The sequence below is a fragment of the Pseudomonas sp. S3_A03 genome (assembly GCF_054668275.1).
The window spans coordinates 3,952,627-4,875,372 of the sequence record NZ_CP162753.1 but is presented as its reverse complement, the minus strand read 5'-3'; the positions used below and the strand labels follow the sequence as shown (position 1 = coordinate 4,875,372).

Genomic DNA, 922,746 nt, shown 5'->3' with positions numbered 1-922,746 from the left:
ACACCGCCGGTCTTTGCGCAAGGCGCTCCAGCCACGCCAGCAGGGTTTCAGTGAGCCCGATACGGCTACTCCACAACAACGCCTTGCGCTTGTGGGTCCAGGGGCGGTCGGCGATGGGCGCGCCGGCCAGGTTGACCACCGCATCCACGACGCCGATCACCTCTTCCAGGCGCGCAACCCCCAACACCTGCGCACCGCACAAGGCGGCAACGCGTTCAGGTTGACGGCTCCATACGGTCAGGCGATGCCCCTGGGCCAGCCAGTGTCGGCAGAGTTGGCGGCCGATCAAACCCGTACCGCCGGTCAGCAAAATATGCATGGGATCTTCCTCATGTAACGTTCGCCGCCCGTCATTGGTCTATTTTATAAGCAGGGATCAACTTAATCGGGCGCGGCCTTTGTTTAGGCATCAGGTTTAAGTCTTAGCTTAACCATAGGTCACGCCACACGTTCAGGCACGCCAAAACTTATACCAAAAAACGAGATTGTACAGCTATTGGTGTCGGCGTAGTCTGTACCCAACGGTAAAACGAGGCCTCCCATGACTGTCCCCATCGCGATCATCGGTACCGGCATAGCCGGTCTCTCCGCCGCCCGAGCGCTTAAAGACGCCGGGCATGTCGTACAACTCTTCGATAAAAGCCGCGGCAGTGGTGGCCGCATGTCCAGCAAGCGCAGCGATGCCGGCGCACTGGACATGGGCGCCCAATATTTCACCGCCCGCGACCGGCGCTTCGTCAACGAGGTGCAACGCTGGCAGAGCAACGGCTGGGCCGAGCAGTGGAAACCGCAGCTATACAATTTCAAGTCCGGCCAGCTCACGCCCTCCCTGATGAGCAGATCCGCTGGGTCGGCACGCCGCGCATGAGCGCCATTACCCGCGCCTTGCTCGACGACCTGCCCGTGGAGTTCGGCTGTCGCATCACCGAGGTGTTCCAGGGCGCACAACATTGGAACCTGCTCGACGCCGACGGCGGCAACCATGGCCCCTTCAGCCATGTGGTCATCGCCACACCGGCACCCCAGGCCACCACTCTGCTGGCTGCAGCGCCCAAACTGGCGAGCGCCGCCGCCGGGGTAAAAATGGACCCGACCTGGGCCATTGCGCTGGCCTTCGACAAGCCGCTGGACACGCCGATGGAAGGCTGTTTCGTACAAGACAGCCCCCTCGACTGGCTGGCGCGCAACCGCAGTAAACCGGGGCGTGACAGCACCCTCGACACCTGGGTGCTGCACGCCACCAGCGCCTGGAGCAAAGCGCACCTGGACCTGCCCAAGGAAGCCGTGATCGAGCACCTGCACGGCGCCTTCGCCGAGCTGCTGCACAGCGCCATGCCCGCGCCGTCGTTCAGCATGGCGCACCGCTGGCTCTACGCCCGACCGTCCGGCGCCCACGAGTTTGGCGTGCTGGCCGATGCCGACCTCGGCCTATACGTGTGTGGTGACTGGTGCCTCTCCGGCCGCGTGGAAGGCGCCTGGCTCAGCGGCCAGGAAGCCGCCCGACGCTTGACGGAACACCTGCAATGAACCGCATCAACCCGGCAAAACTGCTGCTGTCGAAGTGGACGGCAGCCCGCCCCTTGCGCAAGGAAAAACACTTTCTGGTCACCGAGTTGTTTCGCGATGAGGAAGGCACCGTGCTGGAAATCGAGCTGCAAGCCGTCCTCACCCGCCGCGGCGAACGCCTGCCGTGGCAAACGCTGCAGAACGCCGACACGTGGAAAATGGGGTGGAAATAGCCTCAACGCACAAACCTGTACAAATAATTTGACTTGTACAGCTTCAAACCTATGATAAGACCTAGTTGTACAGCGACTTTAGTTTGTACAGGAATCTTGCAGAGGTTTGCTTATGTCCACTCCCGCGAAACCGAAGATCGGCATCAGCGCCTGCCTTTTGGGCGAGAACGTGCGTTTCAACGGCGGACACAAACAATCCCTGCTGTGCAGCCAGACCCTGGCTGACTATTTCGACTTTGTGCCGCTGTGCCCTGGAAGTCGCCATCGGCCTGGGTATCCCTCGCGAGACCATTCGCCTGGTGGGCGACGCCGCCAACCCACAGGCCGTGGGCACCGTGCACCGCGAGCTCAACGTGACCCAGCCGCTGGATGAATACGGTCAGCAAATGGCGCGCGAACACACCGACCTGTGCGGCTACATCTTTATGCAAAAGTCGCCGTCCTGTGGCTTGGAACGGGTCAAGGTTTACCGCGACAACGGCGCGCCGGTGGACGGCGGTGGGCGCGGCATCTACGCCCAGGCGTTCTGTGCCCGGCACCCCCACCTGCCGGTCGAAGAGGATGGCAGGCTGAATGACCCGGTATTGCGGGAAAACTTCCTGACACGCGTCTTCGTCTACGCCAGTTGGCAACGCTTGCTGGCCGAGGGCCTGACCCGTCATCGCCTGCTCGCATTCCACTCGCGTTACAAATACCTGCTGATGGCCCACAGCCCGGCGCATTACAAAAGCCTCGGCCACCTGCTGGGCAGCATGGACAAACACATCGACCTTAAAGCACTGGCCACCGGCTACTTTGGCGAATTGATGGCCGGGTTGAAAAAGTGCGCCACCCGCGGCACCCACACCAATGTGCTGCACCACATCAGCGGTCATCTCAAACAGGTGATCAGCGCCGACGATAAACAGGAAATGCAGGCGCTCATTGGCCAATACCGCCACGGCATCGTGCCACTGGTGGTGCCGCTGACCCTGCTCAAGCATCACTTTCGCCAACACCCGGACCGTTACATCGCGCAGCAGGCCTACCTGCAACCGCACCCGGAAAATCTCAGCCTGCGTAATGCGATCTAGACCATGAAAGCCGCCTTGCAAGACGAACCCGGCGAAGACATCGCCCAAGCCCTCCAGGACGGCTGGTTGCCGATCCGTGAAGTGGCGCGCCAGACCGGCGTCAACGCCGTGACCCTGCGCGCGTGGGAACGCCGCTATGGCCTGATCGTGCCCCAGCGTACGCCCAAGGGTCATCGGTTGTTCAGTGCCGAGCACGTGCAACGCATCCACGCCATCCTGACCTGGCTCAATCGTGGCGTGCCGGTCAGCCAGGTGAAACACCTGATCGACTCCGCCCAAACCAGCCCCGACGCGGTCGAAAATGAATGGCATGCCCTGCGCCAGACTCTGGTGCAGGCCATCGGCGAACTGGCCGAACGCCGGGTCGACGACGCCTTTAACCAGGCCATGGCGCTGTATCCGCCGCGCACCCTATGCGAACAATTGCTGTTGCCGCTGATCAACGAACTGGAGCAGCGCTGGCAAGGCCAGTTCGGCGCACAGATGGAACGGGTGTTTTTCCTGTCCTGGCTGCGCAGCAAATTCGGCGCGCGCATCTACCACAACAACCGTCAGCTACAGGGCCCGCCGCTGCTGCTGGTCAACCAGTCCGACCTGCCGCTGGAGCCACACCTGTGGCTCAGCGCCTGGCTGGCCAGCAGCGCCGACTGCCCGGTGGAAGTGTTCGATTGGCCGCTGCCCGCCGGCGAATTGGCCCTGGCGGCGGAGCATCTGCAACCGCGTGCGGTGCTGCTGTATTCAAGCAAGGCCCTGCACCTGCCCACGCTGCACAAACTGCTGGGCGGCGTCAGTTGCCCAACGTTGATCGTCGGGCCGACCGTGTGTATCCACCAGGCCGAGTTGGCCGTGCTGACCCGTGACAACCCAACACTGTCCGTCGCCGAAGACCCCTTGTCGGCCCACCAGTTGTTGCTCCAGCGTGGACTCCTGTAAATGCACCTGATCTGGCTGCGCACCGACCTGCGCCTTCACGACAACACCGCCCTGGCCACCGCGAGCCAGCGCGGCCCGGTTGCGGCCGTGTACCTGATCACGCCCGAGCAATGGCTGGCCCATGACGATGCGCCGTGCAAAGTGGACTTCTGGCTGCGCAACCTGCAGCACATGAGCCGGGCCCTGGGCGAGTTGAACATTCCCCTGCTGATCCGCAGCGCCGCCACCTGGGACCAGGCGCCCGGCGTACTCAGCGCACTGTGCCGGGAGCTGTCGGTAAAGTCGGTACACGTCAACGAGGAATATGGCATCCATGAAAGCCGCCGCGATGCGGCAGTGGCCCAGCAATTGGAAGCCTGCGGCGTGACCTTCCACAGTTACCTGGACCAATTGTTTTTCCAACCGGGCAGTGTGCTGACCAAGACCGGCACTTATTTCCAGGTGTTCAGCCAGTTCCGCAAGGTCTGCTACGCGCGCCTGCACAGCGCCTTGCCGCCTATCATCGCGACGCCGAAAGCCCAGCCGAAACTCGACCTCGCCAGCGACCCGGTTCCGACAACCGTCGACGGCTTCGAGCCGCCGAGCGCCACCCTGCGCGCGCTGTGGCCCGCAGGCGAGGACGAAGCCCGTCGCCGCCTCGACGCCTTTGCCGACCAACAGATCAGCTACTACAAAGACGAACGCGACTATCCCGCCAAGCCCGGCACCAGCCAACTATCGGCGTACCTCGCCGCCGGCGTGGTTTCGCCGCGCCAGTGCCTGCATGCGGCATTGCAAAGCAACAGGGGCGAGTTCGAGAGCGGTGACATCGGCACCATTACCTGGATCAACGAGCTGCTCTGGCGCGAGTTCTACAAGCACATTCTGGTGGGCTACCCACGGGTCTCGCGCCACCGCGCATTCCGCCCCGAGACCGAAGCCGTGGCCTGGCGACAGGCGCCCAAGGACCTCGCCGCCTGGCAAGAAGCGCGCACCGGCCTGCCGATCATCGACGCAGCCATGCGCCAGCTATTGGAAACCGGCTGGATGCACAATCGCCTGCGCATGGTAGTGGCGATGTTCCTGACCAAGAACCTGTTGATCGACTGGCGTGAAGGCGAGCGCTTTTTTATGCGCCACCTGATCGACGGCGATCTGGCGGCCAACAACGGTGGCTGGCAATGGAGTTCGTCCACCGGCACCGATTCGGCGCCTTACTTCCGGATTTTCAGCCCCTTGAGCCAGTCGGAAAAATTCGACAGCGAAGGCCTGTTCATCAAGCACTGGCTGCCGGAGCTGGCCGCATTGAATAAAAAGGAAGTCCATAACCCCGAGGCCGCCGGCGGTCTGTTTGGCGTGGCGGATTACCCACGCGCCATCGTCGACTTGAAAAAATCCCGCGAGCGCGCCTTGGCCGCTTTCCGCAGCCTGCCTTCACGCCAGGAGGTGGCCGAGCATGAGTGATTTCCTGCGCCGCTTCGCCCACACCTTCGCCACGCTGGACAAGCACAACCTGCACCTGCTCGACAGCTTGTACAGCAAGGACGTCGCCTTCACCGACCCGCTGCATGAGGTCCACGGCCTGACGGCGCTGCACCGTTACTTCGAAACGCTGTACAGCAACGTCAGCCAGCTGCGCTTCGATTTTCATGGCTTCGATCAGGTGGCCGAGGGCGAAGGCTACCTGCGCTGGAACATGAGTTTTGCCACCCGCGCCTGGCCAAGGGCCAAGTCATACGGGTGGAGGGTTGCTCGCACCTGATGTGGCGCGACAAGGTTTACCGCCATCGCGACTATTTCGATGCCGGCGCCATGCTGTACGAACACCTGCCCGTGCTGGGCAGAGTCGTCAGTTGGCTGAAAAGGAGAGTGGGATGAACGCTGTATCACCCCGTCGTTATTGGCTGACCGGCGCCAGCAGTGGCATTGGCGCCGCATTGGCCGTGGAACTGCTCGACAGCGGCGCCCATGTGGCCTTGAGCTCACGCAGCAAAGCGCCGTTGGACGCCCTGGCGCAACGTTACCCTGGCCAAGTGTTGGTAGTGGCCGGCGACCTGACCAACAGCCAGACCGTGCGCGAAATCGGCGAACGGATCGCCGCGGACTGGGGCTCGCTGGATACGGTGATTCTCAATGCCGGCACCTGTGAATATGTCGACGCGCGGCAGTTCGATGCATCCATCATCGAACACGTGGTGCGCACCAACCTGCTGGCCAGCAGTTACTGCATCGAAGCGGCCCTGCCGTTGTTGCGCGCCGGGGTTACCCCGCACCTGGTAGGCGTCGCCAGCGCCGTGACGTACCTGCCGATGCCTCGCGCCGAAGCCTACGGCGCGTCCAAAGCCGGCCTGCGTTACCTGTTCGAATCCCTGCGCATCAGCCTGTCGCCGGAAAACATCGACGTCACGGTGATCAGCCCAGGCTTTGTCGACACCCCGCTGACCGAGCGCAACGACTTCCCCATGCCCCTGAGCTGGCCGGCCGACAAAGCCGCTCGGCATATCTTCGCCAAGCTGGAAAAACGCCCGCTGGAAATCGCCTTCCCGGCGTTGTTTATCGCCACGCTGTGGCCGCTGTCGAAACTGCCCAACCGCGCGCAACTGATCATCGGTAAACGCATGCTGCGCAGCCCGCCACCGAAAAAGGACAACCCGTGAAAATCGCCATTATCGGCAGCGGCATTGCCGGGCTGACCAGCGCCTACCTGCTCAGCCGGCGGCATGACATTACCGTGTTCGAAGCGGGCGACCGCATCGGCGGGCATACCCACACGGTCAATGTCACGGTGGAAGGCAAAAGCTACGCGGTGGACACCGGTTTTATCGTGTTCAACGACTGGACCTACCCCAACTTCATTCGCCTGTTGGGGCAAATCGGGGTGACGTTCAAACCTACCGAGATGAGCTTTTCGGTGTGCGATGAAAGCACGCGGTTCGAGTACAACGGCAACAACCTCAATAGCCTGTTCGCGCAGCGGCGCAATCTCTTGTCGCCGGGCTTCTGGGGCATGTTGCGCGATATTCTGCGCTTCAACCGCGAGGCGCCGCGAGACTTGCAAGAGCAGCGCATCAGCGCCGAGATGACCTTGGGCGATTACCTTGCCGCCGGCGGCTACGGCGAGCGCTTTGTGCGGCATTACATCGTGCCGATGGGCGCGGCGATCTGGTCGATGTCCCTGGCCGACATGCTGGGCTTTCCCTTGCAGTTTTTCGTCCGCTTCTTCAAGAACCACGGTTTGCTCTCGGTCAACAATCGCCCGCAGTGGTGCGTGATCGAAGGCGGCTCCTCCTGCTATATCGAACCGTTGACCCGCAGCTTTCGCGAGCAGGTACGCCTCAATTGCCCGGTACACCGGGTTGAGCGCAACGCAGACGGGGTGATTATCCACAGCGCGGCCGGCACCGAGGCGTACGACAACGTGGTGTTCGCCTGTCACAGCGACCAGGCACTGGCGTTGCTCGGCGACCCAAGCCAGGCCGAGCAGGAGATCCTCGGTGCCCTGCCCTACGCTGACAACGACGTGGTGCTGCACACCGATACACGCCTGTTGCCCGACCGCAAACTGGCATGGGCCAGCTGGAACTACCGGCTGAGCGGCCCTGCCCAGGCCCAGGCGGCCGTGACCTATGACATGAACATCCTGCAAGGCATCGACAGCGCCACGACCTTTTGCGTGAGCCTGAACCAGACAGCCATGATCAACCCGTTGAAGATCCTTGCGCGCTACACCTATGCCCACCCGCAATACAGCCTGGCGGCGGTGGCCGCGCAAAACCGCTGGGAAGAACTGGCGGGCGCGCAAAACACCTTTTATTGCGGCGCCTATTGGGCCAATGGTTTCCATGAAGACGGCGTGGTCAGCGCCTTGCGCGTAGCCCGAGCCTTTGGAGAGGCCCTGTGAACAGTGCCTTGTACAGCGGCTGGATCGCCCATCGCCGGTTTGCGCCCAGGGCCCACGCCTTTCGCTACCGCATCGGCCTGCTGTACCTGGATCTAAGCGAAGAAGAGCACGTACTTGGGCTATCGCCCCTGGCCGGACGCAGCCTGTTCGCGCCTTTTGGCTTTCGCCAGCAGGATTACCTGCGTGAATTGACGCGCCACGGCATGAGTTTGAGCGATGCCGTGCGCCAGGAAGTCGGCAATGCCCTTGGGCATGCGCCCCAGGGCGTTATCTGCCTGCTGACCCAGGCCCGCAGTTGGGGCCTGGCTTTTAACCCAGTGAGTTTCTTCTATTGCTTCGAGGCCGATGGGCAATTGGCCGCGATCCTCTGTGAAGTGACCAACACCCCATGGCGCGAGCGCTACCACTACGTGCTGCCGGCCCAAGCCCTGGGCGCGGATGAACACCAGCATTTCGCCGTGGCCAAGGCCTTTCATGTGTCGCCGTTTTTACCGCGCGACCTGGAATACCGCATGAGCTTCAGCCCACCCGCTGGCCGGCTCGGCGTGCACATGGCCGACTGGCAGGGCGAGCTGAAAATCTTCGACGCCACCCTGAGCCTGCAAAAACACACACTGAACCGCGCCAGCCTGCATCGCTACTTGTGGCGTTTTCCGTGGATGACCGCCAAGACCTGCCTGGCGATTTATTGGCAGGCGCTGCGCCTGCTGCTCAAACGCACACCGATTTTTCCCCACCGGGCCGCCGATGGCGCCTCTCGCACAGCCGTCGGTTACACCAAGGATCGCCGCCATGAAACCCCCTAGCTTATCGGTCAAGGCCAACCGCCTGAACGTCAACGGCATGACTACCGCGCTGCTGCGCAAGGGTGTGCTGCGTCAACTCAACCAATTGCGCCACGGCCAACTGGTGGTGATTGAAGACGGCGAACGGCAAATATTCGGCGCACGGGAAGCGCATTTGCTGGGAGAGATCCAGATCCTCGACCCGGCCGTGTGGGGCCTGGTGGCAGCCAACGGTTCCATTGGCGCCGGCGAAGCGTTTATCCATGGGTACTGGACCAGCCCGGACCTGACCGCCGTGGTGCGCGTGATGGTCAGCAACCTGGACGTACTCGACGCAATGGAAGGTGGCCTGGCGCGCCTGGCTCGGCCATTGACCCAAGGCCTGCACTGGTTGAACCGCAATACACGCAAGGGCTCGCAGAAAAACATCGCCGCCCACTACGACCTGGGCAATGACCTGTTCGAAGAGTTTCTCGACCCGACCATGATGTATTCGGCGGCGCAATTCTTGAGCGCCGACGACACGCTGGAACAAGCGCAACTGAACAAACTGGAGCGCATCTGCCAGAAACTCGCGCTCAAACCCACCGACCACTTGCTGGAAATCGGCACCGGTTGGGGCAGCATGGCGCTATATGCGGCGCAGCATTACGGCTGCAAGGTCACCACCACGACGCTGTCCAAGGAGCAATTCGCCTACACCGAACGGCGCATCGAAGCCTTGGGCTTGCACGGCCAGGTCACGCTGTTGCTGCAGGACTATCGCGACCTGACCGGCCAGTACGACAAGCTGGTGTCCATCGAGATGATCGAAGCGGTGGGCCATCGCTTTCTGCCGACCTACTTCAAACAATGCGCGCATCTGCTCAGGAACGACGGCTTGATGCTGCTGCAAGCCATCACCATCCGCGACCAGCGGTTCGAGCAGGCCAAGAACAGCGTCGACTTTATCCAGCGCTACATCTTCCCCGGTGGCGCGCTGCCGAGCGTGCAGAACATGCTGCATATCGTCAGCCGTGACACCGATATGAACCTGCTGCACATGGAAGATTTCGGCCTGCATTACGCGCGAACCCTGCGCCTGTGGCGTGAGAACTTTCGCCGCGCCCACGGCCGCCTCGCGGAACTGGGCTATGACGAGTACTTCCTGCGGCTGTGGGAGTTTTACCTGTGCTACTGCGAAGGCGGCTTTATGGAGCGCACCATCGGCACCGCGCAATTGCTGTTGGCCAAGCCCTCGGCGATCAACCCGCCGCTGCTGGGACGCTTCGATGCTTAAAAACCTGGCCAATGCCGTGCTGTTCCAGTGCGGCTGGTTTGCCTGTGTGCTCGGCGGTGACAGCCTGTGGCTGCTGGTGGGGGTGGCGGCGCTGGTCATTCACCTGTTGTGGATAAGTTCGGCCGCCGAGGATGGCGTGTTGATTATCAGCGTCACGCTGGCAGGCACGCTGCTGGACACGCTGCTACGTAGCCTGGGCGTGTTCCACTTCAGCGAACCGGGGCCATTGATTCCGTTTTGGCTGATGTTGCTGTGGGCGTTGCTGGCGACCACGTTGCATCATTGCCTGGCCTGGAGCGCTCGGCCCTGGTGGCGCGCCGCCCTGCTCGGCGCGATGGGGGGGCCGTTGTCCTACTACGCCGGGAGCCAGCTGGCAGGCGTGCAGTTCGGTTTCGGCCTGGGGCCGACGATGGCCGGGTTGGCCGTCATCTGGGCCTGGGTTTTCGTCGGGCTACACCGGCTGGCGCGCTGACGTCCGTCAGAGCATTCATACGCACAGCATCGGCTTGCCTTACACTGCGCGCCTATGACCAACATCCCCCACACCCAAATCACCGAACCCGCCGTCACCTGCTCAACGTGCGCCGCCTGCTGCTGCCAGCTGGAAGTCATGTTGATCACCGACACCGGCGTGCCGGAGCGCTATATCGACACGGACGATTGGGGCGGCGAAGTGATGCTGCGCCTGGACGACGGCTGGTGCGCGGCGCTGGATCGGGACACGATGATGTGTACGATTTATGAACGGCGGCCGCTGATTTGCCGGGAGTTCGAGATGGGCGCGCCGGAATGCCTGGAAGAGCGCGAAGGAATCGCCACGGCCTACCGCTGATCTAAAACTTATGGAGATCAAATGTGGGAGGGGGCTTGCTCCCTCCCACAGGAGACCTGCAGTGTTCTGAGGAATTACAACGGCAGGGTGTAGTGCAGCGAGTAGCTCTCGACCCCATCGTTATGACTGCTGATGCCGGCGTTGGAGTAGTGCGTGGCGCGAATGCCCACTTCATGTCCACCGGTAAACCGCAGGCCGAACCCCAGGCGGTCTTCGAACTGGAAGGCCTGCCCGATGTTGTTGTCTTCCAGTTGGGTACGGGAGAACACCGCCACGCCGATCCCGGCTTCGATGTAGGGTTTGACCGATTGCCCGGCAAACTCGTACACAAACACCGGCGAAAACGACAGGCTGCTGGCACCGGCACGCTCGTCGCCATCCCAGTAGGTGTAGGCGCCGCTCCAGTAGCCGGTCAACCGGCCCACGTCGCTTTGCCACCAGCTTTTATCCCACTCCGAAGTCAGCCCCAACCGATAGGTCATGGTGGAGTCGCTGGTGCTTCCCACCCCCAATTCCAGGCCGGCAGCCTGGGCTGAAACCGAGTGTCCCACCACTACGGCTGCGATTGCAGCCAAACAGAACAAGCGCTTCATAAGAAACAATCCTTTGAAAACGAAGTTGTATGGTTTTGTACAGGCCATCTCGCTATAGAAGCTGACCCACAGCCAGAAGTTCAGCGACGTTTCACGAAATTTTCACGAATCGAAGCTTCGCACAACTCCGGAATGTTTCCATAGTGTCGGTAGGATATTTCTGAGATGACGCACATCGCCGCTGGTCCAGAACTGTGCGGGCTCGGGCGGGCCGACCGCCAGCAGGTCGCGCTCGCCCAGCAAGCGCTTGAGCTGGCGGGCCACGGCGGCGCCGGTGTCGATGAGGATGATGCTGGGGGGCAGCATCTGTGCCAGCAGGGGCTTGAGGAAGGGATAGTGGGTGCAACCGAGGATAATGGTGTCGCAACCGGCACTGAGCAGCGGGCGTATATAGCCCAGCAACAACTGGCGCAGGGCCGGGCTGTTCAGGTCGCCGGTTTCAATCAATTCCACCAGGCCCGGACATGGCTGGGTGATCACCCGCACATCGGTGGCGAAACGGTCGAGCAAGGCTGCGAACTTGGCGCTTTGCAGGGTGCCGGTGGTGGCCAGCACGCCGACCACACCACTGCGGGTAGCGGCAGCGGCGGGTTTGACGGCGGGCTCCATGCCCACCAGTGACCAGTCGGGGTAGTCCTGGCGTAAATCGGCCACTGCCGCGACGGTGGCCGTGTTGCACGCGATCACGAATGCCTTGGCGCCTTTCGCGCGGAAAAACTCGGCCACCCGCCGCGAGCGTTCAAGAATGAATGCGGGGGTTTTCTCGCCGTAGGGGATATGCCCGCCATCGGCGACATACAGCAGTGATTCGTGGGGCAATAGTTGCTGGATTTCATCCAGCACCGACAAGCCGCCGACACCGGAATCGAACACACCGACCGGCGCGCCCTTAACCATGCTGCGTCCCGCAGACGCTGCAACCTGGGTCACGCTTGACGCGCAACTCGCGAAAGCGCGTGGTCAAGGCATCAATCAGCAACAAGCGGCCCACCAGCGGCTCGCCGAAGCCGGCCAGCAGCTTCAAGGCTTCCAGCGCTTGCAGGCTGCCCACCAAACCGACCAGCGGCCCTACCACGCCGGCTTCGCTGCAGGTGAGCTCGGTGTCGCTGCCGTGCCCATATAAACAGTGGTAACACGGGCTGTCGGCGCGGCGCGGGTCGAACACCGACAATTGCCCCTCCAGGCGAATCGCCGCGCCGCTGATCAAGGGCGTGGCGCCAGCGACACAGGCCGCATTGACGGCTTCGCGGGTGGAGAAGTTGTCGCTGCAATCGAGCACCACATCCACCGCTGCCACGGCCGCCGCCAGGGAGTCCGCATCGAGTGCGCGGCGATGAGGAACCAAGGCGATGTCCGGGTTGATCGCCGTCAGGCGGCGCATGGCCGAATCGACCTTGGCCTGCCCGACACTGTCGGTGTCATGGATGATCTGGCGTTGCAGGTTGGTCAGGTCAACCGTATCGAAGTCGGCCAGATGCAACTCGCCCACGCCGGCGGCCGCCAGATACAGCGCCACGGGCGCGCCCAGGCCACCCAGGCCGACAATCAACGCGCGGGCGTTTTTCAGACGCAGTTGGCCGTCGATGTCGACATGCTGCAACAGAATCTGTCGGCTATAGCGCAACAGCTCTTGGTCGGTCAGCACGGCCGGCGCCCCAACGTGATGCGTTCGTGGCCGCCCAGATCGATGCGGCTATGCACGTCGTCAAAGCCCTGGCTCAGTAACAGATCGCGCACGGCCAGAGCCTGGTCGTAACCGTGTTCGAGCAGTAGCCAGCCACCGGCATTCAAGTGGGCCGGAGCCTCTTTGATGATCAAGCGCAGGTCGTCCAGGCCATCATGGCCCGCTACCAGCGCGCTGGCCGGTTCGAAACGCACATCGCCCGCCGCCAGGTGCGGGTCGTTATCGGCGATGTAGGGCGGGTTACTGATGATCAGGTCGTAGGTATGACCTTGCAGGGCACTGAACCAATGGCTGTTGAGCACCGTGGCGTTGTTCAGGTGTAGGCGCTGGCGGTTGCGTTCGGCCAAGGCCACTGCCTCCAGCACGCGATCAACGGCCGTGACCCGCCAGGCGGGACGCTCGCTGGCCAGGGCCAATGCAATGGCGCCGCTGCCGGTGCCCAGGTCGAGGACCTGGGTGGGCGTGGCCGGCAATAATTCCAGCGCCGCTTCCACCAGCAATTCGGTGTCCGGACGCGGGATCAGCGTGTGCGGCGCGACCTCCAGGTCGAGTTTCCAGAAACCTTGCTGGCCAAGAATGTAAGCCACCGGCTCGCCGGCGCGGCGGCGTTGCAGGTAGCCGGCGAAGGTCAGCGCATCTTCGCTGCTGACGATTTTCTCCGGCCAGGTGTGCAGGTAGCTGCGCGATTTTCCCAGGGCAGCGGCCAGCAGCAATTCGGCGTCCAGGCGCGCGGTGGGCGAGTCCGGCAGGTCGGCGGCGCGCAATAGGCTGGCGATGATGGTCATTTATTCACCTATCGCCGCCAATTGATCGGCCTGGTATTCGGCGAGCAGCGGCTCGATCACCGCATCGACGCCACCGGCGAGGATCTCGTCAAGGGAGTAAAGGGTGAGGTTGACCCGGTGGTCGGTGACCCGGCCCTGGGCGAAGTTGTAGGTACGGATGCGCTCGGAACGGTCGCCCGAGCCCACCAGCAATTTACGCTCGCTGGCAATCGCATTGGCGGCGGCGCTGGTCTGCTGGTCGTTGAGCTTGGCCGACAGCCAGGACATGGCGCGGGCACGGTTCTTGTGCTGGGAACGTTCTTCCTGGCACTCCACCACGATGCCCGACGGCAAGTGGGTGATGCGGATCGCCGAATCGGTTTTGTTGACGTGCTGGCCACCGGCGCCCGACGAGCGGTAGGTGTCGACGCGCAGGTCCGCCGGGTTGATCTCGATCGCTTCCTGCTCATCCGGCTCGGGCAATACGGCCACCGTGCACGCCGAGGTATGGATGCGGCCCTGGGATTCGGTCGCCGGCACCCGCTGTACACGGTGCGCGCCGGATTCGAACTTCAGCTTGCCGTAGACATTCTCGCCTTCGACCCGCGCGATGACTTCTTTATAGCCCCCGTGCTCGCCTTCGTTCTCGGACAGGATCTCCACCCGCCAGCCACGCCGCTCGGCATAGCGCGAATACATGCGGAACAGGTCGCCGGAAAAAATCGCCGCCTCGTCGCCACCGGTGCCGGCGCGTATTTCGAGGAACACGTTGCGCCCGTCGTTGGGGTCCTTGGGCAGCAACATGCGTTGCAGGTCGCCTTCCAGCTCGGCCAGTTTGTCCTTGGCTTCGCGGACTTCTTCCACGGCCATTTCGCGCATGTCCGGGTCGCTGTCCTTGAGCAGCGCCTGGGCACCTTCAAGGTCGGCCTGCACTTTCAGCAAGTTTTTGTAGGTCGCCACGACAGGCTCGACTTCGGCGTATTCCTTGGAATAAGCGCGGAACCTGGCCTGATCGGAGATGACCTCGCCATCGCCGAGCAAGGCGGTCAGTTCTTCGAAACGGTCCTGGAGCACGTCCAGTTTATTGAGCAGTGACGCTTTCATTGCGGTTTTTTATCCGAAGAGCTTTCTGACGCGCCCTCACCGAGGGCAAAGAGTTCCTGGGCCATGGCCAACGCATCGAGGCGGCCTTCGGCGGTAAGCTTTTTCAATTGCACGCTGGGCGCGTGGAGCAGCTTGTTGGTAAGGCCGCGAGCCAGTTGCATCAGCACCTCTTCGGCGCTGCTGCCGTTGGCCAGCAAGCGCTGAGCCTTGAGCAACTCCTCGTCGCGCAGGCGTTCACCCTGCTGACGATACGCCTTGAGCACGTCCACCGCCGCCAGTTCACGTAAGCGCACCATGAAGTCTTCGGCGCCGGTGCTGACCATTTCCTCGGCGGCCTGGGCAGCGCCCTGGCGGCTCTTGAGGTTTTCGGCGACCACTTCATGCAGATCATCGACGCTGTAGAGGTAAACGTCGTCCAACTCGCCGACTTCGGGCTCGATATCCCTGGGAACGGCGATATCCACCATAAAGATCGGCTTGTGCTTGCGCAGCTTCAGCGCGCTTTCCACCGCGCCCTTGCCAAGAATAGGCAATTGGCTGGCGGTGGAGCTGATCACGATATCGCTTCGCACCAGCTCGGCCGGAATATCCGCCAGCAGCACGGCGTGGGCGCCAAACTGTTCGGCCAGGATGCTTGCGCGCTCCAGGGTGCGGTTGGCGACCACGATGCGCTTCACACCCAGATCATGCAGGTGGCGGGCCACCAGAGTGATGGTTTCACCGGCGCCGATCAGCAAGGCCTGGCTGCGCTGCAAGTCGCTGAAAATCTGCTTGGCCAGGCTGACGGCGGCAAACGCCACGGACACTGGGTTTTCGCCGATGGCGGTGTCGGTGCGCACCTGCTTGGCCGAATTGAACGTGGCCTGGAACAGGCGACCCAGCAGCGGGCCGACGGTACCGGCCTCGCGCGCTACCGCGTAGGCGGACTTCATCTGGCCGAGGATCTGCGGCTCGCCGAGTACCAGCGAATCGAGACCGGCAGCCACACGCATCATGTGACGAACTGCCGCGTCGTCTTCGTGCACATAGGCACTGGCGCGCAGGTCATCGAGGCTTAAATGGTGATAATCCGCCAGCCAGCGCAAGACGACATCCGCGCTGAGATGTTCCTGCTCTATATAAAGTTCGCTGCGATTGCAGGTTGAAAGGATCGCAGCTTCGCGGCTGTCGGTGAGCCGGCAGAGCTGCTGCAAGGCCTCAACCAACTGCTCTGGGGTAAACGCCACGCGCTCGCGCACGTCTACGGAGGCAGTCTTGTGGTTAATACCGAGTGCGAGGAAGGCCATTCAATATCGCTGATGATGTCGGGAAGCCGACAATTGTCCTACTTCGAAAGATTCAGAACAACCACCGTCGTCTATTGTCCCTATACCTTGTGCCTATAAAGGTATCCACTGAGACTCGGTTATGTTTGGCCGAAGGCTTGTGTCATGATGATCCGACCGCAGGTTAGTCGTCCTCTTCCTATATGAATAGATCTTCCGCGTTGCTCCTTGCTTTTGTCTTCCTCAGCGGCTGCCAGGCCTTGGCCCCCGTGTCGCCGGACGGTACCCCGCCGGTGGAAGACAGCACTCCCGCCCCTGAAAAGCCCAAGGTTTACTCCTCGTTCAGTGAAGAAACGGTGTTCAGCCTGCTGAGTGCGGAACTGGCCGGCCAACGCAATCGCTTCGACATTGCGCTGGATAATTACGTGACCCAGGCCATCAACACCCAGGACCCGGGAATCTCCGAGCGAGCGTTTCGCATCGCCGAGTACCTGGGTGCCGATCAGGCTGCGCTGGATACCTCGTTGATCTGGGCGAAAAACGCGCCCGATGATCTGGAAGCGCAGCGCGCAGCCGCCATTCAGTTGGCACGAGCAGGGCGTTATGACGACTCCATGGTGTATATGGAGAAAGTCCTGCAGGGCAAGGGTGACACGCATTTCGACTTTCTCGCGCTATCGGCCGCCGACACCGACCAGGACACGCGCAATGGGTTGATGAAAGGTTTCGACCGCCTGCTGCAAAAGCATCCAAAGAACAGCCAGCTGATTTTCGGCAAGGCGTTGTTGCTGCAACAGGATGACGAAGCCGAAGCGGCCCTTAAGCTGCTGGAGCAGAACCCGCCGGAAGAGGGCGAGGTCGCGCCGATCCTGCTGCGCGCGCGCCTGCTGCAGAACCTCAATCGTGGCAAGGAAGCGATTGTACTGCTGGAAAAAAGCATCAAGAAGTACCCGGAAGACAAACGCCTGCGCCTGACTTATGCGCGCATGCTGGTCGAGCAGGACCGCATGGAGGACGCCAAAGTGCAGTTCGCCAGCCTGGTCCAGCAATACCCGGACGATGACGAACTGCGTTACTCCCTGGCGCTGGTGTGCCTGGAAGCCAAGGCCTGGGACGAGGCCAAGGGGTATCTGGAAGAGCTGATTGCCCGGGAAAGCCACGTGGACTCCGCGCACCTGAACCTGGGCCGTATCGCTGAAGAGCGCAACGACCCACAGGCCGCCCTGCTCGAATACGCCCAGGTCGGCCCCGGTAATGACTACCTGCCGGCTCAGTTGCGCCAAGCCGATATCCTGATAAGCAACGGCCGCACCGATGAGGCCGAAAAACGCCTGGCCGCCGCCCGCGATGCCGAGCCGGATTACGCAATCCAACTGTACTTGATCCAGGCCGAAACCTTGTCAGCCAACAATCAGGGCGAGCGCGCCTGGAAACTGCTGCAACAAGCCTTGCTGCAATTCCCCGACGACTTGAATCTGCTGTACACCCGCGCCATGCAGGCGGAAAAACGCAACGATTTGGCGCAGATGGAAAAAGACCTGCGGCTGATCATCAAGCGCGACCCCGACAACGCCATGGCGCTGAATGCCTTGGGCTACACCTTGTCCGACCGCACCACGCGCTACGACGAAGCCAAGGTACTGATCGAACAAGCGCACAAGCTCAACCCCGAAGACCCGGCCGTGCTCGACAGCCTGGGCTGGGTGAACTACCGCCTGGGTAACCTGGACGAAGCCGAACGTTTGCTGCGCCAGGCGCTGGAGCGCTTCCCCGATCAGGAAGTCGCCGCCCACCTGGGCGAAGTGTTGTGGGCCAATGGCAAACAGCGCGAAGCACGCCAAATCTGGGAAAAATTCCTCAACGAACAACCCGAAAGCCCCATCCTGCGCGGCACCATCAAGCGCCTGACCGGATCCGAGACCCTTTAAGCTTATGTTCTTGCGCCACGTTGTAATGTTCAGTCTTATCGCCCTGCTCGCCGGTTGCGCAGGCCTGGGCAACCGTGAATCCGTTGAAGGCCAGGGCAACCCGGCGCAATGGAAGCAGCATAAGGATCAGCTAGCCAGCATCGATGGCTGGCAGATCGAAGGCAAAGTCGGGGTGCGCGCACCGAAAGACTCCGGCAGCGGCACGTTGTTCTGGCTGCAACGCCAGGATTATTACGACATTCGTTTATCGGGCCCACTGGGCCGTGGCGCGGCTCGCCTGACCGGGCGTCCGGGGCAGGTGAGCCTTGAAGTGGCCAACCAGGGCCGCTATGAAGCGACGTCACCGGAAGCTTTGCTGCAAGAGCAGATCGGCTGGAAGCTGCCTGTCTCGCACTTGGTGTGGTGGGTTCGCGGCCTGCCCGCGCCGGACAGCAAGAGTCGCCTGAGCCTCAACGGTGACAGCCGCCTGGCCACCCTGGAACAGGATGGCTGGCAGGTCGAGTACCTCAGTTATGTGCAACAAAGCGGTTATTGGCTGCCCGAGCGCATCAAGCTGCACGGTACCGACCTGGACGTGACGCTGGTGATCAAGGACTGGCAACCGCGCAAATTGGGGCAGTGACGTGAGCGTAGACAAACTGACTCTGCCCTCCCCGGCCAAACTGAACCTGATGCTGCACATTCTGGGGCGCCGCGAAGACGGCTACCACGAGTTGCAGACGCTGTTTCAATTTCTCGACTATGGCGATGAGCTGACCTTCGCCGTACGCGACGATGGCGTGATCCAACTGCACACCGAATTCGACGGCGTGCCCCACGACAGCAATCTGATTGTGCGGGCGGCAAAAAAACTTCAGGAACAATCCGGCTGTTCGCAGGGCATCGACATCTGGATCGATAAAATCCTGCCGATGGGTGGCGGGATCGGCGGGGGCAGCTCAAATGCCGCGACCACCCTGCTGGGTCTCAACCACTTGTGGCAACTGGGCTGGGGCCAAGATCGCCTGGCCGCGCTGGGCCTCACGCTGGGCGCCGATGTCCCGGTTTTCGTGCATGGGCATGCGGCTTTTGCCGAGGGCGTAGGGGAGAAACTTACCCCGCAATTCCCCGAAGAGCCGTGGTATGTCGTGCTTGTCCCGCAAGTATCTGTAAGTACAGCAGAAATTTTTTCAGATCCGTTGTTGACACGTAACTCTTCTCCCATTAAAGTGCGCCCCGTTCCCAAGGGAAACAGTCGAAATGACTGCTTACCGGTTGTAGCAAGGCGTTATCCAGAGGTACGTAACGCTTTGAATTTGTTAGGTAATTTTACCGAAGCAAAATTAACCGGAACTGGAAGTTGTGTGTTTGGGGGCTTCCCAAGCAAAGCTGAAGCTGATAAAGTCTCGGCCCTTCTTACAGAGACCCTTACAGGGTTTGTAGCAAAGGGAAGCAACGTTTCGATGTTGCATCGCAAGCTGCAAAGTCTGCTCTAAAAGGAATCGAGTACTGGGTACTCGTTGCAACAGATACAGGGGCGTCGCCAAGCGGTAAGGCAGCAGGTTTTGATCCTGCCATGCGTTGGTTCGAATCCAGCCGCCCCTGCCATTTTCTAATACTCATCCAGGTTACCCTCAGCCTCTAGGTACTGCGCGTGTCCAAGATGATGGTCTTTACGGGGAACGCCAACCCCGATCTGGCTCGACGTGTCGTACGTCAGCTGCATATCCCTCTCGGTGACATCTCTGTCGGTAAGTTCTCCGACGGCGAAATTACAGCCGAGATCAATGAAAACGTTCGCGGTAAAGACGTCTTCATTATTCAGCCGACCTGCGCTCCGACCAACGATAACCTGATGGAACTCGTCGTGATGGCTGATGCCTTCCGCCGCTCCTCAGCGACTCGAATCACAGCTGTAATCCCTTACTTTGGTTATGCCCGTCAGGATCGCCGTCCGCGTTCCGCACGTGTGGCTATCAGCGCGAAAGTCGTTGCTGACATGCTCACCGTGGTAGGCATCGACCGTGTTCTCACGGTTGACCTGCACGCTGACCAAATCCAGGGGTTCTTCGATATTCCGGTAGATAACATCTACGGCTCCCCCGTATTGGTGGATGACATCGAAGATCAGCGCTTTGAAAACCTGATGATCGTGTCCCCGGACATTGGTGGCGTCGTGCGTGCACGGGCCGTTGCCAAATCCCTGGGTGTGGATCTCGGGATCATCGACAAACGCCGCGAGAAAGCCAATCACTCTGAAGTGATGCATATCATCGGTGATGTCGAAGGGCGTACCTGTATTCTGGTTGATGACATGGTCGACACCGCCGGCACCCTGTGCCACGCGGCTAAAGCCTTGAAAGAGCACGGTGCGGCTAAAGTCTTCGCCTACTGCACACACCCTGTGCTGTCGGGCCGAGCGATCGAGAACATCGAGAATTCCGTGCTGGACGAACTGGTGGTGACCAACACCATCCCGTTGTCCGCCGCTGCTCAAGCCTGTGCGCGTATCCGTCAACTGGATATCGCACCGGTCGTTGCCGAAGCGGTTCGCCGTATCAGCAATGAAGAATCGATCAGCGCGATGTTCCGTTAAGGGTCAAACCTTAGCGACATCAAGCTGACGAAAAGCGCCCCGCCCCAGCATTCTGTTGGGGCGGGGCTTTTTTGCCCATATCGCCTTTAGCGCTGGTCGCAAACGCTGGGGCGAATGTGGTTAATTTGGAGATACAACATGAACAACTTTACTTTGAATGCTGAACTGCGTTCCGACCTGGGGAAAGGTGCGAGCCGCCGCCTGCGTCGTCTCGCAAGCCTGGTTCCAGCTGTAGTTTACGGTGGCGACAAAGCCCCTGAATCCATCAGCATGCTGGCTAAAGAAGTTGCCAAACTGCTCGAAAACGATGCTGCCTACAGCCACGTTATCGAACTGAACGTTGGCGGCAAAAAGCAGAACGTCATCATCAAGGCCCTGCAACGTCACCCGTCCAAGGGTCACGTACTGCACGCTGACTTCGTACGCGTCGTAGCCGGTCAGAAACTGACCGCTATCGTTCCAGTACACTTTGTTGGTGAAGAAGCTCCGGTCAAGAAAGGCGGCGAGATCTCTCACGTCCTGAACGAAATCGAAGTGACCTGCCTGCCGAAAGATCTGCCTGAGTTCATCGAAGTCGACCTGTCGGCTCTGGAAATCGGCGCAATCGTTCACCTGTCCGACCTCAAAGCCCCTAAAGGCGTTGAGTTCGTTGCACTGGCTCACGGTGACGACAAAGCTGTTGCAAACGTACACGCTCCACGCGTTGCACCAGAAGCTGAAGAAGGCGCTGCAGAGTAATTCACTCTGTCTTGCCGGAGCTTGAGGCAACATCGCGGACCGGAACGTAGCGAGAAAGCGGGCGACAACGCGAAGTTTATCTCTGGATAAGTGAGCTCCTGTCATCCACTTTCGCCGCACTCAGGTCGGCGATGTTATCCACAACTCCAAAGGAAGGGCCCCTGTCGTGACTGCCATTAAACTGATCGTTGGCCTGGGAAATCCAGGCGCCGAATACGAACAGACCCGGCATAACGCGGGGGCCCTTTTTGTTGAGCGTATCGCCCATGCCCAGGGTGTAAACCTGGCGGCCGATCGCAAGTATTTTGGCCTGACCGGGCGCTTCTCGCACCAGGGTCAGGATGTTCGTCTGCTGATTCCCACCACCTACATGAACCGCAGCGGCCAGTCTGTCGCGGCGCTTGCGGGCTTCTTCCGGATCAAACCCGAAGAAATCCTGGTGGCCCATGACGAACTGGACCTGCCACCCGGCGTTGCCAAGCTCAAGCTGGGCGGCGGGCACGGTGGGCACAACGGCCTGCGCGACATCATCGCGCAGTTGGGTAATCAGAATAATTTTTACCGCCTGCGGCTCGGCATTGGCCACCCAGGCGTCGCCAGTATGGTTTCAAATTTCGTCCTGGGTCGTGCGCCACGCGCCGAACAGGAAAAACTCGATGCCAGCATCGACTTTGCCCTCGGCGTGCTGCCGGATATCTTCGCCGGGGAATGGAACCGTGCGATGAAAAACCTGCACAGCCAGAAGGCCTGACTCTTACCGAGGGGAAACACCATGGGATTCAATTGCGGCATCGTCGGCCTGCCCAACGTCGGCAAATCCACCTTGTTCAACGCTTTGACCAAGTCCGGTATTGCGGCGGAGAACTTCCCCTTCTGCACCATCGAACCCAACAGCGGTATCGTGCCGATGCCGGACCCGCGTCTTGACGCGCTGGCAGCCATCGTCAACCCCAAGCGCATCCTGCCGACCACCATGGAATTCGTCGACATCGCCGGCCTGGTGGCTGGCGCATCGAAAGGTGAAGGCCTGGGCAACAAGTTCCTGGCCAACATCCGCGAAACCGATGCCATCGCCCACGTGGTCCGCTGCTTCGAAGACGAGAACGTGATTCACGTCTCCAACAGTGTCGACCCGAAACGCGACATCGAGATCATTGACCTGGAACTGATCTTCGCCGACCTCGACAGCTGCGAAAAGCAATTGCAGAAAGTTGCGCGTAACGCCAAGGGCGGTGACAAGGACGCAGTGGTCCAGAAAGGCCTGCTGGAGCAGTTGATCGCTCACTTCACCGAAGGCAAGCCTGCGCGCAGCCTGATGAAGAACATGGGCGTTGATGAGAAGGCCGTGATCAAGGGCTTCCACCTGCTGACCACCAAACCGGTAATGTACATCGCCAACGTGGCTGAAGACGGTTTTGAGAACAACCCGCTGCTGGATGTGGTCAAGGCCATTGCCGACGAAGAAGGCACCATAGTTGTTCCGGTGTGCAACAAGATCGAAGCGGAAATCGCCGAACTCGACGACGGCGAAGAAAAAGATATGTTCCTTGAGGCCCTGGGCCTGGAAGAGCCTGGTCTGAATCGCGTGATCCGTGCCGGCTACGAAATGCTCAACTTGCAGACCTACTTCACCGCCGGCGTCGAAGAAGTCCGCGCCTGGACCGTCAAAGTCGGCGCCACCGCGCCACAGGCTGCCGGCGTGATCCACACCGACTTCGAAAAAGGCTTTATCCGCGCCGAAGTGATCGCCTACAACGACTTTATTCAGTTCAAGGGTGAAGCCGGTGCCAAGGAAGCCGGTAAATGGCGCCTGGAAGGCAAGGAATACATCGTCAAGGATGGCGACGTGATGCATTTCCGTTTCAACGTGTAAGTAGTATTCGCGGCTTACCCCGCACTTAAAAAGCCGATGCATTGCATCGGCTTTTTTGTGGGCCATTATTTAACACCCGAACTTTGACGCGTTCGTAATTAGCCACAACAAAACATAAACCTATCTAACTTTTCCTACAGCATTCACGTAACTTCCTACTTCAAGCTCCGTGTGAGAAACCTATAATTTTTCGCGCCAGTGAAGGCGTGGCTGATCACGGCCTTCTCAATCGCGAAACATAATGGAGCACCCCTTCGATGTTGAATTCCTGTCATGGGGAAGTTGAAACGGACATGTCGTTCCTGGAAGACCCAGACATTGAAAGTACGCTTCACAGCACCGCGAAACTCAACATCGATATTTTATTGCTGGGAGAAACCGGCACCGGCAAGGACACGCTGGCCCAACGGGTTCATCGTTTATCGGGACGGCGCGGTAACTTCGTTGCCGTGAACTGTGCGGCCATCCCCGAAAGCCTTGCGGAAAGCCAGTTGTTTGGGGTCAACAGCGGCGCCTTTACGGGGGCGGTGCAGTCGCGGGCAGGCGTTGTGGAAGCCGCTCATCTGGGCACGCTTTACCTCGACGAGATCGACAGCATGCCGTTGAACCTGCAAGCCAAACTGCTGCGGGTACTGGAGTCTCGCGGCGTGGAGCGCCTAGGCTCAACCCGTTTCATCCCGATGGATATGCGCGTCATTGCCTCAGCCCAGCAGTCGCTGCACCAGATGGTCGAATCAGGCACTTTCAGACGTGACCTGTACTTTCGATTGAACATTGTCAGCCTCCAGCTTCCCGCCCTGCGCGAGCAACGAGAACGGATCATCCCGTTGTTTCTCAACATGGTCCGGCAGGAGGCCGAACAGTTCCAATGTCCTGCGCCAACCCCGCCCGCCCAGTTGTTACAACAAATACTCTGCCATTCCTGGCTGGGAAACATTCGTGAGCTACGCTCGGCCGCCAAACGCTTCGTATTGGGCCTGGCACCGCTCGCAACCCCGATGAGCAACCCACAAGGTAACGAAATAGGCCTCAAGACCCGCCTGCAACAAATCGAAAAAGCGCTGATTGAAGAGTCACTGCAGCGCAACGACCACTGTGTCGATAGCGTGGCGACTGAGTTGGGGGTGGTAAAGCGCACACTCTATTACCGGATGAAACAACTCGAAATATAAACACTACCGCACCAACCGAAATGAATTTAAATATTTCACGCGCAATAAAATGGAACGTTTCATTTGTAACCAACCACCCAAAGCCTGAGCAACTTCAACGTCGCTCAACATGCACAGATAGCAGGTTACTTGCTATCACTCTTTTATTTAAAACTTGAAAGGTGATCTATGATCTCTGGCATTGGTGGTAGCGCTGGCAACCAAGCACAATTGGACGCAATCAACGCAGACAAAGAACGAAAAGTGGTTGAAGAAGCAAAAAAAACCGCTGAGCAAGAACTGACCACAGCTAAAGCGGGCCGCATTAAATCCCTGCGATTCGCCTAAGTAAGACGAGCCTCCTCAACCCGCAGGTTGAGGAGGTTTTTACGCTCACTGCAGGCACAGCACCTGATTCGTTCGATAGAGGTTCACATGGATATCACCCATGCCGGGTTTCGAAAAAACGCGACCATCGCTGCCCAGGTCGACACGCCAGACGCGAACAGCGCGGTTTCTGACATTAATTTTTTCAACGCCCAACTCAACACCACCGAACAGTCCGGTAACGGCATTGCGCCCGCCCTGGCCTCTGCCGCATCGCCCTGGGACTCCACTGAGTCGCAAACACTGTCCAGACGCGTATCCAAAGGGTTTCGGGATGCAAGCCAGAACAAGAAGACCAAGGATGCGAACGAGTTTCCCCAATCGCTCGCCGAGGCGCATATAGACGTGATGTCACGCGTCAAGGTCATTGGCGCAATCGCAAAAGGCGTCGATAAAATTTCAAACCTGGGGTAGATGCATGTATCGCCGCCTGATCGCCCTCGTGTTTCTGTCATCGGCGCTGATGCTGACTGGCTGTGGTGAAAGCGTAGAGCTTCATCGCAACATCTCTGAGCAGGAAGCTAACGAAGTCATCGCAGAACTGGCCGATAAACAGATCCGCGCCCAGAAAATCCCAGGCAAAGACGGCGTCGCCGTTCGCGTCAATGCCAGTGACATAAGTCGAGCGGTGCGTACCCTGGACGCTGCGGGGCTGCCCAGGCTGGCCCGTTCGACACTGGGGGACGTATTTCGCAAGGAAGGCGTCATCTCCACGCCTCTGGAAGAGCGTGCACGCTACATCTACGCGCTGTCCCAGGAACTGGAGTCGACCCTATCGAACATAGACGGTGTGATCGTCGCCCGGGTTCACGTGGTGCTCCCTGAACGAGTCGCGCCAGGCGAGCCGGTACAGCCGGCCTCCGCCTCGGTATTCATCAAGCATGACCCGCGATTGGACCCGGACAAAATAAACCCGCGTGTGCGCAGGATGGTGGCCAGCAGCATCCCCGGGATGGCCTCGGCCCTAGACAACACCGTAAAACTGACCGTGATTTTCGTACCGGCCATCGCCTACAAGGAAGAGCAACAGCTGGTGTATTTCGGCCCGTTCCTGGTGCCGGAGCATGACCTGGGGTTTTGGCGCGCCAGCGTTTTATTACCTCTGGTCGCCCTCATCCTGGCTGGCGTTGGCTGGCGGTTATGGCGCCGCGGCAAACAGCCCAACCCTGTAGAGCCTGCATTGGCACAGGCTCATGAGTGAAGACCTGAGTTGGGCAACATGGTGGGCCTTGCCGTGGAAACATGCCCACATCGATTGGCTCACCCAAACGGGCTTTGTCGACGCCGCAGCGCTTTCACGCAGCCATCACCGCCGTGTGAGCAGCCTGTTCGGCATCGAGCCCGAGCTGCCCCCGGCCGCGTCTTCGGCATTGTTACACCTAGTGCTGAGCAGCGCGCAGCAACGGGACCTCGTGCTCATCCTCGTCAATGAGGTGTACAACGCGCCCCATGACAAGCGCTTGAATCAGGAACAACTGCTTTGGTGCCAGCGCTTGGCCAAGGCACTGCCGCCTGGCCCGGCCTCGTCGAGCATCGATGATCCCTTGCAATATCTGCGCGCGTGGGTCGCCCCTGCTATCTGGCAGCGGCTGCGCTTGTGCTTTGCGCGCCCAAGGGTGCTCGAGCTGGAACGACATCCCAAACCGGCGGACACCCATGGCCGGTTGGATACCCTGTGGCAAGCCACTGTCTGGCGCGCAACCTCTCCCACCGTCGATAACACCCTGCGTGCCTCCCAAGAGAATTCCCAGCATGTTTTGCGCCCACAAGATTGAGCTGAAGACCCAGCCTCACGATCTGCCAACGGCGCTGATCCCCAGGCAAATGCTTGCCGAACACTCCCAGGCGCAGCAATTGCTTGATCACGCCCAAACCCAAGCGCAGGCGCTCATACGCCAAGCCGAGGACCAATGCGAGCAGATGCTCGAACGCGCCAGCGATGAGTTCTGGCAGCGTGCCAATGCCCAACTGCATCGTTGGGAGTCTGAGCGCCAGATGATGGTCGACCATCTGGAACACGCCGCGACCTCGGTCATTAATACCGCCATTCGAAGCCTCCTGGAGGAGGCCGTACCCGCTCAACGCCTCAGCGCATTGCTCAATAAGCTGCTGGCGGCGCAACTGCCTGCGGTCGAGGCAAACCTGATGTGCAACCCACTGGACCGCGAGCACGTCGAGCTATGGCTCAACCTGCACTGCAACGTGCCCTGGACACTTCAAGTGGAAGATGGACTCGCCGCCCAGTCGCTGCTGCTTGAGACACAAGAGGGTGGGTTTCACATCAACTGGGCCCATGCCCTCGATAACCTGGTGGTAATCCCCCCAAGGCCCAGACCAAGTAACAACTTTTATCGCTGGAGCCTTTCTTCTTTTATGAAGTATGTCGGTCAATGGAACTGGCCATCACTCAGGCACCACACAGGAGCAGACCCCCACCGGAGCTCAAGCGATGAATACCGACTCACGCGTATCCAACAGTCTCTACAGAGAGCAAGTCCGTTCCGAAAAGCGCCTCGACCAGATCGGTAGCGAGGTTATTACCAGCGAAGACACTGAAGAATTCGCACGGCTCTTCGAACAGCTCAATGAGCAAAAGTCCGCCCTTGTGAACAACCTGGCGGTGAACTCGACCTATCTCAGCTACAAGCACGAAACGCTTAAATCCGCCATCAATGTCGTCTAGTGACTGGCAGCCAATCCCGGCTGACGTTGGGAGTGGCCCACGAGTACACACTCCGCCGCGGCCCTGGTCTCACCTCGATCAGCCCAGCCTGACGAGTTCCCCGCCAAAGCACTTTCCAACCACCGTGATACCTGGCGCAGCGTCACTGCGCGCCGGAACAAGGCCGGGCGGGAATCTACGCCCACCTCATTTCGTAAGCTACGGCACTGAAACAGAGAACCTGTCATGTATAGCAAACTCAACAAGCCCACCGGCCTGCGTTTAAACCCGCGCCCTGCGCCAATAAAAAGCCCTCACTGGCGCTGCCTGCTCGCCCTGCCCTTTTTGCTGGCGCCGCTGCACAGCGCGCTTGCCGCTATTCCCACCGAATGGAAAAACACCGCCTATGCGTATGAAGCCGAGCATAAGCCCCTACAAGAAGTGCTGGAGGACTTCGCTCAGACCTTTGGTATACAGGTGCAAATAGACGGCCTGCTGGAGGGGAGCGTGAATGGCAAGATACGCGCCAATACCCCGCAGTCGATGCTCGACGGGCTGGCGGTAGAGCACCGTTTCCAGTGGTTCCTGTACAACAAAACGCTCTATATCAGCACCCTGGACCTGCAGGAGTCCGCGCGTCTGGAGGTGTCTGCCGAGACCGTTGCCGACCTCAAGAGGGCGCTGACCGACATCGGTCTGCTCGATAGCCGTTTCGGCTGGGGTGAATTGCCGGATGAAGGGGTCGTGCTGGTCTCTGGCCCCAAGCGTTACATCGAGCAGATCAAGCAATTCAGCAGCCAGCGTAAATCTCCCGACGAAAAACAGAGCGTACTCAGCTACCCGCTGAAATTCGCCAACGCGGGAGACCGACAGATAGATTATCGCGGCGAAAAACTAACCCTCCCTGGCGTCGCCAGCATGTTGCGTGGGTTATTGGAGCCTCGGGCAACGTCCTCGCTCTCCAGCCTTAACCCCCGCCCCTCCGCGTCACAGCCCTCGCCCATCACGCCGAACTTCCCCCGGCTGAGCAACCCGATGCTGGGGCAAATGCTCGGCCAGACGACGAACGCTGGGGAGTTGGGCACGGGAGCGACGCTCACCCCCAGGGCCCCGGTTCCCACAAGCAAAATCCGCGTCGAGGCCGATATACGCAACAACGCCGTGCTGATCTATGACCTCCCGGAGCGACAGGCGATGTACCGCGAGCTGATTGCCCAGCTCGACGTGGCGCGCAAAATGGTGGAAATCGACGCGATCATCCTCGACATAGAACGCGAACAATTGCGCGAATTCGGGATCAATTGGGGCAACCGTCATTTCAGCAGCGACATGAGGCTGGCACCGGGTAGCTCATCGCAGCTGTCGATCGAAAACCGTGACCGTTTCTTTGCCAAAATACGTGCACTGGAGCAACGCGGACTGGCGACCATGGTCTCCAACCCCTCCGTGCTCACCCTGGAAAACCAGCCGTCGGTGATTGACTTCAACCGCACCCAATACCTCACGGCGGGTACAGAAGTCGCCACCGTGCTGCCGATTACAGTGGGTACCAGCCTGCAAGTCGTGCCCAGGGTGATTACCACACGCGGCACTCATCAGGTTCACCTGCTGGTGGATATCGAAGACGGCAACTTCGACGAATCCAACCCCAACCGCCTGGGCCCCGATGTACGCCGGGGCAATGTCAGCACCCAGGCGGTCATGGCGGAAAAGCGCTCACTGGTAGTGGGTGGGTTTCATGTCACCGAAAGCGTCGACAAGCGCAACAAGGTTCCCCTTCTGGGGGATATACCCTTGCTGGGCAAGGCGTTGTTCTCTTCCAGCGAGCGCCAGAACAATCGTCGCGAACGCCTGTTTATCCTGACTCCACGCGTGGTCGGTGATCAAGCCGACCCTTCACGTTACTTGCCGCAGGACGATCAGGTCGAGCTTCAGGCCGCGCTCAAGCCATTAGCCAGGCGTTATGCCGAACACGAGCCGGTCATCAAACGCAGTGACATCACCAGCACCCTGGCCCATCTGGTTGCGGGGGAAGTGCCCCAGGCATTCAAGGCGGCCCCCATGCCACTGGGGCTGGACACCTTGTGCAGCACTCGCGAGCTGCTGGCCATGAATACCGAACGCAGTCAGTGGTACGCCGGCCCGCAGTTCAACGTAGCCGTGGTCGTGCTGCGCAATCAGTTCAAACGCAATGTGCGCATCGACGAAAAAGAATGCAGCAATTCGCAGACCCTGGCGGTCACCGTATGGCCGCGCGCCTGGCTCAAACCCGGTGAAGAAGCCGAGGTATTCATCGCCATGCGCCCGGTAGTCAAAGATGAGTACCTCAGCGTGCCCCGCCCCTCCTTGATCACTCCCGTTCAGAAGGCCACCCCATGAAACACCGCTCGTTGTGCCTCATCTTGATCAGCACAGTGCTGCTTATCAGCGGCTGCAGCCCCACTTGCAGAGGCGACTCCTGCTCCCGCCCACAAGCGACCAAAGACACCATCGTGATCTGGTGGCCACCGCAGATGCGCAGCGAGCCCGGCCCGTCCGGCGAGCGCGCGGACTACCAGACGATCTCGCTGGAACGATGAGTTTTCAGTCGCGCTGCAACCGTTAACGCCCGAGGTTATCGGGTGAGCGGCGCTGCCGCTCACCTGCCCTCGGCCTGGGGCATCCGGCCTGGCACAACGCGGATGCGGCGCTGATCAGCGCAACTCCAGCTCCGGCAACTCCAGGGTTTCGCGCTTGGCCTCATCATCGAGCTCGCGCAACGTACGATAGATCAACGCTACAGCCTGCAAGGTTTCGCGGGGGATGCTCGCACCCAGCTTGTGCGTGTAGAGGGTGCGGGCCAACCACACACACTGAATCACCGGCACCTCGGCCGCCTTGGCCTGCCGGATCAATTCGCGGGCCTCGTCGTCCGTGCCTTTGTTCACCAGCACGGGCAAGGCGTGTTGCCGGGCCGGTAGTACAGGGCCACGGCAAAGTGCGTCGGGTTGACGACCAACATGTCGGCCTCCTCCAATTTGGGCAGCTTGACCTTGGGTTCTTCCTGAGCCAATTGATAGGCCAACGAGCGGCGCTGGCCCTTCACATGCGGGTCGCCTTCCATGTCCTTGTACTCTTTGACGACCTCGACCTGGGTCATGCGCATGCTCTTGGCGAAAAAATGTTTTTGCATCGCCAGGTCAATCAGCGCCAGCACCAGCAGCAACCCCAGGCAGACATGCAGCAAATGGCGGAACAGCGTGATCAGCGCCACGATATAAGTGTGCAGGTCACTGTTGGCCAGGTTGATCAGCGTGCCCAATGACGGCCAGATCACCCCATACAACACCACCCCCAGGAGCACTGCCTTGGCAAGGCTCATCAGCAGGTCCATAACCGCTTTGGCCGAGAACATCTGCTTGAGTTGCTTGAGCGGGTTGATCCGGTTGAAATCGAGCTTCAACGTCTCTGGAGCAAACAGAAATCCGAACTGCATCCAGCCGCTGATCAGCTTCATGAGTATCGCCGTGCCGGCCATTAACAGCGCGAACGAGAAAAACACCTTCAGCCCTTCAAACAGCACTTCTTCCAATGCCCGTGCAAAGGGCTGGGCCATGCTCGACATGGGCAGTGCCATCAGTTGCTGAAAGCGTTGCATGCTGGTTTGGGCGGTGAACAACGCAAGCTCGCTGATGGCCGTGAGCACCAGCAACTTGCCGACGTCCTTGCTTTGGGAAACCTGACCTTTCTTGCGTTGATCGCGCAGCTTTTTGGCGGACGCCGGGTGCTTTTTTTCCCCGAATCACTCATGGCGTCGAGGCCTGAAACATCAGCCCGAGTGAGTGCTTGAGGTCGCCCAGCAGGTTCAGGCGCCCGACGATCAAGTCCTGCAGCAACGCAAAGTACAGCAACAGAACGGCGATGCCCGCGAGGCTCTTGACCGGCGGCGCCAGGGTGCTCACCTGCAATTGCTGACTGTAAACCCCCAACAGTGCGATGCCGAACTCCAGGAGCAGCAGCACCGCAACAAAGGGCGCCACGTAGAGCATCATGTGGTTAAAGGTATCGCTGAGCAGACCCAGGAAAATGCCGAACCCATTGACGGCCGGCAGCGGCACCCAGGCCGTGGCCGGCCACAGTTGGTAACTGTCCCAGATCACTTGTGTGAGGACGCTCAGCCCCAGCACGGCGATCAGCAGGTAAATCACCAACTGCTTGAACAGATGCCCCACGGGCGTCGCGTCCGGCCCCAGTGAAGGGTTGAGTTGGCCACCCGCCAAGGCGCCACGCTGGTTGTCCAACAGTGCGCCGACTGACTCGAACATCCAGAAGGGCATCGCCAACAGCACCCCCAGCAAAATACCCAGGGCCGCCTCCTTGAGTATCAGCCCGAGGATCATCAGCGCAGAGTAGTCCTGGCCCGCCAATACCGCGTGAATACCTGGCGCCGGAATGAACGCCAGGACCATCACGATGGCGTGCCGAGACAAACCGCGAACATGCTGAAAACAGAACGCCGGCACCAGAATGGCACACGGATAGATACGCGCCATGGCGATCAGCAGGCTGGGCAAAAGTTCGAGATAAAGCAGCACGGGCATGCCCTCAGTTGAGTGCCGAGCGGGCGATCATGTCGAACATCAGGTTGATCAGTTGAATCAACTCCACGCCGATCCAGCGCCCCGTCAATATCAGTGTGACGCCCACGGCAACCAGCTTGATGCCAAAGGGCAGGGTCTGGTCCTGTATCTGCATCAGGGCTTGGACCAGCGACGTCAGCACACCGACAATCACCGCCACGATCAGTGGCGGTGCCGACAGCACCACCACCAACAGCATGCCTTGCTTGAACAGCACGATCGGTTCCATGGGGCACTCAAAGGTAAGAAAGGAAAAGGCTGTCGAGCAACCGCGACCATCCGGAAACCATGACGAACAACAACAACTTGAGCGGCAGGGAAATGGTCATGGGCGACACCATCTGCATACCCAGCGCCAATAGCAGGTTGGACACAATCAGATCGATGACGATGAACGGAATGTAGATCAGGAAACCGATCTCGAACCCGGCCTGCAGCTGCGACACCACAAAGGCCGGGATCAGCAAAATCAAGTCTTCGCGCTGGGTGCTCTGCGCCATTTCAGGCGGCCACATGCGCACGCTGTTTTCGTGCAGATGGGTCAATACATCCGGATCGGTGTTGCGTTTCATGAACATGCGTAACGGTTGCACGGCCACAAGGCCGGTCTCTTGCATCGTCTGCACGCTACTCATGTCCAGGGGCGTGCTCTGGAGGTTTTCGGCGATCTGATAGCCCACGGGGGCCATGACGAAAAGCGTGGCGGCCAGAGCGATGCCATTGATCGCCATGCTTGGAGGCACCTGCTGAACACCGATGGCGTTACGCGTAATCATCAGCACAATGACAATTTTCAAGAACGCCGTGCACACCACTAACAGCATCGGCAGCAACGACAGCGCACCAAAAAACAACGCCAGGACAACGGGGTCGACGCCCTGGAATATCATCGCGAGAACACCACGCGCGACAACTGCAAACCGAGGCGCCCGTCTACTTCCACCAACTGCCCCTGCCCAATCGGCCGGTCGGCGTAATACAGGCCGGCGGTACCGGGGGCATAGCCGGTGATGCCCAACACAGCACCGGGCGCCAGATTGCGCAGTTCGCCCAGGGTCAGGTTCAAGACGCCACAGCGCACGGTCAGCGCCATACTCAAGTCATCAAAGGGTTCCCGGCCAAAGACATCCTCCATCGGCTGATCCGGCTCCTCTTGCGCATACTCCGGTATTACAAACTCTTCGTTCACACGCGCTTCCTCTATCGCAGTAAGGTTCAGGCACCACCGCCCGGATTCATCATCAATACGCCCGTGCAGCCGATGACGGCCGACATGCAGGTGGCCCTGGCCCTGCACATCGAAAAACGCCTGCTCGAGTATCAACACATCACCCGCGCGCAAGCCGCGCACTTGCGCGACGGGCAGGTTCAAGCGGCCAAGGGACGCCGTTATGACCAACGGAAAAGAGGCAGGCAGCGGATCGCACGTCGGCTCCCACGGGCCCGCCGCATACGCAGCCAGAAAGCTCTGCGGAGCCATCCACAGGTAACCTGCAACCCTGGAAGGCCCCAGCGTCACCGTAAAACGACAACCAAAGTTCAGCTTCCTGGGCGTCGGCAGCAAACGCAGGTAACCAAATAACGCCAACACTTGCGGGCTAAGGTGGTGCTGGAACAGCTCCCAGAACCAGGAGGTCGGGTCGTTGCCGGCCTCGGCCAGGGTCACCGGGCATTCACCCATCAGGCTGAACATCGCCTCGGGGTCGGAGAACGCGAGCACACCCAGGGCGCTCTCGAAAAAAAACGGGCTGGCCGCGTCAGGGGCACAGCCTGGCTCGAGCGAAAACGCGCCGTGCTGATCGCCAACCGCAAACGGCATGCGTAAGCCGCGCCCAAGCCGATGCAGCGCCGCCACCCTGGTGGCTTCAACCAATGGCAGTGTTAACGCGGACAGGATCATGCCGAGGTCACGCGCACATCGACAGCCTGCCCCAAGGCTTCGCTCAGCCGGTTTTGAAGGCTGTTGCTCACTGCGCCGAGCCATCGCGTGGCGTGCTGTTCTTCAGCGTGCAGCCCGATGTTCCAGACGCCCGATTGGCGCTGCACACAAGCCTTGATTCGCCCCTGCCCTCGCAGGTAAAGCACCGCCAGCAGCGGCCATTGCATACCTGCCTGTATTCGAGGCGCCAATTGCTCAGCCAGCGCCTCGATCATCAACCTGTTCGCCCACAACTGCGGTGCGGGAGCGCAGGAAACATAACCGCCTACGCCATCGGCATTGACCAGCAGCCGGGCGAACACACGCATGGCGTCCACCGGCACCGCACCGCCAACGGCGGGTTCCTCGTCGGCGCCATATTCGCGCGCACCAGGCCGCTCGGGCTTGCCTTCAGATATCTTGCTCATGTTTCTTCCTGCAGCAGTAACCTTGATAACTCCAAAAGCTTTTCGACTTCGCGCAAGCATTGGGTGGCCTGCTTTTGCGCAGTGTCGACCTGGGCCACCTGCTGCTCTTGCTGCCCGTGCAACCCACGCACCTGCGCTTCTTCGCGCAGCGTGCTGGCGGACAACGAGCGTTCCTGCGTATTCCACGATTTGAGTTCCTGAAACGAGATCACTTGCCCTTGATGCTTGCTCAATAGCTGCGCACCTTGCTGGGCTTCCTGCAGGCGGGTTTGCTCAAGGACGCGCTGCGCCTGCTCGACTTGCAATTGCAGCGCTCGCTGATGCCTTTTAGCCTCGCCCAGGACGCGCTCGGCGCGGTCTGCCCGATGCTTGCGCAGACGCCGCAGGGTTTCCAACTCAGAAAGGGACATAGGCCGTCAGCTCCGTCAGTTGTTGCAGGGTCGTCTCTATCGCTGAAGGCCCGCGCAAGTCCTGACGCAGAAAACCATCCACCGCCGCGCGACTGTCCACTGCCAGGTCGGTCAGCGCGTCACTGCCGGCCTGATACTCACCCAGCTTGAGCATCAACTCGATCTGCTGGTACGCCGATAACAGGCGTCGCAGCGCGGTGCCGGCATTAATATGCTCAGGCGTCGCGACATTGCTCAGAATCCGCGAAAGGCTGGCCAGTACGTCAACCGCTGGGTAGTGACCACGCTCAGCCAGTTTGCGCGCCAGCACAATATGACCATCGAGCAGCGAGCGGACCTCATCCGCCACCGGGTCGCTCATGGAGTCCTGCTCGATAAGCACGGTGTAGATCGCGGTGATCACGCCGTCGCGCGTCAACCCGGCGCGCTCCACCAACCGCGGCAGCAAGCTGTATACCGAAGGCGGCAAGCCGCCACGGCCCAAAGGCTCACCGGCCGCCAAGCCGATTTCTCGCTGCGCGCGCGCGAACCGGGTCAAGGAGTCGATCAACAGCAACACCCGCTTACCCTCACGGCGATAACCCTCGGCCAGCGCGGTGGCCGTGAACGCTGCACGGGCTCGTTCCATGCTGGAGCGGTCGGACGTCGCGCACACCAGCACGGCCTTGGCCCGCAATTGCTCATCCAGCTCATGGTCGAGAAATTCACGCAGCTCCCGGCCGCGCTCGCCGATCAAGCCGAACACAATCACGTCGCACTCGACGTTCCGGGCAATTTCGGCCAGCAAGGTGGTCTTGCCACAGCCCGCGCCGGCAAACAGACCCACACGCTGGCCCTCGCCAAGCGTCAACAAACCATCGATCGAGCGCACCCCGGTAGCCAGGGCCCGATGGATCCTCGGCCGGTCGGTCGGCAAGGGGCCTCACACAACACCATGCTGGCATCGGGGCTCTCGGTCTCGACAAACGCGCTGGGGCCAACACCGGTAATCGGTCGTCCGAAGCCATCCAGCACTTGCCCCAGCAGCTCATCACTGACCCGCACCTGATGCGACACGCCCAGACGCTGCACGCCCGCGCCCACGCGTACCCCTTCAAGATTGCCCAAGGCGCTGAGGACGGCGTCCTGCTGATCGAACCCGATGATCTCGGCCAGCATGTGTTCATCGACAGACTTTTCAACCTGGCACAGGTCACCGATACGCGCGCCGGGCAACCGGCATTGCAGCAACATGCCGTTGACGCGTTGGACCCGACCGCGCATCGTCACCGGCAAAAGGTTGCTCAGTGACTGGGTCTGGCGCCGCTCCCAGGCGTCGAGGCGTGCTCGCAGCTCCTCACTCACCAGTGCACCTCATAACGCTGCGCGCCATCGAAGACCACCTTGGCATTGTCGATCAGCACCAACCGCACATTCTCCACTTCGTCACCGACAAACAGCCGACTGCCATCCTCCAGAACGACATGGCCGTTCGGCCCGCCGACGATCTGCACAATCTTGAACGGCAGCGTCCCATCGCGCGTACGCACGCGGCTGATCACCGGCACGGCGTTGTCGAACAACTCACCAAAGCGGTTGAGCATCCGCGACACCAGCTCCACATCGTCCGGGGAAACCGCGCCGTTGAGCACGATCTGGCCATTGACCACCTCCAGGCTGACCCTTTGGCTCAATTCGCGCTCGGCGAGCATCTTCAACAATTGCTCCCGCACTTCAAACGCAGAGGCCAATAGCGGTTTGGCCGTCGCGGGCGCTATCAAGGAGGCCTGGGCATCACGCTCCCCCGGGGAAACCATGCCCACTACCGCGATGATCACCGCAACCAACAGCACCACACTGATCAGGCGTTTTTGCTGCACATGGGACATGGACGACAACGGCAACGCACGCGGCGCCTCATGGGCCCGTTGCGTCGGGGTGGGTGCGGGCAGCTCAGGCCACGGCTGCTCGGCGAGGGCAACAGACAGACGAATGGCCCCAACTGAAAACGGTACGTTCAGTGTCAGGCTCGTGATCTGCGCCAGCACCTGCCCCTCGGCGTCATGCAGCAGCCCCGCTTCGGCCTGCACGGACCAATTGGCGCCGATCAACCGCAACCGCGCGTGCTGCTCGGCGATGCCTGGATCATTCAGCACCAGGTCCGCGTCAGGGTGAGCGCCAATGCTCCACGTCTCGCCAAAAAGCGGCAACGCGGCCCCCTGACGCAGACCATTGAGCACGCGCAGCTCAACCATCAGCGAGCCCTTCCGCGCGTTGCAACGGGTTGGGCAATCATGCCGCCGCACCGCGCATCAGTTGATCCTGACCAAGGTCAAAACGCCCCAGCACCTTTACCTTGGATGTGCTTCCCAACTCGGCAAAGGACAACACCGGCACATGGTTGAACTCCTCCAGCAACAAGGTGCGCAATGGACTACGCAGGTCCTGCGCAACCAACATCACACTTTTAGTTTTGGCACGTAAGGTAAAGGCTTGGTTGAGAAGGTTGATCAACGCGGCGCTGGTTTCGCTATCAAGCGCAAAGAACACCCCGGTCTGGGTCTGGCGCAAGGCATCGCGCAAGATGTTTTCGCTATGGGGGGACAGCAACCAGGCATGCAGACCATCCTCTTCGCTGTACTGGTGGAAGATCTGCGCCTTGAGGGCAATGCGCGCATAGTCGGCAAGCGCGTCCGGTTCGCGCTCATGCTGGCCGTACTCGATCAGCGCTTCGACAATCAGCCGCACCGCTCGCAGTGGTACGCCCTCACTGGCCAAACGTTGCAACACCGCTGAAAACCGCGACAACGGCATGATGCGCTGCAGCTCCTGCACCAGTTCCGACTGGTTGTGCTCAAGCCAACTGAGTATCGCCTTGCTCTCCTGGATCCCCAGGAACTGCGGCCCGCTGAGCATCATGGCCTGCCTCATGCGTTCGATGATCAGGCTCGTAGCGCTAAAGCGCTCCAACTGTGGGTCATCAAGCAGCGGATCATCGGCCGGCAACCACAGCCAGCCCTCTTCGTCACGCTCGGCCAGCCCCGGTATTGCGTGCTCGGGCTCTGCCGTGAAGGCCCCGCGATCAACGGCCAAGCGGGTGACGACCGAGGCTTTGATCATCGGTACTTCATGCACGCAAAAGCGCATTTCGTCGTCGGCCAGGGCGTCATCGAGCTCGACCTCGAACGGCGGCAATGTCAGGCCGATATTGGCGACCAGCGAATTTCGGGCCTGGCGGATCCCGTGAATAAGATCCGTCACCTCAGGTGTGCCGCGCAACGCCGGGGGGAACTGCAAAAGATAAGGCCGTGAGGGATCGAACCCGCGCAAATCCTCCTCTCCGTTCTCTTCGGGGCGGACGGCGTCGGCGGCTTCATCCTCGGGCTGGTCCTTGCGTTGACGCTGACGCATCAAGTAATACCCCAAGGCACCGGTTGCCGCGCCGAGCAGGATAAACACCAGGGTGGGCATGCCGGGCACCGCTGCAAACGCGAGCATCCCTATCGACGCAATCATCCAGCTCTTGGGTTCACTGGTCATTTGCCGGGCAATTTCAGCGCCCATGTGAGTGATGCCCTTGCCCCCAGCCGGCGCCACGCGAGTGATGATCATGCCGGCCGTAAGGGAGATCAGCAGCGCCGGAATCTGCGCGATCAGGCCGTCGCCGATGGTCAGCACCGAATACAATTGGATCGATTCGGCCGCACTCAGATCGTGTTGGAACATACCCGTGGTAAAACCGCCCAGCAGGTTGACCACCACGATAATCAAACCGGCGATGGCGTCGCCCTTGACGAACTTCATGGCCCCGTCCATGGCGCCGAACAGCTGGCTCTCGCGAGATAACTGCTCGCGTTTTTCCCGCGCTTGCATGCCGTCGATAAGACCGGCGCGCAAGTCACTGTCGATGGACATCTGCTTACCCGGCATCGCATCCAGGCTGAACCTCGCGGCGACCTCGGCGACCCGCTCCGAGCCCTTGGTGATGACCAGGAAATTGACCAGGGTCAGAATCAGGAAGATCACCATCCCTACTGCCAGGTTGCCCCCCACCACGAAATTGCCGAACGCCTCGACGATGTCGCCGGCGTCCTGTTCCAGCAGGATCAGGCGCGTGGTCGCGATCGACAGCGCCAGACGAAACATGGTGGTCAGCAGCAAGATCGACGGAAACGAAGAGAACGCCAGGGGCCCCGGCAAATACAGCGCCAGCACGATCAATAAGCATGAGATGCAGATGTTGACCGCGATAAGAATATCCACCAGCCAGGTGGGCAGCGGCACGATAAAGATAAACACGATGCCCAGGACCACCACGGCGCCCAGCACTTCGGCACGCTGTGCCGCTTTGAGCAACACCTTGTTGACGGTAGACAGCACGGTCACACCGGAGCCCCCAGACCACCGACAAAGCGTGCGGGGCCGCGCTCAACCCGGTCCAGCTCGCCCATTACCGCCAAAAAGCTATCCAGGGCGCTCTGACGCACTCGACTGTCCGGCCACAAGGCCAGGGGCAGTTGCCGAATCAGCGGGAAAAGCGCGTTAAGCAGGACCACTTGCTGGGTATTCGGGGCACTTCCCAGATCATGCCCAAGGCGCAGGACTTCACCCGCATCAATCCCGCTGCCGGCGTACCCCAGCAGGCGCTGCAGCAGGCTCACGGCGTCGCAGTCCAGGGCCAGGCGCTGGTTCAACGCCTGGCAACCGGCCAACACGCTGCTCAACTGAGCGCAACTTTGCAGGGCCAGCAACAAGGTGCGCAGCCGAGGGGTGGGCATTGCAGAAACCAGCACTGCGATGTCGTCAGCCAAGGCCTTACGCATGCTGCCGAGCCGGGTGGAAAACGTATCGCCACCGTATACACCCAGCAGGGCCTGCATCATCGTCGCCAGGGATTGGCGCGTGGCCACGCTGGCGTAATAGAGAGCACGCAGCGCCTGGCGCTCTTGCGCATCACCGCCGGCCTCCAGCAACGCCGTGGCGAATTTGAGGCCTGCCTGGATTTCCCCTTTGTAGCCGATGCTCAGCATGGCAATGGCATCCCGCGCCTTGGCCGCTTCAGACGAGCGCACCTCAGCGTCCGCCTGGACTTCCAGGTACCGGAGCACCACGAACGCACGCGCCGGGTCGCCCTCGGCAAGCTCCAGCAACTTGTCGGCACTGGGGTTGTGCTGCAACTGCTGCCTGAACCGCCGAGAAATAGCCGCGAAGGTCTCCTGGGCCGGATGACCAAGCTGATCATAAAGTTGCGCAAGCTGCTCGACAGGCGGAACGCGTATCGACGTCGCGCGCAGCACTCGGTTATTGGCCACTACTTCTTGGTCGAAGAGCTGGGCAAGCTCCTCGAGCTTGACTGGCTCAGGCGTGGAGACGCGTGCAACGACCGATTGATCCAGGCGTTGGGACGATGGCACATCGTTAAGAGCTTCGACTTTCATGAGCATGCCAAGACGGGAAGAGTGTGTCCCTATGTGGCAACGCGCGCCGATACGGTTCCATCAAAGTTTATCCGTCGACTGCCTTGAAAAGACCGACACAAACCATCGAGGCCTTTTGCAAAAAATTGCGCAGCAGCACTCTATTTAAATATATTTATCTATATAAATCAGTAGGTTGAACGTTTATCTCGGTTGGCACAGCCAGTGCTAAAGGGGTTCTCGTCGAAAACTTTTCGACAGTGTCTACCTTGAGGAAAACACCGTGAATATCCCTATTGATGCTTTAGCGCACCTTGTTGGCGGCTCGCCTCAATTCATGCTCGAACTGACGGACGACCAACAAAAAAAACTCCGCCGTTTTATTCACAAACGCTTGCTCAACCACGAAGATGCGGACGACATCCTGCAACTGACGTACCTGGAAGCATGGCGTAACAGGGAACGTTTCAGTGGCCAGGCGGCCCTCAGCACCTGGATGTGCGGCATCGCGCAGAACCTGATCCGCAACCACTTCAGGCGCCTGTATGCCAAGCCGGTGCATTGCGAATTCGACGAGTCGCTGTGGCATGGCCAGGAAGACAACAAAAACCTGGACTGGGAGTTCGAGATCAACCGGCGCCTGGAAAATACCTTGAGCGCCATTGACCACCTACCTGCGGAAATGCGTAAAACGCTGTACGCCTCACTGGAAACCGACGGCAGCTACCAGGACACTGCCGACGTGTTGGACATCCCCATAGGCACCGTTCGCTCACGCCTGTCACGGGCGCGCGAACACCTCAAGCGTGTCACCCACAGCTCGATTTACCCATAAGCAAAACCAAGTGTTGGGCGGCAGGGATATTGCCCAACTCGATCACAAATTTTTGGGTACGCCGCTGCAAGAGCGCCAGCAACCCGAAGCCCCGCCAGCGATCATCCGCATATCGCCCGGCCCCCCCCACTCCCGCGTAGCCCCTCGACTGCCTGCACACGTCTCCCATGAGGGCGAGTTCAACCCTCTGTGGCGAGAGCGCTGGTCCGCGTTGGGCTGTAGCCGCCCCAAAACTGGCATTTTTGGTTAAACAGTTGAAAGCGCAGATAAAAATTAAAAATAAACGCTTGACGCATTTCCGTTCTACGCGAATAATGCGCGCCACTTGGCTACGTAGCTCAGTTGGTTAGAGCATAGCATTCATAATGCTGGGGTCCGGGGTTCAAGTCCCTGCGTAGCCACCAAGTACCGATCCATAGATGTCTACAGCAGTCTGTGAATCACCTCAAGAAGCCCGCCTCGTGCGGGCTTTCTTGTTTCTGGCGTTCAGCGCCGTATCCCCCTACTCCTAAAACATGGCCAATGCCTGAAATCTCATGGCACCTTGAAAAAATCGCAACACCCGTGATAATGATAAGAATTATCATTAAGTACACTCCGATGACCCACGTTGCGCTCGCTTCTTCCAGTGTTCGGCAGACGGTTCTGCACAGTCTTTTTGGCGACCACCATGGGTGGCTGCTCAGCCGCCTGCGGGCGCGGCTTGGTTGTACTTATGATGCCGCTGACATGGCTGCCGAAGTGTTTGCGCAGGTTGTCGCCTTATCCGAGCCGCAGGCGATACGCGAACCCAGGGCGCTGCTGACCACCATTGCCAAGCGCTTGATGTATGACACTTGGCGCCGACGCGATCTGGAGCGCGCCTACCTGGAAGTGTTGGCGTTGCAACCCGAAGCCTTCGCCCCCTCCCCTGAAGCCCACGCCCTGGCAATTGAAGCATTGCTTGAAATCGATACCTTGCTGGCAGGCCTTTCGTCGCGGGCCCGTACCGCATTTCTGTGCAGCCAGGTAGACGGTATGAAGTATGCCGACATTGCCGAGCTGATCGGCGTCTCGACTATCCGGGTGCGCCAATACGTGGCCAAGGGTTTGAAGCTGTGCTGCCAGCAGCTGAGGCACGAATGAAACGCACGTGCTCAGCGGTCGATGAAGCCATCGAGTGGATGGCCTGCATGCGTTCGGGCGAAGTCCTGGCCGACGAACAAAAGGCCTTCGACGCCTGGTTTGCCAACCCGAGCAACGCCCAGGCCTGGGAGAAAGTGCAGGGGCATTTGGGTGCGACGTTTTCCCCCCTTGTACGCGGCGCGGACTCACAAGTACGCCGAGTGCTGCAAGCCCCCGACCTGCAGCGACGGCGCCTGCTGCGTGGCGCGCTGGTATTCGGCGGCGTGGGCATCGGTGTGGCGCTGGTGGGTCGGCAGAGCACACTGTTGAGCACCGTCGGCGCCGACTTTCGGACCGCCACCGCGCAACGGGCGAACTTCAACCTGGCGGATGGCAGCACGTTGCTGCTGGATGCGCGCAGTGCGGTGGATATCAATTTCACCAAGAGTGAACGCAACCTGATGCTGCATGCCGGCAAGCTGGTGATTGAGGCGAGTGACGACCCTCGACCGTTGGTTGTGCAAACGCCCTACGGATTTGCACGCGGCACCGCCACGCGCTTTATGGTTTCGCTGCAAGACGGCTCCGCGCACGTGTGGGGCATGCGGTCCAACCTCTGCGTTGCTCGCCCCAACGGCTTTTGTTCAGTGCTCCAGAGCGGCGCGGGGGCACGCCTGGACTCCAAGGGCATCACGCCACTGGCGGCGAATCGTAAAGGCGAAAGCAGTTGGGAAAGCGGCAAGCTCAGTGTGGACGACTGGTCGCTGGGCGACGTGATCGAGGCATTGCAGCCTTATCGGCGCGGGGTGTTACGCATCAGCCCGGCGGCGGCCAGGCTACGTGTCTCCGGTCTGTTCCCCCTGGACAGCAGTGACCGCGCACTTGCCGCGCTGGAGCAGATCCTGCCTGTACGCAGGAAGGAGTACCTGGGCTTCTGGACCCAGATCGAACTGCGCGGCTGAGTTTTTTTCATCTGCCCTGTATCGCTTTTTCAATCTCGTTGGACATAGACATAAACCGCTAATAAAAGCGGAGCCGCCAACATGGAGTGACCTATGTCCAATCGTTTTAACAGTGCGTTCAGGCTGAGGTCTGTGTGCTTCGCCCTTTTACTGGCCCAGGGATACGCGTCGACCAGCCTTGCCGAATCGGCGTCGACGGGCAGCCAGTCTCTACACCATTTTGACTTGCCGGCCGACGCCCTGGCGGCGACCCTCGACCGCATCGCTCGCCAGAGCGACAGCGAAATTGTGTATGTGCCGAATCTCGCCGCCGGGCTGCGCGCGCCAGCCATCAAGGGCACCATGAACGCCGAGCAGGCTGCACAAATGGCCATTGAAGGCAGCGGCCTGTCAGTACGTACCACCTCTGGGGGCACCCTGACACTGGATGCCTTCGGCAGCATGACGCTACCGGCGCAAGCGATTGTCGGCATGCAGACCGAAGCCCCGACCGTCTCCGTGGGCACGAAAGTCCCGCTGCGTCTGCGCGAGGTGCCGCAGACGATCAACGTGATTGGCCAGGAGCGCATTCAAAAACAAAACCTGTATACCCTTGAAGATGCGTTGGGCAAGGTCGGCGGCGTAACCGTGCAGCGAATCGATGCCAGCCGCCTGAGTTTTTTCTCGCGGGGTTTCGAAATGACCTCGCTGCAATTGGACGGTACGCCGACCACCATGGACAACCGGGTGTTCCTGTCTCCCGACTTGACCATGTATGACCGCGTTGAGGTACTTAAAGGGCCGTCCGGCAGCTTGACCGGTGCCGGCGGCACCGGCGGCAGCATCAACCTGGTACGCAAGCGACCGCTGGCCGAGGCGGCAGTCTCGGCGCAAATCAGCGCCGGCTCATGGGATGACTACCGTGGCATGGTGGACGCCACCGGCCCGTTGACCGAGAGCGGTAATGTGCGTGGGCGCCTGGTACTCAGCGAGCACGACAAGGGTTACTACTACGACGGTGGCGGCAAGCGTGAGTCGAATCAGATCTATGGCATTGTCGATATCGACCTGACGCCGGACACCGTCTGGACCATCGGAGCGAGCAATCAGAATACCGACATCCGCGGCGCCCAGCGCTCGCTGCCGGCCTATCGTTACACCAATGCGGCCGGTGAGGCGGCCATGTCGCTGCCGGATGCGTCGCGCAAACATTTTTACGGTGAAGACTGGAACCGTGACTACTTCTGGAGCACCGCCGTATTCACCGAACTCGAGCATCAGTTAGGGGATGGCTGGAAAACCAAGTTGTCCCTGCGACACGCCGACAATAACTACGACTTGACCCAGGCTTACGCGCGCAACGGTGGAGGCATAGACCCGGTGGACAAGCAGGTGTCGATGAACTCGATCATGTTTGATTACCGGGAAAAACAGGACGAGGCCGACGTGTATGTCGACGGTCCATTCAGCTTGCTTGGGCGTGAACACAAAGTGCTGCTGGGCGCCAACTATTCGCGCTCCGAATTCGCCTCCAACGGGGGGTATTTCTCGGATTACCTGGGTGACGTAGATCTCAAGAATCCGCAGCCCGACTTTGCTTACCCGGCCTTCCCGGACTCGGACAAATTGCCCACCAGCGTGGCCAACACCCGCGCCAAAGCGCTCTACAGCAATCTGCGCCTGAGCCTTGCCGACCCGTTGACGCTGGTGCTCGGCGGTCGCTTGACCTGGCTTGAGATGCACCGCAGCCAGCACCAGCCCGAGGCGGGTTCACCGTCGCAAAAGAACGGTGACAGCGTGTCGCAGAAATTCACCCCGTTTTACGGGCTGATCTACGACCTCAACGATACCTACTCCTTGTATGCCAACTATGCAGGAGTGTTCCAACCGCAGGCCGTCAGCAACCTGGACATCAACAACAACATCCTCAAGCCGCTGGAAGGCAAGCAGCACGAAGTGGGAATCAAGGGCGAGTTCCTCGATGGCGCGTTGAACGCCTCGCTGGCCGCGTTCCAGATCGAAGAAGAAAACCGCGCGATTCCAGATATGAACGACCCTGCCTCGCGCGCCGTGGTGGCCGGCGGTAAGGCACGCACGCGCGGCTTCGAGGCGGAACTGAGTGGGCAGATGACGCCCGATTGGTTTCTCAGCGCGAACTTCACCCACACCTACAAACGCTATGACAGCGCCAACGAGCAGTTGCAGACCTACCTGCCGAAAAACATGTTGCGGGTCTGGAGCCTGTACAAACTGCCCGGTGAGCTGGAGAAGTGGAGTCTCCAGGGTGGCGTCAGCGTCGTCAGCGAGACCTACAACAAACTGGATGTCCCCGGCATCGGCATGAACGGCACCAAACTGCGCCAGGGCGGATACGCCTTGTACGATGCGGGCATTGGCTACCAGATCACGCAAAACCTCTCCGCCGACTTACTCGGCACCAACCTGGCCGACAAGAAGTACTTCCAGCGGATTAACACCTTCCAGGACGGGAATATCTTCGGTGATCCCCGTGCCGTGTCCATGACACTGCGCGCCAAGTTCTGACTACGATTGCCCGCCTCTCATTCGGCATACTTCGGTATGCCGTTTTTTTTGGCTATGTGCCAGCCAGGCAATCGCAGTGGCGCAATCACAGATGCACGCAAAAATACTGCCCATCTGTATTTTGACGCTCGCCCGACCCCACTGTTAGTGTCCAGCCTCCCCCCACACACGGAGTACGCCACAGTGATACTGGACATCTATCAAGTCGACGCCTTCACCCATCGGCCCTTTGGCGGTAACCCGGCGGCGGTGTGCCCGCTTGGCGAGTGGCTGGCGGATGAGCAACTGCAAAACATCGCCGCCGAAAACAACCTCTCCGAAACCGCTTACTTCGTGCCCCGTGATGGGTTCTATGAGTTGCGCTGGTTTACCCCGCAAGTCGAAGTGGACCTGTGCGGCCATGCCACGCTGGCAGCCGCGTGGGTGTTGATCAACCAACTGCGCGATGCGCCTGACGTGCTGCGTTTTTCCACCCGCAGCGGTGAGCTTCGGGTCACGCGCCAAGGCGACGAACTGGCGATGGATTTTCCGGCCAGGCAACCTGAGCGCTGTGAGCCGCCAGCCGGCATGCTGAAAGCACTAGGGGTTGAAACCGCCGAGGTATTTGGCACCGATGACTACATCGTACGGGTGGACAACGAAGCCCAGGTCGCGGCGCTTGCTCCGGATTTCGCGAGCCTCAAGGGCCTGCCTAAGCGCGGCATCGCGGTGACCGCCAAGGGCACACAGTTTGATTTCATCTCACGTTGGTTCGGGCCGAATGTGGGCGTCAATGAAGACCCGGTTACAGGTTCGGCGCACACCTCGCTGGCGCCGTTCTGGGCCGAGCGCCTGGGTAAGACAACACTGACAGCAGAACAAGGCGGCCAGCGCCGTGGCCAGTTGCGCTGCGAGCTCAAGGGGGACCGCGTGATCATTTCCGGCAAGGCCGTGCTGTATCTGCAAGGCCAGATTCACCTGTAAAAAGCAGCTCCCCAGGACAACAGATCATTCTCAAAATGAACGGAGTTCAGCGCGTGTTTTCGATTTCCCGCCGTCAATTGTCGGTCATCGCCGCAGCCCTGGCCCTCGCGGCCTGCCACACCCCGGTCAACGAACAGCCACCGGCACCGGAGTTGGGGTCAGGCTATCGCACCGATCTGGCCACCCAACATGCCACACGCCATATGGCCGCCGCCGCCAACCCGCTGGCCGCCGAAGCCGGGCGTGAGATGTTGCGCCAAGGCGGTTCGGCGATAGATGCAGCCATTGCCATGCAGGCCGTGCTGACCCTGGTGGAACCGCAATCTTCCGGCATCGGCGGTGGCGCGTTCATCATGCTGTGGGACGGCAACAACGTGCACGCCTATGACGGCCGCGAAACGGCCCCGGCCGGAGCGACTGAGCGGTTGTTCCTGAACGCTGACGGTACGCCGCTGGCCTTCACCGATGCGCAGATCGGCGGGCGCTCGGTGGGTACGCCCGGCGTGTTGCGCGCGTTGCAAATGGCGCACCAGAAAACTGGCCGACTGCAATGGGCCACGCTGTTCGAGCCGGCGATTCGTTTGTCTGAACAGGGCTTTGCCATTTCCCCACGCTTGCACAGTTTGATCGCCGCAGATCGCTTTATCCCGCAATCGCCAGAGATGGCAGCCTACTTCCTGAATGCCGATGGCACCCCCAAGGCCACCGGCACGCTGTTGAAAAACCCGGCGCTGGCCGCGGTGTTCAGGCGCATCGCCAAGGAAGGGCCGGATGCGCTTTACCACGGCGCGATTGCCGACGAGATTGCGCGCAAAGTGCAGGGCAACCGCAACGCGGGCACCCTGTCCCAGGCGGATCTCAAGGGCTACGCCGCCAAGGAACGCGCGCCACTGTGCACCGATTACAAACGCTGGAAAATCTGCGGCATGCCGCCACCGTCGTCGGGTGGGATCGCCGTCGCCCAGATCCTGGGGACATTACAGGCGTTGGAGGCCCGCGACCCGCGCCTGGCCATCGCGCCGATGACACCGGTGAAAACCGCATCACCTGCCCCCGGGCTGGAGCCAGCACCCGAAGCCGTCCACCTGATTGCCGAAGCCGGCCGCCTGGCCTTCGCCGACCGCGCGCTATATGTGGCCGATGCGGACTTCACGCCCGTGCCGGTCGCGGGCCTTGTGGCCCCGGATTACCTGGCCCGACGCGCCACATTGATCGGTAAGCGCAGCATGGGCATCGCCAAGCCAGGCCAGCCTGCCGGTATTCAAGTAGCGTATGCGCCAGACCGTTCGCCGCTGCGCATCTCCACCTCACAAGTGGTGGCGGTGGATGACCAGGGTGGCGCCGTGTCGATGACCACCACGGTGGAAGCCGCGTTTGGCTCACATGTGATGGTGCAGGGCTTTTTACTGAACAACCAAATGACCGATTTCTCGTTCATCCCTGAAGAAAACGGCCAACCCGTCGCCAACCGTGTACAACCGGGCAAACGCCCGCGCTCGGCCATGGCACCCACCCTGGTGTTCGACCGCCAGAGCGGTGAATTGCTGGCCACGGTCGGCTCGCCCGGCGGTTCGCAGATCATTGAGTACGTGAGCAAATCCCTGGTGGCGATGCTCGACTGGCACCTCGACCCGCAAACCGCCATCAACTTGCCCAACTTCGGTAGCCGCAATGGGCCTACGGAGCTGGAGGCCGGCTTGTTCAGCCCAGGGTTGAAACAGGCGCTCAAGGACAAAGGCCACGCCTTGAGCGACATTGAGATGACCAGCGGTATCCAGGCGATTGTTCGTACGCGGGATGCTCAGGGAAAAGTGTCATTGAGTGGCGGTGCCGACCCACGACGCGAAGGCGAAGCGGTCGGCGACTGAGGTACTGAGCGGAGGCAACCCCTTGCACCAGGCAAAAAATCTCGGCGCCATTGCGGGCGTCGATCATGGTTTCTGTTCGATCAACGATCCGCTGCGTCCGGATAACCTGTTTATATGCAAGCAGGTGCACAGTGCCGCGGTGATTGAGTGGCAGGCAGGGCTGGTGGCCAATACGGTCGAGGCCGATGGGGTGCTTGCGCACACGCATCAACCTGTCGCAGTGATCACCGCAGATTGCCTGCCCATTCTGCTCGCATCGCAGGACGGTCAGCATGTGGCGGCGATTCATGGTGGCTGGAAGGGACTGCAACGCGGGATCGTGGCGAATACGGTGCGGCGTTTTGCCGATCTGGGGCTTGCGGCCGACCAACTGCACGTTGCAATCGGGCCGTCGATCAAGCCCTGCTGTTATGAAGTGAGCGAAGGGTTTATTACCGAGTTTCAGGCGGATCAAGGGCACACGTGGCGTGACGGCGAAGCACCATGGAGCGTTGCGCAACCCAAGCCGTTGTTGCCACCGCAGATCACCCCACCGCAGGCGCGGCAAGCACAAAGTGCCTGGTTTGACTTGAGCGGATATGGGCTGATGCTGCTGCAAGCGGCCGGGGTTCGGCGAGAACAGATCGAGGTGAGTGAGGTGTGTACGTATTGCACTTCAACGATGTTTGCCAGCTACCGCCGAAGGACGCATCACCCGGAGGAGGCGAAGACGTTGTTGTATTCGTGGATTGGTCGTACTGATCGGTGACATGGCTCCTACACCCTTCGCGGATCGCTGGTAGCACTGCTGATTTATGGCAAAGGCGCCACCGAGAATATTCCAGCGCATGTCCTGTATAAAATCGCGAAGGAAATGAACCATGCCACTCACTGAGAAAGAGCTAAGAGAACGCGACGCCAAGCGCAATATTGGCGAGGAATTGCTCGCCGCCATCGTGGACGTGAAGGCGGGCCGTCATGGCGGCGTCCATCACGTAGAAACCACTCAAGCGGCCGAAGCAAGCAGTAAAACAGGCTTGTCACAACCCAAATTCGCCGAGTTGCTGGGGGTTTCTGTAAGAACGCTTCAAGAATGGGAGCAAGGCCGGCGCTCACCCTCCGGCGCAGCACGCTCACTGCTGCACATTGCCACCATCCGACCAGACGTTTTTCGTGAGGTCCTCAGTAACGCCTGATGGCGTTACTGACCTCTTTCTAAGATCAGCGACTGATCTTCAACCCCTTGCGCCCCGCATGCCGCTCCAGCGCCAGCTCGATCAACCGGCTCACCAACTCGCTGTAGCTCATCCCAGCCGCCTGCCATAGCTTGGGGTACATGCTGATACGGGTAAAACCGGGCAGCGAGTTGATTTCATTGATCAATACTTCGCCGTCATCGGTGAGGAACACATCGACCCGCGCCAGGCCTGCACACCCCAGCACCCCGAACGCCTCAAGGGCCAGGCTGCGAATCCGCTCGTTGGCCGCGTGGCTGATAGCCGCCGGCACCACCACTCGCGCCGCCTGATCGTCGATGTATTTGCTGTCGTAGGAGTAAAAGCCATTGCTCACGACGATCTCGCCGCAACCGCTGGCGATGGGGTTGTCGTTACCCAGCACCGCGCATTCGATTTCGCGGCCCCGGACGGCTGATTCCACCAGCACTTTTTCGTCGAAACCCAACGCCAGTTCAACCGCGGCATGGTACTCGGCCTCACTGGCGATTTTGCTCACACCGACCGACGAGCCTTGATTGGCCGGTTTGACGAACATCGGCAGGCCGAGCTTATTCACGGCGGCCTCAAAAGAAGGTGCGCGCGGCGTTGCGGCGGGTCAGGGTGATAAACGGGGTCACGGCAATGCCGGCGTCGCGCAGCAGGCGTTTGCTGACGTCCTTGTCCATGCACACGGCCGAGCCGAGTACGTCGGAGCCGACAAAAGGCAAGTCCGCCATGCGCAGCAGGCCTTGCAGGCAGCCGTCTTCGCCGAGGGTGCCGTGGACGATGGGGAAGATCACATCAATGTGTTCCAGCACGCCCTGGCCCGCGGTTTCCACCACTTGCTGGCTGGCCTTGCCGGGCACCACCGCCAGTTCGCGGTTGGATTGGTTGAGGGCAATGAGCGCCGGGTTTTCGCTGTTGAGCAGGAAGTTCGAGGTGTCGTTGAGGTGCCAGTGGCCGGCCTTGTCGATACCGATCAGCACCGGCTCGAAGCGCGAACGGTCCAGCGCATCGACGATATTGCGCGCCGATTGCAACGAGACTTCGTGTTCGGCCGAACGGCCCCAAAAATAATCCCTACCCGCACCTTGCTCATGACCCAGCCTCACTGTTGAACGTAAGGCTTCTTACCACGGGCCGTCAGCGATTCGCCACCAGATGCGCGCCGAACAGCATGTAACAGCCGCCGGCAAAGCGGTCGAGCCACTTGCGCGAACGGCTGTAAAGGTTCGCCATGCGCTGGCTGGAAAACACCAGGGCCACGCTGGAATACCAACTGAACGACAAGGTGGCCATGGTGATCACCGCCAGGGTGAGCAACATCGGCGAGGGCGACGGCGGCATGGTGGACGCGAAGATAGTAGCGACGAACAGAGCTGCCTTGGGGTTCGACAGGTTGCCCAGCAAACCCAGACGCCAGGCAGAGAACAGCGAACGCTTGGGCTCATCCGGCAACAGGCGCTGGCCCATGGCTGGCGCGGAACGCTTGAACAGCTTCAGCCCCAGGTAGATCAGGTAACAACCGCCGATGACCTTGAACGCCAGGTACAACATGGGCGCCGCGGTAAACAGCGACTTGATCCCCAGCCCACCCGCCAGCCCCCACATGATCGTGCCAGTGGCTACACCCGCCGACGCCACCACGCCATGACGGCGCGAACAGCTCGCGGCCAGTTGCGCGGTATTGAAGAAGTTGGGGCCGGGCGTGACCACCGCCACGGTCCATAGCAGGGCCAGCGAGACCAGCGGGGCCACGTAAGCAGGGTTGAGAAAATCCATGGCGTTCAGCTCTATCAGCGCAATGCACGAGCCAGGATCATAGGCCTCGCCCCACGCCCGCACAATCGTACAAGACCCCGGCAGACAAGGACCCGCAGACTGGGTTAACGTGTTTCCACCTCTTTTTTATGACAAGTCACCATGGGCAACCTGACCCACACTCTCGACTGGCTGCACCGTGCCCCGCACGCCAGCGGCCTGGACCGTATCGAGGCGTACTTTGCCGGCTTCGCCTTCGACCCGCATCGCCACGACACCTACGCCATCGGGCGTACGTTGTTCGGCGTGCAGAGTTTTCACTATCGTGGCGGCATGACCCACAGCCTGCCGGGCACGACCATGGTGATTCATCCCGATGAGATTCACGACGGCCGCGCAGGCAGCGACGAGGGTTTCAAGTACCGGATGATTTACGTAGAACCGGCGTTGATCCAGCAGATCCTCGGCGGCAAGCCACTGCCGTTTATCCCTGGCGGCTTGACCACCGACCCGAGGCTGTTCCGTGCCAGCGAAGTGCTGCTGCAAAGCCTGGATTGCCCGATCGACCCGTTGCAGGAACAGGACGCCCTGTTCGACCTGGCCCAGGCCCTCGACAATGCCTCGGGAGCCATTGTCAGCCGCAAAACCTTCGATTACCTGGCAGCTGAACGCGCTCGGGAATTTATCCACAGCGCCCTGGGCCGCAGCATCACCCTGGATGAAATGGCTGGCCACGCCGGCCGTGACCGTTGGGCCTTGTCGCGGGATTTTCGTGTGCTGTTCGGCACCAGCCCCTACCGCTACCTGACCATGCGCCGGCTGGACCTGGTGCGCAGTCTGTTGACCCAGGGTCAGTCATTGGTGGATGCGGCAATGACCGCCGGTTTCACCGACCAGAGCCACATGACCCGGCAATTTCGCAGCACCTACGGCATGCCGCCGTCGCGCTGGGTAAAAATGCTCGGGCGCTGACATCCTGTCGCCGCACTCACCGCCGCACTCCAGCGTACCTTGCCCACATTCGTTCGCCGGTAGGCCCAGGCCTCTGGGGCGCACCGCTGCCCGCACCAAAACGGCACATCCGCACTGCGCACTGGAAGCAGCTGCTATCAGGTATGCTTTTCAGGCATGAAACATAAAGAAACAATTTCCCAAGCCTCGTTCGATAAGGAGTCCCGTCTTGGAGTTATCGACTGCCGCGTGGATGGTTCACGACACCCGCCTGATGCTCTGCGTACTGCTGGCCATCGCCAGCATCATCGTGCTGATCAGCGCGACCAAGCTGCCCCCTTTCTGTCGATTCTGATCGGCACCTTTGTCGCCGGTGTCGGCGCCGGCCTGCCGCCGGAAGAAGTCGCCAAGGCTTTCAGCAAAGGCGCCGGAGCGATCCTGGGTGAAGCCGGAATCATCATCGCCCTGGGCGCGATGCTCGGCGCGCTGATGGCCGAGTCCGGCGCGGCGGATCGCATCGCCACTACCCTGCTGGGGTTGGGCAAAGGCAAGTCATTGCCGTGGGTGATGGCGTTGGTGGCAATGGTGATCGGCTTGCCGTTGTTCTTCGAAGTGGGCCTGGTGATGATGGTGCCGATCATCTTTGTGATGGCCAAGCGTTCGAGACCAGCCGCTGCTGAAAATCGCCATTCCGGCACTGGCGGGTATGACCACGCTGCACGCCTTGATGCCGCCGCACCCTGGGCCGCTGATTGCGGTGGGCGCATTGCACGCAGACCTGGGCCTGACCATGTTGCTGGGCTTTTGCCTGGCGGTGCCGGCGGTGATTCTCGCGGGCCCGATCTGCGGCAACTGGTTGTCCAGGCGCCTGCACGTGGATGAGCCGACGGACATCGGCGCGCTGTTCAGTGCCCCGCCTAAAGCTGCGCGCCAACCGAGCTTCGGCGTGTCGTTGCTGATCATTCTGTTGCCGGTGATCTTGATGCTCGGCAGTACCTTGGCCAAAGTCGCGCTGCCGGCGCAAAGCAGCGTCGGCCTGACGTTGAAGTTCCTCGGTGAACCGCTGATCGCCCTCGGCCTGGCGGTGATCGCCGCCGTTGTCTGCCTGGGCTGGGCCGCTGGCATGCCGCGCGCGGACGTCGGCAACACGCTGCGCAAAGCCCTTGCGCCCATCGCCGTGCTGTTGCTGACTATCGGCGCCGGCGGCGGCCTCAAGCAAACCCTGCTTGACGCCGGTGTGAGCCAGACCATCAGCAAGGTCGCCGAAGGTGCGCACATGCCCTATTTGTTACTCGCCTGGTTGATCGCCGTGGCGTTGCGCCAGGCCACCGGTTCGGCCACCGTCGCGACCACCACCACGGCCGGTATCCTCGCGCCGATGATGGCCGGTCTGGCGGCGACGCAAAGCTCACTGGTGGCCCTGGCGATTGGCGCCGGCTCGGTGTTCTTCTGCCACGTCAACGACGCCGGGTTCTGGATGGTGCGTGAATACTTTGGCTTGCAGTTAAAGCAGACGATCTGGGTGTGGTCGGTGTTGCAAACCATCGTGTCGGTGGTCGGGCTGGTGGGGACGTTGGTGCTTTGGCACTTCCTGACCTGAGTACGCTTAGGCCGCCAAGGCGTGGCGCTTGCCAAACAACGCCACACTGCCCACCCCAACCGCGCCCATCACCACGCAGTACCCTACGCAAATCCATGGGCTGGTGGGCATCAGCGCGATCAGCATCAGCGGTGTGGTGCTGGCCCACAGCGCGTAGGCAATGTTGTAGGTGAAGGAAATGCCCGACACCCGCACCTGCGCGGGGAATAAACCGACCATCACCGAGGGCACCGCGCCCACCACGCCGCAACTCAAGCCTGCTACGGCGTACGCCGCGCCCAGCCACACTCCGCCGCTGATCAGGCTGGCATACAGGAGAAAAATCCCCAGCGGCAGCAGCAGGCTGTACACCAACACCGCGCGCCAGGCGCCGATGCGGTCCACCAGCAGGCCGGCGAGCACGCAGCCGATATTCAGGAACACGATGCCCTGGGCGCTCAGGGCGAAGGTGTGGCCAGGGCTCATGCCGAAGGTTTTTTGCATCATGGTCGGGGTGATGACGACGAGGACGACCACTGCGGAGGTAAGCACGCAGGTGAGGATCATCGCCGGTAGCAGCACAGCGCGGTGGTCGCGCAATACGGTGCGCAGCGGGAGTTCAGCCGCCGCCTGGCGGCGCGCCTGCATTTCGAGGAACACCGGGGTTTCGCTGAGCCAGCGGCGCAGCCATACGCCGATCACGCCGAACACACCGCCGAGCAGGAAAGGGAAACGCCAGGCGTAGTCGAGGATTTCGGCAGGGGTGAAGACTTGCGCCAGCAGCGTCGCGGTCAAGGCGCCAAGCAGATAGCCGAAAGTCAGGCCGGCCTGCAGGAAACCCAGGGCATAGCCTCGGTGATGACGCGGGGCGTGCTCGGCCACGAATGTCCAGGCGCTGGGCACTTCGCCGCCCACCGCGGCGCCTTGCAGCACGCGCAGCACCAGCAGGATCAACGGTGCGAAATAACCGATTTGCGCGTAGGTCGGCATGATCCCGATCAGTAGGCACGGCAGCGCCATCATCAGGATGCTCAGGCTGAATACGCGTTTGCGTCCCAGGTGATCGGCAAAGTGCGCCATCAGGATGCCGCCCAGCGGGCGCGCCAGGTAGCCGGTGACGAAAATGCCGAAGCTCTGCAGCAGGCGCAGCCACTCGGGCATTTCTGGCGGGAAGAACAGTTGGCTGAGGGTCAGCGCGAAAAACACAAAAATAATGAAATCGTAGATTTCCAGGGCGCCGCCCAAAGCGGCCAGGCCCAGGGTTTTGTAGTCGGAGCGGGAAAAACGCTGCGCCTGTGGGACAAAGGTGGCAGTCATGTGCAAGCTCGGTAGACAGACAAAATGGCGTGCAGGTTATGAGCTGAGCCGGGGGATGGCAATCGCTGCAGATATATTTGTTTTCCTCATGGATCGATGAAGATAACTGCATTCCAATATCAATGGGCGTGGAGGAACATGCGCGAAAACTGCCGCCCCATAATAAATACAAGAGGTACGACTCGTGGCCGATGCTATCGAAGAAAGCCGCTATGCCCGATTTGCCCTGCGTTGCTCCAACTTCGCCGAACGCTGGTTCCCTGACTCCTGGGTGTTCGCCGCTCTCGCGGTGATCATTGTCGCGGTGGCGACCCTGAGCATGGGCGCCGCGCCCACCGAGGCCGCCAAGGCGTTCGGCGATGGTTTCTGGAGCCTGATCCCGTTCACCATGCAGATGGCCTTTGTGGTGATCGGCGGTTACGTGGTCGCCAGCTCGCCGCCGGCGGTGAAGCTGATTGACCGCCTGGCGCGCATCCCGAAAAACGGCCGCTCCGCCGTGGCGTGGGTGGCGTTGATCTCCATGCTCGCCTCCCTGCTCAACTGGGGCCTGTCTCTGGTGTTCGGTGGCCTGCTGGTGCGGGCGCTGGCCCGTCGCACGGATTTACGCATGGACTACCGCGCGGCCGGTGCCGCAGCTTATCTGGGCCTCGGCGCGGTATGGGCGCTGGGGTTGTCGTCGTCGGCCGCGCAATTGCAGGCCAACCCGGGCAGCTTGCCGCCATCGATTTTGTCGATCACCGGGGTGATCCCGTTTACCGAGACCATTTTTCTGTGGCAATCGGGCGTGCTGTTGCTGGCGTTGATCGTGGTATCGCTGATCATCGCCTACGCCACCGCGCCCGGCCCGAACAGTGCGCGTGACGCCAAGGCCTGCGGTGTCGACCCGGCCTTCAACTTACCCAAGCCGCAAGCACCGAGCCGCCCCGGCGAATGGTTGGAACACAGCCCGCTGCTGACTATTTTGCTGGCGCTGCTGGCGGCCGGTTGGCTGTTCCATGAGTTCTCGACCAAGCCGGCGATCAGCGCCATTTCGGGGCTCAACACCTATAACTTCCTGTTCATCATGGTCGGCGCGCTGCTGCACTGGCGCCCGCGCAGCTTCCTCGATGCGGTGGCCCGCGCGGTGCCCACCACCACTGGCGTGCTGATCCAGTTCCCGCTGTACGGCTCGATCGCCGCGCTGATGACCGTGGTCAAGGGCGGCGACGGCCAGACCCTGGCGCACCATATCTCGACCTTTTTCACGTCCATCGCGTCCCACGACACTTACGCGCTGCTGATGGGCGTGTACTCGGCGGTGCTGGGGTTCTTTATCCCGTCGGGCGGCGGCAAGTGGATCATCGAAGCGCCATACGTGATGCAAGTGGCCAATGACCTGCAATACCACCTGGGCTGGTCGGTACAGATCTACAACGCCGCCGAAGCGCTGCCGAATTTGATCAACCCTTTCTATATGCTGCCGCTGCTGGGCGTGCTGGGGCTGAAAGCGCGGGACTTGATCGGATTTTCGTTTGTGCAGTTGCTGGTGCACACGCCGTTGGTGCTGTTTTTGTTGTGGGCACTGGGGACGACGTTGAAGTATTTGCCGCCGGTGATGCCTTGATCAAAGGACAACGCACCTGTTGAAGGTTTCACAGTTCACCTCGGTGCTATCCATCATCGAGCCAGTCTAGCAGCGCTGGCTGCCTGTAGACACAGGCAGCCCATCGCATCCTTGCTACCGCCTTGGTATAGGTGAGACTTTGCATTGATCTTCGAAAAATACACCGATGCTTTTATACAATCGACGCCTGCAAAACTACTTTTCGAGTTGAACGCACAGGTTTGTCCCACTCAACACGATGGCAACCCCTGACTTTTTTCCTCAACGCCTGTGATTAACCTGACGCGGATGATTCCTCACACAACACCAAGGAAATCCGATGACCCCGTTATCCAAGACGCTTGAAGAATTGCTCAGCGCTATTTACCAGGACGATAACGTGTCGTTCGTTGAATACAGAACCCTGCGAGACGATGCAGACCGCCGCATGTCTGCCGTTATCAAAGAGTTTGGCCTGCACAACAATGTCACGGCCTTTCAAAAAGCCATCGACGTTGCGATGCAGCTACTGCAGACCAGCGTCATCGACGCAAAGAAAAACCAGCTGACCGACACTGGCGAAGCCATCGTCAAGGATGCCCTCACCGCGCAGGTCGAGTACTTGCGGGCCGGCAGCCAACTGGCACTGCGGTTGCTGTAATCGTCTGTCTCCGTTCCGTCACATTGCATTGCTACCGTCCTGCGAAATATCTTGCAACAACTCGCCAAGGACTCTCCGCAATGAGTGATGAGCACGAAGACCGCCCTTCCTCCGATTCCGCCATCCAACCGGCGGTAGACACCAGCCGTCGACGCTTCCTCGGAGGCGCGGCGGTGCTGGGGGTTGGCGCGACCTTGAGTGCCTGCGGCAATACCAGCGAAACACCGGGCAAACCGGTGGCGCGGCCGCTGACCTCACAAGAACTGGATAAAGCCCTGCACGACCAGGTGAAAACCGTGGTGGTGATCTATGCCGAGAACCGCAGTTTCAATAATTTATTTGCTGACTTCCCAGGCGTTGAGAAACCACTGTCGGCCCTTAAGGCCAACGATTACCAGCAACGCGACCGCAATGGCAGCGTCTTGTCCACCCTGCCCCCGTCCTGGGGCGGCGTACTGCAGGTGGGCCCGCAAACGGTGGACGGGGTCACGTACCCCAGCGAAGTACAATTCCAGGAAAACCTGCCCAACGCGCCCTACGCCCTCAAAGGTCCAAATGGCGAAGACCTGCCCTTGAGTCTGGTCACCCGCGACCTGTGGCACGTGTTTTACCAGAACCAGATGCAGATCAACGGCGGCAAGAACGACGGCTTTGTCGCCTGGGCCGATTCCGGCGGCCTGGTGATGGGCCATTACGCCCAGAGCCGTTACGCCCTTCGCCTGTGGGACGTGGCCAAGGAGTTTGTGCTCTGCGATAACTTCTTCCAGGGGGCGTTCGGCGGCTCGTTCCTGAACCATCAATACCTGATCAGCGCCACCGCGCCGGTGTACCCGAATGCCGCGCAATCGGTGGCCAAGGCCCAGATCGCTACGCTGCAAAGCGATGACCCGACCGATACGCGCCTCAAGCCCCTGGACAAATCCCCGGCCAGCGCCATGACCGGCCCACCGCAGTTCGGCCCCAGTGCGCTGACCCCGGACGGTTACGCCGTGAACACCCTGGCCCCGCCCTACTGGCCGACCTGGATTCGCGACCCGGACAATCCGGATTTTGCCAAGCCCGACCTGCCCAACGTACTGGTACCGCAAACCCACGAGCACATCGGCGACAAACTGTCGAAAAAGAATGTGGACTGGGCGTGGTACGCCGGCGCCTGGCAGGCGACGCTGGATCAGTTCAAGGACTCGGGCGGCATCCCGAAAATCCCGAATTTCCAGTATCACCACCAGCCGTTCAATTACTTCAAGCAACAGGGCCCGCACAATCGCGCCGAGCGTGACAAGCGCTTGCGCGACGGCGGCCTGGGCGATGAGTCCAGCACCAACAGGTTCTTCGCCGATGCCCAGGCGGGCAAGCTGCCGGCCGTGACCTTCTACAAGCCCCAGGGCAACTTGAACATGCACGCCGGTTACGCCGACATAGCCTCGGGCGACCGCCATATCGCGCGCGCCCTGAAAGTACTGCAGGAAAGCCCGCAGTGGAAAAACATGGTGGTGGTGGTGACGGTCGACGAAAACGGCGGCTGGTGGGACCACGTGGCGCCGCCCAAGGGCGACCGCTGGGGCCTGGCACACGGGTTCCGGCGCTGGTGGTGTCGCCGTTCGCGCGCAAAGGCCTGGTGGACCATACGGTGTACGACACGGCGTCTATCCTGCGTTTGATCACCCGAGTATTCGGGCTGGAGACCCTGGATGGCCTCAAGCAGCGCGATGACGCCATGGTTGCACGCGGGCAGAAACCCATGGGCGATTTGAGCAACGCTTTGCAGTTCAGCGTGTAGGACGCTTATCCAATAGCGACATGCCCGACGATTTAGCACGCGGTTTTCCTGGTCAACCGCTACTGTGTGAAAGTGGGCTTTCAACCCGCGCAGACGGGCTTTCGCTGACAAGGAATCAACTATGTTCAAACCGACCAGGCTCTGCCCTAGCCGTGGCCGCACTGATAGGCAGTGCGGTCGTACAGGCGGACATCGACGTACCACTGGGCAGCACGCAACGCGTCACTCAGTTGTTCGCTTACCCCAATAACTGCAACGTGATCTGCTATCGGCCCTGGACGCTGGAGCAGACCGCCGAGCACTATCTGAACCAGAGTGTGCAGCGCGACGGCTACAGCCGAGCCAAAGTCAGCGTCAAGGTCCATGACGGGCAGGTAAAGGCCACCTTCAGCGGCGTGCCCGACAGTTATGGCCAGCCCCTGACGAAGCTGCTCGATACGGCCGACCTCGCCTACCAGGGCGCCAGCAAGCTCAACAGCGACGGCAAGTGGGCCTATAACTGGTACCTGTTCCTGCCGCTGGGCATGGCCCTGGAAAATCGCAAAAGCATCGAATTGCTGCACTTTCCGCCGGACTACTCGCTGACCCAGGCCCAGGACTACCTGGAGTCCAAAACCACCGACCGCTGGGCTGACTTGCTCACCACCAACGGCGTGCCTGCCACCGAAACCCCGGCCTACCAGACGATCATCGATATCGCCCCTATCGCTGCGCCCTCCAATGCGGGCAAAGACCTGGAGGGCCTCTACAGCTATTTCACCGACTACCAGACGCGCATGGTCAAGGAACTGAGCCTGGGGCCCACCGGCTCGTTGCCGATGGTCGCGTTCGGCGCGCCGGTGCGCAGCTGGGTCAAGCAACAATACGGGCAAACCGTGGGCGTGCTGGGCCTGGCGCAGATCAGCCCCGAGGACGGCAAAAGCGTTTCGGTATTGGGCGCCAACCATCCCAGCTATATCTGGTATGCGGCCGACCCCGCAACCTATGACGGCAACGAGCAAAAGGCCGACGAGGCTGGTTTGAAGGTGATGGGCCAGGATTTAAGCGCGGCTTGCTGGCAGGCAGGAATGGGTCAGAAGCCGGCGAGCGACCCGAATGTACTGCTCAAGGCCTGCATGAACACCTGGCAAGTCACGCGCAAAGAGCAGACCTGCGAGTTGTTCTACACCTCGGTACGCGACTTGAGCCCGGAGCAGGCGAATGCCAAATGCGCTACGCCAACCATCAAAAACCAGTTGAAACAGCTCAAGAACGCCGCTCCAACCCCCGCAATCACAGCGCCAGCGCTCTAAGCTGCCAAAAAAATGATCGGTTTCTACTGTCATATTTGACAGTAGAAATCGAATCCAACTTCAGCCAGCCTTAACACGCGCCTATCCGCTGCAAGACTGGAACTCAGCTATCACCCGCAGGTCGATGCAGCCTCACCAAGGAGAGTTATGAAAACTCAAGCCATGGATAAGGTTAAAACGGCTGTGGGTGACTGTCTTACCCCTTCAAGACGCTGCTTATTGAACAAGGCTACCCCTCGAGCGCGCAATTCAGTGTCGTGCCAAGCGTCGCTGACCAAGGCGGCGGAGTCCGGGCTCGCCGAGCCCTGGACGGGCGCATACGCATCGCCAACGTCTCCGGCTATGTCGTGGGCGAACGCCGCCTGCACACGTTGCAGCTATCGCCGCGCATCCACTTGTACGATTGTTGGTTCTGCGGCCTGTTACAGCATTCGTGCAACCCGAATGTGTTTTTCGACACCACGTACCTGGAGCTCTGGACCCTGCAGCCTATCGCCGCCCGCGCCCCGCTGACCCTGGACTACGCCAGCACCGAGGACGTGCTGTTCCGGCAGTTCGCTTGCGATTGCGGCGAGCTGAACTGCCGGGGCTGGATCACCGGTAGCCAGGAACCATTGAACGCCGAAGGGCAGGCATTCATGGCCCAGTGGCGGATGCGCAAACGCCCTTAGGCTTCGCCCAAGGGGCGCAGGCGGTATTGCGGCGGCAGCTGCTCGAAGCCACTGATCGTGGTGTTCAAGCTTTTCCAGCGACCGTCCTTGATCCCGTAGATGCATCCATGGATCGACAGGCTCTGCCCACGGTGCCAGGCGTTTTGCACAATGCTGGTATGACCGACGTTGGCCACTTGCTGAATCACGTTCAGCTCGCACATGCGGTCTACGCGCTCTTCTTCGGTTGGCAGTTGGGCCAGCACGTCGCGGTTTTCGTAGTAGAGGTCGCGGATGGTACGCAGCCAGCCGTCGATCAGGCCGAACTGGCGGTCCTGCATCGAGGCACGCACGCCGCCGCAGCCGTAGTGGCCGGTGACGAGGATGTGTTTGACCTTGAGTACATCGACCGCGTACTGGATCACCGACAGGCAGTTGAGGTCGGTATGCAGTACCACGTTGGCCACGTTGCGGTGCACAAACAGATCACCGGGCAGCATGCCGACGATCTCGTTGGCCGGCACACGGGCATCGGAACAACCGATCCACAGGTATTCCGGGGTTTGCTGGCGGGCGAGCTTGGCGAAGAATTCGGGATCTTCCTGTTTGATCGCATCCGCCCAGCGTTCGTTGTTATCAAGCAGGTCTTGTAATTCGTTCATCAGGGAAAGCCTCAGGAATGATGCGCAGGTGTGTGACTGACGAGCCTTCGTCCGGGTCACGCCGAGCGCCAATTAGCTTGAATCTTTGGGTAGCTGTGCCTGTCCACACACTATAAGCCCCACAGTATGAGGATTGGCCATGACTGAATCACGACGTCCCTACGGCGCTACGCAACCCGAACCGATTGATGACAACGAAGACCGCATGGGTGAAGTGCGCGAGCTGGATTTTGACGAACAAGACCAGACAGCAGAGATCGGCGACGAACTGCCAGGCCGCGAACGCGACCTGTTAATGCCCGACGAACGGGTGCGCGAAGCCGGGCTGACCGGGGCCTCGGTGGATGACCATGAGTCGACTGATGACGACATGAGCCCGGAAACGCTGATCCAGGAAGACGGTGCGCGGGATGCGCGCGAGGAAGGTGAAGCCGGCGGCGCCGACTACGACTTGAGCGTTGTCGGTGAAGATGACATCGGCGGTGGAAACGGATTGGACGAGGCCGAGCTGGCCGATCTGGACCCGCTCAACGCCAAGCGCTGATTGAAATGTGTGAAAGGGGGCTTGCTCCCGATAGCGGGAGCAAGCCCCCTCCCACAGGGTTCGTGTGCTTAATCGACCAGGGTGCAAGCCATCACGACGGCGTCTTCACGCCCACCCACGGCGGGGTAGTAATCGCGCCGACGGCCGACCTCGTTGAAACCGTAACGCTCGTAGAGGCGAAACGCGCCGGTATTGCTGTCACGCACTTCCAGGAAGCACTCCCGGGCGTTCGCCGCGTAGGCGCGGGACATCAAGTGTTCCAGCAACGCCAGGCCCAGGCCACGGCCCTGGTTTTCCGGCTTGACGGTGATATTCAGCAAATGCGCTTCATCGAGGATGATCTGCACCACGCCATGACCCACCTGCTGCTCACCTTCGAACATCAGCCAGATCTGGTATTTGCCCAAGCCGTCCAGAAAGATGCCGCGTGTCCACGGATGGCTGAACGCGGCGTATTCGATTTTCAGCACGGCGTCGAGGTCGGCCTCGGTCATCGGGCGGAAGGATAAAGCCTCACTCATCGGTTGTTTTCCAGCGCGCCATCAGCCGGCGCATGGCTTGCCAGACATCAGCCTTACGCTGTGGCTCTTCCATTAATAATTCCAGGCCCGGCAGGGCCCACACCGAACCCAGGCCTTCTACCTGCAGTTCGCGGTACCAGGCTTCGGCATTGGCTTCGCCGGCAAAGCGCACGGCGGGCAGGCCGATCAGCCACAGGCACACACAGGGTTCGTCTTCCAGGCGCGCCGAAACAAAGCCTTGTACAAAATCCCGCGCCGCTTCGGGGCCCTGGTCCATGGTGCCGCGCGCCAGCAGCGGCCAGCGCACCGGGTCACCGACGATTTGCGGGCTGTCGGGCAGGCCGGCGGCGCGCAGCATGTCTTTGAGCAGCATGTAGGCGGGGTCGCGGGTCTGGAAGCGCTCGCCGGTGGGCAGCTCCACCAACAGCAGGCAACGCCCGGCCCGCAGCAATTGCAGGGCAAAACGCGGCGGCGGTACCACCGGCGCCTTGGCCACCGGGGCCGCCACTTCGGCGATCGCCGGCTTGGCCATCGGCGCCGGACGCGGCACCTCGACCCTGGCCCGTTCAACCGACGGACGCACCTGCGGCTCCGGCTTGACCAGCGCCACCGGCGCCGCCGCCTCCTCGCCCGAGACCGCGAACGCCTCATAGGGCTCAAGCGCCTGCAACAGCTCGGGCCGCGACGGCGCGGCAAACGGCAGTTCGGTGCGGGGTAGCCAGTTGACCACCTGCATGGCGGTCAAGTAGGCGCGACGTCGGGACTCGATAAGCACAGCTCGGCCACTTGTGGATAAGTAAAGAGCGGGGATTCTACCGCTGTTCGGTAACAATCGCCCACTGCGCACTGACCGGCTGTGGATAAATCCCGCGCCTGATGCAGTACAATCGCGACTTTTAATCGCCAACCAGCCGGCCATTCCCATGATCGAACCCAAGCGCGTCCTGCGCGCCCTCGCCGAACACTGGGCCTTACTTGAGCCACTGTGCGAACACTTCGACCAAGGCACCCTGAGCCTCGGCGAGCTGCGCGCGCAACTGGCCGCCCAACAACTGGACAGCACGCCCCAGGACATCACCAGCCTGCTGGACGTGTGGATCCGCCTGGATATCCTGGTACCCGTCGCCAAAAGCCCGAACCGTTTCGAGCTCAACGCGCAGATCCACGATTTTCTGGCGTACCTGCGCAAGGAGCACCGGCTTGGCCTGTGCCTGGAGATCGAAGCCTACCTGCGCCACCTCGAACGCCTGGCCGGTTATATCCAGGACGCCTTTGATATCCGCGACGGCCACGACCTGGCGCGCCAACTGCGCCTGTTGGATATGCGCGTGCGCGACGTACTGAAAAAACTCGCCAACGACGAGCAGGCTCTCGCCGCCGTGGCCGACCGCGCCAAGACCAGCGACCGCCAGATCCCGTTGCGCCAGCGCTACGCCGAAGTCCTGGCGACCTGGGACGAATACGTCGAACCGATGATCCAACTGGTGAACGCCGACGGCGCCTTCGAGCAAGGCGTGCGCAAGGTGGAAAACGTGCTGCTGCGCCTGCTCACCGAGCAACAGCGCCTCGGCCACCTGGTGGACGACGACATGCTGCTGCGCACCCATGCGCGCATCCTCGAAATGCAGACCAGCGCCCAGTTGACCTTGCGCCATGCGCGCGAGCTGTTGTTGCCGCTGCGTGAAGAAGCGCGCCGGCACAACGCCGTGACCCGGGGCGCGGCGCTGGCCCTGTCGGCCATCCGCCGTAAAGGCCTGGACGCGGTGCCGCAAGCGGCGATGCCGATGTTTACCCGGCCGCAAAGCACCTTCCTCGGCAGCGCCAGCCAGGTCGAAGCCTATGTGTATGCGCTGGCCAATTTCGAGCCGAAGCCGGCGCGCTTTCCCAAGGCGCACAAATCCCACAAGGGCGAAGCCCAGCGCCGCCGCGTACGGTCAAGGAAATGCTTGAGCGTTGCGAAGACGCGTTGCCGATGCCAGACCTGATGACCTGGCTGCTGGAGCAGGAACCGGACGGCGCCACCGACGAATTGCTGTACTGGTTCTCGCGTCTCTCGCGAGAAAAACGCTTCAAGCGCGAACGCCTGGAACGCCGCGACTACCACACACACGAGCACCAGGTCAGCCTGCGCTCATTCGCCCTGCTCCCGGCCACGCCTGACGCCGCCGAGCACTCTGCGAGTACACCTCATGCATCTTGATTTATCCGAACTGTCCCAGTTGGCGCCGATTTTTCGCGAGCTGTTCAAGGGTTACCACGTCAGCCGCCGCGACCCGGAGCTGTACGCGCAACTGTCGAACTTCCAGGACCAATACCGCACGTTGTTCAAGGCCCTGGGCTTCGAGCTGGTCTGCGATACCCGTGGTTTCTATTACTTCGTGCCGGACACCGCCGTGGCCGCTGCGCAAGTGAACAAGACCGCCCAGCGCCTGGCACTCTTCACCTTCATCATCGTCGAGCACCTGGCCGACCAGGGCCGTGACCCGATCGCCGTGCTCGACGGTGGCAGCCTGGGCCGTGATGAACTGCCGTCCCTGCTGGAAAAGTACCGCGACCTGTTTATCCAGGCCGAAGTGCAGACCCAGGAAGAACTCGAAGAGAAAATCATGCGCCGCATGACCCAACTGGGTTTTGCCAGCGAAGACAACGGCATCTATCGCTTTCTGCCGCCGATGCACCGCTTCCTCGACGTGTGCCTGTCGGTGCAGCAGGACCGCGACCTGGCTGCCAGCGTGCACAGCGTGTTGCCGTTGCCGGCGCCTGTGATCATCGACGAAGACAGCGATGAAAAACTGCTGAAGACCGATGACCCGCTCGACTTGAGCGACTTTGCAGAAGAAAGCGAAGAAGACGCCCTGGCCCGCGCCATTGCCGAAGAACAGGAGACCGATGCATGAGCAAGGAACGCTACGGCATCCGCCGCTTCGCCCTATTGAACACGGCCGGTTACAGCCTGGGCTTGTTCCCGCTGGAAGAACCGCTGTCAGTGTATGGCGCCAACAACCTGGGTAAATCGGCGTCGATCAACGCCTTGCAGTTCCCGATCCTGGCGCGCATGTCGGACATGAGTTTCGGCAAGTACACCCTGGAACAATCACGGCGCTTCTACTTTGCCACCGACACCAGCTACATCCTGGTGGAAGTTTCCCTGCCCCACGGCCCGCATGTGATCGGCGTGGTCGGGCGCGGCCCGGGCGGCGGTTTCGGTCATCAGTTTTTCGCCTACGCGGGCAAGCTCGACCTGGCCCACTACCAGAAGAACGACACTTGCCTGCGTCAGAAAGAGCTGTTCACCAACCTTGAGCGCGAGGGCCTGAAAGCCTACGAACTCAAGCCCGATGAGCTACGCCGCTTGCTGGTGGGCGGCCACACGTCGATCCCGCTGGACCTGACGCTGATCCCGCTGCGCTCCACCAGTGAGCAGAGCCTGAAGACCTTCCGCGCGCTGTTCATCAACTTGCTGCACATGCGCGAAATCACGGCGGCCAAGCTCAAGCAATTGTTCCTGGATGCGTTCGAACACAGCCTGCGCTCCGGCAGCGTGGACTACATCGCCGCGTGTGAAGAAGCCTTCCGCGATGTGCGACGCATGGAACAGGACTACAACTCTCTGGTCGCCGCCGGACAGTTGGTAGAAGCGCTGGCCAATGGCGTGAAGCAGCGCGACATCCTGCGCGGCAAACTGCATCGCCTGTCGCCGCTGCTGGATTCGCTGCTGGGGACCTGGTCGGACTACGCCAGTGCGCGCAAGGAAGAGCTGACCATCCAGGCCGAGCACTACCGTAACGAGCAGGACGCGCTGCAGAACGACCAGCGCGGCGGTACCCAGGAGCTGATGCGCCTGGAGCGCGAGATCAGCGGTATCCAGCGTTGGCTGGGCGAATTGTCGGTGCTCAAACATCGCTTTGCGCTGGTCGATGACGTGAAGGTGCTGGAGCAACAATTGCTGGCGGCCAAGGATGCCCACGATGAGCTGGCGGGCGCTTTGGCGCAGTCGCGGCAGTTCAGCGCCGAGGATCTGGATGAGCGCCTGCGCGATCTGGAAAAACGCTTGAAGTCGGTCAGGCAGCAGCTCGATCACGCGGACAACAACAGCTACGCCAAGCTGCGCGAAGAATTCTCGCAGCAGGATGTCGAGCGCCTGATGCGTCTATTCAACAGCTCGTTGTTCAGCCTGCCGTTGGGCGAGCATGGCATCACGCTGGATGAGGACGGCCAGTGGGTCAAATCCCTGGAGCAGATCCTGGATGGCTTCAAGGGCGAGCGTTTTGAAGTGCCGGGGTTGTCTATCGACATCTCGCACATCGAGCCGCCTGCGTTGCAGGCCCTGGCGGACCGTGCGGCCTTGCGTGATCAGAAAGAGCGCCTGGAAAAAGAACTCAAACAGCTGAAAACCCAGCAAGCGGTCGCCTCTGACCGTGCTGCCAGCAAGACCCAGACTGAAGCGCTGTATCAGCAAGTGCTGGACGCGCAAAAAGCCTTGGAAGATTTCCGCCGCGCGCAAACCTTGAGCGCCGAAGAAGGCGAGAAGCTGGAAAACCTGGCGCAGATGGAAGCGGCCCAGGATGAGTTGAAGCGCTCCAGCGATGCCTTTACCGAACGCGTCCAGCAATTGTCGGCCAAGCTGCAACTGGTCGGCCGCCAGATCGGTGATATGGAAGCCAAGCAACGGACGCTGGATGACGCCTTGCGCCGTCGCCAGCTACTGCCGGCGGACCTGCCGTTCGGCACGCCACTCATGGACCCGGTCGACGATTCCATGGACAACCTGCTGCCGCTGCTCAACGACTACCAGGACAGCTGGCAAGGCTTGCTGCGCGCCGATGGCCAGATCGAGGCGCTGTACGCTCAGGTACGCCTCAAGGGCGTGGCCAAGTTCGACAGCGAGGATGACGTTGAGCGTCGCCTGCAACTGCTGATCAACGCCTATGCGCATCGTACCGACGAGGCGCTGACGCTGGGCAAGGCTCGCCGTGCGGCGGTCACCGATATCGCGCGTACCTTGCGCAATATCCGTAGTGACTACGACAGCCTGGAACACCAGTTGGCGTTGTTCAACCGCGAGATCAACAAACGCCAGGTGTCCAACCTGCAGAGCTTTCGCATCGTACTGGCGCCAAACAAGGAAGCCCTCAAGCATATCGACCAGATCATCCACAGTGCCGGTCAGTATGAAGAAGGCGAAACCTTGTCGGTATTCGACCTCAGCCAGAGCGCAGAACAGGACAACAAGAACGAAGAGGCCAAGGAGTACCTGGCTCGTCTGGTAGCGGCCAACCATAACCAGTTGGGCCTCAAGGACCTGTTCGAGTTGGCATTCGAGATCACCAAGGTGCATGGCCAGCCGGTGATTCACACCGACATCGATGGCGCGGCGTCCAACGGTACGACCATGACCATCAAGGCGCTGACCAACATGTACTTGTTGCTGCACTTGATGGACCGCGACCAAGCCGGTCGCGTGCGTTTGCCGTACTACCTCGACGAAGCGGCAGACATCGACGAGAAGAACCAGGCGGCACTGCTGGAAACCAGCCTGCAACTGGGCTTCGTGCCGATTCTGGCGAGTGTGAAGCCGCAGGTATCGGCGCAGGTGGCGATCGACCTGGAAGGCGGCAGCGGACCGAACGGGATCTACATCGATGAGGCGGACTGGAAGTACATCCGTCGTCACGATGTGGTGAAGGCAACGATGAATGTGCAGGCGGATGAGCCGGAGCTGGATGAGGTCTGACGTGTTGCGCTGAAATGCAAAAGGCCGCGATCTTATGGATCGCGGCCTTTTTTTGGGCTGGGGTTTTGCGGTGTCTTTGAAGGCCCTATCGGGAGCAAGCGCCCTCCCACATTTTGCATGCACTCATACATCGAATGTGGGAGGGGGCCCGATAGCCGCGCCTCGGTCTATTTGCCTAGTGGAATCTTGGGCGCCCAGGTCAGCCATTCATCCTCAAACTTGTCGAACAGCGGGAACGTTTGCTGCGGCCGTGCAGCATTGCCCATGCGCTCACCGTCTGGGGTGGCGAACGCGATGCCGCCGGCAACCAGGGTTTCCAGGGACTCCGTGCGTACAGTCGCGCCCTTGAACAGACCAAAGTCGAGGCCAAAACCACTCGTGTTCCAGAAGCGACTGCCGCTGCGCACCAAGGGTGCGTACTTGGGCTCGATCAGGATGTGGACCAGGACGCGATCGGCGGTCTGGCCCAACTCGTACCCGGTGACCTTGCCGACGGTAACTTCGCGGTAGGTAACCGGTACGCCTTCCTTCAACGAGCCGCGGCGCGCGGCGCTGAGGGTGAGGCTCAGGCCCGCCTCCTGGTGAACGGCTTCAGGCGGCTGGTCCAACGCGACGAAACTCTTTTGCGGGCCGGCGTTTTTCGCGGCTGGCTGTACTTCGATGTACTGGCCGGTGACCAGGGTTTCCAGGTTGGAGGTTTTCATCAGGCCCAGTTCAGGCTTGACCACCCAGAACTGAGTACCGACGCGCGCAATCCGGTCAGCCACTTGGGTGATACGGGCGCTGAGCAATACCGACTGCATGTCGGCACTGAGGTCGACGCTTTCGATCTTACCCACATCCAGGCCTTTGAAGCGTACGGGCGTGCCGGGACGCATGCCGTCGGCGCGGTCGACCTTGATGGTTACGAGGGTGCCGTGTTGATTGGCGGCCTCGCGATCAGCGAACAGGCGGAAGCGTGGGATGCGTTTTTTCAGGGGTACGTTCGGTTCCGGAGTTTCGAAGGCAATACCGCCAGCCATCAAGCTGGCCAGGGATTCACTCTTGACCTGGATGCCGCCGGTAAGTCCACCGGTCAGGGTGACGCCGCTGGCATTCCAGAAACGCGTCGAACCGTTGACCAGGTTTTCGTACTCCTTTTCGATGTGAACACCGATCACCAGTTGCTTGTTCTTGCGCGAGAACTGGTAGCTCTGCACCGAACCGACTTTGACTTGCTTGTAGAGAATCGGGCTGCCGACATCCAGGGAGCCCAGGTTGTCGGTGAACAGCACCAGATGCAGGCCGGGGGAACGCAGGTCCAATGGTGGCGCTTTGGCGCGGGCAACGTATTCACGCTGCGGGGCACTGCCCTTGTCGCCAGGACGGACGGCGATGTAGTTACCTTTCACCAAAGCTTCCAGACCGGTGATGCCGGCCAGGGAGATGGACGGCTTGACCACCCAGAATTGGGTGTCCTGCACCAGGTAATCTTCGGCCAGCGGGTCGAGGGTCAGCTCGGCGTTGGCGCTGGAAAGGTCGGGGTCGATCTTCAAGGTTTTCAGGCTACCGACCTGAATGCCTTTGTACATCACCGGCGTGCGCCCGGCTTGCAGACCTTCGAAGTCGGTGAGCTTGACCTTGACCCTGATACCAGCGGCTGCGGCGTCGAAGTCTTCGTATAGGCGGAAGGGCAGGCTTGGGTCGGTCGGCGGGCTGTCCTTGCGGTTTTCCGGCGTAGCGAAGGCGATACCGCCGGCGACAATGCTGGAAAGCGACTCGCTGCGCACCTTCACACCAGAGAGATTGGCGTCGATGCTGATACCACTGGCGTTCCAGAAACGCGTGTGTTTGCGCACCAGGCTGGCATAGGTCGGCTCAATGTAGACCTTGATCTCAACGGTGCTCTGGTCCTCGGACAGCAGGTAGCTTTTGACCTGGCCGACCTGGATCTGCTTGTAGAACACCGGGCTGCCACGATTCAACGAACCAAGACGGTCAGCCTTGATGGTCAGGTGCAGACCGGGCTTGGCGTCAGACAGCGGAGGCTCCTCGGAGAGCGCCTTGAACTTGCGTGTGGGCTCTCCATCGCCAGGGCTGGCGGCGATGTAGTTACCCGATACCAGTGTTTCCAGGCCGGTGATACCCGCGAGGCTGACACTGGGCTTGACCAGCCAGAAGCGCGTGTTGGTCTTAAGATATTGATCGACGTCCTTGTTCATCTCGATGGTGGCGATCACGCCGCGATTGTTCCCTTCATCGTCCAGGGCCAGCGCCTTGACCTTGCCCACGGGCATGCCTTTGTAGACCACTTCGGTCTTATTGACCTGGATTCCTTCGCCGCTTTCGAAGCGCACCTGGATCTCAATACCTTGTTGGGAATAGGCGCGCCATCCCAGCCAGCCGCCAATGATCAGGGCAATCAGGGGCAATACCCAAATGGCCGACCAGTTGGAGGCTGGGCGGGTTTTAGCTTTAGGTAGATCACTCATGGTCGTCGTCCGACTCCGTGTTGTCCCAAATCAGTCGGGGATCAAAAGTTACAGCGGCAAGCATCGTCAAGATCACCACACTGGCGAACGCCGCAGCGCCGAGGTTGGCCTCGATACTGGCAAGTCGTCCAAAGTTAACGACCGCCACCAGGATGGCGATCACGAAGATATCCAACATGGACCAGCGCCCAATGAATTCGATAAAACGGTACATCACAATACGTTGTTGCGCGGAGAGCGGTTGGTGACGCTGCACCGAGAACAGTAGCAGACCAATGCCCACCAGCTTGAATGTGGGCACCAGGATACTGGCGATAAATACCACGGCGGCGATGGGATACATCCCATGCTGCACCAATTCGATTACGCCAGCCATGATCGTACTGGGAGAGCCTTGGCCCAGCGTGTTGATCGTCATGATCGGTAATAAGTTAGCGGGTATATACAAAATCGCCGCAGTGATCAGCAAGGCCCAGGTACGTGCAAGGCTGTTGGGACGACGAGCATGGATCAGTGCACCGCAACGCGTGCAGGTTTGCTCATCGCAATCCTCTTCTTGCCTGTTCAACTCGTGGCACTCGGTACAAATCAGAATGCCTGCATCAATCGCCCGCATGATCATCGCCCCCTGACAGCGCTTGCCAGATCTGGTGCGGCGACATCACCACCTCAAGCAGAACCTGAACCATTAATAAGCTGACGAAGCAGACCAGACCAAAACCGATCGTGATGGAGGCCATGTCGGCTAGCTTGACGATCGCCACCAGGACGCCCATCAGATAGACCTCCAACATTCCCCAATCCTTCATATGGTGATAGATGCGGTACAACAACAGCCCATAGCTGCGGCCGATCTTCCAACGAATACTGAGCAGCACGGCCAATTGGCAGAGCAACTTGAGTAAGGGAATGCCCATGCTGCACATGAACACCACGGCGGCTACACCTTGCATACCGGTGTCGAACAGGCCGACTACACCGCTCCATACCGTGTCCTCTGAGGATTGCCCGAGTAGATTGAGCTGCATGATGGGTAGAAAGTTCGCAGGGATGTACAACAGCAACGCAGCGAGCACCAAGGCGAGGCTTCGCTCAATGACGTTGTGGCGGTGAGCGTACAGCTCGTAACCGCAACGCGGGCATTGGGCTTTTTCACCGAGGGCAAGTACGGGTTTGCGCATCAGCAAGTCGCACTCATGGCATGCCACCAGATCGTCCAGTGGTAAATCCGACACCCCGAGGGCATCAACCGGATCGGGCATAGATAGGGCTCTGACTCTAAAAAGGTTAGGTGCCTATTCTAGTGGTCTGGTTCAGAAATAACTGTGCAAATTTGTCGGTCACTCGCTGGAGAATTCCGTCTGACTTTTCGAGCGCCCAAAACAAAACCCCATCTGCTTTCGCAAATGGGGTTTCGGAATTTAATCTTGACGATGACCTACTCTCACATGGGGAAACCCCACACTACCATCGGCGATGCATCGTTTCACTGCTGAGTTCGGGATGGGATCAGGTGGTTCCAATGCTCTATGGTCGTCAAGAAATTCGGGTACTGACTCGTGACCAAATGGCCTCGCTTCAGCAAATTGGGTATGTGACAGCAGTCGGTGTTTTGTGAGTTACAAACTTTCGGTTCGTTTCGTCTTCACACACCGCAATCTGATGCTCTTTCGAGTAGTCAAATTGCTTGGGTGTTATATGGTCAAGCCTCACGGGCAATTAGTATTGGTTAGCTCAACGCCTCACAGCGCTTACACACCCAACCTATCAACGTCGTAGTCTTCGACGGCCCTTCAGGGAACTCAAGGTTCCAGTGAGATCTCATCTTGAGGCTAGTTTCCCGCTTAGATGCTTTCAGCGGTTATCTATTCCGAACATAGCTACCCGGCAATGCCACTGGCGTGACAACCGGAACACCAGAGGTTCGTCCACTCCGGTCCTCTCGTACTAGGAGCAGCCCCTCTCAAATCTCAAACGTCCACGGCAGATAGGGACCGAACTGTCTCACGACGTTCTAAACCCAGCTCGCGTACCACTTTAAATGGCGAACAGCCATACCCTTGGGACCGGCTTCAGCCCCAGGATGTGATGAGCCGACATCGAGGTGCCAAACACCGCCGTCGATATGAACTCTTGGGCGGTATCAGCCTGTTATCCCCGGAGTACCTTTTATCCGTTGAGCGATGGCCCTTCCATACAGAACCACCGGATCACTAAGACCTACTTTCGTACCTGCTCGACGTGTCTGTCTCGCAGTCAAGCGCGCTTTTGCCTTTATACTCTACGACCGATTTCCGACCGGTCTGAGCGCACCTTCGTACTCCTCCGTTACTCTTTAGGAGGAGACCGCCCCAGTCAAACTACCCACCATACACTGTCCTCGATCCGGATAACGGACCTGAGTTAGAACCTCAAAGTTGCCAGGGTGGTATTTCAAGGTTGGCTCCACGCAGACTGGCGTCCACGCTTCAAAGCCTCCCACCTATCCTACACAAGCAAATTCAAAGTCCAGTGCAAAGCTATAGTAAAGGTTCACGGGGTCTTTCCGTCTAGCCGCGGATACACTGCATCTTCACAGCGATTTCAATTTCACTGAGTCTCGGGTGGAGACAGCGCCGCCATCGTTACGCCATTCGTGCAGGTCGGAACTTACCCGACAAGGAATTTCGCTACCTTAGGACCGTTATAGTTACGGCCGCCGTTTACCGGGGCTTCGATCAAGAGCTTCGCGTTAGCTAACCCCATCAATTAACCTTCCGGCACCGGGCAGGCGTCACACCCTATACGTCCACTTTCGTGTTTGCAGAGTGCTGTGTTTTTAATAAACAGTCGCAGCGGCCTGGTATCTTCGACCGGCATGGGCTTACGGAGCAAGTCCTTCACCCTCACCGGCGCACCTTCTCCCGAAGTTACGGTGCCATTTTGCCTAGTTCCTTCACCCGAGTTCTCTCAAGCGCCTTGGTATTCTCTACCCAACCACCTGTGTCGGTTTGGGGTACGGTTCCTGGTTACCTGAAGCTTAGAAGCTTTTCTTGGAAGCATGGCATCAACCACTTCGCTAACTAAAAGTTAGCTCGTCATCAGCTCTCGGCCTTAGAATCCCGGATTTACCTAAGATTCCAGCCTACCACCTTAAACTTGGACAACCAACGCCAAGCTGGCCTAGCCTTCTCCGTCCCTCCATCGCAATAACCAGAAGTACAGGAATATTAACCTGTTTTCCATCGACTACGCTTTTCAGCCTCGCCTTAGGGACCGACTAACCCTGCGTCGATTAACGTTGCGCAGGAAACCTTGGTCTTTCGGCGTGGGTGTTTTTCACACCCATTGTCGTTACTCATGTCAGCATTCGCACTTCTGATACCTCCAGCAAGCTTCTCAACTCACCTTCACAGGCTTACAGAACGCTCCTCTACCGCATCACTTACGTGATACCCGTAGCTTCGGTGTATGGTTTGAGCCCCGTTACATCTTCCGCGCAGGCCGACTCGACTAGTGAGCTATTACGCTTTCTTTAAAGGGTGGCTGCTTCTAAGCCAACCTCCTAGCTGTCTAAGCCTTCCCACATCGTTTCCCACTTAACCATAACTTTGGGACCTTAGCTGACGGTCTGGGTTGTTTCCCTTTTCACGACGGACGTTAGCACCCGCCGTGTGTCTCCCATGCTCGGCACTTGTAGGTATTCGGAGTTTGCATCGGTTTGGTAAGTCGGGATGACCCCCTAGCCGAAACAGTGCTCTACCCCCTACAGTGATACATGAGGCGCTACCTAAATAGCTTTCGAGGAGAACCAGCTATCTCCGAGCTTGATTAGCCTTTCACTCCGATCCACAGGTCATCCGCTAACTTTTCAACGGTAGTCGGTTCGGTCCTCCAGTTAGTGTTACCCAACCTTCAACCTGCCCATGGATAGATCGCCCGGTTTCGGGTCTATTCCCAGCGACTAGACGCCCTATTAAGACTCGCTTTCGCTACGCCTCCCCTATTCGGTTAAGCTCGCCACTGAAAATAAGTCGCTGACCCATTATACAAAAGGTACGCAGTCACCCAACAAAGTGGGCTCCCACTGCTTGTACGCATACGGTTTCAGGATCTATTTCACTCCCCTCTCCGGGGTTCTTTTCGCCTTTCCCTCACGGTACTAGTTCACTATCGGTCAGTCAGTAGTATTTAGCCTTGGAGGATGGTCCCCCCATATTCAGACAAAGTTTCTCGTGCTCCGTCCTACTCGATTTCATGACTAAGAGACTTTCGCGTACAGGGCTATCACCCACTATGGCCGCACTTTCCAGAGCGTTCCGCTAATCTCAAAGCCACTTAAGGGCTAGTCCCCGTTCGCTCGCCACTACTAAGGGAATCTCGGTTGATTTCTTTTCCTCAGGGTACTTAGATGTTTCAGTTCCCCTGGTTCGCCTCTTGCACCTATGTATTCAGTACAAGATAACCATCTTATGATGGCTGGGTTCCCCCATTCAGACATCTCCGGATCAAAGTCTGTTTGCCGACTCCCCGAAGCTTTTCGCAGGCTACCACGTCTTTCATCGCCTCTGACTGCCAAGGCATCCACCGTATGCGCTTCTTCACTTGACCATATAACCCCAAGCAATCTGGTTATACTGTGAAGACGACATTCGCCGAAAATCTGTAATCACTCACAAATTTTACCTTAGCCTGATCCGTTACCAGTGAAAGTAACGTTCAGTCTATCTTTCTATCACATACCCAAATTTTTAAAGAACGATCTAATCAAAGACTAGAAATCAACATTCACCATCGCCAGGATGGAATGCTCATTTCTAAGCTTTCATACGTCAGAAGCAGTAGTGGTGGAGCCAAACGGGATCGAACCGTTGACCTCCTGCGTGCAAGGCAGGCGCTCTCCCAGCTGAGCTATGGCCCCATATTTCTACAGGCGTTTCCCACACAAAATTGGTGGGTCTGGGCAGATTCGAACTGCCGACCTCACCCTTATCAGGGGTGCGCTCTAACCAACTGAGCTACAGACCCAATTTCGGGCTGCTTCTTATCGTCTTCTTCAATGAATCAAGCAATTCGTGTGGGAACTTATGGAGCAGCTGATGTCGTCGATTAAGGAGGTGATCCAGCCGCAGGTTCCCCTACGGCTACCTTGTTACGACTTCACCCCAGTCATGAATCACACCGTGGTAACCGTCCTCCCGAAGGTTAGACTAGCTACTTCTGGTGCAACCCACTCCCATGGTGTGACGGGCGGTGTGTACAAGGCCCGGGAACGTATTCACCGCGACATTCTGATTCGCGATTACTAGCGATTCCGACTTCACGCAGTCGAGTTGCAGACTGCGATCCGGACTACGATCGGTTTTATGGGATTAGCTCCACCTCGCGGCTTGGCAACCCTCTGTACCGACCATTGTAGCACGTGTGTAGCCCAGGCCGTAAGGGCCATGATGACTTGACGTCATCCCCACCTTCCTCCGGTTTGTCACCGGCAGTCTCCTTAGAGTGCCCACCATGACGTGCTGGTAACTAAGGACAAGGGTTGCGCTCGTTACGGGACTTAACCCAACATCTCACGACACGAGCTGACGACAGCCATGCAGCACCTGTCTCAATGTTCCCGAAGGCACCAATCTATCTCTAGAAAGTTCATTGGATGTCAAGGCCTGGTAAGGTTCTTCGCGTTGCTTCGAATTAAACCACATGCTCCACCGCTTGTGCGGGCCCCCGTCAATTCATTTGAGTTTTAACCTTGCGGCCGTACTCCCCAGGCGGTCAACTTAATGCGTTAGCTGCGCCACTAAGAGCTCAAGGCTCCCAACGGCTAGTTGACATCGTTTACGGCGTGGACTACCAGGGTATCTAATCCTGTTTGCTCCCCACGCTTTCGCACCTCAGTGTCAGTATCAGTCCAGGTGGTCGCCTTCGCCACTGGTGTTCCTTCCTATATCTACGCATTTCACCGCTACACAGGAAATTCCACCACCCTCTACCATACTCTAGTCAGTCAGTTTTGAATGCAGTTCCCAGGTTGAGCCCGGGGATTTCACATCCAACTTAACAAACCACCTACGCGCGCTTTACGCCCAGTAATTCCGATTAACGCTTGCACCCTCTGTATTACCGCGGCTGCTGGCACAGAGTTAGCCGGTGCTTATTCTGTCGGTAACGTCAAAACAATCACGTATTAGGTAACTGCCCTTCCTCCCAACTTAAAGTGCTTTACAATCCGAAGACCTTCTTCACACACGCGGCATGGCTGGATCAGGCTTTCGCCCATTGTCCAATATTCCCCACTGCTGCCTCCCGTAGGAGTCTGGACCGTGTCTCAGTTCCAGTGTGACTGATCATCCTCTCAGACCAGTTACGGATCGTCGCCTTGGTGAGCCATTACCTCACCAACTAGCTAATCCGACCTAGGCTCATCTGATAGCGCAAGGCCCGAAGGTCCCCTGCTTTCTCCCGTAGGACGTATGCGGTATTAGCGTCCGTTTCCGAACGTTATCCCCCACTACCAGGCAGATTCCTAGGCATTACTCACCCGTCCGCCGCTCTCAAGAGAAGCAAGCTTCTCTCTACCGCTCGACTTGCATGTGTTAGGCCTGCCGCCAGCGTTCAATCTGAGCCATGATCAAACTCTTCAGTTCAAACATCTTTGGGTTTTTAAGAAACCCTAAACTTGGCTCAGCAATCGTTGGTTACATCTTTGATTTCTCGCGGAGTAACTTGTGATGCTGATAATCTTGTTGACTATCAGTCTGACTCCACAAGCACCCACACGAATTGCTTGATTCAGTTGTTAAAGAGCGGTTGGTTAAGAGCTTTCGTCTCAACCGAGGCGCGCATTCTACAGCAGCCTCATTTGCTGTCAAGCGGTTATTTTCAGAAGCTTTCGAAGATTTCTTCAACAACTTCAACCACTTGCGCTTCCGATCTCTCGTCAGCGGGAGGCGAATTCTACAGCGTTACACGCTGCTGTCAACACCTCTTTTTCAACTTCCTTTTAGCTTCGATGAACTGAAGCAACTTGCTGCCGAAAACTGCGTAACTCATTGTTTACCAAGGAGTTTTCCGTTTCGACTGCGCCGGAAGTGGGGCGAATTATAGGCTTCCAGAATCTGGCGTCAATCTTCTTTTTCATATTTCTGTCATATGGACCAAAAAAGCCCAGAAACGCGAAAGCCGGCCCCAAAGGGCCGGCCTTCTGGCTACCGAGCCTTACAAGCTGGGGAACGCGAATTGCGACGCTTCATGGCTGGCCCGTTGCGGCCAACGCTGGGTAATCGCCTTGCGGCGCGTATAGAAGCGCACCCCATCCGGCCCATACGCATGCAAATCGCCAAACAGCGAACGCTTCCAACCACCAAAGCTGTGATAGGCCACCGGCACCGGCAAAGGCACATTCACCCCCACCATACCTACTTCAATCTCATCACAGAACAGACGCGCCGCTTCACCGTCGCGGGTGAAGATGCAGGTACCGTTGCCATATTCGTGATCATTGATCAACTGCATCGCCGCTTCCAGGCTGTCCACCCGGACTACGCACAATACCGGCCCGAAGATTTCTTCCTTATAGATGCGCATCTCAGGGGTCACACGATCAAACAGGCTGCCGCCGAGGAAGAACCCGTCTTCATGCCCCGCAACACTCAAGCCTCGACCGTCGACAACCAGTTCAGCACCCGCCGCCACACCGTCTTCTATATAGCCACTGACCTTATCCCGCGCCTGCCCCGTCACCAGCGGCCCCATATCCAGCCCGCATGACGTACCCGCACCAATCTTCAGCGCCTTGACCTGCGGCACCAGCTTGGCAATCAACGCATCCGCCACCTGGTCACCTACACACACAGCCACCGAGATCGCCATGCACCGCTCGCCGCAGGAACCATATGCCGCGCCCATCAAGGCACTCACCGCATTGTCCAGGTCCGCATCCGGCATCAGCACCGCATGGTTCTTCGCCCCACCCAGCGCCTGAACGCGCTTGCCACGCTTGGTCGCCTCCGAATAGATGTACTCGGCAATCGGCGTCGAGCCTACAAAACTCAGCGCTTTCACTTCCGGCGCCTCGATCAAGGCATCCACCGCGCCCTTGTCGCCGTGTACCACGCTCAGCACGCCTTTGGGCAAGCCGGCCTCCTGCAGCAATTGCGCGATCAACAGCGTCGAGCTCGGATCACGCTCCGAAGGCTTGAGAATGAAGCAGTTACCGCACACGATCGCCAGCGGATACATCCACAACGGCACCATCGCCGGGAAGTTGAACGGGGTAATACCCGCCACCACACCCAACGGTTGGAAATCCGACCAGGCATCAATATTTGGCCCGACGTTACGGCTGTACTCGCCTTTAAGAATCTCCGGCGCCGAACACGCGTACTCCACGTTCTCGATCCCGCGCTTCAACTCGCCAGCCGCATCTTCCAGAGTCTTGCCGTGCTCCTCGCTGATCAACTGCGAGATACGCGCTTCGTTCTGCTCCAGCAACTGCTTGAAACGAAACATCACCTGGGCACGCTTGGCCGGCGGCGTATTGCGCCACGCCGGGAAAGCCGCCTTGGCGGAGTCGATTGCACGCTGAATGGTGTCACGGCTGGCCAACGGCACTTGATGAATCACCTGGCCGGTGGACGGGTTGTACACGTCGGCACTGCGACCGCTGTCATTGACCAATTCGCCGTTGATCAAGTGTTGGATAAGGCTCATGCAGGGCTCCTGAAAAGTTGTTCTATATAGAAGGAGAAATCAGTCGATCTTGTTCAGCACTTCGCCGACCGCATCGAACAGGCGATCCAGGTCCTGCGGCTTGCTGTTGAAGGTTGGCCCGAACTGCAGGGTGTCCCCGCCAAAACGCACGTAGAAACCGGCTTTCCATAAGGCCATGCCGGCCTCGAACGGACGCACGATGGCATCACCGTCGCGCGGGGCAATCTGGATCGCGCCGGCCAGGCCGTAATTGCGAATGTCGATCACGTTCTTGCTGCCCTTCAAGCCATGCAGTGCATTCTCAAAGTGCGGGGCGACTTCGGCTACGCTCTGCACCAGGTTTTCCTTCTGCAACAAGTCCAATGCCGCCAGGCCGGCCGCGCACGCCACCGGGTGGGCCGAGTAGGTATAGCCGTGAGGGAATTCCACCGCGTATTCCGGCGTCGCCTGGTTCATGAAGGTCTGGTAGATCTCACTGCTGGCAATCACCGCGCCCATCGGGATCGCGCCGTTGGTGACTTGCTTGGCGATGCACATCAAATCCGGCGTCACGCCGAAGCTATCGGCACCGAACATCGAGCCGGTACGGCCGAAACCAGTGATGACTTCATCGAACACCAAAAGGATGTTGTGCTGATCGCAGATCTCGCGCAGACGCTTGAGATAGCCCTGTGGCGGCACCAACACACCAGCGGAACCGGCCATCGGCTCGACAAACACTGCCGCGATGTTGGAAGCGTCGTGCAGCTCGATCAGCTTAAGCAACTCATCGGCCAAGGCAATACCACCCTGCTCCGGCATGCCACGGGAAAAGGCATTGCTCGCCAGCAAGGTGTGCGGCAGATGGTCAACATCCATCATCGCCTGGCCAAACAACTTACGGTTGCCATTGACCCCGCCCAGGCTGGTGCCGGCGATGTTCACGCCGTGGTAACCACGGGCACGACCGATCATCTTGGTCTTGGTGGCCTGCCCCTTCAGGCGCCAGTAGGCACGCACCATTTTCACCGCCGTATCGGCGCACTCGGAACCGGAGTCGGTGAAGAACACGTGGTTCAGGCTGCCTGGGGTCAGGTCGGTAATCTTTTCCGCCAACTGGAAGGACAACGGATGACCGTATTGGAAGCCCGGCGAGTAATCCAGGGTACCCAATTGCTTGGCCACCGCCTCCTGGATTTCCTTGCGCGTATGCCCGGCACCGCATGTCCAAAGGCCCGACAACGAGTCGTAGACCTTGCGGCCCTTGTCATCCGTCAGCCAGCTGCCTTCGGCGGCCACGATCAGGCGCGGGTCACGCTGGAAGTTACGGTTGGCGGTGTAAGGCATCCAGTGCGCATCCAACTTCAGTTGGCTGGCCAGGGACGATGGGGCGTTTTCATGCATGTTCATCAGCAAAACCTCGCAGGGCAGAAGGCAGCGTCGGGATTGAAAAGCGTAGTTGCAGCTAAATTGCCACGGGGATAAAGTCGGTGAAATCCAACTCTTCTAACCTTCAGTCAGGCCACTACTAAACTATGAGCAGCCGCCGACCCGATCCCCTGGCCCAAGTCAGCGACTTCGATATTCGCCTGCTGCGCATCTTTCGCAGTGTAGTGGAGTGTGGCGGCTTCTCGGCGGCGGAGACCGTGCTCGGCATTGGCCGCTCGGCCATCAGTCAACAAATGAGCGACCTTGAGCAACGCCTCGGTCTGCGGCTCTGCCAACGCGGCCGAGCCGGGTTCTCACTCACCGAAGAAGGCCGCGAGGTCTACCAGTCCGCCCTGCAACTGTTAAGCGCGTTGGAAAGCTTTCGCACCGAGGTCAACGGCCTCCACCAGCATTTGCGCGGCGAGCTGATCATTGGCCTCACCGACAACCTGGTGACCCTGCCCCATATGCGCATCACCCACGCCTTGGCGCAGTTGAAAGAGCGCGGCCCGGACGTGCAAATCCAGATCCGCATGATCGCCCCCAATGAAGTCGAACAAGGCGTACTCGATGGTCGCCTGCATGTCGGCGTAGTGCCGCAGGCCAGCGCCTTGTCAGGGCTGGAGTACCAGCCGCTGTACAGCGAACGCTCGCTGCTCTACTGCGCGGTCGGTCACCCGTTGTTTTACGCTGACGACAAGCAACTGGACGACGAACGCATCGACAGCCAGGACGCCATCGCCCCCACGTTTCGCTTGCCTGCCGAGATCCAGGCCCACTACCAGGCGCTCAACTGCACCGCCAGCGCCTCGGACCGCGAAGGCATGGCGTTCCTGATCCTCACCGGCCGCTATATCGGCTACTTGCCCGACCACTATGCCAGCCTATGGGTCCAACAAGGACGACTGCGCGCGCTGAAACCGGCTACGCGTTTTTACGATTTAAGCCTGGCATCGGTCACGCGCAAGGGCCGCCGCCCTCATTTGGTGCTGGAGAGCTTCCTGGAAAGTCTGGCCGCAACGCGCTAACTCGGGCCTCGCACAAAAAGCTGAGCAACTGGACAGCTTTTTGCAGGGCACATGGCACTTGAACCGTCCTCCACGAGTTTGCCCGCCATGACACCTGAATCCTCCAGCCCCAGCGACCTGATCTACGGCCTCAACGACCGTCCCAAACCCGCCCCGGCCTTTTTGGCCGCACTGCAACATGTGCTGGCCGCTTTTGTCGGCATTATCACGCCGCCACTTATCATTGGTTCCACTCTGGGCCTGGCAGCCCATTTGCCCTACCTGATCAGCATGGCGTTGATGGTGTCGGGTGTTGGCACCTTCATCCAGGCGCGCAGGCCATTTGGGATAGGCGCCGGAATGATCTGCCTGCAAGGCACCAGTTTTGCGTTCCTCGGCGCCGTGCTGTCAGCGGGCTTTTTGGTGAAACAACGTGGCGGCAGCCCGGAAGACATCATGGCGATGATCTTCGGCGTGTGCTTTTTCGGCGCGGCGGTGCAGATCGTACTGAGCCGTTTCATCGGCCAACTACGCCGCGTGATCACGCCACTGGTCACCGGCATCGTGATTACGTTGATCGGCATCAGCCTGATCAAAGTCGGCATCACCGACCTCGGCGGCGGCTTCAATGCCCCCGACTTCGGCGCTCCCACCAATCTGGCCTTGGGCTTGTTCGTGGTGTTGACGATCATCCTGCTCAACCGCTCGAACACACCTTGGGTGCGCCTTTCAGCCATTATCATCGGACTGGCCCTCGGTAGCCTCGCCGCCTGGCTCTGCGGAAAACTGGTGCCCCAGGCCCTGCCCGACTTGCCTTGGGTCAGCCTGCCAATCCCATTTCGCTTCGGGTTCAACTTCGACTGGAGCGCCTTCCTACCGATCGCGCTGATTTATCTGATCAGCAGCATCGAAACCGTCGGTGACCTCACCGCCAACTGCATGATCGCCCGACAGCCCATCAGCGGCCCCTCCTATATAAGACGGCTCAAGGGCGGCGTGCTGGGCGATGGCGTGAGTTGTATGATCGCCGCCACCTTCAGCGCCTTCCCCAACACCACTTTTGCGCAGAATAACGGCGTGATCCAACTCACCGGAGTGGCCAGCCGTTACGTGGGTTTATACATCGGTGTGGTGCTGTTTTGTCTCGGCTTGTTTCCGTTGATCGGTGCCGTGCTGCAGCAAATTCCCAAACCGGTATTGGGCGGCGCAACCCTGGTGATGTTCGGCAGCGTGGCCGCCGCCGGCGTGCGCATCCTCGCCCAGGCACCGTTGGACCGACGCAGCATGCTGATCATCGCTACCTCGTTCGGCGTCGGCCTGGGCATCGCAGCCCAACCGAACCTGTTGCACCTGATGCCGACATTGGTCCAGAACCTGTTCGACTCCGCCATCACCAGCGGCGGCCTGACCGCCATTGTGTTGTGCCTCTTGTTGCCGGAAGCCAACGCGGCCCACGCGGGCGCAAACCACGCGCCGGAGAGCGACACACTGGAATCGCTTTGACGGTTTTATTGCATCGGGACTTGTCTGGGGCTTGAGGGTGGGTTATCTGTGCACACGTCGTCTCTATCGATCAGCACGGTAATCTCCATGAGCCTCGAAGTTCCTGCCCATAGCAACCACGCCGGTAAACCCGCCAGCCGCATTCGGCAAAAGAACGAACAAGCGATTCTGCAGGCGGCTGAAGATGAGTTCGCGCGCCATGGCTACAAAGGCACCAGCATGAACACCATCGCCGCGAGTGCCGGGCTGCCCAAGGCCAACTTGCATTACTACTTCACCAACAAGCTGGGCCTGTATATCGCAGTGCTCAGCAATATCCTCGAACTGTGGGACAGCACCTTCAACACACTGACCGCCGAGGACGACCCTGCGCTAGCGCTTACCCGCTACATCCGCACCAAGATGGAGTTCTCGCGGCGCCAACCCCAGGCGTCGCGCATCTTCGCCATGGAGATCATCAGCGGTGGCGAATGCCTTACCGAATATTTCAGCCAGGACTACCGCGCCTGGTTCAGCGGCCGCGCCGCGGTGTTCCAAGCCTGGATCGATGCGGGCAAGATGGACCCCATCGACCCCGTGCACCTGATCTTTCTGCTGTGGGGCAGCACCCAGCACTACGCCGACTTCGCGACCCAGATCTGCCGCGTCACCGGTCGCACCAAACTGACCAAGCAAGACATGGAAGACGCCGGCACCAACCTGATCCACATCATTCTCAAAGGCTGCGGCATCAAGCCGGCCCTCTAGACGAAGCAACCTATGTCTTTCACGCTTACAGGCTGTTGCGAATTTCGTGAAGAAATACGCAAAAGCCGCTTTATCACCCTCGCCGCCCCCATCACCAGCCCGCAGGACGCCCAGGCGTTTTTCGAGCAGCACAGCGACCTGAACGCCACGCACAATTGCTGGGCCTGGAAGCTGGCCGATCAATACCGCAGCAATGACGACGGCGAACCCGGCGGCACGGCCGGCCGGCCGATCCTGGCAGCCATCGAGGCCCAGGGGTTCGATCAAGTCGCGGTGCTGGTGATCCGTTGGTACGGCGGCATCCAATTGGGCACCGGCGGCCTGGCCCGCGCCTACGGTGGCGGCGCAAATAAGTGCCTGCAAAACGCCGAACGCATCGAGCTGATCAGCCGCGTGCCGTTGAGCTGCGCCTGTGGGTTTTCCGAATTGAACCTGGTGAAACTGCGCGTCGCCGAACTGGGCGGGCTGGTGGTGCAGGAAAACTTCACCGCCAACGGTGTGGAACTGCAACTGGCCCTGGGCGCCGCCCACATCGATACGCTGCAAACCCAGCTTGCCGACTTGAGCCGTGGGCGTATCCTGCTGCAACGTTGAAACTGCTTGCCCCTCTGAACCTCGACGCCAAAGGAAGCTTTTCATGTCTACGCCAAAAACCGCATTGATCATCGGCGCCTCGCGCGGGCTGGGCCTTGGCCTGGTCAAGCAATTGCTCCAGGACGGCTGGGACGTGACCGCCACCGTGCGTGACCCAAGCAAGGCCGATGCCCTGAAAGCCGTGGGCCCGGTGCAGATCGAGAAACTCGACATGGACGATCAGCAAGCCGTGATCGCCCTGGCCCTGCGCCTCAAGGAGCGCACCTTTGACCTGCTGTTCGTCAACGCAGGGGTAAAAGGCCCCGCCAACCAGGAGCCCGGCCACGCTACGTTGGCCGAAGTCGGCCAGCTGTTTTTCACCAACGCCGTGGCGCCGATCAACCTGGCACAGCGCTTTGTCGGGCAGATCCGCAAAAACAGCGGCGTACTGGCCTTCATGAGTTCAGTGCTGGGTAGCGTGACCATCCCCGACGGTTCGGACCTGGCGCTGTACAAGGCCAGCAAGGCCGCGCTCAACTCGATGACCAACAGTTTCATCACCCAACTCGGCGACCATAAGCTCACCGTCCTGTCGATGCACCCGGGCTGGGTCAAAACCGACATGGGCGGTGAAGACGCGCACATCGATGTCGACACCAGCGTGCGCGGCCTGGTCGACCAAGTGAACGCCTACACCGGCAAAGGCGGCCATCACTTCGTGGACTACAAAGGCGACACCATCGCCTGGTAAACACCACGGGGCAGACGGTGGGAGCAAGCCGCTCCCACACTGGCCGTATCCGCTTTCCTACCTCTAGACCAGACCTCGAACTACACGTAGTCTACGCATCTCGCCCTTCCCGGCGACCCTGGATCAGCAGACAGGGCAACACTGAGCTGGCAAACCTGAACCCATCATTCAGAGGAGCCGGCCAATGCCTGCGACCCGTATCTGGTTAAAAAACCCCCTCGCGATTTTCACCGCCAATGGCCTCGACGCGCGTGGCGGCCTGGTGCTGCAAGACCGTGTGATCACCCAAGTGCTGGCCCACGGGCAAGTCCCCACGCAGCCCTGCACACAGGTGTTCGATGCCCGTGAGCATGTGGTCCTTCCGGGGTTGATCAACACCCACCATCACTTTTACCAAACCCTCACCCGTGCCTGGGCGCCGGTGGTCAACCAGCCGTTGTTCCCGTGGCTCAAAACCCTGTACCCGGTATGGGCACGCCTGACCCCGGAAAAACTCGCCCTGGCCAGCAAAGTCGCGCTGGCCGAGTTGCTGCTCTCAGGTTGCACCACGGCGGCCGACCACCACTACCTGTTCCCCGATGGGCTGGAAAACGCCATCGATGTACAAGTCGCCAGCGTGCGCGAATTGGGCATGCGCGCGATGCTCACCCGGGGCTCCATGAGCCTGGGCGAAGCGGACGGCGGCTTGCCGCCCCAGCAGACGGTGCAGCAAGGCCAGGTGATCCTCGACGACAGTCAACGGCTGATCCGCCAATACCATGAGCGGGACGACGGGGCGCAGATCCAGATTGCCCTGGCGCCCTGCTCACCGTTTTCAGTCACTGCCGAAATCATGCGCGCCAGCGCCGAGATGGCCAGCAGCCTTGATGTGCGCCTGCACACCCACTTGGCGGAAACCCTCGATGAGGAAGACTTCTGCCTGCAACGCTTCGGCCTGCGCACCGTGGATTACCTCGACAGCGTCGGCTGGCTCGGCCCGCGCACCTGGCTCGCGCATGGCATTCACTTCAACCCGGATGAAATTGCGCGCCTTGGCGCTGCCGGCACCGGTGTCTGCCATTGCCCGAGTTCGAATATGCGCCTGGCCTCCGGCATCTGCCCTACCTTGGATTTGCTCGCTGCCGGCGCGCCTATCGGTATTGGCGTGGATGGGTCTGCGTCCAATGATGCCTCGAACATGATCCTCGAAGCGCGTCAGGCCCTGTACATTCAGCGCCTGCGTTATGGCGCAGAAAAAATCACTCCCGAAGGCGTACTGGGCTGGGCCACCAAAGGCTCGGCGCAATTGCTGGGACGTACGGATATCGGCGAATTGGCTGTGGGCAAACAGGCCGACCTGGCGCTGTTCAAGCTTGATGAGCTGCGCTTCTCCGGCAGTCATGACCCGATTTCGGCGCTGCTGTTGTGCGGCGCCGACCGAGCCGATCGGGTGATGATTGCGGGCAAATGGCGCGTGGTCGATGGCCAGGTCGAAGGCCTGGACCTCAAAGGCTTGATCGCCGATCACACCCAGGCCGCGCGACACCTGATTGCAGGCTGACTACACGCCCAGCAGCGACAACATGATAAAGGTCGCAAACAGCACAAAATGGGTCATCCCTTCGATGGCGTTGGTTTCGCCATCGTTGAGGTTGATCGCACTGACGATCAACGTGATAAACACCATCACCGTTTGCACCGGCGTCATCGCCATCTGGAACGGCTGGCCGGTATAGAGCGCCATGGCCTCCATCACCGGCACGGTCAAAATCACCGTCGACAGCGACGCGCCCAGCGCAATATTCACCACCGACTGCATGCGGTTGGCGAGTGCGGCGCGTAGCGCGGTCAGAATCTCCGGCGCGGCCGAAATAGCCGCCACCACAATCGCCGTGATCACCGGCGGTGCGCCCGTGCCTTCCAGGCCCAGGTCGAGGGTCTTGGACATCACCTCGGCCAGCGCGCCAATCACGATCACGCCAAACACCAGAGTGCCGATGGAAAACGCGAGGTTCACCGGCGTTTCCTGTTCTTCTTCCGGCAGTTTTTTGCGGCGTTTTTCCGGGTAGCTATAGCTGAAGAAATAACTGTGGGGCCCCACCTGCATGCGCAGGAACAAGGTATAGAGCACCACCATCGCGCCAATGGTGAAGGCCGAGTAAATTTTCCAGTCGGCTTCGGGGATAAATTCCGGCACCACCATCGATACGCCCATGGCGGTGAGAATCATCACGCTGTAGGTGCGTGCTGAATCATCGTTGTAGGACTGTTCGCCATGTTTGATGCCACCCATCAACGCGGCCAGGCCGAGGATGCCGTTGATATCCAGCATCACCGCCGAATAGATGGTGTCGCGCACCAAGGTCGGCGACGGCTCGTTACTCATCATGATCGCCAGGATCACCACTTCCACCAACACCGCCGCGAGGGTCAGGATCATGGTGCCGTAGGGGTCGCCGACTTTTTCCGCCAGTTGCTCGGCGTGGTGCGCCACACGCATTGACGCAACCACAATAAAAGCGATCAACGCCACACCGGCCAACAGCGCCACTATCTGCCCGCTGTGCAGCATCCAGTGCTCCAGCGGATAAGCGGCGATGGCGGCAATCAGCGCCAGCAGCATGAATTTTTCTTGCTTGAGGAGTGTGAGCATTACGGGCCTTTTCAAACGCCAAATCAGTCATTGATGGGTTAGAGACTGCGCCACGCTGCTAACGTTTCGTTACACCTTAGTTCACGTCGCCCTTGCGCGAATAAACCGAATACTCTCCTGCCGGTCAGGTTTTGCCGATTATTTCAGCCATGACCTGTAGAATGCCGCCATTGCACCTGATGAGAATTTAGACATGTACGATTGGCTCAACGCCCTGCCCAAGGCTGAACTGCACCTGCATCTGGAAGGCTCGCTGGAGCCGGAGTTGCTGTTCGCCCTGGCTGAACGCAACAAAATCGCGCTGCCGTGGAATGACGTCGAAACCCTGCGCAAGGCCTACGCCTTCAATAACCTGCAAGAGTTTCTCGACCTGTATTACCAGGGCGCCGACGTACTGCGCACGTCACAGGACTTCTACGACCTGACCTGGGCCTACCTGCTGCGCTGCAAAGCGCAGAACGTGATCCACACCGAACCCTTCTTCGACCCGCAAACCCACACCGACCGTGGCGTGCCGTTTGAAGTGGTGCTTAACGGCATCGCCGCTGCGCTTAAAGATGGCGAGCAGCAACTGGGCATCACCAGCGGTTTGATCCTGAGCTTCCTACGCCATCTGAGCGAAGACGAAGCGCAGAAAACCCTCGACCAGGCGCTGCCGTTCCGTGACGCGTTCGTGGCCGTAGGCCTGGACAGTTCGGAAATGGGCCACCCACCGAGCAAGTTCCAGCGCGTATTCGATCGTGCCCGCCATGAAGGCTTCCTCACCGTGGCCCACGCCGGCGAAGAAGGCCCGCCCGAGTACATCTGGGAAGCCATCGACCTGCTGAAAATCCAGCGTATCGACCACGGCGTACGTGCCATCGAAGACGAGCGCCTGATGCAGCGCATCATCGACGAGCAGATCCCGCTCACCGTGTGCCCACTGTCCAACACCAAGCTTTGCGTGTTCGATGACATGGCCCAGCACAACATCCTCGACATGCTCGAGCGTGGTGTGAAGGTGACGGTAAACTCGGACGACCCCGCGTACTTCGGCGGTTACGTGACCGAGAACTTCCACGCGTTGTACACCTCGCTGGGCATGACCCAGGACCAGGCCAAACGCCTGGCGCAAAACAGTCTGGATGCGCGCCTCGTAAAACCCTGACACGCCCCGACGGTAGGCGTGGGCGCCTGAAGGCGCTGGCGCCTACCGCAGGGTCAATCGGGCGATCTCCTGAATGCCGATCTCGTTGACCTGCACGGCCTGGGACTCGTTGACCAGGCTGATCCAGTTCGACTGCAGGAACAATTGCATTAACCCCGCGCCCAGCGCACCGCCCAAGTGCGGTTGCTGCTGGCTCCAGTCGAAACAGTCGCACACCAGCGGCGATACCAGTGCCTGGGTAAAAATGCCCAGCTGCGCCAGGCAATGCGCGCCTTTGACCGTGACGTCGGTACGATGCTCATGACGTTCGAGCCACCCCGCCGCCATCATCCGTTCATACAGCCCCGCCGCCATTTCGCCACCGAGGTGGCCATGGCACAGTCGCGCCCGTCTCAACGAGGGCGGCGCCAGCAGCACCGCGGGTGAAGCATCCGGCGCGCTGCGTGCGGCACTGGCCAGGGTGGTACTGGCCAAGGCGTCGATGGCGGCGCAAACATCGGCGGCCGCCACGCGAAACAGCCGTTTGCCACGTCGCGCCTCGACACGCAGCAAGCCGCTACCCGTCAACCGTGCCAGATGCGCATTGGCCGAGGCCGCCGACAACCCGGCCACTGTCGCCAGTTCCTGCGATGACTTGACCGAGCCGTCCATCAAGGACCAGAGCATGGCGGTGCGTTTGGGCTCGGCGAGCAAGCTGGCGATCTGACTGATGCAAGGTGCCTCTTCCATCTATTAACTCCCTGTCGAATTATTTTTGTACCGCAGTTGGCGCCAAAGTATAGGTGCGCCAAGCGCCAGTTCCGTGGCGTCTGACACCGGGAATAGGGACAGGGCTTGAGCGAAATTTCCGCTGATGGTGGAGGTTATTGCCCAACGCCCGCTCGGGACGGCAACTGCGCCGTCAATGTCGCACAGCGCGCCGCGAGCATTTCGCGCAGCAGGTTGATGGGTTTGCTCAGTTGGGCACGGTGGGCGCACAGCAGATTGAGCGGCGTAGGCTCGCCACGCAGCTCCGGCAGGATCAGGCGCAAGCGCCCGGCCAGCACGTCGCTGCTCACATCCAGCCAGGATTTGTAGGCAATGCCCACTCCCGCCACAGCCCAGCGCCGGACGACATCGGCATCATCGCTGAATCGGTCTCCGGACACCGTCAGGCTGACTTCGCGCTTGCCGTCGTGGAATGTCCAGTGGTCATGCACCCGGCTGCCCAGCATGTAAAGCAGGCAATTATGCTGGGCCAGTTGCTCCAGGTGCCGGGGCTCGCCGTGGCGCGCCAGGTAACCGGGGGCGGCACACAGCACGCGAATATTGGTCGGCGCCACCGGCAATGCGATCAGGCTCGAATCTTCGGGCTCACCGTAGCGCAGGGCGATGTCCACCGGTTGGCGGAACAGGTCGGCAATCCGATCGCCCAGCAGCAGACGCACGGCGAGCTGGGGGTGTTCACGCTGGAATTCATCCAGCCATGGCAACAGCTGGTTGCGACCAAAATCCGAGGGCGCCGACAGTTGCAACACACCACTGACATGGTCCTGGCCGCTGGCCAATAGGCGCCGCCCTTCGTCCAGTGAGCTCAAGGCCGCGCGGGCATATTCCAAAAAGCCTTCACCTTCGGCAGTCAGCCGCAGGCTGCGAGTGGAGCGTGCCAGCAAGCGCGCGCCCAGTTGCTGCTCGATGCGTTTAAGCGCTGCGCTGGCTACAGCGGGTGACAGGTCCATCACTCGAGCCGCCGCCGACAAACTGCCCAGGTCCGCCGCGCGCACAAACAGCTGCAAATCATCAAAACGCAGCATTTGGCGCCCCATTATCAAAATTTGGTTGAAACAGCGTGCTGTTTTAGCCGCTTTTTCTTGCGGGGAAATAGCCAATGATCTGTTCATCCCGTTCTTCACGTGCCTGGAGTTGAATATGTCTGCTGCCTTTAACGTTATCGCCACCCTGATCGCCAAGCCCGGCCAACAGGCCACCTTGGAACCCCTGCTGCGTGGCCTGCTGGAGCCGACCCGCCGCGAAGCCGGCTGCGAGCAGTACGACCTGCACCAAGACCTGCAACACCCCGAGACCTTCTACATGCTCGAACGCTGGAGCAACGACGCCGCGCTGGCAGACCACGACCAAAGCGCGCATATCCAGGAGTTTCGCGCCAAGGCCGCTGACGTACTCGAACACTTCGAGCTTAAGCGCCTGAAATTTCTTGCCTGATCACCGCCCTTTTTCCGGAGCCCCCATGAAAGCCATTGCCTACTACGCATCACTGCCCATCAACGACGAAAATTCCCTGCAGGACATCGACCTGCCGGAACCGGTCGCCGGCCCTCGCGACCTGCTGGTAGAAGTCAAAGCCATCTCGGTCAACCCGGTGGACACCAAGGTGCGCCAGAACGTCGCCCCGGAAAACGGCGCCGCCAAAGTGTTGGGCTGGGACGTGGCCGGTGTGGTCAAGGCCATCGGCAGCGAAGTGACCCTGTTCAAGGCCGGCGACAAGGTGTTCTACGCCGGCTCCCTGGTACGCCCGGGCGGCAACAGCGAACTGCACACCGTGGACGAACGTATCGTCGGCCATATGCCCAAGACGCTGGGCTTTGCCGAGGCCGCTGCGCTGCCGTTGACCGCCATCACGGCGTGGGAACTGCTGTTCGAACGCCTGCAAGTGCGTGAGGGTAAACAGGATGAAGGCCAGAGCCTGCTGATCGTCGGCGCCGCCGGTGGTGTGGGGTCGATCCTGACTCAATTGGCCAGCCAGCTCACTGCGCTAAAGGTGATCGGTACCGCCTCGCGGCCGCAAACCCAGGCATGGGCCAAGGCACTCGGCGCCGATCTGGTGATCGACCACAGCCAACCGCTGAGCGAAGCACTGAAGCAGGCCGGCCACGCGCAAGTGACCCACGTCGCGAGCTTGACCCAGACCGACCACCACCTGGACCAACTGGTAGAAGCGCTGCGGCCCCAAGGCAAGCTGGCCCTGATCGACGACCCCAAGGCGCTGGATGTGAGCAAACTCAAGCGCAAGAGCCTGTCGCTGCATTGGGAGTTCATGTACACCCGGTCGATGTTCGAAACACCGGACATGATCGAGCAGCACAACCTGCTCAACCGCGTGGCCGAACTGATCGACGCCGGCACCTTGAAAACTACGCTGGGTGAACACTTTGGCGTGATCAATGCCGCCAACCTGCGCCGTGCCCATGCGCTGCTGGAAAGCGGCAAGGCCAAGGGCAAGATCGTGCTGGAAGGCTTCTGACAGTAACGTCGGTCAGTGTCGTCCGTTATTCGCGTGAGTAAGGGACGACACCGCTAGTCAGAGACTTGATCCTTGTCATATTTGTGAGCGTATTCAGGTTTATATTGGCCGCCTTTGCCACGATTCTTTTACGTGAGGAAGTCAGTAATGAAGATCCTGATAAAAGCGTTAGCAAAATCCCAATGGGAGGTCCGTCTGGACCAGAAAGCCATTGTTTTCCACACCGAAGCCGAGGCTCGCGCCTTTGCCGATACCCTGCAGGCGCGCATCCAAGCGCCCCATCGTTTCCCGCTCAGCCAGCCACAATCCGCCGCCGGCTGAGCGTCCTTCAGGCCTGCGCCTGCAAGGCCCTGGCCCGCTGCAGGCGCTGGGTCGACACGGCTACCGCCACGGCCAATACACCGCACAAGCTGATGACCATCGCCATTGGCATTGCCGTGCCATCGTGCAACATCCCCACCAATGACGCGGCCCCCGCCGCCACGCCGAACTGGATGCAGCCCAGCAACGCCGAGGCGCTACCGGCACGGGCGCCCTGCCCGCTCATGGCGCAGGCCGAGGTGTTGGGCAAAATGCAGCCCAGGCTGGCGATGCAGATAAACAGCGGCACCAGCAATGGCCACAGTGCATCAGTGTGCAACGCCGAAATGCCCAGCAGCGTCATGCCTGCCAACGCGTAGAGCCACACCGTGCGCGACAGCAAAAACGCCGGGCCACGCTTGGCCAGCAGGCGCGCGTTGAGCTGCGCCACCAATATAAAACCGGCAGCGTTGGAACCGAACACCCAGCCGTAATGCTCGGCGGGCACGCCATAAAGCTTGATAAACACGAACGGTGAACCGGCGATATAGGCAAACATGCCGGCAATCGACAGCGCGCCGGTAAGCGCATAACCGAGGTAAACCCGGTCCGACAGCAGCCCGAAGTAGCGGCGCAACGATCCGGATAGCGGCTGGCGCGGCTGATGGGCCGGGAAAGTTTCCGGCAGGCCGAATGCAACGGCGACGGCGGCCATTACGCTGAAGATCGACAACGCCAGGAAAATCGACTGCCAGCCCCACACCCCAACCATCAAGCCGCCGGCCAGCGGCGCAAGGATCGGCGCCAGGCCGGTTACCAGCATCAATTGGGAAAACACCTTGGCCGAGCCCACCGCATCACATTTGTCGCTGACCACCGCGCGGGAAATCACCATGCCCGCGCAACCGCCCAGGGCCTGCACGAAGCGGGCGCCGATCAGCCAGTCGAGGGAAGGTGCGTAGGCACAGGCGAAAGACGCCAGGGTAAATAAGGTCACGCCGCTGAGCAGCGGCCCGCGCCGGCCAAAGCGATCCGCCAGCGGGCCGTAGATCAATTGGCCGATGGCCAACCCTGCGAAATACACCGCCAGGGTCAACTGGATGTGTTTTTCATCGGTGGCGAACGCCGTGGCCATTGCCGGAAAGCCCGGCAGGTAAAAGTCGATCGCCAGCGGGGCAAAGGCGCTCAAGGCCCCCAGGATCAGAATTATGCGAAGGTTCATCAGGCACCCAAGTGAGTCGGCAGCCCGACAGTCTAGCCGGGCCTGGGTGCCTTGAACATAACGATAGCTCGCTAACTATTAAAATCAGGCGAGCGTGGCTTTATAGCCTTCTTCTTTAATGAGGTTGATCACCTCGTCGGCAGACAAACGGCTTTCCACGCCCACTTCCCCGGCAGCCAGATCCACCTTCACACTGGCCGCCGGGTCCTGGCTCTGCACCGCCTGGGTCACCGCTTTGACGCAATGGCCGCAGGTCATTCCTTCAACGCTGAATACTTGCATGACATGACTCCTTTGATGAGGTTGACGCCAGTCTCGACCTTGCCATGATGGCAAGGTCAAGTTTTGAAAATATCGGCCGGGCTGGTATTCGGCGGCACGGTCGGCCAAGCTTGAGGCATCGTTGATTCAACCCACGGAGCATTCGCCATGCGCTGGTCGTATTTTGGCCTTGTCGGCCTGATGAGCTTGTCTGCCGCTGCGCCCTTGGCCAGCGCCGCTGAAGACTATGCAGTGCTGATCATTTCCCGGGAGCGCCTGGAGGTGTCGACCAATTGTGAGATCGGCCTGTATCTCAATGACCAGCTCGCCGGTCGGCTGTTCCAGGAACAGGCCACCTCGTTCAACCTGGCGCCCGGAACGGTATCGCTGCGCCTCAAACTGTTGCCGGGCCAGGCAGCAGGCTGCTTGCCCGGTCTGCTCGCTCCGCCTGCGCAAAACATCACGCTCAAGGCCGGTGACGTGCGCAAGTTGCGTATCGCCCAAGGCCCGGACGGCATGTACCTCAAAGGCGCCAAATTGGACTACTAAGGCGCTTGACCTTCCCCACAGGTCAAGGTTGATCCTAGGCGCAACTTCTTCCGGAGGACTGCCCCATGAACGGATCCACCACCTTTGACCTGCCCATCAGCGGCATGACGTGCGCCAGCTGTGCCGGGCGTGTCGAGCGCGCATTGGGCAAGGTGCCTGGGGTGCAAAGCGTCAGCGTCAACCTGGCCAACGAGCGCGCCCATGTTGAAGTCATGGGCCAGATGGACGCGGCCGTATTGATCGCGGCCGTCGACAAAGCCGGCTACACCGCCACCCTGCCCCAAAGCGAAACCGCCACCGACGCCAACCAGGCCCAGCGCCTGCACCGCGAGCGTTGGGCGCTGCTGCTGGCCATTGCGCTGGCACTGCCCCTGGTGCTGCCAATGCTGGTGCAACCCTTCGGCATGCACTGGATGCTGCCCACCTGGGCGCAATTCGCGCTGGCCACTCCCGTACAATTCATCCTCGGTGCGCGCTTTTACAGCGCCGCCTGGAAAGCCGTGCGCGCCGGTGCCGGCAATATGGACTTGCTGGTGGCCATCGGCACCAGCGCCGGTTACGGCCTGAGCCTGTATGAATGGCTCACCGCCCCCGCAGGCAGCATGCCGCACCTGTATTTTGAAGCCTCGGCCGTGGTGATTGCCCTGGTACTGCTCGGCAAATACCTGGAAAGCCGTGCCAAACGCCAGACCGCCAGCGCCATCCGTGCGCTGGAAGCCCTGCGCCCTGAACGCGCCATTCGTGTGCAGGGCGGCCGCGAAGAAGATGTGGCCATCAGCGCGCTGAAGCTGGATGACCGGGTGCTGGTCAAGCCGGGCGAGCGCTTCCCGGTGGACGGTGAAGTGCTCGAAGGGCAAAGCCACGCCGACGAAGCGCTGATCAGCGGGGAAAGCCTGCCGGTGCCCAAACAACCGGGCGATAAGGTCACCGGCGGCGCCATCAATGGCGAAGGCCGCCTGCTGGTACGCACCACCGCGCTGGGCGCCGAAAGCGTATTGGCCAGGATCATCCGCCTGGTGGAAGACGCCCAGGCCGCCAAGGCGCCGATCCAGAAACTGGTGGATAAAGTCAGCCAGGTCTTCGTACCGGCCGTGCTGGTGCTGGCCGTGATCACTCTGCTGGGCTGGTGGTTATACGGCGCCTCGCTGGAAACCGCGATTATCAACGCCGTGGCGGTACTGGTGATCGCCTGTCCTTGCGCCCTCGGGCTGGCCACCCCGACTGCAATCATGGCCGGCACCGGCGTCGCCGCCCGCTACGGCATCCTGATCAAAGACGCCGAAGCCCTGGAGCGTGCCCATGCAGTGAGCGCCGTGGTGTTCGACAAGACCGGCACCCTCACGTCCGGCGCACCCAAAATCGCCCACTTGGCGGCGCTGGATGGCAATGAAGCCTTGCTGCTGCAACAGGCCGGCGCGCTGCAACGTGGCAGCGAACACCCGTTGGCCAAGGCAGTGCTGGATGCCTGCGACGAACGAGGGCTGGCAGTCGCGGATGTGAGCGCCAGCCAATCCCTGACCGGACGCGGCATCGCCGGCACCCTGGACGGCCGGCAACTGGCCCTGGGCAACCGCCGCTTGTTGCAAGAGAGCGGCTTGAGCGCAGGCGACCTGGCCACCCGCGCCCAAGACTGGGAGGCCGAAGGCCGCACCCTGTCGTGGCTGCTTGAACAAGGCGCGCAACCCAAGGTGCTGGGGCTGTTCGCCTTTGGCGACACCCTCAAGCCCGGCGCACTGCAAGCGGTGACGCAACTCAAGGCACGCAATATCAGCAGCCACCTGCTTACCGGCGACAATCGCGGCAGCGCGCGAGTAGTCGCGCAGGCGCTGGGCATCGACGACGTACACGCCGAAGTGCTGCCCGCCGATAAAGCCGCCACCGTCGCCGAACTGAAGAAAACCGCGGTGGTGGCCATGGTCGGCGACGGCATCAACGACGCCCCGGCCCTGGCCGCCGCCGATATCGGCATCGCCATGGGCGGTGGCACCGACGTGGCCATGCACGCCGCCGGGATCACCCTGATGCGCGGCGACCCACGCCTGGTGCCGGCCGCGCTGGAGATCAGCCGCAAGACCTACGCAAAAATCCGCCAGAACCTGTTCTGGGCCTTTGTGTATAACTTGATCGGCATTCCCCTGGCCGCATTCGGCCTGCTTAACCCGGTGCTTGCGGGCGCAGCCATGGCCTTGTCCAGTGTCAGCGTGGTGAGCAATGCACTGCTGCTCAAAACCTGGAAACCCAAGGATTCTGGAGGATCAACGCCCATGAACATCGGCCAAGCCGCCCGCCAGAGCGGGCTGAGTGCAAAGATGATTCGTTACTACGAGTCCATCGGCCTGCTCAAGGCCGCCCACCGTACCGACAGCGGTTACCGCGTGTACGGCGCTGAGGACCTACACACCCTGGCATTCATCAAGCGTTCGCGGGATCTGGGGTTTTCACTGGAGGAGGTCGGCAAGCTGCTGACCCTGTGGCAGGACCGGCAACGGGCCAGCGCCGATGTGAAAGCCCTGGCACGCCAGCATATCGAGGAGTTGAATCAGAAAATTGTGGAACTGGGGCAACTGCGCGACACGTTGCAAGACTTGGTGGAACACTGCCACGGTGATGATCGACCGGATTGCCCGATTCTCAAGGAGTTGGCATCGGGCAGTTGCTGCCCCTGATCATCTTAATGGCCCACCAAAAACCAATGTGGGAGGGGGCAAGCCCCCTCCCACATTTTTCAGATCTTCATTTGCTGGAAGATCACTGCATCCAAGGCGGAGGCGGTGGCTCTTCGGACGCTTTGCTCGCGGGCGCATCATCCGCAGCCCGAATCGCCTGACGACGCTCTTCATCCAAACGTGCCGCTTCGATCTCGCGGATCACACCGCCCACGTCCGCCAATTCTTCCGGCTCATCGAACTCACCGGTCAATACGCTGGCCGGGTGCAAAGTGCCGGCTTCATACAGCGCCCACATTTCCTTGGCGTACTTGGTCTTCTTCAGCTCCGGGGCAAAGCGCCCGAAGTAGGAAGCCATATTGCCGACATCCCGCTCCAGCATGCTGAACGCGTGGTTGTTGCCCGCCGCATCCACCGCCTGGGGCAGGTCGATGATCACCGGGCCCGTAGGGGTGAGCAGCACGTTGAACTCGGACAGGTCACCGTGCACCAGGCCGGTACACAGCATCAGCACGATCTGGGAGATCAGGAAGGCGTGGTATTCACGCGCCTGGTCCGGCTCCAGCACCACGTCGTTCAGACGCGGCGCCGCATCGCCGTACTCGTCGGCCACCAGTTCCATCAGCAGTACGCCTTCGAGGAAGTCGAACGGCTGGGGCACGCGAACGCCAGCACCGGCCAGGCGAAACAACGCCGCGACTTCGGCGTTCTGCCAGGCATCCTCGGTTTCTTTCTTGCCGAACTTGGAGCCCTTGGCCATGGCCCGGGCCTGACGGCTGTTACGGACCTTGCGCCCTTCCTGGTATTCGGACGCCTGACGAAAACTTCGTTTATTCGCCTCCTTGTAAACCTTGGCGCAACGCAATTCGTTGCCGCAGCGCACCACATAAACAGCTGCTTCTTTACCACTCATGAGTGGGCGCAGCACTTCGTCGACCAGACCGTCTTCGATCAGGGGTTCAATGCGTTTAGGAGTCTTCATCAGCTTTTATTGTGGGTCCTTTATTACCAAATACGCGTATGGCACTCGTTATACGGCAATCGGCCCGCCGGTGGGAGAGGCGACCGACCTTTGACCACTCAAGAATGCATCCTATATGCCAGTTTCCATGGCAATCAACGCTCAATAATCGCCGTGACGCCTTGCCCACCCGCGGCGCAGATCGAAATCAACCCGCGCCCCTTGCCCGCCGTGCCCAGCAATTTGGCCAGGTTGGCGACGATACGGCCACCCGTGGCGGCAAACGGGTGGCCGGCCGCCAGCGAGCTGCCCTTCACATTCAACCGGCTGCGGTCGATGGAACCCAGTGGCGCGTCCAGGCCCAGGCGGGTCTTGCAGTAGTCGGTGTCTTCCCAGGCCTTGAGGGTGCATAACACCTGGGCCGCGAAAGCTTCGTGGATCTCGTAGTAATCGAAGTCTTGCAGCGTCAGACCATTCCTCGCCAACAACCGTGGCACGGCATACACCGGCGCCATCAGCAGGCCTTCGGCGCCGTTGACGAAATCCACGGCTGCCGCTTCGCCATCGCGCCAATAGGCCAGGATCGGCAAGCCACGTTCCTGGGCCCAGGCTTCGCTGCCCAGCAGCACCAGGGATGCACCATCGGTGAGCGGCGTGGAGTTGCCGGCGGTGAGCGTGCCCTTTTCGCTGCGTTCGAACGCGGGTTTGAGCGCCGCCAGTTTTTCCAGGCTCAGGTCGGGGCGCAGGTTGTTATCGCGGGTCAGCCCCAGGAACGGAGTGAGCAAATCGTTGTGCCAGCCTTCGGCGTAGGACGCGGCCATTTTCTGGTGGCTTTCAAGGGCGAGCTGGTCCTGCTCGGCACGGGGAATCTGCCAGGTCTGCGCCATCAACTCACAGTGCCGGCCCATGGACAACCCGGTACGCGGCTCGCCATTGCGCGGCAGCTCGGGCTTGAGGTGATGGGGACGAAGTTGTAACAGAAGTTTTAATTTATCGGCCATGGATTTGCTGCGGTTGGCCTGCAGCAGGATTTTGCGCAGCCCTTCATTCACGCCGATCGGCGCGTCGGAGGTGGTGTCCACCCCGCCCGCGATGCCGCATTCGATCTGGCCCAACGCAATTTTGTTGGCCACCAGCAGCGCCGCCTCCAGCCCGGTGCCGCAGGCCTGCTGGATGTCGTAGGCCGGGGTTTGCGGCGACAGGCGCGAGCCCAGCACGCATTCGCGGGTGAGGTTGAAATCACGCGAATGCTTGAGCACCGCGCCGGCGGCCACTTCACCCATGCGCAGGCCGTGCAGGTTGTAGCGTTCGATCAGGCCTTCGAGCGCCGCTGTCAGCATCGCCTGGTTGCTTGCCGTGGCGTAGGGGCCATTGGAACGGGCGAACGGAATGCGGTTACCGCCAATGATCGCTACACGGCGCAATTGAGTCATGGAAAGCTCCCTCTGTGGGGTGGGCGGCTGCGGTGGGCCAGATAGCTGAGCCTAGTCGAACGACTGCTACCCTGGGATGGTCAACCCTTTGAACCCCAGCCTTCGGAGAGCGTTCCATGTCTGACCGTTATATCGACTTCGCCAACTCAAGCCTCGGCCATCGCCTGGTCGCCGCCCTTGGCCTGCCGTCACCGGTACGCCTGGAACGCTGGCAAGCCGGGCGCCTGCGCCCGGTGGACGGTGCCCTGCTGGTGGGCGGCGGCGCGCTGGCGAGCCGGGTGCAGGCGTTTGCCCATAAACTCACCGAGGCCATCTACAGCTACGGCACCGAGAGCTCGACGTGGATTCCAGGGCACGGCCCAAAACTCAAGGCCGTGGTGTTCGATGCCAGCCACTTGCAGCACACCGATCAACTCAAGCAGCTTCGCGAATTCTTCCAACCGCTGCTCAAAAACCTGGATAACAGCGCGCACCTGGTGATCCTCGGCCGTGCCCCGGAAAGCCTGCGCGACCCGTTCGCCGCCAGCGCCCAGCGCGCCCTGGAAGGGTTCAGCCGCTCCCTGGCCAAAGAACTGCGCAACGGCGGCGTGCTGCAATTGCTCTACGTCGGCGACGGTGCCGAACACCAGTTGGAAGGCGCGCTGCGCTTCTTCCTCTCGCCAAAAAGCGCGTACATCTCTGGCCAAGTGATTCGCCTGCAGGCCTGCGCCACGCCCGTTGAAGACTGGACTCGCCCGTTGGCCGGGCGCAAGGCGCTGGTCACTGGCGCGGCCCGAGGCATCGGCGCATCCATCGCCGAAACCCTGGCCCGCGATGGCGCCGACGTCATCCTGCTGGATGTGCCCCAAGCCAAGGCCGATCTCGAAGCGTTGGCCGCGCGCCTGGGTGCGCGCACAGTGGTGCTGGATATCTGCGCCGAAGACGCCGCCGGCCAGTTGATCGAACAGTTGCCCGATGGCCTGGACATTCTGGTGCACAACGCAGGGATCACCCGCGACAAGACCCTGGCCAACATGACCCCGGAATATTGGGACGCGGTGCTGGCGGTCAACCTCAGTGCCCCGCAAGTACTGACCCAGGCACTGCTCGACAGCCACACCCTGCACGACAACGCACGCGTGGTGCTGCTGGCGTCCATCAGCGGTATCGCCGGTAACCGTGGGCAAACCAACTATGCCGCGAGCAAGGCAGGCTTGATTGGCCTGGCCCAGGCATGGGCGCCGCTGCTGGCGGAACGCGGGATCAGCATCAACGCCGTGGCCCCAGGGTTTATCGAAACCCAGATGACCGCGCACATTCCGTTTGCCCTGCGCGAAGCCGGGCGACGCATGAGTTCGCTGGGCCAGGGCGGTGTGCCGCAGGACGTCGCCGAGGCCGTGGCGTGGCTGGCCCAGCCGGGCTCCGGTGCGGTCAGTGGGCAAGCCGTGCGGGTGTGTGGGCAAAGCCTATTAGGAGCGTGATGCATGCAATGGCAGACCTTGAGCAGCCCCCCGTTTCTGCCGCCGCTGTATTGGCGCGCGGCACTCAAGCGCAAGATCACCGGCACGGCCCTGCCTGAACAGGGCGTGCGCTGCCGGGTCAGCGTCAATTCCTGGCAGGTGGCGGCCTATCGCAAAGTCTGCGGGTTTGCCGACAGCCCGGTGCTGCCGGCCACCTACCCGCATATCCTGGCGTTCGGCTTGCAGATGCAGCTGCTCACCGATCACGCCTTTCCTTTCCCGCTGTTGGGCTTGATCCACCTGAGCAACCGCATACGCATCCACCGGCCTTTGGGCGGTGTGAGTGAACTGTCCATCGCCGTGCACGCGCAAAACCTGCAGCCACACCCCAAGGGTGCGACGTTTGACGTGGTGACCCGCGTCGAAGATTCCCTCGGCCTGTTGTGGGAAGCCGAAAGTCGCATGCTGTGCCGAGGCGTGAAACTCGACGGCGAAACGGCGCAGGCCGTGCAAGCCGCCCCCACTCAAACCGGCGAAATCACCCGTTGGAAAGCCCCGGCCGATATCGGTCGCCGCTATGCCCGTGTGTCGGGCGACTACAACCCGATCCACCTCAGTGCCTTCACTGCAAAACTGTTCGGCTTCCCCCAGGCCATCGCCCACGGCCTGTGGAACAAGGCGCGCACACTCGCCGCACTGGCTGAGCATCTGCCCGCGGCCAATATTGAACTAACGGTCGAGTTCCAGAAGCCCGTGCGCCTGCCCAGTGAAGTGGTATTGCTTGCCAGTGCTGCCGGTGCCCGTGGCGAATTGATGTTGAAAGGTGCGGGCGACATTGAACATATGCGGGGTAAATGGCAGCCGATCACGGAACGGCATTGATTAATTGTATATATACGCAAAAAGTTATAGCGGGCCTGATCAGGCCCGCTTCTGTTAATTAAGCTTCTGATTTAAAACACCTATACATTTGGAAAACCAGTACCGCATTGGCCCTGGCAGTCGCAATGACGCTCGGCGGCTGCAGCAGCGGCGCCGGCACCGACACACGCTGGGCACCACCCTGGGCAGCTTGCCGATCTTAGGCGTAACCGCCCGCGACCTGACCATCACCACCGGTACGACAGCCTCTGGGGCCGGTGCGGCGTTTTTCAGTGCGGCGGATAGCTGGAGAGCACGCGGCTCACGGTGGTGCGAATGGCTTTGTCGCGATCCTGCGGGTTGGGCGTGCTGCTCATCATCTGTTCATCGCTGCCGCGCCACACCAGTTTGCCGTCCTTGCCGTCGAGCAGGTCGATCTGGATGGTCGCGACTTTGTAGGTGATGTTGCGCGTTTCGTCGTACATCGGCGCGCCCCAATAGCCATTCCACGGGCCACCCCAGGCGCCACCGTAGCGGGTGGTGACTTGTTGCTGGCGGTCTTCGACGATCAGGTACGCCTGCACGTTCAGGTCAGCCCTGGTACCGGCCGCCGCAGGGCGCAGGCCGCGTTGGTCGAGTTGGTCGCCCACGGCTTGGCGGATGCGCTGCTCGGTAAGGTCGCTCTTGATACGCGGATCATCCGGGCGGTATTGCAGCGCCGGGTCTTTCCAGGCCCAACTGCGGTAGGCGGCGAAATCTCGGCTGGCGTCGAAATCGTGGTTGACCTGGCTGGTCTGGCAACCGCCCAGCAGCACGACAACAGCAAGCGTAGCGATGCGACGAAACATGGTGATCTCCAAAAACGAGCAAGGCGTCAGATGAGAATAGCTGTTAACTCGGAGGATACGCCGTCAGCGCCTTTTGCACCGCCTGGCGCAACGCATCCGCGCGCTCGCTGAGGCTGCCCTGGCTGCTGGTTTCCGCGCTGGCGCTCCACACCGGCTGGCCACTGCGCGCGTCGAACAGATTGACGCGCACCACCACCACTTGCACTTCATAAGTGCGCACGATGGGCGCCGAGTTGTACATGCCGTAGCCATTGCCGTAACGGTTATAGCCACCGTAGCCGTAGCCATAGTCGTCCTGGACCTGTTTGAGGCGCTTCTCCAGGCGCACATCGGCGCTTACCCACAGGTCCGGGGCACGCTTGTCATGCAGCGGGCGCAAGCCGCGCTGGTCAAGGGCACCGCTGACCGCTTCGGCCACTTGCGCCGAATCAGCCCACGCCGTGCCCGCCGGCAGCTGGCCGTTGCGCCAGGCCCAATTGCGGTAGGCGCCGTAATCGCGCACCGGCGCCGGGTAGGCGCTGGTGTCAAAGGTGGTGGCCGCCTGGGCCGGTGCCGGCGGCATCGGGGCCGAGGCTGCGACGTAGGGGTTGGGGCTTGAGCAAGCGCTCAGGCCGAGGGATAACAGGATCAAACAGAGACGACGCATTTCGACCTCCGCAGACTGGGCCGCTTAAACCGGACGGCAGATCCAGTGCAAATAACGCCCAAGTCCGGCAAAGCTTGGGTGACGACGGTGAGCGAGTTCCATCTCTACAAGGTCCTGAAGATGGGCGCGGGCCTGGAATTCCACCGGCATGTAGTCGTGGAACACCCGCACCCCACTTTGGCTTTCGACCTGCCACAACCCCTGGAGTTGCGCCGCCAATTCGCGTGGGTCGAGGGGCTGCTGCGGGGTAAGGCTCTGCTTCTCGCCGGCCATGTCGTTCTTGCGCATTTTGCGAAAGTGGCCTTTGAGCAGGTTGCGGTAAATCAGCGCATCACGGTTGTAGAACGCCAGGGACAGCCAGCCGCCGGGCACCGTCAACTGATGCAGCACCGGCAGGATCGCATGGGGTTCGGCCAGCCATTCCAGCACGGCGTGGCACAGCACCAGGTCGTAGGGTTCGGTGAGTTGGCCGAGCAGGTCTTGCCAGGGCGCATGGATAAAGGTCGCGGCCTGCCCTGCTTCGGCAAACCGTTGGCGCGCGCCGTCGAGCATCGGCTCGGCGGGTTCGGCCAGGGTTACCTGATGCCCGCGCTCGGCCAGCCACAGCGACATATGCCCCAGGCCTGCGCCAATATCCAGCACGCGCAAGGGCCGATCCGGCAGCGCTTCGGCCAGGTCGGCCTGCAACACCGCCAGACGGATCGCACCTTTGGCGCCACCGTAGATCTTCTCGGCAAAGCGCGTGGCCAACTGGTCGAAATGGCGATCACTCATGGCTAAACCGCCGTTCGCTGTCGGCCAGTTTGGCGCGTACCACTTCGTTCATGTCCAGGCCCAACTCGCTGCACAACAACAGCAGGTACAGCACGATATCGCCGACTTCCTGCCCGGCGTGGGCAAGTTTATCGGCAGGCAACTGGCGCGATTGGTCTTCGGTGAGCCATTGGAAAATCTCCACCAGTTCGGACATTTCCACACTGGCGGCCATGGCCAGGTTTTTCGGGCTGTGGAACTGCTTCCAGTGGTTGGTATCGCGGATGCGGTGCAGGCGTTCGGTGAGGTGTTCGAGGTTCATGCTGGGCTCCTGAAGGTGTGTAGCTTCGGGGGGATCAGGGATGAAGGCAAGTGAATAGGTGCGTTGTGCTCAAGGCCGCCATCGGGGCTTGCTCCCGATGGCAATTTAATCAACAACGCTGAATTCAAGGCGTGCCGTTTGGCCAGCCTCATCAAGGACACTGAGCTGATAACGCCCCAACCGCTCGAAACTGGCATTGATGAAGTCCTGATTGGCACTGTCGCCCAGCGGCTCGCCGTTGAGGAACCACCAGCGTCGGCCACTGCCGCCCAGGGCGGAAAGTTTCAGGCGCAAGGTTTGTTGGCTGCCGGCGGGCAGGCGCAGTTGGTCGCCTTCGCGCACGCCGACGATTGACAGCGGCGAGGACGCCGCCAGTGCCGGTGGCGGGCACTCCGGGTCGGCCGCCGGGATGCGCGCTTCACGGCGTTCCGCCCTCGGCAGCCACGGTTCCAGCGGCGCGGGCCACAGGGCGATACGCCTGGCGACCGCGCCCGGGCAATGGGCATCCACCCGCAGCCCCCTGGCGTTGACCCAGATACTTTCCATCAAGCCCACACTCAGCGGTTGGTCCAAGGCCTGCAAGGTCGGCGGCGTGGTGTTGTCCAGTGTCCAGGCGAAGCGCTGGCGCCGGCAATTGGGGTCGCCGCGGCTCATGGGCTGGCCGAGCGGCCAACAGATCGCCGCCACACCCACGTTCGCCGGCACCGGTTTAACCGGGGCGCTGATGCCGCGCTGGCTGTCGCGGTTGGTCAGCACGTCGTGTACTTGCAGCATCAACGGCGCAGCCGAAGCCAGGCCGAACTGCCCCGGCACCGGCGTGCCGTCCGGTCGGCCGATCCACACGCCGATCAAATAGCGCGGCCCCACGCCGATCGCCCAGGCGTCGCGAAAACCGTAGCTGGTGCCGGTTTTCCAGGCCAGCACCGGGCGCTGGACCAGTTCGGCGCGCGGGTCGCGGTCCGGCCGTGCCTGGCCGCTGAGGATGCGCCGCACAATCCAGGCTGCCCCTGGCGACAGCAACGGCCGTTCTCTAAGCGTGTCGTCCGGCTGCAATCGCAAGGTGGCGCTCTTGCCGTCGCGGGCGAAGGCGCTGTAGCCGCTCACCAGGTCTTCCAGTCGGCTACCCGCGCCGCCCAGGATCAGCGCCAGGTTGGGCTCGGCCAACGCCGGCAATGCCAGGGGCACGCCGCCGATACGCATCTGGGCGGCAAAGCGCTTGGGCCCGTACGCTTCCAGCAACTGCACCGCCGGCAGGTTGAGCGAACTGGACAGCGCCGTGCTCGCCGGCACCGCGCCGGTAAACCCCATGGAGAAGTTGCCCGGCCGGTAATCGCCGTAGCGCCGGGGCACGTCTTGCAACAGCGATTCGGAGTGGATCAAGCCTTCATCCAACGCCATGCCGTACAAAAAGGGTTTGAGGGTGGAGCCGGGCGAACGCAACGCGCTGATCATGTCCACATGACCGAAACGCTTGGCGTCGTTGATGTCCACCGAGCCCAGGTAGGCGCGCACCGCCATGCTTTCTGCCTCGACCACCAGGATCGCGGCCGAGGTGTGCTCCGGCAACCGCGCACGCCATCCCAGCAGCAGGTCTTCGAGGCGGCGTTGCAGGTTGGCGTCCACGGTGGTGCGAATAAGCGGCGGGCTGTCGGGGCGGTTCAGACGCCGGGCGAGCAACGGGGCAAGGCTTGGCTCCAGGCGCGGGGCGAGCAACAGCGGCTCTTGCAGGGCTTCATCGACGGCTGATTGCGGCCATACCTTGAACTCGCCCAGGCGGCGCAGCACCTTGTCGCGGGCAGCCTGGGCGCGTTGCGCGTGACGGTCCGGGCGCAAACGGCTCGGCGCCTGGGGCAACACCGCGAGCAGCGCCGCTTCGGCATGGGTCAACTGTGACGGGGACTTGCCCAGGTAGGCCCAACTGGCCGCCGCCACGCCTTGCAAGGTGCCGCCAAACGGCGCGCGGTTGAGGTAAAGGGTGAGAATTTCATCCTTGGACAAGTGCCATTCCAGCTGCGCCGTACGCCACAGTTGACGCAACTTTCCCTGGAAGGTGCGCGAATGCGGATCGAGCAAGCGCGCCACCTGCATCGACAAGGTGCTGCCGCCGGACACCACCCGCGCACCGGTCAGGTTCTGCCAGGTCGCCCGCGCCAGTGCCAGCGGGTTTACGCCCGGGTGCTGGAAGAACCAGCGGTCTTCGTAGGTGAGCAACGCATCCAGGTAATACGGCGACACTTCGTTGGTCTGCACCGGGTAGCGCCACACGCCATTGGCATCGGCGAACCGCCACAACGGTGTGCCATCCTCGGCCAGAACCACCCGTGCCAGGTCATCCTGGGGCAGGGGCAAGGGCCAGATGCGGTCGGCCAGCCATAACAGGGCAATCACCAGCAGCACAGACCCAAGAGCCCAGCGCAGTAAACCCTGTGGGCCCCGTGTACGCCCTTGAAGGATTAATCGAAACCTCAAACCGGCAAACCTCTATGCTTGTAGGGAACTAGCCTGTCGCAATAACAACCAATGCACAGATACGCCCACCTTCTCATCAGGACACACACATGCAGGTAGAAAGCTTCTTCGAATGGTTGGGCCAGGCGCTCGGTTCCGTCATCCGGTTTATCGTCGATGGCCTCAGTGGGCTGTTCGGTGCGCTGACCCATGCCGGCGGCAACTTTATCGAAGGCCTGTCGCGCACGTTGGGCATGGACACCTCGATCATCAGCATTCTCACGCTGATCATCGGCCTGATGTTGTTGTATTCGGCGGTACGCGCATTCATGCGGGCATCGATCATCATGGGGATTATCTGGTTGATGCTGGGCCTGTGGCTGCTCAGTTGGGTCGTGCACTGACCCTGAAACTGCCACAGCCCCCTGTGGGAGGGAGCCAGTCGAATCGTCGCACCGCCCCTCCCACATTCATCTTCATTCCAAGCTGAAGTATCAGCGGCCCTTGATCACCAGATCCGCCGGGGTCTCTCCCACCGCCTGCCAGTTCGGCCGGTACATCGACTCCACCTGCGGCGGCGGCACGCGGTAAGTGCCCGGTGTCACCGCACGCGCCAGGTACAGCAGGTGCGTGGTGCCATCGCTGTCCAGGTTGATCGCCGCCACGTAGCGATCATCACGGAATTGCTGATGCTTGAGCGCCGCGTTCTGCATCGACTCACGCCACTCCTTCACTTGGCTGCTGGCGTTTTCCAGGCTGGCGGCGCTTTGCGCCAGGTTCTGGTTTTCCAGCTCCAGGCCGGCGGGCAGCAGGTCGACCACCAAGGCATCCGGCACACGCTGCTTGGCGCTGACCGCCAAATGCACCAGTACCAGGTCGCCGCTATTGAGGTTGCGCAGGTTCAGCGGCTGGCCATTCATGCCCAGGTATTCGCGGCGGATGCTCAGGTTCTCGCCACCCGGCGCCGGTGGCACCTGGGGGTAACCCGAAATGGTCAGTTGCTGATACACCGGCGTGTCACTCTGATTGCTCAGGCTCAGGTCGTCGGAGAGCAATTTGTCGTCCAGTTGCAGCGTCGATTGTTGGTTATTCAACTCGCGTACGCCGCCACTGCCGGTCAGGGATACTTGCCAGTTTGCCTCAGGCCGGGCGAACCCAAGCCGCCCGGCCAGGAACAGCGAATTACGCTCCTGGGTCGACAAATACGGGCTGGCCGCCAATTGGTCCGACAGCGTAAACAGGCGCTCTTCACGCTTGCCCTTGGCCAGATCGTTTTCTTCAAGCAAGGCCAGGATCATCGCTTGGTCACGCAGCGGGCTTCCATAGTCGGCCAGCCATTCCTTGGCGCTGCGCTGCGCCGCCAAGCCGGCCTGCAAGGCCTGGTCCGCACGCGGCTGATCGCCCATTTTTTGCAGGGCGACGGCCAACTGCACCAGCGGCAACCCGGAACGCGCATCGCTGCGGCGCTCGAAAATACTGCGCAACGCCCCCAGCGGCGCCTGCTGACTGCGCGCCAACACCATGCCTGCATACGCTTGCACGGCAAAGCGCGTGTGTTCGGCATTGTCGCTGTAATCGACCTCGATCAGGTTGCGCTCCTGCACATACCGCAACAGGCGCTCGCTGGCCTTTTTCAGCGCGTCGCCCGGCACGGCAAAACCCTGGTCGCGGGCACGCAGCAAGAAGTCGGTGACGTAGGCGGTCAGCCAATATTCTTCCTCGCCATCGGCGCCCCACAAGCCAAAGCTGCCGTTGTAGCGCTGCATGCCCAGCAGGCGTTCGATGCCCAGTTCGATCTTGCGTTTGCGCTCGGCATCCGGCTCGCCCTTGATGCTCAGGCGCTTGAGCAACGCATCGTCGGCATACAGCGACGGGTACAGGCCGCTGGCGGTTTGCTCCAGGCAACCGTATGGGTAGGCCTTGAGCGCCTTGATCTGCGCCCCGAGATTCAACGGCGGCCGGCTCGACAGGCTCAGCAGCGCTTCGCGCCCCGAGGTATCGAATTGCTCAAGGGTGGCGGCAGGCAAGCTCCAGGGTTCGCTTTTCAGCACCGCGCGATACTGCTTGAGCAACGCGGGGTACGCAGGACGCACACCCAGGGCCCACTCCCGGCTGAACGGCGGCAGGCTTTCACCCGGCAGGTCCAGCCCGTTGACCGTCACTTTCACCTTGCCCTGGCCCAAACCGCCCCAGGCTTTGACCGGAATACGCAGCGTCGTGCGCTGGCCCTGCTTGAGTTCGACGGTTTGCGCGCCACCGTTGACGAGCTCCAACTGGCCGTCTGCGCTCAGTTGCACGTCGAGTTTCTGCGCCTTGCCCGACAGGTTGGACAGGTCCAGCGCCAGGCTGGTCTGGTCTCCACCCGCGAGGAAGCGCGGCGCCGACAGCTCGGCGATCAGCGGCGCGGCAATCACCGTCCTGGCTTCAGCCATGCCGTAGCGATCTTCGCTCCAGGCCTGGGCCATCAGGCGCAGTTCGCCGTTGAAGTCGGGGATATTGACGCTGACTTCGCCCTCGCCCTTGTCATTCAGGGCTACCGGCGCGCTTTGCAGGGCGACGATGGTCACGCTGGTGTCCGGGCGCTTGCCGCCCTTGGCCAGCGCGGCATCACCGCCAAAGGCCAGGCTGGCCAGACGGCCCTGGCCGGCTTCGATCAGTTGGCCGTAGATGTCGAACTGGTCCACGCCATAGGCCTTGCGGCCGAACAGGCTGGCGTAGGGATCGGGCGTCGGGTATTGGGTGATATTGAGGATGCCCACGTCCACTGCCGCTACCAGCACATGCACCTGTTTGGGGACGCTGCCATCGGCATTCTTGGCCGCGACTTTCACCGTCAACGGCTGTTTGGGACGCATTTTTTCCGGCGCGGTGAGGGTAACGCCCAGTTTGCGCTGGGTGCGATCCAACGGCAGGTGCAGCAAGCCAACCGCCCGTTTGGGGGTGATATTGGCTTTGCGCTCGCCGGGACGAATCACCAACGCACTCACGTACAGGTCATGGCGCGACCATTTCGGGTCGAGCTTCACCGCGAAGCTTTTGCCTTCGGCCGGCACCTCGATTTCCTGCCACCACAATGGCCCTTCGGCGGACTCCACCAACAGGTAGCCTTTACCGGCGGCCGGCGGCGTAACGGTGACGTTGGCGGTATCGCCGTCGCCATACGCCGGTTTATCCAGAGCCAGCTTGACCTGGTCGGGGCGCACGGCGCCGCCTTCGGTGTTGTCCTGGGCCTGGTAACCGGCCCAGAAGCGCAGGCTGCTGACCAGGCCGGTCTGCGGGTCTTCGACCTCGACGCGGTACGGCCCCCACTCCACCTGGAAGCTGACCTTGGCGGTGTCGCCGGCCTTGATGTTCAGGCTCTGTTCGTCGAGGTTGAGGAATTTCTCGTTGTAGTGGTAGCTCCAGCCGTCGTTGTCCGAGTAGTTCCAGTAGTAGTCGCGGCGCTCGCGCACCAGGCGCACCTTAAGGTTCTGCGCGGCGAGTTTCTGCCCGTCCGGGTTGGCCAGCAGCACTTCGAATTCCGCCGGGCCATCGCCATTGGTTTCGGTGCCGTCAAACAGCCCACGCAGGCCCGGCATCTGCTCCGCCGGCCAGATCGGTTGCACCAGGCGTCGGGTAATCGGGCGTCCGCCCGACTCCTGCAGGCTGGCCTGCACGATCAGTTGCAGCGGCGACTTGGCCTCGGCCCATTTGCTTTCCAGGATGATTTTTTCCTGGCCCTTGGCATCCAGCACGCCCTCGTCCAGTTCGAAATCCTGGCTCAGTTCTTCTTCGGTGACGGAGCCGAATTGATAGCCCGGCAGCGCCTTGACCGCTTCACGCAAGGGCCGCACATACACTTGCCCGCTGACCCGATTGCCGGCGGCCGGCGCGCCGTAGAGGTAGCGCCCGTCGAGCTGAATCACTGCGGTCTGCGCTGGGTTCAGCGGCGTGTCGCTGCCCTTGAGTTCGAGCGCCAGGCGCTCGGGCAGGAAGTCTTCGACGAGGAATTCATACAATTGCGGTTTGCCATCGCCCAGGTCGAACACCAACTGCCAGCGCCCGGTCGGTGCTTCGCCGGCCAGTTGCAATTGATATTGATAGAGGCCGGAAGCGTCGGCGTCCCACACAAACTTGCGGCTGACCTGTTCGTCGGGGCGGCGCACCTCGACACTCACCGGTTGCGGCTTGACTGCATTGCCGTCCTTGTCGCGCAGCAGCGCATTGAGCAGCACGGTTTCGCCGGGGCGGTACAGGTCGCGCGGGCCGAACACAAAAAACTGCAGTGGGTTCGACGGTTGGCCGCCAATATCGAACTCCGCCAGGTCCAGCGCCGCGCTGTCCAGGCGCAACAGGCTGGTTTGCTCGCCCTGCTTGGCCAGCAGCACCTGGGCTTTTTTCGGCAACGGCAGCTGCGCGTGGCCGCCCTTTTCGGTCTTGCCCTGGCCGACCACTCGGCCGTCGGCGTCGAGCACTTCCAGGGCCACGTCGTCCAGCGCCTTGCCGCCGTCCAGAGCCTGGGTGAACACATCCAGACGATTGGCGTAGCGATGCACCGACAGGCCGATGTCACTCAAGGTAAATAGCGTGGCCGGCTGCGAATAGTTGTAGGTGCCCGACGCGCGCATCACCGCCAGGTACACCCCCGGCTGCTGCAATTGTTTGAGGCCGGCGATCGGCAGCAACAGCGTTTCGCGGGTGTTGCGTGCAGGTTTCAGGTCGAAGCGGCCGCCATAGACCAGGTCGGCCAGCGGCAGCAATTCGCGGGACTCATAACTTTGCAGGCTGGTATTGCGCCCCCACTGCGCCAGGAACGAGGGCAGCGATTCGGGCTTGATACGGAAGAATTCGACGTCGATCTTGTCGACGTTCAACGCAATCACCGGCAGGCCCTCGGCCAGGCGCGTCGGCAACAGCGTGCCACGGCTGGCGAAGCCGACAGTGGCTTGCAGGTCGCGGGTTTCCAGGCGGGAGGTGTATTCGGCGGCGAGCTTGTTTTGATTGACTGCCTCGACCCCGGCATCCACCGTCAACACCAATTTGCGCTGGGGTTCCAGATGGCGCAGGCGCAGCTCCATCAGGTTGTCGGACAGCTCCCAGGCGCCGTCGACCTTGCCGGACTTGCTGTCCACCAGATGGAGTTTGTCGGCGAACTTCTGATCGGGGTCCAGCGGGATCGAGAAACTCACCGACAGCGTGCTGGCCCCGTCCAACTGCACCTCGGACACGTCCACCACGCTCAACTCACGCCCGGCATAACGCTGCTTCAACGCCGCCACATCCACCGCAGCCTTGACCGGTTTCGGCACGGTGGTTGCCGCCGCCGCAGGAGCGGTGGGAGCGGCGGGTTTGTCGGAGGAATCGCAGGCGCTCAGCAGGGCCAGCGCGCAAGCGAGAAACAGTCCTTTGTTAAGCATGGGGCACTCATCGTCAGAGGGAACCGGGGGGTGAACTATATATCAGCCGGGGGTAAGGCCGATGTGGCGCTGGTCACATTGACCGACGGAGGGTGGGTTTGTTCTGGAGGAGCCTGAAGCCAAGCCAAATCCCACAGCCTGCGAAGATCAAAATGTGGGAGGCCCCCCTCCCACATTCGCCCTGCTGCGCGGCTGATGGCCGGGTACAATGCCGCTCCCCCAAGGAGCCCGCATGCCCACCTTACTGACTGACTGGCGCGACCGCCCTACGCATCACCGTGTATGGGCTTTGGCCGCGCCGATGATTCTGTCGAATATCTCCGTGCCGCTGGTGGCGCTGGTGGACAGCATGGTCATCGGCCACTTGCCCCACGCCCATCAACTGGGCGCGGTGGCCGTCGGGGCCAGCCTGTATACCTTCCTTGCCTGGGCCATGGGCTTTTTGCGCATGGGCTCTACCGGGTTCGCCGCCCAGGCCGCCGGGCGCAATGATGGCGCGGCACTGCGGCAGATCCTGTTGCAAGGTTTGCTGCTGGCGCTGGGCCTGGCGATGCTGCTCGGCACCGTGGGCATTCCGCTGAGCCACCTGGCCCTGGAATGGATGCAGCCCTCGCCCGAATTGAACCAACTGACCCGCGACTTCTTCCACACGCGTCTGTTCGGCCTGCCCGCCGCGCTGGCCAGCTATGCCTTGGTCGGCTGGTTCCTCGGCACGCAGAACGCCCGCGCACCGCTGGCGATCCTGCTGACCACCAACCTGGTGAATATTGCGCTGAACCTGTGGTTTGTCCTCGGCCTGGACTGGGGCGTGGTCGGCTCCGCCCGCGCCTCGGTGATCGCCGAATGGACCGGCGCCCTGCTCGGCCTGGCGCTCACGCAAAAAGCCCTGCGCGCCTACCCCGGCCATATCGCCTGGGCCGCGTTGAAGCGGTGGCACAGCTGGCGCCCACTGCTGGCGGTAAACCGCGACATCTTTATCCGCAGCCTGGCGCTGCAGTCGGTGTTCTTTATGATCACCGTACAAGGCGCACGCCTGGGGGATGCCACGGTGGCCGCCAATGCCTTGCTGCTCAATGGGCTGTTGCTGACCGCGCATGCCCTGGACGGCCTGGCTCACGCCGTCGAAGCCCTGTGCGGGCACGCCATCGGCGCCCGAGACCGCCAAGCCCTGCGCCGCTCGCTGGTAGTGGCCGGCGGTTGGTCGCTGATCGCCAGCGTTGGCTTTGCGCTGTTGTTCACCTTGGCCGGGCACGTGTTTATCGCCATGCAAACCGATATCCCCAGCGTGCGCGAAACGGCTGACCTCTACCTGCCTTACCTGGCGGTACTGCCGTTGATTGCGGTGTGGAGTTATTTGCTCGATGGCTTGTTTATCGGCGCAACGCGCGCGCGCGAAATGCGCAATGGGATGGTGCTGACGGTGTTGTTGGTGCTGCCGATTGCCTGGGCGTTGCAGGGGCTGGGCAACCACGGGCTGTGGATAACTTTCCTGCTGTTCATGGCGGTGCGCAGTTTGACGCTGTGGGCGATTGCCTGGCGGCTGAATCGCCAAGGGCTTTGGCTGGGAGCTAACTGAAGAAATACAATCCAAATGTGGGAGGGGGCTTGCTCCCGATAGCAGAGTGTCAGGCAACTAAATTGTTGCTGATATACCGTTATCGGGAGCAAGCCCCCTCCCACATTTTTAAATCTGTATCAGCTGATGTTACGAGGACAGGTAGGAGGAGCGGGTCAAGCCAAGACGCAGCGCATCCAGGAACTGGGTGCGCTCAGACGCCGAGATCTTCGCACTCGCACACTTGTCACGGTAATGCGTCATCAATTCCTCCGGCGACAAGTGCACGTAGCGCAGCATGTCTTCGATGGTGTCGTGGGTCTCGATCCCGGCGCTGTACACCGAACCGTCTTCACGCTGGTAGATGTTCACCGAGTCGGTGTCACCGAACAGGTTATGCATGTCGCCCAGAATCTCCTGGTAGGCACCCACCAGGAAGATGCCCAGCAGGTAGTCCTCGCCTTCGTTCAAGGCATGTACCGGCAGGCTGGTCTCGATGCTCTGCTCGTCGACGTATTGCTTGATCTTGCCGTCGGAGTCGCAGGTCAGGTCTTGCAGCACGGCACGGCGCAGTGGTTCTTCGTCGAGGCGATGCAGCGGCAGGATCGGCAGCACCTGGCCGATCGCCCAGGTGTCCGGCAGGCTCTGGAACACCGAGAAGTTACAGATGTACTTGTCGGCCAGCTTGTCGTTGAGTTCGTCCAGCACCTGGCGGTGCGAGCGCTGGCGAGCCTTGAGCGAGTTGTGCAGGCGGCGGCACACGGCGAAGTAGCATTGCTCGGCCAGGGCTTTCTCGGCCAGGGTCAGCTTGCCGTCGGCGTACTGGGTGGCCACGTCGCTCATGTAGTGGGTAGCGCGCCAGTAGGTTTCGGTGACCATCTCGATATCGGTGGGGCCGAGCAGGTCCACCAGCCATTGCACGGTTTCCGGCAGGCTTTCCTTGTTCTCGATCTTTGGGATTTCGTCGTTGTGTTTCTCCACGTCGGTGACCTGCACCACCAGCATGGCGTGGTGCGCGGTCAGGGAGCGGCCGCTTTCGGAGAAAATGTGCGGGTGCGGCAGGCTCTGCGCGTCGCAGAATTCCTTGAGCATGCCCACGACCACACCGGCGTAGTCGTCCATGTCGTAGTTGATCGAGCTGGCATTGCGCGAGTGGGTGCCGTCGTAATCCACGCCCAGGCCACCGCCGACATCGATGTGATCCACCGGCAGGCCGAGGTTGCGCAGTTCGCCGTAGTAACGAATGGCTTCCTTGAAGCCGTGCTGGTAGTCGGCCAGGTTGGCGATCTGCGAGCCCATGTGGAAGTGCAACAGGCGGATGCCCTGGTCCAGGCCGGCCGCGCGGAAACGCTCGACCACCGACAGCAATTGCGCCGCCGACAGGCCGAACTTGGACTTCTCGCCACCGGTGTCCGCCCACTTGCTCGACGCCAGCGACGACAAGCGCACACGCAGGCCGACCTGCGGCTTGACCTTGAGGCTGGCGGCCTCTTCGATCACCAGGCCGACTTCGGATTCTTTTTCGATCACGATGAATACGTTGTGGCCAAGCTTCTGGCCCATCAGCGCGAGGCGGATGAACTCACGGTCCTTGTAACCGTTGCAGACGATGGTGCCGCCCTTCGGCGCCAGGGCCAGCACGGCCAGCAACTCGGGCTTGGAACCGGCTTCCAGGCCGATGGACACGTTCTGGGTGGCGATGATGTTTTCGATCACCGCTTCCTGCTGGTTCACCTTGATCGGGTACAGCGCGGTGTACTTGCTCTGGTATTCCAGGCGCTCGATGTTGGCATCGAAGGCGCCGGTCAGTTGGCGCACGCGGTCTTGCAGGATATCGGGAAAGCGCACCAGCAATGGCAACGACAGGCCGCTTTTGCGCAACTGGTCGACTTGCTCGTACAGGTCGACGGGCGTGCTGTTCGGGCCGTTCGGACGGACTTCAACGCGACCGGCGTCGTTGATCGCGAAATATCCGGCCCCCCAATGGCGAATCCCGTAAACACTGCGGCTGTCCGCAACTGTCCATTGGCTGCCATCGTCTTTGCGTGTGCGTCGTACGGACATCGAAGTCCCCTATAAATGAAGGCGAAGGCGCCACCCCTCGTGGAGGCTGGCGCAGTCTAAAGAATGAAAATGACGATTTGCCTGTAAGAAGGTCAGACCCCACTCGCAGGACAGAGTTTAGACACAGGTTGGGAAGCGGCTGTCAGCCGCCGGACTTCTTGGCCTTGTAACCCAGCTTGATCAGCTCGGCCAACAGCAGTTCGACGTGATCGCCCTGGATCTCGATGACCCCGTCTTTCAACGCGCCACCGGTGCCGCAACGCTTTTTCAGCGCGGTGGCCAGTTCCTTCAGCGCCTCTTCAGCCAGCGGCACGCCGGTGATGGTGGTCACCGTCTTGCCGCCACGGCCCTTGCTCTCGCGTCGCACGCGGGCAATACCGTCGCCTTCAGGGATCAGGGTCTGTTTGCAGGTGCACGAACCCACGGGCTGACGACAGTCCGGGCAGTGTCGACCTGCATCGGTGGAAAATACCAGGCCACCAAGGGCGGCGAAGGATGCGGCTTTTTTGGCCACCGGCAATCCTCTTGGGAGGATGAAGACTGATCGGCGCGCCAAGCGTCACCGACCGCGAAGCCCCACTCAGGCAGGGGCAGCGCTACCGAGTCGCCAAGGCGGCTCGGGTGAAAAGTCGCGCAGTGTAACGGCAAAAAGCGAAGTTGCTAAGAGCCAAATGGCGCCAATTCATGCAAGTTTAGCGACGCAAGGCCAGATAGCGCCGCAAGCCCTCTTGAGCATCCGGGCAGTAAGGCTTTTGCGCAGCCTCTTGCAGCACCGTTTCGATGGGTAAAAAGCGCGCCTCCATGACTTCTTCAGGCTGCAAGTGCAGGGGGCCATCCCACACGGCGGAGTAGGACATGCACCACAGGCGGCTATCGCCATCCTCAAAATAAAAGTGGTCGTGCTCGACCAGCTCCACCCCGCTCACGCCGAGTTCTTCAGCCAATTCCCGCTGCGCCGACTGGGCATAACTCTCCCCCGCCGCCACCATGCCACCGGCCGCCGTGTCCCAGAAACCTGGGTACAGCGCCTTGCTCAAGGTGCGCCGATGCACACACAGCTCACCTCGGGTGTTGAACAGGAAGATAAAGGTGCAGCGGCCGATCAGGCCGCGCTGGCGAAGGTCAGACCGGACAAGGTCACCGAGCAGGTTGTCCTGCTCGTCGACCCAGCAGATCAGTTCGGCATCGGAGGCCGCGCGGTGGGCGGCCTCCTTCTGAGCGGCGTCCATCATCAACCCTGGTTGAGGAGCTGACGCAAATCGATCACTGCAGCGTTGGCCCTGGAAATGTAGTTGGCCATCACCAGCGAGTGGTTCGCCAGCACACCGAAGCCGCTGCCATTCAGAATCATGGGGCTCCACACCGGTTCCTGCGAGGCCTCCAGTTCACGAATGATCTGGCGCACGCTGACGGTGGCGTTTTTCTTGGCGAGTACGTCGGCAAAGTCGACTTCGATGGCGCGCAGCAGGTGAGACAACGCCCACGCCTGGCCACGGGCTTCGTAGAACACGTTGTCGATCTGCATCCATGGCGTCTCCACCACTTCTTCATCGACCTGCGGCACTTCACCCGGCGCCAGGGCTTCGGTTTTCAGTGCGGTGTTCAACTTGACCCGACCGACGCTGGCCGACAGGCGTTGCGACAATGAGCCCAGACGGGTGGCGACATCGCCCAGCCAGTTGTTCAGGTTGTCGGCACGCGCATAAAACAGCGCGCCGCGCTGGTTCGGGTCGGACAGGCGCGCTTCATAACGGTTCAGGGAGTTGATGCCTTCCTGGTATTCGGACTCGCTGGACGGCAGCACCCAACTCTTGTTGTCAAAGTTGAAACGCGGCTCGGCCTTGGCCAGGTCGGCGTCTTCAGCCGATTGCGACTGGGAGCGGGCAAAGTCCTTGCGCAGGGCGCGGGTCAGGTCACGCACCTGCACCAGCACGCCGTATTCCCAGCTGGGCATGTTGTCCATCCACAGGCCTGGCGGGAAACGGTCGTTGGAAATATAGCCGCCGGGCTTGTTCAGCAAGGTGCCGACCACGGTCTTGAGGGTTTCAACGGTGGTGTAGCCCACCACCATCTGCTTGCCTTCCTTCTCGGCGGCAAGCTGGGCGTTTTGCTGGACCGGGAACAGCGCCGGCTCTTCGCTCCAGTACCAGCCCAGGGCGCCGGTGACCAACAGGTACAGGCCGAGCACGCTGAGCACCGCTCGGCTCATCAGCAGAGTACGAAAATAGCTGCGGTTGGCCGACTTGGGCTCAGGGGCGGGGCCTTTGGCACTGCCTGCACGGTTTTTCCAGTCCAGCATGGCGATATCCTTTCAATCACTTGAGTTCATGCACTTTAAAAGGCGGCGTGCGTTCACACACTCCGACAGCAACCCTACCCCATCGTGCCAGCCAATGCGGGGCTTTTCGTCAAACTGGCGCGCCTGGGGAGTTGGACTATAAAGGATGCACGCTTTTTACGCTGCGCGACCGGCCGGTCATCAACTGAATGTCGGGATATGCGCAGTTAATTGATGTATGACACTGATGCGATTCGAAAGAGGTGCTAGCATAGAGCCATCATTTTCGATCTCAGCATGCACCCTTACTAGCAGTCAGGATATGACCGAGTCAGAAGACCCCAGCCGTGAGCGTCTCAAGCAGCACTTTGCCCAGCGGGTAATTCATCAGGCACGTCAAATTCTTGAGATCTGGCAGCGCCTGCAACGCAGCGAATGGTCGAACGCCGACTTCAGCGAACTCAGCGAAGCCAACCTGCGCCTGCTGCGCTTTGCCGAGCGCTTTGAACAACCGGAGCACGGCCAGCTGGCGCGCCATATTGGCGAGTCGCTGAAGGCCGTGGACGAAAACCGCGGGCGCCTGAGCAGCCAACTGATCACCGAACTCAACCGCCTGATGCAGCGCCTGTCCCGCACCGGCCTGCGTCAAGGCGACCAGTTGGAACAGACGCTCCTGCCGCCGATGCGCAAGCCGATCTACGTGATGCTGGCCGATCACGACCGCGCCGAGCGCCTGGCCAAGCAGCTGGAATTTTTTGGCCTGAGCGCGCAGTCGCTGGACAGCGTGGCGGCATTTCGTGCATCGATGGCCGAGCGCTTGCCGTCGGCGATTGTGATGGACGTGGATTTCTGCGGCGCAGGCCTGGGCCTCAAGCTCGCCGCCGAAGCCCAGGAAGGCCTGGAGCACAAGCTGCCGCTGCTGTTTTTCAGCCTGCACGAAACCGACACCCCAACCCGACTGGCGGCCGTGCGCGCCGGTGGCCAGGAGTTCCTCACCGGCACCCTGGAAGCCTCCAGCCTGCTGGAAAAGATCGAAGTGCTGACCTGCGTCGCTCAGTACGAACCCTACAAAGTGCTAATCATCGACGACTCACGGGCCCAGGCGCTGCACACCGAGCGTCTGCTCAACAGCGCCGGCATCGTCACCCGCACCCTGATCGAGCCGATCCAGGCCATGGCCGAGCTGGCGGATTTCCAGCCCGACCTGATCATCCTCGACATGTATATGCCCGCGTGCACCGGTACCGAGCTGGCCAAGGTGATCCGCCACAACGACCGCTATGTGAGCGTGCCGATCATCTACCTGTCGGCCGAAGATGACCTGGATAAACAGCTGGATGCCATGAGTGAAGGCGGCGACGACTTCCTCACCAAGCCGATCAAGCCACGCCACCTGATCACCACCGTGCGTAACCGCGCGGCCCGCGCACGCCACCTCAAGGCGCGGATGGTGCGCGACAGCCTGACCGGCCTGTACAACCACACCCATATCCTGCAACTGCTCGAAGACTGCAGCTTCCGCGCACGCCGCGAGAACAAGCCGCTGAGCTTTGCCATGCTCGATATCGACCACTTCAAGCGCGTCAATGACAGCCATGGCCACCCCATGGGCGACCGCGTGATCAAGAGCCTGGCGCTGTTTCTCAAGCAGCGGTTGCGCAAGACCGACTATATCGGGCGCTACGGCGGTGAAGAATTTGCCATTGTGATGCCCGACACCGACCTGGAGTCGGCCTGCAAAGTGCTGGACGAGATCCGTGGGCGCTTTGCCGAAATCCATTATCCGGCCCAGCCCCAGGACTTATGGTGCACCTTCAGCGCCGGGCTGGTGGAGCTGTGCGATGACTCCGACAGCTTGATGATGGCCGCTCAGGCGGACGAAGCGCTGTACCGCGCCAAGGGCGCAGGACGCAATCGTGTACAGGCCGCGCGCACATCAAAGCAAAGTGCCACCTTTTCACCGGAATCCACTGATTCCGTCATAACTTTGTAATGTAAATGCAATAACTTCAGGCACTTACCTTTTGTTGTCGGTTGAAACCCCGCATGCGCCTGAAGCTGCTGACCAATCTCAATACCCTTCTTCTGGTGGCCGTGTGCCTGGCACTCGGGGCGACGCTGTGGTGGTCGCAACGCGCGCTGGAACGCCCGTATCTATTGATGGAACGCTACCTGGGGCTGTCGCAGAGCTTTCAGAACCAGGCCGCGCGCAATATCGACGACTACCTGGCCAGCGGCGACGCCCTGCGCTTGAGCAGCGCCAGCCAGAGCCTGGAAAACCTGCTGCGGGACCTGAATGAATTGCCCGCCGAGCTGGCGCAAAATCTGCGCCCCAGCCTGGTAGAGCTGGACGCCTTCAGCAAAACCGACCTGCTCGCCGCCGGCAAGTTGGCCGGCGACCCGCAAGCCCTGTTGCTGCAAGCCGAACGCGAACTGGGCGCGAACCTGGAGCAATTGGGCCAGTACGCCATGGGCGTGAACGCCCCCGAAGCAGCGCGTTATCTGCCGCCGCTGCTGGCCGCATCCCAGCATCTGGGCAAACTGTCCCTGGCGCGCGACAAACTGGTGAGCAGCGGACGCGCGGAACTGGCCGCTGACGTGGAGCGCGAAGTCGGCAGTATCCGCAGCCAGGCTGACCTGCTGGAGCAACTGCCCTTGCTCGGCGTCAAAACCAGTACCGAATCCAACACCGACGATTTTTCCGCCCTGATGGGCCTGCAAAACAGCGAAAAAACCGAAGCCCAGGACACCGGCGTCGACCTCAAGCGCGAACTCAACAGCTTGCTGACCCGCTACCCCGCCGAACTCCAGCGCACCCGCGAGCAGATCCAGAAACGCGCCGACCTGGCCGCCGCCACCCATCTGAAAATCAGCGCGGTGCAACAGGCCATCGCCGGTCTTGAGCCGGTGGTGCGCGCACAACACGCCATTATCCAGGGCGAAGTGCGCGTGATGCAGGGCGTGATGATCGGCTTGATCCTGCTGATTGCGCTGCTGATCGACACCTTGCAACGGCGCCTGGCGCGCGTGCTGACCAACCTGGCGCCGGCCCTGTCGACCTGGGGCGAAGGCGACTTCAGCCAGCCGATCGCCCTGGGCAAGACCAACCGCGAACTGCACGATATCGAAGCCTCACTGAACCGCTTGCGCGCCTACCTGGCGGACCTGGTGGGCACTATTCGCGGCAATGCCCAGGAAGTGGCCGGCAGCAGTCGCGCCCTCGCCGAACTGAGCAGCGGCTTGCACGACGGCGCCGAGCGCCAGGCCGGGGACACCGCGCAGATTCGTGACTCGCTGGGCGAACTGGAGGCCACCATCCAGCAAGTGGCCGGCGATGCCAGCCAGGCCGCCGGCGCCAGCCGCAGTGCGGGCCAGGCCGTGGAGCAAGGCCAACGGGTGATAGGCCTGAGCCTCACCGGCCTGCACGCGCTGGTGGGAGAAGTGCAGCAAAACGCGCAGATGATCGAAAAACTCGCCGCCGAGTCCGCCACCATCGGCGGCGTGCTCACCGTGATTCGCTCGATTGCCGACCAGACCAACCTGCTGGCACTCAATGCCGCGATCGAGGCCGCCCGCGCCGGGGAAGCAGGCCGTGGGTTTGCGGTAGTCGCCGATGAAGTGCGCACACTGGCCCAACGCACGGCGGGCGCCACCGCTGAAATCCAGGGTTTGATCAGCGGCCTGCAAACCGCCGCCCACCAGTCGGTGGAAGGCATGCGCGCGCAGGTCGAACATGCCGAAGCCACCGCCCAGCAGGCCCAGGCGGCCGACGGCGCGCTGGATGAAATCGTCGGGGCGATCCAGACAATTTCCGACACGGCGGTACGCATTGCCGATGTGACCGCGCAGCAGAGCGGCGCCGTGAGCGAAATTCGCGACAACAGCGAAAGAATTCACCAGTTGGGTGAGGATAATTTGCTGCGTATCGGCCAGGGCCGCCGCCAGGGCGAACACCTGTTGGTGCTGGGTGGGCAGCTCAATACGGCGGTGCAGGCCTTCCGCGTTTGAACCGACCTCATGCCAAATACAGTTCAACATGTGGGAGGGGGCTTGCTCTCGATAGCGGTGGATCAGTTACAGATAGTGAGACTGACACACTGCAATCGGGGGCAAGCCCCCTCCCACATTTGATCTCCTGGGGGTTCAAAACCGTGTTGGCAATGACCAGACTGGAGAACTGGGTCACATATTTTTCGCAATCCTCGCTAATCGTGCGGCCTACTGCATAGAACTGGACAGTCACAAAGGCTTTGCGGCATAGTCGCCGGGTTCTGCCGTACTCCCCTCAATAACAAGGAACAGCCGATGGCGACCTTACTGGTTCTTCACGGACCCAACCTGAACCTGCTCGGCACCCGTGAACCGGGCGTCTACGGGGCAGTGACCCTGGATCAGATCAACCTCGATCTGGAACGACGGGCCCGTGAAGCCGGCCACCATCTGCTCTACCTGCAAAGCAATGCCGAGTATGAATTGATTGATCGCATCCATGCCGCGCGCGGCGAAGGCGTGGACTTTATCCTGATCAATCCCGCCGCTTTTACGCATACAAGCGTTGCATTACGTGACGCGCTGCTGGCGGTGAGCATCCCATTCATCGAAGTGCATTTATCGAACGTGCACAAACGCGAACCTTTCCGCCATCACTCTTACTTCTCCGACGTAGCAGTAGGAGTGATCTGCGGCCTTGGCGCCAGCGGTTACCGACTGGCCCTGGAGGCCGCCCTGGAACAGCTTGAAGAACAGGCTAAACGCCCCTGACCGACCCTTGGGAGTTGATGATTCATGGATATCCGTAAAGTTAAGAAATTGATCGAACTGCTGGAAGAATCCGGTATCGACGAGCTGGAAATCAAGGAAGGCGAAGAGTCCGTACGGATCAGCCGCCACAGCAAAACCCCGGCCCAACAGTTCTACGCACCGCAGATGCAAGCACCGGCTCCCGCCGCTGCTGCTCCGGCTGCCGCGCCTGCCGCCGCCGCTGCACCTGCCGCCCCAGCCGCGCCTGTGCTGAACGGTTTCGTGGCCAAGTCGCCAATGGTCGGTACCTTCTACCGCACCCCCGCGCCGGGCTCGCCAGCCTTCGTTGAAGTCGGCAAAACCGTGAAAGTGGGCGACACCCTCTGCATCGTTGAAGCGATGAAGATGATGAACCACATCACGGCCGAAAAAGCCGGCGTCATCGAATCCATCCTGGTAGAAAACGGTCAGCCGGTTGAGTACGACCAGCCGCTGTTCACCATCGTTTGAACCGCGGAGCGCCTTCGATGTTGAAACCTGCGAAGAAACTGCAAAAAGTCCTGATCGCCAACCGCGGCGAGATCGCGCTGCGTATCCTGCGCGCCTGTAAGGAAGAGGGCATCAAGACCGTCGCTGTTTACTCGACGGCCGATACCGAATTGATGCACGTGAAACTGGCGGACGAGAGCCTCTGCATCGGCCCGCCACTGGCCTCGAACTCGTACCTGAACATCCCGAACATCATCGCCGCGGCAGAAGTGACCGGCGCTGATGGCATCCACCCTGGCTACGGCTTCCTCGCGGAAAACGCCGATTTCGCCGAACAGGTGGAAAAATCCGGGTTCGCGTTCATCGGCCCTAAAGCCGAAACCATTCGCCTGATGGGCGACAAGGTCTCGGCCAAGGACGCCATGATCGCAGCCGGCGTGCCAACCGTTCCAGGCTCCGACGGCCCACTGCCTGAAGACGAGGAAACCGCCCTGCGCATTGGTCGCGAAGTCGGTTACCCGGTGATCATCAAGGCCGCCGGTGGCGGTGGTGGTCGCGGCATGCGTGTGGTGCACAAGGAAGAAGACCTGATCGAAGCCGCCAAGCAGACCCGTGCGGAAGCCGGCGCCTGGTTCGGCAACCCGATGGTCTACTGGAAAAGTACCTGACCAACCCACGTCACGTGGAAGTCCAGGTACTGTCCGACGGCCAGGGCCATGCCATCCACCTGGGCGACCGTGATTGCTCGCTGCAACGCCGTCACCAGAAGGTGTTGGAAGAAGCGCCGGCACCGGGCCTGGACGAGAAAGCCCGCCAGGAAGTGCTGGCTCGCTGCGTCAAGGCGTGCATCGACATCAACTACCGTGGCGCCGGCACCTTCGAGTTCCTCTACGAGAACGGTCGTTTCTACTTCATCGAGATGAACACTCGCGTGCAGGTAGAGCACCCGGTGTCGGAGATGGTCACCGGTATCGACATCGTCAAGGAGATGCTGAGCATCGCCGCCGGTAACGTGCTGTCCTTCACCCAGGCTGACGTGAAGATTCACGGCCACTCCCTGGAATGCCGGATCAACGCCGAAGACCCGAAAACCTTTATGCCGAGCCCAGGCCTGGTCAAGCATTTCCACGCGCCCGGCGGCAACGGCGTACGTGTGGATTCGCACCTGTACAGCGGCTACAAGGTTCCGTCCAACTACGACTCGTTGATCGGCAAGCTGATCACCTGGGGCGCCACCCGCGACGAGGCCATGGCCCGCATGCGTAACGCCCTGGACGAAATCGTGGTCGACGGCATCAAGACCAACGTCCCGCTGCACCGGGACCTGGTCCGCGATGAAGGCTTCTGCGAAGGTGGTGTGAACATTCACTACCTGGAACACAAACTGGCCAACCAGTAAGTGCTCCACCCAACAAAACCGCCTTCGGGCGGTTTTGTTGTTTCTGCGCGCTCGATCTTGAAGATGTACACCCTGCAAATGTGTTCAGTCAGTACAGTCGTCTTCTGCCGTGAGCTCGCGTAAACTTGCGCGCTTTCGCGACTCTGCGGTCGCACACTCATTTTTTCAAAGGTGCCCGCCATGCCTTGGCTGCAAGTCCGTCTCGCCATCAGCCCAGAACAAGCCGAAACCTACGAAGACGCTTTCCTCGAAGTGGGCGCTGTGTCGGTGACTTTCATGGACGCCGAAGACCAGCCGATCTTCGAACCCGAGCTGAACACGACCCCACTGTGGTCCCACACCCACTTGCTGGCCCTGTTCGAAGACGGCACCGATGCCGCCGCCGTGCTGGCCCATATGGAACTGCTTACCGGCAGCCCGTTGCCGGAGCACCACAGCGAAGTGATCGAAGACCAGGACTGGGAACGCAGCTGGATGGACAACTTCCAGCCGATGCGTTTCGGCCAACGCCTGTGGATCGTGCCAAGCTGGCACGCCGCACCGGAACCCGAGGCGGTCAACCTGCTGCTGGACCCGGGCCTGGCCTTCGGCACCGGCACCCACCCCACCACCGCGCTGTGCCTGGAATGGCTGGACGGCCAGGACCTGACCGACAGCCACGTGCTGGACTTCGGCTGCGGCTCGAGATCCTGGCGATTGCCGCCCTGCTGTTGGGCGCCAAGGAGGCCGTGGGCACCGATATCGATGTGCAGGCGCTGGAAGCCTCCCGCGATAACGCCGGGCGCAACAATATCCCTGAAGGCAAATTCCACTCTACCTGCCTGAAGATCTGCCCCAGGTGCAGGCCGATGTGCTGGTCGCGAACATCCTCGCCGGGCCGCTGGTTTCCCTGGCGCCGCAGCTGTCGAGCCTGGTCAAGTCCGGCGGACGCCTGGCGTTGTCGGGCATCCTCGCTGAACAGGGCGAAGATGTGGCCGCCGCGTATGCCAAGGATTTCGAGTTGGACCCGATCGCCAACCGTGACGGCTGGGTACGCATCAGCGGGCGTCGGCGCTAGAATGAGCGCTTGCCTGAATCGGATGGCCGCATGACCGACAGTTTCGTCACCCAGTGCCCGCATTGCCAAGCCCGTTTCCGCGTCAACCACGCCCAGTTGAGCGTGGCCCGTGGCGTGGTACGTTGCGGCTCGTGCCTGCAAGTGTTCAACGCCGCTCGCCAATTGCTCGAGCAGCGCGCCCATGCGACGGCGCCGGGGCAGCCGACCGCGGCCGAGCCAACGCCCGAAGCGGTGCCCGAGCCACAGCGGGCAGTCAGCCAGAAACAGTGGACCGCCGAAGAGCTGGACCTGGACAACCTGGACCTGGATAAAGAACTGGCCAAGCTGGAACGCCGCGAGATTCAGCACACCCTGCCCGTGGGCGCGGAACGCCGTCAGCCCGGCGCCGAGCGTCGGCAAAAAGACGACGCCCTCAGCGCCACTCGCGAAACCGTCAAGGCCGATGAAGAAAAATGGGCCGCCAGCCTGTTCAGCGAACCGCCTGAAGAACGCGCCACTCACGCTGAAGACGAGCCCGAGCCGATTAAAGGCCCTGCGACCAAGCAGCGCACCGAACCGTCCATGTCGCCGCACACTGACGAGATCGACGACGAACCACCGCTGCACTCAACCCCAGACGATGACGAGCGCGACCCGCCGTTCACTCCCCTGACAGCCGCGGCACAGGAACCGGAGCCCGAAGAGCGCCCGCAACCCCGCCGCAAGCGTCCGCGCCCCGAAGCCGGAATCCACGACGAGCTGCTTCAGGACCTGGAAGACGACCCGCTGCACCTGTATGCGCAAAAACGCCCGCAGGGCTGGGGCCGTCGCCTGATCTGGATACTGCTGGTGCTGATCGCCGCCGCCGGCCTGGCCGTCCAATACATTGCCTACCAATTCGACGACCTGGCCCGCCAGGACGCCTACCGCCCATGGTTCCAGCAACTGTGCCCCACACTGGGCTGCACGGTGCCATCACGGGTTGATATCGCCCATATCAAGAGCAGCAACCTGGTGGTGCGCAGCCATCCGGAGTTCGCCGGCGCGCTGGTGGTGGATGCGATCATCTACAACCGCGCGACATTCTCCCAGCCCTTCCCCCTGCTGGAGCTGCGGTTTGCCGACCTCAATGGCAACCTGATCGCCAGTCGTCGCTTCAAACCCGCCGAATACCTGAGCGGCGAACTGGCCGGTGTGAGCGAAATGCCATCGCAAACCCCGATTCATATTTCCCTGGATATCCTCGACCCAGGCAATAAAGCCGTGAATTACAGCTTGAGCTTCCATTCTCCCGAGTGAATCGGCGGATGCACCGAAGCTTGACGGTGGAATATTGACTTCACGCCGCGCAACCAAACCGGTAGCGATAAAGAATTAACTGTTCAGATTTTATCCAATTCAGCCTTTATCCAGTCATCGAGAGCGGGTATCATGCCAACCCTTTTTCGAACTCTAATGATCCGGCCCCACAACAGGGAAGTCCTATGTCGGCGGTACGCATCGGCCCATATACATTGCAGAACGGCTTGATTCTCGCCCCGATGGCGGGCGTCACCGACCAGCCCTTTCGTCAGCTCTGCAAACGTTTGGGCGCGGGTCTTGTAGTCTCGGAAATGGTCACCAGTGACATGAGTTTGTGGAACACCCGCAAATCGCGGATGCGCATGATCCACGAAGGTGATCCCGAGCCCCGCTCGGTACAAATCGCCGGTGGTGACGCGCAGATGCTGGCGGATGCGGCCCGAGCCAACGTGGAGCTGGGCGCACAGATCATCGATATCAACATGGGCTGCCCGGCCAAGAAGGTCTGTAACAAGGCCGCCGGTTCCGCCCTGTTGAAAGATGAGCAGTTGGTTGCCGAGATCCTGCAGGCCGTTGTCGCCGCCGTGGATGTGCCGGTGACCCTGAAGATTCGTACCGGCTGGGACCGGGACAACAAGAATGGCCTGACGGTGGCGAAGATCGCCGAACAGGCGGGCATTACAGCGCTGGCGGTGCATGGCCGCACCCGCGCCGACCTTTATACCGGTGAAGCCGAGTACGACACCATCGCCGCGATCAAGCAGGCGGTGTCGATGCCGGTATTTGCCAATGGCGATATCGACTCAGCCGAGAAAGCCCGGCGCGTGCTGCACGCAACCGGTGCCGATGGTTTGTTGATAGGCCGGGCCGCCCAGGGGCGCCCGTGGATTTTTCGTGAGATCGAACACTTTCTGCGTACCGGCGAAGTCCTGCCGGCACCGGAGTTGGTCGAGGTGGAACGTATTCTGCTAGAGCATCTGGCTGCCCTTCACACTTTCTATGGGGATGTGATGGGCGTACGCATTGCTCGCAAGCATGTGGGTTGGTATCTCGCAACCCTGCCGGGCGCCAGGGAGTTTCGCGCCGGGTTCAATCGTTTGGATGAAACGCAAGCACAGGTCACCGCCGTTCGTGAGTTTTTTGCCGAACGAGACAAGAGCCTGAGAGCAGGGGACGGAGAGGGGGTGGCCGCATGACGATCATGACCGAGACTTTAGTGAGTGGAACAACACCCGTGAGCGACAACGTCAATTTGAAACAGCACCTCAACACGCCGAGCGAAGAAGGCCAGACCCTTCGCGGGAGCGTTGAAAAGGCGCTGCACAATTATTTCGCCCACCTTGAGGGCGCTTCAGTCACGGACGTGTACAACCTGGTGCTCTCCGAAGTCGAGGCGCCCTTGCTCGAAAGCGTGATGAACTACGTCAAGGGCAACCAGACCAAAGCCAGTGAGCTGCTGGGCCTCAACCGTGGCACCTTGCGCAAAAAGCTCAAGCAATACGATTTGCTGTAAGCATTCAATCAAACCAGAAAGGCGCCCGCGTAAAACCGGTCGCCTTTTTTGCTGACTCCTTTGCTTTTGATGGAAATTGAAATGACCGACCAGACTACCCGCCTGCCGATCCGCCGCGCCTTGATCAGCGTTTCCGACAAGACCGGCATCCTCGAATTTGCCCGGGAGCTGGAAGCCCTGGGCGTGGAAATCCTCTCCACGGGCGGGACCTTCAAACTGCTGCAGGACAACGGCGTGGCCGCAGTAGAAGTCGCGGACTACACCGGTTTCGCGGAAATGATGGACGGTCGGGTCAAGACCCTGCACCCGAAAATCCACGGCGGCATCCTCGGCCGTCGCGGTATCGACGACGCCATCATGAACGAGCACGGCATCAAGCCGATCGACCTGGTGGCCGTCAACCTCTACCCCTTCGAAGCCACCATCAACAAGCCCGGCTGCGACCTGCCGACCGCCATCGAAAACATCGATATCGGCGGCCCGACCATGGTGCGCTCGGCAGCCAAGAACCACAAAGACGTGGCCATCGTGGTCAATGCCGGCGACTACAGCCAGGTGCTCGAAAGCCTGAAAGCCGGCGGCCTGACCTACGCCCAGCGTTTTGACCTGATGCTCAAGGCGTTCGAACACACCGCGGCCTACGACGGCATGATCGCCAACTACATGGGCACCGTGAACCAGGCCGCCGACACCCTGAGCACAGAAGGCCGCAGCCAGTTCCCGCGCACCTTCAACAGCCAGTTCATCAAGGCCCAGGAAATGCGCTACGGCGAGAACCCGCACCAGAGCGCGGCGTTCTACGTGGAGGCAAAACCGGCCGAAGTCGGCATTGCCACCGCGACCCAACTGCAAGGCAAAGAACTGTCCTACAACAACGTGGCCGACACCGATGCCGCGCTCGAATGCGTGAAAAGCTTCGTCAAGCCGGCCTGCGTGATCGTCAAGCACGCCAACCCGTGTGGCGTGGCCGTGAGCCCGGACGCCGAAGGCGGTATTCGCCAGGCCTACGAACTGGCCTACGCCACCGACACCGAGTCGGCCTTCGGCGGCATCATTGCCTTCAACCGTGAGCTGGACGCCGAGACCGCCAAGGCCATCGTCGAGCGTCAGTTCGTTGAAGTGATCATCGCGCCAAGCGTCAGCGAAGAAGCGCGCGCCATCGTTGCAGCGAAAGCCAACGTGCGCCTGCTGGCCTGCGGCGAATGGTCGGCTGACCGCGCCGCTGCCTGGGACTACAAGCGCGTCAATGGCGGCTTGCTGGTACAGAGCCGCGACATCGGCATGATCGGCAGCGCCGACCTGAAAGTGGTAACCCAGCGTGCTCCCACCGAGCAAGAGATCAACGACCTGATCTTCGCCTGGAAAGTGGCCAAGTACGTTAAATCCAACGCCATCGTCTACGCCAAGAACCGCCAGACCATCGGTGTCGGCGCCGGCCAGATGAGCCGCGTGAACTCGGCGCGTATCGCCGCGATCAAGGCTGAACACGCCGGTTTGCAGGTGGTGGGCTCGGTGATGGCGTCCGACGCTTTCTTCCCGTTCCGTGACGGCCTGGACAACGCCGCGAAAGCGGGCGTGACCGCCGTGATCCAACCGGGCGGTTCGATGCGCGATGCTGAAGTTATCGCCGCCGCTGATGAAGCTGGCATAGCGATGGTCTTCACCGGCATGCGCCACTTCCGCCACTGATCCAACCCGATTGAAATGTAGGAGCGGGCTTGTGTGGGAGGGGGCAAGCCCCCTCCCACATTTAAAAGCGCTCCTCTGGCGCCTACAGAATTTGAGGTTTTGAAATGAATGTTTTGATCATTGGCAGCGGTGGCCGTGAACACGCCCTGGCCTGGAAAGTTGCCCAGGACCCCCGCGTCCAGAAAGTTTTCGTCGCGCCCGGCAACGCCGGCACCGCCATTGAAGCCAAGTGCGAAAACGTCGCTATCGACGTGCTGGCGCTTGAGCAACTCGCCGATTTCGCCGAGCAAAACGTCTCCCTGACCATCGTCGGTCCGGAAGTACCGTTGGTGGCCGGCGTGGTCGACCTGTTCCGCAGCCGCGGCCTGGATTGCTTCGGCCCAACCGCCGGCGCCGCGCAGCTGGAAGGTTCCAAGGCGTTCACCAAGGACTTCCTGGCGCGCCACAAGATCCCGACCGCCGACTACCAGAACTTCACCGAGATCGAGCCGGCCCTGGCTTACCTGCGTGAGAAAGGCGCACCGATCGTGATCAAGGCCGATGGCCTGGCCGCCGGTAAAGGCGTGATCGTGGCGATGACCTTGCAGGAAGCCGAAGACGCCGTGCGTGACATGCTCGCCGGCAATGCCTTTGGCGACGCAGGCTCGCGCGTGGTGATCGAGGAGTTCCTCGACGGCGAAGAAGCCAGCTTCATCGTGATGGTCGACGGCAAGAACGTATTGCCGATGGCCACCAGCCAGGACCACAAGCGCGTCGGCAACGGCGACAGCGGCCCCAACACCGGCGGCATGGGTGCCTACTCCCCTGCCCCGGTGGTCACCAGCGAAGTGCACCAGCGCGTCATGGACCTGGTGATCTGGCCAACCGTGCGCGGCATGGCCGACGAAGGCAATGTGTACACCGGTTTCCTCTATGCCGGCCTGATGATCGACAAGGCCGGCAACCCGAAGGTCATCGAGTTCAACTGCCGCTTCGGCGACCCGGAAACCCAACCGGTGATGCTGCGCCTGCAATCGAGCCTGGTATTACTGGTGGAAGCCGCCCTGGCCCAGGCCCTGGACAAGGTCGAAGCCCAGTGGGACCCACGCCCGAGTGTCGGCATCGTACTGGCGGCCGGCGGTTACCCTGCCGACTACGCCAAGGGCGATGTGATTGAAGGCCTGGATGCGGCGGCTACGCTGGAAGGCAAAGTGTTCCATGCGGGCACCGCGCTCAAGGATGGCAAGGTGGTAACCGCCGGTGGCCGTGTGCTGTGCGCTACCGCCATGGGCGCCAGTGTCGACGCCGCGCAACAACAGGCGTACAAACTGGCCGCAAAAATCGATTGGAAAGGCTGCTTCTACCGCACCGACATCGGTTACCGCGCCATTGCCCGTGAACGTGGCGAAACGCACTAAGGCGCAGACGTCGCAAGCCTCGTCACTAGCTATCCGTTCGGTCAGGCAAGGGCCTCTGGCCCTTGCCGTACACCGGCCACCCCGCGCATAGTTAACCCGTGCATCAACCTACGAAGGGATTTCGCCGTGCGCTGGCTCAGGATCGCCATAGGTTTCACTGTCAGTCTGCTGACGCTGCTCTGCTTGTTCCCGGCCCAGGCCGCCGCGCAAGGCAGTGGCTGGGCAGTATTGCTTGATGAACAGGCCGACCTGCAACTGAGCGACATTCGTTCCTCGCGCTACACCAACCAATTCAGCCCCATCGAACTGGACCGCATTACCGCCGCGCAACCGGACGGTGCGTTGTGGGTACGTTTCAAGCTGCAACCCGGCAAGCACGAGCAAGTGCTGCGGGTATTCGCCCCGGACCTGTCCTACCTGAGCCTCTACGTGCTGGACGGCGACACCCTGATCGAGCAACAGAACACCGGCACCCGCCAGCCCCAGACGGAACGCCCGTTACCCAGCAGCGACTTCATGCTACCGATGCCCCAGAGCCAGAAGCCGCTTGAGGTCTACCTGCGCCTGGTCTCGGAACATGAGCTGCGCCCCTATATCACCCTGGAGCCGGCCGTACTGGCCGCCGCCGACCAGACCCAGACGCTGGTCTACGGCCTGCTCTTCGGTTGCCTGTTGATGCTGATCCTGCACAACCTTTCACGCTTTGCTTACCACCGCTCGCGCAGCAGCCTGTGGCTGGCGGCGTGCGAAATACTGTTGATGCTCAGCCTGGCGCTGCTGCTCAACCTAACGGGCCCATGGCTGCCGAACTGGCACGCTATCCAGACCCCAGGCGCGTACCTGGCGCTGCTGCTGACCGCGCCGTGCGGGCTGATGTTCGCCTACCGCTTCTTCATGCCCCTGGGCCCGCACCCGCTGAACAAGCTGTTGATGGCCGATATCCTGTTTATCGTGCTGTGCGGCCTGCTGCTGTTGTTTGTCAGCACCCTGCCGCTGAACATCATCACCTATGCGCTGGTGGCCCTGGCAGGCCTGAGCATGCTGTTTGTCTCGGCGTATCACTGGCAGAGAGGCTATGGCCCGGCGCGTTTGTTCGTGGCGGGCATGGTGGTGTTCAACATCGGCACGCTGATCATCCTCCCGGCGTTGCTGGGCCTTACGATGGTGTCGCCACAGGGGCTGATCGTCACGCTCCTCGCGTTTATCTGCCTCAGCGGCCTGTTGATGAGCCTGGCCCTGGGTGAACGCCAGCGCGCCCTCGTGGAAGCGCGCTTCAGCCTCAGCCGCGACCTCGCCGCGAGCAACGCCGAAATCGCCGCAAAGGCCGAGTTCCTGGCCAAGATCAGCCACGAAATCCGCACACCCATGAACGGCGTGCTGGGCATGACCGAACTGCTGCTGGGCACCCCGCTGTCGGTAAAGCAGCGCGACTACGTGCAGACCATCCACAGCGCCGGCAACGAACTCCTTACCCTGATCAACGAAATCCTCGACATCTCCAAACTCGAATCCGGGCAGATCGAGCTGGACGACGTGCAGTTCGACCTCAACGCGCTGATCGACGACTGCCTGAGCATCTTCCGCGCCAAGGCCGAACAACAGAACGTCGAGTTGATCAGCTTTATCCAGCCCCAGGTGCCGCGCGTCATCAGCGGCGACCCGACCCGCCTGCGCCAGGCGCTTTTGAGCCTGCTGGAAAACGCCCTGCAAAAAACCGATGAAGGCGAAGTCCTCATCGTCGTCGCCCTGGACGACCGCAGCACCAAGCCGCGCCTGCGCATTGCCGTGCAAGACAGCGGCCTGCCGATGGAACCCGCCGAGCGCGAGGCACTGCTGCACAGCGAACTGCACAGCAAGAACTTCCTCTCGGCCACCCGCTTGAGCGGGCACCTGGGCCTGGTCATCGCGCGTCAACTGATCCTGTTGATGAACGGTGAGTTCGGCATCAAGAGCGGCAGCCATCAGGGCAGCACCCTGTGGCTGACCCTGCCGCTTGACCCGGAACGCCTGGAGCACCCGACCTCCGACCTCGACGGCCCGCTCAGGGATGCGCGCGTACTGGTGGTGGACGACAACGACACCTGCCGCAAAGTGCTGGTGCAGCAATGCACGGCCTGGGGCCTGAACGTCAGCGCGGTACCTTCGGGCAAGAAGCCCTGGCCTTGCTGCGCACCAAGGCGCACCTGCGTGACTACTTCGACGTGGTGCTGCTGGACCAGAACATGCCCGGCATGACCGGCATGCAACTGGCGGCAAAAATCAAGGAAGACCCAAGCCTGAACCACGACATCCTGCTGATCATGCTCACGGGCATCAGCAATGCGCCGAGCAAGATCATCGCGCGTAACAGCGGGATCAAGCGCATCCTCGCCAAGCCGGTGGCCGGTTACACCCTCAAGACGACCCTGGCCGATGAACTGACCCAACGCAGCAAAGGCGGCGTGCCACCCCGCGCGGTCCTCAGCCCGCCGGCGGAGGTGGCCGTGCCCAGCGATTTCAAGATCCTGGTGGCCGAGGACAACAGCATCTCCACCAAAGTGATTCGCGGCATGCTCGGCAAGCTCAACCTCAACCCGGACACCGCCAGCAACGGCGAAGAAGCATTGGAGGCAATGAAAGCCCAGCGCTATGACCTGGTGTTGATGGACTGTGAAATGCCAATCCTCGATGGCTTCTCGGCCACCCAGCAATTGCGCGCCTGGGAAGTCAGCCATCAACGCATTCGCACGCCGGTGGTGGCGCTTACGGCGCATATCCTTTCGGAACATAAGGAACGCGCGCGCCAGGCCGGCATGGACGGGCACATGGCCAAGCCGGTGGAGTTGTCGCAATTGCGCGAACTGGTGGCGTTCTGGGTGGCGCAGCGCCAACAACGCCCCGAGCACGAACCCTCCTGACCGCAAATACAGTGGGAGGGAGCTTGCCCCGATGGCGGTCTGTCAGCCGACCACTTAGGGATTGATATACCGCTATCGGGAGCAAGCCCCTCCCACATTTGATCTGTGTCGCCTGATAGACTCCCAACACTTCTCCTGCCGCGAGCCGCCCTTATGCTCCACGTGTTATTCAGCGTTTACCTGAAGATGCTGGTGCTCTACAGCCCGTTCTTCGTGCTGTCCTGCTTTATCAGCCTGACCCGTGGCTATTCCAGCAAAGAACGGCGGCGCCTGGCCTGGAAAGTGGCGCTGGCGACCCTGGTGTCGAGCGTGCTGCTCTACCTGTTCGGCCGCGTCATTTTCAGTGTGTTCGGCATCACCGTGGATGCCTTCCGCATCGGCGCCGGCAGTGTGTTGTTCATCTCTGCCCTGGGCATGGCCCAGGGCAAGTCGGCGGTGCAGACCGACAACGTGCAGCAAGACGTGACCATCGTGCCGCTCACCATCCCCCTCACCGTCGGCCCCGGTACCATCGGCGCCTTGCTGGTGATGGGCGTCAGCCAGCCGCACTGGGATGACAAACTCACCGCCATCCTCAGCATCGCCCTGGCCAGCCTCACGGTCGGCGTGGTGCTGTATCTGTCCAACCGTATCGAACGCATCCTCGGTGACCAGGGTTTACAGATTGTCAGCCGGCTGATGGGCCTGTTCGTATGCGCCCTCGCCGCGCAAATCATCTTCACCGGCGTGCGCGGTTATCTGGTGCCTTAGATGCGGTACTTGGCGATCGCCAATTGCACCTTGTCGCCCGCGCTCTCGCGCATCAGCCGGATGGTTTTTTCGTTGACCACCGAGGTATTGAGCACCAGGCAGGTCTGCCCGCTGAAGGCCTCGAACGAGGAACTGTCCCACTCAAGGAACGGCAGCCCCACCTGTTTGCTCACTCCCTGGGTGCTGTAGGTCACCAGCACCATCATCAATTCCCCGTCCGTTTCGGCACAGGACGCCAGGCCAAAATCACCGCCCTGGTGCACCGTGCTGTTGCGTTTGAACAGTTCGAAAGACGCCGGCTGGCGCTTCAAGGCCTCCAATGCATCAGCGGCCAGCTTCGGCAGCGCGGCCAGCAGCGGCCCGGCCAGCGATGTCGAGGCCCATAACGTGGCGATGATGTTCAGCGCCGCCAGTTGCACCGTAGGCCTTTGCTGGTGCTTGAGACGCGCTCGAACCGGCTGCGCACCGGCAGCCAGCCCAGGCTGATCATCACCTTGATAAATTCGTCATACCAGGCTTGGCCGCCGCGCTGGATGTTCAACACATCGCTGACGTAGCTGCTGGCCAGCAGGTAGCTTTTGCGAATGTACTCGCGGTTAATCCCCGACAGCCCCTCGGCAAATGAAATCACGCCGTTGTTGACCACCGCTGCATTGCTGTCGTCGTCGACCGGCTCAGCAACGACCTGCTGGCCTCGCGCGCCGGGCAGCGTGTAGGCGGCAATCAACTTGCGCCGCTTTGTACTGTTGATCCTTTTGTGATGTCGCTCCATTTTCGTTCTCCACAAGCGCCCCACATGGGGCTTGCTCGCACACTAGTCCAGCGCCCGGTGGACTTTCCAGGCCACAAACATCGCTTGCGCGAGCGCGCCGGAAAACGCCGCCCAGCAATCGTAGGGGGCAGCCGTCGCCCTTGCGGTTTTCCTCGATAAAAAAGAAAAAGCTCCGAATAACGGCAGGTGGTTACCCAGCGTCAATCGGAGCTTTCGTGCAGCGTCAGGCGACGGGTTTTTCGCCGTACCAACGCGGCGTATAGACCCATTCACCACCACCGGCCCTGGGGAATGTGCAGGTGGTGGACGAGCCGATCAGCACCATGGTGCGCATGTCCACCTGCTCCGGCGTCAGTTGCCCCAGCGTGGTGACACGCAAGGTCTGGCCTGGGCGCCCGACATCACGGCCCAGCACCACCGGCGTTTGCGGGGTGCGGTGCAGCGCGACGATTTCCAGGGCGCGCCCCAACTGCCAGGGCCGCGACCGCGAGATCGGGTTGTAGAACGCCAGGGCCAGGTCGGCCTGGGAGGCGAGGTCCAAGCGTTTTTCGATGATCGACCAGGGCTTGAGGTTGTCCGACAGCGACATCACACAGAAGTCATGCCCCAGCGGCGCACCTGCCTGGGCGGCGGTGGCCAGCGAAGCCGAGACGCCCGGCAGGATCTCCAGGTCGACCTGATGCCAGGCCGGGTCGCCGGACTCGTGCAACGCTTCGATCACGGCAGCGGCCATGGCGAATACGCCAGGGTCACCGGACGACACCACCACCACCGAACGGCCTTGGGCGGCCAGTTCGAAGGCGTGGCGCGCACGCTGCATTTCTTCACGGTTATCGGTGCAGTGCTGCACCTGGTCGTCACGGAACGGCCCCGCCATGCGCACGTAGGTTTCATAGCCCAGCACGTCGGTGCAACGGGCCAGTTCAGCCTTGACCGCCGGCACCATCAACTCGGCCGCGCCAGGGCCCAGGCCGATCACGGCAAGACGGCCACGCGCACGCCCTACCTGGAACAGGTCCAGGGGTTGCTCGGCAACGTGAATCACGATGTCGGCGTCTTGGCTGACGCTGGCGAAACGCAGCGGCACAGCCAATGCCGAGGCCGCTTCATGCAGCGTCGCCTCGGCCATCTGCGTATCGCTGGCGAGCAGGCACGCCAGCGATTGCACGGCAATGCCCGCGTCATGCAACGCAGCACGCACACGCTCGGCCAATCGCGCGCCCGGTTTGCAGGTCACGCTTACATTCTTGGGGTAGATCAACAATTCGTTGGCGACGGGCACGCGCTCGGCGCTGCTCACATGGATCGCCAAACGCGCTTGCGGGTCCTGGGGCAGATGCGCTTGATCCAACCACGGCGCGGCGCCCTCGATACGTACGCTTTCGCCGCCCAGCAAGTCGCTGACGAAGCGCTTGCCCAGTTCCAGGTCCGCCAGCTCATAACCCGCGGGCGGGTTGAGCAGGCAGGTGCCGAAACGCAACTCGCCACTGGTGGTGATCGCCGCGGCGACATTCAGCGCGGCGCCGATGTGCCGCGCCATCACGTTAACCCCGCCCAGGCCACCGAGCAGCGGCACCACGGCGCTGCCGTCTTCGGCCACGGCGAGCACGGCGGGCTCGTCACCTTTTTCCAGCAGCAGCGGCGCCAGGGTGCGGATCACGATGCCGGCGGCGCACAGCGCAATCAGCGGCGTGCCGTGTTGATACAGCCGGCGCAGGGTGGCGCCGAATTCGTCGTAGGCCTGGTCGGCGCCCTCAACCCGCCCCGCCAGCCCATGGATCAAGGCGCCGGGGTACAGCTGCTGGATCCTGCGCGCCGTGGCCAGGCTGCCCTGGCCCAGTATGACAATCGCTGGCGTCATCACCCTTGCCACCGCTCACCGGGCACGATGATCAGCGAGAAATACGGCGACGACATCGGCTCCACCTGATCCAGCGGCACAATCTTTTGGTTAGCCATGGTGGCGCGCTCCACATACAACGCGCGCTCGGCCAGGCCGAGTTCTTCCAGTACCTGGCGCACCTTGGGGAAGTTGCGACCCAGTTTCATGATCACGGCGGCATCGGCATCCGCCAGGCGGCGCTTGAGGTCGTCATGGGGCAGCACGCCCGACAGCACCGACAGGCTCTGGTTGCGATACACCAGCGGCGCGCCCAGCACAGAGGCGCCACCGAGCATCGAACACACGCCGGGGATGACCTGCGCGTCGTAACGTTCGGCCAAGCGGTCGTGCAGGTACATGTAGGAGCCGTAGAAGAATGGATCGCCTTCGCAGATCACCGCCACATCGCGCCCGGCATCCAGGTGCGCAGCCACATTGACGCTGGCGGTATCGTAGAAATCGCTGATCACTTGCTCGTACGACAGCGGCGCCGGCAATGCCTCGGTCGTCACCGGGTACACCAGCGGCATCAGGGTCTGTTGCGGCACCAGGTGATCCTCGATGATGCCGAATGCATTGCCCTTCTTGCCCTTGGCCACGAAGTACGCCACCACCGGCGATTCACGCAGCAGGCGCAGGGCCTTGAGGGTGATCAGTTCCGGGTCGCCGGGGCCTACGCCCAGGCCGATCAAACGTCCGCGCACGGGCATTATTCGACCTCCGTGGCGAGTGCATTGACCGCCGCGGCGGCCATGGCGCTGCCGCCCAGCCGGCCCTGCATGATCACGAACGGCACGCCACGGCTATCAGCCGCCAGCATCGCCTTGGATTCGGCAGCACCGACGAAACCCACCGGGAAGCCAAGGATCAACGCCGGTTTCGGCGCGCCGGCGTCGAGCATTTCCAGCAAGTAGAACAAGGCGGTCGGCGCATTGCCGATCACCACCACGCTGCCTGCCAAATGCGGGCGCCACAGCTCCAGGGCGGCAGCGGAACGGGTGTTGCCCAACTCCCGCGCCAACTCAGGCACGCTGTCGTCGCGCAGGGTGCAGATCACCGGGTTATTGGCCGGCAGGCGCGCACGGGTCACGCCCTCGGAAACCATCCGCGCATCACACAAGATCGGCGCGCCGGCGGCCAGCGCGTCGCGCCCGGCCTTGCCGGCACCGGCGGAGAATTGCAGGCCGTCGATGGCATCCACCATGCCGCACGCATGAATCACCCGCACCGCGAGTTTTTCCAGGTCGGCCGGGATACGCTCCAACCTGGCTTCCGCGCGAATAATGGCGAAGGAGTTGCGATAGATCTCCTGACCGTCGCGGATGTAATCAATCATCGGTGTTGCTCCGTGGACGAGCGCGTAACAGGGCGCCCGCCGCTTCAATGGAAAGAGTGCGCGCGTGCAGCCGGCCAAAACCCGGGTGGGCTGCATCGCGAAAATAGAGGTCGTAGTGGCCGGGGCTCACTGCCAGCAAGGTGACCGGCGCGGTGTGCGCGGCGGCGCAGGAACGTGGGCAGCCGGACAGATGCGCCTCGGCGCCGGGTGCCTGCGCGGCCAGTTGCATGGCATCGGCCTTGGTGTCGGCCAAGGCTTTGCCGCAACCGCTGGAGCCGGTGCAGGCGACCAGGCGCGCCAGGGGCTGGTCGGCCGAGCAAAGGAAGCCCAGCTGTGCCAGGCGCTCGGTCACGGCGTAAGGTTTTTCGACATTGGGCAGCAGCACGCCCTGCCAAGGGGTGAAGCGCAAAGTGCCGTCCCCGTAATCGCCGGCAAGCTGTGCGGCGCCCTTGAGCATCGTTGAATCGAGGCGGCCCAAGGGCGCGACAGCGGCGACATAAAACTGATTCTGTTGAGGCTGTGGATAAGTCCCAAGGTGTAACAAAGCGCCACTGGCCGGGCGATTGAAACCGCTTGCCGGCAGCAGAGGCAGGCTCAGGTGGCTCAGTACGTTATCCACAGGCAAATGGCGCATGCGGGTTTGCTCTGGGGCCGCGAGGGCAAGGAACGCTTCGAGGACGGCCACCACCAGTGCGTGCCCCTGGTCCAATCGCACGGCGGCCAGCGGCGCATCCAGGCCCGGGCAACCCGCCAGGCCAAACGCGAGCAACGTCTGGCCATCGCGCACGAATGCCGACAACCACAGGTCATGATGATGTTCGAGCATCGCCAGGGCCTCGCCGCCATCCAGTTGCACGGCGAACTTGGCCGACAACCCGTGAAAACGCGGATTATTTTCCAGCGTGGCAAGGATCTGCCCAGCCAGGGGGCGGGTGTCGAACAGCATCTGCGGGTCGATACCGGCGCTGGGGCTGAGCATCAGGTTGCGTACATCGTCACCAGCGGCGTTGTTCGGGCCAAGGCCAGCGGCGAGCAGCCTCGCGATCAAGGCATCCTGCTCGGCGCCGATCCCGCGGATCTGCAGGTTGGCGCGGTTGGTTGCCTCGATCACCCCACCGGCATAGGCCTGGGCCGCGTCCGCCACGGCGTTGGCCTGGGCGGCGCTGATCGAACCACCGGCCAACTTGATCCGGCAAATGCCGCCGTCCAAGGCCTGGACGATACGCAGCAACCCCGGACAAGCCGAGGGGCGCAAGGTATTCAGAGCGGGCGTTGGGTTCACGGAGCTACCGGTTCACGGGTAAAGGCGCGGTATTATGCCTGCTTTGTCCGGCGGCATGAAAAGCCTGCCCGTCGGATGTCGCTCAAGGAATGGATATGTCGCCCTGGCTGACGGTTGTAGGCATCGGTGAAGACGGCTTCAAGGGGCTGGGCAGGAATGCCCGGCATGCCCTGTTGCGCGCCACGCGGATTATAGGTGCTCAGCGCCAGTTGGACCTGTTGCCCGTGTGCATTCGTGGCGAGCGCCAGCTGTGGCCGAGCCCGTTTTCCCTGGAACCGGTGCTGGCAAAACGTGGCGAACCGGTGTGCGTGCTGGCCAGCGGAGATCCGATGTTCTATGGCGTGGGGGCCAGTCTGACGCGGCAGATCGCGGCTGAAGAGTTGCTGATTTTACCGGCACCGTCGTCGGTTTCCCTGGCAGCCGCGCGTTTGGGCTGGCCGTTGCAGGACGTGGTGACGTTATCCGTGGTGGCCCGGCCCTTTGCGGCAATCAATGCGCACCTGGCCAGCGGCGTGCGCTTGTTAGTGCTGAGCAATGACGGTGGCAGCCCTGCGTTGATGGCGGCGTTATTGACCGAGGCAGGGTTCGGGCCCAGCCGATTGACGGTGTTTGAACAGGTGGGCGGCGCGCACGAGCGGCGCCTCGATGGACTGGCCGCAAGCTGGCAACACCTCAGCACTGCCGATCTGAACCTGGTCGCCATCGAGTGCATCGCCTCTGCCGACACACCACCGTTGTCACGCCTGGCGGGCCTGCCGGACGCGGCCTTCAAACACGACGGCCAACTGACCAAGCGCGATGTGCGCGCCATGACCCTCGCCCGCCTCGCGCCGATGCCCGGCGAACTGCTGTGGGACGTGGGCGCGGGCAGCGGCTCCATCGGTATCGAGTGGATGCGCACGCACCCCAGTTGCCGAGCGCTGGCGATTGAAGCCGACGAAGGTCGCCAAGGCCTGATCGAACACAACCGTGACGCCCTCGGTGTGCCCGGCCTGCATCTGGTGCGCGGTAAAGCCCCGGACGCATTGCAGGGCCTGCCGGTACCCGACGCGATCTTCATCGGTGGCGGCGTCACCCGCGACGGCGTACTCGACACCTGCTGGCACCACCTGCGCCCCGGCGGGCGGTTGGTCGCCAACGCCGTGACCCTGCAAAGCGAAATGACCTTGATGAACTGGCGCGCGGAGCACGGCGGCGAACTGACCCGCATCCACGTGGCCCAGGCGCAGCCGTTGGGGGAGTTTGATACCTGGCGCCAGGCGCTGCCGATCACCCTGCTGGACGTGGTCAAGCCGCTATGAAACGGATTCTGCTGCTGGGCGGCGTGACTGAAGCGCTGGCCATTGCCCGCACGCTGGGCCCGGAACATCTCTACAGCCTGGCCGGTGTCGGTCGCGTGCCGACCGACCTTACCTGCCAGGTGCGTGTCGGCGGTTATGGCGGCGCCGAGGGGTTGGCGCAGTTCGTTCGTGATGAGGGCATTAGCCTGATCCTCGACGCGACCCATCCGTATGCAGCGCAGATCAGCCGCAATGCCGCCGAGGCTGCACAGTTGAGTGGCGTGCCCTGCTGGGCACTGCGGCGCCCGGCGTGGCAACCGCAGGTGGGCGATGATTGGCGTGAGGTCAGTGACTGGGCCGGGCTGATCCAGGCCTTGAAACCGTTCAACCGGCCGCTGTTCACCTTGGGGCGCGAGCCGTTGCAGCACCTCGACGAAATTCCCCCCGGGCAGTTCTGGACGTTACGGGCGCTGGAGGTATACCCGGGAAATGAGCGCTGTGAAGTGATAGGCGCACGTGGACCGTTTCTGATCGAGGACGAGCGCGAGTTATTCGAGCGACGCGCAATTGATGTGCTGATCAGCAAGAACAGCGGCAGCACCGCCACCGAGCCCAAGCTGGAAGTGGCGCGGGAACGTGGGGTGCCGGTGCTGGTGCTGAAGCGGCCGGTGTTGGCGACCGTGGACCGGGAGTTCCCAACGGTCGCGTCGGCCTTACAGGCAATCACCCTTCTTTAAACACCACCGATCCATTGTGGGAGGGGGCTTGCTCCCGATGGCGGCGTGTCAGCCACTGATTGACTGACTTCACACCGCTATCGGGAGCAAGCCCCACATTCAAAACTGCGTCATCCAGCTACTGCTGCCGTCTGCGCAACGCCGAGCAATTCCTCTCGTAACCAACCGAACAGCCAACTCTCGGGCCTCACCACCGAAAGTCGAATCCCCCTACAAACACTTCTGAACAAGCTGGCTGGCTCAGCCAAAAGCCCTCGCCCTAACCTCCCCGCTCGCGGTTTCGCCTCAGCCATCCGCGATGGGGATGCCTGCTTTTGCAGCGCGTCGCAACTTGCCAATGTGTATCCCAAGGAATACGATCCGAGATGATTCACTTCAAGAGGTCTGATGAGTTTCAGGAATGGCTTTATTCGTTGCGCAGTCAACCCGCCCATGGACGCGTACTAACAAGATTGGATAACGCAAGAATGGGTAATTTTGGAGACTGCGAAAACGTCGGAAATGGCATATCCGAAATGCGCATCCACTATGGCCCTGGATACCGTGTGTACTTCAAGCGTGTAGGTGAGGTGGTTTACCTATTGCTGACAGGTGGCGATAAATCAACGCAAAAACGCGACATTGAGCGCGCTAAAGCAATTGCCGATGAATTTGAGAGAAAGGAGTGACCCATGACTCAATTTAACGATTTCGACATAGCCGAACACCTGACGACCCCTCAGGACATTGCGGGGTATCTGGAAGCTTCTTTCGAGGAGGACGCCGGTGACGGCCTGCTGATCCGTTCAGCGCTCAACAACATCGCCCGCGCCCAAGGCATGACCCAAATCGCCCGCGACGCAGGCCTCGGACGGGAAAGTCTATACAAAGCCCTCTCCAGCACTGGCAATCCTGAGTTCGCGACTATCATGAAGGTCATGAAGGCGTTAGGCCTGAGACTTCGCGCCACCGCTATCTGATGGCACTGCGACACCAAACCACACCGCCCCTTTTTACTTCTCCCCACCGATCAGGCTAAATACCCGCCTGCTCCTTTAACCCTACGGATTGTCCGCCATGGCCCGTCAACGCTTTGCAATTGCCTGGATCGCCTGCCTTGCAGTGCTGTTCAATGCGTTTGCCATGCCGATGGCCAGTGCGATGCAGCAGACGGATGACCCGGTCAAGCGGCTGATGTGGGGCGGGTTCTGTTCTTCCAATGGCGCCAGCCTGAAGACGATTGCCCTGGGCAAGCTGCAAATCCCGGCGCCGCAGCAGGACGATCATTCCACCATGCAGCATTGCTGGTGTTGCTCCGGCGGGGCGCCCTTGGTGGCGTTGCCGGGGCATGCGTCGCAGTTGTACGTCACGCGGTTCGACGCGGTACAGAGCCTGCCACCCCCCTCGTTGCAAACCCCAACCCCGCGCCAGCAATGGCCGAGCCTCAACCCCCGCGCCTCTCCAACGGTCTGAGCTTCTTCGCAAGTGAACTGCGTTTAGAACCGTTCTGGAGAACTGCCATGCTTAAATCTTCCCTGCTTCTGGCCGCGTTGCTGCTGCCGGTGTTCAGTGCCGCCAACGCCGAAGACTACAAGGCCGGCGACCTGCTGGTCAGCGACCCCTGGTCCCAGGAATTGCCGCCGAACGCGCCGACGGTTGCGGCGTACTTTGTCATTCATAACACCGGCGCCACCCCGGATCGCCTGCTCAGTGCTCAGACGCCCTTGGCGCAGAAAGCCGAATTGCATGAGCATGTGATGCAGGGCGATTTAATGAAGATGCAGCAAGTGCCCAGCGTGGCCGTGCCGGCCAAGGGCGAGCTGACCTTCGCGCCCATGGCTTATCACGTGATGCTGCTGGGCCTCAAAGACCGCAGCCTGTTGGCCGATGGCAAGCAATTTCCGTTGACCCTGACCTTCGAAAAAGCCGGCAAGGTCGAGGTGCAAGTCTCGGTACAAAAAGTGCCGCCGATGGCCAACCACGGGCATAAGCACGCTCAATAGGCCAACACTCGATGGGCGCCCCTCGCGCCAGGCTCTCTCCACACCGCGTGAAGCGCGGCAGTTGGGTCTGCCTGTTTGCCATGTTGATGATCTTTATCGGCCCGCTGATTTCCCAAGCGATGCCGATGGACCATCACGCCGGTATGTCTATGGCAATGCCCATGGAGATGCCGGGCGACCACGGCGAATCCCATCATCCCAAAGCCCCCAGCGAACACCACGCACTCTGGGCCAAGTGCGGTTATTGCGACCTGCTGTTCAGTTGCCCCGCCCTGCCCGGCAGCGTGTCATGCGTGGCCCTCGGTCCCCCGCCGCCGGCCAATGCCCTCACCCCCGCCACGCGCCTGGGCCATGCCCGGCAGAGCATCTTCCCCGGCGCCCGCAGCCGTGCGCCGCCCGTCGTTTCGTAAACGTCTGACACCGTTACTTCACCCCGGCCGACTTTAGACAGACAGCCGCAGGCTGCTGGCCGTGTTGTTTACGAATGATTGATGGAATTTGTCATGTCCAGGTTTTCTGCTGACACCCGATTGGGAAGTACCACTGCGCTCGCCATTTTATGCGGCGCATTCCTGGCGCCACAGGTTCAGGCCGACGAGCATGAGCTGAGCCCCACCGTGATCACCGCGATCGCACCCAGCTCGCCGCTGACCGTGGTCACCGACCCGAAAGACCCGCGCCAACCGGTGCCCGCCAGCGATGGCGGCGACTACCTCAAGACCATCCCCGGCTTCGCCCTGGTGCGCAACGGCGGCACCAATGGCGACCCGGTGCTGCGCGGCATGTTCGGCTCGCGCCTGAACATCCTCACCAACGGCAGCATGATGCTCGGCGCCTGCCCCGGCCGCATGGATGCGCCCACCTCGTACATTTCGCCGGAAACCTACGACACCCTAACCGTGATCAAGGGCCCGCAAACCGTGCTCTGGGGCCCAGGCGCTTCGGCCGGCACCATTTTGTTCGAGCGCGAGCCGGAACACTTCGGCGAGCTGGGCACGCGGCTCAATGCCAGTGTGCTGGCCGGTTCCAACGGGCGTTTCGACAAGGTCATCGACGCCGCCGCCGGCGGGCCGCGGGGCTACGTACGGGTGATCGGCAACCAGGCACACGCCGACGATTACAAGGACGGCAACCACGACACCGTCGCCTCACGCTACGACAAATGGAACGGCGACGTGGCCGTGGGTTTTACCCCCGACGCCGACACCCTGCTGGAACTCACCGCCGGCCGTGGCGATGGCGAAGCACGCTACGCCGGGCGCGGCATGGACGGCTCGCAGTTCCTGCGCGAAAGCCTGGGCCTGCGCTTCGAAAAATCGAATATCGGCGAGGTGCTGGACAAGGTCGAGGCCCAGGTCTACTACAACTACGCCGACCACGTGATGGACAACTACAGCCTGCGCACGCCCTCGGGCACCGGGATGATGGCCGGGCCCATGGCCTCCAACGTTGACCGTCGCACCCTCGGCGCGCGGGTCAAAGCCACCTGGCGCTGGGCCGATCTGCAGTTGATCAGCGGCCTGGATGCACAGACCAATGAACACCGCGCACGCAGCAGCATGGGCATCGACACCTACAAAGACCTGCCGCGCACCAAGGACGCCAACTTCCACAACTACGGCGTGTTCGGTGAACTGACCTGGTACGCCGCCGACCGCGACCGCCTGATCAGCGGCGCGCGCCTGGACCGCGCCTCGGCCAAGGATTTTCGCCAAACCCTCGGCTCCGGCATGAGCACCCGCCCAAACCCGACCGCCGACAATAGCCGCGCAGACACCCTGCCCTCGGGCTTCATGCGTTACGAGCACGACCTGGCCGACACCCCCACCACGCTCTACGCCGGCCTGGGCCACGCCGAACGGTTCCCGGACTACTGGGAACTGTTCTCCCCCAACACCGGCGCGGCAGGCTCAGTGAATGCCTTCGACGGGGTGAAACCGGAGAAAACCACCCAACTCGACTTCGGCGCGCAATACAAAGCCGCCGACCTCGAAGCCTGGGCCTCGGGCTATGTGGGCCAGGTGCGTGACTTCATCCTGTTCGACTACCGGGCCGGCAGGATGGGCACCACCTCCCAGGCGCGCAATGTCGACGCGCGCATCATGGGCGGCGAACTGGGTGCGGCATACAAGCTGACGCGCCACTGGAAAGCCGACGCCAGCCTCGCCTACGCCTGGGGCAAGAACAGCAGCGACGGCAAGCCCCTGCCGCAAATGCCGCCGCTGGACACACGCCTGGGCCTCACCTACAGCGAAGACGACTGGAGCGCCGGCGCCCTCTGGCGGGTGGTCGCCGCGCAACACCGCATCGACCCGAACAAGGGCAATGTGGTCGGCAAGGACTACGACAAGAGCGGCGGCTTTGGCGTGTTTTCGCTGAACGCCGCGTACCGCCTCAATAAACACTTCAAGGTCAGCACCGGCGTCGACAACCTGTTCGGCAAAGCCTATGCCGAGCACCTGAACCTGGCGGGCAACGCCGGGTTCGGCTACCCGGCCAGCGATCCGCAGGCCATCAAGGAGCCCGGCCGAACCCTTTGGACCAAGGTGGACATGAGCTTCTAAACGCATCGCCGGCAAGCCAGCTCCCACATTGGAATACCTCCCAAATGTGGGAGGGGGCTTGCCCCCGATGACGGTGTACCTGACACAAAAAACTCAAAGCCTTGCGGAGCCCGATGATGAACAAGCAAAAAATCTCCTTCTACAACCTGGCCTGGCGCTGGCACTTCTACGCCGGGCTCTTCGTCGCCCCCTTCATGGTGCTGCTGGCAATCACCGGCATCATCTACCTGTTCAAACCCCAACTCGACCCGTTGATGTACGGCCACCTGCTGACCGTCCCCGCCGCCGAACACACATTGAGCGCCGACGAACAACTGCAACGCGCCAAGGCCGCCTACCCTCAGGGCGCAATCAGCAAGTACCTGCCCCCGGTGGACGCCACCCGCAGCGCGCAGTTCGTGATGCACAACGGCGGCCGGGAAATCACCGTATTCGTCGACCCCTATCGCGGCACGGTGCTCGGCGAACAGGACGCAAAATACAACCTGCAAGCCATCGCCCGAGCCCTGCACGGCGAGCTGATGATCGGCACCACCGGCGACCGCCTGGTGGAACTCGCCGCCGGCTGGGGCGTGATGCTCGTCGTGTCCGGCCTGTACCTGTGGTGGCCGCGCGGCAAGTCGTCGGCCGGGGTATTGTGGCCGCGCATTAACAGTCGTGGCCGAGTGTTCTGGCGCGATATGCATGCGGTCGCGGGCTTCTGGGGCGCTGCGTTTTTGCTGGTGATGCTGCTCAGCGGCATGACCTGGACCGGCTTGTGGGGCAAGCAATACGCCGACCTGTGGAACCGCTTTCCAGCCGCCATGTGGAACAACGTGCCGCAGTCCGACCAGCAAGCGCGGGTGCTCAACACCGCGACGCAACAGACCGTTCCCTGGGCCATGGAAAACACGCCGATGCCGATGTCCGGCGACCACGCCGAGCACATGAACCACGGCGCCATGCATTCCGCTCCCGCCGCCCCCACCCTGCGACTGCAACAAGTAGTGGACCTGGCCACCGCGCACAAAGTCGAGCCCGGCTACAGCATCACCTTCCCCACCACCGCCGAAGGCGTGTTCACCATCGCCGTGTTCGCCGACGACCCGCGCTTTGATGCCACCCTGCATGTGGACCAGTACACCGGCAAGGTCCTGGCCGATGTGCGTTGGGCGCACTACAACCTTGTCGCCCGCGCCACCGAAACCGGCGTGATGCTGCACGAGGGCAAGATGTTCGGCTGGGTCAACCAACTGATCGTGCTGTTGATCTGCCTGATGATTCTGCTCAGCGCCGTCAGCGGCGTGGTGATCTGGTGGAAGCGCAGGCCCCAGGGCGGCCTGGGCGTTCCGCCGTTGCGCCATGACCTGCCCAAGTGGAAAACCGCGATGCTGATCATGCTCGGCCTGGCGATTGTTTTCCCGCTGGTGGGCGCCTCGCTGATCGCGGTGTGGGCGTTGGATCGCCTGGTGTTGGCGCGCTTTTTCGGCCAGCGCGCGCCCGCCACCGATCAGGCATAAGCCAGGCAACGCCAATCGCTCGCTAACGCACCAGCGCGGTGCCCGCTGCGCACCATCGCCGGATCCAGGCGCCGAATCGGTGCAGGGTCTGGCGCTCATCGCGGTGCGCAGCACCGGATTCAAGGGCTGGCCCGAGCGGGCACAGCCTTTGCAATCACTCCAGTATCTGACCCACAACAACACTCAGGCACTCGGAGATCGCACCATGAAGCGTCGCAGCTTGATCAAGGCTTTCACTTTGTCGGCATCCATTGCCGCCATGGGCATGACCTGGACTATCCAGGCCGCCGAGACCATCAAGGTCGGCATCCTGCACTCGCTGTCCGGCACCATGGCCATCTCCGAAACGTCGCTTAAAGACATGGCGTTGATGACCATCGATGAAATCAACGCCAAGGGTGGCGTGAACGGAAAAATGCTCGAGCCCGTAGTCGTCGACCCTGCGTCCAACTGGCCGCTGTTCGCCGAAAAAGGCCGGCAGTTGCTGACCCAGGATAAAGTCGCCGTGGTGTTCGGCTGCTGGACCTCGGTGTCGCGCAAATCCGTGTTGCCGGTGTTCGAAGAACTCAACGGCCTGTTGTTCTACCCGGTGCAATACGAAGGCGAAGAGATGTCGCCGAACGTGTTCTACACCGGCGCGGCGCCGAACCAGCAGGCGATCCCGGCGGTGGAATACCTGATGAGCGAAGAAGGCGGCGGCGCCAAGCGTTTCTTCCTGTTGGGCACCGACTACGTGTACCCGCGCACCACCAACAAGATCCTGCGTTCGTTCCTGCATTCCAAAGGCGTGGCGGATAAAGACATCGAAGAGGTCTACACCCCGTTCGGCCACGCCGATTACCAGACCATCGTCGCCAACATCAAAAAATTCTCCGCCGGCGGCAAGACCGCGGTGATTTCCACCGTGAACGGCGACTCCAACGTGCCGTTCTACAAAGAACTGGCCAACCAAGGCTTGAAGGCCACCGACGTGCCGGTGGTGGCCTTCTCCGTCGGCGAAGAAGAACTGCGCGGCATCGACACCAAGCCGCTGGTAGGCAACCTCGCCGCCTGGAACTACTTCCAGTCGGTGGAGAACCCGGTGAACAAAAAGTTCGTCGCCGACTGGAAGGCCTACGCCAAGAAACACAACCTGCCGGGCGCCGACAAAGCCGTGACCAACGACCCGATGGAAGCCACCTACGTGGGCATCCACATGTGGGCGCAGGCGGCCGAGAAAGCCAAGTCCACCGACGTCGACAAAGTGCGTGAAGCGCTGGCCGGCCAGACCTTCGCCGCACCGTCGGGCTTCACCCTGACCATGGACAAGACCAACCACCACCTGCACAAGCCGGTGATGATCGGCGAGATCCAGGCCGACGGGCAGTTCTCGGTGGTGTGGCAGACCCAGGAGCCGATCCGCGCGCAGCCGTGGAGCCCGTACATCCCTGGCAATGACAAAAAGCCGGACTATGCGGTGAAGAGCAACTAAAGCCCCCCAGGCCAAATGTGGGAGGGGGCGATCCTCTTCCCACACTGTCCGGCACGACTAGGACATTTGTTTATGCCCGCTGCCCTCCATCGCTATTTCCTGGCACTGCTGCTGTTACTGCCTTTGGCGGTACACGCAAGCGACGCCGAAGACTTCCTGGCCGCCAACCCGGCGCAACAAGCCAAACTCCTTCAGGATTGGGCCGCCAACCCCGACCCGGCGCGCATCGAGCTGGTGGACGCCCTGCAGCAAGGCCAGCTCACGCTCAACGGCGAAACCAAAACCGTGCGCCTGAACAACCGCCTGCGCGGCCTGATCGATAACGTGCAAGCCAGTCAGCAACTGCTCGCCGCCGACCCCAAGGTCCGTTTGACCGCCGCGCAAACCCTGCAAAAAAGCGCACAACCGGCGCAGCTCAAATTCCTCGACCAGCGCGTCGCCGCCGAAACCGATGAAGGCGTGCACACCGCGCTGAGCCTGGCGCTGGCCAACCTGCAATTGGTCGACCCCGACCCGGTGGTGCGCCTGGCCGCCGTGCGTTTGCTTGGCAGCACCGGCGACCCGCTGGCCCGCACGCGCCTGGAAGCCCTGCTCGCGCCCGGCGTCGAAACCGATGCCGGCGTGCACACCGCCGCCGAAACCAGCCTGGCCCAGGTCAAACGCAAACTGATGATGGGCGAGATCCTCGGCCAGGCGTTCAGCGGCATGTCCCTGGGGTCGATCCTGCTGCTGGCCGCGCTGGGCCTGGCGATCACCTTCGGACTGCTCGGCGTGATCAACATGGCCCACGGCGAGATGCTGATGCTCGGCGCCTACTCCACGTACGTGGTGCAGTTACTGATGCAGCGCTACGTACCCGCAGCCATCGAGTTCTACCCGCTGGTGGCGCTGCCGGTGGCGTTTTTTGTGACCGCCGCCATCGGCATGGCGCTGGAACGTACGGTGATCCGCCACCTGTACGGCCGGCCACTGGAAACCCTGCTCGCCACCTGGGGCATCAGCCTGATGCTGATCCAACTGGTGCGCCTGGTGTTCGGCGCGCAGAACGTCGAGGTGGCCAACCCGCAATGGTTGTCCGGTGGCATCCAGGTGCTGCCCAACCTGGTGCTGCCGTACAACCGCATCGTGATCATCGCCTTTGCGTTGTTTGTGGTGGTACTCACGTGGCTGCTGCTGAACAAGACTCGCCTGGGCCTGAACGTGCGCGCGGTCACCCAGAACCGCAACATGGCCGCCTGCTGCGGCGTGCCCACCGGGCGCGTGGACATGCTCGCCTTTGGCCTCGGCTCCGGCATCGCCGGCCTGGGCGGCGTGGCGCTGAGCCAGATCGGCAACGTCGGGCCGGACCTTGGCCAGAGCTACATCATCGACTCGTTCCTGGTGGTGGTGCTCGGCGGTGTCGGCCAACTGGCCGGCAGTGTCACGGCGGCCTTCGGGTTGGGCATCGCCAACAAAATTCTTGAGCCGCAGATCGGAGCCGTGCTCGGCAAGATCCTGATCCTCGCGCTGATCATTCTGTTTATCCAGAAACGCCCGCAGGGACTCTTCGCACTGAAAGGACGGGTGATCGACTGATGAACCAGCCATTGATGCTTACGGCCGCACAAAAGGCCGGCCCCAAGGCGACGATTACCGTCGGTGTGATCGTGCTGATCCTGCTGCTGGCGTTGCCGTTGTGCTCGCTGCTGTCGCCGCAAAACCCGCTGCACGTGTCGGCGTACACCCTGACGCTGGTGGGCAAGATCCTCTGCTACGCCATCGTCGCGCTGGCCCTGGACCTGGTGTGGGGTTATGCCGGGATGCTGTCCCTGGGCCACGGGCTGTTTTTTGCCCTGGGCGGTTATGCGATGGGCATGTACCTGATGCGCCAGGCCGCCGGCAGTGAGTTACCGGCGTTCATGACGTTTTTATCGTGGACCGAACTGCCCTGGTATTGGGCCGGCACCGACCACTTCCTGTGGGCCCTGTGCCTGGTGGTATTGGCGCCGGGGTTGCTGGCGTTGGTGTTCGGCTTCTTCGCCTTCCGCTCGCGGATCAAGGGCGTGTATTTCTCGATCATGACCCAGGCCCTGACCTTTGCCGGGATGCTGCTGTTCTTTCGCAACGAGACCGGGTTTGGCGGCAATAACGGCTTTACCAACTTTCGCAGCATTCTGGGCTTTGGCATCACCGAGCCGGGTACGCGCGCCGTGCTGTTTACCGCCACGGTGCTGCTGCTGGTGGCGAGCCTGTACATCGGCTGGCGCCTGGCGCAAAGCAAGTTCGGCCGCGTGCTGACTGCCCTGCGCGATGCCGAGAACCGCCTGATGTTCTGCGGCTACGACCCGCGTGGTTTCAAGCTGTTCGTGTGGGTGTTGAGCGCCGTGTTGTGCGGCTTGGCCGGGGCTTTGTATGTGCCGCAGGTGGGCATCATCAACCCCAGCGAAATGTCGCCGACCAACTCCATCGAAGCCGCCGTGTGGGTGGCCCTGGGCGGGCGCGGCACGCTGATCGGCCCCTTGCTCGGCGCCGGGGTGGTCAATGGCATGAAGAGCTGGTTCACCGTGGCCTTCCCGGAATACTGGCTGTTCTTCCTCGGGGCGTTGTTCATCATCGTCACCCTGTACCTGCCCAAGGGCGTTATCGGCCTGCTGAAGAAATGAGGAACGTCATGCTTGAACCTATTTTCGATGCAGGCAGCGGCCGTGATGCGATCGGCATCGGCCAGGCTGCAGGCAAGGGCCTCAACACGCGCCATGGCACGATCCTGACCCTGGAAGACATCAGCGTCAGCTTCGATGGTTTCAAGGCGCTCAACGACCTCAACCTGTACATCGGCGTCGGCGAACTGCGCTGCATCATCGGCCCCAACGGCGCGGGCAAGACCACGCTGATGGACGTGATCACCGGCAAGACCCGACCCAGCCACGGCAACGCCTGGTTCGGCGAAACCCTGGACCTCACCGGCATGAGTGAAGTGCAGATCGCCCAGGCCGGCATCGGCCGCAAGTTCCAGAAGCCCACGGTGTTCGAAGCCCTCAGCGTGTTCGAAAACCTGGAGCTGGCGCAGAACACCGACAAGTCGGTGTGGGCCAGCCTGCGCGCGCGCCTGAGCGGCGAACAGAAAGACCGTATCGAAGAAGTGCTCGACACCATTCGCCTCACCGCATCGGTACAGCGCCCTGCCGGCCTGCTGTCCCACGGCCAGAAGCAGTTTTTGGAAATCGGCATGCTGTTGATGCAGGACCCGCAGCTGTTGCTGCTGGATGAACCGGTGGCGGGCATGACCGACGCCGAAACCGAGTTCACCGCCGAGCTGTTCAAACGCCTGGCGGGCAAGCATTCGCTGATGGTGGTGGAACACGACATGGGCTTTGTCGGCTCGATTGCCGACCACGTGACCGTGTTGCACCAGGGCAGCGTGCTGGCCGAGGGGTCGCTGGAACAGGTGCAGGAAAACGAGCGGGTGATCGAGGTGTACCTCGGCCGCTGACTTGCTGGAAGGGGGCTTGCCAGCCCCCTCCCACAAAGGATTTGAGGAGAATTTGGGTATGCTGCAAGTCGAAAAATTGCACCAGTACTACGGCGGTAGCCACATCCTGCGCGGGCTGTCGTTTGACGTGAAGATCGGCGAAGTGACCTGCCTGCTCGGCCGTAACGGCGTGGGCAAGACCACCCTGCTCAAGTGCCTGATGGGGTTGCTGCCGGCCAAAGAGGGCGCGGTGAATTGGGAAGGTCGCGCCATTACCGGTTTCAAGCCACACCAGCGCGTGCATGCAGGGATCGCCTACGTGCCCCAGGGTCGCGAGATTTTCGGGCGCCTGACGGTAGAAGAAAACCTGCTGATGGGCCTGTCGCGCTTCCCTGGCTCGGAGGCCAAAGAGGTGCCGGCGTTTATCTACGAGCTGTTCCCGGTGCTGCTGCAGATGAAGCATCGGCGCGGCGGTGACTTGTCCGGCGGGCAACAACAGCAGCTGGCCATCGGCCGTGCCCTGGCCAGCCGCCCGCGCCTGTTGATCCTCGACGAACCCACCGAAGGCATCCAGCCGTCGGTGATCAAGGAGATCGGCGCAGTGATCAAACAGCTCGCGGCACGCGGCGACATGGCGATTCTGTTGGTGGAGCAGTTCTATGACTTCGCCGCCGAACTGGCCGACCAGTACCTGGTGATGTCGCGGGGTGAAATCGTGCAGCAGGGCCGTGGCGAAAATATGCAAAGCGACGGTGTGCGCGGCCTGGTAACGATCTAATCTGTAGCGTCCTGACGATAAGCACCCAACCATGAACCTGCCCGTTTCCTCTGCCTTGTTCACCCCCAGCTGGCACGCCGAGCTGGAACTCGGCTACGCGCGTTTCGGCGACACCACGCGCCCGGTGATGCGCCGCCACCTCGGCCCGCTGCGCGTGCAAAAGCACCTGTATGCCGAAGGCCCCGAGGTGTGCCAGCACATCATCGTGCACCCGCCCGGCGGCATTGCCGGCGGGGATCGCCTGGCTATCAGCGCCCATGTCGCCGAAGGTGCCTGGGCCCAATTGACCAGCCCCGGCGCAGCCAAGTGGTATCGCGCCAAGGGCCCTGCGTATCAGCACCTCGACCTGCGCGTCGCAGCGGGCGCCACGCTGGAATGGCTGCCCCAGGAAACCATCGTATTCAGCGCCGCCCAGGCCGAACTCACCACGCGCATTGACCTGCAAGGCGACGCCCGCCTGTTCTACTGGGATGTGGTCGCCCTGGGTCGCCCAGCCAGTGGCGAGCGCTTCGACCTGGGCCATTTTCAAGCCCATTTGGATATCCGCCGCGACGGTCGGTTGCTCTGGCATGAACGCCAGCGCATCGTCGGCGGCGATGGCTTGCTCGACTCACCGATCGGACTGGATGGGCAACCGGTGTTCGCCACGTTGCTGGTCACCGGCGACATCCCTGCTCAGTTGCTTGAACAATGTCGCGCGCTGCCGAACGCCGTACGCGGCGACCTGACCCAACTGCCCGGCTTGCTGGTGGCGCGTTGCCTGGCCGGTGAAGCGCTGCTGGCGCGGGGATGGTTGATTGATTTATGGCGGCTGTTGCGTCCGGCGGCACTTGGGCGCGAAGCCGTCGCACCACGAATCTGGAGCACATGAAGATCAAAATGTGGGAGGGGGCGGTGCGACGATTCGACGTGCTCCCGATAGCTGAGTGTCATGCAATAAATCTGTCACTGATCCATCGCCATCGGGAGCAAGTCGAATCGTCGCACCGCCCCTCCACATTTGATCTCCACTGTATTTAAGAATGCATTTAAAGGACCTTGAACCATGGACCTCACCCCACGGGAAAAAGACAAGCTGTTGATCTTCACCGCAGGCCTGGTGGCCGAGCGTCGCCTGGCGCGCGGTGTGAAGCTCAACTACCCGGAAACCATCGCCTACATCAGCGCCGCGCTGATGGAAGGTGCCCGCGATGGCCGCACTGTGGCCGACCTGATGCACTACGGCACCACCCTGCTCAGCCGCGAACAGGTGATGGAAGGCATCCCGGAAATGATCCCGGATATCCAGGTGGAAGCCACCTTCCCGGACGGCACCAAGCTGGTCACCGTCCACCAACCGATTGCCTGAGGCCCGGCCATGATTCGTGATGCAACCGAAAAGGACCTTCCCGCCATTCGCGACATCTACAACGACGCGGTGTGCAACACCACGGCGATCTGGAACGAGCAACCGGTGGACCTGGCCAACCGCCAGGCCTGGTTCAGCGCGCGCCAGGCCCAGGGCTACCCGATTCTGGTGGCGGTGGAAAACGATGAGGTCACCGGCTACGCCTCGTTCGGCGATTGGCGGCCCTTCGAAGGCTTCCGCTACAGCGTCGAGCACTCGGTGTACGTGCGTAACGACCAGCGCGGCAAAGGCCTGGGCCCGCGCCTGATGCAAGTCTTGATCGAACGCGCGCGCGCCGCCGGCAAGTACGTGATGGTCGCCGCCATCGAAAGCGGCAACCAGGCCTCGATCCGCCTGCATGAGCGCCTGGGGTTCGTCACCACCGGGCAGATGCCGCGAGTGGGCATCAAGTTTGGCCGCTGGCTCGACCTGACCTTTATGCAACTGGCCTTGAACCCGGGCGCCGAACCGCCCAAGGAGTGAGATCGATGAGCGCTGCACAACTGCGTCGAGTCCATGCTGAAAGCTTTGCCCATTACCGCCAGGGCTTGATCGAACTGTTGCTGGACGCGGTGAAGCATGGCGCCTCGGTGGGTTTCATGGCTGACTTCGATGACGCCCAGGCCCGCGCTTATTTGAGCGGCGTGCAAGCCGGTATCGAAGACGCCGGCTTGCTGTTGTGGGTGGTGGTGCGCGATGAACAGGTGCAGGCCAGCGTGCAATTGGCGCTGTGCCAGAAAGCCAATGGCCTGAACCGTGCCGAGGTGCAAAAACTGCTGGTGCACAGCAGCGCCCGGCGCCATGGCCTGGGCCAGCAATTGATGCACGCGCTGGAACTCGCCGCGCGCCAACACAAACGCGGCCTGCTGTACCTGGACACCGAAGCCGGCTCTGCGGCGGAAGCCTTCTACCAGGCGCTGCGCTACACCAAGATCGGTGAACTGCCCGATTACTGCCAAAGCCCGGACGGGCGCTACAGCCCGACCGCCATCTACTTCAAGACCCTGGGGCAACCTGCATGATTCCTGGCCAATACCGCATCCAGCCCGGCGAGATCGAACTCAACGTCGGCCGCCGCACCATCATCCTGAGCGTGGCCAACAGCGGCGACCGGCCGATCCAGGTGGGTTCGCATTACCATTTTTTTGAAACCAATGACGCGCTGACGTTTGACCGTGCCGCCAGCCGGGGCATGCGCTTGAACATTCCGGCGGGGACTGCGGTGCGGTTTGAGCCGGGGCAGAGCCGCGAGGTGGAGTTGGTGGATTTGAGTGGTGGGCGGCGGGTGTTTGGGTTTGCCGGTCGGATCATGGGCGACCTTTAGGGCCTCATCGGGAGCAAGCCCCCGATAGCGGCCTCATATTCAACACACATTTTTCAGGACAACCCTATGAAAATCAGCCGCCAAGCCTACGCCGACATGTACGGCCCCACCGTCGGTGACAAGGTGCGCCTGGCCGACACCGAATTGTTCGTCGAAGTGGAACAGGACTTCACCGTCTACGGCGAAGAAGTCAAATTCGGTGGCGGCAAGGTGATCCGCGACGGCCAGGGCCAAAGCCAGTTGCTTGCCCATGAAGTGGTCGACACCCTGATCACCAACGCGCTGATCATCGACCACTGGGGCATCGTCAAGGCCGACGTCGGCTTGAAAAACGGGCGTATTCACGCGATCGGCAAAGCCGGTAACCCGGACATCCAGCCAGGCGTGACCATGGCTATCGGCGCCAGCACCGAAGTGATTGCCGGCGAAGGCATGATCCTCACCGCCGGCGGCATCGACAGCCACGTGCATTTCATCTGCCCGCAGCAGATTGAAGAAGCACTGACCAGCGGCGTGACCACCATGATCGGCGGCGGCACGGGGCCGGCTACCGGTACCAACGCCACCACCTGCACCTCGGGCCCCTGGCACCTGGCGCGCATGCTGCAGGCCAGCGATTCGTTCCCGATGAACATCGGCTTTACCGGCAAGGGCAACGCCAGCCTGCCGGAGCCGTTGGTCGAGCAGGTCAAGGCCGGCGCCATCGGCTTGAAGCTGCATGAAGACTGGGGCACCACGCCCGCCAGCATCGACAACTGCCTGAGCGTCGCCGACAGGTACGACGTGCAGGTGGCGATCCACAGCGACACGCTCAACGAATCCGGCTTCGTCGAAACCACCCTCGCCGCGCTCAAGGGGCGCACCATCCACACCTATCACACCGAGGGCGCCGGCGGCGGCCACGCGCCAGACATCATCAAGGCCTGCGGCTTCCCCAACGTGTTGCCCAGCTCAACCAACCCAACGCGACCGTTTACGCGCAACACCATCGACGAGCACCTGGACATGTTGATGGTCTGCCATCACCTGGACCCAAGCATCGCCGAGGACGTGGCCTTCGCCGAAAGCCGCATCCGCCGCGAGACCATCGCCGCCGAAGATATCCTGCATGACCTCGGCGCGTTCTCGATGATCAGCTCCGACAGCCAGGCCATGGGCCGCGTCGGCGAGGTGATCACGCGTACCTGGCAGACCGCCGACAAGATGAAAAAGCAACGCGGCGCCTTGCCCGGCGACGGCGCGGGTAACGACAACTTCCGCGCCAAGCGCTACATCGCCAAATACACCATCAACCCGGCGATCACCCACGGCATCAGCCACATCGTCGGCTCCATCGAGGTGGGCAAGTGGGCCGACCTGGTGCTGTGGCGCCCGGCGTTTTTCGGCATCAAGCCGACCCTGATCCTCAAGGGCGGCGCGATTGCCTCAAGCCTGATGGGCGACGCCAATGCCTCGATCCCAACGCCGCAACCGGTGCACTACCGCCCGATGTTCGCCAGCTTCGGCAGCTCGCTGCACGCCACCAGCCTGACGTTCATCAGCCAGGCCGCACTGGAGGCCGGCTTGCCGGAAGCCTTGGGTTTGAAGAAACAGATCGCGGTGGTGAAGGGGTGTCGCGACGTGCAGAAAAGCGACCTGATCCACAACGATTACCTGCCGGATATCGAGGTCGACCCACAGACGTATCAGGTCAAGGCGGATGGGGTGTTGCTGTGGTGTGAACCGGCTGACGTACTGCCGATGGCGCAGCGTTACTTCCTGTTCTGACTTACCCCGGTGGCGAGGGAGCGTGCTCCCTCGCCACCGGGGCTTAGAAGTTTTCGCGCGGGTTGAAGTTGGCCTTTTTCGCCAGTGCCTGCCACAGCGCGATGGTCTCGTCGTCGGCCTGTTTGGGCATGACCGCCTTGAGTTGCACAAACAGGTAGCCGCGCTGCCCGGCCTTGTTCAGCAAACCGTGGCCCTTGGCACGCATGCGCTGGCCGTTCTGGCTGCCGGCCGGCACCTTGAGGTTGATCTTGCCGGTGAGGGTGGGCACGGTGACTTCGGTGCCCAACGCCAATTCCCACGGCGCCAATGGCAGGTCGATGATCAGGTTTTCACCGTCCACTTCGAACTTGGGGTGCGGCGCGAACTTGATGATCAGGTACAGATCGCCATTGGCCCCGCCACCGATACCCGGCGCGCCCTGCGCTTTGAGGCGGATGCGCTCACCGTCGGTCACGCCGGCGGGGATCTTCACGTTCAGGCTCTTGGTGGTGTTGCTGACGTGCCGGCCCGAGGCGTCGTATTGCGGCACCTGGAAGGTGACCTGCTTGGACTCGGTGGACAGCGTCTCCTCCAGGAACACCGACAGCTGCATTTCCACGTCCTGGCCTTTACGCCCGGTGGGCCGGCGCTGGCCGCCACCAAAGGCATCGCCGCGCGAGCCGAAGATCGAACTGAAAAAGTCCGAGAAATCGCCCGCGTCCTGGCCGCCGCCAAAGCCGCCACGGCTCTGCCAGCCCGGTGGCCCCTGGAACGGCTGGCCATGCTGGCCGTACTTGCGCAGTTCGTCGTACTCGGCGCGTTTGTCGGCGCTTTTAAGCGCCTCATAGGCTTCGGACGCGTCCTTGAACTTGGCTTCGGCGTCTTTTTCCTTGCTGACATCCGGGTGATATTTGCGCGCGAGCTTGCGATAGGCGGCCTTGATTTCCTTGTCATCGGCGCTCGGCTCGACACCCAATATCTTGTAGTAGTCTTTGAAATCCATCGGCGGTTCACCATCCTTAATCGAGATCGCACAGCCCGGGGCACAACGTGCGTTGTTTTGCACCTGTTGAGTGATGTGGCCTGGGGGTGCGTCGCAGTGTTAATCGGCACGTGCCGTATGCACCACATGTGGGGGCGAATCGCGCACTTTCAAGCACGATTTAACGGATGGTCGGCCTACGCATCCGCCTTCGACTGGCATACACTGCGCGGCCGTTTTTCGACCGGAACCCGATAGACATGAAAAACCCATCCCCAGCCCGTGCCTGCGGCATCGACTTTGGCACGTCCAACTCCACCGTCGGCTGGATCCGCCCCGGCCAGGAGACGCTTATCGCGCTGGAGGACGACAAGATCACCTTGCCGTCGGTGGTGTTCTTCAACTTCGAGGAGCGTCGCCCGGTGTACGGTCGCCTGGCACTGCACGAGTACCTGGAAAACTACGAAGGCCGCTTGATGCGCTCGCTCAAGAGCCTGTTGGGCTCCAAGCTGATCAAACACGACACCAGCCTATTGGGCACGGCGATGCCGTTCACCGACCTGCTGGCGCTGTTTATCGGCCAACTCAAGAGCCGCGCCGAAGCCAACGCCGGCCGAGAGTTCGAAGAAGTGGTACTGGGCCGCCCGGTATTTTTCGTCGATGACGACCCGATGGCCGACCAGGAAGCGGAAAACACCCTGGTCGACGTGGCGCGCAAGATCGGCTTCAAGGACATCTCGTTCCAGTACGAGCCGATCGCAGCGGCGTTCGACTACGAGTCCACCATCGAAAAAGAAGAGCTGGTGCTGATCGTCGATATCGGCGGCGGTACCTCCGACTTCTCGCTGGTGCGCCTGTCGCCGGAGCGTCGTCACAACGACAACCGCCAGAGCGACATCCTCGCCACCGGCGGCGTACACATCGGCGGTACCGACTTCGACAAACAGCTCTCGCTGGCCGGCATGATGCCGCTGTTCGGTTACGGCAGCCGCATGAAAAGCGGCGCCTACATGCCCACCAGCCACCACATGAACCTGGCCACGTGGCACACGATCAACTCGGTGTACTCGCAAAAGTCCCAGTTGGCCCTGGGCAGCATGCGCTACGACATCGAAGACACCGGCGGCATCGACCGCCTGTTCAAGCTGATCGAACAGCGCGCCGGGCACTGGTTGGCGATGGAGGTTGAAGAAACCAAGATCCAGTTGACCCACGAAGAACGCCGCCACGTGCCGCTGGACCGTATCGAAGCGGGCCTGAGCGTCGACCTGAGCCGGGCGCTGTTCGAATCGTCCATCGACGCCTTGCTCGAACGCGTGCGCGCCAGCGTGACGCAATTGCTCAACGATGCTTCGGTGAGCGTGGCGCAGGTGGACACGGTGTTCTTTACCGGCGGCTCCAGCGGCATCCCGGCGCTGCGTCACAGCATCGCGGCGATGCTGCCGAATGCGCGGCATGTGGAAGGCAATATTTTTGGCAGTATTGGCAGCGGCCTGGCGATTGAGGCGAGCAAGCGCTACGGGAACTGAGTTTCACCTGTGTGACGCCATCGGGGGCAAGCACCCTCCCACATTTTGATTTGTGAACACATTCAAAGGTGGGAGGGGGCTTGCCCCCGATGAGGCGCGCCCAGGCAGCACAAGGCTTAAACCATACCGCCGAGCTTCAGCTCACTCTTCAGATACGCGTAATAAATCGGCCCCGCCACCACCCCCGGCAGGCCGAATGCCGCTTCAAACACCAGCATCGCCAACAACAATTCCCACGACTTGGCACTGATCTGCCCGCCGACAATGCGCGCGTTGAGGAAGTACTCGACCTTGTGGATCACGATCAGATACCCCAACGCCGCCACCGCCACCCAGATCGACAGCGACAGCGCGACGATGGTGATGAGGGTGTTGGACATCAGGTTGCCGATCACCGGCAGCAGGCCGAGCAGGAAGGTCAGCACGATCAGGGTTTTGGTCAGCGGCAGGTGGATGCCGCACAGCGGCAGTACCACGGCGAGGAACACCGCCGTGAACGCGGTGTTGAGCGCGGCGATCTTGATTTGCGCGAACACAATGTTGCGAAACGCCTGGACCAGCAGGTGCAGGCGGTCGAACAGCGCGGCGGCCAGGGGCTTGCGTTTGGTCAGGTCGGGGATGCGTTGCAAGGCGATGATCGCGCCGAGCACCATGCCGATCAGCAGGGTGACGAACATGTGCGCCGCGTCTTTACCAACCAGTTGCAGTTCACTCAGGTGCTTGCTCAGCCATTCGCCGATGGCCACGCGGAATTCGGCGGCGCTGGCGGGCAGGTAGGCATCGAGGAACGGCGGCAATTGGCCGCGCGCGCGGTCGACCACACCCATGAATTTGTCGAGGGAAGCCCCAGGGTTTCGGCTTCGTGGAGCAGGAAGCTGATGGCGCCGGCAAAGATCAACGTCAGTACGCTGACGATCAGGGTGCCGAGCAAGGCCACCGCCAGCCAGCGCGCGCGGCGGCCTTCGATCAGCCGTTGCAGTTGGGGGGTGAGCATGTTGACCAGTTCATAGACCAACAGGCCGGCCAGCAGGCTAGGCAGTAGTTTGAGCGGCAGGACCAGCAGCAACCCGCCAAAAATGATGATGTAGCTGGCCAGCAACAACATAGGACGCTGAGAAAACGTTGGCATACAGCCTCAAAACGAACGGCGTTAAAGGATGGGCAGTCTGCCAGCGTTCAAGAAATCAAGCGAGAGCTGAAGGCGCGAATGCCGATCAAGTGTGGGAGGGAGCAAGCCCCCTTCCACAGTTGTTTTCCAGCGTTGGCGAAATAGGGGGTCAGCCTTTGAGGCAGGTGCTCATGAACGTCTTGCGCGCATCGCCGGTCAGCGCCTTGGTTTTCGCCGAGGCATTGCAATCCTTCATTTTCTGCTGCTGCGGGGTCAGGGTCTTGGCGTCATTGGCCGCCGGGGCCGACAGGCAGGTTTTCATGAAGGCCTTGCGCTCGTCGCCTTTGAGCGTCTTGGTGGTGGCTTCGGCATTGCAGGTGGTCATTTTGTTTTGCTGCGCGGTGGCGGCAAAGCCTTGGGAACAGAGCAGCAGGCCTATCATCATCAACGGAACACGCAACATCTTCATGGAGTTTTCTCCCGGTTACCGCGCCGAGGGGCGCAGCCTTCGCAGAGTGTAGCCAAATCCTGTTACACATTCCCACGAAGAGAGGATAATCCCCGTTCATTCCTCTGTACGGCGATGTCATGCAATACGCGTATCCCTTGCTGGCCATCTTCATCTGGGCCGGCAATACCGTGGTCAACAAACTGGCCGTCGGCTCGATCTTCCCCTCGGAGATCGGTTTTTACCGCTGGCTGTTCGCGGCGCTGCTGTTCACACCGTTCATGCTCAAACCGGTAGTCGCCCACTGGGCCCGCATTCGCCCGAACCTGGGCAAGATCGTGATCCTCGGCGTGCTGGGCATGGCCGTGTACCAAAGCCTGGCCTATTACGCCGCAGCGCTGACCAGCGCCACCAACATGGGCATCATCCTGTCGCTGATGCCGTTGATGGCCCTGACGGCGGCCATCATCAGCCTCGGCCAGCGCCTGACCTTCGGCGCGCTCACCGGTGCCGTGCTGTCGTTTGCCGGCGTGGCCGTGGTGGTCTCGGCCGGCAGCCTGGGGACGCTGCTGCAACATGGGGTCAACCTGGGCGACGGCATGATGCTGGTTGCGACCCTGGCGTATGCGGTCTACAGCACCCTGCTGAAAAAATGGCAACTGCGCCTGCCGCCGTTGGTGTTGCTGTACTTGCAGATACTCGTCGCGGTGGCGGTACTGTTGCCGTTGTTTGTGTTCTCGCCCAAGGCAGGCCTGGGTTGGGCGAATGTTCCGCTGGTGCTGTACGCCTGCATGCTGGCATCGATGCTCGCGCCACTGGCCTGGATGCACTCGGTCAAGACCCTGGGCCCCAGCCGCACCACGTTATTTTTCAACTTGCTGCCGTTGATTACGGCGTTGATCGCGGCCGTGGTGCTGAAGGAGCAATTGGCGCTGTACCACTTGATAGGTGGCTTGCTCACGCTGGGCGGGGTGATTTTGTCGGAGCGTTGGACAACTCCGGTTCGACTCGCTACACCCCGGCGGCCTTGAGCCGCTGCGCATGCTCCACAAACAGGCGGATCGGCTCGGCGCCCTTGCCCACCAGCCCCAAGGACTGGTTGACGATATCGAAATGGTCCAGCGCATAGTCGTCACCGATCACCCGCCCCAAGTGCGAGCTGTAGCGCCCGACCATGCCGTCGCACTGGCCTTTTTCGCGCACAAAACTGCGGGCAAACAAGCGGCAGCTGCGGTTAGTACCGTCGAACAGGTTGCGGCCACGGTCAGTGGTGCCTGGCTGCAACGTGCCCGACCACGAGTAATAGCGCACGCCATTGACCAGCTCCGCGCCCTGCCCGCCCCACGTGTCGGGCAGCCCCTGGGGGTACTGGCGATTGAACAGCGCTACGCCCGCGCTGGTCAGCGACAGGTGCGATGCGTGCAAGTCTGCCTTGAAGCGCGGCCCGCGATAGCCGGTTTCCAGCACGCCCATCAGCCAGGCAACCAGATGAAACAGCGCACTCATGAGGCGGCCTTTGGCGCCCTCGACGGGGTAGTGGGCATGGATATGGTCGGCCAACTCTGAACCGTGGTTGGGGCCGGCCACCGACGTCACCGACGCCACCCACTCCGGCCGCTTGGCTGCGGCATAACGCGCGGTCAGTGAGCCTTGGCTATGGCCGATGAGGTTGACCTTATCCAAGCCGGTGTCGCGGCGGATCTGCGCGATGTGCACCAGCAACTGCTCGCCACGCACTTCGTTGGAGTCCAGCGGCGCCACCTGCACCGGGAATACCTGGGCTCCACCGGCGCGCAGTGCCGGGACGATGCCATACCAATAGGGGAAGAACCCCAGGCGCACAAACCCGAGCATGCCGGGCACCAGCACCAGCGGATAACGCGTGGCTAACGACTGCGACATGAAGCGAACGTCCCTGATCAAGGAGGAGTCAGTGCAGCGTAGCCGTCTGCGGCTACGTACTCATGACACCTGTAGACAAATCCGATAAAACTTTTTGCGTTGCCTGGGACTCACAACTTGCAGTGATCACGCCGCCAGAGCGTGGCACCCAACCGGATTAGCCCCAGGAGATCGAGATGACTGAAGCACATTTGACCGACGTTGCCACCCTGCGCAGCCGCGCCCGCCAGAACGTCGAAAACGGCGCCGTGACCGAAGGCTACGACGCCGACCGCCAGGAAATCATCCGCCTGCTCAACGAGTCGCTGGCCACCGAGCTGGTGTGCGTGTTGCGCTACAAGCGTCACTACTTCATGGCCAACGGCCTGAAAGCCAGCGTTGCCGCCAATGAATTCCTCGAACACGCGACTCAGGAAGCCGAACACGCCGACAAACTGGCCGAGCGCATCGTGCAGTTGGGCGGCGAACCGGAGTTCAACCCCGACCTGCTGTCCCAGAACTCCCATGCTCAATACGTTGCGGGCAATACCTTGAAGGAAATGGTCTTCGAAGACCTGGTGGCCGAGCGCATCGCGGTGGACAGCTATCGCGAAATCATCCAGTACATCGGTGATAAAGACCCGACCACGCGCCGGATCTTCGAAGACATCCTGGCCCAGGAAGAAGAGCACGCCGATGACATGGCGGACATCCTGCAGGACCTGTAAACCCGTACGGGAGGAGGCTTGCATCCGATAGCGGTGGGTCAGTCAGTACACCCGGCACTGACCCACCGCTATCGGGAGCAAGCCCCCTTCCACATTTAAAGCTGCGTTTGGTCAGTCAGCCCTTCACGGTTTTCGGCGCCTTGCCTTCCTTCATCTGTTGCAGCAACGGCGCGCATTGGTTCGGCACATCCCCACTCGGTGCTACCAGCGCCAGCAACCCCGCCGCCGGCCCCGCGATCACTCCCAGCGCTACCATGCCGGCGCCACGCAGCATCAACGGTACGGCTTTGACCCCGGCATTGGGCTTGATGAACGGCCCGTTCACGTACAGCGGCGAGCGTAGCGAAAACAGGCGAAAGCCCTTGGATTCGGGGGTGATGGTCAGGTCCAGTTGCTCGCTGGCCATGTTCGCGGTGCCGTCGATGTAGATGATGGCGTTCTCGGTATCGAACACAAACAGCCGTGTGGTTGCCAGGCCGGTCTTGATGCCGAAGTCCGCCGCCGCGCAGTTGATCTTCACTTCCTTGTCGCCGAACAGGCGGCCAACCACGTAGTTACCCACGTTGAGCCCGGCGATTTCCATCAGGCCACGGCTGATGGCGCCATCGTTGATCAGCATCTTCAGGTCACCGTTGGCGCTGCCCAGCAGCGCCGCCACCGAGTTACCGCGCCCGGTTATATCAGCGTCGCCGTTGAGTTCACCGAAGCTGGTCTTCATCGGTTCGAACGTCGGGAACAGTTGTTTGAGCTTGAAGTTGCGCGCGGTGAGCCTGGCGCGGCCCTCCATCGGCGTGAGGCGGCCATTCAGGCGGATCTGCGCATCGAGCTTGCCGCCGGCCACGCCGAAGCGCAGCGGTTCCAGGCTCAGTTCGCCATCGTTGAGCACCAGGTGCGTGTAGAGGTCCGTGAAGGGCAAGTCGGCGCTGTGCACGATGCGTTTACCGGTGAACTCCACATCGGCATCCATGTCGCGCCAGCGCTCGGTGCGGAACGCTTCTACCGGCAGCACTTTGGTCGCGGGCTGTTTGCTTTCACCGCCACGGGCTTTTTGCTTGGCGTTGGAATCGGCGCCGATCAAGGGCGCAAGGTCGGTCATCAGCAGTTGGTTGGACACCAAGGCGCCGCTGAGCTTGGGCCGCGGCTGGCTGGCCAGGTAGGCGAGGTTGCCGTGAATGTCGCTGTTGCCGATTTTGCCGTTGAAGTTTTCATAGCGAAATGACGCGCCACCGGCCTCGTGCAGCTTGGCGATCAGGTGGCCGTCGGTGGAATACGCCGGGGAATCCGGCAGGGTCACGCCAGTGAGTGGGTACAGGTTGCCCAGGCTGGCGCCCGCCAGTTTCAGGCGCAGGTCGAGGGCGCCGAGGTTGAGCGGATCGGTCAGCGTGCCGGCCAGGGCGATGCTGGTGTCGGCGATCTTCACTTGGGCTTGCAGGGGGAACGGCTTGGTCGCGTCCTGCAGGGCCAGCAGGCCGCCGATCTTGCCGGCGCCATCGAGTTTCTGGCCGTGGTATTGGCCTTTGACCTTGAGGCCGAAGGCATAGTCCTGGGGCGCGGCGCCTTTTTCCAGGGCTTTTTTGGCATCGGCATCGCCGACGATTTCGCCGAACGGGATGGGTTTGCCCAGCGGGTCGATGATCACATCGAGTTGGGTCTTGAGGGTTTGGTCGTCGAGGGTCACATGGCCCTTGTCAAAACCGATGGCGCCGATGTCCACCACCCAGTTGGAGGGTTCGGCGTTCGGGTCCTTGGGGTCGAACGTGAAGGTCCAATTGGCGCGGCCATCGGCCAGGCGCTGCAGTTCGGCACTCGGTTCGGTGAGGTCGATACGCGGGATCACCACGCGCTGCACCAGCAGGGCCAGGGGCGAGATGCGCAGTTCGACTTTTTTCAGCGTGACCATGTGCGGTTTTTTCGACCAGTCGGGGTTGCCCAGGGTCAGGTCTTCGGCAATCACGTGGGGCCACGGCACCCAGGCACGCCAGCCGCCTTCATCGGGCTCGCGCTGCCACACCACGGCCAGGTTGCCATTGATGGCGAACGGGCGGTGCAGCTCTTCGGAAACTTTGGCATTGAGGGGCGGTTTGATGCGGTTCCAGTCGAAGAACATCAGAACCAGCACGACCACAGCGATTAACAGAACGAAGCTGGCGCAGCTCCAAGCGACGATTTTACGAGTGCGCGTCATTGCACAGGACTCCTGAATACGACTGGCTGGGTCACAGCCATTGGGACAGCTTTATAAAGCTACGACTGGCAAACCGCCAGGGGGTTTAACGCAGCGGCGAATTTAACTGAAAACACGCATTTTTCTGATCAACCGGACAAATTCGCGCATCAACGGCGCACCATTGTTACCCAGCGTTGTGTCGAAAATACCCACCCCGGTGCAAAACCGCGTGCTTGAGAGCCGCGTCCTAGAGCCCTCGCCGAGAACAATCAATTCTGTTGATTATTACCATTGTGTTTATGAACTTTTATATCGACTTATCGAGAGTAGCATTAGCCCCGTACCCACTTTATCGCCCTCCCAAGGAGCAACCCATCATGAAACGCCAAGTACTCGCTACCGTCCTGTTGTCCATCCTGGCTTCCAGTGCCTTTGCCCTGCCGGCCGCCGAACAGGTCACTCCACAAGTCAAAGCCGACGCCGCGCACTTCAACCAGACCCTGGCTCGCAGCGGCTCCCAAGAAGACGAGAACCGTGACTACGCTAAAGGCGCTGTCGCTGAAAACGGTTCGGACAACGCCAACAAACGCGCTTACACCGAAGGCCTGACCGAAAACGGCCGCAACCGCCTGGAAGAGAAAGGTCTGGTTGAAGGTGGCGCTGATCGCCTGCAAGAACGCAACGCTGTCGCCGAAGGCGGCGCTGAACAAGCCAACGACCGTGCCTACACCCAAGGTATCGCCGAAGGTGGTGCCGACCGCCTGCAAGACCTGCATCAAGCACAGAGCTAACCCGGTGGTGGCCCAGAAAAAAGCCCGATCAGTCGATCGGGCTTTTGACTTTTTGTAACCTGCATCACGCCTGCCTGCGTCAAGTTCGACGCCAACGAAGCTGTTTTGCTAGAGTGCGTCGCTGTACTTACCGACAAAGCTCACCCACCATGCTGCCCCGCGCCGAACAGAAGCAACAGACCCGCCTCGCCCTGATGGACGCTGCCCGCCATCTCATGGAGTGTGGCCGTGGGTTCGGCAGCCTGAGCCTGCGCGAAGTGGCCAAGACGGCCGGCATCGTGCCCACCGGGTTCTATCGCCACTTTGCCGATATGGACCAGCTTGGGCTTGTGTTGGTCAGTGAAGTCGGCCAGACCTTTCGCGCCACCATCCGCCTGGTGCGCCACAACGAATTCGTGATGGGCGGCATTATCGATGCCTCCGTGCGGATTTTTCTCGATGTGGTCTCGGCCAACCGTTCGCAATTCCTGTTCCTGGCCCGCGAGCAATACGGCGGCTGCCTGGCCGTGCGCCAGGCCATCGGTGCGTTGCGCGAGGACATCACCCGCGACCTGGCGGCCGACTTGACGCTGATGCCCAAGTTGCAACACCTGGATGCCGATGGCCTGCACGTGATGGCGGACCTGATCGTCAAAAGCGTGTTCGCCACCCTCCCCGACATCATCGACCCACCGGCCCAGGCGTTGCCCGCGCACCTCACGCCCCAGGCGAAAATCACCCAACAACTGCGTTTTATCTTTATCGGCCTCAAGCACTGGCAAGGCCTGGGCAGCACCGAGTAAACCGATCAGCCGGCCTGATGGAATCGCTTCGCGCTGGTGTAGTACTTGTTCCAGTAGCGGTTGCTGAGCGAATCAATGCGCACCGTCTTGCCGGTACGTGGCGAATGAATGAACTTGCCCTCGCCTATATAAAGCCCCACGTGGCTGACCGGACCGCGCCCATTACCCTTGAAGAACACCGCATCGCCGGGCTTGAGCGCACTGCGCTGAATGGTGGTGGCCGTTGAGCGGTGCATCGCCGTGGTGGTGCGGGGTAATTGGATATTGGCTTGGGTCTTGAACAGGTAGACCAGAAAACTGCTGCAATCGAAACCCTGCTGTACCGAGGTGCCTCCCAATTTGTAGCGGGTGCCCACCAACTGGTGAGCGCGGTCGATCACATCGTCGATCGCCGCGCCTTGCTCGGGCGCGGCAAAGGCGGGGCGTGGCTGTAGATTGGCCGAAGCCGAGGACATGCCCACGGACAGACCGAGAATGACCACAAAAAGTAATAGCTTGAACATGATGAACGTCGCGGCGAATTAAACACGGCGCAAAGCCTAATGATTTCGCAGGTAATGTGATGAACGTAGAATCCCCAGATCCCGTAGGACAAATCCGAGATTGCTCAGAGCGAGTGCGCATGGCGGTAGCGCGCACCACTTTGGAGCACGCGCCGACTCTTTCAACGCCCTGTTTAGTGGCATTGCCCTGCCCGCCTACAGGTAATTCCTACTCTTGACCGGGGTTGGCAAGCCCCTTGCTCTAGCTGTTTCATCGCTCATAGCTGGAAGCTTCCTGATGCTGGTGATCCACCGCCGAATCGCCCCCCAAGCCCTCTGGGCCGCTGAGCTGCTGCTGAATTTCGAAGCCCGCAGCAAAAGCCGCCTGCGCTGTTTCAGTGCCGACGGTGAAGACGTCGGCCTGTTTCTGGAGCGTGGCCAGCCGCCGCTTCACGATGGCGAATTCCTACAGGCCGAAGACGGACGTGTCGTACGCGTGTGCGCCCGGCCTGAACAACTGCTGCATGTCACCTGCGCCAGCGCCTTCGAACTGACCCGCGCTGCCTATCACCTGGGCAACCGCCACGTGGCGTTGCAAGTCGGGGATGGCTGGCTGCGCCTGCTCGATGACTACGTGCTCAAGGCCATGCTTGAACAATTGGGCGCCCATACCGAAACCCTTGAGGCGCCGTTCCAGCCGGAACACGGTGCGTATGGCGGCGGCCATCATCATTCACGCCACGGCGATGAAGATTTCAACTACCCGCCCAAGCTGCACCAGTTCGGCGTACGTTTATGAACCCAGCCTGGGCGCTGCTGCGCCTGGCCAGTCCGCAATTGCCGATTGGCGGCTACAGCTATTCCCAGGGCCTGGAAATGGCCGTGGAGAATGGCCGCGTCAAGGATGCGAGCAGCGCCCGACGCTGGATCAGCGACCAATTGCTGCTCAACCTGGCGCGCTTCGAAGCGCCGCTGTTGCTCGCCCATTGCCGCGCCGCCGCCGAGCAGGATTGGCCGAGGCTGGCGCAATTGTGTGAAGAACACCAAGCCAGTCGTGAAACCCGCGAGCTGTACCAAGAGAGCCGGCAGATGGGTTATTCGCTGCAACAATTGCTCAATGGCTTGCCGGAGCTGGACGGCGCCGCTCGCGCCTTGCTTGAGCAACACAGCGAGCCCCATCTGGCGTTGGGCTGGGCCCTGGCGGCTCGCGCCTGGAGCATCAGCCCCGACGACGCCCTGGCGGCCTGGCTGTGGAGCTGGCTGGAAAACCAATTGGCCGTGCTGATGAAAACCCTGCCCCTGGGCCAGCAGGCCGCCCAGCGCCTGACCAGCGAACTGCTGCCGCTGCTGCAACAAGCCCAGCAGGATGCCGGCCACATCGCCCCCCACTCGTTCGGCAGTGCCGCTTTCGGCCTGTCATTGGCATGCATGGCCCACGAGCGCCAGTACAGCCGCCTGTTCCGTTCCTAGGAGTTCTTGATTTTGGAGAAGCACATGAACACACAACCCCTGCGCGTCGGCATCGGCGGCCCGGTGGGCTCCGGCAAGACCGCCCTGACCCTCGCCCTGTGCCTGGCGCTGCGCGACCGCTACAACCTGGCGGTGGTGACCAACGATATCTACACCCGCGAAGACGCCGACTTCCTGGTCCGCAACGAGGCCCTGGCGCCCGAGCGCATCATCGGCGTGGAAACCGGCGGCTGCCCGCACACGGCGATTCGTGAGGACGCCTCGATCAATCTGGAAGCGGTGGACCAACTCAACCGCCGCTTTCCGGGCCTGGACCTGATCCTGGTGGAGTCCGGTGGGGATAACTTGTCGGCGACCTTCAGCCCCGAGCTGTCGGACCTGACCATCTACGTGATCGATGTGTCTGCCGGCGACAAACTGCCGCGCAAAGGCGGCCCGGGCATCTGCAAATCCGACCTGCTGGTGATCAACAAGATCGACCTCGCGCCGCTGGTCGGTGCCTCGCTGGAGTTGATGAACAGCGATACCCAACGCATGCGCAACGGCAAACCCTTTGTCTTCAGCAATCAGAAAACCGGTGTCGGCCTGGATGACATCGTCGCCTTTATCGAACGCCAGGGCTTGCTGACCGCCTCATAAATCAACCCATAAGGAATCTGCTCATGAGCCTCAAAAAACTCTTCGCAGCCGCCGCCTTGCTGCTCGCCCCGGCCCTGGCCTTCGCTCATCCGGGCCACGGCGACAACGGGCTGCTCGCCGGTATCAGCCACCCCCTGGGCGGTATCGACCATCTGCTGGCCATGGTTGCGGTCGGCCTGTGGGCCGCGCAGCAAAAAGGCGCCGCCCGCTGGGCGCTGCCGTGCACCTTTGTCGGCACCCTGCTGATCGGCGGCGTATTGGGCTTTGAGGGTCTGGCGTTGCCGGCACTGGAAAGCGGGATTGCCGCGTCGGTCCTGGCGCTGGGCCTCGCCGTGGCGCTGGCGGTGCGCCCGCCGTTGTTCATGGCGGTAGGCGCGACGGCGTTGTTTGCGCTGTTCCACGGTGTGGCCCATGGCCTGGAGTTGCCGGACATGACCAGCCCTTGGACGTATGCGGCAGGGTTTGTCGGTGCGACTGCGGTATTGCACGCGGCGGGTTATGCGCTGGTGCGTTGGCTGCCGGCTGCTGCGGCGCCGCTGGTGCGGGTGGCTGGGGCGGCTTCGGCGGTGACGGGAGCTTGGTTGCTGGCGGGCTGATTCGCGGCGCGGTCGAGGGCCTCATCGGGGGCAAGCCCCCTCTCACATTTGAACTGTGTTCACACGTCTGAATGTGGGAGGGCGCTTGCTCCCGATAGCGGTCTCAAAACCAACATCCACCCCAAGCCTGCTACCATGCGCGGCAAACACCCCTGCCGTGACGACGCCAGCCAATGCCCATCGCTTCCCCGCCTGCCTTGAATACCGTGCTCACGCACTTCCACAGCCTGATCGTGCCCCTCTGGCAGGGCCCGGGCTGGAACGCCGAGCTGGCGTTGCCCTATGAGGCGCTGGACGCCGATCACCGGCCTTTGCCCCCCCAACGCTATCGCGCCATGGCGTGCGCCCGACAGTTGTACCTGTTCGCCAGCCTGATTGGCGAACCCGGTGCGGCCTTCGCCGAAGCACGCGCGGCAGTGTTGTTCCGCTCGCTGCAACGGCACTTCCACGACGCGGAGCACGGCGGCTGGTTCTACAGCATCGACCCGGCCGGGCAGCCGTTGGATAAACGCAAAGACCTCTATACCCACGCCTTCATCATCTTTGCCTGTGCCCACTACTGGGCCAAGGTGCGTGAACCGTTGGTGGAGTCGGTGCTCAATGCCGCGCTTGCCGTGGTCGCCGAACGCTTCGCCAGCGGCGACGGCCTGTACGAAGCGGTGCTGGAACGCAACTGGTCTTCCCTCAACGCCGGGCCCTTGCAGAACCCGCTGATGCACCTTGCCGAAGGCTTCCTGGCCACGCTGAGCGTGCGTGAAGACGCCGTCACACAGGACGCGTTGCTCGACTTGGCCACGGCCCTGCAAAAGCGCTTCATCGACCGCCTGCACGGCGTGATGATGGAAAAACCGCTGGGCGCGGTGGATAACTGGTTCGAGCCGGGACACCAGTTCGAATGGTTCTTTTTGCTTGAGTCGTCGGATGTGCTGCGCGGCACTGCGCTGCATGCTTCGCTCACGCGGGCATTTGCCTACGCCGAGCAAAAAGGTGTGGATACGTTAAGCGGTGCGGTCAGCGGCATGCTCGCCCTCGACGGCAGCGTGCGCGACGGTACCCAACGCATCTGGGCCCAGGCCGAATACCTGCGGGCCTTGACCCTGCGCCCCGCCAGCGAAGCGCGGTTACAGCACCAATTGCTGGCGCTGCAACACAACTTCCTGCATGACAAAGGCTGGCACGAATGCCTGGATGCCAACGGCGCCGTCAGCCGACGGGATATGCCGTCGACCACGCCGTATCACCTGGCGACGTGCTATCAGGGGCTTATCCAGCATTTTTGTTGATTTTTAGGGCCGCATCGGGGGCAACGCCCCGATCCAAAGCCTTACTTGGCGCCACGCTCAATCGCAAACCCAGCCCAGGTCTGGCTCACCGGCATCAGTTCCAGGCGGTTGATATTGACGTGCGCGGGCGTGTTCATGACCCAGAAGATCGTGTCGGCAATGTCTTGCGGCTGGATCGGCTCGGCGCCGGCGTAGGTGGCGTCGTAGCGCGCCTGATCACCGCCGAAGCGCACCAGGGAGAACTCGCTCTCGCACAGGCCGGGCTCGATGTTGGTCACGCGCACGCCGGTGCCTTGCAGGTCGCAACGCAGGTTCAGCGAGAACTGTTTAACGAACGCCTTGGAGCCGCCATACACGTGGCTGCCCGGGTAGGGGTAGCTGCCGGCGATGGAACCCAGGTTGATGATCCCGGCGCCCCGGCCATGGGCGATCAAGCGTGGCAGCAGCAGGCTGGTGGTGGTCAGCAGGCCCTTGATGTTGGTGTCGACCATGGTTTCCCAATCGTCGAGGCTGCATTTGGGCGCCGGGGCCGTGCCCACGGCCAACCCGGCGTTGTTGATCAGGCCGCGCAACGTGGCGAACGACGGCGGCAGGTTGGCGATGGCGTCTTCCATGCCTTGGCGGTCACGCACATCCACGACCAGGCCATGCACTTCGGTCTGCTTGGAAAGCTCTTCAACCAGGGCATTCAAACGCTCGGCGCGACGGCCGGTGAGCACGAGTTTCCAGCCGGCTTCGGCAAACCGACGGGCGCAGGCTTCGCCGAAACCTGAGGTGGCGCCAGTGATAAACAGCGTGTTGGTCATGGTGTTCTCCTTGCGGGCATCGGGAAAAAATCAGCCAGCAGAATGCCCGTACCCCGCTGTTGCGGCAACCGCTATGCACCTACCTTCACACACAGCTGGTTGTTTTTTAACCACTCAGAGCAACGCCTTATAAACCGTGGCCTGCAGCCATATGCGCGCAGGTTATCCACAACTGCGCCCACAGTCTTTGGGGGCAAGTGCAAAACAGCTCAAGCCTCTATCCACAAGGCCTGCAGGCGATTTTAGAAAGTTTTTTGCTTGACCTCGGCCGAGGCGTATGTAGAGCCACGGCAAGCGGAAAAATCCGAACGATGGCTCCAGGCCAGACATTCCGGCCTCTGCGGCCGTCTTTCCAGAGTTTAGTCACAGACTTATCCACAGGCTGACGAGACATATTCCGGTCATATACCTGTGTCTTTAAACAGGTTGACAAACCCCTTGGGCGGTCGCGAAAAAGTCACTGATCAAAAAACAACCGTCGCGCTGTAAGCCACGGTTTTAAAGGCGTTCAGCCAGCTACTCCCACGTTACCCACAGCCGGTTCCACAGCGGATGGGGACAAGTCAAAACGGTGACAAAACAGGGATTTGCGGCGGCTATATGTCGCGCTTTGGGAGGTGGCCGGATTTGTTTTCCACAATTTCCTAAGCGCCGCAAAACAAATGTGGGAGGGGCGGTGCGACGATTCGACTTGCTCCCGATAGCGGTGGGTCAGTATCAGATGTGCTGACTGATACACCGCTATCGGGAGCAAGCCCCCTCCCACAGGGGGTCGGCGTTTTTATTTAGATCAGTGACCGCCGAGGTAGGCGTTGCGCACGTCCTCGTTCACCAGCAATTCTTTACCGGTGCCCGTCAGGCGGATCTCGCCGTTGACCATCACATACGCCCGGTCCGACAGACGCAGCGCGTGGTTGGCGTTTTGTTCCACCAGGAAGATGGTCATCCCAGTGGCCGCCAGCTCGCGCAGGGTCGAGAAGATCTGCTTCACCACAATCGGCGCCAACCCCAGGCTCGGTTCGTCCAGCAACAACAGCTTGGGCCGGCTCATCAGCGCGCGGGCGATGGCGAGCATCTGCTGCTCGCCACCGGACATGGTCATGGCCCGCTGGTTGCGCCGTTCCTTGAGGCGCGGGAACAGCTCGAACATGCGCTGCATGTCTTCCTGAGCGTATTTGTCACCAATCGGGATGGTGCCCATCAGCAGGTTTTCCTCCACGGTCATGTCGGGGAACACCCGCCGCCCTTCCGGCGACTGCGCGATGCCATTGGAGGCGATGTAGTGGGATGACTTGTGGGTAATGTCGACACCGTTGTAGAGGATTTGCCCCGACTCGGCCCGCGGCTGGCCGAAGATCGACATCAGCAGCGTGGATTTGCCCGCGCCGTTGGAGCCGATCAGGCTGACCGTTTCACCTTCGTTGATGTGCAGCGAGACTTTTTTCAGGGCCTGGATCGGTCCGTAGAACACGTCCAGGTCCTTCATTTCGAGGATAGGTGCGCTCATACCACTTCCTCTTCGTCTGCGCCCAGGTAGGCGGCAATCACTTTCGGATCGTTGCGTATCGCTTCCGGCCCGCCTTCGGCGATCACGTTGCCGTGGTCCAGCACCACGATGTGGTCGGAAATACTCATCACCATGCCCATGTCGTGTTCGATCAGCACCACCGTAAGGTCGTGTTCGTCGCGCAGCAGGCGAATCATCGCGCTGAGGGCTTCGGTTTCCTGGGGGTTGAGGCCGGCTGCGGGTTCGTCCAGACAGATGATTTGCGGCCGCGTGCACATGGCACGGGCGATTTCCAGGCGGCGCTGCTGGCCGTAGGAAAGCTCACCGGCGAGGCGGTTGGCGCAGTCCACCAGGTCGACCACTTCGAGCCAGTAGAACGCGCAGTCCAGCGCGTCGCTTTCGGCCTTGCGATAGCCCTTGGTGTTGAGAATGCCGGCCAGCATATTGCGGTTGACCCACATGTGCTGGGCCACCAGCAGGTTTTCCAGCACCGACATTTCCTTGAACAGGCGAATGTTCTGGAAGGTCCGCGCCAGGCCGGCACGGTTTACCAAGTGGGTGCCGCCAAACATCTTGTAGTACACGCGGCTGAGGAAGCTTTTCGGCGAGACGAAGTCCGTGGCCTGGAAGCGTTCGCCGAGCAGTTGGATCACGTTGGTCTGCTTGCCACGCACGTTGAGTTCGATCTTGCCGCCACTGGCCTTGTAGAAGCCGGTGAGGCAGTTGAATACCGTGGTCTTGCCGGCGCCGTTGGGGCCGATCAGAGCGAAGATCGAGTTGCGTTCGACCTTGAGGCTCACATCGCTCAGGGCCTTGATGCCACCGAAGTGCATCATCAGGTGTTCCACGGACAGGACGACTTCCTTGTTCATGGCGCCACTCCTTTACGTGGGGTTACACCGGTACGGCTGATGCGGATCAGGCCGCGCGGTCGCCAGATCATCATCACCACCATCAGCACGCCAAACAGCAGCACGCGGTACTCGGAGAAGCTGCGCAGCAGTTCCGGCGCTACCGTCAGCACGAATGCCGCGATCACCACGCCGACCGTCGAGCCCATGCCGCCCAACACCACGATGGCCAGGATCAGCGCCGACTCGAAGAAGGTGAACGACGACGGGTTGACGAAGCCCTGGTAGCTGGCAAAGAACACCCCGGCCAAACCGGCGGTGGACGCGCCGATGGTGAATGCAGAGAGCTTGACCAGTACGTGATTCAGGCCCATGGAGCGGCAGGCGATTTCATCTTCACGCAGGGCTTCCCAGGCGCGGCCGACCGGCATGCGGGTCAGGCGGTGCTTGATGTACAACACGGCCAGCACCACCAGGAACAGCACGATGTAGATGAACATGAACTTGATGTTGGGGTTGTAATCGATGCCGAAGAACTCGTGAAACGGGATGCCGCCATCTTTGGCACGCTTGCCGAACTCCAGGCCCAGAAAGGTCGGCGAAGGCACCGGCATACCATTCGGCCCGCCGGTGAACGACAGCCAGTTGTTGAGTACCAGGCGGATGATTTCACCGAAGCCCAGGGTCACGATGGCCAGGTAGTCACCGTGCATTCGCAACACCGGGAACCCGAGTATGCACCCCGCCAGCGCCGCCGCGATGGCCGCCAGTGGCAGTACCGTCCAGAAGCCCAGGCCCAGGTATTGGTAACCCAGCGCCAGGCCATAGGCGCCGATGGCGTAGAACGCCACGTAACCCAGGTCGAGCAGGCCGGCCAGGCCGACCACGATGTTCAGGCCCAGGCCGAGCAGTACATAGATCAAGCCCAGGATGACGACGGTGAGCAGGTACTTGTTGGCGAAGATCGGGAACACGATGGCGATCACGATCAATGCCGGGATAATCCAGCGCAGCCGCGATTTGTAGTCCGGTGCCAGCACATGCACGCCCGAACCACTGCTCTCGAAGCCCTGCAGGATCTTCACGCCCTTGGAGGTTTGCAGGAACAGGCTCATGGCAAAACGGCCGGCCATCACGATGGCGACCAACAGGCCCACGCGAGCCGGTTCCAGGTTGAAGCTGTAGCCGTCGAGGACCACGCCGACAATCGGGCCGAACACGATCAGCGAAATCAGACCGGCGAGGATCGTATCGACGACACTTTTCTTGATATCGATAGGTTTGGCAGCAGACATGTTTACACCTTCGCCACGAGTGGGCGACCAAGCAGGCCCTGGGGACGGAAAATCAGAATCACCACCAGCAGGGAGAAACTGAACACGTCTTTGTAGTCAGAGTTGATCAACCCCGAGAACAACGACTCGGAGATACCGAGGATGATCCCGCCCAACATCGCCCCAGGCAGGGAGCCGATGCCGCCGAGTACCGCTGCGGTAAACGCCTTGATGCCGATGATGAAGCCGGCATAGAAGTCGAAGGTGCCGTAGTTGAGGGTGATCAGCACGCCGGCCAACGCGGCCATGGCGGCCCCTATGACGAACACATAGGAGATCACGCGATCGGTGTTGATACCCAGGATCGAGGCCATCTTGCGGTCTTGCTGGGTGGCGCGGCACATGCGGCCGAGCTTGGTGTACTTGATGATGTAGGTCAGCAAAGCCATGCCCGCGAAGGCGGCGACCAGGATGAATACTTTGGTGTAGGTGAGCTGGACGAACCCACTGCCGATATCGACACGCCAGGCCCCGGCCAGCAGGGTAGGAATACCTTGTTGCTTGGCGCCCTGGGCGATCTGCGCGTAGTTCTGCAGGATCAGGGAGATCCCGATGGCGCTGATCAGCGGTGCCAGTCGGGTGGAATTGCGCAGCGGTTTGTAGGCGACACGCTCAATGACCCAACCGTACACGCCAGTGACGACCACGGTGAAGATCAAGGTGCCGAGTATGAGCAGCGGGAAGGATTCGATGCCGAAGTAAGCCAGCAGTGCCAGACTGATCGCCGCGAGGTAAGCGGAAATCATATAAACCTCGCCGTGGGCGAAGTTGATCATGCCAATGATGCCATAGACCATTGTGTAGCCGATGGCGATCAGGCCATAGACCGACCCGAGGGTCAGGCCGTTGACCAGTTGCTGCAGGAAAATACCATCCATAACGCAATCTCACGCGGTGAGCACCTGCACACCGGTGGGTGTGCGGCGCTTCTGGAGGAAAAGACAGATCTTGATAACAACACGGCCTTTTGTGGGAGGGGGCGTGCTCCCGATTGCGGTATGCCAGTCAATAGATTTGAACCTGATGCACCGCTATCGGGGGCAAGCCCCCCTCCCACAGGGGGGGCCGTGGCGTTTGTGCTTACTTCTGCTTTTCCAACTGGTGGTATTTGCCGTCCTTGTCCCACTGGTAAACCACGTAGTCGGACACTTTCAGGTCGCCTTTGGCGTCCCAGGTCTTCTCACCCATCACGGTCTTGACCGGGTGAGCCTTGAGCCATTTGGCGGCGTCTTCGCCCTTGTTGGACTTGGCGCCGTTGAAACCGGCGGCCAGGGCCTGCAGCGAGGCGTAGGCGTACAGGGTGTAGCCTTCAGGCTCGTAACCGGCCTTGCGGAACTCTTCGACCACGGCCTTGCTGTCCGGCAGCAGGCGCGGGTCAGCGCCGAAGGTCATGTACACGCCATCGACGTACTGCGCGCCGCCGGCGGTGGCCACCAGTTCGTCGGTCACGACACCGTCGTCGGACATGAACTTGACGTCCTTGAGGCCGGCTTCACGGATCTGGCGGACCAGTGGACCGGCTTCCGGGTGCAGCCCGCCGAAGTACACCACGTCGGCGCCCAGGGAGCGGATCTTGGTGACCAGGGCGCTGAAGTCTTTCTCTCCACGGGTCAGGCCTTCTTCGAGCACCGGCTTGACGCCGCGCTTGGTCAACTGCGCAGCGGTGGCATCGGCCAGGCCTTTGCCGTAGGTGTCCTTGTCATTGATGACCGCGACTTTCTTACCCTTGAGCACGTCGACGATGTAGTCGCCGGCGACGATGCCTTGCTGGTCGTCACGCCCGCACATGCGGAACATGGCGCCCAGGCCGCGCTCGGTCACCTGTGGGTTGGTGGAGCCGGGGGTGATCGCGATGATGCCCGCCTCGTCGTAGACCTCGGAGGCCGGGATGGTGTTGGACGAGCAGAAGTGCCCGACCACGCCGATCACTTTGTCCTGGTCGGCCAGGCGGTTGGCCACGGCCACGGCCTGCTTGGGTTCGCAGGCGTCGTCGCCGGCCACCAGCACGACTTTCTCACCGTTGATGCCGCCGGCCTTGTTGATGACTTCGGCCGCCGCCTGGGCACCCTTCATGTACTGCTCACCGAACGACGCGTTGGCGCCCGTCATGGGCCCCGCCACGCCAATCTTCACATCAGCTTGAACAAACGTAGAAACACCCAGCGCCGCTGCAACGGCGAGGGCCAGAAAACCTTTCTTGTAAAACGTCTGGGACATGAGTGGTGCTCCGATATTTTTGATTTTTGGCACGACAACTTGCGTTCAAACCTTTCACTGAAAGCTCAGAGCAAGCAGCGTGCCATTACGTTTTTATTCTTCAAAAAGACACGGTGTCATTGTTATTACAGGCGTTTCGCCACCGCTTGCCAGCACGTGCAACCCTCTAGCCCAAAGAGGTGCAACCAACCGCTATAAAAAGTACAACCCTAACGGGTCGCACCTGCAACCGGACGCATAAACGACTCTTCCTACACTTGTTACAACGTGCGTAACGGAACTGCACATTTACAGTGCGTGATTGCTACAACTTGCACCAATACAGATGAGTAGCCGCCTAATAAAACCCGGCTATGGAGCGGTAGTTCGCCGCTCAGATCACGATCCGCAGGCATTGCCCGGCGTGATACAGCGAGAATCCCGCCTCATACAGACAACTGCGCAACCCCACACCGGCCAACGGCTGCATCGGCGCGAACGGAATCGGCAATGCCTGGGCATTCTGGTGACACAGGTAGTCGGCAAACGCCTTGCCGACCACGCTGCCGGTGGTCACGCCCCGCCCGTTATAGCCGGTGACGGCCACAAGGCCCGGCGCCGGTTCGAACAGGCGCATCAAGTGGTCGGGCGTGAAGGCAATGCAACCAGTCCAGGTGTACTCCCACTGCACCGATTTGAGGTACGGGAAGTAGTGCTGCTGCACCCGATCGGCCCACGCTTTGAGGAACCAGGCCGGTTTCTGGTTGCCGTTACCCAGGCTGCCGAGCAACAGGCGACCCTCGGCATCGCGGCGGATGCTGCTCAAGACCTGGCGCGTATCCCACGACCCCTGGCCACCGGGAAGGATTTGTTTGGCGGCGTCGTCGGTGAGCGGGGCCGACGCGACCTGGTAGTAATAACCGGGGAAAAAGTTACGCCGCAGCTCGGTCCATTCGCCTTCGGTGTAGGCATTGGAGGCGATGACCACCTGTGCCGCCTGCACGGCCCCTTGGGCAGTCTGCACCGACCAGTGGGAACCCTGGCGTTCCAGCCGGGTAACCGGCGAATGGTCGAACAGTTGCCCGCCAAGCCCCACGGCCGCCTCTGCAAGCCCCGAGGTATAGGCCATCGGGTTCAACGTACCCGCCCGTCGGTCCAACAGGGCGGCGGCAATTTTTTGGGTGCCGGTGGCCTGCTCGCAGGCCTGGCCGGTGAGCAACTCCACTGGCGCGCCACGGCGCTTCCATTGTTCTTCACGACTGCGCAGGTCCGCCTCGCCACGGGCGTTGTGCGCCATGTGCAACGTGCCCTCACGGCGCAATTGGCAATCGATGTGGTATTTGTCGATCAGGCTGAACACCAGCGACGGCGCCGCGCCCAACATGCGGTTGAGCTGGCTGCCCACCGCTTCGCCGAACCCGGCTTCGATGTCGTCCGGCGGGATCCACAGGCCGGCGTTCACCAACCCGACGTTGCGCCCCGAACCGCCATGGCCGGTGCGATGGGCCTCCAGCACGGCGACGCTTTTACCCTGTTCCAGCAAGTGAACGGCCGCCGATAAACCGGTGATGCCGGCGCCGATCACGCACACGTCCACCTTGGCCTCGCCCCGAAGCGCGGCACGGTCCGGCCGGCTGGGGGTGAGGTGTTCCCATAAACATGTTTCGCGTAGTGCCATTGCCAGACTCCGATGAGACCCAACAAACCTCTAACTGCAAATGCGCTCAGCGGTGGGAGGTGGCAAGCCCCCTCCCACACTCATCTCACTGCGACTTCAGGTATCAGTCGAAGGTAATGCCCTGGGCCAACGGCAACTCCAGTGAATAGTTCACGGTGTTGGTCTGGCGACGCATATACCCGCGCCACGCATCCGAACCCGACTCACGCCCGCCGCCGGTTTCTTTTTCACCGCCAAACGCGCCACCAATCTCCGCGCCGCTCGGGCCGATATTGACGTTGGCGATGCCGCAGTCACTGCCCACCGCCGACATGAACTGCTCGGCTTCGCGCACATCGGTGGTGAAGATGCACGACGACAAGCCTTGCGGCACGGCGTTGTTCAGGCGCAGCGCTTCGGCGAAGTCGGTGTAGCCGACCACGTACAGAATCGGCGCGAAGGTTTCGGTGCACACCACATCGCTTTGCTCGGGCATTTCCACAATCGCCGGCGATACGTAGTAGGCGTTGGGGAAGGTGTCTTGCAACTGGCGTTTGCCGCCGAACACCTTGCCGCCTTCGCTCAAGGCTTGCTCAAGGGCATCTTGCATGTTGTCGAAGCCGTGCTTGTCGATCAGCGGGCCGATCAGGTTGCCTTCCAGCGGGTGGCCGATGCGCACTTTGGAATAGGCGGCCTTGAGGCGGGTGACGATTTCTGCCTTGACCGACTCATGGGCGATCAGGCGGCGCAGGGTGGTGCAACGCTGGCCGGCGGTGCCGACGGCGCTGAACAGAATGGCGCGTACGGCCATGTCCAGGTCGGCGCTTGGGCCGAGGATCATCGCGTTGTTGCCGCCCAGCTCCAGAATGCTGCGGGCGAAACGCGCGGCAACTTTCGGCGCCACTTCACGGCCCATGCGGGTGCTGCCGGTGGCGCTGATCAACGCTACGCGGGGGTCATCCACCAGCGCAGCGCCGGCATCGCGACCACCAATGATCACCTGACTGAGGTACTGCGGGGCATCGTTAAAGTTTTTCAGCACGCGCTCGAACAGCGCCTGGCACGCCAGGGCGGTGAGCGGGGTTTTTCCGACGGTTTCCAGATCACCGCATTGCCGCACACCAGCGCCAGCGCGGTGTTCCACGCCCACACCGCGACCGGGAAGTTGAAGGCGCTGATCACACCGACCACGCCCAGCGGGTGCCAGGTTTCACGCATGTGGTGGCCTGGGCGCTCGGAGGCGATGGTCAAGCCGTACAACTGGCGCGACAGGCCGACGGCGAAATCGCAGATGTCAATCATCTCCTGCACTTCACCCAGGCCTTCCTGAGTGATCTTGCCGGCCTCCCAGGACACCAGCTCACCCAGGTCAGCCTTGTATTCACGCAGCACGTCGCCGAACTGCCGCACCAGCTCGCCACGACGGGGCGCCGGCACGTTGCGCCAGGCTTGGAATGCATGCTCGGCGCGACTGACCTGTTGCTCCACCTCGGCGGCACCTTCCCACTGGACACTGCCGATCAGGCTGCCATCAATCGGCGAATGCACGGGCTGTTTACCCGCCTGGTACAGCGCCGGGTTTACCCCGAGACGATCAAGCAATGCGGCAACCATGGTCACTCCCTCAAATCTGCGTACAAAAAATCGCGCCGCGACATGCACGGCGATCCAGCGCTTATTTGTAGCTGGCCCAAGACTTGCCAACAAACGACGATTAGGCGAGATATCATTCCGTTTATTCATGCAAAGCATAAAAAGAGGCACACCGTGCTGAACAAAAGACATTTGCCCTCGATCACCGCCCTGCAGTGTTTCGAAGCCGCCACCCGCCACCTGAGCTTCACCCGCGCCGCCGAGGAACTGAACCTCACGCAGAGCGCCGTGAGCAAGCAAGTGGCGCAGTTGGAGGAGTTGCTGCAACACCTGCTGTTTCGCCGCGTGCGTCGTCGCCTGCAGATGACCCCGGCGGGCGACCTGTACCTGGTGGAAGTGCGCAAAATCCTCACCCAGGTGGAGATGTCCACCCACTACCTGCGCTCCTATGGCGGCGAAACCGAAGTGTTGCGCGTGTCCACGCCCTACACCTTCGGGGCCCGCTGGTTGGTGCCGCGCCTCAAGGGCTGGCGGCTGCGTCACCCGCAAATCCACCTGGACCTGTGCAACGAACAGGAACCGGATGACTTGCTGCAGGGCAAGGCCGACATGGCGTTCTATTTCGGCCAGGGCTCACGTCCCGGCACCGAGAGTTTGAAGTTGTTCAGCGAGGAACTGGTGCCGGTGTGCGCACCGGAAAGCCTGCCGGCCAAACCGCTCACCGACCCTACGCAGCTCAGCGAGTTGGTGTTGCTGCAAAACGCCTCGCGCCCGCAGGGTTGGCACGATTGGTTTGCCGACCAGGGTTACCAGACCGAACACAGCTACCACGGGCCGCGTTTCGATACGTTCTATATGTGCATTCGTGCCGCGCAGGTGGGCTGTGGGGTCGCGCTGCTGCCCAGGTTTCTGGTGGAAGAGGAGTTGGCCGACGGCAAGCTGGTGATTCCCTGGCCGCATGCGATGCCGAGCCGGGATGCTTATTACCTGGCGTATCCGGAGCATTCGGCGGAAGTGCCCAAGGTGCGCAATTTTGTGAAGTGGATGATGGAGCAGGTTATTTAGTGCCTGCTCCCGATAGCGTCAGTAGCCGTGGCAAAAAAAATCACTGGCAAAACCCCACAGGTCTATGCGCCACTAGCCCCCTTCCTTAATTGCGCGTAAAGGCCGGCGCTCAGCGCCGACCCGTCTGGAGATTCCCGTTATGAGCGAGAGTGTGTTTGCCGATCGCATCGTGCAGAACCTGCTCGACACCGACTTCTACAAGCTGACCATGATGCAGGCGGTGCTGCACAACTACCCCAACGTGGAAGTTGAATGGGAGTTTCGTTGCCGTAACAGTGAGGACCTGCGCCCCTACCTGGCCGAGATCCGCTACCAGATCGAGCGCCTCGCGGACCTGAGTCTGAGCCCTGACCAGTTGGGGTTCCTGGAGCGCATCAGCTTTATGAAGCCGGATTTTTTGCGCTTCCTGGGGCTGTTCCGCTTCAACCTGCGCTATGTGCAAACCGGCATCGAGAACGGTGAGCTGTTTATCCGCCTGCGCGGGCCATGGCTGCATGTGATTCTGTTCGAGGTGCCGATGCTGGCCATCGTCAGCGAAGTGCGCAACCGCTACCGCTACCAGAGCGTGATCCTCGAACAGGCTCGCGAGCAGTTGTACCGCAAGTTCGACTGGCTGACGGCCAATGCCGGCAGCGATGAACTGGCCGAGCTGCAAGTGGCCGACTTCGGCACGCGCCGGCGCTTCTCGTACCGGGTGCAGGAAGAAGTGGTCAACGTGCTCAAGCACGACTTCCCCGGACGGTTTGTCGGCACCAGTAACGTACACCTGGCCCGCGAGCTGGACATCAAACCCCTGGGCACCATGGCCCATGAATGGATCATGGCCCACCAGCAACTCGGCCCGCGCCTGATCGACAGCCAGATCGCCGCCCTCGACTGCTGGGTCCGCGAATACCGTGGCCTGCTGGGTATCGCCCTGACTGATTGCATCACCACCGACGCCTTCCTGGGCGACTTCGACTTGTACTTCGCCAAGCTGTTCGACGGCCTGCGCCACGACTCCGGCGACCCGGTGCAATGGGCAGAAAAAGCCATCGCCCACTACCACAAGCTCGGTATCGAGCCGATGAGCAAGACCCTGGTGTTCTCCGACAGCCTGTCGCTGCCCAAGGCCCTGGAGATATTCCGCGCGTTGCGGGGCCGCATTAATGTGAGCTTCGGCATCGGCACCAACCTGACCTGCGATATCCCAGGGGTGGAACCGATGAGCATCGTGCTTAAGATGACCGCCTGCAATGGCCAGCCCGTCGCTAAGATCTCCGATGAAGCGGGCAAGACCCACTGCACCGACCCGAATTTTGTCGCCTATTTGCGTCACGTTTTCAAAGTACCTGCCCTATCCAGCAAGGAGTGAATCATGCAAGCCGTACAGCGTGAGATTGCGCAGCAGCTCAACGTGCAAGCGCCGTTCAAAGACCAGGCCGCCCTTGAGGCCGAGGTGGCGCGCCGCGTGACCTTTATCCAGGACTGCCTGCGCAATTCAGGCCTCAAGGCGCTGGTACTGGGCATCAGCGGCGGTGTCGACTCCCTCACCGCCGGCCTGCTGGCCCAGCGTGCCATGCAGGAACTGCGCGCCAGCACCGGTGATGAGGCGTATACGTTCATCGCCGTGCGCCTGCCCTACGAAACCCAGTTCGACGAAATCGACGCCCAGGCCTCGGTGGACTTTATCGAACCCCACGAGCGCCACACCGTGAATATCGGCCCGGCGGTGAAATCGCTGGCCAATGAGGTGGCGGCGTTTGAAGGCCAGGCCGCGGTGTCCCGCGACTTCGTGCTAGGCAACACCAAGGCGCGCATGCGCATGGTGGCGCAATACACCATCGCCGGCGCGGCCGGTGGCCTGGTGATCGGGACCGACCATGCGGCGGAAGCGGTGATGGGTTTTTTCACCAAGTTCGGTGATGGGGCCTGTGATCTGGCGCCGCTGAGCGGGCTGGTAAAGAACCAGGTGCGTGCCATTGCGCGGCATTTCGGTGCGCCGGAATCGTTGGTTGAGAAGGTACCGACGGCCGACCTCGAAGACCTGTCGCCGGGCAAGCCGGACGAAGCGTCACATGGCGTGACCTACGCCGAGATCGATGCGTTCCTGCACGGCGAGCCGGTGCGGGAAGAGGCATTCCGGATCATCTGCGAGACATACCGCAAGACCGAGCACAAGCGGGTGATGCCGTTTGCGCCGTGAGGTGAGTCAGACAGCTTTGCAGTGACTGTCAGATAGCTATCGGGGGCAAGCCCCCTCCCACACTTGACCGAGTTCCAGCATGTGAATGCGGTCGAATGTGGGAGGGGGCTTGCTCCCGACGAACGATGACGCGGCCTTATTTGACGACCACAGTGCCTTTCATCATCGAGATGTGGCCTGGGAACGAGCAGAAGAACGCATAGTCCGTCCCGGCGGCCAGTTTCGACACATCGAACGTCACCGAATCTTTCTCGCCGGCACCGATGATCTTGGTGTGGGCGATGATGCGGGCGTCACCTTCTTTCAGGTAGTTCTTGTCGATACCGGCGGCCATGCCGTCGCTGGCGATACCAGGCATATCGGCGGCAGAACTCAGTACCCAGTTATGCCCCATGACATTTTTCGGCAAGCTGCCGGAGTGAGTCAGCTCAACGGTGAACGTCTTGCAGCTTTTGTCGATTTCAATGGCTTTGGTGTTGAAGGACATCTGGTCAGTGGAGTCGACGGTGACCTTGCACTCTGCAGCAAGCAACTGGCCGCTCGCCAGAGTCAGCAGGGAAACAGCAACGAGTTTGGCAAACATGTGAATCTCCAAGGCAGGGTTTAAACAACGCGGATTGCGATAAGGGTGCCTCAAACGGGCTTGAATGCTTATGATCTGAATCAACAAATTGTATACAACTTTAGGCTATCAGACTTATCAACACAATCTACCAGCCTAAGTCGCAGCACCCGCCTATGATCGGCCCAACACTCACTGGAGCCCGAGCCATGCACTTCAATCAATTCTTCAACGGCCTGTTGGCCGCGTATGCCTGCGGTAAGTGAAGGCCAAGCGCGTCGCTAAGCTGCTACCATAGCGACCCAAGGCAGCTGCGCGCCGCCACCCTCACCTTCGACCCAAGAGGATCGCCCATGGCCAAACCTAATTACTCCTTCGCCAAACGTCAGAGAGACTTGGCCAAGGAACAGAAGAAAGAGGAAAAACTGCAACGCAAGAAAGCCGCTGCCGATGAAGAAACCGGCGCACTGAACCCGGACGTCGATGCTGAAGAAACGAACGACGAGACGGAAACACCAAAAGATCCGGCTGAATAATTTCCTTTGTGGTGAGCCGGCGCGCCCTGCTCACCACAATCCACCGTCACTCCAGCGGCATCACCGTCACCCGTACCTCCGGGTCATGGCTCCCTCCCCCCAGAATCACCCCCCGCAACGGCGACACATCGGAAAAATCCCGGCCCCAGGCCAGGGTGATGTGCTCCAGTGCCGGCTGTACGTTATTCGTCGGATCAAAATCCACCCAACCCGCCACCGGGCAAAACACCGAGACCCACGCATGGGAGGCATCGGCGCCGATCAGCCGTGGCTGGCCGGGCGGTGGCTGGGTGAGCAGGTAGCCGCTGATATAACGCGCCGCCAGGCCCCGCGAACGCAGGCAGGCGAGCATCAGGTGGGCGAAGTCCTGGCATACGCCGCGGCGGCGTTCCAGCACTTCCACCAAGGGCGTGGCGACCTGGGTGGCTTCGGCATCGAAGGTGAATTCACTGAAGATTTTTTCCATCAGCGCCTGCACGCCGAGCAGCAAGGGCTCGCCGGGCGGGAAACAGCTTTCGGAGAACTCGACGAAGGTTTTTTTCAGGTGCACGTAGGGTGATTCGAAGCGATAGCGGCACGCTTCGATGCGCTCAGGGGTCATTGTGTGGCTGCTGTAGGTCAGGCTGTCACGCGTCTGATCCCAGGGCGGCGACTGCTGAAAATCCAGCACCGGCCGTGCCAGCACTTCGACGGTCAGCCCGGCATTGACCAACAGTTCATCGTGGGGACGCTCGAAGGCCAGGCGCGTGATCGGGTTGCCGAACACATCCAGCTCATCGCGCCGCGACGACGGCTGCGGGCTGATTTCCAGTTGCTGCGCGGTGCAGCGCTGCCAGGCACACGGCCGTGGCCACAGGTGCGCCAGTTGCTGGGCCAGGGACACCGGGCTGTCGTAGTGGTAATGGGTATCGTGGAAAATCTGGTAGCGCGCGCTCATTACACCGACACCGTTTGCTGGCTGACATCATCCACATGGGCAAAATGGCGCAAGGCCAGGCGGTCCGACACTTGCCCGCTTTCATCGGCCACCGCTTGCAACAGGTCGGCCAAGCCATCCAGCGCGGCACGCACGCTGGTTTCGCCAAACAGCCCGTTCTCCAGGCAGCCCAGGTCGAAACGCGCCAGGCGCTCCACCAAGGGGGCCAGGCCGGTCTCGCGAGGTACGCCAAAATCGTCGTTGAGCCGACGCAGGGTGCGGCTCACCAGCTTGAGCTGGAACAGCACCGCATGGGGGTTCTGCTCGTCAAGCAGCAACAGGTCGAGCACCGGGATCAACTGCGGCACCGCCAGGTAGCGCGAGCGATAGGTGATGCTGCTATTGCCCAGTTCCAGCAACCACTCCAGCCCCGCCTGATCGAATACCGCCACGCCGCGCAGAAACGCCGCAAGGCTGCTGCTCAGAAATTGCAGGCGCTCGATACGCCGGCCCATCATCAGGAAGCGCCAGCCTTCGTCGCGCGTCATGTCGTCCAGGGCAAAGCCGGACAGCGCGGCGAGGGACATGACCAGGCGGTTGAGAAAATCGAGCAACTCGCCAAAGTCCGGGCTTTCGTTTTCCAGTTCCAGGGCTTCGCGTTGCAGCTCGACCAGAGCCTGCCAGTTCTCACGGGACAACTTGCCGCGCACCTGGGACGCCGCCCACTGCAAGCGCTGCAGGTTGGCGCGCAGGCTTTGCGGCCAGTCATCACCGAGTAACGCGGCCATCAGGCGTTCGGGCAGCGCGTCTTCCTCCGGCAACAGACGCAGGTTTTCACCCAGCTCCACGGCGGCCTGCAACGCCAATGGATCGTCACCATCGACGTAGCGCGCCAGCACGATACGCAGCCAACGCGCACTGTCATCGCAACGCTCGCAATAGCGGCCGAACCAGAACAGATTCTCCACCACGCGGGACGGCAGATAAGGATCGCGGCGCACCAGGTCATGCGCGCCAATCATGCGCTGCGCACGCCACTGCTCGCCGCCCGGCGCGCGTTCGCCGAGCACCCAGGTGTCTTTGCTGGCGCCACCGCGCTGCATCGACACCACTTCGGCATCGGCCTCGGCCGCCACGCGGGTCAGGCCACCGGGCAGCACGCGGTAGCCATCGGCGCTGGCCACGGCGTACACACGCATGCCGATGGCGCGGTGTTGCAGGTGGTCATCCACGGTGTGCCATACCGGCGCCTGGGACAGTTGCGCCAACTCTTGGGCGACATAGGCATAGGGCCGCGCACGCATGCGCTGGGCCAGGGCCTGGCGTTGCTCATCGTTCAAATCGCGGCCAAAGACCGGGGCGAAACTCTGCGATGGAAATGCCGGTTTGATCAGCAACTCCGGCAGCTTCGCCAAGGCTTCGGCGAGCACCGGCGCCTCACCGCACCACCACGTGGCGATGGACGGCAGAATCAGCGCTTCACCGAACAGGAATTCGTTGATTTTCGGCAGAAACCCCAGCAGCCCCGGCGACTCCAGCACGCCACTGCCCAACGCATTGGCCACCAGCACATTGCCCTGGCGTACCGCATCAAGCAGGCCGGGCACGCCGAGGGCCGAGTCAGTGCGCAGCTCCAACGGGTCACAGAAGTCATCATCCAGGCGCCGCATGATCGCGTGCACCCGGCGCAGGCCGCTGAGGGTCTTGAGGTACACGGTGCTGTCGCGCACGGTCAGGTCGCCGCCTTCCACCAAGGGGTAGCCGAGCTGGCGGGCGAGGTAAAGGTGTTCGAAGTAGCTTTCGTTGAAGCGGCCAGGGGTGAGCAGCACGATCAGCGGCGGCTGGTCGTCGCCGGGGGCCTGGCGGGCCAGGGTTTCCTGAAGCGTACGGAAGAAACCGGTGAGGTGTTGCACCTGCAAATCACGGTACAGGTCCGGGAAGGCGCGGGACACGATGGTGCGGTTTTCCAGCGCATAACCGGCGCCGGACGGGGCCTGGGTCCGGTCGGCGGTGACCCACCAACGACCATCCGGGGTGCGCGCCAGGTCCACGGCGTACAGATGCAGAAAGGTGCCGTCGGGGGGCAGGATGCCCTGGCACGGCCACAGGAAATTGTTATGCCCGAACACCAGCTCCGCCGGCAGCAAGCCTTCCTTGATCAGGCGCTGCGGGCCGTAGAGATCGGCAAGCACAGCATTGAGCAGGCGCGCACGCTGGGCGATACCGGCAGACAACTGCTGCCATTCATCGGCGGCCAGCACGTGGGGCAACAAGTCCAGCTCCCACGGGCGGTCGGCGCCCTTGGGGTCGGCGTAGACGTTGTAGGTCACGCCGTTTTCCTGGATCTGCCGCGTCAGCAGCGCCTGGCGCTGGGCCAGTTGCGCCGGGGTGCTGCGTTGCAGGTGGTCGAGCAGGCGCCGCCAATGGGCACGCACCTCACCGCTGTCATCCAGCAGTTCATGATAAGTGCCCGCGGTGAGCGGGTAACGGTCGAGCAAGTCGGACATGGAACGCTCGGGCAGAGGCAAAGGGGCTCAGATTAACCTAACAAACACTGCAAATCCGCTGTGGTCGCATTCAGTCTTTTTTATTGGGAAAACGTCGTAGATCCAGAGTCATCGGCAGCTCGTCATTAATCTCCAGGTTTGGCACCGGCAGCTTTCCAGGCGTATGCCCCAACCGGAAGAACCGCTCCTGCCGCCGGCTCTCGGCTCCGTTGGCATTCACCGGCAAGCTGTCGTAATTGCGCCCGCCCGGGTGCGCGACGTGGTACTGGCAGCCGCCCAAGGAGCGTTGCATCCAGGTGTCCAGCAGGTCGAACACCAACGGCGCGTGCACCGGGATGGTCGGTTGCAGGCAGTTGGCCGGTTGCCAGGCGCGATAGCGCACACCGGCGACAAACTCACCTACACGGCCGGTGGGTTGCAGCGGCACCGGGATGCCGTTGCAGGTCAGCAGATAACGTTGCGGCGCCAGGCCGCTGAGCTTGACTTGCAGGCGCTCCAGCGACGAGTCCACATACCGCACCGTGCCGCCCACTGCGCCCTCCTCGCCCAGGACATGCCAAGGTTCAAGGGCCTGGCGCAGTTCCAGTTCGATGCCGCTGACGGCGTAGTCGCCGATCTTGGGAAAACGGAACTCCAGGTGCGCGGCAAACCACTCGGCGCGCAGCGGGTAGCCGGCGGCGTTGAGTTCGACAATGACGTCGGCGAAATCCTGCTCGATAAAGTGCGGCAGCAGGAAACGGTCATGCAGCTCGGTGCCCCAGCGTGCCAATGTCGGCGGTGCATAGGGTTCACGCCAGAAGCGCGCGACCAGCGCCCGCAGCAGCAGCTGCTGGGTCAGGCTCATGCGCGCATGGGGCGGCATTTCAAAGGCACGCAGCTCCAGCAGGCCCAAGCGGCCTGTGGCGCCGTCGGGCGAGTAGAGCTTGTCGATGCAGAACTCGGCGCGGTGGGTGTTGCCCGTCACGTCGATGAGCAGGTTGCGCAACAGGCGGTCTACCAGCCACGGCGGGCATTCTTCGCCGGGAGCGGGCATCTGTGCGAAGGCGATTTCCAGCTCATACAACGCATCGTTACGTGCTTCATCCACCCGTGGCGCCTGGGAGGTCGGGCCGATAAACAAGCCGGAAAACAGGTAAGACAGCGACGGATGGTTATGCCAGTAGCTGATCAAACTGCGCAGCAAGTCGGGGCGACGCAGGAACGGCGAGTCCTTGGGCGTGGCGCCGCCGAGTACAAAGTGGTTACCGCCACCGGTGCCGGTGTGGCGCCCGTCGATCATGAACTTCTCTGTGGTCAGGCGGGTTTGCCGAGCCTCTTCATAGAGGAACTCGGTGCGCTCGACCAACTCGTCCCAGGTGGCGGACGGCTGCACGTTGACCTCGATCACACCGGGGTCCGGCGTGATCCGGAAGTTGCTCAGGCGCATATCGAACGGCGGTTCATAGCCTTCCAGCAGCACCGGGCAGTGCAACTCCTCAGCGGTGGCCTCGATGGCAGCCACCAGCTCCAGGTAATCTTCGACCCGCTCCAAGGGCGGCATAAACAGGTACAGGCGCCCTTCCCGTGCTTCAGCGCACAGCGCGGTGCGGGTCAGCCAATCGGCGGACTCGTCCACCTCTGGCACGCGGTCTTCACTGGGCGCAGGCTCACCGTGGCTTTGCAGTTGCGCGGTGGTGGGCAGCGGCGGCTGCTCCTGGTTCGGGTCAGTGGGATGCACAAACGGATATTCCGCCGCCGTCACCCATGGCTGCGACGCCAGCGGCAGGCGATAGCCCAGCGGCGAATCCCCCGGCACCAGGCGGCAGTGATTGTCGCGCAGGTACCAGCGGCCGCTTTGCCAACGGTCATTGGCCGCCGTGCGCGCCAACGGCAACACTTGACCGATGACTTTATCCAGCCCCTGGCTGAACACTTTGCGCAGGCGCGCGCGCTCCAGGTCATCGCTCAGGCGCGGGTCTTGGGCGGTGACGTTGTGCGGCAGCGCGCCTTCACGCCACAGGTAGTAGAAATTGTCTTCGAAAGCCGGGAACACAAAGCGCGCCGGCAGTTTGAGGCGCTCGGCGACGCTGGCCAGGAAGCGCCCGGCCATCACCCCATCGGCGCCGTAGTCTTGTTGTTCATCGGCAATCAACGCGCTGTTGTGCCAGATTGGCACGCCGTCGCGGCGCCAGTAGCAGTTGAGCGACCAGCGCGGCAGTTGCTCGCCGGGGTACCACTTGCCCTGGCCGAAGTGCACCAGGCCCGCTGGCGCGTATTGCTTGCGCATGCGCTGGAACAGCTCGGCGGACAGGCGACGCTTGTCCGGGCCGAGGGCCGCGGTGTTCCACTCGGCGCCATCGGGATCGTCGATGGACACGAAGGTCGGTTCGCCGCCCATGGTCAGGCGTACATCGTCCTTGAGCAGGTCGCCATCGATCTGCCGGCCCAGGGCCTGGATCGCCAGCCATTGTTCCTCGGTGTAGGGCTTGGTCACCCGAGGGGCTTCCCAGATCCGCTCCACCGACATTTCGTGGGTAAATTCACACTCGCACGGCTCCACCAACCCGCTGATCGGCGCGGCGGACGATGGGTCGGGACTGCAGGCCAACGGGATATGCCCTTCACCGGCGAACAAACCGGACGTGGCATCCAGGCCGATCCAGCCGGCACCGGGCAAATACACTTCGCACCAGGCATGCAGGTCGGTGAAGTCCACTTCGGTGCCGGACGGGCCATCAAGGGCTTTGACGTCGGCGGTCAGTTGAATCAGGTAGCCCGACACAAACCGCGCCGCCAAGCCCAGGTTGCGCAGCAGTTGCACCAGCAACCACGCCGAGTCGCGGCACGAGCCGGAGGCGTTTTCCAGGGTGAATTCCGGGGTTTGCACGCCCGGTTCCATGCGGATCAGGTAACCGATATCGGCGGCCAGGCGCTGGTTGAGGCCCACCAGAAAGTCCACGGCGGGCAACGGCGTACGGTCGATACCGGCCAGGTAGGCGGCGAATTTCGGGGTCAGCGGCAGGGTTTCCAGGTACGGCGCCAACTCACGTTGCTCATCGGCGGCGTAGCTGAAGGGGATTTTCTCGGCGTAAGGCTCAAGGAAAAAGTCGAACGGGTTGAACACCGCCATCTCGGCGACCAGGTCGACTTCGATACGCAGTTGATCGGTCTTTTCCGGAAAAACCAGGCGCGCCAGGTAATTGCCCTGGGGGTCTTGCTGCCAGTTGATGAAGTGCTGCTCGGGCAGCACTTTGAGTGCGTAGGACAAAATCCGCGTACGGCTATGAGCCGCTGGGCGTAAACGCACGATTTGTGGGCCGAGTTCAACAGCGCGGTCGTAGCGGTAATGCGTAACGTGGTGCAACGCGACATGAATCGACACGGCGGCCTCCTGCGAGCCAGGGCATGGACACAACGTGCGCAAGACTTATGCCAGAGCGGCGATCATTGCGCGTTATCGTAAGACCCGCTGCAGTACAGCACCAAAACGGCGCCAATGTACGTGCCATGGTGCAAGAGCTGCACATATTTGTGGCGCAGGGTGGCGAATCTACCCATCTAGCGTGCTTTGTGTGTGGCGATGATGGCTTGGCGCAGCCGCCTCACTTCAACCAGTTTCTGGCGCATTTCGCGGTGACGCTTACTGTTGAGCAGCAGCAACCCCAACAGCGGGAACAGCAGGCTCAAGCCATAGGAAAGCGGATGCGGACCAAACGCGATGGTGGGCAGCACCCCCAGAACACAGAGCGCAAGCAACATCACCAGCGGCCATACCCATTGCGGCCGCCCGCGCGCGATCATGAAATTGCAGTGCACGATGCCCCACGTCAGCGCGAGGCCACCCAGGAAGGAATACTTGAGGTTGTCGTCCATCGGCAAGCGCGGGAAATAACTGTCGAAAATCAGTGGCACCGCGAATACCAGGCTGAACACCGCCGCGAAAATCGCCCCCATGAAGACCGGGAAGTACTGCGCCAGAAAACTGCGAATACCGGGTAGCTCATTCACTGCTCATTTCCTCATACAGTCCCACGGCAATGGTGCGTACGTTCCCCGAGATTGCACTGCCGGTGAAGCCGATGGCCGCGCCCAGGGCATCCTGTATCTGGGTCACCGTTGCATGCTTGACCTGGGCGGGGGTGAAACGCTTGGTCGCCTCGCCGGACAGTTGCTTCAACTTGAGCATTTTGGCAGTCATGCGCGGGTCCTGGATGCTGAGCAGTTCCTTGGTGAGCTTGGCGCGCTCTTGCCGGTTCAATCCTCGCAATACCTCCCGCACGCTTTTGCCGGTGGTGGCCTGGTTCAGCCGCACCAGCTTTATCGTGGTCAACGTCGATGCCCCGACCCCGATCAAGGACGCCGCATCCAGCGCGATCATCGTGTACTGATACCACTCCGAGCTGTCGAGCTTGTCGTTTTTGGAGGGGTCACTGATCTCATTGCTGACGCGATAACCACTGGCAAAACACTGCAGCGTGCTGGCCGTGGCGGCGGTATAGCCGATGGCCGTGATCACGCTGCTGGCGCCCGCCGTGAACGGCACGGCGACGGTACCGCTGAGCACGACGATCCAACCGATGATCGCGCCTGCGCAGGACAGAGACGTATTGATCGCCTCTCCCACGAGGCGCGATTCGCGAGGGTTGTCCTGGACCTGTTGCGCAAACTGCGCCGGGGCAATGTACTTCTGCGCTTCACGCAAAATAATGCGCTTGGGGGCAATGCTGCGAGATCGGCTGGAATTCACGCAGGGTGACCACGTTGAAATCGGCGTCGATATACACGACGCCCGCCCCCACGATGGCCGGGTCAGCATCAATGGCCGCAAACAGGCGTGGCAGGTTGATCTGGCTTTCGATGCGCTGGCGCGCCATGAACTGGGAGCGGTTGGAGTCCATGCCGATGTTGAGCAGGGGGTTGCTCATTGGGGTGCTCTTCCTTGAAGGGGGTGGTGACTGGGCTGATGCTATCGGGGGCAAGCCCCCTCCCACATTTTGAATGTATTCACGCAACACGTGTGGGAGGGGCTTGCTCCCGATGGCGATCTAATGGGCGCCACCTTAGCAAACAGGCTACCCACTCGCCACACAGCAAAACGCCAGCTCAAGGCTGGCGTTCTGCATATTCAAGCGGCGATCAACGCGGTACAACCGGCTTGCGCGCCGGCTTGCCGCCTTTACCCTTGGCCGCATCGCTGCGCTCTTTGGCCGCCTGTTTGTTACGTGCCTGCGCGGCGGCCTTGGCTTGTTCACGCTTGTCCCACGGGTTGCTGCCGTCGCTGCCACGAGGCGGCAAACCGGTGTGCTGGGTGAGGATTTTAGTGGTGGTTTCCTTGGCGACCTTGTGGCTGCCGGCCGGCGTCGAGTTCTTGCGACGGGCGCTCTGGTAGCTGTCGGTGCTCGGCTGGTGCAGCGGGATCAACTGGTCCTTGCCCGGGCCGATCAGGTCGGCACGGCCCATGCGGGTCAGCGCTTCACGCAGCATTGGCCAGCCTTTGGGGTCGTGGTAACGCAGGAACGCCTTGTGCAGGCGGCGCTGCTCCTCGCTCTTGACGATGGTGACCGCGTCACTCTTGTAGGTGACCTTGCGCAGCGGGTTCTTGCCCGAGTGATACATCGCGGTGGCGGTGGCCATCGGCGACGGGTAGAACGCCTGCACCTGGTCGGCACGGAAACCGTTGCCCTTGAGCCACAGGGCCAGGTTCATCATGTCTTCATCGGTGGTGCCAGGGTGGGCGGCGATGAAGTAGGGGATCAGGTACTGCTCTTTGCCCGCTTCCTTGGTGTACTTCTCGAACATGCGCTTGAACTTGTCATAGCTGCCGATGCCCGGTTTCATCATCTGGTTGAGCGGACCTTCCTCGGTGTGTTCCGGGGCGATCTTGAGGTAACCACCGACGTGGTGGGTCACCAGCTCTTTCACGTATTCCGGCGACTCGACGGCCAGGTCGTAGCGCAGGCCGGAAGCGATCAGGATCTTCTTCACACCCGGCAACGCACGGGCGCTGCGGTACAGCTGGATCAGCGACGAATGGTCGGTGTTCAGGTTCGGGCAGATGCCGGGGAACACGCAGGACGGCTTGCGGCACGCGGATTCGATTTCCGGGCTCTTGCAGGCGATGCGGTACATGTTCGCGGTCGGGCCGCCGAGGTCGGAGATCACCCCGGTGAAGCCGGGTACTTTGTCGCGGATCTCTTCGATTTCGCGAATGATCGATTCTTCGGAACGGTTCTGGATAATGCGGCCTTCGTGCTCGGTGATCGAGCAGAAGGTGCAGCCGCCGAAGCAGCCCCGCATGATGTTCACCGAGAAGCGGATCATGTCGTAGGCCGGGATCTTTTCCTTGCCGTACGCCGGGTGCGGAACACGTGCGTAAGGCATGCCGAACACGTAGTCCATTTCTTCGGTGGTCATCGGGATGGGCGGCGGGTTGAACCACACATCCACTTCACCGTGCTTTTGCACCAGGGCACGGGCGTTGCCCGGGTTGGTTTCCAGGTGCAGCACGCGGTTGGCGTGGGCGTAGAGCACCGCGTCGCCACGGACCTTTTCCACCGACGGCAGGCGGATCACGGTCTTGTCACGGGTCATGCGCGGGCTGGCCAGGATCTGTACGACCTTGGCTTCTTCCGGGTCATCAACAGGCCCCTTCTCTTGCTCGATAGCGCAAGCCTGGGTGTCCTGGGTGTTGACGTACGGGTTGATGATCTTGTCGATCTTGCCCGGACGGTCGATACGCGTGGAGTCCACCTCATACCAGCCCGCCGGCGTGTCCCGGCGAATGAACGCGGTACCGCGCACGTCGGTGATGTCTTCGATCTTGTGGCCCCACGACAGGCGCTGGGCAACTTCGACAATGGCCCGCTCGGCGTTGCCGTACAGCAGGATATCGGCGGTGGCGTCGATCAGGATCGAGTTGCGCACGCGGTCCTGCCAGTAGTCGTAGTGGGCAATGCGACGCAGGGACGCTTCGATGCCGCCGAGTACGATCGGCACATTCTTGTAGGCTTCCTTGCAGCGCTGGCTGTACACCAGGCTCGCACGGTCCGGGCGCTTGCCGGCCATGCCGCCGGGGGTGTAGGCGTCGTCGGAACGGATTTTCTTGTCGGCGGTGTAGCGGTTGATCATCGAGTCCATGTTGCCGGCCGCGACGCCAAAGAACAGGTTGGGCTCGCCAAGCTTCATGAAATCGTCTTTGGACTGCCAGTTCGGCTGGGCAATGATCCCGACGCGAAAGCCCTGGGACTCCAGCAGCCGGCCGATGATCGCCATGCCGAACGAGGGGTGGTCAACGTAGGCATCACCGGTGACGATGATGATGTCGCACGAATCCCAGCCAAGCTGATCCATCTCCTCCCTGCTCATGGGCAGGAATGGCGCAGGACCGAAACATTCGGCCCAGTACTTGGGATAGTCAAATAACGGCTTGGCTGTTTGCATGACGGTGACCGGTGTTGAGATGAAAAATCGCGGGCGCGGAATATAGCACAAATTTTGACCAATTCCGACGGTAATGGTCGGAATTGAATAGACGGATTATTCGTCGTCGTCGAAGTTGTAACTGCCCGGCGCCAGGTTCTCGAAACGCGTGTACTTACCGATGAATGCCAGGCGGATAAAGCCAATCGGGCCGTTACGCTGCTTGCCGATGATGATCTCGGCAATGCCTTTGTGTTCCGTTTCGGGGTGATACACCTCGTCGCGGTACACGAACATGATCACGTCGGCGTCCTGCTCGATGGCTCCGGATTCACGCAAGTCGGAGTTCACCGGACGCTTGTTGGGACGTTGCTCCAGGGAACGGTTGAGCTGGGACAGCGCCACCACCGGGCAGTTGAACTCCTTGGCCAGGGCTTTCAGCGACCGGGAGATCTCGGAAATTTCGTTGGTACGGTTGTCACCGCTGGAACCTGGGATCTGCATCAATTGCAGGTAGTCGATCATGATCAGGGCGATGTCGCCGTGCTCACGCACCAGGCGACGGGTACGCGCGCGCATCTCGGAGGGGCTGATGCCCGCCGTATCATCGATAAACAGCTTGCGGTCATTGAGCAGGTTGACCGCCGAGGTCAGGCGTGGCCAGTCGTCGTCTTCGAGGCGACCGGCACGCACCTTGGTCTGGTCGATACGGCCGAGGGACGAAAGCATACGCATGATCAGCGATTCACCTGGCATCTCCAGGGAGTACACCAGGACTGTCTTGTCGCTGCGCAACACCGCGTTTTCCACCAGGTTCATCGCAAAGGTGGTCTTACCCATGGATGGACGGCCGGCGACGATGATCAAGTCGGACGGCTGCAGGCCGCTGGTCTTCTCATCGAGGTCCGTGTAGCCGGTGGAAATACCGGTGATCGCGTTGTCGGTGTTGAACAGGGTGTCGATGCGGTCGATGGCCTTGGTCAACAGGTCGTTGACGCTGACCGGGCCGCCGGTTTTCGGGCGTGCTTCGGCGATCTGGAAGATCTGGCGCTCGGCCTCGTCGAGAATCTCGGCGGCGGTGCGGCCCTCGGGGTTGAAGGCACTGTCGGCGATTTCGGTGCTGATGCCGATCAATTGGCGCAGAGTGGCCCGCTCGCGCACGATCTGGGCATAGGCCTTGATGTTGGCGACGGACGGCGTGTTTTTTGCCAGCTCACCGAGGTAGCCGAGGCCGCCGACCTGGGAGGTCTGACCTTCTTTGTCCAACTGCTCGGCCAGGGTCACCACGTCGATCGGTGAGTTCTGGTCGGCCAGCTTGGCGATGGCGCGGAAAATCAGGCGGTGGTCATGGCGATAGAAGTCACCGTCCGAGACTTGATCCAACACGCGTTCCCAGGCGTTGTTGTCCAGCATCAAGCCACCGAGCACGGCCTGTTCGGCCTCGATGGAATGCGGCGGCACCTTCAGGGCAGCGGTTTGCAGATCGTATTGCTCAGGAGCTGAAATATCGTTCATGGCCACTTGGAATTTGGGGATTGTAGAAAAACAAAAGGCACGACCTGTAAACAGGATCGTGCCCGATGTTAACCGGCTGACACGCGAGGTGCCAGCCAGTTAGGTGCTGCTTAAGCTGCTACCACGACAACGCGTACGGTGGCTTCAACTTCGGCGTGCAGGTGCACGGCTACGTCGAATTCGCCTACGTTGCGGATGGTGCCGTTCGGCAGACGAACTTCGCTCTTCTGCACTTCAACGCCGGAGGCGGTCAGTGCATCAGCGATGTCGTGGGTGCCGATCGAACCGAACAGCTTGCCTTCGTCACCAGCGGTGGCAGTGATAGTCACTTCCAGCTCAGCCAGTTGGGCAGCGCGAGTTTCGGCCGAAGCTTTCTTGTCTGCTGCTGCTTTTTCCAGCTCGGCACGACGCTCTTCAAACGCAGCCAGGTTGGCAGCGGTTGCAGCGGTGGCTTTGCCGTATGGCAGCAGGTAGTTACGACCGTAACCGGCCTTAACGTTCACTTTGTCGCCCAGGTTGCCCAGGTTGGCGACTTTTTCCAGAAGGATCAGTTGCATGTGAAAATCCTCTAACTTTTAACCTTCACCGTTCGCGTTATCGGCGTCTTTCGGCGCCAGACGACCGCGAAAATCAATCAGGCCGTCGACAATGGCCAGAACCACGAGTAACGGATAGATCAGCTGCATGAACAGCAACAGCGTGACGTACAACCCCACCAGCCAGAACCTGGCCAGGCGCTTGCGCGCAACGAGCCCATGGATCAGGGCCAACCCGGCAAACACCAGCGGTACGCTGCAAATCGGCGCCAGCAAGGCCATCTGTGGGCCGAAGTTCGGCCCGACAACCATGCACGCCAGCAGCAACATCGCCGGCCCCGCGGGGATTCTGATACCGCGAAACTCGCGACCAAAACCACCCGGGTTGTACAACAACGCCTGCCAATAACGCCCAAGAATCAGGCTCAGCACGCTGACGACCTGCAACAAAGCCGCAATCAGGCCGGTCAGGACCGGGGCAATCAGTGACGCAAACCGCGCTCGCTCATCTACCGATAATTGCTGGTAGAGATCCCCGAGGGCCAGCGGCAGGATCTTGACGATCTCCTGCGCCAGCGCCTCGATTTGCGGGCGGAAAGCCGCGCCAAGCATCACTGAGTACACCAACCCCAATGCCACGCTGACCAGCAGCGTACGGACCCAGGACTCACTTGCGCGCAAAACCAACGCAAGGCTCGATGACCCCAGCAGTACCAGAAGTACCCGTGGATCACCCATTTGCAGCCACCAGATCAAGGCCGGCAACAAACCCAGGGCAAGAACGCCAAGGGCGTCCTTCAAACCGCGCCGCAGCAGCACAAGGCAACCCGCGGCGGCACCCAACCAATAAAGCAACGGCAATGCCGCACAGCCAGCCACTACCAGAGTGGCCTGCATACGGCCGCGCATGATGAACTCAGCTAAGGCGCGCATGCATTCAATCCCTTACTACTTGTCGACTGCCCGGTCTCAGCGGCCGTGGCTGTCGGTGTAGGCCAGCAGGGCCAGGAAGCGGGCGCGCTTGATAGCGGTGGCCAGCTGACGCTGATAACGTGCTTTGGTACCGGTGATACGGCTTGGAACAATTTTGCCGGTCTCGGATACGTAGGCTTTCAGAGTGTTGAGATCTTTGTAATCGATCTCCTTCACTTCTTCAGCGGTGAAGCGGCAAAACTTACGACGACGGAAGAAACGTGCCATTTGATAGGCTCCTTAATAAGGTCCGTGGATTACTCGTCAGCGTTATCGCTGCTGTCGCTGTCATCACTGTCAGCGCTATCAGCGCCTTCGTGCTCAGGACGGTCGCGACGCTCACGGCGCTCACTGCGGTTTTCTTCAGCCTTGAGCATCTCGGATTGGCCGGTAACGGCTTCTTCGCGACGGATGACCAGGTTACGGATCACTGCATCGTTGTAGCGGAAGTTGTCTTCCAGCTCGGCCAGGGCCTTGCCGGTGCACTCAACGTTCAGCATCACGTAGTGAGCCTTGTGAACATTGTTGATTGCGTAGGCCAGTTGACGACGGCCCCAATCTTCCAGACGGTGGATTTTGCCGCCGTCTTCTTCGATCAGCTTGGTGTAACGCTCAACCATGCCGCCGACTTGCTCGCTTTGATCCGGGTGGACCAAAAAGATGATTTCGTAATGACGCATGAATGCTCCTTACGGGTTGTAGCCTGCCGCTCAAAAACGGTCAGACAAGGAGTGAATGACACTTATGGATCTTGCCGCAAGGGAGGCACATGCGTGCCTGCCGAGTGGGCAAGGGGCGCAATTGTAGAGAAGGGGGAGAAAGGGCGCAAGGTGATTGGTGATTATTTGAACAATCTCTCAGACACCCCAGAAACAACTGTGGGAGGGGCTTGCCCCCTCCCACAGGTTGGATCCATGCCAAGCCTGATTACTTCTTGGCCTTGGCCTTGGCGCCACGCTGACGCTGGGCTTCAAACAAGCACACGCCGGTCGCAACCGACACGTTCAGGCTGCTGACGCTACCGGCCATCGGCAGGTGCACCAGGTAGTCGCAATGCTCACGCGTCAGGCGACGCATGCCTTTGCCTTCGGCGCCCATGATCAGGATGGTCGGCCCGGTGAGGTCCTGGTCATAAATGCTGACCTCGGCCTCCCCCGCCGTACCCACGACCCACAGGCCGCGCTGCTGGAGTTTCTCCAACGTGCGCGCCAGGTTGGTCACGGCGACCAGTGGAATCACTTCCGCCGCACCGCAGGCCACTTTACGCACCACCGGCGTCAGGGTTGCCGACTTGTCTTTAGGCACGATCACCGCCAGCGCACCCGCCGCATCCGCCGAGCGCAGGCAGGCGCCGAGGTTGTGCGGGTCGGTCACACCGTCCAGCACCAACAACAGCGGCGCGCCTTCGGTACGGTCGAGCAGTTCGTCGAGCATGGCTTCGCCCCACACCTGGCTCGGGCTGACGTCCGCGACCACGCCCTGGTGAACGCCTTCGACCCACACGTCCATTTCCCGGCGCTCGGCCTGGCCGATGGCAACCTTGTTCTGGTTGGCCAGTTCGACCAGCGCTTGCACGCGCGGCTCGCTGCGACCTTCCGCCAACCACACCTGCTTGACGCGTTTAGGGTGGTGACGCAGCAGTGCTTCTACGGCATGCACGCCGTAGATTTTTTCCAGACTCATGACTTGGCCTTAGGTTTGCGCGACCCGCCGCTTTTCGCGGGGGCCGAACCCGCTTTTGGCGGGCCTTTACGATGCTTACTGGGTTTGCTCGACGGTTTTTCCGCCGCGTGGGACTTTCCCCCAGACGCCGCTTTACCACCGCTTTTGGCTTCGTTGAGCAACTGCTGCTTCAACTCGCGGCTTTTGCGCAATTCAGCATTTTTAGCCGCTGCGTCGCTGGGGCGGTAGGCTTCGGGGGCCTTGTCCTTGGCCGACGAACGCCGACCGGCCTTGGCCGGTTCAGGCTCAGCGGTTTTAGCAGGAGCACCTTTACCTTTGGTCGCCGGCGCCGCGGTTTCGCTGCCGCGCTTTTTACGGCCCGTCGGCGATTCGGCGGGTTTGTCAGGCATGCCGAAGTCGATCTTGCGCTCGTCGAGGTCGACGCGCATGACCTGCACTTCCACCGTGTCGCCCAGGCGGAAGCTGCGACCGGTGCGCTCGCCCGCCAGGCGGTGGTGCACGGGATCGAAGTGGTAGTAATCACCCGGCAAGGCGGTGACGTGCACCAGGCCCTCGACGTAGATATCGGTCAGCTCGACGAACAAACCAAAGCCGGTCACGGCGGTGATCACACCAGGGAACGATTCGCCCACGCGGTCTTTCATGAACTCGCACTTGAGCCAGTTCACCACGTCGCGGGTGGCTTCGTCGGCACGGCGCTCGCTCATGGAGCACTGCTCGCCCAACTGTTCCAGGGCCGCCTCGTCGTACGGATAGATCCGCGCTTTCGGAATGGTCATGGCACCGGCGCGCTTGACGTGCGGGGTGTTCTGCTTGGAGTGGATCACGCTGCGGATCGCGCGGTGCGTGAGCAGGTCCGGGTAACGACGGATCGGCGAGGTGAAGTGGGTGTACGCCTCGTAATTCAGGCCGAAGTGGCCTTGGTTATCGGCGCTGTACACCGCCTGGCTCAGTGAGCGCAGCATCACCGTCTGGATCACGTGGTAATCCGGACGATCCTTGATGCTGGCCAGCAGCGCCTGGTAATCCTTCGGCGTCGGGCCTTCCTTGCCTTTGTGCAGGGACAGGCCGAGCTCGCCGAGGAAGGCGCGCAGTTTTTCCAGGCGCTCCGGCGGCGGGCCGTCGTGCACGCGGTACAACGCAGGAATCTCGTGCTTCTTGAGGAATTCAGCAGTGGCCACGTTGGCCGCCAGCATGCACTCTTCGATCAGCTTGTGCGCATCGTTACGGGTGGTCGGGGTGATCGCGGCGATCTTGCGCTCGGAGCCGAAGACAATCCGGGTTTCCTGGGTTTCAAAATCGATCGCGCCACGCACGTGACGGGCACCCAGCAACACCTTGTACAGCGAATAAAGCTGCTTGAGGTGCGGCACGACACCGGCGTACTCGGTACGCAGGGCCTTGGCTTCGCTGGTCTTCGGCGTTTCCAGGATGGTGCTGACCTTGTTGTAGGTCAGGCGCGCCTGGGAGTGAATCACCGCCTCGTAGAACTGGTAGTCGGTCATTTCGCCGGTTTTGGAGATGGTCATCTCGCACACCATGGCCAAACGGTCGACTTTCGGGTTCAGCGAGCACAGGCCGTTGGACAGCTGCTCAGGCAGCATCGGGATCACGCGCTCAGGGAAGTACACGGAGTTGCCGCGCACCTGGGCCTCGTTATCCAGGGCAGAACCGATCTTCACGTAGCTGGACACGTCGGCAATCGCGACGAATAGCTTCCAGCCGCCGGAGAACAGGCGCAGCTTGCCGGGCTTGGCTTCGCAGTAGACCGCATCGTCAAAGTCGCGGGCATCTTCACCGTCGATGGTGACGAACGGCAGATGGCGCAGGTCGATGCGTTTTTCTTTGTCTTTCTCTTCGACTTCAGGCTTGAGCTTGGCGGCTTCTTTGAGCACGGCCTCAGGCCAGACGTGAGGAATATCGTAGGTGCGCAGGGCAACGTCGATTTCCATGCCCGGCGCCATGTAGTTGCCGACCACTTCAACGATATCGCCCTGGGGCTGGAAGCGCGCGGTTGGCCAGTGGGTGATTTTCACCTCGACGAACTGGCCGACCTTGGCGGCGCCATTGCGGCCCGGGGTGATCAGCACTTCCTGCTGCACCTTCGGGTTATCCGGCACCACAAAGCCGATACCGCCTTCTTCGAAGTAACGGCCGACAATAGACTCGTGGGCACGGGACACCACTTCGACGATCACGCCTTCACGGCGACCACGACGGTCCAGGCCGGAAACACGTGCCAACGCACGGTCGCCATCGAACACCAGACGCATTTGCGCCGGGCTCATGAACAGGTCGTCGCTGCCGTCGTCCGGGATCAGGAAGCCAAAGCCGTCACGGTGGCCGGCGATGCGGCCGAGGATCAGATCGAGCTTGTCTACCGGCGCATAGGTGCCACGACGGGTGTAGATCAGTTGAGCGTCGCGCTCCATGGCACGCAAACGGCGGCGCAGGGCTTCGAGTTGGTCTTCGGTGGTCAGACCGAATTCTTCAACCAACTGCTCACGGCTAGCAGGCGAACCCCGATCGGCGAGATGCGCCAGGATCAGTTCGCGGCTAGGAATAGGGTTTTCATATTTTTCCGCTTCACGAGCGGCCTCGGGATCGAGGGACTGCCAATCGGCCATTAGAGAGTTTTCACCTTGTCTATATGCGGGTTAGTTTGGCATACGCGTATTGAAACGGGAAATTTCAGGTATCAACAAGCGTTTAAAAGCGCTTTATCGCCCTCGGCGCACACGTTGCACGACCATTGGCGAAATTTTCCAGGCTTTTTTAATGCAAGGGGTTTACAGCCAAAAATCCACTCCGTATAGTGCGCGCCATCGACGACGGCAACGTTGAAGATACTGCCCAGATGGTGAAATTGGTAGACACGCCAGCTTCAGGTGCTGGTGGCCGCAAGGCCGTGGAAGTTCGAGTCTTCTTCTGGGCACCACATTAAGATCAAACCCGCGAAAGCGGGTTTTTTCGTTTAAAGCCTTTGATTTTTAACGAGAATCTCGATTTATTTTTTTGAATCAGGGGTTTACAGATCAAAAAGCCCGCCGTATAGTTCGCCCCATCAACAGCGGCAACGTTGCTTGATAATGCCCAGGTGGTGAAATTGGTAGACACGCCAGCTTCAGGTGCTGGTGATCGCAAGGTCGTGGAAGTTCGAGTCTTCTCCTGGGCACCAAATTCAGATCAAACCCGCGAAAGCGGGTTTTTTCGTTTCCGGGGTTTAAAAAACTTACCCGCATGGGCAGTCATGCCGCACTTGAGAAACTTTATCGTTTATCCTTGCAATGATTTGTTGCATCTCAAGTGAGGAAAACCCCGGATGATGATCCGCGATACCCGTCTCAAGACATCCCTTCTGCGCGGCCTGACCATCACTCTACTCGGCCTGACCCTGCTCTCGCCCGCCGCCCATTCTGCCGACAAGGTGTCCCTGACCCTGTACAACGGCCAGCACAAAGAAGTCGGCGACGAACTCGCCAAGGCCTTCGAGGCCAAGACCGGCATCCACGTCAATGTGCGCAAAGGCAGCAGCAACCAGCTCGCCAGCCAGGTTGTTGAAGAAGGCGAGCGCTCTCCCGCCGACGTGATCTATACCGAAGAATCGCCACCCCTGAACAAACTCGGCGAACAAGGCCTGCTTGCCAAGATCGACGCCGGCACCCTCGATGTACTGCCCAAGGATTACGTCGGCCGCAACGGCGACTGGATGGGCGTGACCGCCCGCACTCGCGTGGTGGCGTTCAACCCGAAATTGATTGCCGAGAAAGACCTGCCCAAATCGGTGCTGGATTTCGCCGGCCCCGAATGGCAAGGCAAAGTTGGCTTCGTGCCTACCAGCGGTGCGTTCCAGGAACAGGCCGTGGCGATCATCAAGCTGCACGGCCGTGAAGCCGCTGAAGAATGGCTGACCGGTCTACGCGCCTTCGGCAAGGTGTACAGCAACAACATGGTCGCTCTCAAAGCCGTGGAGAATGGCGAAGTGGCCACCGTCCTGGTGAACAACTATTACTGGTTTGCCCTGAAGAAAGAAAAAACCAATCTGGATTCGCAGCTGCACTACTTCACCAACGGCGACGCCGGCGGCCTGATCACCGTGTCGTCCGCTGCCGCGCTGAAATCCAGCAAGCACCCCCAGCAAGCCCAGCAACTGCTGGCGTTCATGGCCAGCGAAGAAGGCCAACGCGTGATTACCAATACCTCGGCGGAATACCCGCTGCGCAAAGGCATGGAATCGAACCGTGGCCTCAAGCCGTTCAGCGAACTACAACCGCCCAACGTTACGCCAGCAGACCTGGGCAACGCCGAAGAAGCGCTGGAGCTGGAACGTGACGTTGGCTTGAACTGATGAACCCATCGCTGCCCGCCCCCGCCCTGCGCGGGGGTTTTAGCCCCGACGCAAACGCCCCTCGATCTGGCTGCTGCTCCCCGTGCTGTTTCTGGTTGGCTTGAGCCTGCTGCCGCTGGCCTACGTCGGGCTCAAAGCCTGGCAGGCAGGCTGGGCAGAGGCGGTGCATTTGTTGTGGCGACCTTATGTATTCGGGCTGCTGCGCAACACCCTGGCGCTGATGGCCGGCGTGACGGTGACTTGCTGCGTGATCGGGCTGTCCCTGGCCTGGTTGCTGGAGCGCAGCAACCTGCCGGGGCGACGTATCTGGGGCGTAATCCTATGCCTGCCGTTTGCCGTGCCGGCGTTTATCAGCAGCTTTACCTGGGTGTCGCTGAGCGCCAACTTCGAAGGGCTGGGCGGGGCGATCCTGGTGATGAGCCTGTCCAAATACCCGTTGGTGTTTTTGCCGGTAGCGGCGACGCTGCGCAATCTTGACCCCTCCCTGGAAGAATCCGCCCGCACCCTGGGCCTGAATCGCTGGGGCGTGTTCCGGCGCATCACGCTGCCGTTGCTGTGGCCGTCCTTAGTGGCCGGGGCGCTGCTGATTGCCCTGCACATGCTGGTCGAGTTCGGCGCCTTGTCGATTATTGGCCTGCAAACCTTCACCACAGCGATCTATCAGCAATTCGAACTGGAATTCAGCAATGCCAACGCCGCGATGCTCTCGGCGGTGTTGCTGATGATGTGCCTGAGCCTGTTGTGGCTGGAGCTGCGCGTGCGGGGCAAAGGCCGTCATGTGCGCATCGGCCAGGGTGCCGCACGGCATGCCGGGCAGGTCAAGCTGGGCAAGTGGGCGCCGTTGGGCCAGGCGTATTGCCTCGCGCTGGCGATCATTGGCACCGGCATTCCTCTGGGGATGCTCGGCTATTGGTTGGCCGTAGGGTCGTCGGCGGCGTTTCCAGTGGCGCAAATCAGCGAGGCACTGCTGTCCTCCCTGGCGCTATCGCTGGGTGGCGCGGCGCTATGCCTGGTGCTGGCGGTGCCGGTGGGGTTGCTGGTGGTGCGCTACAAGGGCCAACTGGCGATCTGGGCCGAACGCCTGCCGTATCTGCTGCATGCCCTGCCCGGCCTGGTTATTGCGCTGACCCTGGTGTATTTCGCCCTGCATTACGTGCCCGCGCTGTACCAGACGTCGGCGCTCCTGCTGATCGCCTACGCGCTGTTGTTTTTACCGCTGGCCCAGGCGCCGATTCGCACGGCGCTGAACAAGGCGGCACCGCAGTTGGAAGAGGCGGCGCGCACGCTCGGCGCCTCATCGTTCAGTGCGTTTTGCCGCGTGACCTTGCCGATTATCTTCCCGGCGCTGGGTGCGGCGTTTGCGCTGGTGTTCCTGGATGCGATGAAGGAGCTGACCGCAACCTTGCTGCTCAGCCCGACAGGGCTCAACACCTTGGCCACGGCCGTGTGGGCGCATACCTCGAATGTGGAATTCGCGGCGGCGGCGCCTTATGCGGCGTTGTTGATTCTGGTGTCGGGGTTGCCGGTTTACCTGCTCACGACGCGGATGTATTTGAGCCGCTGAGATTGCTATCGGGAGCAAGCCCCCTCCCACATTTGACTTCATTCCAAACATGAAACCCGGTCAGGTGTGGGAGGGGCGGTGCGACGATTCGACTGGCTCCCGATGCGGCCGACACAGACACCGCTAAGCCCTGAACTGCCCCAAACTCGCCTTCAACTGCGCCGCCAAGCCATCCAGCACCTTGCCACTGGCGGTCGTTTCCACCACCGCCTGGGCAGCGCGCTCAGCCTGGGCATGAATCACCTCGACCCGCCCACGCACCGCATGCGCGCCCTGAGCCTGATGCTCCGCCGCGCGCGTCGCCAGACCAATTGCCGCATGCACCTGCTCCACCGAGGCCTGCACCGTCTGCTGCAACCGCACGCTGTCGCGCAGCACCAATAACCCTTCACTGGCCTGGCGCCCAGCCTTGCCGATGGTCTCCACCGCTTCACGTGCTCCCTGTTGCAACGCGACGATATGCGCCTGGATATCGCCCGTGGAGCTTTGGGTCTTGCTCGCCAGCGCACGCACTTCGTCCGCCACCACCGCAAAGCCGCGCCCGGTTTCCCCGGCGCGCGCGGCCTCGATGGCTGCGTTGAGCGCGAGCAAGTTGGTTTGCTCGGCAATGCCATGAATGACCGTCAGCACCACCTCGATCTGTTCGCTTTGCTGCGCCAGACGCTCGATCACCTGAGAACCGGCCTGGACCTGCCCGGCCAAGGCTTCGATCAAACTGCCGACCTCGGCCGAGGTGCGTGAGTTTTCATCCGTGGCCTGGCGAATATCCACGACCTGCTGCAAGGCCGCCTGCATGGCATGGCTTTCGGCCTGGGCTTCCTCGGCCATCTGCTCAAGGGCACGCAAGCTCTCGGCCACTTCATCGCGCTGCAGGCCGGCCGCGGCATCGGCACCCGCATTGCGCAGCGTCATGGCGCCAATCTCCACGCCGGTACGCTGGGCCACATCGCCCGCCTCGCGCACGATCGGCTGCAACTTATCCACAAAGCGATTGACCGCCGAGGCCATATCGCCGATTTCATCCTTACTGCTGATCTGCACGCGCTTGGTGAGGTCGCCCTCGCCCGCCGCCAGGTCGTCCATGGCCGCAATCAGCAGCTTCAGGCGATTGACTACGCGACGGCCGAGTACGACGGCGATCAGCAGCAACACGCCGAAACCGACCACCGCCAGCCCCATGCCGATGCGCCAGCGCAAAGTACCGGCGGCCTCCTGCACGGCACCGGTGGTGTTGGCGGTCATCTGGGTGGCGGTGGCTTGCGCCGACTGCAGGCGGGCGCCCATGGCGGCGGCACTGTCTGCGGCAGCCCCCTTGAGGCTGTCGCCGACCAGTTGATCGCCGCTGGCGATCAGGGCGGCAAAACGCTTGTCCAGCGCCTGCAGGTCAGCCTCCACCGACGCGGTCGACACGCCCATAAGCACCTTACCGATCTCAACGCCGTTGGGGCTGATGGACGCCTCGACGTAGAACACCGAAGGGTCATTTTTCGCGGCATTGAGCACCTTGTCCAAGGCGCGGTCGCCCTGGCCTTTTTCCAGCAACGCCTTGTTGATCGGGTTTTCGCGGTTCAGGTAGCGGGTCAAATGCTCGCCCGCCGCATCGTCGTAGACCACAAACAGCACGTTAGGATTGCGCTGGGCACGCCGGGCAAACTCAGACAGTGTCGGCACATCGCTGTCCCACATGGCGCGAGGCGCCACCGAGGCCAGCAGTTGCGCCATGTCATTGGCAGAGTCTCGCAGGTCTTTTTCCAAGGTCGCGCGCAGTTGCTTCTGCTCCTCCTGCAGGCGCGAGGAAAGCCCGGCGGTCAGACGCTGGCGCGTGCTGGCGGACAGGCTGTCCAGGCTGGATGTAACTTCTTTGCCGGCCTGCGCCAACTCGCCAGACAGCTTCTGACTATCGACACCCAGCCGAGCGCCTAAATCGGCCTCCAGCGCAGTGACAGTGCTCCGAGTCAGCGCCACCGCCACCAGCACCTGCACCAAAAGGGCGATACCTAGGGTAACGAACACCGGCCGCAACAGACGGCTTTGTAACAATGAGAGAACGGCAGACATCGGTAATCCCTCCACCACGGGTGCCAGTAATTTGATAGCACCGCGAAAGAAGGAATTACAGCAAGGGTCGTGCCGCTTGGCGAACAGAAACGAAAAAGGGCTCCCGAGGGAGCCCTTTCCTTTTTACATCAACAGCTTATTAAGCGAACGGATGACGCAGAACGATGGTTTCGTTGCGGTCCGGGCCCGTCGAAATAATGTCAATCGGCGCGCCGATCAGCTCTTCAACGCGTTTGATGTAGGCACGAGCGTTGGCCGGCAGCTCTTCCAGGGTCTTGGCACCCACGGTCGACTCGCTCCAGCCCGGCACTTCTTCGTACACAGGCTGCAGGCCCACGTAGCTGTCAGCGTCGGTCGGCGCAACACTGTTGCCTTGCGCGTCTTTGTAGCCGACGCAGATATTGATGGTTTCGAGACCGTCAAGTACGTCCAGCTTGGTCAGGCAGATGCCCGAGATGCTGTTTACATCGATAGCGCGACGCAGGATAACCGCATCGAACCAGCCGCAACGACGGGCACGACCGGTCGTAGCGCCGAACTCGTGACCTTGCTTGGCCAGGTGCGCACCGACTTCGTCGAACAGCTCAGTCGGGAACGGACCCGAACCTACGCGAGTGGTGTAAGCCTTGGTGATGCCCAGGATGTAGTCCAGGAACATCGGGCCAACGCCCGAACCGGTGGCCACGCCGCCAGCGGTGGTGTTGGAGCTGGTCACGTACGGGTAGGTGCCGTGGTCGATGTCCAGCAACGAACCTTGGGCGCCCTCGAACATGATGTCCTTGCCGGCGCGACGCAGGTCGTGCAGCTCGGCGGTCACGTCCAGCATCAGCGGCTTGAGCAGCTCGGCGTATTCCTTGCACTCGGCCAGGGTCTTGTCGAACTCGATGGCCGGCTCTTTGTAGTAACCGACCAGCATGAAGTTGTGGTAGTCCACCAGTTCACGCAGCTTGTCTTCAAAGCGCGGCATGTTGAGCAAGTCGCCTACACGCAGGCCACGACGCGCAACCTTGTCTTCGTAGGCTGGGCCGATGCCACGACCGGTGGTGCCGATCTTCAGCTCGCCACGCGCCTTTTCACGGGCCTGGTCCAGCGCAACGTGGAAGGACAGGATCAGCGGGCAGGACGGGCTGATACGCAGGCGCTCACGCACCGGTACGCCTTTCTCTTCCAGCTTGGTGATCTCGCGCAGCAGGGCATCCGGTGCAACCACCACGCCGTTGCCGATCAGGCACTGCACGCCTTCGCGCAGGACACCCGAAGGGATCAGGTGCAAGACGGTTTTTTCGCCATCGATAACCAGCGTGTGGCCAGCGTTGTGGCCACCTTGGTAGCGCACTACGGCGGCAGCATGTTCGGTCAGCAGATCAACGATCTTGCCTTTGCCCTCATCACCCCATTGGGTGCCCAGGACTACGACATTCTTACCCATAACACTTGTCCTCATTCGCGCAAACTTGGTGCCGGCGATGGCCGGCAGGAAAACTCAAGAAGCCAGTGGCGATACTTGCCAAAGCCCGTTCTGCAGAATCAATTGCCGGTCGCAGTCCGCTTCACGGGCGGCGGCCAATGGTTGCCCAGGCAAGGCCTGCACAACACGCTGACCCTCACTGCGCAACTGGCAGACCTGCTGCCAGAGTGCCGCGTCCGTACTGTCGGGCATCCAAATGCCACCAGACGGCAGCTCGACCTCAGCACGCCCCAGGGTCACCAGGGTTTTCAAATCGGTGGAGAAACCAGTGGCCGGACGCGCGCGACCGAAGTCAGCGCCGATATCGTCATAACGACCACCTTGGGCAATGGCTTGGCCAACACCCGGAACGAACACCGCGAACACCACACCCGTGTGGTAGTGGTAACCGCGCAGCTCGCCCAAATCAAAGTACAACGGCAACTGCGGGAAACGTGCCGACAACCGCTCGGCAATCGCCAGCAGGTCGTCGAGTGCCGCCAGCACCGGCGCCGGCGCATTCGCCAGGCGCTCGCGTGCAGCCACCAACACTTCGCGGCCGCCGCACAGGTTGACCAGCGCCCGCAGCATAGCGGCCAGGTCGGCCGGCACGCCTTCGGTCAGGGCGATGACTTCATCGATAGCCTTGCGCTGCAGGGCATCGAACAACTGTTGCTCAACCTCACCCGACAAACCGGCCGCACGGGCCAGGCCACGGTAAATGCCGACATGGCCCAGGTCCATGTGGACATCCGGTACGTCAGCCAGTTGCAGCATGGCCAGCATCAAGCTGATCACTTCGACATCGCTGCTCGGGCTGGCGTCGCCGTACAACTCGGCGCCCAACTGGATCGGGCTACGGGACGACGACAAGGCACGCGGCTGAGCATGCAGCACGCTGCCGGCGTAGCACAGGCGGCTCGGGCCTTCACGACGCAGGGTGTGCGCATCGATGCGCGCCACTTGCGGCGTGATGTCGGCACGGAAACCCATTTGCCGGCCCGACTGCGGGTCGATGACCTTGAAGGTGCGCAGATCCAGGTCCTGGCCCGCGCCGGTCAGCAGGGATTCCAGGTACTCGATATGCGGGGTCACGACAAACTCGTAACCCCAGCTCTGGAACAGATCCAACACCTGGCGACGCGCTACTTCAATGCGCGCCGCCTCCGGTGGCAGTACTTCTTCGATGCCATCTGGCAGCAGCCAGCGGTCTACCGTTGCCATTACGCCATTCCCCTTAGATCCGGGCGGCCAGCCCTCGGCCGAGCCTTGAGTGAAGCAGAAAATACCCGGCCCTCGCATAAACCACGCGCAAGAGCGACGTGACGAACGGCCTGCCAGCGGCCTCGTCGGGCACTTTCCTCGAAAAACCTGTCACGCCTGCCGAATCAAACATGCAGACGCAAAAAAGCCGGGAATTTCCCGGCTGCCGCATCATACACCCGTTTTCTGAAAGGATCACCCCGCCAGGCGTTTTAGCCGCCCGACGGAGTGTGTCCTACACAGTGACGAGTTGATTACTTGGATTTTTCCAGGTAGCGGAAGAAGTCGCTACTTGGGTCCAGCACCATGACGTCGGTTTTGTTCGCGAAGCTTTCACGGTAGGCACGCAGGCTACGGTAGAACGCGTAGAACTCCTGGTCCTGACCGTAGGCCTTGGCATAGATTGCCGCGGCTTGAGCGTCGCCATCACCACGGGCCTCTTCAGACTCGCGATAGGCCTCTGCCAGAAGGACACGACGCTGACGGTCGGCATCCGCACGGATACCTTCAGCCAGTTCGTTACCCTTGGCGCGGTGCTCACGGGCTTCACGCTCACGCTCGGTGCTCATGCGCTCGAACACACTGCGGTTCACTTCCTTCGGCAGGTCGATAGCCTTGACCCGAACATCGACCACTTCGATGCCCAGCTCTTTTTCCGCCATCGTGTTCAACGAACGCGTGATGTCAGCCATCAGCGCGTCACGCTCACCGGATACCACCTCGTGCAGGGTGCGCTTACCAAACTGGTCACGCAGGCCCGACTCCAGACGGCGCGACAAACGCTCGTCGGCGATCTGCTTGAGGCCGGAGGTCGCGGTGTAGAAGCGTTCGGCATCCTTGACGCGCCACTTGGCGTAGGCGTCAACCATCACGGCTTTCTTTTCCAGGGTCAGGAAGCGTTGTGTCGGTGCATCCAGGGTCATCAGGCGGGCGTCGAACTTGCGCACCTGGTTGACGTAGGGGACTTTCACATGCAGGCCCGGCTGGACATCCGCCTGGACCACGCGACCGAATTGCAGCAGCACCGCACGCTCGGTCTGAGCCACGATGTAGAAGCAGTTCCAGGCAGCGATGACCACGACGACGCCCACAATCAGGGCGGTCAGCGATTTATTGCTCATCAACGACTCTCCCTGGTACGTGTTTGCTGTTGCAGCAAGTCAGCGGCCGCACGGGCGCTCGCTTCGTTGGCAGCGGCATTCGAACCGGTGGACGGCGCGCTGGTGCCACTACGACCACCTTCGATCATCTTGTCCAGCGGCAGGTACAGCAGGTTGTTCTGCCCACCCTTGCTGCCGGTCACGAGAACCTTGCTGGTGTTGCTGAAGACTTCCTGCATGGTGTCCAGGTACAGACGCTGGCGAGTGACTTCAGGTGCCTTGCGGTACTCGACGACCAACTTGGTAAAGCGATCCGCCTCACCCTTGGCGCGCGAGACCACTTCGTCGCGGTAACCGTTGGCATCTTCGATGATGCGCTGGGCCTGGCCACGGGCCTCCGGCACCACGCCATTGGCGTAGGTTTCGGCCTGGTTACGCGAACGCTGCTCGTCTTCACGCGCGCGGATCACGTCATCGAAGGCTTCCTGCACTTCACGCGGTGCCGCTGCGCTCTGTACGTTCACCTGGGTCACAGTGATACCGGTGCGGTAGGTGTCGAGGAACCGTTGCAGGCGCTCCTTGATTTCGCTGGCCATCAATTCACGACCTTCGGTCAGCACCTGGTCCATGGCGGTGGAACCCACCACATGGCGCAGGGCGCTTTCGGTGGCGTGTTGCAGGCTGATTTCCGGCTGATCAACGTTCAGCACGAAGTCCTGCAGGTTGCTGATCTTGTACTGCACGGTCAGCGGCACTTCGACGATGTTTTCGTCTTCAGTCAGCATCTGGCCCTGCTTGGTGTAGGCACGCTCACGCGTGACGTTCTCCATGTACTTCTTGTCGATCGGCGGGAAGTAGATGTTCAGGCCTGGCCCGACCGTCTCGTAGTACTTGCCGAAGCGCAGCACCACAGCCTGCTCCTGCTCGTCCACGACGTAGACAGCGCTGTACAGCCAGACGGCCGCCAGTACGACAAGACCCAGGCCCAGCAGGCCATAGCCACCGCCCTTGCTTGTGCGACCGCCGTCGTCACCACCCCGTTTTTTTCCACCACCGAACAACCCATTCAGGCTTTCCTGCAGCTTTCGGAAGGCCTCGTCGAGATCTGGTGGCCCCTTGCGGTCGCCATTATTGCGGCGTTTACCACCCCAAGGATCCTGATTATTCGAGTTGCCACCCGGCTCATTCCAAGCCATAGCGCTCTCCATCTGATAAAGCAAAGACGCACCCACGGCGCGCCGACCAATGCTACAGAATGCCTGCTACTGCGGCACAACCGCTTTCGGAGGCTTTTATTGCAAAGTGTGTTGTTCGATGAACTCTGTCGGTACAACGCCTTCACGGCTGACCAGCCGATTGAGCTCCGAGCGCGGCAATCGAACGGCCAGCAAGCTGACACCTTCTTCGTCGTGTTCTTCTTTCTGTACCGCGCCCAGCTCGAAAAACTGTGCACGCAGTCGAGCAAAACGCTGAGGCAAGCGCAAGGTGCCGACAAACAAATCGCTGCCGAGCAATTCGGCAATGGCTTGTTCAAGCAGCTCCAAACCACTGCCATCGCGCGCCGACAGCCATACCCGTTGGGGCTTGCCGTTCTCGTCGCGCTGAATTTGCGGCTCAACGCCCTCAAGCAAATCGAGTTTGTTATAGACCTCGAGGATCGGCAAGTCCTGGGCCCCGATCTCGCCCAACACCACCATTACCTGCTCGATCTGCAACATGCGATCCGGCTCAGCCGCATCGATCACGTGCAGCAGCAGGTCGGAGTTGCTCGACTCTTCGAGCGTAGACCGAAATGCCTCGACCAGTTTGTGTGGCAGGTGGCGAATGAAACCCACGGTGTCGGCCAGGACAATCGGCCCCAGGTCGTCGATATCCAGACGGCGCAAGGTCGGGTCGAGGGTGGCGAACAGTTGGTCGGCCGCGTACACGTCGGATTTGGTCACGTTGTTGAACAGCGTGGACTTGCCGGCGTTGGTATAGCCCACCAGGGAGACGGTCGGGATATCCGCACGTGAACGGCCACGTCGCGATTGCTCGCGCTGGCTACGTACTTTTTCCAGACGCCCCTTGATCTGGCGCAGGCGAACCCGCAGCAGGCGCCGGTCGGTTTCCAGTTGGGTTTCACCAGGGCCGCGCATGCCGATACCGCCACCCTGACGCTCAAGGTGAGTCCAACCGCGAACCAGCCGCGTGCTCATGTGGTCAAGCTGGGCCAGTTCGACCTGGAGCTTGCCTTCATGGGTACGGGCGCGCTGGGCGAAAATATCGAGAATCAGGCCGGTACGGTCGATCACGCGACACTCGAAAACACGTTCGAGGTTACGTTCCTGACTGGGCGTGAGGGTATGGTTGAAGATCACCAGATCGGCTTCTTCGGCGTGTACAAGGTCGCGCAGCTCCTCGACCTTGCCGCTGCCAATCAGGTATTTGGCGGTTGGCCGATGACGCGGCACGTTAAAAAACGCAACGGTCTCGGCGCCGGCAGAATTTGCCAACTCCTGAAACTCCTGCGGATCTTCGCGCGCCTCAGGGTCCTGTCCATCCAAGTGAACGAGGATCACTCGCTCACCACCACCGTGGCGCTCAAAGAACAAAGGAGACTCCTATCAGGCGTTACCTGGCTCAGCGTCACCCTGTTCATCACCTGCTGCGCTAGGCAGACGGATTGGACGAACTGGAACGACTGTCGAGATAGCGTGTTTGTAGACCATTTGGCTGACGGTGTTTTTCAGCAGGATCACGAATTGGTCGAACGACTCGATCGTGCCTTGCAGTTTGATACCGTTGACCAGGTAGATGGAAACCCCCACTTTCTCTTTACGTAAAGTATTCAAGTAAGGGTCTTGTAGCGAATGCCCTTTTGACATGTGCCGCACTCCTTTAAGGATCAATAATAAAAAATCGGAAAATAGGTAGCTCATGGCCGTCACACCCCCAAGGATAGACGGCAATTGCAAGGACTCAGCTCAATATGGAGACCGTTCCCAAGTATTTCAAGGTGCGTGACAGATTGTCGCTGTCCAGACTGTCCAACCAGTGCAAATCGCTCCAGCTGCGCAGCCGGGTGAACTGGCGCTTCGCCAATTGGCGCGTGGCAATGATGCCGCGCTCCTGCATTTCGGCTGACGTCAGCTTGCCATCCAGATGATCCCAGACTTGGCGGTAGCCTACAGCACGTATCGAAGGCAGCCCTGGGTGCAGGTCACCTCGTGAACGCAGTGCTACGACCTCGTCGATAAACCCCTGTTCCAACATAATTGTGAATCTTTGTGCAATTCGATCATGCAGCACCTGGCGATTTGCCGGAGCGATAGCCAGATTCGCCACAGTATAGGGCAATTGTGACTGTCCAGATGCGCCTGCATCAGCACTTTGCGCAGTTTGTTTCAGCCGCAGTTCAGTCATGGTCTGGCCGCTGACACGCCAGACTTCCAAGGCACGGCTGAGCCGCTGGGGATCATTCGGGTGAATCCGCGCGGCGGATACCGGATCCACCGCCGCCAACTGGTCGTGCAGGGCTTGCCAGCCAAGGCGTGCGGCCTCTTCTTCGAGTTCTGCGCGCACTCGGGCATCGGCGGCCGGCATGTCAGCCAAGCCTTCCTGTAAAGCCTTGTAATAGAGCATCGTGCCGCCCACCAGCAGCGGGATGTTGCCCCGCGCCGTGATTTCAGCCATGGCGGCCAGCGCGTCAGTACGAAAATCCGCGGCGCTATAGCTCTCGGCCGGGTCGATGATGTCGATCAGACGGTGCGGATGCTCGGCAAGCAGCTCCTTGGAGGGCTTGGCGGTGCCGATATCCATGCCCCGGTAAACCAGGGCAGAGTCGACACTGATCAGTTCGCATGGCAACACCTTCGTCAGCTCGATGGCCAGGTCGGTCTTGCCGGCGGCCGTGGGGCCCATCAGGAAGATTGCGGGGGGCAAGGCGCTCATCAACGCCCGCGCAAAAACAATTTGTCCAGATCGTCCAGGCCCATCTGGGTCCAGGTCGGTCGGCCATGGTTGCATTGACCGCTGCGCTCGGTGTTTTCCATATCACGCAGCAAACCATTCATTTCCGGCAGGGCCAGGCGGCGATTGGCGCGGATGGCACCGTGACAGGCCATGGTGCCGAGCAATTCGTTGATATGCGCCTGGATACGGTCACTCGTGCCGTACTCCATCAGGTCCGCCAGCACGTCGGCCACCAGCCGGTTGGCTTCGGCTTGCTTGAGCAGCGCAGGAATCTGGCGGATCGCGAGGGTTTCTGGCCCCAGGCGTTGCAGTTCGAAGCCCAGCTTCTGGAATACGCTGTGGTGTTCTTCTGCGCAATCGGCTTCACGCTGGCTCACGGCCAGGGACTCCGGCACCAGCAGTGGTTGGCCGCTGAGGCCTTCGCTGGCCATGGCAATCTTCAGGCGTTCGTACATGATTCGCTCGTGGGCGGCATGCATGTCGACCAGCACCAGCCCGTGGGCGTTTTCAGCGAGGATATAGATGCCTTTAAGCTGCGCCAGCGCATACCCCAGCGGCGGAATATCCCCGCCGCCTTCCGGCAAGGACGCCGCCGCACCCGGCTCGGCCCCCGGCAGTGGCGCAAAGAATTCGCGATAGGCCGCCTGGGCCTCAGCCACCGGTACCGCTGACTGCGGACGCGGCGTGTATTGATATTGATAACCCGCTCCGGCACCGGAACCCGGCGCGGTATAGGTCGGCTGCGACTGCGGCGTTTGCAGCAGGTTGCCCGCCAGGCTCATTTCGCCCTGAGGGCCGAACTCACCGGCCTCGGGACCGCTCGGGCGCACCACCGCCGTCACAATCGGCGCCGACAGTTGATCGTCCGGGCGCACATCGCCCAAGGCTCGGTGCAAGGTGCCGTACAGGAAGTCATGCACCATGCGCCCATCACGGAAGCGCACTTCGTGCTTGGTCGGGTGCACGTTGACGTCGACCACCGCAGGGTCGACCTCGAAAAACAGTACGAACGTCGGGTGCCGCCCGTTGAACAACACATCGCGATACGCCTGGCGCACCGCGTGGGCGACCAGTTTGTCGCGTACCGCGCGGCCATTCACAAAGAAGTACTGCAAATCCGCCTGGCTACGGGAGAACGTCGGCAACCCGACCCAGCCCCACAGGCGCAGGCCATTGCGCTCGATCTCAATCGGCAGCGCCTGCTCCAGGAAACCCGCGCCACAGATCGCCGACACTCGACGCGCACGTGCCGCCTCGTCATGGGCTTCGTGCAGGCTGAGGATGGTCTTGCCGTTATGGCGCAGGTGAAATGCCACGTCGAAGCGCGCCAGGGCCAGGCGTTTGATGACTTCTTGCAGGTGATCGAATTCGGTCTTTTCGGCCTTGAGGAATTTGCGCCGCGCGGGGGTGTTGAAGAACAGGTCGCGCACCTCCACCGAGGTACCCACCGGATGCGCCGCCGGCTGAACCCGAGGCGCCATGTCGCGGCCCTCGGTCTCCACTTGCCAGGCCTGCTCGGCGCTGCGCGTGCGGGACGTAAGCGTCAGGCGGGCCACAGAGCTGATCGAGGCCAGGGCCTCACCGCGAAAACCCAGGCTCATCACCCGTTCAAGGTCTTCCAGGTCGCGGATCTTGCTGGTGGCGTGGCGGGCCAGGGCCAGCGGCAGGTCATCGGAGGAGATGCCGCTGCCGTCGTCGCGCACGCGCAGTAACTTGACGCCGCCCTGCTCCACGTCGACATCGATGCGCTTGGCGCCGGAATCGATGCTGTTTTCCAGTAGCTCCTTGATCACCGATGCCGGGCGCTCGACGACTTCGCCCGCCGCGATCTGGTTAGCCAGGCGCGGGCTGAGCAATTCAATACGCGACCCGCTGTTCAGGGTTGATTCGCTCATTACTGTGCCGCCAATTCAGTGCCGGGGATGGTCAATACCTGGCCGACTTTCAGCTCATCCGTCTTCAGGTTATTGGCATTGCGCAACGTCGCCGCCGACACCTGGAAACGCACCGCCAACATCGCCAGGGTGTCGCCGGGCTGAACGCGATGGTCACGCGGGCCCTGGGCAATTTTGCCGGAGTCGCGCAGCCAGGCGATGTAAGTGCCCGGCGGCGGGTTCTGCTGGAAGAACTGGCGCACACCCGCGCTGATGGAGCGCGCCAACGCTTGCTGGTGACTGGCACTGGCGAGCTTCGAGGCTTCGTTGGCGTTGGAGATAAACCCCGTTTCCACCAGGATCGAGGGAATATCCGGCGACTTCAGCACCATGAACCCGGCCTGCTCCACACGCTGTTTGTGCAGGGAGGTCACACGGCCGATGTTGCTCAGGACCTTCTGGCCCACGTTCAGGCTGGAGGTCAGCGAGGCGGTCATCGACAGGTCGAGCAGTACGCCGGCGAGCATCTTGTCTTTGTCATCGAGGGACACGTTGCCGGCCCCGCCGATCAGGTCGGAACGGTTTTCGCTGTCGGCCAGCCAACGAGCGGTCTCGGACGTGGCGCCGCGATCAGACAAGGCAAACACCGAAGCGCCGAACGCAGCGGTCGACGGCGCCGCATCGGCGTGGATCGACACGAACAGGTCAGCGCCTTTCTTGCGGGCGATTTCGGTACGCCCGCGCAATGGAATGAAGTAGTCGCCGGTACGGGTCAGCTCGGCGCGGTAGCCTTTCATGCCGTTGACCTGGCGTTGCAGTTCGCGGGCAATGGCCAATACCACGTCTTTTTCATGCTGCCCACGTGAGCCGGAGGCGCCCGGGTCTTCACCGCCGTGGCCGGCATCGATCACCACGATGATGTCGCGCTTGCCGGCCGGCGCCGGTGGTGGTGGCGGCAGCTTGACCTGGGGTTGCGACGGGTTCACCGGCACCGCAGGCACAGTCGCCACGCTCGGGGTTGGCGCAGGCGGGGTGCGGCATCGGCGGCGTTATCGAACAGGTCGACCACCAACCGGTTGCCATACTGGGCATTCGGGGCCAGGGAGAAGCTTTTCGGCGTCACGACTTTTTTCAGGTCGATGACCACGCGCAAGTCGGTCGGCGTGCGCTGGGCCGAGCGCATGGCGGTGATGGGGGTATTGGCGGTGGACACCTTCAGCGGCGCGGCCAGGGTTGCACCGTTGATGTCGATCACCAGGCGATCAGGCGCCGTGAGGGTAAAGACACTGTGCTGGACCGGGCCAGACAGGTCGAACACCAGTCGCGTGTTATCCGGCGCTCGCCACAGGCGCACACTCTTTACCTGTGAAGCAGCCAGAGCATTGACAGTCATTGCCGCAAGCAACACCCCTACGACAGCAACCAACGCGCGAAAGCGCATACCTAACCCCACCAATTATTTGAATTCCAATGCCAGAGCGGCACACCACGATTCACCGCGCGGGCTCTGGGGCAACAACTTCAGCTGACGTCCGTGCTCATGCGGCGTAATGGTAATGGTCAGGTCCGGCTTTGGCAAAAAGCCTGTGCCTTTATCTGGCCATTCAATCAAACACAGCGGGTCTTCATCGAAGTAATCACGGATGCCCATGAACTCCAGCTCTTCGGGGTCCACCAAGCGATAGAGGTCGAAGTGAAAGGCGCGCAGGTCGCCGATCTCATAGGGTTCGACCAAGGTAAACGTCGGGCTTTTTACCGCGCCCGCATGGCCCAGCCCGCGAATAATCCCGCGGGATAACGTGGTCTTGCCCGCCCCCAGGTCGCCTTCGAGGAAGATCAACCCCGCCCCACGTGTGAGCTGGGCAATACGATGACCCAACGCGACCATGGCGTCTTCATCGGCCAGGAAAAGAATTACTTCAGGCACGGCGACTGCTCCTCCAGCAATTGACGAATGGCAGGTATGAGATCGCTGGCTGCCAAGCCGCGACCCAAGGTGCCTTGGCGCTGCCCTGCAGTGGCGTGCAACCACACAGCCAGGCAACTTGCTTCATAAGCCGGCATGCCCTGGGCCAGCAATGCCCCCACCAGGCCGGCCAACACATCGCCCAGGCCCGCCGTGGCCATTGCCGGGTGGCCCTGATCACAGCGGGAAACACGCCCATCCGGGCTGGCAATCAAACTGCCAGCACCCTTGAGGACAGCGACGGCATTAAATGTCTGGCTCAACGCGCGCGCCACCTTAAGCCGGTCGGCCTGAACCTCTGCTGTCGAAATGCCCAGCAGGCGCGCAGCTTCCCCCGGATGCGGTGTGATCACGCAATTGGCCGGAAGGTTGACGCTACCCGTGGCCAACTGATTCAAGGCGTCCGCGTCCCACACTTGCGGCTGGCGCGCATTGGCGGCGACCGACAACAGGCTGCTACCCCACGAGGCTGCGCCCAAGCCGGGGCCGATGACGATGACCGAGATTTTTTCCAGCAGGCCCATCAGTTGATTGGCAGAACTTACGCCCACGGCCATAAGTTCCGGCAAGCGCGCCAGCGCGGCGGGCACGTGCTCAACGCGGGTGGCCAGCGACACCATGCCCGCGCCACTGCGCAAAGCGCTTTCGGCACTCAGCAACGCTGCGCCGCCGAGGCCACGGTCGCCGCCGATCACCAACAGGTGGCCGAACCGGCCTTTATGGGCGTCCGGAGAACGCGCAGCCAGTTGCGGCAAATTCCCGTGCAACAGGAGCTGAACGTCGGTTATTGGGTGTTTTGTCTGAGGCATGCGTCTTCAAGCTCCGATGTCTGGCAGAATTATACGCATCTAACTTGTGGTTTCCCGTGTCTCATGCCTGCTATTACCTCCGATCTGCCCGCCCTCGCCCAATCGATCAAAGACTGGGGTCGCGAGCTGGGCTTTCAACAAGTCGGCATCAGCGGGCTGGACCTGGCCGAGCATGAACAGCACCTGCAACGCTGGCTCGACGCGGGCTACCACGGCGAAATGGACTACATGGGCGCCCATGGCAGCAAACGTTCCCACCCCGAAGAGTTGGTACCGGGCACCCTGCGCGTGGTGTCGCTGCGCATGGATTATCTGCCAGGCGACTCCCAAATGGCGCAGTTGCTCGCTCAACCGGAAAAAGCCTACATCTCGCGCTATGCCCTGGGCCGTGACTACCACAAGCTGATCCGCAAGCGCGTGCAGCAACTGGCCGACCGCATTCAGGCGCAGATCGGCCCGTTTGGCTTTCGCGCTTTTGTCGATAGCGCGCCCGTCCTGGAAAAAGCCATCGCAGAAAAGGCCGGCCTCGGCTGGATCGGTAAAAATACCTTGGTGCTCAATCGCAAGGCCGGCAGCTATTTCTTTTTGAGCGAACTGTTTGTCGATTTACCGCTGCCGATCGATGAGCCACACAGCACTGAACATTGCGGGCGCTGCACAGCGTGCCTGGACATCTGCCCGACCAATGCCTTTGTCGGCCCCTACGTGCTGGATGCCCGGCGCTGCATTTCCTACCTGACCATCGAACTCAAGCATGCGATCCCGGAGGATCTGCGTCCCTTGATCGGCAACCGTGTATTCGGCTGTGATGACTGTCAGATCGTTTGCCCCTGGAATCGTTTCGCCCGGTCCACCGCCGAAGGCGATTTCCAGCCGCGACACAACCTGGATAACGCAGAACTGGCCGAGCTGTTCATGTGGGACGAGGATAAATTCCTCAGCAGCACCGAAGGCTCACCTTTGCGCCGTGCCGGTTACGAGCGCTGGCTGCGTAACCTCGCGGTGGGTTTGGGCAATGCGCCATCGAGTATTCCGGTGATCGAGGCCTTGAAGGCGCGCCGGGATTACCCGTCCGAGCTGGTACGCGAACACGTGGAGTGGGCGCTGAACCAGCACGCCACGCGCTAGTGCACGTCGTCGTTGTAGACGAACTTGGGCATTTCCCAGTGAAAACGGATCGCCAGCAGGCGCAATAGAAAGCCGCTGAACAACGTCAGCAGAATCGCTTGCTCGCTGGGCAACTCCAGATAAAGACACAGCAAATAGAACCAGGCGGCAAGGAACGACACGCTGGCATACAGCTCACGACGGAAGATCAACGGGATGTCGTTACAGAAGATATCCCTCAGGATGCCGCCGAATACCCCGGTAATCACGCCGCTAACCGACGCCACCAGCATGCCGTGGCCCATTTCCAGGGCAGTCATGCAGCCGATCAGGGTGAAGGCCACCAGGCCGACGGCGTCCAGCGCCAGGAACAGCGAGCGCAGATGCCGCATCAGCGGCGCAATAAAGATCGTCACCAGCGCCGCGACCGAGGTCAGCACCAGGTATTCGGGGTGCTTGACCCACGTCAGCGGGTAGTGCCCCAGTAACACGTCGCGCACCGAACCGCCCCCCAACGCCGTCACACAGGCGATCAGCACCACGCCGAACCAGTCCATGCCACGGCGCCCCGCAGAGAGGGCGCCGGTCATGGCTTCGGCGGTGATGGCAATGAGGTAGAGCATCAGCAGCATGATGGTGATCCTGGCAGAGAGGCCGGCAGTCTAATCATTTGCCGAGGGCACCAAAAGGGGGCACTTGGCGATAAACCGCGTCGCCGGCCATCGGGAGCAAGCCCCCACATTTGAAATGTGTTCACAAATCAAAATGTGTGGGCTTGCCTACGATGGCGTCAGCTCAGTCGCTACAGCTTCAGGCCTTGATGAAATGCTTGCGGTAATGCTGCAGCTCGGCGATCGACTCGCGAATATCATCCAGCGCCAGGTGAGTACTGCCTTTATGGAAGCTGTCTTTGACGTCCGGCGCCCAGCGTGCGGCCAGCTCTTTGAGCGTCGAGACATCCAGGTTGCGGTAGTGGAAGTAGCTTTCGAGCCCTTTCATGTGCGTATAAAGGAAGCGACGGTCCTGGCAGATGCTGTTGCCACAGATCGGCGATTTGCCCTTGGGCACCCATTTTTCCAGGAAGGCGATGGTCTGGGCTTCGGCTTCGGCCATGCTGACGCGGCTGTCGCGCACACGCTGAGTCAGGCCGGAGTTGCCGTGGGTGCGGGTGTTCCACTCGTCCATGGTGGCCAGCACGGCGTCGCTGTGGTGGATGGCGATCACCGGACCTTCGGCCAAGGTGTTGAGGTTGCTGTCGGTGACAATGGTGGCCATCTCGATGATGACGTCGGTGTCGGGGTTCAGACCGGTCATTTCCAGATCGATCCAAATCAGGTTCTGTGGGTTTTGCATGGCTTGATTCTCTTGGCACCTTGGCGTAGCTGCGCAGTTTAGCAGGCGGGGCCGTGCTAGACTCGCGACCGTTTTACCCAAACCTTTGCATTATCGACACGGAACACCAATGGCCAAACGCCAGCTCAACCGCCGCCAAAACTGGCGCATCGAAAAGATTCAAGGTGAACGCGCCGCGCGCGCCGCCAAACGTGAATCCTCCGCCGTAGAAGCGCTTGAAGGCGGCGACCTGGGCCCCGAGCAAACGGGCCTGGTAATCGCGCACTTCGGTGTGCAGGTCGAAGTCGAGGCGCTGGAAGGCGAACTCGCGGGCTCAGTCTCCCGTTGCCACCTGCGCGCCAACCTGCCGGCGCTGGTGACCGGCGACAAAGTGGTATGGCGCGCCGGCAACCAGGGCATCGGCGTGATCGTCGCCCAGTTGCCACGCACCACCGAACTGCGCCGGCCCGACAGCCGCGGCCAGCTCAAGCCGGTGGCGGCCAACGTCGACATGATCGTGATCGTATTCGCCCCCTTGCCCGAGCCTCATGCCAACCTGATCGACCGCTACCTGGTAGCCGCCGAACATGCCGGCATCCGCCCGTTGCTGTTGCTGAACAAGTTCGACCTGATCGACGAACAGAACGCCCCTGCGCTGAATGCGCTGCTGGCGGTCTACCGCACCTTGGGCTACCCGGTGCTGGAAGTGTCGGCCCATCACGGCAATGGCATGGAACAACTGCAACAGCAGTTGGACGGACGCATCAGCGTGTTTGTCGGCCAGTCCGGCGTGGGTAAGTCGTCGCTGGTCAACAGCTTGCTGCCCGAGGTCGACACCCGTGTAGGCCCGCTGTCGGAACTGTCCGGCCAAGGTACGCACACCACCACCACCGCGCGGTTGTTCCACTTCCCCGGCGGCGGCGAACTGATCGACTCCCCGGGCATTCGTGAATTCGGCCTCGGCCACGTGAGCCGCAGCGATGTGGAAGCGGGCTTCATCGAGTTCAACGACCTGATTGGCACCTGTCGCTTCCGCGACTGCAAACACGACCGCGAGCCGGGTTGTGCGTTGCTCAAGGCCCTGGAAGACGGCCGCGTGCAGCAGCAGCGAATGAACAGTTATCGGTCGATTATTGCGAGCTTGCCGGAGAGCAGTTACTAAACCGCCGAAACAACAAGGCCGCGATTATCGCGGCCTTGTTGTATGTGAAGCCTAGGATCCCGTCCCAGGCACCGTAGGGTCTTTCACCCCACCATCATCAAACAGATTCAATTTCTGACGCAGCTCATGCGCCGGCAAGGGTTCTTGCCCTGGCGGGATGGCGTTCGGGTCGGCCGGCACTTCGCCGGGCGCGCCAGCACCAGGGGTCGGTTGTGGCGGTGGGGGCTGATCACCCTCAATCGCACGCTGGGCCTTTTTGGTCAGCACGACGATATCGATGCGCCGGTTGGCCGGGTTGAACGGATCCTTGTGATCAAACAGCTGCGAGGATGCAAAACCCACCACGCGCGCGACTTGCGGGTCCGGGTAGCTGCCGGCTACCAACGCGCGACGTGCGGCGTTGGCGCGGTTGGCCGATAGCTCCCAGTTGCCGAAGTCACCCTGGCCCGCATACGGCTTGGCGTCGGTGTGACCGCTGATGCTGATCTTGTTCGGCACCGTCTTGATGGTGTCGGCCATGGCCAGCAGGATGTCTTCGAAATACGGCTTCAAGCGTGCGCTGCCGGAGTCGAACATCGGCCGGTTGGCGGCGTCGGTGATCTGGATGCGCAAGCCTTCCGGAGTGATTTCGAACGAAATCTGATCCTTGAATTTCAGCAACTGCGGGTTTTCTTCGACCTTGTTCTGCAACTCTTGCAACAGCAACTCAAGGCGCTCTTGCTCGACCTGCTCGGCCATGGCCTCGACGGTATCGCGCTCGATCGGGATTTTTTCCTGGGGCGCCTCGGTTTTGACTTCGGGGTTGATGGTGCGCTCAGGCGCCAATTGCGGCGAGCCGCCCAGATCGATCACGAAAGGCGTGCCGCTTTCCGAAAAGCCAATCGGGTCTTTGAAGTAGCCGGCAATGGCGATTTTCTGTTCGGGCGTGGCCGTCGACATCAGCCACAGCACCAGGAAGAACGCCATCATCGCCGTCGCAAAGTCGGCGAAGGCGATTTTCCAGGCGCCACCATGGTGCCCCGCAGCGAAGCGCTTGACGCGCTTGATGATTATCGGCTGGTTGTTTTCCATGGCTTAGCGACCGCGAACCGCTTGTTCCAGCTCGGCGAAGCTTGGGCGATGCTTCGGGTACAGGACCTTGCGACCGAACTCCACCGCCAGCGACGGCGGCATGCCGGAAGCGGACGCCACCAGACTGGCCTTGATCGATTCGTAAAGGTTGATTTCTTCTTTGGCATCATGGGCCAGGGAGGTCGCCAGAGGGCCGAAGAAACCGTAGGCCGCGAGAATACCGAAGAAGGTCCCCACCAACGCCGCACCGACGTGCATGCCGATGGCCGCCTGGTCACCCTCACCCAGGGAGGCCATGGTCACCACAATACCGAGTACCGCCGCGACGATACCGAAACCGGGCATGCCGTCTGCGACGCCGGTCACGGCGTGGGACGGATGCTCCAGCTCCTCTTTAAGGCTGAACAATTCCATGTCGAACAAGCCTTCAAGCTCATGGGGAGCCATGTTGCCGGAGGACATGATGCGCAGGTAATCACAGATATAAGCGGTCATGCGCTCGTCTTTGAGCACGGCCGGATACTTGGCGAAAATCGGGCTGGCCGCGGCGTCCTCGATGTCAGCCTCGATGGCCATCATGCCTTCGCGGCGGCTCTTGTTGAGGATCTCGTACACCAGCCCCAGCACTTCCAGGTAGAAGGTGTGGGTAAAGCGCGAACCAAACATGGCCAATGACTTCTTGATCACGTGCATGGTCATGTAGCCGGGGTTGGCCTGCAGGAAAGCGCCCAGTGCCGCACCACCGATAATCATCACCTCGAAAGGCTGGATCAGTGCCGCAATTTTACCGTGGGACAGGACGTACCCGCCGAGCACGCTCGCGAAGACGACGATGATGCCGATAATTTTAGCCATAGGAGATGAGTACTTGCGCCGTCGGGTTCATGGACATATTTGGGGGAACTGAAAAACTCTTGTTCTACTTATCGGCAAAACTGCGCCAGACTATAGCCCGTTAAGGCGAAAAGCCAGTTCGGCCCGCTCCGGGCGTGTTGACCGCATGTGATGATCGCGCCCCAATCATGGCTAATAAAACGACAGTCCCATCTGTAAGACCTCTCTCTCTCGCCGCTTGGATCAAGTGCCTGGACGAAGTGCCGCTGCCTGTTCCCCAGGCCAGCCACGACCGGGTGTGCAAGGCGATCCGCGACAGCCGCAGTTCGTTGCGAGATATTGCCGAACTGATGCAAAACAGCCCAGCCCTTGTACTCAGCGTGATGCGCGAGGCAAACAGCCATACCCATGGCAGCCTGACGGAGCCGGCGGAAAATCTCGAAGTGGCGCTCAACCGCCTGGGCCTCAAGCGCGCCGAAGAACTGCTGGCGCGCCTGCCCTCGGTGCCGGCCCAAGAGATCCCCATTGCATTGCGTCAATTGTTGCTGGTGAGCCAGCATGCATCGCAACAAGCCAACGGTTTGTTCGGCAGCCGCCTGGCACGGTTGTGGCAAGACATTCACTGGGGCAGCCTGCTGTTTCTGTCGCCGCTGTGGCCGATGGCCGTTGCCCACCCCAAGCTTCTCGAAGAGTGGGAGCTGCGCGTGATTCACAAGGGCGAGTCGGCACGCAAGGTCGAGCAGCAATTGTTCGGCGTACGCCTGCTGGACCTGTGCCTGGCACTGACCGAAACCTGGCACCTGCCGATCTGGGTGTCCCAGGGTTATAACCTGCTGAAGAACGAGCAACGGTTGCTGGTCAAGGCGCTGCATATCGCCCGTGAAGATGACCCGTTGCGCCATCAGCAGTTACTCGACGCCGAGCCCAACCTGCGCCGCTGGCTGAACCAGCCGGCCAATACCGTGCTGCTGGCCAACGGTTTGGCGATGTCCGCGCAAGAATCCTGGACCTGCCCGCACACACAGCGCTGGCAGTACCTTACAGCTCTGTATCTGCAACAACCGCTGGCTGAGGTGCAGCAACACTCGCATCAACAAGCCGTCACCAGCGCGCGCACCACGCTGATGCCCGACCTCTGGCACCCGGCGCTTTCGCTGATCTGGCCGTGGCATGTACAGAAGATCCATCGCGGCCTGCTGCCCGCGCCGCCGCCCACCGCCGAAGCCTTGGCGGTATGGCGCAACCGCTGCACCGAACTGCTGGTGGAGCCGAGCCGTTTTGCCAACGCCATGCATTTGACCACGTGCGCCAAGGAAGCCCTGGTGGCCAGTGGCATGCAGCGAGTGTTGTTGTTCATGGCCGATCGCGCCTTGAGCACGCTGCGCGTACACCAAGCCGACGGCCTACCTAAAGACGCCGCCAACCTGAGCCTGGACGTGGTCAACAGCACACTGCTGCAGCGCCTGCTGGAAAAATCCGCCCAAGTGCGCCTCACACCGGACAATCATGCGCAGTTCTCGGCCTTGCTGCCGCCGATCCTGCGTCGCCTGTTCAACGGTGAGCACCTGTTGTTGCGTTCCATGAGCTGCAACGGTCGCGTGGTGATGGTGATGATCGCCGACCAGGGCGGTGGGCCGTTCTCGGAAACCACCGTGCAAGCCTTCGGCAAAACCGCGCAGTGCATCGAGAAAGCCCTGCACAGCTTTACCAACCGCAGCGTCTGATGCTTGCGCTACAATCGCCCTCCTTTATCGCCAACATTTGTGCCCAGGAGACCTCACATGCCTGACTTCTCTGGCTTGCCGCTGGTGATCGAACCCAGCGACCTGATCGGTCGCCTTGATACCGAACACCTGATTCTGGTGGACCTCACCAGTGCCGCCCGCTACGCCGAAGGGCATATCCCGGGGGCGCATTTCGTTGACCCCAAGCGCACCCAGTTGGGCCAGCCGCCGGCACCCGGCCTGCTGCCCCACAAAGCCGACCTGGAAAAACTCTTCGGTGAACTGGGCCACACCCCGGATGCCACCTACGTGGTCTATGACGACGAAGGTGGCGGCTGGGCCGGACGCTTCATCTGGATGCTCGACGTGATCGGTCACCCGAAATACCACTACCTCGACGGCGGCCTGCTGGCCTGGCTGGCCGCTGAGTACACCGTGTCGACCGACGTGCCGCCAGCGCGCGGCGGCCCGGTCAGCCTCACGCTGCACGATGGCCCCACCGCCACCCGCGAATACCTGCAAAGCCGCCTCGGCGCCGCCGACCTGGGCATCTGGGACGCACGCGGCCCGCTGGAATATTCCGGCGAGAAGGTGCTCGCGGCCAAAGGCGGGCACATCCCCGGCGCCGTGAACTTCGAATGGACCGCCGGCATGGATAAGGCGCGCAGCCTGCGCATCCGCCGCGACATGCCGCAGGTCCTTGAAGAGCTTGGGCTGACCCCCGACAAAGAAATCATCACCCATTGCCAGACTCACCACCGCTCTGGCTTCACCTACCTGGTGGCCAAGGCGCTCGGTTATCCGCGAGTCAAAGGTTATGCCGGTTCCTGGGGCGAATGGGGCAACCACCCCGACACCCCCGTTGAGATTAAGGTTTAAGGACAGTTATGAAAAAGCAGTTGTTTATCCTCAGCCAGTACTTGCTGCCGCACCATCTGCTGTCGCGCCTGGCCGGCTGCATTGCAGAGTGCCGCGTGCGCTGGTTCAAGAACGCCTTCACCACCTGGTTCGCCAAACGCTATCAAGTGGACATGTCCCAGGCACTGGTTGAAGACGTAACCGCCTACGAGCACTTCAACGCGTTCTTCACTCGCGCCCTCAAAGACGGCGCGCGCCCGCTGGACCAGGCCCCTGGCGCCGTACTCAGCCCCGCCGATGGCGCGGTCAGCCAGCTTGGCCCGATCGAACATGGTCGTGTGTTCCAGGCCAAGGGCCACAGCTTCAGCGTGCTGGAATTGCTGGGCGGCGACGCCGCTGTAGCAGCGCCGTTCATGGGCGGCGACTTTGCCACCATCTACCTGTCACCGAAGGACTACCACCGAGTTCACATGCCGCTGGCCGGCACCCTGCGCGAGATGGTCTACGTGCCGGGCCGGATCTTCTCGGTCAACCAGACCACCGCCGAAAACGTACCGGAACTGTTTGCGCGCAATGAGCGCGTTGTGTGCCTGTTCGACACCGAGCGCGGCCCGATGGCGGTGGTATTGGTCGGCGCGATGATCGTGGCATCGATTGAAACCGTGTGGGCTGGCCTCGTCACGCCGCCCAAGCGCGAGCTGAAAACCTTCCGCTACGACGAAGCCGCGCGTGCGCCGATTTATCTGGAGAAAGGTGCCGAGTTGGGCCGCTTCAAGCTGGGCTCGACCGCCATCGTGCTGTTCGGGCCGGATCAGGTGAAATGGGCGGAAGAATTGGTGGCCGGTTCGCCGGTGCAGATGGGCCAGGGTATCGCACTGCCCAACGCCTGACCTGACGCCAATCCAGGTCAATTGTGGGAGGGGGCTTGCTCCCGATAGCTGTGTTTGAGTCAACTCATCGGGTGACTGATCCACGGCCATCGGGAGCAAGCCCCCTCCTACATTTTCAGTTACAGCTGCCCGTCGCGGTCGCGAAAGCCCAGCAGGTACAGCACACCGTCCAGCCCCAAGGTCGAAATCGCCTGCTTCGCCGATTGCTTCACCAACGGCTTGGCGCGAAACGCCACGCCCAACCCGGCAATCGCCAGCATCGGCAAGTCATTCGCGCCGTCGCCGACCGCAATGGTCTGCTCCAGGCGCAAGCCTTCCTTATGGGCCAATTCCTTCAACAGATCCGCTTTGCGCTGGGCGTCGACAATCGGCTCCACCGCCACACCGGTCACTTTGCCATCGACCACTTCCAGCTCATTGGCGAAGACGTAGTCGATGCCCAACTTGGCCTGCAATTGTTTGGCGAAGTAGGTAAAGCCACCGGACAGGATCGCAGTCTTGTAGCCCAGGCGCTTGAGTTCGGCGAACAGCGTTTCGGCGCCTTCCGTCAGGCGCAGCGACGCGCCGATGGAGTCCAGCACGCTCACATCCAGGCCCTTGAGCAGCGCCAGGCGCTCCTTGAAGCTGGCGCGGAAATCCAGTTCACCGGCCATGGCGCGCTCGGTGATCGCGGACACCTGTTCACCCACACCGGCGGCCTTGGCCAATTCGTCGATGACTTCGGCTTCGATCAGTGTGGAATCCATGTCGAACACCGCCAGGCGACGGTTGCGGCGGAACAGCGAGTCTTCCTGGAAGGCGATATCGACATTCAACGCCTGGGCCACGCTGAGGAACTCGGCGCGCAAGGCTTGCGGGTCGGCCGGCTCACCGCGCACGGAGAACTCGATGCAACCCTTGCCCTGATGAGCGGGTGTGTCCAGCGGCATACGGCCCGACAGACGGTCGATGTGGTCGATATTCAAACCGTATTGCGCGGTGATCGAACTGACGCGTTGCAACTGCTCAGCCGTGACCTTGCGAGTCAACAGCGTGACGATGTGGCGTTTCTTGCCTTGGCCGGCCACCCAATGCTGGTAGTCCTCCTCGGACACCGGGGTGAAACGCACCTGTTGATCCAGCTTGTACGCTGTGAACAGGATGTCCTTGAGCACGGACGAGGCCTGCTCGGTGCTGGGAATTTCCACCAGGATGCCGAACGACAGGGTGTCGTGAATCACAGCCTGGCCGATGTCGAGAATGTTCACACCACCCTGGGCCAGCACACCGGTAATGGCAGCGGTGAGACCCGGACGGTCAACACCCGTGATGTTTATCAGGACAATTTCGCGCAAGGCGCACCCCCAGGCTGGAAAAAAACCGCATTCTACCCACTTTCAGTGACCATCGGGCACAGCCAGCGCTTTGCCGGTCTTGGGCCTGTCGCTATACTGCGCGTCAACTTCACGGACCGAGAGCCGAGCGCAAGTGAACCGGCCCACGCCAGTAAAAACCGATAACTTCTTCCTGCTGATCTTCCGGGCACTGCGCCACCGCCGTGTACCGATCGCATTACGCATCGCCAGCCATAACGTGATCCTGGTCGCCCTGGCCCTGGTGATTTATGCCTGCGTGATGGGTTTGCAGTTCAAACAGGCCATGCACGAGCAAGCCGACGCCCTGGGCGAGAGCTTGACCACTCAGACCGCCACATCGGCGACTGAACTGTTGGTGTCCAACGACATCCTCAGCCTCAACGTGCTGCTCAACAACCTGACCAAGAACCCGCTGGTGGCCCACGCCGCCATCTACAGCGTGGACAACCGGATCATGGCCGAAGCCGGGCAGCGCCCGAAAAACGGCCTGCTGGGCGAGGCCGAAGGCCTGTACCAGAGCAATATCACCTTTCAGGATGTAAAGGCCGGCCAACTGCGCATCAGCCTGGACATGCAGCAATTCCAGCAGCCGATGACCATTAGCCTGCAAAGCATGGGCATCCTCAGCGCAATCCTGCTGGCCCTGGCTCTGGCCTTGAGCCTGCGCCTGGGTCGGCATATCTCTACACCGCTGATGCAATTGCGCATCTGGCTGCGAGATATCGACGAACACACCCCGGCCACTGATCGCCAGGACGAAATCGGCGACATCGCCCGCCAACTGCACGCCAGCTTCGCCCCGGAGCCGGCACCCCAGGTTGAACCTGAACCCGAGTTCGACGACAGCGATTACGACGACGAACCCGAGTTTGAAGTACGCGACCTGCGCGATCCGGGTTTTGACGAAAGCGCACCCGCCGCCCGCCCGAAGCCTGCGCCGCGCCATGTGGTCAAGGCCGAAGAAGACGAACTGGACGACGAAGACCCCTTCGCCGATCTGCGCGACACGTCAAACGACAGCGCTGCCGTGACGCCAAAGCCCGCGCCGGCGCGCAGCACCGAGCCTCAGTACAGCGCCGTACTGGCCGTGCAATTGGGCGCCCAGGACCAACTGCGTCGCCTGCCCCGCGCGCGCCTGACCGAGTTATTGGAACGCTACCGCGACTGCCTCGACCAGGCCGCCTCGCTGTACCAGAGCGAGCTGCATACCCTCAATGACGGCAGCACGCTGATGCTGTTCCACAGTGAAGACAGCGGTGAGGATTACCTGACCAACGCCATCTGCTGCGGCGAGTTATTACGTGCGCTGGGCCATGAGCTGCAGATCGAAGTGGCGGACAGCGGCATCACCCTGCAACTGCAACTTGGCTTAACCGTGGGTGACGACCTGTTTGGCATGAGCCAGATCGACCTGCTGCTTACGGAAATCGCCCAGGACGCCCTGGCCTTGTCCCAACACAGCCGCAACCTGTTGCTGGTGGAGCGCAAGATCAGTGAAGACACGCTGATCCGCCAACGCGCGCGCATCCGCCCGATTGCCAGCCCTGAAGGCGCCAGCTGTGTGGAGCGTCTGATGGAGCCGTACCCATCGATGCTGGAGCGGCAGTTGGCGCGGATGCATGAGACCCGCGCCAAGCCGTGAAGAATGTGGGGTGGGACTTGCCCCCTACCACATTTGGGATCTGCACAGGCTTCAAGTAAATCGCGCACAAACAAAAAGGCCCGCTGAGTAAGCGGGCCTTTTGTTTGTGCGCGATTCAGGTCAGAACCTGAACACTTCCATATCCGTACGGATCGGCGTAGCCATCGGCATCTTGGGCTTCTGCGGCTCGGCCGGTTTGGCCTGAGCCGGGGCTTGCTTGCGTGGTGCCTCGGCAATCGGCGGTTGGTTGGCCAATGGCTTGAGGGCCACCGACAACTGCTGCGCCAAGTGCTGCAACAGCACGCCCTGGGCCTGAACCTGGGATGCTGTCGTGCCCGTGTGTTCTTCCTGCAGATGAACGATGCGGTTATCACGCACCTGGCCACGGCGGTCGATCAGGCGCCACTGCGCATCAAGGATCGCCGGCTGCGAAGTACCGGAGTCGAGCCGGGTGATGGTCAGCAACACCTGCACGTCCGGGGTAAAGCCAGTTGGCGCAGGCGAGAGGACCACACGCTGGCTGTCCAACTGACCCGCTACCTGGCGCAACATCAATTGGTTGATGTCGGACGACAAACTGCCCGCCCAACGACCATCGGTGGAACCTTGCAGACTGCCGTCGTTCTGACGTTGCAGCAGGGTTTCGCGTTGCAGATAGTCGGCTACGACCACCGGCCCCAGCAACACGGCCATGCCGGCGGTTTGTGCTGGTTGCGCCGGACTTCCGCTGTCCAACTGGTACAGCGACACCGGTTGGTGGGTGCTGCAACCCGCCAACCCCAAAAGGCCAGCGAGCATGAAAATAAAAGGAAGGCGTGGAGCAGTCATCATCCCATCCAGGTGGCTGCCACAAGGCGAACCACAATGTAATACTAAAAATAACCTAAACACGCTCGGCCACGCCGGCGCTGGAAAGGGCATATCATCCGTGAATATGCGCCATGACTCCAGCGCCAAAGCGTCGATCTACCCGTTAAATCGTAGATCGAGGGCTCTAATCCGGCTTAAACCGGCGTTTCCACCAACAAAGCATCCACACGCTGGAAGCCTCGAGGCAGTTTGTTACCGCGCCTGCCACGCTCACCCTTGTAATGTTCAAGGTCGTCGGGACGCAACGATAGCGTGCGTTTGCCGGCCTGGAGCACCAGGGTCGAGCCCTCGGGGATCACCGCGATGTCGGTCACGTACTCTTCGCGACTGGCCACCCGCTCCCCTGGTATACCAATAATCTTGTTGCCCTTGCCTTTGCCCAACTGCGGCAGATCGCTGATCTTGAACACCAGCAAGCGCCCTTCGGTGGTCACCGACGCCAGCCAGTTGCCTTCGCGATCATCCACCGGCCGCGGCAGGATCACCTTGGCATTATTCGGCAGGCTCAACAGCGCCTTGCCCGCCTTGTTCTTGGCCTGCAGGTCTTCGCCCTTAACGACGAAGCCGTAGCCCGCATCGGAAGCGATGACGTACAACGAGTCATCGTCCGGCAGCAGCACACACTCAAAATTCGCGCCCGGTGGCGGTGTCAGGCGCCCGGTCAGCGGCTCGCCCTGCCCCCGTGCGGATGGCAAGGTATGCGCCGGCACCGAATAACTGCGCCCCGTGGAGTCGATAAACACCGCAAACTGGTTGGAACGCCCGGCAGCGGCGGTTTTAAAACCATCGCCCGCCTTGTAAGACAAGCCAGTGGCGTCAATATCATGCCCTTTGGCGGAACGAACCCAACCCTTTTCCGACAGAACGACGGTAATTTTCTCGTTAGGCAGCAGTTCGGTTTCTGTCAGAGCCTTGGCTTCGGCACGCTGAACAATCGGCGAACGGCGGTCATCGCCATAGGTTTCGGCGTCTTTGATCAGCTCGCTGCGTACCAGCTTTTTCAGCTTGGCTTCGCTGCCCAGCAGCGCTTGCAGCTTGGCTTGTTCCTTGAGCAGCGCGTCCTGTTCGTCGCGCAGCTTCATTTCTTCGAGTCGCGCCAATTGACGCAAGCGGGTGTCGAGGATGTAGTCGGCCTGGATCTCGCTCAGCTCGAAACGCGCGATCAGCTCGGCTTTGGGGTGCTCGGCGGTGCGGATAATATGGATCACTTCATCCAGGTTGAGGTAGGCGATCAGCAAGCCGTCCAACAGGTGCAGACGGCGCTCGACCTTGTCCAAGCGAAATTGCAGGCGACGACGAACGGTCTGTACCCGGAACTCAAGCCACTCCACCAGCAGGTTGCGCAGGTTTTTCAGCTGCGGCTTGCCGTCCAGGCCAATGATATTGACGTTGACCCGGTAGCTGGACTCAAGGTCCGTGCTGGCAAACAGATGCTGCATCAGCACTTCGTGATCGACCCGGCTGTTGGTCGGGATGATCACAATGCGGCAAGGGTTTTCGTGGTCGGACTCGTCACGCAGGTCGGCCACCTGGGGCAGCTTCGACGGTTTGGCCTGCATCAACGCGGCGATCTGCTCCAGCACCTTGGCGCCGGACACCTGATGCGGCAGCGCGGTCACAATAATGTCGCCATCTTCGACGTGGTACACGGCGCGCATGCGCACCGAGCCCTTGCCGGTCTCGTACATCTTCAGCAGGTCGGCGCGCGGGGTGATGATTTCCGCTTCGGTCGGGTAATCCGGGCCCTGGATGTGCTCGCAGAGCTGCTCGACGGTAGCCTTGGGCTCATCGAGCAAGCGCACACAGGCCGTGGCGACTTCGCGCAGGTTGTGCGGCGGCACGTCGGTGGCCATGCCGACGGCGATGCCGGTGGTGCCATTGAGCAGGATATTCGGCAAACGTGCCGGCAACACCAGGGGTTCGTCGAGGGTGCCGTCGAAGTTCGGGCCCCAGTCAGCGGTGCCCTGGCCCAGTTCGCTCAGCAGTACCTCCGAATAACGCGACAACCGTGCCTCGGTGTATCGCATGGCGGCGAAGGACTTGGGATCGTCCGGCGCACCCCAGTTACCCTGGCCGTCCACCAGCGTGTAGCGGTAGCTGAACGGCTGGGCCATCAGCACCATGGCTTCGTAGCACGCCGAATCGCCGTGGGGGTGGAACTTGCCCAGTACGTCACCGACGGTACGCGCCGACTTCTTGTGCTTGGAATCGGCGTCCAGGCCCAGCTCACTCATGGCGTAGATAATGCGCCGCTGTACGGGCTTGAGGCCGTCGCCGATGTGCGGCAATGCACGGTCCATGATCACGTACATGGAGTAGTTGAGGTAGGCATTTTCGGTGAAGTCAGCCAGCGACCGGCGCTCTACGCCGTCTAAGCTGTCTGCGAGGATGTCACTCATGCGGGCCTCATCATTATTGGGTGAGGCGCAGCGGAAATGCCGCCGCGCCGGGTCAATTCAATTGTTTGATCATTCATGGCCGGGCACTCCAGCCACCGACCGGGGCGGCAAAACGATAGACCACCGGGCGTTTTTCACCATCGGCACGCGGGCCGAAGTTGTTGTCCAGGCCGATCCAGGCACCGTCATCATCAATTACCAGCGCCTCGGCCAAGCCATAGGGCTGGTCGTATTGGCGTTGCGGCGCAAGCATGTCTGCGGCAAATGACCAACACTGCTCAACTGCCGCTGTCAGCGCATCGCGGCGGCACAACTGATATTGGCTGCTCTCAAGGGAAAACAACTTGCCCTTGAACCACACCACATCGGAGAAATTCCTGGAAACGGCCTTGGCCTTGGGCACCTGGGCGGGCTGCATCTGCGTGCCGGCCTCACTCAGTAATACGCACGGACCGTCACAATCCCACAGGCTTTGCGCACGCTTGATGGAGATAAGCCCGCGCCCCTCACGCTCTGCCGCCAGCCAGATCCGATTGCCCTCGGGGTTCACCGCCAGCCCTTCAAACAGCGCATTGAAGTGCAGCAACAGGCCACTGGCGCGGGCTTCACGCACCACGCTCGGCGCGATCTTCAACCACTCGGGCGCACCGGCAGCGGGCACTTGCAGCACGGCGGCATGGGCTTCACTGACGATGTATCGGTTACCGACGGCATCGCAACTGATGGCCTCGAAATCCAGGTCGCCACCGCGAATGAACGAGGCGGCCTTCGTGCGCGAACGCAACCCCCAAGGCAAACCGGAATCCGGCACCGGCGGCACGTCGATCTTCACCGCCGTGGCCTGCCAGGTCGGCATGCTGATATCCAAACGGTAGATCTGATCGTCATCGCGGTCGGAAACCGTCCACAGCTCATTGCCACACAGGGCCAGGCCCGACAGGTTGCCACCGCGCATGCCATCCACCGGGTGTTCGGACACCAGTTTGAGCTGCGCCCCGGGCGCCGCAACCCCCTGGGCGCTCGCCAAGCCGCTGAACAACAGGATCGCCAGGGCGAAACCTGTACGCATCAACCCAGCACCTCGGCCAGGTTGCCTTTGGACTCCAGCCAGGATTTACGGTCCGGCGCGCGTTTTTTCGCCAGCAGCATGTCCATCATTTCCGAGGTGGCGGCGAAATCGTCCAAGGTGAGTTGCACCAGGCGCCGGGTGTTCGGGTCCATGGTGGTTTCACGCAACTGCGGCGGGTTCATTTCACCCAGGCCTTTGAATCGCGTGACCTGTGGCTTACCGCGTTTCTTCTCGGCCACCAGGCGGTCGAGGATGCCATCGCGCTCGGCTTCGTCGAGGGCGTAGAAAATCTCTTTGCCCAGGTCGATGCGGTATAGCGGCGGCATGGCGACGTAGACGTGACCGGCATCTACCAGCGGGCGGAAGTGCTGCACGAACAGCGCGCACAACAAGGTGGCAATGTGCAGGCCGTCGGAGTCGGCGTCGGCGAGGATGCAGATCTTGCCGTAGCGCAGTTGGGTCATGTCTGCCGCGCCTGGGTCGACACCGATGGCCACGGCGATATTGTGTACTTCCTGGCTGGCCAGCACTTCGCTGCCATCGACTTCCCACGTGTTGAGGATCTTGCCGCGCAACGGCAGGATCGCCTGGAACTCTTTGTCCCGTGCTTGCTTGGCGGAACCGCCGGCGGAGTCACCTTCCACCAGGAACAGTTCGGAGCGCATCGGGTCTTGACCCGCGCAGTCAGCCAGCTTGCCAGGCAGTGCCGGGCCTTGGGTGATGCGCTTGCGCTCGACCTTCTTGCTGGCCTTGAGACGACGGCCGGCGTTGTTGATCGCCAGTTCGGCCAGGGCCAGGCCCAGTTCCGGGTGCTCGTTGAGCCACAGGCTGAACGCGTCCTTGACCACACCGGAGACAAACGCCGCCGCCTCGCGGGACGACAGGCGTTCTTTGGTCTGGCCGGAGAATTGCGGCTCCTGCATCTTCATCGACAGCACGAACGCGATGCGCTCCCACACGTCTTCCGGCGCCAGCTTCACACCGCGCGGCAGCAGGCTGCGGTATTCGCAGAACTCGCGCATGGCATCCAGCAGGCCCTGGCGCAAACCGTTGACGTGGGTGCCGCCCTGAGCGGTGGGGATCAGGTTGACGTAGCTCTCCTGCACGCTGTCGCCGCCCTCGGGCAACCACAGCAATGCCCAATCGACGGCCTCTTTGTTACCCGCCAGGCTGCCGCAGAACGGCTCGTTGGGCAGGCGTTCGAAGTCGCTGACGGAGTCTTCCAGATAGGAACGCAAACCGTCTTCGTAATGCCACTCGACCTTTTCGCCGGTGCCTTTGTCTTCAAAGGTAACCAAAAGGCCCGGGCACAACACCGCCTTGGCCTTGAGTACGTGCTTGAGGCGGCTGATGGAGAATTTCGGCGAATCGAAGTATTTAGGGTCCGGCGCGAAGTACACGCTGGTGCCGGTGTTGCGCTTGCCGACGGTGCCGATCACTTCAAGGTCGGTGGCTTTGTAGCCATCGGCAAAGGTCATCTGGTACTCGTTGCCGTCACGCTTGACCTTGACGCGGACCAGGGTCGACAAGGCGTTGACCACAGAAATACCCACGCCGTGCAAACCACCGGAGAACTGGTAGTTCTTATTGGAGAACTTGCCACCGGCGTGGAGCTTGGTGAGGATCAGCTCAACACCCGGCACACCCTCTTCCGGGTGAATGTCCACCGGCATGCCACGACCGTCGTCGGACACTTCCAGGGAGTGGTCAGCGTGGAGAATGACATGCACCGATTTGGCGTGCCCGGCCAAGGCTTCGTCGACGCTGTTGTCGATGACTTCCTGGGCGAGGTGATTCGGCCGACTGGTGTCGGTGTACATGCCGGGCCGTTTGCGCACCGGGTCGAGGCCCGAGAGGACTTCGATGGCGTCGGCGTTATAAGAGCTAGCGCTGGGAGTGGCCATGGGGTCTCGTCGTGAGTCGTTCGATTAAAAAATAACCTGCGGTTTCCAAGGCAATTACAGTGCCGAAAAATCGAAGGATTGATACTGATCCGCACCCACGCCGGCAAAACTCAAAAGCGCCGGCAATTGCTGGGCGAATCCTTGGTAGCCATGGTCGCCACCGGGCTGGATGCGCAAGGCACAGGCTCGGTAATACTGCTGGGCGAGGCGATAATCCAAGGTTTCATCGCCGGTTTGCAACCACACCTGATAACGTCCCGCATCCTGGGGCGCCGGTACTTCCAGCTCGGCCAGCGCCGTGACGTGGTCGTGGGTCAACTCCCAGGTTTCAGCGGTGTAGAGGTTCTTCTGGGTGCCCAGGTAACCGTCGAACATGCGATGGGGACTCACCGCCGGGTTGACCAGCAGCGCCTTGAGGCCATGGCGTTCAGCAAGATGGGTTGCATAGTAGCCGCCGAGTGAGCTGCCGACCAGCAGTGGTCGACCCAGTTGCGCAATGGCCTCTTCCAACTGGGGAATCGCCTGACGGGGATGGTGATGCAAGGCTGGCACGCGCAATTGATCGGCCAGGCCAAGGGCGTCCATCACGCGGATCAACTGGCTGGCCTTGTTGGACGCCGGCGCACTGTTGAAGCCGTGGATATACAGGATCGAAGCGGACATGCCGGGCTCTCCGTGCTTGCGCCAAAAGGGCGCAGTTTACAGGGAACCAGAGAATCTGAGCAGAGTTCGTCACAATGAGGTGCGGAATAAACATCGCGCCCGAGCGTCTCTCTAATTATTTATTTCAAGGCTATCCAGTCTTGGATTTGAGAAAATCCTTCAGCGCAGCGGCGAGCTCCTGAAAAATCGCAACAATATCGCTACCCAGGCCAGCAGGTTTATCCTCAACTTTGGCAGGCTCCGCAGCGAGCTTCATCATCAATAGAATCAAGGCTATCGGCATAATTGCCAATAACCACAAGAGCATGGGTGTAGTTTCCAGCTTGGCACCATGAATAAGCTTGAATGTGTAGACGACAAACGCTCCAAACACATAAACAGCCGCAACATAAATTGTAACGAAGATAATCCCTCGTTGGAGCCTACGAGTATCAGCCTCGTCGAGCTGGCTTCTATTGAAGCGCTCCGTGTCCGGAAGCTTAGGGATACTGCCTTCCGAATAGTCCACATCCTTTTGGAGATTCTGATCCTTCAAAACTCTACTCTCATTTCAGTAACGAATTAGTCCGAGGTTCATCAAGCGATAATGCATTGCCGCGCCTGACACATTTAGTATTGCCGCCATTTCCTCAACATCGTGTTTTTTTTCCTTGAAGACCAGCCACTCGACAACTTCTTTAGGCATCAACAACTCCGCCGCAAAACTATTTGCATCCCGCTCTCGGTAAAGATGTGTTCCCGAACTATAGTTTCTCGCATTATCCCTGAAGGAATGACCGTGCCTTAAAAACATATGCCCTAACTCATGAGCAATAGTAAAGCGCTGCCGAACAACCGCATCATCAGGATTGAAACGGATGGTTGGAATGTTATTCACAACGTCAAAGCAGCCACTCAGATCATGAGCGCTCATGCCGTAATCCGGTTCCACTGAAGCGCCCGCTGCACGTGCAATACGATAGGGATCAATAGGAAGTTGACGGTCCCAGTACCTATTTAGGACATCTTGAGCGGTGCGAACAGGCATGAGCGATCTCCTTGTCAGTACTGGTGGATAGATATCCTTCCGCCGAAGGAGGCAAAATTGTACAGAAAACTATCGATGGGTACAGATCTGCTGAATATATAGGCGCGTCTACGAAGAAAATCAAAACGCCCAGCGGGTTATCTGAGTCGAGTTGTAAATGACCGGAACCGCACTAAACATTCAGTGCTCGAGCCCAACGCGGAGGACGTTTAATAACCGTTGCTACCGTAATCCACCGTAAACGCGAAGCCGACCAGCCGCTCTACGCCAGTCTCCAACCGTCCGTCGGCATGCAAACGCAGCCAACGATACCCTGGCGCTTGCTCGCTGACCTTGAAGTGCTCGCTGCCCGGTGCGAACTGGATGCAGGTGGATGGCGACGCCAGCAGGCGCACGCCGTTGCGCTCACGGTCGATTTCCTGATGCACATGGCCCCAGAGTACTGCCTTGACCTGGGGGAAGCGGTCCAGCACGGCAAACAGTGCCTCGGGGTTGCGCAGGCCGATGGGCTCCATCCAGGCACAGCCGATGGGCACCGGATGATGGTGGAAACACACCAGGTGGTGACGGTTTGGCGCTTCGCTCAGGGCCTGAGCCAGTAGTTGCAGTTGTTGGTCTTGCAGGTAACCCGGCACGGAACCGGGTACGGCGGAGTCCAGCAGGATGACGCGCCAGTGGCCGATATCGACTACCGGCTCCAGAAAATCACTGTGCTCGGCGGCCCGGACCATGACTTGAGGCTCATCATGATTACCCGGAATCCAGCGCGCCGGGGCACCGATAGGCGCGGTCATCTGGCGAAACTGCTGGTACGACTCAAGCGTGCCGTCCTGGGACAGGTCCCCGGTGGCCAGCACCAGGTCGACCTGCGGCTGTTGCGCGCGCACCAGCTCGATCACCCGTCGCAGGCTCTCACGGGTATTCATGCCCAGCAGCGTAACGTCGGCCTCGGCAAACAGATGGCTGTCGGACAGTTGCACCAGTAACGCCGAAGCGTCGGGGTTCACGGTGGATACGCTCGGCAAGGCGCTCTCCCAAGGCAATCACAGGAATGGACGTTTGGCGTGATTATGCTGGGGCAGGACGCAAAGAGGAAACCCAGGAACCAGATGCAGTTCACATCTACCGCACGACTTCGAACTCATGGCCCAGCGCCAGGCAGTGGCTCAGCCACTCACCGAGGAACACATTGAGCTGCGCTTTCTCATCGGGTTGGTGCATGAACACATTCGGGTAAGGGTAGATGCTGCGAAAGCGCCGCGCGTGTTCGGCGCTGATCACTTCGGCCATACGGGCGTCGTGGTACACCTGCACTTCCAGTTGCGGCACCGGCAGCCACGGCAGGCTGTGCTCCTGGCGTACGCGCAGGGTGGTGGTGTACGGGCAGTTGACGATGACTTCAAGGGCCAGCACGCCCAGCATCTGGTCGCCGTGGGTCACGCCGATGCGACGCGCCTCGGGCGTGTGGCGCATGTCGGGCAGCAGGCGCATCAGCCGCGCATAGTTGGCCTCGCAGGCCGCTTGCAGCCCGATCAGGTCGACTCGATAACGTTCCCGTGCCTTTACTGCCATAACCCCCTCACTTCCGCGCGATTAAGCGCAAGCCATTGCAGGGCGATAATGCTGGCTGCGTTGGAAATCCTGCCGTCGCGCACGGCTTGCAGGGCGTCTTCGAATGCCCAGACCGTCACGCGGATGTCTTCTGCTTCTTCTTCCAGCCCATGCACGCCACCCGCTCCGGAGCTGTCGCAGCGCCCCAGGTATAGGTGCACAAATTCGGTACTGCCGCCGGGCGACGGAAAATACTTGGTGATCGGCCACAGCGCGGAGAAGGTCAGCCCAGCTTCCTCTTCGGCTTCGCGGTGTGCAACCTCCTCCGGTTCTTCATCCTTGTCGATCAGGCCGGCGACCATCTCGATCAGCCACGGGTTGTCGGCACGGCCCATGGCGCCCACGCGAAACTGCTCGATCAGCACCACTTCATCACGCTGCGGGTCATAGGGCAGTACACACACCGCGTCGTGACGGACAAAGACTTCGCGGTTGATCACGCGGCTCATGCCGCCGTCGAACTTCTCGTGGCGCAGTTGCACACGGTCAAGTTTATAGAAGCCCTTGTAGGCATTGTCGCGCTGCACGATTTCAATCGTGCTCGGCGTCGATTTTGCAAAGTCCGTCATATCCCTTCCTCGTTGTGCCTGGGCAATTCGCGCCATCCTAACGCGCTCGCGTCGGTTGGCGCAGCCCCTTTCCGGTTGCCGGGATAGACGGCGAGCCTCAAACTCACTCTAATCAGCTTAGTGGCGAACTGACTGCCTTGCCGGTAGTCGAAGCTGCACAATTTCGCTCTTATCGATAGACGAAGGACATCCATGTCGCTTTTAAAAATCGCCTCCGTGGCCTGCATCGCCTTGACCCTCGGCGCCTGCCAAAGCCTGTTCCAACCCAACTGGCGCACCCCGCTGGAAGCCACCCGAGACACCACCGAACAAACCCGGCCGGGCTGTGCCAGCGCCGATTGCGCGCTGGTGAATATCGACACCGTGCACTTTGCCAAGGAACCCAAGCTGGACGCGCTGATCGAACAGCGCCTGCTGGAGATGACCGGCGCCAACCCGCTGCCGACCAGCCTTGCGACCTATCGCGAGCAATTCCTGCAAACCGCCGCGCCGAACAACAGCATGTATTTGCAGGCCAAGGTACGTGAGCAGCATGACGGCTTGGTGATCATCGAGTTGTCCAGCTACCTGGACCAGGGCGCCACCCATGGCGAGCCGGGCCGCGCGTTCATCAACTATTCGCGTCAGCAGCAAAAAGCCCTGTCGCTCAGCGATATGCTGCTGCCCGGCAAGGAAGACGCGTTCTGGAAAGCCGCCCAGGTGGCGCACAACAGTTGGCTGATCAGCACCCGCCTGAGCCTGGAAGCGGAATTCGTCAAAAAATATCCCTTCCAGAAAACCCCAAACGTGGCGCTGACTTACGGTGGCGTGATCCTCAAATACCCCACCACCACCATCGCGCCCTATGCCCTGGGCCATGTCGAGTTGCAGATCCCCTACTCGCGCCTGGACGGCATCCTCAAGCCTGAGCTGGTGCCCGTACGTCGCTGAAAGCCCGACCAAGGATGAACTGCAACAGCCCTGCCAGCACCAGCGCCGGCAGGGTTGCGCCGACATCCGGATACAGGTTGGCCAGCAGATGATAAGTGCCGATGCCACCCAGCCAGGCCAACAGCGCCGGCCAACGCAGGCCGGCGACCACGCCCCGGCCACGACGGCGAAGCACGAAATGATCGACCAGCACCACGCCGAACAGCGGCGCGAACACCGAGCCGATCAGCAACAGGAAGTTCTGGTACTGCGCCAACGGAGCAAAACAGGCGATCAAGGTGCAGATGACGCCGATGGCCAACGCCAGATGCTCGACCTTCAAGCGCAATAGAATCCCGCTGGACACCGCAGCCGAGTGAATATCGGCGAAGGCGTTCTCCGACTCGTCCAACAGGATCAGCAACAGCGGAATCCCCAGGCCCGCGCCGGCCAGCGCCAACAGCAGCGCATTCACCTCGCCACTTGGCGCAAACGCCAGGGTGTAGGCCACGCCCAGGCTCATCAGCCAGAAATTACCGATAAAAAACCCCAGCGCAGTGCCGCCGAATACACTTTTGGCGCGTTTGCCGAAGCGTGAGTAGTCGGCAATCAGCGGCAACCACGACAGCGGCATGGCGATGGCAATGTCAAAGCCCACGGCAAACGGCATCGAACCATCACCCGCCTGGGCCCAGAGCGCCGCCAGGTCGGCCTTGGCAAACAGGTTCCAGGTCAGCCACAGGCACGCGGCGAGCAACAGCCAGATACCCCATTTGCGCAGGATCTGGCGCACAAAGGTCAATGGCCCGCTGACTGCCAGCAAGGTCGCCAACCCCCCGAAAAACAGGGTCCACAGCAACGGGCTGGCCCATAGACCACCCTCGCCGAACGCCCGCGCGCCCAAGAGGCTGGCCGCATCGCGCATCACGATGATTTCAAACGAACCCCAGCCGACCAGTTGCAGCAGGTTAAGCAGCGCCGGCAGGCTGGCCCCCTGGGTACCGAGGCTGAGCTTGAGCGCGGCCATGGCGGACAGGCCAGTGTCGCTGCCGATCACGCCGACGGCGGCCAGCAACAGCACGCCCACCAGCGTGCCGAGGAAGATCGCCAGCAACGAGCCGAACAACCCCAGGCCCGGCGCGAGTAGGGCGCCGGTTTGCAGGACCATCAGGCCGATGCCGAGTGAGAACCATAGAGAGAACAGGTCGCGGGCGCCGAACACGCGTTTGTCGCTCGGCACTGCGATATCAGGGGAGTAGGTGCTGGGTTGAATGCTCAAGGGTGTTGTCTCTGAAGAACATTTGTTGTTTGGGAGATTGCTATCGGGGGCAAGCCCCCGATGAGGCCAGTACCAGCACCTCCAATCTTTGATCAGACCTTTTTGTACAACTGACTACCTTCCTGCTTGAACCGCTGCGCCTGCTCCGCCAAACCCTTGGCCACGTCCACGTCCACCGCATCAATGCGCTGGTTGGCGGCGTATTCCCGCACTTCCTGGGTGATTTTCATCGAGCAGAACTTCGGCCCGCACATCGAGCAGAAATGCGCGACCTTGGCCGAGTCTTTCGGCAGGGTTTCATCGTGATAGGAACGCGCGGTGTCCGGGTCCAGGCCGAGGTTGAACTGGTCCTCCCAGCGGAACTCGAAACGCGCCTTGCTCAAGGCGTTGTCGCGGATCTGCGCGCCTGGGTGGCCTTTGGCAAGGTCGGCGGCATGCGCGGCGATTTTGTAGGTGATGATCCCGGTCTTCACGTCATCCTTGTTCGGCAGGCCCAGGTGTTCCTTGGGCGTGACGTAGCAGAGCATGGCGCAGCCGAACCAGCCGATCATCGCCGCACCGATGCCGGAGGTGATGTGGTCGTAGCCGGGCGCGATGTCGGTGGTCAAAGGGCCAAGGGTGTAGAACGGCGCCTCGTCGCAGCATTCAAGCTGCTTGTCCATGTTCTCCTTGATCAACTGCATCGGCACGTGGCCCGGGCCTTCGATCATGGTTTGCACGTCGTGCTTCCAGGCGGTCTTGGTCAGCTCGCCGAGGGTTTCCAGCTCGCCGAATTGCGCGGCATCGTTGGCGTCGGCAATCGAGCCGGGGCGCAGGCCGTCGCCGAGGGAGAAGCTGACGTCATAGGCCTTCATGATTTCGCAGATTTCGTCGAAATGCGTGTAGGTGAAGTTCTCCTTGTGGTGCGCCAGGCACCACTTGGCCATGATCGAACCGCCACGGGAGACGATGCCGGTGACGCGCTTGGCGGTCAGCGGCACGTAGCGCAGCAGCACGCCGGCGTGGATGGTGAAATAGTCGACGCCCTGCTCGGCCTGTTCGATCAGGGTGTCGCGTAACAGCTCCCAGGTCAGGTCTTCGGCGGCACCGCCGACTTTTTCCAGGGCCTGGTAGATCGGCACGGTACCGATCGGCACCGGCGAGTTACGGATGATCCACTCGCGGGTTTCATGGATGTGCTTGCCGGTGGACAGGTCCATCACCGTGTCCGAACCCCAGCGAATGCCCCAGGTGAGTTTCGCCACTTCTTCTTCGATGGACGAACCCAGGGCGCTGTTGCCGATGTTGCCGTTGATCTTCACCAGGAAGTTACGGCCGATGATCATCGGCTCCAGTTCGGTGTGGTTGATGTTGGCCGGAATGATCGCACGGCCGCGGGCGATTTCTTCGCGCACGAATTCTGGCGTGATGATCTTCGGCACGCTGGCGCCGAAGCTGTGGCCGGCGTGTTGCTGGTCAAGCAGGCCGCTGGCGCGGGCCTCTTCGAGCTTCATGTTTTCGCGGATGGCGACGTATTCCATCTCGGCGGTGATGATGCCTTTGCGCGCGTAATGCATCTGAGTGACATTGGCGCCGGCCTTGGCGCGGCGCGGGTTTTTCACATGGGCGAAACGCAGGGCGGTCAATTCGGCATCGCTCAGGCGTTGCTGGCCGAAGTGCGACGTGAGGCCAGGCAGGCGCTCGGTGTCGCCGCGCACTTCGATCCAGGGTGAGCGCACGTCGGCCAGGCCTTTGCGCACGTCGATGATCACGTTGGGGTCGGTGTAGGGGCCAGAGGTGTCGTACACAGTGACGGGGGCGTTGATTTCACCGCCGAAATCGGTGGGGGTCACGTCCAGGCTGATTTCGCGCATCGGCACACGAATGTCCGGGCGAGTGCCCTGCACGTAGATTTTTTGCGAACGGGTAAACGGTTGCACGGAGCCGGAGTCGACCTTGGCCGATTCACTCAGGTGCACGGTATTTTTTAGTGTTGTCGTCATCACGGGCTCTCCAACTTATCCAGGCGGTGGATTTTTGTCGGAGCGAACCTGTGACGGATGGACGCACTGCAAGCAGTGCTGTGCTCAATACAGAGGACTGTTCGATTGTCGAACAGCATCCCGGACGAAGCACAAGAGGACTCGCCGGGTGACGAGAAATCTTGTTCCCTACGCAGGCGCTAACCTGATCAGGTTCAACGGGATCCGGTATTTACCGATCTCAGCCTTCCAACAAGGCACCCCGACAAGAACGCGGCCAGTCTAGACCATGGCGTGGGCAAATTGCCAATGGCGGTGCATTCAGCGTGATGAATGGCGTGATTGCAGATTGTTGAGCCGTGGAACCGCCACTACACTCGGCTACGGCTTAAGGCTTGACGCTCTGGAAGAGTCGCCGTAGCCTTGGCCGATAAATTATAGCCGTAATATTAATCAGGGATCGCCTCATGCTGCGCAAACTTTCACTGGCTGTTGCCGTGTCTTGTGCAACCAACACGATGGTCTGGGCAGTTGAAGCGCCCTTGTCCGCCAAAACCGACCTGGTCAGCGTGTATCAGGAAGCGGTGGATAACAACGCCGACCTGGCCGCCGCCCGCGCGCAGTACGGCGCACAAAAGGAAGTGATACCCCAGGCCCGTGCCGGGTTGCTGCCAAACCTGTCGGCCGGTGCCGATATCAACAATGTCCGCACCCAGATCGACACCCCCGCAGCTACCGCCAACCGGGATGCCCATTCGTGGCGCGCCACCCTGAGCCAGCCGCTGTTCCGCGCCGACCGCTGGTTCCAGTTGCAAGCCGCCGAAGCCGTCAACGAACAGGCCGCGCTGCAACTGTCAGCCACCGAACAGAACCTGATTCTGCAAAGCGCCGAAAACTACTTCGCCGTGCTGCGCGCCCAGGACAACCTGGCGTCCACCAAAGCCGAAGAAAATGCGTTCAAGCGCCAGTTGGACCAATCCAACGAGCGCTTCGATGTGGGCCTGTCGGACAAGACCGACGTGCTGCAATCCCAAGCCAGCTACGACACCGCCCGGGCCAACCGCATCCTCGCCCAGCGCCAGGTCGAAGACGCCTTTGAAGCACTGATCACGCTGACCAACCGCCAATACAACTCGATCCAGGGCATTGTCCATACGCTGCCGGTGTTGCCGCCGCTGCCCAACGACGCCAAGGCCTGGGTCGACACCGCCGGCCGCCAGAACCTGAACCTGCTCGCCAGCAATTACGCCGTCACCGCCGCCGAAGAAACCCTCAAGCAGCGCAAGGCCGGCCACGCCCCCACCCTGGACGCGGTGGCACAGTATGAAAAAGGTGATAACGACGCCCTCGGTTTCAGCAACCCGAACGCCTTCGGCACGCCGTACCGGGGCGACGTCGAGCAACGCACCATCGGGCTGCGCTTGAGTATCCCGCTGTACAGCGGCGGCCTGACCAGCTCACAAGTGCGTGAGTCCTACTCGCGCCTGGACCAGACCGAGCAGCAGCGCGAAGGCCTGCGCCGCCAGGTCGTTGAAAACACCCGCAACCTGCACCGCGCGGTGAACACCGATGTGGAACAGGTACAGGCGCGCCGCCAGTCGATCATCTCCAACCAGAGCGCCGTGGAAGCCACGGAAATCGGTTACCAGGTGGGCACGCGCAATATCGTGGACGTACTCGACTCCCAGCGCCAGCTGTACGCGTCGGTGCGCAATTACAACAACAGCCGCTACGACTACATCCTCGATAACCTGCGCTTGAAGCAGGCGGCGGGGACGTTGAACCCAGGTGACTTGCAGGACCTGGCGCGCTACCTCAAGGCCGACTACAACCCGGACAAGGATTTCCTGCCGCCGGACCTGGCCAAAGCCGCCGCCGAGCAGCTCAAGGCTCGCCCGGGCTACTGACCACAACACAAAACAAATGTGGGATGGGGCTTGCCCCCTCCCACATGTTGAACATGTCAGCGACTTAGCAGTCTGCCCAACCCATCCAGCAAACGCTTCAGCGCGCCCTGGTTCGCCTGCATCACCTTCAGCCCCGCCTGCGCCATCTTGCGCGCGTCCTGCGGCAGTTCGAACAACTGGCGCACGGCTTCAGCGAGTCCTTCAGCGTCATCAACCTCTCGCAGCGCTCCCGCTTCACGCAGCATTGCGGTGATTTCCAGGAAATTGAATACATGTGGCCCCATGATCACAGGCTTAGCCAGGGCCGCCGGCTCCAGCGGGTTGTGCCCGCCCGTCGCAACCAGGCTGCCGCCGACAAAAGCGCTGTCGGCCAAGGCGTATAGAAACAGCAGTTCGCCCATCGTATCGCCGAGCAACACCGCAGTGTTTGCGCTCACCGGCTCACCGGTGGAACGGCGCACCGTGGCAAAGCCTTGCTGCTCGCACAAGTCGAACATCGGGCCAAAGCGTTCCTGGTGACGCGGCACAAGAATCAACAGGGCATTCGGATAGCTGGCGAGCAATTGACGATGTGCCGCCAACACCACTTCATCTTCACCTTCGTGAGTACTGGCGGCGATCCACACCGGGCGCTCGCTGGCGCCCCATTGTTCACGCAGGGCGGCCGCACGCGCGAGCAACTGCGGGTCGATGGTCAGGTCGAACTTGATCGAGCCGGTGACTTCCACGGTTTCCGGCCGGGCCCCAAGGCTCAGGAAACGCTGGGCCTCGGCCTGCGTCTGCACGGCGAACCAGCTCATTTGCGCCAGCATCGGCGCCGTCAGCCTGGCAAACCGCCCATACCCCTTGGCCGAACGCGCCGACAGCCGCGCATTGGCCAGCGCCACCGGAATACCGCGCATGGCGCAGGCATGGATGTGGTTGGGCCACAGTTCGGTTTCCATGATCACCGCGAGCGTGGGCTGCACACGGTCGAGAAAACGCTTGGCCGCGCACGGCAGGTCATACGGCAAATAGCAGTGCTGGATGCGCGACTCGTTGGCGAACAAGGCCTGGATACGCTCGGAACCGGTGGGCGTCATGCAGGTGACGGTGATCGGCAGCTGTGGATAACGCGCCAGCAGCTCACGAATCATCGGCGCCGCCGCGATGCTTTCGCCCACCGATACCGCATGCACCCAGATCCCTCCGGCCTTCATCGCCGGCAAGCCGTACGAAAACCGCTCGCCCACGCGCCTGGCATAGGCCGGCGCCTTGCGCGCACGCAGCCATAGACGTAAAGCCACCAACGGCAGCGCCAAGTAAAACAGACAGCTGTAGAGAGTTCTATTCATGGCGGCGGAGTTTATCGGCTTTTTCAATCTATCGCCCGCAGGCACTCGGCAAAACGTTCGGCAAGAAACTGTGCGGCAGGGCCCAAGGGTTCGTCACGGCGCCACACCAACTCGACCACCAGGGCTGGCGGGGTCCATTCGCTGTCGAGTTCGACCATCTGGTTTTGGTAGGCCGGGTATTGCACCACATGCCGGGGCAACCAGGCCCAGCCCAGGCCGCGGATCAACCATTCGGCGAGCACGTAGAAGCTGTCGGCCCGCCACACCTGCGGGCTGGCGGCCTCGCTGCCGGGATACACACTGGTCTGGGTCGACATCAGTAACTGCCGAAACTGCGCCAGGCGCTGGCAGTCCACGAAGCCCTGCGTCGCCAAGGGGTGATTGCGCCCACAGACGGTGACCATTTCAACACTGCCCACCACCCGGCGCTCCAGCGCTTCGGGGATCTGGTCGTGATAGAACAACAGGCCCAGGTCCGCCTTGCGCTCGACCAACTTGCGTGCGACGTCACCTTGAGCAGCGCTGGAAAGCTGTACTTCCAGGTTCGGAAATTTCCCGGCCAGGGCATCCAGGCTGTCGAGCACAGGCTGGTACAGCATCGCCTCGTCCTGGGCCAGGCGCAGACGCGCTTCTTCGCCGCGCATCAGCGACAGCGCGCGGCCGTTGAGGCGCTCGCATTGACGCAACACTTCCCTGGCTTCTTCGAGCAGCACCGCGCCGGCTTCGGTCAGACGGGGCTGACGGCCGCTGCTGCGTTCAAACAGGCTCACGCCCAAGTCGGCCTCCAGCAACGCAATCCCATTGCTCACCGCCGATTGAGCCTTGCGCTGCCCGCGCGCGACCGCCGAAAACGAACGTTGCTCGGCGACACTCACAAACAAGCGCATCTGTTCCAGATTCCACTGCACGCTCATGGCACAACCCATCTCTAAATCGGATAGGTAATGACTTTACCGCATCTGAACAACCCCTAGAATAGCGGCCATATCAAAGCGCCCAACACTGAGGACCAACGCCATGAACATCGCTTACTACTACCTGGCCATTGCCATTTGCTCGGAAGTGATCGCCACCGTTTCCATGAAAGCCATCAAAGGCTGGAGCACGCCCATCCCCTTGCTGCTGGTGATCGTCGGCTACGGCGTGGCCTTCTGGATGCTCACGCTGGTGGTCCGTACCGTGCCGGTGGGCGTGGCCTACGCAGTGTGGGCAGGGATGGGCATCGTGCTGGTCAGTGTTGCGGCGCTGTTTATCTACGGGCAAAAGCTCGACGTGCCGGCGATGCTGGGGATGGGCCTGATTGTGCTGGGCGTGGTGGTGATTCAGCTGTTCTCGAAAACCGCCGGGCACTAGAAAAGCAGCGCGCTATACTAGCGTCCCTTTTTCTACGCCAGAGGTCCCGCGCGCATGTCTATTTCCACCGACGTTCTGATTGTCGGCGCTGGGGTTGCCGGCCTTTGGCTGAACGCGCGCCTGCGCCGCCAGGGCTTTTCCACGGTGGTGGTTGAAAGCGCCACCTTGGGTGGCGGACAAAGCGTGAAGTCCCAGGGGATTATTCACGGCGGCGCGAAATACGCCCTGCACGGCGCCCTCACCGGCGCCTCCGAAGCCATTGCCGATATGCCGCGCCGCTGGCGCGAAGCCCTGGCCGGCACCGGCGAGCTGGACCTGTCCGGCGTGCGCGTGCTCTCCCAGGCTCATTACCTGTGGTCGCCTGGCACGCTCGCCGGCAACCTCACCAGCTTCTTCGCGAGCAAGGCCGTGCGCGGCCGAGTCGACCAGGTCAAGGGCGACGACTTGCCGCCGGCGCTGCAAGACCGCCGTTTCAAGGGCAAGGTGTATCGCCTGTCGGAGTTGGTGGTGGATGTGCCCAGCGTGATCAACCGCCTGGCGCAATTGGCCGGTGACGGTCTGCTCGCCGGGCAACACATCGAACCGCTGCGCGACGGCGAGACCCTGGTGGGCTTGAGGGTCGATGGCCGTGAGATCCGCGCCCAACGCATCGTGCTGAGCGCCGGCGGCGGTACCGCTGATTTACTCGCCGCCCTTGGCCTGAGCCAGCCGGCCATGCAAACCCGCCCATTGCACATGATCATCGCCAAAGGGCCGGGCCTGAAGCCGCTGTACGCGCATTGCCTGGGGGGCGGCACCAAGCCGCGCCTCACCGTCACCACTCACCCCGCGGCCGATGGCAACTGGGTGTGGTACATCGGCGGCGATATTGCCGAAGCCGACGGTGTGGCCCGTACCCCCGAAGAACAAATCGTCACCGCGCAAAAAGAACTGGCGCAACTGCTGCCGTGGATCGACATGAGCCACACCCAGTGGGCCACCCTGCGCGTCGAACGGGCCGAACCGCTGCAGTCGGGCCTGAGCCGCCCCGACAACGCCTTCGTGGCCGAAAACGACCGCCTGCTGGTCGGCTGGCCGACCAAACTGGCCCTGGCGCCGGACTTCGCCGACCGGGTGATCAACAGCCTCGAACGTGACGGTATCCGCCCGAGCGCATCGGCGCCGCTGCCCGACCTGCCAAAACCCAGCGTCGGCGTACCGGCCTGGGAGCATCTGTTGCCATGAGCCTGCCCACCCTGCACGACCTGCATCGCCCCCTGGGCAGCACCGGCCTGCTGGTATCGCCACTCGGCCTGGGCACCGTCAAGCTGGGCCGCGACCAAGGGGTGAAGTACCCCAACGGTTTCCAGATCCCGGATGACGACGAAGCGCGGATGTTGCTGCGCCAGGCACACCAACTGGGCATCAACCTGATCGACACCGCGCCCGCCTATGGGCGCAGCGAAGAACGCCTCGGGCCGCTGTTGCGTGGCCAGCGCAAAGACTGGGTAATCGTCAGCAAGGTCGGCGAAGAGTTCGACAACGGCGTGTCCCGCCACGATTTCAGCGCGGCCCATACGCGCCTGTCGATCGAGCGCAGCTTGAAACGCCTGGAAACGGATTTTATCGACCTGGTGCTCGTGCATTCCGACGGCAACGACCTGCACATCCTCAACGACTGCGAGGTTTACCAGACCCTGGCGCAGTTGAAACTTGAGGGCAAGATTCGTGGTTTCGGCTTCTCCGGCAAAACCGTCGAAGGCGGCGTTAAGGCTCTGGAACAGGGCGACTGCGCGATGGTCACCTACAATTTGAACGAACAGGCCGAGGAAGCCGTCATTGACTATGCGGCGGCCCACGGCAAGGGAATCCTGGTCAAAAAGGCGCTGGCCAGCGGCCATGTCTGCCTGGAACCTGGAATGGATCCAATACACGCCAGTTTCATGCTGTTGTTTGCGCACACGGGCGTTGCCAGTGCTATTGTCGGGACCATCAACCCGCTGCACCTGGCCCATAACGTGGCAACCGCCGCCAAGGTCATTCGTCAACTCTGATGCCGCCGACGCGGCCGACCCAGTCGCACAAAGGAGCCGACATGCCGCGAACGCTCATTAGAAAAAACCCGAGCAACTTTAAAACACTGCCGCTGCACGTCGAAGCCACCCCCGAAGGCCTGAGCTACCAAAGCGTGGGCATGCCGCTCAATTTCGCCCAGACCCTGCAACGGCGCAAGCCGGTCGACGTGCCAGACGCCGAGCGCTTCGCCGTCGAACTGGCGAACCTCGGCGTGTCGGTGCGACTGACCCTGCATTGGCAAAATCGCGATTATTGGGTGCTGGTGCGCCAACGCCGCCAAGACCGTGGCGATGTGGTGCTCAAGCTGATCTCCGGCTACGTCCCGGCCCATGAACTGAACCTGCCACTGCACACGGCCATCCAGGAAATTGCCGAGGAGTGCCTGCTGGAAACACCTGAAGGCTGGCTCGGCGGGCGCTTCAATGACACGTGGCTACCCGCGCCCTACTCCGCCGCGCTGCATTACCGCGAAGCGCTGCCCTTTCGCTTGAGCCCGCTGTCTGGCGCCGCCCGCCCGGTGCGTTGCGCAACCACCCAACTGATTGAACGTCCTCGGGCCTATGTGCATTTGCCCACGGCGTCGCTGCAACTGATTTACGACCTGCGCCTGGAAGTGCCGAAGGAAGCCAAGTCCCTGAGCCTGTTCCATGTGGATGAGCGCTTGGAGGGCGACCAATTGGTCGCACGCCTTGATCGCAAGCGGCCGGATTTGTACCTGATGCCGCTCAAAGATGGCCAGCCGCTTCCGGAGCTTTATACCGTCAAGAAAGACCAGTTGTACCCGGCCAGTACACGGGGTTTGTACCTGGCAGAAAGTTTCGCCCGGCAAGAGGGATGGCTGGTGCGTGAAGAACGCATTCGCTGGAAGGATTGGCTGAGGCAGCAAGGCCTGGCGGAGCCGGAGAAAGAATCGAAGTTGAAGGGATTGGCGCGGCGCGTGCTGCGTAAGATCGTGCCGAAGAAAAAGGCCAAAGGCTAAATACTCACATGTGGCAGGGGTTGCCCCCTGCCACATTGAGATCGCGGTTAGCCGTTAAGCAGGCGCTGCAGCCCCACCTTTAACGGTGTTGGCTGCGGCAATGTGAAGTTGGCCAGCAACCGCTGGTTATTCGCCCGCGAATGCCGAATGTCCCCCGAACGCGCAGGCCCGTAGGTCACGGCAGGCAGCGAGCCCACTGCTTCTTCCAATGCCTGCAGCACTTGCTTGAGCGTGGTGGTGCGGTTCCAGCCTACGTTGATCGCGCCCAACGGCGCGTCCGGCGCTTCGATGGCCTGCACCAGTACGTCCACCAGGTCTTCCACGTACATGAAGTCACGGGTCTGCTCGCCATCGCCAAACACGGCAATCGGCAAGCCCTGCTGGGCACGTTCGCTGAAGATACTAATCACGCCGGAGTACGGCGAGGACGGGTCCTGGCGCGGCCCGAAGATATTGAAGAAGCGGAAAATCACCGGCTCCAGACCATGCTGGCGACGGTAGAAATCGAAGTAGTGCTCGCCGGCCAGCTTGTCCACGGCATAGGGCGTCAACGGTGCCTTGGTGGTCTCTTCATTGATTGAAGCACCTTCGCCGTTATTGCCGTACACCGCAGCGCTGGAGGCATACACCACGCGCTTGACGCCCGCTTTGCGCATGGCTTCGCAGACGTTCAAGGTGCCGACGAAATTGCTTTGGTGCGTGCTGACCGGGTCATCCACCGAAGCCTGTACCGACGCCACCGCCGCCAGGTGCACCACCGCCATCGCGCCGACAGCGGCGCGCGCCATCAGCTCGGCATCGGCCACATCACCTTCGATCAGCTCGACACGCGGGTTGTCCAACGCCAGATTGCCGCGCTTGCCCGTGGACAGGTTGTCCAGCACACGCACGGCGTAGCCCTTGGCAAGCAGCGCATCGACCAGGTGCGAGCCAATAAAGCCCGCGCCGCCGGTAATCAGAACCCGTGGATCAGCCTTAGTCATTGCTGCGGATCTTCTCGACAATCGCCGTGGTCGAGCTGTTCTCAACCAGGCCCAGCACTTTGACCGTACCACCGTAGGCGCTGACGATATCGGCGCCGACCACCTGGTCGACGGAGTAGTCGCCGCCCTTGACCAGCACGTCGGGCTTGACCTGGGCCAGCAGGTTTTCCGGGGTCGCTTCAGGGAAGCTGATCACCCAGTCCACCGCGCCCAGCCCGGCCAGCACGGCCATGCGTCGGTCGACACTGTTGATCGGACGGCCCGGACCTTTCAAGCGGCTGACCGAAGCGTCGTCGTTGACCGCGACGATCAGGCGATCGCCTTGGGCACGCGCCTGCTCAAGGTAGGTCACGTGGCCTGCGTGCAGGATGTCGAAGCAGCCATTGGTGAACACAATGCTTTCGTTATGCGCACGCGCATCGTCAATCGCCAGCAGCAATTGCTCGATGGTCAACACACCGCGCTCCGAACCCTCGGAACGCTGGATAGCGCGGCGCAGCTCAGGCGCGCTGATGGCAGCAGTACCCAGTTTGCCGACCACGATGCCCGCCGCCAGGTTGGCCAGGGCCACGGCGTGGGGCAGTTCTTCGCCGGCCGCGATGGACGCGGCCAGGGTGGAAATCACCGTGTCACCGGCACCGGTGACGTCGAACACTTCACGCGCCCGCGCCGGCAGGTGCATGGCCGGGTGGCCGGGGCGCAGCAGGGTCATGCCGTGCTCGCCACGGGTCACCAGCAAGGCCCCCAGGTCGAGATCGGCCATCAGCGCGGCGCCTTTGCTCACCAGTTCGTGCTCATCGGCGCAACCGCCGACGATGGCTTCGAACTCGCTGAGGTTTGGCGTGATCAGGCTGGCGCCTCGATAAATCGAGAAGTCCTTGCCCTTGGGATCGGCCAATACCGGAATGCCCTTGGCCTTGGCGGCCTGGATCAACGCCTGGTGGTTCTTCAACGCGCCTTTGCCGTAGTCGGACAGCACCAGCACCTTGATGCCTTCGAGCAGTTCGTCGACTTGGCCGCTGAGGGCCAATGCGTCGGTGGCGAAGGGTTCTTCGAAATCGATACGCAGCAATTGCTGGTGACGGCTCATGACCCGCAGCTTGACGATGGTCGGCTGATGGGCGATGCGCTGGAACAGCGCACGCACGCCAGCACCGCGCAGGCTGTTGGCCAGGCTGTCGGCGGCTTCGTCGTCGCCGGTCACTCCCACCAGGGAGGCCGGGGCGCCGAGGGCGGCAATATTGAGGGCAACGTTGGCAGCGCCACCTGGACGGTCTTCGATTTGCTCGACCTTGACTACCGGTACCGGTGCCTCAGGGGAAATCCGTGAGGTACCACCATGCCAGTAACGGTCGAGCATGACATCGCCGACCACCAAGACAGGGGCTTGATCGAATCGCGGCATGGACAACTTCATGGAGCAACCCACATACAAAATGAACAGGGGCGCGATATTAGCACAGGGTTACAGAAGGCTTGTGGGGGGTGTGAAGAAGATGTTGCAGGAGCCACAGGTGAGGCGGATTGCCCGCCTCACCTCAGGTTCAGGTGATATCCGCCGACACTGGCGCATCCAGGCCCATGGCGTGCAGGCGAGCGTAATAGCCATTTTGTGCCAGCAGCTCGCGATGGGTGCCACGCTCGACAATCCGCCCATCGTCCATCACCAGGATCAGGTCGGCTTTCTCGATGGTGGACAAGCGATGCGCAATCACCAGCGTGGTGCGGCCCTGCATGACCTTGTCCAGCGCCACCTGGATGTGCCGCTCGGACTCGGTGTCCAGCGCCGAGGTGGCCTCATCGAGAATCAGCAGCGGCGCATTCTTGAGCAAGGCCCGGGCGATCGCCAGACGCTGGCGCTGGCCGCCGGACAGGAGCACGCCGTTTTCGCCCACCTGCGTGTCGAAGCCTTTGGGCAACTGGTCGATGAAGTCCTTGGCATTTGCATCCGCCGCCGCCGCTTCAACGTCCTCGCGCGGTGCGCCCGCCAAATCGCCATAGGCGATGTTGTTGGTCACGGTGTCGCTGAACAGGGTCACATGCTGGGTCACCTGGGCAATGTGCTTGCGCAGGTTGAGCAGCTTGTAGTCCTCGATCTCGACGCCATCGAGCAGGATCTCGCCGCTTTCATGATGGTAGAAACGCGGGATGAGGCTGGCCAGGGTCGACTTGCCGCTGCCGGAACGTCCGACCAGGGCGATCATCTGTCCGGGCTCGGCGGTAAAGCTGATGTCCTTGAGCACATGGCGTTCGGTGCCAGGATAGGTGAAGTTCAGGTGACGCACTTCCAGGCGGCCGCTGACTTTATCGCGCTCGATGGTGCCGCGATCGACCTCCATCTCCTCGTCCAACTGCTCAAAAATGCTCTCGGCCCCTGCCACGCCCTTCTGGATAGTCGAGCTGACTTCCGACAATTGGCGAATCGGCTTGGGCAACAAGCCGGCCAGCGTGATGTAGGCCACCATGTCACCGGCGGAGGCATCGCCACGCAGGTAAAGCACCAGGAACATCAACACGGCCATTGCGGTGTAGATCACCAGTTGCAGCGCCGGCGTGTAGATGGCGCCGGTGCGGGTCATGCGCAGCTGCTTGTCGGTATTGCTTTGGCTGGCCTTGAGGAAGCGCTTCTCCTCATAGACCTCACCGCCAAAACTGCGCACCACGCGGTAGCCCTGAATGGTTTCCGACGCAACGTGCGTGACATCACCCATCGCCGCCTGGATCTTCTTGCTCTGCTTGCGGAATTTTTTGCTGGCGGTGCTGACCATGACCGCGATCAACGGCAGGATGGCGATCATCACCAGCGTCAATCGCCAGTTCATGTAGAGCAACGAGGCAAACAGGAAGATCACCGTCATGCCTTCACGGATCACCACCTTGATCGCATCAGTGGCCGCCCCCGTGACCATAGTCACGTTGAAGGTGATACGCGAAATCAGGTGCCCGGAGTTGTGGTTGTCAAAGTAGCGGTTGGGCAAGGTCAACAAATTATTGAACAACTGCACACGCAGGTCGTGGACCAGGCCCAGGGAAACCTTGGCCAGCAGGTAGTTGCCCAGGAACGAACCCAGGCCCTGCCAGGCCGCGATCAGAATGATCAGCAGCGGTACCGCCTGCAGCAACTGAAGGTCCCGCAGGTACGGCACGTTCGGGAACAGCACGGCTTGCGGATTGGAAAGGCCATCCACGAAATATTTGAGGATGTAACCCAGCATAGGCTGGGTCGACGCGAAAATCAGAAATCCAACGATACTCAGCGCGAACAAGCCGGCATAGGGCTTAACGTAACTGAGCAGGCGGAAGTATATTTTCAAGCTCGAAGGGCTTGCGCTCGGACTGGAGTCGGTCATATCACGCGGCGTTTTTGAAAAGGATGCTGACTTTAGCACAGCTTCTCTGTTGTACTTGCACCCGGCTTGACCCCACAGCCTGGTTGGATGCGACCGGCGACATTATATAGCCACCACCTTAAGATGGTCGGCTTTCTCTTTCTGGAATGGCTTCATTTATGCAGTCCAAGCGTTTTCTCTACGGTTCCAACCGTGTTTTCGATTTTCTGGTCCTATGGGTTTTGCCGGTCGGACTGCTGTTGTTACTGAGTTCATTGTTCTTTCTGGCCAATCGCAATGGCCTGCACCGGCTCTATTACCTCCTGTTCAGTGCCCCTGCACTTGTGCTGCTTTGCCTGCGCCCCAGCGAACTCAAACAGCTGGTGCGCGAGCCACTGATCATCGCGTTCCTGCTGTTTGCGGGCTGGGCCCTGATCAGCCTGTTCTGGAGCCCGGAACCCGAGGTGGACTCAGGCTTATTCAAAACGCCATTGCACACGTTCATGCTGTTCGCCGGGTGCGGCTTGCTGCTGCACTATCGCAGCGAATTGCTGGCGCCGATTTTTTTCAGCGCCGCCGTGATCGCCCTGGTAGTCAGTGCGTGCAACCTGGTGGCCTTTGCTCCCCACTTTGCTGAAGGCTTGCGCATGGTGGGTGGGCTGGGCGCGCTGGACAACCCGCTGCTGAGCTCCCACGTATTCGGGTTCTTCTGCGTCTATTGGCTATATATCTGCATGACCACCCAGCGCCTGCAGGTGTTCATGTTCAGCCTGCCTGCCCTGGTGATCATGACCGCCGCCGTACTGGCGACGGGCTCAAGAACGCCACTGGTGGCCCTGGTGCTGGCGATACTGTGGATGAGCTTCACCACCCGCAACCGTCGCTCGGCCCTGCTGATTGTCGGCATGGTACTGCTGGGCGCCGCGATCTCTGCTGTTTTACCCCGAGCTGATCACCAACCGCGGAAGTTCATTGCGCTTCGAGTTGTGGGGCATGACCCTGCAACGTATCGCCGAGCACCCATGGATCGGGCACAGCTACAACGCCGAACTCTTTCTGACACCTTCCGACGGCTATGAACTTCGCGAACCCCACAGTTTCAGCCTGGGCGTGCTCTATTACGTTGGCATCATCGGCTTTATCCCATGGGTCTTCATGCTCGGCCGTGGCCTGTACGTAGGTCTGCAGCAACGCGCACAACCGTTGTTCATCCTGGCCTCTTCGCTGCTGGCCTATGGGATTGGCGGCGGCCTGACCGAAGGCGGCGGGATTCTTTCGCGCCCCAAGGAACACTGGTTCCTGTTATGGATACCGCTGGCCCTGATTGCCGGCTTGAGCATCGCCCAACGCCGTCGCAGCCTGCTACGCGTGCCCGTGCAAACGCTTGCTCCACAGGCTCGCGAACAATTGTGTGCCAACGCCCACGTCGTTGAAGCCGACGGTCTGGGCCCGAAAGTCCTGCGCCTGGAAGACGGCAGCTTCCTGAAGCTGTTCCGTGCCCGCCGCTGGTACACCTCCGGCAGGTTCAACCCGCTGTCGGAACGCTTCGCCCGCAACAGCCAACAGCTGCGCGAGCACGGCATTGCCTCACCTTCGGTGCTCAACCTGTACACCCTGCGCGATGGCAGCACTGCGGTTCGCTATCAACCGTTGCCCGGTCAGACACTGCGCCAGGTGCTGCAAGGCCTCGACACCAGCCTGCAGGAATCGCTGGTAGAGCGTTTTGGCCGGTTCGTCGCTCAACTGCACGAACGCGGCGTGTACTTCCGCTCCCTGCATCTGGGCAACGTACTGTTGATGGATGACGGTGAGTTCGGCTTGATCGACCTGGCGGACATGCGCATCTATCCGTCGGCGCTGCGCAACGCCTTGCGCCAGCGCAACTTGAAGCATATGCAGCGCTATCCCCAGGACCGCGGCTGGCTGTTCGAAACTCACTTTGAACAACTGGCCACGGGCTACGCGTGCGTTGCATCCCCACAAGCCACGCTGAGCATCCGCGAGCAGGCCCAGTCGTTCACGCTACGCACGCCGCAGGCTACGGGGCCGGCGGCAACACGCTAACGTTGACCCGGCGTAGCGGCGCCGGGTTCAGTCTTTTTCCAGCGGCGAAAAATACAGACGGGCCAGGCCACGCCAGGTCTTCTTGTTCCAGGCACGGAAAGGAATCTGTGCCAGCAGCTCACGAGCCAACGCCCGATTACGGTTGGAGGTCTTGAGGAACATGGAACTGAGGAACTTGTAACGCACCTCGTCGTACTGCGGATGATCACTGAACAACGCGTAGGAACGCAGGATGTTGTCGACCATGAATCGATGATTCTTGTACGAGTTGGTAGCGTGTTTACGGTACCGGGCCATGAGCACGTTCAAACCGTCGATGAAGTACCCGGCACGGGTAATTTTCAACTCGATCAACAAGTCTTCCAGACGAATCTCAGGGTCAAACCCACCGACCTTTTCCAGCGCCTCGCGCCGGATCATCAGCGTGGGCGCCGGCGGGTAAGGTTTACGCTCCAGGAACATATCGTCGAAGTCCAGGCGCCGGAACGGCACATCACGACGCTGGCGTTTTTCCGGGAAAAGCTCGCCATTGGAATCGATCAGCTCGATGTTGCCCGCGCAGATTCCCACCTCAGGCTTGCCATCCATATACGCAACCTGTATCGCGATACGCTCGGGCAACATGATGTCGTCCGAACCGAACGGCACGATCAGCGCCCCCTTGGCCCGCGCAATAGCACCGTTGAGCGTATTGGTCAGCCCCTGATTCTGCTGGACGCGAAAATCGAACGTGTAGCGCTCCTGCAGGCGGCGGATGCGTTCGACGCTGTCGTCTGTCGAGCCATCATCAATCACCAATAGTTCGATGTTGGGATACGTCTGGTTCAAGGCACTGAGGATGCTGTCCTCAATGTAGGGCCCATGGTTGTAAGACGCGATGATCACTGTGACCAAGGCCTGACTCTGATTCATATGTCGTTCCTGCGTGCTTGAGCCAATCCTGAGTCGATCAATGCCAGGTACTCCTGGCGGAACACCTCGATATCGTGTTGCGCCTGCAGGTACTGGTAGGCCTGCTCGCCTTTCTGCGCGAGCGCTTCATCGGACAGCGCCAGGTAAGTGTCGAGTGCCTGGGTCAATTCAGGCACGTTGGCCGGCTCCACCGCCAGGCCGCCCGCCCCTTCAATCAGTGGAAGCATGGCCGGTACGCTCGAGGCGATCACCGGCAGGCGCCCACTCATGCCCTCCAGCAGCGCGAGCCCCAGGCCCTCCGCCAGCGAAGGCATTGCCCAGATATCAAAGGCGCGCACGTATTGCAGCGCATTCTCCTTGAACCCCAGCAAATGCACGCGACCATCCAGGCCAAGGCTCTGGATTTGCGCGGCCAGGCTGGACGCCTCGCGCCCGGCGCCAATGATGGCGAGTTGCGCGGTCGGGTACTTGTCTTTCAGGGCGGCGAACGCCTGCACCAAATAGGTATGGCCCTTGACGGGCACCAGGCGCCCCAAGGCACCGATCAAGCGTACCGCCGGGTCAATGCCCAACAACTCGCGCGCGGCTTCACGCGAATGCTGCAAGGCTTCGGCCTGCTCGATATCGATCGCATTGGTAATGGCGTAGGTGTTGCGGTCGGTAAACCCGCACTGGCAATCCAGCAGGTACTGCTTGACCGCCGGCGATACACCCACGAAACGCCAGTGTTCATCGATCAGGCGCTGCGCCTGTTTGCGCCGGTAGAGACGGTCATACTCACCAAAACCATGGGAAATGCCGATGCACAACGGGATCTTCAGCCACCGATTGAGCTGCAACATCATGTTGACGGGCTTGAAGCGGTTGCACACCACCACGTCAAACTTTTCCTTGCGACAAAACTGATAAAGCCGCCACATGGCGCGCAATCTCATGCCCTTGAGAGCCTTATCGGGAAACTCGAAGTAGACGGAGGTCGCAGCGCGGCTTGTCGGCTCGCCAGGCCCCGGTCGGCCCCGCAGGAACGCTGCGGTGACTTCGTAGCGGTCAGCGGGCAGCGCTTTGACGATCTGTTCGGCCAGGTCGGCAAAATCATGGGATTTAACATTGTAGTCCGGCTGCAATTGCAGGACTTTGAAACGCCGGCTCATAACTCTCCTCGATGGAAACCTTCGGCATCAACGACCCAGGACGTCTCGGCGGCCAGCGCCTCGACGTGCTCGGCGCTTGGCGGCGGCAGCGACGACCACTGATTACGCTTCCAACAGACGAAATGAAAATACGGAAATTCCCGGTCGCCATCCCGGTCATTGGTCAAGCGACCCTTCTTCCAAAACCATTGGTGCGGGAAGCGGTCAGTGCCGTCATGCCACTTGATCACACCACCGGGCGTACTGTACGCCTCGGTGAAATCACTGCGACGGCGCCAGGGGTTGAACTTACCCACCAGCTCGAACAACGGCTTCGGAAAGTTCTTACGCCACAGAAAGATCCTACTGAAGGCCCCTTCATCCAGCGCATGATGCTCCTGATCAGTGAAGCGCGCTTCCCAATCCTTCATCTGCATAAACACTTCGCGCTTTCTGGCGGTGTTACGCATCAGGCACAAATGGCCGGCGACCCGTCGCTCATGTGTCGAGAACAGGTCAAAACCAGCCAGGCGCTCGGCGGTGAAATACCGGCGCAGGTTGCCATAGATCAAATCCAGGTCACCAAACGCCCAGAAGTCATAACCCGTGAGGCGATCAGCATGGATATGCCCCAGCGCAGGCTTGATGTCACACAACTTGTAGGCCTGCTGAGGCGCAAACTTGATATTCAACCGCCGTGAAACCAACGCGCAATAATCGGCAAACGTAATGCTTTCAATCCTGACGTTGTCAGGCACGTTATTTGGAACCGGGCAATCGCTGAACAGCAGCCAGTCAATATCGGCGTTATGCCGGCAGCTTTCGAGAAAAAAGGGCATCCAGAACGGCCAACGGCCAAAGTAAGGGATGAGGAACAGAATGCGAGGGCACTGTTTGATCACAAGGAGACTCACTGTCATTTTTTAATGGAGCGCTCTGCGCCCCAGGTACGTGGCATACGTTACTTGTGCTTGATGACCCAAAAAAGTTCATGGCGCCGAATGGCCTTGCGGAAAAATTCGTTCTCGCCCCAGGGCGAGACCGCCCGTGCAGCCAATACGCGTTGAATCAGCCGCCGCACCCGCCGCTTGAACGGCATCCTTGGTTGCAGGTCATGCATCATGCCAAGCGACATCGCCTTGTCACACTGGCGCTGCGCGGATAACGACAGGCAATAAGGTCGCAAAGTGTACGTTGGATCAAAGCAGGGTGGCAAAGCGACACTGGCCCCTGAATCCCCCATCGGCCAGCGGTCATTGTCATGCAGGTGGTTGGCGTAGCCGAGTAATGTGTCCGGCTGCCATGCCAGCCCCTGCAAGGCCTCCAGCACGGCTTGCTGGGCGCAGATATGATCGGGGTGCGGATCGAGCACCGGATGAGGCAGCACGATGACCTCAGGCCGCGCCTTCAGCAGCAGCGCCCGCAGGTCCGCCACCAGGTTGTTCCAGGTCGGTAAGCCATCGGCGTCCGCAGGCAACGGGAACGGATTGAACTGGCGAAATAGGCGGATATCACTCAAATCGGCTTCTCGGGAAGCCACTGCGCGGTCAGGCTCAGCCTTCATCGCCGCCAGTTGCAGGCAGAAATACCCCAACTGCACGCAATTTTCCTGTGCCACCCCGGCCCAGCGCGGCACGGCAATACTGTCCCAGGCTCGCAAACGCCCTTTGAGCCGTGCGGCGTCAGGCTTGCTCAGGCCCATTTGCTGGTAATGCCCGGCTTCGATCTCGCCGGCCGTCAACGTCACAATCCACGGCTGCGTGGCCTGGCTGTACAGGCCAAAAGCCGCAAGCTCGGCATCATCGGCATGGGGCGCAATGACCATGATGCGTTGCCGGCACACATCGGGCTGACGGAATACAGACAGCACCGGCGCGCCCAACACGCGACAGAAGCGACCGCGCAACACAAGCCGCCCCTCGATCAAGGCTTGCGTCTGGCCGGTGAGGTTCAGGTAGCGCAGCCCATCGACGCCGCGCTCGAAGACCTGACGATCGCCCCCGGGCAATTCAATACAGGGGTCGATAAAGCGGCCCAACCAACCACTCTTGAGGCGCAGCGCCAGGACCAGCGTCTCATCGCCCGACAGCTCCAGCGCCTGGCCCAGCACCAGCCGGCCATTTTCCAAGCTGACTGGCGGCTGCTCATCCGGCGACTCGAACTGATACTGATAGTCGTCGCTGGGCGAGTAAAACAGGTGGTCGGCAAACCAGGCTTCATGGGCCACCCACCCCACGACCGCCAACAGCAGCGGCAACCACCAGGCCACCATCACACCGATGCAGACCAACAGCAGCAAGCCGACCAACAGGCTTATGCGTTTATTACGACGATGGCGCTTGAGCAGCGCCTGTTTACGGCTCGCGGACTCACTCATACGCTGAATACCGGCACGGGGTTGCACCAACGGTCCTTGTATTCGCGGTCGGCACGCCCAAAGGAAAAACGCAGCGGCTTGCCGAGTTCGCGCGCCTGTTCCCAGGCGCTTTGGGTGTTGAGGAAGCTCAACACGCTACCCGGGCTGAACGCGCGAGTTTGCGGGTCAACACCGCCGTTGACGTATTCCACGCTGATCCACTCGGGCGACTCGACCCGGTACACCAACTGAACGGCAATGGGCGCCTCGTTGAGGAAGATCACCGAGCCGATCAGCCATTCACGCAGCAGCTCGATCACCTCGGCCATGCGCTCGGCGCCCGTGGCGACAAAGCCCCAGCGACGCAGGAACAAATCGCAGTAGATCGCCGCCAGCTCCCGACTGGAAAACTCACTCACCGGTCGCACCACTCCCCCGGCCTCCTCCAGCAGGCGCAGTTCGCGGCGCTGGTTGTAGCGAAACTTCTTCGACAGCTCTTCCGGGGTTCGCGCCATGGCCAACTGCTCGGCCTGCAACTTGAGACCGCTGAAACGGCCTTCGTTCAAGGTCGACAGGTAACGTGCGCGATGACGCAACGGCGCCTGGGCGTTAGCGGCGGCCGGCAGGATCAACTCGGCATTGCCCAGGTCAAACAGGCCTTTCTTGCCCTTTTGCTTGAGCACATCTTTGGACAACGCCAGGTCGCGCCCCCAGGTGGCGATACACGCCTGCAACTCACCGCCCTGTTCCCAGGCCAGGTAGCGCACCGGGATATCGGCCAACCCGGCCAGGCGTTCGATCACCTGCGGATGGGTGGCGACGCTGCCGCCAAAGCGTTGCCAGGCGTCGCTGTAGGCAGGTGCGTCGACGACGGACCAGCCGCGCTCGCGCCAACCTTGGAATCGATTGAGCATCAAGCCCCCGCAGTCAGTTCAATAACATGCGGCAGTTGCCAGAAGGTATCGCGTACCGCCTGATCCGAGAAATGCGTGCGCAGACGCTCCAGCATCATCTCGGCGCACTGCCGTCGCTGGTGGTGATCCATTGCCGCCAGGTGCCGCAGCCCCTGGGCGAGGTGTTCGGCGTCGCCGAAGGGAAACAGGATACCCACGCCTTCGACCACTTCCCGCGCACCGCCACACGCCGTGGCCAGCAACGGCACGCCGGCCGCCATGGCTTCGAGCAACACCATGCCGAACGGTTCGTGATCGGAACTCAGGGCAAACACATCGAACGCGCGAAAATAGCGGCGCGCATCCGGCACCTGGCCGAGGAACAGCACGTTGTCGGCAATACCCAGTTCGCGGGCCTGGCTTTTCAGGTCTTGCTCCAGCCGCCCGGTACCGAGGATCGCCAGGCGGCTTTGCGCCGGTAAGTGCGGCAGCGCCAGGGCAAAGCCCTTGAGCAGCGTGGCCTGGTCCTTGTCCGGGTGCAGGCGGCCGACATTGCCGACTACCCATTCGTCCGGCGACACGCCCAAGGCGTCGCGCGCCTCGTCCACAGGCACCTGAATGGCCTGCAACGCGTCGACATCAATGCGGTTATACAAGGTCTGGATACGCGCCGCAGGCCAGGCCGGCAGACAGCGGCGCATGTCGTCACGCACCGCGTCGGAAACCCCGAGCAGGCTCAGGCGCTTGCGGAAAAACCCGGCAAACAGCTTGCGGCTGCCACGCAGGTAATCCCCAAAGGCGTGATGCACACCGATCACCGGCAGCCGCGTACCGAGCAAGGCGATGTAGATCGGCTTGAAGCGATGCGCAATACAAAAACTGAAGTTGCGCGACGCAGCGATTTTGCGCAGCTCACGGATGGCGCCCAGCTTCAAACCACGAATGGCCTTGGAGCTGAACTCCATGAACAACACCTCATCGGACGCGCAACCGGCGGCCACTTGCGGGTCGGCGACCCCGGTGAGAAACACCGTGGTCACCTTGTAGCCTGTGCCTGCGAACAAACTGGCGTATTGCCGTGCGCAGTCCAGGAACGGCCCATCGTAACCGTGGCAAAACTGCAGGACGTGGCGGTCAGCCGAGCGCGTCATAAGGATCCACGCCGTCTTTGACGACCAGGATGTCTTCCATGATCAGGTATTGCAGGTCAGAGCCGAAGAACATGTCCAGCGCGTCTTTCGGCGAGCAGATCATCGCTTCGCCACGACGGTTGAGCGAGGTGTTCAGCGACACGCCGTTGCCGGTCAGTACTTCGAGCTCTTTCATCATGTCGTAGTAACGCGGGTTGTATTCGCGCTTGAGCACCTGGGCGCGGGAGGTGCCATCTTCATGGACCACTTCCGGCACACGGGCCTTCCATTCTTCGGCGACTTCAAAGGTGAAGGTCATGAACGGCGCCGGGTGATCGACCTTGATCATCTGCGGGGCGACGGTGTCGAGCATCGACGGGCAGAAAGGCCTCCAGCGCTCGCGGAACTTGATCTGGTGGTTGATGCGATCCGCTACGCCGGTCGCGCTCGGGCAACCGATGATCGAGCGACCGCCCAACGCGCGCGGGCCAAACTCCATGCGGCCCTGGAACCAGGCCACCGGGTTGCCGTCGACCATGATCTTGGCGATGCGCTGGGGCATATTCTCGATTTTGCGCCAGTTCGGCTTGCTCTCGTGCCTGGCGCACGCGGCGATCACATCTTCGTTGCTGTAGGACGGGCCGAGATAGACGTGTTCCATCTTCTCCACCGGCACACCACGGGCGTGGGACACGTAGGCGGCCGCACCGACAGCGGTGCCGGCATCGCCGGACGCCGGCTGCACGAACAGTTCCTTGACGTCGTCGCGGGCGATGATCTTCTGGTTCAGCTTGACGTTCAGCGCGCAGCCGCCGGCGAAGGCCAGTTTGCCGGTGTCCTTGAGGATGTCGCCCAGGTAGTGGTCGATCATCTGCAAGGCCAGCTTCTCGAACAGCGCTTGCATGCTCGCGGCGTAGTGGATGTAAGGCTCGTCGGCGATGTCGCCTTCGCGTTTCGGGCCCAGCCACTCGATCAGTTTTGGCGAAAAGTAGAAACCCTTGCCCTTCTCTTTATAGCGGCGCAAGCCGATGACGTTGGCGTAGTCGGTGTTGATCACCAATTCGCCGTTTTCAAAGGAGGCCAGGCGCGAGAAATCGTATTTGCTGGCATCGCCGTACGGCGCCATGCCCATGACCTTGAACTCGCCGTCGAGCATCTCGAAACCGAGAAACTCGGTGATCGCGCCATACAGGCCACCGAGGGAATCAGGGTCGTAGAATTCCTTGATCTTGTGGATCTTGCCGTTCTCGCCGTAGCCGAAGAACGTGGTTGCGTACTCACCTTTACCGTCGATACCGAGGATCGCGGTTTTTTCCTGGAAACCCGAGCAGTGGTAGGCGCTGGAAGCGTGGGCCAGGTGGTGTTCAACCGGTTCGATCTTGATTTTCTTCGGATCGAAACCCAGTTGCTCCAGGCACCAGACGATCTTGTTGCGGTAGCGCTTGTAGCGACGGTTGCCCATCAGGATCGCGTCGAGCGCACGGTCAGGGGCGTACCAGTAACGCTTGGCGTAGTGCCAGCGCGCCTCGCCGAACAGGCTGATCGGGGCGAACGGAATGGCCACCACGTCAACGTCGCAAGGTTTGATGCCGGCCTGCTCCAGGCAGAACTTCGCCGACTCGTAGGGCATGCGGTTCTTTGCATGTTTGTCGCGCACGAAGCGCTCTTCTTCGGCGGCCGCGATCAGCTTGCCGTCGATATACAGGGCTGCGGAAGGATCATGGCTAAGGGCGCCGGACAGGCCAAGAATCGTCAATGCCACAGGGGTCTAGCCTCTTTTTGGTCAGCATGCAGGCGGGTTGCGCCTGAAAAAAGTGTGCATCCCGCCTGGGCGAGAAACAGCTAAAGGGCGGGATTATAGCGTAAAAGCGTTGAAAAGCAGTTAGCGACAAAGGGCTAGCGAAGCTCAATGCTGCCGTCGGCACTTTGCCGGTAGATCGTATAGGGCAGGATGAGCGTGTCCATGACACCCGAGAGGGGCACATCGATGAAAGCCCAGGGAACGCTATTCAATGTGAACCCCGCTCGCGAATTCGGCGGCCCATGCAATACACACAGGTTGTAGGCCACACCGCTGTAGATACGTGGGACAGACTCGCAATAGGTTTTTTTCGCCTTGAGCGCCTGGACGGTGACGGCGTCTTCGCGCAATGCCGTGGTCACCGTACCGCAGCCACTCACAACCAAGGATGCCCACCCCAATACCCATAACCCGACAATTTTAGTGCGCATGACCCGCTCTTCTTTTAATCAAAAGGGAGCGGAAATCTAGCACCACGAAACCCGTTGTTCAGAGCCTGGATGCGCCAATTGGCGTGGGAAACGTCCTGTTCCGCTTAACGGCCAGGGGCGTCGACCTCCCTGGGTAACCGCTGATCGATCAACTGATACAACGCACTCTCCCGCGGCCAGTTCCGCATGAACCGCGCGCGGTCCCGGGCAAACGCCGGCGCGAAGCTGGCGGCCGAGTGGTGCTGGCACATGGCATCGAGGTCGATCAGCGCCCAGCGGCCTTCATGCCAGAACAGGTTATGGCCCTTGAAGTCGCCATGGCTGATGCGCTCGCGGATCAGTTCGGCAAACAGGTGATCCAGCGCCAGCAATTCGTTTTCCGGCGCGTCGCCGTGTTCGACGTAGGGCGCGAAGCGCTCGATGATGTCCGGCCCCGGCAGGTATTCGGTGATCAGGTAAGCACGGCTGCGCAGCCAGAAAAAACGCTTTTCCAGCACGGCCAACGGCGTTGGCGTAGCGATGCCGAGAAACGCCAGGCGGTTGCCTTCGCGCCATGAATGCCAGGCGCGGCTCGGGCGCCAGAAGCGCTTGAGCCAATGAGCGAAGCCCTTGATGTTGTAGCGCTTGATCACCAGCGCGCGACCGTCCACTTCGACCTTGGCCACGCTGGCGGCGCCGCCGGTCTTGTACATGTGGCCGTTGTCGAGCAGCGCATCGGCCTGCTCCAGTACCGGCAGCATCGCAGGCTCTTCTTCACGCCGAATCGCGCGCAAGCCAAATGCGCCGCGAGCCACGCTGAACAGCGTGCATTCGCGGCCGACCTTGTTCAAAAAGTCCTTCAAGCGCCAGGCGCTGACCTTGCGCACCTGTTTCTCCAGCGCTTGCAGCGGCAACGCATGTTCGCCATTGCCGAGCAGGTAGTACACCAGCAACTCTTCGGTAAACGGCTCGAGGTTTTTGGGCAGCTGGGCGAAAAACACGCCGAGGTTTTCCAGCACTCGGTGACGCGACAGCGGCTTGCCCGCCTCTTCGACACGGATACCGGCACCGTCGATCAAGTACAGTTTGTCGCCCTGACGCAGCAGGTTGTCCAGGTGCAGATCTTCCTGCCACAAGCCTTGCGTGTGCATGTGCGCAATCGCACCCAACGCCTGGGCAAGCACGGCGGTTTGCTCGTCAGCCAATGGCGGCAGGCTTTCGACCGCGTGCCAGGCGTCGGCCAAGCTTTCGGCGCCTTCGATAAACTCGAACAGCAGCCAGCCCCCTTCGCCCTCCTGCAACCCATCGGCCAACAGCAAAGGCGTGGTCAGGCCTTGCTCGGCCAACAGGCGCACGCCGCTGAGTTCACGCTGAAAGTGCCGCGCAGCCTTGCTGCCCACCAACAACTTGGCCAGCACCGGGCGCCCGCGCCACACCGCTGCACCCACATAACGCTCGCCAGGCATTACGCGCAACAGGCTCAGCAGTTGCAGTTGGCCGGGGCCTGCGGCATCCGCCAGGTCGAGGGTCAGGGGCAGGCTCGGTGTGCGGCCGGCGTTTTTCAGCTCGGACAGGCGCATCAGCGGTTCTCCTTGTGGCTACGCCGCGTCGTCAGGCGTTGCAGCCAAGTGGCGACCAGCGCGCTGTCTTGCGGCTGGTCGGCATAGGCCGCCAGCAGTTGGCGCACCTGCGCATCCGACCACTGCGGCGCGCGGCGCAACAACGGCTCCAGGTCCTTGACCCGGTCACGCCAGCCGAACAACAGCGGGCGGGTTTTCTCCAGGTCGATCAACTGCGCGGCGTAACCGTCACCGGTGGCCTGCAGGAAAATATGCTTGGGATAGAAACAGCCGTGCACCTGACCGACGCCGTGCAACTGACGCGCAAGCTTGCCGCAGGCCAGCAGAATGGCGCGGTGCTGGGCCTCGCTCAGCGACGGCCATTGCTCGAGCAGCGAATCAAGGTCATTCCAGCCATCCAGGGCCCGGGTCAATAACATCGCGCGGTACTCACCCGCCACTTTTCGCTCGCCATAGAACGCCGCCTGCAACGCCGGGATACCCAGCGTGCGGTAACGGCTGATATTGCGAAACTCACGAGAGAAACTCGGCTCACCCAACGGCTTGCGAAGGCTGCGAGTGAGGTAATTGCTTTGGCGCTTGAGGTAATAAGCGTGGCCGTCGAGTTCCAGCCGAAATACGCTGCTCCAGCCGCCGCCACTGGTATTGGGCTCGTCAACCGCGTCCAACTGCTTGGCCCACAACGCGTCGAACGTCGCCAGGCCATTGCGCTCCAGCAAGGCACGGTCTTCAGCCGCCAGGAAATCACTCATTCGCGCCCCTCGAAAAACTTCACTACGTGGCGAATACGCCGCTTGTCAGACTCGGTCAGTCGCCGACACCCACGGTACTGCATGTAGAAACGCAAGCGCTGGGTAGCCGACAGGTGATATTTGGCCACCTTGTCCAGGCACGCCAGGTCTTTGGTAATGCGGTACTTAAGCCAGAAACCACGCCAGAAATCGCCGTTGGGGCAATCGATCAGGTACAGGGTCTGCTGGTCGTCGACCAACAGGTTGCGCCACTTCAAGTCGTTATGAGTGAAGCGGTGATCGTGCATCGTGCGCGTATATTCGGCGAGCTGGCGGCTGATCACGCTCACCCACTTGGGGTCGCGCAGGCGCGTATCTTTGCGATCGGCCAGGGCGGAGAGGTCTTCTGTTTTCGGCAATTCACGGGTGATCATCGCGCCGCGATCGTAGGCCAGGCCGTTGCGCTCCAAGCCCCAGGCCACCACGTCGGCGGTGGGAATGCCCCACTTGGCGAAGCGTTTGAGGTTCTGCCATTCGGACTTGACCCGCGGCTTGCCCAGGTAGCGACGCAAGCCCTTGCCGGCGCCGACGTAGCGCTTGACGTAGTAATTGACTCCGTCACGCTGCACCCGGATCACTTCCGACAACGGGTCGCGTGTTAGCCGCTCGCCCTGCAGCGCGAACACCGCTTCGAGGCTTCCAAAGTCGTCCGCCAGGGCGGCATAGGCAGGTTCCAGGTTCCAACCCGCCATCAGAGCGCATCCCCGTATCGCTGCTTACGCGCGTAGAGCTTGTCGGCCTTGCCCTGCAGCCACTGCAGCAACGCGGCCTCTTCGGCGAGGATCTGGCGCAGCGGCTGCTGGAAGTAACCCTTGAGGAAGCGCAGTTTGTCGCGGCGCGTCAGGCCGATGTCCAGCGCCGAGAAGTACAGCGCGGCCAGGTCCTTGTCACGCCAGCGATGGCTGATCTTGTCGCGAGTCTGGGCGCGGTGCAGGTCGATCACCGAGAGCCTGAAGTGATCGGCGGTCACCGGCGTGTCGGTGTGCAGCAGGAAGTGGCAGATGTAACAGTCACGGTGGTTGACCCCACCGCGATGCATCATGCCGGTCATGCGCGCCACTTCGGCGATCAGCGCGCGCTTGAGACGCGGCTCGGGCGGCTGCTTGAGCCAATCGATGCTGAAGTCTTCCAGGCTGACGGTGGGCGCCAGCTCCTCGGTGATGATGAACGAGTGCTGGTCGGCCGGGTTGCTGCCGCGCTCGCCGTAGGCCACGGCGGTCATGGTCGGCACGCCCAGTTGCTGCAAGCGCTGGATCGCCAGCCATTCCTGGCCCGCGCCCAGCACCGGAAGCTTGGCGGTGACCAGGTTCTTGACGATCTCGCCCCAGCCGATGCCGCGGTGGATCTTCACGAAATAGCCACGGCCATCGACCACCGTGCGCAGGGTGCGACGCGCTTCAAGCTCACGGTAGACCTCGCCTTCCAGCGCCTCGACGGCGACGAACGCATCACGCCCGGCCCAGAGGGTCTTGAACGGTTCGGCAAGCATCAACTTCATCGTTTTGGCTCCGCCAGGATCACATCCGCCGCGTGCTGCGGCATGCTGTAGAGGTCGGCCGTCTCGGCGAAGGCCAACCCGTTGCGGCCCCAGGCCGCGCGCTGTGCAGAATCACTCAACATGCGCGTCAGGTAGCCGTTGAGCTGGGTTTGTTCGAAGGGCTCATCCAGCACCAGGCCGCTGTCGGCCTCACTGATGTAGTGGGCATAACCACACACCGCCGAGACCAGCACCGGCAACCCGGCCACCAGGGCTTCGAGCAAGACGGTGCCGGTGTTTTCGTTGTACGCCGGGTGGATCAACAGGTCGGCGCCCAGCAGGAAACGCGGGATATCGCTGCGCCCCTTGAGGAACTGCACGTTATCGCCCAAGCCCAACGTGGCGCTCTGCAATTGGAATACTTTGGGGTCGTCCTGGCCAATTACAAACAGGCGCGTACGTTTCTTCAATTGCGCCGGCAACGCAGCCACGGCTTTGAGGCTGCGGTCGACCCCCTTGGTCTTGAAGCCCGAGCCGATCTGCACCAGCAGCAGGTCGTCATCCGCCAGGTTGAATTCCTTACGGAAACCTTCGCGAATGTGCGCCGCATCCGGCGGCGCGCGACGGTCCTGGGCGATACCCGGCGGCAGCAGGTGGAAGCGTTCCAGCGGGGTGTCGTAATGCTTGATGAACAGCGGCTGCTGCACCTCGGAAATCATCAGGACTTCGGTCTTGGCGTCTTTGGCGAACACCGCGCGTTCGTAGTCGGCAAAGTGTTTGTAGCGGCCAAAATAGCGGTACAGCGAATGGCGCAGGTTTTGCGCCTTGTCTTCAAAGCAGCCATCGGCGGCGTAGTACACGTCGAGGCCGGGCATTTTGTTGAAGCCGATCAGTCGATCCACCGGGCGCTTGGCCAGGTCGGCCGCCATCCAGGCGCTGAGTTTCTCGTTGCGCCGATGGTTGAAGAACGCCTTGACCGGCGCCACCAGCACTTCGAAGCCGGGTGGAATGTCGCCTTCCCAGATCAGCGTATACACACGAATCTGATGGCCGCGCTGCTGGCACTCCAGGGCGATGCGCATGAAGTCCCGCTGCAGGCCGCCGAACGGGAAATACTTGTACAGAACAAACGCCAGTTGCATCAGTGCAGCTCCTCAGCCAATAACAACGTGCTCAGTCGGCTGGCCACACGCTCAGGGTTCAAGCGCGTAAAGCACAGGGGCGACTCGCGCTTGATGTCGAACCGACGCAGGTCGTCGGCCGTCGGTTGATAGGTACATAGCTTTTGCAGGCAGGGCGCGCACGGCCAGTCGCTGGCCAAGTGAATCTGGCCCTTGCCATAGGCGCCGGTGAGGCCGGGGTTGGTGGGGCCGAACAAAGAAATGGTCGGCACATCCAGTGCGGCGGCCAAATGGCCGAGGCCAGTGTCCACCGCCACACAGGCGCGGGCGCCGGCCAGCACGCGGGCCACCCCGGCCAGGTTCAACTTGGGCAGTACTTCGGCGTTGCCCAGGCCTTGGGCCAGGCGTTCGGCGCGGGCCTTTTCGGCGGCGTTGCCCCATGGCAGCTTCACGTCCACGCCCAGGCGCCCCATGCGTTCGGCAAGCTCACGCCAGTAGGCTTCGGGCCAGTGCTTGGTGTCCCAGGTGGTGCCGTGCAACAGCAGCACAAACGGCTTTTTCGGCGGCAGGCCGAGCAGTTTGTCGACGCTCAAGCCGTAGTCGCCCAAGCCTTTGGGCAAGTCATAACCCAGCGCTACGGCGAACAACTGGCGCAAACGCTCCACCGCATGCTGCCCACGGGCCACCGCCAGGCGTCGCGAGTAGAAGCGCGCGGCGAGCGGTTCACGGGCGGAGCTTTTGTCGAAACCGGCCACCGGCGCACGCACATAACGGGTCAGCCAGGCGCTCTTGAGCAGGCCTTGGGCGTCGATCACCAGGTCGTATTTGGTCGACTGGACTTGCTGCTTGAAGCGCCGCCATTCACCGCTCTTGATGGTTTGCCAGAGGTTCTTGCGCCAGCGGCGAATCGCCACCTTGATAACCTTGTCTACCGCCGGGTGCCAGGTGGGGATCTCGGCAAAGCCCTCTTCCACCACCCAATCGAATTGAATGCCGGGGATCGCCCGCGCCGCGTCGGTGAGTGCCGGCAACGCATGGATCACGTCGCCCAGGGATGAGGTCTTGATTACCAGTACCCGCAACTCAATTAACCTCGACCACTGTGCCCTGCAACCGCTGCAAGGCATCGTTTACCGGCTGCGGCAGCAACTGGCGCATGCAGTTGTAATGGCCGAAACGGCAGGTCCGATCAAAACACGGGCTGCAATCCAGGCCCAGGCGCACCACTTCGACCTTGTCGGCCAACGGCGGGGTGAACCCTGGCGAGGTGGAGCCGTACACCGCCACCAACGGGCGATTCAGCGCCGCGGCCACGTGCATCAGGCCGGAGTCGTTGGACACCACCGAATCCGCGCAGGACAGCAGGTCAATCGCCTCGGCCAGCGACGTGTCGCCACTGAGGTTCACCGCCTCCTCGCGCAGGCCCGGTATCAAGCGCTGGCGGATATCTTCACCCACCGGATGATCTTTTTCGAGCCGAACAACCACACCTGCCAGCCTTCGCGAATCTTCGTCTCGGCGACTTTGGCGTAGTGCTCCGCCGGCCAGCGCTTGGACTCGCCAAACTCAGCGCCCGGGCACAGCGCCAATACCGGGCGATCCAGGCTCAGGCCGAACTTGGCCAGCGCCGCGTCGCGGGTGACCGGGTCGATCCGCAGGCGCGGGCGCGGGTACGGCTTGGGCAACTCGGCACCCGGCGCATAGGCCAGGGCCATGAAGCGCTCGATCATCAGCGGGTAGCGCGCTTTATCGAGCGTGCGCACGTCGTTGAGCAGCACGTAGCGGAACTCGCCGCGCCAACCGGTGCGCTTGGGGATGCCGGCAAAATACGGCACCAGCGCCGATTTCAGCGAGTTGGGCAGCAGGATGGCCTGGTCATACCGGCCGGCCAGGGATTTGCCGATGCGACGGCGCGTGGCCAGTTCCAGGGCGCCGTGGCCGAGCGGAAAGCTCAAGGCCTCGCGCACTTGCGGCATGCGCTCAAGGATCGGCCGGCTCCACTCGGGGGCGAGCACGTCGATCTGGCAGCCTGGATGGCGCTGGCGCAGGCACTCGAACAGTGTCTGTGCCATCACCATGTCACCGACCCAACTGGGCCCAACGATCAGAATATTCATGTAGTTTCCACAAACGATGCGGGGAGGCTTATGCCTCCCCGCCCTAATAGTGTTTCAGCTCAACCCCAGCTCCTGCCAGATACGCATCACTTGTCGCCGCTCGTCGGCGAACTGATCCCCGGCTACCGTACCGGCCTCGTTTTGCAAGGCCTGGCGATGCGCGGCGGAACGGTAGGCCTTATACACCTCGCGCAGCAGATGGGCATCGGCGGCGGGCATCAGCCCCACCTGCTCCAGGCCTTCCAGAATGCGGATATTGTCGGTATAGCGCAGCAACGATGGATGTTGCGCAGACCACGCCAAAGCCGCGTATTGCACCATAAATTCAATATCGACGATACCTCCGGCGTCCTGCTTGAGGTCGAACGCCACCGTGGCTTCGAAGGCATTGGCGCCGGTACCGGCCAGCGTGGCCTTGGTACCCAGGTTATCGCGCATCTTGGCACGCATCTCACTGACTTCCTGGCGCAGCTTGGCAAGGTCCCGTTCACGCCCCAACACTTTAGCCCGTACCTGCTCGAACGCACGGCCCACATCCTGGCTGCCCACCAACACCCTTGCGCGGATCAAGGCCTGATGTTCCCAGGTCCAGGCTTCATTTTCTTGATAGCGATCAAACGCACCGAGGGAACTCACCAACAAACCGGATGCCCCCGACGGTCGCAGGCGCATGTCCACTTCGTACAACTGGCCGGAGTTGGTCTGGGTGGTGAGCAGGTGAATGATGCGCTGGCCCAGGCGCGTGAAGAACTGCGCGCCATCGATCGGCTTGGCGCCATCGGTTTCGGCCTGAGGGTCGCCGTCGTGGATAAACACCAGGTCCAGGTCCGAACCATGCCCCAGTTCAATGCCGCCGACTTTCCCATAACCGACAATGATGAACCCAGGATCGCACAGGGTGCCGTCCAGCCGCTGCGGCGAGCCGTGGCGCGCCACGGTCTGGCGCCAGGCCAGGGCCAGCACTTGTTCGAGGATGGCTTCGGCGAGCCAGGTCAGGTAGTCGCTGACTTTCATCAACGGCAGGCTGCCGGCGATTTCCGAGGCCGCCACGCGCAGGCGGTGAGCGAGCTTGAAGTGACGCAGGGCTTCCATCTGCTGCTCAAGGTCGTCCTCGGGGATGCGCGTGAGGCGCTCGCGCAGTTCGGCGGCCAATTCCGGCGCCAGCGGCGGCTTGAACAGCCGGCCCTCGTTAAGCAACTCGTCCAACAACAGCGGGAAACGGGTGATCTGCTCGGCGATCCACGGGCTGGCGGCGCACAGGGTCAACAGGCGGCGCAGGGCGTCGGGGTTTTCGGTGAGCAGCACCAGATAAGCGGAACGACGGGCGACGGCCTCGACCAACGGCAACACGCGCTCCAGCACCAGGTCCGGGTTGGCGTGTTCGACGGCCTGGGCGAGCAGGCGCGGGATAAACGCATCCAGCCGCTCGCGACCGAGGCGCTGCATGGCGCGCAATTGCGGGCTGCCGCGCAAACTGGCGAGAGCCTTGAGGGCCTTGGGCGCGTCGGTAAAACCGCCTTCAGCCAATTGGCGGCAGGCGGCGTCTTCATCCTGGGATTCCTCCCACAGTGGCAACCATTCACCGCCCACCACCAGTTCGCTTTCGGCGCCGTCTTCTTCATCCGGGTCGGCGATCACTTGGCGAAAGTGCCAATCCACCCGACCACGCCAATACATCAGGCGCTCATGGAACGCGGCCCAGTCGGCAAAGCCCAGCATGAAGGCCATGCGCGCCTGGTCCTGCGGGTTGTCCGGGAGCATTTGTGTCTGCCGGTCGGCAATCGCCTGGATCGCGTGTTCGGTGTAGCGCAGAAATTCATAGCCGTTGCGCAACTCGGCGATCACCGCCGCCGGCAAGTAGCCCTGCCCCTCCAGGGTGCCGAGCACTTTGAGCAACGGTCGTTGTTGCAGGCTCAGGTCGCGGCCGCCGTGGATCAGCTGGAACGCCTGGGCGATAAATTCCACTTCGCGGATGCCGCCCGAGCCCAGCTTGATGTTGTCGGCCATGCCTTTGCGCCGCACTTCCTGCTGGATCAGCTGCTTCATGGTGCGCAGCGCTTCGATGGCAGAGAAGTCCAAGTAACGGCGGTAGACGAAAGGCCGCAGCATCTCCAGCAATTGCGCACCGGCCACCTGGTCGCCGGCAACTACCCGCGCCTTGATCATGGCGTAGCGTTCCCAGTCGCGGCCCTGGTCCTGGTAGTACTGCTCCAGCGCGTTGAAACTGAGCACCAACGCGCCGGCCGAACCATAGGGACGCAAGCGCATATCGACGCGGAACACAAAGCCGTCGACGGTCATCGGGTCCAGCGCCTTGATCAGTTTTTGACCCAGGCGGATGAAAAACTCCTGGTTATCCAGGGCGCGCTTCACGCCCACTGTTTCGCCGCCCTCGGGGTAGGCGAAAATCAGGTCGATATCGGACGAGAGGTTCAACTCCACCGCGCCGAGCTTGCCCATGCCGAGGATGACCATGTGCTGCGGCTCGCCGCTGCGCCGGCCCGTCGGCGTGCCGAACTGTGCGCAGTGGCGCTGGTAGAGCCACTGGTAGGCCTGGTCGATGCTGGCGTCAGCCATGTCGGAAAGGTCACGACAGGTTTGCACCAGGTCCGCCTGGCGGGTGAGGTCGCGCCAGATGATGCGCACTTGCTGGCGGGTACGTTGACGACGCAACAGGCGGCCCAGTTCATCTTCTGTTTCAGCCTGCTGCACGGCGCCGGCGATCTGACCGCACAGCTCGCCTGGGGCGAAGCCACGGTCCAGCTCGCCCCAGGCGGCCAGCTCGAGCAACATCAAAGGGTCACGAACACTCTGTTCAATAACGAAATCACTGGCGGCGCAGACGCGGGCAAAATCGGCCCACCGTTGCGAGGTCCACGTAGAAAGGCCATGATCGTCGTCCAGCGTGGCCACCGCGTCACGAAATGACTGCTCGGCGCGCTGGGCAATCGGAAGAAGAAGGGTGGGCAATTCGGCCAGCGTTGGCAGGCTCATGGTCTATCCTCCATCGGCGCGTAAATGGCTTGTAGTTGTGAAGGCAAGCACCACGCCCGATGGAGGACTGTCGAACAAAGGTTATAAATAGCTGAAAATTCATAATTTTTGGCAGGCAACATTAAACTCATACCTTTTCTTGTTCGCAAAAGATCAACAATAACGATTATGCTCACCAGCCAGACCGAGCAATCCGCTCAGTCTTGTGTAGTTTTACTACTCGTATATACATTCGAAAGGCTGAAATGGCCGACGATTTGTAGTAAAACTACAGGACGCCGAAGCAACCTTCGGCCATCCAAGAATTTATGTCGTCTGCCCACAAGGCCAGTCGCAAACTTCAGGCAACCGATTCTGGTAGCCTTTCCGCCCTGGAGCAAGCCATGCAAGACCTCGATCCCGTCGAAACCCAGGAATGGCTGGACGCCCTGGAATCGGTTCTCGACAAAGAAGGCGAAGACCGTGCTCACTATCTGATGACCCGTATGGGCGAACTCGCGACCCGCAGCGGCTCGCAACTGCCTTACGCCATCACCACGCCATACCGCAACACCATCCCCGTTACCCACGAAGCACGCATGCCTGGCGACCTGTTCATGGAACGCCGCATTCGCTCGCTGGTACGTTGGAACGCCATGGCGATGGTAATGCGCACGAACTTGAAAGATTCGGACCTGGGCGGTCACATCTCCAGCTTCGCTTCCAGCGCAACCCTGTATGACATCGGTTTCAACTACTTCTTCCAGGCCCCGACCGACGAACACGGCGGTGACCTGATCTACTTCCAGGGCCACACCTCGCCAGGCGTCTACGCTCGTGCGTTCATGGAAGGTCGCATCAGCGAAGAACAAATGAACAACTTCCGCCAGGAAGTCGACGGTCAGGGCCTGTCGTCCTACCCGCACCCTTGGCTGATGCCTGATTTCTGGCAGTTCCCGACCGTTTCCATGGGTCTGGGCCCCATTCAAGCGATCTACCAGGCACGCTTCATGAAGTACCTGGAAGCCCGTGGCTTCATCCCTGAAGGCAAGCAGAAAGTCTGGTGCTTCCTGGGCGATGGCGAATGCGACGAGCCTGAATCCCTGGGCGCTATCTCCCTGGCCGGCCGCGAGAAGCTGGACAACCTGATCTTCGTCATCAACTGCAACCTGCAGCGCCTCGACGGCCCGGTTCGCGGCAACGGCAAGATCATCCAGGAACTCGAAGGCGTGTTCCGTGGTGCTCAGTGGAACGTGACCAAAGTCATCTGGGGCCGTTTCTGGGACCCACTGCTGGCCAAGGACGTCGACGGCATCCTGCAACGCCGCATGGACGAAGTCATCGACGGCGAATACCAGAACTACAAAGCCAAAGACGGCGCGTTCGTGCGCGAGCACTTCTTCAACACGCCTGAACTCAAGGCGATGGTTGCCGACCTGTCCGACGACGAGATCTGGAAGCTCAACCGTGGCGGCCACGACCCGTACAAGGTCTATGCGGCTTACCACGAAGCGGTCAACCACAAAGAACAACCGACCGTCATCCTGGCCAAGACCATCAAGGGTTATGGCACCGGTGCCGGCGAAGCGAAAAACACTGCGCACAACACCAAGAAAGTCGATGTCGACAGCCTGAAGTTGTTCCGCGACCGCTTCGACATCCCGGTCAAGGATGAAGAGCTGGAAAACCTGCCGTTCTTCAAGCCGGAGCCAAACAGCGCCGAAGCCCGCTACCTGGCCGAGCGCCGCTCCGCGCTGGGTGGTTTCGTGCCACAGCGCCGCGCCAACAGCTTTGCCGTACCAACCCCGGACCTGAGCACGCTCAAGGCAATCCTGGACGGTTCGGGCGACCGTGAAATCTCCACCACCATGGCCTTCGTGCGGATCCTCGCGCAGTTGGTCAAGGACAAGGACATCGGCCCGCGCATCGTCCCGATCATCCCGGACGAAGCCCGTACCTTCGGCATGGAAGGCATGTTCCGTCAGTTGGGCATCTACTCATCCGTCGGCCAGCTCTACGAGCCAGTCGATAAAGACCAGGTGATGTTCTACAAGGAAGACAAAAAGGGCCAGATCCTCGAAGAAGGCATCAACGAAGCGGGCGCCATGAGCTCCTTCATCGCTGCCGGTACTTCGTACTCCAGCCACAACCAGCCGATGCTGCCGTTCTACATCTTCTATTCGATGTTCGGCTTCCAGCGTATTGGCGACCTGGCTTGGGCAGCAGGCGACAGCCGTACGCGTGGTTTCCTGATCGGCGGTACCGCCGGCCGCACCACGCTGAACGGCGAAGGCCTGCAACACGAAGACGGTCACAGCCACATCCTGGCTGCCACCATCCCGAACTGCCGCACCTTTGATCCAACCTACGGCTACGAGCTGGCGGTGATCATCCAGGACGGCATGAAGAAGATGACCGAAGAGCAGCAGGACGTTTTCTACTACATCACCGTGATGAACGAGTCCTACCAGCAGCCAGCCATGCCGGCCGGCGTGGAAGAAGGCATCATCAAGGGCATGTACCTGCTCGAAGAAGACACCAAGGAAGCGGCGCACCACGTGCAACTGATGGGCTCCGGCACCATCCTGCGTGAAGTGCGTGAAGCGGCGAAGATCCTGCGTGACGAATTCAACGTCGGCGCCGACGTGTGGAGCGTTACCAGCTTCAACGAACTGCGTCGCGACGGCCTGGCCGTGGAGCGCAGCAACCGCCTGCACCCTGGCCAGAAGCCAGCCAAGAGCTATGTCGAAGAGTGCCTGGCCGGCCGTAAAGGTCCAGTCATTGCCTCTACCGACTACATGAAACTGTTTGCCGAACAAATTCGCCAGTGGGTCCCGTCCAAGGAATTCAAAGTCCTGGGCACCGACGGTTTCGGTCGCAGTGACAGCCGCAAGAAGCTGCGTCACTTCTTCGAAGTCGACCGTCACTTCGTGGTGTTGGCAGCCCTGGAAGCCTTGGCTGACCGTGGTGAGATCGAACCCAAGGTGGTGGCTGACGCCATCGTCAAGTTCGGGATCAACCCGGAAAAACGCAACCCACTGGACTGCTGAGGAGATTTTTGTGAGCGAACTCATTCGCGTACCTGACATCGGCAGCGGTGAAGGTGAAGTAATCGAGCTGTTTGTGAAGGTCGGCGACAAAGTCGAAGCCGACCAGAGCATCCTGACCCTGGAGTCGGACAAGGCGAGCATGGAAATCCCTGCTCCCAAGGCCGGCGTGGTCAAGAGCCTGAAAGTGAAGCTGGGCGACCGCCTGAAAGAAGGCGACGAACTGCTGGAACTGGAAATCGAAGGCGCCGCCGACGCGGCGGCACCTGCTGCCGCTGCCGCACCTGCACCTGCACCTGCACCTGCCGCTGAAAAGCCTGCCGCTGCTGCCGAGGCTGCCCCAGCCCCGGCCGCCGCACCTGCCGCCGCCACCGTGCAGGATATTCACGTGCCGGACATCGGTTCGTCGGGCAAGGCCAAGATCATCGAGTTGCTGGTCAAGGTGGGCGACACCGTCGAAGCCGATCAGTCGCTGATCACTTTGGAGTCCGACAAGGCCTCCATGGAAATCCCATCGCCGGCTGCCGGCGTGGTGGAGAGCATCGCGGTCAAGCTGGAAGACGAAGTCGGCACCGGTGACTTCATCCTCAAGCTGAAAGTACAAGGCGCTGCGCCTGCTACCGCGCCAGCACCTGCCGCTGCTCCGGCAACTGCAAAAGCTGAAGCCGCACCGGCCGCCGCACCTGCACCTGCCGCAAAAGCCGAGGCCGCACCGGCCCCTGCTGCTGCCGCGCCTGCGCCTAGCGGTGCCAAGGTTCACGCCGGCCCGGCTGTACGTCAACTGGCCCGTGAATTCGGCGTCGAGCTGAACGCTGTGTCGGCCACTGGCCCGCACGGTCGCGTGCTGAAGGAAGACGTGCAGATTTACGTCAAAGCCATGATGCAGAAGGCCAAGGAAGCTCCGGCTGCCGGCGCTGCAACGGGCGGCGCGGGCATTCCACCGATTCCGGTGGTGGACTTCAGCCGCTTCGGCGAAACCGAAGAAGTGCCGATGACCCGCCTGATGCAAATCGGCGCGTCGAGCCTGCACCGCAGCTGGCTGAACATTCCGCACGTGACTCAGTTCGACCAGGCCGACATCACCGACCTGGAAGCTTTCCGCGTCGCGCAGAAAGCCGTGGCCGAAAAAGCCGGCGTGAAACTGACCGTGCTGCCATTGCTGCTCAAGGCCTGTGCGCACCTGCTCAAGGAGCTGCCGGACTTCAACAGCTCGCTGGCGCCAAGCGGCAAGGCGATCATTCGCAAGAAGTACGTCCACATTGGTTTTGCCGTCGATACCCCGGATGGCCTGCTGGTACCGGTCATCAAGAACGTCGATCAGAAGAGCCTGCTGCAGCTTGCCGCTGAGGCCGCTGCCCTGGCTGCCAAGGCGCGCGACAAGAAGCTGACCGCAGACGACATGCAAGGCGCTTGCTTCACCATCTCCAGCCTCGGTCACATTGGCGGCACTGGCTTCACGCCAATCGTCAACGCGCCGGAAGTGGCGATCCTGGGTGTGTCCAAGGCCACTATCCAGCCAGTCTGGGACGGTAAAGCGTTCCAGCCGAAGCTGATGCTGCCGCTGTCGCTGTCCTACGATCACCGTGTGATCAACGGCGCGGCCGCTGCACGCTTTACCCAGCGTCTGAGCCAGTTGCTGAACGACATCCGCACGATCCTGCTGTAAGCCGCAGCGGCCTCCCCGTAACCGGGGAGGCCTGCTTGCAACGATTTCCGAGCGCCACGCTCGTACCTCAACCCCGTCAATTTGGCGGGGCTTTTTTTGCTTTTCTATACAGACAGGACAGGGTTGTACACCTTCTGTCATTCCGACTGAAGAATTCCCCCGTCCGGCCGATACCCCCCTTATAGCACTTAGCCTTCATCCTCTCTTGTCAGCCCGCGCTGCATGATGCAACCTTGCCGCAGGCAGCAGAAAAGAGGGCGTGAGCCCGGCGCCGTGCGCGTTACTTCAAGTGAGTTCCCCCCATGAAAAGCCAACCCGATGTCGCCCGTATGGCGGCCGAGGTAGTGACGCAGTTACCGGTGCCTTCGCGCCTCGGTATGCTGCGTTTCGAGCGGCTTAATGAGGCAAGCTGGGCCCTGCTGTACCTCGACCCCAACTGCGAGCGCCAATTCGGCCTGTCGGCGGTCGAGCTGTGCGCCCTGATCGGCACACCCTACGCCAGCCTGATGGAACCCCAGGCGCGCTATCAACTGCACGACACCATTCAACAGCAACTGAGCCAAAGCCCGCATTACCTGGTGCGCTACACCTTGCACACCAACGACGGCCCCCTGAGCCTGCTCGAAATGGGCGAGGCCTATAAACAACACAATCGCCATCTGCTGCGCGGCTACCTGATGGTGGTCGACGGCCTGTTCAGCGAAATCCCCTTGCCTGCCCCGACGCAGGACCTGGAAAGCCAGAACAACCGCCTGCAGATCGCCCTCGAACTCAACCAGCGTGCCCAGCAGGAACAGCTGCAGCATCTGGAACGGGTGCGCGCCCAGCAAGAGTTGATCCTGCTGCTGGCCCGCCAGCGTTACACCGCCAACAACTCGCTGCAGGAAGCCGCCGAGCTGATCACCCGTAGCGCCTGCGATATCTACCAGATCGATTGCGCAAGCCTCTGGAATCTCGAAGGCCAGCGCCTGACGCCGATTTCGGCCTATCACCGCGCCGACCAGCAGTACCATCTGCCGGACCCCATTGATGCCGGCTGCTTCCCGGATTATCTGGAAGCCTTGCACACCAGCCGCGCCATCGACGCCAACAATGCCATGCGCGACCCGCGCACCCGTGAGATGGCCGAGAACCTGCGCGCCAAAGACATCCACGCCATGCTGGATGCGAGCATCCGCGTCGATGGCCAGGTGGTCGGCGTGCTATGCCTGGAACAAGGCGGCAGCTCGCGCGTGTGGCAGGCCGATGAGATTGCCTTCGCCGGTGAGTTGGCCGACCAGTTCGCGCAAGTGATCAACAACCACAACCGCCGCACCGCCACCAGCGCCCTGCATCTGTTCCAGCGCGCGGTGGAGCAAAGCGCCAACGCGTTTTTGCTGGTCAACTGCGACGGCGTTGTGGAGTACGTCAACCCAAGTTTTACCGCGATCACCCAGTACAGCGCCGAAGAAGTCCACGGCCATCGCCTGGCGCAATTACCCGCGCTGGAGAACCTCAGCGAGTTGCTGTTTGACGCGCCGTCGAGCCTGGCCAAAAGCAACAGTTGGCAGGGTGAATTCAAAAGCCGGCGTAAAAACCTCGAACCCTACTGGGGCCAGCTGTCGATCTCCAAGGTGTATGGCGACAACCGTGAGCTGACGCACTACATCGGTATCTACGAAGACATCACCCAGACCAAGCTGGCCCAGCAGCGCATCGAGCGCCTGGCCTATACCGACAACCTGACCAACCTGGGCAACCGCCCGGCGTTTATCCGCAACCTCGACGAGCGCTTTGCCCGCGACAGTGACACCCCGATCAGCCTGCTGCTGGTGGACATCGACAACTTCAAGCGCATCAACGACAGCCTCGGCCACCAGACCGGCGACAAGCTGCTGATCAGCCTGGCCCGGCGCCTGCGCAACAGCCTGAGTACCGGCGGCAGCCTGGCGCGCTTTGCCAGCAACGAGTTTGCGGTACTGCTCGACGACACCGACCTGGAAAGCGGCCAGCAGGTCGCCAGCCAGTTGCTGGCAACCCTGGATAAACCGATGTTCGTCGACAACCAATTGATCAGCGTCACCGGTTCCGTGGGCCTGGCATGCGCCCCCCTGCATGGCCGCGACCCGCAAACCCTGATGCGTAACGCCGGCCTGGCGCTGCACAAAGCCAAGGCCAACGGCAAACACCAGGTACAAGTGTTCACCGAAGCGCTGAACGCCGAGGCCAGCTACAAGCTGTTCGTAGAGAACAACCTGCGTCGCGCCTTGACCCAGAACGAGCTGGACGTGTTCTACCAGCCCAAGCTATGCCTGCGCAGCGGTCGCTTGCTGGGCATGGAAGCGCTGCTGCGCTGGAACCATCCGGAAAAGGGCATGATCCGTCCTGACCAGTTCATCAGCGTGGCCGAAGAGACCGGCTTGATCATCCCCATCGGCAAATGGATCGCGCGCCAGGCCTGCCGCATGAGCAAGCGTCTGAGCGCCGCCGGCATGGGCAACCTGCAGGTGGCAATCAACCTGTCGCCCAAGCAGTTCTCCGACCCGGACCTGGTGGCCTCGATTGCCGCCATCCTCAAGGAAGAAGACCTGCCCGCCAACCTGCTGGAACTGGAACTCACCGAAGGCCTGCTGCTGGAAGCCACCGAGGACACACGCCTGCAACTGGACCAACTCAAGAGCTTCGGCCTGACCCTGGCCATGGACGATTTCGGTACCGGTTACTCATCGCTGAGCTACTTGAAAAAATTCCCCATCGACATCATCAAGATCGATCGCAGCTTTATCCACGAGATCCCGGACAACCAGGACGACATGGAAATCACCTCGGCCGTGATCGCCATGGCCCACAACCTCAAGCTCAAGGTTGTGGCCGAAGGCATCGAGACCGCCGAGCAACTGGCGTTCCTGCGACGGCACCGCTGCGACGTGGGCCAGGGCTACCTGTTCGACCGGCCAATCCCCGGCGCAGAGCTGTTGACGATGCTCAAACGCTACCCGCGCGGGCCAATCGCCTGACAGCGCTGTAACACTCGGGCACACTGGCTGTCTGAATCCTTACCGCTAACTCAACCTGACGAGAGGACTGATCATGGTCTTGCGCTCGGAAATTCTGGTGAACAAAAACGTGCTGCCTACTCAAGAACAAGCGTTGCCTGGCCGTGAAACCCCGATGAACCTGCCCGAGACACACTTCGTCAACGGCAACCCACTGCTCGGCCCGTTCATTGACGATGTCGGTTTTGCGATCTTCGGCCTGGGATGTTTCTGGGGTGCGGAACGCAAGTTCTGGCAGCGCGACGGCGTGGTCAGCACCGTGGTGGGTTACGCCGGCGGCTTCACGCCGAACCCGACCTACGAAGAAGTCTGCTCCGGCCTGACCGGCCACAGCGAAGTGGTGCTGGTGGTGTATGACCAGGCCAAAGTGAGATACGAAGACCTGCTGAAGATGTTCTGGGAATTGCACAACCCGACCCAGGGCATGCGCCAGGGCAACGATATCGGCAGCCAGTACCGCTCGGTGATTTATGCGACCACCCCGGAACAACTGGCGGCGGCGAAGGCCAGTGCCGAGGCGTATCAGCAAGAACTGAGCAAGGCCGGCCTGGGTGAAATCACCACCGAAATCGACGAAGCCCCAACGGTGTACTTCGCCGAGGCGTACCACCAGCAGTACCTGGCGAAGAATCCGCAGGGGTATTGCGGGATCGGCGGCACCGGCGTGACCTGCCCGATCTAAAGGCCAACACAGATCAACATGTGGGAGGGGCGCCCTCCCACATTGGGTCCTGTGCCTGGCTTTAGAGCAGGTTACTCAGCGATTAGCCAATCCATCTGCCACCCACCCTGGGTCTGGCCAAGTTTCTTGGACAGCCACGGCAGCAGCTCGCGCAATTCCTCTTCCAAGCCCCACGGCGGGTTGGCAATCGCCAGGCCCGAGCCGGTCAGGGTGTTGGGCGTGTCCAGGGGATGCACCAGCAATTCCACGCGCAACAGCTTCGGCGCGCCAGTGCCGGCCAGGTCCTGGTAGAAGCGACGCAGCATGCGCTGGTCCTTCACCGGGTACCAGATGGCCGCGACGGTCTGGCGCATGCGGCTGACCGCTTCCTTGAGGGAGGCAGCGCACCGCTGCATCTCATCGAGTTTCTCGAAGGGCGGGTCGATGAGCATCAATGCGCGTTTTTCCGGCACCGGCAACAAGGCGCGCGGTACATGCCAGCCTTCGCCCAGGTGCACTTTGACGCGGCGATCACCTTTCATGTTGTCCTTGAGCAGCACGCCGTCTTCGGGGTGTTTCTCATTGAGCAAAACCCGATCCTGCGGGCGCGTAAGGCGCCGTGCCAGTTCCGGCGAGCCCGGGTAGTAACGCAACTGGCCATCCGGGTTCATCTCTTGCAGCACGCGCATGTAGTCGGCGGTCAGTGACGGCAGGTCGTCCTCGCCCCACAGACGCGCGATGCCTTCCAGGTATTCACCCGTGCGGTTGGCCTGGTCGCCCTGCAGGTCATACAGACCGATCCCGGCATGGGTATCGAGGTAGGCGAACGGCTGTTCCTTGCGCGACATCAGGGCAATGAGGCGGGTCAAGGTCAGGTGTTTGAAGACATCGGCGTGGTTGCCGGCGTGAAAGGCGTGACGATAATTCATGGTTGCTCCTGCGCAGGGGGCGAAGTTTACCTTCTACACGGGCAAAGGTGCAGGGCTGCGTGTCGGGCGGTGCTTATGCCGTAAATACAGGAGGCAGGCCAAAAAAAATCTAAACGGCCGTATCACGGTGGACTTATTGTGGCGATCCATTCTCCAGGGAGGTCAATAACAATCATGAAAGACGCCACCATCGCGCTGCACCATGGCTTTAAGTCGGACCCCACCACCAAGGCCGTCGCTGTGCCGATCTACCAGAATGTCGCCTTCGAATTCGATAACGCCCAGCATGGCGCCGACCTGTTCAACCTGGATGTGCCCGGCAACATCTACACGCGGATCATGAACCCCACCAACGATGTGCTGGAGCAACGCCTCGCCGCCCTCGAAGGCGGTATCGCCGCGCTGGCGGTGTCGGCCGGCAGCGCCGCGATCCACTACGCGATCCAGACCCTCACCCGGGCCGGCGACAATATCGTCACCACCCCGCAGCTCTACGGCGGTACCTACACCCTGTTCGCCCACCTGCTGCCGAGCTTTGGCGTCGATGTGCGCTTCGCCCGAGACGACTCTGCCCAAGCCATCGCCGAGCTGATCGACGACAACACCAAGCTGGTGTACTGCGAAAGCATCGGCAACCCGGCGGGCAATATCATCGACATCCAGGCACTGGCAGACGTCGCCCATGCCCGTGGCGTGCCACTGGTGGTGGATAACACCGTGGCCACGCCGATCCTGTGTAAGCCGATCCAATTCGGCGCCGACATCGTTGTGCACTCAATCACTAAATACATTGGCGGCCATGGCAACTCCCTGGGCGGCGTGATCGTCGACAGCGGCACCTTCCCCTGGACCCAATATCCGGAAAAATTCCCCGGCCTCAACAACCCCGAGCCGGCCTATCACGGCGTGGTCTATACCGAAAAATTCGGTCCAGCGGCCTTTATCGCCCGCGCCCGCACTGTGCCGCTGCGCAATACCGGCGCGGCGCTGGCGCCGATGAATGCGTTTTTGCTGCTGCAAGGCCTGGAAACCCTGGCTCTGCGCATGGAGCGCCACACCGAAAACGCCCTGAAGATCGCGCAGTTCCTACAAGGCCATGCGGCAGTGGAATGGGTCAGCTATGCCGGGCTACCCGATCACCCACACCACTCCCTGGCGCAAAAATACATGCAAGGCAAACCGTCGGCGATCCTGTCTTTCGGCTTGAAGGGCGGCTTCGATGCCGGCGTGCGCTTCTACGACTCGCTGCAAATCTTCAAGCGCCTGGTCAACATCGGTGACGCCAAATCCCTGGCCTGCCACCCCGCCTCCACCACCCATCGGCAGATGAACGAGCAAGAACAGGCCAAGGCCGGCGTGAAGCCGGAGATGATCCGCCTCTCTGTGGGCATCGAGGCGATTGAAGACCTGATCGACGACTTGCAGCAGGCCTTGGGCTCAAGCCGAGTCTGACGCCAGGGCGCTGGCCAGTGCGTCATAGCTGATATCCGCACCACGCGCAAAGTAGGCGACCTTGTGCCGCAAGGTCGCCGGCGGGAAGGCGGTGTACAGGTCCGGGCGCTGTTCTTCGAGCCGTTGCAGCAGGTTGTCGATCAGGGTTTGCGGTGACTGCTCTGCCAAATGTTTGAGCACGGGCGCAGGCACTCGCCACCACGGGCTGGCTTTAGCCTCGGTCATCGGCCCCGGCGCAACCGTCAGCGGCTGGCCATTAATCAGGTAACGCTGGAACACCGGCAATACCGTTGACGCCGCGTCGCCCAACGCCTGCAACATCGGTAGAAATTGGGCGCCATCCCAGAAGCGCAGAAACACTTCCTGATGATCGGGCAGGTAGACCTTGGTCAAGCCTTGCAGATGCGCAACCACGGTTTGCAACGAGCTGGAGGACACCGCCAGCCAGCCCCAGTCCGTGGATTCGGTGGTCGCTATCCAGTCGAGAAAAGGACTGTCGGGCTCGATGATTGCGACATAGGGCATCACCTCACTCCACTCGGCGTAGGCTGTGCCGGACCAGATGGGTTGGGGCGGCATGCCGGCAGCTGTGCTTCGCCAAGCATCGAGAGGTTTGGCGTCACTGGCATTGCTGAGGACGACGAAGAAGCGCTCGCCTGATTCGAGTAGGTGGTGGGCTAGCCAAGTCCGAGGTGCTAGCTGCTTAAGCATTCGAGATAATCCTTTGCACATAGAAGTTAATTAAATAGTCCACCGTCAAACACTGCGACGCCCCGAGAGTTTTTATCCAAGCCAGCCCATATATTCACCGACACACCACAAAGTAACCGCGTACCCCCCCATACCCATCAAAAAAAACCCCACAGTCTCAACTCACGCATTAGCTGGCGAGGAATATTGTCCAGATCTTCACGCGTAATGGCCCCATCCTTAATATGCAATTTCTGAAAGACAAACATTCCAGCGACGGTATTCACAAAAAAAGTTTTGCTTAAAAAATCGGAACCAATAAAACGCTTACGGTAAGAGATCAATCTTGAAGCACCCAAGCACTCCAATATTTCATCGACTTTACGATATGAAAAATACACCTGCCCCACTAAAACAAGAACGACCCATAACGCCGCGATCATCAAACAATAAAAATACAAAGTCCTTGCGCTTTCCATATTTATTTCACTCCCTCATAAACAACTTCTCCCAACTTGCTCCCCATGCGAGCTCCGGCATTCCCCCCTATTGCGGCTCCGGCACCCACAACCACCACGCCGCAAATTAACCCGCCAACGCCAAGGGTTCCTACACCGATAGCAATACAAACCGGAGTGGCCGCCAATGTGCCAAAATATGCCCCTCCCCCACCACCGCCAACGGAACCTAAAAAGCTCCCGCCTTCCGTGAGTTTAACTTTTTTACAATCCGCAGCAGTTCCAACTCGGCACGTTTCCTTCACCTTTAACGCTGAGGCCGATGCGCCTAAACCAATACCGACGAAACCGCCAACTTTCATATATCGGCTCGCCCGCGCAACACCTTGTATGTGCGTCGCATAACCGGGTATCCCTTCTGAAACACCCGCTTTTTTCCAATGATGGACAAGGCTGCGACTAGAGATGCCCATCGCACTTTTCAGCTTTGGATGATCAGGAATGCCAACGCCTTTACGTACCAAAGGCCCAAGACCTTTATCCAGCTGGCTCAGCAGTAACTTCCGCTCAGCAAAGAACTTAGCGCCTTGCAGCTTGCCGTGCTGTTGGAAGGTTTCTACGTGTAACTTCTCAAGGTCTTTCAGGATCGTCTCAACGTCGCTCAAATGCTTGCTCACCATCGAGCCCCCTACACCCACCGCCATCGAACCCTCTGCCAAAAAACCCCTAACCACCTCATGGTGCTCCACCATAAACGCCGCTTCCTCATCACTCATCGGCGTCAGCGCATTGCCCACCTCTTGCGCTGCCTCCATCAGCAATGCTCCCTCACGGGTGCATTAGCTGTTGAGTGGGTCGCTGAGGGCCAGCATCTGCCCCGGTCGGGCGTACGGCGTAAGGTGTGGATTCAGGCTGCGAAAACGCTCCAGAACAGTTGCACTGGGAGACTCGAACAGCGTTTTTTCCAACTCATCACGCGGCATGGCGCGTTGCACAATATGAAAACCTGGCTCTACAGCCGAGGCTTTTGCCGCAGGGGCTCCTCGAGCGTTATTACCTGCGCTGCCATGCTGCGCGATATCGCACTGCCCATTCTTGCAACGCTCACATTCCTCGCAAAACGGTGCACTACGCTTCAAACTCGCCACTTGCACGGGGCTCAGTGGGGCGGGGATAACCGCCAAGAGTTTTTCCTTGAGCCCCGGTATCAACGGCGCCGGGCCGGGGGCAGGGCCGCCGCCGAGCTGGATCGGCACGCTGCTGAATATGCCGCCCGCTGAAAGCGTGATCGATTGCCCTCCTGCCTGGATCGTGAGGGTGGCGCCCGCGTCGATAACGATGCTCTGCCCTGCGCCAATCTGAATGGTTTGCCCAGCCTTTACCTGCTGCGAGCCGCCGACCACCAGGTGATCATCCAGCTTGAGTTCGGTCAGGCGGTTGCCATGGGTGATGCGCTGTTCTTCGCCCTGCAGTTCATGGTGCGACTCACCCCCAACTTTCACCCGGCGCTGGTTGTCGACCTGTACCTGCTGGTCATGTAACACGTGCTGGGTCCAGTCGCGCTGGGCACGCAGGTAGATTTCTTCGGCGCCCTTGCGGTCTTCGATGCGCAATTCGTTGTAACCGCCGCCACCGGGGCTGCTCTGGCTGCGGAAGATGCTGCGGGTCTTGTCCGCCGGCAGGTCGAGGGGCACCGGCGTCGCCGCGTTGGGCAGGCAACCCATCACCAGCGGCATGTCCAGGTCGCCATTGACGAAGCCCACCAGCACTTCCATGCCCACTCTGGGGATAAGCACCGCGCCATAGCGGTCATGGGCCCAACCGCTGGCAACCCTCAACCAACAACTGGAATGATCGTCATGGACCCCGGCGCGGTCCCAGGCCAGTTGCACCTTGACCCGGCCGTACTCGTCGCAATGGATTTCGCTGCCGGCAGGCCCCGTGACCACGGCGTTCTGATAACCCGAGATAGCCGGGCGCGCTTGCTCGGACAAAGGCGGGCGGAAGATCACATCCCAAGGCGCGGCGACAAAGTTATTGCGATATCCCTGCCGAAACTCACCGTCGCAGACTTCAGTCACAGCCTCCTCAAGCACTTGCGGCTGCTTGCCTTCGTGGCTTACTTGGCGCACCAGCCACAAGTCATTCCAGCTCTCGCGGGGGTGCCCTGACAACTTGAGGAAACCGCCACTGACCAATGCCGGTTCATCACCCTCGCCATGGGCCAGTCGGTAGTCGCTGCGTTGGCGCTCCAACCCGCGCTGCGCGAGGTGTTTGCCATGGGCACGGTCGCTGAATTGGCCGGGATAGCCTTGCTGTTCGAGCATGGGAAGCTGTTCACCGCTGGCCGCGCTTTCCAGCGCCAGGCGCGGTTTTCGGAAATCGTAATCGCGCAGGTTTACCGCCGTGGTAGCGGTCGCCAACTGCACGGCGAAGCGTTTGATCGCCGGGGTTTGCGCGACCATTCCGGAACCGGGCATGTAGGGAGTGGGTTGCTCCGCCTGGGCAAACACGGTCTGGTCATCGCCGAACACCAGCAGATGTCCTTCGGGTGAATGCTGAAAATGGTAGTGAATGCCCTGCTCGGCACACAGACGTTGAATGAACGCCAGGTCGGTCTCGCCGAACTGCACGCAATATTCGCGCTCGAGGTAAGTACCGCTGAGGCGAAATTCGAACTGATCACTCAGGATCCCCTGCCCCACCAGCACCAGTGCCACCATCTGCGGCACCGTCTTGTGCTGAAAAATACGCTGGTGGCTGCTATGCGCCAGGTAGGCCAATTGCGGTACAAGAGTGATTTGATATCGCGTCAGACGGCGCCCGGAGTCACCCTGCGCCACTCGGTAAACCAGGCCGTGGACGCCATGCCCCTGATCATCGAAACCCAGGTAAACCTGGCGATGCAACACGCTTTGCAGGTCAAGATCGGGCTGCTCGCCTACCAGCTCAAGGTCAAAACAGTAGGGCTGACTAAGCGCCTCGTTACCGTTGAAGCGGTAGACCTTGAGGTCACTGGCAACCCCGTCGAGGGTCAGGGTAAAGGCACTTTGATTGGCAGGAGCGAACATCCGGTGTTTCTCTGCGAGGGGTAGGCGCAAGATTCTGCACCACGATTTCGCCTCTCTGAGCGCCCCCCGATCAAATCAGTAAACCCCTACACGCCAATGTCGGAATCTTCTTCGGACCAACTCAAATCACACGCAAAAAAAGGCCCGCCATCCGTAGGACGCGGGCCTTCTTTTTAACTCAAACGGCGCTTAACGCCCGGCGAGTTACTTGTTGAGGTTGTAGTCTTTTTCGGCGGCGTCAAAGCGCTCGACCATACCGGCGGTCGGTGCGCCCATCTTGCTCACGAAGTAGATCGCCAGGCTGGCGAAGATGAAGCCTGGGATGATTTCGTACAGGCCCAGCAGCGAGAAGTGCTTCCACACGATCACGGTGGTTGCGCCGACCAGGATGCCGGCCAGTGCGCCGTTGCGGGTCATGCCTTTCCAGATCACCGAGATCAGCACCACCGGGCCGAACGCCGCGCCGAAACCGGCCCAGGCATAGCTGACCAGGCCCAGTACGCGGTTTTCCGGGTTGGCGGCCATGGCGATGGCGATCAATGCCACCAGCAGCACCATGGCGCGACCGACCCATACCAGCTCAACCTGGGAAGCGTTCTTACGCAGGAAGGTCTTGTAGAAGTCTTCGGTCAGGGCGCTGGAGCACACCAGCAATTGGCAGCTCAGGGTGCTCATGACGGCCGCGAGGATGGCCGACAGCAACACACCGGCAACCCATGGGTTGAAGAGGATTTTTGCCAGTTCGATAAACACACGCTCAGGGTTCTCGGTCACAGGACCCGCCACTTCCGGATGCGCCGAAAAGTAGGCGATACCGAAGAAGCCAACGGCCACGGTGCCGCCCAGGCACAGGATCATCCAGGTCATGGAGATGCGGCGCGCCTTGGCGATCGACTTCACCGAATCCGCCGCCATGAAACGCGCCAGGATATGCGGTTGGCCGAAGTAGCCCAGGCCCCAGCCCATCAGCGAGATCACGCCGATGAAGGTGGTGTTTTTCAGCATGTCGAAATTGGTCGGGTCCTTGGCTTCGATGGCAAGGAAGGTGGTGTCTACGCCGCCGGTGGCCAGCAGCACGATGATGGGCGTCAGGATCAACGCAAAGATCATCAGCGTCGCTTGCACGGTATCGGTCCAGCTCACCGCCAGGAAACCACCGATAAAGGTGTAGGCAATCGTCGCCGCAGCGCCGGCCCACAAGGCAGTCTCGTAGGACATGCCGAAGGTGCTTTCGAACAGGCGGGCACCGGCCACGATGCCGGACGCGCAGTAGATGGTGAAGAACACCAGGATCACGACGGCGGAGATGATCCGCAGCAGGCCGCTTTTATCTTCGAAACGGCTGGAGAAGTAATCCGGCAGCGTCAGGGCGTCGCCGTTGTGTTCGGTCTGTACCCGCAGGCGACCGGCCACGAACAGCCAGTTGAGGTAGGCACCGGCGATCAGGCCGACGGCGATCCAGCTTTCCGACAGACCGGACATGTAGATCGCGCCCGGCAAGCCCATCAACAACCAGCCGCTCATGTCGGAAGCGCCGGCGGACAACGCCGTCACCACGCTGCCGAGGCTGCGACCGCCAAGGATGTAATCGGAAAGGTTATTGGTGGAGCGATAGGCCATCAGGCCGATCAGCACCATTGCTGCGATGTAGATCACGAATGTGATCAGGGTTGGATTGCTAACGCTCATATGAGTGACGCCCTGGCTTTGTTTTTATGTGGCAGCGGTCTGTCGGACGGCTACCCACTGATCAGTGAGTAAACGTACCTGTGTGCCGCGCATTTATGACTGACGTTTCCCCAGGAAAGCCGCCAGCCGATGAACCCCGCTTTCGCGTTGGTTGCACCTTGGCCGCGAATGCTATTCAACAAAGCAAATAAGGTGCAACCAGTTTCTTGGGATTAAGTTGCACCTGAGCGTAAATTCGCTCAAATACCCTGTTTTTGCTCCTTTTCGGAGCAAGAACAGCGGATCTCAGAAGCAAATGCACCAAGAGAAAGCGCAATCCGCTGAACGCTCAATTTTTTCACCGCATCCATCGAAAATTTCATGGATAAAAAGGGTTGCACCCGGTTGCACCTCTTCTTGGGCGCAGCTAATCTTGCCGCCAGCTAATGCCACTCGGTAGTGGCACCCATGAGGATAAGAAAATGGCGACGACCACCCTTGGGGTCAAACTCGACGACCCGACCCGCGAACGCCTTAAGGCTGCCGCGACCTCCATTGATCGCACGCCGCACTGGCTGATCAAGCAGGCGATTTTCAATTACCTGGAGAAACTCGAGGGTGGTGCAACCCTGGCCGAGCTCAATGGCTTGAGCAGCAAGGATGCCGACGACGCGGGCGAGGTCCAGGCCGACCACGCGCACCAGTGCTTCCTTGAGTTCGCCGAGAGCATCCTGCCGCAATCGGTACTGCGCGCCTCGATCACCGCCGCTTACCGCCGCCCGGAGCCGGAAGTGGTGCCGATGCTGATCGAACAGGCCCGCCTGCCGGCCCCCATGGCTGAAGCCACCAACAAGCTGGCCGCCTCGATTGCCGAGAAACTGCGCAATCAGAAGAGCGCCGGCGGCCGTGCCGGTATTGTTCAGGGCTTGTTGCAGGAGTTTTCCCTGTCGTCCCAGGAAGGCGTGGCCCTGATGTGCCTGGCCGAAGCGCTGTTGCGTATCCCGGACAAGGGCACTCGCGACGCACTGATCCGCGACAAGATCAGCACTGGCAACTGGCACCCGCACTTGGGCAACAGCCCGTCGCTGTTCGTCAATGCCGCCACCTGGGGCCTGCTGCTGACCGGCAAACTGGTCGCCACGCACAACGAAGCCGGCTTGACCTCATCCCTGAGCCGCATCATCGGCAAGAGTGGCGAGCCGATGATCCGCAAGGGCGTCGACATGGCCATGCGCCTGATGGGCGAACAGTTCGTCACCGGCGAAACCATCGCCGAAGCCCTGGCCAATGCGAGCAAGTTCGAAGCCAAGGGTTTCCGCTATTCCTATGACATGCTCGGTGAAGCCGCGCTCACCGAACACGACGCCCAGAAGTACCTGGCCTCGTATGAACAAGCCATTCACTCCATCGGCAAAGCCTCACACGGCCGTGGGATTTATGAAGGCCCGGGCATTTCCATCAAGCTTTCGGCACTGCACCCGCGTTACAGCCGTGCGCAATATGAGCGCGTGATGGACGAGTTGTACCCGCGCCTGCTGTCCCTGACCCTGCTGGCCAAGCAATACGACATCGGCCTGAACATCGATGCCGAAGAAGCCGACCGCCTGGAACTGTCCCTGGACCTGCTGGAACGCCTGTGCTTCGAGCCGCAACTGACCGGCTGGAACGGCATCGGTTTCGTCATCCAGGCTTACCAGAAGCGTTGCCCGTACGTGATCGATTATGTGATCGACCTGGCACGCCGCAGCCGCCATCGCCTGATGATCCGCCTGGTTAAAGGCGCGTACTGGGACAGCGAAATCAAGCGCGCCCAGGTCGAAGGCCTGGAAGGCTACCCGGTGTACACCCGCAAGGTGTACACCGACGTTTCCTACATCGCATGTGCTAGAAAACTGCTGTCGGTGCCGGAAGTCATCTACCCGCAGTTCGCCACGCACAACGCCCACACCCTGTCGGCCATCTACCATATCGCCGGTCAGAACTATTACCCCGGCCAGTACGAGTTCCAATGCCTGCACGGCATGGGCGAACCGTTGTACGAACAGGTTGTAGGCAAGGTTTCCGAAGGCAAGCTGAACCGTCCGTGCCGCGTGTACGCGCCGGTCGGCACTCACGAAACACTGCTGGCGTACCTGGTGCGTCGCCTGCTGGAAAACGGCGCCAACACCTCGTTCGTCAACCGTATCGCCGACCAGTCCATCTCGATCCAGGAACTGGTGGCCGACCCGGTGGCCAGCATTGAGCAAATGGCCACGCAGGAAGGCGGCTTCGGCTTGCCGCACCCGCGTATTCCATTGCCGCGCGACTTGTATGGCAGCGACCGCGCCAACTCGGCCGGTATCGACCTGGCCAACGAACACCGCCTGGCGTCACTGTCGTGCGCCCTGCTGGCCACCGCTCACAACAACTGGAAAGCCGCGCCGATGCTCGGTTGCGCCGCCAGCGAGCAGGCCGCGACAGCGGTGCTGAACCCGTCCGACCTGCGTGATGTGGTCGGCCAGGTGCAAGAAGCCACTATTGAAGACGTCGACAACGCGATCCAGTGCGCCATCAATGCGGGCCCGATCTGGCAGGCCACCCCGCCCGCCGAACGCGCCGCGATCCTCGAGCGCGCCGCCGACCTGATGGAAGGCGACATCCAGCCACTGATGGGCCTGCTGGCCCGCGAAGCCGGCAAGACCTTCGCCAACGCCATCGCCGAAGTGCGTGAAGCCGTGGACTTCCTGCGTTACTACGCGGTGCAGGCACGCAACGATTTCACCAACGATGCCCACCGCCCATTGGGCCCGGTGGTCTGCATCAGCCCGTGGAACTTCCCGCTGGCGATTTTCAGCGGCCAGGTGGCGGCTGCGCTGGCCGCCGGCAACCCGGTATTGGCCAAGCCCGCCGAGCAAACCCCATTGGTAGCGGCCCAGGCCGTGCGCATCCTGCTCGAAGCCGGTATTCCGGAAGGCGTGCTGCAACTGCTGCCGGGCCAGGGCGAAACCGTCGGTGCCCGCCTGGTGGGCGACGATCGCGTCAAAGGCGTGATGTTCACCGGCTCCACCGAAGTGGCGCGCCTGCTGCAACGCAATGTCGCCGGGCGCCTGGATGCCCAAGGCCGTCCGATCCCGCTGATCGCCGAAACCGGCGGCCAGAACGCGATGATCGTGGACTCCTCGGCGCTCACCGAACAAGTGGTCATCGACGTGGTGTCGTCGGCCTTCGACAGCGCCGGTCAACGTTGCTCCGCGCTGCGCGTGCTGTGCCTGCAGGAAGATTCGGCGGACCGCGTCATCGAAATGCTCAAGGGCGCCATGGCGGAATGCCGCCTGGGCAACCCGGAGCGACTGTCGGTGGACATCGGCCCGGTGATCGACGCAGAAGCCAAGGCCGGCATCGAAAAACACATCCAGGCCATGCGCGACAAAGGCCGCAACGTTTACCAAGTGGCGATTGCCGATGCTGAAGAGATCAAGCGCGGCACCTTCGTGATGCCAACCCTGATCGAACTGGAAAGCTTCGACGAACTGCAACGCGAGATCTTCGGCCCTGTGCTGCACGTGGTGCGCTACAAGCGTAAAGAGATCGACCAGTTGATCGGCCAGATCAATGCGTCCGGCTACGGCCTGACCCTGGGCGTGCACACCCGCATCGACGAGACCATCGCCAAGGTGATTGATAACGTCAACGCCGGTAACGTTTACGTTAACCGCAACATCGTCGGCGCCGTGGTCGGTGTGCAGCCGTTCGGTGGCGAAGGCCTGTCGGGCACCGGCCCGAAAGCCGGTGGCCCGCTGTATCTGTACCGCCTGCTGTCGACACGTCCTACCGATGCGATCGAACAATCCTTCGTACGTGGCGACAAGCTGGCGGCACCCGATGTGCGCCTGCGCGATGCCATGAGCCAACCGCTGACTGCCCTGAAAACCTGGGCCGACAGCAATAAGTTCAGCGAGCTGAGCACCCTGTGCACTCAATTCGCCGCGCAGTCGCAAAGCGGCATCACTCGCCAACTGGCCGGGCCGACCGGCGAGCGCAACAGCTACGCCATTCTGCCCCGCGAGCATGTACTGTGCCTGGCGGAAGTAGAAGGCGACCTGCTGACCCAACTGGCCGCGGTGTTGGCGGTAGGCGGCTCGGCGGTATGGCCGGAAACCGACCTGACCAAGGCCGTGTTCCCACGCCTGCCGAAGGAGATTCAGGCGAAGATCCAGCGCGTGGCTGATTGGGCCAAGGACGAGGTGGTGTTCGACGCGGTCCTGCACCACGGCGATTCCGACCAACTGCGCGCGGTGTGCAAGCAAGTGGCCCAGCGTGGCGGTGCGATTGTTGGCGTGCATGGTTTGTCGCAAGGTGAGACGGCGATTGCACTGGAGCGCCTGGTGATTGAGCGGGCGTTGAGTGTTAACACCGCAGCAGCGGGTGGCAACGCCAGCTTGATGACCATCGGCTAAAAAACGCAGTTGCACAATGTGGGAGGGGGCTTGCCCCCGATAGCGGAGTTTCAGTCAGCACACCTGGTGCTGACACACTGCTATCGGGAGCAAGCCCCCTCCCCACTTTTTTGATCGTGTTTCAATTCCCTCCCCGCGTTCTGCCCCTTCATCACCCAGATCAATCTTGCTATCCACCCTCCATTTGCGCACTTAGACTCCGGCCTATTCCCCTAAAAGGTAAGCCGCCATGTCCGAGACGCTGCTCAGTTCCCGCAATCTGGCTTTCGAGCTCTACGAAGTCCTCGATGCCGAGGGCCTGACCCAGCGCGAGCGGTTTGCCGAGCACAACCGCGAAACCTTCGACGCGGCCATCAGCACCGCGCGCAGCATCGCCGAAAAGTACTTCGCCCCCCACAACCGCAAAAACGACGAAAACGAACCGCGCTACGAAGACGGCAAGGCCATCCTGATTCCCGAGGTCAAGCCGGCCGTGGATGCGTTCCTTGAGGCGGGCTTCCTCAACGCCGCGCGCAGTTTCGACGCGGGCGGCATGCAGTTGCCCACCCTGCTGTCCCAAGCCTGTTTCGCCCACTTCCAGGCGGCCAACGCGGCGTCCACGTCCTACCCGTTCCTGACCATGGGCGCGGCCAACCTCATCGAAAGCTTCGGCACCGAAGAGCAGAAACAACGTTTTCTGCAGCCCATGATTGATGGGCGCTTTTTCGGCACCATGGCCCTGACCGAGCCCCATGCCGGCTCATCCCTGTCGGATATTCGCACCCGCGCAGAGCCGGCGGCTGACGGCACCTATCGGCTCAAGGGCAACAAGATCTTCATCTCCGGCGGCGACCACCCGTTGTCGGAAAACATTGTGCACATGGTGCTGGCCAAGCTGCCGGACGCACCGGCCGGGGTGAAGGGCATTTCGCTGTTTATCGTGCCCAAATTCCTGGTCAACGAGGATGGCAGCCTCGGCGCACGCAACGATGTGTTGCTGGCCGGGCTGTTTCACAAGATGGGCTGGCGGGGCACCACGTCCACCGCGCTGAATTTCGGCGATAACGGCAACTGCGTCGGCTACCTGGTAGGTAAACCGCACCAAGGCTTGAGCTGCATGTTCCAGATGATGAACGAGGCCCGCATTGGGGTTGGCATGGGCGCCGTCATGCTCGGTTACGCGGGCTACCTGTACTCACTGGACTACGCTCGCGAACGCCCGCAAGGGCGCCTGCCTGACAACAAAGACCCCAGCACCGCGCCGGTCTCGATCATCCAGCACGCCGATATCAAACGCATGCTGCTCACCCAAAAAGCCTATGTGGAAGGCGCCTTCGACCTGGGCCTGTACGCCGCGCGGTTGTTCGATGACACCACCACGCTGGGAACCGACACCGAGCGCAAACAAGCCCACGAACTGCTGGACCTGCTCACGCCCATCGTCAAATCCTGGCCGTCGGAGTTCTGCCTCAAGGCCAACGAACTGGCGATCCAGATCCTCGGCGGCCACGGCTACACCCGCGAATATCCGGTGGAGCAGTACTACCGCGACAACCGCCTGAACCCGATCCATGAAGGTACCCATGGCATCCAGTCCCTGGATTTGCTGGGTCGCAAGCTGGCGCAAAACGGTGGCGCGGGGCTCAAGCAACTGATCCGCCTGATTGCCGAAACCGGTGCGCGGGCGCACAAATACCCGTCACTCACCGCCTTGAGAGAGCCGCTGGAACAACTGGTGGCGCGCCTGCAAGAAGTCACGTTGGGACTGCTGACGGATCTCGCCCAGGGCAGCGTCAACAACAGCCTGGCGAACTCGGCGCTGTACCTGAAGGTATTCGGGCATACGGTGATTGGCTGGCGCTGGCTGGAACAGGCGATTCGCGCCGAAGAAGGGCTGGCCCGGGGCAATGCGGCGGACATGGCCTTCTATAAAGGCAAGCTCCAGGCCGCCCGTTACTTCCTGACCTGGGAAGTACCGGGCTGCCATCATGAACTGGCGATTCTTGAGGCACGCGACGATGCGTGCCTGGGGATGCAGGATGGATGGTTCTAAGGCTGGATCGCCTTGGAAATCACTTCGACCGTGGCGCTGACTTGCTCTTGGTAACGGTCGAGTTCCTGTTGGTGCGCCTGCTGCATTTCGATCTGCTCGGCGCACAGGTTCAGCGCCGCCAGCACCAGTAATTTGTCACCGATCAGGGTCGGGTACTTTTTCTTGGTGGTGGCCAGGGAAGCCTTGAGCATGGTCACGGCGTGCATCAGGGTTTTATCCTCCCCGGCCGGCGCCTTGATCGAGTAATCCTCTCCGAGAATCGAAACGACCTTTATGCCTTCATTCATGCGCCGACAGGCCCCGCGCTCACGCGCTCAACCAACGCCTGGATACGGGCCGCGGTGGCGCCATGCTTTTCTTCCTGCTCCATCAGGCTCAGTTGCAGGCTGTCGTTCTCATCCTTGGCGCTGGCAAGTTGCGCCTTGAGGGATTCGTTGCTGCCCAACAGGTCTTGATTCTGCTGTACCAGGTCGCTGACCAGTTGTTCCAATTGGCTGAGGGATGCTTCTAACATTTTGATTTCTCGGGCTTTTTCAAAGGGCGGTGACGATAAAGAAAATTCACCTCGGATGCCAGGGTTATCCCCGGCGCGCAGCTCGATTTTTAAGGGGCCGGGCCACACTTTCGAGCCTTAGTGACTGCATATCCCCCATCTGGTTCCTGAAACCATAAAACCTCTGGTCGGGCGCTTGCGCCTCCAACTGAACGTACTCGGTTAAAAATGTGGGAGGGGGAGCCTGCCCCTTACACATTTGGATCCCTGCGAATCAGAAAAAGCTTTTTGACAGCGCAGCAATTCAACAGGTTAGAATCGCTGGCACGCAGACTGCATGGTCAGTCCGCGCCTGTCTTGTTTGCCCACGGAGTACTGCCTTTGAATGCGACGACCATCAACAGCCTGTTCTTGATCGGCGCGTTGCTGGTGAGTGCGAGCATTCTGGTAAGTTCTCTTTCGTCGCGCCTGGGGATTCCGATCCTGGTGATCATCCTGGGCGTAGGCATGCTGGCCGGTGTCGATGGCGGCGGCATCATCTTCGACAACTACCCGACCGCCTACCTGGTGGGCAACCTGGCCTTGGCCGTGATCCTGCTCGACGGCGGCCTGCGCACACGGGTAGCGAGTTTTCGCGTGGCGCTCTGGCCGGCGTTGTCGCTGGCCACGGTGGGGGTATTGATTACCACCGGCCTCACCGGCATGGCGGCGGCATGGCTGTTTAACCTCAATATCATTCAAGGCTTGCTGATCGGCGCCATCGTCGGCTCCACCGATGCGGCGGCGGTGTTCTCGCTGCTGGGCGGCAAGGGGCTTAACGAACGGGTCAGCGCCAGCCTCGAAATTGAATCCGGCAGCAACGACCCGATGGCGGTGTTCCTCACCGTGACACTGATCGACATGCTCGCCAGCGGCCAGACCGGCCTGCACTGGAGCCTGCTGACCCATCTGGTGCGCGAATTCGGTATCGGCGGCATCGTCGGCCTGGGTGGCGGCTGGTTAATGCTGCAAATGGTCAACCGCATCAACCTGGCCAACGGCTTGTACCCGATCCTGGTGATCGCCGGCGGCCTGTTCGTATTTGCCCTGACCAACGCCCTGCACGGCAGCGGCTTCCTCGCGGTGTACCTGTGCGGCCTGGTGATCGGCAACCGTCCGGTGCGCAGCCGTCATGGCATTTTGCATATGCTCGATGGCATGGCCTGGCTCGCGCAGATCGGCATGTTCCTGGTGCTGGGCCTGCTGGTCACCCCCCACGACTTGCTGCCGATCGCCCTGCCGGCGCTGGGCCTGGCGCTGTGGATGATCCTGTTTGCGCGGCCGCTGTCGGTGCTGGTCGGCCTGCTGCCGTTCAAGGCGTTCCACGGCCGCGAAAAAGCCTTTATCGCCTGGGTCGGCCTGCGCGGCGCGGTGCCGATCATTCTGGCAGTGTTCCCGCTGATGGCCGGGCTGCCCCATGCGCAGCTGTATTTCAACCTGGCGTTCTTTATCGTGCTGGTGTCGTTGCTGGTACAGGGCACGAGCCTGCCGTGGGTGGCCAAGTTGTTGAAAGTGACGGTACCGCCGGACCCCGCGCCGATCTCCCGTTCCGCCCTCGAAGTACATGTCACCAGCGAGTGGGAACTGTTCGTCTACCGCCTGGGCGCGGAAAAATGGTGCATCGGCGCAGCCCTGCGCGAGCTGAAAATGCCCGAAGGCACACGGATCGCTGCCCTTTTTCGTGGCCAGCAACTGCTCCATCCGTCGGGTAGTACCGTGCTGGAAGTCGGCGATCTGCTCTGCGTGATCGGCCACGAACACAACCTGGCGGCCCTGGGCAAACTGTTCAGCCAGGCACCGCAACGCGGCCTCGACCTGCGCTTCTTCGGCGACTTCGTCCTTGAAGGCGACGCCCAACTGGGCGCGGTTTCGGCGCTGTATGGCCTCAAGCTCGAAGGGATCGACCCGGACATGCCGTTGAGCCGTTTCATCACCCAGAAAGTCGGCGGCGCGCCGGTGGTCGGCGACCAGGTGGAGTGGAACAACACCATCTGGACCGTCGCGGTCATGGACGGGAACAAGATCGGCAAAGTGGGCGTCAGATTCCCCGAAGGAAGTCGCCCGGGCCCCGGTCTCTTCCTCTAAACTGCCGAGCGACGCAACGCTCCCGACTCTTCACCTAGCTCAATCGGTCTCTATGCCAACCCTGCGCACATTTCTCGCCACCGCCCTGCTGGGCCTGACCCTTTGTGTCGGCAACGTCTACGCCGCCGACCCGCCCAGCGCCGACGCCATCCAGCAAACCCTGGACAAGCTGCCCGACCGCAAGCTGCCCGACGCCGACATGAAGGCGCTGCAAACCGTCCTGCAGCAAACCCTGACGTACCTGGGCAACAAGCAGGACTACGAGCAGCGCCTGGCCGACGTCAAGCGCCAGTTGGAAGATGCCCCGCGCCAGACCAGCGAAAATCAGCGCGAACTGACTCGACTCAAAGCCACCAAGATCATTCCGGTGGCCCAGCGCTATGCCACGCTGCCCGTACCGCAGCTGGAACAACTGCTGGTCCAGCGCAGCACCCAGCAAGGCGACCTGCAAAAAGAACTGGCCGACGCCAACAGCATGACCATCGCCGCGCAGACCCGCCCCGAGCGTGCGCAGACCGAAATCAGCAGCAGCCAGGCGCGCATCCTACAGATCAACTCGACGCTCAAGGCCGGCAAGGACAATGGCAAAGCCCTCAACGCAGACCAACGCAACCAGCTGAATGCCGAACTGGCGGCACTGAATGCCTTGATCCCGCTGCGCCGCCAGGAACTGGCCGGCAACAGCCAATTGCAAGACCTGGGCAACAGCCAGCATGACCTGATCCAGGAAAAAGCCGCGCGCCTGGAACAAGAGATCCAGGACCTGCAAACCCTGATCAACCAGAAGCGCCTGGCGCAATCCCAGCAGACCGTGACGCAGCAGTCCATCGAGGCACAGAAGTCCGGCGGCAGCAGCATCCTGGCCACGGAAAGCGCAGAGAACCTGAAGCTGTCCGACTACCTGCTCAAAAGCACCGACCGCCTCAACGACCTGACCCAGAAGAACCTGCAAACCAAGCAACAACTGGACACGGTGACCCAGAACGACGCCGCGCTGGACGACCAGATCAACGTGCTCAAGGGCAGCCTGCTGCTGTCGAAGATCCTCTATAAGCAAAAACAGGCCTTGCCACGCCTGACCGTCGACCGCGACCTGGCCGACGATATCGCCAACATTCGCCTGTACCAGTTCGAGGTCAACCAGCAACGCGAGCTGATCAGCTCCCCCAGCGCCTATGTGGAAAACCTGCTGGCCAACCAACCGCCGGATGACGTGACGCCACAGCTGCGCCGCACCTTGCTGGAACTGGCGATTACCCGCAGCGACTTGCTGGAACGCCTGAGCCGCGAACTGAGCGCGCTGCTCAACGAATCCATCACCCTGCAACTGAACCAGAAACAACTGCTGAGCACCGCCACCACCCTGCGCGCGACGCTCGACGAACAGATGTTCTGGATCCCCAGCAACAAGCCGCTGGACACCGAGTGGCTGGAAAGCGTGCCGGCGCACCTGAGCAAGCAAGTCACCAGCCTGCCGTGGGCGTCCAGCGTCAGCGAACTGTATGACGGCCTTACCCAGCGCCCACTATTGTTTCTGCCGCTGCTGCTATTGATTGGCGCCCTGCTGTGGCGACGCAAGGCGCTGTACCAGCGGCTGAGTAAAGTGCATCTGGACATCGGCCACTTCAAGCGCGACAGCCAATGGCATACGCCGCAGGCCATCCTGATCAACATCCTGCTGGCGATGCCGGTGTCCCTGGGGCTGGCATTGTGCGGCTACGCATTGCAGATCGACGCCCGCGGGCAAAACGCCAACCTGGGTTCAGCGCTGCTGCAACTGGCCCAGGCATGGTTGGTGTTCTACACCGCCTACCGGATTCTCGCGCCAGGTGGCGTGGCCGAACTGCACTTCCGCTGGGAAAAACCCCAGGTTGAATTCCTGCAAGGCTGGGTCCGCAAGCTCGGGCTGGTGGTACTGGCCCTGGTGGCCGTGGTGGCGGTTGCCGAGCACCAGCCGGCGGCGCTGGCCGATGACGTATTGGGCATCGGCGTCGTGCTGACCTGTTATGCCCTGATGGCCTGGCTGCTGGGTCGCCTGCTGCTCAACAGCCCCACCCACGAAAAAGCCTCGCTGTTTCGCAAAGCCATGGGCCTGCTGTTTACCGCTTTGCCCGTCGCATTGTTTATCGCCGTGTGCTTCGGCTATTACTACACCGCCCTCAAACTCAGCGACCGCTTGATCAACACCCTGTACCTGCTGATGTTCTGGCTGGTGATCGAAGCCACCTTCGTGCGCTGGCTGAGCGTCGCCGCACGACGCCTGGCCTATGCGCGCGCCCTGGCCAAACGCCAGGCGGCCAAGGAAGCGGGTGAAGGCGAAGCGGTGGTTGAAGAGCCGACGCTGGACATCGAAAAGGTCAACGAACAATCCTTGCGCCTGATCCGCCTGGCCCTGCTCGGTGGTTTTATCGCGGCGCTGTACTGGGTATGGTCGGACCTGATCTCGGTGTTTTCCTACCTGGATAACGTCACCCTGTACGAATACACCAGCGGCACCGGGGCCAATATCAGCATGGTGCCCATCAGCATCGGCGACTTGCTCGGCGCGCTGATCATCATCGGTATCACCTTCGCCCTGGCGCGCAACTTGCCCGGCTTGCTGGAAGTATTGGTGCTATCCAAGCTCGACCTGGCCCAGGGCAGCGCCTACGCCACCACCACGTTGCTTTCGTACGTGATTGCCGGGGTGGGTTTTGTCTCCACGCTCTCCACCCTCGGCGTGAGCTGGGACAAATTGCAATGGCTGGTGGCCGCACTGTCGGTAGGCCTGGGCTTCGGCATGCAGGAGATCTTCGCCAACTTTATTTCCGGCATCATGATCCTGTTCGAACGCCCGGTGCGCATCGGCGACACCATCACCATCGGTAACCTGTCGGGCACGGTGAGCAAAATCCGCATCCGCGCCACCACCATCACCGACTTCGACCGCAAGGACATCATTGTCCCGAACAAAACCTTCATTACCGGGCAACTGATCAACTGGTCGCTGACCGACACCATTACCCGCGTCACCCTGAAGCTGGGTGTGGACTACGGCTCCGACCTGGACCTGGTAAAGGAGTTGTTGCTCAAGGCCGCCAGGGAAAACCCACGGGTACTCAAAGAACCCGAGCCTCACGTGTATTTCCTCAATTTCGGCGAAAGCACCCTCGATCACGAACTGCGCATGCACGTACGTGACCTGGGCGACCGTAACCCGGTGCTGGACGAGGTCAACCGCTACATCAACCGTGAATTCAAGAAACAGCACATCAACATCTCCTTCCGGCAGATGGAGGTGTACCTGAAAAACCTGCACGGCCAGGAATACAAACTGGTGCCGGTGGAAGACGAGCGCAAGACCCTTATCGGTCCCGCGCCGGTGCAGGACGCACCCGAGCCGCCCGCCGGAAAGGTCGAGGATGCGCCGGAACCGCCACCGAGCAAACTCGACTAACGCATCTAGCCCCAGCACAATGCCGGGGCATTCTGCTGGAGATGGCCGGTGAAAGCCCTAGACGAACTGACCTTCGACAACCGCTTCGCCCGTTTGGGCGACGCGTTCTCAACCCACGTCCTGCCAGAACCGCTCGATGAGCCGCGCCTTGTCGTGGCGAGCGATGCTGCCATGGCCCTGCTCGACCTCGACCCGGCGGTGGCCGAAACGCCGGTGTTTGCCGAGCTGTTTGGCGGCCATAAGCTATGGGCCGAAGCTGAGCCGCGGGCGATGGTCTATTCGGGGCATCAGTTCGGCGGCTATACCCCGCAACTCGGCGATGGCCGCGGACTGTTGTTGGGCGAGGTGTACAACAATGCCGGCGAGCACTGGGACCTGCACCTCAAGGGTGCCGGGATGACGCCGTACTCGCGGATGGGCGATGGCCGCGCGGTGCTGCGCTCCTCGATTCGTGAATTCCTCGCTTCCGAGGCGCTGCATGCGCTGGGTATCCCCACCAGCCGCGCCTTGTGCGTGATCGGCTCCAGCACGCCGGTATGGCGCGAGAAGCAAGAGCGCGGCGCCATGGTGTTGCGCCTGGCGCCGAGCCATATCCGCTTCGGGCATTTCGAATATTTCTACTACACCAAAAAGCCCGAGCAGCAGGCAGAACTGGCCGAGCACGTCTTGAATCTGCATTACCCCGAATGTCGCGAACAGCCCGAGCCGTACCTGGCGATGTTCCGCGAGATCGTCGAGCGCAACGCCGAACTGATCGCCAAATGGCAGGCCTACGGTTTCTGCCATGGCGTGATGAACACCGACAACATGTCGATCCTCGGCATCACTTTCGACTACGGGCCGTATGCGTTTCTGGATGATTTCGACGCGCACTTTATCTGCAACCATTCGGACCATGAAGGGCGCTATTCCTTCAGCAACCAGGTGCCCATCGGCCAATGGAACCTCAGCGCGCTGGCCCAGGCGCTGACGCCGTTTATCAGCGTTGAAGCCTTGAAGGAGGCGCTCGGCCTGTACCTGCCGTTCTACCAGGCCCACTACCTGGACCTGATGCGCCGCCGCCTGGGGCTGACCACGGCCGAAGACGACGACCAGAAATTGGTAGAGCGCCTGCTCAAGCTGATGCAGAACAGTGGCGTGGATTACACGCTGTTCTTCCGCCGTTTGGGGGATGAATCTGCGGCGCTGGCCGTGGCGCGGCTGCGCGATGACTTTGTCGACATGGCCGGGTTCGATGCCTGGGCCGACCTGTACAAGGCCCGTGTTGCGCGGGATGGGGAGTACAGCGAAGAACAGCGCCGTGGGCGGATGCACGCGGTCAACCCGCTGTACATCCTGCGCAACTATCTGGCACAAAACGCCATCGCCGCCGCCGAATCCGGGGATTACAGCGAAGTACGGCGGCTGCATGCGGTGCTGTCCAAGCCGTTTGAGGAGCAAACGGGGATGGAGCAATACGCGCAGCGGCCGCCGGATTGGGGCAAGCATTTGGAGATTAGTTGTTCGTCGTAATGTCACTGAATGAAGGTTTCAACCGAAACTCCAAAGCGCTCAGCCAGCCAACGAATTTGCCGCACGTTGAGCTGGCGCTTTCCGCTCAATACTTCAGAAACAACCGATTGGGCACCCACGCCCGGCAGATCGCTTTGGGTGAGGTTGTGCTCACGCATCATGTAGCGCAACACGTCTACACCAATGGCCTCGGGCATAGGGCGATGCTTATGATCGTAGGCTTCGATCCAGTCGCTGAGGATATCCACCAAGCTCATCAGAGGGCTGTTTTCATCTTCACCGACCAGGCTCAGTAACTCGTCCAAGCCGCACACCAGGGCGTCGTAGGCCGCCTCGTTTTCTGGTTTGCGCAGCACGGGCGAAACGTATTGCCAGTGCTCTGCCGCCACTCGCATAAGCGCGCTCATCTGGTTTTTTCCTTCCATTTATCTTTCTCATAATCACGATGATCAAGCAGCTGCTTGATATAGACGCGCTGCACCTGATAGGCCACGCAAGCAATCAATCTCAGCTTGTTACCTCCGATATCAAACACATGAAACTTTCCGACCTTATCCGTGGCAGGGAACATGGTTTTCATCGACGCGAAGTCTTTGGGGGAGTTGCGCCTGATCAAGCGATACCACTGATCCAAAGCCGTTGCTGAGCGCGGCCACTTTTCCTTTGCTTCCCAAATCTTTTTTTCACTGTCCTTATCGCATCTTGCTATAGAGGTTAGACCTGTACCTCGAATATCTCAATTTGCTATAGCTGCAAACAGACCGATGGCACAAAACGGAACAGACTCCAACAGACTAGATAGCGGGGCCTTCACTAGCATGAGCCAACTATGAGCGAATAAGTCGCCCACTCGTCTCCTTGATAAATCCAAGGCCTGGCTCCAGATAGATCCCATTGGCCAAACCAAGGAGCCCCCATGTCCGAACCTCTCGTCATCCCCTGCCCCCATTGCAACGGCCTCAACCGCATCCCCGGCGAACGCCTGGGTGATACGCCCAAGTGCGGGCGTTGCAAGCAACCCGTGTTGTTGAACAAGCCGTTTGAGCTTAAGCAAGGCGACTACGCCAGCCAGATCAAGGGCGACCTGCCGCTGTTGGTGGATGTGTGGGCCGACTGGTGCGGGCCGTGCAAGTCGTTTGCGCCGGTGTTTGAACAGGCGGCTGGGCAGCTTGCGGGCAAGTGCCGACTGGCCAAGCTCGACAGTGAGGCCAACCAGCAGTTGTCGGGGCAATTGGGGATTCGCTCGATCCCCAGTTTGATTCTGTTCAAGAACGGCCGCGAAGTGGCGCGCCAGAGCGGGGCGTTTCCGTTGCCGCAGTTAATGAGTTGGTTGCGTAGCCAGGGCGTGTAACCGATCGGGAAAGCACCACCGGACAGTGTGGGAGGGGGCTTGCTCCCGATAGCGGTGGGTCAGTCAGTCCATCCGAAACTGATACACCGCTATCGGGAGCAAGCCCCCCTCCCACAAGTTTTTGTGTCGTCGGCAAAATCAGCCGTTTTCCAGCAAGTTATGCAATTCCACAAACTGCTGCGTCAGCTTGTGTCGCGGGTCCAAGTGGATCAGCGGTTTGCTCTCTTGGTGCGACTCGCGCATGCGCACCGAGCTGGCCAGGTACACCGGCAGCACCGGCAGCCCTTCGGCAATCAGTTCGTCCAATATCTGCTGTGGCAGGCTTGCCCGAGCCTGGAACTGGTTAACCACGATGCCTTCCACTTCCAGGCCTTCGTTGTGGTCGTCCTTCAGTTCTTCGATTTCCGCCAGCAGGCCGTAGAGGGCTTGGCGCGAGAAGCTGTCGCAATCGAAGGGGATCAGTACGCGATCAGCGGCAATCAACGCCGAAACCGCATAAAAATTAAGTGCTGGCGGGGTATCCAGGTAAATCCGGTCGTAATCCTCGCCCAGTTCATCCAACAGCTTTCTCAGCTTGTTGATCTTGTGCTTAGCCTCAAGCTTGGGCTGCAGATCAGCCAATTCGGCAGTGGCGGTGATCACATGCAGGTTGTCGAACGGCGTTTCGTAGATATCCACCTTGTTCTTCTTCGAAAACGGCCCGGAAGACAGGGTTTGCTTGAAAAAATCCGCGATCCCCATGGGGATATCATCGCCAGTCAGCCCGGTGAGGTACTGCGTTGAGTTGGCTTGTGCATCGAGGTCCACCAACAGGGTTCGATAGCCTTCGCTGGCGCTGACCGCCGCCAGGTTGCAGGCGATGCTGGACTTGCCCACGCCGCCTTTCTGATTGAACACCACACGCCGCATGGAAAAACCTCCGTGTATCAATAATTGTCCGAGTGTAGAGGGCAAAAGCGCCTGTTAGCTACCTCGTTCATCGATGCGTTGCGGCAACAAAGGCAGGCCACGCACAGGTGATTAGGAATAGTCCGACAATCCAAGCCGACCTCGGCTAGGGGACAATCTGTAAATCTCTCCCACTATTTTGTAATCAGCCGTGAACAATTATTTACCAAAGTTTGCTAGAACCCCACGGCACCGGGATAATGCGCGCCATTCGGCGATTGCTCCCTGTCCCGGTATTCGGGGCCAAAAGCCGCACATGGAAGCCCGCAGGGGCGGGATAACTTCTCAGTGATCAACTTCAACATCGCCCAATGGCGCGCCTGGGCCCCTGGCCTGGAGCGTGCGGACGACTGGCACGCCTGGTGTCGGGCCCCGGTGTTGCTGCCCGCCAGCGAAGCCTCGCCCGACGTGTCGTTTTTGCCGGCCATGCAGCGCCGGCGCCTGAGCCGTCTGGCGCGCATGGCGTTCAGCGTGGGCTGGCCGCTGGCCGAGGGCCTGCAAGACCTGCCGTTGGTGTTTGTTTCCCGGCATGGTGAAACCCCGCGCACGCTCGACATTCTCAGCGACCTGGCCAACGACCAGCCGCTGTCGCCGACCCAGTTCAGCCTGTCGGTGCACAACGCGGTGATTGGCCTGTGGTCGATCCTGCGCGATGAAACCAGTGAAATGACCGCCCTCGCCGCCGCCGGCGACGGCCTGGAGCACGGCGTGCTTGAGGCTGCCGCGCTGCTCAACGAAGGCACGCCGGCGGTGTTGCTGGTGATTACCGAAGAACAGCCCCCCGAGGCCTACGCCAACTGGATTGTCGATGTGCCGTTCCCTTACGCCCTTGGCTTGCTGCTGACACCAGGCGACGAGTGGCAACTGGAACTCACCTCGGGCACTGTCCAACCCACTCGAACCCAGTGGCCCCACGCCCTGAACCTGCTGCGCACCCTGCTCACCGAACAGGGCGCCTGCCAACATGCCTGGAAGAACCGCGTATGGAACTGGCAACGCAAGGCCTGACCAGCAAGCCACGGGATGCCTACTACTGGCGCCTGCTCGCCACCGCCGCCAGCTTCACGCTGTTCGGCTTCGGTGGGCTGTGCCTGCGCTTGCTGATTTTTCCGTTACTAAGTTGCCTGCCGGGCAGCGCAGAAAAACATCAGCGCCGTGCCCGCCATACCATCAGCAAACTGTTCTGGTTCTTTGTCCGCATGATGTATCGCGCAGGCGTGCTGACCTACAGCGTCGAAGGCGCCGAAAAGCTCGGTCGCCCCGGCCAGATGATCATCGCCAACCACCCTTCGCTGATCGACGTCGTGTTCCTGATCGGCCTGATGCGCCAGACCAACTGCGTGGTCAAGCAGAGCCTGTTCCAAAACCCATTCATGCGTGGCCCGGTGCGCGACGCCGGCTACATCAGCAATGACGGCAGCTCGGACATGCTCGACGCCGCCGCAGACGCCCTGCGCGCAGGCCAGACCTTGATCATTTTCCCGGAAGGCACCCGCACCACACCCGGCGCAGCGCCTGCCTTTCATCGCGGTGCCGCCGCCATTGCACTGCGAGGTGCGACACTCATCACCCCGGTGGTGATCAAAGTAAGCCCCACCACGCTGACCAAAGCCGAACCCTGGTATCGCATCCCCAAACGCCGCTTTCATTTCAGTTTGCGCGTGGGTGCCGATATAGAACCACAGGCGTTTGCAACACTGGGACCCGCACCCCAGGCCTCACGCAAGCTCAACGATTACCTGCATGACTATTTTATTAAGGAGCTCGCCGAAGATGAGCGACCAACACCGCCTTGAGCACGACATAAAAACGCTGATTATCGACGCCCTGGGCCTGGAAGATATCAACCCCGACGACATCGGTAGCGACCAAACCCTGTTCGGCGAAGGCCTGGGCCTGGATTCGGTAGACGCCCTGGAATTGGGCCTGGCGATCCAGAAAAAGTACGGCATCAAAATCGATGCCGACGCCAAAGACACGCGCAATCACTTCACCAATGTGGCCAGCCTTGCGGCATTCGTCACAGCCAGACAGGCAGCTTGAGACCGGACCATGCAAACTCGTGACGATATTTTCAACACCCTGCGCGATGCCTTGGTGGAACTGTTTGAACTGCCCCCGGAACGCGTCACTCTGGACGCCAACCTGTATCAAGACCTGGAAATCGACAGCATCGACGCTGTCGACCTGATCGACCATATCAAGCGCCAGACCGGCAAGAAAATCGCCGCCGAAGAGTTCAAGGCGGTGCGCACTGTCAACGATGTGGTTGAGGCGGTGTACCGTCTGGTCCAGCCCGCCGCATGAGCCGGCTGATCGGCCTTGGCCTGTTGTTGGCGGGGCTGCTGTACCCCTTTGCGGTGTATTACGGCACCGAACATTTTGCACCCTGGCAATTCGGCCTGCTGTTGGGCGGCCTGTGGCTGCTGCGCGCCTTCACGGGTACGCGCCGCCCCGGCAGCCGCTGGATGGCGCTGGCGGTGATCGTGTTCTGCCTGTTGCTGGCCTGGTTCGATAACCCGTACTTGCTGCGCTGGTACCCGAGCCTGGTCAGTGCGTTCATGCTGGCGCTGTTTGGCCTGAGCCTGAAATACGGCCCGCCGATGGTCGAGCGCCTGGCACGCATGACTGAACCGGACCTGCCTGCGAATGCGGTGGTGTATACGCGTCAGGTCACCGTGGTGTGGAGTGTATTTTTTCTGTGCAATGGCCTGCTCGCCGCCGCCCTCACCCTGTGGGCGCCGCTGAGCTGGTGGACGTTGTACAACGGCTTGATCGCCTACGGGCTGATGGGGCTGTTGTTTGCCGTGGAATGGCTGGTACGACAAAGGGTTCGAGGCCGCGTATGAATGGGTTGAAACTTGAGCACCTGCTGCTTGAGCCGCTGCAACAACGCAGGGTCACGACTGAACCTGCGATGAATCACGCCCAGCTGTGGGAATATTCCCTGAGCCTGGCGGCCGGCCTGCAAGCGCGCGGCATTCGACGCCTGGCCGTGTACCTGGAAGATGCCGGCAGCCTGGCGATCGCCCTGCTGGGGGCCTGGCGTGCCGGAGTCAGCGTGCTGCTACCCGCCGACCTGCAACCGCAAACCCGCCAACGCTGGGCCGATGCCGTCGACGCCTGGCTGACTGAAGCGGCGGACCTGGACGCGCTCTACCAGGCCCCCATGAGCCCTGCCGCCCTCAGCCTCGATACCTGCCAACTGAGCCTGTGCACCTCCGGCTCCAGCGGCGAGCCCAAGCGCATCGATAAAACCCTGCGTCAGTTGGCCAACGAAGTCCAAGCCCTTGAGGCGCTGTGGGGCGCCGATCTCAAGGATGCGTGCATCATCGGCAGTGTCGCCACCCAGCACATCTACGGTTTGCTGTTCCGCGTACTGTGGCCGTTGTGTGCCGGTCGCACCTTTGTGCGCAAGCAGCTGGCCTTCCCCGAAGACTTGCAACGCGCCAGCCGCGAGCATGCGCAGTTCGCCTGGGTGGCGAGCCCGGCGCTGCTCAAGCGCATGGGCGACAACCTCGACTGGCCCGCGTTGAGCCAGGTTTCACGGGTGTTTTCCTCCGGCGGCGCGCTGCCGTCCGAGGCCGCCGGCAGCCTCTACGATCGCTTGCAACAATGGCCGACGGAAATCCTCGGCAGCTCAGAAACCGGCGGCATTGCCTGGCGCCAGGGCGCGCAACCCTGGCAGCCGTTTGCCGATGTGCAGTTGAGCCAGGATGCCGACGGCGCCCTGCGCATCGCATCCCCCTACCTGCCCGCCGGGCATATCGAACACACCGCCGACGCTGCGCGCATTCATGCCGATGGCCGCTTCGAGCTGCTCGGCCGCCTGGATCGCATCGTCAAGCTGGAAGAAAAACGCATTTCCCTACCCATGCTCGAACAGGCGTTGATGACTCACCCCTGGGTCGCCGAAACGCGCCTGGGCGTGATCCAGGAAAGTCGCGCCTCCCTCGGCGCCCTGGTGGTATTGAGCGCCGCCGGCCTGCACGCCCTGCGCAATCAAGGCCGACGCAGCCTCACCCAGACCCTGCGTCAGCACCTGAGCCAACATTGCGAAGCCCTGGCGCTGCCGCGTCGCTGGCGTTTGCTGCGCCAACTGCCGCTGAATGCCCAGGGCAAACTGCCCCAGGCCGAGGTGACCGCGCTGCTGTTGGCGCCTCGGCCGAAAGCGCCTGAAGTACTGGAGCAAGTCGAGGCCAATGGCGAATGGACCCTGCAGTTGAGCGTGCCGCCGGACCTGGCCTATTTCAGCGGCCACTTCCCGGCCACCCCGGTGCTGCCGGGCGTGGTGCAGGTGGAATGGGCCGTCAACCTCGGCCGGCAACTGCTTGATTTGCCCGCGACCTTTGCCGGCATGGAAGTGCTCAAGTTTCAGCAACTGGTGCGCCCCGGCGACACGGTCGAACTGCACCTGCGCTTCGACCGCGAACGCAGCAAGCTGTATTTCGCCTACCGCAACGGCGTTGCCGCGTGTTCCAGTGGCCGGATAGTGCTGGAGGCCACACATGCATAGCCCCTGCGCACTGATCCCGGTCTACAACCACGAGGCCGCCGTGCCTGCGGTGGTCCAAAGCCTGTTGAACAGTGGCCTGCCGTGCCTGCTGGTGGACGACGGCAGCAGCTCGGCGTGCGCGGCGGTGTTGGCGCAATTGGCGACCCTGGAGCACGTCACCCTGGTGACCCTGCCCCATAACCTGGGCAAGGGCGGCGCCGTCATGGCCGGTTTTCGCGAAGCGGCGCGCCTGGGCTACAGCCATGCGCTGCAAGTCGACGCCGATGGCCAGCATGACCTGCGCGAAGTCGAGACCTTTATCGACACCTCGCGCAGGCACCCCGATGCCATCATCTGCGGCTACCCCGAATACGATGAAAGCGTGCCCAAAGGCCGTCTCTACGCACGCTACCTGACCCACGTGTGGGTGTGGATCAACACGCTGTCGCTGCAGATCCGCGACTCGATGTGCGGCTTTCGCGTGTACCCCCTGACGCCGGTGCTGGCGCTGATGGACTCGGCCTACATCGGCACGCGCATGGACTTCGACTCGGACATCCTGGTGCGCCTGGCCTGGCGCAACCAACCGATGCGATGGTTGCCGACGAAGGTGCACTACCCCGCCGACGGCCTGTCGCATTTCCGGCTGTTCCACGACAACGTGCGCATCAGCGCCATGCACACCCGGCTGTTCTTCGGCATGTTGGTGCGCGCGCCGATGATTCTGTGGCGACGGTGGCAGGTATGACCGACAGCACCAAGCACTGGGCCGACCGCGAAGAGCGCGGCAGCTACTGGCTGATGAGGCTCACCGCCATCGCCGCCAAAGTTCTCGGCCGACGCGTGCTGAGCCCGGTGCTGTACGGCATCGTCTTGTACTTTTTCCTTTTTGGCCGCACGGCGCGCCAGAGCGCCTGGCAATACCAACGGCGCCTGGCCGAGTGGAGCGAGCGCAAGGAGTTGCGCCCATCCCATCGCAGCGTCTTCGGCCAGTTCATGGCCTTCGCCGACGCCCTGCTCGACAAGCTCGACGTGTGGAACGGCAAGCTGCGCCTGGAACAGATCCACATCAACGACCCGGCGCAATTACGCGGGCAACTGCGCGGCGAGCGCGGGCAGATGCTGGTGGGCGCGCACTTGGGCAACCTCGAAGTGTGCCGCGCTCTGGCCGAGATTGGCGAACAAGTCACCATGAACGTGCTGGTGCACACCAAGCACGCCGAACGTTTCAACCGCTTGCTCGGTGAAGCCGGCGCGACCCATTTGCGCCTGATCCAGGTCAGCGAGCTGGACCCGGCCACCATGCTGCTGCTCAGCCAGCGCCTGGACGACGGCGAGTGGCTGGCCATTGCCGGCGACCGCGTACCGCTGCACGGCGGGCGCACGGTGCGCGTGGATTTCCTCGGCCATGACGCGGCATTTCCTCAAGGCCCGTGGCTGCTGGCGGGCCTGCTCAAATGCCCGGTGAACCTGCTCATGTGCCTCAAGCAGCAGGGCCGCTATCACTTGACTATTGAGCCGTTCGCGCCATCGATCGAATGGAAGCGCAGCACCCGCGAGCAGGTCATCGCTCAATGGACCGCGCGCTACGCCGCGCGCCTGGGCCAGTTCTGCCTGCAAGCGCCCCAACAATGGTTCAACTTTTACCCTTTCTGGAAGACCGATGACGACGCATCTTGAGCCGGTAACCTTTGGCGAACGCCCCCTGCGCATCGAAGACGTGCTGGCCCTGGCCAACCGTCAGGCGCCCACGCAGTTGCAGGGCGATGCCGCGTATCGCCAGCGCATCGCCAAGGGCGCGCAGTTCCTCGACTCGCTGCTGGACAAGGAAGGCGTGATCTACGGCGTGACCACCGGCTACGGCGACTCGTGCGTGGTGGCGGTGCCGTTGCAGCACGTCGAAGCGCTGCCGCGTCACCTGTATACCTTCCACGGTTGCGGCCTGGGCAAGTTGCTCGACGCCCAGGCCACCCGCGCCGTGCTGGCCGCGCGTTTGCAGTCGCTGTGCCATGGCGTGTCCGGGGTGCGTGTGGAGCTGCTGGAACGCCTGCACGCGTTCCTGCAACACGACGTACTGCCGCTGATCCCGGAAGAAGGCTCGGTGGGCGCCAGCGGTGATTTGACGCCGCTGTCCTATGTGGCCGCGACCCTGTCCGGCGAGCGCGAGGTAATGTTCCGTGGCGAACGCCGCCAGGCCGCCGATGTACATCGCGAACTGGGCTGGACCCCGCTGGTATTGCGCCCCAAGGAAGCCCTGGCGCTGATGAACGGCACCGCTGTGATGACCGGCCTCGCCTGCCTGGCCTTCGCCCGCGCCGACTACCTGCTGCAACTGGCCACGCGCATCACCGCGCTCAACGTGGTGGCGCTGCAAGGCAACCCGGAACACTTCGACGAACGCCTGTTCGCCGCCAAACCGCATCCGGGGCAAATGCAAGTCGCCGCGTGGCTACGCCAGGACTTGGCCATCGACGCACCGACCGCGCCGCTGCACCGCCTGCAGGACCGCTACTCCCTACGCTGCGCGCCCCATGTGCTTGGCGTGCTGGCCGACAGCCTGAACTGGCTGCGGTCCTTTATTGAGATCGAACTGAACAGCGCCAACGACAACCCGATCATCGACGCTGAAGAAGAGCGCGTGTTGCACGGCGGGCACTTCTACGGCGGGCATATCGCCTTTGCCATGGACAGCCTCAAGACCCTGGTGGCCAACGTCGCCGACCTGCTGGATCGCCAGCTCGCGCTGCTGGTTGATGTGCGCTACAACCACGGCCTGCCGAGCAACCTGTCCGGCGCCCCGGCCGACCGCGCAATGATCAACCACGGCTTCAAGGCCGTGCAGATCGGTACCAGCGCCTGGACCGCCGAAGCCCTTAAAAACACCATGCCGGCCAGCGTGTTCTCGCGCTCCACCGAATGTCATAACCAAGACAAAGTCAGCATGGGCACCATCGCCGCCCGTGATGCGATCCGCGTGCTGGAACTGACCGAGCAGGTCGCCGCCGCCACTTTGCTCGCCGCCAACCAGGGCGTGTGGCTACGCGCCCAGGCCGCGGATGCACGCCCATTGCCGCCCGCACTGGCCGCAATGCACGAAGCGCTGGCCAAGGACTTCCCGCCGGTCATCGAAGACCGTGCCCTGGAAGGCGAACTGCGCCTGTGCCTGCAACGCATCGCCGAACAACACTGGAGGCTGCATGCGTAGCCAAGGCGTATTGCACAGCGACACCGAAATCCTCGTGCCGTTTTTCGACGTCGACACCATGAACGTGGTCTGGCACGGGCATTACGTGAAGTACCTGGAAGTGGCGCGTTGCGCGCTGCTGGACAAGATCGGCCACAACTACACGGCCATGCTCGAAGCCGGCTACGCCTGGCCGGTGATCGACATGCAACTGCGCTATGTGCGCGGGGCGATCTTTGGCCAGACCATCAACGTGCGCGCCAGCCTGGTGGAATGGGAGAACCGCTTGAAGGTCAACTACCTGATTACCGACCTGGCCAGCGGCGAGCGCTTGACCCGCGCCAGCACCGTGCAAGTGGCCGTGGAAATGGCCAGCCGCGAGATGCAGTTGGCCTCGCCCAAAATATTTACAGACGCCGTAGAGAGAGCCTTGAAATGAGATCCCCTGTGGGAGCGGGCTTGCTCGCGAAGGTCGTTAACGATATCGCTGGGTACCTGACACGCTGCGGCGCCCTCAAGTCCTTCGCGAGCAAGCCCGCTCCCACAGTGATCGGGTTTATGCTGTTGTTGAGCGTTTCAGGCACAGCATGCGCTTTTGACCTGCAACAACTCAGCGACCAGTTGGCAAAGCCTTCAGTGATCCACGGCAGTTTCATCCAGGAAAAACACCTGCGTGCCCTGCCGCAACCGCTGGTCAGCCAGGGCTCCTTCGTCCTCGCCAAAAACCACGGCCTGTTGTGGCTGCTCAAGACTCCGTTGCAGCAGGACTACCGCATCAGCGCCCAGGGCATTGCCCGTCGTGACGCCAATGGCTGGCAACTGCTGCCGAACAAGAGCGCCGGCGCCGAGCAGAATCGCTTGTTCCTCGCCGTGTTGCAGGGCGACAGCAGCGGCCTGCAGCGCGACTTCGAACTGCAACTGCAAGGCGAGGCCACGCAGTGGAAGCTCACGCTGATCCCCCGCTCTATGTTGCTCAAGCAGGTGTTCAACCAGATCAACATCGACGGTGGCGCCTTGGTGCACACCATCGAACTGCTGGAAACCCAGGGCGACAGCACCCTATTGCGCCTGCAAGGCAGCACCGCCGATCAACCGTTGAGTGAAGCGGAGCAACACGACTTTGCCCAGTGAGCGTCTGTTGCCGCGCCTGTTCCTGATCCTGCTGGTGGCCGTGCTGGCCCTGGCCGGCTGGCAGTGGCGCCATGGCGCGCCGCTGTCGGCCAACCTGATGGAGCTGGTGCCGGGCAGCACGCCGGATGCCTTGGAACTGCAAGCCGAACAGCGCGTGCAAGAGCCGCTCAACCGCGAAATGCTGGTGCTGGTGGGGCACGCCGACCGCCAGCAAGCGGTGGCCGTGGCGCAGCAGTTGGGCGAGCGCTGGCAGGCCAGTGGCCTGTTTGAAAAGGTGCAGTGGAACCTGCAGGCCGACCTGCCGGCGCTGCGCGAACAATTGCTGCGCGGCCGCCTGGCAATGCTCTCGGCCAAGGACCGCGAGCAACTGATCGAACACCCCGACGCGTTTATCCAACAACGTGTGCAGTCGCTGTTTGACCCCTTCACCGGCTTCAGCCTGGTGCCGAGCCAGGAGGACTGGCTGGGCCTGACCGGGCGTATCCAGAACAGCCAGCCGCAACGCGGCGCGGTGCAGTTGGATATCGGCAGCGGCGCGTTGATCGCCGATGCCGACGGCAAAAGCTGGGTGCTGCTGCGCGCGCGCACCACCGGCAATGCCTTCGACATGAAACTGCCGCTGCAGGTGGCGAACTTGCTCCAGGCCAGCCGCGCACAGGCCGGCCAGCAGGGTGCGCAACTGCTGGCCGCCAGCGGCTTGCTGTATGCCGCCAACGGTCAACGGCAAGCCACCCGGGAAATCACCTGGGTCGGCGGCGGCGCGACCGTGGGCATCCTGTTATTGCTGTTACTGGCGTTCCGTCGTTGGCGGGTGTTGCTGGCCTTCGTGCCGGTGCTGGTGGGCATGCTGTTTGGCGCCGTGGCCTGCGTGGCGCTGTTTGGCCGTATGCATGTGATGACCCTGGTACTCGGCTCCAGCCTGATCGGCGTGGCGGTGGATTACCCGCTGCACTACCTGACAAAAAGCTGGAGCCTCAAGCCATGGCGCAGTTGGCCGGCGTTGCGCCTGACCCTGCCGGGGCTGAGCCTGAGCCTGGCGACCAGTTGCATCGGTTACCTGGCGCTGGCCTGGACGCCGTTCCCGGCGCTGACGCAAATCGCCGTGTTCTCTGCCGCAGGCCTGGTCGGGGCCTACCTGTGCGCCGTGTGCCTGTTGCCGGCGCTGCTCAAGGGCGTGGAGCTGCGCCCGGCGCACTGGCCACTGCGTATCGCCGAATGCCTGTGGCTGTTGCGTGAGGCCTTGCTCAAGCGTGTACCCAGCCCGGTGTTGCTGGCGCTGGTGCTGCTGTTTTGCGCCGGGGGCCTGTGGCAGCTGAACAGCAAAAACGATATCCGCCAGTGGATCGGCGCGCCGCCGCAATTGCTGCAAGAGGCCCAGGCCGTGGCGCGCATCACCGGGTTCCAGCCCACCAGCCAGTTCTTCCTGGTGCGCGCCGAGAACCAACAACAGTTGCTGGAGCGCCAACGCGCCTTGAGCCAGCGTCTGGACCAACTGGTGAACATGGACAAGCTCCAGGGTTACCTGGCACTGAATCAACTGGTCAACCTGCCGGCCGAGCAGCAACAGCTGCGCGAGGCCCTGAACGCACTCGCGCAGCATTGGCAGCCGTTGCTGGACCTCGGCGTACCGGCGAGCGCCCTGCAAGCCGAAGTCGCGCACCTGCAAGCGCTGCCCACCGAAGACATCGACTCCGCGCTGACAGGGCCGTTGGCCGAACCCTGGCGCACCTTGTGGCTCGGCCCGGTGGATGGCGGCGTGGCGGCGATGGTCAGCCTGCAGGGCCTGAACAATCCGGCGCTGCTGCGTGTGCAGGCGGTGGACTTGCCCGGCGTGCAGTTAGTCGACCGCCTCGGCGACTTGAACCGCGTATTTGCCGACACACAGGTCAGCGCCGCCGAATTGAAACTGATGTCGTGTGTACTGATCGTGCTGTTGCTGATCTTGCCGTTCGGCTTCGGGGGTGCCTTGCGCATCGTCGCCCTGCCGTTGCTGGCCGCGCTGTGCAGCCTGGCCAGCCTCGGTTGGCTGGGCCAGCCGCTGACGTTGTTCAGCCTGTTTGGTTTGCTGCTGGTCACGGCGATCAGCGTCGATTACGCGATCCTGATGCGCGAACAGATCGGCGGCGCTGCTGTCAGCCTGTTGGGTACACTGCTGGCGGCGCTGACGACCTGGTTGTCGTTTGGCCTGCTGGCCGTATCCAGTACGCCCGCGGTGAGTAATTTCGGCCTATCGGTCAGCCTGGGCCTGGCCTTCAGCTTTATGCTGGCGCCCTGGGCCGGCCAGCGGAAATACGCCTAATGAATGTGATTATCGCCAATGTGGCAAGGAGCCCTCGTGCCCATAGTTGAAATGGAACGTCGCCAAGTGGTGGTGATCGGCGCCGGCCCGTCCGGAGCCATCGCCGCCGCGCTGCTGAAACGCAAAGGGCATGATGTATTGATCATCGAGCGCCAGCATTTCCCGCGGTTCTCGATCGGCGAAAGCCTGCTGTCCCACTGCATCGACTTTATTGAAGAAGCCGGCATGCTTGATGCCGTGCAGGCCGCCGGTTTCCAAGTGAAAACCGGCGCCGCGTTCGCCTGGGGCGAGCGCTACAGCGCCTTTGACTTCAGCGACACCTTCAGCAACGGCAAGCCGACCACCTTCCAGGTGCAGCGCGGCGAATTCGACAAGTTGCTGGCCGACCAGGCCGCACAGCAGGGCGTGGAGATCCGCTACGGCGAAACCATCGTCGGCGTGGATTTCAAGGGCGAAACCCGTTACCTGCACGTGCGTCGCGAGAACGGCAGCGAGTACCACCTCAAAGCCAAGTTCGTGCTCGACGCCAGCGGTTATGGCCGCGTGCTGCCGCGCTTGCTGGACCTGGAGGCGCCGTCGAACTTCCCGGTACGCCAGGCGGTGTTCACCCATGTCGAAGACCGCATCGAACACCCCGGTTTCGACCGCACCAAGATCCTGATCACCACCCACCCGACCCAACGCGATATCTGGTTCTGGACCATCCCCTTCAGCAACGGCCGCTGCTCGGTGGGCGTGGTGGCGGCCAAGGAACATTTCGACGGCCGCGACGCCGACCTTGACGCTTGCCTGCGTGGTTTTATCGACGAAACCCCAAGCCTGTCCGGCGTGCTGCACAACGCCGTGTGGGATACGCCGGCGCGCACCATCGGCGGCTACTCGGCCAATGTCAAAGCGTTGCACGGCCCAGGCTTTGCCTTGTTGGGCAATGCTGCGGAGTTTCTCGACCCGGTATTTTCATCCGGCGTGACCATCGCCATGCGCTCGGCGAGCATGGCGGCCGGCCTGCTGGACCGTCAGCTCAAAGGCCAGGCCGTGGATTGGCAAACCGAGTTCGCCGCCCCCTTGAAGCGCGGCGTCGACACCTTCCGCTGCTACGTCGAAGGCTGGTATGCGGGCACGTTCCAGGACGTGATCTTCCACCCGGACAGTTCGCCGGATATTCGCCGCATGATCAGCTCGATCCTCGCCGGTTATGCGTGGGACGAACGCAACCCGTTTGTCAGCGAACCCAAGCGACGGTTGCGGATGTTGTCGGAAATCTGTGCGAGTGAACCGGTATGAGCGCTCAATATTTGAGTAAAAACTACGTCGAAGAAACCCGATTCGGCTTCTGGTTCCTGCGCAGCCACACCTGGCAGCACCATGTGCTGCGCGTGGCGATCAATGACCTGCGCAGCTTGTTCACCGAGCCGCTGCCGGCAGCGCCGGTGCTGTTGGACGCCGGTTGCGGCCAGGGCAAGTCGTTTCAGTATTTGCAGCAGGTGTTCGCCCCCCAGCGCCTGATCGGCCTGGATGCCGACCCTCACAGCCTGGCACTGAGCAAGGCCGAAGCCGCACGCCAGGGCCTGGAAGTGGAGCTGATCGGCAGCGACTGCGCGACGCTCAACGTGCCGGATGCCAGCGTCGACATCCTGTTCTGCCACCAGACTTTCCATCATCTGGTTGAACAGCATCGCGCCCTGCAAGAGTTTTATCGGGTACTCAAGCCGGGCGGCTATCTGCTGTTCGCCGAATCCACCGAGGCCTATATCGACACCTGGGTGATCCGCTGGCTGTTCCGCCACCCCATGCATGTGCAGAAAAGCGCCGAAGAGTACTTGGGGATGCTTCGCGAGCAGGGCTTTGAATTTGGCCCGCAGAACGTCTCGTACCCGTATTTGTGGTGGAGCCGCTCCACCGATTTCGGCCTGCTGGAGCGCTGGGGCCTGCGTAACCCGCCGCCGGTGGGCCAGCGGGAAGAAACCCTGGTCAACTGCGTCGCGCGCAAACCCCTGGCGAGCGCCACGCCATGATGCGCAGCCTGCTGATCGCTTGCCTGTTGCTGCTGAGCGCCTGCGCCGGCCAACCGCCGTTGCCGGAAAAAACCCCGGCCTTGGCGCTGCCGATGCAACTGCATGTGCAGCGCCTGGCCGAGGGCCAGAGCCAAGACTGGCTGCTGGTGATCCAACGTGAGGACGGCGCGATCCGCTGGTCAATGATGGACCCGCTGGGCATCCCCCAGGCCCGGCAAAAACTGCTCAATGGGCAGTGGCAGGCCGACGGCCTGCTGCCGCCCAACCCCCAGGCGCGCGAATTGTTTGCCGCGCTGCTATTTGCCCTGACCTCGGCGGATGACCTGCGCGCGCTCTACCCCGACGCCCAGGCGATGGACCTCACGCGTACGCTGCCGGGCCATTGGCAGATCGTGTATCAGTCGTCCGAAGTGTTCAGCGTGAACATGACCGGCCAGCCGTTGAGCTACCGCATCACACCGCTGGGTGCCGCGCGATGAGCGCTTACCTGAATGCCCTTGGGGTGATTTGCGCCCTCGGCCGGGGCCAGGCCGAAGTGAGCCGCAGCCTGTTTGCCGGCGATTGCTCCGGCATGCGCGCCGAAAGTGGCTGGGTGCCGGAACGCGTGTTGCCAGTGGCGGGCGTGCAGGGCGAGTTGGCGGCCATCCCGCTGGAGCTCGGCCAACAGAGCAGCCGCAATAACCAGTTGCTGCTGGAGGCGGCGTTGCAGGTCGAACAGCCGATTCGCCAGGCGATCCACACCTACGGCGCCTCGCGGGTCGGCATCGTGCTGGGCACCAGCACCTCGGGCATCGACGAAGCCAGCCGTGGCATCGCCGAGTACCTGCGCGATCGGCAATTCCCCGGTGACTACGACTATCAGCAACAGGAACTCAGCGCGCCGGCGAACTTCCTCGCCGACTGGCTGCAATTGAGCGGCCCGGCCTATGTGATTTCCACCGCTTGCACCTCCAGCGCCCGCGCGCTGCTGAGTGCCCAACGCCTGCTCGACCTTGGCGTATGCGATGCGGTGATCTGCGGCGGCGTGGACAGCCTGTGCAAGCTGACCCTCAATGGCTTCAGTGCGCTGGAAGCGGTGTCGAGTGAACGTTGCAACCCGTTTTCGGCGAACCGCGATGGCATCAATATCGGCGAAGCGGCGGTGCTGTTTCTGATGACCCGGGCACCGGGCCCCATCGCTCTGCTCGGCGGCGGCGCCAGCTGTGACGCCCACCATATTTCCGCGCCCGAGCCCACCGGCAAAGGCGCATTGCAGGCAATGCGCAAGGCCCTGGCCAGTGCAGGGCTTGTGCCCGAGCAGATCGGCTACCTGAACCTGCATGGCACCGCCACCCAGCACAACGACGCGATGGAAAGCCTGGCCGTCGCCAGCCTCTTCCCCGATGGCGTCGCCTGCTCATCGACCAAACCCATGAGCGGCCATACCCTGGGCGCGGCCGGCGCATTGGAAGCTGCCTTCTGCTGGCTGAGCCTGGCCCACGGCCGCGTGCCGCCCCACGTGTGGGACGGCCAGCCCGACCCCGCGCTGCCTGCCTTGCAATGGGCGCGCCGCGGCGACACCCTGGAAAAACCTTGCCTGATGAGCAATTCATTTGCCTTCGGCGGCAACAACATCAGCCTGATTATCGGAGAGGCCCCATGACCCACTGGCCACTCGCCGAACTGCTGCCTCACGCCGGCGACATGATTCTGATCGACCACGTGCTGTCGTTCGATGACGAGCAAATCCACACCCGCACCACCGTCAAGCCTGGCGGCCTGTTCAACCAGGCCGACGGCAGTCTGCCGGCGTGGGTCGGCGTTGAGTTGATGGCGCAAAGTGTCGCCGCCTACGCCGGTTGCCACGCACGTCAAAAGGGCGAAGCGGTGGAACTGGGGTTCCTGCTGGGCACACGTAAGTTTGAATGCAACGTGGCGCACTTCCCCGCCGGCGCCGAGTTGACCATCCACGGTTTGCGCTCCCTGGAAGACGACAACGGCATGGGTGTGTTCGAATGCCACCTTACCGGAATCGGCATCCAGGCCAGCGCCCGTTTGAACGTATTTCGACCGCCCCAGGCGGCCAACTATTTAGCTGAATCGAAGGACGAAACGCCATGACTGAATCCGTACTGGTCACCGGCTCCAGCCGTGGCATCGGCCGCGCCATTGCCCTGCGCCTGGCCCAGGCCGGGCATGACATCGTGCTGCATTGCCGCAGCGGCCGTGCCGAAGCCGACGCAGTACAGGTCGAAATCGAGGCCCTGGGACGCCGGGCGCGGGTGCTGCAATTCGACGTGGCGGACCGTACAGCCTGCAAGGCAATCCTTGAAGCCGATGTGGAGCAACACGGCGCCTACTATGGCGTGGTGCTCAACGCCGGCCTGACCCGCGACGGCGCGTTCCCGGCCTTGTCCGAAGACGATTGGGACGTCGTGATGCGCACCAACCTGGACGGCTTCTACAACGTGCTGCACCCGGTGATGATGCCGATGATCCGGCGCCGCGCCGCCGGGCGTATCGTGTGTATTACGTCGGTCTCGGGGCTGATCGGTAACCGTGGCCAGGTTAACTACAGTGCCTCCAAGGCCGGCCTGATCGGCGCCGCCAAGGCCTTGGCCATCGAACTGGGCAAGCGCAAGATCACCGTCAACTGCGTGGCACCGGGCTTGATCGATACCGCCATGCTGGATGAAAACGTACCGGTGGAAGAACTGATGAAGATGATCCCGGCGCAGCGCATGGGCACCCCGGAAGAAGTCGCCGGTGCGGTGAATTTCCTGATGTCGGCCGAAGCCGGCTATATCACTCGCCAGGTATTGGCCGTGAATGGGGGCCTGTGCTGATGAAACGCGTCGTCGTCACCGGCATGGCCGGCATGACCTCCCTGGGCGGTGACTGGGCCACCATCTCGGCCAACTTCCGCGCCAACCGCAGCGGCATCCGGCGCATGGACGAGTGGGATCGGTTCACCGAACTGAACACGCGCCTGGCCGGGCCGATTGATGATTTCGTGGTGCCGGCGCATTGGACGCGCAAGCAATTGCGCAGCATGGGCCGCGTCTCGCGCCTGGCGGTGTGGGCGGCGGAGCAGGCGCTGCAGGACGCCGGCCTGCTCGGTGACGAGTCGATCAAGGACGGGCGCATGGGTGTGGCCTGCGGCTCGTCCACCGGCAGCACCGACGAGATCAAGGCCTTCGGCAACATGCTGCTGAACTCCGTGGCCGAGGGGCTCAACGCCAACTCCTATGTGCGCATGATGCCGCACACCACCGCGGCGAATATCAGCATCTTTTTTGGCCTGACCGGGCGCCTGATCCCCACCTCCAGCGCCTGCACCAGCGGCAGCCAGGGCATCGGCTATGCCTACGAGGCGATCAAGTTCGGCCGCCTGCCGTTGATGCTCGCCGGCGGCGCCGAAGAGCTATGCCCCACCGAAGCCATGGTGTTCGACGCGCTTTACGCCACCAGCCTGAAAAACGACGCGCCGCAAACCAGCCCACGCCCATACGACAGCGGCCGCGACGGCCTGGTGATCGGCGAAGGCGGCGGCATGCTGGTGCTTGAAGAGTTGGAGCACGCCCTGGCGCGCGGTGCGCATATCCACGCAGAGATCGTCGGCTTCGGCAGCAACGCCGACGGCCAGCACACCACTCGCCCGGAACAGAAGACCATGCGCCGCGCCATGGAGCTGGCCCTGGAAGACGCCGGGCTGGCACCGTCCGCCATCGGCTACGTCAACGGCCACGGCACCGCCACCGATCAAGGCGACATCGCCGAAACCCAGGCCACCAGCAGCCTGTTCGGCCCGCGCATGCCCATCAGCTCGCAGAAAAGCTTCTTCGGCCACACCCTCGGGGCGTGCGGGGCGTTGGAGTCGTGGTTCAGCATCGAGATGATGAACAGCAACCAGTACGTGCACACCTTCAACCTGGACTCCGTCGACCCGCAATGCGGCGAGCTGGATTACCTGCAAGGTGAGTTTCGCGAGATGCATCACGACTACGTGATGAACAATAACTTTGCCTTTGGCGGCGTGAACACGTCGCTGATCTTCCGCCGCTGGTCCTGACTTTTTAATCGATTGGAGAATACGGAATGTCTTCCTTGCTACGCGCCACCCTGATCACCCTGGCCCTGCTGACCACTGCCGGCTGCACCAGCAAACCGGTGCTCAACACCCAGCACGACCTGCAGGCCGACACCCAGGTCAGCGAAGAAAAAATGAAGCAGGTCATCGTCAACGCCCTGCAAAAACGCGAATGGACCGTACAACGCCTGAGCCCGCAACTGGTGCAGGCCGAGATCACCGTGCGCAACCAGTATTACGCAGCCATCGACATCCGCTACACCCGTAACAGCTACGCCATCACCTACCGCGACAGCCGCGCGCTGGGCTACAAGGACGGCAAGATCCACCGCAACTACAACCGCTGGGTGAACAACCTGGACAGCGACATCATGGCGGGCTTGCGCAACGGTGGCGTGAATGAATCGGGCTCGGCGGCACAGTTGTTCGAGCAGACGGGTACCTCCAAGTAGAACCGACGCGCTCTGTTCTTCAGCAACGACAAAGGGCGCCTTTCGGCGCCCTCTTCCCTGCCAGTGCCTACACCAGCGCCTTACGCGTCAGCAGCTCCACAAACGCCGCAGCCATGGGCGTCTGCGCACCCTTGCGCTGCACCAGCCACACCGACGTCACCGCCTCCGGGTCGAGCAAGGTGCGATACACCACACCATCAATGCGAATGCGCTGGTAAGACGCCGGCAACACCGAAACTCCCAGCCCTGCGGCCACCAGGCCGATGATGGTCATCGCCTCTCCCGCTTCCTGGGCGACGTGTGGGCTGAAGCCGGCGTCGCGGCACAGGCTGAGCAGTTGGGCATACAAGCCACTACCGTAACTGCGTGGGAAAAACACAAATGGCTCGTCAGCCAGTTGCGTCAGATGCAAGCCACGCTCGCTGCCTTGCGCCAATGGGTGGCCTGCGTTCAATACCGCGACCAGCGGCTCACGCATCAGCTCGACAACACTCAACGAGTCCGCCAACGGCAACGGCCGCATCAGCCCCACCTGGATCGACTCATCCAGCAGCGACTCGGCCACTTCGGTGCTGCTCATTTCCTGCAAGTTCAGGTGTACCGCCGGGAAGGCCTGGCGAAACGCAAAGATCGCCTGGGGAATGCTGGAATTGAACGGCGCCGACGACGTGAAGCCGATCTTCAATTCCCCCAGTTCGCCCAATTGCGCACGCCGGGCCACGTCAGCCGCCTTGTCCACCTGCGCCAGCACTAATCGCGCTTCGTGCAGGAACAGCCGCCCCGCCTCGCTCAGCTCGACCCGACGATTGGTACGCTCGAATAACCGTGCGCCCACCTCCTGCTCCAGCGCCTGGATCTGCTGGCTCAGCGGCGGTTGCGAGATGCCCAGCACCTGCGCCGCTCGACCAAAGTGCAGCTCTTCGGCGACGGCGATGAAGTACCGCAGATGACGCAATTCCATGCCCACCTCATTAGGTCGTAAAAGCTATCAAACAGGTCGAACAATATATTGGAAAGAATCATTAGCCAGCTATATTCTTTTTTGCATTGCCTGCCCTGGCAGACCATTGCTCAACGAGGCCCCTGTGAAATCTGCTGTCGCGCCACTCGCTCACGAAGTACCGCCCACCGCCCTGGATGAAGGGGTGGCTCAACCGAGCGACGCCTACATCGAAAAAGGCACGCCGATGTTCATGCGTACGGTGCTGGCGCTGTTCTGCGGCGGTTTCGCCACGTTTGCCCTGCTGTATTGCGTGCAACCGATGATGCCGGCGCTGTCCCACGAGTTTTCCATCAATGCGGCGCAAAGCAGTCTGATTCTGTCGGTCGCCACCGCGATGCTTGCCCTGGGCCTACTGATCACCGGGCCGATTTCCGACACCCTGGGACGTAAACCGGTGATGGTGGCTGCATTGTTCTGCGCGGCGCTGGCCACGATTGCCAGCGGTCTGATGCCATCCTGGGAAGGGATCTTGCTGATGCGTGCGCTGGTCGGGCTATCGTTGAGCGGCTTGGCCGCCGTTGCCATGACCTACCTGAGCGAAGAGATCCACCCACACCACATTGGCCTGGCCATGGGCCTTTACATCGGCGGCAATGCGATAGGCGGCATGAGCGGGCGCTTGATGATCGGCGTATTGATCGACTTCGTCAGCTGGCACACCGCGATGCTGATCATCGGCGCCCTGGCGCTGATTGCGGCCACGGTGTTCTGGAAGATCCTCCCCGAATCGCGCAACTTCCGCGCCAGCAGCCTCAAGCCGCGCAGCCTGGTTGACGGCTTTGTCATGCACTTCAAGGACGCCGGCCTGCCATGGTTGTTTCTGGAAGCCTTCCTGTTGATGGGTGCCTTCGTGACGATGTTCAACTACATCGGCTATCGCCTGCTGGCCGATCCCTACGACCTGAGCCAGGCGGTGGTCGGCCTGCTGTCGTTGGTGTACCTCTCGGGTATCTACAGCTCGGCGAAAATCGGCTCGCTGGCCGACCGCCTCGGCCGCCGACGCGTGCTGTGGGCCACCATCGTGTTGATGCTCGGCGGAATGACGTTAACCCTCTTCACGCCATTGTGGCTGGTGGTGCCGGGCATGTTGGTCTTCACCTTCGGCTTCTTCGGCGCCCACTCGGTGGCCAGCAGTTGGATCGGCCGCCGCGCGGTCAAGGCCAAGGGGCAAGCGTCCTCGCTGTACCTGTTCAGCTATTACGCCGGCTCCAGCGTCGCGGGCACCACGGGCGGTTTTTTCTGGCACCTTGCCGGGTGGAACGGGATCGGCGCGTTTATCGTGGCGTTGTTGATCGGCGCGCTGCTGGTGGCATTGAAGTTGGCGAAGCTGCCGCCGTTGGGGCATGTCTGAAGGTTTCTGGCTATTAATGTGGGAGGGGCGAATCGTCGCACCGCCCCTCCCACATTTTGGTTTGCGTTTTATTCGTGGTATTGCGCGGACAGTTCATGCACCGCCTGCAGGAACGCGCCCGCGTGCTCCGGGTTCACTTCCGGCGTGATGCCATGACCCAGGTTGAACACATGCCCGCTGCCCTTGCCATAGCTGGCCAGGATGCGGCCGACTTCGGCGCGGATCGCTTCCGGCTTGGCGTACAGCACCGTCGGGTCCATGTTGCCTTGCAGCGCAACCTGGTTGCCGACGCGACGGCGGGCTTCGCCGAGGTCGCAGGTCCAGTCCAGGCCCAGGGCATCGGCACCGGCGTCTGCAATGCTCTCCAACCATAGGCCGCCGCCTTTGGTGAACATGATTACCGGCACTTTGCGGCCTTCGTGTTCGCGGATCAGGCCGCCGACGATCTTGCGCATGTAGGCCAGGGAGAATTCCTGGTATGCCGCCGCCGACAGGTTGCCGCCCCAGGTGTCGAAAATCTGCACCGCTTGCGCGCCGGCCATGATCTGGCCGTTGAGGTAGGAGGTCACCGACTGCGCCAGCTTATCCAGCAGCAGGTGCATGGCCTGCGGGTTGTCGTAGAGCATGGCCTTGGTTTTGCGGAAGTCTTTCGACGAGCCGCCTTCGACCATGTAGGTGGCCAGGGTCCATGGGCTGCCGGAGAAACCGATCAGCGGCACGCGGCCGTTCAGTTCGCGGCGGATGGTGCTTACGGCGTCCATCACGTAGCCGAGGTCTTTGTGCGGATCGGGGATCGGCAGGGCTTCGATATCGGCCAGGGTGCTGACGACCTTCTTGAAACGCGGGCCTTCGCCGGTTTCAAAATACAGGCCCTGGCCCATGGCGTCGGGGATGGTGAGGATGTCGGAGAACAGGATGGCCGCGTCCAGTTGTGGGTAGCGGTCCAGCGGCTGCAGGGTGACTTCGCAGGCGAATTCCGGGTTCATGCACAAGCTCATGAAGTCGCCGGCGTGGGCGCGACTGGCGCGGTATTCCGGCAGGTAGCGACCGGCTTGACGCATCATCCACACCGGAGTGACGTCTACGGGCTGCTTGAGCAGGGCACGAAGGAAACGGTCGTTCTTGAGGGCAGTCATGTCGGCATCCGCAAAAAAAGTGCGGGCATTTTCTCAGAGCGCGACGCAAAAGGCACGGAGTGAGCCGTGCCTTTTGTCTATCGGGTTGATTTACGACAATATCTTGAACCTGCGCAAATCAAATGTGGGAGGGGCGGTGCGACGATTCGACTTGCCCCGATTGCAGTGTGTCAGTCTGAGTATCTTTAACTGAACCACCGCTATCGGGGGCAAGCCCCCCCCACATTTTGGCCACATTTCAAAGGTGAAATGGGTCAGACCTGAAGATAGTCCAGGATGCCTTCGGCGGCGTTGCGGCCTTCGAAGATCGCCGTTACTACCAGGTCAGAGCCGCGCACCATATCGCCACCCGCAAAAATCTTCGGGTTGCTGGTCTGGTGCTTGTACTGGCCTTGTTCCGGGGCGACGACGCGGCCCTGGCTGTCGGTCTGGATCTGGAACTGCTCGAACCAGGGCGCCGGGCTTGGGCGGAAACCGAAGGCGATGACCACCGCGTCGGCCGGGATGATCTCTTCGGAACCCGGGATCGGCTCGGGGCTGCGGCGGCCACGGGCGTCCGGTTCGCCGAGACGGGTCTCGACCACCTTCACGCCTTCGACACGGTCTTCACCGACAATCGCGATCGGCTGGCGGTTGTAGAGGAATTTCACGCCTTCTTCCTTGGCGTTCTTCACCTCTTTGCGCGAGCCGGGCATGTTGGCTTCGTCACGGCGATACGCGCAGGTCACCGACTTGGCGCCCTGGCGGATCGAGGTGCGGTTGCAGTCCATCGCGGTGTCGCCACCGCCCAGCACCACGACCTTCTTGCCCTTCATGTCGACGAAATCTTCCGGCGACTTTTCAAAGCCCAGGTTGCGGTTGACGTTGGCGATCAGGAAGTCGAGCGCGTCATACACGCCCGGCAGGTCCTCACCGGCAAAGCCGCCCTTCATGTAGGTGTAGGTGCCCATGCCCATGAACACCGCATCGTATTCTTCGAGCAGTTGCTCCATGGTCACGTCTTTGCCGATCTCGGTGTTCAGGCGGAACTCGATACCCATGCCGGTGAACACTTCACGACGGTTGCTCAACACGGTTTTTTCCAGCTTGAACTCTGGGATACCGAAGGTCAGCAGGCCGCCGATTTCCGGGTTCTTGTCGAACACCACCGGGGTCACGCCGCCACGCACCAGTACGTCGGCACAACCCAGGCCGGCAGGGCCCGCGCCGATGATCGCCACGCGCTTGCCGGTCGGCTTGACCTTGGACATGTCCGGACGCCAGCCCATGGCGAAGGCTGTGTCGGTGATGTACTTCTCCACCGAACCGATGGTCACCGCGCCGAAGCCGTCGTTGAGGGTGCACGCGCCCTCGCACAGACGGTCCTGCGGGCACACCCGGCCGCAGACTTCCGGCAGGGTGTTGGTCTGGTGCGACAGCTCGGCGGCGGCGAGGATGTTGCCCTCGGCCACCAGCTTCAGCCAGTTGGGAATGAAGTTGTGCACCGGGCACTTCCATTCGCAATACGGGTTACCGCACCCCAGGCAGCGGTGGGCCTGGTCGGCCGAGTGCTGGGGTTTGAAGGGTTCGTAGATTTCCACGAACTCTTTCTTGCGTTGACGCAACAGTTTCTTCTTCGGATCTTTGCGCCCGACATCGATGAACTGGAAGTCGTTATTCAGACGTTCAGCCATGTTAAAACCTCATCAAACTCTTCAGGCGCATATCACTGCGGGTTGGCACGGATGCTGGAAAGCAACGATTTCAGGTTGGCAGCCTTGGGCTTGACCAGCCAGAAACGACGCAGGTAATCATCGAGGTTTTCGGCGAGGTTACGACCCCATTCGCTGCCGGTTTCCTCGACGTATTCATCCAGCACGTGCTGCAAGTGGTTGCGATAGGATTCCATGGCTTCGCCGCTGATGCGCTGGATCTCGACCAACTCGTGGTTGACCTTGTCGACGAAGGTGTTGTCCTGGTCGAGCACATAGGCGAAACCGCCGGTCATGCCCGAACCGAAGTTGTAACCGGTTTTGCCCAGTACCGCGACAAAGCCACCGGTCATGTACTCGCAGCAGTGATCGCCGGTGCCTTCCACCACGGTGTGGGCACCGGAGTTACGCACGGCGAAACGCTCGCCGGCGGTGCCTGCGGCGAAGAGCTTGCCACCGGTGGCGCCGTACAAGCAGGTGTTGCCGATGATGGCGCTGTCCTGGGTCTTGTACACGCTGCCTTTAGGCGGAACGATCACCAGCTTGCCGCCGGTCATGCCCTTGCCCACGTAGTCGTTGGCGTCGCCTTCCAGGTACATGTGCAGGCCGCCGGCGTTCCACACGCCAAAGCTCTGGCCCGCGGTGCCCTTGAAGCGGAAGGTGATCGGCGCCTTGGCCATGCCCTGGTTGCCGTGCTTGCGCGCGATTTCGCCGGAGACACGTGCACCGATGGAACGGTCGCAGTTGCAGATATCCAGGGCGAATTCGCCACCGCTGGCGTCGTTGATCGAGGAACCGGCCATTTCGACCATTTTCTCGGCCAGCAGGCCTTTGTCGAACGGCGGGTTGCGATCCACCTGGCAGAATTGCGGCTTGTCTGCCGGGATGTGATCACTGCCCAACAACGGCGTCAGGTCCAGGTGCTGTTGCTTGGCGGTCTGGCCTTCGAGGATGTCCAGCAGATCGGTGCGACCGATCAGCTCTTCGAGGGAACGCACGCCCAGCTTGGCCAGCCACTCACGGGTTTCTTCGGCGACGTAGGTGAAGAAATTCACCACCATGTCGACGGTGCCGATGTAGTGATCCTTGCGCAGTTTTTCGTTCTGCGTCGCCACGCCGGTGGCGCAGTTGTTCAAGTGGCAGATGCGCAGGTATTTGCAGCCCAGGGCGATCATGGGCGCAGTGCCGAAGCCGAAGCTCTCGGCACCGAGAATCGCGGCCTTGATCACGTCCAGGCCGGTTTTCAGGCCGCCGTCGGTCTGTACCCGCACCTTGCCGCGCAGGTCGTTGCCGCGCAAGGTCTGGTGGGTTTCCGCCAGGCCGAGTTCCCATGGCGCACCGGCGTACTTGATGGAGGTCAGCGGCGAAGCGCCGGTGCCGCCGTCGTAGCCGGAGATGGTGATCAGGTCGGCATACGCCTTGGCCACGCCGGCGGCGATGGTGCCCACGCCGGCTTCCGCCACCAGTTTCACCGAGACCAGGGCCTGCGGGTTGACTTGCTTGAGGTCGAAAATCAGCTGCGACAAGTCTTCAATCGAATAGATATCGTGGTGCGGCGGTGGCGAAATCAGAGTCACGCCCGGCACTGCATAACGCAGCTTGGCGATCAGGCCGTTGACCTTGCCGCCCGGCAGCTGGCCGCCCTCACCGGGCTTGGCGCCCTGAGCCACCTTGATCTGCAGCACTTCGGCGTTGACCAGGTATTCCGGGGTCACGCCGAAACGGCCGGTGGCGACCTGCTTGATTTTCGAGCTTTTGATGGTGCCGTAGCGCGCCGGGTCTTCGCCGCCTTCGCCGGAGTTGGAACGCGCACCCAGGCGGTTCATGGCTTCGGCCAGGGCTTCGTGCGCCTCAGGCGACAAGGCGCCGAGGGAAATACCGGCGGAGTCGAAGCGCTTGAGGATCGATTCCAGCGGTTCGATTTCGCTGATGGCCAACGGTGTGTCCAGGGTCTTCACCTTGAACAGGTCGCGGATCATCGACACCGGGCGGTTATCCACCAGCGCGGTGTATTCCTTGAACTTGGCGTAGTCGCCCTGCTGCACGGCGGCTTGCAGGGTGCTGACCACGTCCGGGTTGTACGCGTGGTATTCGCCACCGTGCACGAACTTGAGCAGGCCGCCTTGCTGGATCGGCTTGCGCGCGCTCCAGGCTTCGGCCGCCAGGGCTTTCTGTTCGGCTTCGATGTCGACGAAACGCGCGCCTTTGATACGGCTTGGCACGCCACGGAAGCTCAGGTCGCAGACTTCTTCGGACAGGCCGATGGCTTCGAACAGTTGAGCGCCGCGATACGACGTGACGGTGGAGATGCCCATCTTCGACAGAATCTTCAGCAGGCCCTTGGTGATGCCCTTGCGGTAGTTCTTGAACACCTCATAGAGGTCGCCCAGTACTTCACCGGTGCGGATCAGGTCACCCAGCACTTCGTACGCAAGGAACGGGTACACCGCCGAAGCGCCGAAGCCGATCAGCACCGCAAAGTGATGCGGATCGCGAGCGGTGGCGGTCTCGACGAGGATGTTGGAGTCGCAACGCAGGCCTTTTTCGGTCAGGCGATGGTGCACGGCGCCGGTGGCGAGCGAGGCGTGGATCGGCAGCTTGCCCGGCGCGATGTGGCGGTCGGTCAACACGATCTGGGTGCGGCCGGCGCGCACAGCTTCTTCGGCCTGGTCGGCGACGTTGCGCACCGCGGCTTCAAGGCCGAGGCTCTCGTCGTAGTTCAGGTCGATGATCTGGCGGTCGAAGCCCGGGCGATCCAGGGTCATCAGCGAGCGCCACTTGGCCGGGGAAACGACCGGCGAGCTGAGGATCACGCGGGAGGCATGCTCAGGCGATTCCTGGAAGATATTGCGCTCGGCACCGAGGCACACCTCCAGGGACATCACGATGGCTTCGCGCAGCGGGTCGATCGGTGGGTTGGTGACCTGGGCGAACTGCTGGCGGAAGTAGTCGTACGGCGTGCGCACGCGCTGGGACAGCACGGCCATCGGCGTATCGTCGCCCATGGAGCCGACGGCCTCGTAGCCTTGCTCACCGAGCGGGCGCAGCACTTGGTCGCGCTCTTCGAACGTGACCTGATACATCTTCATGTACTGCTTGAGCTGGTCGATGTCATAGAAGGCCGAACCGTGGTCGTTGTCTTCCATGGTCGCCTGGATACGCAGGGCGTTCTTGCGCAGCCATTGCTTGTACGGGTGACGGGACTTCAGGCGGTTGTCGATGGCGTCGGTGTCGAGGATCTGCCCGGTTTCGGTGTCCACGGCCAGGATCTGCCCAGGGCCGACACGGCCTTTGGCGATCACGTCTTCGGGCTGGTAGTTCCACACGCCGATTTCCGACGCGAGGGTGATGAAACCGTTGGTGGTGGTGACCCAGCGCGCCGGGCGCAGACCGTTGCGGTCGAGCAGGCACACCGCGTAGCGACCGTCGGTCATGACCACGCCGGCCGGGCCGTCCCACGGCTCCATGTGCATCGAATTGTACTCATAGAACGCACGCAGGTCCGGGTCCATGGTCTCGACGTTCTGCCACGCAGGCGGAATGATCATGCGCACGCCACGGAACAGGTCGATGCCGCCGGTGACCATCAATTCGAGCATGTTGTCCATGCTGGAGGAGTCCGAACCCACGCGATTGACCAGCGGGCCGAGCTCTTCGAGGTCCATCAGATCGTTGGCGAACTTGGTGCGACGGGCCACGGCCCAGTTGCGGTTGCCGGTAATGGTATTGATCTCGCCGTTGTGGGCGAGGAAGCGGAATGGCTGGGCCAGCGGCCATTTCGGCAGGGTGTTGGTGGAGAAGCGCTGGTGGAACACGCAGATCGCGGTTTGCAGGCGCTCATCGCTCAGGTCCGGATAGAAGGCGGTGAGGTCCGCCGGCATCATCAGGCCTTTATAAATGATGGTCTTGTGGGAAAAGCTGCAGATGTAGTGGTCGGTGTCCGCGGCGTTGGCCACGGACGAGCGACGGCGCGATGTAAACAGCTTGATCGCCATGTCCTGGTCGCTCAGGCCGTCGCCTGCGATGAACACCTGTTCGATCTGCGGCAGGCGCTCCAAGGCCAGGCGGCCGAGCACGCTGGTGTCGATCGGCACTTTGCGCCAGCCGACGAGTTGCAGGCCGGCTGCGACGATTTCGCGGTTCATGTTCTCGCGAGCGGCTTCGGCTTTGACCGGGTCCTGGTTGAAAAACACCATGCCCACGGCGTACTGCTTGGGCAGGTCGACCGCGAAATGCTCTTTGGCGACAGCGCGCAGGAACTGGTCGGGCTTTTGAATCAGCAAGCCACAACCGTCACCGGTCTTGCCGTCGGCGTTGATCCCACCACGGTGGGTCATGCAGGTCAGGGCCTCGATGGCCGTTTGCAAAAGGGTATGACTGGGCTCGCCCTGCATATGGGCTATCAGGCCGAAACCGCAGTTATCCTTGAATTCATCGGGTTGGTACAGACCTGCTTTCATAGACACTTTCTCACCAGGCTGCCTCTTTTACCGAGGCAAATTTCTTTTCAATTCAACCGGTTACCTTCCACGCCGAACGTACGCCGGCTTAGCGGGGGCAAAAGGGAGGTCATTGTACACACCGACACAGACGCTCACAAATTTAGCGACGAAATGTCGCAAATCTATGTCGCATTTATGAAAGGTTTAAAGCGATATGCTGTGCTAGTCAAAACTTTTTTAATTCTGACCGCTACGACTCAAAAGCTACATGCGCAGACACCACAAAGCGCGCGGCCTTCAGGGCTGCACGCTGTTGTAGTTTTTTTGAGGTGCCGGGAGGGCGACCTGGGTAAGGTCGCCGGATCTTCAGCGAGTTGTTGCCAGTTCTTGTTGAACGCTGGCAACAGTGCGAGGCCAAGGTTTACCAGCCTGAACCTTCGCTGGCAAGGTTTTGATCGCAGAATCAGCTGCGGCACGGCTTGCGAAGTTGCCGTAGGTGATCACGTAGAGAGGCTTGCCGTTGAGCACTTTCTTGAAATAACGGTACTCGCCGCCCTGCTCCTTCACGAACGCCTGGGCGTTGGCTTCGGAGCTGGTGCCGAGGATCTGCACCACAAAATTCCCGGTAGGCTGGCTGGCGTACCAACTGCTGCCGGCCGCACCGGCCTTGGCCACGGTGGCCGGTTTTTCAGCCGGCTTGGTCACAGGCGCTGGCTTGGCGGCTGGAGCAGGCGCGACAGGCTTGGTCACAGGTGCGGGCTTGGCGGTAGCAACGGTAGGCGCAGGTGTTGGCACTGGCTTGGCGGCCGGCTGACCCGCCGGCACGCCCGCAGGTGGTGCGGTGGTGGTCACCGTCGGTGGGGTAGCGCTGGAACCTTCCACAGGCACGCCGTCGTCGCCTTCGGAGATACCGCCGGCTTCTTCGGCGAGCGGGCCGCGCATTACAGGTTGGCCGACCATCGGCAGGTTGGTCGGCTGGCCGGAGTTGGCGAACTCGACATTCGGCGTGGGTTTACCCAGTGGCAGTTGCGCCTGTTCAGCCGGGGCGCCGGCCGTGGTGGGTGCCTTACTGCGGCCTGGGATCAACCAGGCGGCCGCAACAGCGACCACGACAACAGCGGAAATCGCCAATACGTGCTTCTTAGGCATAGTGAACCCCATCTTTGGACGCTTGACCGCTGAGCGGCTGGCAATCATGGCTTCGATCATGGCATCGCGGGCAACCTGGTTGATGGTGCCAGGCCAGCCGCCTGCGCTTTCGTGAATATCAGAGATCTGTTGAGCGGAGAAAAGTTCGATACCCGCCCCTGCGCCTTCGAGGCGTTGAGCCAGGTATTCGCGGGTTTCTTCCTCTTCGTAGGGCTGTAATTCGATGACGTGGAACAGCTCTTGATCGCCACTGATCTGCTCCAGATCGGCGATGAGCGACGACTCACCAAACAGGAACACATGGGGGCGACCTTCCGGCGTACCCGCCGCCAGCGCCAGCAGCGCTTCCAGGGCTGATTCATCGAGCTGCTCGGCGTCATCCACCAGCAGGTAGACTTCCTGGCCGGTGAGACCCAACTGCACCACTTGCTTGAGGATCGCGTTCGGTTCGGCAGTGGACACGTCCAGGGCTTGTGCCACTTGGCGCAGCACGCCCGCCGCATCCCCGGCACCACGGGCCGACACCACCAGGCTTTGGACCGATTGCTTGTTGGTGCTCGCCACCAGGGCCTGGCGCAACAGCGTCTTGCCGCTGCCCAACGGGCCCGTCACCACCAACAGCAACTGGCTGTAGCGTGCGAGGTGATGCAACTGTCCCAGCACCGGCTTGCGCTGGGCCGGGAAAAATTTGAAACCAGGCACCCGTGGCGCAAAAGGGTCATGGCTGAGGTGGTAATGGCCGAGGAACGCCTCGTCGGCATGCAAACTAGTCATCGCGATCTTATTAACCTTTAAGCTGGGCCAGGGCGCGGTAATCCGCTCCCAGCGTGGCCTGTAAAATCTCTTTCGGATAATCGTCGGTCACCACCGCTTCACCCATATGGCGCAGCAGCACCAGTCGCAGTCGACCGTCGATCACTTTCTTGTCTATCGCCATATGCTCGAGGAAGTCCGCCTCGCTCATCTCTTCGGGCGGAATAACCGGCAAACCGGCACGCTGGAACAGGCGGATACCACGGTCACGCTCCTGGGCACTGATCCAGCCCAGGCGTTGCGACATCTCCAACGCCATCACGGTGCCAGCCGCCACGGCCTCACCATGCAACCACACACCATAGCCCATGTGCGTTTCGATCGCGTGGCCGAAGGTATGGCCCAGGTTCAGGGTGGCCCGTACACCGGACTCGCGCTCGTCGGCATTCACCACCAGCGCCTTGGCGGCGCAGGAGCGGGAAATCGCCTCGGTCAGTGCCGCTTGATCGAGGTTGCGCAGCGCATCCACATGTTCTTCGAGCCAGGCCAGGAAAGGCTCATCGCAGATCAACCCATACTTGATGACTTCCGCAAGGCCCGCCGACAGCTCGCGCGGCGGCAAGGTGTTGAGGGTCGCGGTATCAATCAGCACAGCCTGCGGCTGGTAGAACGCGCCGACCATATTCTTGCCCAGCGGGTGGTTGATGCCGGTCTTGCCGCCCACCGACGAATCGACCTGGGACAGCAGGGTGGTCGGCACTTGGATGAAGTCCACGCCACGCTGGTAGCAGGCCGCCGCAAACCCGGCCATGTCGCCGATCACACCGCCGCCCAGGGCGATCACGGTGGTACGCCGATCATGGCGTGCGGTCAGCAGGCCATCGAAAATCAGTTGCAGGGTTTCCCAATTCTTGTGGGCTTCGCCGTCAGGCAAAATCACCGAGATCACCGAGTACGCCGCCAGGCTGCGGCTCAAACGCTCAAGATATAGCGGCGCAACCGTTTCATTGGAAATGATCGCCACTTGCCGCCCGGCAATATGCGGCGCCAGCAATTCGGGCTGGTCCAACAGACCTTCGCCAATATGGATCGGGTAGCTGCGCTCGCCTAGATCGACCTTAAGTGTCTGCATGTGTCCCCGCGTTAGAGATGATTGACGACCGGCAACGTCCGCTGCCTGATGGCTCTACGCCACACCCCTTGGGGTCATAGCGCGCCGCCGAGAATAGCGCATTTCGGGCCTGGCTTTAACGGGGTGGCAGCCGTTGCAGACGCTCCAGGATGTCGAGAACCACCATCCGAGGCGGCCGCTCATCGGTTTCCACCACCAGATCGGCGATTTCCCGATACAGCGGATCGCGCAACGCCAGCAGGTCGCGCAAGGTTTTTTCCGGGTTGGCCGTGCGCAACAACGGGCGATTGCGATCGCGTGCCGTACGGCCCACCTGCTGCTCGACCGACGCATGCAAATAGACCACCCGACCACCGGCATGCAGCGCCCGACGGTTTTCATCGCGCATCACCGCGCCACCCCCGGTAGCCAATACCACGCCATCGCAGCCGCACAGCTCGGCGATCATCGCCTGTTCGCGGTCACGAAAGCCCAGTTCGCCTTCTTTATCGAAGATCCACGGGATATTGGCACCCGTGCGCAATTCAATTTCCTTGTCGGAGTCTTTGAATGGCAGGCGCAGCTCTTTGGCAAGCAAACGGCCGATGGTGCTTTTTCCAGCCCCATCGGTCCTACAAGAATCAAATTTCGCACAGAATCAACGACTCACAGCAATCGCCTGGTTATTCATAATACGCGGAGTCAGGAATACCAGCAGCTCGGATTTTTTCTCCGCCAGCACATCGCGCCGGAAAAGGCGGCCAAGATACGGCACATCGCCCAAAAATGGCACTTTATCTACCACTTTGCTCTGGGTATTGGAGAAAACTCCGCCAATAACGATGGTCTCGCCATCCTTGACCAGCACCTTGGCGTTGACCTCGTTTTTCTTGATGGGCGGTACGTCATTGAGTTTGTTCAGGTAGTCGGGCTCATCCTTGGTGACTTTGACCACCATGATCACATGGTCGTCGGGGGTGATTTGCGGCGTAACCTCCAGGGACAGCGAGGCCTCCTTGAATGACACGGAGGTTGCACCCTGGGAGGTGGATTCCTGATAGGGAATTTCGGTGCCCTTCAGGATACGTGCGGTCTCCTTGTCGGAGGTGACCACCTTGGGCTGCGAGACAATCTCGCCGTTGCCGGTTTTCTCCATGGCCGTCAGTTCCAGGTCGAGCAGCAAATTGTCGGTGATGTAGGCAATACCCAGGCCTGAAGCAGCGGTGAGCGACCCCATGTCGACAAACGGCGAGCTGGGTGGGTTTTCCGGCGGCTCCGCCCCCTCGGCCAAGGGTTTATTGATACCGCCGGCACTCCAATGACCACGATTGAGCCGCCCACCCCAGCGCACACCCAGGCTTTTGTCGTAGTCGACATTCGCCTCGACAATCCGCGCCTCGATCATCACCTGACGCACCGGGATGTCCAACTGCGCCACGATCCGCCGCAGCTCTTCAAGCCGCTCGTGGGTCTGGTAAGCGATGATATTGTTCGTGCGATCATCCACTGCCACCGAGCCGCGCTCATCGGTCGTGCCTTCCAGCCCGTTCACCGACTGAAACAACTTGGCCAGGTCCGCCGCCTTGGCGTAATTGACCTGCAGCAACTCACGACGCAGTGGCGCCAGGTCAGCCATTTGCTTGCGTGACTCCAAGGTGAGCAACTCGCGCGCAGCCAACTCTTCAGCGGGCGCCACCAGCAATACGCCGGCTTTTACCCGTTTATCCAACCCCTTGGTTTGCAGCACCAGGTCCAGGGCCTGATCCCAAGGCACGCCCTTGAGTCGCAGCGTAATCGAGCCTTGCACGTCGTCGCTGGCCACCAGGTTGAGGCCCGCCACATCGGCAATTTGCTGCAAGACGGCGCGCAACTCGATGTTCTGGAAGTTGAGATTGAGTTTGTCACCGGTATAGGCATCCAATACCGCGGCGCTCACCGGAGGTGGTAGTTGGATCAGATCCACACGATTGGGCACAGCAATAACCATCGGTGTCGTGAACGCTATCCATAGCGCCACACCGAAGGACGAAAACATCCTTTTCATTGTTTTATTCCGTTATGAATTGACGTTTAGCACGAGGGTTCGCGGGCGCTCCAGCCATGCGCCCTGTTCATCGGGGAACAATTCGACCAATTCGAGATGGCGCTCATCGATGGCCGTGACCCGCCCATGATCCCGCCCCAGGTAATCGCCGACCGCCAGGCGATACACCGTTGAGGCGGCACGCAGCAACGCGAAGGTCTGCGTTCCACGGGACAGCGTGCCGACCATTTCGAACTGATCCACCGCAAGACCTTCCAGCAAGCCTCGTGATCGAGCGAGGTCTGGCGCAAGGCCCGCCCTCAACGGCACACGATCGACTTGCATGGCCAGCGGCTGGAACGGATCGCGCAGCGCGCCAGCGTCATAGACAAAGGACGGCGCCTGTGCGACCGGCCTGCCCCGCGTGGCGCCTGGCCGTGCAAGCCAATAGGTCCTGGCCAGCAGATCAAGTCGCAACAACGCGCCATCCCGCTGCAGGGCAACATCGTGCACCGTCGTCATTCGCGAAAGGCCACCCAAGGTACTGACGAACGTCGCCAGGTCGTGGTAATTCCCGGTAACGCCGACTTGCACGGGCTGTTCAACATAGAACGCTTGAGGGCGCTCATCCAACGGCGTGACGCTCTCGACCACCAGCCCATTGGCCAGCGCCAACCGAGCAATATCCTCCAGCAGGCCGGGCATTTCGGACTCGCCTGGCAATTGCTGCAAAAGCTGCTCAGCGTTCTTCTGCACATGCTGGAACTGCCGGGCCTTCGCCTCAAGGCCAGCGGCCAAGGCAGTTTTTTCTGCAAGCTGGCGCCGTAGGACCTCTTCCTGTGCCTGGACCTGAGACAAGCGCTCGCGCAACGGGCTCAGGAGCACAAGGTCGGCCGCCGCCAGCACCAAGCCCGCCAGCGCGCAGCCAAGCAAGACCTTGCCAGGTAGGGGCCATTTTGCGGCGTTATGGGTCAGTGCGTAGAAATCGAGCCTGGGCAGGCTCATGGCTGGGCCTCAGCGGACTCTCCATGACGCACCATCAATTGAAATTCGTTGGCGCCATGCGTGCCTTCGGTTCGCACATGCTGCAACCGCGTCGCGTGGCCGCCTTCGGATGCTTCCAGACGGCGCATCAGTTGAGCGATATCCTGGCTGGACTCAGCACTGCCACTGATACTCACCGTATCGCCCTTGGCCACCACTTCATGCAGATGCACGCCGTCGGGTACCGCGCGCGCCAATTGGTCCAACAGCTGGGCGCTGGATGAGCGGGCATCGTGCAGGTCCTGCACAACCTTCATGCGCTTTGCCAATAGCTGGCTTTGCTCCCGCAGGTCGTCGAGGGTCTTGATGCTGGAATCCTGAAGGGCCACGTCCTGAGCCACGTGGCTATTACGCGTCACTTGCCGATCGATCGCCTGGTCGATCACCTGATCGGCCAGCCACACGGCCGCCAGCGCCATGCAGGCAAACGCCAGCAGAAACGCCAGGAAGTATTTGCGCCGCCGCTCCGCCAGCGCCTGGCGCCAAGGCAAAAGGTTGATTCGTGTCTTCAAGCGAAACTCCTCAGGGCCAGCCCGCAAGCAACTCCCATCCCTTGGGCATCCACGGCCCATTGTGCACCATCGACTCGATGGCCCGGCGTGAAGCTGGCGAAATCCTGACTGCTCGCGCGCGCCAATGCAAACGCTTCAACATCAATCACCGCCGGCACCAGCCCCGCCAGTGCCAAAACCGCTTCTCGGGCTTCCACGTGCGCCTTCAGGCACGCCGCCAGCAGCACCTCGACCCGTGCAGGATGGTGAGCTGACGGGCCCTGGACCTGAAAGTCGATGGCCATGTCGTCCAGCGGATACGGAATGTACTGCTCGGCCTCCATCTGGATCATCCAGCTCATCTCATCATCGCCGAGCCCGGCGTCCAACTCGACCACCCGCGTGATGACCGATGGCCCAGTCACCGCCACTGCCGCTGCGCGGGCCGAGGTCTGCATGCGCGACAACGCCGTGCGCAGAGCAAGGCCTGCGCCTTCGAGGTCCAACACCGAGCCATCCACCACAGCTTGGGCAGGCAGCCCCTGCGTGGCATAGGCTCGGATACTGTAGCCGCTGCCTGAACGCGCCAGCTCGACCAACCTGATAGCCGTGTCACTGATATCGACGCCCAGCAAGGTATCCACTTTGCGCCGGAAAAATCCCTTTCCCATAAAACTCCCCAAAACTTTACCTGTCATACCGCTTGATTGCTGTTGTGCACCCTGCATTCGGTCGACTTGTTAAAGAGCCGCGAATGACGTCCCAAGGCGAAAATGCTTTAATGCCCAGCGTTTTTCCCCGCTTTTTATCTGCAGCTCGGGTTGATCCATCGTTTGCCATGCATGCCCCGACGCGTAACTCATTCTTTTCTCTGGAAATCCAAAAGCCTTGATTCGTCTGCTGAAGTTTTTCGGGTACTCCATTGTCGCCATCGTCTGCGGGCTGCTGCTCGTGCTCAGCGGGGCTTACCTCTACCTTAGTCCGGGTTTGCCATCGGTAGAGGCCCTTAGAAGTATCCAGTTGCAGATTCCTTTGCGGGTCTACAGCAGCGATGAAAAATTGATCGCGGAGTTCGGCGAAATGCGCCGCACACCGATCCGTTTTGCCGACATTCCGCCCAATTTCATCAGCGCCCTGCTGTCCGCCGAAGATGACAATTTCGCCAATCACTACGGCGTCGATCCGAGCAGCCTGGTGCGCGCCGCCACGCAGTTGGTAAAAAGCGGACACATTCAATCCGGTGGCAGCACCATCACCATGCAGGTGGCGAAGAACTTCTTCCTCACCAGCGAACGCAGTTTTTCGCGCAAAGCCACCGAGATCCTGCTGGCCCTGCAGATCGAACGCCAGTTGACCAAGGACGAGATCCTTGAGCTGTACGTCAACAAGATTTACCTGGGTAACCGCGCCTACGGCATCGAAGCCGCTTCGCAGGTGTACTACGGCAAGTCCATTCGTGACGCCAGCCTGGCGCAGATGGCGATGATTGCCGGCCTGCCCAAGGCCCCTTCGCGTTTCAACCCCCTGGCCAACCCGGCGCGCAGTAAAGAGCGTCGCGACTGGATCCTGGGGCGCATGTACAAGCTGGGCAAGATCGACCAGGCCGCCTATGAAAGCGCGGTCGCCGAACCGCTGAACGCCAGCTACCACGTCCCGACGCCGGAAGTGAATGCACCGTACATCGCCGAAATGGCCCGTGCCGAAATGGTCGGCCGTTATGGCAGCGAGGCCTACACCGAAGGCTTCCGCGTGACCACGACCGTTCCGAGCAACCTGCAGGAAATTGCCAATGATTCGGTGCATTCCGGCCTGATCACTTACGACCAGCGCCATGGCTACCGTGGCCCTGAGTCGCGCCTGCCGGGCAAGACTCTGAGCGCCTGGACCACCGAACTGGGCAAGCAACGCGCAATCAGCGGCCTGGAGCCGGCGATCGTTACCCAGGTAAAGAAAGACGGCCTGCAGGTGCTGACCCGCGCCGGCGAAGCCCATGTGGCGTGGGACAGCATGAAGTGGGCGCGCCCCTTCCTGAATACCAACAGCATGGGCCCGATGCCCAAGCAGCCATCGGACGTCGCTCAAGTGGGTGACCTGATCCGCGTACAACGCCAGAAAGACGACAGCCTCAAATTCAGCCAGGTGCCGCTGGCCCAGAGCGCGCTGGTATCGCTGGACCCGCAGAACGGTGCGATCCGTGCCCTGGTGGGCGGCTTTGCGTTCGAGCAGAGCAACTACAACCGCGCCACCCAGGCCAAGCGCCAACCGGGTTCGAGTTTCAAACCGTTCATTTACAGTGCTGCATTGGATAACGGCTACACCGCCGCCAGCCTGGTCAACGATGCACCTATCGTGTTTGTCGACGAGTACCTGGACAAGGTCTGGCGCCCGAAGAACGACACCAATACCTTCCTTGGCCCGATCCGCATCCGCGAGGCCCTGTATAAGTCGCGCAACCTGGTCTCGATCCGCCTGCTGCAAGCGATGGGCGTAGGCAAGACCATCGACTACATCACGCGCTTTGGCTTCGCCAAGTCGGACCTGCCACCGAACCTGTCCCTGGCCCTCGGCACCGCGACGCTCACGCCAATGGAAATCGCCACCGGCTGGAGCACCTTCGCCAACGGCGGCTACAAGATCACGCCGTACCTGATCGACAAGATCGAAAGCCGCAACGGAGACACCCTGTTCACCGCCAACCCGCCACGGGTGCCGGGCGATGTGGTCAACGGCGTGGCGGCCACCGATGGCCTGGCAGCGCCAAGCAACGGTGGCATTACCATTGAGCCGACTCCAGGCGCCGCGCCGTCCACGACGGCCGCCCCGACGGAACCGCAGACACCGGCCGTTGCCGAGCGCATTGTGGATGGCCGTACCACTTATATCCTCAACAGCATCCTCGAAGACGTGATCAAGAAAGGCACCGGCCGTCGCGCCCTGGCCCTGGGCCGCGCGGATATCGCGGGCAAGACCGGTACCACCAACGAGTCCAAGGATGCCTGGTTCTCCGGTTATAACGCGGACTACGTGACCACCGTGTGGACCGGCTACGACCAACCGGAAAGCCTCGGCCGCCGTGAGTTCGGTGGCACCGTCGCACTGCCGATCTGGATGAGTTACATGGGCGCGGCCCTGAAGGACAAGCCGCTGCATACCCAGCCGGAGCCGGAAGGCATCCTCAGCCTGCGGATCGACCCAGTGAGTGGTCGTGCAGCCTCGCCAAGCACGCCGAATGCTTACTTCGAGCTGTTCAAGAGCGAAGACACGCCGCCGTCGATCAACGAGCTGGGCAATGGCGTGGTACCGGGCAGCCCGCTGCCGGCGGATGAAGCGGCGCCGATCGATCTGTTCTAATCGCTACTTCAAGCCAATAGAGATCCAAACGTGGGAGGGGGCTTGCCCCTCCCACATTTAGATCTTCACAAGGCTCAATTAAAACGCCCACAAAAAAGCCCCGACTCGCAAGAGCCGGGGCTTTTTGTTGGTGCGCTACAACGGCTTAGCCGTTGAACACATCATCCACGCTTTGCAGCGGGTAGTTCTTCGGATACGGCAGGGTGGCCACACCAGTCTCGATTGCGGCTTTGGCCACGGCATCGGAGATCAGGGTGATCAGGCGCTTGTCCATTGGCTTCGGAATGATGTACTCACGGCCGAATTCCAGTTTGGCGCCACCGTAGGCGTCGCATACATCCTGAGGTACCGGCAGCTTGGCCAGTTCACGCAGGGCATTGGCGGCCGCGACTTTCATCTCTTCGTTGATGCGCTTGGCGCGAACGTCCAGGGCACCACGGAAGATGAACGGGAAGCCCAGTACGTTGTTGACCTGGTTCGGGTAGTCCGAACGACCGGTGGCCATGATCACATCGTTACGAGTGGCGTGGGCCAGCTCCGGCGAGATCTCTGGGTCTGGGTTGGAGCAGGCGAACACGATCGGGTTGGCCGCCATGGACTTCAGGCCTTCAGCGCTCAGCAGGTTCGGGCCGGACAGGCCGACGAACACATCGGCGCCGTCGAGGGCGTCAGCCAGGGTGCGCTTGGAGGACGGGTGGGCAAACATCGCCTTGTACTGGTTCAGGTCGGTACGCTCGGACTGGATCACGCCCTTGCTGTCGACCATGTAGATGTTTTCCAGCTTGGCACCCATGCTCACGATCAGCTTCATGCAGGAGATAGCCGCAGCGCCGGCGCCCAGGCAGACGATCTTGGCATCAGCCAGGGTTTTGCCGGCGATTTCCAGGGCGTTGATCATGCCGGCCGCGGTAACGATCGCGGTGCCGTGCTGGTCATCGTGGAATACCGGAATGTCACATTGCTCGATCAGGGCCTTTTCGATTTCGAAGCACTCAGGTGCCTTGATGTCTTCCAGGTTGATGCCACCGAAGGTGATGGAGATGCGCTTGACGGTATCGATGAAGGCCTGCGGGCTTTCGGAGTCGACTTCGATGTCGAATACGTCAATGCCGGCGAAGCGCTTGAACAGCACGCCCTTACCTTCCATGACTGGCTTGGATGCCAATGGGCCGAGGTTTCCCAGGCCGAGAATCGCGGTGCCATCGGAAATCACTGCAACCAGGTTGCCCTTGCCGGTGTACTTGTACGCCAGCTCAGGGTCACGGGCGATTTCACGTACGGGCTCGGCCACGCCGGGGCTGTAGGCCAGCGACAGGTCGCGGGCGGTAGCGGTGGCCTTGGTGAGCTCTACACTCAGCTTTCCTGGACGAGGATGGGCATGATATTCGAGAGCGGCAGTTTTCAAATCAGACATATCGGCATTCCGCTTTTACTGTTGGTCGACGGACCGCCGAGGATACTCGTGTCGTAAAGCCCCTACAAGACTGGGCAGTCACAGGTGTCAAGGCCCCAAAGCGCCGTACTTTGGTCTAAGGCCACGGGATACAAGGGCTCAACTGTTCACAATTGAATAAAAAAATGTCTACAATTTTTTATTAATCTGTCGATTTGAGCATACCGGGATCGGTCAGCGGCAGCAGCCAACGCGCTTGACCGTTTTTCAGGCGCCCCTGCCTGGAGCGATCCTGCACCCAACCGCGCGCCTCGATTGTCTTGCCTTGCAGACCATTGAGCAAGCCACTGTCGAACTGGCGGGCAAGATCGGGCGCCACGCGCAATACCAGTGAGCCCTGCAATTGAATCCAGATGCCGCCGCGATTGCGCTCGATCTTGCTCACCCGGCCGCTGACCAGCGCAAAACCGGATTGCCTGAGGTCGCTCACCGATTGCACCGGCGATTGCCGCCAGAGCCCCAACCCGGCCTGGCGGGCGCTGTTTTCCGCCGCCTGCTGGCAAGCGACGAGGTCAACATTGGGCGCGACCCCCACTTGAAACCCCAAGCCTTCGGCGAGCAAGCGCGCCTCGAGGTTTTCGCCATCGGCACCGTAAAGGTGGGCCAGGGTACGTCCGTAGCGGTCTTTTCGCTCGCGCCCCGGCACCAAGCCGACGCGACCTTCACTGGCCGCCACCAACGCCTGCAAACGCTGGCGGGCAGCGACCGCATAAGGCTCGTCGCCACGCCCCTTTTTAGCGGTTTCCGGGGCGTTGACGCCGATCATGCGCACGCTGCGGCCATCCTTGAGGCGCACGGTGTCGCCATCGACCACGCGCTGTACTTCAACCCGGACCACGGACGCTGGCGCAGGGCAAAACACCTCGGCCTGAGCGGCCTGCTGCCAAATCCCAGGCACAAAAAAGGCGCCCGCGAGGGACGCCTTTTTCAACAGCTGGCAAAAGCCCATAAGGCTTTTGAGCCTTACTCTGCTGGAGTAGCAGCAGGCTTCTTGCCGAAAGCACCAAAGCGATCTGCGAAGCGCTGTACGCGGCCGCCGGTGTCCAGAGTCTTCTGCTTACCGGTGTAGAACGGGTGGCACTCGTTGCATACGTCAGTACCCAGTGGCTTGCACAGGTTCGAACGGGTTTCGAACTTGTTGCCGCAGCTGCAGGTAACTTCGATGGTTTCGTACGCTGGATGGATATCGGCTTTCATGGTGACTTCCTCGGGCTAGCGTGCCGCCACTCGACACTATTGTCGAATACCGCACGTAATTAGGCCGCGGATTCTACCAGACCTTTTTAAACGCGCAAGCTGCGGCACCTATCGCCTGTCAACATAAAAGCACCTTTCATCAGAAAACCATGGCATACCCAACACCCCCCTCGTCTGCTAGGCTCGCGCCCCTGCACCGTCACCCGCCTTTATATGAGACTCCCCGCGTGCCCGACGCCATTTTGCGCCTAGCCCTGCCCTCGCCCCTGCGCCGCCTGTTCGACTATCGAGCCCCGGCCGGCGTGCTGCGGGCGCAGTTGCAGCCGGGCATGCGCGTACGCGTGCCGTTTGGCCGCCGGGAGATGATCGGCATCCTGATCGAAATCGCCGATCACAGCGAAGTGCCCGCCGAAAAGCTCAAGCCCGCCCTGGCGATCCTTGATGCCACGGCGCCACTGCCGCACGCGCTGTTCAAGCTGTGCCTGTGGACAGCCCAGTATTACCAGCACAGCCTGGGCGACACCCTGAGCTGGGCGTTGCCAGTGCTGTTGCGGCAGGGCGAACTGGCCGAGGCGCGTCAGGAGCGCTTCTGGTCGATGGCCCCCGGCGCACGCCTCGATGACCCGCGCATCGCACGCGCGCCGCGTCAACGCGAAGCCCTGGCGACACTGGCCCAGCACCCTCACGGCGTGGCCCATCAGCTTTTAAGCAAGCTGATGCTGAGCAAAGACAGCCTCGACCTGTTGCTGGCCAAAGGCTTGGTACAGGTCGAAATCCGCAAACACGCCCCTGACCCACGCCACGAACATTGGCTGGCCCAGCCGGAACTGCCGCTGAACCCCGAGCAACGCGCCGCTTACGAGGCGATTCGCGCAGGTTTCGACAGTTTCCATGCGTTCCTGCTGGCCGGCGTCACCGGCAGTGGCAAGACCGAAGTCTATTTGCAGTTGATCCGCGAAACCCTGCAAGCCGGCAAACAGGCGCTGGTACTGATCCCTGAGATCAACCTCGGCCCGCAGACCCTGGCGCGTTTCGAGCAACGCTTCAATGCCCGCATCGCCCTGGTGCACTCGGCGGTCAACGACCGTGAGCGCCTGGAGTCATGGCTGGCGGCACGGGATGGCGAGGCCGACATTATTATCGGCACGCGTTCGGCGCTGTTCACGCCAATGAAGAACCCCGGGCTGATCATCATCGACGAAGAACACGACGGCTCCTATAAGCAGCAGGAAGGCCTGCGCTACCACGCCCGCGACCTGGCGCTGGTGCGCGCCCGCCAGGAAGACATCCCGATCGTGCTCGGTTCGGCCACGCCGTCCCTGGAGAGCCTGCACAACGCCTACACCGGCCGTTACGGACTCCTACGCCTGAATGAACGCGCCGGCGGCGCCAAACAACCGCGCTTCCTGCGCCTGGACGTAAAAAGCCGCCCGCTGGACAGCGGTATTTCCGGGCCGATGCAGCAAGCGATAGGCCAAACCCTCGCCGCCGGCCAGCAAGTCCTGGTGTTTCTTAACCGCCGCGGCTTTGCGCCGACGCTGCTGTGCCATGACTGCGGCTGGATGTCCGAATGCGAGCGCTGCGATGCGCGCATGACCGTGCACCAGCGCTATGGCGAGTTGCGCTGCCATCACTGCGGCCATGTGGAGCGCGTGCCCCGCCACTGCCCGCAGTGCGGCAAGGTCGACCTGCGCCCGGTTGGCGCGGGCACCGAGCGCGCCGAAGAGCGCCTGGGCATTCTGTTCCCGGACTACCCCGTGCTGCGGGTCGACCGCGACAGCACCTCGCGCAAAGATGCGATGAACCAACTGTTCGCGACCATCCAGAAGGGCCAGCCATGCATCCTGGTGGGCACGCAGATGCTCGCCAAGGGGCACCACTTTCCCCGGGTGACCCTGGTGTCGATCCTGGACGCCGACGGCGGCCTGTTCTCCGGCGACTTCCGCGCCAGCGAGCGCATGGCGCAGTTGATCGTGCAAGTGGCCGGGCGCGCCGGGCGTGCCGAAGAGCCGGGCAAAGTGATTATCCAGACGCACCTGGCCGACCACCCGCTGCTGATTCAACTGACCGAACAAGGTTATTTTGCCTTCGCCGAACAGGCCCTGAGCGAACGCCGCTCCGCCGGCCTGCCGCCGTTTGCCCACCTGGCCTTGCTGCGCGCCGAGGCGCACAAGCCGGGGCAGGCCGAAGGTTTCCTGGACGAGGCGTGCAGTGCCGCCGAGCGGTTGCTAGGCGAACTGGGCCTGAGCGGCATCGAACTGCTCGGCCCGGTGCCCGCGCCCATGGAACGCCGCGCGGGACGTTATCGCGCTCAGCTACTGTTACAAGCCACCTCGCGCGCGCCACTGCATCGCTTATTAAGTAGCTGGTTACTTGCTCTGGAGCAAATACCCAGCGGGCGGCAGGTGCGATGGTCGTTGGATGTGGACCCGGTAGATTTGTATTAGTAGCAAGCCAACTCCCACATTTTGAAAGGTGAACACCGTTAAATGCGGGAGCGGGCGTGCCCGCGATGAGGCCCGCAGGTCCGCCATCTGGTCTGAACGGTTGGCAAGCCCGCCCTCGCCACGGATAATGCCCAGTTTTTCCACCTGCGCATCGCGCGCCGCCGCTTGCGGTCGAAAGAGAACACCATGAAAGACACCATTCGCCAGCTGATCCAACAAGCCCTCACCCAACTCGTCAACGAAGGTGTGTTGCCTGAAGGCCTGACGCCGGCGATCCAGGTGGAAAACACCCGCGACAAGACCCACGGTGACTTCGCCAGCAACATTGCGATGATGCTGTCCAAGCCCGCCGGCATGAAACCGCGCGACCTGGCGGAAAAAATCATCGCCGCGCTGCCGGTCGACGAGAGTGTCACCAAGGCCGAAATCGCCGGCCCCGGCTTTATCAACTTCTTCCAGAACACCCAGGCACTGGCCTCGCGCCTGGACGCCGCGCTGGCTGACGCAAAAATAGGCGCCCGCAAGGCCGGCGCCACCCAGCGCGTGGTCGTCGACCTGTCGGCACCGAACCTGGCCAAAGAGATGCACGTGGGCCACCTGCGCTCCACCATCATTGGCGACGGCGTGGCGCGGGTGCTGGAGTTTCTCGGCGACAACGTGATCCGTCAGAACCACGTGGGCGACTGGGGCACCCAGTTCGGCATGCTGATGGCGTACCTGCAAGAGAACCCCATCACCAGCAATGAGCTGTCGGACCTGGAGAACTTCTACCGCGCCGCCAAGAAGCGCTTTGACGAATCCGAAGAATTCGCCGACCGCGCCCGTGGCCTGGTGGTCAAGCTGCAGGCCGGCGACGCCGAATGCCTGGAGCTGTGGAACCGCTTCCGTGAGATTTCCCTGTCCCACTGCCAGGAAATCTACGAACTGCTCAACGTCAAATTGACCATGGCCGACGTGATGGGCGAAAGCGCCTACAACGACGACCTGATCAATGTGGTCAACGACCTCAAGGCCAAGGGCCTGTTGGTGGAGAGCAACGGCGCGCAGTGCGTGTTCCTTGAAGAATTCAAGACCGCCGACGGCGAGCCGTTGCCGGTGATCATCGTCAAGGCCGATGGCGGTTACCTCTATGCCACCACCGACCTGGCCGCCGTGCGCTATCGCAGCGGCGTGCTCAAGGCTGACCGTGCGTTGTACTTCGTCGACCAACGCCAGGCCCTGCACTTCCAGCAGGTGTTCGAAGTGGCGCGTCGCGCGGGCTTCGTCACCCACCCGATGCACATGGAACACATGGGCTTCGGCACCATGAACGGCGCCGATGGCCGCCCGTTCAAGACCCGCGATGGGGGCACCGTCAAGCTGATCGACCTGCTCAACGAAGCCCAGGATCGCGCCTACAGCCTGGTCAAGGAAAAGAACCCGGAACTGGCCGAGGCCGACCTGCGCAACATCGCCCGCGTGGTGGGCATCGGCGCGGTCAAATATGCCGACCTGTCCAAGCACCGCACCAGCGACTACAGCTTCAATTTCGAACTGATGCTCAACTTCGAAGGCAATACCGCGCCGTACCTACTCTACGCCTACACCCGCGTGGCCGGTGTGTTCCGCAAGCTGGGCAAGGACTTCAGCGAAGTCGAAGGCCAGATCGTGCTGGATGCGCCCCACGAACAGGAGCTGGCGGCGAAACTGGCGCAATTTGGCGAAGTGTTGAACAGCGTCGGCGAGAAAGGCACGCCGCACATCCTGTGCAGCTACCTGTATGAAGTGGCCGGCCTGTTCTCCAGTTTCTACGAGAATTGCCCGATCCTCAGCGCCGACGACGAAGCCCAGAAGCAAAGTCGCCTGCGCCTCGCCGCACTGGCTGGACGGACCCTCAAGCAAGGCCTGGAACTGTTGGGCCTGGAAACTCTGGAGCGTATGTAAGTTGGCTGCCAAGAAAAAACCTGCACCCAAGCGCGGCGCCAGCCGCTACCAGGCCCCGGCGAAAAAGCCGATCCCAGGCTGGTTGTGGATGGCCATCGGCCTCTCGGTCGGCGCGTTTGTGGTGTTCCTGATGAAGCTGGATCCGGGCCAGGGCGATGACGTCAAACGGGTCAAGCAGGAACAGCAGAAGGCCACCAAAATCGCCGAAGCCAACAAGACCGCGCCGAGCCCGACCGCACCAGTGAAGCCCAAATACGACTTCTACACGCTGCTGCCGGAATCGGAAGTGATCGTGCCACCTGACGCCGTGCCGGAGAAAACCCTGCCGACTCCGCAGGTGCCGACCACCCCGGTGACGCCGGCGGAAGCGGCGAAAATCGACACCGCACGCGCCCAGGCGGCACTGGCCGGCATCACCCCGCCACCTGCTCCGCCGGTTGCCGAAACCAAGGCGGCGCCGGTGACCAAGTTCTTCCTGCAGGCGGGTTCGTTCCCCAAGCAGGCGGATGCGGACCGTGTACGCGCGCAGATCATCCTGCTGGGCCAGTCGGTGACGGTGGAGTCTGGCACCGTGAAGGACGCGACGTGGTATCGCGTGCTGGTGGGGCCGTTCAGCAACCGTGAACAACTGACCGTGGCGCAGAAACAATTGGCTGGAGCAGGGTTTAGCAACCTGTTGTTACAACAACGCCAGAGCCGCTGATTCAGGCTCAACATGGATCAAAATGTGGGAGGGGGCTTGCCCTCGATGGCGGGCTGTCAGTCGATGAATCTGGTGACTGACACACCGCTATCGGGAGCAAGCCCCCTCCCAAATTGGCTTCTCGGTGTTCTCGAAAGGGTGTCAGACCAATAGACACCATTCGTCCGCACTAAGCACTCAAGGTTGAAATCACCCCCACCACCCCCATATGAGTTTCCATCAGGGCATTTTCGCCCCGCTGCGTGGAGACTCTCCCCTTGACCACCATCGTTTCAGTACGTCGCCACGGCAAAGTCGTCATGGGCGGCGACGGCCAGGTTTCCCTGGGTAATACCGTGATGAAAGGCAACGCGAAAAAAGTGCGTCGCCTGTACCACGGTCAGGTACTCGCCGGCTTCGCGGGCGCCACCGCCGATGCCTTTACCCTTTTTGAGCGTTTCGAAGGCCAGCTTGAGAAACATCAGGGCCACCTCGTGCGCGCTGCCGTCGAACTCGCCAAAGAGTGGCGCACCGACCGCTCCCTCAGCCGCCTGGAAGCCATGCTGGCCGTGGCCAACAAAGACGCGTCCTTGATCATCACCGGCAATGGCGATGTGGTTGAGCCTGAACATGGCCTGATCGCCATGGGTTCCGGCGGTGGTTACGCCCAGGCCGCGGCCAGCGCACTGCTGAAGAAAACCGACCTGTCGGCCCGGGAAATCGTCGAGACCGCCCTGGGCATCGCCGGCGATATCTGCGTGTTCACCAACCACAACCAGACCATTGAGGAGCAGGACCTCGCCGAGTAAGCCGTAGGCTTATTCCTGCTTGAGGCCGCCAAACACTATGTCCATGACTCCCCGCGAAATCGTCCACGAACTTAACCGCCATATCATCGGCCAGGACGATGCCAAGCGCGCCGTTGCCATCGCCCTGCGTAACCGCTGGCGCCGGATGCAACTGCCCGAAGAACTGCGCGTTGAAGTGACGCCCAAGAACATCCTGATGATCGGCCCGACCGGTGTCGGTAAAACCGAGATTGCCCGGCGCCTGGCCAAACTGGCCAATGCACCGTTCATCAAGGTCGAAGCGACCAAGTTCACCGAAGTCGGCTATGTGGGCCGGGACGTCGAGTCGATCATCCGTGATCTGGCCGACGCCGCCCTGAAGATGCTGCGCGAACAGGAAGTGACCAAGGTCAGCCACCGCGCCGAAGACGCCGCCGAAGAGCGCATCCTCGATGCCCTGCTGCCACCGGCGCGCATGGGCTTCAACGAAGATGCCGCGCCGTCGTCGGATTCCAACACCCGCCAACTGTTCCGCAAGCGCCTGCGCGAAGGCCAGTTGGATGACAAGGAAATCGAGATCGAAGTTGCCGAAGTGTCTGGCGTGGACATCTCCGCACCGCCTGGCATGGAAGAAATGACCAGCCAGTTGCAGAACCTGTTCGCCAACATGGGCAAGGGCAAGAAGAAAAGCCGCAAGCTCAAGGTGAAAGAGGCGCTCAAACTGGTGCGTGACGAAGAAGCCGGGCGCCTGGTGAACGAGGAAGAGCTCAAGGCCAAGGCCCTCGAAGCGGTCGAACAACATGGCATCGTGTTTATCGATGAGATCGACAAGGTGGCCAAGCGCGGCAATTCCGGCGGCGTCGACGTGTCCCGCGAAGGCGTGCAGCGTGACCTGCTGCCGCTGATCGAAGGCTGCACCGTCAACACCAAGCTGGGCATGGTCAAGACCGACCACATCCTGTTCATCGCCTCCGGCGCGTTCCACCTGAGCAAGCCAAGCGACCTGGTGCCGGAGTTGCAAGGCCGCCTGCCGATCCGCGTGGAGCTCAAGGCCCTGACCCCGGGCGACTTCGAACGCATCCTCAGCGAACCGCATGCCTCGCTGACCGAGCAATACCGCGAACTGCTGAAAACGGAAGGGCTGGGCATCGAGTTCCAGGCCGACGGCATCAAGCGCCTGGCGGAGATCGCCTGGCAGGTCAATGAAAAGACCGAGAACATCGGTGCCCGTCGCCTGCACACACTGCTTGAGCGCCTGCTTGAGGAAGTGTCCTTCAGCGCAGGCGACATGGCTGGTGCGCAGAATGGCGAGGCGATCAAGATCGACGCTGACTACGTCAACAGCCACTTGGGCGAATTGGCGCAGAACGAAGATTTGTCGCGGTATATCCTGTAAGCCTCACACCGAACTGCTTTGCTTCAATGTGGGAGGGGGCTTGCTCCCACATTTCAGGGTTATCTCCAATGTCCAAATTTCCGACTGCCGTAAACCTGCACAAAACCTCCAACACCCTCAGCCTCACTTACGGGCCGGATGAAACCTACCAACTGCCCGCCGAATTCCTGCGAGTGCACTCCCCTTCCGCCGAGGTCCAGGGCCACGGCAAACCCATCCTGCAATACGGCAAGCTCAACGTCAGGTTGATCAAGCTGGAACCGGCCGGTCAGTACGCACTGAAATTGACCTTCGACGATGGGCATGACAGCGGGCTGTTCACGTGGGACTACCTCTACCAATTGGCCGTGCGTCAGGACGCGCTGTGGGCCGATTATCTCGCCGAGCTCAAGGCTGCCGGAAAAACCCGCGACCCGAGTCAGTCGGTCGTGCGGCTGATGCTCTAGCCCAGGCTTCTTGCTCTTTAGAGGGCATTTTCTAATTTCATCTGCTTGAATGCCCTGTCTCGTGGCCAACGATTGGCCCGCTTGCGAAAAAAATTAAACTCGGGTAACCAATGGAACTGGCAAGTTCCCTGCATTTGACGATGCGGTATCAACGGTCACCCGAGTCGCAGTACCAGGCTTGTGTTGTGTATCGAAACTTCGTACGCAGCGGTACCCGGTACTCGTCTTTCGGACAATGGAGCGTCGTAGATGAGTAACAAGAACAACGATGACTTGAAACGCCAGGCCTCGGAAAACACCCTGGGGCTGAACCCGATCATCGCGTTACGCAAAAAGGATTTATTGGCCTCGGCGAAGATGGTGCTGACCCAAGCCATCAAGCAACCGTTGCACAGCGTCAAACACGTCGCCCACTTTGGCGTGGAACTCAAGAATGTGATGTTCGGCAAATCCGCGCTGGTGCCCGAGAGCGACGACCGTCGCTTTCACGACCCGGCCTGGAGCCAGAACCCGCTCTACAAACGCTACCTGCAAACCTACCTGGCGTGGCGCAAGGAACTGCACGACTGGATCGGTGACAGTAACCTTCCCGCACAGGACATCAGCCGCGGCCACTTCGTGATCAACCTGATGACCGAAGCCATGGCACCGACCAACAGCGCGGCCAACCCGGCGGCGGTCAAACGCTTCTTCGAAACCGGCGGCAAGAGCCTGCTCGACGGTCTGTCGCACCTGGCCAAAGACATGGTGCACAACGGCGGCATGCCGAGCCAGGTCAATATGGGCGCCTTTGAAGTCGGTAAATCGCTGGGCACCACCGAAGGCGCGGTGGTGTTTCGCAATGACGTGCTGGAGCTGATCCAGTACAAGCCGATCACCGAGCAGGTGCACGAGCGCCCGCTGCTGGTGGTGCCGCCGCAAATCAACAAATTCTATGTGTTCGACCTGAGCCCGGATAAAAGCCTGGCGCGCTTCTGCCTGCGCAATGGGCAGCAGACGTTTATCGTCAGCTGGCGCAACCCGACCAAGGCCCAGCGTGAATGGGGCCTGTCGACCTATATCGAGGCGCTCAAGGAAGCGGTGGATGTGGTCACGGCGATCACCGGCAGCAAAGACATCAACATGCTCGGCGCCTGCTCCGGCGGCATCACCTGCACGGCCCTGCTCGGTCACTACGCCGCGCTGGGGGAGAAAAAGGTCAACGCCCTGACCCTGCTGGTCAGCGTGCTCGACACCACCCTGGACACTCAGGTGGCCTTGTTCGTCGACGAGCAAACCCTGGAAGCAGCCAAGCGCCACTCCTACCAGGCCGGCGTGCTGGAAGGCCGCGACATGGCCAAAGTGTTCGCCTGGATGCGCCCCAACGACCTGATCTGGAATTACTGGGTCAACAACTACCTGCTGGGCAACGAGCCGCCGGTGTTCGACATCCTGTTCTGGAACAACGACACCACGCGCTTGCCCGCGGCGTTCCACGGTGACCTGATCGAGCTGTTCAAGAACAACCCGCTGGTGCGCCCCAACGCGCTGGAAGTGTGCGGCACCCCCATCGACCTCAAGCAAGTGACCGCCGATATCTATTCACTGGCCGGTACCAACGACCACATCACGCCGTGGCAGTCTTGCTACAAGTCGGCGCAGCTGTTTGGCGGCAAGGTGGAGTTCGTGCTGTCCAGCAGCGGGCATATCCAGAGCATCCTCAACCCGCCCGGCAACCCCAAGGCACGCTATCAGACCAGCGACAGCCTGGCGGGCAAGCCGCTGGAATGGCAAGAAAACGCGACCAAGCACACGGATTCGTGGTGGCTGCATTGGCAGGCCTGGCAGGCGGAACGGGCGGGCAAGCTGAAGAAGGCGCCGACGTCATTAGGCAATAAAACGTACGTCGCAGCCGAAGCGGCACCTGGAACCTATGTACACGAGCGCTAGATTGAAATGGGATCAAATGTGGGAGGGGGCTTGCTCCCGATAGCGGTGTGTCAGTCAGCTGATCCATTGGCTGAGCAATTGCAATCGGGAGCAAGCCCCCTCCCCCATTTGGACCGCACTCCGGCTGTAACACTTCACAGGGCTTGAGCATGCCGCAACCGTTCATCTTCCGTACCATCGACCTGGATGGCCAGACCATCCGCACGGCGGTACGCCCAGGCAAGCCTCACTTGACGCCGCTGCTGATTTTCAACGGCATCGGCGCCAACCTTGAGCTGGTGTTTCCGTTTGTACAGGCGCTGGACCCGGACCTGGAAGTGATCGCCTTCGATGTACCGGGCGTGGGCGGTTCGTCCACGCCCAAGCGGCCCTACCGCTTTCCCGGCCTGGCCAAACTCACCGCGCGCATGCTCGATTACCTGGATTATGGCCAGGTGAATGCGGTTGGGGTGTCCTGGGGCGGGGCGCTGGCGCAGCAGTTTGCCTATGACTACCCGGAGCGCTGCAAGAAGTTGATTCTGGCCGCCACCGCGGCCGGCGCCTTTATGGTGCCGGGCAAGCCCAAGGTGCTGTGGCTGATGGCCAGCCCACGCCGCTACATCCAGCCGTCCCACGTGGTGCGCATCGCGCCGATGATTTATGGCGGCTCATTCCGCCGCGATTCCAAGCTGGCCGCCGAGCATGCCAGCAAAGTGCGCTCGGCCGGCAAGCTCGGCTATTACTGGCAGCTGTTCGCCGGGCTGGGCTGGACCAGCATCCACTGGCTGCACAAGATCCGCCAGCCAACCCTGGTACTGGCGGGGGACGACGACCCGCTGATCCCGCTGGTCAACATGCGCATGCTCGCCTGGCGCATTCCCAACGCACAGTTGCACATCATCGATGACGGGCATCTGTTCCTGATCACCCGGGCCGAGGCCGTGGCACCGATCATCATGAAGTTTCTGGAGGAGGAGCGCCTGCGCGCCGTGATTCACCCAAGACCCGCGGTGTAAGGACCACACCGCCGCGCAACTTGCCGGGAACCGGCTATGGTTCTGAATTGGCGTGCCTGTTGATGGTTTGACGAAGGAGTGTTGGCTCATGCGAGAAAGACCCGTGACGAACCCGGCGCCCACCCCTGCCGCGTTTATCAATGCGCAAAACGCAATCACCGGCCTGCGCGGCCGGGATTTGCTGTCCACGCTGCGTAACGTTGCCGCTCACGGCCTGCGCAACCCGGTGCATACCGCCCGTCACGCCCTGGCCCTGGGTGGCCAATTGGGTCGCGTGCTGCTCGGGGAGACGGTGCATGAACCCAACCCGCGCGACAGCCGCTTCGTCGACCCCACCTGGACGCTCAACCCCTTCTACCGGCGCAGCCTGCAAGCCTATCTGAGCTGGCAGAAGCAGACTCGCCACTGGATCGATGACAGCGCCCTGAGCGCCGACGACCAGGCCCGCGCGCACTTTGCCTTGGCCCTGATCAATGACGCGGTGTCGCCCTCCAATACCCTGCTCAACCCGCTGGCGATCAAGGAACTGCTCAACTCCGGCGGCAACAGCGTGGTGCGCGGTGTGAGCAACCTGTTCGACGACCTGCTGCACAACAATGGCCTGCCGCGCCAAGTCAGCAAGCATGCATTCGAAGTGGGCAAGACCGTCGCCACCACCCCAGGCTCGGTGGTGTTTCGCAATGAGCTGCTGGAGCTGATCCAGTACAAGCCCATGAGCGAAAAACAGTACGCCAGGCCGCTGTTGATCGTGCCGCCGCAGATCAACAAGTACTACATTTTCGACCTGAGCCCGGCCAACAGCTTTGTGCAATACGCGCTCAAGAATGGCTTGCAGACGTTCATGGTCAGCTGGCGCAACCCCGACGTGCGGCATCGCGAATGGGGTCTTTCCACTTATGTGGCGGCGCTGGAGGAAGCACTCAACGTGTGCCGGGCGATCACCGGTGCCCGCGAGGTCAACCTGATGGGCGCCTGCGCCGGCGGCCTGACCATCGCCGCCCTGCAAGGCCACCTGCAAGCCAAGCGTCAGTTGCGACGCGTCTCCAGCGCCAGCTACCTGGTGAGCCTGCTCGACAGCCAGATCGACGGCCCGGCCATGCTGTTCGCCGATGAGCAGACCCTGGAAGCCGCCAAGCGCCGCTCCTACCAGCAAGGCGTGCTGGACGGCCGCGACATGGCCAAAGTGTTCGCCTGGATGCGCCCCAATGACCTGATCTGGAACTACTGGATCAACAACTACCTGCTGGGCAAGGAACCGCCGGCCTTCGACATCCTGTACTGGAACAACGACAACACCCGCCTGCCCGCTGCGCTGCATGGCGACCTGCTGGATTTCTTCAAGCACAACCCACTGACCCACGCGGGCGGCCTGGAGGTGTGCGGCACGCCCATCGACTTGCAGAAAGTCACGGTGGACAGCTTCAGCGTCGCCGGGATCAACGACCACATAACGCCGTGGGACGCGGTGTACCGCTCCACGCAATTGCTCGGGGGCGACCGGCGCTTCGTGCTGTCCAACAGCGGGCATATCCAGAGCATCCTCAACCCGCCGGGCAACCCCAAGGCCAACTACGTCGAGAACCCCAAGCTGAGCAGCGACCCGCGCGCCTGGTACTACGACGCCAATCATGTCGAAGGCAGCTGGTGGCCGCAGTGGCTGGACTGGATCCAGCAGCGCTCGGGCGTGCAACGCGAAACCCTCACCGCCCTGGGCAACCAGAATTACCCACCGATGGAAGCGGCGCCGGGCACTTACGTGCGTGTGCGCTGAGCTCAACGATCACATTAAGAAGACTGGATGAAGACCCGCGACCGTATCCTTGAATGCGCCCTGCAGTTGTTCAACCAAAAGGGCGAGCCGAACGTGTCGACCATGGAAGTCGCCAACGAAATGGGGATCAGCCCCGGCAACCTCTACTACCACTTCCATGGCAAGGAGCCGCTGGTACTTGGGTTGTTCGAGCGCTTTCAAAACGAGCTGGCGCCGCTGCTCGACCCACCGGCGGACGCACAGCTGGAGGCCCAGGATTACTGGCTGTTCCTGCACCTGATCGTCGAACGTTTGGCCCATTACCGGTTTTTGTTCCAGGACCTGTCCAACCTGGCCGGGCGCCTGCCGAAACTGGCCAAGGGCATTCGCCACCTGCTCACCGCGCTCAAGCGCACCCTGGCGTCATTGCTGGCGCGGCTGAAGGCGGCCGGGCAGTTGGTCAGCGACACCCAGGCGCTGGGGCAGTTGGTGGAACAGATCACCATGACCTTGCTGTTTTCCCTGGACTACCAGCGCATCCTCGACCGCGAAGGCGAGGTGCGGGTGGTGGTCTACCAGATCATGATGCTGGTGGCGCCCCATCTGTTGCCGCCCGCACGCCAGGCAACGCAACGCCTGGCGCTGCGTTATCTGGACGATCCGACTTGACCGGCGGTTATGCCGGCTTGCCGAACTGCTGAGTGAACTTGAACAGTTCACTGTCGCTGGAAATACCCAGCTTTCGATAAGCCGATTGTTTTTGCGTGCTGATCGTACTTGCGCTGCGCGAAAACTTGGCGGCAATTGAATTGACGCTCATCCCGTCCAGAAAACACCTTAGTACTTCCTGTTCCTTGGGCGTGAGGCCGCTACTGAGTTGCAGAGCGCTCGCCAAGTCCGCCTGTTTATTTGCAACATCACGCCCCGCGTGCAGGTCTTGCAGTGCCAATACACTACTGGGCTGTAGATAAAGACGCCCCTGGGCAACCGTTCGAATAGCCGTGAACAGGTCCGCCAGGTTTTGCGTTTTACCCAGGATCCCCCAGCACCCGGCCTTCAATGACAATGAAACGGTGGCCGGCGTGCAGTGCGAAAACACCACCAACGGCCGGCAACTGCTAAAGCGCCTGTGCAGCGCTTTGATCAGGCTGAGGCCATCGAGGTCCGACGGCGCCAGGGCGAAGTCCATGACCACCACATCCGCCAACCGCCGGGATAGCGCCTCCAGCAGGTCTCGCGCCGTGGCGAAGGAACCGATCACTTCGATATCGGACTCTTTACTCAGGCTCAGCTCAATGCCTTGGCGAACCATTTCATGGTCATCCAACAACATCACGGTATACGCAGTGGAAGTACGCATCTGAACACCTGCGTCGGTAAATACAACACGCTGAGCCCGGTATAGCTCAGCACTTGAGCGGCTTCAATATTAAGGCAGGTTATTTAATGCCGCGCCTTACAGTAATAACTGAAGGAAACAGCTGAGTCGTTTTCTTACACACAGAAACGCAACTTCAAAATCAATAAACAAAACAACACGATTTCGAACAATCACGAACGGTTATTCGTAGGTTTTCTATAGAGCGCGTTCAACTTTTGATACAAATTGTCCTCAACGCCAATCCAGAAAGATGCGATCGCCAAGACCCAGGCCGCATTAACCGGAGGCGAGTTACACCTCACTTAATAACTGGACATACGATGAACCTTTACGCTCTCTCCACCGCCGCGGCCGTTCTTGCCTTGAGTGCTGCGGCAAATGCCGCTGACGGTGTGATCAACTTCACCGGGCTTGTCTCCGATGTGACCTGCACAATCGAAAGTGCAACGCCGGGCACCCGCGCAGTGGTCAAAAACGTCAACCTGGGCGGCGTGAGCGCTTCGCGACTGGCAACCGCGGGCAGTCGCTCCAACCTGACCGGTTTCACGATTCGTATCGGTGCGCCCGGCGAGGCCAGTTGCACCAATGGGCGCACCGCCATGGTTGCCTTCGACCCCACCAGCCCGGCCATCGATGTAGCCACCGGGCGCCTGAATATCGATGGTCACGACGACCCGGCCGACACCACCGCCAAGAACGTGCAAGTTGAAATAACGCGCCGCGACGGCGTCCCGATCAATGTCTACACCGATAAATCCGATGGCGTGGTGATTGCCGACAACCAGGCCATCATCCCCCTGGCAGCACAAATGTTCGCCAGTGGCGCCGCGACCGAAGGCACGGTCAAGACGCGTGTCGGCTTTATGGTCGAGTACGCCGAGTAGAGCGCCGCCAGGAGCGCGAAGAGATCACCATGATGAAAACAATCACCGCCCTCGTGCTTGCCTGCTGTGCCGTTGCAGGCCTGCCCGCGTTTGCGCCGCCCGCCATGGCCGGCGTGATTGTGCATGGCACTCGGGTGATCTACCCCGCCGAGCGGCAGGAGGTGATTGTGCGCCTGGAGAACAAGGGAGACCGCCCGACGCTGGTACAGACGTGGCTCGACAGCGGTGACCGACACTCCACCCCGGCAACCGCCCAGACGCCGTTCGCCCTTTCACCGCCCTTGTTTCGCATCGAGCCCAACCAGCAGCAGGCACTGCGCCTGCGCTATACCGGCGAATCGCTGCCCGTCGACCGCGAACGGCTGTTCTGGCTCAACGTGCTGGAGGTGCCGCCGCTGTCGGCCGATGCCGCGCAGAACAACCAGCTCGAAATGTCGTTTCGCACGCGTTTGCGGGTGTTCCTGCGGCCGGCGTCGCTGCCTTATCCGGTCACGGCGGCCGCCTCAAAATTGCAGTGGCGCCTGGTGGCCCATGATCGCGGGTTCGCCCTGCAGGCCAGCAACCCCACGCCGTACCATATTTCGTTGGCCACGGTGGTATTGGTCAGCGGCGCCAAGCGGTTCAGCAAGGCACCGAACCAGGCCGCCGACGACAGCCTGATGCTGCCGGCAGGCGACGTGAAGCGGTTTGTATTGCCCCAATTGCGCAACCGCCCCAGCCACGCGGCCAGGGTGGAGTTCACCACGGTCAGCGACTTTGGCGCCCGAGTGCAGCACTCGGCTGACCTGACCTACAGCGGCGGATAACCCATGCAGGCGATGTCGGTTTTACCTGTGCTGGCGAGCATTGTGCTGATGAGCGCGCTCACGGCACACGCCGGTGTTGTCATCAACAGCACGCGGATTATTTACCCCCAGAACGACAAAGAGGTAACGGTCAGGCTGGAAAGCAAAAACCAGGTGCCGGTATTGGTCCAGGTCTGGCTGGATCGCGGCGATGAGCATTCAACCCCGGGGCTGACCGACATCCCCTTCGTCGCCACACCGCCGATTTTTCGCATGGAACCCGGCAAGCAACACGTGGTGCGCCTGGCCTACACAGGTGAAGCCTTAGCGCCTGCGCAAGAAAGCCTGTTCTGGTTCAACGTGCTGGAGGTGCCCTCACAGCCCCACGGCGCTCGGCACAGCAATCAATTGCAGTTGGCCTTCCGCACTCGTATCAAGCTGTTTTTGCGCCCACACAACTTGCCTTACGCGGTCGAGGCGGCGCCAGCAAAACTGCAGTGGCGACGCGTCTCGGGTGAGCACGGCCAAGCGCTGGAGGTCTTTAACCCGACGCCCTATCACCTGACCTTCGAACAGATCGACGTGCAGGTCTCGGGCCAGCGTCACCCCCGCAAATCGGCGGCGTCGGGCCCCGAAAACATGGTGATGCCCGGCGGGCGCAGGCGTTTCGAGCTGCCGACGCTCAGCTCTTTTCCAGGCCGCACGACCAACGTGGTGTTCCAGACTCTGGATGACTTTGGCGTAACGGTCTCCCACAACGCCGAGGTATTGCCATGACCGCGCACGGCCTTAGGGCATAGCCGGCTGGCGCCAATCATGGCCTGTCGCGGCAGGCCGGCCAGGTGATTCGCACCGCTTCGGTCGATGCCCATTGGCTTGGGCAGGGGCTCCCCATGCCCACATTTGCACAACCACTGTTTGAGTACGCTAAACATGAGTTTGAAGACAGCATCGGTGAGACACCAACGGTTCAAGCGTTCGGTGCGCGGCGTGTTGCTGGCGGGAAGCGCCCACGCACTGAGCGGCCACTGCGCCGAGCATGTCGAGTTCAACCCGGCGTTCTTCCCGGATGGCGCCACCGGCTTGCAGGTTGATATTTCACGCTTCAACCAAGGCAATGTGGTGCTGCCCGGCAGCTATCGCACCGAGGTCTACCTCAACGGCCAGTGGATCGGCCGCGAGACATTGGCCTTTGCGGCCGTCGCCGGCCACAAGTCGGCGCAATTGTGCCTGGAGCGCGATGCGCTGCTCAGGTTCGGGATTGATCTGGCGGCGGTGCAAGCTTCCGCGCTTTCCAGCTGCGCTGACATCGCCGCGTACTTGCCAGGCGCCAGCAGCCGGTTTGAATCGGGCGAAAGCCGCCTGGACCTGCAAGTCCCGCAGATCTACCTCAAACGTCAGCCACGGGGTTATGTTGACCCCCAGCACTGGGACAGCGGCATCAATGCCGCTTTTGTGCGCTATAACGCCAATACCTTTGCCACACAGGCCGGTGATCGTTCGCTGAGTTCCAGCTACCTGGGCGTGAATGCGGGGCTCAATCTCGGCGATTGGCATTGGCGCCACAACGGCAGCTACACCCGCACCCAGACGACCTCCGGCTACCAACGCAGCGCCACGTATGTGCAGCGTGAAATCAGCGCATTGCAGGCCCAACTGACGGTGGGCGAACTCTACACGCCGGGTGAACTGTTCGACAGCGTACGCCTGCGCGGCACCAGCCTGGCCAGTGATGATCGGATGTTGCCTGACGCCCGGACCGGCTTTGCCCCGGTGGTGCGCGGCATCGCCGAAACCAACGCACGGGTCAGCGTGCGCCAGCGCGGGGTGCTATTGGACGAGGTGTCCGTGGCGCCCGGCCCGTTCGTGCTCAATGACCTGTTCCCCACCGGTTACGGCGGCGACCTCAGCGTGACGATCACCGAGGCCGACGGCCGCACCCGTGAATTCATCGTGCCGTTTGCCGCCAACGCCAACCTGCTGCGCCCCGGCTATCAACGCTACTCAGTCAGTGTCGGCACGCTGGATGAGATCGGCCTGCGCCACCCGCCTTCGCTGGCCCAGGCGACGTATCAACAAGGCCTGAGCAACCTGCTGACCGGCTACACCGGCGCGGTGCTCAGCGACGACTACCAATCGCAGTTGCTGGGCGCGGCCTTCAATACCCCGCTGGGTGCGCTGTCGCTCGACCTGACCCGCTCCAACGCTCGCCTGCCGGGCCACGGCTCGCGCGAGGGGCGAAGCGTACAGGTGCGCTACAGCAAGAACTTCGCCGACACAGGCACCCACTTTGCCCTCGGTGCATACCGTTACTCCACCGCCGGTTTCCTCAGCGTGAGCGACGCCGCCCGCGTTCGCGACCTGGCTATCGACGGGTTCAAAGGCGACAGCGTCTCGCGCCTGCGCGACCGGATGGACATCAGCCTCAACCAGAGCCTGGGCAACGGCTCGGTTTTTTTGACCGGTTCCTCGCAGCACTATTGGAACCGCACCAATGGCAACCTGACCTTCACGGCCGGCTACAGCAGCCATTGGCAAAAGCTGCATTACACCGTCAGCGTGCAGCGCACCCGCGACCTGCTCAGCGAACGGGTCGACCAGCAGTTTGACCTGTCATTCAGCCTGCCATTGGGCCGCGGTGCGCGTTCACCGACCCTGACCACCACCGTCTATCGGGGCGACCAGAGCAGTGGCGAGCGCGTGAGCCTGGGCGGCAGCATGGGTGAGCGCAGCGAACTCAGTTATGGTTTGAACGCCAGCCGGGCCGACGGCAGCGGCAACGCCACCAGCGCCGACATGAAATACCAGACCAGCCATGGCGTGCTGTCCGCCGGCTACGGCCAGAGCAATGCCTATCGCTCGACATCGTTCGGCATGACCGGCGGCATCGTGGCCCATGCGGGCGGCGTGACGTTCGCCCCCGAACTGGGCGATACGGTTGGCATCGTCCAGGCACCGGGTGCGGTCGGCGCGCGCATCAATGGCAACCACGGCGCCCAGATTGGCCGGCGCGGCTTTGCCGTAGTGCCCCATCTCACGCCCTACCGCAAGAATGTCGTGGAGTTGGACCCCAAAGACCTTGCCGTCGACATAGAACTCAAGACCGCGTCGCACAACGTGGCACCCCGCGCCGGCGCGGTGGTGAAGCTGCAATTTGCGACCGTGAGCGGCCAGGCCCTGTTGATTACTGCACGGCGCGACGATGGCAGCGCGCTGCCGTTCGGCTCGGACGTATTCGATGAGGATGGCGCCAGCGTCGGGATTGTTGGCCAGGGCGGCAAAGCCTTTGTGCGCGTGTCCCGCCCGCAAGGGCAACTGACGGTCAAGTGGGGCGCGGGTGCGCAAACCCTGTGTCGGTTGACCTATGGCGCAGGCACGCCAGTTTCCAGCGATAACACCCAGCGGTTACGCCACCTGAACGCGGGCACCTGTGAAGCCGGCGCCAACCCTGTCTGAAAAACTCATTTTGCGAGGCCCAGCATGAAACACTCGATCACACTCGTTTTGACGCTATTGGGTTGTGGCGGGTCGATAGCGGCCCACGCGGCATGCGACAGCTACCCCAGCGCCACGACCCATACCCTCACGCTCGCCGCGACGATCACCGTGCCGGACAATCTTCCCGTGGGCAGCCTGATTACCCGACAGCCGTTCAGCGGGACCGCACCCGGCCTGTTTATCCGCTGCCCCACCTCTACCCAGGTAACGGTCATTGGCAAATACCCCAACTTACGAGACCCGGGCACGCTCACCTATCTCACCGAAGTGCCAGGCATCGGCCTGCGCATCTTCATGAAAGACGCACGCGGAGTGACTACGGCCTTTGCCATACACAATCAAGCGGCCTTCGCGAACGAGGGAACCTGGGTAACCCTCACCAATGCGGAGGCGGCGTTCTACAAAATCGGACCGACGCCCGCCGGGGTCATGAACAGCGGTGAGATCTTCAGGTACTACTGGCATACGGAGCCGAACATGATCCTGCGGCTCGGCAACTCGGTACGTTTCGTCAGCCCCGTGGCCACCTGCGACTTGGCGGCCGGTGACGTCAACCGCACGGTTTCCCTTGACCCGGTGCAAGTCAGCGCCTTTCAACATGCGCTGTACACCGGTGCGCGCGAGTTTGAGTTAACGGCCCACTGCAGCAATGCCGCCACTGTGACCTTCAGTTTTTCCGGCACCCCCGCGCCAGGCGATGACCGGCTCTTTGCCAATACAGGCACGGCCGGCGGCGTTGCGCTATGGCTGTACTCGCGCGTGGGTGGGAGAACCCAGAATATCCTCGCGAACGGCACCGAAAACACACGCACGGTAGCGGTCTCCGGCAATCGAGCGGTGTTGCCGCTCGGCGCGGCTTATCACCGAAACGGCACGGTCAGCCAAGGTACCCTCGCCAGCACCGCTACCGTCACCATCACCTACAACTGAACCCCGAGAACGACCCATGAGCTTCCTTAAACTGCCCCTGCTGCTGGCAATCAATGTGAGCCTGGCGAGCCAAACGGTGCTCGCCGCCACCACGGGTACGCTGACCTTTGCCGGTCAGGTCAACGGTGGCACCTGTGACCTCAGCGCCGGCGACGTGAACCGCACCATCACCTTGCCGGCCATCAAAATTTCGGACTTTGACGCAAGCCCAAGTGCGGGTTCGCTTGATTTCGAGGTCTCCGCCGATTGCGAGTCGGACATACGCACGGTGGTTTTCCAATTCGCCGGCACGCCCGCGCACGAGAACCCCATTCTGTTTTCCAATACGGGCACCTCGAGCGGTACCGCGTTGTGGCTGATACACCGGGCCTCTCCCTTGTATGCCATCCCTGCCAACGGCACGGAGGCTCAGCGCAGCCGTACCGTGACCACGAGCGGTAACAAAGCTGTGCTGCCACTCAGTGCGGCCTACTATAAAACCGGCGCAGCGGTCACCCAGGGCACCCTGGCCAGCGCCGTCACCGTGTCGATTACCTACAATTGAGCACGCAAAAAAATGCCCGGACTTCACAGGCCGGGCATTTTTATATCCTGGAAAAAATCAGGACTGACTGGAGGGCGTCGGCGTAACCGGCGTTGCAGTAGGAGCCGTAGCCGCGTGCGTCGGCGCGGAGACCGAGTTGGCCGTGGAAACGGCAGGGGTGGCAGGCTTGGCCGCGACAGCCGGCTTGGGCGCTGCTGGTTTTTTCGCGGCCACAGGCTTCTTCGCGGCAGCGGGTTTTGCCGCTGGCTTGGCGGCGGCAGGTTTGGCGGCAACCGCTTTAGCCGCAGGTTTGGCGGCAGGTTTTGCAACCGCCTTGGCCGCAGGTTTTGCAGCGGCTTTAGCGGCGGGTTTCGCGGCCGGCTTGGCAGCTGGTTTAGCGGCGGGCTTGGCAGTCGCTTTTGCAGCGACTGGCTTAGCGGCCGGTTTTGCCGCAGGCTTGGCTGCCGCGGTTTTGGCCGCTGGTTTGACGGCGGCCTTCGCGGGTGCCTTGGCCGCTGGTTTGGCCGCAGCTTTTACCAGGGGTTTGGCGGCGGCTTTAGCGGCTGGCTTGGCGGCAGCCGTTTTAGCGGCAGGCTTAGCCGCGGCGGTTTTCACTGGAGCCACTTTGGCGCCGGTGAGTTTTTCGATTTGCTTGGTCAGGGTATCGACCTTACTGTGCAGCGCCTTCAGTTCCGCTTTGCTGGGAACGCCCAAGCGTGAAATGGCACTGTTAAGGCGCTTGTCCAACGCCCCTTCGAGTTCGCCCCAAGTCCCCAATACCTGTTTCTTCGCATCGCTGATGCGTGAACCGGCGGTCGCTTTAGCAGCACCCACTTGTTTACCCACTGCGCTCTTGGTCAACTTCTCGGCCTTTTCGCCGTCTTTAACCAAAGTCTCGAAGAGTTTGCTGCCGTCACTGTCGATCTTCGAGTACACGCCTAAACCAGCGAGCCAGATTTTGCGGGAATATTCTTCAACTTTCCCGACCCACGAGCTGCCTTCTTTCTGAGTAGTCTTTTTAACAGCCATCCCGATGTCTCCTTAGTGTTTACGCGCGACACGTTCGAGCAATGCCGTCAGCTCTTCGAGCTTAGCAGAGAGTGTCTCCACGTCATGTTTAGACGCAATGCCGATTCGATTCAAGGCACTTGCAACGCGAGTATCAAAAGCTTTTTCAACTTTATCCAGCTGAACTTCTACCAGACCTTTGACAATGGTGACATTACTCTTGACTTGGTCAATCTGACTGTTGGCGGCATCAAGTTGTTCAACGGCAACTTTTTTACCTTTACTTTCAATATGTTGACCACTCTTAACGAGCTCTTTGAAGTACTCGCCGCCCTCGCTGCCGACCTTGGCATAGGCACCAAGACCTGCCAGCCAGATCTTGCGTGCGTAGGTTTTAACGTCAGTCAGGGCGCCGGTTTGTACGTCGATTTTTTTTCTTCAGGATAACTTTGGCCATGGTGCACCTCACGCAGGATAGGGTGGAGGAACGGCCCGCAGGAGTTGAGGGCGTGGGCACAAAGTAGGGTTAAAAATTAGAATCGGCACCCTAAGAACACGCGCTCAGGCCAATGCCTTATCCAGGGCTTTCTCGATTTCGGACTTGATAGTGCCGCTCATGGCCGACATCAACAGGCCCAGTTCCACATCGATGCGCAGAGAATCATCGGCCACTAATACTGTGCCTTTCACCCCGGAGCGCTTGAGGTTCAAGGTATCGCCAGACCACGACGGCTCCAGGCCATATTGCTCCTTGAGTTTGAGCGCCAACTTCTCGGCCTTCGCCCGCGCCCCTTCTTTACCCAGGGCATGTGCCCGCTCAACGGTTATACGGGCCATCGCGATGATTCCTCTTTATAGGGATTTGAATACCTTCGATGCGGCAAAAGGTCTCGGTGGGTAGCTATCTTACCTGCAGCCTTGCCAAGACAAAGCAGGCCTTGGGGATTATCATGTCCCGCATTCTCTTTTGGTGACAGCGATATGACTGATCAGCGCAAAGGCAGCGATGCCGAACCCACCACTCACTTCGGCTTCAAGAACGTCCCGGAAAGCCAAAAAGCGGAAAAAGTCGCTGAGGTGTTCCACTCAGTCGCCGCCAAGTACGACCTGATGAATGACGTGCTTTCCGGCGGCATGCACCGCCTGTGGAAGCGGTTCACCATCGAGTTGTCGGGCGTGCGCACTGGCAACCGCGTGCTCGACATCGCCGGCGGCACGGGCGACCTGGCGGCCAAGTTCTCCAAGCTCGTCGGCCCCACCGGCCAGGTGGTGCTGGCGGACATCAACGGTTCGATGCTCAAGGTCGGCCGCGACCGCCTGCTCGACAAAGGCGTCGCCGGCAATATCGAGTTCGTCCAGGCCGATGCCGAAAAGCTGCCGTTCCCCGACAACCATTTCGACTGCGTGACCATCGCCTTCGGCCTGCGTAACGTCACCCACAAGGAGGACGCGATCCGCTCGATGCTGCGCGTGCTCAAGCCGGGTGGGCGCCTGTTGGTGCTGGAGTTCTCCAAGCCGACCAACGCGCTGATGTCCAAGGTCTACGACACCTACTCCTTCGCGTTCATGCCGTTGATGGGCAAGCTGATCACCAATGACGCCGAGAGCTATCGCTACCTGGCCGAGTCGATCCGCATGCACCCCGACCAGGAAACCCTGAAGTCGATGATGGTAGAAGCCGGTTTTGACCGTGTGACCTACCACAACATGACTTCCGGCATCGTCGCCCTGCACCGCGGTATCAAGCCCTGATGCTGCTGCAAGGCCTGCTCGCCAGCGTCGAACACGGCCTTAACCGTGTGCTGCGCCTGGACAGTACCGCCCTGGCTCGGCTCGCGCATCTGAACGGCAAGATCATCGCCGTCGACTGCACGAGCCCCGCCTTGCAGCTGTTTATCCTGCCCAGCGATGAAGGCCTGTTGCTAGCCAGCCACTGGGCCGCCGACGCCGACTGCACCCTGCGCGCGCCGGCGTCGAGCCTGCTGCACCTGGCGCTGAGTCGCAACAAGACCGCCATCCTGCATAGCGCCGAAGTGGCACTGGAAGGCGACAGCTCGGTGCTGATGGACCTCGCCGCCGTGCTGCAAGACCTGGAGCTGGATTGGGAATACGAGCTGTCACGCTGGATCGGCCCCGTCGCCACCCACTTGATCAGCGGGCACCTGCGCAGCCGCTCGCGCTGGTACCAGCAAGGGTTCGCCAGCCTCAACCAGAACCTCGCCGAATACCTGAGCGAAGAATCGCGCACCCTGGTCGGGCAGCGGGAAGCGCAAGCGCGCTTTCGCGAACTCGACAAGGCCAAAATCGACCTGGAACGCCTTGAGGCGCGCTTCGAGCGCCTGAGCCGTTCCCTTGATCCAAGCGATAACGCATGAAGCTGCTCGCCGTCCGCCGTTTGTTTCGTATCCAGCGCGTCGTAATCCGCTACCGTCTCGATGACCTGCTGTTCGCCCTGCCCCTGCCGTGGTTCCTGCTGGCGGTGCGCTACGTGCTGCCGTGGCGCTGGTTCCCGCGCAAACAGCTGGAGCTGAGCCGTGGCGCGCGCCTGCGCCTGGCGTTGCAGGACCTGGGGCCGATCTTTATCAAGTTCGGGCAGATCCTCTCCACGCGTCGCGACCTGCTGCCCGAAGACATCGCCGATGAGCTGATGCTGCTGCAGGACCGCGTACCGCCGTTCGATTCCAAGCAGTCGATGGCGTTGATCGAGGCACAACTGGGCAAGCCGATCAGCGACGTGTTCAGCCGCTTCGATGTCGAGCCGCTGGCCTCGGCCTCGGTGGCGCAAGTGCACGCCGCGCAGCTCAAGAGCGGTGAAGAAGTGGTGGTGAAAGTGATCCGCCCCGGCCTCAAGCCGATCATCGGCCAGGACCTGGCATGGCTGTTCATCCTCGCCCGCGCCGCCGAACGTTTCAGCGCCGATGCTCGCCTGCTGCACCCGGTGGACGTGGTCGCCGACTACGAAAAAACCATCTACGACGAACTCGACCTGCTACGCGAAGCCGCCAACGCCAGCCAGCTCAAGCGCAACTTCGAAGGCTCACCACTGCTCTACGTGCCGCAGGTGTATTGGGACTGGTGCCGCCCCAAGGTGCTGGTGATGGAGCGCATCTACGGCGTGCAGGTCACCGACCTCGCCACCCTGGCCGACCAGCGCACCGACATGAAGATGCTCGCCGAGCGCGGCGTGGAGATCTTCTTCACCCAGGTATTTCGCGACAGTTTCTTCCACGCCGACATGCACCCAGGCAACATTTTCGTCAGCACCGTCAACCCGTGGAGCCCGCAGTACATTGCGATCGACTGCGGCATCGTCGGCAGCCTCACCCCGGAAGACCAGGACTACCTGGCGCGTAACCTGTTTGCCTTCTTCAAGCGCGACTATCGCCGCGTGGCGCAGTTGCACATCGATTCCGGCTGGGTGCCGGCGGAAACCAAACTCAACGAATTCGAAGCGGCGATCCGTACGGTGTGCGAACCGATCTTCGAAAAACCGTTAAAAGATATTTCGTTCGGTCAGGTGTTGATGCGCCTGTTCCAGACCGCGCGGCGCTTCAACATGGAAGTGCAACCGCAGTTGGTCTTGCTGCAAAAAACCTTGCTCAACATCGAGGGCCTGGGCCGCCAGCTGTACCCGGACCTAGACCTGTGGAACACCGCCCAGCCGTTCCTGGAACGCTGGATGCGCGAGCGCATGAGCCCCAAGACCGTGCTGGGCAACCTGCACAGCCAGATGGAGCAACTGCCGCACCTGGCCAACATGACCCGCGACCTGTTGGAGCGCATGTCCCAACCCCACGCCAAGGACCCGGAGCCGCCGTGGCGCAAGCGCAAGGACGACTGGTTCCTGCGCCTGCTCGGCGCCGCGCACCTGGTGGGCGGGGTCATGCTGGCGATTGGCGGCCCGTTGAATCAGTTGGGCCATTGGCCGGCCGGCATCATGGTCGCCGTGGGCGTTTATCTGATCGTGCGTCGATAGCCGATCCGGTTATACACTGTTGCAAATTGCCGGAGCCGAACATGAAAGACTGGCTGGACGAGATCAAATGGGACAGTGACGGCCTGGTGCCGGCCATCGCCCAGGACTACAAGACCGGGCGCGTGCTGATGATGGCCTGGATGAACCGCGAGGCCCTGAGCCTCACCGCCACTGAGCAGCGCGCCATTTACTGGTCACGTTCGCGTGGCAAACTGTGGCGCAAGGGCGAAGAGTCCGGACATGTGCAGACCCTGCATGAGATACGCCTGGACTGCGACGCCGACGTGGTAATCCTCAAGGTCGAGCAGATCGGCGGCATCGCTTGCCACACCGGCCGTCACAGCTGCTTCTATCGCGTGTTCGAGAACGGCGAGTGGAAGGTTGTAGAACCGGTGCTCAAAGATCCGCACGCCATTTATTCCGCAGGACACTGACCATGAGCGATACCCTGAACCGCGTGGCCCAGGTACTGGAAGACCGCAAAGGCGCGGACGCCGACAGCTCCTACGTCGCCAGCCTGTACCACAAGGGCCTGAACAAGATCCTGGAAAAGCTCGGCGAAGAATCCGTCGAGACCATCATTGCCGCCAAGGACGCGCAAATCAGCGGCGACTGCAGTGATGTGATCTACGAAACCGCCGACCTGTGGTTTCACAGCCTGGTCATGCTCGCCCAACTGGGGCAGCATCCGCAGGCCGTACTGGATGAACTGGACCGTCGCTTCGGCTTGTCCGGGCACGCTGAGAAGGCCTCGCGTCCGTCCGCCTGAATAATTTTTATCGAGGATTTGCAGCATGGGCATTTTTGACTGGAAACACTGGATCGTCATTCTGGTAGTGGTGGTACTGGTGTTCGGCACCAAGAAACTCAAAAACCTGGGCACCGATGTCGGCGAATCGATCAAGGGCTTTCGTAAAGCCATGAACGACGACGAAAAACCCGCCGACCCTGCGGCCAATCCCGTACCGCCGGCCCAGCCTGCACACCCGCAGGCCAGCCAGCCGATCACCGAGCGTCGTACCTTCGACGTGCAGGCTGAGAAAGTCGAAGAGCCGACCCGCAAAGACTCGTGAGCACTGACTAATGTTTGGTATCAGCTTCTCTGAACTGCTGCTCGTCGGCCTCGTGGCCCTGCTGGTACTGGGGCCGGAACGCCTGCCCGGTGCCGCGCGCACCGCCGGCCTGTGGATCGGGCGCCTGAAACGCAGTTTCAACGCGATCAAACAGGAAGTTGAACGGGAAATCGGCGCCGACGAGATCCGCCGGCAACTGCATAACGAACATATCCTGTCGTTGGAGCAGGAGGCGCGCAAGATTCTCTCGCCGGTGCAGGAGCCGGCCAAGCCGGTGGAGCCTGTGCCTGAGCAGGCCGCCCCGCACGTCGTCGACGCCACGCCAGCCGCGCCCCACCCCAACGAGCCTGCGCCGACGCCCGTTGCGTCGCCCGCCCCCCATGACCCAACATTGCCGCCGCGAGCCCCATGAGCGCTGATAAACCGGAAAACGACCAGCACATGCCGCTGGTCTCGCACCTCACCGAGCTGCGTACCCGCCTGCTGCGTTGCGTAGCGGCCATCTTCATCATCTTTGCCGGGCTGTTCGCCTTTACCCAGCAGATCTACACCTTCGTCTCCACGCCACTGCGCCAGTATCTGCCGGCCGGCGCGACGATGATCGCCACCGACGTCTCATCACCGTTCCTCACACCGTTGAAGCTGACGATGATGGTCTCGCTGTTCCTGGCGATCCCGGTGATCCTGCATCAGATCTGGGGCTTTATCGCGCCGGGCCTGTACAAGCACGAGAAACGCATTGCGGTCCCGTTGCTGGTGTCGAGCATCCTGCTGTTCTACACCGGCATGGCGTTCGCCTACTTCCTGGTGTTCCCGTTGATCTTCAAGTTCTTCGCCGCCGCCACCCCGGCCGGCGTGGAGATGATGACCGACATCACCAGCTACCTCGACTTTGTGATGACGCTGTTCTTCGCCTTTGGCGTGGCCTTCGAGATCCCGGTGGCCGTGGTGCTGCTGGTGTGGATCGGCGTGGTCAACGTGCAGTACCTGAAGAAGATCCGCCCGTATGTGATCATCGGCTGCTTCGTAGTCGGCATGATCCTGACCCCGCCGGACATTTTCTCCCAGACCCTGCTGGCCGTGCCGATGTGGATGCTGTTCGAGATCGGCATTCTGTTCAGCGGCCTGATCAGCAAGCGCGGCGAACACCCGGATGACAGACCCGCCGACGACGACCAGCCGCCAGCGACCCAGCCGTGAACCTGCTGCTACTGGAAGAGGCCGACTTTATAGCGGCCGACCGCGTGGTGCTGCGTGATCGGCGCCTGGTACATATGCAGGAAGTCCACCGCGCCGCCGTAGGCGACAACCTGCGGGTTGGGCGCATGGGTGGCTTGATGGGCAATGCACACTTGCTGCGCCTGGAAGCCAGCGAAGCCGAGCTGCAGGTGAGCTTCGACCAGCCGCCCCCGGCCAAACTGCCGCTGACCCTGTTGCTGGCCCTGCCGCGCCCGAAAATGCTGCGTCGTGTGCTGCAAACCGTGGCGGCGATGGGCGTGCCGAAGGTGGTGCTGGTCAACAGCTACCGGGTGGAAAAAAGCTTCTGGCAAACCCCGTTTCTGGAACCCGAGGCGGTTCGCGAACAACTGATCCTCGGCCTGGAACAGGCGCGGGACACGGTGCTGCCCGAGATCATCATCGAGAAGCGCTTCAAGCCATTCGTCGAAGACCGCCTGCCGGCGATGACGCAAGGCACCCGGGGCCTGGTCGGCCACCCCGGCGACTACCCACCCTGCCCGCGTGGCCTGGATGAACCGGTCACATTGGCCATCGGCCCCGAAGGCGGCTGGATCCCCTACGAAGTCGACCTGCTGACCAAGGCCGGCCTGCAACCGGTGCAGCTCGGCGCACGCATCCTGCGGGTTGAAACCGCCGTGACCGCGTTGCTCGCCCGACTGTTCTAACCACAGCACAGATCCGATGTGGCTATAGATTCCTGCGCTCATGCCGATAACCCCTGCAATAAGTCCAAGCCGTGCTCCAGGGGAGTTTGCAACATGTACCGTGCGTTAGCCGAAAAGCTGGGTAATGTCAGCGTCAAGACCAAGCTGGGCGTGGGCTTTGGCCTGGTATTGCTGTTGACGCTGATCACGACGTTCACCGGCTGGACCGGGCTCTCCGGGGTGATCAGCCGTGGCGACAAGCTGGGTTATATCGCCAGCCTCAACGACCTGACCAAGGACCTGCGCATCGCGCGCCTGGACTTCGAAATGCGTCGCGGCGAGCAGGGCCCGACAGCGGTCAATGGCTTCCTTGGCCAACTGGAAAGCGGCTTGAAAACCGCGCGCACATTGATCGAGCAACCCGCCGACATCGTCTTGATCGACGACCAACTCGCTGCCGTCGACCAATACAAACGCGCCTTCGACGCCATGGTCCAGGCCGGGGCCAACCGCGAAAACGCCCGCAGCAAACTGGGCGACACTGCCGACAACGCGGTAATCAAGGTCGGCGAAGTGGAAAAAACCCTGTTGCAGGGCGACAGTGTCAGCCAGTTCAACAGCATCGTCGGCCTGAGCAAACTGATCCAACAGGCGCGTTTCCAAGTGCGCGGCTACACCTACAGCGGCAAGGTCGAGGCGGAACAGCCCGCGCTGGACGCCATCGACAACGCCTTGAAGAAAGCCACTGAGCTGACCGGCCAACTGCCTGAACAATTTTCGACCAACCTGCAACAGGCCGGCGTTTCGCTGCAAGCCTACCGCGCAGCGGTCAGCCAGTACCGCGACTCTCAGGTGGCGAGCGCCGCCGCACTGAAAATCATGAGCGCCCAGGGCGATATCCTGCTGGATCGCAGCAACAAACTCACCGTTTCGCAGACCGTGGTCCGCGACAACGACGCCGCACAAGCCAAACAACTGCTGGCGCTGGCCACCACCCTGGCGCTGATCTTCGGCCTGGTTGCCGCATGGGCCATCACCCGCCAGATCATCATTCCGCTGAACCAGACCCTGCAAGTGGCCGAACGCGTCGCCTCGGGCGACCTGAGCCACAACCTGAACTCGCTGCGCCAGGACGAACTGGGCCAACTGCAACGGGCCATGCAAAGCATGACCCTGGGCCTGCGGGAACTGATCGGTGGTATCAGCGATGGCGTCACCCAGATCGCCAGCGCCGCCGAGCAGCTGTCGTCCGTGACCGAACAGACCAGCGCCGGGGTCAACAGCCAGAAGATCGAGACCGATCAGGTCGCCACCGCCATGAACGAGATGGCTGCGACCGTACAGGAAGTGGCACGCAACGCCGAAGAGGCCTCGGAAGCCGCCGTCGCGGCGGACCAGCAGGCTCGCGAGGGCGACAAAGTGGTCGGCGAAGCCATCGCCCAGATCGAGCGCCTGGCCACTGAAGTCGGTAATTCCACGGTTGCCATGGCCGACCTGAAGCAGGAAAGCGACAAGATCGGCAGCGTACTCGACGTGATCAAATCCGTGGCCCAGCAAACCAACCTGCTGGCCCTCAACGCGGCCATCGAAGCCGCGCGAGCCGGTGAAGCCGGGCGCGGTTTCGCCGTAGTGGCCGACGAAGTACGCAGCCTGGCCCAGCGTACCCAGAAGTCCACCGAAGAGATCGAAGAGCTGATTGTCGGCCTGCAGAGCGGCACCCAGCAGGTGGCGACCATCATGGACAACAGCCGCAGCCTCACCGACAGTAGCGTCGAGTTGACCCGCCGCGCCGGCAGCGCCCTGGAAAACATCACCCGTACCGTCTCGACCATCCAGGCGATGAACTCGCAGATCGCCACCGCCGCCGAACAGCAAAGCGCCGTGGCGGAAGAGATCAACCGGAGCGTGCTGAACGTGCGCGATGTGTCGGAACAAACCTCGTCGGCCAGCGAAGAGACCGCCGCATCCAGCGCCGAACTGGCGCGCCTGGGTGTCTACCTGCAAACCCTGGTCGGTCGCTTCCGCATCTGACCGACGCTGCGCGGCGGCCGATCAAGGCCGCCGCACCTTGCGAAAGTTCCTACGCAGTTATCAGCCCGCGATCACCCCGAATCGATTTAGCGTTTCTGCTCGAAGCGCTTTTTCAGATTGGGAGGTGCAGTATGTTTGCTCGACTGACCCGCTTACTGGCCAACGCCAGCATTCGTCTCAAACTCGCCCTGGGCTTTGGCCAAGTGCTGATGCTGAGCCTGATCATCGCCATGACCGGCTGGCAGGCCCTCAATGCTGTGCTTGCTCGATCAGCCAAGCTCTCGACGCTGGGGCAGCTGGCGGTTGCGGCCGAAACCATGCGTGCCGACTGCATTGTGTATCGCACCCTGACGGACACCAGCAGCCTGGGAAAAATCGGCGTAGAGATTGAAAAGATCGAACAGCATCTGGCCGTCCTCTCAAGCCGCATGGGAGACCCGGCCGACCAGCAACGCCTGGAGCAAGCCACCCGTTTGGTGACGGGTTTCAAAGCGGCTCTTGCCGAGTTGCCGTCTTTGATCGAACGTCGTGAGCGCGCGCGCAGCCCCCTGCAAAACAGTGCGCTTCAGGCCAGCGACACCCTGGCCCAGTTCGCCAGTGACCTGCCCGACCAGGAAGACCAGAACGCCCTGGATACGATCGAAGACCTGCGCCAAGCGATGGCACTTGCCGACGACGGCACGCAAAAACCCGCGTGGGCGGCCGAGTCACTGCAAGCCTATGCCGAAGCCGTCGGCAAGGCGCTCGACGCCCTGGAGGTCGCACAGTCGGCCGTCATGGACCTGCCCGTCGATTCCGCCCAGCTCAAAGCCGACCTGGCGACCTACCGCGAGCAATTGGTCGCGCTCAAAGACGCTCAGTTCAACACCGAGACGATGCAAAACCGACTCGAACAGCACGTCGACCAGTTGCTGGAGCAAAGCGACCTACTGAGTCAGGCGCAAATCTTCAAACGTGACCGCGAGGCCAGCCAAACGCGCACCCTGCTGATCAGTGTCACCCTCGCCTGCGTAGTGCTCGGCGCCCTGACCGCCGGGTGGATCGGCCGCCAGATTGCGCTGCCGCTGCGCCAGGTGCTGGCGGTTGCCGGCCGTATCGCCAAGGGCGATCTCAGCCATGACGTGAAGGTGGAACGTCGGGATGAGGTGGGCCAGTTGCAACACAGCATTAGCCTGATGACGCGCAATTTGCGCGACCTGATCAGCGGCATCGGGGACAGCGCTGGGCAAATCGCCAGTGCCGCCGGGCAACTCACGGCCGTGACCGAACAGACCCGCGACGGGGCCAACAACCAGAAAGACGAAACCGATCAGGTCGCCACGGCCATGAATGAAATGCTCGCCACCGCCCACGAAGTCGCCCGGCACGCCGAACAAGCGTCGTTGGCGGCGAATGAGGCAGACCAGCAGGCCAGCGCCGCAGACAAGGTGGTCGCATTGGCCATTGAACAGATTGGTAACCTGGCCAGCGAAATGACCCTGTCGGGCCGGGCCATGCTGACGCTGCAGCAAGAGAGCAAAAAAATCGGCAGCGTGCTGGACGTGATCAAATCCGTGTCCCAGCAGACCAACTTGCTGGCGCTGAACGCCGCCATTGAAGCCGCACGCGCAGGCAGCGCCGGCGAAGGCTTTGCCGTGGTGGCCGACGAAGTGCGCAGCCTGGCCCAGCGCACTCAGGAGTCAGCCGAAGAAATCGAGGCGTTGATTCTGGGCCTGAATAAAGGCACCCAACAGGTGGCAGACATCATGGACAGCAGCGGCAACCTGACCGACTACAGCGTCAGCCTGACCCGCGACGCCGGCGAGGCGCTGGCGGCCATTACTCGCACGGTGTCGGTCATCCAGGAAATGAACCCGCAGATCGCCGCCGCCGCCGAACAGCAGAGCGCCGTGGTCGAAGAGATCAATCGCAGCGTGTTGAAGGTACGGGATGTGTCTGAACAAACCGCCGCCGCCAGTGAGGAGACGGCGGCGGCCAGTGTTCAACTGACAAGGCTGAGCCTGGATCTACAAACGCTGGTCGGTAAATTCAGGCTATGAGGTTTACCCCATGACCCCTTACTCAGGACCTTGGTGTTACAGGACCTGACGCAGGAACGCCTGGGCACGCGGGTCTTTCGGGCTGTCGAAGAATTCGGCCGGGGCGGCGTCTTCCAGCAACTTGCCATGGTCGAAGAACAGCACCCGGTCGGCCACTTCACGGGCAAAGCCCATTTCGTGGGTGACGCACACCATGGTCATGCCTTCCAGGGCCAGGGTCTTCATCACGTCGAGTACTTCGCCGACCATTTCCGGGTCGAGGGCCGAGGTGGGCTCGTCGAACAGCATCACCTTGGGCTCCATCGCCAGGGCGCGGGCAATCGCCACACGCTGTTGCTGGCCGCCGGACAGCCGCGAGGGGAACTCGTTGGCCTTCTGCGCAATGCCGACTTTTTCCAGCAGCGCCAGGGCCTTGGTTTCGCGCTCTTTCTTGCCGCGCTTGCGCACCACTTTTTGCGCCAGGCACAGGTTTTCCAGCACGGTCATATGGGGGAACAGGTTGAAGTGCTGGAACACCATGCCGACTTCGCGGCGATAGGCGTTCACGTCGGTTTTCGGATCAGCCAGTTGCAGACCGTCGATGCTCACCGAGCCGGAGTCGAATTCCTCCAGGCCATTGAGGCAGCGCAGGAACGTGGATTTACCCGAGCCGGACGGCCCGATCACCACCAGCACCTCACCCTTGGCCACCTGAGTGGTGACGTGGTCCACCGCGCGCACCACCTGGCCACGGGTGTCGAAGACTTTTACCAGATCGCGGACTTCAATCACTTTGGGCGAGCCTCCGCTCAAGCCGGCTGGCCATTTTCGACAGCGGCAGGTTGATCAGCAGGTACAGGCCTGCAACGCAGAACAGGATTTCAAACGGCGAGAACGAGGTGGTGATCACCTCGCGGCCGCTCTTGAGCAATTCGGTAATTGCGATCACCGACACCAGCGAGGTGTCTTTCACCAGGCTGATAAATTGCCCGGCCAGGGGCGGCAGCACGCGCTTGAATGCCTGCGGCAGCACCACATGGCGCATCGACTGGCCGGCACTCAGGCCCAGGGAACGCGCGGCTTCGTTCTGGCCACGGGTGATGGACTGCACGCCGGCGCGGACGATTTCCGCCACGTAGGCGCCGGTGAACAGCGACAGCGCGGCGATCCCGGCGAATTCCCGGGACAGGTTGAGCACCGTGCCGATAAAGAAATAGAAAATGAAGATCTGCACCAATAACGGCGTGCCGCGCACAAGTTCGACGTAGATTGTCGACAGATCGCGCAGGGTCGGGTTGCTGGACAGCCGGCACAGCCCGGTGGCCAGGCCAATCGCCAGGCCCAGGACGCCGGACACCACCGACAGCCACAGCGTGGTCCACAAGCCCCACATCAGCGGGCCCAATGCCCAATGGCGGTTCACACCGATGACATCGCCCTCGGCCACGTCATCGCCGCGCGCCACTTGCAGGCTGTTGTCGGCAACCATCACTCGTTGTTCGGTACCGGCGTCGTTGCGCAGGGTCACTTCGGCAACGTCGCCTTTGCGGACCAACTCGATGACGGTGGAGATATCCGCCGCCCGCTGAGCCTCTTCGGCCTGATAGGCGAAGTACTGCGGCACACGGTTCCAGCGCCATTCGTAGGACATCAGCGAGGTGGCGTAATACAAGGCGCCCGCCAGGCCAACCAGCACGACCACGGTCAGCAGGTGCCAGGGCCATTGGGCTTTTTTCTGTTTCATTTCAGGTTCCGGGATTGGTGTCGCCTGTGAGGCCGCTTGCGCGAGCAAGCCCGCTCCCACACTTGACCGAGTTCCAACATGAGAATGCGGTCGAATGTGAGAGCGGGCTTGCTCGCGAAGGGCGCGCCTCGGTCTAAAGCCTTATTCCATGTCCTTGAGCCACTCGGAGCTCTTGAACCACTTGTCATGGATACGATCGTAGGTGCCGTCATTCTTGATCTGGTGCAGGAAGTTATTGATGAAGTTGACGCTGTCGTAGTCGCCCTTCTTCAGGCCAAAGGCCAATGGCTCAAACGTGAAGGGTTCGTCGAGGAACACCAGCTTGCCGTTACCCACCTTCTTCTCGGCCACCACGTTGTACGGTGCGTCGTAGACAAACGCGTCAGCCTTGCCGTTGACCACGTCCAGCACGCCTTCCTGCTCATTGTCATAGCCGTGGTACTTGGCTTTGGCGATCAACTTCTTGGCGACCATCTCACCGGTGGTGCCCAGCTTGGAGGTCAGGCGGTATTTCTCGTCGTTGAGGTCTTTGTAGGACTTGATGGTGCCTTCCAACTCTTTGCGGATCAGCAGGGTCTGGCCGACCACGATGAAGGGTTCGCTGAAATTCAGGCGCAGGTTGCGTTCCTGGGTCAGGGTCATGCCGCTGCCGATCATGTCGAACTTGCCGGTCAGGAAGGCCGGGATGATGCCGTCATAACCGGTGGACACCAGCTCCAGCTTGACGCCCATGGACTTGGCCATGGCCTTGAGGATGTCGACTTCAAAACCGATGATGTCACCGCGCTTGTCTGTCATTTCGAACGGCATGTAGGTCGGGTCCATGCCGACTTTCAATGTGCCGCGCTTGACCGCATCGTCGATGGCACCGGCCTGCGCCGCGTTGACCGCCATCAGCGCGGTGATGCCTAGCAGCAGCATCGAAAGATACTTTTTCATCATCAAATCCCCTGAACGTTTCTTATAAGATCGGCGCGCAAAAGGGCCGCACCCAGTCGGGGTGCGATGCTAACCCACTCGCTGTCTGCCACAAAGGTTTCACGGGTAATTGTTGTCGGCATATGTCGCAAAAGCCCCACAAGGGTGCAGCCAAGCGCACGAGGTAGACACCTGCCCGTATCGCGTCGGTATCGGACGGTTATGTAAGCAGTTATGACTTCGAGTCGATTTCGCCGAGCCAGGCGGTGTCCTTGAACCACTTGTCATGCAGCCGATCGTAGGTGCCGTCCTGGGCCACTTGGTTGAGGAAATGGTTGATCCAGTTGAGGCTGTCGAAATCACCTTTTTTCACGCCAAACGCCAAGGGTTCGAAGGTGAAAGGTTGCTCCAGTAAAAGCAGCGCGCTGTTTTCCGGGCGGCTCAGGGCGATCAGGTTGTAGGGCGCATCGTGAACAAACGCATCAGCCGCACCGATCACAACCTGGCGCACGCCTTCTTCCGGCGTCGCAAAGCTGCTCACCCGCGCCGCGCCCAGAAAGCGCTGCGCCGCGGACTCGCCGGTGGTGCCTTCGGTGGCAGCGATCCGGTAGCTGGCATCGTCGAGGTCTTCAACACTGGCAACTTTGCCGAGCAGGCCGGGGCGCAACAGCACGGTCTGGCCCACCACGATGAAGGAGTCACTGAAGTTCAGCGCCAGGTTGCGCTCCTGGGTAACCGTCATGCCGCTGCCGATCAGGTCGAAGTGCTTGGCCTGCAGGCCCTTTATCAGCTCGGTGTAGGGCACCGAGACCAGTTCCAGCTCCACGCCAAGGGCCTGGCTCATCACCTTGAGCAGGTCGATTTCAAAGCCGACGATGCGCCCCTGCTTATCGGTCATTTCGAAGGGGACATAGGTGGGTGTGGTGCCCACTTTGAGCACCCCGCGCCGCACCGCGTCATCGATGGCACCGGCCAGCGCCTGGCCAGTGTGAATTAATGCAACAGCGCCAAGCAGCAAGGCCGAACAATACCTTTTGATCATGGATCCCCCTGTGACCGAGTCAGTTTTGGGGGGCGATCCTACCCCAGCCGCACGCAGGCAAATACGCCTCGAACGAGGGTCTTTTGTTTCGAAATAACAGAGGGTCAGAACGACAAAGAAGAGACGCAAAACGCTGTAGGACCAGCGTTTGAAACACCCCCGAGGTGAGCCCTCGGGGGTGTCTGAATCAGGCCGGTTGGGCCTGGGACGACAGCGGTTGCAGCGGCAGCAACGGCGCGTGCGGGTCGGCTTTGATCGAGTCACGCCAGGCGGCCAGCCACTCGGCATGCCCTTCGCTCCAGACCTGCTCGTGCAGGCGGCCCAGGGCCACCGGGTCACTGAGCAAGGCAACACGCTCGGCGTTGTTGAGGCCGGCAGGGCCGACTTTCAACGCATGGCGAACGCGCTCGGTACGCAGGTATTCGATCGGCTCGGCCTCACGGTGACGCGAAGTCGCCAGGGCACACGCCAGGGCGTTCTGCTGCGGGTCGACCACCGAACGCACAAACCCGTCGTGCAAGGCGTGCCAGCGGTTTTCGTGGGTGTACTTCTCGGTCGACTGCAGCGCTTGCGGCGGGTTGTATTCCTCAGGAATCAGGAACAGGCTCTCGTCGCGAGACTTGAGGCCCAGGTTCACACGGCTGGAGATCACCGATACCGGAATCGACAGCATCAGCGAACCGACGATCGGCACCAGCCACCACAGGAAGCTTGGGTTCAACCACACCACCAGCAGGGCCCACAGGAAGCCCAGCAAGGTCTGGGTCCCGTGACGCTTGAACGCCTCGCCCCAGGTGGTCGAGTCGTCGTCACGCTTGGGCGAGTTCCAGGTGGCGGCCCAGCCGAGGAACGCGGCAAGCACGAAACGGGTGTGGAAAATCATCCGCACCGGCGCCAGCAGCATGGAGAACAGCATCTCCAGCAGCATCGACATGGTGACCTTGAACTTGCCGCCGAACTCTTTCGCGCCCTTTGCCCAGATCAGGATGATGCTCAGCAGTTTAGGCAGGAACAGCAGCACGATGGTGGTGGAAAACAGCGCCACCGCCTTGTCCGGATGCCATTGCGGCCACAGTGGGTACAACTGGCGGGGTGCCATGAAGTACTGGGGTTCCATCAGGGTGTTCACCGCCAGCAAGGCCGTGGACAACACCAGGAACAGAAACCACAACGGTGCCGACAGGTACGACATCACGCCGGTCAGGAACACCGCACGGTGCACCGGGTGCATGCCTTTGACCAGGAACAGGCGGAAGTTCATCAGGTTACCGTGGCACCAGCGACGGTCACGCTTGAGTTCGTCCAGCAGGTTGGGCGGCAGTTCTTCGTAGCTGCCCGGCAGGTCGTAGGCAATCCACACGCCCCAGCCGGCACGGCGCATCAGCGCCGCTTCAACGAAGTCGTGGGACAGGATGGAGCCGGCGAACGCGCCTTTACCGGGCAAAGGCGCCAGGGCGCAGTGCTCGATAAACGGCTTCATGCGGATGATCGCGTTGTGACCCCAGTAGTGGGATTCACCCAGCTGCCAGAAGTGCAGACCGGCGGTGAACAGCGGGCCGTACACACGGGTGGCAAACTGCTGCATGCGCGCATACAGGGTGTCCATGCCCGACGCACGTGGCGCGGTCTGGATAATCCCGGCATCCGGCGTGGCTTCCATCAGGCGCACCAGGCTGGTCAGGCATTCGCCGCTCATCACGGAGTCCGCGTCGAGCACGACCATGTACTTGTAGTCACCGCCCCAACGACGGCAGAAGTCGTCCAGGTTGCCGCTCTTGCGCTTTACGCGACGGCGACGACGGCGATAGAAGATCTTGCCGAAGCCACCGGCTTCGCGGCACACGTCGAGCCAGGCTTGCTGTTCGGCGATACAAATGTCGGCGTCATTGCTGTCGCTGAGCACGAAGAAGTCGAAGCGATCGAGGTCACCGGTGGCGGCCACCGATTCGAACGTCGCCCGCAGGCCGGCGAATACACGCGGCACGTCTTCGTTGCAGATCGGCATCACCAGCGCGGTACGCGCCTCTTTCGGAATCGGCTCGTCGCCGGCACTTTTACCGGAGATGCGGTATTTATCGTGACCGGTGAGCAGTTCAAGAAAGCCCATCAAGGCCGTCCAGAAACCCGCCGACACCCAGCAGAACAAAATCCCGAACATGATCAGGATGCTGGTTTGCAGGGCGTAAGGCAGAACCTGGGTAGCCGTTTGCAGCAGGGTCTGGTTGCGGATCTCGTCGAAGTCGACCAGCGACCAGCCCTGGTACGGCATGATGCCTTTCATGTACCAGCCGGCCACGATGGTCTGGCCGAGCATCAGCACCAGCAGGATGTAACGACGGATCGAACCGACCGTACGCCAGCGCGCGGCCGGCAATACGCGTTCATCCTTCGGTGGTTTGGGCGGGTTGCTGCGGCCGGTGATACGACGCCAGCCACGCACCAGGATGTTGGTGCGCCACGGCTCCGGTACCACGCGAGTGCGACGAATCGGCGGCGTGGCCTTGAGGCACACACGGCCGCTCGCGTCGAGCGCGAGCATTTCGGCGTCTTGCAACTCTTCGGCCGTGCTGAGGTTCAACCGGCTGCCAACCGACGCTTGGGCGGCGTCGGCTGGCGCATCGAAGGTCGATGACGACAACCGCTCGTGCAACTCGCTGAAGGATGCGCAGCCCGCCAATTCGGCACGCTGCTCAGCGGTCATCGGTAGATGCGCCAGATACTCGGAGAGCGTCTCTGGCCGGGCTTGAGAATTACTCATCGGCAGGCAACTGATAGCTCCAGGTTTCGGTCAGGACTTGCTCGGTCTTGATCGGCTCCGGTGTGGCTGGGGCAGCTTCTGGCTGCTTGGCTTCCTTGTCTTTCGCGTCTTTCTTGGCCTGTTTCTCGTGCTGCTTGGCCAAGACCTTGTCGGCCTTGAGCACCTGGGTAGAAACATGCTCAGGCTCGGCCTGGGGAACGTCCTGCACCAGGGCCGCACGCATTTCGGTCGGTTTGCTTGCGTCCTTGATCTTCATGCGCAGGGTCAGGCGCCAGCCTTTGGTGTGTTCGTTGTAACGCACGCTGTTTTCCACCAGTTCAGCGTTGTCACCCACGCTCACCTGGCTGCGCACCGGGGCGTCCGGCAGCAGTCGCTTCAGGGCCGGGCCCTCGAAATCGACCAGGTAAGCCACGCTGCCGTCCGGCTGACGGATCAGGTTGGATTGCTTCACATCGCCAGTGGAACGCAAGGTCTGCTTGACCCAGGCGCTGTCCGGCGAGTGGAACGCGGCGTCGTCGAGGGTCCAGTGCAGGCGGTAGGCCACTTCGAGCGGCTGACCGACTTCCGGCAATTTCTCCGGGCTCCAGAAGGCAACGATGTTGTCGTTGGTTTCATCGGCGGTCGGGATCTCGACCAGGTCGACGGAACCCTTGCCCCAGTCGCCTTCAGGCTCGATCCAGGCGCTTGGACGCTTGTCGTAGTTGTCGTCCAGGTCTTCGTAGTGGCTGAAGTTGCGGCCACGTTGCAGCAGGCCGAAACCGCGCGGGTTTTCCACGCTGAAATTGCTCACCGACAGGTGTTTCGGGTTGTTCAGCGGGCGCCAGATCCACTCGCCGTTGCCGGCATGAATCGACAGGCCACTGGAGTCATGCAACTCGCGACGGTAGTTGAGCACCTTGGACGGCTGGTTCGCGCCGAACAGGAACATGCTGGTCAGCGGGGCAACGCCCAGCTTGCTGACCTTGTCGCGCAGGAACATCTGGGATTTGACATCGACAACCGTGTCGGTACCCGGGCGCAGGATCAGGCGATAAGCGCCGGTCGCGCGTGGCGAATCCAACAGGGCAAAGATCACCAGGTGCTTGTCACCCGGTTTTGGACGCTCGATCCAGAACTCGGTGAAGCGCGGGAATTCTTCGCCGGACGGCAGCGCAGTGTCGATTGCCATGCCACGCGCGGACAGGCCATACACCTGGTCCTTGCCGACAACGCGGAAATAGCTCGCGCCGAGCATGGTCATGATTTCGTCTTGCTTGTCGTTCTTGTTGATCGGGTACAGCACACGAAAGCCGGCATAACCCAGCTGTTCGGTGGCTTTAGGATCAAACTTCACGTCACCGAAATCGAAACGCGACGGGTCGTATTTGATTTCCTGGACGCTGTCAGCGGTGACTTCGTTGATTTTCACCGGTGTATCAAAGTGCATACCCTGGTGATAGAAGGACAGCTTGAACGGGGTGTTCTGATCGGCCCATTCGGCTTTTTCGTTGCGGAAACGAATCTTCTGGTAGTCCGCGAACTTCATTTCACGGAATTCGTTCGGCAGATTGCTGCGCGGAGCTTCGTACTTCTGCCCGGCCAGCTCTTTTGCCTTGGCCGACACATCATCCAGACTGAATGCCCACAGTTGACCCGCGCCGAACAGGCAAAACAGGGCAGAGCCCGTCACCAGTGCGTTTCGTAACCGTTTGGCAGACAATTTTGGTGCATTACAGGGACTAACAATCACGAGCAACCCTCGCCGAAAACAGATCAAAAAACCAACGGCCAGCTATCTATATGCCAGGTTGGCGAGCATTGTTCCGACTCCCATGGGTCAAAATGATTCCCCAATGGTTGTCGGACAAGTCTCTACCTAAGTCAAAAATGGACCAAACAACGCTGATCCCCGTAGCGCGCGATTATCTAGTAGCCCGCGAGACAACGCATCAGGGGCAACGAAGTATTTGTAGCGAAAACCTGCGTTTTTAGGCATTAAAAGTCGTTTTTAATACATTCACGTCTGTAAGAGAAAGGTCACAGGGCCATCATTGACCAAATGCACCTGCATATCGGCGCCAAAACGCCCCGACGCCACCTTGCCATGCAATTGTTGCGCTTGTAACAACAGGTGCTCAAAAAGCGCCTCTCCCAAGGCCGGCGGTGCGGCTTTCGAGAAACTTGGCCGCAGCCCGCTCTTGGTGTCCGCCGCCAGGGTGAACTGCGACACCAGCAGCAAACCGCCGTCGATATCCTTGAGCGACAGGTTCATCTTGCCTTGGTCATCGCTGAACACTCGGTAGTTCAGCAATTTGTGCAGCAGCTTATCGGCGCTCTCCGGGGTATCTGAAGGTTCGACCGCCACCAGCACCAGCACCCCCTGGTCAACCGACCCGATGACTTCGCCCGCCACCTCGACCCGGGCGCCACGCACCCGCTGTAACAAACCTTTCATGCTTCTTCAGGCGGAAGATCAAGCAGGCGCCGTGCCATCTCGCTGGTCGCACGGACCAATGCATCGGTGATGCCAGGCTCGGAGGCCGCATGGCCCGCCTCGCGAATTACCTGCAGCTCGCTGTTCGGCCAAGCTTGATGCAGCTCCCAGGCGTTATCCAGCGGGCAGATCATATCGTAGCGGCCGTGGATGATTACGCCAGGCAGATGGGCGATCTTGTGCATATCGCGGATCAGTTGGTTGGGCTCAAGGAATGAGTTGTTGGTGAAGTAGTGGCACTCGATACGCGCGATGGACAGGGCGCGCTGCGGCTCGGAAAACCGCTCCACATGCTGCGGGCTCGGGCACAGGCCCAGCATGCGGCCTTCCCACCCGGACCAGGCTTTGGCGGCGTGCATCTGCGCGATCTGGTCGTTGCCGGTGAGGCGCTTGTGGTAGGCGGCGATCATGTCGTGGCGCTCTTCCGGTGGGATCGGCGCGAGGTAATCCTGCCAGTAGTCCGGGAACAGACGGCTCGCGCCCTCCTGGTAGAACCAATGGATGTCCTGCGGGCGGGCGAGGAAAATGCCCCGCACGATCAGGCCGTGTACACGCTCCGGATGGGTTTGCGCGTAGGCCAGGGACAGGGTCGAGCCCCAGGAACCGCCGAACAGCACCCACTTTTCGATGCCCAGGTGCTCGCGGATGCGCTCAAGGTCGGCGACCAGGTCCCAGGTGGTGTTGTTTTCCAGGCTGGCGCGGGGGGTGGAACGCCCGCAGCCACGCTGGTCGAAGGTGACGATGCGGTACAGGTTCGGGTCGAAATAGCAGCGGCTCTGGGCATCACAACCGGAACCAGGGCCACCATGGATGAATACGACGGGCAAGCCTTCGGGAGAGCCACTTTCATCGACGTACAGCGTGTGGGTGTCATCGACTGCCAGATCGTGCCGGGCGTAGGGTTTGATCTGCGGGTACCAAGTCTGCATTGCGCGCTCCGTAGGGGTTCGGGTTCATCCCTGGGGGGACATCTTTTATTGTGCCGTCCGGCACTATAAACCCGAATTGTGCAATCAGCATGTCCTTGCGCACTCAGACCTGTGTCAGCTCGCGCCTGTTCGGCCTCCCTTACCGGTAGCGGTTTTGCCCCCAAGCCAACAAACCCTCCAGCAATTGCTTAAGCACCACCCGAGTCGGCTCGGCCAGGTCAGGTCGATAGCGAAACGGCTCCATTTCTTCCATATAGGTGCTTTGACACAACTCCAGCTGCACCGCATGAATATCCTGCGCCGGGTTGCCGTAGTGCCGGGTGATGTGGCCGCCCTTGAAGCGCCCGTTCAGCACATGGGTGTACGGGGGATGCTGGGCGCAGATGGCTTCCAACTGACTGGCCAATTCCGGGTCACAGGCGACGCCGTTGAAGGTGCCGAGGTTGAAGTCCGGTAATTTGCCTTCGAACAGGTGCGGGATCACCGAACGGATCGAGTGGGCGTCAAACAGCAGCGCGTAACCGAACTCAGCCTTGAGGCGTGCCAGTTCTTCCTGCAGTTGGCGGTGATACGGGCCCCAGATTTTTTGCAGGTAGCTGGCACGTTCCTCCTCGGAGGGCGCCTGCCCTTCACGGAACAACGGCACGCCGTCAAACAGCGTCTGCGGATAGAGGCCGGTGGTGGCACCGGCATAGAGCGGTTTGTTATCGGAGGGCCGGTTCAAGTCGATGACAAACCGTGAGTACTGTGCCGAGAGCGTGCTGGCGCCCAGCTCTTCGGCAAAGTCATATAACCGCGGGATATGCCAGTCCGTATCCGGCAGGCTTTGCGCCTCGGCAATCAGCCCGGCCTCGACCGCAGGGGTAAGGCGCAGCCCGGCGTGGGGCATGCTGATTAGCAGCGGCACACGGCCTTGTTTGAAATTCAGAACCTTATCCACAGCAATGCTCCTTAAACGGTGACGTCGACGCCATGGCGCACGACGCGTTTATCCAGTTCGCCGCCCAGCCAGTAGGCCAGGTCGGCGGGGCGATCGATCTGCCAGGCGACAAAGTCGGCAACCTTGCCCACTTCCAGCGAACCGTGGGTGTCGCCCATGCCCAACGCGGTCGCCGCATGTTGCGTGGCGCCGGCCAGGACTTCTTCCGGGGTCATTCGGAACAGGGTGCAGGCCATGTTCAACATCAGGCGCACCGACAGCGCCGGCGAGGTGCCAGGGTTGAGGTCGCTGGCGATGGCGATCTTCACGCCGTGCTTGCGCAACGCGTCCATCGGCGGCAACTGGGTTTCACGCAGGAAGTAAAACGCACCCGGCAGCAAGACCGCGACGGTGCCGGCGGCGGCCATGGCGATGGCATCTTCTTCAGTCATGAATTCCAGGTGGTCCGCCGACAACGCCTGGTAACGCGCCGCCAGGCTGGAGCCGTGCAGCGACGACAGTTGCTCGGCGTGCAGCTTCACCGGCAGGCCCAGTTGCCGCGCAACCTGGAAGACTCGCTCCACCTGCTCGGTGGAAAACGCCAGGTATTCGCAGAACGCATCCACCGCATCCACCAGCCCTTCAGCCGCCAGCGCCGGAAGCATCTCGTTGCAGATGTGCTCGATGTAATCGTCGGCATGGTCCTTGTACTCGGGCGGTAACGCATGGGCCGCCAGGCAGGTGGCGCGCACGCTGACCGGCAACGCTTCACCCAGGCGACGAGCCACGCGCAGCATCTTGCGTTCGTTGGCCAGGTCCAGGCCGTAGCCGGACTTGATCTCCACGGTGGTCACGCCATCACGCAGCAAACTGCGCAGGCGCTTGTGCGCGCCGGCAAACAGTTCGTCTTCGGTGGCAGCGCGGGTGGCACGCACGGTGCTGGCAATACCGCCGCCCTGGGCCGCGATCTCGGCGTAGCTCACGCCCTGAAGGCGTTGCTCGAATTCGCCGCTGCGATTGCCGCCGAACACCGTGTGGGTGTGGCAGTCAATCAGCCCGGGGGTGACCCACGCGCCTTGCAGGTCGTGCCGTTGGGCGTAATCCGCCACCGGTACTTCGCTGCGCGGGCCGATCCACTCAATCAGCGAGCCGGCAGTGACCATGGCGGCATCCTCGATGATCGAGTAGTTGCCGCCTGCCATGGTTGCGACGTGGCAGTGTTGCCAAAGGGTTTTCATCAACGCCTCCCTAAGTTATCGATGAGACACAGCCGGTTCGTAATGGACCCTGGCCGCTTGCCCGGCGGCGGGTTTTACCCACAGCAGGTAGGCAACGACCAACAGCACGATCCACACGGCACCGACCAGCAAGGCAGCCTGGGTGTCGGGGAAGTAACCGAGCACGCCAAACACGAACAGCATGAAAACAATGGCCGCTGCCGGTGCATAGGGCCAGAACGGCACCGGGAATGCCAGTTCGGCGACCTGTGCCTTGGTCATCGAGCGGCGCATCGCGACTTGGGTGACCAAAATCATCAGCCATACCCACACCGTGGCGAACGTCGCGATGGAGGCGATCACCAGGAACACGTTTTCAGGGATCACATAGTTGAGCACCACACCGCCCAGCAGCGCCGCGCCCATCACCACCACGGTCATCCACGGCACGCCCTGCCTGGACAACCGCGCAAAGCCCTTGGGCGCCTGCCCTTGCTGGGCCAGGCCGTACATCATGCGGCCAGCGCCGAAGATGTCGCTGTTGATGGCCGAGACCGCCGCCGAGATCACCACAATATTGAGGATGGTCGCCGCCGAACCGATGCCCAGGTTGCTGAAGATCTGCACGAACGGGCTGCCCTGGCTGCCGATCTGCGGCCATGGGTAGATGGCCATCAGCACAAACAGCGTCAGCACGTAGAACAAGAGAATGCGCAGCGGCACGGCATTGATCGCCTTGGGGATCACCCGTTGCGGGTCCTTGGCTTCACCGGCGGTGATGCCGATGATTTCGATGCCGCCGAACGCGAACATCACCACCGCGAACGAAGCGATCAGGCCGCCGACGCCATTGGGCATGAACCCACCGTGGGCCCACAGGTTGCTCAGGCCGACGGCCTGGGTTTCGCCCGCCGAATGGATGCCGAACAGCATGATGCCAAAGCCGCCGAGGATCATCGCGACAATCGCGCCGACCTTGAGCAGCGACAGCCAGAATTCCATCTCGCCAAAGACCTTGACGTTGCACAGGTTCAGGCCGCCGATCAGGAACACGATACCGAGCACCCAGACCCAACGCGCCACCTCGGGAAACCAAAAGCCCATGTAGATACCGAACGCGGTGACGTCGGCCAGGCAGACGATGATCATTTCAAACGCGTAGGTCCACCCCAGGATAAAACCGGCCATGGGCCCCAGATAGGTGCTGGCGTACTGGCCGAAGGAGCCGGCCACTGGGTTGTGCACGGCCATCTCGCCAAGGGCGCGCATCACCATGAACACCGCGGCACCGCCGATCAGGTAGGCCAGCAGCACGGCGGGGCCGGCCATCTGGATGGCCGAGGCGGAGCCGTAGAACAGCCCGGTGCCGATCGCCGACCCCAGTGCCATGAAGCGAATATGTCGGGCGCTCAGCCCGCGTTTCAAAGCCTTTTCTTGCTGGTGCATTTCTCGTCCCTATTATTTTTATCCTGAGAAAATTAAAAGCCACGCGCGTGACAACGGCTATTTCCGTGGTGAGCAGGCCTGCTCACCACAGAAGTGCCAGGGTGCCTTACAGGCTCGGCAGCAGCTCGGCCGGCACCAGCTCATTCAGGCAGCGGCTGGCGAGCAGTTCGCTGGCGGCGATGATGTCCGGGGCGAAGAAGCGGTCCTTTTCATAGAACGCCACTTTGTCACGCAGGATGCCGCGGGCCTTTTCCAGCTTGGGCGAGGTTTTCAGGCCTTCGCGCAGGTCCAGGCCCTGGCATGCCGCCAGCCATTCGACGGCCAGGATGCCACGGGTGTTCTCGGCCATTTCCCACAGGCGCTTGCCCGCAGCCGGGGCCATCGACACGTGGTCTTCCTGGTTGGCGGAGGTCGGCAGGCTGTCGACGCTATGGGGATGGGCCAGTGCCTTGTTCTCGCTGGCCAATGCGGCTGCGGTGACCTGGGCGATCATGAAACCGGAGTTCACGCCGCCATTGCCGACCAGGAACGGCGGCAGTTGCGACATGTGCTTGTCCATCATCAACGAGATGCGACGCTCACTGAGCGAGCCGATTTCGGCGATGGCCAGCGCCATGTTGTCAGCCGCCATGGCCACCGGTTCGGCGTGGAAGTTGCCGCCGGAGATCACGTCACCTTCGGCCGCGAAGACCAGCGGGTTATCCGACACCGCGTTGGCTTCGACCACCAGCACCTCGGCAGCCTGGCGCAATTGGGTGAGGCAGGCGCCCATCACTTGTGGCTGGCAGCGCAGGGAGTACGGGTCTTGAACCTTGTCGCAGTTCTGGTGCGACTGCGAGACCTGGCTGCTTTCGCCGAGCAGATCGCGGTAGGCGGCGGCCGAATCGATCTGCCCACGCTGGCCACGGGCGGCGTGAATGCGTGCGTCGAACGGCGAGCGCGAACCGAGCACCGCTTCCACGGTGAGGCCGCCACACGCCAGGGCGCCGGCGAACAGGTCTTCGCCTTCGAACAGGCCGCGCAAGGCATAGGCCGTGGAGACCTGGGTGCCGTTGAGCAGCGCCAGGCCTTCTTTGGCGGCCAGGGTCAGCGGCGTGAGGCCGGCGACTTTCAGCGCTTGCGTCGCCTCCAGCCATTCACCTTTGTAGCGCGCCTTGCCTTCGCCGAGCAGTACCAAGGACATGTGGGCCAACGGCGCCAGGTCACCGGAAGCGCCCACCGAGCCTTTCAACGGAATATGCGGGTACACCTCGGCATTGATCAGCGCGATCAACGCATCGATCACCTGCCGACGAATCCCCGAAAACCCACGGCTCAAGCTGTTGACTTTGAGCACCATGACCAGCCGCACCAGCGCATCGCTGATCGGCTCGCCGACGCCGGCGGCATGGGACAGCACCAGGGAGCGCTGCAGGTTTTCCAGGTCTTCGCTGGCGATGCGGGTGGACGCAAGCAAGCCGAAACCGGTGTTGATGCCATAGGCCGTGCGGTTCTCGGCGAGAATCTGCTCCACGCACGCAACGCTGGCTTCGATCTGGGCCGTGGCGCTGTCATCCAGGCTGAGGGTTACCGGCTGCTGGTAGATGGCACGCAGTTGGGCGAGGCTCAATTGGCCTGGAATCAGGTTTAGCGCAGTCACATTCGTTCTCCTTGTGAATTATTTTTTTTGAATACGTACTTAGTGCAAATTCGGTAGTGCGGTGTCTTTGAGCAATGTGGCGGCCGCCGCGATATCCGGCGCCAGCCAGCGGTCTTCTGCATAGGCCGGCACGACCTCACGCAGCAGGCGCCAGGCGCGGTCGGTGCCGACGCCAAAGCGCTGGCTCTTGAGGAACTCGAACGCCTGGGCCGCCAGCAGATATTCGATGGCAAGAATCTGGGTAACGTTGGCCAATACCTGGTGCAGCTTGAGCGCGGCGTTGGTGCCCATGCTCAGGTGGTCTTCCTGCAGGCCCGAGGTGACGAAGTTGTCGAGTACCGCCGGCTGCGCCAACTGGCGGTTTTGCCCGCACAGCGAAGCAGCGACGTACTGCACGATCATCATTCCGGAATTGACCCCGGGGTGACTCACCAGGAACGCCGGCAAACCGCTGACGTGCGGGTTGATCAAACGGTCCAGGCGACGTTCGGCCACCGAGCCGATTTCGGCCATGGCAATGGCGAGCATATCGGCGGCCAGCGCCACGGACTGGCCGTGCGGGTTGGCCTGGGACACCACGCGGTAATGGGCCGGGGTGCCGAGCACCAGCGGGTTGTCGGTGGCGCTGTTGAGTTCGGTCTCGATCTGACGCGTGGCGTGTTCCACCTGGTCACGCGCGGCGCCGTGGATCTGCGGGATCGAACGGATGCTCAAGGCGTCCTGGGTGCGAATGCCTTGGCTGCCGGCGATCACTTCGCTGCCATCGAGCAGCGCCCGCAGGTTGCTGCCGACGAGCTGCATGCCGGGGTGCGGTTTGAGGGCGATGATCTGTGCATCGAACGCGTCGATCTGACCGCGCTGGGCCTCGAAGCTCATGGCGCCGATCACGTCGGCCCATTGCAGCAAGTGATGGGCGTCGGCCAGGGCCAGGCAGCTCAGGCCAGTCATGCACGGCGTGCCGTTGACCAGGCACAGGCCGTCCTTGGCGCCGAGTACCACAGGCTGTAAACCTTCGGCTTGCAATGCGTGCTGCGCCGAAACGACCTGGCCGCGATAGCTCACGTTGCCCACACCCAGCAAGGCCACGCCGACATGGGCCATGTGGGTCAGGTAACCCACCGAGCCCTGGGATGGCACTTGCGGCGTGATGCTGTGATTCAGCAGGGCCAGCAAGGCCTGCACCACCTGCGGGTGTACGCCGGACTTGCCGTGGCTGTAGTTGATGACCGCCGCGCAGATGATCGCGCGGGTTTGCTCATCGCTGAGTACCGGGCCAACGCCACAGGCATGGCTGAGCAAGGTATTGCGCGACAGCTGGCTGAGTTGCTCGCCTTCGAGCGAGACATTGCACAGCGCGCCCAGGCCGGTATTCACGCCGTAGGCGCGTTCGCCGCTGCTGACGATGCGCTGCACGATGGCCTGGGCATTGTCGATGCGCGCCCAGGCCTGGCCCGAGAGTTCGAGCGCCGCGCCGTGGCGGGCGACGGCGACTACGTCCTGCCAGCGCAAGGGCGTATCGGCGATGATGATTTTTGCTGCCTGGGACATGGTTGACCTCTTCATATTCTCTACAGCTTTGCCGGCCTCATCGGGAGCAAGCCCCCGATGAGGCCAGTAGCCCCACCACAAAACCTGGATCAGACCACCGCCGCCCGCCGCTGAACAAACCGGTCCACATATTCATCCGCCGGCGAATGCAGGATCTCCCGCGGCGTGCCGACCTGGATCAGCTTGCCGTCCTTGAGGATGGCAATGCGGTTGCCGATGCGTACGGCCTCATCGAGGTCGTGGGTGATAAATACGATGGTCTTGTGCAGGGTCTTTTGCAGCTCCAGCAACTGGTCCTGCATCTCGGCGCGGATCAGCGGGTCGAGGGCGCTGAAGGCTTCGTCCATCAGGATGATGTCGGTATCGGCCGCCAAGGCACGGGCCAGGCCGACGCGCTGGCGCATGCCGCCGGAAAGCTGGTGCGGGTATTTGTTTTCGTAGCCCTTGAGGCCCACGGTTTCGATCCAGTGCAACGCGCGTTCGGCGCACACCTGTTTGGTTTCGCCACGCACCTTGAGGCCGTAGGCAACGTTGTCGAGCACGGTTTTGTGCGGCAACAGGCCGAAACTCTGGAACACCATGCTGATTTTGTGCCGACGAAATTGGCGCAGGGCGTCCATGTCCAGCTGCAGGATGTCTTCGCCGTCCACCAGGATCGCACCGCTGGTGGGGTCGATCAGGCGGTTGAAGTGGCGCACCAGGGTGGATTTGCCGGAGCCCGACAGGCCCATGATCACAAAGATCTCACCGGTATCGATGCTCAGGGACAGATCGTTCACGCCAACCACACAACCGGTCTCGGCCAACACCTGGTCCTTGGTCTTGCCATGGCCAACCAGCGCCAGCGCTTCTTGGGAACGGTTGCCGAAAATCTTGAAGACGTTTTTGACTTCGATTTTGCTGACGGTAGTCATTTGTTCGCCTCATGCCGTGGACGACCATAGGCCTGGGTAATGCGGTCGATGACCACTGCAAGAATCACGATTGCCAGCCCGGCCTCAAGGCCACGGCCGACGTTCAGCGTCTGGATGCCGACCAGGACGTCTTCACCCAAGCCACGGGCGCCGATCATCGAGGCAATCACCACCATCGACAGCGCCATCATGGTGGTCTGGTTGATGCCGGCCATGATGCTCGGCAGCGCCAACGGCAGTTGTACGCCGAACAGTTGCTGCCAGCGGTTGGCGCCGAAGGCGTTGATGGCTTCCATGACTTCGCCGTCGACCTGGCGAATCCCCAGGTCGGTGAGGCGAATCAAGGGCGGTGCTGCGTAGATCACCGTGGCGAAAATCGCCGGGACTTTGCCCAGGCCGAACAGCATCAGCACCGGGATCAGGTACACGAAACTGGGCATGGTTTGCATGATGTCGAGCAGCGGCATCAGCACCGAACGCAGACGATTGCTGCGCGCCGACAGGATGCCCAGCGGAATGCCGATCAGCACCGAGATCACCGTGGCGACCATCATCAGCGCCAGGGTTTGCATCAGCTTGTCCCACAGGCCAACCGCGCCCACCAGGAACAGCAGGCCGACAATTACCGCAGTGGTCAGTACTTTGCGCGTGGCGTGCCAGGCAATGCCGCCGACAATCGCCAGCATCAGCCACCACGGCGCTGCGCGCAGCAGGCCTTCCAGGTTGACGATGGCCCACAGCAGCGTGTCGGAGATGTGCCGGAACACATCGCCGTAATTGGTGACCAGTGAATCCACCCAACCGTTGACCCAGTCGGCGATGGAAAACGTAAAACTCTCAGGAAACATAGCGTGCTCTCGATCCAGTGGGTTGTAGCCAGGCGCCCGGCCACCCCTCAGGGTAGCCGCGCACACTTGACCTACAAGGCCGCGTCGATTTTCTTGGCTGCGTCTTCACTGACCCAGGCGTGCCAGACTTCAGGATGTTCCTTGAGGAAAACCTTCGCCAATTTCGGCGAGTCGATTCGCTCTTTGGCCATGCGCCCCAGGTTCTGGTTCAGCAGGTCGATCGGCAGGTTGACCTTCTCCAGCACGGCCACCAGTTCCGGGGCTTGCTCGTGGAAAGTCTTGGACAGGCCGACCTTGATGCTCACGGTCTTGTCCACACCGGGTTTTTCTTCGAGTTTGACCAGGTCGACCTGGCCCATCAGCGGGGTAGGCGACCAGTAGTAGAACAGGATCGGCTCGCCACGCTTGTAGCTCGACAGCACCGCCGCATCCAGCGCCGGGCCGGTGCCTGGGCGGAAGTTGGTGTAGCTGCTTTCCAGGCCATAGCTTTTGAGCATTTCGCTGTTGTCGAGCTCGCAGGTCCAGCCGGCCGGGCAGTTATAGAAACGACCTTTGGAGGGTTCTTCCTGGTCTTTGAACACCGAGGCGTATTTGGCCAGGTCAGCGATGTTTTTCAGGTCCGGCGCCTTGGCTGCAAGCTTGCGCTTGGCGTCGCCTTCGATTACGTAGCGCGGCACGTACCAACCTTCAATCGCACCCACCACCGGCGCGCCGACGCCGACGACTTTGCCGGCCTTCTCGGCCTTGTTCCAGACTTCGCTGCGGCCCACCCATTCTTCGGCAAACACCTGGATGTCGTTGCTGCTCAGGGCATTTTCCATGGTGATGGAGTTACCCGGCAGGCTGTCGGTTTTACAGTCGTAGCCTTTTTCCAGCACGGTTTGCAGGATGTCCGTGAGCAACATGCCGCTTTCCCAGTTCAGGCCGGCGAATTTCACCGGTTTGCCGGACTCGCACCAACCCGCCGCCTGGGCGCCGGCGCTGGCCAGCAAGCCCGCAGAAAGCAAGGTGGTGAGCAGGGTCTTATGCATTTTCATTGTGTGACGCTCCCAATCATGAAATGGATTACGGCAGTCAAAAGGCGTCCTGCCTTGTCCACGTCCTGTCAGGCCTGCGCCGCAGCGCGACCGGCTCCGCTTGTTTTCGTGGCTACAGCGCTGTCCTGCTCGACCGGCAGGATCAGTTGATCGGGCACGCTGGCGTGCCATTTTTTCGCACACAGGTAATACAGGGCGGCGGGAAGCACCAGGCCGATGATCCAGGAGATATCCACGTCACCCAACGCGGCCACCAGAGGCCCGGTGTAGAACTTGGTAGAGATGAACGGCAACTGCACCAGCACGCCGAACACATACACGCTGATACCCAGCGCGTTCCAGCGGCCGTAGCGACCGTTCGGATCGGCCAACGCCGGCACGTCATAGCGCTCGCGGGTGATGCAGTAGTAATCCACCAGGTTGATCGCGCTCCATGGCGTGAAGAACGCCAGCAGGAACAGGATGAAAGATTTGAACGCCCCCAGGAACGAGTGCTGGCCGAGCAAGGCAATCAGGGTCGCCGTACCGACGATGGCCAACACGAACACCAGGCGCTGCAGGCGCGTGACCTCCAGCCGACCACGAAAGCCGCTGATGATGGTCGCGATGCACATGAAGCTGCCATAGGAGTTAAGCGTCGAGATGGTGACCTTGCCGAACGCAATGCTGAAATACAGCAGGGCAGCGGTAGCACCTGTACCACTCAGGCCCACGATGTAAGCCACCTCGTGACCGGCGAATTGCCCATTGGACATGGCGGCGGCAAACACACCGAGAATCATCGCCACCTGCGCGCCGATGACCGAACCCGCGCCGGCGGCCAGAAAGGTTTTCACCGAGGACGTATTGCTTGGCAGGTAGCGTGAATAGTCCGCCACATAAGGGCCGAACGCGATTTGCCAGGAGGCCGCGAGCGACACCGCCAGCAGGAAACTGCTCCAACTGAAATGGCGGATCTGCAGGAGTGCGCCCACGTCGGTCTGGCTCATCAGGCGGCTGAACAGGTACACAAAGGCAATCACCCCAACCACGCTGGCGACGCGCCCGATGAAGTGGATCACCCGGTAGCCAAGCACCGTGACCAGCACGATGACACTGGCGAAGATCAGGATGCCAACGCTGTCGCTGACGCCAAACAACTGGCCCAGCGCCTGGCCGGAAAGCACCGTGCCGGTTGCGGTGAACCCCAGGTACATCAGACACACCAGCACGATCGGAATGGCCGCGCCATACACGCCAAATTGCACGCGACTGGAGATCATCTGCGGCAGGCCAAGCTTGGGCCCTTGCGCCGCATGCAAGGCCATGACGCCGCCGCCGATCAGTTGGCCGACCAACAGACCGATCAGCGACCAGAACACATCACCGCCCAGCACCACGGCCAGGGCGCCGGTGACAATCGCGGTGATTTGCAGGTTGGCCCCCATCCACAGGGTGAACTGACTCAAGAGACGACCATGTCTTTCCGCTTCCGGGATGTAGTCGATCGAACGCCTTTCGATCAACGGGGTGGTGTCGTTTGCAGCCATGGGTATTCAACCTCTGATGGATTGTCTACAGATCCAGTGTGGGAGGGGGCTTGCTCCCTCCCACATTGGGTTATTTGATCATTGGGAGATTGAGGCCCTGCTCCTTGGCGCAGTCGATGGCGATCTGGTAACCGGCGTCTGCGTGACGCATCACCCCGGTCGCCGGGTCGTTGTGCAACACGCGCGCAATCCGCTCGGCCGCTTCGTCGGTGCCGTCACACACGATGACCATGCCCGAATGTTGCGAGAAGCCCATGCCGACGCCACCACCGTGGTGCAGCGAGACCCAGGTCGCGCCGCTCGCGGTGTTGAGCAAGGCGTTAAGCAGCGGCCAGTCGGACACGGCGTCGGAGCCGTCCTGCATGGATTCGGTTTCGCGGTTGGGGCTGGCGACCGAGCCGGAGTCGAGGTGATCGCGGCCGATGACCACCGGTGCCGAGAGCTCGCCGCTGCGTACCATTTCGTTGAACGCAAGGCCCAGCTTGGCGCGCTGGCCCAAGCCGACCCAGCAAATGCGCGCCGGCAAGCCCTGGAAGCTGATGCGCTCGCGGGCCATGTCCAGCCAATTGTGCAGGTGGGCGTCGTCGGGGATCAGTTCTTTGACTTTGGCGTCGGTCTTGTAGATGTCCTGCGGGTCGCCGGACAGCGCCGCCCAACGGAACGGGCCGATACCACGGCAGAACAGTGGGCGGATATACGCCGGTACGAAACCTGGGAAATCAAAGGCGTTTTCCACGCCTTCTTCCTGGGCCATCTGGCGAATGTTGTTGCCGTAGTCGAAGGTCGGGATGCCTTGTTTCTGGAATTCCAGCATGGCCTTGACGTGCACGGCCATCGACTGTTTGGCCGCCTTGATCACGGCAGCCGGCTCGGTCTTGGCGCGGGCGCGGTATTCGTCCCAGGTCCAGCCGGCCGGCAGGTAACCGTTGAGCGGGTCGTGGGCGCTGGTCTGGTCGGTGACCATGTCCGGGCGCACGCCGCGCTTGACCAGCTCCGGCAAAATTTCTGCCGCGTTACCCAACAGGGCGATCGAGATGGCCTTGCCTTCCTGGGTGTACTTGGCGATGCGGGCCAAGGCGTCGTCGAGGTCAGTGGCTTGCTCGTCGACATAGCGGCTGGCCAGGCGGAAATCGATGCTGACCTGCTGGCACTCGATGTTCAGCGAGCACGCACCGGCCAGGGTTGCAGCCAGAGGTTGCGCCCCGCCCATGCCGCCGAGGCCGGCGGTGAGTACCCAGCGACCTTTGAGGTTGCTGTCGTAATGCTGGCGACCGGCCTCGACGAAGGTTTCGTAGGTGCCTTGCACGATGCCTTGGCTGCCGATGTAGATCCAGCTGCCAGCGGTCATCTGGCCGTACATGGCCAGGCCCTTGGCATCCAGTTCGTTAAAGTGTTCCCAGCTCGCCCAGTGCGGCACCAGGTTGGAGTTGGCGATCAGCACGCGCGGCGCGTTGCTGTGGGTCTTGAACACGCCGACCGGCTTGCCCGATTGCACCAGCAGGGTTTCGTCGTCGTTCAGATGGGTGAGGCTCTCGACGATCTGGTCGTAGCACTCCCAGTTACGCGCGGCACGGCCGATACCGCCGTACACCACCAGTTCTTTCGGGTTTTCGGCTACCTGCGGGTCGAGGTTGTTCATCAGCATGCGCAGCGGCGCTTCGGTCAGCCAGCTTTTGGCGGTGAGCTTGTTACCGCGGGCGGCGCGGATTTCGACGTCACGGTATTTTGTAGGCTTGGTCACAACTCGGACTCCTCGGCGATCAATGCACGAACAGAAATGGTGCGAAGCAGGGTCTTACGCACACATCTTTACTTGTATGTACAAGCATATGCAATCAAGCGGCCAACTTGAGGAGCGGGTTGTGGAAAATTTTTTTGAGGGCGTCTTTAAGCCTTGGAAATTAAGGCTTCGGGGCTTGATGAAATTTCTTAGGGAAGGGTTTTGCGGCGAAGGGAATGTGTGATGACCGCATGACATTGCGTCACGCTGGGGCATTCGGTAACAAATTGGTGCGCGGGTTGGAAACAGTTTTTAGGAACGACACAAAACAAATGTGGGAGGGGGCTTGCTCCCGATAGCGGTGTATCAGTCAGTCCACTCGGCACTGACGTACCGCAATCGAGGGCAAGCCCCCTCCCACATTTTTTACCCGCGCGGGGTCAGTTCGATGATGCAGCAGCGGCCAGTGACGCAGACGTCCAGCAGCTCGTTGTCACCGTCAACCTGCAGGCAATCGTGATGGCCCAGCTTCTCGCCCAGCACCTTCACCTCATCCGCCACGCTGAACACCAACACCGTCTGCGCCGTACTGAAAAACCGCTGCACGCCGTCAACCCACTGCAAGCGCGCGTGGTAACGCTGGGGCGAATAGATCAGGTTGAAATCGCGGATCGGCCCGGTGATCAGGCGGCACGACACTTGGCTGTCGCCCTTGAATGCGAACGGCTGCAGCGGTAACAGGCCGCGCTGCTCTTCTGCGTCCACGGTCAACACCATGCCGGCACCCTGGATAACGGTAATCACGCGCTGATAACCGGCAAACGTGGAAAAACCGCCCGACTCGCTAATATCGGCAATCGACAGGCGCCAGCCAAAGCCATCCAGGCCGGTGCCGGCGTCACGGGCGATTTCTTCGGTGCTGCCGCCGCCGTTTTTCCACGGCATGCTTACGTAATCGGCAGCGCGCCAGACCTTTACCGCACTCATTTGCTGAAACGTCCTTCGAGGCTGTGACGAGAGCCGGGATGGATCAGCCGTGCGGCGGTCACCGGCTGGCGACCCGACCACGTGCGGCGGCGAATCAACAGGCAGGGTTCGGTGGGTTCGATTTGCAGCAGCTTGCACTCGTCAGCGTCGGCAAGAATCGCTTCGACGACGTGCTCACCTTCCGTCAGCGGTGCAACCTGGTTCAGGTAGGCATAGGGCGTTTGCTGGGTGAAGTCTTGCTGCAAATATTCCGGAGCGACCAGGGCGTTGACGAAACGGTCTTCGATTTGCACGGGAATGTCATTTTCGAAATGCACGATCAGCGAATGAAACACCCGCCCGCCTTCGCGCATTTCCAGGGCAACGGCGCGCTCGGAACCGGCCGCTTCTTCGCCCAGATGAATGACTTGGCAGGTATGCCGATGACCACGGGAGGCGATTTCATCGGCAATGTTGTGCACCTCGAACAGCGCCGACTGGCTCTTGGGCTCGGCGACAAACGTGCCGACGCCTTGCATGCGCACCAGCAAACCTTCGGCGGTGAGCTCGCGCAGGGCGCGGTTGATGGTCATGCGGCTGAAGCCCAGTTGGCTGACCAGTTCACTCTCCGACGGCACGCGATAATGCGGCGGCCAGTTGCCGTTGAGGATCTGCTGGCTGATCATTTGTTTGACGCGGGCATACAAGGGCGCCGGACTTTCGTCCATGTGGGCAGCCAGCGAAGAGTTGGCGGGCGGAGTCGGCACAGGGAATCCTTGCAGAGGGAAAAGATGCATAGATTGCCGGAGTTTACCGAGCAGGCAAACGTCTGTATATGTATATACAAATAAACACACGACCGGAGTGTTCTGATCATGTCCGCTTTTTTTGCCGAACGCGCGCTGCTGCCTAGTGGATGGGCCAACGATGTACGCCTTGAAGTCAGCGCCGACGGGCGACTGACACAGGTCACGGCCAATGCCAGTTCCGCTGCCGCCGAACGGTTGAGAGGCCCGGTTTTGGCGGGCATGCCTAACCTGCATTCCCATGCTTTCCAGCGCGCCATGGCAGGCTTGGCCGAAGTGGCCGGCAACCCGAATGACAGCTTCTGGACCTGGCGCGAGCTGATGTACCGCATGGTTGGCAAGATCAGCCCGGAGCAATTGCAGATCATCGCGCGCCAGCTGTATATCGAGATGCTCAAGGCTGGCTACACCTCGGTGGCCGAGTTTCACTATGTGCATCACGATGTCAGCGGCCAGCCGTATGCCGACCGCACGGAGCTGTCGCGCCAGATCAGCCAGGCGGCGGCCAGCAGTGGGATGGGGCTGACGTTGCTGCCGGTGCTCTATACCCACTCCGGATTTGGTGGCCAGGCACCGAATGAAGGCCAGCGGCGGTTTATCAACAGCACCGAACATTATCTGGACTTGCAGGCGCGCTTGCAGCCGATCCTCGCGGCGCAACCGGCGCAGCAACTGGGCCTGTGTTTCCACTCCCTGCGCGCAGTCACGCCACAACAGATCGAGAAAGTGCTGGCTGCCAGTGACAAAGCGTGCCCGGTGCACATCCACATCGCCGAACAGCAAAAAGAAGTCGACGACTGCCTGGCCTGGAGCGGCAAGCGCCCCCTGCAATGGCTGTATGACAACGTCGAGGTGGATGAGCGTTGGTGCCTGGTGCACGCCACCCATGCCGATGCCGACGAGGTCACACGCATGGCCAGGAGCGGCGCGATTGCCGGCCTGTGCCTGACCACCGAAGCCAACCTGGGCGATGGGATTTTCCCGGCGGTGGATTTTCTCGCCCAGGGCGGGCGCCTGGGCATTGGCTCCGACAGCCATGTATCGCTGAGCGTGGTAGAGGAATTGCGCTGGCTCGAATACGGCCAGCGCCTGCGCGATCAACGGCGCAACCGTTTGTATCGTAACGATCAACCGATGGTCGGGCGGACGCTGTTCGATGCCGCGCTGGATGGCGGCGCGCGGGCACTAGGGCAGCCGATTGGTCGGTTGGAAGTGGGTAAACGCGCGGATTGGATTGTGCTGGACGGTAACGATCCATACCTGGCAACGGCCAGCGAGGATGGGATTCTCAATCGCTGGCTGTTCGCCGGTGGCGATCGGCAAGTGCGCGATGTCCTGGTGAACGGCAAGTGGGTGGTGCGCGATGGGCGCCATGCCGGCGAGGAAGAAAGCAACCGCGCATTTACGCAGGTACTGAAGGATTTACTCGGTTAAACAGGTGGGAGGGGGGCAAGCCCCCTCCCACCGTTTGATTTGCGTGATGCTGGGTTACTGCGACGTCTTGGCCATCTGCTTATCCGACGTACGCCAGATCAACCGCGTGGTGTCGTACCCCTGCTGCCGCGCCCTGCTCAGCAGGTCTTCGCGGGTATCGGCGCTCACCGTTGGCGTGCGCGATAGAATCCACATGTAGCGCCGGCTCGGGCTGCCGACGATGGCGGTCTTGTAGTCATCGCTGACGTACAGCACCCAGTAATCGCCCTTGGCGACGCCCGGCAACAGCGCGGTAAACCAGTTATTGAATTCCACCCAGAGCTTGTCCGTTTTACCAGGCACTTGCGGCGTCGCGGTGCCCTTGGCTTCTTCCCACTGCCATTCGGTCGTCAAGCAGCGGTTGAATACCGACATGTCGCCATCGGGCAGCAAGGTGTAACGGGCTTCGGACTGCGCACAATTGCGCTGGAAGTACATCGGCAGTCGGGCCAACTCATACCAGGTGCCCTGGTAACGCTTGAGGTTGACGCTACCGGCGGTCTTGGGTTGCAAATCATCGCCAGAATGGCTGGCGCAGCCCGCCAAAAACAGGCTGGCGCAAAGGAACACAACAAAACGCATCATTCTTCTTCTCCCGCAGGCTCTCGCCCCGGTTTACTTCAGGCCTTGCCCGGAAAACATCAGAACTTTGTCACCGGCATATTGAACGCTGATAAAGCTGGTTTTATCGCCCCACGTGCAACTGGACATACCCAGTGCGCCGGAGCAGTCGGTTGGCTTACCCAGCAACGACTCGACCTCAGCCTTGGGCATTCCGGCCGACAACTTCGCATAATTCTCTTGATTGACCTTGCTGCAGGCGGCCAACAGCACGCAGAAAGTCAGCAGGGCAAGACGGCGTAACGACATGGAATAACTCCTGGAGGGACAAAGCAGCGTGGGTATCTGCCAGAAGCTTAGAAGGGAAAACAGGTGTCTGGTTCCCGAGGCGCAAAAACAAAAAAGCCCCGAAAACGCTGAAACGTTTCGGGGCTTCTTTAAGGGTGAACCGGCTCACATTTACGCCGATCACTTGTCACAACGGCTTACTTCTTGTGATAAGCCGTCACACGCTCAACTTCTTCCTTGGAACCCAGGAACACCGCCACCCGCTGGTGCAGGCCTTCAGGCTGGATGTCGAGGATGCGCTGGTGGCCGTCGGTGGACGCGCCGCCCGCCTGCTCAACCAGGAATGACATCGGGTTGGCTTCGTACATCAGGCGCAGCTTGCCCGGTTTGGACGGCTCGCGGCTGTCGCGCGGGTACATGAACAGGCCACCACGGGTGAGGATACGGTGCACGTCAGCCACCATCGCAGCTACCCAGCGCATGTTGAAGTTCTTCTTCAACGGGCCTTCTTCGCCTTCCATCAACTCGTTGACATAGCGCTTGACCGGTTCTTCCCAGTGGCGCTGGTTGGACATGTTGATCGCGAATTCCTGCGTAGAGGCAGGAATGGTGATGTCTTCGTGGGTCAGTACGAAGCTGCCCATTTCACGGTCCAGGGTGAAGCCTTTGACGCCGTCACCCAGGGTCAGCACCAGCATGGTCTGCGGGCCGTAGATCGCGTAGCCGGCAGCCACCTGCTCGGTACCCGGCTGCAGGAACGCCTTTTCGTTCAGGGCTTCATTCTGGCTCAGGTATTCGTTCGGGCAACGCAGCACGGAGAAGATGGTGCCGACCGGTGCGTTGATGTCGATGTTGGACGAGCCGTCCAGCGGGTCGAATACCAGCAGGTAGGCGCCTTTGGGGTACTTGCCGGGGATCTGGTAGGCATTGTCCATTTCTTCGGACGCCATGCCGGCCAGGTGGCCACCCCATTCGTTGGCTTCGAGCAGGATCTCGTTGGAGAGTACGTCGAGCTTCTTCTGCACTTCGCCCTGCACGTTTTCGGTGCCCATGCTGCCCAGGACACCACCCAGTGCGCCTTTGGACACGGCGTGGCTGATTTCCTTGCAAGCACGCGCCACCACTTCGATAAGGAAGCGCAGATCGGCAGGCGTGTTGTTGCTGCGGGTCTGCTCAATCAAATAGCGACTCAAGGTAACGCGGGACATGTAAGGCTCCGAAGAATGGGGGGCTTGAAAACCCGCGCAGTTTAACGCGAGTCGGGGCGTATTTCCTCCTATCAGAGGATTAAAACCCAATAGAGTTCATGGACTTTATTTAACGTGCCACCGGCGGCTTGCGCAGCAAACTGTAGGCCATGGCGCCCAGCGCGGCCACGCCGAGCAATAATACGGCCCAGAGCCCGAGCTTTTTCCAGTTCGGCCCACTCTCCACAGCCGCCGTAACCGCAGGCGGCGCAACCGCAACCTCCCCGGCTATTTTGGCTTGCCCCAGCGCCTTGAGACGCTCGAAGCTGTAGTCCGGGATAAGGGTCGACAGCGGCAGGTTCGCGGCCTTCACCGAAGCATTGCCCAGCGCCAGGCTGAACGGTGGTTCCCCTCGCGCCAGGAACACCAGTTGGGTGGTGCGCACGGCAAAACGCAGCGCCGGTGCTTCAGTGCCCAGGCCACCGCCGCGCTCGTCCACCTGCAGCTTGAGCTGGTTGACCACCTGGCCCGGTAACTGCAATTCATCCTGCACCACGTCCTGGCCGTTCTGGGCCAGGCGGTACAGCAAACCATTGCTCAAGGGCTGCCACGCTTGCCTGGCATCACTTCGCCCCGCCAACATCACCGGCGCGAGCGTGTTGGGCTGCTTCAGCTCAATACGCAAGCGTTCCACACTCAGCCCCGTGGGCAGTTGCCAACTGTATTCGCCGGCCTTGAGTCGCGTACCGGCCAAAGGCTGCGACCACACCAGCGGCAGCGGCAAGTTGCTGCTGGTAGCACTTGCCAGTTTGGCCGAGGTCAGCAGCGGCGCCGCCTGACCTTGCCACACCAGGCGCAGGTAACGCGCCGATTGCCCCGGCAGGCTGACGTCATGTTGCTCGACCCGTTCGTCGGCGAACGACAAGCGCGCCACTTGCCCATCGCCCCAGGATTCCCAGTGCTGCAGGTCATCACTGGCTTCAATGCTGAAACGCTGGAAACCGTCTTGCTCGCGGCTCCAGTCCAGGCTCAGTTGCTGCAACGGCGCCTTGATCGCGCTGGCGTCAAGCACCCAGCCGCGCAGCACCTGTTTGCCGGGTTTAGTGGCGGCGGATGGTTTGATTTCCACCAGCGTGCCCTCAGGGGTGGTTTTCATCACCACGCCGGGCAGGGTTTGGCGGGTGTCGGCAGCGTAAAGCGGGAACCACTTCACGTCGACGACGTGGCGGCTTTCCGTGCGCTGGGAGGCCTGTCGCGACAGCGCATACGCCTGGGGCTCACCGGCGGCGTTGAATACGCGCACATCACTGAGGTCCGCCTGACGCGCATTCAATTGCACGGCCAACGGCAGTTCGAGGCGATACCATGGGCCGTTACCGCTGACGCTCAACGGCACCTGGCTGGCGAAATCCGTCGGGGCTTCCTGGGCCCAGGCCGACAACACCGCACTCATGCCGACCACGGCGACGCTCAACTTACCGATCAAGAGGATGCTCCTTGAGTTTGCAGCACAGGTTCGACACGCTTGGGCGGCAGCGGCGCGAAGTAGCCCACCACCAGCAACAGCCCGCCCACGCCGATAAACGACACGATTCGCGCCAAGCCGCCACGGTTGCTCAGCTCGACAAAAAACAACTTGGCCACCACCACGGCAATCAACGCCGCGCCGATCAGCCACACCTCGCGCCGATGACGCAGGTGGCCACCGATCATCAGGCCGAGGGCGATCAGGGTCCAGACAATCGACAGGCCGGCCTGCACCAACATCGATTCGAGCAACGCGTCCAACTGGAAGGGGACGGCGCCCCAATGGTGGGCGGTGCGCATCACCAGCGCGGTGAAGAACGCAAACAGTGAAAGCCCCGCAACGCCCTGGGCGAGCAACTCGGCCCGTGGTCCGCGTTGCGGCGCCACACTGCGCGACCACACGTACACCCCCAGCAAGGCGAACAACAGGCCCAGGTCCAGCGGGTTAAGCAATGGCACATAGGGCAACGGGTTGGCCGTGCCGTCGCTGAAGCTGTTCGCCAGCCAGAACCAACCGAGCATCAACACGGCCAACGGCAGTGCCGCAAGCACGCGATATTCCCGTGGATACGCCGACACCGGCCACGGCCAGTTGCGCGGCGCGGCGGCCAGCACCAGGTAGAGGCTTGGCAGGATCGCCCAGCCCAACCAGCGCCAGGCGTTGTATTCGGCGGAAAAGCGCAGCAAGCCGTAGCGCAATTCCAGCGCCAGCATGCCGATCAGCATCCAGCAGCCCAATACATGGGCGATGCTCAGCGCCCTGCCCGGCGCCACCGCCGCCAAGCGCCGCAGCGAGACAAAATGCACCACAAACACCGCCAGCCACGCCAACCAACCGTACTGCGCCGCCGGGTGGTAATAGGTGTGCGCCGAGGCCAGCAGCACAATGCCCGCCGCCGGCATCAACAGGGTGCAGAGCCTACCCAGCGACACCCAGCGCAGGCGTGTCGCCAGCAGCGTCCAGATCGCCACGCTGACGGCCGCGATCCCGAGCAGGAAGGCGCCCTGCAACTCGTCGGGAACAAAACGCAGCACTTCGCCGGTCAGCGCCATCGTCCACCAGGCCGCGCCCCACACCAGCAACACATCGGATAGGCGTTGCAGTTGCAACTGAGCAAACACCGGCGCATGTGGTTCGCGCTGCAAGCGCCAGGCACCGATCAGAGCGGCCAGGCCGAGTACCATCGGCGTCCAGAAGCCGCTGTGAGCCAAGGGGCGCAGACCTTCGCTCGTCAACGGCCCCAGCAAGTCCGGCACCGCCAGCAGGAAGGAGCCACCACCGATCAGTTGCAGCAGCAAACCAAATACAAAACTCACGCGCTGTTGCAGGTACAGGCTCAGCCAGATGATCAACAAACCACTGGCCGCCCAGACGCCACTGGCGCTTTCCCACGGCAGCACGAACAGCACGGCGAGGTTGATCAACACCAGGCCGGCCAGCAACACCACCGAAAGGCCACGCAACAGACGCACATCACTGCGCACCATGTCGTCGCGCGCCGCCAGCAGCATGCCGCCGATCAAAGCCAGGCCGATCAGCGAGGCGGTGAGCAAACCACTCCAACCGGCATTGAACACCGCCTCGCCCTCACCGCCCTGCAATCGCAGCAGAAACAACGCGCCACCCAGCAACTGCACGGCGAACGCGGTAAACAGGAAGGTGCGCGAGCCAATGCGCAGGCCAACAAGCAGCGTCACCAAGCCGGCGATGGCCCAGCTGACAGCGGTGCCTTGGGTCAGCAGCAGCAACGGCGCCAGCAGGTACAAAAAGCCCAGGCCCAGGCTCGCCAGTACCGGCAGGCCACGGCGCTCCCAGGCCGCCGCCTGCTCGCTCGGCGCCTGGCGCAACTGAAGGAAGCTGAACAACAACGCCGCGCCCAGCAGCAACGCACCCAGCGGCGCGCCGTCGAGCAAGGTGTGCTCGCCGATACGCAGTTCGCTGAGGAACGCCAGCGCCGAGCCCAGTTGCAGCAGCAACCCAAAGGCCCGCGCCAACGGTCGTTGCTGACGCAGCCCCAGCCAGAAGATCCCCGCGCCTTCCACCGCCCAGGCCGCAGCGGTCCAGCGCGCATCGAGACCCAGCGGAATCGCCAGGCTGGCAAAGATCACACCCAACGCCAGGCAGGTTTCGGCCAGTAGCAAGGCCCGCCCACCGCTCAACACACGCGCCAGGCCCATATAGATAATGCCCAGGCCGAGTGCGCTGAACGCTGCGGCGAACTCCAGGTGTTGTACCAACGCGAACTGCAAACCAAAGCCCACCAGTGGCGGGCCGAACAGCATGCTGCCGTCGACATAATCGCCTTTGGCCGCCGACCAGCGCAGCAACGCCTCACGCCCCTCTGGCGCCTCGCCCATTTCCTGCAACTTGCGCCGGGCGAACAACAGGCCGATGGCCAGGTACATCAGGAAAAACAGCATCAGGAACGGCTCGGTGCTCCACAGCAGTTCCGGCGTGTAGGAACGCATGCCCCAGGCGAAGCCGATGCCGAAGGTGCCGACAAAGCCGATCAGGTTGAGCAAGCGCCAGGCCTTGAACCAGGCAATAGCGAGGATGCCGGTATTGAGCAGGGCGAAATAGCTGAACAGCGCCACATGGTTACCGGCGCCGGTGGATGTGAGAATCGGTGCCGCAAAACCCCCGAGCGCCGCCGCGCAGGCCAACCCCAGCGCGTCCTGGGTGATCGCCAGGATCGCCGAGAACACCGTGACCGCCACCAGCATGCCCAGGGCCGCACCAGGATCAATCAGCGGGTGCAGGCGCATCGCCGCAAATACTGTGAGGTACAACACCGCGATACCGGTGCCTTGCAGCATCAAGCCGTAGTTGCTGTTACGCAGCCGCAACCACCAGCCCAGGCCCAACAGGCCGAGTGCGGCAGCGGCCACGCCGGCGTAACGCAGTTCGATCGGCACCACCATGCCTTCAGTGGCATAGCGCAACAGGAACGCCAGGCCGAGGAACAACAGCACCACCCCGACCCGCAGCACGGTGTTGCCCCCAAACAGCCAATTGCGCGCGCCGCCAATGGCGCGCTCGATCAGGTTGGGGCCGCGCGGCGCGACCGGTTCTTGAGGTGGACGTGGCGTCGGCGCAGGCGCCCAGACATCATCCGGCAACGGTTGGCTCGGTTCGGCGACCCTGGCGGCAGGCGCCAATTCGGCAGGCAGTTCCCACACCAGCTCGGGTGCCTTGGCGACAGGTGTCGGTTCAGGAGCAGGCGCTTCAAAAATGACGGTGCTCGACGGCGTGGGCACTTCGAGTTGCCGCAGGCGTTCACCCAGGGCGATCAGCGCCTTTTGCGTGGTTTCCAACTGACGTGCCTGCTGCTGCGCCTGGGTCGCCAGCTTCGACAGGCGAATCGCCTGGCCGATGCCCAACCCCAGCAGCGCACCGATGCCTGCATCATAGAACGACTCATCGAGCGTCCAGCCGAGCACCAGGCCAATCAGCATGAAAATCCATTGCATGGTCGATATTCCCTAAGCAAACCGGCGCTCAGTATATCGACGTGAACCCAATGTGGGAGGGGGCTTGCTCCCGATAGCAGGGTACCAGTCCACATATCTGCAAACTGACACTCCGCTATCGGGAGCAAGCCCCCTCCCACATTTGGATCTGCGCGGTTTAGTCGAGCGCTTTCCAGATCTCGGTAGCGTATTCGCGGATCGTGCGGTCCGAAGAGAACCAGCCCATCCGCGCCGTATTGAGCACCGCCGAACGCCACCACGCCTTGGAATCGTGCCAATGCGCTTCGACCTTGGCCTGGGCGTCCCAGTAGGAGTCGAAGTCGGCGCAGACCAGGAAGCGGTCATAGTCGATCAGCCCGTCGATCAAGCCCACGTAGCGGCCCGGATCATCCGGCGAAAACACCCCGCCACGGATCGCTTGCAGCACATCGTTGAGGCGATGCGAGGCGGCGATGTCCGGCCCGGCATTGAATTCGCCGGCATGCTTGCGCGCCTCGACCTGCTGGGCACTGAGGCCGAAGATAAACATGTGCTCGGCGCCCACGCGCTCGTGCATCTCCACGTTGGCACCGTCCATGGTGCCGATGGTCAGCGCGCCGTTGAGGCCGAATTTCATGTTGCTGGTGCCCGACGCCTCGAAACCGGCCGTGGATATCTGCTCCGACAAGTCCGCCGCCGGAATGATGCTTTCCGCGAGGCTCACGTTGTAGTTGGGCAGGAACACCACTTTGAGCAAGCCGCGCACGGTCGGGTCGTTGTTGACGGTGCGGGCGATGTCGTTGGTCAGCTTGATGATCAGCTTGGCCTGGTGATAACTGGCCGCCGCCTTGCCCGCGAAGATCTTCACCCGTGGCACCCAGTCGGTGCCCGGCTCGGCACGGATCGCCTGGTACAGCGCCACGGTGTGCAGCAGGTTGAGCAGTTGACGCTTGTATTCGTGGATCCGTTTGACCTGCACATCGAACATCGCTGCCGGGTTCACCGAAATGCCCAGGCGCTCATGGATGATATCGGCCAATGCACGCTTACTGTGCAGGCGCTGGTCAGCGAAGGCCTTGCGGAACGCCTGCTTCTCGGCAAAGGTTTCCAGCTCGCCCAGCCGGGTTTCGATGTTGTCGAGGATATCCGGCCCCAGGGCATCCACCAGCATGGCGGTGAGTTTGGGGTTGGCCTGGTACAGCCAGCGGCGGAAGGTGATGCCGTTGGTTTTGTTGTTGATGCGCTCCGGGTAGAGTTTGTGCAGTTCTGAAAACACCGTGCTGCGCATCAATTGGGTGTGCAGGCCGGATACACCGTTAACGCTGTGGGAGCCGAGGAACGCCAGGTTACCCATGCGCACGCGGCGGCCGTTGTCCTCTTCGATCAGCGATACGGCGCGCAGGACGTCGAAGTCGTGAATGCCCTTGGCCCGCAGCGAGTCAATGTGCTGGGCGTTGATCAGGTAAATGATCTGCATATGCCGGGGCAGCATGCGCTCCATCAAGCCTACCGGCCAGGTTTCCAATGCTTCGGGTAGCAGCGTGTGGTTGGTGTAGGAAAGCGTTTCGACGGTGACGTCCCACGCGGCTTCCCAGGGAATGTCATGCAGGTCGACCAGTTGCCGCATCAACTCGGCCACGGCGATGGACGGGTGGGTGTCGTTGAGTTGGATTGCTGCGTGTTCGCCCAGGCTGAGCACCGAGCCATGCATGTTCTTGTGACGGCGCAGCAGGTCTTGCAGGGAGGCGGAAACGAAGAAATATTCCTGGCGCAGGCGCAGTTCCTGCCCCGCTTCGGTGCTGTCGGCCGGGTAAAGCACGCGGGAGATGCTTTCGGCGCGGGCCACTTCCGCCACGGCGCCCAGGTGGTCACCGGCGTTGAAGCGCTCCAGGTGCAAGTCTTCCACCGCCCGTGCCCGCCACAGGCGCAGGGTGTTGACGCTGGCGCCACGCCAGCCGACCACCGGGGTGTCGTAGGCCACGGCACGTACGGTTTCGTTGGGCGACCACACCTGGATCATCTTGCCGGAGGCGTCCGCCACGGTTTCGACGCTGCCGCCAAAGCCGATCGGGTAAATCACCTCGGCGCGCTCGAATTCCCACGGGTTGCCGAAATCCAGCCAGCGTTCGGTTTGCTCCTGTTGCCAGCCATCGACAATCGCCTGGCGGAACAAGCCATGTTCATACCGAATGCCATAGCCGTGGCCAGCAATGCCCAGGGTCGACATGCTTTCCATAAAGCACGCCGCCAGGCGGCCCAGACCACCGTTGCCCAGCGCCGCGTCGGGCTCCAGCAGGCGGATGCGTTCCAGGTCGACGCCCAGCTCCGCCAGCGCATCGCGAGCGATCTCCAACACCCCCAGATTACTCAGGCTGTCGTAGAGCAAGCGGCCGATCAGGAATTCCAGGGACAGGTAATAGACCCGCTTCTGACCTTTGCGGTAAATCCGCCGGGTATGGTCCATCCAGTGGTCGACCATCTGGTCGCGGGCGGCCAGGGCAATGGCTTCGAACCAGTCATGGTCGAAGGCGTGATCCGGGTCCTTGCCCACCGCGTAGGTGAGTTTGGTCAAGACGGCATCGCGAAATGCGGCTACCTCTGCTTCTCGTGCAAGTGGTTCCTGAGACATCAAATGCGACCTCGGGCGAGATAGAAGGAGTTGCTAGAGCCTAGACGGTCTGACAGATGGCAGACGCTCTGGTTCGTCAGTTTTTTAACTCATTCATCGTTGCGTGAATTAGATGCAGGGGCCGTGCCCAATCATGGCCACAGATGAAATCTTGAAAAGATTGTTCAAAAAACCACCAATCCCGGTATGATCGCGCGCCCTGATATCGCCTCACCCTGGAACCCTGATGAAGCCCCAACTGATCGCAGCCGCGGAACTCGACCGTCTTGAGACCTGGCAAAAATATTCCGCGCACATGTGTGGCGGTTGTGTGTCCAGCTGCTGCACGCTGCCGGTCGAAGTGAAGATCAAGGACCTGATCCGCATTGGCATCGTCGATGAATTCGAGCGCGGCGATCCGCCGAAGAACATCGCCAAGCGCTTGCAGAAGGAAGGCATTGTCGAGCGCTTCAATTCCAAGTCGGAAATTTTTACCCTGCAGCGCATGAGCAACAACGATTGCCTGTACCTGGATCGTAAGACGCGCTTTTGCACCATTTATGACAAGCGCCCGGACACTTGCCGCAACCACCCGAAGATCGGGCCGCGGCCGGGGTACTGTGCGTACAAGCCCAAGGAAGTGGTGCGCGAGACCAAGTTCAAGACCCTCGACAAGTTCTGATCCAGGTTTTTTGGGGCTTTCAAGGGCCTCATCGTGGGCAAGCCCCCTCCCACCTTTGACTATGTTCACAAATCAAAAAGTGGGAGGGGGCTTGCTCCCGATAGGGCCAGTACAGGCACCCCAAATTCTGCAGGCACAAAAAAACGCCCCCGGCCTTTCGACCGGGGGCGTTTTTCATTCAGCCTGAGTTAACTCAGTTCTTGGCTTTCTTGGCAGCGCGGGTACGCTCGCCTTCGTCCAGGATCTTCTTACGCAGACGGATCGACTTAGGCGTAACTTCGCACAGCTCGTCGTCCTGGATGAATTCCAGGGCCTGTTCCAGGGTGAAGCGAACAGGTGGGACCAGGGCGATGGTTTCGTCTTTACCCGAAGCACGCATGTTGTCGAGCTTCTTGCCTTTGGTTGGGTTGACGCCCATGTCGTTGTCACGGCTGTTCAGACCAACGATCTGACCGTTGTAGATCTCTTGACCGTGTTCAACGAACAGCTTGCCACGCGCCTGGAGGGTTTCCAGGGAGTAGGTCAGTGCCTTGCCGGTTTCTACCGATACCAGAACACCGTTCTGACGGCCGGACATGTCGCCGGACTTCATGGTGTCGTAGCGATCGAAGATCGAGGTCAGGATGCCGGCGCCGTTGGTCAGGGTCAGGAACTGGTTACGGAAACCGATCAGACCGCGAGCAGGGATGTTGTATTCCAGACGTACACGGCCCTTGCCATCCGGCACCATGTTGGTCAGGTCGCCCTTACGCAGGCCCATCTCTTCCATGACCTTGCCCTGGGATTCTTCAGGGGTGTCGATGGTCACGTTTTCGAACGGTTCCTGCTTCACGCCGTCAACCTGACGGATGATCACTTCAGGACGACCAACGCCCATTTCGAAGCCTTCGCGACGCATGGTTTCGATCAGTACCGAGAGGTGCAGCTCACCACGGCCGGAAACCTTGAACTTGTCAGCCGAGTCGCCTTCTTCAACGCGCAGTGCAACGTTGTACAGCAGCTCTTTGTCCAGACGCTCCTTGATGTTACGGGAGGTCACGAACTTGCCTTCTTTACCGCAGAACGGCGAGTCGTTTACCTGGAAGGTCATGGAAACGGTTGGCTCGTCAACGGTCAGAGGCTTCATCGCCTCGACGTTGTCCGGCTGGCACAGGGTGTCGGAGATGAACAGCGAGTCCATACCGCTGACGCACACGATGTCGCCGGCGAAGGCTTCTTCGACGTCGATGCGGTGCAGGCCGTGGTGACCCATCAGCTTCAGGATACGACCGTTACGCTTCTTGCCGTCGGCGCCGATAGCCACAACCGGGGTGTTCGGCTTGACGCTGCCGCGAGCGATACGGCCAACGCCGATAACACCCAGGAAGCTGTTGTAGTCCAGTGCCGAGATCTGCATCTGGAACGGACCTTCACGGTCAACTTTCGGCGCAGGTACGTTGTCGACGATCGACTGGTACAGCGGGGTCATGTCTTCAGCCATGTCGGTGTGGTCAAGACCAGCAATGCCGTTCAGGGCCGAGGCGTAGACGACTTTGAAGTCCAGCTGCTCTTCGGTGGCGCCCAGGTTGTCGAACAGGTCGAAGATCTGGTCCAGAACCCAGTCCGGACGCGCGCCTGGACGGTCAACCTTGTTGATGCACACGATCGGACGCAGGCCGGCTTCGAAAGCCTTCTTGGTCACAAAACGGGTTTGCGGCATAGGGCCGTCTTGAGCGTCAACCAGCAGCAGAACGGAGTCGACCATCGACATTACGCGTTCTACTTCGCCGCCGAAGTCGGCGTGGCCCGGGGTATCCACGATGTTGATGTGGTAGCCGTTCCAGTTGATAGCGGTGTTTTTTGCCAGGATGGTAATACCGCGCTCTTTTTCCTGGTCGTTGGAGTCCATCACGCGCTCGTCGTTGAGCTCGTTGCGCTCCAGGGTGCCGGATTGACGCAGGAGTTTGTCTACCAGGGTGGTTTTACCATGGTCAACGTGAGCAATGATGGCGATGTTACGTAGATTTTCGATCACTTGTGTATCTCGATCAGAGGATTCGGTGTGCTGACAGGTCGTGGCAGCGATTTACAGTAGAGTCAGGCCTTGCCGTTACAGCTTGACGGCAGAGTCGGGGGGCCGGTGACGCAGGCCACAGGCAAACAGCCCCGGGCTCTTAGCTCGGTCGATAAACGCGCACATTGGCATGCCCCTCACTGAGCAAATGGTGGGCATGCAGGCGACTCATCACGCCTTTGTCGCAATACAGCAGGTACTGACGGCTGTCATCCAGTTCCTTGAAACGCGCGTTCAGTGCATAGAACGGCAGCGTTTGTACGTCGATGCCGGCGATTTCCAGCGGCTCATCTTCCGCGGCATCCGGGTGACGGATGTCGATGACGATCTGGCCGGCCAGGGCTTCGCTGACTTCTTCGATCTGCACATCCTGGCCCAACTCGTCGATAACACGATCGATCGGTACCAGCTTGGCGTTCTCGAGCGCACGCTCCAGAATCGCCATATCAAACTGTTGTTCTTCGTACTCCACGCGGTTGCGCTTGGCGTGGGTCTTGGGGTTCACCGAGATGACCCCGCAGTACTCAGGCATATGCTTGGCGAAGTCGGCGGTGCCGATTTCTTCCGCCAAATCGATGATGTCCTGCTTGTGGCTGGCGATCAGCGGGCGCAGCACCAGCTTCTCGGTCACGCAGTCGATCAGCGACAGGTTCGGCAGCGTCTGGCTGGAAACCTGGGAAATCGCTTCGCCGGTCACCAGCGCGTCGATCTGCAATTGATCGGCGATACGGGAGGCCGCGCGCAACATCATACGCTTCAATACCACGCCCATATGACTGTTATCGACTTTGCCGAGAATTTCGCCCAGCACTTCCTCGAACGGTACGCTCACAAATAGCACGCGTTGGGAGCTGCCGTACTTCTTCCAGATAAAGTGCGCAACTTCCATCACGCCCAATTCGTGTGCGCGCCCACCCAGGTTGAAGAAGCAGAAGTGGCTCATCAGGCCGCGGCGCATGATCTGGTAGGCCGCCACCGTGGAATCGAAACCGCCGGACATCAGCACCAGGGTCTGTTCCAGGGCGCCGAGCGGGTAGCCGCCGATGCTGTTGTGCTGGCTGTGGATCACAAACAACCGTTGGTCGCGAATTTCCATGCGCACTTCAATTTGCGGCGCTTTCAGGGAAATTCCAGCGGCGCCGCACTCGCGACGCAGCTTGCTGCCGACGTATTTCTCCACGTCCATGGAGCTGAACGGGTGCTTGCCGGCACGCTTGCAGCGCACCGAAAAAATCTTGCCTTCAAGGTTGTCGCCAAAATGCAGTTTGCATTTTTCGGTGATGTCGTCGAAGTCACCCAGCGGGTACTCATCCACTTGCAGGAAATGCGCAATGCCCGGCATGCAGCTCAGGCGCTCGGTCATATCCTTCAAGGCTTTGGCGTCGGTCAGGCGGGTTTCCAGCTCGAGGTTGTCCCACACGCCATTCACCACCACAGCCGGGTCCAGATCTCGGAGCACGGCACGGATGTTCTTGGCCAATTGACGGATAAAACGCATCCGTACCGGTCGGCTCTTGATGGTGATTTCGGGGAAGACTTTAACGATTAATTTCATGGAAACAGCGCGCGCCGGGCCTGCTGAAAAAGGGGGGCGCGGATTATAGCGGAAATCGCTCAAGGTTTAACCAGTTAATATGCACTCACACCGCAACGCACTAAAGCGGTGCATTTGCATGCGCATGCGCCACATTGCAGTGCGCTATTTCCGGGCTTTTGTCGCTGCGCACCTTTATAGGGTCGCTTTTGGCGCAAAAAACCCATGTTGGCGCACTGGCATGCAATTTGCTCTCTTGTGAGGCAGGTTGCCATGGCGGACTATCCGCGCCGGCATCACCCACATTCTAAGGGCTAACTCCACTACCCCAGCCCGAAGCCACCCGGAGGACACTATGTCGAAGTCGGTTCAACTCATCAAAGATCATGACGTTAAATGGATTGATCTGCGCTTCACGGACACCAAAGGCACTCAGCACCACGTGACCATGCCGGCTCGCGACGCGCTGGATGATGCTTTCTTCGAAGAAGGCAAAATGTTCGACGGTTCCTCCATTGCCGGCTGGAAAGGCATCGAAGCCTCCGACATGATCCTGATGCCGGACGACAGCACTGCCGTCCTTGACCCGTTCACCGAAGACCCAACCCTGATCATCGTCTGCGACGTGATCGAGCCTTCGACCATGCAAGGCTACGATCGCGACCCACGTGCGATCGCCAAGCGCGCCGAGGAATACCTGAAGTCGACCGGTATCGGCGACACCGTATTCGTAGGCCCGGAACCAGAGTTCTTCATCTTTGATTCGGTCAAGTTCAAGTCCGACATCTCCGGTTCCATGTTCAAAATCTTCTCCGAGCAAGGCTCGTGGATGTCCGACCAGGACGTGGAAGGCGGCAACAAAGGCCACCGTCCAGGCGTCAAAGGTGGCTACTTCCCGGTTCCGCCGTTCGACCACGACCACGAAATCCGTACCTCCATGTGCAACGCCATGGAAGAAATGGGCCTGGTCATCGAAGTTCACCACCACGAAGTGGCGACTGCCGGCCAGAACGAAATCGGTGTGAAGTTCAACACCCTGGTAGCCAAGGCTGACGAAGTCCAGACCCTGAAGTACTGCGTACACAACGTAGCTGATGCCTACGGCCGTACCGCTACCTTCATGCCTAAGCCACTGTACGGCGATAACGGTTCGGGTATGCACGTTCACCTGTCCATCGCCAAAGAAGGCAAGAACACCTTCGCCGGCGAAGGTTATGCCGGCCTGTCCGACACCGCCCTGTACTTCATCGGCGGTATCATCAAGCACGGTAAGGCCCTGAACGGCTTCACCAACCCGTCGACCAACTCCTACAAGCGTCTGGTCCCAGGTTTCGAAGCACCGGTGATGCTGGCCTACTCGGCTCGCAACCGTTCCGCCTCGATCCGTATTCCTTACGTGTCCAGCCCACGCGCTCGCCGTATCGAAGCGCGCTTCCCGGATCCGGCAGCCAACCCATACCTGGCCTTCGCTGCGCTGGTCATGGCTGGTCTGGACGGCATCCAGAACAAGATCCACCCAGGCGATGCCGCCGACAAAAACTTGTACGACCTGCCGCCTGAAGAGGCCAAAGAGATCCCACAAGTGTGCGGCAGCCTGAAAGAAGCCCTGGAAGAGCTGGACAAGGGCCGTGCGTTCCTGACCAAAGGCGGCGTATTCAGCGACGACTTCATCGATGCCTACATCGAGCTCAAAAGCGAAGAAGAAATCAAGGTTCGCACCTTCGTACACCCACTGGAATACGAGCTGTACTACAGCTGCTGATCCGGTAGCGCTGCTTGACGCAGCGTGATGAAAAAGGCCTCCTTCGGGAGGTCTTTTTTTGCCCGGGAATTAACCCGAATCCCCCCTCCCTCCCACAAGGAGATCAGCATTGAAACGTCGACTTGCGTTCGCTTTAGTGTTTTTCAGCGCCAGTGCATTGGCTGCGCCCCCACTCTTGAGCCGCTGCTCAACAGCATCGCCGAACGCCTGGAAATCGCCGACCAGGTGGCGCTGAGCAAATGGGACAGCAAAAAACCGGTGGAAGATAAGAAGCGCGAACAAGAAGTGATCGCCAGCGTTGTCGCCCAGGCGCCGAGCTACAAACTGGCACCCGCCGCCGCCGAGCAATTCTTCTCGGCCCAGATCGAGGCAAACAAGCTGGTGCAGTACACCCACCTGTCCGATTGGCAGTTCCAGGGCAAGGCACCCGACGATCCGCGCCCGGACCTGGTGAAGCAGATTCGCCCGCAGCTGGATCAATTGCAAACACGCCTGCTGCAACAACTGGCGGACTTCACCCCCCAACGTAGCGACCCGCAGTGCCCTCACTGGCTGGCCGAAGCGGTGCATGAGCCGCTGAACGACCCGCTGCGGCAACTGGCGATGATCCGCGCCACGGCCGAGCTGTGTATTCGCACAGGCCAATAACGGATGACACCCACATTATTTTAGGCACCTTCCGGCATCCCTCCCCGAACAGCGATCGTAGCCTGACCGGCCTCTCAGCGAACGGGATGAAACCAAACCATGGAAGCCCTCAAATGCTTGATCGCAACAGCGGCCTGCTTGTCTGCCCTAGGCTGCAGCAGCCAGCCGAAAAACGTCGTGCAAATCGAAAAGGAAACCCTGCTGCAGAGCAGCGCATCATGGGACGGAACACCTTACAAGGCCTACCCCTCCGGACCGCCGGAACTCACGCTGTTGCGGCTCAAGATCCCCGCGAATACGCAGTTACCCTGGCACAGCCACCCCATGCCGAACGCAGCGTATATCCTCTCGGGCGAGTTGATCGTTGAAGCCCGTAAAGGTGGGCAAGCCCTCACCCTGACACAAGGGCAAACCCTGGCCGAGATGGTAGGCACAGTCCATCGCGGCAGAACCGGAAGCACACCGGTGGAACTGCTGGTCTTTTACGCCGGCAGCGCGGGCATGCCACTCTCCCAGCCACACTGATAAAGCCCCACCACTGAGATCGCTCTCGCACAGCCGCCGAGAGCACTCTCTCATCACTTCCTGAACAAACCTCACAAAACCGCACTATATTGGTGCGACGACCTGCACCCTTCCCACTGACTCACCCCATTTTGGTTCGAAACTTCCCGGCCAAGCTGGCAGAACGCCACATTTTCGCGCCTTAAACCCCTATTTCAGGGGATTAACGCTTCTTTTCGGAGCCTTGGTTTGGTTTTTGCATTTTCCTTGTATCAGCGTGTGCCTCAAGCCCGCGCCTTGCTCCAAAAGAGGTCCCGATGACCATCAGCGATGCACTGCACCGTTTGCTACTCGACAACCTGACCACCGCGACCATCCTGCTCAATGACGACCTGCGCCTTGAGTACATGAACCCGGCAGCAGAGATGCTCCTGGCCATCAGCGGCCAGCGCAGCCATGGGCAGTTCATCAGCGAATTATTCACCGAGTCGGCCGAAGCCCTGAGTTCGTTGCGCCAGGCCGTGGAGCAGGCACACCCGTTCACCAAGCGCGAGGCGATGCTCACCGCCCTGACCGGCCAGACCCTGACCGTCGACTACGCCGTGACCCCGATCCTGAGCAACGGCGCCACCCTGCTGCTGCTTGAAGTCCACCCTCGCGACCGACTGCTGCGCATCACCAAGGAAGAAGCGCAGCTGTCCAAGCAGGAAACCAGCAAGATGCTGGTGCGCGGCCTGGCCCATGAGATCAAGAACCCCCTGGGCGGCATTCGCGGCGCGGCGCAGCTGCTGGCCCGCGAGCTGCCGGAGGAGCATCTCAAGGACTACACCAACGTCATCATCGAAGAGGCCGACCGCCTGCGAAACCTTGTGGACCGCATGCTCGGCTCGAACAAACTGCCGTCGCTGGCGATGACCAACGTGCATGAAGTACTGGAGCGCGTCTGCCAATTGGTCGAGGCCGAAAGCCAGGGCTGCATCACCTTGGTGCGCGACTACGACCCAAGCATTCCCGACGTCCTGATCGACCGCGAACAGATGATCCAGGCGGTGCTCAATATCGTGCGTAACGCCATGCAAGCCATCAGCAGCCAGAACGAGCTGCGCCTGGGCCGCATCAGCCTGCGCACCCGCGCCTTGCGCCAGTTCACCATCGGCCATGTGCGCCATCGCCTGGTGACCAAGGTCGAGATCATCGACAACGGCCCGGGCATTCCCACGGAACTGCAGGAAACCATTTTCTTTCCCATGGTCAGCGGCCGCCCGGACGGTACCGGGCTGGGCCTGGCCATCACCCAGAACATCATCAGCCAGCACCAGGGCCTGATCGAATGTGAGAGCCACCCCGGCCACACCACGTTCTCGATCTTCCTGCCATTGGAACAAGGAGCCCCCACGACATGAGCCGTAGTGAAACTGTCTGGATCGTCGATGACGACCGTTCTATCCGCTGGGTCCTCGAGAAAGCCTTGCAACAGGAAGGCATGACCACCCAGAGCTTCGACAGCGCCGACGGGGTGATGAGCCGCCTGGCGCGCCAGCAGCCCGACGTGATCATCTCCGACATCCGCATGCCCGGCGCCAGTGGCCTGGACCTGTTGGCGCGGATTCGCGAGCAACACCCGCGCCTGCCGGTGATCATCATGACCGCGCACTCGGACCTGGACAGCGCTGTCGCGTCCTACCAGGGCGGCGCGTTCGAATACCTGCCCAAGCCATTCGACGTGGACGAAGCCGTCGCACTGGTCAAGCGCGCCAACCAGCACGCCCAGGAGCAACAAAACCAGGAAGCCCCACCCACCCTCACCCGCACCCCGGAAATCATCGGCGAAGCGCCGGCGATGCAGGAAGTGTTTCGCGCTATTGGGCGCTTGAGCCACTCCAACATCACCGTGCTGATCAACGGCGAGTCGGGTACCGGTAAAGAGCTGGTGGCCCACGCCCTGCATCGCCACAGCCCGCGGGCAGCCTCGCCGTTTATCGCGCTGAACATGGCGGCGATTCCGAAAGACTTGATGGAGTCCGAACTGTTCGGCCATGAGAAAGGCGCGTTCACCGGTGCGGCCAACCTGCGTCGCGGGCGCTTTGAACAGGCTGACGGCGGCACGTTGTTCCTCGACGAAATCGGCGACATGCCCGCCGACACCCAAACCCGCTTGCTGCGGGTACTGGCAGACGGTGAGTTTTACCGCGTCGGCGGGCACACTCCGGTAAAGGTCGACGTGCGCATCATCGCAGCCACCCACCAGAACCTGGAAACCCTGGTGCACGCGGGCAAGTTCCGCGAGGACTTGTTTCACCGCCTCAACGTGATCCGCATCCACATCCCACGGATGTCGGACCGCCGCGAAGACATCCCGACCCTCGCTCGCCACTTCCTCAGCCGCGCCGCCCAGGAACTGGCCGTTGAGCCGAAGTTGCTCAAGAGCGAGACCGAGGAGTACCTCAAGAACCTGCCATGGCCCGGCAACGTGCGCCAACTGGAGAACACCTGCCGCTGGATCACCGTGATGGCGTCCGGGCGCGAAGTGCATATCAGCGACCTGCCGCCGGAGCTGCTGAGCCTGCCGCAGGATTCGGCCCCGGTGACCAATTGGGAACAGGCACTGCGTCAATGGGCTGACCAGGCGCTGGCTCGTGGCCAGTCAAACCTGCTGGACAGCGCCGTGCCGGCATTCGAGCGGATCATGATCGAGACCGCGCTGAAGCACACCGCCGGGCGTCGTCGCGATGCTGCGGTGTTGCTGGGTTGGGGGCGTAACACCCTGACGCGCAAGATCAAGGAATTGGGGATGAAGGTTGATGGTGGGGATGATGATGAGGGTGATGAAGCCTGATCACATTTGGATCTTCATAACGCTCGGGTTTGTGCACCGCTTCAATGCACTATGAACCGGCATTGAGCACAGACCAGAAAACTCGCCTATCGCTTTCGCTACAAATTCCTTAGCAGTAGAAACAACCAAAGCCCCGTATTCCGGGGCTTTGCGCTTTTTGGCATTTTCTCAAGCGGCAAATGCAAGTTTTGGCACGCCCCCTGCAATAACCCCAGTACAACCCAGTTTCGGGGACCTTGGTACAGGCAGGCCGAGAATCCCCTCTTTAACACCGAAGCCTCTGGCTTCACCCCGTTTTGGGAGCCCTGGTACAGGCAGGCCGGGAACTCCCTCTTTTATTGCTCTTGGAGATGGATCTCCAGCCGCCAGCGGTCATCGACCTCCTCGCCTTTCCACTCCCCGCGCAACGGCCGAGCCGCCACCAGGTTCAGCAGCAAACCGCCATCGGTCTTGCGAATGCGCCAGTTCACGTCCCTTTCATTGACCTTGAGCTGCCCGCTGGCGACCTTGCCCTGGGCGTCAAACAGCAGCGCCACGGTGCCGTCGACATGCTCGCCGTGCAGCTTGGGTTCACTGTTGAACCACACCACCACGCCGTCGCTTATTGTCTCTACCTGCTGCAATTGCACCGGATCGGGGATAGTCAGGCGGCCGATCATCAAGCCCACCATCAAACCGACAATCGCCAATGAGCCCATGACCCGTGGCAATAGCTTCGGCCTGGGGTCCTCTTCGGGGGTAGAATGCAGCGCATCTTTGCCTTCGGAGCCGTGCATGTTTCACGTCATCCTTTTTCAACCAGAAATTCCGCCGAATACCGGCAACGTTATCAGGCTGTGCGCCAACAGTGGCTGCCACCTGCATTTGATCGAACCTTTGGGCTTCGACATGGACGACAAGCGCCTACGCCGCGCCGGGCTGGACTACCACGAGTACGCCACCTTGCAGCGCCACGCCGACCTGGCCAGCTGCCTGGAAAGCCTGGGCCATCCGCGCTTGTTCGCGTTCACTACCAAGGGTTCGCGGCCGTTCCATGATGCCAGTTTTGCCGAGGGCGATGCCTTCCTGTTCGGCCCGGAAAGCCGTGGCCTGCCGGCAGAGGTACTGGACGCCCTGCCCGACGGCCATCGCTTGCGTTTGCCGATGCGTGAAGGCTGTCGCAGCCTGAACCTGTCCAACACCGTGGCGGTGGCCGTGTACGAAGGCTGGCGCCAACTCGGTTTCAAATAACACGCAAAACAAATGTGGGAGGGGGCTTGCTCCCGATGACGGGTTGCCAGTCGACACTGATGTGACTGGTACACCGCTATCGGGAGCAAGCCCCCTCCCACATTTTTTACCGCATCGACTTACTGAACCGTCGACGAACCTTCCTGTTGCATGCGCTGCAGCTCTTGGGCGTACAGGGCATCGAAGTTCACCGGGGCCAGCATCAGCGCAGGGAACGAGCCACGGGTGACCAGGCTGTCCAGGGTCTCGCGGGCATACGGGAACAGGATGTTCGGGCAGAACGCGCCCAGGGTGTGGCTCATGGATGCTTCGTCCAGGCCCTGGATCAGGAAGATGCCGGCCTGTTGTACTTCAGCGATGAAGGCCACTTCTTCGCCATTCTTGACGGTGACCGACAGCGTCAGCACGACTTCGTGGAAGTCACCTTCCAGGGCTTTTTGGCGGGTGTTCAGATCCAGCGCAACGCTTGGGGTCCATTCCTGACGGAAGATGGCCGGGCTTTTCGGCGCTTCGAACGACAGGTCACGCACATAGATACGCTGCAGCGAGAACTGTGGGCCTTGAGCTTCTGCTGCTTCGGTGTTCTGTTGATCAGTCATCGCAGATCCTTCTTTATCTTGGGGTCTTTAAGGGGTTAAGCGGACAGCAGCGCATCCAGTTTACCGGCGCGCTCAAGAGCGAACAGGTCATCGCAGCCACCGATATGTTTGGCGCCGATCCAGATCTGCGGGACCGACGTGCGGCCGGCCTTCTGGGCCATTTCGGCGCGTACCTGGGGTTTGCCGTCGACCTTGATCTCTTCGAAGGCAACACCCTTTTTCTCAAGCAGGGCCTTGGCCCGCATGCAGTAAGGGCACCAATCGCTGGAATACACGACAACCTGGGTCATATCACTTCACCAGAGGCAGGTTATCGGCGCGCCAGCTGCCGATGCCACCGGACAGCTTGGCGGCGGTGAAACCGGTCTTGAGCATTTCGCGAGCGTGGGTGCCGGCGTGCTGGCCTTGGGCGTCGACCAGGATGATGGTCTTGGCCTTGTGCTTTTCCAGCTCGGCCAGGCGCGCGATCAGCTTGTCCTGGGGAATGTTCAGGGCACCGACGATGTGGCCGGCGGCGAACTCCTTGGCGGGGCGGATATCCACCACAATGGCTTCATCCTTGTTGACCAGCGCGGTCAGCTCCGAGGTGCTCAGGCTGCGGCCACCGCGGCTCAATTCGTGAGCGATCAGCAGCGCCAGCAAGATGACGAAGGCACCCACGAGCAGATAGTGGGCAGTGGCAAATGCAATCAGGTGATCAACCATCAAGGAGGTTCCAGGGCGTTAAAATGGCGGTAAGTATACACAGCCGTCAGGGGGGGCCAACCCCCGTAAAGCGGTGACGTGGTCGGAACTTCGCTTTAAACTGCCACTCCCTTTTCAATTGCCTTCCTTTATTACCGCCGCGAGAGGATCTATGACTACCACGCCTAAACCTTTGGTCCTGATAATTCTCGATGGCTTTGGACACAGTGAAAGCCACCACGACAACGCGGTCTACGCGGCGCGCAAGCCGGTGCTGGACCGTTTGACCGCCACCGTGCCCAACGGCCTCATCTCCGGCTCCGGCATGGACGTGGGCCTGCCGGACGGCCAGATGGGCAATTCGGAAGTCGGCCACATGAACCTCGGTGCCGGACGAGTGGTGTATCAGGACTTCACCCGCGTGACCAAGGCGATCCGCGATGGCGAGTTCTTCGAGAACCCGACCATCTGCGCTGCGGTGGATAAAGCAGTGGCCGCCGGCAAGGCCGTGCACTTCATGGGCCTGCTGTCGGACGGCGGCGTACACAGCCACCAGGACCATCTGGTGGCCATGGCCGAACTGGCGTTCAAGCGTGGCGCCGACAAGATTTACCTGCACGCCTTCCTCGACGGCCGGGACACGCCACCCAAAAGTGCGCAATCGTCCATCGAACTGCTGGACGCCACCTTCGCCGCCCTGGGCAAGGGCCGCATCGCCAGCATCGTGGGCCGCTACTTCGCCATGGACCGCGACAACCGCTGGGACCGCGTATCCCAGGCCTACAACCTGATCGTCGACGGCCAGGCCGACTTCAACGCCGCCACCGCCCAGCAAGGCCTGGAAGCCGCCTACGCGCGCGGCGAAAGCGATGAGTTCGTCAAGGCCACTACCATCGGCGAGCCGGTGAAGGTTGAGGACGGCGACGCCGTGGTGTTCATGAACTTCCGCGCCGACCGTGCCCGCGAGCTGAGCCGCGTGTTCGTCGAAGACGGCTTCAAGGAATTCGAACGCGCGCGCCAACCCAAAGTGCAGTACGTGGGCCTGACGCAGTACGCCGCCAGTATTCCAGCCCCGGCCGCCTTTGCGCCGGGCAGCCTGGACAACGTGCTGGGCGATTACCTGGCAAAAAACGGCAAGACCCAGCTGCGCATCGCCGAAACCGAAAAATACGCCCACGTGACGTTCTTCTTCTCGGGCGGGCGTGAAGAACCGTTCCCCGGGGAAGAGCGCATCCTGATCCCGTCGCCAAAAGTCGCCACCTACGATTTGCAGCCGGAAATGAGCGCTCCGGAGGTGACCGACAAAATCGTCGACGCCATCGAGAACCAGCGTTATGACGTGATCGTGGTCAACTACGCCAACGGCGACATGGTCGGCCACAGCGGTAACCTGGAGGCGGCGGTCAAGGCCGTGGAATGCCTGGACCTGTGCGTGGGCCGCATCGCCGACGCGCTGGAAAAAGTCGGCGGCGAAGCACTCATCACCGCCGACCACGGCAACTGCGAGCAAATGTCCGACGAATCCACGGGCCAGGCCCACACCGCCCACACCACCGAGCCGGTGCCGTTCATCTACGTCGGCAAGCGTGATTTCAAAGTGCGTAACGGCGGGGTGCTGGCGGATGTCGCGCCGACAATGCTGATGTTGATGGGGCTGGAGAAGCCGGTTGAGATGACTGGCACTTCAATTCTGGTGTGATTTCAACCACACCGCACAACAGCGTGGGAGGGGGCTTGCTCCCGATAGAGGCGTGCCAGTTGATACATATACCGACTGACACCCTGCCATCGGGAGCAAGCCCCCTCCCACATTAGCTTTGCGGTGTTTGGAAGATGTCTTTTTGCCATACCGCCGCCACTCGGCAGCTAACTTGCCCGCCGGCCCCAATTGGGCGTTTTTTTTGCAGCGCTTGGCGGGCATACTAGACCGTCCCTTTCCCTGGTGTCGCCCGCCTCTATGCTTCGCGCCTTGATTACCCTCGCTCTTGTCTGCCTGCTCCAACCGGCGTTTGCCGATGAGCGCGCACAAACCCAACAACAGTTGGACGCTACGCGTCAGGACATTACCGAGCTGAAAAAACTGCTCGGCAAGCTCCAGGAAGAAAAATCCGGAGTGCAGAAAGACCTGCGCGGCACGGAAACCGAAATGGGCAAGCTGGAAAAGCAAGTCCAGGAGCTGCAAAAAGAATTAAAGAAGAGCGAGTCGGAACTGGAGCGACTCGACGCTGAGAAAAAAACTCCAGAGCGCACGCGTTGAACAGCAACGCCTGATCGCGATCCAGGCCCGCGCCGCCTACCAGAGCGGCCGCCAGGAATACCTCAAGCTGCTGCTCAACCAGCAGAACCCCGAGAAATTCGCGCGCACCCTCACCTACTACGACTACCTGAGCAAGGCCCGCCTGGAGCAGCTCAAAAGCTTCAACGAGACGCTGCGCCAGTTGGTCAACGTGGAACAGGAGATCGCCAACCAGCAGTCGCAGTTGCAGGACCAGAAAAGCGCCCTCGACACCCAGCGCGATGAGCTCGACAAGGTCCGCAAGGAGCGCCAGCTGGCACTGGCCAAACTCAATGACGACGTGAAAGCCCGCGACGCCAAGCTGCAGGCCCGCGAGCAGGACCAGGCCGACCTGGCCAAAGTGCTCAAGACCATCGAAGAAACCCTGGCGCGCCAGGCACGTGAGGCTGAAGAAGCGCGGCAAAAAGCGCTGATCGCCCAGCAGGAAGCGGAAAAAAAGCGTCAGCGTGAGGCCGAACTGGCAGCCACCACCGACGCCCCGGCGCCCCGTAAACCGGCGCATTCCGCCCCAGGCCCGCTGGTTTCCAGCGCCGGCGAGTCCTTCGGCGGCCCTTTTGCTTCAGCCCGAGGCAAACTTCCATGGCCAGTTGATGGTCGATTGCTGGCACGCTTTGGGGAAACCCGTGGCGATGACACCCGCGCCAAGTGGGATGGGGTGATGATCAGCGCCTCCGCCGGCAGCCAGGTGCATGCCGTTCACGGTGGGCGCGTGGTATTTGCCGATTGGCTGCGGGGCGCCGGTTTATTGGTAATTCTCGACCACGGCAATGGCTATTTGAGCCTTTACGGCCACAATCAGACATTGCTCAAGTCGGCAGGTGATGTTGTAAAAGCCGGTGAATCCATCTCCACTGTCGGTAACAGTGGTGGCCAGGACACCCCGGCGCTGTACTTCGCTATTCGTCAGCAGGGTCGCCCGAGCGATCCCGCACAATGGTGCCGTTCCCAAGGATAGGGCCGCATCTACACTAGGAGTTCGTTCGACATGCTGCATTTGTCCCGCCTCACTTCGCTGGCCCTGACGATCGCCCTGGTGATCGGCGCGCCTCTGGCTTTCGCCGACCAGGCCGCCCCGGCTGCACCCGCCGCCACGGCCGCGTCCTCTGCCGCGACCACCAGGGCGCCGTTGCCGCTGGACGAGCTGCGCACCTTTGCAGAGGTCATGGACCGGATCAAGGCAGCCTATGTCGAACCCGTAGACGACAAGACCCTGCTGGAGAACGCCATCAAGGGCATGCTCAGCAACCTCGACCCGCACTCCGCCTACCTGGGCCCGGAAGATTTCGCCGAGCTGCAGGAAAGCACCAGCGGTGAATTCGGCGGCCTGGGCATCGAAGTCGGCGCCGAAGACGGCAACATCAAAGTGGTTTCGCCGATCGACGACACCCCGGCTTCCAAGGCCGGCATCCAGGCCGGCGACTTTATCGTCAAGATCAACGGCCAGCCGACCCGTGGCCAGACCATGACCGAAGCCGTCGACAAGATGCGCGGCAAGATCGGCCAGAAAATCACCCTGACCCTGGTACGCGACGGCGGCAACCCGTTCGACGTGACGCTGACCCGCGCGACGATCATGGTCAAGAGCGTGAAGAGCCAGTTGCTGGAGTCGGGCTACGGTTACATCCGCATCACTCAGTTCCAGGTCAAGACCGGCGACGAAGTGGCCAAGGCCCTGGCCAAGCTGCGCAAGGACAACGGCAAGAAACTCAGCGGCATCGTGCTCGACCTGCGTAACAACCCAGGCGGCGTGCTGCAATCGGCGGTGGAAGTGGTCGACCACTTCATCACCAAGGGCCTGATCGTCTACACCAAGGGCCGTATCGCCAATTCCGAGCTGCGCTTCTCGGCCACCGGCAACGACCTCAGCGAAAACGTGCCACTGGCCGTGCTGATCAACGGCGGCAGCGCCTCGGCCTCGGAAATCGTCGCCGGCGCCTTGCAAGACCAGAAACGTGGCGTGCTGATGGGCACCACCAGCTTCGGCAAAGGCTCGGTGCAAACCGTATTGCCGCTGAACAACGAACGCGCGTTGAAGATCACCACGGCCTTGTACTACACGCCGAACGGTCGCTCGATCCAGGCCCAGGGCATTGTCCCGGACATTGAAGTACGCAAGGCCAAGATCACCAACGAGGTCGACAGCGAGTACTACAAAGAGGCGGACCTGCAAGGCCACCTGGGCAATGGCAACGGCGGCGCCGACCAGCCGACCGGCAGCGCAGCCAAAGCCAAGCCGATGCCACAGGACGATGATTACCAGTTGGCCCAGGCGCTGAGCCTGCTCAAGGGCCTGAGCATTACGCGCAGCCGTTGATATGCGCTTTGCCCTGATCATCGCAGTATTGTGCAGCCTGGCCGGGGTCGCCCACGCGACCCCGGCCGGTGAGCCGCGCAAAGCCTATCTCACCCTGATCATCGATGATCTCGGGCAAAACCTGCCCCGGGATCGTCGCGTGCTGGCCCTCCCCGGGCCGGTGACCACGGCGATCATGCCCGACACGCCTCACGCCGCCGAATTCGCCCGCGAAGCCCACAAGGCCGGCAAAATCGTGATGCTGCACATGCCCATGGACCCGGCCACCGGCCCGTTCGCCTGGCATCCCGAGCTGCCTATCGAAGAGCTGGGCAAACGCCTGGACGCCGCGTTCAACGCCGTGCCCTACACCGCCGGCGTCAACAACCACATGGGCAGCCGCATGACCGCGCAACCCGCCGCCATGGCCTGGTTGATGGCCGAGCTGCAACGGCGCAACAAGTTCTTTGTCGACAGCCGCACCAGCGCGCAAACCGTAGCCGCCGCCGAGGCACAGAAGATCGGCCTGGCCCATGTCTCGCGGGATGTATTCCTGGACGACGAACGCACCGAAGCGGCGATCACCACCCAACTGCAAACCGCAATCAAGCTGGCCCACAAACAAGGCTCGGCCGTGATGATCGGCCACCCTTACCCGCAAACCCTGGCGGTGCTGGAGCGCGAATTGCCCACGCTCAAGGCACAGGGCGTGGAGTGGATCGACATCAAGTTGATGATCAGTGTGCGCAGTAATCAGGCCATGGCCGGTCACGGCAAAAACGGCACCTACCTTCCTGCGCATAGATAGATACAGCCCGCCCACGCGCTCGCTGCTCGACAGTTGATGCTCCCATCAACTGGAGCGTTTTCCATGCAACCTCTGCAATTCAACGACCTGCTCATCAGCTTTACCAGCGAGTTCTTGCCGCTGTGGAACGATAAGGGTTCCAGCGCACAAAAGGCCGTCGGCCTCTGGCGACCCAGCACAACATCCGATGCGCTGAGTTCGTTTTACGCCTTGGGCGATATCGCGGTCGGTCACTACCGCAATATCAACCAAGGCAAGATCGTCGCAGTGGTGAGCGACGCGAATAAGGCCGACGGCACGGCGCTGCGTCCGCCCGTTGACTACCAACGGGTGTGGCACGATGAAGGGACCGGGGCGCATAGCAACTTTTCCATCTGGCGCCCGCTTGCGCCGCAGGGCTACGTCACGATGGGGCTGGTGTGTGGCGTCGGCTACGACAAACCCTCGCGCCATGCCGTGCGCTGTGTGCGCGAAGACCTGGTCGTGACGGCGCAATTGGGCGAGCTGATCTGGAACGATAAAGGCAGCGGCTGCGCCAACGATTTAAGCATCTGGTCGATCACCGCACCCGAGGCGCCCGTCGGCGAAGCTTACCTGGCGCCCGGTACCTTCCTTGGTCATGACAGTTATGCCAAGCCAGGTATTGAGGCCTACTCCCTGCGCCTGGCGTTGACCACCCATCTGAGCGACCTACCGTCACCTCCGGTTCTCACCGGGCACGAAATCCCCTCCCTGGATGAAAACACCGCCACGCTGCACGCCTGTGAGCTGCCGTGGTTTTGCGTAAAAGACCCGGAACTGAGCGCGGTCGAACAGCTTCAGTCGTCGCCCACCTACCGGCTCGAACGCACGGACCGTCATCGCCTCGGCGGCTTCGGGCACAACACCGGGCAGACCCCTCAGCCGTTTATGTGGACGGCCTCCAAAGGGGAACTGGGCACAAATGCCAGGGCCTTGGCGTTCAATACCAGCATCGACTTATGCAAAGAGTGGCCTGCGCATCCACAGGCGTTTGAGTTGAGTTTTTCGGCGCAGCTGGATCGTGACTTCACGCATACCCAACGCTCCGCGAAAGGCTGGAGTCATTCCTCGCCCTTGGAGATCATCATCTATGTCCCGCCGAAAAAGGCCGTGGCCGCTTACCTGTTACACAGTGAGTACTGCCTGCTGCGTCAGGATGGCAGCCAGGTTTCAGCGACCGTCAGCTACACCAATGGCGATCACGTTTATATGAGCGAATCTCCCGACACCGAGCCGCTGCCGCAAGAGGCAACCCCAAGGGAAGAAGCCCCACAAGCGGAGCCGGATCTACAGGTAACGGGCCATGATTTGATCGACAACGCCCTCACTCCGTAACTGATCAAGGGCCGCTTGCAGCCTGACCATCACGTCATCCGGCACGTCTTTGTTCAGCGCCAGATAAAGCTGCGCACTGTTGAAGCGCAGCACGGTTCTGAGTTGGGTCACCCCGACCTGGCGGGCCAGGTATCGGCCCGCCGGATCACCTGTGGCCCATAGGTCTATCTGGCCATCCATCAGCTTTTGCGCGTTGTCCTGGTCACGCAACGCGACGATCGGGTTGAGGCCCTGCTTTTCCAGGCTCTCGGCGATGGCATCGCCCTTGTAGGCGCCGATCTTGTAGCGCCGCGCCTGTTCCACGTCATCCAGCTTGATCTTGCTGTCGGCTTTGGCGAGCAGTACCCAGTCATCCGGACCGATGGGGCCGACCCACTTGAACAGCGCTTCGCGGTCGGGCAGGCGGGCCATGACGAACACGCCATAGCCGGGCTTCTCCAGGGCGAGTTTGTAGATTCGCTCCCAAGGAAAACGCAAGGTGAGGTTGTAGGAAATACCGGCGCGCTTGAAGGTCTCGCGCACGATGTCCACGGCGATGCCTTCGATGTTCTCGTCCTTGGCGAAGTTCTTGCCGTTTTTCGCCATGTTGTAAGGCGGGAAATTTTCCGTGAGCAACACCAGGGAGGCGTCAGACGGTTCTTCGGATCGGGCGGTACCGACCATCAGCACGGAAATGCTGGCGAGAGCGAGCAGCAGCTGTTTGAACATGAAAGTTACCGGAATCCATGGCAAGCGCAGAGAGTGCCCCGCGCCTGCCACGGTGTCCAGCGACGTTTAGCGAACGACGATACCGCGTGCCGCCATGTAGGCCTTGGCCTCGGGAACAGTGTATTCGCCAAAGTGGAAAATACTCGCCGCCAGCACCGCGCTGGCATGGCCTTCGATCACGCCATCGGCCAAATGCTGCAGGTTGCCGACGCCGCCGGACGCGATCACCGGAATGCCCAGCGCATCGCTGATGGCGCGGGTCACGCCCAGGTCGAAGCCATTTTTCATGCCGTCCTGGTCCATGCTGGTCAGCAGGATTTCCCCGGCGCCCAGGCCTTCCATCTTCATCGCCCACTCCACCGCGTCCAGGCCGGTGGGCTTGCGCCCGCCGTGGGTGAAGATCTCCCAGCGCGGGGTTTCACCCGGGCCCGAGACCTTCTTGGCGTCGATGGCCACCACGATGCATTGCGAGCCGAAGTGCTGCGCGGCTTCGCCGACGAATTCCGGGTTGAACACCGCGGCCGTGTTGATCGATACCTTGTCCGCGCCGGCGTTGAGCAGGTTGCGGATGTCTTGCACGGTGCGCACGCCGCCGCCCACGGTCAGCGGGATAAACACCTGGCTGGCCATGCGCTCGACGGTATGCAACGTGGTGTCGCGGCCGTCGACGCTGGCGGTGATGTCGAGAAAGGTAATCTCGTCGGCACCTTGCTCATCGTAGCGACGGGCGATTTCCACCGGGTCGCCGGCATCGCGGATGTTCTCGAACTTGACGCCCTTGACCACGCGACCGTTGTCGACGTCCAGGCAAGGGATGATGCGTTTGGCCAGCGCCATGGTCAGTCCTCAGCCGTTGTAGGCATCGCAGTAAGCCTGGGCCTCGGCGACATCCAGGGTCCCTTCGTAGATCGCCCGGCCGGTGATCGCGCCGATGATCCCTGGCGCCTTGGCGTCCAGCAGCGACTTGATGTCGCCCAGGTTGTGAATACCGCCGGACGCGATCACCGGGATCTTCGTCGCGGCCGCCAATGCGGCGGTGAACGGCACGTTGCAGCCCTGCATCATGCCGTCTTTGGCGATATCGGTATAAACGATGGCAGAGACGCCGTCGGCTTCGAACTGCTTGGCCAGGTCGATCACCTGCACGGTGCTGATTTCAGCCCAACCGTCGGTAGCGACGAAACCATCTTTAGCGTCCAGGCCGACGATCACTTTGCCCGGGAACGCGCGGCAGGCTTCGGCGACGAAGGCGGGGTCTTTCACGGCCTTGGTGCCGATGATCACGTAGCTCACGCCGGCCTTGACGTAATGCTCGATGGTTTCCAGGGAGCGGATACCGCCGCCGATCTGGATCGGCAGGTTCGGGTAACGCTTGGCGATCGCGGTGACCACCTCGCCATTGACCGGCTGGCCTTCGAAGGCGCCGTTCAAGTCCACCAGATGCAGACGACGGCAGCCCCCTTCCACCCATTTGGCAGCCATGCTCACCGGGTCATCGGAGAACACGGTGGAGTCTTCCATACGGCCTTGGCGCAGACGTACGCAGGCGCCGTCCTTGAGATCGATAGCGGGGATAATCAGCATCTGGCAAACCTTATTCGAAATTCAGCAATGCTTGGGAAATCAGGGTTTCTCAAGCGACCACAAGTCGCTTTCGATGCTTTCGAACCTTTCTTTAAGGAGCGTCTGCGTGTCGAAAATCGCCCTGTTGTAATAATGCGGCGCCACTTCGTGGGTGAACAATTCGAGAATCTCGGCGACCTCGAACGACCCCAACTTGAGTTCGAAGCGATCTTCCATGAAACGCTTGATCTTGAGGGTAGCCTCACTCTCCTGTTCGGGCGTGAGGCTCAAGATCGGCTGCTTCGGCTTCCTGGCCATTTACCAGCGCCCATCCCAGGCGGCGAAGTTCTGCAGCAATTGCAGGCCATGGGTATGGCTCTTCTCCGGGTGGAACTGCACGGCAAAACGCGAGCCTTCAGCCAGCGCTGCGGCGAAATCGACGCCGTAGTGCCCACCCCCCACCACCTGGCGCGGGTTACCGGCGGCGATGTAGTAGCTGTGCACGAAGTAGAAACGCGCCATGTCCGGAATGTCGTGCCACAGCGGGTGTTCCACGGTCTGGCTGACTTCGTTCCAGCCCATGTGCGGGACCTTCAGATGGGCGCCGTCTTCGTGCAGGTCCTTGCCGAAGAACTTCACCTGGCCGGGAAACAGGCCGATGCAGTCGACGCCGTCGTTCTCTTCACTGCGCTCGAGCAAGGCTTGCATGCCCACGCAAATGCCGAGGAACGGACGGTCCTGGCTGACTTCGCGCACCAGGCTGTCAAAGCCCAGGCGGCGGATCTCGGCCATGCAATCGCGAATCGCGCCAACCCCTGGGAACACCACACGGTCGGCTTCGCGGATCACCTTGGCATCGCTGGTGATCAGCACCTTGCCGGCCCCCACGTGTTCGAGGGCCTTGGCCACCGAGTGCAGGTTACCCATGCCGTAATCGATAACCGCGACCGTCTGCATTACAGAACGCCCTTGGTCGAGGGCATTTGCCCGGCCATGCGGTCATCCAGCTCGACGGCCATGCGCAATGCACGGCCAAAAGCCTTGAACACGGTTTCGATCTGGTGGTGGGTGTTGGTGCCGCGCAGGTTGTCGATGTGCAGGCTGACGAGTGCGTGGTTGACGAAACCCTGGAAAAACTCCTGGAACAGGTCGACGTCGAAGCCACCCACGGTGGCGCGGGTGTACGGCACATGCATCTGCAGGCCTGGGCGGCCGGAGAAGTCGATGACCACGCGCGACAGCGCTTCGTCCAGCGGGACATAGGCGTGGCCGTAGCGACGGATGCCTTTTTTGTCGCCGATGGCCTTGGCAAAGGCCTGGCCGAGCGTGATGCCCACGTCTTCCACCGTGTGGTGGTCGTCGATATGCAGGTCGCCCTTGCTGACGATATCCAGGTCGATCAGCCCGTGACGGGCGATCTGGTCCAGCATGTGCTCAAGAAAAGGTACACCGATATCAAATCGGGCCTTTCCGGTGCCATCCAGGTTGATCGAGGCTTTGATCTGGGTTTCCAGAGTGTCGCGCTCGACGGACGCCTTACGTTCGGCCATCACCAGCTCCGCAAAATCATTGGGCGAAAAAGGCAGCCATTATAGGGGCGCGGGCGCTAAACAGAAACATCGAAGGGGATAAGACTGATGGAGTGTCGGGGATAGACATGTGCGTACATGTGGGACCGACTTATGAAAACTTCGCACCTTCAATGTGAAAGGGGGCTTGCTCCCGATAGCGGTAGATCAGCCAGCAACTATGCGGCTGAGCCACCGTCATCGGGAGCAAGCCCCCTCCCACAAGGGTTTTGCAGTGTTAGTGGAACAGTACCGCCGTCTTCTGCAGGGTCACCCACACACCCCACGCCAACGGAATACCCACTACCAGCCAGGCGGCAATCGCCACCGGCTTGCTGCCGGCAGAGGCTTTCCACTCCAGCACGGTGGTGGCGTCAGCGCCTTTGTCATGGCCCAGCGCCTGTTCGGCGGCCAACTCGGCATCGGTCATGAAGTACTTGTCGGCCACCGGGCGCACCAGCAGGTTGCAGATAAAGCCCAGCACCAGCAAGCCGGCGAGGATGTACAAAGTGATGTCATAGGCCGCGGCGCGTTCAACGCCAATGCTCAATTGATATTCACGCAGGTAGTTCACCAATACCGGGCCCAGTACGCCCGCCGCTGCCCATGCGGTCAGCAGGCGGCCGTGGATCGCACCCACCATCTGCGTACCGAACAGGTCCGCCAGGTAGGCCGGAACGGTCGCAAAACCACCGCCGTACATCGACAGGATGATGCAGAACGCCGCCACGAACAGCGCCACGTTGCCCAGGTGCCCCAGGTTCGGGATCAGCGCGTACAGGGCAAAGCCCAGGGCGAAGAACACGAAGTAGGTGTTTTTGCGCCCCAGGTAGTCGGAGAACGACGCCCAGAAGAACCGGCCACCGATGTTGAACAGGCTCAGCAGGCCGGTGAAACCCGCCGCGATGGCGGCAATGGACGCAAGTTGCCCGGCGTCCAGTTGGCCGAACGGCACATCCACACCCAGCAACTTGCCGCCGAACACTTCCTGCAACAGCGGCGAAGCCATGCCGAGGATGCCGATACCGGCCGATACGTTCAGGCACAACACCAGCCATACCAAGCGGAATTGCGGGGTTTTCCATGCCACGTTCACATGCACGTGACGGTGAGTGATCATCGCGTTGCTGGCTTTTTTCGCCGGCGCGGTCCAGCCCTCAGGCTTCCAGCCGGTCGGCGGCACGCGGTAGGACAGTGCGCCGCCGATCATGAACACGAAGTAAATCGCGGCCATCACCAGGAAGCTCTGCCACACGCCCACGCCGCTCGGCGATGCGAAGTGGCCCATCAGCGCAGCCGCCAGGGGCGCGCCCACCATAGCGCCGCCGCCAAAGCCCATGATCGCCATGCCGGTGGCCATGCCGCGCTTGTCCGGGAACCACTTGATCAAAGTCGATACGGGCGAGATATAACCCAGGCCCAGGCCGATACCGCCGATCACGCCGGAACCGATCCACATCAGCCAGATCTGGTGGGTATAGATACCCAGCGCCGAGATCAGCAGGCCACCGCACCAGCACAGGGCCGATACCACACCGGCCTTACGCGGCCCGGCATGTTCCAGCCAGCCGCCCCAGATCGCCGCCGAGCAGCCCAGGAAGATGAAGAACAGGGTGTAGATCCAGCCCAGCATGGAGATGGGCCAGTCGCATTGGGACGAGAAGACTTGGGCGATAAAGCTCATGTCCGGCGCGCAGGCCAACGGCTTGGTGATGCCCAGCGCCTTGGACAGCGGCAGCCAGAACACCGAGAAACCGTAGGCCATGCCGATGCAGAGGTGGATGGCCAGGGCGGCCGGTGGAACCAGCCAGCGGTTGAACCCGGGCTTGGCGATAATGCGCTCCTTGGACAGGAACGCAGGCTGCTCGGCGGTGTGACCCGCCGCGGTGCTAGTGCTCATTGGTGTTTCCCCCAGTTATTAGTCGTTGTCCGTCAGGCGCTCTCTCCCTCGGCCTTGCACGCAAAGCGTGGCCGTTTTTGTTGAGTGAAGCTCCATTTTGGCGCGACGATAGGTCGCAGAAGGCGGACGAACGCGCAAAGATTAGCGTCAGAAAAACCAAAGTGATATCACTTTTATCGGAAATTTCGCTTTTATTGACGTCAAATTCCCGTTCTGGCCGCCGTGGATACAATGTAACGATCGGTGAACTGATGCAGGCCGTCGGGCGTTATACTCTGCGGCTAAATTTTGAAATCGACATACAAGGACTCGCCCATGAAAGCGTTCGGCAAAATCCTGGGTCTGGTACTTCTCGGGCTGTTGCTGATCATTGTGGCTCTTGGCTTTGCCCTGACCCACCTTTTCGATCCCAACGACTACAAAGAAGAGATTCGCCAGATTGCCCGCGACAAGGCCCACATCGAGCTGACGCTCAATGGCGATATCGGTTGGAGCCTGTTCCCCTGGCTCGGCCTTGAACTGCACGAAGCCAGCGTGGCCACCCTGACCGCCCCGACCCAACCTTTTGCAGACCTGCAAATGCTTGGCCTTTCGGTGCGTGTGCTGCCACTGCTGCGCCGCGAAGTGCAGATGAGCGACGTGCGTGTTGAAGGCCTGAACCTGCGCCTGAACCGCGACAAGCAAGGCCATGGCAACTGGGAAGACATCGGCAAGAACGTGCCCGCCGCAACGGCCGGCGCGCCCGCCCCGGCGGAACCGGCGGCTGAAACCAAACCCGAAAAACCCGCACAGCCTATCCGCCTGGACATCGACAGCCTGACCGTCAACAACGCTCGCATCGAATACAACGACGAGCAGACCGGCAAGCAGTTCAGCGCCGAAAGCATCCAACTGAGCGCCGGCGCCGTGCATGAAGGCGCGAGCATTCCGGTGAAACTCACCGCGTTCTTCGGCAGCAACCAGCCGGTGATGCGCGTCAAGACCGAGCTTAACGGCAACCTGCGCATCGAGCGTGCGCTCAAGCGCTACCAGTTCGAAGACATGCGCATCAGCGGCGAAGCCACCGGCGAGCCGTTGCAAGGCAAGACCGTGACCTTCTCCACCCAGGGTCAATTGCTGGTGGACCAGGCGGCCAATATCGCCGAATGGACCAACATGAAATTCTCGGCCAACCAGCTGCGCGCGCTGGGCGAACTGAAGGTCAACGACCTGGACAAAACCCCGCAGCTCAGCGGCGCCCTGTCCATTGCCCAGTTCGACCTGGCCAAGTTCCTCGACAGCGTCGGCAGCCCGTTGCCGGCGATGGCCGAGGGCAGCCTGAGCAAGGTAGAACTGGTCAGCCGCCTCAAGGGCACGCCCACCAGCCTGGCCCTGGAAGACCTGAACCTGAAACTCGACGGCAGCACCTTCACCGGCCGCATCGCCGTGGACGATTTCGCCAAGCAGGCGCTGCGCGTGCAGCTCAAGGGCGATACGTTCAACGCCGACAACTACCTGCCGGCCAAGTCCGAATCCGCCAAGGGCGCAACTGCCGCGCGCCAGGCCGAAGTGCAGAACAGCGAAGCCGGCGCCATGGCAGCCGGCGGCACTACACCGCTGCCGGAGGCACCGACCAAAGGCGCCTGGAGCACCGACAAACTGCTGCCTCTGGCGCACCTGCGCAAGCTGGACGTAGACGCCGACCTGGCCTTCGGCCAACTGACCCTGAGCAAACTGCCGATCCAGGACGCCGTGCTCAAAGCCTCCGGCATCGATGGCCAGCTCAAGCTCGACACCCTCAGCGGAGGCCTCTACAACGGCACCTTCCAGGCCAACGGCACCCTCGATGTGCGCCAGGACGTGCCGGTGTTGGCGCTGCAAAGCCGGATCAAGCAAGTACCGGTCGAACGCATCCTGCAAGCCCAGGGGCAAACGCCGCCGGTGAAAGGCCAGGTCACGCTCGACAGCAGCCTCACTGGCCGTGGCAATAGCCAGAAGGCCCTGATCGACAGCCTCAACGGCAGCGCCAGTGTTGTGATCAACAACGGCGTGCTGCTCAACGCCAACCTTGAACAGCAACTGTGCACCGGCATCGCCATGCTCAACCGCAAGACCCTGAGCGGCGAACAGCGCGGCAAAGACACGCCGTTCCAGGAGCTGAAGGGCAACCTGACTTTCCGTAACGGCGTGGCCAACAACCCCGACTTGAAAGTGCGCATCCCTGGCCTGGCGGTCAACGGCAACGGCGACGTCGACCTGCGCGTGCTGGGCATGGACTACCGCGTCGGCATCATCGTCGAAGGCGATCAGCGCGAAGTGCCCGACCCGGCCTGCGAGGTGGGCGCCAACTTCCGCGACATCGAAGTGCCGCTGCGCTGCCGTGGCCCGCTGGAACTGGGCGCCAAGGCCTGCCGCCTGGATAAGGACGGCTTGAGCCAGGTCGCAATCAAGGCGGCCGGCAACAAGCTCAGCGACAAGCTGGAAGAGAAGCTCGACAAGGTCAACCCACAGCTCAAAGATGCTTTGAAAGGCCTGTTCAAACGATGAGAAACGAGCAGTTTTCAACGGCGGTGCTGGACTGGTACGACCGCCACGGTCGCCACGACTTGCCCTGGCAACAGGGCATCACACCGTACCGGGTGTGGGTGTCGGAGATCATGCTGCAACAGACCCAGGTCAGCACCGTACTCAATTACTTCGACCGTTTCATGGCCTCGCTGCCAACGGTCCAAGCCCTGGCCGCCGCGCCGGAAGACGAAGTGCTGCACCTGTGGACCGGCCTGGGTTACTACACCCGGGCGCGCAACCTGCACAAGACCGCAAAAATAATCGTGGCCGAGTACGGCGGCGAGTTTCCCCGCGATGTAGAAAAGCTCACCGAATTACCCGGCATCGGCTTGTCCACCGCCGGCGCGATCGCCAGCCTGAGCATGGGCCTGCGCGCACCGATCCTCGACGGCAACGTCAAGCGCGTGCTGGCACGCTTTACCGCTCAAGAGGGTTACCCGGGCGAGCCCAAGGTGGCCAAACAGCTGTGGGCCACCGCAGAACGCTTCACGCCCCATGATCGCGTCAACGCCTACACCCAGGCGATGATGGACATGGGCGCCACGCTCTGCACCCGCAGCAAACCCAGTTGCCTGCTGTGCCCGCTGGAAAAAGGCTGCGAAGCGCATATGCTCGGCCTGGAGACGCGCTACCCGATCCCCAAGCCGCGCAAGACCGTCCCGCAGAAGCGCACATTGATGCCGATGCTGGCCAATGCCGAGGGCGAGATCCTGCTTTATCGTCGCCCGTCCACAGGCCTGTGGGGCGGTTTGTGGAGTTTGCCGGAGCTGGACGACCTGCACGATCTCGAACACCTGGCCAACCAACATGCGCTCGAACTGGGCAAGCATCTGGAACTGCCGGGGCTGGTTCACACCTTCAGCCATTTCCAACTGGCCATCGAACCCTGGCTGGTGCGGGTCGAGGAAACCGCCCACCACGTGGCCGAGGCCGACTGGCTCTGGTATAACCTCGCCACCCCGCCGCGCCTGGGCCTTGCCGCCCCGGTGAAAAAACTGCTGAAGCGCGCGGCCGACGTATTGAACGCAGGAGTTTCGTCATGACCCGCACCGTAATGTGCCGCAAGTACAAAGAAGAACTGCCAGCCCTGGAACGCCCGCCGTACCCAGGCGCCAAGGGCCAGGACATTTACGACCACGTCTCGGCCAAAGCCTGGGGTGACTGGTTGAAACACCAGACCCTGCTGATCAACGAAAAACGCCTGAACATGATGAACGCCGAAGACCGTAAATACCTGGCGGGCGAAATGGATAAGTTCTTTTCCGGCGAGGAATACGCCCAGGCCGAAGGTTACGTGCCACCTGCTCAATAATTGAGCAAAAACCGGGGTCGGCACGTAAGCGACGGTAATAATTAAATATTTTTTGAAAACTTGCTTGACGACCCCCTGAAAAACCCGTTTAATGCGCCCCGTTGCCCAGATAGCTCAGTCGGTAGAGCAGGGGATTGAAAATCCCCGTGTCGGCGGTTCGATTCCGTCTCTGGGCACCACTCATTAGTTTCAGGTGGTGCAAACGTCATCTGAAACACACAAGAAACCCGCCTAGTGCGGGTTTTTTGTTGCCTGGGATTTAACTTATCCGCGCACGGCGGCTGCGCGGCAGTGAATTCGCTTGCCGCGCGGTTAACGCACCCTCTTACTTACTCCAGCCGAAACACCAGCAATGGGTTGTCATTCAATCGCCCATTGAACGCCGGCGTCAGATACTCCAACGGTGTGCCCTTCAACAGCGCAGTCTCCTTGCGCGCCACAAGCACCCACGCCGGTCGGGGCACGGCTTCCAATCGGTCCAACTGATTGCCGCCGATAAACACCGGCTGCTCGTCGTGGTCCAGGTTCATCATGTAGCGCACCGCCCAGGTATCGCGACCGAGGTTGATAAACACCAAGGGGCCCGGTTGTGCCTTACGCAACGCCTCCACCTGGCCAACAAACACGCGGGTGTCGAACTGCAGATCCTTGGCCGGCTCCACCACACTCACCAGCAGCAGCCATTGCGCCGTTAATGCGATCAAGCTGAGCCACACCAATCGCCCGGCCCGGCGCCAGGCGATCAGCACCGCCCCTTGCAGTACCACCAGCGCTCCCACCAACATCAGCAACGAAACATCAGGCCAGTAACCGTGCTTCTGCCACCCATGCCGGCACACAAAAACCACGATCACGCATAACGCCGGTAGCGCCACGACAAGGCCTTCATAGCAGCGGCGCACACCCACGAACGCGCCTTGCGCCCGAAGCAGCCCATAGGCGGCGACAGCGGCAAACATTGGAACCATGGGCAGGATGTAATAAGCACGTTTGAAGTGCGGCACCGACAAACCGAGCAAGATCATCAAGCCACAGGCGCCAAGCCTTGCCACCAACTGCACCTCGGCATCGACGTGTCGCACAGACCAGCGATGACGCAACGCAACCAACGTGGCCAATGCCAGCGGCACCACGGGGAAATAGCGATACAGACTCAACTGAAAGTAGAAGTAGAACGGCTCGCCGCTTTCATCCAGCCGCCCAGCCACTTGCATCCTGAACACTTCGTCGGCAAAGGCGTCGCCACCGCTGATACGCGCCAGCTTCACCAGCAGCCACCAACAGAGCGCCAGCAATACCAGGCCGACGATGCCGTGGGCCAGCACCTGCCTGACGCGCTCCCCCGGCTTGCCCAGCGCCCAATACACACACACCACGCCACAGACCTCGATCAACCCCAATGGCCCGCGCACGGCAAACCCGAGGATGAACAGCGGGAACACCATCAACTGCCTTAGCCGCGAGCCCAAGCGTTCGCCACTGTGCAGCAGGTAAAAGCTGCCGACACAGAGCAAAGCCACCATCTGGTCCAGGCACACCGAGCGCGACTTCTCCAGCAGTTGCGTCGTCAGCAAGGTCAGCAGCACGCTGAGCAGCGCCCACTGCCGATTCGACGGGACCAACAAGCGATAGATCAGGGCAATGACGCCGGCGGACGCCAGGGCGGTGGGCAATACGTTCGCCAGATGATTGGGCGCGCCGAACCAGCGGGCAAATACAAAGCTGAAGAAGGTCGCGGTGCCAGGGTAATCCGCGTAGGGCTGGCCGTAGGTCGTGGGGAAAAAACTTGCGCCATGGCGAAACATTTCTTGCAGGAACAGCGCCCAACGCCCATCGAACCCCTGGGGCTGTTGGTCCCAGATGCCCCAGGTGAACAGCAGCAAGGCAAACATAAAGATGCCCAGGGACTCCAGGCGAAAACGGTTGCGGTGATCCATCGGTAGACCTGTCAGGTGGGAAGCGCCGACTCATGGTGCCGAGGGCACCCCTGAATAGCGCCTGAACAAACCCCAACATTCACGCGATTATCGATTTGCAGGCCACACCACGGCAGGAACGAGGCGAACGTAGATCAACTCGGCAACCAATTCGATCAAGGTCTGCAGGATTACCGCCGTGGCCGCCAGCCCGCGTACGTCTTCGGGCAGGGCCAGCGCCAGGGGTAATACCACCAGGGAATTACGCGTCGACGCGCTGAACGTCACCGCACGCGCCGTGATCGCAGGCAATGCACACAGCCGCGAAGCCAGAACTCCCATCCACGGCGCCAGCAGCGCAAAGCCCAGGTAGACCGGAATCACCGGCACCAACAGCTCGATATCCCGCACCACCGAGGTGATCTGCGAACCGATCACCACGAACAGCACCAACGCCATGGCCGGCACCGGCAGCCAGGCCCATGCACCGCTCCAAGCGCTGACGACCGAAGAGCGCCGCGCCACGGACGCCGTCAACACCGCCAGAATCATAGGCAGCACGATCAACCCCACAAACGCCTGCACAAACGGCCCCGCCACCACCACCCCTTCGGACTGCGCCCCCAGCATCACCCCCAGGTACACCGGCAACAACGCCAACTGCAGCAACAACAGCACCGGCGTGGCCGCCAACATCAACCGCGAATCGCCCTTGCCGATGTGGGTGAACACCACCACGTAGTCGATGCACGGCGTCAGCAACACCAGCAACGCCCCCACCAACAGCGCCGGACGCTCTACCAGGCCACGGGTCAATGCCCACACCAGCAGCGGCACAAAAATGAAATTGGCCAGCAACAACGCCGACAGGAAGCGCTTGTTGCTCAAGCCTGCACGCAGGTCCAGAAAGGGAATTTGCAGGAACATCGCGTACATCAGTATCGCGATGGCGGGCGTGATCCATTCGTTGAGACTGTGAGCCCATGAAGGCGCGAGCAGGCCAAAGACGGCAGCCAGGAGGACGGTGACGAAATAGAGGGGGATCTGGTGGTGTTCGAGGGCGTCGCGGGTCATGAGTGAGGCTCTGGCGTGTCGCAAAAGCGTGAGCTTATGTGCCTACCGAGCGGTGGTCGAGCAATAACCCGCAGAGGCCACGAGACGAAACACACCCGCAAGCCCTTGGGATTTGCTCCGACCTGCGCTTCAATACGCCACCCAGATCCTTAAACCCAGGACGTAAGCCCATGGCCTCGCCGAACAAGCAGCAAAAACGTGCCCAGCGGGCAAAGACCAAGGCCAAGCAAAACCGCACCCAACGCGCCGTCGCGGCCAAGCCGGATGCATTCGAGGGCGACGACAGCCGCATCGACCTTGAGTCGGTGGATTTGACCGAGTTGTTCGTGCAGATGCGCGACGCCGGCCAGAACAGCCAGCAGGCGCTGTGCGCCGCGTTCCTGAGCCACCCGCTGTTGGCGCTGGTGCTGGAGCAGGAAGGCGAAGAAGAAGCCACCGACTTTATTCTGGCGGCGCTGATCGAGTATCGGCAGTGGGCCACAGACAGCGATGATGAAGCGGCCGCCCTGGCGTGGATTGAATCGCCAGCGTTCCAGGCGGACTACGTGGCGGCGTCCCAGGCGCTGGTGACTTCCCAAGACTGACACCAAACAAAATGTGGGAAGAGGCTTGCCCCCTCCCACACGTGACCGCATGCATTCAGCTAAGTACCGCGGCACCCGCTCGCTGTGCCTTGCGACGGCTCGATACGAACAGCCCCGCCATCACCACCAGCACGCTCAAAATCCCGGTCGCGATGATCTCGACCCGGTGCGCCTCCTGGAACAGCATGATGGTCAGCGTCCCCACGATAAACACCATCACCGCGTAGGTCAGGCCAGGGAACAGCCACATCTTGAAGACGATCTTCTCGCCCGCCGCCATGCGTTTCTGGCGCATGCGCAGTTGCGACACCGCGATCACCAGGTACACCAGCAACGCGATGGCACCGGAGCTGGCCAGCAGGAACTCGAACACCGCCGCCGGTGCCACGTAGTTGGCGAACACCGCCAGGAATGCCGCGCCGGTGGACAACATCACCGCCCAGTAAGGCGTGCCGCTTTTATTGGTGCGCTTGGACACCGCCGGTGCATCACCGCGTCGCCCCAGGGAAAACAGCATGCGCGAAGCGGTGTACAGCGCCGAGTTCAGGCAACTGGTCACGGCAACCAACACCACCAGGTCGACGATCAGCTTGGCATTCGGGATACCCATGCGCTCCAGCACGGTCTGGTACGAACCCACCGCCGCCAGGGTCGGATCGTTCCACGGCACTAGGGATACGACGATGAAGATCGACAGCAGATAGAACAAGCCAATCCGCCAGATCACCGAGTTGGTGGCCTTGGTAATTTGCTGGCCTGGGTTTTTCGACTCAGCCGCTGCAATGGTGACGATCTCGGTGCCCATGAACGAGAACATAGTGGTGAGGATGGCCGCCAATACCGCGCCCATGCCGTTAGGCATAAAGCCTTGCGTATCGAACAAGTGCGACACGCCGCTGACCTGGCTGGTAGGCAGGAAGCCGAAAATCGCCGCCAGGCCGAGGATCACAAAACCCACGATCGCTACGACCTTGATCAACGCAAACCAGAACTCGAACTCGCCATAGTTCTTCACGCTGAACAAATTGGTCACCGTCAGCAACAACGTGATGACCAAGGTAAAGGCCCAGATGGCCACATCGGGGAACCAGGCATGCAGGATGGTGGCGGCGGCGTTGGCTTCCAACGGAATCACCAGCACCCAGAACCACCAGTACAGCCAACCAATGGTGAACCCGGCCCAATGACCGATCGCACGGTCGGCATAGGTGGAGAACGAACCGGTATCCGGTGACGCCACGGCCATTTCGGCCAGCATGCGCATGACCAAGACCACCAGCGTACCCGCAGCGGCATAGGCCAGCAGTACGGCAGGGCCGGCGGCGGCAATCGCGTGGCCGGAGCCGACAAACAGGCCGGCGCCAATAACGCCGGCAATCGACAGCATGGTGACGTGACGCGGTTTGAGCCCCTGTTCGAGGTCATTGGAGCTTTGCGTACTACTCATTGACACACCTTTGCGAGGAATTGCGAAAACGGTCCGCCCGGCCTGGACTCCTCCTCGTGAAAAGAAACCAACAGGGCGTTCTTTATTTTTTACGCAAGATTTGCGCCAAAATGTTACAAAGCCCCCATTGGCGCGGGCTGCAAGAGATTTCAACAGTCATCGCAAGTCATTGAGAACAATGGCATTTCGCTATAGCGTTACCGTGCGACCCACATCCAACGTGCACACGCGCACCAAAACCACACACAGCAAGCGCGTGACGCCCCATAAAAGAGCCCAGGGCGACCGTTTGCCCGTTTAACCCTTCCAACACCCGGCCAAAGCTGGCACCATCGCGCCCTTTTTTACGCGAAGCCTGCGGCTTTTCAGGTTCAAACGGTTGTTCGGTTGTTGATGGCGCGACACCCTGCTGTGCCGATGCGACAACCTGCCGCACACCGTCTGTTTACCGTCCGCGCCGCTGTTGGTGTCATCCAAACGCTATGCTAGCTTGGCGCCTCGCCAGGAAGGCCCCCAACAGCGCAGATCGCAATGAACACAAAAGGTACGCACATGGCCGAGGCCACGCCCGCGCTTGAAATCCGCAACTTGCATAAACGCTATGGTGAGCTGGAGGTACTCAAAGGTATCTCGCTCACCGCTCGCGACGGCGATGTGATCTCGATCCTGGGTTCCTCCGGTTCCGGCAAGTCCACATTCCTGCGCTGCATCAATCTGCTGGAAAACCCGCACCAGGGCGAAATCCTGGTGGCCGGCGAAGCACTCAAGCTCAAGGCCGCGAAGAACGGCGAGCTGATGGCCGCCGATGGCAGGCAGATCAATCGCCTGCGCAGCGAAATCGGTTTTGTGTTTCAGAATTTTAACCTGTGGCCGCACATGAGCATCCTCGACAACATCATCGAGGCGCCCCGCCGTGTGCTCGGCCAGAGTAAGGCCGAGGCAATAGAAGTGGCCGAAGCCTTGCTGGACAAGGTCGGTATCGCCGACAAGCGCCACGCCTACCCGGCGCAATTGTCCGGTGGCCAGCAGCAACGGGCAGCCATCGCGCGCACCCTGGCCATGCAACCCAAGGTCATCCTGTTCGACGAGCCCACTTCCGCCCTTGACCCGGAAATGGTTCAGGAAGTACTTAATGTGATCCGCGCGCTGGCCGAGGAAGGCCGCACCATGCTGCTGGTCACCCACGAAATGGGCTTCGCCCGTCAGGTCTCCAGTGAAGTGGTGTTTCTGCACCAAGGCCTGATCGAAGAGCAAGGATCGCCACAGCAGGTGTTTGAAAACCCGCTTTCGGCGCGCTGCAAACAATTCATGTCCAGCAACCGCTAACGGAGCAACATGCATGCAGAACTATAAAAAATTCCTTCTGGCTGCGGCCGTCTCGATGGCGTTCAGCGCCACGGCCATGGCAGAAACCTTGAAAATGGGGATCGAAGCGGCCTACCCGCCCTTCAACAATAAAGACGCCAGCGGCAACGTCGTGGGCTTCGACAAAGACATTGGCGACGCCCTGTGCGCCAAAATGAAAGTCGAGAAGTGCGAAGTGTATGTCTCCGACTGGGACGGCATCATCCCGGCCCTGAATGCCAAGAAGTTCGACTTTCTGGTGTCTTCGCTGTCGATCACCGATGAACGCAAGCAGGCCGTTGACTTTACCGACCCGTACTACTCCAACAAGCTGCAGTTCATCGCGCCTAAAGCCACTGCCGACTTCAAGACCGACGCCGGCTACCTCAAGGGCAAAGTCATCGGTGCACAGCGCGCGACCCTGGCCGGTAGCTACCTGGAAGACAAGCTGCCGGACACCGAAGCCAAACTGTACGACACCCAGGAAAACGCCTACCTGGACCTGACTTCTGGCCGCCTCGACGGCATCCTCGCCGACAAGTACGTGCAATACGAATGGCTCAAGAGCAAAGACGGTTCCGCCTACGAGTTCAAGGGCGACCCGGTTGTAGAGAGCGACAAGATCGGTATCGCCGTACGCAAGGGCGACCCGCTGCGCGAGCGCCTGAACAAAGCCCTGGCAGAGATCAAGGCAGACGGCACCTATAAGAAGATCAACGACAAGTACTTCCCGTTCAGCATCGAATGATCTGAGCGACCTGACCGGCGCGCTCCCTTGAGCGCGCCGGCTTTATGCAATGCCTGCCGCGATATGAAAACACCATGAATCTCGATCTTTACGGATTCGGCCCCGCGCTTGCCGCCGGCGCGCTGATGACCGTCAAACTGGCGCTCACGGCCCTGTGCCTGGGGTTGCTACTGGGCCTTGCCGGAGCCTTGGCCAAGACTTCGCCGTACAAGCCGCTGCAATGGCTGGGCGGTACTTATTCGACCATCGTTCGCGGCGTGCCGGAGCTGTTGTGGGTGTTGCTGATTTACTTCGGCACCATCAACGCCATGCGCGGGCTGGGTGAATGGCTCGGCATTCCCGACTTGTCGCTCAGCGCCTTCGCCGCTGGCGTGATCGCGCTGGGCCTGTGTTTCGGCGCCTACGCCACAGAAGTGCTACGCGGTGCGATCATCTCGATCCCCAAAGGCCACCGAGAAGCCGGCGTGGCGTTGGGCCTGTCGAAGTCGCGCATTTTCACCCGGCTGATCATGCCGCAGATGTGGCGTATCGCCCTGCCGGGGCTGGGCAACCTGTTCCTGATCCTGATGAAGGACACCGCGCTGGTCACGGTCATCGGCCTGGAAGAAATCATGCGCCATGCGCAAATCGCCGTCACCGTCACCAAACAGCCGTTCACCTTCTACATGGTCGCCGCGCTCATCTACCTGGGCCTCACATCCTTGTCGATGGTGGCGATGCACTTGCTGGAAAACCGCGCCGCACGCGGCTTCGTGAGGACGACGTAATGGAATGGGAAGTCATCCTTAAGTGGCTGCCGAAGTTTATCCAGGGCGCCGTGCTGACCCTTGAACTGGTCGGCATCGCCGTGGTTCTCGGCCTTATCCTGGCCATCCCGCTGGGTATCGCGCGCTCTTCCAAGCGCTGGTACGTGCGCTCGCTGCCTTATGCCTACATCTTTTTCTTCCGCGGTACGCCGCTGCTGGTGCAGTTGTTCCTGGTCTACTACGGCCTGGCCCAATTCGACAGCATCCGCTCCAGCTTCATGTGGAAGTACCTGCGCGACCCGTTCTGGTGTGCCACCGCCACCATGACCCTGCACACGGCCGCTTATATCGCCGAGATCCTGCGCGGCGCCATCCAGGCCATCCCGCCTGGAGAAATCGAAGCGGCTCGCGCCCTGGGCATGTCCCGGCCCAAGACGCTGTTCTATATCATCCTGCCCCGCGCCGCCCGCATCGGGTTGCCGGCCTACAGCAACGAAGTGATCCTGATGCTCAAGGCCAGCTCGCTGGCGAGCACCGTGACCTTGCTGGAACTGACCGGCATGGCCCGCACGATCATTGCGCGCAATTACCTGACCGTGGAAATGTTCTTCACTGCCGGCGTGTTCTATCTCTTGATCTCCTACCTGTTGGTACAAGGCTTCAAACTGCTGGAACGCTGGCTGCGCGTCGATGCCTGCCAGGGACGTTGAAACACGCTTCAGAGCGCTGGATGCGTTCCTGACCGAGCATCAAGGGCTGTGGCGACCACGGCCCTTTACGCATCAACGGTTGCCTTGGGAAAGCGAACTGCCCGAACTCGCCCAATGGTTGCGCCAACGCACCTTGGCCGATGCCGAAACCAGCCACAACCACCCTCATGAAGTGCCCGCGCCCGCGCCTTTCGCTGCATTGGCCGCCGAGGCCGTGCGCCTCAGCGCTGTGGATAAGTTACCGGCGCAGCGCTTGCCACCCGCCGCGCATCGCCTGAGCGTCGACGTACCGGGCCGCAAATGGCAACAGATCGAAGCCTTCGGCGCGGCCCTTCATTTTGCGCAAACGCCAACCCACTGGCTGGACTGGTGCGCCGGCAAAGGCCACCTTGGCCGGCGACTGCTGTGCACCGGCCAGCAACTGACCTGCCTGGAACATGACCCGGCCTTGATCGCGGCCGGCCAAGCCTTGAGCGACCACCATCGACTGACCGTTACCCATCGCCTGCAAGATGTGATGGCGCACGTGGTGCTCAACGCGGAGCACACGCCAGTCGCCCTGCACGCCTGCGGCGACCTGCACGTGCGCCTGTTGCAACTGGCCAGCGCCGCCGGCTGCAAGCAACTGGCAGTGGCACCCTGCTGCTATAACCGCATCAATACACCCACCTACCAGCCACTTTGCGCAGCAGGCCGTGCCTCAACCCTGCGACTGTCGATCGACGACCTCGGGCTGCCCCTCAGCGAAACCGTCACCGCAGGCAAACGCGTGCGCCAGCAACGCGACACGTCGATGGCCCGCCGCCTGGCGTTCGATCAGTTGCAACGCCAGATACGCGGCTGCGATGAGTACCTGCCCACCCCTTCGCTGCCCGCCAGTTGGCTGGCCAAGCCCTTTGCCGATTACTGCCAGGCATTGGCCGACCTCAAAGGGTTATCCACAGGGAAACAGCAGTGGGCCGCGGTGGAGGCCGATGGCTGGCGGCGCCTCGCCGAAGTCAGAAACCTGGAATTGCTGCGTGGGCTGTTTCGGCGCCCGCTGGAGCTGTGGCTGGTACTGGATCGGGCACTGTTTCTGCGCGAACGCGGCTACAGGGTTGAGGTAGGCAGCTTCTGCGATCCGGCATTGACGCCGCGCAACTTGATGGTGCTTGCCGAGCGCGATTAAAGGGCAAAATTGTCGCATGCCAACCTGTGGATAACTCTGTTGATGAATTCTTTACGGAGCCTGTAGCCACCTGCGCTAACGGCCAAAACCCACTTTGTTCATTTTTTGTTCATCTCATAAAACGCACGTAAAACAGGCAGTTGCAGCGGGATGAGAACGGCTCCACAAAACGGCTGAGCCATGAGCCCCTCACCAACCAATTGTGTATAAGCATCCGGCGTTACGCTTATAAACCGCGTTTACGCGGTGCTTTTGCGGGTGACCAATAACCGGCAAAGGTCGCCGATATCGTCACGCGCAGGGCTTGGCGCCTTGCTATCGAGCGGGTCCCTCGCAAAGGCCAGGGCTTCGCTGAACACCGGGTCGCGATGCACGACCGCCAAGGGGTATTCACTGCGGCGCAACTTGAAGGCATCGAGCATTCCCAGGTTGAACGTCGAGTGCTCATCCAGCTGATTGATCACAAAGTGACATCGAGGTGCGGGCTCTCGCTCAAGATGGGGGGCCAACAGCGCGTCCAGTTGATCCAACGTGCCGAGGCACGCCGCATTGGGCTGGGCGACGACCAGCACGATGTCGGCCACGCTCAGTGCTTGATGAAGGTAAACGTTGTTGCCAGCGGGTGTATCGATGATCACCGTATGCGCTTCGCTCAACGCCAATGCCGACAGGTGCCGCACCAGCCATTGCGGCTCACGCGCGAGCCAGCGCTGCAGGTTTTCTTTCTGCGGGGTATCGGTATCGCCAAAAGGCAGCACTTGGCAACCGGAGAACCCCGCCTGCAGGAGGGTCGCCCAGGGCGTCTTGAGCAGGCTGCCGCCGCCCACGCCGGCGCGCTCATGGACGACTCCAAAGTGTTGGCGCAAGGCGTTCTGGGGGTCCAGGTCCAATGCCACTACCGACTTACCCATGCGCCGCAAGCCGCTGCTCAACGCCGTGGCGAGGGTACTGCGGCCAACGCCACCATTGACGGATATCAACGCCACCACGGTCGGGCGCAGCGCAATGGGTTGAGGGTTGTGGGGTGTGTCATTGACGTAGGACGGCTGCGCGCCAAAGCGCTGGCCCTCTTTTTGGTTTACACGGGTGCCATCATCGAATGGCAGAGTGCCAAAAAAATGCACGCGCGGTTTTTTGCCCCTGGGATCACGGGCGACGCGCTTGCCGGGCAAGGCAAACAGGTCATCGGTGCGACTCATGGCCGGGCCTCCTTCACGGCGCCCGATAAAGACCTGAGAAGTCGGTAAAACAAGGCTTTACCGCAAGTCTTTTTGTAAGCGCCGATGGGATACATTCTGTGACAGCGGGGGACGAGTGTCATTATTTTGATGAAATAGCCACAACCCTTTCAGACGAGCGGAAATTGGCCAATTTACTGACGCACCCTTGATGCCTTCAAGCACCGATGATTTCATCGTGCCATTGTTTTTTAGCCGCTATCACCGCACCATTGCCCCATCTTCAATGCTGCAAGCTCTGGTAATCGCAGTGGCGATACGCTTTAAACTTCCGCGAATTCTGTACGGTTTCGCCATCACTGTATTGCTGGGTGGCGGCCTGCTCGGCGACTTGCTCGCGGACTGGGATTTCAGCCAGATCAGCCGTCGCGCCGAAACACTGTATGGGGCACTCGGCCCCGGCCGCCAGCGTATCGATGCCTGGCAACAATTGCTGTCGACACAAAAGCAGGTCAGCGAGAGCGAGCAGCTCAAAGTGGTCAACCTGTTCTTCAACCGCCAGTTGCGCTACGAGGAAGACATCGACCTGTGGCACGAAGTGGATTATTGGGCCACCCCCATTCAATCCCTCTGGAAAGGCGCTGGCGATTGTGAAGACTATGCCATCGCCAAATACTTCAGCCTGCGGCACTTGGGTGTGCCGGCCGAAAAGCTGCGCATCACCTACGTCAAGGCCTTGCGCCAGAACCGTGCGCATATGGTGCTGACGTATTATGCAAGCCCCGAAGCCATGCCCTTGGTGCTGGACAGCCTGATGGACCCCATCCTGCCGGCCAGCCAACGCACCGACCTGCTGCCCGTTTATGCGTTCAACGGCGAAGGGTTGTGGCTGACCGGCGCGGCGGGCAACAAAAAAGTCGGTGACACCAAGCGCCTGTCACGCTGGCAGGATGTCTTGAAAAAAATGACCGCTGAAGGGTTTCCGGCCAGTTCGGATAATTAACAGGAGCTACGATGTCACTGTTCAAACAATTGCTGATCGCTATCTGCGTGTTCCTGGTGGTCGCGTTCAGCGGTAGCTTCATGGTCAGCCTGGAAAGCTCGCGTACACAGTACGTCAACCAACTGCGCTCCCATGCCCAGGACGCGGCCACCGCACTGGCGCTGTCGCTGACCCCGAACATTGATGACCCGGCGATGACCGAGCTGATGGTCAGTTCGATCTTTGACAGTGGCTATTACGCGAGCATCCGTGTGATAGACCTGAGCAATAACCAGGTGCTGGTGGAGCGGGCCGCCGAACCGGATGCCAGCGGCGTGCCCGCCTGGTTCGTGAAGATGATCGGCCTGGCGCCGGCCGGTGGCGATGCCATCGTCAGTCGTGGCTGGCAGCAGGCGGCACGGGTTGAAGTGGTCAGCCACCCGATGTTTGCACTGGCCAAGCTGTGGCAGAGCGCGCTGGGCAGCCTGGGCTGGTTGTTGGTGTGCGGCGCCGTGAGCGCGGTATTGGGCGCGCTGTTGCTGCGCCGTCAACTGAAGCCGCTGGACTATATGGTCGAGCAGTCGCACGCCATCGCCCGTCGCGAGTTCCTGAGCTTGCCCGACCTGCCTCGCACCCCGGAGCTGCGGCGGGTGGTGCAGGCCATGAACCAGATGGTGGAGAAGCTCAAGGCGCTGTTCCATGAGCAGACCGAGCGTAGCGAGAAACTGCGTGTGGAGTCTTACCAAGACAGCCTGACGGGCCTGGCGAACCGTCGCTATTTCGAGATGCAACTGCAGTCTCGCGTCAGCAACCTGGAGGAGCCCAGTTCAGGTTACCTGCTGATATTGCGGGTCAATGACTTGAGCGGCCTCAACCAACGTCTTGGCGGGCAACGCACCGACCAACTGCTGCAAGCCGTCAGCCAGCAACTGGTGCGCACCTGCGCCAAATACCCGGAAACTCAAAACCTGATTACCCGCAGCCGTGGCGGCGAGTTCGCGGTCCTTGCCCCGGGCCTGGTACGTGATGAAGCGCTGCAACTGGCCCAGGATCTGGAAAGCACCCTGCAAAGCCTGCACGAAACGGGAGCCACCGACATGTCGGCCGTGGCTTATATCGGGCTGGCGCCGTACAACCCTGGCGATGCCTCAGCCGACCTGTTGATGCTGGCCGACCAAGCGCTGGCCCAGGCTGAAGCCGGCAGCGGCCCCACCTGGGTCTGCCTGGAACGCCAGGCGCCCGGCACCGTCAGCGATGACCCGCACAACTGGCACACCTTGCTCGACAACGCCCTGAACCAGGGTCGCTTCCGCTTGTTTTTCCAACCGGTGGTCAGCAGCCGTGACACCCAGCAAGTGCTGCACTACAAGGTACTTTCACGCCTGCTCGACAGTCAGGACCAGACCATTGCGGCAGGCCATTTTCTGCCCTGGCTGGAGCGCTTCGGCTGGACGGCGCGGCTCGATCAACTGATGCTCGACCTGGTGATCAAACACCTCACGCAACACAACCAATCGGTGGCGTTGAACCTCTCGGCCGCCACCTTGAACGACCCGCAAGCGTTGGAGCGGGTGTTCGAACGCCTGGCCCAACACCCCGCACTGGGGCCGCGCCTGACGCTGGAAATCGGCGAAGAGCAAGTGCCCGAACAAACCCAATTGGAGCGCCTCACCCGACGCATGCGCAGCCTGGGCTACAGCCTGGGCCTGCAACGTTTCGGCGGGCGTTTCAGCATGATCGGCAACCTGGCGAACCTGGGCCTGGCGTACCTGAAGGTCGACGGCAGCTACATCCGTGCCATTGATCAGGAAAGCCACAAGCGCTTTTTTATCGAGGCGATCCAGCGCGCCGCCCACAGCATTGATCTGCCGTTGATTGCCGAGCGGGTGGAAACCGAGGGTGAATTGCGGGTGATCCGCGAGATGGGTATTGAAGGCGTGCAAGGCCAACTGGTCGGTGAGCCGGCGCCTTGGAAGTGACGCACTGACCGCTCACGCCTCCTTGACGGTCAACCCGTGAAGGAGGTGCGCAGCGTCAGATCAAGCCGGTTTCATCGTCATTGATCAGCTCGCTCAAGCCGCCCAATGTCGCCCTCGCCTTGGTACGCTCCAAAAACTTAGCCTGTGCCGCCGGCGGCAAGTCAGTGATGCTCATCACGTTCTTGGTGATCAGCACCTGGATCAAGTCATCAAGCACGCGGATCATCTCAAGGTCGCTTTGCCTGAGATGCTTGAGGCTGTTGTCCACCGCATCATCGGCAAACCACGCCAGAATCTCGTGATGGTCGGCCTCCAGTGTCTCGGTGGCCCCGGCGAAGGCATCCGCCTCGACGCGAACCAAAGCGTTCTGTTGATCGCGTTGCACGTAGAACATTAACGTTCTCCCAATAAAAAAATCCCTGCAGGCCCCAAGCAGGTGCCCTCGCAGAGATTACACAGATTTTCCCGACGCTGATGCCCATGCAGCGCCAATCCTTGAAGATTGGCGCTGCCGGGTGATCAGTCGTGATGCTTGACGGTCAGGTCGCCACCGGCGATCAGGTTATTGATCGCGGTGCTGCCGGAGCCCCAATTGGCGCCATCGATCTTGATCGTGACATCGGCCGTACCGCCCTGGGCGGTGAACGAACCGCTGCTGCTCACGCTCAACGTCGAGTTGCCGGATGCGTCGGTGGTCAACTTCAAGTAGCTGGACAGGTTGGTGTCGTTATTGCCTTGCAGCAAATCGGACAGGTCCAGCTTGTCGCCTTCGCTGTGCTTGAAGTCGGTGACCGTGTCGCTGCCGGTATCGCCTTTGAGCCACACGAAGGTATCCGCACCCGCGCCGCCGGTCAGGGTGTCATTGCCCTTGCCGCCCACCAGGATGTCGTTGCCTGCACCACCGGAGAGGTTGTCGTTACCGCCCTGGCCGAACAGGATGTCATCGCCGGCGTTGCCGATCAGGGTGTCGCCGCCATCCTTGGTACCGTAGATATTCGACGCGCTGGCCAATGCACCGATGTCCTGCACGTGCTCGGTGACGAACTGATGCAGTGTACGGTCATCGATGTGATCGACCGTGGTGGACAGCTTCTCGGCAGCGAACGCCTTGAGTGCGGCGTTGCCTTCCTGGCCGTTGTAGCTGATCAGGTCACCGAACAGGATGTCATTGCCCGAACCACCGGAAACCTTGTCCGCACCAGTGTCGGCGGTGTGGCCGGTGATGGTGTCGGCCAGCTTCGCGGTATCGATCGTGCTGACCGTCTTGTCAGTATCGAAGTACTTTTGCAGCATGTCTTTGTCGACGCTGCTGCCCAGGCCGATGGCCTGCACTTCAACCCCGCCGGCCACCGAGGTGGTCAGCGCGGTGTAAGCCGCCTTGGCGTTGTCCAACGCATAGTCATAGCGACTATTGCTGGCAGCCCCCGCCACGTCGAAACCACCATGGCCGTCGGACACGACGTAACCTTGGAAGATCCGGGTGCCGGACGAGTCATACGAGTAGACCTTGCCGTCAGTGTCCACGATGACCCGTGTCTGGTCGTAGACGGTTGCGGTGAGCGCAGTGGTCTGGCCCAGGGTATAGGTGCTGCTGTTGACCTTGTTGTCGAAGCTGACGTTATTGCCCCACCAGTAGCTGGTTGAGCCCAGGCTGATGCTGTCGTACTTCACGTTGTAGACATTCGGCTCGCCGTCGGTAATGAAATACGTCAGGTTTTTCGCACCGGTGTTGCTGGTGGCGTCAGCGCTCTTGAACCAGGCCGTTGCCGCATTGAAGGCGTCTTCGTAGTTGGTCATGTCGTTCGGGTTGGAAGCCATGTTATTCAACACGGCCTGCAGGGCAGCCTTGGCGGCAGCCTGGTCCGCCAGGTTGACCGACACCAGCGACTCGACCTTGGTGTCGAAGTCGACCAGCAACACCTTCACTACACCCGAGCCCGTCATCTTCGCGTTAGCGATCAGGGTGTCGAAAATGCTCGAGAGCTGGCCCTTGATCGAGTTCATCGCCGACGACCCGATACTGCCCGAGGTATCCACAACAAACGCGATGTTGTAGTTGGAGCCCGGCGTGGTGATACCCCCTTTGTCGCCCACCACAATGTTGTTGGCTGAGCTTGTGCCCAGATCGATGGTGTCCGCCGCCGCGCCGCCTTCGGCGACAGTGTTGTAGACCTGGGACTTGACCGTGATGGTCGTTGTCGCCACAGACGAACTCAGGCTGTTGCCACCCTCGTTGTCCGTCACGGAGACATCAATGGTGCGATCGCCGATCGCCGGGTACTTGCTGGTGCTGGAGTACTGGAACGACTCAAGCAGCGTCTTGTAGGTAGCCGCATCCGCCGCACCCGACAGGGTCAGCACGATCTTGCCGCTGACGTCCGTACCGACGCTGGTCAGGGTAATGCCTTTGTAGGTGCCCCCTACCGTCACCAGGCTGGAGCCGAGCTGATCACCCGCACTGGCGTTTTTCAGGGTGATGGTCGCACTTTGCATCTGGGTGCTGTCGACGTCAGCGATGGCCACGCTGCCGGTAATCGAAACACCGGTGTTGCTGCGCTCGGTGTACGAGGCGTTGTAGCCGGTGGCGACAGCACCATCCGCATTGCTGAGGTCCAGGGTCGGTGCGTCGTTGACTGGGGTGACCACGATGCTCACTTTACCGGTCGTCACCTCTTCGACCCCGGTGCTCAACTCTTTGGCCGTCGCTTTCACGGTGATATCGAAGCTGGCGGTCGAGTCCTTGAGCGGCGTAACCGTCAGGGTTTTCAGGTTCCAGTCGCTGACATCGTAGAGCGCGGCGGTACCGGTGGAGGTGTAGCTGTGGCCCGTGGTGCCATCGGTAATCACGGTACCTTTGGGCAAGCCGCTGATTTCCACCTTGTGGGATTCCGAGCCGTCGTTGTCGACAAACGTCGTGGTAATCGGAGCGACCTTGATGGCGGTGTCTTCCAGCCCACGGTTGTAGACGTAGCCGGTGTAATAGCCTTCGCCATTGACCACATGGCTATCGCCCAGCACCGCGCCGGCGGCTTTCAACGCTTCCACACTGGTGTAGGTCTGCACACCGCTGTTGCCCAGCGACATCGACGGGCCGTTGTTGATCGACACATTGACGTCGTAGTTGCCGCCGCCCGCCTGGTTGTAGTGGTAGATGTCGAGGGTGTAGTAACCCGACTCGGTCGGCGTATAGGCCGTCCCGGTAATCGCACTGCCCTTGCTCCAGGTTTCGGAAGCGACCAACTTGCCGCCCACGGTGATCGCCAGGCTGTCGTCGGCCGTACCGGTGAAGGTGTAGCTTTTGCCGGCTTCCAGGTAGATCAGGCCAGAGACTTTAGTCGCCGTGCCCTCCGCCACACTGCCGTTGCTGACATTGTTGATGACCGCAGTCGAGACTGCGCTGGCGGCGGTCTTAGCGTCGATCACCTTGATCAGGTCGCTGGACTGGGCAACACCATTACCGTTGGTGCCCAGGTCTTTAGCGAGCGTGCCGCCGGTCCAGGTTTGAATGACCAACCCTGTCGGCACTGCAGCGAATGGGGGCACGACCACAACCGGCACATCCGTCACCGGGTGTATGTCCACCGTGATGGTTTTGGTGTCGCTGTAGGCGCTGCCGTCGGTAGCCTGGAACTTCAGCTCGGTGTAATCGCCCTGCTTGTTACCCACGCTGGTGCCGCCGAAGCTGTTGTCACCCGACTCGTTGGCCGCCGGGGTGTAGCGCACGTTGTGGTTATCGAAGTCAGATTGGCTGAATGCCTTGCCGGCTGAAGTATCGGTTTTCAGATCCGACGAGGTCAGCGCGACCCACTGGCCGTTGACTTTGTACTCGATGGAACCGGCCGGCAGGCTGGTAAACACCACTTTCGGGTTCGCGGAGTCCACATCCTTGACGCCAAAGGTGGACCAGGTCAGCTCGACCGACGTGTCTTCCTTGCTGTCGACGTAGCCATTGGTTGCAGTCGGCGCGTCGTTGACCGCCACGATGTTCACGTTCAGCGTGCTGCTGGAACCGGTGTTGGTGGTGTAGCCGACTTGCGGCACATCGCCGTTGAAGTCTTTGACCGGCGTGAAGGCGTACGCACCGTTGGTGCCGATGGTGATGCTGCCCACGCCCGCGATGACCGCGGTTTGACCGGCGGTGTAGGTAGTGCCGTTGACGTTGAAGGTCGCAACGCTCAATGCGCTGTCCACATCGAAGTCGTTGGTCAGCACATTGCCGGTGGCAACGGTGTCTTCCAAGGCACTGCCGGTGTCGGCTTTCAGGACGCTCGCGTCGTCAACCGCCACGATGTTCACATTCAGCGTGCTGCTGGAACCGGTGTTGGTGGTGTAGCCGATTTGCGGTACATCGCCGTTGAAGTCTTTGACCGGGGTGAAGGCGTACGCACCGTTGGTGCCGATGGTGATAGAACCAACGCCCGCGATGATCGCGGTTTGGCCGGCGGTGTAGGTGGTGCCACCGACGTTGAAGCTTGTGACAGTCAGGGTGTTGTCGACATCAACGTCGTTGGTCAGCACATTGCCCGTGGCAACGTGGTCTTCCAAGGCACTGCCGGTGTCGGCTTTCAGGACGCTCGCGTCGTCAACCGCCACGATGTTCACGTCCAGCGTGCTGCTGGAACCGGTGTTGGTGGTGTAGCCGACTTGCGGCACATCGCCGTTGAAGTCTTTGACCGGAGTGAAGGCGTAGGCGCCATTGGTGCCGATGGTGATGCTGCCAATGCCCGCGATGATCGCGGTTTGGCCGGCGGTGTAGGTGGTGCCGTTGACGTTGAAGGTCGCAACGCTCAATGCGCTGTCCACATCGAAGTCGTTGGTCAGCACATTGCCTGTGGCGACGGTGTCTTCCAAGGCACTGCCGGTGTCGGCTTTCAGGACGCTCGCGTCGTCAACCGCCACGATGCTCACATTCAGCGTGCTGCTGGAACCGGTGTTGGTGGTGTAGCCGATTTGCGGTACATCGCCGTTGAAGTCTTTGACTGGGGTGAAGGCGTAGGCGCCATTGGTGCCGATGGTGATGCTGCCAATGCCCGCGATGATTGCGGTTTGGCCGGCTGTGTAGTTAGTACCACCCACATTGAAGCTTGTGACAGTCAGGGTGTTATCAACATCGACGTCGTTGGTCAGCACATTGCCGGTGGCAACGTGGTCTTCCAAGGCGCTGCCGGTGTCAGCTTTCAGGACGCTCGCGTCATCAACCGCATCAATCTTCACATCCAGCGTGCTGCTGGAGCCCGTGTTAGTGGTGTAGCCGATTTGCGGTACATCGCCGTTGAAGTCTTTGACTGGGGTGAAGGCGTAGGCGCCATCGGTGCCGATGGTGATAGAACCAATGCCCGCGATAACGGCGGTTTGGCCGGCGGTGTAGTTGGTACCACCGACGTTGAAGCTTGTGACAGTCAGGGTGTTGTCGACATCAACGTCGTTGGTCAGCACATTGCCCGTAGCAACGTGGTCTTCCAAGGCGCTGCCGGTGTCAGCTTTCAGGACGCTCGTGTCATCAACCGCATCAATCTTCACATCCAGCGTGCTGCTGGAGCCCGTGTTAGTGGTGTAGCCGATTTGCGGTACATCGCCGTTGAAGTCTTTGACTGGGGTGAAGGCGTAGGCACCATCGGTGCCGATGGTGATAGAACCAATGCCCGCGATAACGGCGGTTTGGCCGGCGGTGTAGTTGGTACCACCGACGTTGAAGCTTGTGACAGTCAGGGTGTTGTCGACATCAACGTCGTTGGTCAGCACATTGCCCGTAGCAACGTGGTCTTCCAAGGCGCTGCCGGTATCCGCTTTCAGGACGCTCGCGTCGTCAACCGCCACGATGTTCACGTCCAGCGTGCTGCTGGAACCGGTGTTGGTGGTGTAGCCGATTTGCGGTACATCGCCGTTGAAGTCTTTAACCGGGGTGAAGGCGTACGCGCCATCAGTAGCGATGGTGATAGAGCCGATGCCCGCGATAACGGCGGTTTGGCCGGCGGTGTAGTTGGTACCACCGACGTTGAAGCTTGTGACAGTCAGGGTGTTGTCGACATCAACGTCGTTGGTCAGCACATTGCCCGTAGCAACGTGGTCTTCCAAGGCACTACCGGTGTCGGCTTTCAGGACGCTCGCGTCGTCAACCGCCACGATGTTCACGTCCAGCGTGCTGCTGGAACCGGTGTTGGTGGTGTAGCCGACTTGCGGTACGTCGCCGTTGAAGTCTTTGACTGGGGTGAAGGCGTACGCGCCATCAGTACCGATGGTGATGCTGCCAATGCCCGCGATGATTGCGGTTTGGCCGGCGGTGTAGGTGGTACCACCGACGTGGAAGCTTGTGACCGTCAGCGTGTTGTCGACATCGACATCGTTGGTCAGCACGTTGCCGGTGGCGACGGTGTCTTCCAAGGCACTGCCGGTGTCAGCTTTGAGTTCGCTCGCGTCGTCAACGGCTTCGATTTTCACGTCCAGCGTGCTGCTGGAACCGGTGTTCGTGGTGTAGCCGATTTGCGGTACATCGCCGTTGAAGTCTTTGACCGGGGTGAAGGCGTAGGCGCCGTCGGTGCCGATGGTGATGCTGCCAATGCCCGCGATGATCGCGGTTTGGCCGGCGGTGTAGGTGGTGCCACCGACGTTGAAGCTTGTGACAGTCAGGGTGTTGTCGACATCGACATCGTTGGTCAGCACGTTGCCCGTGGCAACGGTGTCTTCCAAGGCGCTGCCGGTGTCGGCTTTGAGTTCGCTGGCGTCATCAACCGCATCAATCTTCACATCCAGCGTGCTGCTGGAACCGGTGTTCGTGGTGTAGCCGATTTGCGGGACATCGCCGTTGAAATCTTTGACCGGCGTGAAGGCGTATGCGCCGTCGGTGCCGATGGTGATGCTGCCAATGCCCGCGATGATCGCGGTTTGACCGGCGGTGTAGGTGGTACCACCGACGTTGAAGCTCGTGACAGTCAGCGTGTTATCGACATCGACGTCATTGGTCAGCACGTTGCCAGTGGCAACGGTGTCTTCCAAGGCACTGCCGGTGTCGGCTTTCAGGACGCTCGCGTCGTCAACGGCGTCGATTTTCACGTCCAACGTGCTGCTGGAGCCCGTGTTAGTGGTGTAGCCGATTTGCGGTACATCGCCGTTGAAGTCTTTGACCGGGGTGAAGGCGTAGGCGCCGTCGGTGCCGATGGTGATGCTGCCAATGCCCGCGATGATCGCGGTTTGGCCGGCGGTGTAGGTGGTGCCACCGACGTTGAAGCTTGTGACAGTCAGGGTGTTGTCGACATCGACATCGTTGGTCAGCACGTTGCCCGTGGCAACGGTGTCTTCCAAGGCGCTGCCGGTGTCGGCTTTCAGCTCGCTCGCGTCATCAACCGCATCAATCTTCACATCCAGCGTGCTGCTAGAGCCGGTGTTGGTGGTGTAGCCGATTTGCGGTACATCACCGTTGAAGTCTTTGACCGGCATGAAGGCGTACGCGCCATCAGTACCGATGGTGATAGAACCAATGCCCGCGATAACGGCGGTTTGACCGGCGGTGTAGGTGGTACCGCCGACGTTGAAGCTCGTGACAGTCAGGGTGTTATCAACATCGACGTCGTTGGTCAGCACATTGCCCGTGGCAACGGTGTCTTCCAAGGCACTGCCGGTGTCAGCTTTGAGTTCGCTCGCGTCGTCAACGGCGTCGATTTTCACGTCCAGCGTGCTGCTGGAACCGGTGTTGGTGGTGTAACCGATTTGCGGTACATCGCCGTTGAATTCTTTGACTGGGGTGAAGGCGTACGCGCCATCAGTACCGATGGTGATAGAACCAATGCCCGCGATGATTGCGGTTTGGCCGGCGGTGTAGGTGGTACCACCGACGTTAAAGCTTGTGACAGTCAGGGCGTTATCAACATCAACGTCGTTGGTCAGCACATTGCCCGTGGCAACGGTGTCTTCCAAGGCACTACCGGTGTCGGCTTTCAAGACGCTCGCGTCATCAACCGCGTCAATCTTCACATCCAGCGTGCTGCTCGATCCGGTGTTGGTGGTGTACCCGATTTGCGGCACATCACCATTAAAGTCTTTAACCGGAGTGAACGCATAGGCGCCATCGGTGCCGATGGTGATAGAACCAATGCCCGCGATGATCGCGGTTTGACCGGCGGTGTAGGTGGTACCACCTACGTTGAAGCTCGTGACAGTCAGCGTGTTATCGACATCGACGTCATTGGTCAGCACGTTGCCAGTGGCAACGGTGTCTTCCAAGGCACTGCCGGTGTCGGCTTTGAGTTCGCTCGCGTCGTCAACGGCGTCGATTTTCACGTCCAACGTGCTGCTGGAGCCCGTGTTAGTGGTGTAGCCGATTTGCGGTACGTCGCCGTTGAAGTCTTTGACTGGGGTGAAGGCGTACGCGCCGTCAGTGCCGATGGTGATGCTGCCAATGCCCGCGATGATCGCGGTTTGACCGGCGGTGTAGGTGGTACCACCGACGTTGAAGCTCGTGACAGTCAGGGTGTTATCAACGTCGACATCGTTGGTCAGCACGTTGCCAGTGGCAACGGTGTCTTCCAAGGCGCTGCCGGTATCCGCTTTCAGGACGCTCGCGTCGTCAACCGCCACGATGTTCACGTTCAGCGTGCTGCTGGAACCGGTGTTGGTGGTGTAGCCGATTTGCGGTACATCGCCGTTGAAGTCTTTGACTGGGGTGAAGGCGTAGGCGCCATTGGTGCCGATGGTGATGCTGCCAATGCCCGCGATGATTGCGGTTTGGCCGGCTGTGTAGGTGGTGCCACCAACGTTGAAGCTTGTGACCGTCAGGGTGTTGTCGACATCGACGTCATTGGTCAGCACATTGCCAGTGGCAACGGTGTCTTCCAAGGCACTGCCGGTGTCGGCTTTCAGGACGCTCGCGTCGTCAACCGCCACGATGTTCACATTCAGCGTGCTGCTGGAACCGGTGTTCGTGGTGTAGCCGATTTGCGGTACATCGCCGTTGAAGTCGTTAACCGGAGTGAAGGCGTATGCGCCGTCGGTGCCGATGGTGATAGAACCAATGCCCGCGATGATCGCGGTTTGGCCGGCGGTGTAGGTGGTACCACCGACGTTGAAGCTCGTGACAGTCAGGGTGTTGTCGACATCGACATCGTTGGTCAGCACATTGCCCGTGGCAACGTGGTCTTCCAACGCACTGCCGGTATCGGCTTTCAAGACGCTCGCGTCATCAACCGCGTCAATCTTCACATCCAGCGTGCTGCTCGATCCGGTGTTGGTGGTGTACCCAATTTGCGGCACATCACCATTAAAGTCTTTAACCGGAGTAAAGGCGTACGCGCCATCGACACCGATGGTGATAGAACCCACGCCAGCAATAACCGCAGTTTGGCCCGCAGTGTAGGTAGTACCGCCCACGTTGAAGCTGGCAACGCTCAACACGCTGTCGACGTCACTGTCGTTGGTCAGCACATTGCCGGTGGCAACCTGGTCTTCCAACGAACTGCCCGTATCCGCGCCCAATACGCTCGGATCGTCGACCGCAATCACTTTGATCGGCAGCGTAATCGACTCGGACTTGGGTGCTGCATCGCCATCTTGGGCGGTGGCGGTCACGGTGAGGTTTACCAGGCCGTTGGCGTTTGGCGCCGGGTTGAAGACCAGTGTGGCCTTGTTCCAGTCGCTGATATCGATGCTTTGGCTGCCAGCGGTCGCGGTGAAGGTGTGGCCCGCGCCATCGGTAAGAGTCGCACCGTCCGGTATACCGCTGATCTCCAGTTTGAGCGTCTCGGAGCCATCTTTGTCGGTGGCGTAGGCGTCAATCGCGGACAGCTTGATCGCGTGGTCTTCCAGGCCAGTGTTCAGTACCTGAGTGACGCTGATGTTATCCAGTACACCGCCAAGCGAATTGCTGGTAGGGGCTTTGAATTCGAGTTTGGCATCACCGTCGACGGTGACAGGCACGACGAAGGTGTAGGTCTTCATGCCAACGGTGGTTGCATCCAGGGTGCCGACTTTGACGCCGCCCCAGAACACATCGATCACCGAATTGTTCTCGGCGCCCGCACGCGGCGAGTAGTCGACACTGATGCTGTACGCCGTGCCGGATTCGGCCTTGATGAGGGTGTACAGGCTGGCGTCGTCGCCGGCGTTTTTCTCAAGTTCGATGACTTGGCTGTTGCCTGGGGTGTCTACGCCGTAGACGCCACTTTGGCCGATTTCGACTTTGCCGTCGCTGTTACCGGTCAACCAGGGGGTGGTCGCCGTTGTGCCGGCGGCGTTATTGGCGTCGCCGACCGCCACCGTGCCCCACGAACCGTTGAGGGCGGCGCCGTCGAAGTTGATCGAGCTCACAACGCCGCCACCGAGCAGGCCCAGGTGCGGGGCGTCGGTCACTGGGGCGATGGTGATGGCGGCTGTGGTTTGGCCACTGGCTTTACCGCCATTGTCGACCGCGGTGAAGGTGAGCGAGGTGTTGCCGCTCCAGTCGCTGGTCGGCGAGAAGTACACCGATGCCTTGCCATCAGTGCCCGCCGGCACTGCATCACCGATTTTGAGTTCGGTTGTCAGGGTTGCGTCGCTGTACAGCTTGCCGTTTTCCGGCAAGGTGGTAATGACGAAATTGGCGACAGTACCGTCCACATCGGCACCGCTCAGTACGATGGTGGCCGCGTGGTCTTCATCGGCGCCGGCAGGGGTAGCCGCCGCTGTCGGTGCATCGTTGAACAGGTCGATGGTGACCTTGCCGGTGGCGCTGCCGGTTAGCGCAGGCTCACGGTCAAGGTTGCCCCCGCCGATATCGGTGACGGCGATGGTGACGCTGCGATCCGTACCGACCGGGTTGTTGCCTGGGCTCTGGAAGGTGATCGCCTCGACCACTTTGATGAAGTCGGCCGCGCTGCTGCCGGCTGGCGAATCACTGGTGAGGGTGTAGACGATGCTGCCATCGGCGGCACTGCCGGTTTGGGCGATGGTGATACCGGCAACGGCCAGGGCCTTGAGCACATCGGCGCTGCTGAGCAAATCACCGGACGCCAGGTGGTCAACGGTGACCACCACTTTGCTGTAGGTGGAATTGTCTACATCGCTGATGCTCAGGTTTTTAACCAGTGCACCCGCGTCGGCTTGCTCGGCAAACGTGGTGCTGTCGAACGCGACCTCAGGCGGATCGTTGACCGGAACCACTTTCACCACGGAGGTCACAGGCGCCGAGTTCAGTTGGCCATCGTTCACGGTGATGGTCAGGGTGCGGTCGGTAGCGACCGGGTTCTGGCTTTCGCTGGCAAAGTGCACCGAACGTAGGACTTCCTGGTATTCGGCCTTCGTGGCTTCACCGGACAGGGTCAGCACCCCGGTGTCTTTGTCATAGCTGACCGTGATTTTGGCGTTGCTGGCATCTGCGATCAGGACGTCATCGGCCAGCGGGTTGGCCAGCGTGACTTTGGCGCTTTGCAGCGTGTCGTTGTCGACATCGCTGATAGTCAGGTTCGCCGCGACGTAGCCGCCCGGCTTGCCTTCGATGTAAGTGTCGCCGAAGGCGTTGGTCGAAGCGTTGCCGAGTACCGGGGCGTCGTTGACCGCTTCAATATTCACGTTCAGCGTGCTGCTGGAGCCGGTGTTGGTGGTGTAGCCGACTTGCGGTACGTCGCCGTTGAAGTCTTTGACTGGGGTGAAGGCGTACGCGCCATCAGTACCGATGGTGATGCTGCCAATGCCCGCGATGATTGCGGTTTGACCGGCGGTGTAGGTGGTACCACCGACGTTGAAGCTTGTGACCGTCAGCGTGTTGTCGACATCGACATCGTTGGTCAGCACGTTGCCGGTGGCGACGGTGTCTTCCAACGCACTGCCGGTATCGGCTTTCAAGACGCTCGCGTCATCAACCGCATCAATCTTCACATCCAGCGTGCTGCTGGAGCCCGTGTTAGTGGTGTACCCGATTTGCGGCACATCGCCGTTGAAGTCTTTGACCGGGGTGAAGGCGTAGGCGCCGTCGGTGCCGATGGTGATGCTGCCAATGCCCGCGATGATCGCGGTTTGGCCGGCGGTGTAGGTGGTGCCACCGACGTTGAAGCTTGTGACAGTCAGGGTGTTGTCGACATCGACATCGTTGGTCAGCACGTTGCCCGTGGCAACGGTGTCTTCCAAGGCGCTGCCGGTGTCGGCTTTCAGCTCGCTCGCGTCATCAACCGCATCAATCTTCACATCCAGCGTGCTGCTAGAGCCGGTGTTGGTGGTGTAGCCGATTTGCGGTACATCACCGTTGAAGTCTTTGACCGGCGTGAAGGCGTACGCGCCATCAGTACCGATGGTGATAGAACCAATGCCCGCGATAACGGCGGTTTGACCGGCGGTGTAGGTGGTACCACCGACGTTGAAGCTCGTGACAGTCAGCGTGTTATCAACGTCGACGTCATTGGTCAGCACATTGCCGGTGGCAACGGTGTCTTCCAAGGCGCTGCCGGTGTCGGCTTTCAAGACGCTGGCGTCATCAACCGCTTCGATCTTCACGTCCAGCGTGCTGCTGGAACCGGTGTTAGTGGTGTAGCCGATTTGCGGTACGTCGCCGTTGAAGTCTTTGACTGGGGTGAAGGCGTACGCGCCGTCAGTGCCGATGGTGATGCTGCCAATGCCCGCGATGATCGCGGTTTGGCCGGCGGTGTAGGTGGTACCACCGACGTTGAAGCTCGTGACAGTCAGGGTGTTGTCGACATCGACGTCATTGGTCAGCACATTGCCAGTGGCAACGGTGTCTTCCAAGGCGCTGCCGGTGTCAGCTTTGAGTTCGCTAGCGTCGTCAACGGCTTCGATTTTCACGTCCAGCGTGCTGCTGGAACCGGTGTTGGTGGTGTAGCCGATTTGCGGTACGTCACCGTTGAAATCTTTGACCGGCGTGAAGGCGTATGCGCCGTCGGTGCCGATGGTGATGCTGCCAATACCCGCGATGATTGCGGTTTGGCCGGCGGTGTAGTTGGTGCCACCGACGTTAAAGCTTGTGACAGTCAGGGCGTTATCAACATCGACGTCGTTGGTCAGCACGTTGCCAGTGGCAACGTGGTCTTCCAACGCGCTACCGGTATCCGCTTTCAGAACGCTCGCGTCATCAACCGCATCAATCTTCACATCCAGCGTGCTGCTAGAGCCCGTGTTAGTGGTGTAGCCGATTTGCGGTACGTCGCCGTTGAAGTCTTTAACCGGGGTGAAGGCGTACGCGCCATCAGTAGCGATGGTTATAGAACCAATGCCCGCGATGACTGCGGTTTGACCGGCGGTGTAGGTGGTACCACCGACGTTGAAGCTCGTGACAGTCAGGGTGTTGTCGACGTCGACGTCGTTGGTCAGCACATTGCCCGTGGCAACGGTGTCTTCCAAGGCACCGCCGGTATCGGCTTTCAAGACGCTCGCGTCATCAACCGCATCAATCTTCACATCCAGCGTGCTGCTGGAGCCCGTGTTAGTGGTGTACCCGATTTGCGGCACATCGCCGTTGAAATCTTTGACCGGCGCGAAGGCGTATGCGCCGTCGGTGCCGATGGTGATGCTGCCAATACCCGCGATGATTGCGGTTTGGCCGGCGGTGTAGTTGGTGCCACCGACGTTAAAGCTTGTGACAGTCAGGGCGTTATCAACATCGACGTCGTTGGTCAGCACGTTGCCAGTGGCAACGGTGTCTTCCAAGGCACTGCCGGTGTCAGCTTTGAGTTCGCTCGCGTCGTCAACGGCTTCGATTTTCACGTCCAGCGTGCTGCTGGAGCCCGTGTTAGTGGTGTAGCCGATTTGCGGCACATCGCCGTTGAAGTCTTTGACCGGGGTGAAGGCGTACGCGCCATCGGTGGCGATGGTGATGCTGCCAATGCCCGCGATGATTGCGGTTTGGCCGGCGGTGTAGGTGGTACCACCGACGTTGAAGCTTGTGACCGTCAGGGCGTTATCAACATCGACGTCGTTGGTCAGCACATTGCCGGTGGCAACGGTGTCTTCCAAGGCACTGCCGGTGTCGGCTTTCAGGACGCTCGCGTCATCAACCGCATCAATCTTCACATCCAGCGTACTGCTGGAACCGGTGTTAGTGGTGTACCCGATTTGCGGTACGTCACCATTGAAATCTTTAACCGGAGTGAATGCATAGGCGCCATCGGCACCGATGGTGATGCTGCCAACACCCGCGATGATCGCGGTTTGACCGGCAGTGTAGGTAGTGCCGTCGACGTTGAAGGTGGCAACGCTCAATACACTATCAATGTCACTGTCATTGCTCAGCACGTTGCCGGTGGCAACGGTATCTTCCAACGCGCTGCCGGTGTCGGCTTTCAAGACGCTCGCGTCGTCAACCGCATCAATCTTCACATCCAGCGTGCTGCTGGAACCGGTGTTGGTGGTGTAGCCGATTTGCGGCACATCACCATTGAAGTCTTTGACCGGAGTGAAGGCGTAGGCGCCGTCGGCACCGATGGTGATAGAGCCAACGCCCGCGATGATTGCGGTTTGACCGGCGGTGTAAGTGGTGCCGTTGACGTTGAAAGTGGCGACGGTCAGTGCGTTATCAACGTCGACGTCATTGGTCAGCACATTGCCGGTGGCAACGGTATCTTCCAACGCACTGCCGGTGTCGGCTTTCAGAACGCTGGCATCATCAACTGCGTCGACGTTCACATTCAGCGTGCTGCTGGAACCGGTATTGGTGGTGTAGCCGATTTGCGGCACTTCACCATTGAAGTCTTTAACCGGAGTAAAGGTGTACGCGCCATCAGCCCCAATGGTGATGGAACCCACGCCGGCAATAACGGCGGTTTGGCCAGCGTTGAATGTATTGCCACCCACGCTGAAGGTCGATACGGCCAGGACGTTGTCGATGTCGCTGTCGTTGCTCAGCACGTTGCCGGTCGCAACGCCATCTTCGGCGATGGTGTTGGTATCAGCCTGCAAAACGCTAGGATCGTCCACGGCAACCACGGTAGAGGTGGCCGCTTGCGGGTTGATCGCCAGGTTCTCGTAATTGCCGCCGGTGGCGCTGGTAATGGTGGCGCTGACGACCAGGTCTTTGCCATCGGCCAGGTTCGCGGGCGTGTCGATACTGACCGTACCGGTGGTTTTGCCCGCTTCGATGGTAATGGTCTGGTCGTTGGACAGCTTGATAACAACGTCTGTCTGCGCCGCGTTGGTCACGGTCGCGGTGTAGACGATCTTGCCGCCTTCATCCACCGATGCGGTCGCGGTCAGCGTGACGGTGGTGGTGTCGATGGTGTCGTTGATCTGGGTAACGGCCGGCGCCGGGTCAGTGGTGATGATCAGGTTGCCACCGCCGGAGGTGCCGGCGATGGTGGCGGAGATCGACGAGGCATCCAGGTAGGGCGTGTCATTGCCGGCAAACGTGACGTTCAGTACGCCCGAGGTCTGGCCGGCGGCGATCACAACTGCAAGGCCGTTGGACAAGGTAACGGTCAGGTCGCTGGTCGGGGCCTGGGTGACAAACACCGTATAAACAACCACACCACCGGCTTCGGTGATGGTGGGTGTGGCGGTCAGGGTAATAGTGACGTTACGTGGATCGACGCCATTATTGTCGGCGGCGGTCAGGGTATTGCCCACGGCATCAGCGGCGTTCAGACCGGTCGTCGGGTAGCCGATGGTAGGGTCAACCACCCCTGCGGTGGCTTCCAGTACCACAAAGCTGTGGCCGCCGCCCACGGCGCCGTCGGCACCGGCGGAGGTCGGGCCGGCAGCCGTGGCTTCAAGGACTTGGGTCGGGTCGGCACCGGCAGCGATGGCTTGCTGGAGTTCGGCGACGGACGGTGCGGCCTGTGCGGTAGCGGCGCTGAGGTCGGTGGACGAGTCAGGAGCGCTGGCGCTCCACTGAGTGTCGCGGCCCAGGTCGATGACCCGGCCATCCGCCAGCTCCAGCGAGACAGCGCCAGATGCGCCGGTATCGACCTGCTCACCCGCGACCAAGCGGTCCCCTTCTACGAGCAGGCGGCGAATCCCTTCCGGGGAAACTGCGAACACTTGACCGACAATGCTTTTGACGACCGCAACGCTGCTCATAAAAGACTCTCCGTGTATTGCCGTTCGGGGGTATCCATCAAGGAGACCGGCCCTCTCGCTGCTGCCGATTCAGATAGTTGGAGTACGCAATTTGTGTAAAAATATATTGGCGTCAATTTTCTGTTGTTTCTTGCGAAAAATTACTTTCCCGTCAAGGTATTGACCTATTGAGCGCCATCCTAAACAATCTGCCCAGTAATGTCACATTGATATTTAAGCGGCCTCGCGACTTTCTGTTTGCGCCTTCAGGCGTCCAAGAAAAACGGGCATTTCGAGTTGCCACTCCAATGCATATTTCAATTTGTTGCGGTTTTTCAGGCAACCAATCCCCGGGAAAAATCAGAATGCGTTTGCACCTTCTTAAAGCCATACCGTTTGCTCTAGCCGCCAGTTTTGTCCAGGCCCAAACCCTTCCCGAAGCGATGCAAGCCGCCGTGGAGAACCACCCGGAAATCCAGGCGGCCATCAATGCGCGCATTGCCGCCGACTATCAGGTCAGGGAAGCCCAAGGCGGCTACCTGCCTAAGGTCGACTTGCTGGGCGGTTATGGCCGTGAAAGCTCGGACAACACCTCCACGCGTGCCGCCAGCAACAGCCACGACTGGAAAACACTGAACCGTGGCGAGTCGTCGATCCGTCTTCAGCAAAATCTGTTCCAAGGCTTTGGCACCGTCAATGAAGTCGGTCGCCAACAAGCCACCGCCAACTCCCGTGGGTATGCGCTGCTCAATACGTCCGAGCGCACCGCACTGACGGTTGCCCAGGTTTATCTGGATGTCTTGACCCGTCGCGAGATGGTGCAACTGGCAGAAGACAACCTGAAAAGCCACGAACGTATTTTTGACCAGATCCAACTGCGCACCAGCCGTGGCGTCGGAAGAATGGCGGACATGGACCAGGCCGAAGCCCGACTGGCCCAGGCCCAAAACAACCTGATCACCGAGCAGACCAACCTGGCGGATGCCAATACCAACTTTTTGAGCGTGGTTGGCAAAGAGCCCGACCAGCTGGAAAAACCACTGGGCATTGTGACCGCGCTACCGGCCAGCCTGGATGAAGCCCGCCGCCAGATGATTGCGGACAGCCCGGTATTGCGCTCTGCCGAGTCGGATATCGCCGCTGCCGAGAAGCAGTACGAAGCCGCCAAGTCGACCTTCTACCCGCGCTTTGATGCAGTGCTGCAGCGTTCAGCCAACAACAACATCGGCGGCGAAGAAGGCCATGACAATGGTTACTCCGCGATGCTGAACATGCAGTTCAACCTGTATAACGGCGGCAGCGACAAAGCCAGCCTGCAGTCCAAGGCGTCCCAGGCCAGCCAGGCGCTGGATATTCGCAACAACGCCCTGCGTCAGTTGAATGAAGAACTCGGTTTGGCGTGGAACGCCTACAATAACGCCAGCCAGCAGGTGCCGATCGCACAGCAATACGTAGACCGCAGCAACAAAGTGCGCACCTCGTACCAGCAGCAGTTCAGCCTAGGCGAGCGCACGCTGCTCGACTTGCTCGACAGCGAGAACGAGCTGTTCACCGCTCAGCAGCGCCTGGCACAGATCAAAAGCCTGCACATCTATACGCAGTACCGCATCAAGGCCGATATGGGCCAATTGCTGAGAAGTCAGGGCGTCGTTGCGCCGCTGGCATCAGTTGTGCAGAACGAAGTCAAAACGAAGGTAAACCTGCCAGGGATGAACTGATTCTTGACGGCGTGAACCACTCAACCGTTTAAGAGAGAGTCAGCTTGGATTCTGAAATAGGTGTGGCGCAGCTCAACCATGACCCGCGCAGTCAGCATGACGACCCCTTGCTGGACGGGTTGTTGACGCTCTGCTCCCTGCATTACAAGCCTGCCAGCCGGGCCATGCTGACCACCGGCCTGCCCCTGGCGGGCCAGCGCCTGAGCCCCGACCTGCTGCCCCGCGCAGCAGCCCGGGCGGGTTTGCAGGGCCGTTTGCTGCAGCGCAAGCTGGAGCAGATCCCGTCCATCGCATTGCCGGCGTTGCTGCTTTTCAAGGAAGGACGCAGCGCGGTGCTGTTGGCGTGGGAGGGTGACACCGCCCGCCTGTTGCTCAGCGAAAGCGACGGTGGCGAAGTCCAGGTTAGCCGCGAAGCGCTGAGTCAAGATTACAGCGGTCGGGTTTTCTTCGCCCAACCGCAACATAAATTTGACGTCACCAGCGGCACGCTGATCCCACGGGCTCGCTCGTGGTTCAAAGACACCCTCAAACGTTCGCGCTGGCTGTACGCCGACGCCATCGCCGCCAGCCTGGTGATCAACCTGATCGCCTTGGCCGCGCCCTTGTTTGTGATGAACGTGTATGACCGCGTAGTACCGAACCAGGCCACGGCCACCTTGTGGGTGCTGGCCATCGGTATTTGCGGCGCCTACCTGTTCGATCTGTTGCTCAAGAGTATGCGCAGCCTGTGCCTGGACCTGGCAGGCAAGAAAACCGACCTGATCATTTCCGCGACGCTGTTCGAGCGCATCGTGGGCATGTCGATGAAAATGCGCCCGGCACGCGTGGGCAGCTATGCCTCGAACATCCACGAGTTTCAGGGGATGCGCGACTTCCTCACCTCCCTGACCCTCGCCAGCCTGATCGATTTGCCGTTTACCCTGATCATCCTCGCGGTCATCGCGCTGCTCGGCGGCCACTTGGTGTGGATCCCCATCGTCGCCTTCCCGCTGGCGCTGGGTATCGGCCATTTCCTGCAAAAACCGCTGACCGCGACACTTGAGCGCACCATGGCCCTGAGTGCCGAACGCCAGTCGAGCCTGATCGAAACCCTCGCCGGGCTGGATGCGGTGAAGGTCAACAACGCCGAAAGCGAACGCCAATACCAGTGGGAACAAACCATTGGCACCCTCAGCCGGCTGGAATTGCGGGTGAAGGTTCTGTCTGGCCTGGCGATGAACATCACGCTGCTGATCCAGCAAGTGGCGGGCGTGGCGATGATCATCTTCGGCGTGTACCAGATCATCGATGGCGCCCTGAGCATGGGCGGCCTGGTGGCGTGCTACATGCTCAGCGGCCGCGCACTCGGCCCGCTGGCGCAACTGTCGGGCCTGCTGACGCGCTACCAGCAAGCCAAGGTGACGATGGTGTCGGTGGACCAGATGATGGAGCTGCCGCAGGAACGCAACTTCGACGAGCGCCCCCTCAGCCGTAAAACGCTGCAAGGCGCGATGACGTTCCGCGAGGTCGACTTTACCTACCCGAACCAACAGAACCTGGCGCTGCGCGGCATCAACCTGACGGTTCGCCCTGGCGAGAAGATCGGCATCATCGGCCGCAGCGGCTCGGGCAAAAGCTCGCTGGCCAAGCTGTTGGTGGGCCTGTATCAACCCGACTCCGGCTCGTTGCTGGTGGACGGTGTAGACATCCGCCAAATCGACGTCAGCGAATTGCGGCATAACATCGGCTACGTGGCCCAGGACATCCAATTGCTGGCCGGCACCTTGCGCGACAACCTCGTGTCCGGTGCACGCTATGTGGATGATGAAATGGTGCTGCAGGCCGCGGAGCTGGCCGGCGTGCATGAATTTGCCAGGCTGCATCCGCAAGGTTACGAACTGCAAGTGGGCGAGCGCGGGCAAAACCTTTCCGGCGGCCAGCGCCAGAACGTTGCCCTGGCCCGCGCGCTGCTGCTGAACCCACCGATTCTGCTGCTGGACGAACCGACCAGCGCCATGGACAACACCGGTGAAGAACGCCTGAAGCAACGCTTGCAGTCGGTTATCGAAAACAAGACGGTGATTCTCGTCACCCACCGTGCTTCGCTGCTGAGCCTGGTCGATCGCCTGCTGGTGATCGACCGTGGCCAGATCCTCGCAGACGGTCCAAAAGCGGCCGTCATGGAAGCGCTGAAAAAGGGGCAGATCAGTGTTGCTTAAGTCCGGTTCAGGCCGTTGGAAGGACGTGATCTTCCGCTATTTCAAGGGCAGCGATTCGCTCGATGACCAGCCATTGCCCGAGGTCGAAAAGGCGCTGATCGACGATGCCCCGCGCATCGTGCGCCTGACCATCTGGGGCGTGATCGGCTTCTTCGTGTTCCTGTTGCTGTGGGCACACTTTGCGATTATCGATGAAGTCACCAAGGGCGACGGCAAGGCGATCCCGTCGTCGCGCATCCAGAAGATCCAGAACCTGGAAGGCGGCATCGTCGCTCAGATCTACGTGCACGAAGGGCAGATCGTCGAAGCCGGCGCGCCACTGGTGCGCCTGGACGACACGCGCTTTGCCTCCAACGTCGGCGAAACCGAAGCCGACCGCGTGGCCATGGAACTGCGCGTGGAGCGCCTTAGCGCAGAGATCGAAAATCGCCCGCTGAACATCACCGAGGACGCGCGCAAAGCCGTGCCCAACCAGGCCTCGAACGAAGAATCGCTGTACCTGAGCCGCCGCCAGCAACTGGCGGACGAAATTGGCGGGCTGCAACAACAACTGCTGCAACGCCAGCAAGAGGCGCGTGAATTCAGCTCCAAGCAGGAGCAATACCGCAACAGCCTGAACCTGCTGCGCCAGGAAATCGGCATGTCCGAACCCTTGGTCAAACAAGGCGCGATCTCGCCGGTGGAAGTGCTGCGCCTCAAGCGCTCTGAAGTAGAAACCCGCGGCATGCTCGACGGCACCACCCTGGCCATCCCCCGCGCCCAGGCCGCCATCAACGAAGTGCAGCGCAAAATCGATGAAACCCGCGGCAAGTTTCGCAGCGAAGCCCTCGCCCAGTTGAACGAAGCCCGCACCAACCTGAGCAAGGCCCAAGCGACCTCTAAAGGCCTGGAAGACCGCGTCAGCCGCACCATGGTCACCTCCCCCGTGCGCGGCATCGTCAAACAGATGCTGGTCAACACCGTCGGCGGCGTGATCCAGCCCGGCAGCGACATGGCCGAAGTCGTCCCGCTGGACGACACCCTGCTGGTGGAAGCAAAAATCCGCCCGCAAGACATCGCCTTCCTGCACCCCGGCCAAGAAGCGATGATCAAATTCACCGCCTACGACTACACCATCTACGGCGGCCTCAAAGGCAAACTCGAAACCATCGGCGCCGACACCGTGATGGACGAAGAGAAGAAAAACACCTTCTACATCATCAAACTGCGCACCGACCGCAGCCACCTGGGCACCGACGAGAAGCCACTGCTGATCATCCCGGGCATGGTGGCGTCTGTGGACATCATCACCGGCAAGAAAAGCATCTTGAGCTACCTGCTCAAACCCATCATCAAATCGCGCGCAGAGGCCCTGCACGAGCGTTGATTTTTCGCGAGGGACGTAGGGAAATGCGGGGAGATTTGCGAAAACTTGGGTTTTCGCAAAAATAGTCAGTTTTCAGGGGTTTACAGAACCTTGGCAGTCGCTATAATCGTCGCCCTAACACGCCGGTATAGCTCAGTTGGTAGAGCAACTGACTTGTAATCAGTAGGTCCCGGGTTCGACTCCTGGTGCCGGCACCACATTAGGCTCCATTGCATTCCACCGAATGCTCTGGAAGCCCCGAAAACCCGCCCTTTGGCGGGTTTTTTCGTTCCAGGACCCTCTGTCGGGATCCAACAAAATCCCCCCTTCCCCGAGGGTATGTTAGGGGTACTGCGATTTTCCGGTCAGGAGCGCGTACCCCTATGCCACGTCTAGCGATCCCCCTCAGCGACCTGCAATGCCGCACGGCCAAAACCCGCGAGCGAGCCTACAAACTGTTCGACGGTGGCGGCATGTACCTTTTCGTCAAACCCAATGGCGTGAAGACCTGGCGCTTGAAGTACACCAAGCCCAGCGGCAAGGAAGGTACGCTCATCATCGGCAATTACCCCATCGTTACCCTTTCCGTCGCACGGCGTAAGCGAGACGAAGCCAAGGCGTTGCTGCTAGACAACCTCGACCCAATGGAAGAAAAAAAGAAGGCCAAGATCGTAGCCCAGCGGGCGGCATTGCTTTTCGAAACCGTTGCTCTGGAGTGGCACGCCGACATGTCCCGTCGCTGGACCGAAGGACACGCAAAAACCGTGATGAGCCGACTGCGTACCCACGTCTTCCCGCTGATCGGCCAACGACCCATCGCTGAACTCGATACCCATGACCTGCTAGAGATCACCCAGCGCATCAAGGAACGCGGCACCATGGATGTCGCGTTAAGGGTACAGAACTACTTATCCACCATCATGCGCGGGGCCAAAAGAGCCCGGCAGATCACCATGAATCCTGCACTGGATCTGGCAGGCTCGATTCACGCGCCGCGCACAGTCCATCGCCCGGCCCTCTCCCTCAACCGCCTACCCGAACTACTGCACCGTATCGACAACTACAACGGCCGCGAACTGACGCGCCTCGCCGTACTGTTGACGTTGCATGTATTCGTCCGCTCCAGCGAGCTGCGCTTCGCTCGATGGAGTGAGTTCGACCTCCAACGCGCCATGTGGGAAATCCCCGATACTCGCGCACCGATTGAAGGGGTACGCAATTCCACACGCGGGACCAAAATGAACGGCGACATTCAAATGGTTCCGCTATCGCCGCAGGTCATCGAAATACTGGAGCGCCTGCGCAGCCTCAGTCGCTTTTCAGAGTTGGTGCTACCGGGCGACCACAAGTACTGGAAGCCCATGTCCGAGAATACGGTGAACACCATGCTCCGCAACGTCGGCTATGACACCAGCAAGGACGTGTGCGGCCACGGCTTCAGGACCATGGCCTGTAGCGCTCTGCTGGAGTCCGGGTTATGGACCGACGCAGCCATCGAAAGACAAATGAGCCACAAGGAACGCAACCGCGTGCGCGCCGCGTATATCCACAAAGCTGAATTTCTGGAGCAGCGCAGGCTGATCATGGCGTGGTGGAGCAACTACATCGACGCCAACCGCCATGGGCATGTGACACCCCACGAATTCGCTCACCCAGTCGGCGACAACATCACTGCCCTACAAAATAGCCGTGGCGCATCCAAACGTGGGTAAGCCTGTGAGATCACCGTTGTCCGCCCTTCCACGCGGGTCCATCCAAGCGGGGCTGCAAAGCCGCCCTGCTTGGATGGACCTCATTTAAAAAATCTAAAGCCCACGCAAATTGTCTGTGGAAAACCATAGATTTCCACCGGTGGATAATTTCATCCACAGCCGCAGAAACCCCGACAATTCGAGCCTTGACCCGAATTATCCACAGGCGTAGAAAAGATCGGGCAAAGCGCTGTCGTTGACAGCAACCCAGGTAGCCAGAACCTTTAAGGCTACGCCACACCGTGGTGGTTCTCCCAAAGTGCGATTAGCGTCCGGCGGCTCGCACGGTCACAGCGATGTGATGGATGCCTACTTTTATCAGTGTGCCCACTACGGCAACTCATACCCTTTCATAGCTGCCCTGCAGCAATCTATCCGCTTGGCCATTTCATTGCGCCAACCTGCGCCCGTCTCTTTCTTCCGGAAAGAGACGGGCGCTCCTACCGCTGCTGCAGCCCAACTCGTACAAGGCTTTGCGGCATTCCCCCTCGTGACAATCGGCGTGACAAACACCGAAATCACCAGCAACAGCGATGCAGATGATGGTGCCGCAGCCCACGGAATGGACTGCACCTGACTGACAGTCAGGTATGCCCCGGTCATCGCATAGCTGCCTTCACCCGACTCAGGATCTCGCGGCGTTGGTTTCGTCAGCCAGCGCAACCTCCACCCGCCCACCGGCAACGGTGTCCAGGAGGCCGGATCATGAGATGCCCAAGCTCCTGGTCGTAAGGAGCCGTCAGTCCCGCGTGAGTGGACAACCCTCACAGGCCGCAGGGGCCTTGATCCCTGATAACACTCAACATTCTTGGCGGGATGACGTGGGGAAGGTTTCAAAGGTTGGCTTCGAGAGGAGTTTGATCATGGCATTGGTAGGCAGACGGGATGGGCGGAGTTTTGGCTATGGTCGGCAATTGAGTTATGCCGGACCGCAGGCGTTGCAGGACATGTTTGGCGGCGGGCATTACGGCACGGTCAAGGCGCACAGTGATCGCTGGCAGGCGTTTGTTCGGTGGTGTCGGTCGGAGGATGGGCCGGGGTTCAATGATGCGCGGCAGATAGATCGGCAGACGTTGTTGGACTACGCCAGATTTCTGCGCCACGAGGTAGATCAAGGTGGAATCAGCATCGCTACAGCACAAAACCGATTGTCCAGTGTGAACCGGACTATGTCAGCACTTCGCGGTGACCAGAATGTGAGAGTACTGAGTCCGAGTAAAGCGTTAGGCATGCATCGCTCAAATATTCGTAGCAAGGCACCGAATGGCCAAGATCGCGCACAAGTAGAAAAGGTGCTTGAGGCGCTCTGCAGCCGTCAGCAACAGCGAGTCGCTGCAATCATAGTATTAGCCCGCGAAACCGGGATGCGATTGAGAGAGGCCATCCTAGCGGACCTGCCTCGACTTCAACGCGAAGCCAAGCTTCTTGGCAAGATCAATATCCAAGATGGCACCAAGGGCGGCCGATCAGGTGCATCGGCACCACGCTGGATCACTGTGAACAATCGCATACATGACGCCTTGGCATTTGCCAGGGAGGCATCGCCAGGCAGAAGCCGCAACCTGTTGGCGCGAGAGGAGAGCTACGTCGAGTTCATGAAAGACGTCGTCCGAGCAGCCCGAAATGTGCTGCATGAATACGAGTTGAAAGGCTTCCATGAGCTGCGCGCAGCTTATGCCTGCGAGCGCTACGAAGAGATCACCGGGCATCCCGCTCCCGTCAATAGTGGCAACTGTTTCCAACAAGACCGAGCCATTGATCGAGAAGCCCGAGAACAAATCAGCCGTGAACTGGGGCACGGTCGTATCGACGTTGTCTCGGCTTATATCGGAGGCCGACCATGAGTAAGCCATTCGATATAGAGCTGTTCTTGAGTGGCGAGCTGACCGGCTCAAGCGCGACTCGCCATCGACATATGCAGCAGGCAAAAATTATCCATGCAGCGATAGCTGAACACTGGCAGCGTGATAACCCATGGACGTGGCAGCGAAAACATCTCGCGTGGTTTCTGAATCACCGATTAAGAAACAAGAGTGAAGCTACCCGATACCACTATGGGCTGACAATTCAGTTGCTCGTATCTCGGCTTGGAAAACGGTCATTACTACCCCCTAGGTAGCTGGCGGCCTCCCTTGGCATTTTGCCGGAGGCTTTTGCTTCTCAGGTGAGCCATCATCCGCAAGCAAGCCAAATCCACGAGATAAGCTATCTTTCACGGCGGCGACTGTCTGAGTCGACTGCTTGCCGATAGTGTTCATGACTGGACGGTACCGCCGTTTTTTTGGAGGGAGGGGGATGCTAAATGCACACGGTGCTTAAGGGAGACTCCACATTTCCCGGAAGAAGTTGTAGCCTGAAGGTAAGAAAATCCGTCCTTCGGGCGGTGGTGGTTTTCACCGCAGCATTAAATACCTAGAGGAAGGATATGGAAATCTTAGTGGACGTCGTTAGGGTTGCGGGCTTCAGAGGTGTAAAAGAACTAGAGGTAAATTTATCCCCAGTTACAGTTTTAATCGGGATGAACAACTCTGGGAAGACTTCCGTAATCAAAGCGCTTCAACTTTCTCTCGGAGATTATGCGCGCCTTCTAACAGAGGAAGATTTCCATATATCTAAAGACCAGACGCGAGCCACAGAAATAAAAGTGGACTCCCGAATTGTGCCAATAGATGCCACCGGAGCGAGAGCCAAAGTCTTTCCGGCCGCTTGGATGGAGCACTTTGGCGATAGCATTCAGTCAGAAGCTGATGGTAGTCAATTTGTGGCATTACGCTCAAATAGCCGCCCAAACTTGATAAAGGGTGGATTTGAAACCAATAGGTTTTCACTCGACAAATGGCCGGAATATACAGACTGGCAAACTGCGTCTGTTAAAGAGACTCGTCTGGGCAATAAAAGATTCAACTTGTCACTAATACCAATTGATGCCCAGCGAGACATACATAACGAGTTAAAAGACAAATATTCATTTGTAGGAAAAATACTTTCGAGTGTCTCCTATGAAAAAGCAGATATTGATTCAATGGAGAAAGTCATAGCTCTTGCAAATAACGAAGCTGTTAGCAAAAGTGAGGAGCTTAAAAACCTAAAGGCACACTTAGAATCGCTTAGTGCGTCATTCCAAGGAGCAGGAAGCGCCGAAATCACACCATTCCCCAAAAAAATTCGCGATCTATCGAAACACTTTTCGATCCAGTTCGGGGAAGACTCCAGCAATTCGTTTTCTATGGAATATCATGGAATGGGTACTCGCAGCTGGGCATCAATGTTGACCGTAAAATCTTTTTGGAAATGACGGCAAACAAACACAAAGAAGAAGAGGAGCCATTTTTTCCTATCCTGGCTGCTGAAGAGCCAGAGGCGCACCTTCACCCAAATGCTCAAAAGACGCTCTATCACCAACTGGCAAGTTCTGAAGGCCAAGTCGTTGTTAGTACACACTCACCCTACCTCGCGGCCATGGCTGAACAGTCCTATATCCGCTATCTACGAAAGCGCCAAGACGACATTTTTGTAGGACAGTTGGCTAATGGATTAGATCCCGAGGATAAGAGACGGCTGCAAAGAGAGGTCATGCATTCAAGGGGGGAAATAATTTTCTCCAAAGCTCTTGTTCTATGTGAAGGGGAAACAGAAGAACAGGCCCTTCCGCTCCTATTTAAAAAATATTTTAATTTTGATCCGTTTGTCTTAGGTGTGAGTTTCATAGGTGTTGGCGGATCCGGAAAAAAATATCTTCCTTTTCTCAGTTTCGCAAGGGATTTCTCAATTCCGCTGTTTATATTTAGTGACGGTGAGGCTGAAGCCGTCCGCGGCCTGACTAAGGTGTACAGCGGAGTATATGGTGCAACCGATGTGACACACTGCGACAATATAACTATCCTCGACGGTACTGACTTCGAAGGATATCTACTCTCTTCCGGCCATAGGGAATTGGTAGTATCGGTCATTACCGATCTGGACGGAGTTGATGCAGTTGATCGCTGGATTGAAAAAAGAAACGGGACTTCCTCCGGACGCGCCAAGACTAACCAACCTCCTTGTAAATCATGTGGCCAGCCCATTTTCATTGATATTATTAGAGATTATAAAAAGGCAGGCGGTGAAGATATCGCGATTTGTGAAATACTCGATTCAAGCAAACCACGCTTTGCTCCGGCGATAGCTGAAAAACTCTGCACTTTAGACCCCGCTAACCTGCCGCCAAAAATCATAGAGCTTTTTGAAAAGATCAAAAAAGGGGCCGGATTGTAATGAATCTTTCAGCTAATCAAATTGCGATTGTAGAAGCACCGATTGGAATTTCAATCCAGGTTCTTGCCTCGGCTGGCTCCGGAAAGACGCGCGTATTAACTGAGCGCATTCGCCATATAGTGCAAAAAACCAAAAAAGACAAAATTATCGCTCTCACCTTTACAAATAAAGCAGCCGGAGAAATGCTTTCGCGGTTAAGCGACCTAGAAGGTGTCGAGGATAGGTGCTGGATAGCTACCGTACATTCAGTGGCTCAAAGAATACTTGAGCAATATGGGCATACAATCGGACTACCCGCCGATCTCCAAATTTACGAAAGGGACTTGGATAGAAAGGCCGTTTTCCTTCAATCCTTGCGTGATAGCGGGGTGGACATTGATGAGTTTCTTAATGTTGATGATCATAATCTGAAAAAAAATCGCTCAAAAATAATCCAAGACTATATGGATAATTTCTCTTTGGTTAAAAGAGAACTTTTGAGCGAATCAGAAATAAAATCTCGATTTAAAGACGCAGGATTTTGGTCTACTTTCCAGACTTACCAACAAGCACTTCTATCCAGCGGCGGCATAGACTTTGATGACATTTTGGTCTACGCCCACAGGATTCTTTTGGAGCAGCCTTGGTGCGGAGACATATATAGAGCAAAATACAAACACCTATGTATTGATGAAGCCCAAGATTTAAACAAGGCCCAATATGAGTTTGTGAAAGCTTTGTGTGGCGATGGAGTTACAAGTATTTTCATGGTCGGCGATCCTAACCAGATGATTTACGGCTTTAACGGTTCGTCTCATCAGTATTTATGCGAATCATTCGTAAAAGATTTTTCTCCAGCCCAGTTCGCACTTAATCAGAACTATAGAAGTTCTCAGTCTGTTATTAGGCTCGCGAACAAAATAAAACCGGGAAGCCAAGAGGTGTCGAGCTTTGCCTTGAAGGGATATGAATTGATCCAAGATCTTGCCGATGAACAGCAAGAGGCGTCCTGGATTTGCAAGACAATCCTTGATCTGGTAGCGCACGCAACTCATCCCGAAATAGAAGGAGACATCGATTTCAGCAAGATGGTTGTAATCGCGAGAAACAGATTCGTTTTTACTACACTTGAAGAAGAGTTACGGGCCAACTCTGTTCCTTACTTCCTGAAGAAAGGAGAGCGCTTGACCGAACCCACTACTGTTTTTGGAAAGGTTTTAGATCTATCTATCAGGCTCAAACTGAATCCGAAAGACTGGGTTGATGGTAAAAAGCTTTGTGCTACACTCGGTGTTACTCCCCCCGCCAGCTGGGGAGGAAGAAACATCCTTCTAGATCTGGCTGGGCTCGTTGATCGCTCTGCTATACCATTGGCAGACATCCAGATCCTATTACTTAAAGCAATTCATGATTTAAATACTGACCAGCCAAACATCCCCAAGATGCATGCTTTTTTTAAAGACACCCTAGAGGCCGCAGGTTCAACCCATTCTATAGAAGTCGATGAAGAGATAGCTTTATCTCTTCAAGAACTTGAAGAATTTAGAGCGTTTTGGACATATTTCAAACGAAAAGGATTAGGTGACTCATTACTCGCATTTAGGAATGCTATGGCGCTAGGTCAGCTAAGTGAAGAGTTCGATCCTAAAGGCTTGATGTTGAGTACTGTTCACACGATGAAGGGTTTGGAAAAAGATATCGTGTTTTTGATGGGTATGTGCGAGGGAGTTTTTCCGGACTATAGAGCAAAGAGCCAACAAGAACTCGATGAAGAGAAAAATAATGCTTTTGTAGCTGTCACTCGATCTAGAAGATGGATATATATAACCTACCCACGATTCAAAAAAATGCCTTGGGGGGACGTTAAGCCGCAGCGACCATCGAGATTTATTAACTTAATGCGCCAGTGATAACGCAGACGCTGAGATGTCATCGCCACAAGGACCTCGCCAACCGTCTCCAGCTATCTCATTGGAGGCGCGGCGTGCCGCCTACTACACCTCCCCTAAAGACAAGCTGGATAAATTAGGGGGCCTCAGCATGCGCAATAATCTCTTTTAGTGTTATCCGAGCGACGTAAACGCTAATCACCAGGTAAAGCTGTCCAGCTATGCTGGTGACGAATAGCAGCATTCCACTTCCCGTGCTGATACCTTCTGTGGGCATATCCAGATCAAGTAGATGGATAGCCTCAGGACTCTGCGGACCCGGATTCGATTTCACCGAACGCCATAACTAGCTGATTTATTTATCCCTTCGACAACAAATTAATAACCGTACAATATTTGCCGCGTGGTAAATTCGTTATTGCTATCGTCCAACCAAATGTCTAGACCAGATACTTCCTTTGGAAGAATCAAGGCGTTCGCTCGAGGCAGGCTCTTAAGTAGCTCAAGCAATCTTTCACCATCGAAAAGCTCGAGTTCTAACCTAGCATTTACACTATGCTTTAGTTTATCCGGAATCTCTAAAGCTTTTTTACTGTACCTTGTCGCAGTAGTCACGAAGATTCCCTTAGAAATATTCTCAATGGCTAATGCTCCTAGGAAGTTTCTAACCTCCGCCACCCCTTCCACGTCTCGATTTATTCTTCGTTTCACCTGGACCGCCGATAGTATTTTTCCACCCTTGTGGCAAACATGCAAATCTATCCCCCCATCCTGAGTATTTGTATTGGCTGTTGCACTTACCACGTCACAACCTAGATGCTCTTTTAAAAGACTTCCCACAAGTAACTCTGCTGCTGACGCAGAAATCAGCTTGCGATCACTCCACTTTCTGGTCAGATGAAAAACCAGATCATCAATAGCAACCTTGCTGCTCGATATATCTATTTTTTCTATCCCTGGGCAATAATCATCGGGACTTCGCGAGTTTATACCAGACGGATAAATCACTCCTCGCTCGTTTGACCACCACCAACCACACCTAGGGCAAGAGAATAAATTCTTGCACATCAAAATAAAAGATGATCCGGGTTTAGATTTTATTATCTCATCAAACTCCACTATGTCGCCCCGACTCATCTCCTTTGGCTCTCGATAATGCTTTAGCTTACCTCGGCAAATATGACACACTTCGTCATTAAACTCAGACTCCACCACCAATCCTGATCGTTCATATTCCGCAACATCCATATTATGATCAAATTCGAGAAGATGTCTAAATGCTATTCGCTCTGCATAACCAACGCTCAACTTTAATCCCCTAAAAACCAATAAATTTTTTATACTAAAAGACGGCACCGTGAAATCACACTTCGCAACTAAAAACGGGACAGATCAGTGCAACGCGGCACAGACCACTACGATCAAACATAGCCGACTAATGAGTTCGCTTAATATCATGGCCTGCCCCCGATCTTCGCCAAGAGAAGCGTGAAATTAATATCGAATAGCTGGCACGCATTTAGTCAATATTAAAAAACAATAAAAGCACATATCTTTGAGTTTCAGCATAGTTCTGCCAAAAAAAAAACCACTCAAAGTGGTAACGATTTAGCCGCTACCACCTCATAAGTGATACAAGTCAATATTTACGAGAAAAATTTGATTTAACCACGCTTGAAATATAGCTATTGAGTCCGCGGCCAGCCACAGCAAGTCGCTGTAATTCAGCAACCATTACTGGTCCGGGACGATTGGAATCATATACATAGGTTCTATAGGCTCCTGAGGCGAACTCTACGGATATCGACCCTTGTGCCAGTTCATATGCCACCACATTTGACTGACCACTGAGATTTTTGTAACGCTCCATGTGTCTCATCTCCTGAAACTGGCAAGTCGCCAGCACACATACTTTAGACATCAATTGACTCCCAGCCAAGTCGAAAGTCCATTACCTCAAGAAGCACGTGTAAATTGCGAGTTTCGCCAACACCGAGTAGATACAAGAAAAGTAGCGGGAGCTCAAAATCAGCAACTCTATGATGTAGTACAAGCCTCCGGTTCGATTCCACTGAGCGCCATAACTAGCTGATTTATTTATAGTTACTAGTTGGGGTACGCCAGATTTTCCAGCGAACTCCAGACGCCCGAATAACCTAGTCTCGCTGAAACATACCGTTCGTCTGGTGCCGCACCATACAAAACAAAGCCCCTGCAGAAATGCAGGGGCTTTGTTGTTTCTGGAACGTCCACTTTTTGTCCACACTCTGGAACCCGCGCGAGCCTGCTCGCGATGAGGCCGTCAGCCCCAACGACGATCTACTGACCCAGACAAAGGGCTGCGTTGCCCAAGGCTTCGAAAAAACGAAGCAACCTCAACCAAACAGCATCCTTTGCCAATGATCCTCACCCACAATGGCAATCGAAGCTCCTGCCTCCCGCAACTCCACTGCCTTCATGATCTTCGTTCCATAAGTGCTGTGGCGCCACTGCTCATTACCCACGCTACCGACCACCAGGTAATGCACCTTCTTACTCACACCGCCCCCAATCAAACCACCTCGTTCTTCGACCAGCGCCTGACAATCCTTACGCGGCCCAAAGGCCATGACACCCGTAAATACGAACATCCGGCCATCCCACACCAAATCAGGGGCCGGTAAATTGAAGGGAAGGTCCGTAGGAGCAACGGCAACAGCACCGCCGACTTTCGCTCCCTCAATACCCACTCCAGAGAAACCATGCAGGATGTTAAGCAGCTCCAGGGACTCATCCTTGTCTAGAGCATCGTCCTGAAGCATGCACGCCAAACGCGAATACAGCAGATTGATCACCGGATCATTCAGATGCGCGAGATTGTTTTCCAACCATTGCTTTAGAAAAACCGCTTCCGTGATGTTCACAACACCGTCGGCCGTAATCCCAGCGGCCAACCCGACCAAGGCATCGGCGGCACGTCGATCGATACGGGCGCGATGGAAAAATTTGCTGCTCTCGAACTCGTTATGTAGATCCATTACGGGTTTTCCTTTGAGGTGGGTACTGGTTCGATACCGAAGCATCAGCGGATAGATGTTGTGTTCAACGCTAGCACCACTGCGCGGAGACACCCCGTTTTTAGCCAGGAAAATAGATCCGTCCCCTTTTCCGTGCCTTTTCCGTGGAAGCGCTGCTCGACCGTCATAGTGGCGAATCGGAAAAGGGGACACCCATTAACCTTGACTTGAGACCGGCTAATGGGTGTCCACTTTTTCACGCCCCCGAAAAACCCGCCCTTAGGCGGTTTTTTTCGTTCATCGCTGTCTGTCGCTTATAGGCGGAGGGTGGGATCGACACAAAGCTATCTGCAGTACCCCACTCAATCGGCCCAATGCACTCAGCTGCGTGGCTGCACCAATCCCTTGATATCGCCGAAAAAATAATGGCATATTGCCTACAGACGCATCTAGGGAACGCCTACCCGAACCAGCACATGGACGATAAAAATGACAACATACTTTGAAAATACTATTTCGAAAATTTATGGCGATAAAGACGATTTTATAATAATAGGACTGACTGGTCAGACAGGAAGTGGATGCTCAACCGTAGCAAGCATACTTTCAAAAAAGCAAGATCAGATAAAGCACTCCTTATACAAAGGAGGCTCACCAAATGACAACACTCAAAGAAAACAAAAAATTATTTATAAATGCTTTGAAAAAACCTGGACTCCTTTTATTTCAATTCAAGCTAGCTCAATCCTAACATTGTTGCTCAGCGAAAAAAGCATCGAAGATACTGCAAGATTTATAGGAGGCGTCGCCGGACTTACTGACGATCTGCAGACAAAAATCATAGAAAACATAAAGGTTATAAAAGACACGCACACCAACCTAAACCATCAAGATATTGATTCGCTCAGAGTTTTTTACACTGAATTCCTACCGAACCAGAACAATGAACTAAAAAAACAAATTGGCGCAGCAGGATATGTCGCACTATTTCAAACAGTCGGTAACAATGTCCGAAATTCTGGCAACCCAACCTCGAACGAGGTAATAGGGGGAAACTTCTTTTCTCTAGCCGAACGAATCAACAAAATAATTAAAGAGATACGTAAGGCCAGAAATAGAGGTGAGCGGACATTCATTGTAATAGACGCGATCCGAAATCCATTTGAAGCAATATACTTCCAAGATAGATACTCATCATTTTATTTAATGGCCGTTTCCTGTGAAGATGACCAGCGTAAATCCCGACTCAGAGCATTGGGATATACGGACACCCAAATAAAAGCGATGGACGATGAAGAATACGGCGATAGAAAGCTAACCGACAAATCAACTTACATAAAGCAGGATATCCAAGCCTGCCTGCAACGTTCCGACCTATATATTAGCAATCCAAACTCAACCAATACAGTTTCACACTTCAGCTTACTAGCAAATCAAATCATAACGTTCGTTTGCCTTATGGTTCGCCCAGGGCTAATAACACCCACGCCTTTAGAAAGATGCATGCAAATTGCTTACACCGCAAAACTGAACTCAGGTTGCATTTCCAGGCAGGTCGGAGCAGTAGTAACGGATAAAAATTTCTCAGTCCAGTCCGTAGGATGGAATGACACTCCTTTGGGCAGGTACCTTGCAGTTTAAGAAACAGGTTTGATCTGGTGAGTGGAAACGATCAAGAAGCATACTCCGAATACGAAAAATCGAATATTCAATACATCGCTAGATTTACCCAAGAAAGCGAAAAATACCTGAAAATTGAAAACACAGGAAGAAATGTTTCTTACTGCTTTAAAAGCGAATATAACGACTTGATAGGAGAAAAAAACCAAGTACACACTCGTTCACTACATGCAGAAGAAAATGCATTTTTACAAATATCTAAATATGGTGGTAGGGGCATAGAAAACGGGAAGCTGTTCACAACCGCAAGCCCTTGCGAACTTTGCTCAAAAAAAGCATATCAGTTGGGCGTAAAAGAAATTTATTACATAGATCCTTACCCAGGTATTGCAATGACTCACATCCTCATGGGTGGAACCAACAATCCAGAACTAATTCTTTTTTCAGGAGCTATTGGGAAAGCCTTTCATAATCTTTACTCGTCAAAAATGCCTTACAAAGACGAGCTGAATGCTCTATCACTTTAAACCATACGTATAGCCTTAGATAACTATGCCCAGAGAGGCTTGCATTTATACCCATAGGGTCCGGATTCGATTCCACTGAGCGCCATAACTAGCTGATTTATTTATAGTTACTAGTTGGGGTACGCCGAATTTTCCACAGACTTCCAGACCCGCAGGAAACCTGGCCTCGTCGAAAGCTACCGTTCGTCTGGTGCCGCACCATACGCAACATCAAAAAAGGCTCACCGAAAGGTGGGCCTTTTTTGTGCGCGCTGCCCAGCTCCCACGGACGATCACCTCGGCTTGGCGCGCTTTTTTTCGGTATAACCCTGTTCATCTCTGCGTGGTGAACGGCCCCCCATGAACGCCCTGAAATTAGTTGCTCTGCTGGTGATTTTCCCGCTGGTGCTCGCTGCCCTGGGTGGTTGGGAGCGTCAGCGGGCTGACGAAACCACCACCGCGATGATCGATTACCACATCAATGTGGATATCGCTAAGCAGCAACTTCAAGCCCTGGCGGCAAAGGACCCGGCGGCCAAGGTCAAGCTGGTAGACGAAACAATCGGTGTGCAACTGGCACTCTCCCGCCTGGCAAAAATCGAAACCGAACTGCCCATTGCTCATCGCGTGAACCGTGTGATGCGTGGGCTGGCGCCGTGGGTGATGGGCCTGGGGCTGTTGGCGGCAGGGGTTGGCGTGGCCGCTTTGGCGGGTACGTATTGGGCGGGGCGGCGGGCACGGCGGTCGCGGCAGAGGTTGTTGCAGGTGTTCTCTCTGGGCAGCCGCTTGTTGCCCTATGTGCTGGTGAGCCATGGGGTGGCGATGGCGGCGGCGGTCGCGTTGGTGCTGAGTTTTGAAGGCTTGGCGATGTGGCATATCGGTCGGCTGGGCAGCGGCGAAGTCAAGCTGATGGCGGTGCTGGGGGTGGTCGCGGCGTTCTGTCTGTATTCGATCTGGCAGTTGCTTAAACAGCTGCGCCACATGCTGGGGATGTTCACGCCCGAGCCGCTGGAGATGTACGGCCAGGTGGTCAGCCCCGAGCAGGCGCCGGGGTTGTGGCGGTATGTAAACGAGTTGGCAGGTTCACTGGGCGCGCTGCCGCCGGACCATATTGTGGTGAGCCTGGCCCAGGGTTTTTACGTGACCTCCAGCGACGCCGTTGTGCAACCGGCGGACATTGCGCTGCAGGGGCGCACCTTGCATGTGCCGCTGCTGTACCTGGGCCTGTTGAGCCGTGAGGAAATCGGCGCGGTGATCGGCCACGAGCTGGCGCACTTTGCGGGGCAAGACACGGCGTACAGCCTGCGCTTTTTGCCGATCTACGATGGGGTCAATCGCAGCCTCGAAGCGCTGTGGAACGCGTTGCTGGCCAGCGACTTTATCCAGGGACGGTTGATGCGGCCGTCGTTCATGTTCGGCGTGTTTTTCATGCAGCGCTTTGACCAGGCGGTGAACCACTGGAGCCGTGAGCGCGAATTACTCGCGGATGCCGCCGGCGCGCGGTTGGTGGGCAATGCCGCGGCCGCCTCGGCGTTGTTGCGGGTGGCGGTGTTGCAGCCGCACATTGAGGACTCACTGCTGGCGTTGTGCGACGCGGCGTCAGCGACGGACCTGCCCGATGCGGTTTTCGGCGCCTTGCGCGGGTGTGAGCTGCAACTGCCGCCCGAAACCCTGGAGATTCAGCAAGCGCACCCGACCGATTCCCACCCGTCCAATGGCGAACGCCTACAGGCATTGGGTGTGTCATTGGACGATGCAGTGCGCAGCGCCACGCGCGAGGTGGACCGTGACGCGGCGAATGCGCAAATCGACGCCTGTTTCAGCGCACCAAGGGCATTACGCGAACAACTGTCCGGCGACTTGATTGAGGTGGCGGTGGTGGAGAACGCCGAGCACACCCATCTGCTGGAAACCATGGTCGCATCGGCCCAGGGCGAGCATGCGTTGCACGAGGGCGGGCGCCGAGGCGCTGTGCTGATGGCGGTGCTGTCGATCCCGTTCGTGCTGCTCGGGCTGTGGGTCATGGCCCAGCCTTGGCTTGCGCCGGAGCGCATGAAGGGCACGCCGTTGTCCGCCCTCGGCGCCGGTGCGGCCATCGGTAGCATCGCGCTGATCTTTCTATGGCTGGGCGTGCGTCGGTTCAAACGCGCCCCACAAATTGCGTTGCGCCTGACGCCGGAACATTTTGTGTTTGCCAACCTGGCGCAGCCGTTGCCCATCGAGCACATCGACAGCGTCACGTTGCAATTTATGCAAGGCATCTGGGTGACGGTGGAGCTGACGCCGGAAGCGCCATTGCCCGAGTTGCGCAAAACCGCGTTCGGCGTGCCTGGTGCACGGGTCAACAAGAAGAAGCGCCAGGTGCTTTTGCAGATGGCACAGCTGTGCATCGACAATAAAAAGATCGAGCCTTACGACGGCCTGGTGCTGATGACTGACTACGTCAACGCATCGCTGGCGCGCAAGATTTTGCAGCACCGCGAGGACTGATCGGCGCCCATAAAAAAACCCCGAACCAGTCGGGGTTTTTTATCGCCTGGCATCAGGCACGACGTGCGATCACTTAGAAAACGTTGATCGGGTAGTCGGCGAACAGACGCAGTTCGTTACCGCCAACGTTGTAGTTACTGGCGTTGTTGGACACGCGCAACCACGAGGCACGGGCGCGCAGGCTCAGGTCTTTGGCCGGGCCGCTCTGGACCACGTATTTGAACTGGTTCCAGATTTCACGCTCGGTGCCATCGCCACGGCCAGAGCCATCGTCGATGTTGGTACCGCGCACGTAAGCGACGTTGTAGGTCAGGCCCGGCACGCCGAAGGTGGTGAAGTCGATGCCGTAGCCCGCTTGCCACGAACGCTCGTCCTTGCCGTTGAAGTCGGACCAGTACGAGTTGGCCAGCAGGATGGTGTTGCCGCCATCGCCGATGCCGGTGTCGCGGGTATTGTCGCGGTAGCCGCCATACAGGTAGCCGGTGTCGCCGGTGCTGCGCTGGTGGGCCAGAGTGAAGCTGTGTGCGCCCACTGCCCAGGTGGCACCCAGGCTCCAAATCTTGTTGTCGCGCGCGTCGGCATCGCCGCGTTGCTCGGCGAAGCTCTTGTCCAGCTTGGTTTTGTAGCCGTTGAAGTCAAAGGTCAGCGACTGTTTTTCCGGCAGGGCCAGTACGTAGTTGACGTTGACGTATTGCTTCTTCAGCACGTCTTCCATGTCGGAAGCGTACAGCGCAGCAGACAGGCTTTCGGTGAACTTGTAGCTGCCGCCCAGGTAGCTGATGTTTTTCAGGTTGCCGCTGTCGGTGCCTTCGGCGGCTTTTTGGGCTTCCTTGGTGAAGCGACCAGCGTCCAGTTGCAGGCCTTCGATCTCTTTGGAAACGATCGAGGTACCGGTGTAGGTTTCCGACAACAGGCGCGAGTTGTCGTACTGCAGCACAGGGACGGCCGGCATTTGATCGCCGTACTTGAGCACGGTGTTGGAGACACGGAACTTCACTGCCGCGCCGCCCTTGGCCAGGTCGTCGGCTGCCGCGCCGCTGTCACCTTGCTTGAAGAAGTTGATACCGCCCGCACCGCTGCGACCTTTACCACCATCCAGGCGGATAGCGTATTGGCCGATCACGTCCACACCCACACCGACGGTGCCTTGGGTGAAGCCGGACTCGAATTTGCCGATGAAGCCCTGGCCCCATTCGGCTTTGTCTTGCTTGCCGTTTTTATAGTCGCGGCTGATATAGGCGTTACGTGCGGCGATGTTCAGGTGGCTGTCTTCAACGAAACCCTTGGATTGCTCCTGGTCGTTTGCCATGGCTGCCGATGCGCTCAAAATCCCCAGAGCGATCAGACTCATCCGTTGCTTCAACATTTTTTTGTATTCCTTATTTCTGGTTGAGTACGCGCTGTGACACCAGGGCTCCGTGTCGCTTTTCTGGTGTCGACTTTATCCGGAAAAAAGAAGGCCCGCGGACGACTGAACATGCCGCGGGCCTTTTCTTATTGGATGAGTCATGGCTGTTAGCCACAGGCGTTGGGCGCAATCCTAGTCGCGCGTTGAACTATGTGTCAATTTCGTGAATCGTCTGTATTTAGGCGATTTAATTCTAAGCAATGGCTGAGAGCCTTTCTGGCCTTGAGCGACATTGGCCTACAAGATGCCAAGCTCGAAAAGGATTGCTCGGGTTCCGTCAGAAGGGCTGGGATGTGCGGGCGGCGCTGAGGTACTTACAGTTTCTAAAAAGCGACACACCCGTCAAATATGTGGGAGGGGGCTTGCTCCCGATTGCGGTGGATCAGCTACTGAAAACTTGGCTGACAGACCGCAATCGGAGCCCCTCCCACAGGTGTTAGCTGCGTTGCCTAGTTTTTCAACACGTCACACAACGCATGCAGTTCATCCTCGCTGAACAACCCCACCGGGTAGCGTTCACTCATCACGCTGCGTAAATCGGGCTGCTGCCTGATCTGCCGCGAGCCGTGTTCCTTCAACCAGAGCCCCAGCGCCTGGATCGCGTCGCCGTCGACCCGCAAAGGGTGGAACGTACGGGTATTCATCAGGTTGATATCGGCGTTCATTTCAGCGCTCTCTCCTACTGCTTGAGCGGCTAACTTACTCAAGGTTTATGACAGAACCGCGCAGTCATGCCCCTGAACCACTGTGAGCATCACCGATACAAGAGCTATGCCAATGTCCCGTATTTGCAGGCATACAGCCGCAAAAAAGCCCGCGACCGTGCTGGGCCGCGGGCTTGCTTTAGGCGCTGAAACCGAGTAGCGCCCGGTTACACGAAAGGCGCTGTTACAACTGCACTCAGTTTCTGTGCGGGGCCGGCTGTTGTTGGGTCAGGCAGTGGATATTGCCGCCACCCAGTAACAATTCACGCCCCGGCACCATCACCACTTCATGCTGTGGGAACAGCTTCTGCAGGATGGCCTTGGCCTCGCTGTCCAACGGGTCGTCGAAACTTGGCGCGATGATGCCGCCATTGACGATCAGGAAGTTCACATAGGAACCCGCCAGGCGCACGCTCGGGTTGCGCTCTTGGGAGCCGTCCACCGGGTCGACGCCGGCACACTCTTGCTCAGTGGCATACAGCGGCCCAGGGATCGGCATTTTATGCACAGTGAATGGGCGGCCCTGTGCATCGGTGCTGCTTTGCAGGACATCCATGGCCGCATGGCAACGTGCGTAGTTCGGGTCCTGCGGGTCGTCAGTCCAGGCCAGCAGCACTTCGCCGGGACGCACGTAGCAGCAGAAGTTATCCACATGACCGTCGGTTTCGTCATTGAACAGGCCATCGGGCAGCCAGATGATCTTGTCCACCGCCAGGTTGTCGCTCAACACCGCTTCGATGCTGGCACGATCCAGATGCGGGTTGCGATTGCGGTTTAGCAGGCATTCTTCGGTGGTGATCAGGGTGCCTTCGCCGTCGACGTGAATCGAGCCGCCCTCCAGCACAAAGCCTTCGGTGCGGTAGCGCGGCGCGCGTTCGATTTCGAGGATCTTGCCGCCCACCTGCGAGTCACGGTTCCACGGCGCGTACAGGCCGCCATCAAACCCGCCCCAGGCATTGAAATCCCAGTTCACGCCGCGCACTTCGCCGCTGTTGTTGATCACGAAGGTCGGGCCGGTGTCACGCACCCAGGCGTCATCGCTGGACATTTCCACCACCCGGATATTCGGCACGTCCAAGCGCGCACGGGCGTTCTCGTATTGGCCGGCGGAAACCGCCACGGTCACCGGCTCGAAGCGCGCAATGGCCTTGGCCACGGCCACATGGGCCGCCTGCGCCGGCTTGCCGCCCAGGCGCCAGTTGTCCGGGCGCTCGGGCCAGATCATCCAGGTTTGCGTTTGTGGCGCCCATTCGGCAGGCATATAAAAGCCATCGGCGCGGGGGGTGCTGTGCAGGGTGGTCATGGCGATCAAGACTCCGAATGGGGTAAAGGCCGACTTTATAACGGATAAAAATCGGCTTTAAAAGCGATCAACGAGCATGATCGATAAATATGACAAGCAATAACCGATAACAATCGATTAATTACAGTTGTTCATCCAGCACCTTCGACAGCATGTCGACAAAGAAGTCCACGCTGCGTTTAGAGGTAACCATCGGCGGCTTGATCTTGAGGATGTTCAGATAATCGCCGGTGGGCTGCATGAAGATTCCCAACTCACGCAGGCGCTCGCACAGCAGCGTGGTCTCTTCGGTGGCCGGTTCCAGGGTTTGCCGGTCGCGTACCAGCTCCAGGCCCAGATAGAAGCCGGACCCGTGCACCGCGCCCACCAGCGGGTGACGCTCGATCAGTGCTTGCAACCGAGCCTTGAAATGCCCGCCAACCACTTGGGCGTTTTCCCACAGCTTTTCTTCTTCCATGACATCCAGCACCGCCATGCCGATCCGGCAACTGACCGGGCTGCCCCCCGATGACGAGAAGAAATACCCCTCGGCCTCCAAGGCTTCGGCGATTTCACGCCGGGTAATCACCGCACCCAACGGCTGGCCGTTGCCCATGCCCTTGGCCATGGTAATGATGTCGGGCACCACGCCTTGTTCTTCAAAACCCCAGAAGAAGTGCCCCATGCGGCCATACCCCACCTGCACTTCATCGGCGATACACACACCGCCCTGGGCGCGGACCCGTTCATACACCTGCTGCAAATAGCCTGGCGGCAGGGAGATCCCCCCGCGTTGCCATACACCGGCTCACAGATGAACCCCGCCAATTGGCGCTTGCTCGCAGCCACTTTCGCCAGGTTGTGTTCCACGCTTCGTACGTAGTCCGGTGCACTGTCCGGCCCCCGAAACTCGCCGCGATAGGTATTCGGCGCGGTCACCGGATGCACCCAGTCCGGGCGACTGCTCAGCGCCTGGGGGTTGTCGGCGATCGAGGTGGACACCGCATCCGCCGCCACCGACCAACCGTGGTATGCCTCCAGCACGCTGAGCATGTCGCGCCCGCCGCTGTAGGCCCAGGCCAGGCGGATGGCCAGGTCATTGGCCTCGGTGCCGCTGTTGACCAGAAACACGCGGTCCATGCCCTTGGGTGCCAGCGCCAGCAAGCGCTCGGAAAACTCGGCAATCGCGGCATAGTGAAACCGCGAGTTAGTGTTCAGCAGCGACCACTGCCGCGCCGCCACCGCGGCCATGCGCGGGTGGCCATGGCCCAGCACCGCCACGTTGTTGAGCATGTCCAGGTAGGAACGGCCCTGCATGTCGATCAGGTGGTTGCGCCAGCCGCGCTCGATGCGCGGTGGGTCGACGTAATAGTGCTTCTGTGACCGGGCGAAGCTGGCGTCGCGGCGCGCGAGCAGGACGTCGGCGTCCAGCTCCGGCTCTGCGTCACAGGCCAGGCCGAGCAATGCCGAAGGTGATGGGCACAGTGCCTGCCAGGCCTGCGCCCGGGAAGGCGTGCAAAACAGCGGCGGCTCCAGGTCTGCACGGCACAGTTGCACGGTCAGCGGTGCCTGGACCTCACCCAGGGCTTGCCCTTTTACCAGCAGCGAACCGGGCTTCAATACCGTCTTCACGCCGCGCAAACGCACGCTCAACTCAACGCCTTGCACGCACACAAGGCCATCGGCGTCCTGGCGCAACGTGCCGGCGAAGGGCGCTTCCAAGGTCGTCCCATGGGGCACATGCAACTCGACGTGAAGAGGGAAACTTTCCGGCTCGGCGGCGCTGTCCGGGCAGGTGCGCGACAGCCGGTATTGGCCATAACGACTGGCCGCCAGCCCATGCACTGCCGCCGCCTCGTCCAATAACCGATGGTCGATACCGGGCGTCTCCCAATTGCCCGCTTCGAAATGCGGGCTGAGCACCCCCAGGTCGATCAGCGCGAATTCTCGCCCCATCAGCCCCGGCAACAAGGGCACGAAGCCTTCATCGGCAATCGGCGCGAGTGCCTCGCCCACGCAGCGCAAAATCGCCGCCTCCATCAGCTCGAACGGCACCGATGTCGCCACATGGAAAATTTCCCACTCATGGTCGGCGTTTTTCAACAGATAGGCATTGTCCGGGTCCAGACGTTGCTGTTGTTCGCTGCTCAGCACCAGCACCGCTGCGCGGGCGACAATCAGCGGCCACAGCACCTGCAACTCTTCGCGTTGCAAGGGGGTAATGGCGTGGCACGCCTGAATCGCCGGCAAGATGGCAAAGGGGTCACCTTCGGCATGGTGCAGCAGGGCCGCACAGGTCACCGACAGGTCAGCAATGCGCCACGTGCGCACCAGGTCGCCAAAATCGATAACGCCCTGCCACTGCCACCGCCGCTGAGCATCGCGCTGCCACACCACGTTGTCGTCGGTGATGTCCATGTGCACCGCTTGCCACGGCAGGCGATCCGCCAAAGGGCCTACGCGCGCCTCAACCTGCTCGGCCACCTGCTCCAGCGCAGCGCGGTGGGGCAGGTTTTGCAGGGTGGCCAATAAGTGGGTGATCAGTTCCGGGGCGTGGCGCGGGTCCCATTGCAGGGTGCGGTCCAGGCCAGGGTGTTCAAAATCGGCCAATGCCTGGCTCATACGGCCGCAGAGGTCTCCGAACGCAGCGATCACATCACGCCCCAGATGCGGCAAATGAGTCAGTGGCTGACCGTCGATATAGTCCAACAACCGCAGGTGCAGGGTTTGGCCGCCGACGCTCAGTGTCAGTAGCTCCTCACCGCTCAGGGCCTTGATGACCTTGGGCACGCGCACGCCGTGCACCGCATTGAGCGCCGCGTGCTGGGCCTGCAACTCTGCAGCGGCATAATCGCCACGGCAGATTTTCAGAACAAAGCGGCCTTGAATGCTGTCAAGTTTGTAATTGAGATCTTGCTGGCTGCCCAATGACTGCAAAGTGCCACTAAGGCCGTAGTGCCGCGCAAGCAGTTGAGCGGCCTGATCGGGGCCTAGCTGAGGGCTGGGTAGGCTTGCACGGTGGATCAGCGTGGCGAGCAGCATTGTGACGACCTCGGTTTTTTTAGACGTCTATATCGCCATTGTTCAGGGGCGTTAGGCAACCCCCACTTACATGGTTCTTGCAGAGCTGGGCTCCACGACTCAAGCTATGCCCCATTCGCTTCAAGTACGTCTAAGGAAAAGGCCCTCCGACATGCGCATTCTCATCACCGGTGGCGCCGGTTTTATTGGCTCTGCCCTAATCCGCCACCTGATCCAACATACCGAGCACGAAGTGCTTAACCTGGACAAACTCACCTACGCCGGCAACCTGGAGTCGCTGGTCAGCGTCGCCGCCGATAGCCGTTATGAGTTCGTCAAGGCCGATATCATCGATCAGGCGGCCGTCAGCGCGGTGCTTGCGCGCTTTGAGCCACAGGCCATCATGCACTTGGCCGCCGAGTCCCACGTCGACCGTTCGATTGACGGCCCGTCGGACTTTATCCAGACCAATATTGTCGGCACCTACAGCCTGCTTGAGGCCACGCGCGCTTATTGGCTTACGTTGGCAGAGCCGGCCAAGAGCGCCTTCCGCTTCCATCACATCTCCACCGACGAGGTGTATGGCGACCTGCACGGCGTGGATGATCTGTTCACCGAAACCACGCCCTACGCCCCCAGCTCACCCTATTCGGCGAGCAAGGCCGCGTCCGACCACCTGGTGCGTGCCTGGCAACGCACCTATGGCCTGCCGGTGCTGCTGACCAACTGCTCGAACAACTACGGGCCGTTCCACTTCCCCGAAAAACTGATCCCGCTGGTGATCCTCAACGCCCTCGCGGGCAAGCCATTGCCGGTCTACGGTGATGGTTTGCAGGTACGTGACTGGCTGTTCGTCGAAGACCACGCCCGCGCGCTGCTTAAAGTGGTCACCGAAGGTGTCGTCGGCGAAACCTACAACATTGGCGGCCACAACGAGCAAAAGAACATCGACGTAGTACGTGGCATCTGCGGCCTGCTGGAAGAGCTGGCGCCGCAGCGGCCGGCCGGTGTCGAAAAATTCAGCGACCTGATCACCTTCGTCAAGGATCGTCCCGGCCACGATCAGCGTTATGCGATCGATGCCAGCAAGATCGAACGTGAATTGGGCTGGGTCCCGCAAGAGACCTTCGAAACCGGCCTGCGCAAGACCGTGCAGTGGTATCTGGATAACCTGGAATGGTGCCGCAGGGTCCAGGACGGCAGTTATCAGGGCGAACGTTTGGGCAACACCGATATGAAGGATTTGATTGCATGATGAAGGGAATCGTATTGGCGGGCGGCTCCGGCACCCGTTTGCACCCCATTACCCTGGGTGTGTCCAAGCAACTGCTGCCGGTGTATGACAAGCCGATGATCTATTACCCGATTTCGGTGCTGATGCTCGCCGGAATCAAGGACATCCTGGTGATCTCCACGCCGCTGGACCTGCCGCAATATCGCAACCTGCTGGGTGATGGCAGCCAGTTTGGCGTGCGTTTCAGCTATGCCGAACAGCCGACGCCGGATGGTCTGGCGCAGGCGTTTATCATTGGCGAAGAATTTATCGGTGATGATCCGGTGTGCCTGATCCTGGGCGATAACATCTTCCACGGTCAGCATTTTGGCGAGCAGTTGTTGGGCGCGGCCAAGCGGCCTTCGGGGGCTACGGTTTTCGGCTATTGGGTCAAGGACCCGGAGCGCTTCGGTGTGATCGACTTCGACAGCGAAGGCCGCGCCCTGTCGATTGAAGAAAAACCGGCCCAGCCCAAGTCCAGCTATGCCGTGACCGGCCTGTATTTCTACGACAACGACGTGATCCAGATCGCCAAGGCGGTCAAGCCCTCACCTCGTGGCGAGCTGGAAATCACCGATATCAACAATGCTTATCTCAAGCGCGGCGACCTGCATGTAGAACGCTTCGGCCGTGGCTTTGCCTGGCTCGATACCGGCACCCACGACAGCCTGCTGGAAGCTTCGCAGTACGTGCAGACCATCGAGCATCGCCAGGGCCTGAAAGTCGCCTGCCTCGAAGAAATCGCCTATGAAAATAGCTGGATCGACCGCGACCACCTGCTGGAACGTGCCAAATACTTCGGCAAAACCGGTTATGGCCAATACCTGTACGCGCTGGCTGGAGACAAACAGTGAACGTCGTTGAAACCTCACTGCCCGGCGTGCTGATCCTGGAACCCAAAGTGTTCGGGGATGAGCGTGGGTTTTTCTACGAGAGCTTCAACGCCCGTGCATTTGAAGCCGCGACCGGGCTCAAGCGCGACTTCGTGCAGGACAACCATTCGCGCTCGCAAAAAGGCGTACTGCGCGGGCTGCATTACCAACTGGAACACACCCAGGGCAAATTGGTGCGGGTCATCGCCGGGGAAGTGCTGGACGTGGCTGTGGACATACGCCGCCGTTCACCTCACTTCGGCCAGTGGGTAGGCGTGCGCCTGTCGGCGCAGAACAACCGCCAGCTCTGGGTGCCGGAAGGCTTCGCCCATGGGTTTGTGGTGCTGAGCGACGCCGCCGAGTTCCTGTACAAAACCACCGACTACTATCAGCCGAGCGCCGAGCGCTGCATCCTTTGGAATGACCCGGCGCTGGCCATCGACTGGCAGCTCACCGAGACACCGCAACTGTCGGCGAAAGACCAAGCCGGCAAATTGCTGAAGGAAGCCGACCTTTTCCCATGACGCCCCCTTTGAAGATCCTCATCACCGGCCGGCACGGCCAAGTCTCCCGGGCGCTGCAACAGCAGCTCCAAGGCGTGGGCGAGTTGATCGTGCTGGGTAGCGACCAACTCGACCTGGCCGACGCCGACCAGATCCGCCGGCAGATACGCACCCACCGCCCCGACCTGATCATCAACGCTGCCGCGCACACGGCGGTCGACCAAGCCGAAAGCGAACCAGACGCCGCCTTCGCCATCAACGCCATCGCCCCTGGTGTATTGGCTGAAGAGGCCAAGGCCCTGGGCATCCCGCTGATCCATTACTCCACCGACTACGTGTTCGACGGCAGCAAACCCGCGCCCTACACCGAAGCCGACACACCCAACCCCTTGGGGGTCTATGGGCAAAGCAAACTGGCGGGTGAGCAGGCGATTGCGGCGGTGGGGGGCGAATATCTGATTCTGCGCACCAGTTGGGTCTATTCCAACCACGGTAAAAACTTCCTGCTGACCATGCAGCGCCTGCTGCAGGAAAAACCGCAAATGCGCATCGTCGCCGACCAGATCGGCGCGCCGACGTGGGCCGGGACCATTGCCGCCAGCACCCGTGCGTTGATCGAACGTTGGCGGGCCGGCGAGGCCGGCGAATGGGGCGTTTATCACCTGAGCGCCCAGGGTGAAACCTCATGGTTCGGTTTCGCCCAGGCGATTGGCGAGCATTTACGCACCGAGGGCAAGGCCTGCGCCGAACTGCAAGCGATCCCCTCCAGCGCTTACCCAACGCCGGCCCGGCGCCCACTGAACTCACGCCTCGATTGCAGCCGCCTGCAACAGCAATGGCACGTCAGCCAGCCGCAGTGGCAAGACGCATTGCGCGAGTGTCTTACACAACAGCACTAGGCATAATGCGCCTGTACCCCCAGGCGCACGACTCCCATGACTCCATCCCTTGCGCGAAGACCCCGCTGGCGCAGCCTTGCTCTGTTGGCGCTGTGCCTGGCACCGCTGTTGTGGCCGCTGGAGCATTTGGCCGAGCGCTACTACCGCAGCGAACTGGCCGGGCAAAACCGCCAGACTCTCGACCTGTACGTGGCCAACCTGCTGGGCACACTGCATCGCTATGAAGTGCTGCCGCAGATCCTCGGTGACTTGCCCGCCCTGCGCACCGCCCTGGATGCGCCGCACGTCAGCACCCACCTGGCCAACGCCAACCAGTTGCTCAAGGACGTTGCCGCCCAGGCCGGGGTAGAAGTGATGTACCTGATGGACACCACCGGCAAGACCCTCGCCGCCTCCAACTGGGATAAACAGGACAGCTTCGTCGGGCGCAACTTCTCGTTCCGCCCGTACTTCAGCGAAGCCATGGCCGGGCGCCTGGGGCGGTTTTTCGGCCTGGGCACCACGTCGGCCAAACGCGGCTACTTCTTCGCCGCCGCCGTGCGCGAGGGTGACACGATCATCGGCGTGCTGGTGGTCAAGGTCGACCTGGACCACACCGAAAGCCTGTGGGGCAATACCCCGGAACAACTGCTGGTCACCGACCACAACGGCGTAGTGATCCTCACCTCGCGCCCACAATGGCGCTTTCGCGCCACCCGGCCGCTGACCGCCGAAGAGCGCCAGGCCATCATTGCGATCCAGCCCTACCCAACCCGCGACCCGCAGCCGCTGAACCTGAGCGGCACCGCCTGGCTGCGCCAATCCACCGCCATCGCCGAGACCGGCTGGAACGTGGAGATCCTGGCGCCGCAATCCTTGATCAGCCGCCCCGTGCGCACCGTGGTTGCCGTGGGCGGCGCGACACTGTTGGTGTTGATGTTGCTGCTGGGCCTGCTGATGCAGCGCCGTCGCCACTACCTGGAACGCATCGCCTTCGAAGCCAAGGCCCGGCGCGAGTTGGAAATGCGCGTGGCCGAGCGAACCAGCGACCTCGAAGGCCTGAACCGGCGGCTCAAACAGGAAGTGCTGGAGCGCGAACACGCCCAGCAAGAATTGGTGCGCGCCCAGGATGACCTGGTACAGGCCGGCAAACTGTCGGCGCTGGGCACCATGTCGGCGAGCATCAGCCACGAACTCAACCAGCCCCTGGCGGCGATTCGCAGTTATGCGGAAAACGCCGAGATCCTGCTCGACCATGAACGCACCGCCGATGCGCGGGGCAATCTCAAGCTGATCAGCGAATTGACCGGGCGCATGGCCTCGATCATCGCTCACCTGCGTGCCTTTGCCCGTCGCGACCGGCACGCACCGGAGAGTGTGGCGCTGCAACCGGCGCTGGACGATGCGCTGGCGTTGCTGGCCAAGCGCCGGCGGTCGATGGAAGTGGAACTGATCCGCGATCTGCCGGAGGCGACCTTATGGGTGCAAGCCGGCGAAACCCGCTTGCGCCAGGTGCTGGGCAACCTGCTGGCCAACGCCCTCGATGCGCTCACCGAAAAAGGCCCGCCACGCAAACTGTGGCTGAGTGCCGAAACCACCGCACAGGGCGTCAACCTGTACATTCGCGACAACGGCCCAGGCTTTTGCATGGAAGCGCTGGGCCGCGCCAGCGAGCCGTTCTACACCACCAAGACGCGCACCCAGGGCCTGGGGCTGGGCCTGGCGATCTGTGAAACGCTGATGCGTGCGTTTGGCGGTGAATTGCTGTTCGCCAACCACAAGGAAGGCGGTGCGCTATTAACGTTGAAATTGCGTGCCGGCTCGCCGGGCGTGAGCCTGCAACCGTCCGAGGACCGCAGTGTATGAGTATCGATAACCAGATTCAGGTGGTATTGATCGACGACGATCCGCACCTGCGTCAGGCGTTGTGCCAAACCCTGGACCTGGCCGGGCTGAAAGTCCTGCCTCTGGGTGAAGCCAGCGGCCTTACCGCACGCCTGACGCGGGATTGGCCGGGCGTCGTGGTCAGCGATATCCGCATGCCCGGCATGGACGGCCTGGAGTTGCTCGCCGAACTGCACGGCCAGGACCCGGACCTGCCGGTGCTGCTGATCACCGGCCACGGCGACGTGCCGCTGGCGGTGCAGGCCATGCGCGCGGGCGCTTATGACTTTCTCGAAAAACCCTTTGCCAGCGACGCGCTGCTCGACAGCGTGCGCCGCGCACTGGCCCTGCGCCGCCTGGTGCTGGACAACCGCAGTCTGCGCCTGGCCTTGAGCGACCGTCAGCAACTGAGCACGCGCCTGGTGGGGCACTCGCCGCAAATGCTGCGCCTGCGCGAACAGATCGGTGCGTTGGCGGCGACCAAGGCCGATGTGTTGATCCTGGGTGAGACCGGCGCCGGCAAAGAAGTGGTGGCCCGTGCGCTGCATGACCTGTCGAGCCGCCGCAGCGGGCCGTTTGTGGCGATCAACGCTGGGGCCTTGGCCGAGTCGGTGGTGGAAAGCGAACTGTTCGGTCATGAGCCCGGCGCGTTTACCGGTGCGCAGAAACGCCGCATCGGCAAATTCGAATTCGCCAACGGCGGCACGCTGTTCCTGGATGAAATCGAAAGCATGAGCCTGGACGTGCAGGTCAAGCTGCTACGCCTGTTGCAGGAGCGCGTGGTGGAGCGATTGGGCGGCAATCAGCTGATTGCGCTGGATATCCGCATCATCGCCGCCACCAAGGAAGACCTGCGCCAGGCGGCGGACCAGGGCCGTTTCCGTGCCGACCTGTATTACCGCCTCAACGTCGCCCCGCTGCGCATCCCTCCCCTGCGCGAGCGTGGCGAAGACGCGTTGATGCTATTCCAGCACTTCGCCGACGAAGCCAGCAGCCGTCACGGCCTGCCGCTGCACGAGTTGCAGCCAGGCCAGCGCGCCTTGTTGTTGCGCCATAGCTGGCCGGGCAACGTGCGCGAACTGCAAAACGCCGCCGAGCGCTTCGCCCTGGGCCTGGAACTGGCATTGGACAGCACGCCGGACAACCCCGCCAGCGGCGCGCTCACGTCCACCCCGGGCGGCTTGAGCGAACAGGTCGAGCAGTTCGAAAAAAGCCTGATCGCCGCCGAGCTGACCCGCCCCCACAGCTCCATGCGCAGCCTCGCCGAAGCCCTCGGCGTGCCGCGTAAAACCTTGCACGACAAACTGCGCAAGCACGGCCTCAACTTCGCCAACCAAAGCGCTGACGACGAATGACCCCGCCCACCCACCACGAGGCCGCCATGAGCCGCGACAGCCGTTACCTGGAATCCATCCTCCACCACGACATCCCCCTCACCCGGGAAATGGGCTTGAAGGTGCTCGACTGGCAACACGGGCAACTGCAACTGCACTTGCCCCTTGAGGCCAATATCAACCACAAGAGCACCATGTTCGGCGGCAGCCTGTATTGCGGCGCCGTGCTGGCGGGCTGGGGCTGGCTGCACCTGCAACTGCGCGAGGAAGGGATTGAAGACGGGCATATCGTGATTCAAGAGGGGCAGATCAGTTACCCGCTGCCGGTGACGCAGGACGCTACGGCTATTTGCGCCGCGCCGGAAGAGAAGGTGTGGAAGCGTTTCTTGGCGACCTACAAGCGCTATGGCCGGGCGCGGTTGACGTTGGACACGTGGATCGTGAATGAGGGCAGTGACCAAAGAGCGGTAGCCTTCACGGGCCAATACGTCCTGCACCGCTAGCAGCCAAACACAAAACAAATGTGGGAGGGGGCTTGCCCCCTCCCACATTTTGATTTGCGCAGGTTTTAAGAACGGGCCAGGGTCAACAACTGCTCACGCCATGCCGCCTTGGCCGGCAACGCCAGAAAGAACGGGTTCAACAGCGACGCCCGCGCCGGGTAGCTGAACGGCTCGCCGCTCAATTCCAGCACCTCGCCGCCCGCGCCTTCCAGCACACCCTGGGCCGCGGCGGTGTCCCACTGCGACGTCGGCGCCAGCCGGGGGTAGCAATCGGCGCTGCCCTCGGCCAGCAGGCAGAACTTCAACGAACTGCCGATATTTGCCAACTTCAACTCACCCAACCCCGCACTCAACCCATTCAACAGGTTTTCTTGCTCAGGGCTGGTGTGTCGGCGGCTGGCAACCACAGTAAACGCCTCACCGGCCGCCGGTGCCTCGCGCACCTGGATCTGCCGAGGTGCTTCGTTCACATCGGAGCGCCATGCGCCCAACCCCGCGCCACCGAAATAGCAACGGCCATTGGTAGGCATCGACACCACACCGAACACCACACGCCCGTTTTCGATCAGGGCGATATTGACGGTGAACTCTTCACTGCCGCTGATGAACTCCTTGGTACCGTCCAGCGGGTCCACCAGCCACCAGCGCGTCCAACCGGCGCGCACGCTCTGGTCGATATTGGCGTCTTCTTCAGACAGTACCGGGATGCTCGGGTCCAGCGCAGTCAGGCCCGCGAGAATCAGGTGGTGAGCCGCCAGGTCCGCGGCCGTCACCGGCGAATCATCAGCCTTGGAGGTCACGGCCACATCAGCGCGCCAGTACGGCAGGATGGCTTCACCGGCCTGGCGCGCCAACTCGATCACGGGGGCGATAAACGGGTGGCCTAAAAACAGTTCGCTCATGCGCCAAACACTCCACGCTGGGTCAACAGGTCTCGTACCAGATACAGCGCCGCCAGGGCGCGGCCTTCACTGAATTGCTCGTTTTGCGCCAACTGCGACAGCTCGCGCAGGTTGACCCTGTCCACGCGCATCGGCTCAGGCTCATCGCCCTCCAAGCGCTCCTCATAGAGATCGGTGGCCAATACCACCTGGATTTTCTGGCTCATGTAACCGGGCGACAGCGACAGTTCGGTAATGTGCTCCAACTGCCGCGCGCCATAGCCGGCCTCTTCCTTGAGTTCGCGGTCTGCCGCCGCCAGCACATCCTCGCCGGGTTCGATCAACCCCTTGGGCAACGACAACTCATATTCGTCGGTACCGCCGCAGTATTCTTCCACCAGCAACGCATGGTCTGCGTCAATCATCGCCACGATCATCACCGCGCCGTAACCGGCACCGCGACCCACCAGGCGCTCGTAGGTGCGTTCAACGCCGTTGGAAAAGCGCAATTGCACTTCCTCCACGCGGAACAAACGGCTACTGGCGACTATTTCGCGGGCGAGGACGGTGGGTTTCTGGCGCATAAGCGGCTCCTTGGCGTGATCGGGGTACTATACCGTGGCTTTTCCGATTGTCTGTGTCGGATATCTTTACTTATATGAGAACGCCCCATGCCCTCTTTGCCCTGGCAAACCATCGACACCGTCCTGCTGGACATGGACGGCACCTTGCTCGACCTGCACTACGACAACCACTTCTGGATGGAACACCTGCCCCAGCGTTATGCCGAACTGCACGGTGTGAGCCGGGCCATGGCCAAGATGGAGCTGCTGCCACTGTTCGAGCGTAACGCCGGACAGTTGCAATGGTATTGCCTGGATTTCTGGAGTGCCGAACTAAAGATCCCGGTGCGCGAGCTCAAGCTGGAAACTGCTCACTTGATCGCCCTGCGCCCGGATGCCGATACCTTCCTGGCGGCGATCAAACAGGCCGGCAAGCGCGTGATCATGATCACCAACGCCCACCGCGATTCGTTGTCGCTCAAGCTTGAGCGCATCGAACTGGCGCCGTATTTCGAGCGGCTGATCAGCTCCCATGACTACGGTTTTGCCAAGGAAAACCCACAATTCTGGGATGCGCTGCAAGCCGACACCGGCTTCAACCCCTCGCGCAGTCTGTTTATCGACGACACGTTGCCGATTTTGCGCAGTGCGCGGGATTTTGGCGTGGGGCATTTGCTGGCGGTGAAAGAGCCGGACAGCAAAAAGGGGCCGAAGGACACGGCGGAGTTTGCGGCGGTCGATGATTACCGGGACCTGATTGCCGGGCTCTGAACCTATGTGGAAGGGAGCTTGCTCCCTCCCACATTTTGCCCTGCGTTGTTACTCAGGAATGCGCAGCGTCTGCCCTGGGTAGATTTTGTCCGGATGCGACAACAGCGGCTTGTTGGCCTCGAAGATTTTGTTGTACTGGTTGGCGTTGCCATACACCGTCAGGGAAATCGCGCTCAGGGTGTCGCCCTTTTTCACCACGACGAAACGGGCAGCGGCAACGGCCGGGCCGGTTACGGTGATCTGGTCATCCACAGTGGCCACACCGGCAATATTGCCCAGCGCCAGCAGAATCTTCTCTTTCTCTTCCTGAGTGGCGACTTTACCGGTCACGGTCACCTTGTCGCCCTCCACCGTGGTCTGTACATCCGGATTACCCAGACCCACTTTGGCTACGTGCTCCTTCAACTGCTCACTGGCATTCGCATTGCCCGGCGTCAACAGGTCGATCAACTTCTCGCCGGCTTCCTTAACAAAACTAAAAAGACTCATGGTGCACTCTCCTTGGTATTTAAGTTCCAGATGCCCAAGACTAGACCAGCCTTACACAATTGGGTTCCAGACCGACCAAAGACCCAAACGCGCTAGAATCCCCCCCGCCATTGGAATAAGCCCTGGAGCGAAGATGGACATCAAACAGCTGAAATTCCTCATCGCCCTCGACGAAACCCGTCACTTTGGCCAGGCGGCGGCGCGTTGCCATATCACTCAGCCGACCCTGTCGATGCGCCTGCGCAGCCTTGAAGAAGAGCTGGACTTGCCGTTGGTCAATCGCGGCCAGCGTTTTGAAGGCTTTACCGCCCCCGGCGAACGCGTGCTGGCCTGGGCACGCACCGTGCTGGCGGCGTATGACGGTTTGCAAGCCGAAGCGGCGGCCTGCCGGGGCAATCTGGTGGGTACGTTGCGCCTGGGCGTGGTGCCGCTGTCGAGCTTTGATCCGTTGGCGTTGATGCAACAGTTGCATAAAGAGCACCCGAGCCTGCGCTTCGAGCTGTCGGCCTTAAGCTCGGAACAGATCCTTGAGCAATTGGCGAGCAATCGCCTGGACCTGGGCGTGTCATACCTGGAGCGCCTGGATAACGAGCGCTTCGATTCGCTGGCCCTGGGCGAAACGCGCATGGGCCTGCTCTACGATCAACGTTTTTTCAGCTTCGGCGACAAGCCGTTGAGCTGGGAAGCACTGATCGAACTGCCCCTGGGCATGCTCACCAGCGGCATGCATTTTCGCCAGTCCATCGACCACAACTTCCACAGCCGAGGGCTCAACCCCCAACCGCTGCTGCAAACCGATGCCGTCCATCAGTTGTTACAAGCCGTACACGGTGGACTGTGCTGCGCCGTGATGCCGCTGGACGGAGGCCTGGAAGCGCTCACCGAGCACCTGCGCCTGCAACCCATCGAAGACGCCCACACCCTCGCCCGGCTGGGGCTGATCATGCGGCGCGGCGCGCCACGTTCGGCGTTGGCCGAGGCCTGTTTCGCGCTGTATCAGAAATCGTAGATCGAGCCTTGATCGACGTCATCTATCGGTAGATCAGTACTGGCAATTAGACGCGACGCTTTGTCGCGCCTAGTCTAAACACTGATCAATCCGCCGGTGGTATTGCCTCATGAACGCCAAGCGCCCAGTCTGCGCGGCGCCCGCTCTCGAAACGCCCGCGCCCGCCGCCAGCCAGAGCTACCAGTACTGCACACTCGAACACACAGACGTCGCCAGCACTGCGTTGGCGGAAGAAGTGGCGTTGGCGATTGCCTACAACGACATCAGCCAGGCGGTCATGTTGGTAACACCGACCGATCTGGAAGACTTTATCGTTGGTTTCAGTATCGGCAGCGGCATTATCGCCGACGTTAGCGAGATTTATGACCTGAAACTCAGCGGTTCGGGCTCTGCCCAGTACGCCCATGTACAGATTTCCAGCCGCGCATTCTGGAACCTCAAACAGCAACGTCGCCAGTTGGCCGGCACCAGCGGCTGCGGCCTGTGCGGCGTCGAAGCCGTAGAGCAGGCTCTGCCGGATTTGAAGGTCTTGCCCGGTGCACCGTTACCGCCTGCGGCATGGCTTGATGGCCTGCGCCAGCGCATCAGCGCCTTCCAGCCCTTGGGCCAGTACAGCGGCGCGGTACATGCGGCGGTGTTTATGGACAGCCAGGGCCAGTTGCTGCTGGGCCGCGAAGACATCGGTCGGCATAACGCGCTGGATAAGTTGATCGGCGCGCTGATCCGCCAACAGATCCCGACCGAAGGCGGCCTGGCGATCGTCACCAGCCGTTGCAGCCTCGAGTTGATCCAGAAAGTCCTGCGCGCGGGCATCCAGACCCTGGTCAGCCTGTCGTCGCCCACCGGCCTGGCCCTGCAATGGGCTCGCCGACACAACCTCAATCTCATCCACCTGCCGCAAAAAGTGCGCCGCGGGTCTACAGCCCTGCGATGGAGAACCAGCCGTGAGCAATCATCATCAAGCCGACCAAACCCCGACCCCGCGCTACAAGCCTTACAAAGGCCCGGCCGGCGGCTGGGGTGCCCTGATCAGCGTGGCACAGGCCTGGCTGACCAGCGATAACGCACTGAAAAACCTGCGCATGATGCTCAAGACCAACCAGAACGGCGGCTTTGACTGCCCCGGTTGTGCCTGGGGCGATTCGCCGGAAAGCGGCATGGTCAAGTTCTGCGAAAACGGCGCCAAGGCGGTCAACTGGGAAGCCACCAAGCGCCGTGTGGACGCCGCGTTTTTCGCCAAGCACAGCGTGACCGCGCTGCTGGAGCAGAGCGATTACTGGCTCGAATACCAGGGCCGCCTGACCGAGCCGATGCGCTACGACGCCCAAACCGATCACTACACGCCCATCAGCTGGGAAGCGGCGTTCGCCCTGATCGGTCAACACCTCAATGCGTTGCCAAGCCCGGACATGGCCGAGTTCTATACCTCGGGCCGCGCCAGCAACGAGGCGGCCTACTTGTATCAGTTGTTCGTGCGCGCCTATGGCACCAACAACTTCCCGGATTGCTCGAATATGTGCCACGAAGCCAGCGGCGTGGCCCTGGCCCAGAGCGTGGGGGTGGGCAAAGGCACCGTGACCTTTGATGACTTCGAACATGCCGACGCGATCTTCGTCTGGGGCCAGAACCCCGGCACCAACCACCCGCGCATGCTCGAACCGCTGCGCGAAGCGGTCAAGCGCGGCGCCCAGGTGGTGTGCATCAACCCACTCAAAGAGCGTGGCCTGGAACGCTTCCAGCACCCGCAACACCCGCTGGAAATGCTCACCAACGGCGACAGGCCGACCAACACCGCCTATTTCCGTCCGGCGTTGGGCGGCGATATGGCCATCCTGCGCGGCATGGCCAAGTTCCTGCTGCTGTGGGAACGCCAGGCCCAGGCCGAAGGCAAGGAAGCCGTGTTCGACCACAACTTCCTCAACGAACACACCGCCAACGTGCTGGATTACCTGGCCAAGATCGACGACACCTCGTGGGATGAAATCGTTGAGCAATCCGGCCTGCCACTGGTGGAGATCGAGCAGGCGGCGCGCATGTACGCCAAGGGCAAGAACGTGATCATGTGCTGGGCGATGGGTATCACCCAGCATCGCCACTCGGTACCGACCATCCAGGAAATCGCCAACCTGATGCTGTTGCGCGGCAACATCGGCCGCCCAGGCGCCGGCCTGTGCCCGGTGCGCGGCCACAGTAACGTGCAGGGCGACCGCACCATGGGCATCAACGAACGTCCGCCGGTGGCGTTCCTCGACGCTCTGGAGCGTCGTTTCCAGTTCCAGGTACCGCGCACCAACGGGCACAACGTGGTGGAAGCCATCCACGCCATGCTGGAAGGGCGTTCCAAAGTGTTTATCGGCCTGGGCGGCAACTTTGCCCAAGCCACGCCGGACAGCACCCGCACCTTCGAAGCACTGCGCAATTGCGACCTGACCGTGCAAATAAGCACCAAGCTCAACCGCAGCCACCTGACCCACGGTAAAGACGCACTGATTCTGCCGTGCCTGGGCCGCACCGATATCGACATCCAGGCCGACGGCGCGCAAGCGGTCACAGTGGAGGACTCGTTCAGCATGGTTCACGGCTCCAATGGCCAACTGCAACCGCTGTCCAAGCTGATGAAGTCCGAGCCCGCCATCCTCGCCGGCATCGCCGCCGCCACCCTGGGCAGCAAACCGGTGGACTGGAACTGGCTGGTGGCCGACTACGGGCGCATCCGCGATCTGATCGCCGACACCATCCCAGGCTTCAAGGACTTCAACGAAAAAATCAAACATCCGGGCGGCTTCTATCTGGGCAACTCCGCCGGCGCACGCCGCTGGAACACGCCCTCGGGCCGCGCCAACTTCCGCCCGAACATCCTGCCCAAGGACCTGATCCACGAGCGCACCCACGCCACAGGGCGCGTGCCGGACCTGATCATGCAGTCGATGCGCTCCCACGATCAGTACAACACCACCATTTATGGCCTGGACGACCGTTACCGTGGGGTCAAAGGCCAGCGCGATGTGTTGTTCGTCAACGAAGCCGACATTATCCGCCTGGGCTTCAAGCCTGGGCAGAAGGCCGACATCGTGTCGCTGTGGGAGGATGGCCGCGAGCGCCGCGTCAAGGGCTTTACCTTGCTGGCATTTGATATTCCGGCGGGGCAGGCAGCGGCGTATTACCCGGAAGTGAACCCACTGGTGCCGCTCGAAAGCACAGGCGATGGCAGCCATACGCCAACCTCAAAATTTGTGGCGATACGCCTGGAAGCGGCGAGCGAGAGCGGTTTGATCCTGTCGCGTTCGGCCTGACCGATCATTTCGGACACAAAAAAAGGCCGCTTTTGTAAAAAAGCGGCCGTTCCGAAGTAGCTAATGACTCGCAAAAATCACTTAAGTTCCGTAGTTAAAACAGTAACTTAGAGAATTGTGTACAACTCGTGCTACTGGTCGGATTTCTATTGTCACAATGTCAATACAGCCTCAGGATCGCGCCGTCATCCCCTTGAGGTTTCCCTGAATGAAGTTTTCCTCGATTCTCTTGTTGTCCCTTGGCCTGGTCAGTGGCGCAGCCATGGCCGGTGGCACCACCGAAGCCGGTGTAGGCGGCGCATTGGGCGGGGTTCTAGGTTCTGTGGTCGGCCAGCAGTTGGGCGGCAACACCGGTTCGACGATCGGCGCAGCCATCGGCGGCGCGGGCGGTAGCGCGGTCGGCGCCGACAAACGCAGCCGTGGCGAAGCAGCCATTGGCGGCGCATTGGGCGCAGCCGGCGGCAACGTCGTGGGCCGCAGTGTCGGCGGCAGCACCGGTGCACTGATCGGCTCCGCAGCTGGTGGTGGCGCGGGTGGTGCGCTGGGCAACTATATGGGTAACAAGAGCGATGACGACGACCGCCGTTATCGTGGGCGCGACGACCGTCGCTACTACCGCGATGGCCACCCAGGCCGTGGCCATGCCTATGGGCATCGCAAGAACAAGCATCGTTATCGCGACTGATAAACACGCGGCCTGACGAATCACTGAAGAACTAAATGTGGGAGGGGGCTTGCTCCCGATAGGGGCGGATCAGTCATAGCATCCTTGACTGACCGACCTATATCGGGAGCAAGCCCCCTTCCACATTGTGCTTGCCGCGTTTGGGGATCGGCTACACCGCCAACCGCTGCAACGCCTCGCGCAACGTCCCCGCTATCGTCACTGGCTGGTTAGTCTGGCGCTCCACAAACACGTGCACAAAACGCCCCGCCGCACAGGCTTGCTCTTCGCCTGCCTTGAATACCGCCAATTCATACTGCACTGAGCTGTCGCCCAACTTGCCCACCCGCAGGCCGATTTCAATGCGCTCGGGAAAGGCGATTGACGCAAAGTAATCGCACGCCGAACTCACCACAAACCCCACCACCTCACCGTCATGAATATCCAGCCCGCCCTGCTCGATCAGGTAGGTATTCACCGCCGTGTCAAAAAAACTGTAATAGGTGACGTTGTTTACATGGCCGTACACGTCGTTGTCGTGCCAACGCGTAATGACCGGCTGGAAGTGAGGGTAATCGGCACGTTGCGGCACGGAGTCAGGCATGGGCACCTCTGGTCAAAGGGAAGTTACAGGTCATTCAAATGGGCCTCGGCCCACTCGCGCACCCCGGCGTAGGGGTAGTCCTCCAGCGCAGCAAAACCCGAAATGCCTCGCGCCTTTAACCGGGTGAACAGCGGCACACTGATACCACCCAGAAAACGCGTCAACCGTTCAGCGCCGGGCAGTTGGCCGGTGTGTGCATGATGCCTGTGGATAAAATCACCGCACAGCCCCATGAAATTTTTATCCACAAGCGGCGGCAGGCTCGGCGGCGCCGGTAGATGCGCGACGTGCCCCCGGCATACCGAGCAATGCCCGCAGCGCTGCGGTGCGTTTTCATCGCCGAAATACCGCGCCAGCCGCTGCCCCAGGCAGTGTTGAGTGGCAAACAGCTCGAGCATGGCGTGAATTCGCGCCACCTCCGTCACCTCGTGCTGCTTGAAGCCTGTGTATAACTCGGCGCTCAACACCTGGGGGTCAAAGTCGGTATTCAGCAGGCTGTAGACCTCGGTCATCTGCTTGCTTTCCAGCTCGATCAGGCCCTGCTCCTGGAAGTAATCCAGCGCCTTCACCACGCGGCTGCGCTCGGCGTTGTGTTGCTGGTACAGCGCATCGAAATCCACCGTCGCCCAGGTTTTCGCACGCTTGCACACTTGGATAATCGCTGCGACAAACTGCTGCCGCTCACCGGAAAATCGTGCCAGCAACGCCTCGGGTTCGATCAGGTACTTGAAGCGATATTCAGCATAAAACGCATAGCGCGGCGCGATCACGCCCTTGAGCTCCAGTTGCACCAGCAGCGTCTTGAGTGGCAGCTCGCGGATATTGCTGTGATCCGACAGCGAGCGCAGCAGGAACTCCCACTGCCCCTCGCCGCGCGCCGCCTGCAAGTCTTCGAGCACGCGCCGGATGCCCTCCTGCTCTGGCGTATCGCCATAGACGAAGTTCTCCAGCACATTGAGGCTGTCGCGGTTGGCCAGCACCAGGCAGTCCGAAGGCTGCCCATCGCGCCCGGCGCGGCCGATTTCCTGGCTGTAGTTCTCAATGGATTTGGGCAGGTCGAAGTGCACCACATTGCGGATGTCACTCTTGTCGATGCCCATGCCAAACGCGATGGTGGCAACGATGCAATTGCAGCGCCCGCCCATGAAGCGCTGCTGGATACTCTCTCGTTTATCGTGGGGCAAACCTGCGTGATAGGCCTCGGCCTGGATACCGTTGCGGTTCAGGTGCTCGGCGATCTGCTCGGCGGTTTTTTGCAGGGTGACGTAGACAATGCTCGGCTGGTTGGCCCGCTCACTCATCCATTGCACCAAGCGTCGGCGTTTGTCCGCACCGCTGACCGGCTCGACCAACAGGTTCAGGTTCGGCCGATAGAACCCCGTGGTTACCACATCGTGCGGCGCGATGGCGAACTTGGCCTGCATATCGGCGATCACCTTGGGCGTGGCTGTAGCCGTCAGCAGCAGCGCTTGTGGGATCTTGAACTGACGTTGGTAGTCCGGCAGTTTCAGGTAGTCCGGACGGAAGTTGTGGCCCCATTCGGAAATACAGTGCGCCTCATCCACCACCAACAATGAAATCCGCACGCTTTGCAGGAAGTTACGAAAGCGCTCGTTTTTCAGGCGCTCCACTGAAATCATCAGGATTTTCAACTCGCCCGAACGTGCACGCGCCATGACGTCGTTGGCCTGCTCGCGGCTCTGGGCCGAATCGATACTGCCCGCCGAGATACCGTGGCGCTGCAAAAAACCCAACTGGTCCTGCATCAGTGCCAACAGCGGCGACACCACCAACGTCAGGTGCGGCAGCAGGACCGCCGATAGCTGGTAACAAAGGGACTTGCCTGAGCCGGTAGGAAATATCGCGGCCGCCGAACGACCGGCCAGAACGGCGCTGACCGTTTCTTGCTGGCCCAAACGAAACTGTGGATAACCAAAGACCTGCTGGAGGGTGTCGTGCATAGGCTGTCACTCCATTGACCGGTGAACGTGGCTTGAAAACGTAGCCCAGTCAGCTCAGCGGATCGAGAAAGGTCGCATGGAAAAAAAGACAGGATGATACACAGGATGCAGCTAGGAACACCGCAAACCAAATGTGGGAGGGGGCTTACCCCCTTCCACACTTTCAGAACTGCGCCATGGCTGAATCAGCGGTTCCGCACCCGCTCAATCGCCGTGTCATACACCGGATTGGCCTTCTGCTCTTTGGCCAATTGGTAATGACGCAACGCATCCGCAAACTGCCCCGCCGCTTCGTAGATGCGCGCGATGTTGTAGTAAGCGCCGGCACGTACGGTGGTCGCATTGGCACCCGTCGCCAGGGCGATGGCCTTGCGGTTGGCCCAGATCGACTCAGCAGTGTTACCGGCCTTCTGATAGGCCAGGCCGAGGTTGCCGTAGGCCTTGCCAAAACCATTGTCCAGATCGATAGCCTGACGGAACAGGTCAATCGCCTGGTCCAGGTTACCCGCTTGGTAGGCCGCTTCACCCTGCACATTCAGACGCTTCGCATCAGCTTGTGCGGACGAGCTGACAGCTACTGCGGTGACCGCAACGCTGTCATCCAGCAATGGTTTTACTTCGTTCAGTACGTCCTTGGCATCGACCTTCACACCGCTGAACGTGTTGATGTCCTGGAAGTCGCCGCTGCCGGTCATGCGAAACACTGTCCACAGGTTACCGCTGCGGTTTTTCGGTACGTAGTAGGTGCGCACCAGAGATTGGCCCATGTACACGAACACCTTGGCTTCGCTGTTGGACAACTGGCGCGAGCCTGGATTGCCGCCGTTGCTGTAGTCATGCACGGCGTAAACGTAGCTTTCGCCGTAGTGTTTTTTCTGCAGGGTGATGGTTTCCGGGCCGTAGCTGTCGGTGTCATCTACGTCCAGCTCAGCGTCGGTGCCGGTCTTGTTCTCGAAGTAAATGTTGTTGCCGGGGAAGATCATATGGGAGTCGAGATCGTCCGGAGTCTGGCCCCAAGTCAGCACCACGCGCAGGCCGTCGAGGTTTTCCATCACCGGGCTGATGGCGTAAGTCATGCCTTTGCACGGGCACTTCACCACCAGGTTGGAATAGCCGGGCTTCTTGATGATCAGCAGGTTGCTGGCATCGTCGGCGGCTTCGCTGGTCAAGGTCACTTGGCCTTGAGCGTTGGTGCGGCCCACCACGTTCTGCGCGCCGTTGCGTTGCAGCAACACTTCGGCATCGGCGATTTTCTGATCCTTGACCACCGCGCTGAGCACTTCAATCGGCAACTGCTCGGCCTGAACGGAAAAAGCTACCGCGCACAATGACATCGCCGAAGCGACACGAAGCAAACTCATGCTTAACTCCCTTTAATAACGGGCGGAATCGCCCTACAAGATTTTGCGGTGAAACATACGCTGAATTCAGCCTGCTGGCGGAGTTTTTATACAAAATGTGACGCGGTTTTATCCCGCCTGCCCGCTGACGCATTGCGCTACAATCAGGCCTTGCTAACCAGGAGGACGCTGCAATGAGCGAACTGACGTTTGAGCAAAAACAGGATCACTACCATAAGATCCGCCGCTCCAATTATCTGGCCAGCCTGCGCCTGGAAGGGTTCGAGACCCAACCGACGGACGTCGACAAACCGCTGCCGACCCGCGAAGCCGTGCTTGCCAAGTACCGCAACACTCCACGCTGATGCTCGACAAATACGGGGTGGGCCAGGACCCGTACTGCTACCCCGGGAGCAGCGTCCTGCGTAACCGCCTGGATTTGCTCGACGAACACCGCCTGCACCAGGCCGAGCGGGAATTATCCGAAATCGCCGTGGGCAGCCTCCCGCTCTTCCCGCCGCCCTACGACCTCGCCCGCCTGCAAAACATCCACCGCACGCTGTTCAGCGACATCTATGACTGGGCCGGTGAACTGCGCAGCGTCAACATCCAGAAAGGCGACACACTGTTCTGCACCCCGGAACGCATCCCACCGGAAGCGGCGAAGATCATTCGTCATATGGAAGAAGCGAACTGGTTTGTCGGCGCAAACCAGGCCGAACTGGTGAGGAAAATTGCCGAGGCGTACGGCGACCTTAATGTTATCCACCCCTTTCGCGAAGGCAACGGCCGGGCGCAGCGGATCCTGTTCGAACAGATCATCGTGAACGCGGGGTTTTCAGTGAACTGGTGGCTGGTCAAACATGCAGCGTGGATCCCCGCGAACATTGATGCGGTTGCCTGCGACTATCGCGGGCTGGAGGCCATTTTCGAGCGGTGTATCAGCAGGCCGGCCAACTAAGAAAAAAGTTGATTTTCGGGGCGCTACACCACCATCGCGGCATAGGTATCTACACAATTTTTAAACGTTGGAAAATCCTCCCTGTAGTGAGCGGGCAAGCCGGACGCCCATCGTTTGAGCCGTTTCAGCTGTCAAATCGCTGCCAAGCCGAAAATGCCAGAAACCACTGTAGGAAACAGCCAAACACCGTGCAATCCCATTCCTAAACTGAAAAAACACCTGCTTGCCCCCCTACAGAACGCTCCGCCTTCTGACCGAAACTAGCGCTCTCTCAATTTTTTCGGCAAAAAAAGTGAACATCGAAAGGACTCAGCACATCGGCCATTACGGCGTCACGTTCACTGTGATCCGCCTTACCGTTTTACCTGCCAACCGACAGGCACTGGCAAACCTTTGTTTATTGGAGGCCGGTCCTTCAGCAAACGAGGTTCGCTACGGCCTAATGTGCCTCTACGAAAAGATGCTTGCCCGTGATTTGCCTTGCAAGATGACCGTCGCAATCTCCAAGCCGCTGACCCGGCGCCAGGCCGATTTGCTTAATGAACGTGGAACCATCGTGGCAGGGTTGATCGCCAGTGCTGTTTCAGCGCCCATCAGCCTGGCATCACCCTTTTTGGGAGCCGCCGCAGGTGGAGCAGTTGGCCTGAAAGTGAAAGATGTCATTCGCAGCTATCACGTCGCAGACGTCATCATCGGCATAGACGCACAAGTAAACGGCGGCATCGGTCCTCAACGATCGTTGTCAGCCATGGTCCGAAAGTTCCAGGGAGGATAATACGGTGACCGAATACTCTCCCTGGATAACTCTTATCATCGTTGTAGTACTTGCCACTGTATTGGATAGGAAACTGAAGCACCCCGTAATCAGAAAATGGACTGGGTTAGCCCTTATGCTTACAGGACCCACACTTTTATTCAGCGCCACGTCCTGGATAACACAGTTACCATTCTTCAGTTTCCCGATCATTGCCTTCATCACAGGTGTCGATCTCTTGTTCACCCAAAACAAACACAAAAGATCACACAACCATCCCCTTCACCCACTCCTGCGTGCCCCAACCATGAACCTGGCCCCCAACTTCCCCGAAGACCCGGCGATGCAACAGTTGTTGCAACTGCTGCACGAAGAAATCGGCCTGCCGAAACACAAGACCATCCGCCTGCAAACCGCGATCAACTTCGACCTGGGTTGCGACGGCAGTGAGGCCAAGCAACTTATGGAAGCACTGGAACAGGATTTTGGCGTCGACCTGGGCGACTACGACGCCTATCGTTACTTCAACCCACCGATGTTCGACGTGTTCATGAAGCGCCGCGCCAAGGGCCGTGGCGAAAAAGTGCCGCTGACCATCGGCATGCTGTACCTGGCGATCAAGACCCATAGCTGGGACACACAGACGCTGGAAAACCTGAGTTGAGCGAACACCGGGTCCAGGCACACCGCCACTCAAAATTCGATTCGTGTTTTTCAACGAGCGATTGTCGGCCGTACACGTGCTGGGGGGCGTGTGGATGCTGGTTGGGGCAATCGTTCTGCGCATCGCTTATCAACCCCTCACGCATAAAAAAGCCGCCCACAAGAGGCGGCTATTTCACAACGGCGCAGTCTTACAACTTAGGACCCGCAGCCTTGATCGCGTCGCTCACTTCAAACTTCTTGAAGTTCTCGATGAACAGACCGGCCAACGCCTTCGCCGCTTCATCGTAAGCCGCCTTGTCAGCCCAGGTGTTACGTGGGTTCAACAGGCCGGTTTCAACGCCCGGTACGGCCAAAGGCACGTCGAGGTTGATAGTGTCGAGGTGTTCGGTCTCGGCACCGATCAACGCGCCGCTCTGGATCGCTGCGATCACGCCGCGCGTGGTCGGGATGTTGAAGCGTTTGCCGACACCGTAGCCGCCGCCGGTCCAGCCGGTGTTGACCAGGTACACCTTGGAGCCGAAGCCGCGGATGCGCTTGATCAACAGCTCAGCGTATTCGCCGGCCGGGCGTGGGAAGAATGGCGCGCCGAAGCAGGTGGAGAAGGTCGACTTGATGCCGCTGCCCGAGCCCATTTCGGTCGAGCCCACCAATGCGGTATAGCCGGACAGGAAGTGGTAGGCCGCTTGTTCTTCGCTGAGGATCGACACGGGCGGCAGTACGCCGGTCAGGTCGCAGGTCAGGAAGATCACTGCGTTTGGCTCGCCGCCCAGGTTCTTCTCGGAACGCTTGGCAACGTGCTCCAGCGGGTAGGCGGCACGGCTGTTCTGGGTCAGGCTCACGTCGGCATAGTCGGCGTGCTTGGCGTCGTCGATCACGACGTTTTCCAAGACTGCGCCGTGCTTGATGGCTTTCCAGATGACCGGCTCGTTCTTCTCGGACAGGTCGATGCACTTGGCATAGCAACCGCCTTCGATGTTGAACACCACGCCCTCGCCCCAACCGTGTTCGTCGTCACCGATCAGGTAACGGCTTTCGTCGGCCGACAGAGTGGTCTTGCCGGTACCCGACAGACCGAAGAACAGGGTCACGTCGCCCGCTTCGCCAATGTTGGCGGCGCAGTGCATCGGCAGCACGTCGGCGGCCGGCAGCAGGAAGTTCTGCACCGAGAACATGGCTTTTTTCATTTCACCGGCGTAACGCATGCCGGCGATCAGCACTTTTTTCTGGGCGAAATTGAGGATCACGCAACCGTCGGAGTTGGTGCCGTCACGCTCAGGCACGCACTCGAAATTGGCCACGTTGAGCACTTGCCATTCGTCGCGACCGGCCGGGTTGTATTGGGCCGGGTTGATGAACAGGCAACGACCGAACAGGTTCTGCCAGGCAGTCTGGGTGGTCATTTTAACGGCCAGGTAGTGGTCTTCGGCAGCCCCTACGTGAACGTGGGAAACGAAGTGCTCTTGCGCGTTGTTGAAGGCTTCTACGCGGTTCCACAGGGCATCGAACTTGTCGGCTGGGAACTTGCGGTTGATCGGGCCCCAGGCGATGGCGTCCTGGGTGGAAGGCTCTTCAACGATGAAACGGTCAACCGGTGAACGACCGGTGCGGTGACCGGTTTCCACTACCAGCGCACCAGTATCGGCAAGCACGCCTTCACCGCGCTGCAGGGCTTCTTTGACCAGATCGTCAACACTCAGATCGGTGTATACGGCGTTATTGGCTTGCGTCATGAGGTTCCCCGTCGGCCTATGGCCGAGTGCTCCAAACGTTTTGTAGTAGAAAGTTGCGCACTACTACCGCGAAAAAAGTGGGCCGGATTATGCCAGAAAAGCCCAAAAAGAGTAGGGCCCTCCCGTCAGAACACCTCTAATCCGGCATTTGTCAGGTGATTTACCTGTGCTTAAACGTTTTAGTGGCGGGTGTCGGAAGGCGTGTCGATGCCCGCGCCAGCGAACAATTGAGCGACATCCGCCGCATCGAACAGGTAGCGCTCGTTGCAAAACTGGCAGTCGATCTCGATATGGCCACCGTGTTCCACAACCAATTGCTGCGCATCTTCCAGGCCCAGGCTGACCAAGGCATTGGCAGAACGCTCGCGCGAACAGCTGCAATTGAAGCGCAGGCCCTGTGCGTCGAACAGGCGCACGGCCTCTTCGTGGTACAGGCGATGCAGGATGGTTTCGTTGTCCAGGCCCAGCAGTTCTTCGGCCTTCAGGGTGTCAGCCAGGGCAATGATATGCCGCCAGCTTTCAGCACGGTCATCGTCGTCCTTGATGCGGTCAGCCGGTAATTGCTGCAACAGCAGGCCGCGGGCGCGCTTGCCGTCGGCATTGAGCCAGAACTTGGTGCCGACTTGCTGGGACATGACGAAATAATTGGTGAAGCAGTCCGACAGGGTCTCGCCGTCGAGGTCGACGATGCCCTGGTAACGCTGGCCTTCCGTAGGGTCAACCGTAATGGCCAATACGCCATTGGCCATCAGATCGGACAGGGTAGCGTCAGGCGCGATCTGGTCGGCGTGGTAACGGGCCAGGCCACGGATTTCACGCTCGCTGGAGCACTCGATCATCAGCATGGGCACCGGCCCTTCAGACCGCGCCTGCAGGATCAGCAGACCGTCGAATTTCATGGTGCCAACCAGCAGCGCAGCGGCCGCCATCAACTCACCGAGCAGTTGCGCGACCGGCTCCGGATAGGGGTGCTTGGCAAGGACTTCTGCGTAGCTGCGCTCCAGGGAGACCAGTTCGCCGCGGGCGTCGTTCTCGTCGAAAATGAAGCGTTGAGTGAAGTCGGTATCCGGTAGATCAGTCATAGGTCTGGGTATCTGAATTGATGACAAATTGATTACAACGTTTATAAAATTAAACGCTTTAGCACCGTTTTGGTGCGGTTTTCTCCTGGAAACAGAGAACTTAATAGAGCGAAGAGGGACAGTTTATGAACAATCCGGGTTTGTTCCAAGCCAAGTGGAACCTCCGGCGATGGGCTCTTTGCAATCTACTCGCTATCGGGCTGCTGTGTTTTTGGCTGTGGCCCACGGGGCAAATGCTGTGTTTGATTTTCGACGAGTGGCTGTTTCATCTGCTCAACGACCCGCTGGCGACCCATACAACATGGCTGCATGTGTGGGCTGTAGCCAGTTTGAGACCGTTTGATGCGGTGGTCGGGGTGATTCTGCTGACCCTGCTGATTCGCGGCGACTGGGTATTCAAGGCCGCGCAGGTGCGCCAGGCGCTGTTAGGTTTTGTCGGCATTTTGTTGCTGTTGCTGTTTATCCGCATGCTGTTTTCCAAGCTGGCGGCGCAAATGGGCTGGCAACACAGCAGCCCTTCGATGGTGGTCGGCGGGGCCATTCAGATGAGCGACTTTTTCCCCGGCCTGGAGAAGACCTGGGAGCTGAAGGACCGTTCGAGCCAGAGCTTTCCGGGGGATCATGCGTCGGTGCTGTTGATCTGGGGGATGTTCATGACCGTGTTTGCCCAGCGTATCGGGCAGTTACTGGTGATTTGGGGGTTGGCGGTGTTGTTCATGATGCCGCGCCTGGTGGCAGGCGCGCATTGGGGCCAGGACGATTACATCGGCGGCGTGTTGCTGGCCCTGTTGGCGCTGGGTTGGGGTTATTACACACCGTTTGCAGCGAAGGTGTCGGAGGGGTTGCTAAAGGTGACGACGCCGATTTTTGAGTCACTCGGCAAGTTGCCGGTGATCGGGCAATTAAGCGTCATACGCCCCGGTGCTTAATGCTGCAGGCTAAATGTGGGAAGGGTCTTGCTCTCTCCCACATTTGACTGGGACAGGCACAATCAATCTTCATTGCCGCTGCCGCGAAACTTGAACAGATCGCGGCGTTGCTTCTTGCTCGGCTTGCCATCGGTGGTCAGGCCTGAAGCTCCCGCCTTGCGCATCGCCGCCGCATTTTCGCGCTTGGCGATGCTGGCTTCGGTCTCGGCGTACAACGCCTGCGCTTCAGGGGCGCCACGGCGCACAATGGAAAGCGCCTGCACGACGATCGTTTTTTCATCAAAACCGGTGCGAATCTGGAACTCATCGCCAATGCGCGGCTCCTTGCCCGGCTTGCAGCGCTCGCCACGGTGATGCACTTTGCCGCTCTCGATGGCGGCTTTTGCCAGGGCACGGGTCTTATAGAAGCGCGCCGCCCACAGCCACTTATCCAGCCGAACCTTTTCTTCCTCTTCCTGCTTCTGAGCCACTTGAATTCCTCGCTCTGAAAAATGTCGCAACTTTACCGTTGAAACCCTTCGACGCATAAACCCCAAGGCTCACCTAAGATACGCCAGATAGCATTCTGTTTTCGCGAGGATACGCCGTGACCGACTTTCCGCTTTCACTCACCTCGCCAAACCAGCCGTGCGTGGGTTGCCGGCAAAGCGAGCCCCTGGGGTTCGACTTTGCTTTCGCCTACCAACCCATCGTAGACCTTCGCGACCAGTCGATCTTTGCCAATGAGGCCTTGGTGCGCGGCACCCAGGGTGAAGGCGCCTTGACGGTGCTGGCGCGCGTCAATCAGAGCAATCGCTACCGCTTCGACCAACGCTGTCGCACGCAAGCCATTGCTGGTGCGGCCGCCTTGGGGATGCAGACCCACCTGTCCATCAATTTCATGCCCAATGCCGTATATCGCCCGGAGCTGTGTATCCGTAGCACGCTGGAGGCGGCACGTGCGCACAACTTTCCAGTGGACCGGCTGATTTTCGAAACACTGGAAAGCGAGCACGTAGATAACTATCGCCATTTGACGAATATTCTGCGTGAATACCGCGAATTCGGTTTCAAGACCGCCATCGACGATTTCGGCGCGGGCTATTCGGGGCTGAATCTGCTGGCCGATTTCCAACCTGACTTGATCAAACTCGATATGGCGCTGATCCGCGATGTCGACAAGGACCGTGTCCGTCAGGTGATCGTCCGGGGGATTGTCACAATCTGTGAGCAGTTGGGGGTTACTGTCATCGCCGAAGGCATTGAAAGTGCTGGCGAGCGAGACTTTCTGTCCGACTGTGGAATATTTCTGATGCAGGGTTACTGGTTCGCCAAGCCTGCATTCAATGCACTGGCCGAGGTCTCACCTCAGGCCTGGGCGAACTGATCGGTTATCCATATTGAAGACATTTGACCATTTGACCGTTGTAGGTCTGCGTGAATGGGTGGCACTTCCCGATTTGGGAGTGGCTGGCCTGCGCGCGAAGATCGACACCGGTGCCAGCACCTCGAGCCTGCACGCCACCGATATCGAGCCCTTCGAGCGCGACGGAGAAAAATGGGTACGCTTTACGGCGCACCTGGGCAGTGTGGTGCAACTGCGTCACCGTCGCTGTGAAGCGCCGCTGGTGACGATGAAAACCATCAAGAGCTCCAACGGTCATGCGCAGGTGCGCTATGTGATCAGCACCACCCTGGCGCTGGGCGATCGGGTATGGCGGGTGGAATTCACCCTGGCCTGCCGCAAGGCTATGCGTTACCGCCTGTTGCTGGGTTCCAAGGCGCTGATTGACGGCCACTTGGTGGTCAATCCCGGCGTCAAGTACGTTCAAGACAAGCCGGTGTTCCCGGTCTCTACTATTTCTGCCCCAGGTGCTGCATGAAGATTGCTGTGCTGTCGCGAAACCCGCGTCTGTATTCCACCCGCCGCCTGGTCGAGGCCGGCACCGAACGTGGCCACGAAATGGTGGTGATCGACACGTTGCGTGCCTATATGAACATTGCCAGCCACAAGCCGCAGATCCACTACCGGGGCAAGCCGCTGGAAGGCTTCGATGCAGTGATCCCGCGCATCGGCGCGTCGGTGACGTTCTATGGCTGCGCCGTGTTGCGCCAGTTTGAAATGATGGGGGTGTATCCCCTGAACGAATCGGTGGCTATTGCGCGCTCGCGAGACAAGTTGCGCTCGCTGCAACTGTTGTCGCGCCGTGGCATTGGCCTGCCGGTCACCGGCTTCGCCCACTCCCCCGACGACATCCCGGACTTGATCGAAATGGTCAACGGCGCACCGCTGGTGATAAAGGTGCTGGAAGGCACTCAGGGCATCGGCGTCGTGCTGTGTGAAACCGCGACAGCGGCCGAGTCGGTGATCGAGGCGTTCATGGGCCTCAAGCAGAACATCATGGTGCAGGAATACATCAAGGAAGCCGGTGGGGCGGATATCCGCTGCTTTGTGGTAGGCGACAAGGTAATTGCGGCGATGAAGCGCCAGGCCAAGCCGGGCGAGTTCCGCTCCAACCTTCACCGTGGCGGCAGTGCCAGCCTGATCAAGATCACCCCGGAAGAACGCATGACCGCACTGCGGGCAGCCAAGGTAATGGGGTTGGCGGTAGCGGGTGTGGATATCTTGCGCTCCAACCATGGGCCATTGGTGATGGAGGTCAACTCGTCGCCGGGCCTGGAAGGGATCGAGACCACCACCGGCAAGGATGTGGCGGGAATCATCATTCAGCACCTGGAGAAAAACGGTGGCCCGAATATGACCCGGACCAAGGGCAAGGGTTAACCCCCGCCCGCTGACACAACAGAGCACCACACGTGATAAGGGGCTTGCCCCCGATTGCAGTGGGTCAGCTACAAATAAGCTGGCTGATCCACCGCTATCGGGGGCAAGCCCCCTCCCATATTTTGGCTAGACCGCGTCTCTTGGCAGCATCAGCCCAAGCGGCAAACGCACCCGTGCTTCAAGGCCGCCACCTTCGCGATTACGCAATTCCACGTTGCCGCCATGCATCGAAGCAATCCGCCGCACAATCGCCAGCCCCAACCCCGTGCCCTTGCCACCCCGGGCACGGTCGCCACGGGTGAAGGGGTTGAAGATGCCTTCCAGCTCCGCCGGGTCGATCCCCGTGCCACGGTCCATCACACTCAACACCACATAGGGCGCAGCGCTGTCACCCGACACGTACGCAGCCACTTCCACGTCGGAACCGGCATGGTGCAGAGCATTGCCGATCAGGTTGTTCAGCAGGCGTTTCATCGACACACGCCGCAATGCAAACGGCTGGATAGGTTCCAGACGCATGCTCACCTGTTCGCCGTTCTGGTTGTAGGGCGCAACGACCTCACGCACCAGATCCGTCAGGTCGACCTCTTCCACCACCTCGTCACGGCCATCACGGATAAACGCCAGGAACTGGTCGAGGATCGCGTCCATGTCTTCGATGTCGCGGACCATGTCATCGGTAAGGTCGGTGTGGTTACCCATCAACTCGAGGGACAACCGCAGGCGCGTCAGCGGCGTGCGCAGGTCGTGGGATACTCCCGCCAACATCAGTTCACGTTCGCGTCCGGCCTGTTCGACGTCTTCGGCCATCTGGTTGAACGCCCCGTACACCTCGGTCATCTCGCTGGGCGTATCGCTGACCGGCAAACGCACGCTGCGCCCTTGACCCAGTTGGCGGGCGGCAAATACCAGGCGCTTGAGCGGCTGGTTGAGCTGCCGCACGAAAATCCACGCGGATGCGGTTGAAAGCAATCCAATAGCCAGGAACCAGCCCAGCACGTTCCAGATCTTCTGCCCCCGCAGCGGGTGCGGGTACAGCGGCACTTTCAGCCAGTCTTCCCCCAGGCTCGGCGCGCGCACCCATAAGGCGGGAGACACATGCATGCGTAGCCGCACCTCGGTGTCTTCACCCAGTTCGGCCTGCATCTGGCGTTGGTAGATCTCGCTGTAGGGCCAGTGCTGCTCACCCTCCGGCACGCCCGCGCCGGCCACGCGCACCAGGGTGGCGGCCTTGGCGATCTTCTCGCGGTTCTCGGGGTCGGCGGCCCAGTAGGCACGCAGCGTCAAGGCGACACCATGGCTGTACTGCCGATCCACCAGCACGTCCTCGTTCATCAACAGATAAACCAGCGTAAGTGCCTTGGAAAACAGAACGACAATAAGCACCAGCCAAAGGGTGCGCGAGAAGAAACTTTGTGGGAACCACAGCGGGGTTTTCATAGATGACAGCTGGACACCTTGCAGGAACGAGCGGCGCTCGCAGAATTGCAGACGCCGAGCACGCCGTTGACCTTCATGGGATCAAACGCCAGGATGCTCGCCGCTGCAAATCATCGATCACTTGGTTGCGGTGCCATCCGGCACAAACACATAACCCACGCCCCATACCGTCTGGATATAACGTGGCTTGGACGGGTCTGGCTCGATCATCCGGCGCAGACGGGAGATCTGCACGTCGATGGAGCGTTCCAGAGCGTCCCATTCCCGGCCACGGGCCAGGTTCATCAGCTTGTCGCGAGTCAGCGGCTGGCGTGCGTTCATCACCAAGGCCTTGAGCACTGCGAATTCGCCGGTGGTGAGCATGTGCACTTCGTCGCCACGCTTGAGTTCGCGCGTTGCCAGCGACAACTCGTAATCGCCAAAGGTAACGCTTTCGTCTTCGCTGCCGGGCGCGCCAGGAACCGGCGGGGCCTGACGACGCAGTACGGCTTTGACCCGGGCCATCAGTTCATCCGGGTTGAATGGCTTGGCCAGGTAGTCATCAGCGCCCAGTTCAAGGCCCTTGATGCGGCTCAGCTCATCGCCCTTGGCGGTGAGCATGATGATTGGAATCTGATTGTTCGCGCCGCGCAGGCGCTTGCAGGCAGTCAGGCCGTCTTCGCCGGGCAGCATCAGGTCGAGTACGACCAGGTTGAACACTTCGCGCCCCAGTAGGCGGTCCATCTGCTCGGTGTTCGGCACCGCGCGGGCACGGTAGCCCTTGGAGTTGAAAAAACGCTCCAGCAGGCTGCTCAGCCCCGGATCGTCATCAACGATGAGAATTTTTTCGCCTTCAGCAGTTTGTGCAGTGCTGCTCATTGGATGCTCCTCTTATCTCGGCGCGCATTATGGCCTAGCTGCCGTTATACGCACCGTGTGCATTGTTAGCAGATTTTTCCTCCACTGCCAGTGAACCCGCGCCCTACAACCGCCGGCGCGGTACCCCCCAAGGGCAGAACGCTGGTTATAATGCGGCGCCTTCGTGCAGGGGCACTGTCAGACTTTACTGTTTACGGCTTCATCCGTTTTTTCAGCGCAGGGCAGCAATTTCCCGATTTCGAGGGTCAATAGGCTGCCTCTTGACCCAGGTAGCGGCGCCAGTCGGGCCGCTCAACCAGCTGCGCAAAGCCTTGTTTCCCGGGCCTGCGAGCTGCTTTTCAGAATTTCAGGTGGTTTTATGGACAGCATCAACAGCCGCATCGCCGAGGAACTCGGTGTACGCCCACAACAGGTCGAAGCGGCCGTCGCTCTACTGGATGAGGGCTCCACGGTGCCCTTTATCGCCCGTTACCGAAAAGAAGTGACCGGCAGCCTCGACGACATCCAACTGCGTCACCTGGAAGAGCGCCTGCGCTACCTGCGAGAACTCGACGAACGGCGCATCAGCATCCTCGCCAGCATCGAGGAACAAGGCAAGCTGACCCCGCAACTCGAGCGTGACATCAAGCTTGCCGACACCAAGACCCGTCTCGAAGACCTCTACCTGCCGTACAAACAAAAGCGCCGCACCAAGGGCCAGATCGCCCTCGAAGCCGGCCTGGGCGAGCTGGCCGACGGGCTGTTCAACGATCCGTCGCTGGCCCCGGAAGCCGAAGCCGCGCGCTTTATCGATGCCGAAAAAGGCGTCGCCGACGTCAAGGCCGCCCTCGAAGGCGCCAAGTACATCCTCATGGAGCGCTTCGCCGAAGACGCCAACCTCCTGGAAAAACTGCGCACTTACCTCAAGCAGGAAGCCATCCTCAGCGCTCGCGTCATCGCCGGCAAAGAGGAAGAAGGCGCCAAGTTCCGCGATTATTTCGAGCATGACGAACCGCTCAAAAGCATGCCGTCTCACCGTGCACTGGCAATTTTCCGCGGCCGCAACGAAGGCATTCTCAGCTGCGCGCTGAAAGTCGGCGACGAGTTGCCGGGCACCATGCACCCGTGCGAAGGCATGATCGGTCAACAATTCGGCATCCAGAATCAGAACCGTCCTGCGGATAAGTGGCTCGGTGAAGTCGTGCGCTGGACCTGGAAAGTCAAGCTCTACACCCACCTGGAAACCGACCTGCTCGGCGAGCTGCGCGACGGCGCCGAAACCGAGGCGATCAACGTGTTCGCCCACAATCTTCACGACCTGCTGCTGGCCGCACCGGCCGGCCCGCGCGCCACCCTGGGCCTCGATCCAGGCCTGCGCACCGGCTGCAAGGTCGCGGTGGTCGATGCCACCGGCAAGCTGCTGGACCACGCCACCGTGTACCCGCACGTGCCACACAACAAGTGGGACCAGACACTCGCCATCCTGGCCGCCCTGTGCGCCAAGCATTCGGTAGACCTGATCGCTATCGGCAACGGCACCGCCAGCCGCGAAACCGACAAGCTGGCCGCCGAGCTGATCAAAAAATACCCAGCCATGAAGATGACCAAAGTCATGGTCTCCGAGGCGGGCGCTTCGGTGTACTCGGCGTCGGAACTGGCGTCCAGGGAATTCCCGGACCTCGACGTGTCGATCCGTGGCGCGGTGTCCATCGCCCGTCGCCTGCAGGACCCGCTGGCCGAACTGGTGAAGATCGACCCTAAATCCATCGGTGTCGGCCAGTACCAGCATGACGTCTCGCAATTGAAACTGGCGCGAGGCCTGGATGCCGTAGTGGAAGACTGCGTAAACGCCGTGGGCGTGGACGTAAACACCGCTTCCGTGGCACTGCTGGCGCGCATCTCCGGCCTCAACGCCACGCTGGCGCAGAATATCGTCACCCACCGTGACGAAAACGGCGCCTTCAAAACCCGCGCCGCGCTGAAAAAAGTTGCACGCCTGGGTGAAAAAACCTTCGAACAAGCCGCCGGTTTCCTACGTGTGATGAACGGCGACAACCCGTTGGATTCGTCGGCCGTTCACCCGGAAGCCTACCCGTTGGTGCAACGCATCGCCGCCGAAACCGACCGAGACATCCGCTCGCTGATCGGCGACGCTGCGTTCCTCAAGCGCCTGGACCCGAAAAAGTACACCGACGAAACCTTCGGCGTACCGACCATCACCGACATTCTGCAAGAGCTGGAAAAGCCTGGCCGCGACCCGCGCCCAGAGTTCAAGACCGCAGAGTTCCAGGACGGCGTCGAAGACCTCAAGGACCTGCAACCGGGCATGATCCTTGAAGGTGTGGTGACCAACGTGACCAATTTCGGTGCCTTCGTGGATATCGGCGTGCATCAGGACGGTTTGGTGCACATCTCCGCGCTTTCGGAGAAGTTCATCAAAGACCCGCGTGAGGCGGTAAAGGCCGGCGACGTGGTCAAGGTCAAGGTCATGGAAGTTGATATCCCGCGCAAACGCGTCGGCCTGTCGATGCGCATGAGCGACACGCCCGGCGAAAAAATCGACGGTGCCCGTGGTGCGCGCCCTGGCTCCGCGCCACGCCCATCGCAGAACAACGCCCCCCGCAAGGAAACCGCGACTGCGGCGCCGAGCAACAACGCCATGGCCTCGCTGTTCGCCAACGCCAAGCAGTTGAAGAAGCGCTGATGCAAATCCCCGCCGGTTTGACCCAGAGCGCCTTCAGCGAACTGATCGGCTGCCGCCTGCAACGCCTGGAAGAAGGCGTTGCCGAGGTGGCCCTGACCCTGCAGCCGCACCTGCGTAACCGCGCGGGCAAGCTGCATGGCGGGGCGATTTTCAGCCTGGTGGACATCACCATGGGCCTGGCATGTTCCAGTTCCCATGGCTTCGACCAGCAGAGCGCGACCATCGAATGCAAGATCAACTACATTCGCGCCGTGGAAGACGGTGACGTGCTGTGCACCAGCCGGGTGATTCACGCCGGTAGACGCACCCTGGTGGTCGAAGCGGACGTGTATCAGGACGAAAGACTTGTCGCAAAAGCGCAGGGCACGTTCGCTGTCCTATAGCTCCTCACCCTTGATTTGAGTTAATTTCGGCGCTGCGATAACAGCGCCGGAATTTTCCGCTGCGCTGTAGCCCAATTCGTAGAATGAAGTAGGCTTTATTTATAGCGGGTCAAATCGACTCAAAACCAGGCGATCACGCCAGTTTTAACTTCACCCTTGTAGACCGTCCTGCCCACCCCCATATTGGGGCGACTGACGCGTGAAGGAATCCAACTTGAGCGAACTTCTCAACCGCCGCCTGGCCCTGCTCGGCAAGCGCGAACACCTCTCCCTGCTAGAGCAATGCCTGCACGGCATCGAGCGTGAATGCCTGCGCGTTACCGGTGAGGGTCGCCTGGCACAAACGCCGCACCCCGAAGCCCTGGGCGCCGCGTTGACCAACGAATTGATCACCACCGACTACTCGGAATCGCTGCTGGAGTTCATCACCCCGGCCCTGCCCAACCCGGCCGATACCCTGAGCAGCCTGGACAAGATCCACCGCTTCGCCTACACCAAGCTCGGCAGCGAATACCTGTGGAGCCCCTCAATGCCGTGCCCGTTGCCGGCCGAGGAAGATATTCCGATTGCCTACTACGGCACCTCCAATATCGGCCAGCTCAAGTACGTGTATCGCAAGGGCCTGGCCCTGCGTTACGGCAAGACCATGCAGTGCATCGCCGGCATCCACTACAACTTTTCCCTGCCGGAACAGCTGTGGCCGTTGCTCAAGGAGACTGAAGGTTTTGTCGGCACCGACCGCGATTACCAGTCCACGGCCTACATCGCGCTGATCCGCAACTTCCGCCGCTACAGCTGGCTGCTGATGTACCTGTTCGGTGCCTCGCCGGCCTTGGACGCGGGCTTCCTGCGCGGTCGCTCGCACCAGTTGGAAGTGCTCGACGCCGACACCCTGTACCTGCCGTATGCCACGAGCCTGCGCATGAGCGACCTGGGTTACCAGAGCAACGCCCAAGCCGGCCTGACGCCGTGCTACAACGACTTGGCGAGCTACACCGATAGCCTGCGCGAAGCGGTAGCAACACCGTACGCGCCGTACGTTGAAGTCGGCACGCACAAGGACGGTGAGTGGGTGCAGCTCAACACCAACATCCTGCAGATCGAAAACGAGTACTACTCCAACATCCGCCCCAAGCGCGTGACCTACACCGGCGAGCGCCCGATCCAGGCGCTGATGGCCCGTGGCATCCAGTACATCGAAGTACGCTGCCTGGACATCAACCCGTTCCTGCCGATGGGCATCGACCTGCCGGAGTCGCGCTTCCTCGATGCGTTCCTGCTGTATTGCGCGCTGAACGACAGCCCACTGTTCGCCAACAACGAGTGCGGCAACGCCACCTCCAACTTCCTCAGCGTGGTCAAGGAAGGTCGGCGTCCGGGCCTGCAATTGCAGCGTGACGGCCAGCCAGTGGACATGAAAGAGTGGGCGGCCGAGCTGTTGGAGAAGATCGCCCCGCTGGCCGCTCTGCTCGATCAGAGCCATGGCATCACTGAACACAGCGAGGCGCTGGACGCTCAACTGGCGAAGGTTCAGGACCCGTCCCTGACGCCGTCGGCCAAGGTGCTGGCGGCGATGGCCGAACGCAAAGAAAGTTTCGCGCAGTTCTCGCTGCATCAGAGCCAGCTGCACGCCGAGTATTTCCGCAAGGAACCGCTCGCGCCCGAAGAGCAGGCACGTTTTGAAGAGCTGGCCCGCACGTCGCTGGCGCAGCAGGCAGAGCTGGAGCAAAACGAAGTGGGCGATTTCGATGTGTTCGTCGGTTCGTACCAGGCAAGCATCCTCGCCATCAGCAACTAAGGACCTACGCGGTTCCCGGTGGGAGGGGGCTTGCTCCCGATGGCGGCGGGTCAGTTGATGCCTATACCGACTGACACCCTGCTATCGGGAGCAAGCCCCCTCCCACAGTTGCCCTTCACTTGCAGGAAGATTGCTTCAACCTTTCGCCCATAAGCTAATTCGAAAAAGTTATTTATTTTCGGATTCTTAGATCATTTAGTCTCCTCACATGCCGACCCTCGGCCGCCTGATTGAGGAGCTTACCCTTGAAACTGCTGACCCCTCTGCGCCTTCTGGCCGCATTGTCCCTGGCCGGTGCCAGCCTGTTTGCCCAGGCGGCGGATGTGACCATCGCCTACCAGACCACCGTAGACCCCGCCAAGGTCGCCCAGGCCGATGGCGCCTATGAAAAAGCCACCCACGCCAAAATAGACTGGCGCAAATTCGACAACGGTGCCGACATCATTGCCGCCATCGCCTCGGGCGACGTACAGATCGGCTATCTCGGCTCCAGCCCGCTGACCGCCGCGATCACCCGCAAAGTGCCGGTGCAGACCTTTCTGATCGCCACCCAGATCGGCGGTGCCGAGGCCTTGGTAGCGCGCGACGGTTCCGGCATCAACAGCCCACAGGACCTGATCGGCAAAAAGGTCGCCGTGCCGTTCGTATCCACCGGCCACTACAGCCTGCTGGCCGCGTTGAAGCACTGGAATATCGACCCGTCGAAAGTCACCATTCTCAACCTCGCGCCTCCGGCGATCATCGCCGCCTGGAAGCGCGGTGATATCGACGCCACCTATGTGTGGGACCCAGCCCTGGGCGTGGCCAAGGAAAACGGCAAAGTGTTGATCACCTCCGGCGAACTGGCCAAGTTCGGCGCACCGACGTTCGACGCGTGGATCGTGCGCAAGGATTTCGCCGAGAAGCACCCGGAAATCGTCACTGCCTTCGCCAAAGTCACGCTGGACGCCTACGCCCAATACCGCAAAGACCCACAAGCCTGGCTCGCCGACAAAAGCAACGTCGACAAACTGGTAAAGCTCTCCGGTGCCAAGGCCAGCGACATTCCGTTGCTGCTGCAAGGCAACGTCTACCCGCTGGCCGCGGACCAAGTGACCTTGCTCGGCGCACCGACCACCAAGGCCGTGACCGATACCGCCGCATTCCTCAAGGAACAAGGCAAAGTCGACGCCGTGCTGCCGGACTACGCCCCTTACATCAACGCCAAGTTCATCACCAACTGATTCAAGGAGTTCGTCGCGATGGCCTTGCTACAACTGGAGCGCATCAGCGCACAGTACCCAGGCGCCCCGGAACCGGTACTGGCAGATATTTCACTTGAGCTTGGGCCCCAGCAATTGCTGGTCGCCCTGGGCCCTTCCGGCAGTGGCAAGACCTCGCTGTTGAACCTGATTGCCGGTTTTGTCGAACCCTGCGCCGGGCGCATCACCCTTGATGGCGTACCGGTCAAAGGCCCGAGCGCCGAACGTGGCGTGGTGTTCCAGGACGACGCGTTGCTGCCCTGGCAGGACGTGCTGGCCAACGTCGGTTTCGGCCTGGAGTTGGCCGGTGTAGCCAAGGCGCAGCGTGAAGCGCGTGCGCGAGAAATGCTCGCCCTGGTGGACCTGGCCGGCTTCGACAACCGCCGTATCTGGCAGCTTTCCGGTGGCCAGAAACAACGTGTCGGCCTGGCCCGCGCCTTGGCGGCCGACCCGCGCGTGCTGCTGATGGACGAACCCTTCGGCGCCCTCGATGCGTTCACCCGCGAACAGATGCAGGAGCTGCTGCTGCAAGTCTGGCGGCGCACGGCCAAGCCGGTGTTCCTGATTACCCATGACATCGAAGAGGCGGTGTTTCTGGCCACCGATCTGATCCTGCTGGCGCCCAACCCCGGTCAGGTCGTCGAGCGCCTGCAACTGGACTTCGGCCAACGCTACGCGGCCGGCGAATCGGCACGGGCGATCAAGTCCGACCCGCGTTTTATCGAAACCCGCGAGCACGTGCTGGGCAGAGTATTTTCGCAACGGCAGGTATCCGCATGAGCAGCTATGAACTCCCCGCCACTGTCGCCAAGCCGCCGGCGCACATGGCGATCGCGGTGCGTCGCAACCTGAGTACCCGCTGGGTCAGCGTGCTGACCCTGGCGGCATTGCTGACGCTTTGGTGGGCCGTCACCGCCACTGGCTTGATCGAACCGCTGTTCCTGCCACCACCGTCTGCGGTGCTGCAAAAAGGCTGGCTGCTGGCGACCACCGGTTATATGGACGCCACCTTGTGGCAGCACCTGGGCGCAAGCCTCAACCGTATCGGCCTGGGTTTGGGCTTTGCAGTGCTCACCGCCGTTCCGGTGGGGATCGCCATCGGTTCCAATCGCATTGCGCGCGGCATTCTTGATCCGTTGATCGAGTTCTACCGGCCGATACCGCCCCTGGCTTACTTGCCGTTGATCGTGATCTGGTGCGGCATCGGCGAGCTGTCCAAGGTGCTGCTGATTTACCTGGCGATCTTTGCACCAATCGCCATCGCGACCGCGACGGGCGTGCGCACTGTCGACCCGGCCAAACTGCGCGCGGCGCAATCGCTGGGCGCGAGCCGTGCCCAGTTGATTCGCCACGTGATCCTGCCCAGCGCCCTGCCCGACATCCTCACCGGTGTGCGCATCGGCCTGGGCGTGGGCTGGTCGACCTTGGTGGCCGCCGAGCTGATCGCCGCCACCAGCGGCCTGGGTTTCATGGTGCAGTCGGCGGCGCAGTTCCTGGTCACCGACGTGGTGGTGCTGGGGATCCTGGTCATCGCCCTGATTGCCTTCGCGATGGAAATGAGCCTGCGCGCCCTGCAGCGCAAACTGGTGCCCTGGCATGGCCAGGCACATTGAGTGGTGAACCTATGACCGGCCTGACCGTTACCCCATTGAGCATCGCCCTGGGCGCCCAGATCAGCGGCGTCGATATCACCCAGCCGCTGAGTGCCGAACATCGCGACGCCATCGAACACGCGTTGCTCAGCCACTCGGTGCTGTTCTTTCGCGACCAAGCCATCACGCCGCAGCAACAGGCGCGATTCGCCGCGCATTTCGGCGACCTGCACATTCACCCGATCTACCCCAACGTGGCGGAACAGCCCGAAGTACTGGTCCTCGACACGGCCGTCACTGACGTGCGCGACAATGCCGTGTGGCATACCGATGTGACCTTCCTGCCGACCCCGGCGCTCGGCGCGGTGCTCAGTGCCAAGCTGCTGCCAGCGTTTGGCGGCGACACCTTGTGGGCCAGTGGGTTTGCGGCCTATGCGGCGTTGTCCGAGCCGCTCAAGGCGCTGCTCAACGGCCTCACCGCTACCCACGACTTCACCAAGTCCTTTCCGCTGGAGCGCTTCGGCAACACGGCAGAAGACGTGGTGCGCTGGGAAGAAACCCGCCGCAAAAACCCACCGTTGTCGCACCCAGTAGTGCGCACGCATCCGGTCAGCGGGCGCAAGTCGCTGTTTATCAACGAGGGCTTCACCACCAGGATCAACGAACTGGAACCGGCCGAGAGCGAGGCGATTCTCAAGCTGCTGTTCGCCCACGCGACGCGGCCGGAGTTCACCATCCGTTGGCGCTGGCAGGAGAATGACGTGGCGTTCTGGGATAACCGCGCGACCCAGCATTACGCGGTGGATGACTACCGGCCGCAGCGGCGGGTGATGCATCGGGCGACGATATTGGGCGACGCACCGTTCTAGTCGTCACACCGAAAATCAACGGTGGGAGGGGCAAGCCCCTCCCGCACTTTTGACCCAGTGGTATCAGGCTATTCAGCCGTGGATGGTTTTTCCCAAAGGTTAACCCCGCCTTCCTGCGCAAACCGGTCGATCTCTGCCAACTCCTCGGCAGTGAAGCTCAAGTTCTTCAACGCACCGACGTTCTCGATAATCTGCTCCGGCCGGCTCGCGCCGATCAGCGCACTGGTTACCCGTGGGTCGCGCAGGGTCCAGGCCAACGCCAGTTGCGCCAGGCTCTGGCCACGGCGCTGGGCAATTTCATTCAGCGCACGCACATGGGCGATGTTGGCTTCGGACAGATGCCCGGCCTGCAAAGAACCGCCACCCGGGCGATTGACCCGCGCGTCAGCGGGCACGCCGTTGAGGTATTTGTCGGTCAACAACCCCTGGGCCAGCGGCGTGAAAGCGATCACCCCGGCACCGAGTTCTTCGGTGGTGTCCAGCAGGTCTTTTTCCACCCAGCGGTTGAGCAGGTTGTAGGCCGGTTGGTGGATCAGCAACGGCACTTTCCACTCTTTGAGCAGCGCCGCCATTTCACGGGTTTTTACACCGGAATACGAAGAGATACCGATGTACAACGCCTTGCCCTGTTGTACGGCAGTGGCAAGGGCGCTGGCGGTTTCTTCCAGGGGCGTGTCGGCGTCAAAACGGTGGGAGTAGAAAATATCCACATAGTCGACGCCCATTCGCTGCAGGCTCTGGTCGAGGCTGGCCAATACGTATTTGCGCGAGCCACCGCCCTGGCCATAAGGGCCTGGCCACATGTCCCAACCGGCTTTGCTGGAGATGATCAATTCATCGCGGTAGTGCTTGAAGTCTTCGCGCAGCAGCCGGCCGAAATTGATCTCGGCGCTGCCATAGGGCGGGCCATAGTTGTTGGCCAGGTCGAAGTGGTTGATCCCCAGGTCGAAGGCGGTGCGCAGCAGGGCGCGCTGGGTGTCGATCGGGGTGCTGTCGCCAAAGTTGTGCCACAGCCCCAGGGACAGTGCGGGTAGCACCAGTCCACTGCGGCCTACGCGGCGATACGGGATAGATTCATAGCGGTTTTCGGCTGCAATGTACGTCATCGAATCCTCTCTGGGCTTGGGGCAAACAAGGCCCGGGAATAACGTTATTCCCGAGCCTTTTAAGCCGCTGAATCGCTTAAGTCTGCCTCATCCTTTTACAGCAAAGCGCTACAAGAGAGGAACGGTTTGACGCACATCCACAGGCCGTTTTCAGCGCACCAAGTGCAGGAACTGCAGGTGCCGCTCGTACTGATCGAGGATGTCGTTAATGATCTGTTCCTTGGTATAGCCGACCAGGTCGTAGTCCTGGCTGCCCTCGCTCAGGTGCACTTCCGCGCGGTAATAGCGGCGGTTGTTGATCTCTTTGGAACCCATGCCGCCACGGGCGAACGACGGTGTGAAATAGCCGCGCATCTGCACCTGGTAGATGAACGGGTGCTCCTCGCCATGGCCGATTTCCAGGCTGACGCTGTCGTTGGCCGGGTCCGGCTGAGCGACCACGCTCAGGCCCTTTTCGACGAACACAGCGGTCACTTCTTCAATTGCCGGGCGTACCGTCGAGTCAAGGAAGCGATACACCTCGTCACGCGACGGGAAGTGCACTGCCTGGCTCAAGCGCTGGCGCCAGCCGCCCCTGCCTTTACGCGAGGCCGAGATCGGCGCCAGTGAATGCAATTGTGCAATCTGCTTTTGCGACTCGAGATAGAAGGCTTTGTGCAGGCCCCACATCATCAACAGCAGGATCAGCGAGAACGGCAACGAAGTCAGCACCACCGCCGATTTCAACGAGTCGATACTGCCGGCAAACAGCAAGGCACTGGTGACCAGCGCGGTCATTGCGCCCCAGAACACGCGCAGCCATTTCGGCCCGTCTTCATCGGCGTTGCCGCCCTTGGACGACAAGGTCGACAGCACAACGGTGCCCGAGTCCGCCGAGGTGACGAAGAATACGAAGCTGATAAACACCGTCACCGCAATGACGGTTTTGCTCCACGGGTAGGTTTCCAGCAGCAGGTAGAGGCTCATCGACGGATCATCGATGGCCGACTGACCGAGCGCCGCCATGCCGTGGTTGAGTACCTGGTCGATGGCGCTGTTGCCGAAGATCGACATCCACGCCAGGGTGAAACCCAGCGGGATCAGGAGTACGCCGAACACGAATTCACGGATGGTACGGCCACGGGAAATGCGTGCGATAAACAGGCCCACGAACGGCGACCATGCGATCCACCAGGCCCAATAGAACACCGTCCAACCGCCCAGCCAGTCGCTGGGTTTGTCGTAGGCGTACACGTCGAAGCTCTTGGTCGGCAAGGCGCCAAGGTAGTCGCCGATGTTCTGGATCAGGGTATTGAGCAAGTGCTGGGTAGGCCCGGCGAACAACACGAACAGCAGCAGCGCGCAGGCCAGCAGCATGTTGATATCGGACATCACCCGCACGCCCTTGTCGACGCCGGCCACCGCGACCAGGATCGCCGCGCCCATCATCAGGGTGATCAGGCCGACCTGGATCCATTGGGTGTGGGCGATGCCGAAGAGGTAGTCCAGACCCGAGTTGAGGTGCAACACACCAAAGCCCATGTCGGCGCCCAGGCCGAATACCGTGGCAATGATGCCGAAGCCATCCACCGCATAACCAATGGGGCCGTTGATGCGCTTACCGATCAGCGGGTACAGCGCCGAGCGCAACGCCAGCGGCAGGTTATGCCGGTAGGCGAAATACGCCAGGGCCATGCCGACGAACGCAAACACGCCCCAGCCGTGCAGGCCCCAGTGCAGAAACAGCACCTGCATGGCCTGGCGCGCGGCGTCAGCGTTCATTGGCGCGCCCTGGGGCGGTTGCACCAGGTGCGTCAGCGGCTCGGACACGCAGAAGAAAAACAGCGTGATGCTGATGCCGGCGGCGAACAGCATGCCGGCCCAGGACAAGTAACTGAATTCGGGCTCGTCGTGGTCGGCACCGAGTTTTATCTTGCCGTAGCCCGATAACGCGGTGACCACCACGAAGACCAGATACAGGGTCATCGCCAGCATGTAGTACCAGCCGACCGTATTGGCCGCCCAGTTTTGCGCCGCCAGCAACCAGGCACCGGCCTGTTGCGGGATAGCGATGACAGTGATGCCGAACAGCAAAATGAAGGTAGCGGCAAAGTAGAAAACCGGCGCATTCATGCGCACCATGCCGCTGGCTGGGGTGGACGATGCACTCATGAACGATGCACCCCGAGGGTTGGGAATGTGGCTGTAAAAAACGGACTCAGCAAAGGTAAGCCTCCTGTTGTGAGCGGGCAGCGAACCACCGGGTTTAACTTGAACAAGCGTTCAAGTTAAACATGAAAAGGCGGTCTGGGACTAATCGCAGGGCTGAGCGGCAGATACTTCCTACACCAGCTCAAGGTTTGGTATGACGGGTGGCGGGAGCCAATCGTTCAGCGATTGCAGGGAGAAATCCGGTAAAAATCTGGAATGCAATCAAAAGTGGTAGGGGGCTTGCCCCTCCCACAGGGGATTCATGCCGGTTCTTTACTTCTGCGCGCCATCGTCATGCTGCAAGTTCGCCTGCGTGATGTTCGCCTCGGCCGGTACGCTGCGGGTCAGCCACACATTGCCGCCAATGGTCGAGCCCTTGCCGATGGTGATGCGCCCCAGGATCGTCGCCCCGGCATAGATCACCACGTCATCCTCGACGATAGGGTGGCGCGGATGACCTTTCTGCAATTGCCCATCCTCGTCCGCCGGGAAGCGTTTGGCGCCCAATGTCACGGCCTGGTAGATACGCACCCGCTCGCCGATGATCGCGGTCTCGCCGATCACCACGCCCGTGCCGTGGTCGATGAAGAAGCTCGGGCCGATCTGCGCGCCGGGGTGGATATCGATGCCGGTGGCCGAGTGGGCGATTTCCGCGATGATCCGCGCCAGCAGCGGCAAGCCGGCGCGGTACAGGTGGTGGGCCAGGCGATGGTGAATCACCGCCAGGATCCCCGGGTAGCACAGCAGCACTTCATCCACGCTACGCGCAGCGGGGTCGCCGTGGTACGCGGCCAGCACATCGGTGTCCAGCAGGCTGCGCAACGAAGGCAAGGCCAGCGCGAAATCCTGGATCAGGCGAATGGCATGGGCATCGAGCCGGCTGTCATCCTGGCCACCCTGGCGCGCGGCATAACGCAGCTCCAGGCGCGCCTGGGCGAGCAAGGCGTTGAGTGCCACGTCGAGGGTGTGGCCGACGTAAAAGTCTTCGCTCTCTTCGCGTAAATCCGCCGGCCCCAGGCGCATCGGGAACAGCGCCCCGCACAGCGCTTCAAGGATCTGCGCCACCGCCTCGCGCGAAGGCAATTGGCGGCCACCATGCTCGCCGCTCAACCGGCCGTTGCGCGTTCGCCATTGGTCGCGGGCGCCGCGCAGTTGGCTGACGATGGTCTGTAATTGCCAATGGCTGGAACGCTCACTCACGGTATTCACTCCTGACGTAATGGCCGTCACTTTACGGTATCCAACCGGGCCGCCCTTAAGAACCAATGGTGCGATGCTAAGAACTATTGGACATAAGCGATTGACGGTTGCCCGATGAAAAGTGCCTGCCTATAGTCGCTTCATCCCTTCAGCAACCGTGCGTAGCCATGATCAAGCAACAGCTCGACCGCTTTAACCGTCTGGACCTGCTGGGCGGCGTCACTGCCCTGGAAAAACTCGAACGGCTGTCGACCTGGCTGGGCCGGGACATCTACGTCAAGCGCGATGACACCACGCCACTGGCCATGGGCGGCAACAAACTGCGCAAACTCGAATACCTGGCGGCCGACGCCATCGCCCAGGGCGCCGATACCTTGGTGACCGCCGGCGCCATCCAGTCCAACCACGTACGCCAAACCGCCGCGCTGGCCGCCAGGCTCGGCCTGGGCTGCGCCGCCCTGCTGGAAAACCCTACCGGTACCGAAGACCCCAACTACCTCGGCAATGGCAACCGCCTGCTGCTGGAACTGTTCGACGCCAAGGTCGAACTGGTAGAGAACCTCGACAACGTCGACGACCAGCTCAGTGCCCTCGCCGACCGCCTGCGCAGCAACGGCAAGAAGCCGTACCTGGTGCCCATCGGCGGCTCCAATGCGCTCGGCGCCCTGGGTTACGTGCGCGCGGGCCTGGAACTGGCCGCACAGATCGAAGACAGCGGCCTGGAATTCGCTGCCGTGGTGTTGGCCTCCGGCAGCGCCGGCACCCACAGCGGCCTGGCATTGGCGTTGAGCGAAGCGCTGCCGAACCTGCCGGTGGTGGGCATCACCGTGTCGCGCACCGACGAAGCCCAGCGCCCGAAAGTGCAGGGTCTGGCCGAGCGCACGGCCGAGTTGCTCGGCGTGGGCATCCCCGACGCGTTCAAGGTGATTCTGTGGGACGAATACTTCGGGCCCCGCTACGGCGAGCCGAATGCCGGCACCCTGGCCGCGATCAAACTTTTGGCCAGCCAGGAAGGTCTGCTGTTGGACCCGGTCTATACGGGCAAGGCCATGGCCGGTCTGCTCGATGGCATCGGGCGTCAGCGGTTTGAAGACGGGCCGCTCATTTTCCTGCACACCGGCGGGGCGCCGGCGTTGTTTGCGTACAACTCAGTTTTCAACTGAATAAACGCGGGCTGAATGTGGGAGGGGGCAAACCCCCTCCCACATTAGACCCAACACATATTCAGAAATGGAATATGAATTAAGATTTATATTATTTTCAAGTCTTAAAAACCGCCTTTATCATCGCGCCGAAGGCCAAGACGCGCTTCGCGCTTTAAGGCAGGATACGACCTACTGCGTCACCTGCTTCGCTCAACATAAAAAACACAGGGGCTCTCATGACTATTTCTGTATTCCGTCGCACGTTGCTGGTTGGCACTTTGGGTCTGGCGCTGGGCGCCGGTTGGCTGGGCCAAGCGGTTGCCGGCGAACAACTGGCCACTATCAAAAAGGCCGGCGAGATCAAGATTGGCCTGGAAGGCACCTACCCACCGTTCAGCTTCGTCGATGAAAGCGGCAAGCTCAGCGGTTTTGAAGTGGAGCTGTCCGAAGCCCTGGCCAAAGAGCTGGGTGTGAAGGTCAAGCTGCAGGCCACGCCATGGGACGGCATCCTCGCTGCCCTGGAGTCCAAGCGCCTGGACGCGGTGGTCAACCAAGTCACCATCTCTGAAGAGCGTAAGAAGAAGTACGACTTCTCCAAGCCCTATACCGTTTCCGGCATCCAGGCGCTGGTGCTGAAGAAAAACGTCGACACGATCAAGACTGCCAACGATCTGGCCGGCAAGAAAGTCGGCGTAGGCCTGGGCACCAACTATGAACAATGGCTCAAGGACAACCAACCCAAAGCCATCATCAAGACCTACAACGACGACCCGACCAAATTTCAGGACCTGCGCATCGGCCGCATTGACGCCATCCTGATCGACCGCCTGGCCGCCCTGGAATACGCCAAGAAAGCCCCAGACACGGCCGCCGCCGGCGACGCCTTCTCGCGTCAGGAATCCGGTATCGCCCTGCGCAAAGGCGAGCCTGAACTGCTGGACGCGGTGAACAAGGCCCTCGACAAGCTGCGCGCCGATGGCACCTTGAAGAAGCTCTCCGAGAAGTACTTCAACGCTGACGTCACTCAATAATGGAAGCAGGTTTCCAACTCGCGCTGGACTCCGCGCCCTTTTTGCTCAAGGGCGCGTATTACACGGTGATTCTTAGCCTTGGCGGGATGTTTTTCGGCTTGCTGCTGGGCTTCGGCCTGGCCTTGATGCGTCTGTCGCGCTTCAAGCTGCTGCGCTTGCCCGCCCGGGTCTACGTGTCGTTCTTTCGCGGCACGCCCTTGCTGGTACAGCTGTTTTTGATCTACTACGGCTTGCCGCAAGTGGGCATCGAGCTGGATCCGATTCCGGCTGCCATGATCGGTTTTTCGCTGAACATGGCCGCTTACGCCTGTGAAATCCTGCGGGCCGCCATCGCCTCCATCGAGCGTGGCCAGTGGGAAGCCGCGGCCAGTATCGGCATGACCCGCGCGCAGACCCTGCGCCGGGCCATCCTGCCGCAGGCCATGCGCACCGCCCTACCACCGTTGGGCAACAGCTTTATTTCGCTGGTCAAGGACACGGCGCTGGCCGCGACCATCCAGGTGCCCGAGCTGTTTCGCCAGGCGCAACTGGTGTCGGCGCGCACCTTCGAAATTTTCACCATGTATCTGTCCGCAGCCCTGATCTACTGGGTGCTGGCGAGCATCCTGGCGCATTTTCAAAATCGTCTGGAAGACCGGGTCAACCGGCATGACCTGGAGTCCTGAAGCATGATCGTGGTGGAAAAGCTGACCAAACAATTCAACGGTCAGGTGGTGCTCAACGGTATCGATCTTGAGGTCAAGGCAGGCGAAGTCGTCGCCATCATCGGCCCCAGCGGTTCCGGCAAGACCACCTTCCTGCGCTGCCTGAACTTCCTCGAAGAACCCACCAGCGGTCGCATCAAGGTGGGCGACATCCAGATCGACGGCAGCAAACCGCTCAACCAACAACAAAGCCTGGTGCGGCGCTTGCGCCAGCACGTGGGTTTTGTGTTCCAGAACTTCAACCTGTTCCCGCACCGCACCGCGCTGGAAAACGTCATCGAAGGGCCCACCGTGGTCAAGAAGATGCCACGCCAAGACGCTATCGCCCTGGGACGCAAGCTGCTGGCCAGGGTCGGCCTGGCAGGCAAGGAAGACGCCTACCCACGGCGCCTGTCCGGCGGCCAGCAACAGCGTGTGGCGATTGCCCGGGCGCTGGCCATGGAGCCTGAGGTGATTCTGTTCGATGAGCCCACCTCGGCGCTGGACCCGGAGCTCGTCGGCGAAGTGCTGGCGACCATCCGCAGCCTGGCCGAAGAGAATCGCACCATGGTCATCGTCACCCACGAAATGAGCTTTGCCCGCGACGTGGCCAACCGGGTGATCTTTTTCGATAAGGGCGTGATCGTCGAACAGGGCGATGCCAAGGCGTTGTTCGCCAACCCCAGGGAAGAACGCACCCGACAGTTCCTGAGCAAATTCCTGGCTCACTGATACCGTTGCAACCAGGCAGCACACCGGCCTGTGACAAGGGAGCTTGCTCCCTTGTCACAGGGCCTACAGGCATGCGGCGAACCCTCAGGTAAAACACACCGCCAGCACCGTCTTAAAATCCCCCTCCCAGTCAGACCCTTCTGAATCTTCTCCGACCCGCCGTTTAGCCCTTTGCCGCCATTGACGCCTTGCGGCAAACCCTCTTATCTAGCGCCCAGAGGATTGGATCCTATCCCGGCTACTCACTGAAATCGTTCCTTCCAGCTCCCGGCGCACCCGCGCCCACGGGCCGGAACGATTGCTGCTGGCTGCATCAAGGAGATGACTTATGACGCGCACTGCAACCGAGGCAATACTCACCGCCCCAATCCTGCCCCAAGCTAGTCGACAAGGCATCAACGCACTGGCGGCCGCACAGCTGCTGGTGGACATCGCCCCTTACCCCGGCATGGACGAAGGCGACCTGATCGAGCTGTTCTGGAACAACTGCTTCGCCGCCTCACGACGGGTGAGCGCGGGCAAGGTCGGCGCACCCACCCACCTGCGGGTTCCGCAAAGCTTTGTGCTGGACGGCCTGGCACAGGTTCGCTACCAGGTCATGCGGATCGGTCACGGCCCGTCGCGTTCGGCAGTGACCACGGTACGGGTCAAGACCAACTTCCCAGGCGGCCAGCCGATGGCGCTGTACAGCGATGAAAACCAGAACCTTGCACCGGTCGGCCTGCCCGAGACCATCCGCCGTTACGGCGTCAACGAGCGCCAGGCGCGGCGTGGAATCCCACTGACCATCGAGCCCTACCTGAACATGAGCAGCGGCGATGCCATCACCCTGCGCTGGGGCGATGTGCGCCTGGACCTGCCGCGGATCCAGGCGAAGACGGTGGGCCTGCCGGTGCAGGTCTGGGTGCCGTCGGCGGTGATTGTCGAAGGCGGGGACGACAGCCGCATCGAGGTCACGTACTGCATTCTGGATCGCGTCGGCAATAATTCACGCTGGGCGCCGGCACGCACGTTACGTATCGCCGCCTGCACCACCCCCCCCACCGCCAAGACGGCATTGACCTATCAACCACGGCCCCTCGGCTCGCCGTGCGAACCTGGGTAACGGCTCTTCTATGCATATTCCCAAAAGTTAGTTTATTTAAATATTTAACAAGCTTAGGGTATATGCACCGGACCACCGGACATCTCTGATTTTTCTGTTTTTATTTCATTGAATGCGAGGTCGGTATGGTCAGGATTACCCCGGTGCATAACGCCAGGGCATTACGTGCAGCCAAGGAGCGGCGCTGATGTCTAACTTGGCTCTAACACCCCCCGGAATGATCTGGATATCGCGCCCCTGCTGTTGCCGGCCGCCGTGCTGCGCAACGATGCAGAGGCGCTCGACGCAGCCCATGCGCTGGCCCAGGCTGCACGTGTGCAGGCCGCCCAGCGCGACCAGCAACGCCAGTTGCCGTGGGCGCAGGTCGAACAGTTCACCCGCAGCGGGCTGGGCAGTATTTCCATTCCCCGCGAGTACGGCGGCCCGCAAGTGTCTTTCGTGACCCTGGCCGAGGTGTTCGCGATCATCAGCGCGGCAGACCCGGCCCTCGGGCAGATCCCGCAGAACCATTTCGGCATCCTGCACCTGTTGCAGGGCGCAGCCACCGAGCGCCAGAAAAAGCAGCTGTTCCAGAGCGTGCTCGACGGCTGGCGCATCGGCAACGGCGGCCCCGAGCGCGGCACCAAAAACACCCTGGAACTCAAGGCGCGCATCACCGCCAAGGGCGACGGTCATGTGGTCAGCGGCCAGAAGTTCTACTCCACCGGCGCACTGTTTGCCCATTGGGTGGCGATCAAGGCGCTGAACGATGACGGCCGGCAGGTCATGGCCTTTGTAAGCCGTGGCACCCCAGGGCTGCGCATCGTGGATGACTGGTCCGGCTTCGGCCAACGCACCACCGCCAGCGGCACCGTATTGTTGGACCAGGTGCCGGTGAGCGCCGAACTGGTGGTCGACAACTGGCGCATCGGCCAAAGCCCGAACATCCAGGGCGCGGTGTCCCAATTGATCCAGGCCGCCATCGACGCAGGTATCGCCCGTGGCGCCCTCGACGACACCCTCGCCTTCGTGCGTGAACGCTCGCGCCCATGGGTCGACGCCAAGGTCGAACGCGCCAGCGATGACCTGTATGTGATCGCCGACATCGGCAAGCTGACCATCGAACTGCACGCCGCCCAAGCGCTGCTGCGCAAGGCCGGTCAGGTACTGGACCAGGTCAGCGCCGCGCCGATCACCGCGCAGTCGGCCGCCCGCGCGTCCATCGCCGTGGCCGAGGCCAAGGTGCTCACCACCGAGGTCTCGTTGCTGGTCAGCGAAAAGCTCTTCGAACTGGCCGGCAGCCGCGCCACCCTCGCCGAATTCAACCTCGACCGTCACTGGCGCAATGCGCGGGTACACACGCTGCACGACCCGGTGCGCTGGAAGTATCACGCGATCGGCGCCTATCGGTTGAACGGCACATTGCCGGCTCGCCACTCCTGGATCTGACCGACCAGAACACTTTTCCACGAGATTCTGGAGAACACCTATGACTTTCTCTGCAAACGTCGCGGTTATCACCAGCGACGAACAAGCCCTTATTGTCGCCAGCGATCTCGCCGAAGACCTGCGCCGCGACAGCGCCCAGCGCGACCGCGAACGCCGCCTGCCCTGGCCGGAGCTGGATGCGTTTTCCCGCTCCGGCCTGTGGGGCATCAGCGTGCCAAAACAACACGGCGGCGCCGGCGTGTCCAACGTCACGCTGGCCAAGGTCATCGCGCTGATCGCCCAGGCCGACGCCTCGTTGGGGCAGATCCCGCAAAACCATTTCTATGCCCTAGAAGTGCTGCGCGTGAACGGCAGCCCGGCGCAGCAACAGCGCCTGTACGCCGAGGTACTCGCCGGCCGGCGCTTTGGCAATGCCCTTGCGGAACTGGGCACCAAGACCGCTCACGACCGCGTCACGCGCATCACCCGCGACGGCGACGGCTTTCGCATCACCGGTCGCAAGTTCTATTCAACCGGGGCGATCTACGCGCAACGCATTCCGACCTCGGTGGTGGATGAACACGGCGTGCAGCAACTGGCCTTTGTGCCCCGCGACAGTACCGGCCTGGAAGTGATCGACGACTGGAGCGGCTTCGGCCAGCGCACCACCGGCAGCGGCTCGGTGGTGTTCGACAACGTGTGGGTCGCCGCCCACGACGTGATCCCCTTCCAGAGCGCCTTTGAACGCCCGACCACCGTCGGGCCGCTGGCGCAGATCCTCCATGCCGCCATCGACACCGGTATCGCCCGCGCCGCGTTTGAAGATGCGCTGCACTTTGTGCGCACCAAAACCCGCCCGTGGATCGATGCCGGCAGCGACAAGGCCACCGAAGATCCGCTGACGCTCAAGAGCTTCGGCCACCTGAGCATTCGCCTGCACGCCGCCGAAGCCTTGCTGGAGCGCGCCGGTGAATTTCTTGACCAGGCCCAAGCCGACAGCAACGCCCACACCGTCGCCGCCGCCTCGGTTGCCGTGGCCGAAGCCCGCGCCTTGAGCACCGAGATTTCCCTGGCCGCCGGCAGCACTCTGTTCGAACTCGCCGGCAGCCAGGCGACCCTGGCCGAGCACGGCCTGGACCGCCACTGGCGCAACGCCCGCGTACACACCCTGCACGACCCGGTGCGCTGGAAATACCACGCGGTGGGCAATTACTACCTCAACGATGAAAACCCGCCGCTGCGGGGGACGATCTGATGGCAAAGAAAAAGATCCTGCTCAATGCCTTCAACATGAACTGCATCGGGCACATCAACCACGGTATGTGGACCCACCCACGGGACACCTCCACCCAGTACAAAACCATCGAGTACTGGACCGAACTGGCGCAAATCCTTGAGCGCGGGTTGTTCGATGGCTTGTTCATCGCCGATATCGTCGGCGTGTACGACGTCTATCAGAACGCCATCGACGTGCCGCTCAAGGAGTCGATCCAACTGCCGGTCAACGACCCGTTGCTGCTGGTTTCGGCCATGGCCGCCGTCACCCGAAACCTCGGTTTCGGCCTCACCGCCAACCTCACCTACGAGCCGCCGTACCTGTTCGCCCGGCGCATGTCCACGCTGGATCATCTGAGCCGTGGCCGGGTGGGCTGGAACATCGTCACCGGCTACCTCGACAGCGCGGCCAAGGCCATGGGCCTTACCGAGCAGGTCGAGCATGACCGGCGCTACGACCAGGCCGATGAGTACCTGCAGGTGTTGTACAAACTCTGGGAAGGCAGCTGGGAAGACGACGCCGTCATCAACGACCCGGCGCAACGGGTCTACGCGCAGCCGGGCAAGGTGCACAAGGTGCAGCATCACGGCGAGTTCTATCAGGTGCAGGGTTATCACCTGTGCGAGCCGTCGCCGCAGCGTACGCCGGTGCTGTTTCAGGCCGGCAGTTCGGAGCGCGGTTTGCTGTTCGCCGGGCGGCATGCCGAGTGCGTGTTCATCAGCGGGCAGAACAAGGCCGCGACCAAAGTGCAGGTGGACAAGGTGCGCGCCAGCGCGGTCGAGGCCGGGCGCAACCCGGACGACATCAAGGTGTTCATGGGCCTTAACGTCATCGTCGCCGCCACCGAGGCACTGGCCTGGGCCAAGCACGCCGAGTACCTGAGCTACGCCAGTGCCGAAGCCGGGGTGGCGCATTTTTCCGCGTCCACCGCGATTGATTTTGCCCAATACGCGCTGGACGAACCGATCCAGTACGTCAAGAGCAATGCCATCCAGTCGGCCACCAAGAACCTGCAGAACAACGACTGGACCCGGCGCAAATTGCTCGAACAGCACGCCCTGGGCGGACGCTATATCACCCTGGTGGGCTCGCCCGAACAGGTGGCGGATGAGTTGGAGTCCTGGATCAGCGAAACCGGCCTGGATGGCTTCAACCTGACGCGCATCGTCACGCCGGAAAGCTACGTGGACTTTATCGACCTGGTGGTGCCGGAGTTGCAGCGGCGAGGGTCGTACAAGACCGAATATGCGCAGGGAACGCTGCGCGAAAAAGTCTTCCACGGCACGGCGCGACTACCCGAACAACACACCGGCTCCACCTACCGACACTGATCAAAAAATGTGGGAGCAAGCCCCCTCCCACACTGGAACTGCATTGTTTGTCCTAATACCTCATGACTGGAAACCCACTATGAAAAAGACATACCTCAATAACCCAGTCAAAGCACTGGCCCTGGCCTTCGGCCTGCTCAGCTCGGCCGTGTTCGCCGCCGACGCGCCGCTCAAGGTCGGTACCACCGCCGCCTTCGCGATTCCGCTGGAGGCCGCCGTAGAAGAAGCCGGCAAGCAAGGCCTCAAGGTCGAGTTGGTGGAATTCACCGACTGGATCGCACCCAACGTCAGCCTCGCGGCCGGCGATATCGACGTGAACTATTTCCAGCACATACCCTTCCTGGAAAACGCCAAGGCCGCCGCCGGGTTTGATCTGGTGCCGTACGCGCCGGGCATCATCAACAACGTCGGGCTGTATTCCAAGCAGTACAAAAGCTTCAACGACCTGCCCGAAGGCGCCAGCGTGGCCATCGCCAACGACCCGATCAACAGCGGTCGCGGCCTGCAACTGCTGGCCAAGGCGGGGCTGATCACGCTCAAGCCGGGCGTGGGCTACAAAGCCACCGAAGAAGACATCGTGGCCAACCCGAAAAAGATCAAGATCCTGCAAGTGGAAGCCGTGCAACTGGTGCGCGCCTATGACGACGCCGACCTGGTGCAGGGCTACCCAGCGTATATCCGCCTGTCCAAGACCTTCGACGCGGAATCGGCGCTGCTGTTCGACGGCCTCGACCACCCGGAGTACGTGATTCAGTTCGTGATCCAGCCCAAGAGCAAAACCGACCCGCGCGTGATCAAGTTCGTCGACATCTACCAGCATTCGCCGGTGGTACGCGCAGCGCTGGATAAATCCCTGGGCAAGCTCTACCAGGTCGGTTGGGAAGCTAAAAATGAGCGCCGCCAACGCCCAACTGCGCGACCTGGGCACAGCGCCCAGGGACGCCGAACAGACTGAACTGCACCCGGACCTGAACCGCGCCCATGTGCGCTTTATCAACCTGGGCAAGACCTATGACGGCCAGGTGCATGCCCTGCAAGGCATCGACCTGGCGATCCAGCGCGGCGAGGTGTTCGGCATCATCGGCCGCAGCGGCGCCGGCAAGTCCTCGCTGATCCGCACCATCAACCGCCTGGAGCAACCCAGCAGCGGGCGGGTGCTGATCGATCAGGTGGACATCGGCGACTTCGACGAAGACCACCTGGTGGCGCTGCGTCGGCGTATCGGCATGATCTTCCAGCACTTCAACCTGATGTCGGCCAAGACGGTATGGCAGAACGTCGAACTGCCGCTCAAGGTCGCCGGCGTACCCAAGCCCCAGCGCGAGCAAAAAGTGCGCGAGCTGTTGGAGCTGGTGGGCTTGCAGGACAAACACACGGCTTACCCGGCGCAGCTGTCCGGCGGGCAAAAACAGCGGGTGGGCATCGCCCGCGCGCTGGTGCACGACCCTGAGATTCTGCTGTGCGACGAAGCCACCTCGGCGCTGGACCCGGAAACCACCCAGTCGATTCTCGGCCTGCTGCGCGAGATCAACCGGCGCCTGGGCCTGACCATCGTGCTGATCACCCATGAGATGGCGGTGATCCGCGACATCTGCGACCGCGTGGTGGTGCTGGAGCACGGGCGCATCGTCGAGCAAGGCCCGGTGTGGGAAGTGTTCGGCAACCCCCGACATGAAGTCAGTAAAACCCTGCTGGCACCACTGCAACACGGGCTGCCGCAAGAGCTGCAAAGCCGGTTGCACGCCGCTGCGCCGTCGCCTGACGCGGCCGTGGTGTTGCGCTTGCAGCTCACCGGCAGCAGCCGCGATGAGCCGGACCTGGCCGCGCTGTTCAGCGCCCTCGGCGGGCGCGTGCGTTTACTGCAAGGCGGCGTGGAACGTATCCAGGGGCATGCACTGGGGCAGTTGCTGCTGGCGGTGAGTGGCTCGAGTCACACCGCCGGCGAGCTGCGCACACGCGCCGCGAACTGGGCACAACAGGTGGAGGTGCTGGGCTATGTGGTTTGATCGTTTGGTACAGGGCGCCATCGACACCTTGTTGATGGTCGGTGTGTCGTCGTTGATCGCGTTGCTGGTGGGGATTCCACTGGCGGTGTTCCTGGTCACCAGCGACAAGGGCGGCATCTACCAGGCACCGGCGTTGAACCGCGTGCTGGGCGCGTTCGTCAATCTGTTCCGCTCCATCCCGTTCTTGATCCTGATGGTGGCGCTGATCCCGTTCACCCGCCTGATCGTCGGCACCACCTATGGCGTGTGGGCGGCGGTTGTACCGCTGACCATCGCCGCTACGCCGTTTTTCGCGCGCATTGCCGAGGTGAGCCTGCGCGAGGTCGACCACGGCCTGATCGAAGCCGCGCAGGCCATGGGTTGCCGGCGCTGGCACATCATCTGGCATGTGTTGCTGCCTGAAGCGCTGCCGGGGATTGTCGGCGGGTTCACCATCACGTTGGTGACCATGATCAACTCCTCGGCCATGGCCGGGGCAATTGGCGCCGGTGGCTTGGGCGACATTGCCTATCGCTATGGCTATCAGCGCTTTGATACGCAGATCATGCTCACGGTGATCGTGCTGCTGGTGGCGCTGGTGGCGGTGATTCAACTGGGCGGTGATCGCCTGGCGCGGGTGCTGAACAAGCGCTGAGCCCCGAGGGTTGCCACGCAACCGGCGCGGGGCAAGCCTGCTCAAGGTATAGTCGGGCCATCTCCGTATTCGGTATTGCCCGTCATGACCCTCAAGCCCGATGACCTCCACCAGATCACCTCCACCACCCTTGGCCACTACAACAAAGTGGCCGAGGACTTTCGCGAAGGCACACGCGATCACGATGTGAGCCAGAACATCGATGCGCTGCTGCGGCATCTCCAGGGCACGCCGCCGTTTACCGTGCTGGATTTCGGCTGCGGGCCGGGGCGGGACCTGCAGACCTTCACGCGCATGGGCCACATCGCCGTGGGCCTGGACGGCTCCGAGCGCTTTGCGCAGATGGCGCGCGAAGACAGCGGTTGCGAGGTTTACCAGCAAGATTTCCTGAAGCTGGAGTTGCCGGCCGAACGCTTCGACGGGATCTTCGCCAACGCGGTGCTGTTCCATATTCCCAAGCAGGAACTGCCGCGTGTGCTCCAGCAACTGCATGGCGCGTTGAAGCCTGGCGGCGTGCTGTTCAGCTCCAACCCACGGGGTGATAACAGCGAAGGCTGGAATGGGCCGCGGTATGGCTCTTACCACGATCTTGCGGCGTGGCAGGCGCTGCTGACAACGGCCGGGTTTGTGGAGCTGGAGCACTACTATCGGCCCGCCGGGTTACCGCGCGAGCAGCAGCCGTGGTTGGCCAGCGTGTGGCGCAAACCCTAGAGACAATGCATTCCAAATGTGGGAGGGGGCTTGCCCCCTCACCCGTTGATCTCACTTGGCCTGTGATTCCTGCTTGGGCTCACGGATCTTGTACCAGGCCACATACAGCGCCGGCAAAAACAGCAGCGTCAGCAAGGTGGCGATGATAATCCCGCCGATCATCGCGTAGGCCATCGGCCCCCAGAACACTTCACGCGCGATGGGGATCATGCCCAGGCTCGCCGCAGCGGCGGTGAGCAGGATCGGCCGGCGCCGGTGCTCGGTCGCCTCCACCACCGCATCCCACGGCGTATAGCCCGCCACCTCATACTCATGGATCTGCGTCACCAGAATCACCGAGTTGCGGATGATGATGCCGATCAGCGCGAGAATGCCCAGGATCGCCACGAAACCCATGGGCGTGCCCGTGGGGATCAGCGCCAGCACCACGCCAATCAGCCCCAGCGGCGCAACACTCGCCACCAGGAACATCTTCTGCACACTGTGCAGTTGGATCATCAGGAAGGTCGCCATCAGGAACAGCATCAACGGCACCACGCTGGCAATCGGGCCCTGGGCCTTGCCGCTTTCTTCCACGGTGCCGCCGGTAGCGACTTTGTAGCCCACCGGCAAGCCCGCGCTGAACGTGTCGATATCCGGCTGGAGTTGCTTCACCAAGTCCGTCGGCTGCATGTCATCGCGCACCGACGCCTTGATGGTGATGGTCGGCTTGCGGTCGCGACGCCACACCAGCGGCTGCTCCAATTCGTAACGCACGGTGGCGAAGGCCAGCAGCGGGATCGAGGCGCCGTTGGGCGTGACGATCTGCAGGTTCTGCAAGGTTTCCGGGGTGCCACGCTCGGCGTCTTCGGCGCGGCCAACCACGTTGATCAGGTAGATATCGTCGTGTACCTGGGTCACCGAGGCGCCGCTGACCACGCTGTTCATCAACTGCGCCACATCTTCCGACGACAGCCCCAGTTGCCGCGCCTTGTCCTGGGCGATGTCGATGCGCAGCACTTTGCCCGGCTCGTTCCAGTCGTAGATGATCTCGCCCAGGTGGGTGTTTTTATCCAGCATGGTCGCCAGTTCGATGGCGTGCTTGCGCACCTGGTCGGTGTCTTTGCCGGACACGCGGTACTGGATCGGCCGCCCCACCGGCGGGCCCATTTCCAATGGCTGCACAAAGCTGCCGATGCCCACGAAGTCATCGCGCAGGCGCTTTTGCAGGCGCGCAATCAACGCGCCGCGTTCTTCCAGGCCCTTGCTGACGATCACCAACTGCGCGTAGTAGGGGTTTTCCAGTTGCTGGTCGAGGGGCAGGTAGAAACGGATCGCGCCCTGGCCGATGTAAGTGCTCCAACGGGAGATATCCGGGTCGTCCTTGATGATCGCTTCCAGACGGTCGACGGCCTTGCGCGTCTCGTTGATCGAGGCGTTTTGCGGCAGGTTCAGGTCGACGAGGATTTCCGGGCGGTCCGACGACGGGAAGAATTGGTTCTGCACAAATTGCATCGATAACACCGACGCCGCAAACAGCCCCACGGTGATGCCGATCGCCCACCAGCGGTTGCGCATGGCCCACAGCATGCCGCCATTGAAGGCCCGGCCAATGCGCCCCGGCTCGGCGTTGTGCGGCTTCACGTTGGCGCTGAGGATATGCACGCCGATCACCGGCGCAAACAGCACGGCCACCACCCACGACACCAGCATCGCCACGGCAATCACCGCGAACAGGGTAAAGGTGTACTCGCCCGCCGAACTCGCATTGAGGCCAATCGGCACAAACCCGGCGACGGTCACCAGGGTGCCGGTGAGCATCGGGAACGCCGTCGAGGTGTAGGCGTAAGTGGCCGCCTGCTCCTTGGTTTCGCCTTTTTCCAGGCGTGTGATCATCATCTCCACGGTGATCATCGCGTCGTCCACCAACAGGCCGAGGGCGATGATCAACGCGCCCAGCGACACCCGCTGCATGGTGATGCCGCTGTACTCCATGAACACGAACACCAGCGCCAGCACCAGTGGAATCGAGCAGGCCACCACCAGCCCGGCACGCATGCCCAGGCTGATAAAACTCACCACCAGCACGATGATCACCGCTTCGAACAAGGCGCTGGTAAAGCCGCCGACGGCCTCTTCCACCACTTCGGCCTGGTCGGACACCTTATGCACACCGACGCCCACCGGCAGGTCGGCGGTCAACTCATCCATGCGCGTATGCAGGGCCTTGCCGAACGACTGGATGTTGCCGCCCTTCTGCATCGCAATCGCCAGGCCGATCGCCGGTTTGCCATTGAAACGGAACATCGGCCGCGCCGGGTCGACGTAGCCACGGCTGATCTCGGCGATGTCCGCCAAGCGATAGAAGCGGTCGTTGAGGCGCAGATTGACGTTGGCCAGGTCCTTCTCCGAGGCGAATTGCCCCGACGTGCGCACGGAAATCCGCTCCGGCCCGGCCTCGATCACCCCGGCGGGCGTCACCGCGTTCTGCGATTGCAGGCTCTGCACCACCTGGCGCTGGTCCACACCCAGCGCCGCGAGTTTGCGCGTGGAGAAGTTCAGGTAAATCACTTCGTCCTGCTGGCCGATCATCTCGACCTTGCCCAGCCCCGGCACCGAACGGATCTCGGCGCGCACCTGCTCCACGTAGTCGCGCAGTTGGCGCATCGACAGGCCATCACCGGTAAACGCGTAGACCGAGCCGAATACGTCACCGAACTCATCGTTGAACGACGGCCCCTGCAGCCCTTGGGGAAGCTGCCGCGAATGTCGTCGATCTTTTTGCGCACCTGGTACCAGGTCTCCGGAATGGCCTTGGCGCTGGTGGTGTCCTTGAGGAACACGAATACGGTGGACTCGCCCGGCCGGGTGTAGCTTTTCACATAGTCGAGGGCGTCCAGCTCTTCGAGTTTTTTCTCGATGCGGTCGGTGACCTGCTTGAGGGTTTCTTCCTGGGTCGCGCCCGGCCAGCGGGTCTGGATCACCATGGTCTTGATGGTGAACGACGGGTCTTCTTCACGCCCCAGGTTCATGTAGGAGAACACGCCCATCAGCAGCGCGACGAACATCAGGTACCACACGAAGGACTGATGCTTGAGGGCCCAGTCGGATAAGTTGAAGCTCCCTTTCATCGCGGGCTGTCCTCGTCGATTTTGACTTTCTGCCCGGGTTTCAGGCTGTTCACGCCGGCGGTGACCACCCGCTCGCCGGGTTTGACGCCGGCGTTGAGCAAGGCATTGCCGGCGTCACGGCTGACCACGCTGACATCACGCGGTTGCACGGTCTGGCTCTGCGTATCGAGAATCCAGATGCGGGTCTTGCCGTCGATTTCCTGCAAGGCACTCCGGGGCACCTCAAGGCGCGGCGCGATCGCACTGCTCAAGGTCACGCTGATCGCCGTGCCCAGGCGAAACGCGGCGGGCGTCTCGCTCAGGCTCAAGCGCGCGCGACGGGTACGCGTGGCGCTCTGGGCCTGGGGTTCGATCTCGCGCACGACGGCGGTGGTGTTGACGCTGGGGTCCAGTTGCCCGGCGACCAGGAACACCACGTCCGGCGGCAAGCGTTCGGCGAGGCCGGCGGGCAGGTCGATCACCGCTTCCTTGATGTCCGGGCGGGCCAGAGTCACCACTTGCTGGCCGGCGCTGACCACTTGGCCGGCCTCGGCATTCCAGGCGGTGACGATGCCGGCGTGATCGGTGCGCAGTTCGGCGTAGTTGAGCTGGTCCTTGGCCTGGTTGACCGAAGCTTGGGCCTGGTCGAGGGTAGCGCGGGTGGTTTTCAGGTCGGTCTGGGCCACATCCAACTGGGCCTGGGCACCGACACCACGGTTAAACAATTCCTGCTGGCGCCGCGCGTTGGCCTGGGCATTGATGTACTGCGCCTGAACGCGGGCGAGGTCGCCCTGGGCGGCGCGCAACTGGTTCTGTTGGTCGGTGGGGTCGAGCACCGCAAGCAAGGCGCCCTTCTCCACTTCGGCGCCCACGTCCACGGCGCGACGGGCGATACGCCCCGGCACGCGAAAACCCAGGTTGCTTTCGTAGCGCGCCTGGATAGTGCCGGCAAAACGGCCGAGGGTTTCCTGGTCTTCGGCTTTCACTTCCATGGACAGCACGGGGCGCAGCGGTTCGGGCGGTGCTTCTGGCTTGGAGCAGGCCATCAGCAACAGGCTGGCGGCGAGTACAACCGTGAGGCGCTTCATGGCTGCGCTCCTGGCTGGGCGATCTCGACGATCATGCCGGGATGCAGCAATTGCCCACCGGCTACCACGACGTTTTCGCCGCCCTTGAGGCCGTCGCTGATGATCACCTTGCCGGTGAGGTAACGCGCCACCGTGACGTGATGCAGGTGCGCCTTGCCGTCGCCATCCACCAGCCACACGGCCGGTTCGCTGAGGTCCTTGGTCAAGGCCGACCACGGCAACTCGATACTGGCCTTGGCCGGGCCATTGGCGGTGGCGCTCACCACCGAACCCAACTCCATGCCTTTGGGCAGCGCTTGCAGGGCGATTTTCACTTGCACGGTGCCGGTATTGGCGGCCACGGCGGGCGTGACTTCACGGACTTTGCCCCGGGCCTGGATCGCGGGGTTATCCAGCAGGCTGACAGTGATCGGCGCGTCGGTCGGCGGCTCCACCAGCAGCGACTCGTAGACGTTGAACACCGCATCGCGTTCGCCATCGCGGGCCAGGCTGAAAATCGGCACCGTGGCCTGTACTACCTGGCCCACCTCCGCCTGGCGCGCAGTGATCACGCCCGGTGCATCGGCGATCAACGCGGTGTAGCTCAGTTGCTCGCGGGCATTGGCCAATTGAGCCTGGGCCGCCGCCAGCGCGCTTGGCTGCTGCGCAGCGCGGCCTGGGCGGCATCGTATTCACTGCGGCTGGTGTAGCCCTTGGGCAGGAGTTTTTCCTGGCGCACAAAGGCGGCAGCCGTCTGTTTGACCCGCGCCTGCTCGGCCACGACCTGGGCCTGGGCGGAATCGACGTTGGTCTGCAAATCCTTGGGATCGAGCTTGGCCAGCACTTGTTTGGCGCTGACACGGTCGCCCACATCGACCATGCGCTGGATGATCTTGCCACCCACGCGAAACGACAGGTCGGTTTGCACGCGGGCCTGGATATCCCCGGTCAGCGTGACCGCCGCGGCAAAATCCGCCGGCTGCACGGTTTGCACAAATACCCGTGAATGGGCCTTGGGCTCGGCTTTTTCCTGGCCACAAGCACTCAGCAACACCACTAAGCCCAGGCCGACAATACAGATGGAGATACGACCGCCCATGCAGACTCCTTGTGCGCGATGCGATGTGCCAGTGTGTATGCGACTGTGAGCTTAGTTCAGGGTTCCTTATCTGCATGGGGCCAGAACAATCATCGAAAAATCAGCCCTGCCACTTGCCGCCTTCGACAATCACGCTTTCAGGCTTGGTCTCGTCGCTCAGCTCTTTACGCACGTATTGGTCGTACAGCTTGAGCAAGAACTTCTCTTCACCCAACTTCGCCAACTCGGCATTCACCCAGTCGCGCAGTTCGACGTTGCCCTTTTTCACCGCCGGGGCGATGGGTGCTTCGTCGCCGAGTTTGTCTTCCAGCACGCGGTAGCCGGGGTTCTGCTTGGCCCAACTGAACAGCACCAGGTTGTCCTGCGCGTAAGCATCGCCACGCCCGGCCGACAGTGCTTGCAGCGACTCGGAGTTTTTCTCGAACTTGAGCAGTTTCCAGTCCGGGTGGTTCTTGGTCAGCCAGATATCAGCCGTAGTACCGGTGGTGACGATGGTGGTGCGGGTGGCCAGGTCATTCAGGCTTTTGACCGCGCTGTTATTGGGCACCAAGGCCTGTACCGCGACTTTCAGGTTGGGGTTGGTGAAGTCCACCGCCTCCTTGCGCTCCGGTGTGACGGTCATGTTGGCGAGGATCAGGTCGACTTTGTCGCTTTGCAGGAACGGAATACGGCTGGCCGGTTCCACCGCGACGAATTCGACTTTGTTCTCGTCGCCCAGCAGGTCCTTGGCGAATCGGCGGCCGATGTCGGTATCAAAACCCACATAGCGCCCAGCCTCGTTGACGAAGCCGAACGGCGGTTTGTCGGTAAAGACGCCGACGATCAGCTTGTCGCGCGCCTTGATCTTGTCGATGTAGCTGACGGCCGCAGGTTTTACCGGTTCTTCGACCTTTTTATCGCAGCCGGCCAGCAAGGCGACGGCAAACAGTGGCAGCAGTAACTTTTTCATATCAGTTCCAGTTCCTTGATCTTTTTGGGCAGTGTTGAAACAAAGGAGAACTTCTCCAGGAACTGCTGCGCGCGTGCGGTTTGCGGGTTCGTAAAGAATGCCTCGGGGGTGTTGTGTTCGAGGATGCGACCGGCCTCCATGAACACCACGCGGTCGGCAACCGCGCGGGCAAAGGCCATTTCATGGGTGACGATCAGCAGGGTCATGCCCTCGCGGGCCAGGCCCTGGATCACTTCCAGCACTTCCTTGACCATCTCCGGGTCGAGGGCGGCGGTGACTTCGTCAAACAGCATGACCTGAGGGTTCATGCACAACGAACGCACGATGGCGATACGTTGCTGCTGGCCGCCGGAGAGCTGGCGCGGGAACGCGTCGCGCTTGTCGGCCAGGCCGACGCGCGCGAGCAGTTGTTCGGCCTGCTCGCGCGCTTCACGCGGGTTGCGTTTTTGCACCTTGAGCGGGCCAAGCAGGATGTTGTCGAGCACGCTCATGTGCGGGAACAGGTGGTAGCTCTGAAACACCATGCCGATGTCCTGGCGCACCTGGCGCCAGTCCGTGGTTTTATCCAGCAGCTCTTTACCCGCCAAGCGCAGGCTGCCGCTGTGCGCCACTTCCAGCCCGTTGAGGCAACGCAGCAAGGTGCTTTTGCCGCAGCCGCTGGGGCCGAGGATCACCACCACTTCGCCACTGTGCACACCCAGGTCGATGCTCTTGAGCACCTGCTGCTCGCCGAAAAACTTGTTGAAACCCTGGAACTCGATCAATGCGCTCATGCTTGGGCCCAGCGCCGTTCCAGCACCTTGGAGGCAGCCGACAACGGGTAGCAGATAAGGAAGAAAAACAGGAACAGCGCGCCGTAGATCAACACCGACTCATAGGTGCGCTCGATGATTTGCTGGCCGACCTTGATCACATCCACCACGCCGATGAGCACCGCCAGCGAACTGGTCTTGATGAGGCGCGTGTAGACGTTGATGGTTGGCGGGGTCATGCGTTTGAGGGCCTGGGGCAACAGCACGTAGCCGAACAGTTGCGGGCCCGACAAGCCAATCGACAAGCCGGCTTCTCGCTGGCCACGGGGCAGCGAGTGCAAGGCGCCGCGTACGACCTCGCCAACCTCGCTGGCGCCCCACAATGACAGCACCAGCACCGCGCACCAGAAACTGGGGATGCTCAGGCCGAAGAAAATCGGCAGGCCAAAAAACAGCAGGTACAACCACACCAGCACCGGGATTGCCCGGAACAGCTCCAGGTACACCCGCAGCACGGCGTTGATCATCGTGTTGCCCAGGGTTCGCAGCACGCCATACACCACGCCGCCGACGGTACTGAAGGCGATGCTCAGGAAAGAAATCGACAGGGTTTGCGCAGCGCCCTTGCCCAGTTGCGGCAACGACACCCACAACAACTCAAGACCCGAACTGGCCATGCTGGAGCCTCCTTTCCAGGCGGCTGAGCAGCAACGACAGCGGCAAAAACAACAGCACGCAAATCAGCGTGAGCACGGCGAGCATTTCGTAGGTTTTGTAGTAAAGCGCGATGTAGCTCTTGGTGGTGTAGAGAATCTCCGGCACCGCCACGGCGGACACCACGGTGGTTTCCTTGAGCAGGAAGATGAAATTGGCGAACAGCGCCGGCAGGCTGAGAATGCCGGCCTGGGGCAGGATCACATGGCGCAGCAATTGCCAGTCGGACAGGCCGATGGACTTGCCCGATTCGACCTGCGCCAGCGGCACCGCTTCCACTCCGGCGCGCAGCACTTCAGTGAGGTAGGCGCCGCCCAGGAAGGTCATGGTGATGATCGCCGCCCAGAACCCGGAGATATTCAAACCCAGGGCCGGCAGCGCGAAGTACACGAAAAACAGTTGGATCAGCAGCGGTGTGTTACGCGCCAGCTCCACGTACAGGGCCACCAGGCGCGACACGTAGGGCGTGCGAAACACCAGCAGCGCGGCGTTGATCAGCGCCACCAGCAGCGAGGTGGCAATGGCGATCAGGCCGACTTGTAGCGTCACCCCCACGGCGTTCAAAAACGCCGGTAAGGTACTGAGGATAAAAGCAAAATCGAAGGTCATGGGTAGTCCATATCGCCGCATGGGTAATGCCGCGAGCGCAGTCCGCTGCGAAGTGGATAACGTCGGGTAGCGCGAACTTTAAAGGTATAAAAACTAAAATTTAAATACCGAAATAGCATATTGATATCACCCAAAAAGATAACCTCGGGATTCGCGGGATTGCCGGGCGACGGCTATGGTTGGGGGGTCTGTTTTTCGAAGGATTAAACAATGAACAAAGCGAAACCGATTGATCCGCAGGAGCTGGTGAAGTGGTTGGTGGCGTTGCGTCGGGCGATCAACCGCCGCGCTCTGCAACCCACTGAAAATCGGATATGAGATGAAGATCAACTGTGGGAGCAAGCCCCCTCCCACATGTTTGAGTACATTCCAAATCCCAGGCATAAAAAAACGCCGACGCTAAACCAGCCATCGGCGTTGAAACCTTGAAGGGGTTTTACACCTCGATCAGAACGCCGGCACGACCGCGCCGTTGTACTTCTTCTCGATGAACGCTTTGACTTCGGGGCTGGTCAGCGCCTTGGACAGTTTCTGGATAGCGTCGCTGTCCTTGTTGTCCGGGCGTGCCACCAGGAAATTCACATACGGCGACTTGGCGTCTTCGATGATCAGCGCGTCTTTGGCCGGGTTCAGGCCGGCTTCCAGCGCGTAGTTGGTGTTGATCAGGTCGAGGTCAACCTGGTCCAGCACGCGTGGCAACAGGGCCGATTCCAGCTCTTTGAATTTCAGGTGCTTGGGGTTGCTGGCGATGTCTTTTGGCGTAGCCAGGGCGTTGGTCGGATCTTTCAGGGTGATGACACCGGCCTTTTGCAGCAGCAACAGGGCACGACCGCTGTTGGAGCCTTCGTTCGGGATCGCCACGGTGGCGCCGTCTTTCAGATCTTCGATTTTCTTGATCTTTTTCGAGTAACCACCGAAGGGTTCAACATGCACGCCGACCACGGTCACCAGATTGGTGCCCTTGCCCTTGTTGAAGTTTTGCAGGTACGGCAGGGTCTGGAAGTAGTTGGCGTCCAGGCGTTTTTCAGCAACCTGCACATTGGGCTGTACGTAGTCGGTGAAGACTTTGATCTGCAGGTCCACGCCTTCTTTGGCCAGGGTCGGCTTGATCAGCTCGAGGATCTCGGCGTGCGGGATCGGAGTGGCAGCCACCACCAGTTTTTCGTTGGCTTGGGCGAAGCCGGCAGTCAGGGCAGCCGCCAGTGCAGTAAACAACAGAACCTTTTTCATGCAGTGTCCTTATCGAAATTCCGAGTGGTCTATGACGACCGCGCATTCTGTGAAGTGCCAGCGAAGTGCTATCGCGGCGTGGAGCGGACAATACCTAGATTTTTTATTCCCGGACAATATCTTTTATTCACGTTGATATTCCATTTTGTTCATGCAGAAAAGTGCGCAGGGTTTTCTGCTCCGCAGGGCTGGCCGTGTTGAAGATACGTTGCACCTGCTCCAGCGGCGAACCGGCCACGGGCAGGTTCAAATGTTCGGGCAAAATCTCGTCGCCGCTGCTCACCAGCAAGGCGAAGTGAATGACGTTTTCCAGTTCGCGGGTATTGCCTGGCCAACTATGCCGCTCCAGTACACGCTGGGCCTCGTCGCTGATCAGCGGCACCGGCAGGTCCAAGCGCTGGCTGTAGATGCCGAGGAAGTACTCGGCCAGCGACAGAATATCGCCGACCCGTTCGCGTAGCGCCGGCAGGTCCAGTTGCCCTTCGCTCAGGTAATGGAACAGCCGCTCATGAAACTTGCCCGCCGCCACCGCCTGGGCCAGGTCGATGCTGGTGGCCGCCACCAGACGCACATCCACCGGGCTCGGCTGATGGGCACCGACGCGGGTGACTTCATGGTTTTCCAAGGCGGCCAGCAATTTCACCTGGATAGGCAGCGGCAAGTCGCCGATCTCGTCCAGGTACAAGGTGCCGCCATTGGCCGAGCCAAACCACCCGGCGCGGCTGCTGGCCGCGCCACTGTGGCTACCGGCGGCATAGCCGAACAATTCGGCATCGGCGTAAGTGGGGCTGATCGCGCCGCAATTGACGGAAACAAACAGCCCGGCGCGGTCACTGCCACGGTGGATATGCCGCGCCAGCAGCTCTTTACCGCTACCGGTCTCGCCGCGAATCAACACGGGCAAGGCGCGGGGCGCCAGGCTTTCCAGGTCTTCGCGCAACTGGCGGGAGCGAGGGTCGACGAACACCAACGCCTTGGCGCGAATGCTCAGCGGGCTTTTTTCGGCATCGGGGAAGGTCAGCAGCGGCTGGCCGAAGGTTTCATTCAGACTCATGGCAGGCTCCCGCCCCAACCCACTCGGGGACGAGGCGTTGAAAGAAGGTTACGCACGACGCCGGGCGTGATGCTCAAGACGGTTTTGCAGGCGATAGAGGTAGGCGAACCCCTGCTCCCAGCGCTGATGGCCGGACTTCACGTTGATATGCCCGGCGCCGGAGAGGATGCCGGCCTCGGCGCCCCAGTTGCGCGCCATTTCCAGCGCGCGCGGGGTGCTGACGGCACTGTCATTGTCGGAGCTGACCACCTGGCTGGGGAACGGCAGCAAGTCGGTGGGAACCGGTGCAAAGTTGCGCAACGCCGGCGAGCAGGCCGGGCGTTCGACGTCGGCCGGGGCTACCAGCAAAGCGCCGCGCACCTGGCGCAGGAAGTGCAGCGGCGCGGTCGCCGCCCAATGCGCCACGGTGATGCAACCCAGGCTGTGAGCGATCAGGATAACCGGCGTGCTATCGGCGGCGATGGCCTCGGCCAGCGCGGCCACCCAATCCTCGCGGCGCGGCGTCAGCCAATCGGCCTGCTCCACGCGCGCGCTGTTGGGCAGGCTGTTTTGCCAATGGGTTTGCCAATGATCTTCTGGCGATCCTTGCCAGCCCGGCACGATCAGGTAACGAATCGACTCGCTGTGCATGGGTGTGCCCTCCTGCAGCGTTTAACGTTGCTGATCAGTATAGGGACGCGGATTATGTTAGTTAAGGAATAAGAAGCTATTTATTAATAACTAAAAACTCAAAACCACAATCGAAATGTGGGAGCAAGCCCCCTCCCACATTGGCCTCATTCCACCTAGAGATTTGGTTTGAATTTCAGTCAAAAAAAAGGCCGCACCCTGCCAAGGAAACGGCCCAAAAACTGTCGAGGCTTTTACCACTACCGTGCGGTGATTACCGACAGCTTGGTAATCCCCGCGCGTTCGATAGACGCCATGGCTCGCGCCACTTCGCCGTAATTCACACCCTCGTCGGCCTGCAGTTGCACCCGCACATCGGGGTCCTTGGCCTTGGCCGCCTGCAGGTTGAATTGCAGCAGGTCCGGCTGGATTTCATCCTTGTTGATAAACAGCTTGCCGGCCCCATCGATGCTCACCACCAGCGGGTCCTTCTGCTCTACCGGGGCTACCGCCTCGGTCTTGGGCAGGTTGATCGGGATCGCGTTGGTCAGCAGCGGCGCGGTGACGATAAACACCACCAGTAGCACCAGCATCACGTCCACCAGCGGCGTGACGTTGATTTCGCTCAGCACCTCGTCACTGTCTTGCGTGGAAAAAGCCATCTCAGGACGCCTCCTTCACTTTTTGCGGGTTGCCGGCGCCGGCTTTGTTGAGCGTGGGGTGCAGCAGCACGCGGAACGAATTTTTTTGCGCGAGGCTGTAGAAGTCGTGGGCAAAGTCATCGAGGTCCGCAGCCGTGAGCTTCAAGCGGCGCAGGAAGTAGTTGTAAACCAGCACCGCCGGTACCGCGACGGCGATCCCGACACCGGTGGCGACCAGCGCCGCGCCGATCGGCCCGGCCACGGTTTCCAGGCTGGCGGAACCGGCGGCGCTAATGCCCTTGAGCGCTTCCATGATGCCCCACACGGTGCCGAACAGCCCGATAAACGGCGACGTGCTGCCGATACTGGCGACCACGGCCAGGCCGGTTTCCAGGGAGCGACGCTCCCGTACGATCTGTTGGCGCAGGGCGCGCTCGAGGCGGTCTTGATGGTTGATCGCCTGGCTCAAGTCCGCCGCGTGCGGCGCATCGCCCACCTGGATGGCGGCATAACCGGCCTGGGCCACGCGGGCCGCGGCACCGGGCTGGGTTTCGGCCAACTCGGCGGCGGAGTCAAGGCTCGACGCCGCCCAGAACCGTGGTGGAACTTGCGATCCTGGGCCTTGAGACGACCGAACTGCACGCCCTTGAGCAGGGCCAGGCCCCAGGTGGCGACCGAAAAAACCACCAGCAGCCAGATCACCGCGCTTTCGATGGATTCAAGTGGAGATGCTAATGCCATGTTGTTTCCCTCTGTGCAGGTCGCGGCAGGTAATGCACCGCGCAGCCCTCGTTAGTGGATCTTGAAATCGATCGGTACGCTGACCCATCCGTTCTGGGCCACGTCGCCCTGCTTGGCCGGCACGAAACTCCAACGCTTCACGGCAGCCAGGGCGGCATCATCGAGTTGCTGGCGGCCGCTGCTTTTCTGGATCTGGATTTCACCCGGCTTGCCGCTGGCCAGTACCTGAACCCGCAACACCACCGTGCCTTCCCAACCCCGACGCTGGGCCAGCGAGGGGTATTCGGGCGCCGGGTTCTTCAAGTAGGCGGCATTGGCCGAAGCCGGCGTGACCGGGGCTGGCGCTGGCGTTGGGGCAGGCGGCGCGACAGGGGCCACCGCCTGTGGCGCAGGCGTTGGCGGCGGTGTCACTGGTTTGGCGACCGGCTTGGGCACGGGCTTGGCTTTGGGGATTTTTTTCGGCGCGGGCGCAGCTGCCAGCTCGTCCACGGCCGGTGGCGGTGGCTCGACCACCGGTGGTGGCGGCGGTGGCACAGCCGTCGGCGGTTCTACCAGCGCCGGCGCTGGCCGGGAAAGTTCGAGCGTCATCGGCGGGATTTCCGGCGGCACAATCGGCAGCACCGGCGTGGGCTTCTGGCTCACCCAATAAATCACCGCGCCGTGCAGGGCCAACACCAGCACCGCCAGCAAAACCCCTTCGCGCCGGCTCGAAAAGCGCTTGGGGGTGCGCTGCAAACGCAGTTGCCCCAACGGCGCGCGGTGTGGTCGGCCAAGGTCGACCAACTCACCACCCGGTGCCTGGCGCCATGGCGCCTCATGTGCACTGGCGGCGGTCTGGACATTGCCCATGATTGACTCCCTACGGTTTTTAAAACAAAAACCGACAGGCCTGGGTAGAAGGCCGTCGAGGGTTGAATCATCGGGGTCACCCGCTTATTTCTTAAAGTAACCTTTAAAGTTATACATAGACCTTAATTGAATAAACGAAGCCCATGCGCACCGCAAACCCACGACCCGCGGGGCCTGGGGCGGTGCTGTGTTTTGCCCATGCTTGGCCGGCATGCAAAATATTCACTAAAGGCATGGCTCAACCGGGGCTGTTTGCGCACAAATCAAACAGTTCAGCCTGCAAACACTGCCCCGCCTCACTCAAGCCATGGCGGGCATACAACGCCAGGCGCACGCCTTGTACCACGGGCAAACCGCTGTCCGGCCCCAGTTCCACATGCCCGGGTTGTACGACCCGGCGCGGCAACAGACTCACACCCAACCCCGCCGCTACCGCCGAACACACACTGGCCAGGCTCGCGCTGGAATAGCCGATACGCCAGCGCCAGTCTCCCACTTCCAGGTGGTGCAGCATTTCATTGCGGTACAGGCCGCCCACCGGGAATGCCACCAAGGGCAAAGGGTCGCGCCCCAGGCACGGCGTGCTGCGGCTGTCTACCCAACACAGCGGCTCGGGCCACGAGGCCAGGCAGTCATCACTGCTGCCCATCTGCTTGACCAGCAATACATCGAATTCACCACTGCGGTACTGGCGCTGCAACTCTGGGCCGAGACCGCTGGTGACCTCCAGGCGCACCTTTGGATAGGCCAGCACAAACGCCGACAGCAACGGCATCAGCCGCTGCGCCGCAAAGTCTTCCGGCACGCCCAGGCGCAGCACGCCATCGCTTTGCTGGTTGATCAACACATCGGCGGCCTCTTCATGCAGCGCCAGGATGCGCCGCGCATACGCCAACAAGCGCTCACCCTCGGCGGTGGCGACGACACGCCGTTGATCGCGGTCCAGCAACAGGCACCCCACCGCATCCTCCAGGCGGCGGATCTGCTGGCTGACGGTGGACTGGGTCACATGCAGGCGCTCGGCGGCACGGGTGAAGTTGCCGCAATCCACCACGGCGACGAAGCTGCGCAGCAATACGGGATCGAACATGGTCATTCTCTTTGCCACTGGTTGGCATGGTTATATTTAATTTCAGAATACCTGGGGCGCTGGCCATACTCACGCCTCATTTACCCACTGCAAAGGCGCCGCATGACCCTCAATAAATCCCTCGCCGGCTGGGGCCTGCTGGTGGTACTGGGCCTGAACCTGCGGCCGATCCTCAGCTCCATCAGCCCGTTGCTCGGCGAGATTCGCCAGGCCACCGGCTTGAGCTTTCAGAGCAGCGCCCTGCTCACCAGCCTGCCGGTGGTGTGCATGGGGTTGGTGGCGCTGGTGGGTGTGCGCGTGGAAGCGCGGCTGGGTGAGCGACAGGGTATCGCCCTGGGCTTGAGCCTGATTGTGCTGGCATGCCTGGCGCGCTGGTTGATGGGCCAGGGCTCTGCGCTGCTGGTCACGGCATTGCTCGGCGGTGCCGGCGTGGCGCTGATCCAGGCGTTGGTGCCGGCGATGATCAAGCGCGAATTTCAGCATCGCGTGCCGGTGGCGATGGGTGTGTATTCGGCCTCGCTGATGGCCGGGGGCGGGTTGGCGGCGCTGCTCAGCCCGTTGGTCGCCACGCATTTCGAGCATTGGCAGGCAGGGTTGGGCGTGTGGCTGCTACCGGCGCTGGGCGCTTTGTTGTTGTGGGCCTGGCTGCCATTGGGTGCGGCGAAGAACCCTCATCAGGTGGCACCTGCGTTCCAGGGGCTGCGCAATCGACGCGCATGGCTGTTGGCGCTGTATTTCGGGCTGGTGAACTGCGGCTATATGAGCCTGGTGGCGTGGTTGCCGGCCTACTATCAGCAATTGGGCTGGGGCGTGCTGCCCAGCGGCTCGCTGCTGGCGTTCATGACGATCTTCCAGGTCATCGCGGCGCTGCTGATGCCGGTGCTGGCGCAACGCGGCATCGACCGTCGACCGCTGCTCGGCATCAGCCTGCTCGCCCAGACCGTCGGCTACCTTGGCCTGTTGCTGGCGCCGCTGCAATTTCCACACCTGTGGGTGGCGTTGTGCGGCTTCGGCCTGGGCGCCTGTTTTGCCCTGAGCCTGTTGCTGACCCTCGACCATCACCGCGACCCTCGGCAAGCCGGGCAACTGGCGGCCTTCGTGCAGGGCGTGGGCTTTTTGATCAACGCGGTTTCGCCGTGGATGACCGGCTGGCTGCGCGAACTCACCGGCCACTTCGCCAGTGCCTGGGTGGTGCTGACGGTGACTGCGCTGGCGATGCTGGTGGTGACGCGGGTATTCAGCCCGGCGACCTACCGCACTGGCGCTATAGATATGCATTTAAGATCTAGCTGCAACAACAAAGCTTCGTTGACGGAATAACCCGGCCTCTTAAAATTCCGGTTCTCCTCAAGGACGCCGGCATGCCATGGACCTTCGTCAATTGCGCTACTTCATCGCGCTCAACGAACACCGCAGTTTTGTGCGCGCCGCCGACGCCATGGGCATTACCCAACCGGCGTTCAGTCGCAGTATCCAGGGCCTGGAGCAAGAGTTCGGCTGCGTGCTGGTGGACCGTGGCCATAAACACCTGCACCCCACTCCCGAAGGCCAGGTGGTGTTGCAACATGCCTTGAGCCTGGTGCAAGGCGCTGCGTTGCTCAGCCATGAGGTCACGCGCATGACCAAGCTGGACGCCGGTGAAGTGCGCTTGGGCAGCGATGCGGTGGCGGCAGTCAACTTGGTGCCCCAGGCGATGGCGCGGTTTGTCACCACCTACCCCAAGGTGCGCAGTACGTTGCAGGTGGACAACTGGCAAAGACTGGGGCGCAGCCTGAGCCGCGAGGAGATCGAATTCTTTATCGCCGACGTACGCCACTTCGAAGCTGACCCGAACTTCCAGACCGAGGCCCTCGCACCCCGGCGCAGCGTATTTTTCTGTCGCGCGGGCCACCCGTTGCTGGCCAAGGACAGCCTGTCCACCAATGACCTGTTCAACTACCCGCTGGCCACCCCCTTGATCGCGCCGGGCATTCGCAAGTTGCTCGCCAACCTCAGCGGGCGCATCGACTTTGCGCCCGCTATCGAGCTGGAACAGTTCACCGCGCTGGCGAGCATCGTGCGCCAGTCCAACGCCATTGGCCTGGGGGCCGAAGAAGCCTTCGTCGAGGCCGTGGCCAGCGGCGACTTGAAGGTGCTGCACTGGCGCAACCTGCCGCACAGCCTCGACCGCTTGAACAACCACTGCGGCGTGATCAGCCGCGCTGGGGTTCGCTTGTCGCCAGCGGCGAAGGCGCTGATAGAGAGCCTGCGGGCGGTGGAAAACCAAGCCGATTGGCCCGCGCAAACGTGCCCAAATCATTGAAGCGCACCCCCATCTCGGCCATGACCTTATGTGCCACCTTGGCGGTCATCTGGCGGATGTAAAACGGCTCTTTCACCACAAAATGGTGAATCCCGTGGGTGCTGCCGAAATTGAAGCAGAACGCCTGCAGCGGCCACAGCCACCAGGGGTTGAGCACTTGGGTTTGCTGGATCACATTGCCCAGTTCCACATCGCCGTAGTAATGCATGTTGGAGCTGACAAAGTGCAGGCAGAAAGTGCGCAGCACGTTGGGGCCGATGATCACCACGGCGGCGATGTCGATCACCTGCATCACCTGTAACGTACCGGCTGACCACTCGATCGGCGCCCCCAGCAGGCTGGCGATGCCATTGGCGGCGTGAAAGCCGAGAAACACGTACCACGCGCCCCAATGCAGCAGCGCCAGCGGGGCGTAGACCAACAGCGAGCGCTTGAGGATCTTGAGTTTGTGGCCCCAGGTCCTGGCGCGCAGCATGCGGATAAACGCCGACATCACGTTATCGCCCACCATCAGCAACCGCGTAAAACCCCAGGGCTCGCCGTTGGTGATCGCACGTTCTTCCATATCGGTTTCGGTGCCCGATACCTTGTGATGGTTAAGGTGCAGGTGGCGGCGTATCCACGGGTTGATGGTGCTCGGCCGCGCCAGCCACACCAGGCCCATCATCAGGTTGTGCGGCACGCGCTGCTTGCGAAAGTACATGCTGTGGATCAGGTCGTGTTCCAGCTCATGGGTCAGCGACGCGAAAAACCCATTGAGCAGCAGGCAGGCCCACCAGGCCATGTGGCCGGTGATGTACAGCAACGCCGAGCCAAACATGCCGATCAATGCGAAGGCCAGGATGCCCGCGCCCAGGGCGTCCTGATGCAGCAGCCATGGGTGCTGGCGACGCAAGCGCACGCCTTCGGCCAGCACGACGTCGCGGATATGCGCTGAACGCTGTTGTGCGTTCATCTGCTGGGGACTTGCAGAAGTACCGTCCATGCTCCCATCCTCTTATGCAATGAAGGGTTACATCCTGCCTCAGGCCGTCTGGCAGGACGCTAGCCGCACACGCCAACCTGTTGACCGCAAGCGCCAATCGCCATGACCGAACCCACTTCCCTCGCCAGCTGGACCCGAGCCCTGCGCAAGCAGCTCGACGCCCTGGGCCTGGACAGCGCCGCACTCTGCGCCCAGGCCGGGCTCGACCCGCAGCAGATGGACGACCCCAACGCACGCTATCCACTGTCGGCGACCACGCGCTTGTGGGCCTTGGCGGTGCAGGCCAGCGGCGATCCGGCGATTGGGTTGCGCGTGTCGCGCTTTGTCAGCCCCACGACGTTCCATGCGTTGGGCTACGCGCTGGTGGCCAGCGGCAGCCTGCGGGAAGTGTTCGAGCGCATCGTGCGTTATCACCAGGTGGTCAGTGATGCCCTGACGCTGGCGCTGATTCGGGACGGTGACCGCTATCGTTTTCGCCTGCTGCAACCCGAAGGCAGCCCGGCACCGGCGCTGGAAGCCATCGATGCGTTTGCGGCGATTTATGTGCGCACCTGTCGCAACCGCCTGGGCCGGGATTACGCGCCCCTGGCCGTGTACTTGCGGCGCCCGGAACCGGCCGATCCCACCCCCTGGCACACGGTGTTCCGGGCGCCGGTATTTTTTGGCGCCGATGAGGACTGCCTGGAGTTTGCGCCGCAGGACTTCGACAGCCACCTGGACGACGCCAACCCCGAACTGGCCGAACACAACGAAACCGTGCTCAAACGCACCCTTGCCCAACTGCAACCGCTGACCTGGGAACGCAAGGTACGCGCCGCGATCGAGGCGCAATTGCCGGAAGGCGAGCCGAGCGCCGAACGGGTTGCCCAGGCGCTGCACTTGAGCCTGCGCAGCTTGCAGCGGCACCTGGCGGATGAGGGGTGTCGCTTTGACGCGTTGCTCAATGAGTGCCGGCAGAACCTGGCATTGCTGCACTTGCGCGACCCGCAGTGCTCATTGGCCGAGATCAGCCATTTGCTGGGGTTTGCCGACACCAGCAGTTTTAACCGGGCCTTCAAGCGGTGGACCGGGGTGACACCGGGGCAGTTTCGGGATGGGTTGCAGTAGGCGGATGTGGGGGATTTGTGCAGGCCTGATCGGGGCCAAGCCCGTCCCACATTGGAATGCAATCAAGTGTGGGAGGGGGCTTGCTCCCGATAGCGAAGCTACAGGCACTGCAAATTCCGAATCCGTCAGCGCCCGCGATCGCGCCGCAACAACTTCCTCACCCGCGCCACCAACGCCTTGGCATCGAAGGGCTTGAGCAGGTAATCATCCTCATGCAACTCCAACCCGCGCAGGCGATCTTCAATACCGCCCGGGGTGGTCAAGAACAGCACTGGCGTGTCGCCCTGGTGCCGGATCGCCTGCTGCAGCTTCCAGGCGTTCAGGCCCGGCAGCATCACGTCCAGGATCACCAGGTCGTACGCGGTACTTTCCACGAAGCGCTGCGCCGCCATGCCATTGGCCGCGACTTCCACGGCGAAGCCTGCTTCGCTCAAGCCCTGGGCCATGAGCTGCGCCAGTTGCGGCTGGTCTTCCACTAACAACACGTGCATGCCTTACCTCTGGGTTTGATTACAAACCTGTCATCAAATTGTGCGGTTTCTGACCACGTCCACTGACTACCGTGACGGCCTGCCTTCAGGAGCCGTCACCATGTCTCGCACTGCCTTGTTCTTGAGCCTCGCCGTTTGCACGGGCGCGCTGGCGGCGCCGCCACTGCCGCGCCATGCCGACCTCGATCTGAATACCGCTCGCCAACTGGCCGATGCCGGCCTCAGCCACTGCAACGCCGCGCTGACCGTCCTGGATCGCGGCGCCAACCTGTTGCTGAGCCTGCGTGCCGACGGTGTCGGCCCGCATAACAGCCTCGCCAGCCAACGCAAAGCGTACACGGCGCTATCGACCAAAACCGCAACGCGGTTGTTTGCCGAACGGGCGCGCAACAACCCCGAGGCCGCCAACCTTAACAGCTTGCCGGAGTTGCTGTTGCTCGGTGGCGGCGTGCCGCTGTTTGCCGATGCCGAGTTGGTGGGTGCGCTGGGTATCGCCGGCGCAGGCGGCGCCGCGCAGGACGAAGCCTGCGCCACACAGGCCGCCGAGCAGTTGGGCCTGAAAACCTCTCTCTGATTCCCCCTCCATAGGACCTCTTGATGAAAACCCTCAGCATGACCCTCGCCGCCCTCAGCCTCGGCGGCCTGTGCAACCTGGCCCTGGCCGCCGGCAACCCACTGAGCGTACACGTGCTCAACCTGGAAAATGGCCTGCCGAGTGCCGGGGTGGGCGTCACCCTGGAACAGCACGTGGGTGACGCATGGCAGCCATTGTCCGAAGGCGTCACCAACCAGCAGGGGCGCATCGCCGAACTGTTCCCCGCCGACCGCAGCATGACGCCGGGCGAGTATCGCGTGGTGTTCAAGACTGGCGATTACTACAAAAAGGCCAACCGCGAGACGTTCTTCCCGCAGGTGCCGGTGATTTTCCAGGTGAAACAGGCCGACCAGCATTACCACATTCCGCTGCTGCTCAGCCCTTACGGGTTCTCTACGTATCGCGGCTCATAGGCCCGCAGCGTGTTGCAGGCGTTTGAGGTCCAGTAGCTCAATCGCACCGTAACTCAGCCCGATGATGCCCTGTTGCTCCAGCGCCTTGAGCAGGCTGTTGGTGGTCTGGCGCGACAGGCCCAGCATGGCCGCCACGTCTTCCTGGGGCAGTTGCAACGTGCGACGCGCCTGGTCTATTTCGCCGTAGCCCTGGGCGATCATCAGCAGCCGATGGGCCAGGCGCGCCGACGCGGGCATCAGGCTCATCTGCTCGATATTGATCAACGACAGGCGCAGTTTGTGGCTCATCAACAGGGCCACATCGCGCCAATACGCCGGATGCTTTTCGAGCAGGTCGAGCATGCCTGCCTGCGGTACCTGCAACAGCGTACACGGCCCCGAGGCCTGTGCATCGTGGGTGCGCGGCAGGTTGTCGAACAGGCAGATTTCACCGAACCAGTAGGGTGTCTCCACCAGGCTCAACACGGCTTCCTTGCCCTGGGCGTTCACCGCGCTGATGCGCACCGCGCCGTCCAGCACCGCATACAACCCACACGGCGGATCGCCACGCTTGAACAGAAACTGGCCCGCCGCCAGCGAGCGCAGCCGCGATGCCGCCAGCAGACTCTGCTGTAGAGCTTCCGGCAAGTGGCTGAACCAATGGCCGCTGGCCAACCGGGCGTGCCATTTCGCTGCATCCATGAGGACTCCGAAGATTGTCGCCCAACTGACAGTCAGGCGCTGGCTGACAGGGCATGATCAAACATCCTACAGGAGGAACAACAATGAAAAGCCTCGTCGACCATCTCAGTCAATACGCCGCCTACCACCGCGACCCGCGCAATATAGCCAGCCACTTTGTTGGCATCCCGTTGATTGTGGTCGCCGTGGCGGTGCTGCTGTCACGCCCGGAATGGGCGGTGGGAAGCTTGTGGATCTCGCCAGCGGTGATCGTGGCGCTGTTGTCGGCGTGGTTTTACCTGCGCCTGGAACTGGCCTTGGGCGTGCTGATGACGGTGCTGATGGGCGCGTCGGTATGGGCCGGGCATGTGTTGGCGGCGCAGAGCACGATGGTATGGCTGAGCAGTGGCGTGGGGATGTTCGTGGTGGGCTGGGTGATCCAGTTTGTCGGGCATTACTACGAAGGCAAGAAACCCGCGTTTGTGGATGATGTGTCGGGGCTGGTTGTGGGGCCGTTGTTTGTGGTGGCGGAGGTGGGTTTTTTGCTGGGGTTGCGGCAGGACCTGAAAGTGCAGATCGAAAAGCGCTCGGGGCCGGTGGTGCGCCGGGATCTAAAGCCAAGCGGGGTCTAAATGTGGGGCGGTGTGTCAGTGACATGTTCATCAACTGACCCACTGCTATCGGGAGCAAGCCCCCTCCCACATTGGCCCTCATTGGCACCTGAGCCCTCATTGCCCCTCAGGCACCTTGGGTTTGCGATGTGCTCAGGCTTTTTGCCAGACCTTGGGTTTGAAGAACAGGGTCTCGCCACGCGCCAGACCGATCAGGCTGTCATGGTCCTTCACCACTTCGGCTTCGATCAGCTCGGGCTGGCCTTCTACCTTGAGCGTCACCCGCGTGGTCGCGCCCAGCGGGCGAATATCGCGCACTTGCGCCGCATGGTGATCCTCCAGCTCATGCCGCGACAGCGACACTTCATGCGGACGGAACAACACATGCTTGTCCTCGCCCAGGTGCAGGCGGTTGGAGTCGCCGAGGAAGTGGTAGACAAAATCGCTGGCCGGGTTTTCATACACGTCGCCCGGTGAGCCGATCTGTTCGATCACGCCTTTGTTCATCACCACGATACGGTCGGCGACTTCCATGGCCTCTTCCTGGTCGTGGGTCACGAACACCGAGGTCAGGTTGATGTCTTCGTGCAGGCGCGCCAGCCAGCGGCGCAGTTCTTTACGCACCTTGGCGTCAAGGGCGCCGAACGGTTCGTCCAGCAGCAGCACTTTCGGCTCTACCGCCAGGGCGCGGGCCAGGGCGATACGTTGGCGCTGGCCGCCGGAGAGTTGTTCCGGGTAGCGGTCGGACAGCCAATCGAGCTGCACCATGTTGAGCAGTTCGTGAACCTTGCCTGCGATCTGGCTTTCCGTCGGGCGCTGGTTTTTCGGCTTCATGCGCAGGCCGAAGGCGACGTTGTCGAACACGCTCATGTGGCGGAACAGCGCGTAGTGCTGGAACACGAACCCGACGTTGCGGTCACGCACGTCGTGGCCGGAGACGTCTTCACCGTGAAACACGATGCTGCCGTCATCCGGGGTTTCGAGCCCGGCGATGATGCGCAGCAAAGTGGTCTTGCCGCAGCCGGAGGGGCCCAGCAACGCCACCAGCTCGCCACTCTGGATGTCCAGATTGATGCTGTTCAGGGCCTTGAAGGCGTTGAAGTTCTTGCTGACATTACGGACTTCGATCGACATGACTTATTCCTCACCGGCGCTGTTGCGCAGGCGGTTGATACGGTTCTCGCTCCACTGCTTGAGCAGCAGGATGAAGAGCGCCAGGATCAGCAACAGGCTGGCCACCGCAAAGGCGGCAACGTGGTTGTATTCGTTGTAGAGAATCTCGACATGCAGCGGCAAGGTATTGGTCACGCCGCGAATGTGGCCGGACACCACCGACACCGCGCCGAACTCACCCATGGCCCGCGCGGTACAGAGCACCACGCCGTAGATCAGGCCCCACTTGATGTTCGGCACGGTCACATGCCAGAACATCTGCCAGCCATTGGCGCCGAGCAGGCGCGCCGCCTCTTCTTCCTGAGTGCCCTGCTCCTGCATCAGCGGGATCAATTCACGCGCAACGAACGGCACGGTGACGAAGATGGTCGCCAGGACGATGCCCGGCAGGGCGAATACGATCTGGATGTCGTGCTCCTGCAGCCAAGGGCCGAACAAGCCCTGGGCGCCGAACATCAGCACGTAGACCAGGCCCGCGATCACCGGGGACACCGAGAACGGCAGGTCGATCAGCGTGACCAGGATGCTTTTGCCACGGAACGAGTACTTGCTCACGCACCACGCGGCGCTGACGCCGAACACCAGATTGAGCGGTACCGAAATCAGCACGGCGATCACCGTGAGTTTCAGCGCCGACAGCGCGTCGGGTTCAAGGATCGCGGTAAAGAACGCGCCGAGGCCGTTCTTCAAACCTTGGGACACCACGATAAACAGCGGCAGCAGCAAAAACAGCGCAAACACCAGCCAGCCAAGGCCGATCAGGATGCGTCGCGACGTGGCACTGCCGCGCCGGGCGGCGTTGGCCGAGGACGCCGCGGAAATAGACGATTGGGACATGTTCCGCGCCTCCTTATGGACGTTCGATGCGCCGCTGCAACAAGTTGATCAGCAGCAGCAAGACAAAGGAAACCACCAGCATCAGCACACCGATGGAGGTGGCGCCGCGGTAGTCGTACTGGTCGAGCTTGACCATGATCAGCAACGGCAGGATCTCGGTTTTCATCGGCATGTTGCCGGCGATGAAAATCACCGAACCGTACTCACCCACGCCTCGGGCAAACGCCAGGGCGAAGCCGGTGAGCCAGGCGGGCAGCAGCGCAGGCACGAGGATGTAGCGAAACACCTGCAACGGCTTGGCACCCAGGCAGGCGGCGGCTTCTTCGACTTCGCGGGGGATATCGGCGAGTACCGGCTGCACCGTGCGCACCACGAATGGCAGGGTCACGAAGGTGAGCGCCAGGGTGATGCCCAGCGGCGAGTAGGCGATCTTGAAGCCCAGGTCGGCGGCGAACTGCCCCACCAGGCCCGTCGGCGTGTACAGCGCGGTCAGCGCAATACCGGCCACGGCGGTGGGCAAGGCGAACGGCAGGTCGATCATCGCATCGATGATGCGGCGGCCGGGGAAGGTGTAGCGCACCAGCACCCAGGCCAGCAGCGTACCGATCACGCCGTTGATCAGCGCCGCGTACAACGCGGTGCTGAAGCTCAGTTTCAATGCCGCCACCACGCGTGGTGCCGAGATGATGGCCCAGAACTGATCCCAGGTGAGTTGAGCGGCGTGTACGAACATCGCCGCCAGCGGGATGAGCACAATCAGGCTGAGGTACACCACGGTGTAGCCCAGCGTCAGCCCGAAGCCGGGTATGACGGGGGAAATACGACGCGACATAAGAGTCCTTGGTTAGCGGAACTGACACACAAAACCCGCAGGTGAATGCGGGCTCCATGAGGATGTGTTTCTCGGCTTACTGCGCCGTGTAGATCTGGTCGAACACGCCACCGTCGTTAAAGAATTTCGGTTGGGCAGTTTTCCAGCCACCGAAGTCTTTGTCGATAGTCACCAGGTCCAGTTTGGGGAACTGTTGGGCGTATTTGGCGGCGACTTTCTCATCGCGTGGGCGGTAGAAGTTCTTCGCCGCAATCTCCTGGCCAGCCGGGCTGTACAGGTGCTTGAGGTATTCGGTGGCGATCTCGGTGTTGCCCTTTTTCTCGGCGTTCTTGTCGACCACGGCCACCGGCGGCTCCGCGAGAATCGACAGGGACGGCACGACGATGTCGAACTTGTCGGCGCCGCCGTCTTCCTTGAGCGCCAGGAAGGCTTCGTTTTCCCAGGCCAGCAACACGTCACCCTGGCCATTGTTGACGAAGGTGATGGTCGAACCACGCGCGCCGGTGTCGAGGATCGGCACGTGCTTGAACAACTCTTTGACGTATTCCTGGGCCTTGGCCTCGCTGCCACCAGCCTTGAGGCCATAGGCCCAGGCGGCCAGGAAGTTCCAGCGCGCACCGCCGGAGGTTTTAGGGTTGGGCGTGATCACCGACACGTCTTTCTTGATCAGGTCGCCCCAGTCCTTGATGCCTTTGGGGTTGCCCTTACGCACCAGGAACACGATGGTCGAGGTGTAGGGAGTGCTCGCATCCGGCAGGCGGGTTTGCCAGTTTTCCGGAAGGGTCTTGCCGAGTTTGGCGATTTCGTCGATGTCGCCGGCCAGGGCCAGGGTCACGACGTCGGCGCGCAGGCCGTCGATCACGGCTCGGCCTTGCTTGCCCGAGCCACCATGGGATTGCTGGATCTTGACGTTGTCGCCCGGGTGGGACTGTTTCCAGTAGCTGGTGAATTCAGCGTTGTAGTCCTGGTACAGCTCACGGGTAGGGTCGTACGAGACGTTGAGCAGTTCGTAGTCCTTGGCAACGGCGGAACCGGCAAACACGGCACTGGCCAATGCGGCCAGGGCGTAACGGCGAATCGACGACATAGAAGCTCCTGAAAATTCTTGAGTGTTGGCTTTTCTTATAGTTGCGGGTCTATCGCCGTTCTTGCTCAGCTCGGTTTGTTACCCGGGTTCTGCAAACGGAATTTTTCCTTGCGTTCGATCTGTACCACTTGAGCGTTGTGCACAGTTATTTCCACCGCGCCAAACCGCAGATCGCGCAGGGCGCTCTGGATCTCACGCAAAATGGCTGCTTCGTCCTGGCCGTCGACGCTACGTAGAGATGCGCTCATGGTCTCGCTCCTGAAATGAATAGTGCCTGGCAGTGGCGGCACTGCTTGCGGCGTGAGAGCGATAGTAGTTAAGCGCGGATATTCTTAAAAATACTATTTAAGAATGTTTATATAACCAGAAAGAATTTTCTGGCGGGACGTGGGGTTGCGTGCCGATCTAGGCATCAAGTGGGAGGGGCTTGTTCCCGATAGCGGTGTATCAGGCAGAACTGAGGCACCTGACAGACCGCTATCGGGTTCAAGCCCCCTCCCACAGGTTGATGCATTTCAAGGCTGGATCGCGGGGGCTCGTGACCAGTCGATTTCATTCGCCGGCATCGGCCGCCCAAACCAGTACCCCTGCCCCATGTCGCAATCCTGCTCCAACAAAAACCGCGCCTGCTCGACCTGCTCGATGCCCTCGGCATGTACCTGCATGCCCATGCTTTTCGCCAAGGCGATTACCACGCGCACAATCGCGGCGTCGTCTTCGTCCCACGGCAGGCCGGCAACAAAACCCTGGTCGATCTTGAGCTTCTGCACCGGCAGGCGCTTGAGGCGCAGCAGCGAGGAATAACCGGTACCAAAATCATCGATGGCCAGGCGCAGGCCCAGTTCGCGCAGACGATGCAGCTGTTCCAGGGCCACTTCGGGGTCATCCATCACCGCGCTTTCGGTGACTTCCAGCTCAAGGAACGCCGGGTCCAGGCCCGTGTCGTGCAGCACCTGGGCCACTTGCTCGTAGAGTTCACGCCGGGCAAACAGGCGGCTGGACACATTGATTGCAATAAATGTCAGCGGTGCGCCGTCGGCCAGCCATTGGCACATCTGACGGCACGCCTGGTCCATCACCCAGGCATCAATATCCGCGATCAAGCCGGTGCGCTCGGCGATGGGGATGAACTCGACCGGAGGCACCAGGCCGCGTTCCGGGTGCTGCCAGCGCACCAGGGCTTCGACGCCGATCAGGCGGCTGCCGTGCAGTTCATGCACCGGCTGGTAGTAAACGCGCAGCTCGTGCTGGTCGAGGGCGCGGCGCAGTTCGCTGGCGATCTCGACACGGTTTTGTGCGTGCGCCGTGAGTTCTTCGGTGTACAAGGCGTAGCCTTCGCGGCCCACACTTTTAGCCTTGAACAACGCAGAATCGGCGTTGCGCAGCAGTTGTTCGGCGCTCAGCGCATCGCTGGGGAACAGGCTGATGCCGATGCTGGCGCTTATAAACAGTTGGTGGCCGTCGAAGATGAACGGTTGCTTCATCACATCCAGCATGCGTTGGGCCAATGCGGCGGCCTGCACCACCTGTGAGCAACTTTCGGCGAGCACTGCGAACTCATCGCCCCCCAGGCGCGCCAGGGTTACGCCAGGGCCGAGCAGCCCTTTGAGCCGCTCGCCCACCAGCTTGAGCAACTGGTCACCGACGTTGTGGCCGAGGCTGTCGTTGATGATCTTGAAGTGGTCCAAATCCAGCAACAGCAGGGCGCAGCCGCGTTTATGCAGTTGCGCCGAGGCCAGGGCCTGCTCGGCGCGGTCGGTGAACAGCAGGCGGTTGGGCAGGTCGGTCAGGGGGTCATGATGGGCCAGGTGGGCCAGTTCATGTTCAGAGTCCTTGATGGCGCTGATGTCGGAAAACACCGCGACATAGTGGCTGACCTGGCCGTGATCGTCATGAATCACCCGGATCGTCTGCCACTGTGGATAAATCTCACCGCTTTTACGCCGGTTCCAGATTTCACCGCTCCATTCACCGCAGTGCTCCAGGGCCTGGAACATGTGCTGGTAGAAACTCGACGAATGGCGCCCGGATTTGAACAGGCTGGGCTGCTGGCCCATGACGTCTTCGCACCGGTAGCCGGTGATCTCCATAAACGCCCGATTCACATGCACAATCAGGCCCCGGGCGTCGGTAACCAGTACCCCTTCGCGGGTGCAATCGAACACGGCAGCGGCCTGGCGCAGGCGCTCACGGTTCTCTTGCAGGGGCTGTTGTTGCTGGTGGGCGTGGGCAACCCGGGCGCTCATCAGGTAAATCACCAAAGCGCTGCAGGCCACCCATAGATAGCCGCGCACCTGCAACCACAGGTTCAGGTCACTCCGGTTATCGACAAATTCGATCAATAGGTGGCCCGAGATGCCAATCCAGGCGATCGAAACCAGCAGGTATACCAGCCCGGCACGCGCGGCACCTCGGTATGAAAACAGCATATGGTCAGTAATCCTTACTAAAAAACAGCATCGCCCTACAAAGGTTGCGGATTATAGAATAAGAAACATCCAGTCACTTCTATCTGAAAGGGCGGCTGGTTTTCTTTGTGGGCTTAGTGATAATGCGTGAGCTGGTTTTTTCTTTATCTGAGGGCCATACAGCCTATGTGGTACAACGGTTTTCTTGACCTGTCAGCCTGGCAACTGGTGGCAGTCACTCTGTTGATGACCCACGTGACCATTGTCGGGGTCACGGTTTATCTGCATCGCTATTCAGCCCATCGCTCCCTGGAGCTCAATGCCGGCCTGAAACACTTCTTCCGCTTCTGGCTGTGGCTGACCACGGCACAGAACACCCGCGAGTGGACCGCCATCCACCGCAAGCACCACGCCAAATGCGAAACCGTCGATGATCCCCACAGCCCGGTGATCAAGGGCCTGTCCACCGTGCTGCGCAAAGGTGCCGAACTGTACCGCGCCGAGGCGGAAAACCCCGAAACCCTGCGTATCTACGGCAAGAACTGCCCGGACGACTGGATCGAACGAAAAATCTACACGCCTTACCCCTTGCTGGGCGTTGCGATCATGGGCGTGATCGACCTGCTGCTGTTTGGCACCATCGGCATCACCATCTGGGCCATCCAGATGATGTGGATCCCGTTCTGGGCCGCCGGCGTGATCAACGGCCTGGGCCATGCCGTGGGCTACCGTAACTTCGAATGCCGTGACGCGGCGACCAACCTGGTGCCGTGGGGCATCATCGTCGGCGGTGAAGAGCTGCACAACAACCACCACACCTACCCCAATTCCGCGAAATTGTCGGTGAAGAAGTGGGAATTCGACCTGGGCTGGGCGTGGATCAAACTGTTCAGCTTCCTGCGCCTGGCCAAGGTGCAGCGCGTGGCGCCGATTGCCCACCGCGTGGAGGGCAAGGGCCATCTGGACATGGACACCGCCATGGCGATCCTCAACAACCGTTTCCAGATCATGGCCCAGTACCGCAAGTTGGTGATCGGCCCGCTGGTCAAGCAAGAGCTGGAAAAAGTCGATCACTCGGTGCGCCACCAGTTCCACCGCGCCAAGCGCCTGCTGTCGCGTGAAACCAGCCTGCTGGATGACCGCCATCACCTGCGTATCCAAGGCATGCTGGAGCACAGCCAGGCCCTGAAAGTGATCTATGAAAAGCGCCTGGCCCTGCAACAGATCTGGCTCAAGACCAGCACCAATGGCCACGATATGCTCGCCGCCATCAAGGAATGGGTGCACGAAGCCGAGGCCAGCGGCATCCAGTCCCTGCGGGATTTCGCTCACCAATTGAAGACCTACTCGCTGCGTCCTGCGGCGGTCTGACCGTGCCGTGGGAGGGCCCGCCCTCCCACCCACCAGCTTTTTGACGTCATTTACCGGGCACCGCCAATCGGTACCGTTGACGGAACTTCACTGCAAATCGCCTCTCTCAATGAACACTTCGCCATCATGGTGGCCCCTTGTTGTGACCGCTGCTCCATCTTGCGGCGCGCCCAGAGAGAGTTGTGCCGATGGTTCACGAAAAACCTCACGTATCTGATCCTCCCGTCGCTGAACATCCGCGTCCGGCCGCGGCTGCGACCCTGCTGGCGCTGGTGCATGCCCAGGGCGAAGTCGAGCGTTTGAGTGAACGCGAACAGCTCCTGAGTTCGTTGCTGGTGAGCGTGAATGCGGTGCTTTGGGCCATCGATTGGGAAACCCGCCGCGTGCTGTATGTGAGCCCGGCCTATGAGCGCATCTTTGGACGTTCCGCCGGCCTGCTGCTGGCCGACCACCGGGAATGGCGCAACAGCATTCACCCCGAAGACCTCGACCGCGCGGAACAAAGCCTGGCCCGCGTGCTGGAACGCGGTGCCGTGGAGGACCGCGAGTACCGCATCATCACTGCCGACGGGCAGATCCGCTGGCTGAGCGACAAGTGCTACATCAACCAGCAAGTGGTGCCCGGCGAACCGTTGGTCGTGGTCGGCATGGCCGAAGACATCACCGACAAGAAGCAGCTTGAGCTTGAGTTGCACCGCCTCGCCACCACTGACGTGCTCACCCAGAGCAGCAACCGCCGGCACTTCTTCGAATGCGCCAACCATGCCTTCGACAACGCCCGCGCCCAAGGCGCGCCGCTGGCCTTCCTGCTGTTGGATATCGATGACTTCAAGGACGTGAATGACACCTACGGCCACCTGGAAGGCGACCAGGTACTGCGGCGTATCGCTGAGAGCGGTCGAGGCGTGTTGCGCCGGGGCGACCTGTTCGGGCGCATTGGTGGCGAAGAGTTCGCCGCCGTCCTGCCAGGTTGTGCGCCAGACATGGCGCTGCAAGTGGCCGAGCGCCTGGGCAAGGAGATCCAGGCACTGAGTTTCAGCTATGAAGGCCAGGCGTTCAGCGTGACCATCAGCCAGGGCCTGGCCAGCCTCACCGACGCGGACCCGAGCCTGGACAGGCTGTTCGCCCGCGCCGATGCCGCCATGTACGAGGCCAAGCGCCTGGGCAAAAACCGCGTCGTTGCCGGCTGACGCCGATCATAAACGGTGGGAGGGGGCTTGCTCCCGATAGCGGTGGGTCAGTATCAGATGTGCTGACTGAGCGACTGCTATCGGGAGCAAGCCCCCCTCCCACCGTTTTTTTGCGTACTGGCCGGCGCACAAAAAACCCGCCGAAGCGGGTTTTTTGTGTCATCTGTACAGCGTGCGCTTACAGCTCGGAGAAGCACTCTTCGATGATCGCCAGGCCTTTGTCCAACTGCTCGTCCGGCGAGGTCAGCGGTACCAGTACGCGCAACACGTTGCCGTAAGTACCACATGACAGCAGGATCAGGCCCTTGTCACGCGCCTTGGCCACCACGGCAGCCACGGCAGCGGCGTTCGGCTTGTGGCTGTCGCCATCTTCGAACAACTCGACCGCAATCATCGCGCCCAAGGCACGCACTTCACCGATCACCGGGTACTTGGCCTGGATGGCCTTGAGGCCCGTCACCAGGCGCTCACCCACAGCCTTGCAGCGGTCCAGCAGGTGTTCTTCTTCGAATACCTCCATCACCGCCAGCGCAGCAGCACAGGCGATCGGGCTACCGGCGTAAGTGCCACCCAGGCCGCCGGGAGCAATGGCGTCCATGTATTCGGCCTTGCCGCACACACCGGCCAGGGGGAAGCCGCCGGCGATGGATTTGGCGAAGGTGGTCAGGTCGGCGGCAACGCCCATCTGTTCCATGGCAAAGAAGGTTCCGGTACGACCGGCGCCGGTTTGCACTTCGTCGGCGATCAGCAGGATGCCGTGCTTGTCGCACAGTTCGCGCAGGCGCTTCATGAAGGCTTTAGGCGCGACGTAGAAACCGCCTTCACCTTGCACCGGCTCGATGATGATGGCAGCGATATCACGCGGCTCGGCATCGTTTTTGAAGATGCGTTCGATGCTGGCGATGGAATCGTCGTCGCTCACACCGTGCAGTTCGTTGGGGTACAGCGCGCGGAACACTCCGCCCGGCATCAGGCCCATGCCGGCCGAGTAAGGCACGACTTTGCCGGTCAGGCCCAGGGTCATCATGGTGCGACCGTGGTAAGCGCCGGTGAACGCAATCACACCCGCACGGCCGGTGGCGGCACGGGCGATTTTCACGGCGTTTTCCACGGCTTCGGAACCGGTGGTGACCAGCAGGGTTTTCTTGGCGAAATCACCCGGGACCTTGGCGGCGACTTTTTCGCACACCTCGACGTACGGCTCGTAGGCCAGCACCTGGAAGCAGGTGTGAGTCAGCTTGTTCAGTTGCTCGGTCACGGCCGCGATGATTTTGGGGTGCACGTGGCCGGTGTTCAGCACGGCGATACCGCCGGCGAAATCGATGAACTCGCGACCTTCAACGTCGGTCACGGTGGCATTCTTCGCCGATTCGGCGAAGATCGGGTGAATCTGGCCAACACCGCGCGGTACAGCAGCTTCGCGGCGTTTCATCAGGGATGCGTTGGTCTTGCTCATAAAGTCCTCATTCGCCACTCATCGGGTGGCGCGGTTCAAGGAATACGTGGCGGGGAGGCAACTGCGACAGCATGCGATGATCGACTGCCACAGCGTTCCCGGCCACTACGAATAACGGGTTGAAACACGCAAAGGGTCAGCGCTCTCGTGCCCTTTGCGTTTACAGCCATGCCAAACCGGGGCTTAGATGCCCAGGCAGAGGTATTTGATTTCCAGGTAATCCTCGATCCCGTACTTGGAGCCTTCGCGGCCCAGGCCCGAGGCCTTGATACCGCCGAACGGCGCCACTTCGTTGGAGATCAACCCGGTGTTGACGCCGACCATGCCGTATTCCAGGGCTTCCGCCACACGAAACACACGGCCCAGGTCGCGGGCATAGAAGTACGACGCCAGGCCGAACTCGGTGTCGTTGGACATCGCGATCACTTCGGCTTCGTCTTTGAAACGGAACAGCGGCGCCAGTGGGCCGAAGGTTTCTTCCTTGGCGACTGCGGCGTTTTTCGGCACGTTGGTGAGGATAGTCGGTTCGAAGAAATTACCTTCCATCACCTTGCCACCGGCCAGCAGCGTCGCGCCTTTGCTCAGCGCATCGGCAATGTGCTCCTGAACCTTGGCCACGGCTTTCTCGTCGATCAGCGGGCCAGTGGTGGTGCCGTCTTCCAGACCGTTGCCGATCTTGAGTTTGGCCACCGCCACTTTCAACTTCTCGGCGAACGCGTCGTACACCGAATCCTGGATGTACAGGCGGTTGGCGCAGACGCAGGTCTGGCCGTTGTTGCGGTACTTGGAAATGATCGCGCCTTCGACGGCCTTATCCAGGTCGGCGTCGTCGAACACGATGAACGGCGCGTTACCGCCCAGTTCCAGGGAGACTTTCTTGATGTCCTTGGCGCATTCGGCCATCAACTGGCGACCGATTTCGGTCGAGCCGGTGAAGGACAATTTACGCACGATAGGGTTGCTGGTCAGCTCGCCGCCGATGTCGCCGGCACTGCCGGTGACCACGCTCAGCACGCCTTTAGGGATACCGGCACGGTGCGCCAGCTCAACCAGGGCCAGGGCCGAGAATGGGGTTTGCGAAGCAGGCTTGATCACCATGGTGCAACCGGCGGCCAGGGCCGGGCCGGCTTTACGGGTGATCATCGCAGCGGGGAAGTTCCACGGGGTGATCGCAGCGGTCACGCCGATCGGCTGCTTGATTACGATCAGGCGCTTGTCGGGCTGGTGGCCGGGGATCACGTCACCGTAGATGCGCTTGGCTTCTTCGGCGAACCACTCGATAAAGGACGCGGCGTAAACGATTTCGCCCTTGGCCTCGGCCAGCGGCTTGCCTTGTTCGAGGGTCATCAGGCGGCCAAGGTCGTCCTGGTTTTCGATCAGCAGTTCGAACCAACGACGCAGCTTGTTGGCGCGTTCCTTGGCGGTGAGTGCGCGCCAGGCCGGCAGCGCCTTGTCGGCGGCTTCGATGGCACGGCGGGTTTCCGCGGCGCCCATCTTCGGCACGGTACCGAGAATCTCGCCCGTGGCCGGGTTATTGACCTTGATGGTTTGACCATTGTCCGCATCGACCCAAGCGCCATCGATAAAGGCTTGCTGGCGGAACAACTGGGTATCTTTGAGCTGCATGTCGGCTTTCCTTAACAGCACCGCGCGCACGCGGAGCGAATTAGAGTTGTTGAAAGGCGCCTTGTGGGCTGCCGTCAGGGAAATCAGCCCCAGTGCGCAAGATCGAATGAATCGCGCACGGGAGACAGAGCGTTTGAAATCTCAAACGAATCCTAGGATCAATGGGGGTACAGGGCAATAGTCTGTTCGAAAAAAAGAACGAAAACGGCGCATTTGCGGGGTTTATCTGATCAGCGTAGCGGGGCCGGGTTTACGCGCAACGTTCGCAAGGCTCGGCGCAGGGCCTTTGTTCAGGAAAATCCTACCGGCAGGCCCCCAAAGACCGGCATGGACGCCCAAGGTCGACATGGGTATGATGTCGCCCGCACAAGCATCCGTAGCTCAGCTGGATAGAGTACTGCCCTCCGAAGGCAGGGGTCGTGGGTTCGAATCCCGCCGGGTGCACCATATAGCAGTCTCGGGCTGTCTCAGACAGTCTACGAAACACCCCAAGAAGCCCGCCCTGTGCGGGCTTTCTTGTTTCTGGCTATCCGTCCCTGTCTCCCCCTATAACTTCCCGCCGTGTATGCCCACGTGTATGCTTTGCAATTCCTATAACTGGAGGCATACAGGAAGTGAAGCGCTCTGAAATCAAACGCCGCCCCTTAGCAGACACCACGCTTGCAGGGCTAGAGCCTGAGCACGCTACTTATCGGGAGCAGGACGGGAATGGTCTGTACTTTCGGGTAAAACCTAACGGGCAAAAATCGTGGGAGCTGCGCTACAAAAAGCCAGACGGCAAATGGTCTTGGCTGGGCCTAGGCGGCTACCCGGAAATTAGTGGCTCATTGGCGAGGCAGAAAGCAGCTCAACTGCGGGAAGACGCATCGACCGGCAAAAATCCATTAGTGAGCAAGCAAGCTCGCAAAGTTGCAGACCAGGTTGCTGCCAACAACACTTTTGAAGCGTTAGGCCGCGAGTGGTTTGAGGCCAGACGCACAAGCTGGGAGTCAGGTACGTCTCGACGAGTGCTTGGCGCACTGGAGCTTCACGTATTCCCCGTCTTCGGCAAGCGCGTATATACAGAAATACTGCCCCTGGAATGGATGGAGTTTCTACGAGGCATGGAACAAAAGGGGATCATTGAACAAATGGGCCGGGTTCGTGCCTTTTGTAAAGAGATCTATGACCTTGCCCGCGTAACAGGACGAGCCGTCCATAACCCCCTTGAGGGTCTCAGCAAATTCCTACAATCGCGTAGCGCTGAAAACTATGCGCACGTTTCGATTGAAGAACTGCCTGCGCTACTTCGAGCGATCAACTCCTACCCTCACGCAAAGGACGTTCGTATAGGGCTTCGCTTGCTTTCCTTATTAGCATCGCGCCCGAGCGAAATCCGAGAAGCACGCTGGTCAGAAATCGACCTCTCCAAAAAGCTATGGACGATCCCAGCAGAGCGAATGAAACGTCGTCGCGAACATGTGGTGCCTCTCTCCCGACAGGCTATCGAAGCGCTCACTGAGTTACGAACACTGACAGGTGCGTACCCTCTCCTATTTCCAGGCAGGAAAGACAGGACAATCCCCCGTAGCAACACTGTCTTTCTAATGGCGCTCCGCAGACTGGGATATGCCGGTCGGCAAACAGGCCACGGCTTTCGTCACATCGCCAGCACCATACTCAATGAGCAGGGTTTCGATGAGAATCACATTGAGGCCCAGCTCTCTCATGCAAAGGAAGGAATAGCAGGGGTGTACAACAAGGCGGTTTACCTGCCTCAGCGCAGAGTGATGATGCAGTGGTACGCAGATCATCTGGATGAGCTAGTAGATGGCAACATTCTTCAGGGACAGTTTGGCAAGGCGGGTTGAATACGCCAACCGCACACCCATCAAAAATCGGTGTTACTGGTGTTACGCACGTTACGCACCCCACCAACCAATTGATTTTATTGAATATTTATTGCGTAACACGCATTAAAAGAGATCCGTACACCATGTGTTACGCGTCAAAAGCGTGTTACGCCGAAGGCGCCCAAAACCTCTGGCGGCCATCTCTTATTGGTCGCCCCACGCTGAGGAGGGGCCGCTGTTATCGGACTACCAGAAGGGGCTCAGGGGACTACCGTTCGTCGGGACTTCACTGGGTTTAATTTCTCACTTTCCGATTTTTAACTGTATAGAAAACCAGTAGGGCAAGGTAGGACAGCCCCGGGAAAAACTTAAACTTTGCTTCGATCTTGCTCAATTAAATTGCCTTATCTATAAAATCCGCGTCGAAAACTATAAAAATAAAACTTTTAAAAAATAGAAAATCGTTTACATAGCTGGGGCCTGTACGAACTACGACAGGAAACGCGCTATGCAGCCTCACGACACTTCACACCACTCCACTACCTCTCTCACCCCTGCTTGTTTGCTCACTACCGACCAAGTCGCTAATGCACTAGGTCTGTCCAGCCGAACGCTTGCCGCCTGGCGAAGTTCTCGCAGCAACTCACTTCCCTATATCAAAACCGGGTCTCGGGTTCGTTATCGCTCCCAAGACGTGGTCGCGTGGCTTGAAACCCAACTGCGCTCACCTGCAAAAACCGCTGGAGACAGGACCTGATGAGCGCCCCAAAGCAATCTGCAAAAGTTGTGGGGCTTGCCCCTCCAATCCACGAGAAAGTCACCAAAAGGCCCCTAGCGGATCCGCATGCTTGCCGATCAGCGCGCCTCATACGGAACTGGGACAGTTCGATCCGGCCGCCACGCTGATACGCATCAATCAAGTCATAGCCCTGACAGGTATCGGCCGCGCAACGGTTTACAAACTTATGAGCCAGCCAGAGAGCGGCTTTCCGCAAGCGGTGAAGCTCACCGACAGCAATGCGCGTGGGGCTCCGGTCGCTTGGGTATTAGCCGAAATTTTGAATTGGACACGGGCGCGTATTGCGGCCCGCGACAGGGTGGCGGCATGAAAAATCGAGCCGCTAACAACGCTATTTTGCAGCCCTTTTCTGTACTCAGAACAGTCGGATTCTCATCACGCGGTATGCAGCGTTTTGAACGTTACCGCAAAGAGCAAAAACGCCTGAACCGGGATGTGATGGTGATGCGATGGAGAGATGGCATCTGGTGCGCATTGTCAGTTCCCTGCCAAGCCCCGCAAGCAATCATCGTCGACGAAGGCCAACAAATCGACGCCTACGAAGATGCACGCGCCTGCCTCGAAGGCGACCTCTTGCCCTTTGTCTCCCTGCGCTGGGACGTCCATGCCTGAAACGAAAACGCCCCCGGCGGCAACCGGAGGCGTTGAGGTAAATCTACATGCCTGATCAATTTATTCCCCACCGAAAAAATCCGCAAGTGATCCGCATAGTTGCACTTTCAAAAAGCGGGCGTTACTCTCTGGCCGTCGCTGCAAATTCAGCGATCGGGCTTGGTCGCCCGAAAAGCAAAAGGCGCATAGGCGCCCCCATTACAATTGCAGGCGCTTTTTTTGCGTCCGCAGTTCCGTGTTATGGCGGCTGTGTGTGGGAGGCCTTCGGGCCTGCTGGGTTCCTTTTGCCCCGGTCGACCAACCCGCGCACAGCTGCCACCCTAACTCGCTTGGTCGCGAACGGTGGTAGCTCCCCAGCAAAAGGAGCTCCACATGCACGCCCTCAATCCGTCCAAAATTCGCGCCGCCGCTCATCGAGCAATGGCTCTCGCCGCTTTACACGCCAACTCCAGCCTCGCTACACGTCTCTCCCGTTACAATGCCCATATGTCCAAGGCGCGAGCCCTGGAAGCCGCAGGGGGTGCCCAATGAGCATGCTCCCAGGCTTTGCACTGCCCGAAGATCTACTCTGCGTCAGCCAAGACGCCGAAGCCGGTCTGCCTATCGACGCCATCACCTGTGCGCTCGACCGTGCCGACTCAGTTCTCATGCTGTTGGAAGATCACTTAGACGGAGATAAACCCCTGCTTTCCAACCGCGTGCTGTCGTCTGTTATTTGGGACGTGCGTGGCACCTTGGGCTTGATCAAAACACTCACCATGTACGGTGATGCCTCCTCTGTGCCGATGGGCCAGAAAGGCGGTACGCTGTGAACCACTCCAATACGCTTGGGCGCTCCGAGTTTTCCCCAGCCAACGGTAACGGCCAAAACCTGTTTCGGGTGAATGCCGGTATCCCGCTGGAAGACGCACTTGAGGCCGTCTCCCAGATTCTGCACCACGCTAATCAACTGATCCTCGATGCCGCCATCAGCGATGCGGGCGAGCGTTTTAGTTGGCCTGCGTTCTACCTCGGCGAGATGGCCAAAGCGCTGATCGACGACGTGAACGAGGCGTTGCTTGAGTCGAGGACAGCACCATGACTCAGCGCACCGGCAACACCTCAAAACGCCCCAGCTTTGCCGACGTAAAAAGCGCGGCCCTGAAGAACATCGACCGTGTGCTTGCTCACTGGCTGCCAAACGGCAAACGTGTTGATGGCGGCAAGGAATACACCGCACCGAATCCCACACGCACGGACAAGCGCGCAGGCTCACTCAAGGTCAATTTGAGCAAAGGCACCTGGGCGGATTTTGCCACCGGCGATAAGGGCGGTGACCTGATCGACCTGGTGCGCTACATCGATGGCGGCACCGACGTCGAGGCCTGTAAAAAGCTGGCGGATCTGCTCAGCGTTTCCGCAGGATCTGCGACCACCAAAAGCGCACCGGCCAAGAGCGATGCGCCGGAGTGGATCGCGACTCAACCGATCCCGGCCGAGGCCATGAACAAGTGCCCAGCTAAACACCGGCAACACGGTGTTCCGTCCAAGGTGTGGATCTATCGCGATGCTCAGGGCCAGCCGGTAATGGCGCTGTATCGCTTCGACTTAGATCCAGATAAAGACGGCAAACCGCGAAAGGTCTTTGCGCCGTTGACCTGGTGCAAACGCTCCGATGGGCAAACCACACAATGGCGTTGGCAAGGTTTGCCGGAGCCTCGACCTCTGCTACGCCTGCGCGAAATGGCACAGCGCGCCGATGCGCCTGTGGTGTTGTGTGAGGGTGAAAAAGCCGCTGACGCCGCCGCTGAACTGATGCCCGACCACGTCGCCACCTGCTGGCCGAACGGCTCCAACTCTTGGCACAAGGCCGATCTGACGCCACTCAAAGGGCGCACGGTGGTGCTGTGGCCGGATAACGATGCCAGCGGCAAGACCTGCATGGATGCCATCGAGCTCAAGCTGATTGAGCTGGGCGCCGCTTCGGTACAACAAATCTCGCTCGACGTGTTCAAGCTCAAGCCCAGCAGCAAAGGCGGAAAACCCACACTCATCAAGGGTGGGAAATGGGCAGACGGCGATGATGCAGCGGATGCGTTAGCCAAAGGCTGGACCGCTGACCACGTCGCCGAGCTGGTGCGCAACGGCGAGCTTTTCGGCAGTGTTGCTGATACCACTGAACCTCAACAATCGAAGGCCAAGGCGCCCGCCAAACGCCCTGCGAAATTGAAAAATGACCTGTTGCCCGGCGGCTTTCGCCTGACGCCTGAAGGGGTGTTTTATTCAGGCGATGATGGCGAGGCACGCCCCGTATGTTCGCCTCTCGAAATCATCGCTCGCACTCGCGACGACAAGGGCCACAACTGGGGCTTACTGGTCGAATTCGACGACCCGGACGGCGCCAAAAAGCGCTGGAACATTCCAGCCAGAACCATGACTGGCGACTTCGGTAAGGACGTACTCGGCCCACTGGTAGACATGGGCCTGCGACTTGCTGGGAGCCGATCAGGGCGCAACGCACGTAACGACCTGCAGAGTTACCTCGGCGGCTTCGACAGTGCCCAGCGCGCACGCTTGGTGACGCGGTTGGGCTGGCACGACAACGCCTTCCTTTTGCCCGAACAGCAAATCGGTTCACATGCCGAACACCTGCATTTTTATGAAGCCGGTGCACAGTTGCCACCGATCAGCGAGGCGGGCTCTCTGGAGCAATGGCAGCAGCAAATCGGCGCATTGTGCGTTGGCAACCACCGCTTGGCATTTGTCGTGTCTGTGGCGTTTGCAGGGCCTCTGTTGAACCTGCTCGGGCACGAGTCGGGCGGCTTCCACCTCTACGGCGACAGCTCTGGCGGCAAGACCACCCACTTGCAGGTCGCTGCCTCGGTCTATGGCGGGCCACGTCTGGTGCGTTCGTGGCGCTCCACCGATAACGCCCTGGAGTCCATCGCCGCTGCACACTCAGACGGCCTCCTGGTGCTGGATGAAATCGGCATGTGCGACCCGCGCATTATCGGCGAAACGGTGTACATGCTCGGCAATGGCACCGGTAAGGCTCGGGCGAATGATCGAGGACAAGCGGGCCGACAGGTGCAGGAGTGGCGCTTGCTGTTTCTCTCGACCGGCGAGAAGACGTTGGCGCAGCACATGGCGGATGCCAACAAGGAGCTGAAAGCCGGTATGGAGGTGCGCATGCTCGCCGTGCCAGCGGATGCTAGCAAAGGTCTCGGCATGTTCGATGTGCTGAATGGTTTTGAAGACGCAGCCGCCCTCTCCGATGCGCTCAAGGCCCGTGTCGCCAAATACTACGGCACACCCCTCTCCGCCTTCCTGCAAGCACTGTGTGCGCCTGGAGAAATGCTCAGGTGGTCGGTGATCGTTCGCCGCACGGTGGAGCAGTTCATCACCCAAAACCTGCCCGCCTCGGCCAGTGGTCAGGCCCAGCGTGCCGCCCTTCGCTTTGGCCTCGCTGCAGCGGCCGGAGAGTTGGCCACCGCCTTCGGCGTCACCGGTTGGCCTGATGGTACGGCCACAACGGCTGCACGGGTTTGCCTGCATGCATGGCTAGCCGAACGCGGCGGCGCCGGTAACTTCGAGGGGGATGCGATCGTGGCGCGGCTGAGACAGGTCATCGAGCGCTTTGGAGAAAGCCGCTTTACCCGCTGGGAATCTGCCGCCGCCAAGATCGATGAGCACGGGCCGCGCACGATTGATCGGTTGGGCTTTCGCAAGACGATGGAACACGGCATGGGCGACGCCCTGCACACCACTAACACCTACTACGTTCTGCCTGAAGCCTGGAGGGCCGAGATCTTCAAAGGCATGAACATCAATGCGGTGAACAAGGAGTTGCTGCAACGCGGCGTGCTTGAGCCGGGTAGTGACGGAAAGGCGTACAGCTTGATTCGCCTACCCGGGTTAGGGCCTCAACGCTGCTATGTGGTGAAGACAGTTCCTGGAACGGATGAAAGCGAGGCCAAGGCCGCCTGACGGCATGCCTGCTGATCGAGGTAGCGCCGGCTCATTACCGGCCTCGCCAGCCGTTCGACAACCATCCCTATCAACCGCAATACCCAGAGACAATACGAATGAACACTATCCAAGAATTGAAAGACCGCCGCGACCAACTGACACTCGAAGTTGAGAGCATTCAGGGTGACCTTGCTCCCCTCGAAGAGGCGCTGGAAACCCCAGAGGTCATCCAGCAGGGCCGTCAACGAGCCGTGCAGGATGAAATCAACGATCACAAAAGACGCATCGACTCGCGAAAACTGGAGATCAGCAACCTGAATCAAAAGATTCATCGCCTTGAGACATTGGCAAACCGTGAGAGCTTGGCTGCGGGCTATCTCAGCGATATGGCGAACTGGAAAGCCGACGAGATGGAACTCAACGAAAAGCGCAGCAGCATCGAGACCCGGTTGCAGCAGGTCCGCAAGAGCGATCAGGAAGAGATGGCAAAAGCTCGACAAGCTGAAACGGACGCAGCCACCGCTTATGCACAGGCTGTCGCCTGGGGCGATGTAGAGGGCGAGAAAGCGGCTAATGCAGAAGCTCAAAAGGCAGCAAAAAACCTCACGTCTGCGGCTGAGCATCACCGCCGCCAACAACTGCTCATCACCGCCCTGGAGCAGGAGCTGGTGACGATTGATCTGCATATCACAGAGGCACAAAAAGAACGCGCCAAGATCGAGAACCAAGCGGCACATCTGGCGAACACAGTACTAGAAGAAAAGTGGAACGAGGCTGCGAAAGAGCTGCTGGAAACCGGCGGCAAGCTGTGGGCAGCACGCAGCCTGATTAGCCGTGACCCTGTTGCACTGATGAAACTGGATATCCCTGAACAGGGGGAGCACTTTGGAAGCTGGACTTGGCGAGAACTCATAGATCGCTCGCGCCAACACAGTATCATTGACCTACTGGCGGCCTAACCTGAACCCTCCCCGAAGCAACCGGCGAGGGTCGGCAGCTTCGGGCCAAACATAGGTCTAACCATGAACCAAACACCACAGAACAGCGCACAGATGCCTGATTACCTGAAGGCCCGAAAGCTCCATTTAAACGGGATAATTGTCGGAATGGCTGGATTGAAAAAGCTCAACGCAAGGGAAAACCAAGACACCAAAGTTGAGACGCTCACGATTGATGCAATCAAGGCAGAGCTTGATTTCATTGACCTCCAGCTCAAAAGAAAGAGCAGTTGACAAAGAGGCGGAAGCTTAAGCAGCTTCCGCCTCGCTAGATCCCTCCACCTAAGAACAAGCTCCAGATTATCGGCTTCGGATCTGTGGCAACAGCGAGCTTATGACCGCTTTCGGCCAATAGCAAAAGTCGACCCATTGCGGCCGTTCGAGACGGCTACGTAAATAGGGGCGATTAATACCGGGGAATGAGCACCGACAGAAGGCGCCCTCCCATAGTTGCAACCGCGTCGTTTGATAAGCCCACTCACAATTGTTAACTGTTTATTTGACGTTTTTTTCTCATTCCCGGCTCTACATTCGCCGCGCTTGCAACATGCAAATGATTCCTATTGTTCGAGTCTCAATCGACAACCCACGGGCTTCCCGTGTACCCATAAAAAACGGAGCATTCAACGTATGGCTTCCCGTCTACCGTCTTTCCTCACTAAAGCCCTTATCGCCACCGCATTAGTCGGCGCCGGGCAGGTGTATGCCGCCGAAACGGCCGGCATCGTGGTGTACAACGCCCAGCACGAAAGCCTGACAAAGGCTTGGGTTGAGGGCTTCACCCAGGAAACCGGGATTCCGGTCACCATCCGTAACGGCGACGACACCGAGATGGGCAACCAGATCGTGCAGGAAGGCGCCGGCTCCCCGGCCGATGTGTTCCTCACCGAAAACTCCCCGGCCATGGTGCTGGTAGACACCGCCGGGCTGTTCGCTCCGGTCGCACCGACCACCCTGCAACAGGTGGACGCTGCGTACCGCCCGGCACATGGCAAGTGGCTGGGCATTGCCGCGCGCTCCACGGTGTTTGTGTACAACCCCAGCAAGCTCAAAGAAGCCGACTTGCCCAAATCCTTGATGGACCTGGCCTCGGCCAACTGGAAAGGTCGCTGGGCTGCCTCACCGGCCGGTGCCGACTTCCAGGCCATCGTCGCCGCGGTGCTGGAACTCAAGGGCGAAGCCGCCACCCTCGACTGGCTCAAGGCGATGAAAGCCAATGCGACCATCTACCGTGGCAACAGCGCCGTGCTCAAGGCCGTCAACGCCGGCCAGGTCGACAGCGGCGTGATCTACCACTACTACAGCTTCGTCGATCAGTCCAAGACCGGCGAAAACAGCAAGAACACCCAACTGCACTATTTCAAGCACCAGGACCCTGGCGCGTTTGTGAGCATCTCGGGCGCCGGGGTACTGGCTTCCAGCAAACATAAAGAAGAAGCCCAGGCGTTCTTGAAATGGATCACCGGTAAAGAGGGCCAGGCCATCCTCAAGGACGGCAATTCGTTCGAATACGCCGTGGGCCAGAGCGCGCAATCCAACCCCAAACTGACCCCGCTGGCACAGCTGGACGCGCCGAACGTCGACGCCTCCAAGCTCAACAGCAAAAAAGCGGTGGAGTTGATGACCCAGGCCGGGCTGCTCTGATTGTTGCCTGAGGCTGCGGCCCAGGCGCTGACGGCGCCCGCGCAACGTCGCGTTCACGGCCTGTTCAAAGTCCGTGGAGGCAGGTGGGTCACGAGTTTGTCGGTGCTGGTGTCGCTGTTGGCACTGGTGCCGATTGCGTTTGTGATCGGCGTGTCCTGGCAAATCGGCTGGGCGCAGATTGAAGCCTTGGTGTGGCGCCCGCGTGTGGGTGAACTGTTGGTCAACACCTTGCTGCTGGTGGTGATCACCCTGCCCCTGTGCATGCTGCTGGGTATTGCGCTGGCGTGGCTGACCGAGCGCACCGACCTGCCGGGGCGGCGGCTATGGTCGCTGTTGGCCGTCGCGCCGCTGGCGGTGCCGGCGTTTGTGCACAGTTACGCGTGGGTGAGCCTGGTGCCTTCGATACACGGCTTGCCGGCCGGCGTGCTGGTGTCGGTGATTGCCTATTTCCCGTTTTTGTACTTGCCGGTGGCGGCGACCCTGCGCCGGCTCGACCCTGCGATTGAAGATGTAGCCGAATCCCTGGGCCTGAAGCCGTGGGCGGTGTTCTGGCGCGCGGTGTTGCCGCAGTTGCGCCTGGCGATCTGCGGCGGTGCTCTGCTTGTGGGCCTGCATCTGCTGGCCGAGTACGGCCTGTACGCGATGATCCGCTTTGACACCTTCACCACCGCGATTTTCGATCAGTTCAAATCCACCTTCAACGGCCCGGCGGCCAATATGCTCGCGGCGGTGCTGGCCCTGTGTTGCCTGGCGATGCTCACCGCCGAGTCCGCCGCACGCGGCCATGCCCGCTATGCGCGGGTCGGCTCCGGCAGCGCCCGCGAGCAGCGCATCGTACGCCTGAGCCCGCGCACCACCCTGCTCGCGCTAGGCCTGCAAAGCTTCACCTGCGCGCTGGCCCTGGGCGTTCCGCTGGTGACCCTGGGCCAATGGTTGATCGCCGGCGGCCGCGAGGTCTGGCGCTTCGACGAATTGCTGCCGGCGCTGGAGCAAACCGTACTGCTGGGAGTGGCCGGCGCTGTGCTGACCACCTGCGCGGCGGTGCCGATTGCGTGGCTGTCGATCCGTGCGCCGGGGCGCTTGCAGCGCATTCTGGAGGGCTGCAACTACATCACCAGTTCGTTGCCGGGCATCGTGGTGGCGCTGGCCTTGGTCACGGTGACCATTCACTTCGCCCGGCCGATCTACCAAACCACTATTACCGTGCTGCTCGCCTACCTGTTGATGTTCCTGCCACGGGCCCTGGTGAGCCTGCGCGCAGGCATCGCCCAGGCGCCGGTGGAGCTGGAAAACATGGCCCGTAGCCTCGGCCGCTCGCCGGGCCGCGCCCTGTGGCTGATCACCCTGCGCCTGGCCGCACCCGCCGCGGCTGCCGGGGCGGCGCTGGTGTTCCTGGCCATCGCCAACGAGCTGACTGCCACCTTGCTGCTCGCGCCCAATGGCACGCGCACCCTGGCCACCGGCTTCTGGGCGATGACCAGTGAGATCGACTACGCCGCCGCCGCGCCTTACGCGCTGATCATGATCCTGTTGTCACTGCCGTTGACCGGCCTCCTCTACCACCAATCCAAACGCACGGCAGGCCGATGAACGCCCTTGAACTCCACGTCCTCTGCAAATCCTTCGGCAGCCAGCGCGCCTTGGCCGACGTCAGCCTGTCGGTGCCCACCGGCGGGCGCACGGTGATCGTCGGGCCCTCCGGCTCCGGCAAGACTACCTTGTTGCGCATGATCGCCGGGTTTGAATTCCCCGACAGCGGCAGCCTCACACTCAACGGCCAGGTCCTAGCGGACGCCACCCATGCTGTGCCGGCCCATCAGCGCCAGATCGGCTATGTGCCGCAGGATGGCGCACTGTTCCCGCACATGACGGTGGCCGGCAACATCGGCTTTGGCCTGGCGACCAAGGGCGAGGCGCACCACAGCCGTATCGCCGAGCTGATGGACAGCGTGGCCCTCGACGCCAATATGGCGCGGCGCTGGCCCCATGAACTGTCCGGCGGCCAACAGCAACGGGTGGCGCTGGCCCGCGCCCTGGCGCAACAGCCACGCCTGATGCTGCTGGACGAGCCGTTTTCGGCGCTGGACACCGGCTTGCGCTCGGCCATGCGCAAGATGGTCGCGCGGCTGCTGAGCGATGCCGGCATCACCACCATTCTGGTGACCCATGATCAGGCGGAAGCACTGTCATTTGCCGACCAATTGGCGGTGATGCGCCAGGGCCGCCTGGTGCAGTCGGGCCACCCGATGGAGATGTACCAGTACCCGGCCGATGAGCAGACCGCGTTGTTTCTCGGGGATGCGGTGGTGCTGCCCGCGCGTATCCAGGCCGGCTGGGCCGACTGTGACCTGGGGCGGATCCAGACCAACAGCCCGCTGAGCCACGACGCGGCGCGGATCATGCTGCGCCCCGAGCAGGTGCACCTCAGTGCCACCGGTTGCCCTGGCGTGGTGACCGAGTGCGAGTTCGGCGGCAACACCTGCACGCTGACCGTGGCGTTGCACGCTGACCCGAGCCATACGATCCTGGTGCGCAGCGCCGGCCTGCTGGCACCACCGGCCGGCTGCGCGGTGCACCTGTCGACCACGGGCACCGCCCACGTGCTGCTTGGATAAAAAACCGGCCCTCAGTCTCAGCTAAGTCTCGTGCCGTACCTTCTCCCTTGCGCCAACCACCGCAGTCAAGGAGAGGTAATCCCGATGAATGCCACAGCAGCCCGTTGGCTGAACAAAGTACCCGAGGTGACGCTGTCATTCTGGGTGATCAAAATCCTGTCCACCACCGTGGGCGAAACCGGCGCGGATTACCTCGCCGTGGATGCCGGCTTCGGCGCCGGCCCCACCAGCCTCGGCATGGCCGCGCTGCTGGGGCTCGCGCTGTTCGGCCAACTGCGCACCAAGGCCTACACGCCTTGGATCTACTGGCTGACCGTGGTGCTGGTGAGCATCGTCGGCACCCAGATTACCGACATCCTCACCGATAAACTCGACGTCAGCCTGTATGTCAGCACGACAATTTTCTCGGTGCTGCTCGCGCTCAACTTTATGCTCTGGTACCGCACCGAGCGCAGCCTGTCGATTCGCGACATCGTCACTCCACGGCGCGAATGGTTCTACTGGACCACGGTGCTCTGCACCTTCGCCTTGGGCACTGCCGCCGGCGACCTGGCCACCGAGGCACTGGGTCTGGGTTTCACCCTCGGCGCGGTGATTTTTGCCGGCCTGATCGGCGTTGCCCTGCTGGCCTGGCGCCTGGGCGCCAACAGCGTGCTGACCTTTTGGGTCGCCTACATCCTCACCCGCCCCTTCGGTGCTTCGCTAGGCGACCTGCTCACCCAGGCTAAGACTTATGGCGGCCTGGGCATGGGTGCCAGTTGGACCAGCGCGCTGTTCCTGTTCGTCATCGTTTTGCTGGTGGCCGTGGCGCAATTCAGCGTCGGCAACCGCAAACCCCTTAATCATTGAACCCAAGGACATCACCATGCTTAACCTTAGAAACATGATCCGCCACGTCGCGATTATTTCCGCCATCGGCCTGCTGAGCATCGCCACTGGCTGCTCGAAACCCGCAGATAAACCCAAGGACGCAGCCAGTGCCGGTTCAAGCAACAGCCAGCGCCAGGCCTCGAAACTAGGGGACCTGTCGGAGTTCCGCAACATTGCCGTGGACGTGTCGGCCCTGGTCTCCAAGCACGACCTGGCCGGCGCCAAAGCCCGCATCAAGGACCTGGAAAACAGCTGGGACAGCGCCGAAGCCGGGATCAAGCCGCGTGCCGCCAGCGACTGGCACGTGCTGGATAAAGCCATCGACCGCGCGCTCTCGGCATTGCGGGACACCAGCCCGAACCAGGCCGACTGCCAGGCCGCGATGGACGACCTTCTCAAGGCCTTCGATTCGATGAAAGGCTGACAACATGCTTCACTACACACGCGGCGACTTCCTCGCCGCGTGTGCGTTGGCGCTGGAGAGCAAGATGCGGATTCTACTGGTCGAAGACGACCCCATGATTGGCGACGCCATCCAGCGCGCGCTCAGCGATGCGAGCTATGCCGCCGACTGGGTCAAAAACGGCCTTACGGGCCTGGCGGCCCTCGACACCCACCCCTACGACCTTGTGCTGCTGGACCTGGGCCTGCCCGGCAAGGACGGTCTCGACGTGCTGGACTGCATTCGCGCGCGCAACAACCCGGTGCCCCTGCTGATCATCACCGCCCGCGACAACCTCGACGACCGCCTGCGCGGCCTGGACGGTGGCGCCGACGATTACCTGCTCAAACCCTTCGACATCGCGGAACTGCTCGCACGCATTCGCGCCGTGCTACGCCGCAAGGGTGGAGCCGCCCAGTCGGTGCTGGGCAATGGCGTGGTGACCCTGGACCTGCTTAGCAAACACGCGAGCACCGACGAACAGCGCGAGGTGGCATTATCCAGCCGCGAATTTGCTCTGCTGCAAGCGTTGCTGATCCGCCCGGGGGCGATCCTTTCGCGCAGTGAGCTGGAAGACCGCCTGTATGGCTGGGGCAATGAAGTGGAGAGCAACGCCATCGAGTTCCTGATTCACGCCTTGCGGCGCAAGTTGGGCACCCACGTGATCAAGAATGTCAGGGGCATGGGATGGATGGTTTCAAAAAACGTTTGAGTGAGTCGGTGCAACTGCGGCTGTCGGTGACCCTTTGCCTGGCGATTCTGCTGGTGGCGTTGGCGGCCAGTGTGTTTGCGTTTGTCTCGGCGTTTGAAGAAACTCACGAACAACAGGACGCCACCTTGCGCCAGGTAGCGATGCTGTTCGACCGCCAGCAGATGACCCTGCAATACCCACAAGGCCCGGCGCTTGCTGGCGACGACGAAGAAACCCGGGTGATCATCCAGCTCCTGAGCGACAGCCCGCACGCCACGAGCACCACTGATGAAGCCCTGCCCCTGCCCTTTCCCGCCGGCCTGGCGGATGGCTTGTCCACGGTTGAGATGGCTGGTGAAGCCTTTCGCGTGCTGGTGCACACCACCGCCGGTGGCGAGCGCATCGCCGTGGCCCAGGAGTCCGACGCCCGCGACAAGGACGCCCGTGAAGCGGCCTGGCGCAGTTTGTTGCCGTTCCTGATTCTGTTCCCCGTTCTGTTGCTGGTAGTCGGCGACCTGGTGCGCAAGCTGTTTCGCCCGATTGGGGTGCTGGCGGCCGAGATCGACCAACGCGCCGAGCAAGAATTGCACCCCATCGAGGAACAGCACCTGCCCACCGAAGTGCGCCCGTTTGTGGTGGCGATCAATCGCCTGCTGGCGCGCGTCGCGCAGTCCATGGACAGTCAGCGGCGGTTTGTCGCCGATGCCGCCCACGAGTTGCGCTCACCCATGACGGCCTTGGCGTTGCAGGCAGACCGGCTGGCCGCCACCAAGATGTCGCCCATGAGCCGCGAGTGTTTTGTGCCGCTGTCCCGGGGCATCGCGCGTGGGCGCCAGCTGATTGACCAACTGCTGAGCCTGGCGGCGGCACAGTCAACCTCGGAGCGGTTGCACACCCGCCTGTCGGTGCATGCCGTGTATCGCCAGGTCCTTGAAGACCTGCTGCCGCTGGCCGAACGCAAGCAGCTCGATATTGGCATGGACGGCGGCCAGGACGTGCACGTGACCTTCAACGCGATGGACCTGTTCACCCTTGTGAAAAACCTGGTGGACAATGCCATTCGCTATACCCCGAAGGGCGGGCGCATAGACCTCTCGGTGACCCAGACCCCAGGCGCCGTGGTGCTGCACATACAGGACTCCGGCCCCGGCATTGCCACAGAGGAACAGGCGCGGGTGTTCGACCCCTTCTACCGCAGCCTGGGCACCGACGAGGCCGGCTCCGGGCTGGGCCTGTCGATCGTCAAGGCGATTGCAGAGCGCAGCGGCGCACGGGTGCAGTTGTCGTTCAGCGATACCCAAACGCAGCGCGGCCTGTGCGTGACGGTTTGGTTGCAATCGCTGTAAGCACCTGCGCCGAAAAAGACCATCACCACCTTTTTTTGACTTTTTTTGCGAACTCCGCGCTAGAGTAGCCTTATCAGCCTTATAGCCGCCCGACAATGCAACCTTTTGATGCCACGGACGACAAGCTCCTTAGCCAAGCCCCCGCACTGGCAGGACACTGTTGGGGGTTTGGTTACCGCAAGTGGAGGAGGGGGACGCATGCGTTTATGACGTTAAGGGCGCGTTGGTGTGTTTCTCCGACTTTCGCCCACAAGCACTTTTCAAAATTTCCAGGGGTTTGACAGCGCGCTTTGGAATCACACGAGGTACCTCTCGATAATCAGAGCGATGAATACGATCCATGCCATCGCCAACATAGTTGTAACAGCAATCCATTGCTCGCCCATGATTTCGATTCCGTTTATGCGCATCTGTTTAGTGGAGAATAGCTAGCTCTCTAATTAGGTGTCTGTAGGAAATTGACCATGGGACCTAGAACCATCAGTCGCGTCTCGATTTATGCGGCAGGACATGATCGTCTGAAAAATGGAAAATCAATTCCAAAATTCGTAATTTCCTAATCGGCTTCATGTCCTGGCGGTTTCAGTTTTTCACCACCACGTAGGCGATTCCCAAACGATTTTCTGTCCTTACGACCAACTATCCCCGATAGACAGGATCAAAGACGACCGATCAAAAAATCCTAAAAGTAGCTCAGAAAACCTCAGCGCTCTTCGTCTGCACAAACTACCCTGACAGAGCACTCTTGAATCCTGAGAAGGAACGCTCAATGAAAAAGCAAAAATCTGTGGCTAACACCGACGCACTCATAATCAACATAAACGACGGTTTCGAGTTAAGTTTTTGGGCCGTGAAGTTCGGGGTAACTAAAGATGAGATCAGGGCTGCCGTCCGCCAGGCGGGGAATTCACTTACGGCAGTAAAGCGCCATTTCGCTCTCTCCCAGCATGCCTGACCATCCAAGACTAAGATCGATAGACGTGAATGTGCCTCTAAACAGACTTTAGTTGCGCGTCAGCAACGGCACTCACTAGCAAGGTGAGGATTCTGCGTTACCAAGACGACAGAAGGCACCGCAGCAAACCCAGCGTTATCAGCTAAGTATGACCTATCACGCTCAGTAACAGCGGCAAGCTGTGGCGTCCGTGATGTTCTGGATATCGAGAGAAAACGAAGCCTTTAGGTCGATGGCGCCCGCTGCAATCATCACAAACGGCTCCTGCCAAGGCCTCATTGATGTAACACCTCTTTGCCATGTAACACGCATATCAGCAAACCAATTCCAACTGTGTAACGCCATATAAATCTATTAAAATCATATAGTTATACACTTCTGTAACAGGCGTAACACCGGTAACACGGTTTTATCAGGGTAGCCCCCTAGCCCCTATAGTATTGCTCCTTCAGCGAAGCGAGGCGGGTCATGCTCTTGGCCTTGGTTCGATGGTGGGGACCCTGGAGCATTCTTCTGGGTACGGGGCATAGAACCCGCGCGTCCGTGTTAGCGGCTGGATTTTTCAAGTTGGTTGACAGGTTGACGTGGTTGACACTCATCACCATGGTTGACGCCCCGCAGGTGTTCGCTATCAGCAACAGATACAGCCACCTTTACCGAAGCTGTAACGATGGCCCTTTTTCTTCAAGATCCTTTCAATTTCAATGATTGAAATTTCAGTAACTTCTAGCACCTCCCACTAACTCGATCCCGCGGGTTTCATGCCCCGTGCTGGAAGAAAAACCTCAGGGTCCCCAGCAGCTTTTCAGCCCCGCCCACCTTTTGCACGGACGCAATGGCACCGCCGAACGAAACACCGACTAGTATCAGAACAGAGAACGTTATCAATCAGGGGTAGGGAAAGCGCTATGGATATGGTTCGTGTCAACTCGACGGCTATCACAGCTGTCGGCTATGACCCCGCTACAGGCAGGATGAAAATCACGTTCAAGCAAGGGCGTACTTACGACTACTGCCGCGTCCCACCTAACATCCATCAGGGCCTCATGGGGGCCGGCTCGAAAGGTACTTATTTCGATAGGATGATCAAGGATCGGTACCAGTGCTAGACCTGGGCATACAGGCGTATCTCAAGCTAGATGCACACCCAGCACGGGGGGCCGTGTATGCCCTCGTGTATGCCTAACCGAAACACCACCACAAGAACCCTTATAAACCGGGCATCTTACCGCCCAGTTCAAACGACGCCGGGGCACCATATAGCAGTCTCGGGCTGTCTCAGACAGTCTACGAAACCCCTCAAGAAGCCCGCCCCGTGCGGGCTTTCTTGTTTCTGCAGCTCCCCATTACCTCCCCTCCACAAATCCCACCCAACGATAGCCTGGCATCCAAACAAACCACTAACGTACGATACCCCCTCACCCTCCGGAGCCCCCACGGATGAGCACCCCCACCCCCCAACCCTTCGCTCTCTGGCTACGCTCCTACTCCGGTCAGGTCGAGCTTCACCAGCATGACTTCCATCAAATAGTGCTCTCCCAATCCGGGTCGATGGAGATTGAAGTCGACGGGCGAGGTGGCAAGGTCGATGCCAGCCAGGGCGTGGTGATTTCTGCGGGCTCCCGGCATACCTTTCTGGCCGACACCCATAACAGTTTCCTGGTGGTGGATGTGCCCACTGACCGTGGCGAAGCGCATAAAAGCGCTGCCTCGGAATTTGACCTGCTCAATGACAAGCGCTTTTTTGCGGTCAGGCCGGATATACGGCATTTGCTCGATTACGCCAGCAGCAACGGGGCACGGTTGATCGGTTCACTAGCGATGGCCGAGTCATGGAGTCGGTTGCTGTTGGACTCTTTGCTACAGCCCGACGTGGCGCCGAATGACCTTGGGCAGCTTATTCTCGCGAAGGCGTTGGCCTATAGTGAGCAGCACCTGGGCAACGCTCTGACAGTGCGTGATATTGCGCGCTATGCGGGCACCAGCGAACGGCGATTATATGTGTTGTTTGGGCAGCATCTGCATACAACCCCGTTCGCGCATATCGCGAATTTGCGCTTGAATCTGGCCGTTGACCTGCTGCGCCAGACGTCTTTGTCGATCATTGATATTGCGCATCGCGCCGGATACGCCGACCAGAGTGCGTTAACCCATGCGCTGAAGAAAGCGCGCGGCATGACGCCGGCCGCTGTGCGTAAACAAGCGCGACACCACTGAAAAAAAATAGCAGCCCTGAACAATTTTTTGGCGGGTCTGATCAATACTCGCTCGCCTGAGCTTTCTATTGTTCCCGCTTGAGGTTTATCCGCAGAGGGGTTTGCATGAGCACTTCCAACCCATCCATCACTCTTGCCAAGGGCGCCGTCGGTGCGACGCTGATTGGGGTGATTGCCGTGTTTTTGTGGGCGTCTTTGGCGCTCCTGACCACCTTGACCGCCGGGATCCCGGCCTTTCAGTTGTTGACGTCGAGCTTCGCGGTCGCGTTCGTGACCAGCCTGTGCATGCTGGGGCTGCGTGGCGCTGCCGGGTTCAGCAGTTGGCGCCAGCCCTGGCCGGTGTGGGCAACTGGGTTTGCGGGTATCTTCGTTTATCACGCGTTGTATTTCTTTGCCCTGAAAGCCGCACCTGCGGCGGAAGCCAGTCTGATTGCTTTTTTGTGGCCGCTGTTGATCGTGCTGTTGTCGAGCTTTGCCACCGGCGAATCGTTGCGCAAGCGCCAGTTGCTCGGCGCTTTGCTCGGCTTAGCGGGGACGGCCTTCATCATGCAGTTGCGGGCGCGGAATGACAGTGCGTCGATGCCGGTGATGGGTTACGCCGCTGCCTTTGCCTGCGCCTGGGTCTGGGCGATCTATTCGGTGTTCAATCGGCGCTTCAGCCATGTTCCGAGCAGCATCATCGGGGGGATTTGCGGGCTGGTGGCGGTAGCCGGAGGGCTCTGCCATCTGGCTTTCGAAACCACGGTGCGGCCGGACCCAGGCCAGTGGGGAGCAATCATCGGCCTGGGGCTGGGCCCGGTCGGCCTGGCTTTTTTCGCCTGGGACCACGCGACCAAGCACGGCAACCTGTCGATGCTTGGCGCGCTGTCTTACCTGGCGCCGCTGTTCTCCACGCTGCTGCTGATTGCCATGGGGCAAAGCGATGCCAGGCCGACCCTGATGATTCCCGCGGTGTTGATCATCAGCGGTGCGGTCATCGCCACTTCACGCTCACGCGCGACCTCAGGGTGATTTCGACGGGCAAAGGAGGCAGACAATGAATCCTGCCTCACTTGCGCCCCTCAGACCCGAGCCGGCGACACAATGATTTTCACGTTGTGTTCCTTGTTTTTAACCAGTTCCTCGAAGCCCTGCCCCACGATCTGCTCCAACTGGATACGCCCGGTCACCAGCGGCGTGATATCCAGCCGGCCATCGGCGATAAATGCGATCACATCCGCGAATTCGCCGTTGTAGGCCAGTGCGCCCAGCACTTGTTTTTCTGTCGCTACCAGTTCGAAAAAGTTGAATTCGCTGGGTTCTTCGAAGATGCCCACCAGTACGCATTTGCCGGCTTTGCGGATCAGGTCGATGGCGAGTTTGGCTGTGTGCTTATTGCCGATGCATTCGAAGCTGACGTCGGCGCCGAGCCCGCCGGTGAGTCGGCGGACTTCGGCCAGGGCGTCGCACTGATTGGGGTCGAGCACGTGGGTCGCGCCCACTTCCTTGGCCTTGGCCTTGCGCGCGCTGGACATTTCCAGGGCGATCACTTGCGCCGCCCCGGCCGCTTTGGCGCACATGATGGTGCACAGGCCGATGGTGCCGGCGCCTACCACCACGACGTTTTGCCCGAGCAGGCTGCCGGCTTTTTTCACGGCGTGCATGCCCACCGCCAGTGGCTCGATGAGTGCCCCGGCTTCGGCCGGGAAGTTCGCCGGCAGTTTGTACAGCAGGTTGGCCGGCACGTTGACCAGTTCGGCGAAGGCGCCATTGTTCATCAGGCCGGTGAAGGCCAGGTTCTCGCAGATGTTGTACAGCCCGTGGGTGCAGTAGTAGCAGGTGCCGCAATGCTGACAGGCGTCGGCCGCCACCGGTTCGCCGACGCTGAAACCTTGCACACCGGCGCCGAGTTCGACGATCTCGCCACAGAACTCATGGCCGAGAATGCACTGGCCCTTGATACCGGTCAGCGGGTGAGGGGCGTCGACCGGGATGAACACCGGGCCGGCCACGTATTCATGCAAATCGGAGCCGCAGATGCCGCACCATTGCACGCGGATCTGCACCCAACCGGCAGGAGGCGAATCGGGCAGCGGAACGTCTTCGACGCGAATATCGTGGCGGCCGTGCCAGACGGCGGCACGCATGTTGCGTTGCGGGGTGTTCGAAAGGCTCATCGCGAAGTCTCCTTGAAACGGTGGGTACCGGCGCATCGGGCAGGTTGCCAGAGCCAGAGCAAGGCCGGTGCCAGGTCCGCTGGAGTGCCTGAACAGCCTTTTCCTAGAGCGCTTGGATAGGCCGCCGAAGGTGGCGGGTGGCGCGGCCCAATGAGACGCGCCATGTCAGGCCACGCGAGGCCGCGACGAGACGCTGAGACGTTGCGTCTCACGTTTGAATCTGCCCACCGCGCCTGTATGACGTTTTGTCCGCTCATCTGTATCTAACGCCTGCCCTTGGACCGCCCTACCATCAGGCGCATCCAACCCGCGCAACGGCGTACCCACCAGGAGTCAACCTATGCCCGAACTGTCCAACTTGCTGGCGTATGGTCTGATTTCCCTCGCGATGGTGCTCACGCCCGGCCCGAACATGATCTACCTGATTTCGCGGTCGATCTGCCGAGGGCCGCTGGCCGGGTTGATTTCGCTGGGCGGCGTGGCGCTGGGGTTTGTCGTTTACATGTTCTGCGCGGCGCTGGGTATTACCGCGCTGCTGATGGCGGTGCCCTATGCGTATGACGCGCTCAGGCTCGGCGGTGCGCTCTACCTGTTGTACCTGGCCTGGCAAGCGGTGAGGCCGGGCGGGCGCTCGGCGTTCCATGTGCGGGACCTGCCGCGCGACGGGCCACGCAAGTTGTTCATGATGGGCTTCGCGACCAACCTGCTGAACCCGAAAGTCGCGGTGATGTACCTGTCGTTGCTGCCCCAATTCATCAGCCCCACCGGCCCCGGCAGTGTGCTGACGCAATCCATCGTGCTGGGTTTTACCCAGATCATGATCAGCGTGAGCGTCAATGCCGTGATCGCGATCATGGCGGGTTCCATCGCGGCGTTCCTGGCGGGTAGGCCGGTATGGCAGTGGGTGCAGCGCTGGCTGATGGGCACGGTGCTGGCCGGCCTGGCCGTGCGCATGGTCATTGACGCAAGGCGCTGAGAGAGGCTGTTGTAGTGAGGCGCTTGAGCCTTTAGAAAGGTCTATCTACGCTGCCAGGGCCTCGCGCAGCACCTGCTCCAGCAGGGTGAAGAACGCGTGGATATGCGCCTGTTTCAACGCCTGGGGCCGGGTGACCAGGTAGACGTCCATGGGCGGCAGTTCAATCTCCGCGAAAATCTCGCTCAGGCCCTCAGCCAGGATACGCGGCAGCACCGCCACGCCCATGCCGCGCCTTACCGATTCAAGCTGCACGTTGAACGAACTCACGCGGATCAAGGCATGGTCAAGCCCCGCCGCCTTCGCCGCGCGCATGTGCGGCAATAGGTCCAGCGGCGGCAGCAAGGCGATGCTGGCCGCCGTGGCCGGGGTGAGTGCCGGGCACCGCTGTAGATAAGCGGCATCCGCGAACACGCCGTAGTCGAGCGTGCCCAGCGCTCGATAGATCAACGACGGCTCGCCCAGATGCGCGGTGCGCACGGCGATGTCGGCCACGCCGCGCACGATTTTGTGGAAGTCCGTGGTGACCTGCAGTTCCACGGTGCAGCCAGGATGCAAGCGGGTAAAACGCTCTGCCGCTTGCAGTATCGAGGCCGAAAAACCTTCGCCGGCACTGACCAGTACCGTGCCACTCAGCGCCGCCTGCGCGCCGTCCTTCTCAATCAGGTTCTGGCGGCGCAGGCCGGCTTCGGCCGCCAGCGCCACGTCCACCAAAGACTGCCCCCGCGACGTCAGCCGGCAGCCCTCGACCCCGCGCTCAACCAGAGGCTCACCCAGGGCGGCTTCCAATTGGGTCAAGCGCCGAGCCACAGTGGACGCCGCCACCCCCAGCAACTGACCGGCCTGCAGGAAGCTGCCCCGTCGCGACACGGCCAACAGCAGACGAAGATCATCCCAATTTGCTTGCAACGCCATACCTGTGTTTATCCCTGGTCTGCAAATATGCAAAGCCATTATGCAGCAGTCGCCGTTTTTCACATTCGGTCTCAGCGGTATATCTAGCGGCCTTCTAAACACTGGGTATGGCCTGTATGAACACGAACCCCCATCGCTTGCGCAGCACCTTTGTGACCGGCGCCACCGGCTTGCTGGGCAACAACCTGGTACGCGAGCTGGTCGCGCGCGGCTACGCGGTCAAGGCGCTGGTGCGCTCGCAGTCCAAGGGTGAGCAGCAGTTCAGCGACCTGCCGCAAGTGGAACGGGTGGTGGGTGACATGGCCGATGTCGGCGCCTTCGCAGCGGCCATGCGGGGCTGCGACACGGTGTTTCACTGTGCGGCGTTCTTTCGCGATAACTACAAGGGCGGCAGCCATTGGGAGGAGCTCGAAAGAATCAACGTCGCCGGCACGCAAGCGCTGCTCCAGCAGGCCTATGACGCGGGGGTAAGACGCTTTGTCCACACCTCCTCGATTGCCGTGCTCGATGGCGCGCCCGGTACACCTATCGACGAGACATGCCTGCGCGCCGAAGCCGATGCGGACGACTACTACCGCAGCAAGATCCTCGCGGAGCGAGAGGTGCTGAGGTTTGTGCAAACCCATCCCCAGATGCACGCATGCATGGTACTGCCCGGCTGGATGTGGGGGCCTGGCGACCGTGGGCCGACGTCTTCGGGGCAGTTGGTCAAGGATGTGATCAACGGCAAACTGCCGGGGTTGATCCCCGGCACCTTCTCGCTGGTCGACGCCCGCGATGTGGCCTGGGCACTCATTGCCGCCGCCCAGAACGGACGACGCGGCGAACGGTATCTCGCCGCCGGCCGCAACTTGACCATGCGCCAACTGATCCCGCTGCTGGGGCGCATCGCCGGCGTCAAGACACCGTCCCGGCAACTGCCATTGCCCGCGCTGTACGTGCTGGCCGCCGTGCAAGAGACCTATGCCTACCTGACCGGCAAACCCATCTTGCTGAGCATGGCAACCCTGCGGCTGCTGGTACGCGAGGAGCACCGCACTTCGTTCAACCACCGCAAGAGCGAAGAGGAGCTTGGCCTGAGTTTTCGCGCGCTGGAGCAAACAGTCACTGACACGGTGGCGTGGTACCAGCAGCACGGCGGAGTATAAAAAACCCCAGGTCGCCAGGCCTGGGGCTTTGCTGTGGGCGCCGGTTCAACGCTTTTGCAACGCCTCCAGGCGTGCCGGCAGATCTTCGTTGGGAAAGCGCGCGTGCAACGCCAGTAACTGTTCATCCGCGGCTTTGCTGTCGCCCGCCTCACGCAATCGGATAATTTCCCGCAGCCCTTGCTCCAGCGAAGGCCGCGCAACGGGCGCGCGCTTGCGCATTTTTGCCACGGACTGATCCGCCAGCGCGCCGGCAATTTCAGCCTGTACCGGCGCACTTTCGGCCTTGGGCGCAGCGGCGATCCGTGCCATGGGCGCCGGCGCCGGTGCGGAAAACGCTTGTGGTGCGGGCTGTGCGGCGTCTTCGTGCAAAGCGGAGAACGTCGCGGTGGGGATGTTGGGTTGCGGCACCGGCGAGCGCATGACCACACCGATCATCAGCGCCAAACCGGCCACGGTGGCGAACGCCATTTGCCAGCGCGGGCGTTGGCAGGCGTGCAGCCAGCGTTGCCATAGGCTCGGTTGCGGCGCAGGCGCTTCGCGGCGGGCGGCATTAAGAATGAAAGCGTCGAGAGACGCAGGCGGCTCGCCGGTGCTGTGCTGGCGAAAATGCTGGATCAGCTCGTCGTCGGGAGTGTGTCGGGGCTCAGTCATACAGGTACCTCCTCGGCCAGCAGGCGACGCAATTTCTGCTGGGCGTAGCGCAAGCGGCTTTTTACGGTTTCCAGCGGCGTGTGGGTGAGCGCGGCGATTTGCGGCACTTCAAGATCAGCATGCAGACGCAGCAGGAACACTTCGCGCTGGTCTTCGGGCAAGTCTTGCAAGGCCGCGTCGAGGCGCGCCTGGTCGCGGCTCAGGCTCAACTGTTGCTCGGGGCCGGCGCTGTCGTCGGCCTGGGCGTGCAGTTGTTCATCGTAACTGTCGTGCAACGGGTTGTGGACGCCGTGCTTGCGCCAATGATCGATCAGGCGGTTGCGGGCAATCTGGAACAACCAGGTGCGAAAGCTCGCCCGGCCTTGTGGCTGGGTGCTGCTGCGGATCAGGCTGAGCCAGGTTTCCTGATAGATTTCCTCGGCCAGTTCGGCCTTGTTGCACAGAGACACGAGAAAACGGTACAGGCCCTGGCGATGGCGCGCATACAAGGCTTCGAACGCAGCGGCGTCGCCAGTGCGGTAGCGGGCCAGCAGGGATTCGTCGCTGGGTGGGTCGTCGGGTACGGCCATCTAATGGGTGAACTCCTTTCTGTCAGCCACAGTGGATCATTGTCATAGTCCAGATCAGTGTTTCAGGCTTTGGGCCAATTCCACCAGTTGCACGAATTCATTGCGCAGGCCAAAGGGGTCGTCGCCCCGTGCCGAGCGGGCCAGCGCGGCGGTGTCGTTCAAACGCATGCCGCCAGTGTAGCGGCCGTCACCCTTGAGCTGTTGCGCGAAAGCAGCCACGGCAGCCGCGAAGCGCAGGTCATCGCTGGCCTTGGTGCTTTTGGCGCTCACGGGCCGCTCGATCAAGCGGCTGTCACCACCCGCGGCAGACTTGTAGCGCACGCGTACCATCGCCAGCTCATCGGTTTTACCTTCAGCGGCCGGCGCGGTGGCATAGCGCAGCGGCTCCAGCCAGCCCTTCTCTCCTTTCGGCACAATTTCGTACAGCGCAGTCACCGTATGCCCCGCGCCGATTTCGCCGGCATCCACTTTGTCGTTGTTGAAATCCTCACGCTTCAAGGCGCGGTTTTCATAACCCAGCAAGCGGTATTCGCTGACCTGGGCCGGGTTGAATTCCACCTGCAACTTCACATCCCGCGCCACCACGGCGAGGGTCGAGCTGAGCTGGTCTACCAGCACCTTGCGCGCTTCGCGCAGATTGTCGATGTAGGCATAGTTGCCGTCGCCGGCATCGGCCAGTTGCTCCATCAGGTGTTCGTTGTAGTTATCCACACCGAACCCGAGGGTGGTCAGCGACACACCGCTTTTACGCTGATCGACGGCCATTTGTTTGAGGCTGTCGAAGTCGCTGACGCCCACGTTGAAGTCGCCGTCGGTGGCCAGCAGGATGCGGTTGATGCCCTTGTCGATAAAACCTTCGCGGGCCATCTGGTAGGCCAGTTGAATACCGGATGCGCCTGCGGTGGAGCCGCCGGCGGTGAGTTGATCAATGGCGTTGCGGATCCTGGCCTTGTCGCGGCCCGAGGTGGGCGGCAGCACCACGCGGGATTCGCCGGCGTACACCACCAAAGAAACGCGGTCCTGCTCGCGCAGTTGATCGACCAGCAATTTCAGCGTGCTTTGCACCAGCGGCAAGCCTTCACGCCGGTCCATGGAGCCGGACACGTCCACCAGAAACACCAGGTTGGCCGGCGCCAGTTCGGCCACGGCATGCTCGGACGCCTTGATGCCGATGCGCAGCAGTTGCGTGCGCGGGTTCCACGGCGTGGCCGCGACTTCGGTGGTCACGCCGAACGGCGAACCGTCGGTGGGCAATGCGTAGTGGTAGGGGAAGTAATTGACCATTTCTTCCAATCGCACAGCGCCTTCGGGCGGCAGGCGGCCTGCGTTGAGGAAACGTCGTACGTTGGCGTAGCTGCCGGTGTCGACATCGACGCTGAAGGTGGAGACCGGCGTTTCGGCAACGCGATGCACCGGGTTGTCCGGCAGGTTGGCATATTGCTCACGGGGCTCGCTGCGATAGTCCATCGCGGCTGACTCCTGCAACTGCATCGGTGCGGGCATGGCCATGCGCTTGACCAAGGCGCCCTCGACATGCGCGCGCTGCGGCTCGGCGACTGGGGTGGGTTCGGCCGGTTTGACCAAGCCAGGCGATGAAGACAGCCCACACCCGGCCAGAGCGACCAGCAGGGTCACGGCAAAGCCTTGGGCAGCAGGACGCAGGTGGGAAAGAGGACGGGACATTGGCTTAACCTCATGTGTGAATGATTCGCTCACAAGGTCAGACGCAAAGCGTCAGGTGTTCGGGTTAATCAACGGTGAATCTGGAAAAATCCGAGCGGGTCGCACCGAGCACATCCAACCATGGTCGCCGGCCCGGCAGTGACGGGGGTCAGCGCTGAAATGGCGGGGCCGCCCACCCGCAAACACCCTGTTCAACCGCTCATGAACGCCGCAAAAAAGGTTTTATGCGGACATACATCCACCTTTGGAAATTCTCGCTGGCACTGGCAGTTTTGCCCTTGCAAGAAGGAAGCTTGCGGGCTTTATCACGTATGGACAGGTGCAAATAACCCAGCGGAACCACGACCTTGAGAATAGATTCCACACCGTCTTTTAACCCCTACACCCCCACCCCTCAGCCGGCTCAGCGGCCCTCCGGGCAGACCGCCTCGCGGACAACCCTGCGGCCATTCCATGCGCCCTCGACCCCGCACCGCTATGTGCGCTCGGCCCAGCAGCACTCGGCCCCACAAAACCGCCGCACCCGCCTGCCCACCACTGCCACTCAAACCGCCCACTATGACGCTACCCAGCGCTTGGACGACCCGCACGTGGCCCGGATCAACAAGCAGTCCTTTTACAAACAGCGCGCCATTGAGCAGCTCACCCAGGGAACCGGTAAGTGGCAGGACTGGAACCGAAACGGCCAGACCGAAATCGCCTACAGCTTTGTGCAGGGCGCCGGCGGCTTCAACGAGGCTCAAAAACAAGAGGCCCGGCGCGCCATCCAGTCCTGGGGGGATGTCGCCAACTTGGCGTTCACTGAAAACGGCACACAGACAGAGGGGCGGTTGTCGTTTCAAATCTCAGACACCGAAAAGACCGCCCAAGGCTTTTTTCCCGGGCGCCATTCCAAAAGCGGCGATACCGTTTTCAACCCGCATTTCGTGAAACGCCCGACTCTCACCCATGAAATCGGCCACACCCTCGGCCTGACGCATCCAGGTCACTACAACCTCACCGCGTCCGAGGATCAGCGCGTCTACGCACAAGACTCAAAAGCCCATACCGTCATGAGTTACTTCGAGGCGCGGGGCAGCGGCAAACAGCTTGAGGGTGAGCCAAAAGCCCCGATGATGGACGACATCAGCGCCGCTCAAACCTTGTACGGCGCCAATCGTCAAACCCGGCGGGAAGACAACACCTACGGCTTCAACTCCAACAGCGGACGAGATTACTACTCCCTCGCAAGCTACCGGGATAGCGCGGCCTTTTGCATCTGGGACGGCGCCGGCAACGACACGCTGGACGTTTCGGGTTACGGCAACAATCAGGTCATCAACCTCAGGGCCGGCTCGTTCTCCGATGTGGGTGGCTTACAGGGCAATGTCTCTATCGCCCGTGATTGCACCATCGAAAACGCCGTCGGCGGTTCCGGTCATGACGTCATGATCGGTAACGACGCCAATAACCGGCTCACGGGTGGGTTCGGCGCAGACCAATTACGCGGCGGCAGGGGCGCCGACATATTCGTCTATAACCACGCCAGCGACTCCACGCCTGAAGCCGCGGATGAAATCATGGACTTCACCAGCGGCATCGACAAACTGGACCTGCGCGGCCTGGAGCAAAAGGCGAATGCGCGCCTTACCCTCGTGACGGCATTCACCGGGCGTGCCGGCGAGACAATCGTGAGCTACAACCCCAGCACCCATCGCTACTTCGTCGCCATAGACCTTGCCGGCAAACGATCTGCGGACTTCCTGGTCAAGAGCTCGCAAGTGATCAGGCCGAAGGACATTCTGGTGAACTGACGGGGCGCCAGCGTTTGCTGACCGGCAGCGGCCGGCAAACGCATGTTCGGCAACTCAGTCGGTGCCGTACTTGGGGTTACGCGGCCCGTACAGAATCCCGGCGCGTTGCCCCGGCGACAGCAGCCGAGCACTGGTGATACCGGCAATCGGGTGCGCCGCATCGGTGGAACTGTTGATCACCTGCTTGACCGCTGCGGTGATCAGCATGCCCACCAGACCGCCGCTGTTATTGTTGCCCTCTTCGCTGGAGGCCCGTGCCGAGCCGGTCCACAGCGTGGTGCCGGTGCGCAGGTCGACCAGTTTGGCCGAAGCGGTCACGGCGGTGTCGCTGGAGATCAGCATGTACTTGGTGCCGTATTCGCTGACGGTGATGTACAACGCCGCGTCCGCGCCGAAGATGTCATGCAGCTTGGTCGGCGGTACGCCCTGGATATCGTTGGCCGTGGTCAAACCGTTCTGGCGGAAGGTTTCGTCCACCAGCGCAATCGGCAACACGTAGTAGCCGGCTTCGGCCAACGGATAGGTCACTTGCGAAACCAGGCTATAGGACGCCTGCACTTCCGGCGACTCGTTGATCGGTGGCAACACCAGGATCGACTTGGGCCGCGCCTGTTTGTAGGCCGTGTAATCAATGGTCTTGGGCGCTGCGCAACCGCCGAGCAGAGCCAGGGCCAGCAAGGCGCCGGTGAGTTTTAACAGGCTCATTTGGTGGCGACTCCGGCTTTGGCGTTTTTCAACAGAAAGTCCATGTACGCGGCGGACTCAGGGAACAGTGCCTTCTCGGTGCGAAACTCCTGCACCATCTGGTCGTCCTTGCCCATGCTCAGATACAGCATGCCCAAGTGGGCGTGGTAGCCCGGCGGCGCCTTGCGGCCACTGGCGTTGATCTTTTGCAGGTCACGCTCCAGCGCCTCGACCTGCGCTTCCTTGGGCTCGCCCTTGAAGTACTCGTAAACCTGCGGCTGGTAGCTTTCCCATTGGTACAGCGGTGGGGGCGCCGACTGGCACCCGGTCACCAGCGCGATTGCTGTCAGCGTCAGCGCTAACTTCACTGCCTTGCTCATCCGTGTACTGCTCCTTGAGATGCTGTTAATCAGTTGCGCGGGTTCCAGGCGCCTGCGTTGATGCCGTCGACGAGGCGGTTGATCGCTTCGCGCATGGCCAGGTCCAGCACCTTGCCATTGAGGGTGGAGTCGTAGCTGGCGGTGCCGCCGAAGCCGACCACTTCACGGTTGGACAGCGCGTATTCACCGGCGCCCTGGGTGGAATACACCACTTCCGACGTACTGATGTTGACGATGTTCAACGCGACCTTGGCGTAGGCCACCTGGGTCTTGCCACGGCCGAGGATGCCGAACAACTGGCGGTCGCCGGTTTCCTTGCGACCGAATTCGGTCACGTCGCCGGTGACCACGTAGTCCGCGCCCTTGAGCTTCTGCGCGGTGCCTTTGATCGCGGCTTCCTGGGAGATTTCGCCCATGTTGTCGCGGTCCAGCACGCTGAAGCGGTTGGTCTGCTGCAGGTGGGTAATCAGGATGGTCTTGGCCTGGCCACCGAGGCGGTCGACGCCGTCGGAGAAGATGCCGCGCATGTAGCTGGAGCGGTTATCGAACTTGCCCACGGCGATCGGCACACGCACGCCGGAATAGGCGATGTGGGCACTGGCCACTTGCTCCACCGGCATCGCGCGATTGCTTTCGGTGGCGCAACCGGCCACGGTCAGCAGGGCTGCGGCGGTGAGACCGGACAGCAGGGTTTTGGAAAGTATATTCACAGGGTGCTCCTGGAGAGATAAATCGGTAGTGGGCAACGTTAGCGAGACGGGATGTCGCGCAGGTCATCGACGATGTCGCGACTCAACACGCCGGTGTAAAAACGCTCGACGCTGGAGTTACCGGTGTTGGTGATAATGCCGCCCATGGTCCGCCACTGTTGCGCCTCACCCATCACACCGGCGGGTACGAGGTTCTCGCGCGTCTTGGCAAAGTGCAGCACCTCGCTGCCCCCCTTCTTGACCTTGACCTGATAGCTGAAATCGACACTGGCCAAAATGGTGTTGTCATCAACGATCAACGTCGAGAGGCCGCCCTTGGAATCCGGGATATGGCGCGTGTAGACGATGCTGATGTCCAGCAGGTAATCGGCTTTTTCCTTGCTCGAGGCATAACGCTTGGCGTTGAGCAGGCGGTTCACCAGATCGACGCCCAGTTGCTGGCGCACCTTGTCATCCGGCAAAAAACGCTCATTTTTGCCCACTACTTCAACGTCAAAGGTGTCGAGCCAGTAAGTGGCTGTTTTAGGAATCGTGACCGGTGTCGGCGAAATGTAGTACGCCGGCTTGGAGGCGCAGCCCGCCAATAGGCAGACGGCAAGGAATACGGCAAAGGCGCGCATGTCTGAATTCGTCCCTGAAAAGTATCGTGCTTTAAACAGTCGCGGCATTTTACGGGGTTGAGAGCGGTTCTCAAGGTGTTTCGTCGGCCAGCGTGCGGTAACGCACACTCCTCAAGTTATGCGTAAATAGGTCGAGACACTGACTCGGCTTGCTCACTTATAGGGATATTGCGTGCTTAACACTCTTCTACGGGCTACGGCCCTGCTTGCCGCGCTGTCGATGACCGGCTGCGTGTCCTACACCGTCACCGGCCCTATCGCCACCCCGCTCCACCCGGTATCTGCCAGCAGCCCGCGCAGCGCGCAAGTCGCCGACGTGACGGTGAGCGCCACCGACGTCAACGAGGCTAACAAGGCGGCCATCAGCAGTTCCCTGACGGCGCAGATCAGCCAGTACGTGCGCAGCGCCGGTTACTTCAAGCAAGTCACCGAGTACCCGGTGCGCCTGGGCGAGCAGGACGTCACGCTTAAATTCAACATGACCTCCCTCAAGGGCCATCGCGCGCCGCACCCGGCGTACGTGCCCGGCGCGCTGCTGACGCTGACCATTTGGATCTGGGTCAACGGCCCGATCTATGTGGACAGCTTCGACGTGGCCGGCGACCTGGTGATCGTCGACCGCAACGGCAAGGAACTGGCCAAGGCCAAAGACTCGATCACCTTCGAACACAACGTTGGCCTGTACAGCGGCCAATATTGGGCGCCTTCGATGGGCGGCCAACAACTGACCAAACTGGTCGGGCAACTGCTCGACACCGCTACCGCCAACCTGGCCAAACCGTAATCTCAAGGAGCAACGCGTGAAAGGATTGATCAAACACAGCCTGGTACTGACAGCGGTCTTGCTGACCGGTTGCGTGTCTTACTCGCAGCACGAACTGCCTGCCGTTCAGCCCTGGCCGCCGACCGCCAATGCGCCCGCGCAAAAGCCCACCGCGTACGTGCACACCACGGCGCAGAACCACGTCAACGGTGGCCCGGGCAACGCGGCGGTCGGCGCGCCGGTAGTGCTGTGGGAAAAGGCCGTGGCCGATTCCTATCGCGCCTCCAACCGTTTTTCGCGGGTGAGCACCGATAAGGTCGACTCGGATATCTACGTGGATGCCACGTTGCATAACAACGAAGAGTACAGCCCGGTATCGGCGTTTATCACCGGCTTCACATTTTTCATCATTCCGAGCACGGCGAAGAACATCTTCACCCTGGAGACGGTGTTCAAGGACAAGGACGGCAAGGAACTGGGCCGCGTCAAGAAGAGCGAATCGGTGCGCACCTGGATGCACCTGGTGCTGATTGTGGGCATCCCGTTCCAGGCCGATACGCGGGAAGTGGTGGAGGCGCTGACGCGCAGTACGCTGGATGAGGCGGTGCAGCGCAAGTTGCTCTGAACCACCCAAGGTAACCAGCCAACAGGTCTTCCTGTAGTGAGCGGGCTTGCCCCGCTCACTACAGAAGTGCTGCGTTTAGAAGGCGTAGCGCGCTTTGAGCATCACGCCATCGGCATCAAAACCACTGCGCGCCTGGCGCGTGTAGCTAGCGCCCACGCTGAAGTCCGACACGTTGTAGTTCACGCCCACGCTGGCCTCGTAGCTGTCACGCGCCACCGATGCACCGGTCACGGTAAACGCCGAACCACCGCCTACGAAGCTGGAGGTTTGCGCCACGCGGTCACCCATCAGGTCGTGATAGGCCATCAAGGTCGCTTCCGGCTGCAAGCTGCCGGCGCCCATCGGCAGGTTGCCGGCCAGGCGTACGCCCGCACCCACTTCGCCCACTTCATAACGTTGCGAACGCGTACTCAGCGCCGCTGACGAACCTTTCTCGTCGTAGCCATCCATGCGCACGTTGGAATAACGCGCCGCCACACGCGGCTCGATCACCACCGCTTGCGACGGCTTGAAGCTGTAACCACCGATCACGCTGGCCGACAGCACATTGCTGTCATAACTGCCCTTGGCCGTGGTGCCGGCGATGTGGCGCTTGCTGTCGTTTTCGTTGTGGCCATAGCTGAGGCTGCCGTCGGCGAACCAGTTTTGCAGGGCCCAGTTGCCGTACAACGACAGCGCGTGCCCTTCGACGTCGGTTTTGTTGCCCAAGTCGGAGTGGATATTGGAATTGAGGTAGCTGTAGGCCACGCCCAAAATCGTGGTGTCGTTCAGACGCCCATCCACACCTACCGCCATGCCGCTGCTGTTGGCCGAATAACCGTTATCACCGCCGCGACCGTCCTGGTCCATGTTGCTGCTTAGGCCCTGCACCCACACACCGCCGACCTGGTGGCTTTCGCGTTGGTCGGTGAGGCGATTGAAGATCGCGCCGTTGACCACGGTTTGCCCCGACAACGCCACGTCGAGAGCACCACGGTTGACGTCCGGCTTGAGCTGGTCACCGATTTTCGCCAGTTGCTGCGCGGTGCCGGCGTTGGCCAGCGCCTGGAAGACTTGGTCGTCTGCGCTGAGCTTGCTGAGTACACCGTTCTTGAAGGTATTGACCGCCGTGACCGACGCCGCGCTGGCGCCCACAGCCGCCAGGTCTTGCTGAACTTGCTGGTTGCTTTTGACCGCCACCACGGCCTTGACCGTTTGCGCGTCGGACGAATAGCTGAGCACGTCCAGCAACGATGAAGCACTGGCCACGGACAGGCCGTTGTCTTGCACGCTGGTGGCTTGCAGCAGGGTGTATTGGGTGCCGTCGTGGGTGCTGGCGAAATCGCCAGGGTTGGCGCTTACGGTCAGCTTCGACGCCTGGGCAAAGTTGGCGGTGCCGTTGACGGTCAGGTACGGCGTGGTGGGCACAACACTGTCGGCCAGGTGCATATCGATACCGGCACCACTGGCAACGTTGAGGTTGCCGGTGATGGCGGTGCCGGGGGCCGACAGGTTCAGCGAGCCCGAATTGACCGACACCGGCGCAATGATGCGGCTGCCGCTGAAAGCGGCCTGGCCGTCAATATTCACCGCGTTCAGGTTCAGCACATCACCGATGATCGTGCCGCCGGTCCAGTTCAACGTGGCCAGGTTGCCGGCGTCGATGGCGATACCGGAATTGCTGCGAATCTCACCGGCTTGCTGGTTGATCTCAAACGTCGAGACCTGGTCGGCCGTGTCAACGCTGATGGCGGTGCCATCAGCGCGGATAATGCCGCGGTTGACGATACCGCGCGCGCCCGTCGCGCTGTTCTGGGCGAACGTGGCACCGGAGAATTCAAAGGCGCCGGCGTTGGTGCCCATGCCTTCGATGGTGCCGGTGTTGAGGATGTAATCCAGAGTACCTTCAAGCACCAGCACGCCACGGGCGCCATCGCCATTGGCCGACAGCAGGCCGCTGTTTTCGATACGCAGTGGGGCGGTGGGAGTTTCCACCTCGATCCCCCAAGCGCCCTCGCCGGTGGCCCTGATGGTGCCGGAGTTGAGGAGCTTGCCGCCGATGGTCACCGGGTCGGCGTTGTTACGGTCCAGCACGATACCGATCGCGCCTTCGCCCGCCATGTCGATCAGGCCGGTGTTGGACACATCGCCGCCAATGGTGGTGCCGTGCAGGTAGATGCCCTCGCCTCCGCCGATAAAGCCAGGCGACGGTGCAGGCGCCGAAGGTGGCGTAGAACTGATCGTGCCGGAGTTGATCACGCTGCCGCCAATGGTGGTCGCGCCGATCTCGAGGCCTTCGTCGCCACCGTTGTTCATCCGGATGTTGCCGGCCTGCATCACATCACCGGTCACAGAGCCCGGGCTGAGGTTGAGCGGACCGGTCCAGAACATCGGGTCCAGCGCAAAGCCGCGCACGGTATTGCCGTCGGCATTGAGCGTAATATCGGCGCGATTGATCAATGACCCCTGGATATGGGTACCCGCGACCCCCAGCCCGGCGGGAGGCATGTTGGTCGAGTTGATCACCTGGGTGGTCTGCCCGGTCAGGATCAGCGACTCGTTGTAGGTCTCGCTGACAAACTGGGTTTTGCCTGCCCCGAGGTCAACTTCTACCGCCAGCACTTGCGTGCTGATTGCGCCGACCACGATTGCCAACAGGCTTTTCTGGAACTGCTTGTGCTTCATTTCTAACTCCATGAACTACAGGTCAAAGCCGCCAACAGGCCCGGCGGCAGTAGGTGAATTGAGCGCAGGGACCCATCGATCCGAATACCTATCCTCGATGCGTTTGCGCAACACCCAGGCACGACGATTCGCACCGCGGAGGGCAGTGGCAAAACAACGGGGAATAGGGAATAAACGCTCACATCAATCCTTAATGTTTTTGAAAACGCTGCAATCCATGCAGCCCGACCGCGTGCGGGTGGGCGCGGTAAAGACCTTCAAACGTACGAAAAGGTTCAGGATTGTGTCGGAATTTTGTGCAGTCGATCACAGCGTGGGGCGTGCGAGGGGTGGGGTTTGGTGGGTTACAAACCGGGGACATCGTTTACATTTCTAACCGGTGACCTTGCCCACCACATCCTCAAGCGGGACTTGGCCCATCAAGCGGCTGTCGTGGCTGACATCACGGTTATCGCCCAACAGGTACACATGCCCCGGCGCGACATGGAGCGGCGCCAACTCAAGGGAGTAGTCCTTTTTGCCACGCTCAGCCGGTGCGTGAAACAACCCCAGGTTCTCACCGTTGCGGATCACCTCGCCATTGACGATGGCCGGTGTGTCACCACCGATACCCGCTACCCAGCACCAGGATGACCATTACGCCGATGTAAAGCGCATGGAAACGCTTAGGCGGCGCATTGGGCGGGCCGCTGTAGCGACGGGCCAACACGGCGGCGACGATGGCTTCACGATCAGTCATGCAACTCCCGTAATCACCCTCATAAAGTTCAGCAGAGGTGACCTAAATAAATCCGCCCCAATTATCGAATGAAGATATATATAACCAATTCTATTGACCCTCACAAATAGGTAATCAGCACATCGCTCAACCCGACCTTGCCAATATAATCAACAATGTACTCGGCAGCTCCTTCGTCCGCCTCAACTATAGCAGCCGACATTTCTTTTTGATCGCCCTGCACGCTTATAAGCCTCGTGAGCGAAGAACCCAACCACTAATAGCACTAAAATCAAACTGTCCTGTTCTATGCCGCCGTCGACAAAAAGATGCTCCGCCAAGGGGCCTTCTTGCATCTCTTCCGAATCCAGGTAGTAGGCCAACTGATCTGGTTCCACCTTTTGGTCTTGCAACCATGACCAGCACAACTTAACAGCCTCACGACATTTCTCTTGCGTGGCCGCCTGTGTAGAAAAGTTATTTAATGCATGATCAATAACCAGAGGAAATGTAGTCGCCTTTTTAGGCCATGAAAGGCAATTTACAAGATTTAATATTTGCTTATTGTCCATTGACGATTTTCCCACCTTTAACCAATACAGTAAGGCGATTCGGCATCGCCAACCCGCCTTCTACCGTAACCCTCAAAAGCACAGTAGGATACTGCATGACTTTCAGTAAGAAAATCGCTCCGCTTTTCACTTTCTATTAGGTAGCAAAACCCCAAAAAAGAAAACGACCACATACAAAAATAACGCAAAGCCGGCTAACGCCGCTCGCCACTCCGGGTTGACATCTCTACTCAAACCTCCTGGCGCTATAGCGACTCTGTGCCCCCGTGCATAATTGTAGACCGCTTGACCGAACCACAACTGAACCAGAACCATAGTAAAAAATCTTTTCCAAATACCATCAAAGCGTAAAAACCCATTCAGTAGCGCACTTAACAATAAAGCCAGGCCAATGCCATGCCAATATCTGCAAAGACTCTCGATCATCTTATTCACCCCTAATATCACTCTTCAGCCCTTGAACGAACTGACTGTCGCTTTTGCAACAAGTGAACTGCTATTCAGCCACATCAACATCCACGAAAAACGTGGTCTGTCACCTATCGTTTATCAGGGTCAGTTCCCGATTGTTCTATCTGTCCTTTAGCTGAAGAAATTTCTATAGGCCGTCTCAACCCTTACAGAAGCGTCATCAGGCTTGAAAGCCAGATTCTCCAATGCAGCCATTTCAACAGATAATAAGGGATTCGCAACTGCAGGTGACTTCAACCCGCACTGTTGGCGAACCTTAAAAATTGCGAAAACCTCCAAAGGCCGCAAATCAAAAGGTGGGTTTTTGAACTCAGGATCCCAAGCCCCGCCCTTATCTTCGGAGTTAGCTAAGTGATATTGGCATACCGCGTCCAGTACACCGGCAAGCCTTGTATTTTGCATCTGCGCCAACTCAGCAGGAGACATCCACCTTCCTACACGAGTCATGCTGACTTCGTTGATTGCCGGTCAAAACTTTCTCAAAAATCAAAGGGGACAGATTTATTTAATTGCCTACCAGTCAGCATCACATTAATTAAATCCGTCACCTTATCTTCCAGCTGGTTAGCTGCTAAGTAAGTGCCATTCAGATCCGCCCCCTTTTTCTTTATACCAACTAACACGCGCAGCTGCAGAAGTAGCCGGCACTTTCAGCTGCACTAGTCGCTTTTGCCCCGAGCCCCTCCGACCTTTTTAAACGTATAATCATTATTCAACTAAAGAAATTATTCTTTTCTCTAAGAAATCGATAAAATTTTTCGCATAAAAACTAGAAGTCTGATTAGAAAGATCAAGCCTATAAACAGGATACTCCCCATCATTAAGACCATCGTCCGTGGCAAAATAAAATGATTCCCCTGCACCCGGCGGGTCACAGATAAATAGCCTCTCCATCCCACACAACCCATTTCGACCGTTAACGATTGACATATAAACGATATCACCACCCCTTACACTATCAAAATCCATTTCGTAGATGCTATAAATCTCCTCCCCAGATATTTCCCCGCCAGAATAATACTTCAGCCACCATTTATAGCTATCAGGCAACTTCAACCCAAGACGAGTTTCAGCTTTATAAATCCACTCATCAGCAATCCCGTCACCATAATCAGCAAACTCAACGAAATCCGACTCTTTAATAAGATTAATTATTCTCGAATAATCCACGTCTAATTACTCCCCGCTCCGAGCCCGCAACTTCAAATAATCCGACTGACAAGAGCTAAACTCTTTAGCCTGCCTTGTCAATGTTTTCGCATTCAAATCCGTAGGAAATTAAACATAATCAGTCGCAGGGCTTCTGTATTCTGCAGAGTCTTTGTAACGAGTATACCTAACGCTTTGAGCGGCATTGGATGGGACATGAAGAACACTGCTATTCTGGCTATGGAAAACAGAGCCAACTTCTGCAAGTGCACCACGAGTACCAGCAAATCCATTAACTTCAGTTTGCGAGAGATGATGTAACTCAACTGATTTCCCATCATACCCAATTGGTGCTCGACCCGAGGCCATTCTCTCAAGGTTTGAGCCTTGAACAGTTTTACCTCGTACTCTCCAGGACGATAGGGCCTCTGGGTCAAAGAGGTCGTTACGTTGATAAACAGTCCTATCTAGAACTGTTGTTTTACTCCAAAAAACACCAGCTTTAGGCGTTGTACTTGCAACATTACTACCCGCCGTCGTGCTCGTACCAGCAGAACCGGGCCCTTTTGCACCTATTCAACTCTTCAATGCTGGCAAAGACAGTACTTCATCGTACTGTGGCCAGTCTTCCCTTGCGCGCTTGAGCACACCTTGCATCAACTCGTCCAATTCAGGCACTGGCTGCTCGGGCGGCAATTGGTCAAAGGGCGCAGCCATCAGCGGATGATCAATCTGCTGCGGATTGGCTAAACCTTCCCACTGACGCAGGCGCAGGATATAGAGAATTTCCACCGGCACGCGTTCCAAGTGCCAGTCCTGATTGAAGTCGTAGGAATTCTTCTGGCTCTCTTTGCCGGTTTGCCAAGTGTGGCGATCACACGCGGCCAACAGACAGGGCATCAGGTCGTCGGGGCTGGGAGTGCGCCACTTGGCCAACAAGGCTTCGTAGATGGGTTCGTCGTAAGCATAAGCAGGCCATTGATGCGAGACATCGCCCACCCAATCGGCAAACACACGCAGCATAAAGGCTTGGGCGCGGCGGTGTTGCTCCTCGTACTCAATCACTAATTGATGCCCACGGTTGAGAGCCGCATGGGTGAGATAGCCCTGATGGATGACGGCATCCTTCCAGCCTAGGATCGCCATGGCGGCCATCATATTGGTGGCGGTTTGGATGCTGTAGTTTTGGCGGCGTCGATCATTGCCTGCCGCTTTGGCAATAATGTCGAACTGGCCCGCCCAGAAGAACAACTGCCAAATTCCTACTTGGTAATAGCGCAGCCAATGGGCCAATTCCAGAAGCCATTGCGGATTATCTGGTGCGGTTGCCAATACCTTGTGGGCTCGTGTGACGGCCATCCATTCGGAGCTACTACGCGTAACGTTGTCACTATTCGGTACAGGCATTGATGGCTTCGCAAATGCATCGCCGCGCTCAACATATTCACGGATGCCATTCAACTCGTATTCATCTGAGACGTGTGGCCCCTTGGCTATGCGCCCCAGCACACTTTTGTAGGAGGGCCATTTCGGATTTACGCCCGAGCGCTCGCACTGAATTACTTCTTGGTCCATGGTTCCACCTTAAATTCTGCTACACCTGTTTTACTGGGGGCGGGAACACCGACTTTGACTGTTACACCTTGAACCTTGGCTTTTCCTGAATCCAACGCCGCTTGCAAAGCATCGCGTAAAGCAGGATCAGAGTCGGCAATTGATTTATTACCCAGCCACCCCTCCAACCGCGTCCTCGGGTCCCCATACGGCGTACCGGCCTTACTCACGCCATTCACCGAAGACTTCGCATCCATCACCACCACGGTAATCGTATCGCCATTGATCGCCACCGCGCAGCCATCACAGCCGTGGTTGCTACTGTTTTGCAGAGGTATGAAATTGAGGCCGGTTTTTTCGTTAAGGGTTTGAAGGGACAGTTGCTCGCCCAACACCCCATCATTTACAAGCGAACCGGTCTTCCAATTGGGAAGGTGCGACAGCGGGATACTTTCAAATGTCTGCCCAAACAGGTCTTCAACCCGGCTGAACTCGGGTGGGCTGATTGCATCAGGGATAACCTGCCCTGGTCCTTTTGCACCGACTCAGCTCTTCCGTTTGAGGTTATCTCTCCAAGGCACAAGCAGACCTTCCAGTAGAGCTCGATCAATGACACCATCATCAATGCTGCCAACATAAGTAGTATCTAATTGAAACTCAAAGGAAAGCCCTTCTCTTTCAGATAAATCTCGAACAGCACTGATCAGCTCCTCTACCTCATCTAAATTTTTCGAATCCATATCAGTAGAAAGTATATTTGGCTGTGAAGCCGAATAAATCTCCAACATTCCACCTACTACTTCCTCCCCCTTCGTCTATCTCGTCAACGAAGCTTGGCGGGGATATGCTCCATACTCTTGATGCAGCAAGCTCATTCACAAGCTGCTGCACATCAGATTTAATGGACTGATCCAAATCCTGAGCCACGTAAAAAATTAACTTTTGCTTCGCATGCTCTAGCGGTATGAAATGCATTACTCAACTCCTTTTTTCGGTGGGTATGCCGGAAGAGCTGACCCAGGGCCACCCGGATTATATCTAAACCCTCCTGGCATATGCGCATCCAAATGCCGTATATCAGGTAGTGGTACCGTAAATGGCGAACCTTGGATATGGCGCATAGAAATTCTTCACCCTTTAACCCTGCATCCTCCGGAAAAACCTTAACCCATGCATCGTCGACTTTCGGAGTACGTCCTTTAGCAATAGCGGCCCGATTTTCAGTACTTAAGATTTGGCCATACCCAAGGTCATCCCAATTATCACGCAATGCTCGCCAGTCAGCCGCATTTGTACGAACAACACCTGTCCGAGTCATACCAGAAGAAATAATAGGCCCGGGTGGCACGACTTCGCTTGTCGCTTTTGCACCTTAACTTTCAGGAATCTCTATGTGAAATGATTTGGCGTGAATTTCCCAAGATACCCATCCAGGACCAGGTGGAGTGTCGAGCACGCCCTCTAAAAAAAACGTTTTTACATTTATGGGCGCCGGCTTTGAAAGTTCAAGCTCATCTACCAACTCATTCCCTTCCAACTGCTTACAACCTCCTTCATATTTTTCTATTTTCCTAGCCGAAAAAGAAACGCCCTCAAAAACAAACCAACAGCCTCCAACATATTCATATTTCAAGACCTCCTTACTAATTGTTCTGTCCTTATACTCAATAAAGGAACTGAATTAAAAGGGGAATATTTATTCATAGACTACCGATCAGCATCAACTTTAAATAAACCTTTCTCTTTTTTTGCTTTTTTAAATTAGAGCCCGAAGACACGCCCACGCCGGAAGATAACGTAGCGTCAAACCGCCCATCATTAATATTGGCTTTGGCTCTTGCACCATCTAAGCAACGTAATAAGCAATTGCCTGCCCATTCGGCCAATCACCTTTCCAGCCACATGGCCAACCACCGTTCTGATAGATCATAAGAACATGCTCGAAAAAACTATTATTCCGCCCTAAAACCGCTCTACTATATAAACATCCCTTTAAATCAGACATGATGTCATCTAACAACTCTTTATGCCGCTGACCGAGTTAAATTCGAATCTCTCGATCCAGTTCAGATACCTGAAAGCTTACTATCCACCTCCGAATACTTGCTCTCGTCATTACAAATAACATTCCAAATTTCACTCATTTTTTCTGAGCGCAAATATACCCAAGTAAACTCTTCATCACCATAAACCTCATCCCAGGCATACCTCTTCGCTGCTTTAAGGTCACTAATAATTTCGCCACCTGAAGAAGCGCGCCCGGAGACCTTCAAGAGCGTACCGTTCTTAACAAAGTTTATGACTTCAGCGGCTAAGCCTGGTTTTTTACTATTTTCTATTTCTCTGTCCATTTCAACCATACATCTATTTTAGCACCGCCAATATTTCTCACAGGCATGCCCGATTTTGTTATATCTCTCAGAATTAAAGGGAACAGATCCATTTAATCGCATACCGATCAGCGCCATACCTAAATAAACCCCTCGCGCTTATCTTCACTTTTCTTTTAGTTTAGTGCTGATCGGTAAGCTATTAAATAATCCTTCCCTTATAAATCAAGATCAAATAGCCCATCCAAAAAATCAGAAAAGCTATTCGACACAAGGGTCATATTTGAATCGTCTGGCTCTGCCTCATCACAATTTTCTAATTCATGATCCCAAAAATAGATCTTACCTCTATCCTCCCCTTTAATGCCCAAGCAAATTTGGTTGCCTCCAGGGTCACATGCAATTGCAATAAAACCTTCGGGAATACGCTTTTTATACAAGTTTAGATTTCTGACAAAATCATATGTATCATTTCTATTCAAACCGTAAAATCGTTGAACAGATGACCCATCCTCATTACCCATAAAACGGAAACTATCGGGTTCAGGGTAACCTCCTCCGCTACGAGATAAGAATAGATAATATTCTCTAGGCAAGGTCACCCCAATAAAGCTCTCAAGCAATTTCATGGCATCATCAGAGATGGAATTTCCGGGCTCTATTATTTCAATCATATCAATAAAACTCCCTACTTATACGGTTTTATTCCAGAGGTTGCCACGCCACCAGTATGGCGCACAGCATCATGTAGATCTGACGGAATTAATTGCATCAAACCAGACTCTTGGTGATGATGCCAAGTAAAATTATCAGGTGTACGTTTATAACCGGAAGATTGGTTAGCCAACTTAAAGTCTCGATCACGGCTCTCTGTCAGATCGATCCGTACTTTCTTCACGGCATAGGGCGTGAAATCAGGATATCCAGCTCCAGAAAAATGAACACTTTTCGGGTATTTTTGAGCAATTTCCGCAGGTAAATCGCTCAAAGGAATTTCGGTGTTTGCGTACTTCTGTGAATTTATCGGACTACGACCATTAACAGGCCGAATACGATCAATATTTAGTTGTCCTGCACTAGGATCGCCTAAACTTCTGATACCAGACACTTCCTCAGCAACCGTAGTCCCGTGAGGCCCTTTTGCACCATCGAAACTTGCATCGTTAGCCGCAGCTTTACCAGTACCTACAACTCCAGTTTCTCCAGAAACCAATCCGGATGGAGTTGTTTTTTCACCTAGGACTAAAAGCTCACCCGATCCCTCCGTAGCCAACTTCCTTTTTGCTAAGGCAGCGGCAACGATCTCTGAAATCTTCGCTCCCAAGCGTACACCTGCTAGCGAAAGCAGCGCATCGTCCAACGCCGTGACAGGTTCAGCCGATTTCCTGCCGAGTACCAACAACCTCGACATCGCGTCTTTTGAAGCCAGGTCGTTGGTCGAGACGTTAATGATTTCCGTCGCATGAGCATCTGCCTGCTCCCGACCGTATTGAGCCCATTTGTCAGTCAGGCGCAATTCGCCATAAAGGCCGTCGCCCAAGCCATTAAAAAGGCTCGTGTCTACAAACTGCTCTTTGGTCGAATTGAAAGCATAAACCGCAGAGCCATTGGCGATAATTGCGGTGCCGTCTTTCCACGTTAATGGAATTTTCTGGTCCGCCAATTCTTGAATCGCGCCTCTGGCAATCGCCAAATCACGATCCAGCCAATCCCGCGTCGGGTCAGTACCCCAATTCTTTTCTAGTGCATCTAAACGGGCGTTTTCGACGGCATCGATCTTTGATCCTGCTGCCATACGCAGCAAGTCTTCCCACGAGGCATCCGATTTTGGCTTGCGCCAAGTTTTTCTAACTCTTCAGCTTTCTTCTTGAGTAATGGCACCTCTTGGGTCAGGTGAAGTTGTCGATTGAATACTTCGACGCCGTAACCAGTCCCGGCCCCGACAGCAGCGCCGCCGGTGCCATTCCCGGCGCCTGCTCCAGCGCCGATCCCGGTCGCAACCAACGCGGCAATGTTGTCCTGGCTGGCCTCAGATAATTTGCTGTTTTCCAGCGCCTTTGCAATCGAGGGCATCAACGCAGCAGAAGCACCGGCTCCCAACGCGCCACTTTCCACGCTGCCGCTGGACAACCCAATGGCGGCACCTGCCAACGCGTGCAACATGACGCGTGCAGCACCACCTTCTGCCCATGCGGCTCGGGTGGCCGCGTCCGATTTCGGGTTCAGGGATTGCGCCTCGGCGTAATCACCCACTCGCTTGAAGATCTCGCTAGACGCTGTATTGGCAACGATACCGACTGTCGTACCGACGGGCGCGCCACCAAGCCCCGCGGCGATCAGACCCGTCGCGATATCGGCCATCATTTTCTTGTCGCCGCCGAACTGCCAACGCTTGGCTTCCGAATAAGCCAGATCAGCGGCACGGGCGGTGTCAGCAGCGCCCGGCGCGCCTGCGTCTGCTTGTTCCTTCGCCGCCTGCCCAAGCTTCTTGGCCTCGTCCGCCTTCGCCCTGCCCACCGCACTGATCACCCCACTGGCCAACTGCGCCGAGCTCTGGATCAGGTCAATACGCTCTTGCATGGCCTTTTCATCGGGCCGGTCGAGCTTCTGATTGGCGTTGGCGGTGTCGCGATTCAACCCCACCAGGTCGTTGGCACCTTCGGCACTGCGAACCACAATCGTGCCTTCGCTGACCGCGCTACGGGTGTAGCTATGGTCTTTCTCCTTGAGTGCTATCGGGATGCTGCCGCCCATCGACGCACCGCTGGTACTGCTGGAAGACACCGAAATACCGGCAGACTGACTTTTGATTTCGCTGACATTCTTGATGTCGCTGACGATCAGGCGGTCAGTGCTTAGGCGGTTCTTATCAGCTGACGCCTCACTGGCAATCACCGCGCCTTGCAGGGTGGTGGTCTTGCCGACATTGATGTCGTAGCCGCCCGTGCCCGCATACAAACCGCTCTGGTCGGTCACGCCCTTGTAGTCGCTGTTCATATTCGCGGCGGCAAGGTTCGCCGAGCCCGCTACGGTAGAGCCGTAGCAGAACGGCGGGACGCAGATACTCGCGCCGAAGCCTGCGCTGCTCTGTTTGCTGCGCGACGACTCGGTGTCTTGTAGGGAGATGATATTAAGGTTGCCGCCAATATCTGCCTTGATACGGTCCGCACGAACCTGGGCGCCTTTGAGGGTGGTGTCGCCACCGCTTTGTAACAACAGGCTGCCTGTATCGAGGGTGCTATTGACCTGAGTGACGGAGTTACCGTTGCCATTGTTCTTGGCACCCTGCGCTCCGAGGTCGAGGGTGAAGCCGTTTTGCTCGCCAATATTGAAGCTGGCGCCAATGGCGGTTTTATTTTTCGACCCTTCGTTTTTGCGGTCGGTGGTGTTCTGTGCGCTTTGCATCAACACATCGTTTTTGGCTAACAACAACGTGTTGGCGGCTTTCAAGCTGCTGCCGGTGATCTGGATATCACCCTGAGTACCCGCCGCTGCGCCCGTGGCAACGATCGACAAGTCTTGCCCTGCGTTGAGCGTGCTCTGCTTGGCGGTGACACTGTTGAATTCGCTGCTGTTCTTGCTGCGGTTATTGGCCAGTTCAGTACCGATCTTGATCAGCGAACCGTTGCCGGGCGTGCCGCCGGTTTTGTTTTTGAAGCCGGAGCTTTGCGCATTGGCGTCCGACGCCTGGCCATTCAGGTTGTAGGCGGCGAGGGCTGCCTGGGCGATTTTGACTGCCTTGAGTCGTGGGTCATCAGCGCTACGGGCCGCTTTGACGGCGTCGCGCATGCTGGTGGCGGTGTCCACTACCGAGCCCGCGATCACCCGCCCAACCGCCAAGCTCTTGGAACTGTCCTTACTGGTCTGACTGGCCGTCTCCATCCCCGAAGTAACGGTGACATCAGCCCCACTCAACTCCATGTTCTTGGTGCTCACCAGATCACTGGCCACCACCTTCAACTCACGCCCCGCCGTCAACGACACATTGCCCGCACTCGAACCAATGGTGCTGCCGGTCAAGGTCATTTCATTGGCCGTGCCGTTGTGCTTCGAGCTGTTGATGTACAGCTTCTGGTTGCCGGTCATGTCGTCCAAACCGAGCTTGTTGCCGGTCAGCACGCCGGTGAGGTCGCGATTTTTTTCCTTGTGCATGTCGGTGCGGGCGAAGGTGTTTTGCGCCGCGTCGATGGTCAGGTCGCGGCCGGCCTGGACGGCGAGGTCGCCGGTGCTGACCAGGTTGGAACCGGTGACGGTGGCGTCGCGTTTGGCGGCGACGGTGACCGTTTCGCCGGAGACCATGCTGCCCATGGCGGTGGTGCGTTTTTCGTCGACTTTGTCCTGGACCTTGCTCGACTTGAGGCCGCCCCAGCTGCTTTTGCTTTCCTTGCGTTCGTGGCGAGCGCTGTCGGCGTTGCTGACGGCGAGGATGTTCACGTCCTGGCCGGCCACCAGTTGCGTGGCGCCTTTTTCAGCAGTGACGGCACTGCCAGCCAGCAGCAGGTCTGCACCGGCGACGACGGTGCTCTTCGTCCCCGCGCTGACCAGGCTGCCAACGTTGTTCACGACGTCGGTTTCATCCAGGCGGAATTTTTTGCCCTGGGAGGTTTTCTTGGTCTTGCTGTAGAAGCTGTAGTCCTGGTTTTCGGCGGCTTTGAGCTCGAGGTTTTTGCCGGAGACCAGGTACGCCTCGTTGCCAGCATTGACTTGGCTGGCCACGGCGTTGATGTCGGCGCCGGCTTGCGGGACGAGGTATTGGCTTTTTGATGCTTTGCGCGTTTTTACGCTGAGGACTTATAGTCCGCCGGTCGTCCACATGGCGATTCAGGTTTGGCGACCTGACGGTAGAGAATGCGCAAGCTGGGGGCTTTTTGCAGCCACTTGCGCGCCTGCAAAGTCGTTTTATGACGGCTGTGCGCGGGAGACCTTCGGGTCTGCCGGTTTTCTCTACTGCCGGTTCGCCAACCTGCGTACAGCTGTCACCCATTCGTTTGGCGACGTTTGAGTGATGGCATTCATCACTTAAGTAGAGAGTCAAAAAAATGAACAGATACATGCCCCTGACAGGCCACGATTCAACCATCCCAGCGCTGGTGATCGACACACAAGCGCCCCTTGATGTTCTCTTTGACGCCGCCGCGTATCGCATTCGTGCGGTGACTCAGTTTTTGGAGAACCTCGCATTTCGGGAGGAGATCAGCAGTGATGCGATAGTGCTTCACGACTTTGCGCTGTTACTGGCAATTCCGCTGAGAGATGGGTGTGATTTGCTCGACGTGATTGGGCGGAAGTTGAATTCACAAAACTTACAAATAAAAATGGGCGGTTATTTTTATAACCGCCCAATTTAAAAATGATAATAAAAATCTAATTTTTAAAGAACGTGAAATACCCGGTATTTACCCCGTAGGCATTCTAACAAAAATGTTGATAGCTTTATGCATAGTATCAGGATTCACCTTTCCCGTATGAGAGTACTGGGTAATTAGAGTCGCTGGGTGATCCAGCATGTCATTTTCCGTATACCCCAGCATCTTCCCCAAATCTTGAGGCAAGGTGTGATGCGCCTGGAATCCTTGGTTAATCCCTGAAGCTCTCGATAAGTAGGACTAATTACGTCAGGTACAATCTGGCCTGTCGCTTTTGGACCTAGCCTTTCTCAACCACTTTTAAACGCACAATCATTATTCAACTGAAAGAAATTATTCTTTTTCCTAAGAAATCAATAAAGTTTTTCGCATACAAACTAGAAGTTTGATTAGAAAGATCAAGCCTATAAACAGGATACTCCCCATCATTAAGACCATCGCCCGTGGCAAAATAAAATGACTCCCCTACACCCGGCGGTTCACAGAGAAATAGCCTCTCTTTCCCACACAACCCATTTCGTCCGTTAACGATTGACATATAAACGATATCACCACCCCTTACACTATCAAAATCCATTTCGTAGACACTATAAATCTCCTCCCCAGATATTTCCCCGCCAGAATAATACTTCAGCCACCATTTATAGCTATCAGGCAATTTCAACGCAAGACGAGTTTCAGCTTTATAAATCCACTCATCAGCAATGCCATCACCATAATCAGCAAATTCAACGAAATCCGACTCTTGAATAATCCACGTCTAATTACTCCCCGCTCCGAGCCCGCAACTTCCAATAATCCGACTGATAAGAGCCAAACTCTTTAGCCTGCTTTGTCAATGTTTTTGCATTCAAATCCGTAGGAACTGAAACATGGGAAAATAGGGGTCAGACCACAATTAATGTAACCGTAGTCTGCCCCCTATTTTCTTCCAGATCAGGTGCAAAAACACCGGCGCTAGGATGGTGCCAGATCACATCTAGGCTTCTACAACTAACAAGAGACATTCAAACCGCAAGCAGAGATAAAATCACTTATCGGTATATCAAGAAAGCTACTCTCTCCAGCGGAAAGAACATCTTCCAAAGTGACGATGCCTTTTTCAAAGTCCAAAGAAACGTAAAAGCAATTAAACTCGAACTCCCTGAGCAGAACGTTCTTTGAGCACATCCGCTCATCAAAGGCATCTTTCAAAACAGAGCGAACGCCGTCGTCCAACTCTTGGGCGACAAATCGTTTTATTAATGAGCCGCCATTGCTCATAACCACTCCTAACTAGTAGAGAAATAGGGGTCAGACCACCAATATACATTGGTGCACTAATCGTGGTCTGCCCCCTATTTCCCTGCGACGATTTGTCATACCGCTTAGTATCCTCCGACACTCAGAGGAAAGAGGGGCCTGACCCTGAGGAATCCCCACCGTATTGTCCCGTTCGAGATTGGCGGATATGGAGCTATTGGTGCGCGATGAAGTACACCGGCAAGCTCAGAAGCTAGAGTAGATTTGTGGGGACTCCTCAGGGTCTGCCCCCTTTTTTTCACTTATTCAGCCGTCGCTTTGACTCAAAATATTTATCTCACGCCAGTAGACAGTCGCTGGTAGAGACTGATTCTGATTAAACAAGGAAAAAACCTCGATTACATCATCAATATTAAACCACTCATCTTTTTTTAATGGTACACGGCCCGCACCAAACGACAGCAAGCTTCCATCTTCAAAGTTTGTACTAGAATTTGAATGATAACCTCTAAACAGTTTTTTACTTTTAGCGTCATATCTTTCAATAAAACAAGTGAATCTGCCTCCAGCCACTTGCACATAGTTACCCTCATCATCAGTTATACATGCGAATGAGCTAGGGCCGTAGCTTTTTAATTTTTTTAGCGTCTTTATAATCTGCGCTTGATTTACACCTACTACTACAGGACTATTTTCGGCTTCGAGCTTCATATTTCCCACCTTTATGGCACATAGACTGTTGTAGCGCTTTCGATGACTTGTCCATTTAGCCGTCCTTTCCCTTGCGCCCCAAACTCATTAACAAAGTAATCGGTAAATTCTTGATAGCTGGTCTTACTAGCCGACCCGCTTTTACCTCAAGACCGTGCAATTTACCATTTGCGTCACGTACTACAATGTCATACCTACGATCACCGAGAGGACCTTTAACAACCATCTCAGTCCCCACAACTTCCATTCCATTTGATTCCAAATGTTTAGCAAACTCATCTGCCTTGGCTGTTCCCGGAGGAGATACACCAGTCGGGCTTGCAAATTTTCCATCAGGGGTTCGATAGCTTCCATCTGAATGCTGTTTTATTTCGGGAGTTAGATTGGTCTCTAAGCCAACTTTCGTCCCCTCAGTTGTAGCTGTATCTGCTACCTCGTTTGGACCATCAGTCGCTTTTGGCCCAGCCTCCTTTACCGGGTGGGCATCCGGCGAAACAGTCGAGGTATATGGCGCCTTTCCTGTGCCCGTCCCTTTTGCACCACCTACCGCTTTACCCAAAGCAATGGCTGCGGCGAATTTTAGAACATCCTCCCTGCTGGCGCCATTATCTACAAGGTTGATCACCCCCGGCACATCTACGGGAGCCAAGTTTGAACCGATTAATCCATCCTGCTGAGCAAGCGTGACAATCTTCTCGTTGCTTAGTCCTTGACGCTTCCACTCGGCGATCTTCTCACTCGTCCTAATCGCATCGACGTAAGGATTGCCGATCACTCCCGCCGGCGCCCAATCTGCGCCTGAAACCGAATATATATCAAGAAAGCCTGCGCCCTCTCCATTACGCTGCCCTTCTTTCACTCCTTCCAGCATGGCGATGGCATAGTCGACCACAAGAACGTTGTACTCATCCCGTGTCAGCCTCCCACTCTGGTAAAGGCCCAGGAGTTTTTTCCCTGCTTCATTTTCTTGATTGCGGTATTCATTACGAATGTCGCGCTCGCAAGCACCATCACCAGCGCAACCCTTGTAGCGTTTTTGCAGATCATCAATGCTGCCTATGTCAGCGTCCTTGAGCTTCTCATAGAGTTCAAGGCCGGCTTTATCCAGCTTTTTTACACCGTACTGGTTCGCCAACAGGTTATTTTCAACCGCATTCTTCCCAACCTGCGCGGCTGCCACCGCATTCAGCGCGTCCTTGCCAACCAACGATCCGGAGAGCCCAGCCGCCAGGGTCGAGAGACTGGAAATTGTCTGCTTTTGCGCTTCGGACAGGTTTTCGTTACTGACTCCGCCATACAGACTTTCTTTGATCAGCTGTGCGGTTTTCTCCGCCGCCACGGCCCCGGCGGCCCCTGCCAATGCCGAGTTACCACCCGCCCGCGCCAACACCGCACCCAATACCGCATGGGCCATCAGGTTCGCGTTCGGGTCACCGGCAGTCATCTTCTTGACCGTCTGCGCCAGATACGGCGCCGCCGCCCCCGCCAACGCACCACCAACGCTGCCACCCATCGCCGCTTGCACCACGGCTGTGACCGCCTGGCTGGCTTTTTGGAAGCTGCTGCCGACGCCGTAATCCTGTTGGGCACGCTGGCTGATCTGGGCCTGTGTCGGGTTGGCGTTACCCTCATCGATCAACTTCTGGCGCGTGGCTTTGCTTACATCACTGTCGGAGTTGTCGGCGGCTCTGATCCTGGCCGCAGCAATCGCATCACCAATGCCCTTGGTCAGCTCCATCGAGCTTTTGATCAGGTCCATGCGCTCTTGCATGGCCTTTTCGTCAGGCTTGTCGAGGCGCTGGTTGGCGTTGGCCGTGTCGCGGTTCAAGCCGACGAGGTCGTTGGCGCCTTCGGGGTTGCGCACTACGATCGTGCCTTCACTCACCGCGCTACGCGTATAACTGTGGTCCGAATCGTTCAGCGACATTCCATACAAGGCACCCGGCGTGAGGGTGCTCGCGCCGCTGCTGTAGGAACCAGAGACGCTCATGCCCGCCGACTTGCTCTCGATCTCGCTCTTGTTCTTGATGTCACTGACCAGCAACCGATCGGTGAGCAGCAGGTTTTTGTCGGCCGTGGCTTCACTGGCAATCACCGCACCTTGCAGGGTGGTGTTTTTCGCCACATCGATGGTGTAGCCACCCTTACCGGCAAAGAAGCCGCTCTGGTCGGTCACCGCCTGGTAGTCGCTGTTCATCTTCGACGCCGCCAAGTTCGCGGACGCGGTGACTGGGGAGCCATAACAGATCGGCGGAATGCAGATGCTCGCACCGAAGCCCGCGCTGTTCTGCTTGCTCTTGGACGTTTCGGTGTCTTGGCGCGACAGGATGTTGAGGTTGCCGCCGATGTTGGCATCGATACGCTCAGCGCGTACCTGCGCCCCGATCAGGCTGGTGTCCTGGCCGCTGCGCAGCACCAGCGAGCCGGTGTCCAACGTGGTGTTGACCTGGGTAACCGAGCCACCCGAGCCAAGGTTCTTGGCGGTTTGTGCACCGAGGTCGATGGTGAAACCGTTTTGCTCGCCTATGTTAAAGCTGGCACCGATGGCGGTTCTGTTGCGCGAGCCGTCGTTTTTGCGGTCAGTGGTGTTCTGTGCGCTTTGCATCAGGATGTTGTTTTTCGCGGACAACAACGTGCTGTCGGCTTTCAACGTACTGCCGGTAATCGTCAAGTCACCCACAGTGCCCGGCGCATTGCCTGTAGCAATAATCGACAGTTTGCCCCCGGCGTTGAGGTTGCTCTGGTGAGCGGTCTGCGCCGTGTATTCGCTGCTGCTTTTGGTGCGGGTGTTGGCCAGCTCGGTACCGATCTTGATCAGTGAGCCGTTGCCGGCAGAGCCACCGGTCTTGTCTTTGAAGCCGGTGCTTTGCTTGGCGAGGTCGCCCGCCTGGTTATTCAGGTTGTACATCGACAGCGCCGCCTGGGCGATCTTCACGGCCTTGAGGCGCGGGTCGTCGGAGCTGCGTGCCGCCTCGGCTGCGTCGCGGATGCTGTTGGCGGTGTCGACCACGGTGCCCGCGATCACCCGCCCAACCGCCAAGCTCTTGGAACTGTCCTTACTGGTCTGACTGGCCGTCTCCATCCCCGAAGTAACGGTGACATTGGCCCCACTCAACTCCATGTTCTTGGTGCTCACCAGATCACTGGCCACCACCTTCAACTCACGCCCGGCCGTCAGCGACACATTGCCCGCACTCGAGCCAATAGTGCTGCCGGTCAAGGTCATTTCATTGGCCGTGCCGTTGTGCTTCGAGCTGTTGATGTAGAGCTTTTGGTTGCCGGTCATGTCGTCCAGACCGAGCTTGTTGCCGGTCAGCACGCCGGTGAGGTCGCGATTTTTTTCCTTGTGCATGTCGGTGCGGGCGAAGGTGTTTTGCGCCGCGTCGATGGTCAGGTCGCGGCCGGCCTGTACGGCGAGGTCGCCGGTGCTGACCAGGTTGGAACCGGTGACCGTGGCGTCGCGTTTGGCGGCGACGGTGACCGTTTCGCCGGAGACCATGCTGCCCAGGGCGGTGGTGCGTTTTTCGTCGACTTTGTCCTGGACCTTGCTCGACTTGAGGCCGCCCCAGCTGCTTTTGCTTTCCTTGCGTTCGTGGCGAGCGCTGTCGGCGTTGCTGACGGCGAGGATGTTCACGTCTTGGCCGGCCACCAGTTGCGTGGCGCCTTTTTCAGCAGTGACGGCACTGCCAGCCAGCAGCAGGTCTGCACCGGCGACGACGGTGCTGTTCGTCCCCGCACTGACCAGGCTGCCAACGTTGTTCACGACGTCAGTTTCATCCAGGCGGAATTTTTTGCCCTGGGAGGTTTTCTTGGTCTTGCTGTAGAAGCTGTAGTCCTGATTTTCGGCGGCTTTGAGCTCGAGGTTTTTGCCGGATACCAGGTAGGCCTCGTTGCCGGCATTGACCTGGCTGGCGACCAGTTGCAGGTTCTGCCCGGCGCTCAGGGTGGCGTCGCCGCCGGCCTTGATCACGCTGGACACTTGCTGCACGTGGTCTTCGATGCTCTTGACCTTTTTCGTGTTGCCCGTGGAGTGTTGCTCGTTGGCTGCCGCGATGGCGTTGAGGTGGCGGGTGGCAATCAGGTTGACGTCGCGTTTGGCTTCGACCTGACTGGCCACGGCGCTGATATCGCGCCCGGCAATTACGTGCAAGTCGCGGCCGGCCTCGACCACGGAGCCCTGCTGGGCGATGGTGGTGAAGCTGGAGCGGTTGCCGATGGCGCCGCTGTCGAGGCTTTTGAAGCGGTGATGTTGACGTCGCCCACGGCCCTGACCGTGGTGTCGGCGCCACTCTTGAGCACGCCACCGATGTTGTTGACGTTGCCACCGGCTCGCACGGCCAAATCGCCGGCCGATTCAATGCGCGCGGCGCTGTCGACGAAGTCGCTGCGTTCGGTGCGGTAGCTGCTGGCGCTTTCGTGGGTGGTGACGCTGCGTTCGTTGAGCAGGTCGGTGCCGGCGGCGAGGTTGACGTTGCCCGCGCTGATCACGCCGCCTGCGCGGTTGCTCAGGTTGCCACCGCTGAGCAGGTCGAGGCGACCACCGGCTTGCATCAAGCCGCTGTTGGTGAGGTTGCCGCCGACGTTCGCCAGCAGGCTGCCGGTAGCGCGCAAGGTGCCGGCGTTGTTGAGGTTGCTGCCGGTGATCAGGTTGACGTCCGTGCCGGAAATCAACGCACCGTTGGGCGCCAGGCGGTTGTTCGCCTGGGCCAGGTACAGCACCGGCACCAGCACTTGTTGCCCGGCGACGGTGGCGTTTTCCAGCCACACGATGTCGTGGGTCAGGGCGGCGACTTGTTCGGCGGTGAGGCTCACGCCCACGGACAAATTCAGGGCGCTTTTGCTGCCGATGGCGTTGTCCATCAGGTGCTTGAACAGGTCGGCGTCGCTGGTCTGGCCATCGATAAACCGCTGGCCGGTGCGCGCGAGTACGGCTTGCTGGATCAGGCGTTGTTCGTAGAAGCCGTCACCCAAGCGACGTTGCGCGGTGTCGGGGTCGTAGCCGAGCTTGGTGAGCATGTAGTCCGAGCTCATGAACTGACGCATATCAGTGAGCAGCGGGTTGGTTTCAATCAGGTATTTGTGCGGGTTGGCCGCAAACTGGCTGGTGGGCAGCCCGGTCGCACCGTCTTTATCGTTGAGGTGGAACAGGCCGTTCTCGCCGGTGGGCAGGTCGAAGCCGGGCAGGCTCAGTGGGTTGACCTGTTGCTGGGCAACGTCCGGCGGCAATTGTGGGTTGAGCTTGACCTGGGTCGAGTAGCCCGGCGCCTTGGTGTTGGCGCCGCTGCCAACGTAGGTGTAGCCACCTTGCACGACGTTGTTGTCGATGCCGGCCTGAGCCTTCACGTCAACGGAGCCGCCCGCCTGGATCACGGCGGCGTAGCTCTGGTCCGGCGCCATCAGCTGGGTGGTTTTGCGCAGAGCGGTTTTTTCGCTCTCCATTTTGCCGATGAACGAGGCCATGGCGGCTTCAACGCCGTCCATGTTGTTACCCGCCGAATAACGCTGGGTAAAGGCGGCCGCCTCGCGGTACCAGCCTCCCGGCCTGCGCTCGCGCTCGGAGGTAAAGATGCGGTCGTATTGGGTGTCGTGGGTCACCAGGCCGACGTTGCTCAGTTGGTCGACGCGCACGGTCATGGCGCCGCCGGCAGCGATGCTACTGCTGCTGTTGAGCAACGTGCCGCCGGTGAGCAGCATATCGGCGCCCGAGGTAATACCGGAGCCGGCCGTGGCGTCGGTGACGACAAAACGATCGCGTTGGGTGATCTGGAACGGGCGGTTCTGCTTGCCGCCTTCACAGTCGCCGCCCGTCACGCCGTCGATACACGCGGTGGGCGTAATGGACGCGCTGTAGATGCCGGACGCGGTGGTGAGCACGGTGCGGATGTTTTCGAGCGTGCTGGCCGCCAGGATCAGGTTGCGCTCGCTCTCGATCGTTCCCGAGCTGTTGATGATGCTGCTGGCCAGGCCGCCCTGGCCGTCGCGGTCGACACGCAGGTTGCCCATGGCGTAGATCGCGGCGCCGAGGTTTTTCAGGCGGTCGACCTTCAGGTTCATGTCGCCGCCGCTGAAGATCAACCCGTGGTTATTGAGCAGGTTGCCCACCGCCAGGTCGAGGCTGCCTTGGCTGGCGACGGCGCCGCCCACGGTCCAGTCCCGGCCGATGCCGACCAGGCTGCGAGTGCCGAGCAGTTTGCCGGTGGCGGTCTGGTTGAGGGTGTCGACATTGACCGTCAGGCGCCCGGCCTGGATCGCGGTGCTGTTGGTCCAGTTGGATTGTTCAAGGGTCAGGTCGCCGTAGGTCACCAGGCTGCCGCCGACGTCGTCCAGGCTGATGCCGCTGAGGTCGAGCGCGCCGGTGCCGGCGTGCAACACCGTGCCACCGGTGTTCTGGAAGGAAGTAGCGGCGAGGCTCAGTTGGTCGTTGGCCGTCTCCAGACGGCCGCTGTTTGTGAGCATGCCCCCGATGGCGTAACGGGTTTTGCCGCCGCTGCCCAGGGCGCGCATTTGCCCGCTGTTGTTGAGGCTGGCGGTGGCGACATCGAGCGTCGTGGCGCTTTCGATCAAGCCACGGTTGGTCAGCGCGCCATCGAGTTTGACCTCGATCTGGTTGCCGGCGATCTCGCCACCGTTATCCACATTCAGGCCGGTAAGCCGTACGCGATCACGGGCAAACAGCGCGCCGTCGCCGTTGTTGAAATCAGTGGCGTGAACCTTCGCATCACCGGCTTTGGCGGCGATGCGCCCGCCGTCGTTGTCGAGGGTACCGGCCGTGATGGTTACGCCGGCCTTTTCGCTGTGGATCAGACCGTTGGCGCCGTTTTGCAGCAGGCCGGTGGCGGTGAGTGCCAGGCCACCGCTGGCGGCCAGGGTGCCTTCGTTCCGGTTGTCGATGCTGTTGGCGAACAGGGTCAGCAGACCCTGGCTGGCGAGCTTGCCGCCTTGGTTGTCAACGTGGGCCGCGCGTTGGATCAACAGCGGCCCGGCGCTGGCCAGCTTGCCGTTGCGATTGATCAGGTCGCCGATCAGGTCCAGGGTGATTGCACCGCCACCGGTGAGGCTGCCGGCGCGGTTGTCCAGGGAGTTGCCGTGGAGGGTGAAGGCACCGGTGCTGTCGATGATGCCGCCCTGGCTGTTGTCCAGCAGGCCGCTGACGGTGAGGGTTTGCACGCCGTCGCTGAGCAGTCGACCTTTGTTGCGGTTATCGACGCTGTCGGCAGTAACGTTCAGCACCTGTTTGGCGTTCAAGGTGCCGCCCTGGTTGTTCAGGGTCGTGGCGGTGACGTTGAGCTCGCGATTGGCGATCACCGTGCCGGTGTTACTGATGTGCTGGCCATCAAGCTTGACGTTGCCGAGGGGGTTGCGGGTGTTGTCGGCGTTGACCCCGGCCTCGACGATGCCGTTGTTGATCAACTGGCCTTTGCTGGTCAGGGTGATGTTGTCGCGCGCGGCGAGCGTCTTGCGGTTTTTCAGTTCGCCTTTGGTTTGCGCCGTGAGCGTGGTGCCCGCGTAGACGGCGCCGTTGGTTTCCAGGCTGGCCGCCTTGATATCCACCGCGCCGCTGGCCGCGGCCTGGGCCATGCTCAGGTGGCCGTTGGCATCCAGTTGAATATCGCCGCCGCTGGCGGCCAGCGTGCCGTCGAGTTTCACGCCCACGCCGGCTTCGGTGCCCACCAGTTTGATCGCCCCGGCGTACATGCCGCCCAGGGCCGATGAGTCGATGGCCAACTCCGGCTTGGCGCTGCCGTCGTCGGCGCGCGCGGTGGTTTTAAGGCTTTGTGCGTCGACGTCGTTGCGCCCGGCAATCACGGTGAGCTGGCGCGCGTTGATCTGGGCGTTGATCTTGGCCGAACGGGTGATGATTTCGAAACGGTCGACGTTGCTGGCGTTCAAGCCCTGGCCGTCGATGGTCACCGCACCGCCGTCCACCTGGTAGCGGTCGAGGCGCCCGGCCTGGTCGATGATCGGCTTGCCGGTGGTCAGGGTGACGTTGGGAGTGTTGATAAAGCCGCAGCCGTTGCAGCTCACGCCATAAGGGTTGGCCACGATGACCTTGGCCGACTGGCCCGCCACTTCGGTGTAGCCGCGCAACTGGCTGGGGCTGCCGCCGTTGACTTCGTTGAGGATGACATTCGCGGCGCCGCCCTTGAGGTTCGGGTTGCCGACGATGATCCCGCCCAGTTGCGTGCTTTGCACCATGCCTGTGGCGTTATTGAGGATCACGCCGTTGGGGCCGACGTTGTAGTCCTTGAACTGGTTATGGGACAGCCCGCTGCCGTTGGGCGTGGCGATGTTGACCACCGGCACGCCATTGCCCGCCTGCCCGACGGTAGTGCCGGGCCCGCTGACCACAATGCCTTCGGCCTGGGCCAGCAGCGGCTGCCAGAACAGCGCGTTGGCCAGGACCAGTGCCAGGCCGCGTTGTGTCAGGGTTTTCAGGGCGGTAGAAGGGCGAACGTCCATATTCAAAATCTCAAAGGCTGCGGGCGTTGAATTACAGGTAGAAATCCAGGCGGAAATAGATCGGCGCTTCGCGCTCGGTTACCACGCCAGGCCTTTCCAACGAATGGGCAAACGTCACGCTGGTGCTGACGTGCTTGCCACGGGCGAACAGCTCCAGGGAGTTACTCGACACACGGCCATGCTGGTCTTCGTTGTAGCGATCGTTGCGAATCACGCCCTGGTCGTAGCCGACGCTGGCGCCGTACTCGGCGAAGGCCGGGCGCATCCAGTCGAGGGTCACCGGGCGGGCCCAGCGCACTTCGTTGCGCCAGTAACCGCCACTGTCGCCGTTCAGTTGCTGGTCCTTGAAGCCACGCACGGAGTACGAGCCGCCAAGGCTCATGCGTTGTGGTGCGTACAGCACGTCTTCACTGCGCTGCCCGGTGGCCAGGCTGGAGAAGCTCAACGACTCGCCCCACAGCGTGAACGGTTGCAGGTAACTCAAGGTGGCGGTGTATTTGCGATAGCGCGGGGTGGGCGTGAGGTTGCCGCGAATACGGGTCTGCTCATCCTTTTGCGCATCAAAGGCACCGATGCCGTTTTGCATGCCCACATCAAGGTTGACGAACGCGCTGCCGATACGGCGCCCGTGGCTGACACCCACCTGAAATTCGCTGAGGCGGTTGCTGCTGACGTCCAAGCGTGTGTCGTTGATGTAGTTGTTGGTGCGCAAATGGGTGAGGCCGACATTGACCGACGTTTTGCTCACGTCGTCGCGATGCACCACGCGTTCGGCGCGCAGTTGGTGGTTCTGGCTGTCGCCCCATTGCTTGTATTTGAAGTCGTCGACGCTGCCCGGCGTGCGGTAATCGCTCTCGCTGTAGGTGTAGCTGAAGTTCCACCAGTCCCACGGCACGTTGTAGTAGAGCATGCTGTTTTTCGAGGTTTTCTGGTGGTCACTGATGGCGTCGTGGCCGCCGCGCAGTATCAGTTGGTCAGCCAGGCCCAGCGGGCTGTCCCACTCAAGGCCCGCGCCCCATTGCTGTTCGCCGGTGCTTTTCTGGCCGTCGTTGTTGCGCGACAGGCTGGCGCGCCAGGGTTTTTGCGGCTGGTTCCTGACCAGCACTTCACTGCCGCCGATCTGCGCGCCGGGGCTCAGTTCCATTTGCGCCTGTTTGGACGGCAAACGGCTCAGTTGATCCACCAGTTGCTCGACTTCACGCAGGTTGAGCGCCTCACCCACCTTGCCGGGAAACGCCATCGCCAGCTCGCGATCGGTGACCGTGCTGCCTTGGGCGCCCTTTATGCCTTCGAGTTTGCCTTCGACCACCAGCACTTGCAGATGGCCGCTGGACAGGTCCTGTTGCGGCAAGTAGGCACGGCTGGTGACGCGGCCCTTGGCGATGTAGTAATCGGTGATGACCTTGAGCAATTGGTTAAGCTGCGCCACGCCCAGGCATTGGCCCAGATATGGTTTGAGCAGGCGCGCGCGATCGGCGGCGGACAGGCTGTCGGCGCCCTTGAGTTCAATGTCCTGGATGGGGAAGCAGCGGGTGTCCGCCGGCAGTGCCGGGGCCTCGGGCGTGCTGCCTTTGCCGGGCAGGTCCTGGAGTTCTTCGAGGCGCCGACGTTGCTCTTCGAGCAGACGGTTCTGGCGGTCGCGGATCAGGTCCTGATCCCCGGGCGTGGGGGCGGCCATGGCACTGTTCAAGCTCACATAAGTGAGCAGCAAAGTGCAGAGGAAATACCGAGTCCGTGGCAATAAAAAAGACATATTCGGTCCGTCGAAAATCAAGGGCCGGGAAACTAACATCGAACTTGCGCCAACCCAAGAAACTGAGCGAGTTGCACATCCGTACCAGTTATCCACGCAACACATTGATTAATAACAACAAATAAATATCAAAAAGTTAGACAGCCTCAAACTGGAAGTATTCTTCCGACAGGCGGCAACTGTTTCGATAGCGATTCGTCGGATAACTTAGAAGCTGCCATTATTTAGCCAGCAAGTTCTTTCCGAGATAGGTTAGTACCGAAAAACCCAGATAAGTTCGCGGGGGTTTTGTGAATTGGATCGCACTTGTCGACATTCATCTTCAAGGTCCAATGGCTATCCACAATGTGGAAGGGGCTTGCTCCCGACAGCGGCGTGTCAGTCGATGCATCGTTGACTGAACCATCGCAATCGGAGCAAGCCCCCTTCCACATTGGGTTGGATTTACGATTTTTAGCTGGCGTCTTTGTTCTGATCCTTGCCGGGCACCAGGGTCAAGCCGGGCTTTTCCACGTCACGCGAGACATGGGCTTTGACTTCCGACACGCCGCCGTCTTCGTCGTTGTGGATCACCAAAACCCCCGGCCGGCGCAATTGCTCCAGATCACCGTCAGCCAGGCTGAAACTCTCGCTCAGGCGCTGGTCGCTGAGGGCCTTGGCCTCGGCGCGACGCTGGGCGAACTTGCGCCCCTTGCGTTGCTGGTAGCGCGCCCAGGTCACCAGGATCACCGCGTTGAACAGCGCAATCCACAAGTAGATCTGCAAAGTGTTCAGCGCCGCGAAGATCGGCGCTTCAATGCGCGGGCCACCGTGGGTGTCCAGCATCGAGGTGATCCCGCGCGCCAGCAACCAGACCAGCCCGCCCCAGGCCATCAGGGTCAGGATTACGTCGATGATCCACATCACGGTACTTTGGCGAGTTCTGACCAGTTTCATGCTCACGCCTCCTCTTCGACAGGTTTGATACCGCGGTCCGGGCTGACCCAGCGCGCACGCTTCTGGTGCTGGTTGAACAGCACTTTGGGGAAACTCACCAGCGTGGTGAACAAGCTGACCAACCAGAACACCATCGGGTACCACACGGTCCAGAACAGGGTTTTCCACAGGTCTTTCTCGTAGCGCCGGTCGATCAGGATGCTCACCGCAAACTGCACCAGGCACACCATCGCCAGGACCAGGCCGGTAAACGCCGGCGGCACCAGGGAGTCCACGGCAATCGCCTGGGGCAGCACGATGAATTTACCCAGGCCCCAGAAGATCACCGACAACAGGAAAGTGAAGGCCCAACCGGTGGACAAGCAATATTCGAACAACAGCGGCCACAGATAGCGATGGCGCCATTGCCAGATGCCACGGATGTTCTTGAACAGCACTTCGGCACCGCCCTGGGCCCAGCGCAGACGCTGTTTCCACAAGCCGCCGACGGTTTCGGGCATCAGGATCCAGCACAGCGCGCGGGGCTCGTAGAAGATGCTCCAGTGATCGAGCTGGAGTTTCCAACTGACATCGATGTCCTCGGTGATCATGTCGGTGCTCCAGTAGTCGATGCGGTCCAGCGCCTTTTTACGGAACGCCACCACCACACCCGACACCGTGAAGATCCGCCCGAACACGCGCTGGGTACGCTTGATCAAGCCGATGATCGAGGAGAACTCGCCCACCTGCACGCGGCCGATCAAGGTCGAGCGCGTACGGATACGTGGGTTGCCGGTCACGGCGCCCAGGCGTGGGTTATCCAGCATCGGCGCGACCATATAAGCCGCCGCGTTTTTGTCGAGCAGCGCATCGCCGTCGATGCACACCAGATATTCGCTGCGCGAGGCCACGGCGCCCATGCGCAGGGCCACGGCCTTGCCCTGGTTCTGCGCCAGGTGCAACACGCGCAGCCGCGGGTGCTCCAGCGCCAGGGCGTCGAGTACCGCAGCGGTGTTGTCCTTGGAGCCGTCGTTGACCGCGATCACTTCGATGTTGGGGTACAACTGGCCGAGCGCCGCATGGATGGTGTCGGCGGCGTTATCGCCCTCGTTGTAGCAAGGGATGATGATCGAGATCAGCGGGTTGCCGGCCAGGGTCGGCGCCGGGGTGTCTTCTTCCCAGGGCCAGTGGCGCTCCCAGTGCAACCAGAAGTACAAACCGCCGGCGATCCACAGCGCCGACATGAACAGCGGGTAGAAAAACACGAAGTCCATCAGGAACTGCCCGGTAACCAGGAAGATCAGGCCCAGGGGCACGCCCAATACCAATGCCAGCACGAATAAAGCCAGGATTCTGTCGAACATGGTCAAGGGTTCCATTGGTTGGAAAGGGCCGGACGCACAGTCTTCAGGTCCGGGGAGTTTTCCAGGAAGTTGTCCGGGTAGTAGCCAAAACTCGTGACACCCTGGCGTTTGAGTACGCCCATCCATTCGGCCATTTGCTCGGCGGACAGGTCGGGGGCTGCCGGGGTACGCCAGTCCTTGGCTTGCAGCTCGAACACCGTTCGCTGCATCGCACCGGGGCGGGCCTTGACCGTGGCCACCAGTTTTTCCAGCCAGGCATTGGAGTTCTTGAGTGTCTCGCCTTCCATCAGCGGCATGGCCATGGGCGCGGTCCAGTCATAGGTCTGGAGGAAATCGTCGAGGTTCTGCGCGAACCAGGCTTCGCTCTGCGGGTTGAGCATCGGCTGGGCGAAGATATTGCGCGCGGTCAGCACCTGCGGCCCGGCAATGGCGCGGACCTTGGCGGTCAGCTCATTGGTGAAGTCGATCAGGTAGCGGCTCTTGAAGCGCGTCCAACGCTGCATTACCGCAGGGTCGGCGCGCAGGGCGTCGATGCTGTCTGGCAGGCCGTTGGCCGCGTAGGCCTTGAGCGCTGCGGGGCTGGCGTCTTCGAAGTCGGAGAATACGGCGTCATCGTGGTACAGCACACCGTCGATCGCACTGTTGCGCGCCAGGTCCTCATAGAGTTCACCAATGATTTTGCGCACCTGCGGGTCGAACGGCGACAGGCGTTTGTATTGGTCCGGGTCGATGCCCACCTTGCCGGTTTCCGGGTCCCAGCGCGTGACGCGGGGCAGTTTGGGGTCAAGGGCGAAGCTCAGCACCGGCATCCACGCATATACCGCCGCATGGGCACGGGTGTGCAATTGCCAGGCGACACGGTTGAACAGGTCCGCGCGCACCGGCAAATGGCGATTGGGGAAATACAGCGAGTGCACCAGGCCGTCACCCTTGGGGTCGGCGAAGGCTTGCAGGAACACGGTACCGGCGCCCATGTCCACCACGCGCTGTACCAACTGGTCGAGGTTGCGCGCTTGTTGGGCCGGGTCAGGGTCGTAGACGTTGTCCAGGTCCACATGCAGCACGCGCAGCGGCGCCGGGGTTTGCACGGCGACAATGCTGTTGGCGAAATGCTCGCCGTCCGGGTCGGAAGCCACCAGGAAGCGCGGGCTGTTCATCAAGTCACTGGAGCTGTCGAGGCCGTCTTCCAGGGTCAGGGCCATTTGGTAGCCCTGCTCGCCGACGATCGCCAGCGAGGTGCCTTTGGCGGCGCCGTAGGGCCATACCCACACCCGTGGTTTTTTGCCGGTCACGGTTTGGATCTTGTTGGAGATCGCCACGACATCGGCACGCAGCCGTGCATCGAACTGCGCCTGGCTTTCGTAGCGCCCGGTGGCCGGGTCAAAGCGCAGAGACGTGGCGGCCGGCTCCAGGTTGCCCTGGGGGTTGGCCAGGATGCCTTTGTGATTGGCATCGGTGTGCGCGGCGATTTCCACCAGGCCCGACTGCGACACTTCACGGATCTGCTGCCAGGTCAGGAACTCGCCACGTGGCCGGGGCGAGCCGGCGAAGTCCACCGGTTGGTTGAGCGGCGTATCGATCCAACTGCCCACCGGCGCCAGCAGGGCCGGCCAGCGGTAGGCGCGCAGAATCGGCATCACGCGGGTGTAGAAGCTTGAATAGCCGTCGTCGAAGCTGAGCATGACGGCCTTGGGCGGCAGCGCGGGGCCGCCATTGCGCGCGGCCAGCACTTGGTCAACGCTGACCGCCTGGTAGCCGTTCTCGCGCAGCCAGGCCAGCTGTTCGATCAAACGTTCGGTGCGCACCGCCACCACAGCCTGGTCGGGGTCGCGGTCCGAGACGTCATGGTAGGCAATGCCCAGAAAATGGTTTTTCGGCCACGCCTGTTCGTTGGCCGGTGTCGGCCGCTCGGCGGGTGGAGTGAAAGGGGCGGGTTGCTGGGCGCAGGCACTGGCCAGCAATACACCCAGAACCAACAAGCAACGGCTGAGGAGGGTCATGGTCAGGCTCTTTTAGAAACGGTAAGTGAGGTCGACGAGCAGGCGCAGATCGCGTTCGCGATCACCGTCATAAGGTCGGCTGATCAGGCTCAGGTTGGCACCGACGTCCAGTACATCGTTCCAGCGAAAGCGTTGGCCGTAGCCGATCAGGGCCATGCCGCCGGTGGAGTAATCGCGCTGGCTATAGGTGCCCGCACCGACCTGGAACTGCTGACTCCACTGGGTCTCGTAGCGGTGATAGAGCACGTGATTGATAGTGACGACGGGCAATACGGTGAAATCCGACTTGGGATTGAAGTACACCGTGTCTTCCTTGCTGTTGCGGCTGGCACCGACTTCCAGGCCCAGGTCTACCTGCACTTTCGGTGAGCTGTAGATGCCCTCGCGGCCGGTGAGCAAGGCTTCCAAGCGGTCGTTGCCGTCGCTGAAGTGGGACGGGCTGAGGGACAGTTTCCACTCACGGCTTTCGTTGGCGCGCCAGCGGATAAAACCGCTGCCGCCGTTGGCGGTGATGTCGGCATTCAGCGCACGCAATGGCGTGGTGGCCGAGAGGTAATCGAGACTGGCGCCGTATTGCCAGTTGTCGTTGATGTCGTGGGCGAACGCTACGCGGGCGCCCTGCTTGGAACCAAAGCCATAGGAGTGGTTGGACACCTCGGCTTCCAGGGTCAGGTCACGGGTGCGCCGCTCCACGCCGACACGCTGCCAACGGTGGTGACCGGTGCCTTCTTCAAAGTCGGCGGTGGCATAACCGGCGCCGGCGAACAGGCGCCAGTCTTCGTCGATGGGCGGCGTGTAGATCACGCTTTCGATGCCCCAGTCGCGGTTACCGGCCACCGCACCGGCTTCGTTGTCACCGCCGCCGCCGAAGCTTTTACCGGTGTAGGCTTCGACGCGCAGTTCGGCCATGTCGTGTACATCGCGCAGGCGTTTGAGGCGTTGCACCTGCCGGCTGTCTGGGTTGCGGGCCACCACGTCATCGGTCAGCACATCCAGTTGCCGCCACTCTTGCAGGTCCATGGCGGTGTAGGCCTGGCTGATTTCCAGGCCAATGTCACGCGGCGCCTGGGCTTCGGTTTCCTTGAGCACGCCTTCGGCACGGCGCGGCAGGTCACGGGCGCGGTACATATCGGCCTGGGCGAGGCGCAGGCCGACGTTGCCGGGGGCTTTGGCCACCAATGCTTCCAGGCCGGCTTCGCTGCCCGGCAGGTCACCGCCATACACGCCGGCCTGGGCCGACAGTTGTTGCGCGTCCATCCAGGCGTCGTTGGGGTTGCCGATGGGCAGGCCCTTGAGTTCGACCCGAGGTTTCTGGCTGTTGGCGAGCGCTTTGGCAACCTCGTTGGCATCCTCGCCTTTGTTGCTTTCCTGCAAGGCGTAAAACAACGCCGTGGTGTCTTCGACCCGGTCGTCCGGCTCAGCGTCCGAAGCACTCAGTGCCTGGCGATACAACGGCTCGGCTTTTTCCGGCAGGCGTTGGTCGAGGTATGACGCCGCCACCCAGCGCACGGCATAGGTCGGCAGTTGCACGCCTTCGCCTTTAAGGGTTTCGTACTCGCGGATGACCTCGGCGGTGCGCGCCCTGGCCTTGAGCGCGCCCAGGCGGTCGATGCGCCAGCGCACCACATCGTCATGGGCGGTGGCGTCCGGGGTCCAGCGGGCGATGAGTGTGTCGTAGTCGGCCAAGGCACGGTCGGCCACCACATAGCGGTCTTTTTCGCTGCGCGTGGCGAACTCGGCCATGCGCACGCGCTCGGCGGCGAGGTCGCCTTCGAGGCGGCGCTGGGTGACCGCGTCAAGCAGGCCAGGGCGCTGGGCCGACAGGCGCAACGCCGCTTGCGGCAGGCGGGCCTTTTGCAGGGCGACGATGTATTCGCGGGCGACTTCAGGTTTGTCGCCGGCACGGGTAAACGCCTGGTCGAATTCAAACAGCGCGTCGTAGTTCAGGCCGGCGCGGGTCAGCGCGTAGCCCAGGGCCATGCGCCGGTTAGGGTCATCCGGTTTGGCGACCACCAAGGCGCGGGTGCGTTGCACGGCTTCGTTGGCCTTGCCGCCGTCGGCCTGGGTCAGCGCCAGGCCCAGTTGCAGGTCGATGTTATTCGGTTCACGCAGCAGCGCCTGGCGATAAACAGCTTCAGCCTGGGCCCACTGCTTTTGATTGCGATAGGTACGCGCCACCGTGGCGAGCGCCTGGGTGCTGAGGTTGCGATTTTTGCCCTGGGCCTCGTACACCTTCAGCACTTCGGCGTCCTGGCCGGCCCAACCGGCGATCACCAGGTGATCGCTGACCTGGCCAGGCGTCTGGCGTTCGGCCGACAGCTGGCGCAATTGGGTGAGCGCGGGCGTGAAGTTGCCGTTGCGCGCCTGAATGATCAGCGCGTCATAGGCCGGGTCGGCCATGGCGAAGGTGGGTATCAGCAGTTGGCTGCATAAAGCGGCCCCGACGAACAGTCGCAACCGGCCTGATGCACTGAGTGGTAGGTTTCGCAACATATCGTGAGCTTCCTTACACACGGAAAGCTGTAACGATAGGTGATCCTGAGCGAAGCGCTCAGGGTGCCGGCGTCTAATGACCCGGCCTAGCTTTCCTGTGCGAACTATCTCTCAGGAAAGTAAGAAGAAATTCAAATCAGAACAATTGTTCAGAATTGGCTGATCGCTTTTTTGCGCTACGCAAAAACAAATGTGGGAGGGGGCAAGCCCCCTCCCACATTTTGACTGCATTTCAAGCGACCTTATTAGGAGGCCGGATGTTGAGCGGTTACTGCCCGCCGCTCATCCCACCGACTTTGCCCATGACAAAGCCAATGAACTGCTCAACCGTCATCTTCTGGCCGTTGAAGGTCACTTCATTGTTGGCGTAGTGCAACTTGGACACTACCTCGCTGCCCACCAGGGTCGCCAACTGCGTACCTACCGCCATGCCGCTGACCATCTCGGCGGCCATCTGGGATTGCTGCTCGATGGCTTTAGGGTCGGTCACACCGCCCAGTTGCGCCTGCAATGCGGACACATCGCCAATCATCGGCTTGGACAGCGTGAGGTTGGCATCCAGCAGCGTGATCATCTGCTTGCCCAGCTCAACCGGCGGCAGCTCCATGGAGGCCGGTTTGGCCAGGTCCACGAGCAGGTTGAACTTGCTTTCGCCGTGGGTGGTTTTCAGCGACAGGTTTTCCAGGGCCAGGTGCGGTTTGGCGGCCAGTACCTGGTTGACGTTGGCTTCGGCCAAGGCCTGTTCGGCGTCGGTCAGTTGCAGCTCCGGAGCCGGTTCGCCAGCGGCCGCGGCGGCTTGCACCGGCTGCATTTTGTCCTGGTACAGCTTGGTCAGCACCAGCATGGCCGGAATGTCGATGTTCTTCATGCTCACGGCCATGGCCGCCGAGCCCACGGGTTTGCCCTGGTAGCCAATCTCGTCGATCTTGTAGTCGACGCGGCCGGCCAGGTTGTTGTCCTTGGTTTCGCTGGAGTCTTTTTGCTCGAAGCCTTTGAAGCTCAGCACGGATTTCTGTGGGCCGAAGGTGAACTTGCTGTCGCTCAGCTCGATGGTGTTTTGCCCGGTGTAAAACCCGAAGGTGGATTTTTCCAGGTTGCTGGCGATGGTCAGGCCCGACAGGTCGGCTTCGAAGGCTTCGCCATTGGCATCCACGGCGGCGACCTTGAGGCTGTTCATAAAACCATCGGCCTTGACCTTCTGGCCTTCAGCGGTGCCGTCGAAGTTCAGGTTGGCGCCGGAGAAGCTCACCGACGATTTGTCGTCCTTGAACTCCAGCGGCAGCAACTCGATGTTGCCGTTGACCGAACGGGTGTAGCCGATATTGGCCACGCCTTTGAGCGGCGACACGTCTTTGGCCGCAGCAAACCACTTCTCGGTGGTTGGGCTCTTTTCCAGCTCATAGTGACTGGTGGCCATGACCGGCAGCCATTTGAGCGTCACCAGGCGCGAGACCGGCAGCGGGCCGTGTTCGATATGGTCGACAAAAAGCAATTCAGGGTTGGGGTTGTCTGCGCCGAACACCGAGCCCTGGCCCTTCAGGCGATAGTGCGCGGTGCTGCTGAACACGCCACGGTCGAGGGAGACTAGTTCCAGGGCCACGGTGCCGTCGACGCCGGCCATTGAGGTCTGCAGTTCCTTGTTGGCGTTCTGGATCGCGGTTTGCAGCACCGGTTCCAGTTGCTTACCGGTGTACCAGGCGCCGCCTGCACTGACGACGCCAACGGCGACCACAAAACCCAAAAGTACGACTGCTGGCTTATTCATGAAGTGACCTGATCAAATCCTGTGAGGAGTGGGCTGTCTTCCTTGAACCCTGTAGGGGTTGGCTCAAGCCCGCCGAAAGCGGGGGAAGATTAGCACTGGCGGCCACAAACGGCCCAGCCTTTCAGAGGGATCAGTTCACGACTAGTTCACGAATACTCCAATTCGATTTCATCCAACTGGTGATCAAAACTCTTGAGCCGCGCCGTCCATGTGTACACCAGCACTTCAAACTCGCGGTGTATCACCGCATTGCCGGGCGTGTCGGCCTTGGGGTCGCAGAAGTCCAGTTGGTAGCGCTCGCGGGCCATCTGCGTGGCGACGTCGGATAACTCCCGAGCGTTATTGAGCCAGTGCCGGCCGTCAGCGACTTGCTTGTCGAGCACGACACACTGTTTTTTCAGGACTTCGAGGCTTTTTTCCAGCGGTGTGCCGGTCAGGTCGCCCATCACTTCCTGGAAGGTGCGCCCCGGCTGCCAGTAGCTGCCCCAGAAATAGCGGTCGAACACGGTTTCGACTCGGCGCAGCGCAACCTTGGTATCCCAGATCGCCACGCGGGTCTTGCCTTGTTCCAGGAGTTTTTTCTTGACCCGTTGATTCTGGTAGGACGCCCAGGCGACAACGCCGATGGACAAGGTGCCGATCACCAGGCAGGCGCTGTCGAGAAAGACCATGGCCTTGTCGAGCTGATGGGCGAGCATGACGCCATAGAAATACGCGGCCGATAACAGCACCAGTGCGAAGAGCACGCACCAGAAAGCGGGAGCATAAGGGTTTTTCATTATTGGAATCCCCATGAGCAAACGCGAGCAGTGTCAGGCAGGCCGTCACGGGGCCTGCCTGTCAAAGCATAGCTATTGGCTCAGGGTTTGCTGGCTGGCGAAGCGTGCGTTCGTCCGCTTTCCCAACCGCCGCCCAGGGCCAGGAACAGATCGATCTGGCTCATGGCGACCTGAGTATTGGCCGCCGCCAATTGCGCGCGCATCGCGGTGTAGGTGCGGGTGGCTTGCAGGTCGGCGAGGAACGACTCGCGCCCGGCCTGGAAGAACCGGTGGGTCTGGTCCGCGGCTTGGCGGGCTGATTGCTCGGCATCGGCGAGCGCGTCGCGGCGCTGCAACACGGCGGTGTATTGCGCAAGGCCGGTCTGGGTTTCGCGGATGGCGTTGAGCACCACCCCATCGAAATGCGCCAGGGCGCCCTGGGTGGCGGCTTCGGCTTCATGGATGCGCGCGCGCGCGCCGTTGGTCGGCACGGTCCAACTGATCATCGGGCCGAAGCCCCAGCGGTTGGTGGCCGGCTGGCCGAGGTTGTCGAGCAGGCCAACGGTACCGACGGTGGCACCAATGGCGATGTCCGGGTACAGCGCGCCGGTGGCTACGCCGATACGCGCCGTGGCAGCCGCCAATTGGCGTTCGGCCTGGCGCACGTCGGGGCGACGCTTGAGCAGCGCGGCACCGTCGCCCACCGGCAACAGCTGGGCGATGTGCGGCAGCTCGGCGCAACCGCCGGTGCCCGCCGGCAACTGGTCGACCGGCTTGGCCAGCAGCATCGACAGGCGGAACAGCCCGGCCTGGCGCGCCGCTTCGTAGCGCGGCATGTCGGCGCGCAGCGATTTGTACTGGGTTTGCGAGCGCGTGACTTGGGTCTCGTCGCCCCGGCCGGCGTCGCGCAGCCGTTGGGTCAGGCGGGTGCTCTGGGCTTGCAGGGCCAGGGATTGGTTGGCAATCGCCAACTCTTCGTTGGCCGCGCAGACCTGGGTGTAGGAGCGCACCACATCGGCGACCAGCGTGATGCGCGCAATATCGGCGGCGGCCTGGGCCGCGTCGGCACTGGCCTGGGCGCTTTCGATGCCGCGCTGCAAGGTGCCGAACAGGTCAAATTGATAAGAGGTGGTGATGCCCACGCTGCCGATGTTGTCCACCGGGACCTTGTCCGCCAGCAAAAACGCCTCGCCGGATTCCTGCAGGCGCTGCGCTTCAGCCTTGGCCCCGGCGCTCCAGCCACCGGCGGATTGCGCCTGTTGCGTCTGAAAACGCGCGCGCTGCAAGTTGGCGGCGGCCACACGCAGGTCGGTGTTGGAGGCCATGGCCTGGCGCACCAGCTCATCCAGGCGCGGGTCTTTGTACAGTTTCCACCAGTCGTCGGGGACCGGCGCCGACACCACGTGTTTACCGTCCAATGGCAGTTGCCCTTGCAGGTCGGCACGGTTGACGGCGGCCTTGTCCGGTAGCTGGTAATCCGGCCCTACCACCTGGCAGGCCGACAACAGCAAACCCAGCGCGGCGGCGGCCAACAGCTGCTTCATGGCTGGGCTCCGGCAGGGGGTTTGTCGCCGATGATCGATACGGTGGCTGTACGCCCGGCGATCATGCGAAAGTCCGCCGGCACTTCGTCAAAGGCGATGCGCACCGGAATCCGCTGGGCCAGGCGCACCCAACTGAACGCCGGGTTGACGTTGGGCAGCAGGTTGGAGCCACTGCTGCGGTCGCGGTCTTCGATACCGGCGACGATGCTCTGCACGTGGCCGCGCAGGCGCGCGTTATCGCCGATCACGCGGATATCCACGCCCATGCCGACCTGGATGCCGTCGAGCTTGGTCTCTTCGAAATAGCCGTCAATGTGGAACGAGTTGCTGTCCACCACCGACAGCACCGGGCGCCCGGCGGTGACGAACTCCTGGGTGCGCGGCGCGCGGTCGTTGACGTAGCCGTCCACCGGGCTGCGGATCACCGAGCGGTCGAGGTTCAGTTGGGCGGAGTCCACCGTCACCTGCGCTTCGGCCAGGGCCGATTGGGCACGGGCCACGCGGGACTGGCTTTCTTCCAGTTGCTCGCTGGGCACCAGGTTGCCCAGGCCACGGTTACGCTTGTACTCGCGCTGGGCCTGGGCCAGGGTTTCCTGGCGGTCGGCCACGGCGGCCTGGGCCTGGCGCAGGGCCAGCTTGAAGCGGTCCTGGTCGACGGCAAACAGCACCTGGCCCTTGCTCACCAATTGGTTGTCATGCACGTCCACGCGCTGGATCAACCCGGACACGTCGGGGGCGATCTGCACGATGTCGGCACGGATGTGCCCGTCGCGGGTCCAGGGCGCAAACATGTAGTACATGACCATGCGCCACACCACGACGACCGCGAAGCTCACGATCAACAGCGTCAGGACTACACGGCCGATGGTCAAAAAAGGTTTTTTCATGTCATCAGGTATCGACTGAGTGAGTCCACCGCGCCCAGCAACAGCGCGTAGAGCCCCACATTGAACAATGCCCGGTGCCAGACCAGGCGATAGAAGTGCATGCGCGTCAACAACCCGTGCACCACCAGAAACAACAGATACGTAATGCCCATGAGCACCAGCAACGTGGGCAGGAACACCCCGCTTATATCCAGATCACCGATCATAAAGGCGCTCCATCGGGCAGCGGCGCTTGCATCTGTGTGCCATCAATGAATTCGACGCCAGGCAACAGCGCCAGGCGCAGGCCGGCCAACGCGTGCAGTAGGTGCAGGCGGGTGTCGTCCTCGTCTTGCAGGCCCTGGCCGTTGAGCGCGCGGCGCGTGCGGTCGAGTGTCATCAGCAGACCGCTGGGCGCGGGCAGGCGTTCACCCGCCTTGAGGCACGCCTTGAAGTAAGCGCCAACCCCCTCGACCACTTGATTGAGCAGCACCCGTGGCACGCCGAGGATGCGCGGCGAGTACGCCAGCAGGTCGAGCAGGTTCAGCGCCACCCGCAAATCGCGCAGGGCAATGCCGGTGTCCTGGCCGGTAAGGGCCAGGCGCGGCAGGTGCTGCATCAAACGGTCGAGCATTTGCACGGCCATGTGCCGGTGTTCGGCCAGGGTCGCGGGTTCGGTGAGGCCAACGATGTCGCGCCAGCTGAAACGGGTCAGGCGCTTGGCCGCCAGTTCGGCGCCGAAGGGCCGCGCGACCAGGGTCCACACAAACGCAAACAGCAGGCCTACCGGGCCAGCCAGGTTGACGTTGGCAAAGTTGAGGAAGTCGGCGTCATAGGCGCCCTGGATGCTGATAAATGAGGAGGTGTTCACCAGCGTCAACAACATGCCCAGGTAAAAGCGCGGCTGCACGGTCAGTGTGCCGATGCAAATGAACGGCACCGCGAACGCCAGCACCAGCATCGGGAAGTCATGCAGATTGGGCAGTACCAGAAACAGGTAGAGGCTGGCGAACAACACCGACATCGCGGTCCAGAAAAAGAACCGATAGATCTGCGGCGCCGGGTCGTCCATCGAGGCGAAGAAGCTGCACGCCACCGCCGCCAGGATCACGGCGCTGCCGCCGTCGGTCCAGCCCAACAAAATCCACAGTACCGAGGCGACGATGATCGCGCTGACGGTGGAAAATGCCGAATAGAACATCAGGCCACGGTCGAGGAACGGCGTGAGCCGGCCCAGCCGCCAGTGACGGTAAACGGCGCGCCAGGTGTCCTGGCTCTCGCATCGGATGGCGGCTTGCAGGCTGCGGCAGTCTTGCCACAGGTCGATCCACTCGCCCAGGCGGTACAGCGCATTGGAGAAAAGCAAGGTATGGCGGTCGTCCAGCGCTTCGCCTTGGGGTTGCAGGGCGTCGACCTGGTCACGCAGGGCGCGCCAACTGTCCAGGGGCGCGCTTTGCTGGGTGTCGTCCAACCATTGGCGGGTGGCTTCCAACAGTGGCGTGAGGCGCTCGAGAAACTGCGGCGCGCGGTGTTCGATGGCGTACAGCGCATCGTCGAGGGCATCCACCACCGGCAGCAGATGGATCATGCGCCCGCGCAGTTCCTTGGTGTTACGCACCGTCTGCGGCCGCGCGCCTTCGTGCGGCAACTGGCCGATCATCAATTCGAGGGTGTTGAAGGTGGCGACCATGCCGCTGCGTAAAGCGCTGACTTCTTCAGGCTCCACGTTGCGCGTCAGAAAGCGCTGGCTGTAGACCTGCGCATCGGCGAACCACTTGGCCACCGAGCCATCGAACACCGGCATCAGGCGCCGTGGCCAGAACATCGCGCCCACCACGGCGGCGACGGCGATGCCGAGGAAGATTTCTTCGGTGCGCGCTTCGGCCACGTCCCACACCGCCAGGGGGTTATCCACCACCGGCAGGGCGATCAGCGGCAAGGTGTAGCCGGCCAGCATCAACGCGTAGTTATTCGCAGTGCGCAGGTGCATGGACAGAAACAGCAACGTGCCCGTCCACAACGCAATCACCACCACCAGAATGTATGGCGATTGCACGAACATCGGCACAAAAAATACCGCCGCCGCCGCGCCCATCAAGGTGCCGATGGCGCGGTACAACGCCTTGGAACTGGTCGGCCCCACAAACGGGCTGGAGACGATATACACGGTGGCCATCGCCCAATACGGACGCGGCATTTGCATGAGCATGGCGATGTACAACGCAATCATCGACGCGGCGAAGGTCCGCACCCCATAGAACCAGTCGCGGGCCGGCGGAAAACCACTGAAGAATCCGCTCACAGCGTCGCCGCCTCAAAAGCACGCAGCACACGCAGCGCGGCTTCCATATCGGCGAGCGCAATGTCCGCCAGCACTTCACGGCGCAGGCGCACCAATTGCGCTTCCACCGCTTGCACCAGCTCACGGCCGCGCTCGGTGAGGCTCAAGGCCTTGGCGCGACGGTCGTGGATGTCTTCGGTGCGGCACACGTAACCGCCACTGCACAACTGGTCGAGCAGGCGCACCAGCGACGGGCTTTCCAGGCCGGAGGCCTGGGCCACTTTCACCTGGTGCACACCGTCGCCCAAACGGCCGATCATCAACAGGGGCACGGCGCAGGCTTCGGAGATGCCATAGCTGACCAGCGTGGTCTGGCAGATTTTGCGCCAGTGACGGGCGCCCACCACCATGCTGCTGCTGAGGTGCATCTGAAGTTGTTCGAGGGATTGAGGCATTGGATAGCTTGCATACAGTTAGTTTGCTAACTATCAATATGGCGAAGGGATCCAAATACGTCAAGTTTTGAAACAATTTAGCGATGGGTGGAGCAGTTCGGTGGCAACAGCGCTGGGCTGCGAAGCAGCCCTAAAATCTGCACTTCGGTGCTCCCCTGACACGGCGGTGACCTTATTGGGCCCCCCGCCCACCGCGCAACATCAAATTCAACTCATCCACCACCACCGCCCAATCCGCATCCTCCAAGATCTCATCACGCAAAAACGCCTGCTGGGCCTGGGTCCAAAAAAACGCATCCGCCAGTTTCAATTCCGGCTTGAGCGGCGAATGAGAAGCGACAAATTGCTCGATACTGACCGGATCATCCGGCAAGCCAAGCTGTTTGAACAACGCCGGCAAGCTGTGCAGTGGCGATTCCATAGCGGGTTCCTCGTGAGGACGTTCAAGAGAGTCTAGCGGCAGCCTTCGGGCTGCGGCGCCGGTGCGTTGCACAACACAAACAACCGCGCCCTGGCACCGCCGCCGTCCTGGCGGCTGAGTTCGCGCCAGCCCTGGGGCAAGGGCGCGAAATCGTCAGGCGCTTCGTTGCTGCTGATCAACCATACGCGGCGGGTGTCGACGGGCAATGCAGAAAGGCGGTCGAGGTAGATGCGCCCACCATCCTGGTCGACCAGGGTGCCGAAGCCGTAAGCGTTCGGCCGGGTGGGCGTGCCGTCAGGTTTGGGTGGGGTGTAGAGCTGCAGTTGCGCATCGGTCTGGTCGTAATACACGTAGCTGAGGTACCACATCATGTCGCTGAGCACGATGCGGTCATCTTCTTGGTAGTTGCGATTGACGAACTCCACCGGCACGTTGAATTGATCGTGTTCGTCCACCGCGAAGTTGTTCTTCAACCCCACCAGTTCAACGCCGACAAACAACACAAACAAAGCCGCCCCCAGCCATGAAGCACGGTCGATGACCAGCGCCAGGAGGATCGGCAGCGCCAAGGCGTACACCGTGAGATAGCGTTCGATAAACACCGGCGAAATAAACGATACCGCGTACACCAGCAACAACGGCAGCAGGAAAAACAGCGCCAGCAGGCTGGCAGGGCGCAAACGCTCGCGGTCACGCCAGCCAGCAAAAAAGACTACAGCGACCAGCAACAGCGCAAAACCCCAGAACAGCGGCGGCCAGAAGCCCACCCCTTCGTCCTGTAAGACGAACTGCCAGATCATCGATGGCAGGGACAACAGGTTGACCGGTTCTTCCCAGCCAATATCCCCGCCCACTTTGAGCTGTTCGACGTGTTGCACCAGGTCCAGCAGGTTCGGCAACCATGGCAGGTACAGCAACACAATCACCCCGTTGGCCACCCACCACGCCGGGCGCGCGATCAAACGCAGGCCAGGCGCGCGCGACGTACTCAACAGCCCTATGTACGCCCAATGCACCAGCACACACAACGCCGTGAAGTAGTGGGTATAAAACCCGGCGCTCATCAGCAGTACATACGCCGCCAGATACCGTGTGCGCTCGGGCTGGCGCGCCCAGTACACCAGCGCCAGCGTGGCGCCCAGCAACCAGACGCCGAGCAGCGAATACATGCGCACTTCCTGGCTGTAGCGCACCGCCGTCGGCAACAGCGCCAGCATGACACCCGCCAACACGGCGGCGCGTCGGGTGGACAGCTGCCGCGCGAGCCAGGCGCCCAAGCCCACCACCACCACACCAGGGAGCGCACTCATGCTGCGTATCGACCAGATGCTGTCACCAAAGCATTCGATCCAACTGCGCAACATGAAGAAGTACAGCGGCGGATGCACGTCATGGGCCGCGTGAAACCACAGGTCGTCCAAGGCGTACTCGCTAAGCAGCAGGCTTGAACCTTCGTCGCCCCAGATCGCCGCTGACGTGAGGTGGTAAAGACGCAGGGCCATGGCCAGCGCCAGGATGGGCACCCACCACAAACGACCGAGCACGGCTACGCCCTGCCAGCTGCACATTTGCTGAGCGAACGAGGCCAATGCGCTTGTTTTTTCGTGTTGCCGTAACACCGACCGACGCATACCAACTCCGCTATTACCACCCCTGTGTTGGCAAACACTGCGCATGCACAACCAACCGCCACTCTAGGACAAACGCGTCTGTATCGCCTCACTAATCAGACAAATCGCCAATTTGTGTAGGCCTTCACCGAAGCACTCATCAGTTCAGGCTATGATTGCCGCCCTCCATGGACTCAGGATCAAGGACACGTCATGCGCATCGGTTTTCTGTCACCCCTGGCACTGGCATTGCTGGCCGCTATCTCATTACCGGCCCAGGCCAGTTCCGACGATACCTGCTACCCCGACTGGCGGGTTTCGCGCGACCGCCTCGATACCTGCAGCAACCAGCCGTTCCTCAGTCCAGGCAACGACAGCCGGGTGAACCTGCGCCTGTTGCTGGCCGACAAACAAGTCGCGCCACTGGCCCCCGACGCTTTGAACGACGATGACCTGTCCCAGGGTTTTGGCCCGGTGCCGTTTCCGGTGTATCGCCTCAACCGCGCCGCCAACGGAGAGACCGAACCCGACTCGGACGGCGCCGACGACTCCTCAACCGCAGAACTCGATACCCTGCTGACCCCCCTGGGCATCAAGCGCACGGAGTACACAACCGCTGGTCAGGCCTACCTTGATGGCGAAGGCAGCCGCTGCCGCAGTAACGACGATGACAGCGCCACCGCCTTCATCCGCCAGGTGGTGAAGGCAGACATGCCCACCGCAGAGCGCCAGTTGCTGGCAAAGGCGCGCCTGCAACTGCTGGTCACCTGCACCTGGGACGGCCCAGTGGTCGCCGAGCCTATCGAGTCGTCCAATGGCCGCATGCTGCGGACCTACCTGCAAGCCGCGGCCGACTTTTACAGCGGACGTTTCAGCGAGGCCGAGCGCGGTTTTGCCGCCGCCAGCGGCAGCGAGTTGTCCTGGTTGAAGGAAACCGCGCAGTACATGAGCGCGCGTACCTTGCTGAACCAGGCGCAGGCCGAAGCGTTCGACCAATACGACATGCCGCAACTCGAGCATGTGGATAAGCCCGCCCTGAGCGCTGCCGAAAAAGGCTTCATGGGCTACCTGGAAACTTATCCACAGGGCGACTATGCAATGTCTGCCCGTGGCCTGCTGCGCCGCGTGCATTGGCTGGCGGACGATTTCGACAAGCTCTCCGAAGACTTCGCCTGGCAAATGACCGAAGCCACCGACGCCCAGCGCAACGTGTCGCTGGACGCACTGGTGGAAGAAGCCGACCTCAAGTTGCTGATGGTCTGGGGCGGCAGCATCAAGGACCCGATGATGCAAGTGGTGACCGACCTGCGCTCGATGCGCGCCAGCACCCCACCGCGCCTGACCCGCGAAGACCTCGACGCGCAAAAAGCCACGTTTGCCGACAGGCCCGAGGTGTTCGAATACCTGCAGGCCGCCTTCGCCCTGTACGTCGAGCATCAACCGGACAACGCCTTGAAACACCTGCCCCAGGAGGTGCCGTCGAGCCTGGACTATTTCGCCTTCAGCCAACAAACCCTGCGCGCCTTGGCCATGGAGGCCAAAAACGACTGGAAAAACGCCGAAGCTCTGTGGCTGCAGCTGTTGCCCCTGGCCAAGCTACCCCTGCAACGCGATCAGCTGGAATTGGCCCTGGCCATGAACTACGAGCGCAGCGGCCAGGTGGCCAAGGTGTTCGCCAGCGACTCGCCGATCAGCGCCAAGCAAGTGCGTTACATCCTGCTGCGCAACATCGCCGGGCCTGAACTGCTGCGCCAGCAGATCGCCCAGGCCGGCGACCCGCTGGAGCGCCAGACCGCGCAGTTCGTGCTGCTCTACAAAGACCTGCTGCACAGCCAGTTCGCCACCTTCGCCGACGATTTCAAACACCTGCCGGCCCAGGTCTCTGAAGACAAACTGGGCACCAGCCTGGGCTACGTCTACAGCAGCGGCCAGGCCTTGACGTTGTTCCAGTGGAACGGCGACAAAGCCGAATCCGGCTATGCCTGCCCCACCATCGCGCAAACCGCCGCCACGTTGCAAAACGATGCGAAGAACCCTCAGGGCCTTAACTGCCTGGGCGAATTCATCCTGCGCAACAGCCTGGACGGCATGCCGTTGGAACAGGCTCGCGCCGCCGGCAGCCTGGGCAGCACCGCGTCACAGTTCCAGGGCGAAACCTTCTCGCGCCTCGACGGTTACAAACAGGTGATCGGCGACGCCAAGGCGCCGAAGAACGACAAGGCCTATGCACTGTTCCGCGCCATCAACTGCTACGCACCGGCAGGCTACAACAGCTGCGGTGGCAAGGACGTCGAGCCCGCCGTGCGCAAGGCCTGGTTCCGCCAGCTCAAGACCGGCTTCGCCGACACCGAGTGGGGCAAGTCGCTGCAGTACTACTGGTGAAACACCTGTGGCTAGGCTTGCTGTTGCTGGCAAGCCCGGCCTTCGCCGCCGTCGATGCCCGTGACTACGACGCTTTCTGGTTGTGGAGCGGCGTCACGCCCCAGCCGGTACTCAAACAGGCCAAGACCCTGTACATCCTCCAGGGCCAGATCAACTCCACCCGCCGCGCACCGCAACGTGGCGTGCGGATGATCGCCCAGGGCATCAGCGTGCCGCGCCTCACCGAAGGCGAAGTCTGGGTGGTGTACCGCGCCCATACCCTGCACTGGCCGGAAGCGGTCTACACCCAACTGCTCGGCCAGGTACAACGCTGGCGCGACGCGGGCAACCCGGTGGTCGGCATCCAGATCGACTTCGACGCCCGCACCCAATACCTGCACGACTACGCCGACTTCCTGCGCGACCTGCGCCAACGCCTGCCCTTTGAGCTGCGCCTGAGCATCACCGGCCTGATGGACTGGAGCAGCAACGCCGACCCCGCCGCCATTGCCCAGCTCAAGGGTGTGGTGGATGAAGTGGTGGTGCAGACGTATCAAGGGCGCCACAGCATCCCGGACTACGCAGCGTATCTGCCGCGGGTGAACCGGCTGGGGCTGCCGTTCAAGATCGGTTTGATTCAGGGCGGGGAATGGCAGGAGCCGGGGTATTTGAAGGGGAGTGAGTGGTTTAGGGGGTATGTGGTGTTTTTGCAGAATCCAGCTATACAAGCACGCCCCTGAACGGCTCATCTCCCATGCAAGGTGTGCTCGCGAACGCAGAGTGTCAGTCAGCCTATTCGGTGCCGGCGCACCGCTTTCGCGAGCAAGCCCGCTCCCACAGTTCGATCGTGTTCTGCTTCAGGACCTCAGCGCCTGGCCGCCTGCAATGGATACACCGATTCCCACCCTCCCCCCAATGCCTTGTACAACCCCACCATTGCCAACGACACACCGGTGGAACTCTCCACCCACTGTTCCTGCGTCGCCAGCAACGCGCTTTGCACGGTGAGCACATTGACGAAATCCGCCACGCCTTCGACGTACTGGTGTTGTGCGGTGGTCAGGGCGATCTGGTTCTGGCGCACGGCTTCGGCCAGGCTGTCGCGGCGCAGTTGGCTGGCGTTGTAGCGGGTCAGTTGGTCGTCGATCTCATGCCAGGCGCGCAGCACCGTGTGTTGGTAGGCCAGGGCCGCTTCCTGTTGCTGGGCTTGGCGCAGATGCACCATGCCTTGCAGGCGCCCGCCGTTGAACAGCGGCAGGCTCACTTGCGGGCCGATGGCGAACGCGCGCGAGCCCCACGAGCCGAAATCGGACAATTGCATCGCCTGCGAACCCAGGTTGCCGGACAGGGTGATGCGCGGGTAGAAATCGCCCTTGGCCACGCCGATGCTGGCGGTCGCCGCGTGCAGGCGGGCTTCGGCCTGGCGGATATCCGGGCGGCGTTCGGCAAGCTGCGACGGCAGGCCGATGGCGACCTGGCGCTGGGCTTGCGGCACGGCGGCGTCTTTGGACAGTTGCGCGTGCAGCGCTTGTGGCGGCTCGCCCATCAGCAGGCTCAGGGCGTTGATCAATTGATCCTGGCGCTGCTGCAGGTCCGGCAGGCGCGCTTCAATGGCTGCGACTTGGGCGGCGGCTTCGGCCACGTCCAGATCCGTTGCCACGCCGTCGGCCAGGCGCAGTTGCGAGAGCTTGAGGCTGTGGCGCGCGACGTCAAGGTTTTGCTCGGTAACGGCGCGGGTGTTCTGCACGCCGCGCAGTTGGATGTAGTCCTGGGCGGTTTCGGCCAGCACCGATAACAGCACGGCGCGGCGGTCATTTTCGGCGACTTGCAGGGTGGCGTTGGCGGCTTCGGTTTCGCGTTTTACACGGCCCCAGAAGTCCAGCTCCCAGGCGGCCGAGAAGCCCATGTCCCATTGGTTGAAGGCGGCGTGGCCGTTTTCACCGGAGGGGTCGCTCAAGCCTTTGCCGCTGTTGCGTTTGCGCTGGTAAGCGCCTGTGGCATCGACGTTGGGGTAACGCTCGGCGGTGGTCACCTGGCGCACGGCACGGCTTTGCGCCAGGCGACTGCCGGCCAGTTTCAGGTCGAGGTTGTCGGTAAGGGCACGGCGTGTGAGGGCCGAGAGTTGTTCGTCGTGGAACACATCCCACCAGCGCTCCTGCAACGGGTCGCTGACGGCACGGCTGTCGGCCCGGCGACCCTGGGGCTCGCTCCATTGCGTGACCTGTGGGGTTTGCGGGCGTTGAAAGTCCGGCCCGACGGTGCAGGCGTTCAGGCTGATCAGGCTCAAGGTGAGCCAGGCAACTCGTTTCATTGCTGGGCCACCTCACGCTGACGTGCAACCGGTTGGGTATCGACGCTGGCCTCCACCGACATGCCCACGCGCAGGCGCTCGGTCAGCGGTTGGTTGGGCTCCAGCACGATTTTCACCGGAATACGCTGCACCACCTTGGTGAAATTACCCGTGGCGTTGTCGGGCTTGACGGCGGCGAACGTTACGCCGGTCGCGGGGGCCAGACTTTCCAGGTGACCGTTGAGCAACTCGCCGTCAAGGCTGTCGACACGCACCTGCACGGCTTGCCCGGCGTGCATATGGGAAAGCTGGGTTTCCTGGAAGTTGGCCACCACGTAGGCCTCAGCCAACGGCACCACGGCAAGGAGCTTGCTGCCGGGCGTGACGTAGGCGCCCACGCGCACCGCACGTTCGCCAACCATGCCGTCCACCGGCGCGACAATGCGCGTGTAGGACAGCTGATAGCTGGCCATTTCCAGTGCGGCCTGGGCACGCTTGAGCCCACCGTCGGCCGCGTCGCGCTGGGCGGTGAGGATTTCTACCTGTTTGCGCTCGGCCGCCAGCACCGCCGTGGACTTGGCCAGGCGTGCGGTGGCCTGGTCGATACGGGTCTTGGCTTGCTGCGCATTCTGCACCGTGCCCGCGCCCACCCCGGCGAGGTGGTTGTAGCGGTTCAGTTCATGTTCGGCGAAGGCCACTTCGGCGCGGTCGGCGGCGACGGTGGCTTGCGCCTGGGCGATGACCGAGCTTTGGCGCTCCAGGGTGGCGGTGGCATTTTTCAGTTGGGCGTGGGCGACCAGCGTGTCGGCATCGGCGGCCTGGGCTGCGGCGCGAAAATCACGGTCGTCGATCAGCGCCAGCAGTTGCCCGGCCTTGACCTGCTGGTTGTCTTCTACCAGCACTTGCTTGATAAACCCGGCCACGCGCGGGGCGACCAGGGTGAAGTCGGCGGCGACGAAGGCATCGTTGGTGCTCTGGCGCGGGTTGCCCAGCAAGCCCGGCGCAGCCAGGTAAACCAGCACACCGACGGTAAATACTGCGATGACGCAGACGGCAATTTTATCTTTGCGTTTCATGAGAGGTCCTTGGGGCTAGGTCGGTGCGCGAGGCGGAAAGATCCGCGTGGGCATCCAGAAAATCAGCAGGATCAGCACCACGGCGACACCGCCCATGACGTAATAGAGATCGGAAGAGGTGAGCACCACGGCCTGTTCGTGCAGCCGATGGGCCAGGCCCACCGCGTCGCCGTCGGCCAGAGGCGAATTGCCCAGGCGGTCCACCAGCAGGGTCGAATGGAAGTGCTGGCGCTGGGTGGTCAGCGTATCCAGCACGCCGGTGGCGATCACGGCAGCCAGGCCTTTGACGGTATTGAACCAGGCCGAGGCGAATGGCCCATCGGAGGGTTGGATGCTGCCGGTGGAGAGCATCAACAGCGGCAGCACGGCCATGGGTTGCCCGAAGATTTGCAACAGGTACAGGCCGTAAAAGTCGTTGCGAACCCACGCCGAGGTCAGGTGCGCACTGCCGACGCAGCACAGCACCAGCATGCCCAGGCCGATGCCCAGCACCCAGCGGCAATCGACCCAGCGCAGGTTGCACAGCGCCGCCACCAGCGGCAGCGCGATCAACTGCGGCAGCGCCATCAGCAGCATCACCGGTGCGGTCTGCAGCGGCCGGTAGCCCTGGACCTGCGCAAGGAAACTCGACGGGATGATGATCACCGAGGTCAGCACCATCAGCACGCCCGCCAGCACGATCAATGCAAACGACAGGTTGCGCAGGCCGAGCATCTGCAACTTGAAGAACGGTATCGGGTGCGACCACTCATTGAGCATGAACAACACCAGCAGCACGCTGCCGCCAGTGAGCAAAAAGGTGATCAGGCCGGATTCGAACCAGTCCAGCCGATTGCCTTGCAGCAGGCCGATCACCAGCATGCAGATCGCCGGGAAACCCAGCAGCAGGCCGCGCCAGTTGAAGTGCTTGAAGCGCTCCAGGCGCAGCGGGTCTTGGGGCAAGCCGTAGGCCACGGCGGCCATCGCTAGCAGACACGGCGCGACGATCTGCCAGAACGCCCATTGCCAGCCGACGTATTCGGTCCACAGCGCCGCCAACGGGGTGCCGAGGCTCGGGCCGAAGGTGGCGGTAAGTGCGTAGCCGGCCAGGCCGTACAGCTTGACGTTGGCCGGCAGGAAACGCAGGGCTACGGTCATCAACATCGGCGGCAACGCACCACCGGCCAAGCCTTGCACGGTGCGCAGCAGCAACAGGCTTTCGTAGTTCGGCGCGAACGGGCACAGGATGCCCAGCACGGTGAACAGGCCAATGGCGTACAGGGTGAAGCGGCGCAGGGAAAACGTCACCGAACACCAGGGCGCAAACGCCATGGCCGCGACCGACGTGGCGGTATAGGCCGCGACCAGCCAGGTGCCTTCGTCAAAGCCGATGTACAGCGCACCACGAATGTCGGCGAGGGCCACCTTGGTGACCATCTCGTTGAGGCCCGATACCAGCACCGCCAGCAACACACCGACCAGGCCGATGATGATGCGCGGGCCGAACACGGGCGGGGCCAGGGTGGCGGGCTTGGCTGCGGCCGCAAGGGTGGGGGCAGCGAGGGACGTCATGAACAGGTAACTCGGAATGGGAAATACCCGAGCAGTTTATTCAGGCATACGCATGACAAAAAGTTACTTATCGACAGCTTATAAGTGCGCCAGACGCAATCCTGGGTTGCCTGATACACCGCCATCGGGGGCAAGCCCCCTCCTACATTTGCCCTGTGTACGCTTGAAATTCAGTTCGGTTGGGCTTCCAGCCAGGTGGCGTGGCAACTTTCGCGCATCGTCTCGCGCAGCCATTTGTGAGCCGGGTCTTTGTCGAAGCGCGGGTGCCAGGACTGGGCGAGTACCAGGGTCGGCAAGGAGATCGGCAGCGAGAAGGCACGCAGCGGCAGCTTCAGGCGATTGGCGCTGTAGAGCGCTTCCTTGGGCACCGGCAGGATCAGGTCGGAGTCGGGCAGCATGAACATCGCGCCATGAAAACCCGGAGCGATCATCGCCACGCGCCGCTCCAGGCCCTGGGCGTTCAGCGCGGTGTCGATCGGCCCGCGGGCGAGGCCGCGCCGCGAGATGCTGATATGGGAATAGCTGGCGAAACGTGCGGCGGTGATTTCTTCGTCGAATAAGGGGTGATCCTGCCGCGCCAGGCCAACAAAGGTGGTGGAGAACAGGTTCTGCACCTTGACCTCGGGGCTCGCCGGCAGGGTGTTGCTCACGCGTAGATCCAGCCGCCCTTCGCGCAGGGCTTCGTCATCGGTATCGCCTTCGGGCACGAAACACAGCTCGCACAGGGGGGCCATGCGCTCCATGGTGTCGAACAGTCGGCCACCATACACGCCGATAAAAAAGTCATTGGCGCGCACGCTGAAGCGGCGGCGCAGGGTGCTCAGGTCCACTTGCTCGGACGAGCGAAACAGTAACGCCGCCTGTTCCACCACGGTGCGTACCTGGCCTTGCAACTCCAGGGCCTTGGGCGTGGGCACCAGCCCTCGACCGGCACGCACCAGGATCGGGTCGCCCACCGCTTCGCGAATACGCGTGAGCGTGCGGCTCATGGCCGCCGGGCTGAGGTTCATCCGCCGCGCGGCGCCGACCACACTGCCCTCGTCGAGCAAGGCGTCGAGGGCGACCAGCAGGTTCATGTCCGGTAGTTGCATGCCAAGCACTCGTGAGCGTAAGGGAGTGAACGGGATGCAATCGTAGCAGGTGTATCAGCGCTGCATGCCCCAACGCTTTACGGTGAGCCGCTCGAAGGTGTCAAACACCAGGTTTTCCACCAACAGGCCGATCAGGATCACCACCGCCAGCCCGGCAAATACCTTGTCGGTGTACAGCTCGTTGCGGTTCTGGAAGATGTACCAGCCCAAACCGCCCTTGCCACTGGTGGCGCCGAACACCAGTTCGGCGGCGATCAGCGTGCGCCAGGCAAACGCCCAGCCGATCTTGAGGCCGGCAAGAATCGACGGCAGCGCCGCCGGGATCAGGATGAACAGCACAAAGCGCATCCCCTTGAGACCATAGTTGCGGCCCGCCATGCGCAGGGTTTCGGACACGCCTAAAAACCCCGAGTAAGTATTGAGCGCCAGCGCCCACAGCACCGAATGCACCAGCACGAAAATCAGGCTGTTCTGGCCCAGGCCGAACCACAGCAGCGCCAGCGGCAGCAATGCGATGGCCGGCAGCGGGTTGAACATCGAGGTCAGGGTACTGAGCAGGTCGCGGCCCAATTGGGTCGACACGGCCAAGGTGGTGAGAGCGAACGCCAGCACAATGCCGATCAGGTAACCCTTGATCAATACCACCAGCGAGATGCTCACCTTGCTCAGCAGTTCGCCGCTGAGCAGCCCGTCGTATAGCGCGTTGAAGGTTTGCAGAAAGCTCGGCAGCAGCAGGTCGTTGTTCTGGTAGCGCGCGACGGCTTCCCAGAGGATCGCCAGCACGATCAGGATCAGGCCCTTGCGCAGCCAGCCTTGTTGCCACAAGCGCTGGCGCAGTGGCAGTTCGCGTTCCACCGGGACGCTGAGCAAAGGTTCGAGGGTGATTTCGTATTCCTGGCGCATGGGTCGCCCTCCTTAGTAAGCGATGCGGATATCGGCAAAACCCAACTCGGGTTCGGCAGCCGTGGTTTCATCGAACAACAAGCGATGAATGCGCCGCGCCGACGCCTGGAAGTCCACACCGCCAAGGCTGTGCAGGTTGTATTGATGGCTGTGGATTTCCGCGCGCACGCGCCCAGGGTGCGGCGACAGCAGCAGGATGCGATTGCCCACCACCAGCGCTTCTTCGATGGAGTGCGTGACAAACAACAGGGTGAAGCGCACCTCTTCCCAGAGCAGCAGCAACTCCTCTTGCATCTTGCGCCGGGTCAGGGCGTCGAGGGCGGCGAAGGGTTCGTCCATCAGCAGGATTTTCGGCTGCATGGCCAAGGCACGGGCGATGGCTACGCGGGCTTTCATGCCGCCGGAGAGCGTATGCGGGTACGCCTCGGCAAAGGCACTGAGGCCCACTTTATCGAGGTAGTGCAGCGCGCGCTCTTCGGCTTCGCGACGCTTGAGGGTGTTGGATGCCAGCAGTGGAAACATCACGTTCTGCTTGACGGTTTTCCACGGTGGCAACTGGTCGAATTCCTGGAACACCACGATGCGGTCCGGGCCCGGTTGCTCGACCTTTTGGCCCAACAGGCGAATCTGGCCTTCGCAGGGCTTGATAAACCCGGCGATGGATTTGAGCAAGGTGGACTTGCCGCAGCCCGAAGGGCCAAGCAACACGTAGCGGTCGGCCGGGTCGATTTCGAAACTGACCTGGTGGGTGGCCCGCACCACGCGCTCGGGGGTGCGGTATTCAAGGCTGACGTTATCCACCGCCAGCAGCGGCTCGGCGGTGTGCAGGTTGCTGGCCGCGTGGCCTTGCAAGGGCGCGTTCATTTCAACTTCCTTGCAGGGGCTTGTCGTCCTGGAAGAAGTAGTCCTTCCACGATTCAGGCTTGTTTTTGATGGCGCCGACACGGTAGAGGAACTCCGCCAGCGGGTAGGTATTTTTTGGGGTGACGCTGAATTCGAACTGCGGGTTGTCGATGATTTTGAGCAACTCGGCGCGGTCGATCTTGGCGTTGGTCACACGGATATAAGTATCGGCGGCGGCGCCTTTGTCGTTCTGGGCGAACTGCGCGGCTTCGGTCAGTGCCTCGACGAACGCTTTATAGGTCTTGGGGTTGTCGTTGCGGAATTTTTCAGTGGCAAACAGCACGGTTGGCGAGTTGGGGCCGAGCAGGTCGTAGGTGTTCAACACTACGTGCACGTTAGGGTTGGCCAGGGCCTGGTCCTGGAACGGCGGGTTGGAAAAATGCCCGGTCAACTCGGTACCGCCGGCGATCAGTGCGGCGGTGGCGTCGGGGTGCGGAACGGCGACGGTGTATTTGTCGAGGCGATTGAATTCCTGGTCGCCCCACTGCTTGGCGGCGGCGTATTGCAGGAAGCGCGACTGCACGGACACGCCCACTGCGGGGACGGCGATGCGGTCCTTTTCGGTGAAGTCGGCGATGGTCTTGACCTTGGGGTTGTTGCTGACCAGGTAGTACGGGAAATTGCCCAGGGACGCCACGGCCTTGACGTTCTGTTTGCCGTGGGTGCGGTCCCAGATGGTCAGCAGCGGGCCGACGCCGGCCCCGGCTATATCGATGGAGCCGGAGAGCAGCGCATCATTGACCGCCGCGCCACCGGAGAGCTGGGTCCAGTCGACCTTGATGTCGATGCCTTCCAGCTTGCCGTACTTCTCGATCAAGTGCTGATCGCGCACCACGTTGAGCAACAGGTAAACGATGCCGAATTGTTCGGCGATGCGGATCTCACCTTCGGCCTGGGCCGCCGCAGGCGCCACCAGGCTACCGGCCAGCAGGCTCACGCCCAGCCCGAGGGTGGCGGCCAAGCGCGCAAATGGAATGTTCCTGGACATGGTCATGCTCCGAATCAGAAAGGCGCGTCGCCCTGGATGGTGGTGCGAAACAGCTTGCGGCGCAGGTGGCTCGGGCAACCGGCGGCCAGGTGGATCAGCGAGCGGTTATCCCAGAACACCAGGTCGTGAGGCTGCCATTGATGGCGATAGATGTTGTGCGCCAGCACGCTGTGGGCATAAAGCTGGGCCAGCAGGTCACGGCTCTCATCCTCGGGCAGGCCGACGATGCGGGTGGTGAAGCCTTCACTGACGAACAGCGCCTTGCGGCCGTTTTCCGGATGCGTGCGCACGATGGGGTGCACCACTTCGGCCACTTGCGCCAACTGTTCCGGGGTGAGCGTTGGGCGCCAGTTGCCTTCGAATTTGGTTTCGCTGTAACGCGCCGTGTAGGAATGCGCGGCGCTGCGTCCCTCGACGGCTTTGCGCAAGTGCTCGGGCAACTGATCCCAGGCCTTGTGCATGTCGGCGAACAAGGTGTCGCCGCCTTCGCTAGGCAGCTCTTGTGCGTGCAGCATCGAACCAAGGCTGGGCAGTTCTTTATAGGACAGGTCTGAATGCCAGAACTTGCCGGCATCGCCCAGGCCGATGGATTGGCCGTTTTCAATAATGTTGGAGACGATCAGGATTTCGGGATGGTTGGCCAGCAGGAACTGTTTGAGCACATGAATCTGCAGCACGCCAAAACGGCGGCTGAAGGCGATGTGCTGTTCGGGGGTGATGCGCTGGTCGCGAAACACCACCACGTGATGGTCCAGGTGCGCGCGGTGGATGCGCGCAAAATCCTGCTGATTGACTGGCCGGGACAGGTCCAGGCCAATGATCTCGGCCCCCACGCTGCCGGGCAGTGGGCGCACCTCGAAGGCTTGGGCGGCAGGGATCGCTGTTGGAACAGTAGAGGCGGCGGACATGAGTTCACTCCCGGTCGGTCAGGAGATTGACTTTATAGGCATAAGAACTTGATTTTAAATACCGATAATGAATAACGATATGCGGGAAGGGAGCAAGGTGATCGGGCCGTGTAAGATCTGCGAAAAGCCTGGCGTGGGCCGTCGGAATCGCGTGTTGAAACGCTTACAAGCCGAAACCGTGCCTGTTTGACAAGCTTAAGGGCACTCTCTAGTGTGCATTGGATCCAATTAGCCATCACTTTTAGAAAAAGAGCACAACGTAGCCGTGACGCAGAAGCCGACCCCTTTGAACAGCATCAAGATCAGCGGTCCTATTCCCGCCCACCTTGCTCGCTCCGTGATTGAAGAAACCTTGCGCAATGCCATCCTCGACGGCCGGTTGCCCTGTGGTACCGCCATGCGTCAGCAGGAGTTGGCCAGCCTGTTCGGGGTCAGCCGCATGCCGGTGCGTGAAGCCTTGCGCCAGCTGGAGGCCCAGTCGCTGCTGCATGTGGTGACCCACAAAGGCGCCGTGGTGGCCCCCGTGATTGAAGACAATTCGGCGGAGACCTATCAATTGCGGATGTTGCTGGAGTCTGAAGCCTTGCGCTTGTCGATTCCGTTGCTGACCGACGCCGATATCGCCGAAGCGGACGCGTTTATCCGCGCTCTGGAGCAGGAAGAAAATTACGCCGAGATGGGTCGTCTCAATCGCCTGTTTCACATGGCGCTCTACGGCAAGGCGCCTAACCAGCGACTGCTCAAATTGGTGGAACACGGGCTGAATGAGGAAGAACGCTTCCTGCGCTTCAACCTTCAGGCCATGGGGCTGGGCCAGATAACCCAGGACGACCACCGTGAACTGTTGAACCTGGTGGCGCAGAAGAAAGTCGAGGAAAGCGTCCTGACCCTGCGCAATCACCTGATGCGTGGGATGGAAGTTATTACCACCTATCTCAATGGCGTGGACACCACCGGCAAGAAAACCCCGTAATCGGGTTTTCGCCCGCCCTTCTTTACGCTTAACGTTGGGGTACTGTGTCTGCCGGGTAGTGCCCCTGCGCCAAAGAAGCTTCTTATTTAATAAAGCCGCTGCCCACGGCCAATATCATTTAGAAAAACATCCACTACATTCCTATACTCGTTACGTTTTTCAGCCCGCCTATTATCGCTTATCACTAAACCAGACACTTGCGTCGACGGCGCAGCCCATCCGCATGAACAGCGTGCGCGTCGCGCTTGGTTTAGACCTGTTTATCTCTTTGCCGCGTATAAAAGCCCGCTGCTGTTTCACGGCAAAAGCAACAACTTATAGGCCTACACCATGTATCAATCATTACTTGAAAAAAGAAAACTACAGTTATGTAGCCACCCGCTATTAACGGAAATAACCTCGCAAAAAAAGTTACAACTTTTCATGGAGAGCCATGTATTCGCCGTTTGGGATTTCATGACACTTACCAAACGCCTGCAACAGGACCTGAGCTGCACTCGCTTGCCCTGGCTGCCACCGGCCGACCCACTCGCCGCGCGCCTGATCAATGAGATTGTGCTGGGCGAAGAATCAGACGAACACCCCCGGCAAGGCTATTGCAGTCACTTCGAGTGGTACCGGGAGGCCATGCTCGAAGTCGGCGCCAGCCCTTGCGCGATCGACCGCTTCGTCGCACTGCAACGCGAAGGCGTCGAAGCGGGCAGCGCCTTGCATATGATCGATGCACCCGCCGGCGTACGCCGGTTTGTCAGCGACACATTGCACATTGCGCTGCAAGCTCCCATCCACTGTGTGGCAGCCGCTTTTTTTCACGCTCGCGAGCAGGTTATTCCGAACATGTTCGAGCGTTTCCTGCGGTCTGATACGCTCCTGCGTTGCCAGGCGCCTACCTTGCGGGGCTACCTTGAACGCCACATCGAACTGGATGCCGGCCATCACGGGCCGGCGGCTGAGCAGTTGCTCGAACGTCTGGTGCGCGTAGCCCCGGCGTACCGCCAACAAGCCAACGACGCAGCCCTTGCCGCGGTGCAAAGCCGTATCGCGCTCTGGGACGAGATGCGGGCGGCGCTGCAAGAAGTGCAGCCATGAACATCGCCAACTACACCTCGACTGTCGACGACTGGGAGCGCCGCGCGACCATCCGCACACGCCCCCGCCGCCTGCTGGAAAACGATGACAAGTTGATCTATCCGCTATGCCGCCAACCCTTGGTACTCACTGCCACTTTTGTGGAGCAGTGCCCCCAATGGCGCGACTTCGTGCTGGTGCAGAGCTTCTACAAATTTATCAACGATGTGGTGATCTTCGAGACTGAGATCGTCGACAAGACCGCGCGTAACATCGCCAAGAACCGCTTCTCGGTGCCCTTCCCATTCGCCTGCCGCGTGGATGCCATGACGGTAGTGGTGGATGAGGATTACCACGCCCTCGTCGCGTTGGACTTCTTGCAACAAACCCTGGACATGACAGGCGTACAACCGCTGGATCTACCCGCACACATCGAACTGAGCCGCGCTCTGCCGGCGGCACAGGCTCAGGCGCCGGCCCACCTGCGCGACGCTGTGGAGCTGATTGGCGTGGCCATCGCCGAAAATAGCGTCACCCACGATGTGGCGGCGTTTTCCAAGGACAACAGTGTCAAAGCGTCCATTCGTGGCTTGATGGCCGACCACCTGTTTGACGAAGGTCGCCACGCGCAATTCTGGACTCGCCTGGTGCAACACTATTGGCAAACCGCGAGCCCGGCTGACCGTGACAGCATCGCGCACGTGTTGCCGATATTCCTGAGCCATTACCTGATCAATGACCTGCAGAAGAACTTCGACCTGCAGTTGATCGAGCACCTGGATATAAGCAGCAGTGTGCGCGGTGCGCTGCGTGATGAAGTGATCACGCTGGCGTTTCCCATCACCGGCCAGCACCCCTTGATGGGCAATATCATCAGCTTCCTGCAACACAGCGGCTTACTGCACACACCCAGTGTGACGCAGGCGCTGAACGACTATCTGCCGGTGCCCGCATGAGGCGCCTGACCATCGGATGGCGCGGCACCAGCAAGGCACTGGGTGCCATCAGGCCGGTACTGGAGCAGTACGGGCATGTGTCTGCTGACGAGGCCATCGACCTGTGGCTTGAAGACGGTAGCCTGCCGTTGCCGGACGAGGTGGGCGAAGCGGCCTGTATAAGGCTGCGCCTGGGGGTTGGCCCGGAAAGTGGCTGTGGGTTGCCCGCGCTACAATTACGCGCCTATGACCGTGGCCAACGACTGTGTGCCGTGCTGAACATCGCCGAAGAGCCCAGTGGCAATGGCCAGCGACTGCGCCAGCAGGTGACAGGCGCACTGGTGGACTGGGTTGCGCTGCACGTCAGTGGCTTTTCACGGGACCCTGGATATCGGCCTCTGAGTACGGTCGCCACGGACTGGCCCGAGCAGGGTTTGCAAGGACTTGAAGCGTTGGCCTTTATGCATCGGTTCAATCGTACACACGACCGCGCATTGAGGCAGGAAGCCCAGGTGCCGGTGTTCGAACGAATACAGGCCAACCTTTTCGCTTTCGCCAATCGGCCGGCACTGTGCATCGCCGGGAGTGAGGTGACCTATCGCCAGCTGCACGTGCAGGCCATGGCAATCCAGCAACGCTTGCGCCCGTTACTGGAGGCGCTCGAGGCGCCGCCAGTGATCGGTGTATGCCTGGCAAAATCCGTCGAGCTGTACGCCAGCATTCTCGCGGTACTTGGCTGTGGCGCGGTGTACTTGCCGCTCGCCCCTGACCAGCCTCCTCAACGTCATCAGATGATGCTCGCCGGGGCTCAGGTGCTGCTGGACACCGGCAAGCATCCGTTGCGGGGACGTTTCCTGGCGTTGGATGTCAGTGCCGTCGACCCTGGCGACACCACCGAAACCCTCTGTGCGCCGACATCCAATCACGCCTGCCCGGACGCGCCGTGCATGCTGCTCTACACATCGGGAACCACGGGCCAGCCCAAGGGTGTGCAACTGAGCCAAGGCAACCTGGCGCATTTCACGGCCTGGTTCAGGACCTGTATGGCACTGGATGAACACAGTCGGGTGTTGCAGTTTTCGCCCTTGAGTTTCGACTCATCGCTCATCGATATCTTTCCCACCTTAATCGCCGGCGCCGCGTTGATCATCCCCAGCGAACAGCAACGGCACGACCCCCGGTTACTGGTGGAATTGCTTCGCCGGCAGCGCGTCAGCCATGCGTTTCTGCCGCCCGCGCTGCTCAACCTCCTACCGCTGGACCGTCCTCTGGGTGTGACGCATCTGCTCACTGGCGGCGATGCCTGCGAACCCCATGTGATCGAGCGCCTGGCGGGGCAGTGTCAGCTCCACAACCTCTATGGCCCCACCGAAACCACGGTGCTGATCACGCACCGGACATTGGTCGCCAACGACGACAATCGCAACATTGGCACCCCCATCGCCAACAGCCGGGTGCTGATTCTGGATGACCAGTTGCAACCCGTAGATGAAGCGGTAACCGGCGAGCTTTATATCGTTGGGCCTGGGGTAAGCCTGGGGTATGTGAATGCGCCGCAGGAGACCGCCGGCCGGTTTGTCGAGCTGCTGCTGCCGGGGGGCCAGGCCGTGCAGGCCTTTCGCAGTGGCGACCTTGCGCAGTGGACCGCCGAGGGTATCGTGTTGGGCGGGCGGCGCGATGATCAGGTAAAAATCCGTGGGTTTCGGGTCGAACCCCAGGAAATTGAACAATGCCTGCGCAACAGCCGGTTGTATCGCGGGCTGGCGGTGGTGATCGACCCTGACCGCAGGATCCACGCCTTTTTCGCCCAGCCCGAACCAGGTGCTACGGTCGCCGCGTTGCGCACGCATGCACAGCAGTGGCTACCGGACTACATGCAACCTGGCTTCTGGGTTGAACTGCCAGACATACCGCACACTCACCACGGCAAGGTTGATCGCAGGGCGCTGTTGGCGCTACCACCACAGCCCATTTTGCAGGCGACCCCCTGCCTTGCGCGCACCGCGCTGCAAGCACAGCTGAGCGGCCTGTGGGGCGAGCTGTTGGGGTTGCCCGCCGAAAACGTGGGTATTGATGACAGCTTCTTCGACCTCGGCGGCCATTCGATTTTGCTGTCGATGTTGTTGTTGCGTGTTCGCGAGCAATTTGGCCGTGGTTTTGCGCTGAGCCAGTTCATTGAAGTCCCGACGGTTCGTACGCTGGCAGCGCTGATGCAAGACGGGGAGCGCCCCGACGCCTCTTCCGGCCAGGCGATCCGGGATGCCCAACGGCCGTGGACGATCAACTCGTTGCCCGAGGGTGCCTGGGGCGATCCGCGCAAAGTTATAGTCACAGGCGCCAACAGTTTCGTCGGTATACACATCGTCGAAGCCCTGTTGGCCGGTGGCGCCATTGAGGTGGCGTGCTTGGTGCGTGAACGACCGGGGCAGTGCGCGATGATGAGGTTTACCCAGGCGCTGCGCGATTACCGCTTGGACCATATGGACCTGAGCCGAGTACAGGTATTCGCCGCCGACATCAGCCAGCCTCGACTGGGTTTGGCCCGCGACGTCTATGACTCTCTCGTCGAAGGCTTCGGTGTGCTGGTGCATAACGCGGCGCAGGTCAACCACGTCATGGACTACGCCTCGCTAGCCAGGAACAACGTCGAGCCCGTATTCGAATGCTTGCGTCTATGCGAGACGCGCTGCAAGAAAGTATTCAATTTTGTCTCGACGCTGTCCGCCTCCAGCAGTATCGACACGGTGGGACGTATCCTTGAAGCCCCTGCGGCGGCCACATTGCCGCTGTATATCAAGAATGGCTACAACCTCTCCAAATGGGTGGCGGAGCGACTGCTGGGGCGCGCGGTTGAAAACGGGGCCTGGGTCAATATCCATCGCCTCGGAAACATCAGCTTCAACAGCCGCAATGGGGTTTGCCGGCCGCAAAAAAATCGCCTGATGCTGATGCTCAAGGGCTCGCTGCAACTAGGCCTGCTTCCGCGGCTGGATTTGAATTTCGACCTGATGCCAGTGGACTTTCTGGCGCGCTTCATTGCGTTCCACGGCAGTCGTTTTCAAGCCGATAGAAGCGTGTTCAACCTGCATAACCCGCAGCCGTTGAGCTGGGAGAATTATCTGGATGCGTTCAGCCGAGCCGGTCATATGTTTGAGCGGGTAAGCATCACGCAATGGCAGAAGGCGCTACAGACGGTGGACCAGGACAACGCGCTGTTTGGCGTACTCGGTTTTTATCTTGATCGCTTGGATGAAGACATCGGCGATACCGGGATGATCCTTCACGAGAACGCACAGCGTGGCGTTGAGCAAATGGGTGAGCAGTATCCCGATAAAACCCCCGCGCTATTGAGCAGAGGTTGCAATTACCTCAAGGCCATCGGTTTTCTATGAATTGCGTCAGGACAACATTATGAAACGGCTGCAACCGGATACGTTAATCCGCAATCCAACGGGACGGCCGATAGTGGCCTCGCGGGTGATCGACTGCCAGGCCAGGCGTGTGTGGAACATGGTGGGGACGTTTTCAGGTTTTGATGTATTCATCCCCGCTCTGTCACACATCGAAATGACCGGTACCGGTGTGGGTGCTTTACGCACGAAGTTTTTCCGAGATGGCAACCAGGTGGTGGAACAGCTCAATAGCCGGGATGAGCACGCCATGTATATGACTTGGACCACCCTCTACAACACTCTGGGCGTGGCTAGATTGTGGGCAGCAATCAACGTGGACGCACTGGAGACACAGTGCTCCAGGGTAACGTGGACCCTCATTGCCGAACCGGAGGACGCTGCACAGGTGGGATTTGAACAATTTGTACAGGCTTTCGCTGAAAGCGCACTGGACAACGTCAGCCGCTTGTTGGGCCCGCAGTAGGAGCGAACACTGCACGCTCCTACTCACACGCTCAACGGCTCAGATTTTGAAGCTGTCGACCAGTTGCTTCAGCCGATTAGCCTGTTGCGACAGCGCATCGCAATCCTTCAAGGTTTCGTTGAGGTTGGCCACGCCCTGCTGGTTAAGCAGGTTGATCTGGTTGATATCCACATTGAGGGTTTCCACCACGGCCGTCTGCTCCTCGGTGGCCGCTGCGACGGATTGGTTCATACCGTCGATCTCAACGATCCGCTGCGTGACGCTGACCAGGCGTTCGCCGGCCTGGTTGGCCACCCCGACGCTTTGCTCACTGGACGTTTGGCTGGCGTTCATGGTGGTCACCGCCTCGCGCGAACCCACTTGCAGCGAAGTGATCATTTTATGAATCTCTTCAGCCGATTCCTGAGTACGGTGAGCCAAGTTGCGCACTTCATCGGCCACCACCGCAAACCCACGTCCCGCCTCGCCGGCACGCGCAGCTTCAATCGCGGCATTCAGTGCCAACAAGTTGGTTTGCTGGGAGATGCCTTTGATCACATCAAGGATGTGGCCGATATTATCGGTGCTGGCGTTCAGTGTTTCGATCTGAGTGCAGGACAAACTGATTTTTTGCGACAGTTCAGACATCGCCAGGATGGTTTGCTCCACCACTTTGCGACCGTCGTCGGCTTGCTCGCTGGCACCGCTGGCGTGCTGTGACGCATCAGCCGCGTTGCGCGCGATTTCCTGAGTGGCGGCACCCAGTTCGTTGATTGCTGCGGCCACACTGTTGGTACGCGCACTTTGCTCATCGGAACCGATGATTGACGCGTTGGAGGATGCCATCACTCGCTGGGACAGGTCGTGCACCTGGCGTGTTGCCGAAGACACTTCGGAAATCGAAGCGTGGATACGTTCCACAAACCGGTTAAACGCACTGCCGACTTCGCCAAACTCATCTTTGCTGGTAACAGCGAGGCGGCGGGTCAGATCACCTTCACCTTGAGCGATGTCTTGCATCGCAACCCCCATAGTGGTCAAGGGCCGCAACAAGACCTGAATCAGCAGGCTCAAGAGCACAGCAATCGCGACCACGGCGATGAGCATAGCGATCAATGCCGACGTGCGGAATTTACCCAACGGTGCGTAGGCTTTGTCTTTATCGATCGACAGACCGATATACCAATCTGCCCCTGGCAAGCCGCTGATCGGAGTGAAGGACAAAATACGATCCTGGCCCTTGAGCACAACCTCCTGATTGACCTTCTCGATGCGTAAGCGGGTGCCGGGATAGATGTCCTTGAGGTTTTTCATCACTTGGTCCTCGTCCGGGCTGACGATGACTTGGCCGTCGCCGCTGACCAGGAACGCATGCCCGATGCCGCCGAAATCCACCGAGTTGATGATTTTCACCAGGGTTTGCAAGCTGAGGTCTCCGCCCACTACACCCAGCAGCTCGCCGTTCTTTTTCACCGGCATGGCGATGGTGACGATCTGCCCGCCTACTGCAGCCATATAAGGCGGCGTGAGCATAGGTTTATCAGCCGCCACGGCTTGTTTGTACCAGGGGCGCTGACGGGGGTCGTAGCCGTCGGGCATTTTTGCATCCGGGCGCTGGGTAAACACACCATTGGTTTGACCCACATAGGTGAACTGGAAGTTCGAGGTGAGCGCTGGTTGGTCGACTAGCCCAGGCAAGTCCGCTGCACTGCCTTGGTGAGCTACGTTTTGCGTCAGGCTTTCGAGTACCAGTATTCGACCACTGAGCCAGTTCTGCACACTGCTGGCGGTGAGCTCCCCGGATTGTTCGATGGACGATTCCAGGTTCTGCTTGATGGTGCTGCGCTGCAGGTAGTCGTTGTAAAGGGTGAACAACGCGAAGGCTAAAACCACTACGCCTGACGCGGCCAACAAGATTTTATGACTGAACTTAAGATTCATTTCATCGACTTCTTTTGCCAAAGGGGGATAAGCGTGCCGAGTGGAAATTCCATAAAACGGTAAGCGGAGTGTTCACCCGCTCCATTTCGGTGCACGCATGGCTCATCAAGCTTTCGGCCAAGTCGGAGCAAAACTTAGGGACTTATGGGAGAAATCTGATTTTTAACCCAGGAAAGAGATAGGCGGTAGGCGTTAGCGCTGTCGTGTGTTTTTCACTTGAGGACAACGTGGCGGGATTGCATCCCTCTAAACGACAAAACCCCTGTCTGCGTTAGCAGACAGGGGTTTCGGAATTTAATCTTGACGATGACCTACTCTCACATGGGGAAACCCCACACTACCATCGGCGATGCATCGTTTCACTACTGAGTTCGGGATGGGATCAGGTGGTTCCAATGCTCTATGGTCGTCAAGAAATTCTGTGTACCGGCCCGTCGCAGTATCAACGTGCCGATGAAATTCATGGACTTCTACATAAACAAAACCCCTGTCTGCGTTAGCAAACAGGGGTTTTGGAATTTAATCTTGACGATGACCTACTCTCACATGGGGAAACCCCACACTACCATCGGCGATGCATCGTTTCACTGCTGAGTTCGGGATGGGATCAGGTGGTTCCAATGCTCTATGGTCGTCAAGAAATTCGGGTACTGACTCGTGACCAAATGGCCTCGCTTCAGCAAATTGGGTATGTGACAGCAGTCGGTGTTTTGTGAGTTACAAACTTTCGGTTCGTTTCGTCTTCACACACCGCAATCTGATGCTCTTTCGAGTAGTCAAATTGCTTGGGTGTTATATGGTCAAGCCTCACGGGCAATTAGTATTGGTTAGCTCAACGCCTCACAGCGCTTACACACCCAACCTATCAACGTCGTAGTCTTCGACGGCCCTTCAGGGAACTCAAGGTTCCAGTGAGATCTCATCTTGAGGCTAGTTTCCCGCTTAGATGCTTTCAGCGGTTATCTATTCCGAACATAGCTACCCGGCAATGCCACTGGCGTGACAACCGGAACACCAGAGGTTCGTCCACTCCGGTCCTCTCGTACTAGGAGCAGCCCCTCTCAAATCTCAAACGTCCACGGCAGATAGGGACCGAACTGTCTCACGACGTTCTAAACCCAGCTCGCGTACCACTTTAAATGGCGAACAGCCATACCCTTGGGACCGGCTTCAGCCCCAGGATGTGATGAGCCGACATCGAGGTGCCAAACACCGCCGTCGATATGAACTCTTGGGCGGTATCAGCCTGTTATCCCCGGAGTACCTTTTATCCGTTGAGCGATGGCCCTTCCATACAGAACCACCGGATCACTAAGACCTACTTTCGTACCTGCTCGACGTGTCTGTCTCGCAGTCAAGCGCGCTTTTGCCTTTATACTCTACGACCGATTTCCGACCGGTCTGAGCGCACCTTCGTACTCCTCCGTTACTCTTTAGGAGGAGACCGCCCCAGTCAAACTACCCACCATACACTGTCCTCGATCCGGATAACGGACCTGAGTTAGAACCTCAAAGTTGCCAGGGTGGTATTTCAAGGTTGGCTCCACGCAGACTGGCGTCCACGCTTCAAAGCCTCCCACCTATCCTACACAAGCAAATTCAAAGTCCAGTGCAAAGCTATAGTAAAGGTTCACGGGGTCTTTCCGTCTAGCCGCGGATACACTGCATCTTCACAGCGATTTCAATTTCACTGAGTCTCGGGTGGAGACAGCGCCGCCATCGTTACGCCATTCGTGCAGGTCGGAACTTACCCGACAAGGAATTTCGCTACCTTAGGACCGTTATAGTTACGGCCGCCGTTTACCGGGGCTTCGATCAAGAGCTTCGCGTTAGCTAACCCCATCAATTAACCTTCCGGCACCGGGCAGGCGTCACACCCTATACGTCCACTTTCGTGTTTGCAGAGTGCTGTGTTTTTAATAAACAGTCGCAGCGGCCTGGTATCTTCGACCGGCATGGGCTTACGGAGCAAGTCCTTCACCCTCACCGGCGCACCTTCTCCCGAAGTTACGGTGCCATTTTGCCTAGTTCCTTCACCCGAGTTCTCTCAAGCGCCTTGGTATTCTCTACCCAACCACCTGTGTCGGTTTGGGGTACGGTTCCTGGTTACCTGAAGCTTAGAAGCTTTTCTTGGAAGCATGGCATCAACCACTTCGCTAACTGAAAGTTAGCTCGTCATCAGCTCTCGGCCTTAGAATCCCGGATTTACCTAAGATTCCAGCCTACCACCTTAAACTTGGACAACCAACGCCAAGCTGGCCTAGCCTTCTCCGTCCCTCCATCGCAATAACCAGAAGTACAGGAATATTAACCTGTTTTCCATCGACTACGCTTTTCAGCCTCGCCTTAGGGACCGACTAACCCTGCGTCGATTAACGTTGCGCAGGAAACCTTGGTCTTTCGGCGTGGGTGTTTTTCACACCCATTGTCGTTACTCATGTCAGCATTCGCACTTCTGATACCTCCAGCAAGCTTCTCAACTCACCTTCACAGGCTTACAGAACGCTCCTCTACCGCATCACTTACGTGATACCCGTAGCTTCGGTGTATGGTTTGAGCCCCGTTACATCTTCCGCGCAGGCCGACTCGACTAGTGAGCTATTACGCTTTCTTTAAAGGGTGGCTGCTTCTAAGCCAACCTCCTAGCTGTCTAAGCCTTCCCACATCGTTTCCCACTTAACCATAACTTTGGGACCTTAGCTGACGGTCTGGGTTGTTTCCCTTTTCACGACGGACGTTAGCACCCGCCGTGTGTCTCCCATGCTCGGCACTTGTAGGTATTCGGAGTTTGCATCGGTTTGGTAAGTCGGGATGACCCCCTAGCCGAAACAGTGCTCTACCCCCTACAGTGATACATGAGGCGCTACCTAAATAGCTTTCGAGGAGAACCAGCTATCTCCGAGCTTGATTAGCCTTTCACTCCGATCCACAGGTCATCCGCTAACTTTTCAACGGTAGTCGGTTCGGTCCTCCAGTTAGTGTTACCCAACCTTCAACCTGCCCATGGATAGATCGCCCGGTTTCGGGTCTATTCCCAGCGACTAGACGCCCTATTAAGACTCGCTTTCGCTACGCCTCCCCTATTCGGTTAAGCTCGCCACTGAAAATAAGTCGCTGACCCATTATACAAAAGGTACGCAGTCACCCAACAAAGTGGGCTCCCACTGCTTGTACGCATACGGTTTCAGGATCTATTTCACTCCCCTCTCCGGGGTTCTTTTCGCCTTTCCCTCACGGTACTAGTTCACTATCGGTCAGTCAGTAGTATTTAGCCTTGGAGGATGGTCCCCCCATATTCAGACAAAGTTTCTCGTGCTCCGTCCTACTCGATTTCATGACTAAGAGATTTTCGCGTACAGGGCTATCACCCACTATGGCCGCACTTTCCAGAGCGTTCCGCTAATCTCAAAGCCACTTAAGGGCTAGTCCCCGTTCGCTCGCCACTACTAAGGGAATCTCGGTTGATTTCTTTTCCTCAGGGTACTTAGATGTTTCAGTTCCCCTGGTTCGCCTCTTGCACCTATGTATTCAGTACAAGATAACCATCTTATGATGGCTGGGTTCCCCCATTCAGACATCTCCGGATCAAAGTCTGTTTGCCGACTCCCCGAAGCTTTTCGCAGGCTACCACGTCTTTCATCGCCTCTGACTGCCAAGGCATCCACCGTATGCGCTTCTTCACTTGACCATATAACCCCAAGCAATCTGGTTATACTGTGAAGACGACATTCGCCGAAAATCTGTAATCACTCACAAATTTTACCTTAGCCTGATCCGTTACCAGTGAAAGTAACGTTCAGTCTATCTTTCTATCACATACCCAAATTTTTAAAGAACGATCTAATCAAAGACTAGAAATCAACATTCACCATCGCCAGGATGGAATGCTCATTTCTAAGCTCTATATAGAATAATGCATTCATCTCGCATTACCGTCTTCTTCAATGAATCAAGCAATTCGTGTGGGAACTTATGGAGCAGCTGATGTCGTCGATTAAGGAGGTGATCCAGCCGCAGGTTCCCCTACGGCTACCTTGTTACGACTTCACCCCAGTCATGAATCACACCGTGGTAACCGTCCTCCCGAAGGTTAGACTAGCTACTTCTGGTGCAACCCACTCCCATGGTGTGACGGGCGGTGTGTACAAGGCCCGGGAACGTATTCACCGCGACATTCTGATTCGCGATTACTAGCGATTCCGACTTCACGCAGTCGAGTTGCAGACTGCGATCCGGACTACGATCGGTTTTATGGGATTAGCTCCACCTCGCGGCTTGGCAACCCTCTGTACCGACCATTGTAGCACGTGTGTAGCCCAGGCCGTAAGGGCCATGATGACTTGACGTCATCCCCACCTTCCTCCGGTTTGTCACCGGCAGTCTCCTTAGAGTGCCCACCATGACGTGCTGGTAACTAAGGACAAGGGTTGCGCTCGTTACGGGACTTAACCCAACATCTCACGACACGAGCTGACGACAGCCATGCAGCACCTGTCTCAATGTTCCCGAAGGCACCAATCTATCTCTAGAAAGTTCATTGGATGTCAAGGCCTGGTAAGGTTCTTCGCGTTGCTTCGAATTAAACCACATGCTCCACCGCTTGTGCGGGCCCCCGTCAATTCATTTGAGTTTTAACCTTGCGGCCGTACTCCCCAGGCGGTCAACTTAATGCGTTAGCTGCGCCACTAAGAGCTCAAGGCTCCCAACGGCTAGTTGACATCGTTTACGGCGTGGACTACCAGGGTATCTAATCCTGTTTGCTCCCCACGCTTTCGCACCTCAGTGTCAGTATCAGTCCAGGTGGTCGCCTTCGCCACTGGTGTTCCTTCCTATATCTACGCATTTCACCGCTACACAGGAAATTCCACCACCCTCTACCATACTCTAGTCAGTCAGTTTTGAATGCAGTTCCCAGGTTGAGCCCGGGGATTTCACATCCAACTTAACAAACCACCTACGCGCGCTTTACGCCCAGTAATTCCGATTAACGCTTGCACCCTCTGTATTACCGCGGCTGCTGGCACAGAGTTAGCCGGTGCTTATTCTGTCGGTAACGTCAAAACAATCACGTATTAGGTAACTGCCCTTCCTCCCAACTTAAAGTGCTTTACAATCCGAAGACCTTCTTCACACACGCGGCATGGCTGGATCAGGCTTTCGCCCATTGTCCAATATTCCCCACTGCTGCCTCCCGTAGGAGTCTGGACCGTGTCTCAGTTCCAGTGTGACTGATCATCCTCTCAGACCAGTTACGGATCGTCGCCTTGGTGAGCCATTACCTCACCAACTAGCTAATCCGACCTAGGCTCATCTGATAGCGCAAGGCCCGAAGGTCCCCTGCTTTCTCCCGTAGGACGTATGCGGTATTAGCGTCCGTTTCCGAACGTTATCCCCCACTACCAGGCAGATTCCTAGGCATTACTCACCCGTCCGCCGCTCTCAAGAGAAGCAAGCTTCTCTCTACCGCTCGACTTGCATGTGTTAGGCCTGCCGCCAGCGTTCAATCTGAGCCATGATCAAACTCTTCAGTTCAAACATCTTTGGGTTTTTAAGAAACCCTAAACTTGGCTCAGCAATCGTTGGTTACATCTTTGATTTCTCGCGGAGTAACTTGTGATGCTGATAATCTTGTTGACTATCAGTCTGACTCCACAAGCACCCACACGAATTGCTTGATTCAGTTGTTAAAGAGCGGTTGGTTAAGAGCTTTCGTCTCAACCGAGGCGCGCATTCTACAGCAGCCTCATTTGCTGTCAAGCGGTTATTTTCAGAAGCTTTCGAAGATTTCTTCAACAACTTCAACCACTTGCGCTTCCGATCTCTCGTCAGCGGGAGGCGAATTCTACAGCGTTACACGCTGCTGTCAACACCTCTTTTTCAACTTCCTTTTGGCTTCGATGAACTGAAGCAACTTGCTGCCGAAAACTGCGTAACTCATTGTTTACCAAGGAGTTTTCCGTTTCGACTGCGCCGGAAGTGGGGCGAATTATAGGCTTCCAGAATCTGGCGTCAACCATTAATTTTGCTTTTCCTATCAATCAAGAGAGATTGATTAAAAACCACCCAAATGCGCCCGAAGAAACCGCTAGATGACTCCCGCCTCTTTTAACGCCGCAATATTCAACGGCGCCAGCCCCAACACTCTCTTCAACACCAGCTCCGTATGCTCACCCAATAGAGGAGGTGCGCTGCGATACTCCACAGGTGTCTTGGATAACCGAATCGGACTGGCAACTTGCGGCACCAACCCCGCCAACGCATGAGGCAACTGCATCGCCAGCCCACGCGCCTTCACCTGAGGATCGGCAAACACCTGCGAAAGGTCATTGATCGGACCACAAGGCACCCCAACTTGCTCAAGCTGGACCACCCACTCCGCCGTCGTCTTGAAGACCGTCGCCTGGCGAATCAACGGAATCAGCACCGCACGGTTAACCACCCGCACTTTATTAGTGGAGAAACGTGGGTCATCCGCCCACTGCGGCTGACCCGCCACTTGCGCAAACTTGCGAAACTGCCCGTCATTACCCACAGTCAGGATGAAATCACCATCGGCCGTGGGGAAATCCTGATAAGGGACAATATTCGGATGAGCGTTACCCAGGCGCTTCGGAGGCACCCCCGTCGTCAGATAATTCATCGCCTGATTAGCCAAGCAGGCCACCTGAACATCGAGCAACGCCATATCGACGTGTTGCCCGCCACCGTCATGATCTCGATGCGCCAGCGCAGCAAGAATGGCCACCGTCGAATAGAGGCCCGTGAGAATGTCAGTCAACGCCACTCCCACCTTTACCGGCCCCGCCCCCTCATCACCTTCCGGCCGACCAGTCAGACTCATCAGCCCGCCCAGCCCCTGGATCATGAAGTCATAACCCGCACGCGCGGCATAAGGTCCGGTTTGGCCGAAGCCCGTGATAGAGCAATAGATCAACTCAGGATTAATCTCCTTAAGCGACTCATAATCCAGCCCATAGGCCGCTAAACCATCCACCTTAAAATTCTCGATGAGGATGTCGGACTTAGCCGCCAGATCCCGTACCAGCTTCTGCCCCTCAGGCCGGGTGAAGTCGATAGTCACCGATTCTTTATTACGATTGGCAGACAAGTAATACGCCGCCTCACTGGTGTTCTCGCCATAAGCATCTTTAAGGAAGGGGGGCCCCCAGGCCCGCGTGTCGTCACCACTACCGGGGCGTTCAACCTTTATTACCTCTGCCCCGAGGTCCGCAAGAATCTGCCCGGCCCAAGGGCCCGCCAACACTCGCGATAAATCCAATACCCGCAGATGCGATAGCGCGCCCATACCGTTCTCCTATTAATAGAACGCCTGAAGACCGGTTTGCGCACGCCCCAGAATCAAGGCGTGCACGTCGTGGGTACCTTCATAGGTGTTAACCACCTCCAAATTCACCAGATGACGCGCCACCCCGAATTCGTCGGAAATGCCGTTGCCGCCCAACATGTCCCGTGCCATACGCGCGATATCCAGAGACTTGCCGCACGAGTTGCGCTTCATGATCGAAGTAATCTCTACCGCAGCCGTGCCTTCATCCTTCATGCGCCCCAGGCGCAGGCAGCCTTGCAGGGCCAGAGTGATCTCAGTCTGCATATCGGCCAGCTTCTTCTGGATCAACTGAGTCGCCGCCAAAGGCCGACCGAACTGGTGACGGTCCAAGGTGTATTGGCGAGCGGTGTGCCAGCAGAACTCGGCGGCGCCCAACGCCCCCCAGGAAATGCCATAGCGCGCCGAGTTCAGACAGGTGAAAGGCCCCTTCAAGCCTCGCACATCAGGGAAGATGTTCTCTTCCGGGACGAATACGTTATCCATCACGATCTCACCGGTGATGGAGGCCCGCAGCCCGACCTTGCCGTGAATCGCCGGCGCACTCAGCCCCTTCCAGCCTTTTTCCAGAACAAACCCGCGGATATCACCCGCGTCGTCCTTGCCCCACACCACGAACACATCCGCGATCGGACTGTTGGTGATCCACATCTTCGCGCCTGTCAGGCTGTATCCGCCCTCCACTTTGCGCGCACGCGTGATCATCGCGCCCGGATCAGAGCCATGGTTTGGCTCGGTCAGGCCGAAACAGCCAATCCACTCTCCAGAGGCCAATTTCGGCAAGTACTTCTGTTTTTGCGCCTCGGTGCCAAATTCATTGATAGGCACCATGACCAATGACGACTGCACGCTCATCATCGAACGGTAACCAGAGTCGACACGCTCAACCTCACGCGCAATCAGCCCGTAGCTGACGTAGTTCAAGCCACTGCCACCGTACTGTTCGGGAATCATCGCGCCCAACAACCCGGTTTCACCCATTTCTCGAAAGATTGCAGGGTCGGTCTTTTCATGACGGAAAGCTTCGAGCACACGCGGCGCTAGTTTGTCCTGGGCGAATTGCTCAGCACTGTCGCGCACCATGCGCTCTTCTTCGGTGAGCTGTTGATCCAGCAGCAGTGGATCGATCCAGTTGAAGCTTGCCTTGCCAGCCATGAATAAGTCCTCGCAAAGAAAATCAGAAGTCGTGGAAGGAGCCTAGGCCGGGCAAGCAAAGAGAGCAAACGAGGTTTCTGCATAGGCTTGTGCTAATTTCTCACTTCGAAACACTAAAAATGGCGTATTGGCGCCTTATCAAGTGAGAACAAGGTACATGCGTAGGAAAATTCCCAGCACTACCGCCCTTGTCAGCTTTGAGGCGGCGGCCCGCCACGAGAGCTTTACCAAGGCGGCGCACGAGCTCTCCATCACACAAGGCGCGATCTGCCGACAGATCGCCAGCCTGGAGGAATTTTTAAGTGTCGAGCTGTTTCGGCGTTCGCGGCGCGGGGTAAAGCTGACGGAGGCGGGGCTGTCCTACAGCCGCAGAGTCGCAACGCAACTGGATGCCGTGGAGCGCGACACCCTGTCAGTGATGGGTCAGCAGGGCGCAAATACGATTGAGCTAGCGGTGGTACCCACGTTTGGTACGCAATGGTTAATTCCTCGTCTCAAGGATTTTCAACGCCAGCACCCAGAGGTAACGGTGAACCTCACCAACCGCACACGCCCCTTCCTGTTTGCAGATACCGAGTTCGATGCCGCGATTTACTTCGGTGATGCCGACTGGCCCGGCACCGAGTCCCACCGACTGATGGGAGAAAATCCTGTTCCCGTTTGCAGCCCCCGGCTGCTGGGCAAGCGCAAGCGCTTCACCTCCTCAGAGATCGCGCAACTGCCACTGCTGCAACAGACCACCCGCCCCTATGCCTGGCGCCAATGGTTCAACGCCCAACAGCTGAATATCCCACGCGACATGACAGGCCCACGTTACGAGCTATTCTCGATGCTGTCCCAGGCCGCCATGCATGACATGGGCATTGCGCTGATCCCGCCCTTCCTCATTCAGCGAGAACTGGACGAGCACCGACTGGTAATCGCAAGCCCCGAGGCACTGACCAGTTCGAAAGCTTATTACCTGATGATTCCTGACAGAAAAGTGGAATCAGCTTCGCTGCATGCGTTCAGGGACTGGCTTATCGATCAATCGAAGCGGTACAGCCCCTGCAATTAAAGGGCAAAGCCTTAATGCTGACCTTGTAGTCAATAAAATCTTGGCGCTACAGATATACGTATATGTCGCATTTAAGCAGACTGTACTTGTCTATCTAAAATACGGCTTAAAGCCATGAATCGCGTGGCTTGTAGCGACGCTCAATGGCCAATGCGCGACCATTCACATCAACAATGTAAAAAGTCGCTCTAAACCTTTGCGCGCCTTTAAAGGCCTGTATTTGAAGAGATTATTCCAAGTCGTTGCGACAATCGGTCACAGGGTGACTTGTAGTTAATTTTTCGTCACCCGTCATAATCCCTTGAAGGCCGTAAAGTTCGCCTGCAAAATGCCGCGCCCCGCTGTCATTTCAGCGGGATCGTGCTGATCGGCCGCCCCAGTTGTGCCACTCGCGGCGCACTGGCCTTTTTACAAAAAGATCAAAAGCAAAAAGATCATGCAGGAGATTTGACGTGCACATTGGTGTTCCTCTCGAAACCCAGACCGGTGAAACGCGGGTGGCTGCCACCCCGGAAACCATCAAGAAGCTGATCGGCCAGGGCCATAAGGTCACTGTACAAAGCGGAGCAGGCATTAAGGCCAGCGTCGTCGACAGTGCCTATGAAACAGCAGGCGCAACCATTGGCAGCGCCAACGATGCATTTGGCGCCGAGCTGATTCTCAAAGTGGTTGCTCCCAGCGACAGCGAATTGGCGCTGATCAAAAGCGGCACCGTGTTGGTGGGCATGCTCAATCCGTTCAGCAACGAAACCATTGCCAAGCTGGCCGAGCGCGGCATTACCGCCTTCGCTCTTGAAGCAGCCCCACGCACCTCGCGTGCCCAGAGCCTCGACGTGCTGTCCTCGCAAGCCAACATCGCCGGCTATAAAGCCGTGTTGCTCGCCGCTCATCACTATCCGCGCTTCATGCCGATGCTGATGACCGCCGCAGGTACCGTCAAAGCCGCTCGGGTGCTGATTCTAGGTGCGGGCGTCGCAGGCTTGCAGGCCATTGCCACGGCCAAACGCCTCGGTGCAGTGATCGAAGCGTCTGACGTACGCCCGGCGGTAAAAGAGCAGATCGAATCCCTCGGCGCCAAGTTTGTCGACGTACCTTACGAAACCGACGAAGAGCGCGAATGCGCCGTCGGCGTCGGCGGTTATGCACGCCCGATGCCCACAAGCTGGATGCAACGCCAGGCCCTTGCCGTGCACGAGCGCGCCAAGCAAGCCGATATCGTCATTACCACCGCCCTGATCCCAGGCCGCAAGGCACCCACCTTACTCAGCGCCGAGACAGTTGCGCAGATGAAACCCGGCTCGGTGGTCATTGACCTCGCGGCAGCCCAGGGCGGCAACTGCCCGCTGACCGTTGCCGACCAGGTGGTGGTGGAAAACGGCGTGATCATTTGTGGCCCGACCAACCTCGCCGGCGCTGTTGCCGCCGATGCGTCGGCCTTGTATGCGCGCAACCTGCTGGACTTCCTGAAGCTGGTCTTCACCAAGGAAGGGCAGTTTGAAATCAACCTCGAAGACGACATCGTCGCTGCGTGCCTGATGTGCCGCGACGGCCAAGTCATCCGCAAAAACGCCTAAGCAAGGATTCAGACGATGGAAGAGCTTATCTCCCCCGGTATCTACAACCTGATCATCTTTGTGCTGGCGATCTATGTCGGTTACCACGTGGTCTGGAACGTTACCCCCGCGCTGCACACGCCGCTGATGGCGGTAACCAACGCCATTTCGGCGATCGTAATCGTCGGCGCCATGCTCGCGGCCGCGCTTACAGTCACACCACTGGGCAAGACCATGGGCACCCTCGCCGTGGCGCTGGCGGCGGTCAACGTGTTCGGCGGCTTCCTGGTCACGCGCCGCATGCTTGAGATGTTCAAGAAGAAAGCCCCGAAAGTAAAAGAAGAGGCGCCATCGGCATGAGCATGAATCTGGTAACGACGCTCTACCTGATCGCGTCGATCTGTTTCATTCAGGCCCTTAAAGGCCTGTCGCACCCGACCACCTCGCGACGCGGCAACCTGTTCGGCATGCTCGGCATGGCGCTGGCAGTGCTCACCACCGTGGGCCTCATCTATAAGCTGGGCGCCGAGCTTGCGACGGCCGGCATCGGCTATGTGATCGTCGGCCTGCTGGTCGGCGGCACCGCTGGTTCGATCATGGCCAAGCGCGTTGAGATGACCAAGATGCCGGAGCTGGTGGCGTTCATGCACAGCATGATCGGCCTGGCCGCGGTGTTCATTGCAATTGCCGCCGTGGTTGAGCCGCAATCGCTGGGCATCGTCAAGCACCTGGGCGATGCGATTCCGGCGGGCAACCGTCTGGAGCTGTTCCTCGGTGCCGCCATCGGCGCCATAACCTTCTCCGGCTCGGTGATCGCCTTCGGCAAACTGTCGGGCAAGTACAAATTCCGCCTGTTCCAGGGCGCACCGGTACAGTTCGGCGGCCAGCACAAGCTGAACCTGGTATTGGGCCTCGCTACGCTGGGCCTGGGTTTGGCGTTCATGTTCACCGGCAACCTCACCGCCTTCGCGCTGATGCTGGCCCTGGCCTTCGTGCTGGGCGTACTCATCATCATCCCCATTGGCGGCGCCGATATGCCCGTGGTGGTGTCGATGCTTAACAGCTACTCCGGCTGGGCGGCGGCGGGTATCGGCTTCTCGCTGAACAACTCGATGCTAATCATCGCCGGTTCGCTCGTCGGCTCAAGCGGCGCGATCCTGTCGTACATCATGTGCAAGGCGATGAATCGTTCCTTCTTTAATGTACTGCTCGGCGGCTTCGGCAACGCGCCGGATACCAGTGCCGCTGCGGGTTCTAAAGAAGCGCGCCCGGTGAAGTCCGGCTCGGCCGACGATGCGACCTTTCTGCTGACCAACGCCGACACCGTGATCATCGTGCCAGGCTACGGCTTGGCGGTGGCGCGGGCGCAACACGCGCTGAAGGAATTGACCGAGAAACTGACCCACCACGGCGTCACCGTGAAATATGCGATCCACCCGGTGGCGGGCCGTATGCCTGGGCATATGAACGTGCTGCTCGCCGAGGCTGAAGTGCCTTACGACCAAGTGTTCGAGATGGAAGACATCAACTCTGAATTCGGCCAGGCCGACGTGGTGCTGGTGCTGGGCGCGAACGACGTGGTCAACCCGGCCGCGAAGAACGATCCGAACTCACCGATCGCCGGTATGCCGATCCTGGAAGCGTTCAAAGCCAAGACCATCATCGTCAACAAGCGCTCAATGGCCAGTGGTTACGCCGGCTTGGATAACGAGTTGTTCTACCTGGACAAGACCATGATGGTTTTCGGCGACGCCAAGAAGGTCATTGAAGACATGGTTAAAGCCGTCGACTAACACTGCTTCAGCGCAATACTCCAAACCCCGGCCTCACGTAGGCTGGGGTTTTTTATTGCTGCATGAAACCCGACCAAAGGCTCTAAATCGCTGCCTTGCATTCGACCATGGTAGCGGGCCGAATTTTTTTGAAATCACTACACTGCCCACCTTGCTTCCGTAGCCTGAGATAACCATTCATGTACCGTGATCGTATCCGCTTGCCTTCGCTGTTGAACAAGGTCATGAGCGCGGCAGACGCCGCCGCACTGATCGAGGACGGCATGACCGTCGGCATGAGCGGCTTCACCCGTGCCGGTGAAGCCAAGGCCGTTCCCCATGCCCTCGCCGAGCGCGCCAAGACCTCGCCACTGAAAATCACCTTGATGACCGGCGCCAGCCTGGGCAATGACCTGGATAAGCAACTGACCGAAGCCGGCGTGCTGTCCCGACGCATGCCGTTCCAGGTCGACAGCACATTGCGCAAGGCTATCAACGCCGGCGAGGTGATGTTTATCGACCAGCATTTGTCGGAAACCGTCGAACAACTGCGCAACAACCAGCTCAAGCTACCGGATATTGCCGTGATCGAAGCCGTGGCGATCACCGAGCAAGGGCATATCGTGCCAACCACCTCCGTCGGTAACTCGGCCAGCTTCGCGATCTTTGCCAAACAGGTGATCGTCGAGATCAACCTGGCGCACAACCCGAACCTGGAAGGGCTGCACGACATTTATATCCCGACCTATCGCCCAACCCGTACGCCGATCCCGCTGGTAAAGGTCGACGACCGCATCGGCAGCACCGCAATCCCAATCCCGCCGGAAAAGATCGTCGCCATCGTCATCACCAACCAGGCGGACTCCGCCTCGACCGTGACGCCCCCCGACAGTGACACCCAAGGAATCGCCAATCACCTGATCAACTTCCTCAAGCAGGAAGTCGACGCCGGGCGCATGACCAACAAGCTCGGGCCGCTGCAGGCCGGTATCGGCAACATTGCCAACGCGGTGATGTGCGGCTTGATCGACTCCCCCTTCCAAGACCTGACCATGTACTCGGAAGTACTGCAGGACTCCACGTTCGACCTGATCGACGCCGGCAAGCTGAGCTTCGCCTCGGGCAGTTCGATCACACTGTCGGAGCGGCGCAATGCCGACGTGTTCGGCAACCTGGAGCATTACAAGGACAAACTGGTACTGCGCCCGCAGGAGATCTCCAACCACCCTGAAGTGGTGCGTCGCTTGGGCATTATCGGCATCAATACCGCGTTGGAGTTCGACATCTACGGCAACGTCAATTCCACCCATGTCTGCGGCACGCGGATGATGAACGGCATTGGCGGCTCCGGTGACTTCGCGCGTAACGCGCACTTGGCGATTTTCGTCACCAAGTCGATTGCCAAGAGCGGCGCGATTTCCAGCGTGGTGCCGATGGTCAGTCATGTGGACCACACCGAACACGATGTAGACATCCTCGTCACCGAAGTAGGCCTGGCAGACTTGCGCGGCCTGGCGCCAAGAGAAAGGGCTCGGGTAATCATCGACAACTGCGTGCATCCCGCATACCGCGATGCGCTGAACAATTACTTCGAGGGCGCCTGCGCATTAGGCGGGCATACGCCGCACATCCTGCGCGAAGCGCTGAGTTGGCACATTAACCTGGAAGAAACCGGGCATATGCTCAAGGCTTGATTGATACAGAGCCGAGCTGATGCAAATACATTTTCATCAGCTCGGCTGCAACAGCCCCAACTCCTGAAAAAACTGTACTGCTGTACCGGTCATTTCCTACCGAATTATCCTACTCGCCTCGTTAAAAATGCCTATTTCGCACTATTTCAGTGCGGACAGGTACAGTTGCCCCATTTCCGTACAGTACAGCCCCTATAAACAGTTAACTGGCCCCTCACAATACAGGTGAACTGTATCTAGAGAGTCTTGCGCCGGAAGAGGATCATTGGCATCAGTTAAACCACTACCTAATCCCGCCACAAGCGGAAGGATGTCATCATGGAACGTACACTCAGTTCCGAACTGTTCTTCGAAGATAAAGCTGTAAACACCCAGGCTTCCCTGCCTCTGCGCGTTCTTGCCAACCTGATGCTGTGGCAGCGCCGCATCTCCAGCCGCCATCAGTTGGCTCGCCTGGATTCGCGTCTGCTGGCTGACGCCGGTATCAGCGAAGCTCAACGCTACGAAGAGCTGAGCAAGCCGTTCTGGCGCTAATTGGCGCCCGCTGGCCCTGACCCACCGGGTCCACTGCCAGCACTGATTTGTCAAAACAAAGCCCGCCCCGGGTAACCGGAGGCGGGCTTTGTTGTTCTCGGCGAGTGCAATTTCGAGCCAATAAATCAGCGACACAGGTACAGTTATATGCTTATTAAATACCATAGGTACAGTTATTAAGGCTGCATAACAACCTATCCGAACCGATAAACCACAGCCTAATATCCAACCAGCACGTGGCGAGCCTTTGCGCCACCTTCACTGCTCATTTACAGGAGTCACCCCATGCCCGTTCTTCGCCTGCTCAGCGCTGCTGCCTTGTTGGCCCTGGCTTTCAATGCCAACGCGACCAGCTTCATCGTGACCACCGATTCCATCGTCGGCGCACTGAAGGCTACGTCCGACGCCACTTCCGATGCGACTTCCTCCCTGCGTGACAACAAAGTCGTGCGCGCCGCGCGTGACGACGCGGCCAGCTTTGTCGCCAGTGAAGGCGCCATTCGTGGCGTGAAGCTGGAAAGCGCCCTTGCGCAAATCCGTCAACAAGCGCCACAACTGAACACCGCGACCGACGCACAATTGGCCCAGGCCATTCTGGCCATCTGAGCCCCAGCGCGTAAAAGGGAGCGCCAACGGCTCCCGAATGCCTTGGCGCTGGCTCTCGCCCGGGCATTGCGCTAGCCTTGGCGCTCGTTTTCAGTTGTCGAGTCCCATGGCTTTTTCATACCGACTGTTCATTGTCCCTGTGTTGTTTTCTGCCTGCTGGTCACCTTGGGTTTCGGCCTTTGACGTGACCCTCCAGAGCACCGTCGCGAGCGCGTATGCCACCAGCAAGGTGACCTCCGCGCCCTTCGACAAAAAAGTAATCGTTGCCGCACGGGATGACGCTGCCGCATTCATTGCTACCGACGGCCAATGGCGAGGAGCACGGCTGGAGTCGGCGCTGGATTACCTGCGCCGAACCCAACCAAAACTTCATGTCAGCGACCTTGAACTGGCGCAGGCAATTCTCGTCCAATAACCATCTCTGTATTTCCCTCTTTGTAACTGGAGTAATTCCATGCGTAGCCCGCTGATCGCCGCCGCCCTCGGCCTGCTGTTGTTGGCCGACGTTGCCCAGGCGCAGACCCTGGTGGCCACCAGTAACATCATTGTTCGCGCGTCTGGCCGCACCATTGATTTCACCTCGGACACCACCACGTCCATCCGCGATTCCAAAGTCGTGCGTGAAGCTCACGATGATGCGGCCAGCTTCGTCGCCAGCAATGGTGAAATCCGTGGCGCTCAGTTGGAAGCCGCCTTTGACACCTTGCGCACCCGCCTGCCGGAAGCCCGTGACGCCAGTGACCAGACCCTCGCCGAAGCTATTCTCGCTCTGTGAGGCGCCTTGTCGCCTGGCTCCTGGCCGGGATTGTGCTGCTGTGTGCCGGCGCAGCCCAGGCCAGCCTGCAACTGCGGCTCAAGACAGAAGGCTTGAGCCCGGCCCAACAACAGGCCAGCCAGGCATTGCTCGATGAAGCGATGCGCTCATTGCCGCCGCGCTTTGTCGAGCAGTTGGACCGCCGTATCGATGTCGGCTGGACCGACAAAATGCCCGAAAACGCCTACGGCCAGGCTTCGCTGGTGTCCGAACTGGACCTGAACCGCAACCTGCTCGACAGCTTGACCGATGGCAGCGCCGCCACCCAGAAGACCAATCGCCCCCACGGCACCGTGCGCCGGGAAATGCTCGCCACCGTGCTGCATGAACTGACCCACATCTATGACCGTGCGCGCCTGTGGTCTCCCGACGAACGCAGACTGATCCAGCGTTGCGCTCGACAAAACAACATCACCGGCCTGATTGGCCTGCCCGATCAATGCCGTGGCCAGAACGACCGCCGCTTTACCCTCAGCGATGACCCGCGCCTGCTGGACCTCGCGGGCTGGCCACAATATGTCGGCCGTCGCGGCGAGCGCGAGCAGCACAACCGCCAGGTCGTGCGCAGCCCGGATATCTACGAAACCACCAGCCCGCTGGAGTTCGTCGCGGTCAACATGGAGTACTTCCTCCTCGACGCGAGCTACGCCTGTCGGCGTCCGGCGCTGTTCCGCTATTACCAGCAGCACTTCGGCTGGGCCCCGCCGACGCAGGACGCCTGCGCCAAGGCCTACCCATTCCTCAATGCCGGCAACGATTTCGCCAAGACACCGCTGGGCCACGTGGACCCGGAGCGGGTCTACGAGATCGACTACCTGCTGGCCGAAGCCAACCAGAATCTGGTCAGCCGCTGGGGCCACAGCATGTTGCGCCTGGTGATCTGCGCCCCAGGCCGCCCGCGCGGGCCGGATTGCCGGCTCGACCTGGACCAGCATTTGGTATTGTCCTACCGCGCATTTGTCGGTGACGTACAACTGTCGAGTTGGGACGGCCTGGTGGGCAAGTACCCGTCACGCCTGTTCGTGTTGCCGTTGGCCCAGGTGATCGACGAATACACCAAGACTGAACTGCGCGGCCTGGCCTCCGTACCGCTGAAACTGTCGCGCCAGGAAATCACCGACACCGTCGAGCACGCCGCCGAAATGCACTGGAGCTACGACGGTAATTACTACTTCCTGTCCAACAACTGCGCGGTCGAAAGCCTGAAACTGTTACGCAGCGGCAGCGCCAATCCGCAACTGACCGGCTTGGACAACATCACCCCCAACGGCCTGCTCGAAGTCCTGCAAGCCCGTGGCCTGGCCGATACCAGCGTGCTGAATGACAAACGTGAAGCGCTGCGCCTGGGTTATCACTTCGACTCCTTCCGCGAGCGCTACCAGGCGATGTTCGAAGTACTGCGCAAGCATTTGCCGATCGAACAGGCCCAGGTTGAAGACTGGTTAGCCTTGAGCGCGGCGCAACGCCGCCAATGGTTCGACCAGGCAGACCTGCGCACCAGCGCCGCGTTGCTGCTGCTGGAACAAGCCAGCTTTCGTAAACAGTTGATGCTGGCCCAGGACGAAGTCAAACAACGCTACCTCGGCGCCCGCGAGCTGAAAAACGGCGGCATGGAGAAGGCCAATGCCACCCTGCAACAGATCCTCGCCAACAGCGGCTTTCTCAGCCGCCCAGCGGAATTGCTGGGCAGCGGCGGCTATGGCCTGCCGCAGCCATCGGAAGCCAAGCGCCTGGAATCGGAAAGCGCCGAACGCCAGAAGCAGCTGCAATCGCTGACCGGCGAGCTGGATAAAGAGGTGAGGGCGCTGCTGGACCCTTCCCGCGCCGCCGAGATTGCCGCGTGCGAGGCCAACCTCAGGCAGCTCGGTGAACACCTGCGGTCGCTGCACAAAGCGGCCGGCGGCCTCGAACTGCCCTGAAATACCCGAGATAGATACACTCCAAATGTGGGAGGGTGCTTGCCCCCACATTTGACCGATGTATTCCTGTAGACCGTGCATCCGCCTCCCCTCACCTGTTTGGCCAGCGAAAGCTGGCTGAAAGCTTTCGCGTCTAGGATCACCCCCACTGTCGGCAACAAGACCGGCTGTTAACAACAACAATGGTGATTCCCGATGTCCGCCCGTAACCGCCTGCTCGCCCCGACTCCACCCGTACGTCTAGAGCCTTTCGTTCTGCGCTGAACCTGAACCGGTTCGCCATTCCCTAGCCGCACTACGCCTGGAGTACTCCTATGCTGACTTTCCTTGGCTTTGCCATGGTCATCACGTTCATGTTCCTGATCATGACCAAGCGCCTGTCCGCGCTGATCGCCCTGATCATCGTGCCGATCCTGTTCGCGCTGTTCGGTGGTTTCGCGCCGAAGATCGGCCCGATGATGCTCGAAGGCATCACCAAGCTCGCGCCAACCGGCGTGATGCTGATGTTCGCCATCCTCTACTTTGCCCTGATGATCGACTCCGGCCTGTTCGACCCGGCCGTGCGCAAGATCCTCAAGATGGTCAAGGGCGACCCGCTGAAGGTATCGGTCGGTACCGCCGTACTGGCCCTGGTGGTGTCCCTCGACGGTGACGGCGCCACCACCTACATGATCTGCGTAGCCGCCATGTTGCCGCTGTATCAGCGCATCGGCATGAGCCCGCGAATCATGGCCGGCCTGATCATTCTCGCCGGTGGCGTGATGAACATGACCCCCTGGGGCGGCCCGACCGCCCGTGCCGCCAGTGCGCTGCATGTGGACCCTTCGGATATTTTCGTACCGATGATCCCGGCCATGGCCGCGGGCGTCGTGGCAATCCTGGTGATCGCCTATATGTACGGCAAACGTGAACGGGCGCGTCTGGGTGAGTTGCACCTACAGGGCGACGAGATCGATCACAGCGAAATCAGCGTGTCGCAATTCCCTGACGCGCGCCGTCCGAAGCTGATCTGGTTCAACGGCGCCCTGACCCTCGCCCTGATGTGCACCCTGATCGCCGGCCTGTTGCCGCTGCCGGTGCTGTTCATGGTGGCGTTCAGTATCGCGATGATCGTCAACTACCCATGCCTGCAACAGCAGAAAGACCGCGTCGCCGCCCATGCCGGCAGCGTTTTGGCGGTGGTGGGGCTGATCTTCGCCGCCGGTATCTTCACCGGCATTTTGTCGGGCACCGGCATGGTCGATGCCATGTCCAAGAGCCTGCTGGCGGTCATCCCTGAAGCCCTGGGCCCGTACCTCGCGGTGATCACAGCGCTGGTGAGCATGCCGTTCACCTTCTTCATGTCCAACGACGCGTTCTACTACGGTGTGTTGCCGGTGCTCGCCGAGGCCGCCAGCCACTACGGTATCACCGCTGTAGAAATGGCCCGCGCCTCCATCGTTGGCCAGCCTGTGCACTTGCTCAGCCCGCTGGTACCGTCGACCTACCTGCTGGTGGCCCTGGCCGGTATCGAATTTGGCGATCACCAGCGCTTCACCTTGAAGTGGGCAGTACTGGTATGCCTGTGCATAATGTTCGCCGCATTGCTGATGGGGATTTTTCCGCTGTTCAGCACTCTATAATCGTACAACCCAACTGCGCCGGCCCTACGCCGGTGCGGTCTAACACACGCTCAAAGGAATACACATGGAATGGCTGACCAATCCGGAAATCTGGATTGCCTTCTTCACCCTGACGGCTCTCGAGATCGTCCTGGGCATCGATAACATCATCATGATTTCGATCCTGGTCAGCCGCATGCCCAAGCATATGCAGGCGCGCACCCGGATCTTCGGCCTGGCACTGGCCATGGTCACGCGCATTCTGTTGCTGCTGTCGATCACCTGGGTCATGCGACTGACCGCCGACCTGTTTGTGGTGTTTGGCCAAGGCATTTCCGGGCGCGACCTGATCCTGTTCTTCGGTGGTCTGTTCCTGCTGTGGAAGAGCTCACAAGAGATGTACCACGCGCTGGAAGGTGAAGACGAAACCCACGACGAGCCTAAAGGCGCCGGTGGCAAGTTCATCTACACCATCATCCAGATCGCGATCATTGACATCGTGTTCTCCCTGGACTCGGTGATTACTGCCGTGGGTATGGTTTCCCACGTACCGGTCATGGTTGCCGCGATCGTCGTCGCCGTACTGGTGATGATGCTGGCCGCCGGCACCATCAGCGAATTCATCGATAAACACCCGTCGTTGAAGATGCTGGCGCTGTCGTTCCTGCTGGTGGTGGGTACCGTGCTGATCGCTGAATCGTTCGATGTGCACGTGCCAAAAGGCTACGTCTACTTCGCCATGGCGTTCTCGCTGGCGGTCGAAGCGGTGAACATCAAAATGCGTACCGCCATCGCGAAAAAGAAGAAGCAGCAGGATCCAGTGAAACTGCGCAAGGACATTCCGGGTCAATAAATTTGACCCGCTGTTGAAAAAAGGGGCTTAAAAGCCCCTTTTTTCTGCGCATTCGGGACACGAAGCATCCCTGGCGGCATCCCCAGGCAGAGCGTGAGGCATCGGCCTTCATGACAGTTTTGTTTCAATCCCCACTTTAGCTATGCGATGCTGGCGCAGCGCCCATTCGCCAACTACAGCTTAAGTACAAGACGTAGAGCGGCACGCGGCAATTCTCATTTGCTCCTTTGGAGCACACCCACACGGGGGGCCGAGCATGCTGACCTTGCTCAATCTGCTTTCCGCCGTGACCCTGCTGATCTGGGGCACGCATATCGTCCGCACCGGCATCCTGCGGGTCTACGGCTCCAACTTGCGCCAAGTCATCGGGCAGAACATGTCCAAGCGCTGGCTGGCGTTTATCGCCGGCATCCTCGTCACGGCCATGGTGCAGAGCAGCAACGCCACGGCAATGCTGGTGACGTCTTTTGTCGGCCAGGGCCTCATGGGCCTGATGCCTGCCCTGGCGACCATGCTTGGCGCCGACGTCGGTACCGCGTTGATGGCGCGAGTGTTGACCTTTGACTTGTCGTGGTTGTCACCACTGCTGATTTTTCTCGGGGTGATTTTCTTCCTGTCGCGCAAACAGACGCGGGCCGGGCAGCTCGGGCGGGTGGGCATCGGCCTCGGGTTGATCATCCTCGCGTTGCAATTGATCGTTGAAGCCGCCGGGCCGATTACCCATGCCCAGGGGGTCAAGGTGATTTTCGCCTCGCTGACCGGCGACATCCTGCTCGACGCCCTGGTCGGCGCCTTGTTCGCGATGATTTCCTACTCCAGCCTGGCCGCCGTGCTGCTGACCGCTACCCTGGCCGGCGCCGGTGTGATCGGTTTGCACGTAGCCATCGGCCTGGTGATCGGCGCCAACATCGGCAGCGGCGTACTGGCATTTCTCAGCACCAGCATGCAGAACTCCGCCGGTCGCCAAGTGGCCTTGGGCAGCCTGTTATACAAACTGATCGGCTTGCTCTTGATCATCCCGGTACTCGACCCCCTCGTACGCTGGATGGATGATTTGGACTACAGCGCCCAAGGCATGGTCATCACCTTCCATCTGCTCTACAACGTCAGCCGCTGCCTGATCCTGTTGCCGACAATTGGCCCGATGGCCCGCCTGTGCGCGTGGTTGCTGCCCGAGCGTGAAGAGGTCAACGGCAAGGCCAAGCCCCGGCATCTTGACCCCACTGCCCTCACCACGCCCAGCCTGGCGCTGGCCAACGCCGCCCGCGAGACCCTGCGCCTGGGCGATCTGATCGACAACATGCTCAGCGCGATGCAGGAAGTGCTGCTCGGCAAGCAAACCGCCATCACTCAGGAAATGCGCAGCCTCAGTGATGACGTCGAAGCGCTCTACAGCGCAATCAAACTCTACCTGGCGCAAATGCCCCGCGAAGACCTCAGCGAACACGACAGTCGGCGCTGGGCCGAGATCATCGAACTGTCGATCAACCTAAAGCTGGCCGGTGACCTGATCGAACGCATGCTGCGTAAAGTCCAGCAGCAAAAGACCTCACAGCGCCGCCAGTTCTCCGAAGTGGGGCTGGAAGAACTCACCGACCTGCACAGCCAGTTGATCGCCAACCTGCGCCTGGGCCTGTCGGTGTTCCTCAGCGCCGATCCGGAAAGCGCCCGTCAGTTGCTGCGGGAGAAACGCCGCTTCCGCGCCCAGGAACGCCGCCTGGCCCATGCCCACGTCAGCCGCCTGCAACGCAAGATCGTGCAAAGCCTGGAAACCAGTTCCCTGCATCTTGAACTGATTGCCGACATGAAACGCCTGAACTCGTTGTTTTGCAGCAGTGCGTATGTAGTGTTGGAAACCTCCGACACCGGCGCGCTCTCGGCTGAAGATATTGCCGACATCACGCATTCGCCCTGAACGTACGATGGCCCGTGAAGTCAGTTAGAGCTGACCTCACTCGCCAGGAAGCCAGTTATGCGTCGCCTGTTATTCGCCTGCCTGCTCATGGGTTCTGCCCACGCCTTTGCCTTTGATCGCTTGCAAGTCGAGGGCTACACCCTGCCCAACGGCTTGCAACTGCTGCTCAAACCGGGCACCGAACGCGGGCATGTCGCCATCCGCCTGGTGGTGGGCGTCGGCCTGGATGACTTCAGTTGCGAGGAAAAGGAACTGCCGCACCTGCTCGAGCATGTGTTGTTCAGCGGCATTGACGGCGCGGACGAAGGCGACCTCGAAGAGCGCATGCAAGCCCTGGGCGGCGAGTGGAACGCCTACACCAGCAATGCCGACACCACCTTCGTGATCGAAGCCCCCGCGCACAACCAACGCAAAGTGCTCGACTTATTGCTGGCGATCATCACCCGCACCGAACTGACCGACGCCAACATTGACGCCGCCAAAAAAGTGGTTGAGCGCGAAGACGGCGGCCATTACTCGCACCTGCAACGCCTCCTGGACCGTCAAGACCTCGGCCACACCGCCAGCAATCAGTTGGCGGTCGAGTTGGGCCTCAAATGCGCCGAGCGCGCCGAAGTCGGTCACCTGACCCGCGAGCAGTTGCAGGCGCTGCGCACGCATTGGTACGCCCCCAATAACATGACGCTAATCGTCGTCGGCGATCTCGACAAACTGCTGCCGGCCTATCTGGAGCGCACCTACGGCGAACTTGACCCGGTCGACCCCACCGAACACCGGCCCTTGCCCGAGATCCGGCACACCGCGCTCGGCCACCGCGAGCTAATCCACGGTTGGGTCGGCGACAGCGCAAAACTGCACTGGCTGTTCCCCGAACCCGTGCTGGACGACCAGCATGATGAGACCTACGACCTGCTCAAGGACTACCTCGACTGGGCGCTGTACCGCCAACTACGCCTCCAGCACGGTTTGTCCTACGGCCCCCGAAGCGAACGCGAAGTGCTCGGCGGCGTCGGTTTCCTAAGCCTGAATGCCGACCTTGAACGGGACAAACTTCCCGCAGCCGAACATGTCATGCAGGACCTCACCGCCCAACTGCTCAAGGACGGCCTTGATCCGGCCGTCTTCGCGCGCCTGCAGCAGGCCGCCATCGCGCGGCAAGCCTGGGCCGTGCAGGGCAACAGCGCATTGGCGGACTACTACTGGGCTGCGGCAGCCGACTACGACAACGGCCGCTTCAGCGACCCGGCCAAACGCATCAAGGCCGTCCATCTGGACCAGGCCAACCAGGCCATGCGCCAATTGCTCAAGCAGCCAGGTTACTGGCGTGTGGAAAAACCCCTGCTCAGTTACGACATGCTGAGTTGGATCGGCGCCGGTGCACTCGGCCTGATCGCCATTGTGTTGATCGGCATACGGGTTTATCGCAAACGGATCGCGTAATGAGGCACCGAACACCAGGTTAAGACGTTATTCTGTTTGGGTTTTTCTCCTACAAAAGACTGCGAACCGCCGAATGCCGAACCTGACCCACTACATCCAGCGCATCCTCGAACTGATGAAGCGCTACCCAGGGGTGATTGCCTTGGGCGGTTTCATTTCGGGTGTGAGCAGCTTCATCCTGGTAGACCGCCAGCAGGGCATGGCCAGCTGGATCGCGGTGATCATGCTGGTGAGCTGGCTGTGGCTGATGCTGGAGAACAGCTTTACCCAACTGTTTACCAAAGTCTTCAAGCGGGAAATCCCCGAGCCCCTGCTGCGCTACGCCACCCAGATGATCCACCAGGAAAGTCTGTTTTTTGTGCTGCCGTTCTTTTTCATCACCACCGCCTGGAACAGCGGCCAATCGATTTTCACCGGCCTGCTCGGCGCGGCGGCGCTGGTATCAATCATCGACCCGCTGTACTACAAGTGGCTGGCCCCCAAACGCTCTCTGTTCCTGGCGCTGCACACCCTGACCCTGTTCGCCGCGTTGCTCACGGCGCTGCCGATTATCCTGCACCTGACCACCGCCGAGAGTTACAAACTCGCCCTCGGGGTGGCCATGGCCTTGTCGATCCCAAGCCTGGCGGTGAGCCTGCCACTGCGCAGCTTCAAAGGCTGGGCGATGTTGCTGGGGGTGACGGCCGTCATCGGTTGCGCGGGTTGGTTCCTGCGCAGCTGGGTTCCCCCGGCCACGCTGTGGTTGACCGAAGTGGCCATCAGCACCCAACTGCAAGACCGCACGCCGGGCGATGACCTCAAGGAAGTCAGCGCCGCACAATTGCGCAGCGCCGGGCTGTACGCCTATACCGCGATCAACGCACCGCGCGGGCTGGATGAGCGGATCTACCACGTGTGGAAATTCAACGGCAAAGAAGTCGACCGCATTGCCCTGGATATTCACGGTGGGCGCAAAGAGGGCTACCGCGCCTGGACCCACAAGCAGAATTTCCCGGGCGACGCAGCGGGCCGCTGGCAGGTTCAGGTGCTGACCGAAGACGGGCAAGTGATCGGCGTACTGCGTTTTAAAGTCACCGACGCAGCACAAACGGACAACCCAAAATAGGCTGTATCGTGCTATTACGTAGCAATTGTGGATAGCCAATACAAGCTCGGAGCTTATGACCAGTAGCACCACGGCCGGCGCAGCCCAACTCGATACGTCCTCCGTTCCTCCTTTACTGCGGATTACCGGAGACTGGACGCTTGCCCACTACGCAAACCTGAAGAAGCTGTCGGACAAACTCGACGGCCAATACGACGCCGGCGCGCGCATCGACCTCAATGGCCTCGGCGCGCTGGACACCGCCGGCGCCTCGCTGCTGGTGGAGCTGCTGGGGCCAACCCGCATCGAACAATCGGCCGAGCAGACCGATTGCAGCCTGTCTGCCGCCGACCGCGCACTGCTCAAGACCGTCTACCGCTCCCTGAACGACTTCTGCGTTCCCGAAAAAGCCCCCGAAGAAGCCACCGGCATCCAGCTGCTGGCGCGTATCGGCCGGGCGGTGGACACGGTGTGGCAGGACAGCAAGCAGTTGCTGGGCTTCATCGGCCTGATCCTCGAGACTTTCGCGCGTGGCATTTTCCGGCCCAAGCGCTGGCGTATCACGCCGATGGTTGCGCACTTGGAACAAGTCGGCCTCGACGCCGCGCCCATCGTGGCCTTGCTGACCTTTCTGGTAGGCGCCGTAGTGGCATTTCTCGGTGCGACAGTGCTCAAGAGCTTCGGCGCAACGATTTTTACCGTGGACCTGGTGGCCTTCTCCTTCCTGCGCGAATTCGGCGTGCTGCTTACAGCCATCCTGATTGCCGGTCGCACAGCCAGTGCGTTTACCGCACAAATCGGCTCGATGAAGGCCAACGAAGAAATCGATGCCATCCGCACCCTGGGCCTGGACCCCATGGAGTTACTGGTACTGCCGCGTGTGCTGGCGCTGTTGGTGGCGCTGCCGATGTTGACGTTCCTGGCGATGCTCTCGGGGATTATCGGCGGTGGCGTGGTGTGTGCGGTGGCCTTGGATATTTCCCCGGCGATGTTCCTCTCGCTGTTGCAATCGGACATTGGCGTGCAGCATTTCCTGGTGGGCATGGTGAAAGCGCCGGTCTTTGCTTTCCTGATCGCGGCCATTGGCTGCCTGGAAGGCTTCAAGGTCAGCGGCAGCGCCGAATCGGTCGGCGCCCACACCACCTCCAGCGTGGTGCAGTCGATCTTTGTGGTGATCGTGCTGGATGCCGTCGCGGCGCTGTTTTTCATGGAGATGAGTTGGTGAGTCGTTTACACCGGGCGCCGACTGAGGCGGTGATCCAGGTGCGCGGCCTGTGCAATCGCTTTGGCAGCCAGAGCGTGCACGAAAACCTCGATCTGGATTTGTATAAGGGCGAGATCCTCGCGGTAGTCGGTGGCTCCGGCAGCGGTAAATCGGTGTTACTGCGCAGCATCGTCGGCCTGCGCCGGCCCAGTGAAGGCGAAGTGCGAGTGTTCGGCAAGAACCTGCCAAGCCTGCCGGAACATGAGCGCTCCCTGGTGGAACGGCGCTTTGGCGTGTTGTTCCAGAAGGGCGCGCTGTTTTCCTCGCTGACCGTGACCGAAAACGTCGCGCTGCCGCTGATCGAACATGCCGGCCTCAGCCGTGCCGACGCGGAGCACTTGGCCGCGGTCAAACTGGCGCTGGCCGGGTTGCCGCTGTCGGCCGCCGACAAGTACCCGGCGTCGTTGTCCGGCGGCATGATCAAGCGCGCGGCACTGGCCCGGGCGCTGGCGCTGGACCCGGACATCCTGTTCCTTGACGAACCCACCGCCGGCCTCGACCCGATTGGCGCGGCGCAATTCGACCAACTGATCCTGACCTTGCGTGATGCGCTGGGCCTGAGCGTGTTCCTGGTCACCCATGACCTCGACACGCTGTACACCATCACCGACCGCGTTGCCGTGCTGGCACAGAAAAAAGTGCTGGTGGCCGATGCCATCGATGTCGTCTCGGAAACCGACGACGCCTGGATTCACGAATATTTCCACGGCCCCCGGGGCCGCGCGGCGTGGATGCCGCTCAACCGCTCAACGAGGTATGACATGGAAACCCGAGCCCATCATGTGATGATCGGCCTGTTCAGCGTGATCGTGGTCGTCGGCGCGATGCTGTTTGGCCTGTGGCTGGCCAAGTCCAGCGTCGACAGCGCCTTTCAGGATTACGAAGTGATTTTCAACGAGGCGGTCAGCGGCCTGTCCCAGGGCAGTTCGGTGCAATACAGCGGGATCAAGGTGGGCGACGTGATCAGCCTGAGCCTGGACCCCAAGGACCCACGCCGCGTACTGGCGCGTATCCGCCTGGCCGGGCAGACGCCGGTCAAGGAAGACACCCAGGCTAAGCTCGCGCTGACCGGCATTACCGGCACTTCGATTATCCAGCTCAGCGGCGGCACCCCGCAAAGCCCGGAACTCAAGGGCAAGGACGGCAACCTGCCGCAGATCATCGCTTCGCCGTCGCCTATCGCGCGGCTGCTGAACAACAGCAACGACCTGATGACCAGCATCAACCTGCTGCTGCACAACGCCAACCGTATGCTGTCGTCGGAGAACGTCGACCGCATCAGTAGAACGCTGGACAACTTGCAACAAACCACCGGCGCCATTGCCGACCAGCGCGGTGATATCAAGGTGGTGATGCAGCAACTGATGCAAGTGAGCAAGCAGGCCAGCGCCACCCTGGAGCAGACCACGGTGCTGATGCGTAACGCCAACGGCTTGCTCAACGATCAGGGCAAGCAAGCCTTCAGCAGCGCCGAACAGGCAATGAAATCCCTTGAGCAAAGCACCGCGACCATCAATACCCTGCTCAGCGACAACAAAAGCTCGGTAAACAGTGGCATGCAGGGCCTCAACGAACTGGCGCCGGCCGTGCGCGAACTGCGCGAAACCCTCGGGTCGTTGCGGGCCATCTCCCGCCGCCTGGAAGCCAACCCCAGCGGGTACCTGCTGGGCAGCGACAAGAGCAAGGAGTTCACGCCATGAAGCGTGCTTACCAACTGATCGCCCCCGTGGCCCTGGTGCTGATCGGCGCATGCTCGATCCTGCCCAAGGCCGACCCTTCGGACGTGTACCGCCTGGCCGCCGCACAAAGCGCCACACAAGGCGCGCCGGTAAGCTGGTCGCTGCGCGTGACCAAGCCGCAGACCAGCGAGTTTCTCGACAGCCCGCGCATTGCCGTGGTGCCCAATGGCGATTTGATCAGCAGTTATGCGAACTCACGCTGGAGCGATCCAGCGCCGGTGCTGTTACGTAACCGCTTGCTGGATGGGTTCCAGCGTGATGGGCGGGTGACGCTGCTGAGTACGGATGACACCAATCTGCAAGCCGATTACGAGCTGGGCGGGCAATTGCAGGCTTTCCAAAGTGAATACCGCAGCAGTGCGGTAGAGGTGGTGATTCGACTCGACGCACGCTTGGTGCGTGGAAGTGACCAACGGATTATTGCCAGTCGGCGGTTTGAAGTGCGACAGCCGGTGGGAGATACCAAGGTGCCGGCGGTGGTGGCGGCTTTTGGGCAAGCGGGGGATCAACTGAATAAGCAGGTAGTGGAGTGGGTCGTGGGGCAGGGCAACGGTGCGGTGAAACGCTGAGGGCCTCATCGGGAGCAAGCCCCCTCCCACGGGTTGATCTATGAACACATTCAACCTGTGGGAGGGGGCTTGCTCCCGATAGCAATCTCCAGCCTTAAGCAAAAAACCAATAGCACACCGCAATCGCTGCCACGACGCCGGCAAACTCCGCCAGCAACGCACACCCTACCGCGTGCCGCGCCCGCTGGATCCCCACCGAACCGAAGTACACCGCCAACACATAAAAAGTGGTCTCGGTACTGCCTTGGATCGTCGCCGCCACCAGCGCCGGGAAGCTGTCAACGCCTTGGGTCTGCATGGTTTCGATCAACATCGCCCGCGCCGCACTGCCAGAGAACGGCTTGACCATGGCGGTCGGCAACGCATCGACGAAACGCGTGTCCATCCCTGTCCAGGCCACCACATGGCGAATGCCTTCCAGGCCGAAATCCAGCGCGCCGGATGCGCGCAGCACGCCCACCGCGCACAGCATCGCCACCAAGTACGGCAGCAGATTCCTGGCGACGTCAAAGCCCTCCTTGGCCCCTTCGACAAACGCCTCGTAGACCTTCACCTTGCGCAAGGCACCGATCAGCAGGAACAGCATGATCAAGCCAAACAGCGTCAAGTTGCCGAGGATCGACGACAAACCGGCCAGCGCCGTGGCGGACAAGGTTGCCAGCAGCGCCATGAATCCACCCAACATCAACGCGCCGGGAATCAGGTAGGCCAGCACGACCGGGTCCCATAGTCGCAGGCGCTGCATCACCGCCACCGAGAGCAGGCCCACCAGGGTCGAGGCGCTGGTGGCCAGCAGGATCGGCAGGAATACCAGCGTGGGGTCGGCGGCGCCTTGCTGGGCGCGGTACATGAAGATGGTCACCGGCAGCAGCGTCAATGAGGACGCGTTAAGCACCAGGAACAGGATTTGCGCGTTACTGGCGGTGTTGGGAATGGGGTTGAGTTCCTGCAACGCCTTCATGGCCTTGAGGCCGATGGGCGTGGCGGCGTTGTCCAGGCCCAGGCCGTTGGCGGCGAAGTTGAGGGTGATCAAGCCGATGGCAGGGTGGCCGGCGGGCACTTCCGGCATCAAGCGGCGGAACAGCGGGCCGAGGGCCTTGGCCAGCCAATCGACGATGCCGGCTTTTTCGGCGATGCGCAAAAAGCCCAGCCACAACGTCAGCGTGCCAAACAGCAGCACCATCACTTCCACCGACAATTTGGCCATGGCGAAAATGCTTTCCACCATCGCGGCAAAAATTCCGGCGTTACCGCCTACCAGCCATTGCGCCAGCGCTGACACCATTGCCACGACGAAGAAGCCAAGCCATAGGCCATTGAGCATCAGTTAAATCCCCCGAAAGATGGGGCGAATGATAGCGGGGCTGGCAGAAACGACAAACCCCGGAATGCTCCGGGGTTTGTGTCAGCGCCAGCGTGCTGTCAGCTGCGGGTGGCTTGGGCCGTTGGCAAGGCTTGCTTGCTGCGCCAGTGCGGCAGTGAATTCCAGTAGCGCTCGCCCTTGGCGTCGTCGTACATACCTTCCCAACGGGAGATCACCAGCACCGCCAACGCGTTGCCGATCACGTTGAGGGCGGTACGCGCCATGTCCATGATGCGATCGACACCGGCGATGAACGCCAGGCCTTCCAGCGGGATGCCCACGCTGCCCAGGGTGGCCAGCAGCACCACGAAGGACACGCCCGGCACGCCGGCGATACCTTTGGAGGTGACCATCAGCGTCAGCACCAGCATCAATTGCTGGCCGATCGACAGGTCGATGCCGTACAGCTGGGCGATAAAGATCGCCGCGATGCTCTGGTACAGGGTCGAACCATCGAGGTTGAACGAGTAACCGGTCGGTACCACAAAGCTGCAGATCGCCTTCGGCGCGCCGTAGCTCTCCATCTTCTCGATCACGCGCGGCAGCACGGTTTCAGAACTGGCGGTGGAGTAGGCCAGTACCAACTCATCCTTGAAGATGCGCATCAGCTTGAGGATCGAGAAGCCAAACAGGCGTGCGATCAGGCCCAGTACGGCAAAGGCGAAGAACAGGATGGCGACGTAAACCAGAATCACCAGCTTGGCCAACGGCAGCAGCGAGGCGAAGCCGAAGTTGGCCACGGTCACCGCGATCAGTGCGAAGACGCCGATCAGGGCGTACTTCATGATCATGTGGGTGACTTTGAACATGCTCTCGGACACGCCCTGGAACAGGGTGACCAGCGGCTCGCGCAGTTCAGGCTTGAGGCTCGACAGGCCCAGGCCGAACAGTACGGAGAAGAAGATGATCGGCAACATTTCGCCACGGGCAACAGCGGCAAAAATGTTCGATGGGATCAGGTTGAGGATGGTCTGGATGAACGCATGTTCATGCTGCACCTCGGCGGCGGTCGCCTGGTACTTGGAGATATCCACCGTCCCCAGGGTACTCATGTCGATGCCCGCGCCAGGGTGGAACAGGTTGGCCAGCAACAGGCCGACCACGATGGCGATGGTGGTGACGATTTCGAAGTAAAGGATGGTTTTGACGCCGATGCGACCCAGTTTTTTCGCATCACCCACACCGGCAATGCCGACGATCAGCGAGGAAATCACAATCGGGATCACGATCATCTTGATCAGGCGGATAAAGATATCGCCCGCCGGCTGCAGCACGTTGCTGATCCACCAGGCCTTTTCAGCACTGAAATGGTTGAGCACTGCACCGATTGCAATCCCCAGCACCAAACCGATGAGGATCTGCCAGGCGAGGCTTAGCTTTGCCTTCTTCATGTCATTACCCTTACTTCAAGTGAACTTAAGGCAAATGCGCCAGCTGCAACGCTCGAAAGCGAAAAAGTGTGTGCATCTGCCTCCCTGGAAGGTCACCGCAGCGTGGCCGAAATGGCTTACTGGCAGGCGAAAAAAGGCGCAACTATTCCCACGCAAGGGAGCGCCGTCTAATGCCGTAAACGCCTACCCTATGCCGAATCGGCATGACTTTTTTCGATAATAGCTGTCTGATCGGTCAGTTCAAATGCGACATTTTGTCCGCTGAATATGCCGTGAACCGGCCAATACTGGCTCGCTCAGAGTTTCTGCACAGCTTTGGGGCACTGGCTGAGACGCCAGTGAATTCGGCGGGCTCACGTCAAGAATGCCTTGCGCCTTGCACAAAACTTTCTCGATAGATGGTCATCCCGACATACCAAGTAATGGTTGGGATTGAGCAAAAAGGAATTTTGCGGCTAAAGGCGGCATAAGCGGAGAACGACACAAACGGCAGAGGAGAATCACAAGCCCGCCGCAAGTTCAGCAAGCCATCGGCTTGTGAACCTGCGTCGCAGCTTTCGCCTGACCCGGCCCTTGCGCAGGCACTCCCTGTACCCGTAGGTCACGCCGATCCCGTTTGATCAGAGCAACCCAGCCCCTTGGTCATGCACCGCACCTGTCGCGCGGTGCAAATAGAAGGAAGCGAAGGTGCTTCTTTCTATGGATGCGAGCCCCGTACACCACAGACGGAACTCAGTACCAATTCGGATCTTTCTTCAACTGCTCCATCAGCAGCTTCCGCATGCCCTCGTCCGGCTTACCGATAAAGCGGTAATCGGCGTGCCGCGTTGGGGATTTGTCCGCCGGAAGACCGGCCGGGACTTCCACCAACATGGCGTAGGCGTCTTCCTTGTCGAGGCTGAAGGCGACGATCAGGCGCTTGTTCAGGCAGGTGTCTGCGGTTTCGCAGAGCGGCCCGACCAAGTACTTGTCGCCATCCTCTTCCACGGCATTCATTTGCTCGGCCGTGCCCGACAGGTTCATCACCCATTCCGGCAGCCGCTCTTCTTTCTTCACCACGCCTTGCCATGTCTCGCGGTACTGAGGGTCCGCGCTGAGCAATTCATTGGCTCGGGATTGGCCGTCGTTGGCAGCCATCACCAGCCCGCTGCCGCCCAAGAGCAGGGCGGCAGCCATGGTTTTAAAAGACAAAGGGGTCATATTCAGCCTCGGCCGCGACGACCAAAGAAGAACGATGCGATGAACATCACCAGGAAGACCACAAACAGGATCTTGGCGATACCCGTGGCGGTGCCCGCGATACCACCGAAGCCCAGGACTGCAGCCACAATGGCGATGATCAGAAATGTGATTGCCCAACTCAACATGGTGATTCTCCTTACGCTTCTTCTATAGAGGTAACAGCGGTAATGCCTGCGGCCGCTGAATCAGCGTCCGCGTTTTTTGCCTAGAACACCCAACGCTCTTGGGTAGGTAACTGGCCCAGGGTGGAATCCTGGTCGGCCACTCGCAATTGCGGGGCGGTTACATCAGCAGACGCGCTACCGACGGAGCGGCTGCCAATGGAACTGAAATGGGTCTGGGTTATCGCCGGACGTTCAAATGAGGGGGCTTGCTGCTGGCTCTGCTGCCAGTGCTGGAACTGCTGGCCTGCAATCAGCGTGACCATCACCGCCAAGCTCGCAAACAGACCTTGTTGCAAGCGCAGTGGCGATACACGCAATGGGCTGAGGCTTTGGCGAGTCATGCTGCTGTTCTCCCGCATTCTGGCTATTCGTTGGGAGAGATATTGCAGAGCGCATGCCAGCTTTTTTATAAAATAAAAACCTACAAAATCAATGAGTTACATATTCGTTATTCAACATTCGGGCAGCATCCTGCACGATCCCTCCCAGGCGGCCGTGCGAAATGCACGATGGCTGGCAATCGGATCGGGGTCATGAAAACGTTAATAGCGTTGCGGAAGTGGCAAGACGGCGTGAAAAGGCCATCAGGCATGACTTTGTAGGAAGGCGTGCAGATAGCTGCACGAGGTTGCCTTTAATCAATCAGAATAAACCATGCAACTTGCCCGATTATTCCGGGACTAAACACCATCATTCATAGTTAAAGGAGCGCGGGACAGATGGAATCAGCCAAGGAACTTCAAGGCCGCATTCTTTTAGTGGATGACGAATCCGCGATCCTCCGCACCTTCCGTTATTGCCTGGAAGATGAGGGCTACACCGTCGCCACCGCCAACAGCGCGGCCCAGGCGGATGCCTTGATGCAACGCCAGGTGTTCGACCTGTGCTTTTTGGACCTGCGCCTGGGCGAAGACAACGGCCTGGACGTGCTGGCCCAGATGCGCATTCAGGCGCCGTGGATGCGTGTGGTGATCGTGACTGCTCACTCCGCCGTCGATACGGCGGTGGACGCGATCCAGGCTGGCGCCGCCGACTACCTGGTCAAACCGTGCAGCCCTGATCAACTGCGCCTGGCCACCGCCAAGCAACTGGAAGTGCGCCAACTCTCGGCTCGCCTGGAGGCATTGGAAGGTGCAGTGCGCCAACCCAAGGACGGTCTGGACTCCCACAGCCCATCGATGATGGTGGTGCTGGAAACCGCGCGCCAGGTGGCCGGGACCGACGCTAACATCCTGATCCTTGGCGAGTCCGGCACGGGTAAAGGCGAACTGGCGCGGGCGATTCACGGTTGGAGCAAGCGCGCCAAGAAGTCCTGCGTGACGATCAACTGCCCTTCGTTAACGGCCGAACTGATGGAAAGCGAGCTGTTCGGTCATAGCCGTGGCGCCTTTACCGGTGCCAGCGAGAGCACCTTGGGCCGGGTGAACCAGGCCGACGGCGGCACGCTGTTTCTCGATGAAATTGGCGATTTTCCGCTCACGTTGCAGCCTAAGTTGCTACGGTTTATCCAGGACAAGGAATACGAGCGTGTCGGCGACCCGGTCACCCGTCGCGCCGATGTGCGCATCCTCGCCGCCACCAACCTCAACCTGGAAGACATGGTGCGCGACGGCCGCTTCCGCGAAGACTTGCTGTACCGCCTCAACGTCATCACCTTGCACCTGCCGCCACTGCGCGAGCGCAGTGAAGACATCCTGACACTGGCCGATCGCTTCCTGGCGCGCTTCGTCAAGGAATACGCGCGCCCGGCACGGGGCTTCAGCGACCAGGCGCGCGAGGCACTGCTCAACTATCGCTGGCCGGGCAATATCCGTGAGCTGCGCAACGTGGTTGAGCGCGCGAGCATTATCTGCCCGCAGGAAAAGGTCGAAATCAGCCACCTGGGCATGGCCGAGCAACCGACCAACAACGCTCCGCGTATCGGCGCCGCGCTCAGCCTGGACGAGTTGGAAAAAGCCCACATCGGCGCCGTACTGGCCACCAGCGACACCCTCGACCAGGCTGCACGCACGCTCGGCATTGACGCGTCGACCCTGTACCGCAAACGCAAGCAGTACAACTTATGAGCTGTACCCTATGAAGTTAGCGATGAAACTGCGCACTCGGTTGTTCCTGAGTATCTCAGCGCTGATTACCGTCGCCCTGCTGGGGTTGATCCTGGGCCTGGTCAGTGTCATGCAAATGGCCAAGACCCAGGAATCGCTGATCCGCAGCAACTTTGTCACCTTGGACCTGGGGCTCAAACTGCGTCAGAGCCTGGGCGACCAGTGGATCATGATGTTGCAGCGACGCCCTGACGCCAAGGCGCTGCAAACCTCCAAGCTGCATTACCTGGACTTGCTCGACCAAGGCGTCGCCCATGAACAACGCGATGGCAGTGGCACCGGCTTCGCCCAGGCACGCAGCCAATACCAGAACCTGCTCGAGGCGTTCGACCAATCCCAGCAAGCGTCGCCACCACCGGGCAGCAAGGAAAACCTCACCGAAACCTTCAACGTGTTGCGCAATGGGCTGATTGCCGAACACAAGCAAGCCTTGGAAAACATCAGCGCCAGCGAACATAAGTCCCGCGCGCGCGCGTTGCTGATCGCCGGCCTGCTGGGGTTGGTGGGGCTTGCGGTGCTGATCATCGGGTTCGTCACGGCCCATGGTATTGCCAGGCGGTTTGGCGGCCCGATCGAAGCCTTGGCCAAGGCGGCCGACAAGATCGGCCAAGGCGACTTTGAAGTGACGCTGCCGATCTCCGCGGCGGCGGAGATGAACCAGCTGACCCGCCGCTTCGGCATCATGGCCGAAGCGCTGCGTCAGCATCAGGCGACCAATATCGACGAGCTTCTGGCCGGCCAGCAACGCCTGCAAGCGGTACTCGACAGCATCGACGATGGTCTGCTGATGATTGACCGCCAAGGCCGCCTGGAGCATCTCAACCCCGTCGCGCAGCGCCAGTTGGGCTGGGACGAAGAACGCCTCGGCCAGGGCCTGGGCGAGGCGCTGGTGCGTCCGGAGCTGGATGAACAACTGCAACTGGTGCTGCGCGGCGGCAACCTGGAGCGGGCACCGGAGGATCTGGAAGTAGAAGTCGAAGGCGAACTGCGCCTGCTGACCTACAGCCTCACGCCCGTCAGCCATACCCAAGGGCACATTCTCGGCGCCGTGATGGTGCTGCACGACGTGACCGAACAACGGGCTTTCGAACGGGTACGCAGTGAGTTTGTATTGCGCGCGTCCCATGAGTTGCGCACCCCCGTGACCGGCATGCATATGGCGTTCGGGCTGTTTCGCGAGCGTGCGAAGTTCCCGGCCGAATCACGTGAAGCGGACCTGCTGGATACGGTCAACGAAGAGATGCAGCGCCTGATGCAGTTGATCAATGACCTGCTCAACTTCTCGCGCTACCAGAACGGCCTGCAGAAACTCACCCTCGGGCCCTGCGACGTCATTGATCTACTGGAACACGCCCGCGCGCGGTTCGTGGAAACGTCGAATGCACAGCACATAGAACTGTTGGTGGAAGCTCAATCCGACCTGCCCAGGCTGTATGCCGACCAGGCACAGTTGGAGCGGGTCCTCGACAACCTGTTGGGTAATGCCCTGCGCCATACCGCAGACGGCGGGCAGATTCGCCTGCAGGCGCGACGCCACGGCGAGCGGGTGATTATCAGTGTCGAGGACAACGGCGAAGGCATCGCCTACGGGCAGCAAGGGCGTATCTTCGAACCTTTCGTGCAGGTGGGTCGCAAGAAAGGCGGCGCCGGCCTGGGCTTGGCGCTGTGCAAGGAGATCGTGCAACTGCACGGTGGCCGCATGGGGGTATATTCGCGGCCAGGGCAGGGCACTCAGTTCTATATGGCGCTACCGCTTTAACGCCGGTTTAGCGCGCGCAGGATGGCCGCACTTTCGGCATCCGGTGCGCCGTCAAACAGCGACGGCCGGAAACGCATCTGGAACGCCGCGATCACGTGGCGCGTGGCGACATCCAATTCGCCGGTCTGGGGCGTCGAGTAACCCAGAAGAGCCAACTCTTCCTGAAACCAGCTGATGCTCGGCAGCTCGGTGGTGTACTGCACCTGGAACCGCGCCACAGCCTGTGCATCCGGCCACACCCCCAACCCTTCATCAGCCAGGCGCTTCCAGGGAAACAGCGGCCCCGGGTCCAGCTTGCGCAGCGGGGCGATATCGCTGTGACCAATGATGTTCTTGGGGTCGATACCGTTGCGCTTGCTGATGTCCTTGAGCAAGACCACCAGCGACTTCACCTGCGCCTCGGAGTAGGGGTACCAGAGCCGCCCGGTCGGCGTATCGCGGTAGCCAGGGTTTACGATCTCGATGCCGATTGAGCTGGAATTGAGCCAGGTGCGTCCCATCCACTCGCTTTCCCCTGCATGCCAGGCGCGCTGGCTTTCATCCACCAGCTTGTAGATGGTGGCAGAGGCGTCGTCGCCGATCAGGTAATGCGCGCTGACCTGGCCGTGGGTCAGCAGCGCCAGTGAACGCTCAAGGTCGGTTGAGGTGTAGTGGACAACCACGAACTGCACGCGGTTGTCGTGGTTCGCCGAAGGGTGGCTGGTGTCCAGGCGCGGACCACTGGCGCAGCCGGACAGTAAGAGAAACACACAAGCGAAATAAAAGGATTTCATGGCGGAGGACGGTACGCTGAAGACGATAATGCAACAGTGTAACGTACGGTTTGCGGCCAGACGGTCAAATTACAAAATGGAACCTCTTTTACGCCGCCTGCACCTGGTTACGCCCCGCGGCCTTGGCCCGATACAACGCCTCGTCGGCCCGCTTGAGCGCCAGCTCACTGCGCTCACCCGGCTGGAACTGGGCCACACCCATAGAGACTGTGATCGTCACCGGCTCACCTTTGAAGTGGAACGGGCAGGCCTCAATCGCATTGCGCAGCACCTCGCCGACCGTCAGAGCATCCGTCAGAGGTGAGTCGGGCATCAGCAGCACAAACTCTTCGCCGCCAAAACGCGCGATAAAGTCGCCTGGGCGCAGACGCTTGCGCAGCACGTTAGCGATGATCTTCAGTACCTTGTCACCGGCCAGGTGGCCGTAGCCATCGTTGATGCGCTTGAAGTGATCCAGGTCGAGCATCGCCAGCGACAGACTGTTGCCGCGCTGGTGCCAGGCGTTGACCTCATAATCCAGGCGCTCGCTCCAGGCTGCACGATTGGGCAGCCCAGTGAGCGGATCGATCAGGGCCTTCTGGCGTTGCACTTCCAGATGCTCACGATAGCCCTGGGCTTCCTGCTCCATGCTGGCGACCCGTTCTGCCAGCCCTTTCAGGCGTGCCGCCACTTCCTGTTCACGCTGGTCACGCTGTTGCTGGTGTTCGTCCATGGTGCCCAGCAAACCCTCAAGATGGCTTTCCAGGACATGCTTGAGGCTATCCAGGTCCGCTGCTTCCTGCACGCTGCTTTGCAGACCGTCGACCTGTTCGCGGATCTGCGAGTCCAACGCCTGCGCAGCGGTGCGGCTGTCGGCATGGCCATCACTGGCCACCTGCAGATGACCCTGGAAGGCTTCGAGACGTTCGTTGAGCTGCTTGAGGTAAGCCTCGAATTCGTGCTGGCCGCTGTCGGTGATCGCCAGCATCAGCACCTTCAGATCATCAAGGATCGGCAGCAGCTCGTACCAGTTCAAACCGTGGGCCAGGCGCTCGCGCATGGCTTCGGCCTGGGGGCGATGACGCTCGGGCAAGGCCATTTCTTCCAGCAGCCCCAGCAGGGTGTCTTCGATATGTTTTGCCACCGAGCTGTAGGAAGGCTCGGGTGAGTCCGGCAGGGAATAGAAACCGTCCGATTGCAATTCGTCGGGGTCGGGCTCTTCGGTCTCCAGCACAGGCGGGAGAGAAAGACTGCCGATGAGCGTCTCGTCCGGCGCCTCGGCCTCAACCACGGGCGCTTCGACGAAGGCGGCAAGGGCGCTTTCGGGAGCAGGTTCTTCAGCTTTCGGCGCAGGCACCTTGGGTTCAACAGGCTCTGCGGCTTTTTTCACCGAGGCCACGACTGCGTCTTCTTGAGCTGGCGCTTCGTACACAAAGGTTTCGCCAATAACCTCGTCGATCTTGCCGGATGCTATGGGTTCAGGCTGGGGAGCCGCCGGTTTCTCGGCCTGTGGCGCAAAGGCCCGCAGGGCTTGTGTGAGTTCCTCGGACTGCTCAGGCTGCTCCGGCTCAGCGGCGGGCTTGGCCGCTACGGGTTGCGGCGTCGGGCCGGGCACCGGCTCACTGGCCGCCGCCTCGTTGACGACCTCCTTGGCCCCAAACAGACGCTGCAACAACCCCGGCCCAGGGCGCGTGGTTTCGCCGTCCGGCTCCAGGTTATTCAATGCTTGCCCTTGCAAGCCGCTCAATTCGCTGAGCAACAGGGGAATTTCGCGGGCCTGGCCGACGCGGCCATCCAGTTGCTTGGCGAAGGTTTTCAGCGGGCGCGCTACCTCGCGGGGCAGCGGCAGCTTTTGCAGCTGCGTGACCAGAGAGGTCAGCGCGGTGCTGATCTGGTCAACCCGGGTTTCGCGACGCTGCTCAGAGTCCAACACGGCCTTTTCCAAGCGCGGCAGCAAGGCGGCGAGGGCGGCGTCCATGTCGTCGGTGCGCACGACGTCGCGCATTTCCTTCATGCATTGGTCCACCGCCCGGTCGGTGCCTTCCGCCGCCAGAGTACTGCGCACCAGCCCCCGGCGCAGCAGGTCGAGGCGGGCGGCCCAGCGGCGCTCGAGCTTTTCTTGTTGCTCGATACTTAACAGGTATTTTTCTTTCCAGCGCTGGGCGTCATCGCTCATGCAAAGGGTCCGCTGGTGCCTGGGCTCAACGCGGGCAATGCGTCGGCCGTGAGCGAACCCGGCAGACGAATCTCTACCGCGACCGGCAGGTGATCGGAGATGGGCTGCGCAAGCACCTGCACACTTTCGAGGGTGAGGGTGGGACTGAGCAGGATATGGTCAAGACAACGTTGCGGGCGCCAGCTGGGGAATGTGGCTTCAACCTGCGGGGCCAGTAGCCCGAGGTCACGCAATGGGGAATTCTGTAGCAGATCGGTGGCGTGGGTGTTCATGTCGCCCATCAACACCTGATGCTTGTAGTTGCCGATCAGATCACGCACATAGGCCAATTGCAGGTTGCGAGTACGCCCACCAAGCGCCAGATGCATCATCACCACCACCAACGCTTCAGGCCCTTCGCCAAAACGTACGAGGATCGCCCCGCGACCCTTGGGGCCCGGCAGTGGGTGATCTTCGATGACCGTTGGCTTCAAGCGACTGAGCACCCCATTACTGTGCTGCGCCAAGCGCCCCAGGTTGCGATTGAGTTGCTGATACCAATAAGGGGAAGGCGCCGAGGTGAGCCAGGTGCTCCACTTGATTGATATAACCGGACCGTATGCTGCCGCCGTCGGCTTCCTGCAGGGCGACCAGGTCGAAATCACTCAACAGGTCGCCGATTTTCTGCAGGTTGCCGGCCCGCCCGTTATGGGGCAGCAAATGCTGCCAGCCACGGGTGAGGTAGTGTCGGTACTTCTCGGTACTGTTGCCTACCTGGATATTGAAGCTGAGCAGGCGCAGGCGACTGTCTGCCGCCAAGCCTGTGGACTCCAGGTGATGCTCGTTAACCTGCGGGTCGTGCAGGCCTACGACACGTTCGGTACCCCAGCGGCGCATGACGGGCCCCTTACTTGGCTTTGCGCTCTTTGGCAATCAACTGGTCGGCAACGTTGAGGGTCGCTTCAGGACCACCGGTGCTGCCCAGGTCAAAACGGTATTTGCCGTTGACGATCAGGGTGGGTACGCCTTGCACGCCGTATTTTTGCGCGAGCTCTTTGTACTGGGCCATCTTGCCCTTCACTGCGAACGAGTTGAACGTTTCAAGGAACTTGGTTTTATCAACGCCTTGAGTCGCTACGAAATCAGCCATGTCTTCAGGCTTGACCAGGCGCTTGCCTTCTTTCTGGATGGCATTGAATACCGCTGCGTGCACCTTGTGCTCTACACCCATGGTGTCCAGAGTAATGAAGAGCTGGCCGTGGGCATCCCAAGGACCACCGAACAAGGCAGGAATACGCTTGAAGTTCACGTCCTTGGGCAGCTTCTCGACCCATGGGTTGATGGTTGGCTCAAACGCGTAGCAATGCGGGCAGCCGTACCAGAACAGCTCCACCACTTCGATCTTGCCCGGCACCGACACAGGCACTGGGTTAGCCAATTCAACGTAGGTTTTACCGGCTTCAAGCGGCACATCGGCAGCTTGCGCGGTCATGCCGAAGAGGCTGGCAGTGACGAGAGCGGCGCTGAGGATCAGATTACGCATGCTTTACTCCTGGACAAATAAAGTCGCCTCACGCGACCTTTAGTTGTGACAGGTCTACGCGGACATGAGTTCGTTAGTGTAACGGCAGCGGCCACAAAAAAGGGCGGCCTTAGCCACCCTTTTTATGCTTGCATCGCGGGATTAATCGAGCGTTAACGTAGCGAGCCCTCAGTGCAGGCCCTGAATGTAACTGGAGACGGCTGCGATGTCCTCGTCGCTCAGCTTGCGGGCGATGGTGCGCATGGTCATCGCATCCCCATCGTTAGCGCGGCCGGCCTCTTCCTTGCGGAAGTCGGTCAATTGCTTGGCGATGTACTGAGCGTGCTGACCACCCAGGTGAGGGAAGCCTGCGGCCGCATTGCCTGTGCCATTGGGCGAGTGGCAGCCGGTGCAGGCAGGCAGACCTTTTTCCAGATCACCGCCACGAAACAGCTTCTCTCCACGGGCAACAACTTTAGGATCAGCTGCGCCCACGCTGCCCTTCTGGCTGGCAAAATACGCCGCGATATCCGCCAGGTCCTGATCGTTGAGGTTGGTCAGCAGGCCGGTCATTTCCAGCACCGTGCGCTTGCCGCTCTTGATATCCTGCATCTGCTTGGTCAGGTAACGCTCGCCCTGGCCGGCCAGTTTGGGAAAGTTCGGCGCCGGGCTGTTGCCATCCGGTCCGTGGCAAGCACCACACACGGCGGCTTTCGCCTGGCCCGCTGTAGCGTCGCCTGCAGCATGGGCAACACCGGTGATGCCCAAGGTCAACAGCAGACTCACGATCAGTTTGTTCATCAGCTAATCCAACTACGGCTAAGGGTTTAAGAGTTATCTACCGGGTTTACTCACCATCAACTCAATGATGGCCTGGTAATCCTCAGTACTGCAGTCCATGCACAAACCACGCGGCGGCATTGCCTTGAAACCCCGGGTCACGCGCAGTAGCAGCGCGACCTAAGCAAACTCGGTTGTACACAGCTTCCGGTTCCTGTGTAGCCTGAGCGCCAAAAATGGGTTCAGGAGACCAAAAGCGAGCAACCATCAGGTCATACATCGACCTTTGCAGGGTTTGAGAGCGTTTTGCGTTCTAATGCGCAATAAAGGTCTATCGCTCCCGTGAACCTCATCCTTCGCTGGGACAAAGCACACACAAAATCTGCGGCATTATATACTGGCGCTACTGAAACGGAAACGACACCGCTTGCCGCACCCTTTCTCGGCACCGCCCACATCGGAAATCTCATGCAACTCAAGAATCCCATTCTCGGCCTGTGCCAACAGTCCACCTTCATGCTCAGCGCCGCCAAAGTTGACCAATGCCCCGACGACGAAGGCTTTGAAGTCGCCTTTGCCGGTCGTTCCAACGCCGGCAAGTCCAGCGCGCTGAACACGTTGACCCACGCCAGCCTGGCGCGCACCTCGAAAACTCCGGGCCGCACGCAACTGCTCAATTTCTTCAAGCTAGACGATGATCGGCGTCTGGTCGACCTGCCGGGCTATGGATATGCAAAAGTCCCTATTCCGCTGAAGCTGCACTGGCAGCGTCACCTTGAGGCTTATCTGGGCGGCCGGGAGAGTTTGAAGGGTTTGATTCTGATGATGGACATCCGTCATCCAATGACCGACTTCGACCTGCTGATGCTCGATTGGGCGGTCGCCAGCGGCATGCCGATGCATATCCTGCTGACCAAGGCCGACAAACTGACCTACGGCGCGGCCAAGAACACCTTGCTCAAGGTGCAGTCCGACATCCGTAAAGGTTGGGGTGACGCGATTACCATCCAGTTGTTCTCGGCCCCCAAGCGCATGGGCCTGGAAGACGCTTACACCGTGCTGGCCGGCTGGATGGAATTGGCGGACAAGGGCGCGGAAATCGCGCAATAACTTTTCTACAGGCAAAAAAAACCCCGGACTTCGTATGGGGAGGGGAAGTTCGGGGTTCAAGTTCCGGACCGCTAGGGCGGGGTCCAGATATCTGCCAACACTTAACACAACATAGGAGCATTGAAGGGCTTCACCACCCATTCAGTAACTCTGAGTGGCAGTTCACAGGTTAAGTTCCGGCGAGCTGGAAAAACTATTGGTAATAACTGTCGGCGCTTTCCGACATAAAGCGCTTTGCCACCACGCCAGGTGGTGGCAAACCACCGGAATCAGTGCGCTTCGTCCCAGTTATCACCCACGCCCACTTCCACCAGCAGCGGCACGTCCAACTGCGCCGCAGCGCTCATGTGCTCGCGAATCTTCTCACTGACCTCTACAACCAGATCCTCACGCACCTCAAGCACCAGTTCATCGTGCACCTGCAGGATTACCTTGGCATCCAGGCCCGAATCGGTCAGCCAGTTGTCCACCAGCACCATGGCTTTCTTGATGATGTCGGCCGCTGTGCCCTGCATGGGCGCGTTGATCGCGGTACGTTCCGCTGCCGCGCGCTCTTGAGGCTTGTTGGAGTGGATGTCCGGCAGGTACAACCGACGACCGAAGAACGTCTCCACATAACCCTGGTCGGACGCCTGGGCACGGGTACGCTCCATGTACTCGCGAACCCCGGGGTAGCGAGCGAAGTAGACATCGATATACGCCTTGGCGGTCTTGGTATCGACACCAATGTCCTTGCCCAGCTTTTGCGCGCCCATGCCGTAGATCAGGCCGAAGTTGATCGCCTTGGCGCTGCGCCGCTGATCGGACGTGACCTCGTTCAACTCAACCTTGAACACCTCGGCAGCTGTGGCTGTGTGCACATCCAGGTTGTGGCGGAAGGCGTTCATCAAGCCTTCGTCCCTGGACAGGTGCGCCATGATGCGCAACTCGATCTGCGAATAGTCCGCCGCCAGCAGCTTGTAGCCTTTGGGCGCGACAAACGCCTGGCGTATGCGCCGCCCTTCTGCTGTGCGCACCGGGATGTTCTGCAGGTTCGGGTCGCTGGAGGACAGGCGTCCGGTCGCCGCCACGGCTTGATGATAAGACGTATGGATACGCCCGGTACGCGGGTTGATCTGCTCAGGCAGACGGTCGGTGTAGGTGCTCTTCAGCTTGCTCATGCTGCGGTACTGCATCAACACCTTGGGCAACGGGTAGTCGTCTTCAGCGAGCTTGGCCAACACTTCTTCCGCGGTAGAAGCCTGCCCCTTGCCAGTCTTCTTGAGCACTGGCATCCCCAGCTTTTCGTAGAGAATTGCCCCCAATTGCTTGGGTGAACCCAGGTTGAACGCTTCACCGGCGATTTCGAACGCCTGACGTTCCAACTCGGCCATCTTGTTCCCCAGCTCGATGCTTTGGATGCCCAACAATTGCGCGTCCACCAGCGCGCCTTGACGCTCGATGCGCGCCAGCACGGGCACCAACGGCATCTCGATGTCGGTGAGCACGCTGGCCAGGCTCGGGATAGCGGCCAGTTGCGCATGCAGTGCCTGATGCAAACGCAAGGTCACATCGGCGTCTTCGGCGGCATACGGGCCCGCTTGTTCAAGCGCAATCTGGTCGAATGTCAGCTGCTTGGCGCCTTTGCCGGCGATGTCCTGGAAACTCACCGTGTCGTAGTCCAGGTACTTCTTGGCCAGGCTGTCCATGTCGTGACGGGTCGCGGTGGCATTGAGCACATAGGATTCGAGCATGGTATCGAACGCGATGCCTTGCACATTGATGCCCTGCTTGGGGTCGCCATCGATGGCGCAGTTGGCCAGGATGTTCATGTCGAACTTGGCGTGCTGGCCGATCTTGAGTTTGGTCGGGTCTTCAAGCAATGGCTTCAACGCCCGCAGCACCGTATCGCGATCCAACTGGTCCGGCACGCCGATGTAGGCATGGGTCAGCGGAATGTAGGCCGCTTCATGGGGCTGGACGGCAAAGGAAACCCCGACCAATTGCGCCTGATGGGCATCGATCCCGGTGGTTTCGGTGTCGAAGGCGAACAGCTTCGCGTCGCTGAGTTTCTTCAGCCAAAGGTCGAAGGTGGCCTGGTCGAGGATGGTGGTATAGATCGCCTCCACCGGCACGGAAATCACCGCCTCAACTGACACGTCGGCGACAGGCGCGACCTCGTTTGCCGTCTTGAGCTCAACCCGCTTGGTATCGCGCTGGATCTCGTCGTACCAGCTCTTGAACTCAAGCAGGGTGTACAACTCAAGCAGCTTTTCACGATCAGGCTCGATCAGGTGCAAGTCATCCAGGCCCACGTCCAGCGGCACGTCGATCTTGATCGTCGCCAACTGGTACGACAGGAAGGCCATCTCCTTGTGTTCCTCCAGCTTGGCAGGCAGCGTCTTGGCGCCGCGAATCGGCAGGGTCGGCACGATGTCGAGCTGCTCATAAAGCTCTTTGAGCCCGCCATTCACCCCCACCAGCAAGCCGGATGCCGTCTTCGGCCCAATACCCGGAACGCCTGGAATGTTGTCGGACGAATCGCCCATCAACGCCAGATAGTCGATGATCTGCTCCGGAGCGACGCCAAATTTCTCCTTTACGCCGTCCACGTCCATGGCGCTACCGGTCATGGTGTTGACCAAGGTAATGTGCCCATCGACCAGTTGCGCCATGTCCTTGTCACCGGTGGAAATCACCACCGGACGGTCGGCGGCCGCGCTGCTGCGGGCCAGGGTGCCGATCACGTCATCGGCCTCGACGCCTTCGACGCACAGCAGTGGGAAGCCCAGCGCGATCACGCTCTGGTGCAGCGGCTCGATCTGCAGGCGCATGTCATCGGGCATGCTTGGGCGATTGGCTTTGTACTCGGCGTACATATCGTCGCGAAAAGTCCCACCCTTGGCGTCGAACACCACTGCGAAGGGGCTGTCCGGGTACTGCTTGCGCAGGCTCTTGAGCATGTTCAACACGCCCTTGACCGCACCGGTCGGCAGGCCTTTGGAGGTGGTCAACGGTGGCAGCGCGTGGAAGGCGCGGTACAGGTAAGAAGAACCGTCCACCAGGACGAGGGGCGCTTGGCTCATGAGCAGGATCAACCTTTTCGGCGGGTCAGGCGCTAGAATAGCCGGACCAATGAAAACAAAGGGACAAGGTTATCATGCGTACATTCAATCGCCTGCTGTTGACTGGCTTGATTGCACTCGCTCCGATGGCTGCCATGGCGGCAGATGATGCCCCTTCGGGCGATCCGGAAGTTACCATTCGCACGGAAGGCGACAAGACCATCCAGGAATACCGCCAAAACGGCTTCTTGTATGCCATCAAGGTCACTCCGAAGGGGGCTCCACCGTACTTTCTGGTGCGCGCGGACGGCACCGATGCAAACTTCATCCGCTCTGACCAGCCGGATATGCTGATCCCGTCATGGAAGATTTTCGAATGGAAATGATTTCTTAACTTCAATTGGCGCCGTGCAGTGCGGCGCCCGTACTGGCAGTTTTAACCATGTCTGTGTTCACCCCCCTGGCTCGGCCCGAGCTGGAAACCTTTCTCGCCCCTTACGGGCTCGGCCGTCTGCTCGACTTCCAGGGGATTGCCGCCGGTAGTGAAAACACCAATTTCTTTATCAGCCTGGAACAGGGCGAATTCGTCCTGACCCTGGTTGAGCGCGGCCCCGTGGCAGAAATGCCGTTCTTCATCGAACTGCTTGACGTGCTTCACGACGCCGACCTGCCAGTGCCTTACGCGCTTCGTACCACCGACGGCATCGCTTTGCGCGAACTCAAGGGCAAACCCGCCTTGCTGCAACCACGCCTGGCCGGCAAGCACATCAAGGACGCCAACGCCCAACATTGCGCCCAGGTCGGCGACCTGCTCGGCCACCTGCACCTGGCGACTCAAGGCGAGAAGGTACTGGAACGCAAGACCGACCGCGGGCTGGATTGGATGCTCAGCGAAGGTGCGCAGCTTATTTCGCACCTGAGCGATGCACAGCAGCGCCTGTTGCGAGGCGCGCTGGAAGAGATCGAGGCGCACAAAATGCAGATCCTCGCCCTGCCACGCGCCAACGTGCATGCCGACCTGTTTCGTGACAACGCGATGTTCGAAGGCACGCACCTGACGGGCTTGATCGATTTCTACAACGCCTGCTCGGGCCCGATGCTATACGACGTGGCCATCGCCTTGAATGACTGGTGTTCGGACGCCGAAGGCTTGATCGACAGTCAGCGCGCCCGTGCCTTGCTGGGGGCTTATGCCGGGCTGCGGCCGTTTACGGCGAAAGAAGCGCAGTTGTGGCCGACTATGCTGCGCGTTGCGTGCGTGCGCTTCTGGCTGTCCCGCCTGATCGCAGCCCAAGCGTTTGCCGGGCAGGATGTGTTGATTCACGACCCGGCGGAGTTCGAACACCGCTTGGCGCAACGCCAGCAGGTCACGCTCCAGCTGCCGTTCGCGCTCTAACTGCCTCACCAGAGCAAAAACTGTGGGAGGGGGCTTGCTCCCTATAGCGGTGGTGCAGCTACTTATTCACTGGCTGACACACCGTTATCGGGAGCAAGCCCCCTCCCACAGTTTTGATTTTCGCTGAGTCTTACAACGCCTCCAGGCACCCAGCCAGGTCGCTCCCCAACTTATCCAGAACCTGCTCATAGCCCTGAGCAGTGGCCGGCGTATAACCGCCCAGCGCATCCAGCTCCGCCAATTTCACCGGCAACCCCGCCACCAGCGTCTCGGCCAGACGCGGGCGCAGCGGCGGCTCACTGAACACACAAGTCTTGCCCACTTCCTGCAACCGCGTACGCATCGCCGCCACATGCTGGGCGCCCGGTTGTACTTCGGCGGCGACACTGAAGACACCGGCGTGCTTCAAGCCGTAAGCGTCTTCGAAATAGTCAAAGGCTTCGTGGAATACAAAGTAGGGTTTGCCATCAACGCTAGCCAGACGCTTCTTCAGCCGCGCATCCAACGCATCCAGGCGCCCGGCAAAGGCCTTCGCATTGCTCTGATAGCGCTCGGCATTCGCCGGGTCAGCCGCGCTGAGGTCCGCCGCCATGCGCGCCGCGATCACCCGCGCATTCACCGTGGACAACCACAAATGGGCATCGACGCTGCCTGGACGGTGATCATGGTCATGTTCGTCGGCTTCGTCAGCGTGAGAATGGCTATCTTCGCCGAAACGGCGCAGTTTCATACCCGGCAGGTCCTGCACCGCAACCGTCGGTGCTGTACGACCTTTCAGTACGCGAGGCAGGAAAGTCTCCATGTCCGGCCCGATCCAGTACAACAGCTCCACCGACTGCACGCGCCGTACGTCGGATGGGCGCAAGGCGAAGTTATGCGGCGACGCACCCGGTGGCAACAACACCTCCGGCACCGACACACCGTCCTGCACCGCGGCGGCAATCAGTTGCAAGGGCTTGATGCTGGTCAGCACCTTGACCTCGGCCTGCGCCAGGCCTGCGAAGAACAAACTGGTGACAAAAACGACAAAAACGGGAAAAAGTCGGGACACGATGACCACTCAATGGCGTAGGAACGGGTAACATAATAACGTCTCTATCAAATATCTGTCGCCGCTCATGCCTAAAACACCGCTTGCCAGCCGTCCCCATGACCACTCTCACTGCGTGCATACCGCGCTGTCGGAAGCCGACACCCTGTGCGCACAGAAAGGTCTGCGCCTGACCGCTTTGCGTCGCCGCGTGCTGGAACTGGTGTGGCAGAGCCACAAGCCGCTGGGCGCCTACGACATTCTAGGTGTCCTCAGCGAGCAGGACGGTCGCCGCGCCGCGCCACCCACCGTGTACCGAGCGCTGGATTTCCTGCTCGAAAACGGCCTGGTGCACCGCATCGCCTCGCTCAACGCCTTTGTTGGCTGCAACCACCCGGAACATGCGCACCAGGGCCAGTTCCTGATCTGCCGCGAGTGCCATGCGGCCATCGAACTTGAACAAAAAAGCATCAGCGACGCCATTATCAAGAGCTCTGCCGACGTGGGCTTCAAGGTCGAAGGGCAGACCGTCGAGGTGGTCGGCCTGTGCTCGGGTTGCCAGGGGGCTTGATGAGCAATGCGTTAATCCGCCTGGAGCAGGTTGGCGTCACGTTCGCCGGGCAAAACGTGCTGGATAACATCGCGCTCAGCGTCGAGCCGGGGCAGATCGTGACCTTGATCGGCCCCAATGGCGCCGGCAAGACCACCCTGGTGCGTGCCGTGCTCGGCCTGCTCAAGCCCGACACCGGCAGCGTGTGGCGCAAGCCCAGGCTGCGCGTCGGTTATATGCCGCAAAAGCTGCACGTCGACCCGACCCTGCCGCTGTCCGTGCTGCGCTTCCTGCGGCTGGTGCCGCGCGTGGACCGCGCCCGTGCGCAGGCGGCGCTCAAGGAAGTCGGCGCCGAGCAGGTGATCGACAGCCCGGTGCAAAGCATCTCCGGCGGTGAAATGCAGCGCGTGCTGCTGGCCCGCGCCTTGTTGCGCGAGCCGCAACTGCTGGTGCTCGATGAGCCCGTGCAAGGCGTCGATGTCGCCGGCCAGGCCGAGCTGTACAGCCTGATCACCCGCCTGCGCGACCGTCATGGCTGCGGCGTGCTGATGGTCTCCCACGATTTGCACCTGGTCATGAGCACCACCGATCAGGTGGTGTGCCTTAATCGCCATGTGTGCTGTTCCGGTCACCCGGAACAGGTCAGCGGCGACCCGGCATTCGTCGAGCTGTTCGGCAAGAACGCCCAGAGCCTGGCGATTTATCACCACCATCACGACCACGCTCACGACCTGCATGGCGCCGTGGTTGACGATCCGACCGCACCTCACACCCACGTTCATGGAGATGGCTGCAAGCATGGCTGATTTTCTGCTCTACGCCCTGCTGGCAGGCTTGGCTTTGGCACTGGTCGCGGGCCCGCTGGGCTCGTTCGTGGTCTGGCGGCGCATGGCGTACTTTGGCGATACGTTATCCCATGCGGCGCTGCTCGGCGTGGCCATGGGCTTTTTGCTGGACGTGAGCCCAACCATCGCCGTGACCGTGGGCTGCCTGCTGCTGGCGGTGCTGCTGGTGACCCTGCAACAACGCCAGCCGCTGGCCTCGGACACACTGCTGGGCATTCTGGCGCCGAGCACCTTGTCCCTGGGCCTGGTGGTGCTGAGCTTTATGCATGAAGTGCGCATCGACCTGATGGCCTACCTGTTCGGCGACCTGCTGGCGATCAGCCCCACCGACCTTGCATGGATCCTCGGCGGCAGCGCCGCTGTACTGGTGCTGCTGGTCGCCTTGTGGCGGCCACTGCTGGCGATCACCGTGCATGAAGAGCTGGCCAAGGTGGAAGGTTTGCCGGTATCGGCCCTGCGCATGGCCCTGATGTTGTTGATCGCCGTGGTGATCGCTGTCGCGATGAAGATTGTCGGCGTATTGTTGATCACATCGCTGTTGATCATTCCCGCCGCCGCCGCCCAGCGTCACGCCCGCTCACCGGAGCAGATGGCAATCGGCGCCAGCCTGCTGGGAATGCTGGCGGTATGTGGGGGCCTGGCGTTGTCGTGGTTCAAGGACACGCCGGCCGGGCCATCGATTGTGGTCACGGCCGCCGCCCTGTTTCTGCTGAGTTTTGTCCTGCCCCGTCGAGGGGTGTAGACTTGCTCGCTTTTTGCGCAAATAGAGAGTCGCAGGAATGAAGCTGTTCACCTCCCGTTATCTGCTCCTTGCCGCATTTTCCCTGCTGCTGGGCGCCTGTCAAAGCACACCGCCCGTCGCCCCCGAGGCCACGGACCCGCGTGCTGCGGCCATCGCACAGCTGGAGCAAAACCTGGCCAGCAGCGAGCTGGCCACCGCCGAAGACCAGCTTGCGGCACTGCAGGCCCAGTCGCCTAACGACCCCACGCTGGAGCCTTACCAACGTCAATTGGCCGAAGCCTACCTGCAGCGCAGTCAGATCGTGCTGCAAAAGGGCGACGTCAACGCCGCCGCCACCGCCCTGAGCCGCGCCCGCGCGCTGATGCCCAAGGCTCCGGCGCTGACCGGCGGCGTCAACAGCGCCATCACGCACGCCCGCAAGGTCGAGCTGGACAAAGCCGAGGAGGCCCTCAAAGCCGCCGAAGCCAAGCCGGCCGCCAAAGTCATCGACCCGGCGGCGCCCAGCACCACTGTGGCGTTGAACCTCACCGATATTGAAGAACTTCGCCATCAACTGGATGCAATCGCCACCGATGTGGTGAATTACCAGTGCGACGTGAGCATCCAGGCGCCACGCACCGAGGATTACCCCTGGCTGGCCACGCTGCTGACCAAGCGGGTGAAGAAGATTGATTCAGGGTACGACCTGAAGATTCACCGGCAGATCCTCAAGAAGATCCCGGCGCAGATCGTGCTGATCCCGCGCAAGGCGGACTAAAAGCATCGGGAGCAAGCCCCCTCTCACATTTTGAACGGTGAACATATTCAAATGTGGAAGGGGGCTTGCTCCCGATGGCGATCTAACAAACAACCAATAGCTTACGCCGGAATCGCTTTAGCCTTCGGCTCACGATCCCAAACCCGATGCTGTGCAATCGCGGCAAAAAATGCCTTGATTGCTTTCGCATCCGAGCCAACGATCAGCCCCGCATCCGCCTCCAGTTTCAGCAGATCCAGCAATGGCTTCACGTCACTGGCCACGGCAATCGCCTTCAGGTGCTTGTACGCTTCCAGCACATAGTGCAGCGCCACACCATCACCGCTCAACGCTTGCACCGACGCCTTACCGCCCGGGATAAACACCGCGTCAAACGCAATGGACGGCATGCCTTCCATCGACGCATCCACCGGCAGCGTCTTGCCTTGCGCCGTGGTCACGGGTGCCGAGGTCGGCCCCAGCAACTTGGCATGCGCCCCCTCGACCTCCAGCGCCTTTTTCAGCGCATCAATCGCCACGCCGTCCACGCCATTGGCAGCCAGAATCGCCACTTTGCGTGTCTTGATATCGCCCGACAGCAGGTTGACCTGGCTCAAGGCTGGTGATTTTTTCACCGATGACTCACGCGCTGGCACCGTGCCCTTGGTCGGTGTCGGCAGGCCCAGGTTCTGCGCCACGCGCTTGGCCAGCTCCAAGTCAATATTGGCCAGGATCTCATTCACCTGACGGGCACGGATATGCTCGCGCTCCACCTTGCCAAGCTCGAAGCTGTAGGCGGCAATGATGTGCTCTTTCTCATGCTGGCTCATGCTGTTGAAAAACAAGGTGGCCTGAGAGAAGTGATCACCGAACGACTCACTGCGCTCACGCACCTTGTTGGCGTCGACGCGCTCGTAATAGCTTTCGAAGCCGCCATCCGTCGGCCCTGCCGGCGTTTCCTTGGGCCAGCCGCCGTCGATGGAGTTGGGCTCGTAAGCCGCACGGCCCTTGTCGATCACCGTACGGTGCTGCGCATCACGCTGGCCATTATGGAACGGCGCGACCGGGCGGTTGATCGGGATCTCATGGAAGTTCGGCCCACCGAGTCGGCTGATCTGCGTATCGGTGTAGGAAAACAGACGGCCCTGCAGCAAAGGGTCATTGGTGAAGTCGATACCGGGCACGATATGCCCGGGGCAGAACGCAACCTGCTCGACTTCGGCGAAAAAGTTGTCCGGGTTGCGGTTGAGCACCATCTTGCCCAGCGGGGTAATGGGCACCAGTTCTTCAGGAATGATCTTGGTGGGGTCCAGCAAGTCGAAGTCGAACTTATGCTCATCTTCTTCTGCAACGACCTGAACACCCAATTCCCACTCGGGGTAATCGCCCATTTCAATCGATTCCCACAGATCCCGGCGATGGTAGTCGGTGTCTTTACCCGCGAGCTTTTGCGCTTCGTCCCACACCAGAGAGCAGGTGCCTACCTTGGGTCGCCAGTGAAATTTCACGAAGCTGGATTTGCCTTCGGTGTTGATCAGGCGAAAGGTATGCACGCCAAAACCCTGCATGGCGCGCAGGCTTTTTGGAATCGCCCGGTCAGACATCGCCCAGATCACCATGTGCGCCGATTCCGGCTGCAGCGAGACGAAATCCCAGAACGTGTCATGGGCCGAGCCGCCGGTAGGAATCTCGTTGTGTGGTTCAGGTTTTACCGCGTGCACAAAGTCAGGAAACTTGATCGCGTCCTGTATGAAAAACACCGGCATATTGTTGCCCACCAAGTCGAAGTTGCCTTCGTCAGTGAAGAACTTCACCGCAAAACCGCGCACGTCACGCACCGTGTCACCGGAGCCGCGCGGCCCCTGCACGGTAGAGAAGCGCACGAACACGGGCGTCTTATGTTCAGGCGTGCGCAGGAACCCGGCCTTGGTCAGTGCCGAATGGTCCTCATAGCTCTGGAAATAGCCGTGGGCGCCGGTGCCGCGGGCATGCACGATGCGCTCCGGGATACGCTCATGGTCAAAGTGCGTGATCTTTTCACGCATGATGAAATCTTCGAGCAGCGACGGGCCGCGGGCGCCCACCTTCAAGCTGTTCTGGTTATCGGAGATTTTCACGCCTTGGTTAGTGCGCAGGGCTTGGCCGGTCGCATCGGAACGGAACTCATCCAGGGCCTGCAGCTTGGCGTTGGTGTTGCCACGGTCCAGGGCGTCGGTACCGGCGAGTTCACTCTTCGGCGGGGCGACTGGCTTCTTGGTACTCATCAGACAAAACTCCTTAATCAAGTGGCCAGAGCGGTCCCCGGCTCGTTTGAGCAAAACCCCAGGCACGGCACCCGGGGGATCGCATTGCCTATGTAGTGACTGATGAGGTTTTTGGCCGTTCCTTTTTTATGACCTTTGATCGCGTTATCGCCAAATCGCTGGATGAATGCGAAATAAATGCTAAGAAACGCTATACGGACAGGCTAAAATGCGCGCCCGGCTAACCGCTGATCCCTTTTCCATGCGCCCCACAAGGTTCGCTACGTGATCGAGTTTCAAAACGTCCATAAAACCTACCGCGTCGCCGGTAAGGATATTCCCGCCCTGCACCCCACCAGCCTGCGCGTCGAGAACGGCCAGGTGTTTGGCCTGATTGGCCATTCGGGCGCGGGTAAAAGTACCCTGCTGCGCCTGATCAACCGCCTCGAAGAACCGAGCGGCGGCCAGATCACGGTCGACGGCGAAGAAGTCACCGCCCTGGACGCCAACGGCCTGCGCCGTTTCCGCCAACAGGTCGGCATGATCTTCCAGCACTTCAACCTGCTGGCATCCAAGACCGTCGCCGACAATGTGGCGTTGCCGCTGACCCTGGCCGGCGAATTGTCGCGCAAGGACATCAACCTGCGCGTGGCTGAACTGCTGGCCCGCGTCGGCCTGTCGGACCACGCCAAAAAGTACCCGGCGCAATTATCCGGCGGCCAGAAGCAGCGCGTCGGCATCGCCCGCGCCCTGGCGACCAAGCCGAAGATTTTGCTGTGCGACGAAGCCACCAGCGCCCTCGACCCGCAGACCACCGCCTCGGTGCTGCAACTGCTGGCCGAGATCAACCGTGAGCTGAAACTGACCATCGTGCTGATCACCCATGAAATGGACGTGATCCGCCGCGTATGCGACCAGGTGGCCGTGATGGACGCCGGCGTGATCGTCGAGCAAGGCTCGGTGGCCGACGTGTTCCTGCACCCGCAGCACCCGACCACCAAACGTTTCGTACAAGAAGCCGAGCAGGTCGACGAAGGCGAACAGCGCGATGACTTCGCCCACGTACCCGGCCGTATCGTGCGCCTGACGTTCCAAGGCGACGCAACCTACGCGCCATTGCTGGGTACCGTCGCCCGCGAAACGGGGGTGGACTACAGCATCCTCGCCGGTCGCATCGACCGCATCAAAGACATCCCCTACGGGCAACTGACCCTGGCCGTCACCGGCGGTGACATGGAAGCGGCGTTTGCCCGCTTCACCGCCGCAGACGTTCACATGGAGGTGCTGCGCTAATGGACCTGTTCCTGAATTTTTTCGCCGATATCGACTGGTCCGAAATCTGGCTCGCCACCGGCGATACCATGACCATGCTGTTCGGCTCGCTGTTCTTCACGGTCGTGCTGGGCCTGCCCCTGGGCGTGCTGCTGTTCTTGACCAGCCCTCGTCAGCTGTTCGAGCAGAAAGGCTTGTACGCCTTTCTGTCGCTGGTCGTGAACATGCTGCGTTCGCTGCCGTTCATCATCCTGCTGATCGTGATGCTCCCATTAACCAAACTGATCACTGGCATATACATGGACGAGGCCACCACGCTGGGCGTTGCGGGCGCGATTCCGCCGCTCGTTATCGGCGCCACACCATTCTTTGCGCGCCTGGTGGAAACCGCCCTGCGTGAAGTGGACCGCGGCATCATCGAGGCCACCCAGTCGATGGGTGCCAGCACGCGCCAGATCATCACCAGCGCCTTGCTGCCCGAAGCACGCCCCGGCATTTTCGCGGCAATTACCGTGACCGCGATTACACTGGTTTCCTACACGGCGATGGCCGGCGTGGTCGGTGCCGGTGGGCTGGGCGACTTGGCGATCCGTTTCGGTTACCAGCGTTTCCAGGACAATGTAATGGTGGTTACCGTGGTGATGCTGATGATCCTGGTACAAATTCTGCAAACCGTCGGCGACAAGCTGGTGGTGCACTTTTCTCGAAAATAACGGCCATTGCCGGCCCAACGCCGGCACATGCCCGAACAAGGAGCTTGTTGGATGAAAAAACTACTGGTTGCTTTCGCCGCCGTTGCCGCGTTTTCCGCCCACGCCGAGACCCTCAAGGTCGCTGCTTCGCCAGTACCGCATGCGCAAATCCTGGAATTCGTGAAGCCTGCGCTGGCCAAAGAAGGCGTGGACCTGCAGATCAAAGTCTTCACCGATTACGTACAGCCCAACGTCCAAGTGGCCGAAAAACGCCTGGACGCCAACTTCTTCCAGCACCAGCCGTACCTGGATGAATTCAACAAAGCGAAGGGCACTCACCTGGTGAGCGTCGGCGCTGTGCATCTGGAACCCCTGGGCGCCTACTCCAGCAAGTACAAAAAACTGGACGAGCTGCCAAGCGGCGCCAACGTGGTGATCCCGAACGACGCCACCAACGGCGGCCGTGCCCTGCTGCTTCTGGCCAACAACGGTCTGATCACCCTGAAGGACCCGACCAACATCCTGTCGACCATCAAGGACATCACCGGTAACAGCAAAAACCTGAAGTTCCGTGAACTGGAAGCCGCCACCCTGCCGCGCGTGCTCACACAGGTCGACCTGGCACTGATCAACACCAACTACGCCCTGGAAGCCAAGCTGGACCCATCCAAGGACGCCCTGGTGATCGAAGGCAGCGACTCGCCTTACGTGAATATCCTGGTCACCCGCGAAGACAACAAGGATTCGGACGCGGTGAAGAAGCTGGTTGCAGCGCTGCACACACCAGAAGTGAAGGCATTTATCGAAGAGAAGTACAAAGGCGCGATCAAGCCGGCGTTCTGATCCCAAACACACCGAAGATCAAAAAATGTGGGAGGGGGCTTGCTCCCTCCCACATTTGCTTTGTGTTGTCTTTACTTGCGCTGTAGCAACCCTGGCAACTGCGCCACCAGCTTCTGGTTGTTCAACGGCGCCCGAATAAACCCACGCTGCGTCCCATCCGGCCCGATCAGCGCGAGGTTGCCGCTGTGGTCGACGGTGTAGTTCGGCTTGCTGGTATCGGCCGGGATGAACGGGATACTCACCGCATTCGAGACCTTCTGTACGTCGCCTACATTCGCGCCGGTGAGGCCTGCAAATTGCGGGTCGAAATAGCCCAGGTACTGCTTGAGCTGGGCAGGGGTGTCGCGGTTCGGGTCGACGCTGACCAGGATCACTTGCAAGTTATCCACCGCCTCTTTGGGCAGTTCGCTCTTGATCTGGCGCAGTTGCGCAAGGGTGGTGGGGCAGATGTCCGGGCAGAAGGTGTAGCCGAAGAACAGCAGGCTCCACTTGCCTTTCAATTCGTTGACCACCACCGGCTGGCCGTCCTGGTTGGCCATGGTCACCGGCGGCAACTGACGGCTTTGCGGCAGCAGGATAATGCCGGCGTCGATTAGCGCAGTGGGGTCGCCCTGGCCTTTGCCCGACAGCACTTTGTTAACGGTCAGGCCCATGATCAAGGCCACCAGGGCCACCAGGATGAAGACAGTTTTTTGAGTTCGAGTCATAGGTTCAACAATAGGTAGTGGTCTACGAGCAGGGCGATAAACAGTAAGAACAGGTACCAGATAGAGTACTTGAACGTGTTGATCGCCGCGTGCGGCCGACCGCCACGGTACAACACCCAGGCCCATTGCAGAAAGCGCCCGCCCAATACCAATGCGCACACCAGATACAGCGCGCCGCTCATGTGGATGACATAGGGCATCAGGCTCACCGCCAGCAGGGCAAAGGTGTACAGCAGGATATGCACCTTGGTGTAGTGCTCGCCATGGGTGACCGGCAGCATCGGGATATCGGCCTTGGCGTATTCCTCCTTGCGGTGGATGGCCAGGGCCCAGAAGTGCGGCGGGGTCCAGGCAAAGATGATCAGCACCAGCAACAGCGGTTCGGCGCTGATGTGTCCGGTGACCGCGACCCAGCCCAGCAGCGGTGGCGCAGCGCCGGCCAACCCGCCGATGACGATATTCTGCGGCGTCGCGCGCTTGAGAAAACCGGTGTAGATCACTGCATAGCCGAGCAGCGAAGCCAGCGTCAGCCAGGCCGCCAGCGGGTTGGTGAATGCCAGCAGCAACGCCAGCCCCGCAATAGCCAGAAACAACGCAAATGCCAGCGCCGCGACCGGCGATACGCGGCCTTCCGCCAGCGGCCGCTTGTGGGTGCGCGCCATCACGGCATCGATCCGGCGGTCCACCACGTGGTTGACCGCCGCCGCGCCGCCCGCGCACAGGGCGATCCCCATGTTGCCGAACACCAGCACCGTCCACGGCACCCCGGCACGGGTGGCGAGGAACATGCCCACCAGCGAGGTGATGAGCATCAGCACTACCACTTTTGGCTTGGTCAGCTCCAAATAGTCGCGCCAGATTGCCTGGCCGTGACGCGTGCCGATCAAGGTCGCCATGGCATCTCTCCTTTAAGGGTGACAAGGCCCGCTACGTGTTTGCGCGGGCTGAAACGCCAGCCGAACGGCAACTGATGACGCACCCGAACCAGGCTGGTGCGGGCGTGGTAATTGACCAGCACCAGCGTCAGCAATAAGGCTGCACCGCCAGCGTTATGCCCGACCGCCACCGGCAACGGCAGACCGAACGCCACATTGCTCAGGCCCAGGCCGATTTGCGCGGCCAGGGCGATCAGCAGCAGCCCCGCGAGCCGGGTCATGCCCACCGCGCGCAATTGCCAGGCCAGGCCCAGCAGCACCAGGGTGACCAGCACCGCGCCGATGCGATGGGTCAGATGGATGGCCGTGCGCGCCTCGCTGTCGAGTTGGCCGCCCAGGTAGTTGGGGCCAATGTGTTGGGTCAGGTGAAAGCCATTGGCAAAGTCCGCCGTAGGCCACCATTGACCATGGCAGGTGGGCAAGTCCACACACGCCACGGCCGCGTAATTGGAGCTGACCCAACCGCCAAGCGCGATCTGACCGATCACCAGCGCCAGCCCGGCGGTGGCCCAATACTGCAGGCGCTTGGGCACGATCAGTGCGGGCAGTACGCCGGACAATCGCAACGTCAGCAAAAACAACAGGCTCAAGGTCGCAAAGCCGCCCAACAGATGGCCGGTCACCACCTGTGGCCAGAGTTTCAAGGTCACCGTCCACATGCCGAACGCCGCTTGGGCGAACACCACCGCCAACACAAACAGCGGCAACTTCACCGGCTGGCCAGGGTCACGCCGGTGACTCCACGAACGCGCCGCCAACAGCGCAATCAGCAAACCCAGGCTGCCGGCGAAGTAGCGATGGGTCATCTCGGCCCAGCCCTTGTCGGCCTCCACCGGCGTGTCGGGAAAATGCAATTGGGCATGGGCCAATTGGGCTTCGCTTTGCGGCACGCCGATAAAACCATAGCAGCCGGGCCAGTCCGGGCAGCCAAGGCCTGCGTGACTCAGGCGGGTATAGGCGCCCAGCAGCACGACGATCAATGCGAGCAAAGTGGCAAACAACGCGAGGCGAAATCCAGGTTTGGCCATGACGATGCCCTTATCCGATGTTCGATAGTTTCAGCAGGTGGCGCAGGTCGTTAAGCAAGTCCTTGCCCTTGACCTTGGCGTCGTAGCGCAGCACCAGGTTGCCGTGAGGGTCGACAATCCACAGCTGCGCCTCACCCGGCGCGGCGGCGTTCTTGGTAAAGGTCGAGAGGTCCAGCGCGTAACGCTGCAATTGCGGGTACTCGGCCTTGAGCTTGGCGTCGTAGTCGGCGCCCACCGGTTGCGCACTGGCCAGGGCATGGCTGGCGCGAGAGGCATCGCGGCCCAGGCCGATCTGCAACTGCCGTGCGAGGTACACCAGTTGCTGGCAGTCCGCGGCGCAGGCCGCGGGCGCGGTGACCAACAGTTGCCAGCGCGTTTCCTCGGCCTGCACGCCGATGTCGGCGCGGGTCTGGCCGTTGCCGATCATTTCGCCGTGATAGCTGCGGCTGTCCGGCACCCAAAACTGCAGCTTGTACATAAAGGTGGCGAGCACCATCGGGCCGATCACCATCAGCAGGATCAGCAACAGTTGCCAGCGGCCTTTGCGTCGATCAGGCAGCTCAGACATGTTGAGTCGATTCGTGGCCGCTCTCATGGGGCTTCTCCTTTGTGTTGTGCCGTCCGAGATAGACATAAAGCGCCAGCAACGCCAGCGCCATGGCAAACCATTGCACGGCATAGGCCTGGTGTTTTTCCGGGCCCATGGCGACCACCGGCCAGGTGGTTTCGTACGTACCAGGCCCAGCTTCGGCGCGCAGCTCGTAAGCGAAGCCGCTGCGGCCCAGCTCGGCCCATAACGCGGCGGGGTGCAGCGCGGTCAGCAGGCGCGGCCATGGCGCACCGGCGGGGTCGGCATGCAGTTGGAAGGTTTCGCCGGGGGCGACGTACACCCAGGCATCGAGGTTCACCGGTTGTTCAGGGGTGGTGAAGGCGGGCGCGGCGCGGCGGTCCGGCCACGGCAACCAGCCGCGATTGAGCCACAGCCACAGGCCGCTGGCCTGGTCATGAAAGGGCTGTAGCAACTCGACGCCGGCCTTGCCGTCGCGCATGCGGTTGTCGAGCAATACGCTGTGCTCGGCATCGAATTGACCACGCAGGCGTACACGGCGAAAGGCCGGGTCCATGGAACCATTGAGTTGCTCGCTGCTCATTGGCGCCGACGCACGGCGCTCGGCATAGGTGTCGAGCAATACCTGTTTTTCATGCCCCCGCGACAACTGCCAGAACCCCAACCCCACCATCAACGGCAGCAGTATCAACACCACCAGGGTCGGCGCGATGCCGGGACGAAACTGTTTCATGGCGCTGGCTATACTTGTTTTCATTGCCCGCCCCCTCCGTAAAAGCCCAGGAGCCAGACCATGCTCAAAGCAGCCATTGCCCTGATGCTGATCGCGACTGTCGTGAGCCTGTTCAGTGGCCTGTTCTTTCTGGTCAAGGACGAAGGCCACTCCAATCGCCTCGTCACAGCCTTGACCGTGCGTGTCGTGCTGGCCGTGATCACCCTGGCGTTGATCACCTGGGGGTTCTTCAGCGGCCAGCTGGTATCGCATGCACCTTGGTGAGGCGCATCACAGTACGTAGACGAAGAAAAACAAGCCGATCCACACCACATCCACAAAGTGCCAATACCAACTGGCCGCCTCGAAGCCGAATTGGTGCTCGGCATTGAAATGCCCACGCAGGATGCGCATCAACATCACAAACAAGATGATCGTGCCGATGGTCACGTGGGCGCCGTGGAAACCCGTGAGCATAAAGAACGTCGCACCGTACACGCCCGAGCCCAAGGTCAGGCCCAGCTCTTTATAGGCGTGGATGTATTCCTCGGCCTGGAAGCCGAGGAACGCCAGGCCCAGCAACACGGTGATCGCCAGCCAGATTTTCAGCGCGCCGCGATGGCCTTTGCGCAAGGCATGGTGGGCAATGGTGATGGTCACGCTGGAACTCACCAGCAGGATGGTGTTGACCAACGGCAAGCCCCACGGGCTGATGGTGCCCTTGGGTGCGGGGTAGAGCTTGGGGTCCGGGTTGTTGAGCAAGGGCCAGGCAAACTCGAAATTGGGCCACAGCATATGTGCGATGCCCTTGGGCCCTTCGCCCGCCAACCAGGGGCCAGACCACGTCCGCACATAAAACAGCGCACCGAAGAACGCGATAAAGAACATCACTTCGGAAAAAATGAACCACGTCATGCCCCAACGAAACGAGCGGTCCATCTGCGAGCTGTACAAACCGGCACGGCTTTCTTTGATCACGGCACCGAACCAGCCAAACATCATGTAGGCCAGCAACAGCCCGCCGACGAAAAAGATCCACGGGCCGTGGGATTCCGGGCGTGCGGCCTTGAGATCGTTGAACCACACACCCAGGCCATACACAGTGATCAGCAGGCCAAACGTGGCAATTATTGGCCATTTGCTTTGCGCTGGTACGTAGTACGTATCATGAGTCGACATGTATTCGCTCTCCTGATTGAGCGGGCAAACAGTAGCTAGCCGCCGGTATGGGCAGCCACGGGCGGTTGGCGCGCAGTGATGTCAAACAGCGTGTACGCCAGGGTCAAATGCTTCACATCCCTGGGCATGTCGCGGTCGACGATAAAGCGCACCGGCATCTCGATACGCTCGCCTGGCTGCAGTACTTGCTGGGTGAAGCAGAAGCACTCGGTTTTGTGGAAGTACATGGCCGCTTCCGCCGGGGAGATGCTGGGCACTGCCTGGGCAGTCATCGGCTTGTCGGTAGGGTTGTGCGCCACAAACAGCATCTCGGTCACCGCGCCGGGGTTGACCACCACCTCGTCAGCCTTGGCGTAAAAGTCCCAGACCATGTCGATGGCATTGGTAGACAGGAACTGCACCCGCACCTGACGCGACGGGTCGACCACTTGCGAGCCTTCGTACTGCCCGGCGGTCTTGCCGTTGATGCCGAACGCCTTGCACATCACGTCGTAGATCGGCACCAGGGCAAAGCCAAAGGCGAACATCGCCAGCACCAGAATCAACAGCCGGGTGACCAGGCGCTTGAGGGGCACGGATTCAGCCATGGCGATCACCCAAGACGAGCACAATCAGCGTGGGAGGGGTGGTGCGACGATTCGACTTGCTCCCGATTGCGGTGTGCCAGTCCGCATCATCATTGCCTGTGAGATAGCTATCGGGAGCAAGCCCCCTCCCACGGGAGGTCAGCGCAGGCCTGTTCATTTGACCTCCGGCGGCGTAGTGAACGTGTGGTACGGCGCTGGCGACGGGATGCTCCACTCCAACCCTTCGGCGCCGTCCCACGGTTTGGCCGGCGCCGGCGTGCCGCCCCGGATGCACTTGATCACGATGAACAGGAAGAAGATCTGCGTGGCGCCAAACATGAATGCGCCAATCGACGACACCATGTTGAAATCGGCGAACTGCAGGTTGTAGTCCGGCACCCGCCGCGGCATACCGGCCAACCCAACGAAGTGCATGGGGAAAAACGCCATGTTCATGCCCACGAAAGACAGCCAGAAGTGCAGCTTGCCCAGGGTTTCGTCGTACATGTGGCCGGTCCATTTCGGCAGCCAGTAGTAGGCCGAGGCGAAGATCCCGAAAATCGCGCCGGGCACCAGTACGTAATGGAAGTGCGCCACCACGAAGTAGGTGTCGTGGTACTGGAAGTCCGCCGGCGCGATCGCCAGCATCAGCCCGGAGAACCCGCCGATGGTGAACAGGATCACGAACGCCACCGCGAACAGCATCGGCGTCTCGAACGTCAGCGAGCCTTGCCACATGGTGCTGACCCAATTGAATACCTTCACCCCGGTGGGCACGGCGATCAGCAGCGTGGCGTACATGAAGAACAACTCGCCCACCAGCGGGATGCCGACCACGAACATGTGGTGCGCCCACACGATAAACGACAGGAACGCGATGCTCGCCGTGGCGTATACCATCGACGTGTAGCCAAACAGCGGCTTGCGCGAGAAGGTCGGAATGATCGAGCTGACGGCACCGAAGGCCGGCAGGATCATGATGTACACCTCGGGGTGGCCGAAGAACCAGAACACGTGCTGGAACAGTACCGGGTCACCGCCGCCGGCCGCACTGAAGAAGCTGGTGCCGAAGTGGATGTCCATCAGCATCATGGTCACGCAACCGGCCAGCACCGGCATCACCGCGATCAGCAGGAAGGCGGTGATCAGCCACGTCCACACAAACAGCGGCATCTTCATCAAGGTCATGCCGGGTGCACGCAGGTTGAGGATGGTGGCGACCACATTGATCGCCCCCATGATCGAACTGATGCCCATCAAGTGAATGGCGAAGATGAAGAACGTCACGCTTTCCGGCGCATAGGTGGTGGAAAGCGGGGCGTAGAAGGTCCAGCCGAAGTTCGGCCCGCCGCCGGGGGTGAACAGCGTTGAAACCAATAACAGGAATGCCGCCGGCAGCAGCCAGAAGCTGAAGTTGTTCATGCGCGGCAGGGCCATGTCGGGCGCGCCGATCATCAACGGGATCATCCAGTTGGCCAGGCCGACGAATGCCGGCATCACCGCGCCGAACACCATGATCAGGCCATGCATGGTGGTCATCTGGTTGAAGAACGCCGGCTCGACGATCTGCAGGCCGGGCTGGAACAGCTCGGCGCGGATCACCATCGCAAACGAGCCGCCGAGCAGGAACATGGCGAAGGCGAACCACAGGTACATCGTGCCGATGTCTTTATGGTTGGTGGTCAGCACCCAGCGCATCAAACCCTTGGCGGGGCCGTGGGCATGGTCACTGGCGTGGCCATGGTCATCGATCACAGCGCTCATGGCCGTTCTCCTGCAAACAAATGGGCGGGGCGGGTCAGCGCAATCGCAATGAAGTACGTCATTTGCTTTCCGCCTGCTTGATGGCCAACACGTCTTTAGGCGTGACCATGTCGCCTTTGTTGTTGCCCCAGGCGTTGCGCTCGTAGGTCACCACGGCGGCGATATCCACTTCCGAGAGCTGCTTGCCGAATGCCGCCATCGCGGTGCCAGGCTTGCCGTGATAGACAATGCTCAGGTGGTCGGCGGCGGGCCCGGTGGCGATTTTCGAGCCCTTGAGCGCCGGGAACATCGGCGGCAAGCCCTGGCCCTCGGCCTGGTGACAGGCCACGCAAGTGGTGTGATAGACCTTGTCACCACGCGCCACCAACTCTTGGAGCGTCCACTCTTTGGAGGTCAGCTCCTTGAGCTTGGCCGCTTCTTCCTTGCGCTGGCCAAGCCAGGTTTCGTAGTCGGCCTTGGACTTGACCTCGACCACGATCGGCATGAAGCCGTGGTCCTTGCCGCACAGCTCCGCACACTGGCCACGGTAAATGCCGGGCTTTTCGACACGGGTCCAGGCTTCGTTGACGAACCCAGGGATAGCGTCGCGCTTGACCGCAAACGCCGGCACCCACCAGGAGTGGATCACGTCGGCGGCGGTGACCAGGAACCGCACCTTGGCACCCACCGGCAGCACCAGCGGCTGGTCGACTTCCAGCAGGTAGTGCTCACCTTTGGTGGCCTGGTTATGGATCTGCTCGGCGGGCGTGGCCAGGTTGCTGAAGAACTCAACGTCCTGGCCCAGGTATTTGTAATGCCACTTCCACTGGTAGCCGGTGACCTGGATATCGATATCCGACTCACTGCTGTCGTAGATGTTGATCAGGGTCCTGGTCGCCGGAATAGCCATCGCGATCAGGATCAGCAAGGGCACGACGGTCCAAAGAATTTCCACGGTAGTGCTCTCGTGGAACTTGGCGGCCACCTGGCCCGTGGAGCGCCGGTGCACCATCATCGACCAGAACATAGCGCCAAACACGATGATGCCGATCACCACACAGATCCAGAAAATGGTCATGTGCAGATCGAACACAGCGTGACTGACTTCTGTCGCCCCTGGCGCCATATTCGTTGTCCAGGCGGCATGTGCCTGGCCGAATACTGACCACAACAGGAGGCCCATCCAAACGTGTGGATGTCGCATCATTGCGGGTTCCCCTTATCGTTCTTGTTATCCCGCCGGTTTGCACCTGCGTCGAAGGGAGCGGCTTCCATACTGCTTACAACCGCTTAGCCTCACCTGCTTATGCAGTCTGGCGTCATCAGCGAATCGCGTACAAACCCGAGTATAGACAGGCTCTGCAACCCCGCAATGTGTAGGGGCAAATGAGCGAAAATGATCGGTAAAACTCAATAAAACCGGGTGCGGAATCGATTTTCCGACGAACGATGGCAATTCGATATAACGGCTGCGCATAACCATGAAATAATTATGACAAATGCGTCTTAGGCGCTCGTATAAACGAGCTACCTTGTCTTCTCCCTATTCCTACAGCTGCAACACTGGAGCCTCCATGAACACCGCCGCATTGCGCGAGCAGATTTCCCGTGCCCATCAACACGAAGCCACAACGGGCCAGCTTGCCCTGCAACTGAAAGAACAATTGCCGCACCTGCATGCAGCCATTTCCCTGGCTGAGGGTGATCGCAACGTGGTCATGACTCGCTTTGTCACTGCCTACATCGACCTCGTCCCCGAGTTGCTCGATGCCGCCAATGACGTGGCTCGCGAGGCCGGGATCGAAAGCCAGATCAAGCCGGTGCTGAAAATTGCCGAGCATTTCTTCCTGCAGCCACCAGCGATTCTGGCAGGTCATGAAGGGTTGGACGGCCTGCTGGACGAGGCCTACCTGGCCCATCGCCTGGTGGAGGAAGTCAACGATGTGTATATCAAGCATTTCGGCCAGCCGCTGATTCCGGCGGATACCACCGTGGCCAACGTGATAGCCCATCAGTTGATCGGTGAAGCCTTCGCCAACCAATTGGACGAAGCTGTGCATCTGGCGGTGGATGAGATGCTTAACGACGAAAGTTTTGCGCTGGAGTCGGTGGAAGCGTATCGCGAGCAATTGAAAAGCCCGAACACCGAGGCCGCCTGGAAGCGCTGGCCGTGCCTGTCGCGGCAGTTGGGGGTTGAGTTGACGCTGGATCAACCGGCTTAAATCTTCCGCCGTACACAGGTCAAATGTGGGAGGGGTGTAGCCCCCTCCCACATTTTTTTGTGCCGGTTTTGTCAGGTGACGGACGGTGCCGAGCCGATCCCCGTCGTCGTGCGAATCCGCCCTTCGAGCCTGCGCTTCAACCCCCGCGCCTCAATCACCAACTTCGAGCCTTTCGCCGCATTGGCGCGCCCCCATTCCTCCAGCAACTCCAGGCAGGAATGGTCGATGTAGCTCAGGTTGTTGAGTGGTACATGCACGGTGGCACCCGCAGGCACTGTCGACAGCACCTGGGTCAACGCCGGCACTTTGAGGAAGGTCGCGGCACCGGTCAGGCGCAGCTCCATCTCACCGCCCTGAGGCAAGTCGATGAGGCTGATTTTCAGGCGTGAAGCCTTGAACGCCAACTTGACCAACGTAAGGCCAAAGCCCACCAGCACGCCCGTCAGCAGGTCGGTAAAGATGATTGCCAGCGCCGTGGCCGCATAGGTGAACATCGGCATCCGCCCGTAGCGTCCCAAGGCTTTGAACGCCTTGATATCGACCAGCTTGATCCCGGTGTACACCAGCACGCCGGCCAGGCTCGCCACCGGAATGCTTTGCAGCACGCTGGACAGCAACAACACAAAGCCCAACAACCACACGCCGTGGAACATCGCCGACAAACGCGTCGTGGCGCCCGCCTGGACGTTGGCCGAGCTGCGCACGATCACGCCGGTCATCGGCAGGGCGCCGACCAGGCCACAGAGCATATTGCCGACACCTTGCGCGGACAATTCCTTATCGAAATCGGAACGCTGGCCGCTGTGCATGCGGTCAACAGCGGCGGCGGAGAGCAGGGTTTCGGCGCTGGCGATAAACGCCACGGCGAACGCGGCGATCAACAGCTGCGGGTCGGCCAGGTTCAACAAGTCGCTGGGACGTAGCCAGTCGATGGCATCCGCGAGGTTTTCCGGCACGTCCACACGCTTGACCTGCAACGCCAGCACCAGGCTGGTGACGGTTGCAAGGCCAACGCCCAGCAGGGCACCCGGTACGAAGCGCAACCGCTGTGGGCGCAATTTATCCCACAGGTACATCACCAGCATCGTCGACAAACCCAACAAGCCCGCCTGCCAGCCGAGCCCGCCGCCAAGGGTGGGAACGGCCTCGGCCAATGCCGCCGGGAAGCCCGTCAGGTTATCCAGCCCGGACGGCTTGGGCGCGCCGTCGAGCATCACATGCACCTGCGAGAGCACAATCAGTACGCCGATCCCCGCCAGCATGCCGTACACCACCGCCGGCGCCGTTACGCGGAACCAGCAACCCAGGCGCAGACGCCCTGCCACCAATTGCAGGAAACCCGCCAGCAGCAGGATCGGCCCGAGCATCGACATGCCGTGCTGGCGCACCAACTCGAACACCAACACCGCAAGGCCAGCCGCCGGCCCACTGACCTGCAAAGGCGACCCCGCCAGCCAGCCCACCACCAGGCCACCGATAATTCCGGTTATCAAGCCTTTGGCAGGCGGCATGCCGGATGCGATGGCGATTCCCATGCACAGCGGCAGGGCGACCAGAAACACAACCACCGAGGCGAGCAGCTCCCGTGGCAGTACAGCTTTCAATTGAGCAGCACGCATGATGACTCTCCCGAGGCATTCGCCGGGCGCGGTAAAGCCTGGCTGCATCCATGGCAGCCACCGCATTACCCGGCAGGGAAGTGTTTTAGAAGCGCGCTTTAGGCGTCGCTGAAGGAATCGGCTCGGTGCCGTTCAGCGGTCGGAACGCCGCCTTGTCAGCATCGTAGGCCCGGATTTCACTGGTCTCGATGTTGTAGATCCAGCCATGGATAAACAAATGACCATTGGCCATGCGTGACGCCACGGAAGGGTGGGTGCGCAAGTGTTGCAGCTGGGCGATGACGTTTTCTTCGGTCAGCACCTTCATGCTCTCGCCTTCGTTGGCGCAGTCACAGTTGTCATGAACCATGGCCTTGGCGACCTCGGCATGACGCAACCAGGCTTTGACCGTCGGCATCTTTTCCAGGCTGTCGGGGTTGAGTACCGCGCGCATGGCGCCGCAATCGGAGTGCCCGCAGACGATGATGTGCTGCACACCCAGGGCGAGTACCGCGTACTCGATGGCGGTGGAAACACCCCCGTTCATCTGGCCGTAGGGCGGCACCACATTGCCGACGTTACGGGTCACGAACAGGTCGCCAGGGGAGCTTTGGGTGATCAGCTCGGGCACGATGCGCGAGTCGGCGCAGGTGATGAACATCGCCCGCGGGCTCTGCGCCGTGGCGAGTTTCTTGAAGAGTTCTTCCTGCTGAGGGAAGACGTCGTGATGGAAATGCAAAAAGCCGTCAACAATGTGTTGCAGCGCTGCATCGGCAGTTTCCGCCACCTGAGGGGCTGAAGCCGACGCAGCCAACGGCTGTTTATCCTGGTCACTCATGATTCATCCTCTTGATTAATGCAGGGGGAGTGTTCAGGACAGTTCGACGCTCAGCCAGTGGAATAGTTGTAAAACTCCAAAGACCCGAATGCCGACTCATCAGTCACTCGCGGAACAAGGTAACCGTCGAAACTTAACTCAAACTGAATGAACCGCTCTAGATCGCGGGTTTCAGTGATATCAAAACGCGACCATCGCGACAGGAACGGTGCGTTCCCGCGCAGCAGTCTACAACAATGCCATCTGCCTGCCCGGCGGGCAGAACGCCGTACAGTCCAGGTTGAAACCCTCCCGACGATTGAGCCCCAGGCGCTTGATCGCCTTGCTGAAGCGCTGCGCCAACAGATCGGCAAAGGGCCCTTCGCCACGCATGCGCACGCCGAAGCGGCTGTCGTATACCTCGCCACCGCGTACCTGCCGCACCAGGCTCATCACATGGGCCGCACGCTGCGGATAATGCGCCGCCAGCCACTCCTCGAACAGCGGCGCCACCTCCAGCGGCAGGCGCAGCATCATGTAGGCCGCGCTTTGCGCACCGGCGGCATGGGCTTCAGTCAGCAGGCTTTCCAGCTCGCTGTCGTTGATCATCGGAATCATCGGAGAGCACAGCACACCCACCGGGATACCCGCCTCGCACATTACCCGGATCGCGCGCAACCTTGCCTTTGGCGCCGCCGTACGCGGCTCCAGGATGCGCTTGAGCTCATCATCCAGGCTGGTAAGGCTGATCATCACCGCCACCAGCCGTTGCCGCGCCAGCTCAGTGAGCAGGTCGAGGTCGCGCAGGATCAGCGAGCCCTTGGTGATGATGGTCACCGGGTGCCGGTAACGCAGCAGCACTTCGAGGGTTTGCCGGGTGATCCTGTATTCACGCTCGATAGGCTGGTACGGATCGGTGTTGGAACCCAGGTTGATCGGCGCGCATACGTAGCCCGGCTTGGACAGCTGCTGTTCCAGCACATCGGCGGCGTTGCTCTTGGCGATCAGTTTGGTTTCGAAATCCAGCCCTGGCGACATGTCCCAATAGGCATGGCTGGGCCGTGCATAACAGTAGATACAGCCATGCTCGCAACCGCGATAAGGGTTGATCGAACGGTCAAACGGCAAATCCGGCGAGTTGTTGCGGGTGATGATGGTCTTGGCCGTTTCGATGCGCACTTCGGTGCCCTGGGTGGGTGGCACTTCCTGGTACCAGCCGTCGTCCTCGGCCACGCTGACCGTGGGCGCAAAGCGATTGTGCAGGTTAGTGGCGGTGCCCCGGCCACGGGGCGGCAGCGGAGTAGACATAAAGCGCCTCGATACTGTTTTTATATACAGTATCGAGGCGCACGATTTCTGACCAGTGCCGTTTGGCGGTCAGTGCTTTTGTGTGACCTGGCCCAGGTCATCGCCCGAGGTAGTCTGCATGTCGTGCTTGCGCAGGTCGGCCACCTCGCTTGCGCTGACCGGCGCGCCTTTATTGCCCCAACTGCCACGGATAAAACTGACTACATCCGCTACTTCCTGGTCCGACAGACGCCAGGCGAACGCCGGCATGGTGAACGTGGACGGCGCCGTGTGGGTGGCAGGCAAGGTGCCGCCGTTCAACACGATGTTGATCAACGAGGTCGCATCCGCCGTCTGCAACACCGGGTTGCCCGCCAGCGCCGGGAATACGCGGGTGTAGCCATGGCCATCGGTGCGATGGCAAGCCGCGCAGTTGTCGATATACACCGACGCGCCCGGCTTGCTGTCGTCGCCCTTCCACAGGGCCTCGGCCACCTGTTTGTCGTACTGATGCGGTTGATCGTCGGGATCCACTGCCGGCAGGCTCTTGAGGTAACGGGCGACAGCGGTCAGGTCTTCTTCCGACATGTATTGCAAGCTGTGGACAACCACGTCACTCATGCCGCCAAACACCGCGCTGCGATCACTGCGACCGGTCTTGAGAAATTGCACCAACTGGTCTTCATTCCAGCTGCCGAGGCCGTCCTTATGGTCGCCACGCAGGTTTTTGGCGATCCAGCCTTCCAGCGGCGCGCTGCCGGACAAGAATGCACTGCCGTCCGTGGCGCTCAGAGCTTTTTCCTGCATGGTCAGGGCGCGCGGTGTGTGGCACGCGCCGCAATGGCCCAGGCCTTCCACGAGGTAAGCGCCACGACTGATCACCGGGTCGACGTCCGCCGCCGCCGGTTTTTCCGCTACCTCAGGCGCAAACATCCAGCGCCACGCCGCCAATGGCCAACGCATGCTCAGGGGCCAAGGGATGTCACTGCTCTTGTTCTCCTGCGCAACCGGTTCCACGCCCTTCATGAAGTACGCATACAACGCCTGCATATCGCTGTCGCTGACACGCGCGTAAGACGGGTAGGGCATCGCCGGGTAAAGCGTACTACCGCTCTTGGCGACGCCATGGCGCACGGCCTTATCGAAGTCTTCGAAGCTGTAGTCGCCCAGGCCGCTCTTGTCCGGGGTGATGTTGGTGGAATAGATCACGCCGATCGGGGTTTCCATCGGCAGGCCACCGGCAAAGGGCTTGCCGCCCTTGGCGGTGTGGCAAGCCACGCAGTCACCCGCGCGGGCCAGGTATTCGCCCTGCTTGATCAGGTCGGCCTCGGCCGCGCTTACCGAACAGCTGCTGAACAGTGCCAAAGAGGCGATAACGAATGCTTTCATGGTCATCGCTCCTTATGCCTGAACCAGTGGGCCGGGGTTCTTCAGGTACTGCTCGCGAATCGCCCGCGCCGACCAGTAGGTCAGCGCCGCCACCAGGCCAGTAGGGTTATAGCCAAGGCCCTGTGGGAAAGCGGACGCACCTGGGACAAACACGTTGTGTACATCCCAGCTCTGCAGGTAGCGGTTCAACGCGCTGGTCTTCGGGTCGGTGCCCATGATCGCGCCGCCGTTGAGGTGGGTGGTCTGGTACGACGCGGTGTTGAAGTGCTCACCGACCTTTTTGCCGATCACGGCGATGGCCTTGGGGTTCATCGCTTGCGCAACCTTGCCCATCTTCTCGACCATGAAGCGGTTCATCTTGATGTCGTTTTCTTGCCAGTCGAACGTCATCCGCAACAACGGCAGGCCGTAGGCATCGCGGTAGACCGGGTCCAGATCCAGGTAATTACCCCGGTAGGATTGATGGGCACCGTGGGCATCCATCGACACCTGATGGGTGTAGTAATCGGCGGTGGCGCGCTTCCACGCACTGCCCCAGGCTGGGGTGCCCGGCGGGTTTGACGTACCGGCGATCGGTCGGCTGCCGGCCTGGTTGACCCACATCGGCGAGCCGCCCACGAAGCCATGGGGCCCGTGGTCGAAGTTATCCGCGTTGAAGTCATCGATGGCCACGCCATTGCCGCCGGCACCGATGAAATTGTTGGTGTGGGTGTCCTTGTCGAAGAACGCCTTGATGGTCGCCATATTCTGGTAAGCGAAGTTCCTACCCACCACGCCCTCATTGGTGATCGGGTCGTACGGCTTGCCGATGCCCGACAGCAGCATGAGGCGCACATTGTGGAACTGGAACGCGCCGAGGATCACCAAGTCAGCCGGTTGCTCGACTTCACGGCCCTGGGCGTCTACATAGGTCACGCCAGTGGCTTTTTTGCCGGTGCTGTCGAGGTTGACCTTGAGCACGTGGCTATTGGGCCGCAGTTCAAAATTGGGCACCTGGCGCAACGCCGGCAAAATGTTCACGTTCGGCGACGCCTTGGAATACATGTAGCACACGTAGCCACTGCAAAAACCGCAGAAGTTGCACGGCCCCATCTGCGCGCCGTAGGGGTTGGTGTACGGCCCTGAAGTATTGGCGGACGGCAGGTTGTAGGGTTTGTAGCCAACCTCGGCCGCCGCTTTCTGAAACAGCTGCGCGGAGACGGTGTTTTTCTGCGATGCCAGTGGAAACGGGTTGGAACGGTCCGGCGCGTAGGGGTTGCCGCCACGGCCTTCACCCACCAGTTGCCCTTTCACCGTCCAGGCCTGGCCGGAGGTGCCGAAGACCTTTTCTGCATAGTCGAAGAACGGCTCCAGCTCCTCATAACTGACACCGAAATCCTGGATGGTCATGTCCTTGGGAATAAAATTTTTCCCGTAGCGCTCTTCGTAATGGCTGCGCATGCGCAGCTCCATCGGATCGACACGAAAATGCACCCCGGACCAATGCAGGCCCGCGCCACCGACGCCATTGCCCGGTAAAAACGCGCCAAGCTGACGATTGGGCAGGGCAACGTCATTCACGCTATGGCGAATAGTCACGGTCTCTTTGGAAATGTCCTGGAAGAGTTTCTTGCGCACGCTGTAGGTCAATTCGTCGATGACCTGCGGGTAGTTGCCGTCAGGGTAGGTGTCCTGCATCGGCCCGCGCTCCAGCGCCAGCACGTTGAGGCCTGCTTCTGTCAGTTCCTTGGCCATGATCGCGCCGGTCCAGCCAAAACCGACGATCACCGCGTCTACTTTTTTCATGATGGTCGCCACGTTTATGCCCTCTCGCCGCGCATGGAAACGGCCGGGAAAGGGTATTGCTCGTTGCGCTCTACCCAATCCATAAAGTCGGCGCGGGCGCCGGGGAAGCCGATCATGGTCCAGCCGACCATGCCCTTGTTGCCACCGTGGATCGGGTCGCAAAAGAACCCTTCCTTGGTGTTTTGCAGCAACAGGTTGAAGAACATTTTCGGCGGCACCGCGTCGAAATGCGCGGTCAGTTCGTTGCCGCCCGCCTCCAGGCGACGCAACATATCGTCTCGGGTAGCGCTGTCTTGCTCAGCGAAAGCTTTACCGTTGAACGCTTTGGACCAAGCATCCGTAGCGGCAATGCCCAGGCGGTAGATCTCTTTGGGTACCAATTTGCTCTGCCAGCCCATCTCCGGCGCCGCGTCGGCGTTGAACGGGCCTTGCATGAACCACAACGCACCACTGGCATACGGCGTGTTCATCTGGCGGTCGATGTACTCCGGCGCGCCCGCTTCCAGCGCACCAGGGCCTTGGGCATCGGCCGGGATCAGGCGCTCGACGGCGGCGTTGATAAACGCCCATTCCTCGGCCGTGAAATAGGTCGGTTCGTAGGCCTTGTCACTCGCAGCAGGCTGGGCTGGCGCGGCCTGCGCAGGTTCAGGTGCCGCCATCAGCATGGAGCCGCCAAGGCCAGTGCTGGCAACCGTGACCACCGGGATCAAGGTCAAGGATTTGCGCAAAAAGTCACGCCGGGGGTTGTCTTGATCTTGATCAGACATGGGGGCACCTCATCATGGGGTCACGGGTTTATTCGGCCGTTTCTGGAGAACGGCTCGTCTATTTTTGGCAATCAATGGTTACAAAGGATAGCAGGCTAAGCATTGGGAAATGGTTTCAACGCGCAAAAAAGTGGGAGGGGGCTTGCTCCCGATGGCGGTGGGTCAGCCTATACCGAGGCTGGCTGACCTTGCGCCATCGGGGGCAAGCCCCTCCCACATTGGCCTGCGTAAGGCCTTTAGTCTTTTTTAAGCTTCGGGTTCGGGAAGAATTGCACCGCCTGAACCTTAGGGTCGGCCGGCGCTTTCATTGCCGAGGTATTGACCCGCGTACCCAGCTCCTTGGGCACCGACAACCCTTGGTCATTCAAGGTATCGGTATACCCGCAGGCCACACACTCGCGGTGCGGCACGCTGTCTTCGGTCCACATCTTCAGCTTGTCCGGTTCGCTGCACGCCGGGCATACCGCCCCGGCGATAAATTGCTTCTTGGTGATCACAGGCCCTTCGCTCATGCTGCCGCGTCCTCACTCAGGCCGCTATGGCGCAAGAGTGCGTCAATCGACGGCTCGCGTCCGCGGAAGTCGACGAACAGCACCATCGGCGCCTGGGAACCGCCGCGCGCCAGGATCGCTTCGCGAAAGGCGCGACCGGTGTCTGCATTGAGCACGCCGTCTTCCTCGAATTTGGAAAAGGCATCCGCCGAGAGTACTTCGGCCCACTTGTAGCTGTAGTACCCCGCCGCGTAACCACCGGCAAAGATGTGCGCAAAGCTGTTGGGGAAACGGTTGTAGGCCGGCGGACGCATCACCGACACCTCGTCACGCACGCCTTCGAGCACCTGCGCCACACTGCGGCCATCGCCATGGGTGGCGTGCATTTCAAAGTCGAACAGCGAAAACTCCAGCTGGCGCACCATCATCAGGCCGGACTGGAAATTCTTCGCCGCGAGCATTTTTTGCAGCAGGTCCTGAGGCAGTGGCTCACCGGTTTCATAGTGGCCGGAGATCAAAGCCAGACCTTCCGGCTCCCAGCACCAGTTCTCCATGAACTGGCTCGGCAACTCCACCGCATCCCACGCCACGCCGTTGATGCCAGACACGCCGGCGTGTTCGACGCGGGTCAGCAGGTGATGCAGGCCGTGGCCGAATTCGTGGAACAGGGTGGTGACTTCGTCGTGGGTCAGCAGGGCAGGTTTGCCGCTGTCGGCCGGCGTGAAGTTGCACACCAGGTTGGCCACCGGGCTTTGCAGCACGCCGTCGACGGTGCGGCGACGGTCACGGGCGCCGTCCATCCAGGCGCCACCGCGCTTGTTGGCGCGGGCGTACAGATCGAAGAAGAAGCGCCCGACGTGCTCGCCATTTTCCTTGATTTCAAACAGACGAACATCCGGGTGCCAGGTGTCGAAGCCTTTTTGCTCGGCGATCTCGATGCCGTACAGGCGCTGCACAATGGCAAACAGGCCGCCCAGCACCTTGTCGATCGGGAAGTAGGCGCGCAACGCTTCCTGGGACACGCTGTAGCGCTGCTCACGCAGTTTTTCACCGTAAAAACCGCTGTCCCAGCTTTGCAGGTCGGCACAGCCTTGTTCAGCGGCGTAAGCCTTGAGCTGTTGCAGATCCTGAGCGGCAAACGGCTTGCTGCGCTTGGCCAGGTCACGCAGGAAACTCAGCACCTGATCGCTGGATTCGGCCATCTTGGTGGCCAGGCTCAGCTCGGCGAAGGAAGCGAAACCGAGCAGTTGGGCCAATTCCTGACGCAGGTCGAGGATCTGCTCCATCACAGGGCCGTTATCGTTCTGACCGGCATTCGGGCCTTGGTCCGACGCACGAGTGCAGTAGGCGGCGTAGATTTCTTCACGCAGGGCGCGGTCCTGGGCGTAGGTCATCACCGCGTAGTAGCTGGGGAATTCCAGGGTGATCAGCCAGCCATCGAGGCCCTTGGCCTGTGCAGCGGCGGCCATTTGCGCCTTGGCCGAGTCGGTCAGGCCGGCGAGGGTGGCTTCATCGGTGACGTGCTTGGTCCAGGCTTGGGTGGCGTCCAACAGTTGGTTGGAAAACTTGCTGCCCAGCTCGGAGAGTTTGCTCTGCACTTCGGCGTAGCGCTTTTGCTGCTCCGGCGGCAGGTCGATACCCGACAAGCGGAAATCACGCAGGGAGTGCTCAAGGATGGTTTTTTGCGCCACATCGAAACCGGCGGCTTCAGGGCTGTTGGCCAGGGCTTCGAAGGCCTGGAACAACTGGCGGTTCTGGCCCATCTCGGTGGAGTAGGCGCTCAATGCAGGCAGACACGCCTCGTAGGCTTCACGCAGTTCGGCACTGTTGCACACGGCGTTGAGGTGGCTGACCGGGCTCCAGGCGGCGCCCAGGCGGTCATTGAGTTCGTCCATGGCCAGCACCAGGCCGGCCCAGGTAGGATTTTTACCCTGGCGTTGCAGGATGCCTTCGATGGCCACGCGGTTTTCGGCGAGGATCTGTTCGATGGCCGGTTGGACGTGCTCGGCACGGATCGCCGAGAACGGCGGCAGGTCGTAGGACTGCAGAAGAGGGTTGTTCGCGCTCACGGTTGGCACCTTGGCTGAAGAAACAGGTAAGACAAAGATGGGGCCATCTTAATTACAATCAACGCCCACCGCAGCTATCAGCAGAAGAGAGAGCCTATCGTGACCCTTCGCACCTATCAGAACCACACGCCAACCCTGGGCGCCGGGGCGTTTGTCGATGCTTCGGCGGTGGTGATCGGCGATGTCGAAATCGGCACCGACAGCTCCGTTTGGCCATTGACCGTGATTCGCGGCGACATGCACCGCATCCGCATCGGTGAGCGCACCAGCGTCCAGGACGGCTGCGTGCTGCACATTACTCACGCCGGGCCGTTCAATCCTGATGGTTTCCCCCTGCTGATCGGCGACGACGTGACCATCGCCCACAAGGTCATGCTGCATGGCTGCACCGTGGGCAACCGCATCCTGATCGGCATGGGCAGCATCGTGATGGACGGCGCGGTGGTGCAAGACGACGTGATCATTGGCGCCGGCAGCCTGGTGCCACCGGGCAAGAAACTCGACAGCGGCTTTTTGTATGTGGGCAGCCCGGTTAAACAAGTCCGCGCGCTGACTGACAAAGAGCGCGCCTTTTTCACCTACAGCGCCGCGAACTACGTGAAGCTCAAAGACCTGCACCTGGCCCAAGGGTTCGACCAATGAGCCTGCCTTACCAAACCGTCCTGTTCGACCTGGACGGCACCCTCACCGATCCTCGCGAGGGCATCACCCGCTCGATCCAGTACGCCCTCGGCAAACTGGGCATCGATGAACCGGACCTGGGCAAGCTCGAACACTTCATCGGCCCGCCGTTGCTGCAGGCCTTCATGCAGTTCTACGGCTTCGATGAAACCAAGGCCTGGGAAGCGGTGAATTTCTACCGCGAGCGCTTCAAGGTCACCGGGCTGTATGAAAACCGCGTGTTCGATGGCGTGCTGCCGCTGCTGGAAGAACTCAACGGCCAGGGCCGCCACTTGTACGTGGCGACCTCCAAGCCGTGGGAGTTTGCCCGCGAGATCGCCAGGCATTTCGACTTTGCCAGGCACTTCAAGCTGATTTACGGCAGCGAGTTGGATGGCACGCGCACCAACAAGGTCGAGCTGATTGCGCATTTGATCAGCGAAGAAGGCCTGGACCCCACCACCACCTTGATGATCGGTGATCGCAAGCATGACCTGATCGGTGCGCGCAGCAATGGGCTCGATTGCGCGGCGGTGGGGTATGGGTTTGGCAGCTATGAGGAATTGAATGCTGAGGCGCCGACGTGGCATTTTGAGACGTTGGCTGAGATGCATCAGGCTTTTTTGCGGCGGCCTTGAGGTCGTCATCGGGGGCAAGCCCCCTCCCACTGTGGGAGGGGGCTTGCCCCCGATGAGGCCCTATAAATCAATACCTTCCAACTGTTTCAACGCCGCTTTGCGCTGCGCGATCGGCAATCCGCCCAGCTTCTCAACCGCGGCATAGAACTTCACCCAATCCCCTCCTTCGCGCCTGAACAACGCCGCAAACGCCGGCACCCACTGGTCATAGAGCCCGAACGGCAACAACCGCGCGTTGTTCATCGGCTGGTTGATCCAGGCGTCATAGCGTTTATCGCCACCCCATTGGCTATCGCGCACTTGGCGATAGTCACTGCGCAACCGCTCAAATTCGGCGGCCTTGGCCTGGCGCATCACACCCGCAGCCAAGGGCTGGGCGTAGAGTTTTTCCAGGCGTTTGCGAGTGTCGAGGATCAGCTGGATAAACTGGTCGCGCTGTTTCAACATCGTGTCGCTTTGAGGCGCCAAACCACGGGCGGCGCGCCATTGACGAGTGCCTTCCTGCTCGACGAAAGTGGCGAATGACTCGTTGAACTCCGTGTCGTCCTTCACGTAGAAGCGCTGGTGGGCCAACTCATGAAAGATCAGTGTGGCCAGGCGTTCATCGCCCCAATTCATCATCGAGCTCATGATCGGGTCGTTGAACCAACCTAACGTGGAATAGGCCTCGACACCGCCCATTGATACATCCATGCCCTGCTGGCGCAATAACGCCGCCTCGCCCCGTGCCGCGCCCTGGTTGTAGTAGCCGCGATAGGCCACGCATCCGGCGATGGGGAAGCAATGGTTCTCGGCAGACAGGGAAAATTCCTGCGTGGCGAAGACATTCCACACCACGTAGGGCCGACCAATATCGGCATACAGCCGGTAACTCTGGTTGTCGGGCAGGTGCAGATGTTCGCTGGCGAAGGTACGTGCTTTCTGGGATTGAGCGAGATGATCACGCAACGGCTGCGCGCGCGAGGGGTCGGCGATCACCTTCGTAACCGGCTCCCGCGCCCGCAAAAGCTGCCATTGGCCGCCCGCCAGTTGGCCGTAGTAACTGACGCTGGAGCAACCGCTGAGCAGCACAACCATCGACCCTGCAAGAAAACGCCTGACCATGCCCTGACGGCTCCTAGGTAATAGGTTCGTGGTTATACTCACAAAAATACTCTTCCTATCGCCGAGTGCCTGTCATGCGCCAGCTCTTGCTTTGCCTCGCCGCCCTGCTCATCAGCGCCTGTACGTCCACCTCTGTGCCGCCCGCTGACCCGCAACAGGCCTGGGTCGATTTCATCACGCCGACACCGGGCGCCAAGATGGTGATGGCGCAGCGTCTGGATGGCAAAAATCTCGATGATGGGCGTTATTTCCAAATGCCGCCCGGGGCCCACGAACTGATGGTGCGCTTTGACTTTGAGGTGCCCACTGGCGGAGGCCTTGGCGGTCTTAGCTCGCTCCAATACCGTACCTGCTTCATGACCTTGCAATACGACCACTTCCAGGCCGGCCGGCGCTATGTACTGGAGGGCCGCTCGCTGGCGTTCACGCCCAATATCCGGCTGTATGACTCAGCCCGTCAGTTGTTGGCCGAAGAACGCAGCGTGAACTGTCTCTGATCAGTCGTTGTTTTTTTGGTAGATGATGCGCTTGGTGCCGTTTTCACACGAGCCGACGATCATGGCGCTGTCGTGGTTCTTGGCTTCTTCGGCGGTGATGATTTCCAGGGTGTAGGACGGAATCGCCTTGGCCTGGATCTTCACTTCAATCTCTTTCCTGAGTTCTTCACAGTCTTTTGGAGCGGCCACGGCCGAAGTGGCCAACACAGCGCAGATGATAGCCAAGGTAAAACGTTTCATGTGTGAAGCTCCCTGAATGCACTGCGCACGGGTGTGCGCCTAGGCTGCATATGGCTATTCGACCACAGTTTGGAAACGCGAGTTCTGATTTAACGCAGCATTAAAATGTGGGAGGGGGCTTGCTCCCTCCCACATTAAAGCGTGTCAGTTAACCAGCCTGCCATCCAGGGTGATGGTCGCATTCAGCACCTTGGATACCGGGCACCCTTCCTTGGCCTTTTTGCTCAGTTCATCGAACTGCGCCTGGCTGGCGCCGGGGATCTTGGCCTTGAGAATCAAATGCACGGCGGTAATCGCGAAGCCGCCATCCACTTGGTCCAGCGTTACTTCAGCCTGGGTGTCGATGCTGTCAGCTTTAAGCCCTGCATCACCCAGAATCATGGAAAAAGCCATGGAGAAGCAGCCCGCGTGGGCCGCACCGATCAATTCTTCAGGGTTGGTGCCCTTGCCACCTTCAAAACGCGCCTTGAACCCGTAAGGCGCTTCGCGCAGTACGCCGGTTTCGGTGGAGATGGAACCCAGGCCAGTCTTCAGGTCGCCTTCCCAGTGCGCAGATGCTTTTTTAACGATGCTCATAGCGGTCTCCTCGAACGGTGGTTTTGCGTCAGTAGAGTTCTGAGGATAGAAGCGCTGGCAAAGTTCACCCTGTAGGAGAGACCTAGCAATTCAGTAGGAAATTTTCCTGCCGGCTATTGAATCTCGGGTATATGCCCTCATTGCATAGAACATGCACATGCAGCGGCAGGTCTTGGTTCGTCTTAAAAGCCTGCGCGCCCCCTTGGAGAAGCAGGCTTATGAAATCGCTGTCCGACGTGAAGTTCTCGACCCTCGACCTGGTGCCCGTGCGGGCCAACGGCAGTCCGGCGCAATCGTTGCGCAATTCTCTGGACCTGGCCCAGCATGTGGAAAAGTTCGGCTACAACCGTTTCTGGGTAGCCGAGCACCACAACATGGATGGCATCGCCAGCTCGGCCACCTCGGTGTTGCTGGGCTATCTGGCCGGCGGCACATCCACGATTCGCGTCGGCTCGGGCGGTGTGATGTTGCCCAACCATGCGCCGTTGGTCATCGCCGAGCAGTTTGGCACCCTGGAAAGCCTGTACCCCGGACGCATCGACCTGGGCCTGGGCCGCGCCCCCGGTTCCGACCAGATGACCGCGCGCGCGCTGCGCCGCGAGCGCTCCGGCAGCGCCGATGATTTCCCCGAAGATGTCGCCGAACTAATGGCTTACCTGGGCCCGCGCACACCGGACCAACGCGTGATCGCCGTGCCCGGCACCGGCACCAATGTGCCGGTGTGGCTGCTGGGCTCCAGCCTGTTCAGTGCGCAACTGGCCGGCGAGCGCGGTTTGCCCTACGCCTTTGCCTCGCATTTCGCACCGCGCTTGATGCACGAGGCGATTCGCGTGTATCGCAACCACTTCAAGCCTTCGGCTGTGTTGGATAAACCCTACGTGATGCTCGGTATTCCGCTGGTGGCCGCCGACACCGACGAGCAGGCCGACTACCTGGCTACATCGGTGTACCAGCGCATCCTCGCGCTGATGCGCGGCCAAAGCCTGGTGCAGCGCCCGCCGGTCAACACCATGGACGGCTTATGGTTGCCTCATGAAAAGGACGCGGTCGGTAGCTTCCTCGGCCTGGCGATGGTCGGCAGCCCGGCAAAGATCCGCGCCAAACTGGAGGTGCTGATCGAACAAACCGGCGCCGATGAGCTGATTTTTACCTGCGACCTGTATGAACACGCCGACCGGATTCATTCCTACGAACTGCTGGCGCAGTTGATGAAGGGCTGAACCCCAGGCGAAAAAAATCGACGCACCTGTGGGCAAGTGCGTCGATTTTATGTCTGCATCACGGATCAACCGCGCTTGTAGACGATTTCCTTGGTGCCGCCTTCGCAGGTACCGACCACTTTTGCGTCGGCAGCAGCGCCTTTGTCCACGGCTTCCAGCGAATACCCCGAAACGCCCTTGGCGTCGAGTTTCGCTGCAATCTCGCTTTTCAGCTCTTCACAAGGCTTGCCCGCCGCCAGGGCCGTGCCCGCAACGCTCAACAAACCTACCGCTAGCAGAAACTTTTTCATCCGTTACTTTCCTTGCGCTGATAGAAAACAACATGCCGACACACTGAGTGTCGGCGCCCCATCGTTGTAGCGCAGGTTATGGCAATCGGCCAGCCAGCAAGTTCAACTCAGCGGATCAACTGCTGGCAATTCGGAATCCCACCTTGAGCGTGACTTGGTAGTGGGCGACCTTGCCGTTTTCGATATGGCCACGGGTTTCGGTCACTTCGAACCATTCCAGATGCTTGAGGCTCTTGTTGGCCTCGGCAATCGCATTGTTGATCGCATCTTCGATGCTGGTGGTCGAGGAACCGACCAATTCGACTTTCTTGTAGGTGTGATGATCAGACATAGCGTTTCTCCTGAGGGTCGTCAATAAAGCCTAGCAGTCAAAGCTCATACTGCCTCTGGCGACCGTTCCTACGTGAAAGTTCAGATTTACTGCACTTTCTGAGACCGCTGGAGTCGGTATCTACACACGCCACTCAATCACTTCAGGAGATCCACATGGCCAATACTTCTTTACGCAAAGCATCGCTGGAAAGCATGGAAGCCGAGATTTCGAGCCTGCTCAAGTCCCTTGAGAGCCTCAAGGACGATGCGTCCGATGAGTCGCGCAAGACCCTGAAGGCCTTGAAAAGCAACGCCGAGAATGCCCTCAAGCACTCGCGCCACCTGATCAGCGACGCCTACGAAGAAAGCAAAGTCAAAATCCGCGAAACCGGCGTTGCCACTCGCGACTACGCCCAGGAGCACCCATGGACTACAGCCGGTGTCGCTGTTGGCGCGCTGGGCCTGCTGGCGGCTTACCTGCTGTGCAAACGCGGTGACTAAGTCGGTTGGCGCATCAACTCAGCCTTGAGCCACTGCGCCAACTGCCGAGCGCGCCCGTCCGCGGCGCGCTTGGGCAGCCACAGCGCCAGGTGCGCCGGGGTTTCACTGAAACCCCACGGCGCCACCAGGCGACCCGCACGCAGGTCCTCTGCCACCAGCGGCTGCGGTGCAATTGCTACGCCCAAGCCCGCGACAGCTGCCTCCAGCAAATAATACAAATGCTCAAAACCCTGGCCGTGTTTCAACGCATCGGGCGCCATATCGTGTTGCCGCGCCCAAATAGGCCAGGCCTGCGGGCGCGAGGTGGTGTGCAACAACGCTTCGCCGCACAAGGCTGATGCCGGCGCCCGGCGCAGGCGCTCATAACCGGCAAAACGCGGGCTCATCACCGGGCCGATACGCTCGCTGGCCAGTTCATACACGTGCATATCCGTCGGCCAGGGCGGCTCGGCGAAGACCAGCAAAGCGTCCAGCCCAGGGCGGCGCGGGTCCAGGTCGCCATCGCCCGCCGACAGGTGCAGGCGCAAGTCAGGCAGGTCGGCGTTCAAGCGGCCCAAGCGCGGGATCAGCCAGCGCGCCAGCAAACTGCCCGAGCAACCCAGCACAAACGGCGCATCCGCGCTGCGTTGGGTGAGTTCAGCGCACACGTCCCTTAAACGCTCAAACGCTTCGAAGCTGGCATCACGCAGCCGAGCGCCGGCATCTGTGAGTTTAATGCCTCGCCCATCCTTGCTGAACAGACTGACACCCAGGTGTTCTTCCAGCACTTTAAGCTGGCGGCTCACTGCCCCGTGGGTCACGTGCAGTTGCTCGGCAGCCTGGCTGACGCTGTTGAGCCGCGCGGTGGCTTCAAACGCACGCAGGGCATTAAGGGGGGGAAGGTCGCGGCTCATCTGTGAGTTTTCCTGACGGGTTGCGGCGATCTTATCGGTTTTCACCCTTGCGCGTCAGGGGTAGAGTGGCCCTCATTGTTTCCTACACCCCTTCTTCCCTGGAGCGTCTCATGACTCAGTCCCAGACCGATCTACGCAACGGCCCCGACGCCAACGGCCTGTTTGGCGCGTTTGGCGGCCGTTATGTCGCTGAAACCCTGATGCCGTTGATCCTCGACCTGGCCCGCGAATACGAAGCGGCCAAGATCGATCCGGCGTTCAACGAGGAGCTGGCCTACTTCCAGCGCGACTACGTAGGTCGCCCGAGCCCGCTGTACTTCGCCGAGCGCCTGACCGAGTTCTGTGGTGGCGCCAAAATCTACCTCAAGCGCGAAGAGCTCAACCACACCGGCGCGCACAAGATCAACAACTGCATCGGCCAGATCCTGCTGGCGCGGCGCATGGGCAAAAAACGCATCATCGCCGAGACCGGCGCCGGCATGCACGGCGTAGCCACCGCCACCGTGGCGGCGCGCTTTGGCCTGCAATGCGTGATCTACATGGGCACCACCGACATTGAGCGCCAACAGGCCAACGTATTCCGCATGAAGCTGCTGGGCGCCGAAGTGATCCCCGTGGTCGCCGGCACCGGCACCCTCAAGGACGCAATGAACGAAGCCCTGCGTGACTGGGTGACCAACGTCGACAGCACGTTCTACCTGATCGGCACCGTGGCCGGCCCGCACCCGTACCCGGCGATGGTGCGCGACTTCCAGGCGGTGATCGGCAAAGAAACCCGTACTCAGTTGCAAGCCCAGGAAGGCCGCCTGCCGGACAGCCTGGTGGCGTGCATCGGTGGCGGTTCCAACGCCATGGGCCTGTTCCACCCGTTCCTGGACGACACCAGCGTAGAGATCATCGGCGTTGAAGCCGCCGGCCACGGCATCGAAACCGGCAAGCACGCCGCCAGCCTCAACGGCGGCGTACCGGGCGTGCTGCACGGCAACCGCACCTTCCTGCTGCAAGACGACGATGGCCAGATCATCGACGCCCACTCGATTTCCGCCGGCCTCGATTACCCAGGTATCGGCCCGGAACACGCCTGGTTGCATGATATCGGCCGCGTCCAATACACCTCGGTGACCGATGACGAAGCCCTGGAAGCCTTCCATAAATGCTGCCGCCTGGAAGGGATTATTCCTGCACTGGAAAGCGCCCATGCCCTGGCCGAAGTGTTCAAACGCGCACCCAACCTGCCCAAGGATCACCTGATGGTGGTCAACCTGTCCGGCCGTGGCGACAAAGATATGCAGACCGTGATGCACCACATGGAACAGTCCAAGCAGGAGAAACACTGATGAGCCGCCTGCAAACGCGCTTTGCCCAGCTTAAAGAACAAAACCGCGCCGCCCTGGTGACCTTCGTTACCGCCGGCGACCCGGGGTACGACGCCTCCCTGGCGATCCTCAAGGGTTTGCCGGCCGCCGGCGCCGACGTGATCGAGTTGGGCATGCCCTTCACCGACCCGATGGCCGACGGCCCAGCCATCCAGCTCGCCAACATCCGCGCGCTGGAAGCCAAGCAAAACCTGGCGAAAACCCTGCAGATGGTCCGCGAGTTCCGCAAAGACAACAACGACACCCCGCTGGTGTTGATGGGCTACTTCAACCCGATCCACAAATACGGCGTACCGGCGTTTATCGCTGACGCCAAAGCGGCCGGCGTCGACGGCCTGATCGTGGTCGACATGCCGCCCGAGCACAACGGCGAGCTGTGCGACCCGGCCCAGGCCGCCGGCATCGACTTTATCCGCCTGACCACCCCGACCACCGACGACGTGCGCCTGCCGACCGTCCTCAACGGCAGCTCCGGCTTTGTGTACTACGTGTCGGTCGCCGGTGTGACCGGCGCCGGTGCCGCCACCCTGGAACACGTCGAAGAAGCGGTGACCCGCCTGCGCCGCCATACCGACCTGCCGATCAGCATCGGCTTTGGTATCCGCACGCCGGAACAAGCGGCGGCCATCGCGCGCCTGGCCGACGGCGTGGTGGTGGGCTCGGCGCTGATCGATCACATCGCCAACGCCGGCAACGAACAGCAGGCGATTGATGGCGTGTTGAGCCATTGCGCGGCGCTGGCCGAAGGCGTGCGCAACGCACGCAAGTAAGGCTTGCCGTGGCGAGGGAGCCTGCTCCCTCGCCGCCGTTTATTGGTCCAGCTTGATCCGCTCGACCTTGCCCACCAGCAATATGTAGGACAGCGCCCCCAACAACGCCAGCACGGCGATGTAGGTGATCGCCGGCGCAAACGAATCGCCGCTGGCCAGAAAGCCGATCACGATCGGCGTGGCAATCGCCGACAGGTTACCGATGAAGTTGAACACGCCGCCGGTCAGGCCCAGCAACCGTGCCGGTGCCAGGGTCGATACCAGCGACCAGGTAATCGACGCCAGCCCGTTCCCGAAGAACGCCACCGCCAGGAACGCAATCACCCACGCCGTCGAGTCCACGTAGTTGGCGCCGATGATCGCCGTGGAAATCAACAGCCCGCCAATGATCGGCAACTTGCGCGCAAAGCCCACCGAGGCGCCCCGGCGAATCAGCCAGTCGGAAAAAACCCCGGAACACAGCACACCGACAAACGCCGCCAGGAACGGCAACGAGGCCAGCAGGCCGGACTTGATGAAGTCCATGCCGCGATATTTCACCAGGTAGGTCGGGAACCACGTCAGAAAGAACCACAAGGTGGAGTTCAGGCAGAACTGCCCCAGGTAAATACCCCAGAGTTTGCGCTTGCTCAGCACGATACCCAGATCGACCCAACTGAACGGTGCCTTGGCCGTTTGCGCCTGCATGTCCACCAGGCCGCCGCCGTCGCGGATCAACTGGATTTCAGCCTGGTTGGCGCCTTTGAAATCCTTTGGCTCGCGGTACACCGCGTACCAGATCACCGCCCACAGGATGCCGACGCCGCCGGTGGTGACAAACACCATGTGCCAACCGAACTCATGTTGCAGCCACGCCAGCACCGGCGTGAGAAACGCCAGCCCGACGAATTGCCCGGAGGTATAAAAGCCAATCGCCGTTGCGCGCTCGCGCTCGGGAAACCAGGTGGTGACCACACGGCTGTTGATCGGGTAAGCCGGCGCTTCCAACGCACCGACGGCCATGCGCAGCACAAACAGCGCGATGAAGCTGGCGGCAAAGCCGAGCATTACCGTGGCGATGGACCACAACAGCAGCGCGGCGGTGTAGAGGATACGCGGCGGCACGCGGTCGACCAGCCAGCCACCCGGGATCTGCATGGCCGCGTAGGTCCAGCCGAACGCGGAGAAAATCAGGCCGACGTGTACCGGGTCGATGCCCAACTCGCTGGTGAGCGCCGGGGCGGCAATCGACAGGTTGCTGCGGTCGAGGTAGTTGATGACCACGGTGATGAACAGCAGCACCATGATGAAAAAGCGCTTTCGGCTAGGCGTGACTAAAGAAGCCTGTCCGGTGAGGGATTCAGGGTGCATGGGAAGTGCCTCTTTTTATGTTTATTGAGGACGGACTTACTGATGAAACCGAATCAAAATGTGGAAGAGAGCAAGCCCCCTGCCACATGTTTAACCGTGTTCCTTCAGGAGGGAATCACCACTCGGCAAAGCTGCCGTCGGCATGGCGCCAGATCGGGTTGCGCCAGCGGTGGCCGATGGCGGCGCGCTCGATCACGTATTCCTCGTTGATCTCGATGCCCAGGCCCGGCCCGTTGGGGATCTTCACAAAGCCCTGGTCGTAGTCGAACACACCGGGGTCACGTACGTAGTCGAGCAGGTCGTTGCTCTCGTTGTAGTGAATGCCCAGGCTTTGCTCCTGGATAAACGCGTTGTAGCAAACCGCATCCAGTTGCAGGCAAGCGGCCAAGGCAATCGGGCCCAGTGGGCAGTGCAGGGCCAGGGCCACATCGTAGGCTTCGGCCATGTTGGCGATCTTGCGGGTTTCGGTGATGCCGCCGGCGTGGGAAGCATCCGGCTGGATGATGTCAACATAGCCTTCGCTGAGCACACGCTTGAAGTCCCAACGCGAGAACAGGCGCTCGCCCAGGGCGATCGGAGTACTGGTCAGCGGCGCCAGTTCCTTGAGGGCTTCGTAGTTTTCGCTGAGCACGGGCTCTTCGATAAACATCAGCTTGTACGGGTCCAGCTCCTTCATCAGCACCTTGGCCATGGGCTTGTGCACGCGGCCATGGAAGTCGACGCCGATGCCGACGTTAGGGCCGACCGCATCACGCACGGCCGCCACGTTGGCCAGGGCCAGGTCGACTTTTTCGAAGCTGTCGACGAACTGCAATTCTTCGGTGCCGTTCATTTTCACGGCGGTAAAGCCACGAGCCACCGCCTCTTTGGCCGCGCGGGCGGTGTCGGCCGGGCGGTCGCCACCGATCCACGAATACACGCGGATCTTGTCGCGTACCTGGCCACCGAGCAGGTCGCTGACGGAAACGCCGAGGGCCTTGCCCTTGATGTCCCACAGCGCCTGGTCGATACCGGCCAGCGCGCTCATGTGCACGGCGCCGCCGCGGTAGAAACCGCCCCGGTAGAGCACGGTCCAGATGTCTTCGATATTGCGTGGGTCTTTGCCGATCAGGTAGTCGGACAGTTCCTCAACGGCAGCGGCCACGGTGTGAGCGCGGCCTTCGACCACGGGCTCACCCCAACCGGTCACGCCCTGGTCGGTTTCGACCTTGAGGAAGCACCAGCGCGGCGGGACGATAAAGGTCGTCAGTTTGGTGATTTTCATCTGTTATCTCTCTTATCGATGCGGCGCCTGTGGGCGCGGAATTTAATCTCGGCTCAGGGCTTTCCAGGCGGCGACGTACGCCTGGGCGCGGCTCGCGACCTGATCCACGGTCATGCCCGGCTTGAACAACCCGGACCCCAGCCCGAACCCTTTGGCGCCGGCGTCGGTGAACACCTGCATGTTGTCCGGGTTAATGCCGCCCACCGGGAGCAGCAACGTGCCCTGCGGCAGTACCGCCAGCCACGCCTTGATCACCGCCGGGCCCATTTGCTCGGCCGGGAACAGCTTCAACACATCGGCCCCTTCGGCCAATGCGGCGAAGGCTTCGGTGGGCGTGGCCACACCCGGCGATAGGTACAGGCCCGCCGCCTTGGCCGCGCACAGTACCTTGGCATCGCTGTGGGGCATGACGATCACCTGGCCGCCAGCGGCTTTCACCTGCTCAACCTGTTCAGGCGTCAACACCGTACCGGCCCCGATCAGGCAATCGGCGGGCAGGCTGTCACGCAGGGTGCGGATGCTGGTGTAAGGGTCCGGCGAATTGAGCGGGACTTCGATCACGCGAAAACCGGCGTCGTACAGCACCTGGCCGACAGCCTTGGCTTCGTCCGGGCGTACACCGCGCAGGATCGCGATCAAACCGTTTTGTGCGAGTGCTTGCTTGAGCATGTCAGGCCTCCGATACAGGTTGAATGAGCCCGGCCGCCACGGCCAGTTGCCACAGGCCGCGCTCGGTGGCTTCCTGCGCCAGGCTGACAGGGGCGAAGCCGCACAGGGCGAGGGCGCGTTGATAGCGGGCGCAGAGGGGGGCGGCGCCGACCAGGATGATCGGCATGTGTTTTGCGCGGCCCGGCAGGCCCGCGAGTTCGTGGCCGATCAACAGGCCGGACAGGTAATCGGGCTGCTGTTCCGGCGAGAGGGCGGCGGTCAGGCCGAGGGTGCGCGCACTGAACAGCGTCGACAGCACACCCCGCGCGCCCTCGTCGGACAGCGCCACCTGCACGCCCCGGTCAAAGGCCGCGGCCTGGAATGTCTCGGAAGGCTTTTGGGTACGGCCCAGCAGGCTGTGCTTGCTCAACACCGCGAACACTTCGCCGGTCATAAAGGTGTCGAAGTGGGTGATGCGGCCGCCCACCACCTCGACCCACTTGGAATGGCTGCCCGGCAGGCCAATCAACACTTCGGCCCCCAGCCCCTGCAACACACCCAACACCTGGGTTTCTTCGCCGCGCATCACATTGGGCAAGCCGACCTGCTCGATCACACCGGGCACAATATGCACCTCGACACCGCGCAGGCTGCGCACGTTGTGCAGTGCCTGGCCCAGGCTTGCGACATCGACTGGGGTAGTGCGATACGCCGCCTCGCTCCAGCCCTGGGCACTGCCAACCATGCCGCAGGCGATCACCGGCAAGCCAGGTTCAGCGTCGAGCCAATCCCCGCAGGCCGCATCAAAGGCCAATTCGAAGCCATCGCTGCACAGCACGCCGGCGATCTCCCGGGCTTCTGTGGGCAGATGCATGATGCCTGACGCCAGTGAGCGTTGTTCCAGCACCACGCCTGCGGGGCCGAGTTTGTAAGCACGAAGGGAGCTGGTTCCCCAATCGAGCGCGATCAATTGCGCCTGCATCGCTTCACCTGAAATGAGTGGGTGCTGAAAAAAGCAGATGGGCGAATATAAACCTAAGCCTGGCGACATCTCAATATATAAATATCAATCCCATATATTGGGATACGACCGCAGAAATCCCGCTCTCCTTCACAGAAGTTGAGGGGTTGCACATCGAGAAGAGGGTTAAAAAACAGACAGATCCAGCGTACGCATCGCGCCCAGCCAGATGGCGTGATCGGTGTGGTCCTTGAGCTCATCGCCGGTTTCAGGGTGCAGGAACACCACCAGCCCATCGCGATGCAGCGCCAGCCACGGCAGCACCACGCCGATGTATTCGGCGTCGAACGCCAGCTGGCAGCTCCAGTCCGGGTGCGGGCCGACGGGGCGCTCATGCACGCGCCCCATGCGCAACGGGAACAGTGTTGCGGCGTCTTCACACAGGCTGCGCGCCTGATCGATCGTATTGGCATCGAAGTAGATGTGGGCGTGATAGCCCTTGATACGTTGCATGAGGAACTCCGGATCCACTGTGCGCCAGATGCTAGACCGCAATCGACGGCAGGGCCAGCCCGGTCAATGACTGCGCGCTGCTGGCCTGCTCCGCCACCAGCCAATCGACAAAACGCTCAACCAACTGCCCGCGACGTTTGCGCTGGGGCTGCACCACGTAATAGCCGAAACGCGAGATGACCGTGTTGCTGATCGGTCGGCAGAGCCAGTTCTGCTCCAGCAGGTTATCCACCAAATGCCGCCAGCCAATGGCCACGCCCTGGCCGGCAATCGCCGCCTGGATCAGCAAGGTGTAGTTATCGAAGCGCAGTTGGCCAGGCGTGGGGGCGGCGGTGATACCCAGTTCGCGGAATACACCGCTCCAATCGAACCATTGGCTGTTGTTTTCCTGGCGCAGGTGCAGCAAAGGAACATCGTGCAAATTGTGCAAGGTCAGCGGTGTGGCCTGGTCCTTGAGCCACTGCGGGCTGCACACCGGAAATACTTCTTCGTTGAACAGCCACAGGCTGTCGCCCTGTTTGAAACGGCCATCGCCAAACAGCACCGCTACGTCGATATCGCTGCGCAAGGTGGCATGGTTGCGCTCGCTGGTGACCAGGCTCACATCCACGTGCGGGTTGGCCTGGTGGAAGCGATGCAGGCGCGGCATCAGCCAATAGGCGGCGAAGGCAAAGTCGGTGGCCACTTGCAGCACTTCGTGCTGGTCCTGCTGAGTGATCGCGCTGAGACCTTGGTTGATGGTTTGCAAACCGCCTTGCACATGCTCGAACAGCAAGGCGCCGGCGTCGGTCAGCTCAATGCCACGGTAGATGCGATCAAACAGGCGAATCGCCAGTTGTTCCTCGAGGCGCTTGATCTGTTGGCTGATCGCCGGCTGGGTGGTGCCCAGCTCCATGGCCGCCGCTGTAAAGCTGCGATGACGGGCTGCGGCTTCAAACGCGCGCAGCAGGTCGAGGGACACATCGCCAAGGGCTTCATACATAAGCTGTGCTTATCCTAGACATTGCTTTTCATGGGCTTTACCCCATTTTCCATGGGCTGCATGCTCACTGGCATAAACACCGCCTATGGAATGCCAAGCCCCCATGAAGCGCAAGAACATTCTTTTCATCATGGCCGATCAAATGGCCGCGCCGCTGCTTCCGTTCTACGGTTCTTCGCCCATCAAGCTGCCGAATCTGAGCCGCCTCGCCGAGCAGGGCGTTGTGTTCGACGCCGCCTATTGCAACAGCCCGTTGTGCGCGCCGTCGCGCTTCACGCTGGTCAGCGGGCAATTACCGAGCAAGATCGGCGCCTATGACAACGCGGCGGATTTTCCCGCCGATGTGCCCACCTATGCGCACTACCTGCGACGCCTCGGCTACCGCACCGCGCTGTCGGGCAAGATGCATTTTTGCGGCCCCGACCAGTTGCACGGTTATGAGGAGCGCCTGACCAGTGACATCTACCCCGCCGACTATGGTTGGGCGGTGAATTGGGATGAGCCGCACGTACGTCCCAGTTGGTACCACAACATGTCCTCGGTGCTGCAAGCCGGGCCATGCCTGCGCACCAACCAGCTGGACTTCGACGAAGAGGTGGTGTTCAAGGCGCAGCAGTATCTGTTCGACCATATTCGCGAGGACGGCGACCAACCGTTCTGCCTGACCGTGTCGATGACCCATCCCCACGACCCGTACACCATTCCCAAGCCGTTCTGGGACCTGTACGACGAGAGCGACATCCCTTTGCCTGCAACCCCGGCACAGTGTGATCTCGACCCGCATTCCCAGCGCCTGCTCAAGGTCTACGACCTGTGGGACAAGCCGCTGCCTGTGGATAAGATCCGCGATGCACGCCGCGCCTACTTCGGCGCATGCAGCTACATCGACAGCAACGTCGGCAAGCTGTTGCAGACCCTGGAAGACACCGGCCTTGCCGACGACACCATCATTGTGTTCTCCGGCGACCATGGCGACATGCTTGGCGAGCGCGGCCTCTGGTACAAAATGCACTGGTTTGAAATGGCCGCCCGCGTGCCGCTGCTGGTCAGTGCGCCGGGGCTGTTTGCGGCGGGGCGCGTATCAAAAGCCGTGTCCACCGCCGACCTGTTGCCCACGCTGGTGGAGCTGGCCGGCGGCGAGTTGGACCCACGCCTGCCGCTGGACGGGCGCTCGCTGGTGGCGCATTTGCAAGGGCAGGGCGGGCACGACGAAGTGTTCGGCGAATACATGGCCGAAGGCACTATCAGCCCGCTGATGATGATTCGCCGGGGCGCCTACAAATTCATCTACAGCGAAGACGACCCGTGTCTACTGTTCGACGTACACAACGACCCAGGGGAGCAGGAAGAGCTCAGCCAGTCGCCACAGCATCGGGCGCTGTTTGCAGCCTTCCTGAACGAGGCGCGGGCCAAATGGGACATCCCGGCGATCCATCAGCAGGTACTCGCCAGCCAACGCCGCCGTCGCCTGGTATTCGAGGCGCTGACCCTGGGCAAGCTGAAGAGCTGGGACCACCAGCCGCTGGTGGACGCCAGTCAGCAATACATGCGCAACCATATCGACCTCGACGACCTGGAGCGCAAGGCACGTTATCCACAACCCTGCCAAAACCAATAAATACAGAGGGAAGGCCATGCAAAAGTTAACGGTAGTGCTGGGCATTCTGGCGTTAAGCAGCGCCAACGTGTACGCAGAGGCCAGCTGCGAAACAGTGAAAATGGCCGATCCCGGCTGGAGCGACATCGCCGCGACCAACGCCATCACCGGTTTTCTGCTGACGGGCATGGGCTACAAGGCCAAGGTCGACACCCTGGCGGTGCCGATTACCTTCGGCGGGCTCAAGGACGGCCAGGTGGATGTGTTCCTCGGCAATTGGATGCCGGCGCAGCAGGGGTTCTACGACAAGTTCGTGGCCAATGGCGATGTCGTGCAATTGGCCAAGAACCTCGACGGCACCGAGTTCACCCTCGCCGTGCCGGACTACGTGTGGGACGCCGGTGTGCATGAGTTTGCCGACCTGAACAAATTCGCCGACAAGTTCGACAAGAGGATCTACGGCATTGGCTCCGGCGCGCCGGCGAACATCTCGTTGCAGGAGATCATCAAGAAGAACGACTTTGACCTGGGCCAGTGGAAGCTGATCGAGTCCAGCGAACAGGCGATGCTCGCCGAAGTGTCCCGGGCAGTGAAGAAACAGCGCTTTGTCACCTTCCTCGGCTGGACGCCGCACCCGATGAACGTGCAGTTGAAAATGCACTACCTCAAGGGCGGCGAGAAATATTTTGGCGCTACCGGTAGCGTGTACACCCTGACCCGCAAAGGGTACGCCCAGGCCTGCCCGAACGTAGGAAAACTGCTGACCAACCTGAGTTTCACCCAGGAGATGGAGAACAGCATCATGGCGCAGGTGGCCAACAATAAGCTCAGCAATGCCGAGGCGGCGAAGGCGTGGATCAAGGCCAACCCGGCGGTGCTGGACAAATGGCTGGAGGGCGTAAAAACCGTGGATGGCCAGGATGCGCTGGCGGCGGTCAAAGCCAAGCTCTAAGGCCTGACACTGTCCCAATGTGGGAGGGAGCAAGCCCCCTCCCACAGGGATTGGCGTGTACTGATACCCTTGAGTCAAACCTTTTCAGCCGAGTTATAAATGCCCCGGCCCAACCGCCACACACTCTTTCCTTTCCTGAGTTGGCTGCCGCGCCAAACCCGCGCCAGCGTCGGCCGGGACGCGATGGTCGGCCTCAGCGGCGCCGTGCTCGCGTTGCCGCAGTCGATTGCCTACGCATTGATCGCCGGCCTCCCACCGGAATATGGCCTGTACGCCGCCATCATCCCGGTGCTGATCGCGTGTCTGTGGGGTTCGTCCTGGCACCTGATCTGCGGCCCCACGGCGGCGATTTCCATCGTGCTCTACGCCAGCGTCAGCCCGCTGGCCGTCCCTGGGTCACAGGACTACATCACGCTCATCCTGTTGCTTACCTTCCTCGCAGGCGTTTTCCAGTGGTTGCTGGGCATGCTGCGCTTCGGTGCGCTGGTGAACTTCGTCTCCCATTCGGTGGTGTTGGGGTTCACCCTCGGCGCCGCCGTGGTGATCGCCCTTGGGCAGTTGCCCAACCTGCTGGGCCTGGTTTTGCCGAGCCAGGCCACGGCGATCAACAGCCTGCTGGCGCTGATCGACCATAGCGGCGAGTGGGACCACGCCTCACTGGCCCTGGGCCTGGGCACGTTGCTGGTGGGTGCATTGCTTAAGTCTCTGGTGCCACGCTGGCCGACGTTATTGATTGCCCTGGCATTGAGCAGCCTGGCCGCATGGCTGTGGCCGGCGGTATTCGGGCACGTGGCGCGGGTCAGTTCGTTTATCGGCAAACTGCCGCCGTTCAGCCCGTTGCCAATGGACCTGGACATGATCCTGCGCCTGCTACCCAGTGCCGTGGCGGTGGGCATGCTGGGGCTGGTGACCAGCCTGTCGATTGCGCGCTCGCTGTCGGCCCGTTCACAGCAATTGCTCGACGCCAATCAAGAAGTACGTGCGCAGGGTTTATCCAACATCGTCGGCGGATTTTTCTCCGGTTACGTGTCGGCTGGTTCCTTTACCCGCTCAGGCCTGAGCTATGAAGCCGGGGCCTGTTCGCCGTTGGCCGGGGTGTTTTCGGCGTTGTGGGTGGCGCTGTTTGCAGTGTTTGGCGCGGCGTTGATCGCGCATATCCCGATTCCGAGCATGGCGGCGAGCATCCTGTTGATTTGCTGGGGCCTGGTGGACCATCGCGGCATCCGCGCGCTGTTCCGGGTCAGCCGCGCCGAGTTTGTGGTGATGAGCCTCACCTGTGTCGCCACCTTGCTGCTGGAACTGCAAACAGCGATCTATGCCGGCGTGTTGGCCTCGCTGTTTTTTTACCTCAAGCGCACCTCGCAGCCGCGGGTTCAACAATGGCGAGATGGAGAAGAAGACGTGCTGCGGGTCGGCGGTTCGATCTTTTTTGGTGCCAGCCACTATCTGCAGGTGCGCCTGCAAAGCCTGCAGGGCGAAAGGGTGGTGATCGAGGCGCAGCAGATCAACTTTATCGACTATTCCGGGGTGGAAATGCTGCATCAGGAGGCACGGCGTTTGCGCGGTCTTGGACGCAGTTTGACATTGCGCCGGGCCAGGCCGCAGGTGGTGGATGAGTTGAAGAAGCTGGAGGGGGCCGATAAGTGCCCCATCCATTTTGAAGACTGAACGCGGTTAAAAAATGTGGGGCTTGCTCCCGATATAGGTGGACCAGTCTAAATCTCTTTGACTGACACACCGCTCCCACATGATGACTGTGCCCACTCTGGATAGGCGTTAGGCCAACTGGCGGCGCATCTGCGCCAATACAGGCGCCGAATCCGGGCGCACACCGCGCCACAGGAAGAAAGCTTCAGCCGCCTGTTCCACCAGCATGCCCAGGCCGTCCATCGCCACCGCTGCCCCCTGCTTGCTGGCCCAGCGGCAAAACGCAGTCGGCTCCTTGGCGTACATCATGTCGTAGCAGAACGTCTTGCCCGGTTCGATCAGGCTGCCGGCAATCGGCGGTACATCGCCTGACAGGCTGGCGGACGTGGCGTTGATGATCACGTCCACCGGCTCACGCAGCCAGTCGAAACCGCTGGCGGACACAGGGCCAAGGTCATCGAACAATTCGGCGAGTCTCTCGGCCTTTTCCACGGTGCGGTTGGCGATGATCAACGAAGAAGGACGCTCGGCCAGCAACGGCTCCAGCGCCCCGCGTACCGCGCCACCGGCGCCCAGCAACAGGATGCGTTTGCCTTGCAGACTCAACCCGGCGTTTACCGTCAGGTCACGCACCAGGCCCGCGCCGTCGGTGTTATCGCCCAACAAGGTGCCGTCGGCCAACTTGCTCAAGGTATTTACCGCGCCAGCGCGTTGAGCGCGTTCGGTGAGGCTGTCGGCCAGCCGGTAGGCGTCTTCCTTGAACGGTACGGTGACGTTGGCGCCACGGCCTTGCACAAAGAACTCACGAGCGCAGCCGGTGAAATCCTCCAGCGGCGCGAGCAAGGTGCTGTAGTCCAGTTGTTCGCCGGTCTGCTCGGCGAACAGGCGGTGTATCAGCGGCGACTTGCTGTGACCGATGGGGTTGCCGAAGACGACATATTTATCCATCAGACGGCCGCCTTGGGCGCGGCAAGGCCGAGCCAGTCGCGGTCTTGCAGGAAGTAATCGGTGAGGCGTGCTTCTTCGCTGCCGGCTTCGGCCTTCCAGTCGTAGCTCCAGCGCACTTGCGGCGGCAGCGACATAAGGATCGACTCGGTACGCCCGCCCGATTGCAGGCCGAACAGGGTGCCCCGGTCGTAGACCAGGTTGAATTCAACATAGCGGCCACGGCGAAATTCCTGGAATTCGCGTTGCTGCGCGGTATAGGCCATGGCTTTGCGGCGCTGCACGATCGGCAGGTAAGCGTCGATGTAAGCGTCGCCGATGGCGCGGATGAAGGCGAAGCAGGTGTCGAACCCCCCTCGTTCAAATCATCGAAGAACAGGCCGCCGATGCCACGTGGCTCGTTGCGGTGCTTGATATGGAAATACGTGTCGCACCACGCCTTGTAGCGCGCGTACACGTCCGGGCCGAACGGCGCACAGGCCTGCTCGGCTACGCGGTGCCAGTGGATGCAATCTTCTTCGTTGCCGTAGTAGGGCGTGAGGTCGAAGCCGCCACCGAACCACCATACCGGCTCTTCGCCTTCTTTTTCGGCGATGAAAAAGCGTACGTTGGCGTGGGAAGTCGGTACATGGGGGTTGTGCGGGTGGATCACCAGGGACACGCCAAGGGCTTCAAAGCCGCGACCCGCCAGTTCAGGACGATGCGCGCTGGCGGAGGGTGGGAGGCCGCTACCAAAGACGTGGGAAAAGTTAACGCCGCCTTTTTCGATCACCGTGCCGTCTGCGATCACACGGGTGCGACCGCCGCCGCCGGCAGGCCGGGTCCAGGCGTCTTCGATAAAGCGAGTATCCGTCTCGAAGGTTTCCAGGGCGCTGCAAATGCGGTCTTGCAGGTCGAGCAGGTAGGCTTTGACAGCCTCGGTGCGAGTAGTCATGACATCACCTTGAATCGGGCAGCGCTACGCGAGGCCAGGGGCCTCGGCGGCAAATGGGCGCACAGGATAGCACTGCACCCAGGTTCACCGCAGTTGACGAGGATCAAGCTTAGGAGTCCGATAGGGGGCTACGCGAATTCGACCCAAGGAGAAGGAAGATGGCCAAACGTATCCAGTTCAGTGCCCATGGTGGCCCCGACGTACTTGAATATGTGGACTACACGCCGGCAGAGCCTGGCCCGCAACAGGTTCGAGTGCGTAACGAGGCGATTGGCCTGAACTTCATCGACACCTATTTTCGCAGTGGGCTGTACGCACCGCCGGCCTTGCCATCGGGCCTGGGGGCGGAAGGCGCCGGCGTGGTGGATGCCATCGGCAGCGAAGTCAGCCAATTCAAGGTCGGCGACCGCGTGGCCTACGGCAGCGGCCCACTGGGTGCCTACAGCCAATTCCACGTGCTGCCCGCCGCCAACCTGGTGCACCTGCCGGACGACATCAGCTTCGAACAAGCCGCCGGTGCCATGCTCAAGGGCCTCACCGTGCAATACCTGCTGCGCCAGACGTATGAACTGAAGGGTGGCGAAACCATCCTGTTCCATGCCGCAGCGGGTGGCGTGGGTTCCCTGGCCTGCCAATGGGCCAAGGCCCTGGGCGTGAAGTTGATCGGCACCGTCAGCTCGGCGGAAAAAGCCGCCGTGGCCAAATCCCTCGGCGCATGGGAAACCATCGACTACAGCAAGGAAAACGTCGCACAGCGCGTGCTGGAATTGACTGACGGCAAAAAGGTACCGGTGGTGTACGACGGCGTCGGCAAGGACACCTGGCTGACCTCCCTCGACAGCGTCGCGCCACGTGGGCTGGTAGTGAGCTTCGGCAATGCGTCAGGCGCCGTAGATGGGGTGAACCTGGGAGTTCTGTCGGCAAAAGGCTCGCTGTACGTCACCCGGCCCACGCTGGCGACGTACGCCAACAATGCGGAAAACCTGCAGATGATGGCGGACGATCTGTTTTCGATGATCAAAAGCGGCAAGGTGCGAATTGATATCAACCAGCGGTATCCGCTGGCAGACGCGGCGAAGGCGCAGACGGAGTTGTCGGCGCGGCGTACCACGGGCTCGACGATTTTGCTGCCTTGACTGCCCGTTGTGGCGAGGGGGCAAGCGCCCTCGCCACAAAAGCACTACGACGGACGCACCACATCGCCCGTCACCAGGTCACGGATCAGGCTGGGGTTCTTGCGCCCGCCCAAGGCGCCACCCAAGACCACGTCCACCTGGCCGCGGAAATACTGCTCCACGCGAATCCGCGTGCGGGCAGCCGGGCGGCCCTGAGGGTTGGCCGAGGTGGAAATCAACGGCCCCACCAGTGAACACAAATCCCGCACCAATGGGTGATCGCTGACCCGCAGCGCCACCGTGTCATGCACGCCGGTCACCCATTCCGGCAACAAATCCTGATGAGGCACCAGCCAGGTATTCGGCCCCGGCCAGGTGCTCGCCATGCGTTCGATCCACGCATCGGGGAAGTCTTCAAACAGAAAATCGAACTGGCGAATATTGTCGGCAACCAGGATCAGGCCCTTGTCCACCGAGCGATTTTTGATCGCCAGCAGCCGGTCCACCGCTTCTTCGTTCCAAGGGTCGCAGCCCAGGCCCCAGACCGCCTCGGTTGGATAGGCAATCACCGCGCCTGCGCGAATTTCTCGTGCGGCTTCTTGCACACGCCACCTGTTGACCATGGTTTAACTCTCCAGACTAAGCTCTGGGCAGTTTACCGATCTTCATTACAAAACCCAGTTCCAATAAAACGAGTCGCTACAAAAGCTGACAGCGCGCAACCCAGCGCCCGCTTTCGCAGATCACCTGGCCTTCCAGCTCCAACTCCGTGAGGTTCGCCAACACCTGAGACAACGGCCGCCCGCTGGCAATCGCCAAGGCTTCACTGGTGTGGGGGGCGGCGTGCAGCAGCGCCACCAGCGGGTGCGTCACCGGCAACGGGGCCGGACGCGACAAGGCCTGCCAGCCGCGTAAACCTTCGAGAATGTGCTCGATGGTCTCCACCAGCGTCGCGCCCTCGCGGATCAACTGGTGACAGCCCTTGGCACCGGGATGATGAATCGAACCTGGGATCGCATACACCTCACGCCCCTGCTCGGCGGCCAGTTTTGCGGTGATCAACGAGCCGCTGGCCATGCTGGCTTCCACCACCAATACGCCCAGGGACAGGCCACTGATGATCCGATTACGCCGGGGAAAGTTACTGGCCTGGGGCGGGGCGTCCAACGGGAACTCGGAAACCACCGCGCTGCCTTGGGCAATCATCGCGGCAGCAAGCCGTCGGTGGCGCTGTGGATAAAAATTTTCCAGCCCCGTGCCCAGTACGCCGATTGTGTGGCCTCCCACATCCAACGCCGCTTGATGCGCCGCGCCATCAATGCCCAGGGCCAAGCCGCTGGTGATGACAAAACCGGCACTCGCCAGGCTGCGGGAAAACGCCGCGGCGGTGTCCATGCCGGGGCGCGAGGCACGGCGACTGCCGACCATCGCCAGTTGCGGTTTTTCCAGGATTGCGGGGTCGCCGGCGACGAACAACAGCGGCGGTGCATCGTCGATCTGCGCCAGCAGCGCGGGGTACTCAGGTTGGTCCCACATCAACAAATGCTGGGCCGGGCGCGCCAGCCAAGCCAATGCCTCGCTGGCACCGTCGCGTATTTCAGGGCTGCGCCGAGCTTCGGCGCTGAGGGTTGGCAAGCCCAGCGCACGCCAGGCACTGGCGGGGGCACTGATGGCTTTTGAAGCGCTGCCGAACGCTTCGATCAATAAGCGAAAACGCTTGGGCCCCAGTTCCGGGAGCCTGTGCAGGCGTAGCCGTGCTTCCAGTTCTGACGGGGAAATTGGGTGGCTGTTTGTCGGATACATCGGATCATCCTTGACCGGAACAAGCTGTGGATAACTCTGTTGGTAACTTATTTAGCAGGCTATTTATTGCGATTGACGAACCGTCTCGAAACGGTCCAACACCGCCAGCGGATGCGATGCGCTGAGCACCAGGCCGTAGCTGAGCTTTTCAAACGTGCGGAACACCAGCAGAGTGCCGGCGCGCTCGTCGGGCAGTGTTACGGGCGCATTCGTGAGCGTGTCGCGCACGGTGGCGCCGGTCTTGATAACGGTCAGCAGCTGGCCTTCGACCAGACCGTCGCGCCGGCCTTTGTTCAGGGTGATGGCGTCGAGCACGCCGATTTGGGTAACGCCTTTGGGAATGTCGATAATCTGCCCCTGGACGAAGGGCGCAGGCTTGAGCGCTTGCACATGTGCCAACTCAATGGGCGCCAGGGCATGGAGCAGACGGTCGCCGGGGCGTATCTCCCGGGTGGCCCGCTGCACGGCCAGGGTGCTCAGATCGCCGGCATTCACAAAGCGTGCGCTGCCGATATCGTCGACGTTGAGGCCCAGCAGCTCCTGGGTCTCCGGGTCGGTATAAACCCTGCCTCGGCGAAAGATCCCATAGCTGGGCTGAGTCGGGTCCAGGTTGCCCCTGGCGTACACACGCTCATCATTGGCGCCCAACACATGACCGGCGCCCGCCGCGACGATGTAGGGCGCGCTGTCCAGGTCCTGCGGTGTATCGAGAATGCGGTTATGCAGTAAAAAGCGCTGGATGGCCTGTTGCGTCGGTTGATCCAGACGCTGGCCGGGCGGCGGCAGCAGGGCCATTGCGAACGGCGCCCACAGCAGCAAGACGAGTAGCGATTTCCTCATGGGGTGAATCTCCTTTATTATGTGCGTTCGCGTGAAATGCCAGAGCCTTCGCGGCTTTGGGGCGTTTCACACCGGCCATGTGGGTCCATCCCACCGCCGATTTGCCTCTACCTCACATGTGCAGCAATTACGCTTATGGCTATTTTGAACATCCTCGAATTCCCCGACTCGCGCCTGCGCACGATCGCCAAACCGGTGGCCGTAGTGGACGACAAGGTTCGTCAGTTGGTCGATGACATGTTTGAAACAATGTATGAAGCGCCGGGCATCGGCCTCGCCGCCACCCAGGTCAACGTGCATTTGCGCGTCGTGGTCATGGACCTGTCCGAGGATCGCAGCGAACCGAGGGTATACATCAACCCCGAGTTCGAACCACTGACCGAAGAGATGGGCGAGTACCAGGAAGGTTGCCTTTCGGTGCCGGAGTTCTACGAGAATGTGGAGCGCCCGTTGCGCGTGAAGATCAAGGCGCTGGACCGCGACGGCAAGCCGTTCGAGCTGATTGCCGAAGGCCTGCTGGCGGTGTGCATCCAGCACGAATGCGACCACCTCAACGGCAAGCTGTTTGTGGATTACCTGTCCACACTCAAGCGCGACCGGATCAAGAAGAAGCTGGAAAAAAAGCATCGCCAGCAAGCTTGATGCCCTCCTTCCAAAGGCTTGCTGCGGCAAGCCTTTTTCTTTGTGACTGCTTTTAACCGAGACCTCCCATGACCGAGCCACTGCGCATTGTTTTTGCCGGTACACCCGAATTTGCCGCCGAACACCTCAAGGCGCTGCTTGCCAGCCCTTATGACATCGTCGCGGTGTACACCCAGCCGGATCGCCCGGCCGGTCGCGGGCAAAAACTGATGCCGAGCCCGGTCAAGCAACTGGCGCTTGAACACAACATTGCTGTGCTGCAGCCACCGACCTTGCGCAACGCCGAGGCCCAGGCCGAGCTGGCCACGCTCAAGCCCGACCTGCTGGTGGTGGTGGCCTACGGTTTGATCCTGCCGCAGGTGGTGCTGGACATCCCGCGCCTGGGTTGCATCAACAGCCATGCCTCGCTGCTGCCACGCTGGCGCGGTGCGGCGCCGATCCAGCGCGCGGTGGAGGCGGGTGACAGCGAAAGCGGTGTGACCGTGATGCGCATGGAGGCGGGCTTGGACACTGGCCCGATGCTGCTCAAAGTCGCCACGGCGATCACCGCCGAAGACACCGGCGGCAGCCTGCATGACCGCCTGGCTGAAATGGGCCCACCTGCCGTGATCCAGGCCATCGCCGGTCTCGCTGCCGGCACCCTGGAAGGCGAAGTGCAGGATGACAGCCTGGCCACCTACGCCCACAAATTGAACAAAGACGAAGCACGCCTCGACTGGAGCCGCCCGGCGGTGGAGCTGGAGCGTTTGGTGCGCGCGTTCAACCCGTGGCCGATCTGCCATAGCACCCTGAACGGCGAAGCCCTGAAAGTACTGGCCGCGACCCTGGCCGACGGCAAAGGCGCCCCCGGCGAGATCATTGGCGCCAGCAAGGACGGCCTGTTGGTCGCCTGCGGTGAACAGGCACTGTGCCTGACGCGCCTGCAATTGCCCGGTGGCAAGGCGCTGAATTTCAGCGATTTGTTCAACAGCCGTCGTGAGAAATTTGCCCTTGGCACCGTACTCGGGGTGGCTACGCAATGAATCCACGTCTGGCTGCCGCCAAGGCTCTCGCCGCTGTACTCAATGGCAAAGCTTCGCTGAACAGTTCGCTGCCCACGCAGTTGGACAAGGTTGAAGACCGTGATCGCGGCTTCACCCAGGACCTGGCCTTTGGTACCGCCCGTTGGCAGCCGCGCTTGTCGGCGCTGGCGGCCAAGCTGCTGCAAAAGCCGTTCAAGGCGGCGGACGCCGATGTGGAAGCGTTGCTGCTGGTGGGTCTGTATCAGTTGCTCTACACCCGCGTGCCGGCTCACGCCGCCATCGGCGAAACCGTCGGTTGCGCCGACAAGCTGAAAAAGCCCTGGGCCAAGGCCCTGCTCAACGCCGTGCTGCGCCGCGCCCAGCGCGAAAGCGAAGCACTGCTGGCCGAGCTGGAGCATGACCCGGTGGTGCGCACCGCCCACCCGCGCTGGCTGCAAAAATCTCTCAAGGCATTCTGGCCTGAGCAGTGGGAAGCGATTTGTGCGGCCAACAATGCGCACCCGCCAATGATTCTGCGGGTCAACCGTCGCCATCACAGCCGCGATGCGTACCTGCAATTGCTGACCGCGGCCGGTATCAACGCCACGCCTTGCGTGTTCAGCACCGACGGCATCGTGCTCGAAGCCGCCGCTGATGTACGCAGCCTGCCGGGCTTTGCCGAAGGCTGGATCAGTGTGCAGGACGAAGCCGCGCAGCTCGCCGCCGACCTGCTCGATCTCGCCCCAGGTCAGCGGGTACTCGATGCCTGCTGCGCCCCGGGCGGTAAGACGTGTCACATCCTGGAGGTCGAAAAAGGCCTGGCCGGCGTAGTCGCCGTCGATCTGGAAGCCAAACGCCTGGTGCGTGTGCGAGAAAACCTCGCACGCCTGGGCCTGGATGCCGAACTAATTGCCGCCGATGGCCGCGACACGGCCACCTGGTGGGACGGCAAACCCTTCCAGCGCATCCTGCTCGACGCACCGTGCTCCGCCACCGGTGTGATCCGCCGCCACCCGGACATCAAACTCACGCGCCAGCCCGACGACATCGCCGCCCTGGCCGTGCTGCAAGGTGAACTGCTCGACGCGCTGTGGCCGACCCTGGAAGTCGGCGGCATTCTGCTTTACGCCACCTGCTCGACCTTGCCCACCGAAAACACCGAGGTGATCGAAGCCTTCCTCGCCCGCACCAGCGGCGCGCGGGAACTGGACCTCGCCACGGCCGCCGGCATCAAGCAGCCCCACGGCCGCCAGTTGCTGGCGCAGGAAGGCGGGCATGATGGCTTCTACTACGCCAAACTGATCAAGATCGCCGCCGCGCGCGGCTGAATGGTTTTAAGGGAGTGACCGGATGAAAATCATCATCCTTGGAGCAGGGCAGGTTGGCGGCACACTGGCTGAACATTTGGCCAGCGAGGCCAATGACATTACCGTGGTCGACACCGACAGCGAGCGCCTGCGAGACCTCGGTGACCGCCTGGATATCCGCACCGTGCAGGGCCGCGCATCGTTCCCGACGGTGCTGCGCCAGGCTGGTGCCGACGACGCCGACATGCTGGTCGCCGTGACCAACAGCGACGAAACCAATATGGTCGCCTGCCAGGTCGCCCACACCCTGTTCCACACCCCCACCAAGATTGCCCGGGTACGCGAAGCGGCCTACCTGACCCGCGCCGGCCTGTTCGACAACGATGCGATTCCGGTGGACGTGCTGATCAGCCCGGAACAAGTGGTGACTCACTACATCAAGCGCCTGATCGAAATCCCCGGCGCCTTGCAGGTGATCGACTTCGCCGGCGGCAAGGCGCAACTGGTGGCGGTGAAGGCCTATTACGGCGGCCCATTGGTGGGCCAGCAACTGCGCCAGCTGCGCGAACACATGCCAAATGTGGAAACCCGCGTCGCGGCAATTTTCCGACGTGACCGGCCGATCCTGCCCCAGGGCGATACCGTGATCGAGGCTGACGACGAAGTATTTTTCATCGCCGCCAAGGCGAATATTCGTGCGGTGATGAGCGAAATGCGCCGCCTCGACGAGAACTACAAACGCATCGTTATCGCCGGTGGCGGGCAGATCGGCGAGCGCCTGGCCGAGGCGATCGAAAGCCGCTACCAGGTGAAGATCATTGAGATGAGCCCTGCGCGCTGCCGGCATTTGTCCGACACCCTCGACAGCACCGTCGTATTGCAGGGCAGTGCCTCGGACCGCGACCTGCTGATGGAAGAAAACATCGCCGACGCCGATATCTTCCTGGCCCTGACCAACGATGACGAAGCCAACATCATGTCGTCATTGCTGGCCAAGCGGATGGGGGCGAAGAAGGTGATGACCATCATCAACAACCCGGCGTACGTCGACTTGATCCAGGGTGGCGACATCGACATCGCCATCAGCCCTCAACTGGCGACTATCGGCACCTTGCTCGCCCACGTACGCCGTGGCGATATCGTCAGCGTGCACTCCCTGCGCCGGGGCGCGGCGGAAGCCATCGAGGCGATCGCCCATGGTGATTCAAAGTCGAGCAAGGTGATCGGCAAGGCCATCCGTGACATTGGCCTGCCACCGGGCACGACCATCGGCGCGATCATTCGTGATGAAGAAGTGATCATTGCCCACGACGATACGGTGATCGCTACCGGTGACCACGTGATCCTTTTCCTTGTGGATAAGAAACATATCCGCGATGTGGAGAAACTGTTCCACGTGGGGTTGAGCTTTTTCTGATCAAACGGAGTGACCGACATGCTCGAATCCCTGGAAAAAATGCTCGCCAAGGGTGTGGATAACTCGCTGCTGCGCTTTGGGCTGGGCAAGGGTTATCTGGACCTGAAGGACAACGCCAAGGCGGCGGCGCATCTAAGCAAATGCGTCGAGTTTGATCCGAAGTATTCGGCGGCGTGGAAGTTGTTGGGCAAGGCGCAGTTGGGGCAGGGTGATAACGCCGCAGCGCGACAGGCGTGGGAGAAGGGTATCGAAGCGGCCCAGGCCCATGGCGACAAACAAGCCGAAAAAGAAATGACGGTGTTCCTGAAGAAACTCGACCGCCAGGCCTAAGCAGATCGAAAAATGTGGGAGGGGGCTTGCCCCCTCCCACATTTGGTTTTGTATTGGCTTTGGGTCAGCAGTGGGTCAGTACCACCGCGCTTCACCCGGCGGGCGTTTCTTGAAGCGTTTCATGCTCCACATGTACTGGCTCGGGTAGGCGCCGACATAACGCTCCACCACCTTGCTCATCGCCGCGCAGGACGTGGCGGTGTCGGTGCTGTACATGTCTTGCGGTGCCGCCTCCAGGATCACTTTGTAGCCGGAACCGTCGGGCAGGCGCAGCGCGTGCAGGAATACGCCTACGGCCTTGTGGCCAGCGAGCATGTTCGGCACGAACTTGCTGGTGAGCGCCTGGGTGGCAAAGAACGGCACGAAAATCCCGGCGGATTCGGCCGGTTCAGGATCCGCTGGAATGCCCACCTGGCCGCCTTTGCGCACTTCCTTGATGACACTGAGGATGCCTTCCTTGGTCGACGCGGCCACGCGGTTACCCAGTTGCACGCGTTGCTTGCGCAGCAATTCATCCACCGCCTTGAGCTTGGGCGGGCGGTAGAAAATGATCGGTTTGCACTGGCTGCAATAGAAGTGGTTCAACACCTCCCAGTTGCCCAGGTGGCTGGTGATGCCGACCACGCCCTTGCCCGAGGCCAGGGCTTCGTGCAGCACCTCCAGGCCTTCAACTTCGCGCACCAGGTCGATGGAACGCTGGGCCGGCCAGATCCAGGCGCAGGCGCTTTCGGTCAGGGACTTGCCGATGTCCATCAGGCTGCGGCCCACCAGACGTTCGCGCTCGGCCGAGTCCATGTTCGGGAAGCATTTGGAAAGGTTGATCCGCACGGTGTCGCGGGAGCGGTTGGGGGTTTTCCACATGACCCAGCCGATGGCCGTGCCGACGGCTTGGACGGCCCGCCAGGGCAGCAGCGCAAACAACCGCAGAGCGCCTACCAGCAAGGCGCCTTTTAACTTTTCCACAGGTCACTCCTGATCGTGTGTGGTGCGCAAAACGCGCATTCTAACCGGCGTTGGCCAAGTCCGCGTAACGGTCGCAGTCCTGAGTGTGGTCCATGACCATGCCCGAAGCCTGCATGAACGCGTAGCAGATGGTGGGCCCAACGAAGGTGAAGCCGGCTTTTTTCAGCGCTTTGCTCATCGCTTCAGCCTCTGGCGTAATCGCCGGGACTTCGCTGCGGTCCTTGAAGTGGTTGACCTTGGGCACGCCGCCGACGAACGACCAGAGCAAGCCCACTGGATCTTCCAACGCCAGCCAGGCGGCGGCGTTGCGCCGGGTGGCGTTGAGCTTGAGACGGTTACGCACGATGCCCGGATCGAGCATCAGAGCTTCGATCTCGGCATCGCTCAAGCGCGCCAGGCGGTGCGCATCGAACCCGAACAAGACCTTTCGATAATGCTCGCGTTTGCGTAAAACGGTGATCCAGGACAGGCCCGCCTGGAACCCTTCGAGTAAAAGCAACTCGAACAAACCCTGCGCATCGCGCAGCGGCGTTCCCCACTCTTGATCGTGATAAGCCATGTACAGCGGATCTTCAGAACACCAAAAGCAGCGTGGCATAAGGCTCCAGGGAGTGGTGGCGGGGCCGAATCGGGTATACTCCCGCTCTTTAAATCGCAGCCCAAGTAACAGGTGAATTTCGTGAGCCAGCCTACGCCAGCCGTGCGTACCTTCCAAGACTTGATCCTCGCCCTCCAGCAATACTGGGCCGAGCAAGGTTGTGTGGTACTTCAGCCCTACGATATGGAAGTAGGCGCCGGCACTTTCCACACCGCTACCTTCCTGCGGGCCATCGGCCCGGAAACCTGGAACGCCGCTTATGTGCAACCCAGTCGCCGCCCGACTGACGGCCGCTACGGCGAAAACCCGAACCGTCTGCAGCACTACTACCAGTTCCAGGTAGTACTGAAGCCGAACCCGGACAACTTCCAGGAACTGTACCTGGGCTCGTTGAAACATGTCGGCCTGGACCCACTGGTCCACGACATCCGTTTCGTCGAAGACAACTGGGAATCGCCAACCCTGGGCGCCTGGGGCCTGGGCTGGGAGGTCTGGCTCAATGGCATGGAAGTGACGCAATTCACTTACTTCCAGCAAGCGGGCGGCATCGAGTGCTACCCGGTGACCGGCGAAATCACCTACGGCCTGGAGCGCCTGGCCATGTACCTGCAAGGCGTGGACTCGGTCTACGACCTGGTGTGGGCTGACGGCCCGTTCGGCAAAGTGACCTACGGCGACGTGTTCCACCAGAACGAAGTGGAGCAATCGACCTATAACTTCGAACACGCCAACGTCGACAAGCTGTTCGAACTGTTCGATTTCTATGAAAGCGAAGCCAAGCGCCTGATCGAACTCGACCAGCCGCTGCCGTTGCCGAGCTATGAAATGGTGTTGAAGGCGTCCCATACCTTCAACCTGCTGGATGCTCGCCGTGCCATCTCGGTGACCGCGCGCCAGCAATACATCCTGCGTGTACGCACCCTGGCACGTTCCGTCGCCCAAGCCTACCTGCTGGCTCGCGCCAAGCTGGGCTTCCCGATGGCCACCCCGGACCTGCGTGATGAAGTGTTGGCTAAGCTGGAGGCTGCACAATGAGTGCTCAAGATTTCCTGATTGAACTGGGCACTGAAGAGCTGCCACCCAAGGCGCTCAATACCCTGGCCGAGGCATTCCTGGCCGGTATCGAAAAAGGCCTGCACACCGCCGGCCTGAAATTTGAAGCCAAGAAGGTCTACGCCGCGCCGCGCCGCCTGGCGGTATTGCTGACCGCGCTGGAAACCCAGCAGCCGGACCGCAGCATCAACCTCGACGGCCCACCGCGCCAGGCCGCGTTCGACGCCGATGGCAATCCAACCCAGGCCGCCCTTGGTTTTGCCAAGAAGTGTGGCGTGGAGCTGAGCGAGATCGACCAAAGCGGTCCGAAACTGCGCTTCAGCCAGGTCATCACCGGCAAGCCCACCGCCAGCCTGTTGCCGACTATCGTCGAAGATTCCCTGAATGACCTGCCTATCCCCAAGCGCATGCGCTGGGGTGCCCGCAAGGAAGAGTTCGTACGCCCAACCCAGTGGCTGGTGATGCTGCTCGGTGACCAGGTCATCGATTGCACCATCCTCGCCCAGAAGGCTGGCCGTGACTCCCGTGGTCACCGCTTCCATCATCCGCAAAGCGTGCGTATTACCTCGCCGGCCAACTACCTCAGCGATTTGCGTGCAGCCTATGTGCTGGCGGACGCCAACGAGCGTCGCGAGCTGATCAGCAAGCGCACCGAAGAGCTGGCCCGTCTGCAGGAAGGCACCGCCATCGTGCCGCCAAGCCTGCTTGACGAAGTGACCGCGCTGGTCGAGTGGCCGGTGCCACTGGTGTGCTCGTTCGAAGAGCGTTTCCTCGACGTGCCGCAGGAAGCCCTGATCACCACCATGCAGGACAACCAGAAGTACTTCTGCCTGTTGGACGTGGACGGCAAGTTGCTGCCGCGCTTTATCACCGTGGCCAACATCGAGAGCAAGGACCCGCAGCAGATCATCGCCGGTAACGAGAAAGTCGTTCGCCCGCGCCTGACCGACGCCGAGTTTTTCTTCAAGCAAGACAAGAAGCAGAAGCTCGAAGACTTCAACCTGCGCCTGCAAAACGTGGTGTTCCAGGAAAAACTCGGCAGCGTCTACGACAAGGCCGTACGTGTTTCCAAGCTGGCGGCCTACATTGCCCCGCGCATTGGTGGTGACGCAGCCTGGGCCGCGCGTGCGGGCTTGCTGTCCAAGTGCGACCTGGCCACCGAGATGGTTAGCGAATTCCCTGAGATGCAAGGCGTTGCCGGCTACTACTACGCCCTCAACGACGGCGAGGCGGATGATGTCGCCCTGGCGCTTAACGAGCAGTACATGCCGCGCGGTGCCGGCGCCGAACTGCCGACCACCCTCACCGGTGCGGCCGTGGCCATCGCCGACAAACTGGACACCCTGGTCGGCATCTTCGGTATCGGCATGCTGCCTACCGGCAGCAAAGACCCCTATGCCCTGCGTCGCGCGGCCTTGGGCGTGCTGCGTATCCTGATCGACAAAAAACTCGACCTCGACCTGACCCAGGCCGTGGTGTTCGCCGTCGGCCAGTTCGGCGCCAAGGTCAAGCAAGCCGGCCTGGCTGAGCAAGTGCTGGAGTTTGTGTTCGACCGCCTGCGTGCGCGTTATGAAGACGAAGGCGTGGACGTTTCCGTCTACCTGTCGGTACGTGCCCTGCAACCGGCTTCGGCGCTGGATTTCGATCAGCGTGTGCAAGCCGTGCAAGCGTTCCGCAAACTGCCGGAAGCCGATGCGCTGGCCGCCGTGAACAAACGTGTGTCGAACCTGCTGAGCAAGGCCGAAGGCCTGGGCAATGCCGACGTAGACCCAGGCCTGTTTGCCGATGCCAAGGAGTTCTCGCTGAACTCGGCCATCGCCAAGGCAGAAAACGCAGTGAAGCCGCTGATTGCCGAACGCAACTACGCCGAAGCCCTGGCGCGCCTGGCCACCTTGCGTGAGCCGGTGGATGCGTTCTTTGAAGCGGTGATGATCAATGCCGAAGATGCCGGCGTGCGGAAAAACCGCTACGCCATGCTGGCGCGTCTGCGTGGCTTGTTCGTCAACATCGCTGACATCTCGACGCTGAGCTGACCCATGTTGAAACTGCTGATTCTCGATCGGGACGGGGTGATCAATTACGACTCCGACGCTTACATCAAGTCGGTGGCGGAGTGGATTCCACTGCCCGGCTCGATCGAGGCCATCGCGCAGTTGAGCAAGGCCGGCTGGACCGTGGCCATCGCCACCAACCAGTCCGGCATTGCCCGTGGCTACTACGACATTGCCACCCTGGACGCCATGCACGCGCGCTTGCGCACGTTAGTGGCGGAGCAGGGCGGTGAGGTGGGGCTGGTGGTTTACTGCCCCCACGGGCCGGATGAGGGCTGCGATTGCCGCAAGCCCAAACCGGGCATGTTGAAAACCATTGCAGAACATTACAACGTGCCGCTAGCTGGGATATGGTTCGTCGGGGACAGCCTCGGTGACCTGGAGGCGGCCAACGCCGTCGACTCTCAACCCGTTTTGGTAAAAACCGGAAAAGGCGAGAAGACCCAGGCGAAAAACCTGCCGGTAGGCACATTGATTTTTGACGATCTTGCGGCAGTTGCCGCAGAACTTATCAACAACTAGCTGCCCTCGACTTCCTGATCAAGGATTGTTCGGGAGTGCGCTTTTCAACAGGCGGGCCGTGTCCCGCAACGGTAAATGCCGCCATGTCGATCTTGCAGGCCATCAGAACCTTTTTCTTTTACCTGCTGCTGGGCACCAGTTCGCTTCTCTGGTGCACCCTGAGCTTTTTTATTGCGCCGTTTTTGCCGTTCAAGGCGCGCTATCGCTTTATCAACGTTTATTGGTGCCGCTGCGCGTTGTGGCTGACCAAGGTGTTCCTGAACATTCGTTTCGAGATCAAGGGCGCTGAAAACGTCCCGGACCAGCCCTGCGTGATTCTGTCGAACCACCAGAGCACCTGGGAAACATTCTTTCTCTCGGCGTACTTCTCGCCCCTGAGCCAGGTGCTCAAGCGCGAGCTGCTGTATGTGCCGTTCTTCGGCTGGGCCATGGCCATGTTGCGTCCTATCGCCATCGACCGGGACAACCCCAAGGCGGCGCTCAAGCATGTGGCCAAGAAGGGTGACGAGCTGCTCAAGGATGGCGTGTGGGTACTGATCTTCCCGGAAGGTACACGGGTGCCCTTTGGTACCGTGGGCAAATTCTCCCGCGGCGGTACGGCGTTGGCGGTTAACGCTCACCTGCCGGTGTTACCGATTGCGCATAACGCCGGTAAATTCTGGCCGAAAACCGGCTGGGCAAAACGCGAAGGCACCATCACCGTGGTGATTGGCGAACCCATGTACGCAGAAGGCGAGGGCCCACGCGCCATTGCCGCGCTGAATGAGCGTGCCCAGGCCTGGAATGAAGCGCAGCAACGGGCCATGGGTTCCCTCCCGCCGGAACCGGTGGTGGTGGATACACCGGTGGTATGAGAAACTGTGGATAACCTGTGTACGCTTTGTTGGCAAATTGGCTTTTTTTGTTCATAACGCGCTGATTTACATACATATTTCTCAAGGTCATAAAATTCCGGAAAACGTGCATAAGTTTTTTCCTCATAAAAAAACCGGTCCTTGTGACCGGTTTTTTATACACAGCCGAACAGCACGTTTCAGCAGTCATCCAGCAACGGCAACTGCAGACTGAACGTGGTGCCTTTGCCCACTGCGGTTTCACACTCCACACGCCCTCCGTGACGTTCCACGACCGCCTTGACCATGGTCAGCCCCAACCCCAGCCCTTCACTGCCCTGGGCCGAATCGAAGCGCTTGTACTGGCTGAACAACTCCGGCAAATCCTTGGCTGCTATCCCTGGCCCCTGATCGCTGATGCGACATTCCAACCAGCCTTGCGCGCTGCCGTGCCGCAACCTCACGGTAGTACCGGATGGGGAATATTTGATGGCATTTTCCAGCACGTTGAACAACGCGCGCGTGAGTAGCGATTGGTCAGCACAGACCATCCCTTCATCAGCCTCATCCAGATCATGAACCAGATGAATGCCCTTGAGCTGGGCGATCAGCGCCACTTGGTCAAAGGCATCCATCACCAGCATGGCGAACAGCGTCGGTTGAAACTGGTAGCCATCGGCTTCGGCTTTAGCCAGTTGGACGAACGACTCAGTCAGGCTCAAGGCACGACGTACCTGCTGCTCGATCAGGGCAAATACCGGCGACTCAGCGTTGTGCACATCCAGCAGCGCAAGGATCGCCGAATGCGGCGCACGCAGGTCGTGGGAAAGAAAGCGCAACATGGTTTCGCGGTGTTGCTGCGCCTCGCGTTCCTTACTCAAGTCAGTGAGGCTCAACAGCCATCCCAGCGCTACATCACCTTCGGCAGGCAATAACGGAGCCAGCTCCATGCGCAGGCTGCGCTGGTGGATATCGCGAAACTCGACGAGCGCCAACGCCGACAGGGCAGGGCGCACGCCGTTGTGCAAGGGTGGATAACCGAGGTCAACCAACTGCTCCAGGAGGTTTTGACTGACCAGCTCATTGCCGAACACGTCGCGCGCAATACGGTTAGCCAGCAGGATATTGCCTTGGGTGTCCGCGATCAGCGTCGCGACAGGCAGGCATTCCAGCCCATCGGCCATAAAGCGTCGGGTGTCTCGCGTACGACTGACCGCTTGCTCAAGGGCAAAGATACGGTCCTGCAATACATCCCCGTTGCTCGCAGGTGCGCGGCGGCGTTCAGGCAAGACCTTGGGCTCGTCATCCAGACGCGCCAATTCCCAGCCGAAGTAGGCGAGGATTACGCTGAGACGGCGCCAATTCCAGATCAAGTAGCTGAGCAGCAAGCCGATCAAGCAGGCCGCGGGCGGCCACCAGTGGCCCAACCGCAACAGCAGGGCGGACACGACCAACGCCGCAATCATGCATCCCATGGTCATCCACAGCGCATAGCGTGCACGGTACAGCAGCAGACCCAGCAACAACGCCACCCATGACGTTGCCATCACGGCCGAGAGCCACCTAGGCAGATCCACGATGCTGCGCCCCTGCAGCAAACCATTGAGTACGTTGGCCTGGATTTCCACCCCCGCCGTAGTACCCGCCAAAGGCGAAAGCGGTGTGACAAAGCGCTCGCCCATCCCCGACGCTGTTGCACCCACCAGAATCAGGCGGTTGCGCAGTTGTTCTGGAGGGATCTCCCCGCTTAATACGCTGACATACGACACACTCGAAAAATGAGTGTCAGGGTCGATAAACGGGATTCGAACGGCATGATCGCGGTGCCAGTCCTGGCCGTTCGGCTGCTCGGACTGCCCCGGCATCTGCGACGGTTGGCCGCTCATGGCAAAGGCCAGCCACGCCAATTGAGGGGCCATGGCGTCCGGTGGACCTTCGCGCAGGTACAGGCTGCGCACCACTCCATCGCTGTCCGCCTCCACATTGATATGCCCGACCCCTTTGGCACATTTGAGCAGCGGCAGCATCTGTGCGTCGGATTGGCCGTAGCTGATGGAATCATCACGGGCCAGAGGCAACAGCACATTACCTGCGTTGCATACCGCGTCGGCCAGGCGTTTGTCACGAGTAGGGTCGCCGGGTTCGCTGAAAATCACATCGAACAAAATTGCAGCTGGCTGCGCGGCGCTCAGGCGGTCAATCAGGTCGGCATGCAGGCTACGGGGCCAGGGCCATTGGCCGAGCTTTTTCAAGCTGGAGTCGTCGATGGTCACCAGCAAGATGCGCGGGTCCATCGGCAGTGGGGCCACACGGCGAAGACTGTTGTATAGCGGGTTGTTCAGGGCAAGGCCGGGGCTCATCGAGAGATAGGCAGTGATCGGCAGCAGCAGCAAACCTATCCACAACCACTCACGTACCAGGCCCCGGAACAAACGCTGGGCGTGGGTAGGTTGACGTTTTTCGGCTTTGCCCCAAAGCATCATCGGTCAGTGCGCCTGTGCTGTTGGCGAATGGTAGTAAATGGCATAGACCCGTTTCCCCCTCAAGGCGGTGATCGCCGTCAGCCGACACCCCATGTCATAGAACGACGCTTTGTGCCCAAGTGAAGCTCATTTTTCAAACGATGGAAAAACTATCCGGCTCGATGTTCAGAAGAGCGGGAATTCCGATAGACATCCACTCACAGGGCACAGGAGTTTACGACAGCGCACGCGTCGGCTGATCCTTTTCCTTACGGTCCGGAGCCGGTATCTTTCCTTGCGAGGTATCAAGGACTTTTAATGGGTTAATCGCGTATTGATCCAGCGTACCGAGAGATCCGAGGGGTCGACGAATCCGAACACAATTCTTCAGATTCACCGACCGGCATCTATGCAGTAAGCGCCTTCAATCGAAATAGGCCAATGACTGCCGACTCTTCAAAAAGAAAGGACCCTCCCATGCGTGTCGCAATACTGGATGACGAACCCGCGGAATTGCGCCGGGTGGAACAGACACTGCGACAAATCCCCAGCACCGCCGAACAGCCTTGGTCCCTGCATTGCTTCGAACGCGGTGAAGACCTGTTGCGCCAATTACGTCGTGAAACCTTCGACCTGCTGATACTCGATTGGCAACTACCTGATATCACCGGCATTGCACTGCTGCGCTGGACCCGTGAACACATGGAATCGCCACCGGCGGTGATCATGCTGACCAGCCGCGATGCCGAGAGCGATATCGTCACCGCACTGAACAGCGGCGCCGACGATTACGTCAGCAAGCCTTTTCGCCCGAATGAACTGAAGGCCCGGGTCACCGCTGTTCTGCGTCGGCACGGCCTGCAGAAATCAGCAACCCATGAGGTGCAGAGCTTCAACGACTTGACCTTCGACGACGCGGAATTGACCGTCACACGTGCTGGTAAACCCATCAACCTTACTGAGCGCGAGTACCGCCTTGCCAGCTGCCTGTTTGCCAACCTGGCTCGGCCGCTGTCCCGCGAATATCTGTACGAGCGGTTCTGGACGCACGAAGAAATGGTGTCGTCCAGGCCGTTGGACACCCACATCTATCGCTTGCGCAACAAGCTTGGCCTCACCGCAGATAGAGGTTGGCAGTTGTTGACGATCTATGGGTACGGGTACCGATTGGAGAGCGTCGCGACGGGAACCAATGGCTAAAAACGGGCAGATGTTCCACGTGGAGCATTCTAATAACCCGCGTTTTTTATGTAATAAAAAAGGCCAACGCTAAGCGTTGGCCTTTTTGTTGTGGCAGGTTGCGACTGATCAGAAGTCCAGGTTAGAAACCGCCAGGGCATTGCTTTCAATGAAGTCACGGCGAGGCTCGACCGCATCACCCATCAGGGTGTTGAAGATCTGGTCTGCGCCAATGGCATCCTCGATAGTCACGCGAAGCATGCGACGCTGCGCGGGATCCATGGTGGTTTCCCACAATTGATCCGGGTTCATTTCACCCAGCCCTTTGTATCGTTGAATGGTATGGCGCTTGGTGCTTTCAGCCATCAGCCAGTCGAGGGCTTCCTTGAATTCCTTGACCTGCTTCTTGCGCTCGCCCCGTTGAATATAAGCGCCGTCGTCCAGCAAGGTGCTCAGTTGGGCGCCCAGGGTTACGACGGTCTTGTAGTCATTACTGCCGAAGAAGTCGCGGTTGAAGGTGACGTAGTTCGACAGGCCGTGGGAGATCAGTTCGACCTCTGGCAGCCACACGTTACGTTCACGGTCTTCACGCAAGCTGGCTTTGTAAACCAGGCCGGATTTTTCGACGGTGCGCAGGCGTACTTCGTACTGGGCCAGCCAATCCTGCATCGCAGCGTGATCGCCCAGTTGCTCCAGGCTTACGGCCGGCAGGTAGATGAAGTGCTCGGTCAGCTCCTGAGGGTATAGACGCGACAGACGCTTGAGGGTCTTCATCACCATGCGGAAATCGTTGACCAGACGCTCCAGCGACTCACCGGAAATGCCGGGGGCTTCATCGTTCAAGTGCAGGCTGGCATCTTCCAGGGCCGACTGCGTCATGTACTCTTCCATGGCGTCGTCGTCTTTGATGTATTGCTCTTGCTTGCCCTTTTTCACTTTGTACAACGGCGGCTGAGCGATGTAGATGTAGCCACGCTCGATCAGCTCCGGCAACTGACGGAAGAAAAAGGTCAGCAGCAGGGTACGGATGTGCGAACCGTCGACGTCAGCATCGGTCATGATGATGATGTTGTGATAGCGCAGCTTATCGATGTTGTACTCATCACGGCCGATACCGCAGCCCAACGCCGTGATCAAGGTGCCGACTTCCTGGGACGAAATCATCTTGTCGAAGCGTGCCTTCTCGACGTTGAGAATCTTACCCTTCAACGGCAGGATAGCCTGGGTGCGACGGTTACGACCTTGCTTGGCGGAACCGCCAGCAGAGTCACCTTCCACCAGGTACAGTTCGGAGAGGGCAGGGTCCTTCTCCTGGCAGTCGGCCAGTTTGCCCGGCAGGCCAGCGATATCCAAAGCGCCTTTACGTCGGGTCATCTCACGAGCTTTACGCGCTGCTTCACGGGCGCGCGCCGCGTCGATCATCTTGCCGACAACCAGCTTGGCTTCGTTCGGGTTCTCCAGCAGGAAGTCGGAGAAGTACTTGCCCATCTCCTGTTCCACTGCGGTCTTCACTTCGGAGGACACCAGCTTGTCTTTGGTCTGGGAACTGAACTTAGGATCCGGCACTTTCACCGAGATAATCGCGGTGAGGCCTTCGCGTGCATCGTCACCGGTGGTCGCGACTTTGTGCTTCTTGGCCAAGCCTTCAGCTTCGATATAGGTGTTCAGGTTACGCGTCAGTGCGGAACGGAAACCCACCAGGTGAGTACCGCCGTCACGCTGAGGAATGTTGTTGGTGAAGCACAACAGGTTCTCGTTGAAGCTGTCGTTCCACTGCAGGGCGATTTCGACGCCGATGCCGTCTTCACGCTGGATGTTGAAGTGGAACACCTGGTTGACCGCTGTCTTGTTGGTGTTCAGGTATTCAACGAACGCACGCAGGCCACCTTCGTACTTGAACAGTTCCTCCTTGCCGCTGCGCTCGTCCTTGAGGACGATACCCACACCGGAGTTGAGGAACGACAGTTCACGAATGCGCTTGGCCAGGATGTCCCAGCTGAAGTGAATATTCTTGAAGGTTTCAGCCGAGGGCTTGAAGTGGATCTGGGTACCGGTGGTTTCACTGTCACCGACGATCTTCATCGGTTCTTGTGGAACACCGTGAACATAGGTCTGTTCCCAGATTTTGCCGCTACGGCGCACGGTCAGGATCAGCTCTTCCGACAGTGCGTTCACCACCGACACACCCACGCCGTGCAAACCGCCGGAGACTTTATAGGAGTTGTCGTCGAACTTACCGCCGGCGTGGAGCACGGTCATGATGACCTCTGCCGCCGAAACGCCTTCCTCTTTATGCACATCTACCGGGATGCCGCGACCGTTGTCACGAACAGTAATGGATTCGTCCGGGTGGATAATGATGCTGATGTCGTCGCAGTGACCGGCCAGAGCTTCGTCGATGGAGTTGTCGACCACCTCGAACACCATGTGGTGCAGACCGCTACCGTCATCAGTGTCGCCAATGTACATACCGGGACGTTTGCGTACGGCATCCAAACCTTTCAGCACTTTAATGCTGGTCGAGTCGTACGTGTTTTCTTCGCTCATGCCTTCACTCCCGATGGTCGTGGGTCTGGGTGATACGGCCTTGTTCCACGTGGAACAAAGCGACTGGCGTTTCCGTCTGCCAGCCTTCCCTCAATAATTCGTGGTCTACACAGGTGATAAACACCTGGCAGCGTAAGTCTTCCAACAAGCGGCATAACGCGCGGCGGTGTTGCTCGTCGAGTTCGGACGGCAAGTCATCCACCAGATAAATACACTGACCGCGTCGGGCCAGACTCACCAAGTGGCCCTGGGCAATACGCAATGCGCACACCACCAACTTTTGCTGGCCACGGGACAAGATATCCGCGGCGTTATGAGCGCCTAACCTAAGACGCAAATCGGCACGTTGGGGGCCGGCCTGGGTATGCCCAATTTGCTGATCCCGTTGCAAGGAAGTGGCGAGCACTGCACTCAGTTCACGCTCTTTGTCCCAACCACGGTAGTAGCTCAGCGTAAGGCCCTCGAGATCCAGCAACTCACTCAAGGTCTGTTCAAAGACTGGTTTCAAGGCTTTGATGTAGGCGCGGCGGTATTCATCTATTTCGTCGCTGGCCAGGCACAGCTCTCGGTCCCAGGCCGCCTGCGAAGCGGCGTCAAGTGTACCATGCCGCAGCCACGAGTTCCGCTGCCGAAGGGCCTTCTGCAGGCGCTGCCAGGTAGCCATGAAACGTGGTTCCACGTGGAACACACCCCAATCGAGGAATTGCCTGCGGATTTTCGGCGCACCTTCCAACAGACGAAAGCTGTCAGGGTTGATCAGTTGCAGCGGCAGGATTTCTGCCAGTTGCGCAGCACTACGAGCATTTTGCCCATCGATGCGAATTTGGAACTCTCCGCCACGGTCACGGGATATCCCCAAGCTGCTGTGCCCACCCTCAGCCAGCTCAACTTGACCAAATACCGTGCACGCCAATTGCTCGTACTGGATAACCGGTAACAGCCGTGCACTGCGAAAGGAACGAGCGAGCCCCAGCAAATGGATGGCTTCCAGCACGCTGGTTTTGCCACTGCCATTGGCGCCGTGGAGGATATTGATGCGGGGGAGGGGGAGAAGGTCACCGGGTGCAGATTGCGCACCGCGGTGACCGAGACGCGACTGAGGGACATCTAGCTTCTGCTGAGCATGATTACAGGCGCATCGGCATAACAACGTAAGCCGAGTCGTCGTTATCGGATTCCTGTACCAAGGCACTGCTGTTGGAGTCCGACAGAATCAGGCGAACCTGCTCGGTGGTCATGACTCCCAGTACGTCCAGCAAGTAGCTCACATTGAAGCCGATTTCCAGCGAGCCGCCGTTGTAGTCGACGCCCACTTCTTCTTCCGCCTCTTCCTGCTCCGGGTTATTGGCCTGGATTTTAAGCTGACCGTTGGCCAGTTGCAGACGAATGCCACGGTACTTTTCGTTGGAAAGGATCGCCGTACGGCTGAACGCTTCGCGCAAGGCCTGACGATCACCGATCACCAGTTTGTCACCGCCTTTAGGCAACACGCGTTCGTAATCCGGGAACTTGCCGTCAACCAGCTTGGACGTAAAGGTGAACTCGCCAGTGGTGGCGCGAATGTGATGCTGACCCAGCACGATGCTGACGTTGCCGTCGGGCTCGGTCAGCAGGCGCGCCAATTCGAGGATACCCTTGCGCGGCACGATCACCTGGTGGCGATCCGGCTGGCCAATATCGGCACGCATCGAGCACATCGCCAGACGGTGACCGTCGGTTGCAACGGCGCGGATAACGCCTTCGGAGACTTCCAGCAGCATACCGTTGAGGTAGTAACGTACGTCCTGTTGAGCCATGGCGAAACTGGTGCGCTCGATCAAACGGCGCAGCTTGCTTTGCTCCAGGCTGCAGGTCAGCGATCCCGGGCCTTCTTCGACGGTTGGGAAATCATTGGCCGGCAAAGTCGACAGGGTGAACCGACTGCGCCCGGCCTTGACCACCAACTTCTGCTCATCAACCTTGATGTCGATCAGCGCATCGTTCGGCAGGCTTTTGCAGATATCCATCAGCTTGCGCGCCGGCACGGTGATCTCGCCAGGTTCGGCGGGCTCTTCCAGCTGCACACGGCCAACCAGCTCGACTTCAAGGTCGGTACCGGTCAAGGACAATTGCTGGCCTTCTACAACCAGCAATACGTTGGAAAGCACCGGCAAGGTCTGTCGGCGCTCGACGACGCCTGCGACCAGTTGCAGGGGTTTCAACAGGGCTTCGCGTTGAATGGTGAAATGCATGGTCTAGTCCCTTGCCTTAATAAGCTGCGCTGGTGTCATCACGTAGTCAGTGTACGCAGCAGGTTCTTGTAGTCCTCGCGAATATCCGCGTCGGATTCCTTAAGTTCGTTGATCTTGCGGCAGGCGTGCAAGACCGTGGTGTGGTCGCGACCGCCAAACACATCACCGATTTCCGGCAGGCTGTGGTTGGTCAGCTCCTTGGAAAGGGCCATGGCCACCTGCCGTGGACGTGCTACCGAGCGCGAACGGCGCTTGGACAACAGGTCGGAAATCTTGATCTTGTAGTACTCGGCCACGGTGCGCTGGATGTTATCCACACTCACCAGCTTGTCTTGCAGTGCCAGCAGGTCCTTGAGGGACTCACGAATCAACTCGATGGTGATGTCGCGGCCCATGAAGTGCGAGTGTGCGATGACCCGCTTGAGCGCGCCCTCCAGCTCACGCACGTTGGAGCGAATGCGTTGGGCGATGAAGAAGGCGGCGTCGTGCGGCAGATCGACCTTGGCCTGGTCGGCCTTTTTCATCAGGATCGCAACTCGGGTTTCCAACTCCGGCGGCTCTACGGCAACGGTGAGTCCCCAGCCGAAACGAGATTTCAAGCGTTCTTCCAGGCCTTCGATTTCCTTCGGATAACGGTCGCTCGTCAAGATGACCTGCTGGCCACCTTCGAGCAGGGCGTTGAAGGTGTGGAAAAACTCTTCCTGGGAACGTTCCTTGCGGGCGAAGAATTGAATGTCATCGATGAGCAAGGCATCCACGGAGCGGTAGAACCGCTTGAACTCGTTGATTGCATTGAGCTGCAAGGCTTTGACCATGTCAGCCACGAAGCGCTCCGAGTGCAGGTACACGACCTTGGCATTCGGGTTCTTCTTTAACAGGTGGTTACCCACAGCGTGCATCAAGTGGGTCTTACCCAAACCGACCCCCCCGTAAAGGAAGAGCGGGTTGTAACCATGTTTGGGGTTATCCGCGACTTGCCAGGCAGCGGCGCGAGCCAACTGGTTGGACTTACCTTCGACAAAGTTCTCGAAGGTAAAGGTGCGGTTCAGGTAGCTGGTGTGCTTAAGCGCGCCTTCTACCTGCACGGTGCGCTGTTCGGCGCGTACCGGGGCTTGCTGAGAGCTGGCACCGGCCATCGGATCAAAGCTGTCGCGGGACGGCTCTTCGTGCTCAGGCGCGCTCTTTTGTGTCGACGATGTAGCAGCTGTGGGCGCGGTAACCGGCGTGTTGCTGACCGGTGCCGAAACCGCCTGGGCCTGAGACGCGGCGGCAGCCAACGGAGCATTCGGCGCAGCACGCGGTGCCGAGCTACGTTTGCTGCCTATTAATAAGGAGAGCACGGGCGCGAGGCCGTTGCCGTGTTCATCGAGCAATTCGAGAACGCGGCTCAGGTACTTCTCGTTGACCCAGTCGAGAACAAAACGATTGGGTGCGTAGACACGCAACTCGTCGCCTTCGGCTTCGACCTGTAGCGGACGGATCCAGGTGTTGAATTGCTGGGCAGGCAGTTCATCGCGCAAAAGCTCCACGCACTGCTGCCAAAGTTCCACTGACACGGATATCCCCTAAGTTGAAAGCCGGTGAGGCAAAAACAGCCGCCATTGTAGCGGCCAGCCGTCCACTTATCCACATGTAGGTTGCTCACAGACCGGCCAAAATCAACGCCTTATGCCTAAAAAAGGCGACCAATGGTCTGTGCATAAGCTCTGTGGATAAGCGCCCCTGAGCTCGTTGTACAAGTGGGGTCGAAAGTCTGTGGGTAACTGGCCTGTGGATAAAACCCTATTCCACACACAGCTTATCCGACAGCGCAGCACAGGCAGAGCACCGTTTCTCCCCCGTGTTGTCATTCTCTGTACAGCAGGTGGAATAAGGCCTAAAGGTAGTTATCCACAGGCGATGGCCTCTCTAGCTTTTATAAGCTTTACAAAAAGCTTTAAATACCTTCCTTCTTTATTTTTATATCTATGGCTCTGCACTCCAAAGGCGAGCGCATGGAAAAGGCCGCTTTGGCCCTTAGCGATCTAATTGAAGGAAAAGCTGGTTGGAAATTGACCTAGAGGCTTGCTTTCTCTAGAATCGCCGGTCTCTTAAAACGGGGGCCATTCCGGCCCGTTGTGGACGAACCAGGTAACAACGCCATGAAACGTACTTTCCAACCAAGCACCATCAAACGCGCCCGTACTCACGGCTTCCGTGCTCGCATGGCTACCAAGAACGGCCGTGCTGTCCTGTCGCGTCGCCGCGCCAAAGGTCGTGCGCGTCTGGCAGTTTGATAATCCGGTACTGGTGGTGAGTCAGGACTTCAGTCGGGAAAAGCGTCTGCTAACCCCCGGCATTTCAAGGCAGTCTTTGACTCCCCCACCGGCAAGGTTCCGGGGAAAAATCTCCTGCTCCTTGCGCGTAACAACGATCTTGATCACCCCCGTCTCGGGTTGGTGATCGGCAAGAAGAGCGTAAAGCTCTCCGTTGAGCGCAATCGCCTCAAGCGTCTGATGCGCGAATCGTTTCGCCTCCACCAGGACACTCTGGTTGGTTGGGATATTGTTATCGTCGCGCGCAAAGGCTTGGGTGATGTAGAAAACCCCGAATTGATTCAGCATTTCGGCAAGCTCTGGAAACGTTTGGCGCGTACCCACAAGCCAGCACCAGCAGTCAGCACCGAAACTGTAGGGGTAGACAGCCTTGATGCGTAAACTGGCAATCGTTCCGATCCAGTTTTATCGCTATGCCATTAGTCCCCTGATGGCCAGCCACTGTCGTTTCTACCCCAGTTGTTCCTGCTACGCGTTAGAGGCCATAGAAAATCATGGTCTTCTGCGCGGTGGCTGGCTGACCTTTCGTCGTTTAGGTCGCTGTCATCCGTGGAATCCCGGTGGTTATGACCCGGTTCCACCTATCCCTACCTCCCGTTCTTCTTCGATGGCCGAGTAATCATGGATATTAAACGCACAATCCTGATCGTCGCCCTGGCAATCGTGTCCTATGTCATGGTCCTTAAATGGAACCAGGACTACGGTCAGGCTGCCCTGCCGACTCAGAATGTTGCTACCAATCAGGCTGCGCCGGCAATTGCGGACACCCCGCTGGGTAACAATGCGTCCGCGAGTGCCGATGTTCCCAGCGCGAATGGCGAGACAAGTGCCCCGTTAGAAACGCCAGTGGTCACCAACAAAGACCTCATCCACGTGAAAACGGATGTGCTCGACCTGGCTATCGACCCACAGGGTGGTGATATCGCACAGCTGAAGCTGCCGCTTTATCCACGTCGCCAAGACCATCCGGATGTGCCGTTCCAACTGTTCGATAACGGCGGTGAACGTACTTATCTGGCGCAAAGCGGCCTGACCGGCACCAATGGTCCGGATGCACGTGCTACCGGTCGTCCGGTTTATTCGACCGAACAGAAGACTTATCAACTGGCAGACGGCCAGAACCAGTTGAACGTCGACCTGAAATTCAGCCTCGACGGCGTCAACTACATCAAGCGTTTCAGCTTTACCCGCGGTTTGTACGATTTGAAGGTCACTTACCTGATCGACAACACCAGCGACAAAGCCTGGAGCGGCAACCTGTTTGCCCAGCTCAAGCGTGACGCCAGCTCCGATCCGTCTTCCAGCACCGCCACCGGCACCGCGACTTACCTGGGCGCCGCCCTGTGGACAAGTAACGAGCCGTACAAAAAAGTGTCGATGAAAGATATCGACAAGGGCACGCTGAAAGAAACCGTCCAAGGTGGCTGGGTAGCGTGGCTGCAGCACTATTTCGTGACCGCCTGGATCCCGAACAAGGGTGACGCGAACCTGGTTCAAACCCGCAAGGACAGCCAGGGCAACTACATCATTGGCTTCACTGGCCCGGCGTTGACCGTCGCTCCAGGCGCCAAGGCTGAAACCAGCGCTACCCTGTACGCCGGCCCTAAAAGCCAGGCCGTATTGAAAGAGTTGTCCCCAGGTCTGGAACTGACTGTGGATTATGGCTTCCTGTGGTTCATTGCCCAGCCGATCTTCTGGCTGTTGCAACATATCCACAGCATCGTCGGTAACTGGGGCTGGTCGATCATCTTCCTGACCATGCTGATCAAAGGGCTTTTCTTCCCTCTGTCGGCAGCCAGCTACAAGTCGATGGCGCGTATGCGTGCAGTGGCGCCAAAGTTGGCTGCACTGAAAGAACAGCATGGCGATGATCGGCAGAAAATGTCGCAAGCCATGATGGAGCTGTACAAGAAAGAGAAGATCAACCCGCTGGGTGGATGCTTGCCGATTCTGGTGCAGATGCCGGTGTTCCTGTCGCTGTACTGGGTACTCCTGGAAAGCGTAGAAATGCGTCAGGCTCCGTTCATGCTGTGGATAACCGACCTGTCGATCAAAGACCCGTTCTTTATCCTGCCGATCATCATGGGCGCGACCATGTTTATCCAGCAACGCTTGAACCCGACTCCGCCGGACCCGATGCAGGCCAAAGTGATGAAAATGATGCCGATCATCTTCACCTTCTTCTTCTTGTGGTTCCCAGCTGGTCTGGTGCTGTACTGGGTGGTCAACAACGTATTGTCGATCTCTCAACAGTGGTACATCACACGTAAAATCGAAGCGGCTACCAAAAAAGCCGAGGCGTAATTTACTCTGTGGATAACCACTCAAGACGCCCCCTAGTGGGGCGTTTTGCTTTCCGTCACTTTTGTCCTGGAACCTGCCGATGAGCGCTCCTCGTGAAACCATCGCTGCTGTTGCAACCGCTCAAGGTCGCGGCGGTGTCGGTATTGTGCGTATTTCCGGACCGCTCGCAGGTCCTGCCGCCAAGGCGATCAGCGGTCGGGAGTTGAAGCCGCGTTACGCCCATTACGGCCAATTTCTGGCCGCCGACGAAAGCGTGTTGGACGAAGGCCTGGCGCTCTATTTCCCAGGCCCCAACTCCTTCACCGGTGAAGATGTCCTGGAGCTGCAGGGCCACGGCGGCCCCGTGGTCCTGGATATGCTGTTGCAACGCTGTTTGCAATTGGGTTGCCGTCTGGCCCGCCCAGGTGAGTTCAGTGAGCGGGCATTCCTTAACGATAAGCTCGACCTGGCACAGGCCGAAGCCATCGCCGACTTGATCGAGGCCAGTTCTGCACAGGCGGCGCGCAACGCGTTGCGTTCTTTGCAGGGGGCATTTTCGGTGCGTGTGCATAACTTGACCGAGCAATTGATTAGCCTGCGTATCTACGTTGAGGCGGCGATTGATTTTCCTGAGGAAGAAATCGACTTCCTCGCCGATGGCCACGTCTTGGCGATGCTGGATAAAGTCCGTGAGGAGTTATCCACCGTTCTGCACGAAGCCGGGCAGGGCGCTTTACTGCGCGATGGGATGACCGTGGTGATTGCGGGTCGACCCAATGCCGGTAAATCCAGCCTCCTCAACGCATTAGCCGGCCGTGAAGCGGCTATCGTCACCGAAATTGCCGGCACCACCCGGGACATCCTGCGCGAACATATCCACATCGACGGCATGCCACTGCACGTGGTCGACACCGCAGGCTTGCGCGATACCGACGACCAAGTGGAAAAGATCGGCGTGGAGCGCGCCCTCAAGGCCATCAGCGAAGCGGATCGCGTGTTGCTGGTGGTCGATGCCACTGCGCCGGAGGCTGCGGATCCCTTTGCCTTGTGGCCGGAATTTCTAGAGCAGCGACCTGACCCGGCCAACGTTACCCTGATCCGCAACAAGGCCGACCTGACAGGCGAAGCCATCGTTCTGGAAACCAGCGAGGATGGCCATGTCACTATCAGCTTGAGCGCCAAGTCGGCGGGTGATGGGCTTGAATTGCTGCGAGACCATCTCAAAGCCTGCATGGGCTATAAGCAGACGTCCGAAAGCAGTTTCAGTGCGCGTCGCAGGCACCTGGAGGCGCTGCGTCATGCCAGCGCGGCCCTCGAGCATGGACGGGCTCAGCTGACCCTGGCGGGTGCTGGGGAGCTGTTGGCTGAGGACTTGCGTCAGGCACAGCAACTCCTGGGCGAGATCACTGGCGCATTCAGCTCGGATGATTTGCTGGGTCGGATTTTTTCCAGCTTCTGCATCGGTAAATAACCCTTCGTTGTTCACAGGCAGGCCATTCGTGCGTGCCTGTTTTGCCCGTTTCAGGGCAGCTCTTTTGATTTTCTGATTAATCCCTCGCATCGAGGCGGCCTTGCCGTGGACGAAATGTGCCGCCAACTACGCTTTTCTGTGGATTAAGCCCTGTGAATAACCGTGCCTGTGCCCAGTTGATAACAGGGCGTAAAACCTGAGTAAAAACCCCTCTGTGGATAACCAATACTTTAATCCACAGGCTTAAAGCACTTATCCAAGGGCCTCATTGGCACATGACCACAGACTTTTGAATCTCTGTACACACCGTAAATAAAGGCTTGTAGAGATCTATCCACAGAAATGGTGCTCAGTAGAAATAAACATAAAAACAAAGATCTTATAAATTTCTTTCTTTTTAATTTCTATTGTCTGTGATTCATCCACAGCTGGTTAAATTTTGTGCAAAGGGTTCTTTAGGAAGGGCTAAGTCCCTATACTTGCCGCCAAAGCTCTAAAACCCGTTCAACAAACAATTCCTGATTACCTACATAAGCAGGCACGAGGTGCGTGGTGGATTTCCCTTCCCGTTTTGAAGTGATCGTCATCGGCGGCGGTCATGCCGGTACCGAGGCAGCACTGGCGTCAGCACGCATGGGCGTAAAAACCCTGCTGCTCACGCATAACGTGGAGACCCTCGGTGCAATGAGTTGCAACCCTGCCATTGGCGGAATTGGCAAAAGCCATCTGGTCAAGGAAATCGACGCCCTTGGCGGCGTCATGGCCATGGCTACCGATAAGGGTGGCATTCAATTTCGCGTGCTCAACAGCCGCAAAGGCCCGGCCGTGCGCGCTACTCGGGCACAAGCTGACCGTATTCTGTACAAGGCGGCAGTACGCGAAACCCTGGAAAACCAGCCGAACCTGTGGATATTTCAACAGGCGGCGGATGACTTGATCGTCGAACAGGACGTGGTGAAGGGCGTTGTCACCCAAATGGGTCTGCGTTTCTTCGCGCAATCCGTGGTGTTGACCACCGGTACCTTCCTCGGCGGACTTATCCACATTGGCATGCAGAACTATTCCGGTGGCCGTGCTGGTGATCCGCCGTCGATTGCCCTGGCAAAGCGCCTGCGTGAGTTGCCCCTGCGTGTCGGCCGTCTGAAAACCGGTACCCCACCACGTATCGACGGGCGTTCGGTGGATTTTTCGGTGATGACCGAACAAGCCGGTGATACCCCGATTCCGGTCATGTCGTTCATGGGTTCCAAAGAACAGCACCCAACACAGGTGAGCTGCTGGATTACCCACACCAATGCGCGTACCCACGAGATCATTGCCGCGAACCTCGACCGTTCGCCGATGTATTCCGGGGTTATCGAAGGCATTGGCCCGCGTTATTGCCCCTCGATCGAAGACAAGATCCACCGCTTTGCCGACAAGGAAAGCCACCAGGTCTTCATCGAGCCCGAAGGCCTGACGACGCACGAGTTGTACCCGAACGGGATTTCCACTTCGCTGCCGTTCGATGTGCAAATCCAGATCGTGCAGTCGATTCGCGGCATGGAAAACGCACACATCGTGCGTCCAGGCTATGCCATCGAGTACGACTACTTCGACCCGCGCGACCTGAAGTACAGCCTCGAAACCAAAGTGATCGGCGGCCTGTTCTTTGCCGGGCAAATCAACGGCACCACCGGTTACGAAGAAGCCGGAGCCCAAGGTTTGTTGGCCGGGACCAACGCGGCGCTGCGTGCACAGGGCAAAGACAGTTGGTGCCCGCGTCGTGATGAAGCGTACATCGGCGTGTTGGTTGACGACCTGATTACCCTGGGTACCCAGGAACCGTACCGGATGTTTACATCCCGGGCCGAATATCGCCTGATCCTGCGCGAAGACAACGCCGACTTGCGCCTGACCGAAAAAGGTCGCGAACTGGGCCTGGTCGATGACGCGCGTTGGGCCGCGTTCTGCAAAAAACGCGAGAGCATTGCACTCGAAGAACAGCGCCTGAAAAGCACGTGGGTTCGTCCGGGTACCGAACAGGGCGACGCGCTCGCCGAAAAATTCGGGACGCCGCTGACCCACGAATACAACCTGCTGAACTTGCTGTCCCGTCCTGAAATCGACTACGCGGGCCTGGTCGAAGTAACGGGCGGTGGCGCAGAAGATCCACAGGTCGCCGAACAGGTTGAAATCAAAACCAAATACGCCGGTTACATTGACCGCCAGCAGGACGAAATCGCCCGTCTGCGTGCCAGTGAAAACACCAAGCTGCCTGTGGATATCGACTACACCGGTATCTCCGGGCTGTCGAAAGAGATTCAAAGCAAGCTGGGGATAACTCGGCCGGAAACCCTGGGCCAGGCGTCACGCATCCCCGGCGTCACCCCGGCAGCCATTTCGCTGTTGATGATTCATTTGAAAAAACGCGGCGCGGGCCGTCAGTTGGAGCAAAGCGCTTGAGTTCGTTGGTTACCTCGCAACACGCCGAAGAGTTATCCACAGGTGCCCGCCAGTTGGGCGTTGACCTGAGCCCCGTCCAGCAGCAATTGCTGCTCGGCTACCTGGCCCTGTTGATCAAATGGAACAAGGCTTACAACCTCACGGCGGTGCGTAATCCCGACGAGATGGTGTCCCGGCATTTGCTCGACAGTCTGAGCGTGATGCCGTTCATCGAAAACGGTCGCTGGCTGGATGTGGGCAGTGGCGGCGGCATGCCGGGCATTCCCTTGGCCATCCTGTTTCCCGAGTCGCAAGTGACCTGTCTGGACAGCAACGGCAAGAAAACCCGCTTCCTGACCCAGGTCAAACTCGAACTCAAGCTGGATAACCTGCAAGTTATCCACAGTCGCGTCGAAGAGCTCATCCCTGAACAGCCTTTCAACGGGATTGTGTCCCGAGCGTTCAGCAGCATGGAGAACTTCAGCAACTGGACCCGTCACTTGGGCGACCGCGATACTCGCTGGCTGGCAATGAAGGGCGTCCATCCAAGCGATGAGCTGTTAGCATTGCCGGCAGACTTCCACCTCGATAGCGAACACGCCCTGGCCGTACCCGGTTGCCAAGGCCAACGCCATCTGCTGATACTGCGCCGCACGGCATGATTGGGAACACAAGCAAGAATGGCTAAGGTATTCGCGATAGCGAACCAAAAAGGTGGCGTGGGTAAAACCACCACCTGCATCAACCTCGCAGCATCCCTGGTCGCGACCAAGCGCCGGGTGCTGTTGATCGATCTCGATCCACAGGGCAACGCCACCATGGGTAGCGGTGTGGATAAACACGGCCTGGAAAACTCGGTCTACGATTTGCTGATCGGCGAGTGCGACCTCGCACAGGCCATGCACTATTCCGAGCACGGTGGTTATCAACTGCTGCCGGCCAACCGCGATTTGACCGCGGCGGAAGTGGTGCTGCTGGAAATGCAGATGAAAGAAAGCCGTCTGCGCAGCGCCCTGGCGCCGATCCGTGATAACTACGACTACATTCTGATCGACTGTCCACCCTCGCTGTCGATGCTCACGCTCAACGCGTTGGTCGCCGCCGATGGGGTGATTATCCCCATGCAGTGCGAGTACTACGCGCTGGAAGGGCTCAGTGACCTTGTGGATAACATCAAGCGCATCGCCGAGTTGCTCAACCCGAACCTGCAGATCGAAGGCCTGTTGCGCACCATGTTCGACCCGCGCCTGAGCCTGATGAACGATGTGTCGGCCCAGCTCAAGGAACACTTTGGCGAGCAGCTATACGACACCGTAATCCCACGTAACATCCGCTTGGCCGAAGCGCCGAGCTATGGCATGCCGGCGTTGGCGTATGACAAGACTTCGCGTGGCGCCATTGCCTACCTGGCTTTGGCTGGCGAGATGGTTCGCCGTCAACGCCGCAACTCCCGCACCGCTGCAGCCCAGCCAACTTAAGGAATCCCCATGGCCGTCAAGAAACGAGGTCTCGGACGTGGACTGGATGCACTGTTGAGTGGTCCGACCGTCACATCGCTTGAAGAACAAGCGGTGCAGGCTGACGAACGTGAGCTGCAGCACCTGCCTCTGGACCTTATCCAGCGCGGCAAGTACCAGCCACGCCGGGACATGGACCCGCAGGCGCTGGAAGAACTGGCCAACTCGATCAAGGCCCAGGGCGTGATGCAGCCGATCGTGGTTCGCCCGATCGGCGCCGGGCGCTTTGAAATCATTGCGGGCGAACGCCGCTGGCGCGCCAGTCAGCAGGCCGGCAAAGAGACCATTCCGGCGATGGTGCGCGATGTGCCGGATGAAACGGCCATTGCCATGGCGTTGATCGAGAACATTCAGCGTGAAGACCTCAACCCGATCGAAGAAGCGATCGCCTTGCAGCGTTTGCAACAGGAATTCCAGCTGACCCAGCAACAAGTGGCCGAGGCGGTGGGTAAATCCCGCGTAACCGTGTCCAACCTGCTGCGCCTGATCGCGTTGCCGGAAGTCATCAAGACCATGTTGTCCCATGGTGACCTGGAAATGGGCCACGCCCGTGCATTGCTCGGATTGCCTGAAAATCAACAGGTTGAGGGGGCGCGACACGTTGTCGCACGGGGGCTCACCGTTCGTCAGACCGAAGCCCTGGTTCGCCAGTGGCTCAGCGGCAAACCTGCACCGGTCGAAACCGCCAAACCTGATCCGGATATCGCGCGTCTTGAGCAGCGCCTGGCCGAGCGCCTGGGCTCTGCGGTGCAAATTCGCCATGGCAAGAAAGGCAAAGGCCAATTGGTCATCGGATATAACTCCCTTGATGAGCTGCAGGGCGTCCTTGCCCACATCCGCTGAAACATTTGCTTATGTAGCGCGTGATCGGAAATCACTACCCGGCAGTTGAATAGGGGCAGAACCGCCCCTATACTCTGCGCGCATTTTGTCGGCACAAATTATGCCAAGTTATTGATTTCCGGCAGCCGACCATTGAGGAGCAAGAGTGATGGAAACCCGCACGCCAAACACGTTGCCGTTCCATCGCTTGGCCGTTTTCCCGGTCCTATTGGCTCAATTTGTCATTTTGCTGATCGCCGCATTGGCGCTTTGGTACTGGCACGGAGTCGTAGCCGGATATTCAGGACTCTGCGGAGGCCTGATAGCCTTGCTGCCCAATATGTATTTTGCTCATAGGGCCTTTCGGTTTTCCGGCGCCCGAGCAGCCCAGGCTATCGTCCGGTCTTTTTATGCCGGCGAGGCAGGGAAACTGATTTTGACGGCAGTGCTGTTTGCACTGACCTTTGCAGGTGTGAAGCCATTGGCGCCGCTGGCTGTATTCGGCGTCTTCGTGTTGACCCAACTGGTCAGCTGGTTCGCTCCCCTGCTAATGAAAACAAGACTTTCGAAACCTTAGGGCGTTTGAGGCAACCATGGCAGAAACAACCGCTTCGGGCTATATCCAGCACCACTTGCAGAACCTGACCTTCGGTCAGCTTCCCAACGGCGGCTGGGGCTTTGCCCACTCCGCAGCAGAAGCCAAAGAAATGGGCTTCTGGGCTTTCCACCTGGACACTCTGGGTTGGTCGGTCGCACTGGGTCTGATCTTCGTCCTGATTTTCCGCATGGCGGCAAAAAAGGCGACTTCCGGTCAACCGGGTGCCCTGCAGAACTTCGTCGAAGTACTGGTCGAATTCGTCGATGGCAGCGTGAGAGACAGCTTCCATGGCCGCAGCGCCGTGATTGCACCGCTGGCACTGACCATCTTCGTCTGGGTGTTCCTGATGAACGCCGTCGACCTGATTCCGGTTGACTGGATTCCTCAACTGGCCATCCTCATCTCCGGCGACCCGCACATTCCATTCCGCGCGGTATCGACCACTGACCCGAACGCTACCCTGGGCATGGCCCTGTCGGTGTTCGCGTTGATCATTTTCTACAGCATCAAGATCAAGGGCATCGGCGGCTTCATCGGCGAACTGACCCTGCACCCGTTCGGCAGCAAGAACGTTTTCGTTCAAGCCCTGCTGATCCCGGTGAACTTCCTGCTGGAATTCGTCACCCTGGTCGCCAAGCCGATTTCCCTGGCGCTGCGACTGTTCGGCAACATGTATGCCGGCGAGCTGGTGTTCATTCTGATCGCTGTGATGTTCGGTAGCGGTCTGCTCTGGCTTAGCGGCCTGGGCATTGTTCTGCAGTGGGCGTGGGCCGTGTTCCACATCCTGATCATCACCCTGCAGGCCTTCATCTTCATGATGCTGACCATCGTCTACCTGTCGATGGCGCACGAAGAGAACCATTAAGGCCAGTCTCGACTAGTCTGATGTCCTTCCCGGTGAAACGGGAAGGTGGCCCACCAGGGCTATGAAACGATTTGTTTTACCGCTTTAAAATCTAAAAAACCTAAACCATACGACGTAAAAGTCGGGAGGAAAGATGGAAACTGTAGTTGGTCTAACCGCTATCGCTGTTGCACTGTTGATCGGCCTGGGCGCTCTGGGTACTGCCATTGGTTTCGGCCTGCTGGGCGGCAAATTCCTGGAAGGCGCAGCGCGTCAGCCAGAAATGGTTCCAATGCTGCAAGTTAAAATGTTCATCGTCGCCGGCCTGCTCGACGCCGTGACCATGATCGGTGTTGGTATCGCTCTGTTCTTCACCTTCGCGAACCCCTTCGTTGGTCAACTCGCCGGTTAATCACTCATTTTTTTGAGTGATTGGTGTGTTGTGCAACGAACGAGCGAGGTATTGGCGTGAACATTAATGCAACCATTATTGGTCAGTCCTTAGCGTTCTTGATTTTTGTAGTTTTCTGCATGAAGTTCGTATGGCCTCCGGTCATCGCGGCTTTGCACGAACGTCAGAAGAAGATCGCGGATGGACTGGACGCTGCCGCCCGAGCAGCTCGCGACCTGGAGTTGGCCCAAGATAAAGCGGGTCAGCAACTGCGCGAAGCGAAAGCCCAGGCAGCCGAAATCATTGAGCAAGCCAAGAAACGCGGTAACCAGATTGTTGAAGAGGCTGTTGAAAAAGCCCGTATCGACGCTGACCGTGTGAAGGTTCAGGCTCAGGCCGAGATCGAGCAGGAACTCAATGGTGTCAAAGATGCGCTGCGTGCCCAACTGGGTGCTCTGGCCGTCGGCGGTGCTGAGAAGATCCTGGGTGCCACAATCGATCAAAACGCGCACGCGGAGCTGGTTAACAAACTGGCTGCTGAAATTTAAGCGAGGGCGATCATGGCAGAATTGACCACGTTGGCCCGACCTTACGCTAAGGCAGCCTTCGAGCACGCCCAGGCCCACCAGCAGCTGGCCTCTTGGTCAGCCATGCTCGGCCTGGCTGCAGCAGTGTCGCAAGACGACACCATGCAGCGCGTGCTCAAGGCCCCGCGACTGACGAGCGCAGACAAGGCCGCCACTTTTATTGAAGTGTGCGGCGACAAGTTTGATGTGAAGGCACAGAACTTCATCAACGTCATTGCCGAAAACGACCGTCTCCTGCTTCTGCCGGAGATTGCCGCTCTGTTCGACCTGTACAAGGCTGAGCAAGAGAAGTCGGTAGACGTTGAAGTCACCAGTGCTTTTGCATTGAACCAAGAACAGCAAGACAAACTCGCCAAGGTTCTCAGTGCACGACTCGACCGGGAAGTGCGCCTGCAAGTTGCGGAAGACCCATCCCTCATTGGGGGTGTTGTCATTCGCGCCGGCGACCTGGTTATCGATGGCTCGATTCGCGGCAAACTCGCGAATCTTGCCGAAGCATTGAAATCTTGAGTTTGAAGGGGCAGCAGAGCAATGCAGCAACTCAATCCTTCCGAAATAAGTGAAATTATCAAGGGCCGCATCGACAAGCTCGATGTGACCTCCCAAGCCCGTAACGAAGGCACTGTCGTCAGCGTATCTGACGGCATCGTGCGGATTCACGGTCTGGCCGACGTTATGTACGGCGAGATGATCGAGTTTCCGGGCGGCGTCTACGGTATGGCCCTCAACCTGGAGCAAGACTCCGTAGGTGCCGTTGTATTGGGCGCATACACCAGTCTGGCTGAAGGCATGAGCGCCAAGTGCACAGGCCGCATCCTCGAAGTTCCGGTTGGTAAGGAACTGCTGGGTCGCGTAGTCGACGCACTGGGTAACCCTGTTGACGGTAAAGGTCCACTGGGCAACACCGAGACCGACGCGGTCGAGAAAGTTGCTCCAGGCGTGATCTGGCGTAAGTCGGTAGACCAGCCTGTACAGACTGGCTACAAGGCTGTCGATGCCATGATTCCTGTCGGCCGTGGCCAGCGTGAGCTGATCATCGGTGACCGTCAGATCGGTAAAACCGCTCTGGCCATCGACGCGATCATCAACCAGAAGAACAGCGGCATTTTCTGCGTCTACGTCGCTATTGGTCAGAAGCAATCGACCATCGCCAACGTGGTTCGCAAGCTGGAAGAAAACGGCGCCCTGGCCAACACGATCATCGTGGCTGCCAGTGCTTCGGAATCTCCTGCGCTGCAATTCCTGGCACCGTACTCCGGTTGCACCATGGGTGAATTCTTCCGCGACCGCGGTGAAGACGCGCTGATCGTTTATGACGATCTGTCCAAGCAGGCAGTGGCTTATCGCCAGATCTCCCTGCTGTTGCGCCGTCCACCAGGCCGTGAAGCTTACCCAGGCGACGTGTTCTATCTCCACTCCCGTCTGCTGGAGCGCGCATCCCGCGTTTCGGAAGAGTATGTAGAGAAGTTCACCAACGGCGCAGTGACCGGAAAAACCGGTTCCCTGACCGCACTGCCGATCATCGAAACCCAGGCTGGCGACGTTTCCGCGTTCGTTCCGACCAACGTGATTTCCATCACCGACGGTCAGATCTTCCTGGAATCGGCCATGTTCAACTCAGGCATCCGTCCTGCAGTGAACGCCGGTGTTTCGGTATCCCGTGTGGGTGGTGCCGCTCAGACCAAGATCATCAAGAAGCTCTCCGGTGGTATCCGTACCGCTCTGGCTCAGTACCGTGAACTGGCGGCATTCGCCCAGTTCGCATCTGACCTGGACGAAGCGACCCGTAAGCAACTTGAGCATGGTCAGCGCGTTACCGAGCTGATGAAGCAGAAGCAATACGCCCCAATGTCGATCGCTGACATGGCGTTGTCGCTGTATGCCGCTGAGCGTGGGTTCCTGACCGACGTTGAAATCGCCAAGGTCGGCAGCTTTGAACAAGCGCTGATTGCTTACTTCAACCGCGATCACGCCGAATTGATGGCGAAGATCAACGTGAAGGGTGACTTCAATGACGATATCGACGCTGGCATGAAAGCCGGTATCGAGAAGTTCAAGGCCACCCAAACCTGGTAAGCCGCAGCGGGAGCCGCAAGGCTCCCGCTTGCTAACCTGATAGGTGTTACATGGCAGGCGCAAAAGAGATTCGCAGTAAGATTGCGAGCATCAAAAGCACGCAAAAAATTACCAGCGCCATGGAAAAAGTGGCGGTCAGCAAAATGCGCAAGGCACAAATGCGCATGGCTGCTAGCCGTCCTTATGCGGAGCGTATCCGCCAGGTAATTGGGCATCTGGCCAACGCCAACCCGGAATACCGCCACCCGTTCATGATCGGCCGCGAAGTTAAGCGTGCGGGTTATGTGGTAGTGAGCAGTGACCGTGGTTTGTGCGGTGGTTTGAATACCAACCTGTTCAAGGCCCTGGTCAAGGACATGGCGGTAAACCGCGAAAACGGCGTCGAGATCGATCTGTGTGTTGTTGGTAGCAAGGGTGCGGCCTTTTTCCGCAACTTCGGCGGTAACGTCGTTGCAGCTATCAGCCACCTGGGTGAAGAGCCGTCGATCAATGATTTGATCGGCAGTGTGAAGGTGATGCTGGATGCGTACCTGGAAGGCCGGATTGACCGCCTGTCCGTGGTATCCAACAAGTTCATCAACACCATGACCCAGCAGCCAACCGTGGAGCAGTTGATTCCACTGGTGGCGACCCCGGATCAGGAACTCAAGCACCACTGGGACTACCTCTACGAACCAGACGCCAAAGAGCTGCTTGACGGCTTGATGGTGCGCTACGTGGAGTCGCAGGTGTACCAGGCGGTGGTCGAGAACAACGCAGCTGAACAAGCGGCGCGGATGATCGCGATGAAAAACGCTACCGATAACGCCGGTGATCTGATCAGCGATTTGCAGCTGATCTACAACAAGGCGCGTCAGGCTGCGATCACCCAAGAGATCTCGGAAATCGTCGGCGGCGCTGCCGCGGTTTAACGGTTCAAATATTCAGAGGATCCAGCTATGAGTAGCGGACGTATCGTTCAAATCATCGGCGCCGTTATCGACGTGGAATTCCCACGCGACAGCGTACCGAGCATCTACAACGCGCTGAAAGTACAAGGCGCGGAAACTACTCTGGAAGTTCAGCAGCAGCTGGGCGACGGCGTAGTTCGTACCATTGCGATGGGTTCCACCGAAGGCTTGAAGCGCGGTCTGGACGTTATCGACTCTGGCGCAGCCATCTCCGTACCGGTCGGTAAAGCGACCCTGGGCCGGATCATGGACGTACTGGGCAACCCGATTGACGAAGCTGGTCCGATCGACACCGAAGAGCGCTGGGGCATTCACCGTCCAGCACCTTCGTTCGCCGAGCAAGCGGGCGGCAACGACCTGCTGGAAACCGGCATCAAGGTTATCGACCTGGTTTGCCCGTTCGCCAAGGGCGGTAAAGTCGGTCTGTTCGGTGGTGCCGGTGTAGGCAAAACCGTAAACATGATGGAACTGATCCGTAACATCGCCATCGAGCACAGCGGTTATTCCGTGTTCGCCGGTGTGGGTGAGCGTACTCGTGAGGGTAACGACTTCTACCACGAGATGAAGGACTCCAACGTTCTGGACAAAGTGGCACTGGTTTACGGTCAGATGAACGAGCCGCCGGGAAACCGTCTGCGCGTAGCACTGACCGGCCTGACCATGGCCGAGAAGTTCCGTGACGAAGGTAACGACGTTCTGCTGTTCGTCGACAACATCTACCGTTACACCCTGGCCGGTACTGAAGTATCCGCACTGCTGGGCCGTATGCCTTCTGCAGTAGGTTACCAGCCGACCCTGGCTGAAGAGATGGGCGTTCTGCAAGAACGTATCACTTCGACCAAGGAAGGTTCGATCACTTCGATCCAAGCGGTATACGTACCTGCGGATGACTTGACCGACCCATCGCCAGCCACCACCTTCGCCCACTTGGACGCCACTGTCGTTCTGTCCCGTGACATCGCTTCCCTGGGTATCTACCCAGCGGTCGATCCACTCGACTCGACTTCGCGCCAGCTGGACCCGAACGTGATCGGCCAGGAGCACTACGACACCGCTCGCGGCGTTCAGTACGTGCTGCAGCGTTACAAAGAACTGAAGGACATCATTGCGATCCTGGGTATGGACGAGCTGTCGGAAGCCGACAAGCAGTTGGTAAACCGTGCTCGTAAGATCCAGCGCTTCTTGTCGCAGCCGTTCTTCGTGGCTGAAGTCTTCACCGGTGCTTCGGGTAAATACGTTTCCCTGAAAGACACCATTGCTGGCTTCAAAGGCATCCTCAACGGTGACTACGACCACCTGCCAGAACAAGCGTTCTACATGGTCGGCGGCATCGAAGAAGCGATCGAGAAAGCCAAGAAACTGTAATCCAAGCGCCCGGAAACGGGCGCTCATCAGGTTGAGGCAATCAGATGGCTATGACAGTCCATTGCGATATCGTCAGCGCGGAAGGAGAAATTTTCTCCGGTCTGGTCGAGTTTGTAACAGCGCACGGCGACCTGGGTGATCTTGGTATCGCCATGGGTCACGCCCCGTTGATTACCAGCTTGAAGCCAGGTCCGATCACGTTGACCAAGCAAGGCGGGGAAAAGGAGGTGTTTTACATCTCCGGTGGTTTCCTCGAAGTTCAGCCGAACATGGTCAAGGTACTTGCCGACACCGTGCAACGTGCTGGCGACCTGGATGAAGCCTCCGCTCAGGAAGCCGTCAAGGCTGCCGAGAAGGCGCTGAACGAAAAAGGCGCAGACTTCGACTACAGCGCTGCTGCAGTCCGTCTGGCCGAGGCCGCAGCCCAGCTGCGTACTCTCCAGCAGATCCGCAAGAAGTAAGCGGCCACGCCGTCATGCTTCATGCGCGATTGATTAAAAAGGGTAGCCTCGGCTACCCTTTTTCTTTTTTTGCAAAACACTTCTCTGGTCTGAAGCCGGACCGCCCAGGATTGGTAGCCATTCATGTCTCTTGAAATCGTCATTCTCGCCGCAGGCCAGGGCACCCGTATGCGTTCGGCCCTGCCCAAGGTGCTGCACCCGGTGGCCGGTAATTCCATGCTTGGCCATGTTATCCACAGCGCCCGGCAGCTGAGTCCGCAACGTATCCACGTGGTCATCGGCCACGGTGCCGATGTGGTGCGTGAGCGTCTGGCGGCGGATGACCTAAATTTCGTCCTGCAGGACAAGCAACTGGGCACCGGCCACGCCACAGCACAAGCCGTGCCGTTCATCACCGCTGACACCGTGCTGATCCTCTACGGCGACGTACCGCTGATCGAAGTGGAAACCCTGCAACGCCTGCTCAAGCACGTGGTCCCAGGCCAAATGGGTCTGCTGACCGTCGAACTGGATGACCCCACCGGCTACGGCCGCATCGTGCGTAATGCCGACGGCAAGGTCGCCGCCATCGTGGAACACAAGGACGCCAGCGAAGCCCAACGCGCCATCACCGAAGGCAATACCGGCATCCTCGCCGTCCCGGCCAACAAGCTCGCCGACTGGATGAGCCGCCTGTCGAACAACAACGCCCAAGGCGAGTACTACCTCACCGACGTCATCGAGATGGCGGTGAGTGACGGCCTGGTGGTCGCCACCGAGCAGCCCCACGACCCAATGGAAGTGCAGGGCGCCAACGACCGCAAGCAATTGGCCGAGCTGGAGCGTCACTACCAACTGCGTGAAGGCCGTCGCCTGATGGCCCAGGGCGTAACCCTGCGCGATCCTGCCCGCTTCGATGTACGCGGTGAAGTCAGCGTGGGCCGGGACGTGCTGATCGACATCAACGTGATCCTCGAAGGCCGCGTGATCATCGAAGATGACGTGGTCATCGGCCCCAATTGCGTGATCAAGGACAGCACCCTGCGCAAGGGCGTGGTGATCAAGGCCAACAGTCACATTGACGGTGCGGTGATGGGCGAGGGCAGCGATGCCGGGCCGTTTGCGCGGTTGCGTCCTGGCAGCGTGCTAGAAGCCAAGGCCCATGTGGGTAACTTCGTCGAACTGAAAAACGCCCACTTGGGCGAGGGCGCCAAGGCGGGTCACCTTACCTATTTGGGCGATGCCACTGTCGGTGCACGTACCAACATCGGCGCCGGCACCATCACCTGCAACTACGATGGCGCCAACAAGCACCAGACTGTCTTGGGTGAAGACGTGTTTATCGGCTCCAACAATTCGCTGGTGGCGCCGGTGAGCGTAGGCGACGGTGCCACAACGGCGGCCGGCTCCACCATCAACCAGGATGTGGATAACTTGCAGTTGGGTGTCGCCCGCGCCCGCCAACGCAACATCGACGGCTGGAAACGCCCGGTTAAAATCAAAAAAGACCTGAGTTATCCACAGCCTAAAGGTCAGCAAATCTCCAATGTGGGAGGGGGAAGCCCCCTCCCACACTTGTTATGTGACGTATAAAAAATCAAGCCCACCGCTTGACGATCTTTCGCTAATAGGTTTTGATTGCCTTCGTTATCTTTCGAAACGAAACTTATCACTGCCATGTCGAAACGAAATACACCCCAACGACGCCACAACATCCTGACCTTGCTCAACGAACAAGGCGAAGTCAGCGTGGACGAATTGGCCAAGCGTTTCGAAACGTCAGAAGTCACCATCCGCAAGGATTTAGCCGCGCTGGAAAGCAATGGCTTGCTGTTGCGCCGCTACGGTGGCGCGATCACCATGCCCCAGGAACTGGTCGGCGACCCTGCCCAACCCATCTCAACCTACAAACGTGCCATCGCCCGTGCTGCCGTGAAGCGCTTGCGCGAACACGCCCGCATCATCATCGACAGCGGCAGCACCACCGCCGCCATGATCCCCGAACTCGGGCACCAACCCGGCCTGGTGGTGATGACCAATTCCTTGCACGTGGCCAGCGCGTTGAGCGAACTGGAACACGAGCCGGTGCTGCTGATGACCGGTGGCACCTGGGACCCGCATTCGGATTCATTCCAGGGTCAGGTCGCCGAGCAGGTACTGCGCTCCTACGACTTTGATCAACTGTTCATTGGCGCCGATGGCATCGATCTGGAGCGCGGTACTACCACCTTCAACGAACTGCTGGGCCTGAGCCGTGTGATGGCCGAGGTCGCCCGTGAAGTGGTGGTGATGGTCGAGTCCGACAAGATCGGCCGCAAGATTCCCAACCTGGAGCTGCCCTGGAGCAGCGTCCATACCCTTATTACCGATGATCGCCTGCCGCTTGAGGCCCGCGACCAGATCCAAGCCCGCGGCATTACGCTGATATGCGCGGCAATCATCTAGGAGAAGCACCATGTGTGGAATTGTTGGCGCAGTTGCCGAACGTAACGTTACCGCCATCCTGATCGAAGGCCTCAAGCGCCTGGAATACCGCGGCTATGACAGCGCCGGCGTAGCCGTCTTCACCAATGCCGGCAAGCTTGAACGCGTGCGGCGCCCAGGTAAGGTCAGTGAGTTGGACCAGGCCCTGGCCGGCGAGCCGCTGGTTGGCCGCCTGGGCATTGCCCACACCCGCTGGGCAACCCACGGCGCCCCGTGTGAACGTAACGCCCACCCGCACTTCTCCGGTGACCTGGCGGTGGTGCACAACGGCATCATCGAAAACCACGAAGCGCTGCGCGAACAACTCAAAAGCCTGGGCTACGTGTTCACCTCCGACACCGACACCGAAGTCATCGCCCACCTGCTCAACCACAAGCTCAAGGAGCACAGCGACCTGACCACCGCGCTCAAGGCTACAGTCAAGGAACTGCATGGCGCCTACGGCCTGGCCGTAATCAGCGCCAGCCAACCTGACCGTGTGGTTGCCGCTCGCAGTGGCAGCCCGCTGGTGATCGGCCTGGGCCTGGGGGAAAACTTCCTTGCCTCCGACCAACTGGCCCTGCGCCAGGTTACTGACCGCTTCATGTACCTGGAAGAAGGCGATATCGCCGACATTCGCCGCGAAAGCGTGCAGATCTGGGACGTGAACGGCAACTCCGTCGAGCGCGAAGCCGTGCAATACCGCGACGGCGCCGAAGCGGCCGACAAAGGCGAATACCGCCACTTCATGCTCAAGGAAATCCACGAGCAACCGGCCGTGGTGCAACGCACCCTGGAAGGTCGTCTGGGTGACAAGCAAGTGCTGGTCAACGCGTTCGGCCCACAAGCCGCCGAGTTGTTCGCCAAAGTGCGCAATGTGCAGATCGTCGCTTGTGGCACCAGCTACCACGCCGGCATGGTTGCCCGTTACTGGCTGGAAGAACTGGCCGGCATCCCGTGCCAGGTCGAAGTGGCCAGCGAGTTCCGCTACCGCAAAGTGGTGGTGCAGCCCGATACCCTGTTCGTGACCATCTCCCAGTCCGGCGAAACCGCCGACACCCTGGCCGCCCTGCGTAATGCCAAAGAGCTGGGCTTCCTCGCCAGCCTGGCGATCTGCAACGTCAGCATCAGCTCATTGGTGCGTGAGTCAGACCTGACCCTGCTGACCCAGGCCGGTCGCGAAATCGGCGTGGCCTCTACCAAAGCCTTCACTACCCAACTGGTGGGCCTGCTGCTGTTGACCCTGTCCCTGGGCCAAGTGCGCGGTACCCTGGCCGACGGCGTCGAAGCCACCCTGGTGGAAGAACTGCGCCGCCTGCCGACCCGCCTGGGCGAAGCCCTGGCCATGGACAGCGTTGTGGAAAAAGTCGCCGAGTTGTTCGCCGACAAAAACCACACCCTGTTCCTCGGCCGTGGCGCGCAATACCCGGTGGCGATGGAAGGTTCCCTCAAGCTCAAGGAAATCTCTTACATTCACGCCGAAGCCTACCCGGCCGGTGAGCTCAAACACGGCCCATTGGCCCTGGTGGATGACGACATGCCGGTGGTCACCGTCGCGCCGAACAACGAACTGCTGGAAAAGCTCAAATCCAACCTGCAGGAAGTGCGCGCACGTGGCGGCCAACTGGTGGTCTTCGCTGACGAGAAGGCCGGCATGACTAATGGCGAAGGTACCCACGTCATCAACATGCCGCATATCAACGACACCCTGTCGCCGATCCTCTACACCATCCCGCTGCAGTTGTTGTCGTACTACGTGGCGGTGTTGAAGGGCACCGACGTCGACCAGCCGCGCAACCTGGCCAAGTCGGTGACCGTGGAATAACCCGCCCTGCGCCTGGAGGCCCCGTTGGATCTCCAGGCGCCCACGCAAGGATGCGACAGTGATGACACCTGTCTTTTCCCAACTCGGCGAGCGTTTGCACAATCGCCGATTTGCGGTCAGCCACAATACCCACGGGCTATCCGGCGCCGGCACGGTGTTTCACTACCGGGTCGAGGGTGACGCTATTTCCAGTACCTACCAGGGCGGTCGAATTCGCTTGGGCACGCAAGTCGGACGCGTAACAGGCGCCGATACCATCGAGCTGCTTTTCCAGTGCCTGACGCTGGACGGTGAACTGCTGTCCGGTTGGTCGCGCGGCACAGTGGCTGTGGATAAGTCTGGGCGCACTACCCTGAGTTTTGTTTGGGGGTGGTTGTCGGGTGCGGTGGGGGGAGGGGAGTCCGATTATCGTGAACTGGTTGAGTAGCCTCCCCGGCTCACCAGCCTTCCAAAGGTATTGAGGCACTCAAGGCACAAACTCCACCCTCAACCCGCGACTCGCAGTGCGCCCCTGATCATCGCTCACCCGCAACCGATACTCCCCGGACTTGCCCGGCCGCCAGTTCAGTGTGGCTTGCGGCGGGCCCTGGCCGATCAAGGTTTGATCAGCAAACCAATACAGCGTCGCCGCATCGCTGGCCGCATTCGCGTTCAGCGGGATGCTTTCCTGGGGCTGGGACAGGCGCAACTGATAACTCACTTGAGTCAGCGGTGAGCGGATCTGCGGCGCCTCGCTCTGGTCGCTGATGCGGTTGGGCCGGCAATTTTTCATCACGTTCGGCGGCGTGCGACGAGGCAGGCCGGCGGCGCGGTACAGGCGTTGCACGTCGCTGGGCCAGAATTCGAAGATTTCTTCGCGGGTGTACTGCGGGTCGAACGGCGGGCAGGCGGCCTTGCCGGTGCGGGTGTCGATCAGCACCGGGCGATGCAGGTTGGACACGCGAATCGGTGAGACGCCAGGGATGTACCAAGTCTTGCGGGTTTGCGGGCACCAGCGATTGGGTAGCTCGCCCGACGCCGCGCAGACGTCGATGCGCACCAGACCGGCGGGTGGTTTATCGGCTTTGATCGCCACCGTCGGCAAGGCCAGCGGCAGGGCGTCAGCGATGCGAAAGAACAGCGGCGCGGCGGTCTTGGCGCCGATAAACGCCGGGTTCGGCCGGCCATCGAAGTTGCCCACCCACACCACCAGCACGTAGGGGCCGACCAGGCCGGCGCTCCACGCATCGTGAAAGCCCCACGAGGTGCCGGTTTTCCATGCGGTGCGCCACTGTCGGGCGGGCAGGCCATCCGGGCGCGGGTTGCGGCGCAGCATGTCGCGCACCATAAAGGCTGCCTGGGGCGTGAGCAGTTGCGCACCGGTGGCCTGCGGTTGCTCCTGCAAGTAGCGCAATGGCCGCAGGTGCCCGTCGCCAGCCAGCATCACATACAGCCGCGCCAGTTCCTCCGGGGTCATCTCGCCGCCGCCAAGCGCCAGGGCCAGGCCGTAATGGCTTTCGTCGCGCAGGCCCTTGATACCGGCGCGTTGCAGCAACCCATACAGCGAAGGCGATTTAACCTGGCTGGCCAGCCACACCGCCGGGATATTGCGACTACGGATCAAGGCATCTCGCGCGGTCAGCGGCCCGACAAAACTGCCGTCGAAGTTTTCCGGTTGGAAGTAGCCGAAGTTACTCGGCAAGTCCTTAAGGATACTCATGGGGTGAATCACCCCCTGGTCCAGCGCCAGCCCATAGAGAAACGGCTTGAGCGTCGACCCTGGCGAGCGGCGCGACAGCACGCCATTCACTTGCCCGTGGATGCCTGTGGATAAGTAATCCGCCGAACCCACCAGGGCCTTGACGCTCTGGTCGCGGCTGTCGATCAGGATCGCCGTGGCGTTTTCCACGCCGGTGCTGCGCCGCTCGGCAATAAAGCCGGTGATCAGGCGTTCGAGCAACTGCTGCAAGGGCAGGTTAAGGGTGCTATTCAATTCATTGCCGGCCTGGGACGCCAACAGTTGTTCGCTCAGGTGCGGCGCCAGAAACGGGATCTGCTGGCGGTTGCGCGCCTCCAGCGGCAAGTCCAGCAAACTGTCATTGCGCGGGTCGTGTGGATAAGTTTCGCGCCAGTCATTCATCAGGCGCAGCCGCGCGGTTTGCAGCGAGGGGCCGAAGCGCGCGCGCCGCCCCGGCTGTTGTGGGATAACCGCCAATGCCAAGGCTTCGGACAACGACAACTGCGCCGACGATTTGCCAAAGTAGATGCGGCTCGCCGCCTCGGCGCCTTCGATATTGCCGCCCATGGGGGCCAGGTTCAGGTAGGCCTCAAGAATGTCGTGCTTGCTGTAGCGCGCCTCCAGCCACAGCGCCAACGCCATCTGCTGCACTTTGCCGGGGATCTGGCGGGTGTTCAGGTCCCACAGGCGTCGTGCCAGTTGCATGCTCAAGGTCGAGCCGCCCTGGCGTTGGCCGCCGCTGTAAGTGGCCGTGGCCGCACGCAGCAACGCCGCAGGATTGACCCCTGGGTGCCAGTAGAAATTGCGGTCTTCCTTGAGGAGCAACGCCTCGACCAATGTCGGCGAAATCCGCTCCAGCGGTAGCCACAGGCGGTATTGGCCGTCATCCGCGAGGGTCATGCGCAACAGCGAGCCATCGTCAGCCAGCACCACCCTGGAGGAGGTGACGGCTTGCTCCAGCGGCGCATGGGGCCACCACCGCAACCCCGCCAGCACCGCCGCTGCTGCCAGCAGCGGTGTCAGACGTTTAAGGCTTGGTAATTTCAAGCTGGCCTACTTTGCCGCGCCCTTGCAGGGTGGTTTCGTACATGCCTTCGGCGTAGGCCGGTGGCGTATTGAACGTGCCGGCGTTGGTAGCACGTACGCGGTAAACGAAAGTACCTACATCGCGCAGCGCGGTGCCGTACAGCACCACCCGATCATCACGTACATCCACGTAGTCCGGCTGCCAGTTGCTCAGCTCGGTTTCACCGATTGGCGCTTGCCAGGTGTCGGCTTCTTCTTCGCTGGCTTGCACGTACTCGGATTCCTCGCCTTCGCTTTCCTCGCTGCTGTCGGCTTGCGGGTCCGGCTCCGGCGGCAAGTTATACACAGGCTCGACGCCACCGGGCAGCAGGTCGACGACCGCCACTTGCTGCACCTGGTCACGGTCGGTAGCGCGCAGGCGCAGACGTACCAGGAACTCATCGCCCACCGCGACTTTGCTTACCGGCTCGCCTTTGAGGTCGAGGTATTCGTGGATGATTTCCAGGCCGTTGTTGATGGCCTTGAGCTTGGCGCCTTTATCAAAACCGGCTTCGCTGAGCATGTAGAACGCCGCCGGGCCGTCGGATTTTTCCATCACCAGCTTTTGCGTGGTGCCCGGTACGGCGGCTCGCGGCGGCTGGCCGGCCATTTCCAGCAGTTGTTGCTGCTTGTCGCCCAACCAGGCGGTGGCCTTGAGGGTCATGTCGCTTTGCGCGCGCTGGCCGTAGTTGTCCAGGGCACGCAGCAGCAGGGCCGCCGACAGCGAGTTGTAGCGTTGCTCGTTGAGACGTTTGCCAAGCTTGTCCAGCAGCGCCGTGGGCACATCGTCCAGCAACTCAGGGAAGTGGCGCGCCAACAGGTGCAAGTGTTCGGCATCGTGTACCAGCGGGTCGTAGTACAGGCCGTCGCTGTCCCACTTATCCACAAGCGAACGCCACGGGATTTTGCGGAACAAGGAGTCGGCCTGGCGATCCTGCTTGAGCAGCTTGTAGCTGGCGGCCAGGTAAGCGGCGCCCAGGTCGTTCTGCCAGCTGTCTTTGAAGTAGCTTTCGTAGCGTTCGCGGATATCGCTCAAGGCGCCGCTTACCAGAATCCCCTGACGGCTCAGCAGGTAACTGGCGTAGGCACGGTTACGCAATTCCGACAGGCCTTCGCTGGGGCCATTGGCCAGGTCCGTCAGATAGGTATTGGCGCGTACCAACACATCTTCCGGTACCGGCAGCCCGCGTTCCCTGGCTTCGATCAGGAAGTCGGTGGCGTACAGGCTGGCGTAGGGCGCCACGTCCGGGTTGGCGGCCCACAAACCGAAACCGCCGGCCTGGTTCTGGCGTTGGCGCAGCATGCGCACCGCGCCGGCGAAGGCCTGTTCGGCCTCGGGTGCGGTGCCGCCCCAGATCAACGCCGGCATGGCCTTGGACACCAATTGTTCGGTGCACGCGTAGCCATAGTCATCCAGGTAATGCTTGAGGCCGTTGGCCCATACCAGCGGCGAAGCGGCCACGCCCAACTGCACGTCGCGCAGTTGGCTGAACAGCTCACGCGTCGGTTTAAGCTCTTTGCTGGCGCTATCGAAACGGCCCAGGCTCAGGGCCACGCGGTGTTCGCTCAAGGGGCGGATCGAGGTGGTTTCCGCCACCTGGATGCGCTTGCCGCCCGGCAATACCGCGATAAATCGCAGGTCTGCCGAGCCGAGGGTGTCGCCGACCTTGATCTTGAACTCGGCAGTGCCTTCCTTGCGCGGTTGCAGCGACAGGGTGCTGCCCTTGTCGCCCTGCACCACCAGGCCGGCGCTGGTCTGCACTTCGAACTTCACATCCGCCGCCGCGTCGAGGTTACTGAACACCCCGGCGCTGACGTTGAACACGTCCCCCGGCGCGACGAAGGCCGGTACGTTTGGCGTGATCACGATGGGCCCGCGCACGTCGGTCGTGGCCTCGCTGACGCCCACGCTGTCGGTATCCACCGCCACCGCAAACAGGCGCAATTTGCCGTTGAAGCTGTCCGGCACCTCGTAATGCAGAGTGGTTTCGCCGGCCGGTAAGTCCACCAGCCCGGACCACCACGCCACTGGCGGCTTATGTTTGCGTTTGAACGGGTTTAGATGATTGGCCAGTGCGCCGTCGGTATCACCGCCGGGCGCCGCCCCACTGAGCAGGCGGGAAAATTCCGGCAGGATCAGGTCAAGAATCTGGCTGGTGCCTACTTCCAGCGCACGTTTCTGGAAGAAGAAGCCCAACGGGTCCGGCGTCTGGTAGCGCGCCACCTGCAAAATGCCCTCGTCCACGGCATACACCACCGCACGGCCCGGACGGTCGGCATTGACCTTGATATCCAGGGTCTGCCCCGGCTCGACCTTCGCCGGGCCTTCGACCTTCAGCGCCATGCGCCGCGCATCCAGGTTGATGCTGAAGGGCACCACGCCGTAGGACAGCGGGCTCATGTAAACCTCGGACGAGCCGATGTCGCGCACGAATTGCACGTTGACGTAGGCATTGCCCTCAAGCCCTGCCGGCACGCGGATATGCTGCACGCTGTTGGTGCTGTCGGCCTTGAACCACTGCTGGGTGTAGACCTTGTCCCGCTCGATGGTGATCAAGCCCGCGCCGGTGTACGGCGCGCGAATGCTGATGGCGATCTCGTCACCGCTGGCGTAGCTGCGTTTATCCAGGCGCAATTGCAGCTCGGCGTTGCGCTCCAGCGAACGCGAGGTGTTGCCGCGCCCGGCCACGCTGTAATCGATCTGGTTGAGCAGGTTGCCGTTGGCATCCTTCAGTTGCAGGGTGAAATCCCCCGGCGTGCCGGTGTTCAGGCTCTGCCTGGCGCCGTCTTTGGTCATCACCAGCGGCGTAGCCGGTTGGCTGATGTTCTTGATGCGCGACTCGTACTTGTAGGTGCCATTGGACTGTTTCACCAGTACCGACACATAACGGTGCTCGACCACTTCGCTGGTCAGGCCTTCCACCGCCAGCGGTGTCAGGTCCGGCGCTACAGCCAGCCAGTGCACTTGGCGCGGGGCGTCCTTGGCGACGTACGACAGTGAATCCTGACTTTTCACACCCACCAGGTAGGGCGCGGACGACACCAGTAACGCACTTTGCGCCGCCACGTTACGCCCACCTTCGGCCTCGAACACCTGAGTCATCACTTGCAGGCGATAAGTGCTGTTGGCGAAGCGTTGCAGGTTGAGGTCGAGCACGGCCTGGCCGTTATCGTCGACAGTGGTTTCAGCCAAGTCTTCAGTGCTGGCGTCTTCCAGGGAGTCGTTGAGGCGGAAGCGGTAATCGGGGTAGCGCTCGAAGGCCGCGAGGGTCGGGCTCAGGGCCATCTTCGCTGTGACGCGGCGGCCTGTCGCCGGGGCGCCGAACAGGTGCATCGCAGTGACTTTGGCCACCACCTGGTCCGGCGGGATCCAGCCTTGCACCGGTGTGTCGTGCAGGCTCAGGCTGACCTTCATGCGGTCCGGCTCGAAATCGCGGACCTTGAAGCTGACACTGCCCAGGTCGGTACGGGTCTGCTTCTGGCCAATCAACTGCAAGGTCGCGGTGTATTCCCCGGCGGGGCTGACTTCGCTGCTCGGGAAATCAAAGGTCTCAAAACCGCTGGCCGACAATTTCAGCGGTTGGCGAATGACCTCCAGGCCGCGCGGATCAGTGATTTGCAGCTCCACCGGCAGGCCTTGCAAGGCGCCTTTCCAGTTGCCGCTGCGCACGATCATGCCCAAATGCGCGGTTTCGCCGGGCCGGTACAGGCCACGGTCGCTGAACAGGTAGGCACTGAGACGATCAATCGCGCCGTCTTCTTCCAAACCGCCTACATCGAAGCGCGACAAATCCAGCTGTTGGGACTGACGGGCAATCGGCAGGAACGACTGGTCATTACCGCGACTGACCACATACATCAGCGGCGTTTTCTCACGGCGCAGTTCATCCAGTTTGGCGAAATGCACATGGCCTTCGCCGTCAGTGTGCCCACTGCTCACCGGCAAACCGTTACGACCAATGATGTCGACCTGTGCGTCGGCCACCGGCGAACCGTTGCCGATGGACTGCACATACACGTCGTGGCTGCCGTCACTGGAGCGTTTGGCGATGATGCCCAGGTCAGTCACCACGATAAACCGCAGGTCGCTGGTGCTGCTGCGGTTGTAGTCGAATGTGCGTTCGGCCGGTTCATCCTGGGGGCTGAGCTTAAGCACGAAAATACCGCGCCGGCCGCCGTTGGCGGTGAGGTAGTGGCTCAGGTCCACGTTGTCGTAGACGGTTTTGGCTGGGTCGTTGGACGACAGCGGGATGTCCAACGTCTGACGCTCGACCATGCGATCGAAGTATTCGTTACCGAAGTTGGGCCGGGCAAAGCTGCCGCTGCTCTGGTCCACCAGGTGTTGTAACTGGTTGGGCAACAGGCGGGCGATTTCCACGTGGGCGCCGGGCACACCACGGGCCATGAAGCCCAGGCGTTTTTCGCCGTTGAGGCTGAGCAATGCGCCGTCAGACAAGAACTGCAACGTGCGCGGATATGCCGGCATGCTCACCAGCGACGCCGTAGGATTCTTCGCCAGATACCCGCCGATGGCTTCCAGGTTGGCGGGCACGCGCACATACAGCGCGCGGCCTGCCGGTGCCTTGAATTTGAAGGCGTGCAGGGTGTTCAGCGGTTCGACGCTGGGCACGTGGGTCAGCGTGACCTTGGTGCTGCGGGCCAGCAGCGCGTCGTCGATCTCGTTGGTGTTATAGGGGCGGGTGTCGTCCTGGGCTTTTTCCGGCAACAGCCAGGCTTGCACCTTACCGGCGATGGTCTCATCGGCCACGGCGCTGGAGCTGCTGAACATCAGCACCGGCTCGGGCTCGCCGCGCTCGTTGTCCACGAAGCTGACTTCGGCGCCAGTAAAGGTCAGGCGATAGCGGCCGGGCACGGTAACTTCGGCTACCAACGGTGCGGTGCTGGCATTGCCACCGTCACGCGCCTTGATGCCCTCATCGAGCCTGGCGCTGACCGGGGTGCTTTCCAGCGGCGTGGCCAGGGCGGCGGAGCGTACGTAGGCGTTGAGTTTTTTCTCGTCGAAGGTGATTTCCGCACGGTTGGGCAACTGGGCGTCGCGGTAGGCCAAGCCTTTGCCGAGGCTGACCGTTACGCGTTTGCGTAGGTTGTCTTCATCTACCGGGTGGGAAAAATGGAAGGTCGCCACCAGCTGTTTCAGCGTTGGATTGGACGGGTCCTGGTACAGCTCGTTTTGCGCCAGGGTGGCGCGGAACGGCTGGGTGGAAAATTGCGCACTGTATTGGTCGAGCAAGACGCCGTCGGCGAGCAGGTTTTTCTTTGCCAGGTCCAGGGTGTAATGCGCGTCGACAGGCCAGTCTTTGTCCGGCACGAACAACAGGCTGCGGTCATCCGCCCAGCGCCAGGTGCCGGCAACCTCGGGTTTGAGGGTAATGCCCTCGGTCACCGGTTTGCCGATGGCCGCCAGTGGCGCCACGGACTCGCCGAAACGCACCTGCAAGTTATCCACAACCGGCGTTGGCTGGGTGTAGTCGGTCAGGTTCGGTTTGTGCAGCGAATAACTCGCGGTGTGCGGTTGCGGCAGGTTGGAATACCAGTGCCAGCCGTAGAAACCCGCAGCGGCGAGCAGCACCAGGCCGAGCACTCCGGCACCGGTCTGGCGCGGATAAGCCCCCAGGGTCGCCATGCCACGGCCGACGGCGCGCAGCCACTTTGGCGGCTGCCACTGTCCGAAAACGGCCCTCCCCACGGTCAAAAACACACCGACAACACGACGGCTGATGGCTTTGAGCGAATCGAACATGGCGAGCATCCCTGGCTAAGTGCGGCGTATCTTACACGCGTCTTTGCTACAAAAGATGTCGCCGATACTTCCTGGTGTCGGGGGAGTCGGATTTTCTGTTGCAGGTGGTGGTGCCGGATCTGCGCGGGTATGAGCGGTTTGTGACCGGCAGTTTGTTGAAGCTGCCGGGGGGCGCGACATTCGCAGCAATTTTGCGATTCAGACGGTGAAAACCCCAGGTCCGATGCCGCTGGGGCATCTACCGGGACAAATGCTCTTGTAGTGAGCGGGCTTGCCCAGGGCAAGCCCCTCCCACATTTTGATCTTCATTGGGTTTTGGGGCGGTGTGGGTCAGGTCCACCAGTACCGCACCAGATGAAAGAAAATCGGCGCCGCAAAACACACCGAATCCAGGCGATCCAGCATGCCGCCGTGCCCTTCGATCATATGGCCCCAGTCCTTCACGCCCCGGTCGCGCTTGATCGCCGACATCACAATGCCACCGGCAAACCCCAGCAGGTTGATCAACAGCGCAATCAAAAACGACTGCCATGGGTTGAACGGCGTGGTCCACCACAGCGCGGCGCCGATGAGGGATGACAGCAAAATCCCGCCGACAAAGCCTTCCACGGTTTTAGAGGGCGACAGGTTGGGCGCGATCTTGTGTTTGCCGAACAGCTTGCCGCACACGTATTGCAGCACGTCCGACAGCTGCACCACGATCACCAGATAGGCGATCAGCAGCAGGTTGCGCCCTTCGTAGCCGGGAATGTCCAGTGTCAGCAGCGCCGGCACGAACGACACGCAGAACACCGCGATCATCAGGCCCCATTGCACCTTGGAGGCGCGCTCCAGGAAGTGCGTGCTGTCGCCGCCCAGCGAGGCGAGGATGGGCAGCAGCAAAAACACGTACACCGGGATGAAGATCGAGAACAGCCCGTACCAATCGGAATAGATCAGCAAGTATTGCAGCGGCAGGGCCAGATAGAACGCGGCCACCAGTGCCGGGTAGTCGCTGCGGCGCGTGGGGGTGAGGGTGAGAAATTCGCGCAGGGCGTAGAACGACACCGCGTAGAACAACAGGATCACCGCGCCGGTGCCGAGCCAGAAGGCGATGCCGATCACCACCACCATGACCCACCAGGCGTTGATGCGTGCGTTGAGGTTGTCGATCACCGCGTTCGGCGTGCCACGGGTGCGCAGTTTGAGGATCAGGCCGATCAGCGAGGCCAGCACCAGGATCGCGCCGATCCCGCCGAACAACATCAGGGTTTGGCTATCCATGTCAGGAATGCTCCGGGGCAAGGGCGAGCAGGGCGTCGCGGGTGCGGGCGAGAAACAGCGCCTTGTCTTCACCGTCTGTCAGTTGCAGTGGCGCGCCGAAGCTGGTGGTGCATAACAACGGCAGCGGCAGTACGCGGCCCTTGGGCATGACGCGGTTGAGGTTGGCGATCCACACCGGGATCAGCTCCGCCTGTGGGTAACTTTTGGCCAAGTGATACAAACCGCTTTTGAACGGCAGCAAGCCGTCTTCCAGATTGCGCGTGCCTTCGGGAAAGATGATCAGCGAATCGCCCCCTTCCAACGCGGCGAGCATCGGTTGCAGTGGGTTATCCACAGGCTCTTTGCGCTCGCGATCGATCAGCACGCCATTGAACACGCGGTTGATGATGTAGCGGCGCAGCGCGCTTTTGTTCCAGTAATCGCTGCCGGCCACCGGGCGTGTGAATTTGCGCAGGTTTTGCGGCAGCGAGGCCCACAGCAGTACGAAGTCGCCGTGGCTACTGTGGTTGGCGAAGTAGATACGTTGCACCGGCACTGGCGCGCAACCCAGCCACAGGCTGCGAGCACCCGTGACAGTGCGGGCCATGGAGGTAATCAGCGTGGCAACCACAGGTTCGAACATGGGGGGTTCCTTATCCGGCGAAAGGCAGCCAAGGGCTGGCGAGGATCATGCCCAGGGTCAGCAGCGCTTGCGCACCGAGCAGCCAGGCTTGTTTGCGCAGCAGTTTGAGGGCGCCGCGACGACGCTCGGCCCAAGGCCGGCCGGCACGTTTGGGCGATTGCAGGCCGAGGGTCTGCAGGGCTTGGTCGAGGTCGGCGGTACGCCCGGTGTCACGCGCCAGCAGGGCGAACAGGTCGGCATCGAAAGCCACCCGCAGCGCCCAGTATTTTTGCAGCAGCCCGAGGATGATCATCCACAGGCTGAGCAGCAGGCAAATAGGCGTAATACTCGGCATCAGCAATTGCGCCAGGCCGAATAACACGCCGGCGACAGTGAGGCCTGTGGATAACTGATCCAGCGCGCGACCACGCCGCAGCAGGCTGGCAACCACTTGCAGTTCCATATCAGCGGGCATGGGGCAAACCCTCCAGTGCTTCACGGTGAGCGGGATGCAAGACCACGTTGGCCCGCGCTGTACGAATGATAGCCAGCGCCTGTTCCACCGTCGGGGCACGCCCGCTGTGTAGCAGCCAGGCGGCGACGGCGGTGGCGCTGCGCGAGTAGCCGAGGGCGCAGCACACCAGCAACGGGCCGCTTGCGCGCAAGCGTTCGATGGCCTCGGCCGCGTGCCGGCATTCGGCTGAAGTCGGTGCGATCAAGTCCAGCACGGGAATACATTGATACGCCCGGGCCTGTGGATTAATCGGCAGTTCGGCGCAGAGGTCGACGATAGCGCTGAATGAACCCTGCTCTTTAGAGGTAGGAATTCGCCCAAGCCAAACGTTATCCACAATCAGATCGGGCTGTGGATGCCTGTGCGTCCACAGCCGTGAATTGATCCACGCGGCCGCCAGGTAAGGTGCATATAGCCAGCGCGCGGCGGGCGTGAGCCGGCCATCGGCACGCTTTTGGAAGCCTGCCGCGCCGAGCACGCAGTAATTGGCCATGACCAGGCCGAGTGACGTCGCCGGCCACAGCAACCACAACCACCCCCCACGCAGGCTGAGCGCCAGAAGGGCCAACGCCAGCGCGCCTATCCCGTAGCGCATACCCAGCCGCCAGCGCTTCGGGTCGCGGCTGAGTCGCGCATTCAGCAGCGGGCTCGGGTGTTCCACCGGCCACAACCACACGCACAGCCAACCGGCGAGGGCACCTGTGGGTAAGTCGATAAAGTGGTGTTGATAAGTGGTCAGTACCGAAATACCGATCAGCGCGAACCAGCCGTGCACCAGCCAACGCCAGACCCCTTGGCTGTGGCGTTGGAACATGACCCATAGAATCACCAGCAACGCGATATGCAGCGACGGCGCCTGGTTGAACGGCTTATCGAAGCCCGCCAGCACCGCAAACAGCCAGCCAAACACGCCATCGAGCTCCGGCCGTTCGAACGTGAAACGCAGCGGCCAGATCAGGAAGCAGCTCACCGCAATCACCTGCGCGCTGAGCAGGCGCAATGCATGTTGCTTGAGTTCGTGGCGAGTGTTGGGCAGCAGCAGGGAGAAACCGTAGAGCAGGTCAATGGACCAATAGGGCACGATGGTCCACGCCCAAAATGGCATATGGGTTTCCCAGCCGAACACCAGCGTGCCCACGTCGCTGCGCTGGCTGGTAACCCAGGTGGCAAAGCCGTAGGTGCTGAAGAACAGCGGCGCCAACAGCAGCAGCCACAAGACTGCGGGTTTTAATAGACCGGCTTCGCGCATGCTCAGATCTTCTGTGCCAGGGACACGGTAAAGATGCCCCACTCATCCACGCGCTGGGTGATTTTGCGGAAACCGGCGGCCTCTACCAGTTGATCCATTTCCGCCTGGCTGCGTCGGCGCATTACCCAGGCCTGGCCCTGGCGATGGCTGGTAAGGGCGCGCGCGATCAGCTCCAGCTGCGGATGCCACGGTTGGCCGGTGTACACCAGATAGCCACCCGGTTCGACGGCTTCGGCCAGGCCGGCCAGCGAACCGCCAACCATGCCGTTGTCGGCAAACAGTTCATACAGCCCGGACACCACGGCCAGCGTCGGCTTGGGGTCCAGGGCGGCCAAGTCCAGGCGGTCGAACGCATCGCCTTTGACGAACTGCGCGATGTCCCCCAGGCCCTTCTCACGAATCAACGCGCCACCGTCGCGCACGTTGATGTCGCTGTAGTCACGCAACAGAATCGACTCCGGCAGCGGCGACACGCCCTGCAAGGCTTCCAGGATGTAACGCCCGTGGCCGGCGGCGATGTCGACGATACGCACTTCACGCTCATCCGCGCGCAGCTTGGCCATGGCCAGGCGCAGCAGTTCTTCGACGTTCAGCTTGCGCTGGCGAATGCCGCGCCAGCCGATGGAGTTGAGGTAGTTGGTGTCGATCATCCGCCCCAGCCTGCCCTTGCCGGTGGGCGTGTTGCGGTAGACGTAGTCCAGGGTACTGCCGGAGTCGAAGCCGGTGTCGAAGCCCAGTTTCACGCCGTCCGACAGGTTCTTGCCCAGGCCCATGCTGGCGCGGGTCATGCGCCAGTACAGGTCGCGCAGGGAATTGCGCGGCAGCGGCGCGGCGAGGGATTCGGATTCGGCGCAGGTGGCGCCGAGTTTGTCGGCGTCCAGCAGCGAGGCGCGGTCCAGCGGGTGCTCGAAATTCTGCAGGATAAAGCGTCGGGCGCTGCTCACGGCCACCGCACGGTCGCGTTCGCCGAGGGTGTCGTGGAAGAAGCCGGGGAGGACGTGCAGTTCTTTTTTCAGGCTGCCGAGGCGATCGAAAAATTGCTGCTGGGGTTTGCGGTGCACCACAAAATCCGAACCGGAGACGAGCAATTGGGTCGGCACCTGGATCGCCTGGGCATCGGCCACCACTCGGTCGGCGGCTTCGTACAGGCCCAGCAGCACATTTACCGAAATCGCCTTGGTGATCAGCGGGTCGCTGTCGTAGGACGCCACGCGCTCGGGGTCATGGCTGAGGAACTTGGCCTTGACGTAGCTGTTGACGAAAAAATTGCCGCGAAACTTGCGCATCAGCGCCAGGCCCGGGCGAGCGAAGGGCACGTACAGCTTGACCTTGAACGCCGGGGAGGCAAGCACCAGCGCGCGGATCCTGGGGGCGTAATCGTGCACCCAGGTGGCCGCGATGACCGCGCCCACGCTTTGCGCGATCACTGCGAAGTTTTCTTCCTCGATGCCATACGTGGCGCCGATATGGTCGCAGAAGGTCTGCACGTCGCGGGCGCTGGTGGCGAAGCTGGGGCTGTCACCGCGCTCGCCGGGGGACTGGCCATGGCCGCGCGCGTCCCAGGCGAAGAAGTCGAATTGCGGCAGGTTCAGTTCATCGACCAGGTGGGCGATACGCCCCGAGTGCTCATGGCCGCGATGGAACAGCACAATGGCTTGGCGTGGCGCGCCGTCCGCTGAGGCGGTGGCTGGCCAGTGCCGATAGAAAAGCTCGACGCCATCATGGGTACTGAAGGTGTGCTGCTGCTGTTCGCGCATCGCAAAATCCTTATGCAGAAGGGGAAATGGAGTGTTCTTCTTTGAGACCCTGACGCACCCGGTTGACCAGGGTGTAGGCGAGCAGGGCCGCGACCAGCCACATCACCGTGTCGACCCAGCCGGCGCCGAGCCAGCCCAGCGCGACGCCGGTGGCCAGCACGCCGAGTACAAAGGCCCGATCACTCTTGCCCATCGGCCCGTCGTAGCGTCGCGAAGCGCCGACCATGGGCCCGAGCACGCCGGCGTATTCGCTGAATACCGCGAGCAGCGCCACCAGCAGCACCGGCGCCAGGCTTACCCCGGGGATCAGCGCAAACGGCAGGATCAGCGCGCTGTCGGCGATCACGTCACACAGTTCATTGAGGTAGGCGCCCAGGCGTGACTGCTGGCCGAACTCCCGGGCGAGCATACCGTCGATGGCGTTGAGGGCCATGCGCAGGATCATCCACAGCGGGATCAGCGCAAACAGCCACACATGCTGGGCGAAGCTGGCGATCAGCAGGCCCACCAGCAGCGAAACCACGCCGGCCAGCACCGTGATCTGGTTGGCGGTGGTGCCGTTGTCATACAGACGCTGCACGAGGGGCCGCAGCAGGTTTTGAAAACGCGGTTTGAGCTGATAGATCGAAATCATGGGGAGGTGACGCTTCCTTGTCCGTGGGCCCGCGAAAAACTGGTTGGGAGTGTGCCGATTAAACGCAGCATGCACCAGTGATGGCTCGTGTTTATGGGGGGTTAATCACGATTTCGAACGCGCACGGGAGCAAATGTGGGAGCAACTGTCTTGATGACCCTAACTTTGGCATCGCTTTTTAAGACAGCCAAGCTCCCACAGCTTCAAGCCGTGTGACCTTCAACCACATATCGCTACCGATTCAGGCAGCGTGTTCTTTCCATTCGGCTCTATAACGCAGCATCGCGTTCAGCCTGACTAACAAAACACGCATGCATGCGATTAGCGCAACTTTTGCGCGTTTGCCTTTGTCGCGCAGTGCTTTATAGCGGGCTTGGAATTCAGGCTGTTCCCGGATGACAACCCAGCAGGCCATGTAGAGCGAGCGACGCACGGAAAACCTCCCGCCGCTAATGTGACGCGCACCTTGGTGTTTCCCACTGTCGTTGTTATACGGAGCGAGGCCCGCTAGCGCCGTGATCGGACGCCTGCCAATCTCGCCCAGCTCCGGCAGATATGCCATTAGGCTAGCCGCCGTAATGAGCCCGATGCCCTTAACTGAGCACAGGCGTTCGACCTTTTCGCGGTCTAGCCTGTTGGCGGTTTCGCGAATCAGCTGCTCTATCGCGTTCACAGCCTTGCTCAAGTAGTCGATATGGCTCTGCAACGCCGGTTTTACTACGTCGCAGGAGGCTGTTTTCAGGCGCCTTCTGTCATCGTCCCTCTGCTGAACAAAGTTCTCTCGCTGCTGGACTAACGCGCGCAACTCGTCATGTTCCGGGCTGGTGATTCGGCTGCTTGGTGAGTCGAGAACCGCTGCGAACTGCGCAAGAGACTTTGCGTCTATCGGGTCGGTTTTAGCGTGTTGCCCCATCGCCCTGGAAAAACTCTTGGCCCGACGGGGATTGACGCAGATGACATTAAGGCCCGCAGCCTGAAGCGCCTTCATGACTTTGCGCTCATAACCGCCAGTAGCCTCCAACACCACGCGTCCGACCTGGTGAAGCAATAGCCACCCAATCAACCCAGGGAAATCTTCTTCGGCGTTAGCGCAATTTACCCCAACGTCAACCTGATGAACTCGAGCTTCAAGGCTGTCCTTGGAAACATCAATGCCTGCTGGATAGGAAAACATAGCCAAACCCTCTTACACTAAAAGTGAGAGCGCTCTGGCTTGGCCCACGCTTGTAACTGTTCGAGGTGGGCTCGTTCAACTGTTCGGGCTCATGTCCAGAGCGGAGAAGTGAGTGGCAGCATGGGCTCCCACACGTGCTTTAAGCACTTCGGGCATTCAGCTTGCCACTCACCCTCTCACTCTCAGCTTAATCCCGTATCAAGACACAAGGGGGCTTGCTCCCGCTCGCGGTGGGTCAGTCACTACAGGCCTGGCCGACATACCGCCATCGGGAGCAAGCCCCCTCCCACAGGGGATCTGTGGTGTATTCAACGAACAAAAATTTCACGCCCCGTGTTATATCGTAACGAACTGTGTGTGAGCGGGCGTTAAGTCGATGCAAGTGGATTTAGAAGCTGACGGCGCTTCGGTGGAAGGCCTTCCGCGTTTTCAGCAGGGGTTGTTCCATGCCCGTCGATTGCGCCAGGCCGGTGCCAGCCTGACGGTGCTGGCCGTCGGCGGTTGGGTGTTGGCGTTGTTTGTCGCGTTGTTTGCCCCGTTGTCGATCTGGCCGGTGGTGTTGATCAACTGTGCGTCGGCATTGCTGGTGCTGGTGGCGGGGGTTGCAGTCGGCCTGGTGGGTGGCGGACTGGCGCGCCCAGGCGTTGGAAGAACCGACGGTTGAGCTGATCCCTGCGCCGGCTGAAGACCCTGGCGTCTATGCACGCCTGGTCGGTCGTCTGGGCAGTGGCTTGCTGGCGCAGATCGGCACGCCGGTGTTGTGGCTCGCGGGTTGGTCGCTGCTGGCGCTGATCAGCATTATCGAATTCTGGAACCTGGCGCTGCCGGCCGCGGTGGTCGGCCAGTCCGCCAGCGTTGGCGCTGCGCTGGCGTTGGCATTGGCGTTTGGCTTGCTGGTATTTGAGCGGCGCCTGGCCCAGGAAACCGCCGCGCAATGGCCGGAAGCTTCGCAATTGGCCCAGTTGAGCCGCGTGGCGATTATCTGTCTGCTGGTCAGCGCGGTTTGCCTGCTGTTTGCCGGTGCCGAATCGGTGTGGCCGTTGCGCCTGGCGGTGCTGATCGGCCTGCTGCCGGCGCTGGTGGCGGTGGAGTTTCTGCTGAGGGGCGCGTTGTCGCTGTTCAGCCCGCGCCAACCGCGCCTCGAACCGCGTCTGATGGCGCAGAGTTTTATCGCCGGGCTGCTGCGCTGGCCGCCACAGCCGCTGCTGGCGTTGCAGCATGAATTGCACAATCGCTTCGGCATCGACCTGCGTCAGATCTGGGCCTTTACCTACATGCGCCGCGCATTTTTGCCGGTGCTGCTGGTAGTGCTCGCGGTGGGATGGGCGCTGACCGGCGTGCATGAAGTGCCGCTGCAAGGCCGTGGGATCTATGAGCGCTTTGGCAAACCCGTGCAGGTGTTCGGCCCGGGCTTGCATGCCGGTTTGCCGTGGCCGCTGGGCCGCGTGATCAGCGTGGAAAACGGCGTGGTGCATGAACTGGCTACCAGCGTCAGCGAAGCCGCCGCGCCTGAGCTGGCCCCGGCCGAAGGCCCGCCGCCCGCCATCGCCAACCGCTTGTGGGACGCCAGCCATGTGAATGACAAGTCCCAGGTGATCGCCAGCAGCCGTGGCGACAAGCAGGGCTTCCAGATCGTCAATATGGACGTGCGTTTCGTCTACCGCATCGGCCTGACCGACCAGGCCGCGCTGGCCGCGACCTATCACAGCGCGAATGTGCCGAGCCTGATTCGCAGCACCGCCAGCCGCATCCTGGTGCATGACTTCGCCTCGCGCACCCTCGACGAATTGCTCGGTGAGCAGCGCACCCTCCTGGCTGACGAAATCGGCCGCGCCGTGCAGGCCGACCTGCAAAAGCTCGACAGCGGCGTGGAAATTCTCGCCACCGTGGTGGAGGCCATCCACCCTCCGGCCGGTGCCGCGAATGCCTACCACGGCGTGCAAGCCGCGCAGATCGGCGCCCAGGCGCTGATCGCCCGCGAGCGCGGCGCCGCCAGTGAGCACACCAACCAGGCGCTGCTGCAAGCCAGTACCGCCCGCGACCGGGCCCTGGCCACCGCGCGTGAAGTGAATGCTGGCGCCCAGGCGGCGAATCTGCGCTTTGCCGCCGAACAAAAAGCCTACGCCAGCGCGGGCCAAGCCTTCGTGCTGGAGCAATACCTTGGCCAACTGAGCCAAGGCCTGGCCAATGCCAAGCTGCTGATTCTGGATCACCGCCTGGGCGCCGACGGCGCACCGACAATCGATCTGCGTTCTTTTACCTTGCCGGCCGACCCTTCGGTGCCGCGTAAAGCCGTTCAATAAGGAGTCTGTCTGTTGAGCGCTCATTCTCACGATCACGGTCATCACCATCATCACGGCCACCACCATCACCACCACGGCGATGAACACGCGGCCGGCCCCTTTCCTTGGCGGCGCATGGCCTGGGCCGTGTTGCTGGTGCTGTTTGCGGTCGCGGCGGCCAGCCTGGTGCAGGTGCGCTCCGGCGAAGCCACGGTCATCACGCGCTTCGGCAACCCCTCGCGAGTACTGCTTGAACCGGGCCTGGGCTGGCGTTGGCCGGCTCCGTTCGAAGCGGCGATCCCGGTGGACCTGCGCCTGCGCACCACCTCCAGCGGCTTGCAGGACGTGGGCACCCGCGATGGCCTGCGTATCATCGTTCAGGCCTATGTGGCGTGGCAGGTGCAGGGCGACGCCGACAACGTGCAGCGCTTTATGCGCGCCGTGCAGAACCAGCCGGATGAAGCGGCGCGGCAGATTCGCACGTTTGTCGGTTCGGCGCTGGAAACCACGGCGGCCAGCTTCGACCTGTCCAGCCTGATCAATACCGACGCCAGCCAAGTACGCATTGCTGATTTTGAAGCGCAGTTGCGCCAGCAGATCGACCAACAATTGCTCACCACCTACGGCGTGCGCGTGGCCCAAGTGGGCGTCGAGCGTCTGACGCTGCCGTCGGTGACTCTCACCGCCACCGTGGATCGCATGCGTGCCGAGCGCGAAACCATCGCCACCGAGCGCACCGCCGTAGGCAAGCGTGAAGCGGCGCAGATCCGTTCCGCCGCCGAGCGCGATGCGCGCATCGTGCAGGCCGACGCCACGGTGAAAGCCGCCGATATCGAAGCGCAATCGCGGGTCGAGGCGGCGCAGATCTATGGGCGCGCCTACGCCGGCAACCCGCAGTTGTATAACCTGCTGCGTTCGCTGGATACCCTGGGCACGGTGGTCACGCCGGGTACCAAAATAATCCTGCGCACCGATGCCGCGCCGTTCCGTGCGCTGGTGGATGGGCCCAAGGACATTCAGCCATGACCGAGCGTGACAGCCCGGACAGCCCCTGGATCCAGGCCGGACGCCTGACGTTCATGGCGCTCTACGCGGTGACGGTGTTGGCGGCGTTGGCCTGGGCGTTTTCCAATGTGCGCCAGATCGACCCGCAAAACCGTGCGGTGGTGTTGCACTTCGGCGCCTTGGACCGCATCCAGAACGCCGGGCTTTTATTGGCTTGGCCGCAACCGTTCGAGCAGGTGGTGCTGTTGCCGGCGGCCGACCGTGTGATCGAGCGGCGAGTGGAGAACCTGCTGCGTTCCGATGCCGCGATCCAGGCCGACCGCGTGGCCAGTTTCGCCACACCCCTGAGCGATGCCCTGGCCGGTTCCGGTTACCTGCTGACCGGCGATGCCGGGGTGGTGCAACTGGATGTGCGGGTGTTCTACAAGGTCACCGAGCCGTATTTCTTTGTATTGCAGGGCGACCACGTTTTGCCGGCCCTGGACCGCTTGGTGACGCGCAGTGCCGTGGCCCTCACGGCGGCGCGGGACCTGGACACCATCCTGGTGGCGCGACCCGAACTGATCGGCAGCGACAACGGCGCCGCCGAACGTCGCGAGCGCTTGCGCGGTGACTTGGTACAAGGCATCAACAAACGCTTGGGGGAGCTGACCTCCAGCGGCCTGGGCCTGGGCATCGAAGTGACGCGTGTGGACGTGCAGTCGAGCTTGCCAAGCCCGGCGGTGAATGCGTTCAACGCGGTGCTCACTGCCAGCCAGCAGGCTGACAAAGCGGTGGCCAACGCCCGCACCGACGCAGAAAAACTCACCCAGACCGCGACCCAGGCGGCCGACCGCCTGGTGCAGGTGGCCCACGCCCAGGCCAGCGAGCGTCTGGCCAATGCTCAGGCGCAAACCGCCACCGTCACCAGCCTCGCCCAGGTCAAAGACCCAGGCCTGCTGTTGCGGTTGTACCGCGAGCGCCTGCCGAAGATTCTCGGCCAGGCCGGCTCTGTGACCACGGTCGACCCTAAAGACGACTCCCGCTTGATCATCCAGGGAGCCGAGCAATGAGCGCACCCATGCTGACCTCCGTCGAGCAGCGCAGCGCCGCCCGGCAATTGACCCTGGCGATGTTGGCGCTGGGCTTGCTGATGCTGGGCCTGGTGTGGCGCTGGCTGGCGCCGGATCAGAGCGGTGTGAGCCAATTGCTGCTGGGCGTCGCCTCGTTGCTGGTGGCCGTGCCGGTGATGCGCTCGGCCTGGTTCAGCCTGCGCTTCCCCAGCCTGCATGGCATTACCGACCAACTGATCGCCCTGGCCATGCTCGGTGCCTGGGCCACGGGCGATCTGCTGACCGCTGCGTTGTTGCCGATCATCATGATCTTCGGCCATGTGCTGGAGGAGCGCAGCGTGATCGGCTCCCAGGAGGCGATCCATGCCCTGGGCAAGCTGACCCGCAGCCACGCACGCTTGGTGCAGGCCGACGGCAGCATTGTCGAAGTGGACAACGGCACGTTGAACACCGGCGATATCGTCGAAGTGCGCGCCGGTGACCGCGTGCCGGCCGATGGCGTGGTGCTGTCCGGCCAGGCGAGCCTGGACACGGCGCCGATCACCGGGGAATCGGTACCGTTGGAAGCCAGCGCCGGTATGCAGGTATTTGGCGGGGCGATCAACCTCGACGGGCTGTTGCGCCTGCAAGTGACGCGCACCGGCGATGAGTCGACCCTGGGCAAAGTCATCGCATTGATGCAGAACGCTGAACGTTCCAAGCCGCCGATCACGCGGCTGTTGGAGCGCTATGCGGGCAGTTACATGGTGTTGGTGTTGTTGCTGGCGGCGGTGACCTGGTTTGTGACTAACGATGCCCAGGCAATGCTCGCCGTGCTGGTAGCGGCGTGCCCCTGTGCGTTGGTGTTGTCGGCGCCGGCCACGGCAATTGCCGGGATCGCCGTAGCGGCGCGCCACGGGATCCTGATCCGCAGCTCGGCGTTCCTTGAAGAGCTGGCGGACTTGACCTCGTTGGTGGTCGACAAGACCGGCACCCTCACCTTCGGCACCCTGCGTTTACAGTCCATTCAAACCTCGTTTCCGGATCGCCAGGCGCTGCTCAACCTGGCGGCCAGCCTGGGTTCGGCCAGCAGCCACCCCGTCAGCCGCGCGTTGGCCGGGTTGGCGGTTCAGGAACACCTGCTGGCGTTGACCGACATTCGCGAACGCCAGGGTCTGGGCGTGGTGGCGCAGACCGGACAGGGCGAAGCGGCGCTCGGACGGCCGGAATTGTTCGACCAGTTGGGCATTGTCACCACCACGGTCCCCACCCATGACGGCCCGATTGCCGGGCTGGCGCTCGACGGGCAATTCCTTGCCTGGCTGCTGCTGGCCGACAGCGTCAAGCCGGAAGCGCGTCAGGCCTTGCAGGAACTGCGCGACCTGGGCCTGGGCCGCCAACTGTTGCTGACCGGCGACCGTCAAAGCGTGGCCGACAGCCTGGCGCTGGACGTGGGCATCAGCGATGTCGAAGCCCAGGCGTTGCCCGAGGACAAACTCAATCGTGTGCTGGGGGAAATCGGCAGCGGTTTCCGGCCGATGGTGGTGGGGGATGGGATCAACGATTCCCTGGCGCTCAAGGCCGGTGTGGTCGGCATCGCCATGGGCGCGGGCGGTGCGGATATCGCGCTGGCATCGGCGGATGTGGTGTTGATCGGCAGCGACCTGCGCCGATTGGGCACGTGTGTGCGCTTGAGTCGTCAGTGTCGGCATACCTTGCAGGTCAATGTGATCATTGGCCTGGGTTGGACGTTGGCGATCGTGGTGTTTGCCGCATTCGGGTGGTTGGGGGCGGCGGGGGCGATGATCGCGGCGGTGTTGCACAACCTCAGTACGTTGCTGGTACTGGGCAACGCCGGGCGTTTGCTGCGGTTTCAAGAGCCGCTGTTGAAGCTCGACGAATAAATTCCAGAAATTTTTGCCCAGGGCTGTAACGCCGGTGAGGCGCCTCACTCTAGGGGTGTGTCGAGACTGAACAATCCGTTCAGTCCGACACCCCTACCGATCATGAGGAAGACAACCATGAAGATTAAATCCGCTGCTGCTGGTGCCGCGCTCGCGATGGCCGCCGCTACCCTGTTTGCCGGTGTTGCCACTCAGGTACAAGCGGCAGATGCGCCAGTGCATTGCTACGGCGTGACTTCGTGCAAAGGCATGAACGATTGCAAGACCGCTGAAAACGCCTGCAAAGGCCAGGCAGTCTGCAAAGGCCACGGCTTCAAGGCCATGACCAAGGCTGAGTGCGCCAAGGCGGGCGGCAAAGTCGGCGAGTAATCGGCCAACGCGTGTAACCGCAGCGCAGCCCCAGCGCTGCGGGCACGTTTCAAAGGAGCGAGTCATGTCCGCTTGCCTTCCAAGCCTGGGTTACGGCCTGGGCTTACGCAGTGAGTATTACCAGCAGATCCTTGAACAGTCGCCGGCCGTGGATTGGTTCGAAGTGATCTCCGAGAATTACCTGGTGCAGGGCGGTAAGGCCTTGTACTTCCTGGATGCCATCGCCGAGCGCTACCCGCTGGTGATGCACGGGGTGTCCTTGTCCATCGGCGGGCCCCATGCCCTCGATACCGACTACCTGAAACAGATCAAACAGCTCGCCGAGCGTATCCAGCCGGCGTGGGTTTCCGATCACCTGTGCTGGAGCCGTGGCAGCGCGCACCAGTTGCATGACCTGCTGCCGCTGCCGTACACCGAAGAAAGCCTGTATCACGTGGCCGGCCGCGTTCGCCAAGTGCAGGATGTGTTGCAGCGCCCGCTGGTGCTGGAAAACGTCTCCAGTTATGTGCGCGCCAGGGCGGATGAGTTCACCGAGTGGGAGTTCCTCAACGCCCTGACCCACCTCACGGGGTGCCAGTTGTTGCTGGACGTGAACAACGTATATGTCAGCTCGCGCAACCACGGGTTCGACGCCTGGACCTTCATTCGCAATGTGCCGCCCCAGAGCATTCGTCAATTGCACCTGGCAGGGCATATGGACTACGGCGACTACGTGGTCGATACCCATGACCATCCGGTGTGCGATCCGGTGTGGGCTCTGTATCAACAGACCCTGGAGTATGTGGGGCCGGTCTCGACGCTGCTGGAGCGCGATGACCATTTTCCGCCGTTCCAGGAGTTGCTCGGTGAACTGAGCAAGGCCCGCGAATTGGGCGCCGGCGCCCTGGCCAGGAGGGCTTTATGCGCCTGATCGATTGGCAGTTGGCTTTCGAACAGCATCTATTAACGCAAGCGCCTGAGGCCAACAGTGGCTTTGCCGCCACCTTGCTCGGTGGGCCGACGCTGGATGTGGACACGGGCCTGGCGATCTACCACAACGCTTACATGGCGCGGTTGCAGGAAGTGTTGCGCCATGACTTCGGCGCCGTGCTGTATTGGCTGGGTGATGAGGAATTTGCCGCGCTGGCCGAAGCCTATGTGCGTCGCTACCCGTCGGCCCATTACAGCCTGCGCTGGCTGGGTGAGCGGTTGCCGGCGTTTATCCTCGAGCATTTTGTGGCCGAGCACAGCGCGCCGCTGGCGGAGCTGGCGCGGTTGGAATGGGCCTTTACCCTGGCATTCGATGCGCCGCAGGGCTTGCCACTGGCCCTGGACGATATGGCGCTGCTGCCACCTGAGGATTGGCCGGGTTTGCAGGTTGAGCTGACGCCGTCGGTGCAGACGCTGCTGTGCCGTTTCAACTCGCTGGCGATCTGGCGCGCGAGTAAAGATCAAGCGGATTTCCCTGGCAGCCACGCCCTGGACCCCGCGCAGATCTGCCTGGTGTGGCGCCATCAGCATGTGTGCAACTACCGCAGCCTTGAGCCCGCCGAGGCATGCGCCATCGCGGGCATGGTGACGACTGGTTGGACCTTCGCAGAACTGTGCGAGCAACTGGCAGTCACTTATTCAGAGGGTGCGCCATTGCAGGCGGTTACGTGGCTCAAGCAATGGATCCAGGAGGGCTTGCTGCAGCGGCGAGTCTTATAGAAGAGCGCTATCAAATCGATAGCCTCCTACTTTTTCTGGGGATGGTCTACCCTCTCAGCAGACGTCTGAAACAAGGGGGGACTACTCATGCTCGCGCAACTTCCACCGGCCTTACAGAATCTACAGCTACCGCTGCGTCTTCGACTCTGGGATGGCCATGAATTCAACTTGGGCCCCGAGCCCAGTGTGACCATCGTGGTGAAGGACCCCACGGTTGTGACGCAACTGACCCATCCGACGCTCGATACATTGGGCGAGGCTTTCGTCGAGGGCAAACTGGAGCTGGAAGGCTCCATCAGCGAAGTGATCCGGGTGTGTGACGAGCTGAGTCACGCCCTGGTCGAGGACGACGAGGGCAGTCGACCGGTGCGCTCGATCCACGACAAGGCAACTGACGCAGCGGCGATTTCCTACCATTACGACCTGTCCAACGAGTTCTACCAGCTGTGGCTGGACCAGGACATGGCGTACTCCTGCGGTTATTTCGAAACCGGCAGCGAGTCCATCGACCAAGCCCAACAAGACAAATTTCGCCACCTGTGCCGCAAGCTGCGCTTGCAGCAGGGGGAATATTTGCTTGATGTGGGCTGCGGCTGGGGCGGGCTGGCGCGTTACGCGGCGCGGGAGTTCGGGGTGAAAGTATTTGGCATCACCCTAAGTAAAGAACAGCTGGCACTGGCTCGGGAGCGGGTGAAAGCCGAGGGCCTGGACGGCCAGGTCGACCTGCAATTGCTCGACTACCGCGACCTGCCCCAGGACGGCCGCTTCGACAAAGTGGTGAGCGTGGGCATGTTCGAACACGTCGGCCACGCCAACCTGGCGCAGTACTGCCAGACGTTATTCGGCGCGGTGCGCGAGGGCGGCCTGGTGATGAACCATGGCATTACCGCCAAGCATACCGACGGCCGCCCGGTGGGCCGTGGCGCCGGCGAGTTTATCGAACGTTATGTCTTTCCCAACGGCGAGTTGCCGCACCTGGCAATGATGACCGCCGAAATCAGCGAAGTAGGGCTTGAAGTGGTCGATGTCGAAAGCCTGCGCCTGCATTACGCGCGCACTCTGGACCACTGGAGCGAGCGCCTGGAAGACAACCTGGAAGCGGCGGCGAACATGGTGCCGGAGCAGGCAATGCGTATCTGGCGGCTGTACCTGGCCGGCTGCGCTTACGCGTTTGCGCGGGGTTGGATCAACCTGCACCAGATCCTGGCGGTGAAGCCGCATGCCGATGGCAGCCATGAACTGCCGTGGACACGGGAAGACATCTACCGATAACCGAAGAACGGTGGTGTTTCAAATGTGGGGGCTTGCTCCCGATAGCAGGGTGTCAGGCACTGCATCTGTGACTGAGCCACTGCTATCGGGAGCAAGCCCCCTTCCACATGTTGTCCCGTGTTGTTTGTTAGAGAATCGGTGAGATCAAGCGCGCCACGCGCATGCCCAGTTGTTGCAAACGCCGCGTCTCACGGCTTTCTTCCTGGCTGACTTCATGGGCGTGGGCGAAGTCATCCAGCAGCATGTGCTCGACCTCTTTGGCGAAGGCTTCATCGACGGTCAGCAGCATCACTTCGAAATTCAATCGGAACGAACGGTTGTCCATGTTCGCACTGCCGATGGCGCTGATTTCGCTGTCCACCAGCACCACCTTCTGATGCAGGAACCCTGGCATGTAGCGGAACACCCGCACCCCGGCGCGCACGGCTTCGATCGCATACAGACTGGAGGCGGCATACACGATGCGGTGGTCGGGCCGCGACGGCAGTAGCAGGCGCACATCGACACCGCGCAGCACCGCCAGGCGCAGGGCGGCAAACACCGCCTCATCGGGGACGAAATACGGGCTGGTGATCCACACGCGCTCGGTCGCCGCGTGGATGGCCTCGACAAAAAACAGCGAGCAGGTTTCATAGGAGTCCGCCGGGCCGCTGGCGAGCAATTGGCAGAGCACGCCGTCTTCGGGGTAGGCGTCGGGCAGGATCAGCGGCGGCAGTTCCCGGGCCGCCCAGAACCAGTCTTCGGCAAATGACTCCTGCAGGCACGCCACCACCGGGCCGGTGACTTGCACATGCGTATCGCGCCAGGGCGCCAGCGGCGGTTTTTTGCCCAGGTATTCATCGCCCACGTTATGCCCGCCGACAAAACCGGTGATGCCATCCACTACCACGATTTTTCGGTGGTTGCGGAAGTTGACCTGGAAGCGGTTCAGCCAGCCGCTGCGGGTGGCGAATGCCTTGACGCGGACCCCGGCGTCGCGCAGCGACTGCACATAGCGATGGGGCAGGGCGTGGCTGCCGATACGGTCATACAGCACGTAGATGCTGACGCCTTGCTCGGCTTTTTCCTTGAGCAGGGCATGCAAACGGCGGCCGAGGTCATCGTCATGAATGATGAAAAACTGAAACAGCACTGCCGTTTTGGCAGTGCGGATGGCTTCGAAAATCGCGCTGAAGGTGGCATCGCCATTCACCAGCAGGCGTACTTGATTGTTTGCCAGGCACGGCATGCGCCCCAATTTTGGCATGGCGCGCAGCGAGGCGTAGGCGCTGGAGTTGCGTGCGGCCAGGGCTTCTTCGACCCAGGGGCGCCAGTTCAGCTCGGTGATAGCGGTGTGCATTTCCTGGTTGGCCTGACGGCGGGCCTGGATATACGCGTCGAACGTGCTGCGGCCGAAAATCAGATAGGGGATCAGCGTGAGATAGGGCATGAACATCAGTGACAAGGCCCAGGCGATCGAGCCTTGAGCGGTCCTGACGGTCAGCACCGCATGGATCGCGGCAAGGGTCCCGAAAAAGTGCAGCGTGGCGATGAAGTAGGCGAGCAGGTGCGGGCCGAAGAAATCCATGAACAACATCACTCCAGGCAGTCCATTGCCTAACAGACCATGTTCGGCCTTGAATGTCGCTATTTTATTTGCCATGCAACGCTGGCCCGTTTGCAGCGTCTAACGCCCACATTACCCAGGAGTTACCCGATGAATGCTCGTCTGCTTGGTTTAGCCATGGTTGTTGGTTTGTCGCTGCCGGTGGCAGCACAGGCGCAGATGTTGGCGCCGGGCTTGTGGGAATTGACCACCAGCAATATGAAGGTCGATAACCAGGACCTGCCGGACTTGTCCCTGATCCTCGGTCAGCTCAAGCAACAGATGACCCCCGAACAGCGCGCCATGCTGGAAAAACAAGGCATCACCATGGCCGGCAAAGGCGTGCAGGTGTGCCTTACACCCGCCCAGGTCGCCTCCGACTCCATCCCCCTCACCGACCCGCAATCGGGCTGCAAGCAGGAAGTGACCGACAAGACCGGCAACCAGTGGAAATTCCGCTTCAGTTGCCCGAAAGCCCAGGGCACCGGCGTCGCCACTTTCCAAAGCCAGAAGGAGTTCACCACCACTGTGAACGGCACCTTCAATGCCACTGGCATTCAGCAGAAGGGCAGCCTGGATACCCACGCCCAGTGGCTGGGCAACGACTGCGGTACAGTCAAACCCCGCGCTTAACGCGCAAACTGCAGCGGCAGGCCCTGGCAGCTTTCGACCACCTGGCCGTTGTGCCACGCCAGGTGGCCCGACACCAGGGTGGTGCTGACGCTGTGGCGAAAGCGGCGTTCGGCGAACGGCGTCCAACCGCAGCGGGCCAGGACCGGTTCATCGCACACCGGCTTGCCTTCAGGCTCGGGGTTGATCAGCACAAGATCGGCCCAATAGCCTTCGCGCAGGTAACCGCGGTCCGCGATCGCAAACAGGTCGGCGACACGGTGGCTGGTTTTGGCCACCAGCGTGGTCAGCGGTAAATGCCCGTCCGCCACCAGTTCCAATAGTGCCGGCAGCGCGTGTTGCACCAGCGGTAAACCGGACGGTGCTTCGCGATAGGCCAGCTGTTTTTGCGCCCAGGTATGCGGCGCATGGTCAGTGCCGATCACGTCCAGACGATCACTCAATAACGCCAGGCGCAGCGCGTCGCGGTCGGCGCGTGTCTTGATCGCCGGGTTGCATTTGATCTGGTGGCCCAGGCGGTGATAGTCGCGGTCATCGAACAGCAGGTGGTGCACGCAGACCTCGGCGGTGATGCGTTTTTCGGCCAGGGGTTTGTCGTCGAACAGCGCCAGCTCGCGGGCGCTGGTGAGGTGCAGCACATGCAGGCGCGTGCCGTGACGCTTGGCCAATTCCACCGCGAAAGACGATGAGCGATAGCACGCTTCGGCGTCACGGATCAGCGGATGGGCGACGGCGGGGATCTGGTCGCCAAAGCGCTCGCGCAGACGCGCTTCGTTGGCCTGGATGCTTGGCGTGTGCTCGCAGTGGGCCAGCAGGATGGTCGGCACTTGCGCGAACAGGCGCTCCAGGATGCGTGGGTCGTCCACCAGCATGTTGCCGGTGGAGGCGCCCATGAACACTTTGACTCCGGCCACCTCCCGAGGGTCGAGCGCGGCGACGGTGTCGAGGTTGTCGTTGCTCACCCCGAAGTGAAAACCATAATTGGCCACCGAATGCAGGGCCGCGCGGCGCTTTTTGTCGGCCAGCTCTTGCAGGTTCAGCGTGGCCGGGTGGGTGTTGGGCATGTCCATGAAACTGGTGATCCCGCCCGCCACCGCCGCCCGGGACTCACTGTAGAAGCTGCCTTTTTCCGGTGCGCCGGGCTCGCGAAAGTGCACTTGGTCATCGATCATGCCCGGTAACAGCCACTGGCCTTTGGCATCGATGGACAGCGGGGCGTTACAGCCCTGGATGCTGCTCGCGATCTTCTCGATACGGCCATTGGCGATCAGGACGTCGGCGTCGAACATCCGGCCTTCGTTGACCAGGCGGGCATTGCGGATCAGCAGGCGACTCATGGCTCAGAACTCGTTTTGCAGGGCTTTGTAACCGCGCACCAGGTCGACATTGGTGCGCGCTACGTCTTCGGAAAACTCCGAAGCGCTGACGCTCACTGGCGGGAATTGCGACAGGTCGGTGTTGGGGCCGATGCGGGTGGTGGAGGGCACGTAGAACGCATCCGGCAAGTCGCGGCCGTCGACCACTGAGTTGTGGCGCACCACGCAGCCGTCGCCCACCACGCAGTTGAACAGCACGCTGTTGAACCCGATGAACACACGGTCACCCACGGTGCAGGGGCCGTGGACGATGGAACGGTGGGCGATGGAGGTGAATTCGCCGATCGTCACCGCCGCGCCGGATTTGGAGTGGATGACCACGCCGTCCTGGATATTGGAGTTGGCGCCGATGGTGATGGGGTCCATGGCGCCGCTGGCGTCGACTTCGTCGGCACGGATCACGGCGTAGGGCCCGACGAAAACGTTCTCGCCGATGATGACTTTGCCGCAGATGATGGCGGTCTTGTCGACATAGGCCGATTCGGCAATCACCGGCAGATCGCCGGAAGGGTTCTTGCGGATCATTCAGCAGGCTCCGTAATGATGTGTACGTGGTCGCCGTCGATGGCGTTGTAGAAACAGGTCGGGCGGCCGGTATGACAGGCAGGGCCCAATTGGTTGACGATCAGCAGCACCGCATCGCCGTCGCAATCCAGGCGTGCTTCGACCAATTGTTGCCAGTGGCCGGAAGTCTCGCCTTTGCGCCACAGATGCCGGCGCGAGCGTGACCAATAGCAGACGTGCCCGGTGGCCAGGGTCTCGTTGAGGGCCTGGCGGTTCATCCAGGCCAGCATCAACACCTGGCCGTTGCCATGTTGCTGGGCGATGGCGGCGATCAGGCCATCGCTGTTCCACGGCAGGGCGTCGAGCACGGCGTCGAGTGGAAAGCGGCTGCCGAGGGCAGCGCTTTCCAGGTCGAGCATGCTCAGGTTCATGGCTTGCTCAGCGCGGCGCACAGGGTGTTGAGGTTGTATTCGAACAGGCCGGTAAAGGTGCTGGCCGGGCCTTCGGCGGCGAGGGCATCGGAGTACAGCGTGCCGCCGATCTGCGCGCCGCTTTCATCAGCGATCTGCTTGAGCAGGCGCGAGTCTTTGATGTTTTCCATGAACACGGCCTTGACCTTGTCTTTGCGGATCTGGGTGATCAGCGCGGCGACTTCGGCAGCCGAAGGCTCGCGTTCGGTGGACAGGCCCTGGGGCGCCAGGAACTGAATGCCATAGGCCTGGCCGAGGTAGCCGAAGGCATCATGGGAAGTGACGATGCGACGGTTGCCCGCCGGCAGGGCGCCGAACTTGGCCTTGGCTTCAGCCAGCAGGCGGTAGATTTCTTTGAGGTAGGCCTGGCTGTTGCGCTGGTAGTCGGCAGTGTTGGCCGGGTCAGCAGCGATCAGCGCTTTGGTGATGTTGTTCACATAGATTTCGGCATTGGCCAGGTTATGCCAGGCGTGTGGGTCTGGGATGGTTTCGCCGTCTTCGTCCATGGTGTGCGAGATCACGCCCTTGCTGGCGGTGACGACCGTGGCCTTGGTTTCGGTGCTGGTCACCAGGCGGTCCAGCCAGGGCTCGAAGCCCAGGCCGTTTTTGATGATGACGTTTGCCTTGAGCAGCGCCTTGGCGTCGTCCGGTGAAGGTTCGTAGGTGTGGGCATCGGCGTCGGGGCCGACCATGTTGCTGATCTGGATGTGATCGCCACCAATCTGGTGGGTCATGTCATCGAGAATACTGAAGCTGGTAACCACCTGGAGTTTGTCGGCGGCCTGGGCCATCGACAGCGGCAGCAGCAGACTGAACAGCACGAGTAGAGCGCGCATCGGGAAACACCTCATTGGGATGACAGCAAGGGCGGGCGGCGCAGCAAACCGTGCACCGGCCCGAAGACCACGGACAGCAGGTACCCACCGCCGGCCGCTAGCACAATCGCCGGGCCGCTGGGCAGTGAGTAGTAAAACGAGAGCAACAAGCCAAGCCACACCGACAGGCATCCCAGCACCGCCGATACGGCGATCAACACCGGCAGGCGCCGGCTCCAGAAACGTGAAGCGATGGCCGGCAACATCATCAAACCCACCACCATCAATGCGCCGATGGCCTGGAAGCCGATCACCAGGTTCAGCACCACCAGCGTCAGAAACAGCCCGTGGGCCAGCGGGCCCAGGCGGCTGACGGTTTGCAGGAACAGCGGGTCGAGGGTGTCCAGCAACAGCGGTTTGTAGATCAGCCCCATGGCGATCAGGCTGAACCCCGAGACCCAGAGCATGCCGGTGAGGGTGGTTTCATCCACCGCCAGGGCCGAGCCGAACAGCAGGTGCAGAAGGTCCAGGCGTTTGCCGGCGATGCCAAGGATGAGCACGCCGGCGGCGAGGGAGATGGGATAGATGGCGGCGAGGCTGGCGTCCTCGCGCAGGCCGGTGCGACGGGTGATCCACGCCGACAGCCCAGCCATGCTCAGGCCGGCGCCGAGGCCGCCGATGGTCAGCGCGGGCAGGCTGAGCCCGGCGAACCAGAAGCCCAGGGCGGCGCCGGGCAGGATGCCGTGGGCCACAGCGTCACCGATCAGGCTCATGCGCCGCAGGATGAGGAATACGCCCAGCGGCGCGGTGCTGCATGCCAGCACCAGCCCGCCGATCAGGGCGCGGCGCATAAAGACGAAGTCGGCGAAGGGCATCCACAGGTGGGCAGCGAAGTGCATCAGGCCACCTGCATCTGGGGCTGTGGGCGGATCAGTTCTTTACTGGCGCCGAATATGCAGCCCGTGTTTTTGATTTGCAGCACTTGGTGGGTGTGTTGGCGCACGGATGCCAGGTCGTGGCAGACGATGACCAGCGTGCGGCCTTGGTCATGCCAGGCGTGAATGTGTTTCCAGCACAGCGCCTGGCCGTCCTCGTCGAGGGCGGCATGGGGCTCATCCAGCAGCAACACCGGCGAATCTGCCAGGCTCATGCGGGCGAGCAGGGCGCGTTGCAACTGCCCGCCGGACAAGGCCATCAACGGGCGCTGTTCCAGGCCGCCGAGGCACCAGTCTTCCAGCACCGCCTCCAGGCGTTCGCGGCGTTGCGGCGGGGCGAGTTGGGTGCCCCAGAAGCCTGCGGCAACCAACTCTTGCAGGCTGATCGGAAACTGACGGTCGAGGTGTTGTTGCTGGGGCAGGAACGCCAAGCCACCACGGCGTGGAACATTCACGGCGACTTTACCCGCCAATGGCTTTTGCAGGCCGGCGATGACTTTGAGCAGGCTGCTTTTGCCACAGCCATTGGGGCCGATCACGCCGGTGAGGCTGCCTTGTTGCAGGGTGAAATCCACAGCGGGTGTAAGCGGTTGGCCGGGGGCGCCCCAGCGTAAAGCGGTGCAGGTGATCATGCAGGGTCTCTCGTCCAGCGGCTTTCAGCCACGGCATCGTGCGCGTGCAGGCTTTCGGCGTGGACCACTTTGAGGTGGAAGGCTTTGACCGCATCCGAGCGCTTCAAGGCGAGGTTCAGACGGCGGGCGGCGTCTTCGCAGAACATCAGGTTCTGCCCGTTGGCCAGGGCGAAGGCTTGTTCGTCCGCACGTTTCACTGCGGTTTGTACGGCAGTGCCGAGGGCGGCTTCGGCGTCGTTGATCAGGTCGGTCAGGGCCAGGTGCTCGCCTTGCAGGTACACATGCAATTGCGCGCTGCTGCGCTGGCTGTGGGGTGTGGCGACGATACCGTTGGCGCTGCCAAGCCACGTGAGGACGTCTTCATGCTGCAACGGCGTGTTGGCGAAGTCGTCGAGAAATTGTTGTTGAATCAGTTGCCTGGCAAGCGCAGCGGAGCAGGGGCACGTCGAGGAATACGTCACGTCAATTTTTTGTTCCACGTGGAACATCTGGTTTTCCAGGCGCGCTTCGATGCTCACCGGGTAGCGCTTCCAGCCGGCCAAAGGGCTCACCAGCGCAGGCCGCTTCAATAGCAAATGGGTATGGAGACGCAGGTAGGCGTTCTTAGATAAATCTTCATGACTGTCGAGAAAGCGCTGCAGTACATTGCGCAGAAGTGCCGGTGTGAGGGGTTGCTCGTCGAGCATCTCCAGCGCCAGGTACAGGCGTGACATATGAATGCCACGGGCGCTGCCATCGTCCAGGCTGACGCCCGCGTCGGCGGTGGCGGTCAGGCGCTGACCGTCGATCAGGATTGGCAGGGCAACGCCGCACATGCCCACCCAGTCGAGTGGCAAGGCTTGGCGTAAAGCCTGCCCGGCGATATCCGGCAGAGTCAGCGCATTCATAAGCAGGTCCATCGTTGGAAATAATTAGACATGTTATAGTATAACAATAGAGTCGACGATGAATTTTCTGCCCCGGCTCTTTTTCGGTCATGTCGAGTACGGACGCTCCTTATATTTGCGGTATTTGTCATGCACAGACGTCAGCTTCTTAATCTGCTCCTGGTCAGCCCTTTGTTTGCTTTGCCGTTCGCAGCCCACGCCACGCAGATTCGCAACGCTCGTTTGTGGCGCTCGGACGACAGGCTGCGGTTGGTGTTCGACCTCAGTGGCCCGGTGCACTACAAGACCTTCTCCTTGACCGCACCGGAACGACTGATCATCGATCTGAGCGGTGCAGGCCTCAGTGGCGATTTTTCTCAACTGGAACTGAAAAACAGCGGCATCACTTCGATCCGATCGGGGCATTTCGGCACGGCGGACACGCGCATCGTGCTCGACCTGGCCGCGCCGATGCAGCTCAACAGCTTTGTATTGCCACCTCAGGACGGGCAGGGGCACCGCCTGGTGCTCGACCTCACCAGCGCCACCCAGGCGCCGCGTCAGATTGCGTCTGCACCCAGCCCATTGGTGGAGAAAGCCCACCCCAAGCGCGACATCATTGTGGTGGTCGACCCCGGGCACGGCGGTAAAGACCCGGGCGCCGTCGGCTCCAAGGGCCAGCGTGAAAAAGACGTGGTGCTGTCCATCGCCCAATTGCTGGCCAAACGCTTGAAACGCGAGAAGGGTTTTGACGTGAAACTGGTGCGCAACGATGATTTCTTCGTGCCGCTGCGCAAACGCGTGGACATTGCGCGCCAGCACAAGGCCGACATGTTCATCTCGGTGCACGCCGATGCGGCGCCACGGCTTACGGCCTCGGGGGCGTCGGTGTATGCATTGTCCGAAGGCGGCGCAACGTCGGCCACCGCACGCTTCATGGCACAACGTGAAAACGGCGCGGATTTGCTGGGGGCTACCACGTTGCTCAATCTCAAAGACAAGGACCCGATGTTGGCCGGGGTGATTCTCGACATGTCGATGAACGCCACCATTGCCTCCAGCCTGCAATTGGGCAGTTCAGTGTTGGGTAGCCTGCAAAACATCACCAGCCTGCACCAGAAACGCGTGGAGCAGGCCGGGTTTGCGGTGCTCAAGTCGCCGGATGTGCCGTCGATCCTGGTGGAGACCGGTTTTATTTCCAATGCCCAGGACGCCCAGCGACTGGTTACCGCACGTCACCAACAGGCGGTGGCGGATGGCTTGTTCGACGGCCTGAAAAACTACTTCCAGAAGAATCCGCCGATGAACAGCTATATGGCCTGGGTTCAGGAGCAGAAGAACAGTCAGGTCTAACAGCCGGTGATGCGGCTGCAGGTGAATTTGGCGCTGGCCCCGCCCGAGCTGGAAAACCGGTTGATCGTGGTCCAGCCCACACGCCGGGTATAACCCACCCACGCCTCGCCATCCGATGCCAACCCGGTAAAGAACGTCAGCTGGCCATAGCGGCTGTTGGTCTGGGCCCAGTAGCGTTTGCCGATCACCTCAACACCGCGCAAATACGTGGTGGTACCCACCGTCGCCACGCTGTAGGCATTGCCTTGCGGGTCTACACAGGCGAGCAGGTTGGCGCTGCGCGTGCAGTTGGCCAGCGGGCTCGGCACTTGAGCGCAGACAGGCCAGGCTGCTGTCAGTAATACGACGCACAACAGGCGTTTCATAGTGTTTCTCGGGGTAGGGAAGCGTTCAAGCATTGCGCCCTTCGTCGTAAGGAGCAAGCGGATTGGCTTATTTGTGTTGTTATACTATAACATTAAAAGCCAGCCTGACCCGTGAACCGTTTATCAAAGCCAAAGAACGTGAAGAGCTGCGCGAACGCCATAAACGGGCGGTTTGACCGGCCAACCCTGATGAGGACCACCTGATGCCCAATCGTCTCCCCGTTACCGTGTTGTCCGGCTTTCTCGGCGCCGGTAAAAGCACGCTGCTCAACTATATTTTGCGCAACCGCGAAAACCTGCGCGTGGCGGTGATCGTCAACGACATGAGCGAAATCAACATCGACGGCAGCGAGGTGCAGCGCGACGTCACGCTCAATCGTTCGGAAGAAAAACTGGTGGAAATGAGCAACGGCTGCATCTGCTGCACCTTGCGCGAAGACTTACTCGAAGAGGTCGGAAAACTCGCCAAGGAAGGTCGATTCGATTACTTATTGATCGAATCCACCGGCATTTCCGAACCCTTGCCGGTGGCCGAAACCTTCACCTTTCGCGATGAAAACGAGCAAAGCCTGGCCGATATGGCCCGCCTGGACACCATGGTCACCGTGGTCGACGGCCTGCATTTCCTGCTCGACTACCAGGCCGCCGAAAGCCTGGCGTCACGGGGCGAAACCCTGGGCGAAGAGGATGAGCGCTCCATCACTGATCTGTTGATCGAGCAGATCGAATTCGCCGACGTCATCCTGATCAGCAAGATCGACTTGATCAGCAGCCACGAGCGCGAAGAGTTGATGGCGATTCTCGAACGCCTCAATGCCCAAGCGGAAATCATCCCGATGGTCATGGGCGAAGTGCCACTGAACAAGATCCTCAACACCGGCCGCTTCGACTTCGAGCGCGCCGCGCAAGCGCCGGGTTGGTTGCAGCAATTGCGCGGTGAACATGTGCCGGAAACCGAGGAATACGGTATTGCCTCCACCGCCTATCGCGCCCGTCGACCCTTCCACCCGCAACGCTTCTTCGACTTTATCGACCGCCCCTGGGTCAACGGTAAGTTGTTGCGCTCCAAAGGTTTTTTCTGGTTGGCCAGCAAGCATCAGGATGCTGGCAGTTGGTCCCAGGCCGGTGGCCTGATGCGTCATGGGTTTGCGGGACGTTGGTGGCGTTTCGTGCCGAAAAGCCAATGGCCGCAGGATGAAGAAAGCGTCGCGGCGATCATGGGCAATTGGCAACTGAGCACTGGCGACTGCCGCCAGGAACTGGTGTTTATCGGACAGAACATTGATTTTTCCCACATGCGCGAGGAGTTGGACGCCTGCTTGCTCACCGATGAAGAAATGGCCCAGGGTGTTGAAGGTTGGCGCCTGTTGGCTGACCCATTTGGCCCCTGGTATGAAGAGGCAGCCTGATGCTTGCGCCCGTTTTCCCCTTGCGCCCGGTGGTGCGACAGACCCGCGGTGACAGCCCACTGGCGCTGTCAGACATCCTCGAAGACGGCGTAAACCTGGCGTTGTGGCAGCGCCAGTTGCCGCTGCATATCGCCGAATTCGGCGCCTTGCTGGTGGCACTTAACGAGCCGTTGGCCGATTCGATGGTTATCGAACTCAATAGCGAGGACGCCGCGCCGAACTTGCAGGGTTTAGCGTCCAGCTGCCGCGATCTTGAAGGTTACGAAGGGTTCATCGCCGATGTTGCCTGGCTGGTCAGTGCCTTTGCCTGTCTGCTCGGTGCCAAACGTATCGGCGTGCGCCTGCGCTTGCTGGATAAAGCCATGTGCCCGCGCTTTCATGTCGACCATGTGCCGGTGCGGCTGATCACCACCTATGCCGGCATCGGCAGCCAATGGTTGCGTGAAGGCGTCATGGACCGCCGCACGCTCAGCCAACCGGACGCCGAACCCAGTGAGCGCATCGAGCAGATCCAGTGCGGTGAAGTGGCCCTGCTCAAGGGCACCAAATGGCACGGCAACGAAAACCACGGCCTGATCCACCGCTCGCCCGCCTTGAAAGCCGATGAGCGCCGATTGATTCTGACGCTGGATTGGTTGGCGTAACCGCGTAGGATCAAACGCTCTACACGATCTGAATGATGTCCCTGATGCTGCAGAATATTCCCACCCATGTGATTGCCGGGCCCTTGGGCGCCGGCAAGACCAGCCTGATCAAGCACTTGCTGGCCCAGCGCCCGGCCAACGAGCGCTGGGCGGTGCTGATCAACGAGTTCGGCCAAATTGGCCTGGACGCCGCACTGCTGACGCAGGACGACGACGGCATCGCCATGGGTGAAGTCGCGGGTGGCTGCCTGTGCTGTGTGAATGGTGCACCGTTCCAGGTAGGTCTGGGCCGCCTGTTGCGTAAGGCCAAGCCGGATCGGCTGTTTATCGAACCGTCGGGCCTGGGCCATCCCGCGCAATTGCTCAAGCAATTACGCCAAGCGCCTTGGCAGAAAGTGCTAGCGATTCAGCCGTGTGTGCTGGTGTTGGATGCCCAAGCGCTGGCGGCGGGCAAACCCTTGCCGCCGGCACAGCAGCAGGCGCTGGAAAGCGCCGGGTTGCTGGTATTGAACAAGGATGAAGCGCTGGATGCCGCGCAGCGCCAGGCGATCGAACGGCAGTTACCCGATCGCCCACATTACTGGACCCGCCAGGCGCAGCTGCCGTTGGCCCGGCTCCCAGGCCTGGATGTGAAAGCGGGCGCCGCTGTGGATAACCTTGACGTGCCCATCGGTCTGGCGCAGATGCCGGCCGTGTGGAGCGATCCCGCGTTGCCGATTTGTTTGAGCCAGGCTCAGGAAGGAGGCTGGAGTATTGGCTGGCGCTGGCACCCAAGCCAGTCATTCGATCCGCAGCGTATAACGTCGTGGCTCAAGACCCTTGCGTGGTGCCGCGCCAAGCTGGTTATCCACAGCCGTGGCGTGTGGCTCTGCGCCAACGCTGTGGATAACCGCTCGCTCGCCTGGCAACCCAGCGAGTGGCGTCGCGATTCCCGTATCGAACTGATCTTCAATGCGCCACAGGATGTGGTGGCGTTGCAGGCCGCGCTGGTCGCCTGCCGTTACTGACGGTTCTTGGTGGCGTGATCCTGACGCCACTGGCTCAGCTCGATCACTTCGGCGCTGGGCAGCGCTTCCTTGGCTTCGAACGGGTAGGGCGCCAGCTCGATCTGCGCGCTGTGGGCGCCGAATTGAGTGATAGTGCCACTGTGACGGGACTCGCCCGTGACGGTGAACTCAAAGTTATAGACGCGCGCCAGGCGCCGCCGACCGTTGGCGTCCTTCACAAAGCCAATGCGCTTGAGCGCCACCGCGCCGTCGAGCAACTCGATATCGAGCTTGCTGCAATGTTGCTTGACCCGCGCCAGCGCTCGCTCGCGCAAACCGTGGTTATGCCACACCCAGGCGGCGCCGGTTGCCAGCAGCATCAACACGAAGATGTTTCCCAGGGTCAGCATGTGAAAAACTCCAACAAAGTGAGCGCAGCTTAACTGTGTCGTCGGTCTGTCGTACAGGCTGCGTTTAGTCGCATACTGCGCGGCCAGAATTTCAATGGTTTTACGGAATATCCTGCATGAAACGCACACCTCATCTGCTTGCGATCCAGTCTCATGTGGTTTTTGGCCATGCCGGAAACAGCGCCGCCGTGTTCCCCATGCAGCGGATCGGGGTGAACGTCTGGCCGCTGAACACGGTGCAGTTCTCCAACCACACCCAGTATGGCCAGTGGGCGGGCGAAGTGCTGGCACCGCAGCAAATTCCCGCGCTGGTGGAAGGCATTGCCGCCATTGGTGAACTGGGTAACTGTGATGCGGTGCTGTCGGGCTACCTGGGCAGCGCAGACCAGGGGCGGGCGATTCTCACGGGTGTGGCACGGATCAAAGCCATCAACCCCAGGGCCCTGTACCTGTGTGACCCGGTGATGGGCCATCCGGAAAAAGGCTGCATCGTGCCCCAGGAAGTCAGTGACTTCCTACTCGACGAAGCGGCTGCCATGGCCGACTTCCTATGCCCCAACCAGCTGGAACTGGACAGCTTTGCCGGGCGCAAGCCGCAGTCGCTGTTCGATTGCCTGGCCATGGCCAAGGCGCTGCTGGCGCGCGGGCCCAAGGCGGTACTGGTCAAGCACTTGGATTACCCCGGCAAGCTGCCGGATGGCTTTGAGATGCTGCTGGTGACCGCCGATGGCAGTTGGCACCTGCGTCGGCCGCTGCTGGCATTTGCGCGCCAGCCGGTGGGGGTGGGCGACCTGACCTCGGGGCTGTTCCTGGCGCGGGTGTTACTGGGCGACAGCCTGCTGGCCGCTTTTGAGTTCACCGCCGCGGCCGTGCACGAAGTGCTGCTGGAAACCCAGGCCTGCGCCAGTTACGAGCTGGAACTGGTGCGGGCCCAGGATCGCATCGCCCATCCGCGCGTTCGTTTTGAAGCCACGCCGATCGGCCTGTAAGTACACAGAAACCAATGTGGGAGGCGGCTTGCTCCCGATAGTGATGGGTCAGACACCAGATGCAGTGACTGACACTCAGCAATCGGGAGCAAGCCCCCTCCCACATTTTGATGCGGTTTACAGATTGAGCCTTACAGCGCGTCTGCCTTGATTTCCTGGTAGCGCTTTTCCAGCTCCTGGCGGATCTGCCGACGCTGTTGGGCCTGTACGAACCGGCGCTTGTCTTCGCTGTGCTGGGGTTGCAGCGGCGGCACGGCGGCCGGTTTGCGCTGGTCGTCCACGGCGACCATGGTGAAAAAACAGCTGTTGGTATGGCGTACCGAGCGCTCGCGGATGTTCTCGGTCACCACCTTGATACCCACTTCCATCGAGGTATTGCCGGTGTAGTTGACCGATGCCAGGAACGTCACCAGCTCGCCGACGTGGATAGGCTCGCGAAAAATCACCTGGTCCACCGACAACGTCACTACATAACGACCGGCATAACGGCTCGCGCAGGCGTAGGCCACTTCGTCGAGGTACTTGAGCAAGGTGCCGCCGTGGACATTGCCTGAGAAGTTGGCCATATCAGGGGTCATCAATACCGTCATCGACAGCTGGGCGTTTCCGGGTTCCATAGCACACTCACGGGTTGTAGGCATTGGTTGGGGGCGCACCTCTGCGGATGCTGGAATCTTTGCGGCGCCATCCCTTACGGGACGCCAGTGGGCGGCTTGCCGTCACGCCTGGGCCGATCTGTTTCCATATATTGCACCGGCTTTTCGGTAGAAGTCGCGGTGTTAACCTTCAAAAGCCCATCGCAGGGTATTTCTTACGATCAAGGCAGACTTTTCCTTCCGCTCTTTGCGACTGTTCATGCGCGGGTGGACTTGGCAAAAGCGCCAGTACCAGCAAGGAGCCCTCGCCATGCACGCCATCAGCTTTATCCAGGACTTGGCCGTGATCATGCTGGTGGCAGGGGTGGTCACCGTCCTGTTTCACCGTCTCAAGCAGCCGGTGGTGCTGGGTTACATCGTCGCGGGCTTCATCATTGGCCCCCATACCCCGCCGTTCGGCCTGATCCACGACGAAGACACCATCAAGACCCTGGCCGAGTTGGGGGTGATCTTCCTGATGTTCTGCCTGGGCCTGGAGTTCAGCCTGCGCAAGTTGTTCAAGGTGGGTGCCACGGCATTTATCGCAGCCTTCCTGGAAATCATTCTGATGATCTGGATCGGTTACGAGATCGGCCAGTGGTTCGACTGGAACACCATGGACTCGCTGTTCCTGGGCGCCATCCTGGCAATCTCTTCGACCACCATCATCGTCAAGGCACTCAATGACCTGAAGATGAAAAACCAGCGCTTCGCCCAACTGATTTTCGGCGTGCTGATCGTCGAGGACATCCTGGGCATCGGCATCATCGCCTTGCTGTCGAGCATCGCCGTCAGCGGTACGGTGAGTTCCGGCGAGGTGTTCTCCACCGTCGGCAAGCTGTCGCTGTTCATGATCGTTGCCCTGGTCATCGGTATTTTGCTGGTGCCACGTTTGCTGGCCTATGTGGCCAAGTTCGACAGCAACGAGATGCTGCTGATCACTGTACTGGGCCTGTGCTTCGGTTTTTGTCTGTTGGTGGTCAAGCTGGAATACAGCATGGTGCTGGGGGCGTTCCTGATCGGCGCGATCATGGCCGAGTCCCGTCAGTTGATTAAGATCGAGCGCCTGATCGAGCCGGTTCGCGACATGTTCAGTGCCATCTTTTTTGTGGCGATCGGCTTGATGATCGACCCGCAGATCCTGCTGCAATACGCCTGGCCAATCGCGGTCATCACCGTGGCCGTGGTGTTGGGCAAGATGCTGTCCTGCGGCCTGGGGGCGTTTATCGCCGGCAATGACGGGCGCACCTCACTGCGCGTAGGCATGGGGCTGTCGCAGATTGGCGAATTTTCTTTCATCATCGCCGCGCTGGGGATGACCTTGCAGGTCACCAGCGATTTTCTATATCCGGTGGCGGTCGCGGTTTCGGCGATTACGACGCTGCTCACACCGTACCTGATTCGCGGTGCCGACCCGTTGTCATTGAAGATTGCCGCCGTGATGCCCCAGCGAATGAGCCGGGTGTTCGGCCTGTATGGCGAATGGCTGCGCAGTATTCAGCCGCAAGGCGAGGGCGCAATGCTGGCGTCGATGATCCGCAAGATCATCCTGCAGGTGGGGGTCAACTTGGCGCTGGTGATTGCGATCTTCTTCACCGGCAGCTTTTTCGCGGCGCGTATCGGCGGCTATCTGCAGGGCTGGATCAGCGATCCAAGCTGGCAGAAGGCATTGATCTGGGGTGGGGCATTGCTGTTGTCGCTGCCGTTTTTGATCGCCGCGTACCGCAAGCTCAAGGCTCTGTCGATGTTACTGGCGGAGTTGAGCGTGAAGCCGGAAATGGCCGGGCGGCATACCCAGCGTGTGCGCCGAGTGATCGCGGAGCTGATCCCCATTTTGTCGTTGCTGGTGATCTTCCTGCTATTGGCGGCCTTGTCGGCCAGTATTCTGCCGACCAACAAGTTACTGATGCTGATTACGGTGGTCGCGGCAGCAGTAGCGGCCGTGCTCTGGCGCTGGTTCATCCGCGTGCATACGCGGATGCAGGTCGCCTTGTTGGAAACATTGGATAACCACAAGGACACGCCGGAGCACTAATGGGAGCGGATGGGGGCCGTTATCAGCTTTCCAGCCAGACGTCCCGCGCCCAGTGCCACACCGATTCCCAGGTTTCTTCGGTAACGAGTTCTTCCTCGCCGGACCACAACACCACGGTGCCGTCTTCTTCTACGCAGTAGTAGTCGTCGCCGTCCTGGCAGATCGGGATCATGCTGCGATCAACGCCGGCATCCCAGGCATTGGCGGCCACATCCGGCAGGTAGGTGTGGGATTGTGGGTCGGTGATGGTCACCGGCTCCAGGCTGCCGTAGACCACGTCACTGACGGTCAGCAGGAATTCGCGGAAGACATACGGGATATCGATAAACAGCTGTTCTTCGATTTCTACCAGTTGATCTTCGTCAGGTAGCTCCAAGGGAACCGGGACCGGTTCGTTGGCTTCACGCAGTTGTTCGATGATTTCTTCCACGGCCGGATCCTCTTGCTAGATGGCGCGGTTAATAGGGGCGTTTTATACAGTAGCTCGCTATAAGTGCAACCGTGAAATAGAAAACCCCGGAACAGGTCCGGGGTTTTGTCAGCACTTGCTCAAGCGACGCATCAGCCGTTCTGGCGGATACCTGCGACCAGCCATGGCTGGTTGTCGCCTTGGGCGCGTTCCATATTCCAGCTCTCGCTGAACACTTCGCCCTGGTCGAAACGCGAAGTCTTCGACACGCCGCTGAAGGTCAGGGTGGCGATAGTCTTGTCGGCGCGATCATCCACGCCTTCCAGCTGTACGCGCAGGTCGTCGATGTAGGTCGACTGGAAGCCGTCGCCCAGGTCGGCGCGTTCGCGCTTGAGGAACTCCAGCAGTTGTGGAGTCACGAACTCGGAGATCTTGTCCATTTCGTTGGCGTCCCAGTGCTGCTGCAGGGACTGGAAGTGGCTGCGGGCCGCTTCGACGAAACGCTCTTCGTTGAACCAGGCCGGTGCGTTGATCACCGGGCGGGCTGCGGCAGGCGCTGACGAACCACCGAAGATCGAACCCATGGCCGGTTTTTGCTCGAACACTTCACGCTGCATCGGCGCGCCGGCTGGAGCCATGTGCTCCTGCTGCTTGCGACGACGGGCGGCGATAAAGCGGAAGACCAGGAAGGCAATGACGGCCATGATCAGGATGTCGAAGATTTGCATACCCTGGAAGCCGCCGCCCATGAACATGGACGCGAGCAGGCCACCGGCTGCGATACCGGCCAGAGGGCCCAACCAGCGCGAAGCCCCGCCGGCCTTGGCCGCGGCGCCAGCAGCACCGGCTGCGCCTGCGGTAGCGGCAGCACCGCCGGCAGCGGTGGATGGAGCCATTTGGCTGGTCTGGTGAGTCGGTGCCGCGCCCGAGCTTTTGCCGCCACCGAAGCGTTTGGCGTTGGCGTCAAGGCTCATCGTCAGGCCGATGCACAACGCCATGGCGATGCTAAGAAAACGTTTCATAAAGGGAATTCCCATTTGTGGATTGCACGCGCGCCATGTTGCACAGGTGTAATGACAGTGGCTAGCGACATAATGTTTCGGGCTTTTGCGTAAGACCAAATCCGAAGGGTCTGTAGGACTAATTACAGATATAGGCCCACGCTGCTCTAAAACAAGGGTGGGCCGATAATCTTCATGTTACGCAGTGTTTCATGATGGCGAGCGAGCGTGCACCCTCACCACAGGTCAGACAGCCTCAAGTTTGGCGTAACCCATCATCAGCCACTTGCTGCCTTCGGCGAAGTTCACCTGCACGCGAGCCTGGGCGCCGGCACCTTCGAAGTTAAGGATCACGCCCTCGCCAAACACCGAATGCTTGACCTGCTGGCCGAGGCTGAACGGGGTTTGCGGAATCTCGGAACCGGCGAACAGGTGGCTGGAGTGCTGCTGCTGGCCCCCGCCGAACGGGCGGCTGACGCTGTTGGAGAGGCGCACTTCCTGGATCAGGCCTTTAGGCACTTCACGTACGAAACGCGAAACCTTGTTGTAGGTCTCGCTGCCGTAAAGGCGTCGGGTCTCGGCGTAGGTCATCACCAGGTTCTGCATTGCGCGGGTGATGCCAACGTAGGCCAGGCGACGTTCCTCCTCAAGGCGGCCGGGCTCTTCCAGGCTCATCTTGTGCGGGAACAGGCCTTCTTCCATGCCCACCAGGAACACATACGGAAACTCCAGGCCCTTGGCGCTGTGCAAGGTCATCAGCTGGATGCTGTCTTCATGCTCATCGGCCTGGGTATCACCGGCTTCCAGCGACGCGTGGCCCAGGAACGCCGCAAGCGGGGTCAGCTCTTCGTCTTCCTCGGTGTTTTCGAACGCGCGGGCGGCGCTGACCAGTTCCTCAAGGTTTTCTACCCGGGCCTGGCCTTTTTCGCCTTTTTCCGCTTCGTGGTAGGCAATCAGCCCGGATTGCTCAATCACCGTCTGGGTCATCAAGTGCAGCGGCATGTCCGCACATTTGGCGGCGAGGTTCTCGATCAACTCGACAAACACACCCAGCGCCCCGGCGGCACGGCCGGTCAGGCCTTTGTTGGCGATCAGCAGGCGCATGGCTTCCCACATCGACACATCGGCATGGCGCGCGTGGTCGCGGATCGCTTCAACGGTTTTCTCACCGATGCCGCGCGCGGGGATGTTGATGACCCGCTCCAGTGCCGCATCGTTGCCGCGGCCTTCCAGCAAGCGCAGGTAGGCCATGGCGTTCTTGATTTCGGCACGCTCGAAGAAGCGCTGACCGCCATAGATGCGGTAGGGGATGCGCTCGCGCAGCAAGGCTTCTTCCAACACCCGCGATTGGGCGTTGGAACGGTACAAAATGGCGATATCGCTGCGCGCGAGGCCGGTCTTCAGCGCGCTTTCAATGGTTTCCACCACATAGCGCGCCTCGTCGTGCTCGTTGAACGCGGCGTAGAGGTTGATCGCTTCGCCTTCGCCGCCGTCGGTCCACAGCTCTTTGCCCAGGCGCCCGGTGTTGTTGGCGATCAAGGCGTTGGCGGCCTTGAGGATACCGGCGGTTGAACGGTAGTTCTGCTCCAGGCGGATGGTCACCGCGTCCGGGAAGTCTTCGGAGTACTGGTAGATGTTCTCGATTTTCGCGCCACGCCAGCCGTAAATCGACTGGTCGTCGTCACCCACCACCATCAGGCTGTCGCCGCCCTTGGCCAGCAGGCGCAACCAGGCGTACTGCACGGCGTTGGTGTCCTGGAATTCGTCCACCAGAATGTGGCGGAAGCGCTTCTGGTAATGGGCCAGCAAACCGGGGTTGTCGCGCCACAGGTCGAGGGCGCGCAACAGCAGTTCGGAGAAGTCGATCACACCGGCGCGTACGCAGGCAGCCTCGTAGGCTTCATAAATGCTGCGCATGGTGGCCAGGAACAGGTCGCCGCTGGCCTGGATATGTTGCGGGCGCAGGCCCTCGTCCTTCTGGCCGTTGATAAACCACTGCGCCTGGCGCGCCGGCCAGCGCTGTTCATCCAGCCCCAGCTCACGGATCACCCGCTTGACCAGGCGTTGCTGGTCATCGCTGTCAAGGATCTGGAACGTCTGGGCCAGGCCTGCTTCCTGCCAATGCGCCCGCAACAGGCGGTGCGCCAGGCCGTGGAAGGTGCCCACCCACATGCCGGCCGGGCTGATGCCCATCAACTGCTCGATGCGGTGGCGCATCTCGGCGGCGGCCTTGTTGGTGAAGGTTACCGACAGGATGGAATGCGGGGACGCGTTCTCGACCTGGATCAACCAGGCGATACGGTGCACCAGCACTCGGGTTTTACCGGAGCCAGCACCGGCCAGGACCAACTGACGGCCAACGGGGGCCGCTACGGCCTGGCGTTGGGCATCGTTGAGGGAGTTCAGCAAAAGAGAGAGATCATCGCGCATCGGCGCATTCTAGGGTGCCGGGGGGTGTCGGGCAAATCCCAATGCCGGGTGGTAGGCGCAAAATATCCGGCGCGCTCTGTGCCGGTCGACATTCTGCTTCGGGTGATGACCGGTCGGTCAAGGGGCGCAGCCCGCGCCGGGTCTCGCTCAAGCGGTCTGGCCCCAAGCTTTGCGCGGTGTGACCGGGTAGTTTTTATGATGTGGAGCAGTTTGGCCCGGGCACTTGCTTGTGTATGCTCCGTCGACGTTCGGGCTCACCATTATAAGAACACTGCCTATGACCCTTAACACCGACCTGCACGGCCCCTCCATGGCGCCCGCGCAGGTTATTCGTAAACACTACGCCACTGAGATGGCGGTCGAGCGTACACGCCTGCTGTATCAAGGCTCGCTGCTGCCCACCTTATTAATGCTGGTAAACGGCCTGGTCTGCGCCTGGCTGCTCTGGACCCCCCAGCAATACGTGTTGGACAGCATCTGGCTGGTGTGGCTGCTGGCCTTGGTGGCGATGCGCGTCATTCAGGTGGCGGCCTTCGATTCAGCCATGTCCAGCCGCCAGGCCCAGCCGGTCTGGCGGCGTATGTTCATGCTCGGCTCGGCGGTCAGCGGGCTGACCCTGGCCACCGCCGCGATAGCCCTGGCCCCGGTGAACAGCTTCATGCAGCAAGCCTGGGTGTTCGGCCTGATCGGCGCGGCGACGTTGTCGGCCAGTGTGGCCTACGCGGTGAGCCTGCCGGCCTTTCTGTCCTTTGCCGTGCCGTGCCTGGTGCCGTCCATTGTCTACCTGTTATGGAATGGCGACCCGCAGCAACAAGGCTGGGGCGTGCTTGGCCTGATCCTGTTGGTGTCGCTGAACCTGGTGGCCTGGCAGGTCAACCGCCTGATCCAGCGTGAACTGTTGCGGCGTTTCCAGAACCAGGCGCTGATTGAAAACCTGCAACAGGCGCAACAGCGTAGCGAGCAGTTGAATCAGGACCTGGTGCGTGAGGTCGAGCAGCGCCGTCAGGTCGAGCAAGAGCTGCGCAATGCACAAATCGGCTTGCAGGACCGTGTTGCGCAACGCAGCCAAGAGCTGGACGCCGCCAGCCTGGCCCTGAATAAAAGCGAAGCGCGCCTGGCCATGGCCCTGCAAGCCAGCGAACTCGGGCTGTGGGACTGGAACCTGCAAACCGACGAAGTCCACCACACTCAACTCAAAGAGCTGTTCGGCCTGGAGCCGGAATACGTCACCGCCATGCTCGGCCACCTCAAGCCGCGCCTGCACCCCGACGACTTGCCGCTGCTCAAGCGCGCGTTGGTGGAGCACCTTAAGGGGCGTACCGAGGATTACCTGGTGGAATACCGCGTGCGCCATGGCGACGGGCACTGGGTATGGATCGAAGATCGCGGGCGCGCCGTGGAGCGCGCGCCGAGCGGGCGTGTGATCCGCATGCTTGGCACCCGCCGTGACATCAGCGCGGGTAAAGCGCTGGAAGAACAGCAGCGGTTGGCGTCGACGGTATTCGAGGCCGCCAGTGAAGGCATCGTAATACTTGACCCGGATTACGCGCTGATCGCGGTCAACCAGGCCTTCAGTCGCGTCACCGGCTTTGAAATCGACGACATGCTGGGACGCAACGTGGTGGAACTGCCCAGCAGTCGCGACGCTCGGCGCCATTTTCCGGTGATCCGCCAAGCGTTGCTCAGCCATGGCACGTGGCAGGGCGAGTTGGTGGAAACACGCAAGAACGGCGAGCTGTACCCACAGTGGCTTCAGTTGAATGTGGTGCGCGATTTTCGCGGAAACGTCAGCCATATAGTGGGCTTTTTCGCTGATCTGTCGGCGCGGCGCGAATCCGAGGAGCGCATGCGCTACCTCACCCACTACGACGAATTGACCGGCCTGGCCAACCGCTCGCTGTTCCGCGAACGGCTGCGCGAGGCTCACCAGCGCGTCCGGCTGGGCGGGCGCAGCCTGGCGCTGCTGCATATCAACCTCGATCGTTTCAAATTGCTCAACGACAGCCTGGGCCATGAAGTGGCCGACCAATTGCTGCAAAAAATGGCCCGCCGCTTGATCAATGCCTTGCCGGAGGCGGACACCATTGCGCGCTTGTCCGCTGATGAATTCGCCGTACTGTTCGACGCCTATGGCAACCTGTCGAGTCTGGCGCGGGTGGCCACGCGCCTGCTGGCCAAGCTGCGGGTGCCGGTCACCGTGGAGGGGCATGAATTGGTGGTCAGCGCTTCAATGGGCGTAAGTCTGTTGCCCGATAACGCACGGGAAATTTCCGCGCTGGTCAGCCAATCGAACATGGCCATGCAACACGCCAAGCACCTTGGCGGCAATAATTTCCAGTTCTACACCGACAGTTTGCAAGCCAGCACCCTGGAGCGACTGCAGCTGGAAAACCACCTGCGCAAGGCTATCGACGAGCGTCAGTTGGCGGTGTTCTACCAGCCGAAACTGTGCCTGGCCACCGGCAAACTCAATGCGGCCGAAGCGCTGATCCGGTGGGAGCATCCGCAGTGGGGCATGGTGCCGCCGGCAGACTTTATCGGCCTGGCCGAAGAAACCGGCCTGATCGTACCGCTGGGCGAATTCGTGCTGCGGGAGGCCTGCTGGCAGGCCTGTGAATGGCAGCGCCAGGGCTTGGCGCCCATTCGGGTGTCGGTGAACCTGTCGGTGCATCAATTGCGCCAGGGCAAGCTGGTCAGCCTGGTGCGCCAAGTGCTGGAAGAAACCGGCCTGGACCCGCAGTACCTCGAACTTGAACTGACCGAAAGCCAATTGCTCGACAGCGTCGAACATATCATCGCGACCTTCCAGCAATTGCGCGACCTGGGGGTAAAGCTGGCCATCGATGATTTCGGCACCGGCTATTCGTCCCTCAGCTACCTCAAGCGCATTCCCGTGGACTACGTGAAGATCGACCAGACCTTTATTCGTGGGTTGGGGCAGGGGCGCGAAGACGCGGCCATCACCCGGGCGATTATTGCCATGGCCCACGGTTTGGCGCTCAAGGTCGTGGCTGAAGGTGTGGAGGATCTGCAGCAGTTGGATTTCCTGCGGGTGGAGCGCTGTGACGAAGTGCAGGGCTACCTGATCAGCCGGCCGATGCAGGCGGATGGGTTGGCGGATTTGTTACGTAAAAATGCAGATTTTCCCTAGTGGTGCCACGGCCGCCTTTGTGGCTACAAAGCGCCTGCCCTTTGAATCAGAGGGCAGCAGGGCGATTTAGTGATGCGTCGCACGGGCAAAACGGCAATTCTTGTAGTATAACTACAAGCTTGCTACATCCCCTGGCCCTGCCAATAACAAGAGTCCTGCCCTTTGAACCTGTTGCAACATATCGCCCAGTCGCGCCACCTGTTACGCAAATCGGAGCTCAAGGTTGCCGATCACGTGCTGCTTGACCCCGCGGCTGTGATGCACAGTTCCATGGCCGACCTGGCTCACAGCGTGGGCATCAGCGAGCCGACCATCGTGCGCTTTTGTCGCGCCATCGGCTGCTCCGGTTTCCAGGACCTCAAACTCAAACTGGCCCAGAGCCTGGCCGCCGGCGCCAGCTTCGGCCAGTTTGCGATTCACGAAGACGATTCCGTCGCCGATTACAGCCTGAAAATTTTCGACACCACCTTGCACACCCTGATGGAAGTGCGCGAGAAGCTCGATCCGGTGGAGTTGCAAAAGGCTGTGACGGCCATGTCCCAGGCCCAGCGCGTCGAGTTCTATGGGTTTGGTGCCTCCGGCGCGGTGGCGGCGGATGCGCAGCACAAATTCTTCCGCCTGCTGCTCACGGCGGCGGCTTACAGCGACCCACATATGCAGGCCATGTCGGCGGTGACGCTCAAGCCCACCGACGTGGCCATCTGCATTTCCCAGTCGGGCCGCTCCAAAGACCTGCTGATCACCGCCAACCTGGTGCGCGAAAGCGGCGCGTCGCTGATCACCTTGTGCCCGAGCCAGACGCCGCTGGCGGAACTGTCCACGGTCAACCTGGCGATCGATGTGCACGAAGACACTGAGATCTACACGCCGTTGACCTCGCGAATCGCCCATCTGGTGGTGATCGACGTGCTGGCGATGGGCGTGGCCATGGCGCGCGGGCCGAGCCTGGTCAACCACCTCAAGAGCGTGAAGCGCAGTTTGCGCAGCCTGCGGTTGTCGCCAAAATCGGTCAAAGCCCTGGACGACTGATACGGTCAAAATGTGGGGGCTTGCTCCCGATAGCGGTGGATCAGTCGACTACCCGATACTGGCACACCGTAATCGGGAGCAAGCCCCCTCCCACACTGGGTTCTCCAGCGTGCCCAGAATCTTCATCAGGCTGTCATCGTCGCGTCATCCCCCCAGGCCATCCTGAACTCCCGTAATCGCATTGGGAGACTCCAAATGGCCCGGCCCTACGAAGACAGCAACAGCTGCGTCAAAACCCGTCGTCAGCAGGAAGACCAGCGCCGCATGGCGTTCCGTCGCGCAATCGAAGACCGCTGCGATCAGCGCCAATTGCTCCAAAGCATCAGTGACTATCCGGAACTGCACTGGCAGGCACCCGCGGCTGCCCAGCGAAGCGCTCAGCCAACGCGCTGATCTGCACGCGTTCGCTGCGGATAAAGCCCAGGAACGCATGGGCCACCGGTGACAGACGCTTGGCCTTGGCCTGCACCAGGCACCAACTGCGGTACAGCGGCAGCTCTTCCACCGGCAGCTCCTTGAGCCCGCCGGTGGCCAATTCCATGTTGACCGCGTGGCGTGTCAACAGCGCCACGCCCAGGCCGGCGCATACGCATTCGCGCTGCGCCTCGGCCGAGGCCACTTCCACCGTCTGGGTGAAGTGCACACGTTTTTCCTTGAAATACTCCTCGCACGCCAGCCGCGTGCCGGAGCCCGGTTCGCGGATGAGCAGGGTGTAGGGCTCCAGGTCCTGCAGGCGCAGCGGGCCTTGCAGGCTCAAGGGATGATCGAGTGGCGCCACGGCGACGATGGGGTTGTTGAGAAATGGCAGGAACTCCAGGCCCATGTCCTGGGGCACCATGGACATAATCACCAGATCATCTCGGTTGTCGGAAAGCCTGCGAATCACCTGGGCGCGGTTCACCACCGTCAATTGCAACTGCACCTCCGGATGTTGGCGCTTGAAGGCGGCAAATAGGTGCGGCACGAAGTACTTGGCGCTGGATTCAATGGCCAGTTTCAACTGGCCTTGCAGCGAGCCCTGCATGTCCGAGAGCTGCATATCGAGGTTTTCCAGGCGCCCGAAAATATCGCGGCTGGCTCGCTGCAAGGCTTCGGCGGCCTCAGTCATGTAGAGTTTTTTGCCGACGTAATCGAACAGCGGCTGGCCGATCAGCTCTTCCAGCTGGCGAATCTGCAGGCTCACGGCGGGTTGTGTCAGGGACATTTCCTCGGCCGCCCGGCTGTAGGAGCGCAAATCGCACACTTCATTGAAGATCTGCAATTGACGCAATGTCATGCGCATCAATGACTTACGCATTATTTGAATCCTCTCTCCCGGCCCATTCGGCCAACTATAAGTCTTTACTTATACACAGCCCAATAATTATTGATTTTTGTTAATCCCTGCTGGGGCTTAGTGTGTGTCTCGCGACTGTCATGAAACATTTGGTCACGCGCCGACCCGGCTTCAGCGGGTCGAAGAACGCAGCAATTGGCTCAAGGGAATTTCCAAGTGATAAAAAAGATCCTGATCGCCAACCGTGGTGAGATTGCCGTACGAATCGTGCGTGCTTGCGCCGAGATGGGCATTCGCTCGGTCGCGGTGTATTCCGATGCCGACCGCCACGCGTTGCACGTCAAACGTGCCGACGAAGCCCACAGCATTGGTGCCGAGCCGTTGGCCGGCTACCTGAACCCGCGCAAGCTGGTGAACCTGGCCGTGGAAACCGGTTGTGATGCGTTGCACCCCGGCTACGGTTTCCTGTCGGAAAACGCCGAGCTGGCGGACATCTGCGCCGAACGCGGGATCAAATTCATCGGCCCGGCCGCTGAAGTGATCCGCCGCATGGGCGACAAGACCGAAGCCCGTCGCAGCATGATCAAGGCCGGTGTACCGGTGACCCCAGGCACCGAAGGCAACGTCGCCGACATCGCCGAGGCTCTCACCGAGGGCGACCGTATCGGTTACCCGGTGATGCTCAAGGCGACCTCCGGTGGCGGCGGTCGCGGTATTCGCCGGTGCAACAGCCGCGAAGAACTCGAGCAAGCCTTCCCTCGCGTGATTTCCGAAGCCACCAAGGCCTTCGGTTCGGCGGAAGTGTTCCTGGAAAAATGCATCGTCAATCCCAAGCACATCGAGGCGCAGATTCTCGGTGACAGCTTTGGCAACGTGGTGCACCTGTTCGAACGCGATTGTTCGATTCAGCGCCGCAACCAGAAGCTCATCGAAATCGCCCCCAGCCCGCAGCTGACCCCGGAACAGCGCGCCTACATCGGCGACCTGTCGGTGCGCGCCGCCAAGGCCGTCGGCTACGAGAACGCCGGCACCGTGGAGTTCCTGCTCGCCGAGGGCGAGGTGTACTTCATGGAGATGAACACCCGGGTGCAGGTGGAACACACCATCACCGAAGAAATCACCGGGATCGACATCGTCCGCGAGCAGATCCGCATCGCTTCCGGCCTGCCGCTGTCGGTGAAACAGGAAGACATCCAGCACCGTGGTTTTGCGTTGCAGTTCCGTATCAACGCCGAAGACCCGAAGAACAACTTCCTGCCCAGCTTCGGCAAAATTACCCGTTATTACGCGCCCGGCGGCCCCGGCGTGCGTACCGACACGGCGATTTACACCGGCTACACCATCCCACCGTTCTATGACTCCATGTGCCTGAAACTGGTGGTGTGGGCGTTGACCTGGGAAGAGGCCATGGACCGTGGCCTACGTGCCCTGGACGACATGCGCCTGCAAGGCGTGAAGACCACCGCCGCCTACTACCAGGAAATCCTGCGCAACCCGGAATTCCGTAGCGGCCAGTTCAATACAAGCTTTGTGGAAAGCCACCCTGAGCTGACCAACTACTCGATCAAGCGCAAACCCGAAGAGCTGGCCCTGGCCATCGCCGCCGCCATCGCCGCCCACGCAGGCCTGTGAGGACTATAAGAATGAGCAAGAAGATTTTTGTCACCGACACCATCCTGCGCGACGCTCACCAATCGTTGCTGGCCACCCGCATGCGCACCGATGACATGCTGCCGATCTGCGACAAGCTCGACAAAGTCGGCTACTGGTCCCTGGAAGTCTGGGGCGGCGCGACCTTCGACGCCTGCGTGCGCTTTTTGAAAGAAGACCCATGGGAGCGCCTGCGCCAATTGCGCGCCGCGTTGCCCAATACTCGCCTGCAAATGCTGCTGCGCGGCCAGAACCTGTTGGGCTACCGCCATTACAGCGACGACGTGGTCAAAGCCTTCGTCGCCAAGGCCGCCGTGAACGGCATCGATGTGTTCCGCATCTTCGACGCCATGAACGATGTGCGTAACCTGCGCGTGGCTATCGAAGCGGTGAAGGCAGCGGGCAAACATGCCCAGGGCACCATCGCCTACACCACCAGCCCGGTGCACACCGTCGAGGCCTTCGTGGCCCAGGCCAAGCAACTGGAATCCATGGGTTGCGACTCGATCGCGATCAAGGACATGGCCGGCCTGCTGACCCCGTACGCCACCGGTGAGCTGGTCAAGGCGCTGAAAGCCGAGCAGAACCTGCCGATCTTTATTCACTCCCACGACACCGCCGGCCTGGCCGCGATGTGCCAACTCAAGGCCATCGAAAACGGTGCCGACCATATCGACACCGCTATCTCCAGCTTCGCCTGGGGCACCAGCCACCCCGGTACCGAGTCGATGGTCGCCGCCCTCAAAGGCAGCGAGTTCGACACTGGCCTGGACCTGGAACTGCTGCAAGAGATCGGCCTGTACTTCTACGCCGTGCGCAAGAAGTACCACCAGTTCGAAAGCGAATTCACCGCGGTCGACACCCGCGTGCAAGTCAACCAGGTACCGGGCGGGATGATTTCCAACCTGGCCAACCAGCTCAAGGAGCAGGGCGCGCTCAACCGCATGAGCGAAGTGCTGGCTGAAATTCCGCGCGTGCGTGAAGACCTCGGCTTCCCGCCGCTGGTCACCCCAACCTCGCAGATCGTCGGCACCCAGGCGTTTTTCAACGTGCTGGCCGGTGAGCGCTACAAGACCATCACCAACGAAGTGAAGCTCTACTTGCAAGGCGGCTACGGCAAGGCGCCGGGCACTGTGAACGAAAAACTGCGTCGCCAGGCCATCGGCAGCGAAGACGTAATCGATGTACGCCCGGCTGACCTGCTCAAGCCGGAAATGACCAAGCTGCGCGGCGAAATCGGCGCGTTGGCCAAGTCTGAAGAAGACGTGCTGACCTACGCCATGTTCCCGGACATCGGGCGCAAATTCCTCGAAGAGCGTGACGCCGGCACCCTGGCGCCGGAAGTGCTGCTGCCTATCCCGGAAGCGGGCGGTGTGGCGCGCGCCGGCGGTGAGGGTGTGCCGACCGAGTTCGTGATCGACGTGCACGGCGAAAGCTACCGCGTGGATATCACCGGTGTCGGCGTGAAAGCCGAAGGCAAGCGTCACTTCTATCTGTCCATCGACGGCATGCCGGAAGAAGTGGTGTTCGAGCCACTCAACGAGTTTGTCGGCGGCGGCGGTAGCAAGCGCAAGCAGGCCACCGAGCCGGGCCATGTGAGCACCGCGATGCCGGGCAATATCGTCGACGTGCTGGTCAAGGAAGGCGACGTGGTCAAGGCCGGCCAGGCTGTGCTGATTACCGAAGCCATGAAGATGGAAACCGAAGTCCAGGCCTCGATTGCCGGCAAGGTGGTCGCTGTGCACGTGGCCAAGGGCGACCGGGTCAACCCTGGCGAAATCCTAATCGAAATCGAAGGCTGATTACCCAGCCTTCGACACTACCGTTTAAACCTCGGGGGGCATGTGCCCCCTTTTTTTGTCTGTTGTTCAGGCAATGCCGCCTTAGAACGCCATCGCCCATTGCCCCATCAACCCCTGGTTACGACTATGGCTGCCGAACTCGGCGGTGTAGGCCAGGCCCACACTGTGTTCAGCCGACAGCGCCATGTCCAGGCCGGTACGCAGCGCCAGACTGTCGCGGTCCAGAGCGGTGCCGTCGATGGTGAACTCACTGTTGAAGTCCTGACGTTTGTTCCAGGCAAATGACTGGCGAACGCGACTGTTGACGTCGCCATACAGGTGTTTCCATTGGGTGCTCAGGTGCGGTTTGAGGGTCATTTGGTTGCCCAGTGCAAAACCGTGGCTCAAGCGAAGGCCCAAGGTAGTGCTGAGGTTTTGCTGGGTTTGTGCACCCACGTCCAGTGCGCTGTAGCCGCCTTTTTCCCGAAAACGGTCACGCTGATAGCGCTGAAAACCAGCGCCGGCAAAGGGCTCGGCGTGCAAACCGCTCAGGTCCAATTGATAGCCCAACTCTGCGAATACGTTTTGGCTCTGGGCGTTGTACTGGCCCGTGAGATTTTCGCGGCGGTTAATAAAATCGAAATCGACCGTACGCTTGTTTTTCCCGGTATGGGCGCTGTAAAGCGCCCCCAGGCGCAAGGCCAGTGGTCCGTCCTGGCGCACGGCGTAAGCCCCCAGGTGCCAACTGTCCAGATCACCTTTGAAACGCGTGGCGTTCAGTTCGCTGCCGGACTTGCCGGCCACCACGCCGAGTCGCCATGCAGGGTCGATTGACCAGTCGGCACCCAGCAGCAGGCCCTGGCTGCGTTGTTTCAAGCCGGCACTGCCGTGCTGGGCATCGAGGTTGCCGCTATGGCCCAGGCCTTGGACCCATACGCGTCCTGTCTCGCTGGCGTGGTTGTCCAGCAGGCGCAGGGCCGACAACAGGCTGGCGTTCAATTGATTCATGCTGTTTTGAGTGGCGGTGCCCAGGTTGGCGTTCTGGGTGCCTGCCAGTTGCTCAAGCACGGCACCTATCCGACCTGGCTCCAAGGTGCCCAGGTACAGGCCGTAATTCTCAAGGCGGTTTTTTTCCCATTCATGCAGTTCGTCCGAGGCCAGCAGGGTTTGCACCGCGGAGTCCACCACTTTGGCGACGCTCAAACCGTTCCGGCTGGTGGCGGTGTTGGCGAAGTAGAAGTCTTCGGGTGTCGGCAAAGCCGGTTCGAAATGGTGCCTTCCACTGCTCACCGCAGCCGGCTCAAGCCATTCGCTGTCTGGCTCGATGTCGCCTCGTGCCTGCGCGTGTTGAGCGCTGAGCGCGCCGAGCGTCAGGGTGATGGCCAGTGCGAGTTGTTTCTTTATGAGCGGCATGTAAACCCACCTCTTGATATATGAGGCGGGGAATTTAGCGGCGTACCGGGGGGATAAATGTCAGCCTGCGAGCCGCTCGTTTGCGGGAGATGTCTCTGGTCTGGCGCGATTAAAAACAATCAGCGATAGGGCGGGTCACGCTCGTTGTTTGGCGGCCGGTCACCCGCGCTTTACATAGCCCTTGCCATAATGACGCTCCATGCGCGCCTGGATCAGTTCCAACCCGAGCGACATCACCCAGTAGATGATCGCGGCCGTGGTGAGCATTTCAATGTAGCGGTAGCTGGAGCGGCCATAGGACTGCGCCAGGAACATCACTTCCCACACGCCCATCACCGAGATCAGGGACGAGTCCTTGAGCATGGAGATGAACTGGTTGGTCGCGGGCGGAATGATGGTGCGCATGGCCTGGGGCAGGGTGACGTGCCAGAAGATCGCACTGTCGCGCATGCCCAGGGCCAGGGCGGCTTCGCGTTGGCCGTGGGGAACGCCCAGGATACCGGCGCGGAAAATTTCGCTCAGGTAAGCGCCATAGTTCAGCGACAGCGCGATGATCCCCGCGACGATGGCGCCCGGCACCAGGCCCAGTTGCGGCAGGCCCAGGTAGATCAACAGGATCTGGATCAGCAGCGGCGTGCCGCGAAAGAACGAGGCGTAGAAACTGGCGATACCGAACGCCACGGCACTTTTCGACAGGCGCCCCAGGGCGGTGATAAAGCCCAGCACCGACGACGCGGCAATCGAGCACAGGCACAAAAACACCGTCAGTGCCGCGCCTTGCAGAAAACCGTTGGGCGCCAGGTGCAGGCCGACCAGGTTGGGCAGCTTGTCGAGGATGATCGAGAACTTCAGGTCAAAGCTCAGGAAGAAACCGGCAAACAGGGCGAACAGCGTCGCCCAGGTCAGGTACAGCCGTATGCGAAAGCTCATCGGCTGATATCGGCGCCGATCCATTTTTGCGACAGCTTGCTCAACGTGCCGTCCTGTTTCAGCTGGGCGAAGACTTCACGCACCTTGCTGTCCCACTGCGGGTCGCCTTTTTCGATGGCCACCGAGTTGGGCTCGGAGTACAGCGGTTCGCCGGCCAGCTTGAAGCGTTTGTCCTGGTTCAGGCGCGGTTGGGCGGTGACCAGGTTGGTGAGGATTGCATCCAGGCGCACGCCGGCGCCCAGGCCCAAGTCCTGGAACGCTACGTTGTCGGTATCGTACGGGGCGATTTGCACGTCCTCGAACGGGTACTGCAACTGCGTGTCTTCGGCGCCCTCGATCACCAGGTTCTTGTTCAGGTAGCTTTCATAGCTGGAGGCGCTGGTAAGGCCGACTTTCTTGCCGCTCAGGTCCTTGGCGCTGTGGATGCGATCGTCCTTGGCATTGACCACGATCACCGCCGGGGAAGCGTAATACTCCACCGGGAAATCAAACACCTCGGCGCGTGCCTTGCTTGGGGTCATCGAGCAGATACAAATATCGTAGCGCCCGCTCCAGCGGCCAGCGGCGATCACGTCCCACGAGGGCGTTTCCAGGCGCAGCTTAACGCCCAGCTTCTGCGCAACGGCCTTGGCCACGTCAACGTCGAAGCCGTCGAGTTGGTTCTGCTCATTGAGAAACGAGAACGGCGGGTAGCTTTCCATCAGCACGCCCACCAGCTCTTTTTTCTGTTCGATGCGGTCCAGGGTCGCGCCGGCGAAGGCCTGGGTAGAGGCCGCCAGTGTCATCAGGCCCAGGGCCAACAGGGATTTAAGTTTCACGGTGACACCTTTAGAAAAAAGAGTTGGTATGAAGCGGATCGAACGTATTAAATAGTTATAAGAACGACTCTCATAGTGAGTTATTTTCATAAGCTTATGAGTAAAAGGCATATGGACGAAAAAACCGTAATTCTCGATGGCGGCATGGGCCGTGAACTGCAACGCCGTGGCGCGCCGTTCCGTCAGCCGGAATGGTCGGCGTTGGCCTTGAGCGAGGCGCCGCAGGCGGTGGAGGCGGTGCACGCGGCCTATATCGACAGCGGTGCCAATGTGATCACCAGCAACAGCTACGCGGTGGTGCCGTTTCATATCGGTGAGGCGCGGTTTGCCGCCGAAGGCCAGGCCCTGGCGGCGTTGGCGGGTGAGTTGGCGCGTCGTGCGGTGGACGCTTCCGGCAAGGCCGTGCGTGTGGCCGGGTCGCTGCCGCCACTGTTTGGCTCCTATCGCCCTGACCTGTTTGAGGCTGAGCGCGTCACCGAACTGCTGACACCCCTGGTGCAGGGCCTGGCGCCGCATGTCGACCTGTGGCTGGCCGAAACCCAGAGTTCAATCGTCGAGGCGCGAGCGATCAAGGCCGGTTTACCCGCGGATGGTAAGCCGTTCTGGCTGTCGTTTACCTTGAAAGACGAAGACACCGACGAGGTCCCGCGCCTGCGCTCCGGCGAGCCGGTGGCGGACGCGGCCGAGGCGGCAGCGCAGTTGGGCGTGCACGTGCTGCTGTTCAACTGCAGCCAGCCGGAAGTGATCGGCGCTGCCATCGATGCCGCGCGCGAAACCTTCGAACGCCTGGGCGTGGCGATCCAGATCGGCGCCTACGCCAATGCTTTCCCGCCGCAACCCAAGGAAGCCACGGCCAACGATGGTCTGGACCCGCTGCGCGACGACCTCGACCCGCCCGGCTACCTGCACTGGGCCGCCGATTGGAAAGCCCGCGGCGCCAGTCATTTGGGCGGCTGCTGCGGCATCGGGCCAGAGCACATTGCGGTGCTGGCCCAGCATCTGAGCCAATGATTCACCGCCGATCATATGGGAGAGGGCTTGCTCCCTCCCACAATGGTTTGGTGGGGTGTTAAATCGGGGTACGGCACTCGGCCAGCGTTTTCAGCTGCCCTGAGCCTGCCTGGTTCGCCTCCGACAGCCACTTCTCAAACCCCGCCCCCACCGCTGGCCATTCCGAATCCAGAATCGAATACCAAGCGGTGTCGCGGTTCTGCCCCTTGACCACCATGTGCTGGCGGAACACCCCCTCAAAACTGAACCCCAAGCGCTCGGCCGCATATTTGGAGCGGGCGTTGCCGTTGTTGCATTTCCATTCCAGGCGGCGGTAGCCCTGATCGAATACGTACTTGGCCAGCAGGTACACCGCTTCGGTGCTTTTGGGCGAGCGCTGCATCGGCGCGCCGAAAGTGACGTGGCCGATTTCGATCCGACCCTGGGCCGCAACAATGGACATCAGGCTGAGGATGCCCTGCACCTCGCCGCTGGCGCGGTCGACCACGCTGAAGAAATACGGATCGCTGTTGGCGGCATGGTTATTGAGCCACGCATCGAACGCGGCACGCTCGGCAAACGGCCCGTAAGGCAAGTAGTCCCACAATTTAGGGTCGGCGCCGGGGCCTTCGAGGGCTTGCCACAGTTGATCGGCGTGGCGCGCGGGGTCGAGTTTTTCCAGGCGGATAAAGCGCCCTTCGAGCAGAAGGGCCGAAGGCGCCGGGGCACCTTTCCAGTGGGCGAGGGAAGTGGACATGCTGCGCTCCTTAAAGACCTTTGCGAAATTGGATGAAACCCGGGCGTTCGGCGATGCGCTCATACAGTTGGATCGCGGTGGCGTTGGTCTCGTGGGTCAGCCAATGCACCTTACAGCAGCCGTCGGCCTTGGCGGTGGCGTAGACGAACTCGATCAGTTTGCGGCCCACGCCGGTGCCGCGTTGCGTCGGGCCCACGAACAGGTCTTGCAGGTAACAGGAATTCTCGATGCTCCAATTGGAGCGGTGGTAGATGAAGTTGACCATGCCCACCGCCTTGCCGGCTTGCCAGGCCAGCGCCGAATGGGTCGGTTCGTTGGCCTCGACCAGGCGTTGCCAGGTGCTCTGGGTCACGGCGTCCGGCAGTTCGGTGTTGTAGAAGGCCAAGTAGGCCTGCCACAGCGGCAGCCAGGCGGCGTAATCAGCGGCGCTGACCTGGCGAATTTCAATCGGGTTCATACGGGCTCCTTGGGAATGAAACGCGCGAGCGTCTGGTCACGCACGTCTTGGCTGGCGGTCAGGCCTTCGCGCACGCCGGCCATATCCGCCGCGCTGCGGTTCTGGCTGAGTTTGCGTTTGCCGATCAAGCGGTCGATCGGCAGGGCGAAGCCGACGATGGCCTTGAGCATGCCGTCGATGTAGTCGGCCGGTGCGTCGCTCACGGCCCAGGGTTGGGCGCGGCCGCTTTCGTGGCGCTCGGTCAGGGCGCTGACCAGCTTGAGCAGGCGTTCGGCGTCGGTGAACACCTCGGCTTTGCCGTAGGCATGCACGGCGATGTAATTCCAGGTTGGCACCACTTTGCCGTGCTCGGCCTTGGCCGGGTAAAACGCCGGGCTGATATAGGCATCGGCACCGGCGAAGATCACCAGGGCATCACTGCCGTTGTGTAAATCGCGCCACTGCGGGTTGGCCTTGGCCAGGTGCCCGTAGAGCGTGCCATTGGGGCCTTCATCCGGGTTCAGTAGCAACGGCAAGTGGCTGGCCTGCAGGCCTTGTTCGCCAAAGGTCACCACCTGCGCCAGGCGCGTGTGCTGGATCAGTTGCTGAATTTCAGGCAAGTCGTCGAGGGCGAAGGCGCGTGGTGTGTACATAAATATTTTCCTTGGCGAATGCCAGCATCCTAGGCAGGCTATTGGTTCGTTGTAAGAGCCATCTGTGGCTCATTTCATAGGTCCAATTTCATGCCCTCTTTACACGCACCTTTGTCGTTCAACCCCGCCGGCATCGAGCTGGACCGCAGCCAGGGCCTGACGCGTCAGCTATACCAGGCCCTGCGCCAGCGTGTGCTGGACGGGCGGCTCGCCAGTGGCACCCGTTTACCGGCAACCCGCGACCTGGCAACCGCGTTGTCGATCTCGCGCAACAGCGTAGTGCGGGCCTATGACCAGCTCTATGCCGAAGGCTTTATCGAAGGGCGGGTGGGCGATGGCACCTATGTGGCGCAGCTACCGACAAGCCGTGATGCGCCAAAAAAATTATCCACAAAATTGTCCACAGGGTTTTCAACAGGCTTATCCCCAGCCTTATCCACAATTTGCAGGAGTTCTTCGCCATCCGACGCAGAAAAAGTTATCCACAGCGCGGCGCTGGAGCGCCTGGAAAGCCATCATTTGCCGCTGCCTCCCACCGGTCCGCCACGGGCTTTCAGGGTGGGCGTACCGGCCTTCGACCTGTTCCCCTTTGAGGTGTGGGCCAAGCTGAATGCGGCTTTTTGGCGTAAACCGAACCTGCAGCAGCTGTGCTACGGCAACCCGGCGGGGGATGAGCGGCTGCGTGGTTTGATCGCGGCTTACTTGCGCAGCTCGCGAGGGATGCAATGCACGGCTGAGCAAATAGTGATCACCAGCGGCGCACAGCAGGCAATCAGCCTTTGTGCACAGCTGCTGGTCGCGCCGGGCGACACGGTGGCGATCGAAAACCCAGGCTATCGTGCGGCCGGGCACGCGTTCGCGATTGCCGGCGCGAAACTCCAGGGTGTGGCGCTGGACAGTGAAGGCATCGACTGCACTGCGCTCAACGCGCTCACCGATTGCCGCCTGGCCTACGTCACTCCCTCGCATCAGTACCCGACGGGCGTGGTCATGAGCCTGGCCCGGCGCCTGGAGTTGCTGGCCTGGGCCGAGCGCAGTGGCGGCTGGATCATTGAAGACGACTACGACGGTGAGTACCGCTACAGCGGTGCGCCGTTGGCCCCCTTGGCGGCGCTCGACCGCAGCGGGCGCGTGCTGTACGTCGGCACCTTCGGCAAGGTCGCCTTTCCCGCGTTGCGCCTGGGTTATCTGGTGCTGCCGCAGGGCTGTGTCCAGGCGTTCACGCGGCGCCGGGCGGTGGATGTGCGGCATTCGGAAGTCAGCACCCAGGCGGTGATGGCCGAGTTTATGGCTGCGGGGCATTTCCAGCGTCACATCCGCCGTATGCGCCGGGCGGCGTTGAGTCGGCGTAACGCGTTGCTGGCCGGCTGGCCCGCCGACGTGCCGGGCATGGGCAGCCTGCCCAGTGTTACGGCGGGGTTGCACCTGACCGTACGCGTCGACAGCCTGGCGCGTGAGCAATGGTTGCTGGCGCAAGCGCGTGAAGCGCAGGTCGAGATCACCGGGTTGAGCAGCTATTGGCTACCGGGCTCGCTCACCCCGGCCGACCAGCGTGCGGGGCTGGTGCTGGGCTTCGCCGCCGTACCCGAGGCGGCGGCCGCTGAGGCATTGGCCCGGCTGCGCACGGCGTGGCAGGTTGAATAATCACACGCGCCACGAACCAAGGCGTGATGAGAAGCCTAACGCCGTGAAGGCTCAAGCTTGAGAAATTCCGCCTGTAGCACCGGGCCGCTGAACTCGCGCAGTTTGGCCGGCTCCACCAGAAAGTCGGCGACGGCCCATGGCGACGGCAGTTCACCGGGGGATACATAATTGGTGTAGTCCGCGCGCACTGCGTCCGGCAGCCAGGCGACCACCGATTCACGCAGCTCGGGCGTTTGCCTGATTGCATACAGCAGGTTTGCCGGTGACGGGTATTGAACCAGTGCCGGGTCGAACAGCGGGCGATACAAAAGGCACTTTGCAGGGCCAGGTCGGCGAGGGTGAACGTGGTGGTTTCGACTTGGCCGGGCACGCTGAAGGTGCCCCAGAACACCTGGCTTCTGACTTGAATGCGCAGGCTGGCGAGGTCCAGGTACTTCGCCTCGGGGTGGTCTTTTATCAGCTCGGTCTTGAGCTGGTTCAGGGCGTCCTGGCGGATGTCAGGGATATCGTCCTGATAGGTTTTGCCGACGTTCAGGTTGTTGAGTGAGGCCAGGTCTTTGAGATGGCGTGCATAAAACTCCAGGTCCGAGGTAGAGGCCTCCTGGGTCAGCCAATCCGGCAGAGCCTCCTGGTACCGGCTTCACGATGGGCGTGCTGGCGGAGACGTCGAAGCGCGTATGGGCCTCGATTGGCAACGTGATCATGGCGCAGGCCTGGTGCGCGAAGAAGTCGTCGGTTGGTTCGTACAAGCGCCACAGCAGGCGATCATACGGATCGAGGCGGTACATCAGCGTCGGCAGTGACGCGCCCAGTTGCACCATGGTGTCGAACTTCTGGTAACCGTTAAGCAACGAATGGCAGAGGATGACGGTTTTCCCGGCGGATTTTCCCACCAGTACGGCGATGAACACTTGGTGGGTATGGGTGATTGTATCGCCGCTCACCAAGTCGACATCGATCAGGCAGGCGCGGCTCTCGAAGCGGTTATTGCGCCGGTTCGCGGGGGCAGGTGAGTGGCCGGGTCGGTGAGCGGTTGCTGCGTGAGAAAGTGCTCGCCTTCGATGCATAGGGTCGGCAACTGAGTGATGGCTTGCCGGGCCAATATGTTGCTAAGGGTTTGATACTGCGGTGCGCCGGCAACGATCCGGTTGTCGACGAGCTTCCACGTCGCAGTGCCCATCAGCGCCGTGTCCGGGTTGATGTTCAGGTCAGGGTATTTTTCGTCCAGTGACTGGCGCAGCAGGTCGGCGGCGACTTCGCTGAGGGAGGGGCCGACGCATAACTGGGTCACCAGTTCCAGAGTCAATTCGTTTTCTTGTGCGTTCGGCGGGGTAGAGCGTAGATCGGTCATGGTGCAGGCCTGTCTTGCCAGTTGATGGAAACGCCCCGAGGCATACGCTCGGGGGGGGGCTCCATGCTAGGAAAGGGCAAGACAGGGCAGGCGGTGCTTATGTAGCGGGCTGTTCGGTGCCCAGGTCCAGTTCCACCAGGCGGCGCACTTGCGTGCTGGCAAGGCCCGCGCCGAGCAAGGCGTTGAGCTTGCCGAACGCCGCTTCGCGGGTCATGCCGCCACCGGACAACACGCCCACGTCCCGCAGGCGACTACCCGCCTCATACACATCCAGCTCCACACCACCTTCATGGCATTGGGTAATCGCCACGACCACCACGCCCTTGTCCTGCGCATGCTTGAGGCTGGCGAGGAACGCGGGGTTATCGCTGGGGCCGGTACCGCTGCCATAGCATTCCAGGATCAGCGCCTGGATGCCGCTGGCGATCAGCGCATCCAGTTGCACGGCGGCGATGCCCGGCACCAGCGGCAGCACACCGATGTTGGCCAGGGCTTTGGGCTGGCGGTAATTCAGGGCCTCGGGGATTTGATCGGCCTTGGCCGCGTGGCTGCTGCGTTGCAGCGCTGCGAACGGGTTGCGCCCGAAACTACGGATTTTTGCGCAACGGGTCGGCGCCATCAGCGCGCCGTGGAAGTACAGATGTACGCCGGCCGCGAGGCCTTCACCCAGTGCTTGCAGCGCGCCGGTGACGTTTTCCCAGGCATCGCTGTCGGGCACGCCGGCCGGTAGCATCGAACCTGTGAACACCACCGGCGCCGGCAGGCCCAGCAGTTGGAAAGCCAAGGCCGCCGCGCTGTAGGCCAGGGTGTCGGTGCCGTGCAGGATCAGCACGGCGTCGCAGCCGTCGTCCACGGCTTCAACCACGGCGGTGCGCAGTTGCTGCCAATAGGCTGGGTTCATGTTGGCGCTGTCGATCAGTGGCGACATTTCCCGAAAGCGCCAGGTCGGCAGGGTCACATCGGCAAGCTGTTCGCGCATGCGCGCTTCAAAACCGGATGCGGGGGCCAGGCCGTTGGCGCTGGCCTGCATGCCTATAGTGCCGCCGGTGTAGAGCACCATCACGTTGTTGGCTGATTGCATCAAAGAATCTCCTGAACGAAAAACGCCGCCGGGCCCAGAGCATGCCCAAGGCCGGGCGGCGTGTCATCTATCTACACTCAGCGTTGTACTTGAGCGTTCAGTTCAGCGGTTGCAACGGTATCCGGCTTCACTGGGTTGGCAGGCCAGGCCTTGCGATCCAGGTCCAGGTCAGGGAACTGGCTGGAATCGAATACCGGTGTCTTGATGCCCGCTGCGCGCTGGTTGTCGTAGTCGTTCAGGATGCGCATGGCAATCTTGAACAGGAACGCCAGGGCGAACAGGTTGACGAAGGCCAGCAGGGTCATGGTGATGTCGGCAAAGGCGAACACGGTGCTCAGGTTCTCGATGGAGCCCCAGAAGATCAGCACCAGCACCAGCGTGCGGTAGCCGATCAGCACCTTGCGGTTGTTGCCCACCAGGAAGCGCAGGTTGCTCTCGCCCAGGTAGTAGTTGTACATGATCGAGGTGAACACGAATAACGCCAGGGCCACCGAGATAAACATGCGGCCCCAGTCACCGACTACCGCCGCCAGGGAGTTCTGGGTCAGGGCAATGCCGTCGCCTTCAAAACCCGGGGTGTAGAAACCCGAAAGCAGGATCAGCAACGCGGTACAGGTGCAGATCACGAAGGTATCGAGGAACACGCTGAACGCCTGCACCACGCCTTGGGCGACCGGGTGTTCTACCGAGGCCACCGCTGCCACGTTAGGCGCACTGCCCAAACCGGCTTCGTTGGCGAACACGCCGCGCTTGACACCCATGATGATCGCGCTGCCCACCAGGCCACCGAAGGCTTGGTCGAGGCCGAAGGCGCTTTTGACGATGGTCGCGAGCATGGCCGGTACGTGGTCGAATTGCAGCACGATCACGTAGAGGGTTACGGCGATGTACACCAGGGTCTTGACCGGCACCAGCAGGTCGGCGATCGAGGCGATGCGCTTGATCCCGCCGATGAACACCAGACCCAGCAATACCGCCAGGGCCAGGCCGGTGTAGGTGGTGTCCAGGCCGAAGGCGTTGTTCAGCGAGTGGGTCACGGCGTGGGCCTGCAGGCCGTTGAAGGCGAAGCCGAAGGTCACCAGCAGCAGGAACGCCATGACCATGCCCAGCCAGCGTTTGTGCAAACCGTGCTGGATGTAATAGGCCGGGCCGCCACGGTAAGTGCCTTCCGCGTCGGTGCGCTTGTACAACTGGCCCAGGGAGCACTCGATAAAGCTCGAAGACATGCCCACCAACGCGGTGACCCACATCCAGAACACGGCACCAGGGCCACCCAGGGTCACGGCAATGCCGACACCGGCGATGTTACCGGCACCGACGCGGCCGGCCAGGCTGAGCATCAGCGCCTGGAACGAACTGAGCTGATCGGAGCTGTTCTTGAGGCTGTCGCGAAACACCGAGAACATGTGAAAAAAATGACGCAGTTGAACGAAACGCGAGCGGATCGTGAAATAACCGCCGAGCCCGACAATGAGCGCGATCAGTACTTTCCCTGAGAGGAAGTCGTTGATGACTTCGAGCATGGAGTGTTCCTCGCTGATTTTTTAATGGCAAACGCAGGACGGGTCGACGCATCGCTCAGCACCAGGCAGTGCACGACGTTTCGATGCCAATCCTTTTGCGGGTGTTGTTATTCATGCGCTTTCGCTGCGTGCTGGCCGCTTGGTCGACGGCCGCAGACGCGAAGAGGGGCGGCACTATACCTAGGCGAACGTGATCCGTCTGCCCGTGCCGATTAAAGGTTTCAGCCAAGCTGTTACAGGGGAGGTGGGTTTGCAGGGCGATATTGGATTTTTTATGGGCGTCATTTCACAACCTCGAAGCAAAAAAAAGGGCCTGAAGAACGAGCCTTCAGGCCCTCAAAAGGTGAGAGGTGTCTAGTCCCTCAACCTGGTGAGCGGTGCAACAAACGCTTAGGCCTTCAGCGGGACCAAACGTGGAGCAATCATGTTTTCGGGGCGCAGGATGTCGTCGAGCATGGCGTCGTCGAGCAAGCCTTCTTCGCGCACCAGTTCCAGTACCCCACGGCCGCTTTCGAGAGCGATACGTGCGATACGGGTGGCGTTTTCATAGCCGATGTACGGGTTCAGCGCAGTGACCAGGCCGATGGAATGCTCCACCAGTTCGCGGCAGCGCGCTTCGTTGGCGGTGATGCCGACGATGCAGTGTTCGCGCAGCATGTCCATGGCGCGTTGCAGCAGGCGGATCGAGTCGAAGATCTTGAAGGCAATCAGCGGCTCCATCACGTTCAGTTGCAGTTGGCCACCTTCGGCCGCCATGGTCAGGGCCAGGTCGTTACCGATGACCTGGAACGCTACCTGGTTCACGGCTTCCGGGATCACCGGGTTGACCTTGCCGGGCATGATCGAACTGCCTGGCTGGCGTGCCGGCAGGTTGATCTCGTTGATGCCGGTGCGTGGGCCGCTGGATAGCAGGCGCAGGTCGTTGCAGATCTTCGACAGCTTCACGGCGGTACGCTTGAGCATGCCGGAGAACAGCACGAAGGCGCCCATGTCGGAGGTGGCTTCGATCAGGTCGGCTGCCGGAACCACCGGCTGGCCGCTGATGACCGCCAGGCGCTGTACGGCCAGGGCCTGGTAGCGTGGGTCGGCGTTGATGCCGGTACCGATGGCGGTGCCGCCCAGGTTCACTTCGGTGAGCAGCTCCGGCGCCAGGGTTTTCAGGCGCGCCAGGTCTTCACCCAGGGTGGTGGCGAAGGCGCGGAATTCTTGGCCGAGGGTCATCGGCACGGCGTCTTGCAATTGGGTGCGGCCCATTTTCAGCACGTGGCCGAACTCGACGCCCTTGGCGGCGAAGGCTTGGATCAGGCTGTCGAGGCTGGCCAGCAGCGCGTCATGGCCCAGCAGCAGACCCAGGCGGATCGCGGTCGGGTAGGCGTCGTTGGTCGACTGCGCCATGTTCACGTCGTTGTTGGGGTGCAGGTATTGGTATTCGCCCTTCTGGTGGCCCATGGCCTCCAGCGCGATGTTGGCGATGACTTCGTTGGCATTCATGTTGGTTGAAGTGCCGGCGCCGCCTTGAATCATGTCCACCACGAACTCTTCGTGGAAGTCGCCGCGGATCAGGCGAGCGCAGGCTTCGCTGATGGCCGCGTGCTTGGCTTCGCTGAGCTGGCCCAACTCGCGGTTGGCGTCAGCCGCTGCTTGCTTGACCATTGCCAGGCCGACCACCAATTTCGGGTAATGCGAAATCGGAACGCCCGAGAGGCGGAAGTTGTTGACCGCTCGCAGGGTCTGGATGCCGTAATACGCTTGAGCCGGTACTTCGAGTACGCCAAGCAGGTCTTTTTCTGTACGGAAAGATGCAGCAGAGGACATGACGGAAATCATCTCGATAAGGACCCGGAACTGGCCGGAACGCTGCGAATGCTAGGCTTGTACGAATTTTTGGGCCAATGCTGTTAAACACTGGCCTATGCATAAACGGCATAATGCAAGTGTGACCCGGCTATCATGGCGGGCGTGTGTGCCAAAATGGTGCGTACCCGTGGGAGGCAGTGATGAACCTTGAGAGCAAATGGCTGGAAGACTTCAGTGCCTTGGCCGCGACCCGAAGTTTTTCCCAGGCGGCCGAGCGGCGCTTTGTCACCCAGCCGGCGTTCAGCAGGCGTATCCGCAGCCTGGAAGCCGCGTTGGGCCTGACCCTGGTCAACCGCTCGCGCACGCCAGTGGAGTTGACGGCGGCGGGGCAGCTGTTTTTGGTCACCGCACGCACGGTGGTCGAGCAGCTGGGTGAAGTGCTGCGCCATTTGCATCATTTGGAAGGCGGGCAGGGCGAAGTCATGCAAGTGGCCGCCGCCCACTCCCTGGCGCTGGGTTTCTTCCCACGCTGGATCGCGCAATTGCGCAACGAAGGCCTGAACATCGCCACGCGGCTGGTCGCCACCAACGTCGGCGACGCCGTGCACGCCCTGCGCGAAGGCGGCTGCGACTTGATGCTGGCCTTCTACGACCCGGATGCGGCGATGCAGATGGACGCCGAAATCTTCCCTTCGCTGCACTTGGGCAACACTGAGATGCTCCCGGTGTGCGCCGCCGACGCCGCCGGCAAGCCGCTGTTCGACCTGGAAGGCGAGGGCAGTGTGCCGCTGCTGGCCTACAGCGCCGGTGCGTTTCTTGGCCGTTCGGTACACCTGTTGCTGCGCCAGCGCGCGTTGCGCTTTACCACCGTGTACGAAACCGCGATGGCCGACAGCCTCAAAAGCATGGCCCTCGAAGGCCTGGGCATTGCCTGGGTGCCGCAACTGAGCGTGCGCGCCGAACTGGCGCGCGGTGAGCTGGTGGTGTGCGGCGGCCCGCAATGGCATGTGCCGCTGGAGATTCGCCTGTATCGCTGTGCGTTGGTGCGCAAGGCGAATGTGCGGTTGTTGTGGCGAAAGCTGGAAGGTGGCGCGGCGCACAGTACCTGAGCCCAATCTTGGGCCGAATGCAGGGCAAATGCGGGAGAGGCTTGCATCCCGATAGCGGTGTGTCAGGCGATGATTAGGACACTGAACCAGCGCTATCGGGAGCCAGCCCCCTGCCACAGGTTATTGCGCTGTTTCGCTGACTCTTAAGTCAATAAAACCGCCGGTTTGCGCGGTAAGACAGATGGTCATCCCAGGGGCTGTTTATCTGCGTTATTACGGTATACTGCGCGGCCTTCGGCCGGTCCAACCGGCCTTAATTCGTACACCAAGCCACGCCGGATTTCCCGCGTGGCTTGTTGTTTTTTGACGCGCCTGCGGGCGCCCAGAGAGAAGAGGCACGACGATGAGTGCATTGGTTGGCGTGATCATGGGCTCCAAGTCCGATTGGTCCACCCTTAGCCACACCGCCGATATGCTGGAAAAACTCGGCATTCCGTATGAAGTGAAAGTGGTCTCTGCCCACCGCACCCCGGATTTGCTGTTCCAGTATGCCGATGAAGCAGAATCCCGCGGCATCGAGGTGATCATCGCCGGTGCCGGCGGTGCAGCACATTTGCCAGGCATGTGCGCGGCCAAGACTCACCTGCCCGTGTTGGGCGTACCGGTGCAGTCGGCGATGCTCTCGGGCGTGGACTCGCTGTTGTCCATCGTGCAGATGCCGGCTGGCATTCCGGTTGCGACCCTGGCGATCGGCAAGGCCGGCGCGATCAACGCCGCGTTGTTGTCCGCCAGTATCCTGGGCGCCAAGCACCCGCAGTTTCATGCGGTGCTGAAAAAATTCCGTGCTGAGCAAACAGACAGCGTGCTGGACAATCCAGACCCACGTATCGCCTGAGGTTGTTGACGATGAAAATCGGTGTAATCGGTGGCGGCCAACTGGGCCGCATGCTGGCGCTGGCGGGAACCCCGCTGGGGATGAACTTCGCTTTCCTGGACCCGGCGCCGGACGCCTGTGCGGCCGCCCTGGGTGAACACCTGCGCGCTGACTACAGCGACCCGGACCACTTGCGCCAACTGGCCGACGAAGTCGACCTGGTGACCTTCGAATTCGAAAGTGTCCCTGCCGAAACCGTCGCATTCCTCTCCCAGTTCGTGCCGGTGTACCCGAGCGCCGAAGCCCTGCGCATCGCGCGTGATCGTTGGTTCGAGAAGAGCATGTTCAAGGACCTGGGCATTCCGACCCCGGCCTTCGCCGACATCCAGTCCCAGGCAGACCTGGACGCGGCCGTCGTCAGCATTGGCCTGCCGGCCGTGCTGAAAACCCGCACCCTGGGTTACGACGGCAAAGGTCAGAAAGTCCTGCGCACCGCCGCTGATGTGGCCGGCACCTTCGCCGAGCTGGGCAGCGTCGCCTGTCTGCTGGAAGGCTTCGTGCCGTTCACCGGTGAAGTCTCGCTGATCGCCGTGCGTGCCCGTGATGGTGAGATCCGCTTCTACCCGTTGGTGCACAACACGCATGTCAACGGCATCCTCAAGCTGTCCGTGGCCAGCACCGATCACCCGTTGCAGGCCCTGGCCGAAGACTATTCCAGCCGCGTGCTCAAGCAACTGGATTACGTCGGCGTGATGGCGTTCGAGTTCTTTGAAGTCGACGGTGGCCTCAAGGCCAACGAAATCGCCCCGCGCGTACACAACTCCGGGCACTGGACCACCGAAGGCGCCGAGTGCAGCCAGTTCGAAAACCACCTGCGGGCGGTGGCGGGCTTGCCGCTGGGCTCCACGGCCAAGGTCGGCGAGAGCGCCATGCTCAACTTCATCGGCTCGGTGCCGCCGGTTGAGCGGGTGATGGCAATCGACGATTGCCATGTGCACCACTACGGCAAGGCCTTCAAGGCCGGACGCAAGGTCGGCCACGCCAACCTGCGTTGCAAGGACCGCGCGACGCTGCAGGCGCAGATCCTCAAGGTCGAAGCGCTGATCGCCGAGCAATAATATGCCTGGCAATGGCGGGAACCATTCGGTCGCCGCCATCCTCTGATTGCAGGATGCCAAAGCCTGACTAGGCTTTGGCATAGCTCACACTAATCAGAGGGAAATGCCATGGGTATCATCGGAACCATCTTTATCGGCTTGATCGTCGGTCTGCTCGCGCGTTTCCTCAAGCCTGGCGACGACAGCATGGGTTGGATCATGACCATCCTGCTGGGTATCGCCGGCTCCCTGGCGGCGACCTACGGTGGTCAGGCACTGGGCATCTACCAGGCCGGCCAAGGCGCAGGCTTCATCGGTGCACTGGTAGGCGCCATTGTGTTGCTGGTGATCTACGGTCTGATCAAAAAGAAGTAATCAGCCGACAAAGTCCTCTGCGCTGCGCAGGCGCAGAGGGCTAGAATGCTCGGCACTTGTACTTGCCGAGCCTCTCCATGCGCCGTCTTCTGTTAACTCTTCTCCTGCTGGGCTGTGGCCTGGCACACGCCGGTGAACTGCCGGAAACCGACTGGCTCGACCTGATGCCGCTGTCGGACCAAAAAGCCCTCGAGGCCATGCCCGAAATCGACCACAACTCCCCCGAAGCCCAAGGCACCTTTACCGATAAGGGCGGCCTGAAGCAGAGCAAAGGCTTGCCGGCGGTGATGTATTCGACCAAGACCGTGGCGGCCATGAACGGTAAGAACATCCGCATCGGCGGCTACCCGGTGCCGCTGGAGACCGATGCGAAGGGTCGCAGCACGTTGTTCTTCCTGGTGCCCTACCCCGGCGCATGCATCCACGTGCCGCCGCCGCCGCCTAACCAACTGGTACTGGTGCGTTATCCCAAGGGGTTGAAGCTCGATGATATCTACACGCCGCTGTGGGTGACGGGAACGTTGAAGGTGGAGAAGGTGAATAACGACCTGGCGGACGCGGCGTATGCGCTGGATGCGGGGAAAGTGCGGGTGGTGAAGGAGTCCGATCTCTAAGCTCTTGCGCAAAACAAATGTGGGAGGGGGCTTGCCCTCCCACAGTTAGAACGTTATCTACAGGGCGATCGCGGTGATGCTCACGCCCAGGGTGTGGCTTTCGCCGGGAGCCAAGGCCACCACGTCATCCAGCACATTTGCGGTCTCGATGCACAGCATGCCCTGCCAGCCATCGTCGGCCATGTCGTCAAACGCCTTGGCGCGTTCAGTCCAGGGGTTCCAGATCACGGTCGATTTCGAGCCTTGGCTGGTGAGCTGAATGCGGCGCTGCCACTCCTTATCGACGATGTGCAAAGCAGAGGGCGTATTGAGGTAGATGCGGTCGGTTTCGGCGCTGAAGTGCAGCAGGCCCGATTGCATTTTCTCGCTCCAGCCATCTGCGGTATCGATATACGTCGTGCCGTCCAGCCCCTCGACCTGCACGTTGCGTACGTCGCTCACGGCGAAGTAGGTGTGCAGTGCCTGGCTGAGCGTGACGGTGTCGGCACCACGGTTATGGCTGGTCAGGCGGATATGCAGGTGGCTGTCCAGTAACAGGCTCAACTTCAGGTCGACCTGATGAGGCCATCCGGGGAAGCCGCCGGCCGGGACCGGTAGTTCCAGCTCCACCCGCAGCGCTTGACCTTCAATCTTGGTCTCCACCAGCCTCCACATCGCGGTACGCACGAAACCGTGCGCGCCCGCAGGCTGATCACTTTGGCGCATTGCCTTCACGCTTTGCGGGTTGCGGTCGAACACACCAAACCACGGCCAGCACACCGGTACGCCGGTGCGGATGCCTTTGCCTTTCTTGAACACCGCTTCAGGGTTCGGCCAGATCAGCGGCTGCTCGCCCTCGCGCTGGTAACTGAAGATATGCGCGCCCTGTTGGGCCACCTTCAGTTCGGCACCGTTGTGGTGGATGAGCCAGCAGTCCAACTCGTCGATTTTCACGGTTTCAACGTGAGGCATAGGCATACACAGCACTCTCAATGACAGGCAATGGGGCAATGGACCGTCAAAACCCGGCGAGGTTTAACGCGCGCGCGACGGTACCGAACGTGTACGGCCGCTGCCGTCGATGGCGACGAAGACAAACACCGCCTCGGTCACCTTGCGCCATTCGCTGGACAACGGGTCGTCGCTCCACACTTCGACCATCATCTGGATCGAGCTGCGGCCGATTTCCAGGGCCTGGGTATAAAAGGACAGCTGCGCGCCCACCGCTACCGGTACCAGGAACGCCATGCGATCAATGGCCACGGTCGCCACGCGGCCACCCGCGACTTTGCTGGCCATGGCTGTACCGGCCAAGTCCATCTGCGCCACCAGCCAGCCGCCGAAGATATCGCCAAAGCCGTTGGTTTCACGCGGGAGCGCGGTGATTTGCAGGGCGAGATCGCCTTGCGGGATAGGGTCTTCTTGTTCGAGTTCGATCATGCCGGGGGGCCTCTGACCCGTGACGCTTCATGGGTATTTCAAGTGGATAGCCGTCTTGTAGAAAAACGTTTCAGCACCAACCTACACCGCTCGATGCGTTTCTCGTAAGGCGTACTAAAAAGGGAAGCTCTGCCAAATCGGCTGGATGGCACCCAACGACGTTTTGGCACAGCAGCCCCTCAAGACTGCGGGTTCTGCGCTTGCAAGGGCCGAGTATATCGGGACCCTGGCGCCACGACGACCTTCCGAGGCTCATTTGGTCGGTAAATAGACGCTGTATCGGGGCTTTTGCAAGCAACTGTTCTCCTGGCGCTGTGCTTTTACAAGCGATTTGCTATCTTGCCAAGCCCGCCGCCAATCACGGGCGTGCCGTCTTTATTACGCTGATTACTATAAGAGAAGCCTTGCCATGTCCTCCGTGCCCGCAAGCAGTGCGCAATCGTCGCGCCCGCTGACCCGCAACGACTATAAAACCCTGTCGCTGTCTGCCTTGGGCGGGGCGTTGGAGTTTTATGATTTCATCATTTTCGTGTTTTTCGCCACCGTGGTCGGAAAACTGTTTTTCCCGGCCGACATGCCCGAATGGCTGCGCATGATGCAGACCTTCGGTATCTTCGCCGCCGGTTACCTGGCGCGCCCGCTGGGCGGCATCATCATGGCGCACTTCGGCGACCTTCTGGGCCGCAAGAAGATGTTCACCCTGAGCATCTTCATGATGGCCGTGCCGACCCTGATCATGGGCCTGCTGCCAACCTACGCTCAGATCGGCCTGTGGGCGCCGATCCTGCTGCTGCTGATGCGCGTCATCCAAGGCGCGGCGATTGGCGGCGAAGTACCGGGCGCCTGGGTGTTCGTCTCTGAGCACGTACCGCCGCGCCACATCGGCTACGCCTGCGGCACCCTGACCAGCGGCCTGACCGCCGGGATCCTGCTGGGCTCGCTGGTGGCCACGGCCATCAACACTATTTATAGCCCGCAGCAGGTCTCGGATTACGCCTGGCGCATTCCGTTCCTGCTCGGCGGTGTGTTTGGCCTGCTGTCGGTGTACCTGCGCCGCTGGCTGCATGAAACGCCGATCTTCGCCGAAATGCAGCAGCGCAAGACCCTGGCCGCCGAGTTGCCGTTACGCGCGGTGCTGCGTGACCACCGGGGCGCCATCGTGCTGTCGATGCTGCTGACCTGGTTGCTGTCGGCCGGTGTGGTGGTGGTTATCTTGATGACTCCTACCGTGTTGCAAACCGTCTACCACTTCAGCCCGACTGTTGCGCTGCAAGCCAACAGCCTGGCCATCGTCACCCTGAGCCTGGGTTGCATCGCCTCCGGCGCGTTGGCCGACCGTTTTGGGGCCGGCCGCGTACTCACGGCCGGTTGCGCGCTGTTGCTGGCGACGTCCTGGACGCTCTATCACAGCCTTCTGAGCCACCCCGATTGGCTCTTTCCGCTGTACGCGTTGACCGGCCTGTTTGTCGGCACCATCGGCGTAGTGCCGTATGTCATGGTCAAGGCCTTCCCGCCGGTGGTGCGTTTCAGTGGTCTGTCGTTTTCCTACAACGTGGCCTACGCCGTGTTCGGCGGGCTGACGCCGCTCGCGGTGTCGCTGCTGATGAAGGAAAGCGCCATGGGCCCGTCCTACTACGTGGCGGCCCTATGTGTGATGGGGATCGTGGTGGGTGGGTACCTTTGGAAGCGCGGGCGTTAACACTCGCCCGATGCCCCTGTGGAGAGGGAGCAAGTCCCTCTCCGCAATCAAGATGTTCCTTCAATGATTGCAGCGTATTTCTAAATTATCGCGGTACCTGCGCATCAACCCGTGTTTCCTCGCCTTTGCGCGCGCGCCTGTCCTTTCTTCCAATGCTGGCCTTTCATCTAATTGTCATATTCCGGACATAGAGTGTTCACACGGCCTACCGATACTTGGCCCCGATCCAACTATCCCTATCTGCTAGGAGTAAGGCATGAAACTGAAGCGTTTGATGGCGGCAATGACTTTTGTCGCTGCTGGCGTTGCGACTGCCAACGCGGTGGCCGCTGGTGTTGACCCGGCAATCCCGGCTTACGTTAAGACCACCGGTGTGTCCGGCAACTTGTCCAGCGTCGGTTCCGATACCCTGGCTAACCTGATGACCCTGTGGGCTGAGGGTTACAAAAAGGAATACCCGAACGTCAACATCCAGATCCAGGCTGCCGGCTCGGCGACCGCGCCACCTGCGCTGACGGAAGGCACCTCTAACCTGGGCCCGATGAGCCGCAAGATGAAGGACACCGAACTGGCTGCCTTCGAGCAGAAGTACGGCTACAAGCCAACCGCTATCCCGGTTGCCGTGGATGCCCTGGCCGTGTTCGTGCACAAGGACAACCCGATCCAGCACCTGACCATGGAACAAGTCGACGCGATCTTCTCCTCGACTCGCCTGTGCGGTGGCAAAGCTGACGTAAAAACCTGGGGCGACCTGGGTGTGACCGGTGACCTGGCCAACAAGCCTGTGCAATTGTTCGGTCGTAACTCGGTATCCGGCACCTACGGTTACTTCAAAGAAGAAGCCCTGTGCAAAGGCGACTACAAGCCTAACGTGAACGAACAACCTGGCTCGGCTTCGGTCGTGCAGTCGATCAGCTCTTCGCTGAACGGCGTCGGTTACTCGGGCATCGGCTACAAGACTGCAAGCGTGAAGACCGTGGCCCTGGCCAAGAAAGGCAGCACCGACTTCATCGAAGATACCGAAGAGAACGCCCTGAACGGCAAGTACCCGCTGTCGCGCTTCCTCTACGTTTACGTCAACAAAGCCCCGAACAAGCCTCTGGCCCCGCTGGAAGCTGAGTTCGTGAAACTGGTGCTGTCCAAACAGGGCCAGGAAGTTGTCGTGAAAGACGGCTACATCCCGCTGCCAGCCAAAGTGGCCGCCAAGGCCCTGGCTGACCTGGGTTTGAAAGAAGGCGGCAAGTAAGCCACCGGTAGAACCGCCTTGAGCCGGCTATCTGCGCGGGCTCAAGGTCCAGGCGGGTCTGCAGGACCTGGACCTCGCCTCCTAATTTTTCAGTCCGCTGCCAGCCCTGCTACGCGGCGGATTTCTTGCGTCACTGCATTGTCATCTTTCTGTCATACAGGATCGCTAGGGTGTGCGCATGAATGATCTGGCCAATTCCACCATGACGACGACTTCTCCTCCCAAGCGCATTGATTTCAATACGCCTGAGCTGCAACGCAAGCGCCGCATTCGCGCGCTCAAGGACCGCCTGACCCGTTGGTACGTGCTGGTGGGCGGCCTTGCCGTCCTCGGCGCTATCACCCTGATCTTCTTCTTCCTCGCCTACGTGGTCGCGCCGCTGTTCCAAGGGGCCTCGTTGACCAAGGAAGACGCGCTCACCCCGGCCTGGATCCAGGATGCCGGCAAGCCGTTGATGATCTCCCTCGAAGAACAGAACCAGGTCGCCATGCGGGTTTCCGACAAGGGCCAGGCGCTGTTCTTTGACATCGACACCGGCGCCGAACTCAAGCGCGTCGACCTGCCGCTGCCGGCCGGTAGCCGCGTGGCGTCCATCGGGGAAGACCAGCCGGGCAGCCCGCTGGTCATCCTCGGTTTGTCCAATGGTCAGTCCCTGGTGTTCCGCCACACCTACAAGGTGTCCTACCCGGACGGCAAGAAGACCATCACCCCGGCGATTGAATACCCCTACGGTGAAACGCCGATTGTGCTGGATGAGGCCGGTCGTCCGTTGGAGCACGTAGCGCTCAATGCCACCGACACCTCCCTGGTGGTGGCCGGTTCGGCGGGTTCGTACCTGAACGTGCTGACCCTGAGCCGCGAAGAAAACATGATGACTGGTGAAGTCACCAGCGAGCAGAAGCGTGTCGAGCTGCCGCAAATGACCGAGCCGGTAAAGGCGATCTTCATCGACCCGCGCCAGCAGTGGTTGTATGTGGTCAACGGCCGAGCCCTGGCCGACGTATTCAGCCTGCGCGACAAGAGCCTCAACGGTCGCTACAAACTGTTGGAAGACGGCAGCGCTGAAATCACCGCCAGCACCCAGCTGGTGGGCGGTATCTCGCTGATCGTCGGTAACTCCAAAGGTGGCCTGGCCCAATGGTTCATGGCCCGTGACCCGGATGGCGAACAGCGCCTGAAGCAGATTCGCACGTTCCAGATGGGCACTGCGCCAATCGTCGAAATCACCGCTGAAGAGCGCCGCAAAGGCTTCACCGCCCTCGATGCCTCCGGCAAATTCGGCGTGTTTCACAGCACCGCCCACCGCACCTTGCTGGTAGACCCGGTGGTCGATGGCCAGGGCGTGTTCGGCCTGTCGCCACGGGCCAACCGTGTGATCGTGGAAGCCGGTGGCAAGCTGCAACCGCTGCTGCTCGACAACCCGCACCCGGAAGTGTCGTGGAGCGCGCTGTGGAGCAAGGTCTGGTACGAAAACTACGACGAGCCTAAGTACGTCTGGCAGTCGACCGCCGCCAACACCGACTTCGAACCCAAAATGAGCCTGGCCCCGCTGACCTTCGGTACCTTGAAGGCCGCGTTCTACGCCATGCTGCTGGCTGCGCCGCTGGCGGTTGCCGCCGCGATCTACACCGCTTACTTCATGGCTCCGAGCCTGCGCCGCAAGGTCAAGCCGGTGATCGAGCTGATGGAAGCCATGCCGACCGTGATCCTGGGCTTCTTCGCCGGCCTGTTCCTGGCGCCGTATGTGGAAGGGCATTTACCCGGGATATTCAGCCTGCTGATGCTGTTGCCGATTGGCATCCTGGTCGCCGGTTTCGCGTTCAGCCGCCTGCCTGAATCCCTGCGCCTGCGCGTTCCCGATGGCTGGGAAAGTGCGATCCTGATCCCGGTGATCCTGTTTGTGGGCTGGCTTTCGCTGTACATGAGCCCGTACCTGGAAACCTGGTTCTTCGGCGGTGACATGCGCATGTGGATCTCCCACGACCTGGGCATCACCTACGACCAGCGCAACGCCCTGGTCGTGGGCCTGGCCATGGGCTTTGCGGTGATCCCGAACATCTACTCCATCGCCGAAGACGCCGTGTTCAGCGTGCCGCGCGGCCTGACCCTGGGCTCCCTGGCCCTGGGCGCCACGCCGTGGCAGACCATGACTCGCGTGGTGATCCTGACCGCCAGCCCGGGCATCTTCTCCGCGCTGATGATCGGCATGGGCCGCGCCGTGGGCGAGACCATGATCGTGCTGATGGCCACCGGTAACACACCGGTGATGGAGATGAACCTGTTCGAAGGCCTGCGCACCCTGGCGGCCAACGTCGCGGTGGAAATGCCCGAGTCGGAAGTGGGCGGCAGTCATTACCGCGTGCTGTTCCTCTCGGCGCTGGTGCTGCTGCTGTTCACCTTCATCATGAACACCCTCGCCGAGCTGATTCGTCAGCGTCTGCGCAAGAAATACTCGTCGCTTTAAGAAAGGTAGAAGTCTGTGAAACAGAACTCCCTGAATGGATGGTTCAAGAGCGGCGCCCCAGGCGTCTGGATCAGCGGTGGCGCGGTGGCCATCGCGGTCATCATGACTATTGGTTTGCTGGCTGTGATTGCGGTGCGTGGTTTGGGCCACTTCTGGCCGGCTGACCTGATCCAGGCCAACTACAACGTACCGGGCCAGGAAAACCATATCGTCATCGGCGAAGTGGTGCAGAAGGAAGAAGTGCCGCGCGAGCGCCTCAAAAGCGCGGGCCTGCCCGTGCCGGACCAAGGTCCGGAATTCATGACGCGTGAGCTGATCAAGGTCGGCAACCGCGACCTGAACGGCAACGACTTCACATGGATTGTCGGCGAATGGTTGAAGGACCAGACCAAGCCTGTGCAGTTGATGGCCATCGAGCGTCGTGAGTGGGGCAACTTCTACGGCACCCTGGTCAACGTCAAGCAGGATGGTAAGGTCATTGCTGAAGGCGAGGCCGCGTGGCCGGAGCTGCAAGCCCGGGTCGAGCGCGTCAACAAGCTGGCCGCGCAGCTCAAGAGCCTGGAAAAAACCGATATCGGCGCGATCAACGCTGGCCTGGAACGCATCCGCCTGCACGGTCGCAAACTGGAACTGGAAGGCAAGCTCGACGCCGCTGCCCAGGCCGATATGGATGCCGACCGTGCTGAGCTGAACGCGCGCTACCAGGACATCGAAGCACGCCTGGCCGACCTGCACGCCCAGTTCAACCGCGACGCGCTGACCGCCCGTGACGGCAACGGCAAGGAAGTGGAAATCGGCATCGGCAAAGTGGTGCACGCTTACCAGCCGAACGCCATGGGCACGATGACTAAGATCGGCTTCTACTTCAGCAAGGTCTGGGAATTTTTGAGCGATGACCCACGGGAAGCCAACACTGAAGGCGGGATTTTCCCGGCCATCTTCGGCACCGTGATGATGACCCTGATCATGGCGATGATCGTGACACCGTTTGGTGTACTGGCTGCGGTGTATCTGCGTGAATACGCCAAGCAGAACACCCTGACCCGCATCATCCGTATTGCCGTGAACAACCTGGCCGGCGTACCGGCCATCGTCTACGGCGTGTTCGGCCTGGGCTTCTTCGTGTATGTATTGGGTGGCTCGGTTGACCGCCTGTTCTTCGCCGAAGCCCTGCCAGCGCCGACTTTCGGTACCCCGGGCCTGCTCTGGGCGTCGCTGACCCTGGCGCTGCTGGCGGTGCCGGTGGTGATCGTGGCCACCGAAGAAGGCCTGGCGCGGATTCCTCGCACCGTACGTGAAGGTTCGCTGGCGCTGGGCGCGACCAAGGCGGAAACGCTGTGGAAGATCGTGCTGCCGATGGCCAGCCCGGCCATGATGACCGGCATGATCCTCGCCGTGGCCCGTGCCGCCGGTGAAGTGGCGCCGCTGATGCTGGTAGGCGTGGTGAAACTGGCCCCGTCGCTGCCGCTGGACGGCAACTACCCGTACCTGCACCTGGACCAGAAGATCATGCACCTGGGCTTCCATATCTATGACGTCGGCTTCCAGAGCCCCAACGTCGAAGCCGCACGACCGCTGGTCTATGCCACCGCGTTGTTGCTGGTACTGGTGATCGCCACGCTCAACCTGTCGGCGGTGTGGATTCGTAACCACCTGCGCGAAAAATACAAAGCGCTGGACAGTTAATTGGACCCCATGTGGGAGGGAGCAAGCCCCCTCCCGCACGGGGCCGCGTAATACGCAGAATTTGAGTCAACCGCTGCGGCGGTTTCACACAATGAATTGGTAGCACAGGGAGCATCCCATGCAACACGAAACCCATTCCCACGGCATCAACATGTCTGCCCTGGGTCGCGACAAGCAGAGCCTGAGCCTGGCCGAAGAAACCGTGGCCATCGAAGTACCGGGCCTGAGCCTGTACTACGGTGAAAAACAGGCGCTGTTCGACGTCAGCATGAATATCCCCAAGCAGCGCGTGACCGCGTTTATCGGCCCGTCGGGCTGCGGTAAATCCACGCTGCTGCGCACCTTCAACCGCATGAACGACCTGGTGGACGGTTGCCGCGTGGACGGCGCCATCAACCTCTACGGCACTAACATCTACCGTAAGGGCGAAGACGTGGCCGAGCTGCGTCGCCGGGTGGGCATGGTGTTCCAGAAGCCGAACCCGTTCCCCAAGACCATCTACGAAAACGTGGTCTATGGCCTGCGCATCCAGGGCATCAACAAGAAGCGCATTCTCGATGAAGCCGTCGAGTGGGCCCTTAAAGGCGCGGCGCTGTGGGATGAGGTCAAGGACCGCCTGCACGAATCGGCCCTTGGCCTGTCCGGCGGCCAGCAGCAGCGTCTGGTCATCGCCCGTACCATCGCGGTAGAGCCGGAAGTATTGCTGCTCGACGAACCCTGCTCGGCGCTGGACCCGATCTCAACCCTGAAAGTCGAAGAGCTGATCTACGAGCTCAAGTCCAAGTTCACCATCGTCATCGTGACCCACAACATGCAACAAGCAGCGCGGGTTTCCGACTACACCGCGTTCATGTACATGGGCAAACTGGTGGAATTCGGCGATACCGATACCCTGTTCACCAATCCGGCGAAGAAGCAGACCGAAGACTACATCACCGGTCGCTACGGCTAGGAAGCTGTGGTTCTGATTGCACTGACGCTGCGGTTCTCCGCACCTTACCGGACGCTCCAAGGACGCCAACATGATTAGCAAAGAAGGCCTTACCCATCACATCTCCGCGCAGTTCAACGCCGAGCTTGAGGAAGTGCGCAGCCACCTCCTGGCGATGGGCGGGCTGGTGGAGAAGCAAGTCAACGATGCGGTCACCGCGCTGATCGAGGCCGATTCGGGCCTGGCCCAGCAAGTGCGTGAGATCGATGACCAGATCAACCAGATGGAACGCAACATCGACGAAGAATGCCTGCGCATTCTCGCCCGTCGCCAGCCGGCGGCCTCGGATTTGCGTTTGATCATCAGCATCTCCAAGTCGGTGATCGACCTGGAGCGCATCGGCGACGAAGCCACCAAGATCGCCCGCCGCGCCATCCAGCTGTGCGAAGAGGGCGAGGCGCCGCGCGGCTACGTAGAGGTGCGTCACATCGGCGACCAGGTGCGCAACATGGTGCGCGATGCCCTCGACGCGTTTGCGCGCTTCGACGCCGATTTGGCGCTGTCGGTGGCGCAGTACGACAAGGTCATCGACCGCGAGTACAAGACCGCCCTGCGTGAGCTGGCCACCTACATGATGGAAGACCCGCGCTCTATCTCAAGGGTCTTGAGCATTATCTGGGTGCTGCGCTCGCTGGAGCGGATCGGCGACCACGCGCGCAATATCTCGGAACTGGTGATCTACCTGGTGCGCGGCACCGACGTACGGCACATGGGCCTCAAGCGCATGAAGGCTGAAGTTGAAGGTTCGGCCGATCAAACCCCTAATGTTCCGGGCGAACCTGACGATAAGTAAGTTGCCCGAGAAATTAACGCCCGGCCTTTGGTCGGGCGTTTTCGTTTGTGGCACCTTAATTTTTGCGAATCGGGTAAAAGAAATTCCGAACGTGACTGCAGAGTTTTGGCAAAATGCCATCAGTCAGGCGTTTTGCGTGCCGAAGTATTTATAGGATGAAGGGTCGATGAGTAAAGTCAGTGTATTGGTGGTGGATGACGCCTCGTTTATCCGCGACCTGGTGAAGAAGTGCCTGCGCAACTACTTCCCCGGGATCAAGCTTGAAGATGCGGTGAATGGCAAGAAGGCCCAGACCATCCTGATGCGCGAGTCTTTCGACCTGGTGCTGTGCGACTGGGAAATGCCGGAGATGTCCGGCCTGGAGCTGTTGACCTGGTGCCGCGAGCAGCCGCACCTCAAGGCCATGCCGTTCGTGATGGTGACCAGCCGTGGCGACAAAGAGAACGTGGTCCAGGCCATCCAGGCCGGGGTTTCCGGTTACGTCAGCAAGCCGTTCACCAACGAGCAACTGCTGAACAAGGTCAAGCAGGCCCTGCACAAGGTTGGCCGTCTCGACGCGCTGGTCGCCAGCGCACCGACCAAGATGAACTCGGCGTTCGGCAACGATTCCCTGAGCGCCCTGACCGGCGGCAAGCCTGAGGCCGTGCGTTCGGCCCCGGTTGCGGCGGTGGCTTCGGCCCCGAGCAAAGGCCTGCTCAACAGCCCACCGGTTCAAGCGCCAGCTGCCGCGCCGGCTGCCGGCCGTGGCCAGGGCCAGTTGCGCCTGTCCAGCGGCACCCAGCAATGCGTGATCAAGGCATTGAGTATCAAGGAAGCGCTGCTGGTGGTGCGTCGCGGCGACGTGTTGCCCCAGGTACTGGAAAGCGCCGTGCTCGATCTGGAACAAGGCGACAACGCCGAAGTGGCGCGCCTCAACGGCTACCTGCACGCAATCGTCGCCTTCGAACCCAAACCCGACAGCGATTGGCTGCAACTGACCTTCCGGTTTATCGACCAGGACGCGCAGAAACTCGACTACATCTCCCGCCTGATCGCACGGGGCACCGCGCAGAAGCATTTTGTGCCGGGTGCGTAAGCGCCTGAATATCGGAAATCGACCGGCTGTCTGATTCCCCATTTCTGGTTTGATTTATATCTGTTTCGATATAGTCTCTCGATAACGCTTCAGCGTTATCGAGCCTTTGCTATGCCTTGAAACAAACGTCCACCGCTTATGCCCGAACCGTCGATTAGGCTTTTTCTTTCCAGGAAAGGAGAGGCCAATGCCAAGGCACAAGGACGTAGTGTTTTTAGGTAGCTCGCTCAAGGATCTCAAAGCGTTCCCACTCGATGCCCGTAGGGCCGTGGGTTTTCAGTTGGACCTCTTGCAGCAGGGCGAACAGCCTTGTGATTGCAAGCCGATGAGAACCATAGGGCGGGATATCGAACTGGCTCGCGCCAGGTTGCAGGAGTTAGGTTAAGCCATGACAAATCAAAACATTCACGGTGAACGTTTCAGCTCCGTCTGGGACGCGTTGGAAGATACCCCTCAGCAAGCCGCCAATATGCGGCTGCGTTCAAAACTGTTGTTGGAACTGTGCAAAACCATCCGCGGCTGGGGGCTTTCTCAAAAAGAAGCCGCCCAAAGACTGGGTATCAGTCAGCCCCGCCTCAACGACGTACTCACCGGCAAGATCGACAAACTTTCGCTGGATGCTTTGGTCAATTTGTCGGCAGCCGCGCAGATGAACGTGGATATTTGTTTTAAGGGGCTGCCAGCATAGAGCTGTCATCCACACTTGCTAACCTGCCGCTCAGTCATTTCGGAAGGTTCACACCATGCTCCTTCGCCTTTTACTGTGCTGCGGGCTGGCCTCGGTCACTACCTCGACCTTGGCCATGACCCTCTACAAATCCACCGACGCCAATGGCGTGGTGTTTTTCAGCGACCGGCACACCCCGGGCGCTCAAGCGTTTGAGCTGCATGAGCGCCGAGTCGAGCGTGTAAGACGACCGGTGCTCGACATGTCAAAACCC

767 protein-coding genes, 9 tRNA genes, 7 rRNA genes, 47 pseudogenes and 1 riboswitch (2 of these 831 cut by a window edge) are annotated in these 922,746 nt (G+C 60.7%); of the genes and pseudogenes, 421 read left to right on the top strand and 409 right to left on the bottom strand.

The features are described 5' to 3' along the window. Positions 1 to 319: the 5' portion of a TIGR01777 family oxidoreductase gene (locus tag AB4O25_RS22280; RefSeq protein WP_017529893.1), read on the bottom strand. The gene continues 581 nt to the left of window position 1, outside the view; the window shows 319 of its 900 coding nt (coding positions 1-319); the start codon lies at positions 317 to 319; the stop codon falls past the left edge of the window. A gap of 222 nt (positions 320 to 541) precedes the next feature. On the opposite strand from AB4O25_RS22280, the pseudogene AB4O25_RS22275 reads away from it, so the two are divergent. The 12 genes and pseudogenes from AB4O25_RS22275 (at position 542) to AB4O25_RS22220 (ending at position 10,521) form a co-directional block, all read left to right on the top strand. Next, positions 542 to 1,527, top strand: a pseudogene (locus tag AB4O25_RS22275) (NAD(P)/FAD-dependent oxidoreductase). Next, on the top strand, positions 1,524 to 1,739 hold the full coding sequence (locus AB4O25_RS22270) for a TIGR02450 family Trp-rich protein (RefSeq protein ID WP_017529895.1): 216 nt from the start codon (positions 1,524 to 1,526) through the stop codon (positions 1,737 to 1,739). The pseudogene AB4O25_RS22275 and the gene AB4O25_RS22270 overlap by 4 nt, the downstream one beginning before the upstream one ends. 112 nt (positions 1,740 to 1,851) lie before the next feature. Then, a pseudogene (locus AB4O25_RS22265) lies at positions 1,852 to 2,812 on the top strand (YbgA family protein). A 3-nt stretch (positions 2,813 to 2,815) separates the two neighbouring features. Beyond that, on the top strand, positions 2,816 to 3,745 hold the full coding sequence (locus AB4O25_RS22260; RefSeq protein ID WP_065877328.1) for a MerR family transcriptional regulator: 930 nt from the start codon (positions 2,816 to 2,818) through the stop codon (positions 3,743 to 3,745). Next, a complete protein-coding gene (gene phrB, locus AB4O25_RS22255; RefSeq protein ID WP_017529898.1) occupies positions 3,746 to 5,188 on the top strand; it encodes a deoxyribodipyrimidine photo-lyase in 1,443 nt (480 codons plus the stop codon). It abuts the gene before it with no gap. Then, a pseudogene (locus AB4O25_RS22250) lies at positions 5,181 to 5,602 on the top strand (nuclear transport factor 2 family protein). The gene phrB and the pseudogene AB4O25_RS22250 overlap by 8 nt, the downstream one beginning before the upstream one ends. Further along, the gene (locus AB4O25_RS22245; protein WP_017529900.1) at positions 5,599 to 6,381 is read left to right on the top strand and encodes an SDR family NAD(P)-dependent oxidoreductase; all 783 of its coding nucleotides are present in this window, start codon (positions 5,599 to 5,601) and stop codon (positions 6,379 to 6,381) included. The pseudogene AB4O25_RS22250 and the gene AB4O25_RS22245 overlap by 4 nt, the downstream one beginning before the upstream one ends. Then, positions 6,378 to 7,625, top strand: coding sequence for an NAD(P)/FAD-dependent oxidoreductase (locus tag AB4O25_RS22240; RefSeq protein WP_068935958.1), 1,248 nt, complete (start codon positions 6,378 to 6,380; stop codon positions 7,623 to 7,625). Before AB4O25_RS22245 ends, AB4O25_RS22240 begins: the two co-directional genes overlap by 4 nt. After that, a complete protein-coding gene (locus AB4O25_RS22235; protein ID WP_460149983.1) occupies positions 7,622 to 8,431 on the top strand; it encodes a DUF1365 domain-containing protein in 810 nt (269 codons plus the stop codon). Before AB4O25_RS22240 ends, AB4O25_RS22235 begins: the two co-directional genes overlap by 4 nt. After that, the gene (locus AB4O25_RS22230; protein WP_137219986.1) at positions 8,418 to 9,689 is read left to right on the top strand and encodes an SAM-dependent methyltransferase; all 1,272 of its coding nucleotides are present in this window, start codon (positions 8,418 to 8,420) and stop codon (positions 9,687 to 9,689) included. The genes AB4O25_RS22235 and AB4O25_RS22230 overlap by 14 nt, the downstream gene beginning before the upstream one ends. Continuing rightward, on the top strand, positions 9,682 to 10,161 hold the full coding sequence (locus AB4O25_RS22225) for a DUF2878 domain-containing protein (RefSeq protein WP_017529904.1): 480 nt from the start codon (positions 9,682 to 9,684) through the stop codon (positions 10,159 to 10,161). The genes AB4O25_RS22230 and AB4O25_RS22225 overlap by 8 nt, the downstream gene beginning before the upstream one ends. 54 nt (positions 10,162 to 10,215) lie before the next feature. Next, complete coding sequence (locus AB4O25_RS22220; RefSeq protein ID WP_017529905.1) at positions 10,216 to 10,521, top strand: YkgJ family cysteine cluster protein; 306 nt, start codon at positions 10,216 to 10,218, stop codon at positions 10,519 to 10,521. Positions 10,522 to 10,595: 74 nt separating this feature from the next. On the opposite strand, the gene AB4O25_RS22215 is transcribed toward AB4O25_RS22220, so the two are convergent. From AB4O25_RS22215 to hemA, 6 genes are all read right to left on the bottom strand, one after another. After that, positions 10,596 to 11,114: an acyloxyacyl hydrolase gene (locus AB4O25_RS22215; RefSeq protein WP_065877333.1), complete on the bottom strand. Its 519-nt coding sequence runs from the start codon at positions 11,112 to 11,114 to the stop codon at positions 10,596 to 10,598. Positions 11,115 to 11,216: 102 nt separating this feature from the next. Next, positions 11,217 to 12,011, bottom strand: a complete 795-nt coding sequence (gene murI / locus AB4O25_RS22210; RefSeq protein WP_017529907.1) for a glutamate racemase — start codon at positions 12,009 to 12,011, stop codon at positions 11,217 to 11,219. Further along, entirely contained in the window at positions 12,004 to 12,759 is a 756-nt protein-coding gene (locus tag AB4O25_RS22205; protein WP_017529908.1) for a molybdopterin-synthase adenylyltransferase MoeB, read from the bottom strand. Before AB4O25_RS22205 ends, murI begins: the two co-directional genes overlap by 8 nt. Beyond that, on the bottom strand, positions 12,753 to 13,583 hold the full coding sequence (gene prmC, locus AB4O25_RS22200) for a peptide chain release factor N(5)-glutamine methyltransferase (RefSeq protein WP_017529909.1): 831 nt from the start codon (positions 13,581 to 13,583) through the stop codon (positions 12,753 to 12,755). The genes AB4O25_RS22205 and prmC overlap by 7 nt, the downstream gene beginning before the upstream one ends. After that, positions 13,584 to 14,666 (bottom strand): peptide chain release factor 1, encoded by a 1,083-nt coding sequence (gene prfA, locus AB4O25_RS22195; RefSeq protein WP_017529910.1) that lies wholly within the window; start codon positions 14,664 to 14,666, stop codon positions 13,584 to 13,586. Continuing rightward, positions 14,663 to 15,952, bottom strand: a complete 1,290-nt coding sequence (gene hemA / locus AB4O25_RS22190; protein WP_065877336.1) for a glutamyl-tRNA reductase — start codon at positions 15,950 to 15,952, stop codon at positions 14,663 to 14,665. The genes prfA and hemA overlap by 4 nt, the downstream gene beginning before the upstream one ends. A 182-nt stretch (positions 15,953 to 16,134) precedes the next feature. Here hemA and AB4O25_RS22185 point away from each other — a divergent pair, with 182 nt between their 5' ends. The 16 genes from AB4O25_RS22185 (at position 16,135) to hrpT (ending at position 29,824) form a co-directional block, all read left to right on the top strand. After that, on the top strand, positions 16,135 to 17,859 hold the full coding sequence (locus AB4O25_RS22185) for a tetratricopeptide repeat protein (RefSeq protein WP_065877337.1): 1,725 nt from the start codon (positions 16,135 to 16,137) through the stop codon (positions 17,857 to 17,859). A 4-nt stretch (positions 17,860 to 17,863) separates the two neighbouring features. Next, the gene (lolB, locus tag AB4O25_RS22180; RefSeq protein ID WP_017529913.1) at positions 17,864 to 18,481 is read left to right on the top strand and encodes a lipoprotein insertase outer membrane protein LolB; all 618 of its coding nucleotides are present in this window, start codon (positions 17,864 to 17,866) and stop codon (positions 18,479 to 18,481) included. Between the two features lies 1 nt (position 18,482). Further along, positions 18,483 to 19,334: a 4-(cytidine 5'-diphospho)-2-C-methyl-D-erythritol kinase gene (gene ispE, locus AB4O25_RS22175; RefSeq protein ID WP_460149982.1), complete on the top strand. Its 852-nt coding sequence runs from the start codon at positions 18,483 to 18,485 to the stop codon at positions 19,332 to 19,334. Between the two features lie 37 nt (positions 19,335 to 19,371). Beyond that, positions 19,372 to 19,446 (top strand) — tRNA-Gln (locus tag AB4O25_RS22170). 46 nt (positions 19,447 to 19,492) lie between these two features. Beyond that, entirely contained in the window at positions 19,493 to 20,434 is a 942-nt protein-coding gene (locus AB4O25_RS22165) for a ribose-phosphate pyrophosphokinase (protein WP_003171603.1), read from the top strand. Between the two features lie 138 nt (positions 20,435 to 20,572). Beyond that, positions 20,573 to 21,172 (top strand): 50S ribosomal protein L25/general stress protein Ctc, encoded by a 600-nt coding sequence (locus AB4O25_RS22160; protein ID WP_003171597.1) that lies wholly within the window; start codon positions 20,573 to 20,575, stop codon positions 21,170 to 21,172. Between the two features lie 166 nt (positions 21,173 to 21,338). Then, complete coding sequence (gene pth, locus AB4O25_RS22155; RefSeq protein WP_017529915.1) at positions 21,339 to 21,923, top strand: aminoacyl-tRNA hydrolase; 585 nt, start codon at positions 21,339 to 21,341, stop codon at positions 21,921 to 21,923. A gap of 21 nt (positions 21,924 to 21,944) precedes the next feature. Further along, positions 21,945 to 23,045, top strand: a complete 1,101-nt coding sequence (gene ychF / locus AB4O25_RS22150) for a redox-regulated ATPase YchF (protein WP_460149981.1) — start codon at positions 21,945 to 21,947, stop codon at positions 23,043 to 23,045. A 257-nt stretch (positions 23,046 to 23,302) separates the two neighbouring features. Next, positions 23,303 to 24,217, top strand: a complete 915-nt coding sequence (locus AB4O25_RS22145) for a sigma 54-interacting transcriptional regulator (RefSeq protein WP_460149980.1) — start codon at positions 23,303 to 23,305, stop codon at positions 24,215 to 24,217. A gap of 168 nt (positions 24,218 to 24,385) precedes the next feature. Continuing rightward, entirely contained in the window at positions 24,386 to 24,544 is a 159-nt protein-coding gene (locus tag AB4O25_RS22140; RefSeq protein ID WP_017529918.1) for a hypothetical protein, read from the top strand. A gap of 87 nt (positions 24,545 to 24,631) precedes the next feature. Beyond that, a complete protein-coding gene (locus AB4O25_RS22135) occupies positions 24,632 to 24,997 on the top strand; it encodes a hypothetical protein (protein ID WP_017529919.1) in 366 nt (121 codons plus the stop codon). Between the two features lie 4 nt (positions 24,998 to 25,001). Next, positions 25,002 to 25,784 (top strand): type III secretion system inner membrane ring lipoprotein SctJ, encoded by a 783-nt coding sequence (gene sctJ, locus AB4O25_RS22130; protein WP_017529920.1) that lies wholly within the window; start codon positions 25,002 to 25,004, stop codon positions 25,782 to 25,784. Continuing rightward, entirely contained in the window at positions 25,777 to 26,358 is a 582-nt protein-coding gene (locus AB4O25_RS22125) for a hypothetical protein (protein WP_017529921.1), read from the top strand. The genes sctJ and AB4O25_RS22125 overlap by 8 nt, the downstream gene beginning before the upstream one ends. Then, positions 26,336 to 27,112, top strand: coding sequence for a type III secretion system stator protein SctL (gene sctL / locus AB4O25_RS22120; protein ID WP_460149979.1), 777 nt, complete (start codon positions 26,336 to 26,338; stop codon positions 27,110 to 27,112). Before AB4O25_RS22125 ends, sctL begins: the two co-directional genes overlap by 23 nt. A 379-nt stretch (positions 27,113 to 27,491) precedes the next feature. Next, positions 27,492 to 29,624 (top strand): type III secretion system outer membrane ring subunit SctC, encoded by a 2,133-nt coding sequence (gene sctC, locus AB4O25_RS22115; RefSeq protein WP_460149978.1) that lies wholly within the window; start codon positions 27,492 to 27,494, stop codon positions 29,622 to 29,624. After that, positions 29,621 to 29,824, top strand: coding sequence for an HrpT family type III secretion system protein (hrpT, locus tag AB4O25_RS22110; RefSeq protein ID WP_017529925.1), 204 nt, complete (start codon positions 29,621 to 29,623; stop codon positions 29,822 to 29,824). The genes sctC and hrpT overlap by 4 nt, the downstream gene beginning before the upstream one ends. A gap of 114 nt (positions 29,825 to 29,938) precedes the next feature. Here hrpT and sctU read toward each other — a convergent pair. The 11 genes and pseudogenes from sctU to AB4O25_RS22055 all read right to left on the bottom strand — a co-directional run bounded on the left by sctU (position 29,939) and on the right by AB4O25_RS22055 (position 40,037). After that, positions 29,939 to 30,990, bottom strand: a pseudogene (gene sctU / locus AB4O25_RS22105) (type III secretion system export apparatus subunit SctU). A 40-nt stretch (positions 30,991 to 31,030) separates the two neighbouring features. Next, entirely contained in the window at positions 31,031 to 31,819 is a 789-nt protein-coding gene (gene sctT, locus AB4O25_RS22100; protein WP_026067422.1) for a type III secretion system export apparatus subunit SctT, read from the bottom strand. Between the two features lie 10 nt (positions 31,820 to 31,829). Next, entirely contained in the window at positions 31,830 to 32,093 is a 264-nt protein-coding gene (gene sctS, locus AB4O25_RS22095; RefSeq protein WP_017529928.1) for a type III secretion system export apparatus subunit SctS, read from the bottom strand. Between the two features lie 7 nt (positions 32,094 to 32,100). After that, positions 32,101 to 32,754 carry a type III secretion system export apparatus subunit SctR gene (gene sctR, locus AB4O25_RS22090; protein WP_017529929.1) on the bottom strand — a complete coding sequence of 218 codons (654 nt, stop codon included), beginning with the start codon at positions 32,752 to 32,754 and terminating at the stop codon, positions 32,101 to 32,103. Then, the gene (locus AB4O25_RS22085) at positions 32,751 to 33,764 is read right to left on the bottom strand and encodes a FliM/FliN family flagellar motor switch protein (protein ID WP_460149977.1); all 1,014 of its coding nucleotides are present in this window, start codon (positions 33,762 to 33,764) and stop codon (positions 32,751 to 32,753) included. Before AB4O25_RS22085 ends, sctR begins: the two co-directional genes overlap by 4 nt. Beyond that, complete coding sequence (locus AB4O25_RS22080; protein WP_068933659.1) at positions 33,761 to 34,210, bottom strand: type III secretion system HrpP C-terminal domain-containing protein; 450 nt, start codon at positions 34,208 to 34,210, stop codon at positions 33,761 to 33,763. The genes AB4O25_RS22085 and AB4O25_RS22080 overlap by 4 nt, the downstream gene beginning before the upstream one ends. After that, positions 34,207 to 34,620 carry a type III secretion system stalk subunit SctO gene (sctO, locus tag AB4O25_RS22075; RefSeq protein ID WP_017529932.1) on the bottom strand — a complete coding sequence of 138 codons (414 nt, stop codon included), beginning with the start codon at positions 34,618 to 34,620 and terminating at the stop codon, positions 34,207 to 34,209. The genes AB4O25_RS22080 and sctO overlap by 4 nt, the downstream gene beginning before the upstream one ends. Then, positions 34,607 to 35,964, bottom strand: a pseudogene (locus AB4O25_RS22070) (FliI/YscN family ATPase). The gene sctO and the pseudogene AB4O25_RS22070 overlap by 14 nt, the downstream one beginning before the upstream one ends. Beyond that, positions 35,961 to 36,854: an FHA domain-containing protein gene (locus AB4O25_RS22065; protein WP_017529934.1), complete on the bottom strand. Its 894-nt coding sequence runs from the start codon at positions 36,852 to 36,854 to the stop codon at positions 35,961 to 35,963. Before AB4O25_RS22065 ends, AB4O25_RS22070 begins: the two are co-directional and overlap by 4 nt. A gap of 37 nt (positions 36,855 to 36,891) precedes the next feature. Further along, entirely contained in the window at positions 36,892 to 38,985 is a 2,094-nt protein-coding gene (sctV, locus tag AB4O25_RS22060) for a type III secretion system export apparatus subunit SctV (protein ID WP_017529935.1), read from the bottom strand. Further along, on the bottom strand, positions 38,982 to 40,037 hold the full coding sequence (locus tag AB4O25_RS22055) for a TyeA family type III secretion system gatekeeper subunit (protein ID WP_026067423.1): 1,056 nt from the start codon (positions 40,035 to 40,037) through the stop codon (positions 38,982 to 38,984). The genes sctV and AB4O25_RS22055 overlap by 4 nt, the downstream gene beginning before the upstream one ends. Before the next feature lie 262 nt (positions 40,038 to 40,299). Here AB4O25_RS22055 and AB4O25_RS22050 point away from each other — a divergent pair, with 262 nt between their 5' ends. The 9 genes from AB4O25_RS22050 to AB4O25_RS22010 all read left to right on the top strand — a co-directional run bounded on the left by AB4O25_RS22050 (position 40,300) and on the right by AB4O25_RS22010 (position 49,446). After that, positions 40,300 to 40,851 (top strand): RNA polymerase sigma factor, encoded by a 552-nt coding sequence (locus tag AB4O25_RS22050; protein WP_460149976.1) that lies wholly within the window; start codon positions 40,300 to 40,302, stop codon positions 40,849 to 40,851. Positions 40,852 to 41,178: 327 nt separating this feature from the next. Then, positions 41,179 to 41,255 (top strand) — tRNA-Met (locus AB4O25_RS22045). Positions 41,256 to 41,451: 196 nt separating this feature from the next. Continuing rightward, on the top strand, positions 41,452 to 41,976 hold the full coding sequence (locus tag AB4O25_RS22040; RefSeq protein WP_017529939.1) for a sigma-70 family RNA polymerase sigma factor: 525 nt from the start codon (positions 41,452 to 41,454) through the stop codon (positions 41,974 to 41,976). Continuing rightward, positions 41,973 to 42,917 (top strand): FecR domain-containing protein, encoded by a 945-nt coding sequence (locus AB4O25_RS22035; protein WP_137219990.1) that lies wholly within the window; start codon positions 41,973 to 41,975, stop codon positions 42,915 to 42,917. The genes AB4O25_RS22040 and AB4O25_RS22035 overlap by 4 nt, the downstream gene beginning before the upstream one ends. 93 nt (positions 42,918 to 43,010) lie before the next feature. Beyond that, complete coding sequence (locus AB4O25_RS22030; protein ID WP_460149975.1) at positions 43,011 to 45,440, top strand: TonB-dependent siderophore receptor; 2,430 nt, start codon at positions 43,011 to 43,013, stop codon at positions 45,438 to 45,440. 183 nt (positions 45,441 to 45,623) lie between these two features. Beyond that, on the top strand, positions 45,624 to 46,403 hold the full coding sequence (locus AB4O25_RS22025) for a PhzF family phenazine biosynthesis protein (RefSeq protein WP_017529942.1): 780 nt from the start codon (positions 45,624 to 45,626) through the stop codon (positions 46,401 to 46,403). A gap of 35 nt (positions 46,404 to 46,438) precedes the next feature. Beyond that, complete coding sequence (gene ggt / locus AB4O25_RS22020) at positions 46,439 to 48,271, top strand: gamma-glutamyltransferase (RefSeq protein WP_460149974.1); 1,833 nt, start codon at positions 46,439 to 46,441, stop codon at positions 48,269 to 48,271. 22 nt (positions 48,272 to 48,293) lie between these two features. Beyond that, positions 48,294 to 49,019, top strand: a complete 726-nt coding sequence (locus tag AB4O25_RS22015) for a purine nucleoside phosphorylase YfiH/LACC1 family protein (protein WP_026067424.1) — start codon at positions 48,294 to 48,296, stop codon at positions 49,017 to 49,019. A 112-nt stretch (positions 49,020 to 49,131) separates the two neighbouring features. After that, positions 49,132 to 49,446 (top strand): helix-turn-helix domain-containing protein, encoded by a 315-nt coding sequence (locus AB4O25_RS22010; RefSeq protein ID WP_017529945.1) that lies wholly within the window; start codon positions 49,132 to 49,134, stop codon positions 49,444 to 49,446. 25 nt (positions 49,447 to 49,471) lie between these two features. Here the strand turns inward: AB4O25_RS22010 and ddlA are convergent. Next, positions 49,472 to 50,566, bottom strand: a pseudogene (gene ddlA, locus AB4O25_RS22005) (D-alanine--D-alanine ligase). 44 nt (positions 50,567 to 50,610) lie between these two features. Next, positions 50,611 to 51,249, bottom strand: coding sequence for a LysE family transporter (locus AB4O25_RS22000; protein ID WP_017529947.1), 639 nt, complete (start codon positions 51,247 to 51,249; stop codon positions 50,611 to 50,613). A gap of 141 nt (positions 51,250 to 51,390) precedes the next feature. Here AB4O25_RS22000 and AB4O25_RS21995 point away from each other — a divergent pair, with 141 nt between their 5' ends. Further along, positions 51,391 to 52,200, top strand: coding sequence for an AraC family transcriptional regulator (locus AB4O25_RS21995; protein ID WP_065877349.1), 810 nt, complete (start codon positions 51,391 to 51,393; stop codon positions 52,198 to 52,200). A 208-nt stretch (positions 52,201 to 52,408) separates the two neighbouring features. Beyond that, a pseudogene (locus AB4O25_RS21990) lies at positions 52,409 to 53,779 on the top strand (GntT/GntP/DsdX family permease). A gap of 6 nt (positions 53,780 to 53,785) precedes the next feature. Here the strand turns inward: AB4O25_RS21990 and AB4O25_RS21985 are convergent. Beyond that, positions 53,786 to 55,075 carry an MFS transporter gene (locus tag AB4O25_RS21985; protein WP_460149973.1) on the bottom strand — a complete coding sequence of 430 codons (1,290 nt, stop codon included), beginning with the start codon at positions 55,073 to 55,075 and terminating at the stop codon, positions 53,786 to 53,788. 184 nt (positions 55,076 to 55,259) lie between these two features. Between AB4O25_RS21985 and AB4O25_RS21980 the strand changes: the two genes are divergently transcribed. The 5 genes and pseudogenes from AB4O25_RS21980 (at position 55,260) to AB4O25_RS21960 (ending at position 61,061) form a co-directional block, all read left to right on the top strand. Further along, entirely contained in the window at positions 55,260 to 56,678 is a 1,419-nt protein-coding gene (locus AB4O25_RS21980; RefSeq protein ID WP_460149972.1) for a short-chain fatty acid transporter, read from the top strand. 319 nt (positions 56,679 to 56,997) lie between these two features. Continuing rightward, entirely contained in the window at positions 56,998 to 57,318 is a 321-nt protein-coding gene (locus AB4O25_RS21975; RefSeq protein WP_017529952.1) for a hypothetical protein, read from the top strand. 80 nt (positions 57,319 to 57,398) lie between these two features. Next, positions 57,399 to 59,098: pseudogene (gene acpA / locus AB4O25_RS21970) on the top strand (acid phosphatase). A gap of 121 nt (positions 59,099 to 59,219) precedes the next feature. Then, positions 59,220 to 60,390: pseudogene (locus AB4O25_RS21965) on the top strand (hypothetical protein). A 147-nt stretch (positions 60,391 to 60,537) separates the two neighbouring features. Then, positions 60,538 to 61,061 (top strand): annotated as a pseudogene (locus AB4O25_RS21960) (SET domain-containing protein-lysine N-methyltransferase). On the opposite strand, the gene can reads toward AB4O25_RS21960, so the two are convergent. Beyond that, positions 61,058 to 61,702 carry a carbonate dehydratase gene (gene can / locus AB4O25_RS21955; RefSeq protein WP_003188288.1) on the bottom strand — a complete coding sequence of 215 codons (645 nt, stop codon included), beginning with the start codon at positions 61,700 to 61,702 and terminating at the stop codon, positions 61,058 to 61,060. The pseudogene AB4O25_RS21960 and the gene can sit on opposite strands and share 4 nt — an antisense overlap. A gap of 139 nt (positions 61,703 to 61,841) precedes the next feature. Between can and AB4O25_RS21950 the strand changes: the two genes are divergently transcribed. After that, positions 61,842 to 62,246: a serine kinase/phosphatase gene (locus AB4O25_RS21950; RefSeq protein WP_460149971.1), complete on the top strand. Its 405-nt coding sequence runs from the start codon at positions 61,842 to 61,844 to the stop codon at positions 62,244 to 62,246. Between the two features lie 68 nt (positions 62,247 to 62,314). Here AB4O25_RS21950 and rimI read toward each other — a convergent pair whose 3' ends face one another. Together rimI and AB4O25_RS21940 are read right to left on the bottom strand one after the other, a co-directional pair. Then, positions 62,315 to 62,767 (bottom strand): ribosomal protein S18-alanine N-acetyltransferase, encoded by a 453-nt coding sequence (gene rimI, locus AB4O25_RS21945; RefSeq protein WP_017529957.1) that lies wholly within the window; start codon positions 62,765 to 62,767, stop codon positions 62,315 to 62,317. Further along, a complete protein-coding gene (locus AB4O25_RS21940) occupies positions 62,760 to 63,503 on the bottom strand; it encodes an energy transducer TonB (RefSeq protein ID WP_065877353.1) in 744 nt (247 codons plus the stop codon). The genes rimI and AB4O25_RS21940 overlap by 8 nt, the downstream gene beginning before the upstream one ends. Before the next feature lie 187 nt (positions 63,504 to 63,690). Here AB4O25_RS21940 and mksB point away from each other — a divergent pair. From mksB to mksF, 3 genes and pseudogenes are all read left to right on the top strand, one after another. Beyond that, positions 63,691 to 64,967: pseudogene (mksB, locus tag AB4O25_RS21935) on the top strand (Mks condensin complex protein MksB). Continuing rightward, positions 64,957 to 65,664: an Mks condensin complex protein MksE gene (gene mksE / locus AB4O25_RS21930; protein WP_017529960.1), complete on the top strand. Its 708-nt coding sequence runs from the start codon at positions 64,957 to 64,959 to the stop codon at positions 65,662 to 65,664. Before mksB ends, mksE begins: the two are co-directional and overlap by 11 nt. Beyond that, positions 65,661 to 68,501 carry an Mks condensin complex protein MksF gene (gene mksF, locus AB4O25_RS21925; protein ID WP_460149970.1) on the top strand — a complete coding sequence of 947 codons (2,841 nt, stop codon included), beginning with the start codon at positions 65,661 to 65,663 and terminating at the stop codon, positions 68,499 to 68,501. The genes mksE and mksF overlap by 4 nt, the downstream gene beginning before the upstream one ends. Before the next feature lie 167 nt (positions 68,502 to 68,668). Here the strand turns inward: mksF and AB4O25_RS21920 are convergent, their stop codons facing one another. The 10 genes from AB4O25_RS21920 to aptA form a co-directional block, all read right to left on the bottom strand. Further along, entirely contained in the window at positions 68,669 to 70,972 is a 2,304-nt protein-coding gene (locus AB4O25_RS21920) for a PqiB family protein (protein ID WP_065877355.1), read from the bottom strand. After that, the gene (locus AB4O25_RS21915; protein WP_017529963.1) at positions 70,965 to 71,588 is read right to left on the bottom strand and encodes a paraquat-inducible protein A; all 624 of its coding nucleotides are present in this window, start codon (positions 71,586 to 71,588) and stop codon (positions 70,965 to 70,967) included. Before AB4O25_RS21915 ends, AB4O25_RS21920 begins: the two co-directional genes overlap by 8 nt. After that, positions 71,575 to 72,234, bottom strand: coding sequence for a paraquat-inducible protein A (locus tag AB4O25_RS21910; RefSeq protein ID WP_460149969.1), 660 nt, complete (start codon positions 72,232 to 72,234; stop codon positions 71,575 to 71,577). Before AB4O25_RS21910 ends, AB4O25_RS21915 begins: the two co-directional genes overlap by 14 nt. A gap of 163 nt (positions 72,235 to 72,397) precedes the next feature. After that, positions 72,398 to 72,513, bottom strand: a 5S ribosomal RNA gene (rrf, locus tag AB4O25_RS21905). Between the two features lie 157 nt (positions 72,514 to 72,670). Beyond that, positions 72,671 to 75,562: ribosomal RNA gene (locus AB4O25_RS21900) — 23S ribosomal RNA — on the bottom strand. Between the two features lie 234 nt (positions 75,563 to 75,796). Then, a tRNA-Ala gene (locus AB4O25_RS21895) sits at positions 75,797 to 75,872 on the bottom strand. Between the two features lie 30 nt (positions 75,873 to 75,902). After that, positions 75,903 to 75,979 (bottom strand) — tRNA-Ile (locus tag AB4O25_RS21890). Between the two features lie 82 nt (positions 75,980 to 76,061). After that, positions 76,062 to 77,598, bottom strand: a 16S ribosomal RNA gene (locus AB4O25_RS21885). The 16S, 23S and 5S rRNA genes sit together here with 2 tRNA genes alongside, the layout of an rRNA operon. A 571-nt stretch (positions 77,599 to 78,169) precedes the next feature. Beyond that, positions 78,170 to 79,663, bottom strand: coding sequence for a CoA-acylating methylmalonate-semialdehyde dehydrogenase (locus AB4O25_RS21880; protein ID WP_017527825.1), 1,494 nt, complete (start codon positions 79,661 to 79,663; stop codon positions 78,170 to 78,172). Between the two features lie 39 nt (positions 79,664 to 79,702). Next, on the bottom strand, positions 79,703 to 81,052 hold the full coding sequence (gene aptA / locus AB4O25_RS21875; RefSeq protein WP_116079073.1) for an omega-aminotransferase AptA: 1,350 nt from the start codon (positions 81,050 to 81,052) through the stop codon (positions 79,703 to 79,705). 125 nt (positions 81,053 to 81,177) lie between these two features. On the opposite strand from aptA, the gene AB4O25_RS21870 reads away from it, so the two are divergent. The 6 genes from AB4O25_RS21870 to AB4O25_RS21845 all read left to right on the top strand — a co-directional run bounded on the left by AB4O25_RS21870 (position 81,178) and on the right by AB4O25_RS21845 (position 87,191). Then, the gene (locus AB4O25_RS21870) at positions 81,178 to 82,098 is read left to right on the top strand and encodes a LysR family transcriptional regulator (RefSeq protein WP_065879397.1); all 921 of its coding nucleotides are present in this window, start codon (positions 81,178 to 81,180) and stop codon (positions 82,096 to 82,098) included. 87 nt (positions 82,099 to 82,185) lie between these two features. Then, a complete protein-coding gene (locus tag AB4O25_RS21865) occupies positions 82,186 to 83,580 on the top strand; it encodes a nucleobase:cation symporter-2 family protein (protein ID WP_116079071.1) in 1,395 nt (464 codons plus the stop codon). 87 nt (positions 83,581 to 83,667) lie between these two features. Then, positions 83,668 to 84,327: a TetR/AcrR family transcriptional regulator gene (locus AB4O25_RS21860; protein WP_017527829.1), complete on the top strand. Its 660-nt coding sequence runs from the start codon at positions 83,668 to 83,670 to the stop codon at positions 84,325 to 84,327. 12 nt (positions 84,328 to 84,339) lie between these two features. Next, positions 84,340 to 84,921 carry an IMPACT family protein gene (locus AB4O25_RS21855; RefSeq protein ID WP_017527830.1) on the top strand — a complete coding sequence of 194 codons (582 nt, stop codon included), beginning with the start codon at positions 84,340 to 84,342 and terminating at the stop codon, positions 84,919 to 84,921. A gap of 43 nt (positions 84,922 to 84,964) precedes the next feature. Further along, positions 84,965 to 85,651 (top strand): SDR family oxidoreductase, encoded by a 687-nt coding sequence (locus tag AB4O25_RS21850; protein WP_017527831.1) that lies wholly within the window; start codon positions 84,965 to 84,967, stop codon positions 85,649 to 85,651. A 184-nt stretch (positions 85,652 to 85,835) separates the two neighbouring features. Further along, positions 85,836 to 87,191 carry an 8-oxoguanine deaminase gene (locus AB4O25_RS21845; protein ID WP_017527832.1) on the top strand — a complete coding sequence of 452 codons (1,356 nt, stop codon included), beginning with the start codon at positions 85,836 to 85,838 and terminating at the stop codon, positions 87,189 to 87,191. On the opposite strand, the gene AB4O25_RS21840 is transcribed toward AB4O25_RS21845, so the two are convergent. Beyond that, the gene (locus AB4O25_RS21840) at positions 87,192 to 88,283 is read right to left on the bottom strand and encodes a calcium:cation antiporter (RefSeq protein WP_065879399.1); all 1,092 of its coding nucleotides are present in this window, start codon (positions 88,281 to 88,283) and stop codon (positions 87,192 to 87,194) included. A gap of 193 nt (positions 88,284 to 88,476) precedes the next feature. On the opposite strand from AB4O25_RS21840, the gene AB4O25_RS21835 reads away from it, so the two are divergent. Beyond that, positions 88,477 to 89,430, top strand: coding sequence for an adenosine deaminase (locus AB4O25_RS21835; RefSeq protein ID WP_068933845.1), 954 nt, complete (start codon positions 88,477 to 88,479; stop codon positions 89,428 to 89,430). 42 nt (positions 89,431 to 89,472) lie between these two features. Here AB4O25_RS21835 and AB4O25_RS21830 read toward each other — a convergent pair whose 3' ends face one another. Together AB4O25_RS21830 and AB4O25_RS21825 are read right to left on the bottom strand one after the other, a co-directional pair. Further along, a complete protein-coding gene (locus AB4O25_RS21830) occupies positions 89,473 to 90,159 on the bottom strand; it encodes an ArsR/SmtB family transcription factor (RefSeq protein WP_068933844.1) in 687 nt (228 codons plus the stop codon). A gap of 134 nt (positions 90,160 to 90,293) precedes the next feature. Beyond that, on the bottom strand, positions 90,294 to 91,223 hold the full coding sequence (locus AB4O25_RS21825; RefSeq protein WP_065879401.1) for a LysR family transcriptional regulator: 930 nt from the start codon (positions 91,221 to 91,223) through the stop codon (positions 90,294 to 90,296). Between the two features lie 115 nt (positions 91,224 to 91,338). Between AB4O25_RS21825 and AB4O25_RS21820 the strand changes: the two genes are divergently transcribed. The 3 genes from AB4O25_RS21820 to AB4O25_RS21810 all read left to right on the top strand — a co-directional run bounded on the left by AB4O25_RS21820 (position 91,339) and on the right by AB4O25_RS21810 (position 92,992). Next, the gene (locus AB4O25_RS21820) at positions 91,339 to 91,632 is read left to right on the top strand and encodes a putative quinol monooxygenase (protein WP_017527837.1); all 294 of its coding nucleotides are present in this window, start codon (positions 91,339 to 91,341) and stop codon (positions 91,630 to 91,632) included. A gap of 25 nt (positions 91,633 to 91,657) precedes the next feature. After that, on the top strand, positions 91,658 to 92,671 hold the full coding sequence (locus AB4O25_RS21815) for a zinc-binding alcohol dehydrogenase family protein (RefSeq protein ID WP_017527838.1): 1,014 nt from the start codon (positions 91,658 to 91,660) through the stop codon (positions 92,669 to 92,671). A gap of 147 nt (positions 92,672 to 92,818) precedes the next feature. Continuing rightward, entirely contained in the window at positions 92,819 to 92,992 is a 174-nt protein-coding gene (locus tag AB4O25_RS21810) for a hypothetical protein (protein ID WP_017527839.1), read from the top strand. A gap of 7 nt (positions 92,993 to 92,999) precedes the next feature. Here the strand turns inward: AB4O25_RS21810 and AB4O25_RS21805 are convergent, their stop codons facing one another. Both AB4O25_RS21805 and AB4O25_RS21800 read right to left on the bottom strand, forming a co-directional pair. Next, positions 93,000 to 94,193, bottom strand: coding sequence for a multidrug effflux MFS transporter (locus tag AB4O25_RS21805; RefSeq protein ID WP_017527840.1), 1,194 nt, complete (start codon positions 94,191 to 94,193; stop codon positions 93,000 to 93,002). 84 nt (positions 94,194 to 94,277) lie between these two features. Further along, positions 94,278 to 94,475, bottom strand: a complete 198-nt coding sequence (locus AB4O25_RS21800) for a heavy-metal-associated domain-containing protein (RefSeq protein ID WP_017527841.1) — start codon at positions 94,473 to 94,475, stop codon at positions 94,278 to 94,280. Between the two features lie 147 nt (positions 94,476 to 94,622). Here AB4O25_RS21800 and AB4O25_RS21795 point away from each other — a divergent pair, with 147 nt between their 5' ends. The 3 genes and pseudogenes from AB4O25_RS21795 to cueR all read left to right on the top strand — a co-directional run bounded on the left by AB4O25_RS21795 (position 94,623) and on the right by cueR (position 97,669). Next, on the top strand, positions 94,623 to 95,003 hold the full coding sequence (locus tag AB4O25_RS21795) for a hypothetical protein (protein WP_017527842.1): 381 nt from the start codon (positions 94,623 to 94,625) through the stop codon (positions 95,001 to 95,003). Between the two features lie 65 nt (positions 95,004 to 95,068). Continuing rightward, positions 95,069 to 97,243, top strand: a pseudogene (locus tag AB4O25_RS21790) (heavy metal translocating P-type ATPase); the annotation flags it as partial. A 24-nt stretch (positions 97,244 to 97,267) separates the two neighbouring features. Beyond that, entirely contained in the window at positions 97,268 to 97,669 is a 402-nt protein-coding gene (cueR, locus tag AB4O25_RS21785; protein WP_065879404.1) for a Cu(I)-responsive transcriptional regulator, read from the top strand. An 82-nt stretch (positions 97,670 to 97,751) separates the two neighbouring features. Here cueR and AB4O25_RS21780 read toward each other — a convergent pair whose 3' ends face one another. Continuing rightward, a complete protein-coding gene (locus tag AB4O25_RS21780; RefSeq protein WP_017527845.1) occupies positions 97,752 to 98,651 on the bottom strand; it encodes a PA4780 family RIO1-like protein kinase in 900 nt (299 codons plus the stop codon). Between the two features lie 134 nt (positions 98,652 to 98,785). Continuing rightward, positions 98,786 to 100,063, bottom strand: coding sequence for an acetyl-CoA C-acetyltransferase (locus AB4O25_RS21775; protein ID WP_460149968.1), 1,278 nt, complete (start codon positions 100,061 to 100,063; stop codon positions 98,786 to 98,788). A gap of 116 nt (positions 100,064 to 100,179) precedes the next feature. Here AB4O25_RS21775 and AB4O25_RS21770 point away from each other — a divergent pair, with 116 nt between their 5' ends. Both AB4O25_RS21770 and AB4O25_RS21765 read left to right on the top strand, forming a co-directional pair. Then, entirely contained in the window at positions 100,180 to 101,523 is a 1,344-nt protein-coding gene (locus tag AB4O25_RS21770; protein WP_017527847.1) for a 3-oxoacyl-ACP reductase, read from the top strand. Between the two features lie 3 nt (positions 101,524 to 101,526). Beyond that, a complete protein-coding gene (locus tag AB4O25_RS21765; RefSeq protein ID WP_065879407.1) occupies positions 101,527 to 102,384 on the top strand; it encodes a MaoC family dehydratase in 858 nt (285 codons plus the stop codon). Positions 102,385 to 102,653: 269 nt separating this feature from the next. Here AB4O25_RS21765 and AB4O25_RS21760 read toward each other — a convergent pair whose 3' ends face one another. From AB4O25_RS21760 to pbpC (AB4O25_RS21740), 5 genes are all read right to left on the bottom strand, one after another. Continuing rightward, a complete protein-coding gene (locus tag AB4O25_RS21760; protein WP_068937852.1) occupies positions 102,654 to 103,211 on the bottom strand; it encodes a DUF4136 domain-containing protein in 558 nt (185 codons plus the stop codon). Positions 103,212 to 103,254: 43 nt separating this feature from the next. Beyond that, positions 103,255 to 103,857, bottom strand: coding sequence for a DUF4136 domain-containing protein (locus AB4O25_RS21755; RefSeq protein WP_017527867.1), 603 nt, complete (start codon positions 103,855 to 103,857; stop codon positions 103,255 to 103,257). Positions 103,858 to 103,881: 24 nt separating this feature from the next. Further along, positions 103,882 to 104,631 carry a methyltransferase gene (locus AB4O25_RS21750; RefSeq protein WP_017527868.1) on the bottom strand — a complete coding sequence of 250 codons (750 nt, stop codon included), beginning with the start codon at positions 104,629 to 104,631 and terminating at the stop codon, positions 103,882 to 103,884. Next, positions 104,624 to 104,932 (bottom strand): MazG-like family protein, encoded by a 309-nt coding sequence (locus AB4O25_RS21745; protein ID WP_017527869.1) that lies wholly within the window; start codon positions 104,930 to 104,932, stop codon positions 104,624 to 104,626. The genes AB4O25_RS21750 and AB4O25_RS21745 overlap by 8 nt, the downstream gene beginning before the upstream one ends. A gap of 105 nt (positions 104,933 to 105,037) precedes the next feature. Then, complete coding sequence (gene pbpC, locus AB4O25_RS21740) at positions 105,038 to 107,329, bottom strand: peptidoglycan glycosyltransferase PbpC (protein ID WP_068937851.1); 2,292 nt, start codon at positions 107,327 to 107,329, stop codon at positions 105,038 to 105,040. Positions 107,330 to 107,490: 161 nt separating this feature from the next. Between pbpC (AB4O25_RS21740) and AB4O25_RS21735 the strand changes: the two genes are divergently transcribed. After that, positions 107,491 to 107,784 (top strand): hypothetical protein, encoded by a 294-nt coding sequence (locus AB4O25_RS21735; protein WP_017527871.1) that lies wholly within the window; start codon positions 107,491 to 107,493, stop codon positions 107,782 to 107,784. Positions 107,785 to 107,874: 90 nt separating this feature from the next. Here the strand turns inward: AB4O25_RS21735 and AB4O25_RS21730 are convergent, their stop codons facing one another. Beyond that, on the bottom strand, positions 107,875 to 112,776 hold the full coding sequence (locus AB4O25_RS21730; RefSeq protein WP_460149967.1) for an alpha-2-macroglobulin family protein: 4,902 nt from the start codon (positions 112,774 to 112,776) through the stop codon (positions 107,875 to 107,877). A 232-nt stretch (positions 112,777 to 113,008) separates the two neighbouring features. Here AB4O25_RS21730 and AB4O25_RS21725 point away from each other — a divergent pair, with 232 nt between their 5' ends. Further along, on the top strand, positions 113,009 to 114,352 hold the full coding sequence (locus AB4O25_RS21725) for an MATE family efflux transporter (RefSeq protein WP_017527873.1): 1,344 nt from the start codon (positions 113,009 to 113,011) through the stop codon (positions 114,350 to 114,352). A 129-nt stretch (positions 114,353 to 114,481) separates the two neighbouring features. Here the strand turns inward: AB4O25_RS21725 and speA are convergent, their stop codons facing one another. From speA to AB4O25_RS21705, 4 genes are all read right to left on the bottom strand, one after another. Further along, the gene (gene speA, locus AB4O25_RS21720; RefSeq protein ID WP_017527874.1) at positions 114,482 to 116,395 is read right to left on the bottom strand and encodes an arginine decarboxylase; all 1,914 of its coding nucleotides are present in this window, start codon (positions 116,393 to 116,395) and stop codon (positions 114,482 to 114,484) included. A gap of 142 nt (positions 116,396 to 116,537) precedes the next feature. Continuing rightward, entirely contained in the window at positions 116,538 to 116,909 is a 372-nt protein-coding gene (locus AB4O25_RS21715; RefSeq protein WP_017527875.1) for a translation initiation factor Sui1, read from the bottom strand. A 178-nt stretch (positions 116,910 to 117,087) separates the two neighbouring features. Continuing rightward, complete coding sequence (locus AB4O25_RS21710) at positions 117,088 to 117,624, bottom strand: NUDIX hydrolase (protein WP_460149966.1); 537 nt, start codon at positions 117,622 to 117,624, stop codon at positions 117,088 to 117,090. Between the two features lie 2 nt (positions 117,625 to 117,626). Next, positions 117,627 to 118,604: a DUF2333 family protein gene (locus AB4O25_RS21705; RefSeq protein ID WP_370671257.1), complete on the bottom strand. Its 978-nt coding sequence runs from the start codon at positions 118,602 to 118,604 to the stop codon at positions 117,627 to 117,629. A gap of 391 nt (positions 118,605 to 118,995) precedes the next feature. Here AB4O25_RS21705 and AB4O25_RS21700 point away from each other — a divergent pair, with 391 nt between their 5' ends. The 13 genes and pseudogenes from AB4O25_RS21700 to AB4O25_RS21640 all read left to right on the top strand — a co-directional run bounded on the left by AB4O25_RS21700 (position 118,996) and on the right by AB4O25_RS21640 (position 135,885). Then, a complete protein-coding gene (locus tag AB4O25_RS21700; protein WP_017527878.1) occupies positions 118,996 to 120,666 on the top strand; it encodes a response regulator in 1,671 nt (556 codons plus the stop codon). 1,499 nt (positions 120,667 to 122,165) lie between these two features. Beyond that, positions 122,166 to 122,681: pseudogene (locus tag AB4O25_RS21695) on the top strand (methyl-accepting chemotaxis protein); the annotation flags it as partial. A 297-nt stretch (positions 122,682 to 122,978) separates the two neighbouring features. Beyond that, positions 122,979 to 123,434 (top strand): type II 3-dehydroquinate dehydratase, encoded by a 456-nt coding sequence (gene aroQ / locus AB4O25_RS21690; protein WP_003171482.1) that lies wholly within the window; start codon positions 122,979 to 122,981, stop codon positions 123,432 to 123,434. A gap of 24 nt (positions 123,435 to 123,458) precedes the next feature. Continuing rightward, positions 123,459 to 123,923: an acetyl-CoA carboxylase biotin carboxyl carrier protein gene (gene accB, locus AB4O25_RS21685; RefSeq protein WP_017527880.1), complete on the top strand. Its 465-nt coding sequence runs from the start codon at positions 123,459 to 123,461 to the stop codon at positions 123,921 to 123,923. Positions 123,924 to 123,940: 17 nt separating this feature from the next. Beyond that, positions 123,941 to 125,301 (top strand): annotated as a pseudogene (gene accC, locus AB4O25_RS21680) (acetyl-CoA carboxylase biotin carboxylase subunit). 180 nt (positions 125,302 to 125,481) lie between these two features. Next, a pseudogene (gene prmA, locus AB4O25_RS21675) lies at positions 125,482 to 126,358 on the top strand (50S ribosomal protein L11 methyltransferase). 30 nt (positions 126,359 to 126,388) lie between these two features. Then, positions 126,389 to 127,636 (top strand): DUF3426 domain-containing protein, encoded by a 1,248-nt coding sequence (locus AB4O25_RS21670; protein WP_460149965.1) that lies wholly within the window; start codon positions 126,389 to 126,391, stop codon positions 127,634 to 127,636. Positions 127,637 to 127,821: 185 nt separating this feature from the next. Beyond that, positions 127,822 to 128,835, top strand: a complete 1,014-nt coding sequence (gene dusB, locus AB4O25_RS21665) for a tRNA dihydrouridine synthase DusB (protein ID WP_017527884.1) — start codon at positions 127,822 to 127,824, stop codon at positions 128,833 to 128,835. Beyond that, complete coding sequence (gene fis / locus AB4O25_RS21660; RefSeq protein ID WP_017527885.1) at positions 128,832 to 129,152, top strand: DNA-binding transcriptional regulator Fis; 321 nt, start codon at positions 128,832 to 128,834, stop codon at positions 129,150 to 129,152. The genes dusB and fis overlap by 4 nt, the downstream gene beginning before the upstream one ends. Positions 129,153 to 129,233: 81 nt before the next feature. Then, entirely contained in the window at positions 129,234 to 130,841 is a 1,608-nt protein-coding gene (gene purH, locus AB4O25_RS21655) for a bifunctional phosphoribosylaminoimidazolecarboxamide formyltransferase/IMP cyclohydrolase (RefSeq protein WP_065879416.1), read from the top strand. Between the two features lie 104 nt (positions 130,842 to 130,945). Beyond that, a complete protein-coding gene (gene purD / locus AB4O25_RS21650; RefSeq protein WP_116079052.1) occupies positions 130,946 to 132,238 on the top strand; it encodes a phosphoribosylamine--glycine ligase in 1,293 nt (430 codons plus the stop codon). A gap of 126 nt (positions 132,239 to 132,364) precedes the next feature. Further along, positions 132,365 to 135,135: pseudogene (locus tag AB4O25_RS21645) on the top strand (hybrid sensor histidine kinase/response regulator). A gap of 153 nt (positions 135,136 to 135,288) precedes the next feature. Further along, positions 135,289 to 135,885 (top strand): MarC family protein, encoded by a 597-nt coding sequence (locus AB4O25_RS21640; RefSeq protein ID WP_003171467.1) that lies wholly within the window; start codon positions 135,289 to 135,291, stop codon positions 135,883 to 135,885. Here AB4O25_RS21640 and AB4O25_RS21635 read toward each other — a convergent pair. The 5 genes and pseudogenes from AB4O25_RS21635 to cobG form a co-directional block, all read right to left on the bottom strand. Continuing rightward, a pseudogene (locus AB4O25_RS21635) lies at positions 135,882 to 136,657 on the bottom strand (hypothetical protein). The gene AB4O25_RS21640 and the pseudogene AB4O25_RS21635 sit on opposite strands and share 4 nt — an antisense overlap. Positions 136,658 to 136,880: 223 nt before the next feature. Continuing rightward, entirely contained in the window at positions 136,881 to 138,518 is a 1,638-nt protein-coding gene (gene cobJ, locus AB4O25_RS21630; RefSeq protein ID WP_068936054.1) for a precorrin-3B C(17)-methyltransferase, read from the bottom strand. After that, positions 138,518 to 139,249 (bottom strand): precorrin-2 C(20)-methyltransferase, encoded by a 732-nt coding sequence (locus AB4O25_RS21625; protein WP_017527891.1) that lies wholly within the window; start codon positions 139,247 to 139,249, stop codon positions 138,518 to 138,520. The genes cobJ and AB4O25_RS21625 overlap by 1 nt, the downstream gene beginning before the upstream one ends. Further along, positions 139,249 to 139,875 (bottom strand): precorrin-8X methylmutase, encoded by a 627-nt coding sequence (locus AB4O25_RS21620; protein ID WP_017527892.1) that lies wholly within the window; start codon positions 139,873 to 139,875, stop codon positions 139,249 to 139,251. The genes AB4O25_RS21625 and AB4O25_RS21620 overlap by 1 nt, the downstream gene beginning before the upstream one ends. Beyond that, entirely contained in the window at positions 139,868 to 141,157 is a 1,290-nt protein-coding gene (gene cobG, locus AB4O25_RS21615; protein WP_460149964.1) for a precorrin-3B synthase, read from the bottom strand. Before cobG ends, AB4O25_RS21620 begins: the two co-directional genes overlap by 8 nt. 95 nt (positions 141,158 to 141,252) lie before the next feature. Here cobG and cbiE point away from each other — a divergent pair, with 95 nt between their 5' ends. From cbiE to ureC, 20 genes are all read left to right on the top strand, one after another. After that, positions 141,253 to 142,458 carry a precorrin-6y C5,15-methyltransferase (decarboxylating) subunit CbiE gene (gene cbiE, locus AB4O25_RS21610; RefSeq protein WP_460149963.1) on the top strand — a complete coding sequence of 402 codons (1,206 nt, stop codon included), beginning with the start codon at positions 141,253 to 141,255 and terminating at the stop codon, positions 142,456 to 142,458. Next, positions 142,455 to 143,174 (top strand): cobalt-precorrin-6A reductase, encoded by a 720-nt coding sequence (locus tag AB4O25_RS21605; protein ID WP_267864520.1) that lies wholly within the window; start codon positions 142,455 to 142,457, stop codon positions 143,172 to 143,174. The genes cbiE and AB4O25_RS21605 overlap by 4 nt, the downstream gene beginning before the upstream one ends. Before the next feature lie 365 nt (positions 143,175 to 143,539). Continuing rightward, positions 143,540 to 143,842: a type II toxin-antitoxin system RelE/ParE family toxin gene (locus AB4O25_RS21600; protein WP_017527896.1), complete on the top strand. Its 303-nt coding sequence runs from the start codon at positions 143,540 to 143,542 to the stop codon at positions 143,840 to 143,842. A gap of 3 nt (positions 143,843 to 143,845) precedes the next feature. Beyond that, complete coding sequence (locus AB4O25_RS21595; protein ID WP_065879424.1) at positions 143,846 to 144,133, top strand: addiction module antidote protein; 288 nt, start codon at positions 143,846 to 143,848, stop codon at positions 144,131 to 144,133. 97 nt (positions 144,134 to 144,230) lie between these two features. Beyond that, positions 144,231 to 144,626: a DUF2946 domain-containing protein gene (locus AB4O25_RS21590; protein ID WP_017527898.1), complete on the top strand. Its 396-nt coding sequence runs from the start codon at positions 144,231 to 144,233 to the stop codon at positions 144,624 to 144,626. A 47-nt stretch (positions 144,627 to 144,673) separates the two neighbouring features. Then, complete coding sequence (locus tag AB4O25_RS21585) at positions 144,674 to 145,156, top strand: copper chaperone PCu(A)C (protein ID WP_017527899.1); 483 nt, start codon at positions 144,674 to 144,676, stop codon at positions 145,154 to 145,156. An 11-nt stretch (positions 145,157 to 145,167) separates the two neighbouring features. Continuing rightward, complete coding sequence (locus tag AB4O25_RS21580; protein WP_065879425.1) at positions 145,168 to 145,566, top strand: DUF2946 domain-containing protein; 399 nt, start codon at positions 145,168 to 145,170, stop codon at positions 145,564 to 145,566. A gap of 93 nt (positions 145,567 to 145,659) precedes the next feature. Next, entirely contained in the window at positions 145,660 to 147,720 is a 2,061-nt protein-coding gene (locus AB4O25_RS21575; RefSeq protein ID WP_065879426.1) for a TonB-dependent copper receptor, read from the top strand. Positions 147,721 to 147,836: 116 nt separating this feature from the next. Beyond that, the gene (locus tag AB4O25_RS21570) at positions 147,837 to 149,219 is read left to right on the top strand and encodes a PepSY-associated TM helix domain-containing protein (RefSeq protein WP_017527902.1); all 1,383 of its coding nucleotides are present in this window, start codon (positions 147,837 to 147,839) and stop codon (positions 149,217 to 149,219) included. A gap of 205 nt (positions 149,220 to 149,424) precedes the next feature. Beyond that, positions 149,425 to 150,690, top strand: a complete 1,266-nt coding sequence (gene urtA, locus AB4O25_RS21565) for an urea ABC transporter substrate-binding protein (protein WP_026067266.1) — start codon at positions 149,425 to 149,427, stop codon at positions 150,688 to 150,690. Positions 150,691 to 150,762: 72 nt separating this feature from the next. Further along, entirely contained in the window at positions 150,763 to 152,265 is a 1,503-nt protein-coding gene (gene urtB / locus AB4O25_RS21560) for an urea ABC transporter permease subunit UrtB (RefSeq protein ID WP_460149962.1), read from the top strand. Then, positions 152,265 to 153,332, top strand: a complete 1,068-nt coding sequence (urtC, locus tag AB4O25_RS21555) for an urea ABC transporter permease subunit UrtC (RefSeq protein ID WP_017527905.1) — start codon at positions 152,265 to 152,267, stop codon at positions 153,330 to 153,332. Before urtB ends, urtC begins: the two co-directional genes overlap by 1 nt. Then, the gene (gene urtD / locus AB4O25_RS21550) at positions 153,329 to 154,162 is read left to right on the top strand and encodes an urea ABC transporter ATP-binding protein UrtD (RefSeq protein WP_017527906.1); all 834 of its coding nucleotides are present in this window, start codon (positions 153,329 to 153,331) and stop codon (positions 154,160 to 154,162) included. The genes urtC and urtD overlap by 4 nt, the downstream gene beginning before the upstream one ends. A gap of 58 nt (positions 154,163 to 154,220) precedes the next feature. Next, a complete protein-coding gene (gene urtE / locus AB4O25_RS21545; RefSeq protein ID WP_017527907.1) occupies positions 154,221 to 154,919 on the top strand; it encodes an urea ABC transporter ATP-binding subunit UrtE in 699 nt (232 codons plus the stop codon). Positions 154,920 to 154,950: 31 nt separating this feature from the next. After that, positions 154,951 to 155,790, top strand: a complete 840-nt coding sequence (locus AB4O25_RS21540) for an urease accessory protein UreD (RefSeq protein WP_017527908.1) — start codon at positions 154,951 to 154,953, stop codon at positions 155,788 to 155,790. A 174-nt stretch (positions 155,791 to 155,964) separates the two neighbouring features. After that, positions 155,965 to 156,267 (top strand): urease subunit gamma, encoded by a 303-nt coding sequence (ureA, locus tag AB4O25_RS21535; RefSeq protein WP_003171437.1) that lies wholly within the window; start codon positions 155,965 to 155,967, stop codon positions 156,265 to 156,267. Between the two features lie 9 nt (positions 156,268 to 156,276). Then, on the top strand, positions 156,277 to 156,789 hold the full coding sequence (locus tag AB4O25_RS21530) for a GNAT family N-acetyltransferase (protein ID WP_017527909.1): 513 nt from the start codon (positions 156,277 to 156,279) through the stop codon (positions 156,787 to 156,789). A 5-nt stretch (positions 156,790 to 156,794) separates the two neighbouring features. After that, positions 156,795 to 157,328 (top strand): GNAT family N-acetyltransferase, encoded by a 534-nt coding sequence (locus AB4O25_RS21525; RefSeq protein ID WP_116079041.1) that lies wholly within the window; start codon positions 156,795 to 156,797, stop codon positions 157,326 to 157,328. Continuing rightward, on the top strand, positions 157,325 to 157,630 hold the full coding sequence (locus AB4O25_RS21520) for an urease subunit beta (RefSeq protein ID WP_017526372.1): 306 nt from the start codon (positions 157,325 to 157,327) through the stop codon (positions 157,628 to 157,630). Before AB4O25_RS21525 ends, AB4O25_RS21520 begins: the two co-directional genes overlap by 4 nt. Positions 157,631 to 157,696: 66 nt before the next feature. Next, on the top strand, positions 157,697 to 159,397 hold the full coding sequence (gene ureC, locus AB4O25_RS21515; RefSeq protein WP_017526373.1) for an urease subunit alpha: 1,701 nt from the start codon (positions 157,697 to 157,699) through the stop codon (positions 159,395 to 159,397). A 43-nt stretch (positions 159,398 to 159,440) separates the two neighbouring features. Here the strand turns inward: ureC and AB4O25_RS21510 are convergent, their stop codons facing one another. Further along, on the bottom strand, positions 159,441 to 160,379 hold the full coding sequence (locus tag AB4O25_RS21510; protein ID WP_017526374.1) for a DnaJ C-terminal domain-containing protein: 939 nt from the start codon (positions 160,377 to 160,379) through the stop codon (positions 159,441 to 159,443). A gap of 239 nt (positions 160,380 to 160,618) precedes the next feature. On the opposite strand from AB4O25_RS21510, the gene AB4O25_RS21505 reads away from it, so the two are divergent. Then, on the top strand, positions 160,619 to 161,887 hold the full coding sequence (locus AB4O25_RS21505) for an Hsp70 family protein (RefSeq protein WP_017526375.1): 1,269 nt from the start codon (positions 160,619 to 160,621) through the stop codon (positions 161,885 to 161,887). A gap of 116 nt (positions 161,888 to 162,003) precedes the next feature. Here AB4O25_RS21505 and AB4O25_RS21500 read toward each other — a convergent pair. Then, positions 162,004 to 163,016, bottom strand: a pseudogene (locus AB4O25_RS21500) (AI-2E family transporter). Between the two features lie 148 nt (positions 163,017 to 163,164). After that, positions 163,165 to 163,464, bottom strand: coding sequence for a PsiF family protein (locus tag AB4O25_RS21495; protein ID WP_017526377.1), 300 nt, complete (start codon positions 163,462 to 163,464; stop codon positions 163,165 to 163,167). Between the two features lie 119 nt (positions 163,465 to 163,583). Between AB4O25_RS21495 and AB4O25_RS21490 the strand changes: the two genes are divergently transcribed. Then, the gene (locus AB4O25_RS21490; protein WP_065879431.1) at positions 163,584 to 164,474 is read left to right on the top strand and encodes a DMT family transporter; all 891 of its coding nucleotides are present in this window, start codon (positions 163,584 to 163,586) and stop codon (positions 164,472 to 164,474) included. On the opposite strand, the gene AB4O25_RS21485 is transcribed toward AB4O25_RS21490, so the two are convergent. Continuing rightward, on the bottom strand, positions 164,455 to 165,345 hold the full coding sequence (locus AB4O25_RS21485) for an esterase/lipase family protein (RefSeq protein WP_017526379.1): 891 nt from the start codon (positions 165,343 to 165,345) through the stop codon (positions 164,455 to 164,457). The genes AB4O25_RS21490 and AB4O25_RS21485 overlap by 20 nt on opposite strands. Before the next feature lie 176 nt (positions 165,346 to 165,521). Between AB4O25_RS21485 and AB4O25_RS21480 the strand changes: the two genes are divergently transcribed. Next, positions 165,522 to 166,052, top strand: coding sequence for a ferritin-like domain-containing protein (locus AB4O25_RS21480; protein WP_017526380.1), 531 nt, complete (start codon positions 165,522 to 165,524; stop codon positions 166,050 to 166,052). 115 nt (positions 166,053 to 166,167) lie between these two features. Here AB4O25_RS21480 and AB4O25_RS21475 read toward each other — a convergent pair whose 3' ends face one another. Further along, a complete protein-coding gene (locus AB4O25_RS21475) occupies positions 166,168 to 168,237 on the bottom strand; it encodes an AsmA family protein (RefSeq protein ID WP_017526381.1) in 2,070 nt (689 codons plus the stop codon). Positions 168,238 to 168,596: 359 nt separating this feature from the next. On the opposite strand from AB4O25_RS21475, the gene AB4O25_RS21470 reads away from it, so the two are divergent. Both AB4O25_RS21470 and AB4O25_RS21465 read left to right on the top strand, forming a co-directional pair. Further along, positions 168,597 to 169,010: a hypothetical protein gene (locus tag AB4O25_RS21470; RefSeq protein ID WP_017526382.1), complete on the top strand. Its 414-nt coding sequence runs from the start codon at positions 168,597 to 168,599 to the stop codon at positions 169,008 to 169,010. A gap of 149 nt (positions 169,011 to 169,159) precedes the next feature. Continuing rightward, positions 169,160 to 169,792: a TetR family transcriptional regulator gene (locus AB4O25_RS21465; RefSeq protein ID WP_017526383.1), complete on the top strand. Its 633-nt coding sequence runs from the start codon at positions 169,160 to 169,162 to the stop codon at positions 169,790 to 169,792. A gap of 5 nt (positions 169,793 to 169,797) precedes the next feature. Here the strand turns inward: AB4O25_RS21465 and AB4O25_RS21460 are convergent, their stop codons facing one another. Continuing rightward, complete coding sequence (locus AB4O25_RS21460; RefSeq protein WP_017526384.1) at positions 169,798 to 170,295, bottom strand: C40 family peptidase; 498 nt, start codon at positions 170,293 to 170,295, stop codon at positions 169,798 to 169,800. 277 nt (positions 170,296 to 170,572) lie between these two features. Here AB4O25_RS21460 and ureE point away from each other — a divergent pair, with 277 nt between their 5' ends. From ureE to AB4O25_RS21435, 5 genes are all read left to right on the top strand, one after another. After that, a complete protein-coding gene (gene ureE / locus AB4O25_RS21455) occupies positions 170,573 to 171,073 on the top strand; it encodes an urease accessory protein UreE (RefSeq protein WP_017526385.1) in 501 nt (166 codons plus the stop codon). Beyond that, positions 171,070 to 171,744, top strand: a complete 675-nt coding sequence (locus AB4O25_RS21450) for an urease accessory protein UreF (protein ID WP_017526386.1) — start codon at positions 171,070 to 171,072, stop codon at positions 171,742 to 171,744. Before ureE ends, AB4O25_RS21450 begins: the two co-directional genes overlap by 4 nt. 24 nt (positions 171,745 to 171,768) lie before the next feature. Next, on the top strand, positions 171,769 to 172,383 hold the full coding sequence (ureG, locus tag AB4O25_RS21445; RefSeq protein ID WP_460149961.1) for an urease accessory protein UreG: 615 nt from the start codon (positions 171,769 to 171,771) through the stop codon (positions 172,381 to 172,383). Positions 172,384 to 172,406: 23 nt separating this feature from the next. After that, complete coding sequence (locus tag AB4O25_RS21440; protein WP_068936072.1) at positions 172,407 to 172,979, top strand: HupE/UreJ family protein; 573 nt, start codon at positions 172,407 to 172,409, stop codon at positions 172,977 to 172,979. Positions 172,980 to 173,152: 173 nt separating this feature from the next. Beyond that, positions 173,153 to 174,262, top strand: coding sequence for an AGE family epimerase/isomerase (locus AB4O25_RS21435; protein ID WP_017526389.1), 1,110 nt, complete (start codon positions 173,153 to 173,155; stop codon positions 174,260 to 174,262). Positions 174,263 to 174,303: 41 nt separating this feature from the next. Here the strand turns inward: AB4O25_RS21435 and AB4O25_RS21430 are convergent, their stop codons facing one another. The 8 genes and pseudogenes from AB4O25_RS21430 to amaB form a co-directional block, all read right to left on the bottom strand. Beyond that, positions 174,304 to 175,068: an SDR family oxidoreductase gene (locus tag AB4O25_RS21430; RefSeq protein WP_460149960.1), complete on the bottom strand. Its 765-nt coding sequence runs from the start codon at positions 175,066 to 175,068 to the stop codon at positions 174,304 to 174,306. 790 nt (positions 175,069 to 175,858) lie between these two features. After that, the gene (locus AB4O25_RS21425) at positions 175,859 to 176,575 is read right to left on the bottom strand and encodes an ABC transporter ATP-binding protein (protein WP_017526391.1); all 717 of its coding nucleotides are present in this window, start codon (positions 176,573 to 176,575) and stop codon (positions 175,859 to 175,861) included. Next, positions 176,572 to 177,447: an ABC transporter ATP-binding protein gene (locus tag AB4O25_RS21420; protein WP_116079030.1), complete on the bottom strand. Its 876-nt coding sequence runs from the start codon at positions 177,445 to 177,447 to the stop codon at positions 176,572 to 176,574. The genes AB4O25_RS21425 and AB4O25_RS21420 overlap by 4 nt, the downstream gene beginning before the upstream one ends. Next, complete coding sequence (gene livM / locus AB4O25_RS21415; RefSeq protein WP_017526393.1) at positions 177,444 to 178,721, bottom strand: high-affinity branched-chain amino acid ABC transporter permease LivM; 1,278 nt, start codon at positions 178,719 to 178,721, stop codon at positions 177,444 to 177,446. The genes AB4O25_RS21420 and livM overlap by 4 nt, the downstream gene beginning before the upstream one ends. Before the next feature lie 2 nt (positions 178,722 to 178,723). After that, positions 178,724 to 179,638 carry an ABC transporter permease subunit gene (locus tag AB4O25_RS21410; protein ID WP_003236186.1) on the bottom strand — a complete coding sequence of 305 codons (915 nt, stop codon included), beginning with the start codon at positions 179,636 to 179,638 and terminating at the stop codon, positions 178,724 to 178,726. Positions 179,639 to 179,840: 202 nt separating this feature from the next. After that, positions 179,841 to 180,977: a branched-chain amino acid ABC transporter substrate-binding protein gene (locus tag AB4O25_RS21405; RefSeq protein ID WP_027607701.1), complete on the bottom strand. Its 1,137-nt coding sequence runs from the start codon at positions 180,975 to 180,977 to the stop codon at positions 179,841 to 179,843. 373 nt (positions 180,978 to 181,350) lie between these two features. Beyond that, complete coding sequence (amaA, locus tag AB4O25_RS21400) at positions 181,351 to 182,634, bottom strand: L-pipecolate oxidase (RefSeq protein ID WP_065879435.1); 1,284 nt, start codon at positions 182,632 to 182,634, stop codon at positions 181,351 to 181,353. Between the two features lie 103 nt (positions 182,635 to 182,737). Continuing rightward, positions 182,738 to 184,227, bottom strand: a pseudogene (gene amaB / locus AB4O25_RS21395) (L-piperidine-6-carboxylate dehydrogenase). Positions 184,228 to 184,380: 153 nt separating this feature from the next. Between amaB and AB4O25_RS21390 the strand changes: the two are divergent. The 3 genes from AB4O25_RS21390 to nadE all read left to right on the top strand — a co-directional run bounded on the left by AB4O25_RS21390 (position 184,381) and on the right by nadE (position 187,456). After that, positions 184,381 to 185,271 (top strand): LysR family transcriptional regulator, encoded by an 891-nt coding sequence (locus AB4O25_RS21390; protein WP_017526398.1) that lies wholly within the window; start codon positions 184,381 to 184,383, stop codon positions 185,269 to 185,271. A gap of 139 nt (positions 185,272 to 185,410) precedes the next feature. After that, positions 185,411 to 186,625 (top strand): nicotinate phosphoribosyltransferase, encoded by a 1,215-nt coding sequence (gene pncB, locus AB4O25_RS21385; protein ID WP_017526399.1) that lies wholly within the window; start codon positions 185,411 to 185,413, stop codon positions 186,623 to 186,625. A 3-nt stretch (positions 186,626 to 186,628) separates the two neighbouring features. Next, positions 186,629 to 187,456, top strand: coding sequence for an ammonia-dependent NAD(+) synthetase (gene nadE, locus AB4O25_RS21380; protein WP_017526400.1), 828 nt, complete (start codon positions 186,629 to 186,631; stop codon positions 187,454 to 187,456). Positions 187,457 to 187,592: 136 nt separating this feature from the next. On the opposite strand, the gene azu is transcribed toward nadE, so the two are convergent. Further along, a complete protein-coding gene (azu, locus tag AB4O25_RS21375) occupies positions 187,593 to 188,039 on the bottom strand; it encodes an azurin (RefSeq protein WP_017526401.1) in 447 nt (148 codons plus the stop codon). A gap of 332 nt (positions 188,040 to 188,371) precedes the next feature. Between azu and AB4O25_RS21370 the strand changes: the two genes are divergently transcribed. Next, positions 188,372 to 188,554 carry a hypothetical protein gene (locus tag AB4O25_RS21370; protein ID WP_017526402.1) on the top strand — a complete coding sequence of 61 codons (183 nt, stop codon included), beginning with the start codon at positions 188,372 to 188,374 and terminating at the stop codon, positions 188,552 to 188,554. A 46-nt stretch (positions 188,555 to 188,600) separates the two neighbouring features. Here the strand turns inward: AB4O25_RS21370 and AB4O25_RS21365 are convergent, their stop codons facing one another. From AB4O25_RS21365 to rnr, 13 genes and pseudogenes are all read right to left on the bottom strand, one after another. Then, positions 188,601 to 189,491 (bottom strand): transglutaminase family protein, encoded by an 891-nt coding sequence (locus AB4O25_RS21365; RefSeq protein WP_017526403.1) that lies wholly within the window; start codon positions 189,489 to 189,491, stop codon positions 188,601 to 188,603. Further along, positions 189,491 to 191,977 (bottom strand): circularly permuted type 2 ATP-grasp protein, encoded by a 2,487-nt coding sequence (locus AB4O25_RS21360; protein WP_017526404.1) that lies wholly within the window; start codon positions 191,975 to 191,977, stop codon positions 189,491 to 189,493. The genes AB4O25_RS21365 and AB4O25_RS21360 overlap by 1 nt, the downstream gene beginning before the upstream one ends. 70 nt (positions 191,978 to 192,047) lie before the next feature. Next, complete coding sequence (locus AB4O25_RS21355) at positions 192,048 to 195,338, bottom strand: transglutaminase family protein (RefSeq protein ID WP_460149959.1); 3,291 nt, start codon at positions 195,336 to 195,338, stop codon at positions 192,048 to 192,050. A gap of 176 nt (positions 195,339 to 195,514) precedes the next feature. Further along, positions 195,515 to 195,964, bottom strand: coding sequence for a hypothetical protein (locus AB4O25_RS21350; protein WP_460149958.1), 450 nt, complete (start codon positions 195,962 to 195,964; stop codon positions 195,515 to 195,517). After that, a pseudogene (locus AB4O25_RS21345) lies at positions 195,957 to 196,881 on the bottom strand (NAD synthetase). Before AB4O25_RS21345 ends, AB4O25_RS21350 begins: the two are co-directional and overlap by 8 nt. Before the next feature lie 211 nt (positions 196,882 to 197,092). After that, positions 197,093 to 199,396: a YgiQ family radical SAM protein gene (locus AB4O25_RS21340; RefSeq protein ID WP_017526409.1), complete on the bottom strand. Its 2,304-nt coding sequence runs from the start codon at positions 199,394 to 199,396 to the stop codon at positions 197,093 to 197,095. A 96-nt stretch (positions 199,397 to 199,492) separates the two neighbouring features. Next, positions 199,493 to 200,890: a replicative DNA helicase gene (gene dnaB, locus AB4O25_RS21335; protein ID WP_017526410.1), complete on the bottom strand. Its 1,398-nt coding sequence runs from the start codon at positions 200,888 to 200,890 to the stop codon at positions 199,493 to 199,495. 110 nt (positions 200,891 to 201,000) lie between these two features. Then, a complete protein-coding gene (gene rplI / locus AB4O25_RS21330; protein WP_003171376.1) occupies positions 201,001 to 201,447 on the bottom strand; it encodes a 50S ribosomal protein L9 in 447 nt (148 codons plus the stop codon). A gap of 18 nt (positions 201,448 to 201,465) precedes the next feature. Further along, positions 201,466 to 202,359 carry a YybS family protein gene (locus AB4O25_RS21325; RefSeq protein WP_017526411.1) on the bottom strand — a complete coding sequence of 298 codons (894 nt, stop codon included), beginning with the start codon at positions 202,357 to 202,359 and terminating at the stop codon, positions 201,466 to 201,468. A 36-nt stretch (positions 202,360 to 202,395) separates the two neighbouring features. Then, a complete protein-coding gene (gene rpsR, locus AB4O25_RS21320; protein ID WP_003171373.1) occupies positions 202,396 to 202,626 on the bottom strand; it encodes a 30S ribosomal protein S18 in 231 nt (76 codons plus the stop codon). A gap of 29 nt (positions 202,627 to 202,655) precedes the next feature. Next, positions 202,656 to 203,078 carry a 30S ribosomal protein S6 gene (gene rpsF / locus AB4O25_RS21315; protein WP_003171371.1) on the bottom strand — a complete coding sequence of 141 codons (423 nt, stop codon included), beginning with the start codon at positions 203,076 to 203,078 and terminating at the stop codon, positions 202,656 to 202,658. A gap of 247 nt (positions 203,079 to 203,325) precedes the next feature. Beyond that, the gene (gene rlmB, locus AB4O25_RS21310) at positions 203,326 to 204,081 is read right to left on the bottom strand and encodes a 23S rRNA (guanosine(2251)-2'-O)-methyltransferase RlmB (RefSeq protein WP_003217493.1); all 756 of its coding nucleotides are present in this window, start codon (positions 204,079 to 204,081) and stop codon (positions 203,326 to 203,328) included. Further along, entirely contained in the window at positions 204,078 to 206,708 is a 2,631-nt protein-coding gene (rnr, locus tag AB4O25_RS21305; protein ID WP_065879438.1) for a ribonuclease R, read from the bottom strand. Before rnr ends, rlmB begins: the two co-directional genes overlap by 4 nt. 224 nt (positions 206,709 to 206,932) lie before the next feature. Between rnr and AB4O25_RS21300 the strand changes: the two genes are divergently transcribed. The 4 genes and pseudogenes from AB4O25_RS21300 to AB4O25_RS21285 all read left to right on the top strand — a co-directional run bounded on the left by AB4O25_RS21300 (position 206,933) and on the right by AB4O25_RS21285 (position 209,993). Beyond that, positions 206,933 to 207,019 (top strand) — tRNA-Leu (locus tag AB4O25_RS21300). Positions 207,020 to 207,172: 153 nt separating this feature from the next. After that, a tRNA-Leu gene (locus tag AB4O25_RS21295) sits at positions 207,173 to 207,259 on the top strand. 144 nt (positions 207,260 to 207,403) lie between these two features. After that, positions 207,404 to 208,429 carry an extracellular solute-binding protein gene (locus tag AB4O25_RS21290; RefSeq protein WP_068937863.1) on the top strand — a complete coding sequence of 342 codons (1,026 nt, stop codon included), beginning with the start codon at positions 207,404 to 207,406 and terminating at the stop codon, positions 208,427 to 208,429. Further along, positions 208,429 to 209,993 (top strand): annotated as a pseudogene (locus tag AB4O25_RS21285) (ABC transporter permease). The gene AB4O25_RS21290 and the pseudogene AB4O25_RS21285 overlap by 1 nt, the downstream one beginning before the upstream one ends. 123 nt (positions 209,994 to 210,116) lie before the next feature. Here the strand turns inward: AB4O25_RS21285 and AB4O25_RS21280 are convergent. From AB4O25_RS21280 to AB4O25_RS21220, 13 genes and pseudogenes are all read right to left on the bottom strand, one after another. Beyond that, positions 210,117 to 210,632 (bottom strand): annotated as a pseudogene (locus AB4O25_RS21280) (methyl-accepting chemotaxis protein); the annotation flags it as partial. Between the two features lie 390 nt (positions 210,633 to 211,022). Next, positions 211,023 to 211,076, bottom strand: a pseudogene (locus AB4O25_RS21275) (hypothetical protein); the annotation flags it as partial. Positions 211,077 to 212,190: 1,114 nt separating this feature from the next. After that, complete coding sequence (locus tag AB4O25_RS21270) at positions 212,191 to 213,480, bottom strand: adenylosuccinate synthase (protein WP_065879441.1); 1,290 nt, start codon at positions 213,478 to 213,480, stop codon at positions 212,191 to 212,193. A 54-nt stretch (positions 213,481 to 213,534) separates the two neighbouring features. Next, positions 213,535 to 214,722 (bottom strand): ATP phosphoribosyltransferase regulatory subunit, encoded by a 1,188-nt coding sequence (locus AB4O25_RS21265; protein ID WP_017526417.1) that lies wholly within the window; start codon positions 214,720 to 214,722, stop codon positions 213,535 to 213,537. Positions 214,723 to 215,015: 293 nt separating this feature from the next. Further along, a complete protein-coding gene (gene hflC / locus AB4O25_RS21260; protein WP_010213607.1) occupies positions 215,016 to 215,882 on the bottom strand; it encodes a protease modulator HflC in 867 nt (288 codons plus the stop codon). Next, positions 215,882 to 217,057, bottom strand: a complete 1,176-nt coding sequence (hflK, locus tag AB4O25_RS21255) for an FtsH protease activity modulator HflK (protein WP_017526418.1) — start codon at positions 217,055 to 217,057, stop codon at positions 215,882 to 215,884. The genes hflC (AB4O25_RS21260) and hflK (AB4O25_RS21255) overlap by 1 nt, the downstream gene beginning before the upstream one ends. A gap of 96 nt (positions 217,058 to 217,153) precedes the next feature. Further along, on the bottom strand, positions 217,154 to 218,455 hold the full coding sequence (hflX, locus tag AB4O25_RS21250; RefSeq protein ID WP_017526419.1) for a ribosome rescue GTPase HflX: 1,302 nt from the start codon (positions 218,453 to 218,455) through the stop codon (positions 217,154 to 217,156). A 12-nt stretch (positions 218,456 to 218,467) separates the two neighbouring features. Then, positions 218,468 to 218,728 (bottom strand): RNA chaperone Hfq, encoded by a 261-nt coding sequence (gene hfq, locus AB4O25_RS21245; RefSeq protein ID WP_003188059.1) that lies wholly within the window; start codon positions 218,726 to 218,728, stop codon positions 218,468 to 218,470. Positions 218,729 to 218,822: 94 nt separating this feature from the next. Beyond that, entirely contained in the window at positions 218,823 to 219,794 is a 972-nt protein-coding gene (gene miaA / locus AB4O25_RS21240) for a tRNA (adenosine(37)-N6)-dimethylallyltransferase MiaA (RefSeq protein ID WP_460149957.1), read from the bottom strand. Further along, complete coding sequence (mutL, locus tag AB4O25_RS21235; RefSeq protein ID WP_460149956.1) at positions 219,794 to 221,710, bottom strand: DNA mismatch repair endonuclease MutL; 1,917 nt, start codon at positions 221,708 to 221,710, stop codon at positions 219,794 to 219,796. Before mutL ends, miaA begins: the two co-directional genes overlap by 1 nt. Next, positions 221,710 to 223,130, bottom strand: a pseudogene (locus AB4O25_RS21230) (N-acetylmuramoyl-L-alanine amidase). The gene mutL and the pseudogene AB4O25_RS21230 overlap by 1 nt, the downstream one beginning before the upstream one ends. A gap of 15 nt (positions 223,131 to 223,145) precedes the next feature. Further along, on the bottom strand, positions 223,146 to 223,616 hold the full coding sequence (tsaE, locus tag AB4O25_RS21225; protein ID WP_135196328.1) for a tRNA (adenosine(37)-N6)-threonylcarbamoyltransferase complex ATPase subunit type 1 TsaE: 471 nt from the start codon (positions 223,614 to 223,616) through the stop codon (positions 223,146 to 223,148). Continuing rightward, a complete protein-coding gene (locus AB4O25_RS21220; RefSeq protein ID WP_217855734.1) occupies positions 223,604 to 224,464 on the bottom strand; it encodes an NAD(P)H-hydrate dehydratase in 861 nt (286 codons plus the stop codon). The genes tsaE and AB4O25_RS21220 overlap by 13 nt, the downstream gene beginning before the upstream one ends. A 63-nt stretch (positions 224,465 to 224,527) precedes the next feature. Between AB4O25_RS21220 and queG the strand changes: the two genes are divergently transcribed. After that, entirely contained in the window at positions 224,528 to 225,592 is a 1,065-nt protein-coding gene (queG, locus tag AB4O25_RS21215; RefSeq protein WP_017526425.1) for a tRNA epoxyqueuosine(34) reductase QueG, read from the top strand. On the opposite strand, the gene AB4O25_RS21210 is transcribed toward queG, so the two are convergent. Both AB4O25_RS21210 and orn read right to left on the bottom strand, forming a co-directional pair. Beyond that, positions 225,589 to 226,206, bottom strand: a complete 618-nt coding sequence (locus tag AB4O25_RS21210) for a trimeric intracellular cation channel family protein (RefSeq protein ID WP_172681530.1) — start codon at positions 226,204 to 226,206, stop codon at positions 225,589 to 225,591. The genes queG and AB4O25_RS21210 overlap by 4 nt on opposite strands. 175 nt (positions 226,207 to 226,381) lie before the next feature. Continuing rightward, entirely contained in the window at positions 226,382 to 226,924 is a 543-nt protein-coding gene (gene orn, locus AB4O25_RS21205) for an oligoribonuclease (protein ID WP_460149955.1), read from the bottom strand. A gap of 109 nt (positions 226,925 to 227,033) precedes the next feature. Between orn and rsgA the strand changes: the two genes are divergently transcribed. Next, positions 227,034 to 228,065, top strand: a complete 1,032-nt coding sequence (rsgA, locus tag AB4O25_RS21200) for a small ribosomal subunit biogenesis GTPase RsgA (protein WP_003171340.1) — start codon at positions 227,034 to 227,036, stop codon at positions 228,063 to 228,065. A 51-nt stretch (positions 228,066 to 228,116) separates the two neighbouring features. Here rsgA and motB read toward each other — a convergent pair whose 3' ends face one another. Beyond that, complete coding sequence (gene motB / locus AB4O25_RS21195) at positions 228,117 to 229,136, bottom strand: flagellar motor protein MotB (RefSeq protein ID WP_017526428.1); 1,020 nt, start codon at positions 229,134 to 229,136, stop codon at positions 228,117 to 228,119. Positions 229,137 to 229,139: 3 nt separating this feature from the next. After that, complete coding sequence (motA, locus tag AB4O25_RS21190) at positions 229,140 to 229,991, bottom strand: flagellar motor stator protein MotA (RefSeq protein WP_017526429.1); 852 nt, start codon at positions 229,989 to 229,991, stop codon at positions 229,140 to 229,142. 167 nt (positions 229,992 to 230,158) lie between these two features. Here motA and AB4O25_RS21185 point away from each other — a divergent pair, with 167 nt between their 5' ends. Genes AB4O25_RS21185 through asd form a run of 3 tightly spaced genes read left to right on the top strand, consistent with a single transcriptional unit; the run spans position 230,159 to position 233,442 of the window. Then, positions 230,159 to 231,694: an HDOD domain-containing protein gene (locus tag AB4O25_RS21185; RefSeq protein ID WP_017526430.1), complete on the top strand. Its 1,536-nt coding sequence runs from the start codon at positions 230,159 to 230,161 to the stop codon at positions 231,692 to 231,694. A gap of 57 nt (positions 231,695 to 231,751) precedes the next feature. Beyond that, complete coding sequence (locus tag AB4O25_RS21180; RefSeq protein ID WP_137220166.1) at positions 231,752 to 232,573, top strand: rhodanese-like domain-containing protein; 822 nt, start codon at positions 231,752 to 231,754, stop codon at positions 232,571 to 232,573. A gap of 8 nt (positions 232,574 to 232,581) precedes the next feature. Continuing rightward, positions 232,582 to 233,442: an archaetidylserine decarboxylase gene (asd, locus tag AB4O25_RS21175; RefSeq protein ID WP_017526432.1), complete on the top strand. Its 861-nt coding sequence runs from the start codon at positions 232,582 to 232,584 to the stop codon at positions 233,440 to 233,442. Positions 233,443 to 233,561: 119 nt separating this feature from the next. On the opposite strand, the gene serB is transcribed toward asd, so the two are convergent. Next, positions 233,562 to 234,776 carry a phosphoserine phosphatase SerB gene (serB, locus tag AB4O25_RS21170; RefSeq protein ID WP_017526433.1) on the bottom strand — a complete coding sequence of 405 codons (1,215 nt, stop codon included), beginning with the start codon at positions 234,774 to 234,776 and terminating at the stop codon, positions 233,562 to 233,564. Positions 234,777 to 234,909: 133 nt separating this feature from the next. On the opposite strand from serB, the gene AB4O25_RS21165 reads away from it, so the two are divergent. Next, positions 234,910 to 236,439, top strand: coding sequence for an AhpA/YtjB family protein (locus AB4O25_RS21165; protein WP_017526434.1), 1,530 nt, complete (start codon positions 234,910 to 234,912; stop codon positions 236,437 to 236,439). Positions 236,440 to 236,559: 120 nt separating this feature from the next. Here AB4O25_RS21165 and AB4O25_RS21160 read toward each other — a convergent pair whose 3' ends face one another. The 10 genes from AB4O25_RS21160 to AB4O25_RS21115 all read right to left on the bottom strand — a co-directional run bounded on the left by AB4O25_RS21160 (position 236,560) and on the right by AB4O25_RS21115 (position 246,551). After that, complete coding sequence (locus AB4O25_RS21160; protein ID WP_026067142.1) at positions 236,560 to 237,267, bottom strand: PqiC family protein; 708 nt, start codon at positions 237,265 to 237,267, stop codon at positions 236,560 to 236,562. Positions 237,268 to 237,443: 176 nt separating this feature from the next. Further along, positions 237,444 to 239,708, bottom strand: a complete 2,265-nt coding sequence (parC, locus tag AB4O25_RS21155; RefSeq protein ID WP_065879446.1) for a DNA topoisomerase IV subunit A — start codon at positions 239,706 to 239,708, stop codon at positions 237,444 to 237,446. A 73-nt stretch (positions 239,709 to 239,781) separates the two neighbouring features. After that, positions 239,782 to 240,777, bottom strand: a complete 996-nt coding sequence (locus AB4O25_RS21150) for an esterase-like activity of phytase family protein (protein WP_217855732.1) — start codon at positions 240,775 to 240,777, stop codon at positions 239,782 to 239,784. Continuing rightward, a complete protein-coding gene (parE, locus tag AB4O25_RS21145; protein WP_065879448.1) occupies positions 240,777 to 242,681 on the bottom strand; it encodes a DNA topoisomerase IV subunit B in 1,905 nt (634 codons plus the stop codon). Before parE ends, AB4O25_RS21150 begins: the two co-directional genes overlap by 1 nt. 54 nt (positions 242,682 to 242,735) lie before the next feature. Beyond that, the gene (locus AB4O25_RS21140) at positions 242,736 to 243,344 is read right to left on the bottom strand and encodes a YqiA/YcfP family alpha/beta fold hydrolase (RefSeq protein ID WP_460149954.1); all 609 of its coding nucleotides are present in this window, start codon (positions 243,342 to 243,344) and stop codon (positions 242,736 to 242,738) included. A 130-nt stretch (positions 243,345 to 243,474) separates the two neighbouring features. Continuing rightward, positions 243,475 to 243,879: a hypothetical protein gene (locus AB4O25_RS21135; protein ID WP_017526440.1), complete on the bottom strand. Its 405-nt coding sequence runs from the start codon at positions 243,877 to 243,879 to the stop codon at positions 243,475 to 243,477. A 15-nt stretch (positions 243,880 to 243,894) separates the two neighbouring features. Then, entirely contained in the window at positions 243,895 to 244,371 is a 477-nt protein-coding gene (locus AB4O25_RS21130) for an ImmA/IrrE family metallo-endopeptidase (protein WP_026067143.1), read from the bottom strand. A 209-nt stretch (positions 244,372 to 244,580) separates the two neighbouring features. Continuing rightward, entirely contained in the window at positions 244,581 to 245,396 is an 816-nt protein-coding gene (cpdA, locus tag AB4O25_RS21125) for a 3',5'-cyclic-AMP phosphodiesterase (protein WP_017526443.1), read from the bottom strand. Between the two features lie 97 nt (positions 245,397 to 245,493). Continuing rightward, positions 245,494 to 245,943: a DUF1249 domain-containing protein gene (locus AB4O25_RS21120; protein WP_017526444.1), complete on the bottom strand. Its 450-nt coding sequence runs from the start codon at positions 245,941 to 245,943 to the stop codon at positions 245,494 to 245,496. Beyond that, positions 245,934 to 246,551: an NUDIX domain-containing protein gene (locus tag AB4O25_RS21115; protein WP_223495256.1), complete on the bottom strand. Its 618-nt coding sequence runs from the start codon at positions 246,549 to 246,551 to the stop codon at positions 245,934 to 245,936. The genes AB4O25_RS21120 and AB4O25_RS21115 overlap by 10 nt, the downstream gene beginning before the upstream one ends. A gap of 192 nt (positions 246,552 to 246,743) precedes the next feature. Here AB4O25_RS21115 and AB4O25_RS21110 point away from each other — a divergent pair, with 192 nt between their 5' ends. Then, positions 246,744 to 247,481: an RsiV family protein gene (locus tag AB4O25_RS21110; protein WP_017526447.1), complete on the top strand. Its 738-nt coding sequence runs from the start codon at positions 246,744 to 246,746 to the stop codon at positions 247,479 to 247,481. Here AB4O25_RS21110 and cytX read toward each other — a convergent pair. Then, the gene (gene cytX, locus AB4O25_RS21105) at positions 247,450 to 248,739 is read right to left on the bottom strand and encodes a putative hydroxymethylpyrimidine transporter CytX (protein ID WP_460149953.1); all 1,290 of its coding nucleotides are present in this window, start codon (positions 248,737 to 248,739) and stop codon (positions 247,450 to 247,452) included. The two genes, AB4O25_RS21110 and cytX, sit on opposite strands and share 32 nt — an antisense overlap. 92 nt (positions 248,740 to 248,831) lie before the next feature. Then, complete coding sequence (thiC, locus tag AB4O25_RS21100; RefSeq protein ID WP_460149952.1) at positions 248,832 to 250,721, bottom strand: phosphomethylpyrimidine synthase ThiC; 1,890 nt, start codon at positions 250,719 to 250,721, stop codon at positions 248,832 to 248,834. Between the two features lie 148 nt (positions 250,722 to 250,869). Further along, positions 250,870 to 250,975: riboswitch (TPP riboswitch) on the bottom strand. Between the two features lie 192 nt (positions 250,976 to 251,167). On the opposite strand from thiC, the gene AB4O25_RS21095 reads away from it, so the two are divergent. Beyond that, a complete protein-coding gene (locus AB4O25_RS21095; RefSeq protein ID WP_460149951.1) occupies positions 251,168 to 252,607 on the top strand; it encodes a TolC family outer membrane protein in 1,440 nt (479 codons plus the stop codon). A gap of 56 nt (positions 252,608 to 252,663) precedes the next feature. On the opposite strand, the gene waaA is transcribed toward AB4O25_RS21095, so the two are convergent. Further along, complete coding sequence (waaA, locus tag AB4O25_RS21090; RefSeq protein ID WP_460149950.1) at positions 252,664 to 253,941, bottom strand: lipid IV(A) 3-deoxy-D-manno-octulosonic acid transferase; 1,278 nt, start codon at positions 253,939 to 253,941, stop codon at positions 252,664 to 252,666. A gap of 23 nt (positions 253,942 to 253,964) precedes the next feature. Next, the gene (locus tag AB4O25_RS21085) at positions 253,965 to 254,855 is read right to left on the bottom strand and encodes a LysR family transcriptional regulator (RefSeq protein WP_409835867.1); all 891 of its coding nucleotides are present in this window, start codon (positions 254,853 to 254,855) and stop codon (positions 253,965 to 253,967) included. Between the two features lie 103 nt (positions 254,856 to 254,958). On the opposite strand from AB4O25_RS21085, the gene AB4O25_RS21080 reads away from it, so the two are divergent. From AB4O25_RS21080 to AB4O25_RS21065, 4 genes are read left to right on the top strand one after another with little or no spacing between them, the layout of a single operon-like run. Next, positions 254,959 to 255,294, top strand: a complete 336-nt coding sequence (locus AB4O25_RS21080) for a DMT family transporter (RefSeq protein WP_065879455.1) — start codon at positions 254,959 to 254,961, stop codon at positions 255,292 to 255,294. 54 nt (positions 255,295 to 255,348) lie between these two features. Next, the gene (locus tag AB4O25_RS21075) at positions 255,349 to 256,518 is read left to right on the top strand and encodes an FAD-dependent oxidoreductase (RefSeq protein WP_116079001.1); all 1,170 of its coding nucleotides are present in this window, start codon (positions 255,349 to 255,351) and stop codon (positions 256,516 to 256,518) included. Beyond that, positions 256,515 to 257,327: an aldo/keto reductase gene (locus tag AB4O25_RS21070; RefSeq protein WP_137220164.1), complete on the top strand. Its 813-nt coding sequence runs from the start codon at positions 256,515 to 256,517 to the stop codon at positions 257,325 to 257,327. The genes AB4O25_RS21075 and AB4O25_RS21070 overlap by 4 nt, the downstream gene beginning before the upstream one ends. 41 nt (positions 257,328 to 257,368) lie before the next feature. Then, positions 257,369 to 258,328 carry a hypothetical protein gene (locus AB4O25_RS21065; RefSeq protein ID WP_017526456.1) on the top strand — a complete coding sequence of 320 codons (960 nt, stop codon included), beginning with the start codon at positions 257,369 to 257,371 and terminating at the stop codon, positions 258,326 to 258,328. A gap of 47 nt (positions 258,329 to 258,375) precedes the next feature. On the opposite strand, the gene AB4O25_RS21060 is transcribed toward AB4O25_RS21065, so the two are convergent. The 3 genes from AB4O25_RS21060 to msbA all read right to left on the bottom strand — a co-directional run bounded on the left by AB4O25_RS21060 (position 258,376) and on the right by msbA (position 262,661). Beyond that, a complete protein-coding gene (locus tag AB4O25_RS21060) occupies positions 258,376 to 259,311 on the bottom strand; it encodes an NAD-dependent epimerase/dehydratase family protein (RefSeq protein WP_017526457.1) in 936 nt (311 codons plus the stop codon). After that, positions 259,304 to 260,728 (bottom strand): bifunctional D-glycero-beta-D-manno-heptose-7-phosphate kinase/D-glycero-beta-D-manno-heptose 1-phosphate adenylyltransferase HldE, encoded by a 1,425-nt coding sequence (gene hldE / locus AB4O25_RS21055; protein WP_017526458.1) that lies wholly within the window; start codon positions 260,726 to 260,728, stop codon positions 259,304 to 259,306. Before hldE ends, AB4O25_RS21060 begins: the two co-directional genes overlap by 8 nt. Positions 260,729 to 260,855: 127 nt before the next feature. Beyond that, positions 260,856 to 262,661, bottom strand: a complete 1,806-nt coding sequence (gene msbA / locus AB4O25_RS21050) for a lipid A export permease/ATP-binding protein MsbA (protein WP_017526459.1) — start codon at positions 262,659 to 262,661, stop codon at positions 260,856 to 260,858. Positions 262,662 to 262,819: 158 nt separating this feature from the next. Here msbA and AB4O25_RS21045 point away from each other — a divergent pair. Continuing rightward, a pseudogene (locus tag AB4O25_RS21045) lies at positions 262,820 to 264,704 on the top strand (O-antigen ligase family protein). A gap of 27 nt (positions 264,705 to 264,731) precedes the next feature. Here the strand turns inward: AB4O25_RS21045 and AB4O25_RS21040 are convergent. From AB4O25_RS21040 to glnE, 16 genes and pseudogenes are all read right to left on the bottom strand, one after another. Continuing rightward, positions 264,732 to 265,616, bottom strand: coding sequence for a glycosyltransferase (locus AB4O25_RS21040; protein ID WP_460149949.1), 885 nt, complete (start codon positions 265,614 to 265,616; stop codon positions 264,732 to 264,734). Next, positions 265,613 to 266,767, bottom strand: a complete 1,155-nt coding sequence (locus tag AB4O25_RS21035; protein ID WP_460149948.1) for a glycosyltransferase family 4 protein — start codon at positions 266,765 to 266,767, stop codon at positions 265,613 to 265,615. Before AB4O25_RS21035 ends, AB4O25_RS21040 begins: the two co-directional genes overlap by 4 nt. Then, a complete protein-coding gene (locus AB4O25_RS21030; protein WP_017526463.1) occupies positions 266,764 to 267,648 on the bottom strand; it encodes a DUF6625 family protein in 885 nt (294 codons plus the stop codon). Before AB4O25_RS21030 ends, AB4O25_RS21035 begins: the two co-directional genes overlap by 4 nt. 59 nt (positions 267,649 to 267,707) lie before the next feature. Further along, the gene (locus AB4O25_RS21025) at positions 267,708 to 269,123 is read right to left on the bottom strand and encodes a PIG-L deacetylase family protein (RefSeq protein WP_065879460.1); all 1,416 of its coding nucleotides are present in this window, start codon (positions 269,121 to 269,123) and stop codon (positions 267,708 to 267,710) included. After that, positions 269,120 to 270,016, bottom strand: a complete 897-nt coding sequence (locus AB4O25_RS21020) for an antimicrobial resistance protein Mig-14 (RefSeq protein ID WP_017526465.1) — start codon at positions 270,014 to 270,016, stop codon at positions 269,120 to 269,122. The genes AB4O25_RS21025 and AB4O25_RS21020 overlap by 4 nt, the downstream gene beginning before the upstream one ends. Continuing rightward, positions 270,016 to 271,146, bottom strand: coding sequence for a glycosyltransferase (locus tag AB4O25_RS21015; RefSeq protein ID WP_116078998.1), 1,131 nt, complete (start codon positions 271,144 to 271,146; stop codon positions 270,016 to 270,018). Before AB4O25_RS21015 ends, AB4O25_RS21020 begins: the two co-directional genes overlap by 1 nt. Beyond that, positions 271,130 to 272,887, bottom strand: coding sequence for a carbamoyltransferase family protein (locus tag AB4O25_RS21010; RefSeq protein WP_116078996.1), 1,758 nt, complete (start codon positions 272,885 to 272,887; stop codon positions 271,130 to 271,132). The genes AB4O25_RS21015 and AB4O25_RS21010 overlap by 17 nt, the downstream gene beginning before the upstream one ends. Before the next feature lie 134 nt (positions 272,888 to 273,021). Continuing rightward, positions 273,022 to 273,357, bottom strand: coding sequence for a YceK/YidQ family lipoprotein (locus AB4O25_RS21005; RefSeq protein WP_065879462.1), 336 nt, complete (start codon positions 273,355 to 273,357; stop codon positions 273,022 to 273,024). Between the two features lie 104 nt (positions 273,358 to 273,461). Then, positions 273,462 to 274,916: a lipopolysaccharide kinase InaA family protein gene (locus AB4O25_RS21000; RefSeq protein WP_460149947.1), complete on the bottom strand. Its 1,455-nt coding sequence runs from the start codon at positions 274,914 to 274,916 to the stop codon at positions 273,462 to 273,464. Beyond that, positions 274,916 to 275,668, bottom strand: a complete 753-nt coding sequence (locus tag AB4O25_RS20995) for a lipopolysaccharide kinase InaA family protein (protein ID WP_017526470.1) — start codon at positions 275,666 to 275,668, stop codon at positions 274,916 to 274,918. The genes AB4O25_RS21000 and AB4O25_RS20995 overlap by 1 nt, the downstream gene beginning before the upstream one ends. Then, entirely contained in the window at positions 275,665 to 276,399 is a 735-nt protein-coding gene (locus tag AB4O25_RS20990) for a lipopolysaccharide kinase InaA family protein (RefSeq protein WP_017526471.1), read from the bottom strand. Before AB4O25_RS20990 ends, AB4O25_RS20995 begins: the two co-directional genes overlap by 4 nt. Beyond that, positions 276,399 to 277,205, bottom strand: a complete 807-nt coding sequence (gene rfaP / locus AB4O25_RS20985) for a lipopolysaccharide core heptose(I) kinase RfaP (protein WP_137220162.1) — start codon at positions 277,203 to 277,205, stop codon at positions 276,399 to 276,401. The genes AB4O25_RS20990 and rfaP overlap by 1 nt, the downstream gene beginning before the upstream one ends. Further along, on the bottom strand, positions 277,202 to 278,326 hold the full coding sequence (locus AB4O25_RS20980; RefSeq protein ID WP_017526473.1) for a glycosyltransferase family 4 protein: 1,125 nt from the start codon (positions 278,324 to 278,326) through the stop codon (positions 277,202 to 277,204). The genes rfaP and AB4O25_RS20980 overlap by 4 nt, the downstream gene beginning before the upstream one ends. Next, a complete protein-coding gene (waaC, locus tag AB4O25_RS20975; protein WP_017526474.1) occupies positions 278,326 to 279,387 on the bottom strand; it encodes a lipopolysaccharide heptosyltransferase I in 1,062 nt (353 codons plus the stop codon). Before waaC ends, AB4O25_RS20980 begins: the two co-directional genes overlap by 1 nt. Before the next feature lies 1 nt (position 279,388). Further along, positions 279,389 to 280,422: pseudogene (waaF, locus tag AB4O25_RS20970) on the bottom strand (lipopolysaccharide heptosyltransferase II). A gap of 54 nt (positions 280,423 to 280,476) precedes the next feature. Continuing rightward, positions 280,477 to 283,416, bottom strand: coding sequence for a bifunctional [glutamate--ammonia ligase]-adenylyl-L-tyrosine phosphorylase/[glutamate--ammonia-ligase] adenylyltransferase (glnE, locus tag AB4O25_RS20965; protein ID WP_017526476.1), 2,940 nt, complete (start codon positions 283,414 to 283,416; stop codon positions 280,477 to 280,479). Between the two features lie 383 nt (positions 283,417 to 283,799). Between glnE and aceE the strand changes: the two genes are divergently transcribed. The 4 genes from aceE (at position 283,800) to msrA (ending at position 291,825) form a co-directional block, all read left to right on the top strand. Further along, positions 283,800 to 286,445 carry a pyruvate dehydrogenase (acetyl-transferring), homodimeric type gene (gene aceE, locus AB4O25_RS20960; RefSeq protein WP_017526477.1) on the top strand — a complete coding sequence of 882 codons (2,646 nt, stop codon included), beginning with the start codon at positions 283,800 to 283,802 and terminating at the stop codon, positions 286,443 to 286,445. Positions 286,446 to 286,455: 10 nt separating this feature from the next. Next, complete coding sequence (aceF, locus tag AB4O25_RS20955; RefSeq protein WP_460149946.1) at positions 286,456 to 288,108, top strand: dihydrolipoyllysine-residue acetyltransferase; 1,653 nt, start codon at positions 286,456 to 286,458, stop codon at positions 288,106 to 288,108. Positions 288,109 to 288,410: 302 nt separating this feature from the next. Next, on the top strand, positions 288,411 to 291,104 hold the full coding sequence (locus tag AB4O25_RS20950) for a putative bifunctional diguanylate cyclase/phosphodiesterase (RefSeq protein WP_065879467.1): 2,694 nt from the start codon (positions 288,411 to 288,413) through the stop codon (positions 291,102 to 291,104). Positions 291,105 to 291,177: 73 nt separating this feature from the next. Next, the gene (msrA, locus tag AB4O25_RS20945; RefSeq protein ID WP_017526480.1) at positions 291,178 to 291,825 is read left to right on the top strand and encodes a peptide-methionine (S)-S-oxide reductase MsrA; all 648 of its coding nucleotides are present in this window, start codon (positions 291,178 to 291,180) and stop codon (positions 291,823 to 291,825) included. Positions 291,826 to 291,896: 71 nt separating this feature from the next. Here msrA and AB4O25_RS20940 read toward each other — a convergent pair whose 3' ends face one another. Beyond that, positions 291,897 to 292,733 carry a 23S rRNA (adenine(2030)-N(6))-methyltransferase RlmJ gene (locus AB4O25_RS20940; RefSeq protein WP_017526481.1) on the bottom strand — a complete coding sequence of 279 codons (837 nt, stop codon included), beginning with the start codon at positions 292,731 to 292,733 and terminating at the stop codon, positions 291,897 to 291,899. 174 nt (positions 292,734 to 292,907) lie between these two features. Between AB4O25_RS20940 and AB4O25_RS20935 the strand changes: the two genes are divergently transcribed. Next, complete coding sequence (locus tag AB4O25_RS20935; protein ID WP_068937010.1) at positions 292,908 to 294,185, top strand: O-acetylhomoserine aminocarboxypropyltransferase/cysteine synthase family protein; 1,278 nt, start codon at positions 292,908 to 292,910, stop codon at positions 294,183 to 294,185. Here AB4O25_RS20935 and AB4O25_RS20930 read toward each other — a convergent pair. The 5 genes from AB4O25_RS20930 to putP all read right to left on the bottom strand — a co-directional run bounded on the left by AB4O25_RS20930 (position 294,171) and on the right by putP (position 300,093). Further along, positions 294,171 to 294,896, bottom strand: a complete 726-nt coding sequence (locus AB4O25_RS20930; protein WP_116078984.1) for a DUF4123 domain-containing protein — start codon at positions 294,894 to 294,896, stop codon at positions 294,171 to 294,173. The two genes, AB4O25_RS20935 and AB4O25_RS20930, sit on opposite strands and share 15 nt — an antisense overlap. A 137-nt stretch (positions 294,897 to 295,033) precedes the next feature. After that, positions 295,034 to 295,354 (bottom strand): hypothetical protein, encoded by a 321-nt coding sequence (locus tag AB4O25_RS20925; RefSeq protein WP_460149945.1) that lies wholly within the window; start codon positions 295,352 to 295,354, stop codon positions 295,034 to 295,036. Between the two features lie 2 nt (positions 295,355 to 295,356). Then, positions 295,357 to 296,148: a hypothetical protein gene (locus tag AB4O25_RS20920; RefSeq protein ID WP_460149944.1), complete on the bottom strand. Its 792-nt coding sequence runs from the start codon at positions 296,146 to 296,148 to the stop codon at positions 295,357 to 295,359. Between the two features lie 24 nt (positions 296,149 to 296,172). After that, positions 296,173 to 298,404: a type VI secretion system Vgr family protein gene (locus tag AB4O25_RS20915; RefSeq protein ID WP_460149943.1), complete on the bottom strand. Its 2,232-nt coding sequence runs from the start codon at positions 298,402 to 298,404 to the stop codon at positions 296,173 to 296,175. Positions 298,405 to 298,608: 204 nt separating this feature from the next. Further along, positions 298,609 to 300,093, bottom strand: a complete 1,485-nt coding sequence (gene putP, locus AB4O25_RS20910; RefSeq protein ID WP_017526487.1) for a sodium/proline symporter PutP — start codon at positions 300,091 to 300,093, stop codon at positions 298,609 to 298,611. A gap of 461 nt (positions 300,094 to 300,554) precedes the next feature. On the opposite strand from putP, the gene putA reads away from it, so the two are divergent. Both putA and AB4O25_RS20900 read left to right on the top strand, forming a co-directional pair. Further along, positions 300,555 to 304,508, top strand: a complete 3,954-nt coding sequence (gene putA / locus AB4O25_RS20905) for a trifunctional transcriptional regulator/proline dehydrogenase/L-glutamate gamma-semialdehyde dehydrogenase (RefSeq protein WP_017526488.1) — start codon at positions 300,555 to 300,557, stop codon at positions 304,506 to 304,508. Positions 304,509 to 304,737: 229 nt separating this feature from the next. After that, positions 304,738 to 306,540, top strand: a complete 1,803-nt coding sequence (locus AB4O25_RS20900) for an acyl-CoA dehydrogenase (RefSeq protein ID WP_460149942.1) — start codon at positions 304,738 to 304,740, stop codon at positions 306,538 to 306,540. Here AB4O25_RS20900 and AB4O25_RS20895 read toward each other — a convergent pair. Together AB4O25_RS20895 and AB4O25_RS20890 are read right to left on the bottom strand one after the other, a co-directional pair. Then, entirely contained in the window at positions 306,537 to 306,827 is a 291-nt protein-coding gene (locus AB4O25_RS20895) for a cell division protein ZapA (RefSeq protein WP_017526490.1), read from the bottom strand. The two genes, AB4O25_RS20900 and AB4O25_RS20895, sit on opposite strands and share 4 nt — an antisense overlap. Beyond that, complete coding sequence (locus AB4O25_RS20890) at positions 306,824 to 307,054, bottom strand: hypothetical protein (RefSeq protein WP_017526491.1); 231 nt, start codon at positions 307,052 to 307,054, stop codon at positions 306,824 to 306,826. The genes AB4O25_RS20895 and AB4O25_RS20890 overlap by 4 nt, the downstream gene beginning before the upstream one ends. A gap of 360 nt (positions 307,055 to 307,414) precedes the next feature. On the opposite strand from AB4O25_RS20890, the gene AB4O25_RS20885 reads away from it, so the two are divergent. The 3 genes from AB4O25_RS20885 to selO are packed head-to-tail and all read left to right on the top strand — an operon-like array spanning position 307,415 to position 314,105. Continuing rightward, positions 307,415 to 309,157, top strand: a complete 1,743-nt coding sequence (locus tag AB4O25_RS20885; protein WP_017526492.1) for a potassium/proton antiporter — start codon at positions 307,415 to 307,417, stop codon at positions 309,155 to 309,157. A gap of 52 nt (positions 309,158 to 309,209) precedes the next feature. Continuing rightward, positions 309,210 to 312,593: a mechanosensitive channel MscK gene (gene mscK, locus AB4O25_RS20880; RefSeq protein WP_068937013.1), complete on the top strand. Its 3,384-nt coding sequence runs from the start codon at positions 309,210 to 309,212 to the stop codon at positions 312,591 to 312,593. 48 nt (positions 312,594 to 312,641) lie between these two features. Continuing rightward, the gene (selO, locus tag AB4O25_RS20875; RefSeq protein WP_065879475.1) at positions 312,642 to 314,105 is read left to right on the top strand and encodes a protein adenylyltransferase SelO; all 1,464 of its coding nucleotides are present in this window, start codon (positions 312,642 to 312,644) and stop codon (positions 314,103 to 314,105) included. 2 nt (positions 314,106 to 314,107) lie between these two features. On the opposite strand, the gene AB4O25_RS20870 is transcribed toward selO, so the two are convergent. Together AB4O25_RS20870 and AB4O25_RS20865 are read right to left on the bottom strand one after the other, a co-directional pair. Then, positions 314,108 to 314,512 carry a helix-turn-helix domain-containing protein gene (locus AB4O25_RS20870; protein ID WP_460149941.1) on the bottom strand — a complete coding sequence of 135 codons (405 nt, stop codon included), beginning with the start codon at positions 314,510 to 314,512 and terminating at the stop codon, positions 314,108 to 314,110. Next, positions 314,509 to 314,814, bottom strand: coding sequence for a type II toxin-antitoxin system HigB family toxin (locus AB4O25_RS20865; RefSeq protein WP_026067145.1), 306 nt, complete (start codon positions 314,812 to 314,814; stop codon positions 314,509 to 314,511). Before AB4O25_RS20865 ends, AB4O25_RS20870 begins: the two co-directional genes overlap by 4 nt. Before the next feature lie 207 nt (positions 314,815 to 315,021). Between AB4O25_RS20865 and trxC the strand changes: the two genes are divergently transcribed. Continuing rightward, entirely contained in the window at positions 315,022 to 315,456 is a 435-nt protein-coding gene (trxC, locus tag AB4O25_RS20860) for a thioredoxin TrxC (RefSeq protein ID WP_017526497.1), read from the top strand. Between the two features lie 138 nt (positions 315,457 to 315,594). On the opposite strand, the gene AB4O25_RS20855 is transcribed toward trxC, so the two are convergent. After that, complete coding sequence (locus tag AB4O25_RS20855) at positions 315,595 to 316,365, bottom strand: ParA family protein (protein ID WP_003171256.1); 771 nt, start codon at positions 316,363 to 316,365, stop codon at positions 315,595 to 315,597. Positions 316,366 to 316,692: 327 nt separating this feature from the next. Between AB4O25_RS20855 and AB4O25_RS20850 the strand changes: the two genes are divergently transcribed. The 20 genes from AB4O25_RS20850 to AB4O25_RS20755 are packed head-to-tail and all read left to right on the top strand — an operon-like array spanning position 316,693 to position 334,049. Continuing rightward, positions 316,693 to 317,412: a beta-ketoacyl synthase chain length factor gene (locus AB4O25_RS20850; protein WP_017526498.1), complete on the top strand. Its 720-nt coding sequence runs from the start codon at positions 316,693 to 316,695 to the stop codon at positions 317,410 to 317,412. Beyond that, on the top strand, positions 317,388 to 318,200 hold the full coding sequence (locus AB4O25_RS20845) for a lysophospholipid acyltransferase family protein (protein ID WP_017526499.1): 813 nt from the start codon (positions 317,388 to 317,390) through the stop codon (positions 318,198 to 318,200). The genes AB4O25_RS20850 and AB4O25_RS20845 overlap by 25 nt, the downstream gene beginning before the upstream one ends. Next, entirely contained in the window at positions 318,178 to 318,447 is a 270-nt protein-coding gene (locus tag AB4O25_RS20840) for a phosphopantetheine-binding protein (protein WP_017526500.1), read from the top strand. Before AB4O25_RS20845 ends, AB4O25_RS20840 begins: the two co-directional genes overlap by 23 nt. Before the next feature lie 9 nt (positions 318,448 to 318,456). Beyond that, positions 318,457 to 318,711: an acyl carrier protein gene (locus tag AB4O25_RS20835; RefSeq protein ID WP_003187949.1), complete on the top strand. Its 255-nt coding sequence runs from the start codon at positions 318,457 to 318,459 to the stop codon at positions 318,709 to 318,711. After that, positions 318,708 to 319,253 (top strand): COG4648 family protein, encoded by a 546-nt coding sequence (locus tag AB4O25_RS20830; RefSeq protein ID WP_017526501.1) that lies wholly within the window; start codon positions 318,708 to 318,710, stop codon positions 319,251 to 319,253. The genes AB4O25_RS20835 and AB4O25_RS20830 overlap by 4 nt, the downstream gene beginning before the upstream one ends. Further along, complete coding sequence (locus AB4O25_RS20825) at positions 319,250 to 320,920, top strand: ApeI family dehydratase (protein ID WP_460149940.1); 1,671 nt, start codon at positions 319,250 to 319,252, stop codon at positions 320,918 to 320,920. The genes AB4O25_RS20830 and AB4O25_RS20825 overlap by 4 nt, the downstream gene beginning before the upstream one ends. Further along, positions 320,913 to 321,647: a glycosyltransferase family 2 protein gene (locus AB4O25_RS20820; protein WP_065879478.1), complete on the top strand. Its 735-nt coding sequence runs from the start codon at positions 320,913 to 320,915 to the stop codon at positions 321,645 to 321,647. The genes AB4O25_RS20825 and AB4O25_RS20820 overlap by 8 nt, the downstream gene beginning before the upstream one ends. Continuing rightward, positions 321,644 to 322,579: an LpxL/LpxP family acyltransferase gene (locus AB4O25_RS20815; RefSeq protein WP_368949587.1), complete on the top strand. Its 936-nt coding sequence runs from the start codon at positions 321,644 to 321,646 to the stop codon at positions 322,577 to 322,579. Before AB4O25_RS20820 ends, AB4O25_RS20815 begins: the two co-directional genes overlap by 4 nt. Beyond that, the gene (locus AB4O25_RS20810; protein ID WP_017526505.1) at positions 322,563 to 324,104 is read left to right on the top strand and encodes an HAL/PAL/TAL family ammonia-lyase; all 1,542 of its coding nucleotides are present in this window, start codon (positions 322,563 to 322,565) and stop codon (positions 324,102 to 324,104) included. Before AB4O25_RS20815 ends, AB4O25_RS20810 begins: the two co-directional genes overlap by 17 nt. Continuing rightward, positions 324,097 to 324,522 carry an acyl-CoA thioesterase gene (locus AB4O25_RS20805; protein ID WP_017526506.1) on the top strand — a complete coding sequence of 142 codons (426 nt, stop codon included), beginning with the start codon at positions 324,097 to 324,099 and terminating at the stop codon, positions 324,520 to 324,522. The genes AB4O25_RS20810 and AB4O25_RS20805 overlap by 8 nt, the downstream gene beginning before the upstream one ends. Next, positions 324,519 to 325,214, top strand: a complete 696-nt coding sequence (locus tag AB4O25_RS20800; protein ID WP_032883352.1) for an outer membrane lipoprotein carrier protein LolA — start codon at positions 324,519 to 324,521, stop codon at positions 325,212 to 325,214. Before AB4O25_RS20805 ends, AB4O25_RS20800 begins: the two co-directional genes overlap by 4 nt. Then, a complete protein-coding gene (locus tag AB4O25_RS20795; protein WP_460149939.1) occupies positions 325,204 to 327,513 on the top strand; it encodes an MMPL family transporter in 2,310 nt (769 codons plus the stop codon). The genes AB4O25_RS20800 and AB4O25_RS20795 overlap by 11 nt, the downstream gene beginning before the upstream one ends. 36 nt (positions 327,514 to 327,549) lie before the next feature. Continuing rightward, positions 327,550 to 328,797, top strand: a complete 1,248-nt coding sequence (locus tag AB4O25_RS20790) for an NAD(P)/FAD-dependent oxidoreductase (RefSeq protein WP_223271432.1) — start codon at positions 327,550 to 327,552, stop codon at positions 328,795 to 328,797. Next, a complete protein-coding gene (locus tag AB4O25_RS20785; protein WP_017526510.1) occupies positions 328,794 to 329,528 on the top strand; it encodes a class I SAM-dependent methyltransferase in 735 nt (244 codons plus the stop codon). Before AB4O25_RS20790 ends, AB4O25_RS20785 begins: the two co-directional genes overlap by 4 nt. Further along, positions 329,525 to 330,007, top strand: coding sequence for a hypothetical protein (locus AB4O25_RS20780; RefSeq protein ID WP_017526511.1), 483 nt, complete (start codon positions 329,525 to 329,527; stop codon positions 330,005 to 330,007). The genes AB4O25_RS20785 and AB4O25_RS20780 overlap by 4 nt, the downstream gene beginning before the upstream one ends. Beyond that, a complete protein-coding gene (locus AB4O25_RS20775) occupies positions 330,004 to 331,170 on the top strand; it encodes a beta-ketoacyl-[acyl-carrier-protein] synthase family protein (RefSeq protein WP_017526512.1) in 1,167 nt (388 codons plus the stop codon). Before AB4O25_RS20780 ends, AB4O25_RS20775 begins: the two co-directional genes overlap by 4 nt. Next, on the top strand, positions 331,167 to 331,628 hold the full coding sequence (locus AB4O25_RS20770) for a hotdog family protein (RefSeq protein ID WP_017526513.1): 462 nt from the start codon (positions 331,167 to 331,169) through the stop codon (positions 331,626 to 331,628). Before AB4O25_RS20775 ends, AB4O25_RS20770 begins: the two co-directional genes overlap by 4 nt. After that, on the top strand, positions 331,625 to 332,353 hold the full coding sequence (gene fabG, locus AB4O25_RS20765; protein WP_017526514.1) for a 3-oxoacyl-ACP reductase FabG: 729 nt from the start codon (positions 331,625 to 331,627) through the stop codon (positions 332,351 to 332,353). Before AB4O25_RS20770 ends, fabG begins: the two co-directional genes overlap by 4 nt. Next, complete coding sequence (locus AB4O25_RS20760) at positions 332,353 to 333,579, top strand: beta-ketoacyl-ACP synthase (protein WP_017526515.1); 1,227 nt, start codon at positions 332,353 to 332,355, stop codon at positions 333,577 to 333,579. Before fabG ends, AB4O25_RS20760 begins: the two co-directional genes overlap by 1 nt. Before the next feature lie 26 nt (positions 333,580 to 333,605). Next, positions 333,606 to 334,049, top strand: a complete 444-nt coding sequence (locus tag AB4O25_RS20755; RefSeq protein WP_065879484.1) for a hypothetical protein — start codon at positions 333,606 to 333,608, stop codon at positions 334,047 to 334,049. A gap of 67 nt (positions 334,050 to 334,116) precedes the next feature. Here AB4O25_RS20755 and AB4O25_RS20750 read toward each other — a convergent pair whose 3' ends face one another. Continuing rightward, a complete protein-coding gene (locus AB4O25_RS20750) occupies positions 334,117 to 335,010 on the bottom strand; it encodes a LysR family transcriptional regulator (RefSeq protein WP_017526517.1) in 894 nt (297 codons plus the stop codon). 124 nt (positions 335,011 to 335,134) lie between these two features. On the opposite strand from AB4O25_RS20750, the gene AB4O25_RS20745 reads away from it, so the two are divergent. After that, positions 335,135 to 336,403: an MFS transporter gene (locus AB4O25_RS20745; RefSeq protein ID WP_065879485.1), complete on the top strand. Its 1,269-nt coding sequence runs from the start codon at positions 335,135 to 335,137 to the stop codon at positions 336,401 to 336,403. Between the two features lie 68 nt (positions 336,404 to 336,471). Here AB4O25_RS20745 and hemE read toward each other — a convergent pair whose 3' ends face one another. From hemE to pilM, 10 genes and pseudogenes are all read right to left on the bottom strand, one after another. After that, on the bottom strand, positions 336,472 to 337,539 hold the full coding sequence (gene hemE, locus AB4O25_RS20740) for a uroporphyrinogen decarboxylase (RefSeq protein WP_017526519.1): 1,068 nt from the start codon (positions 337,537 to 337,539) through the stop codon (positions 336,472 to 336,474). 254 nt (positions 337,540 to 337,793) lie between these two features. After that, entirely contained in the window at positions 337,794 to 339,212 is a 1,419-nt protein-coding gene (locus tag AB4O25_RS20735; protein ID WP_010213750.1) for an FAD-dependent oxidoreductase, read from the bottom strand. A 32-nt stretch (positions 339,213 to 339,244) separates the two neighbouring features. After that, positions 339,245 to 343,690 carry a glutamate synthase large subunit gene (gene gltB, locus AB4O25_RS20730; protein WP_460149938.1) on the bottom strand — a complete coding sequence of 1,482 codons (4,446 nt, stop codon included), beginning with the start codon at positions 343,688 to 343,690 and terminating at the stop codon, positions 339,245 to 339,247. A 348-nt stretch (positions 343,691 to 344,038) separates the two neighbouring features. Then, positions 344,039 to 345,595, bottom strand: a complete 1,557-nt coding sequence (locus AB4O25_RS20725) for an SPOR domain-containing protein (RefSeq protein ID WP_017526521.1) — start codon at positions 345,593 to 345,595, stop codon at positions 344,039 to 344,041. 10 nt (positions 345,596 to 345,605) lie between these two features. Further along, positions 345,606 to 346,706 carry a 3-dehydroquinate synthase gene (gene aroB / locus AB4O25_RS20720; protein WP_065879486.1) on the bottom strand — a complete coding sequence of 367 codons (1,101 nt, stop codon included), beginning with the start codon at positions 346,704 to 346,706 and terminating at the stop codon, positions 345,606 to 345,608. A gap of 115 nt (positions 346,707 to 346,821) precedes the next feature. Beyond that, a pseudogene (gene aroK, locus AB4O25_RS20715) lies at positions 346,822 to 347,339 on the bottom strand (shikimate kinase AroK). A gap of 4 nt (positions 347,340 to 347,343) precedes the next feature. Next, complete coding sequence (locus AB4O25_RS20710; RefSeq protein ID WP_068935682.1) at positions 347,344 to 348,672, bottom strand: type IV pilus secretin PilQ; 1,329 nt, start codon at positions 348,670 to 348,672, stop codon at positions 347,344 to 347,346. Between the two features lie 69 nt (positions 348,673 to 348,741). Beyond that, the gene (locus tag AB4O25_RS20705) at positions 348,742 to 349,713 is read right to left on the bottom strand and encodes a pilus assembly protein PilP (protein WP_026067146.1); all 972 of its coding nucleotides are present in this window, start codon (positions 349,711 to 349,713) and stop codon (positions 348,742 to 348,744) included. Next, entirely contained in the window at positions 349,710 to 350,264 is a 555-nt protein-coding gene (locus AB4O25_RS20700) for a PilN domain-containing protein (RefSeq protein WP_017526524.1), read from the bottom strand. The genes AB4O25_RS20705 and AB4O25_RS20700 overlap by 4 nt, the downstream gene beginning before the upstream one ends. Next, positions 350,261 to 350,914 (bottom strand): type IV pilus biogenesis protein PilM, encoded by a 654-nt coding sequence (gene pilM, locus AB4O25_RS20695; protein WP_017526525.1) that lies wholly within the window; start codon positions 350,912 to 350,914, stop codon positions 350,261 to 350,263. The genes AB4O25_RS20700 and pilM overlap by 4 nt, the downstream gene beginning before the upstream one ends. A 220-nt stretch (positions 350,915 to 351,134) precedes the next feature. On the opposite strand from pilM, the gene AB4O25_RS20690 reads away from it, so the two are divergent. Next, positions 351,135 to 353,594 carry a penicillin-binding protein 1A gene (locus AB4O25_RS20690; protein ID WP_438811441.1) on the top strand — a complete coding sequence of 820 codons (2,460 nt, stop codon included), beginning with the start codon at positions 351,135 to 351,137 and terminating at the stop codon, positions 353,592 to 353,594. A gap of 145 nt (positions 353,595 to 353,739) precedes the next feature. Here AB4O25_RS20690 and AB4O25_RS20685 read toward each other — a convergent pair whose 3' ends face one another. From AB4O25_RS20685 to rpmE, 3 genes are all read right to left on the bottom strand, one after another. Next, entirely contained in the window at positions 353,740 to 355,008 is a 1,269-nt protein-coding gene (locus AB4O25_RS20685; RefSeq protein WP_049710409.1) for a malic enzyme-like NAD(P)-binding protein, read from the bottom strand. 181 nt (positions 355,009 to 355,189) lie between these two features. Further along, the gene (locus AB4O25_RS20680) at positions 355,190 to 355,996 is read right to left on the bottom strand and encodes a thermonuclease family protein (RefSeq protein ID WP_460149937.1); all 807 of its coding nucleotides are present in this window, start codon (positions 355,994 to 355,996) and stop codon (positions 355,190 to 355,192) included. Between the two features lie 14 nt (positions 355,997 to 356,010). Continuing rightward, complete coding sequence (rpmE, locus tag AB4O25_RS20675; protein WP_005784030.1) at positions 356,011 to 356,244, bottom strand: 50S ribosomal protein L31; 234 nt, start codon at positions 356,242 to 356,244, stop codon at positions 356,011 to 356,013. Between the two features lie 227 nt (positions 356,245 to 356,471). On the opposite strand from rpmE, the gene AB4O25_RS20670 reads away from it, so the two are divergent. The 10 genes from AB4O25_RS20670 (at position 356,472) to AB4O25_RS20625 (ending at position 369,269) form a co-directional block, all read left to right on the top strand. Further along, on the top strand, positions 356,472 to 358,691 hold the full coding sequence (locus AB4O25_RS20670; RefSeq protein ID WP_017526529.1) for a primosomal protein N': 2,220 nt from the start codon (positions 356,472 to 356,474) through the stop codon (positions 358,689 to 358,691). Between the two features lie 186 nt (positions 358,692 to 358,877). Then, a complete protein-coding gene (argS, locus tag AB4O25_RS20665) occupies positions 358,878 to 360,614 on the top strand; it encodes an arginine--tRNA ligase (protein ID WP_116078966.1) in 1,737 nt (578 codons plus the stop codon). 1 nt (position 360,615) lies between these two features. After that, the gene (locus AB4O25_RS20660) at positions 360,616 to 361,317 is read left to right on the top strand and encodes an SPOR domain-containing protein (protein WP_017526531.1); all 702 of its coding nucleotides are present in this window, start codon (positions 360,616 to 360,618) and stop codon (positions 361,315 to 361,317) included. Between the two features lie 257 nt (positions 361,318 to 361,574). Continuing rightward, positions 361,575 to 362,105, top strand: coding sequence for an ATP-dependent protease subunit HslV (gene hslV, locus AB4O25_RS20655; protein WP_003171209.1), 531 nt, complete (start codon positions 361,575 to 361,577; stop codon positions 362,103 to 362,105). Positions 362,106 to 362,142: 37 nt separating this feature from the next. Beyond that, positions 362,143 to 363,480 carry an ATP-dependent protease ATPase subunit HslU gene (hslU, locus tag AB4O25_RS20650; protein ID WP_003171208.1) on the top strand — a complete coding sequence of 446 codons (1,338 nt, stop codon included), beginning with the start codon at positions 362,143 to 362,145 and terminating at the stop codon, positions 363,478 to 363,480. 68 nt (positions 363,481 to 363,548) lie between these two features. Beyond that, a complete protein-coding gene (locus AB4O25_RS20645; RefSeq protein WP_017526532.1) occupies positions 363,549 to 363,926 on the top strand; it encodes a gamma-butyrobetaine hydroxylase family protein in 378 nt (125 codons plus the stop codon). Between the two features lie 249 nt (positions 363,927 to 364,175). After that, entirely contained in the window at positions 364,176 to 365,855 is a 1,680-nt protein-coding gene (gene phaC, locus AB4O25_RS20640) for a class II poly(R)-hydroxyalkanoic acid synthase (RefSeq protein WP_017526533.1), read from the top strand. A gap of 149 nt (positions 365,856 to 366,004) precedes the next feature. Next, a complete protein-coding gene (phaZ, locus tag AB4O25_RS20635) occupies positions 366,005 to 366,850 on the top strand; it encodes a poly(3-hydroxyalkanoate) depolymerase (protein WP_017526534.1) in 846 nt (281 codons plus the stop codon). Between the two features lie 88 nt (positions 366,851 to 366,938). Further along, positions 366,939 to 368,621 carry a class II poly(R)-hydroxyalkanoic acid synthase gene (gene phaC, locus AB4O25_RS20630; protein WP_460149936.1) on the top strand — a complete coding sequence of 561 codons (1,683 nt, stop codon included), beginning with the start codon at positions 366,939 to 366,941 and terminating at the stop codon, positions 368,619 to 368,621. A gap of 27 nt (positions 368,622 to 368,648) precedes the next feature. Further along, positions 368,649 to 369,269 carry a TetR/AcrR family transcriptional regulator gene (locus AB4O25_RS20625; protein WP_065879491.1) on the top strand — a complete coding sequence of 207 codons (621 nt, stop codon included), beginning with the start codon at positions 368,649 to 368,651 and terminating at the stop codon, positions 369,267 to 369,269. Positions 369,270 to 369,276: 7 nt separating this feature from the next. Here AB4O25_RS20625 and AB4O25_RS20620 read toward each other — a convergent pair whose 3' ends face one another. Beyond that, entirely contained in the window at positions 369,277 to 369,960 is a 684-nt protein-coding gene (locus AB4O25_RS20620) for a response regulator (protein WP_017526537.1), read from the bottom strand. 341 nt (positions 369,961 to 370,301) lie between these two features. Here AB4O25_RS20620 and AB4O25_RS20615 point away from each other — a divergent pair, with 341 nt between their 5' ends. The 6 genes from AB4O25_RS20615 to AB4O25_RS20590 all read left to right on the top strand — a co-directional run bounded on the left by AB4O25_RS20615 (position 370,302) and on the right by AB4O25_RS20590 (position 376,622). Next, positions 370,302 to 370,865, top strand: a complete 564-nt coding sequence (locus AB4O25_RS20615; RefSeq protein WP_460149935.1) for a fimbrial protein — start codon at positions 370,302 to 370,304, stop codon at positions 370,863 to 370,865. 32 nt (positions 370,866 to 370,897) lie between these two features. Then, complete coding sequence (locus AB4O25_RS20610) at positions 370,898 to 371,671, top strand: fimbrial biogenesis chaperone (protein WP_460150994.1); 774 nt, start codon at positions 370,898 to 370,900, stop codon at positions 371,669 to 371,671. A gap of 12 nt (positions 371,672 to 371,683) precedes the next feature. After that, positions 371,684 to 372,427: a fimbrial biogenesis chaperone gene (locus tag AB4O25_RS20605; RefSeq protein WP_032883364.1), complete on the top strand. Its 744-nt coding sequence runs from the start codon at positions 371,684 to 371,686 to the stop codon at positions 372,425 to 372,427. 156 nt (positions 372,428 to 372,583) lie between these two features. Then, complete coding sequence (locus tag AB4O25_RS20600) at positions 372,584 to 375,106, top strand: fimbria/pilus outer membrane usher protein (protein WP_460149934.1); 2,523 nt, start codon at positions 372,584 to 372,586, stop codon at positions 375,104 to 375,106. Between the two features lie 24 nt (positions 375,107 to 375,130). After that, entirely contained in the window at positions 375,131 to 376,078 is a 948-nt protein-coding gene (locus AB4O25_RS20595; protein ID WP_065879494.1) for a fimbrial protein, read from the top strand. A gap of 16 nt (positions 376,079 to 376,094) precedes the next feature. Next, a complete protein-coding gene (locus AB4O25_RS20590; RefSeq protein WP_065879495.1) occupies positions 376,095 to 376,622 on the top strand; it encodes a fimbrial protein in 528 nt (175 codons plus the stop codon). Positions 376,623 to 376,679: 57 nt separating this feature from the next. On the opposite strand, the gene AB4O25_RS20585 is transcribed toward AB4O25_RS20590, so the two are convergent. From AB4O25_RS20585 to AB4O25_RS20575, 3 genes and pseudogenes are all read right to left on the bottom strand, one after another. After that, positions 376,680 to 377,630 carry a phasin family protein gene (locus AB4O25_RS20585; RefSeq protein WP_116078961.1) on the bottom strand — a complete coding sequence of 317 codons (951 nt, stop codon included), beginning with the start codon at positions 377,628 to 377,630 and terminating at the stop codon, positions 376,680 to 376,682. Between the two features lie 12 nt (positions 377,631 to 377,642). Beyond that, a pseudogene (locus tag AB4O25_RS20580) lies at positions 377,643 to 378,066 on the bottom strand (phasin family protein). A 104-nt stretch (positions 378,067 to 378,170) separates the two neighbouring features. Beyond that, positions 378,171 to 378,446 (bottom strand): polyhydroxyalkanoic acid system family protein, encoded by a 276-nt coding sequence (locus AB4O25_RS20575; protein ID WP_017526546.1) that lies wholly within the window; start codon positions 378,444 to 378,446, stop codon positions 378,171 to 378,173. A gap of 144 nt (positions 378,447 to 378,590) precedes the next feature. On the opposite strand from AB4O25_RS20575, the gene ubiE reads away from it, so the two are divergent. From ubiE to AB4O25_RS20515, 12 genes and pseudogenes are all read left to right on the top strand, one after another. Next, entirely contained in the window at positions 378,591 to 379,361 is a 771-nt protein-coding gene (gene ubiE / locus AB4O25_RS20570; RefSeq protein ID WP_003171186.1) for a bifunctional demethylmenaquinone methyltransferase/2-methoxy-6-polyprenyl-1,4-benzoquinol methylase UbiE, read from the top strand. Beyond that, positions 379,361 to 379,984, top strand: coding sequence for a ubiquinone biosynthesis accessory factor UbiJ (locus tag AB4O25_RS20565; RefSeq protein ID WP_017526548.1), 624 nt, complete (start codon positions 379,361 to 379,363; stop codon positions 379,982 to 379,984). The genes ubiE and AB4O25_RS20565 overlap by 1 nt, the downstream gene beginning before the upstream one ends. Continuing rightward, positions 379,981 to 381,585, top strand: a complete 1,605-nt coding sequence (gene ubiB, locus AB4O25_RS20560) for a ubiquinone biosynthesis regulatory protein kinase UbiB (protein ID WP_017526549.1) — start codon at positions 379,981 to 379,983, stop codon at positions 381,583 to 381,585. The genes AB4O25_RS20565 and ubiB overlap by 4 nt, the downstream gene beginning before the upstream one ends. A 41-nt stretch (positions 381,586 to 381,626) precedes the next feature. Then, positions 381,627 to 382,019 carry a phosphoribosyl-AMP cyclohydrolase gene (gene hisI, locus AB4O25_RS20555; RefSeq protein ID WP_017526550.1) on the top strand — a complete coding sequence of 131 codons (393 nt, stop codon included), beginning with the start codon at positions 381,627 to 381,629 and terminating at the stop codon, positions 382,017 to 382,019. Positions 382,020 to 382,021: 2 nt separating this feature from the next. Beyond that, on the top strand, positions 382,022 to 382,354 hold the full coding sequence (locus AB4O25_RS20550; protein WP_003209299.1) for a phosphoribosyl-ATP diphosphatase: 333 nt from the start codon (positions 382,022 to 382,024) through the stop codon (positions 382,352 to 382,354). Positions 382,355 to 382,379: 25 nt separating this feature from the next. Continuing rightward, on the top strand, positions 382,380 to 382,658 hold the full coding sequence (locus tag AB4O25_RS20545; protein WP_017526551.1) for a twin-arginine translocase TatA/TatE family subunit: 279 nt from the start codon (positions 382,380 to 382,382) through the stop codon (positions 382,656 to 382,658). Between the two features lie 10 nt (positions 382,659 to 382,668). Continuing rightward, positions 382,669 to 383,070 (top strand): Sec-independent protein translocase protein TatB, encoded by a 402-nt coding sequence (gene tatB / locus AB4O25_RS20540; RefSeq protein ID WP_017526552.1) that lies wholly within the window; start codon positions 382,669 to 382,671, stop codon positions 383,068 to 383,070. After that, positions 383,067 to 383,858, top strand: coding sequence for a twin-arginine translocase subunit TatC (tatC, locus tag AB4O25_RS20535; RefSeq protein ID WP_017526553.1), 792 nt, complete (start codon positions 383,067 to 383,069; stop codon positions 383,856 to 383,858). Before tatB ends, tatC begins: the two co-directional genes overlap by 4 nt. Further along, the gene (locus tag AB4O25_RS20530) at positions 383,855 to 384,562 is read left to right on the top strand and encodes a 16S rRNA (uracil(1498)-N(3))-methyltransferase (protein WP_017526554.1); all 708 of its coding nucleotides are present in this window, start codon (positions 383,855 to 383,857) and stop codon (positions 384,560 to 384,562) included. Before tatC ends, AB4O25_RS20530 begins: the two co-directional genes overlap by 4 nt. Positions 384,563 to 384,655: 93 nt before the next feature. After that, positions 384,656 to 385,666, top strand: a pseudogene (locus AB4O25_RS20525) (methyl-accepting chemotaxis protein); the annotation flags it as partial. Positions 385,667 to 385,699: 33 nt separating this feature from the next. Further along, the gene (locus AB4O25_RS20520) at positions 385,700 to 386,572 is read left to right on the top strand and encodes a methyl-accepting chemotaxis protein (RefSeq protein WP_439653351.1); all 873 of its coding nucleotides are present in this window, start codon (positions 385,700 to 385,702) and stop codon (positions 386,570 to 386,572) included. Between the two features lie 131 nt (positions 386,573 to 386,703). Beyond that, positions 386,704 to 388,611, top strand: coding sequence for a methyl-accepting chemotaxis protein (locus AB4O25_RS20515; protein WP_460149933.1), 1,908 nt, complete (start codon positions 386,704 to 386,706; stop codon positions 388,609 to 388,611). 36 nt (positions 388,612 to 388,647) lie between these two features. Here AB4O25_RS20515 and AB4O25_RS20510 read toward each other — a convergent pair whose 3' ends face one another. From AB4O25_RS20510 to hutC, 20 genes are all read right to left on the bottom strand, one after another. Then, complete coding sequence (locus tag AB4O25_RS20510) at positions 388,648 to 389,382, bottom strand: amino acid ABC transporter ATP-binding protein (protein ID WP_017526557.1); 735 nt, start codon at positions 389,380 to 389,382, stop codon at positions 388,648 to 388,650. Continuing rightward, entirely contained in the window at positions 389,375 to 390,334 is a 960-nt protein-coding gene (locus tag AB4O25_RS20505; protein WP_017526558.1) for an amino acid ABC transporter permease, read from the bottom strand. The genes AB4O25_RS20510 and AB4O25_RS20505 overlap by 8 nt, the downstream gene beginning before the upstream one ends. Before the next feature lie 141 nt (positions 390,335 to 390,475). After that, the gene (locus AB4O25_RS20500; protein WP_065879499.1) at positions 390,476 to 391,273 is read right to left on the bottom strand and encodes a transporter substrate-binding domain-containing protein; all 798 of its coding nucleotides are present in this window, start codon (positions 391,271 to 391,273) and stop codon (positions 390,476 to 390,478) included. 211 nt (positions 391,274 to 391,484) lie between these two features. Then, on the bottom strand, positions 391,485 to 392,294 hold the full coding sequence (locus AB4O25_RS20495; RefSeq protein ID WP_065879500.1) for a transporter substrate-binding domain-containing protein: 810 nt from the start codon (positions 392,292 to 392,294) through the stop codon (positions 391,485 to 391,487). A gap of 187 nt (positions 392,295 to 392,481) precedes the next feature. Beyond that, positions 392,482 to 395,052 carry a glucans biosynthesis glucosyltransferase MdoH gene (mdoH, locus tag AB4O25_RS20490; protein WP_017526561.1) on the bottom strand — a complete coding sequence of 857 codons (2,571 nt, stop codon included), beginning with the start codon at positions 395,050 to 395,052 and terminating at the stop codon, positions 392,482 to 392,484. Beyond that, positions 395,045 to 396,724 (bottom strand): glucan biosynthesis protein G, encoded by a 1,680-nt coding sequence (locus AB4O25_RS20485; RefSeq protein ID WP_223271434.1) that lies wholly within the window; start codon positions 396,722 to 396,724, stop codon positions 395,045 to 395,047. The genes mdoH and AB4O25_RS20485 overlap by 8 nt, the downstream gene beginning before the upstream one ends. Before the next feature lie 324 nt (positions 396,725 to 397,048). Continuing rightward, complete coding sequence (gene dtd / locus AB4O25_RS20480; RefSeq protein WP_017526563.1) at positions 397,049 to 397,486, bottom strand: D-aminoacyl-tRNA deacylase; 438 nt, start codon at positions 397,484 to 397,486, stop codon at positions 397,049 to 397,051. Further along, positions 397,483 to 398,454 carry a prolyl aminopeptidase gene (pip, locus tag AB4O25_RS20475; protein ID WP_017526564.1) on the bottom strand — a complete coding sequence of 324 codons (972 nt, stop codon included), beginning with the start codon at positions 398,452 to 398,454 and terminating at the stop codon, positions 397,483 to 397,485. The genes dtd and pip overlap by 4 nt, the downstream gene beginning before the upstream one ends. A 139-nt stretch (positions 398,455 to 398,593) precedes the next feature. Next, complete coding sequence (gene hutG, locus AB4O25_RS20470; protein ID WP_017526565.1) at positions 398,594 to 399,394, bottom strand: N-formylglutamate deformylase; 801 nt, start codon at positions 399,392 to 399,394, stop codon at positions 398,594 to 398,596. An 11-nt stretch (positions 399,395 to 399,405) separates the two neighbouring features. Continuing rightward, positions 399,406 to 400,611: an imidazolonepropionase gene (gene hutI / locus AB4O25_RS20465; protein ID WP_065879502.1), complete on the bottom strand. Its 1,206-nt coding sequence runs from the start codon at positions 400,609 to 400,611 to the stop codon at positions 399,406 to 399,408. A gap of 15 nt (positions 400,612 to 400,626) precedes the next feature. Next, entirely contained in the window at positions 400,627 to 402,036 is a 1,410-nt protein-coding gene (locus AB4O25_RS20460) for an amino acid permease (RefSeq protein ID WP_065879503.1), read from the bottom strand. A 106-nt stretch (positions 402,037 to 402,142) separates the two neighbouring features. After that, positions 402,143 to 403,675, bottom strand: coding sequence for a histidine ammonia-lyase (hutH, locus tag AB4O25_RS20455; protein WP_017526568.1), 1,533 nt, complete (start codon positions 403,673 to 403,675; stop codon positions 402,143 to 402,145). Positions 403,676 to 403,714: 39 nt separating this feature from the next. Then, positions 403,715 to 405,223, bottom strand: coding sequence for an HAL/PAL/TAL family ammonia-lyase (locus AB4O25_RS20450; RefSeq protein ID WP_068935353.1), 1,509 nt, complete (start codon positions 405,221 to 405,223; stop codon positions 403,715 to 403,717). 89 nt (positions 405,224 to 405,312) lie between these two features. Then, positions 405,313 to 406,137, bottom strand: a complete 825-nt coding sequence (locus AB4O25_RS20445; RefSeq protein WP_137220148.1) for a quaternary amine ABC transporter ATP-binding protein — start codon at positions 406,135 to 406,137, stop codon at positions 405,313 to 405,315. Further along, positions 406,134 to 406,985 carry an ABC transporter permease gene (locus AB4O25_RS20440; RefSeq protein ID WP_065879505.1) on the bottom strand — a complete coding sequence of 284 codons (852 nt, stop codon included), beginning with the start codon at positions 406,983 to 406,985 and terminating at the stop codon, positions 406,134 to 406,136. The genes AB4O25_RS20445 and AB4O25_RS20440 overlap by 4 nt, the downstream gene beginning before the upstream one ends. A 71-nt stretch (positions 406,986 to 407,056) precedes the next feature. Further along, positions 407,057 to 408,022 (bottom strand): ABC transporter substrate-binding protein, encoded by a 966-nt coding sequence (locus tag AB4O25_RS20435; protein WP_065879506.1) that lies wholly within the window; start codon positions 408,020 to 408,022, stop codon positions 407,057 to 407,059. Between the two features lie 68 nt (positions 408,023 to 408,090). After that, the gene (locus tag AB4O25_RS20430; RefSeq protein WP_065879507.1) at positions 408,091 to 409,551 is read right to left on the bottom strand and encodes a purine-cytosine permease family protein; all 1,461 of its coding nucleotides are present in this window, start codon (positions 409,549 to 409,551) and stop codon (positions 408,091 to 408,093) included. A gap of 70 nt (positions 409,552 to 409,621) precedes the next feature. Next, positions 409,622 to 411,292 (bottom strand): urocanate hydratase, encoded by a 1,671-nt coding sequence (hutU, locus tag AB4O25_RS20425; RefSeq protein ID WP_017529534.1) that lies wholly within the window; start codon positions 411,290 to 411,292, stop codon positions 409,622 to 409,624. A 405-nt stretch (positions 411,293 to 411,697) separates the two neighbouring features. Then, positions 411,698 to 412,258 carry a HutD/Ves family protein gene (locus AB4O25_RS20420; RefSeq protein ID WP_460149932.1) on the bottom strand — a complete coding sequence of 187 codons (561 nt, stop codon included), beginning with the start codon at positions 412,256 to 412,258 and terminating at the stop codon, positions 411,698 to 411,700. Further along, a complete protein-coding gene (hutC, locus tag AB4O25_RS20415) occupies positions 412,255 to 412,965 on the bottom strand; it encodes a histidine utilization repressor (RefSeq protein WP_223271435.1) in 711 nt (236 codons plus the stop codon). The genes AB4O25_RS20420 and hutC overlap by 4 nt, the downstream gene beginning before the upstream one ends. A 147-nt stretch (positions 412,966 to 413,112) precedes the next feature. Here hutC and AB4O25_RS20410 point away from each other — a divergent pair, with 147 nt between their 5' ends. Continuing rightward, the gene (locus tag AB4O25_RS20410; RefSeq protein WP_460149931.1) at positions 413,113 to 414,477 is read left to right on the top strand and encodes a formimidoylglutamate deiminase; all 1,365 of its coding nucleotides are present in this window, start codon (positions 413,113 to 413,115) and stop codon (positions 414,475 to 414,477) included. 54 nt (positions 414,478 to 414,531) lie between these two features. Here AB4O25_RS20410 and AB4O25_RS20405 read toward each other — a convergent pair whose 3' ends face one another. From AB4O25_RS20405 to AB4O25_RS20380, 6 genes are all read right to left on the bottom strand, one after another. Beyond that, on the bottom strand, positions 414,532 to 415,101 hold the full coding sequence (locus AB4O25_RS20405) for a lipocalin family protein (protein ID WP_116078954.1): 570 nt from the start codon (positions 415,099 to 415,101) through the stop codon (positions 414,532 to 414,534). A 30-nt stretch (positions 415,102 to 415,131) separates the two neighbouring features. Further along, entirely contained in the window at positions 415,132 to 415,386 is a 255-nt protein-coding gene (locus AB4O25_RS20400) for a hypothetical protein (RefSeq protein WP_003171143.1), read from the bottom strand. Between the two features lie 176 nt (positions 415,387 to 415,562). Further along, positions 415,563 to 416,573, bottom strand: coding sequence for a class 1 fructose-bisphosphatase (locus AB4O25_RS20395; RefSeq protein ID WP_003171139.1), 1,011 nt, complete (start codon positions 416,571 to 416,573; stop codon positions 415,563 to 415,565). A gap of 109 nt (positions 416,574 to 416,682) precedes the next feature. Then, positions 416,683 to 418,035, bottom strand: coding sequence for a DUF3999 domain-containing protein (locus AB4O25_RS20390; protein WP_026067401.1), 1,353 nt, complete (start codon positions 418,033 to 418,035; stop codon positions 416,683 to 416,685). Beyond that, entirely contained in the window at positions 418,035 to 421,550 is a 3,516-nt protein-coding gene (locus AB4O25_RS20385) for a DUF2339 domain-containing protein (RefSeq protein ID WP_460149930.1), read from the bottom strand. The genes AB4O25_RS20390 and AB4O25_RS20385 overlap by 1 nt, the downstream gene beginning before the upstream one ends. A 157-nt stretch (positions 421,551 to 421,707) precedes the next feature. Continuing rightward, positions 421,708 to 424,158, bottom strand: coding sequence for a glycogen/starch/alpha-glucan phosphorylase (locus AB4O25_RS20380; RefSeq protein ID WP_017529541.1), 2,451 nt, complete (start codon positions 424,156 to 424,158; stop codon positions 421,708 to 421,710). A 226-nt stretch (positions 424,159 to 424,384) separates the two neighbouring features. Between AB4O25_RS20380 and AB4O25_RS20375 the strand changes: the two genes are divergently transcribed. Then, positions 424,385 to 424,819 (top strand): YkgJ family cysteine cluster protein, encoded by a 435-nt coding sequence (locus tag AB4O25_RS20375; RefSeq protein WP_017529542.1) that lies wholly within the window; start codon positions 424,385 to 424,387, stop codon positions 424,817 to 424,819. A 193-nt stretch (positions 424,820 to 425,012) separates the two neighbouring features. Here the strand turns inward: AB4O25_RS20375 and typA are convergent, their stop codons facing one another. Both typA and thiI read right to left on the bottom strand, forming a co-directional pair. Beyond that, entirely contained in the window at positions 425,013 to 426,833 is a 1,821-nt protein-coding gene (gene typA / locus AB4O25_RS20370) for a translational GTPase TypA (protein WP_008028025.1), read from the bottom strand. 139 nt (positions 426,834 to 426,972) lie between these two features. Further along, on the bottom strand, positions 426,973 to 428,427 hold the full coding sequence (thiI, locus tag AB4O25_RS20365) for a tRNA uracil 4-sulfurtransferase ThiI (protein WP_460149929.1): 1,455 nt from the start codon (positions 428,425 to 428,427) through the stop codon (positions 426,973 to 426,975). A 334-nt stretch (positions 428,428 to 428,761) separates the two neighbouring features. On the opposite strand from thiI, the gene glnA reads away from it, so the two are divergent. From glnA to ntrC, 5 genes and pseudogenes are all read left to right on the top strand, one after another. Next, positions 428,762 to 430,168 carry a glutamate--ammonia ligase gene (gene glnA, locus AB4O25_RS20360; protein ID WP_017529544.1) on the top strand — a complete coding sequence of 469 codons (1,407 nt, stop codon included), beginning with the start codon at positions 428,762 to 428,764 and terminating at the stop codon, positions 430,166 to 430,168. Positions 430,169 to 430,277: 109 nt separating this feature from the next. After that, positions 430,278 to 430,816 (top strand): annotated as a pseudogene (locus AB4O25_RS20355) (chorismate mutase). Positions 430,817 to 430,915: 99 nt separating this feature from the next. Next, the gene (locus AB4O25_RS20350; protein ID WP_065879512.1) at positions 430,916 to 431,341 is read left to right on the top strand and encodes a cupin domain-containing protein; all 426 of its coding nucleotides are present in this window, start codon (positions 430,916 to 430,918) and stop codon (positions 431,339 to 431,341) included. 296 nt (positions 431,342 to 431,637) lie between these two features. Continuing rightward, positions 431,638 to 432,723 (top strand): nitrogen regulation protein NR(II), encoded by a 1,086-nt coding sequence (gene glnL, locus AB4O25_RS20345; RefSeq protein WP_017529546.1) that lies wholly within the window; start codon positions 431,638 to 431,640, stop codon positions 432,721 to 432,723. Then, positions 432,720 to 434,156 (top strand): nitrogen regulation protein NR(I), encoded by a 1,437-nt coding sequence (gene ntrC, locus AB4O25_RS20340; protein ID WP_017529547.1) that lies wholly within the window; start codon positions 432,720 to 432,722, stop codon positions 434,154 to 434,156. Before glnL ends, ntrC begins: the two co-directional genes overlap by 4 nt. A 335-nt stretch (positions 434,157 to 434,491) precedes the next feature. On the opposite strand, the gene AB4O25_RS20335 is transcribed toward ntrC, so the two are convergent. Continuing rightward, positions 434,492 to 434,932, bottom strand: a complete 441-nt coding sequence (locus AB4O25_RS20335; RefSeq protein ID WP_068937236.1) for a hypothetical protein — start codon at positions 434,930 to 434,932, stop codon at positions 434,492 to 434,494. Between AB4O25_RS20335 and AB4O25_RS20330 the strand changes: the two genes are divergently transcribed. Then, complete coding sequence (locus AB4O25_RS20330; protein ID WP_010563141.1) at positions 434,931 to 435,386, top strand: tRNA (cytidine(34)-2'-O)-methyltransferase; 456 nt, start codon at positions 434,931 to 434,933, stop codon at positions 435,384 to 435,386. The two genes, AB4O25_RS20335 and AB4O25_RS20330, sit on opposite strands and share 2 nt — an antisense overlap. Before the next feature lie 119 nt (positions 435,387 to 435,505). On the opposite strand, the gene secB is transcribed toward AB4O25_RS20330, so the two are convergent. The 3 genes from secB to AB4O25_RS20315 are packed head-to-tail and all read right to left on the bottom strand — an operon-like array spanning position 435,506 to position 436,690. Further along, positions 435,506 to 435,985: a protein-export chaperone SecB gene (gene secB / locus AB4O25_RS20325; RefSeq protein WP_012721755.1), complete on the bottom strand. Its 480-nt coding sequence runs from the start codon at positions 435,983 to 435,985 to the stop codon at positions 435,506 to 435,508. A 35-nt stretch (positions 435,986 to 436,020) separates the two neighbouring features. Then, positions 436,021 to 436,275, bottom strand: a complete 255-nt coding sequence (gene grxC, locus AB4O25_RS20320) for a glutaredoxin 3 (RefSeq protein ID WP_017529549.1) — start codon at positions 436,273 to 436,275, stop codon at positions 436,021 to 436,023. Position 436,276: 1 nt separating this feature from the next. After that, positions 436,277 to 436,690, bottom strand: a complete 414-nt coding sequence (locus AB4O25_RS20315) for a rhodanese-like domain-containing protein (protein ID WP_017529550.1) — start codon at positions 436,688 to 436,690, stop codon at positions 436,277 to 436,279. A gap of 151 nt (positions 436,691 to 436,841) precedes the next feature. Here AB4O25_RS20315 and gpmI point away from each other — a divergent pair, with 151 nt between their 5' ends. From gpmI to AB4O25_RS20290, 5 genes and pseudogenes are all read left to right on the top strand, one after another. Further along, a complete protein-coding gene (gene gpmI / locus AB4O25_RS20310; RefSeq protein ID WP_017529551.1) occupies positions 436,842 to 438,368 on the top strand; it encodes a 2,3-bisphosphoglycerate-independent phosphoglycerate mutase in 1,527 nt (508 codons plus the stop codon). 258 nt (positions 438,369 to 438,626) lie between these two features. Further along, a pseudogene (locus AB4O25_RS20305) lies at positions 438,627 to 439,920 on the top strand (murein hydrolase activator EnvC family protein). 30 nt (positions 439,921 to 439,950) lie between these two features. Then, positions 439,951 to 441,279 (top strand): S41 family peptidase, encoded by a 1,329-nt coding sequence (locus tag AB4O25_RS20300; protein ID WP_017529553.1) that lies wholly within the window; start codon positions 439,951 to 439,953, stop codon positions 441,277 to 441,279. A gap of 1 nt (position 441,280) precedes the next feature. Further along, complete coding sequence (locus AB4O25_RS20295) at positions 441,281 to 442,066, top strand: divergent polysaccharide deacetylase family protein (protein ID WP_017529554.1); 786 nt, start codon at positions 441,281 to 441,283, stop codon at positions 442,064 to 442,066. Positions 442,067 to 442,129: 63 nt separating this feature from the next. Next, positions 442,130 to 443,422, top strand: a complete 1,293-nt coding sequence (locus AB4O25_RS20290) for a Vps62-related protein (RefSeq protein WP_460149928.1) — start codon at positions 442,130 to 442,132, stop codon at positions 443,420 to 443,422. Here the strand turns inward: AB4O25_RS20290 and AB4O25_RS20285 are convergent. The 7 genes from AB4O25_RS20285 to AB4O25_RS20255 all read right to left on the bottom strand — a co-directional run bounded on the left by AB4O25_RS20285 (position 443,375) and on the right by AB4O25_RS20255 (position 449,161). Continuing rightward, positions 443,375 to 444,130 (bottom strand): substrate-binding periplasmic protein, encoded by a 756-nt coding sequence (locus AB4O25_RS20285; RefSeq protein WP_460149927.1) that lies wholly within the window; start codon positions 444,128 to 444,130, stop codon positions 443,375 to 443,377. The two genes, AB4O25_RS20290 and AB4O25_RS20285, sit on opposite strands and share 48 nt — an antisense overlap. Positions 444,131 to 444,196: 66 nt before the next feature. Continuing rightward, complete coding sequence (hisF, locus tag AB4O25_RS20280) at positions 444,197 to 444,967, bottom strand: imidazole glycerol phosphate synthase subunit HisF (protein WP_003171107.1); 771 nt, start codon at positions 444,965 to 444,967, stop codon at positions 444,197 to 444,199. A 9-nt stretch (positions 444,968 to 444,976) separates the two neighbouring features. Then, the gene (gene hisA, locus AB4O25_RS20275; RefSeq protein ID WP_003187784.1) at positions 444,977 to 445,714 is read right to left on the bottom strand and encodes a 1-(5-phosphoribosyl)-5-[(5-phosphoribosylamino)methylideneamino]imidazole-4-carboxamide isomerase; all 738 of its coding nucleotides are present in this window, start codon (positions 445,712 to 445,714) and stop codon (positions 444,977 to 444,979) included. 39 nt (positions 445,715 to 445,753) lie between these two features. Next, positions 445,754 to 446,011, bottom strand: a complete 258-nt coding sequence (locus AB4O25_RS20270; protein WP_017529557.1) for a DUF2164 domain-containing protein — start codon at positions 446,009 to 446,011, stop codon at positions 445,754 to 445,756. Further along, positions 446,012 to 446,650: an imidazole glycerol phosphate synthase subunit HisH gene (hisH, locus tag AB4O25_RS20265; protein WP_017529558.1), complete on the bottom strand. Its 639-nt coding sequence runs from the start codon at positions 446,648 to 446,650 to the stop codon at positions 446,012 to 446,014. Continuing rightward, on the bottom strand, positions 446,650 to 447,243 hold the full coding sequence (gene hisB / locus AB4O25_RS20260; RefSeq protein ID WP_003218037.1) for an imidazoleglycerol-phosphate dehydratase HisB: 594 nt from the start codon (positions 447,241 to 447,243) through the stop codon (positions 446,650 to 446,652). The genes hisH and hisB overlap by 1 nt, the downstream gene beginning before the upstream one ends. A gap of 256 nt (positions 447,244 to 447,499) precedes the next feature. Next, a complete protein-coding gene (locus AB4O25_RS20255; RefSeq protein WP_065879516.1) occupies positions 447,500 to 449,161 on the bottom strand; it encodes an OFA family MFS transporter in 1,662 nt (553 codons plus the stop codon). A gap of 315 nt (positions 449,162 to 449,476) precedes the next feature. Between AB4O25_RS20255 and AB4O25_RS20250 the strand changes: the two genes are divergently transcribed. From AB4O25_RS20250 to AB4O25_RS20235, 4 genes are all read left to right on the top strand, one after another. Continuing rightward, entirely contained in the window at positions 449,477 to 451,687 is a 2,211-nt protein-coding gene (locus tag AB4O25_RS20250; RefSeq protein WP_017529560.1) for an AsmA family protein, read from the top strand. Continuing rightward, positions 451,684 to 452,751, top strand: coding sequence for an A/G-specific adenine glycosylase (gene mutY / locus AB4O25_RS20245; protein WP_017529561.1), 1,068 nt, complete (start codon positions 451,684 to 451,686; stop codon positions 452,749 to 452,751). Before AB4O25_RS20250 ends, mutY begins: the two co-directional genes overlap by 4 nt. Beyond that, a complete protein-coding gene (locus AB4O25_RS20240; protein ID WP_017529562.1) occupies positions 452,748 to 453,020 on the top strand; it encodes an oxidative damage protection protein in 273 nt (90 codons plus the stop codon). Before mutY ends, AB4O25_RS20240 begins: the two co-directional genes overlap by 4 nt. Positions 453,021 to 453,123: 103 nt before the next feature. Further along, positions 453,124 to 453,199: transfer RNA gene (locus AB4O25_RS20235), tRNA-Phe, on the top strand. Positions 453,200 to 453,349: 150 nt separating this feature from the next. Here the strand turns inward: AB4O25_RS20235 and AB4O25_RS20230 are convergent. Both AB4O25_RS20230 and AB4O25_RS20225 read right to left on the bottom strand, forming a co-directional pair. Further along, on the bottom strand, positions 453,350 to 454,957 hold the full coding sequence (locus AB4O25_RS20230) for an ArnT family glycosyltransferase (protein WP_460149926.1): 1,608 nt from the start codon (positions 454,955 to 454,957) through the stop codon (positions 453,350 to 453,352). A gap of 87 nt (positions 454,958 to 455,044) precedes the next feature. Next, positions 455,045 to 456,010 carry an arsenic resistance protein gene (locus AB4O25_RS20225; protein WP_460149925.1) on the bottom strand — a complete coding sequence of 322 codons (966 nt, stop codon included), beginning with the start codon at positions 456,008 to 456,010 and terminating at the stop codon, positions 455,045 to 455,047. Positions 456,011 to 456,180: 170 nt separating this feature from the next. On the opposite strand from AB4O25_RS20225, the gene AB4O25_RS20220 reads away from it, so the two are divergent. Next, entirely contained in the window at positions 456,181 to 456,594 is a 414-nt protein-coding gene (locus tag AB4O25_RS20220) for a hypothetical protein (protein WP_065879521.1), read from the top strand. Positions 456,595 to 456,649: 55 nt separating this feature from the next. On the opposite strand, the gene gabP is transcribed toward AB4O25_RS20220, so the two are convergent. Then, on the bottom strand, positions 456,650 to 458,041 hold the full coding sequence (gene gabP / locus AB4O25_RS20215; protein ID WP_068936934.1) for a GABA permease: 1,392 nt from the start codon (positions 458,039 to 458,041) through the stop codon (positions 456,650 to 456,652). A gap of 552 nt (positions 458,042 to 458,593) precedes the next feature. Here gabP and AB4O25_RS20210 point away from each other — a divergent pair. From AB4O25_RS20210 to AB4O25_RS20190, 5 genes are all read left to right on the top strand, one after another. After that, positions 458,594 to 459,367 carry an ABC transporter ATP-binding protein gene (locus AB4O25_RS20210; protein ID WP_017529567.1) on the top strand — a complete coding sequence of 258 codons (774 nt, stop codon included), beginning with the start codon at positions 458,594 to 458,596 and terminating at the stop codon, positions 459,365 to 459,367. Between the two features lie 13 nt (positions 459,368 to 459,380). Continuing rightward, entirely contained in the window at positions 459,381 to 460,133 is a 753-nt protein-coding gene (locus tag AB4O25_RS20205; protein ID WP_017529568.1) for an ABC transporter substrate-binding protein, read from the top strand. A 74-nt stretch (positions 460,134 to 460,207) separates the two neighbouring features. Continuing rightward, complete coding sequence (locus tag AB4O25_RS20200; RefSeq protein ID WP_026067402.1) at positions 460,208 to 460,900, top strand: ABC transporter permease; 693 nt, start codon at positions 460,208 to 460,210, stop codon at positions 460,898 to 460,900. Next, positions 460,900 to 461,589 (top strand): ABC transporter permease, encoded by a 690-nt coding sequence (locus AB4O25_RS20195; RefSeq protein WP_017529570.1) that lies wholly within the window; start codon positions 460,900 to 460,902, stop codon positions 461,587 to 461,589. The genes AB4O25_RS20200 and AB4O25_RS20195 overlap by 1 nt, the downstream gene beginning before the upstream one ends. Continuing rightward, positions 461,570 to 462,757 carry a methyltransferase gene (locus tag AB4O25_RS20190; protein ID WP_135196351.1) on the top strand — a complete coding sequence of 396 codons (1,188 nt, stop codon included), beginning with the start codon at positions 461,570 to 461,572 and terminating at the stop codon, positions 462,755 to 462,757. The genes AB4O25_RS20195 and AB4O25_RS20190 overlap by 20 nt, the downstream gene beginning before the upstream one ends. 239 nt (positions 462,758 to 462,996) lie before the next feature. Here the strand turns inward: AB4O25_RS20190 and bcsQ are convergent, their stop codons facing one another. Then, entirely contained in the window at positions 462,997 to 463,956 is a 960-nt protein-coding gene (bcsQ, locus tag AB4O25_RS20185) for a cellulose biosynthesis protein BcsQ (RefSeq protein ID WP_460149924.1), read from the bottom strand. A 265-nt stretch (positions 463,957 to 464,221) separates the two neighbouring features. Between bcsQ and lapG the strand changes: the two genes are divergently transcribed. Then, a complete protein-coding gene (lapG, locus tag AB4O25_RS20180; protein WP_032883508.1) occupies positions 464,222 to 464,938 on the top strand; it encodes a cysteine protease LapG in 717 nt (238 codons plus the stop codon). An 11-nt stretch (positions 464,939 to 464,949) separates the two neighbouring features. Then, complete coding sequence (gene lapD, locus AB4O25_RS20175; RefSeq protein ID WP_017529574.1) at positions 464,950 to 466,896, top strand: cyclic di-GMP receptor LapD; 1,947 nt, start codon at positions 464,950 to 464,952, stop codon at positions 466,894 to 466,896. A gap of 55 nt (positions 466,897 to 466,951) precedes the next feature. Here the strand turns inward: lapD and AB4O25_RS20170 are convergent, their stop codons facing one another. Both AB4O25_RS20170 and AB4O25_RS20165 read right to left on the bottom strand, forming a co-directional pair. After that, positions 466,952 to 467,290, bottom strand: coding sequence for a tryptophan synthase subunit beta (locus AB4O25_RS20170; protein WP_065879524.1), 339 nt, complete (start codon positions 467,288 to 467,290; stop codon positions 466,952 to 466,954). 125 nt (positions 467,291 to 467,415) lie between these two features. Continuing rightward, on the bottom strand, positions 467,416 to 482,880 hold the full coding sequence (locus AB4O25_RS20165) for a retention module-containing protein (RefSeq protein ID WP_460149923.1): 15,465 nt from the start codon (positions 482,878 to 482,880) through the stop codon (positions 467,416 to 467,418). 344 nt (positions 482,881 to 483,224) lie between these two features. Here AB4O25_RS20165 and AB4O25_RS20160 point away from each other — a divergent pair, with 344 nt between their 5' ends. From AB4O25_RS20160 to AB4O25_RS20120, 9 genes are all read left to right on the top strand, one after another. Further along, positions 483,225 to 484,577, top strand: a complete 1,353-nt coding sequence (locus tag AB4O25_RS20160) for a TolC family outer membrane protein (RefSeq protein WP_068936928.1) — start codon at positions 483,225 to 483,227, stop codon at positions 484,575 to 484,577. Between the two features lie 44 nt (positions 484,578 to 484,621). Continuing rightward, positions 484,622 to 486,775: a type I secretion system permease/ATPase gene (locus AB4O25_RS20155; protein ID WP_017526005.1), complete on the top strand. Its 2,154-nt coding sequence runs from the start codon at positions 484,622 to 484,624 to the stop codon at positions 486,773 to 486,775. After that, on the top strand, positions 486,765 to 488,141 hold the full coding sequence (locus tag AB4O25_RS20150; RefSeq protein WP_026067116.1) for an HlyD family type I secretion periplasmic adaptor subunit: 1,377 nt from the start codon (positions 486,765 to 486,767) through the stop codon (positions 488,139 to 488,141). Before AB4O25_RS20155 ends, AB4O25_RS20150 begins: the two co-directional genes overlap by 11 nt. 121 nt (positions 488,142 to 488,262) lie before the next feature. Then, a tRNA-Thr gene (locus tag AB4O25_RS20145) sits at positions 488,263 to 488,338 on the top strand. Positions 488,339 to 488,503: 165 nt separating this feature from the next. Then, entirely contained in the window at positions 488,504 to 489,832 is a 1,329-nt protein-coding gene (locus AB4O25_RS20140) for a tyrosine-type recombinase/integrase (protein WP_024645034.1), read from the top strand. A 902-nt stretch (positions 489,833 to 490,734) separates the two neighbouring features. Then, a complete protein-coding gene (locus AB4O25_RS20135; protein WP_460149922.1) occupies positions 490,735 to 491,715 on the top strand; it encodes an integrase domain-containing protein in 981 nt (326 codons plus the stop codon). A 581-nt stretch (positions 491,716 to 492,296) separates the two neighbouring features. Continuing rightward, the gene (locus tag AB4O25_RS20130) at positions 492,297 to 493,166 is read left to right on the top strand and encodes an ATP-binding protein (RefSeq protein ID WP_460149921.1); all 870 of its coding nucleotides are present in this window, start codon (positions 492,297 to 492,299) and stop codon (positions 493,164 to 493,166) included. Next, entirely contained in the window at positions 493,163 to 494,125 is a 963-nt protein-coding gene (locus AB4O25_RS20125; protein WP_460149920.1) for an ATP-dependent nuclease, read from the top strand. The genes AB4O25_RS20130 and AB4O25_RS20125 overlap by 4 nt, the downstream gene beginning before the upstream one ends. Beyond that, positions 494,125 to 496,014: an ATP-dependent helicase gene (locus AB4O25_RS20120; protein WP_076029007.1), complete on the top strand. Its 1,890-nt coding sequence runs from the start codon at positions 494,125 to 494,127 to the stop codon at positions 496,012 to 496,014. The genes AB4O25_RS20125 and AB4O25_RS20120 overlap by 1 nt, the downstream gene beginning before the upstream one ends. A gap of 357 nt (positions 496,015 to 496,371) precedes the next feature. Here AB4O25_RS20120 and AB4O25_RS20115 read toward each other — a convergent pair whose 3' ends face one another. The 3 genes from AB4O25_RS20115 to AB4O25_RS20105 form a co-directional block, all read right to left on the bottom strand. Next, positions 496,372 to 497,301 (bottom strand): restriction endonuclease, encoded by a 930-nt coding sequence (locus AB4O25_RS20115; RefSeq protein WP_460149919.1) that lies wholly within the window; start codon positions 497,299 to 497,301, stop codon positions 496,372 to 496,374. Positions 497,302 to 497,632: 331 nt separating this feature from the next. Continuing rightward, positions 497,633 to 497,863: a hypothetical protein gene (locus AB4O25_RS20110; protein WP_076029009.1), complete on the bottom strand. Its 231-nt coding sequence runs from the start codon at positions 497,861 to 497,863 to the stop codon at positions 497,633 to 497,635. Positions 497,864 to 498,368: 505 nt separating this feature from the next. Beyond that, entirely contained in the window at positions 498,369 to 499,010 is a 642-nt protein-coding gene (locus tag AB4O25_RS20105; protein WP_410921745.1) for a BRCT domain-containing protein, read from the bottom strand. Positions 499,011 to 499,478: 468 nt separating this feature from the next. Between AB4O25_RS20105 and AB4O25_RS20100 the strand changes: the two genes are divergently transcribed. The 3 genes from AB4O25_RS20100 (at position 499,479) to AB4O25_RS20090 (ending at position 503,605) form a co-directional block, all read left to right on the top strand. After that, positions 499,479 to 500,630, top strand: a complete 1,152-nt coding sequence (locus tag AB4O25_RS20100; protein ID WP_460149918.1) for a hypothetical protein — start codon at positions 499,479 to 499,481, stop codon at positions 500,628 to 500,630. A 17-nt stretch (positions 500,631 to 500,647) separates the two neighbouring features. Further along, positions 500,648 to 501,136: a hypothetical protein gene (locus AB4O25_RS20095; protein WP_460149917.1), complete on the top strand. Its 489-nt coding sequence runs from the start codon at positions 500,648 to 500,650 to the stop codon at positions 501,134 to 501,136. Between the two features lie 339 nt (positions 501,137 to 501,475). Then, positions 501,476 to 503,605 (top strand): M48 family metallopeptidase, encoded by a 2,130-nt coding sequence (locus AB4O25_RS20090; protein WP_460149916.1) that lies wholly within the window; start codon positions 501,476 to 501,478, stop codon positions 503,603 to 503,605. A gap of 73 nt (positions 503,606 to 503,678) precedes the next feature. On the opposite strand, the gene AB4O25_RS20085 is transcribed toward AB4O25_RS20090, so the two are convergent. From AB4O25_RS20085 to AB4O25_RS20070, 4 genes and pseudogenes are all read right to left on the bottom strand, one after another. Next, the gene (locus tag AB4O25_RS20085) at positions 503,679 to 504,971 is read right to left on the bottom strand and encodes an OprD family porin (protein ID WP_017526018.1); all 1,293 of its coding nucleotides are present in this window, start codon (positions 504,969 to 504,971) and stop codon (positions 503,679 to 503,681) included. 491 nt (positions 504,972 to 505,462) lie between these two features. Then, complete coding sequence (locus tag AB4O25_RS20080) at positions 505,463 to 505,678, bottom strand: hypothetical protein (RefSeq protein ID WP_017526019.1); 216 nt, start codon at positions 505,676 to 505,678, stop codon at positions 505,463 to 505,465. 235 nt (positions 505,679 to 505,913) lie between these two features. Then, the gene (gene aguA / locus AB4O25_RS20075; protein WP_017526020.1) at positions 505,914 to 507,020 is read right to left on the bottom strand and encodes an agmatine deiminase; all 1,107 of its coding nucleotides are present in this window, start codon (positions 507,018 to 507,020) and stop codon (positions 505,914 to 505,916) included. 121 nt (positions 507,021 to 507,141) lie between these two features. After that, a pseudogene (locus AB4O25_RS20070) lies at positions 507,142 to 510,041 on the bottom strand (aminotransferase). A gap of 151 nt (positions 510,042 to 510,192) precedes the next feature. On the opposite strand from AB4O25_RS20070, the gene rfbB reads away from it, so the two are divergent. The 7 genes from rfbB to AB4O25_RS20035 are packed head-to-tail and all read left to right on the top strand — an operon-like array spanning position 510,193 to position 517,267. Then, positions 510,193 to 511,275: a dTDP-glucose 4,6-dehydratase gene (gene rfbB / locus AB4O25_RS20065; protein WP_460149915.1), complete on the top strand. Its 1,083-nt coding sequence runs from the start codon at positions 510,193 to 510,195 to the stop codon at positions 511,273 to 511,275. After that, positions 511,272 to 512,147, top strand: a complete 876-nt coding sequence (gene rfbA, locus AB4O25_RS20060; protein WP_017526023.1) for a glucose-1-phosphate thymidylyltransferase RfbA — start codon at positions 511,272 to 511,274, stop codon at positions 512,145 to 512,147. The genes rfbB and rfbA overlap by 4 nt, the downstream gene beginning before the upstream one ends. Beyond that, entirely contained in the window at positions 512,144 to 512,689 is a 546-nt protein-coding gene (gene rfbC / locus AB4O25_RS20055; protein WP_017526024.1) for a dTDP-4-dehydrorhamnose 3,5-epimerase, read from the top strand. Before rfbA ends, rfbC begins: the two co-directional genes overlap by 4 nt. Continuing rightward, entirely contained in the window at positions 512,686 to 513,567 is an 882-nt protein-coding gene (gene rfbD, locus AB4O25_RS20050; protein WP_065876645.1) for a dTDP-4-dehydrorhamnose reductase, read from the top strand. The genes rfbC and rfbD overlap by 4 nt, the downstream gene beginning before the upstream one ends. A 36-nt stretch (positions 513,568 to 513,603) precedes the next feature. Then, a complete protein-coding gene (locus tag AB4O25_RS20045; protein WP_017526026.1) occupies positions 513,604 to 515,412 on the top strand; it encodes a sensor histidine kinase in 1,809 nt (602 codons plus the stop codon). Next, positions 515,409 to 516,785: a sigma-54-dependent transcriptional regulator gene (locus AB4O25_RS20040; RefSeq protein WP_017526027.1), complete on the top strand. Its 1,377-nt coding sequence runs from the start codon at positions 515,409 to 515,411 to the stop codon at positions 516,783 to 516,785. The genes AB4O25_RS20045 and AB4O25_RS20040 overlap by 4 nt, the downstream gene beginning before the upstream one ends. Positions 516,786 to 516,811: 26 nt before the next feature. Further along, on the top strand, positions 516,812 to 517,267 hold the full coding sequence (locus AB4O25_RS20035) for a thioesterase domain-containing protein (protein WP_065876659.1): 456 nt from the start codon (positions 516,812 to 516,814) through the stop codon (positions 517,265 to 517,267). 65 nt (positions 517,268 to 517,332) lie between these two features. On the opposite strand, the gene cysQ is transcribed toward AB4O25_RS20035, so the two are convergent. After that, positions 517,333 to 518,169: a 3'(2'),5'-bisphosphate nucleotidase CysQ gene (gene cysQ / locus AB4O25_RS20030; protein ID WP_223496861.1), complete on the bottom strand. Its 837-nt coding sequence runs from the start codon at positions 518,167 to 518,169 to the stop codon at positions 517,333 to 517,335. Then, complete coding sequence (gene nudE / locus AB4O25_RS20025; protein WP_065876642.1) at positions 518,166 to 518,732, bottom strand: ADP compounds hydrolase NudE; 567 nt, start codon at positions 518,730 to 518,732, stop codon at positions 518,166 to 518,168. Before nudE ends, cysQ begins: the two co-directional genes overlap by 4 nt. An 87-nt stretch (positions 518,733 to 518,819) precedes the next feature. Here nudE and yrfG point away from each other — a divergent pair, with 87 nt between their 5' ends. Continuing rightward, positions 518,820 to 519,482: a GMP/IMP nucleotidase gene (gene yrfG / locus AB4O25_RS20020; protein ID WP_460149914.1), complete on the top strand. Its 663-nt coding sequence runs from the start codon at positions 518,820 to 518,822 to the stop codon at positions 519,480 to 519,482. 48 nt (positions 519,483 to 519,530) lie between these two features. Here yrfG and lysM read toward each other — a convergent pair whose 3' ends face one another. Next, positions 519,531 to 519,971 (bottom strand): peptidoglycan-binding protein LysM, encoded by a 441-nt coding sequence (lysM, locus tag AB4O25_RS20015; RefSeq protein ID WP_460149913.1) that lies wholly within the window; start codon positions 519,969 to 519,971, stop codon positions 519,531 to 519,533. 133 nt (positions 519,972 to 520,104) lie between these two features. Between lysM and AB4O25_RS20010 the strand changes: the two genes are divergently transcribed. The 4 genes and pseudogenes from AB4O25_RS20010 to AB4O25_RS19995 all read left to right on the top strand — a co-directional run bounded on the left by AB4O25_RS20010 (position 520,105) and on the right by AB4O25_RS19995 (position 524,958). Continuing rightward, positions 520,105 to 520,980 carry a LysR family transcriptional regulator gene (locus AB4O25_RS20010; RefSeq protein WP_460149452.1) on the top strand — a complete coding sequence of 292 codons (876 nt, stop codon included), beginning with the start codon at positions 520,105 to 520,107 and terminating at the stop codon, positions 520,978 to 520,980. A gap of 109 nt (positions 520,981 to 521,089) precedes the next feature. Next, positions 521,090 to 521,928 (top strand): annotated as a pseudogene (gene fdhD / locus AB4O25_RS20005) (formate dehydrogenase accessory sulfurtransferase FdhD). Next, on the top strand, positions 521,925 to 524,273 hold the full coding sequence (locus AB4O25_RS20000; RefSeq protein WP_460149912.1) for an FdhF/YdeP family oxidoreductase: 2,349 nt from the start codon (positions 521,925 to 521,927) through the stop codon (positions 524,271 to 524,273). Before fdhD ends, AB4O25_RS20000 begins: the two are co-directional and overlap by 4 nt. A gap of 208 nt (positions 524,274 to 524,481) precedes the next feature. Then, entirely contained in the window at positions 524,482 to 524,958 is a 477-nt protein-coding gene (locus tag AB4O25_RS19995; RefSeq protein ID WP_017526036.1) for a glycine zipper domain-containing protein, read from the top strand. Positions 524,959 to 525,109: 151 nt separating this feature from the next. On the opposite strand, the gene AB4O25_RS19990 is transcribed toward AB4O25_RS19995, so the two are convergent. The 3 genes from AB4O25_RS19990 to AB4O25_RS19980 form a co-directional block, all read right to left on the bottom strand. Continuing rightward, a complete protein-coding gene (locus AB4O25_RS19990) occupies positions 525,110 to 525,541 on the bottom strand; it encodes an acyl-CoA thioesterase (RefSeq protein WP_460149911.1) in 432 nt (143 codons plus the stop codon). Positions 525,542 to 525,564: 23 nt separating this feature from the next. Next, entirely contained in the window at positions 525,565 to 527,502 is a 1,938-nt protein-coding gene (locus AB4O25_RS19985) for a RecQ family ATP-dependent DNA helicase (protein WP_460149910.1), read from the bottom strand. A 185-nt stretch (positions 527,503 to 527,687) separates the two neighbouring features. Then, positions 527,688 to 528,863: a tetratricopeptide repeat protein gene (locus AB4O25_RS19980; protein WP_017526039.1), complete on the bottom strand. Its 1,176-nt coding sequence runs from the start codon at positions 528,861 to 528,863 to the stop codon at positions 527,688 to 527,690. Between the two features lie 173 nt (positions 528,864 to 529,036). On the opposite strand from AB4O25_RS19980, the gene AB4O25_RS19975 reads away from it, so the two are divergent. The 4 genes from AB4O25_RS19975 (at position 529,037) to AB4O25_RS19960 (ending at position 531,221) form a co-directional block, all read left to right on the top strand. Continuing rightward, complete coding sequence (locus AB4O25_RS19975) at positions 529,037 to 529,207, top strand: YhfG family protein (protein WP_017526040.1); 171 nt, start codon at positions 529,037 to 529,039, stop codon at positions 529,205 to 529,207. Further along, positions 529,207 to 529,803: a putative adenosine monophosphate-protein transferase Fic gene (locus AB4O25_RS19970; protein ID WP_017526041.1), complete on the top strand. Its 597-nt coding sequence runs from the start codon at positions 529,207 to 529,209 to the stop codon at positions 529,801 to 529,803. Before AB4O25_RS19975 ends, AB4O25_RS19970 begins: the two co-directional genes overlap by 1 nt. 292 nt (positions 529,804 to 530,095) lie before the next feature. Next, positions 530,096 to 530,578: a hypothetical protein gene (locus tag AB4O25_RS19965; RefSeq protein WP_267864480.1), complete on the top strand. Its 483-nt coding sequence runs from the start codon at positions 530,096 to 530,098 to the stop codon at positions 530,576 to 530,578. 286 nt (positions 530,579 to 530,864) lie between these two features. Further along, positions 530,865 to 531,221, top strand: a complete 357-nt coding sequence (locus AB4O25_RS19960; protein ID WP_460149909.1) for a DUF1493 family protein — start codon at positions 530,865 to 530,867, stop codon at positions 531,219 to 531,221. 190 nt (positions 531,222 to 531,411) lie between these two features. Here the strand turns inward: AB4O25_RS19960 and AB4O25_RS19955 are convergent, their stop codons facing one another. Further along, positions 531,412 to 532,953: a phosphoenolpyruvate carboxykinase gene (locus AB4O25_RS19955; RefSeq protein ID WP_017526045.1), complete on the bottom strand. Its 1,542-nt coding sequence runs from the start codon at positions 532,951 to 532,953 to the stop codon at positions 531,412 to 531,414. Positions 532,954 to 533,132: 179 nt separating this feature from the next. Then, the gene (hslO, locus tag AB4O25_RS19950) at positions 533,133 to 534,035 is read right to left on the bottom strand and encodes an Hsp33 family molecular chaperone HslO (protein ID WP_017526046.1); all 903 of its coding nucleotides are present in this window, start codon (positions 534,033 to 534,035) and stop codon (positions 533,133 to 533,135) included. Between the two features lie 125 nt (positions 534,036 to 534,160). Here hslO and AB4O25_RS19945 point away from each other — a divergent pair, with 125 nt between their 5' ends. Beyond that, the gene (locus AB4O25_RS19945; RefSeq protein WP_065876631.1) at positions 534,161 to 534,964 is read left to right on the top strand and encodes a phosphatase PAP2 family protein; all 804 of its coding nucleotides are present in this window, start codon (positions 534,161 to 534,163) and stop codon (positions 534,962 to 534,964) included. Between the two features lie 62 nt (positions 534,965 to 535,026). Here the strand turns inward: AB4O25_RS19945 and AB4O25_RS19940 are convergent, their stop codons facing one another. Next, a complete protein-coding gene (locus AB4O25_RS19940) occupies positions 535,027 to 535,434 on the bottom strand; it encodes an RNA-binding S4 domain-containing protein (protein WP_017526048.1) in 408 nt (135 codons plus the stop codon). A 116-nt stretch (positions 535,435 to 535,550) separates the two neighbouring features. Here AB4O25_RS19940 and rimA point away from each other — a divergent pair, with 116 nt between their 5' ends. Genes rimA through rimK form a run of 3 tightly spaced genes read left to right on the top strand, consistent with a single transcriptional unit; the run spans position 535,551 to position 537,728 of the window. Continuing rightward, positions 535,551 to 536,330 carry a S6 modification regulatory phosphodiesterase RimA gene (gene rimA, locus AB4O25_RS19935; protein ID WP_017526049.1) on the top strand — a complete coding sequence of 260 codons (780 nt, stop codon included), beginning with the start codon at positions 535,551 to 535,553 and terminating at the stop codon, positions 536,328 to 536,330. A gap of 13 nt (positions 536,331 to 536,343) precedes the next feature. Further along, entirely contained in the window at positions 536,344 to 536,826 is a 483-nt protein-coding gene (gene rimB / locus AB4O25_RS19930) for a retropepsin-like aspartic endopeptidase RimB (protein WP_017526050.1), read from the top strand. Then, on the top strand, positions 536,823 to 537,728 hold the full coding sequence (gene rimK / locus AB4O25_RS19925; protein ID WP_017526051.1) for a 30S ribosomal protein S6--L-glutamate ligase: 906 nt from the start codon (positions 536,823 to 536,825) through the stop codon (positions 537,726 to 537,728). The genes rimB and rimK overlap by 4 nt, the downstream gene beginning before the upstream one ends. 126 nt (positions 537,729 to 537,854) lie before the next feature. On the opposite strand, the gene AB4O25_RS19920 is transcribed toward rimK, so the two are convergent. Both AB4O25_RS19920 and ompR read right to left on the bottom strand, forming a co-directional pair. Continuing rightward, positions 537,855 to 539,168, bottom strand: a complete 1,314-nt coding sequence (locus tag AB4O25_RS19920; protein ID WP_017526052.1) for an ATP-binding protein — start codon at positions 539,166 to 539,168, stop codon at positions 537,855 to 537,857. Between the two features lie 117 nt (positions 539,169 to 539,285). Next, positions 539,286 to 540,026, bottom strand: coding sequence for an osmolarity response regulator transcription factor OmpR (ompR, locus tag AB4O25_RS19915; RefSeq protein ID WP_015373500.1), 741 nt, complete (start codon positions 540,024 to 540,026; stop codon positions 539,286 to 539,288). 358 nt (positions 540,027 to 540,384) lie between these two features. Here ompR and AB4O25_RS19910 point away from each other — a divergent pair, with 358 nt between their 5' ends. The 7 genes from AB4O25_RS19910 (at position 540,385) to tauD (ending at position 548,592) form a co-directional block, all read left to right on the top strand. Beyond that, positions 540,385 to 542,709: a Tex family protein gene (locus AB4O25_RS19910; protein WP_017526053.1), complete on the top strand. Its 2,325-nt coding sequence runs from the start codon at positions 540,385 to 540,387 to the stop codon at positions 542,707 to 542,709. After that, positions 542,709 to 543,092, top strand: a complete 384-nt coding sequence (locus tag AB4O25_RS19905; protein WP_017526054.1) for a PaaI family thioesterase — start codon at positions 542,709 to 542,711, stop codon at positions 543,090 to 543,092. The genes AB4O25_RS19910 and AB4O25_RS19905 overlap by 1 nt, the downstream gene beginning before the upstream one ends. 214 nt (positions 543,093 to 543,306) lie before the next feature. After that, entirely contained in the window at positions 543,307 to 544,890 is a 1,584-nt protein-coding gene (gshA, locus tag AB4O25_RS19900) for a glutamate--cysteine ligase (RefSeq protein WP_017526055.1), read from the top strand. 245 nt (positions 544,891 to 545,135) lie between these two features. Then, entirely contained in the window at positions 545,136 to 546,113 is a 978-nt protein-coding gene (tauA, locus tag AB4O25_RS19895) for a taurine ABC transporter substrate-binding protein (RefSeq protein ID WP_460149908.1), read from the top strand. An 18-nt stretch (positions 546,114 to 546,131) separates the two neighbouring features. Next, the gene (gene tauB / locus AB4O25_RS19890; RefSeq protein WP_017526057.1) at positions 546,132 to 546,911 is read left to right on the top strand and encodes a taurine ABC transporter ATP-binding subunit; all 780 of its coding nucleotides are present in this window, start codon (positions 546,132 to 546,134) and stop codon (positions 546,909 to 546,911) included. Further along, positions 546,908 to 547,744, top strand: coding sequence for a taurine ABC transporter permease TauC (tauC, locus tag AB4O25_RS19885; protein ID WP_017526058.1), 837 nt, complete (start codon positions 546,908 to 546,910; stop codon positions 547,742 to 547,744). Before tauB ends, tauC begins: the two co-directional genes overlap by 4 nt. 11 nt (positions 547,745 to 547,755) lie before the next feature. Then, positions 547,756 to 548,592, top strand: a complete 837-nt coding sequence (gene tauD, locus AB4O25_RS19880) for a taurine dioxygenase (protein ID WP_017526059.1) — start codon at positions 547,756 to 547,758, stop codon at positions 548,590 to 548,592. Positions 548,593 to 548,660: 68 nt separating this feature from the next. Here tauD and mgrA read toward each other — a convergent pair whose 3' ends face one another. The 3 genes from mgrA to epsC form a co-directional block, all read right to left on the bottom strand. Further along, positions 548,661 to 549,698 carry an L-glyceraldehyde 3-phosphate reductase gene (mgrA, locus tag AB4O25_RS19875; protein WP_017526060.1) on the bottom strand — a complete coding sequence of 346 codons (1,038 nt, stop codon included), beginning with the start codon at positions 549,696 to 549,698 and terminating at the stop codon, positions 548,661 to 548,663. A 150-nt stretch (positions 549,699 to 549,848) separates the two neighbouring features. After that, entirely contained in the window at positions 549,849 to 551,810 is a 1,962-nt protein-coding gene (gene betT / locus AB4O25_RS19870; RefSeq protein ID WP_175404166.1) for a choline transporter BetT, read from the bottom strand. Between the two features lie 351 nt (positions 551,811 to 552,161). Next, positions 552,162 to 553,088 carry a serine O-acetyltransferase EpsC gene (epsC, locus tag AB4O25_RS19865; RefSeq protein WP_460149907.1) on the bottom strand — a complete coding sequence of 309 codons (927 nt, stop codon included), beginning with the start codon at positions 553,086 to 553,088 and terminating at the stop codon, positions 552,162 to 552,164. A gap of 167 nt (positions 553,089 to 553,255) precedes the next feature. Between epsC and AB4O25_RS19860 the strand changes: the two genes are divergently transcribed. The 12 genes and pseudogenes from AB4O25_RS19860 to AB4O25_RS19805 all read left to right on the top strand — a co-directional run bounded on the left by AB4O25_RS19860 (position 553,256) and on the right by AB4O25_RS19805 (position 565,149). Further along, positions 553,256 to 554,251, top strand: coding sequence for a D-cysteine desulfhydrase (locus AB4O25_RS19860; protein WP_460149906.1), 996 nt, complete (start codon positions 553,256 to 553,258; stop codon positions 554,249 to 554,251). A 218-nt stretch (positions 554,252 to 554,469) separates the two neighbouring features. After that, positions 554,470 to 555,264, top strand: coding sequence for a cystine ABC transporter substrate-binding protein (gene tcyJ, locus AB4O25_RS19855; RefSeq protein WP_017526064.1), 795 nt, complete (start codon positions 554,470 to 554,472; stop codon positions 555,262 to 555,264). Then, positions 555,264 to 555,929 (top strand): cystine ABC transporter permease, encoded by a 666-nt coding sequence (gene tcyL / locus AB4O25_RS19850; RefSeq protein WP_017526065.1) that lies wholly within the window; start codon positions 555,264 to 555,266, stop codon positions 555,927 to 555,929. The genes tcyJ and tcyL overlap by 1 nt, the downstream gene beginning before the upstream one ends. Before the next feature lie 3 nt (positions 555,930 to 555,932). After that, positions 555,933 to 556,679 (top strand): L-cystine ABC transporter ATP-binding protein TcyN, encoded by a 747-nt coding sequence (gene tcyN / locus AB4O25_RS19845; RefSeq protein ID WP_017526066.1) that lies wholly within the window; start codon positions 555,933 to 555,935, stop codon positions 556,677 to 556,679. Between the two features lie 328 nt (positions 556,680 to 557,007). Next, entirely contained in the window at positions 557,008 to 557,784 is a 777-nt protein-coding gene (locus tag AB4O25_RS19840; RefSeq protein WP_267864484.1) for a hypothetical protein, read from the top strand. Positions 557,785 to 558,006: 222 nt separating this feature from the next. Then, on the top strand, positions 558,007 to 559,212 hold the full coding sequence (locus AB4O25_RS19835) for an SfnB family sulfur acquisition oxidoreductase (protein ID WP_460150992.1): 1,206 nt from the start codon (positions 558,007 to 558,009) through the stop codon (positions 559,210 to 559,212). A gap of 40 nt (positions 559,213 to 559,252) precedes the next feature. Further along, positions 559,253 to 560,446 carry an SfnB family sulfur acquisition oxidoreductase gene (locus AB4O25_RS19830; RefSeq protein WP_217855613.1) on the top strand — a complete coding sequence of 398 codons (1,194 nt, stop codon included), beginning with the start codon at positions 559,253 to 559,255 and terminating at the stop codon, positions 560,444 to 560,446. Next, positions 560,446 to 561,798, top strand: coding sequence for an LLM class flavin-dependent oxidoreductase (locus tag AB4O25_RS19825; protein WP_065876625.1), 1,353 nt, complete (start codon positions 560,446 to 560,448; stop codon positions 561,796 to 561,798). The genes AB4O25_RS19830 and AB4O25_RS19825 overlap by 1 nt, the downstream gene beginning before the upstream one ends. Before the next feature lie 79 nt (positions 561,799 to 561,877). Beyond that, a pseudogene (locus AB4O25_RS19820) lies at positions 561,878 to 562,684 on the top strand (MetQ/NlpA family ABC transporter substrate-binding protein); the annotation flags it as partial. A 4-nt stretch (positions 562,685 to 562,688) separates the two neighbouring features. Further along, positions 562,689 to 563,804, top strand: coding sequence for a methionine ABC transporter ATP-binding protein (locus tag AB4O25_RS19815; protein ID WP_017526071.1), 1,116 nt, complete (start codon positions 562,689 to 562,691; stop codon positions 563,802 to 563,804). Beyond that, on the top strand, positions 563,794 to 564,438 hold the full coding sequence (locus AB4O25_RS19810; protein WP_058424826.1) for a methionine ABC transporter permease: 645 nt from the start codon (positions 563,794 to 563,796) through the stop codon (positions 564,436 to 564,438). The genes AB4O25_RS19815 and AB4O25_RS19810 overlap by 11 nt, the downstream gene beginning before the upstream one ends. Positions 564,439 to 564,522: 84 nt before the next feature. Then, positions 564,523 to 565,149 (top strand): class I SAM-dependent methyltransferase, encoded by a 627-nt coding sequence (locus tag AB4O25_RS19805; protein WP_017526073.1) that lies wholly within the window; start codon positions 564,523 to 564,525, stop codon positions 565,147 to 565,149. Between the two features lie 51 nt (positions 565,150 to 565,200). On the opposite strand, the pseudogene AB4O25_RS19800 reads toward AB4O25_RS19805, so the two are convergent. The 14 genes and pseudogenes from AB4O25_RS19800 to AB4O25_RS19735 all read right to left on the bottom strand — a co-directional run bounded on the left by AB4O25_RS19800 (position 565,201) and on the right by AB4O25_RS19735 (position 579,642). Further along, positions 565,201 to 568,259, bottom strand: a pseudogene (locus tag AB4O25_RS19800) (efflux RND transporter permease subunit). Continuing rightward, positions 568,256 to 569,326: an efflux RND transporter periplasmic adaptor subunit gene (locus AB4O25_RS19795; protein WP_017526075.1), complete on the bottom strand. Its 1,071-nt coding sequence runs from the start codon at positions 569,324 to 569,326 to the stop codon at positions 568,256 to 568,258. The pseudogene AB4O25_RS19800 and the gene AB4O25_RS19795 overlap by 4 nt, the downstream one beginning before the upstream one ends. Continuing rightward, a pseudogene (locus AB4O25_RS19790) lies at positions 569,323 to 570,404 on the bottom strand (efflux RND transporter periplasmic adaptor subunit). The gene AB4O25_RS19795 and the pseudogene AB4O25_RS19790 overlap by 4 nt, the downstream one beginning before the upstream one ends. Positions 570,405 to 570,504: 100 nt before the next feature. Then, positions 570,505 to 571,353 (bottom strand): transporter substrate-binding domain-containing protein, encoded by an 849-nt coding sequence (locus tag AB4O25_RS19785; RefSeq protein WP_017526077.1) that lies wholly within the window; start codon positions 571,351 to 571,353, stop codon positions 570,505 to 570,507. After that, positions 571,350 to 572,126 carry an amino acid ABC transporter ATP-binding protein gene (locus AB4O25_RS19780; RefSeq protein WP_065876621.1) on the bottom strand — a complete coding sequence of 259 codons (777 nt, stop codon included), beginning with the start codon at positions 572,124 to 572,126 and terminating at the stop codon, positions 571,350 to 571,352. Before AB4O25_RS19780 ends, AB4O25_RS19785 begins: the two co-directional genes overlap by 4 nt. Then, positions 572,123 to 572,782, bottom strand: coding sequence for an amino acid ABC transporter permease (locus tag AB4O25_RS19775; protein ID WP_017526079.1), 660 nt, complete (start codon positions 572,780 to 572,782; stop codon positions 572,123 to 572,125). The genes AB4O25_RS19780 and AB4O25_RS19775 overlap by 4 nt, the downstream gene beginning before the upstream one ends. Continuing rightward, a complete protein-coding gene (locus tag AB4O25_RS19770) occupies positions 572,763 to 573,428 on the bottom strand; it encodes an amino acid ABC transporter permease (RefSeq protein WP_065876620.1) in 666 nt (221 codons plus the stop codon). Before AB4O25_RS19770 ends, AB4O25_RS19775 begins: the two co-directional genes overlap by 20 nt. Positions 573,429 to 573,875: 447 nt before the next feature. Beyond that, the gene (locus AB4O25_RS19765; RefSeq protein WP_017526081.1) at positions 573,876 to 574,658 is read right to left on the bottom strand and encodes a MetQ/NlpA family ABC transporter substrate-binding protein; all 783 of its coding nucleotides are present in this window, start codon (positions 574,656 to 574,658) and stop codon (positions 573,876 to 573,878) included. 127 nt (positions 574,659 to 574,785) lie between these two features. Continuing rightward, positions 574,786 to 575,712: a sigma 54-interacting transcriptional regulator gene (locus AB4O25_RS19760; protein ID WP_017526082.1), complete on the bottom strand. Its 927-nt coding sequence runs from the start codon at positions 575,710 to 575,712 to the stop codon at positions 574,786 to 574,788. A gap of 48 nt (positions 575,713 to 575,760) precedes the next feature. Then, positions 575,761 to 576,342: an alpha/beta hydrolase gene (locus tag AB4O25_RS19755; RefSeq protein ID WP_017526083.1), complete on the bottom strand. Its 582-nt coding sequence runs from the start codon at positions 576,340 to 576,342 to the stop codon at positions 575,761 to 575,763. A gap of 239 nt (positions 576,343 to 576,581) precedes the next feature. Then, the gene (locus tag AB4O25_RS19750) at positions 576,582 to 576,983 is read right to left on the bottom strand and encodes an ExbD/TolR family protein (protein ID WP_017526084.1); all 402 of its coding nucleotides are present in this window, start codon (positions 576,981 to 576,983) and stop codon (positions 576,582 to 576,584) included. Between the two features lies 1 nt (position 576,984). Continuing rightward, positions 576,985 to 577,703, bottom strand: a pseudogene (locus tag AB4O25_RS19745) (MotA/TolQ/ExbB proton channel family protein). A 51-nt stretch (positions 577,704 to 577,754) separates the two neighbouring features. After that, the gene (locus AB4O25_RS19740) at positions 577,755 to 578,552 is read right to left on the bottom strand and encodes an energy transducer TonB (protein ID WP_065876619.1); all 798 of its coding nucleotides are present in this window, start codon (positions 578,550 to 578,552) and stop codon (positions 577,755 to 577,757) included. A gap of 238 nt (positions 578,553 to 578,790) precedes the next feature. After that, the gene (locus AB4O25_RS19735) at positions 578,791 to 579,642 is read right to left on the bottom strand and encodes a LysR family transcriptional regulator (RefSeq protein ID WP_223496883.1); all 852 of its coding nucleotides are present in this window, start codon (positions 579,640 to 579,642) and stop codon (positions 578,791 to 578,793) included. A 102-nt stretch (positions 579,643 to 579,744) separates the two neighbouring features. Here AB4O25_RS19735 and AB4O25_RS19730 point away from each other — a divergent pair, with 102 nt between their 5' ends. Next, complete coding sequence (locus AB4O25_RS19730) at positions 579,745 to 580,962, top strand: CynX/NimT family MFS transporter (protein ID WP_017526088.1); 1,218 nt, start codon at positions 579,745 to 579,747, stop codon at positions 580,960 to 580,962. A 46-nt stretch (positions 580,963 to 581,008) separates the two neighbouring features. Next, the gene (locus AB4O25_RS19725; protein ID WP_017526089.1) at positions 581,009 to 581,944 is read left to right on the top strand and encodes a LysR family transcriptional regulator; all 936 of its coding nucleotides are present in this window, start codon (positions 581,009 to 581,011) and stop codon (positions 581,942 to 581,944) included. Here AB4O25_RS19725 and AB4O25_RS19720 read toward each other — a convergent pair. Further along, positions 581,835 to 582,929, bottom strand: coding sequence for a fatty acid desaturase (locus AB4O25_RS19720; RefSeq protein WP_460149905.1), 1,095 nt, complete (start codon positions 582,927 to 582,929; stop codon positions 581,835 to 581,837). The genes AB4O25_RS19725 and AB4O25_RS19720 overlap by 110 nt on opposite strands. Positions 582,930 to 583,031: 102 nt before the next feature. On the opposite strand from AB4O25_RS19720, the gene AB4O25_RS19715 reads away from it, so the two are divergent. Further along, positions 583,032 to 584,036, top strand: coding sequence for an AraC family transcriptional regulator (locus AB4O25_RS19715; RefSeq protein WP_065876617.1), 1,005 nt, complete (start codon positions 583,032 to 583,034; stop codon positions 584,034 to 584,036). Between the two features lie 125 nt (positions 584,037 to 584,161). Here AB4O25_RS19715 and AB4O25_RS19710 read toward each other — a convergent pair whose 3' ends face one another. Beyond that, on the bottom strand, positions 584,162 to 584,527 hold the full coding sequence (locus AB4O25_RS19710; protein ID WP_017526092.1) for a response regulator transcription factor: 366 nt from the start codon (positions 584,525 to 584,527) through the stop codon (positions 584,162 to 584,164). 100 nt (positions 584,528 to 584,627) lie between these two features. Here AB4O25_RS19710 and AB4O25_RS19705 point away from each other — a divergent pair, with 100 nt between their 5' ends. Next, on the top strand, positions 584,628 to 585,101 hold the full coding sequence (locus AB4O25_RS19705; RefSeq protein ID WP_017526093.1) for a GlcG/HbpS family heme-binding protein: 474 nt from the start codon (positions 584,628 to 584,630) through the stop codon (positions 585,099 to 585,101). A 23-nt stretch (positions 585,102 to 585,124) separates the two neighbouring features. Continuing rightward, on the top strand, positions 585,125 to 585,535 hold the full coding sequence (uraH, locus tag AB4O25_RS19700) for a hydroxyisourate hydrolase (protein ID WP_017526094.1): 411 nt from the start codon (positions 585,125 to 585,127) through the stop codon (positions 585,533 to 585,535). Here uraH and AB4O25_RS19695 read toward each other — a convergent pair. Beyond that, entirely contained in the window at positions 585,530 to 586,216 is a 687-nt protein-coding gene (locus AB4O25_RS19695) for a Crp/Fnr family transcriptional regulator (protein WP_017526095.1), read from the bottom strand. The genes uraH and AB4O25_RS19695 overlap by 6 nt on opposite strands. A gap of 83 nt (positions 586,217 to 586,299) precedes the next feature. Between AB4O25_RS19695 and AB4O25_RS19690 the strand changes: the two genes are divergently transcribed. Further along, positions 586,300 to 586,827, top strand: coding sequence for an Mpo1 family 2-hydroxy fatty acid dioxygenase (locus tag AB4O25_RS19690; RefSeq protein ID WP_065876615.1), 528 nt, complete (start codon positions 586,300 to 586,302; stop codon positions 586,825 to 586,827). Positions 586,828 to 586,959: 132 nt separating this feature from the next. On the opposite strand, the gene AB4O25_RS19685 is transcribed toward AB4O25_RS19690, so the two are convergent. The 6 genes from AB4O25_RS19685 to dibA all read right to left on the bottom strand — a co-directional run bounded on the left by AB4O25_RS19685 (position 586,960) and on the right by dibA (position 593,164). Further along, positions 586,960 to 587,940, bottom strand: a complete 981-nt coding sequence (locus AB4O25_RS19685; protein ID WP_017526097.1) for a sulfate/molybdate ABC transporter ATP-binding protein — start codon at positions 587,938 to 587,940, stop codon at positions 586,960 to 586,962. Positions 587,941 to 587,943: 3 nt separating this feature from the next. Further along, positions 587,944 to 588,816 (bottom strand): sulfate ABC transporter permease subunit CysW, encoded by an 873-nt coding sequence (gene cysW / locus AB4O25_RS19680; protein ID WP_017526098.1) that lies wholly within the window; start codon positions 588,814 to 588,816, stop codon positions 587,944 to 587,946. 13 nt (positions 588,817 to 588,829) lie between these two features. Then, positions 588,830 to 589,648 (bottom strand): sulfate ABC transporter permease subunit CysT, encoded by an 819-nt coding sequence (gene cysT, locus AB4O25_RS19675; protein WP_017526099.1) that lies wholly within the window; start codon positions 589,646 to 589,648, stop codon positions 588,830 to 588,832. Between the two features lie 76 nt (positions 589,649 to 589,724). Next, positions 589,725 to 590,735: a sulfate ABC transporter substrate-binding protein gene (locus AB4O25_RS19670; RefSeq protein WP_017526100.1), complete on the bottom strand. Its 1,011-nt coding sequence runs from the start codon at positions 590,733 to 590,735 to the stop codon at positions 589,725 to 589,727. Between the two features lie 65 nt (positions 590,736 to 590,800). Further along, positions 590,801 to 590,983 carry a sulfur starvation response protein OscA gene (gene oscA, locus AB4O25_RS19665; RefSeq protein ID WP_003170956.1) on the bottom strand — a complete coding sequence of 61 codons (183 nt, stop codon included), beginning with the start codon at positions 590,981 to 590,983 and terminating at the stop codon, positions 590,801 to 590,803. Between the two features lie 267 nt (positions 590,984 to 591,250). Next, positions 591,251 to 593,164 (bottom strand): phosphodiesterase DibA, encoded by a 1,914-nt coding sequence (gene dibA, locus AB4O25_RS19660; RefSeq protein ID WP_460149904.1) that lies wholly within the window; start codon positions 593,162 to 593,164, stop codon positions 591,251 to 591,253. Positions 593,165 to 593,329: 165 nt separating this feature from the next. Between dibA and desA the strand changes: the two genes are divergently transcribed. Both desA and AB4O25_RS19650 read left to right on the top strand, forming a co-directional pair. Continuing rightward, the gene (gene desA / locus AB4O25_RS19655; protein WP_017526102.1) at positions 593,330 to 594,514 is read left to right on the top strand and encodes a delta-9 fatty acid desaturase DesA; all 1,185 of its coding nucleotides are present in this window, start codon (positions 593,330 to 593,332) and stop codon (positions 594,512 to 594,514) included. A 188-nt stretch (positions 594,515 to 594,702) separates the two neighbouring features. Continuing rightward, positions 594,703 to 595,704, top strand: a complete 1,002-nt coding sequence (locus tag AB4O25_RS19650) for a GGDEF domain-containing protein (RefSeq protein WP_026067125.1) — start codon at positions 594,703 to 594,705, stop codon at positions 595,702 to 595,704. Positions 595,705 to 595,882: 178 nt separating this feature from the next. Here AB4O25_RS19650 and gabT read toward each other — a convergent pair whose 3' ends face one another. Further along, positions 595,883 to 597,160, bottom strand: a complete 1,278-nt coding sequence (gene gabT / locus AB4O25_RS19645) for a 4-aminobutyrate--2-oxoglutarate transaminase (RefSeq protein ID WP_017526104.1) — start codon at positions 597,158 to 597,160, stop codon at positions 595,883 to 595,885. Between the two features lie 183 nt (positions 597,161 to 597,343). Beyond that, positions 597,344 to 598,786: an NADP-dependent succinate-semialdehyde dehydrogenase gene (gene gabD / locus AB4O25_RS19640; protein ID WP_017526105.1), complete on the bottom strand. Its 1,443-nt coding sequence runs from the start codon at positions 598,784 to 598,786 to the stop codon at positions 597,344 to 597,346. A 370-nt stretch (positions 598,787 to 599,156) separates the two neighbouring features. Between gabD and AB4O25_RS19635 the strand changes: the two genes are divergently transcribed. The 21 genes from AB4O25_RS19635 (at position 599,157) to yddG (ending at position 618,765) form a co-directional block, all read left to right on the top strand. Further along, positions 599,157 to 599,233, top strand: a tRNA-Arg gene (locus tag AB4O25_RS19635). Between the two features lie 167 nt (positions 599,234 to 599,400). Further along, positions 599,401 to 600,636, top strand: a complete 1,236-nt coding sequence (locus AB4O25_RS19630; RefSeq protein ID WP_460149903.1) for a tyrosine-type recombinase/integrase — start codon at positions 599,401 to 599,403, stop codon at positions 600,634 to 600,636. A gap of 490 nt (positions 600,637 to 601,126) precedes the next feature. Next, the gene (locus AB4O25_RS19625) at positions 601,127 to 601,375 is read left to right on the top strand and encodes a helix-turn-helix domain-containing protein (protein WP_116079674.1); all 249 of its coding nucleotides are present in this window, start codon (positions 601,127 to 601,129) and stop codon (positions 601,373 to 601,375) included. A gap of 91 nt (positions 601,376 to 601,466) precedes the next feature. Then, positions 601,467 to 601,727, top strand: a complete 261-nt coding sequence (locus AB4O25_RS19620; protein WP_256680474.1) for a helix-turn-helix transcriptional regulator — start codon at positions 601,467 to 601,469, stop codon at positions 601,725 to 601,727. Next, positions 601,724 to 602,029, top strand: coding sequence for a hypothetical protein (locus tag AB4O25_RS19615; protein WP_065945614.1), 306 nt, complete (start codon positions 601,724 to 601,726; stop codon positions 602,027 to 602,029). Before AB4O25_RS19620 ends, AB4O25_RS19615 begins: the two co-directional genes overlap by 4 nt. Positions 602,030 to 602,556: 527 nt before the next feature. After that, entirely contained in the window at positions 602,557 to 602,841 is a 285-nt protein-coding gene (locus tag AB4O25_RS19610; protein WP_460149902.1) for a hypothetical protein, read from the top strand. Continuing rightward, a complete protein-coding gene (locus AB4O25_RS19605) occupies positions 602,838 to 603,110 on the top strand; it encodes a DUF3077 domain-containing protein (RefSeq protein ID WP_259242806.1) in 273 nt (90 codons plus the stop codon). The genes AB4O25_RS19610 and AB4O25_RS19605 overlap by 4 nt, the downstream gene beginning before the upstream one ends. Then, entirely contained in the window at positions 603,107 to 605,995 is a 2,889-nt protein-coding gene (locus tag AB4O25_RS19600) for a DUF927 domain-containing protein (RefSeq protein ID WP_460149901.1), read from the top strand. The genes AB4O25_RS19605 and AB4O25_RS19600 overlap by 4 nt, the downstream gene beginning before the upstream one ends. Before the next feature lie 98 nt (positions 605,996 to 606,093). Next, a complete protein-coding gene (locus AB4O25_RS19595; RefSeq protein ID WP_460149900.1) occupies positions 606,094 to 606,936 on the top strand; it encodes a chromosome segregation protein SMC in 843 nt (280 codons plus the stop codon). Between the two features lie 93 nt (positions 606,937 to 607,029). Next, positions 607,030 to 607,209 (top strand): hypothetical protein, encoded by a 180-nt coding sequence (locus AB4O25_RS19590; protein WP_460150990.1) that lies wholly within the window; start codon positions 607,030 to 607,032, stop codon positions 607,207 to 607,209. 396 nt (positions 607,210 to 607,605) lie between these two features. After that, complete coding sequence (locus tag AB4O25_RS19585) at positions 607,606 to 608,619, top strand: iron ABC transporter substrate-binding protein (RefSeq protein ID WP_460149899.1); 1,014 nt, start codon at positions 607,606 to 607,608, stop codon at positions 608,617 to 608,619. 60 nt (positions 608,620 to 608,679) lie between these two features. Beyond that, positions 608,680 to 610,209, top strand: a complete 1,530-nt coding sequence (locus AB4O25_RS19580; protein WP_460150988.1) for an ABC transporter permease — start codon at positions 608,680 to 608,682, stop codon at positions 610,207 to 610,209. Continuing rightward, positions 610,206 to 611,234, top strand: coding sequence for an ABC transporter ATP-binding protein (locus tag AB4O25_RS19575; RefSeq protein ID WP_460149898.1), 1,029 nt, complete (start codon positions 610,206 to 610,208; stop codon positions 611,232 to 611,234). Before AB4O25_RS19580 ends, AB4O25_RS19575 begins: the two co-directional genes overlap by 4 nt. 84 nt (positions 611,235 to 611,318) lie before the next feature. Then, positions 611,319 to 612,083 carry a COG4705 family protein gene (locus tag AB4O25_RS19570; RefSeq protein WP_460149897.1) on the top strand — a complete coding sequence of 255 codons (765 nt, stop codon included), beginning with the start codon at positions 611,319 to 611,321 and terminating at the stop codon, positions 612,081 to 612,083. Between the two features lie 16 nt (positions 612,084 to 612,099). Continuing rightward, complete coding sequence (locus tag AB4O25_RS19565) at positions 612,100 to 612,528, top strand: hypothetical protein (RefSeq protein WP_460149896.1); 429 nt, start codon at positions 612,100 to 612,102, stop codon at positions 612,526 to 612,528. Positions 612,529 to 612,592: 64 nt separating this feature from the next. Beyond that, complete coding sequence (locus AB4O25_RS19560; RefSeq protein WP_460150986.1) at positions 612,593 to 613,258, top strand: response regulator transcription factor; 666 nt, start codon at positions 612,593 to 612,595, stop codon at positions 613,256 to 613,258. Then, positions 613,234 to 614,583: an ATP-binding protein gene (locus AB4O25_RS19555; RefSeq protein WP_460149895.1), complete on the top strand. Its 1,350-nt coding sequence runs from the start codon at positions 613,234 to 613,236 to the stop codon at positions 614,581 to 614,583. The genes AB4O25_RS19560 and AB4O25_RS19555 overlap by 25 nt, the downstream gene beginning before the upstream one ends. A gap of 769 nt (positions 614,584 to 615,352) precedes the next feature. Beyond that, positions 615,353 to 615,538 carry a DUF3606 domain-containing protein gene (locus AB4O25_RS19550; protein WP_201021820.1) on the top strand — a complete coding sequence of 62 codons (186 nt, stop codon included), beginning with the start codon at positions 615,353 to 615,355 and terminating at the stop codon, positions 615,536 to 615,538. Positions 615,539 to 616,299: 761 nt separating this feature from the next. Continuing rightward, complete coding sequence (locus tag AB4O25_RS19545; RefSeq protein WP_336827207.1) at positions 616,300 to 616,647, top strand: KTSC domain-containing protein; 348 nt, start codon at positions 616,300 to 616,302, stop codon at positions 616,645 to 616,647. A 331-nt stretch (positions 616,648 to 616,978) separates the two neighbouring features. Then, positions 616,979 to 617,755 (top strand): helix-turn-helix domain-containing protein, encoded by a 777-nt coding sequence (locus AB4O25_RS19540; protein ID WP_460149894.1) that lies wholly within the window; start codon positions 616,979 to 616,981, stop codon positions 617,753 to 617,755. A 104-nt stretch (positions 617,756 to 617,859) separates the two neighbouring features. Continuing rightward, positions 617,860 to 618,765 (top strand): aromatic amino acid exporter YddG, encoded by a 906-nt coding sequence (yddG, locus tag AB4O25_RS19535; protein ID WP_460149893.1) that lies wholly within the window; start codon positions 617,860 to 617,862, stop codon positions 618,763 to 618,765. A 50-nt stretch (positions 618,766 to 618,815) separates the two neighbouring features. On the opposite strand, the gene AB4O25_RS19530 is transcribed toward yddG, so the two are convergent. Continuing rightward, positions 618,816 to 619,880 carry a 2,3-butanediol dehydrogenase gene (locus AB4O25_RS19530; protein ID WP_223271488.1) on the bottom strand — a complete coding sequence of 355 codons (1,065 nt, stop codon included), beginning with the start codon at positions 619,878 to 619,880 and terminating at the stop codon, positions 618,816 to 618,818. A gap of 370 nt (positions 619,881 to 620,250) precedes the next feature. On the opposite strand from AB4O25_RS19530, the gene AB4O25_RS19525 reads away from it, so the two are divergent. Further along, complete coding sequence (locus tag AB4O25_RS19525) at positions 620,251 to 620,886, top strand: LysE family translocator (protein WP_460149892.1); 636 nt, start codon at positions 620,251 to 620,253, stop codon at positions 620,884 to 620,886. Between the two features lie 45 nt (positions 620,887 to 620,931). Here AB4O25_RS19525 and AB4O25_RS19520 read toward each other — a convergent pair whose 3' ends face one another. Then, a complete protein-coding gene (locus tag AB4O25_RS19520) occupies positions 620,932 to 621,798 on the bottom strand; it encodes a LysR family transcriptional regulator (protein WP_217855604.1) in 867 nt (288 codons plus the stop codon). Positions 621,799 to 621,914: 116 nt separating this feature from the next. Between AB4O25_RS19520 and AB4O25_RS19515 the strand changes: the two genes are divergently transcribed. Beyond that, complete coding sequence (locus AB4O25_RS19515) at positions 621,915 to 622,946, top strand: SDR family oxidoreductase (protein WP_065876843.1); 1,032 nt, start codon at positions 621,915 to 621,917, stop codon at positions 622,944 to 622,946. Positions 622,947 to 622,991: 45 nt separating this feature from the next. Here AB4O25_RS19515 and AB4O25_RS19510 read toward each other — a convergent pair whose 3' ends face one another. From AB4O25_RS19510 to AB4O25_RS19500, 3 genes are read right to left on the bottom strand one after another with little or no spacing between them, the layout of a single operon-like run. Beyond that, on the bottom strand, positions 622,992 to 623,597 hold the full coding sequence (locus AB4O25_RS19510) for a hypothetical protein (RefSeq protein WP_065876844.1): 606 nt from the start codon (positions 623,595 to 623,597) through the stop codon (positions 622,992 to 622,994). Further along, the gene (locus AB4O25_RS19505) at positions 623,594 to 624,166 is read right to left on the bottom strand and encodes an RNA polymerase sigma factor (RefSeq protein ID WP_065876845.1); all 573 of its coding nucleotides are present in this window, start codon (positions 624,164 to 624,166) and stop codon (positions 623,594 to 623,596) included. Before AB4O25_RS19505 ends, AB4O25_RS19510 begins: the two co-directional genes overlap by 4 nt. Positions 624,167 to 624,220: 54 nt before the next feature. Next, entirely contained in the window at positions 624,221 to 625,849 is a 1,629-nt protein-coding gene (locus AB4O25_RS19500; RefSeq protein WP_460149891.1) for a vWA domain-containing protein, read from the bottom strand. A 590-nt stretch (positions 625,850 to 626,439) separates the two neighbouring features. Here AB4O25_RS19500 and AB4O25_RS19495 point away from each other — a divergent pair. Next, positions 626,440 to 627,642: a M10 family metallopeptidase C-terminal domain-containing protein gene (locus AB4O25_RS19495; protein WP_460149890.1), complete on the top strand. Its 1,203-nt coding sequence runs from the start codon at positions 626,440 to 626,442 to the stop codon at positions 627,640 to 627,642. A 54-nt stretch (positions 627,643 to 627,696) separates the two neighbouring features. Here AB4O25_RS19495 and AB4O25_RS19490 read toward each other — a convergent pair whose 3' ends face one another. From AB4O25_RS19490 to AB4O25_RS19475, 4 genes are read right to left on the bottom strand one after another with little or no spacing between them, the layout of a single operon-like run. Continuing rightward, the gene (locus tag AB4O25_RS19490) at positions 627,697 to 628,347 is read right to left on the bottom strand and encodes a DUF799 domain-containing protein (RefSeq protein ID WP_017526114.1); all 651 of its coding nucleotides are present in this window, start codon (positions 628,345 to 628,347) and stop codon (positions 627,697 to 627,699) included. Beyond that, a complete protein-coding gene (locus tag AB4O25_RS19485) occupies positions 628,344 to 628,706 on the bottom strand; it encodes a DUF4810 domain-containing protein (protein WP_017526115.1) in 363 nt (120 codons plus the stop codon). The genes AB4O25_RS19490 and AB4O25_RS19485 overlap by 4 nt, the downstream gene beginning before the upstream one ends. A gap of 29 nt (positions 628,707 to 628,735) precedes the next feature. Then, positions 628,736 to 629,416, bottom strand: a complete 681-nt coding sequence (locus tag AB4O25_RS19480) for a CsgG/HfaB family protein (RefSeq protein WP_116079820.1) — start codon at positions 629,414 to 629,416, stop codon at positions 628,736 to 628,738. A gap of 38 nt (positions 629,417 to 629,454) precedes the next feature. Then, on the bottom strand, positions 629,455 to 630,036 hold the full coding sequence (locus tag AB4O25_RS19475; RefSeq protein ID WP_017526117.1) for a hypothetical protein: 582 nt from the start codon (positions 630,034 to 630,036) through the stop codon (positions 629,455 to 629,457). 172 nt (positions 630,037 to 630,208) lie between these two features. On the opposite strand from AB4O25_RS19475, the gene AB4O25_RS19470 reads away from it, so the two are divergent. Then, entirely contained in the window at positions 630,209 to 630,820 is a 612-nt protein-coding gene (locus AB4O25_RS19470) for a hypothetical protein (RefSeq protein ID WP_017526118.1), read from the top strand. 16 nt (positions 630,821 to 630,836) lie between these two features. After that, positions 630,837 to 631,424 carry a hypothetical protein gene (locus AB4O25_RS19465; RefSeq protein ID WP_017526119.1) on the top strand — a complete coding sequence of 196 codons (588 nt, stop codon included), beginning with the start codon at positions 630,837 to 630,839 and terminating at the stop codon, positions 631,422 to 631,424. Between the two features lie 75 nt (positions 631,425 to 631,499). On the opposite strand, the gene AB4O25_RS19460 is transcribed toward AB4O25_RS19465, so the two are convergent. The 18 genes from AB4O25_RS19460 to AB4O25_RS19375 form a co-directional block, all read right to left on the bottom strand. Further along, positions 631,500 to 634,088, bottom strand: a complete 2,589-nt coding sequence (locus AB4O25_RS19460; protein WP_460149889.1) for an autotransporter family protein — start codon at positions 634,086 to 634,088, stop codon at positions 631,500 to 631,502. Between the two features lie 372 nt (positions 634,089 to 634,460). Further along, positions 634,461 to 634,661 carry a S26 family signal peptidase gene (locus AB4O25_RS19455; protein WP_017526121.1) on the bottom strand — a complete coding sequence of 67 codons (201 nt, stop codon included), beginning with the start codon at positions 634,659 to 634,661 and terminating at the stop codon, positions 634,461 to 634,463. 25 nt (positions 634,662 to 634,686) lie between these two features. Then, positions 634,687 to 634,827 (bottom strand): hypothetical protein, encoded by a 141-nt coding sequence (locus tag AB4O25_RS19450; protein ID WP_460149888.1) that lies wholly within the window; start codon positions 634,825 to 634,827, stop codon positions 634,687 to 634,689. Between the two features lie 182 nt (positions 634,828 to 635,009). Further along, complete coding sequence (locus tag AB4O25_RS19445) at positions 635,010 to 635,378, bottom strand: Imm6 family immunity protein (RefSeq protein WP_460149887.1); 369 nt, start codon at positions 635,376 to 635,378, stop codon at positions 635,010 to 635,012. A gap of 126 nt (positions 635,379 to 635,504) precedes the next feature. Next, a complete protein-coding gene (locus AB4O25_RS19440) occupies positions 635,505 to 635,813 on the bottom strand; it encodes a hypothetical protein (protein ID WP_460149886.1) in 309 nt (102 codons plus the stop codon). Positions 635,814 to 635,960: 147 nt separating this feature from the next. Beyond that, positions 635,961 to 636,275: a hypothetical protein gene (locus tag AB4O25_RS19435; RefSeq protein ID WP_460149885.1), complete on the bottom strand. Its 315-nt coding sequence runs from the start codon at positions 636,273 to 636,275 to the stop codon at positions 635,961 to 635,963. A 282-nt stretch (positions 636,276 to 636,557) separates the two neighbouring features. Continuing rightward, entirely contained in the window at positions 636,558 to 637,019 is a 462-nt protein-coding gene (locus AB4O25_RS19430) for an SMI1/KNR4 family protein (RefSeq protein WP_460149884.1), read from the bottom strand. A gap of 108 nt (positions 637,020 to 637,127) precedes the next feature. Beyond that, positions 637,128 to 637,367: an HNH/ENDO VII family nuclease gene (locus AB4O25_RS19425; RefSeq protein WP_080598188.1), complete on the bottom strand. Its 240-nt coding sequence runs from the start codon at positions 637,365 to 637,367 to the stop codon at positions 637,128 to 637,130. 207 nt (positions 637,368 to 637,574) lie between these two features. Continuing rightward, positions 637,575 to 638,249, bottom strand: coding sequence for a hypothetical protein (locus tag AB4O25_RS19420; protein ID WP_017530284.1), 675 nt, complete (start codon positions 638,247 to 638,249; stop codon positions 637,575 to 637,577). A 308-nt stretch (positions 638,250 to 638,557) separates the two neighbouring features. Next, positions 638,558 to 638,947 carry a hypothetical protein gene (locus AB4O25_RS19415; RefSeq protein ID WP_244265387.1) on the bottom strand — a complete coding sequence of 130 codons (390 nt, stop codon included), beginning with the start codon at positions 638,945 to 638,947 and terminating at the stop codon, positions 638,558 to 638,560. A 150-nt stretch (positions 638,948 to 639,097) separates the two neighbouring features. Next, positions 639,098 to 639,340: a hypothetical protein gene (locus AB4O25_RS19410; protein ID WP_460149883.1), complete on the bottom strand. Its 243-nt coding sequence runs from the start codon at positions 639,338 to 639,340 to the stop codon at positions 639,098 to 639,100. Positions 639,341 to 639,450: 110 nt separating this feature from the next. Next, complete coding sequence (locus AB4O25_RS19405) at positions 639,451 to 639,870, bottom strand: hypothetical protein (protein WP_179944691.1); 420 nt, start codon at positions 639,868 to 639,870, stop codon at positions 639,451 to 639,453. A 54-nt stretch (positions 639,871 to 639,924) separates the two neighbouring features. After that, on the bottom strand, positions 639,925 to 640,185 hold the full coding sequence (locus AB4O25_RS19400; protein ID WP_157788687.1) for a hypothetical protein: 261 nt from the start codon (positions 640,183 to 640,185) through the stop codon (positions 639,925 to 639,927). Between the two features lie 67 nt (positions 640,186 to 640,252). Further along, complete coding sequence (locus tag AB4O25_RS19395; protein WP_460149882.1) at positions 640,253 to 640,438, bottom strand: hypothetical protein; 186 nt, start codon at positions 640,436 to 640,438, stop codon at positions 640,253 to 640,255. A 180-nt stretch (positions 640,439 to 640,618) separates the two neighbouring features. Then, a complete protein-coding gene (locus tag AB4O25_RS19390; protein WP_460149881.1) occupies positions 640,619 to 640,912 on the bottom strand; it encodes a hypothetical protein in 294 nt (97 codons plus the stop codon). 188 nt (positions 640,913 to 641,100) lie between these two features. Beyond that, a complete protein-coding gene (locus tag AB4O25_RS19385; protein ID WP_080598189.1) occupies positions 641,101 to 641,556 on the bottom strand; it encodes an SMI1/KNR4 family protein in 456 nt (151 codons plus the stop codon). Positions 641,557 to 641,570: 14 nt separating this feature from the next. After that, positions 641,571 to 642,677, bottom strand: a complete 1,107-nt coding sequence (locus AB4O25_RS19380; protein WP_460150985.1) for an HNH endonuclease — start codon at positions 642,675 to 642,677, stop codon at positions 641,571 to 641,573. Beyond that, complete coding sequence (locus tag AB4O25_RS19375; protein WP_460149880.1) at positions 642,632 to 645,598, bottom strand: hemagglutinin repeat-containing protein; 2,967 nt, start codon at positions 645,596 to 645,598, stop codon at positions 642,632 to 642,634. Before AB4O25_RS19375 ends, AB4O25_RS19380 begins: the two co-directional genes overlap by 46 nt. Positions 645,599 to 645,933: 335 nt before the next feature. On the opposite strand from AB4O25_RS19375, the gene AB4O25_RS19370 reads away from it, so the two are divergent. After that, entirely contained in the window at positions 645,934 to 646,230 is a 297-nt protein-coding gene (locus tag AB4O25_RS19370; protein WP_460149879.1) for a hypothetical protein, read from the top strand. 337 nt (positions 646,231 to 646,567) lie between these two features. Here the strand turns inward: AB4O25_RS19370 and AB4O25_RS19365 are convergent, their stop codons facing one another. The 19 genes from AB4O25_RS19365 to AB4O25_RS19275 form a co-directional block, all read right to left on the bottom strand. Next, positions 646,568 to 646,912: an SMI1/KNR4 family protein gene (locus tag AB4O25_RS19365; RefSeq protein WP_460149878.1), complete on the bottom strand. Its 345-nt coding sequence runs from the start codon at positions 646,910 to 646,912 to the stop codon at positions 646,568 to 646,570. Between the two features lie 329 nt (positions 646,913 to 647,241). Next, positions 647,242 to 647,511, bottom strand: a complete 270-nt coding sequence (locus AB4O25_RS19360; protein WP_017530611.1) for a hypothetical protein — start codon at positions 647,509 to 647,511, stop codon at positions 647,242 to 647,244. 285 nt (positions 647,512 to 647,796) lie between these two features. Beyond that, on the bottom strand, positions 647,797 to 648,201 hold the full coding sequence (locus AB4O25_RS19355) for a hypothetical protein (protein ID WP_074848310.1): 405 nt from the start codon (positions 648,199 to 648,201) through the stop codon (positions 647,797 to 647,799). Between the two features lie 55 nt (positions 648,202 to 648,256). Further along, positions 648,257 to 652,372 (bottom strand): hemagglutinin repeat-containing protein, encoded by a 4,116-nt coding sequence (locus AB4O25_RS19350; protein ID WP_460149877.1) that lies wholly within the window; start codon positions 652,370 to 652,372, stop codon positions 648,257 to 648,259. After that, positions 652,342 to 656,661, bottom strand: a complete 4,320-nt coding sequence (locus AB4O25_RS19345; RefSeq protein WP_460149876.1) for a two-partner secretion domain-containing protein — start codon at positions 656,659 to 656,661, stop codon at positions 652,342 to 652,344. Before AB4O25_RS19345 ends, AB4O25_RS19350 begins: the two co-directional genes overlap by 31 nt. Positions 656,662 to 656,692: 31 nt before the next feature. Next, positions 656,693 to 658,414, bottom strand: coding sequence for a ShlB/FhaC/HecB family hemolysin secretion/activation protein (locus tag AB4O25_RS19340; RefSeq protein WP_460149875.1), 1,722 nt, complete (start codon positions 658,412 to 658,414; stop codon positions 656,693 to 656,695). A 453-nt stretch (positions 658,415 to 658,867) separates the two neighbouring features. Continuing rightward, complete coding sequence (gene pgaD / locus AB4O25_RS19335; protein ID WP_065876852.1) at positions 658,868 to 659,350, bottom strand: poly-beta-1,6-N-acetyl-D-glucosamine biosynthesis protein PgaD; 483 nt, start codon at positions 659,348 to 659,350, stop codon at positions 658,868 to 658,870. A gap of 2 nt (positions 659,351 to 659,352) precedes the next feature. Continuing rightward, on the bottom strand, positions 659,353 to 660,693 hold the full coding sequence (pgaC, locus tag AB4O25_RS19330; protein WP_017528394.1) for a poly-beta-1,6-N-acetyl-D-glucosamine synthase: 1,341 nt from the start codon (positions 660,691 to 660,693) through the stop codon (positions 659,353 to 659,355). 2 nt (positions 660,694 to 660,695) lie between these two features. Further along, the gene (pgaB, locus tag AB4O25_RS19325; RefSeq protein ID WP_116079826.1) at positions 660,696 to 662,693 is read right to left on the bottom strand and encodes a poly-beta-1,6-N-acetyl-D-glucosamine N-deacetylase PgaB; all 1,998 of its coding nucleotides are present in this window, start codon (positions 662,691 to 662,693) and stop codon (positions 660,696 to 660,698) included. 12 nt (positions 662,694 to 662,705) lie between these two features. Next, positions 662,706 to 665,186, bottom strand: coding sequence for a poly-beta-1,6 N-acetyl-D-glucosamine export porin PgaA (gene pgaA / locus AB4O25_RS19320; protein WP_065876854.1), 2,481 nt, complete (start codon positions 665,184 to 665,186; stop codon positions 662,706 to 662,708). Between the two features lie 268 nt (positions 665,187 to 665,454). Next, positions 665,455 to 666,951: a YdgA family protein gene (locus tag AB4O25_RS19315; protein WP_017528397.1), complete on the bottom strand. Its 1,497-nt coding sequence runs from the start codon at positions 666,949 to 666,951 to the stop codon at positions 665,455 to 665,457. A 146-nt stretch (positions 666,952 to 667,097) separates the two neighbouring features. After that, positions 667,098 to 667,730, bottom strand: coding sequence for a hypothetical protein (locus AB4O25_RS19310; protein ID WP_026067299.1), 633 nt, complete (start codon positions 667,728 to 667,730; stop codon positions 667,098 to 667,100). A gap of 80 nt (positions 667,731 to 667,810) precedes the next feature. Beyond that, positions 667,811 to 669,253, bottom strand: a complete 1,443-nt coding sequence (locus AB4O25_RS19305) for an efflux transporter outer membrane subunit (RefSeq protein ID WP_065876855.1) — start codon at positions 669,251 to 669,253, stop codon at positions 667,811 to 667,813. Continuing rightward, a complete protein-coding gene (locus AB4O25_RS19300) occupies positions 669,250 to 670,140 on the bottom strand; it encodes an efflux RND transporter periplasmic adaptor subunit (RefSeq protein WP_065876856.1) in 891 nt (296 codons plus the stop codon). Before AB4O25_RS19300 ends, AB4O25_RS19305 begins: the two co-directional genes overlap by 4 nt. Continuing rightward, positions 670,137 to 670,346, bottom strand: a complete 210-nt coding sequence (locus AB4O25_RS19295) for a DUF1656 domain-containing protein (RefSeq protein WP_065876857.1) — start codon at positions 670,344 to 670,346, stop codon at positions 670,137 to 670,139. The genes AB4O25_RS19300 and AB4O25_RS19295 overlap by 4 nt, the downstream gene beginning before the upstream one ends. Beyond that, positions 670,343 to 672,421, bottom strand: coding sequence for an FUSC family protein (locus AB4O25_RS19290; RefSeq protein WP_065876858.1), 2,079 nt, complete (start codon positions 672,419 to 672,421; stop codon positions 670,343 to 670,345). The genes AB4O25_RS19295 and AB4O25_RS19290 overlap by 4 nt, the downstream gene beginning before the upstream one ends. Beyond that, positions 672,418 to 672,828, bottom strand: a complete 411-nt coding sequence (locus tag AB4O25_RS19285; RefSeq protein ID WP_065876859.1) for a MarR family winged helix-turn-helix transcriptional regulator — start codon at positions 672,826 to 672,828, stop codon at positions 672,418 to 672,420. The genes AB4O25_RS19290 and AB4O25_RS19285 overlap by 4 nt, the downstream gene beginning before the upstream one ends. A 199-nt stretch (positions 672,829 to 673,027) precedes the next feature. Beyond that, positions 673,028 to 673,276 (bottom strand): DUF2789 domain-containing protein, encoded by a 249-nt coding sequence (locus AB4O25_RS19280; RefSeq protein WP_017528404.1) that lies wholly within the window; start codon positions 673,274 to 673,276, stop codon positions 673,028 to 673,030. A 32-nt stretch (positions 673,277 to 673,308) separates the two neighbouring features. Beyond that, complete coding sequence (locus AB4O25_RS19275; RefSeq protein WP_068936864.1) at positions 673,309 to 674,907, bottom strand: glycosyltransferase family 39 protein; 1,599 nt, start codon at positions 674,905 to 674,907, stop codon at positions 673,309 to 673,311. Between the two features lie 192 nt (positions 674,908 to 675,099). Between AB4O25_RS19275 and AB4O25_RS19270 the strand changes: the two genes are divergently transcribed. Next, a complete protein-coding gene (locus AB4O25_RS19270; RefSeq protein WP_017528406.1) occupies positions 675,100 to 677,268 on the top strand; it encodes a hypothetical protein in 2,169 nt (722 codons plus the stop codon). Next, positions 677,265 to 677,987, top strand: coding sequence for a DUF3142 domain-containing protein (locus AB4O25_RS19265; protein WP_460149874.1), 723 nt, complete (start codon positions 677,265 to 677,267; stop codon positions 677,985 to 677,987). The genes AB4O25_RS19270 and AB4O25_RS19265 overlap by 4 nt, the downstream gene beginning before the upstream one ends. A gap of 125 nt (positions 677,988 to 678,112) precedes the next feature. On the opposite strand, the gene AB4O25_RS19260 is transcribed toward AB4O25_RS19265, so the two are convergent. From AB4O25_RS19260 to AB4O25_RS19225, 8 genes are all read right to left on the bottom strand, one after another. After that, positions 678,113 to 679,558 (bottom strand): efflux transporter outer membrane subunit, encoded by a 1,446-nt coding sequence (locus AB4O25_RS19260; RefSeq protein ID WP_017528412.1) that lies wholly within the window; start codon positions 679,556 to 679,558, stop codon positions 678,113 to 678,115. Continuing rightward, complete coding sequence (locus AB4O25_RS19255) at positions 679,555 to 680,613, bottom strand: HlyD family secretion protein (protein ID WP_017528413.1); 1,059 nt, start codon at positions 680,611 to 680,613, stop codon at positions 679,555 to 679,557. Before AB4O25_RS19255 ends, AB4O25_RS19260 begins: the two co-directional genes overlap by 4 nt. Before the next feature lie 15 nt (positions 680,614 to 680,628). Further along, on the bottom strand, positions 680,629 to 682,164 hold the full coding sequence (locus AB4O25_RS19250; RefSeq protein WP_460149873.1) for an MFS transporter: 1,536 nt from the start codon (positions 682,162 to 682,164) through the stop codon (positions 680,629 to 680,631). Between the two features lie 170 nt (positions 682,165 to 682,334). Continuing rightward, positions 682,335 to 683,255 (bottom strand): LysR family transcriptional regulator, encoded by a 921-nt coding sequence (locus tag AB4O25_RS19245; RefSeq protein WP_116079830.1) that lies wholly within the window; start codon positions 683,253 to 683,255, stop codon positions 682,335 to 682,337. 54 nt (positions 683,256 to 683,309) lie between these two features. Then, on the bottom strand, positions 683,310 to 684,158 hold the full coding sequence (locus AB4O25_RS19240) for an ABC transporter permease (RefSeq protein ID WP_460149872.1): 849 nt from the start codon (positions 684,156 to 684,158) through the stop codon (positions 683,310 to 683,312). A gap of 12 nt (positions 684,159 to 684,170) precedes the next feature. Further along, the gene (locus AB4O25_RS19235; protein ID WP_017528417.1) at positions 684,171 to 685,022 is read right to left on the bottom strand and encodes an ABC transporter ATP-binding protein; all 852 of its coding nucleotides are present in this window, start codon (positions 685,020 to 685,022) and stop codon (positions 684,171 to 684,173) included. Position 685,023: 1 nt separating this feature from the next. Further along, positions 685,024 to 686,049, bottom strand: a complete 1,026-nt coding sequence (locus AB4O25_RS19230) for an ABC transporter substrate-binding protein (RefSeq protein ID WP_460149871.1) — start codon at positions 686,047 to 686,049, stop codon at positions 685,024 to 685,026. 14 nt (positions 686,050 to 686,063) lie between these two features. Further along, a complete protein-coding gene (locus AB4O25_RS19225; protein ID WP_017528419.1) occupies positions 686,064 to 686,957 on the bottom strand; it encodes a TauD/TfdA dioxygenase family protein in 894 nt (297 codons plus the stop codon). A 265-nt stretch (positions 686,958 to 687,222) separates the two neighbouring features. Here AB4O25_RS19225 and AB4O25_RS19220 point away from each other — a divergent pair, with 265 nt between their 5' ends. From AB4O25_RS19220 to AB4O25_RS19200, 5 genes are all read left to right on the top strand, one after another. Next, complete coding sequence (locus AB4O25_RS19220; protein ID WP_017528420.1) at positions 687,223 to 687,930, top strand: GntR family transcriptional regulator; 708 nt, start codon at positions 687,223 to 687,225, stop codon at positions 687,928 to 687,930. Positions 687,931 to 688,260: 330 nt separating this feature from the next. Further along, entirely contained in the window at positions 688,261 to 689,019 is a 759-nt protein-coding gene (locus AB4O25_RS19215) for a DUF3050 domain-containing protein (protein WP_065876867.1), read from the top strand. Next, positions 689,016 to 689,954 carry a diiron oxygenase gene (locus tag AB4O25_RS19210; protein ID WP_460149870.1) on the top strand — a complete coding sequence of 313 codons (939 nt, stop codon included), beginning with the start codon at positions 689,016 to 689,018 and terminating at the stop codon, positions 689,952 to 689,954. The genes AB4O25_RS19215 and AB4O25_RS19210 overlap by 4 nt, the downstream gene beginning before the upstream one ends. Beyond that, complete coding sequence (locus AB4O25_RS19205; RefSeq protein ID WP_460149869.1) at positions 689,951 to 693,325, top strand: amino acid adenylation domain-containing protein; 3,375 nt, start codon at positions 689,951 to 689,953, stop codon at positions 693,323 to 693,325. The genes AB4O25_RS19210 and AB4O25_RS19205 overlap by 4 nt, the downstream gene beginning before the upstream one ends. Positions 693,326 to 693,344: 19 nt before the next feature. After that, positions 693,345 to 693,809, top strand: coding sequence for an SRPBCC family protein (locus AB4O25_RS19200; RefSeq protein ID WP_017528424.1), 465 nt, complete (start codon positions 693,345 to 693,347; stop codon positions 693,807 to 693,809). A 39-nt stretch (positions 693,810 to 693,848) separates the two neighbouring features. Here AB4O25_RS19200 and AB4O25_RS19195 read toward each other — a convergent pair whose 3' ends face one another. The 7 genes from AB4O25_RS19195 to AB4O25_RS19165 all read right to left on the bottom strand — a co-directional run bounded on the left by AB4O25_RS19195 (position 693,849) and on the right by AB4O25_RS19165 (position 704,229). After that, positions 693,849 to 695,729 carry a methyl-accepting chemotaxis protein gene (locus tag AB4O25_RS19195; protein WP_460149868.1) on the bottom strand — a complete coding sequence of 627 codons (1,881 nt, stop codon included), beginning with the start codon at positions 695,727 to 695,729 and terminating at the stop codon, positions 693,849 to 693,851. A 298-nt stretch (positions 695,730 to 696,027) separates the two neighbouring features. Beyond that, positions 696,028 to 696,143: ribosomal RNA gene (gene rrf, locus AB4O25_RS19190) — 5S ribosomal RNA — on the bottom strand. A 109-nt stretch (positions 696,144 to 696,252) separates the two neighbouring features. Further along, positions 696,253 to 696,368, bottom strand: a 5S ribosomal RNA gene (rrf, locus tag AB4O25_RS19185). Positions 696,369 to 696,525: 157 nt separating this feature from the next. Next, positions 696,526 to 699,417: ribosomal RNA gene (locus AB4O25_RS19180) — 23S ribosomal RNA — on the bottom strand. A 307-nt stretch (positions 699,418 to 699,724) separates the two neighbouring features. Then, positions 699,725 to 701,261 (bottom strand): 16S ribosomal RNA (locus AB4O25_RS19175). 553 nt (positions 701,262 to 701,814) lie between these two features. Then, complete coding sequence (locus tag AB4O25_RS19170; protein ID WP_460149867.1) at positions 701,815 to 703,035, bottom strand: CaiB/BaiF CoA transferase family protein; 1,221 nt, start codon at positions 703,033 to 703,035, stop codon at positions 701,815 to 701,817. 12 nt (positions 703,036 to 703,047) lie between these two features. Beyond that, positions 703,048 to 704,229 carry an acyl-CoA dehydrogenase gene (locus AB4O25_RS19165; protein ID WP_003170842.1) on the bottom strand — a complete coding sequence of 394 codons (1,182 nt, stop codon included), beginning with the start codon at positions 704,227 to 704,229 and terminating at the stop codon, positions 703,048 to 703,050. A 157-nt stretch (positions 704,230 to 704,386) separates the two neighbouring features. On the opposite strand from AB4O25_RS19165, the gene AB4O25_RS19160 reads away from it, so the two are divergent. The 19 genes and pseudogenes from AB4O25_RS19160 (at position 704,387) to AB4O25_RS19070 (ending at position 724,643) form a co-directional block, all read left to right on the top strand. After that, positions 704,387 to 705,286, top strand: coding sequence for a LysR family transcriptional regulator (locus tag AB4O25_RS19160; RefSeq protein ID WP_017530609.1), 900 nt, complete (start codon positions 704,387 to 704,389; stop codon positions 705,284 to 705,286). A 452-nt stretch (positions 705,287 to 705,738) separates the two neighbouring features. Then, complete coding sequence (locus tag AB4O25_RS19155) at positions 705,739 to 706,860, top strand: Re/Si-specific NAD(P)(+) transhydrogenase subunit alpha (protein WP_010207879.1); 1,122 nt, start codon at positions 705,739 to 705,741, stop codon at positions 706,858 to 706,860. Between the two features lie 15 nt (positions 706,861 to 706,875). Next, a complete protein-coding gene (locus AB4O25_RS19150) occupies positions 706,876 to 707,199 on the top strand; it encodes an NAD(P) transhydrogenase subunit alpha part 2 (RefSeq protein WP_017530608.1) in 324 nt (107 codons plus the stop codon). Further along, positions 707,196 to 708,632, top strand: a complete 1,437-nt coding sequence (locus AB4O25_RS19145; RefSeq protein WP_017530607.1) for an NAD(P)(+) transhydrogenase (Re/Si-specific) subunit beta — start codon at positions 707,196 to 707,198, stop codon at positions 708,630 to 708,632. The genes AB4O25_RS19150 and AB4O25_RS19145 overlap by 4 nt, the downstream gene beginning before the upstream one ends. Positions 708,633 to 708,811: 179 nt before the next feature. After that, positions 708,812 to 710,305, top strand: a complete 1,494-nt coding sequence (locus tag AB4O25_RS19140; RefSeq protein WP_017530606.1) for an acetyl-CoA hydrolase/transferase family protein — start codon at positions 708,812 to 708,814, stop codon at positions 710,303 to 710,305. A 318-nt stretch (positions 710,306 to 710,623) separates the two neighbouring features. Continuing rightward, on the top strand, positions 710,624 to 710,839 hold the full coding sequence (locus AB4O25_RS19135) for a DUF1127 domain-containing protein (protein ID WP_008081135.1): 216 nt from the start codon (positions 710,624 to 710,626) through the stop codon (positions 710,837 to 710,839). Positions 710,840 to 711,124: 285 nt separating this feature from the next. Beyond that, positions 711,125 to 711,445 (top strand): DUF2388 domain-containing protein, encoded by a 321-nt coding sequence (locus tag AB4O25_RS19130; protein WP_017530605.1) that lies wholly within the window; start codon positions 711,125 to 711,127, stop codon positions 711,443 to 711,445. Between the two features lie 106 nt (positions 711,446 to 711,551). Continuing rightward, the gene (locus AB4O25_RS19125) at positions 711,552 to 711,860 is read left to right on the top strand and encodes a DUF2388 domain-containing protein (protein WP_065879174.1); all 309 of its coding nucleotides are present in this window, start codon (positions 711,552 to 711,554) and stop codon (positions 711,858 to 711,860) included. A 39-nt stretch (positions 711,861 to 711,899) separates the two neighbouring features. Further along, positions 711,900 to 712,220, top strand: a complete 321-nt coding sequence (locus AB4O25_RS19120) for a DUF2388 domain-containing protein (protein WP_065879175.1) — start codon at positions 711,900 to 711,902, stop codon at positions 712,218 to 712,220. Then, entirely contained in the window at positions 712,217 to 714,178 is a 1,962-nt protein-coding gene (locus AB4O25_RS19115; protein WP_017530602.1) for a DUF7844 domain-containing protein, read from the top strand. The genes AB4O25_RS19120 and AB4O25_RS19115 overlap by 4 nt, the downstream gene beginning before the upstream one ends. Positions 714,179 to 714,492: 314 nt before the next feature. Beyond that, positions 714,493 to 715,800 (top strand): CitMHS family transporter, encoded by a 1,308-nt coding sequence (locus tag AB4O25_RS19110; RefSeq protein ID WP_017530601.1) that lies wholly within the window; start codon positions 714,493 to 714,495, stop codon positions 715,798 to 715,800. Between the two features lie 64 nt (positions 715,801 to 715,864). Next, a complete protein-coding gene (locus tag AB4O25_RS19105; protein WP_017530600.1) occupies positions 715,865 to 716,632 on the top strand; it encodes a TerC family protein in 768 nt (255 codons plus the stop codon). A gap of 256 nt (positions 716,633 to 716,888) precedes the next feature. After that, positions 716,889 to 718,547: a Na/Pi cotransporter family protein gene (locus AB4O25_RS19100; protein WP_017530599.1), complete on the top strand. Its 1,659-nt coding sequence runs from the start codon at positions 716,889 to 716,891 to the stop codon at positions 718,545 to 718,547. 57 nt (positions 718,548 to 718,604) lie between these two features. Next, complete coding sequence (locus AB4O25_RS19095; RefSeq protein ID WP_017530598.1) at positions 718,605 to 719,987, top strand: M16 family metallopeptidase; 1,383 nt, start codon at positions 718,605 to 718,607, stop codon at positions 719,985 to 719,987. Between the two features lie 73 nt (positions 719,988 to 720,060). Then, entirely contained in the window at positions 720,061 to 721,092 is a 1,032-nt protein-coding gene (locus AB4O25_RS19090) for a DUF5924 family protein (protein WP_017530597.1), read from the top strand. A gap of 55 nt (positions 721,093 to 721,147) precedes the next feature. Further along, on the top strand, positions 721,148 to 722,296 hold the full coding sequence (locus tag AB4O25_RS19085) for an ABC transporter permease (RefSeq protein WP_460149866.1): 1,149 nt from the start codon (positions 721,148 to 721,150) through the stop codon (positions 722,294 to 722,296). Further along, positions 722,293 to 723,095, top strand: a pseudogene (locus tag AB4O25_RS19080) (ABC transporter ATP-binding protein). The gene AB4O25_RS19085 and the pseudogene AB4O25_RS19080 overlap by 4 nt, the downstream one beginning before the upstream one ends. 1 nt (position 723,096) lies before the next feature. Next, positions 723,097 to 724,035 (top strand): MlaD family protein, encoded by a 939-nt coding sequence (locus AB4O25_RS19075; protein ID WP_135196243.1) that lies wholly within the window; start codon positions 723,097 to 723,099, stop codon positions 724,033 to 724,035. Continuing rightward, positions 724,032 to 724,643: an ABC-type transport auxiliary lipoprotein family protein gene (locus AB4O25_RS19070; protein WP_217855587.1), complete on the top strand. Its 612-nt coding sequence runs from the start codon at positions 724,032 to 724,034 to the stop codon at positions 724,641 to 724,643. The genes AB4O25_RS19075 and AB4O25_RS19070 overlap by 4 nt, the downstream gene beginning before the upstream one ends. Positions 724,644 to 724,737: 94 nt before the next feature. Here the strand turns inward: AB4O25_RS19070 and AB4O25_RS19065 are convergent, their stop codons facing one another. From AB4O25_RS19065 to AB4O25_RS19045, 5 genes are all read right to left on the bottom strand, one after another. Further along, complete coding sequence (locus AB4O25_RS19065) at positions 724,738 to 725,967, bottom strand: nucleoside recognition domain-containing protein (protein WP_017530592.1); 1,230 nt, start codon at positions 725,965 to 725,967, stop codon at positions 724,738 to 724,740. 98 nt (positions 725,968 to 726,065) lie between these two features. Beyond that, positions 726,066 to 727,397, bottom strand: a complete 1,332-nt coding sequence (gene gltP / locus AB4O25_RS19060; protein ID WP_460149865.1) for a glutamate/aspartate:proton symporter GltP — start codon at positions 727,395 to 727,397, stop codon at positions 726,066 to 726,068. A gap of 732 nt (positions 727,398 to 728,129) precedes the next feature. Further along, positions 728,130 to 728,597: an inhibitor of vertebrate lysozyme family protein gene (locus tag AB4O25_RS19055; protein ID WP_017528758.1), complete on the bottom strand. Its 468-nt coding sequence runs from the start codon at positions 728,595 to 728,597 to the stop codon at positions 728,130 to 728,132. A 2-nt stretch (positions 728,598 to 728,599) separates the two neighbouring features. After that, positions 728,600 to 728,764, bottom strand: a complete 165-nt coding sequence (locus tag AB4O25_RS19050; protein WP_003170804.1) for a DUF1328 domain-containing protein — start codon at positions 728,762 to 728,764, stop codon at positions 728,600 to 728,602. An 80-nt stretch (positions 728,765 to 728,844) separates the two neighbouring features. Beyond that, entirely contained in the window at positions 728,845 to 729,144 is a 300-nt protein-coding gene (locus AB4O25_RS19045) for a hypothetical protein (protein ID WP_065879392.1), read from the bottom strand. A gap of 378 nt (positions 729,145 to 729,522) precedes the next feature. Between AB4O25_RS19045 and algB the strand changes: the two genes are divergently transcribed. After that, positions 729,523 to 730,869 (top strand): sigma-54-dependent response regulator transcription factor AlgB, encoded by a 1,347-nt coding sequence (algB, locus tag AB4O25_RS19040; RefSeq protein WP_017528756.1) that lies wholly within the window; start codon positions 729,523 to 729,525, stop codon positions 730,867 to 730,869. A gap of 10 nt (positions 730,870 to 730,879) precedes the next feature. Further along, on the top strand, positions 730,880 to 732,667 hold the full coding sequence (locus AB4O25_RS19035; protein ID WP_017528755.1) for an ATP-binding protein: 1,788 nt from the start codon (positions 730,880 to 730,882) through the stop codon (positions 732,665 to 732,667). Here AB4O25_RS19035 and AB4O25_RS19030 read toward each other — a convergent pair. The 6 genes and pseudogenes from AB4O25_RS19030 to AB4O25_RS19005 all read right to left on the bottom strand — a co-directional run bounded on the left by AB4O25_RS19030 (position 732,664) and on the right by AB4O25_RS19005 (position 738,140). After that, positions 732,664 to 733,440 carry an N-acetylmuramoyl-L-alanine amidase gene (locus tag AB4O25_RS19030; protein ID WP_068937946.1) on the bottom strand — a complete coding sequence of 259 codons (777 nt, stop codon included), beginning with the start codon at positions 733,438 to 733,440 and terminating at the stop codon, positions 732,664 to 732,666. The two genes, AB4O25_RS19035 and AB4O25_RS19030, sit on opposite strands and share 4 nt — an antisense overlap. 88 nt (positions 733,441 to 733,528) lie before the next feature. Continuing rightward, entirely contained in the window at positions 733,529 to 735,595 is a 2,067-nt protein-coding gene (locus tag AB4O25_RS19025; RefSeq protein ID WP_460149864.1) for a GGDEF domain-containing protein, read from the bottom strand. Further along, positions 735,592 to 736,471 (bottom strand): annotated as a pseudogene (locus AB4O25_RS19020) (endonuclease/exonuclease/phosphatase family protein). Before AB4O25_RS19020 ends, AB4O25_RS19025 begins: the two are co-directional and overlap by 4 nt. Positions 736,472 to 736,481: 10 nt before the next feature. Beyond that, positions 736,482 to 737,117 carry a thiol:disulfide interchange protein DsbA/DsbL gene (locus AB4O25_RS19015; RefSeq protein WP_460149863.1) on the bottom strand — a complete coding sequence of 212 codons (636 nt, stop codon included), beginning with the start codon at positions 737,115 to 737,117 and terminating at the stop codon, positions 736,482 to 736,484. A gap of 168 nt (positions 737,118 to 737,285) precedes the next feature. Further along, a complete protein-coding gene (locus tag AB4O25_RS19010) occupies positions 737,286 to 737,897 on the bottom strand; it encodes a c-type cytochrome (protein WP_017528750.1) in 612 nt (203 codons plus the stop codon). A 33-nt stretch (positions 737,898 to 737,930) separates the two neighbouring features. After that, positions 737,931 to 738,140, bottom strand: a pseudogene (locus tag AB4O25_RS19005) (cytochrome). Between the two features lie 204 nt (positions 738,141 to 738,344). On the opposite strand from AB4O25_RS19005, the gene yihA reads away from it, so the two are divergent. Then, positions 738,345 to 738,986, top strand: coding sequence for a ribosome biogenesis GTP-binding protein YihA/YsxC (gene yihA, locus AB4O25_RS19000; protein ID WP_017528749.1), 642 nt, complete (start codon positions 738,345 to 738,347; stop codon positions 738,984 to 738,986). Between the two features lie 269 nt (positions 738,987 to 739,255). Here yihA and polA read toward each other — a convergent pair whose 3' ends face one another. Next, a complete protein-coding gene (gene polA / locus AB4O25_RS18995; RefSeq protein WP_460149862.1) occupies positions 739,256 to 742,051 on the bottom strand; it encodes a DNA polymerase I in 2,796 nt (931 codons plus the stop codon). Positions 742,052 to 742,125: 74 nt separating this feature from the next. On the opposite strand from polA, the gene AB4O25_RS18990 reads away from it, so the two are divergent. Next, on the top strand, positions 742,126 to 742,416 hold the full coding sequence (locus AB4O25_RS18990) for a DUF2782 domain-containing protein (RefSeq protein WP_017528747.1): 291 nt from the start codon (positions 742,126 to 742,128) through the stop codon (positions 742,414 to 742,416). A 56-nt stretch (positions 742,417 to 742,472) separates the two neighbouring features. Continuing rightward, positions 742,473 to 743,426, top strand: coding sequence for a homoserine kinase (locus tag AB4O25_RS18985; RefSeq protein WP_068937950.1), 954 nt, complete (start codon positions 742,473 to 742,475; stop codon positions 743,424 to 743,426). Positions 743,427 to 743,556: 130 nt separating this feature from the next. Here AB4O25_RS18985 and AB4O25_RS18980 read toward each other — a convergent pair whose 3' ends face one another. After that, on the bottom strand, positions 743,557 to 744,486 hold the full coding sequence (locus tag AB4O25_RS18980) for a zinc ABC transporter substrate-binding protein (RefSeq protein ID WP_017528745.1): 930 nt from the start codon (positions 744,484 to 744,486) through the stop codon (positions 743,557 to 743,559). Positions 744,487 to 744,544: 58 nt separating this feature from the next. Here AB4O25_RS18980 and zur point away from each other — a divergent pair, with 58 nt between their 5' ends. The 4 genes from zur to AB4O25_RS18960 are packed head-to-tail and all read left to right on the top strand — an operon-like array spanning position 744,545 to position 747,350. Next, positions 744,545 to 745,027, top strand: a complete 483-nt coding sequence (gene zur, locus AB4O25_RS18975; protein WP_017528744.1) for a zinc uptake transcriptional repressor Zur — start codon at positions 744,545 to 744,547, stop codon at positions 745,025 to 745,027. After that, the gene (gene znuC / locus AB4O25_RS18970; RefSeq protein ID WP_065879187.1) at positions 745,027 to 745,812 is read left to right on the top strand and encodes a zinc ABC transporter ATP-binding protein ZnuC; all 786 of its coding nucleotides are present in this window, start codon (positions 745,027 to 745,029) and stop codon (positions 745,810 to 745,812) included. Before zur ends, znuC begins: the two co-directional genes overlap by 1 nt. Next, a complete protein-coding gene (gene znuB / locus AB4O25_RS18965; protein WP_017528742.1) occupies positions 745,805 to 746,593 on the top strand; it encodes a zinc ABC transporter permease subunit ZnuB in 789 nt (262 codons plus the stop codon). Before znuC ends, znuB begins: the two co-directional genes overlap by 8 nt. Before the next feature lie 37 nt (positions 746,594 to 746,630). After that, a complete protein-coding gene (locus AB4O25_RS18960; protein ID WP_017528741.1) occupies positions 746,631 to 747,350 on the top strand; it encodes a PA5502 family lipoprotein in 720 nt (239 codons plus the stop codon). A 101-nt stretch (positions 747,351 to 747,451) separates the two neighbouring features. Here AB4O25_RS18960 and katE read toward each other — a convergent pair whose 3' ends face one another. Beyond that, positions 747,452 to 749,593, bottom strand: a complete 2,142-nt coding sequence (katE, locus tag AB4O25_RS18955) for a catalase HPII (RefSeq protein WP_460149861.1) — start codon at positions 749,591 to 749,593, stop codon at positions 747,452 to 747,454. 264 nt (positions 749,594 to 749,857) lie between these two features. On the opposite strand from katE, the gene AB4O25_RS18950 reads away from it, so the two are divergent. The 3 genes from AB4O25_RS18950 to AB4O25_RS18940 are packed head-to-tail and all read left to right on the top strand — an operon-like array spanning position 749,858 to position 752,379. Further along, positions 749,858 to 750,865, top strand: coding sequence for a methionine ABC transporter ATP-binding protein (locus AB4O25_RS18950; protein WP_065879189.1), 1,008 nt, complete (start codon positions 749,858 to 749,860; stop codon positions 750,863 to 750,865). Beyond that, positions 750,865 to 751,557: a methionine ABC transporter permease gene (locus AB4O25_RS18945; protein WP_065879190.1), complete on the top strand. Its 693-nt coding sequence runs from the start codon at positions 750,865 to 750,867 to the stop codon at positions 751,555 to 751,557. Before AB4O25_RS18950 ends, AB4O25_RS18945 begins: the two co-directional genes overlap by 1 nt. A gap of 51 nt (positions 751,558 to 751,608) precedes the next feature. Continuing rightward, positions 751,609 to 752,379, top strand: coding sequence for a MetQ/NlpA family ABC transporter substrate-binding protein (locus tag AB4O25_RS18940; protein WP_068937954.1), 771 nt, complete (start codon positions 751,609 to 751,611; stop codon positions 752,377 to 752,379). 71 nt (positions 752,380 to 752,450) lie between these two features. On the opposite strand, the gene AB4O25_RS18935 is transcribed toward AB4O25_RS18940, so the two are convergent. Genes AB4O25_RS18935 through AB4O25_RS18915 form a run of 5 tightly spaced genes read right to left on the bottom strand, consistent with a single transcriptional unit; the run spans position 752,451 to position 756,374 of the window. Next, positions 752,451 to 753,086 (bottom strand): SCO family protein, encoded by a 636-nt coding sequence (locus AB4O25_RS18935; RefSeq protein WP_017528736.1) that lies wholly within the window; start codon positions 753,084 to 753,086, stop codon positions 752,451 to 752,453. Beyond that, positions 753,083 to 753,982, bottom strand: a complete 900-nt coding sequence (cyoE, locus tag AB4O25_RS18930) for a heme o synthase (RefSeq protein ID WP_017528735.1) — start codon at positions 753,980 to 753,982, stop codon at positions 753,083 to 753,085. The genes AB4O25_RS18935 and cyoE overlap by 4 nt, the downstream gene beginning before the upstream one ends. Continuing rightward, the gene (locus AB4O25_RS18925; protein ID WP_068937955.1) at positions 753,970 to 755,049 is read right to left on the bottom strand and encodes a COX15/CtaA family protein; all 1,080 of its coding nucleotides are present in this window, start codon (positions 755,047 to 755,049) and stop codon (positions 753,970 to 753,972) included. Before AB4O25_RS18925 ends, cyoE begins: the two co-directional genes overlap by 13 nt. A 10-nt stretch (positions 755,050 to 755,059) precedes the next feature. After that, positions 755,060 to 755,644: a hypothetical protein gene (locus tag AB4O25_RS18920; RefSeq protein ID WP_017528733.1), complete on the bottom strand. Its 585-nt coding sequence runs from the start codon at positions 755,642 to 755,644 to the stop codon at positions 755,060 to 755,062. After that, a complete protein-coding gene (locus tag AB4O25_RS18915; RefSeq protein ID WP_032883470.1) occupies positions 755,610 to 756,374 on the bottom strand; it encodes an SURF1 family protein in 765 nt (254 codons plus the stop codon). Before AB4O25_RS18915 ends, AB4O25_RS18920 begins: the two co-directional genes overlap by 35 nt. A 36-nt stretch (positions 756,375 to 756,410) precedes the next feature. Here AB4O25_RS18915 and AB4O25_RS18910 point away from each other — a divergent pair, with 36 nt between their 5' ends. Then, the gene (locus tag AB4O25_RS18910) at positions 756,411 to 756,614 is read left to right on the top strand and encodes a twin transmembrane helix small protein (protein ID WP_017528731.1); all 204 of its coding nucleotides are present in this window, start codon (positions 756,411 to 756,413) and stop codon (positions 756,612 to 756,614) included. 6 nt (positions 756,615 to 756,620) lie between these two features. On the opposite strand, the gene AB4O25_RS18905 is transcribed toward AB4O25_RS18910, so the two are convergent. The 4 genes from AB4O25_RS18905 to coxB all read right to left on the bottom strand — a co-directional run bounded on the left by AB4O25_RS18905 (position 756,621) and on the right by coxB (position 761,024). After that, complete coding sequence (locus AB4O25_RS18905; RefSeq protein ID WP_017528730.1) at positions 756,621 to 757,508, bottom strand: cytochrome c oxidase subunit 3; 888 nt, start codon at positions 757,506 to 757,508, stop codon at positions 756,621 to 756,623. Positions 757,509 to 757,543: 35 nt separating this feature from the next. Beyond that, positions 757,544 to 758,095 (bottom strand): cytochrome c oxidase assembly protein, encoded by a 552-nt coding sequence (locus tag AB4O25_RS18900; RefSeq protein ID WP_026067327.1) that lies wholly within the window; start codon positions 758,093 to 758,095, stop codon positions 757,544 to 757,546. 153 nt (positions 758,096 to 758,248) lie between these two features. Further along, positions 758,249 to 759,838: a cytochrome c oxidase subunit I gene (ctaD, locus tag AB4O25_RS18895; RefSeq protein ID WP_017528728.1), complete on the bottom strand. Its 1,590-nt coding sequence runs from the start codon at positions 759,836 to 759,838 to the stop codon at positions 758,249 to 758,251. A gap of 58 nt (positions 759,839 to 759,896) precedes the next feature. Next, entirely contained in the window at positions 759,897 to 761,024 is a 1,128-nt protein-coding gene (gene coxB, locus AB4O25_RS18890; RefSeq protein ID WP_065879194.1) for a cytochrome c oxidase subunit II, read from the bottom strand. Between the two features lie 367 nt (positions 761,025 to 761,391). On the opposite strand from coxB, the gene AB4O25_RS18885 reads away from it, so the two are divergent. Then, entirely contained in the window at positions 761,392 to 762,039 is a 648-nt protein-coding gene (locus AB4O25_RS18885) for a hypothetical protein (protein WP_017528726.1), read from the top strand. A gap of 71 nt (positions 762,040 to 762,110) precedes the next feature. Here AB4O25_RS18885 and AB4O25_RS18880 read toward each other — a convergent pair whose 3' ends face one another. The 8 genes from AB4O25_RS18880 to prlC form a co-directional block, all read right to left on the bottom strand. After that, positions 762,111 to 763,658, bottom strand: a complete 1,548-nt coding sequence (locus AB4O25_RS18880) for a SulP family inorganic anion transporter (RefSeq protein WP_065879195.1) — start codon at positions 763,656 to 763,658, stop codon at positions 762,111 to 762,113. Positions 763,659 to 763,743: 85 nt separating this feature from the next. Continuing rightward, positions 763,744 to 764,475 (bottom strand): carbonic anhydrase, encoded by a 732-nt coding sequence (locus AB4O25_RS18875; RefSeq protein ID WP_017528724.1) that lies wholly within the window; start codon positions 764,473 to 764,475, stop codon positions 763,744 to 763,746. A 228-nt stretch (positions 764,476 to 764,703) separates the two neighbouring features. Then, entirely contained in the window at positions 764,704 to 765,762 is a 1,059-nt protein-coding gene (locus AB4O25_RS18870; protein ID WP_460149860.1) for a PA0069 family radical SAM protein, read from the bottom strand. A gap of 69 nt (positions 765,763 to 765,831) precedes the next feature. Next, positions 765,832 to 767,130, bottom strand: a complete 1,299-nt coding sequence (locus tag AB4O25_RS18865; protein WP_026067326.1) for a cytochrome c — start codon at positions 767,128 to 767,130, stop codon at positions 765,832 to 765,834. 12 nt (positions 767,131 to 767,142) lie between these two features. After that, positions 767,143 to 768,927, bottom strand: a complete 1,785-nt coding sequence (locus tag AB4O25_RS18860; protein ID WP_017528721.1) for a GMC family oxidoreductase — start codon at positions 768,925 to 768,927, stop codon at positions 767,143 to 767,145. Positions 768,928 to 768,929: 2 nt separating this feature from the next. Beyond that, positions 768,930 to 769,682 (bottom strand): gluconate 2-dehydrogenase subunit 3 family protein, encoded by a 753-nt coding sequence (locus AB4O25_RS18855; protein ID WP_017528720.1) that lies wholly within the window; start codon positions 769,680 to 769,682, stop codon positions 768,930 to 768,932. Positions 769,683 to 769,918: 236 nt separating this feature from the next. Then, positions 769,919 to 770,194 carry a YheV family putative zinc ribbon protein gene (locus AB4O25_RS18850; protein WP_460149859.1) on the bottom strand — a complete coding sequence of 92 codons (276 nt, stop codon included), beginning with the start codon at positions 770,192 to 770,194 and terminating at the stop codon, positions 769,919 to 769,921. Next, positions 770,191 to 772,242 (bottom strand): oligopeptidase A, encoded by a 2,052-nt coding sequence (prlC, locus tag AB4O25_RS18845; RefSeq protein WP_017528718.1) that lies wholly within the window; start codon positions 772,240 to 772,242, stop codon positions 770,191 to 770,193. The genes AB4O25_RS18850 and prlC overlap by 4 nt, the downstream gene beginning before the upstream one ends. Before the next feature lie 99 nt (positions 772,243 to 772,341). On the opposite strand from prlC, the gene AB4O25_RS18840 reads away from it, so the two are divergent. Next, on the top strand, positions 772,342 to 772,884 hold the full coding sequence (locus tag AB4O25_RS18840; RefSeq protein WP_017528717.1) for a gamma carbonic anhydrase family protein: 543 nt from the start codon (positions 772,342 to 772,344) through the stop codon (positions 772,882 to 772,884). Beyond that, on the top strand, positions 772,881 to 773,540 hold the full coding sequence (locus tag AB4O25_RS18835; protein ID WP_068937956.1) for an HAD family hydrolase: 660 nt from the start codon (positions 772,881 to 772,883) through the stop codon (positions 773,538 to 773,540). The genes AB4O25_RS18840 and AB4O25_RS18835 overlap by 4 nt, the downstream gene beginning before the upstream one ends. Before the next feature lie 60 nt (positions 773,541 to 773,600). On the opposite strand, the gene AB4O25_RS18830 is transcribed toward AB4O25_RS18835, so the two are convergent. Beyond that, positions 773,601 to 774,644 (bottom strand): aminopeptidase, encoded by a 1,044-nt coding sequence (locus AB4O25_RS18830; protein ID WP_267864536.1) that lies wholly within the window; start codon positions 774,642 to 774,644, stop codon positions 773,601 to 773,603. Positions 774,645 to 774,718: 74 nt separating this feature from the next. On the opposite strand from AB4O25_RS18830, the gene AB4O25_RS18825 reads away from it, so the two are divergent. Next, positions 774,719 to 775,141 carry a PA0061/PA0062 family lipoprotein gene (locus AB4O25_RS18825; RefSeq protein ID WP_065879199.1) on the top strand — a complete coding sequence of 141 codons (423 nt, stop codon included), beginning with the start codon at positions 774,719 to 774,721 and terminating at the stop codon, positions 775,139 to 775,141. Here AB4O25_RS18825 and AB4O25_RS18820 read toward each other — a convergent pair whose 3' ends face one another. Together AB4O25_RS18820 and AB4O25_RS18815 are read right to left on the bottom strand one after the other, a co-directional pair. Beyond that, a complete protein-coding gene (locus tag AB4O25_RS18820; RefSeq protein WP_017528713.1) occupies positions 775,142 to 775,381 on the bottom strand; it encodes a DUF1161 domain-containing protein in 240 nt (79 codons plus the stop codon). 144 nt (positions 775,382 to 775,525) lie between these two features. Further along, entirely contained in the window at positions 775,526 to 775,957 is a 432-nt protein-coding gene (locus AB4O25_RS18815; RefSeq protein ID WP_065879200.1) for an OsmC family protein, read from the bottom strand. A gap of 218 nt (positions 775,958 to 776,175) precedes the next feature. Here AB4O25_RS18815 and AB4O25_RS18810 point away from each other — a divergent pair, with 218 nt between their 5' ends. Then, complete coding sequence (locus AB4O25_RS18810) at positions 776,176 to 777,177, top strand: LLM class flavin-dependent oxidoreductase (protein ID WP_017528712.1); 1,002 nt, start codon at positions 776,176 to 776,178, stop codon at positions 777,175 to 777,177. Between the two features lie 65 nt (positions 777,178 to 777,242). On the opposite strand, the gene AB4O25_RS18805 is transcribed toward AB4O25_RS18810, so the two are convergent. Then, positions 777,243 to 777,467 carry a DUF1161 domain-containing protein gene (locus AB4O25_RS18805; RefSeq protein WP_017528711.1) on the bottom strand — a complete coding sequence of 75 codons (225 nt, stop codon included), beginning with the start codon at positions 777,465 to 777,467 and terminating at the stop codon, positions 777,243 to 777,245. 115 nt (positions 777,468 to 777,582) lie between these two features. Continuing rightward, complete coding sequence (locus tag AB4O25_RS18800; protein ID WP_003170747.1) at positions 777,583 to 777,798, bottom strand: dodecin; 216 nt, start codon at positions 777,796 to 777,798, stop codon at positions 777,583 to 777,585. Positions 777,799 to 777,953: 155 nt separating this feature from the next. Between AB4O25_RS18800 and AB4O25_RS18795 the strand changes: the two genes are divergently transcribed. Next, the gene (locus tag AB4O25_RS18795; RefSeq protein WP_003170746.1) at positions 777,954 to 778,280 is read left to right on the top strand and encodes an ElaB/YgaM/YqjD family protein; all 327 of its coding nucleotides are present in this window, start codon (positions 777,954 to 777,956) and stop codon (positions 778,278 to 778,280) included. Here the strand turns inward: AB4O25_RS18795 and AB4O25_RS18790 are convergent. After that, positions 778,277 to 779,173: a LysR family transcriptional regulator gene (locus AB4O25_RS18790; RefSeq protein WP_017528710.1), complete on the bottom strand. Its 897-nt coding sequence runs from the start codon at positions 779,171 to 779,173 to the stop codon at positions 778,277 to 778,279. The genes AB4O25_RS18795 and AB4O25_RS18790 overlap by 4 nt on opposite strands. 110 nt (positions 779,174 to 779,283) lie before the next feature. On the opposite strand from AB4O25_RS18790, the gene trpB reads away from it, so the two are divergent. Both trpB and trpA read left to right on the top strand, forming a co-directional pair. Then, positions 779,284 to 780,510 carry a tryptophan synthase subunit beta gene (trpB, locus tag AB4O25_RS18785; RefSeq protein ID WP_017528709.1) on the top strand — a complete coding sequence of 409 codons (1,227 nt, stop codon included), beginning with the start codon at positions 779,284 to 779,286 and terminating at the stop codon, positions 780,508 to 780,510. After that, positions 780,510 to 781,319 carry a tryptophan synthase subunit alpha gene (gene trpA / locus AB4O25_RS18780; RefSeq protein ID WP_065879202.1) on the top strand — a complete coding sequence of 270 codons (810 nt, stop codon included), beginning with the start codon at positions 780,510 to 780,512 and terminating at the stop codon, positions 781,317 to 781,319. The genes trpB and trpA overlap by 1 nt, the downstream gene beginning before the upstream one ends. Before the next feature lie 39 nt (positions 781,320 to 781,358). Here the strand turns inward: trpA and AB4O25_RS18775 are convergent, their stop codons facing one another. The 6 genes from AB4O25_RS18775 to AB4O25_RS18750 all read right to left on the bottom strand — a co-directional run bounded on the left by AB4O25_RS18775 (position 781,359) and on the right by AB4O25_RS18750 (position 787,037). Continuing rightward, positions 781,359 to 782,669 carry an MFS transporter gene (locus AB4O25_RS18775; RefSeq protein WP_116078025.1) on the bottom strand — a complete coding sequence of 437 codons (1,311 nt, stop codon included), beginning with the start codon at positions 782,667 to 782,669 and terminating at the stop codon, positions 781,359 to 781,361. Positions 782,670 to 782,784: 115 nt separating this feature from the next. Then, positions 782,785 to 783,933 carry a galactonate dehydratase gene (gene dgoD, locus AB4O25_RS18770; protein WP_003170741.1) on the bottom strand — a complete coding sequence of 383 codons (1,149 nt, stop codon included), beginning with the start codon at positions 783,931 to 783,933 and terminating at the stop codon, positions 782,785 to 782,787. Positions 783,934 to 783,975: 42 nt separating this feature from the next. Then, on the bottom strand, positions 783,976 to 784,602 hold the full coding sequence (locus tag AB4O25_RS18765; RefSeq protein WP_116078027.1) for a 2-dehydro-3-deoxy-6-phosphogalactonate aldolase: 627 nt from the start codon (positions 784,600 to 784,602) through the stop codon (positions 783,976 to 783,978). Between the two features lies 1 nt (position 784,603). Further along, positions 784,604 to 785,563, bottom strand: coding sequence for a 2-dehydro-3-deoxygalactonokinase (locus AB4O25_RS18760; RefSeq protein ID WP_137220074.1), 960 nt, complete (start codon positions 785,561 to 785,563; stop codon positions 784,604 to 784,606). A 165-nt stretch (positions 785,564 to 785,728) separates the two neighbouring features. Next, positions 785,729 to 786,055 carry a DOPA 4,5-dioxygenase family protein gene (locus AB4O25_RS18755; RefSeq protein ID WP_017528704.1) on the bottom strand — a complete coding sequence of 109 codons (327 nt, stop codon included), beginning with the start codon at positions 786,053 to 786,055 and terminating at the stop codon, positions 785,729 to 785,731. A 31-nt stretch (positions 786,056 to 786,086) separates the two neighbouring features. Continuing rightward, a complete protein-coding gene (locus AB4O25_RS18750; RefSeq protein ID WP_065879205.1) occupies positions 786,087 to 787,037 on the bottom strand; it encodes a choline sulfate utilization transcriptional regulator in 951 nt (316 codons plus the stop codon). Positions 787,038 to 787,140: 103 nt separating this feature from the next. Here AB4O25_RS18750 and betC point away from each other — a divergent pair, with 103 nt between their 5' ends. From betC to AB4O25_RS18735, 3 genes are all read left to right on the top strand, one after another. After that, positions 787,141 to 788,655: a choline-sulfatase gene (betC, locus tag AB4O25_RS18745; protein WP_460149858.1), complete on the top strand. Its 1,515-nt coding sequence runs from the start codon at positions 787,141 to 787,143 to the stop codon at positions 788,653 to 788,655. A 16-nt stretch (positions 788,656 to 788,671) separates the two neighbouring features. Next, positions 788,672 to 789,586: a choline ABC transporter substrate-binding protein gene (gene choX, locus AB4O25_RS18740; protein WP_460149857.1), complete on the top strand. Its 915-nt coding sequence runs from the start codon at positions 788,672 to 788,674 to the stop codon at positions 789,584 to 789,586. Positions 789,587 to 789,685: 99 nt separating this feature from the next. After that, positions 789,686 to 791,254: a SulP family inorganic anion transporter gene (locus AB4O25_RS18735; protein ID WP_017528700.1), complete on the top strand. Its 1,569-nt coding sequence runs from the start codon at positions 789,686 to 789,688 to the stop codon at positions 791,252 to 791,254. Between the two features lie 108 nt (positions 791,255 to 791,362). On the opposite strand, the gene aroE is transcribed toward AB4O25_RS18735, so the two are convergent. Then, positions 791,363 to 792,181 (bottom strand): shikimate dehydrogenase, encoded by an 819-nt coding sequence (gene aroE, locus AB4O25_RS18730; protein ID WP_065879209.1) that lies wholly within the window; start codon positions 792,179 to 792,181, stop codon positions 791,363 to 791,365. Next, positions 792,181 to 793,112 (bottom strand): annotated as a pseudogene (gene hemF, locus AB4O25_RS18725) (oxygen-dependent coproporphyrinogen oxidase). Before hemF ends, aroE begins: the two are co-directional and overlap by 1 nt. Positions 793,113 to 793,270: 158 nt before the next feature. Here hemF and AB4O25_RS18720 point away from each other — a divergent pair. Continuing rightward, positions 793,271 to 794,248, top strand: a complete 978-nt coding sequence (locus AB4O25_RS18720) for a quinone oxidoreductase family protein (protein ID WP_460149856.1) — start codon at positions 793,271 to 793,273, stop codon at positions 794,246 to 794,248. A 44-nt stretch (positions 794,249 to 794,292) separates the two neighbouring features. Here the strand turns inward: AB4O25_RS18720 and AB4O25_RS18715 are convergent, their stop codons facing one another. The 3 genes from AB4O25_RS18715 to AB4O25_RS18705 form a co-directional block, all read right to left on the bottom strand. After that, on the bottom strand, positions 794,293 to 794,850 hold the full coding sequence (locus tag AB4O25_RS18715; protein ID WP_017528696.1) for an L-threonylcarbamoyladenylate synthase type 1 TsaC: 558 nt from the start codon (positions 794,848 to 794,850) through the stop codon (positions 794,293 to 794,295). A 76-nt stretch (positions 794,851 to 794,926) separates the two neighbouring features. Beyond that, positions 794,927 to 796,030: a DNA-processing protein DprA gene (gene dprA, locus AB4O25_RS18710; RefSeq protein ID WP_017528695.1), complete on the bottom strand. Its 1,104-nt coding sequence runs from the start codon at positions 796,028 to 796,030 to the stop codon at positions 794,927 to 794,929. A 63-nt stretch (positions 796,031 to 796,093) separates the two neighbouring features. Next, entirely contained in the window at positions 796,094 to 796,870 is a 777-nt protein-coding gene (locus tag AB4O25_RS18705; protein WP_065879211.1) for a peptidoglycan-binding protein, read from the bottom strand. 135 nt (positions 796,871 to 797,005) lie between these two features. On the opposite strand from AB4O25_RS18705, the gene def reads away from it, so the two are divergent. The 5 genes from def to AB4O25_RS18680 all read left to right on the top strand — a co-directional run bounded on the left by def (position 797,006) and on the right by AB4O25_RS18680 (position 801,567). Beyond that, a complete protein-coding gene (gene def, locus AB4O25_RS18700) occupies positions 797,006 to 797,512 on the top strand; it encodes a peptide deformylase (RefSeq protein ID WP_003187273.1) in 507 nt (168 codons plus the stop codon). Between the two features lie 68 nt (positions 797,513 to 797,580). Further along, on the top strand, positions 797,581 to 798,534 hold the full coding sequence (gene fmt / locus AB4O25_RS18695) for a methionyl-tRNA formyltransferase (protein ID WP_460149855.1): 954 nt from the start codon (positions 797,581 to 797,583) through the stop codon (positions 798,532 to 798,534). Further along, on the top strand, positions 798,531 to 799,841 hold the full coding sequence (gene rsmB / locus AB4O25_RS18690; RefSeq protein ID WP_116078035.1) for a 16S rRNA (cytosine(967)-C(5))-methyltransferase RsmB: 1,311 nt from the start codon (positions 798,531 to 798,533) through the stop codon (positions 799,839 to 799,841). The genes fmt and rsmB overlap by 4 nt, the downstream gene beginning before the upstream one ends. Before the next feature lie 22 nt (positions 799,842 to 799,863). Continuing rightward, on the top strand, positions 799,864 to 801,237 hold the full coding sequence (gene trkA / locus AB4O25_RS18685; RefSeq protein ID WP_017528691.1) for a Trk system potassium transporter TrkA: 1,374 nt from the start codon (positions 799,864 to 799,866) through the stop codon (positions 801,235 to 801,237). 18 nt (positions 801,238 to 801,255) lie between these two features. Further along, positions 801,256 to 801,567: a tetratricopeptide repeat protein gene (locus AB4O25_RS18680; RefSeq protein ID WP_017528690.1), complete on the top strand. Its 312-nt coding sequence runs from the start codon at positions 801,256 to 801,258 to the stop codon at positions 801,565 to 801,567. A 75-nt stretch (positions 801,568 to 801,642) separates the two neighbouring features. Here the strand turns inward: AB4O25_RS18680 and AB4O25_RS18675 are convergent, their stop codons facing one another. After that, positions 801,643 to 802,530 carry a lysophospholipid acyltransferase gene (locus AB4O25_RS18675; protein ID WP_017528689.1) on the bottom strand — a complete coding sequence of 296 codons (888 nt, stop codon included), beginning with the start codon at positions 802,528 to 802,530 and terminating at the stop codon, positions 801,643 to 801,645. Between the two features lie 40 nt (positions 802,531 to 802,570). After that, complete coding sequence (locus AB4O25_RS18670; RefSeq protein ID WP_017528688.1) at positions 802,571 to 803,128, bottom strand: DNA-3-methyladenine glycosylase I; 558 nt, start codon at positions 803,126 to 803,128, stop codon at positions 802,571 to 802,573. A gap of 81 nt (positions 803,129 to 803,209) precedes the next feature. On the opposite strand from AB4O25_RS18670, the gene glyQ reads away from it, so the two are divergent. The 4 genes from glyQ to AB4O25_RS18650 all read left to right on the top strand — a co-directional run bounded on the left by glyQ (position 803,210) and on the right by AB4O25_RS18650 (position 807,608). Beyond that, the gene (gene glyQ, locus AB4O25_RS18665; protein WP_003187265.1) at positions 803,210 to 804,163 is read left to right on the top strand and encodes a glycine--tRNA ligase subunit alpha; all 954 of its coding nucleotides are present in this window, start codon (positions 803,210 to 803,212) and stop codon (positions 804,161 to 804,163) included. Continuing rightward, complete coding sequence (gene glyS, locus AB4O25_RS18660) at positions 804,160 to 806,214, top strand: glycine--tRNA ligase subunit beta (RefSeq protein WP_460149854.1); 2,055 nt, start codon at positions 804,160 to 804,162, stop codon at positions 806,212 to 806,214. Before glyQ ends, glyS begins: the two co-directional genes overlap by 4 nt. A 3-nt stretch (positions 806,215 to 806,217) precedes the next feature. After that, positions 806,218 to 806,754, top strand: a complete 537-nt coding sequence (gmhB, locus tag AB4O25_RS18655; protein ID WP_017528686.1) for a D-glycero-beta-D-manno-heptose 1,7-bisphosphate 7-phosphatase — start codon at positions 806,218 to 806,220, stop codon at positions 806,752 to 806,754. Positions 806,755 to 806,837: 83 nt separating this feature from the next. Further along, positions 806,838 to 807,608, top strand: a complete 771-nt coding sequence (locus AB4O25_RS18650) for a lysophospholipid acyltransferase family protein (protein ID WP_017528685.1) — start codon at positions 806,838 to 806,840, stop codon at positions 807,606 to 807,608. A 179-nt stretch (positions 807,609 to 807,787) separates the two neighbouring features. On the opposite strand, the gene AB4O25_RS18645 is transcribed toward AB4O25_RS18650, so the two are convergent. Then, the gene (locus AB4O25_RS18645; protein WP_460149853.1) at positions 807,788 to 810,070 is read right to left on the bottom strand and encodes a CHASE2 domain-containing protein; all 2,283 of its coding nucleotides are present in this window, start codon (positions 810,068 to 810,070) and stop codon (positions 807,788 to 807,790) included. A 456-nt stretch (positions 810,071 to 810,526) separates the two neighbouring features. On the opposite strand from AB4O25_RS18645, the gene AB4O25_RS18640 reads away from it, so the two are divergent. After that, complete coding sequence (locus AB4O25_RS18640; protein ID WP_017528683.1) at positions 810,527 to 811,249, top strand: response regulator transcription factor; 723 nt, start codon at positions 810,527 to 810,529, stop codon at positions 811,247 to 811,249. A 108-nt stretch (positions 811,250 to 811,357) separates the two neighbouring features. On the opposite strand, the gene gyrB is transcribed toward AB4O25_RS18640, so the two are convergent. From gyrB to dnaA, 4 genes and pseudogenes are all read right to left on the bottom strand, one after another. Next, positions 811,358 to 813,775: a DNA topoisomerase (ATP-hydrolyzing) subunit B gene (gene gyrB, locus AB4O25_RS18635; protein WP_017528682.1), complete on the bottom strand. Its 2,418-nt coding sequence runs from the start codon at positions 813,773 to 813,775 to the stop codon at positions 811,358 to 811,360. Between the two features lie 4 nt (positions 813,776 to 813,779). Further along, positions 813,780 to 814,882: pseudogene (gene recF / locus AB4O25_RS18630) on the bottom strand (DNA replication/repair protein RecF). A 20-nt stretch (positions 814,883 to 814,902) separates the two neighbouring features. Further along, positions 814,903 to 816,006 carry a DNA polymerase III subunit beta gene (gene dnaN, locus AB4O25_RS18625; protein ID WP_034139939.1) on the bottom strand — a complete coding sequence of 368 codons (1,104 nt, stop codon included), beginning with the start codon at positions 816,004 to 816,006 and terminating at the stop codon, positions 814,903 to 814,905. Between the two features lie 38 nt (positions 816,007 to 816,044). Then, positions 816,045 to 817,562 (bottom strand): chromosomal replication initiator protein DnaA, encoded by a 1,518-nt coding sequence (dnaA, locus tag AB4O25_RS18620; RefSeq protein ID WP_068936353.1) that lies wholly within the window; start codon positions 817,560 to 817,562, stop codon positions 816,045 to 816,047. A gap of 585 nt (positions 817,563 to 818,147) precedes the next feature. Here dnaA and rpmH point away from each other — a divergent pair. The 22 genes and pseudogenes from rpmH to AB4O25_RS18510 all read left to right on the top strand — a co-directional run bounded on the left by rpmH (position 818,148) and on the right by AB4O25_RS18510 (position 838,804). Beyond that, entirely contained in the window at positions 818,148 to 818,282 is a 135-nt protein-coding gene (gene rpmH / locus AB4O25_RS18615; protein ID WP_003213577.1) for a 50S ribosomal protein L34, read from the top strand. Positions 818,283 to 818,295: 13 nt separating this feature from the next. Then, positions 818,296 to 818,702 (top strand): annotated as a pseudogene (gene rnpA, locus AB4O25_RS18610) (ribonuclease P protein component). Continuing rightward, positions 818,695 to 818,940, top strand: a complete 246-nt coding sequence (yidD, locus tag AB4O25_RS18605; protein ID WP_019816912.1) for a membrane protein insertion efficiency factor YidD — start codon at positions 818,695 to 818,697, stop codon at positions 818,938 to 818,940. The pseudogene rnpA and the gene yidD overlap by 8 nt, the downstream one beginning before the upstream one ends. Positions 818,941 to 818,942: 2 nt before the next feature. Beyond that, positions 818,943 to 820,625 carry a membrane protein insertase YidC gene (gene yidC, locus AB4O25_RS18600; protein ID WP_017528677.1) on the top strand — a complete coding sequence of 561 codons (1,683 nt, stop codon included), beginning with the start codon at positions 818,943 to 818,945 and terminating at the stop codon, positions 820,623 to 820,625. Positions 820,626 to 820,704: 79 nt separating this feature from the next. Further along, positions 820,705 to 822,075 (top strand): tRNA uridine-5-carboxymethylaminomethyl(34) synthesis GTPase MnmE, encoded by a 1,371-nt coding sequence (mnmE, locus tag AB4O25_RS18595; RefSeq protein ID WP_017528676.1) that lies wholly within the window; start codon positions 820,705 to 820,707, stop codon positions 822,073 to 822,075. 552 nt (positions 822,076 to 822,627) lie between these two features. After that, positions 822,628 to 824,520, top strand: coding sequence for a tRNA uridine-5-carboxymethylaminomethyl(34) synthesis enzyme MnmG (gene mnmG / locus AB4O25_RS18590; protein WP_026067322.1), 1,893 nt, complete (start codon positions 822,628 to 822,630; stop codon positions 824,518 to 824,520). Beyond that, positions 824,517 to 825,161, top strand: a complete 645-nt coding sequence (gene rsmG, locus AB4O25_RS18585; RefSeq protein WP_017528674.1) for a 16S rRNA (guanine(527)-N(7))-methyltransferase RsmG — start codon at positions 824,517 to 824,519, stop codon at positions 825,159 to 825,161. The genes mnmG and rsmG overlap by 4 nt, the downstream gene beginning before the upstream one ends. Positions 825,162 to 825,179: 18 nt before the next feature. Continuing rightward, entirely contained in the window at positions 825,180 to 825,977 is a 798-nt protein-coding gene (locus AB4O25_RS18580) for a ParA family protein (RefSeq protein WP_017528673.1), read from the top strand. Positions 825,978 to 825,986: 9 nt separating this feature from the next. Next, complete coding sequence (locus tag AB4O25_RS18575) at positions 825,987 to 826,859, top strand: ParB/RepB/Spo0J family partition protein (RefSeq protein ID WP_017528672.1); 873 nt, start codon at positions 825,987 to 825,989, stop codon at positions 826,857 to 826,859. 148 nt (positions 826,860 to 827,007) lie between these two features. Continuing rightward, positions 827,008 to 827,415, top strand: a complete 408-nt coding sequence (locus tag AB4O25_RS18570) for a F0F1 ATP synthase subunit I (RefSeq protein WP_010565865.1) — start codon at positions 827,008 to 827,010, stop codon at positions 827,413 to 827,415. 16 nt (positions 827,416 to 827,431) lie between these two features. Continuing rightward, entirely contained in the window at positions 827,432 to 828,301 is an 870-nt protein-coding gene (atpB, locus tag AB4O25_RS18565; protein ID WP_065879216.1) for a F0F1 ATP synthase subunit A, read from the top strand. Between the two features lie 133 nt (positions 828,302 to 828,434). Then, complete coding sequence (atpE, locus tag AB4O25_RS18560) at positions 828,435 to 828,692, top strand: F0F1 ATP synthase subunit C (protein WP_002555987.1); 258 nt, start codon at positions 828,435 to 828,437, stop codon at positions 828,690 to 828,692. Positions 828,693 to 828,748: 56 nt separating this feature from the next. Beyond that, positions 828,749 to 829,219, top strand: a complete 471-nt coding sequence (locus AB4O25_RS18555) for a F0F1 ATP synthase subunit B (protein ID WP_008439543.1) — start codon at positions 828,749 to 828,751, stop codon at positions 829,217 to 829,219. 12 nt (positions 829,220 to 829,231) lie between these two features. Further along, entirely contained in the window at positions 829,232 to 829,768 is a 537-nt protein-coding gene (locus AB4O25_RS18550; RefSeq protein WP_017528669.1) for a F0F1 ATP synthase subunit delta, read from the top strand. A gap of 21 nt (positions 829,769 to 829,789) precedes the next feature. Further along, complete coding sequence (atpA, locus tag AB4O25_RS18545; RefSeq protein WP_003177064.1) at positions 829,790 to 831,334, top strand: F0F1 ATP synthase subunit alpha; 1,545 nt, start codon at positions 829,790 to 829,792, stop codon at positions 831,332 to 831,334. Positions 831,335 to 831,384: 50 nt separating this feature from the next. After that, entirely contained in the window at positions 831,385 to 832,245 is an 861-nt protein-coding gene (gene atpG / locus AB4O25_RS18540) for a F0F1 ATP synthase subunit gamma (protein WP_017528668.1), read from the top strand. Between the two features lie 27 nt (positions 832,246 to 832,272). Beyond that, on the top strand, positions 832,273 to 833,649 hold the full coding sequence (gene atpD, locus AB4O25_RS18535; protein ID WP_003177062.1) for a F0F1 ATP synthase subunit beta: 1,377 nt from the start codon (positions 832,273 to 832,275) through the stop codon (positions 833,647 to 833,649). Between the two features lie 44 nt (positions 833,650 to 833,693). Next, entirely contained in the window at positions 833,694 to 834,110 is a 417-nt protein-coding gene (locus AB4O25_RS18530; RefSeq protein ID WP_005792601.1) for a F0F1 ATP synthase subunit epsilon, read from the top strand. Positions 834,111 to 834,233: 123 nt separating this feature from the next. Further along, positions 834,234 to 835,595: pseudogene (gene glmU, locus AB4O25_RS18525) on the top strand (bifunctional UDP-N-acetylglucosamine diphosphorylase/glucosamine-1-phosphate N-acetyltransferase GlmU); the annotation flags it as partial. Positions 835,596 to 835,766: 171 nt separating this feature from the next. After that, positions 835,767 to 836,534: a DeoR/GlpR family DNA-binding transcription regulator gene (locus tag AB4O25_RS18520; protein WP_017528666.1), complete on the top strand. Its 768-nt coding sequence runs from the start codon at positions 835,767 to 835,769 to the stop codon at positions 836,532 to 836,534. 10 nt (positions 836,535 to 836,544) lie between these two features. Further along, the gene (gene glmS / locus AB4O25_RS18515) at positions 836,545 to 838,377 is read left to right on the top strand and encodes a glutamine--fructose-6-phosphate transaminase (isomerizing) (RefSeq protein ID WP_460149852.1); all 1,833 of its coding nucleotides are present in this window, start codon (positions 836,545 to 836,547) and stop codon (positions 838,375 to 838,377) included. A 61-nt stretch (positions 838,378 to 838,438) separates the two neighbouring features. After that, entirely contained in the window at positions 838,439 to 838,804 is a 366-nt protein-coding gene (locus tag AB4O25_RS18510) for a hypothetical protein (RefSeq protein ID WP_017528664.1), read from the top strand. A gap of 39 nt (positions 838,805 to 838,843) precedes the next feature. On the opposite strand, the gene pbpC (AB4O25_RS18505) is transcribed toward AB4O25_RS18510, so the two are convergent. Further along, positions 838,844 to 841,141: a penicillin-binding protein 1C gene (pbpC, locus tag AB4O25_RS18505; RefSeq protein ID WP_460149851.1), complete on the bottom strand. Its 2,298-nt coding sequence runs from the start codon at positions 841,139 to 841,141 to the stop codon at positions 838,844 to 838,846. Next, positions 841,122 to 846,920 carry an alpha-2-macroglobulin gene (locus AB4O25_RS18500; protein WP_460149850.1) on the bottom strand — a complete coding sequence of 1,933 codons (5,799 nt, stop codon included), beginning with the start codon at positions 846,918 to 846,920 and terminating at the stop codon, positions 841,122 to 841,124. The genes pbpC (AB4O25_RS18505) and AB4O25_RS18500 overlap by 20 nt, the downstream gene beginning before the upstream one ends. Positions 846,921 to 846,991: 71 nt before the next feature. On the opposite strand from AB4O25_RS18500, the pseudogene AB4O25_RS18495 reads away from it, so the two are divergent. Then, positions 846,992 to 847,182, top strand: a pseudogene (locus tag AB4O25_RS18495) (Lrp/AsnC ligand binding domain-containing protein); the annotation flags it as partial. A gap of 68 nt (positions 847,183 to 847,250) precedes the next feature. Here the strand turns inward: AB4O25_RS18495 and AB4O25_RS18490 are convergent. From AB4O25_RS18490 to AB4O25_RS18460, 7 genes are all read right to left on the bottom strand, one after another. After that, positions 847,251 to 848,183 carry a phosphatidate cytidylyltransferase gene (locus AB4O25_RS18490; RefSeq protein ID WP_017528659.1) on the bottom strand — a complete coding sequence of 311 codons (933 nt, stop codon included), beginning with the start codon at positions 848,181 to 848,183 and terminating at the stop codon, positions 847,251 to 847,253. Between the two features lies 1 nt (position 848,184). Next, a complete protein-coding gene (locus AB4O25_RS18485) occupies positions 848,185 to 848,805 on the bottom strand; it encodes a lysophospholipid acyltransferase family protein (RefSeq protein ID WP_017528658.1) in 621 nt (206 codons plus the stop codon). A 10-nt stretch (positions 848,806 to 848,815) separates the two neighbouring features. After that, entirely contained in the window at positions 848,816 to 849,259 is a 444-nt protein-coding gene (locus AB4O25_RS18480; RefSeq protein ID WP_065879221.1) for a hypothetical protein, read from the bottom strand. Further along, a complete protein-coding gene (locus AB4O25_RS18475) occupies positions 849,249 to 850,547 on the bottom strand; it encodes a phosphatase PAP2/dual specificity phosphatase family protein (protein ID WP_460149849.1) in 1,299 nt (432 codons plus the stop codon). Before AB4O25_RS18475 ends, AB4O25_RS18480 begins: the two co-directional genes overlap by 11 nt. A gap of 2 nt (positions 850,548 to 850,549) precedes the next feature. Then, positions 850,550 to 852,304 (bottom strand): bifunctional alpha/beta hydrolase/class I SAM-dependent methyltransferase, encoded by a 1,755-nt coding sequence (locus AB4O25_RS18470; RefSeq protein WP_017528655.1) that lies wholly within the window; start codon positions 852,302 to 852,304, stop codon positions 850,550 to 850,552. A 10-nt stretch (positions 852,305 to 852,314) separates the two neighbouring features. Beyond that, positions 852,315 to 852,938 (bottom strand): CDP-alcohol phosphatidyltransferase family protein, encoded by a 624-nt coding sequence (locus tag AB4O25_RS18465; protein ID WP_017528654.1) that lies wholly within the window; start codon positions 852,936 to 852,938, stop codon positions 852,315 to 852,317. A gap of 241 nt (positions 852,939 to 853,179) precedes the next feature. Then, positions 853,180 to 854,112, bottom strand: a complete 933-nt coding sequence (locus tag AB4O25_RS18460; protein ID WP_068931592.1) for an IS110 family transposase — start codon at positions 854,110 to 854,112, stop codon at positions 853,180 to 853,182. A gap of 376 nt (positions 854,113 to 854,488) precedes the next feature. Between AB4O25_RS18460 and hflK (AB4O25_RS18455) the strand changes: the two are divergent. The 8 genes and pseudogenes from hflK (AB4O25_RS18455) to cfaB all read left to right on the top strand — a co-directional run bounded on the left by hflK (AB4O25_RS18455) (position 854,489) and on the right by cfaB (position 863,664). Beyond that, a pseudogene (hflK, locus tag AB4O25_RS18455) lies at positions 854,489 to 856,415 on the top strand (protease modulator HflK). Positions 856,416 to 856,424: 9 nt separating this feature from the next. Next, positions 856,425 to 857,420: a protease modulator HflC gene (hflC, locus tag AB4O25_RS18450; RefSeq protein WP_370737716.1), complete on the top strand. Its 996-nt coding sequence runs from the start codon at positions 856,425 to 856,427 to the stop codon at positions 857,418 to 857,420. Beyond that, positions 857,417 to 858,451 (top strand): protease modulator HflK, encoded by a 1,035-nt coding sequence (hflK, locus tag AB4O25_RS18445; protein ID WP_017528651.1) that lies wholly within the window; start codon positions 857,417 to 857,419, stop codon positions 858,449 to 858,451. The genes hflC (AB4O25_RS18450) and hflK (AB4O25_RS18445) overlap by 4 nt, the downstream gene beginning before the upstream one ends. After that, a complete protein-coding gene (locus AB4O25_RS18440) occupies positions 858,448 to 860,334 on the top strand; it encodes a cation-translocating P-type ATPase (protein ID WP_065879224.1) in 1,887 nt (628 codons plus the stop codon). The genes hflK (AB4O25_RS18445) and AB4O25_RS18440 overlap by 4 nt, the downstream gene beginning before the upstream one ends. Before the next feature lie 117 nt (positions 860,335 to 860,451). Next, positions 860,452 to 860,703: a BufA2 family periplasmic bufferin-type metallophore gene (bufA2, locus tag AB4O25_RS18435; protein ID WP_017528649.1), complete on the top strand. Its 252-nt coding sequence runs from the start codon at positions 860,452 to 860,454 to the stop codon at positions 860,701 to 860,703. A 64-nt stretch (positions 860,704 to 860,767) separates the two neighbouring features. Further along, positions 860,768 to 861,613 (top strand): MNIO family bufferin maturase, encoded by an 846-nt coding sequence (bufB, locus tag AB4O25_RS18430; RefSeq protein ID WP_017528648.1) that lies wholly within the window; start codon positions 860,768 to 860,770, stop codon positions 861,611 to 861,613. Beyond that, positions 861,604 to 862,392, top strand: coding sequence for an HvfC/BufC N-terminal domain-containing protein (locus AB4O25_RS18425; RefSeq protein WP_017528647.1), 789 nt, complete (start codon positions 861,604 to 861,606; stop codon positions 862,390 to 862,392). The genes bufB and AB4O25_RS18425 overlap by 10 nt, the downstream gene beginning before the upstream one ends. A gap of 87 nt (positions 862,393 to 862,479) precedes the next feature. After that, positions 862,480 to 863,664, top strand: a complete 1,185-nt coding sequence (gene cfaB / locus AB4O25_RS18420; protein ID WP_116078057.1) for a C17 cyclopropane fatty acid synthase CfaB — start codon at positions 862,480 to 862,482, stop codon at positions 863,662 to 863,664. Between the two features lie 127 nt (positions 863,665 to 863,791). Here cfaB and cls read toward each other — a convergent pair whose 3' ends face one another. Then, entirely contained in the window at positions 863,792 to 865,231 is a 1,440-nt protein-coding gene (gene cls / locus AB4O25_RS18415) for a cardiolipin synthase (RefSeq protein ID WP_026067318.1), read from the bottom strand. 129 nt (positions 865,232 to 865,360) lie between these two features. On the opposite strand from cls, the gene AB4O25_RS18410 reads away from it, so the two are divergent. Next, complete coding sequence (locus tag AB4O25_RS18410; RefSeq protein WP_017528644.1) at positions 865,361 to 865,882, top strand: DUF3617 domain-containing protein; 522 nt, start codon at positions 865,361 to 865,363, stop codon at positions 865,880 to 865,882. On the opposite strand, the gene AB4O25_RS18405 is transcribed toward AB4O25_RS18410, so the two are convergent. From AB4O25_RS18405 to folE2, 7 genes are read right to left on the bottom strand one after another with little or no spacing between them, the layout of a single operon-like run. Beyond that, positions 865,879 to 867,216 (bottom strand): dihydroorotase, encoded by a 1,338-nt coding sequence (locus AB4O25_RS18405; RefSeq protein WP_017528643.1) that lies wholly within the window; start codon positions 867,214 to 867,216, stop codon positions 865,879 to 865,881. The two genes, AB4O25_RS18410 and AB4O25_RS18405, sit on opposite strands and share 4 nt — an antisense overlap. Positions 867,217 to 867,219: 3 nt before the next feature. Further along, entirely contained in the window at positions 867,220 to 867,780 is a 561-nt protein-coding gene (locus AB4O25_RS18400; protein WP_003231797.1) for a gamma carbonic anhydrase family protein, read from the bottom strand. Continuing rightward, positions 867,777 to 868,190, bottom strand: coding sequence for a phosphoribosyl-AMP cyclohydrolase (gene hisI / locus AB4O25_RS18395; protein ID WP_460149848.1), 414 nt, complete (start codon positions 868,188 to 868,190; stop codon positions 867,777 to 867,779). The genes AB4O25_RS18400 and hisI (AB4O25_RS18395) overlap by 4 nt, the downstream gene beginning before the upstream one ends. After that, positions 868,187 to 869,065, bottom strand: coding sequence for a metal ABC transporter substrate-binding protein (locus AB4O25_RS18390; protein ID WP_460149847.1), 879 nt, complete (start codon positions 869,063 to 869,065; stop codon positions 868,187 to 868,189). Before AB4O25_RS18390 ends, hisI (AB4O25_RS18395) begins: the two co-directional genes overlap by 4 nt. 11 nt (positions 869,066 to 869,076) lie before the next feature. Further along, on the bottom strand, positions 869,077 to 869,943 hold the full coding sequence (locus AB4O25_RS18385; protein ID WP_460149846.1) for a metal ABC transporter permease: 867 nt from the start codon (positions 869,941 to 869,943) through the stop codon (positions 869,077 to 869,079). Further along, entirely contained in the window at positions 869,943 to 870,611 is a 669-nt protein-coding gene (locus AB4O25_RS18380; protein WP_065879227.1) for a metal ABC transporter ATP-binding protein, read from the bottom strand. The genes AB4O25_RS18385 and AB4O25_RS18380 overlap by 1 nt, the downstream gene beginning before the upstream one ends. Beyond that, complete coding sequence (folE2, locus tag AB4O25_RS18375) at positions 870,608 to 871,498, bottom strand: GTP cyclohydrolase FolE2 (RefSeq protein WP_017528638.1); 891 nt, start codon at positions 871,496 to 871,498, stop codon at positions 870,608 to 870,610. The genes AB4O25_RS18380 and folE2 overlap by 4 nt, the downstream gene beginning before the upstream one ends. Positions 871,499 to 871,627: 129 nt before the next feature. Here folE2 and AB4O25_RS18370 point away from each other — a divergent pair, with 129 nt between their 5' ends. Further along, on the top strand, positions 871,628 to 872,830 hold the full coding sequence (locus AB4O25_RS18370; protein WP_017528637.1) for an N-acetylmuramoyl-L-alanine amidase: 1,203 nt from the start codon (positions 871,628 to 871,630) through the stop codon (positions 872,828 to 872,830). On the opposite strand, the gene AB4O25_RS18365 is transcribed toward AB4O25_RS18370, so the two are convergent. Continuing rightward, the gene (locus AB4O25_RS18365) at positions 872,827 to 873,195 is read right to left on the bottom strand and encodes a hypothetical protein (protein WP_017528636.1); all 369 of its coding nucleotides are present in this window, start codon (positions 873,193 to 873,195) and stop codon (positions 872,827 to 872,829) included. The genes AB4O25_RS18370 and AB4O25_RS18365 overlap by 4 nt on opposite strands. Before the next feature lie 203 nt (positions 873,196 to 873,398). Between AB4O25_RS18365 and zigA the strand changes: the two genes are divergently transcribed. Genes zigA through AB4O25_RS18350 form a run of 3 tightly spaced genes read left to right on the top strand, consistent with a single transcriptional unit; the run spans position 873,399 to position 876,255 of the window. Further along, positions 873,399 to 874,604, top strand: coding sequence for a zinc metallochaperone GTPase ZigA (zigA, locus tag AB4O25_RS18360; protein ID WP_460149845.1), 1,206 nt, complete (start codon positions 873,399 to 873,401; stop codon positions 874,602 to 874,604). Then, entirely contained in the window at positions 874,604 to 875,248 is a 645-nt protein-coding gene (locus AB4O25_RS18355; RefSeq protein WP_017528634.1) for a DUF1826 domain-containing protein, read from the top strand. Before zigA ends, AB4O25_RS18355 begins: the two co-directional genes overlap by 1 nt. A gap of 44 nt (positions 875,249 to 875,292) precedes the next feature. After that, entirely contained in the window at positions 875,293 to 876,255 is a 963-nt protein-coding gene (locus AB4O25_RS18350) for a CobW family GTP-binding protein (RefSeq protein ID WP_017528633.1), read from the top strand. Here AB4O25_RS18350 and AB4O25_RS18345 read toward each other — a convergent pair. Further along, a complete protein-coding gene (locus tag AB4O25_RS18345) occupies positions 876,249 to 876,644 on the bottom strand; it encodes a DUF3301 domain-containing protein (protein WP_017528632.1) in 396 nt (131 codons plus the stop codon). The two genes, AB4O25_RS18350 and AB4O25_RS18345, sit on opposite strands and share 7 nt — an antisense overlap. Positions 876,645 to 876,760: 116 nt before the next feature. Here AB4O25_RS18345 and pdxY point away from each other — a divergent pair, with 116 nt between their 5' ends. Then, positions 876,761 to 877,633, top strand: a complete 873-nt coding sequence (gene pdxY / locus AB4O25_RS18340; protein ID WP_065879229.1) for a pyridoxal kinase PdxY — start codon at positions 876,761 to 876,763, stop codon at positions 877,631 to 877,633. A 131-nt stretch (positions 877,634 to 877,764) separates the two neighbouring features. On the opposite strand, the gene AB4O25_RS18335 is transcribed toward pdxY, so the two are convergent. Then, entirely contained in the window at positions 877,765 to 878,250 is a 486-nt protein-coding gene (locus tag AB4O25_RS18335) for an acyl-CoA thioesterase (protein ID WP_017528630.1), read from the bottom strand. Between the two features lie 289 nt (positions 878,251 to 878,539). Between AB4O25_RS18335 and AB4O25_RS18330 the strand changes: the two genes are divergently transcribed. Further along, positions 878,540 to 880,303 carry a cation:proton antiporter gene (locus AB4O25_RS18330; protein ID WP_017528629.1) on the top strand — a complete coding sequence of 588 codons (1,764 nt, stop codon included), beginning with the start codon at positions 878,540 to 878,542 and terminating at the stop codon, positions 880,301 to 880,303. Between the two features lie 22 nt (positions 880,304 to 880,325). Here the strand turns inward: AB4O25_RS18330 and AB4O25_RS18325 are convergent, their stop codons facing one another. The 3 genes from AB4O25_RS18325 to uvrD form a co-directional block, all read right to left on the bottom strand. Further along, positions 880,326 to 880,733 (bottom strand): SMI1/KNR4 family protein, encoded by a 408-nt coding sequence (locus AB4O25_RS18325; RefSeq protein WP_460149844.1) that lies wholly within the window; start codon positions 880,731 to 880,733, stop codon positions 880,326 to 880,328. A gap of 131 nt (positions 880,734 to 880,864) precedes the next feature. Then, on the bottom strand, positions 880,865 to 881,734 hold the full coding sequence (locus tag AB4O25_RS18320) for a Tim44 domain-containing protein (RefSeq protein WP_017528627.1): 870 nt from the start codon (positions 881,732 to 881,734) through the stop codon (positions 880,865 to 880,867). Between the two features lie 225 nt (positions 881,735 to 881,959). Continuing rightward, on the bottom strand, positions 881,960 to 884,143 hold the full coding sequence (gene uvrD, locus AB4O25_RS18315; RefSeq protein WP_017528626.1) for a DNA helicase II: 2,184 nt from the start codon (positions 884,141 to 884,143) through the stop codon (positions 881,960 to 881,962). A 277-nt stretch (positions 884,144 to 884,420) separates the two neighbouring features. Between uvrD and AB4O25_RS18310 the strand changes: the two genes are divergently transcribed. From AB4O25_RS18310 to AB4O25_RS18300, 3 genes are all read left to right on the top strand, one after another. After that, positions 884,421 to 887,294, top strand: a complete 2,874-nt coding sequence (locus AB4O25_RS18310; protein ID WP_460149843.1) for a putative bifunctional diguanylate cyclase/phosphodiesterase — start codon at positions 884,421 to 884,423, stop codon at positions 887,292 to 887,294. Between the two features lie 162 nt (positions 887,295 to 887,456). Continuing rightward, positions 887,457 to 888,323 carry a transcriptional regulator HexR gene (gene hexR / locus AB4O25_RS18305; protein ID WP_003177007.1) on the top strand — a complete coding sequence of 289 codons (867 nt, stop codon included), beginning with the start codon at positions 887,457 to 887,459 and terminating at the stop codon, positions 888,321 to 888,323. Positions 888,324 to 888,518: 195 nt separating this feature from the next. After that, a complete protein-coding gene (locus tag AB4O25_RS18300; protein ID WP_080598153.1) occupies positions 888,519 to 888,716 on the top strand; it encodes a PA3496 family putative envelope integrity protein in 198 nt (65 codons plus the stop codon). Here AB4O25_RS18300 and AB4O25_RS18295 read toward each other — a convergent pair. Further along, positions 888,646 to 889,620, bottom strand: a complete 975-nt coding sequence (locus tag AB4O25_RS18295) for a LysR family transcriptional regulator (protein WP_017528623.1) — start codon at positions 889,618 to 889,620, stop codon at positions 888,646 to 888,648. The two genes, AB4O25_RS18300 and AB4O25_RS18295, sit on opposite strands and share 71 nt — an antisense overlap. Before the next feature lie 195 nt (positions 889,621 to 889,815). Between AB4O25_RS18295 and AB4O25_RS18290 the strand changes: the two genes are divergently transcribed. After that, positions 889,816 to 891,231: an acetyl-CoA carboxylase biotin carboxylase subunit gene (locus tag AB4O25_RS18290; protein ID WP_010565910.1), complete on the top strand. Its 1,416-nt coding sequence runs from the start codon at positions 889,816 to 889,818 to the stop codon at positions 891,229 to 891,231. Positions 891,232 to 891,242: 11 nt separating this feature from the next. Beyond that, positions 891,243 to 893,051 carry a sodium-extruding oxaloacetate decarboxylase subunit alpha gene (gene oadA / locus AB4O25_RS18285; protein WP_017528621.1) on the top strand — a complete coding sequence of 603 codons (1,809 nt, stop codon included), beginning with the start codon at positions 891,243 to 891,245 and terminating at the stop codon, positions 893,049 to 893,051. Between the two features lie 81 nt (positions 893,052 to 893,132). Here the strand turns inward: oadA and AB4O25_RS18280 are convergent, their stop codons facing one another. From AB4O25_RS18280 to AB4O25_RS18270, 3 genes are all read right to left on the bottom strand, one after another. After that, positions 893,133 to 894,443, bottom strand: a complete 1,311-nt coding sequence (locus tag AB4O25_RS18280) for an autotransporter outer membrane beta-barrel domain-containing protein (protein ID WP_460149842.1) — start codon at positions 894,441 to 894,443, stop codon at positions 893,133 to 893,135. Between the two features lie 159 nt (positions 894,444 to 894,602). Next, complete coding sequence (locus tag AB4O25_RS18275; protein WP_017528619.1) at positions 894,603 to 895,373, bottom strand: amino acid ABC transporter permease; 771 nt, start codon at positions 895,371 to 895,373, stop codon at positions 894,603 to 894,605. After that, a complete protein-coding gene (locus tag AB4O25_RS18270) occupies positions 895,370 to 896,191 on the bottom strand; it encodes an ABC transporter substrate-binding protein (RefSeq protein WP_017528618.1) in 822 nt (273 codons plus the stop codon). The genes AB4O25_RS18275 and AB4O25_RS18270 overlap by 4 nt, the downstream gene beginning before the upstream one ends. 111 nt (positions 896,192 to 896,302) lie before the next feature. Between AB4O25_RS18270 and AB4O25_RS18265 the strand changes: the two genes are divergently transcribed. After that, the gene (locus tag AB4O25_RS18265; protein ID WP_460149841.1) at positions 896,303 to 897,202 is read left to right on the top strand and encodes a homocysteine S-methyltransferase family protein; all 900 of its coding nucleotides are present in this window, start codon (positions 896,303 to 896,305) and stop codon (positions 897,200 to 897,202) included. A gap of 58 nt (positions 897,203 to 897,260) precedes the next feature. On the opposite strand, the gene AB4O25_RS18260 is transcribed toward AB4O25_RS18265, so the two are convergent. The 3 genes from AB4O25_RS18260 to AB4O25_RS18250 are packed head-to-tail and all read right to left on the bottom strand — an operon-like array spanning position 897,261 to position 899,027. Next, entirely contained in the window at positions 897,261 to 897,938 is a 678-nt protein-coding gene (locus tag AB4O25_RS18260) for a GNAT family N-acetyltransferase (RefSeq protein WP_460149840.1), read from the bottom strand. A 10-nt stretch (positions 897,939 to 897,948) separates the two neighbouring features. Then, positions 897,949 to 898,395 (bottom strand): GNAT family N-acetyltransferase, encoded by a 447-nt coding sequence (locus tag AB4O25_RS18255; protein ID WP_017528615.1) that lies wholly within the window; start codon positions 898,393 to 898,395, stop codon positions 897,949 to 897,951. Continuing rightward, a complete protein-coding gene (locus tag AB4O25_RS18250; RefSeq protein ID WP_017528614.1) occupies positions 898,392 to 899,027 on the bottom strand; it encodes an FMN-binding negative transcriptional regulator in 636 nt (211 codons plus the stop codon). Before AB4O25_RS18250 ends, AB4O25_RS18255 begins: the two co-directional genes overlap by 4 nt. Positions 899,028 to 899,117: 90 nt before the next feature. Here AB4O25_RS18250 and pdxR point away from each other — a divergent pair, with 90 nt between their 5' ends. After that, positions 899,118 to 900,671 (top strand): MocR-like pyridoxine biosynthesis transcription factor PdxR, encoded by a 1,554-nt coding sequence (pdxR, locus tag AB4O25_RS18245; protein WP_017528613.1) that lies wholly within the window; start codon positions 899,118 to 899,120, stop codon positions 900,669 to 900,671. Positions 900,672 to 900,706: 35 nt separating this feature from the next. On the opposite strand, the gene AB4O25_RS18240 is transcribed toward pdxR, so the two are convergent. The 6 genes from AB4O25_RS18240 to aspA form a co-directional block, all read right to left on the bottom strand. Continuing rightward, complete coding sequence (locus AB4O25_RS18240) at positions 900,707 to 900,979, bottom strand: hypothetical protein (protein ID WP_460149839.1); 273 nt, start codon at positions 900,977 to 900,979, stop codon at positions 900,707 to 900,709. Positions 900,980 to 901,168: 189 nt separating this feature from the next. Beyond that, positions 901,169 to 901,615 (bottom strand): hypothetical protein, encoded by a 447-nt coding sequence (locus AB4O25_RS18235; protein ID WP_460149838.1) that lies wholly within the window; start codon positions 901,613 to 901,615, stop codon positions 901,169 to 901,171. 14 nt (positions 901,616 to 901,629) lie between these two features. Then, on the bottom strand, positions 901,630 to 902,022 hold the full coding sequence (locus AB4O25_RS18230; RefSeq protein WP_460149837.1) for a hypothetical protein: 393 nt from the start codon (positions 902,020 to 902,022) through the stop codon (positions 901,630 to 901,632). A 97-nt stretch (positions 902,023 to 902,119) separates the two neighbouring features. After that, the gene (locus AB4O25_RS18225; RefSeq protein WP_460149836.1) at positions 902,120 to 903,103 is read right to left on the bottom strand and encodes an asparaginase; all 984 of its coding nucleotides are present in this window, start codon (positions 903,101 to 903,103) and stop codon (positions 902,120 to 902,122) included. A 77-nt stretch (positions 903,104 to 903,180) separates the two neighbouring features. Continuing rightward, the gene (locus AB4O25_RS18220; protein ID WP_017528609.1) at positions 903,181 to 904,626 is read right to left on the bottom strand and encodes an alanine/glycine:cation symporter family protein; all 1,446 of its coding nucleotides are present in this window, start codon (positions 904,624 to 904,626) and stop codon (positions 903,181 to 903,183) included. A gap of 390 nt (positions 904,627 to 905,016) precedes the next feature. After that, positions 905,017 to 906,441 carry an aspartate ammonia-lyase gene (gene aspA / locus AB4O25_RS18215; RefSeq protein ID WP_017528608.1) on the bottom strand — a complete coding sequence of 475 codons (1,425 nt, stop codon included), beginning with the start codon at positions 906,439 to 906,441 and terminating at the stop codon, positions 905,017 to 905,019. Between the two features lie 182 nt (positions 906,442 to 906,623). Here aspA and AB4O25_RS18210 point away from each other — a divergent pair, with 182 nt between their 5' ends. The 5 genes from AB4O25_RS18210 (at position 906,624) to AB4O25_RS18190 (ending at position 910,432) form a co-directional block, all read left to right on the top strand. After that, positions 906,624 to 907,532 carry a LysR substrate-binding domain-containing protein gene (locus tag AB4O25_RS18210; protein ID WP_017528607.1) on the top strand — a complete coding sequence of 303 codons (909 nt, stop codon included), beginning with the start codon at positions 906,624 to 906,626 and terminating at the stop codon, positions 907,530 to 907,532. A 343-nt stretch (positions 907,533 to 907,875) separates the two neighbouring features. Next, positions 907,876 to 908,367: a 5-(carboxyamino)imidazole ribonucleotide mutase gene (gene purE / locus AB4O25_RS18205; protein ID WP_003176980.1), complete on the top strand. Its 492-nt coding sequence runs from the start codon at positions 907,876 to 907,878 to the stop codon at positions 908,365 to 908,367. Between the two features lie 11 nt (positions 908,368 to 908,378). Then, positions 908,379 to 909,464, top strand: a complete 1,086-nt coding sequence (locus AB4O25_RS18200) for a 5-(carboxyamino)imidazole ribonucleotide synthase (protein ID WP_017528606.1) — start codon at positions 908,379 to 908,381, stop codon at positions 909,462 to 909,464. Positions 909,465 to 909,572: 108 nt separating this feature from the next. Then, on the top strand, positions 909,573 to 909,818 hold the full coding sequence (locus AB4O25_RS18195; protein ID WP_005792540.1) for a GlsB/YeaQ/YmgE family stress response membrane protein: 246 nt from the start codon (positions 909,573 to 909,575) through the stop codon (positions 909,816 to 909,818). 77 nt (positions 909,819 to 909,895) lie between these two features. Further along, entirely contained in the window at positions 909,896 to 910,432 is a 537-nt protein-coding gene (locus tag AB4O25_RS18190) for a DUF3299 domain-containing protein (RefSeq protein ID WP_017528605.1), read from the top strand. Between the two features lie 57 nt (positions 910,433 to 910,489). On the opposite strand, the gene AB4O25_RS18185 is transcribed toward AB4O25_RS18190, so the two are convergent. Together AB4O25_RS18185 and AB4O25_RS18180 are read right to left on the bottom strand one after the other, a co-directional pair. Next, positions 910,490 to 911,389: a D-hexose-6-phosphate mutarotase gene (locus AB4O25_RS18185; protein ID WP_017528604.1), complete on the bottom strand. Its 900-nt coding sequence runs from the start codon at positions 911,387 to 911,389 to the stop codon at positions 910,490 to 910,492. A 57-nt stretch (positions 911,390 to 911,446) separates the two neighbouring features. Beyond that, a complete protein-coding gene (locus AB4O25_RS18180) occupies positions 911,447 to 911,851 on the bottom strand; it encodes an acyl-CoA thioesterase (RefSeq protein WP_003176975.1) in 405 nt (134 codons plus the stop codon). Between the two features lie 409 nt (positions 911,852 to 912,260). On the opposite strand from AB4O25_RS18180, the gene AB4O25_RS18175 reads away from it, so the two are divergent. From AB4O25_RS18175 to AB4O25_RS18135, 9 genes and pseudogenes are all read left to right on the top strand, one after another. Next, the gene (locus AB4O25_RS18175) at positions 912,261 to 913,550 is read left to right on the top strand and encodes an MFS transporter (protein ID WP_017528603.1); all 1,290 of its coding nucleotides are present in this window, start codon (positions 912,261 to 912,263) and stop codon (positions 913,548 to 913,550) included. Between the two features lie 256 nt (positions 913,551 to 913,806). Next, positions 913,807 to 914,796 (top strand): phosphate ABC transporter substrate-binding protein PstS, encoded by a 990-nt coding sequence (locus AB4O25_RS18170; RefSeq protein WP_017528602.1) that lies wholly within the window; start codon positions 913,807 to 913,809, stop codon positions 914,794 to 914,796. A gap of 430 nt (positions 914,797 to 915,226) precedes the next feature. After that, a complete protein-coding gene (locus AB4O25_RS18165) occupies positions 915,227 to 917,260 on the top strand; it encodes an ABC transporter permease subunit (RefSeq protein ID WP_175404221.1) in 2,034 nt (677 codons plus the stop codon). 15 nt (positions 917,261 to 917,275) lie between these two features. Beyond that, the gene (pstA, locus tag AB4O25_RS18160; RefSeq protein WP_017528600.1) at positions 917,276 to 918,946 is read left to right on the top strand and encodes a phosphate ABC transporter permease PstA; all 1,671 of its coding nucleotides are present in this window, start codon (positions 917,276 to 917,278) and stop codon (positions 918,944 to 918,946) included. 118 nt (positions 918,947 to 919,064) lie between these two features. Beyond that, positions 919,065 to 919,898, top strand: coding sequence for a phosphate ABC transporter ATP-binding protein PstB (gene pstB / locus AB4O25_RS18155; RefSeq protein ID WP_017528599.1), 834 nt, complete (start codon positions 919,065 to 919,067; stop codon positions 919,896 to 919,898). Between the two features lie 70 nt (positions 919,899 to 919,968). Then, the gene (phoU, locus tag AB4O25_RS18150; protein WP_017528598.1) at positions 919,969 to 920,730 is read left to right on the top strand and encodes a phosphate signaling complex protein PhoU; all 762 of its coding nucleotides are present in this window, start codon (positions 919,969 to 919,971) and stop codon (positions 920,728 to 920,730) included. Positions 920,731 to 920,896: 166 nt separating this feature from the next. Next, positions 920,897 to 921,805, top strand: coding sequence for a response regulator (locus AB4O25_RS18145; protein WP_017528597.1), 909 nt, complete (start codon positions 920,897 to 920,899; stop codon positions 921,803 to 921,805). 388 nt (positions 921,806 to 922,193) lie between these two features. Next, the gene (locus AB4O25_RS18140) at positions 922,194 to 922,493 is read left to right on the top strand and encodes a helix-turn-helix domain-containing protein (protein ID WP_065879237.1); all 300 of its coding nucleotides are present in this window, start codon (positions 922,194 to 922,196) and stop codon (positions 922,491 to 922,493) included. Between the two features lie 55 nt (positions 922,494 to 922,548). Then, positions 922,549 to 922,746, top strand: a pseudogene (locus AB4O25_RS18135) (M23 family metallopeptidase); it runs 473 nt beyond the window's last position.

Excerpts from the sequence above, each read along its gene's own strand:
- AB4O25_RS22270 (WP_017529895.1), top strand. The coding sequence starts at position 1,524 with ATGAACCGCATCAACCCGGCAAAACTGCTGCTGTCGAAGTGGACGGCA.
- AB4O25_RS22260 (WP_065877328.1), top strand. The coding sequence starts at position 2,816 with ATGAAAGCCGCCTTGCAAGACGAACCCGGCGAAGACATCGCCCAAGCC.
- phrB (WP_017529898.1), top strand. The coding sequence starts at position 3,746 with ATGCACCTGATCTGGCTGCGCACCGACCTGCGCCTTCACGACAACACC.
- AB4O25_RS22245 (WP_017529900.1), top strand. The coding sequence starts at position 5,599 with ATGAACGCTGTATCACCCCGTCGTTATTGGCTGACCGGCGCCAGCAGT.
- AB4O25_RS22230 (WP_137219986.1), top strand. The coding sequence starts at position 8,418 with ATGAAACCCCCTAGCTTATCGGTCAAGGCCAACCGCCTGAACGTCAAC.
- AB4O25_RS22225 (WP_017529904.1), top strand. The coding sequence starts at position 9,682 with ATGCTTAAAAACCTGGCCAATGCCGTGCTGTTCCAGTGCGGCTGGTTT.
- AB4O25_RS22220 (WP_017529905.1), top strand. The coding sequence starts at position 10,216 with ATGACCAACATCCCCCACACCCAAATCACCGAACCCGCCGTCACCTGC.
- AB4O25_RS22215 (WP_065877333.1), bottom strand. The coding sequence starts at position 11,114 with ATGAAGCGCTTGTTCTGTTTGGCTGCAATCGCAGCCGTAGTGGTGGGA.
- murI (WP_017529907.1), bottom strand. The coding sequence starts at position 12,011 with ATGGTTAAGGGCGCGCCGGTCGGTGTGTTCGATTCCGGTGTCGGCGGC.
- prmC (WP_017529909.1), bottom strand. The coding sequence starts at position 13,583 with ATGACCATCATCGCCAGCCTATTGCGCGCCGCCGACCTGCCGGACTCG.
- prfA (WP_017529910.1), bottom strand. The coding sequence starts at position 14,666 with ATGAAAGCGTCACTGCTCAATAAACTGGACGTGCTCCAGGACCGTTTC.
- hemA (WP_065877336.1), bottom strand. The coding sequence starts at position 15,952 with ATGGCCTTCCTCGCACTCGGTATTAACCACAAGACTGCCTCCGTAGAC.
- AB4O25_RS22185 (WP_065877337.1), top strand. The coding sequence starts at position 16,135 with ATGAATAGATCTTCCGCGTTGCTCCTTGCTTTTGTCTTCCTCAGCGGC.
- lolB (WP_017529913.1), top strand. The coding sequence starts at position 17,864 with ATGTTCTTGCGCCACGTTGTAATGTTCAGTCTTATCGCCCTGCTCGCC.
- AB4O25_RS22160 (WP_003171597.1), top strand. The coding sequence starts at position 20,573 with ATGAACAACTTTACTTTGAATGCTGAACTGCGTTCCGACCTGGGGAAA.
- ychF (WP_460149981.1), top strand. The coding sequence starts at position 21,945 with ATGGGATTCAATTGCGGCATCGTCGGCCTGCCCAACGTCGGCAAATCC.
- AB4O25_RS22145 (WP_460149980.1), top strand. The coding sequence starts at position 23,303 with ATGTTGAATTCCTGTCATGGGGAAGTTGAAACGGACATGTCGTTCCTG.
- AB4O25_RS22140 (WP_017529918.1), top strand. The coding sequence starts at position 24,386 with ATGATCTCTGGCATTGGTGGTAGCGCTGGCAACCAAGCACAATTGGAC.
- AB4O25_RS22135 (WP_017529919.1), top strand. The coding sequence starts at position 24,632 with ATGGATATCACCCATGCCGGGTTTCGAAAAAACGCGACCATCGCTGCC.
- sctJ (WP_017529920.1), top strand. The coding sequence starts at position 25,002 with ATGTATCGCCGCCTGATCGCCCTCGTGTTTCTGTCATCGGCGCTGATG.
- AB4O25_RS22125 (WP_017529921.1), top strand. The coding sequence starts at position 25,777 with ATGAGTGAAGACCTGAGTTGGGCAACATGGTGGGCCTTGCCGTGGAAA.
- sctL (WP_460149979.1), top strand. The coding sequence starts at position 26,336 with ATGTTTTGCGCCCACAAGATTGAGCTGAAGACCCAGCCTCACGATCTG.
- sctC (WP_460149978.1), top strand. The coding sequence starts at position 27,492 with ATGTATAGCAAACTCAACAAGCCCACCGGCCTGCGTTTAAACCCGCGC.
- hrpT (WP_017529925.1), top strand. The coding sequence starts at position 29,621 with ATGAAACACCGCTCGTTGTGCCTCATCTTGATCAGCACAGTGCTGCTT.
- sctS (WP_017529928.1), bottom strand. The coding sequence starts at position 32,093 with ATGGAACCGATCGTGCTGTTCAAGCAAGGCATGCTGTTGGTGGTGGTG.
- sctR (WP_017529929.1), bottom strand. The coding sequence starts at position 32,754 with ATGATATTCCAGGGCGTCGACCCCGTTGTCCTGGCGTTGTTTTTTGGT.
- AB4O25_RS22085 (WP_460149977.1), bottom strand. The coding sequence starts at position 33,764 with ATGATCCTGTCCGCGTTAACACTGCCATTGGTTGAAGCCACCAGGGTG.
- AB4O25_RS22080 (WP_068933659.1), bottom strand. The coding sequence starts at position 34,210 with ATGAGCAAGATATCTGAAGGCAAGCCCGAGCGGCCTGGTGCGCGCGAA.
- sctO (WP_017529932.1), bottom strand. The coding sequence starts at position 34,620 with ATGTCCCTTTCTGAGTTGGAAACCCTGCGGCGTCTGCGCAAGCATCGG.
- AB4O25_RS22065 (WP_017529934.1), bottom strand. The coding sequence starts at position 36,854 with ATGGTTGAGCTGCGCGTGCTCAATGGTCTGCGTCAGGGGGCCGCGTTG.
- AB4O25_RS22055 (WP_026067423.1), bottom strand. The coding sequence starts at position 40,037 with ATGAAAGTCGAAGCTCTTAACGATGTGCCATCGTCCCAACGCCTGGAT.
- AB4O25_RS22040 (WP_017529939.1), top strand. The coding sequence starts at position 41,452 with ATGACCCACGTTGCGCTCGCTTCTTCCAGTGTTCGGCAGACGGTTCTG.
- AB4O25_RS22035 (WP_137219990.1), top strand. The coding sequence starts at position 41,973 with ATGAAACGCACGTGCTCAGCGGTCGATGAAGCCATCGAGTGGATGGCC.
- AB4O25_RS22030 (WP_460149975.1), top strand. The coding sequence starts at position 43,011 with ATGTCCAATCGTTTTAACAGTGCGTTCAGGCTGAGGTCTGTGTGCTTC.
- ggt (WP_460149974.1), top strand. The coding sequence starts at position 46,439 with ATGAACGGAGTTCAGCGCGTGTTTTCGATTTCCCGCCGTCAATTGTCG.
- AB4O25_RS22010 (WP_017529945.1), top strand. The coding sequence starts at position 49,132 with ATGCCACTCACTGAGAAAGAGCTAAGAGAACGCGACGCCAAGCGCAAT.
- AB4O25_RS22000 (WP_017529947.1), bottom strand. The coding sequence starts at position 51,249 with ATGGATTTTCTCAACCCTGCTTACGTGGCCCCGCTGGTCTCGCTGGCC.
- AB4O25_RS21995 (WP_065877349.1), top strand. The coding sequence starts at position 51,391 with ATGGGCAACCTGACCCACACTCTCGACTGGCTGCACCGTGCCCCGCAC.
- AB4O25_RS21985 (WP_460149973.1), bottom strand. The coding sequence starts at position 55,075 with ATGACTGCCACCTTTGTCCCACAGGCGCAGCGTTTTTCCCGCTCCGAC.
- AB4O25_RS21975 (WP_017529952.1), top strand. The coding sequence starts at position 56,998 with ATGACCCCGTTATCCAAGACGCTTGAAGAATTGCTCAGCGCTATTTAC.
- can (WP_003188288.1), bottom strand. The coding sequence starts at position 61,702 with ATGAACGAATTACAAGACCTGCTTGATAACAACGAACGCTGGGCGGAT.
- AB4O25_RS21950 (WP_460149971.1), top strand. The coding sequence starts at position 61,842 with ATGACTGAATCACGACGTCCCTACGGCGCTACGCAACCCGAACCGATT.
- rimI (WP_017529957.1), bottom strand. The coding sequence starts at position 62,767 with ATGAGTGAGGCTTTATCCTTCCGCCCGATGACCGAGGCCGACCTCGAC.
- AB4O25_RS21940 (WP_065877353.1), bottom strand. The coding sequence starts at position 63,503 with ATGCAGGTGGTCAACTGGCTACCCCGCACCGAACTGCCGTTTGCCGCG.
- mksE (WP_017529960.1), top strand. The coding sequence starts at position 64,957 with ATGCATCTTGATTTATCCGAACTGTCCCAGTTGGCGCCGATTTTTCGC.
- mksF (WP_460149970.1), top strand. The coding sequence starts at position 65,661 with ATGAGCAAGGAACGCTACGGCATCCGCCGCTTCGCCCTATTGAACACG.
- AB4O25_RS21920 (WP_065877355.1), bottom strand. The coding sequence starts at position 70,972 with ATGAGTGATCTACCTAAAGCTAAAACCCGCCCAGCCTCCAACTGGTCG.
- AB4O25_RS21915 (WP_017529963.1), bottom strand. The coding sequence starts at position 71,588 with ATGCGGGCGATTGATGCAGGCATTCTGATTTGTACCGAGTGCCACGAG.
- AB4O25_RS21910 (WP_460149969.1), bottom strand. The coding sequence starts at position 72,234 with ATGCCCGATCCGGTTGATGCCCTCGGGGTGTCGGATTTACCACTGGAC.
- AB4O25_RS21880 (WP_017527825.1), bottom strand. The coding sequence starts at position 79,663 with ATGAGCCTTATCCAACACTTGATCAACGGCGAATTGGTCAATGACAGC.
- aptA (WP_116079073.1), bottom strand. The coding sequence starts at position 81,052 with ATGAACATGCATGAAAACGCCCCATCGTCCCTGGCCAGCCAACTGAAG.
- AB4O25_RS21870 (WP_065879397.1), top strand. The coding sequence starts at position 81,178 with ATGAGCAGCCGCCGACCCGATCCCCTGGCCCAAGTCAGCGACTTCGAT.
- AB4O25_RS21865 (WP_116079071.1), top strand. The coding sequence starts at position 82,186 with ATGACACCTGAATCCTCCAGCCCCAGCGACCTGATCTACGGCCTCAAC.
- AB4O25_RS21860 (WP_017527829.1), top strand. The coding sequence starts at position 83,668 with ATGAGCCTCGAAGTTCCTGCCCATAGCAACCACGCCGGTAAACCCGCC.
- AB4O25_RS21855 (WP_017527830.1), top strand. The coding sequence starts at position 84,340 with ATGTCTTTCACGCTTACAGGCTGTTGCGAATTTCGTGAAGAAATACGC.
- AB4O25_RS21850 (WP_017527831.1), top strand. The coding sequence starts at position 84,965 with ATGTCTACGCCAAAAACCGCATTGATCATCGGCGCCTCGCGCGGGCTG.
- AB4O25_RS21845 (WP_017527832.1), top strand. The coding sequence starts at position 85,836 with ATGCCTGCGACCCGTATCTGGTTAAAAAACCCCCTCGCGATTTTCACC.
- AB4O25_RS21840 (WP_065879399.1), bottom strand. The coding sequence starts at position 88,283 with ATGCTCACACTCCTCAAGCAAGAAAAATTCATGCTGCTGGCGCTGATT.
- AB4O25_RS21835 (WP_068933845.1), top strand. The coding sequence starts at position 88,477 with ATGTACGATTGGCTCAACGCCCTGCCCAAGGCTGAACTGCACCTGCAT.
- AB4O25_RS21830 (WP_068933844.1), bottom strand. The coding sequence starts at position 90,159 with ATGGAAGAGGCACCTTGCATCAGTCAGATCGCCAGCTTGCTCGCCGAG.
- AB4O25_RS21825 (WP_065879401.1), bottom strand. The coding sequence starts at position 91,223 with ATGCTGCGTTTTGATGATTTGCAGCTGTTTGTGCGCGCGGCGGACCTG.
- AB4O25_RS21820 (WP_017527837.1), top strand. The coding sequence starts at position 91,339 with ATGTCTGCTGCCTTTAACGTTATCGCCACCCTGATCGCCAAGCCCGGC.
- AB4O25_RS21815 (WP_017527838.1), top strand. The coding sequence starts at position 91,658 with ATGAAAGCCATTGCCTACTACGCATCACTGCCCATCAACGACGAAAAT.
- AB4O25_RS21810 (WP_017527839.1), top strand. The coding sequence starts at position 92,819 with ATGAAGATCCTGATAAAAGCGTTAGCAAAATCCCAATGGGAGGTCCGT.
- AB4O25_RS21805 (WP_017527840.1), bottom strand. The coding sequence starts at position 94,193 with ATGAACCTTCGCATAATTCTGATCCTGGGGGCCTTGAGCGCCTTTGCC.
- AB4O25_RS21800 (WP_017527841.1), bottom strand. The coding sequence starts at position 94,475 with ATGCAAGTATTCAGCGTTGAAGGAATGACCTGCGGCCATTGCGTCAAA.
- AB4O25_RS21795 (WP_017527842.1), top strand. The coding sequence starts at position 94,623 with ATGCGCTGGTCGTATTTTGGCCTTGTCGGCCTGATGAGCTTGTCTGCC.
- cueR (WP_065879404.1), top strand. The coding sequence starts at position 97,268 with ATGAACATCGGCCAAGCCGCCCGCCAGAGCGGGCTGAGTGCAAAGATG.
- AB4O25_RS21780 (WP_017527845.1), bottom strand. The coding sequence starts at position 98,651 with ATGAAGACTCCTAAACGCATTGAACCCCTGATCGAAGACGGTCTGGTC.
- AB4O25_RS21775 (WP_460149968.1), bottom strand. The coding sequence starts at position 100,063 with ATGACTCAATTGCGCCGTGTAGCGATCATTGGCGGTAACCGCATTCCG.
- AB4O25_RS21770 (WP_017527847.1), top strand. The coding sequence starts at position 100,180 with ATGTCTGACCGTTATATCGACTTCGCCAACTCAAGCCTCGGCCATCGC.
- AB4O25_RS21765 (WP_065879407.1), top strand. The coding sequence starts at position 101,527 with ATGCAATGGCAGACCTTGAGCAGCCCCCCGTTTCTGCCGCCGCTGTAT.
- AB4O25_RS21760 (WP_068937852.1), bottom strand. The coding sequence starts at position 103,211 with ATGTTTCGTCGCATCGCTACGCTTGCTGTTGTCGTGCTGCTGGGCGGT.
- AB4O25_RS21755 (WP_017527867.1), bottom strand. The coding sequence starts at position 103,857 with ATGCGTCGTCTCTGTTTGATCCTGTTATCCCTCGGCCTGAGCGCTTGC.
- AB4O25_RS21750 (WP_017527868.1), bottom strand. The coding sequence starts at position 104,631 with ATGAGTGATCGCCATTTCGACCAGTTGGCCACGCGCTTTGCCGAGAAG.
- AB4O25_RS21745 (WP_017527869.1), bottom strand. The coding sequence starts at position 104,932 with ATGAACCTCGAACACCTCACCGAACGCCTGCACCGCATCCGCGATACC.
- AB4O25_RS21735 (WP_017527871.1), top strand. The coding sequence starts at position 107,491 with ATGCAGGTAGAAAGCTTCTTCGAATGGTTGGGCCAGGCGCTCGGTTCC.
- AB4O25_RS21730 (WP_460149967.1), bottom strand. The coding sequence starts at position 112,776 with ATGCTTAACAAAGGACTGTTTCTCGCTTGCGCGCTGGCCCTGCTGAGC.
- AB4O25_RS21725 (WP_017527873.1), top strand. The coding sequence starts at position 113,009 with ATGCCCACCTTACTGACTGACTGGCGCGACCGCCCTACGCATCACCGT.
- speA (WP_017527874.1), bottom strand. The coding sequence starts at position 116,395 with ATGTCCGTACGACGCACACGCAAAGACGATGGCAGCCAATGGACAGTT.
- AB4O25_RS21710 (WP_460149966.1), bottom strand. The coding sequence starts at position 117,624 with ATGGACGCCGCTCAGAAGGAGGCCGCCCACCGCGCGGCCTCCGATGCC.
- AB4O25_RS21705 (WP_370671257.1), bottom strand. The coding sequence starts at position 118,604 with ATGAGCCGAGCGGTGCTCAGCGTGCTCGGCCTGTACCTGTTGGTCACC.
- AB4O25_RS21700 (WP_017527878.1), top strand. The coding sequence starts at position 118,996 with ATGACCGAGTCAGAAGACCCCAGCCGTGAGCGTCTCAAGCAGCACTTT.
- aroQ (WP_003171482.1), top strand. The coding sequence starts at position 122,979 with ATGGCGACCTTACTGGTTCTTCACGGACCCAACCTGAACCTGCTCGGC.
- accB (WP_017527880.1), top strand. The coding sequence starts at position 123,459 with ATGGATATCCGTAAAGTTAAGAAATTGATCGAACTGCTGGAAGAATCC.
- AB4O25_RS21670 (WP_460149965.1), top strand. The coding sequence starts at position 126,389 with ATGACCGACAGTTTCGTCACCCAGTGCCCGCATTGCCAAGCCCGTTTC.
- dusB (WP_017527884.1), top strand. The coding sequence starts at position 127,822 with ATGTCGGCGGTACGCATCGGCCCATATACATTGCAGAACGGCTTGATT.
- fis (WP_017527885.1), top strand. The coding sequence starts at position 128,832 with ATGACGATCATGACCGAGACTTTAGTGAGTGGAACAACACCCGTGAGC.
- purH (WP_065879416.1), top strand. The coding sequence starts at position 129,234 with ATGACCGACCAGACTACCCGCCTGCCGATCCGCCGCGCCTTGATCAGC.
- purD (WP_116079052.1), top strand. The coding sequence starts at position 130,946 with ATGAATGTTTTGATCATTGGCAGCGGTGGCCGTGAACACGCCCTGGCC.
- AB4O25_RS21640 (WP_003171467.1), top strand. The coding sequence starts at position 135,289 with ATGCTCCACGTGTTATTCAGCGTTTACCTGAAGATGCTGGTGCTCTAC.
- cobJ (WP_068936054.1), bottom strand. The coding sequence starts at position 138,518 with ATGACGCCAGCGATTGTCATACTGGGCCAGGGCAGCCTGGCCACGGCG.
- AB4O25_RS21625 (WP_017527891.1), bottom strand. The coding sequence starts at position 139,249 with ATGCCCGTGCGCGGACGTTTGATCGGCCTGGGCGTAGGCCCCGGCGAC.
- AB4O25_RS21620 (WP_017527892.1), bottom strand. The coding sequence starts at position 139,875 with ATGATTGATTACATCCGCGACGGTCAGGAGATCTATCGCAACTCCTTC.
- cbiE (WP_460149963.1), top strand. The coding sequence starts at position 141,253 with ATGTCGCCCTGGCTGACGGTTGTAGGCATCGGTGAAGACGGCTTCAAG.
- AB4O25_RS21605 (WP_267864520.1), top strand. The coding sequence starts at position 142,455 with ATGAAACGGATTCTGCTGCTGGGCGGCGTGACTGAAGCGCTGGCCATT.
- AB4O25_RS21600 (WP_017527896.1), top strand. The coding sequence starts at position 143,540 with ATGATTCACTTCAAGAGGTCTGATGAGTTTCAGGAATGGCTTTATTCG.
- AB4O25_RS21595 (WP_065879424.1), top strand. The coding sequence starts at position 143,846 with ATGACTCAATTTAACGATTTCGACATAGCCGAACACCTGACGACCCCT.
- AB4O25_RS21590 (WP_017527898.1), top strand. The coding sequence starts at position 144,231 with ATGGCCCGTCAACGCTTTGCAATTGCCTGGATCGCCTGCCTTGCAGTG.
- AB4O25_RS21585 (WP_017527899.1), top strand. The coding sequence starts at position 144,674 with ATGCTTAAATCTTCCCTGCTTCTGGCCGCGTTGCTGCTGCCGGTGTTC.
- AB4O25_RS21580 (WP_065879425.1), top strand. The coding sequence starts at position 145,168 with ATGGGCGCCCCTCGCGCCAGGCTCTCTCCACACCGCGTGAAGCGCGGC.
- AB4O25_RS21575 (WP_065879426.1), top strand. The coding sequence starts at position 145,660 with ATGTCCAGGTTTTCTGCTGACACCCGATTGGGAAGTACCACTGCGCTC.
- AB4O25_RS21570 (WP_017527902.1), top strand. The coding sequence starts at position 147,837 with ATGAACAAGCAAAAAATCTCCTTCTACAACCTGGCCTGGCGCTGGCAC.
- urtA (WP_026067266.1), top strand. The coding sequence starts at position 149,425 with ATGAAGCGTCGCAGCTTGATCAAGGCTTTCACTTTGTCGGCATCCATT.
- urtB (WP_460149962.1), top strand. The coding sequence starts at position 150,763 with ATGCCCGCTGCCCTCCATCGCTATTTCCTGGCACTGCTGCTGTTACTG.
- urtC (WP_017527905.1), top strand. The coding sequence starts at position 152,265 with ATGAACCAGCCATTGATGCTTACGGCCGCACAAAAGGCCGGCCCCAAG.
- urtD (WP_017527906.1), top strand. The coding sequence starts at position 153,329 with ATGAGGAACGTCATGCTTGAACCTATTTTCGATGCAGGCAGCGGCCGT.
- urtE (WP_017527907.1), top strand. The coding sequence starts at position 154,221 with ATGCTGCAAGTCGAAAAATTGCACCAGTACTACGGCGGTAGCCACATC.
- AB4O25_RS21540 (WP_017527908.1), top strand. The coding sequence starts at position 154,951 with ATGAACCTGCCCGTTTCCTCTGCCTTGTTCACCCCCAGCTGGCACGCC.
- ureA (WP_003171437.1), top strand. The coding sequence starts at position 155,965 with ATGGACCTCACCCCACGGGAAAAAGACAAGCTGTTGATCTTCACCGCA.
- AB4O25_RS21530 (WP_017527909.1), top strand. The coding sequence starts at position 156,277 with ATGATTCGTGATGCAACCGAAAAGGACCTTCCCGCCATTCGCGACATC.
- AB4O25_RS21525 (WP_116079041.1), top strand. The coding sequence starts at position 156,795 with ATGAGCGCTGCACAACTGCGTCGAGTCCATGCTGAAAGCTTTGCCCAT.
- AB4O25_RS21520 (WP_017526372.1), top strand. The coding sequence starts at position 157,325 with ATGATTCCTGGCCAATACCGCATCCAGCCCGGCGAGATCGAACTCAAC.
- ureC (WP_017526373.1), top strand. The coding sequence starts at position 157,697 with ATGAAAATCAGCCGCCAAGCCTACGCCGACATGTACGGCCCCACCGTC.
- AB4O25_RS21510 (WP_017526374.1), bottom strand. The coding sequence starts at position 160,379 with ATGGATTTCAAAGACTACTACAAGATATTGGGTGTCGAGCCGAGCGCC.
- AB4O25_RS21505 (WP_017526375.1), top strand. The coding sequence starts at position 160,619 with ATGAAAAACCCATCCCCAGCCCGTGCCTGCGGCATCGACTTTGGCACG.
- AB4O25_RS21495 (WP_017526377.1), bottom strand. The coding sequence starts at position 163,464 with ATGAAGATGTTGCGTGTTCCGTTGATGATGATAGGCCTGCTGCTCTGT.
- AB4O25_RS21490 (WP_065879431.1), top strand. The coding sequence starts at position 163,584 with ATGCAATACGCGTATCCCTTGCTGGCCATCTTCATCTGGGCCGGCAAT.
- AB4O25_RS21485 (WP_017526379.1), bottom strand. The coding sequence starts at position 165,345 with ATGTCGCAGTCGTTAGCCACGCGTTATCCGCTGGTGCTGGTGCCCGGC.
- AB4O25_RS21480 (WP_017526380.1), top strand. The coding sequence starts at position 165,522 with ATGACTGAAGCACATTTGACCGACGTTGCCACCCTGCGCAGCCGCGCC.
- AB4O25_RS21475 (WP_017526381.1), bottom strand. The coding sequence starts at position 168,237 with ATGACGCGCACTCGTAAAATCGTCGCTTGGAGCTGCGCCAGCTTCGTT.
- AB4O25_RS21470 (WP_017526382.1), top strand. The coding sequence starts at position 168,597 with ATGAAACGCCAAGTACTCGCTACCGTCCTGTTGTCCATCCTGGCTTCC.
- AB4O25_RS21465 (WP_017526383.1), top strand. The coding sequence starts at position 169,160 with ATGCTGCCCCGCGCCGAACAGAAGCAACAGACCCGCCTCGCCCTGATG.
- AB4O25_RS21460 (WP_017526384.1), bottom strand. The coding sequence starts at position 170,295 with ATGTTCAAGCTATTACTTTTTGTGGTCATTCTCGGTCTGTCCGTGGGC.
- ureE (WP_017526385.1), top strand. The coding sequence starts at position 170,573 with ATGCTGGTGATCCACCGCCGAATCGCCCCCCAAGCCCTCTGGGCCGCT.
- AB4O25_RS21450 (WP_017526386.1), top strand. The coding sequence starts at position 171,070 with ATGAACCCAGCCTGGGCGCTGCTGCGCCTGGCCAGTCCGCAATTGCCG.
- ureG (WP_460149961.1), top strand. The coding sequence starts at position 171,769 with ATGAACACACAACCCCTGCGCGTCGGCATCGGCGGCCCGGTGGGCTCC.
- AB4O25_RS21440 (WP_068936072.1), top strand. The coding sequence starts at position 172,407 with ATGAGCCTCAAAAAACTCTTCGCAGCCGCCGCCTTGCTGCTCGCCCCG.
- AB4O25_RS21435 (WP_017526389.1), top strand. The coding sequence starts at position 173,153 with ATGCCCATCGCTTCCCCGCCTGCCTTGAATACCGTGCTCACGCACTTC.
- AB4O25_RS21430 (WP_460149960.1), bottom strand. The coding sequence starts at position 175,068 with ATGACCAACACGCTGTTTATCACTGGCGCCACCTCAGGTTTCGGCGAA.
- AB4O25_RS21425 (WP_017526391.1), bottom strand. The coding sequence starts at position 176,575 with ATGAGCGCACCTATCCTCGAAATGAAGGACCTGGACGTGTTCTACGGA.
- AB4O25_RS21420 (WP_116079030.1), bottom strand. The coding sequence starts at position 177,447 with ATGAACAAGGAAGTCGTCCTGTCCGTGGAACACCTGATGATGCACTTC.
- livM (WP_017526393.1), bottom strand. The coding sequence starts at position 178,721 with ATGTCTGCTGCCAAACCTATCGATATCAAGAAAAGTGTCGTCGATACG.
- AB4O25_RS21410 (WP_003236186.1), bottom strand. The coding sequence starts at position 179,638 with ATGGATGGTATTTTCCTGCAGCAACTGGTCAACGGCCTGACCCTCGGG.
- AB4O25_RS21405 (WP_027607701.1), bottom strand. The coding sequence starts at position 180,977 with ATGTCCCAGACGTTTTACAAGAAAGGTTTTCTGGCCCTCGCCGTTGCA.
- amaA (WP_065879435.1), bottom strand. The coding sequence starts at position 182,634 with ATGGCACTACGCGAAACATGTTTATGGGAACACCTCACCCCCAGCCGG.
- pncB (WP_017526399.1), top strand. The coding sequence starts at position 185,411 with ATGAGCGAGAGTGTGTTTGCCGATCGCATCGTGCAGAACCTGCTCGAC.
- nadE (WP_017526400.1), top strand. The coding sequence starts at position 186,629 with ATGCAAGCCGTACAGCGTGAGATTGCGCAGCAGCTCAACGTGCAAGCG.
- azu (WP_017526401.1), bottom strand. The coding sequence starts at position 188,039 with ATGTTTGCCAAACTCGTTGCTGTTTCCCTGCTGACTCTGGCGAGCGGC.
- AB4O25_RS21370 (WP_017526402.1), top strand. The coding sequence starts at position 188,372 with ATGGCCAAACCTAATTACTCCTTCGCCAAACGTCAGAGAGACTTGGCC.
- AB4O25_RS21365 (WP_017526403.1), bottom strand. The coding sequence starts at position 189,491 with ATGAGCGCGCGCTACCAGATTTTCCACGATACCCATTACCACTACGAC.
- AB4O25_RS21360 (WP_017526404.1), bottom strand. The coding sequence starts at position 191,977 with ATGTCCGACTTGCTCGACCGTTACCCGCTCACCGCGGGCACTTATCAT.
- AB4O25_RS21340 (WP_017526409.1), bottom strand. The coding sequence starts at position 199,396 with ATGCAAACAGCCAAGCCGTTATTTGACTATCCCAAGTACTGGGCCGAA.
- dnaB (WP_017526410.1), bottom strand. The coding sequence starts at position 200,890 with ATGAACGATATTTCAGCTCCTGAGCAATACGATCTGCAAACCGCTGCC.
- rplI (WP_003171376.1), bottom strand. The coding sequence starts at position 201,447 with ATGCAACTGATCCTTCTGGAAAAAGTCGCCAACCTGGGCAACCTGGGC.
- AB4O25_RS21325 (WP_017526411.1), bottom strand. The coding sequence starts at position 202,359 with ATGCGCGCCTTAGCTGAGTTCATCATGCGCGGCCGTATGCAGGCCACT.
- rpsR (WP_003171373.1), bottom strand. The coding sequence starts at position 202,626 with ATGGCACGTTTCTTCCGTCGTCGTAAGTTTTGCCGCTTCACCGCTGAA.
- rpsF (WP_003171371.1), bottom strand. The coding sequence starts at position 203,078 with ATGCGTCATTACGAAATCATCTTTTTGGTCCACCCGGATCAAAGCGAG.
- rlmB (WP_003217493.1), bottom strand. The coding sequence starts at position 204,081 with ATGAGTCTGGAAAAAATCTACGGCGTGCATGCCGTAGAAGCACTGCTG.
- rnr (WP_065879438.1), bottom strand. The coding sequence starts at position 206,708 with ATGGCCGATTGGCAGTCCCTCGATCCCGAGGCCGCTCGTGAAGCGGAA.
- AB4O25_RS21290 (WP_068937863.1), top strand. The coding sequence starts at position 207,404 with ATGATGATCCGCGATACCCGTCTCAAGACATCCCTTCTGCGCGGCCTG.
- AB4O25_RS21270 (WP_065879441.1), bottom strand. The coding sequence starts at position 213,480 with ATGGGTAAGAATGTCGTAGTCCTGGGCACCCAATGGGGTGATGAGGGC.
- AB4O25_RS21265 (WP_017526417.1), bottom strand. The coding sequence starts at position 214,722 with ATGGCAACGGTAGACCGCTGGCTGCTGCCAGATGGCATCGAAGAAGTA.
- hflC (WP_010213607.1), bottom strand. The coding sequence starts at position 215,882 with ATGAGCAATAAATCGCTGACCGCCCTGATTGTGGGCGTCGTCGTGGTC.
- hflK (WP_017526418.1), bottom strand. The coding sequence starts at position 217,057 with ATGGCTTGGAATGAGCCGGGTGGCAACTCGAATAATCAGGATCCTTGG.
- hfq (WP_003188059.1), bottom strand. The coding sequence starts at position 218,728 with ATGTCAAAAGGGCATTCGCTACAAGACCCTTACTTGAATACTTTACGT.
- miaA (WP_460149957.1), bottom strand. The coding sequence starts at position 219,794 with ATGAGCGCCTTGCCCCCCGCAATCTTCCTGATGGGCCCCACGGCCGCC.
- mutL (WP_460149956.1), bottom strand. The coding sequence starts at position 221,710 with ATGAGCGAATCAACCCTGAACAGCGGGTCGCGTATTGAATTGCTCAGC.
- AB4O25_RS21220 (WP_217855734.1), bottom strand. The coding sequence starts at position 224,464 with ATGCCTCAGACAAAACACCCAATAACCGACGTTCAGCTCCTGTTGCAC.
- queG (WP_017526425.1), top strand. The coding sequence starts at position 224,528 with ATGCCTGCTATTACCTCCGATCTGCCCGCCCTCGCCCAATCGATCAAA.
- orn (WP_460149955.1), bottom strand. The coding sequence starts at position 226,924 with ATGCAAAACCCACAGAACCTGATTTGGATCGATCTGGAAATGACCGGT.
- rsgA (WP_003171340.1), top strand. The coding sequence starts at position 227,034 with ATGGCCAAACGCCAGCTCAACCGCCGCCAAAACTGGCGCATCGAAAAG.
- motB (WP_017526428.1), bottom strand. The coding sequence starts at position 229,136 with ATGGAAAACAACCAGCCGATAATCATCAAGCGCGTCAAGCGCTTCGCT.
- motA (WP_017526429.1), bottom strand. The coding sequence starts at position 229,991 with ATGGCTAAAATTATCGGCATCATCGTCGTCTTCGCGAGCGTGCTCGGC.
- AB4O25_RS21185 (WP_017526430.1), top strand. The coding sequence starts at position 230,159 with ATGGCTAATAAAACGACAGTCCCATCTGTAAGACCTCTCTCTCTCGCC.
- AB4O25_RS21180 (WP_137220166.1), top strand. The coding sequence starts at position 231,752 with ATGCCTGACTTCTCTGGCTTGCCGCTGGTGATCGAACCCAGCGACCTG.
- asd (WP_017526432.1), top strand. The coding sequence starts at position 232,582 with ATGAAAAAGCAGTTGTTTATCCTCAGCCAGTACTTGCTGCCGCACCAT.
- AB4O25_RS21160 (WP_026067142.1), bottom strand. The coding sequence starts at position 237,267 with ATGACTGCTCCACGCCTTCCTTTTATTTTCATGCTCGCTGGCCTTTTG.
- parC (WP_065879446.1), bottom strand. The coding sequence starts at position 239,708 with ATGAGTGACATCCTCGCAGACAGCTTAGACGGCGTAGAGCGCCGGTCG.
- AB4O25_RS21150 (WP_217855732.1), bottom strand. The coding sequence starts at position 240,777 with ATGCGTACAGGTTTCGCCCTGGCGATCCTGTTGTTCAGCGGCTTGGCG.
- parE (WP_065879448.1), bottom strand. The coding sequence starts at position 242,681 with ATGGCCACTCCCAGCGCTAGCTCTTATAACGCCGACGCCATCGAAGTC.
- AB4O25_RS21140 (WP_460149954.1), bottom strand. The coding sequence starts at position 243,344 with ATGTCCGCTTCGATCCTGTATATCCACGGCTTCAACAGTGCGCCGGCG.
- AB4O25_RS21130 (WP_026067143.1), bottom strand. The coding sequence starts at position 244,371 with ATGCCTGTTCGCACCGCTCAAGATGTCCTAAATAGGTACTGGGACCGT.
- AB4O25_RS21120 (WP_017526444.1), bottom strand. The coding sequence starts at position 245,943 with ATGGCAGTAAAGGCACGGGAACGTTATCGAGTCGACCTGATCGGGCTG.
- AB4O25_RS21115 (WP_223495256.1), bottom strand. The coding sequence starts at position 246,551 with ATGACGGACTTTGCAAAATCGACGCCGAGCACGATTGAAATCGTGCAG.
- AB4O25_RS21110 (WP_017526447.1), top strand. The coding sequence starts at position 246,744 with ATGTCGCTTTTAAAAATCGCCTCCGTGGCCTGCATCGCCTTGACCCTC.
- thiC (WP_460149952.1), bottom strand. The coding sequence starts at position 250,721 with ATGACGACAACACTAAAAAATACCGTGCACCTGAGTGAATCGGCCAAG.
- AB4O25_RS21095 (WP_460149951.1), top strand. The coding sequence starts at position 251,168 with ATGCTGCGCAAACTTTCACTGGCTGTTGCCGTGTCTTGTGCAACCAAC.
- waaA (WP_460149950.1), bottom strand. The coding sequence starts at position 253,941 with ATGAATAGAACTCTCTACAGCTGTCTGTTTTACTTGGCGCTGCCGTTG.
- AB4O25_RS21085 (WP_409835867.1), bottom strand. The coding sequence starts at position 254,855 with ATGAGCGTGCAGTGGAATCTGGAACAGATGCGCTTGTTTGTGAGTGTC.
- AB4O25_RS21080 (WP_065879455.1), top strand. The coding sequence starts at position 254,959 with ATGAACATCGCTTACTACTACCTGGCCATTGCCATTTGCTCGGAAGTG.
- AB4O25_RS21075 (WP_116079001.1), top strand. The coding sequence starts at position 255,349 with ATGTCTATTTCCACCGACGTTCTGATTGTCGGCGCTGGGGTTGCCGGC.
- AB4O25_RS21070 (WP_137220164.1), top strand. The coding sequence starts at position 256,515 with ATGAGCCTGCCCACCCTGCACGACCTGCATCGCCCCCTGGGCAGCACC.
- AB4O25_RS21065 (WP_017526456.1), top strand. The coding sequence starts at position 257,369 with ATGCCGCGAACGCTCATTAGAAAAAACCCGAGCAACTTTAAAACACTG.
- AB4O25_RS21060 (WP_017526457.1), bottom strand. The coding sequence starts at position 259,311 with ATGACTAAGGCTGATCCACGGGTTCTGATTACCGGCGGCGCGGGCTTT.
- hldE (WP_017526458.1), bottom strand. The coding sequence starts at position 260,728 with ATGAAGTTGTCCATGCCGCGATTCGATCAAGCCCCTGTCTTGGTGGTC.
- msbA (WP_017526459.1), bottom strand. The coding sequence starts at position 262,661 with ATGACCGACTCCAGTCCGAGCGCAAGCCCTTCGAGCTTGAAAATATAC.
- AB4O25_RS21040 (WP_460149949.1), bottom strand. The coding sequence starts at position 265,616 with ATGAATCAGAGTCAGGCCTTGGTCACAGTGATCATCGCGTCTTACAAC.
- AB4O25_RS21035 (WP_460149948.1), bottom strand. The coding sequence starts at position 266,767 with ATGAGCCGGCGTTTCAAAGTCCTGCAATTGCAGCCGGACTACAATGTT.
- AB4O25_RS21025 (WP_065879460.1), bottom strand. The coding sequence starts at position 269,123 with ATGAGTGAGTCCGCGAGCCGTAAACAGGCGCTGCTCAAGCGCCATCGT.
- AB4O25_RS21020 (WP_017526465.1), bottom strand. The coding sequence starts at position 270,016 with ATGCTCAATCGATTCCAAGGTTGGCGCGAGCGCGGCTGGTCCGTCGTC.
- AB4O25_RS21015 (WP_116078998.1), bottom strand. The coding sequence starts at position 271,146 with ATGACGCGCTCGGCTGACCGCCACGTCCTGCAGTTTTGCCACGGTTAC.
- AB4O25_RS21005 (WP_065879462.1), bottom strand. The coding sequence starts at position 273,357 with ATGCGCACTAAAATTGTCGGGTTATGGGTATTGGGGTGGGCATCCTTG.
- AB4O25_RS21000 (WP_460149947.1), bottom strand. The coding sequence starts at position 274,916 with ATGCGCCTGTCCGAGCTGAAAAACGCCGGCCGCACACCGAGCCTGCCC.
- AB4O25_RS20995 (WP_017526470.1), bottom strand. The coding sequence starts at position 275,668 with ATGAGTGATTTCCTGGCGGCTGAAGACCGTGCCTTGCTGGAGCGCAAT.
- AB4O25_RS20990 (WP_017526471.1), bottom strand. The coding sequence starts at position 276,399 with ATGGCGGGTTGGAACCTGGAACCTGCCTATGCCGCCCTGGCGGACGAC.
- rfaP (WP_137220162.1), bottom strand. The coding sequence starts at position 277,205 with ATGAAGTTGATGCTTGCCGAACCGTTCAAGACCCTCTGGGCCGGGCGT.
- AB4O25_RS20980 (WP_017526473.1), bottom strand. The coding sequence starts at position 278,326 with ATGCAACTGGCGTTTGTTCTGTACAAGTATTTCCCGTTCGGCGGCCTG.
- glnE (WP_017526476.1), bottom strand. The coding sequence starts at position 283,416 with ATGAGCCTGCCAACGCTGGCCGAATTGCCCACCCTTCTTCTTCCGATT.
- aceE (WP_017526477.1), top strand. The coding sequence starts at position 283,800 with ATGCAAGACCTCGATCCCGTCGAAACCCAGGAATGGCTGGACGCCCTG.
- AB4O25_RS20950 (WP_065879467.1), top strand. The coding sequence starts at position 288,411 with ATGAAAAGCCAACCCGATGTCGCCCGTATGGCGGCCGAGGTAGTGACG.
- msrA (WP_017526480.1), top strand. The coding sequence starts at position 291,178 with ATGGTCTTGCGCTCGGAAATTCTGGTGAACAAAAACGTGCTGCCTACT.
- AB4O25_RS20940 (WP_017526481.1), bottom strand. The coding sequence starts at position 292,733 with ATGAATTATCGTCACGCCTTTCACGCCGGCAACCACGCCGATGTCTTC.
- AB4O25_RS20935 (WP_068937010.1), top strand. The coding sequence starts at position 292,908 with ATGAAAGACGCCACCATCGCGCTGCACCATGGCTTTAAGTCGGACCCC.
- AB4O25_RS20930 (WP_116078984.1), bottom strand. The coding sequence starts at position 294,896 with ATGCTTAAGCAGCTAGCACCTCGGACTTGGCTAGCCCACCACCTACTC.
- AB4O25_RS20925 (WP_460149945.1), bottom strand. The coding sequence starts at position 295,354 with ATGGAAAGCGCAAGGACTTTGTATTTTTATTGTTTGATGATCGCGGCG.
- AB4O25_RS20920 (WP_460149944.1), bottom strand. The coding sequence starts at position 296,148 with ATGGAGGCAGCGCAAGAGGTGGGCAATGCGCTGACGCCGATGAGTGAT.
- AB4O25_RS20915 (WP_460149943.1), bottom strand. The coding sequence starts at position 298,404 with ATGTTCGCTCCTGCCAATCAAAGTGCCTTTACCCTGACCCTCGACGGG.
- putP (WP_017526487.1), bottom strand. The coding sequence starts at position 300,093 with ATGAGCGTTAGCAATCCAACCCTGATCACATTCGTGATCTACATCGCA.
- putA (WP_017526488.1), top strand. The coding sequence starts at position 300,555 with ATGGCGACGACCACCCTTGGGGTCAAACTCGACGACCCGACCCGCGAA.
- AB4O25_RS20900 (WP_460149942.1), top strand. The coding sequence starts at position 304,738 with ATGTCCGAGACGCTGCTCAGTTCCCGCAATCTGGCTTTCGAGCTCTAC.
- AB4O25_RS20895 (WP_017526490.1), bottom strand. The coding sequence starts at position 306,827 with ATGAATGAAGGCATAAAGGTCGTTTCGATTCTCGGAGAGGATTACTCG.
- AB4O25_RS20890 (WP_017526491.1), bottom strand. The coding sequence starts at position 307,054 with ATGTTAGAAGCATCCCTCAGCCAATTGGAACAACTGGTCAGCGACCTG.
- mscK (WP_068937013.1), top strand. The coding sequence starts at position 309,210 with ATGCCAACCCTGCGCACATTTCTCGCCACCGCCCTGCTGGGCCTGACC.
- AB4O25_RS20870 (WP_460149941.1), bottom strand. The coding sequence starts at position 314,512 with ATGAGCGCGCTTATGCGAGTGGCGGCAGAGCACTGGCAATACGTTTCG.
- trxC (WP_017526497.1), top strand. The coding sequence starts at position 315,022 with ATGTCCGAACCTCTCGTCATCCCCTGCCCCCATTGCAACGGCCTCAAC.
- AB4O25_RS20855 (WP_003171256.1), bottom strand. The coding sequence starts at position 316,365 with ATGCGGCGTGTGGTGTTCAATCAGAAAGGCGGCGTGGGCAAGTCCAGC.
- AB4O25_RS20845 (WP_017526499.1), top strand. The coding sequence starts at position 317,388 with ATGGAACTGGCAACGCAAGGCCTGACCAGCAAGCCACGGGATGCCTAC.
- AB4O25_RS20840 (WP_017526500.1), top strand. The coding sequence starts at position 318,178 with ATGAGCGACCAACACCGCCTTGAGCACGACATAAAAACGCTGATTATC.
- AB4O25_RS20835 (WP_003187949.1), top strand. The coding sequence starts at position 318,457 with ATGCAAACTCGTGACGATATTTTCAACACCCTGCGCGATGCCTTGGTG.
- AB4O25_RS20830 (WP_017526501.1), top strand. The coding sequence starts at position 318,708 with ATGAGCCGGCTGATCGGCCTTGGCCTGTTGTTGGCGGGGCTGCTGTAC.
- AB4O25_RS20825 (WP_460149940.1), top strand. The coding sequence starts at position 319,250 with ATGAATGGGTTGAAACTTGAGCACCTGCTGCTTGAGCCGCTGCAACAA.
- AB4O25_RS20820 (WP_065879478.1), top strand. The coding sequence starts at position 320,913 with ATGCATAGCCCCTGCGCACTGATCCCGGTCTACAACCACGAGGCCGCC.
- AB4O25_RS20815 (WP_368949587.1), top strand. The coding sequence starts at position 321,644 with ATGACCGACAGCACCAAGCACTGGGCCGACCGCGAAGAGCGCGGCAGC.
- AB4O25_RS20810 (WP_017526505.1), top strand. The coding sequence starts at position 322,563 with ATGACGACGCATCTTGAGCCGGTAACCTTTGGCGAACGCCCCCTGCGC.
- AB4O25_RS20805 (WP_017526506.1), top strand. The coding sequence starts at position 324,097 with ATGCGTAGCCAAGGCGTATTGCACAGCGACACCGAAATCCTCGTGCCG.
- AB4O25_RS20800 (WP_032883352.1), top strand. The coding sequence starts at position 324,519 with ATGAGATCCCCTGTGGGAGCGGGCTTGCTCGCGAAGGTCGTTAACGAT.
- AB4O25_RS20785 (WP_017526510.1), top strand. The coding sequence starts at position 328,794 with ATGAGCGCTCAATATTTGAGTAAAAACTACGTCGAAGAAACCCGATTC.
- AB4O25_RS20780 (WP_017526511.1), top strand. The coding sequence starts at position 329,525 with ATGATGCGCAGCCTGCTGATCGCTTGCCTGTTGCTGCTGAGCGCCTGC.
- AB4O25_RS20775 (WP_017526512.1), top strand. The coding sequence starts at position 330,004 with ATGAGCGCTTACCTGAATGCCCTTGGGGTGATTTGCGCCCTCGGCCGG.
- AB4O25_RS20770 (WP_017526513.1), top strand. The coding sequence starts at position 331,167 with ATGACCCACTGGCCACTCGCCGAACTGCTGCCTCACGCCGGCGACATG.
- fabG (WP_017526514.1), top strand. The coding sequence starts at position 331,625 with ATGACTGAATCCGTACTGGTCACCGGCTCCAGCCGTGGCATCGGCCGC.
- AB4O25_RS20760 (WP_017526515.1), top strand. The coding sequence starts at position 332,353 with ATGAAACGCGTCGTCGTCACCGGCATGGCCGGCATGACCTCCCTGGGC.
- AB4O25_RS20755 (WP_065879484.1), top strand. The coding sequence starts at position 333,606 with ATGTCTTCCTTGCTACGCGCCACCCTGATCACCCTGGCCCTGCTGACC.
- AB4O25_RS20750 (WP_017526517.1), bottom strand. The coding sequence starts at position 335,010 with ATGGAATTGCGTCATCTGCGGTACTTCATCGCCGTCGCCGAAGAGCTG.
- hemE (WP_017526519.1), bottom strand. The coding sequence starts at position 337,539 with ATGACTGCCCTCAAGAACGACCGTTTCCTTCGTGCCCTGCTCAAGCAG.
- AB4O25_RS20735 (WP_010213750.1), bottom strand. The coding sequence starts at position 339,212 with ATGGCTGAACGTCTGAATAACGACTTCCAGTTCATCGATGTCGGGCGC.
- gltB (WP_460149938.1), bottom strand. The coding sequence starts at position 343,690 with ATGAAAGCAGGTCTGTACCAACCCGATGAATTCAAGGATAACTGCGGT.
- AB4O25_RS20725 (WP_017526521.1), bottom strand. The coding sequence starts at position 345,595 with ATGACTAGTTTGCATGCCGACGAGGCGTTCCTCGGCCATTACCACCTC.
- aroB (WP_065879486.1), bottom strand. The coding sequence starts at position 346,706 with ATGCAGACACTTAAGGTCGATCTAGGCGAGCGCAGCTACCCGATCCAT.
- AB4O25_RS20710 (WP_068935682.1), bottom strand. The coding sequence starts at position 348,672 with ATGGTTATTGCTGTGCCCAATCGTGTGGATCTGATCCAACTACCACCT.
- AB4O25_RS20705 (WP_026067146.1), bottom strand. The coding sequence starts at position 349,713 with ATGAGCCTGCCCAGGCTCGATTTCTACGCACTGACCCATAACGCCGCA.
- pilM (WP_017526525.1), bottom strand. The coding sequence starts at position 350,914 with ATGGGAAAGGGATTTTTCCGGCGCAAAGTGGATACCTTGCTGGGCGTC.
- AB4O25_RS20685 (WP_049710409.1), bottom strand. The coding sequence starts at position 355,008 with ATGTCTGATTTGAAAACTGCCGCTCTCGAATATCATGCCCATCCTCGT.
- AB4O25_RS20680 (WP_460149937.1), bottom strand. The coding sequence starts at position 355,996 with ATGGGCTTTTGCCAGCTGTTGAAAAAGGCGTCCCTCGCGGGCGCCTTT.
- rpmE (WP_005784030.1), bottom strand. The coding sequence starts at position 356,244 with ATGAAAGCCGATATCCATCCAGCGTACGAAACCATCGAAGTTACCTGC.
- argS (WP_116078966.1), top strand. The coding sequence starts at position 358,878 with ATGAAAGACACCATTCGCCAGCTGATCCAACAAGCCCTCACCCAACTC.
- hslU (WP_003171208.1), top strand. The coding sequence starts at position 362,143 with ATGTCCATGACTCCCCGCGAAATCGTCCACGAACTTAACCGCCATATC.
- AB4O25_RS20645 (WP_017526532.1), top strand. The coding sequence starts at position 363,549 with ATGTCCAAATTTCCGACTGCCGTAAACCTGCACAAAACCTCCAACACC.
- phaC (WP_017526533.1), top strand. The coding sequence starts at position 364,176 with ATGAGTAACAAGAACAACGATGACTTGAAACGCCAGGCCTCGGAAAAC.
- phaZ (WP_017526534.1), top strand. The coding sequence starts at position 366,005 with ATGCCGCAACCGTTCATCTTCCGTACCATCGACCTGGATGGCCAGACC.
- phaC (WP_460149936.1), top strand. The coding sequence starts at position 366,939 with ATGCGAGAAAGACCCGTGACGAACCCGGCGCCCACCCCTGCCGCGTTT.
- AB4O25_RS20625 (WP_065879491.1), top strand. The coding sequence starts at position 368,649 with ATGAAGACCCGCGACCGTATCCTTGAATGCGCCCTGCAGTTGTTCAAC.
- AB4O25_RS20620 (WP_017526537.1), bottom strand. The coding sequence starts at position 369,960 with ATGCGTACTTCCACTGCGTATACCGTGATGTTGTTGGATGACCATGAA.
- AB4O25_RS20615 (WP_460149935.1), top strand. The coding sequence starts at position 370,302 with ATGAACCTTTACGCTCTCTCCACCGCCGCGGCCGTTCTTGCCTTGAGT.
- AB4O25_RS20610 (WP_460150994.1), top strand. The coding sequence starts at position 370,898 with ATGAAAACAATCACCGCCCTCGTGCTTGCCTGCTGTGCCGTTGCAGGC.
- AB4O25_RS20605 (WP_032883364.1), top strand. The coding sequence starts at position 371,684 with ATGTCGGTTTTACCTGTGCTGGCGAGCATTGTGCTGATGAGCGCGCTC.
- AB4O25_RS20600 (WP_460149934.1), top strand. The coding sequence starts at position 372,584 with ATGAGTTTGAAGACAGCATCGGTGAGACACCAACGGTTCAAGCGTTCG.
- AB4O25_RS20595 (WP_065879494.1), top strand. The coding sequence starts at position 375,131 with ATGAAACACTCGATCACACTCGTTTTGACGCTATTGGGTTGTGGCGGG.
- AB4O25_RS20590 (WP_065879495.1), top strand. The coding sequence starts at position 376,095 with ATGAGCTTCCTTAAACTGCCCCTGCTGCTGGCAATCAATGTGAGCCTG.
- AB4O25_RS20585 (WP_116078961.1), bottom strand. The coding sequence starts at position 377,630 with ATGGCTGTTAAAAAGACTACTCAGAAAGAAGGCAGCTCGTGGGTCGGG.
- AB4O25_RS20575 (WP_017526546.1), bottom strand. The coding sequence starts at position 378,446 with ATGGCCCGTATAACCGTTGAGCGGGCACATGCCCTGGGTAAAGAAGGG.
- ubiE (WP_003171186.1), top strand. The coding sequence starts at position 378,591 with ATGACTGATCAGCGCAAAGGCAGCGATGCCGAACCCACCACTCACTTC.
- AB4O25_RS20565 (WP_017526548.1), top strand. The coding sequence starts at position 379,361 with ATGCTGCTGCAAGGCCTGCTCGCCAGCGTCGAACACGGCCTTAACCGT.
- ubiB (WP_017526549.1), top strand. The coding sequence starts at position 379,981 with ATGAAGCTGCTCGCCGTCCGCCGTTTGTTTCGTATCCAGCGCGTCGTA.
- hisI (WP_017526550.1), top strand. The coding sequence starts at position 381,627 with ATGAAAGACTGGCTGGACGAGATCAAATGGGACAGTGACGGCCTGGTG.
- AB4O25_RS20550 (WP_003209299.1), top strand. The coding sequence starts at position 382,022 with ATGAGCGATACCCTGAACCGCGTGGCCCAGGTACTGGAAGACCGCAAA.
- AB4O25_RS20545 (WP_017526551.1), top strand. The coding sequence starts at position 382,380 with ATGGGCATTTTTGACTGGAAACACTGGATCGTCATTCTGGTAGTGGTG.
- tatB (WP_017526552.1), top strand. The coding sequence starts at position 382,669 with ATGTTTGGTATCAGCTTCTCTGAACTGCTGCTCGTCGGCCTCGTGGCC.
- tatC (WP_017526553.1), top strand. The coding sequence starts at position 383,067 with ATGAGCGCTGATAAACCGGAAAACGACCAGCACATGCCGCTGGTCTCG.
- AB4O25_RS20520 (WP_439653351.1), top strand. The coding sequence starts at position 385,700 with ATGCAAAGCATGACCCTGGGCCTGCGGGAACTGATCGGTGGTATCAGC.
- AB4O25_RS20515 (WP_460149933.1), top strand. The coding sequence starts at position 386,704 with ATGTTTGCTCGACTGACCCGCTTACTGGCCAACGCCAGCATTCGTCTC.
- AB4O25_RS20505 (WP_017526558.1), bottom strand. The coding sequence starts at position 390,334 with ATGAAACAGAAAAAAGCCCAATGGCCCTGGCACCTGCTGACCGTGGTC.
- AB4O25_RS20500 (WP_065879499.1), bottom strand. The coding sequence starts at position 391,273 with ATGAAAAAGTATCTTTCGATGCTGCTGCTAGGCATCACCGCGCTGATG.
- AB4O25_RS20495 (WP_065879500.1), bottom strand. The coding sequence starts at position 392,294 with ATGATCAAAAGGTATTGTTCGGCCTTGCTGCTTGGCGCTGTTGCATTA.
- mdoH (WP_017526561.1), bottom strand. The coding sequence starts at position 395,052 with ATGAGTAATTCTCAAGCCCGGCCAGAGACGCTCTCCGAGTATCTGGCG.
- dtd (WP_017526563.1), bottom strand. The coding sequence starts at position 397,486 with ATGAAAGGTTTGTTACAGCGGGTGCGTGGCGCCCGGGTCGAGGTGGCG.
- pip (WP_017526564.1), bottom strand. The coding sequence starts at position 398,454 with ATGCAGACTTGGTACCCGCAGATCAAACCCTACGCCCGGCACGATCTG.
- hutI (WP_065879502.1), bottom strand. The coding sequence starts at position 400,611 with ATGAAAACCCTTTGGCAACACTGCCACGTCGCAACCATGGCAGGCGGC.
- AB4O25_RS20460 (WP_065879503.1), bottom strand. The coding sequence starts at position 402,036 with ATGCACCAGCAAGAAAAGGCTTTGAAACGCGGGCTGAGCGCCCGACAT.
- AB4O25_RS20450 (WP_068935353.1), bottom strand. The coding sequence starts at position 405,223 with ATGTCCCAGGCAGCAAAAATCATCATCGCCGATACGCCCTTGCGCTGG.
- AB4O25_RS20445 (WP_137220148.1), bottom strand. The coding sequence starts at position 406,137 with ATGACTACCGTCAGCAAAATCGAAGTCAAAAACGTCTTCAAGATTTTC.
- AB4O25_RS20440 (WP_065879505.1), bottom strand. The coding sequence starts at position 406,985 with ATGTTTCCTGAGAGTTTTACGTTTTCCATCGCCGACTGGGTCAACGGT.
- AB4O25_RS20435 (WP_065879506.1), bottom strand. The coding sequence starts at position 408,022 with ATGAAAATGCATAAGACCCTGCTCACCACCTTGCTTTCTGCGGGCTTG.
- AB4O25_RS20430 (WP_065879507.1), bottom strand. The coding sequence starts at position 409,551 with ATGGCTGCAAACGACACCACCCCGTTGATCGAAAGGCGTTCGATCGAC.
- AB4O25_RS20420 (WP_460149932.1), bottom strand. The coding sequence starts at position 412,258 with ATGAGTGCGGTAAAGGTCTGGCGCGCTGCCGATTACGTAAGCATGCCG.
- hutC (WP_223271435.1), bottom strand. The coding sequence starts at position 412,965 with ATGGACGAAAGTCCGGCGCCCTTGTATGCCCGCGTCAAACAAATGATC.
- AB4O25_RS20410 (WP_460149931.1), top strand. The coding sequence starts at position 413,113 with ATGTCCGCTTTTTTTGCCGAACGCGCGCTGCTGCCTAGTGGATGGGCC.
- AB4O25_RS20405 (WP_116078954.1), bottom strand. The coding sequence starts at position 415,101 with ATGATGCGTTTTGTTGTGTTCCTTTGCGCCAGCCTGTTTTTGGCGGGC.
- AB4O25_RS20400 (WP_003171143.1), bottom strand. The coding sequence starts at position 415,386 with ATGTCGTTACGCCGTCTTGCCCTGCTGACTTTCTGCGTGCTGTTGGCC.
- AB4O25_RS20395 (WP_003171139.1), bottom strand. The coding sequence starts at position 416,573 with ATGTCCCGCGTTACCTTGAGTCGCTATTTGATTGAGCAGACCCGCAGC.
- AB4O25_RS20385 (WP_460149930.1), bottom strand. The coding sequence starts at position 421,550 with ATGCAATGGATTTTCATGCTGATTGGCCTGGTGCTCGGCTGGACGCTC.
- AB4O25_RS20380 (WP_017529541.1), bottom strand. The coding sequence starts at position 424,158 with ATGTCTCAGGAACCACTTGCACGAGAAGCAGAGGTAGCCGCATTTCGC.
- AB4O25_RS20375 (WP_017529542.1), top strand. The coding sequence starts at position 424,385 with ATGAAGCCCCAACTGATCGCAGCCGCGGAACTCGACCGTCTTGAGACC.
- thiI (WP_460149929.1), bottom strand. The coding sequence starts at position 428,427 with ATGAAATTAATCGTTAAAGTCTTCCCCGAAATCACCATCAAGAGCCGA.
- glnA (WP_017529544.1), top strand. The coding sequence starts at position 428,762 with ATGTCGAAGTCGGTTCAACTCATCAAAGATCATGACGTTAAATGGATT.
- AB4O25_RS20350 (WP_065879512.1), top strand. The coding sequence starts at position 430,916 with ATGGAAGCCCTCAAATGCTTGATCGCAACAGCGGCCTGCTTGTCTGCC.
- glnL (WP_017529546.1), top strand. The coding sequence starts at position 431,638 with ATGACCATCAGCGATGCACTGCACCGTTTGCTACTCGACAACCTGACC.
- ntrC (WP_017529547.1), top strand. The coding sequence starts at position 432,720 with ATGAGCCGTAGTGAAACTGTCTGGATCGTCGATGACGACCGTTCTATC.
- AB4O25_RS20330 (WP_010563141.1), top strand. The coding sequence starts at position 434,931 with ATGTTTCACGTCATCCTTTTTCAACCAGAAATTCCGCCGAATACCGGC.
- AB4O25_RS20335 (WP_068937236.1), bottom strand. The coding sequence starts at position 434,932 with ATGCACGGCTCCGAAGGCAAAGATGCGCTGCATTCTACCCCCGAAGAG.
- secB (WP_012721755.1), bottom strand. The coding sequence starts at position 435,985 with ATGACTGATCAACAGAACACCGAAGCAGCAGAAGCTCAAGGCCCACAG.
- grxC (WP_017529549.1), bottom strand. The coding sequence starts at position 436,275 with ATGACCCAGGTTGTCGTGTATTCCAGCGATTGGTGCCCTTACTGCATG.
- AB4O25_RS20315 (WP_017529550.1), bottom strand. The coding sequence starts at position 436,690 with ATGGTTGATCACCTGATTGCATTTGCCACTGCCCACTATCTGCTCGTG.
- gpmI (WP_017529551.1), top strand. The coding sequence starts at position 436,842 with ATGACTACCACGCCTAAACCTTTGGTCCTGATAATTCTCGATGGCTTT.
- AB4O25_RS20300 (WP_017529553.1), top strand. The coding sequence starts at position 439,951 with ATGCTGCATTTGTCCCGCCTCACTTCGCTGGCCCTGACGATCGCCCTG.
- AB4O25_RS20295 (WP_017529554.1), top strand. The coding sequence starts at position 441,281 with ATGCGCTTTGCCCTGATCATCGCAGTATTGTGCAGCCTGGCCGGGGTC.
- AB4O25_RS20290 (WP_460149928.1), top strand. The coding sequence starts at position 442,130 with ATGCAACCTCTGCAATTCAACGACCTGCTCATCAGCTTTACCAGCGAG.
- AB4O25_RS20285 (WP_460149927.1), bottom strand. The coding sequence starts at position 444,130 with ATGTTCAAACAGCTGCTGCTCGCTCTCGCCAGCATTTCCGTGCTGATG.
- hisF (WP_003171107.1), bottom strand. The coding sequence starts at position 444,967 with ATGGCGCTGGCCAAACGCATCATCCCTTGCCTGGACGTCGACAACGGT.
- hisA (WP_003187784.1), bottom strand. The coding sequence starts at position 445,714 with ATGCTGATTATCCCCGCTATCGATCTCAAGGACGGCGCCTGCGTACGT.
- AB4O25_RS20270 (WP_017529557.1), bottom strand. The coding sequence starts at position 446,011 with ATGGCCAGGAAGCCGAAGCAGCCGATCTTGAGCCTCACGCCCGAACAG.
- hisH (WP_017529558.1), bottom strand. The coding sequence starts at position 446,650 with ATGCAGACGGTCGCGGTTATCGATTACGGCATGGGTAACCTGCACTCG.
- hisB (WP_003218037.1), bottom strand. The coding sequence starts at position 447,243 with ATGGCCGAACGTAAGGCGTCCGTCGAGCGCGACACTCTGGAAACCCAG.
- AB4O25_RS20255 (WP_065879516.1), bottom strand. The coding sequence starts at position 449,161 with ATGAGCACTAGCACCGCGGCGGGTCACACCGCCGAGCAGCCTGCGTTC.
- AB4O25_RS20250 (WP_017529560.1), top strand. The coding sequence starts at position 449,477 with ATGAAAGCGTTCGGCAAAATCCTGGGTCTGGTACTTCTCGGGCTGTTG.
- mutY (WP_017529561.1), top strand. The coding sequence starts at position 451,684 with ATGAGAAACGAGCAGTTTTCAACGGCGGTGCTGGACTGGTACGACCGC.
- AB4O25_RS20240 (WP_017529562.1), top strand. The coding sequence starts at position 452,748 with ATGACCCGCACCGTAATGTGCCGCAAGTACAAAGAAGAACTGCCAGCC.
- AB4O25_RS20230 (WP_460149926.1), bottom strand. The coding sequence starts at position 454,957 with ATGGATCACCGCAACCGTTTTCGCCTGGAGTCCCTGGGCATCTTTATG.
- AB4O25_RS20225 (WP_460149925.1), bottom strand. The coding sequence starts at position 456,010 with ATGACCCGCGACGCCCTCGAACACCACCAGATCCCCCTCTATTTCGTC.
- AB4O25_RS20220 (WP_065879521.1), top strand. The coding sequence starts at position 456,181 with ATGGCCTCGCCGAACAAGCAGCAAAAACGTGCCCAGCGGGCAAAGACC.
- gabP (WP_068936934.1), bottom strand. The coding sequence starts at position 458,041 with ATGAGTAGTACGCAAAGCTCCAATGACCTCGAACAGGGGCTCAAACCG.
- AB4O25_RS20210 (WP_017529567.1), top strand. The coding sequence starts at position 458,594 with ATGGCCGAGGCCACGCCCGCGCTTGAAATCCGCAACTTGCATAAACGC.
- AB4O25_RS20205 (WP_017529568.1), top strand. The coding sequence starts at position 459,381 with ATGCAGAACTATAAAAAATTCCTTCTGGCTGCGGCCGTCTCGATGGCG.
- AB4O25_RS20200 (WP_026067402.1), top strand. The coding sequence starts at position 460,208 with ATGAATCTCGATCTTTACGGATTCGGCCCCGCGCTTGCCGCCGGCGCG.
- AB4O25_RS20195 (WP_017529570.1), top strand. The coding sequence starts at position 460,900 with ATGGAATGGGAAGTCATCCTTAAGTGGCTGCCGAAGTTTATCCAGGGC.
- AB4O25_RS20190 (WP_135196351.1), top strand. The coding sequence starts at position 461,570 with ATGCCTGCCAGGGACGTTGAAACACGCTTCAGAGCGCTGGATGCGTTC.
- bcsQ (WP_460149924.1), bottom strand. The coding sequence starts at position 463,956 with ATGAGTCGCACCGATGACCTGTTTGCCTTGCCCGGCAAGCGCGTCGCC.
- lapG (WP_032883508.1), top strand. The coding sequence starts at position 464,222 with ATGCTGCAAGCTCTGGTAATCGCAGTGGCGATACGCTTTAAACTTCCG.
- lapD (WP_017529574.1), top strand. The coding sequence starts at position 464,950 with ATGTCACTGTTCAAACAATTGCTGATCGCTATCTGCGTGTTCCTGGTG.
- AB4O25_RS20170 (WP_065879524.1), bottom strand. The coding sequence starts at position 467,290 with ATGTTCTACGTGCAACGCGATCAACAGAACGCTTTGGTTCGCGTCGAG.
- AB4O25_RS20165 (WP_460149923.1), bottom strand. The coding sequence starts at position 482,880 with ATGAGCAGCGTTGCGGTCGTCAAAAGCATTGTCGGTCAAGTGTTCGCA.
- AB4O25_RS20160 (WP_068936928.1), top strand. The coding sequence starts at position 483,225 with ATGCGTTTGCACCTTCTTAAAGCCATACCGTTTGCTCTAGCCGCCAGT.
- AB4O25_RS20140 (WP_024645034.1), top strand. The coding sequence starts at position 488,504 with ATGCCACGTCTAGCGATCCCCCTCAGCGACCTGCAATGCCGCACGGCC.
- AB4O25_RS20135 (WP_460149922.1), top strand. The coding sequence starts at position 490,735 with ATGGCATTGGTAGGCAGACGGGATGGGCGGAGTTTTGGCTATGGTCGG.
- AB4O25_RS20130 (WP_460149921.1), top strand. The coding sequence starts at position 492,297 with ATGGAAATCTTAGTGGACGTCGTTAGGGTTGCGGGCTTCAGAGGTGTA.
- AB4O25_RS20125 (WP_460149920.1), top strand. The coding sequence starts at position 493,163 with ATGACGGCAAACAAACACAAAGAAGAAGAGGAGCCATTTTTTCCTATC.
- AB4O25_RS20120 (WP_076029007.1), top strand. The coding sequence starts at position 494,125 with ATGAATCTTTCAGCTAATCAAATTGCGATTGTAGAAGCACCGATTGGA.
- AB4O25_RS20110 (WP_076029009.1), bottom strand. The coding sequence starts at position 497,863 with ATGGAGCGTTACAAAAATCTCAGTGGTCAGTCAAATGTGGTGGCATAT.
- AB4O25_RS20105 (WP_410921745.1), bottom strand. The coding sequence starts at position 499,010 with ATGGATCTACATAACGAGTTCGAGAGCAGCAAATTTTTCCATCGCGCC.
- AB4O25_RS20100 (WP_460149918.1), top strand. The coding sequence starts at position 499,479 with ATGACAACATACTTTGAAAATACTATTTCGAAAATTTATGGCGATAAA.
- AB4O25_RS20090 (WP_460149916.1), top strand. The coding sequence starts at position 501,476 with ATGAACGCCCTGAAATTAGTTGCTCTGCTGGTGATTTTCCCGCTGGTG.
- AB4O25_RS20085 (WP_017526018.1), bottom strand. The coding sequence starts at position 504,971 with ATGTTGAAGCAACGGATGAGTCTGATCGCTCTGGGGATTTTGAGCGCA.
- AB4O25_RS20080 (WP_017526019.1), bottom strand. The coding sequence starts at position 505,678 with ATGAACGCCGATATCAACCTGATGAATACCCGTACGTTCCACCCTTTG.
- aguA (WP_017526020.1), bottom strand. The coding sequence starts at position 507,020 with ATGACCACCCTGCACAGCACCCCCCGCGCCGATGGCTTTTATATGCCT.
- rfbB (WP_460149915.1), top strand. The coding sequence starts at position 510,193 with ATGCGCATTCTCATCACCGGTGGCGCCGGTTTTATTGGCTCTGCCCTA.
- rfbA (WP_017526023.1), top strand. The coding sequence starts at position 511,272 with ATGATGAAGGGAATCGTATTGGCGGGCGGCTCCGGCACCCGTTTGCAC.
- rfbD (WP_065876645.1), top strand. The coding sequence starts at position 512,686 with ATGACGCCCCCTTTGAAGATCCTCATCACCGGCCGGCACGGCCAAGTC.
- AB4O25_RS20045 (WP_017526026.1), top strand. The coding sequence starts at position 513,604 with ATGACTCCATCCCTTGCGCGAAGACCCCGCTGGCGCAGCCTTGCTCTG.
- AB4O25_RS20040 (WP_017526027.1), top strand. The coding sequence starts at position 515,409 with ATGAGTATCGATAACCAGATTCAGGTGGTATTGATCGACGACGATCCG.
- AB4O25_RS20035 (WP_065876659.1), top strand. The coding sequence starts at position 516,812 with ATGAGCCGCGACAGCCGTTACCTGGAATCCATCCTCCACCACGACATC.
- cysQ (WP_223496861.1), bottom strand. The coding sequence starts at position 518,169 with ATGAGCGAACTGTTTTTAGGCCACCCGTTTATCGCCCCCGTGATCGAG.
- nudE (WP_065876642.1), bottom strand. The coding sequence starts at position 518,732 with ATGCGCCAGAAACCCACCGTCCTCGCCCGCGAAATAGTCGCCAGTAGC.
- yrfG (WP_460149914.1), top strand. The coding sequence starts at position 518,820 with ATGCCCTCTTTGCCCTGGCAAACCATCGACACCGTCCTGCTGGACATG.
- lysM (WP_460149913.1), bottom strand. The coding sequence starts at position 519,971 with ATGAGTCTTTTTAGTTTTGTTAAGGAAGCCGGCGAGAAGTTGATCGAC.
- AB4O25_RS20010 (WP_460149452.1), top strand. The coding sequence starts at position 520,105 with ATGGACATCAAACAGCTGAAATTCCTCATCGCCCTCGACGAAACCCGT.
- AB4O25_RS19995 (WP_017526036.1), top strand. The coding sequence starts at position 524,482 with ATGAAGTTTTCCTCGATTCTCTTGTTGTCCCTTGGCCTGGTCAGTGGC.
- AB4O25_RS19990 (WP_460149911.1), bottom strand. The coding sequence starts at position 525,541 with ATGCCTGACTCCGTGCCGCAACGTGCCGATTACCCTCACTTCCAGCCG.
- AB4O25_RS19985 (WP_460149910.1), bottom strand. The coding sequence starts at position 527,502 with ATGCACGACACCCTCCAGCAGGTCTTTGGTTATCCACAGTTTCGTTTG.
- AB4O25_RS19980 (WP_017526039.1), bottom strand. The coding sequence starts at position 528,863 with ATGAGTTTGCTTCGTGTCGCTTCGGCGATGTCATTGTGCGCGGTAGCT.
- AB4O25_RS19975 (WP_017526040.1), top strand. The coding sequence starts at position 529,037 with ATGAGCGAACTGACGTTTGAGCAAAAACAGGATCACTACCATAAGATC.
- AB4O25_RS19970 (WP_017526041.1), top strand. The coding sequence starts at position 529,207 with ATGCTCGACAAATACGGGGTGGGCCAGGACCCGTACTGCTACCCCGGG.
- AB4O25_RS19960 (WP_460149909.1), top strand. The coding sequence starts at position 530,865 with ATGAACCTGGCCCCCAACTTCCCCGAAGACCCGGCGATGCAACAGTTG.
- AB4O25_RS19955 (WP_017526045.1), bottom strand. The coding sequence starts at position 532,953 with ATGACGCAAGCCAATAACGCCGTATACACCGATCTGAGTGTTGACGAT.
- hslO (WP_017526046.1), bottom strand. The coding sequence starts at position 534,035 with ATGACTGATCTACCGGATACCGACTTCACTCAACGCTTCATTTTCGAC.
- AB4O25_RS19945 (WP_065876631.1), top strand. The coding sequence starts at position 534,161 with ATGAACAATCCGGGTTTGTTCCAAGCCAAGTGGAACCTCCGGCGATGG.
- rimK (WP_017526051.1), top strand. The coding sequence starts at position 536,823 with ATGAAGATTGCTGTGCTGTCGCGAAACCCGCGTCTGTATTCCACCCGC.
- AB4O25_RS19920 (WP_017526052.1), bottom strand. The coding sequence starts at position 539,168 with ATGAAAACCCCGCTGTGGTTCCCACAAAGTTTCTTCTCGCGCACCCTT.
- ompR (WP_015373500.1), bottom strand. The coding sequence starts at position 540,026 with ATGAGCAGCACTGCACAAACTGCTGAAGGCGAAAAAATTCTCATCGTT.
- AB4O25_RS19910 (WP_017526053.1), top strand. The coding sequence starts at position 540,385 with ATGGACAGCATCAACAGCCGCATCGCCGAGGAACTCGGTGTACGCCCA.
- AB4O25_RS19905 (WP_017526054.1), top strand. The coding sequence starts at position 542,709 with ATGCAAATCCCCGCCGGTTTGACCCAGAGCGCCTTCAGCGAACTGATC.
- tauB (WP_017526057.1), top strand. The coding sequence starts at position 546,132 with ATGGCCTTGCTACAACTGGAGCGCATCAGCGCACAGTACCCAGGCGCC.
- tauC (WP_017526058.1), top strand. The coding sequence starts at position 546,908 with ATGAGCAGCTATGAACTCCCCGCCACTGTCGCCAAGCCGCCGGCGCAC.
- tauD (WP_017526059.1), top strand. The coding sequence starts at position 547,756 with ATGACCGGCCTGACCGTTACCCCATTGAGCATCGCCCTGGGCGCCCAG.
- mgrA (WP_017526060.1), bottom strand. The coding sequence starts at position 549,698 with ATGACGTACATTGCAGCCGAAAACCGCTATGAATCTATCCCGTATCGC.
- betT (WP_175404166.1), bottom strand. The coding sequence starts at position 551,810 with ATGAATGCGCCGGTTTTCTACTTTGCCGCTACCTTCATTTTGCTGTTC.
- AB4O25_RS19860 (WP_460149906.1), top strand. The coding sequence starts at position 553,256 with ATGATCAAGCAACAGCTCGACCGCTTTAACCGTCTGGACCTGCTGGGC.
- tcyJ (WP_017526064.1), top strand. The coding sequence starts at position 554,470 with ATGACTATTTCTGTATTCCGTCGCACGTTGCTGGTTGGCACTTTGGGT.
- tcyL (WP_017526065.1), top strand. The coding sequence starts at position 555,264 with ATGGAAGCAGGTTTCCAACTCGCGCTGGACTCCGCGCCCTTTTTGCTC.
- tcyN (WP_017526066.1), top strand. The coding sequence starts at position 555,933 with ATGATCGTGGTGGAAAAGCTGACCAAACAATTCAACGGTCAGGTGGTG.
- AB4O25_RS19840 (WP_267864484.1), top strand. The coding sequence starts at position 557,008 with ATGACGCGCACTGCAACCGAGGCAATACTCACCGCCCCAATCCTGCCC.
- AB4O25_RS19830 (WP_217855613.1), top strand. The coding sequence starts at position 559,253 with ATGACTTTCTCTGCAAACGTCGCGGTTATCACCAGCGACGAACAAGCC.
- AB4O25_RS19825 (WP_065876625.1), top strand. The coding sequence starts at position 560,446 with ATGGCAAAGAAAAAGATCCTGCTCAATGCCTTCAACATGAACTGCATC.
- AB4O25_RS19815 (WP_017526071.1), top strand. The coding sequence starts at position 562,689 with ATGAGCGCCGCCAACGCCCAACTGCGCGACCTGGGCACAGCGCCCAGG.
- AB4O25_RS19810 (WP_058424826.1), top strand. The coding sequence starts at position 563,794 with ATGTGGTTTGATCGTTTGGTACAGGGCGCCATCGACACCTTGTTGATG.
- AB4O25_RS19805 (WP_017526073.1), top strand. The coding sequence starts at position 564,523 with ATGACCCTCAAGCCCGATGACCTCCACCAGATCACCTCCACCACCCTT.
- AB4O25_RS19795 (WP_017526075.1), bottom strand. The coding sequence starts at position 569,326 with ATGAAGCGCCTCACGGTTGTACTCGCCGCCAGCCTGTTGCTGATGGCC.
- AB4O25_RS19785 (WP_017526077.1), bottom strand. The coding sequence starts at position 571,353 with ATGAAAAAGTTACTGCTGCCACTGTTTGCCGTCGCCTTGCTGGCCGGC.
- AB4O25_RS19780 (WP_065876621.1), bottom strand. The coding sequence starts at position 572,126 with ATGAGCGCATTGATCGAGTTCCAGGGTTTCAACAAGTTTTTCGGCGAG.
- AB4O25_RS19775 (WP_017526079.1), bottom strand. The coding sequence starts at position 572,782 with ATGGCCAGTTCGGGTCTTGAGTTGTTGTGGGTGTCGTTGCCGCAACTG.
- AB4O25_RS19770 (WP_065876620.1), bottom strand. The coding sequence starts at position 573,428 with ATGACCTTCGATTTTGCTTTTATCCTCAGTACCTTACCGGCGTTTTTG.
- AB4O25_RS19765 (WP_017526081.1), bottom strand. The coding sequence starts at position 574,658 with ATGAAAAAGGTTCTGTTGTTTACTGCACTGGCGGCTGCCCTGACTGCC.
- AB4O25_RS19760 (WP_017526082.1), bottom strand. The coding sequence starts at position 575,712 with ATGAGTCTGAATGAAACCTTCGGCCAGCCGCTGCTGACCTTCCCCGAT.
- AB4O25_RS19755 (WP_017526083.1), bottom strand. The coding sequence starts at position 576,342 with ATGCACAGCGAGTCGATTCGTTACCTGATCGTGCCGGGCTGGCAAGGA.
- AB4O25_RS19750 (WP_017526084.1), bottom strand. The coding sequence starts at position 576,983 with ATGGCTTTTTCCACGCAAGACAGTGACGAGGTGCTGAGCGAAATCAAC.
- AB4O25_RS19740 (WP_065876619.1), bottom strand. The coding sequence starts at position 578,552 with ATGGGCAATGTCCAGACCGCCGCCAGTGCACATGAGGCGCCATGGCGC.
- AB4O25_RS19735 (WP_223496883.1), bottom strand. The coding sequence starts at position 579,642 with ATGTTCGATCCCGTATTGCTGCGCAGCTTCGTCGCCGTGGTGGATTGC.
- AB4O25_RS19730 (WP_017526088.1), top strand. The coding sequence starts at position 579,745 with ATGACCCTCAATAAATCCCTCGCCGGCTGGGGCCTGCTGGTGGTACTG.
- AB4O25_RS19725 (WP_017526089.1), top strand. The coding sequence starts at position 581,009 with ATGGACCTTCGTCAATTGCGCTACTTCATCGCGCTCAACGAACACCGC.
- AB4O25_RS19720 (WP_460149905.1), bottom strand. The coding sequence starts at position 582,929 with ATGGACGGTACTTCTGCAAGTCCCCAGCAGATGAACGCACAACAGCGT.
- AB4O25_RS19715 (WP_065876617.1), top strand. The coding sequence starts at position 583,032 with ATGACCGAACCCACTTCCCTCGCCAGCTGGACCCGAGCCCTGCGCAAG.
- AB4O25_RS19710 (WP_017526092.1), bottom strand. The coding sequence starts at position 584,527 with ATGCACGTGTTGTTAGTGGAAGACCAGCCGCAACTGGCGCAGCTCATG.
- AB4O25_RS19705 (WP_017526093.1), top strand. The coding sequence starts at position 584,628 with ATGTCTCGCACTGCCTTGTTCTTGAGCCTCGCCGTTTGCACGGGCGCG.
- uraH (WP_017526094.1), top strand. The coding sequence starts at position 585,125 with ATGAAAACCCTCAGCATGACCCTCGCCGCCCTCAGCCTCGGCGGCCTG.
- AB4O25_RS19695 (WP_017526095.1), bottom strand. The coding sequence starts at position 586,216 with ATGGATGCAGCGAAATGGCACGCCCGGTTGGCCAGCGGCCATTGGTTC.
- AB4O25_RS19690 (WP_065876615.1), top strand. The coding sequence starts at position 586,300 with ATGAAAAGCCTCGTCGACCATCTCAGTCAATACGCCGCCTACCACCGC.
- AB4O25_RS19685 (WP_017526097.1), bottom strand. The coding sequence starts at position 587,940 with ATGTCGATCGAAGTCCGTAATGTCAGCAAGAACTTCAACGCCTTCAAG.
- cysW (WP_017526098.1), bottom strand. The coding sequence starts at position 588,816 with ATGTCCCAATCGTCTATTTCCGCGGCGTCCTCGGCCAACGCCGCCCGG.
- cysT (WP_017526099.1), bottom strand. The coding sequence starts at position 589,648 with ATGTCGCGTCGTATTTCCCCCGTCATACCCGGCTTCGGGCTGACGCTG.
- AB4O25_RS19670 (WP_017526100.1), bottom strand. The coding sequence starts at position 590,735 with ATGTCGTCGATTCGCCGTTACGCCCTGGCCGCATTGGCCAGTGCCGTG.
- oscA (WP_003170956.1), bottom strand. The coding sequence starts at position 590,983 with ATGAGCGCATCTCTACGTAGCGTCGACGGCCAGGACGAAGCAGCCATT.
- dibA (WP_460149904.1), bottom strand. The coding sequence starts at position 593,164 with ATGCTGTTTTCATACCGAGGTGCCGCGCGTGCCGGGCTGGTATACCTG.
- desA (WP_017526102.1), top strand. The coding sequence starts at position 593,330 with ATGTGGTACAACGGTTTTCTTGACCTGTCAGCCTGGCAACTGGTGGCA.
- AB4O25_RS19650 (WP_026067125.1), top strand. The coding sequence starts at position 594,703 with ATGGTTCACGAAAAACCTCACGTATCTGATCCTCCCGTCGCTGAACAT.
- gabT (WP_017526104.1), bottom strand. The coding sequence starts at position 597,160 with ATGAGCAAGACCAACGCATCCCTGATGAAACGCCGCGAAGCTGCTGTA.
- gabD (WP_017526105.1), bottom strand. The coding sequence starts at position 598,786 with ATGCAGCTCAAAGATACCCAGTTGTTCCGCCAGCAAGCCTTTATCGAT.
- AB4O25_RS19625 (WP_116079674.1), top strand. The coding sequence starts at position 601,127 with ATGCAGCCTCACGACACTTCACACCACTCCACTACCTCTCTCACCCCT.
- AB4O25_RS19615 (WP_065945614.1), top strand. The coding sequence starts at position 601,724 with ATGAAAAATCGAGCCGCTAACAACGCTATTTTGCAGCCCTTTTCTGTA.
- AB4O25_RS19610 (WP_460149902.1), top strand. The coding sequence starts at position 602,557 with ATGAGCATGCTCCCAGGCTTTGCACTGCCCGAAGATCTACTCTGCGTC.
- AB4O25_RS19600 (WP_460149901.1), top strand. The coding sequence starts at position 603,107 with ATGACTCAGCGCACCGGCAACACCTCAAAACGCCCCAGCTTTGCCGAC.
- AB4O25_RS19595 (WP_460149900.1), top strand. The coding sequence starts at position 606,094 with ATGAACACTATCCAAGAATTGAAAGACCGCCGCGACCAACTGACACTC.
- AB4O25_RS19590 (WP_460150990.1), top strand. The coding sequence starts at position 607,030 with ATGCCTGATTACCTGAAGGCCCGAAAGCTCCATTTAAACGGGATAATT.
- AB4O25_RS19585 (WP_460149899.1), top strand. The coding sequence starts at position 607,606 with ATGGCTTCCCGTCTACCGTCTTTCCTCACTAAAGCCCTTATCGCCACC.
- AB4O25_RS19575 (WP_460149898.1), top strand. The coding sequence starts at position 610,206 with ATGAACGCCCTTGAACTCCACGTCCTCTGCAAATCCTTCGGCAGCCAG.
- AB4O25_RS19570 (WP_460149897.1), top strand. The coding sequence starts at position 611,319 with ATGAATGCCACAGCAGCCCGTTGGCTGAACAAAGTACCCGAGGTGACG.
- AB4O25_RS19565 (WP_460149896.1), top strand. The coding sequence starts at position 612,100 with ATGCTTAACCTTAGAAACATGATCCGCCACGTCGCGATTATTTCCGCC.
- AB4O25_RS19560 (WP_460150986.1), top strand. The coding sequence starts at position 612,593 with ATGCGGATTCTACTGGTCGAAGACGACCCCATGATTGGCGACGCCATC.
- AB4O25_RS19555 (WP_460149895.1), top strand. The coding sequence starts at position 613,234 with ATGGATGGTTTCAAAAAACGTTTGAGTGAGTCGGTGCAACTGCGGCTG.
- AB4O25_RS19550 (WP_201021820.1), top strand. The coding sequence starts at position 615,353 with ATGAAAAAGCAAAAATCTGTGGCTAACACCGACGCACTCATAATCAAC.
- AB4O25_RS19545 (WP_336827207.1), top strand. The coding sequence starts at position 616,300 with ATGCCCCGTGCTGGAAGAAAAACCTCAGGGTCCCCAGCAGCTTTTCAG.
- AB4O25_RS19540 (WP_460149894.1), top strand. The coding sequence starts at position 616,979 with ATGAGCACCCCCACCCCCCAACCCTTCGCTCTCTGGCTACGCTCCTAC.
- yddG (WP_460149893.1), top strand. The coding sequence starts at position 617,860 with ATGAGCACTTCCAACCCATCCATCACTCTTGCCAAGGGCGCCGTCGGT.
- AB4O25_RS19530 (WP_223271488.1), bottom strand. The coding sequence starts at position 619,880 with ATGCGTGCCGCCGTCTGGCACGGCCGCCACGATATTCGCGTCGAAGAC.
- AB4O25_RS19525 (WP_460149892.1), top strand. The coding sequence starts at position 620,251 with ATGCCCGAACTGTCCAACTTGCTGGCGTATGGTCTGATTTCCCTCGCG.
- AB4O25_RS19520 (WP_217855604.1), bottom strand. The coding sequence starts at position 621,798 with ATGGCGTTGCAAGCAAATTGGGATGATCTTCGTCTGCTGTTGGCCGTG.
- AB4O25_RS19515 (WP_065876843.1), top strand. The coding sequence starts at position 621,915 with ATGAACACGAACCCCCATCGCTTGCGCAGCACCTTTGTGACCGGCGCC.
- AB4O25_RS19510 (WP_065876844.1), bottom strand. The coding sequence starts at position 623,597 with ATGACTGAGCCCCGACACACTCCCGACGACGAGCTGATCCAGCATTTT.
- AB4O25_RS19505 (WP_065876845.1), bottom strand. The coding sequence starts at position 624,166 with ATGGCCGTACCCGACGACCCACCCAGCGACGAATCCCTGCTGGCCCGC.
- AB4O25_RS19500 (WP_460149891.1), bottom strand. The coding sequence starts at position 625,849 with ATGTCCCGTCCTCTTTCCCACCTGCGTCCTGCTGCCCAAGGCTTTGCC.
- AB4O25_RS19490 (WP_017526114.1), bottom strand. The coding sequence starts at position 628,347 with ATGAGCCTGTTAAAACTCACCGGCGCCTTGCTGGCCCTGGCTCTGCTC.
- AB4O25_RS19485 (WP_017526115.1), bottom strand. The coding sequence starts at position 628,706 with ATGAGCAAGGCAGTGAAGTTAGCGCTGACGCTGACAGCAATCGCGCTG.
- AB4O25_RS19475 (WP_017526117.1), bottom strand. The coding sequence starts at position 630,036 with ATGCGCGCCTTTGCCGTATTCCTTGCCGTCTGCCTATTGGCGGGCTGC.
- AB4O25_RS19460 (WP_460149889.1), bottom strand. The coding sequence starts at position 634,088 with ATGAAGCACAAGCAGTTCCAGAAAAGCCTGTTGGCAATCGTGGTCGGC.
- AB4O25_RS19450 (WP_460149888.1), bottom strand. The coding sequence starts at position 634,827 with ATGACTGATCGTGAAGCCATCGTCGCCGCCGTGTTGGCCCGTCGCTAC.
- AB4O25_RS19445 (WP_460149887.1), bottom strand. The coding sequence starts at position 635,378 with ATGGACAATAAGCAAATATTAAATCTTGTAAATTGCCTTTCATGGCCT.
- AB4O25_RS19435 (WP_460149885.1), bottom strand. The coding sequence starts at position 636,275 with ATGTCTCCTGCTGAGTTGGCGCAGATGCAAAATACAAGGCTTGCCGGT.
- AB4O25_RS19425 (WP_080598188.1), bottom strand. The coding sequence starts at position 637,367 with ATGGCCTCGGGTCGAGCACCAATTGGGTATGATGGGAAATCAGTTGAG.
- AB4O25_RS19410 (WP_460149883.1), bottom strand. The coding sequence starts at position 639,340 with ATGTTGGAGATTTATTCGGCTTCACAGCCAAATATACTTTCTACTGAT.
- AB4O25_RS19405 (WP_179944691.1), bottom strand. The coding sequence starts at position 639,870 with ATGACTCGGACAGGTGTTGTTCGTACAAATGCGGCTGACTGGCGAGCA.
- AB4O25_RS19390 (WP_460149881.1), bottom strand. The coding sequence starts at position 640,912 with ATGGTTGAAATGGACAGAGAAATAGAAAATAGTAAAAAACCAGGCTTA.
- AB4O25_RS19385 (WP_080598189.1), bottom strand. The coding sequence starts at position 641,556 with ATGATTGAAATAATAGAGCCCGGAAATTCCATCTCTGATGATGCCATG.
- AB4O25_RS19380 (WP_460150985.1), bottom strand. The coding sequence starts at position 642,677 with ATGGCAGCAGGATCAAAGATCGATGCCGTCGAAAACGCCCGTTTAGAT.
- AB4O25_RS19370 (WP_460149879.1), top strand. The coding sequence starts at position 645,934 with ATGCCCCTGACAGGCCACGATTCAACCATCCCAGCGCTGGTGATCGAC.
- AB4O25_RS19360 (WP_017530611.1), bottom strand. The coding sequence starts at position 647,511 with ATGAGCAATGGCGGCTCATTAATAAAACGATTTGTCGCCCAAGAGTTG.
- AB4O25_RS19355 (WP_074848310.1), bottom strand. The coding sequence starts at position 648,201 with ATGAAGCTCGAAGCCGAAAATAGTCCTGTAGTAGTAGGTGTAAATCAA.
- AB4O25_RS19345 (WP_460149876.1), bottom strand. The coding sequence starts at position 656,661 with ATGGACGTTCGCCCTTCTACCGCCCTGAAAACCCTGACACAACGCGGC.
- AB4O25_RS19340 (WP_460149875.1), bottom strand. The coding sequence starts at position 658,414 with ATGTCTTTTTTATTGCCACGGACTCGGTATTTCCTCTGCACTTTGCTG.
- pgaD (WP_065876852.1), bottom strand. The coding sequence starts at position 659,350 with ATGAAACTGGTCAGAACTCGCCAAAGTACCGTGATGTGGATCATCGAC.
- pgaC (WP_017528394.1), bottom strand. The coding sequence starts at position 660,693 with ATGTTCGACAGAATCCTGGCTTTATTCGTGCTGGCATTGGTATTGGGC.
- pgaB (WP_116079826.1), bottom strand. The coding sequence starts at position 662,693 with ATGACCCTCCTCAGCCGTTGCTTGTTGGTTCTGGGTGTATTGCTGGCC.
- pgaA (WP_065876854.1), bottom strand. The coding sequence starts at position 665,186 with ATGTTGCGAAACCTACCACTCAGTGCATCAGGCCGGTTGCGACTGTTC.
- AB4O25_RS19315 (WP_017528397.1), bottom strand. The coding sequence starts at position 666,951 with ATGAATAAGCCAGCAGTCGTACTTTTGGGTTTTGTGGTCGCCGTTGGC.
- AB4O25_RS19310 (WP_026067299.1), bottom strand. The coding sequence starts at position 667,730 with ATGAAAAACCCTTATGCTCCCGCTTTCTGGTGCGTGCTCTTCGCACTG.
- AB4O25_RS19305 (WP_065876855.1), bottom strand. The coding sequence starts at position 669,253 with ATGAAGCAGCTGTTGGCCGCCGCCGCGCTGGGTTTGCTGTTGTCGGCC.
- AB4O25_RS19300 (WP_065876856.1), bottom strand. The coding sequence starts at position 670,140 with ATGAAAAAACCTTTTTTGACCATCGGCCGTGTAGTCCTGACGCTGTTG.
- AB4O25_RS19295 (WP_065876857.1), bottom strand. The coding sequence starts at position 670,346 with ATGATCGGTGATCTGGATATAAGCGGGGTGTTCCTGCCCACGTTGCTG.
- AB4O25_RS19285 (WP_065876859.1), bottom strand. The coding sequence starts at position 672,828 with ATGCACCTCAGCAGCAGCATGGTGGTGGGCGCCCGTCACTGGCGCAAA.
- AB4O25_RS19280 (WP_017528404.1), bottom strand. The coding sequence starts at position 673,276 with ATGGAATCGCCACTGCACAGCTTGCCGGCGTTGTTCAAACAGCTTGGC.
- AB4O25_RS19275 (WP_068936864.1), bottom strand. The coding sequence starts at position 674,907 with ATGCGTCGGTCGGTGTTACGGCAACACGAAAAAACAAGCGCATTGGCC.
- AB4O25_RS19270 (WP_017528406.1), top strand. The coding sequence starts at position 675,100 with ATGCGCATCGGTTTTCTGTCACCCCTGGCACTGGCATTGCTGGCCGCT.
- AB4O25_RS19260 (WP_017528412.1), bottom strand. The coding sequence starts at position 679,558 with ATGAAACGAGTTGCCTGGCTCACCTTGAGCCTGATCAGCCTGAACGCC.
- AB4O25_RS19255 (WP_017528413.1), bottom strand. The coding sequence starts at position 680,613 with ATGAAACGCAAAGATAAAATTGCCGTCTGCGTCATCGCAGTATTTACC.
- AB4O25_RS19250 (WP_460149873.1), bottom strand. The coding sequence starts at position 682,164 with ATGACGTCCCTCGCTGCCCCCACCCTTGCGGCCGCAGCCAAGCCCGCC.
- AB4O25_RS19245 (WP_116079830.1), bottom strand. The coding sequence starts at position 683,255 with ATGCAACTACCGGACATGAACCTGCTGGTCGCCCTCGACGCCTTGCTC.
- AB4O25_RS19240 (WP_460149872.1), bottom strand. The coding sequence starts at position 684,158 with ATGCGCCAGGAATACGAAATCACCCTCGAACCTTTGCTCAGCGTCCCG.
- AB4O25_RS19235 (WP_017528417.1), bottom strand. The coding sequence starts at position 685,022 with ATGAACGCGCCCTTGCAAGGCCACGCGGCCAGCAACCTGCACACCGCC.
- AB4O25_RS19230 (WP_460149871.1), bottom strand. The coding sequence starts at position 686,049 with ATGTCCAGGAACATTCCATTTGCGCGCTTGGCCGCCACCCTCGGGCTG.
- AB4O25_RS19225 (WP_017528419.1), bottom strand. The coding sequence starts at position 686,957 with ATGTCCGCCGCCTCTACTGTTCCAACAGCGATCCCTGCCGCCCAAGCC.
- AB4O25_RS19215 (WP_065876867.1), top strand. The coding sequence starts at position 688,261 with ATGTATCAATCATTACTTGAAAAAAGAAAACTACAGTTATGTAGCCAC.
- AB4O25_RS19210 (WP_460149870.1), top strand. The coding sequence starts at position 689,016 with ATGAACATCGCCAACTACACCTCGACTGTCGACGACTGGGAGCGCCGC.
- AB4O25_RS19205 (WP_460149869.1), top strand. The coding sequence starts at position 689,951 with ATGAGGCGCCTGACCATCGGATGGCGCGGCACCAGCAAGGCACTGGGT.
- AB4O25_RS19200 (WP_017528424.1), top strand. The coding sequence starts at position 693,345 with ATGAAACGGCTGCAACCGGATACGTTAATCCGCAATCCAACGGGACGG.
- AB4O25_RS19195 (WP_460149868.1), bottom strand. The coding sequence starts at position 695,729 with ATGAATCTTAAGTTCAGTCATAAAATCTTGTTGGCCGCGTCAGGCGTA.
- AB4O25_RS19170 (WP_460149867.1), bottom strand. The coding sequence starts at position 703,035 with ATGGGCGCGCTATCGCATCTGCGGGTATTGGATTTATCGCGAGTGTTG.
- AB4O25_RS19165 (WP_003170842.1), bottom strand. The coding sequence starts at position 704,229 with ATGGCTGGCAAGGCAAGCTTCAACTGGATCGATCCACTGCTGCTGGAT.
- AB4O25_RS19160 (WP_017530609.1), top strand. The coding sequence starts at position 704,387 with ATGCGTAGGAAAATTCCCAGCACTACCGCCCTTGTCAGCTTTGAGGCG.
- AB4O25_RS19150 (WP_017530608.1), top strand. The coding sequence starts at position 706,876 with ATGGAAGAGCTTATCTCCCCCGGTATCTACAACCTGATCATCTTTGTG.
- AB4O25_RS19145 (WP_017530607.1), top strand. The coding sequence starts at position 707,196 with ATGAGCATGAATCTGGTAACGACGCTCTACCTGATCGCGTCGATCTGT.
- AB4O25_RS19140 (WP_017530606.1), top strand. The coding sequence starts at position 708,812 with ATGTACCGTGATCGTATCCGCTTGCCTTCGCTGTTGAACAAGGTCATG.
- AB4O25_RS19135 (WP_008081135.1), top strand. The coding sequence starts at position 710,624 with ATGGAACGTACACTCAGTTCCGAACTGTTCTTCGAAGATAAAGCTGTA.
- AB4O25_RS19130 (WP_017530605.1), top strand. The coding sequence starts at position 711,125 with ATGCCCGTTCTTCGCCTGCTCAGCGCTGCTGCCTTGTTGGCCCTGGCT.
- AB4O25_RS19125 (WP_065879174.1), top strand. The coding sequence starts at position 711,552 with ATGGCTTTTTCATACCGACTGTTCATTGTCCCTGTGTTGTTTTCTGCC.
- AB4O25_RS19120 (WP_065879175.1), top strand. The coding sequence starts at position 711,900 with ATGCGTAGCCCGCTGATCGCCGCCGCCCTCGGCCTGCTGTTGTTGGCC.
- AB4O25_RS19110 (WP_017530601.1), top strand. The coding sequence starts at position 714,493 with ATGCTGACTTTCCTTGGCTTTGCCATGGTCATCACGTTCATGTTCCTG.
- AB4O25_RS19105 (WP_017530600.1), top strand. The coding sequence starts at position 715,865 with ATGGAATGGCTGACCAATCCGGAAATCTGGATTGCCTTCTTCACCCTG.
- AB4O25_RS19100 (WP_017530599.1), top strand. The coding sequence starts at position 716,889 with ATGCTGACCTTGCTCAATCTGCTTTCCGCCGTGACCCTGCTGATCTGG.
- AB4O25_RS19095 (WP_017530598.1), top strand. The coding sequence starts at position 718,605 with ATGCGTCGCCTGTTATTCGCCTGCCTGCTCATGGGTTCTGCCCACGCC.
- AB4O25_RS19090 (WP_017530597.1), top strand. The coding sequence starts at position 720,061 with ATGCCGAACCTGACCCACTACATCCAGCGCATCCTCGAACTGATGAAG.
- AB4O25_RS19085 (WP_460149866.1), top strand. The coding sequence starts at position 721,148 with ATGACCAGTAGCACCACGGCCGGCGCAGCCCAACTCGATACGTCCTCC.
- AB4O25_RS19075 (WP_135196243.1), top strand. The coding sequence starts at position 723,097 with ATGGAAACCCGAGCCCATCATGTGATGATCGGCCTGTTCAGCGTGATC.
- AB4O25_RS19070 (WP_217855587.1), top strand. The coding sequence starts at position 724,032 with ATGAAGCGTGCTTACCAACTGATCGCCCCCGTGGCCCTGGTGCTGATC.
- AB4O25_RS19065 (WP_017530592.1), bottom strand. The coding sequence starts at position 725,967 with ATGCTCAATGGCCTATGGCTTGGCTTCTTCGTCGTGGCAATGGTGTCA.
- gltP (WP_460149865.1), bottom strand. The coding sequence starts at position 727,397 with ATGAAGAAGGCAAAGCTAAGCCTCGCCTGGCAGATCCTCATCGGTTTG.
- AB4O25_RS19055 (WP_017528758.1), bottom strand. The coding sequence starts at position 728,597 with ATGACCCCTTTGTCTTTTAAAACCATGGCTGCCGCCCTGCTCTTGGGC.
- AB4O25_RS19050 (WP_003170804.1), bottom strand. The coding sequence starts at position 728,764 with ATGTTGAGTTGGGCAATCACATTTCTGATCATCGCCATTGTGGCTGCA.
- AB4O25_RS19045 (WP_065879392.1), bottom strand. The coding sequence starts at position 729,144 with ATGACTCGCCAAAGCCTCAGCCCATTGCGTGTATCGCCACTGCGCTTG.
- algB (WP_017528756.1), top strand. The coding sequence starts at position 729,523 with ATGGAATCAGCCAAGGAACTTCAAGGCCGCATTCTTTTAGTGGATGAC.
- AB4O25_RS19035 (WP_017528755.1), top strand. The coding sequence starts at position 730,880 with ATGAAGTTAGCGATGAAACTGCGCACTCGGTTGTTCCTGAGTATCTCA.
- AB4O25_RS19030 (WP_068937946.1), bottom strand. The coding sequence starts at position 733,440 with ATGAAATCCTTTTATTTCGCTTGTGTGTTTCTCTTACTGTCCGGCTGC.
- AB4O25_RS19025 (WP_460149864.1), bottom strand. The coding sequence starts at position 735,595 with ATGAGCGATGACGCCCAGCGCTGGAAAGAAAAATACCTGTTAAGTATC.
- AB4O25_RS19015 (WP_460149863.1), bottom strand. The coding sequence starts at position 737,117 with ATGCGTAATCTGATCCTCAGCGCCGCTCTCGTCACTGCCAGCCTCTTC.
- AB4O25_RS19010 (WP_017528750.1), bottom strand. The coding sequence starts at position 737,897 with ATGAACAAACTGATCGTGAGTCTGCTGTTGACCTTGGGCATCACCGGT.
- yihA (WP_017528749.1), top strand. The coding sequence starts at position 738,345 with ATGCAACTCAAGAATCCCATTCTCGGCCTGTGCCAACAGTCCACCTTC.
- polA (WP_460149862.1), bottom strand. The coding sequence starts at position 742,051 with ATGAGCCAAGCGCCCCTCGTCCTGGTGGACGGTTCTTCTTACCTGTAC.
- AB4O25_RS18990 (WP_017528747.1), top strand. The coding sequence starts at position 742,126 with ATGCGTACATTCAATCGCCTGCTGTTGACTGGCTTGATTGCACTCGCT.
- AB4O25_RS18985 (WP_068937950.1), top strand. The coding sequence starts at position 742,473 with ATGTCTGTGTTCACCCCCCTGGCTCGGCCCGAGCTGGAAACCTTTCTC.
- zur (WP_017528744.1), top strand. The coding sequence starts at position 744,545 with ATGCCTAAAACACCGCTTGCCAGCCGTCCCCATGACCACTCTCACTGC.
- znuC (WP_065879187.1), top strand. The coding sequence starts at position 745,027 with ATGAGCAATGCGTTAATCCGCCTGGAGCAGGTTGGCGTCACGTTCGCC.
- znuB (WP_017528742.1), top strand. The coding sequence starts at position 745,805 with ATGGCTGATTTTCTGCTCTACGCCCTGCTGGCAGGCTTGGCTTTGGCA.
- AB4O25_RS18960 (WP_017528741.1), top strand. The coding sequence starts at position 746,631 with ATGAAGCTGTTCACCTCCCGTTATCTGCTCCTTGCCGCATTTTCCCTG.
- katE (WP_460149861.1), bottom strand. The coding sequence starts at position 749,593 with ATGAGTACCAAGAAGCCAGTCGCCCCGCCGAAGAGTGAACTCGCCGGT.
- AB4O25_RS18945 (WP_065879190.1), top strand. The coding sequence starts at position 750,865 with ATGGACCTGTTCCTGAATTTTTTCGCCGATATCGACTGGTCCGAAATC.
- AB4O25_RS18940 (WP_068937954.1), top strand. The coding sequence starts at position 751,609 with ATGAAAAAACTACTGGTTGCTTTCGCCGCCGTTGCCGCGTTTTCCGCC.
- AB4O25_RS18935 (WP_017528736.1), bottom strand. The coding sequence starts at position 753,086 with ATGACTCGAACTCAAAAAACTGTCTTCATCCTGGTGGCCCTGGTGGCC.
- cyoE (WP_017528735.1), bottom strand. The coding sequence starts at position 753,982 with ATGGCGACCTTGATCGGCACGCGTCACGGCCAGGCAATCTGGCGCGAC.
- AB4O25_RS18925 (WP_068937955.1), bottom strand. The coding sequence starts at position 755,049 with ATGGCCAAACCTGGATTTCGCCTCGCGTTGTTTGCCACTTTGCTCGCA.
- AB4O25_RS18920 (WP_017528733.1), bottom strand. The coding sequence starts at position 755,644 with ATGAGAGCGGCCACGAATCGACTCAACATGTCTGAGCTGCCTGATCGA.
- AB4O25_RS18915 (WP_032883470.1), bottom strand. The coding sequence starts at position 756,374 with ATGAAAACAAGTATAGCCAGCGCCATGAAACAGTTTCGTCCCGGCATC.
- AB4O25_RS18910 (WP_017528731.1), top strand. The coding sequence starts at position 756,411 with ATGCTCAAAGCAGCCATTGCCCTGATGCTGATCGCGACTGTCGTGAGC.
- AB4O25_RS18905 (WP_017528730.1), bottom strand. The coding sequence starts at position 757,508 with ATGTCGACTCATGATACGTACTACGTACCAGCGCAAAGCAAATGGCCA.
- AB4O25_RS18900 (WP_026067327.1), bottom strand. The coding sequence starts at position 758,095 with ATGGCTGAATCCGTGCCCCTCAAGCGCCTGGTCACCCGGCTGTTGATT.
- ctaD (WP_017528728.1), bottom strand. The coding sequence starts at position 759,838 with ATGAGCGCTGTGATCGATGACCATGGCCACGCCAGTGACCATGCCCAC.
- coxB (WP_065879194.1), bottom strand. The coding sequence starts at position 761,024 with ATGATGCGACATCCACACGTTTGGATGGGCCTCCTGTTGTGGTCAGTA.
- AB4O25_RS18885 (WP_017528726.1), top strand. The coding sequence starts at position 761,392 with ATGAACACCGCCGCATTGCGCGAGCAGATTTCCCGTGCCCATCAACAC.
- AB4O25_RS18880 (WP_065879195.1), bottom strand. The coding sequence starts at position 763,658 with ATGCGTGCTGCTCAATTGAAAGCTGTACTGCCACGGGAGCTGCTCGCC.
- AB4O25_RS18875 (WP_017528724.1), bottom strand. The coding sequence starts at position 764,475 with ATGAGTGACCAGGATAAACAGCCGTTGGCTGCGTCGGCTTCAGCCCCT.
- AB4O25_RS18870 (WP_460149860.1), bottom strand. The coding sequence starts at position 765,762 with ATGTCTACTCCGCTGCCGCCCCGTGGCCGGGGCACCGCCACTAACCTG.
- AB4O25_RS18865 (WP_026067326.1), bottom strand. The coding sequence starts at position 767,130 with ATGAAAGCATTCGTTATCGCCTCTTTGGCACTGTTCAGCAGCTGTTCG.
- AB4O25_RS18855 (WP_017528720.1), bottom strand. The coding sequence starts at position 769,682 with ATGTCTGATCAAGATCAAGACAACCCCCGGCGTGACTTTTTGCGCAAA.
- AB4O25_RS18850 (WP_460149859.1), bottom strand. The coding sequence starts at position 770,194 with ATGAGCGAAGGGCCTGTGATCACCAAGAAGCAATTTATCGCCGGGGCG.
- AB4O25_RS18835 (WP_068937956.1), top strand. The coding sequence starts at position 772,881 with ATGAGCCTGCCTTACCAAACCGTCCTGTTCGACCTGGACGGCACCCTC.
- AB4O25_RS18830 (WP_267864536.1), bottom strand. The coding sequence starts at position 774,644 with ATGGTCAGGCGTTTTCTTGCAGGGTCGATGGTTGTGCTGCTCAGCGGT.
- AB4O25_RS18825 (WP_065879199.1), top strand. The coding sequence starts at position 774,719 with ATGCGCCAGCTCTTGCTTTGCCTCGCCGCCCTGCTCATCAGCGCCTGT.
- AB4O25_RS18820 (WP_017528713.1), bottom strand. The coding sequence starts at position 775,381 with ATGAAACGTTTTACCTTGGCTATCATCTGCGCTGTGTTGGCCACTTCG.
- AB4O25_RS18815 (WP_065879200.1), bottom strand. The coding sequence starts at position 775,957 with ATGAGCATCGTTAAAAAAGCATCTGCGCACTGGGAAGGCGACCTGAAG.
- AB4O25_RS18810 (WP_017528712.1), top strand. The coding sequence starts at position 776,176 with ATGAAATCGCTGTCCGACGTGAAGTTCTCGACCCTCGACCTGGTGCCC.
- AB4O25_RS18805 (WP_017528711.1), bottom strand. The coding sequence starts at position 777,467 with ATGAAAAAGTTTCTGCTAGCGGTAGGTTTGTTGAGCGTTGCGGGCACG.
- AB4O25_RS18800 (WP_003170747.1), bottom strand. The coding sequence starts at position 777,798 with ATGTCTGATCATCACACCTACAAGAAAGTCGAATTGGTCGGTTCCTCG.
- AB4O25_RS18795 (WP_003170746.1), top strand. The coding sequence starts at position 777,954 with ATGGCCAATACTTCTTTACGCAAAGCATCGCTGGAAAGCATGGAAGCC.
- AB4O25_RS18790 (WP_017528710.1), bottom strand. The coding sequence starts at position 779,173 with ATGAGCCGCGACCTTCCCCCCCTTAATGCCCTGCGTGCGTTTGAAGCC.
- trpB (WP_017528709.1), top strand. The coding sequence starts at position 779,284 with ATGACTCAGTCCCAGACCGATCTACGCAACGGCCCCGACGCCAACGGC.
- trpA (WP_065879202.1), top strand. The coding sequence starts at position 780,510 with ATGAGCCGCCTGCAAACGCGCTTTGCCCAGCTTAAAGAACAAAACCGC.
- AB4O25_RS18775 (WP_116078025.1), bottom strand. The coding sequence starts at position 782,669 with ATGCACCCTGAATCCCTCACCGGACAGGCTTCTTTAGTCACGCCTAGC.
- dgoD (WP_003170741.1), bottom strand. The coding sequence starts at position 783,933 with ATGAAAATCACCAAACTGACGACCTTTATCGTCCCGCCGCGCTGGTGC.
- AB4O25_RS18765 (WP_116078027.1), bottom strand. The coding sequence starts at position 784,602 with ATGCTCAAGCAAGCACTCGCACAAAACGGTTTGATCGCGATCCTGCGC.
- AB4O25_RS18760 (WP_137220074.1), bottom strand. The coding sequence starts at position 785,563 with ATGCAGGCGCAATTGATCGCGCTCGATTGGGGAACCAGCTCCCTTCGT.
- AB4O25_RS18755 (WP_017528704.1), bottom strand. The coding sequence starts at position 786,055 with ATGCAACGTATCAAGGGCTATCACGCCCACATCTACTTCGATGCCAAT.
- AB4O25_RS18750 (WP_065879205.1), bottom strand. The coding sequence starts at position 787,037 with ATGTATGAAGCCCTTGGCGATGTGTCCCTCGACCTGCTGCGCGCGTTT.
- betC (WP_460149858.1), top strand. The coding sequence starts at position 787,141 with ATGAAGCGCAAGAACATTCTTTTCATCATGGCCGATCAAATGGCCGCG.
- choX (WP_460149857.1), top strand. The coding sequence starts at position 788,672 with ATGCAAAAGTTAACGGTAGTGCTGGGCATTCTGGCGTTAAGCAGCGCC.
- AB4O25_RS18735 (WP_017528700.1), top strand. The coding sequence starts at position 789,686 with ATGCCCCGGCCCAACCGCCACACACTCTTTCCTTTCCTGAGTTGGCTG.
- aroE (WP_065879209.1), bottom strand. The coding sequence starts at position 792,181 with ATGGATAAATATGTCGTCTTCGGCAACCCCATCGGTCACAGCAAGTCG.
- AB4O25_RS18720 (WP_460149856.1), top strand. The coding sequence starts at position 793,271 with ATGGCCAAACGTATCCAGTTCAGTGCCCATGGTGGCCCCGACGTACTT.
- AB4O25_RS18715 (WP_017528696.1), bottom strand. The coding sequence starts at position 794,850 with ATGGTCAACAGGTGGCGTGTGCAAGAAGCCGCACGAGAAATTCGCGCA.
- dprA (WP_017528695.1), bottom strand. The coding sequence starts at position 796,030 with ATGTATCCGACAAACAGCCACCCAATTTCCCCGTCAGAACTGGAAGCA.
- AB4O25_RS18705 (WP_065879211.1), bottom strand. The coding sequence starts at position 796,870 with ATGAGGAAATCGCTACTCGTCTTGCTGCTGTGGGCGCCGTTCGCAATG.
- def (WP_003187273.1), top strand. The coding sequence starts at position 797,006 with ATGGCTATTTTGAACATCCTCGAATTCCCCGACTCGCGCCTGCGCACG.
- fmt (WP_460149855.1), top strand. The coding sequence starts at position 797,581 with ATGACCGAGCCACTGCGCATTGTTTTTGCCGGTACACCCGAATTTGCC.
- rsmB (WP_116078035.1), top strand. The coding sequence starts at position 798,531 with ATGAATCCACGTCTGGCTGCCGCCAAGGCTCTCGCCGCTGTACTCAAT.
- trkA (WP_017528691.1), top strand. The coding sequence starts at position 799,864 with ATGAAAATCATCATCCTTGGAGCAGGGCAGGTTGGCGGCACACTGGCT.
- AB4O25_RS18680 (WP_017528690.1), top strand. The coding sequence starts at position 801,256 with ATGCTCGAATCCCTGGAAAAAATGCTCGCCAAGGGTGTGGATAACTCG.
- AB4O25_RS18670 (WP_017528688.1), bottom strand. The coding sequence starts at position 803,128 with ATGCCACGCTGCTTTTGGTGTTCTGAAGATCCGCTGTACATGGCTTAT.
- glyS (WP_460149854.1), top strand. The coding sequence starts at position 804,160 with ATGAGTGCTCAAGATTTCCTGATTGAACTGGGCACTGAAGAGCTGCCA.
- gmhB (WP_017528686.1), top strand. The coding sequence starts at position 806,218 with ATGTTGAAACTGCTGATTCTCGATCGGGACGGGGTGATCAATTACGAC.
- AB4O25_RS18650 (WP_017528685.1), top strand. The coding sequence starts at position 806,838 with ATGTCGATCTTGCAGGCCATCAGAACCTTTTTCTTTTACCTGCTGCTG.
- AB4O25_RS18645 (WP_460149853.1), bottom strand. The coding sequence starts at position 810,070 with ATGATGCTTTGGGGCAAAGCCGAAAAACGTCAACCTACCCACGCCCAG.
- AB4O25_RS18640 (WP_017528683.1), top strand. The coding sequence starts at position 810,527 with ATGCGTGTCGCAATACTGGATGACGAACCCGCGGAATTGCGCCGGGTG.
- gyrB (WP_017528682.1), bottom strand. The coding sequence starts at position 813,775 with ATGAGCGAAGAAAACACGTACGACTCGACCAGCATTAAAGTGCTGAAA.
- dnaN (WP_034139939.1), bottom strand. The coding sequence starts at position 816,006 with ATGCATTTCACCATTCAACGCGAAGCCCTGTTGAAACCCCTGCAACTG.
- rpmH (WP_003213577.1), top strand. The coding sequence starts at position 818,148 with ATGAAACGTACTTTCCAACCAAGCACCATCAAACGCGCCCGTACTCAC.
- yidD (WP_019816912.1), top strand. The coding sequence starts at position 818,695 with ATGCGTAAACTGGCAATCGTTCCGATCCAGTTTTATCGCTATGCCATT.
- yidC (WP_017528677.1), top strand. The coding sequence starts at position 818,943 with ATGGATATTAAACGCACAATCCTGATCGTCGCCCTGGCAATCGTGTCC.
- mnmE (WP_017528676.1), top strand. The coding sequence starts at position 820,705 with ATGAGCGCTCCTCGTGAAACCATCGCTGCTGTTGCAACCGCTCAAGGT.
- AB4O25_RS18580 (WP_017528673.1), top strand. The coding sequence starts at position 825,180 with ATGGCTAAGGTATTCGCGATAGCGAACCAAAAAGGTGGCGTGGGTAAA.
- AB4O25_RS18575 (WP_017528672.1), top strand. The coding sequence starts at position 825,987 with ATGGCCGTCAAGAAACGAGGTCTCGGACGTGGACTGGATGCACTGTTG.
- AB4O25_RS18570 (WP_010565865.1), top strand. The coding sequence starts at position 827,008 with ATGGAAACCCGCACGCCAAACACGTTGCCGTTCCATCGCTTGGCCGTT.
- atpB (WP_065879216.1), top strand. The coding sequence starts at position 827,432 with ATGGCAGAAACAACCGCTTCGGGCTATATCCAGCACCACTTGCAGAAC.
- atpE (WP_002555987.1), top strand. The coding sequence starts at position 828,435 with ATGGAAACTGTAGTTGGTCTAACCGCTATCGCTGTTGCACTGTTGATC.
- AB4O25_RS18550 (WP_017528669.1), top strand. The coding sequence starts at position 829,232 with ATGGCAGAATTGACCACGTTGGCCCGACCTTACGCTAAGGCAGCCTTC.
- atpA (WP_003177064.1), top strand. The coding sequence starts at position 829,790 with ATGCAGCAACTCAATCCTTCCGAAATAAGTGAAATTATCAAGGGCCGC.
- atpG (WP_017528668.1), top strand. The coding sequence starts at position 831,385 with ATGGCAGGCGCAAAAGAGATTCGCAGTAAGATTGCGAGCATCAAAAGC.
- atpD (WP_003177062.1), top strand. The coding sequence starts at position 832,273 with ATGAGTAGCGGACGTATCGTTCAAATCATCGGCGCCGTTATCGACGTG.
- AB4O25_RS18530 (WP_005792601.1), top strand. The coding sequence starts at position 833,694 with ATGGCTATGACAGTCCATTGCGATATCGTCAGCGCGGAAGGAGAAATT.
- AB4O25_RS18520 (WP_017528666.1), top strand. The coding sequence starts at position 835,767 with ATGTCGAAACGAAATACACCCCAACGACGCCACAACATCCTGACCTTG.
- glmS (WP_460149852.1), top strand. The coding sequence starts at position 836,545 with ATGTGTGGAATTGTTGGCGCAGTTGCCGAACGTAACGTTACCGCCATC.
- AB4O25_RS18510 (WP_017528664.1), top strand. The coding sequence starts at position 838,439 with ATGACACCTGTCTTTTCCCAACTCGGCGAGCGTTTGCACAATCGCCGA.
- AB4O25_RS18500 (WP_460149850.1), bottom strand. The coding sequence starts at position 846,920 with ATGTTCGATTCGCTCAAAGCCATCAGCCGTCGTGTTGTCGGTGTGTTT.
- AB4O25_RS18490 (WP_017528659.1), bottom strand. The coding sequence starts at position 848,183 with ATGGATAGCCAAACCCTGATGTTGTTCGGCGGGATCGGCGCGATCCTG.
- AB4O25_RS18485 (WP_017528658.1), bottom strand. The coding sequence starts at position 848,805 with ATGTTCGAACCTGTGGTTGCCACGCTGATTACCTCCATGGCCCGCACT.
- AB4O25_RS18480 (WP_065879221.1), bottom strand. The coding sequence starts at position 849,259 with ATGCCCGCTGATATGGAACTGCAAGTGGTTGCCAGCCTGCTGCGGCGT.
- AB4O25_RS18475 (WP_460149849.1), bottom strand. The coding sequence starts at position 850,547 with ATGCGCGAAGCCGGTCTATTAAAACCCGCAGTCTTGTGGCTGCTGCTG.
- AB4O25_RS18470 (WP_017528655.1), bottom strand. The coding sequence starts at position 852,304 with ATGCGCGAACAGCAGCAGCACACCTTCAGTACCCATGATGGCGTCGAG.
- AB4O25_RS18465 (WP_017528654.1), bottom strand. The coding sequence starts at position 852,938 with ATGATTTCGATCTATCAGCTCAAACCGCGTTTTCAAAACCTGCTGCGG.
- AB4O25_RS18460 (WP_068931592.1), bottom strand. The coding sequence starts at position 854,112 with ATGTTTTCCTATCCAGCAGGCATTGATGTTTCCAAGGACAGCCTTGAA.
- hflK (WP_017528651.1), top strand. The coding sequence starts at position 857,417 with ATGACCGAGCGTGACAGCCCGGACAGCCCCTGGATCCAGGCCGGACGC.
- AB4O25_RS18440 (WP_065879224.1), top strand. The coding sequence starts at position 858,448 with ATGAGCGCACCCATGCTGACCTCCGTCGAGCAGCGCAGCGCCGCCCGG.
- bufA2 (WP_017528649.1), top strand. The coding sequence starts at position 860,452 with ATGAAGATTAAATCCGCTGCTGCTGGTGCCGCGCTCGCGATGGCCGCC.
- bufB (WP_017528648.1), top strand. The coding sequence starts at position 860,768 with ATGTCCGCTTGCCTTCCAAGCCTGGGTTACGGCCTGGGCTTACGCAGT.
- AB4O25_RS18425 (WP_017528647.1), top strand. The coding sequence starts at position 861,604 with ATGCGCCTGATCGATTGGCAGTTGGCTTTCGAACAGCATCTATTAACG.
- cfaB (WP_116078057.1), top strand. The coding sequence starts at position 862,480 with ATGCTCGCGCAACTTCCACCGGCCTTACAGAATCTACAGCTACCGCTG.
- cls (WP_026067318.1), bottom strand. The coding sequence starts at position 865,231 with ATGGATTTCTTCGGCCCGCACCTGCTCGCCTACTTCATCGCCACGCTG.
- AB4O25_RS18410 (WP_017528644.1), top strand. The coding sequence starts at position 865,361 with ATGAATGCTCGTCTGCTTGGTTTAGCCATGGTTGTTGGTTTGTCGCTG.
- AB4O25_RS18405 (WP_017528643.1), bottom strand. The coding sequence starts at position 867,216 with ATGAGTCGCCTGCTGATCCGCAATGCCCGCCTGGTCAACGAAGGCCGG.
- AB4O25_RS18400 (WP_003231797.1), bottom strand. The coding sequence starts at position 867,780 with ATGATCCGCAAGAACCCTTCCGGCGATCTGCCGGTGATTGCCGAATCG.
- hisI (WP_460149848.1), bottom strand. The coding sequence starts at position 868,190 with ATGAACCTGAGCATGCTCGACCTGGAAAGCGCTGCCCTCGGCAGCCGC.
- AB4O25_RS18390 (WP_460149847.1), bottom strand. The coding sequence starts at position 869,065 with ATGCGCGCTCTACTCGTGCTGTTCAGTCTGCTGCTGCCGCTGTCGATG.
- AB4O25_RS18385 (WP_460149846.1), bottom strand. The coding sequence starts at position 869,943 with ATGCACTTCGCTGCCCACCTGTGGATGCCCTTCGCCGACTTCGTCTTT.
- AB4O25_RS18380 (WP_065879227.1), bottom strand. The coding sequence starts at position 870,611 with ATGATCACCTGCACCGCTTTACGCTGGGGCGCCCCCGGCCAACCGCTT.
- folE2 (WP_017528638.1), bottom strand. The coding sequence starts at position 871,498 with ATGAATGCGCTGACTCTGCCGGATATCGCCGGGCAGGCTTTACGCCAA.
- AB4O25_RS18370 (WP_017528637.1), top strand. The coding sequence starts at position 871,628 with ATGCACAGACGTCAGCTTCTTAATCTGCTCCTGGTCAGCCCTTTGTTT.
- AB4O25_RS18365 (WP_017528636.1), bottom strand. The coding sequence starts at position 873,195 with ATGAAACGCCTGTTGTGCGTCGTATTACTGACAGCAGCCTGGCCTGTC.
- zigA (WP_460149845.1), top strand. The coding sequence starts at position 873,399 with ATGCCCAATCGTCTCCCCGTTACCGTGTTGTCCGGCTTTCTCGGCGCC.
- AB4O25_RS18355 (WP_017528634.1), top strand. The coding sequence starts at position 874,604 with ATGCTTGCGCCCGTTTTCCCCTTGCGCCCGGTGGTGCGACAGACCCGC.
- AB4O25_RS18350 (WP_017528633.1), top strand. The coding sequence starts at position 875,293 with ATGCTGCAGAATATTCCCACCCATGTGATTGCCGGGCCCTTGGGCGCC.
- AB4O25_RS18345 (WP_017528632.1), bottom strand. The coding sequence starts at position 876,644 with ATGCTGACCCTGGGAAACATCTTCGTGTTGATGCTGCTGGCAACCGGC.
- pdxY (WP_065879229.1), top strand. The coding sequence starts at position 876,761 with ATGAAACGCACACCTCATCTGCTTGCGATCCAGTCTCATGTGGTTTTT.
- AB4O25_RS18335 (WP_017528630.1), bottom strand. The coding sequence starts at position 878,250 with ATGGAACCCGGAAACGCCCAGCTGTCGATGACGGTATTGATGACCCCT.
- AB4O25_RS18330 (WP_017528629.1), top strand. The coding sequence starts at position 878,540 with ATGCACGCCATCAGCTTTATCCAGGACTTGGCCGTGATCATGCTGGTG.
- AB4O25_RS18320 (WP_017528627.1), bottom strand. The coding sequence starts at position 881,734 with ATGAAACGTTTTCTTAGCATCGCCATGGCGTTGTGCATCGGCCTGACG.
- uvrD (WP_017528626.1), bottom strand. The coding sequence starts at position 884,143 with ATGCGCGATGATCTCTCTCTTTTGCTGAACTCCCTCAACGATGCCCAA.
- AB4O25_RS18310 (WP_460149843.1), top strand. The coding sequence starts at position 884,421 with ATGACCCTTAACACCGACCTGCACGGCCCCTCCATGGCGCCCGCGCAG.
- AB4O25_RS18300 (WP_080598153.1), top strand. The coding sequence starts at position 888,519 with ATGGCCCGGCCCTACGAAGACAGCAACAGCTGCGTCAAAACCCGTCGT.
- AB4O25_RS18295 (WP_017528623.1), bottom strand. The coding sequence starts at position 889,620 with ATGCGTAAGTCATTGATGCGCATGACATTGCGTCAATTGCAGATCTTC.
- oadA (WP_017528621.1), top strand. The coding sequence starts at position 891,243 with ATGAGCAAGAAGATTTTTGTCACCGACACCATCCTGCGCGACGCTCAC.
- AB4O25_RS18280 (WP_460149842.1), bottom strand. The coding sequence starts at position 894,443 with ATGCCGCTCATAAAGAAACAACTCGCACTGGCCATCACCCTGACGCTC.
- AB4O25_RS18275 (WP_017528619.1), bottom strand. The coding sequence starts at position 895,373 with ATGAGCTTTCGCATACGGCTGTACCTGACCTGGGCGACGCTGTTCGCC.
- AB4O25_RS18265 (WP_460149841.1), top strand. The coding sequence starts at position 896,303 with ATGGACGAAAAAACCGTAATTCTCGATGGCGGCATGGGCCGTGAACTG.
- AB4O25_RS18260 (WP_460149840.1), bottom strand. The coding sequence starts at position 897,938 with ATGTCCACTTCCCTCGCCCACTGGAAAGGTGCCCCGGCGCCTTCGGCC.
- AB4O25_RS18255 (WP_017528615.1), bottom strand. The coding sequence starts at position 898,395 with ATGAACCCGATTGAAATTCGCCAGGTCAGCGCCGCTGATTACGCCGCC.
- AB4O25_RS18250 (WP_017528614.1), bottom strand. The coding sequence starts at position 899,027 with ATGTACACACCACGCGCCTTCGCCCTCGACGACTTGCCTGAAATTCAG.
- pdxR (WP_017528613.1), top strand. The coding sequence starts at position 899,118 with ATGCCCTCTTTACACGCACCTTTGTCGTTCAACCCCGCCGGCATCGAG.
- AB4O25_RS18230 (WP_460149837.1), bottom strand. The coding sequence starts at position 902,022 with ATGACCGATCTACGCTCTACCCCGCCGAACGCACAAGAAAACGAATTG.
- AB4O25_RS18225 (WP_460149836.1), bottom strand. The coding sequence starts at position 903,103 with ATGCAATCAGCCAACAACGTGATGGTGCTCTACACCGGCGGCACTATA.
- AB4O25_RS18220 (WP_017528609.1), bottom strand. The coding sequence starts at position 904,626 with ATGCTCGAAGTCATCAACGACTTCCTCTCAGGGAAAGTACTGATCGCG.
- aspA (WP_017528608.1), bottom strand. The coding sequence starts at position 906,441 with ATGTCCTCTGCTGCATCTTTCCGTACAGAAAAAGACCTGCTTGGCGTA.
- AB4O25_RS18210 (WP_017528607.1), top strand. The coding sequence starts at position 906,624 with ATGAACCTTGAGAGCAAATGGCTGGAAGACTTCAGTGCCTTGGCCGCG.
- purE (WP_003176980.1), top strand. The coding sequence starts at position 907,876 with ATGAGTGCATTGGTTGGCGTGATCATGGGCTCCAAGTCCGATTGGTCC.
- AB4O25_RS18200 (WP_017528606.1), top strand. The coding sequence starts at position 908,379 with ATGAAAATCGGTGTAATCGGTGGCGGCCAACTGGGCCGCATGCTGGCG.
- AB4O25_RS18195 (WP_005792540.1), top strand. The coding sequence starts at position 909,573 with ATGGGTATCATCGGAACCATCTTTATCGGCTTGATCGTCGGTCTGCTC.
- AB4O25_RS18190 (WP_017528605.1), top strand. The coding sequence starts at position 909,896 with ATGCGCCGTCTTCTGTTAACTCTTCTCCTGCTGGGCTGTGGCCTGGCA.
- AB4O25_RS18185 (WP_017528604.1), bottom strand. The coding sequence starts at position 911,389 with ATGCCTATGCCTCACGTTGAAACCGTGAAAATCGACGAGTTGGACTGC.
- AB4O25_RS18180 (WP_003176975.1), bottom strand. The coding sequence starts at position 911,851 with ATGATCGAACTCGAACAAGAAGACCCTATCCCGCAAGGCGATCTCGCC.
- AB4O25_RS18175 (WP_017528603.1), top strand. The coding sequence starts at position 912,261 with ATGTCCTCCGTGCCCGCAAGCAGTGCGCAATCGTCGCGCCCGCTGACC.
- AB4O25_RS18170 (WP_017528602.1), top strand. The coding sequence starts at position 913,807 with ATGAAACTGAAGCGTTTGATGGCGGCAATGACTTTTGTCGCTGCTGGC.
- pstB (WP_017528599.1), top strand. The coding sequence starts at position 919,065 with ATGCAACACGAAACCCATTCCCACGGCATCAACATGTCTGCCCTGGGT.
- phoU (WP_017528598.1), top strand. The coding sequence starts at position 919,969 with ATGATTAGCAAAGAAGGCCTTACCCATCACATCTCCGCGCAGTTCAAC.
- AB4O25_RS18145 (WP_017528597.1), top strand. The coding sequence starts at position 920,897 with ATGAGTAAAGTCAGTGTATTGGTGGTGGATGACGCCTCGTTTATCCGC.
- AB4O25_RS18140 (WP_065879237.1), top strand. The coding sequence starts at position 922,194 with ATGACAAATCAAAACATTCACGGTGAACGTTTCAGCTCCGTCTGGGAC.